The sequence below is a fragment of the Micromonospora sp. CNZ299 genome (assembly GCF_002754415.1).
Window position 1 is genome coordinate 3,931,917 of sequence record NZ_PEFG01000001.1, and the last position, 922,746, is coordinate 4,854,662.

757 protein-coding genes, 6 pseudogenes and 3 riboswitches (1 of these 766 cut by a window edge) are annotated in these 922,746 nt (G+C 71.3%); of the genes and pseudogenes, 421 read left to right on the forward strand and 342 right to left on the reverse strand.

Features of this window, described 5'->3' with window-relative positions; genetic code table 11:
* Nucleotides 1–400 carry the beginning of a GNAT family N-acetyltransferase gene (locus CLT68_RS18380; protein WP_199177075.1) on the reverse strand. The gene continues 482 nt to the left of window position 1, outside the view, so only the first 400 of its 882 coding nucleotides appear in the window; it begins with the start codon at nt 398–400; its stop codon lies off the left edge, out of view.
* A 376-nt stretch (nt 401–776) separates the two neighbouring features.
* On the opposite strand from CLT68_RS18380, the gene CLT68_RS32850 reads away from it, so the two are divergent.
* Nucleotides 777–950 carry a hypothetical protein gene (locus CLT68_RS32850; RefSeq protein ID WP_158240895.1) on the forward strand — a complete coding sequence of 58 codons (174 nt, stop codon included), beginning with the start codon at nt 777–779 and terminating at the stop codon, nt 948–950.
* Between the two features lie 206 nt (nt 951–1,156).
* Here CLT68_RS32850 and CLT68_RS33195 read toward each other — a convergent pair whose 3' ends face one another.
* Both CLT68_RS33195 and CLT68_RS33845 read right to left on the reverse strand, forming a co-directional pair.
* Nucleotides 1,157–1,372, reverse strand: coding sequence for a hypothetical protein (locus CLT68_RS33195; RefSeq protein WP_099852355.1), 216 nt, complete (start codon nt 1,370–1,372; stop codon nt 1,157–1,159).
* 414 nt (nt 1,373–1,786) lie between these two features.
* Nucleotides 1,787–1,921: a hypothetical protein gene (locus CLT68_RS33845; protein ID WP_255508804.1), complete on the reverse strand. Its 135-nt coding sequence runs from the start codon at nt 1,919–1,921 to the stop codon at nt 1,787–1,789.
* A 333-nt stretch (nt 1,922–2,254) separates the two neighbouring features.
* Between CLT68_RS33845 and CLT68_RS18390 the strand changes: the two genes are divergently transcribed.
* A complete protein-coding gene (locus CLT68_RS18390) occupies nt 2,255–2,611 on the forward strand; it encodes a nuclear transport factor 2 family protein (RefSeq protein ID WP_099852356.1) in 357 nt (118 codons plus the stop codon).
* A gap of 82 nt (nt 2,612–2,693) precedes the next feature.
* Here the strand turns inward: CLT68_RS18390 and cspE are convergent, their stop codons facing one another.
* The 8 genes from cspE to CLT68_RS18430 all read right to left on the reverse strand — a co-directional run bounded on the left by cspE (nt 2,694) and on the right by CLT68_RS18430 (nt 11,703).
* Nucleotides 2,694–2,897, reverse strand: coding sequence for a transcription antiterminator/RNA stability regulator CspE (cspE, locus tag CLT68_RS18395; RefSeq protein ID WP_013283833.1), 204 nt, complete (start codon nt 2,895–2,897; stop codon nt 2,694–2,696).
* Nucleotides 2,898–3,242: 345 nt separating this feature from the next.
* Nucleotides 3,243–4,496, reverse strand: coding sequence for an iron-containing alcohol dehydrogenase (locus CLT68_RS18400; RefSeq protein ID WP_099852358.1), 1,254 nt, complete (start codon nt 4,494–4,496; stop codon nt 3,243–3,245).
* Nucleotides 4,497–4,604: 108 nt separating this feature from the next.
* Nucleotides 4,605–6,065: an NAD-dependent succinate-semialdehyde dehydrogenase gene (locus CLT68_RS18405; RefSeq protein ID WP_099852359.1), complete on the reverse strand. Its 1,461-nt coding sequence runs from the start codon at nt 6,063–6,065 to the stop codon at nt 4,605–4,607.
* Nucleotides 6,066–6,337: 272 nt separating this feature from the next.
* Entirely contained in the window at nt 6,338–7,414 is a 1,077-nt protein-coding gene (locus CLT68_RS18410; protein WP_099852361.1) for an ABC transporter ATP-binding protein, read from the reverse strand.
* Nucleotides 7,414–8,481: an ABC transporter ATP-binding protein gene (locus CLT68_RS18415; RefSeq protein ID WP_088947634.1), complete on the reverse strand. Its 1,068-nt coding sequence runs from the start codon at nt 8,479–8,481 to the stop codon at nt 7,414–7,416. Before CLT68_RS18415 ends, CLT68_RS18410 begins: the two co-directional genes overlap by 1 nt.
* On the reverse strand, nt 8,481–9,392 hold the full coding sequence (locus CLT68_RS18420) for a carbohydrate ABC transporter permease (protein ID WP_099852363.1): 912 nt from the start codon (nt 9,390–9,392) through the stop codon (nt 8,481–8,483). The genes CLT68_RS18415 and CLT68_RS18420 overlap by 1 nt, the downstream gene beginning before the upstream one ends.
* Nucleotides 9,392–10,258 (reverse strand): carbohydrate ABC transporter permease, encoded by an 867-nt coding sequence (locus CLT68_RS18425; protein WP_225854939.1) that lies wholly within the window; start codon nt 10,256–10,258, stop codon nt 9,392–9,394. Before CLT68_RS18425 ends, CLT68_RS18420 begins: the two co-directional genes overlap by 1 nt.
* Nucleotides 10,259–10,338: 80 nt before the next feature.
* Nucleotides 10,339–11,703 (reverse strand): extracellular solute-binding protein, encoded by a 1,365-nt coding sequence (locus CLT68_RS18430; RefSeq protein ID WP_486482440.1) that lies wholly within the window; start codon nt 11,701–11,703, stop codon nt 10,339–10,341.
* Nucleotides 11,704–12,164: 461 nt separating this feature from the next.
* Here CLT68_RS18430 and CLT68_RS18435 point away from each other — a divergent pair, with 461 nt between their 5' ends.
* The 3 genes from CLT68_RS18435 (at nt 12,165) to CLT68_RS18445 (ending at nt 14,408) form a co-directional block, all read left to right on the forward strand.
* Nucleotides 12,165–12,908, forward strand: a complete 744-nt coding sequence (locus CLT68_RS18435; RefSeq protein WP_099852368.1) for a GntR family transcriptional regulator — start codon at nt 12,165–12,167, stop codon at nt 12,906–12,908.
* 89 nt (nt 12,909–12,997) lie between these two features.
* A complete protein-coding gene (locus tag CLT68_RS18440) occupies nt 12,998–13,567 on the forward strand; it encodes a DJ-1/PfpI family protein (RefSeq protein ID WP_088947639.1) in 570 nt (189 codons plus the stop codon).
* A 97-nt stretch (nt 13,568–13,664) separates the two neighbouring features.
* Nucleotides 13,665–14,408 carry an alpha/beta fold hydrolase gene (locus tag CLT68_RS18445; protein ID WP_486482441.1) on the forward strand — a complete coding sequence of 248 codons (744 nt, stop codon included), beginning with the start codon at nt 13,665–13,667 and terminating at the stop codon, nt 14,406–14,408.
* A 110-nt stretch (nt 14,409–14,518) separates the two neighbouring features.
* Here CLT68_RS18445 and CLT68_RS18450 read toward each other — a convergent pair whose 3' ends face one another.
* Nucleotides 14,519–15,274, reverse strand: a complete 756-nt coding sequence (locus tag CLT68_RS18450; RefSeq protein ID WP_099852372.1) for an SUMF1/EgtB/PvdO family nonheme iron enzyme — start codon at nt 15,272–15,274, stop codon at nt 14,519–14,521.
* A gap of 498 nt (nt 15,275–15,772) precedes the next feature.
* Between CLT68_RS18450 and CLT68_RS18455 the strand changes: the two genes are divergently transcribed.
* Nucleotides 15,773–16,630: a hypothetical protein gene (locus CLT68_RS18455; RefSeq protein ID WP_099852374.1), complete on the forward strand. Its 858-nt coding sequence runs from the start codon at nt 15,773–15,775 to the stop codon at nt 16,628–16,630.
* Between the two features lie 358 nt (nt 16,631–16,988).
* Complete coding sequence (locus tag CLT68_RS18460) at nt 16,989–17,609, forward strand: alpha/beta hydrolase (RefSeq protein ID WP_486482224.1); 621 nt, start codon at nt 16,989–16,991, stop codon at nt 17,607–17,609.
* A 67-nt stretch (nt 17,610–17,676) separates the two neighbouring features.
* Here CLT68_RS18460 and CLT68_RS18465 read toward each other — a convergent pair whose 3' ends face one another.
* The 3 genes from CLT68_RS18465 to CLT68_RS18475 all read right to left on the reverse strand — a co-directional run bounded on the left by CLT68_RS18465 (nt 17,677) and on the right by CLT68_RS18475 (nt 19,893).
* Complete coding sequence (locus CLT68_RS18465) at nt 17,677–18,600, reverse strand: AEC family transporter (protein ID WP_099852376.1); 924 nt, start codon at nt 18,598–18,600, stop codon at nt 17,677–17,679.
* Nucleotides 18,601–18,801: 201 nt separating this feature from the next.
* Nucleotides 18,802–19,194, reverse strand: coding sequence for an ester cyclase (locus tag CLT68_RS18470; protein WP_099852378.1), 393 nt, complete (start codon nt 19,192–19,194; stop codon nt 18,802–18,804).
* A gap of 18 nt (nt 19,195–19,212) precedes the next feature.
* The gene (locus CLT68_RS18475) at nt 19,213–19,893 is read right to left on the reverse strand and encodes an SDR family NAD(P)-dependent oxidoreductase (RefSeq protein ID WP_099852380.1); all 681 of its coding nucleotides are present in this window, start codon (nt 19,891–19,893) and stop codon (nt 19,213–19,215) included.
* Between the two features lie 93 nt (nt 19,894–19,986).
* Here CLT68_RS18475 and CLT68_RS18480 point away from each other — a divergent pair, with 93 nt between their 5' ends.
* Together CLT68_RS18480 and CLT68_RS18485 are read left to right on the forward strand one after the other, a co-directional pair.
* On the forward strand, nt 19,987–20,841 hold the full coding sequence (locus CLT68_RS18480) for an MmyB family transcriptional regulator (RefSeq protein ID WP_099857318.1): 855 nt from the start codon (nt 19,987–19,989) through the stop codon (nt 20,839–20,841).
* Between the two features lie 104 nt (nt 20,842–20,945).
* Nucleotides 20,946–22,286, forward strand: a complete 1,341-nt coding sequence (locus CLT68_RS18485) for a hypothetical protein (RefSeq protein ID WP_099852382.1) — start codon at nt 20,946–20,948, stop codon at nt 22,284–22,286.
* 110 nt (nt 22,287–22,396) lie between these two features.
* On the opposite strand, the gene CLT68_RS18490 is transcribed toward CLT68_RS18485, so the two are convergent.
* Nucleotides 22,397–23,236 (reverse strand): SAM-dependent methyltransferase, encoded by an 840-nt coding sequence (locus tag CLT68_RS18490; protein ID WP_486482225.1) that lies wholly within the window; start codon nt 23,234–23,236, stop codon nt 22,397–22,399.
* 554 nt (nt 23,237–23,790) lie between these two features.
* Nucleotides 23,791–24,111, reverse strand: coding sequence for a hypothetical protein (locus tag CLT68_RS18500; protein WP_486482226.1), 321 nt, complete (start codon nt 24,109–24,111; stop codon nt 23,791–23,793).
* Between the two features lie 113 nt (nt 24,112–24,224).
* Here CLT68_RS18500 and CLT68_RS18505 point away from each other — a divergent pair, with 113 nt between their 5' ends.
* Nucleotides 24,225–25,328 carry an NADAR family protein gene (locus CLT68_RS18505; protein ID WP_143743203.1) on the forward strand — a complete coding sequence of 368 codons (1,104 nt, stop codon included), beginning with the start codon at nt 24,225–24,227 and terminating at the stop codon, nt 25,326–25,328.
* A 108-nt stretch (nt 25,329–25,436) separates the two neighbouring features.
* Here the strand turns inward: CLT68_RS18505 and CLT68_RS18510 are convergent, their stop codons facing one another.
* A complete protein-coding gene (locus tag CLT68_RS18510; protein ID WP_099852388.1) occupies nt 25,437–26,777 on the reverse strand; it encodes a carbohydrate-binding protein in 1,341 nt (446 codons plus the stop codon).
* Nucleotides 26,778–26,900: 123 nt separating this feature from the next.
* On the opposite strand from CLT68_RS18510, the gene CLT68_RS18515 reads away from it, so the two are divergent.
* Nucleotides 26,901–27,446 (forward strand): GNAT family N-acetyltransferase, encoded by a 546-nt coding sequence (locus CLT68_RS18515; RefSeq protein ID WP_099857320.1) that lies wholly within the window; start codon nt 26,901–26,903, stop codon nt 27,444–27,446.
* A 141-nt stretch (nt 27,447–27,587) separates the two neighbouring features.
* Here CLT68_RS18515 and CLT68_RS18520 read toward each other — a convergent pair whose 3' ends face one another.
* On the reverse strand, nt 27,588–28,163 hold the full coding sequence (locus CLT68_RS18520; protein ID WP_099852389.1) for a hypothetical protein: 576 nt from the start codon (nt 28,161–28,163) through the stop codon (nt 27,588–27,590).
* Between the two features lie 19 nt (nt 28,164–28,182).
* Nucleotides 28,183–29,331 (reverse strand): zinc-dependent alcohol dehydrogenase, encoded by a 1,149-nt coding sequence (locus CLT68_RS18525; protein WP_099852391.1) that lies wholly within the window; start codon nt 29,329–29,331, stop codon nt 28,183–28,185.
* A gap of 391 nt (nt 29,332–29,722) precedes the next feature.
* On the opposite strand from CLT68_RS18525, the gene CLT68_RS18530 reads away from it, so the two are divergent.
* Nucleotides 29,723–30,538, forward strand: coding sequence for a SigB/SigF/SigG family RNA polymerase sigma factor (locus CLT68_RS18530; protein ID WP_099852393.1), 816 nt, complete (start codon nt 29,723–29,725; stop codon nt 30,536–30,538).
* Nucleotides 30,539–30,632: 94 nt separating this feature from the next.
* Here the strand turns inward: CLT68_RS18530 and CLT68_RS18535 are convergent, their stop codons facing one another.
* The 7 genes from CLT68_RS18535 to CLT68_RS18565 all read right to left on the reverse strand — a co-directional run bounded on the left by CLT68_RS18535 (nt 30,633) and on the right by CLT68_RS18565 (nt 40,134).
* Nucleotides 30,633–32,069: a rhamnulokinase gene (locus CLT68_RS18535; RefSeq protein WP_099852395.1), complete on the reverse strand. Its 1,437-nt coding sequence runs from the start codon at nt 32,067–32,069 to the stop codon at nt 30,633–30,635.
* On the reverse strand, nt 32,069–34,102 hold the full coding sequence (locus CLT68_RS18540; RefSeq protein ID WP_099852397.1) for a bifunctional aldolase/short-chain dehydrogenase: 2,034 nt from the start codon (nt 34,100–34,102) through the stop codon (nt 32,069–32,071). Before CLT68_RS18540 ends, CLT68_RS18535 begins: the two co-directional genes overlap by 1 nt.
* Before the next feature lie 36 nt (nt 34,103–34,138).
* On the reverse strand, nt 34,139–35,320 hold the full coding sequence (gene rhaI, locus CLT68_RS18545; RefSeq protein WP_099852399.1) for an L-rhamnose isomerase: 1,182 nt from the start codon (nt 35,318–35,320) through the stop codon (nt 34,139–34,141).
* A gap of 63 nt (nt 35,321–35,383) precedes the next feature.
* Nucleotides 35,384–36,466, reverse strand: coding sequence for a rhamnose ABC transporter substrate-binding protein (rhaS, locus tag CLT68_RS18550; RefSeq protein WP_099852400.1), 1,083 nt, complete (start codon nt 36,464–36,466; stop codon nt 35,384–35,386).
* A gap of 44 nt (nt 36,467–36,510) precedes the next feature.
* A complete protein-coding gene (locus CLT68_RS18555) occupies nt 36,511–37,566 on the reverse strand; it encodes an ABC transporter permease (RefSeq protein WP_099852402.1) in 1,056 nt (351 codons plus the stop codon).
* Complete coding sequence (locus CLT68_RS18560) at nt 37,556–38,617, reverse strand: ABC transporter permease (protein ID WP_099852403.1); 1,062 nt, start codon at nt 38,615–38,617, stop codon at nt 37,556–37,558. Before CLT68_RS18560 ends, CLT68_RS18555 begins: the two co-directional genes overlap by 11 nt.
* Nucleotides 38,614–40,134, reverse strand: coding sequence for a sugar ABC transporter ATP-binding protein (locus CLT68_RS18565; protein WP_099852405.1), 1,521 nt, complete (start codon nt 40,132–40,134; stop codon nt 38,614–38,616). Before CLT68_RS18565 ends, CLT68_RS18560 begins: the two co-directional genes overlap by 4 nt.
* Before the next feature lie 225 nt (nt 40,135–40,359).
* On the opposite strand from CLT68_RS18565, the gene CLT68_RS18570 reads away from it, so the two are divergent.
* A complete protein-coding gene (locus CLT68_RS18570) occupies nt 40,360–41,391 on the forward strand; it encodes a LacI family DNA-binding transcriptional regulator (RefSeq protein ID WP_099852406.1) in 1,032 nt (343 codons plus the stop codon).
* Nucleotides 41,392–41,460: 69 nt separating this feature from the next.
* Here the strand turns inward: CLT68_RS18570 and CLT68_RS18575 are convergent, their stop codons facing one another.
* On the reverse strand, nt 41,461–45,120 hold the full coding sequence (locus CLT68_RS18575) for a family 78 glycoside hydrolase catalytic domain (protein ID WP_199177077.1): 3,660 nt from the start codon (nt 45,118–45,120) through the stop codon (nt 41,461–41,463).
* Between the two features lie 384 nt (nt 45,121–45,504).
* On the opposite strand from CLT68_RS18575, the gene CLT68_RS18580 reads away from it, so the two are divergent.
* Nucleotides 45,505–48,687 carry a penicillin acylase family protein gene (locus tag CLT68_RS18580; protein ID WP_099852408.1) on the forward strand — a complete coding sequence of 1,061 codons (3,183 nt, stop codon included), beginning with the start codon at nt 45,505–45,507 and terminating at the stop codon, nt 48,685–48,687.
* Here CLT68_RS18580 and CLT68_RS18585 read toward each other — a convergent pair.
* The gene (locus CLT68_RS18585; RefSeq protein WP_143743204.1) at nt 48,675–48,998 is read right to left on the reverse strand and encodes a hypothetical protein; all 324 of its coding nucleotides are present in this window, start codon (nt 48,996–48,998) and stop codon (nt 48,675–48,677) included. The genes CLT68_RS18580 and CLT68_RS18585 overlap by 13 nt on opposite strands.
* Nucleotides 48,999–49,228: 230 nt before the next feature.
* Between CLT68_RS18585 and CLT68_RS32855 the strand changes: the two genes are divergently transcribed.
* The 3 genes and pseudogenes from CLT68_RS32855 to CLT68_RS33200 form a co-directional block, all read left to right on the forward strand.
* Nucleotides 49,229–49,396, forward strand: a complete 168-nt coding sequence (locus CLT68_RS32855; protein WP_158240896.1) for a hypothetical protein — start codon at nt 49,229–49,231, stop codon at nt 49,394–49,396.
* A 9-nt stretch (nt 49,397–49,405) separates the two neighbouring features.
* Entirely contained in the window at nt 49,406–50,470 is a 1,065-nt protein-coding gene (locus tag CLT68_RS18590) for an N-acetylmuramoyl-L-alanine amidase (protein ID WP_088947661.1), read from the forward strand.
* A gap of 339 nt (nt 50,471–50,809) precedes the next feature.
* Nucleotides 50,810–51,049: pseudogene (locus tag CLT68_RS33200) on the forward strand (alpha/beta fold hydrolase); the annotation flags it as partial.
* 53 nt (nt 51,050–51,102) lie between these two features.
* Here the strand turns inward: CLT68_RS33200 and CLT68_RS18600 are convergent.
* Together CLT68_RS18600 and CLT68_RS18605 are read right to left on the reverse strand one after the other, a co-directional pair.
* Nucleotides 51,103–51,765: a response regulator transcription factor gene (locus tag CLT68_RS18600; RefSeq protein ID WP_088947662.1), complete on the reverse strand. Its 663-nt coding sequence runs from the start codon at nt 51,763–51,765 to the stop codon at nt 51,103–51,105.
* Nucleotides 51,762–52,910, reverse strand: a complete 1,149-nt coding sequence (locus CLT68_RS18605) for a histidine kinase (protein WP_099852411.1) — start codon at nt 52,908–52,910, stop codon at nt 51,762–51,764. The genes CLT68_RS18600 and CLT68_RS18605 overlap by 4 nt, the downstream gene beginning before the upstream one ends.
* A 195-nt stretch (nt 52,911–53,105) precedes the next feature.
* Here CLT68_RS18605 and CLT68_RS18610 point away from each other — a divergent pair, with 195 nt between their 5' ends.
* Nucleotides 53,106–53,618 carry a DUF1772 domain-containing protein gene (locus tag CLT68_RS18610; protein ID WP_486482227.1) on the forward strand — a complete coding sequence of 171 codons (513 nt, stop codon included), beginning with the start codon at nt 53,106–53,108 and terminating at the stop codon, nt 53,616–53,618.
* Between the two features lie 45 nt (nt 53,619–53,663).
* On the opposite strand, the gene CLT68_RS18615 is transcribed toward CLT68_RS18610, so the two are convergent.
* The 5 genes from CLT68_RS18615 to CLT68_RS18635 form a co-directional block, all read right to left on the reverse strand.
* On the reverse strand, nt 53,664–54,191 hold the full coding sequence (locus CLT68_RS18615; RefSeq protein WP_099852412.1) for a cupin domain-containing protein: 528 nt from the start codon (nt 54,189–54,191) through the stop codon (nt 53,664–53,666).
* A 179-nt stretch (nt 54,192–54,370) separates the two neighbouring features.
* Nucleotides 54,371–54,655, reverse strand: coding sequence for a hypothetical protein (locus CLT68_RS18620; RefSeq protein ID WP_099857327.1), 285 nt, complete (start codon nt 54,653–54,655; stop codon nt 54,371–54,373).
* A gap of 149 nt (nt 54,656–54,804) precedes the next feature.
* Complete coding sequence (locus CLT68_RS18625) at nt 54,805–56,157, reverse strand: ricin-type beta-trefoil lectin domain protein (RefSeq protein ID WP_099852413.1); 1,353 nt, start codon at nt 56,155–56,157, stop codon at nt 54,805–54,807.
* A 271-nt stretch (nt 56,158–56,428) separates the two neighbouring features.
* Complete coding sequence (locus tag CLT68_RS18630) at nt 56,429–56,998, reverse strand: DM13 domain-containing protein (protein ID WP_099852415.1); 570 nt, start codon at nt 56,996–56,998, stop codon at nt 56,429–56,431.
* A 130-nt stretch (nt 56,999–57,128) separates the two neighbouring features.
* Entirely contained in the window at nt 57,129–57,908 is a 780-nt protein-coding gene (locus tag CLT68_RS18635; protein ID WP_099852417.1) for a glucose 1-dehydrogenase, read from the reverse strand.
* 131 nt (nt 57,909–58,039) lie between these two features.
* On the opposite strand from CLT68_RS18635, the gene CLT68_RS18640 reads away from it, so the two are divergent.
* Complete coding sequence (locus CLT68_RS18640; RefSeq protein WP_088947668.1) at nt 58,040–58,684, forward strand: TetR/AcrR family transcriptional regulator; 645 nt, start codon at nt 58,040–58,042, stop codon at nt 58,682–58,684.
* A 56-nt stretch (nt 58,685–58,740) separates the two neighbouring features.
* On the opposite strand, the gene CLT68_RS18645 is transcribed toward CLT68_RS18640, so the two are convergent.
* On the reverse strand, nt 58,741–60,915 hold the full coding sequence (locus CLT68_RS18645) for a UvrD-helicase domain-containing protein (protein WP_099852418.1): 2,175 nt from the start codon (nt 60,913–60,915) through the stop codon (nt 58,741–58,743).
* A 411-nt stretch (nt 60,916–61,326) separates the two neighbouring features.
* On the opposite strand from CLT68_RS18645, the gene CLT68_RS18650 reads away from it, so the two are divergent.
* Both CLT68_RS18650 and CLT68_RS18655 read left to right on the forward strand, forming a co-directional pair.
* Nucleotides 61,327–61,755: a nuclear transport factor 2 family protein gene (locus CLT68_RS18650; RefSeq protein ID WP_099852420.1), complete on the forward strand. Its 429-nt coding sequence runs from the start codon at nt 61,327–61,329 to the stop codon at nt 61,753–61,755.
* A 28-nt stretch (nt 61,756–61,783) separates the two neighbouring features.
* Nucleotides 61,784–62,302 carry a TetR/AcrR family transcriptional regulator gene (locus tag CLT68_RS18655; protein WP_099852422.1) on the forward strand — a complete coding sequence of 173 codons (519 nt, stop codon included), beginning with the start codon at nt 61,784–61,786 and terminating at the stop codon, nt 62,300–62,302.
* Nucleotides 62,303–62,349: 47 nt separating this feature from the next.
* Here the strand turns inward: CLT68_RS18655 and CLT68_RS18660 are convergent, their stop codons facing one another.
* Both CLT68_RS18660 and CLT68_RS18665 read right to left on the reverse strand, forming a co-directional pair.
* Nucleotides 62,350–64,197, reverse strand: a complete 1,848-nt coding sequence (locus tag CLT68_RS18660) for a glycoside hydrolase family 15 protein (protein WP_099852424.1) — start codon at nt 64,195–64,197, stop codon at nt 62,350–62,352.
* Between the two features lie 155 nt (nt 64,198–64,352).
* Nucleotides 64,353–68,441, reverse strand: a complete 4,089-nt coding sequence (locus tag CLT68_RS18665; protein WP_099852425.1) for a tetratricopeptide repeat protein — start codon at nt 68,439–68,441, stop codon at nt 64,353–64,355.
* Nucleotides 68,442–68,513: 72 nt separating this feature from the next.
* On the opposite strand from CLT68_RS18665, the gene CLT68_RS32860 reads away from it, so the two are divergent.
* The 6 genes from CLT68_RS32860 (at nt 68,514) to CLT68_RS18690 (ending at nt 74,179) form a co-directional block, all read left to right on the forward strand.
* Complete coding sequence (locus CLT68_RS32860; protein ID WP_158240897.1) at nt 68,514–68,678, forward strand: hypothetical protein; 165 nt, start codon at nt 68,514–68,516, stop codon at nt 68,676–68,678.
* The gene (locus CLT68_RS18670) at nt 68,675–69,313 is read left to right on the forward strand and encodes a hypothetical protein (protein ID WP_099852427.1); all 639 of its coding nucleotides are present in this window, start codon (nt 68,675–68,677) and stop codon (nt 69,311–69,313) included. The genes CLT68_RS32860 and CLT68_RS18670 overlap by 4 nt, the downstream gene beginning before the upstream one ends.
* 1,171 nt (nt 69,314–70,484) lie before the next feature.
* Nucleotides 70,485–70,814 carry a TraR/DksA family transcriptional regulator gene (locus tag CLT68_RS18675; RefSeq protein ID WP_099852429.1) on the forward strand — a complete coding sequence of 110 codons (330 nt, stop codon included), beginning with the start codon at nt 70,485–70,487 and terminating at the stop codon, nt 70,812–70,814.
* Between the two features lie 263 nt (nt 70,815–71,077).
* Nucleotides 71,078–72,283, forward strand: coding sequence for an FAD-dependent oxidoreductase (locus CLT68_RS18680; protein WP_099852431.1), 1,206 nt, complete (start codon nt 71,078–71,080; stop codon nt 72,281–72,283).
* Complete coding sequence (locus tag CLT68_RS18685; protein WP_199177078.1) at nt 72,280–73,200, forward strand: RNA polymerase sigma-70 factor; 921 nt, start codon at nt 72,280–72,282, stop codon at nt 73,198–73,200. The genes CLT68_RS18680 and CLT68_RS18685 overlap by 4 nt, the downstream gene beginning before the upstream one ends.
* A 115-nt stretch (nt 73,201–73,315) precedes the next feature.
* Entirely contained in the window at nt 73,316–74,179 is an 864-nt protein-coding gene (locus CLT68_RS18690) for an alpha/beta fold hydrolase (RefSeq protein ID WP_099852434.1), read from the forward strand.
* A 101-nt stretch (nt 74,180–74,280) separates the two neighbouring features.
* Here the strand turns inward: CLT68_RS18690 and CLT68_RS18695 are convergent, their stop codons facing one another.
* Nucleotides 74,281–75,084: an SGNH/GDSL hydrolase family protein gene (locus CLT68_RS18695; RefSeq protein WP_099852435.1), complete on the reverse strand. Its 804-nt coding sequence runs from the start codon at nt 75,082–75,084 to the stop codon at nt 74,281–74,283.
* A gap of 141 nt (nt 75,085–75,225) precedes the next feature.
* On the opposite strand from CLT68_RS18695, the gene CLT68_RS18700 reads away from it, so the two are divergent.
* Nucleotides 75,226–75,978 carry an MBL fold metallo-hydrolase gene (locus CLT68_RS18700; protein WP_099852437.1) on the forward strand — a complete coding sequence of 251 codons (753 nt, stop codon included), beginning with the start codon at nt 75,226–75,228 and terminating at the stop codon, nt 75,976–75,978.
* A gap of 237 nt (nt 75,979–76,215) precedes the next feature.
* A complete protein-coding gene (locus CLT68_RS18705) occupies nt 76,216–76,821 on the forward strand; it encodes a uridine kinase family protein (RefSeq protein WP_486482228.1) in 606 nt (201 codons plus the stop codon).
* Between the two features lie 68 nt (nt 76,822–76,889).
* On the opposite strand, the gene CLT68_RS18710 is transcribed toward CLT68_RS18705, so the two are convergent.
* Nucleotides 76,890–77,354 carry a GNAT family N-acetyltransferase gene (locus tag CLT68_RS18710; protein ID WP_486482229.1) on the reverse strand — a complete coding sequence of 155 codons (465 nt, stop codon included), beginning with the start codon at nt 77,352–77,354 and terminating at the stop codon, nt 76,890–76,892.
* A 128-nt stretch (nt 77,355–77,482) separates the two neighbouring features.
* Here CLT68_RS18710 and CLT68_RS18715 point away from each other — a divergent pair, with 128 nt between their 5' ends.
* Both CLT68_RS18715 and CLT68_RS18720 read left to right on the forward strand, forming a co-directional pair.
* Nucleotides 77,483–77,968, forward strand: coding sequence for a GNAT family N-acetyltransferase (locus CLT68_RS18715; RefSeq protein ID WP_158240898.1), 486 nt, complete (start codon nt 77,483–77,485; stop codon nt 77,966–77,968).
* A gap of 86 nt (nt 77,969–78,054) precedes the next feature.
* Nucleotides 78,055–78,366 (forward strand): NIPSNAP family protein, encoded by a 312-nt coding sequence (locus CLT68_RS18720; protein ID WP_099857331.1) that lies wholly within the window; start codon nt 78,055–78,057, stop codon nt 78,364–78,366.
* 12 nt (nt 78,367–78,378) lie between these two features.
* Here the strand turns inward: CLT68_RS18720 and CLT68_RS18725 are convergent, their stop codons facing one another.
* The 3 genes from CLT68_RS18725 to CLT68_RS18735 form a co-directional block, all read right to left on the reverse strand.
* Complete coding sequence (locus CLT68_RS18725) at nt 78,379–79,098, reverse strand: DinB family protein (RefSeq protein ID WP_199177080.1); 720 nt, start codon at nt 79,096–79,098, stop codon at nt 78,379–78,381.
* Nucleotides 79,099–79,306: 208 nt separating this feature from the next.
* A complete protein-coding gene (locus CLT68_RS18730) occupies nt 79,307–79,621 on the reverse strand; it encodes a hypothetical protein (RefSeq protein ID WP_099852443.1) in 315 nt (104 codons plus the stop codon).
* A 38-nt stretch (nt 79,622–79,659) separates the two neighbouring features.
* A complete protein-coding gene (locus CLT68_RS18735; RefSeq protein ID WP_099852444.1) occupies nt 79,660–80,319 on the reverse strand; it encodes a DJ-1/PfpI family protein in 660 nt (219 codons plus the stop codon).
* 122 nt (nt 80,320–80,441) lie between these two features.
* Here CLT68_RS18735 and CLT68_RS18740 point away from each other — a divergent pair, with 122 nt between their 5' ends.
* Complete coding sequence (locus CLT68_RS18740) at nt 80,442–81,431, forward strand: helix-turn-helix domain-containing protein (protein WP_099852446.1); 990 nt, start codon at nt 80,442–80,444, stop codon at nt 81,429–81,431.
* Here CLT68_RS18740 and CLT68_RS18745 read toward each other — a convergent pair.
* Complete coding sequence (locus CLT68_RS18745; RefSeq protein WP_099852448.1) at nt 81,343–81,795, reverse strand: MerR family transcriptional regulator; 453 nt, start codon at nt 81,793–81,795, stop codon at nt 81,343–81,345. The two genes, CLT68_RS18740 and CLT68_RS18745, sit on opposite strands and share 89 nt — an antisense overlap.
* 55 nt (nt 81,796–81,850) lie before the next feature.
* On the opposite strand from CLT68_RS18745, the gene CLT68_RS18750 reads away from it, so the two are divergent.
* Complete coding sequence (locus CLT68_RS18750; protein WP_099852449.1) at nt 81,851–82,777, forward strand: SDR family NAD(P)-dependent oxidoreductase; 927 nt, start codon at nt 81,851–81,853, stop codon at nt 82,775–82,777.
* A gap of 3 nt (nt 82,778–82,780) precedes the next feature.
* Here CLT68_RS18750 and CLT68_RS18755 read toward each other — a convergent pair whose 3' ends face one another.
* Together CLT68_RS18755 and CLT68_RS18760 are read right to left on the reverse strand one after the other, a co-directional pair.
* A complete protein-coding gene (locus CLT68_RS18755) occupies nt 82,781–83,350 on the reverse strand; it encodes a hypothetical protein (RefSeq protein ID WP_099852451.1) in 570 nt (189 codons plus the stop codon).
* 103 nt (nt 83,351–83,453) lie between these two features.
* Nucleotides 83,454–84,641, reverse strand: a complete 1,188-nt coding sequence (locus tag CLT68_RS18760) for an amidohydrolase family protein (RefSeq protein WP_099852453.1) — start codon at nt 84,639–84,641, stop codon at nt 83,454–83,456.
* Nucleotides 84,642–84,819: 178 nt separating this feature from the next.
* On the opposite strand from CLT68_RS18760, the gene CLT68_RS18765 reads away from it, so the two are divergent.
* Nucleotides 84,820–86,004 carry a MalY/PatB family protein gene (locus CLT68_RS18765; RefSeq protein WP_099852455.1) on the forward strand — a complete coding sequence of 395 codons (1,185 nt, stop codon included), beginning with the start codon at nt 84,820–84,822 and terminating at the stop codon, nt 86,002–86,004.
* A gap of 31 nt (nt 86,005–86,035) precedes the next feature.
* Here CLT68_RS18765 and CLT68_RS32865 read toward each other — a convergent pair whose 3' ends face one another.
* Complete coding sequence (locus CLT68_RS32865) at nt 86,036–86,182, reverse strand: hypothetical protein (RefSeq protein WP_158240899.1); 147 nt, start codon at nt 86,180–86,182, stop codon at nt 86,036–86,038.
* A gap of 187 nt (nt 86,183–86,369) precedes the next feature.
* On the opposite strand from CLT68_RS32865, the gene CLT68_RS18775 reads away from it, so the two are divergent.
* Both CLT68_RS18775 and CLT68_RS18780 read left to right on the forward strand, forming a co-directional pair.
* Complete coding sequence (locus CLT68_RS18775) at nt 86,370–86,939, forward strand: sigma-70 family RNA polymerase sigma factor (RefSeq protein WP_099852458.1); 570 nt, start codon at nt 86,370–86,372, stop codon at nt 86,937–86,939.
* Between the two features lie 17 nt (nt 86,940–86,956).
* Complete coding sequence (locus tag CLT68_RS18780; RefSeq protein ID WP_099852459.1) at nt 86,957–87,922, forward strand: CU044_5270 family protein; 966 nt, start codon at nt 86,957–86,959, stop codon at nt 87,920–87,922.
* Nucleotides 87,923–87,965: 43 nt separating this feature from the next.
* Here CLT68_RS18780 and CLT68_RS18785 read toward each other — a convergent pair whose 3' ends face one another.
* The 3 genes from CLT68_RS18785 to CLT68_RS18795 form a co-directional block, all read right to left on the reverse strand.
* Entirely contained in the window at nt 87,966–89,102 is a 1,137-nt protein-coding gene (locus CLT68_RS18785) for a toprim domain-containing protein (RefSeq protein ID WP_099852461.1), read from the reverse strand.
* 70 nt (nt 89,103–89,172) lie between these two features.
* Nucleotides 89,173–90,027, reverse strand: a complete 855-nt coding sequence (locus CLT68_RS18790) for an SMP-30/gluconolactonase/LRE family protein (protein WP_486482230.1) — start codon at nt 90,025–90,027, stop codon at nt 89,173–89,175.
* A 405-nt stretch (nt 90,028–90,432) separates the two neighbouring features.
* Complete coding sequence (locus CLT68_RS18795) at nt 90,433–90,831, reverse strand: hypothetical protein (RefSeq protein WP_143743205.1); 399 nt, start codon at nt 90,829–90,831, stop codon at nt 90,433–90,435.
* Between the two features lie 32 nt (nt 90,832–90,863).
* Here CLT68_RS18795 and CLT68_RS18800 point away from each other — a divergent pair, with 32 nt between their 5' ends.
* Nucleotides 90,864–91,676: a class I SAM-dependent methyltransferase gene (locus CLT68_RS18800; RefSeq protein ID WP_099852465.1), complete on the forward strand. Its 813-nt coding sequence runs from the start codon at nt 90,864–90,866 to the stop codon at nt 91,674–91,676.
* 39 nt (nt 91,677–91,715) lie between these two features.
* On the opposite strand, the gene CLT68_RS18805 is transcribed toward CLT68_RS18800, so the two are convergent.
* Nucleotides 91,716–92,357: an alpha/beta hydrolase gene (locus CLT68_RS18805; protein ID WP_099852467.1), complete on the reverse strand. Its 642-nt coding sequence runs from the start codon at nt 92,355–92,357 to the stop codon at nt 91,716–91,718.
* 67 nt (nt 92,358–92,424) lie between these two features.
* Between CLT68_RS18805 and CLT68_RS18810 the strand changes: the two genes are divergently transcribed.
* The gene (locus CLT68_RS18810) at nt 92,425–92,790 is read left to right on the forward strand and encodes a DNA polymerase ligase N-terminal domain-containing protein (protein ID WP_099852468.1); all 366 of its coding nucleotides are present in this window, start codon (nt 92,425–92,427) and stop codon (nt 92,788–92,790) included.
* Nucleotides 92,791–92,847: 57 nt separating this feature from the next.
* On the opposite strand, the gene CLT68_RS18815 is transcribed toward CLT68_RS18810, so the two are convergent.
* The gene (locus CLT68_RS18815; RefSeq protein ID WP_099852470.1) at nt 92,848–93,567 is read right to left on the reverse strand and encodes a hypothetical protein; all 720 of its coding nucleotides are present in this window, start codon (nt 93,565–93,567) and stop codon (nt 92,848–92,850) included.
* Nucleotides 93,568–93,725: 158 nt separating this feature from the next.
* Here CLT68_RS18815 and CLT68_RS18820 point away from each other — a divergent pair, with 158 nt between their 5' ends.
* The 4 genes from CLT68_RS18820 (at nt 93,726) to CLT68_RS18835 (ending at nt 100,161) form a co-directional block, all read left to right on the forward strand.
* Complete coding sequence (locus tag CLT68_RS18820; protein WP_199177082.1) at nt 93,726–94,373, forward strand: TMEM175 family protein; 648 nt, start codon at nt 93,726–93,728, stop codon at nt 94,371–94,373.
* A gap of 85 nt (nt 94,374–94,458) precedes the next feature.
* Nucleotides 94,459–95,073 (forward strand): YdeI/OmpD-associated family protein, encoded by a 615-nt coding sequence (locus CLT68_RS18825; protein WP_099852471.1) that lies wholly within the window; start codon nt 94,459–94,461, stop codon nt 95,071–95,073.
* Between the two features lie 162 nt (nt 95,074–95,235).
* Nucleotides 95,236–96,675: an AMP-binding protein gene (locus CLT68_RS18830; protein ID WP_099852473.1), complete on the forward strand. Its 1,440-nt coding sequence runs from the start codon at nt 95,236–95,238 to the stop codon at nt 96,673–96,675.
* 252 nt (nt 96,676–96,927) lie between these two features.
* Entirely contained in the window at nt 96,928–100,161 is a 3,234-nt protein-coding gene (locus CLT68_RS18835) for a BTAD domain-containing putative transcriptional regulator (RefSeq protein ID WP_099857335.1), read from the forward strand.
* Between the two features lie 104 nt (nt 100,162–100,265).
* On the opposite strand, the gene CLT68_RS18840 is transcribed toward CLT68_RS18835, so the two are convergent.
* Entirely contained in the window at nt 100,266–100,445 is a 180-nt protein-coding gene (locus CLT68_RS18840; RefSeq protein WP_088947704.1) for a hypothetical protein, read from the reverse strand.
* 271 nt (nt 100,446–100,716) lie between these two features.
* Here CLT68_RS18840 and CLT68_RS18845 point away from each other — a divergent pair, with 271 nt between their 5' ends.
* The 3 genes from CLT68_RS18845 to CLT68_RS18855 are packed head-to-tail and all read left to right on the forward strand — an operon-like array spanning nt 100,717 to nt 105,709.
* Nucleotides 100,717–101,055: a hydroxyisourate hydrolase gene (locus CLT68_RS18845; RefSeq protein ID WP_099857337.1), complete on the forward strand. Its 339-nt coding sequence runs from the start codon at nt 100,717–100,719 to the stop codon at nt 101,053–101,055.
* A gap of 58 nt (nt 101,056–101,113) precedes the next feature.
* The gene (locus tag CLT68_RS18850; RefSeq protein ID WP_486482231.1) at nt 101,114–102,889 is read left to right on the forward strand and encodes a 2-isopropylmalate synthase; all 1,776 of its coding nucleotides are present in this window, start codon (nt 101,114–101,116) and stop codon (nt 102,887–102,889) included.
* A gap of 45 nt (nt 102,890–102,934) precedes the next feature.
* Nucleotides 102,935–105,709: a LuxR family transcriptional regulator gene (locus CLT68_RS18855; RefSeq protein ID WP_099852474.1), complete on the forward strand. Its 2,775-nt coding sequence runs from the start codon at nt 102,935–102,937 to the stop codon at nt 105,707–105,709.
* Nucleotides 105,710–105,863: 154 nt separating this feature from the next.
* Here CLT68_RS18855 and CLT68_RS18860 read toward each other — a convergent pair whose 3' ends face one another.
* Nucleotides 105,864–106,721 carry a metallophosphoesterase family protein gene (locus CLT68_RS18860; RefSeq protein ID WP_486482232.1) on the reverse strand — a complete coding sequence of 286 codons (858 nt, stop codon included), beginning with the start codon at nt 106,719–106,721 and terminating at the stop codon, nt 105,864–105,866.
* Nucleotides 106,722–106,935: 214 nt separating this feature from the next.
* Here CLT68_RS18860 and CLT68_RS18865 point away from each other — a divergent pair, with 214 nt between their 5' ends.
* Both CLT68_RS18865 and CLT68_RS18870 read left to right on the forward strand, forming a co-directional pair.
* Complete coding sequence (locus CLT68_RS18865) at nt 106,936–107,904, forward strand: ATP-binding cassette domain-containing protein (protein WP_088947707.1); 969 nt, start codon at nt 106,936–106,938, stop codon at nt 107,902–107,904.
* 13 nt (nt 107,905–107,917) lie between these two features.
* Complete coding sequence (locus CLT68_RS18870; protein WP_099852477.1) at nt 107,918–108,670, forward strand: ABC transporter permease; 753 nt, start codon at nt 107,918–107,920, stop codon at nt 108,668–108,670.
* 78 nt (nt 108,671–108,748) lie between these two features.
* Here CLT68_RS18870 and CLT68_RS18875 read toward each other — a convergent pair whose 3' ends face one another.
* Entirely contained in the window at nt 108,749–109,123 is a 375-nt protein-coding gene (locus CLT68_RS18875) for a DUF5988 family protein (RefSeq protein WP_088947709.1), read from the reverse strand.
* A gap of 305 nt (nt 109,124–109,428) precedes the next feature.
* Between CLT68_RS18875 and CLT68_RS18880 the strand changes: the two genes are divergently transcribed.
* From CLT68_RS18880 to CLT68_RS18925, 11 genes and pseudogenes are all read left to right on the forward strand, one after another.
* Nucleotides 109,429–119,484, forward strand: coding sequence for a type I polyketide synthase (locus CLT68_RS18880; RefSeq protein WP_099852479.1), 10,056 nt, complete (start codon nt 109,429–109,431; stop codon nt 119,482–119,484).
* A 33-nt stretch (nt 119,485–119,517) separates the two neighbouring features.
* On the forward strand, nt 119,518–137,643 hold the full coding sequence (locus tag CLT68_RS18885; RefSeq protein ID WP_099852480.1) for a type I polyketide synthase: 18,126 nt from the start codon (nt 119,518–119,520) through the stop codon (nt 137,641–137,643).
* Between the two features lie 82 nt (nt 137,644–137,725).
* The gene (locus CLT68_RS33205) at nt 137,726–144,103 is read left to right on the forward strand and encodes a type I polyketide synthase (protein ID WP_486482442.1); all 6,378 of its coding nucleotides are present in this window, start codon (nt 137,726–137,728) and stop codon (nt 144,101–144,103) included.
* A gap of 33 nt (nt 144,104–144,136) precedes the next feature.
* On the forward strand, nt 144,137–153,514 hold the full coding sequence (locus CLT68_RS33210; protein ID WP_199177085.1) for a type I polyketide synthase: 9,378 nt from the start codon (nt 144,137–144,139) through the stop codon (nt 153,512–153,514).
* Nucleotides 153,515–153,550: 36 nt separating this feature from the next.
* The gene (locus CLT68_RS18895; protein WP_099852481.1) at nt 153,551–164,212 is read left to right on the forward strand and encodes a type I polyketide synthase; all 10,662 of its coding nucleotides are present in this window, start codon (nt 153,551–153,553) and stop codon (nt 164,210–164,212) included.
* On the forward strand, nt 164,212–169,065 hold the full coding sequence (locus tag CLT68_RS18900; protein ID WP_099852483.1) for a type I polyketide synthase: 4,854 nt from the start codon (nt 164,212–164,214) through the stop codon (nt 169,063–169,065). The genes CLT68_RS18895 and CLT68_RS18900 overlap by 1 nt, the downstream gene beginning before the upstream one ends.
* Nucleotides 169,066–169,099: 34 nt before the next feature.
* Nucleotides 169,100–178,309, forward strand: a pseudogene (locus CLT68_RS33215) (type I polyketide synthase); the annotation flags it as partial.
* 52 nt (nt 178,310–178,361) lie between these two features.
* A pseudogene (locus CLT68_RS18910) lies at nt 178,362–182,171 on the forward strand (type I polyketide synthase); the annotation flags it as partial.
* Nucleotides 182,172–182,198: 27 nt separating this feature from the next.
* Nucleotides 182,199–182,957, forward strand: a complete 759-nt coding sequence (locus CLT68_RS18915) for an alpha/beta fold hydrolase (RefSeq protein WP_099852487.1) — start codon at nt 182,199–182,201, stop codon at nt 182,955–182,957.
* Nucleotides 182,958–182,999: 42 nt separating this feature from the next.
* Nucleotides 183,000–183,770 carry an ABC transporter ATP-binding protein gene (locus tag CLT68_RS18920; RefSeq protein WP_099852489.1) on the forward strand — a complete coding sequence of 257 codons (771 nt, stop codon included), beginning with the start codon at nt 183,000–183,002 and terminating at the stop codon, nt 183,768–183,770.
* The gene (locus CLT68_RS18925) at nt 183,755–185,704 is read left to right on the forward strand and encodes a hypothetical protein (RefSeq protein ID WP_099852491.1); all 1,950 of its coding nucleotides are present in this window, start codon (nt 183,755–183,757) and stop codon (nt 185,702–185,704) included. The genes CLT68_RS18920 and CLT68_RS18925 overlap by 16 nt, the downstream gene beginning before the upstream one ends.
* Nucleotides 185,705–185,764: 60 nt before the next feature.
* Here the strand turns inward: CLT68_RS18925 and CLT68_RS18930 are convergent, their stop codons facing one another.
* Nucleotides 185,765–187,006, reverse strand: a complete 1,242-nt coding sequence (locus tag CLT68_RS18930; RefSeq protein ID WP_099852493.1) for a cytochrome P450 — start codon at nt 187,004–187,006, stop codon at nt 185,765–185,767.
* A 235-nt stretch (nt 187,007–187,241) separates the two neighbouring features.
* Here CLT68_RS18930 and CLT68_RS18935 point away from each other — a divergent pair, with 235 nt between their 5' ends.
* From CLT68_RS18935 to scpA, 6 genes are all read left to right on the forward strand, one after another.
* Entirely contained in the window at nt 187,242–203,867 is a 16,626-nt protein-coding gene (locus CLT68_RS18935) for a type I polyketide synthase (protein ID WP_099857341.1), read from the forward strand.
* A 28-nt stretch (nt 203,868–203,895) separates the two neighbouring features.
* Nucleotides 203,896–219,540: a type I polyketide synthase gene (locus tag CLT68_RS33850; RefSeq protein ID WP_099852495.1), complete on the forward strand. Its 15,645-nt coding sequence runs from the start codon at nt 203,896–203,898 to the stop codon at nt 219,538–219,540.
* A 23-nt stretch (nt 219,541–219,563) separates the two neighbouring features.
* On the forward strand, nt 219,564–233,945 hold the full coding sequence (locus CLT68_RS33855; RefSeq protein WP_486482233.1) for an SDR family NAD(P)-dependent oxidoreductase: 14,382 nt from the start codon (nt 219,564–219,566) through the stop codon (nt 233,943–233,945).
* A gap of 34 nt (nt 233,946–233,979) precedes the next feature.
* Nucleotides 233,980–252,918: a type I polyketide synthase gene (locus CLT68_RS33860; protein WP_486482234.1), complete on the forward strand. Its 18,939-nt coding sequence runs from the start codon at nt 233,980–233,982 to the stop codon at nt 252,916–252,918.
* Nucleotides 252,919–252,946: 28 nt separating this feature from the next.
* Complete coding sequence (locus CLT68_RS18960; RefSeq protein WP_099852499.1) at nt 252,947–254,716, forward strand: methylmalonyl-CoA mutase subunit beta; 1,770 nt, start codon at nt 252,947–252,949, stop codon at nt 254,714–254,716.
* A 71-nt stretch (nt 254,717–254,787) separates the two neighbouring features.
* Entirely contained in the window at nt 254,788–256,839 is a 2,052-nt protein-coding gene (gene scpA, locus CLT68_RS18965; protein ID WP_486482443.1) for a methylmalonyl-CoA mutase, read from the forward strand.
* Nucleotides 256,840–256,928: 89 nt separating this feature from the next.
* Here the strand turns inward: scpA and CLT68_RS18970 are convergent, their stop codons facing one another.
* The 4 genes from CLT68_RS18970 to pdxR (CLT68_RS18985) all read right to left on the reverse strand — a co-directional run bounded on the left by CLT68_RS18970 (nt 256,929) and on the right by pdxR (CLT68_RS18985) (nt 265,259).
* Nucleotides 256,929–257,633, reverse strand: a complete 705-nt coding sequence (locus CLT68_RS18970) for a 4'-phosphopantetheinyl transferase family protein (RefSeq protein ID WP_088947726.1) — start codon at nt 257,631–257,633, stop codon at nt 256,929–256,931.
* Between the two features lie 275 nt (nt 257,634–257,908).
* Entirely contained in the window at nt 257,909–258,145 is a 237-nt protein-coding gene (locus CLT68_RS18975) for a DUF5988 family protein (RefSeq protein ID WP_088947727.1), read from the reverse strand.
* A 108-nt stretch (nt 258,146–258,253) separates the two neighbouring features.
* The gene (locus tag CLT68_RS18980; RefSeq protein WP_099852502.1) at nt 258,254–263,656 is read right to left on the reverse strand and encodes an ATP-binding protein; all 5,403 of its coding nucleotides are present in this window, start codon (nt 263,654–263,656) and stop codon (nt 258,254–258,256) included.
* A gap of 190 nt (nt 263,657–263,846) precedes the next feature.
* Nucleotides 263,847–265,259, reverse strand: a complete 1,413-nt coding sequence (gene pdxR, locus CLT68_RS18985) for a MocR-like pyridoxine biosynthesis transcription factor PdxR (RefSeq protein ID WP_486482235.1) — start codon at nt 265,257–265,259, stop codon at nt 263,847–263,849.
* A gap of 421 nt (nt 265,260–265,680) precedes the next feature.
* On the opposite strand from pdxR (CLT68_RS18985), the gene CLT68_RS18990 reads away from it, so the two are divergent.
* The 15 genes from CLT68_RS18990 (at nt 265,681) to CLT68_RS19060 (ending at nt 280,715) form a co-directional block, all read left to right on the forward strand.
* Nucleotides 265,681–267,147 (forward strand): anthranilate synthase component I family protein, encoded by a 1,467-nt coding sequence (locus CLT68_RS18990; RefSeq protein ID WP_486482236.1) that lies wholly within the window; start codon nt 265,681–265,683, stop codon nt 267,145–267,147.
* Nucleotides 267,144–267,755: an anthranilate synthase component II gene (locus tag CLT68_RS18995; RefSeq protein WP_099852508.1), complete on the forward strand. Its 612-nt coding sequence runs from the start codon at nt 267,144–267,146 to the stop codon at nt 267,753–267,755. The genes CLT68_RS18990 and CLT68_RS18995 overlap by 4 nt, the downstream gene beginning before the upstream one ends.
* Nucleotides 267,752–268,462 carry an SDR family oxidoreductase gene (locus CLT68_RS19000; protein WP_099852510.1) on the forward strand — a complete coding sequence of 237 codons (711 nt, stop codon included), beginning with the start codon at nt 267,752–267,754 and terminating at the stop codon, nt 268,460–268,462. The genes CLT68_RS18995 and CLT68_RS19000 overlap by 4 nt, the downstream gene beginning before the upstream one ends.
* A 61-nt stretch (nt 268,463–268,523) precedes the next feature.
* Nucleotides 268,524–269,948, forward strand: coding sequence for a phenylacetate--CoA ligase family protein (locus CLT68_RS19005; RefSeq protein WP_099852512.1), 1,425 nt, complete (start codon nt 268,524–268,526; stop codon nt 269,946–269,948).
* Nucleotides 269,932–270,576 (forward strand): prephenate dehydratase, encoded by a 645-nt coding sequence (locus CLT68_RS19010; RefSeq protein ID WP_486482237.1) that lies wholly within the window; start codon nt 269,932–269,934, stop codon nt 270,574–270,576. Before CLT68_RS19005 ends, CLT68_RS19010 begins: the two co-directional genes overlap by 17 nt.
* 102 nt (nt 270,577–270,678) lie before the next feature.
* Complete coding sequence (locus CLT68_RS19015; RefSeq protein ID WP_486482238.1) at nt 270,679–271,968, forward strand: amidohydrolase family protein; 1,290 nt, start codon at nt 270,679–270,681, stop codon at nt 271,966–271,968.
* Nucleotides 271,968–273,257, forward strand: coding sequence for an MFS transporter (locus CLT68_RS19020; protein WP_099852516.1), 1,290 nt, complete (start codon nt 271,968–271,970; stop codon nt 273,255–273,257). The genes CLT68_RS19015 and CLT68_RS19020 overlap by 1 nt, the downstream gene beginning before the upstream one ends.
* Nucleotides 273,254–274,033: a phenylalanine--tRNA ligase beta subunit-related protein gene (locus CLT68_RS19025; RefSeq protein WP_099852517.1), complete on the forward strand. Its 780-nt coding sequence runs from the start codon at nt 273,254–273,256 to the stop codon at nt 274,031–274,033. The genes CLT68_RS19020 and CLT68_RS19025 overlap by 4 nt, the downstream gene beginning before the upstream one ends.
* Complete coding sequence (locus tag CLT68_RS19030; protein WP_099852519.1) at nt 274,030–275,265, forward strand: ATP-grasp domain-containing protein; 1,236 nt, start codon at nt 274,030–274,032, stop codon at nt 275,263–275,265. The genes CLT68_RS19025 and CLT68_RS19030 overlap by 4 nt, the downstream gene beginning before the upstream one ends.
* Nucleotides 275,256–276,476, forward strand: a complete 1,221-nt coding sequence (locus CLT68_RS19035) for an MFS transporter (RefSeq protein ID WP_099852520.1) — start codon at nt 275,256–275,258, stop codon at nt 276,474–276,476. Before CLT68_RS19030 ends, CLT68_RS19035 begins: the two co-directional genes overlap by 10 nt.
* Before the next feature lie 21 nt (nt 276,477–276,497).
* Nucleotides 276,498–277,802, forward strand: coding sequence for a TrpB-like pyridoxal phosphate-dependent enzyme (locus CLT68_RS19040; RefSeq protein WP_099852522.1), 1,305 nt, complete (start codon nt 276,498–276,500; stop codon nt 277,800–277,802).
* A gap of 58 nt (nt 277,803–277,860) precedes the next feature.
* Nucleotides 277,861–278,559 (forward strand): flavodoxin family protein, encoded by a 699-nt coding sequence (locus tag CLT68_RS19045; RefSeq protein ID WP_099852523.1) that lies wholly within the window; start codon nt 277,861–277,863, stop codon nt 278,557–278,559.
* Nucleotides 278,549–278,896: a cupin domain-containing protein gene (locus CLT68_RS19050; protein WP_088947742.1), complete on the forward strand. Its 348-nt coding sequence runs from the start codon at nt 278,549–278,551 to the stop codon at nt 278,894–278,896. Before CLT68_RS19045 ends, CLT68_RS19050 begins: the two co-directional genes overlap by 11 nt.
* Complete coding sequence (locus CLT68_RS19055) at nt 278,893–279,261, forward strand: chorismate mutase (RefSeq protein WP_099852526.1); 369 nt, start codon at nt 278,893–278,895, stop codon at nt 279,259–279,261. The genes CLT68_RS19050 and CLT68_RS19055 overlap by 4 nt, the downstream gene beginning before the upstream one ends.
* Nucleotides 279,258–280,715, forward strand: coding sequence for a UbiD family decarboxylase (locus CLT68_RS19060; protein WP_099852528.1), 1,458 nt, complete (start codon nt 279,258–279,260; stop codon nt 280,713–280,715). Before CLT68_RS19055 ends, CLT68_RS19060 begins: the two co-directional genes overlap by 4 nt.
* Here the strand turns inward: CLT68_RS19060 and pdxR (CLT68_RS19065) are convergent.
* Together pdxR (CLT68_RS19065) and CLT68_RS19070 are read right to left on the reverse strand one after the other, a co-directional pair.
* Nucleotides 280,660–282,174 (reverse strand): MocR-like pyridoxine biosynthesis transcription factor PdxR, encoded by a 1,515-nt coding sequence (gene pdxR / locus CLT68_RS19065; protein WP_099852530.1) that lies wholly within the window; start codon nt 282,172–282,174, stop codon nt 280,660–280,662. The two genes, CLT68_RS19060 and pdxR (CLT68_RS19065), sit on opposite strands and share 56 nt — an antisense overlap.
* 95 nt (nt 282,175–282,269) lie before the next feature.
* Nucleotides 282,270–282,704, reverse strand: coding sequence for a hypothetical protein (locus CLT68_RS19070; RefSeq protein ID WP_099852532.1), 435 nt, complete (start codon nt 282,702–282,704; stop codon nt 282,270–282,272).
* A 440-nt stretch (nt 282,705–283,144) separates the two neighbouring features.
* On the opposite strand from CLT68_RS19070, the gene CLT68_RS19075 reads away from it, so the two are divergent.
* Complete coding sequence (locus CLT68_RS19075) at nt 283,145–286,141, forward strand: glycoside hydrolase family 95 protein (RefSeq protein ID WP_099852534.1); 2,997 nt, start codon at nt 283,145–283,147, stop codon at nt 286,139–286,141.
* 206 nt (nt 286,142–286,347) lie between these two features.
* Nucleotides 286,348–287,115, forward strand: coding sequence for a class I SAM-dependent methyltransferase (locus CLT68_RS19080; protein WP_099852535.1), 768 nt, complete (start codon nt 286,348–286,350; stop codon nt 287,113–287,115).
* 13 nt (nt 287,116–287,128) lie between these two features.
* Here the strand turns inward: CLT68_RS19080 and CLT68_RS19085 are convergent, their stop codons facing one another.
* Nucleotides 287,129–287,842 carry a hypothetical protein gene (locus CLT68_RS19085; RefSeq protein WP_099852537.1) on the reverse strand — a complete coding sequence of 238 codons (714 nt, stop codon included), beginning with the start codon at nt 287,840–287,842 and terminating at the stop codon, nt 287,129–287,131.
* A gap of 142 nt (nt 287,843–287,984) precedes the next feature.
* On the opposite strand from CLT68_RS19085, the gene CLT68_RS19090 reads away from it, so the two are divergent.
* The 5 genes from CLT68_RS19090 to CLT68_RS19110 all read left to right on the forward strand — a co-directional run bounded on the left by CLT68_RS19090 (nt 287,985) and on the right by CLT68_RS19110 (nt 292,241).
* The gene (locus CLT68_RS19090; protein WP_099857346.1) at nt 287,985–288,383 is read left to right on the forward strand and encodes a VOC family protein; all 399 of its coding nucleotides are present in this window, start codon (nt 287,985–287,987) and stop codon (nt 288,381–288,383) included.
* A 48-nt stretch (nt 288,384–288,431) separates the two neighbouring features.
* Nucleotides 288,432–288,875, forward strand: a complete 444-nt coding sequence (locus CLT68_RS19095; RefSeq protein ID WP_099852539.1) for an OsmC family protein — start codon at nt 288,432–288,434, stop codon at nt 288,873–288,875.
* Nucleotides 288,876–289,055: 180 nt separating this feature from the next.
* Nucleotides 289,056–290,456, forward strand: a complete 1,401-nt coding sequence (locus tag CLT68_RS19100) for a glycoside hydrolase family 62 protein (protein WP_099852541.1) — start codon at nt 289,056–289,058, stop codon at nt 290,454–290,456.
* Nucleotides 290,457–290,617: 161 nt separating this feature from the next.
* Nucleotides 290,618–291,232 carry a dihydrofolate reductase family protein gene (locus CLT68_RS19105; RefSeq protein WP_099852543.1) on the forward strand — a complete coding sequence of 205 codons (615 nt, stop codon included), beginning with the start codon at nt 290,618–290,620 and terminating at the stop codon, nt 291,230–291,232.
* A 115-nt stretch (nt 291,233–291,347) separates the two neighbouring features.
* On the forward strand, nt 291,348–292,241 hold the full coding sequence (locus CLT68_RS19110; RefSeq protein ID WP_099852545.1) for an SGNH/GDSL hydrolase family protein: 894 nt from the start codon (nt 291,348–291,350) through the stop codon (nt 292,239–292,241).
* A gap of 64 nt (nt 292,242–292,305) precedes the next feature.
* On the opposite strand, the gene CLT68_RS19115 is transcribed toward CLT68_RS19110, so the two are convergent.
* On the reverse strand, nt 292,306–293,019 hold the full coding sequence (locus CLT68_RS19115) for a TetR/AcrR family transcriptional regulator C-terminal domain-containing protein (RefSeq protein ID WP_099852547.1): 714 nt from the start codon (nt 293,017–293,019) through the stop codon (nt 292,306–292,308).
* Between the two features lie 113 nt (nt 293,020–293,132).
* Between CLT68_RS19115 and CLT68_RS19120 the strand changes: the two genes are divergently transcribed.
* Nucleotides 293,133–294,116, forward strand: coding sequence for an NAD(P)-dependent alcohol dehydrogenase (locus CLT68_RS19120; protein ID WP_099852549.1), 984 nt, complete (start codon nt 293,133–293,135; stop codon nt 294,114–294,116).
* 127 nt (nt 294,117–294,243) lie between these two features.
* Complete coding sequence (locus tag CLT68_RS19125; RefSeq protein ID WP_099852551.1) at nt 294,244–295,701, forward strand: serine/threonine-protein kinase; 1,458 nt, start codon at nt 294,244–294,246, stop codon at nt 295,699–295,701.
* A 131-nt stretch (nt 295,702–295,832) separates the two neighbouring features.
* On the opposite strand, the gene CLT68_RS19130 is transcribed toward CLT68_RS19125, so the two are convergent.
* The 3 genes from CLT68_RS19130 to CLT68_RS19140 all read right to left on the reverse strand — a co-directional run bounded on the left by CLT68_RS19130 (nt 295,833) and on the right by CLT68_RS19140 (nt 298,839).
* Entirely contained in the window at nt 295,833–296,816 is a 984-nt protein-coding gene (locus CLT68_RS19130) for a glycoside hydrolase family 11 protein (RefSeq protein ID WP_247667505.1), read from the reverse strand.
* A 476-nt stretch (nt 296,817–297,292) separates the two neighbouring features.
* On the reverse strand, nt 297,293–298,435 hold the full coding sequence (locus CLT68_RS19135; protein ID WP_099852553.1) for a sigma-70 family RNA polymerase sigma factor: 1,143 nt from the start codon (nt 298,433–298,435) through the stop codon (nt 297,293–297,295).
* The gene (locus CLT68_RS19140) at nt 298,432–298,839 is read right to left on the reverse strand and encodes a YciI family protein (RefSeq protein WP_088947759.1); all 408 of its coding nucleotides are present in this window, start codon (nt 298,837–298,839) and stop codon (nt 298,432–298,434) included. Before CLT68_RS19140 ends, CLT68_RS19135 begins: the two co-directional genes overlap by 4 nt.
* A gap of 199 nt (nt 298,840–299,038) precedes the next feature.
* Between CLT68_RS19140 and CLT68_RS19145 the strand changes: the two genes are divergently transcribed.
* From CLT68_RS19145 to CLT68_RS19210, 14 genes are all read left to right on the forward strand, one after another.
* Nucleotides 299,039–299,494, forward strand: coding sequence for a Fur family transcriptional regulator (locus CLT68_RS19145; RefSeq protein ID WP_269458571.1), 456 nt, complete (start codon nt 299,039–299,041; stop codon nt 299,492–299,494).
* Nucleotides 299,491–301,767, forward strand: coding sequence for a catalase/peroxidase HPI (gene katG / locus CLT68_RS19150; protein WP_099852554.1), 2,277 nt, complete (start codon nt 299,491–299,493; stop codon nt 301,765–301,767). The genes CLT68_RS19145 and katG overlap by 4 nt, the downstream gene beginning before the upstream one ends.
* 166 nt (nt 301,768–301,933) lie before the next feature.
* A complete protein-coding gene (locus CLT68_RS19155; protein WP_091406954.1) occupies nt 301,934–302,203 on the forward strand; it encodes a metal-sensitive transcriptional regulator in 270 nt (89 codons plus the stop codon).
* A 130-nt stretch (nt 302,204–302,333) separates the two neighbouring features.
* Complete coding sequence (locus CLT68_RS19160) at nt 302,334–303,734, forward strand: MBL fold metallo-hydrolase (protein WP_099852555.1); 1,401 nt, start codon at nt 302,334–302,336, stop codon at nt 303,732–303,734.
* A 94-nt stretch (nt 303,735–303,828) separates the two neighbouring features.
* Nucleotides 303,829–304,428 (forward strand): rhodanese-like domain-containing protein, encoded by a 600-nt coding sequence (locus CLT68_RS19165; RefSeq protein ID WP_099852557.1) that lies wholly within the window; start codon nt 303,829–303,831, stop codon nt 304,426–304,428.
* Complete coding sequence (locus CLT68_RS19170) at nt 304,425–305,303, forward strand: sulfite exporter TauE/SafE family protein (RefSeq protein ID WP_099852558.1); 879 nt, start codon at nt 304,425–304,427, stop codon at nt 305,301–305,303. Before CLT68_RS19165 ends, CLT68_RS19170 begins: the two co-directional genes overlap by 4 nt.
* 107 nt (nt 305,304–305,410) lie before the next feature.
* The gene (locus CLT68_RS19175) at nt 305,411–306,088 is read left to right on the forward strand and encodes a hypothetical protein (RefSeq protein WP_099852559.1); all 678 of its coding nucleotides are present in this window, start codon (nt 305,411–305,413) and stop codon (nt 306,086–306,088) included.
* A gap of 174 nt (nt 306,089–306,262) precedes the next feature.
* Nucleotides 306,263–307,081 (forward strand): basic amino acid ABC transporter substrate-binding protein, encoded by an 819-nt coding sequence (locus CLT68_RS19180; RefSeq protein ID WP_088947762.1) that lies wholly within the window; start codon nt 306,263–306,265, stop codon nt 307,079–307,081.
* A gap of 77 nt (nt 307,082–307,158) precedes the next feature.
* Nucleotides 307,159–307,953: an amino acid ABC transporter permease gene (locus tag CLT68_RS19185; protein ID WP_088947763.1), complete on the forward strand. Its 795-nt coding sequence runs from the start codon at nt 307,159–307,161 to the stop codon at nt 307,951–307,953.
* 4 nt (nt 307,954–307,957) lie between these two features.
* Entirely contained in the window at nt 307,958–308,797 is an 840-nt protein-coding gene (locus tag CLT68_RS19190) for an amino acid ABC transporter ATP-binding protein (RefSeq protein ID WP_099852561.1), read from the forward strand.
* A 296-nt stretch (nt 308,798–309,093) separates the two neighbouring features.
* Nucleotides 309,094–310,098, forward strand: a complete 1,005-nt coding sequence (locus CLT68_RS19195; RefSeq protein WP_099852563.1) for a multicopper oxidase domain-containing protein — start codon at nt 309,094–309,096, stop codon at nt 310,096–310,098.
* An 18-nt stretch (nt 310,099–310,116) separates the two neighbouring features.
* Nucleotides 310,117–314,052 carry a ThuA domain-containing protein gene (locus CLT68_RS19200; protein WP_099852564.1) on the forward strand — a complete coding sequence of 1,312 codons (3,936 nt, stop codon included), beginning with the start codon at nt 310,117–310,119 and terminating at the stop codon, nt 314,050–314,052.
* An 8-nt stretch (nt 314,053–314,060) separates the two neighbouring features.
* Nucleotides 314,061–315,587, forward strand: coding sequence for an OmpL47-type beta-barrel domain-containing protein (locus CLT68_RS19205; RefSeq protein ID WP_099852566.1), 1,527 nt, complete (start codon nt 314,061–314,063; stop codon nt 315,585–315,587).
* A 32-nt stretch (nt 315,588–315,619) separates the two neighbouring features.
* Nucleotides 315,620–316,597 (forward strand): hypothetical protein, encoded by a 978-nt coding sequence (locus CLT68_RS19210; protein WP_099852568.1) that lies wholly within the window; start codon nt 315,620–315,622, stop codon nt 316,595–316,597.
* Between the two features lie 64 nt (nt 316,598–316,661).
* Here the strand turns inward: CLT68_RS19210 and CLT68_RS19215 are convergent, their stop codons facing one another.
* On the reverse strand, nt 316,662–317,798 hold the full coding sequence (locus tag CLT68_RS19215) for a DUF1996 domain-containing protein (RefSeq protein ID WP_143743206.1): 1,137 nt from the start codon (nt 317,796–317,798) through the stop codon (nt 316,662–316,664).
* A 432-nt stretch (nt 317,799–318,230) separates the two neighbouring features.
* Between CLT68_RS19215 and CLT68_RS19220 the strand changes: the two genes are divergently transcribed.
* Both CLT68_RS19220 and CLT68_RS19225 read left to right on the forward strand, forming a co-directional pair.
* Nucleotides 318,231–319,481, forward strand: coding sequence for an Ig-like domain-containing protein (locus CLT68_RS19220; RefSeq protein WP_199177086.1), 1,251 nt, complete (start codon nt 318,231–318,233; stop codon nt 319,479–319,481).
* 57 nt (nt 319,482–319,538) lie between these two features.
* Entirely contained in the window at nt 319,539–319,991 is a 453-nt protein-coding gene (locus tag CLT68_RS19225; protein ID WP_099852572.1) for an Rv0361 family membrane protein, read from the forward strand.
* 30 nt (nt 319,992–320,021) lie between these two features.
* On the opposite strand, the gene CLT68_RS19230 is transcribed toward CLT68_RS19225, so the two are convergent.
* Nucleotides 320,022–321,116, reverse strand: coding sequence for an ROK family protein (locus CLT68_RS19230; RefSeq protein WP_099852574.1), 1,095 nt, complete (start codon nt 321,114–321,116; stop codon nt 320,022–320,024).
* A gap of 41 nt (nt 321,117–321,157) precedes the next feature.
* Here CLT68_RS19230 and CLT68_RS19235 point away from each other — a divergent pair, with 41 nt between their 5' ends.
* The gene (locus tag CLT68_RS19235; protein ID WP_099852575.1) at nt 321,158–322,384 is read left to right on the forward strand and encodes an MFS transporter; all 1,227 of its coding nucleotides are present in this window, start codon (nt 321,158–321,160) and stop codon (nt 322,382–322,384) included.
* Nucleotides 322,385–322,410: 26 nt separating this feature from the next.
* On the opposite strand, the gene CLT68_RS19240 is transcribed toward CLT68_RS19235, so the two are convergent.
* Complete coding sequence (locus tag CLT68_RS19240; protein WP_099852576.1) at nt 322,411–323,742, reverse strand: alpha/beta hydrolase; 1,332 nt, start codon at nt 323,740–323,742, stop codon at nt 322,411–322,413.
* 88 nt (nt 323,743–323,830) lie between these two features.
* Nucleotides 323,831–325,216 (reverse strand): serine hydrolase domain-containing protein, encoded by a 1,386-nt coding sequence (locus tag CLT68_RS19245; RefSeq protein WP_099852578.1) that lies wholly within the window; start codon nt 325,214–325,216, stop codon nt 323,831–323,833.
* 235 nt (nt 325,217–325,451) lie between these two features.
* Between CLT68_RS19245 and CLT68_RS19250 the strand changes: the two genes are divergently transcribed.
* Complete coding sequence (locus CLT68_RS19250) at nt 325,452–326,828, forward strand: FAD-dependent oxidoreductase (RefSeq protein WP_099852580.1); 1,377 nt, start codon at nt 325,452–325,454, stop codon at nt 326,826–326,828.
* A 63-nt stretch (nt 326,829–326,891) separates the two neighbouring features.
* Here the strand turns inward: CLT68_RS19250 and CLT68_RS19255 are convergent, their stop codons facing one another.
* From CLT68_RS19255 to CLT68_RS19280, 6 genes are all read right to left on the reverse strand, one after another.
* A complete protein-coding gene (locus tag CLT68_RS19255; protein ID WP_099852581.1) occupies nt 326,892–327,368 on the reverse strand; it encodes a heme-degrading domain-containing protein in 477 nt (158 codons plus the stop codon).
* Nucleotides 327,369–327,414: 46 nt separating this feature from the next.
* Nucleotides 327,415–328,875: an SDR family NAD(P)-dependent oxidoreductase gene (locus CLT68_RS19260; protein WP_088947777.1), complete on the reverse strand. Its 1,461-nt coding sequence runs from the start codon at nt 328,873–328,875 to the stop codon at nt 327,415–327,417.
* Nucleotides 328,876–328,977: 102 nt separating this feature from the next.
* Complete coding sequence (locus CLT68_RS19265; RefSeq protein ID WP_099852583.1) at nt 328,978–329,883, reverse strand: siderophore-interacting protein; 906 nt, start codon at nt 329,881–329,883, stop codon at nt 328,978–328,980.
* Between the two features lie 28 nt (nt 329,884–329,911).
* Nucleotides 329,912–332,011 carry an iron ABC transporter permease gene (locus CLT68_RS19270; RefSeq protein ID WP_099857348.1) on the reverse strand — a complete coding sequence of 700 codons (2,100 nt, stop codon included), beginning with the start codon at nt 332,009–332,011 and terminating at the stop codon, nt 329,912–329,914.
* 5 nt (nt 332,012–332,016) lie between these two features.
* On the reverse strand, nt 332,017–333,000 hold the full coding sequence (locus CLT68_RS19275) for an ABC transporter substrate-binding protein (RefSeq protein WP_088947779.1): 984 nt from the start codon (nt 332,998–333,000) through the stop codon (nt 332,017–332,019).
* A gap of 32 nt (nt 333,001–333,032) precedes the next feature.
* On the reverse strand, nt 333,033–333,866 hold the full coding sequence (locus CLT68_RS19280; protein ID WP_099852585.1) for an ABC transporter ATP-binding protein: 834 nt from the start codon (nt 333,864–333,866) through the stop codon (nt 333,033–333,035).
* 112 nt (nt 333,867–333,978) lie between these two features.
* Here CLT68_RS19280 and CLT68_RS19285 point away from each other — a divergent pair, with 112 nt between their 5' ends.
* Nucleotides 333,979–337,206 carry a winged helix-turn-helix domain-containing protein gene (locus CLT68_RS19285; protein WP_099857350.1) on the forward strand — a complete coding sequence of 1,076 codons (3,228 nt, stop codon included), beginning with the start codon at nt 333,979–333,981 and terminating at the stop codon, nt 337,204–337,206.
* Between the two features lie 92 nt (nt 337,207–337,298).
* A complete protein-coding gene (locus CLT68_RS19290; protein WP_099852587.1) occupies nt 337,299–337,943 on the forward strand; it encodes a dihydrofolate reductase family protein in 645 nt (214 codons plus the stop codon).
* A gap of 95 nt (nt 337,944–338,038) precedes the next feature.
* Here the strand turns inward: CLT68_RS19290 and CLT68_RS19295 are convergent, their stop codons facing one another.
* Complete coding sequence (locus CLT68_RS19295; protein WP_099852589.1) at nt 338,039–338,866, reverse strand: ABC transporter permease; 828 nt, start codon at nt 338,864–338,866, stop codon at nt 338,039–338,041.
* Complete coding sequence (locus CLT68_RS19300; RefSeq protein WP_099852590.1) at nt 338,863–339,843, reverse strand: ATP-binding cassette domain-containing protein; 981 nt, start codon at nt 339,841–339,843, stop codon at nt 338,863–338,865. Before CLT68_RS19300 ends, CLT68_RS19295 begins: the two co-directional genes overlap by 4 nt.
* Before the next feature lie 444 nt (nt 339,844–340,287).
* Here CLT68_RS19300 and CLT68_RS19310 point away from each other — a divergent pair, with 444 nt between their 5' ends.
* The 4 genes from CLT68_RS19310 to CLT68_RS19325 all read left to right on the forward strand — a co-directional run bounded on the left by CLT68_RS19310 (nt 340,288) and on the right by CLT68_RS19325 (nt 345,261).
* Nucleotides 340,288–340,872, forward strand: coding sequence for a DinB family protein (locus CLT68_RS19310; protein ID WP_099852592.1), 585 nt, complete (start codon nt 340,288–340,290; stop codon nt 340,870–340,872).
* Nucleotides 340,873–340,904: 32 nt separating this feature from the next.
* Nucleotides 340,905–341,495, forward strand: coding sequence for a dihydrofolate reductase family protein (locus CLT68_RS19315; protein ID WP_199177087.1), 591 nt, complete (start codon nt 340,905–340,907; stop codon nt 341,493–341,495).
* Between the two features lie 257 nt (nt 341,496–341,752).
* A complete protein-coding gene (locus CLT68_RS19320; RefSeq protein WP_099852595.1) occupies nt 341,753–342,694 on the forward strand; it encodes a hypothetical protein in 942 nt (313 codons plus the stop codon).
* Between the two features lie 191 nt (nt 342,695–342,885).
* Nucleotides 342,886–345,261, forward strand: coding sequence for an acylase (locus CLT68_RS19325; RefSeq protein WP_486482239.1), 2,376 nt, complete (start codon nt 342,886–342,888; stop codon nt 345,259–345,261).
* A gap of 56 nt (nt 345,262–345,317) precedes the next feature.
* Here the strand turns inward: CLT68_RS19325 and CLT68_RS19330 are convergent, their stop codons facing one another.
* From CLT68_RS19330 to CLT68_RS19380, 11 genes are all read right to left on the reverse strand, one after another.
* Nucleotides 345,318–346,121 carry a methyltransferase gene (locus CLT68_RS19330; protein ID WP_099852599.1) on the reverse strand — a complete coding sequence of 268 codons (804 nt, stop codon included), beginning with the start codon at nt 346,119–346,121 and terminating at the stop codon, nt 345,318–345,320.
* Between the two features lie 7 nt (nt 346,122–346,128).
* A complete protein-coding gene (locus tag CLT68_RS19335) occupies nt 346,129–346,929 on the reverse strand; it encodes an ABC transporter ATP-binding protein (protein WP_099852600.1) in 801 nt (266 codons plus the stop codon).
* Nucleotides 346,929–347,672 carry an ABC transporter ATP-binding protein gene (locus CLT68_RS19340; RefSeq protein ID WP_099857352.1) on the reverse strand — a complete coding sequence of 248 codons (744 nt, stop codon included), beginning with the start codon at nt 347,670–347,672 and terminating at the stop codon, nt 346,929–346,931. Before CLT68_RS19340 ends, CLT68_RS19335 begins: the two co-directional genes overlap by 1 nt.
* Complete coding sequence (locus CLT68_RS19345) at nt 347,669–348,688, reverse strand: branched-chain amino acid ABC transporter permease (protein WP_099852603.1); 1,020 nt, start codon at nt 348,686–348,688, stop codon at nt 347,669–347,671. The genes CLT68_RS19340 and CLT68_RS19345 overlap by 4 nt, the downstream gene beginning before the upstream one ends.
* Nucleotides 348,685–349,581 (reverse strand): branched-chain amino acid ABC transporter permease, encoded by an 897-nt coding sequence (locus tag CLT68_RS19350; protein ID WP_099852605.1) that lies wholly within the window; start codon nt 349,579–349,581, stop codon nt 348,685–348,687. The genes CLT68_RS19345 and CLT68_RS19350 overlap by 4 nt, the downstream gene beginning before the upstream one ends.
* Nucleotides 349,578–350,771, reverse strand: a complete 1,194-nt coding sequence (locus CLT68_RS19355) for an ABC transporter substrate-binding protein (RefSeq protein ID WP_088947794.1) — start codon at nt 350,769–350,771, stop codon at nt 349,578–349,580. Before CLT68_RS19355 ends, CLT68_RS19350 begins: the two co-directional genes overlap by 4 nt.
* A 52-nt stretch (nt 350,772–350,823) precedes the next feature.
* A complete protein-coding gene (locus tag CLT68_RS19360) occupies nt 350,824–351,228 on the reverse strand; it encodes a roadblock/LC7 domain-containing protein (protein ID WP_088947795.1) in 405 nt (134 codons plus the stop codon).
* Nucleotides 351,229–351,244: 16 nt separating this feature from the next.
* Entirely contained in the window at nt 351,245–353,635 is a 2,391-nt protein-coding gene (locus CLT68_RS19365; RefSeq protein ID WP_143743207.1) for a nitrate- and nitrite sensing domain-containing protein, read from the reverse strand.
* Between the two features lie 253 nt (nt 353,636–353,888).
* The gene (locus CLT68_RS19370; protein WP_158240900.1) at nt 353,889–354,371 is read right to left on the reverse strand and encodes a helix-turn-helix domain-containing protein; all 483 of its coding nucleotides are present in this window, start codon (nt 354,369–354,371) and stop codon (nt 353,889–353,891) included.
* A gap of 251 nt (nt 354,372–354,622) precedes the next feature.
* Nucleotides 354,623–356,041, reverse strand: a complete 1,419-nt coding sequence (locus CLT68_RS19375; protein ID WP_143743208.1) for a cytochrome P450 — start codon at nt 356,039–356,041, stop codon at nt 354,623–354,625.
* A gap of 371 nt (nt 356,042–356,412) precedes the next feature.
* Complete coding sequence (locus tag CLT68_RS19380; RefSeq protein WP_199177088.1) at nt 356,413–358,767, reverse strand: AbfB domain-containing protein; 2,355 nt, start codon at nt 358,765–358,767, stop codon at nt 356,413–356,415.
* A 255-nt stretch (nt 358,768–359,022) separates the two neighbouring features.
* On the opposite strand from CLT68_RS19380, the gene CLT68_RS19385 reads away from it, so the two are divergent.
* The 3 genes from CLT68_RS19385 to pdxY all read left to right on the forward strand — a co-directional run bounded on the left by CLT68_RS19385 (nt 359,023) and on the right by pdxY (nt 361,970).
* Complete coding sequence (locus CLT68_RS19385) at nt 359,023–360,039, forward strand: LacI family DNA-binding transcriptional regulator (RefSeq protein WP_099852615.1); 1,017 nt, start codon at nt 359,023–359,025, stop codon at nt 360,037–360,039.
* A 146-nt stretch (nt 360,040–360,185) separates the two neighbouring features.
* Complete coding sequence (locus CLT68_RS19390) at nt 360,186–360,980, forward strand: serine protease (RefSeq protein WP_099852617.1); 795 nt, start codon at nt 360,186–360,188, stop codon at nt 360,978–360,980.
* 138 nt (nt 360,981–361,118) lie between these two features.
* Nucleotides 361,119–361,970 carry a pyridoxal kinase PdxY gene (gene pdxY, locus CLT68_RS19395; protein ID WP_099852620.1) on the forward strand — a complete coding sequence of 284 codons (852 nt, stop codon included), beginning with the start codon at nt 361,119–361,121 and terminating at the stop codon, nt 361,968–361,970.
* A gap of 81 nt (nt 361,971–362,051) precedes the next feature.
* Here pdxY and CLT68_RS19400 read toward each other — a convergent pair whose 3' ends face one another.
* Nucleotides 362,052–362,384 (reverse strand): putative quinol monooxygenase, encoded by a 333-nt coding sequence (locus CLT68_RS19400; protein WP_088947801.1) that lies wholly within the window; start codon nt 362,382–362,384, stop codon nt 362,052–362,054.
* A gap of 125 nt (nt 362,385–362,509) precedes the next feature.
* On the opposite strand from CLT68_RS19400, the gene CLT68_RS19405 reads away from it, so the two are divergent.
* Nucleotides 362,510–362,827, forward strand: a complete 318-nt coding sequence (locus CLT68_RS19405) for a DUF3224 domain-containing protein (RefSeq protein ID WP_099852622.1) — start codon at nt 362,510–362,512, stop codon at nt 362,825–362,827.
* Between the two features lie 26 nt (nt 362,828–362,853).
* Here CLT68_RS19405 and CLT68_RS19410 read toward each other — a convergent pair whose 3' ends face one another.
* The 6 genes from CLT68_RS19410 to CLT68_RS19430 all read right to left on the reverse strand — a co-directional run bounded on the left by CLT68_RS19410 (nt 362,854) and on the right by CLT68_RS19430 (nt 371,558).
* The gene (locus CLT68_RS19410; RefSeq protein ID WP_486482240.1) at nt 362,854–366,144 is read right to left on the reverse strand and encodes an ATP-binding protein; all 3,291 of its coding nucleotides are present in this window, start codon (nt 366,142–366,144) and stop codon (nt 362,854–362,856) included.
* Entirely contained in the window at nt 366,141–366,830 is a 690-nt protein-coding gene (locus CLT68_RS33865) for a hypothetical protein (protein WP_486482241.1), read from the reverse strand. The genes CLT68_RS19410 and CLT68_RS33865 overlap by 4 nt, the downstream gene beginning before the upstream one ends.
* Nucleotides 366,827–367,930, reverse strand: a complete 1,104-nt coding sequence (locus CLT68_RS19415) for a DUF559 domain-containing protein (protein ID WP_099852628.1) — start codon at nt 367,928–367,930, stop codon at nt 366,827–366,829. Before CLT68_RS19415 ends, CLT68_RS33865 begins: the two co-directional genes overlap by 4 nt.
* An 81-nt stretch (nt 367,931–368,011) precedes the next feature.
* A complete protein-coding gene (locus CLT68_RS19420; protein ID WP_099852630.1) occupies nt 368,012–369,430 on the reverse strand; it encodes a WGR domain-containing protein in 1,419 nt (472 codons plus the stop codon).
* 62 nt (nt 369,431–369,492) lie between these two features.
* On the reverse strand, nt 369,493–370,452 hold the full coding sequence (locus CLT68_RS19425) for an acetamidase/formamidase family protein (RefSeq protein ID WP_099852633.1): 960 nt from the start codon (nt 370,450–370,452) through the stop codon (nt 369,493–369,495).
* An 80-nt stretch (nt 370,453–370,532) separates the two neighbouring features.
* Nucleotides 370,533–371,558 carry a polysaccharide deacetylase family protein gene (locus CLT68_RS19430; RefSeq protein ID WP_088947805.1) on the reverse strand — a complete coding sequence of 342 codons (1,026 nt, stop codon included), beginning with the start codon at nt 371,556–371,558 and terminating at the stop codon, nt 370,533–370,535.
* Between the two features lie 364 nt (nt 371,559–371,922).
* Between CLT68_RS19430 and CLT68_RS19435 the strand changes: the two genes are divergently transcribed.
* Nucleotides 371,923–373,005 (forward strand): glycoside hydrolase family 19 protein, encoded by a 1,083-nt coding sequence (locus CLT68_RS19435; RefSeq protein ID WP_099852635.1) that lies wholly within the window; start codon nt 371,923–371,925, stop codon nt 373,003–373,005.
* 259 nt (nt 373,006–373,264) lie between these two features.
* Complete coding sequence (locus tag CLT68_RS19440) at nt 373,265–378,880, forward strand: GH92 family glycosyl hydrolase (RefSeq protein WP_099852638.1); 5,616 nt, start codon at nt 373,265–373,267, stop codon at nt 378,878–378,880.
* 145 nt (nt 378,881–379,025) lie between these two features.
* Here CLT68_RS19440 and CLT68_RS19445 read toward each other — a convergent pair whose 3' ends face one another.
* Genes CLT68_RS19445 through CLT68_RS19455 form a run of 3 tightly spaced genes read right to left on the reverse strand, consistent with a single transcriptional unit; the run spans nt 379,026 to nt 380,592 of the window.
* Nucleotides 379,026–379,631, reverse strand: a complete 606-nt coding sequence (locus CLT68_RS19445; RefSeq protein WP_199177089.1) for a histidine phosphatase family protein — start codon at nt 379,629–379,631, stop codon at nt 379,026–379,028.
* The gene (locus CLT68_RS19450; RefSeq protein ID WP_099852639.1) at nt 379,628–380,398 is read right to left on the reverse strand and encodes a CbtA family protein; all 771 of its coding nucleotides are present in this window, start codon (nt 380,396–380,398) and stop codon (nt 379,628–379,630) included. Before CLT68_RS19450 ends, CLT68_RS19445 begins: the two co-directional genes overlap by 4 nt.
* On the reverse strand, nt 380,389–380,592 hold the full coding sequence (locus tag CLT68_RS19455) for a CbtB domain-containing protein (protein ID WP_088947809.1): 204 nt from the start codon (nt 380,590–380,592) through the stop codon (nt 380,389–380,391). The genes CLT68_RS19450 and CLT68_RS19455 overlap by 10 nt, the downstream gene beginning before the upstream one ends.
* Nucleotides 380,593–380,627: 35 nt before the next feature.
* Nucleotides 380,628–380,774: riboswitch (cobalamin riboswitch) on the reverse strand.
* 652 nt (nt 380,775–381,426) lie between these two features.
* Between CLT68_RS19455 and CLT68_RS19460 the strand changes: the two genes are divergently transcribed.
* The 3 genes from CLT68_RS19460 to CLT68_RS19470 are packed head-to-tail and all read left to right on the forward strand — an operon-like array spanning nt 381,427 to nt 384,345.
* A complete protein-coding gene (locus CLT68_RS19460; protein WP_099852642.1) occupies nt 381,427–382,434 on the forward strand; it encodes an ABC transporter permease in 1,008 nt (335 codons plus the stop codon).
* 40 nt (nt 382,435–382,474) lie between these two features.
* Entirely contained in the window at nt 382,475–383,527 is a 1,053-nt protein-coding gene (locus tag CLT68_RS19465; RefSeq protein ID WP_099852644.1) for an ABC transporter substrate-binding protein, read from the forward strand.
* Nucleotides 383,527–384,345, forward strand: a complete 819-nt coding sequence (locus CLT68_RS19470) for an ATP-binding cassette domain-containing protein (RefSeq protein ID WP_099852646.1) — start codon at nt 383,527–383,529, stop codon at nt 384,343–384,345. The genes CLT68_RS19465 and CLT68_RS19470 overlap by 1 nt, the downstream gene beginning before the upstream one ends.
* Before the next feature lie 25 nt (nt 384,346–384,370).
* Here the strand turns inward: CLT68_RS19470 and CLT68_RS19475 are convergent, their stop codons facing one another.
* The 5 genes from CLT68_RS19475 to CLT68_RS19500 all read right to left on the reverse strand — a co-directional run bounded on the left by CLT68_RS19475 (nt 384,371) and on the right by CLT68_RS19500 (nt 389,573).
* A complete protein-coding gene (locus CLT68_RS19475; protein ID WP_099852649.1) occupies nt 384,371–385,093 on the reverse strand; it encodes a FadR/GntR family transcriptional regulator in 723 nt (240 codons plus the stop codon).
* Nucleotides 385,094–385,101: 8 nt separating this feature from the next.
* On the reverse strand, nt 385,102–386,496 hold the full coding sequence (locus CLT68_RS19480) for an enolase C-terminal domain-like protein (protein ID WP_099852652.1): 1,395 nt from the start codon (nt 386,494–386,496) through the stop codon (nt 385,102–385,104).
* Between the two features lie 262 nt (nt 386,497–386,758).
* Complete coding sequence (locus CLT68_RS19485; RefSeq protein WP_099852655.1) at nt 386,759–387,550, reverse strand: MBL fold metallo-hydrolase; 792 nt, start codon at nt 387,548–387,550, stop codon at nt 386,759–386,761.
* Nucleotides 387,547–388,341: an alpha/beta fold hydrolase gene (locus CLT68_RS19490; RefSeq protein ID WP_099852657.1), complete on the reverse strand. Its 795-nt coding sequence runs from the start codon at nt 388,339–388,341 to the stop codon at nt 387,547–387,549. Before CLT68_RS19490 ends, CLT68_RS19485 begins: the two co-directional genes overlap by 4 nt.
* A 266-nt stretch (nt 388,342–388,607) precedes the next feature.
* The gene (locus CLT68_RS19500) at nt 388,608–389,573 is read right to left on the reverse strand and encodes a helix-turn-helix domain-containing protein (protein WP_099852660.1); all 966 of its coding nucleotides are present in this window, start codon (nt 389,571–389,573) and stop codon (nt 388,608–388,610) included.
* A 248-nt stretch (nt 389,574–389,821) separates the two neighbouring features.
* Nucleotides 389,822–390,038, forward strand: a riboswitch (cobalamin riboswitch).
* 192 nt (nt 390,039–390,230) lie between these two features.
* Here CLT68_RS19500 and CLT68_RS19505 point away from each other — a divergent pair.
* Together CLT68_RS19505 and CLT68_RS19510 are read left to right on the forward strand one after the other, a co-directional pair.
* Nucleotides 390,231–392,558 carry a ribonucleoside-diphosphate reductase subunit alpha gene (locus CLT68_RS19505; RefSeq protein WP_486482444.1) on the forward strand — a complete coding sequence of 776 codons (2,328 nt, stop codon included), beginning with the start codon at nt 390,231–390,233 and terminating at the stop codon, nt 392,556–392,558.
* 56 nt (nt 392,559–392,614) lie between these two features.
* Complete coding sequence (locus tag CLT68_RS19510) at nt 392,615–393,610, forward strand: ribonucleotide-diphosphate reductase subunit beta (RefSeq protein WP_099857358.1); 996 nt, start codon at nt 392,615–392,617, stop codon at nt 393,608–393,610.
* Here the strand turns inward: CLT68_RS19510 and CLT68_RS19515 are convergent.
* Nucleotides 393,607–394,518, reverse strand: coding sequence for a MerR family transcriptional regulator (locus tag CLT68_RS19515; RefSeq protein WP_099852666.1), 912 nt, complete (start codon nt 394,516–394,518; stop codon nt 393,607–393,609). The two genes, CLT68_RS19510 and CLT68_RS19515, sit on opposite strands and share 4 nt — an antisense overlap.
* Nucleotides 394,519–394,636: 118 nt before the next feature.
* Between CLT68_RS19515 and eno the strand changes: the two genes are divergently transcribed.
* The gene (gene eno, locus CLT68_RS19520; protein ID WP_099852669.1) at nt 394,637–395,902 is read left to right on the forward strand and encodes a phosphopyruvate hydratase; all 1,266 of its coding nucleotides are present in this window, start codon (nt 394,637–394,639) and stop codon (nt 395,900–395,902) included.
* Nucleotides 395,903–395,933: 31 nt separating this feature from the next.
* Here the strand turns inward: eno and CLT68_RS19525 are convergent, their stop codons facing one another.
* The 3 genes from CLT68_RS19525 to CLT68_RS19535 are packed head-to-tail and all read right to left on the reverse strand — an operon-like array spanning nt 395,934 to nt 397,819.
* Nucleotides 395,934–396,341 carry an arsenate reductase ArsC gene (locus CLT68_RS19525; RefSeq protein WP_099852671.1) on the reverse strand — a complete coding sequence of 136 codons (408 nt, stop codon included), beginning with the start codon at nt 396,339–396,341 and terminating at the stop codon, nt 395,934–395,936.
* A gap of 18 nt (nt 396,342–396,359) precedes the next feature.
* Nucleotides 396,360–397,451: an ACR3 family arsenite efflux transporter gene (gene arsB, locus CLT68_RS19530; RefSeq protein WP_099852674.1), complete on the reverse strand. Its 1,092-nt coding sequence runs from the start codon at nt 397,449–397,451 to the stop codon at nt 396,360–396,362.
* Nucleotides 397,448–397,819, reverse strand: coding sequence for a metalloregulator ArsR/SmtB family transcription factor (locus tag CLT68_RS19535; RefSeq protein WP_099852677.1), 372 nt, complete (start codon nt 397,817–397,819; stop codon nt 397,448–397,450). The genes arsB and CLT68_RS19535 overlap by 4 nt, the downstream gene beginning before the upstream one ends.
* Nucleotides 397,820–397,923: 104 nt before the next feature.
* On the opposite strand from CLT68_RS19535, the gene CLT68_RS19540 reads away from it, so the two are divergent.
* A complete protein-coding gene (locus tag CLT68_RS19540; RefSeq protein ID WP_099852680.1) occupies nt 397,924–398,421 on the forward strand; it encodes a GNAT family N-acetyltransferase in 498 nt (165 codons plus the stop codon).
* Between the two features lie 46 nt (nt 398,422–398,467).
* The gene (locus CLT68_RS19545) at nt 398,468–399,862 is read left to right on the forward strand and encodes an FAD-dependent oxidoreductase (protein ID WP_099852683.1); all 1,395 of its coding nucleotides are present in this window, start codon (nt 398,468–398,470) and stop codon (nt 399,860–399,862) included.
* A 50-nt stretch (nt 399,863–399,912) separates the two neighbouring features.
* On the opposite strand, the gene CLT68_RS19550 is transcribed toward CLT68_RS19545, so the two are convergent.
* The 5 genes from CLT68_RS19550 to CLT68_RS19570 form a co-directional block, all read right to left on the reverse strand.
* Nucleotides 399,913–400,266: a TraR/DksA family transcriptional regulator gene (locus CLT68_RS19550; RefSeq protein WP_088947824.1), complete on the reverse strand. Its 354-nt coding sequence runs from the start codon at nt 400,264–400,266 to the stop codon at nt 399,913–399,915.
* A gap of 37 nt (nt 400,267–400,303) precedes the next feature.
* Complete coding sequence (locus CLT68_RS19555; protein ID WP_099852686.1) at nt 400,304–401,515, reverse strand: sulfurtransferase TusA family protein; 1,212 nt, start codon at nt 401,513–401,515, stop codon at nt 400,304–400,306.
* Nucleotides 401,512–402,357, reverse strand: a complete 846-nt coding sequence (locus CLT68_RS19560) for a PhnD/SsuA/transferrin family substrate-binding protein (RefSeq protein WP_099852689.1) — start codon at nt 402,355–402,357, stop codon at nt 401,512–401,514. The genes CLT68_RS19555 and CLT68_RS19560 overlap by 4 nt, the downstream gene beginning before the upstream one ends.
* Nucleotides 402,357–403,526 (reverse strand): acyl-CoA dehydrogenase family protein, encoded by a 1,170-nt coding sequence (locus tag CLT68_RS19565; RefSeq protein WP_099852691.1) that lies wholly within the window; start codon nt 403,524–403,526, stop codon nt 402,357–402,359. Before CLT68_RS19565 ends, CLT68_RS19560 begins: the two co-directional genes overlap by 1 nt.
* Nucleotides 403,527–403,603: 77 nt before the next feature.
* Nucleotides 403,604–404,551 (reverse strand): ion transporter, encoded by a 948-nt coding sequence (locus tag CLT68_RS19570; protein ID WP_099852694.1) that lies wholly within the window; start codon nt 404,549–404,551, stop codon nt 403,604–403,606.
* A 506-nt stretch (nt 404,552–405,057) separates the two neighbouring features.
* Here CLT68_RS19570 and CLT68_RS33870 point away from each other — a divergent pair.
* Entirely contained in the window at nt 405,058–405,438 is a 381-nt protein-coding gene (locus CLT68_RS33870) for a hypothetical protein (RefSeq protein ID WP_486482474.1), read from the forward strand.
* 97 nt (nt 405,439–405,535) lie between these two features.
* Here the strand turns inward: CLT68_RS33870 and CLT68_RS19580 are convergent, their stop codons facing one another.
* Nucleotides 405,536–406,393 (reverse strand): NAD(P)H-binding protein, encoded by an 858-nt coding sequence (locus CLT68_RS19580; protein ID WP_099852696.1) that lies wholly within the window; start codon nt 406,391–406,393, stop codon nt 405,536–405,538.
* Nucleotides 406,394–406,490: 97 nt separating this feature from the next.
* Between CLT68_RS19580 and CLT68_RS19585 the strand changes: the two genes are divergently transcribed.
* The gene (locus CLT68_RS19585; protein ID WP_099857360.1) at nt 406,491–406,877 is read left to right on the forward strand and encodes a winged helix-turn-helix transcriptional regulator; all 387 of its coding nucleotides are present in this window, start codon (nt 406,491–406,493) and stop codon (nt 406,875–406,877) included.
* On the opposite strand, the gene CLT68_RS19590 is transcribed toward CLT68_RS19585, so the two are convergent.
* Nucleotides 406,874–407,821: a DMT family transporter gene (locus CLT68_RS19590; RefSeq protein ID WP_099852699.1), complete on the reverse strand. Its 948-nt coding sequence runs from the start codon at nt 407,819–407,821 to the stop codon at nt 406,874–406,876. The genes CLT68_RS19585 and CLT68_RS19590 overlap by 4 nt on opposite strands.
* Between CLT68_RS19590 and CLT68_RS19595 the strand changes: the two genes are divergently transcribed.
* A complete protein-coding gene (locus CLT68_RS19595; protein ID WP_099852702.1) occupies nt 407,820–409,223 on the forward strand; it encodes an aminotransferase-like domain-containing protein in 1,404 nt (467 codons plus the stop codon). The two genes, CLT68_RS19590 and CLT68_RS19595, sit on opposite strands and share 2 nt — an antisense overlap.
* Here the strand turns inward: CLT68_RS19595 and CLT68_RS33875 are convergent.
* Both CLT68_RS33875 and CLT68_RS19600 read right to left on the reverse strand, forming a co-directional pair.
* Complete coding sequence (locus tag CLT68_RS33875; RefSeq protein ID WP_486482445.1) at nt 409,220–409,525, reverse strand: DUF6624 domain-containing protein; 306 nt, start codon at nt 409,523–409,525, stop codon at nt 409,220–409,222. The genes CLT68_RS19595 and CLT68_RS33875 overlap by 4 nt on opposite strands.
* Nucleotides 409,526–409,580: 55 nt before the next feature.
* Complete coding sequence (locus tag CLT68_RS19600; RefSeq protein WP_099852704.1) at nt 409,581–410,543, reverse strand: helix-turn-helix domain-containing protein; 963 nt, start codon at nt 410,541–410,543, stop codon at nt 409,581–409,583.
* 437 nt (nt 410,544–410,980) lie between these two features.
* Here CLT68_RS19600 and CLT68_RS33880 point away from each other — a divergent pair, with 437 nt between their 5' ends.
* The 3 genes from CLT68_RS33880 (at nt 410,981) to CLT68_RS19615 (ending at nt 415,467) form a co-directional block, all read left to right on the forward strand.
* Nucleotides 410,981–411,643 carry a hypothetical protein gene (locus tag CLT68_RS33880; RefSeq protein ID WP_486482242.1) on the forward strand — a complete coding sequence of 221 codons (663 nt, stop codon included), beginning with the start codon at nt 410,981–410,983 and terminating at the stop codon, nt 411,641–411,643.
* A 127-nt stretch (nt 411,644–411,770) separates the two neighbouring features.
* Nucleotides 411,771–413,768 (forward strand): Xaa-Pro dipeptidyl-peptidase, encoded by a 1,998-nt coding sequence (locus CLT68_RS19610; protein ID WP_099852706.1) that lies wholly within the window; start codon nt 411,771–411,773, stop codon nt 413,766–413,768.
* A gap of 187 nt (nt 413,769–413,955) precedes the next feature.
* A complete protein-coding gene (locus CLT68_RS19615; protein WP_088947833.1) occupies nt 413,956–415,467 on the forward strand; it encodes a CehA/McbA family metallohydrolase domain-containing protein in 1,512 nt (503 codons plus the stop codon).
* 104 nt (nt 415,468–415,571) lie between these two features.
* On the opposite strand, the gene CLT68_RS19620 is transcribed toward CLT68_RS19615, so the two are convergent.
* The gene (locus CLT68_RS19620) at nt 415,572–416,165 is read right to left on the reverse strand and encodes a MarR family winged helix-turn-helix transcriptional regulator (protein WP_088947834.1); all 594 of its coding nucleotides are present in this window, start codon (nt 416,163–416,165) and stop codon (nt 415,572–415,574) included.
* Between the two features lie 114 nt (nt 416,166–416,279).
* Here CLT68_RS19620 and CLT68_RS19625 point away from each other — a divergent pair, with 114 nt between their 5' ends.
* From CLT68_RS19625 to CLT68_RS19635, 3 genes are all read left to right on the forward strand, one after another.
* Nucleotides 416,280–417,905, forward strand: a complete 1,626-nt coding sequence (locus CLT68_RS19625) for an LLM class flavin-dependent oxidoreductase (RefSeq protein ID WP_099852709.1) — start codon at nt 416,280–416,282, stop codon at nt 417,903–417,905.
* 64 nt (nt 417,906–417,969) lie between these two features.
* Nucleotides 417,970–418,617 carry a helix-turn-helix domain-containing protein gene (locus tag CLT68_RS19630; RefSeq protein WP_099852711.1) on the forward strand — a complete coding sequence of 216 codons (648 nt, stop codon included), beginning with the start codon at nt 417,970–417,972 and terminating at the stop codon, nt 418,615–418,617.
* Entirely contained in the window at nt 418,614–419,888 is a 1,275-nt protein-coding gene (locus CLT68_RS19635; RefSeq protein WP_486482243.1) for an MFS transporter, read from the forward strand. The genes CLT68_RS19630 and CLT68_RS19635 overlap by 4 nt, the downstream gene beginning before the upstream one ends.
* Before the next feature lie 129 nt (nt 419,889–420,017).
* On the opposite strand, the gene CLT68_RS19640 is transcribed toward CLT68_RS19635, so the two are convergent.
* The 3 genes from CLT68_RS19640 to CLT68_RS19650 form a co-directional block, all read right to left on the reverse strand.
* Nucleotides 420,018–420,713, reverse strand: coding sequence for an alpha/beta hydrolase (locus tag CLT68_RS19640; RefSeq protein WP_099852714.1), 696 nt, complete (start codon nt 420,711–420,713; stop codon nt 420,018–420,020).
* Between the two features lie 40 nt (nt 420,714–420,753).
* Entirely contained in the window at nt 420,754–421,131 is a 378-nt protein-coding gene (locus CLT68_RS19645) for a VOC family protein (protein ID WP_099857364.1), read from the reverse strand.
* Nucleotides 421,132–421,200: 69 nt separating this feature from the next.
* Entirely contained in the window at nt 421,201–421,623 is a 423-nt protein-coding gene (locus CLT68_RS19650; protein WP_099852717.1) for an MmcQ/YjbR family DNA-binding protein, read from the reverse strand.
* Nucleotides 421,624–421,778: 155 nt separating this feature from the next.
* Between CLT68_RS19650 and CLT68_RS19655 the strand changes: the two genes are divergently transcribed.
* The gene (locus CLT68_RS19655) at nt 421,779–423,581 is read left to right on the forward strand and encodes an acyl-CoA dehydrogenase (RefSeq protein ID WP_099852720.1); all 1,803 of its coding nucleotides are present in this window, start codon (nt 421,779–421,781) and stop codon (nt 423,579–423,581) included.
* Nucleotides 423,582–423,585: 4 nt separating this feature from the next.
* On the opposite strand, the gene CLT68_RS33390 is transcribed toward CLT68_RS19655, so the two are convergent.
* Both CLT68_RS33390 and CLT68_RS19660 read right to left on the reverse strand, forming a co-directional pair.
* Nucleotides 423,586–423,762, reverse strand: coding sequence for a hypothetical protein (locus tag CLT68_RS33390; protein ID WP_172862018.1), 177 nt, complete (start codon nt 423,760–423,762; stop codon nt 423,586–423,588).
* A 166-nt stretch (nt 423,763–423,928) separates the two neighbouring features.
* Nucleotides 423,929–424,648, reverse strand: coding sequence for a spermidine synthase (locus CLT68_RS19660; RefSeq protein ID WP_099852723.1), 720 nt, complete (start codon nt 424,646–424,648; stop codon nt 423,929–423,931).
* A 127-nt stretch (nt 424,649–424,775) separates the two neighbouring features.
* On the opposite strand from CLT68_RS19660, the gene eccB reads away from it, so the two are divergent.
* A complete protein-coding gene (gene eccB / locus CLT68_RS19665; RefSeq protein ID WP_099852726.1) occupies nt 424,776–426,161 on the forward strand; it encodes a type VII secretion protein EccB in 1,386 nt (461 codons plus the stop codon).
* A 127-nt stretch (nt 426,162–426,288) separates the two neighbouring features.
* On the opposite strand, the gene CLT68_RS19670 is transcribed toward eccB, so the two are convergent.
* Genes CLT68_RS19670 through CLT68_RS19685 form a run of 4 tightly spaced genes read right to left on the reverse strand, consistent with a single transcriptional unit; the run spans nt 426,289 to nt 430,162 of the window.
* The gene (locus tag CLT68_RS19670) at nt 426,289–426,894 is read right to left on the reverse strand and encodes a class I SAM-dependent methyltransferase (protein ID WP_088947842.1); all 606 of its coding nucleotides are present in this window, start codon (nt 426,892–426,894) and stop codon (nt 426,289–426,291) included.
* Nucleotides 426,895–426,948: 54 nt separating this feature from the next.
* Nucleotides 426,949–427,815: a carbohydrate ABC transporter permease gene (locus CLT68_RS19675; protein WP_099852729.1), complete on the reverse strand. Its 867-nt coding sequence runs from the start codon at nt 427,813–427,815 to the stop codon at nt 426,949–426,951.
* Complete coding sequence (locus tag CLT68_RS19680; RefSeq protein ID WP_099852732.1) at nt 427,815–428,771, reverse strand: carbohydrate ABC transporter permease; 957 nt, start codon at nt 428,769–428,771, stop codon at nt 427,815–427,817. Before CLT68_RS19680 ends, CLT68_RS19675 begins: the two co-directional genes overlap by 1 nt.
* Nucleotides 428,768–430,162 carry an extracellular solute-binding protein gene (locus CLT68_RS19685; protein WP_099852735.1) on the reverse strand — a complete coding sequence of 465 codons (1,395 nt, stop codon included), beginning with the start codon at nt 430,160–430,162 and terminating at the stop codon, nt 428,768–428,770. The genes CLT68_RS19680 and CLT68_RS19685 overlap by 4 nt, the downstream gene beginning before the upstream one ends.
* Before the next feature lie 115 nt (nt 430,163–430,277).
* Here CLT68_RS19685 and CLT68_RS19690 point away from each other — a divergent pair, with 115 nt between their 5' ends.
* From CLT68_RS19690 to CLT68_RS32630, 5 genes are read left to right on the forward strand one after another with little or no spacing between them, the layout of a single operon-like run.
* Nucleotides 430,278–431,315: a zinc-dependent alcohol dehydrogenase gene (locus CLT68_RS19690; protein WP_099852738.1), complete on the forward strand. Its 1,038-nt coding sequence runs from the start codon at nt 430,278–430,280 to the stop codon at nt 431,313–431,315.
* Entirely contained in the window at nt 431,316–432,137 is an 822-nt protein-coding gene (locus tag CLT68_RS19695) for a sugar phosphate isomerase/epimerase family protein (RefSeq protein ID WP_099852741.1), read from the forward strand.
* Between the two features lie 29 nt (nt 432,138–432,166).
* Nucleotides 432,167–433,507: an MGH1-like glycoside hydrolase domain-containing protein gene (locus CLT68_RS19700; RefSeq protein WP_099852746.1), complete on the forward strand. Its 1,341-nt coding sequence runs from the start codon at nt 432,167–432,169 to the stop codon at nt 433,505–433,507.
* Nucleotides 433,508–433,562: 55 nt separating this feature from the next.
* Nucleotides 433,563–433,961: an NUDIX hydrolase gene (locus tag CLT68_RS19705; RefSeq protein WP_099852749.1), complete on the forward strand. Its 399-nt coding sequence runs from the start codon at nt 433,563–433,565 to the stop codon at nt 433,959–433,961.
* Nucleotides 433,962–434,003: 42 nt separating this feature from the next.
* Nucleotides 434,004–434,564, forward strand: coding sequence for a DUF2267 domain-containing protein (locus CLT68_RS32630; protein ID WP_158240901.1), 561 nt, complete (start codon nt 434,004–434,006; stop codon nt 434,562–434,564).
* Between the two features lie 24 nt (nt 434,565–434,588).
* Here CLT68_RS32630 and CLT68_RS19715 read toward each other — a convergent pair whose 3' ends face one another.
* Both CLT68_RS19715 and CLT68_RS19720 read right to left on the reverse strand, forming a co-directional pair.
* Entirely contained in the window at nt 434,589–435,905 is a 1,317-nt protein-coding gene (locus tag CLT68_RS19715) for a hypothetical protein (RefSeq protein WP_099857365.1), read from the reverse strand.
* A gap of 26 nt (nt 435,906–435,931) precedes the next feature.
* Nucleotides 435,932–436,447, reverse strand: a complete 516-nt coding sequence (locus tag CLT68_RS19720) for an NUDIX hydrolase (RefSeq protein ID WP_099852753.1) — start codon at nt 436,445–436,447, stop codon at nt 435,932–435,934.
* Nucleotides 436,448–436,498: 51 nt separating this feature from the next.
* Here CLT68_RS19720 and CLT68_RS19725 point away from each other — a divergent pair, with 51 nt between their 5' ends.
* Entirely contained in the window at nt 436,499–436,990 is a 492-nt protein-coding gene (locus tag CLT68_RS19725; protein ID WP_099852756.1) for a type II toxin-antitoxin system PemK/MazF family toxin, read from the forward strand.
* A gap of 285 nt (nt 436,991–437,275) precedes the next feature.
* On the opposite strand, the gene CLT68_RS19730 is transcribed toward CLT68_RS19725, so the two are convergent.
* Nucleotides 437,276–437,926 carry an NAD(P)H-dependent oxidoreductase gene (locus CLT68_RS19730; RefSeq protein WP_099857367.1) on the reverse strand — a complete coding sequence of 217 codons (651 nt, stop codon included), beginning with the start codon at nt 437,924–437,926 and terminating at the stop codon, nt 437,276–437,278.
* Nucleotides 437,927–438,021: 95 nt separating this feature from the next.
* Between CLT68_RS19730 and CLT68_RS19735 the strand changes: the two genes are divergently transcribed.
* The 4 genes from CLT68_RS19735 (at nt 438,022) to rox (CLT68_RS19750) (ending at nt 441,497) form a co-directional block, all read left to right on the forward strand.
* Nucleotides 438,022–438,366 (forward strand): metalloregulator ArsR/SmtB family transcription factor, encoded by a 345-nt coding sequence (locus CLT68_RS19735; protein ID WP_099852758.1) that lies wholly within the window; start codon nt 438,022–438,024, stop codon nt 438,364–438,366.
* Nucleotides 438,350–438,823 (forward strand): SRPBCC family protein, encoded by a 474-nt coding sequence (locus CLT68_RS19740; protein WP_099852760.1) that lies wholly within the window; start codon nt 438,350–438,352, stop codon nt 438,821–438,823. The genes CLT68_RS19735 and CLT68_RS19740 overlap by 17 nt, the downstream gene beginning before the upstream one ends.
* A gap of 61 nt (nt 438,824–438,884) precedes the next feature.
* On the forward strand, nt 438,885–439,907 hold the full coding sequence (locus CLT68_RS19745; RefSeq protein WP_099857368.1) for a phosphotransferase: 1,023 nt from the start codon (nt 438,885–438,887) through the stop codon (nt 439,905–439,907).
* 162 nt (nt 439,908–440,069) lie between these two features.
* A complete protein-coding gene (rox, locus tag CLT68_RS19750) occupies nt 440,070–441,497 on the forward strand; it encodes a rifampin monooxygenase (protein ID WP_099852762.1) in 1,428 nt (475 codons plus the stop codon).
* Nucleotides 441,498–441,501: 4 nt separating this feature from the next.
* Here the strand turns inward: rox (CLT68_RS19750) and CLT68_RS19755 are convergent, their stop codons facing one another.
* A complete protein-coding gene (locus tag CLT68_RS19755; RefSeq protein WP_088951690.1) occupies nt 441,502–442,152 on the reverse strand; it encodes a GGDEF domain-containing protein in 651 nt (216 codons plus the stop codon).
* Nucleotides 442,153–442,416: 264 nt separating this feature from the next.
* On the opposite strand from CLT68_RS19755, the gene CLT68_RS19760 reads away from it, so the two are divergent.
* The 7 genes from CLT68_RS19760 (at nt 442,417) to CLT68_RS19790 (ending at nt 448,325) form a co-directional block, all read left to right on the forward strand.
* The gene (locus tag CLT68_RS19760; RefSeq protein ID WP_088947853.1) at nt 442,417–442,656 is read left to right on the forward strand and encodes a DUF397 domain-containing protein; all 240 of its coding nucleotides are present in this window, start codon (nt 442,417–442,419) and stop codon (nt 442,654–442,656) included.
* Nucleotides 442,657–442,801: 145 nt separating this feature from the next.
* Complete coding sequence (locus tag CLT68_RS19765; protein ID WP_247667547.1) at nt 442,802–443,683, forward strand: helix-turn-helix domain-containing protein; 882 nt, start codon at nt 442,802–442,804, stop codon at nt 443,681–443,683.
* Nucleotides 443,684–443,860: 177 nt separating this feature from the next.
* Nucleotides 443,861–444,904 (forward strand): LacI family DNA-binding transcriptional regulator, encoded by a 1,044-nt coding sequence (locus CLT68_RS19770; protein ID WP_486482244.1) that lies wholly within the window; start codon nt 443,861–443,863, stop codon nt 444,902–444,904.
* A 2-nt stretch (nt 444,905–444,906) separates the two neighbouring features.
* The gene (locus CLT68_RS19775; protein ID WP_199177090.1) at nt 444,907–445,110 is read left to right on the forward strand and encodes a hypothetical protein; all 204 of its coding nucleotides are present in this window, start codon (nt 444,907–444,909) and stop codon (nt 445,108–445,110) included.
* A 110-nt stretch (nt 445,111–445,220) separates the two neighbouring features.
* Nucleotides 445,221–446,663: a serine/threonine-protein kinase gene (locus tag CLT68_RS19780; protein ID WP_486482245.1), complete on the forward strand. Its 1,443-nt coding sequence runs from the start codon at nt 445,221–445,223 to the stop codon at nt 446,661–446,663.
* A gap of 33 nt (nt 446,664–446,696) precedes the next feature.
* On the forward strand, nt 446,697–447,338 hold the full coding sequence (locus CLT68_RS19785) for a histidine phosphatase family protein (protein WP_088947860.1): 642 nt from the start codon (nt 446,697–446,699) through the stop codon (nt 447,336–447,338).
* 111 nt (nt 447,339–447,449) lie between these two features.
* The gene (locus CLT68_RS19790) at nt 447,450–448,325 is read left to right on the forward strand and encodes an alpha/beta fold hydrolase (protein WP_099852773.1); all 876 of its coding nucleotides are present in this window, start codon (nt 447,450–447,452) and stop codon (nt 448,323–448,325) included.
* Between the two features lie 9 nt (nt 448,326–448,334).
* Here CLT68_RS19790 and CLT68_RS19795 read toward each other — a convergent pair whose 3' ends face one another.
* The 4 genes from CLT68_RS19795 to CLT68_RS19810 form a co-directional block, all read right to left on the reverse strand.
* Entirely contained in the window at nt 448,335–448,832 is a 498-nt protein-coding gene (locus CLT68_RS19795; RefSeq protein WP_099852775.1) for a DinB family protein, read from the reverse strand.
* Nucleotides 448,833–448,878: 46 nt separating this feature from the next.
* On the reverse strand, nt 448,879–449,319 hold the full coding sequence (locus tag CLT68_RS19800; protein WP_099857372.1) for a VOC family protein: 441 nt from the start codon (nt 449,317–449,319) through the stop codon (nt 448,879–448,881).
* Nucleotides 449,320–449,365: 46 nt separating this feature from the next.
* On the reverse strand, nt 449,366–450,166 hold the full coding sequence (locus CLT68_RS19805; protein WP_199177091.1) for an alpha/beta fold hydrolase: 801 nt from the start codon (nt 450,164–450,166) through the stop codon (nt 449,366–449,368).
* A gap of 65 nt (nt 450,167–450,231) precedes the next feature.
* Nucleotides 450,232–451,014: a carbon-nitrogen hydrolase family protein gene (locus CLT68_RS19810; RefSeq protein ID WP_099852779.1), complete on the reverse strand. Its 783-nt coding sequence runs from the start codon at nt 451,012–451,014 to the stop codon at nt 450,232–450,234.
* Here CLT68_RS19810 and CLT68_RS19815 point away from each other — a divergent pair.
* From CLT68_RS19815 to CLT68_RS19825, 3 genes are all read left to right on the forward strand, one after another.
* Complete coding sequence (locus tag CLT68_RS19815) at nt 451,013–451,933, forward strand: DedA family protein (protein ID WP_099852783.1); 921 nt, start codon at nt 451,013–451,015, stop codon at nt 451,931–451,933. The two genes, CLT68_RS19810 and CLT68_RS19815, sit on opposite strands and share 2 nt — an antisense overlap.
* Before the next feature lie 855 nt (nt 451,934–452,788).
* Entirely contained in the window at nt 452,789–453,352 is a 564-nt protein-coding gene (locus CLT68_RS19820; protein WP_099852786.1) for a hypothetical protein, read from the forward strand.
* A gap of 728 nt (nt 453,353–454,080) precedes the next feature.
* Complete coding sequence (locus CLT68_RS19825; RefSeq protein ID WP_099852789.1) at nt 454,081–454,500, forward strand: protein-tyrosine phosphatase family protein; 420 nt, start codon at nt 454,081–454,083, stop codon at nt 454,498–454,500.
* A gap of 114 nt (nt 454,501–454,614) precedes the next feature.
* On the opposite strand, the gene CLT68_RS19830 is transcribed toward CLT68_RS19825, so the two are convergent.
* Nucleotides 454,615–456,891 (reverse strand): excinuclease ABC subunit UvrA, encoded by a 2,277-nt coding sequence (locus tag CLT68_RS19830; protein WP_099852793.1) that lies wholly within the window; start codon nt 456,889–456,891, stop codon nt 454,615–454,617.
* A gap of 166 nt (nt 456,892–457,057) precedes the next feature.
* Between CLT68_RS19830 and CLT68_RS19835 the strand changes: the two genes are divergently transcribed.
* The 3 genes from CLT68_RS19835 to CLT68_RS19845 all read left to right on the forward strand — a co-directional run bounded on the left by CLT68_RS19835 (nt 457,058) and on the right by CLT68_RS19845 (nt 459,967).
* Nucleotides 457,058–457,825, forward strand: coding sequence for a MerR family transcriptional regulator (locus CLT68_RS19835; protein ID WP_199177092.1), 768 nt, complete (start codon nt 457,058–457,060; stop codon nt 457,823–457,825).
* Between the two features lie 14 nt (nt 457,826–457,839).
* Nucleotides 457,840–459,048 (forward strand): serine hydrolase, encoded by a 1,209-nt coding sequence (locus CLT68_RS19840; protein ID WP_099852799.1) that lies wholly within the window; start codon nt 457,840–457,842, stop codon nt 459,046–459,048.
* Between the two features lie 70 nt (nt 459,049–459,118).
* Complete coding sequence (locus CLT68_RS19845) at nt 459,119–459,967, forward strand: peptidylprolyl isomerase (RefSeq protein ID WP_255508829.1); 849 nt, start codon at nt 459,119–459,121, stop codon at nt 459,965–459,967.
* 131 nt (nt 459,968–460,098) lie between these two features.
* On the opposite strand, the gene CLT68_RS19850 is transcribed toward CLT68_RS19845, so the two are convergent.
* Complete coding sequence (locus tag CLT68_RS19850) at nt 460,099–461,136, reverse strand: LacI family DNA-binding transcriptional regulator (protein ID WP_088951695.1); 1,038 nt, start codon at nt 461,134–461,136, stop codon at nt 460,099–460,101.
* Between the two features lie 231 nt (nt 461,137–461,367).
* Here CLT68_RS19850 and CLT68_RS19855 point away from each other — a divergent pair, with 231 nt between their 5' ends.
* Nucleotides 461,368–462,222, forward strand: a complete 855-nt coding sequence (locus CLT68_RS19855; RefSeq protein WP_486482246.1) for a M15 family metallopeptidase — start codon at nt 461,368–461,370, stop codon at nt 462,220–462,222.
* Nucleotides 462,223–462,275: 53 nt separating this feature from the next.
* Nucleotides 462,276–462,782 carry a DinB family protein gene (locus CLT68_RS19860; RefSeq protein WP_099852802.1) on the forward strand — a complete coding sequence of 169 codons (507 nt, stop codon included), beginning with the start codon at nt 462,276–462,278 and terminating at the stop codon, nt 462,780–462,782.
* Between the two features lie 16 nt (nt 462,783–462,798).
* Here CLT68_RS19860 and CLT68_RS19865 read toward each other — a convergent pair whose 3' ends face one another.
* Entirely contained in the window at nt 462,799–463,986 is a 1,188-nt protein-coding gene (locus CLT68_RS19865) for a spore photoproduct lyase family protein (protein ID WP_199177093.1), read from the reverse strand.
* A 158-nt stretch (nt 463,987–464,144) separates the two neighbouring features.
* Between CLT68_RS19865 and CLT68_RS19870 the strand changes: the two genes are divergently transcribed.
* Nucleotides 464,145–465,170 carry a ThuA domain-containing protein gene (locus tag CLT68_RS19870; protein WP_486482247.1) on the forward strand — a complete coding sequence of 342 codons (1,026 nt, stop codon included), beginning with the start codon at nt 464,145–464,147 and terminating at the stop codon, nt 465,168–465,170.
* Here CLT68_RS19870 and CLT68_RS19875 read toward each other — a convergent pair.
* Nucleotides 465,165–466,172 (reverse strand): helix-turn-helix transcriptional regulator, encoded by a 1,008-nt coding sequence (locus tag CLT68_RS19875; protein WP_099852804.1) that lies wholly within the window; start codon nt 466,170–466,172, stop codon nt 465,165–465,167. The two genes, CLT68_RS19870 and CLT68_RS19875, sit on opposite strands and share 6 nt — an antisense overlap.
* 181 nt (nt 466,173–466,353) lie before the next feature.
* On the opposite strand from CLT68_RS19875, the gene CLT68_RS19880 reads away from it, so the two are divergent.
* Nucleotides 466,354–468,351, forward strand: a complete 1,998-nt coding sequence (locus CLT68_RS19880; protein WP_099852807.1) for an elongation factor G — start codon at nt 466,354–466,356, stop codon at nt 468,349–468,351.
* A 347-nt stretch (nt 468,352–468,698) separates the two neighbouring features.
* Complete coding sequence (locus tag CLT68_RS19885) at nt 468,699–469,898, forward strand: RtcB family protein (RefSeq protein WP_099852809.1); 1,200 nt, start codon at nt 468,699–468,701, stop codon at nt 469,896–469,898.
* Between the two features lie 41 nt (nt 469,899–469,939).
* Here CLT68_RS19885 and CLT68_RS19890 read toward each other — a convergent pair whose 3' ends face one another.
* The 6 genes from CLT68_RS19890 to CLT68_RS19915 all read right to left on the reverse strand — a co-directional run bounded on the left by CLT68_RS19890 (nt 469,940) and on the right by CLT68_RS19915 (nt 476,176).
* A complete protein-coding gene (locus tag CLT68_RS19890; protein WP_088947875.1) occupies nt 469,940–470,731 on the reverse strand; it encodes a maleylpyruvate isomerase family mycothiol-dependent enzyme in 792 nt (263 codons plus the stop codon).
* Nucleotides 470,732–470,839: 108 nt separating this feature from the next.
* On the reverse strand, nt 470,840–472,333 hold the full coding sequence (locus tag CLT68_RS19895) for an MFS transporter (protein WP_099852812.1): 1,494 nt from the start codon (nt 472,331–472,333) through the stop codon (nt 470,840–470,842).
* A gap of 37 nt (nt 472,334–472,370) precedes the next feature.
* Nucleotides 472,371–473,015 (reverse strand): TetR/AcrR family transcriptional regulator, encoded by a 645-nt coding sequence (locus CLT68_RS19900; RefSeq protein ID WP_099852815.1) that lies wholly within the window; start codon nt 473,013–473,015, stop codon nt 472,371–472,373.
* A gap of 124 nt (nt 473,016–473,139) precedes the next feature.
* On the reverse strand, nt 473,140–474,048 hold the full coding sequence (locus tag CLT68_RS19905; RefSeq protein WP_099852817.1) for a Gmad2 immunoglobulin-like domain-containing protein: 909 nt from the start codon (nt 474,046–474,048) through the stop codon (nt 473,140–473,142).
* Entirely contained in the window at nt 474,045–475,481 is a 1,437-nt protein-coding gene (locus tag CLT68_RS19910; RefSeq protein WP_099852820.1) for a sensor histidine kinase, read from the reverse strand. Before CLT68_RS19910 ends, CLT68_RS19905 begins: the two co-directional genes overlap by 4 nt.
* Before the next feature lie 14 nt (nt 475,482–475,495).
* Nucleotides 475,496–476,176, reverse strand: coding sequence for a response regulator transcription factor (locus CLT68_RS19915; protein ID WP_088951700.1), 681 nt, complete (start codon nt 476,174–476,176; stop codon nt 475,496–475,498).
* A gap of 284 nt (nt 476,177–476,460) precedes the next feature.
* Here CLT68_RS19915 and CLT68_RS19920 point away from each other — a divergent pair, with 284 nt between their 5' ends.
* The 5 genes from CLT68_RS19920 to CLT68_RS19940 all read left to right on the forward strand — a co-directional run bounded on the left by CLT68_RS19920 (nt 476,461) and on the right by CLT68_RS19940 (nt 480,023).
* Entirely contained in the window at nt 476,461–476,835 is a 375-nt protein-coding gene (locus CLT68_RS19920) for an L-rhamnose mutarotase (RefSeq protein WP_099852822.1), read from the forward strand.
* A 127-nt stretch (nt 476,836–476,962) separates the two neighbouring features.
* Complete coding sequence (locus CLT68_RS19925) at nt 476,963–477,790, forward strand: peptidoglycan-binding domain-containing protein (RefSeq protein WP_099852825.1); 828 nt, start codon at nt 476,963–476,965, stop codon at nt 477,788–477,790.
* 217 nt (nt 477,791–478,007) lie between these two features.
* On the forward strand, nt 478,008–478,421 hold the full coding sequence (locus tag CLT68_RS19930; protein ID WP_099852827.1) for a DUF6069 family protein: 414 nt from the start codon (nt 478,008–478,010) through the stop codon (nt 478,419–478,421).
* A 39-nt stretch (nt 478,422–478,460) separates the two neighbouring features.
* A complete protein-coding gene (locus CLT68_RS19935; RefSeq protein ID WP_088947882.1) occupies nt 478,461–478,814 on the forward strand; it encodes a YciI family protein in 354 nt (117 codons plus the stop codon).
* Between the two features lie 21 nt (nt 478,815–478,835).
* Nucleotides 478,836–480,023, forward strand: a complete 1,188-nt coding sequence (locus CLT68_RS19940; protein ID WP_099852829.1) for an RNA polymerase sigma factor — start codon at nt 478,836–478,838, stop codon at nt 480,021–480,023.
* A gap of 95 nt (nt 480,024–480,118) precedes the next feature.
* Here the strand turns inward: CLT68_RS19940 and CLT68_RS19945 are convergent, their stop codons facing one another.
* Entirely contained in the window at nt 480,119–480,682 is a 564-nt protein-coding gene (locus CLT68_RS19945; protein ID WP_099852833.1) for an AMIN-like domain-containing (lipo)protein, read from the reverse strand.
* Between the two features lie 307 nt (nt 480,683–480,989).
* On the opposite strand from CLT68_RS19945, the pseudogene CLT68_RS33885 reads away from it, so the two are divergent.
* From CLT68_RS33885 to CLT68_RS33395, 3 genes and pseudogenes are all read left to right on the forward strand, one after another.
* Nucleotides 480,990–481,397: pseudogene (locus CLT68_RS33885) on the forward strand (snapalysin family zinc-dependent metalloprotease); the annotation flags it as partial.
* A gap of 18 nt (nt 481,398–481,415) precedes the next feature.
* Complete coding sequence (locus tag CLT68_RS33890) at nt 481,416–482,105, forward strand: S1 family peptidase (protein ID WP_486482446.1); 690 nt, start codon at nt 481,416–481,418, stop codon at nt 482,103–482,105.
* Between the two features lie 125 nt (nt 482,106–482,230).
* Nucleotides 482,231–482,881 (forward strand): hypothetical protein, encoded by a 651-nt coding sequence (locus tag CLT68_RS33395; RefSeq protein ID WP_199177094.1) that lies wholly within the window; start codon nt 482,231–482,233, stop codon nt 482,879–482,881.
* A 16-nt stretch (nt 482,882–482,897) separates the two neighbouring features.
* Here the strand turns inward: CLT68_RS33395 and CLT68_RS19955 are convergent, their stop codons facing one another.
* Nucleotides 482,898–483,737 carry a DUF3152 domain-containing protein gene (locus tag CLT68_RS19955; protein WP_099852836.1) on the reverse strand — a complete coding sequence of 280 codons (840 nt, stop codon included), beginning with the start codon at nt 483,735–483,737 and terminating at the stop codon, nt 482,898–482,900.
* 138 nt (nt 483,738–483,875) lie between these two features.
* Here CLT68_RS19955 and CLT68_RS19960 point away from each other — a divergent pair, with 138 nt between their 5' ends.
* Nucleotides 483,876–484,376 (forward strand): SigE family RNA polymerase sigma factor, encoded by a 501-nt coding sequence (locus CLT68_RS19960; protein ID WP_099852839.1) that lies wholly within the window; start codon nt 483,876–483,878, stop codon nt 484,374–484,376.
* A complete protein-coding gene (locus CLT68_RS19965; RefSeq protein WP_099852842.1) occupies nt 484,373–485,131 on the forward strand; it encodes a hypothetical protein in 759 nt (252 codons plus the stop codon). Before CLT68_RS19960 ends, CLT68_RS19965 begins: the two co-directional genes overlap by 4 nt.
* 69 nt (nt 485,132–485,200) lie before the next feature.
* On the opposite strand, the gene CLT68_RS19970 is transcribed toward CLT68_RS19965, so the two are convergent.
* Nucleotides 485,201–487,996: an ATP-binding protein gene (locus tag CLT68_RS19970; protein ID WP_099852845.1), complete on the reverse strand. Its 2,796-nt coding sequence runs from the start codon at nt 487,994–487,996 to the stop codon at nt 485,201–485,203.
* A gap of 204 nt (nt 487,997–488,200) precedes the next feature.
* On the opposite strand from CLT68_RS19970, the gene CLT68_RS19975 reads away from it, so the two are divergent.
* A complete protein-coding gene (locus CLT68_RS19975; protein ID WP_099852848.1) occupies nt 488,201–489,958 on the forward strand; it encodes a M28 family peptidase in 1,758 nt (585 codons plus the stop codon).
* A 63-nt stretch (nt 489,959–490,021) separates the two neighbouring features.
* On the opposite strand, the gene CLT68_RS19980 is transcribed toward CLT68_RS19975, so the two are convergent.
* Entirely contained in the window at nt 490,022–490,720 is a 699-nt protein-coding gene (locus tag CLT68_RS19980) for an SDR family oxidoreductase (protein ID WP_099852851.1), read from the reverse strand.
* 150 nt (nt 490,721–490,870) lie between these two features.
* Here CLT68_RS19980 and htpG point away from each other — a divergent pair, with 150 nt between their 5' ends.
* Nucleotides 490,871–492,799, forward strand: a complete 1,929-nt coding sequence (gene htpG / locus CLT68_RS19985) for a molecular chaperone HtpG (protein WP_099852853.1) — start codon at nt 490,871–490,873, stop codon at nt 492,797–492,799.
* Between the two features lie 66 nt (nt 492,800–492,865).
* Here htpG and CLT68_RS19990 read toward each other — a convergent pair whose 3' ends face one another.
* Nucleotides 492,866–493,411: a nitroreductase family protein gene (locus tag CLT68_RS19990; protein WP_099852857.1), complete on the reverse strand. Its 546-nt coding sequence runs from the start codon at nt 493,409–493,411 to the stop codon at nt 492,866–492,868.
* 208 nt (nt 493,412–493,619) lie between these two features.
* Here CLT68_RS19990 and CLT68_RS33400 point away from each other — a divergent pair, with 208 nt between their 5' ends.
* Complete coding sequence (locus CLT68_RS33400) at nt 493,620–493,886, forward strand: ThuA domain-containing protein (RefSeq protein ID WP_486482447.1); 267 nt, start codon at nt 493,620–493,622, stop codon at nt 493,884–493,886.
* 154 nt (nt 493,887–494,040) lie between these two features.
* A riboswitch (cyclic di-AMP (ydaO/yuaA leader) is annotated at nt 494,041–494,213 on the forward strand.
* Nucleotides 494,214–494,885, forward strand: coding sequence for a LysM peptidoglycan-binding domain-containing protein (locus tag CLT68_RS20000; protein WP_099852859.1), 672 nt, complete (start codon nt 494,214–494,216; stop codon nt 494,883–494,885).
* Between the two features lie 125 nt (nt 494,886–495,010).
* Here the strand turns inward: CLT68_RS20000 and CLT68_RS20005 are convergent, their stop codons facing one another.
* The 3 genes from CLT68_RS20005 to CLT68_RS20015 all read right to left on the reverse strand — a co-directional run bounded on the left by CLT68_RS20005 (nt 495,011) and on the right by CLT68_RS20015 (nt 497,188).
* Complete coding sequence (locus tag CLT68_RS20005) at nt 495,011–495,382, reverse strand: hypothetical protein (protein WP_099852862.1); 372 nt, start codon at nt 495,380–495,382, stop codon at nt 495,011–495,013.
* A 123-nt stretch (nt 495,383–495,505) separates the two neighbouring features.
* The gene (gene dinB / locus CLT68_RS20010) at nt 495,506–496,693 is read right to left on the reverse strand and encodes a DNA polymerase IV (RefSeq protein ID WP_099857385.1); all 1,188 of its coding nucleotides are present in this window, start codon (nt 496,691–496,693) and stop codon (nt 495,506–495,508) included.
* 57 nt (nt 496,694–496,750) lie between these two features.
* Nucleotides 496,751–497,188: a VOC family protein gene (locus CLT68_RS20015; RefSeq protein WP_099857387.1), complete on the reverse strand. Its 438-nt coding sequence runs from the start codon at nt 497,186–497,188 to the stop codon at nt 496,751–496,753.
* Nucleotides 497,189–497,282: 94 nt separating this feature from the next.
* Here CLT68_RS20015 and CLT68_RS20020 point away from each other — a divergent pair, with 94 nt between their 5' ends.
* The gene (locus tag CLT68_RS20020; protein ID WP_099852865.1) at nt 497,283–498,257 is read left to right on the forward strand and encodes a helix-turn-helix transcriptional regulator; all 975 of its coding nucleotides are present in this window, start codon (nt 497,283–497,285) and stop codon (nt 498,255–498,257) included.
* On the opposite strand, the gene CLT68_RS20025 is transcribed toward CLT68_RS20020, so the two are convergent.
* From CLT68_RS20025 to CLT68_RS20040, 4 genes are all read right to left on the reverse strand, one after another.
* The gene (locus tag CLT68_RS20025; RefSeq protein ID WP_088947898.1) at nt 498,152–498,748 is read right to left on the reverse strand and encodes a GNAT family N-acetyltransferase; all 597 of its coding nucleotides are present in this window, start codon (nt 498,746–498,748) and stop codon (nt 498,152–498,154) included. The genes CLT68_RS20020 and CLT68_RS20025 overlap by 106 nt on opposite strands.
* A complete protein-coding gene (locus CLT68_RS20030) occupies nt 498,745–499,266 on the reverse strand; it encodes a GNAT family N-acetyltransferase (protein WP_088951705.1) in 522 nt (173 codons plus the stop codon). Before CLT68_RS20030 ends, CLT68_RS20025 begins: the two co-directional genes overlap by 4 nt.
* Nucleotides 499,267–499,592: 326 nt before the next feature.
* The gene (locus tag CLT68_RS20035; RefSeq protein ID WP_099852868.1) at nt 499,593–501,167 is read right to left on the reverse strand and encodes an FMN-binding glutamate synthase family protein; all 1,575 of its coding nucleotides are present in this window, start codon (nt 501,165–501,167) and stop codon (nt 499,593–499,595) included.
* A 134-nt stretch (nt 501,168–501,301) separates the two neighbouring features.
* Nucleotides 501,302–502,435, reverse strand: coding sequence for a peptidoglycan recognition protein family protein (locus CLT68_RS20040; RefSeq protein ID WP_099852870.1), 1,134 nt, complete (start codon nt 502,433–502,435; stop codon nt 501,302–501,304).
* 193 nt (nt 502,436–502,628) lie between these two features.
* On the opposite strand from CLT68_RS20040, the pseudogene CLT68_RS20045 reads away from it, so the two are divergent.
* Both CLT68_RS20045 and CLT68_RS20050 read left to right on the forward strand, forming a co-directional pair.
* Nucleotides 502,629–503,340: pseudogene (locus tag CLT68_RS20045) on the forward strand (mechanosensitive ion channel family protein); the annotation flags it as partial.
* Between the two features lie 568 nt (nt 503,341–503,908).
* Entirely contained in the window at nt 503,909–505,273 is a 1,365-nt protein-coding gene (locus CLT68_RS20050; RefSeq protein WP_099852873.1) for an MFS transporter, read from the forward strand.
* 44 nt (nt 505,274–505,317) lie between these two features.
* On the opposite strand, the gene CLT68_RS20055 is transcribed toward CLT68_RS20050, so the two are convergent.
* The 7 genes from CLT68_RS20055 to CLT68_RS20085 form a co-directional block, all read right to left on the reverse strand.
* Nucleotides 505,318–505,704, reverse strand: a complete 387-nt coding sequence (locus CLT68_RS20055) for a VOC family protein (protein ID WP_099852876.1) — start codon at nt 505,702–505,704, stop codon at nt 505,318–505,320.
* Nucleotides 505,701–506,411, reverse strand: coding sequence for a hypothetical protein (locus CLT68_RS20060; RefSeq protein ID WP_486482248.1), 711 nt, complete (start codon nt 506,409–506,411; stop codon nt 505,701–505,703). Before CLT68_RS20060 ends, CLT68_RS20055 begins: the two co-directional genes overlap by 4 nt.
* Nucleotides 506,412–506,599: 188 nt before the next feature.
* Nucleotides 506,600–507,019 carry a YchJ family metal-binding protein gene (locus tag CLT68_RS20065; protein WP_099857391.1) on the reverse strand — a complete coding sequence of 140 codons (420 nt, stop codon included), beginning with the start codon at nt 507,017–507,019 and terminating at the stop codon, nt 506,600–506,602.
* Between the two features lie 106 nt (nt 507,020–507,125).
* Nucleotides 507,126–508,226 (reverse strand): magnesium and cobalt transport protein CorA, encoded by a 1,101-nt coding sequence (locus CLT68_RS20070; RefSeq protein ID WP_099852879.1) that lies wholly within the window; start codon nt 508,224–508,226, stop codon nt 507,126–507,128.
* 111 nt (nt 508,227–508,337) lie between these two features.
* Entirely contained in the window at nt 508,338–508,949 is a 612-nt protein-coding gene (locus CLT68_RS20075; protein ID WP_088947904.1) for a class F sortase, read from the reverse strand.
* Between the two features lie 87 nt (nt 508,950–509,036).
* On the reverse strand, nt 509,037–509,522 hold the full coding sequence (locus CLT68_RS20080) for a hypothetical protein (protein WP_099852881.1): 486 nt from the start codon (nt 509,520–509,522) through the stop codon (nt 509,037–509,039).
* A gap of 309 nt (nt 509,523–509,831) precedes the next feature.
* Entirely contained in the window at nt 509,832–510,644 is an 813-nt protein-coding gene (locus tag CLT68_RS20085; RefSeq protein ID WP_099852884.1) for a metalloregulator ArsR/SmtB family transcription factor, read from the reverse strand.
* A gap of 137 nt (nt 510,645–510,781) precedes the next feature.
* On the opposite strand from CLT68_RS20085, the gene CLT68_RS20090 reads away from it, so the two are divergent.
* The 3 genes from CLT68_RS20090 to rnhA all read left to right on the forward strand — a co-directional run bounded on the left by CLT68_RS20090 (nt 510,782) and on the right by rnhA (nt 513,998).
* Nucleotides 510,782–512,056, forward strand: a complete 1,275-nt coding sequence (locus CLT68_RS20090) for an MFS transporter (RefSeq protein ID WP_307871422.1) — start codon at nt 510,782–510,784, stop codon at nt 512,054–512,056.
* 38 nt (nt 512,057–512,094) lie between these two features.
* On the forward strand, nt 512,095–513,381 hold the full coding sequence (locus tag CLT68_RS20095) for a lycopene cyclase family protein (protein ID WP_486482448.1): 1,287 nt from the start codon (nt 512,095–512,097) through the stop codon (nt 513,379–513,381).
* 143 nt (nt 513,382–513,524) lie between these two features.
* Nucleotides 513,525–513,998: a ribonuclease HI gene (gene rnhA, locus CLT68_RS20100; RefSeq protein ID WP_099852890.1), complete on the forward strand. Its 474-nt coding sequence runs from the start codon at nt 513,525–513,527 to the stop codon at nt 513,996–513,998.
* Between the two features lie 7 nt (nt 513,999–514,005).
* On the opposite strand, the gene CLT68_RS20105 is transcribed toward rnhA, so the two are convergent.
* Together CLT68_RS20105 and CLT68_RS20110 are read right to left on the reverse strand one after the other, a co-directional pair.
* A complete protein-coding gene (locus tag CLT68_RS20105) occupies nt 514,006–514,242 on the reverse strand; it encodes a preprotein translocase YidC (RefSeq protein ID WP_099852892.1) in 237 nt (78 codons plus the stop codon).
* Nucleotides 514,243–514,281: 39 nt separating this feature from the next.
* Entirely contained in the window at nt 514,282–515,502 is a 1,221-nt protein-coding gene (locus tag CLT68_RS20110; protein WP_099852895.1) for an MFS transporter, read from the reverse strand.
* Nucleotides 515,503–515,507: 5 nt separating this feature from the next.
* On the opposite strand from CLT68_RS20110, the gene CLT68_RS20115 reads away from it, so the two are divergent.
* Entirely contained in the window at nt 515,508–516,029 is a 522-nt protein-coding gene (locus CLT68_RS20115; protein ID WP_099852897.1) for a MarR family transcriptional regulator, read from the forward strand.
* Nucleotides 516,030–516,050: 21 nt separating this feature from the next.
* Here the strand turns inward: CLT68_RS20115 and CLT68_RS20120 are convergent, their stop codons facing one another.
* Together CLT68_RS20120 and CLT68_RS20125 are read right to left on the reverse strand one after the other, a co-directional pair.
* Entirely contained in the window at nt 516,051–516,932 is an 882-nt protein-coding gene (locus tag CLT68_RS20120) for a pentapeptide repeat-containing protein (RefSeq protein ID WP_099852900.1), read from the reverse strand.
* Nucleotides 516,933–517,005: 73 nt separating this feature from the next.
* On the reverse strand, nt 517,006–518,103 hold the full coding sequence (locus CLT68_RS20125; protein WP_099852902.1) for a DUF5919 domain-containing protein: 1,098 nt from the start codon (nt 518,101–518,103) through the stop codon (nt 517,006–517,008).
* Nucleotides 518,104–518,284: 181 nt separating this feature from the next.
* Here CLT68_RS20125 and CLT68_RS20130 point away from each other — a divergent pair, with 181 nt between their 5' ends.
* Nucleotides 518,285–518,893: a hypothetical protein gene (locus CLT68_RS20130; RefSeq protein WP_099852905.1), complete on the forward strand. Its 609-nt coding sequence runs from the start codon at nt 518,285–518,287 to the stop codon at nt 518,891–518,893.
* 7 nt (nt 518,894–518,900) lie between these two features.
* Here CLT68_RS20130 and CLT68_RS20135 read toward each other — a convergent pair whose 3' ends face one another.
* Nucleotides 518,901–519,707, reverse strand: coding sequence for an SDR family oxidoreductase (locus tag CLT68_RS20135; protein ID WP_099852908.1), 807 nt, complete (start codon nt 519,705–519,707; stop codon nt 518,901–518,903).
* Between the two features lie 72 nt (nt 519,708–519,779).
* On the opposite strand from CLT68_RS20135, the gene CLT68_RS20140 reads away from it, so the two are divergent.
* Complete coding sequence (locus CLT68_RS20140; RefSeq protein WP_099852911.1) at nt 519,780–520,382, forward strand: MBL fold metallo-hydrolase; 603 nt, start codon at nt 519,780–519,782, stop codon at nt 520,380–520,382.
* Between the two features lie 60 nt (nt 520,383–520,442).
* Here CLT68_RS20140 and CLT68_RS20145 read toward each other — a convergent pair whose 3' ends face one another.
* The 7 genes from CLT68_RS20145 to CLT68_RS20175 form a co-directional block, all read right to left on the reverse strand.
* Nucleotides 520,443–521,864: a DUF6297 family protein gene (locus CLT68_RS20145; protein ID WP_099852913.1), complete on the reverse strand. Its 1,422-nt coding sequence runs from the start codon at nt 521,862–521,864 to the stop codon at nt 520,443–520,445.
* Nucleotides 521,861–522,484, reverse strand: coding sequence for an ABC transporter ATP-binding protein (locus CLT68_RS20150; protein WP_099852915.1), 624 nt, complete (start codon nt 522,482–522,484; stop codon nt 521,861–521,863). Before CLT68_RS20150 ends, CLT68_RS20145 begins: the two co-directional genes overlap by 4 nt.
* Nucleotides 522,485–522,524: 40 nt before the next feature.
* Complete coding sequence (locus CLT68_RS20155; protein ID WP_099852918.1) at nt 522,525–524,846, reverse strand: tetratricopeptide repeat protein; 2,322 nt, start codon at nt 524,844–524,846, stop codon at nt 522,525–522,527.
* A gap of 59 nt (nt 524,847–524,905) precedes the next feature.
* Complete coding sequence (locus CLT68_RS20160) at nt 524,906–526,672, reverse strand: ABC transporter permease subunit (RefSeq protein ID WP_099852921.1); 1,767 nt, start codon at nt 526,670–526,672, stop codon at nt 524,906–524,908.
* A complete protein-coding gene (locus CLT68_RS20165; RefSeq protein WP_099852923.1) occupies nt 526,669–527,946 on the reverse strand; it encodes an extracellular solute-binding protein in 1,278 nt (425 codons plus the stop codon). Before CLT68_RS20165 ends, CLT68_RS20160 begins: the two co-directional genes overlap by 4 nt.
* Nucleotides 527,943–528,575 carry an ATP-binding cassette domain-containing protein gene (locus CLT68_RS20170; RefSeq protein WP_158240903.1) on the reverse strand — a complete coding sequence of 211 codons (633 nt, stop codon included), beginning with the start codon at nt 528,573–528,575 and terminating at the stop codon, nt 527,943–527,945. The genes CLT68_RS20165 and CLT68_RS20170 overlap by 4 nt, the downstream gene beginning before the upstream one ends.
* 93 nt (nt 528,576–528,668) lie before the next feature.
* Complete coding sequence (locus tag CLT68_RS20175; protein WP_088947921.1) at nt 528,669–529,646, reverse strand: helix-turn-helix transcriptional regulator; 978 nt, start codon at nt 529,644–529,646, stop codon at nt 528,669–528,671.
* Between the two features lie 44 nt (nt 529,647–529,690).
* On the opposite strand from CLT68_RS20175, the gene CLT68_RS20180 reads away from it, so the two are divergent.
* The 4 genes from CLT68_RS20180 (at nt 529,691) to CLT68_RS20195 (ending at nt 533,171) form a co-directional block, all read left to right on the forward strand.
* The gene (locus tag CLT68_RS20180; protein ID WP_099852929.1) at nt 529,691–530,170 is read left to right on the forward strand and encodes a hypothetical protein; all 480 of its coding nucleotides are present in this window, start codon (nt 529,691–529,693) and stop codon (nt 530,168–530,170) included.
* Nucleotides 530,170–530,628: a hypothetical protein gene (locus CLT68_RS20185; RefSeq protein WP_099852932.1), complete on the forward strand. Its 459-nt coding sequence runs from the start codon at nt 530,170–530,172 to the stop codon at nt 530,626–530,628. The genes CLT68_RS20180 and CLT68_RS20185 overlap by 1 nt, the downstream gene beginning before the upstream one ends.
* A gap of 90 nt (nt 530,629–530,718) precedes the next feature.
* A complete protein-coding gene (locus tag CLT68_RS20190; protein WP_099852934.1) occupies nt 530,719–532,236 on the forward strand; it encodes a flavin-containing monooxygenase in 1,518 nt (505 codons plus the stop codon).
* A gap of 23 nt (nt 532,237–532,259) precedes the next feature.
* Complete coding sequence (locus CLT68_RS20195) at nt 532,260–533,171, forward strand: SDR family NAD(P)-dependent oxidoreductase (protein WP_099852939.1); 912 nt, start codon at nt 532,260–532,262, stop codon at nt 533,169–533,171.
* 12 nt (nt 533,172–533,183) lie between these two features.
* Here CLT68_RS20195 and CLT68_RS20200 read toward each other — a convergent pair whose 3' ends face one another.
* The 3 genes from CLT68_RS20200 to CLT68_RS20210 form a co-directional block, all read right to left on the reverse strand.
* Nucleotides 533,184–534,644, reverse strand: a complete 1,461-nt coding sequence (locus CLT68_RS20200) for a cryptochrome/photolyase family protein (protein ID WP_099852941.1) — start codon at nt 534,642–534,644, stop codon at nt 533,184–533,186.
* Between the two features lie 81 nt (nt 534,645–534,725).
* Entirely contained in the window at nt 534,726–535,907 is a 1,182-nt protein-coding gene (locus CLT68_RS20205) for a low temperature requirement protein A (RefSeq protein ID WP_199177096.1), read from the reverse strand.
* Nucleotides 535,908–535,927: 20 nt separating this feature from the next.
* A complete protein-coding gene (locus CLT68_RS20210; protein ID WP_099852943.1) occupies nt 535,928–536,350 on the reverse strand; it encodes a hypothetical protein in 423 nt (140 codons plus the stop codon).
* Between the two features lie 183 nt (nt 536,351–536,533).
* On the opposite strand from CLT68_RS20210, the gene CLT68_RS20215 reads away from it, so the two are divergent.
* Both CLT68_RS20215 and CLT68_RS20220 read left to right on the forward strand, forming a co-directional pair.
* Nucleotides 536,534–537,622, forward strand: coding sequence for an S-(hydroxymethyl)mycothiol dehydrogenase (locus CLT68_RS20215; RefSeq protein ID WP_099852945.1), 1,089 nt, complete (start codon nt 536,534–536,536; stop codon nt 537,620–537,622).
* Nucleotides 537,619–538,248, forward strand: coding sequence for an MBL fold metallo-hydrolase (locus CLT68_RS20220; protein ID WP_099852947.1), 630 nt, complete (start codon nt 537,619–537,621; stop codon nt 538,246–538,248). Before CLT68_RS20215 ends, CLT68_RS20220 begins: the two co-directional genes overlap by 4 nt.
* A gap of 37 nt (nt 538,249–538,285) precedes the next feature.
* Here the strand turns inward: CLT68_RS20220 and tsaA are convergent, their stop codons facing one another.
* A complete protein-coding gene (tsaA, locus tag CLT68_RS20225; RefSeq protein WP_099852950.1) occupies nt 538,286–538,714 on the reverse strand; it encodes a tRNA (N6-threonylcarbamoyladenosine(37)-N6)-methyltransferase TrmO in 429 nt (142 codons plus the stop codon).
* 58 nt (nt 538,715–538,772) lie between these two features.
* On the opposite strand from tsaA, the gene CLT68_RS20230 reads away from it, so the two are divergent.
* The 3 genes from CLT68_RS20230 to CLT68_RS20240 all read left to right on the forward strand — a co-directional run bounded on the left by CLT68_RS20230 (nt 538,773) and on the right by CLT68_RS20240 (nt 541,340).
* Nucleotides 538,773–539,228, forward strand: a complete 456-nt coding sequence (locus CLT68_RS20230; RefSeq protein ID WP_099852951.1) for a VOC family protein — start codon at nt 538,773–538,775, stop codon at nt 539,226–539,228.
* On the forward strand, nt 539,200–540,381 hold the full coding sequence (locus CLT68_RS20235) for a DUF3626 domain-containing protein (RefSeq protein ID WP_486482249.1): 1,182 nt from the start codon (nt 539,200–539,202) through the stop codon (nt 540,379–540,381). Before CLT68_RS20230 ends, CLT68_RS20235 begins: the two co-directional genes overlap by 29 nt.
* A gap of 245 nt (nt 540,382–540,626) precedes the next feature.
* Nucleotides 540,627–541,340 (forward strand): hypothetical protein, encoded by a 714-nt coding sequence (locus CLT68_RS20240; RefSeq protein WP_088947933.1) that lies wholly within the window; start codon nt 540,627–540,629, stop codon nt 541,338–541,340.
* A 107-nt stretch (nt 541,341–541,447) separates the two neighbouring features.
* On the opposite strand, the gene CLT68_RS20245 is transcribed toward CLT68_RS20240, so the two are convergent.
* A complete protein-coding gene (locus CLT68_RS20245; RefSeq protein WP_099852959.1) occupies nt 541,448–542,818 on the reverse strand; it encodes an alpha/beta hydrolase in 1,371 nt (456 codons plus the stop codon).
* Nucleotides 542,819–543,156: 338 nt separating this feature from the next.
* Between CLT68_RS20245 and CLT68_RS20250 the strand changes: the two genes are divergently transcribed.
* The 5 genes from CLT68_RS20250 (at nt 543,157) to CLT68_RS20270 (ending at nt 548,083) form a co-directional block, all read left to right on the forward strand.
* Nucleotides 543,157–543,468 carry a MazG-like family protein gene (locus tag CLT68_RS20250; RefSeq protein ID WP_099852962.1) on the forward strand — a complete coding sequence of 104 codons (312 nt, stop codon included), beginning with the start codon at nt 543,157–543,159 and terminating at the stop codon, nt 543,466–543,468.
* Nucleotides 543,469–544,420: 952 nt separating this feature from the next.
* Nucleotides 544,421–544,981 (forward strand): hypothetical protein, encoded by a 561-nt coding sequence (locus CLT68_RS20255; protein ID WP_099852965.1) that lies wholly within the window; start codon nt 544,421–544,423, stop codon nt 544,979–544,981.
* A 400-nt stretch (nt 544,982–545,381) separates the two neighbouring features.
* A complete protein-coding gene (locus CLT68_RS20260) occupies nt 545,382–546,200 on the forward strand; it encodes a hypothetical protein (protein WP_486482250.1) in 819 nt (272 codons plus the stop codon).
* A 132-nt stretch (nt 546,201–546,332) separates the two neighbouring features.
* A complete protein-coding gene (locus CLT68_RS20265) occupies nt 546,333–547,307 on the forward strand; it encodes a pirin family protein (RefSeq protein ID WP_099852968.1) in 975 nt (324 codons plus the stop codon).
* Between the two features lie 107 nt (nt 547,308–547,414).
* The gene (locus tag CLT68_RS20270) at nt 547,415–548,083 is read left to right on the forward strand and encodes a hypothetical protein (protein ID WP_088947938.1); all 669 of its coding nucleotides are present in this window, start codon (nt 547,415–547,417) and stop codon (nt 548,081–548,083) included.
* 290 nt (nt 548,084–548,373) lie between these two features.
* Here the strand turns inward: CLT68_RS20270 and CLT68_RS20275 are convergent, their stop codons facing one another.
* Both CLT68_RS20275 and CLT68_RS20280 read right to left on the reverse strand, forming a co-directional pair.
* Nucleotides 548,374–549,042, reverse strand: a complete 669-nt coding sequence (locus CLT68_RS20275) for a DUF1345 domain-containing protein (protein WP_099852970.1) — start codon at nt 549,040–549,042, stop codon at nt 548,374–548,376.
* Nucleotides 549,043–549,084: 42 nt separating this feature from the next.
* Nucleotides 549,085–549,357, reverse strand: a complete 273-nt coding sequence (locus CLT68_RS20280) for a DUF2795 domain-containing protein (RefSeq protein WP_088947940.1) — start codon at nt 549,355–549,357, stop codon at nt 549,085–549,087.
* A gap of 154 nt (nt 549,358–549,511) precedes the next feature.
* On the opposite strand from CLT68_RS20280, the gene CLT68_RS20285 reads away from it, so the two are divergent.
* The 5 genes from CLT68_RS20285 to CLT68_RS20305 all read left to right on the forward strand — a co-directional run bounded on the left by CLT68_RS20285 (nt 549,512) and on the right by CLT68_RS20305 (nt 552,949).
* Nucleotides 549,512–549,922, forward strand: a complete 411-nt coding sequence (locus tag CLT68_RS20285; RefSeq protein ID WP_099852971.1) for a DUF2267 domain-containing protein — start codon at nt 549,512–549,514, stop codon at nt 549,920–549,922.
* A 231-nt stretch (nt 549,923–550,153) separates the two neighbouring features.
* Nucleotides 550,154–551,179: a TerC/Alx family metal homeostasis membrane protein gene (locus CLT68_RS20290; protein ID WP_099852973.1), complete on the forward strand. Its 1,026-nt coding sequence runs from the start codon at nt 550,154–550,156 to the stop codon at nt 551,177–551,179.
* Nucleotides 551,180–551,255: 76 nt separating this feature from the next.
* Entirely contained in the window at nt 551,256–551,855 is a 600-nt protein-coding gene (locus tag CLT68_RS20295) for a sulfite oxidase-like oxidoreductase (RefSeq protein WP_099852975.1), read from the forward strand.
* Nucleotides 551,856–551,862: 7 nt separating this feature from the next.
* Nucleotides 551,863–552,624, forward strand: a complete 762-nt coding sequence (locus CLT68_RS20300) for a ferredoxin reductase (RefSeq protein ID WP_099857400.1) — start codon at nt 551,863–551,865, stop codon at nt 552,622–552,624.
* A gap of 31 nt (nt 552,625–552,655) precedes the next feature.
* Nucleotides 552,656–552,949: a DUF6510 family protein gene (locus CLT68_RS20305; protein WP_088947944.1), complete on the forward strand. Its 294-nt coding sequence runs from the start codon at nt 552,656–552,658 to the stop codon at nt 552,947–552,949.
* A gap of 251 nt (nt 552,950–553,200) precedes the next feature.
* Here CLT68_RS20305 and CLT68_RS20310 read toward each other — a convergent pair whose 3' ends face one another.
* The gene (locus tag CLT68_RS20310; RefSeq protein ID WP_099852978.1) at nt 553,201–553,608 is read right to left on the reverse strand and encodes a pyridoxamine 5'-phosphate oxidase family protein; all 408 of its coding nucleotides are present in this window, start codon (nt 553,606–553,608) and stop codon (nt 553,201–553,203) included.
* Between the two features lie 111 nt (nt 553,609–553,719).
* On the opposite strand from CLT68_RS20310, the gene CLT68_RS20315 reads away from it, so the two are divergent.
* Nucleotides 553,720–554,472 (forward strand): VOC family protein, encoded by a 753-nt coding sequence (locus tag CLT68_RS20315; RefSeq protein WP_486482251.1) that lies wholly within the window; start codon nt 553,720–553,722, stop codon nt 554,470–554,472.
* On the opposite strand, the gene CLT68_RS20320 is transcribed toward CLT68_RS20315, so the two are convergent.
* Complete coding sequence (locus tag CLT68_RS20320; protein WP_199177097.1) at nt 554,462–555,241, reverse strand: helix-turn-helix transcriptional regulator; 780 nt, start codon at nt 555,239–555,241, stop codon at nt 554,462–554,464. The two genes, CLT68_RS20315 and CLT68_RS20320, sit on opposite strands and share 11 nt — an antisense overlap.
* Before the next feature lie 68 nt (nt 555,242–555,309).
* On the opposite strand from CLT68_RS20320, the gene CLT68_RS20325 reads away from it, so the two are divergent.
* Nucleotides 555,310–555,699: a nuclear transport factor 2 family protein gene (locus CLT68_RS20325; RefSeq protein WP_099852983.1), complete on the forward strand. Its 390-nt coding sequence runs from the start codon at nt 555,310–555,312 to the stop codon at nt 555,697–555,699.
* On the opposite strand, the gene CLT68_RS20330 is transcribed toward CLT68_RS20325, so the two are convergent.
* Nucleotides 555,696–556,259, reverse strand: a complete 564-nt coding sequence (locus CLT68_RS20330; RefSeq protein WP_099852986.1) for a CGNR zinc finger domain-containing protein — start codon at nt 556,257–556,259, stop codon at nt 555,696–555,698. The genes CLT68_RS20325 and CLT68_RS20330 overlap by 4 nt on opposite strands.
* A gap of 124 nt (nt 556,260–556,383) precedes the next feature.
* Here CLT68_RS20330 and CLT68_RS20335 point away from each other — a divergent pair, with 124 nt between their 5' ends.
* The 3 genes from CLT68_RS20335 (at nt 556,384) to CLT68_RS20345 (ending at nt 559,471) form a co-directional block, all read left to right on the forward strand.
* Nucleotides 556,384–557,385, forward strand: coding sequence for a LacI family DNA-binding transcriptional regulator (locus tag CLT68_RS20335; protein WP_099857404.1), 1,002 nt, complete (start codon nt 556,384–556,386; stop codon nt 557,383–557,385).
* 62 nt (nt 557,386–557,447) lie between these two features.
* Nucleotides 557,448–557,975: a GNAT family N-acetyltransferase gene (locus tag CLT68_RS20340; protein WP_307871423.1), complete on the forward strand. Its 528-nt coding sequence runs from the start codon at nt 557,448–557,450 to the stop codon at nt 557,973–557,975.
* 194 nt (nt 557,976–558,169) lie between these two features.
* A complete protein-coding gene (locus tag CLT68_RS20345; protein ID WP_099852988.1) occupies nt 558,170–559,471 on the forward strand; it encodes an NAD(P)/FAD-dependent oxidoreductase in 1,302 nt (433 codons plus the stop codon).
* A 20-nt stretch (nt 559,472–559,491) separates the two neighbouring features.
* Here CLT68_RS20345 and CLT68_RS20350 read toward each other — a convergent pair whose 3' ends face one another.
* From CLT68_RS20350 to CLT68_RS20360, 3 genes are all read right to left on the reverse strand, one after another.
* On the reverse strand, nt 559,492–560,592 hold the full coding sequence (locus tag CLT68_RS20350) for an AI-2E family transporter (protein ID WP_099852991.1): 1,101 nt from the start codon (nt 560,590–560,592) through the stop codon (nt 559,492–559,494).
* A gap of 94 nt (nt 560,593–560,686) precedes the next feature.
* A complete protein-coding gene (locus tag CLT68_RS20355; RefSeq protein ID WP_099852993.1) occupies nt 560,687–561,469 on the reverse strand; it encodes a fused MFS/spermidine synthase in 783 nt (260 codons plus the stop codon).
* A 115-nt stretch (nt 561,470–561,584) separates the two neighbouring features.
* Complete coding sequence (locus CLT68_RS20360; protein ID WP_099852995.1) at nt 561,585–562,562, reverse strand: DUF2267 domain-containing protein; 978 nt, start codon at nt 562,560–562,562, stop codon at nt 561,585–561,587.
* A 200-nt stretch (nt 562,563–562,762) separates the two neighbouring features.
* Here CLT68_RS20360 and CLT68_RS20365 point away from each other — a divergent pair, with 200 nt between their 5' ends.
* The gene (locus CLT68_RS20365; protein WP_099852997.1) at nt 562,763–563,077 is read left to right on the forward strand and encodes a hypothetical protein; all 315 of its coding nucleotides are present in this window, start codon (nt 562,763–562,765) and stop codon (nt 563,075–563,077) included.
* A gap of 67 nt (nt 563,078–563,144) precedes the next feature.
* Here CLT68_RS20365 and CLT68_RS20370 read toward each other — a convergent pair whose 3' ends face one another.
* Nucleotides 563,145–563,474 (reverse strand): STAS domain-containing protein, encoded by a 330-nt coding sequence (locus CLT68_RS20370; protein ID WP_099853000.1) that lies wholly within the window; start codon nt 563,472–563,474, stop codon nt 563,145–563,147.
* Between the two features lie 221 nt (nt 563,475–563,695).
* Here CLT68_RS20370 and CLT68_RS20375 point away from each other — a divergent pair, with 221 nt between their 5' ends.
* The 5 genes from CLT68_RS20375 (at nt 563,696) to CLT68_RS20395 (ending at nt 568,101) form a co-directional block, all read left to right on the forward strand.
* Nucleotides 563,696–565,462: a PP2C family protein-serine/threonine phosphatase gene (locus tag CLT68_RS20375; RefSeq protein WP_099853002.1), complete on the forward strand. Its 1,767-nt coding sequence runs from the start codon at nt 563,696–563,698 to the stop codon at nt 565,460–565,462.
* A complete protein-coding gene (locus CLT68_RS20380; protein ID WP_099853004.1) occupies nt 565,459–566,496 on the forward strand; it encodes a cobalamin-dependent protein in 1,038 nt (345 codons plus the stop codon). Before CLT68_RS20375 ends, CLT68_RS20380 begins: the two co-directional genes overlap by 4 nt.
* Nucleotides 566,497–566,602: 106 nt before the next feature.
* Complete coding sequence (locus tag CLT68_RS20385) at nt 566,603–566,950, forward strand: STAS domain-containing protein (RefSeq protein ID WP_099853006.1); 348 nt, start codon at nt 566,603–566,605, stop codon at nt 566,948–566,950.
* Between the two features lie 67 nt (nt 566,951–567,017).
* Nucleotides 567,018–567,464: a response regulator gene (locus CLT68_RS20390; RefSeq protein WP_099857408.1), complete on the forward strand. Its 447-nt coding sequence runs from the start codon at nt 567,018–567,020 to the stop codon at nt 567,462–567,464.
* A 115-nt stretch (nt 567,465–567,579) separates the two neighbouring features.
* Nucleotides 567,580–568,101: an ATPase gene (locus CLT68_RS20395; protein ID WP_099853008.1), complete on the forward strand. Its 522-nt coding sequence runs from the start codon at nt 567,580–567,582 to the stop codon at nt 568,099–568,101.
* Nucleotides 568,102–568,131: 30 nt separating this feature from the next.
* On the opposite strand, the gene CLT68_RS20400 is transcribed toward CLT68_RS20395, so the two are convergent.
* From CLT68_RS20400 to CLT68_RS20410, 3 genes are all read right to left on the reverse strand, one after another.
* A complete protein-coding gene (locus CLT68_RS20400) occupies nt 568,132–568,983 on the reverse strand; it encodes a hypothetical protein (RefSeq protein ID WP_199177098.1) in 852 nt (283 codons plus the stop codon).
* 295 nt (nt 568,984–569,278) lie between these two features.
* Nucleotides 569,279–569,704, reverse strand: coding sequence for an OsmC family protein (locus tag CLT68_RS20405; protein WP_088947958.1), 426 nt, complete (start codon nt 569,702–569,704; stop codon nt 569,279–569,281).
* Between the two features lie 73 nt (nt 569,705–569,777).
* Entirely contained in the window at nt 569,778–570,725 is a 948-nt protein-coding gene (locus CLT68_RS20410; protein ID WP_099853011.1) for a serine/threonine-protein kinase, read from the reverse strand.
* A 199-nt stretch (nt 570,726–570,924) separates the two neighbouring features.
* Between CLT68_RS20410 and CLT68_RS20415 the strand changes: the two genes are divergently transcribed.
* The 5 genes from CLT68_RS20415 to CLT68_RS20435 all read left to right on the forward strand — a co-directional run bounded on the left by CLT68_RS20415 (nt 570,925) and on the right by CLT68_RS20435 (nt 576,985).
* Nucleotides 570,925–571,155: a hypothetical protein gene (locus tag CLT68_RS20415; protein WP_088947960.1), complete on the forward strand. Its 231-nt coding sequence runs from the start codon at nt 570,925–570,927 to the stop codon at nt 571,153–571,155.
* A 119-nt stretch (nt 571,156–571,274) separates the two neighbouring features.
* Nucleotides 571,275–572,015 carry a response regulator transcription factor gene (locus CLT68_RS20420; protein WP_370453086.1) on the forward strand — a complete coding sequence of 247 codons (741 nt, stop codon included), beginning with the start codon at nt 571,275–571,277 and terminating at the stop codon, nt 572,013–572,015.
* Complete coding sequence (locus tag CLT68_RS20425) at nt 571,993–573,498, forward strand: sensor histidine kinase (RefSeq protein WP_099853013.1); 1,506 nt, start codon at nt 571,993–571,995, stop codon at nt 573,496–573,498. Before CLT68_RS20420 ends, CLT68_RS20425 begins: the two co-directional genes overlap by 23 nt.
* Nucleotides 573,499–573,542: 44 nt before the next feature.
* Nucleotides 573,543–575,726, forward strand: a complete 2,184-nt coding sequence (locus CLT68_RS20430) for a glycosyltransferase family 39 protein (protein WP_099853015.1) — start codon at nt 573,543–573,545, stop codon at nt 575,724–575,726.
* On the forward strand, nt 575,723–576,985 hold the full coding sequence (locus CLT68_RS20435; RefSeq protein ID WP_099853017.1) for a dolichyl-phosphate beta-glucosyltransferase: 1,263 nt from the start codon (nt 575,723–575,725) through the stop codon (nt 576,983–576,985). Before CLT68_RS20430 ends, CLT68_RS20435 begins: the two co-directional genes overlap by 4 nt.
* A 49-nt stretch (nt 576,986–577,034) precedes the next feature.
* On the opposite strand, the gene CLT68_RS20440 is transcribed toward CLT68_RS20435, so the two are convergent.
* Together CLT68_RS20440 and CLT68_RS20445 are read right to left on the reverse strand one after the other, a co-directional pair.
* Nucleotides 577,035–578,171: an FUSC family protein gene (locus tag CLT68_RS20440; protein WP_099853020.1), complete on the reverse strand. Its 1,137-nt coding sequence runs from the start codon at nt 578,169–578,171 to the stop codon at nt 577,035–577,037.
* Nucleotides 578,172–578,258: 87 nt separating this feature from the next.
* On the reverse strand, nt 578,259–579,125 hold the full coding sequence (locus CLT68_RS20445) for an arginase family protein (RefSeq protein WP_158240904.1): 867 nt from the start codon (nt 579,123–579,125) through the stop codon (nt 578,259–578,261).
* A gap of 191 nt (nt 579,126–579,316) precedes the next feature.
* Between CLT68_RS20445 and CLT68_RS33405 the strand changes: the two genes are divergently transcribed.
* The 4 genes from CLT68_RS33405 (at nt 579,317) to CLT68_RS20460 (ending at nt 584,442) form a co-directional block, all read left to right on the forward strand.
* Nucleotides 579,317–579,466: a hypothetical protein gene (locus tag CLT68_RS33405; protein WP_179778832.1), complete on the forward strand. Its 150-nt coding sequence runs from the start codon at nt 579,317–579,319 to the stop codon at nt 579,464–579,466.
* Nucleotides 579,467–579,483: 17 nt separating this feature from the next.
* Complete coding sequence (locus tag CLT68_RS20450; RefSeq protein ID WP_099857412.1) at nt 579,484–580,914, forward strand: class I SAM-dependent methyltransferase; 1,431 nt, start codon at nt 579,484–579,486, stop codon at nt 580,912–580,914.
* Nucleotides 580,907–582,940: a sulfatase-like hydrolase/transferase gene (locus CLT68_RS20455; protein WP_099853024.1), complete on the forward strand. Its 2,034-nt coding sequence runs from the start codon at nt 580,907–580,909 to the stop codon at nt 582,938–582,940. The genes CLT68_RS20450 and CLT68_RS20455 overlap by 8 nt, the downstream gene beginning before the upstream one ends.
* A gap of 218 nt (nt 582,941–583,158) precedes the next feature.
* Nucleotides 583,159–584,442 (forward strand): citrate synthase, encoded by a 1,284-nt coding sequence (locus tag CLT68_RS20460; RefSeq protein WP_088947970.1) that lies wholly within the window; start codon nt 583,159–583,161, stop codon nt 584,440–584,442.
* An 813-nt stretch (nt 584,443–585,255) separates the two neighbouring features.
* On the opposite strand, the gene CLT68_RS20465 is transcribed toward CLT68_RS20460, so the two are convergent.
* Complete coding sequence (locus CLT68_RS20465; RefSeq protein ID WP_486482449.1) at nt 585,256–586,527, reverse strand: glycosyltransferase family 4 protein; 1,272 nt, start codon at nt 586,525–586,527, stop codon at nt 585,256–585,258.
* A gap of 486 nt (nt 586,528–587,013) precedes the next feature.
* On the opposite strand from CLT68_RS20465, the gene glgX reads away from it, so the two are divergent.
* Genes glgX through treZ form a run of 3 tightly spaced genes read left to right on the forward strand, consistent with a single transcriptional unit; the run spans nt 587,014 to nt 593,160 of the window.
* Complete coding sequence (gene glgX, locus CLT68_RS20470) at nt 587,014–589,131, forward strand: glycogen debranching protein GlgX (protein ID WP_099853027.1); 2,118 nt, start codon at nt 587,014–587,016, stop codon at nt 589,129–589,131.
* A gap of 1 nt (nt 589,132) precedes the next feature.
* Nucleotides 589,133–591,439, forward strand: a complete 2,307-nt coding sequence (gene treY / locus CLT68_RS20475) for a malto-oligosyltrehalose synthase (RefSeq protein WP_099853030.1) — start codon at nt 589,133–589,135, stop codon at nt 591,437–591,439.
* Nucleotides 591,436–593,160: a malto-oligosyltrehalose trehalohydrolase gene (treZ, locus tag CLT68_RS20480; protein ID WP_099853032.1), complete on the forward strand. Its 1,725-nt coding sequence runs from the start codon at nt 591,436–591,438 to the stop codon at nt 593,158–593,160. Before treY ends, treZ begins: the two co-directional genes overlap by 4 nt.
* A 182-nt stretch (nt 593,161–593,342) precedes the next feature.
* On the opposite strand, the gene CLT68_RS20485 is transcribed toward treZ, so the two are convergent.
* The gene (locus tag CLT68_RS20485; RefSeq protein ID WP_099853035.1) at nt 593,343–594,638 is read right to left on the reverse strand and encodes a helix-turn-helix domain-containing protein; all 1,296 of its coding nucleotides are present in this window, start codon (nt 594,636–594,638) and stop codon (nt 593,343–593,345) included.
* A gap of 542 nt (nt 594,639–595,180) precedes the next feature.
* Between CLT68_RS20485 and CLT68_RS20490 the strand changes: the two genes are divergently transcribed.
* Genes CLT68_RS20490 through CLT68_RS20495 form a run of 3 tightly spaced genes read left to right on the forward strand, consistent with a single transcriptional unit; the run spans nt 595,181 to nt 599,047 of the window.
* Nucleotides 595,181–595,768: a toll/interleukin-1 receptor domain-containing protein gene (locus CLT68_RS20490; RefSeq protein ID WP_158240905.1), complete on the forward strand. Its 588-nt coding sequence runs from the start codon at nt 595,181–595,183 to the stop codon at nt 595,766–595,768.
* Complete coding sequence (locus tag CLT68_RS32635) at nt 595,761–598,001, forward strand: hypothetical protein (RefSeq protein WP_143743210.1); 2,241 nt, start codon at nt 595,761–595,763, stop codon at nt 597,999–598,001. The genes CLT68_RS20490 and CLT68_RS32635 overlap by 8 nt, the downstream gene beginning before the upstream one ends.
* Complete coding sequence (locus CLT68_RS20495; RefSeq protein ID WP_099853040.1) at nt 597,998–599,047, forward strand: SPFH domain-containing protein; 1,050 nt, start codon at nt 597,998–598,000, stop codon at nt 599,045–599,047. Before CLT68_RS32635 ends, CLT68_RS20495 begins: the two co-directional genes overlap by 4 nt.
* Nucleotides 599,048–599,156: 109 nt before the next feature.
* Here CLT68_RS20495 and CLT68_RS20500 read toward each other — a convergent pair whose 3' ends face one another.
* A complete protein-coding gene (locus CLT68_RS20500) occupies nt 599,157–599,663 on the reverse strand; it encodes an NUDIX domain-containing protein (RefSeq protein ID WP_099853043.1) in 507 nt (168 codons plus the stop codon).
* Nucleotides 599,664–599,702: 39 nt separating this feature from the next.
* Complete coding sequence (locus CLT68_RS20505) at nt 599,703–601,061, reverse strand: NsdA family TPR-like regulatory protein (RefSeq protein ID WP_143743211.1); 1,359 nt, start codon at nt 601,059–601,061, stop codon at nt 599,703–599,705.
* 362 nt (nt 601,062–601,423) lie between these two features.
* Here CLT68_RS20505 and CLT68_RS20510 point away from each other — a divergent pair, with 362 nt between their 5' ends.
* Nucleotides 601,424–602,677: a helix-turn-helix domain-containing protein gene (locus CLT68_RS20510; RefSeq protein ID WP_486482252.1), complete on the forward strand. Its 1,254-nt coding sequence runs from the start codon at nt 601,424–601,426 to the stop codon at nt 602,675–602,677.
* A 378-nt stretch (nt 602,678–603,055) separates the two neighbouring features.
* Here CLT68_RS20510 and CLT68_RS20515 read toward each other — a convergent pair whose 3' ends face one another.
* From CLT68_RS20515 to CLT68_RS20525, 3 genes are read right to left on the reverse strand one after another with little or no spacing between them, the layout of a single operon-like run.
* The gene (locus CLT68_RS20515) at nt 603,056–603,478 is read right to left on the reverse strand and encodes an SHOCT-like domain-containing protein (RefSeq protein ID WP_099853052.1); all 423 of its coding nucleotides are present in this window, start codon (nt 603,476–603,478) and stop codon (nt 603,056–603,058) included.
* Between the two features lie 11 nt (nt 603,479–603,489).
* A complete protein-coding gene (locus CLT68_RS20520) occupies nt 603,490–603,747 on the reverse strand; it encodes a hypothetical protein (RefSeq protein WP_099853055.1) in 258 nt (85 codons plus the stop codon).
* Entirely contained in the window at nt 603,747–604,124 is a 378-nt protein-coding gene (locus CLT68_RS20525) for a DUF2089 domain-containing protein (protein WP_197699635.1), read from the reverse strand. Before CLT68_RS20525 ends, CLT68_RS20520 begins: the two co-directional genes overlap by 1 nt.
* Nucleotides 604,125–604,183: 59 nt before the next feature.
* Here CLT68_RS20525 and CLT68_RS20530 point away from each other — a divergent pair, with 59 nt between their 5' ends.
* Nucleotides 604,184–604,525 (forward strand): hypothetical protein, encoded by a 342-nt coding sequence (locus CLT68_RS20530; protein WP_486482253.1) that lies wholly within the window; start codon nt 604,184–604,186, stop codon nt 604,523–604,525.
* Between the two features lie 99 nt (nt 604,526–604,624).
* On the opposite strand, the gene CLT68_RS20535 is transcribed toward CLT68_RS20530, so the two are convergent.
* From CLT68_RS20535 to CLT68_RS20550, 4 genes are all read right to left on the reverse strand, one after another.
* Nucleotides 604,625–604,816: a hypothetical protein gene (locus tag CLT68_RS20535; RefSeq protein WP_099853057.1), complete on the reverse strand. Its 192-nt coding sequence runs from the start codon at nt 604,814–604,816 to the stop codon at nt 604,625–604,627.
* A 35-nt stretch (nt 604,817–604,851) separates the two neighbouring features.
* Nucleotides 604,852–605,034: a hypothetical protein gene (locus tag CLT68_RS20540; RefSeq protein WP_099853060.1), complete on the reverse strand. Its 183-nt coding sequence runs from the start codon at nt 605,032–605,034 to the stop codon at nt 604,852–604,854.
* Between the two features lie 270 nt (nt 605,035–605,304).
* The gene (locus CLT68_RS20545; protein ID WP_099853062.1) at nt 605,305–605,673 is read right to left on the reverse strand and encodes a VOC family protein; all 369 of its coding nucleotides are present in this window, start codon (nt 605,671–605,673) and stop codon (nt 605,305–605,307) included.
* Nucleotide 605,674: 1 nt separating this feature from the next.
* The gene (locus tag CLT68_RS20550; RefSeq protein ID WP_099853065.1) at nt 605,675–606,448 is read right to left on the reverse strand and encodes an oxidoreductase; all 774 of its coding nucleotides are present in this window, start codon (nt 606,446–606,448) and stop codon (nt 605,675–605,677) included.
* A gap of 80 nt (nt 606,449–606,528) precedes the next feature.
* On the opposite strand from CLT68_RS20550, the gene CLT68_RS20555 reads away from it, so the two are divergent.
* The 6 genes from CLT68_RS20555 (at nt 606,529) to CLT68_RS20585 (ending at nt 612,027) form a co-directional block, all read left to right on the forward strand.
* Nucleotides 606,529–607,125: a TetR/AcrR family transcriptional regulator gene (locus tag CLT68_RS20555; RefSeq protein ID WP_099857416.1), complete on the forward strand. Its 597-nt coding sequence runs from the start codon at nt 606,529–606,531 to the stop codon at nt 607,123–607,125.
* Nucleotides 607,126–607,148: 23 nt separating this feature from the next.
* A complete protein-coding gene (locus tag CLT68_RS20560) occupies nt 607,149–607,325 on the forward strand; it encodes a hypothetical protein (RefSeq protein WP_486482254.1) in 177 nt (58 codons plus the stop codon).
* Between the two features lie 66 nt (nt 607,326–607,391).
* The gene (locus tag CLT68_RS20565; protein WP_486482255.1) at nt 607,392–608,171 is read left to right on the forward strand and encodes a DUF6518 family protein; all 780 of its coding nucleotides are present in this window, start codon (nt 607,392–607,394) and stop codon (nt 608,169–608,171) included.
* Nucleotides 608,172–608,823: 652 nt separating this feature from the next.
* The gene (locus tag CLT68_RS20575; protein ID WP_099853069.1) at nt 608,824–609,825 is read left to right on the forward strand and encodes a hypothetical protein; all 1,002 of its coding nucleotides are present in this window, start codon (nt 608,824–608,826) and stop codon (nt 609,823–609,825) included.
* A gap of 255 nt (nt 609,826–610,080) precedes the next feature.
* A complete protein-coding gene (locus CLT68_RS20580; protein ID WP_099853071.1) occupies nt 610,081–610,665 on the forward strand; it encodes a winged helix-turn-helix domain-containing protein in 585 nt (194 codons plus the stop codon).
* On the forward strand, nt 610,666–612,027 hold the full coding sequence (locus CLT68_RS20585; protein ID WP_099853073.1) for an MFS transporter: 1,362 nt from the start codon (nt 610,666–610,668) through the stop codon (nt 612,025–612,027).
* On the opposite strand, the gene CLT68_RS20590 is transcribed toward CLT68_RS20585, so the two are convergent.
* Nucleotides 612,011–613,084: a glycoside hydrolase family 43 protein gene (locus CLT68_RS20590; RefSeq protein ID WP_486482256.1), complete on the reverse strand. Its 1,074-nt coding sequence runs from the start codon at nt 613,082–613,084 to the stop codon at nt 612,011–612,013. The two genes, CLT68_RS20585 and CLT68_RS20590, sit on opposite strands and share 17 nt — an antisense overlap.
* Nucleotides 613,085–613,217: 133 nt before the next feature.
* Nucleotides 613,218–614,240 carry an LD-carboxypeptidase gene (locus CLT68_RS20595; RefSeq protein ID WP_099853080.1) on the reverse strand — a complete coding sequence of 341 codons (1,023 nt, stop codon included), beginning with the start codon at nt 614,238–614,240 and terminating at the stop codon, nt 613,218–613,220.
* An 84-nt stretch (nt 614,241–614,324) separates the two neighbouring features.
* On the opposite strand from CLT68_RS20595, the gene CLT68_RS20600 reads away from it, so the two are divergent.
* Nucleotides 614,325–614,657, forward strand: a complete 333-nt coding sequence (locus tag CLT68_RS20600) for a hypothetical protein (RefSeq protein WP_099853083.1) — start codon at nt 614,325–614,327, stop codon at nt 614,655–614,657.
* A 291-nt stretch (nt 614,658–614,948) separates the two neighbouring features.
* Nucleotides 614,949–615,692, forward strand: coding sequence for a hypothetical protein (locus CLT68_RS20610; protein WP_143743213.1), 744 nt, complete (start codon nt 614,949–614,951; stop codon nt 615,690–615,692).
* Here CLT68_RS20610 and CLT68_RS32880 read toward each other — a convergent pair.
* The 3 genes from CLT68_RS32880 to CLT68_RS20625 form a co-directional block, all read right to left on the reverse strand.
* Entirely contained in the window at nt 615,689–616,318 is a 630-nt protein-coding gene (locus CLT68_RS32880; protein WP_158240907.1) for a hypothetical protein, read from the reverse strand. The two genes, CLT68_RS20610 and CLT68_RS32880, sit on opposite strands and share 4 nt — an antisense overlap.
* Before the next feature lie 103 nt (nt 616,319–616,421).
* Nucleotides 616,422–617,078: an ankyrin repeat domain-containing protein gene (locus tag CLT68_RS20620; protein WP_099853090.1), complete on the reverse strand. Its 657-nt coding sequence runs from the start codon at nt 617,076–617,078 to the stop codon at nt 616,422–616,424.
* A gap of 294 nt (nt 617,079–617,372) precedes the next feature.
* Nucleotides 617,373–618,092: a DsbA family oxidoreductase gene (locus tag CLT68_RS20625; protein ID WP_099853092.1), complete on the reverse strand. Its 720-nt coding sequence runs from the start codon at nt 618,090–618,092 to the stop codon at nt 617,373–617,375.
* Between the two features lie 116 nt (nt 618,093–618,208).
* Between CLT68_RS20625 and CLT68_RS20630 the strand changes: the two genes are divergently transcribed.
* On the forward strand, nt 618,209–618,640 hold the full coding sequence (locus CLT68_RS20630; RefSeq protein WP_099853094.1) for a winged helix-turn-helix transcriptional regulator: 432 nt from the start codon (nt 618,209–618,211) through the stop codon (nt 618,638–618,640).
* A 93-nt stretch (nt 618,641–618,733) separates the two neighbouring features.
* Here CLT68_RS20630 and CLT68_RS20635 read toward each other — a convergent pair whose 3' ends face one another.
* The 3 genes from CLT68_RS20635 to CLT68_RS20645 all read right to left on the reverse strand — a co-directional run bounded on the left by CLT68_RS20635 (nt 618,734) and on the right by CLT68_RS20645 (nt 621,225).
* Nucleotides 618,734–619,114, reverse strand: coding sequence for a hypothetical protein (locus tag CLT68_RS20635; protein ID WP_099853097.1), 381 nt, complete (start codon nt 619,112–619,114; stop codon nt 618,734–618,736).
* Between the two features lie 117 nt (nt 619,115–619,231).
* Complete coding sequence (locus CLT68_RS20640; RefSeq protein ID WP_099853099.1) at nt 619,232–620,461, reverse strand: MFS transporter; 1,230 nt, start codon at nt 620,459–620,461, stop codon at nt 619,232–619,234.
* 164 nt (nt 620,462–620,625) lie between these two features.
* Nucleotides 620,626–621,225 carry a TetR/AcrR family transcriptional regulator gene (locus CLT68_RS20645; protein WP_099853102.1) on the reverse strand — a complete coding sequence of 200 codons (600 nt, stop codon included), beginning with the start codon at nt 621,223–621,225 and terminating at the stop codon, nt 620,626–620,628.
* Between the two features lie 132 nt (nt 621,226–621,357).
* On the opposite strand from CLT68_RS20645, the gene CLT68_RS20650 reads away from it, so the two are divergent.
* Nucleotides 621,358–621,714 (forward strand): DUF4267 domain-containing protein, encoded by a 357-nt coding sequence (locus CLT68_RS20650; RefSeq protein WP_486482257.1) that lies wholly within the window; start codon nt 621,358–621,360, stop codon nt 621,712–621,714.
* Between the two features lie 19 nt (nt 621,715–621,733).
* On the opposite strand, the gene bla is transcribed toward CLT68_RS20650, so the two are convergent.
* Together bla and rph are read right to left on the reverse strand one after the other, a co-directional pair.
* Entirely contained in the window at nt 621,734–622,651 is a 918-nt protein-coding gene (gene bla / locus CLT68_RS20655; RefSeq protein ID WP_486482258.1) for a class A beta-lactamase, read from the reverse strand.
* A complete protein-coding gene (rph, locus tag CLT68_RS20660; protein WP_099853113.1) occupies nt 622,648–625,290 on the reverse strand; it encodes a rifamycin-inactivating phosphotransferase in 2,643 nt (880 codons plus the stop codon). The genes bla and rph overlap by 4 nt, the downstream gene beginning before the upstream one ends.
* Before the next feature lie 216 nt (nt 625,291–625,506).
* Here rph and CLT68_RS20665 point away from each other — a divergent pair, with 216 nt between their 5' ends.
* The 3 genes from CLT68_RS20665 (at nt 625,507) to CLT68_RS20675 (ending at nt 627,877) form a co-directional block, all read left to right on the forward strand.
* Nucleotides 625,507–625,950, forward strand: coding sequence for a DUF5990 family protein (locus tag CLT68_RS20665; protein ID WP_099853115.1), 444 nt, complete (start codon nt 625,507–625,509; stop codon nt 625,948–625,950).
* 171 nt (nt 625,951–626,121) lie between these two features.
* A complete protein-coding gene (locus tag CLT68_RS20670; RefSeq protein WP_099853117.1) occupies nt 626,122–626,790 on the forward strand; it encodes a HEAT repeat domain-containing protein in 669 nt (222 codons plus the stop codon).
* Between the two features lie 7 nt (nt 626,791–626,797).
* The gene (locus CLT68_RS20675; RefSeq protein ID WP_099853120.1) at nt 626,798–627,877 is read left to right on the forward strand and encodes a MerR family transcriptional regulator; all 1,080 of its coding nucleotides are present in this window, start codon (nt 626,798–626,800) and stop codon (nt 627,875–627,877) included.
* Between the two features lie 39 nt (nt 627,878–627,916).
* Here the strand turns inward: CLT68_RS20675 and CLT68_RS20680 are convergent, their stop codons facing one another.
* Both CLT68_RS20680 and CLT68_RS20685 read right to left on the reverse strand, forming a co-directional pair.
* On the reverse strand, nt 627,917–629,425 hold the full coding sequence (locus CLT68_RS20680; protein WP_099853122.1) for a DUF1996 domain-containing protein: 1,509 nt from the start codon (nt 629,423–629,425) through the stop codon (nt 627,917–627,919).
* A gap of 397 nt (nt 629,426–629,822) precedes the next feature.
* Nucleotides 629,823–630,836 (reverse strand): NAD(P)H-binding protein, encoded by a 1,014-nt coding sequence (locus CLT68_RS20685; protein WP_099853124.1) that lies wholly within the window; start codon nt 630,834–630,836, stop codon nt 629,823–629,825.
* A 94-nt stretch (nt 630,837–630,930) separates the two neighbouring features.
* Between CLT68_RS20685 and CLT68_RS20690 the strand changes: the two genes are divergently transcribed.
* Nucleotides 630,931–631,869, forward strand: coding sequence for a helix-turn-helix domain-containing protein (locus tag CLT68_RS20690; RefSeq protein WP_088947998.1), 939 nt, complete (start codon nt 630,931–630,933; stop codon nt 631,867–631,869).
* Between the two features lie 36 nt (nt 631,870–631,905).
* Here CLT68_RS20690 and CLT68_RS20695 read toward each other — a convergent pair whose 3' ends face one another.
* From CLT68_RS20695 to CLT68_RS20710, 4 genes are all read right to left on the reverse strand, one after another.
* Complete coding sequence (locus CLT68_RS20695; protein ID WP_099853127.1) at nt 631,906–633,957, reverse strand: glycogen debranching N-terminal domain-containing protein; 2,052 nt, start codon at nt 633,955–633,957, stop codon at nt 631,906–631,908.
* Nucleotides 633,958–633,960: 3 nt separating this feature from the next.
* On the reverse strand, nt 633,961–634,323 hold the full coding sequence (locus CLT68_RS20700) for an SCP2 sterol-binding domain-containing protein (RefSeq protein WP_099853129.1): 363 nt from the start codon (nt 634,321–634,323) through the stop codon (nt 633,961–633,963).
* Nucleotides 634,324–634,403: 80 nt separating this feature from the next.
* A complete protein-coding gene (locus tag CLT68_RS20705) occupies nt 634,404–635,606 on the reverse strand; it encodes a hypothetical protein (protein ID WP_099853133.1) in 1,203 nt (400 codons plus the stop codon).
* Nucleotides 635,593–636,159 carry a sigma-70 family RNA polymerase sigma factor gene (locus CLT68_RS20710; RefSeq protein WP_199177099.1) on the reverse strand — a complete coding sequence of 189 codons (567 nt, stop codon included), beginning with the start codon at nt 636,157–636,159 and terminating at the stop codon, nt 635,593–635,595. The genes CLT68_RS20705 and CLT68_RS20710 overlap by 14 nt, the downstream gene beginning before the upstream one ends.
* 52 nt (nt 636,160–636,211) lie before the next feature.
* Between CLT68_RS20710 and CLT68_RS32885 the strand changes: the two genes are divergently transcribed.
* Nucleotides 636,212–636,358 carry a hypothetical protein gene (locus CLT68_RS32885; protein WP_158240908.1) on the forward strand — a complete coding sequence of 49 codons (147 nt, stop codon included), beginning with the start codon at nt 636,212–636,214 and terminating at the stop codon, nt 636,356–636,358.
* Between the two features lie 9 nt (nt 636,359–636,367).
* Here CLT68_RS32885 and CLT68_RS20715 read toward each other — a convergent pair whose 3' ends face one another.
* Entirely contained in the window at nt 636,368–637,384 is a 1,017-nt protein-coding gene (locus CLT68_RS20715; protein WP_099853140.1) for a carboxypeptidase-like regulatory domain-containing protein, read from the reverse strand.
* A 238-nt stretch (nt 637,385–637,622) separates the two neighbouring features.
* On the opposite strand from CLT68_RS20715, the gene CLT68_RS20720 reads away from it, so the two are divergent.
* The 3 genes from CLT68_RS20720 to CLT68_RS20730 all read left to right on the forward strand — a co-directional run bounded on the left by CLT68_RS20720 (nt 637,623) and on the right by CLT68_RS20730 (nt 640,528).
* Nucleotides 637,623–638,573 carry an SRPBCC family protein gene (locus tag CLT68_RS20720; protein WP_099853143.1) on the forward strand — a complete coding sequence of 317 codons (951 nt, stop codon included), beginning with the start codon at nt 637,623–637,625 and terminating at the stop codon, nt 638,571–638,573.
* A gap of 28 nt (nt 638,574–638,601) precedes the next feature.
* Nucleotides 638,602–639,774, forward strand: coding sequence for a zinc-dependent alcohol dehydrogenase (locus CLT68_RS20725; protein ID WP_099853146.1), 1,173 nt, complete (start codon nt 638,602–638,604; stop codon nt 639,772–639,774).
* 367 nt (nt 639,775–640,141) lie between these two features.
* Nucleotides 640,142–640,528, forward strand: a complete 387-nt coding sequence (locus CLT68_RS20730; RefSeq protein WP_158240909.1) for a DUF2267 domain-containing protein — start codon at nt 640,142–640,144, stop codon at nt 640,526–640,528.
* Between the two features lie 30 nt (nt 640,529–640,558).
* On the opposite strand, the gene CLT68_RS20735 is transcribed toward CLT68_RS20730, so the two are convergent.
* A complete protein-coding gene (locus tag CLT68_RS20735; RefSeq protein ID WP_099853153.1) occupies nt 640,559–642,037 on the reverse strand; it encodes a glutamate-cysteine ligase family protein in 1,479 nt (492 codons plus the stop codon).
* Between the two features lie 154 nt (nt 642,038–642,191).
* Between CLT68_RS20735 and CLT68_RS20740 the strand changes: the two genes are divergently transcribed.
* Nucleotides 642,192–642,530, forward strand: coding sequence for a DUF3817 domain-containing protein (locus CLT68_RS20740; protein ID WP_088948007.1), 339 nt, complete (start codon nt 642,192–642,194; stop codon nt 642,528–642,530).
* Nucleotides 642,531–642,580: 50 nt separating this feature from the next.
* Here the strand turns inward: CLT68_RS20740 and CLT68_RS20745 are convergent, their stop codons facing one another.
* Nucleotides 642,581–643,129 (reverse strand): hypothetical protein, encoded by a 549-nt coding sequence (locus tag CLT68_RS20745; RefSeq protein WP_172862027.1) that lies wholly within the window; start codon nt 643,127–643,129, stop codon nt 642,581–642,583.
* Nucleotides 643,130–643,271: 142 nt separating this feature from the next.
* Between CLT68_RS20745 and CLT68_RS20750 the strand changes: the two genes are divergently transcribed.
* From CLT68_RS20750 to CLT68_RS20760, 3 genes are read left to right on the forward strand one after another with little or no spacing between them, the layout of a single operon-like run.
* Nucleotides 643,272–644,396: a baeRF2 domain-containing protein gene (locus CLT68_RS20750; protein ID WP_099853156.1), complete on the forward strand. Its 1,125-nt coding sequence runs from the start codon at nt 643,272–643,274 to the stop codon at nt 644,394–644,396.
* A complete protein-coding gene (locus tag CLT68_RS20755; RefSeq protein WP_099853158.1) occupies nt 644,389–646,143 on the forward strand; it encodes a thiamine pyrophosphate-binding protein in 1,755 nt (584 codons plus the stop codon). Before CLT68_RS20750 ends, CLT68_RS20755 begins: the two co-directional genes overlap by 8 nt.
* Before the next feature lie 49 nt (nt 646,144–646,192).
* Nucleotides 646,193–647,296 (forward strand): iron-containing redox enzyme family protein, encoded by a 1,104-nt coding sequence (locus CLT68_RS20760; protein WP_099853159.1) that lies wholly within the window; start codon nt 646,193–646,195, stop codon nt 647,294–647,296.
* Between the two features lie 240 nt (nt 647,297–647,536).
* Here the strand turns inward: CLT68_RS20760 and CLT68_RS20765 are convergent, their stop codons facing one another.
* Nucleotides 647,537–647,767, reverse strand: a complete 231-nt coding sequence (locus CLT68_RS20765; protein ID WP_099853162.1) for a CDGSH iron-sulfur domain-containing protein — start codon at nt 647,765–647,767, stop codon at nt 647,537–647,539.
* A 275-nt stretch (nt 647,768–648,042) separates the two neighbouring features.
* Here CLT68_RS20765 and CLT68_RS20770 point away from each other — a divergent pair, with 275 nt between their 5' ends.
* Both CLT68_RS20770 and CLT68_RS20775 read left to right on the forward strand, forming a co-directional pair.
* Nucleotides 648,043–649,413, forward strand: a complete 1,371-nt coding sequence (locus tag CLT68_RS20770; RefSeq protein WP_099857418.1) for a hypothetical protein — start codon at nt 648,043–648,045, stop codon at nt 649,411–649,413.
* 223 nt (nt 649,414–649,636) lie between these two features.
* Entirely contained in the window at nt 649,637–650,779 is a 1,143-nt protein-coding gene (locus CLT68_RS20775) for a SigB/SigF/SigG family RNA polymerase sigma factor (protein WP_088948013.1), read from the forward strand.
* 66 nt (nt 650,780–650,845) lie between these two features.
* Here the strand turns inward: CLT68_RS20775 and ctaD are convergent, their stop codons facing one another.
* The 5 genes from ctaD to CLT68_RS20800 form a co-directional block, all read right to left on the reverse strand.
* Nucleotides 650,846–652,837 carry an aa3-type cytochrome oxidase subunit I gene (ctaD, locus tag CLT68_RS20780; RefSeq protein WP_099853165.1) on the reverse strand — a complete coding sequence of 664 codons (1,992 nt, stop codon included), beginning with the start codon at nt 652,835–652,837 and terminating at the stop codon, nt 650,846–650,848.
* Nucleotides 652,838–652,961: 124 nt separating this feature from the next.
* Entirely contained in the window at nt 652,962–653,690 is a 729-nt protein-coding gene (locus CLT68_RS20785; RefSeq protein WP_099853167.1) for an STAS domain-containing protein, read from the reverse strand.
* Between the two features lie 90 nt (nt 653,691–653,780).
* The gene (locus CLT68_RS20790; RefSeq protein ID WP_099853169.1) at nt 653,781–654,239 is read right to left on the reverse strand and encodes a DUF4383 domain-containing protein; all 459 of its coding nucleotides are present in this window, start codon (nt 654,237–654,239) and stop codon (nt 653,781–653,783) included.
* A gap of 94 nt (nt 654,240–654,333) precedes the next feature.
* Nucleotides 654,334–655,491, reverse strand: a complete 1,158-nt coding sequence (locus tag CLT68_RS20795) for a glycosyltransferase (RefSeq protein WP_099853171.1) — start codon at nt 655,489–655,491, stop codon at nt 654,334–654,336.
* Between the two features lie 22 nt (nt 655,492–655,513).
* Nucleotides 655,514–656,497, reverse strand: a complete 984-nt coding sequence (locus CLT68_RS20800; RefSeq protein WP_486482450.1) for a glucosyl-3-phosphoglycerate synthase — start codon at nt 656,495–656,497, stop codon at nt 655,514–655,516.
* Between the two features lie 223 nt (nt 656,498–656,720).
* Here CLT68_RS20800 and CLT68_RS20805 point away from each other — a divergent pair, with 223 nt between their 5' ends.
* The 7 genes from CLT68_RS20805 to CLT68_RS20845 all read left to right on the forward strand — a co-directional run bounded on the left by CLT68_RS20805 (nt 656,721) and on the right by CLT68_RS20845 (nt 665,979).
* Nucleotides 656,721–657,731, forward strand: coding sequence for a Gfo/Idh/MocA family protein (locus CLT68_RS20805; RefSeq protein ID WP_099853177.1), 1,011 nt, complete (start codon nt 656,721–656,723; stop codon nt 657,729–657,731).
* Nucleotides 657,724–658,812 carry a zinc-binding dehydrogenase gene (locus tag CLT68_RS20810; RefSeq protein ID WP_099853179.1) on the forward strand — a complete coding sequence of 363 codons (1,089 nt, stop codon included), beginning with the start codon at nt 657,724–657,726 and terminating at the stop codon, nt 658,810–658,812. Before CLT68_RS20805 ends, CLT68_RS20810 begins: the two co-directional genes overlap by 8 nt.
* Before the next feature lie 145 nt (nt 658,813–658,957).
* On the forward strand, nt 658,958–660,763 hold the full coding sequence (locus CLT68_RS20820) for an ABC transporter ATP-binding protein (RefSeq protein WP_486482259.1): 1,806 nt from the start codon (nt 658,958–658,960) through the stop codon (nt 660,761–660,763).
* Between the two features lie 123 nt (nt 660,764–660,886).
* The gene (secA2, locus tag CLT68_RS20825) at nt 660,887–663,178 is read left to right on the forward strand and encodes an accessory Sec system translocase SecA2 (protein WP_099853182.1); all 2,292 of its coding nucleotides are present in this window, start codon (nt 660,887–660,889) and stop codon (nt 663,176–663,178) included.
* 179 nt (nt 663,179–663,357) lie between these two features.
* Nucleotides 663,358–664,098: a GAF and ANTAR domain-containing protein gene (locus CLT68_RS20830; RefSeq protein WP_099853185.1), complete on the forward strand. Its 741-nt coding sequence runs from the start codon at nt 663,358–663,360 to the stop codon at nt 664,096–664,098.
* A gap of 404 nt (nt 664,099–664,502) precedes the next feature.
* Nucleotides 664,503–664,994 carry a DUF2231 domain-containing protein gene (locus CLT68_RS20840; RefSeq protein ID WP_099853190.1) on the forward strand — a complete coding sequence of 164 codons (492 nt, stop codon included), beginning with the start codon at nt 664,503–664,505 and terminating at the stop codon, nt 664,992–664,994.
* A gap of 226 nt (nt 664,995–665,220) precedes the next feature.
* A complete protein-coding gene (locus CLT68_RS20845) occupies nt 665,221–665,979 on the forward strand; it encodes a class I SAM-dependent methyltransferase (RefSeq protein ID WP_099857422.1) in 759 nt (252 codons plus the stop codon).
* Nucleotides 665,980–666,117: 138 nt separating this feature from the next.
* Here the strand turns inward: CLT68_RS20845 and CLT68_RS20850 are convergent, their stop codons facing one another.
* On the reverse strand, nt 666,118–667,065 hold the full coding sequence (locus tag CLT68_RS20850) for a DUF3500 domain-containing protein (RefSeq protein ID WP_199177101.1): 948 nt from the start codon (nt 667,063–667,065) through the stop codon (nt 666,118–666,120).
* Nucleotides 667,066–667,097: 32 nt separating this feature from the next.
* Complete coding sequence (locus CLT68_RS20855) at nt 667,098–667,490, reverse strand: ankyrin repeat domain-containing protein (protein WP_088948024.1); 393 nt, start codon at nt 667,488–667,490, stop codon at nt 667,098–667,100.
* 64 nt (nt 667,491–667,554) lie between these two features.
* Between CLT68_RS20855 and CLT68_RS20860 the strand changes: the two genes are divergently transcribed.
* The 9 genes from CLT68_RS20860 to CLT68_RS20905 all read left to right on the forward strand — a co-directional run bounded on the left by CLT68_RS20860 (nt 667,555) and on the right by CLT68_RS20905 (nt 673,385).
* On the forward strand, nt 667,555–667,932 hold the full coding sequence (locus CLT68_RS20860; RefSeq protein WP_088948025.1) for a signal peptidase I: 378 nt from the start codon (nt 667,555–667,557) through the stop codon (nt 667,930–667,932).
* A 115-nt stretch (nt 667,933–668,047) separates the two neighbouring features.
* Nucleotides 668,048–668,503 carry a cysteine dioxygenase gene (locus CLT68_RS20865; protein WP_099853196.1) on the forward strand — a complete coding sequence of 152 codons (456 nt, stop codon included), beginning with the start codon at nt 668,048–668,050 and terminating at the stop codon, nt 668,501–668,503.
* 47 nt (nt 668,504–668,550) lie between these two features.
* A complete protein-coding gene (locus CLT68_RS20870) occupies nt 668,551–669,036 on the forward strand; it encodes a rhodanese-like domain-containing protein (RefSeq protein WP_099853198.1) in 486 nt (161 codons plus the stop codon).
* A 50-nt stretch (nt 669,037–669,086) separates the two neighbouring features.
* Nucleotides 669,087–669,635, forward strand: a complete 549-nt coding sequence (locus tag CLT68_RS20875) for a winged helix-turn-helix domain-containing protein (RefSeq protein WP_099857424.1) — start codon at nt 669,087–669,089, stop codon at nt 669,633–669,635.
* Nucleotides 669,636–669,882: 247 nt separating this feature from the next.
* Nucleotides 669,883–670,488: a winged helix-turn-helix domain-containing protein gene (locus CLT68_RS20880; protein ID WP_099853201.1), complete on the forward strand. Its 606-nt coding sequence runs from the start codon at nt 669,883–669,885 to the stop codon at nt 670,486–670,488.
* Nucleotides 670,489–670,529: 41 nt separating this feature from the next.
* Nucleotides 670,530–671,183 carry a uridine kinase gene (locus CLT68_RS20885; protein ID WP_099853205.1) on the forward strand — a complete coding sequence of 218 codons (654 nt, stop codon included), beginning with the start codon at nt 670,530–670,532 and terminating at the stop codon, nt 671,181–671,183.
* Between the two features lie 164 nt (nt 671,184–671,347).
* Nucleotides 671,348–671,746, forward strand: coding sequence for a TraR/DksA family transcriptional regulator (locus tag CLT68_RS20890; protein ID WP_088948030.1), 399 nt, complete (start codon nt 671,348–671,350; stop codon nt 671,744–671,746).
* 48 nt (nt 671,747–671,794) lie between these two features.
* Complete coding sequence (locus CLT68_RS20895) at nt 671,795–672,667, forward strand: DUF72 domain-containing protein (protein ID WP_099853209.1); 873 nt, start codon at nt 671,795–671,797, stop codon at nt 672,665–672,667.
* A gap of 289 nt (nt 672,668–672,956) precedes the next feature.
* Nucleotides 672,957–673,385 (forward strand): DUF2267 domain-containing protein, encoded by a 429-nt coding sequence (locus tag CLT68_RS20905; RefSeq protein WP_088948032.1) that lies wholly within the window; start codon nt 672,957–672,959, stop codon nt 673,383–673,385.
* A 45-nt stretch (nt 673,386–673,430) separates the two neighbouring features.
* Here the strand turns inward: CLT68_RS20905 and CLT68_RS20910 are convergent, their stop codons facing one another.
* On the reverse strand, nt 673,431–674,210 hold the full coding sequence (locus tag CLT68_RS20910) for a DUF72 domain-containing protein (RefSeq protein WP_199177102.1): 780 nt from the start codon (nt 674,208–674,210) through the stop codon (nt 673,431–673,433).
* Between the two features lie 157 nt (nt 674,211–674,367).
* On the opposite strand from CLT68_RS20910, the gene CLT68_RS20915 reads away from it, so the two are divergent.
* Nucleotides 674,368–674,673 (forward strand): hypothetical protein, encoded by a 306-nt coding sequence (locus CLT68_RS20915; RefSeq protein WP_099853213.1) that lies wholly within the window; start codon nt 674,368–674,370, stop codon nt 674,671–674,673.
* Nucleotides 674,674–674,682: 9 nt separating this feature from the next.
* Nucleotides 674,683–675,957 (forward strand): JmjC domain-containing protein, encoded by a 1,275-nt coding sequence (locus CLT68_RS20920; RefSeq protein ID WP_099853216.1) that lies wholly within the window; start codon nt 674,683–674,685, stop codon nt 675,955–675,957.
* 334 nt (nt 675,958–676,291) lie between these two features.
* On the opposite strand, the gene CLT68_RS20925 is transcribed toward CLT68_RS20920, so the two are convergent.
* From CLT68_RS20925 to CLT68_RS20945, 5 genes are all read right to left on the reverse strand, one after another.
* Nucleotides 676,292–676,954: a hypothetical protein gene (locus tag CLT68_RS20925; RefSeq protein ID WP_099853218.1), complete on the reverse strand. Its 663-nt coding sequence runs from the start codon at nt 676,952–676,954 to the stop codon at nt 676,292–676,294.
* Complete coding sequence (locus CLT68_RS20930; RefSeq protein WP_099853220.1) at nt 676,951–679,626, reverse strand: FtsK/SpoIIIE domain-containing protein; 2,676 nt, start codon at nt 679,624–679,626, stop codon at nt 676,951–676,953. The genes CLT68_RS20925 and CLT68_RS20930 overlap by 4 nt, the downstream gene beginning before the upstream one ends.
* Complete coding sequence (locus CLT68_RS20935) at nt 679,619–680,767, reverse strand: hypothetical protein (RefSeq protein ID WP_099853223.1); 1,149 nt, start codon at nt 680,765–680,767, stop codon at nt 679,619–679,621. Before CLT68_RS20935 ends, CLT68_RS20930 begins: the two co-directional genes overlap by 8 nt.
* 6 nt (nt 680,768–680,773) lie before the next feature.
* Complete coding sequence (locus CLT68_RS20940; RefSeq protein WP_088948039.1) at nt 680,774–681,034, reverse strand: hypothetical protein; 261 nt, start codon at nt 681,032–681,034, stop codon at nt 680,774–680,776.
* A 152-nt stretch (nt 681,035–681,186) separates the two neighbouring features.
* Nucleotides 681,187–681,579 carry a hypothetical protein gene (locus tag CLT68_RS20945; protein WP_199177103.1) on the reverse strand — a complete coding sequence of 131 codons (393 nt, stop codon included), beginning with the start codon at nt 681,577–681,579 and terminating at the stop codon, nt 681,187–681,189.
* Between the two features lie 141 nt (nt 681,580–681,720).
* Between CLT68_RS20945 and CLT68_RS20950 the strand changes: the two genes are divergently transcribed.
* Genes CLT68_RS20950 through CLT68_RS20960 form a run of 3 tightly spaced genes read left to right on the forward strand, consistent with a single transcriptional unit; the run spans nt 681,721 to nt 684,829 of the window.
* A complete protein-coding gene (locus CLT68_RS20950; RefSeq protein WP_099853226.1) occupies nt 681,721–684,276 on the forward strand; it encodes an ATP-dependent Clp protease ATP-binding subunit in 2,556 nt (851 codons plus the stop codon).
* On the forward strand, nt 684,273–684,479 hold the full coding sequence (locus tag CLT68_RS20955) for a hypothetical protein (protein WP_099853228.1): 207 nt from the start codon (nt 684,273–684,275) through the stop codon (nt 684,477–684,479). The genes CLT68_RS20950 and CLT68_RS20955 overlap by 4 nt, the downstream gene beginning before the upstream one ends.
* Nucleotides 684,479–684,829, forward strand: coding sequence for a DUF3140 domain-containing protein (locus CLT68_RS20960; protein WP_091408434.1), 351 nt, complete (start codon nt 684,479–684,481; stop codon nt 684,827–684,829). The genes CLT68_RS20955 and CLT68_RS20960 overlap by 1 nt, the downstream gene beginning before the upstream one ends.
* 53 nt (nt 684,830–684,882) lie before the next feature.
* On the opposite strand, the gene CLT68_RS20965 is transcribed toward CLT68_RS20960, so the two are convergent.
* The 3 genes from CLT68_RS20965 to CLT68_RS20975 form a co-directional block, all read right to left on the reverse strand.
* Entirely contained in the window at nt 684,883–685,128 is a 246-nt protein-coding gene (locus tag CLT68_RS20965; protein ID WP_099853230.1) for a hypothetical protein, read from the reverse strand.
* A gap of 57 nt (nt 685,129–685,185) precedes the next feature.
* On the reverse strand, nt 685,186–686,166 hold the full coding sequence (locus CLT68_RS20970; protein WP_099853232.1) for a LysR family transcriptional regulator: 981 nt from the start codon (nt 686,164–686,166) through the stop codon (nt 685,186–685,188).
* 86 nt (nt 686,167–686,252) lie between these two features.
* Nucleotides 686,253–686,855: a hemerythrin domain-containing protein gene (locus tag CLT68_RS20975; protein WP_099853234.1), complete on the reverse strand. Its 603-nt coding sequence runs from the start codon at nt 686,853–686,855 to the stop codon at nt 686,253–686,255.
* 204 nt (nt 686,856–687,059) lie between these two features.
* On the opposite strand from CLT68_RS20975, the gene CLT68_RS20980 reads away from it, so the two are divergent.
* On the forward strand, nt 687,060–688,388 hold the full coding sequence (locus CLT68_RS20980; RefSeq protein WP_099853237.1) for a M20/M25/M40 family metallo-hydrolase: 1,329 nt from the start codon (nt 687,060–687,062) through the stop codon (nt 688,386–688,388).
* A 58-nt stretch (nt 688,389–688,446) separates the two neighbouring features.
* A complete protein-coding gene (locus tag CLT68_RS20985) occupies nt 688,447–689,109 on the forward strand; it encodes a hypothetical protein (protein ID WP_099853239.1) in 663 nt (220 codons plus the stop codon).
* Nucleotides 689,110–689,161: 52 nt separating this feature from the next.
* On the opposite strand, the gene CLT68_RS20990 is transcribed toward CLT68_RS20985, so the two are convergent.
* The gene (locus CLT68_RS20990; protein ID WP_013734349.1) at nt 689,162–689,353 is read right to left on the reverse strand and encodes a DUF5703 family protein; all 192 of its coding nucleotides are present in this window, start codon (nt 689,351–689,353) and stop codon (nt 689,162–689,164) included.
* A gap of 257 nt (nt 689,354–689,610) precedes the next feature.
* Nucleotides 689,611–690,582, reverse strand: coding sequence for an aldo/keto reductase (locus tag CLT68_RS20995; RefSeq protein ID WP_088948054.1), 972 nt, complete (start codon nt 690,580–690,582; stop codon nt 689,611–689,613).
* 186 nt (nt 690,583–690,768) lie between these two features.
* On the opposite strand from CLT68_RS20995, the gene CLT68_RS21000 reads away from it, so the two are divergent.
* The 12 genes from CLT68_RS21000 (at nt 690,769) to CLT68_RS21055 (ending at nt 702,696) form a co-directional block, all read left to right on the forward strand.
* A complete protein-coding gene (locus CLT68_RS21000) occupies nt 690,769–691,821 on the forward strand; it encodes an LLM class F420-dependent oxidoreductase (protein ID WP_030332780.1) in 1,053 nt (350 codons plus the stop codon).
* Nucleotides 691,818–692,654, forward strand: a complete 837-nt coding sequence (locus tag CLT68_RS21005; protein WP_088948055.1) for an undecaprenyl-diphosphate phosphatase — start codon at nt 691,818–691,820, stop codon at nt 692,652–692,654. Before CLT68_RS21000 ends, CLT68_RS21005 begins: the two co-directional genes overlap by 4 nt.
* A 172-nt stretch (nt 692,655–692,826) precedes the next feature.
* Nucleotides 692,827–694,284: a sugar porter family MFS transporter gene (locus CLT68_RS21010; RefSeq protein ID WP_099853243.1), complete on the forward strand. Its 1,458-nt coding sequence runs from the start codon at nt 692,827–692,829 to the stop codon at nt 694,282–694,284.
* Nucleotides 694,285–694,459: 175 nt separating this feature from the next.
* Nucleotides 694,460–694,762: an urease subunit gamma gene (locus tag CLT68_RS21015; protein WP_099853245.1), complete on the forward strand. Its 303-nt coding sequence runs from the start codon at nt 694,460–694,462 to the stop codon at nt 694,760–694,762.
* 39 nt (nt 694,763–694,801) lie between these two features.
* On the forward strand, nt 694,802–695,260 hold the full coding sequence (locus CLT68_RS21020; protein WP_099853248.1) for an urease subunit beta: 459 nt from the start codon (nt 694,802–694,804) through the stop codon (nt 695,258–695,260).
* Between the two features lie 51 nt (nt 695,261–695,311).
* Complete coding sequence (locus CLT68_RS21025; RefSeq protein WP_099853250.1) at nt 695,312–697,030, forward strand: urease subunit alpha; 1,719 nt, start codon at nt 695,312–695,314, stop codon at nt 697,028–697,030.
* A gap of 60 nt (nt 697,031–697,090) precedes the next feature.
* Nucleotides 697,091–697,654, forward strand: a complete 564-nt coding sequence (locus CLT68_RS21030) for an urease accessory protein UreE (RefSeq protein WP_099853254.1) — start codon at nt 697,091–697,093, stop codon at nt 697,652–697,654.
* Between the two features lie 22 nt (nt 697,655–697,676).
* Nucleotides 697,677–698,354: an urease accessory protein UreF gene (locus CLT68_RS21035; protein ID WP_486482260.1), complete on the forward strand. Its 678-nt coding sequence runs from the start codon at nt 697,677–697,679 to the stop codon at nt 698,352–698,354.
* 66 nt (nt 698,355–698,420) lie between these two features.
* Nucleotides 698,421–699,050, forward strand: coding sequence for an urease accessory protein UreG (ureG, locus tag CLT68_RS21040; protein ID WP_099853259.1), 630 nt, complete (start codon nt 698,421–698,423; stop codon nt 699,048–699,050).
* Nucleotides 699,047–699,964 carry an urease accessory protein UreD gene (locus CLT68_RS21045; protein ID WP_099853262.1) on the forward strand — a complete coding sequence of 306 codons (918 nt, stop codon included), beginning with the start codon at nt 699,047–699,049 and terminating at the stop codon, nt 699,962–699,964. Before ureG ends, CLT68_RS21045 begins: the two co-directional genes overlap by 4 nt.
* 17 nt (nt 699,965–699,981) lie before the next feature.
* A complete protein-coding gene (yut, locus tag CLT68_RS21050; protein ID WP_099853264.1) occupies nt 699,982–701,007 on the forward strand; it encodes an urea transporter in 1,026 nt (341 codons plus the stop codon).
* A 27-nt stretch (nt 701,008–701,034) separates the two neighbouring features.
* Nucleotides 701,035–702,696, forward strand: coding sequence for an ammonium transporter (locus tag CLT68_RS21055; RefSeq protein WP_486482261.1), 1,662 nt, complete (start codon nt 701,035–701,037; stop codon nt 702,694–702,696).
* A gap of 27 nt (nt 702,697–702,723) precedes the next feature.
* Here CLT68_RS21055 and CLT68_RS21060 read toward each other — a convergent pair whose 3' ends face one another.
* The gene (locus CLT68_RS21060; RefSeq protein ID WP_099853267.1) at nt 702,724–703,452 is read right to left on the reverse strand and encodes a YoaK family protein; all 729 of its coding nucleotides are present in this window, start codon (nt 703,450–703,452) and stop codon (nt 702,724–702,726) included.
* Nucleotides 703,453–703,611: 159 nt separating this feature from the next.
* On the opposite strand from CLT68_RS21060, the gene CLT68_RS21065 reads away from it, so the two are divergent.
* The 4 genes from CLT68_RS21065 (at nt 703,612) to mshC (ending at nt 707,154) form a co-directional block, all read left to right on the forward strand.
* On the forward strand, nt 703,612–704,334 hold the full coding sequence (locus CLT68_RS21065; protein ID WP_088948066.1) for an MSMEG_4193 family putative phosphomutase: 723 nt from the start codon (nt 703,612–703,614) through the stop codon (nt 704,332–704,334).
* A 115-nt stretch (nt 704,335–704,449) separates the two neighbouring features.
* Nucleotides 704,450–705,034, forward strand: a complete 585-nt coding sequence (locus CLT68_RS21070; RefSeq protein WP_088948067.1) for a DUF3090 domain-containing protein — start codon at nt 704,450–704,452, stop codon at nt 705,032–705,034.
* Nucleotides 705,031–705,849: an SCO1664 family protein gene (locus CLT68_RS21075; protein WP_099853269.1), complete on the forward strand. Its 819-nt coding sequence runs from the start codon at nt 705,031–705,033 to the stop codon at nt 705,847–705,849. The genes CLT68_RS21070 and CLT68_RS21075 overlap by 4 nt, the downstream gene beginning before the upstream one ends.
* Nucleotides 705,850–705,915: 66 nt before the next feature.
* Nucleotides 705,916–707,154, forward strand: coding sequence for a cysteine--1-D-myo-inosityl 2-amino-2-deoxy-alpha-D-glucopyranoside ligase (gene mshC / locus CLT68_RS21080; RefSeq protein ID WP_099853272.1), 1,239 nt, complete (start codon nt 705,916–705,918; stop codon nt 707,152–707,154).
* A gap of 252 nt (nt 707,155–707,406) precedes the next feature.
* Here mshC and CLT68_RS21085 read toward each other — a convergent pair whose 3' ends face one another.
* On the reverse strand, nt 707,407–708,198 hold the full coding sequence (locus CLT68_RS21085; protein WP_088948070.1) for a GntR family transcriptional regulator: 792 nt from the start codon (nt 708,196–708,198) through the stop codon (nt 707,407–707,409).
* Between the two features lie 125 nt (nt 708,199–708,323).
* Entirely contained in the window at nt 708,324–709,193 is an 870-nt protein-coding gene (locus CLT68_RS21090) for a PAC2 family protein (protein WP_030332815.1), read from the reverse strand.
* A 277-nt stretch (nt 709,194–709,470) separates the two neighbouring features.
* On the opposite strand from CLT68_RS21090, the gene metH reads away from it, so the two are divergent.
* Together metH and CLT68_RS21100 are read left to right on the forward strand one after the other, a co-directional pair.
* The gene (gene metH / locus CLT68_RS21095; RefSeq protein ID WP_486482451.1) at nt 709,471–712,971 is read left to right on the forward strand and encodes a methionine synthase; all 3,501 of its coding nucleotides are present in this window, start codon (nt 709,471–709,473) and stop codon (nt 712,969–712,971) included.
* 773 nt (nt 712,972–713,744) lie between these two features.
* The gene (locus CLT68_RS21100) at nt 713,745–714,362 is read left to right on the forward strand and encodes a DUF2625 family protein (protein ID WP_099853274.1); all 618 of its coding nucleotides are present in this window, start codon (nt 713,745–713,747) and stop codon (nt 714,360–714,362) included.
* 242 nt (nt 714,363–714,604) lie between these two features.
* Here the strand turns inward: CLT68_RS21100 and CLT68_RS21105 are convergent, their stop codons facing one another.
* Both CLT68_RS21105 and CLT68_RS32650 read right to left on the reverse strand, forming a co-directional pair.
* Entirely contained in the window at nt 714,605–715,063 is a 459-nt protein-coding gene (locus CLT68_RS21105) for a hypothetical protein (protein WP_099853277.1), read from the reverse strand.
* Between the two features lie 1,796 nt (nt 715,064–716,859).
* A complete protein-coding gene (locus tag CLT68_RS32650) occupies nt 716,860–717,378 on the reverse strand; it encodes a hypothetical protein (protein WP_143743216.1) in 519 nt (172 codons plus the stop codon).
* Nucleotides 717,379–717,518: 140 nt separating this feature from the next.
* Here CLT68_RS32650 and CLT68_RS21115 point away from each other — a divergent pair, with 140 nt between their 5' ends.
* The 7 genes from CLT68_RS21115 (at nt 717,519) to CLT68_RS21145 (ending at nt 721,355) form a co-directional block, all read left to right on the forward strand.
* Nucleotides 717,519–717,845, forward strand: coding sequence for a zinc finger domain-containing protein (locus CLT68_RS21115; RefSeq protein WP_099853282.1), 327 nt, complete (start codon nt 717,519–717,521; stop codon nt 717,843–717,845).
* A gap of 226 nt (nt 717,846–718,071) precedes the next feature.
* Entirely contained in the window at nt 718,072–718,758 is a 687-nt protein-coding gene (locus CLT68_RS21120; RefSeq protein ID WP_099853285.1) for a Type 1 glutamine amidotransferase-like domain-containing protein, read from the forward strand.
* A 322-nt stretch (nt 718,759–719,080) separates the two neighbouring features.
* Complete coding sequence (locus tag CLT68_RS21125; RefSeq protein WP_099853288.1) at nt 719,081–719,437, forward strand: ArsR/SmtB family transcription factor; 357 nt, start codon at nt 719,081–719,083, stop codon at nt 719,435–719,437.
* Nucleotides 719,438–719,665: a hypothetical protein gene (locus tag CLT68_RS21130; RefSeq protein ID WP_088948075.1), complete on the forward strand. Its 228-nt coding sequence runs from the start codon at nt 719,438–719,440 to the stop codon at nt 719,663–719,665.
* Complete coding sequence (locus CLT68_RS21135; protein WP_099853292.1) at nt 719,662–720,252, forward strand: CDP-alcohol phosphatidyltransferase family protein; 591 nt, start codon at nt 719,662–719,664, stop codon at nt 720,250–720,252. Before CLT68_RS21130 ends, CLT68_RS21135 begins: the two co-directional genes overlap by 4 nt.
* On the forward strand, nt 720,249–720,749 hold the full coding sequence (locus CLT68_RS21140) for a hypothetical protein (RefSeq protein ID WP_099853294.1): 501 nt from the start codon (nt 720,249–720,251) through the stop codon (nt 720,747–720,749). Before CLT68_RS21135 ends, CLT68_RS21140 begins: the two co-directional genes overlap by 4 nt.
* Nucleotides 720,750–720,914: 165 nt before the next feature.
* On the forward strand, nt 720,915–721,355 hold the full coding sequence (locus CLT68_RS21145; RefSeq protein ID WP_099853296.1) for a VOC family protein: 441 nt from the start codon (nt 720,915–720,917) through the stop codon (nt 721,353–721,355).
* A 25-nt stretch (nt 721,356–721,380) separates the two neighbouring features.
* Here CLT68_RS21145 and CLT68_RS21150 read toward each other — a convergent pair whose 3' ends face one another.
* Nucleotides 721,381–721,548 carry a hypothetical protein gene (locus CLT68_RS21150; protein WP_199177105.1) on the reverse strand — a complete coding sequence of 56 codons (168 nt, stop codon included), beginning with the start codon at nt 721,546–721,548 and terminating at the stop codon, nt 721,381–721,383.
* 49 nt (nt 721,549–721,597) lie between these two features.
* Entirely contained in the window at nt 721,598–722,317 is a 720-nt protein-coding gene (locus CLT68_RS21155; protein ID WP_099853298.1) for an SDR family oxidoreductase, read from the reverse strand.
* A gap of 158 nt (nt 722,318–722,475) precedes the next feature.
* Here CLT68_RS21155 and CLT68_RS21160 point away from each other — a divergent pair, with 158 nt between their 5' ends.
* The 3 genes from CLT68_RS21160 to CLT68_RS21170 all read left to right on the forward strand — a co-directional run bounded on the left by CLT68_RS21160 (nt 722,476) and on the right by CLT68_RS21170 (nt 724,182).
* Nucleotides 722,476–723,342: a LysR substrate-binding domain-containing protein gene (locus CLT68_RS21160; protein ID WP_099853300.1), complete on the forward strand. Its 867-nt coding sequence runs from the start codon at nt 722,476–722,478 to the stop codon at nt 723,340–723,342.
* 150 nt (nt 723,343–723,492) lie between these two features.
* A complete protein-coding gene (locus CLT68_RS21165) occupies nt 723,493–723,696 on the forward strand; it encodes a hypothetical protein (RefSeq protein ID WP_099853302.1) in 204 nt (67 codons plus the stop codon).
* 45 nt (nt 723,697–723,741) lie between these two features.
* Nucleotides 723,742–724,182, forward strand: a complete 441-nt coding sequence (locus CLT68_RS21170) for a GNAT family N-acetyltransferase (RefSeq protein WP_099853304.1) — start codon at nt 723,742–723,744, stop codon at nt 724,180–724,182.
* On the opposite strand, the gene CLT68_RS21175 is transcribed toward CLT68_RS21170, so the two are convergent.
* Nucleotides 724,179–725,093 carry an NAD-dependent epimerase/dehydratase family protein gene (locus tag CLT68_RS21175; protein WP_099853307.1) on the reverse strand — a complete coding sequence of 305 codons (915 nt, stop codon included), beginning with the start codon at nt 725,091–725,093 and terminating at the stop codon, nt 724,179–724,181. The genes CLT68_RS21170 and CLT68_RS21175 overlap by 4 nt on opposite strands.
* Nucleotides 725,094–725,364: 271 nt before the next feature.
* Between CLT68_RS21175 and CLT68_RS21180 the strand changes: the two genes are divergently transcribed.
* Nucleotides 725,365–725,949: a hypothetical protein gene (locus CLT68_RS21180; RefSeq protein ID WP_099853309.1), complete on the forward strand. Its 585-nt coding sequence runs from the start codon at nt 725,365–725,367 to the stop codon at nt 725,947–725,949.
* 119 nt (nt 725,950–726,068) lie between these two features.
* On the opposite strand, the gene CLT68_RS21185 is transcribed toward CLT68_RS21180, so the two are convergent.
* The 3 genes from CLT68_RS21185 to CLT68_RS21195 form a co-directional block, all read right to left on the reverse strand.
* On the reverse strand, nt 726,069–728,897 hold the full coding sequence (locus CLT68_RS21185; protein WP_099853313.1) for a PQQ-dependent sugar dehydrogenase: 2,829 nt from the start codon (nt 728,895–728,897) through the stop codon (nt 726,069–726,071).
* Between the two features lie 88 nt (nt 728,898–728,985).
* Entirely contained in the window at nt 728,986–730,164 is a 1,179-nt protein-coding gene (locus tag CLT68_RS21190; protein WP_088948086.1) for a ThuA domain-containing protein, read from the reverse strand.
* Between the two features lie 500 nt (nt 730,165–730,664).
* Nucleotides 730,665–731,285, reverse strand: coding sequence for a TetR/AcrR family transcriptional regulator (locus CLT68_RS21195; RefSeq protein WP_099853316.1), 621 nt, complete (start codon nt 731,283–731,285; stop codon nt 730,665–730,667).
* 109 nt (nt 731,286–731,394) lie between these two features.
* Between CLT68_RS21195 and CLT68_RS21200 the strand changes: the two genes are divergently transcribed.
* From CLT68_RS21200 to CLT68_RS21210, 3 genes are all read left to right on the forward strand, one after another.
* Nucleotides 731,395–731,868 (forward strand): MarR family winged helix-turn-helix transcriptional regulator, encoded by a 474-nt coding sequence (locus CLT68_RS21200; protein WP_231927381.1) that lies wholly within the window; start codon nt 731,395–731,397, stop codon nt 731,866–731,868.
* The gene (locus tag CLT68_RS21205; protein WP_099853319.1) at nt 731,865–733,508 is read left to right on the forward strand and encodes an MDR family MFS transporter; all 1,644 of its coding nucleotides are present in this window, start codon (nt 731,865–731,867) and stop codon (nt 733,506–733,508) included. Before CLT68_RS21200 ends, CLT68_RS21205 begins: the two co-directional genes overlap by 4 nt.
* A 146-nt stretch (nt 733,509–733,654) precedes the next feature.
* On the forward strand, nt 733,655–734,518 hold the full coding sequence (locus CLT68_RS21210; protein WP_486482262.1) for a phosphatase PAP2 family protein: 864 nt from the start codon (nt 733,655–733,657) through the stop codon (nt 734,516–734,518).
* Between the two features lie 15 nt (nt 734,519–734,533).
* Here CLT68_RS21210 and CLT68_RS21215 read toward each other — a convergent pair whose 3' ends face one another.
* Both CLT68_RS21215 and CLT68_RS21220 read right to left on the reverse strand, forming a co-directional pair.
* On the reverse strand, nt 734,534–735,343 hold the full coding sequence (locus CLT68_RS21215; RefSeq protein ID WP_143743217.1) for a CPBP family intramembrane glutamic endopeptidase: 810 nt from the start codon (nt 735,341–735,343) through the stop codon (nt 734,534–734,536).
* A gap of 37 nt (nt 735,344–735,380) precedes the next feature.
* Nucleotides 735,381–736,124 (reverse strand): class I SAM-dependent methyltransferase, encoded by a 744-nt coding sequence (locus CLT68_RS21220; RefSeq protein ID WP_099853324.1) that lies wholly within the window; start codon nt 736,122–736,124, stop codon nt 735,381–735,383.
* 74 nt (nt 736,125–736,198) lie between these two features.
* Between CLT68_RS21220 and mug the strand changes: the two genes are divergently transcribed.
* Entirely contained in the window at nt 736,199–736,768 is a 570-nt protein-coding gene (mug, locus tag CLT68_RS21225; protein ID WP_099853327.1) for a G/U mismatch-specific DNA glycosylase, read from the forward strand.
* Here mug and CLT68_RS21230 read toward each other — a convergent pair.
* Together CLT68_RS21230 and CLT68_RS21235 are read right to left on the reverse strand one after the other, a co-directional pair.
* Entirely contained in the window at nt 736,765–737,280 is a 516-nt protein-coding gene (locus tag CLT68_RS21230) for an SRPBCC family protein (protein WP_099853330.1), read from the reverse strand. The two genes, mug and CLT68_RS21230, sit on opposite strands and share 4 nt — an antisense overlap.
* On the reverse strand, nt 737,277–737,639 hold the full coding sequence (locus tag CLT68_RS21235) for a metalloregulator ArsR/SmtB family transcription factor (RefSeq protein ID WP_199177106.1): 363 nt from the start codon (nt 737,637–737,639) through the stop codon (nt 737,277–737,279). The genes CLT68_RS21230 and CLT68_RS21235 overlap by 4 nt, the downstream gene beginning before the upstream one ends.
* A gap of 112 nt (nt 737,640–737,751) precedes the next feature.
* Between CLT68_RS21235 and CLT68_RS21240 the strand changes: the two genes are divergently transcribed.
* Nucleotides 737,752–738,852, forward strand: coding sequence for a calcium:cation antiporter (locus CLT68_RS21240; protein WP_099853335.1), 1,101 nt, complete (start codon nt 737,752–737,754; stop codon nt 738,850–738,852).
* Between the two features lie 3 nt (nt 738,853–738,855).
* Here the strand turns inward: CLT68_RS21240 and CLT68_RS21245 are convergent, their stop codons facing one another.
* Complete coding sequence (locus tag CLT68_RS21245) at nt 738,856–740,103, reverse strand: sigma-70 family RNA polymerase sigma factor (RefSeq protein ID WP_099853337.1); 1,248 nt, start codon at nt 740,101–740,103, stop codon at nt 738,856–738,858.
* 3 nt (nt 740,104–740,106) lie between these two features.
* Complete coding sequence (locus tag CLT68_RS21250) at nt 740,107–740,499, reverse strand: YciI family protein (protein WP_231927465.1); 393 nt, start codon at nt 740,497–740,499, stop codon at nt 740,107–740,109.
* 227 nt (nt 740,500–740,726) lie between these two features.
* Between CLT68_RS21250 and CLT68_RS32655 the strand changes: the two genes are divergently transcribed.
* The 3 genes from CLT68_RS32655 to CLT68_RS21260 all read left to right on the forward strand — a co-directional run bounded on the left by CLT68_RS32655 (nt 740,727) and on the right by CLT68_RS21260 (nt 742,653).
* A complete protein-coding gene (locus CLT68_RS32655) occupies nt 740,727–740,945 on the forward strand; it encodes a hypothetical protein (RefSeq protein ID WP_143743218.1) in 219 nt (72 codons plus the stop codon).
* 187 nt (nt 740,946–741,132) lie between these two features.
* Nucleotides 741,133–741,876 carry a neutral zinc metallopeptidase gene (locus CLT68_RS21255; RefSeq protein WP_099853341.1) on the forward strand — a complete coding sequence of 248 codons (744 nt, stop codon included), beginning with the start codon at nt 741,133–741,135 and terminating at the stop codon, nt 741,874–741,876.
* Between the two features lie 120 nt (nt 741,877–741,996).
* Nucleotides 741,997–742,653: an HAD family hydrolase gene (locus CLT68_RS21260; protein WP_099857432.1), complete on the forward strand. Its 657-nt coding sequence runs from the start codon at nt 741,997–741,999 to the stop codon at nt 742,651–742,653.
* Nucleotides 742,654–742,667: 14 nt separating this feature from the next.
* Here the strand turns inward: CLT68_RS21260 and CLT68_RS21265 are convergent, their stop codons facing one another.
* The 5 genes from CLT68_RS21265 to CLT68_RS21285 all read right to left on the reverse strand — a co-directional run bounded on the left by CLT68_RS21265 (nt 742,668) and on the right by CLT68_RS21285 (nt 748,705).
* Entirely contained in the window at nt 742,668–743,195 is a 528-nt protein-coding gene (locus CLT68_RS21265; protein ID WP_486482263.1) for a carboxymuconolactone decarboxylase family protein, read from the reverse strand.
* A gap of 8 nt (nt 743,196–743,203) precedes the next feature.
* Nucleotides 743,204–745,759, reverse strand: coding sequence for an ABC transporter permease (locus CLT68_RS21270; protein WP_099853344.1), 2,556 nt, complete (start codon nt 745,757–745,759; stop codon nt 743,204–743,206).
* Entirely contained in the window at nt 745,759–746,526 is a 768-nt protein-coding gene (locus tag CLT68_RS21275; RefSeq protein WP_088948102.1) for an ABC transporter ATP-binding protein, read from the reverse strand. Before CLT68_RS21275 ends, CLT68_RS21270 begins: the two co-directional genes overlap by 1 nt.
* Before the next feature lie 360 nt (nt 746,527–746,886).
* A complete protein-coding gene (locus tag CLT68_RS21280; RefSeq protein ID WP_099853346.1) occupies nt 746,887–747,573 on the reverse strand; it encodes a response regulator transcription factor in 687 nt (228 codons plus the stop codon).
* 217 nt (nt 747,574–747,790) lie between these two features.
* Complete coding sequence (locus CLT68_RS21285; protein WP_099853349.1) at nt 747,791–748,705, reverse strand: PD-(D/E)XK nuclease family protein; 915 nt, start codon at nt 748,703–748,705, stop codon at nt 747,791–747,793.
* 140 nt (nt 748,706–748,845) lie between these two features.
* On the opposite strand from CLT68_RS21285, the gene CLT68_RS21290 reads away from it, so the two are divergent.
* From CLT68_RS21290 to CLT68_RS21300, 3 genes are read left to right on the forward strand one after another with little or no spacing between them, the layout of a single operon-like run.
* Nucleotides 748,846–749,937: a site-2 protease family protein gene (locus tag CLT68_RS21290; protein WP_486482452.1), complete on the forward strand. Its 1,092-nt coding sequence runs from the start codon at nt 748,846–748,848 to the stop codon at nt 749,935–749,937.
* Nucleotides 749,934–750,926 (forward strand): tRNA (adenine-N1)-methyltransferase, encoded by a 993-nt coding sequence (locus CLT68_RS21295; RefSeq protein WP_088948106.1) that lies wholly within the window; start codon nt 749,934–749,936, stop codon nt 750,924–750,926. The genes CLT68_RS21290 and CLT68_RS21295 overlap by 4 nt, the downstream gene beginning before the upstream one ends.
* A gap of 46 nt (nt 750,927–750,972) precedes the next feature.
* The gene (locus tag CLT68_RS21300) at nt 750,973–751,545 is read left to right on the forward strand and encodes a hypothetical protein (protein ID WP_088948107.1); all 573 of its coding nucleotides are present in this window, start codon (nt 750,973–750,975) and stop codon (nt 751,543–751,545) included.
* A 52-nt stretch (nt 751,546–751,597) separates the two neighbouring features.
* On the opposite strand, the gene CLT68_RS21305 is transcribed toward CLT68_RS21300, so the two are convergent.
* On the reverse strand, nt 751,598–751,888 hold the full coding sequence (locus tag CLT68_RS21305; RefSeq protein ID WP_074309704.1) for a ferredoxin: 291 nt from the start codon (nt 751,886–751,888) through the stop codon (nt 751,598–751,600).
* Between the two features lie 177 nt (nt 751,889–752,065).
* Between CLT68_RS21305 and arc the strand changes: the two genes are divergently transcribed.
* The 6 genes from arc (at nt 752,066) to prcA (ending at nt 758,411) form a co-directional block, all read left to right on the forward strand.
* Nucleotides 752,066–753,850: a proteasome ATPase gene (arc, locus tag CLT68_RS21310; protein ID WP_099853355.1), complete on the forward strand. Its 1,785-nt coding sequence runs from the start codon at nt 752,066–752,068 to the stop codon at nt 753,848–753,850.
* 374 nt (nt 753,851–754,224) lie between these two features.
* Nucleotides 754,225–755,742 carry a depupylase/deamidase Dop gene (gene dop / locus CLT68_RS21315; RefSeq protein WP_088948110.1) on the forward strand — a complete coding sequence of 506 codons (1,518 nt, stop codon included), beginning with the start codon at nt 754,225–754,227 and terminating at the stop codon, nt 755,740–755,742.
* 104 nt (nt 755,743–755,846) lie between these two features.
* Nucleotides 755,847–756,062 (forward strand): ubiquitin-like protein Pup, encoded by a 216-nt coding sequence (locus tag CLT68_RS21320; RefSeq protein ID WP_030332902.1) that lies wholly within the window; start codon nt 755,847–755,849, stop codon nt 756,060–756,062.
* 186 nt (nt 756,063–756,248) lie between these two features.
* Nucleotides 756,249–756,770, forward strand: a complete 522-nt coding sequence (locus CLT68_RS21325) for an endonuclease VII domain-containing protein (protein WP_328382853.1) — start codon at nt 756,249–756,251, stop codon at nt 756,768–756,770.
* Nucleotides 756,689–757,528 carry a proteasome subunit beta gene (gene prcB / locus CLT68_RS21330; protein WP_199177107.1) on the forward strand — a complete coding sequence of 280 codons (840 nt, stop codon included), beginning with the start codon at nt 756,689–756,691 and terminating at the stop codon, nt 757,526–757,528. Before CLT68_RS21325 ends, prcB begins: the two co-directional genes overlap by 82 nt.
* Before the next feature lie 61 nt (nt 757,529–757,589).
* A complete protein-coding gene (gene prcA / locus CLT68_RS21335) occupies nt 757,590–758,411 on the forward strand; it encodes a proteasome subunit alpha (protein WP_099853362.1) in 822 nt (273 codons plus the stop codon).
* 88 nt (nt 758,412–758,499) lie between these two features.
* Here prcA and rfbD read toward each other — a convergent pair whose 3' ends face one another.
* Both rfbD and rfbB read right to left on the reverse strand, forming a co-directional pair.
* Nucleotides 758,500–759,411 carry a dTDP-4-dehydrorhamnose reductase gene (gene rfbD, locus CLT68_RS21340; protein WP_099853364.1) on the reverse strand — a complete coding sequence of 304 codons (912 nt, stop codon included), beginning with the start codon at nt 759,409–759,411 and terminating at the stop codon, nt 758,500–758,502.
* Nucleotides 759,408–760,409, reverse strand: a complete 1,002-nt coding sequence (gene rfbB / locus CLT68_RS21345; RefSeq protein ID WP_099853366.1) for a dTDP-glucose 4,6-dehydratase — start codon at nt 760,407–760,409, stop codon at nt 759,408–759,410. Before rfbB ends, rfbD begins: the two co-directional genes overlap by 4 nt.
* 86 nt (nt 760,410–760,495) lie before the next feature.
* Here rfbB and rfbA point away from each other — a divergent pair, with 86 nt between their 5' ends.
* The 4 genes from rfbA (at nt 760,496) to CLT68_RS21365 (ending at nt 763,726) form a co-directional block, all read left to right on the forward strand.
* On the forward strand, nt 760,496–761,383 hold the full coding sequence (gene rfbA / locus CLT68_RS21350) for a glucose-1-phosphate thymidylyltransferase RfbA (RefSeq protein WP_099853369.1): 888 nt from the start codon (nt 760,496–760,498) through the stop codon (nt 761,381–761,383).
* Nucleotides 761,380–762,003 (forward strand): dTDP-4-dehydrorhamnose 3,5-epimerase family protein, encoded by a 624-nt coding sequence (locus CLT68_RS21355; RefSeq protein ID WP_099857434.1) that lies wholly within the window; start codon nt 761,380–761,382, stop codon nt 762,001–762,003. The genes rfbA and CLT68_RS21355 overlap by 4 nt, the downstream gene beginning before the upstream one ends.
* A 68-nt stretch (nt 762,004–762,071) precedes the next feature.
* Complete coding sequence (gene pafA / locus CLT68_RS21360) at nt 762,072–763,430, forward strand: Pup--protein ligase (RefSeq protein ID WP_088948117.1); 1,359 nt, start codon at nt 762,072–762,074, stop codon at nt 763,428–763,430.
* Nucleotides 763,431–763,531: 101 nt separating this feature from the next.
* On the forward strand, nt 763,532–763,726 hold the full coding sequence (locus CLT68_RS21365) for a hypothetical protein (protein WP_088948118.1): 195 nt from the start codon (nt 763,532–763,534) through the stop codon (nt 763,724–763,726).
* 27 nt (nt 763,727–763,753) lie between these two features.
* On the opposite strand, the gene CLT68_RS21370 is transcribed toward CLT68_RS21365, so the two are convergent.
* Complete coding sequence (locus tag CLT68_RS21370) at nt 763,754–764,839, reverse strand: DUF3866 family protein (RefSeq protein ID WP_099853370.1); 1,086 nt, start codon at nt 764,837–764,839, stop codon at nt 763,754–763,756.
* A 61-nt stretch (nt 764,840–764,900) separates the two neighbouring features.
* The gene (locus tag CLT68_RS21375) at nt 764,901–765,908 is read right to left on the reverse strand and encodes a cation diffusion facilitator family transporter (RefSeq protein WP_099853373.1); all 1,008 of its coding nucleotides are present in this window, start codon (nt 765,906–765,908) and stop codon (nt 764,901–764,903) included.
* Nucleotides 765,909–766,025: 117 nt separating this feature from the next.
* On the opposite strand from CLT68_RS21375, the gene CLT68_RS21380 reads away from it, so the two are divergent.
* The 7 genes from CLT68_RS21380 to CLT68_RS21410 all read left to right on the forward strand — a co-directional run bounded on the left by CLT68_RS21380 (nt 766,026) and on the right by CLT68_RS21410 (nt 771,275).
* Nucleotides 766,026–767,024 carry a WYL domain-containing protein gene (locus CLT68_RS21380; protein WP_099853376.1) on the forward strand — a complete coding sequence of 333 codons (999 nt, stop codon included), beginning with the start codon at nt 766,026–766,028 and terminating at the stop codon, nt 767,022–767,024.
* Entirely contained in the window at nt 767,021–768,076 is a 1,056-nt protein-coding gene (locus CLT68_RS21385; RefSeq protein ID WP_099853378.1) for a helix-turn-helix transcriptional regulator, read from the forward strand. Before CLT68_RS21380 ends, CLT68_RS21385 begins: the two co-directional genes overlap by 4 nt.
* A gap of 10 nt (nt 768,077–768,086) precedes the next feature.
* Nucleotides 768,087–768,332 carry a hypothetical protein gene (locus CLT68_RS21390; RefSeq protein ID WP_099853380.1) on the forward strand — a complete coding sequence of 82 codons (246 nt, stop codon included), beginning with the start codon at nt 768,087–768,089 and terminating at the stop codon, nt 768,330–768,332.
* Between the two features lie 157 nt (nt 768,333–768,489).
* On the forward strand, nt 768,490–768,804 hold the full coding sequence (gene tatA / locus CLT68_RS21395; RefSeq protein ID WP_088948123.1) for a Sec-independent protein translocase subunit TatA: 315 nt from the start codon (nt 768,490–768,492) through the stop codon (nt 768,802–768,804).
* An 18-nt stretch (nt 768,805–768,822) separates the two neighbouring features.
* Complete coding sequence (gene tatC, locus CLT68_RS21400; RefSeq protein WP_099853382.1) at nt 768,823–769,776, forward strand: twin-arginine translocase subunit TatC; 954 nt, start codon at nt 768,823–768,825, stop codon at nt 769,774–769,776.
* Between the two features lie 116 nt (nt 769,777–769,892).
* Nucleotides 769,893–770,288 carry a DUF3592 domain-containing protein gene (locus CLT68_RS21405; protein ID WP_099853384.1) on the forward strand — a complete coding sequence of 132 codons (396 nt, stop codon included), beginning with the start codon at nt 769,893–769,895 and terminating at the stop codon, nt 770,286–770,288.
* A 63-nt stretch (nt 770,289–770,351) separates the two neighbouring features.
* Nucleotides 770,352–771,275, forward strand: a complete 924-nt coding sequence (locus CLT68_RS21410) for a diacylglycerol kinase (protein WP_099853387.1) — start codon at nt 770,352–770,354, stop codon at nt 771,273–771,275.
* Here the strand turns inward: CLT68_RS21410 and CLT68_RS21415 are convergent.
* Nucleotides 771,238–772,155 carry an EamA family transporter gene (locus CLT68_RS21415; RefSeq protein WP_486482264.1) on the reverse strand — a complete coding sequence of 306 codons (918 nt, stop codon included), beginning with the start codon at nt 772,153–772,155 and terminating at the stop codon, nt 771,238–771,240. The genes CLT68_RS21410 and CLT68_RS21415 overlap by 38 nt on opposite strands.
* Nucleotides 772,156–772,297: 142 nt before the next feature.
* Between CLT68_RS21415 and CLT68_RS21420 the strand changes: the two genes are divergently transcribed.
* The gene (locus CLT68_RS21420) at nt 772,298–772,606 is read left to right on the forward strand and encodes a hypothetical protein (protein ID WP_099853389.1); all 309 of its coding nucleotides are present in this window, start codon (nt 772,298–772,300) and stop codon (nt 772,604–772,606) included.
* Complete coding sequence (locus CLT68_RS21425) at nt 772,603–773,001, forward strand: hypothetical protein (RefSeq protein ID WP_099853392.1); 399 nt, start codon at nt 772,603–772,605, stop codon at nt 772,999–773,001. The genes CLT68_RS21420 and CLT68_RS21425 overlap by 4 nt, the downstream gene beginning before the upstream one ends.
* Nucleotides 773,002–773,019: 18 nt before the next feature.
* Here the strand turns inward: CLT68_RS21425 and CLT68_RS21430 are convergent, their stop codons facing one another.
* Nucleotides 773,020–773,784 carry an HAD family hydrolase gene (locus CLT68_RS21430; RefSeq protein WP_088951735.1) on the reverse strand — a complete coding sequence of 255 codons (765 nt, stop codon included), beginning with the start codon at nt 773,782–773,784 and terminating at the stop codon, nt 773,020–773,022.
* Nucleotides 773,785–773,870: 86 nt separating this feature from the next.
* Here CLT68_RS21430 and CLT68_RS21435 point away from each other — a divergent pair, with 86 nt between their 5' ends.
* Together CLT68_RS21435 and CLT68_RS21440 are read left to right on the forward strand one after the other, a co-directional pair.
* A complete protein-coding gene (locus tag CLT68_RS21435) occupies nt 773,871–776,672 on the forward strand; it encodes a DEAD/DEAH box helicase (protein ID WP_099853394.1) in 2,802 nt (933 codons plus the stop codon).
* 165 nt (nt 776,673–776,837) lie between these two features.
* Nucleotides 776,838–777,722 carry an MHYT domain-containing protein gene (locus CLT68_RS21440; RefSeq protein WP_099853398.1) on the forward strand — a complete coding sequence of 295 codons (885 nt, stop codon included), beginning with the start codon at nt 776,838–776,840 and terminating at the stop codon, nt 777,720–777,722.
* A 30-nt stretch (nt 777,723–777,752) separates the two neighbouring features.
* On the opposite strand, the gene CLT68_RS21445 is transcribed toward CLT68_RS21440, so the two are convergent.
* The 3 genes from CLT68_RS21445 to CLT68_RS21455 form a co-directional block, all read right to left on the reverse strand.
* Nucleotides 777,753–778,616, reverse strand: coding sequence for an endonuclease/exonuclease/phosphatase family protein (locus CLT68_RS21445; protein ID WP_486482265.1), 864 nt, complete (start codon nt 778,614–778,616; stop codon nt 777,753–777,755).
* A 131-nt stretch (nt 778,617–778,747) separates the two neighbouring features.
* Nucleotides 778,748–779,686 (reverse strand): superoxide dismutase, encoded by a 939-nt coding sequence (locus tag CLT68_RS21450; RefSeq protein WP_099853401.1) that lies wholly within the window; start codon nt 779,684–779,686, stop codon nt 778,748–778,750.
* A 172-nt stretch (nt 779,687–779,858) separates the two neighbouring features.
* Nucleotides 779,859–782,186, reverse strand: coding sequence for a beta-L-arabinofuranosidase domain-containing protein (locus CLT68_RS21455; protein ID WP_099853403.1), 2,328 nt, complete (start codon nt 782,184–782,186; stop codon nt 779,859–779,861).
* A 739-nt stretch (nt 782,187–782,925) separates the two neighbouring features.
* On the opposite strand from CLT68_RS21455, the gene CLT68_RS21460 reads away from it, so the two are divergent.
* A complete protein-coding gene (locus tag CLT68_RS21460) occupies nt 782,926–784,677 on the forward strand; it encodes a family 43 glycosylhydrolase (RefSeq protein ID WP_199177253.1) in 1,752 nt (583 codons plus the stop codon).
* Nucleotides 784,678–785,073: 396 nt separating this feature from the next.
* A complete protein-coding gene (locus CLT68_RS21465; protein ID WP_099853406.1) occupies nt 785,074–786,447 on the forward strand; it encodes a glycoside hydrolase family 10 protein in 1,374 nt (457 codons plus the stop codon).
* 89 nt (nt 786,448–786,536) lie between these two features.
* On the opposite strand, the gene CLT68_RS21470 is transcribed toward CLT68_RS21465, so the two are convergent.
* The 3 genes from CLT68_RS21470 to CLT68_RS21480 all read right to left on the reverse strand — a co-directional run bounded on the left by CLT68_RS21470 (nt 786,537) and on the right by CLT68_RS21480 (nt 790,670).
* On the reverse strand, nt 786,537–789,404 hold the full coding sequence (locus tag CLT68_RS21470) for a glycosyl hydrolase (RefSeq protein WP_099853408.1): 2,868 nt from the start codon (nt 789,402–789,404) through the stop codon (nt 786,537–786,539).
* A gap of 155 nt (nt 789,405–789,559) precedes the next feature.
* Nucleotides 789,560–789,934, reverse strand: coding sequence for an MmcQ/YjbR family DNA-binding protein (locus CLT68_RS21475; protein ID WP_099853411.1), 375 nt, complete (start codon nt 789,932–789,934; stop codon nt 789,560–789,562).
* 40 nt (nt 789,935–789,974) lie between these two features.
* Nucleotides 789,975–790,670: a DUF1223 domain-containing protein gene (locus CLT68_RS21480; RefSeq protein WP_099853414.1), complete on the reverse strand. Its 696-nt coding sequence runs from the start codon at nt 790,668–790,670 to the stop codon at nt 789,975–789,977.
* Nucleotides 790,671–790,798: 128 nt separating this feature from the next.
* Here CLT68_RS21480 and CLT68_RS21485 point away from each other — a divergent pair, with 128 nt between their 5' ends.
* Both CLT68_RS21485 and CLT68_RS21490 read left to right on the forward strand, forming a co-directional pair.
* A complete protein-coding gene (locus CLT68_RS21485) occupies nt 790,799–791,101 on the forward strand; it encodes a GNAT family N-acetyltransferase (RefSeq protein ID WP_088948139.1) in 303 nt (100 codons plus the stop codon).
* Between the two features lie 42 nt (nt 791,102–791,143).
* Entirely contained in the window at nt 791,144–791,860 is a 717-nt protein-coding gene (locus tag CLT68_RS21490) for an isocitrate lyase/PEP mutase family protein (protein WP_099853417.1), read from the forward strand.
* Nucleotides 791,861–791,987: 127 nt separating this feature from the next.
* Here the strand turns inward: CLT68_RS21490 and CLT68_RS21495 are convergent, their stop codons facing one another.
* Nucleotides 791,988–792,914, reverse strand: a complete 927-nt coding sequence (locus CLT68_RS21495; protein WP_088948141.1) for a 5'-3' exonuclease — start codon at nt 792,912–792,914, stop codon at nt 791,988–791,990.
* Nucleotides 792,915–792,974: 60 nt separating this feature from the next.
* Nucleotides 792,975–793,202: a hypothetical protein gene (locus CLT68_RS21500; RefSeq protein ID WP_099853419.1), complete on the reverse strand. Its 228-nt coding sequence runs from the start codon at nt 793,200–793,202 to the stop codon at nt 792,975–792,977.
* A gap of 121 nt (nt 793,203–793,323) precedes the next feature.
* Between CLT68_RS21500 and CLT68_RS21505 the strand changes: the two genes are divergently transcribed.
* The gene (locus CLT68_RS21505) at nt 793,324–794,391 is read left to right on the forward strand and encodes a DUF4037 domain-containing protein (protein ID WP_099853423.1); all 1,068 of its coding nucleotides are present in this window, start codon (nt 793,324–793,326) and stop codon (nt 794,389–794,391) included.
* 12 nt (nt 794,392–794,403) lie between these two features.
* Here CLT68_RS21505 and CLT68_RS21510 read toward each other — a convergent pair whose 3' ends face one another.
* Nucleotides 794,404–795,681: an MFS transporter gene (locus CLT68_RS21510; RefSeq protein WP_099853426.1), complete on the reverse strand. Its 1,278-nt coding sequence runs from the start codon at nt 795,679–795,681 to the stop codon at nt 794,404–794,406.
* 81 nt (nt 795,682–795,762) lie between these two features.
* On the opposite strand from CLT68_RS21510, the gene CLT68_RS21515 reads away from it, so the two are divergent.
* Nucleotides 795,763–796,650 carry a winged helix-turn-helix transcriptional regulator gene (locus tag CLT68_RS21515; RefSeq protein ID WP_099853429.1) on the forward strand — a complete coding sequence of 296 codons (888 nt, stop codon included), beginning with the start codon at nt 795,763–795,765 and terminating at the stop codon, nt 796,648–796,650.
* A 38-nt stretch (nt 796,651–796,688) separates the two neighbouring features.
* Here CLT68_RS21515 and CLT68_RS21520 read toward each other — a convergent pair whose 3' ends face one another.
* Complete coding sequence (locus tag CLT68_RS21520; protein WP_099853432.1) at nt 796,689–798,059, reverse strand: glycosyl hydrolase family 18 protein; 1,371 nt, start codon at nt 798,057–798,059, stop codon at nt 796,689–796,691.
* A 203-nt stretch (nt 798,060–798,262) separates the two neighbouring features.
* Between CLT68_RS21520 and CLT68_RS21525 the strand changes: the two genes are divergently transcribed.
* The 3 genes from CLT68_RS21525 (at nt 798,263) to CLT68_RS21535 (ending at nt 801,133) form a co-directional block, all read left to right on the forward strand.
* On the forward strand, nt 798,263–799,378 hold the full coding sequence (locus CLT68_RS21525) for a M24 family metallopeptidase (RefSeq protein ID WP_099853435.1): 1,116 nt from the start codon (nt 798,263–798,265) through the stop codon (nt 799,376–799,378).
* Nucleotides 799,375–800,517 (forward strand): acyl-CoA dehydrogenase family protein, encoded by a 1,143-nt coding sequence (locus CLT68_RS21530; protein WP_099853437.1) that lies wholly within the window; start codon nt 799,375–799,377, stop codon nt 800,515–800,517. The genes CLT68_RS21525 and CLT68_RS21530 overlap by 4 nt, the downstream gene beginning before the upstream one ends.
* A gap of 109 nt (nt 800,518–800,626) precedes the next feature.
* Nucleotides 800,627–801,133, forward strand: coding sequence for an Lrp/AsnC family transcriptional regulator (locus tag CLT68_RS21535; protein WP_099853440.1), 507 nt, complete (start codon nt 800,627–800,629; stop codon nt 801,131–801,133).
* On the opposite strand, the gene CLT68_RS21540 is transcribed toward CLT68_RS21535, so the two are convergent.
* Entirely contained in the window at nt 801,063–801,674 is a 612-nt protein-coding gene (locus tag CLT68_RS21540; protein WP_099853441.1) for a histidine phosphatase family protein, read from the reverse strand. The genes CLT68_RS21535 and CLT68_RS21540 overlap by 71 nt on opposite strands.
* 156 nt (nt 801,675–801,830) lie before the next feature.
* Here CLT68_RS21540 and CLT68_RS21545 point away from each other — a divergent pair, with 156 nt between their 5' ends.
* The 5 genes from CLT68_RS21545 to CLT68_RS21565 all read left to right on the forward strand — a co-directional run bounded on the left by CLT68_RS21545 (nt 801,831) and on the right by CLT68_RS21565 (nt 805,231).
* Nucleotides 801,831–802,025: a CsbD family protein gene (locus CLT68_RS21545; RefSeq protein ID WP_088948150.1), complete on the forward strand. Its 195-nt coding sequence runs from the start codon at nt 801,831–801,833 to the stop codon at nt 802,023–802,025.
* A gap of 72 nt (nt 802,026–802,097) precedes the next feature.
* On the forward strand, nt 802,098–802,439 hold the full coding sequence (locus CLT68_RS21550) for a YnfA family protein (RefSeq protein WP_099853444.1): 342 nt from the start codon (nt 802,098–802,100) through the stop codon (nt 802,437–802,439).
* A gap of 367 nt (nt 802,440–802,806) precedes the next feature.
* On the forward strand, nt 802,807–803,484 hold the full coding sequence (locus tag CLT68_RS21555; protein WP_486482266.1) for a polysaccharide deacetylase family protein: 678 nt from the start codon (nt 802,807–802,809) through the stop codon (nt 803,482–803,484).
* A 116-nt stretch (nt 803,485–803,600) separates the two neighbouring features.
* Nucleotides 803,601–804,170 carry an RNA polymerase sigma factor gene (locus CLT68_RS21560; RefSeq protein WP_099853446.1) on the forward strand — a complete coding sequence of 190 codons (570 nt, stop codon included), beginning with the start codon at nt 803,601–803,603 and terminating at the stop codon, nt 804,168–804,170.
* Nucleotides 804,167–805,231 carry a hypothetical protein gene (locus CLT68_RS21565; protein WP_099853448.1) on the forward strand — a complete coding sequence of 355 codons (1,065 nt, stop codon included), beginning with the start codon at nt 804,167–804,169 and terminating at the stop codon, nt 805,229–805,231. Before CLT68_RS21560 ends, CLT68_RS21565 begins: the two co-directional genes overlap by 4 nt.
* A 57-nt stretch (nt 805,232–805,288) precedes the next feature.
* Here the strand turns inward: CLT68_RS21565 and CLT68_RS21570 are convergent, their stop codons facing one another.
* Complete coding sequence (locus CLT68_RS21570; RefSeq protein ID WP_088948155.1) at nt 805,289–806,695, reverse strand: KamA family radical SAM protein; 1,407 nt, start codon at nt 806,693–806,695, stop codon at nt 805,289–805,291.
* A gap of 142 nt (nt 806,696–806,837) precedes the next feature.
* Between CLT68_RS21570 and kdd the strand changes: the two genes are divergently transcribed.
* From kdd to CLT68_RS21615, 9 genes are all read left to right on the forward strand, one after another.
* Nucleotides 806,838–807,899 carry an L-erythro-3,5-diaminohexanoate dehydrogenase gene (kdd, locus tag CLT68_RS21575; protein WP_099853450.1) on the forward strand — a complete coding sequence of 354 codons (1,062 nt, stop codon included), beginning with the start codon at nt 806,838–806,840 and terminating at the stop codon, nt 807,897–807,899.
* Between the two features lie 4 nt (nt 807,900–807,903).
* The gene (locus CLT68_RS21580) at nt 807,904–809,469 is read left to right on the forward strand and encodes an amidohydrolase (RefSeq protein ID WP_099853455.1); all 1,566 of its coding nucleotides are present in this window, start codon (nt 807,904–807,906) and stop codon (nt 809,467–809,469) included.
* Nucleotides 809,466–811,028: a lysine 5,6-aminomutase subunit alpha gene (gene kamD, locus CLT68_RS21585; protein WP_088948158.1), complete on the forward strand. Its 1,563-nt coding sequence runs from the start codon at nt 809,466–809,468 to the stop codon at nt 811,026–811,028. The genes CLT68_RS21580 and kamD overlap by 4 nt, the downstream gene beginning before the upstream one ends.
* Complete coding sequence (gene kamE, locus CLT68_RS21590) at nt 811,025–811,789, forward strand: lysine 5,6-aminomutase subunit beta (RefSeq protein WP_088948159.1); 765 nt, start codon at nt 811,025–811,027, stop codon at nt 811,787–811,789. The genes kamD and kamE overlap by 4 nt, the downstream gene beginning before the upstream one ends.
* A complete protein-coding gene (kal, locus tag CLT68_RS21595; RefSeq protein WP_099853458.1) occupies nt 811,786–812,178 on the forward strand; it encodes a 3-aminobutyryl-CoA ammonia lyase in 393 nt (130 codons plus the stop codon). The genes kamE and kal overlap by 4 nt, the downstream gene beginning before the upstream one ends.
* A complete protein-coding gene (locus CLT68_RS21600; RefSeq protein WP_099853461.1) occupies nt 812,175–813,512 on the forward strand; it encodes a glutamate mutase L in 1,338 nt (445 codons plus the stop codon). The genes kal and CLT68_RS21600 overlap by 4 nt, the downstream gene beginning before the upstream one ends.
* Nucleotides 813,513–813,990: 478 nt before the next feature.
* The gene (gene lnt, locus CLT68_RS21605) at nt 813,991–815,655 is read left to right on the forward strand and encodes an apolipoprotein N-acyltransferase (RefSeq protein ID WP_199177109.1); all 1,665 of its coding nucleotides are present in this window, start codon (nt 813,991–813,993) and stop codon (nt 815,653–815,655) included.
* A 34-nt stretch (nt 815,656–815,689) separates the two neighbouring features.
* The gene (locus CLT68_RS21610) at nt 815,690–816,499 is read left to right on the forward strand and encodes a polyprenol monophosphomannose synthase (RefSeq protein WP_099853464.1); all 810 of its coding nucleotides are present in this window, start codon (nt 815,690–815,692) and stop codon (nt 816,497–816,499) included.
* A 68-nt stretch (nt 816,500–816,567) separates the two neighbouring features.
* Nucleotides 816,568–817,098 carry an FxsA family protein gene (locus tag CLT68_RS21615; RefSeq protein ID WP_099853467.1) on the forward strand — a complete coding sequence of 177 codons (531 nt, stop codon included), beginning with the start codon at nt 816,568–816,570 and terminating at the stop codon, nt 817,096–817,098.
* A gap of 69 nt (nt 817,099–817,167) precedes the next feature.
* Here the strand turns inward: CLT68_RS21615 and CLT68_RS21620 are convergent, their stop codons facing one another.
* The 3 genes from CLT68_RS21620 to CLT68_RS21630 form a co-directional block, all read right to left on the reverse strand.
* The gene (locus CLT68_RS21620; protein WP_030489777.1) at nt 817,168–817,509 is read right to left on the reverse strand and encodes an RNA polymerase-binding protein RbpA; all 342 of its coding nucleotides are present in this window, start codon (nt 817,507–817,509) and stop codon (nt 817,168–817,170) included.
* A 227-nt stretch (nt 817,510–817,736) separates the two neighbouring features.
* A complete protein-coding gene (locus CLT68_RS21625) occupies nt 817,737–818,894 on the reverse strand; it encodes a hypothetical protein (protein ID WP_099853469.1) in 1,158 nt (385 codons plus the stop codon).
* 26 nt (nt 818,895–818,920) lie between these two features.
* Nucleotides 818,921–820,285, reverse strand: a complete 1,365-nt coding sequence (locus CLT68_RS21630) for an MFS transporter (protein ID WP_099853471.1) — start codon at nt 820,283–820,285, stop codon at nt 818,921–818,923.
* Between the two features lie 57 nt (nt 820,286–820,342).
* Between CLT68_RS21630 and CLT68_RS21635 the strand changes: the two genes are divergently transcribed.
* The 3 genes from CLT68_RS21635 to CLT68_RS21645 are packed head-to-tail and all read left to right on the forward strand — an operon-like array spanning nt 820,343 to nt 823,183.
* The gene (locus CLT68_RS21635; protein ID WP_247671870.1) at nt 820,343–820,990 is read left to right on the forward strand and encodes a TetR/AcrR family transcriptional regulator; all 648 of its coding nucleotides are present in this window, start codon (nt 820,343–820,345) and stop codon (nt 820,988–820,990) included.
* Between the two features lie 55 nt (nt 820,991–821,045).
* Nucleotides 821,046–822,362, forward strand: a complete 1,317-nt coding sequence (locus CLT68_RS21640; protein WP_099853473.1) for an FAD-dependent oxidoreductase — start codon at nt 821,046–821,048, stop codon at nt 822,360–822,362.
* On the forward strand, nt 822,359–823,183 hold the full coding sequence (locus CLT68_RS21645) for an SDR family NAD(P)-dependent oxidoreductase (protein ID WP_099853475.1): 825 nt from the start codon (nt 822,359–822,361) through the stop codon (nt 823,181–823,183). The genes CLT68_RS21640 and CLT68_RS21645 overlap by 4 nt, the downstream gene beginning before the upstream one ends.
* A 10-nt stretch (nt 823,184–823,193) precedes the next feature.
* On the opposite strand, the gene CLT68_RS21650 is transcribed toward CLT68_RS21645, so the two are convergent.
* A complete protein-coding gene (locus CLT68_RS21650; RefSeq protein WP_099853477.1) occupies nt 823,194–823,844 on the reverse strand; it encodes a LysE family translocator in 651 nt (216 codons plus the stop codon).
* Between the two features lie 229 nt (nt 823,845–824,073).
* Between CLT68_RS21650 and CLT68_RS21655 the strand changes: the two genes are divergently transcribed.
* Together CLT68_RS21655 and CLT68_RS21660 are read left to right on the forward strand one after the other, a co-directional pair.
* Nucleotides 824,074–824,562 carry a DnaJ family domain-containing protein gene (locus CLT68_RS21655; protein ID WP_099853479.1) on the forward strand — a complete coding sequence of 163 codons (489 nt, stop codon included), beginning with the start codon at nt 824,074–824,076 and terminating at the stop codon, nt 824,560–824,562.
* 31 nt (nt 824,563–824,593) lie between these two features.
* The gene (locus CLT68_RS21660; RefSeq protein WP_099853481.1) at nt 824,594–825,136 is read left to right on the forward strand and encodes a GNAT family N-acetyltransferase; all 543 of its coding nucleotides are present in this window, start codon (nt 824,594–824,596) and stop codon (nt 825,134–825,136) included.
* A gap of 46 nt (nt 825,137–825,182) precedes the next feature.
* Here the strand turns inward: CLT68_RS21660 and CLT68_RS21665 are convergent, their stop codons facing one another.
* Nucleotides 825,183–825,758, reverse strand: coding sequence for a maleylpyruvate isomerase N-terminal domain-containing protein (locus tag CLT68_RS21665; protein WP_199177110.1), 576 nt, complete (start codon nt 825,756–825,758; stop codon nt 825,183–825,185).
* 103 nt (nt 825,759–825,861) lie between these two features.
* On the opposite strand from CLT68_RS21665, the pseudogene CLT68_RS33895 reads away from it, so the two are divergent.
* Nucleotides 825,862–826,449: pseudogene (locus tag CLT68_RS33895) on the forward strand (cupin domain-containing protein); the annotation flags it as partial.
* A gap of 292 nt (nt 826,450–826,741) precedes the next feature.
* On the opposite strand, the gene CLT68_RS33900 reads toward CLT68_RS33895, so the two are convergent.
* From CLT68_RS33900 to CLT68_RS21695, 5 genes are all read right to left on the reverse strand, one after another.
* A complete protein-coding gene (locus tag CLT68_RS33900) occupies nt 826,742–828,541 on the reverse strand; it encodes a serine hydrolase (protein ID WP_099853485.1) in 1,800 nt (599 codons plus the stop codon).
* Nucleotides 828,542–828,552: 11 nt separating this feature from the next.
* The gene (locus CLT68_RS21680) at nt 828,553–829,842 is read right to left on the reverse strand and encodes a DUF1343 domain-containing protein (protein WP_099853487.1); all 1,290 of its coding nucleotides are present in this window, start codon (nt 829,840–829,842) and stop codon (nt 828,553–828,555) included.
* Between the two features lie 9 nt (nt 829,843–829,851).
* Complete coding sequence (locus tag CLT68_RS21685) at nt 829,852–831,669, reverse strand: glycoside hydrolase family 3 protein (RefSeq protein WP_099853489.1); 1,818 nt, start codon at nt 831,667–831,669, stop codon at nt 829,852–829,854.
* A gap of 95 nt (nt 831,670–831,764) precedes the next feature.
* A complete protein-coding gene (locus CLT68_RS21690; protein WP_099853491.1) occupies nt 831,765–832,241 on the reverse strand; it encodes a hypothetical protein in 477 nt (158 codons plus the stop codon).
* Between the two features lie 75 nt (nt 832,242–832,316).
* Complete coding sequence (locus tag CLT68_RS21695) at nt 832,317–833,180, reverse strand: NAD(P)H-binding protein (RefSeq protein WP_099853493.1); 864 nt, start codon at nt 833,178–833,180, stop codon at nt 832,317–832,319.
* Nucleotides 833,181–833,265: 85 nt separating this feature from the next.
* On the opposite strand from CLT68_RS21695, the gene CLT68_RS21700 reads away from it, so the two are divergent.
* Both CLT68_RS21700 and rox (CLT68_RS21705) read left to right on the forward strand, forming a co-directional pair.
* Nucleotides 833,266–833,988, forward strand: a complete 723-nt coding sequence (locus CLT68_RS21700; protein ID WP_099853495.1) for a TetR/AcrR family transcriptional regulator — start codon at nt 833,266–833,268, stop codon at nt 833,986–833,988.
* Nucleotides 833,989–834,389: 401 nt separating this feature from the next.
* Entirely contained in the window at nt 834,390–835,814 is a 1,425-nt protein-coding gene (rox, locus tag CLT68_RS21705; protein ID WP_199177254.1) for a rifampin monooxygenase, read from the forward strand.
* 73 nt (nt 835,815–835,887) lie between these two features.
* On the opposite strand, the gene CLT68_RS21710 is transcribed toward rox (CLT68_RS21705), so the two are convergent.
* Nucleotides 835,888–836,415 (reverse strand): pyridoxamine 5'-phosphate oxidase family protein, encoded by a 528-nt coding sequence (locus CLT68_RS21710; protein ID WP_099853499.1) that lies wholly within the window; start codon nt 836,413–836,415, stop codon nt 835,888–835,890.
* On the reverse strand, nt 836,412–837,080 hold the full coding sequence (locus CLT68_RS21715; RefSeq protein WP_099853501.1) for a DUF899 domain-containing protein: 669 nt from the start codon (nt 837,078–837,080) through the stop codon (nt 836,412–836,414). The genes CLT68_RS21710 and CLT68_RS21715 overlap by 4 nt, the downstream gene beginning before the upstream one ends.
* A gap of 132 nt (nt 837,081–837,212) precedes the next feature.
* Here CLT68_RS21715 and CLT68_RS21720 point away from each other — a divergent pair, with 132 nt between their 5' ends.
* Together CLT68_RS21720 and CLT68_RS21725 are read left to right on the forward strand one after the other, a co-directional pair.
* Nucleotides 837,213–837,674, forward strand: a complete 462-nt coding sequence (locus tag CLT68_RS21720; protein WP_099853503.1) for a winged helix-turn-helix transcriptional regulator — start codon at nt 837,213–837,215, stop codon at nt 837,672–837,674.
* A 438-nt stretch (nt 837,675–838,112) separates the two neighbouring features.
* Nucleotides 838,113–840,014: a prolyl oligopeptidase family serine peptidase gene (locus CLT68_RS21725; protein WP_099853505.1), complete on the forward strand. Its 1,902-nt coding sequence runs from the start codon at nt 838,113–838,115 to the stop codon at nt 840,012–840,014.
* A 413-nt stretch (nt 840,015–840,427) separates the two neighbouring features.
* Here CLT68_RS21725 and CLT68_RS21730 read toward each other — a convergent pair whose 3' ends face one another.
* From CLT68_RS21730 to CLT68_RS21740, 3 genes are all read right to left on the reverse strand, one after another.
* Nucleotides 840,428–840,949 (reverse strand): hypothetical protein, encoded by a 522-nt coding sequence (locus tag CLT68_RS21730; RefSeq protein ID WP_099853507.1) that lies wholly within the window; start codon nt 840,947–840,949, stop codon nt 840,428–840,430.
* 24 nt (nt 840,950–840,973) lie between these two features.
* Nucleotides 840,974–841,420: a hypothetical protein gene (locus tag CLT68_RS21735; RefSeq protein ID WP_143743220.1), complete on the reverse strand. Its 447-nt coding sequence runs from the start codon at nt 841,418–841,420 to the stop codon at nt 840,974–840,976.
* A gap of 208 nt (nt 841,421–841,628) precedes the next feature.
* Nucleotides 841,629–842,096 carry an HNH endonuclease gene (locus CLT68_RS21740; protein WP_099853511.1) on the reverse strand — a complete coding sequence of 156 codons (468 nt, stop codon included), beginning with the start codon at nt 842,094–842,096 and terminating at the stop codon, nt 841,629–841,631.
* A gap of 158 nt (nt 842,097–842,254) precedes the next feature.
* On the opposite strand from CLT68_RS21740, the gene CLT68_RS21745 reads away from it, so the two are divergent.
* Complete coding sequence (locus tag CLT68_RS21745; RefSeq protein ID WP_396680408.1) at nt 842,255–842,737, forward strand: NUDIX hydrolase; 483 nt, start codon at nt 842,255–842,257, stop codon at nt 842,735–842,737.
* Nucleotides 842,738–842,773: 36 nt separating this feature from the next.
* Here CLT68_RS21745 and CLT68_RS21750 read toward each other — a convergent pair whose 3' ends face one another.
* Entirely contained in the window at nt 842,774–843,706 is a 933-nt protein-coding gene (locus CLT68_RS21750) for a LysR family transcriptional regulator (protein WP_099853513.1), read from the reverse strand.
* A 128-nt stretch (nt 843,707–843,834) separates the two neighbouring features.
* Here CLT68_RS21750 and CLT68_RS21755 point away from each other — a divergent pair, with 128 nt between their 5' ends.
* Both CLT68_RS21755 and CLT68_RS21760 read left to right on the forward strand, forming a co-directional pair.
* On the forward strand, nt 843,835–845,106 hold the full coding sequence (locus tag CLT68_RS21755) for an MFS transporter (protein ID WP_486482267.1): 1,272 nt from the start codon (nt 843,835–843,837) through the stop codon (nt 845,104–845,106).
* The gene (locus CLT68_RS21760) at nt 845,106–845,675 is read left to right on the forward strand and encodes a GNAT family N-acetyltransferase (protein WP_099853517.1); all 570 of its coding nucleotides are present in this window, start codon (nt 845,106–845,108) and stop codon (nt 845,673–845,675) included. Before CLT68_RS21755 ends, CLT68_RS21760 begins: the two co-directional genes overlap by 1 nt.
* A gap of 40 nt (nt 845,676–845,715) precedes the next feature.
* Here CLT68_RS21760 and CLT68_RS21765 read toward each other — a convergent pair whose 3' ends face one another.
* Nucleotides 845,716–846,456: an NAD(P)H-binding protein gene (locus CLT68_RS21765; RefSeq protein ID WP_099853519.1), complete on the reverse strand. Its 741-nt coding sequence runs from the start codon at nt 846,454–846,456 to the stop codon at nt 845,716–845,718.
* A gap of 134 nt (nt 846,457–846,590) precedes the next feature.
* Here CLT68_RS21765 and CLT68_RS21770 point away from each other — a divergent pair, with 134 nt between their 5' ends.
* Nucleotides 846,591–847,076, forward strand: coding sequence for an RrF2 family transcriptional regulator (locus CLT68_RS21770; RefSeq protein WP_099853521.1), 486 nt, complete (start codon nt 846,591–846,593; stop codon nt 847,074–847,076).
* Nucleotides 847,077–847,082: 6 nt separating this feature from the next.
* On the opposite strand, the gene CLT68_RS21775 is transcribed toward CLT68_RS21770, so the two are convergent.
* Nucleotides 847,083–848,636: a glycosyltransferase family 39 protein gene (locus tag CLT68_RS21775; protein ID WP_099853523.1), complete on the reverse strand. Its 1,554-nt coding sequence runs from the start codon at nt 848,634–848,636 to the stop codon at nt 847,083–847,085.
* 122 nt (nt 848,637–848,758) lie between these two features.
* Between CLT68_RS21775 and CLT68_RS21780 the strand changes: the two genes are divergently transcribed.
* The 4 genes from CLT68_RS21780 to CLT68_RS21795 all read left to right on the forward strand — a co-directional run bounded on the left by CLT68_RS21780 (nt 848,759) and on the right by CLT68_RS21795 (nt 851,713).
* Nucleotides 848,759–849,790 carry an aldo/keto reductase gene (locus CLT68_RS21780; RefSeq protein WP_099853525.1) on the forward strand — a complete coding sequence of 344 codons (1,032 nt, stop codon included), beginning with the start codon at nt 848,759–848,761 and terminating at the stop codon, nt 849,788–849,790.
* Nucleotides 849,787–850,293, forward strand: a complete 507-nt coding sequence (locus CLT68_RS21785; protein ID WP_486482268.1) for a mycothiol transferase — start codon at nt 849,787–849,789, stop codon at nt 850,291–850,293. The genes CLT68_RS21780 and CLT68_RS21785 overlap by 4 nt, the downstream gene beginning before the upstream one ends.
* Nucleotides 850,294–850,316: 23 nt before the next feature.
* On the forward strand, nt 850,317–850,904 hold the full coding sequence (locus tag CLT68_RS21790) for a GNAT family N-acetyltransferase (protein WP_099853527.1): 588 nt from the start codon (nt 850,317–850,319) through the stop codon (nt 850,902–850,904).
* Nucleotides 850,905–850,975: 71 nt separating this feature from the next.
* Complete coding sequence (locus tag CLT68_RS21795) at nt 850,976–851,713, forward strand: VOC family protein (RefSeq protein ID WP_099857454.1); 738 nt, start codon at nt 850,976–850,978, stop codon at nt 851,711–851,713.
* A gap of 36 nt (nt 851,714–851,749) precedes the next feature.
* Here CLT68_RS21795 and CLT68_RS21800 read toward each other — a convergent pair whose 3' ends face one another.
* Both CLT68_RS21800 and CLT68_RS21805 read right to left on the reverse strand, forming a co-directional pair.
* Nucleotides 851,750–851,995, reverse strand: coding sequence for a flavin reductase (locus CLT68_RS21800; protein ID WP_099853529.1), 246 nt, complete (start codon nt 851,993–851,995; stop codon nt 851,750–851,752).
* Entirely contained in the window at nt 851,995–852,261 is a 267-nt protein-coding gene (locus CLT68_RS21805) for a hypothetical protein (RefSeq protein ID WP_099853531.1), read from the reverse strand. The genes CLT68_RS21800 and CLT68_RS21805 overlap by 1 nt, the downstream gene beginning before the upstream one ends.
* 294 nt (nt 852,262–852,555) lie before the next feature.
* Between CLT68_RS21805 and CLT68_RS21810 the strand changes: the two genes are divergently transcribed.
* Together CLT68_RS21810 and CLT68_RS21815 are read left to right on the forward strand one after the other, a co-directional pair.
* Nucleotides 852,556–853,323: a DUF5753 domain-containing protein gene (locus tag CLT68_RS21810; protein ID WP_099857456.1), complete on the forward strand. Its 768-nt coding sequence runs from the start codon at nt 852,556–852,558 to the stop codon at nt 853,321–853,323.
* Nucleotides 853,314–853,505, forward strand: coding sequence for a DUF397 domain-containing protein (locus CLT68_RS21815; RefSeq protein ID WP_099853533.1), 192 nt, complete (start codon nt 853,314–853,316; stop codon nt 853,503–853,505). The genes CLT68_RS21810 and CLT68_RS21815 overlap by 10 nt, the downstream gene beginning before the upstream one ends.
* Nucleotides 853,506–853,540: 35 nt before the next feature.
* On the opposite strand, the gene CLT68_RS21820 is transcribed toward CLT68_RS21815, so the two are convergent.
* Nucleotides 853,541–854,773, reverse strand: a complete 1,233-nt coding sequence (locus CLT68_RS21820; RefSeq protein ID WP_099853535.1) for an MFS transporter — start codon at nt 854,771–854,773, stop codon at nt 853,541–853,543.
* Nucleotides 854,774–854,841: 68 nt separating this feature from the next.
* Here CLT68_RS21820 and CLT68_RS21825 point away from each other — a divergent pair, with 68 nt between their 5' ends.
* The 4 genes from CLT68_RS21825 to CLT68_RS21840 all read left to right on the forward strand — a co-directional run bounded on the left by CLT68_RS21825 (nt 854,842) and on the right by CLT68_RS21840 (nt 857,042).
* Nucleotides 854,842–855,345, forward strand: a complete 504-nt coding sequence (locus CLT68_RS21825) for a MarR family transcriptional regulator (RefSeq protein ID WP_199177112.1) — start codon at nt 854,842–854,844, stop codon at nt 855,343–855,345.
* A gap of 162 nt (nt 855,346–855,507) precedes the next feature.
* Nucleotides 855,508–856,023, forward strand: a complete 516-nt coding sequence (locus CLT68_RS21830) for a DUF2087 domain-containing protein (protein WP_099857460.1) — start codon at nt 855,508–855,510, stop codon at nt 856,021–856,023.
* 52 nt (nt 856,024–856,075) lie between these two features.
* A complete protein-coding gene (locus CLT68_RS21835) occupies nt 856,076–856,552 on the forward strand; it encodes a MarR family winged helix-turn-helix transcriptional regulator (protein WP_099853537.1) in 477 nt (158 codons plus the stop codon).
* A gap of 76 nt (nt 856,553–856,628) precedes the next feature.
* Entirely contained in the window at nt 856,629–857,042 is a 414-nt protein-coding gene (locus tag CLT68_RS21840) for a DUF6069 family protein (RefSeq protein WP_099853539.1), read from the forward strand.
* On the opposite strand, the gene CLT68_RS21845 is transcribed toward CLT68_RS21840, so the two are convergent.
* The gene (locus CLT68_RS21845) at nt 857,039–857,695 is read right to left on the reverse strand and encodes a TetR/AcrR family transcriptional regulator (RefSeq protein ID WP_486482269.1); all 657 of its coding nucleotides are present in this window, start codon (nt 857,693–857,695) and stop codon (nt 857,039–857,041) included. The two genes, CLT68_RS21840 and CLT68_RS21845, sit on opposite strands and share 4 nt — an antisense overlap.
* A gap of 94 nt (nt 857,696–857,789) precedes the next feature.
* Here CLT68_RS21845 and CLT68_RS21850 point away from each other — a divergent pair, with 94 nt between their 5' ends.
* The 6 genes from CLT68_RS21850 to CLT68_RS21870 all read left to right on the forward strand — a co-directional run bounded on the left by CLT68_RS21850 (nt 857,790) and on the right by CLT68_RS21870 (nt 863,008).
* Nucleotides 857,790–858,908: an FAD-dependent oxidoreductase gene (locus tag CLT68_RS21850; RefSeq protein WP_099853543.1), complete on the forward strand. Its 1,119-nt coding sequence runs from the start codon at nt 857,790–857,792 to the stop codon at nt 858,906–858,908.
* A 263-nt stretch (nt 858,909–859,171) separates the two neighbouring features.
* A complete protein-coding gene (locus tag CLT68_RS33905; protein WP_486482270.1) occupies nt 859,172–860,146 on the forward strand; it encodes an ATP-binding cassette domain-containing protein in 975 nt (324 codons plus the stop codon).
* Complete coding sequence (locus CLT68_RS33910) at nt 860,134–860,889, forward strand: ATP-binding cassette domain-containing protein (RefSeq protein WP_486482271.1); 756 nt, start codon at nt 860,134–860,136, stop codon at nt 860,887–860,889. The genes CLT68_RS33905 and CLT68_RS33910 overlap by 13 nt, the downstream gene beginning before the upstream one ends.
* 30 nt (nt 860,890–860,919) lie before the next feature.
* Nucleotides 860,920–861,414 (forward strand): GNAT family N-acetyltransferase, encoded by a 495-nt coding sequence (locus CLT68_RS21860; RefSeq protein ID WP_486482272.1) that lies wholly within the window; start codon nt 860,920–860,922, stop codon nt 861,412–861,414.
* A gap of 102 nt (nt 861,415–861,516) precedes the next feature.
* Nucleotides 861,517–861,942, forward strand: a complete 426-nt coding sequence (locus CLT68_RS21865; protein WP_088951751.1) for an Hsp20/alpha crystallin family protein — start codon at nt 861,517–861,519, stop codon at nt 861,940–861,942.
* 67 nt (nt 861,943–862,009) lie between these two features.
* Nucleotides 862,010–863,008, forward strand: a complete 999-nt coding sequence (locus CLT68_RS21870) for a tyrosine-type recombinase/integrase (protein ID WP_099853545.1) — start codon at nt 862,010–862,012, stop codon at nt 863,006–863,008.
* A gap of 28 nt (nt 863,009–863,036) precedes the next feature.
* Here the strand turns inward: CLT68_RS21870 and CLT68_RS21875 are convergent, their stop codons facing one another.
* Nucleotides 863,037–863,408, reverse strand: coding sequence for a VOC family protein (locus tag CLT68_RS21875; protein WP_099853547.1), 372 nt, complete (start codon nt 863,406–863,408; stop codon nt 863,037–863,039).
* Between the two features lie 77 nt (nt 863,409–863,485).
* Here CLT68_RS21875 and CLT68_RS21880 point away from each other — a divergent pair, with 77 nt between their 5' ends.
* Nucleotides 863,486–864,331, forward strand: coding sequence for an LLM class flavin-dependent oxidoreductase (locus CLT68_RS21880; RefSeq protein ID WP_099853549.1), 846 nt, complete (start codon nt 863,486–863,488; stop codon nt 864,329–864,331).
* Nucleotides 864,332–864,369: 38 nt separating this feature from the next.
* Here the strand turns inward: CLT68_RS21880 and CLT68_RS21885 are convergent, their stop codons facing one another.
* Nucleotides 864,370–866,073 carry an acyl-CoA dehydrogenase family protein gene (locus CLT68_RS21885; protein WP_099853551.1) on the reverse strand — a complete coding sequence of 568 codons (1,704 nt, stop codon included), beginning with the start codon at nt 866,071–866,073 and terminating at the stop codon, nt 864,370–864,372.
* Between the two features lie 146 nt (nt 866,074–866,219).
* Between CLT68_RS21885 and CLT68_RS21890 the strand changes: the two genes are divergently transcribed.
* From CLT68_RS21890 to CLT68_RS21900, 3 genes are all read left to right on the forward strand, one after another.
* Nucleotides 866,220–866,678 (forward strand): Rv0361 family membrane protein, encoded by a 459-nt coding sequence (locus tag CLT68_RS21890; RefSeq protein WP_370453010.1) that lies wholly within the window; start codon nt 866,220–866,222, stop codon nt 866,676–866,678.
* The gene (locus CLT68_RS21895; protein ID WP_099853555.1) at nt 866,665–867,867 is read left to right on the forward strand and encodes a low temperature requirement protein A; all 1,203 of its coding nucleotides are present in this window, start codon (nt 866,665–866,667) and stop codon (nt 867,865–867,867) included. Before CLT68_RS21890 ends, CLT68_RS21895 begins: the two co-directional genes overlap by 14 nt.
* 125 nt (nt 867,868–867,992) lie before the next feature.
* Nucleotides 867,993–871,100 carry a BTAD domain-containing putative transcriptional regulator gene (locus CLT68_RS21900; protein WP_099853556.1) on the forward strand — a complete coding sequence of 1,036 codons (3,108 nt, stop codon included), beginning with the start codon at nt 867,993–867,995 and terminating at the stop codon, nt 871,098–871,100.
* Here CLT68_RS21900 and CLT68_RS21905 read toward each other — a convergent pair.
* On the reverse strand, nt 871,088–871,621 hold the full coding sequence (locus tag CLT68_RS21905; RefSeq protein ID WP_158240911.1) for a calcium-binding protein: 534 nt from the start codon (nt 871,619–871,621) through the stop codon (nt 871,088–871,090). The genes CLT68_RS21900 and CLT68_RS21905 overlap by 13 nt on opposite strands.
* A 200-nt stretch (nt 871,622–871,821) precedes the next feature.
* On the opposite strand from CLT68_RS21905, the gene CLT68_RS21910 reads away from it, so the two are divergent.
* Complete coding sequence (locus CLT68_RS21910; RefSeq protein ID WP_099853559.1) at nt 871,822–872,670, forward strand: hypothetical protein; 849 nt, start codon at nt 871,822–871,824, stop codon at nt 872,668–872,670.
* A gap of 52 nt (nt 872,671–872,722) precedes the next feature.
* On the opposite strand, the gene CLT68_RS21915 is transcribed toward CLT68_RS21910, so the two are convergent.
* The 6 genes from CLT68_RS21915 to CLT68_RS21940 all read right to left on the reverse strand — a co-directional run bounded on the left by CLT68_RS21915 (nt 872,723) and on the right by CLT68_RS21940 (nt 878,207).
* Complete coding sequence (locus CLT68_RS21915) at nt 872,723–873,436, reverse strand: thymidine kinase (RefSeq protein WP_099853561.1); 714 nt, start codon at nt 873,434–873,436, stop codon at nt 872,723–872,725.
* Between the two features lie 56 nt (nt 873,437–873,492).
* On the reverse strand, nt 873,493–874,884 hold the full coding sequence (locus tag CLT68_RS21920; RefSeq protein WP_099853563.1) for an MFS transporter: 1,392 nt from the start codon (nt 874,882–874,884) through the stop codon (nt 873,493–873,495).
* A 17-nt stretch (nt 874,885–874,901) separates the two neighbouring features.
* The gene (locus tag CLT68_RS21925) at nt 874,902–875,669 is read right to left on the reverse strand and encodes a glycerophosphodiester phosphodiesterase family protein (RefSeq protein WP_099853565.1); all 768 of its coding nucleotides are present in this window, start codon (nt 875,667–875,669) and stop codon (nt 874,902–874,904) included.
* 94 nt (nt 875,670–875,763) lie between these two features.
* On the reverse strand, nt 875,764–876,723 hold the full coding sequence (locus CLT68_RS21930) for an SDR family NAD(P)-dependent oxidoreductase (protein ID WP_099853566.1): 960 nt from the start codon (nt 876,721–876,723) through the stop codon (nt 875,764–875,766).
* A 59-nt stretch (nt 876,724–876,782) separates the two neighbouring features.
* Nucleotides 876,783–877,358 (reverse strand): TetR/AcrR family transcriptional regulator, encoded by a 576-nt coding sequence (locus CLT68_RS21935; RefSeq protein ID WP_099853568.1) that lies wholly within the window; start codon nt 877,356–877,358, stop codon nt 876,783–876,785.
* A gap of 75 nt (nt 877,359–877,433) precedes the next feature.
* A complete protein-coding gene (locus tag CLT68_RS21940; protein WP_099853571.1) occupies nt 877,434–878,207 on the reverse strand; it encodes a lysophospholipid acyltransferase family protein in 774 nt (257 codons plus the stop codon).
* Nucleotides 878,208–878,397: 190 nt separating this feature from the next.
* On the opposite strand from CLT68_RS21940, the gene CLT68_RS21945 reads away from it, so the two are divergent.
* The 3 genes from CLT68_RS21945 (at nt 878,398) to CLT68_RS21955 (ending at nt 882,093) form a co-directional block, all read left to right on the forward strand.
* Nucleotides 878,398–879,813: a cytochrome ubiquinol oxidase subunit I gene (locus tag CLT68_RS21945; protein ID WP_099853573.1), complete on the forward strand. Its 1,416-nt coding sequence runs from the start codon at nt 878,398–878,400 to the stop codon at nt 879,811–879,813.
* A 14-nt stretch (nt 879,814–879,827) separates the two neighbouring features.
* Complete coding sequence (gene cydB / locus CLT68_RS21950) at nt 879,828–880,826, forward strand: cytochrome d ubiquinol oxidase subunit II (protein WP_099853575.1); 999 nt, start codon at nt 879,828–879,830, stop codon at nt 880,824–880,826.
* Between the two features lie 73 nt (nt 880,827–880,899).
* Nucleotides 880,900–882,093: a GNAT family N-acetyltransferase gene (locus CLT68_RS21955; protein WP_199177113.1), complete on the forward strand. Its 1,194-nt coding sequence runs from the start codon at nt 880,900–880,902 to the stop codon at nt 882,091–882,093.
* Between the two features lie 366 nt (nt 882,094–882,459).
* On the opposite strand, the gene CLT68_RS21960 is transcribed toward CLT68_RS21955, so the two are convergent.
* The gene (locus CLT68_RS21960; RefSeq protein ID WP_099853581.1) at nt 882,460–883,119 is read right to left on the reverse strand and encodes a response regulator transcription factor; all 660 of its coding nucleotides are present in this window, start codon (nt 883,117–883,119) and stop codon (nt 882,460–882,462) included.
* Nucleotides 883,107–884,294, reverse strand: a complete 1,188-nt coding sequence (locus tag CLT68_RS21965; RefSeq protein WP_099853583.1) for a sensor histidine kinase — start codon at nt 884,292–884,294, stop codon at nt 883,107–883,109. The genes CLT68_RS21960 and CLT68_RS21965 overlap by 13 nt, the downstream gene beginning before the upstream one ends.
* Before the next feature lie 158 nt (nt 884,295–884,452).
* Between CLT68_RS21965 and CLT68_RS21970 the strand changes: the two genes are divergently transcribed.
* Entirely contained in the window at nt 884,453–885,283 is an 831-nt protein-coding gene (locus CLT68_RS21970; RefSeq protein ID WP_099853585.1) for an ABC transporter ATP-binding protein, read from the forward strand.
* Nucleotides 885,284–885,642: 359 nt separating this feature from the next.
* Nucleotides 885,643–887,862, forward strand: coding sequence for an ABC transporter permease (locus CLT68_RS21975; protein ID WP_486482273.1), 2,220 nt, complete (start codon nt 885,643–885,645; stop codon nt 887,860–887,862).
* A gap of 328 nt (nt 887,863–888,190) precedes the next feature.
* Here CLT68_RS21975 and CLT68_RS21980 read toward each other — a convergent pair whose 3' ends face one another.
* Nucleotides 888,191–888,652: a MarR family winged helix-turn-helix transcriptional regulator gene (locus CLT68_RS21980; RefSeq protein ID WP_099853589.1), complete on the reverse strand. Its 462-nt coding sequence runs from the start codon at nt 888,650–888,652 to the stop codon at nt 888,191–888,193.
* A 96-nt stretch (nt 888,653–888,748) separates the two neighbouring features.
* Between CLT68_RS21980 and CLT68_RS21985 the strand changes: the two genes are divergently transcribed.
* On the forward strand, nt 888,749–889,201 hold the full coding sequence (locus CLT68_RS21985; protein WP_099853591.1) for a MarR family winged helix-turn-helix transcriptional regulator: 453 nt from the start codon (nt 888,749–888,751) through the stop codon (nt 889,199–889,201).
* Between the two features lie 6 nt (nt 889,202–889,207).
* On the opposite strand, the gene CLT68_RS21990 is transcribed toward CLT68_RS21985, so the two are convergent.
* The 3 genes from CLT68_RS21990 to CLT68_RS22000 all read right to left on the reverse strand — a co-directional run bounded on the left by CLT68_RS21990 (nt 889,208) and on the right by CLT68_RS22000 (nt 891,318).
* Nucleotides 889,208–889,894 (reverse strand): hypothetical protein, encoded by a 687-nt coding sequence (locus CLT68_RS21990; protein ID WP_099853593.1) that lies wholly within the window; start codon nt 889,892–889,894, stop codon nt 889,208–889,210.
* Nucleotides 889,895–889,977: 83 nt separating this feature from the next.
* Entirely contained in the window at nt 889,978–890,439 is a 462-nt protein-coding gene (locus CLT68_RS21995; protein WP_099853595.1) for a peroxiredoxin, read from the reverse strand.
* Between the two features lie 45 nt (nt 890,440–890,484).
* Nucleotides 890,485–891,318: a patatin-like phospholipase family protein gene (locus CLT68_RS22000; protein WP_099853597.1), complete on the reverse strand. Its 834-nt coding sequence runs from the start codon at nt 891,316–891,318 to the stop codon at nt 890,485–890,487.
* Between the two features lie 88 nt (nt 891,319–891,406).
* Here CLT68_RS22000 and CLT68_RS22005 point away from each other — a divergent pair, with 88 nt between their 5' ends.
* Nucleotides 891,407–892,135 carry an SDR family oxidoreductase gene (locus CLT68_RS22005; RefSeq protein WP_099853599.1) on the forward strand — a complete coding sequence of 243 codons (729 nt, stop codon included), beginning with the start codon at nt 891,407–891,409 and terminating at the stop codon, nt 892,133–892,135.
* A 37-nt stretch (nt 892,136–892,172) separates the two neighbouring features.
* On the opposite strand, the gene CLT68_RS33915 is transcribed toward CLT68_RS22005, so the two are convergent.
* The 3 genes from CLT68_RS33915 to zwf form a co-directional block, all read right to left on the reverse strand.
* The gene (locus CLT68_RS33915) at nt 892,173–892,298 is read right to left on the reverse strand and encodes an MFS transporter small subunit (RefSeq protein ID WP_255508866.1); all 126 of its coding nucleotides are present in this window, start codon (nt 892,296–892,298) and stop codon (nt 892,173–892,175) included.
* Nucleotides 892,295–893,707 (reverse strand): OFA family MFS transporter, encoded by a 1,413-nt coding sequence (locus tag CLT68_RS22010; protein ID WP_099853601.1) that lies wholly within the window; start codon nt 893,705–893,707, stop codon nt 892,295–892,297. The genes CLT68_RS33915 and CLT68_RS22010 overlap by 4 nt, the downstream gene beginning before the upstream one ends.
* Before the next feature lie 139 nt (nt 893,708–893,846).
* Nucleotides 893,847–895,226 carry a glucose-6-phosphate dehydrogenase gene (gene zwf / locus CLT68_RS22015; RefSeq protein ID WP_099853603.1) on the reverse strand — a complete coding sequence of 460 codons (1,380 nt, stop codon included), beginning with the start codon at nt 895,224–895,226 and terminating at the stop codon, nt 893,847–893,849.
* Nucleotides 895,227–895,456: 230 nt separating this feature from the next.
* Here zwf and CLT68_RS22020 point away from each other — a divergent pair, with 230 nt between their 5' ends.
* The 6 genes from CLT68_RS22020 to CLT68_RS22045 all read left to right on the forward strand — a co-directional run bounded on the left by CLT68_RS22020 (nt 895,457) and on the right by CLT68_RS22045 (nt 901,650).
* Complete coding sequence (locus CLT68_RS22020) at nt 895,457–896,278, forward strand: NAD-dependent epimerase/dehydratase family protein (RefSeq protein ID WP_199177114.1); 822 nt, start codon at nt 895,457–895,459, stop codon at nt 896,276–896,278.
* A gap of 48 nt (nt 896,279–896,326) precedes the next feature.
* Nucleotides 896,327–897,100, forward strand: a complete 774-nt coding sequence (locus tag CLT68_RS22025) for an alpha/beta fold hydrolase (protein ID WP_486482274.1) — start codon at nt 896,327–896,329, stop codon at nt 897,098–897,100.
* A gap of 528 nt (nt 897,101–897,628) precedes the next feature.
* Nucleotides 897,629–898,597 carry a helix-turn-helix domain-containing protein gene (locus CLT68_RS22030; protein ID WP_143743222.1) on the forward strand — a complete coding sequence of 323 codons (969 nt, stop codon included), beginning with the start codon at nt 897,629–897,631 and terminating at the stop codon, nt 898,595–898,597.
* Nucleotides 898,598–899,003: 406 nt separating this feature from the next.
* Nucleotides 899,004–899,582 carry a hypothetical protein gene (locus CLT68_RS22035; RefSeq protein ID WP_099853608.1) on the forward strand — a complete coding sequence of 193 codons (579 nt, stop codon included), beginning with the start codon at nt 899,004–899,006 and terminating at the stop codon, nt 899,580–899,582.
* A 514-nt stretch (nt 899,583–900,096) separates the two neighbouring features.
* A complete protein-coding gene (locus CLT68_RS22040; RefSeq protein ID WP_099853610.1) occupies nt 900,097–900,687 on the forward strand; it encodes a hypothetical protein in 591 nt (196 codons plus the stop codon).
* Between the two features lie 528 nt (nt 900,688–901,215).
* Nucleotides 901,216–901,650, forward strand: coding sequence for a GNAT family N-acetyltransferase (locus tag CLT68_RS22045; RefSeq protein ID WP_099853611.1), 435 nt, complete (start codon nt 901,216–901,218; stop codon nt 901,648–901,650).
* 593 nt (nt 901,651–902,243) lie between these two features.
* On the opposite strand, the gene CLT68_RS22050 is transcribed toward CLT68_RS22045, so the two are convergent.
* The 9 genes from CLT68_RS22050 to CLT68_RS33410 form a co-directional block, all read right to left on the reverse strand.
* Complete coding sequence (locus CLT68_RS22050; protein ID WP_099853613.1) at nt 902,244–903,236, reverse strand: TniQ family protein; 993 nt, start codon at nt 903,234–903,236, stop codon at nt 902,244–902,246.
* Entirely contained in the window at nt 903,233–904,255 is a 1,023-nt protein-coding gene (locus CLT68_RS22055; RefSeq protein WP_099853615.1) for a TniB family NTP-binding protein, read from the reverse strand. Before CLT68_RS22055 ends, CLT68_RS22050 begins: the two co-directional genes overlap by 4 nt.
* Nucleotides 904,243–906,255, reverse strand: a complete 2,013-nt coding sequence (locus CLT68_RS22060) for a Mu transposase C-terminal domain-containing protein (protein WP_486482275.1) — start codon at nt 906,253–906,255, stop codon at nt 904,243–904,245. The genes CLT68_RS22055 and CLT68_RS22060 overlap by 13 nt, the downstream gene beginning before the upstream one ends.
* Nucleotides 906,256–906,335: 80 nt before the next feature.
* Nucleotides 906,336–907,091, reverse strand: a complete 756-nt coding sequence (locus CLT68_RS22065; RefSeq protein ID WP_099853619.1) for a TnsA-like heteromeric transposase endonuclease subunit — start codon at nt 907,089–907,091, stop codon at nt 906,336–906,338.
* Nucleotides 907,092–907,331: 240 nt separating this feature from the next.
* Nucleotides 907,332–907,478, reverse strand: a complete 147-nt coding sequence (locus CLT68_RS32895) for a hypothetical protein (RefSeq protein ID WP_158240912.1) — start codon at nt 907,476–907,478, stop codon at nt 907,332–907,334.
* Between the two features lie 43 nt (nt 907,479–907,521).
* A complete protein-coding gene (locus CLT68_RS33920; RefSeq protein WP_486482276.1) occupies nt 907,522–907,656 on the reverse strand; it encodes a hypothetical protein in 135 nt (44 codons plus the stop codon).
* Between the two features lie 167 nt (nt 907,657–907,823).
* On the reverse strand, nt 907,824–908,096 hold the full coding sequence (locus tag CLT68_RS32660; RefSeq protein ID WP_143743223.1) for a hypothetical protein: 273 nt from the start codon (nt 908,094–908,096) through the stop codon (nt 907,824–907,826).
* Between the two features lie 149 nt (nt 908,097–908,245).
* Entirely contained in the window at nt 908,246–909,484 is a 1,239-nt protein-coding gene (locus tag CLT68_RS22075) for a sigma-70 RNA polymerase sigma factor region 4 domain-containing protein (RefSeq protein WP_486482277.1), read from the reverse strand.
* 171 nt (nt 909,485–909,655) lie between these two features.
* Nucleotides 909,656–909,793, reverse strand: coding sequence for a hypothetical protein (locus CLT68_RS33410; RefSeq protein ID WP_199177116.1), 138 nt, complete (start codon nt 909,791–909,793; stop codon nt 909,656–909,658).
* A gap of 388 nt (nt 909,794–910,181) precedes the next feature.
* Here CLT68_RS33410 and CLT68_RS22080 point away from each other — a divergent pair, with 388 nt between their 5' ends.
* Entirely contained in the window at nt 910,182–910,373 is a 192-nt protein-coding gene (locus tag CLT68_RS22080; protein ID WP_099853623.1) for a hypothetical protein, read from the forward strand.
* Nucleotides 910,370–911,461, forward strand: a complete 1,092-nt coding sequence (locus CLT68_RS22085; RefSeq protein ID WP_099853625.1) for a hypothetical protein — start codon at nt 910,370–910,372, stop codon at nt 911,459–911,461. The genes CLT68_RS22080 and CLT68_RS22085 overlap by 4 nt, the downstream gene beginning before the upstream one ends.
* 65 nt (nt 911,462–911,526) lie before the next feature.
* Here the strand turns inward: CLT68_RS22085 and nifW are convergent, their stop codons facing one another.
* The 3 genes from nifW to CLT68_RS22100 all read right to left on the reverse strand — a co-directional run bounded on the left by nifW (nt 911,527) and on the right by CLT68_RS22100 (nt 914,139).
* Entirely contained in the window at nt 911,527–911,823 is a 297-nt protein-coding gene (gene nifW, locus CLT68_RS22090; RefSeq protein WP_099853627.1) for a hypothetical protein, read from the reverse strand.
* A gap of 373 nt (nt 911,824–912,196) precedes the next feature.
* The gene (locus CLT68_RS22095; protein WP_099853629.1) at nt 912,197–913,384 is read right to left on the reverse strand and encodes a tyrosine-type recombinase/integrase; all 1,188 of its coding nucleotides are present in this window, start codon (nt 913,382–913,384) and stop codon (nt 912,197–912,199) included.
* Nucleotides 913,381–914,139, reverse strand: a complete 759-nt coding sequence (locus tag CLT68_RS22100) for an AbrB/MazE/SpoVT family DNA-binding domain-containing protein (RefSeq protein WP_099853631.1) — start codon at nt 914,137–914,139, stop codon at nt 913,381–913,383. Before CLT68_RS22100 ends, CLT68_RS22095 begins: the two co-directional genes overlap by 4 nt.
* A 429-nt stretch (nt 914,140–914,568) precedes the next feature.
* Here CLT68_RS22100 and CLT68_RS22105 point away from each other — a divergent pair, with 429 nt between their 5' ends.
* Both CLT68_RS22105 and CLT68_RS22110 read left to right on the forward strand, forming a co-directional pair.
* Nucleotides 914,569–915,180, forward strand: a complete 612-nt coding sequence (locus CLT68_RS22105) for a hypothetical protein (protein ID WP_099853633.1) — start codon at nt 914,569–914,571, stop codon at nt 915,178–915,180.
* Nucleotides 915,181–916,126: 946 nt separating this feature from the next.
* Nucleotides 916,127–916,360, forward strand: a complete 234-nt coding sequence (locus tag CLT68_RS22110) for a hypothetical protein (protein WP_099853635.1) — start codon at nt 916,127–916,129, stop codon at nt 916,358–916,360.
* A gap of 126 nt (nt 916,361–916,486) precedes the next feature.
* Here CLT68_RS22110 and CLT68_RS22115 read toward each other — a convergent pair whose 3' ends face one another.
* Nucleotides 916,487–917,872, reverse strand: a complete 1,386-nt coding sequence (locus CLT68_RS22115; RefSeq protein ID WP_099853637.1) for an AbiJ-related protein — start codon at nt 917,870–917,872, stop codon at nt 916,487–916,489.
* Nucleotides 917,873–918,395: 523 nt separating this feature from the next.
* Here CLT68_RS22115 and CLT68_RS22120 point away from each other — a divergent pair.
* Complete coding sequence (locus CLT68_RS22120; RefSeq protein WP_099853639.1) at nt 918,396–919,715, forward strand: hypothetical protein; 1,320 nt, start codon at nt 918,396–918,398, stop codon at nt 919,713–919,715.
* A 372-nt stretch (nt 919,716–920,087) separates the two neighbouring features.
* Here the strand turns inward: CLT68_RS22120 and lexA are convergent, their stop codons facing one another.
* A complete protein-coding gene (gene lexA, locus CLT68_RS22125; protein ID WP_099853641.1) occupies nt 920,088–920,738 on the reverse strand; it encodes a transcriptional repressor LexA in 651 nt (216 codons plus the stop codon).
* Nucleotides 920,739–920,875: 137 nt separating this feature from the next.
* A complete protein-coding gene (locus tag CLT68_RS33925) occupies nt 920,876–921,001 on the reverse strand; it encodes a hypothetical protein (protein ID WP_363936787.1) in 126 nt (41 codons plus the stop codon).
* A gap of 202 nt (nt 921,002–921,203) precedes the next feature.
* Here CLT68_RS33925 and CLT68_RS22130 point away from each other — a divergent pair, with 202 nt between their 5' ends.
* Both CLT68_RS22130 and CLT68_RS22135 read left to right on the forward strand, forming a co-directional pair.
* On the forward strand, nt 921,204–921,896 hold the full coding sequence (locus CLT68_RS22130) for a hypothetical protein (protein WP_143743224.1): 693 nt from the start codon (nt 921,204–921,206) through the stop codon (nt 921,894–921,896).
* A gap of 6 nt (nt 921,897–921,902) precedes the next feature.
* On the forward strand, nt 921,903–922,742 hold the full coding sequence (locus CLT68_RS22135; protein WP_199177117.1) for an AbiV family abortive infection protein: 840 nt from the start codon (nt 921,903–921,905) through the stop codon (nt 922,740–922,742).
* Nucleotides 922,743–922,746: the final 4 nt, after the last annotated feature.

A 922,746-nucleotide genomic window follows, 5' to 3' on the forward strand; every position in this document is an offset into this window, starting at 1 on the left:
GGCGGGTGGCCCCCGGGTGCACTGTCGACGAGAACAGCCCCGGACGCCCATCGGCATGGGCCAGGACGGCGTCCATCAGCTGTCGGCCCAGCCCGCGCCCCTGGTGCTGGGGCAGCACGCCGTACGTGGCCAGATACCAGACCTGTTCCCGATTCTGCGAGATGGCGAAGCCGACCATGTCGTCACCGTCAATGGCCGCCCAACAGCCGCCCGGATCGGTCTCGACGAGGTACGATATCCGGTCGATCCACTGCTTGCCCACCGCGGCGGACCGGGGCTGAACCTCCGGCTCACTCACCCGGCGACTGAGCCGGTCGCCTTCGAAGAAGGTCACCGCCGAGGCTCGCTCGGCGGCTGGCACGTCCTCGACCCGCATCGGCCTGATCTGCGTCTCTCCCACGATCTCAACCGTCCTTTCCGCTGCTCGCCGGTGGTCGCGCGCTCATTCCCCGTAGCCTGGCCGAAGCCGACAGTGTCTCAGCCAGACTGCGCCAGGCCTCCGCCGCCAACTCCAGGTTGTGCGCCGCGGTCGCGTTGTGCGCCAGCCGCTGCAGCGGCCCGGTTCGAGACCGCCGAGCGCGGCAACGCCGCGGTGCTCGGCCTGCTCGCCGCCGCCGAGTACGCCCGCGCCGCGTCGCCGGCGCCGACAGCCGAGGTGTACGCGGCACTGACCGCCACCATTCGGTAGACACCCGGTGCCCGGCCACTGATGCCCGGCAGCCGACACGGCGGCTTCGCGTCCTTTACGCACGACCGGCTGCTGCCGGAACGGATCCGTGACGCTCTCGCCGACGGGGCTCAACACATGGGTCGGCGTCGGCGCACACACCCCGCTCTACCTGGCCGCGGCCGGGATCGAACGGTTCGTGCGCACGTCGGTGCACCACTACAACAGCCTTGCCGACATCGAGGCGTTCGGCCGGTCGCTGCGCCGTGTCTGCGCTGGCTGACCGTTGCTGACCCGGCCTGCTCCCGAGGGCGTGCCGCCGAGGACGAACGGGCACCGGACCGGTTCAGCCGGTGGCGGCTCGGCCGGCAAGGGCGTGGTTGAAAAGGAGTATAGCCACGCCGGGGGGCAGCGTGACAGCGTGCCGGCACAGGGGTTGCCTCACGGGTTGCCGGCGCGTTGCCGAGCCGGCAACCCTGCGTATCCGGGTCAGAACCGGGTGTTGTGCAGGGCGTACACCTCCGACTCGGGCATCGCCGCCAGGTCGCGAACGACTTCGCGCTTGATCGCGGTGTAGAGGTCCCGGCGCGGCGAACCCAGCACCGACATCAACAGCTCGTCGCGCTCCAACGCGGCAACCGCCTCGGCCAGGCTGACGGGCAGGACAGTGACCCCGCGGCGCCGCAGTTCCGCGTCGGAAGGCACTGCGACGGTCGTTGCGGAAATCGTGCGGCCGTCGCCGCGTACCGCGCCCGTATGTCGGCCAGCGCAACCAGCGGCTGACAGCGCCGGGATGGTCGGCCCCCGACGATCCAGGCCGGCGGGGGTGCCCTTGAGCGGGTCGCCGCTGGTCCTCGCGCTCAGCGCGTGCGGATGTACCCGTCGGTGTCGGACGTGGTGAGCACGGCACTGTCCGCTCTGGCAGCGACCGCCCGGACGTGACTCCATTGACGGGGCATCGGTGTGGACGACAGTGTCGTGCAACTTCCCGAGCGGTGTCGGCGAGGGCAGCCGAGCGGCCCTGCCGCAGATCTATGCCGCAGCGGCAGGTGGGGATCCGACGATCGTCAGCCCCCACCTTCATCGCCGCATTTGGACATTTGAGCGATGCTGCCGGCGTCAGCGCCCGGTGGACACGATGTTTGAAGAATTCCCGTTCTGCTCGTCGCGCTTCAGGCGCTTCGCAGTCTGCTTCTCCTTGATCGTCTTACCCTTCTTCTTGACGTTCGCCTTGCTCGTCGAGTCCTTGGACATGATCGAACCTCCTGGAGCAGGTCGGTGAACGTGCAGCGTGGTACTCGCCTGATCGCGGCGTGCAGGTGACGGAAGACTCGCACGGCGGCGCGAAGTCTTCACTGCACACTGACCCTACGCTGTTCCAGCTCCTACCAACGTTGGCATGCATCTCCGGTGGCGGGCGATGGTTCGTGTCGCCTCACCGACACGAACCCCATCCCTCCGGTAAGCGGGTCATGACGGGCATGCCGAAGTTCGGTTGTGCCGCGAACGCCGTACTGGGCTGACATTGCCGTTCTGCCGCGAGCGAATCCGCTTGTCCTGCTGCGGGGCGCTGTGGAGGATCGCTGGATGGATCTCCACACTGCGGAACGGCAGCTTCAAGCCGCTCAGCGCGCCGCCGATGTCGAGTCCCTCGACGCGCTTCTGCACCCCCAGGTCGTGGGTGCTGGACCGGATGGCACGGTTTTTACCAAGGAAGATGACCTGGAGAGCTACCGCTCGGGGGCCCTGCGAATCACCAACCTGGTGGAGGAGTCGCTCGACGTCCAGGAAGACGGTGAGACCGGGGTGACCCGCACGGTCGCTGCGGTGGATGCCGTTCAGGGCGGTGCCGTTATGTCCGCGCGGTTGCGCTATACCCGGCTGTGGGTGCGTGAGGACGGCAACTGGCGGGTGTTGGCCGCCACCTTCGTCCCAGTCCAGTGAGCGTGGAGATGCCGTGGTGAGCGCATGAAACGCCGAACGGCGGCCCGCTGAATCAGTCGGGCCGCCGTTAGCAGAGTGTGGATCAGAGCGGGCGGATGTTCTCCGCCTGCGGGCCCTTCTGGCCCTGGGTGATGTCGAACTCCACCTTCTGGTTCTCGTCGAGGCTACGGAAGCCGCTCGCCGAGATCGCGGAGAAGTGGGCGAAGACGTCGGCGCCGCCGTCGTCCGGGCTGATGAAGCCGAAGCCCTTGTCGGCGTTGAACCACTTCACGGTACCTGTAGTCATGTCTGCTCCTCGCAGGCTGTTAGAGACCGCACTGTGCGGACCCTTACGCCGCTGCGTTGATCACCCGCGTCGAAACGACACGAAAACGAAAAAGCGCCTGGATGGGTTTGATACCCCATCAGGCGCTGAAAAACGTCTACGGAAATCAAAACTGCAACTCGGTTACCGTAGCACATGATCCGCCGCCGCTCCGATGGAGGTGAGCGGACCTGGTCACCTGGCTGCTTCATCGATGCCGCCGGGGGCCCCACAACCGCGAAGCGAACGTCGCCCGGGCCGTCGCCGTCGCGATCACCCTGGCGGCCGGCTCGCGCTCGCCTTGGCCGCCCCACAGGGGACTCGTCGTCATGTGGAAGGCCGGTCACTGTCTCCGCTCGGAGTCAGGACGTGTCGGGTCCGATCCCCGGTCCAGGCCGCTTCGAGGATCGCGGTCAGGCTGGCGGTGTCGGCCGGGCCTGGATGGTTCTGTATCAAGCGGGTGACGCCACTGGCCATCTCCGCGAAGCGCGGGAGGTCGGCGCGTGCCACGCCGATGTCCGCCAAGGTGGGAGGGATGCCGATGTCGGCAAGGAGCCCGTCGAGCCAGGTGAGGAACGTGTCTGCGGCCTCGGCATCCGAGGCGTCGTTCACGTCGAGACCGCACACCGCGGCGAGGGTGGCCAGCCGGTCGCTGATGGCATCCCTGGCCGCGTCCAGCGCGTAGGGCAGTAGCAGCCCGACGCCCAGGCCGTGCGGGGTGTGCGTGGCTGCGCCGATGGGGTACTGGAGAGCGTGCGGGGCCGCGTTGCCCGCGTGGGAAAATGCGAGGCCGGCGAGCATGGAACCGTAGGACATGTCTGCGCGCGCGTCCGTGTCACCTCCATCCCGGACAGCACGCCGCAAGCTACGGGCGATCCGCTCCGCGGCCAGGAGCGCGTAGTGGTCGGTGATCGGGTTGCGGCCGAGGAACACCTGCTCCACCGGGTCCCGCGGTCCGTGGGCCCGGGGTCGCGCGGTGTAGCTCTCCACCGCGTGACAGAACGCGTCGATGCCGGAGTGGGCGGTGACGTTCGCAGGACAGGTGTAGGTGAGTTCGGGGTCGACGATGGCGAAGTCGGGCACGATGTGGACGCTGGAAACCCCCACCTTCAGCTCGCGGTCCGGGTCGGTCAACACCGAGACGGGTGTGAGTTCGGAGCCGGTGCCTGACGTCGTCGGGACCGCGACGAGAGGAAGCGTCGGCCCCGGCACCTTCGACTCGCCGTAGAAGTCGCGCGGCGTCCCACCGTGGCGTCGGATCACACCGACGATTTTGGCGAGGTCGATCACCGTGCCACCCCCGATGGCGAGGATCACGTCGGCGTCCACCTCGGCGGCGACCGAGAGGGCCAGGGCGACATCGGAGAGTGGCACGTCTGGAGTCGCGTCGGAAAATACCCCGACGACCTTGACCTTTTCCCGCACGGCGGCCACGATCTCGGCCACGCCCGGCTGCCCCAGAAGAACCTGGTCGGTCACGATGAGGACTCGCGAGCCACTCTCGGCCACCACTCGTGGGATGTTCTGCGCGACCCCTTCGCCCACTATCAGCTGGCGTGGTCCGCGGAAGGTCTCAAGCATGTCAGTGCCTCTCCGGAACGTCGGCGGCGATGTGCTGGGCGAACGTCCAGGTCACCTGCGAGACCGGGACGGCGTCGGCAAGGTTGGCCGCCCGGATGGCGCAGGCGGTCACGGTAGGTCGATCGCCACGTAGGTGAGGTCGAGGTATTCAAGGACGCCCTCGTGCGACCCCTCCTTGCCGATCCCGGACTGCTTCACGCCTCCGAACGGAGCTGACGGGTCCGATATCAGGCCACGGTTGATGCCGAGCATCCCCGTCTCCAGCCCCTCAGCGAACCGGAGCGCCCGCTGGAGGTCACGGGTGAAGATGTATCCGGCCAGGCCGTGTTCGGTGTCGTTGGCCTTCGCCATCACCTCGTCGTCGGACGTGAACGAGATGATCGGCGCCACCGGCCCGAAGATCTCCGCCTGCAGCATCCGCGCATCTTCGGGCACGTCGACGAGGACGGTAGGCGGGTAGAAGTGGCCCGGCCCATCCGGGCGCTCGCCGCCCACCAGGAGCCGGGCGCCGCGATCGACCGCGTCGGCGACGAGCTCGTCGATCTTGGTGACCGAGGCCTCGTCGATCAACGCCCCGACGTCCACACCCTCGTCGAGACCATGGCCCACCGCAAGCGCGCCCATCCGCTCGGCGAAGCGCGCCGTGAACTCCTCGCGCACCGGCTCCTCGACATAGATCCGGTTGGCCGCGATGCAGGACTCCCCGATGTTGCGCATCTTGGCCACCATGGCACCGTCGAGCGCGACGTCCAGGTCAGCGTCGGCACACACGATCAAGGCCGCGTTGCCGCCCAGTTCCATTGAGGTACGCAGCACGTTGTCCGCAGCCTGTCGTAGCAGCACGCGCCCGACCTCGGTCGACCCGGTGAACGAGAGCTTGCGGGTCCGACTGTCGGCCAGCAGTGCAGAGACCACCGCGCCGGCGCGCTTGGTGGTCACCACGTTGACGACGCCCGGGGGAACGCCGACCTCCTCCATGATGCGGGCCAGGAACAGCATGGTGAGTGGCGTCTGGGCTGCTGGCTTGGTGATCGTCGTGCAGCCCGCGGCCAGCGCAGGAGCGATCTTGCGGGCACCCATGGCCAACGGAAAGTTCCAGGGCGTCACGAAGACGCACGGTCCGACCGGCTTCGGCACGGTGAGGATGCGATATCCACCCGCCGGAGCGGTGCTGTAGCGCCCCTCGACGCGTACCGCCTCCTCGGCGAACCACCGGAAGAACTCGGCGCCGTAGGCCACCTCTCCCCGAGCCTCGGCGAGCGGCTTGCCCATCTCGAGCGTTATCAGCCGGGCGACCTCCTCGGATCGCTCGGTCAGTGCCCGGTACGTCGCGGTCAACAACTCCGACCGTTTCCGCGGCGGGGTGGCCGCCCACTCCGCCATTGCCTTGCTCGCCGCGTCCAGAGCGGTGAGCCCGTCGACGACGTCGGCGTCCGCCACCTCGGCGATGGTCTTGCCGGTGGCCGGGTCCTCGACGTCAAAGGTGGCTCCGCTTGCGGCGTCGCGCCAGGCGTCGCCGATCCGGAGCCGCCGGTGCTCGGGGGCCAGGACCTTCATCGGGTCACTCATCGCGTCGCCTCCTGTGATCTTCCTGGTGATGTCCGGCGTGCCTCAGCGATCGCCCTGTGCGCGTAGACGGACGGGTCACACGGTCTCGTCGGGGCGAGCTCGCCGAGCGGGTCGGAAGTCGCCCTGGCCCGGTCTGCAGCGCGACGCCCCCGCGCCACCGGTCGCCTTCTCGGGCCACGGCCGTCCCACCGTCGTCAGGCCGTGCGCACCGGTGACGGTCCGACGCTCGATTGCCCCGTACGGGCGCATGTTGCCGTCGCCGCCCGGCGCGGTTACCGCCCCGCCTCGGACAGCGACAGCCCGGTGCCCGCATCGAACAGGTGCGCACGATCCAGGTCGACAGTGACAAGCAGCCGCTCGCCCGGCGTACCGGTGACGGTGGGTCTTGCCTTGACCTTGAGGATCTCCGTCCCCACTCGGACGTCGACCACCGTCCGGTCACCGAGCGGCTCAAGCCCGTAGAGCTCACCCGACAACGACGCGTTCCCACGCTGCTCGACGGACAGGTCCTCCGCGCGCAGGCCCAGCATCAGCGCACGACCGTCCTCGGCCGTGGTCCAGCGGGGCCTCGGCAACGTCCACCCTTCAGCGCCGACCAGACGATCGCCCTCGGCGTGGCAGGCGAGCAGGCTGATCGGCGGGCTCCCGACGAATCCTGCGACCCACTGGTTGGCTGGACGCTCGTACACCTCGGTCGGCGTTCCGACCTGTTGCACCTTCCCCTCCTTGAGGACCGCGACCTGGTCGGCCATGGAAAGGGCCTCGACCTGGTCGTTGGTCACGTAGACGAAGGTCGCTCCGAGGCTCCGGTGGATGCGGGTGAGCTCGGTGCGCATCTCGACGCGGAGCTTGAGGTCGAGGTTCGTCAGCGGCTCGTCCATGAGAAACGCGCGCGGGCGACGGACCAGTGCCCGAGCCAGGGCGACACGCTGCATCTCACCGCCCGACAACTGCGCGGGACGACGCTGCAGCAGACGTTCGATGTGCAGCAGGCTCGACATCTGCTCGACGGCAGCGGCGATCTCGCTTGGAGAACAGCGGCGTGCCCGCAGCGGTGAGGCGATGTTCTCGTACACCGTGTGTCGCGGGTAGAGGGCGTAGCTCTGGAAGACCATGGCCAGGTCGCGTGCGGCCGGGGCGTCACCGGTCGCGTCCCTGCCGTCCAGATGCACCGACCCGGCGTCAAGCTTGTCCAGGCCGGCTATCGCTCGCAGGGTCGTCGTCTTGCCTGCCCCGGAGGGCCCGAGCACGACGAAGAACGAGCCGTCCGGCACGTCCAGCGTCACCCCGTCCAGGGCTTGGACTTTTCCGAAGGACTTGCGCAGCCCGTGCACTGCCACGGTTCCCATCAGGCCACCAGCTCTTCCGTGCTCACGTCGTAGACCGCCGGGGTCCCGCCGGTGTGCCGCAACCCGACAGTTGCGTCAGCGGCGAAACGGACAGTCGGTGGCATCCGAACCCGGACGTCGCGCTGGCCGCTGTGGTCGACCACGTAGATGATTTCGTCGCCCAGCCACTCCGCCGAGACCACGCGGGCAGGGACCGAACGTTCCGCCCCTGGTGCGGTGACTTCCAGCGCCTCCGGCCGGACGCCTGCGACCAGGCGACGGTCGCGCGGCAGGCCTGACGGTGGCGTGAGGACCAGTCCGCCCTGACCGCGCAGCTTCCCGTCGGCAACCTCCACGTCGATGAGGTTCATCGGCGGGGAACCGATGAATGCGGCGCAGAAAAGACTCGCCGGACGGTCGTAGACCTCCAACGGTGTGCCGATCTGCTCGACGCGGCCCTTGTTGAGGATGGCGATTCGGTGACCGAGCGACATCGCCTCGACCTGGTCGTGGGTGACGTAGACCATCGTCGCCCCCAGTTCCCCCTGCAGGTGCTTGATCTCCGTGCGCATGTCCGCTCTCAACTCGGCGTCCAGATTGGTGAGAGGTTCGTCCATGAGGAAAGCGCGCGGCCGTCGCACCAGGGCGCGAGCAAGCGCGACGCGCTGCTGCTCCCCACCGGACAGCTGGCGCGGTCGCCGGTCCAGGAGCGGACCAAGCCGCATCAGCCGGGCGGCCTCTTCAACCCGTTTGTGCACCTCCGGCTTGGGCAGTCCCTCGGCCCGCAGTGGGAACGCCAGGTTGTCGCGGGTTTTCAGATGCGGGTAGAGAGCGTAGAACTGGAACACCATGGCGATGTCGCGCTCAGCGGGCGGCAGGTCGTTGACCAGCGTGTCACCGATGCGGATGTCGCCCGTCGTCTGCCTCTCCAGGCCGGCTATGGCCCGCAGCGTGGTCGTCTTGCCGCAACCCGAAGGGCCGAGCATCACGAACAACTCGCCGTCGTCGATGGACAGGTCCACGTGGTCGACCGCGACCGTCCCGTCCGGGTAGCGCTTGTGCAGGGCGGTCACCTCGATGCCCGCCATCAGCGTCGCACCGCCCCGAGCGTCACACCGGCGATGAGGTGCCTGCGCACCAGGTACGCGAAGACGAGCACCGGTAGGGCGAACACCACGGAGGCGGCGGCCACGAGACCCCAGTCCGTGGTGGTGCCGCCGATGAGGCCGGCGATGGCGGGTGGGGCCGTCCGGACGCTGTCGCTGGAGGTGAGGAAGGTGGCGAACACGAACTCGTTCCACGAGAAGATGAGTGCGAAGACCGCCGTCGCGGCGATGCCGGGCACGAGCAGGGGGAGGGTGAATCGCCGGAACGCCTGCAAACGGGTGTAGCCGTCGAGCATGGCGGCATCCTCGTACTCCGCGGGCACCTCGTCGACGAACCCCTTCATCATCCAGATCGTGAACGGGACGTTGAAAGCGCTGTAGATGAGGATCAAGCCGAGCTTGTTGTCGATGAGTCCGACTTGGCGGTACATGAGGAAGATCGGGATCACGACCACCACAGGCGGCATGAAGCGCGTGGACAGGATGAAGAACAGTTGGTCCTTCTTGGCCTTGACGGCGAAGCGTGAGTAGGCCCAGGCCGCCGGGACCCCCAGCACGGTGGCCAGCACCGTGGAAGCTCCGGCGACCACGACGGAGTTGAGGAACGAGACGGACAAGGCCGAGCGACCGCCGTCGGGGGCGAAGAACACGTCCTTGTAATGGGCCAGAGTGACAGTGAAGTCGAAGAACTTGGCCGGGATGGCGTAGACGTCCCGGTTTTCCTTGATGGACGTCTCGATCATCCACAGCACCGGAAAGAGCATCACGACGGCCAGCACGGTCAGCAGCGTGACCTCCAGCGCGGAGCGACCCCGTCCGCCCAGGCGGCGCGTGGGGGGCGTGTGATCCCGGGCAGGACCTGTGGACACGGCCTCGTCGACGGAGACGGCCATCAGCCCTCCTTGAGCTTGTTCAGGTAGCGCAGGTAGAACTGCGTGAGGACGATGACGACGAGGACCATGAGGATCCCGTACGCCGAAGCGGTTCCGGTGTTGAAGCCCAGGAACGCGACCTTGTAGATGTGGAACGACAACGTCTCGGTGGAGACACCCGGACCTCCGTTGGTGAGGATGTAGACGAGGTCGAACAGCCGGAATGCCTCGATGGCCCTGAACATCACGGCAATGAGAAGCAGTGGCCATACCAGCGGAAGAGTGATGGTGCGGAACCGGAACCACTCCGACGCCCGGTCGATCGAGGCGGCCTCGTAGAGGTACTTGGGAACCGCGGTGAGGCCCGCAAGCGCGATGAGCATGATGAACGGCGTCCATTGCCAGGTGTCGACCACGATCAGGGAGAGCAGTGCTGTTCGCTGCCGGGTGAGCCACTCCACCTGCCCCAGGCCGAGCGAGCCGAGCATGCTGTTGACCACACCGAATTGCGCGTCGAGCATGAATCGCCAGAACAGCCCGACCACGACCGGTGACAGCATCATCGGAACCAGGAACAGAGTGGTCAGCACTCCTCGCCCATGCGTGCGCCGTGAGATCAGGTAGGCGATGCCGAATCCGAGCACGGTCTGCAGGCCGACCGCGCCGACCACGTAGATCAACGTCGTCAAGGCACGCGTGTGGACCTGCGCCGACGTCAGGATGGCGGTGTAGTTCCCGAACCCGATGAAATTGGCGGGCCCTCCGCGAGTGGCCGAGTAGTCGGTGAAAGACAGGTACAACGCCCACAGCAACGGGAACACCGACATGGCGAGCAACAGCAGCATCGCGGGGGAGATGAAGGTAACGGCGAGCCAGCGGTCGCTCAACCGGCGGGACCGACCCGGTGCAGGTGGCGTCGCGGACGCCACCTGCCCGGGGTGATCGGTCTTCAGAGGGACGGCGTCACTCACAGTCCGCCGCCGCCCTTGCGGCTGCTCGAGTCGAGCACGCTCTGCTGCTCCTTGGCGATGTCGTCGAGCGCATCCTTCGGCTTCTTCGCGCCGTTGAGAGCCGCGTTCACGTTGGTGTTCTCAATGTCGACGAGGCGCGCGTACTCGGGCACGTTCCACATGTCCCGCATCCGCGGAACCGAGTCGGTGTACACCTGGTTGAACGGCCCGGCATTGAGGAACTCGGGCGACTCCAGGGCGTCCGTACGCGATGGCACGCCACCCGCCGCGGCCCACTTCTTCTGGATGTCAGCCCGCTCGAACCACTTCATGAAGTTCAGGGCCTCCGCCTGGTTTGCCGTGGAGGAGTAGGCCGACACGTGCATCCCCATACCGCCGAGCGGCACCAGGTTCGTCTTCTGGCTCGGCAGGGTGGCAAACCCCAGCTTGTCGAGAATCTGCTCCCGCGTGGTGCCGAGCGTCGACTGCTTCGGATCGAGCAGGCCGCCGCTCGCGGCGATCCAGTTGAACGCGATGCAGGCCTTGCCCTGGGCGACCGCCGCGTTCACCTCGTCGATGAACCAGTTGCCGGAGCCCTTGGCGGTCAGCGGCTTCATCTTGTTGACCAGGACGTCCATCGCCTCCTGGCCCGCAGCGTCGTTGAGGACGCCCTCGATCTTGCGGTTCTTGGGGTCCCAGAGGTTGCCGCCGTAGACGCCGTTGACCGTGTTGTAGGTGACGGCCGCGGCGTCGGAGCCGTTGGCCTGGTGGAAAGCCAGCCCGCTGACGCCAGGGTTGTCCGCCTGGCACCTCTCGGCGGCTGAGATCATCTGGTCCCAGGTCTGCGGTGGCTTGTCGCCGATCAGGTCCTTGCGGTAGATCATCGTCCAGGTGTCGCCGAGCAGCGGCAGTCCGTACAGGCTGGCGTTCTCGTCACGCTTGCCGGTCTCCGCCTGGGGGAACTGGCCGTACGCCGCCAGGAGGTACGGGGTGTAGGCCGTGACGTCGATGTTGTTCTTGACGAAGTCGGTGAGGTCGAGGATGTTGCCGTTCGTCACGGCCTCGCCGATGTGTTGCGAGTCCAGGATCGCGATGTCGAAGTCGGTCTTGCGCGCGGCGAACTGGGTGAACATCGCGTCGTGCCAGTTGGCGTTCGGCACGGTGTTGACCTTGATGGTCGCGTTCGGCCGCTCTTTCTTGTACTCCGCGTTCGCGAAGGCTTCCAGTGCCTTGGCAGGCGGCCAGTCGAACCAGATGAAGCTGAGGTTCAGCGGGTCCTTGGTGAGCTCCGGTATGGTCGCCGGCGCCTTGGGGGCGCTCGTCTTCCCGCCGTCGTCCTTGTCATCGCCGCAAGCCGTCACGGTCGTGGCCACCAGCAGCATGGCCACCGTCGCCAGCCGTACCTTTCGACCGGGAGCGGACATTCTTCTTATTCGCTTCGGATGGCGCATTTTTATGCCTGCTTTCTGGGTGGGGACTTCTAGAACCTCGCTATGTGCTTCGCCGAGCAGTTGCTGGGTTGTGCAGGGGTGTTGCCGGGCTGTCGCGGGGCCGACCCGCGGACCGGCGTCACGAGTGCGCCGCGTTGTACTGGGTCGTCATGCTGTCGAACAGTCCTTCGGCCCATCTACGGCCCGGTGACGAACCGAGCAGGACGTCGAACATGCCTAGGGGAGCTTCAGGTGATCGAAGTAGAGCGATGGCCGGTGGCCCGGCCGTGGGTGCGGGATGGCGGGCATCCGACACCTTTCCTATACGATCCGAGTGGGGGCGTCAGCATCCCGCAGGGCTGCGATCGATGTCAACAGCTTCCCGAAGACGCAAGGAAGGACCTCACGTCACGATGGACGACGAAGCGATGATCGCGCGGGGCCGTAGGGCCGTTACGGGCGGAATGCCGCCGGGAAGATCTGGTGGCCGGCTCGCCGACGAGGTGTACGACACGCTGCTCGGACAGCTGATGTCGCTACGGATCGAGCCTGGCTCCCGCGTCACGATCGACGTCCTCGCGCGAGAGCTGGGAGTCTCGCAGACGCCGATCCGAGACGCTCTGAACCGCATGGAGGCCGAGGGCCTGGTCGTACGTGTTCCTCATGCCGGCTACCGCATTCCTCCTCAGATCACCCGTCACCGATTCGAGGACATGCTCGAGGTCCGGCTGCTCCTCGAACCAGCGGCGGCGCGCAGGTCCGCGGAACGCGCGTCCTCGGAGCAGGTGGCCGGTCTGCGACGAATGCTGGAGGAGATGGCGGAGCTGGAGGGGGGCAACGAGCCGATGGCCTACGGCGCCTTCGGGCTACGCGACGCCGCTTTTCACGATCTCGTCGCCCTGAGCGCGGAGAACCAGGTCATCCGTGAAGCGCTCGCTCGCCTGCACAGCCATGTGCACCTCTTCCGGCTTCACCACGACACCCAGGTCACTCACCTGGCCATGGCCGAGCATGAGGACATTGTGGCCGCGATCGCCGCGCGTGACCCCGACGCCGCCGCCTACGCGATGCGTCGGCACATTCTGCGGTCCGGCGAGCGTTTCCGACGATTGTTCGACGAGGTCGAGGGCGCGGAAGGAGTGGCGGTGGAGGCTTGACGGGCACGCTGGGCCGAGGAATGCTAACTCAATCCTGATCGGATCGGATTGGATCCACCTCACCCGCCCCCAGATGCGAGGAGAAGCAGGTGCCCAGAGCGCTGCTCCTGACCGGCGACGCCGCCGAGGAGCTCGACACCATGTACCCCTACTATCGCGTGCAGGAGGGCGGCTGGGACGTTGACGTCTCGTCACGGACGATGCGTGACGTGCAACTGGTCATCCACGAGTTCGACCCCAACTCCGACGCCTACGTGGAGAAGAACGGCCGGAAGCTGCCGGTCGACGTGCCCTGGGCCGAGGTCGACGTCGAGCGCTATGACGCCCTCATCATCCCCGGGGGACGTGCCCCCGAGTGGATCCGGGTCGACGCCGACGTCAGGCGCATCACCGAGCACTTCTTCGCGCGCAACCTCCCCATCGCGCTGGTGTGCCACGGCGCGCAGGTGCCAGCGGTGTACGGGCTGCTGAAGGGTCGAAAGACGGCGTGCTTCCCCCCGATCACCGGTGACATGGAAAACGCGGGCGCGACGGTCATCGACGCTCCCGACGTCGTGGACGGCAACCTCGTCTCCTGCCGGGGCTGGCCCGACATGCCGCAATTCGGCAGGGCGATGATGGAGGTCTTTTCGAAGTCCGTCAGCCCCGCATCGGCATGAGTACACCTGCCCTGCCCCGGTGACGGCACTTCGGACCGTCACAGTCGACGGCTCACCCGTCCACGTCCTGGAGAGCGGCACGGGGCCCGCGGTGCTGATGCTGCACGGCTCCGGACCCGGCACGACCGGGTCCGGCGCCTGGGCAACGACGGCGCAGGCGCTGGGCACGTCCTGGCACCTGGTGGCTCCTGACCAGGCGGGCTTCGGCCGCACGCCTGTCCCGGCGGGCTCCAGGGGTGGGCTCCGGCTGTGGACGGAGCAGGCCGCGGGCCTGATGGATGCTCTCGGGTTCGAGCACTACTCGGTGGTGGGTCACTCCATGGGCGGCGCCGTGGCGCTGGCGTTGGCGGCCGCGCGCCCTCAGCAGGTCACCCGTGTCGTGGCGGTCTCGACGATGGGCGCCCCCGGGGCGCCGCTGTCCGCCGAGCTCGACGCGATCTGGGCCGCCCCCGCCGGCCCGGTCGGGGCACGAGACATGCTGAGTCGCCTCGTTCTCGACCAAGCGCTCGTGACCGATTCGGCCGTCGATGCCCGTGCAGCCGCGATGCGAGCGGGGGCGGCCGCATTCGCGTCGTTGTTCCCTCCACCCAGGGCACGATGGGTCGACGAGCTCACCCTCTCGGCGCAAACGCTGGCAGCGGTGCGCGCACCCGTGCTGCTCGTACACGGCGCCGGGGACCGAGTCACCCCGCTCGAGACGGCAACCCAGCCCCTGCTCGAACACCTGGCCGATGTCCGCCTGCACGTGCTCGGCCGATGCGGGCACGTGCCGGCGATCGAGCACCCGCACGAGTTCAGGGACCTGCTGTCATGTTTCCTCGGCCGGGACCGAGATCACTAATTACTGCGGCAGGTCCGCGGCCGTGCTCAAGAGCATCAGGCACACCGATCCGACGCCCAGGCCCATCCCTGGCTTGCGGCCGCATCGCCGGCCCTCCGCTCAGACCACCATCACTGGGGTGGCAGTGGTCCGGCTGGGCGTACCGCCGTGAAGTTGGCGTGCTCGTACCGGATGGCGGAGAGCAGCAACAACCACTCGTCACAGCCCTGCCACGGGTAGAGGTCGGCGGCTCCACCGCGTACGGTCCGGGGCCCGTCACCGGTCCGTGGCAGCGCGTCTGCCGGCGCGCCGTCGAACCCGGGAGCCCACACGTCGGCGCAGAGCTCGTTCGCCGAGCCCAGCGCCGCCAGCCCGAACGCGTTCTCCCCGGCGGCCGTCCGCGCCTCGTCGCCGAAGTCGTCGAGGAGCTGGTCCTCGTCGGGTTTCCCGTCACCGCGGAAGGTCAGCGTGGTGGTGCCGGCCCGCGCCGCGTATTCCCACTGCGCCTCGCTGGGCAGCTGGAAGGGCAACAGCTTGAGCAGGTCCTCCAGGTCGCCTTCGAGCCGGGCGGTGCCGGTGTCCGCCTCGGCGTAGTCGTCTTCGTACTTGGGCAGCCAGTGCCGGACCTGCGCCACGGTCAGCGGGTGCCGTGCGAGCAGGAACGGCTCGACCCGCACCTCGCGTACCGGTTGTGCGTTCCTGGCACTCGCGAGGAACGGCTCGATCGTGTCCTCGACGCCACCGCTGCGCTCGATAGCGCCTACCGCGTCGAGCTCTGCCTCGGACAGGCCCATCTGGAACGTGCCGCCCGGAACCTCGCGAAACACGACCCCCGACGGGATGTGCCTCCATGCCGGTCGGCCGGTCACGATCTCCTCGGTCCACATGGCGGCGAAGGCTAGCAGGCAATCCACCCGCCGGTCTGTCCCGACGACCCCGCTGCTCGCGCCCGCACCAACCGCCTGGTCATGCCTCTGACCGATGGCTACCGACATCCCGAAAAGGCATGGCAGCGCTGGCCGACGACCAACTGACTGGGCAACTTGCGTCTTCGTTAGGAGCGAGCTGTTCTTCGCCGCGCCGGCCGCGGCCTCCCGTGCGTCACGGCCCGTGGTCGAAGCCGCGCCAGATACCACATTCGGTTCTGCCGATGAGGGTGTCGGCGCGACCTTCGCTGCCGGTTCGAGTTGCGCAGTGGACTCATGCTGATGCGGTTCTGTAGGTCGAAGCCTGAGTACCGATCTTTGCCAGGATGCCGGCGCCATTGGAGGGGGGCGTGCGGCTGCCCGGGAGACCAGGCCGTGCCGCCGCTGTGAGCAGGCTTACCGCTAGGTCCCGTCCGGGCTGTCGGCCGTTCTAGCACGCGCGCGTCCTACTATCGTCGAATGTCGTTGCCTGCTCGTCCGCCGTTGCCGCCCGACGTCGACCCCAATTTGTGGTTCGACACCGAGCGATGCGGACGGCACTACCTCCTCGATGGCAATCCGCACACGTTCGCCGGACGCATGTTCGCCTATTGCGCAGAGCGCGGCATCCGTACCAGGGTGTCAAAGGGGGAAATCGGCGACTGCTCCGAGCAGACCCGGTACTTCGTACGGGGGTTCCTGTCCGGCAATGAGCTGCCCCCACCGGTGTCCGGCGGCGCCACCGAACCGGCCCATCTCGCCTGGCGCGAGGCGGCCTCTCATTTCCGCAACACCGGATACTGGCTCGACGTCGACGCCGCCGGTGACATCGATACCGCCCCGCCGGAGGACACCGAAGCGAATACCGATGGCGGCGTTGTGACCGAGGCCGAGGCTGAGGAGCTCCCCACCGAACTGCAGGCATTGATACGAGAACAAGCAACGGTACGCGTGGCGCTTGTGGTCGACGTGTCCGCCAGCGATGCGGACCGTGCCGTTGAGGTGGCCACAACACTCGCCCAACGGGTCGGCAGGCGGACCTGTGACGGCCCCGGACCTGTCGAGGTCGGTCCGCCGGTGTCGTTCACCCGGGTGTATGCGCTGGTCGGCGTCACCGGACACCGCCCATGGGTGGCGATGCAGACAGCGATGACAGCGCTGGGCCGCAGCGGCTGGGCTCCCCCGACCGCGGTCGAGGGCGAGCAGTACGTGACGGCGGAGTTCAGGGCGTACCGCGGGCTCAACCGAGGTCTCGACGCGCTAGGAGTGAGCGCGGTGGAGATTCATGCCGGCTATGGACTGGGCCACGACCCGTCGCGTACGCCGGGCAGTCGGTAGCAGGGCGAGTGACGACGGCAGCCAGCCGGCTACCGCCCCGCCCTCGATCGGTCAAGGTCACCGTGCTTCGGATCGGTGCTGCGCTCACTCTTCTGCCGCCAACCGCGCGTCACCGACGGTTGCCGCCTGCCGCTGGTAGGGCCGGACGTGCCGAAGAGTGGATCCCGTGGGTCATGAAGCTGACCGCCCTGACGGCATAGTCCGTTGTTCGCCTTCAGCGTGACGAGTGGGGTGGCAGCCCGCGGGCCGAATCGTGAAGGGTGTGGTCATGGATGCCGCCTACGTTCTTGTGCACAGTCCATCGGTCGGGCCCCTCACCTGGGCATCGACAGCGCAGACACTCGAAGACTCGGGGGCGGTGGCCATCGTGCCGTCACTCCTGGGCGTCGCGGATGCGCGTCCGCCGTTCTGGCGGTCCGTCGCCGAAAAGGTCAGAGCCACGATCGACCGGCTGCCGCCGGACCAACCCGTCGTCATCGTGGCGCACAGCAACGCTGGCCTCTTCGTGCCGGTTATCGTGGAAGCAACCTCCCGACGGATCGTCGGCTGCCTGTTCGTCGACGCGGCGCTGCCGTCACCCGCAGGACCGACGCCTGTCGCGCCACCTGAGCTGTTGGAGTTTCTAGGCCCGAAGGTGACCGACGGTCGGCTTCCGCAATGGACGGCGTGGTGGGACGAGTCCGACGTCGCGCCGATGTTCCCGGACGCGCAGACGCGCAGAGCTGTGTCGGCCGAACAGCCCCGGCTGCCACTGAGCTACTACGAGGAACTCGTGCCCACCCCGGCCGGCTGGGACGACCGGCCGTGCGGCTACCTGCTGTTCGGTCCACCGTACGAGCCGGTCGCCATCGATGCGAGGCAGCGCGGCTGGGCCGTCGACCACGTTCCAGGCAGGCATCTGCACCAGCTGGTGGACCCGCGCGCTGTAACGGACCGCATCATGGCGATGACCCTTGACTGGCGATCCTCGACGTCCTGAGTCCCGACCTGATCCGACGCACTGATCTGCCGCTGACGGCGGGCCTCGACTGACGACGTCGCCGGGCCTACCCGAGCAGCGTGGCCGCCGCGGCCAGGGTGGCCAGCGACAGCGTCGTGGTCACCACCACCGCCCGGTTGGTCACCGTCTCGCCGACGCCGTATTCCTGGCTGTAGATGAATGTGTTCTGCGCTGTCGGCAGGCCCGCGCACACCACCACGGCGAGCAACTGCGGTGCGGACAGGTGCAGGGCCAGTCCGGCCGCGTACGCGATGATCGGCTGTGCGACGAGCTTCAGCGCGGTGATCATGGCCAGTTCGCCCGGCTTGGCCGGCTCGTCCCGCGACGGTGACGTGCGGTGCAGCGACGCGCCGAGCGCGATCAGGGCGGTTGGCACCGCGGCGCCCGACAGCAGGGTGAGTGGCGCGCTGGCCGTCGACGGCAGGTGCAGGCCGGTGGCCGAGCACGCGACACCGAGCAGCGACGCCAGGATCACGGGGTTGCGTACCGGCAGGGAGGCGAGACGGCGGGCCCGTACCCGCCCGGCCGGGTCGCTGTGCCGGTCCAGGGCGACCAGGATCACGGGCGTCACCACCAGCAACTGCAGCAGCACCACCTGCGCCAGGAACGACACGTTGCCGAGAACCTGCGTTGCGATGGGGATGCCGAGGTTCGCCGAGTTTACGTACCCGGCGGCCATGCCCCAGATCGGCCGTTCGCCGGGCTTGCGACCGAACAGCCAGCTCGCGCCGACCCAGCCGAACCCGACGACCGCGGCCGTGCTCATCCCAAAGGCGAGCAGGGGGCGGCCGGCGAACCCGGAGAGCGGCATTCGGGACAGGGCTAGGAACAGAGCGGACGGCATCGCAAGTTGGAACACGAACCGGCCGAGCACCGCCGCCGCCGCCTCGCCCAGCAGGCCCCAACGACAGGCCGCGTAGCCGACCGCGGTAAGGATCCAGATCGGTACGAACGCCGACACCAAGCTCATCCGGGCGTCACCGGCGGCGGGCGTCGCGCCGGCTCAGGGACTGGCGCCGCCGGGGTTGTCTCCCTGTACGTCGATCGGGAAGCCACGCGTTCAGCCTCGCATCCCGCCCGGATCGAGCAAACATCCCGCTCATCCGCAACTTCACGGGATCATTCCAGGAGATGGTCGGACGGCTTGCGGCCGCCCGACCTCGTCCTGCGGTCAGGCAGTCAACTGCCGGCTCACATCGGCTGAGTCGTGCAGGTTGGTCATCTGCACGAAACGGCCGTCGTTGACCTTGTAGATCGCGTACTCGACGATCTCGAACGACTTTCCGGTCGGAGCGACGCCGAGCCACTCCTTCACCGGGGTGCCGGTGTTGACCACACGCGCGGCGATGCGGTCGCGGTCGAACAGCAGTTCCTGAACCTCCCAGTGCATGTCCGGAACGGCGTTGACGATGGACCACATGTCGGCGAGGACATCGTCCCTCGTCCCTGGCTCGCCGTTCAGCATGACCTCGTCGGCGATGAACTCGTCCATCCGGTCGAGCTCATGGGCGTTGAGTGTCGCGATGTACCGCAGGTACCAGTCACGACTATCGCTGTCGGTCACTGCAATCATTCCTTTCGTTCAGTAGGTGATCCGGCCCTGGCGGTTGTGGTATTCACCGGTGGGACCGTCGGGGCCGATCAGGGCCAGAGCGACAGTGGCGTCGGTGCCTTCGGTGACGGTCTGGTGCCCCTTGTGACTGTTGAGGTCGGTGGCGGTGTAGCCGGGGTCGGAGGCGTTGATCCGCATTCCGGGCAGGTTCTTGGCGTACTGAATGGTGAGCGCGAGCACCGCGGCCTTCGAGCTGGCGTACGGAATCATGTATCCGTTGAAGGAGTCGTCCTCCGGGTCCAGCAGGGCGCGGGGGAAGCCGAGTCCGGAGGCGACGTTGACGATCACCGGCGCGGACGACTGCCGCAACAGGGGCAGGGCGGCCTGTGTGACCCGTACGACGCCGTAGACGTTGGTCTCGAAGGCCACGCGCATCGCGTCGACGTCCAGGTCGTCGAGGCCCCACGACGGTCCCACGACGGCCGCGTTGTTGATCAACACGTCGAGGGTTCGCAGCGACCCGATCGCCTTGTCGACGCTGTCCTGGTCGGTGACGTCGAGCTGAACCGCGACGGCTCCGAGGTCGCGGGCGGCATCGCCGGAGGCCAGGTCACGCATGCCGGCGTAGACGGTGTGGCCGGCGGCGATCAGGCGGCGAGTGGTCTCCAGACCGAGGCCCTTGTTGGCTCCGGTCACCAAAGTTGTGGTCATGCCACCCAATGTGCGCCGCCGCCGGACCGACCGGCAGGCCCTGTTCGACGGTGGGACCAGCAGTACCACCCACTGCGCCGGATGCCGGGCATCATGGATGACGTGGATGAGTTCGCGCAGGTCCTTCGAGCATGGCGCGACCGGGTACGCCCGGCGGATGTGGGCCTCCCCCCGGGCCTGGGCCGTCGCGCTCCCGGGCTGCGTCGTGAGGAGTTGGCTCTGCTCGCCGGGGTGAGCGTGGACTACATCGTCCGCCTGGAGCAGGGCCGGGCCCGTCACCCCTCGCCGCAGCTGCTGGGCTCGCTGGCCCGGGCGCTGCGCCTGAACGACCTGGAACGCGACCACCTGTTCCGGGTCGCGGGCGCGGCCGTACCGCCGGCCGGATTCGTGCCCCGACAGGTGACTCCGAGCGCGCAGCGGATGGTGGACCGGTTCCGCAACGCCCCGGTGGCTGTGGCGGTGCATACCGCGATCGGTGAACTGGTGCTGTGGAATCCACTCTGGGCGGCCCTGTTCGGTGACCCGTCCAGCCTGACCCGGCTGGAGCGCAATGTCACCTGGATGTACTTCGCGGGTTCCATCCCGGTGACGCACACCCCCGAGGACGACGAGGCGTACGCGCGAGACCTCGTCGGTCACCTGCGTACCGCGGCCGGCCGCTATCCGGACGATCCGGACATCCCCCAGCTGATCGATCGTCTGCTCAAGGCTTCCCCTGACTTCGCCCGGCGCTGGAAGGCCGGGACGGTCGGGGAACTACGCACCAGCCGCAAAACCCTGCACACGGAGCTGGTGGGGGACATCATCGTGGACTGCGACACGTTCACCGGCGGCCCCGGCGACCAGACGATAGTGATGATGACGGCGGTGCCGGACTCCGAGGACGAGCAGAAGCTCGACCTTCTTCGCGTCATCGGGCTCCAACAGCTTCAGCGGCGGCCGGGTTAGGACCCACGTCGTGCCCGAGCCGATCTCGTGCGCAGATCGTCCCGGTGGTGCCGGCGTTCGCGTCGCGTCGCGACCGTTGGCGGCCTGCTGCTACAACGTCCTGTATGGGTGCGGAGCCGGACGTCACGGGGGCCCGGGACGGCCAGTCGATCCCCGGGCGGCGCGTCCTGGGGCAGCTCGGCGCGGTCTGGACGCTCGGGTCGGCGCTGCTGACCACTGCGATTCCCGCGTTGGCCCCGCTGCTCTTCGTCGGCTGGGGCGCGGTGCTGGTCGGGCTGCTGGTCGTGGTCGTCCTCGGCGTCGGGCTACTGCGCCTGATCGCCCGGTCCACGGCGTCCGTCACGGTCCTCGGCACCCGTCCCGGCCTCTGGGCGTTGCTGGTGCTCGTCGGTGGGCTGGCCCTGGCCCGGCTCGCCTGGCGCTGGACCGACGAGGTGGGGCTCGGCCTCAGCTCCGACGGGACGCTCACCCTGCTTCTGGGCGGCGTGCCGTACGTCCTCGTCGCCGGGCTGCTGCTGCGCGGGTGGCGACCGCGGCTCGCCGCCGGGCTCGCGCTGGTCGGCCTTCTGGGCCTTGGCCTGGTCGCGCTCGCCCGTTCCGGCCCGGACGAGGTCACCGAGCGGCTGCGGTACGCGACCCAGGACCACCGGACCGCGTACGTGGTCGAGGTTCCCGGATATCGCCCGGTCGATCCCGCCTACGGCGGCGCACTGGGTGGTGGGGAGTTCACGCCCGCCGATCTCGCCGCGGTGCCGCCGGCGCGCCACGTCAACGTGATCGCTGGCCCGATCGTCGGCGACGGGCTGGGGGAGTGTGGCCAGCCGCACCTCGACTCCGCCCCGACGGTCGAGAGTTGCGCCACCGAACCGGGTGGGGCGGTCTATCTTCGCGGGGTCGTCGAGCACGGATACCAGGTGACCCGCGGCGACCGTGGCGTCGTCGTCCTCGGCTCGCTGGCCGTCGACCGCGACCTGCTGCGCCGCGCCACCCGCGCGCTACGCCCGGCGACCGCCGTCGATCTGCCCACCGAGGAACGGCCAGCCGACCTGTTCGTGGTCGACCTGCCGGGTTACCGGGCCCAGCCACTCGGCATCCCCCCGGGCGTGGGCTACGCCCCCGCCGACCACACCGGCGGTGCCGCCAGCGTGCGAGTGGCGCTGCACGTCACGTTCGCCGGGCAGGACCTGTGCTTCCAGGCCACCTGCACACCCGAGGGCCCCGGGCTCACGTACGTTCGGCGCGAGGACAGCCACGCGTACGTGCTCCGCCGGGGTGATGTGGACGTCGGTGTCACCGGCGGCGTCTCCGTCGACCGGTCGCTGCTGCGAGACGCGGCGCTGGCGGCCCGTCCCGCGAGTGAGGACGAACTGCTCCGAGCCCTGCCCCCGCCGCCCGACCGGGACCTGCTGGACCGGCTCCGGGCCTGGCTGCAGACCCGTACCTGACAACTGCGACCGCCCTGCGCCGATACCTGGCCGCGTACGCCGGCCCGTGCGCCAACCGGGTCCGTCGGCGGGGCGCGCCCTCGCCGACGGACCTCAGCGGACGACGGAGCCTACGGTTTGCGGGCGAGGAGCCCGACAAAGGTGTGATAGGTGTCGGTCTGCGCCGCAGCCGGTGCATCCGGCTCTGGGCGCCACTCGGCCAGCGGCACCAGCCCCGGCTCCAGCACGGTCAGCCCATCGGCGAACGAGAGGATCTCCTCGTCGGTGCGCCAGCGGCCGGTGCCCAGCGACTCGTTGAAGATCCGCTCGACCTCGCGGGCCTTGCGGGAGCCCTCCGGGTCTCGCTCGCCCGGGTCGCGGAAGTGCGAAATCGCCACGTAGCTGCCGGAGGGCAGTGCGTCGATCAACGCGGCGGCCACCGCTCGCGGGTCCTCGTCGTCACCGAGGTGGTGCAGGATCGCGAAGAGCAACAAACCGATCGGCCGGTCGAAGTCGAGGAACCGACGTACGTCCGGATGGTTGAGGATCGCCTCCGGCTCCCGGATGTCCGCCTGGATCACCGTCGCGGTGCCCTCCGCGGCGAGCAGGGCCCGTCCGTGTGTCAGGACGATCGGGTCATTGTCCACATACACCACCTGAGCCTTCGGGTTCTGCTCGGTGGCGACCTCGTGCACGTTGCCCTGGGTGGGCAGCCCTGATCCGATGTCGAGGAACTGGTCGATGCCCGCCTCGGCGACAAGGAAGCGGATCACCCGACGCAGGAAGGCCCTGTTCGCCTGGCCGGCTGCCGGCCCGTCCGGTGTGATCCGCAGGGCGTGCTCGGCGACCTTTCGGTCGACCTCGAAGTTGTCCTTGCCCCCCAGGAAGAAGTCATAGACCCGCGCCACACTGGGAATGTTGGGGTCGATGCCGGGGGGTGCCGCCTTGTCGCGGGTCACAGGAATCTCCATTCGATGGGGATGGCGCAGGCTGAGGTCTGCGGGCGGTGCCGGCGTTGCGGCGAGTGTAGCGATCGGGAGGGTTGAATTCCGCCCCGCCTGGTATCGCTCCCAGCGATCGTCCCCTCACCGGCGCACTCATCGAGCGACGCCGGGCAACCGCCTTCACAGCGGTACTCCGAGCAGATGGAACGCATGGCCAATCTGTGACCCCACGGCGAGCGGGAGGCCGACCTCCGGTCGGGCATCGCGAGTGCCTCCGGTATGGCCGAGGGTGTGCCGCTGACCATCGAACTGACGATCCGGGACCTCGCCAACGGCGGGAAGGCGTTCGCCGGCACCGCTGTCTACGTCTGGCACTGCGACCGCCGGCCGCTACTCCATGTACTCGGAGGGCGTCACCGACCAGAACTACCTCCGCGGCGTCCAGATCGTCGACACCGCCGGCAGGGTGCGTTTCACCAGCATCTTTCCCGCCTGCTGCGCCGGGCGGTGGCCCCACATCCACTTCGAGGTCTACCCCGACCAGGCGAGCATCACCGACGCGAGCAAGCCCGTCGCGACCCTCACAGGTCGCGCTGCCCAAGAGCATCTGTGACGCGAAGGTCCACCCTTCGACCCGTCCAGTGCGCCAACCAGGTCATCAGGCCTTTGAGGCCGGGCACGCTGTTCCAGGCCTGCGTGACCAGCGACGTCGACATGTGGCCACCGCCCGCCCCGATCTGTGCGGGCAGGCCCGGGACCTGCTTGTCGTACGGGACGCGGATGGTGGTGCCCTGGATGGTGAGGCCGTTGTTGAGGCACTGCGTCTGGACGGTGAAGCCCTGCACGCCCGCCGGGTACGAGTCAACCGCGCAGCCGTACATGCTGGCGTTGTAGTACTGCATGTTCAGCCACCACAGCATCGTGGTGGCTGGGAAAGAAGCCAGGAATGTTCACCCGCTTTCCGGCCGCATGACGCTGGGCGTACCGGATCGTCCAAGGCCTCTAGACTTGCCGCATGCCGGACACCACTGCGACCTGGCGCACCGTCGAAAATGATGTTGTGCGAGGACGGCAACGCCTGATCTTCGTCCGTGAACGAGACCATTACGTTCTGACCACACTCTGCGTCTACGCGGACGGCGTCGTTGTCTGGCGGTGGAATCCGACCGACTTCGACGGCCTTCGTGCCGCATTTGAAGACGGCACCCTAACCTTGGCGCCGCCGGAGGACGCGAAGATCATCGTCACCGGCACCGCCGCCGGTCCGGCACAGCTGGCGTCCTGGCTGACACCGGAACTGGTTATCGGTGACCTCGTCGACGAGGTGGATCGGCTCAATGACCGGCCAGACTCTTCCGGACGCTGTTGGGACGCTCTGATCTCGTATGCTGCCGAGCCGAGCCCCGGCAACCTGGAAATCGTCCGTGAGCGGTACTTTGCGGTGCCCGAACACCGGCGGATCTACATGCTCGGCGACATGGACCAGAACGACGTGCCGGTGCGGATCCTGCTCGCCGCGTCGGGCGAGACGATCCCGGCCAGGCACCCGGACCATACGCTCTCCGTGACTCCTGAGATGAAGGAGCGGGCGCTGGAATACTTCCGCCGGAGCGAGCGTGCTGTCGCCGAGTCGCAGGAGCAGAACGCGGCGGACGGGCCGGAGACCGAGACCACGATTCCGCTGCGGCCTGGCGGCCACGTCTATCCGAACGGCTGGCCGGAACCGCCGGGTCTAGAGGTCCTGCAGATCGACTATCCGGCACCAGTCGTGCACGGCGGCCAGGAGTATCCGACAGTGATGCACGCCTACTGGGCACTCTCGACCGACGATGCCGCTTGGCACGACCGTATCGCCTCCATTGAGCGCGGCCTTGACGCCCGGATCCTGGCCACCAACGCACCACGGCGGGACGACTGGCCTACGATTCGGCTCGGTGTGATGGCCGCGCTGCTTCGGGACAAGTTCGGCCGGCATCCGGCGATGGCGCAACAACTGGAGAAGACCGGCGATGCTCGGCTGCTCTACAACGATTGGGGATCGGGGTACTGGCACTCGGGCGGCGCCAACTGGTTGGGGCGGCTGCTGGAGCTGGTGCGATCAGAGCTGGCGGGCCGATAAGCGGATCAAGCCCGAATAGGGCCGAGGGCCTGTGAAGGTCCCGGGACGGCCGATGAACGAAATCGCCGGCCCGGAAAGGTCCGGGCCGGCGATTCGGAGCGGAGTCGCTCAGCGGCCCTGCAGGCGCTTCACGTTGTCGCCGAACGTCCACCCCTTCGACCCGTCCCAGTTTGCCGACCAGGTCATCAGGCCTTTGAGGCCGGGCACGGAGTTCCAGGCCTGCGTGACCAGCGATGTCGACATGTGGCCGCCGCCCGCCCCGATCTGTGCCGGCAGGCCCGGGACCTGCTTGTCGTACGGGACGCGGATGGTGGTGCCCTGGATGGTGAGGCCGTTGTTGAGGCACTGCGTCTGCACGGTGAAGCCCTGCACGGTGCCCGCCGGGTACGAGTCGCCGGCACAGCCGTACATGCTGCCGTTGTAGTACTGCATGTTCAGCCACCAGAGCCGGCCGTTGTCCACGTACTTCTTGATGATCGGCAGGTATGAGCCCCAGATCGAGCCGTAGACCACGCTGCCGCCGGTGACGTAGGCGGTCTCCGGTGCCATGGTCAGGCCGAAGTTCGACGGCATCCGTGCCAGCACGCCGTCGATGATCCGGATCAGGTTGGCCTGCGACGTCGACAGGGTGTTGATGTTGCCGCTGCCGGTCAGGCCGGTCTCGATGTCGATGTCGATGCCGTCGAAGTGGTAGGCGGTCAGGATCGGCACGATCGTCGCGATGAACCGGTCGGCGACCGCGGTGGAGCTCAGGTCGATGCCCGCGGCGGCACCGCCGATCGACATCAGGATGGTGGCGCCGGCCGCTTTGGCCTGGCACATCTCGGCCGGGGTGGCCACCTTCACGCCAGCGTCCATGCCGTTCTCCCACAGGACCGTGCCGTCTGAGCGGATCACCGGGAACGCCGCGTTGATCACGTTGTAGCCGTGCTGGTTGAGCCGGCTGTCGGTGATCGGGATCCAGCCGAGGCCGGGGTGTACGCCGTTGGAGGCGCCGTCCCAGTTCTCCCAGTAGCCCTGCAACACCTTGCCGGTGGGCCGCGACTTCACCGCGCAGGTCCCCCCGGTTGGCGGTGGTGTGGTGGGGGGAGGGGTGGTCGGTGGTGGGGTGGTGGGGGGAGGGGTCGTCGGTGGTGGGGTGGTGGGCGGCGGGGTGCTTCCCGAGCACGCGCCCAGGTCACGCCACAGCGAGGGGGTCGCGGCGGGGTTCCAGCCGGCGCCGGGGTGCGCGGTGTGGGTGACCAGCGCCTGGTAGAGCCGGCCGCCGTAGGTGACCTGGGCGCCCGCCTGGTAGGTGGTGCCCTCGGCCCAGGCCGGGGCGGTGCAGGCGACCATCGGGACGGCGGTGGCCGAGGACACGGCCGCCATACTGCTGGGTACGAAGGCGACGGCGGCCGTGAGGGTCATCGCCGCCCCGGCTACCACTGCGAAAATCCGACGGCTTCTCATGGCTCACTCCCCAGGCTTCGGCGACCCGCGACCTCCACATATTGACGTTCGTGAAGTTTAATATCAAGGGTTGTTTACAGATCCCGGGAAGTTGGGGGAGTGCCGATCTGCTACGAAGAGGACGTGTCCGACCCGACGAGTTCTGCTGGTGCCACGTCCCTGGAGACTCCGCGACTGCTTCTGCGCCGCTGGCGAAGCGGTGATCTGGATGCGCTCGCCGCGGTCAACGCGCAGCCCGAGGTGATGCGCTACATCCATGATGGGCACACGCTGGACCGTGCCGCGACCGCAGAGCGTCTGGCCAACTATCAGCGGCACTGGGACGAGCACGGCTTCGGCCTGTATGCGGTGGAGATCAAGGAGACTGGCGAGGTGGCCGGTTTCACCGGACTGGCGGTGCCGACCTTCCTACCCGAGATCATGCCGGCCGTGGAGATTGGCTGGCGGCTCGGCCGCGCGTTCTGGGGCCGGGGCCTGGCCACCGAGGCGGCCCAGGCCGTTGTCGCCCACACTCGGGCCGAGCTGGACCTGCGGCGGCTGGTCAGCATCCACATCGTCGGCAACGAGTCGTCCGCCCGGGTGATGGTCAAGCTGGGCATGTCGCTGGAGCGCGAGACCGTGCAGCCGGACACCGGCCGCCAGGTCCGGGTGTACGCCATGGACCTGTAGGACGGATCGCGTCGGTGGTGTCGGGCCTGCCGACGTGGCGCTGCACCCCGGGTCGCCGGGCGGTGGAGCCGGTCGACCGCCGCCGAACCATGCTCGTCGACGGCCGACCCGACTTCGACGCGGCTCCACCCGGAGAGGGCCCTAGTTTCGCCCGCGGCTGGCGACTCGACGGAGGGCCAGATAGCCGACCCCTGCGGCCAGCACCCAGGGTGCGGCGACGAGGACCGGGTCGAGCAGGTGGTGTACGCGGTCGACCCGCTTGCCGCGCAGCCGTGACGGGAGACCGTGGTGGGTGAATTCACTCAGGACGCCGGTCTCGGTGATCGGGTTGTCGGGATGGCGGCTCAGGAACGAAGCGAAGGTGCTTTCGACCACGTCCACCCGGTCGGCGGCGAGCAGGAGCAACCAGTGGGCGGCCCGTCCCTCGCTGTAGGTGCGGTAGGAGTATCGGCGGATCAGCCCGGAGAGCCCCTTGGGCGGGCACGAGGTGCCGAAGACCGGGGTGAGGAACTTGTGTTCGATCGACCTCTCCCTCGGCCACTTCTCAGGCTGCCGTTCGGGGAACTCCCAGTGCGCACCGTTGAGAGTCGGGTCGAACCGCTCCTTCGGCACCGAGGGCCGGTCCTTCGGGTCGAGGTCGACACCCCACCCGGGGATACGCGCACGCAGCTCGTCGCTGGATTCGGCCAGTTTCGGCTTGTCGGCTGTGTAGGGCATGGTCGGTCTCCCGGTCCGGTCAGGCGGCGTTCGGAACGATCAGCGGCTTGATGCAGCCGTCGAGCTTGGCGGAGAAGATGTGGTACGCCTCGGCGATGTGTTCCAGCGGGATCCGGTGGGTCACGATGTCGCTGGGCTTGAGGTGGCCGTTGCGGATGTGCTCGAACAGGCGCGGCCACTGACGCTTCACCGGGCACTGGTTCATCCGCAGAGTCAGACCCTTGTTCAGCGCGTCGCCGAACTTCACGGCGCTGAACATCGGCCCGTACGCGCCCATCACCGAGATGTTGCCGCCCTTGCGGACCGAGTCGATCGCCCAGTTGAGGGCGACCGGGGAGCCACCCTGCAGCTTCAGCTTCGCGGCAGTGACGTGCTGCAGGAGGTTGCCGTCCGCCTCGGCTCCGACGGCGTCGATGGCCACGTCGGCGCCCAGGTGGTCGGTGACCTTCTTCAGGTGTACGACGATGTCGTCGTACTCGCCGAAGTTGTAGGTCTCGGCGTGGGCGAACGCCGCCGCCTTCTCCAGCCGATAGTCGAGGTGATCGATGACGATGACCCGGCCGGCACCCATCAGCCAGGCCGACTTCGCGGCGTACAGGCCCACGGGTCCGGCACCGAAGACCACGACCACGTCACCCTCGACGATGTCGCCGAGCTGGGCCCCGAAGTAGCCGGTGGCGAGCGCGTCGGTGAGCAGGACGGCGTCGTCGTCGTCCATCCACTCGGGGATCACACTCGGGCCGACGTCGGCGAACGGCACCCGGACGTACTCCGCCTGGCCGCCGTCGTAGCCGCCGCAGGTGTGCGAGTAACCGTAGATGCCGCCGACGGCGGTGGCGTTGGGGTTGACGTTGTGGCAGTTGCTGAACAGACCTCGGGCGCAGAAGAAGCACGACCCGCAGTAGACGTTGAAGGGAACCATGACCCGGTCGCCCGGCCGGACGTTGCGCACCGACGGACCGACCTCGTCGACCACGCCGACGAACTCGTGACCGAAGGTCATCCCGACCCGGGTGTCGGGCATCATTCCGTGGTAGAGGTGCAGGTCAGACCCGCAGATCGCCGCACGCGTCACCTTGATGATCGCGTCGTTGGGATGCTCGATGGCGGGGCGGTCCTTCTCCTGCACTCGCAGGCGGTAGGGACCGCGGTAGACCATTGCTCGCATTGGCTGCCTCCTGGACCGAAGGGGTAGCGGATGTGTCGGCCCGGGTTCCGTCCGAAGCACTGCGAAATCGGTACCCCTGTCCTCCGCCCACAAACCGGCGCCGGGATGAGCTCCACGCCGCCGGCTCAGGCCGGGGCGACGACGACCGGTGGCAGAACTCCGCCGACCGTTCTAGGCTCTCCTCTGGGTCAAGCCACGTGCCCGACACGATCCCGGATTCCGGGAGGTCCGCACGTGACCGACGACCCAGCAACCGCAGCGGCCGCGAAGGCCCACCTGATGTCCATCGACGCAGGTGTGCGGAGGGCTGACGCCCGTCCTGGTCCAGGCACTGTGCGGTCCCCACGCGGGGGGTCGCGACAACGCCCACCTCGGACAGCGGAGGAAGCCCATGATCACCACCTCGACGAGTCGGCCCGCGCCGATGTACAGCCTGGCTGACCGCTGCACCGCGCCTGAATCGCCAGCCAGCCACCTCCTCACCGTGCTGATCGCGCTGCCGGCTGACCACCCGTCCAGGCCCGCCGCCCGGGCCCGCGCCATCGAGGCCTGGCTCCCGCTGGCCAATCACCTCGCCCGGCGTTACTGCGGTCGGGGCGAGCCGAGCGAGGACCTGACCCAGACGGCGGCACTGGGGCTGATCAACGCGATCGACAGGTTCGACCCGTCGCGTGGGATCGAATTCGCCAACTACGCGATCCCCACCATCGTGGGGGAGATCAAGCGCCACTTTCGTGACCGCACCTGGGACGTCCGTGTTCCCCGGCGCCTGCAGGAGCGACGCATGGCCATCGCTGAGGCCAACAACACCCTCAGCCAGCTGCTGGGCCGCTCGCCGACCGTCACCGACGTCGCGCGACATCTGGACCTCACGGAGGAGGAGATCCTCGAAGGGCTGGAAGGCGCACGCGCCTACAACGCGGTTTCACTGTCCACCCCGATCGGCGATGGCACCACGCACCGGGAGCTGGGCGACACCCTCGGTGGCGACGACAACGAGCTCGCCCTCGCCGAGCTGAGGGTGGCTCTCGGGTCGGCCCTCGCGCGCCTTGACAACCGGGAGCAGAAGGTCATCGCACTGCGCTTTCACGGCAACCTGACGCAGCAGGAGATCGCCGAGCAGGTCGGGGTGTCACAGATGCACGTCTCCCGGCTGCTGACCCGCGCGCTGACCAAGCTGAGGGTGCAGCTCGCTTCCACGCGTTAGGAGCGCGCCACTGCCCTGCGGCGGTCGGTGGAACTGGCCGCCGCAGGGCCGACGGCGCACCGCCGGCACGTGACTAACAGGGCTGTTCGCCGCGTCAGTCGTCCCATCCGAGGCGTCGGGCAGCCGCCCGCCACGCCGCGATGTCGCCGCGTGGCTCGTACCGCACGATCTGTTGGGTCTCGCGCAGCACGGACCGCAGCGACGCCAGGTCACCGCCGATCACGCCGAGGGCGCGGGCCTGCACCAGCGCGTTGCCCAGGGCGGTGGCCTCGACCGGCCCGGCGAGCACCGGCAGGCCGCAGGCGTCGGCGGTGAGCTGACACAGCAGGTCGTTGCGGGCGCCACCGCCGACGACGTGCACGGCGTCGACGTGCCGACCCGAGAGCCGTTGCGCCTGCCAGACGGCGCGCCGGTGCGCCAGCGCGAGGCTGTCCAGGATGCACCGGACCGTGGCCGCCGGGCTGTCCGGCACGGGCTCACCGATGCGCGAACAGGCTCGGTTGATGCGTGCGGGCATGTCGCCGGGCGGCAGGAAGGTGGGGTCGTCCGGGTCCACCACGGAGCGGAAGGCCGGCTCCTCGGCCGCCTGCCGGAGCAGGGCGGGCAGGTCCGTGGTGCCCCAGGTGCGCAGCGACTCCTGCAGCAGCCAGAGGCCCATCACGTTACGCAGGTAGCGGATCGTGCCGTCGACGCCGGATTCGTTGGTGAAGTTGGCCTGCCGGCTGGGCTCGCTGAGCACCGGGGCGTCCAGCTCCACCCCGACCAGGGACCAGGTGCCGCAGGAGATGTAGGCGAAGTGCCCATCGACCGCCGGCACACCCACCACCGCGGAGGCCGTGTCGTGCGATCCCACCGCCATGACGTCGGGCGATCCGGGTAGGTCGAGCGCGGGCAGGACCGGGCCGATCCGGGTGCCCGGCTCGCGCAGCGGCGGGAACAGCTCGCCGCGGATCCCGGCGTCGGTCATCAGGTCGGTCGCCCAGGCGCGGCGACGCAGGTCGTACAGCTGGGTGGTGGAGGCGTTGGTGACTTCGGCGCCGACCTCACCGGTGAGCCAGTACGCGACGAGGTCCGGGATCAGCAGCAGCGTGTGCGCGGCCTCCAGCTGGGGTGTGCCGGCGGCGGCGGCGAGCTGGTAGAGGGTGTTGAAGGGCAGGTGTTGCAGCCCGGTCGTGGCATAGAGCCGCTCCGGTCCGAGCTGCTGGGCCACCCGGTCGCCGACGCCCTCGGTTCGTTCGTCGCGGTAGTGCACCGGGTTGCCGAGCAGAGCGCCGGTGGCGTCGAGCAGCCCGTAGTCGACCGCCCAGGTGTCGATGCCGATGCCGGCGACGGGGCCGGCAGCCCTGATCCCTTCCAGCACACCCCGGTAGAGCGCCAGGATGTCCCAGTGCAGGGTGCCCGCGACCCGCACCGGTTCGTTGCGGAACCGGTGCGCCTCCACGAGCTCCAACCTCCCCGGCCCGACGCGCGCGAGCATGACCCGGCCGCTGGACGCGCCCACGTCCACGGCGGCCAGTCGCACGGCGGTCATCAGCGGAGGAAGGCCGCTGCGACACCGGCGTCCACCGGGACGTGCATGCCCGTGGTGTGCGACAGCTCGCCGCCGGTGAGCACGAAGACCGCGTTGGCGACGTGCTCGGGCAGCACCTCGCGCTTGAGCAGGGTGCGCTGGGCGTAGAACTCGCCCAGCTTCTCCTCCGGCACGCCGTAGACGGCCGCCCGCTGTGCACCCCATCCTCCGGCGAAGATCCCGGAGCCGCGGACCACCCCGTCCGGGTTGACACCGTTGACCCGGATGCCGTGGCCGCCGAGCTCGGCGGCGAGCAGCCGGACCTGGTGGGCCTGGTCGGCCTTCGCCGCACCGTAGGCCACGTTGTTCGGGCCGGCGAACAGGGAGTTCTTGCTGGAGATGTAGACGATGTCGCCGCCCATCCCCTGCGCCAGCAGCACGCGTGCGGCCTCCCGGGAGACGAGGAACGAGCCCTTCGCCATCACGTCGTGCTGGATGTCCCAGTCGGCCTCGGTCGTCTCCAGCAACGACTTGGACAGCGACAGCCCGGCATTGTTGACGACCAGGTCCACCCCACCGAAGGCCAGCACCGCCTCGCGCAGGGCAGCGGCCACGGCGTCACCGTCGCTGACGTCAGCCGCGACGGCAACTGCCACGTCGGTGGTGCCGATCTCTGCAGCGACGGCGGTGGCCGCCTCCGCGTCACGGTCAGCGACCACGACGCAGGCGCCCTCGGCGGCGAGCCGGTGGGCGATCGCCCGGCCGATCCCGGAGCCACCTCCGGTGACGAACGCGACCCGCGTGGCGAGGGCCTTCGGCTTCGGCATCCGCTGAAGTTTCGCCTCCTCCAGGGCCCAGTACTCGATCCGGAACTTCTCAGCCTCGTCGATCGGCGCGTAGCGCGACACGGCTTCCGCGCCACGCATCACGTTGATCGCGTTGACGTAGAACTCGCCGGCGACGCGGGCGGTCTGCTTGTTGGCGCCGAAGCTGAACATCCCCACACCGGGCACCAGGACCACGGCCGGATCGGCGCCCCGCATCGGCGGGCTGTCCGCGTCGGCGTGTCGCTCGTAGTAGGCGCGGTAGTCGTCGCGGTAGGCGCTGTGCAGCTCCCGAAGGCGGGCGATCACCTCCTCGACCGGCGCGGTGGGCGGCAGGTCGAGCACCATCGGGCGGACCTTGGTGCGCAGGAAGTGATCCGGGCAGGAGGTGCCGAGGGCGGCGAGGGCGGGGTGCTTCTCCCGCGCCACGAAGTCGAGCACCACGTCACTGTCGGTGAAATGGCCGACCTGCGGCCGGTCGGTGGACGCCAGGCCCCGCAGCACCGGGAACAGCGCCGCCGCTCGACGTCGGCGTTCGTCAGTGGGCAGCGGCTCGTAGCCGGCGATGACCGACCCGAGGGGCTCGGCGCGACCCCGCTCGTCGAGGTAAGCCTGCGCGGACCGGATGATCTCCAGCGAGTTGTGCTCGCACTCGTCGCTGGTCGCGTCCCAGGCGGTGATGCCGTGACCGCCGAGGATCACGCCGATCGCCTGCGGGTTCGCCCGAGCCACCGCGGCGATGTCCAGGCCGAGCTGGAAGCCGGGCCGCCGCCAGGGCACCCACAGCACCCGGTCGCCGAAGATCTCCTTGGTCAGCTCCGGCCCGTCGGCGGCGGCGGCGATCGCGATACCGGCATCGGGGTGCAGGTGGTCGACGTGCGCGGCGTCGACGAGCCCGTGCATGGCGGTGTCGATGGACGGCGCGGCTCCGCCCCGGCCGTGCAGGCAGTAGTCGAACGCGGCGACCATCTCGTCCTCCCGCTCGATGCCGGGATAGACGTCGACGAGCGCGCGGAGCCGGTCCAACCGCAGAGCGGCCAACCCGGACGGGGTGAGGGTGCCGAGGTCACCGCCGGAGCCCTTCACCCAGAGCAGCTCGACCGGGCCACCGGTGACCGGGTCGGTGGCCGCGCCCTTGGCGGAGGTGTTGCCCCCGGCGTAGTTCGTCGTGGTCGGGTCGCCGCCGAGCCGGTTGCTGCGCGCGATCAGCGCCTGAACCTCGGATTGCATGTCCTCACGTCCCCAGTCTGCGTTTCTCAAGCGTGGTCAGGCGCCCCAGCCGGCCTGCTGCCCGCCGGCGCGTTCGGCGCGGATCCTGTCGAAGTAGCCGGAGCGGGCGTACGCGGCCATCGGGTCCGGATCGAGCCCCAGATCCGTACGGAGTTCGGCGAGCAGCGGTCGGACGTCGGTGTTGTACGCGTCCATCAGCACGGCGTTGGCGGCGAGCACGTCACCGCTGCGCTGCGCGGCGGCCAGCGCGTCCGCGTCGACGAGCAACGCCTTCGCCGTCGCCTCCTGCACGTTGAGCACCGAGCGGATGATGGCCGGGATCTTCGCCTCGATGTTGTGGCACTGGTCGAGCATGAACGCGATGCCGGCCTCCGGCGCCAACGCGTCGCCCCGGACGATCTCGTACATGATCCGGAACAGCTGGAACGGGTCCGCGGAGCCGACCATCAGGTCGTCGTCGGCGTAGAAGCGCGAGTTGAAGTCGAACGCGCCGAGCTTCCCGGCGCGCAGCAGGAACGCCACGATGAACTCGATGTTCGTGCCCGGTGCGTGGTGCCCGGTGTCGATGACCACCTGGGCCTTCGGGCCGAGCTCCAGGCAGTGCGCGTACGCGGTGCCCCAGTCCGGCACGTCGGTGGCGTAGAAGGCCGGCTCGAACAGCTTGTACTCCAGCAGCAGCCGTTGGTCGTCGCCGAGCCGGTCGTAGGTTTCGCGTAGCGCCGTCGCGAGCCGGTCCTGCCGGGCGCGGATGTCGTCCTGCCCGGGGTAGTTGGTGCCGTCGGAGAACCAGAGCTTCAGGTCGCGGGAACCGGTGCGGTCCATGATGTCGACACACTCGAGCAGGTGGTCGATGGCCTTGCGGCGCACCCCCGGATCCGGGTTGGTGACGCTGCCCAGCTTGTAGTCGTTGTCCTGGAAGACGTTGGCGTTGATCGCGCCCAGACCGACGCCGTGATCCCCGGCGAACGCGGCCAGGTCGGCGTAGTCGTCGACACGGTCCCACGGGATGTGCAACGCCACAGTGGGTGCGACGCCGGTGAGCTGGTGGACGACAGCCGCGTCGGCGACCTTCTCGTACGGGTTGCGCGGCACCCCCTCCTGCGGAAAGACCTTGAAGCGGGTCCCGGAGTTGGCGTACGCCCAGGATGGCGTCTCGATGAGCTGCGAGCGCAGAGCCAGCTTGACCCGTTCGAGGGTCCGCGCGTCGGGCTGCGTCATGATGTCTCTCCCGTCGGCTCCCCCGGTCGGTGCACGACGTGCCTGCACCGACCGGGAGGGCGATCAGAACTGGAACTGGTCGATGTTGTTCTTGTCGAAGACCGTGGGCGGGCCGAGGATGACCACACCCTCCTTGCCGACGGTGAACTCGCCGAGCTTGCCGGCCTTGAACTTGTCGCCCTCGGCGCCGGTGATCTGACCGGAGGCCAGTGCCGCGCCGGCGTACGCGGCGAGGTAGCCGAGGTCGGCCGGGCTCCACAGGGCGAACGCGTCGACGGTGCCGTCCTTGACGTACTGGCGCATCTGGTTCGGGGTGCCCAGACCGGTCAGCTTGACCTTGCCCTTGTACTGCGACCCGCTGAGGTAACGGCCGGCCGCCGCGACACCGACAGTGGTTGGCGAGATGATCCCCTTGAGGTTGGGGTACGACTGGAGCAGACCCTGGGTCTCCTGGAAGGACTTCTGGTCGTCGTCGTTGCCGTACGCCACGGTGACCAGCTTGATCTTGCTGTACTCGGGCTTCGCCAGCTCGGTCTTCATCAGCGCGATCCAGGCGTTCTGGTTGGTCGCGTTGGCGGTGGCGGAGAGGATGGCGATCTCACCCTCGCCGCCGATCTGCTGCGAGATGAGCTTGACCTGGTTCTCGGCGATGCCCTCGGCGGTCACCTGGTTGACGAAGATCTGGCGGCATTCCGGCTTGGTGTCGGAGTCGAAGGTGACGATCTTCGCGCCGGCCGCCTTCGCCTGGTTGAGCGCCCCGCAGATCGCGTTCGGGTCGTTGGCGGAGGTGACGATCACGTCCATGCCCTGCTGGGACAGGGTGTTGATGTAGCTGACCTGGGAGGAGGCGCTGGCCTCGGAGGGGCCGACCTCCTTGAACTCGCCCTTGAACTCGGTGACGGCGTCCTTGCCACCGTTGTCCGAGACGGTGAAGTAGGGGTTGTTCAGGGCCTTCGGCAGGAAGGCGATCTTCAGCCCTGCCTTGATGGCGGCGTCCGGGTTGGCGGCGCCGCTCGCCTGGTTGCCGGCGCCGGCGTCGTCGTTGGAGTTGTCCCGGGTGGTGCCGCCACAGGCGGTGCTGAGCAGCAGTGCGGCGAGGGCGAGGCTGGTGGCCCCGACCCGGAGGCCTCTGCGGTATGCGGACATCGTCGACCTTTCCGGGGGGTGGGTGGTGGGTGTGCGGGGGAGCGTCACGAAGCGACGGGGTGCCGCTGTCGTCGGCGGTGCAGCCGGGCGCGGATGTCCGCGACGGCGTTGGGCAGCACGACGGATGCGATGAGCAGGCTGCCGGTGACGATCGTCAGCGCGTTGGCGTCGACGTCGGCGAGTTGCAGCGCGTTGCGCAGGACGCCGAGGAGCAGCACACCGGCCACCACACCGAGCAGAGCACCCCGGCCGCCGAAGATCGAGACACCGCCGAGCAGCACTGCGGTCACGACTGTCAGCTCCAGGCCGGTGGCGTTGTCACCGCGGGCGCTGGCGTACCGCAGCGTCCAGAAGATGCCGACCAGCCCGCACACCGCACCGGAGACCACGAAGAGCCAGAACTTCGTTCGGGCCACCGAGACGCCGGTGAACGTGGCGGCCTGGTCGTTGTTCCCCATGGCGTAGAGCGCGCGACCGGCGGCGGTGGCGTGCAGCACGATGCCGAAGACCACGGCGAGCAGCAGCAGCGGGACCACCACGACCGGGATCGACGTGCCGGGGATGGCGCGCACCGCGGCGGCCGTCCAGTCGGCCGGGAAGTCCGCGACCGCCTGGTCGCCGAGCACCACGAAGGACAACCCCCGGTAGAGGGCGAGCGTGCCGATGGTCACCGCCAGCGACGGCAGACCGAAGCCGGTGACGAAGAGACCGTTCACCGCGCCGAGCACGGCGCCCAGCAGCACCACGAGAACACAGATCAACTCCAGGGACAGCCCACTGGAGAGCCAGAGCTGCCCCATCAGCGTGCTGCACAGCCCGACCATGCTGGCCACCGAGAGGTCGATCTCACCGGTGATCACGATCAGGGTCATCGGCAGCGCGATGAGCGCCAGCGGCATCAGGTCCAGCAGCAGGAACTGGGCGTTGCGGCCGGTGGCGAAGTTCTCCACGGTCAGGCTGGCGACCAGCACGGCCGCCACGAGAGCGGCGACGATCACCGCGTCCCAGGAGCCGAACAGCCCGCGCAGGCCGGCGAGGCGGTCCGCTCCGGGCTCGGCCTCGGCGGTGGTCGGTGCGGCGTACAGGCTGTCATGCGCCATGCGCGCTTCTCCCTCGGAGCCGGGCCGCCACCCGCAGGGCCAGTAGCCGGTCCAGCCCGATGGCGGCGAGGATGAGTGCGCCGACCACGGCCTGCTGCCAGAACGGGTCGATGCGCAGGACGGCGAGCGAGCTGCCGATCGTGGTCAGCAGCACGGCACCGAGTGCCGCGCCGTAGGCGCTGCCGCTGCCTCCGAAGATCGCCACCCCGCCGACCACGGCGGCGGCCACGACCTGGAGTTCCAGGCCGCTGCCGGCGGCCGCGTCGAGGGTGCCGAACCGGGCCGCGTACAGCACGCCGGCGAGCCCGGCGAGGGCTCCGCTGGCCACGAAGACGGTGAACACCCGCCGCCCCACCGGGATGCCGGAGAGCCGGGCGGCGGCCGGTTCGGAGCCGATCGCGTACAGCTCCCGGCCGCTGCGGTAGGAACGCAGGTAGAAGCCGACGGCGGCGACGACGACCAACGCGACGAGGAACAGCACGGGTACGCCGAGCACCGTCTGGTTGCCCAGCCGCAGGAACGACTGGGGCATGTCGGCGGCGTTGATCTGGCGGCCGGACGCCCAGTAGTAGTCGACGCCGCGGAAGGCGTAGAGGGTGCCGAGTGTGATGACCAGGGCGGGCACCCGGGCCACCGCGATCAGGCCGCCGTTGACCGCGCCGCACAGCGCGCCCAGTGCGACACCCACGACGAGCGCCACGGGCCACGGGGTGCCGGGTGCGGAGAGGAACAGCGAGCCGGTGGCGAAGGCGACCAGACCCAGGATCGAGCCGACGGAGAGGTCGACGTTGCGGGTGACGATGACCAGGGTCTGGCCGACCGCCAGGATCACCAGGATCGCGCAGCCCAGCAGCAGGTCCTTGATGCTCTGGCCGCTCAGGAACCTGTCGTTGCGAACTGTGGTCACCAGGACCAGCAGGCCGAGCGCGATCAACAGGCTCAGCTCGCGTACGGCGAACAGCCGTTCGGTGAGGCTGCGGCGCTGCCGACCGGGGTGGGTCGGGGCGTTCCCGGCGGCCCGTTCGGGCGCACCGGCGTCGGTGAGGCTCATGCGGTCGCTCCTTGCCCGGTCGCGGCGAACATGATGGAGGCCTCGTCCGCCTCGGCCCGGGGCAGCTCGCGGACCAGTCGTCCCTCGTGCATGACGAGAACCCGGTCGGCCATGCCGAGCACCTCGGGCAGCTCGCTGCTGATCATGAGGATGGCCAGGCCCTCGCCGGCCAGCTCGGAGAGCAGTCGGTGCACCTCGGACTTGGTGCCGACGTCGATGCCGCGGGTCGGCTCGTCGATGATCAGGACACGTGGTTTGGTGGCCAGCCACTTGGCGAGGACGACCTTCTGCTGGTTGCCCCCGGAGAGGGTCGCCACGGGCGCGCCGAGCCGGGAGGCCTTCACCTGTAACCGCCGCGTCCAGCGGCGGGCCTCGGCGCGTTCCGCGCCGCCGAGCAGGAGGCCCAGCCGGCTCAGCGCCCGGCGGCGGGCAAGCGTGGCGTTGCGCTCCACCGACAGCTCCATGACCAGGCCCTGCTGCCGTCGGTCCTCGGGGACCAACGCCATGCCGGCCGCGATCGCCCGGCCCGGGTTCCCCGCCGGGACGGCGCGACCGGCCACCAGCACCTCGCCCGTGTCGTAGCGGTCGACACCGAAGACGGCGCGGGCGACCTCGCTGCGCCCGGCGCCGACCAGCCCGGCGAGCGCGACGATCTCCCCACCCCGGACGGAGAACGACACATCGGTGAAGACGCCGGCCCGGGTCAACCCACGGACCTCGAGCAAAGTGTCGCGCAGCTCGGCGGCCTGCTTCGGGTAGAGCGCGGAGACGTCCCGGCCGACCATGCGCCGCACCACCTCGTCGACGGTCAGGTCGGCGGCGTCGTCGCTGGAGACCCAGGCGCCGTCGCGCAGCACTGTGACGCGGTGGCACAGGTCGAACACCTCGTTGAAACGGTGCGAGATGAACAGCACTGCCGCCCCACCCTCGCAGAGCGACCGGGCGACCGCGAAGAGCCGTTCGACCTCCACACCGGAGAGCGCGGCGGTGGGCTCGTCCATGACCAGGACGCGGGCATCGAACGAGATCGCCTTGGCGATCTCGACGAGCTGCTGGTCGGCGATGGAGAGGCCACGCGCGGGCCGGGTCGGGTCGATGCGCACACCCAGCCGCTGGAACAGCCGCTCGGCGTCGCGGTTCATCGCGGCGGTGTCGATGCGACGCAGACCGCGCAGCGGTTGCCGACCCATGAAGATGTTCTCCGCCACCGAGAGGTCCGGGAAGAGCGTCGGTTCCTGGTAGATGACCGCGATGCCGGCGGCCCGGGCGTCGGCGGGACCGCGCAGCCGCAGCGGCTTCCCGTCCAGAGTCATCGAGCCGGAGTCCGGCGCGTGTGCGCCGGCCAGCACCTTCACCAGAGTGGACTTGCCCGCCCCGTTCTCGCCGACCAGGGCGTGTGCCTCACCGGGGTGCAGCGCCAGGTGCACCCCACGCAGCGCGGCGACGGCCCCGAAGGACTTCGTCACGCCGTCGAGGACCAGCAGCGGAGCCGGGGTGGCCGGTGCGTCGGCGGTCATCCGTACCCCTCCTGAATCGTTTCATGCGTCGTTTGCATGGACGGTAGGGGTAGGTCTCCGAGAGCGTCAAGAGTTTCGATGCTATTTCTTCGCCGTTGCTGACGCGGGCTCCGGGCCAGCTCGCAGCGCTGCTGATGCGCTCGATGAAACGTTTTAGGCGCTATACACTGCCGAGCGACCCGGTCGGCACGGGCCGCGACCACCGTAGGGAGCATCTGGGGAGTCATGGCAACGGCGAACATCAAGGAGGTCGCCCGGCACGCCGGGGTTTCCCTCGGCACCGTGAGCAACGTGCTCAACCGACCCGACACGGTCGCCCCCGCCACCCGTCAACGGGTGCTGGACGCCATTTCCACGCTCGGCTACGTCCGCAACGACTCGGCTCGTCAACTGCGCGCCGGGCGCAGTCGCACCGTCGCCATCGTCGTCCTGGACGTGGCCAACCCCTTCTTCACCGACGTGGTCCGGGGTGCCGAACAGGCGATCGAGAGGGCTGGCGCCATGCTCGTCGTCTGCAACAGCGGCGAGGACAGCGCCCGGGAGCGCCGCCACCTGGAGCTGCTGGAGGAGCAGCGGGTCCGTGGTGTGCTCATCACCCCGGTCGGCCATGGCCCGCAGCCCATCCTGGACAGGCTCATCGAGCGGGGCATCCCGGTGGTGCTGGTGGACCGGGGAGCGGGCCGGGCAAACCGATGCTCGGTGGCGGTCGACGACGTGCTCGGCGGCCGACTCGCCATGGACCACCTGCTGGACCAGGGCCACCAACGCATCGCCTACCTCGGTGGCCCGCTCACCATCGCCCAGGTTGCCGACCGGCACGCCGGGGCCGCCGCAGCTCTGCGGGACCGCGGCAGCACCGCTGACCTCCGGGTGGCGATGACCACCAGCCTGACCGTCGCCGCTGGTCGGCGCGCCGCCGAGGAGCTGCTCGCGTTGCCGGTCCGCAAGCGCCCGACCGCCGTGTTCTGCGCCAACGACCTGATCGCGCTCGGTGTGCTTCAGGAGCTGACCGCGCGCGGCGTGCGGGTGCCGATCGACGTGGCCATCGTCGGCTACGACGACATCGAGTTCGCCGGCGCCGCGGCGGTGCCACTGTCGTCGGTGCGCCAGCCCCGCGACCAGCTCGGCCGCGCCGCAGCCGAGCTGTTGCTCGAAGAGGCCGAGTCCGGCGACACCCACCGGCACCGACACGTGGTGTTCCAGCCCGAGCTGGTCGTACGCCGATCCAGCGACCAACCCCGACGCACCCGGCGCTGACCGGCCTCACCGACGACAGAGGAGCCGGGCGGATGCCCGCCCGGCTCCTCTCCGCAACACCCAGCCCGGTCAGGCCGCGGGCATCGCCCAGACATCGGCGATCGACGGGTCGTACCCGGTGCCCGTGTCCTGATACCGCACCCGCACCGCTCCGTCGCGGGTCGCATCCGGCAGATTGACGACGAACTGGTAGCTGACGGTGCCCGGCCCACCAGCGGTGCGCTGCCACGAGCGGGTGTGCGCCACCACCCCGTCCACGACCACCTGGTAGTCCTTGAGCTGCGGCCCGTCGTACGTCTCCACCGAGCGCAGCGCGAACGGCTCACCCGGTTTGACCGCGAGGTCGAACTCGAACCAACCGCCGGGGCGGGTCACGTCGGTGTACCGGCGGGTCAACCCGGCCTCGGTGCTGGTGGCCGAGTAGGCGGAGGCGGCGAGTCGGTGCGCCTGCTCGGACGCCGCGACGCCGAGGTCGACGTGGTCGTACGCGCCCGTCGGCGGGACGACCCCGAAGGAGTAGGAACCGGACCCGATCTCGTACACGGCGACCGCGCCGTCCATCCGGACGAACCGCACCCCGGCAGCCTGCTCCGCCGGCCGGCCGCCCTCGGTGACCGCCTCACGCCCGGGCGTCGGGAAACGCACCGTCGCCGTGGTGTTGGGCGGCACTGTGAGACGCAGCCGCATGTCGCCGCGTGCGTCGAGGTCCCAGTCACTGCCGATCGTTCCGTACGCCGAGCGGTACGACGCCTTGGCCGAGGTGAGCCCACCTCCCGGCTGAGGGGCGAACGTGACGTGCTCGTACCCGGGGTTGGCGGCGTCGGGCTGGATGCCGGCGACCGTCCGGTACATCCAGTCGCCCACCGCGCCGTACGCGTAGTGGTTGAAGGAGTTCATCCCCACGTCACCGAAGCTACCGTCGGGTTTGATCGAGTCCCAGCGCTCCCAGATCGTGGTCGCGCCCTTGCCGATCTCGTAGCCCCACGACGGGTAGGTGTCGTTGAGCAACAGCCGGTAGGCGACATCCAGGTGCCCGGTGGCGGTCAGCGCCGGCAGCAGATCCGGGGTGCCGAGGAAGCCGGTGGAGAGGTGCCAGTCGTGCCGTTGCACGTTGGCGACCAGCCGGTCGGCGGCCCTGGCCCGCAGCGGATCGGTCAACAGGCCCATGCCGATGGCCAGCACGTACCCGGTCTGGCTGTCGCCCTGCACCGTGCCGTCGGCCGAGACGTAGGCGTTGACGAACGCCTGGGTGATGGTCCTGGAGAGCGTCGCGTAGCGGGTCGCGTCGGCGTCGCGCCCGATGGCGGCGGCCAACTCTCCCAGCAGCCGGATGCTGTACGCGTAGTAGGCGGTGCCGACCACGCCGGCCGGCGTCGGGTCCTCAAGGTTGAGCCAGTCGAGGTACGGGCCGGCGTTGGTCCGCAGGTTGCCCGAACTGGTGCTCTCCAACCAGGACGCGTACCGCACCATCGACGCGTAGTGCTCCTCGACGACCCGGGTGTCGCCGTAGCGCTGCCACAGCGCGTACGGAACGGTGATCCCGGCGTCGGCCCAGCCGGTCGCGCCGTCCCCGCAGCAGGCGCGCGGCGCGACGTCGGGGTACGCGCCGTTGGCCGACTGCGCGTCGCGCAGGTCCTGCAACCACTTGCTGAGGAACGTCAGGCTGTCCATGTTGAACGTCGCGGTGTTGGCGAAGACGTTGATGTCACCGGTCCAGCCGAGCCGCTCGTCGCGCGCCGGCGTGTCGGTCGGGATGGAGAGGAAGTTGCCGCGCTGCCCCCAGGTGATGTTGCTCTGCAGTTGGTTCACCATGGCGTTGGAGGTCTGGAACTCGCTGGTGAGGTCCCCGTCGGTGTGCATCACCAGCCCGGTGACCGAGGACAGGTCGGGGGTGCCCGGATAGCCGGTCAGCTCGACGTAACGGAAGCCGTGGAAGGTGAACGTCGGCTGGTAGACCTCGGCCCCGCCACCTCGCAGTGTGTACTGGTCGGTGGCGCGTGCCGAGCGCAGGTTGGCGGTGTAGGCGGTGCCGTTCGGGTTGAGCACCTCGGCGTGCCGGATGCGCACCGTCGTGCCGGCCGGGCCGTTGAGCTTCAGCCGTACCTTGCCCACCATGTTCTGGCCGAGGTCGAAGATCCAGGTGCCGGGGGTGGGCTGGTTCAGCGTCCGGGCCGGCAGCTCCTGCGTGACCCGCACCGGCGGGTCGACCTGAGCGACGATCTTGTCGGTGGCGTCGACGTCGTCGACGGTGGCGGGCTTCCAGCCGGCGTCGTTGAACCCGGGCCGGTCCCAGCCGGCCGGCAGCCGCCGGGCGTCGTAGGTCTCGCCCTGAATGAGGTCGCTCTGCAGGAACGGCCCGCCCGTGACGCGCCACGAGCCGTCGGTGCCGACCGTCGCGCTGCGTCCGTCGGTGTAGTCGATGACCAGTTGGGCGCTCAGGTGCGGCCGGGAGCCGTAGTTGTCGGTGCCGAACCAGGCGATGCTGCCGGCGTACCACCCGTCGCCGAGCAGGGCGCCGAGGGCGTTGTCGCCCGGTTGGAGCTGGCGGGTCACGTCGTACGTCTGGTACTGCACCCGCTTGTGGTAGTCGGTCCAGCCGGGCGCCAACTCGTGGTCGCCGACGCGCTGACCGTTGAGGGAGAGCTGGTAGACCCCGAGCGCGGTGGCGTAGACCCGGGCCCGCGCGACAGTGCCGTCGACACGGAAGCCCCGGCGCAGCAGAGGGTTCGCGTCCAGCGCGGTGAGCATGGCCTCGGTGTCCCCGCCGACCCGCAGGCCGGCCGAGGTGGGAGTGCCAGCCCCGAACGGGTTCACCCCGTCGGTGAGCGGGGCCGCGAAGAGCGTCTGGCCGCCGCTGGTCACCGAGAAGTTGGAAAAGACCCCGGACTCCTGCCCGTTCGTACGCAGGCCGACCGAGCCGGCCTGGTGCGCGGTGCTGGTGGTGACGTCGACCTGGGTGCCGTCAACCCAGGTGGTGATGGTGTTCCCGGCTGCGGTGATGCGAAGGGTGTGCGGCGTGGTCAGCCGGTCGGCCGGGACGACTCCACCGAGCGGCACCTCCTTGAGCACGGTCCAGGCGCCGTTGACCCGGACGTGCGGGCGCAGTTTGGCACTGCCGTTGGTGATGGAGAACTGCCACATGTACGCGTTCGCCGCGCCCCGGGCACGGAGGTAGATCCCGGCCGCGTCGCGTTCCAGCCGTACCGTCGTCTGCACCGTGTAGTCGGTCCAGGCCTCGGTCACCGACGGCATGCCGATCCAGTCGGCCTGCCAGCCCGCGCCACCGCGTACGCCGGTCTCCCAGGACGCTGGTGTGCTCCAGCCGGAGGCGTTGCCGGCGGTGTCCCAGACCTGGACCTGCCAGGCGTACCGGGTGCGGGGTCGCAGTTGCGGGCCGGCGTACGGGACGAGGACGCTCTGCCGCGACCGGACCCGGCCGCTGTCCCAGACATCGGGGGCGTTGAGGCGCTCCGCGCTGGTGGCGACGCGCACCTGGTACGACTCCTGGAGCACGCCCCGGGCGGTGGCGTCGATGCGCCAGCCGAGTCGGGGCTGCGCCACGTCCAGGCCGATCGGTTCGGTGGCGCGTTCGGTGGTCAGGTCGGTCGCGGTCAGCGTCGCGGCTGCCGGCGCTGCGGTGGCCGGGCCGGGAGCCACCAACGGCGTCAGGCCGAGCAGCAGCACGAGAAGCGCGGAGGTTGCGGCGCGACGGCGCGTTCTGCGCATCATTCCAGGGCCTCATCCTTCTGGGCGGCGGTCTCCCGGCACGGGCGCAGGCGGGTGGTTGGCCCGGAACGGGGGAGGGGCGGTGGCTGGGATGAATCGTTTCAGTATGTGTTTCACGAAGATTACGCGCTCGCGTTGGTCAAGTGAAGACGTTCACAGCAATCAATATGAGCTGGCTCGAACCGACGTCGACGGGCGGCGAAACGTCGGCATTGGCAGCTGGTGCACGAGAACTATCCCGAAGGGTCGTCCTGTGCCGATCATTGTCGAGATCGACGTGAGTCTTTCTCGCCTCCGGGTAGGACGCCCGGGCACGGATGGCGACAGGTCGGCAGCGGCAGCCGGGCGTACCCGAACGGCCCGACTCCGCGTCCCCGGAGGACCGTCATGCCCAGACCCGCCCTGCGCGCCCGCCTCGCGGCGCTCACCACCGCCGTCCTGACTGCGAGCGTCCTGACGGTCATCCCGCCGTCACCGGCGCTCGCCGCCACCTTCACCCCCGACGACTACTGCCTCGGGCAGTGCGCCGACATCCTGCCCCCCGGGCAGAACGGCAACGCCACGCTGGTCGACATCCTGGCCCACCAGGCGCTCGGCACCCGCCCGGCGCATTCCAGCGACCAACTCGACGAGTACGCCAACCTGGTCTACAACTACGCCGGGCTGACCGACGAGCAGATCGCCCACTTCTACAACGACGCCTCGTTCGGCGTCCCCGCAGCGCAGGTCGAGAGCACCGTGTCGCCGCGCTCGGACGTCACCATCGTGCGGGACAAGGCCACCAGCGTCCCGCACGTCACCGGCACCACCCGCGGCGGCACCATGTTCGGCGCCGGCTACGCCGGGGCTCAGGACCGGCTCTGGGTGATGGACCTGCTGCGGCACGTCGGCCGCGGCAACGTCACCTCGTTCGCTGGCGGCGCGCCTGGCAACCGGGAGCTGGAGCAGAGCGTCTGGGCCAACTCGCCCTACACGGAGGCGGACCTCCAGGCCCAGGTGGACGCGCTGCGCACCAAGGGCGCCCGGGGCCAGCAGCTCTACACCGACGTCGTCGACTACATCGCCGGCATCAACGCCTACATCGACAAGTCGATCGCCGACGACAACTACCCCGGCGAGTACGTGCTGACCGGTGCCGGCAAGCCGACGCACTTCACCATGACCGACCTGATCGCCACCGCCGGCGTGGTCGGCGGGCTCTTCGGCGGAGGCGGCGGCAGCGAGATCCAGTCCGCGCTGGTCCGGGTCGCGGCCCGGGCCAAGTACGGTGCCACCGAGGGCGACCGGATCTGGCAGGGATTCCGCTCGCAGAACGACCCGGAGACCGTGCTGACGCTGCACGACGGGCAGAGCTTCCCGTACGGCGCCACGCCGAGCGGCGCGACCAGCGCGGTGCTGCCCGACGCCGGCACGGTGACGCCCGAACCGCTCGCCTACGACGCCAGCGGCGGCGCCGCCGCCCGCACCGGCGCCAGTACCGCCACCAAGGACCTGCTCGGCGGGCTGTCCAACCTGCGCGCGCACGGCATGTCCAACGCGGTGGTGGTCTCCGGCCGGCACAGCACCACCGGTAACCCGGTGGCCGTGTTCGGCCCGCAGACCGGCTACTTCGCCCCGCAACTGCTGATGCTCCAGGAACTCCAGGGGCCGGGGATCAGCGCGCGCGGTGCCGCGTTCGCCGGGCTCAACCTCTACGTGCTGCTCGGTCGTGGCCAGGACTACGCCTGGAGCGCCACCTCCGCCTCCCAGGATCTGACCGACACGTACGCGGTGCCGTTGTGCACCACCGACGGCAGCGCCCCGACGCTGCGCAGCAACCGCTACCTCTACCACGGGCAGTGCCTCGCCATGGAGACGCTGGAGCAGCGGAACTCCTGGAAACCGACGCTCGCCGACTCCACCCCGGCCGGCTCCTACACACTGCGCGCGCTGCGCACGAAGTACGGGCTGGTGGCCTACCGGGGCCTGGTCAACGGGCAGCCGACCGCGTTCACCAAGCTGCGCTCCACCTACCGGCACGAGGCCGACTCGGCGATCGGCTTCCAGGCCTTCAACGACCCGTCGGCGATGGGCAGCGCGGCGGCGTTCCAGGCATCCGCGGCGAACGTCGGGTACGCGTTCAACTGGTTCTACGTCAACTCGACCGAGGCGGCGTACTTCAACTCCGGCTCGAACCCCGTGCGGCCCTCCACCGCCGACCCGAACCTGCCCACGAAGGCCGAACCGGCCTACGAGTGGGTGGGCTGGAACCCGGACACCAACGACGCGACCTACAACCCGGCATCGGCCCACCCCCAGTCGGTCGACCAGGACTACTACGTGAGCTGGAACAACAAGCAGGCGCGGGACTTCGGTGCGGCCGACGGCAACTTCAGCTACGGCGCGGTGCACAGGGCTCAACTGCTGGACGGTCCGGTGCGCGCCGCCATCGCCCAGCGCAAGCTCGGCCGCGCCGACGTCGCGAAGATCACCGCAGACGCGGCGGTGACCGATCTGCGCGGCCAGCAGGTCCTCGGCGAGCTGCTGCGGGTGCTCGACAGCACGCCGGTCACCGATCCGGCGCTGACCGCCGCCGTGAGCAAACTGCGGGCCTGGCAGCAGGCCGGCACCCGCCGGGTGGAGACGGCACCCGGCTCCAAGGTCTACCAGCACGCCGAGGCCATCCGGATCTTCGACGCGTGGTGGCCGCTCCTGGCCGCAGCCCAGTTCCGCCCCGGCCTCGGGCCCGACCTGTACGCCGCCCTGGTCGACGCGATCGACGTGAACGAGGCGCCGTCCGGTGGCCAGAACGGCGGGCGTGACGGCGCCGTGAGCTGGGCGCCGCAGGGGCAGGCGCACAAGGGCTCGTCGTTCCAGTACGGCTGGTGGGGCTACGTCGACAAGGACCTGCGCACCGTGCTCGGCGACCCCGTCGCCGGCGGGCCGGGGCGTGCGTACTGCGGCAACGGCAACCTCGGCGCGTGCCGGCAGGCCCTGCTCGACGCGCTCGGCCAGGCCGCCGCGGTGCCGGCCGCCACGGTCTACCCGGGTGACGCGTCCTGCGGAGCCGGCGACCAGTGGTGCGCCGACTCCATCGCCCAGTCCGGGCTGGGCGGCATCACCCAGCCGCTGATCGCCTGGCAGAACCGCCCCACCTACCAGCAGGTCGTCTCGTTCCCGGCGCGACGTGGCGACAACCTCACGAACCTGGCGCAGGGCCGTCCGGCCACCGCGTCGAGCACCCAGTTCCTGACCGGCAACACCCCCAACAAGGCGGTCGACGGCAGCCTCGGCAGCCGGTGGTCCAGCAGCTACAACGACAACCAGTGGCTCCGGGTGGACCTCGGCTCGACGCGGACCGTCAGTCGGGCGGTGCTGCGCTGGGAGGCCGCGTACGGCAGCGAGTACCGGATCGAGGTCTCCAGCGACGGCACCTCCTGGCAGCCGGTGTTCAGCACCACTTCCGGCAACGGCGGCGTCGACAACGCCACCTTCGCCCCGGTCAATGCCCGTTACGTGCGGGTGTACGGAGTCAAGCGGGCCACCTCGTACGGGTTCTCGCTCTACGAATTCGAGCTCTACGGACGGTGACCACAGCCGGAGGGGCCGGCGGAAACCACCCGCCGGCCCTTTCGGGGCGTGCGCAGCGCCATGGAGTGCGACTTCGCCTGATCGAGCTCGCGCAGCCGGGCGGCGGCGCGAAAACGGATCGCGATGCCCAGCGTGGCGGCGGCGAACATCACCGCGAAGCCGGTGGCCAACTCGCCGCCGTTGATCGAGCCGGCCAGGCTGGCGGCGGCCACCTTGGCCACCACGAAGAACGAACCGATCACGGCATCCCGGCCGGAGCCCCAGCGGAACAGCGCGGAGACCAGGAGGACCAGGAAGCTCGCCGTGAACATCTGACAGGCATCGCCGGGCCGCACGAATGGGCCGACCGTCGTGAGGCCGAACGCTATCGCCACCATCGCGAGCGGCTTCGTACGCCGCGAAGGAGCGTCGGCAGCAGCGCGAGCGCGACGACGACGCAGCCCACCCGCCACGGCAGATCGGGCCGGAGTATTCCTTCCAACATGATCGCCGGCGCGATGACTGCGATCAACGCCCAGTCGCGCCACACATGGGACCGAACGTGTGGGACGCGCGGCTCGCCAACACAGTGCGTCACCTGATGATTGGTGCACCGGGCGGCGCGCTGGCGGAAACCTCCGGCGATCAGATCGCGACACGTAGACATCTTTCAAAACCATCGATGATCGGCTATATTTTGCGCATCGTTGATCTCTTCGGTTTCCCTTGAGAGGTGCACATGTTCGACGACTTGGCGCTGCGGCGGCGTACCCTCCTGGCGGCCCTCGCTGGTGCTGCGGCCGTCCCCATTCTCGGAAGCCCCGCGCGGGCCGCGTCGCCCAAGGTCTACATCGACCCCGGCCACGGCGGCACCGACTCTGGGGCGGTCGGCAACGGGTTGCAGGAGAAGGCCCTGACGCTCGACATCTCCCTGCAACTGCGCAGTATTCTGCTGGCCAACTGGAACGTCGACGTTCGCATGTCCCGAACGACCGACATCACTCGCAGCCTGGCCTACCGCACCGATGACGCCAATGCCTGGGGCGCTGACCTCTTCGTCAGTGTGCACATCAACTCCGGGGGCGGCACCGGCTTCGAGAGCTACCGGTACCTGACGGCAGACGCCGCCACCACCAACCTGCACAACGCGTTGCATCCGAGAGTGATCGCCGGTATGCGGTCGGTCGGTGCAGTCACCGACCGAGGGCTGAAGAGCGCCAACTTCCATGTGCTGCGCGAGACGACCATGCCCGCGGTGCTCACCGAGAACCTCTTCATCGACACCGTGGCGGACGCGAACCTGCTCAAACGGGCCGACTTCATCACTGCCACCGCCCGCGCGCACGCCCAGGGCATCGCCAGCTATCTGGGACTGGGCAGTACCACCCCGCCCACCTTCAGCGTCATCGTGGACAACGCCACCGCAGGACGGTTCACGGCGAGCGCCAACTGGGGGAGCTCGGCCTACTCCAGCCAGCGCTACGGCGCTGACTACCGCTTCGCCAGCCCCACCCCCGCCAGCGACGCCGCCTGGTTCAAGGTCGACATCCCGGCGGCCGGGAACTATCGGATCGAGGTACGGCACCCGGCCGACCCGGGTTACAACAGCACCACCCCGCACGTCATCGTCACCGCCTCCGGCAACCAGACACTCAACGTGGACCAGCGCTCCAACGGTGGCGTCTGGCGTTCGCTCGGCACCTTTGCGCTCGCTGCCGGTGACCGCAACCTGGTTGCGGTGAGTCGGTGGACCAGCGCAGCCGGCTACGTCGTGGCCGACGCCGTCCGGGTTGCCCGAGTCTGAGGCGTGTTTCGTAAGTCAGGCCGGCAGCGTCGAGGTCACGGCGTGGCAGTGATCGATAACAGAAGATGTCTCCGGTATTTGTTCTGCGACCAAGCAGGAACTTCGCACTCGAGTCGATATCCCCGCGTCTGAGCGCCGCCCGTGTGGGAGGCTCGTCGCCGTGGGGCAGTTGATCAATGTGCGGGACGGGTCCGTCTGGGCCGAAGACACCGGGGGCGGCCTGCCGCCGGTCGTGCTCCTGCACCCAGGGCGAGGGCGATTCTCGCATCTGGGACCCCGTCTGGGAGCGACTCGCCGGGCAGCACCGGCTGATCCGGTACGAGGTGCGGCTTCGGCCGCTCCGCGCCGCCGTCCGGGCCATTCTCCCGGTTGGACGATCTGCGTCGGGTGCTTGACCGGCTCGGCGTCGGGCCGGCATTGTTCGTCGGTTGCAGCATGGGCGGCGGCACCGCGCTCGACCTCGCCCTCGCCGAGCCGGATCGAGTTCGCGGGATGGTGCTGGCGTGCCCCGGCATTTCCGGTGCCCCGCCCGCCCACGATCCCGACGACGAGCCGGACACCGTCGACCCAGATCGATGATTGACGATAGGGGGTCGGGGCGCGCACCACGACCGATGCTCGCCGACCCAGGCTCAGCCGTCGCCGGGTCGGACCAGCCCGCTCTCGTACGCGATGACCACGAGCTGGGCGCGGTCGCGGGCGTTCAGCTTGTGCAGCAGGCGACTCACGTACGTGCGGGCCGTGTCCGGGCTGAGGTGCAGGGCCGCCCCGATCTCCACATTCGACCGTCCGGTGCCGACCTGTGCCAGGACGTCGCGTTCCCGCCCGGTGAGCCCGGTCAGCCGGGCCGGGTCCGCGACGGGGGAGCGGGCCGCCGCGGCGATCACCCGCCGGGTCACCGCCGGTGACAGCAGCGCGTCCCCGCCGGCCACCACGCGGACAGCGTCCCGCAGGGCGTCGGGCGGGGTGTCCTTGAGCAGGAAGCCGGCGGCGCCGGCGCGGATGGCCTCGAAGAGGTACTCGTCGTCGTCGAAGGTGGTCAGCATGACCACCCGAACGTCGGCCAGCGTCGGGTCGGTGAGGATGCGGCGCGTTGCCTCGATGCCGTCGCCACCAGGCATCCGGACATCCATCAGGACGACGTCGGGCCGCTGCTCGCGGGCGACCGCCACGGCGGCCCGGCCGTCGCCGGCCTCGCCGACCACTGTGATGTCCGAGGCGCGTTCCAGCAACGCGCGGAGCCCGGTGCGCACCAGGTGCTGGTCGTCGACGAGGACGACGCGTACGTCGCTCATGCGGCGATCCCGGCCAGCGGTAGGTGGACCGAGACCCGGAAACCGCCGTCAGCGGCCTCGCCGGCATCGAGGGTGCCGCCGAGCAGGGCTACCCGCTCCGACATGCCGCGCAGCCCCTGACCCGTCTCACCTGCCGCGCCGCCGGCGGATCCCCGACCATCGTCGACGACCTCCACCGACAACCCGGACGGGGTCGCCCGGATCGTCACCGTGGCGCGGGTGGCGTGGGCGTGGCGCAGCACATTGGTCAGTGCCTCCTGCACGATCCGGTAGACGGTGCTGCCGACCACCGTGGGCAGGGCGTCGACCGAGTCGTCGAGACGCAGCTCGACAGGCAGCCCGCCGCGGCGGACGCCCTCGACGAGCGTACGCAGCTGGGTGAAACCGGGCGCAGGCTCGCGCGGCCCGGGCTCGCGACGCAGGGTGCCCAACGTGGCGCGCAGCTCGGCCATGGCGCTGCCGCTCACCGAGTGGATCGCGGCCAGGGCGGCCTCGGCCTGCCCGGGCTCGGCATCGGCAAGTGCCTCCCGCGCCACAGCCGACTGGAGGGTGATCACCGAGATGGTGTGTCCGAGCGTGTCGTGCACCTCCCGGGCGATGCGCAGCCGCTCGGCCTCGACCTGCCGGGCGGCCTCCCGGCGGCGTTCCTCGGCCGCGAAGGCGGCCTGCCGGGCCAGCGCGGCCCGCAGCGAACGCCGGTTGCGGACGGCGTCACCCAGGGCGATGACGGCGAGTATCAGGGCTGCCTCGGATCCCAGACCGGCACCGATCACGACAGAGATGTCGTCTCCCTCGACGAGCCGGGCGGCCACCGAGACGATCAGCAGACTCCCACCGACGGCGGCGGCCGGGACCACCCGGCCCCGCTGCGCGGCCACGTAGAGGATGGCGGCGGCCGGGGCGGCCACGCCGACCGGCGGCAGCTCCAGCGCGTAGTAGCCGAGGATGCCGGCGGCCGTCGCCAGCAGCGCGGGGACCGTCCAACGCCGGGCCACCAGCAGCAGTACGGCCAGTCCGACCCCGAATCCGCCGGCCAACGCCGCCTGGGAGGTTGACGCGCCCTCGGTCACGACCGCCGCCGTGACCAGGCCCAGGATGGCCACGGCGAGCAGCGCCTCGGTTCGGGTGGGTGAGGTGGCCTGCACGTCCGTGAGCCTAAGTCGGTGTGGCCCCGCGCCGCTGCCGTCCGCAGGCATCACCCCCGCCCCGGCACGTACGTCGAGAAGCGATGCCAGCTCGCGCGTCCGCGCGGCAGACGGTCCCGAGTTGGCGACCTAGCGTCGACGGCGACATCACAGATCGTGCCCACAGGGGCCCGAAAACCAAGGAGAAGTGCTGCTGTGTCCCGTGTCAAGCTGACCTGGATCGTGCTCATCGTGCTCGTCTGGGCGGCGATGATGTCCTTTGGTGGGGTCGCGGCCGAGACCGTGATGCTCTACCCGAACGTCTTCGGGGACGCCCCCGCCTCGCTGGACCGGGCCCGTGAGTTCCTGGTCGCCGGCGGCCCGAGCGACTACTTCCCGCCGCTGGGCGCCTCGGTCGTCCTGACGAGCCTCGCCGCGACCGCCCTCACGTGGCGCAATCGGCGACTGCGGTGGTACGTCGCCGCCGCCGCGGTGGTCTTCATCGCCTGCGAGTTCCTGTTCTCGGTGGTGTTCTTCTGGCCGCGCAACGAGATCATGTTCGTCGACCCGGTCGGCACGCACTCTCCGGAGTATCTGCGCCAGGTCGCCGAGGAGTTCGTCGCCGGCCACTGGGTACGCCTCGCCGGTGGAGCGGTGACGTCCGCGCTGGCATTCACCGCCCTGCTGCGCTTCGCCCGGGAGACCGCGCCGGTACCGGTCGAGCGATGAGCGCCGGACGTCGTATTCTCGGGTCTCCTGGCCGGCCCTGGTCGGTCAGAGCATCTCGGTGCGGTACTCGGGTGCCAGATCGGCCGCGCGTTGCCGGCGCTCCGCCATCTCGTCGTCGGTGAGCTGCGGCGGCGGTGCGTCCTTGCCGGCAACCTCGTCGCCGACGCGCAGGAAGTATTCGTCCTGGCCTGCCGGGGTGCAGACGCACAGCATGCGGGCGGGTGCGCCGGAGGTGTTGCGGAAATTGTGCGGCGCGTTGGCCGGGATGTTGACTGTGGAACCTGCTCGGGCGAGGTGCTTCTCCCCGCGGAAGGTGAACTCGATCTCGCCTTCGAGAATGGTGAACATTTCCTCGAAGTCGTGCCGGTGGGGCGGCGGTCCTCCGCCGTCGGGGATGCGCATGTCGATGAGGCAGTACTGACCGTTGGTCTGCTTGCCGGTGATCAGCATGGCGTAGGTGCCACCGGCGAGAGAGATGTAGGTGGTTGCGGGGTCGCCGGGGTCGGCCACGGTCAGGGTTCGGCTCGGATCGTCGTCCGGGATGGCCGGGGTGGCGCGCTCGCGGTCGGTCATGCCGCTGTCCTTCCTGCCGTGGTTCTTCCGAGGAGGCGCGCAGCCTTCGACCCGAGGTGATCCTTGGTCTCCGGGCTGCGCGGCCCTGTCCGAATCCTAGAATCACCGTCACCTCTGAGGTGAGCGGACAGCGACGGCCGCGCCGAATTCCGACGGGCGAGAGGATGTTGGCAGCGGTGTTACCGCTGGAGATGGAGCACGGCGGCGATGCGGTCCACCGCCTGCTTCGCCTCGACCAGGCTCGCGCCGGTCTGCTGGCGGTACACGCGTACAGCCTGGATCACCCGGCCGCTCTCCAGGTGCCGGACCACTTCCGACTCCACGGGCGCGACGATGCCGAGGTGATCCATAACCAGGTCGAGCTTGCGCTGCACGGCCGCGAGCTGGGTCGCCGAGCTGCGCTTGTCCTGGAACCAGGCTCCGAGCGCAGCCGCGACCGACCCGATCGTGGCGATGACGAGCAATGTTGGTTCCCACGGACCCATCAGCACATCTAATCAGCGGTGCGCAACCGGGACACTGCGCGCCCCTGGCGGCACAGCGGCCGTGCGCCGCCCGGGACAGGACCCCGGGCGGCGCGGCTCCACCATGGCGAACGTCTAGCGTTACGGCGCTAGTTGCGCGTGCTCCACTGCTGGTTGGCGCCGCCGTGGCAGGCCCAGAGGTGTAGTTGCGTCCCATTGGCCGTGCCGGAGCCGATGGCGTCGAGGCAGAGCCCTGACTGGACGCCGGTGATGGTGCCGTTGGAGTTCACGTTCCACTGCTGGTTCGGTTGGCCGTTGCAGTCCCAGATGAGAACAGCGGTGCCGTTGCTGCTGCCTGCCCCGCTGGCATCCAGGCACTTGTTGCCGTAGACGGTAAGGGTGCGGTTGGCGGTATGGGTCCAGCGCTGGTTGGTGCCACCGTGACAGTCCCAGAGTTGCGGGCGGGCGCCGTTGCTGGTGCTGGAGTTGGGGATGTCGATGCACCGGCCGGACTGGCTACCCGCGATCAGCACGTTCTGCTGGCCCGGAGGCGGGGTCGATGGTGGCGGAGTGGTGGGCGGCACGGTGGAGCCGAACTGGGTGAAGAACCGCCACACCTCCTGCTTGACCCAGCTCCGCGCGCCGCTCTCACAGCCGGCGCACCCGTCCACCGGACCTTGCTGGTGGCCGCCGTCGAACGCGGCCCAGACCACCGGGTATCCGGCCTGGCAGGAGTAGGCGGTGGTGATGTGGGTCCGGCTGCCCGCCGCTGGTTCGGGTGGGTTCTGCGCGGCACAACCGTTGTTGCGGACGAACCTGTCGCGCAGCGACCGCCCGCTCGGGATGTTGTCGTTGATGCCGTGAATCCCCAGGTACGCCACCGGCTGGGTGCCGCCGCTGCATCCGCTGATCGCCCCCGGGGCCGCGATTGCCGCGACCGCGCGGAACACTGTCGGTCGGGAACACGCCAACGAGTAGCTCATCGCGCCGCCGTAGCTGAACCCGACCGAGAAACGTTGCGTGGTGTCGACGCAGAGAGCGTTCTCGATGACGCGGATCATGTCGTCGGTGAAGGTCACGTCCTCGCCGTTGGAGTTGCCCCAGCCGTTGTTGAGGCCCTGCGGGGCGACGAAGATGGTGCTGTTGTTCGCCTGGGAGAGCATGCCGTAGTAGGCCCAGGCGGCTCCGTCGGTTCCACCCGACGCGACCTGGTTGGCGGTGCCGCCAAGCCAGTGGAACCCGAAGGCCAGCCGGTGGGCATAGGTGTTGTTGTAGCTGTCGGGCAGCCGAAGGATGAAGCTGCGGCTCTTCCCGCTGCTCTGGATGGTGTGGGTGCCGCTGTTCAGTCCGGGCGCCTTGCCGCACCCGGCGGTCGCTGCGGCGGCTGCGACGTTCGCGGCGGACGCAGTGGTGCTCAAGCCACCGGCCAGCGCCGCCGCGCCCACGGTCACGACGACTGCCGCCGTCGCGAGAAAACCAAGGATGGGTCTGCGTCTTGTCATGATGGGGCTCCCGCCACTCGGCACGAAATGGTTGGACGAGGTCCGCGGCACCCGGCCGGCTCATGGACACAGGTCCCCGCCACTGGTCCCGCCGCCCACGCAGGACCAGTCGGTCGTCGAATCGATGTGGCCCACGCCGTGCGCGCCCGAGCACCACGTGACCGATCATCTGCGGCGCCGCAGCACCTGGCTCGACGTCGAATCGATTCGCTCCGACGCTAGATTGCACAGTGAAAGATGTCAATGCTCTGTCCGGCAGGTTGCGGCCTGATCAGGTGCTCGTGAGGTCGGCCGCGCCGAAGGAGACCGCGAACCGCTTGCACCAGATGGAGACGCTGCGGAAGTCCCGCGGGTCGACCGAGGCTGGTAGCTCGTACACCTGGTTGCCCTTGTTGCCTTTGAGCTTTGCCAGCTCGACCCATTCGCCGTCGTCGAACACCCGCCAGCCGGCCGTGCCTCGGGTGACCGGTTGGTCCGTCAGCCACACCCGCAGGTCCGGTCCGTTCGACGTCTTCAGGTCCTTCACGACGAGCTGGTGGCGCCCGTTGGCGAGCCGGACGATCTCGGCGCTGCCGGTCGTCTCGTGCTCATGGGTGACGAACTCGCCCGCAGCCAGGATCTCGTTGACCGCAGGGGTGGTGGCCGATGCCGTGGGGGACTGGGGCGTGGGCATTGGCGTCGTGGCGGCCGGTGTCACCCCGGCGGGAGGAAGCGCGTCGTCGACGTACGTGTCGGTGAACAGCTTCCACGGCTGGAACCAGTAGGCGGCCAGGACCGCCACGACGACAACGGTGGCGAGTCCAGCCCACGCCACCGGCGACCGGAAGATCGATGCCCTCATTCCCGGAGCGTACGACCGCCGCGACCGTCGAACTGGCCGCGAACCCTTTCGGATCTCTTACGACTCTTCACGGTTGAGGGCGCAGTCGTCGTCTGAACCCGCCCAGGAGGTTCGCATGCCAGTCGGTTGCTCATGCGGTCTCCGCCTGAAGGGCGGGGCCGAGGAGGAGTCCACCGTCGATGACGTACTCCGAACCCGTGATGAACGAGGCGTCCGATGACGTGAGGAACAGGAGAAGCCGGGTGACGTCGGTCGGTTCCCCAAGCCGGGGGATGGCGAACGGCTCGGGTGAGTAGAAGTCGGCGATCGCCACGGTGGCGCCAGCTGCTGGTTCCTGGATGAAGGGGGTCGCGATCACGCCGGGGTGGATGGTGTTCACACGGATGTGGTCGCGGCCGAGCTCGAGCGCCGCCGTTCGTGTGAGACCACGCACGGCCCATTTGCTGGCGACGTACGGCGCGTAGTGCGCCGTGCCGCCCAGGCCCATCGTCGAGGCGATGTTGACGATCGTTCCCCCTGCCGCGCGGCGCAGAGCGGGGGCGGCGACCTTGATGCCGAGGAAGGTCCCTGTGAGGTTGATGTCGAGGATGCGCGACCACGTGGCCTGGCCCGTGTTCTCGATCGGCGCCGGCGGGTTCTGGACGCCTGCATTGTTGATGAGCACGTTCAGGGCGCCGAAGGTGCTTTCGGCGGCCCGCACAGCGGCGGACCACGAGCTTTCGTCGGTGACGTCGAGGCGGGTGAAGCGAGCACGGGTACCGAGCTCGTCGGCGAGAGCGGCGCCGCGTTCGGCGTCGATGCCGCCGATCACCACGTTCGCTCCCTCCGCGTGAAAGGCCCGTACGTGGCTGGAGCCCTGGCCGCCGGTCCCACCGGTCACGAGCACGGTCTGGTTGTCGAAGCGGTTCATCAGATGTTCCTTCGGTACAGGGGTGACCGACCGGGAACGCCGGCCGATGGTGAGTCGAGCGACTCACCACTGCCCTGACACTAGGTCAGCGGCAGTGGTGAGTCAAGCCACTCACCTCGTATGCTCGGTCCATGAGCAGGGTCGTGACGACGTATCACCAGCGTGTAGCCCAGGAGAAACGCGCGCTGATCGTGACGGCCGCGACGGCACTGTTCCTCGAGTTGGGCTACGACCGGACGTCGCTGGCGCAGATCGCAGAGCGCTCGGGCGTTTCGCGGGCCACCTTGTTCAAGCAGTTTCCGAGCAAGGCTGCCCTGTTCGACGCCATCGTCACCGAGTCCTGGGCAACAGCTGACGAAGAGGAGCCGCCGCCGGCGGGCAACCTCGTCGACGGGCTCAGAACCATCGGTCGCCGCTACGCCGAGCTGTTGAGCCAGCCCCGGATGACCGACCTGTTCCGAATCGTCATCGCCGAGCTGCCGCGATTCCCCGAACTGGCCCACGCGCAGTTCTCGCACGGGAAGATGCCCTACTTCGAGTCCGTACGCGGCTACCTCCTGGCCGAGCACGAGGCGGGAACGGCGCGGGTCGAGGACGTGGAGCTCGCAGCCACCCAGTTCCTGGGCATGATCTCCAACTACGTCTTCTGGCCGACACTCCTCGTGCCGGGCTGGGAGGTGAGCGCCGAACGCGTCGCTCAGGTGGTCGACGAGGCGGTCCGCACCATCGCCGCCCGGTATGCCGCGACTGGACCAGACACGTCCACCACCGACTGACCCCGCCACCCGCAGGCCCAGGCGCGCGACCACACCCTCGTCTGTGAAGAGCCCGACTACCGCGTGATTATCAGCTGCCCGAGTTCCTGGGTGCATCGGGTGAGCGCGACGTAGAGCCCGTTCCAGCCGCGCGGTTCGGCGGCGATGCCCTGAGGGTCGATCAGTAGCGTCGCGTCCCATTCCAGTCCCTTGGACTGGGTCGCGGTGAGCACTGGCACATCACTCAGCACGACCCGGAGTTCGGCGACGCGGTCGGCGGGGGCGATGACGCCGACCATGCCGCCCTGCCATCGTTGCTGGAGCTGTCGCACTGCCTGGGCGGCGGCGCCGGCAAGCTCGGCGGGGGTGATCGTGAGCTCCCAGGGGGCGATGCCGGAGGATCGCACCGCCCGTGGCGGCGCGTTGTGGCTGCCAGCCTTCTTCAGGACCGGTTCGGTGAGGTCCATGACCTCGCGCGGGGTCCGGTAGCAGATGGTCAGTTCCGCGGCGGTCCAGCGGTCTCCGAAAGCAGCCTGCACCGCCTGCGCCCAGCTGGTGTGCCGGTGCGCTGCATCGGCCTGGTCGATGTCGCCCACGGCCGTGATGGAGCGACTGGGGCAGCGCCGCAGGACCATCTGCCATTGCATCTCGGACAGCTCCTGCGCCTCGTCGACGACGACGTGGCCGTACACCCAGCCGCGTTGCCGGCGAGCGTGGTCGGCGACGAACTCGCCCTGTGGTTGCGGGGCGTCGACGTCGCCGAGCAGGTCGGCGAGGGCGTCGAGCAGGGGAATGTCGCTCGATGCCCATGGGGCTGGCTCGGCCGCGACGGCGGTGAGCTCCTCCGGCGACAGTTGCGGGGCGATCCGGGCCAGCAGGGCGCGGTCGCTCAGGAGGTCACCCAGCAGGGTTTCGGCGTCGAGGGTGGGCCACAATGCCTCGACGAACCGGGCGATGGTGGCGTTCTCGGCGATACGAGTATGCAGGTGTTCGATCTCTTCCTCGGAGAGCAGCCCGTCGACGTCGCTGCCCGTGGACGTCCGGAGGGGACGGTGGTCATGTTCCATCCCCTTGTCGACGCGGGCGAGGATGTCCTCGAAGCCCTCCTCCATCTCGTTCATCAGCGTCTCGCGCTGCTCGGCGACGGCGTCGGCGAGGAGGTGGTGCAACTGCTCGGCGAACGCCGCGCGGGCCCGGTGGTAGGGGCGTCCCTGCACCGCCGAGGCGAGCGCCTGCGCCACCGTTGCGGCGTCGATGACGTAGAAATCGCCCTCCCATCGCAGCTTCAGCTCGCGGGGTCGGGGGAGCAGCGACGCGACGTAGCTCTCAAGCGCGGGCTGCCAGAGGGCGCGGCCCTTGATCTCGGCGAGAAGCCGGCTCTCGTCACGGCCCACGCGGATGTCGGCCAGCAGGGTGTCGCAGGTCGCCGAGACGACGGCGGTCTCACCGAGGGCGGGTAGCACCTGGCCGATGTACTGGAGGAAACGCGGCGAGGGGCCGAGGACCAGGACCGCCTGCTCGGCCATCTTTCGGTAGGTGAACAGCAGGTAGGCGACGCGGTGCAGCGCAACCACGGTCTTGCCGGTGCCGGGACCGCCCTGAACGACCAGCGGGCCGGTCGCCCTGGCCCGGACGATGTCGTCCTGTTCGCGTTGCAGCGTGGAGATCGCCGTCGACATGACACCGGTGCGCCGCTGGTCGAGGGCGGCCAGGAGGGCGCCCTCACCGACGAGTTCGGCCGTCATGCTCCCGTCCAGCGGCTCGTCGTCCACCCCGACGACGGTCGACCCGTTCGTGCGTACGTGACGCCGTCGTGCCTGACCCTGGGGGTCGACGGCCGTCGCGGTGTAGAACGGCCGGGCTGCGGGAGCGCGCCAATCCACCAGCAGTGGCTCACTGTCCTCGACGTCGTCGCGGAGACCGACACGGCCCACGTGTCGCACGGTGCCATCAAGGCCGTCGAGGCGACCGAAGACCAGCCCCTCCCGAGCTCGCTGCAGCTCTTCGTACTGCTGACGGAGCATGCGCTGCCGGGCATGTTCCAACGCGTCCAGGGCCTCCGACGAGAGCTCGACCTCCAGGTGCTCGGTCAGCCTGTCGCGCCGGGCCGTGGCCATGTCGAGGAACGCCTGTTCCTCGGCGATGGCAGATTGGCGGGCGACGCCCTCCGGGGTGGAGGTCGGCGGTTCGCCGCCCGGTGTTACTCCGCTGGCATCGGCAGTGCCGTTGTTCACGGCAGAAGTCCGGCGCATTCGCAAATCCTCGTATGGGTGTTCCCCTCGGCCCGGATGAGCCGCAGTGCATTCCGGCGGCAAGCATAGGGAACGTCTATCTCGTCGGCCAGGAACTCCGCCGACCGAGATGGGAGTCTCAATGCCTTGCAGTTCCGGGTCGCTTGTGGCCTCACGCAATCGTGATTTGCTCATTGACGGTTCGGTCGCAATCTGATCTGCGGCTGCATTTCGACCACAGGGCGAAGGCCGTGGCGCCGTTGCCGGCCGTCTCGCTGGCTACGAAGCGGGGTTCTGGCCCTTGTTTGGGGAAGCCGAGACGGTCCCACCGCAGAGCAGGGAAAGCTCGGTCAGGCAAGCGCCGAGCGTCATGATCGATCGCACAGTGTTTTGTTATAGGTTAACCACTAATGGAGACGGTAGGTTTCGATCATGACCGACACGATCGAGATCCGTACCCCCGCCCAGCACGCTGCGGCCGAGCACCTGCGGTTGCTGACAGCCGCCGACCTGGACGCCTGGGCTGCTCTCTTCGCCACCGACGCCACCTTCACCTTCCCCTTCGCCCCGCCCGGCATGGTCACCGAGTTGCACGGGCGCGAAGCCTTGCACGCGCACATGCGTGGTTTCACCGAAACCTTCGATGCACGGCTCGTGGACCTGACCTTCATCGCGACGGCCAGTTCGCAGGTCGCCGTGGCGCGGGGAAAGCTCGACGGGACCGCCCGGCCCACCGGCAAGCGGTTCCAGCAGGACTTCATCGTGGTCGTGCACACCGGCGCCGACGGACTGGTCACCCGGTTCGACGACTACTGGAATCCGCTGGCCGCCGTCGAGGCTCTGACACCGGCCGACGCCTGAGGTCGATCATGGCGGATAGGCTGGTCACATGCCTGCTGCCGGGACAACAGTCAAGAGTGACCAGCGCCGCCAAGGCGTAGTCGACGCCGCGGTGAGCTGCTTCGCACGCAAGGGCTTCTACGGGACGACCACCCATGAGATCGCCGAATGGGCCAGCATCTCTCAGCCGTACCTCTATCGCCTCTTCGCCAACAAGCAGACCATCTTCATCGCCGCCGTCGAGCATGTCGGCGATCTCCTGACGGAGGCCCTGAACGCGGCCGATACGACGGAGCAGGCTCTGCGAGACGCCTACGGCATGATCATTGAGGACGGCGATGTCCTGCGCTTCCTCATGCAAGCCAACTGTGCCACCGACGAGCCGCTCATCCGCGACGCCGTCCGCGCCTGCTACGCCCGACAAGTCGCGGTCGTGTACAAGCTGCTCGACGGTGACGAGGAAGCCGTCCGGCGCTGGTTCGCCGTCGGCATGCTCGCCAACGTCACGACCATGCTGGGTCTTGGCGAAATCGACGAGCCCTGGGCCAGGACACTCGCCAGTACCTGAGTGTGGTCTTCCTCGCCGGGTCTGCGGCCGACCGGAGCGTGCACCCGCTAGCGGCGGCGCCGGGCGTCGGCCTCGGCGTCGAGCAGATCGTTGAGTGTCAGCGCTGAGTTGATCAAAGAAAGATGGCTGAACGCTTGGGGATAGTTGCCAATCTGCTCCCCGGTCGCGGCGATCTCCTCGGCATAGAGGCCGAGGTGGTTGCTGAAAGTGAACATCTTTTCGAACGTGAGGCGGGCGTCGTCCAGGCGGCCGGAACGGGCCAACGCCTCCACGTACCAGAAGGTGCACATGTTGAAGGTGCCCTCGTGGCCGGGGAGACCGTCGGGGGAGTGGACCGGGTCGTACCGGTGCACCAGGCTGTCGGAGACCAGTTCGCGCTCGATCGCGTGCAGGGTCGACTGCCAGAGCGGGTCGCTCGGCGTGACGAAACCGACTGACGGCATGGCGAGCAGCGCCGCGTCCAGCACGGACTCGTCGTACGCCTGCACGAAGGTGCCGCGCTCCCGGTTGTATCCGCGGGCCATGACCTGGTCGTAGATGCGGTTGCGTTGCTTCGTCCAGCAGGTCATGTCCCCCGGGCGGCCGGTGCGCGTGGCCAGCCGGATGGCCCGGTCCAGCGCGACCCAGGACATCACCCGACCGAAGGTGTAGTTGCGGGGGTGGTGGCGGCTCTCCCAGATGCCGGCGTCCGGCTGGTCCCAGTTGTGGCAGAGCCAGTCGACGAGCCGGACGGTGCTCTTCCACACCTGGTGCGAGACGCGGATGCCCTGCTCGTCGGCGAGGTGCATGGCGTAGAGCGCCTCGCCGTGGATGTCGAGCTGGATCTGGTCGGCGGCGCCGTTGCCGATCCGCACCGGCCGCGAGCCGCGGTAGCCCTCCAGATGGTCGAGCACCTCCTCGTGCAGGTCGGAGGAGCCGTCCACCCGGTACATGATCTTCAGGGGATCCTGGTGCTCGCCGGCCTCGCGGATCCGCTCGTCCAGCCAGTTCATGTACCGGCTGACCTCCTCGGTGAAGCCGAGGCCGAGCAACGCGTGCACCGAGAACGACGTGTCACGTACCCAGGTGTAGCGGTAGTCCCAGTTGCGGGTTCCGCCGACCAGCTCGGGCAGCGCGGCGGTGGGGGCGGCGATCATCGCGCCGGTCGGCGCGTACGTCATGAGTTTCAGCGTGATGGCGGAGCGCTCGACCATCTCCCGCCAGCGGCCGGTGTAGCTGGAGCGCTCAAGCCAGCGCCGCCAGTAGTCCCGGGTCCACTCGAACATGCCCTGGACCTCTTCCGGCGAGAAGATGCGCGGCTCGGTGCCGGCCGTCTCCAGGACCACGCCGCCGGTGTCACCCTCGTTGAGCGTGCCGTACGCGATCAGATCGCCGCCCTCGAGGCGGACGTCGCCGTGTTCGGCGAGCAGCCGCCGCACCGGGTCGACCGGGTTGAACGTCATCGTCGCCGACCGGCTGCGGAAGACATAGCCGTTGCGATGGCGTTCCAGCTGATGCTCTTCGCGGGCGTAGTCGAACCGCGGCCGGCACTCCACCCGGAAGCGCATGCTCCCCCGGACCATGTTGACGATGCGGACCAGGCGGTGGGCGTCGGTGGCCCGCTCGCCGGTGACCGGCATGAAGTCCATCACCTCGGCCACCCCGTCGGCGCTGATGAACCGGGTGATCAGGATGGGCGTGCCGGGCAGATAGAGCTGCTTGGTCACGTACCGCGTGTCGTGCGGCGCGATCTGGAAGTAGCCGCCCTTCTCCTTGTCCAGCAGCCCCGCGAAGATGCTGGGCGAGTCGAAGCGCGGCGCGCAGAACCAGTCGACCGTCCCGTCGCACGTCACCAGCGCGGCGGTCTGCAGGTCGCCGATGAGTCCGTGATCCTCGATCGCCGGATAGCTGTCCACGTCTCTCCCCGGTTCGGCTGCGTCCTGCGCATCGAATCTAGGGGGAGAATTGCCGAGTTAGGTGGGATTCGCGTTCAGCCACCCTGTCGCGTACCCCGAGGTGCCTCGACCCCCCAGCCGGCACCTTCGTCCAGGGCCCGCCCTGATCGGGTGGGTCAGGTCGGCTCGGCCGTGGTCGGTAGCACCGCGATCAGGTCGAGCACCTGGGCGGCCTGGTTGGGCCCGAAGGCGTCGGTGAGGATGGCCGTGAATGCCTCGTCACCGAGCCCGGCCCGCAGTTCACGCAGCGCGTTCAGGTCGAGCGCCGCGTTGCTCGACCCGATCTGCCGGTCGATGGACAGTGCCTCGACGATCAGGGGGATGCCCTCCGCGGGGTGGCCCTGCTTGACCCGCAGCTGCCCGATCGCCACCTGGTCCAGTGCCACCTCCTCCCAGTTGCCCTGCTCGCGGTCGATCCGCAGGCAGGTCCGGTAGCACCGCTCGGCCAGGGCCTGGTCGCCGCGCAGGCCGGCCACCCGGCCGAGGTGGAAGGTGCTGTTGGAGACGCCCGACTGGTTCCCCAGCCGTTTTTTGATCGCGATGGAGCGGCGGTAGAACCCGTCCGCGCCGGCGAGGTCCTCCTGCTCCTCGCAGACCCGGCCGAGCTGGTGCAGGACGATGGCCTGGTTGGGCTCGTGGCGCAGCGCGCGGTAGACCTCCAGCGCCTGCTCGTAGCGGGACCGGGCCTCGGCCAGCTGGCGGGTTTCCAGTGCCACCATGCCGAGGTCCTCGTGGCATTTGGCGATCCCCGCCCGGTAGCCGGCGGCGGCGCAGATCGGCAATGCCCGGAGAAGGCACATCCGGGCGGTGCCGAACTCGCCTGCCTGGGCGGCGGCGATGGCGAGCAGGACGTACCCGCTGCCGAGCGGGGTCGGGTGCTCATCGGGAAACCGGAAGCGAAGGTACGCCTCGACCCGCTCGGCCCGGTGGGCCGCCTGCGCCGGGTCGAGGTGTCGGACCAGCAGGTCGGCGAAGGCCGGCGCACCCAGTTCCAGGCGTTGCACGGCCAGCCACTCCAGGGCCGACGGGTGCGGCGGCCCGTCATTCCCGCCCATCACGCTCAGGGTGTGCGGCACCGCCTCGACGACCCGCCCGAGGACGGTCCGGACCTGGCCGAGCAGCTCGTCGCAGCGGCGCAGCAGCGGGTCCTCGCCGAGCGCCGCTACGATCGTCCGGGCGCGGGCGAAGCAGCTCTCGGCGAATTCGAGGTCGCCGAGGTCCCGGGAGAGGTGACCGAGCAGCAAGGTGCACTCCGCGATGCGGCCGTTGCTGCCGACCTCTTCGAAGATCTCCAGGGCGGCCCGGACCCGGGACTCGGCGGTGTCGTACGCGAAGCGTGCGAGGGCGATCCGTCCGAGCATCACCAGCCCGCTGCCCTGCTCGACCCGGACGCCCATCCGGGCGTAGGTGGCGATCGACACCTGGATGCACTGCTCCGCCTTTACGAGGTCCCGGGCTTCGAAGGCGAGCATGCCGATCTGGTGGTGGCTCGCGGCGATCCCGTCCAGGTCGTCGAGTTCCCGGGCGATCGCCAACTCTTCCAGGTAACGCGCCATGGCCAACTCGACGTCGCCGTTGCCCCGGGCGATGCCGGCGAGCTGGTGCAGGGTTCTGGAGACAGCCCCGCGGTCGCCGAGCCGACTCAAAATCGTCAACGCCTCCTGGTACAGCCGGTCCGCTGTCGCCCGGTCGCCCCGGTTGTCGGCGACCAGGCCCAACTGGTGCAGGAGCTTGCCGACTCCGCTGTCGTCACCGAGGTCCCGATAGACGGCCAGCGCCGACTGGTAGCGCTCCGTCGCCTGCGGGTACTCGCCCCGGTTGAGGTGCACGTCGCCCAGTCCCTTGAGGAAGCTCGCCGCGAGCGCCGAGCCGGGCGGTGCCATCGGCAGGAGCTCCCGCCAGATCTTCTCCTCCCAGGCCCAGTGCCCGGCCGCGTGCAGCACCTGGCAGGCCAGCTCGGAGTAGGTGATGGCCTGCTCGGTGTCACCCGCCGCCAGGTGGTGGTACCGCGCCTCGACGATCTGCCGGATGAAGGTGTGCTGGTCTGCGGCGTTTCGGGCCCGCCAGCCCCAGTAGCGGCCCGCCCGGCGGTGTGACTCGGTGACCGCATCGCGGCCGGCGATGCGCAGCAGGCTCGTCGCCGTCCACCGGTGCACCAGGTGGCCATCGGTCACGGGAGCCAGCAGCCCCAGGTGCGACAGGGGCGTGATCGCTTCGTCCAGCCCCGCCGACTCCGGCGGCGGGTCGTCGCCGTTCGCCGGGTCGGCGAGTTGCCAGGAGAGCCCGGTCCGGTCCACCGGGGTGCGGTAAACCGCCGCGCCGAGCAGCAACCGGCGGGCCGCCGGGACGGCCTCCAGGTGAGCGAGCAGCCGGGGCAACAGCACGTCCTCGGCGGCCAGTGCGCCGGCCTCGGCCAGCGGCGTGCCGACGCCGGTCGCCCTGGCGTCGTCGCTGCCGCCGACTGCCGCCAGTCGACTGGCCACCTCGCCGGCTCGGGCGGTGCCGTCGCGCAGCAGACCGTCGAGGTATTCCAGCGCGCGCGGGTGGCCGCCCAGCCGGTGCCACATTCTCTGCTGTTCCGCCGGAGCCAGCCGGCCGACGCCCGGTAGCCGCCAGAGCAACTTGCGGGTCTCCTGCCAGGAGAGCGGGCCAAGGTGGTAGGGCTCGATGCCGGCGACCGGGAACGGGTGCCGGCTGGTCACGACCAGCTCGTGCCGGGTCGCCCAGTCGGCGAGGAACGCGGCCAGGTCCCCGTCGGCCAACTGGTGCTCGGCGTCCAGGGCGTCCTCGGCGTTGTCGAGGACGAGCAGCAGCGGCGTGCCGCCGGTGCCACTCGCCGCGAGCCGTCGACGCCAGTCCTGGCCGGGCTCGGCGAGGGCGACGAGGAGTTGTCGCAGCGGGTCGTCCGGTGCGGTCGCCGGCCGGGCGCATCGGATCTCCACCTGGCGGCGGAGCTCGTCGAGGATCCCGTCGACAATGGCGTCGCCGCTGGTCGCCACGACGATGCCGCCCGCGTCGGCAAACCGCTGCGCGAGTTCGGCGGCGAGGCTCGTCTTGCCGATTCCGCCGATGCCGTGCACGAGGACCCGCAGCTTGCCCCGGGACAGCCGGCGCAGGATCTCCCGCCGGCCCACGAAGTCCGTCGGCGCGCGTACCACGCCCTCCCCGACGACCGACTGGCCCGGCGGCCCGGCGACGGCCCCGCCGTCCCGCCCGCCGGCCAACCGCAGCGCGGGGTCGGCCAGGAACAGCGTCGGCATCCACCACTCGGCGGAGGTCGGCGCCAGCTCTCGGCGGACGGCGGAGACCTCCGCCAGGAGTTCCGGCTCGCCCCGGGCGGCCAACCGCTGGTAGAGCCGGGCGCAGAACTCGATGGTGTACGCGTCGCTGACCGTTCCGTTCATTGCCAGGACCGCCGGCGCGCCCTGGGCCAGCAATGCGCCGGCCAGCCCGGGCAGCTCCCGCTGACCCCGGCGGGCGGTCGAGCAGCCGGCGAGCACGATCAACGGTACGGTCCTGCCCGGCGGCAGCACCTCGGTCAGGAACCGCGCGGCGTCCACCCGGTCCTCCGCGCCGGTGGGGGTTTCCAGCAGCAGTGCGCCGGGACGCGCGTGGCAGGAGACGTGCAGGATGTGGAACGGCTCCTCGGCGAGAGCGGCGCGGATCGCGGCCGCGCTGCCCCACTCCAGGACTCGCACCCGCACTCCGTGGCGGTGCCCGGGTTCCACCGCGCCGAGGATCCGCCCGAGTTCTCGCTCGTGGTCCAGCAGCGGCTGGGTGGAGTCGTCCGGGCTTGCGATCGCCGCCAGCATCCGCAGCGGGCCGTCCACCCGGGCGGCGGGCACCGCAGCCCGGGGGCCGGTCCGGCACACGTCGACGTCGGGGCGCAGCGCCAGCGGCAGGCCCTCGCCGGGCGGCACCAGGGTTTCCCACGGCAGGTCGGCCAGCGCCGGATCAGTGACCTCGATGCCAAGGCGGTGTCGGCCGGGCCGGGCCAGCTCCGCGCGTAGGGCCGCGCCGGGAGCGCCGAGGAAGCGGTGGCCGAGCGCGGCGCCGACCTCGTACGACAGCTCCACCGAGGGGTCGCCGCGTAGCCGCCAGAGCAGGTCGGCGGTGCGTTGGTCGGCCCGGCCCACCGGGTGCCGCCACCGTTCACCCCGGGCAGCCATGACCACGTCGGTCGCGCTGACGGTCAACCGGATCACAGACGCTCCCCGCGGTTGCCGGCAGACGACCCGATGCCAGGGCGCATTGCCGGACTGACCGATACTGTATCCATGGCTGACGATTCTGAGGAGCTCGCGCAGGTCAACGCCGTGCGGATCAACGAAGTCGGCGAGATGGAGTTCTTCGACGGCCAGCGTTGGGTGCCGTACACCGATCTGCCCGACGACGAGACCGGCCCGCTGGGCGTCGTCTTGCGCCGCGACAACGGCCAGTGATCGGGGAGCCGCCGACGGGCGGCGGAGGGCTGGACGCGCTGCCGTCCCCGTTGGACTCGGTCGCGGACAGCCGGGCGGCGGCGCGCTGGATCATCTCCTCGGCCGGCGCGGTGGGCGCGCTGCTGCTCGGCGCTGGCCCCCTGATCGCCGCCGGCAAGGTCACCGACTGGGCCCACGCGACGTGGGCGGGCGGCGGCCTGCTGGTGGCGTTGCTCGGTGTGGCCTGGGCGATCTGGCGAACCAGCGAGGTGCTCGTCCCGCCGATGACCACGCCGGCCTCACTCACCGGGCCGGAGCTGCGCGGGCTGCGCGAGCGGCTGCAGGCCGAGCCCTGGTACCACTTCGGGGGGTACGCCGACGACATCGACGGCCTGCTGCGGCACCGCCGGATCGCTGCCGCGATCACCGGCCGCCTGCCGACGGCACCGCCGGAGGAGCGGGCGGCACTGCGAGAAGGCCTCGCCGTAGCGCGTCGCAACATCATCCGGACCGATCCGTACCTGCGGTGGCTGCTCACCACCGCGCACGCCTGGCAGGTCCGGGAGACGTTGCGCCAGGCCCGCCGACAGACCTTCCTGGCCTCCGCGCTGGTGGTGGTCGGTGCGGTGGTGTTCATCGCCGCGACCGCCGGATAGCGCGCGATCCCCGTGATGTCCGAATGCATGCACTTGGTGTAGCCGTGAGACAGTGCTGGCGACGAGGCGGTCAGCCGCCGGGTTGGCGGGAGTGGTGAAGCTGGAGACCGTCGATCGGAGGGTCCCGGCGTTGCGCTACCGTCAGGGTGCCCACACCGGCGTCGAGTAGCCCGCGTCCGTCGGCTGTCGATGGTCCGCACTGCCCAAGAACCCAGGGAGATACCGATGCCGGAGCCTGAGCCCGTCGAAGACGCCCACGCGGCGGACGCCGACACCTCAACCACGGACGAGACCGACCAGCCTGCCGTTCCCTCGAATCGGGCTGCCCGTCGCGCGAAGGGCAAGGCCGTCTCGCCTCAACCGCACGGAAAGGGCCAGCACCTCGGCGGCCGGGGCTCGGTCCAGAGCCCGCGCCAGTACGGTAATCGCCGAAGCGGCTGATCTCCGTCCCACGGTTTCGCGCGTATCAGTCGGCGGGCTGTTTGAGGGCAACCTCGCGCGGCGGTGGTGGGCGCCTGCGATGGTAGCCGCCGCGCCGACGTACTGGTCCAGGTCTGACGCCGCTGTGGCATGAGCAGGCCGTCGAGGACTTCACCGACGCCCTGACCGGCTACGCCATCGTGGAAGCGGACTCGCACGACGAGGCAGTTCAGATCTTCTCCGGGCACCCGCACCTGCGGCTGTTCGCCGGAAACTCGATCGCCGTCCTGGAGTGCCCCTCTCCGCCCGGCTGATACCCCAGCTGACGGTTGTCTTTGAGCGGACTGCGCTGTTTTCCAGGCCGGTGGCTCGGTGCCGTCATCGTCCGGTCTGAGCTGTGAAGAGACGTTTCGGGTAGCAGGCCGCGGCCAACGCGGGGTCCCTCCGAAGGCGTTGGCTTTAGTGCAGTAGTCCCCTTATGGTGGAGGCATGCCGTCGGTGACTTTCTGCTCGTCTGTCGTCACTGCGCTGGCAGCGCTTAGCGCTGCTCGCGTAGCGACGCAGCGACGCCTGACGGTTGGGATGCGCGTGCCGGTTGTCCGCGCGCTGCACATCGCGCCCTCGCACAAGCTGTCGAGCCCGCCGCCAATCGGCCGAGACCCTCCCGCGGAATCGTTGCATCCCAAAACGACCGCAAGGGCGAAGCCATTCGAGCTTCGGCCCTTTTTCTTTTTCCCCGGAGAGGTAGACCATGAGCGTCGATCATCGTGCTGTTGATCAGAGCTGGCTGGCTGATCTGCGAGCGTCCCTGGCGGACGACTTCGCCGCACAAACGGCTCGGCTGCGGGAACTGACCGAGCTCAACGCGGACACCGGCGACCCCAGCGAGGCGCACAACCAGGCTGCGCTGCTGCTGGCCACCCGCCGCAACATCGAGCAGATCACCGGTGCGCTGAGCCGGATCAGCGAAGGCACCTACGGTGCCTGCCAGAAGTGCAGCCAGAACATCCCGGCCGAGCGGCTCGAGGTTCTCCCGCACGCGCGCTTCTGCGTGCCGTGCCAGGAGAAGCACAACAAGTGACGCCTCGTGTGGCTGCCGCGCCGCCGCACGGCAGCCACACACCGGCGATCGGAGCCTGACCTTCGCAGGGTACGGGCGGAGCCAGCGGGTCGGCCGCGAGCCCTGCGCTGACCCGGGCCCAGTGGCCCCGCAGCCGCGGCGGCAGGGTGTGGATCAACGCGGGCGCGAACGTCGACCATGTCGTGCGTCACGTCGATCTCATGTCACGGATACGTCGGCAGCTTGCGTCTGGTGGTCGTCAGCGCGAGGGAAGAGGCGGAACGATGAGCACACAGCACGAGGTCGGGACGGCGGCTGCGCACCGGGTGGTGATTCTGGGGGCGGGGTACGCGGGGATGGCCGCGGCGATCCAGCTCGCGGCTCGGATGGGGCGCCGCGAGGGTGTGCGGGTGACCCTGGTGAACGCGCAGGAGCGGTTCACCGAGCGCCTGCGGCTGCACATGACGGCGACCGGGCAGCGGCTCGCCGAGATGAGCATCCCGGAGTTGCTGGAGGGTACGGGCGCACAGTTCGTGCGCGGCTGGGTGACGGCGCTGGACGCGGATGCGAAGACCGTGCGGCTCGACGACGACCGGGTGCTGCACTACGACACGCTGGTGTACGGGTTGGGCAGTGTGGCCGACACGGCGGCGGTGCCGGGTGTCGAGGACTACGCGTACACGCTGAACAGCGTCCAGGACGCCGAGTTGCTGGCGGACCGGCTGGCGCGGCTCGGCAGCGGCACGGTGGTGGTCGGTGGTAGTGGGTTGACCGGCGTCGAGTCGGCTGCGGAGATCGCCGAGCGGCACCCGGAGCTGAACGTCGTGCTGCTGGGTCGGCAGGAACCCGGCGCGACCATGATCCCGAAGGTCAGGGCGCATCTGCGGTCCGCGCTTGGGCGTCTGGGCGTCCGGGTGCGCAGCGGGGTCGAGGTGGTGAAGGTGCTGCCCGGTTCGGTCGAGTTGGCCGGCGGGGAGACCATGGCCGCCGACGTCGTGGTCTGGACGAGTGGCACGCGCGTGTCGCCGCTGGCTGCGGCAGCCGGTCTGGCCGTCGAGGAACGCGGCCGCATCGTCACCGACCCCGCGCTGCGGTCGGTGTCGCACCCCGACGTGTACGCGGTGGGCGACGCCGCCGCGATCCGTCAGAGTTACGGCGTCATGCACGGCACCTGCCAGGGTGGCATGCCGACCGGGGTGCACGCGGCGGTGGCGATCGTCCGCGCGCTCAAGGGTAAGAAGGCGAAGCCTTTCCGCTTCGGCTACTACCACACGCCGGTGAGTCTGGGACGGCACGATGCGGTCGTCCAGTTCACCCACCCCGACGACAGTCCTCGACGGATGTATCTGACCGGCCGCAGAGCGGCCTGGTACAAGGAGACGGTGAGTGCTTCGCCCTGGCCGACGTACGGCCGCATGAAGAGGATGCCCGGCGCGGGCGCGTTCTGGCCCCGCGGTGGCCGCTTCACCCGGGTCCGGGACGCGCGGTGACCCATCCGTTCCGGGAGCTCGACCAGCGGGTCTACAACGAGCATCGCAACCTGCTGTTCTCGGTGGCCTACCGCATTCTCGGCACGGCGGCCGACGCCGAGGACGCGGTCCAGGACGCCTGGATCAAGTGGTCGGCCGCCGACCGCGCGCAGGTGGCCGACCCCAGGGCCTATCTGACGCGGATCGTGTCGAACCTGGCGATGGACCGGCTGCGCTCCACCCGGCACAAGCGCGAGACGTACGTCGGGCCGTGGCTCCCGGAGCCGATTCTCACCGCCGGGGACACCGCCGACGCCGTCACGACCGCCGAGTCCGTCTCGATGGCCATGCTGGTGGTGCTGGAAACACTGAGTCCGTTGGAGCGGGCGGTGTTCGTACTGAAGGAGGTCTTCGACCTCAGCCACGCCGAGATCGCGGAGGCGGTGGACCGTTCCGAGGCTGCGGTGCGCCAGGCCGCGCACCGCGCTCGCGAGCACGTTCGGGCCCGGCGGCCACGCTTCGTCGCGGACCGCTCGCGGCAGCACGAGGTCACCCGACGGTTCTTCGCCGCCGCGACCGGTGGCGACATCAACGCCCTCATGGAGCTGCTGTCGCCGGACGTCACACTGTGGACCGACGGTGGCGGCAAGGTCCGCCAGGCCATGCGTCCGGTGGTGGGGGCACAGACGGTGGCCGCCTGGTTCGCGGCCATCGGCACCGTCACCTACCAGGGCGTCGAGCCCGCCGACATGAGCGCCGATCTGGTCGAGATCAATGGCGGGTTGGGCATGGTGTTCCGCGGTCCGGGTCGTGTGGTCGCCACCGTCACCGTCGAGGTCGACGCCGGCGGCCGCATCATCGCCATCCACAACGTCGCCAACCCCGACAAGCTCCGGGCCATCACCAAAGGCGCCACGCGCGACGTCCGTACACGCTGAGCTTTTCCCAAGGTGACGCCGGTGACGGCCCTCGCGGCCGGCACCGGGTCGATGCCTGACCAGACGGTACGTGGGCGCAGGTTTGCGGGACGGGCGGCTCGGATACTCGTCGCCCATGTTTGACGGTTTCACCGACGAGAGAGTCGACGTCGGGGAGGTGGAACTCCGTGTCCGGCACGCCGGGCAGGGGCCCCCGGTGCTCCTCATCCACGGGCATCCGCGCACCGGGTCGACGTGGCACCAGGTGGCACCGCGGTTGGTGGACCGCGGCTTCACCGTCGTCTGCCCTGACATGCGCGGCTACGGGCGGTCCGGCAAGGCGAAGATCCTCCCGGACCACTCGCAGCAGTCCAAACGGGCGGTCGCGGGGGACATGGTCCGACTGATGGACATCCTGGGTCATCCGACGTTCGCCGCGGTCGGGCACGACCGTGGTTGCTACGTGGCGTTGCGTCTGGCACTGGACCACCCGGACGTGGTCAGCCGGCTCGTGGTTCTCGATGGCGTGCCCATCAGTGAGGCCCTCGCCAGGTGCGACGCGCGATTCGCCCACGACTGGTACCACTGGTTCTTCTTTGCGCAGCCCGACAAGCCGGAGCGGGCCATCGCCGTCGCCCCGGATGCCTGGTACGGCAACAAGGCCCAGCCCCAGAGCATGGGGGCCGAGAATTACGAGGAGTTCCGGGAGGCCATCCACGACCCGGCCACGGTCCGGGCGATGCTGGAGGACTACCGCGCCGGCCTGGGTGTCGACCGGGAGCACGAGGAAGCCGACCGGCGTGCCGGTCGCACAGTCCGCTGTCCGACGCTGTTTCTCTGGTCGACCCGTGACGACATGGAGGACCTGTACGGTGATCCGCTCGCTGTCTGGCGGCCCTGGGCCGACGATCTGCGCGGCCACCCGATCGAGTCCGGGCATCACGTCGCCGAGGAGAACCCCGACGACCTCACGGCGGCGCTGCACGGCTTCCTCGCGTGACCATCTCCTCGGCCCGTAGGCCGGAGTGCTGATCCTGTACGGGCCGACCCAGTTCGACGGGGCATGCGGGGCGATGGGTATCGCCCCGCATGCCCTCGACGTCAGCCGGCGACGGAGCGGAAGACCGGGTAGTAGCCGCTGGACTGGCCGGCCGCGGTCGGGTGGTAGGAGATGCCGAGGTTGACGAAGTTCAGGGCGTGCAACCACTTGTCGCCGTAGCTGCACAGTTGGTGCCCGACGAACTGCGACCGGACGTCGGCGAAGGTGAAGCCGGCGGCCTGGGCGGCGCTGCGGGTGAGGTCGTTCACCAGGTTGATACCTTCGTTGATCTTCGCTCGCGAGGTGGCGCTGAGCCCGACACACGTCGTGCCCAGTTGGTAGAAGACCGGGTAGCCGACGACCACCACCCGGGCCGACGGCGCGCGGGTGCGGATTCCGTTGTAGACGGTGCGCAGCAGGTTGGTGAGGTCGGCCCGCGCTTTGTCCTCGGCGGTCTGCACGGCGGCCACGCAGTCGTTGGTCCCGTAGAGCACGCAGGTGGTCATGATGTTGGCGAACCCGACATCGTTGCCGCCGACCGTGACGCTGACCAGGGTCGTGGTGGTGCTGAGCGCGCTGAGCTGCGTGTTGTTCACGCTGGCGGTGGTGGCACCGGAGCAGGCAACCGAACGGTACGACGCGGGTCGCACGTTGGTGGCGTACAACGCCGGGTAGGCGTTGGTGCTGCGCTGGCAGGAGCCACTCTCGGCGGTGTAGCTGCCGGCACCCACCCCCGAAGAGTAGGAGTCGCCGAGGGCGACGTAGTGGTCGCTGGGAGCGGCCTCGGCGGGCGCTGCCAGGGTGAGGCTGGCGGCCAGGGCCGTCGCCAGGCTCAGTGTGAGGGTTGCCAGACGGGATTTCCGCACGTCGCGCTCCAGTGGGGGTGGGAGATTCGGTGTGACATAGATATCACTGGATATCGACGTTGGGAAGATCCCTAAAGAGGGTCCTGGGGGTGCGACGCGGCCGGCAGGGGTTCGGGGGGCCGCGCTGGCAAACTGGCGGACATGGTGGACTGGCATACGCAGGCCGAGGTGGGCGACGACGTCATCCGGATCTCGGAGCCGCACGTCAACGAGCTGCTGTCCGCGAACTTCTGGTGGCTGCGCGGCACCGACCGTGACCTGGTCATCGACGCCGGGCTCGGTGTCGTCCCCCTGGGGGAGGCGATCCCGCGCCTGTTCCACCGCGATCCGATGGTCCTGCTCACCCACGCGCACCTGGATCATGTCGGTGGAGCAGCCGAGTTCGCTGACCGGGCCGCCCACCCCGCCGAGGCCGAGGTCCTCGCGGCGGGCGTACCGGCGAGCCTGTACGGCGCGGAGCTCTACGACAAACTCGGGATCGACCCAGCGGGAGAACCCGTCCCGGAGCTCATGCTCGACGCCCTGCCCAGTCCCGGCTACGACCCGGCCAGCTACCGCATCGCACCCATGACCCTGAACCGGATGGTCGACGACGGCGACCGGATCGACCTGGGCGGGCGGGTGTTAACCGTGCTGCACCTTCCCGGCCACACACCGGGCAGCATCGCCCTGCTGGAGGAGCGCACCGGGGCCCTGTATTCCGGAGACATCATCTACGACGGTGCCTTGATCGATGATCTGCCGAACTCGGACGTGGCTGCCTACCGGCGAAGCATGCAGATCCTCGCCGACCTCGACGTGTCCGTCGTCCATCCCGGCCACGGGCACAGCTTCGACAGGGCACGGCTTCGCCAGTTGGCCGACACGTACCTGCGCAGGAAAAGCTCGGGTTGAGTTGGGCCCGAGGGTGCGGCCCGCGTCGCTGTCAACGAATCGGCTGGCCCCGAGCATGAAAGGGGCGTGGTCGCGGGCGTGCACGTGCGTGCCCTCGACTCCAGGGGCGAGTTCTGGACCGGCAACGGAATCAACGCCTACCTCTTCACCGGGGGTCGCATCGTCCGCCGACGTTGGGGGTACAGGACGTCGATGCGCCTGCATCACGGTGAGACCGAAGCCCTCGGCTGGCGGCTGGTGACCGTGTTCGACGCCGTCCGGCAGCTGCGCGATGCATCACCAGACGTCACCGGACGTCCGCGGGTGATCGCGATCGATGGGCGGGGCGGTGCGGGCAAGACGACCCTGGCCGAGAAGCTGGCAGCTGTTGAAGCCAACTCCGCCATCGTGCACACCGACGACGTCGCCTGGAACCACGCCTGTTTCGACTGGGGCACCATACTCGTCGAGAACATTCTGCGACCCCTGCACCGAGGGGAGCCCGTGGACTTCCGCCCCGACGCCTGGGTCCGCCATGATCGCGCCGGATCGATCGCCATCCCCGCTGGCACTGACGTCGTCTGGGTCGAGGGCACCGGCATCATCCGGGAAGAACTTCTCCCGTGGTTGGACGCCTCCGTGTACCTGCAGGGAGATCTTGACGAGCAGGAGCGACTGCTGGTCGCTCGCGACGGCGACTCACTCGAACAGCAGGAGCATGTGACGAACTGGCTGCGCGAGGAACTGCCGTTCATGCTGCGAGAACGCCCGTGGTCCCGGGCCACCCTGATCGTGGCCGGCCCTTCGCGGATTGACCACGACCCGGACACCGAACTGGTCGTGGCCCCGCCAACCAGCCCATAGTGCCGCACCTGGTTCGCGCAGGCCGAGCTCGTGCCACACGATCGGGGGTTCGGAAGGACGGGTGTTCGTCAGTCGTCCGGGGTGGGCAGTCGGAGCCGCATAGCTGGGTAGGTCGCGCGGACGAAGCCAAGCGAGCGATAGAGCGGTTCGCCACTCGGGGACGCGCGCAGGTCCACAGTCCGGATTCCGCGGTCGCGGTACCAGTCGAGCAGTGCCGTCACACACAGTCGGGAGTAGCCGCGTCGCCGCTGGTCCGGATCAGTCACCACGTTGAAGATGTATCCGCTCTCGCTCGTTGGATCGTCTGGCCCGCCGAGCCGGCAGTCGACAGCACCAACCGCACACGCAGCCAACGCGCCGGGCCGGTCAGCACGGTCGACAACGAAGGCAACCATTGTCGGGTCCGGAGCGGCGAGCCGGATCTGAAGAACCTCGAACGCCACTCGCCGCCATTCGTCAGTGGCCGGCTCGGGAGAGGCGCCATCCTCCAGGAACACCCCACGTAGGCGAACCAGCTCCGCTGCATCTGCCACCGTCGCCCTGCGTACCTCACCCATGACCTGGGAGGTTAGTCACCACTCGTCCCAGCGATGTGCTGCACCTGCTGTCGAGACGGGGGACAGTAACCAACCTCGGCTTGACCGTCGGCCACACTTACGGCGTGACGACGACGATCGTGCCCATCGGCTGCACCCATCCGGCTTTCGATCAGGTAGCTGCTCTGTTTGACGACTATCGCGTGCACTACGGCCAACCGTCATCCCCTGAGATCACACGCACCTGGCTGCACGACCAGCTCGCGCAACACCGGCTCTCCGCCGCTGCCGCCATTCGAGCCGATGACGTCTGCGGCTTCATCACGGCCATGATCATGCCGGCGTCGCTCACGCTGGGCACCGCATGGTCGATCCGTGACCTCTACGTGGCCCCGCGTCATCGCCGTAGCGGCATCGCGAACGCCCTCCTGGAGCACACCGTCCACAACGCGCGTTCCGCTGGCGCGCGTCGTGTGTCACTCCAGACCGAGACCGACAACGCCCCGGCTCTGAGGCTGTATAACGAGGTCGGCTTCCAGCCCGTTACCGGCCTGGAACTGCTCAACCGCAGCTTCGATGCCACCGACCAGGATCCAGAAGACAGGAGCTAGCGGGCATTCTCGAACTCCCCAGCACCCTCCTGCCGCTGACCGCGGTCGTGCTGCGATGCGCGAGCACCGGCCCGTATGGTGGCGCGATGATCACTTGCGTCGTGCACTACACCATCGACCCCGCGCAGATCGAGGCCTTCGAGCGCTTCGCTCGTGAGTGGATGCGGCTGGTGGCCGCGCACGGTGGCGTGCACCACGGCTATTTCCTGCCCGCCGAGGGAGCCAGCGACAAGGCGGAGGCGCTGTTCAGTTTCGAGAGCCTGGCAGCCTACGAGCGTTACCGTGCGCGGTTCGGTAATGACCCGGAGTTCGTCGCGGCGGACAGCATCCGCGACGACTCGGGTTGGGTCGTGCGGTACGAGCGGACCTTCATGCGACCGCTCCTGCCGACCGACTGAGCCCGGCCGGTCCTACTGCTGCGCGTCGAGGTCGCGTGTCGCGTAGCGAAGGTGCTCCCACTCCTCGTCGAAGATCACGTGGAGGCAGTGCAGGACCGGCTGCTCGTGTGCGGGTGACCACGGGGCCGGCCGAGGCTCGGCGAGCAGCCCCGGTGTGACGGTCGCGAGGAAGCCGCGCACCATGGCCTGCCGCTCGGCACGCAGGTCGAGCACCTCGGCGAAGCTCGGACGCCGCGTGGCAAAGACCGACATGTCGAATCCATCCGTCTCGTACTCGGTGTATGGCTGCCCGAGCGGATGGAAGGGTTGCGGCAGCCGCAGGATCGCCTTGCCGAGCCATGCGTCCGTGGCGAACGCGAGGTGGCGCAGGGTCTGCGCGAACGACCACTCGCCACCGATCGAGGCGTCGGCGGTGCTCTGCGGCATGGACTCGACCCGGTCGATGGCGGCCGACCAGGCCCGTTCGAGTGCCGCCCACGCCAAGCGCAGGCCCTCGGGATCGCCGGCATTCTTCAGCTCGCGGCCGGGAAACCGCCGGTTGAGCTCGGCCTCGACGAGCGGCACCACGTCGACACCGTTGATCAGCAGCGTGCCGTCCGCCAGCCACGGCGCATCGATGTCGAGCCCGCTGACATCGACGCCGCGCATGACCGCACCGGCCAACGTCGACCTGTTGAACCGCGCGCCTCGTAGGTCCCTGTCGACGAACATGGTGGTGTCGCTCTGGGTCATGACAGCCTCCATCCGATGGCGTTCGCGGCGATGCTAGCGGGCCGGTCCGACAGAGCCCGCCACCCGATGTCCGCGACGCGGTCTCACGTGCGGCGCGGACGGGCGCAGACGCACCGGGGGCGCGGAGCGAGGGAACATGCTCGCGGCGATGACGGCCGGTGCCGATGGCGAGGATTGCCGTGACCACGTGGACCGCCACGGGAACCCCTCAGACGCTCCGCTCACCGGTCACGCGCGTCCGTGGCAGCCGCCCGGCGCGGGACTCGCCGGAGAGGGCGTCGCCGTGAACGATGACGTCGTACGCCAGGTTGAGGCGCAGTGGTCTGGTGATGCTCTGCCGCCAGGTGACGCGCTGCCCGGTCGGGTCCTCGTGGACCACGATGTCGGTGAGGGGCGTGGTCTCGCCCACGCCGGTCGCGCTGCCGTGGATCACGCCATCCTCTTCCTCGAAGTGGTAGGCGGCCTCGATGGTGCCGACGGGTGTCTTCATGCGGAGCAGCCAGGTGCCGACAATGATGTTCATCTGTTTGGTGACTTTCCTTGTTGGAGGGGCGGGGCAGGTCAGGCCGCGTGCTGACCTGTGGTCTTCCAGGTGGTGCCGCGACGCTCGTACTCGAACAGCTCCTCGACCGCGTGCGCGGCCTGCGAACCGAAGTCCCGTTCGAGCAGGTAGAGGGCTACGTCGAGACCCGACGTCACGCCGCCGCCGCTGACCAGGTGGCCGTCGTCGACAACGCGCGCGTGGACGGCGTTCACTCCGGTGGCGTCGAGCATGTCGATGCCGAGCACATGCGTGGTCGCGGTGCGACCTTCGAGGAGACCGGCCATCGCGAGGGCGAGTGATCCCCCGCAGAAGGCCGCGACGGTGATCTTCGGGTTGTCGAGCGCCCGGCGGATGAGGGGCATCGCGTCGCTCTGCGCGAACCGACCCAGGAGTACGGGGATCGTTTCGTCTCCGGCGTCCGGGTCCCCGTCGACGGGGCCGACCGCACCCGGGACGACCACGTAGCCGGGCACGTCCGGATCGAGCCTGGCGGTGGCCGTCAGGGTGATCTGGGAGTTGCCGGCTCGCACGACGCCGGGACCGCTCGCGCTGACGAACTCCACGGCGAGCGCGCCACCAAGGAACTGACTGCCGGCGGTGAGCACCTCGAACGGGGCGATGACATCAAGGGGATCGAAGCCGTCGAAGAGCACGATCTGGACGTGGACCTGTGTCATGGGGCATCTCTTCCGGTGGGCGTTTCCTCCTATGTTTGCGCCGCGCCGGACCGCGTTGCCATGGCTGTCACGACACATAACTCCTGGATCTGGCCAATCGCGAATTGCATTATCCTGCTGGGGTGTACACCGTTGTCGTGCTTGCGCTCCCCGATGTGATTGCCTTCGATCTGGCCACACCGATCGAAACCTTCGGACGCGTGCGCCTACCGGACGGCCGCCCGGGATACCGGGTCGTCGTCGCCGGTCACGAACCGTCCGTCCAGGCCGGCCCGGTGCGCCTGGCCTTCGACGACGGGCTGGACGCGATCGAGCGCGCCGACCTCGTCGTGGTGCCAGGGAGGAACGACCCGTTGCAACCGTCGCCGCCCGCTGTTCTCGCGGCACTGCGGGCCGGAGCCCACAGTGGGACGCGAATCGCGTCGATCTGCGTCGGCGCGTTCACGTTGGCCGAAGCGGGCCTGCTCGACGGCCGAGACGCGACGACCCACTGGCTCGCCGCTGACGAACTCGCACGAAGGCATCCCGCTGTCCGGCTGAACCCGGATGTGCTCTACACGGACAACGGAAGCATCCTGACGTCCGCTGGCGCCTCGTCCGGTCTCGACCTGTGCCTGCACATCGTCCAGCGCGACTACGGGGTGGCCGTCGCGGCGGACGCCGCCCGCCTCGCCGTCGCGCCGCTGCACCGCCCCGGAGGGCAGGCGCAGTACATCGTTCGGAACCGGGCAACGCACCGGACGTCGACGCTGCAACGAGCGCTCTTGTGGATCGAGGCGAACGCATACCGTGACCTGACCCTCGCGGACATCGCCGCCGCTGCCGGCATGAGCGTGCGCACGCTGACCCGCCGATTCAAGGACGAGACCGGGCAGAGCCCCATGCAGTGGGTGTCGGGGGTGCGCATCCGCCACGCGCAGGACCTGCTGGAGACCACCGACCACACCGTCGACCGGATCGCTGCCCAGACCGGCTTTCCGACGACCAGCAACTTCCGATTCCAGTTCGGACAACTCCTCGGCGTCACCCCCGGCGCGTACCGAAGGGTCTTCCGTCCGCAACCGTCACCGGGTGTTGCTGTTGCCAGGGATCTCCCGAGCCGCCGGCGGTGAGGTGCTGCTCGTAGCTGGCCACCTTGACGTCGACGAGCTCAAGGCAGTCGCGCAGCCGCGCCAGCTGCTCGGTGATGTGGCGCCGGTGTTCGCGGAGCAGATCGAGCCGTTCGGCCTCGTTGCCGCTGCCCTCGCGGACGAGCTGGGCCAGGCGGCTGATCGTCGTGAGCGGCATCCCGGAAGCGCGGAACTTCACGCAGTTCGCCAGCCACTCGACATCCCAGGCGCTGTAGACACGCCTGCCGGACCCGTCCCGCCGCACGTCACCGGCCAACAGACCCGCACGCTCGTAGAGCCGCAGAGTGTGCACGCTCAAGCCGGTGCGCTGCGCCACCTGCCCGATGCTCAGGTCCCCGTCCGCCATGGCGTCGACCCTAGCCATTGACCTAGACCTCGGTCTAGCACCTAGCGTCCGCGGCATGACAAGCAACACGACCCACACCATGTTCGGCGCCCACAGCACCACCGCAGATGTCCTTGCCGGCATCGACCTGACCGGCAGGACTGCCGTCGTCACGGGTGGCTACTCCGGCCTCGGGCTCGCCACGACCCGCGCGTTCGCCCAAGCCGGGGCTCGGGTCGTCGTCCCCGCTCTCCGGCCGGACGCGGCGCAGCGGGCGCTCGCCGGCGTACCCGGGGTCGAGGTCGATCAACTCGACCTCGCCGACCTCGGCTCCGTCCGCGCCTTCGCCGAACGGTTCCTTCGCAGCCATTCCGCCCTCGACGTCCTGATCGCGAACGCCGGGATCATGGCCTGCCCGGAGACACGGACAGGACACGGCTGGGAAGCGCACCTCGCGATCAACCACCTCGGCCACTACGCGTTGGTGAACCTGCTGTGGCCCGCTCTCACCGCCGCCGCTGCCGCCGGCACGGCTCGTGTCGTCTCGGTCGCCTCCGGGCGCAACCCGACGTGGCGCATCCGGTGGGACGACGTGCAGTTCGAGCGCGGCTACGACAAGTGGGAGGCGTACACCCAGTCCAAGCTCGCGAATGTGCTGTTCGCCCGTCACCTCGACCTGCTCGGCAGAGGGCAGCGCGTCCGCGCCTTCTCGGTCAACCCCGGCTGGATCCGCACGCCCCTGCAACGACACCTCGCGGTCGAGGAGATGGTCGCCGCCGGCTGGATCGACGCGGACGGAACTCCGGCGCCGGGGCTGTTCAAGACCGTCGAGCAAGGCGCGGCGACCCAGGTCTGGGCCGCCACGTCACCTCAACTCGACGCGAACGGCGGCGACTACTGCGTGGACTGCCAGCGCACCGACGGCAGCCCCACCGACGCCAGTGAGGCGGCCCGCCTCTGGGCGCTGTCGACCGACCTGACCGGCCTCGACGTCATCGGATAACCCTCACGCTCGCGCTCGTCCGCCGTCCTCGGCACTGTCAGGCGTGGGCAGCGGCCGGCGGCGTAGCTCGCGCAACACGCCGTGCCGGTGCGCGGCCCACGCCAGGCGTCGGACGCTCGGGTGTCTGACGAACAGCACCGCCGCCCGACGGATCAAGCCGAACCGGTTGTCGCTGACCTGGTTGTCGATCGCCTGCCAGATCAGCTCGCGCGCCTTGGCGCTGTCGAGGACCGCCCGCACCTCACGTCGCACCGCGGGATCCTCGGCCGCCGAGGCGATGGCAGCGGCCTGACCCGGCCGGTCCGCGAGCGGCTCCACCACCGCCGCGACGAGCGGCCGGCGCACCTCGTCCCGCTCCAGCAGCAGTAGCACCGCTTCCCGGATCTCGACAGTGTCCAGGCTGGACCGCAGCAGGCTCAACAAGCTGCTCTCCACCTCGCGATCCTGATCCGCGACCGACAGCGTGGCCAGCAGCACCGACACCTCGTCGAGATCGATGAGGTGTCGCAGCCCGCTGCGGAACTCCGGCAGCCCCCACGCGACCTGCAGAGCCTTCACGAGATTGCGGTTCATGAGCCACCCGCTACCCGGAAGCGACAGCCGGCGAAACCCCGGGGCCGGCCGGGATCGATCAGCTGAGGCTTCTACAGCCTGGATGACTGCTGCTCGGACATCGTCACCTCACCGGGTTGCCGGCGCGGTAGACGGCGAGCGGGCGGCGCAGTGCGCTGATGTCGCTCGTCAGGTCACCGTCCACGACCAGCAGGTCAGCCTCGAACCCGGGGCGGACGCGGCCCTTGCGCCGCCCCAGGCCACACACCTCGGCACCCACCGAGGTGGCCGCGGCGAGGGCGGCGGTGGCAGGAATGCCGCAGGCGACGTACTCGACCAGTGTCTCTGGCAGGATCCCGTGCGGCTTCGCGGGGCCGAGGCCCGCATCCGAGCCGGCCACCAGGCGGACCCCGGCCCGGTGCAGGGTGGCGGCGCCGTCGAGCAGCGTTGCCGCACTGAGCCCGGCCCGCGCCGCCATCGCCACCACCTCCGGCGGCGTGACCACGGTCGGGTCGGTGCCGAGCGTGGCACACACCGCCACCCCGGACGCGGCCAGGCGGTCCGCCACCTCGTCGGGGACGTGGGCGCCGGCCGCGGTCACGCACGTGCAGTGCTCGATGCCGTCGACACCGACGCGCAGCGCCTGCTCGACGGCGTTGAGCGCGTGCGCGTGCACTGTCACCGGCAGGCCCAGATCGTGCGCCCGGGTCAGCGCGGCGGTCAGCTCCTGGTCGGTGAACTGCGGCCGGGTGGTGTCGGTGCCGGGGGTGAACACGCCGCCGCTGGCCATGACCTTCACCAGGTCGGCCCCGGCTGCCGCCTTCAGGCGTACGGCCTCGCGGATCCCGTCGACGCCGCTCACCTCGCCCCCCATCGACCAGCAGTGCCCGCCGACGGTGGTGACGGGGGCACCCGAGGCCACCACAGTGGGCAGGTCGTCGCGCACCTCCCGGGCCCGCCACCGGAGCACGGCATCGCGCCGGTCGCCCAGGTCCCGGACGGTCGTGACGCCAGCCGCCAGATGCGCGCGCAGTGACGCCTCGACAACCGCGTCGAGGTCCGTCTCGGGACGCTCGGCGAGCCGGCTGAGCGCGTCGGGACCGGCGTCGGCGCACAGGTGTACGTGAGCGTCCACCAGGCCGGGCAGCACGGTGCCGTTCGGCTCCTCGCGTACCGGCCAGCCCTCCGGCGCCTCGGCCCGGCCCCGCTGCACGTCGACGATGTGCCCACCGTCCAGCAGGACCAGCAGCCCGCCGTCCATGAGTCGCTCGCCGTCGAACATCCTCGCCACCCGGATCGCACGCTTCGTCATCGACCCTCCCCGTTGATGTGAACCGCTCCGGTCAGGCTCTCATTCGGCGGCGACGGAATCCTGCTCGAACTCTGGCCCCTGCGACAGCGGCGGCAGCCAGGGACGGTCACGGTAGTGACATCGCCGGCCCATCCAACGACGTCGGCGGGGCCCGGACGAAGCGGAATAGGCTTCAGCGATGACTGGTGTGCTCAGTGGTGCCCGAAGCCCGGTGAACCCCCTTCGCCAGCTCACGCTCGACCAGCTCCGGCAACGGACGAGCCTCAAGTGGCGGGAGTACCCCGACGACGTGCTGCCGCTCTGGGTGGCGGAGATGGACGTGCCGTTGGCCGAGCCGGTCGCGCGGGCGATCACCGACGCCGTCGCGCGCGGCGACACCGGCTACACCTCCGGTACGGCGTACCCGCGAGCGCTGGCGGAGTTCGCCCGGCGTCGGTGGGGTTGGGACGGGCTGGAAGTGGAGCGCACCGCGCTGGTGCCCGACGTCATGCACGGCATCGTCGAGGTGCTGCGGCTGGTCACCGAGCCGGGGGACGCGGTGGTGGTCAACTGCCCGGTCTACCCGCCGTTCTACGAGTTCGTGGCGCACGCCGACCGCCGGATCGTGGAGGCGCCGCTCGGCCAGGACCTGCGGATCGACCTCGGCACACTGGAGGACGCGTTCCGGCAGGCTCGGGCCGGTGGGCGGCCGGCGGCGTACCTGCTGTGCAGCCCGCACAACCCGACCGGCGTCCTGCACACGGTGGACGAGTTGACCGCCGTCGCCCGTCTGGCCGAGCGGCACGGGGTGCGGGTGGTCGCCGACGAGATCCACGCGCCGGTGGTGGGTGGGGGAGAGCGCTTCGTGCCGTACCTCTCGGTGCCCGGCGCGGAGAACGGCCTGTCACTGATGTCCGCCTCCAAGGGGTGGAACCTGGCCGGTCTGCGCGGTGGTCTCCTGGTCGCCGGCCCGGCGGCGGCCGGTGACCTCGCCCGCGTTCCGTTCGAGGCCAGCGTCAGCACCAGCCACCTTGGCGTGATCGCCCACACCGCAGCCTTCACCGACGGCGGGGAGTGGCTCGACGCCCTGCTGGCGGGCCTGGACGACAACCGGCGGCTGCTCTCCGCGCTGCTAGCCGAGCACCTGCCGGCGATCCGTTACCAGCCCGGTCAGGCCACCTATCTCGCCTGGCTCGACTGCCGTGCCCTGGGTCTCGGCGACGACCCCGCCGCGGTGTTCCTCGACCGGGGCCGGGTGGCGCTCAACTCCGGCCTGACCTTCGGCACCGGCGGCAGCGGGCACGTCCGGTTGAATCTGGCCACCGCGCCGGAGTTGATCACCGAGGCGGTACGCCGGATGGCCGCCGCCGTCGCTCGCCCATAGGGGGACTCCGCGTGGTGCGGCCGGGCCGTGCTCAGCGACCCGCGGGCATGCTCAGTCCGACCTTTCGGGCGGCCGCCGCATGGTCGACCACCGCCACCACCGCAGCACCGACCCGTTGCGCCTCAGCCCGCAGCGCGGAGATCGTCTCTCCGACACCGTGGGCGCTTCGCCTGGTCATCAGTCCGTCGTTCACGGCCGAACCCCCGCTCACCGTGTCGCTGGGCGAATCCATCTCGTCCTGCTCGCAACCGGGGCCGGTTCGCGGGGGTTTGCCGCCAACCCGCCGTCGGCACCGCGTCCGGCTCCGGTAACACCCGCGCTCCGCCGTACGAATAAGGGGTGTAACGGCTACGAGAGGACGGCCTGTGAATGACCCCAGCCCAGCGGAGGATGACATCTCCGGCATCGGCGTCGACCCGGTGGCCTTCGCGGTCTTCTACCGGCGGCACGTGGAGGCGGTGGGCCGGTTCGTGGCACGGCGGGTCGACGATCCGCACCTCGCCGCCGATCTGACCGCCGACGTGTTCCTGGCGGTGATCGAGTCGGCAGCGGGTTACCGGCCGGACCGGGGCAGCCAGATCGGCTGGCTGTACGGGGTGGCTCGCAACGTCATCGGCGACGAGCGGCGTCGGGCGGCCCAACGGCTGCGGGTGACCGGCCGGCTGGCCGGACGACGGGACCTGGGCCCCGACGACATCGCCCGCATCGAGGAGCGCATCGATGCCGAGTCAGCGGCCCGCCGTACCCATCGCGCGCTGAGCGAGCTGCCCGAGGACACCCGGACGCTGGTCGAACTGATCGCCGTGGACGGCCTCACCGTCGCGGACGCGGCGACCGCGCTCGGCATCTCGCCGGTCGCCGCCCGGGTCCGTCTGCATCGTGCCCGTCGCGTCGTCCGCGCCGTGCTCGCCCGCCCGGCCACCACCCTCGCCTGATGGAAGGAGATGACGTCATGAACAAGACCGATCAGTCGTCGCACGGTTTCGAGGAGCAGCTCCTCACGGACCTGACCGCACACGTCTCCCGGCGGGCCGACCTGATCTCGGCGGCCCGTCCCGCTGGACGTCGTGCCCGGTCCCTGCGCGGTTGGCGCCTCGCCGGGGCGTTCGGGCTGGCAGTGACACTGACCGCCGGTGCGCTGGCGGTGCAGACGATGAGGGTGGGCGACAAGCCGCCGCCCACGGCCAGCGCCTCGGAGATCTTCCGAATGGCTGCCGACGCCGCCCGGCAGCAGCCCGAGCTCACCGCCCGACCCGATCAGTACGTCTTCACGGAGCGCCTGGCGACGACGCGGGAGATGCCGGACAGCGGCCCGTACATCACCATTCGCGTGCAGAGGTGGGAGTCGGCTGGGGGAGTCGCCCACGCGCAGACACGTTACCGACCGGAGGCCGACCCGAACGGGTGGAGCGATCTGAGGGTGCACCGCATGGACGATCCCGTTGATCCCGACAAGGAGCTCGACGCGTTCCCGCCGCCCGCGTACCACGACGACCTGCCCACCGATCCGGACGAGCTGCTTCGACACCTTCGGGAAAACCCGCTCGACCTGCACCTTCCCGAGGGTGCAGACGAGGAGGCCGTCTACGGGAGCGAGCACATGCCGTTCACCACCGCGCGGTCAATGCTCGACGGTTACGTACCGCCCCGAGCGCTTGCGGCGCTGTACGAGCTGCTGGCCCGGGAGCCAGGGGCGGTCGTCATCTCGGGCGACGTGGTGGACGCCGCCGGCCGGCACGGGGTGGCGATCCGGGTGCCGGGCATGATCGATGGCAACACGGAGATCCTCTTCGACCGGGACAGCCACGTCTACCTCGGCAGACGTATGTCGGTGGTGCGCAACGGCAAGGAGTCGCTGTACTCGACTGCCGCGTTCATCCGGCTCGCCATCGTGGACCGACCGGGGCAACTGCCCTGACCGGTGCTGGGATCGCCTGTGCACGGCTCACCGCGCCGATCTCCTACCCGGTTGGTCGGTCCTCACCCAGCCAGGAGAGGTCGCGTAGTGAGCCTTCCAGGTGCGCGATCGCGATGGTCGCGACGGTGTCCACGCCGACCCCGGTGTGGGCGACGATGCGCCGAGCCACAGTGATCGCCTCCTGCGGGCTGGTCGCCTCGAACAGCAGTGGCACCAGCGCGCGTACCGCGTCGCACCTGCCGTCGATGTCCTCCAGCAACCGGGGGTGTCGCTCGACGAGCCGGGTGAGGCGGTGGTCGACCACCGTCTCGAGCATGGGCTGCGCCCGTCGCCGCAGCGTCGCCCGCAGTGCGGCCCTGCCGTGCGGGGCGCGCAGCAGGTCCGCCGGGTCGGCGCCGGCGCGGAACTCGGCCGCCAGCAGCGGGCCGGGACAGCGCGCGTGGCGGAGAAGGTGCCACGCGCGGTCCACCGCCGCACGGCCCGCCGGGTCCGCGTCGAAGGCCGTGATAAGGCCCCGCGCGGCACCGGGCAACTCCCGCAGGATGCTGGCCTGGGTGTCACTGAGGGTGGTGCCGCAGGGCGCGAGGGCCACCGCTCCGGTCCGGCCGGACCGGGAGTAGGACAGCCACACCGCGAGGACGTCGGCGGGCCCCTCGACGAGGACCGGGGTCCATCGGGCGGTGATGCGGTCCTGCTGCTCGGCGAGACCGAACAGCAGGTGGCTCTTGTTGTAGATCGCTGTCCGCGGGTTGTTGAGGTACTTCGGTACGTCTCCGGCATGTGGGCCGGCGCGGCCGAGGAATGCCACTGTGTGCCCGGCCGGGTCGCGTACCGGGAACATGACCCGGTCGCGGAACACGTCGATGAGGCGGTCCGGGCCGGTCCGGGTGCGGGCCGACAGGCCGGCGCCGATCAACTCCTCCGGTGTGAAGCCGGCGGCGCGCAGGTGGCCGGTCAGCGCAGTCCAGCCCGGTGGGGCGTACCCGACCCGCCACGGCCACTCCCGCTGCACGAGGACACCAAGGCCCCGTTCGGCGAGGTAGGCGCGCGGCGGGTCGGCGTGCGCGAGCTGGGCGCGGTAGTACACCACCGCGGCGTCGACGGCCGCCAGCAGACGCCCGGGCTCAAGCCCGGCGCCGCGTACCGCTGGCGTCCGCTGACGGAGTCGGGGTGCGCCCATCGGCTACCTCCGGGATCCACGCTAGCGGCCGCCGGCCCGTCACCGCCAGGATCGGGGTACCCCCTGAAGTTCAGTACGGGTAGCCGGGAACGTTGAGTCGCACGCTGTAGAGGCCGGAGTCGTTCCGCGGGCCCGAGGTGACGTAGAGGGTCTGCCGGTCGGTGCCGCCGAACGCCACGTTGGTCGTACCGGAGGTGCCGGCCCGGATCGTGCCGAACTGGGTGCCCATGGGGGAGTAGACGTGCACCAGGGAGTCCGAGCCCGACGCCCAGTACACGTTGCCCGCGCAGTCGATCGTCGCGCCGTCCGGACCACCGATGTAGTTCACGAAGACGCTGCGAGCGCCGGTGCTGCCGTCGGGCTGGACGGCGTACTTGTAGATCTTGTTCTCGGAGTAGGCGCCCACGTACAGCGCGGTCCCGTCCGGCGAGAGCGCGATGCCGTTGGGTTGGCGCAGCCGGTCGTCCACCAGTGACACCTGGCCGCCGGAGACGCGGAAGACGCTGGTACGCCCGCTCATCTGGTCGGCGCGGTTGCCGCGCTGGAAGTTCGGGTCGGTGAAGTAGACGACGCCATCCGAACGGACCGCGACGTCGTTGGGCGAGTTGAACGCCCGGCCCTGGTAGTTCGCCGCGACAGTGCTGCGTGCCCCGTCGCTCAGCCGGTACGCGGACACGCTCCGCTGGTCGTGGGTCGCCGCGACGACCTGCTGGGCGTCGGCGCTGAGCGCCAGGCCGTTGCTGCCCGCGTTGGCGAGGAACGTGTCGAAGGTCGCCGGCGGGGTGAACCGACGGATCGTGGACGGCTGGACGTTGTGCGGCCCGGTGCCCGCGGCCATGTCGGACATCAGGAGGTAGCCACCGTCGGCGACCCAGACCGGCCCTTCGAGGAACGAGAATCCACCCTGGATCCTGGGCGCTGTCACGGAACTGGCCGGCAGCGGCGGGCCGTATCCGGTCCCCGTTGGGCATGTGCCTGCTGGCGTGCCGGGCGGATTGGCGTGCGCGCCACCGGCTGCGGAGTGAGCGCTAACATGAGCGGCACGCAGAGTGTCCGGGGGAGCGGCGGTGGCCCCGCTGGTGAGGGGTGCGGTGCTGAGCGCGAGGCACAGACCGCCCAGCGCGGCGATGGTGGGACGCCAGTTCATCGAAGACTCCTGTCGACGTCGGCGGGCGCGAAGCCCGGCGATCGACGGCGGGCGTGGTCGCGGGGGCGGCACGGCGCGCGCGGGCCGTCAACGTGGGTACGACGCAGCATATGCGACAAGCCAGTGATAAACGTCAATGCATGGTCTGTTGTTTGCCAGATTTCCGGCACAGTGGCCGCTGCCTCAGACGGTCGTGGACGGTCGCTGTGCCCTGATCCCCACGATGCCGGCCACCAGGAGCACCACCACCGGCAGGAACGCGCCACCGATGCCCAACCCGAGCAGCAGCCCCCACGCGGTGATGATCAGCGCGGCCACCACGTCGGCGACCACTGTCAGCCGGCCGATCCGCTGCGCGAGCACCGGCAGCGTCGCGGCCACCACTGGCACGCCGAGCAGATAGCTGGCCGCAGCCCCGGAATCGTCCACGGTGTAGGGAGTCAGCGCGGCGGCCACCAGCACCGTGATCACCAGAGCCGACCACCGGACCACCCGTCGAGCGTCGACCGGCTTGCGGACCAGCACCACGACACCGACGAGCAGGACGCCGACGATCGCCCCGACGGTCACCAGATCAATCATCGTGCCCTCCCGACCGCAGGTATGGTGCCGCCATGGCATCCCCAGTCTGGGCCGACGGTACGGCCTACGAGGCCTACGTGGGTCGGTGGAGCCGGCTCGTCGCGGTGGAATTCCTGCGCTGGCTCGACCTGCCGCGCGGACTGCGCTGGCTCGATGTGGGTAGCGGCACCGGCGTGCTGACCTCGACCGTGCTGACGACCGCGCAACCGCGCCAGATCACCGGCGTGCACCCCTCCGAGGGGTTCGTGACGCAGGCCCGCGCCCAGGTTACCGACCCGAGGGCCGACTTCGCGGTCGGCGATGCCCGGGTGCTGCCCCTGCCGGACGACGCCGTCGACGTGGTGGTGAGTGGTCTGGTGCTGAACTTCGTACCCGAGCCGGCGCGGGCGGTGGCGGACTTCGCCCGCGTGGTCAACCCCGGTGGGGCGGTGGCCGCGTACGTCTGGGACTACGCCGAGGGAATGGAAATGATGCGGCACTTCTGGGACGCGGCCAGCGCGCTCGACCCCGCCGCTGCTGCCCGGGACGACGGCCGCGGCTTCTCGCTGTGCCGGCCGGATGTGCTCCAGGCGCTGTGGCGCGACGCTGGGCTCACGGACATCTCGGTACGGGCGATCGAGGTGCCGACCGTCTTCGCCAGCTTCGCCGACTACTGGACACCGTTCCTCGGCGGGCAGGGCTCCGCCCCGGCGTACCTGGCCTCGTTGGCGGAGCCCGAGCAGGCCGCCCTGCGGGACCTGCTCGCCACCCGGCTGCCGCCCGGACCTGACGGGTCGATCCAGCTCACGGCCCGCGCCTGGGCGGTCCGTGGCACCTGGCCGACGACTGGCGCGTCGCCGACGTAGCAGCCCCGCCGGTGACTGGGAGAGGGGGTGCCAGCACCGTCAGCGCAGGTACGCGGACAACCGGTCGGCGAGCTGCTGCGGATGGCTGAACGACACCGCGTGGCAGCCGTCGATCTCATCCGGGGTGACGCCGAGTCGGTCGGCGGCCACCCGGCGCTGGAAGTCCGCCGGAAAGAACCGGTCCTCGCGGGCGATGAGCACCTTCGTCGGCACGTCCGGCCAGGCGTTCAGAGGCCACGGCTCGTTGCCCTCGGCGCTGACCTGGTCCCGGTTGTGCGCCGCAGCCTGCTCGATCAGCTCGGCCGGCACCCCGTTGTAGAACTGCTCCTCCTCGGTGAGCCCTTCCGTGCCGCGATAACCGGTGTTGCCCCACCAGTCCCCGGGCTTTTCACCGGGCTCGGGGATCATCGGCGTGAGCAGGACGATCACCCGCACCGGCAGCCGGTCGGCGATCAGCGGCGCGGTGAACGCGCCATACGAGTGGCCGACGACCACAAGATCGCGCCGGTCGCCGATCGCGCTGACGACCGTGTCGCAGAACTCGGCGAACCCCGCCGACCTGTCCTCGATCGGCAGCTCCGGCACCACCACGTCGTGGCCGCGGCTGATCAGCTCGGGGACCACGAGATGCCAGTCCCAGGCGCTGCCCCCGCCGCCGTGGATCAGAACGAAAGTCGCCATGACCCGAAGCCTCGCACCCGGGTACGACATGCGCGTTGGCAAGCGATGGAGCCGCCCAGCGGCGACAATGGCAAGAGTGGCGCCCGCCTTCGTCCTGCACGATCACCGCAAACCACGGCCGCACTTCGACCTGCGGCTCGAGGAGGGCGGGGTGCTGCGCTCCTGGGCAGTGCCGCGGGGCCTGCCGGACAGCCCCCGCGACAACCGGCTCGCCATCGCCGTGCCCGACCACCACCTCGATCACCTCACCTACGAGGACGCCGACAAGTCGATCGCCGACATCGGCACCTGGGAGGAGCACGACCGCACCGACCGTCGGATGCTGTTCACGTTGCACGGCCGCACCGGCCGTCGGCGGTACGCGCTGATCCGCACCGGTGAGGGGTGGCTGCTCCACCTGACGAAGGAACAGCCCTCCGACGGTCCCGGATAGTTGCTGTCGTCGACCCTCTGAACTTCACGTCTGCGCGGGCCGGGCGGTGCCGTCGGATCACCGCATCGCCTCTGCGAGGTCGGCGGCGGTGTCGAACGCGGACGCTGCCCGTGCGGTCTCGTCCGCAGTGAGCACGACACGATCGACTCGACTCAGCATCTCCGCCGCGGTCTCCTGGTCGTGCAGCACCATCGCCAGTTCGGCGCGGTAGACGAGAACCTCCACCTGTGCGACCGGGTCGTCGTCGGCCTGCGGCCGGGCCAGCGCGCTGTCGAGGATCCGGACGGCCTGGTGGACGTCGCCCCTGGAGTCGGCCTGCACGACGGCGTTCGCCAGGGCTTTGGCGAGCCGTCCGTCGGGCGTCGTGGCTGGCGCGGGCGTCGTGGTGGCGTTCTGTACAACGCGGATCCAGTTGCCACCCGGGTCGATGACGCTGAACCCGCCCAGACCGTCGTAGTTCTTCCGCGCCCGGGGCCGGGTCATCCGTGGCAGGCCGGACACCAGCACCTTGCCGTACGCGGCCCGCATGCCCGCCGCGAACGCCCGGTGCAGTTCCCCGACATCCGAGGTGAGGACGAGGCAGGAGCCGTAGGACTGTTCCGGGTCGAAGCCGGTCATCTCGAAGAAGTGCAGATGCAGATCCTCGCGCCGCAACGCCACGTACGGGCTGGGCTTGCGTTGTTGGTGCGTGGCGTGGAATCCGAGAGCCGCGTAGAAGGTGACGATGTCGTCGATGGACGCGCAGGGCAGCAGGGGAACGGTCACCTCGTTGGTCATGGCCTATTCCTAGGCGTCGCGGAGGGCCTGTCGCACATGGAAATAGCCGTCCGTCGCCGTCAGCGGTCCGATCGGGTGATGCGGCTGATGCGTCGCTGCGGCAGCGCCCTCCAGCGATCAGCACTCCGGCGGAAGCCTCGTCACCGCATAATCAGGGCGTGCGGTCCAAGAGCGACAATCCTCGTCTGGTGCGTCAACCCGGTCGGTTGATCTCCTTCAGCGACGCTGTGTTCGCCATCGCCGTGACGCTTCTCGTGCTGGAGATCCAACCCCCGCAGGACTTCGGGCATCTCCTGCGGGGCCTCGGCGCGCTGTGGCCGTCGTACCTGGCGTACGCGCTGAGCTTCCTGCTCATCGGGCAGGTGTGGGTCAACCACCACGTCATGTTCGACCGGGTCCGGCACGTCGACCGGGAGGTCCTGTTTCTCAACACCCTGCTGTTGATGGTCATCGCCTTCCTGCCGTTCTCCACGTCGTTGCTCGCCGACGCGTTGCGCGCGGAACAGGGTCTGCGCGTCGCGGTCGTCGTCTACGGCGCCACACTGTGGACGGCGGCGGCCCTGTTCAACGTCATTTGGGCCCATCTCCGCCGCGCCAAACTGCTGGACCCCGACCTGGGCCCCTTCGGTATCCGGGCCATCGGCCGCAGGTTCGCGCTCGCGTTGGTCTGGATCGGCTCCGGCATCCTCGTCGGCGCGTTCGTGCCGATCGCGGGCGTCGTCATCATCGCCGGCTTCCTGCCCGCCTACTACCTCCCCATCCGCGGCGAGTACGGCGAGGACACGGCCACCGACCGGCCCGGCTAGCCCCCCACGACCCCGACGTTCGCGGATCGCCGGACCGCTGGGTGTCCCGGTGTGAACGCGGTCGGCGGCGGGTTAGCCTGCTGTCGTGGCGGGAGCTGAACTGGATGAGTTGATCGTCGCGGACGGCGACGGGCTTCGTGCGTGGTTGTTGGCCAACCACGCCACGTCACCGGGCATCTGGCTCGCACTGGCCAGGAAGGGCGGCACCGTCACCACGCTGACCTGGCAACAGGCGGTTGACGAGGGGCTGTGCTTCGGCTGGATCGACGGGCAGGCCCGTAAGCGGGATCAGGAGAGCTCCTGGATCCGGTTCACCCCACGCAGGCCCCGCAGCTCGTGGTCGCAGCGCAACGTCGCCAACGTGGCTCGGCTGGAGGAGCAGGGTCGGATGCTGCCTCCGGGCCGCGCAGCGGTGGACGCCGCGAAGGCGGACGGGAGGTGGGCGGCCGCCTATGCGCCTCCCTCGGAGGCCGAGGTGCCGGCCGACCTTCTCGCCGCGATCGCCGCCGACCCCGCTGCCCAGGCCATGCTCGACGTCCTCACCAAGGCCAATCGATTCGCTCTCATCCACCGCGTCAACGGCGTCAAGCGGGCTGAGACGCGGGAGCGGAAGATCCGCGAATTCGTCGCGATGCTGGCCCGCCACGAGACGTTCTATCCGCAGAAGGCCAGACCAGCGGATCCGCCGCCATCGGCATAGCGCATTCGTCCGAGGGCGGCGGCAGAGGCGCAACGGTTGTACCGGATGACTGGTGGGCCGACGACGGGGATCCGCCGTGTCAGGAGTTAGGGGTGGGCCGACGCCGGCCGGGTCCGTAGATTCAGCTTCGGTTGCGTTTGTGCGGCCGCGAGGGGGCTGGCCATGCTGTTGCCGTCGTTGTCCGGAGATGTTCCCGATCGTGCGGACGCCGTACGCGTCGACGGCAACGCCATTTCTCGGGAGGCGTTGCGGGCCGCTGCGGGCGCGGTGGCCGCCGACATCGCCGGAGCCGGCACGGTGGCGGTGCTCGCCACCCCGAGCGTGGCAACGGTCGCTGCCATCGTCGGTGGCCTGTTGTCCGGGGTGGCGGTGGTTCCGGTGCCGCCGGACACCGGCGCGGCCGAACTCGCCCACATGCTCACCGACTCGGGGGCCCAGCTGCTGCTGGCCGGTGAACCGGACGCGCCGGTGCTGGCGGACTGTCCGATACCCGTGGTGCCGGTCGACCCGGGCCGGCGTGGTGAGGTGCCGACCAGCGGCCCCGCCCCGTCCACGACCGGGTTGATCCTCTACACCAGTGGCACCACCGGCCCGCCGAAGGGCGTGCTGTTGAGTCACGCGGCGATCCGGGCCGGTATCGACGCGGTCGCGCACGCCTGGGACTGGACGCACGAGGACGTCCTCGTGCAGGGTCTGCCGCTCTATCACGTACACGGTCTCATCCTGGGTCTGCTGGGGCCGCTGCGCGTCGGCTCGCCGCTGGTGCACACGCGACGGCCGACCCCGGGCCGGTACGCGGCCGCCGGCGGTTCGCTGTACTTCGGGGTGCCCACGGTGTGGAGCCGGATCTGTGCCGAGCCGACCGCCGCCCGTGCGCTGTCCGCGGCCCGGCTGCTGGTCTCCGGCAGCGCGCCACTACCCGCGCCGGTCTTCGCCCAGCTGGAGGGGCTGACCGGGCACCGGCCCGTCGAGCGGTACGGCATGACCGAAACCCTGATAACGCTCAGTACGCGCGCCGACGGCCCTCGTCGAGTCGGGTCGGTCGGCCGTCCGGTACGCGGGGTGCAGGCCCGGCTCGTGGACGACGCGGGTGCGCCGGTGCCGGCCGACGGGCAGACCTTCGGGGCGTTGCAGATCCGTGGCGAGACGCTTTTCGACGGCTACCTGCACCTGCCCGACAGGACCGCCGAGACGTTTACCGCCGACGGCTGGTTCCGCACGGGCGACGTGGCGACGGTCAGCGAGGCGGGGGAGTACCGCATCGTCGGGCGGGCCAGCGCCGACATCATCAAGAGCGGCGGGTATCGGATCGGTGCCGGTGAGATCGAGGACTGCCTGCTCACCCATCCGCAGGTGCGCGAGGTGGCGGTGGTCGGCGCCCCGCACGACGACCTGGGCCAGGAGGTGGTGGCGTTCATCGTCGGCGAGCAGTCACTGGCAGCCCGTACGCTGGTGACCTATGTGGAAAAGCGGCTGGCCCGGCACAAAAGGCCGCGCCGTGTCCACCTGGTGGAATCGTTACCGCGTAACGCCCTCGGCAAGGTGCAAAAGACAACTTTACTGTCGCTGATGGAATCGGGGACGTTGCCGGGCGGTAACTGACACATGGCATTTCGATGACCTGCCTGGCCGAAAGGTCGAGTTGGCTGGCACCTTCGGTCAGCTAACCGGCTCTCATATTTTCGACCCGTGGTGACTGCTCGTAGTCTCTAGGCGAACACGGGGGGTGAGTCGTGTATCTAGATGTCTCTATCTCCAGGCCGGACTCGCTACGGTTGCAGGGCTGGATCGCCAGCCGACCGAAAGTACGGCGCCGAGCGACTCCGACGTCGCGTCACCGCGGGGGAGGTGCTCGTGGAGGTACGGGTTCTGGGGCCGCTTGAGGTTCTGATCGACGGCAATCGGTTGGACCTGGGCGGACACCGGCAGCAGATCGTGTTCGCCAGCCTGGCGCTGGAGGCCAACCGGGTCGTCCCGGTGGGGCGCTTGATGGAGGCCATCTACGGCGACGACCTGCCCAGCACCTCGCGGGCCCAGGTGCAGATCTGCGTCTCGGCGCTCCGACGCCTGTTCAACACCCACGACCATCCGGACACCATCGTCACCCGTTCCCAGGGCTATCTGCTCCGGGTCACCGATGGCGACCTGGACCTCGACCGGTTCGTCAGTCTCGTCGAGGGCGGTCGCCGGGCCCGTTCCAGCCAGAACTTCGACGAGGCGGTCCGACACAGTCGCGCCGCCCTTGCTCTGTGGCGTGGCCGTGCCCTCTACGGGCTGGAAAGCCGGTTGGTCCAGTCGGCGGCCAACCGCCTCGACGAACGGCGGATCAACCTCCACGAGGACTGCGTCGAACTCGAACTCGAACTCGGCCGGCACCGTGATCTCATCCCCGAGCTCTCCGACCTGGTCGAACAGCACCCGCTGCGCGAACGGCTCCGTGGCCAGCTGATGCTCGCCCTGTACCGATCCGGCCGTCAGGCCGAGGCTCTCGGCGTCTACCGGCAGGCCCGCCGCACCATGATCGATGAGCTGGGCCTCGAACCGAACCAGTGGCTTCAGCAACTGGAACACGCCATCCTCACCTCGGACGAGGAACTCGCCGCACCGGTCTCACCCGCGCCCGCCCCGCCATCGGCCGTCCCACCATCGGCCGTCCCGCCAGCGCCGATCTCCCCAGCGCCGCCGCTGCTGCCCGTGCCGGTCCCGCCGGCGCTGGTCGTCGCGCCGGTGGACGACCTTCCCCTCGGCGCGATCACTCCGCCGGTGATCGTCGCTCCCACCGAACCGGTCGTCCCGGTCACCGTGCCCTGCCTGCTACCCACGGACATCGCCGACTTCACCGGCCGGTCCAAGCAGATCGACGTGATCGAGCAGCAGCTGTTGATGGCGGCCGAGAGCCCGACGCAGTTCGCGGTGCCGATCGTGGTGGCAGCCGGTAAACCAGGCATCGGCAAGACGACCCTGGCCGTGCACGTGGCGCACCGGGCCGCGGCGCGGTATCCGGACGGCCAGTTGTTCGCCGACATGCACGGCCGCAGCCCGCAGCGCGTTGGCCCGATGCAGGTGCTGGAACGCTTCCTGCGGACCCTCGGCGTCCCCGGGACCGCGATGCCCGAGGTGCTGGAGGAGCGCGCCGAGCTCTACCGTGACCTGCTCTCCGACCGCCGGATGCTGATCGTGCTGGACAACGTGGCCGGTGAGAGCCAGGTGCTGCCGTTGCTGCCCGGCACCCCCCATTCGGCGGTGCTGGTCACCAGCCGCAGCCGCCTGGCCGGGCTGCCGGGCGCTATCCACCTCGACGTCGACGTCTTCGACGAGGAGCACTCGCTGGAACTCCTGGCGCACGTCGCCGGACGGGAACGGATCGACCAGGAGCCCGCTGCGGCCGCGCAACTGGCCTACCTGTGCGGGAACCTGCCCCTGGCGCTGCGGATCGCGGGCGCCCGACTCTCCGCCCGCCAGCACTGGACCGTCGAGCACCTGGTCGAGCGGCTCGACAACGAGGCGCGGCGGCTGGACGAGCTGAAGCACAGCGGGATGGGGATCAGGGCCAGCATCTCGCTCACCTACGACAGTCTCACCGAGGAGGCCCGCCGGCTCTTCCGTCGACTCGCGGTCCTCGACGTCCCGTCGTTCTCCGGGTGGGTCAGCGCCGCGCTGCTGGACGAGCCCGTGATGGACGCCCAGGACCTGCTGGACGACCTCGCCGAGGCGCAACTGGTGGAGAGCACCAGCATGGGGCCGGGGCAGGTCCCGCAGTACCGGTTTCACGACCTGATCCGGGTCTTCGCCCGCGAGCGTCTCGCCGCCGAGGAGACCGTCGCCGACCGCAACGCCGCCCTGTGCCGGGTGCTCGGTGCCCTGCTGTTCCTCGCCGAGGCCGCCCACTGCGGCCTGCACGGCGGCGCCTACTTCGTCCTCAACAGCGACGCCCCGCGCTGGCCGTTGCCGGACCGGCTCACCGGCCAGCTGGTCACCCATCCCCTGAACTGGTTCGAACGGGAGCGGCACTCGCTGGTCGCCGGTGTGCGTCAGGCCGCGCAAGCCGGCTTCACCGATCTGTGCTGGACGCTCGCCCACACCGCGGTGACCCTCTTCGAGCCGCGCATCTACCTCAACGACTGGCGGGAGACCCACCGCGTCGCGCTCGCCGCCAGCCTGGCGGCGGGTGACAGCCGGGGACAGGCCGCCATGCTCTACTCCAACGGCTCACTGTGCCTCGCCGAGCAGCGGTTCGACGAGGCGCGCCGCGACCTGGAAGCCGCCGGGGCCATCTTCCGTGGGCTCGGCGACGAGCAGGGGCTGGCGCTGGTCACCCGCAACATCGCGTTCGCCGACCGGATCCGGGGCGACCTGCCGGCCGCCACCACCCGCTACGAGCACGCGCTGGCGAGCTTCCGGCGCAGCGGCGACCTGGGCGCGGCCGCCTACGTGCTGCACAGCCTGGCGCAGGTGCACACGGAGAGCGGCAATCCGCACGAGGCGCTGAGCATCTTGCCGGAGGCGCTGGCGTTGAGCCGCAGCGCCCGCAGCCGTCGGGTGGAGGCACAGGTGCTGCACCGGATGGGCGACACCTACCTCAACACCGGGGATCCTCTCGCGGCGGCGAGCGCGTTCGCCGAGGCGCTGGCGGTCGTGCAGGACATCGGTGACCCGGTCGGTGAGGCGTACGCGCTGCACGGGATGGGCGTGGCGCACATGACGGCCGGTGATCTGGTCGCCGCGGAAACCGCGCTGCACAGCGCGCTGAGCCTGGCGAGCACGGCCGGCGAGCGACTCATCGAGGCGCGGGTGTCGCTGGCTCTCGGCGAGCTCGCGCTCGAACGCGGCTACGCGACGCAGGCGGTGGTGCACCTGCACCGTGCACTGGGACTGTTCCGGGGCATCCGCGCGCCGAAGTTCGAGCAGCGGGTGCTGACCAAGCTGACCGAGGCGTACGTGGCGGCCGGCGGCCGGGACCACCCGGCGTCCGTGACGGCCGAACCGGTGCGAGACAACGTCGTTCCGCTGGTGCGTCAACCTCGGCCGCAACGGCCGGATCGCACGGGCAGCGGTTCCTCGGTGGTGCAGGGTATTCGTCAGGGCTGAAACTCGGGGTGCTACCGGCCGGCTCGTCAGCCGTACCGGGCTCCCGGGACGTGCGCCCGGTGGCCGTTGATCAGATGGCCCGCCGGAACCCCACGCGGTGACGATCAGCCCCAGGGCTGGCTGGGGGAAGGGGTCGTGCTCGGCGTGGGGGTGGCCGCCGGGGCCGGGGCGGTGGCGCCGTCGGCCTGTGCGGCGGTCGCTCCGAACAGCCCGACCGTGATGGCGGCGGCGACGACGGCGAGGGCGATACGGGCCTTGACGGTGATCGAGACGTTGTTGCGCATGGCGATGTTCCTCCAGCTGGGGGGATTTCGTTCCGCCGTGTTCGGCGATGTCACCAACGTAGGAACGAGCCCCATCACCGCGTTATCTGTTCACCTGCCAACCCCTATCACCGCTATCGGATAGCGGCGGATAGCCGGCGATAGAACGGCGAAGGCCATCCGATAGCCAGCCGGCGCACAGTTCTGCCCAAGGCCGGGAATCCGGCAACCAACCGTCGCCCGTTCGCACTGCGAGCACGAGCGACGGGACTGACTGGCAGGTGAAAACGACATGAGTGTTTCGGCGCAAGCTTTGGACGGTGTGTTCGGCCGCCCCGCGGCGGGCATCCGGGCGCGACTCGAACGCGCCTCTGACGGCGGCTGGAAGCCGGTCGCCGACGCGGAGTCCGACCCCGACGGCCACATCGACGACTGGGCGGCAGAGCTTCTGGAGAGGGGCCCCTACCGGATCGTCTTCGACAGCGACCACTACTTCTCCGGCCTCGGCGTCAGCGCCGCCTACCCGGAGATCGCGGTCACCTTCCGCGTCCAGGACGAGTCCGACACCTGCCAGGTCCAGGTGCTCCTCACTCCCTACTCGTACTCGATGTACTTCGGCACCCGGGGATGAGTCAGGTGGCGCCCGGGCCGCAAGTCCCGGCTCCTCACAGCGAGGAAAGGAACCCATCGTGAACCCGAGTCGACGATCTGCCGGCCGCTACCTGCCCGCCGCTCCGGTGAGCCTGCCGGATCGAAGGTGGCCGAGCCGTACGGTCACCACCGCGCCCCGGTGGCTCTCGACCGACCTGCGCGACGGCAACCAGTCACTGGCCAACCCCATGAGCCCGGCCAGGAAACTGGCCATGTTCCGGTTGCTCGTGGAGATGGGCTACAAGGAGATCGAGGTCGGTTTCCCGGTGGCGAGCCAGGACGATCACGACTTCGTCCGGCTGCTGATCGAGGACGACCTGATTCCGGACGACGTCTGCATCACGGTGCTGACGCAGGCCCGCGACGAGCTGATCCGCCGCACCGTGGAGAGCCTGGCCGGCGCTCCCCGCGCACGCATCCACATCTACAACGCCACCTCGCCGCTGTTTCGCCGGGTCGTCTTCGGCATGACCCGGGCCGAGTGCCTGGACCTCGCGGTCCAGGGGACACGGCTGATGATGAAGTACGCGGAACGCACCCTCGCCGGCACCGACCTGCGCTACCAGTACTCGCCCGAGCTGTTCAACGACACCGAGCTGGAGTTCTCACTCGAGGTCTGCGAAGCGGTCATGGACGTGTGGCAACCGGAGCCGGACCGACCGATCATCCTGAACTTCCCGACCACTGTCGAGCGGACCATGCCGAACATCTTCGCCGACCAGATCGAGTGGCTGGACCGCAACCTGTCCCGCCGCGAGCACGTGTGCCTCTCGGTGCACCCGCACAACGACCGTGGCACCGGGGTGGCCTCGGCGGAGCTGGCGACCCTCGCCGGCGCGCAGCGGATCGAGGGCTGCCTGTTCGGCAACGGCGAGCGGGCCGGCAACGTCTGCCTGGTCACGCTCGGGCTCAATCTCTACACCCAGGGCGTCGACCCGGGCATCGACTTCTCCGACATCAACCGGATCCGGCGCACCGTCGAGTACTGCAACGAGCTGCCGGTGCACCCGCGCCACCCGTACGGCGGGGACCTGGCCTACACCGCGTTCTCCGGCTCCCACCAGGACGCCATCAAGAAGGGCTTCGACGAGCGAGCCCGGGCCGCGATGGCGATCGGCGCGTCCGTCGACGACCTGCCCTGGGAGGTGCCGTACCTGCCGTTGGACCCGGAGGACGTCGGCCGCACCTACGAGACCGTGGTGCGGATCAACAGTCAGTCCGGCAAGGGCGGCGTCGCCTACGTGCTGGCCAGCCGGCACGGTCTGCGCCTGCCGCGCGACCTGCAGCTGGAATTCGCCGGCGTGGTCCAGGCGCAGGCCGACGCCGCCGGGGTGGAGATCCCACCGGCCCGCATCGGGGAGCTGTTCCTGAAGGAGTACGTCGTGCAGCGCCCGCTGTCGGTGCCGTTGCGCTTCCGCGACATGGTCGCCACCGAGCTGCACGTCGGCGGCGGCGGGTTCACCGTCGGCGCCGCCCGGGCCGACGCGGTCGAGCAGATCCGCACCACGATGCTGTCCTGGGGGATCGACGTGCGCGCCGTGCACCGCACCGGGGTCGGCGCCGTGTGCGAGCGCGACGACGTGGTCGTCTACGCCGAGTGTCGCCTCGGCACCCGTACCGTCTGGGGGGTCGGCATCGACGCCGAGCCGGACACCGCGGCCTTCGCCGCCGTCCGCGCCGCGCTCAGCCGCGCCCTCCGCTCCGGCAACGCCCTGGAAACCGTCGGGGATCTCGACGCCCCGGCGATGCACCCCGCGCCGCCCCGGCTGCGCCCGGTCCTGGCCGGCACCGTCGGCCTCAACCTGGCCGGCTGAACACCAATCGAGGCCGTTCACCACACCAGACCTGGGGAGATCCACATGGGACTCGTTGAAAGAGACAAGGCGGTGGCCGGCCTCGAGGGTCTGCTCACCGAGGCGGTCGCGGGACGTGGCCGGGTGGCGATGATCACCGGCACCGTCGGCACCGGCAAGAGCGAACTACTGCACACCCTGGCCGACCGGGCGGTCGACATCGGTGCACTCGCGGTCACCGCGAGCGGCGCCCACGCCGAGCGCAACCTGCCCCTGGCGCTGCTCAGCCAGCTCTTCCACGACGCGCCCCTGCAGGACCGTGAGCGTGAGCGGGCGATGAGCCTGCTGCACGAGGGCACGGTAGCGGCCCTGGCCGCCGACAACCGCGACGACAACGAGCACATCGACGTGCAGATCGTGCACGGGCTCTGCACCATCCTGCTGGAACTGGCCGAGCGCTACCCGCTGGCCCTGCTCGTCGACGACGTGCACGAGGCCGATCGCGCCTCGGTGGTCTGCCTGGCGTACCTGGCCCGCCGCGCCCGGTTCGCGCCGGTCCTGGTCGCCTTCACCCAGACCGAGTTCGGACGCAGCGCGGAACCGTCCTGGCAGGCGGAACTGCTGCGCCCGGGGCACGGCAGCCGGGTCAAGCTGACCCCGCTCACCGGCCTCGGCGTCCAGCAGTTCGCCGCCGAGACGGTCGGCGCGGAGGTCGCCGAACGGCTCGCCGGCCAGTGGTACCAGCTCACCGGCGGTAACCCTCTGCTGGTCAGCGGCCTGCTGGAGGACTACCAGACCGCCACCGAGGAGACCGGCGCCGCGCCGGACGAGGTGGTGGTGGGGGAGCGGTACGCCCAGGCCGTCGTGTCCTGCCTGCGCCGCGGCGATCCGCAGCTGCTGGAGGTCGCCCGCGGCGTCGCCGTGCTCGCCGACACCGAAGCGCTCGACCGGCTCCTGCGCACCGACGCCGGCGTGGTCGCGCAGGCCATGCGGGCTCTGACCACGGCCGGCATCTTCACCCTCGGTGGGTTCCGGCACCCGGCGGCCGCGGCCGCCGTGCTCGCCGGATTCGACCAGGAAGAGCGGGCGGAGCTGCACCGGCGCGCGGCGGTGCTCGCCTACGATGGCGGCGCGTCCGCGCGGGTCGTGGCCGAGCACCTGCTGTGCGCCAAGGAGGCCAGCGAGGCGTGGGGAGTGGCGGCGCTGGAGGACGCAGCCCGGCAGGCCCTGCGCGAGGGTCAGGTGGAGTCGGCCGTCAGCTACCTCAAGCTGGCCTGGCGGGCCTGCACCGACGAGCGGCAGAAGATCAAGATCATGACCACTCTGGTACGTGCCGAGTGGCGGGTCAACCCCAGCTCCTCCAGCAGCTACCTGCCCGAGCTCGCCGGGGCCCTGGACAAGGGCTTCCTCCAGGGCAGCGACGCGGTGATCCTGGCCAAGGCGCTGCTGTGGCACGGGCAACTCGCCGAGGCGGAGGTGATCCTGGAGCACCTCGCGGCCACCGGAGTGGACCTCGACCCGGCCGCCGCCGGTGAGCTGGCCATGACCCGGCCCTGGCTGCGCTGCTCGTACGCGCCGCTGGCCCAGCACTTCCGGCCGGCCCCGGTGACCGTCTCCACGGTCTCGGCGAGCCGTCGCCTGGAAGCTGCCAACGCACTGTCCACAGTGCTCAGCGCCACCCCGTCGGAGAGCGTGGCCGGGGTCGTCGAGCGCATCCTGCGCAGCTCCCGGCTCGACGAGATGAGCCTGGACACGGTGGAGAGCGCCCTGCTCACCCTCACCTACGGCGGGCACGCCGAGCAGGCCGCGCCGTGGTGTGACCTGTTCATCGAGGAGGCGCACACCCGGCGCGCACCCAGCCGGCAGGCCCGGCTCTCCGCGATCCGGGCCGAGGTGGCTCTGCGCCTCGGTGACCTGCCCGGCGCGGCCCGGCACGCCCGCCTGGCCCTGGAGATCATGCCGCCGAGCAGCTGGGGGGTGGCCGTCGGTGTGCCGCTGGCCAGCCTGGTGACGGCCTGCACCGCGATGGGTCGCTTCGAAGAGGTCGCCGAGTGGTTGGACCAGCCGGTTCCGGAGACGATGTTCCAGACCCGGTACGGGCTGCACTACCTGCACGCGCGTGGTCGCTACAGCATGGCCACCGGCCACCTGCCGCTGGCGCTGCGCGACTTCCAGAAGTGCGGTGAGCTGATGACCACCTGGGAGCTGGACGCTCCGGGTCTGGTGGCGTGGCGCACCGACGCCGCCGAGGCGCTGCTGCGGATGGGACGCCCGGACCAGGCCCGCCGGCTCATCGAGGATCAGCTGGGTCGCTGCGGCAAGGACATGCCGCGCGTGCACGGCTCGGCGCTGCGCCTGCTCGCCGCGACCAGCCAGCTGCGGCACCGGCCGATGCTGCTGCGGCAGGCGGCCGACCTGTTGCAGTCCGGCGCCGACCGGTACGAGCACTCCCGGGTGCTCGTCGACCTGACCGAGGCGTACCACGCTCTGGGTGAGTCGCGGCGGGCGGGAATGATCGGCCGGCGGGCCCGGGCCCTGGCGGAGGAGTGCGACGCACAGCCGCTGCTCCGTCGGCTCTCGCGGGACATCGGCTGGGACGACAAGGAGACCGCCGCGGCACAGCCGAGCGTCACAGGCAGCGCCGCGATGCTCAGCGACGCCGAACGCCGCGTCGCGGCCCTGGCCGCGATCGGCTACACCAACCGGGAGATCTCCGACAAGCTCTACATCACGGTGAGCACCGTGGAGCAGCACCTGACGCGCATCTACCGCAAGCTCGGCGTGGTGGGGCGTACCGACCTGCCGGCCCACCTCGAACTCGACCTGTCCGCGACCGTCTGACCCCGCACACCAGGCCCCGCACCGCGTCGACGCGTGGCGGGGCCGCGGTGTGCGCGGGCCATCTCAGCGGGGTGCGCACGGCCAACGGGCCGGCGCGAACCGGGCAGGGCGGGCTTGGGGAAGCGACCATGCGACGGGGGTGCGCCCGCTTCGGTCAGGACGGTTCGCCGGCAGGAAGAATGACACGCAGCCGGTCACCGTGCCGGCCGTACAGGTCCTGCTCGCGGGGGTAGCCGAGCGAGACCTCCTCGAAGCGGACCCCGTCCTCCAGGGTGGTCCTCGGGATGTGCAGGTGGCCGTAGACCACCACGGCCGCCCGGTGCTCCAGGTGCCACCTCGCGGTGCCGGTGGTGCCGCACCACTGGGCGAACTGCGGATAGCGCAGCACCCAGGTCGGCTCCCGGGTCAGCGGGAAGTGGTTGACCAGCACGGTCGGCAGCGCCGGATCGCACGCGGCGAGGCGCCGCTCGGACTCCCGCAACCGGGCCCGACACCAGTCGTCGGCGCCCTGGTAGGGGTCCGCGTGCAGCAGGAACTCGTCGGTGCAGACGATCCCGGCCGACTCGGCCCAGTGACGCGCCTGCTCCTTCGTGGTGCCCGGCGGGCGGAACGTGTAGTCGTAGAGCACGAACAGCGGCACCACGACGACCGGGCCGCCGGCCCCGCGCCACACCGGGAAGTCGTCCTCCGGCGTTACGACGCCCAGGTCACGACACATCCGGACGAGTTCGCGGTAGCGCTCTTCGCCACGCAGCTGCACCGGGTCGTCGGCGGGCGTCCACAGCTCGTGGTTGCCCGGCACCCAGATCACCGTGGCGAAGCGCTCGGCAAGCACTGTCAGCGCCCACCGGACGTCGGCCATCTTCTCGCCGACGTCGCCGGCGACGATCAACCAGTCGTCGGCGTGCCCCGGGCGCAGCCCGAGCACCGTCTCCCGGTTGCGGGCATAGCCGACGTGCAGATCGCTGATCGCCAACAACCTGCCGTGCGGGACCGTGCCGGGAACACTCACGACGACGATCGTAGGCGCGGACCGGTGCCGACCGGAACGGTCGCGGACCGGATCACGGGCCATCTGAGCTGGCCTACGGGAGCTAGGGGGCCCGCTAAGGGTTGTCCGCGCACAGGCCTCTCCCGATGCTGGTTGCGATAGGCGAATGCCGGTACCAGCGCCGTTTTCGAGGATTTCCGCCGACGGTGGGATCCCTGTCGAGAGGAGACCACCGATGATCAAGGCGCGCGGTCTGACCAAGACGTTCCAGATCAACAAGTTCACCGTCGAAGCCGTACGCGGCATCGACCTCGACGTCTCCTCCGGCGAGATGGTCGGCTTCCTCGGCCCCAACGGCGCCGGCAAGTCCACCACGCTGCGGATGCTGACCACGTTGCTGCGGCCCACCTCCGGCGAGGCCAACATCGGCGGCTGCGACCTGCTCAGCGACCCCGCCGGGGTCCGTAAGCTGATCGGCTACGTCGGCCAGAACTCCTCGGCCGGCGTCGAGTACAAGGTCCGCGAGGAGCTGGTCACCCACGCCCGACTCCAGGGCCTGTCCGCGTCGGTCGCCCGCGCCCGGGTCGCCGAGATGCTGGACCAGTACGACCTGACCGGCCTCGAGGACCGCATGATCGGTGCGCTGTCCGGCGGCCAGAAGCGACGCATCGACATCGTGATGGGCGTGCTGCACCGGCCGCCGGTGGTCTTCTTCGACGAGCCGTCCACCGGACTGGACCCGCAGAGCCGCAGCAACCTGTGGGACCACATCCGCAACCTGCGCCGCGACTACGAAACGACGGTCTTCCTCACCACCCACTACCTGGACGAGGCCGACAGCCTCTGCGACCGGATTCTCGTCATCGACGGCGGTCGGATCGTCGCCGAGGGCACCGCCGACGAGCTCAAGGCCCAGGTCAACGGCGACCTGGTGACCCTGGAAACCTCCGCGTCCCCGGAAACCGCCGCCGCCGCCGAGCGGCTCGACGGCGCGACGGAGGTGACCGTCGACGGCGCGACCGTCCGGTTCCGCATCGCCCGCGGCGACCGCGTGCTGCCCGGCCTGCTGCGCGAACTCGACCGCATCAACGTCGACGTGTTCTCGGTGCGAACCAGCCGGCCGACACTCGACGACGTGTTCCTGACCGTCACCGGGCGCAGCCTTCGCGACAGCGAGACCGCCCCGGCGTTCCCGGGCCTGTGAAGTGAGGATCCCCATGTCGTTCCTGCGAGACACCTGGTTGACGTTCGACCGGGCGGTCCGTCCCGCCCTCCGCAGCCCCGGCACGCTGATCGTCGGTGTCGCGGTGCCCCTGGTCTACCTGGTCCTGTTCGGGCCGTTGCTGAGCGACACCACCGACGAGAGCGGCCTCAGCTCCTGGCAGTGGTTCGTCCCCGGCATGCTCATCCAGCTCGCCCTGTTCATCACCGCCAACGCCGGCTTCTCCCTGATCCCGGACACCCGCTCCGGAGTGCTGGAGCGGATGCAGGTCACCCCGCTCAGCCGGGTCGCCCTGCTCACCGGCCGGGTCCTCAAGGACGTGGTGCTTCTGCTCGTCCAGGCCATCCTGATGATCGGGCTGGCGTTCATCCTCGGCTTCCGGGCCGGCGTACTGCCGATCCTGGCCGGGCTGGTCCTGCTCGCCATCACCGCGGTCGCGGTCGGCTTCACCTCCTACGGCCTGGCGCTCAAACTCAAGCACGAGTTCGCGCTGGCCCCGGTGGTCAGCGGCATCGTCGTGCCGCTGATGCTGCTGTCCGGTGTGCTGCTGCCGATGGACCGCGCCCCGGACTGGCTGTACTACCTGTCCCGGGCCAACCCGCTCAGCTACGTCGTCGAGGCCGAGCGTGAGCTGATCAGTGGCAACTACGACCAGCAGATCGTGCTGATCGGCGCGCTGGTCGCGATCGGCCTGCTGGTCCTCAGCACCACCTGGTCCCTGCGGCTGCTGCGCCGCCAGCTCGCCTGAACCGCGCCACCCACCAACGCCGCCGGCCTCGGCGCCATGCCCCCGCAGGGGCCGTGGCACCGAGGCCGGCGGCGCTGGTCAGAAAGCCATCGAGGTACGCATCGACCAGACGAACACGTTGGCCAGCTCCGCGTCACGCTCGAAGTGCTCGTACCCGTCCAGGTGGCAGATCTTCAGCTTCTCGTTCGCCGCCAGTGTCTTGCTGACGACGAGGCTGCGCGGGATGACGCTTGGCCCACCGACGAGGTTGACCTGCACCACGGAGGTGAGCTGCTCGGCGGTCACCACCGTCCGGGAGTGGAATGCCGCCTTCTCGAAGTCCAGCGGCGGGTTGGTCGCCGGGTTGGCGGCGTCGTGGCTGAAGTAGTGCTGACCCAGGAACCTGCTCAGCTCGGCCGGCGGGCCGAAAGTGTCAGTAGAAGCATCGATCGGCGTCAACAGCGTCGTGGTCATTGTTCTGCCCTCCCGAAGAGTCACCCGGTCCTTCCGGCGGAGCCCGGATCGGCGCTTCCTCGCTGCCGTCCCGTTCTGCTCCGTGCTTTGTGTATTGAGAATGACTCCCGGGGCACCCCCGTAGATATCCCCTACCTACCCCTACCGGCCGACCGGTATCGGGGTGCCGTCGGGGCGCGCGAGGGTCCGTCGCGACCCCGCAGGGGTTGTTGGCCCACCAGGGCTTCCATAGCGTCCTGATTGCGGATCGCCGTATTCCGGCCCAGCTTATTCCGGGTCGCTCTGCCTTGAAGAGGTGGCATCGTATGGCAAGCGAAGAAACGCTCCGGGACTATCTGAAATGGGTGACGACCGACCTGCACAAGGCGCGTCAACGCATTCGGGAGTTGGAGTCGGCCGGCTCCGAGCCGATCGCCCTGATCGGCATGGCCTGCCGCTATCCCGGCGGGGTGCACAGCCCCGAGGACCTCTGGCAGCTGGTCGCCGAGGGACGCGACGGCATCGGCGCATTCCCCACCGATCGCGGCTGGGACCTCGACGGGCTCTACCACCCCGACCCCGACAACCCGGGCACCTGCTACACCCGCGACGGCGGCTTCCTGGCCGACCTGGCCGCCTTCGACGCCGAGTTCTTCGGCGTCAGCCCGCGCGAGGCGATGGCGATGGACCCGCAGCAGCGGCTGCTGCTGGAGACCGCGTGGGAGGCCACCGAACGGGCCGGCATCGACCCGCACCACCTGCGCGGCACCCGGACCGGCATCTTCGCCGGCACCCCGAGCACCCAGGACTACGTCTCGCTGCTCCAGCAGAACCCGCCCGAGGGCAGCGAGGGCTACTTCCTCACCGGCACCGCGCCCAGCGTGATCTCCGGCCGCGTCGCGTACCTGCTCGGCCTGGAGGGCCCGGCCGTCACACTGGACACCGCCTGCTCGTCGTCGCTGGTCGCCCTGCACCTCGCCGGTCAGGCGCTGCGCCTGGGCGAGTGCGACCTGGCCCTGGCCGGCGGCGCCACCATTCTCGCCTCGCCGACCGCGTTCATCGGCTTCAGCCGCCAGCGCGGTCTCGCCCCGGACGGACGGTGCAAGTCGTTCGCCGGCGCCGCGGACGGCACTGGATGGTCCGAGGGCGTGGGCCTGCTCATGCTGGAGCGGCTCGGCGACGCCCAACGCAACGGCCACCCGATCCTCGCCGTGCTGCGCGGCTCCGCCGTCAACCAGGACGGCGCGTCCAACGGGCTCACCGCCCCCAACGGCCCCGCCCAGCAGCGCGTCGTGTTGCAGGCTCTCGCCAACGCCGGGCTGACCACAGCCGACGTGGACGCCGTCGAGGCGCACGGCACCGGCACCGTGCTCGGTGACCCGATCGAGGCCCAGGCGCTGATCGCCACGTACGGCCAGGACCGGCCCGAGGATCGTCCGCTGTGGCTCGGCTCCCTCAAGTCCAACCTGGGGCACTCCCAGGGTGCTGCGGGCGTCGGCGGTGTCATCAAGATGGTCGAGGCGCTGCGGCACGAGACGCTGCCCCGGACCCTGCACGTCGACGAGCCGACCCCGCACGTCGACTGGACCGCCGGCAACGTACGCCTGCTCACCGAGGAACGTCCCTGGCCGACCGGCGAGCGGCCGCGCCGCGCTGGGGTGTCGTCGTTCGGGATGTCCGGCACCAACGCCCACGTCATCCTGGAGGAGGCACCGGCCGCCGAGCCGGCGTCGGTGGTGGAGCCGGCCGAGCCGGTCGCACCGAGCGCCGGGGAGCTTCCCTGGCTGATCTCCGCCGCCACCGCCGACGCCCTGCGGGACCAGGCGTCGCGGCTGGCCGCCCACCTCGACGGCCCCGGCGCCGGCACCGCAGCGGCAGACGTCGCGCACACGCTGCGTACCGCCCGCTCGGTGCTCGCCCACCGCGCGGTCGTCCTCGGCCCGCGGCACCGCGCCGGCCTCGCCGCCCTCGCCACACCCGGCGGCACCACCGACACCGACGTCGTCACCGGCACCGCCGTCGGTGACGCCGAGGTGGTCTTCGTCTTCCCCGGCCAGGGCTCCCAGTGGAGCGGGATGGCCGCCGACCTGCTCGACACCGCGCCGGTCTTCGCCGACCGGATCGCCGCCTGCGCCGACGCGCTCAGCCCGCACGTCGAGTGGAACCTGCTCGACGTGCTCCGCTCCGCCGACCCCGGCCTGCTCGACCGGGTCGACGTGGTGCAGCCGGCCCTCTGGGCCGTGATGGTGTCGCTGGCCGAACTCTGGCGCAGCCACAGCGTCACCCCCTCGGCGGTGATCGGCCATTCCCAGGGTGAGATCGCCGCCGCAGTCGTGGCCGGCGCGTTGTCCCTCCAGGACGGCGCGAAGGTCGTCGCGCTGCGCAGCCGGGCCCTGCTCCAGCTCGCCGGCACCGGCGGCATGGTCTCGGTCAGCGCCCCGCTCGGCACCGTCGAGGACCTGCTGGCCGACGGCGTCACGATCGCCGCCGTCAACGGGCCGTCCGCCGTCGTGGTCGCCGGCCCGGCCGAGGCCGTGGACGCCTTCCTGACCCGGTGCGAGACGGCGGGCGTCCGGGCCCGACGGGTCGCTGTCGACTACGCCTCGCACTGCGACGCCGTGGAACCGGTCGCGGCCGAACTGACCACCGCGCTGGCCCGCATCACCCCCGGCCCGGCGTCGGTGCCGTTCCTGTCCACCGTCACCGGCGCCCTCGCCGACGGCGGCACCCTCGACGCCGGCTACTGGTACGCCAACCTGCGCAACCCGGTCCGCCTCGACCAGGCCGTCACCGCAGCGGCCACCGCTGGCAACCGTCTCTTTCTGGAGATCAGCCCGCACCCGGTGCTGACCGCCGGGATCAGCGACACGGTCACCACCCCGGTCCTGCACACGCTGCGCCGTGGCGAGGGCGACCAGCGGCGGATCGTCCGCGCGCTCGCCGAGGCGCACGTCGCCGGCGCCCCCGTCGACTGGTCCACCGTGCTGCCCGAGGCCCGGCGCACCGACCTGCCCACGTACGCCTTCCAACGGCGCCGGTTCTGGCCGGACCCGGCCCCCGAGCTGGTCGCCGCCGACCCGGTCGACGCCGAGTTCTGGGCGGCCGTCGACAACGGGGACCTGACCGGTCTCGGCATGGGCCACCTCAACGACGCCGTCGCGCAACTGGGCGACTGGCGTCGGGGACGCCGCGAGCACCGGGTGCTGGACACCTGGCGCTACCGGGTGACCTGGCGACCGCGCACCGACCTGCCGCAGCCGCGACTCGACGGCGGCTGGCTGCTGCTCCTGCCGGCGGACACCGACCAGGACCTGGTCTCGACGATCACCGACCGGATGACCCGGGCCGGCGCGACTGTCACCGTCACCCCCGAGGCGGAACTCGCCCGGGCGCTCGACGGCGCCGCCCCGGTCGGCATCCTGTCCCTGCTCGCCCTCGACGAACACCCCACCGACCAGCACCGGGCCCTCACCCGGGGCACCGCCGCCACCACCGCCCTGCTCGCCGCCCTGCGCGAGACCCACCCGCAGACCCCGGTCTGGGCGGCCACCCGTGGCGCGGTCTCGACCGGCCCGGCCGACCCGGTACGCCGGGTCCCGCAATCGTTCGTCTGGGGCCTCGGCCGGGTCGCCGCCCTGGAACAGTCCGCCTCCTGGGGCGGTCTCGTCGACCTGCCGGAAACCCTCGACGAGCGGGCCGCCGACCGGCTCTGCGCGGTCCTGACCGGCATCACCGCCGGCGACGGCGTCGAGGACCAGGTCGCCGTGCGCTCGTCCGGTGTCCTCGCCCGCCGGCTGACCCGCGCCGCCACCGGCACCGCGCCCACCTGGCAGCCGACCGGCACCGTCCTCATCACCGGTGGCACCGGCGGCATCGGCACCGAACTCGCCCGGTGGCTCGCCCACAACGGCGCCGACCACCTCATCCTCACCAGCCGGCGGGGTCCGGCCGCGCCCGGGGCCGCCGAGCTGACCGAGGAACTCACCGCATCCGGTGTGCGGGTCACCGTCGCCGCGTGCGACGTCGCCGACCTCGACGCGATCACCGCGCTGGTCCGCGACAGCGCCGACGCCGGCGACCCGATCCGTGCCGTCATCCACACCGCCGGTGTCGCCCAGCACACGCCGATCGCCGACGTCACCCTCGCCGAGTTCGCCCACGTGCTCGACGCCAAAGTCACCGGCGCGGCGAACCTCGACCGGCTCTTCGGCGAGCCCGACGACCTGGACGCGTTCGTGCTGTTCTCCTCCGTCGCCGGCACCTGGGGCAGCGGCGGGCAGATCGCGTACGCCGCCGGCAACGCCTACCTGGACGCACTCGCCGAGGCCCGCCGGGCCCGCGGCTGCGCCGCTACCGCCGTGTCCTGGGGCGCCTGGGGCGGCGGCGGTATGGCCACCAAACAGGAGACGGCCGACCACCTGCTGCGCCGCGGCCTGCCGCCGATGCCGCCCGAGCAGACCACTGTCGCGCTGGCGCAGGCGGTCGGGCTCGGCGAGGCCACCGTCACTGTCGCCGACGTGCGCTGGGACCGGTTCGCCCCGTCCTTCACCGTCGGACGGCCCAGCGCCCTGCTCGCCGACCTGGACGACGCCCGCACCGCGCTGTCCGCCGCGGCACCCGACGACGACAGCCAGGCCGCCGGGCTGCGCGAGCGACTCACCGGGATGACACCCGGAGAACGCGACACGTTCCTGGTCGACCTGGTGCGCGGCGAGGCCGCCGCGGTGCTCGGGCACGCCGACGCCTCCGCCGTCACCCCGGACCGGGCACTGCGCGACCTCGGCTTCGACTCCCTGTCGGCCGTCGAGTTCCGCAACCGGCTCTGCACCGCGACCGGCCTGCGGCTGCCCACCACGCTCGCCTTCGACCACCCGAACGTCCAGGCCATCGCCAGGCTGCTGCGCGACGAGGTGGCCGGCACCGTCCCGGCCCCGTCGGCGAACCCCACCACGGCTCCCGCCACGACCGACGAGCCGGTCGCCATCGTGGCGATGAGCTGCCGCCTGCCCGGCGGCGTCCGCAACCCGGACGACCTGTGGCAACTGGTGCTCGACGGCCGCGACGCGATCGGGGACTTCCCGGCCGACCGCGGCTGGGACGTGGAGGGCCTCTATCACCCCGACCCGGACCACCCCGGCACCAGCTACACCCGCTCCGGCGGATTCCTGCACGAGGCCGCCGAGTTCGACGCCGACTTCTTCGGCATCTCCCCCCGCGAGGCGCTCGCCACCGACCCCCAGCAGCGGCTCCTCCTGGAGACTGCCTGGGAGGGCTTCGAACGGGCCGGAATCGACCCGCACTCGTTGCGCGGCAGCCGGACCGGCGTGTTCGTCGGCGCGTCGAGCCAGGGCTACGGCGCCGGCGTCCGCAACGCCCCCGAGGGCACCGAGGGCTACCTGCTCACCGGCACCGCCACCGCTGTCATCTCCGGCCGCATCTCGTACGCGCTCGGCCTCGAAGGGCCCGCGCTCACCGTCGACACCGCCTGCTCGTCGTCGCTGGTCGCCCTGCACCTGGCCGCCCAGTCGCTGCGGCGCGGCGAATGTGACCTGGCCCTGGCCGGCGGCGTCGCGGTGATCGGCAACCCGATGGTCTTCGTCGAGTTCAGCCGGCAACGCGGCCTGGCCGCCGACGGCCGGTGCAAGGCATTCGGCGCGGACGCGGACGGCACCGGCTGGGCCGAGGGCGTCAGCGTCCTGGTCGTCGAACGGCTCCGCGACGCCGAGGCCAACGGCCACCAGGTCCTCGCCGTCATCCGGGGCAGCGCGGTCAACCAGGACGGCGCGTCCAACGGCCTCTCCGCCCCGAGCGGCCCCGCCCAGCAGCGGGTCATCCACGCTGCGCTCGCCGATGCCGGGCTCACCCCCGCCGATGTCGACGTGGTCGAGGCGCACGGCACCGGCACCGTCCTCGGCGACCCGATCGAGGCGCAGGCCGTCATCAACGCCTACGGTTCCGGCCGCCACGAGGCCGACCCGCTGTGGCTGGGCTCGCTGAAGTCCAACATCGGGCACACCCAGGCTGCCTCCGGCGTCAGCGGAGTCATCAAGACCGTCCTCGCGCTGCGGGCCGGGGTGCTGCCCCGCACCCTGCACGCCGACGAGCCGTCACCGCACGTCGACTGGTCCGCCGGCACCGTCCAGCTGCTCACCGAGAGCCGCGACTGGCCGGACACCGGTCGTCCCCGGCGCGGCGCCGTCTCGTCGTTCGGCGTGAGCGGCACCAACGCCCACGTCATCCTGGAACACCCGGCGGCCCCGGCACCGGTGGCGCCGACCGGCGGTGGGTCGCTTCCCGCCGTACCGGTCACGCTCTCCGCCGCGACCGCCCCCGCCCTGCGGGCGCAGGCGGCGGCGCTGCTCGACCATCTCACCGACGAGCCCGCCGCGCACCTCACCGACCTCGGCTGGTCACTGGCCACGACCCGCGCGGCCCTCGACCACCGCGCGACCATCGTCGCGACCGACCTCGACGAGGTACGCCGGAGCCTCACCGCCCTGCGCGACGACACCACGGCTCCCGCGCTCAGCACCGACGTCACCGTCGACGGGCGAACCGCGGTGCTCTTCACCGGGCAGGGCAGCCAGCGGGCCGGGATGGGCCGGGAGCTGTACGACGCGTACCCGGTCTACGCCGACGCGTTCGACGCGGTCTGCGCCCACCTGGACGCCCACCTCGACCGGTCGATCCGCGACCTCGTCCTCGACCCGGCACACGTCGACCTGCTGGACCGCACCGAGTACACCCAGCCGGCGCTGTTCGCCGTCGAGGTCGCCCTGTTCCGGCTTTTCGCCCACTGGGGCATCGTCCCGGACTACCTGGCCGGGCACTCGATCGGCGAGCTGAGCGCCGCCCACGTGGCCGGCGTCCTCGACCTGGCCGACGCGGCCGCCCTGGTCGCAGCCCGCGGCCGACTCATGCAGGCGCTGCCCGATGGCGGTGCGATGGCCGCCCTCCAGGCCGGCGAGGCGGAGGTGCTCGCCGCACTCGACGGGGTGGACGGCCGGATCACCGTCGCCGCCGTCAACGGACCGACCTCCACTGTGGTCTCCGGTGACGAAGCCTCGATCGAACAGCTCGTGACGCACTGGCGCGACACCGGGCGGCGGGCCAAGCGGCTCCAGGTCAGCCACGCCTTCCACTCGCCGCACCTGGACCCGATGCTCGGCGAGTTCCGGCGGGCCGCGACCGCGGTGACCTACCACCCGCCGCAGATCCCGATCGTCTCCACCCTGACCGGCGAACTCGCCACCACTGCCGAGCTCACCTCGCCCGACTACTGGGTGCGGCACGCCCGGGAGACGGTCCGCTTCGCGGACGCGGTCCTCGCACTCCACCAGCGCCAGGTCCGTACGCTGCTCGAACTCGGCCCGGACCCGGTGTTGGCCGCGATGGCCGAGGAAACCCTCGCCGACCAGCCCGGCCGGGCGGCGGTCACCGTCGCCGCGCTTCGCACCGGACACCCGGAGCCGGTCACCGTCCTGACCGCGCTCGCCCGGCTGCAGACCCGCGGCGCCGCCCCGGACTGGACAGCGGTCTACGCCGGCTCCGACGCACGCCGCATCCCGCTACCCACGTACGCCTTCCAGCACCAGCCCTACTGGTTGCGTCCGGACCCGGCCGATCCCGCTGACAGCGGCACCGGCCACCCGCTGCTGCACACCGTCACGACGCTCGCCGACACCGGTGAGGTGCTGTTCACCGGCCGACTGGCCACCGCCCAGCAACCCTGGCTCACCGACCACACCGTGCTCGGCACCGCGATCCTGCCCGGCACCGCCTTCGTCGAAATGGCGGCGCACGCCGCCGACCACGCCGGCTGCGGCCAGGTCGAGGAACTCACCCTGGAAGCGCCGCTGGTCATCCCGGACGACTCCGGAACCCGGCTACAGGTCCGCGTCGGCCCGGCCGACGCCGACGGCCGACGCACCCTCAGCGTGCACTCCCGCCCGGACCGGGACGACAACGGTCCGTGGACCCGGCACGCCGCCGGCACCGCCTCCTCGGTGCCGGTCGCAGAACCCGACGCCGACGAGACCTGGCCGCCCACCGACGCCACCCCGATCGCTGTCGACTTCCTCTACGACTTCCTGCCCCAGCTTGGGTACGGATACGGCCCGGCCTTCCAGGGCCTGCGGGCGGCCTGGCAACGCGGCGAGGAGATCTACGCCGAGGTCGCCCTGGCCGAGCCGACCGCCACCGAAGCCACCCGCTACGGCGTGCACCCGGCGCTGCTCGACGCCGCCACCCACGCCATGGGCCTCGGCATGGCGGCCGAGGCGCAGCAGGGCCTGAGCCCCACCCAGAGCCGGATGCCGTTCTCCTGGACCGGCATCGGCCTGCACGCCACCGGCGCCGCCGTGGCCCGGGTGCGGATCGTCCCCAACGGCGACGACGGGGTCCGCATCGACCTCGCCGACCAGACCGGGCAGCCGGTCGCCACGATCGGCAAGCTGGTGCTGCGGCCGGTCTCGGTCAACCAGCTACGGCAGCCGACCGACGAGGCCCCGCTGTTCACAGTGGACTGGACGCCCGTCGAACCGCAGGCCGCCCCCACCGGCGGCCGGTACGCCGTCATCGGCGCACCCGAGGGGTTCGTGGCCGACGCCGCGGCCGCCGTCGGATCCCTCGTCGACGACTACCCGGACCTGGACGCGCTGGCCGCCTCGGGCGCCGTACCGGACCTGGTCTTCGTCCCGGCGCAGGCCGGCGGGGCCGCACCCGGCCCGGCGGTCGACGCCTGGCTGGCGCTCGCCCAACGCTGGCTCGCCGACCCCGCCTTCGCCGGGGCACGAATGATCCTGCTCAGCCGCGGCGCGGTCGACCCGGACCCCGCCGTCGACGCCCTCGACCTGGCGTACGCCGCCGCCTGGGGCCTGATCCGCTCCGCGCAGTCGGAGGACCCGGACCGGATCGTGCTCGCCGACGTCGACGACTCGCCGCTCTCCGCGGCCAGCCTGCCCGGTGTCCTCGCCGGCGGCGAACCGCAACTGGCGGTCCGCGACGGCCGCGCCTACGCGCCGCGGCTCACCCGGGCCACCGCCGCGCCCGCCGACCTGGGCATCGACCCGGACGGCACGGTCCTGGTCACCGGCGGCACCGGCGCCCTCGGCGGCCTGCTGGCCCGGCACCTGGTCACCACCCACGGGGTACGGCACCTGCTGCTGACCAGCCGACGTGGACCGGACGCGCCCGGTGTCGCCGAACTGACCGGGCAGCTGGCCGGGCTCGGCGCGACCGTCACCGTGGCGGCCTGCGACACCGCCGACGCCGAACAGCTCGCCCATACCCTCGCCGCCGTCGCGGCCGAGCATCCGCTCACCGCCGTCGTGCACGCCGCCGGCATCGTCGACGACGGTGTCCTCGCCTCCCTGACCCCGCAGCGGGTCGCCGCGGTCCTGGCCGCCAAGGCCGACGCCGCCCGCAACCTGCACCAGCTCACCCAGGACCGGGACCTGACCGCGTTCGTCCTGTTCTCCTCCTCGGCCGGCAGCTTCGGTGGCCCGGGACAGGGCAACTACGCCGCGGCCAACGCCTACCTGGACGCACTCGCCCGGCACCGCCGCCACCACGGCCTCGCCGCGATCTCCCTCGCCTGGGGGCCGTGGGCGGTCGGCGGTGGAATGGCCGGGCAGCTCAGCGACGCCGACATCAGCCGGATGACCAGCTTCGGCATCACCCCCTTCACCGCCGAGACCGGCCTCGCCGCGTTCGACGCGGCGGTGGGCGCCGGCACTCCCGTCGTCCTGCCGATCGGGTTGCAGCCGGCCGTCGCGGCCGGCAACGGCCCGGTGCCGCCGCTGCTGCGCAACCTGGTCCGTCGACCCGCCCGCCGGGTCGCGGAGAACTCCGCCGACGCCGCCGAGCCCGGTGCGGCGCTCAAACGGCGACTCGTCGGCGCGGCACCCGCCGACCGGCCGCAGATTCTGCTCGAGATGGTGCAGACCCAGGTCGCCGCGGTCCTCGGTCACGCCTCCGCCGACGCCATCCAGCCCGACCGCGGGCTGGTCGAGTGCGGCCTCGACTCCCTCGCCGCCGTCGACCTGCGCAACCGGCTCGCCGCCGCCGCAGGTCTGCGACTGCCCGCCACGATCGTCTTCGACCAGCCGACGCCCGCGGCGCTGGCCCGCTATCTGCAGGACGAACTGCTCGACGAACGCGCCGCCTCCGCCCTGTCGGTGCTCGGCGAACTGGACCGCCTCGAAGCGGGCCTGGCCGCCGTCAGCGCCGACGACCCGGACCGGTCCAAGGTCGCCGCCCGCCTGCACAGCCTGCTCGACGCCTGGGCCGGCGCCAACCCTGCACACGACAGCGGCGCCCTGCACGGCGCCACCGCCGAGGAGCTGTTCGACCTCCTCGACGACGAACTCGGCATTGCCTGACCGCATGAAACACCGACGGGGAGTGACGTTCTGATGGCCGACGAAGCCAAGCTCCTGGACTACCTCAAGCGCGCCACCAGCGACCTGCGCGACACCCGTCAGCGGTTGCGCGAGATGGAGGAGCGCGATCGCGAGCCGATCGCGATCATCGGCATGGCCTGCCGTTACCCCGGCGGTGTGGAGACGCCCGAGGACCTGTGGCGCCTGGTCGCCGACGAGCGGGACGGCATCACCGAGTTCCCCGTCGACCGCGGCTGGGATCTGGAGTCGCTCTACCACCCGGACCCCGACCACCCCGGGACGTCGTACACCCACGAGGGTGGCTTCCTGCACGAGGCGGGCCAGTTCGACCCGGCCTTCTTCGGCATCTCACCGCGCGAGGCCATCGCCATGGACCCGCAGCAGCGCCTGCTGCTGGAGACGTCCTGGGAGACCTTCGAGCGGGCCGGCATCGACCCGACCGGGTTGCGCGGCAGCCGTACCGGGGTGTTCGCCGGCGTCATGTACCACGACTACGCGGTCAACCTGAGCAGCATCCCGGACGACGTCGCCGGCTACCTCGGCACCGGCAACTCCGGCAGTGTCGCCTCCGGGCGGGTCGCGTACACCCTGGGGCTGGAGGGGCCGGCGGTCACCGTCGACACCGCCTGCTCGTCGTCGCTGGTCGCCCTGCACCTGGCGGTCCAGTCGCTGCGTCAGGGGGAATGCTCTCTCGCCCTGGCCGGCGGCGTCGCCGTGATGGCCACCCCGGTCGTGTTCGTCGACTTCAGCAAGCAGCGCGGCCTCTCCACCAACGGCCGGTGCAAGTCGTTCGCCGCCGCCGCCGACGGCACCGGCTGGGCCGAGGGCGCCGGCATGCTCCTCCTGGAACGGCTCTCCGACGCGGTCCGCAACGGCCACCGCGTCCTCGGCGTCGTCCGGGGCACCGCAGTCAACCAGGACGGCGCCAGCAGCGCCCTGACCGCCCCGAACGGCCCGGCCCAGCAGCGCGTCATCCGCAGCGCCCTGGCCAACGCCCGCGTCCCCGCCGAGCACGTCGACCTCGTCGAGGCACACGGCACCGGCACCACCCTGGGCGACCCGATCGAGGCGCAGGCCCTGATCGCCACCTACGGCCAGGACCGCTCCGCCGACGAGCCGCTGTGGCTGGGGTCGATCAAGTCGAACATCGGGCACACCCAGGCCGCCGCCGGTGTCGCCGGCATCATCAAGATGCTGATGGCGATGCGGCACCGGACCATGCCGCGAACGCTGCACGTGGACGAGCCGACGCCACAGGTGGACTGGTCGGCGGGAGCTGTCGAACTGCTCACCACGGCCCGGCCGTGGCCCGGCACCGAGGATCGGCCGCGCCGGGCGGGGGTGTCGTCGTTCGGGGTCTCCGGCACCAACGCCCACGTCATCCTGGAGGAACCTCCCTCGACAGCGGTCCCGGCCCAGGAGAGGCCCCCGACCAACGAGATGGTGCCGTGGGTGTTGTCGGCCCGGTCGCCGGAGGGTTTGCGGGGTCAGGCGTCGCGGTTGGCGTCGGTGGCGGGTGTGGATCCGGTGGATGTCGGGTTCTCGTTGGTGTCGTCGCGGTCGTTGCACGCGCATCGGGCGGTGGTGTTCGGGTCGGAGGAGTTGGCGGCGGTTGCCGCTGGTGAGCCGGGGCCGGTCATCGGGTCGGTGGTGCGTGGGAAGACGGCGTTCGTGTTCTCGGGTCAGGGGTCGCAGCGGCGAGGTATGGGTCTGGGGTTGGCGGCGTCGTTCCCGGTGTTCGCGGAGGCGTTCGACGCGGCCTGCGCGGAGCTGGACCGTCATTTCGACCGGCCGATCCGCGAGGTGATCGCCGACGACGCGGAGGCCCTGGACCAGACGGTCTACACGCAGGCGGCGTTGTTCGCGGTTGAGGTCGCCCTGTTCCGGCTGGTCGAGTCGTTCGGTGTGACGCCGGATTTCCTGGTGGGGCATTCGATCGGTGAGATCGCGGCGGCGCACGTGTCCGGGGTGCTGTCCCTCGCCGACGCCGCGACGCTGGTCACGGCCCGAGGACGCCTGATGCAGGCGTTGCCGGCCGGTGGCGTGATGGTGGCGGTTCGGGCTACCGAGGCGGAGGTGTTGCCGCTGTTGACCGACGGTGTGTCCGTCGCGGCGGTGAACGGTCCGCGTTCGGTGGTGCTGTCCGGCACGGAGGACGAGGTCGCCGCGGTGGCGGCGAACTTCAAGAAGTCGAAGCGGTTGCGGGTCAGCCACGCGTTCCACTCGGTGCTGATGGAGCCGATGCTGGCCGAGTTCGCTCAGGTCGCGGAGACGTTGACCTACGAGTCGCCGCGGATCCCGGTGGTGTCGAACGTGACCGGGCAGATCGCCGAAAGGCAGGACGCCGGCTACTGGGTGCGGCACGTCCGGGAAGCGGTGCGGTTCGCCGAGGGCATCGCCACCCTGGAGGGCTTGGGCGTCAGCACGTTTGTGGAGATCGGTCCGGATGGGGTCCTGTCGGCGATGGGCGCTGACTGTGTGGCGGACGCGGTGTTCGTACCCGTGCAACGTTCTGACCGGGACCAACCGACTGCGTTGTTGACCGCCCTGGCCCAGGTCTTCGTGCGCGGCGTCGCGGTCGACTGGACGCCCTGCCTGACCGGCGGGCGCATGGTCGACCTGCCCACCTACGCCTTCCAGCGGCAGCAGTACTGGCTCACCTCGCCGCCCGCCGAGCGGACGGAAACGGCCGGCGATCCGGCCGACGGGCACTTCTGGTCGGCCATCGAGCGCCAGGACACCGCCTTCCTCGCGGAAACCCTGGGCCTCGGCTCGGACGAGGACCGCGAGACCCTGGAAGCGCTGCTGCCGGCGTTCTCAGCGTGGCGGCGGCGACGGCACACCCACGCGGTGCTCGACACGCTGCGCTACCGGATCGGCTGGGAGCCGCTGACCGGCTCGCCCCGCACGCCGACCACCGGTCGCTGGCTCGTGCTGACCAGCGTCGACGTCGACGTCAACGCGACGCTGCTGACCGCCCTCGGCGACACCACAGTGCTCACCGTGACACCGGAGCGCGGCGCTCTCGCCGAGCGACTGCGCGCCGCCGGGCCCACCGACGGCATCCTGTCCCTGCTCGCCCTGGACCCCGCGCTCGACCCGGCGGCGACCCTCCTGACCGTCGCGCAGACCTGCGCCGACGCGGGTCTGGAAGCACCACTCTGGGCTGCCACCCGGGGCGCCGTCTCCACCGGCCGCGCCGACCACCTCGACGCGCCCCGCCAGGCCCTGGCCTGGGGTCTCGGCCGTGTCCTCGGCCTGGAACGCCCCCACCTCTGGGGCGGCCTCATCGACCTGCCGGAGAAGCTGGACCAGCGCGCCGCCGAACGGGTCGTCGCCGCGCTGCACGGCAGCGGCGAGGACGAGATCGCGGTACGCGGCTCCGGCACCTACGTACGTCGCCTGCTGCGTGACCCGCACACCGCCGCCGCGCCCCGCGACGCGTGGCTGCCGCGCGGCACCGTCCTGATCACCGGCGGAACCGGCGGCCTCGGTGCCCGGGTGGCCAGCTGGGTCGCGGTCCGCGGCGCCGAACACGTGGTCCTGGTCAGCCGCCGGGGCATCCACGCCCCCGACGCCGATCTGGTGGCCGCCGAGGTCCGCCGTCACGGCGCCCGGGTGACCGTCACCGCCTGCGACGTCGCCGACCCCGCAGAGGTGAACCGGCTGGTCGAGCGACTGCGGGCGGACGGCGAGCGGATCGGCACCGTGGTGCACGCCGCCGGCGTCGACCACCACACCGACCTTGCCACCGCTACCGGCGCCGACCTCGACGCGGTCCTGGCCGCCAAGGTCGCCGGTGCGATCAACCTGGACGCCGCGCTCGGCGACGAACCCAGCACCTTCGTCCTGTTCTCCTCGATCTCCGGCGTCTGGGGCAGCGGCGGACAGGCCGCGTACTCGGCGGGCAACGCCTTCCTCGACGCGTTCGCCCAGTGGCGCCGCGCCCGTGGTGCCGCAGCCACCTCGGTCGCCTGGGGCGTCTGGGCCGGCGGTGGCATGGCCGACGACCCGGACATCACCGAGCAGCTACGCCGGCGTGGCCTGCTCACCCTCGACCCGGAGCTGGCTCTCTCCGGCCTCCAGTCGGTCCTCGACCACGACGAGACCTGCGTGACCATCGCCGACGTCGACTGGGACCGCTTCCTCCCGATGTACGCGTCGGCCCGCGTCCGCCCCCTGGTCAGCGCGCTGCCCGACCACCTTCGCCTCCAGGCCGCCACCGCGGAGCCTGCTGCGCCCGCCGCCGGTCGGTACGCCGCGATGAGCGCCGAGGAGCGGTCCCGCGAGCTGCTCGACCTGGTGGTCTCCAGTGCCGCCGCCGTCCTCGGGCACACCGGCGCCGGCCTGATCGACGCCGACCAACCGTTCAAGGAACTCGGTTTCGACTCGTTGACTGCTGTGGAGTTGCGGAATCGGTTGGCCGCTGTGACGGGTTTGTTGTTGCCGTCGAGTGTTGTTTTTGATTATCCGTCGGCGGGTGTGTTGGCGGGGTTTTTGGGGTCGTTGTTGGGTGGGGATGAGGGTTCTGGTTTGGAGGTTGTGCCGTCGTCGGTGGTGGTGGATGAGCCGGTGGCGATTGTGGGGATGGCGTGTCGTTTTCCGGGTGGTGTGGGTTCGCCGGATGAGTTGTGGGATTTTGTGGTTTCTGGTGGTGATGGGGTGGTGGAGTTTCCGTCGGATCGGGGTTGGGATCTGTCGGGGTTGGTTGGTGATGGGGAGTCGTTCGGGACGTCGTATGTGTCGTCGGGTGGGTTTTTGGGGGGTGTAGCGGGGTTCGACGCGTCGTTTTTCGGGGTGTCGCCGCGTGAGGCTTTGGCGATGGATCCGCAGCAGCGTTTGTTGTTGGAGGTGTCGTGGGAGGCGTTGGAGTCGGCGGGTGTGGATCCGTTTGGTTTGCGGGGTTCTCCGGTTGGTGTGTTCACGGGGACCAATGGTCAGGATTATTCGACGTTGTTGTTGGCGGTGCCGCGGGAGGCTGATGGTTTCCTGGGGACGGGTAATGCGGCGAGTGTGTTGTCGGGTCGGGTTTCTTATGTTCTTGGGGTGGAGGGTCCGGCGGTCACTGTTGATACGGCGTGTTCGTCGTCGTTGGTGGCGTTGCATTTGGCGGTTCAGGCGTTGCGGTCGGGGGAGTGTGGTTTGGCTCTGGCTGGTGGTGTGACGGTGATGTCGACGCCGGGGACGTTTATTGAGTTTTCGCGGCAGCGGGGGTTGGCCGGTGATGGGCGGTGTAAGGCGTTCGCGGCGGCGGCGGATGGCACGGCGTGGGGTGAGGGTGTTGGTGTTCTGGTGGTGGAGCGGTTGTCGGATGCGGTGCGTCTTGGGCATCCGGTGTTGGCGGTGGTGGCGGGTAGTGCGGTCAATCAGGATGGTGCGTCGAATGGTTTGACGGCGCCGAATGGTCCGTCGCAGCAGCGGGTGATTCGTTCGGCGTTGGGCAGCGCGGGCCTGGGTGTTGCTGATGTTGATGTGGTGGAGGCGCATGGCACGGGCACCAGGTTGGGTGATCCGATCGAGGCGCAGGCGTTGTTGGCCACGTATGGGCAGGACCGTGCTGGTGGTGAGCCGTTGTGGTTGGGGTCGGTGAAGTCGAACATCGGTCACACCCAGGCCGCCGCCGGGGTGGCGGGTGTCATCAAGATGGTCCAGGCGCTGAAGCACAATGTGTTGCCCGCGACGTTGCATGTGGACGAGCCGACTCCGCAGGTCGACTGGTCGGCCGGTGCGGTGCGGTTGCTCACCGAGACCCGCCCCTGGCACCCGCAGACCGACCGGCCACGGCGCGCGGGTGTGTCCTCGTTCGGATTCTCCGGCACCAACGCCCACCTGATCCTGGAAGAACCCCCGACCGTCGAGGCCGCGACCGACCAGCCGGTCGGCGCACCGCACCCGGTGGTGCCGTGGCTGATCTCCGCTCGCAGCCACGACGCCCTGCGCGCACAGGCGGCCCGACTCACCAACCACCTCGACAGGCGACCCGAAACCGAGCCGGCAGACGTCGGTCGTTCGCTGGCCGCTCGCGCCACCCTCGCGCACCGGGCTGTCGTCCTGGCTGAGGATCGGCAGGCCGCGTTGAGCGCCCTCGCCGCCGGAACTGCGGCTCCCGGTCTGGTCACCGGCACCGCGCAGGGCGGGCGCACCGCCTTCGTCTTCTCCGGCCAGGGCTCACAGCGACCCGGCATGGGCCTGGAGCTGGCCGAGACCTACCCGGTGTACGCGGACGCGTTCGACGCGGCCTGCGCCGAGCTGGACATCCACCTGGACCGGCCGATCCGCGACGTGATCGCCGACGACGCCAAGGCCCTGGACCAGACCGTCTACACGCAGGCGGCGCTGTTCGCGGTCGAGGTGGCGTTGTTCCGCCTGGTTGAGTCGTTCGGTGTCACTCCGCACTACCTGGTCGGTCACTCGATCGGTGAGATCGCCGCCGCGCATGTCGCCGGGGTGCTGTCCCTCGCCGACGCCGCGAAGCTGGTCGCCGCCCGGGGCCGACTGATGCAGGCCCTGCCGTCGGGTGGGGTGATGGTGGCGGTTCGGGCCACCGAGGCTGAGGTGCTGCCGCTGCTGACCGACGGGGTGTCGGTCGCGGCGATCAACGGTCCCCGCTCGGTGGTGCTGTCCGGCGTGGCCGACGAGGTTGCCGCGGTGGCGGCGAACTTCCAGAAGTCCAAGCGCCTGCGGGTCAGCCATGCCTTCCACTCGGTGTTGATGGAGCCCATGCTCGCCGAGTTCGCACAGGTCGCGGAGGCGTTGACCTACGGGCAGCCCCGGATCCCGGTGGTATCGAACCTGACCGGTCAGCTCGGGGAGACGCAGGACGCCGCGTACTGGGTGCGGCACGTGCGGGAGGCGGTCCGGTTCGCTGACGGCATTTCCACCCTGGAGTCCGCAGGTGTCAGCACGTTCGTGGAGATCGGCCCGGACGGCGTGCTGTCCGCGATGGGCGCGGACTGCGTCAGCGACGCGGTGTTCGTACCCGTGCAACGCTCTGACCGGGACCAGCCGATCGCGTTGTTGACCGCCCTGGCCCAGGTCTTCGTGCGCGGCGTCGCGGTGGACTGGACCTCGTGCCTGACCGGCGGACGCCTCATCGACCTGCCCACCTACGCCTTCCAGCACGAGCGTTACTGGCCGAGCGTTCCCGAGCCGGTGGCCGTCACCGACGCGGGCGAGCCGGCCGACGCCGACTTCTGGGCCGCTGTCGAGGACGGTGACCTGGCCCGGCTCGGTATCACGGTGGACAGCGCCGGTGACCTGCTCCCGGCCCTGGTCGAGTGGCGCCGCAAGCGCCAGGACGCTGAAGTTGTCGACGGCTGGCGCTACCGGGCCACCTGGCGGCCGGTCACCGGAGAGGCCGCCGACACCCTCGACGGCCGCTGGCTGATCGTCGGCGCCGATCGGGCCGACGAGAGCCTTGTCGGTTCCCTCGCGAGGACCCTGACCGAAGCCGGAGCCGAGGTGCTCCGCGCGCACAGCTCGACCGAGCTGGGTGACCTGTCCGCACCGATCGCCGGCATCGTCGCCTCGCCCGACACCGGAGCCGAACTGCTCGCCCTGGTGCAGCAGCTGAGTGGCGCAAGCGTTACCGCCCCGCTGTGGGTGGTGACCACCGGCGGTGCACCCGTGGGCCGCGCCGACACCATCGCCCCGGAAGCGTCGGCGGTCTGGGGTGTGGGTCGCGTGGTGGGTCTGGAGTTGCCGCACCTGTGGGGTGGTCTGGTCGATGTCCCCGCCGGCTGGGATGCGCGGGTGGGTGCCCGGCTGGTGCGGGTGTTGGCCGGTGGTTTCGGTGCCGAGGATCAGGTGGCGGTGCGGTCCTCGGGTGTGTACGTGCGGCGGTTGGTCCGTTCGGCCGCAGTGACCGGTGAGCAGCCAGGTTGGGTGCCGTCGGGGACGGTCCTGGTCACTGGCGGCACGGGCTCGCTGGGTGGTCGGGTCGCGGTCTGGGCCGCCGAGCACGGCGCCGAGCACGTGGTGCTGGTGTCGCGACGGGGTGCCCAAGCCGCGGGCGCGGCCGATGTTGTCGCTGCGGTCGAGGCGGCGGGTGCGCAGGTGACGGTCGCCGCCTGTGACATGACCGATCGGGACGCGGTTCGTGGCCTGCTCGACAGTCTGGACAGTCCGGTGCGGGCCGTGGTGCACGCCGCCGGCGTCGAACGGTCCGCGCTGCTGACCGACACCACCCCCGACCTGTGGGACGAGGTGGTCGGCGGGAAGGTCGCGGGTGCGGTTCATCTGGATGAGTTGTTGGGTGATGACCTGGACGCGTTCGTGGTGTTCTCGTCGATCTCCGGGATTTGGGGTTCGGGTGGTCAGGGTGCGTACGCGGCGGCGAATGCGTTTCTGGATGGGTTGATCGCGGCGCGTCGGGTTCGTGGTGTGGTGGGTACGGCGTTGTCGTGGGGTCCGTGGGCTGGTGGGGGGATGGTCGCGGCTGCGGGGGATGACGTGCAGTTGCGTCGTCGGGGGTTGCCGCCGATGCCGGCGGAGTTGGCGATGGCCGCGTTCGCGCAGGTGGTGGGGTCGGGGGAGCGGGCGGTCACGATCGCCGACGTGGACTGGGAGCGGTTCGGCGCGTCGTTCACCTCGGCCAGGTCGCGCCCGTTGCTCGATGAGGTGTACACCCCGGTCGAGGACGTGACCGCAGCGCAGAGCACCTTCCTCGACGGGCTCAGTGCCACCGAACGCGCGAAGCGGCTCCTGGACGTGGTCCGTACCGAAGCGGCCGCGGTCCTCGGGCTGGGCGGCGTCGCCGACATCGGCACCGACCGACCCTTCCGCGAACTCGGCTTCGACTCACTGACCGCTGTGGAACTCCGCAACCGGTTGGCCGCTGTGACGGGTTTGTTGTTGCCGTCGAGTGTTGTTTTTGATTATCCGTCGGCGGGTGTGTTGGCGGGGTTTTTGGGGTCGTTGTTGGGTGGGGATGAGGGTTCTGGTTCGGAGGTTGTGCCGTCGTCGGTGGTGGTGGATGAGCCGGTGGCGATTGTGGGGATGGCGTGTCGTTTTCCGGGTGGTGTGGGTTCGCCGGATGAGTTGTGGGATTTTGTGGTTTCTGGTGGTGATGGGGTGGTGGAGTTTCCGTCGGATCGGGGTTGGGATCTGTCGGGGTTGGTCGGTGATGGGGAGTCGTTCGGGACGTCGTATGTGTCGTCGGGTGGGTTTTTGGGGGGTGTAGCGGGGTTCGACGCGTCGTTTTTCGGGGTGTCGCCGCGTGAGGCTTTGGCGATGGATCCGCAGCAGCGTTTGTTGTTGGAGGTGTCGTGGGAGGCGTTGGAGTCGGCGGGTGTGGATCCGTTGGGTTTGCGGGGTTCTCCGGTTGGTGTGTTCACGGGGACCAATGGTCAGGATTATTCGACGTTGTTGTTGGCGGTGCCGCGGGAGGCTGATGGTTTCCTGGGGACGGGTAATGCGGCGAGTGTGTTGTCGGGTCGGGTTTCTTATGTTCTTGGGGTGGAGGGTCCGGCGGTCACTGTTGATACGGCGTGTTCGTCGTCGTTGGTGGCGTTGCATTTGGCGGTGCAGGCGTTGCGGTCGGGGGAGTGTGGTTTGGCTCTGGCTGGTGGTGTGACGGTGATGTCGACGCCGGGGACGTTTATTGAGTTTTCGCGGCAGCGGGGGTTGGCCGGTGATGGGCGGTGTAAGGCGTTCGCGGCGGCGGCGGATGGCACGGCGTGGGGTGAGGGTGTTGGTGTTTTGGTGGTGGAGCGGTTGTCGGATGCGGTGCGTCTTGGGCATCCGGTGTTGGCGGTGGTGGCGGGTAGTGCGGTCAATCAGGATGGTGCGTCGAATGGTTTGACGGCGCCGAATGGTCCGTCGCAGCAGCGGGTGATTCGTTCGGCGTTGGGCAGCGCGGGCCTGGGTGTTGCTGATGTTGATGTGGTGGAGGCGCATGGCACGGGCACCAGGTTGGGTGATCCGATCGAGGCGCAGGCGTTGTTGGCCACGTATGGGCAGGACCGTGCTGGTGGTGAGCCGTTGTGGTTGGGGTCGGTGAAGTCGAACATCGGTCACACCCAGGCCGCCGCCGGGGTGGCGGGTGTGATCAAGATGGTCCAGGCGCTGAAGCACAATGTGTTGCCCGCGACGTTGCATGTGGACGAGCCGACTCCGCAGGTCGACTGGTCGGCCGGTGCGGTGCGGTTGCTCACCGAGACCCGCCCCTGGCACCCGCAGACCGACCGGCCACGGCGCGCGGGTGTGTCCTCGTTCGGATTCTCCGGCACCAACGCCCACCTGATCCTGGAAGAACCCCCGACCGTCGAGGCCGCGACCGACCAGCCGGTCGGCGCACCGCACCCGGTGGTGCCGTGGCTGATCTCCGCTCGCAGCCACGACGCCCTGCGCGCACAGGCGGCCCGACTCACCAACCACCTCGACCAGAAGCCCGAAACCGAGCCCGTCGACGTCGGTCACACCCTCGCGACGCACCGCGCCGCCCTGCCGTACCGGGCTGTGTCGCTCGGCGCCGACCACCGCGACGCCCTCGCCGCGCTCGCGGCCGGCGATTCCGCGGCCGGTCTGGTCGTCGGCGAGGTCTCCGACGGCAAGCTCGCGTTCGTCTTCTCCGGCCAGGGCTCACAGCGACCCGGCATGGGCCTGGAGCTGGCCGAGACCTACCCGGTCTTCGCCGAGGCATTCGACGCGGCCTGCGCCGAACTCGACATCCACCTGGACCGCCCGCTGCGCGACGTGATCACCGACGGCGTCGAGCTCGACCAGACCCTCTACACCCAGACGGCGCTGTTCGCCTACGAGGTCGCCCTCTACCGCCTGGTCGAGTCGTTCGGGGTCACCCCGGACCACCTTGTGGGGCACTCGATCGGTGAGATCGCCGCCGCGCACGTCGCCGGCGTGCTGTCCCTCGCCGACGCGACGACGTTGGTCGCGGCCCGAGGCCGCCTGATGCAGGAGCTGCCGGCCGGCGGCGTCATGGTCGCCGTACGGGCCACCGAGGCCGAGGTGCTGCCACTGCTGACCGAGGGCGTGGACATCGCCGCGATCAACGGACCCCGCTCGGTGGTGCTGTCCGGGGTGGAAGGCGAGGTCGCCGCAGTTGCCGCCCACTTCGAGAAGTCCAAGCGACTGCGGGTCAGCCACGCCTTCCACTCCTCGCTGATGGAGCCGATGCTGGGCGCCTTCGCCCAGGTGGCCGGCGGACTGACCTACCACCCGCCGCGCATCCCCGTTGTCTCCAACATCACCGGACAGGTCGCGACGGCGCAGGACGCGGACTACTGGGTCCGGCACGTCCGCGAGGCGGTGCGCTTCGCCGACGGCATTGCGACGCTGGAGGCCGACGGCGTCACCACCTTCCTCGAAATCGGCCCGGACGGCGTACTCGCCGCCATGGGAGCGGACTGCGTGACCGGGGCCGTGCTCGTCCCCCTTCAGCGCGCGACCGCCGACCAGGTGCTGACCTTCCTCAGCGGCCTGGCCAAAGCCTTCGTTCGCGGTGTCCCGGTGGACTGGGCGCAGTGCTACCCCGGCGGTCGCCTCATCGACCTGCCCACCTACGCCTTCCGGCACCGCGACTACTGGCCGAGCGCCACCCTGGCCGACGTCTTCTCCGGCGTCGACGGAGGGGCGTCCGGCGCCAGCGTGCACGACGACGACTTCTGGGCAGCCGTCCAGGACGGCGACCTGGACCGGCTCGGCATCACCGTGGACAGCGCCGGTGACCTGCTCCCGGCCCTGGTCGAGTGGCACCGCAAGCGCCAGGACGGCCACCTCCTCGACGACCGGCGCTACCGCGTCGAGTGGCGCTCGGCGACCGGGGACACAGCGGCAGGCCTGACCGGCTCCTGGCTGGTCATCGGCGCCACCGGCACCGGCGCGGGCATCACCACCACCCTGGCGGGCGCCGGAGCGGACGTCATCAGCGTCGAACTGGCCCCGACCGCCGACCCGGCCGTCATCGCCGCCGTCCTCGGCGACCTGCCGGAGGACCTGACCGGCGTCGTCTCACTCTTCGCCCTGGAGACCGGGCTCACCGACCCGGCCGAACTCACCCTCGCCCTGGTGCAGGAGCTGGTGCGGGCTGACGTTGTCGCTCCGCTCTGGGTGCTGACCACCGGCGGTGCATCCGTGGGCCGCGCCGACGCCGTCACCCCGGAAGCGTCGGCGGTGTGGGGCGTCGGTCGGGTGGTCGGCCTGGAGATGCCGCACCTGTGGGGTGGTCTGGTCGATGTCCCGGCCAGCTGGGACGCCCGGGTGGGTGCCCGACTGGTGCGGGTGTTGGCCGGTGGCTTTGGTGCCGAGGATCAGGTGGCCGTGCGGTCCTCGGGTGTGTACGTGCGGCGGTTGGTCCGCTCTGACGCCGTGACCGGTGAGCAGCCAGGTTGGGTGCCGTCGGGGACGGTCCTGGTGACCGGCGGCACGGGCTCGCTGGGTGGTCGGGTCGCGGTCTGGGCCGCCGAGCAGGGTGCCGAGCACCTCGTGCTGGTGTCGCGGCGAGGTCCGCAGGCTGCCGGCGCGGCGGACGTCGTCGCCGCCGTTGAGGCGGCCGGAGCGCGTGCCACGGTCGCCGCCTGTGACATGGCCGACCGGGACGCGGTCGCCGCGCTGTTGCAGAACCTGGACACACCGGTGCGGGCCGTGGTGCACGCCGCCGGTGTGGAGCGGTCGGCGTTGCTGACGGAACTCACGCCCCAGGTGTGGGACGAGGTGGTCGGCGGGAAGGTCGCGGGTGCGGTTCATCTGGATGAGTTGTTGGGTGATGACCTGGACGCGTTCGTGGTGTTCTCGTCGATCTCCGGGATTTGGGGTTCGGGTGGTCAGGGTGCCTATGCGGCGGCGAATGCGTTTCTGGATGGGTTGATCGCGGCGCGTCGGGCTCGTGGTGTGGTGGGTACGGCGTTGTCGTGGGGTCCGTGGGCTGGTGGGGGGATGGTCGCGGCGGCCGGGGATGACGTGCAGTTGCGTCGTCGGGGGTTGCCGCCGATGCCGGCGGAGTTGGCGATGGCCGCGTTCGCGCAGGTGGTGGGTTCGGGGGAGCGGGCGGTCACGATCGCCGACGTCGAGTGGGAGCGGTTCGGTGCGTCGTTCACCTCGGCCAGGTCGCGTCCGTTGCTCGATGAGGTGTACACCCCGGTCGAGGACGTGACCGCAGCGCAGAGCACCTTCCTCGACGGGCTCAGTGCCACCGAACGCGCGAAGCGGCTCCTGGACGTGGTCCGTACCGAAGCGGCCGCGGTCCTCGGGCTGGGCGGCGTCGCCGACATCGGCACCGACCGACCCTTCCGCGAACTCGGCTTCGACTCACTGACCGCTGTGGAACTCCGCAACCGGTTGGTCACCACGACCGGTCTGCACCTGCCGTCCAGCGTCGTCTTCGACTACCCGAACGCCGCAACGCTCGCCGGCCACCTGGCCGCCCTGCTCGGCTCCGACGACGGTGCCACCCCGGAGACGCGGGTGACGGCCGCCGCCAACGAACCGATCGCCATCGTTGGCATGGCCTGCCGCTACCCCGGTGGGGTCGGTTCGCCGGAGGACCTGTGGCGACTGGTCGACACCGGCACCGACGCCGTTTCGAGTCTGCCCGCCGACCGAGGCTGGGACCTGGACGCTCTCTACGACGCCGACCCCGACGCCCGCGGCACCTCGTACGCCGCAGCCGGCGGCTTCCTCGACGGCGTGGCCGACTTCGACGCGCGGTTCTTCGGCATCTCGCCCCGGGAGGCGCTCGCCATGGACCCGCAGCAGCGCCTGCTGCTGGAGACGTCCTGGGAGGCGGTGGAGCGGGCCGGCATCGACCCGGTAGCCCTGCGCGGCACCCACACCGGCGTCTTCACCGGCACCAACAGCCACGACTACCCGACCCTGCTGATGGCGGCGCCGGATGCCGTGGAGGGCTACCTGGCCACCGGTAACGCCGCCAGCGTCATCTCCGGCCGGGTGTCCTACGCGCTGGGTCTGGAAGGGCCGTCCGTCTCGGTGGACACCGCCTGCTCGTCGTCGCTCGTCGCGTTGCACCTGGCCGCGCAGGCGCTGCGGTCCGGTGAGTGCGATCTCGCCCTCGCCGGCGGCGCGATCGTGATGGCCACCCCGGGCACGTTCACCGAGTTCTCCCGCCAGCGTGGCCTCGCCGCCGACGGCCGGTGCAAGTCGTTCGCCGCGGGCGCCGACGGCACCGGCTGGGCCGAGGGCGTGGGCGTCCTGCTGGTGGAACGCCTCTCCGACGCCCGACGCAACGGCCATCAGGTCCTCGCCCTGGTCCGCGGCAGTGCAATCAACCAGGACGGCGCCTCCAACGGCCTGACCGCCCCGAACGGCCCCGCGCAACAGCGGGTGATCCGGGCGGCTCTCGCCGCCGCCGACCTCACGACCGCCGACGTCGACGCGGTGGAGGCACACGGCACCGGCACCGTGCTCGGCGACCCGATCGAGGCACAGGCGCTGCTCGCCACCTACGGCCAGGACCGCCCGAAGGACCAGCCGCTCTGGCTCGGCTCGATCAAGTCGAACATCGGCCACTCGCAGGCCGCCGCGGGCGTCGCCGGGATCATCAAGATGGTCGAGGCGATGCGACACGAGACCCTCCCGCGAACCCTGCACGTGGACGAGCCGACCCCGCACGTGGACTGGTCCGCCGGCTCGGTGGAACTCCTCACCGAAGCGCGAGCGTGGCCGGCCGGCGACCACCCGCGCCGCGCCGCCATCTCCTCATTCGGCATGTCCGGCACCAACGCTCACGTGATCATCGAGGAGCCACCTGCCGTCGACGCCGATCCGCCGGTCCGGCACCGGCCGCAGGCGGGCATCGTGCCGTGGACGCTCTCCGCACGCAGCCCCGGCGCGCTGCGCGACCAGGCCGCGCGCCTGCTGACCTGGGTCACCGGCGGGGAGCAGCCGGACGCGATCGACGTCGGGCACTCGCTGGCCACCACCCGCGCGGCGCTGACCGAACGCCTGGTGGTTCTCGGCCCCCAGCACGCCGACGCCCTGGCGGCGGCAGCGGCCGGTAAGCCGGCCGCCGGCCTGGTGACCGGCGAGATCTCCGACGGCAAGCTGGCCTTCGTCTTCTCCGGTCAGGGTTCGCAGCGGCCCGGCATGGGCCTGGACCTGGTCGAGGCCTTCCCGGTGTACGCGGACGCGTTCGACGCGGCCTGCGCCGACCTGGACATCCACCTCGACCGGCCGATCCGCGACGTGATCGCCGACGACGCGGAGGCCCTGGACCAGACGGTCCACACGCAGGCGGCGCTGTTCGCGGTCGAGGTGGCGTTGTTCCGCCTGGTCGAGTCGTTCGGTGTCACTCCGGATTACCTGGTGGGGCATTCGATCGGTGAGATCGCCGCCGCGCATGTTTCCGGGGTGCTGTCCCTGGCCGACGCGGCGAAGCTGGTCGCGGCGCGGGGTCGGTTGATGCAGGCCCTGCCGACCGGCGGGGTGATGGTGGCGGTGCGGGCCACCGAGGCTGAGGTGTTGCCGCTGCTGACCAACGGGGTGTCCGTCGCGGCGATCAACGGTCCCCGTTCGGTGGTGCTGTCCGGCACGGAGGACGAGGTGTCCGCTGTCGCCGCCCACTTTGAGAAGTACAAGCGGTTGCGGGTCAGCCATGCGTTCCACTCGGTGCTGATGGAGCCGATGCTCACCGAGTTCGCGCAGGTCGCGTCAACGTTGAGCTACGCGGAGCCGCGGATCCCGGTGGTGTCGAACCTGACCGGGCAGGTAGCGGAGGCGCAGGACGCCGACTACTGGGTGCGGCACGTACGGGAGGCCGTGCGGTTCGCCGAGGGCATCGCCACCCTGGAGAACCTGGGTGTCAGCACGTTTGTGGAGATCGGCCCGGACGGGGTCCTGTCGGCCATGGGCGCCGACTGCGTTTCCGACGCGGTGTTCGTACCCGTGCAACGCTCTGACCGCGACCAACCGACCACCCTGCTCACCGCCCTGGCCCAGGTCTTCGTGCGCGGCGTCGCGGTCGACTGGACCCGGTGCTACCCCGGCGCGCGGCGCGTCGACCTGCCCACCTACGCCTTCCAGCACGAGCGCTACTGGCCGGACACCGTGCGGCCCACCGCCCGCGGCGAGCACCCCACCGACGCCCGCTTCTGGGACGCCGTCGAACGCGCCGACCTCGACCTGATCGCCGGTGACCTCGACAACGCGGCCCGCGAGGCGCTCGACGCCGCCCTGCCGGTCCTCTCCACCTGGCGGCAGCGCAGCAGGCAGCACGACACCGTCCGCAACTGGCGCTACCGGGTCACCTGGAAGCCGTTCACCTCCGGCGCGACACCCGCCCTCACCGGCACCTGGCTGCTGGTGTCGCCCACCGACGACACCCGATGGGTGCGCACCGCCCTGGAGGAGCACGGCGCGCACGTCATCACCACGACCGTCGACGACACCGTCACCGACCGGGGCGTGCTCACCGACCAGCTCTGGCAGATCGTCTCGGAGACCCCCGACCTGGCCGGTGTCGTCTCCCTCCAGGCCCTCGGCGACAACGGCACCGACCCCGCGCTGTCGACGTTGCGCCTGCTGCAGGCACTCGGCGACAGCGGCGGTGCGGGCGCCCCACTCTGGTGCCTGACCCGGGGTGCGGTCACCGTCGACCGCACCGACCCGCTGCGGCGGCCGTCCCAGGCGACCGTCTGGGGCTTCGGCCGGGCCGTCGCCCTCGACCACCCACGGCGTTGGGGAGGGCTCGTCGACCTGCCCGAGCAGATCGAGGAGCGTACCGCCAGGGACCTGGTCGCGGTCCTCGCCGCCAGCGGCGAGGACCAGGTGGCCATCCGCCGCACCGGTACGCACGGACGCCGCCTCGTCCGGGTCACCTCCGACGCCGACGGCACATCCTGGCAGCCGAACGGCACCGTCCTGATCACCGGCGGCACCGGCGGTCTCGGCGCGCACGTCGCCCGCTGGGCCGCCCGGTCCGGCGCGGAACACCTGGTCCTGACCAGCCGGCGCGGAACAGCGGCGCCCGGCGCCGCGGAACTCTCCGCCGAACTCCAGAGCCTCGGCGCCCGGGTGACCATCGCGGCGGTCGACGTCACCGACCGGTCCGCGGTCGCCGACCTGCTCCTCGCAGTTCACGCCGAACCCACCCCGCTGCGGGCCGTCGTGCACGCGGCCGGCGTCGACCACCCCACCTCGCTGGACGACTGCACCGCCGAGGAATTCGAGGCGGTCACCCGGGTGAAGGTGGACGGGGCGACCCACCTCGACGAGCTGCTCGCCGGCCACGACCTCGACGCGTTCGTGCTGTTCTCCTCGATCGCCGGGATCTGGGGCAGCGGCGGTCAGAGCGGCTACGCGGCGGCCAACTCCTACCTGGACGCTCTCGCCGAGCACCGGCGCGCGACCGGGCTCCCGGCCACCGCGGTCTCCTGGGGGCCCTGGGCCGGGGCGGGCATGGCCGACGACCCCGCGGTCGAGGACCGCCTGCGCCGACGCGGACTGCTGCCACTCGATCCGGGGGCGGCGATCGGGGCCCTGGCCCGGGCGGTCGGTGGCACCGACGCCACCACCACTGTCGCCGACGTCGACTGGGCGAAGTTCACCCCGGCGTACACGATGGCCCGGCACAGCAGCCTGCTCGCCGACCTGCCGGAGGCCCGCGACGCCCTGGCCGACGCGGACGGCGACCGCCCGCAGGCGGGCACCGACACGGTGACGGCCTTGCGCGACCACCTCACGGCCCTGGGCGAGCAGGACCGGGAGAAGCACCTGCTGGATCTGGTACGCACGGCGGCGGCGACAGTGCTCGGTCACTCCTCGGCGGACAGCATCCCGCCGACCCGGGCGTTCCGGGAACTCGGCTTCGACTCGCTCGCCGCCGTCGAGGTCCGCAACCACCTGAGCCGGGAAACCGGCCTCAAACTGCCCGCCACGCTGGTCTTCGACCGACCCACCGCGACCGTGCTCGCGCGGTACCTCAAGAACGAACTCCTGCCCGACACCGCGACGATCCTGCCCACCGCGGCCGAACTCGACCGGCTCGAACTGGCGTTGACCAGCCGCGACGGCGACGACAGCGGCAGAGCCCGCATCGTCCTGCGCCTGCAGAGCCTGCTGGCGAAGCTGAACACCGGCGGGGCCGAGACCGACGGCGTCCCGGACGCCCTCGCCGACGCCTCCGACGACGAGTTGTTTGACCTGGTCGACAACGACCTCGGTCTGTAACGCCGGACATCCTGCCCCGCCGGCCCGATCAAGGAGCGTTCTGATGGCGGACGAACTACGCCTGCGCGAATCACTCAAAAAGGTGATCAACGAACTGCAGCGCACCCGCGACCAGGTGCGCGACCTCGAAGCCGCGGACCGCGAGCCGATCGCGATCGTCGGGATGGCCTGCCGCTACCCGGGCGGGATCAGCACCCCGGCGGACCTGTGGCGGATCGTCGCCGACGGCGCCGACGTGGTCTCCGGGCTGCCCGACGACCGTGGCTGGGACCTGGCCGCCCTGGCCGGGGACCCGGACGACCGGGGCTCGTCGCACACCGCGCAGGGCGGGTTCGTCGACGCCGTCGCCGACTTCGACGCCGCGTTCTTCGGGATCAGCCCCCGCGAGGCCCTGGCGATGGACCCGCAGCAGCGGCTCCTGCTGGAGGTGTCGTGGGAGGCCATCGAGCGGGCCGGCATCGACCCGGCGTCGCTGTCCGGATCGCGGACCGGTGTGTTCGCGGGCACCAACTCACACGACTACTCGACACTGCTGATGGGCGCCGCCGACGACGGCCTCGACGGTTACCTGGCCACCGGCAACGCGGCCAGCGTCGCGTCCGGGCGGGTCGCCTACACGCTGGGCCTGGAAGGGCCGGCGGTCACCGTCGACACGGCCTGCTCGTCGTCGCTGGTGGCACTGCACCTGGCCGCACAGGCACTGCGACGTGGTGAGTGCAGCCTCGCGTTGGCCGGCGGCGCGGTCGTGATGGCCACCCCCGGCACGTTCGTCGAGTTCTCCCGCCAGGGCGGCCTCGCCGGTGACGGCCGGTGCAAGGCGTTCGCCGCCGCCGCTGACGGCACCGGCTGGGCCGAGGGCGCCGGCATGCTGTTGGTGGAGCGACTCTCCGACGCGGTCCGCAACGGGCACCGGGTGCTCGCCGTGGTCCGGGGCACCGCGGTCAACCAGGACGGCGCCTCGAACGGACTGACCGCGCCCAACGGGCCCGCCCAGGAACGGGTGATCCTCCAGGCACTCGCCGCCGCCGGGCTCTCCGCGGCCGACGTGGACATGGTGGAGGCGCACGGCACCGGCACCACCCTCGGTGACCCGATCGAGGCGCAGGCGCTGCTGGCGACCTACGGTCAGGAGCGGGCCGCCGACCAGCCACTGTGGCTCGGCTCGATCAAGTCGAACATGGGTCACGCACAGGCCGCCGCCGGTGTCGCCGGCATCATCAAGGTCGTCCACGCCATGCGGCACGAGACGATGCCGCGCACCCTGCACGTCGACGAGCCGACGCCCGACGTGGACTGGTCGGCGGGCGCGGTGGAGCTGCTGGTGGACGCGCGGCCGTGGCCGGCGGGGGAGCGCCCGCGCCGGGCCGGGGTGTCGTCGTTCGGCATGTCCGGCACCAACGCCCACGTGATCATCGAGGAGCCGCCCGCCGCGCCGATTGTCGTACCGGTAGAGGTGACGGGGTCGGGTGCGCCGTGGCTGCTGTCGGGGCGTACGGCGGCGGCGGTCGCTGATCAGGCCGCGCGGTTGTCGACAGTGGCGGCGGACGCGTCGTCGGTGGCGTACTCGTTGCTGTCGTCCCGGTCGGTGTTCGATCACCGGGCGGTGGTGCTGGGGCCGGACGTTGCCGCTGGCCTGCAGGCGCTGGCGGATGGTGTCCCGTCGGGCTCGGTGGTCTCCGGTGCGGCCCACCCGGACTCGGGCGTGGTGTTCGTGTTCCCGGGTCAGGGTTCGCAGTGGGTGGGCATGGCCGTGGGGTTGTTGGATGCGGAGCCGGTGTTCGCGGCGCGGATCGCGGAGTGCGCGGCGGCGCTGGATCCGTTCGTGGACTGGAACCTGCTGGAGGTGCTGCGCTCCGACGATCCGCTGGAGCGTGTCGACGTGGTCCAGCCGGTCCTGTGGGCGGTGCACGTGTCTCTCGCGGAGGTGTGGCGGGCCAGGGGTGTGACCCCCGACGCGGTGATCGGCCACTCCCAGGGTGAGATCGCTGCGGCCTGTGTGGCCGGGGTGCTGTCACTGAGCGACGCCGCCAAGGTCGTCGCGTTGCGCAGTCAGGCTCTGCTCGCGTTGTCGGGCAGTGGTGGGATGGTGTCGGTCAACGCCGGCCTGGACGTGGTGACACCTCTGCTGACCGACGGTGTGAGTGTTGCGGTGGTCAACGGCCCGACCAGCGTCGCCGTGGCCGGCGCTGACCTGGATGCGTTCCTGGCCGCCGCGGAGGCGGCCGGGGTGCGGGCGAAGCGGGTGAAGGTCGATTACGCCTCGCACTGCGCTCTGGTCGAGCCCGTGGAAACGGAACTGGCCCGTCTGCTCGACGGGGTGCGAGCGCAACCCGGTGCGGTGCCCGTGTTCTCCACAGTGGAGGACGGCGGCGTGATGGACGCCGACTACTGGTATCGCAATCTGCGTCAGCCGGTCCGGCTGGATCTGGCGGTCGAAGCGGCATACGCGGCCGGACACCGGATCTTCGTCGAGGTCTCCGCTCACCCGGTGTTGACCGGCGCGATCGCTGACACCGCCGAGGTGGCCACGGTTGGTACGTTGCGTCGTGGCGAGGGTGGGCCCGAGCAGGTGGTCCGGTCGCTGGCCGAGGCGTGGGTGCGCGGCGCACCCGTCGACTGGCACACCGTCATCCCGGCAGCCCCCGTCGTGGAACTGCCCACCTACGCCTTCCAGACCCAGCGCTACTGGCCGCGCCCCAGCACCCGGCCGCACGGCGACGCCTCGGCCTTCGGCCTGGCCCCCGTCACCCACCCGGTCCTCGGCGCGGCCCTCGGACTCGCCGGGGCCGACGGCACGATCTTCGCCGGGCGGCTATCCCTCACCACGCACCCGTGGCTCGCCGACCACCGCGTCTCCGGCCGCCTGGTGGTCCCCGGCACCGCGCTGCTCGACCTGGCCATCCGGATCGGCGACCAGCTCGGCTGCGCGATCGTCGCCGACCTCACCCTGGAACGGCCGCTGATCGTGCCCGACCAGGCCGGTGTGGCACTACAGGCGGTGGTTGACGCCGCCGGGGACGGGCCGGACCGGGCGTTCACCCTCTACGCCCGGCCGGACACCGCCGACGCCGAACAGCAGTGGACCCGGCATGCGACAGGTCTGCTCAGCACCACCCGACCGGAAGCCCCGGAACCTCTCCCGGTCTGGCCCCCCGCCGGCGCGCAAGCCGTGCCGGTGGACAGCTTCTACCCGGACCTGGAAGCCCGTGGCTACGGCTACGGCCCGGCGTTCCAGGGACTGCGGGCGATCTGGCGCTCCGACGACGACGTGTACGCCGAGGTCGCGCTGCCCCGGGGGACCGACGCCGACGCGTACGGGCTGCACCCGGCGCTGCTCGACGCGGCACTGCACCCGATCGGCCTGGCCCTCGGACCGGCCGGACCGGAACAGGGCGGGCTGCTGCCGTTCTCCTGGACCGACGTGGACCTGAACGCGACCGGCGCGGAGGTGCTGCGCGTCCGGCTGCGTCCGCTGGGCGCCGACACCGTCTCGGTGCTCGCCGCCGACCAGACCGGCAGCCCGGTCCTGTCGATCGCCTCGCTCGTGCTGCGCCCGATCGCCGCAGGCGCCCTGGAGGCGGCCGACGACCCGGCCCGGGACTCGCTGTTCCGTCTCGACTGGACCCCGCTGACCCTTCCCGCCGACAGTGCTCCGGCCCTCGTCGCGATCCTCGGCGCCGACGAGATCGGTGTGTCCGCTGCCCTCGCGGAGGCCGGGCACGACGTCGTGGCGTACGCCGATGTCGCCGACGACGCGAGTCGGCGCCCCGACCTGGTCATCGCGCCCCTCGGCCCGGGCGGCACCGCGGGTGCCGTCGCCACGGCCGCGACCAGCGCGACCCACTCCTTCCTCGCACTGTTGCAGGACTGGCTCGCCGGCCCGGACGCCCGGCTCGTGGTGGTGACCCGCCATGCCGTGTCGACCGGCCCCGAGGACCCGATCGAGGACCTGGTGCACGCCCCCCTGTGGGGTCTGATCCGCGCCGCGCAGGCGGAGAACCCGGACCGGCTCCAACTCGCCGACCTGGACGGCGATGCCGCCTCGGCGGCCGCGCTGGTCACCGCGACCGGCACCGGGGAACCGCAGGTCGCGCTGCGGGGTGGCACCGCGCACGCGCTGCGCCTGGCCCGCGCCGCGACCACCTCCGCCCTGGTCCTGCCGGACGGCGACGAGCCGTGGCGCCTCGACGTACGCGAGCGGGGCACCTTCGACAACCTGGAGCTGCTGCCCTGCCCGGAGATCGGCTGGGACCTGCCGGACGGTCACGTGCGCGTCCGCATCCACGCCAGCGGCCTGAACTTCCGGGACGTGGTGCTGACCCTCGGCATGGTTCCCGACCAGCAGGTGCTCGGCAACGAGGCGGCCGGTGAGATCATCGAGGTGGGGCCGGGTGTGAGCGGCTACGCCGTCGGCGACCGGGTGATGGGCCTCTTCTCCGGCTCGATGGCACCGATCGGCGTCACCGACCACCGGATGATCGCCAAGGTCCCCGACGACTGGTCGTACCCGGTCGCCGCCACCGTGCCGGTCGCGTTCCTCACCGCCTACTACGGCCTGGTCGACGCCGGCCACCTGCGCGCCGGGCAGTCGGTGCTGGTGCACGCCGCGACCGGCGGCGTCGGCATGGCCGCCGTCCAACTCGCCCGGCACTTCGGCGCCGACGTGTTCGGCACCGCCAGCCCCGGCAAGTGGGACGTGCTGCGCGCCAACGGCTTCGCCGACGACCGGATCGCCTCGTCGCGCAGCCTCGATTTCGAGCAGCGCATCCTCGCGGCGACCGACGGCCGCGGCGTCGACGTGGTCCTCGACTCCCTGGCCGGTGAGTTCATCGACGCGTCGCTGCGGCTGCTGCCCCGCGGAGGGCGGTTCGTCGAGATGGGCAAGACCGACATCCGCAACGCCGACACCGTGGCCGCCGAGCACCCCGGCGTCGGCTACCAGGCGTTCGACCTCATTGAGGCCGGCGGCGAGCGGATCCGCGAGATCTGGACCGACCTGATCACACTCTTCGCGGCCGAGCACCTGCGCCCGATGCCGCTGCGCACCTGGGACCTGCGTCGCGCGCCGGAGGCGTTCCGCTTCCTCAGCCAGGCCCGGCACATCGGCAAGATCGCCCTCACCCTGCCGCCCCGGCCGAACCCCGAGGGCACCGTGCTGATCACCGGCGGCACCGGCACGCTCGGCGCGCTGATGGCCCGGCACTTCGCCCGACAGGGCCGCCGGCACCTGCTGCTCACCAGCCGGCGCGGTCCGCAGGCTCCCGGCGCCGCCGAGCTGTGCGCGGAACTCGCCGAGCTGGGCGCCCAGGCCCGGGTCGTCGCCTGCGACACCGCCGACCGGGACGCCCTGGCCGGGCTGCTCGCCGGCATCCCGGCCGAGCACCCGCTCAGCACTGTGGTGCACGCGGCCGGCGTCCTCGCCGACGGTGTGGTCGGCTCGCTGACACCGGAGCGCCTGGACGAGGTGATGCGGCCCAAGGTGGACGCCGCCTGGCATCTGCACGAGCTGACCCGCTCGGCGCCGGTCGCCGAGTTCGTCCTCTTCTCCGCCGGCGCCGGCACGTTCGGCGGCGCCGGGCAGGCCAACTACGCGGCGGCGAACACGTTCCTCGACGCCCTCGCCCAGCACCGGCGCGACCAGGGACTACCCGCGGTGGCGCTGGCCTGGGGCCTGTGGGCCGACGCCAGTGGAATGACCGGTCACCTGGACGCGACCGACCACGCCCGGATGGCCCGCGGTGGGATGGCCCCGCTCACCGCCGGGCAGGGGCTCGCCCTGCTGGACGCGGCACTACGGCACGACGAGGCGATCCTGGTCCCGGCGAACATCGACACCGGGATCCTGCGCGGGCAGGGCGGCGCCGTTGCGCCACTGCTGCGTGGCCTGGTGCGGGCCCCGGCCCGCCGGGCAGCGGCCGCCGCCGCCGAGACCGGCGACGACCTGGGTCGGCGGCTGACCGGGCTGGGCGCGGCGGACCAGCAGCGGATCCTGCTCGATCTGGTACGCGGGCACGCCACAGTGGTCCTCGGCCGCCCCGCCTCGGAGCCGATCGAAGCCACCCGCGCCTTCAAGGAACTCGGCTTCGACTCGCTGACCGCCGTCGAGCTGCGTAACCGGCTCAACGGCGCGACGGGGCTGCGGCTGCCCGCCACGCTCGTCTTCGACTACCCGAACGCACAGGCGCTCGCCGAGCACCTGGGCAAGGAACTCACCACCGGCGCCGAGCCGGACGGCAACGCCGTGCACGTCGCGTTCGACCGGCTGACCGGCGCCATCTCGGCGCTGGACGCCGAGGCGCTGGCCGGCACCGGCATCACGGCCCGGCTGCGGGAACTTCTCGCCGCCGTGGAACCGGCCTCGGCCGTGCCCGCCGCGGCGACGTCCGACGATGCCGACCTCGACAGCGCCTCCGCCGAGGACATCTTCGACCTGATCGACAACGAACTCGAATTCCCGTGATCCACCACTTCCGTCCTAGGGGAGGGCCGAACGATGGCCGATGAGCAGCAGCTTCTCGACTACCTCAAGAAGGTCACCGCTGATCTGCGGCGCACCAAGCGTCAGCTGCAGGCCGTCGAGTCACGCGACCAGGAGCCCATCGCGATCGTCGCGATGAGCTGCCGCTTCCCGGGCGGTGTGAACAGCCCGGAACAGCTGTGGCGGATGCTCGCCGACGGTCGGGACGGCATCACCGAGTTCCCCGCCGACCGGGGATGGAACGTGGAGGAGCTCTACGACCCCGACCCGGAGCACCGCGGCACCACGTACACCAGGCATGGCGGGTTCATCGACGAGGTCGGCGAGTTCGACGCCGCGTTCTTCGGGATCTCGCCGCGCGAGGCGCTCACCATGGACCCGCAGCAGCGACTGCTGCTCGAGTCGGCGTGGGAGACCTTCGAACGCGCCGGGATTGACCCGCTGTCGCTGCGCGGCACCAGCACCGGTGTCTACGCGGGCGTCACCATGCAGGACTACAGCGCCCGGGTGCTGATGAGCGCGCCGGACGCCATCGAGGGGCAGTTGCTCACCGGCAGCTCGACCAGCGTGGTGTCCGGGCGCATCGCGTACTCCCTCGGCCTGGAGGGGCCGGCCGTCACGATCGACACCGCCTGCTCGTCGTCGCTGGTCGCCGTGCACCTGGCGGCCCAGGCGCTGCGCCGCGACGAGTGTTCCCTGGCCCTCGCCGGTGGCGTCGCGATCATGTCGACGCCGACCCCGTTCGTCGAGTTCAGCCGGCAGCGCGGCCTGGCCCGCGACGGCCGCTGCAAGCCGTTCGCCGCGTCCGCCGACGGCACGGGCTGGGCCGAGGGCGTCGGCCTGGTGCTGCTGGAGAAGCTCTCCGACGCGCAGCGCCGGGGCCACCCGGTCATCGCGGTGGTCCGCGGCAGCGCCCTCAACCAGGACGGCGCGTCCAACGGTCTCACCGCCCCGAACGGCCCCGCCCAGCAGCGCATGATCCGTCAGGCGCTCGCCGACGCGAAGCTGACCGCAGCGCAGGTCGACGTGGTCGAGACCCACGGCACCGGCACCACCCTCGGCGACCCGATCGAGGCACAGGCCCTGATCGCCACCTACGGCAAGCAGCGCGCCGCCGAGCGGCCCCTGCTGATCGGGTCGGTCAAGTCGAACATCGGCCACACCCAGGCCGCCGCCGGCATCGCCGGCATGATGAAGATGGCGTTGGCCATCCAGCACGGCGTGGTCCCGCCCACCCTGCACGTCGACGAGCCCACCCCGCAGGTCGACTGGTCGGCGGGAACTGTCGCGCTGGCCACCGAACGCCTGCCGTGGCCGGACACCGGGCTGCCCCGGCGCGGTGGTGTGTCGGCCTTCGGGGTCAGCGGCACCAACGCGCACGTGATCCTGGAGGAGGCCCCCGCCCCGTCGTCGGAGCCGGTGACCCCGGCGCCGGCCGGAGCAGCCCTGCCCTGGGTGCTGTCCGGGCGTACCGAGGCGGCGTTGCGCGACCAGGCCCGCCGCCTCGCCACCCACCTGGACACCGCCGGACCCGTCGATCCGGCGGACGTCGGTTTCTCCCTGGCCACCACCCGGGCCGCCCTGGAACACCGGGCCGTGCTGGTCGGCCGCGACCTGGCGAGCCTGCGCGAGCGCCTGGACGCGCTCGCCGACCAGGGGCCGGACACCGCGGACGCGTACGCCTCCCGGGGTGAGGCGACCGGCGCGGTGCTGGTCTTCCCCGGCCAGGGCTCCCAGTGGGTGGGGATGGCCGCCGAGCTGATGGACAACGCGCCGGTGTTCGCCGCGCGGATCGAGCAGTGCGCCGCGGCTCTGCGGCCGCACACCGAGTGGTCCCTGCTCGACGTGCTGCGCTCCACCGACCCGGCCGTGCTGAAGCCTGTCGACGTGGTGCAGCCCGCGCTCTGGGCGGTCATGGTCTCGCTCGCCGAGCTGTGGCGCTCGTACGGTGTCACCCCGGCCGCGGTCGTCGGCCACTCCCAGGGCGAGATCGCCGCCGCGGTCGTCGCCGGCGCACTGTCCCTTCAGGACGGTGCGAAGGTCGTCGCGCTGCGCAGCCAGGCCCTGTCGGCGCTGTCCGGGCTCGGCGGCATGGTCTCGGTCGCGGCTCCCGCCGAGGCGGTGCGGCGACGACTGGAGACCTACCCCGGTCGGATCAGCGTCGCCGCGGTCAACGGGCCGGCGTCGGTGGTCGTCGCCGGCGACGCGGACGCCCTGGACGAACTGCTCGCCGAGTGCGAGCGCGACGGCGTACGAGCCCGGCGGATCAACGTGGACTACGCCTCGCACTCCGCCCACGTGGAGCGGATCCGCGACGCCGTGCTGGCCGCCCTGGAAGGGCTCACGCCCGGCCCGGCGGTCATCCCGTTCTACTCCACTGTCACCGGCGAGCCGCTGGACACCACGACTGTGGACGGCGACTACTGGTTCCGCAACCTGCGCCAGCAGGTCCTCTTCGCGCAGACCGTGGAACGCCTGCGCGCCGACGGGCACACCGTCTTCATCGAGTGCAGCCCGCACCCCGTCCTGACCGGCGGGCTCACCGAACTGCTCGGCGGCACGGACGACGACGACGCCGCCGTCATCGGCAGTCTGCGCCGGGACGAGGGCGGCCTCGACCGTTTCACCCGGTCACTGGCCGAGGCCCACGTGCACGGCGTCCGACTGGACTGGCCGGCGGTGTTCCCCGGCGCGCGTACCGTCGCTCTGCCCACCTACCCGTTCCAGCGCCAGCGCTTCTGGTTGGAGGTGGAGTTCGGCGCCGCCGACCCGAGCACCGGCACCGGCAGCGGCACCCCGGCCGAGGCCGGCTTCTGGGCGGCCGTGGACCGGGCCGACGTCGACGCGCTCACCGCCACCCTCGGGGTCGGAGGTGAGGTGGTCGAGCCGATCCTGCCCAGCCTCACCTCGTGGCACCGGTGCAGTCGCGACCAGGCGACCGTCGACTCCTGGCGGTACCACATCGCGTGGCGCCCGCATCCGGGAGGCGCCGACGGCGCCCCCGCCGGCACCTGGCTGGTCCTGGTGCCCGCCGGGCGGCGCGACGACGACCGGGTCACCGCGGCCCTCGACGCCCTCGGCCAGCACGCCGCCGGGGTCATCGCCGTCGAGGTCGACACCCGCACCGCCGACCGGGACTCGCTGGCCGACACCCTGCGCGGCGCGCAGCCCGGAGGCATCCTCTCCCTGCTCGCTCTGGACGAGCAGCCGCTGCCGGACCACCCGGACGTGCCGGCCGGCTTCGCCGCCACTGTCGCGCTCACCCAGGCACTCGGGATCGCCGACCTCGGTGCGCCCCTGTGGTGCGCCACCTCGGGGGCGGTGTCGGTCGGTCGTACCGACCCGGTCACCAACCCGGCCCAGGCCCTGGTCTGGGGCTTCGGGCGGGTCGCCGCGCTGGAGCACCCGGACCGGTGGGGTGGGCTCGTCGACCTCCCGGCCGAACTGGACGACCGCACCCGACGACTGCTCGCCACAGTTGTCTCCGGCGCCATCGGCGAGGACCAGGTGGCACTGCGCAGCAGCGGCGTCTTCGGCCGCCGCCTGGTCCGCGCGCCGCTCGCCGAGACGGCCCCGACCCGCCGCTGGAACCCCGAGGGCACCGTCCTGATCACCGGCGGCACCGGCGCCCTGGGCGGTCACATCGCCCGCTGGCTGGCCCGCTCCGGAGCCGGGCACCTGCTGCTGCTCAGCCGCCGTGGACCGGACGCGCCGGGCGCCGCCGACCTCGCCGCCGAACTCACCGGACTGGGCACCACGGTCTCCGTGGTGGCGTGCGACGCCGGCGACCGGGACGCGCTGGCCCGGGTCCTCGCGGACGTGCCGGCCGCGCACCCGTTGACCGCCGTCGTGCACACCGCCGCCGCCATCGACGACACCGTCGTCGACGCCCTCGACGTCGACCGGATGTCGCGTGCCCTGCACGCCAAGATGACCGCCGCGACCAACCTGGACGAGCTGACCCGCGACCTTGACCTCGCCGTCTTCATGCTCTGCTCGTCGGTGGCCGGCACCCTCGCCAGCTCCGGCGTGGGCAACTACGCCCCGGCCAACGCCTACCTCGACGCGCTCGCCCAGCAGCGTCGCGCGGCCGGCGGGCACGCCCTCTCGGTGGCCTGGGGCGCCTGGGACGGCGGCGGACTCGCCGACGGCCGATTCGGCGACCTGCTCGACCGGCACGGCATGCCCGGCATGCAACCAGCGCTCGCAATCGAGGCGCTGCGCGGCGCGGTCGACCACGACGAGACGTACCTGGCCATCGCCGACATCGCCTGGGAGCGGTACTTCGTCGCCTTCACCGCCACCCGCGCGGCCCCGCTGCTCGACGCGGTGCCCGAGGTGCGGGAACTGCTGTCGCGCGCCGCGACGACCGCGGCCGACGACCCGGCCGCGACACCCACCAACGGGTACGCCCGGCAGCTCGCCGGCCAGTCCGAGGCGGACCAGCGGCGCACGCTGCTCGACCTGGTCCGCGCCCAGGTGGCCGCGGTGCTCAGCTACCCGTCACCGGAGGCGGTCGAGCCGCGCCGCACCTTCCAGGAACTCGGCTTCGACTCGGTGACCGGCGTCGAGCTGCGCAACCGGCTGGCCCGCGCCACCGGCCTGCGCCTGCCGGCCACCATGGTCTTCGACCACCCGTCGCCGCACGCCCTCAGCGCCCGTCTGCGCGAACAACTCCTGGACACCGACCCGGGACCGGCCACCCCGGCCCCGACGACCCCGGTGGCGGCCGACGAGCCGATCGCCATCGTCGGCATGAGCTGCCGCTACCCGGGCGGCGTCGGCTCCCCGGAGGACCTGTGGCGGCTGGTCAGCGCGGACGGCGACGGCATGGGCGCGTTTCCTGCGGATCGGGGCTGGGATTTAGGGGTGTTGTTCGATCCCGATCCCGACAACGCTGGGACCACATACACCCGGAATGGCGGGTTCCTCTACGACGTAGGTGAGTTCGATGCCGAATTCTTTGGTGTCAATCCGCGTGAGGCATTAGCGATGGATCCTCAGCAGCGGCTGTTGTTGGAAGCCTCGTGGGAGGCCGTCGAGCGCGCCGGAATCGACCCGGCGGCACTCGCCGGTTCGCGTACGGGCGTCTTCGCCGGCACCAACGGCTCCGACTACTCGGCCGTGCTGTTCGGGGCCTCCGAAGGCCTGGAGGGCTACCTGGCCACCGGCAACGCCGGCGCGGTCCTGTCCGGCCGGGTGTCGTACGTCCTGGGCCTGGAGGGGCCCGCGGTCACCGTCGACACGGCCTGCTCGTCGTCGCTGGTGGCGCTGCATCTCGCGGCGCAGGCTCTGCGCAGCGGCGAGTGCGATCTCGCCCTGGCGGGTGGTGTGACAGTGATGGCCACCCCGTCGTTGTTCGTCGGTTTCTCCCGTCAGCGGGGCCTGGCCGCCGACGGGCGCTGCAAGGCCTTCGCGGGTGCCGCCGACGGCACCGGATTCTCCGAGGGCGTCGGAATGCTTCTCGTGGAGAGGCTTTCCGACGCGCGCCGAAACGGTCACCGCGTACTCGCTGTGGTCCGCGGTTCCGCTGTCAATCAGGACGGTGCCTCTAATGGTCTGACCGCGCCGAACGGGCCTTCCCAACAACGCGTCATCCGGGCCGCTCTCGCCAATTCCGGATTGTCCGCCGCGGATGTCGACGTGGTCGAGGCGCACGGCACCGGCACCCGGCTCGGCGACCCGATCGAGGCCCAGGCGCTGCTCGCCACCTACGGTCAGGAACGTCCCGCCGACCAGCCGCTGTGGCTCGGTTCGGTCAAGTCGAACATCGGGCACACCCAGGCCGCCGCCGGTGTCGCCGGCATCATCAAGATGGTCGAGGCGCTGCGCCACGGGACCCTGCCGCGGACGTTGCACGTGGACGAGCCGACGCCGCAGGTGGACTGGTCCGACGGCGCGGTGGAGCTGCTCACCGAGGCGCGGCCGTGGAGTGCGGGCGAGCGCCCGCGTCGGGCCGGTGTCTCCTCGTTCGGCGTCTCCGGCACCAACGCTCACGTGATCATCGAGGAAGCGCCGGCCGTGGACGCCGACGAGGTCACCGCGACGACGTCGGACGTGCCGTGGCTGCTTACCGGGCGCACCGCGAAGGCGATCGCCGACCAGGCCCAGCGGCTCGCCGCGCTGGACGCCGCACCCGGAGAGGTGGCCTACTCGCTGGCCACGACCCGCTCGGCGTTCAGCCAGCGGGCCGTCGTGCTCGGCCCGGACCACGCGCCCGGTCTGGACGCACTGGTCAACGGTCTGCCGTCGAGCACAGTTATCTCCGGGTCGACGTACCCCGACGCGGAGGTCGTCTTCGTCTTCCCCGGCCAGGGTTCACAGTGGATCGGCATGGCGGTTGGCCTGCTCGACGCCGAGCCGGTCTTCGCGGCCCGGATCGCCGAGTGCGCCGCGGCCCTGGACGCGTTCGTCGACTGGAACCTGCTCGACGTCCTGCGCTCCGACGACCCGCGGTGGCTGGAGCGGGTGGACGTCGTGCAGCCCGTCCTCTGGGCGGTCAACGTCGCCCTCGCCGACGTCTGGCGGGCCAGGGGTGTCGTACCGGACGCGGTGATCGGTCACTCGCAGGGTGAGATCGCGGCGGCCTGTGTCGCCGGGGTCCTCTCCCTCGGCGACGCCGCCAAGGTGGTCGCGCTGCGCAGCAGGGCGCTGCTGACGATCGCCGGCACGGGCGGCATGGTCTCCGTCAACGCCGGCCTGGACGTGGTCACCCCGTTGCTTCCCGACGGCGTGAGCGTCGCGGCCGTCAACGGCCCCACCAGCGTGGTCGTCGCCGGGGTTCCGGACAGCCTCGACGTCTTCCTGGCCGTCGCGGAGGCAGCCGGCGTACGCGCCAGGCGGGTGAAGGTCGACTACGCCTCGCACTGCGCCCTGGTCGAGCCGGTCGAGGCCGAGCTGGCCCGCCTGCTCGACGGTGTCACGCCGCTGGCCGGCGAGGTGCCGGTGTTCTCCTCCGTCGCCGACGGCGGCACGATGAACGCCGCCTACTGGTACCGCAACCTGCGCCAGCCGGTGCGCCTGGACCTGGCCGTCGAGGCCGCGTACGCCGCCGGTCACCGGATCTTCATCGAGGTCAGCGCCCACCCGGTGCTCACCGGCGCGATCGCTGACACTGTGGACGCGGCCACGATCGGCACGCTGCGCCGCGACGCCGGTGGCACCGACCAGGTCGTACGGTCGCTGGCCGAGGCCTGGGTGCAGGGAGCCCCGGTCGACTGGAGCACCGTCATCCCGGCCACCCGGGTCGTCGACCTGCCCACCTACCCGTTCCAGCACCAGCGCTACTGGCCCTCCGGAGGCGGCGCGATGAGCGCGGCCGACCCGGTGGACAGCGAGTTCTGGCAGGCCGTCGAGGACGGCGACCTCAGCCCGCTGGGCATCACCGGCGACGGCGGCGACCTGCTGCCCGCGCTCGCCACCTGGCGGCGCGCCCGCAGGGAGAGGGACACCACCGACACCTGGCGCCACACCGTCGGCTGGACCGCCATCCCGGACGCCGGCACACCGCCCCGGCTCGACGGCACCTGGCTGCTCGTCGTACCGGACACCACCGACCAGCACCGGATCGCCACCGACTGCGCCGCCGCCCTGCGCGAGCACGGCGCGGAGGTCCTGGAGATCGCACCCGCCACCACCGAGCGCGCCGAGCTGGCCAGTCTGCTCAACCGGCTCTCCGACATCGACATCCCGCTCGCCGGCGTCCTGTCGCTGCTCGCGCTCGACCAACGTCCGGATCGAGAGAACCCGCAGATCACCACCGGGACGACCGCCACGCTGACGCTGCTGCAGACGCTCGGCGACATCGGTTCCCCGGCGAAACTGTGGTGCGTCACCCGTGGGGCGGTTGCCGTCGCCCCCGGCGAGGATGTGCCGCATCCGGCCCAGGCGATGCTCTGGGGCCTTGGACCCGTACTCGAGGCCGAGGACCCGCAGCGCTTCGGCGGGCTGATCGATCTGCCCGACACTCTCGACCCGGTGGCCGGAACCCGGCTCGCCGTCACCCTTCGCGGCGAGCCGGGTTCAACCGGCGAGAACCAGGTGGCCATCCGGTCCGCGGGGGCGGTCGCCCGCCGCCTGCGACCGGCGCCACTCAACACCCCGGCGCCGACGACCGGATGGGCACCGACCGGCACCACACTGATCACCGGTGGCACCGGCGCGATCGGCGCGCACGTGGCCCGCTGGCTGGCCGGACGCGGCGCCGAACACCTGGTGCTCACCAGCCGCCGAGGCCCCGACGCCCCGGGTGCCGGTGACCTGCGCAGCGAGTTGGAACAGCTCGGCGCCCGGGTGACCATCGCCGCCTGCGACGTCGCCGACCGCGACGCGGTACGCGGACTGCTCGACGGCATCGACGACCTGACCGCCGTCTTCCACCTCGCGGGAACCCGCGACTCGGGCCTGCTGACCGGACTCACCGGTGCGCGTCTGGCGGCCGTCGCCGCCGGCCGGGCGACCGGCGCCCGTCACCTGCACGAGCTGACCCGCGATCACGACCTGACCGCGTTCGTGCTGTTCTCGGCGCTCGCCGGGACGCTCGGCAGCACCGGGCAGGGCGCGTACGCCGCCACGAACGCGTACCTCGACGCCCTGGCCGACCGGCGCACCGCCGCCGGCCTTCCCGCCACCTCGATCGCCTGGAGCGGATGGGCGCAGAGCGAGGCCACCGACGGCCCCGCGACCACCCCGCTGCCCACCCCGTCCGCCCTGACCGCGCTGGGTCAGGTCCTCGACCACGCCGACACCCGGATCGTGCTGGCCGACATCGCCTGGGACCGCTTCACCGAACAGCACCCGGCCGGCCCGCCGCGCCTGGTCAGCGACCTGCCCGCGGTGCGTGCCGCGGTGGCCGCCGGCACCGGCGACCCGGCGAGCGCGCCGTGGCTGCGCCGGATCGACGGCCTGGACCCGACCGAGCGGGACGCCGTCCTGCTCGATCTGGTCCGCGCCCAGGCGGCCTCGGTGCTCGGCCACCCGGACAGCACAGCGGTCGAGCCGGACCGGGCGTTCAAGGAACTGGGCTTCGACTCGCTGACGGCGGTGCAGCTGCGCAACCAGATCAGCGTGGCGACCGGCGTCAAGCTCCCGGCGACGCTGGCCTTCGACCACCCCAACGCCCGGGCCCTCACCGCACACCTGGTGGGCCGGATCGTCGGTGACTCGGCTGCCGAGCTGCCGCTGCTGGCCGAGGTGGACCGGCTCGCCGGGCTGATCGCCGGGCGAACCCTCGACAAGGGCGCGCGGTCGCAGCTCACCGCGCGGCTCCAGACACTCCTGGCCGACCTGCACGGAACCACCGAACACAGCGGCGACACCGTCACCGAGAAGCTCCAGTCGGCCAGCGCCGACGAGATCTTCGACTTCATCGACACGCAACTTTCGGTGTCCTGACCGAACGATGCGCGCATCCGGAGGGGTTGGCAAGCGATGCTGACTGAAGACAAGCTCCTCGACTATTTGAAGCGGGTCACCGCCGACCTGCACCAGACGCGGCAACGGCTGCGCGAGGTCGAGGCGGGCGAGCAGGAGCCCATCGCCATCATCGGCATGGGCTGCCGCTTCCCCGGCGACGTGCGTGCCCCCGAGGACCTGTGGCAACTGCTGCTCGACGGACGCGACGCGATGGCCGAGTTCCCGGACGACCGGGGCTGGGACCTGGACGCGCTGTTCGGCGACGGGGCGGCGGGCACCTCCGACGCCCGTCAGGCCGGCTTCGTCTACGACGCGGCCGACTTCGACGCGGCCTTCTTCGGCATCTCGCCGCGCGAGGCCACCGCCATGGACCCGCAGCAGCGGATGCTGCTGGAGGTCACCTGGGAGGCCCTGGAGGATGCCGGGATCGACCCGTCGACGCTGAAGGGCAGCCAGACCGGTGTCTTCGCCGGCACCGCCGGTCAGGACTACGGCACGCTGCTGCTGGGCGCCTCCGAAGGACTGGAAGGGCACCTGCTCACGGGCAACGCCGCCGCTGTCGTCTCAGGGCGGGTCTCGTACTGCCTCGGGCTGGAAGGCCCGGCCGTCACCGTCGATACCGCGTGCTCGTCGTCGCTGGTGGCGCTGCACCTCGCCGCACAGGCCCTGCGTCAGCAGGAATGCGGGCTCGCGCTGGCCGGCGGCGCCACAGTGATGGCCACCCCCGGCGCGTTCCTGGAGTTCTCCCGCCAGGGCGGGCTGTCCGGCGACGGGCGGTGCAAGGCGTTCGCCGCGGCGGCCGACGGCACCGGCTGGGCGGAGGGCGCCGGTGTGCTCGTTCTGGAGCGGCTCAGCGACGCGCAACGCAACGGCCACCCGATCCTCGCCGTGATCCGCGGCTCGGCGGTCAACCAGGACGGCGCCTCCAACGGGCTCAGCGCGCCGAACGGCCCGGCGCAGCAGCGCGTCATCCAACGGGCACTGGCCAACGCCGGCCTCACCCCGGCGCAGATCGACACGGTCGAGGCGCACGGCACCGGCACCAGCCTCGGTGACCCCATCGAGGCGCAGGCCCTCATCGGCACCTACGGCAAGGACCGCGACCCGGAGCGTCCGCTGTGGCTCGGCTCGATCAAGTCCAACCTCGGGCACACCCAGGCCGCCGCCGGGGTCGCCGGCATCATCAAGATGGTCCTGGCGATGCGCGCCGGTGTCCTGCCGCAGACGCTGCACGTCGACGAACCGACCCCGCAGGTCGACTGGTCCGAGGGCGCCGTCGAGCTGCTCACCAGCCGGCGGCCGTGGCCGCGGACCGGGGAGCCCCGCCGCTCGGCGGTCTCCTCCTTCGGGGTCAGCGGCACCAACGTGCACGTCGTCCTCGAACAGGCCCCGGAGGTCGCGGACGACACCGCGCCCGCACCGGCGGTCAGGTCGACGCCGGACGGACCGTGGTTGCTGTCCGCGCGTACCGAACGGGCACTGCGGGCGCAGGCGGCGAAACTGCTCGCCCGTGTGGCGGGCGACGACCGGGTCGACCTGCGCGACCTGGCGTACGCCCTGACGGCCGCCCGCGGCACGTTCGACCACCGGGCTGTGCTCCTGCCCGGTGACCGCGCCGACCTGGTGCACCGGCTCGCGGCGCTGGCGGAGGGGCGCCTCGACACCGGAGTGCTCGTCGGCCAGCGGGGGAGAGCGCGTACCGCCTTTCTCTTCTCCGGTCAGGGCTCCCAGCGCGCCGGCATGGGCACCGAGCTGGCCGCCGCGTACCCCGCCTTCGCGGCGGCGTTCGACGAGGTCTGCGACGCGCTCCAGCCGCACCTGGAGCAGCCGCTGCGCCAGGTGATCGCGGAGAACCCGGACGGCCTGCTGGACCAGACCGCCTACACCCAGGCCGGTCTCTTCGCCGTCGAGGTGGCGTTGTACCGGCTGATCGAGTCCTGGGGAATCGTCCCCGACCACCTGATCGGTCACTCCGTCGGTGAGCTGGCCGCGGCGCACGTCGCCGGGGTGCTGTCCCTGGCCGACGCCGCGACCCTGGTCGCCGCTCGCGGCACGCTGATGCAGGCGCTGCCCCCGGGCGGGGCGATGATCGCGGTTCGGGCCACCGAGGCCGAGGTGCTGCCGCTGCTGACCGAGGGCGTGTCGCTCGCGGCGGTCAACGGCCCGCGCTCCATCGTGCTCTCCGGCCGGCAGGACGCGGTCGAGGCCGTCGCCGCGCACTTCGGCAAGGCCAAGCGGCTGACCGTGAGCCACGCCTTCCACTCGGCGCTGATGGAGCCGATGCTCGACGACTTCCGCCGGGTCGCCGAGAGCATCACCTACCACGAACCGCGAATCCCGATCGTCTCCAACGTCACCGGCCGGCTCGACGAACGACAGGACGCCGCCTACTGGGTGCGGCACGTCCGGGACGCGGTCCGCTTCGCCGACGGCATCACCGCACTGGCGGACGCCGGCGTCACCACCCTGCTGGAGATCGGCCCGGGCGGCGTCCTCACCGCGCTGGCCGAGGACTGCCTGACCGACGGTCAGGTGGTCGTCGCCACGCTGCGCAAGGACCGCCCCGAACCGGTTGCCCTGCTCGCCGCAGTCGGCCGCCTGCACGTGCACGGTGTGTCCCCGGACTGGCGTGCCGTGCTCCCCGCCGGCCGGCCGGTGCACCTGCCCACCTACGCCTTCCAACACGAACGCTACTGGCCGGACACCTCCCGCCGATGGACCGGCGACCTGACCAACGTGGGCGTACGCCCGGCCGGGCACCCACTGCTCGGCGCGGCCGTCGCGCTCGCCGACGGCGGCGGCTTCCTCTACACCGGTCGTCTCAGCCTGGAGCAGCACTCCTGGCTGGCCGACCACGCCGTGCAGGGCACTGTGCTGGTGCCCGGCACCGGTTTCGTGGAACTCGCGCTGCGCGCCGGTGAGCAGGTCGGCTGCGGTCATCTGCGGGAACTCACCCTCCAGACGCCGCTGGTGCTGGCCGAGCGCGGCGACACCGAACTTCAGGTGTGGGTCGGCCCGGCCGAGGACGACGGCTCCCGCGCGGTGACCGTCCACTCCCGAGCGGTCGACGTCACCGACCCGGACAAGCCGTGGACCTGCCACGCCGCCGGTGTGGTCCAGGCCGCCGAGGCGTCCACCGCGGACTGGCGGGACTTCGCCAACTGGCCGCCGGCCGGGGCGCAAGCCGCCGACCTGACCGGCTTCTACGACAGGCTCGCCGCGCAGGGGTTCACCTACGGACCCGCGTTCCAGGCGCTCCAGCGGGCCTGGGTGGCCGGCGAGTACGCGTACGCCGAGGTGCGCATCCCGGACGGCAGCGGCGCCGACCCGGCGGACTTCGGCCTGCACCCGGCGCTGCTCGACGCGGCCATGCACGCCACCGGCCTGCTGCCGGCCCGCACGACCGAGCAGGGCAACCGGCTCCCGTTCGCCTGGAACGACGTCGCCCTGCACTCGGCCGGCGCCACCGACCTGCGGGTCCGGGTGCGGATCGCGGAGAACGCCGACGTGAGCGTCGCCGTCGCGGACGCCACCGGCGCACCGGTCGCCGAGGTGCGGGTGCTCACGCTGCGGCCCATCTCTGCCGAACAACTCGCCACCACCGACGACACGCTCTTCCACGTCGACTGGCCGGCCGTCACGACCAGCGCCGTCGACCCGGGCCGGATCGTGATCCTCGGCGACGACCTGCCCGAACTCGACGCTCGCGGCGTCGACCGCTACCCGGACCTCGCGGCCCTCGGTGTCGCAGTGGCCGGTGGGGCCGACCGCCCGGACCTGGTCCTGGCCGGCTGCTCCGGGACGGACCTGGACCCGCGATCCACCCACACCACCACCATCGCCGCGCTGGTCACCGCGCAGCACTGGCTGGACGACCCGGCCTTCGACGGGGCCCGGCTGGTCCTGGTCACCCACGGGGCGATCGCCGCAGGCCCGGACGAGGACGTCACCGACCTGTCCGCCGCGCCGGTCTGGGGCCTGATCCGCTCGGCCCAGTCGGAGAACCCGGAGCGCTTCGTCCTGGCCGACCTGGACGCGCACCCGGAGAGCACGGGCCGGCTGATCGAGGCGGTCACCTCCGGCGAACCGCAGATCGCCGTCCGGCGCGGCACGGTACGGGTGCCCCGGCTGGCCCGGCTCGCCCCGGCCCGCGAGCCGCAGCGCCCGCTCGACCCGGACGGCACCGTTCTGATCACCGGTGCCACCGGCACCCTGGGCGGTCTGCTCGCCCGGCACCTCGTCACCCGGCACGGCGCGCGGCACCTGCTGCTCACCAGCCGCCGGGGCGGCGCCGCCGAAGGCACCGCCGAGCTGTGCGCCGAACTGACCAGGCTGGGCGCCGCGGTGACCCTGGAGGCCTGCGACACCGCCGACCGGGACGCGGTCGCCGCGCTGCTCGCCTCGGTGCCCGCCGAGCATCCCCTGACCGCCGTGGTGCACGTCGCCGGGGTCTCCGACGACGGCGTGGTCAGCGCGCTCACCCCGGACCGGGTCGGCGCGGTGCTGCGGCCCAAGGTCGATGCCGCCCACCACCTGCACGAGCTGACCCGGGACGCGGACCTCAGCGCGTTCGTCCTGTTCTCCTCGCTCGCCGCGACCCTCGGCGGTGGCGGTCAGGGCAACTACGCGGCGGCGAACGCCTACCTGGACGCGCTCGCCCAGCACCGGCGGGCCGCCGGGCTGCCCGCGGTCTCGCTGGTCTGGGGTTTGTGGGACGCCCGCAGCGGCATGTCCGAGCACCTGGACGACACCCACTTCTCCCGCATCGCCCGCGGCGGCATCGTCTCGATGCCGTCCGACGACGCGCTCGCGCTCTTCGACAGGGCGATCGCCGCGTCCGTACCGGTGGTCGCGCCGGCCCGGCTGGACTTCGCCGCGCTGCGGGCGCAGGCCGCCCAGGGCGGCGTCCCGGTGCTGCTGCGCGGTCTGGTCCGGCTGCCGGGTGGCAGGCCGGGCACCAAGACCCGCGCCGGCAACGCGTTCCTCACCCACCTCGCCGCCCTCGCCGAGGCGGACCGGGAGCGCGCACTGCTCGATCTCGTACGCGGACAGGCAGCCGCCGTCCTGGGCCACTCCGGTCCGGCGGCCGTCCCGCCGCAGCAACCCCTCTCCGAACTCGGCGTCGACTCGCTGACCGCCGTGGAGATCCGCAACCAGTTGGGCGGTGCGACCGGGCTGCGCCTGCCGGCCACTCTCATCTTCGACTACCCGACCCCGCAGGCTCTCGCCGGATACCTGCACGACCAGTTGATCGGCATCGAGGCACCGGCACCGGCGAGCCCCGAGGCCGCGCCGATCGCCGCGGACGAGCCGATCGCCATCGTCGGCATGGCCTGCCGCTACCCCGGAGGTGTGCGCACACCCGAGGACCTGTGGCACCTGGTCGACCTGGGCGCCGACGGGATCACCGGGGTTCCGGAGGACCGGGGCTGGGACATCGCGGGTCTCTACGACCCGGACGCGGACCGACCGGGTGGCTTCTACGTCCGGGAGGGCGGCTTCCTCGACGGGGCCACCGACTTCGACGCCGCGTTCTTCGGGATCAGCCCCCGTGAGGCCGTCGCGATGGACCCGCAGCAGCGGGTGCTCCTGGAGGTCTCCTGGGAGGCGATCGAGCGGGCCGGCATCGACCCGGTGTCGTTGCGGGGGAGCCCGACCGGCGTGTTCGCCGGCACCAGCGGCCAGGACTACGGCGGCGTGCTCGGCCGTGACCCGTCCAGCGTGGGCGGTTTCGGCCTGACCAGCACCACCGCCAGCGTCATCTCCGGTCGGGTCTCGTACGCGCTCGGGTTGGAGGGGCCGTCGCTGTCGGTGGACACCGCCTGCTCGTCGTCGCTGGTCGCCCTGCACCTCGCGGCCCAGGCGCTGCGGCAGGGGGAGTGTTCCCTCGCGCTGGTCGGTGGCGTGATGGTGATGGCGACCCCGGCCGCGTTCGTCGCGTTCAGCCAGCAGCGCGGGCTGGCCCCGGACGGTCGGTGCAAGTCGTTCGCCGGGTCCGCCGACGGGATCGGCTGGGCCGAGGGCGCCGGCGTCCTGGTGGTCGAACGGCTCTCCGACGCGCGGCGCAACGGCCACCACGTCCTCGCCGTGGTCCGGGGCAGCGCGATCAACCAGGACGGCGCCTCCAACGGGCTGACCGCCCCGAACGGACCCTCGCAGCAGCGCGTCATCCGGGCTGCCCTGGCCAACGCGGGCCTGGGCACCGCCGACGTCGACGTGGTCGAGGCGCACGGCACCGGGACGGTGCTGGGCGACCCGATCGAGGCACAGGCGCTGCTCGCCACCTACGGTCAGGGCCGGCCCGCGGACCGGCCGCTGCGGCTCGGGTCGATCAAGTCGAACATCGGGCACGCGCAGGCCGCCGCCGGCGTCGCCGGGATCATCAAGATGGTCGCGGCGATCCGCAACGAGACGATGCCGCGCACCCTGCACGTGGACGAGCCCACCCCCGAGGTGGACTGGTCGGCCGGCGCGGTCGAGCTGCTCACCGACGCCCGGCCGTGGGAGGCGTACGGGCGTCCGCGCCGGGCCGGCGTCTCGTCCTTCGGTGTCTCCGGCACCAACGCGCACGTGATCATCGAGGAGGCGCCAGCCGCGCCGGTCGACGAGCCGGCCGTGGTGTCGCAGGACGTGCCGTGGGTGCTGTCCGGGCGTACCGCCAAGGCTGTCGCCGACCAGGCCCGCCGGCTCACCGACCTTGGTTCGGCCCCGGCCGAGATCGCTCACTCGCTGGTGGCCCGATCCCAGTTCGTCCAGCGGGCGGTGGTGCTCGGTCCGGATCACCGCAGTGGCCTCGCGGCCCTGGCCGACGGGTTGCCGTCCAGCACTGTGGTCTCCGGTGCGGCGCGCTCGGCTGGTGTGGTGTTCGTGTTCCCGGGTCAGGGTTCGCAGTGGGTCGGTATGGCCGTGGGGTTGTTGGATGCGGAGCCGGTGTTCGCGGCGCGGATCGCGGAGTGCGCGGCGGCGTTGGATCCGTTCGTGGACTGGAACCTGCTGGAGGTCTTGCGCTCGGACGATCCGTTGGAGCGGGTGGATGTGGTGCAGCCGGTCCTGTGGGCGGTGCACGTGTCTCTCGCCGAGGTGTGGCGGGCCAGGGGTGTGACCCCGGATGCGGTGATCGGTCATTCGCAGGGTGAGATCGCTGCGGCCTGTGTGGCGGGGGTGCTGTCGTTCAGTGACGCGGCGAGGGTCGTGGCGTTGCGGAGCAAGGCGCTGCTGTCGATCGCGGGCAGCGGTGGGATGGTGTCGGTCAACGCCGGTCTGGACGTGGTCACCCCGTTGTTGACCGAGGGCGTGAGCATCGCGGTGGTCAATGGTCCGACGAGTGTCGCGGTGGCCGGTGCTGACCTGGATGTGTTCCTGGCGGCTGCGGAGGCGGCCGGGGTGCGGGCCAGGCGGGTGAAGGTGGACTACGCCTCGCACTGCGCTCTGGTCGAGCCGGTGGAGGCGGAACTGGCCCGTCTGCTCGACGGGGTGCGAGCGCAACCCGGGACGGTGCCGGTGTTCTCGACCGTCGAGGGCGGCGGTCAGATGGACGCCGACTACTGGTATCAGAACCTGCGCCAGCCGGTCCGCCTGGACCTGGCGGTCGAGGCGGCATACGCGGCGGGGCACCGGATCTTCATCGAGGTCAGTGCGCACCCGGTGCTCACCGGCGCGATCGCCGACACCGCCGACGTTCCCGCCGTCGGCACGCTGCGCCGAGGCGAAGGCGGCCCCCGGCAGGTGGTGCGGGCCCTCGCCGAGGCCTGGGTGCAGGGCGCCCCCGTCGACTGGAGCACCGTCGTCCCGCCGACCCGGACCGTCGACCTGCCCACCTACCCCTTCCAGCACCAGCGGTTCTGGGTCGACGAGGTCAACCTCCCGGCCACCGCCGACATCGCCACCGCCGGACTCAGCGCCGCCAACCACCCGATGCTCGGCGCCGCCATCCCGCTGCTCGACTCCGACGCCGTCCTCTTCACCGGCCTGCTCTCCGTCGAGGCCCACCCGTGGCTCAGCGAGCACAAGGTGATGGGCGCCAACGTCATGCCCGGCACCGCCTTCGTCGAACTCGCCCTGCACGTCGCCAACCAGACCGGATGCCGGCGGCTGGAAGAACTCACCCTGCTCACTCCGCTGATCGTGCCCGAGCGCGGCGCCCGCCAACTACAGCTCTGGGTGGGCCCACCGGACGGCAACGGCCGGCGTGCCTTCAACGTCCGCTCCCGCTCCGACGACGGAGAGCCCGCCGACGCGCTCAGCCCCACCGGCTGGATCCACCACGCCACCGGTGCGATCAGCACCGCCGCCGATCCGGCCGCACCGACCAACCTCACCACCTGGCCACCGCCCGGTGCCCGGCCGGTCGACCTCACCGAGTTCTACGAGGCCGTCAGCCGGACCGCGTTCGACTACGGACCGATGTTCCAGGGCCTGCGCGCCGCCTGGGTCACCGAGGACGACGTCTACGCGGAACTGTCCCTGCCCGAGTCGGGCCGGGCCACCGCAGGCGCGTACGGCATGCACCCGGCCCTGCTCGACGCCGGGCTCCAGGCCATGTCGCTCAACAACTTCCTGACCCGGATGGGCGACGGTGAACCCGCCGAACGGAGCCGCCTGCCGTTCGTCTGGAGTGGCATCTCGCTGCACGCCACCGGCTCCTCCAGCTTCCGGATCCGGCTCAAGCCGGCCGGCGCCGTCGGTGTCTCGTTCACCGTCGCCGACAGCACCGGCGCCCCGGTCGCCGAGATCGACTCGCTGATCATGCGGCCGGTCTCTGCGGACCGGCTGGCCAGTGCCCGTGGCGGCGACCACGAGTCGCTGTACCGGCTGGACTGGACTCCGGTGCTGCCCGCAACCGCGCCGGCCACCGCCGTCGTCGGCGCCGACCCGTACCAGCTCACCGGTGTCGCCGGGACCGGGTACGCGGACCTGGCCGCGCTGGCGGACGCGCCGGCCGTACCCGAGTTGGTCTTCGCGACGCTCGAAGCGGATCCACTGCGGGCGGCCGAACCCGGCGTCGGCGCCCGGCACACCACCACGCTCGCGCTCGACCTGGTGCAGCGATGGCTCGCGGAGCCGGCCTTCGGCGCGTCGCGCCTGGTCGTCGTCACCCGCGGCGCGGTCGCGGCGAACACCGACGATGCGGCCGGTGACCTGGCCTCGGCCGCCGCGTGGGGCCTGATCCGCACCGCCCAGGCCGAGAACCCGGACCGGTTCGTCCTGCTCGACCTCGACGACGATCCCACCTCACTCGCGGTGGCCGTCCCGGCGGTCGCCTCCGGCGAGCCGCAGGTGGTCGTCCGTGCCGGCCGCCCGCTGGCACCACGCCTGGCGCCGGTCCCGGTCGCCCCGGAACCGCGCGCGGACATCACCCCTGGCGACCCGGACGGCACCGTGCTGATCACCGGCGGCACCGGCACCCTCGGCGGGTTGCTCGCCCGGCACCTGGTCACCGAGCACGGCGCCCGGCGGCTGGTGCTGACCGGACGTCGCGGACGCTCCGCCGACGGGGTGGACGACCTGGTCGCCGACCTGACCGACCTCGGCGCTGAGGTCACAGTGGAGGCCTGCGACGCCACCGACCGGGACGCCCTCGCGGCGGTCCTGGACCGGATCCCGGCCGACCGGCCACTGACCGTCGTGCACGCCGCGGGTGCCCTCGACGACGGTGTCGTCACCGCGCTGACCCCGGAACGCATCGACACCGTACTGGCGCCGAAGACCGACGCCGCGTGGAACCTGCACGTGCTGACCCGGGACCGCAAGATCGCCCGGTTCGTGCTCTTCTCCTCGGTGGCCGGCGTGCTGGGCGGCGCGGGGCAGGGCAACTACGCGGCGGCCAACGCTTTCCTGGACGAGCTGGCCCGGCACCGCAGGGCACTCGGCCTGCCCGCCGAATCCCTGGCCTGGGGCCTGTGGGAGCAGTCCAGCGGCATGACCGGGCACCTGGACGGCGCCGACCTGCGCCGGGTGGCGCGCGGCGGGGTCCGGCGACTGCCGACCGCCCGGGCGCTCGCCCTGTTCGACACGGCAGGTGTGCTGGACGAGCCGCTGCTGATCCCCGCCGACCTGGACCTGGCCGGGCTGCGCAACCAGCCGGTGGAGACAGTGCCGGCGCTGCTGCGCGGACTCGTCCGTGGCGCCACCCGGCCGGTCGCCGAACCGGCCGGTGGCCCGTCGGTCGTGGGCCTGGCCCAGCGGCTCGCCGGTCTCGCCGACGAGGACGCCGACGCCCTGGTCCTCCAGGTGGTACGCGCCAACGTCGCCGCCGTCCTCGGCTACCCGAGCCCCGACGAGGTGGACCCGACCCTGCCGTTCAAGGAGCTGGGCTTCGACTCGCTGACCGCCGTCGAGCTGCGCAACCGGCTCAACGTCGCGACCGGCCTGCGGCTGCGCGCCACCCTCGTCTTCGACTACCCGAACGCCCACTCGCTCGCCGCGTACCTGCGGGCGCAGGTGGTGCCGGACGAGGTCGGGGCGGCCGAGCCGCTGCTGGCCGAGTTGAGTCGGATCGAAGCCGCCGTGGCCACGCTGCCCGGCGACGGACCGGTCCGTGAGCAGGTGACCAGTCGCCTGCGGGACCTGCTGGCCGGGCTGGAGCCCACCGGCGCCGCGGACGTGGCGCAGGACCTCGAGTCGGCCACCGACGACGAAATGTTCGAGTTCATCACCCGAGAGTTCGGAGTGTCGTGATGGCAGACGACGAGAAGCTTCGCCATTTCCTCAAGAAGGTCACCACCAGCCTTCAGGAGACCCGGCAGCAGCTGCACGAGGCCGAGAACCGTGACCGGGAGCCGATCGCGATCGTCTCGATGAGCTGCCGGTTCCCCGGAGGCGTACGCGGGCCGGAAGACCTCTGGCAGATGCTGGTCGGCGGGCGCGACGCGCTCGGCCCGCTCCCCGCCGACCGTGGCTGGGACCTGGAGTCGCTCTACAGCCCGGACGCGGACGCACCCGGCCAGAGCTACGTCCGGGAGGGCTCGTTCCTGACCGACGCCGCCGACTTCGACGCCGCGTTCTTCGGGATCAGCCCGCACGAGGCGCTCGCCATGGACCCACAGCAGCGGCTGCTGCTGGAGGCGTCCTGGGAGGCGATCGAGCGGGCCGGTGTCAACCCGCAGAGCCTGCGCGGCAGCCAGACCGGGGTGTTCGTCGGCATCACGCAGCAGAACTACGGCACCGCGCTGCACGAGGCGCCCGAGGGCGTCGACATGTACCTCGGCACCGGCACCACCACCAGCGTCGCATCCGGCCGGATCGCGTACAGCCTGGGCTTCGGTGGCCCGGCCGTCACGGTGGACACGGCCTGCTCGTCGTCGCTGGTCGCGATGCACTGGGCGGTCCAGTCGCTGCGGTCGCGCGAGTGTGACCTGGCCCTGGTCGGCGGCGTCACGATCATGGCGGCGCCGGGTGCGTTCATCCTGTTCAGCAGGCAGAAAGGGCTGGCCGCGGACGGCCGGTGCAAGCCCTTCGCCGAGGCCGCCGACGGCACCGCCTGGGGAGAGGGCGTCGGCATCATCATGGCCGAGCGGCTCTCCGACGCGCAGCGCAACGGCCACCCGATCCTGGCGATCGTGCGCGGCAGCGCGACCAACCAGGACGGTGCCTCCAACGGCCTGACCGCGCCGAACGGGCCGGCCCAGGAGCGGGTCATCCGGGCCGCGCTCGCCAACGCGCGGCTCACCCCGGACCAGGTCGACACCGTCGAGTCACACGGCACCGGCACCACCCTCGGCGACCCGATCGAGGCGCAGGCGCTGCTGGAGACGTACGGCCGGGGCCGTCCGGGGGAGCACCCGCTCTGGATCACCTCGGTCAAGTCGAACATCGGGCACACCCAGTCGGCGGCCGGCATCGCCGGGCTGATCAAGGCGGTGCTCTCCATCCAGCACGGGGTCCTGCCGAAGACACTCAACGTCGACGCGCCCACCTCGCACGTGGACTGGTCGGCGGGCGCCGCGCAGGTGCTCACCGAGACGATCCCGTGGCCGGAGACCGGGCACCCGCGCCGGGCCGGGGTGTCGTCGTTCGGCGTTTCCGGCACGAACGGGCACATCATCCTGGAGCAGCCACCGGCCGAGACCCCTGTCGACGCCACCGACGGCAGCGACGGCCAGCTCGCCGCGTGGCCGATCTCGGCACGTACCGAGGCCGGCCTCGTCGAGCAGGCCCGGCGCCTGCACGACCACCTGACCCGGCACCCCTCGCTCACACCGACGGACGTCGGTCACTCGTTGTGGAAGACCCGGGCCACCTTCGACCACCGCGCCGTCGTCGTCGGCTCCAACCGCAGGGAGATGTTGCAGACCCTCGCCGAGTTCCCCGACGGCAGCGCCCCCCGGGCCGACCGGCAGCTCGGCGGCAGGCCACTCTTCGTCTTCCCGGGCCAGGGCTCGCAGTGGCTCGGCATGGCGACCGAACTGCTCGACCAGGAGCCGGTCTTCGCCGCCCGGATCGCCGAGTGTGCCGCCGCCCTCGACCCCCACGTCGACTGGTCGCTGCTCGACGTGCTGCGCTCCACCGACCCCGCCGCGTTGAACCGGGTCGACGTGGTGCAGCCCGCGCTCTGGGCGGTGATGGTGTCGCTCGCCGAAACCTGGATCTCCCGTGGCGTACGGCCCGGCGCGGTCATCGGCCACTCCCAGGGCGAGATCGCCGCCGCCTGTGTGGCCGGCGCGCTGTCGCTGACCGACGCCGCCAAGGTGGTCGCCCTGCGCAGCCGCGCGCTGCTGGCCCTGTCCGGCACCGGCGGCATGGTGTCGGTCAACGCCCCGCTCTCGGTGGTCGAACCGCTGCTCACCGACGGCATCGCCGTGGCCGCCGTGAACGGCCCGTCCAGCGTGGTCGTGGCCGGCGCCGACGTCGCAGGCTTCCTGGCCGCGGCCCAGGCGGCCGGGGTCCGCGCCCGGCAGGTCCAGGTGGACTACGCCTCGCACTGCGCCCAGGTCGAGCCGATCGAGGACGAGCTGGCCCGGCTCCTGGACGGGATCACGCCGACCGCCGGCACCGTCCCGATCATCTCCACGGTCACCGGCGAGCCGATCGACGGCACCGCGATGAACGCCGGCTACTGGTACGACAACCTGCGCAACCCGGTCCGCCTCGACCAGGCGGTCCGCACCGCCCTGGGCGCCGGTCACGCCCTGATCGTCGAGATCAGCCCGCACCCGGTGCTGATCGCCGGGCTCACCGGCCTCGCCGAGGAGGCCGGCGGCGACGCCGTGGTCCTCGGCACGCTGCGCCGCGGCGACGGAGGGCTCCGCCGGTTCACCCAGGCGCTGGCCGCGGCGTACGTGCACGGTGCCGCTGTCGACTTCGCGACGGTCCAGCCGCAGGGGCGCATCGTGCCGCTGCCGACCTTCGCCTTCCAGCGGCGGCCGTACTGGTTGGGCGGCCAGCGGCCCCCGGCTCCCGCCGTCGCCACCTCGGGCACCGACGACGCGGTCTTCTGGAACGCCGTCGAGCGGCAGGACGCGGACGTGCTCGCCGAGACCATCGGCGCCGACCCGGCGGCGGTGGGGGACCTGCTCCCGGCGTTGTCGTCGTGGCGGCGGCAGCGGCAGACCGGCTCGATGCTGGACAGTTGGCGCTACCGCGACGAGTGGGTACGCGTCCCCGACCAGCCGGCCCGCCTCACCGGCACCTGGCTGGTCGCCGTACCGGCTGGTCTCGACTCCCCACTGCCCGCCCAGGTCAGCGGAGCCCTGCGGGCCGGCGGCGCGCAGGTGGTGCCGCTGGAGATCGACCCGGTCGACGTCCAGCGCACCGCCCTGGCCGCCCAGCTCACCCTGGCGCTCGACGCGGCCGGCTGCGACCGCCCCGACGGGGTGCTGTCCCTGCTCGCCCTGGACGAGCGGGTCCTGGACGGGCACCGCTCCACCCCGCGTGGCTTCGCCGCCACCGTCGTACTGGTGCAGGCCCTCGGCGACCTCGGCCTCGGCGCCCCGCTCTGGTGCGCGTCGCACGGCGCGGTCGGCACCGGGCCGGGCGACCCCCTGGCCAACCCGGTCCAGGCGCTGCTCTGGGGCTTCGGGCGGGTGGCCGCGCTCGAACACCCGGAACGCTGGGGTGGCCTCGTGGACCTGCCCGGGACGCTCGACGAGCGCGGCTCCGGCCTGCTCTGCGCCCTGCTCTCCGGCGCGACCGGCGAGGACCAGGCCGCGATCCGTCCGCCCGGCCTTCTCGGTCGGCGCCTGATGCGCGCCCCGGTCGGCGACCGCAGCCCGGCGCGGAGCTGGCAGCCGCGCGGCACCACCCTCATCCTGGGCGGCACCGGCGGCCTCGGGTCCCAACTGGCCCGCTGGCTGGCCGAGCGCGGTGCCGAGCACCTGCTGCTGGTCAGCCGTCGCGGCCCGGACGCGCCCGGCGCGGACCGGCTGCGCGACGACCTCACCGCGCTGGGTGCGACAGTCACAGTGGCCGCCTGCGACGCCGCCGACCGGGACGCCCTGGCCGCGCTGATCGACGCGATCCCCGCGAAGACACCGCTGACCACTGTCGTGCACAGCGCCGCCGTCCTCGACGACTGCGTGATCGACGCACTGGAGACACACCGCGTCGACGGTGTCCTGCGCGCCAAGGTCGACTCGGCCCGCCACCTGCACGAGCTGACCCGGGGCCTGGACCTGGACGCGTTCATCACGTTCTCCTCGTTCGCCGGCACGGTGGCCAGCTCCGGCGTCGGCAACTACGCCCCCGCCAACGCCTACCTGGACGCCCTGGTGCAGCACCGCCGGTCGCTCGGCCTGCCGGGCACCGCTATCGCCTGGGGCGCCTGGGGTGGCGGTGGCATGGCCGACGGCGAGTTCGGCGAGCTGCTGACCCGCCACGGCGTCGCCGAGATGGCACCCGAGCTGGCGATCACCACGCTGCGCCAGGCGGTGGAGCACGACGAGCCGTTCCTCACCGTCGCCGACATCCGGTGGGAGCGGTTCTTCGTCGCGGTCACCGCGACCCGGCCCAGCCCGCTGGTCAGCGCGATCCCGGAGGCACAGCAGGTGCTCGCGGCCATCGCCCGCGACGGGGACGGCGCCGGCGAGAGTGCCACGGCGCGCCTGGCGGGCCTGCCGCCCGCCGAGCGGGCCAAGGTCCTGCTGGAGACGGTACGCGCGCAGGTGGCCACTGTGCTCGGTTACGCCTCGGCCGACGAGGTGCCGCCGAAGAAGGCGTTCCAGGAGCTCGGCTTCGACTCGGTGACCGCCGTGGAGCTGCGCAACCGCCTGGGCGCCGCCACCGGGCTGCGGCTGCCCGTCACGCTCGTCTTCGACTATCCGAACCCGGTCACGCTCGCCGCCTTCCTGGACAGCCTGTGCGGCGGCGCCGACGACAGTTCCGCGCTGGACGACCTGGACCGGCTGGAAGCGGCCCTGGACGGCCTCGAACCGGACGACGTCACGTACGTCCGGCTGATGACCCGCATGCAGGCGCTCGTCGCCGACTGGAAGCACGGCCGTGCCGAGCCGGTGGAGACCGCGGGCGAAGCCCTGGCCGACGCCACCGACGAGGAGATGTTCGAACTCCTCGGCAAGAAGTTCGGCATCGCCTGACCCGCACGCTCACAAGGGGAGACCACCGATGGCCAACGAAGAGCGGTTGCGCTACTTCCTCAAGCGGGTCACCGCCGACCTGGAAACCGCCCAGGAGCGTATCCGGCACCTGGAGGTACGCGCCGACGAACCGATCGCGATCATCGGTGTGGGCTGCCGGTTCCCCGGTGGCGTGGACTCCCCGGAGTCACTGTGGAACCTGGTCGCCGCGGACGGGGACGGCATCACGCCGTTCCCGGCCGACCGGGGCTGGGACACCGAGGCGCTGTTCGACCCCGACCCGGACAACCCCGGAACGTCGTACGCCGCCGAGGGCGGGTTCCTCAGCGGGGCGGGCGACTTCGACGCCGGATTCTTCGGCATCAGCCCGCGCGAGGCCCTGGCGATGGACCCGGCGCAGCGGCTCCTGCTGGAGGTGTCGTGGGAGGCGATCGAGCGGGCCGGCATCGACCCGGCGTCGCTGTCCGGGTCGCCGACCGGCGTGTTCGCGGGCACCAACGGCTCGGACTACGCGGCCATGCTGATGGGTGCGTCCGAGGGCCTGGAGGGCTACCTTGCCACCGGCAATGCGGGTGCGGTGATCTCCGGCCGGGTGTCGTACTCGCTGGGCCTGGAGGGGCCGGCGGTCACCGTCGACACGGCCTGCTCGTCGTCGCTGGTCGCGCTGCACCTGGCGGCGCAGGCGCTGCGGGCCGGTGAATGCTCGCTCGCGCTGGCCGGCGGTGTGACAGTGATGGCGACCCCGTCGCTGTTCGTCGGCTTCTCCCGTCAGCGCGGCCTGGCCGCCGACGGCCGTTGCAAGGCCTTCGCCGGTGCCGCCGACGGCACCGGCTTCGCCGAGGGCGCGGGTGTGCTGCTGTTGGAGCGGCTGTCCGAGGCCCAGCGCAACGGGCATCCGGTGCTCGCCGTGGTACGCGGCAGCGCTGTCAACCAGGACGGTGCGTCCAACGGGCTGACCGCCCCGAACGGGCCGTCGCAGCAGCGGGTGATCCAGGCGGCGCTGGTCGACGCCCGGCTCTCGGCGGCGGACGTCGACGTGGTGGAGGCGCACGGGACCGGCACCCGGCTGGGCGACCCGATCGAGGCGCAGGCCCTGCTCGCCACCTACGGCCGGGAGCGCCCGGCGGACCAGCCGTTGTGGTTGGGGTCGGTGAAGTCGAACATCGGGCACACACAGGCCGCCGCCGGCGTCGCGGGGATCATCAAGATGGTCGAGGCGCTGCGTCATGAGACGTTGCCGCGGACCCTGCACGTGGACGAGCCGACGCCGCAGGTGGACTGGTCCGATGGTGCGGTGGAGCTGCTGACGGCACCGCGCCCGTGGGCGGCGGGGGAGCGTCCCCGCCGGGCCGGGGTGTCGTCGTTCGGGGTGTCCGGCACGAACGCCCACGTGATCATCGAGGAGGCACCGGCCGCTCCGGTGGACGAGCCGGTCGGGACGGCGCCGGATGTGCCGTGGCTGTTGTCGGCGGCGGCGCCGGAGGCGCTGCGTGGGCAGGCGGATCGGTTGTCGCGGGTGACGGCGGATCCGGGCGCGGTGGCGTACTCGCTGCTGTCCACCCGGTCGGTGTTGAGCCACCGGGCGGTCGTGCTCGGCCCGGACCACTCCGCGGGCCTGTCCGCCCTCCGGGACGGCCTGCCGTCGGCTTCGGTGGTCTCTGGTGCGGCCCACCCGGACTCGGGCGTGGTGTTCGTGTTTCCGGGTCAGGGTTCGCAGTGGGTCGGTATGGCCGTGGAGCTGTTGGATGCGGAGCCGGTGTTCGCGGCGCGGATCGCGGAGTGCGCGGCGGCCTTGGATCCGTTCGTGGACTGGAATCTGTTGGAGGTGCTGCGCTCGGACGATCCGTTGGAGCGGGTGGACGTGGTCCAGCCGGTCCTGTGGGCGGTGCACGTCTCTCTCGCCGAGGTGTGGCGGGCGAAGGGTGTGACCCCGGATGCGGTGATCGGCCACTCCCAGGGGGAGATCGCGGCGGCCTGTGTGGCCGGGGTGCTGTCGCTCAGCGACGCGGCGAAGGTCGTGGCGTTGCGCAGCCAAGCGCTGCTCGCGTTGTCGGGCACTGGTGGGATGGTGTCGGTCAACGCCGGCCTGGACGTGGTCACCCCCCTGCTGACCGACGGGGTCAGCGTCGCGGTGGTCAACGGTCCGACCAGCGTCGCCGTCGCGGGTGCTGACCTGGATGCGTTCCTGGCGGCTGCGGAGGCTGCCGGGGTGCGGGCGAAGCGGGTGAAGGTGGATTACGCCTCGCACTGCGCTCTGGTCGAGCCGGTGGAGGCGGAGCTGGCCCGTGTCCTGGACGGGGTGCAACCGCTGGCCGGCGAGGTGCCCGTGTTCTCCACGGTGGAGAACGGCGGTCAGATGGACGCCGACTACTGGTATCGCAATCTGCGCCAGCCGGTGCGCCTCGACCTGGCCGTCGCGGCGGCGCAGGCGGCCGGGCATCGGATCTTCATCGAGGTCAGCGCTCACCCGGTGCTCGCCGGGGCGATCGAGGCCACCACCATCGGCACGCTGCGCCGTGACGCGGGCGGCCCCCAGCAGGTCGTACGGTCGTTGGCCGAGGCGTGGGTACGGGGCGCGCCGGTCGACTGGAGCACCATCATCGCGGCCACCCGGGTCGTGGACCTGCCGACGTACCCGTTCCAGCACGAGCGCTACTGGCCCACCCGTGGCAGCGCGATCAGCGCGGCCGACCCGGTGGACAGCGAGTTCTGGCAGGCCGTCGAGAACGGCGACCTCACCCCGCTGGGCATCACCGGCGACGGTGGCGAACTGCTGCCCGCCCTCACCGCCTGGCGCCGCCGCAAGCGCGAGCACCACACCCTCGACGACTGGCGGTACCGGGTCACCTGGCAGAGCAGGACCGCCCCGACCGAGAACACCCTCACCGGCACCTGGCTGGTCCTTCGCACTGCCAACGAACCCTGGGCGGACGCCGCCGAGGACGCCCTCGCGCAGGCCGGCGCCCGGGTCGTACCGGTGGCCATCGCTCCCGGCCCGATCGACCGGAGCGCCCTCACCGACGCGGTCAACGCCTCCACCGGCGCGACACCCGTCGACGGAGTGCTGTCCCTGCTGTCCCTGCCCGCCGCCGAGGCCGCCGACGCGGTGCACGACGCGTCCACAGTGCTGAACGGTCTCGCGGACGCGGGCATCACCGCCCCGCTCTGGCTCGCCACCCGCTCCGGAGTCCGGGTCGGCCGTTCCGACGCCGCCCCGGCACCCACGCAGGCAGCCCTCTGGGGCTTCGGCCGGGTCGTCGCACTGGAAGAGCCGCACCGCTGGGGTGGCCTGATCGACCTGCCGGCGCAGCCCGACCCCCGGTCGGCCGCCCGGCTCGTCGCGGCACTCACCGCCGGCGACGACGAGGACCAGTTCGCCGTCCGCGCCTCGGGCCTCTACACCCGCCGGCTGACCCGCGCCCCGCAGGGCACCACCCCCGGGTGGTCGCCGTCGGGCACCGCACTGGTCACCGGCGGCACCGGCGCGATCGGCGCGCACACGGCCCGCTGGCTGGCCCGCAACGGCGCCGAGCACCTGGTGCTCACCAGCCGCCGCGGCCCGGACGCCCCCGGCGCCGACGACCTGCGCGCCGAGTTGGAGCAGGCCGGCGCCCGCGTCACCATCACCGCCTGCGACATCGTCGACCGGGACGCCCTGCGAACCCTGATCGACGGCCTGCCGGACCTGACCTCCGTCTTCCACACCGCCGCCGTCCTGGACGACGGCACGCTCGGCAGCCTCGACCGGGACCGGATCGAGCGGGTGCTCGCCCCGAAGGCCGTCGCCGCCCAGCACCTGCACGACCTCACCCGGGACCGGGACCTCACCGCGTTCGTGCTGTTCTCGTCGCTCGCCGGCACCCTCGGCAACGCCGGGCAGGGCGCGTACGCCGCCGCGAACGCGTACCTCGACGCCCTGGCCGAGCAGCGGGCCGCCGCCGGCCTGCCGGCCACCTCGATCGCCTGGGGCCGCTGGGGCGACGGAGGCCTCGCCGAGGAGGCCGTACGCCGGGAGCGGCTCAGCCGGGGCGGCCTGGGCGCCATGGACCCGGCGCTGGCCCTCACCGGCCTCGCCAGCGCGATCGGCGCCGGTGAGCCGGCCCTCGCCCTGACCGACGTGGACTGGGAGCGGTTCGCCCCCACCTTCACCGCCGTACGCCCCAACCCCACCCTCGCCACCCTCTGGGAAGCCGCCGGGAGCACCGGCACCGACCCGTCCGGCGACCTGACCCGGCGCCTGCTGTCGATGACCGCCCGGGACCGCTCCGCAGCCCTGGTCGAGCTGGTCCGCGGGCACGCCGCGGCGGTCCTCGGCCACTCCGGCGCGGACGGCGTCGAACCGGAGCGCGCCTTCCGTGACCTCGGGTTCGACTCGCTCACCGCTGTCGAACTGCGCAACGCGCTCGGCGCGGCCGTCGGCCTGCGGCTGCCCGCCACCCTGATCTTCGACCATCCGACCGCCCTCGCCCTCGGCGCCCACCTCGGCGGTCTGCTCGCCGGAGGGACCGACGGTGACGCCGAGCCGGATGCCGACCCGGACGTCTCCACCGCCGCCGACCAGGACGACCCGATCGTCGTGGTGGGCATGTCGTGCCGCTTCCCCGGCGGCGCGGACAACCCGGACCAGCTGTGGCAGCTCGTGCACGGCGAGGTGGACGCGATCTCCACGTTCCCCGCCGACCGTGGCTGGGACCTCGACAGCGTCTACGACGCCGACCCGGACAACGCCGGCACCAGCTACGTGCGCGAGGGCGGCTTCCTCTACGGCGCCGCTGCGTTCGATCCCGAGTTCTTCGGCATCTCCCCGCGTGAGGCACTGGCCATGGACCCGCAGCAGCGGCTCCTGCTGGAGACCGCGTGGGAGGCCTTCGAGCACGCCGGCATCGACCCGTCGACCGCCCGCGGGGAGCAGGTCGGCGTCTTCGTCGGCTCGAACGGCCAGGACTACGGCGCGCTGCTCTACGGCTCCACGGAGGGCGTCGAGGGGCACACCATGACCGGCAACGCCGGCAGTGTCGCGTCCGGCCGGATCTCCTACGCGCTCGGCCTGGAGGGACCGGCCGTCACCATCGACACCGCCTGCTCGTCGTCGCTGGTCGCGCTGCACCTCGCCGCCCAGTCGCTGCGCCAGGGCGAGTGCCGCCAGGCGCTGGCTGGCGGCGTCACGGTGATGGCCACCCCGGGCCGGTTCGTCGAGTTCAGCCGTCAGCGCGGGCTCGCCGCCGACGGCCGCTGCAAGGCGTTCGCCGACGGCGCCGACGGCACCGGCTGGGGCGAGGGCGCGGGCATGCTGCTGCTCGAGCGCCGATCCGCGGCGCTGGCCGCGGGTCACCAGATCCTCGCCACGGTACGCGGCAGCGCGATCAACCAGGACGGCGCGTCGAACGGGCTGACCGCCCCCAACGGCCCCGCCCAGCAACGGGTGATCCGGGCCGCGCTCGCCGACGCGGGCCTGCGACCCTCCGAGGTGGACCTGGTGGAGGCGCACGGCACCGGCACCCGGCTCGGCGACCCGATCGAGGCACAGGCGCTGCTCGCCACGTACGGGCAGCACCGACCGGCGGACCGCCCGCTGCGGCTCGGCTCGATCAAGTCAAACATCGGCCACACCCAGGCCGCCGCCGGAGTCGCCGGGGTGATCAAGGTGATCCAGGCGATGCGGTACGGGGTGCTGCCCCGGACGCTGCACGTCGACCAGCCGAGCGCCGAGGTGGACTGGGAAGCCGGTGCGGTAGCGCTGCTCGACCGGTCCCTGCCGTGGGAGGGCGCCGGGCCGCGCCGGGCCGCCGTGTCATCGTTCGGCATCAGCGGCACCAACGCCCACGTCGTGCTGGAGGGCGACCCAGCGACCGCCGCCCCCACCACGAACCCGCAGCGCCCCGCCACGTGGCTGCTCAGCTCGCGGACCGAGGAGGGGCTGAGCGACCAGGCCGGGCGGTTGCTCGCTCACCTGGACGAGCACCCGGGGCTGGACCCGTACGACGTCGGTTTCTCCCTCGCCACCACCCGTACCCAGCACCGGCACCGGGCCGCGGTGTTCGGGCGTGCCGAGCTGGCGGCGGTGGCCGCCGGATCACCGGCTCCGATCACCGGTTCGGTGGTGCGGGGCAGGACGGCGTTCGTGTTCTCCGGGCAGGGGTCGCAGCGCCCGGGCATGGGCCTGGAACTGGCCGCCACGTACCCGGTGTTCGCCGAGGCGTTCGACGCGGCCTGCGCGGAGCTGGATCTGCATCTGGACCGGCCGTTGCGTGCGGTGATCGCCGACGGCGGTGAGCTGGACCAGACCGTCTACACGCAGGCCGCCTTGTTCGCTGTCGAGGTCGCGCTGTACCGCCTGGTGGGTGCCACCCCCGACTATCTGGTGGGGCACTCGATCGGGGAGATCGCCGCCGCGCATGTCGCCGGGGTGCTGTCGCTGGCCGACGCGGCGAAGCTGGTCGCGGCGCGGGGCCGGTTGATGCAGGCGTTGCCGGCCGGTGGTGTGATGGTCGCGGTTCGGGCGACCGAGGCGGAGGTGCTGCCGCTGTTGGTCGACGGGGTGTCGGTCGCGGCGGTCAACGGTCCGCGTTCGGTGGTGCTGTCCGGTGCCGCCGACGAGGTGGCGGCGGTCGTGGCGCACTTTGAGAAGTCGAAGCGGCTCAAGGTTTCTCACGCGTTCCATTCGGTGTTGATGGAGCCGATGCTGGTGGAGTTCGCACAGGTTGCGGAGACGTTGACCTACGCGTCTCCGCGGATTCCGGTCGTGTCGAACGTGACGGGGCAGGTTGGTGAGACGCAGGACGCGGCGTACTGGGTGCGGCACGTGCGGGAGGCGGTGCGCTTCGCCGACGGCATCGCCACCCTGGAAGGCCTGGGTGTCGCCACGTTCGTGGAGATCGGCCCGGACGGTGTGCTGTCCGCGATGGGCGCGGACTGCGTGACCGACGCGGTCTTCGTGCCGGTGCAACGCGCCGACCGGGACCAGCCCACCGCCCTGCGCACCGCACTCGCCAAACTCCACGTCCGGGGTGTCGCGGTGGACTGGGCCGCTCTGCACCCCGGGGCGCGCCGGGTCGACCTGCCCACCTACGCCTTCCAACGGCAGCACTACTGGCCCGGTTCGGTCTCCTGGGCCCGGCCCACCGCCGACAACGACGAGCACCTGTGGGACCGCATCGAGCGCGCGGACCTCGACGGCATCGGCGCCGAACTCGCCCTGCCGCCCGACGCCACCCTCCCGGCGGTCGTCCGCGCACTCTCCGACTGGCGGCGGCAGGCCCGGCGCAGCTCGACGATCGACGGGTGGCGCTACGGCGTACGCTGGCGGCCCCTGTCCTCGACCGGGACGCCCACCCTGACCGGCACCTGGCTGCTGGTCAGCACCCCGGAGCACCCCACGGCGGAACTCGCCGCCGTGCTGCGCCGGCACGGCGCGGCGACCGGAACCATCACGCTGACGCCGGCCGACCTGACCCGGGCCGGCACCGCCGCGCGGCTCGGCGCGGCCCTCGACGAACACGGCCCGGTGCACGGCATCCTGTCCCTGCTCGCCCTCGACCAGGAGCCGCATCCCACGCACCCGATCCTCACCAGGGGCGTCGCCGGCACGGTGACGCTGGTCCAGGCCCTCGACCAGCTCGGCGCCACGGCTCCGGTGTGGAGCGTGACCCGCGGCGCCGTCGCGATCGGCGGCTCGGAGCGGGTCGCCGCGCCCGCCCAGGCGCAGGTCTGGGGCCTCGGCCGGGTCGCCGCCCTGGAACAGCCCCGGCTGTGGGCCGGTCTGGTCGACCTGCCGCCCCTGCTCGACGACCGCGCCGGCTCACGGCTCTGCGCCGTGCTGGCCGGTGCCGGCGCCGGAGGCGGTGAGGACCAGGTGGCGGTCCGCGCCTCGGCGATCTTCGGTCGCCGCCTGGTCCGCCACCCGCGCAGCACGACACCGGGTCCGCAGTGGCGCCCGCGCGGCACGGTCCTGATCACCGGTGGCACCGGAGCGCTGGGCGGGCGGGTCGCGCGGCTGCTCGCCGAACGAGGAGCCGAGCACCTGCTCCTGCTCAGCCGCCGGGGCGCCGACGCACCCGGGGTGGCCGACCTGACCGGCGAGCTGACCGCGCTCGGCACCCGGGTCACCGTCGAGGCCTGTGACGTCGCGGACCGGGACGCGCTGGCCGGGGTGCTCGACCGCGTCCCCGCCGACCTGCCGCTGACCGCTGTGGTGCACGCCGCCGGCATCGGCACCCCCGGATCGCTGCGGGACACCGATCTGGACGAGTTCGCCTCCGTGGTCCGCGCCAAGATCGCCGGTGCGGTGCACCTGGACGCGCTGCTCGGCGAACGGCCGCTCGACGCGTTCGTGCTCTTCTCCTCGATCGCGGGGATCTGGGGCAGCGGCGGCCAGGGTGCGTACGCGGCCGCCAACGCGTACCTCGATGCCCTCGCCGAGGCCCGGCGGGGTCGCGGCCTCGCCGGTACCGCGGTGGCCTGGGGTCCGTGGGGCGATGGTGGAATGGCCGAAGGGCCAGCCCAGGAGCAGTTGCGCCGCCGTGGCCTGCCGGTGATGAATCCGGAGTCGGCGATCGAGGCGCTCGCCGCCGCCATCGACGACCGTGAGGTGGCGCTCGCCGTCGCCGACGTCGACTGGGCCCGGTTCGCGTTGCCGTTCCAGGCGGTCCGCTCCGGCCGGCTGCTGGACGAGATCGACGAGGCGCGGGCGGCGCTCACCGCCGCCGCGCCGGGCGCCGAGAGCGCCGCCGACGCCGACGTGCTGCGCCGCAGCCTGACCGGCCTGCCGGCAGCCGAGCGGGAACGGGTCGTGCTCGACCTGATCCGCAAGAACGCGGCCACCGTGCTGGGGCACACCGCCCCCGGCGGCGTCGACGTCGACCGTGGGTTCCTCGAACTCGGCTTCGACTCGCTGACCGGGGTGGAGCTGCGCAACGCGCTCTCCGCCGAACTCGGCCTGCCGTTGCCCGCGACGCTGATCTTCGACTACCCGTCACCGCTGGTCCTGGCCGAGCACGTCCTCGACCAGTTGGCCGGCCCGGAGGCGGGCGGGGACCCGGAGGAGCAGCAGGTCCGACAGGTCCTGTCCCGGATCCCGGTGGAGCGGCTGCGCGCGGCCGGCCTGCTGGACACCCTGCTCGGCCTGGCACAGACCGGGCCGGAGGCGCCGGATGCGTCGCCGGCCACCGATGACGACGGTGAGGACCTGGCCGAGCTCGATGTCAGCGAGCTGGTCCGCCTCGCCCTCGACGGCACCGAGAGCTGACGGGGAGTAAACGATGGCCACGAGTTACGACGAGGTGGTGGCGGCGCTGCGTGCGGCGCTCGCCGACAACAAGCGGCTGAAGCAGCGCAACGCCGTCCCGGCGGCCCCGCCCGCGCCCGAGCCGATCGCGATCGTCTCGATGGGTTGCCGGCTGCCCGGCGGGATCCGCGGCCCCGAGCAGCTCTGGGACCTGGTGACCGACGGCCGGGACGCGATCGGCGAGTTCCCGCCCGACCGGGGCTGGGACCTGGGTGCCCTGTCCGAGCTCAGCACCGCCGGCGCGGGCGCGTTCCTGTACGACGCGGGTGACTTCGATCCCGGCTTCTTCGGTATCTCGCCGCGCGAGGCGATCGCCATGGACCCGCAGCAGCGGCTGCTCCTGGAGACCGCGTGGGAGACCTTCGAGCGGGCCGGGATCGACCGGGCCACCGCCCGGGGCAGCCGCACCGGCGTCTTCGCCGGCACCAACAACCAGGACTACACCGGCGTGCTGGTCGCCGCCCTGGCGCAGGGCTTCGACGGGCACCTCGGCACCGGCAACTCGGCGAGCGTGGTCTCCGGGCGGATCTCGTACACGTTCGGCCTGGAGGGACCGGCGCTCACAGTGGACACCGCCTGCTCGTCGTCGCTGGTCGCGGTGCATCTCGCCGCCCAGTCCCTGCGCGACGGCGAGTGCAGTCTGGCGCTGGCCGGCGGCGTCGCCGTGATGGCCACCCCGTCGGTGTTCGTCGAGTTCTCCCGGCAGGGTGGGCTCGCCACCAACGGCCGCTGCAAGTCGTTCGCCGCCGCCGCCGACGGCACCGGTTGGGGCGAGGGCGCCGCGATGGTGCTGCTGGAACGGCTGTCCGACGCCCGCCGCAACGGCCATCCGGTGCTCGCCGTGCTGCGCGGCAGCGCTGTCAACCAGGACGGCGCGTCCAGTGGCCTGACCGCCCCGAACGGCCCCGCCCAGCAGCGGGTGATCCGGACCGCGCTGGCGAACGCCCGGCTCACCGCGGCCGACGTCGACGTGGTGGAGGCGCACGGCACCGGCACCCGGCTCGGTGATCCGATCGAGGCGCAGGCGCTGCTGGCCACGTACGGTCAGGACCGGCCGGCCGACCAGCCGGTGTGGCTCGGCTCGATCAAGTCCAACATCGGCCACACCCAGGCCGCCGCCGGGGTCACCGGCATCATCAAGATGATCCAGGCGATGCGCTACGGCGTGCTGCCGGCCACCCTGCACGTCGACCGGCCCACCCCGCAGGTGGACTGGTCCGCCGGAGCCGTCGAACTGCTCACCTCGGCGCGCCCGTGGCCCGCCACGGGTCGGCCGCGCCGCGCCGCCGTCTCCTCGTTCGGTGTCAGCGGCACCAACGCCCACGTGATCCTCGAACAGCCGACGGAGGAAGAGGACCGGATCGCCACCCCGGGGACCCGTGCGGCGCACGGCGTCCTGACCTGGCCGGTGTCGGCCCGCGAGCCCGCCGGGCTCCGGGCCCAGGCGGCGCAACTGCTCGACCATCTGAGGGAGCACCCCGGCCTGGACCCGGCCGACGTTGCCGGCTCGCTCGCTGTCACCCGGTCGCACTTCGAGTACCGGGCGGCGGCGGTCGGCACCGGCACGGACAGCCTGACCGCGGCGCTGACCCGGATCGCCGACGGGACCGACCCGGGCGACCTCGCTACCGCCCGGCCGCAGGTGGCCTTCGTCTTCTCCGGCCAGGGCGCGCAGCGGGCCGGTACGGGCCGGGACCTGTACGCCAGCTTCCCGGCGTACGCCGAGGCGTTCGACGCGGTGTGCGCCGAACTCGACGTCCACCTGGACCGGCCGATCCGGGAGGTGATCCTCGACGACGAGGCGGCGCTGGAGCGGACCGGGTACGCCCAGGCGGCCCTGTTCGCTGTCGAGGTCGCGCTGTACCGCCTGGTCACGTCGTTCGGAGTGGTCCCGGATCAGCTCATCGGCCACTCCACCGGGGAGATCGCGGCGGCGCACGTGGCCGGGGTGCTGTCGCTGCCCGACGCGGCGGCGCTCGTCGCGGCACGGGGGCGGCTCATCCAGGCACTCCCGGCCGGTGGCGTGATGGTCGCGGTCCGGGCGACGGAGGCGGAGGTCCGCGAGGCGCTCGCCGGCCACGAGGCGGTGGTGTCCGTCGCCGCGGTGAACGGGCCGAAGTCGGTGGTGGTGGCCGGCGCGGCGGAGGCGGTCGAGCAGGTCGTCGCCCGGTTCGGCAAGACCCGGACGCTGGACGTGGGTCACGCTCTGCACTCGCCGCTCATGGCGCCGATGACCGCGGAGTTCGCCCAGGCCATCGGCGGGCTGACCCACGCGCCCGCCCGCATCCCGGTCATCTCCACGGTCACCGGCGACGTCGCCGAGTTCGGCACCGACTACTGGGTGGACCAGATCCGCGCCACCGTGCGCTTCGCGGACGGCATCCGGGCTCTGCACGAGCGGGGCGTCAGCGCCTACCTGGAGATCGGCCCGGACGCGGTGCTCACCCCACTGGGCGCGGACTGCGTCGAGGGCGCCGACCGCGACAACGCCCCGCTGTTCGTCGCCGCGCAGTCACGCGACGGGGTCGAGGCCCTGGTCACCGCGCTCGCCCGACTGCACTGCCGGGGCGTACGACTGGACTGGGCGGCGCTGCTGCCCGGGACCGCGCGGGTCGACCTGCCCACCTACCCGTTCCAGCGGCAGCACTACTGGCCGGCGCTGGAGCCCGTCGCCATGCCGACCGCCGCGGCACCCGCCGAGCAACCACCGGCCGTCTCGTCGGCGCCGGTCCTGTCGCGGGACTCCGCGTTCGAGGAGGTCCGCGACCTCATCCGGCAGGAGACCGCCGAGATGCTCGGCTACTCCGGCATCGAGTCCATCCGGCCCGGGCGAGACTTCCTCGAACTCGGCGTCGACTCGGTGATCGCGCAGGAGATCCGCCACCGTCTCAGCGCCGCCACCGGTCTCACCCTGGCCCCCGGTCTGCTCTTCGCCCACCAGGACCCGGACCGGCTGGCCCGGCACCTGATGGCGGAGATGGCCGGGACGACGTCGGCCTCGCCGGCCCCCACGCTGGACGTGATGTTCCGGCAGGCGCGGCACCGCGACGACCTGCACGAGTTCACGACACTGCTGATGCGGCTGGCCGGGTACCGGCCGAGCTTCACCGCGGCCGACGTGGACGAGGGGCGGGTGGCCGTACCCGCTCTGGCGCGCCTGGCCGAGGACGGCGGCGGCCCACGGATCATCGCCTGCTGCACCACCTCGCTGATGGCCGGGCCGCAGGAGTACGCCCGGCTGGCCGGCGCCCTGCGCGGCCGGTACCAGATCTCCGCTCTGGTCAACCCCGGTTACCAGGAGGATGAGCCTGCCCCCGCCGACCTGGCCGCCGCGCTGCGCCTCCAGGCCCGGGCGATCCGCGCGGACGTCGGCGCCGAGCCGTTCATCCTGCTCGGACACTCGGCCGGCGGCCTGGTCGCCAACGCCCTCGCCGCCGAGCTCGAGGCCGAGGGCGTCGGTCCGACCGCCGTGGTGCTGCTCGACTCCTACCCGCCGGCGGACGCGGTGCTCGGCCGGTGGATACCCGAACTGCTCGACGGCCTGGACCTGGACGACGCCGGCGTGGCCGATCAGCGGTATCTCGCCTGGGCGTCGTACGTGCGTCACTACGGCGACTTCGAGCCGCTGCCCACCAGCGCACCGACCCTGCTGGTCCGCGCCGGTGAGCCCCTCGGCACGGTGCCGGACGACCGCGACTGGCGGCCGTCCTGGCAGCACCCGCACACGGTGGCCGACGCCACCGGCAACCACTTCACCATGGTCGGCGACCAGGTCGACCGCACCGCGCAGACAGTGCACGACTGGCTGACCGCGACCCTCTGACCTGACTTTCGTGAACGGAGACCCGACATGACCATCACGACGACCAGCACTGTCGACACCAGCCTGTGGCTGCGCCGGTTCCACCCGAAGTCGGACGCGCCGGTGCGTCTGGTCTGCCTACCGCACGCTGGCGGCTCGGCCAGTTACTATCACCCGGTCTCGCGCGCCCTGACCGGCGTCGAGGTGTTCGCGGTGCAGTACCCCGGCCGGCAGGACCGTCGCGCTGAGCCCTGCATCGACACCGTCCACGGCCTGGCCGCCAGGGTCGCCGAGCAGGTCGCCACGCTCGCCGACCGCCCGATCGCCCTGTTCGGCCACAGCATGGGCGCCTCGGTCGCCTTCGAGGTGGCCCGGCTCCTCGAGGAGGACGGCATCGTCCTGAAGCACCTGTTCGCCTCCGGGCGGCGTGCGCCCTCGCGGCACCGCGACGAGCACATCCACCAGTTGGGTGACAACGGCCTGATCGCGGAGATGCGCCGGCTCAACGGCACCGAGGGCAAGCTGCTCGACGACGACGAGCTGATCCGCATGATCATCGGGGCGATCCGCAACGACTACAAGGCCGCGGAGACCTATGTGTACCGACCCGGCCCGCCACTGTCCTGTCCGATCACGGTGCTGACCGGCGATTCGGACCCGAAGGTCACCGTGGACGAGGCCGACTCCTGGCGGACGCACACGACCGGCCCCTACGCCATGAAAGTTTATAGGGGTGGTCACTTCTACCTGAACAACCACCAGACGGACATACTGGAGACCATTGTGGATCGCCTGACGGCAGGCTGACGGCAAGGCGGCCCGACCAGTCCGAGACTTCCGGAGGTACCAGTGACAACCCCGACACCCACGCCGGCTCTGCGGCTCATCGGGCTGTCCAAGGCATTCGGTGACAAGCGTGCCGTCGACCACGTCGATCTGGAGGTTCCGGGCGGCTCGTTCTTCGGGCTGGTCGGTCCCAACGGGGCCGGCAAGACCACATCGCTGTCCATGGCCGTCGGGCTGCTGCGCCCCGACAGCGGTCGCGCCGAGATCTTCGGCGTGGACGTCTGGGCCGACCCGGTCCGAGCCAAGGAACTGATCGGCGTCCTGCCCGACGGCCTCGGCATGCCCGAGCGGCTCACCGGCCGGGAGGTGCTCAGCTACCTGGGTCTGCTGCGGGGCATGGAGCCCGAGGCGGTCGCCAAGCGCAGCCAGGAGCTGCTGGAGGTCCTCGAACTCGACCGGGCCGACAGCACCCTGGTCCTCGAATACTCGACCGGCATGCGCAAGAAGATCGGCCTGGCCACGGCCCTGCTGCACGCACCGAAGTTGCTGGTGCTCGACGAGCCTCTGGAGGCCGTCGACCCCGTCTCGGCGGCGACGATCAAGGTGATCCTCCAGCGCTTCGTCGCCGCCGGCGGCTCGGTGGTCTTCTCCAGTCACGTCATGCCGGTCGTCGAGCAGCTCTGCGACCACGTCGCGGTCGTCACCGGCGGCCGGGTGGTCGCCTCCGGCCCGCTCGACGAGGTCCGCGGCGGCACCTCCCTGGAGAACCGGTTCGTCGACCTGGTCGGCGGCCAGCCGGTGAGCGCGGGGGAGCTGTCATGGTTGGCATCCTGATCCGGATGAAGCTGGCCGTTCTGCGGCACTCGATGACCGGGCAGCGTGCCGCCGACATGATCGGCGGCGGCGTGCTGGGCCTGGTCCTCGCCGGCGGCACGATCTGGCTGGCCCTGCACGACTGGCCGGTCGACGGCCTGCCGCTGGACCTGGTCGGCGCGGCGTTCGCCATCTGGATGATCGGCTGGCTGTTCGGCCCGGTGCTGTTCGGTGGGGGCGACGAGACGCTGCGCCCGGAGCACCTGGCCCTGCTGCCGATCCCGCCGCGCCGGCTCGCCACCGGTCTGCTCGCCGTCGCGTTCGTCGGCGTCGCCCCGGTGGTCAGCCTGGTGGCCTTCACCGCGCTGATCGTCGTCGCTCTCCCGGTCGGCGGTGCCGCCGCCCTGATCGCGGTGCCGGTGGTCTTCCTCCAACTGCTGTTCGTGGTGCTCGCCTCCCGGTTCGTCACCGCCGCGCTCAGCACGCTGATGCGCGCCAAGATCGGTGCGGTCCTGGCCGCCGTGATCAGCGGCGGCATCCTGGCGCTCACGCACACCGGTTGGGTGCTCAAACCCACCATCCAGTACGCCCTCACCGCCGGTTTCCCGGAGAACCTGGCGGACTGGGTGCGCCGCCTGCCGTCCGGCTGGGGCATCGTCGCGGTGGAGGCCGCCGGCCGGGGTGACTGGCTGCTCGCCCTCGCCGCGCCGGCCGGTCTCGCCGTCCTCAGCGTGCTGGCCATGCTCGGTTGGTCCGCGCTGTTGGTCCGCCGGCTCAGCCACCGGGGCGCCAGCGGCCGCCCGGCCCGTGGCCGCACCGCCGGGCAGGAGATCCGCGGTGGCGGCGTGCGAGCCGTCGTCGGTCGTGAGCTGCGCACCGCGTCCCGGGACCTGATGCGCTTTCACTACCTGGTCTTCTCCCTGGTCTACGCGCTGGCGTTCTGCCTGCTGCCGCTCCTGGTCGACCTGCCGATCTTCGTGCCGTTCATCGGTGTCGCGTTCGGCATCTGGGCCGCCGCCATCTCCGCCAACCTGTACGGCGAGGACGGCACGGTGATCTGGCAGACAGTGCTCACCCCCGGGGCCGCCCGCAAGGACGTCCGCGGTCGTCAGCTCGCCTGGTTGCTGCTGACCGCCCCGGCGGTCGTGGTCCTCAGCGTCGTGCCGACAGTGCTCAGTGGGCAGACGTGGGCCTGGCCGTGGCTGGCCGCCCTGGTGCCGGCCCTGATCGGTGGCGGCGCCGGCGTCATCGTGCTGATCTCGGTGCTGCGCCCGGTGCCGATGACCGACCCACACAAGCGCAGCGGCAACCTCCTGGAGAACGGCACCGACTTCACCCAGGTGCTGCTCATGCTGGTGCTGGTCGCCGCCACCGCGGCCCCCGCCTATCTCACCGTCCGCTACGGCCCGGATTGGGCGGGCGCCGGCGTCGGCCTGGTCACCGGCATCCTGCTGGCCTGGCTGCTCGGCGACCTGGCCGCCAAGCACCTGGAAGCGACCGGCCCCGACCTGCTCGCCACCATGCGGGCCTCCACCTCCCGCAAGAGCAACCTCAGCGGCGACGTCGACTGGGACCAGATCACCGCCTCCCTCGGCGGGGTGGATCTCGGCGAGAGCCGCCTCGGCATCGACAAGGCGTCACCGGCCCGCCGCGCCGTCATCTACGTGTGCTTCACCGTCTGCTGGGTCCCGCTGGTCGCACAGGGCGTCGTTCCGGCCTTCCTGAAATACAGCGACCCCGACCGCGACTCCTGGTTCGTGGCCCGCCTCGTCCCCGAGGCGCTGCACTGGCCGGTCGTCGGCGTCATGGTCGTGCTCGGCCTGGGTCTCATCGCCGTCGGCTTCCACCAGCTGCGGGTGGCCCGTGCGGAGAGCCGCCAGGCCACGGTGGACCGGGCCGGCCACGCACCGGTGGTGACCCGCCAACCCGAGAAGGTGGACGAGCTGAACCACTGACCGGACGGAAAAGGGGCTCGGCCACCGTGGTGGCCGAGCCCCTTTCGCGTGCCTGGAGCGTCACCAGGTGATGGGCAGCTCGCGGACACCGTAGATAAGGGACTCGGAGCGCAGCGGAACGTCCTCGATCGACCCGTGCAAGCGCAGGCAGGGGAAGCGGGTGAACAGGGCCCGCAGGGCGATCCTGAGTTCCGCGCGGGCGAGTTGCTGGCCGATGCAGAGGTGCACGCCGTGGCCGAAGGCGAGGTGCTGGTTGCCGGTCCGGGTCACGTCGAGGACGCCGGGATCGGCATAGCGGGACGGGTCGCGGTTGGCGGCGGACAGCGAGAGGCTGACGCTCTCGCCGGCGCGGATGAGCTGCCCGCCCACCGGCACGTCCTCGGTGGCGAGGCGGGTCACGCCGAACTGGAAGGTCGGCAGGTAGCGGAGCAGCTCCTCGACGGCGTCCGGGACCCGGTCCAGGTCGGCGCGCAGGACGGCCAGCTGCTCGGGGTTGCTGAGTAGCGCGAACACGCCGAGGCTGAGCTGGTTGGCGGTGGTCTCGTGGCCGCCGACGAGCAGCAGCATGGCGATGCTGGTCAGTTCCTCGTCGGTGAGCGGGTCGTCGTCCGAGTCGTGGATCAGGCCGGAGATCAGGGCGCCGTCCGGCTCGTCGTGTTTGGTGGCGACCAGGGCGGCCAGATACTGGCGCAGGTTCCAGGCGGACATCCCGATCTCCATCGGGGTGGCGTCGGTGCGCAGCATCGCCGCGGTCAGCGTCTGGAACTGGGCGCGCTCGGCGTAGGGGACGCCGAGCAGCTCGCAGATGACCAGCGAGGGGATCGGCAGGGCGAAGTCCCGGACCAGGTCGGCAGGCGCGCCGGCGGCCTCGATCGCGTCGAGGCGCTCGGTCACGATCTCCGCGATCCGCGGCTCCAGGGCGCGGACCCGGCGCATCGTGAACTGGCCCATCAGCATCTTGCGGTAGCGCGTGTGGTGCGGCGGGTCGACGTGGATGAAGAACGCCGGGTCGGGCGGAAGCTGCTTGGCCTCCTCCGGTATCACCTGGATCGGGTTGGACGCCTTGAGGATGTCCGCGCTGAACCGGTTGTCGGCGAGCACCGCGCGGACGTCCTCGGCCCGGGTGATCAGCCAGCCGACCGAACCGTCGGCCATGATCAGCGGACTGACCGGGTGCTCCTCGGCGCGCTGGAGGAGTTCGTCGGGTGGGGAGAACGGACACTTGCCGCGCTGTCGGGGCAGCGGAGCCGGCTCCCCGGTGCCCGATCCGGCCGGGGCGGGATGTTGCGTCGCACTGGTCATCGTCACCACTCATTTCCGCATGGACATTGTCTCCACGTTAGGTTGAACGTGCCGTCAGGAAATGCGCCCCGATCCGGATCGGGGGTCGATCCAGGGGAGTAGGGGTCCCGTCCGAATGGCCTTCCCCCGGGGTGCACTCGATCGCTTAGGGGTGTCCGGCCTCCTCTGACGCTCATTACCGTCCGAACCGAACGCGCCATCGGGTCGTGTGGACGAGTGGGGGCCGCGGATCGTCATGAAGAGCGAATCAGCATTCACCGATGGAAATGCGGAATTTGACGGCGTCGCCATTGTGGGTATCGCCTGCCGACTGCCCGGCGCGGACGATCCGGCCGCGTTCTGGCGCCTGCTGGCGGACGGCCGCGACGCGGTCACCGAAGCACCGGCGCACCGCTGGGAGAGCGCGGGAGATCGCCCACGCGGCGGCTTCCTGGACCGCGTCGACGGCTTCGACCCGGGCTTCTTCGGAATCGCCCCGCGCGAGGCGGCCACCATGGACCCCCAGCAGCGCCTCATGCTGGAGCTCGGCTGGGAGGCCCTGGAGGACGCGGGCATCGTCCCGGACGCCCTCGCCGGCACGCGGGCCGGTGTCTTCGTCGGCGCGATCGGGGACGACTACGCCACCCTGTTGCGCGGCCTCGGCACCGACGGCATCACCCCGTGGACCCTGACCGGCACCAACCGGGGCATCATCGCCAACCGACTGTCCTACGTGCTCGGGCTGCGCGGCCCCAGCCTCACCGTGGACGCGGCCCAGGCCTCCTCGCTGGTCGCCGTCCACCTGGCCGCGGAGAGCCTGCGCGACGGCCGCTGCAAGGTCGCCCTGGCCGGCGGCGTCAGCCTCAACCTGGTCCCGGAGAGCACCCTCACCGCCGCCGCGTTCGGTGGCCTGTCGCCCGACGGGCGCTGCTACACCTTCGACGCCCGGGCCAACGGTTACGTCCGCGGCGAGGGCGGTGTGGTGCTCACCCTCAAGCTGCTCACCGACGCCCTCACCGACGGCGACCAGATCTATGGCGTGGTACGCGGCAGCGCGGTCAACAACGACGGTGGCGGCGACAGCCTCACCACGCCCACCAGCGACGGCCAGACCGACGTGCTGCGCGAGGCGTACCGGCAGGCCGGGGTGGACCCGTCAGTGGTCCAGTACGTGGAGCTGCACGGCACCGGCACCCGGGTCGGTGACCCGGTGGAGGCCGACGCGCTCGGTGCGGTCCTCGGGGTGGCGTCCGGCCGGCGGCAGCCGTTGCTGGTCGGGTCGGCGAAGACGAACGTCGGGCACCTGGAGGGCGCGGCGGGTGTGGTCGGGCTGCTCAAGACCGTCCTGGCGCTGCATCACCGGGAGCTGCCACCGAGCCTGAACTTCACCACGCCAAATCCGCAGATCCCGTTCGACGAGCTGCGGTTGCGGGTGCGTACGACCCACGGGGCGTGGCCGGAGACGGACCGGCCCCTGGTCGCCGGGGTGAGTTCGTTCGGCATGGGCGGCACGAACTGTCATGTCGTGCTGTCCTCGGCGCCGGCCTGGCCGTCCGTGGCCGGACCGGTGGCCGGCCCTGCTTCCGGTGGGCCGGTGGCGTGGCTGCTGTCGGGGCGTACCCCGGCCGCCGTGCGGGCGCAGGCCGCTCAGTTGCGTGACACGCTCGCGCAGGACGCGCGGCCGGTGGACGTGGCGTACTCGCTGGCCCGGCACCGGAGCGACTTCGACCACCGGGCGGCCGTGGTCGGCGCGGACCTGGCCACCCTGAAGGAGCGACTGACCGCACTGGCCGACGGTGAGTCGCCGGTGCAGCGGGCTAGCGACGGCCCGGTGGCGTTCCTGTTCGCCGGTCAGGGCTCCCAGCGGGTCGGGATGGGCTTCGACCTCGCGGACACCTACCCGGTGTTCGCGGTGGCCCTCGACGACACCTGCGCCGCGCTCGACGTGCACCTGGACCGCCCGCTGCGCGAGGTCATCGTGGAGGGGACGGAGCTGGACCGGACCGTCTACACCCAGGCCGCGCTGTTCGCCTTCGAGGTGGCGTTGTTCCGGCTGGTTGAGTCGTTCGGTGTCACCCCGGACTACCTGGTCGGGCACTCGATCGGTGAGATCGCCGCCGCGCACGTCGCCGGGGTGCTGTCCCTGCCCGACGCGGCGAAGCTGGTCACCGCCCGCGGCCGGCTGATGCAGGAGCTGCCGGCCGGCGGCGTGATGGTCGCGGTGCAGGCGTCCGAGGCCGACGTGGTGCCACACCTCACCGAGGGCGTCGACATCGCGGCGGTCAACGGCCCCCGGTCCGTGGTGCTGTCCGGTTCCGCCGAGGCGGTCGCTGCTGTCGCGGCGGAGTTCGAGAAGACCAAGCAGTTGCGGGTCAGTCACGCGTTCCATTCGGCGCTGATGGAGCCCATGCTGACGGAATTCGCCGCGGTTGCGGAGACGCTGACCTATTCGTCACCGATCATTCCCGTCATCTCCAACGTGACGGGGCGGATCGCCGAGACGCAGGACGCGGCCTACTGGGTGCGGCACGTCCGGGAGGCGGTCCGGTTCGCCGACGGCCTCGCGACCCTGAAGAGCGAAGGCGTCACCACGTTCGTCGAGATCGGCCCGGACGGTGTGCTCAGCGCGATGGGCGCCCACTGCGTTTCGACCGGTGCGTTCGTCCCGGCCCAGCGCCCGGACCGCCCGCAGGCGGAGACCTTCGTCGCCGCCCTGGCCCAGCTGCACGGCCGCGGCGTCCCCGTCGACTGGACGCCGTCGCTGACCGGCGGGATCCGCGTCCCGCTGCCCACGTACGCCTTTCAGCGGGAGTCCTACTGGCTGTCCGCCGACGCCGCCGTGGCACCGGCCGCGCCCAGCGCCGCGCGCTCCGAGGACGAGCTCCTCGATCTGGTACGGACGCACGCCGCCGCCGTCCTCGGCCACCCGGACCCGTTCACCCTCGACCCCACCCACTCCTTCAAGCAACTCGGGTTCGACTCGCTGACCGCCGTCGAACTGCGCGACCGGCTCGGTGCCGCCCTCGACCTGGTGCTGCCGGCCACGCTGCTCTACGACAGCCCCGACCCGGTGACGCTCGCCCGGTGGCTGCACACCGCCTCGGACGATCCCCGACCCTCGGCCGCCGAGCAGCCCGGGCAGCCGGTGCGGGCCGGCGCCGCCGAGCCGATCGCGGTCGTCGCCATGGCCTGCCGATATCCCGGTGGCATCACCGAACCGGACGAGCTCTGGCACCTGGTGTCCGGCGGCGGTGACGCCATCACCGGCTTCCCCACCGACCGGGGCTGGGACCTGACCGCCCTCTACCACCCGAACCCCGGCCACCCGGGCACCAGCTACACCCGCTCCGGCGGATTCCTGCACGACGCCGCCGAGTTCGACCCGGGCTTCTTCGGCATCTCGCCGCGCGAGGCGCTGGCCATGGACCCGCAGCAGCGACTGCTGTTGCAGGCCTCCTGGGAGGCGGTGGAGCGGGCCGGCATCGTGCCGGGCGCGCTGCGCGGCAGCCGCACCGGCGTCTTCGTGGGCGCCACCTCCCACGAGTACGGGGCACGCCTCGCCGAACCCGCCGACGGTCTCGACGGCTACGTGCTGACCGGCAGCACGATGAGCGTCGCCTCCGGCCGCATCTCGTACGTGCTCGGCCTCGAAGGCCCGGCGCTCACCGTCGACACCGCCTGCTCGTCGTCGCTGGTCGCCCTGCACCTGGCCGCCCAGTCGCTGCGCCGGGGTGAGTGCGACCTGGCCCTGGCCGGCGGCGCCACGGTGATGGCGGGCGCCGGCATGTTCGTCGAGTTCAGCCGCCAGCGGGGTCTCGCCGGCGACGGCCGCTGCAAGGCCTTCGGCGCGGGCGCCGACGGCACCGGCTGGGGCGAGGGCGTCGGGGTGCTGGTCCTGGAACGGCTCAGCGACGCGCAGGCGAACGGCCACCAGGTCCTCGCCGTGATCCGCGGCAGCGCGATCAACCAGGACGGCGCCTCCAACGGCCTCTCCGCCCCGAGCGGCCCCGCCCAGCAGCGGGTCATCCGGGCCGCCCTCGCCGACGCCGGGCTCACGGCCGCCGACGTCGACGTGGTCGAGGCGCACGGCACCGGCACCACCCTCGGCGACCCGATCGAGGCGCAGGCGCTCATCGCGACCTACGGCGCCGACCGGCACGGGGACGCTCCGCTGTGGCTGGGCTCGCTGAAGTCCAACATCGGCCACACCCAGGCAGCCGCCGGTGTCGGTGGCGTGATCAAGATGATCCTCGCGCTGCGGGCCGAGGTGCTGCCCCGCACCCTGCACGCCGACGAGCCGTCACCGCACGTCGACTGGTCCGCCGGCACCGTCCAACTGCTCACCGAACCCAAAGACTGGCGGCGCTCCGAGCAGCCTCGCCGGGCCGGCGTCTCCTCCTTCGGCATCAGCGGCACGAACGCCCACCTGGTGCTCGAAGAGGCACCCCAAGCCGCCGCCCCGGCCCGCCCCGACGTGCGGCGAACCGTGCCGGTGCTGATGTCCGCGCGTACCCCGCAGGCCCTGCGACGCCAGGCCGCCCGGCTGCGCGACCGGATCGGGGAGAACGACACCCACCTCGCCGACATCGCGTACACCCTGAACGTCACCCGGACCCGGTTCGCGCACCGCGCGGTCGTCCTCGCCGAGGGCCCGGACGACCTGCGCGACGGTCTGGCTGCGCTTGCCGACGACCGGTCGGCGGGGAACGTCGTCACCGCACACCCGGCCGAGCCGGGCCGGATCGCGTTCGTGTTTCCGGGACAGGGTTCCCAGTGGCTGGGCATGGCGGTCGAACTGGCCGAGGCCGAGCCGGTGTTCCGTGACCACCTGGCGGCCTGCGGGGAGGCGCTGCGCCCGTACACCGGTTGGGATCTGCTCGCCGCGCTGCGCGGCGACGACGACGCGCCGTCGCTGGACCGGGTCGACGTGGTCCAGCCCGCGCTGTGGGCGGTGATGGTCTCCCTGGCCCGGCTCTGGCAGGCCGCGGGCGTCCGACCGGCCGCGGTGATCGGGCACAGCCAGGGAGAGGTCGCCGCCGCGCACATCGCCGGCGCCCTCACCCTGGACGACGCCGCCCGGATCGCGGCCCGCCGCAGCCAGGCCATCGTCGCGCTGGCCGGCCGGGGCGGAATGGTCGCGGTGCAGGCGTCCGCCGCCACAGTGGAGCCGATCCTGGCCCGCTGGGGTGGCCGGATCAGCATGGCCGCCGTCAACGGACCGACCGCCGTGGTGGTCGCCGGGGAGCCCGCCGACCTGGACGACCTCGAACCGGCGCTGGCCGCCGCCGGCATCGAGGCGAAGCGCATCAAGGTCGACTACGCCTCGCACTCCGCCCACGTCGAGGTGATCCGCGAGGACCTGCTGGACGCGCTCGGCGGGGTCGAGCCGAGGGTCGCCGAGATTCCGTTCTACTCCACTGTCTACGGCTCCCGGTTGGACACCATCGAGCTGGGCGCCGACTACTGGTACACCAACCTGCGCCGCCCCGTCCGCTTCGCCGAGACGGTCGACGTGCTGCTGTCCGACGGGTACCGGGCCTTCGTCGAGACCAGCCCGCACCCGGTGCTCGTCGCCGCCGTGCAGGACTCGGCCGAACAGGGCGGAGTGGACGCCGCAGTGCTGCGGACGTTGCGACGCCACGACGGCGGTCCGGCCCGCTTCCGGGTCGCGCTGGCCGAGGCGTACGCGCGGGGGCTCGCTGTCGACTGGACGGACCTGACCCCGGACGGTTCGCTGGTGGCCCTGCCCACCTACTCCTTCGAGCAGGAGCACTTCTGGCATCACCCGGCCGTGCCCGGCAGCGCCGACGACCCGGCCAACGACCCCTTCTGGGCCACAGTGGAGCGCGGGGACGCCGCCGCGCTCGCCGCCGACCTGGCCCTGGCGCCGGGCACCCTGGACGAGATCGTGCCGGTGCTGGCCGCCTGGCGTCGCGAGCAGCGAATCCGCGCCGGTGCCGCCGGTTGGCGCTACGTCGTCGAGTGGAAGCCGCAGCCGGACTCCCCGGTGGCCGCCGACGGGCACTGGATCGTCGCCGTCGCCGGCTACGACCCCACCACCACTGCCGTCCTGCACGCCCTCGGCGACGCCGGGCTCACCCTCGACGTGGTCGTCGTGGCGGCCGACGCCGACCGGGCCACCCTCGCCGAGCGGCTCGCGGCGCGTGCCGACGGTGTCCTCTCCCTGCTCGCCTTCGCGGAAGGGCCCCTCGGCGAGGGCCTTCGCCGCACCCTGACCCTCACCCAGGCGCTCGGTGACGCTGGCGCCGACGCCCCGCTCTGGCTGGTCACCCGAGGCGGCGTCGACACCGGGCCAGCGGACCGGGTCGACGACCCCGAGCAGGCCCTGATCTGGGGTCTCGGACGGATCGTCGCCCTGGAACACGCCGACCGCTGGGGCGGCCTGGTCGACCTGCCCACCGATGTCGACGAGCGGGCCGCCGAGCGGTTGCTCGCCGCGGTCACCGGGGAGGACGACGAGGACCAGGTGGCCATCCGGGTCGACGGCCGCTACCTGCGCCGGCTCGGCCATGCGCCCCGCCCGACCCGGGTGGCCGGCGGTCTGCGCCCGGACGGGCCGGTGCTCATCACCGGCGGTACGGGTGCCCTCGGCGCCACCGTCGCCCGCTGGCTCGCCGAACGCGGCGCGCCGCACCTGATCCTGCTCAGCCGCCGCGGCCCGGACGCGCCCGGCGCCGCCGACCTGGTCACCGAACTGGCCGAACTCGGCGCCACCGCCTCGGTGGTTGCCTGCGACGCCGGCGACCGCGACGCCCTCGCGGCAGTGCTCGCCGCGCACCCGGTGCGCGCTGTCGTACACGCCGCCGGGCTGCTCGAGGACGGCACCGTCGACACCCTCACCACCGACCAGGTCGACCGGGTGCTGGCCGCGAAGGTCGCCGCCGCCCGTCACCTCGACGAGCTCACCCGCGACCGGGACCTCAGCGCGTTCGTCCTGTTCTCGTCGATCGCGGCGAGCATCGGCATCCCGGGGCAGGGCAACTACGCGCCGGGCAACGCGTACCTCGACGCCCTGGCGGAACAGCGCCGCGCCGACGGCCTGGCCGCCACCTCGATCGCCTGGGGCCCGTGGGCCGGCGGCGGCATGGCCGCCGACGCCGCGGTCGGCGACCTCATGCAGCGCCACGGCATCACCCCGATGGACCCGCAGATCGCGCTCGCCGCCCTGCAACAGGCCCTGGACGACGACGCCACCACCCTCACCGTCGCCGACCTCGACTGGGACCGGCTCGCCCTCGCGCTCACCGCCGGGCGTCGCCGCCCGCTGATCGAGGACCTGCCGGAGGTGCTGCGCGCCATCGGTGCCGGCGCGGTCGCCGCATCCGGCCCCCTCGCCGCCGGCGGTCCCGCCGAGAGCCTGGCCACCGCGCTCGCCGCGCTGCCCGAGGCGGCCCGCGAGCGGGCCCTGATCGGCCTGGTGCGCGAGCAGGCGGCGCTCGTGCTCGGCCACGCCGGCCCGGACGCGGTCGACCCGAACCGCCCGTTCCGCGAGCTGGGGTTCGACTCGCTCGCCGGTGTCGAGCTGCGCAACCGGCTTCGCACCGTCACGGGCCTGCGCCTGTCGACCACCCTGGTCTTCGACCACCCCACCCCGGCCGTGCTCGCGGCGCACCTGCACGACGAGCTGACCGGCACGCTGCCGGCCCGGCCGACCGACGACCCCGCCACCGTACGAGGACCCGACGAGCCCATCGCGATCGTGGCGATGGCGTGCCGCTACCCCGGGAACGTCAACTCTCCCGCCGACCTGTGGCGACTGCTGGACGACGGCGGTGACGCGATCGGCGGCTTCCCCGTGGACCGTGGGTGGGACCTGACCCACCTCTACCACCCGGACCCGGACCACCCGGGCACCTCGACCACCCGGCACGGCGGGTTCCTCTACGACGTCGCCGACTTCGACCCGACCCCGTTCGGCATCTCGCCACGGGAGGCACTGGCTATGGACCCGCAGCAGCGGCTCCTGCTGGAGACCTCGTGGGAGGCGTTCGAACGCGCCGGCATCAACCCCGCGACACTGCGCGGCCGGCACGCCGGCGTCTACGTCGGCCTCACCTACCAGGACTACGCGTCGCGGGTCCGGCAGGCGCCCGCCGACCTGGAGGGCTACCTGCTCACCGGCAGCACCGCGAGCGTCGCCTCCGGCCGCATCGCGTACGCCTTCGGCCTCGACGGACCGGCCGTCACCGTGGACACCGCCTGCTCGTCGTCGCTGGTCGCGCTGCACCTGGCCGTGCGGGCCCTGCGGGCCGGCGAGTGCGACCTGGCCCTGGCCGGTGGCGTCGCCATCATGTCCACCCCGCACATGTTCGTGGAGTTCAGCCGCCAGCGTGGTCTCGCCCCGGACGGCCGCTGCAAACCCTTCTCCGCCGACGCCGACGGCTTCGGCTCCGCCGAGGGCGTCGGCATGCTGCTGGTCGAACGTCTCTCCGATGCGCAACGGCACGGCCACCCGGTCCTCGCCGTGGTCCGTGGCACCGCGGTCAACTCCGACGGCGCGTCGAACGGTCTCACCGCACCGAACGGCCCCGCCCAGCAGCGGGTGATCCGGGCCGCGCTCGCCGACGCGGCCCTGGCGCCCGCCGACATCGACGTGGTGGAGGCGCACGGCACCGGCACCCCGCTGGGCGACCCGATCGAGGCGCAGGCGTTGGGGGCGACCTACGGCCCGGACCGCCCTGCGCAGCGGCCGTTGTGGCTCGGCTCGGTCAAGTCGAACCTGGGGCACACCCAGGCCGCCGCCGGTGTCGCCGGGATCATCAAGATGGTCGAGGCGATGCGGCACGAGGTGCTGCCCCGCACCCTGCACGCCGGGACTCCGAGCCCGCACGTCGACTGGGCGGACAGCCCGCTGCGACTGCTCGACGCGCCCCAACCGTGGCCGGCGGATCTGCCGCGCAGGGCTGCCGTGTCGTCGTTCGGCATCAGCGGCACGAACGCCCACGTGATCCTGGAGGCGCCGGCCGCAGCCGCAGCGCCACCCGACGCCTCTCCGACCGCCGACGGTGAGCCGTGCGGGGTGGTGCCGCTGGTGCTCAGCGGGCAGTCCGCCGAGGCGCTGCGCGCGCAGGCGGGCCGCCTCGCGGACCGGCTGACCGGGCCGGGCGCACCCTCGCTGCGCGACACCGGCTGGACCCTGGCCACCGCCCGGACCGCGTTCGCGCACCGCGCGGTGCTGCTCACCAGCGAGAGCGACGCGGTGGGTGCGCTGCGCGAGCTGGCGGCGGGCCGTGACGACACGAGCATCCACACCGATGGCGTACGTGCGGGAGGTCTGGCCTTCGTCTTCTCCGGCCAGGGGTCACAGCGGACAGGCATGGGCCTGGAGTTGGCGGCGTCGTTCCCGGTGTTCGCCGAGGTGTTCGACGCGGCCTGCGCGGAGCTGGACCTGCACCTGGACCGCCCGTTGCGCGAGGTGATCGCCGAGGGCGACGACCTGGATCAGACCGTCTACACGCAGACCGCCCTGTTCGCCGTCGAGGTGGCGCTGTTCCGCCTGGTCGAGTCGTTCGGCGTGACGCCGGACTACCTGGTCGGGCATTCGATCGGGGAGATCGCGGCCGCTCATGTGGCCGGGGTGCTGTCCCTGTCGGATGCGGCGAAGCTGGTCGCGGCCCGAGGCCGCCTGATGCAGGCCCTGCCCGCCGGTGGCGTCATGGTGGCGGTTCGCGCCACCGAGGCCGACGTGCTGCCGCTGCTGACCGACGGCGTGTCCATCGCCGCGATCAACGGTCCGCGCTCGGTGGTGCTGTCCGGCGTGGCCGACGAGGTTGCCGCGGTGGCGGCAAACTTCAAGAAGTCCAAGCGGCTGCGGGTCAGTCACGCGTTCCACTCGGTGCTGATGGAGCCGATGCTCGCCGAGTTCGCACAGGTCGCGGAGACGTTGATCTACTCGTCGCCGCGGATCCCGGTGGTGTCGAACGTGACCGGGCAGGTCGCGGAGACGCAGGACGCCGGCTACTGGGTGCGGCACGTGCGGGAGGCGGTTCGGTTCGCCGACGGCATCGCCACCCTGGAAGGCCTCGGCGTGAGCACGTTCGTGGAGATCGGCCCCGACGGGGTCCTCTCGGGAATGGGTGCCGAGTGCGTCAGCGACGCGGTGTTCGTACCCGTGCAACGCGCCGACCGGGACCAGACCGCGGCCCTCCAGACGGCCCTCGCCCGCGTCTTCGTGCGCGGCGTCGCCGTCGACTGGACGCCGTGCCTGACCGGTGGTCGCGTCGTCGACCTGCCCACCTACGCCTTCCAGCGGCAGCGCTACTGGTTCGAGGACGACAGCGCCGGCGACACCCCCGACACCCCGTTCTGGCGGGCCGTCGACAGTGGAGACCTGGCGGACCTGCTCGGCGTGGCCGCCGACCGGCCCCTCGACGAGGTCCTGCCCGCGCTGCGCGCCTGGCGTCGGCAGGGCACCGACCCCGGCCTGCGTTACCGCCTCGACTGGCCGGCCCGCGACGTTCCGGCCACCGCCGCCCGCCCGGGCCGCTGGCTGGTCGTCGTCCCCAGCCTCGACCTGCCGGTGGCCGCGAACATCCTGACTGCGGGCGGTCCCGACGTGGCCGCGGTGCCGGCCGGCGACCTGCCCGCCATCGACCCGGACGAGGTCGCCGGGGTGCTGTCCCTGCTCGCCCTGGACGAGCGCCCCGACCCGGACCACCCGCACCTGTCCCGAGGGCTGACCGGCACGGCGGCGCTGCTCCGCGATCTCCCGCCGGGCACGCCGCTCTGGGCCGTGACCAGCGGCGCCGTGCGGGTCGGCGACGAAGCTCGGATCAGCCCGCACCAGGCCACCGTGTGGGGGTACGGCCGGGTCGCCGCCCTCGAACTTCCCGACACCTGGGCCGGCCTCGCCGACCTGCCCGAGAGCCCCGGCGCCGAGGCACTCGCCCAACTCTGGGCGGTCGTGCGCAGCACCGGCACCGAGGACCAGGTCGCGATCCGGGACACCGGCGTGCACGTCCGCCGCGTCGTACCGGCCGCCCCGCCCGCGACGCCACGGCCCTGGTCACCGCGTGGCAGCATCCTGATCACCGGCGGCACCGGCGCGCTCGGCGCGCACGTGGCCCGCTGGCTCGCCGGCGCCGGTGCCCCGCATCTGGTGCTCACCAGCCGGGCCGGCGCGGACGCACCGGGCGCCGACCGACTCCACGCCGAACTGACCGCGCTCGGCGCCCGGGTCACCATCGCCGCCTGCGACGTGGCCGACGCCGACGCCCTCGCCGACCTGCTCGCCACCGTCGGGGACCTGAGCGCCGTCTTCCACACCGCCGGCGCCCTGCGGTTCGCCGGGATACTCGACGACGACCCGGCCGGGCTCGCCTCGGTCGCGGCGGCCAAGGTGACCGGCGCCGCCAACCTGGACCGGCTGCTCGGCGACACCCCGCTCGACGCGTTCGTGCTGTTCAGCTCGATCGCCGCGCTCTGGGGCAGCGGCGAGCAGAGCGGCTACGCCGCCGCCAACGCCTACCTGGACGCCCTCGCCGACGACCGGCGGTCGCGTGGTCTGACCGCCACCTCGATCGCCTGGGGCCCGTGGGGCGACGGTGGCATGGTCGACGCCGGCACCGAAACGCTGCTGTTCCGCCGTGGCCTGCCGGTTCTCGACCCGGAAACCGCTGTCGCCGCGCTGCGGCAGGCCCTGGACGCTGACGAGACCTACGTGGCGGTCGCCGACGTCGACTGGTCCCGTTTCGCACCCATCTTCTGTGCCGCCCGGCCCCGGCCGCTGATCGCCGACCTGCCGCAGGTGCGGGCGCTGACCGCCCAGACCGTGGAGGACACAGCGACGCCGCTGGCCGACACGCTGGTCGCGCTGGCGCCGGCCGAACAGGAACATCACCTGCTCACCCTGGTCCGGGTTGTCACCGCCGCCGTGCTCGGCCACGACGGGCCGGACGCGGTCGGCCCCGAACAGGCGTTCCGGGAGATGGGCGTCGACTCGCTCACCGGCGTGGACCTGCGCGACCGGTTGCGACGCGAGGTCGGCTTCGCACCGCCCGCCACCCTCGTCTTCGACCACCCCAACCCGCTCGCGGTGGCCCGCTACCTGCGCGACCGGCTGCTCGACCAGCCCGCCGCCGCACCGGCACCGGTCCCGGCGCTGGCCGTGGCACCCGACGACGACCCGATCGTCGTGGTCGGCATGTCCTGCCGGTTCCCCGGCGGGGTGCAGGGGCCCGACGACCTGTGGCGACTGGTCGCCGACGAGGCCGACGTCGTCTCCGGCTTCCCCGCCGACCGTGGCTGGGCCCTGGACGCGCTCTACCACCCGGACCCCGACCACCAGGGCACCGCGTACACCCGCTCCGGCGGCTTCCTGCACGACGCGGCCGACTTCGACGCCGACCTGTTCGGGGTGAACGGCCGCGAGGCCCTGGCCATGGACCCGCAACAGCGGCTCCTGCTGGAGACCGCCTGGCAGGCACTGGAGAACGCCGGCCTGCCACCACGCGGCCAGCGCGGACGCCGGACCGGCGTCTTCGTCGGCGGCGCCCACCTCGGGTACGGGGAGGGCGCAGCACCACCGCCCGGAGTCGAGGGCTACCGCCTCACCGGCAACGCCACCAGCGTGATGTCCGGCCGCGTCGCCTACACGTTCGGCTTCGAGGGACCGGCCGTCACCATCGACTCGGCGTGCTCGTCGTCGCTGGTCGCCCTGCACTGGGCGGCCCGCGCGCTGCGGCAGGGGGAGTGCACGCTCGCCCTGGCCGGCGGGGTCGCGGTCATGTCGAGCCCGGCGGTCTTCGTCGAGTTCAGCCGGCAGGGCGGGCTCGCTCCGGACGGCCGGTGCAAGGCGTTCGCCGCCGGGGCTGACGGCACCGGCTGGGCCGAGGGCGCCGGCTTCGTGGTCCTGGAGCGGATGTCGGACGCGCTGGCCAACGGGCACCACGTACTCGCGGTGCTGCGCGGCAGCGCCGTCAACCAGGACGGCGCCTCCAACGGACTGACCGCCCCGAACGGTCCCGCGCAGCAGCGGGTGATCGCCGAGGCGCTAGCCGACGCCGGTCTGTCCACAGCGGACGTCGACGTGGTCGAGGCGCACGGCACCGGCACCACGCTCGGCGACCCGATCGAGGCGCAGGCGCTGCTGGCCACGTACGGGCAGGGTCGGGCGGCCGACCAACCGCTGCTGCTGGGCTCGCTCAAGTCGAACATCGGGCACGCCCAGGCGGCCGCCGGCATCGGCGGGATCATCAAGATGATCCAGGCGATGCGGTACGGCCTCGCGCCGCGGACCCTGCACGTGAACGAGCCGACCCCCCACGTGGACTGGTCGGCCGGCGCGGTGCGGCTGCTGACCTCGGCGCAGCCGTGGCCGGAGACCGGACGGGCCCGTCGTGCCGCCGTCTCGGCGTTCGGGGTCAGCGGCACCAACGCCCACGTCATCCTCGAACAGCCGGAACCCGCCGCGCAGCCGGTGACCGCGCCGGACGCGGACGCACCGCCGCAGCACCTGCCCTACGTCCTGTCCGGACGGTCGGACCGGGCGCTGCGGGAGCAGGCGGAGCGGCTCCTCGCGGCCGGCGTGGACCGGCACGTCGAGGCCGGCGCCGGCGTGACCCTCGCCCGTTCCCTGGCCACCACCCGCTCCGCCCTCGACCACCGGGCGGTCGTCCTGGCTGTCGACGCCGCCACCCTGCGCGGCGGCCTGCACGCCGTCGCGACCGGCGAACCCGACAGGTCGGTGATCGGTGGCGCCGCGACCGCCACCGGCAAGCTCGCCTTCCTCTTCACCGGCCAGGGCAGCCAACGCGCGGGCGTGGGCCGGGACCTGTACGCCACCGAGCCGGTCTTCACCGCCGCGCTCGACGACATCCGGGCCGCCTTCGACCCGCACCTCGACCGCCCACTGCTCGACGTCATGTTCGCCGACCCGGGCACCCCTGAAGCGGCACTGCTGGACCGGACCGAGTTCACCCAGCCGGCGCTCTTCGCCCTCGAAGTGGCCCTGTACCGCCTCCTCGAAGCACGCGGAGTGACCCCCGACTACCTGCTCGGCCACTCCATCGGTGAGCTCGCCGCCGCCCACGTCGCCGGTGTGCTGTCCCTGCCCGACGCCGCGCAGCTGGTCGCCGCGCGGGGCCGGTTGATGCAGGCACTCCCGTCCGGCGGCGCGATGCTGGCCATGCAGGGCACCGAGGCGGAGATCCGACCGCTGCTCACCGGCGACGTGTCGATCGCCGCGGTCAACGGACCCGACTCGGTGGTCGTCTCCGGCGACGCGGACACCATCGACCTCATCGCCGAGCGCTGGCGCGCCGACGGGCGACGGGCCAAGCGGCTCACCGTCAGCCACGCATTCCACTCCGCCCAGATGGACCCGATGCTCGACGAGTTCGGGCGGATCGCGGCCGGGCTCACGTACGCGCCGCCGAGCATCCCGCTGATCTCCGACCTGACCGGCGAGCCGATCGGCCAGCCGGACGCCGACTACTGGGTGCGGCACGTACGCGAGGCGGTGCGCTTCGCCGACGGAGTCACCGCCCTGGACGCCCGGGGTGTCACCGCGTACTGCGAGGTCGGCCCGGGTGGGGTGCTGACCGCGCTGGCCCGGGACTGCCTGCCCGCCGCGAAGCAGGTGGACGCCGTCCTGGTCGCCGCGCTGCGCGGCGATCGGAGTGAACCCACCGCCGTCGCCGAGGCGGTGGCCGGCCTGCACGTCGGCGGCGTGCCGATCGACTGGTCGACAGCGCTGCCCGGCACCGGGACCGTGTCGCTGCCGACCTACCCGTTCCAACGCCGCCGGTTCTGGATCGCCCCGGCCCCGGCCGGCGGCACCGCCGCTGATCCGTCGGACGACCCGTTCTGGTCCGCGGTGGAGCACAACGACCTGGAGACGCTGGGCACGATGCTCGGCGACGCCCGGGTCGGCGAGGTGGCACCGGCGCTGCCGGTCCTGGCCGACTGGCACCGTGGCCGCCTGGCCCGTGGCTCCGCCGACCGCAGGCGCTACCGGGCCCAGTGGGAACCGGTCGCCATGCACGGGACCGCCCGTCTGACCGGGACCTGGCTGGTCGCTCTTCCCGGCCCGGTCGACGCGTACGCCCGTACCGTCATCGAGGCCCTGACCGAGGCCGGCGCCCGCACCCGGCCGATGGTGCTGGACGGCCGCGACCGCGCGGCGATCGTCGCCGAACTGGCCACGGCCGACGAGGTCTCCGGCATCCTGTCGCTGCTCGCCCTGGACGACCGGGAGCTGCCCGGCCACCCCGGGGTGCCAAACGGGCTGGCCGCGACCCTGGCCCTGATCCAGGCGGCCGGCGACGCCCACCTCGACGCGCCGCTGTGGGCAGTCACCCGGGGTGCCGTCTCCGCCACCGCCGAGGTCACCGACCCCGCGCAGAACGCCGTCTGGGGTCTCGGCCGGGTCGCCGCCCTGGAACACACCGCCCGCTGGGGTGGTCTGATCGACCTGCCGGAACGCGTCGACGGCCCCGCGCTCTGCCGGGTGCTCGCCGACGGCGGCGAAGACCAGGTGGCCCTGCGCGACGCCGGCACGTTCGTCCGCCGCCTGGTCCGCGCACCACTGCCGACCACCACAGCCACCCCGTGGACACCGCGCGACACCGTCCTGATCACCGGCGGCACCGGCGCGCTCGCCGGGCACGTGGCCCGCCGGCTCGCCCAGGACGGCGCCGGTCACCTGGTCCTGGCCAGCCGACGCGGTGGCGACGCCCCCGGCGCGGACGACCTGACCGCGGCGCTGACCGCGCTCGGCGCCCGGGTCACAGTGGTGGCCTGCGACCTGACCGACCCCGACGACGTCGCCGAGCTGCTCCGCCGGGCCGACGCCGACGCGTTGCCGCTGCGCGCCGTGGTGCACACCGCCGGCATCGGCGACTCGGCCCCGCTCGCCGAGACCACCCCGGAGCTGCTCGCCGGCATCGTGGCGGCGAAGATCGGCGGCGCCCGGCACCTGGAGGACCTCCTCGGTGACCGTGACCTGGACGCGTTCGTCTGCTTCTCCTCCATCTCCGGGGTCTGGGGCAGTGGCGGACAGGCCGCCTACGCCGCGGGCAACGCCTTCCTCGACGCGTTCGCCGAACGACGCCGCGCGAGAGGCCTGGCCGGCAGCGCGATCGCCTGGGGGCCGTGGGGTGAGGGCGGCATGGTCGCCGACACCGGCACCGAGGAGCACCTGCGGCGCCACGGGCTCACCCCGCTGGTGCCGTCGGCAGCTGTCGACGCCTTCGCCCGCAGCCTCGACCACGGCGACATCACCGTCGCGGTCGCCGACGTGGACTGGGCCCGCTTCGCCCCCGCCTTCACCGCCGCCCGCACCAGCCCACTGCTCGACGGAGTCCCGGAGGTCCGCGCGGCGGTCGCCGAACCGGTCGCGCAGGTCCAGGCCGCCGGGCCGATCGACGGGCTCACCGACCTGCCCGAGGCCGAACGCGGGCACCTGCTGCTCGACCTGGTCCGGACCGAGACGGCCGCGGTCCTCGGCCCGGGCGGCGGCTTCGAGGCGAACCGTGCCTTCCGCGAACTCGGCTTCGACTCCCTGACCGCTGTCGAGATGCGCAACCGGCTCACCACTGTCACAGGGCTCAGCCTCCCGGCCACCCTGGTGTTCGACCACCCGACCCCGGCAGTGCTCGCCGCGCACCTGGACACGCTTCTGATGCGCGAGCACCGTCCCACCGCGCCGACAGTGGTGGGTCGGCTCGACGACCTTGAGGCGGCCCTCGCCGCCACGCCGGTCGACGACGCCGACCGGCCGGCCCTGGTGGCCCGCCTACAGGCGCTCGCACACCGCTGGGCCACCGCCGAGGAACCGGCGGAGGCGGGCGGCGACGAAATTGGCGACGCGACCGCCGACGAACTGCTCCAGATCATCCAGAACGAATTCGGCAGATCTTGATCCGCGCAGCGGGAACGGGGTACGTGTCATGGCGAACGACGAGAAGCTGCTCGACCACCTCAAGTGGATGACCGCCGAGCTGCGACGCAGCAAGCGGCGGCTCGAAGAGGTGGAGACGGCGGCCGGCGAGCCCGTCGCGATCGTCGCGATGACCTGCCGCTACCCGGGCCGGGTCAGCACGCCCGAGCAGCTCTGGGAGCTGGTCGCCGCCGGCGGGGACGCGATCGGTGACTTTCCGGACGACCGTGGGTGGGACGTCGACGGGCTCTACGACCCCGACCCGGACGCCAAGGGCAAGAGCTACGCCCGCGAGGGTGGGTTCCTCGCCGAGGCGGCCGACTTCGACCCGGCGCTGTTCGGCATCTCGCCGCGCGAGGCCCTGGCCATGGACCCGCAGCAACGCCTGCTGCTGGAGACCGCCTGGGAGGCGTTCGAGCGGGCCGGTATCCCCAGCGACAGCGTGCGGGGCAGCCGGACCGGCGTGTTCGTCGGCATCAGCGGCCGCGACTACGACACCCTGCTGCAGCGGCACACCCAGGACGGCATCGAGGGTTACCGGCTGACCGGCAGCGCGGCCAGCGTGCTCTCCGGGCGGATCGCGTACCAGTTCGGCCTGGAGGGTCCGGCGGTCACCATCGACACTGCCTGCTCGGCCTCACTGGTCGCGCTGCATCTGGCGGTTCAGTCACTGCGGCAGCAGGAGTGCTCCCTCGCCCTCGCCGGTGGCGCCACAGTGCTCGCCACCCCGGAGGCGTTCGTCGAGTTCAGCCGTCAGCGTGGCCTCGCCCCGGACGGCCGCTGCAAGCCGTTCGCCGCCGCGGCCGACGGCACCGGCTGGTCCGAGGGCGCCGCACTGCTGCTGCTGGAGCGTCTCTCCGACGCCCGCCGCAACGGCCACCCGGTGCTCGCCGTCATCCGGGGCACCGCGGTCAACCAGGACGGCGCCTCAAACGGTCTCACCGCCCCCAACGGCCCCGCACAGCAGCGCGTCATCCGGGCCGCGCTCGCCAACGCCCGACTCACCGCGGCCGACGTCGACCTGGTGGAGGCACACGGCACCGGCACCCGCCTCGGCGACCCCATCGAGGCGCAGGCGCTGCTCGCCACGTACGGCCAGAGCCGTCCGGACGGCGAACCGCTCTGGCTCGGCTCGCTCAAGTCCAACCTCGGCCACACCCAGGCCGCCGCCGGTGTCGGTGGCGTGATGAAGATGGTGCTCGCCCTGCGGGCCGGCGTCATGCCGCGCACCCTGCACGTCGACGAGCCCACCCCGCACGTGGACTGGACGGCCGGCAACGTCCAACTGCTCACCGCCGAGCGCCAGTGGGCGCCGGGGGAGCGACCACGTCGTGCGGCTGTCTCCGCGTTCGGCATCAGCGGCACCAACGCCCACGCGATCATCGAGGAGGCCCCTGCGGCGGACGCCCCGGCGACGCCACCGCCGGCCGGCACCGACCCGGTCTGGGTGCTCAGCGGCCACACCCCGGAGGCGCTGCGGGCCCAGGCCGCCCGTCTGAGCGCCTTCGCGGCCACCGCCACGGCGACCCACGCCGACATCGCCTACTCGCTCGCCGCGACCCGCTCACCGCTGCCGGTCCGGGCCGTGGTCACCGGCACCGACCTGCCGGGTGCCCTGGCGGCCCTGGCCGACGGCGTCGCCACCGCCGGGGCCGTCACCGGCTCGGTCCAGGACGGCCGCACCGCGTTCCTGTTCTCCGGTCAGGGCTCCCAGCGCCACGGCATGGGCCTTGAGCTCGCCGCGCGCTTCCCGGCGTACGCCGAAGCACTCGACCTGGTCTGCGCGGAACTGGACCCGCACCTCGACCGTCCGCTGCGCGAGGTGATCGCCGACGGGGTCGACCTGGAACAGACCGCCTACACGCAGGCCGCCCTGTTCGCGGTGGAGGTCGCCCTGTTCCGGCTGGTCGAGTCGTTCGGAGTCACACCGGACTACCTGGTGGGGCACTCGATCGGGGAGATCGCCGCCGCGCACGTCGCCGGCGTGCTGTCCCTCGCCGACGCCGCGACGCTGGTGGCGGCGCGGGGCCGACTGATGCAGGAGCTGCCGGCCGGCGGGGTGATGGTGGCGGTCCGGGCGACCGAGGCCGAGGTGCTGCCGCTGCTGTCCGAGGGCGTGGACATCGCCGCGGTCAACGGCCCCCGGTCGGTGGTGCTGTCCGGTGCCCCCGACGCGGTGGCGGCGGTCGTCGCCCACTTCGAGAAGTCCAAGCCGCTGACGGTCAGTCACGCGTTCCACTCGGCGTTGATGGAGCCGATGCTGGCCGAGTTCGCGCAGGTGGCGACCACCCTGACCTACCACGCGCCGGTCATCCCGGTCGTCTCCAACCTCACCGGGCACCTCGCCGGCACGCAGGACGCCGACTACTGGGTCCGGCACGTACGCGACGCGGTCCGGTTCGCCGACGGCATCGCCTGGCTGCGGGGCCGCGGTGTCACCCGGTTCCTGGAGATCGGCCCGGACGGCGTCCTCACCGCGATGGCACGGGAGAGCGACGACACCGAAGCCGCCTACCTGCCCCTGCTGCGCCGGGGCCGTCCCGAGGTGACCTCCCTGATCACCGGCCTGGCCGAGGCGTACGTGCGGGGCGCCGCGGTGGACTGGACCGTGCTGGCCACCGGCGGCAGCCGTGTCGACCTGCCCACCTACGCGTTCCAGCAGCAGCGGTACTGGCCCGCCACCGGCGTCGCGCCGGCCGGGGACACCCGGGGCCTCGGCCTCACCGGTGTCGACCACCCGCTGCTCGGCGCCTCCGTCTCCCTGGCCGGCGCCGACGAACACCTCTTCACCGGCCACTGGTCCGCTGCCGGGCACCCGTGGCTCGCCGACCACCAGGTCGCCGGGGACCTCGTCGTTCCCGGCACCGCCCAGCTCGAGGCGGTCCTCGCGGCCGGTGCCGAGATCGGCTGCGAGACGGTCGAGGACCTGGTCCTCGCCACCCCGCTCGTGCTGCCGCCCACTGGCGTGCAGGTGCAGGTCCGGATCGGCGCCCCGGACGCCGACGGCCGCCGCAGCGTCAGCGTGCACAGCGGTGACGGCGACACGTGGACCGTGCACGCCTCCGGCACCCTCGCCGCCACCGCCAGCGCGGCGCCCGCCCCGGCCGAGTGGCCGCCGCCGGGCGCCGAGCCCGTCGACCTCACCGACCTCTATCCCGCGCTGGTCGAACGCGGTCTGGCCTACGGGCCCGCGTTCCGTGGCCTGGAAGCCGTCTGGCGCGGCCCGCTGGGGGACACGTTCGCCGAGGTACGCGCACCCGAGAGCATCGACTCCACAGACTTCGGGCTGCACCCAGCGCTCCTCGACGCCGCCCTGCACGCCCTCGGCTGCACGGGCACCGGCGACGAACCGGCCGTCGTCCCGTTCGCCTGGAACGGCGTCACCCTGCACGCGGTCGGCGCCGACACGATCAGGGTGCGGCTACGTGGCACCGGGACCGTCGCCCTGGACGTCTGGGACACCACCGGGCAGCCGGTCGCCACTGTCGGTTCCCTGGTGCTCCGCCCGTACGCCCCGCCCGCCCCGAAGGCACTCCCGGTGGCCGACGCCCTGCACCGCCTCGCGTGGGCCCCGATCGTCGCCTCGCCGCCCGCCTCGCCGCCCGCCGCACCGGCCACCGTCCCGGCGCAGATCTGGCGCCCGGAGACCGCCGGTGACGCTCCGGTGGCCACGGTGCACACCGCGACCGCCGCCACGCTCGACCTGCTCCAGCGGTTCCTGCGCGACACCACCCACGCGGGCAGCCGCCTCGCCGTGGTCACCTCCGGTGCGGTGGCGACCTCGCCCGACGAGGACGTACCCGACCTGGCCGGGGCGGCGGTCTGGGGTCTGGTCCGGACCGCCCAGACGGAGAACCCGGACCGCTTCGTCCTGGTCGACCTGGACGGCCACGACGACGACACGGCGCTCGCCGCCGCGCTCGCCACCGGGGAACCGCAGATCGCCGCCCGCAACGGTGCCCTGTTCGCCCCCCGCCTGGCCCGCGCCGCGACCGGCCCCGCCCTGATCCCGCCGGCCGGCGTCCCCTGGCGCCTCGACGTCCCGGTGAAGGGCACCCTGGACAACCTCGCCCTGGTCCCGTGCCCCGAGGTCGACGAACCGCTCGGCCCGGGCCAGGTCCGGATCGCTGTCCGCGCCACCGGCCTCAACTTCCGCGACGTCCTGATCGCCCTGGACATGTACCCCGACGTCGCCCAGCTCGGCAGCGAGGGGGCCGGTGTCGTCACCGCCATCGGCCCCGGTGTCGACGGGGTGCGGGTCGGCGACGCGGTGATGGGCATGTTCTACGGCGCGTTCGGCCCGGTGACCGTCACCGACCACCGGCTGGTCACGCCGATCCCGGCCGGCTGGACGTTCGAGCAGGCCGCCGCCGTGCCGATCGTCTTCCTCACCGCCTACTACGCCCTGGTCGACCTGACCGGCCTGCGTGCCGGGGAGTCGCTGCTGGTGCACGCCGCCACCGGTGGCGTCGGCATGGCCGCCGTGCAGCTGGCCCACCATCTCGGCGCCACCGTCTACGGCACGGCCAGCCCCGCGAAGTGGGACACGCTGCGCGGTCTGGGTGTCGCCGGCGACCGGATCGCCTCGTCCCGGACCACCGGGTTCGAGGAGAGGTTCCGCGCCGCGACCGGCGACCACGGGGTCGACGTGGTCCTCAACTCGCTCACCGGCGAACACGTCGACGCCTCGCTGCGGCTGCTGGCCACCGGCGGTCGGTTCGCCGAGATGGGCAAGAACGACGTCCGCGACCCCGCCGCGATCACGGCCGCGTACGGCATCCGCTACCAGGCCTTCGACACCATTGAGGCCGGACCGGACCGGATCCAGCAGATGCTGCGCGCCCTGGTCGATCTCTTCGAGGCCGGCGCACTGCGACCGCTGCCGGTGACCACCTGGGACGTCCGCTCGGCCGGTGCCGCGTTCCGGCACGTCAGCCAGGCCGCCCACGTCGGCAAGGTGGTCCTCACCGTCCCGCCCGCCCTGGACCCGGATGGTGTCGTCCTGCTCACCGGCGGCACCGGCGCGATCGGCGCGGCCGTCGCCCGGCACCTGGTCACCACCCACGGCGCCCGGCACCTGGTGCTGGCCGGCCGCCGTGGCCCGGACGCGCCCGGCGCCGCCGACCTCGCCGACGAACTACGCGGCCTGGGCGCGAGCGTCACAGTGGCCGCCTGTGACGTCGCCGACCGCAGCGCCGCCGCGGCCCTGGTCGCGGCCAGCACCACCGACCGGCCGCTGACCGCTGTCGTCCACCTGGCCGGCGTCCTCGACGACGGCGTGCTCGACGCGATGACACCCGATCGGCTTGCCGGCGTGCTGCGCCCCAAGGCCGACGCCGCCTGGCACCTGCACGACCTCACCAGGGATCAGCCACTCGCCGCGTTCGTGCTCTTCTCGTCGCTGTCCGGGCTGCTCGGCGCGGCGGGCCAGGCCAACTACGCGGCCGCGAACGCGTTCCTGGACGGGCTCGCCGCGCACCGGCGCGCCCAGGGCCAGCCGGCGATCTCGCTCGCCTGGGGCCCCTTTACCGCCACGACCAGCATGGCCGGGCGGCTGGACGACACCGACACGCGGCGGATGGACCGCACAGGTGTGCTCGGCTTCAGCACCGCCGAGGGACTGGCGTTGCTCGACGCGGCGCTCGGCATCGACGAGTCGTTGAGCGTGCCGGTGCGGCTGGCCCGTACGGTCGCGGCCGGCACCACCCCACCGCCGCTGCTTCGCGGTCTGGTCCGCGGTGCCACCCGCCCGGCTGGCACCGCCGGGCCGGCCGACGCGGTGACCGCGCTGCGCCGTCGCCTGGCCGCCGCCCCCGCCGAGGTCGAACGGATCCTCCTGGAGATCGTCGTGGCGGATGTCGCGGCGGTCCTCGGGCACGACCCGTCCGGCATCGTCGCTGGTCGTGCCTTCAAGGAACTCGGGTTCGACTCGCTGACCGCCGTCGAACTCCGCAACCGGCTCGGCGCGGCGACCGGGCTCCGGCTGTCCGCGACCCTCGCCTTCGACCATCCGAGCCCGCTGGCGCTCGTCGCCCACCTGCGCGACGAACTGCTCGGCGGCGCGATCCCGGAGGCACGGCAATCGTCTGCCGAGGTCGCCGGGGACGACGACGACCCGATCGCGATCGTCGCGATGGCCTGCCGCTACCCGGGTGGCATCAGCAATCCGGAGGAGTTGTGGCGGCTGGTCGTCGACGGCGCCGAGGGCATCACCGCCGTCCCGACGGACCGTGGGTGGCGGGCCGACCTCTTCGACACCGGACGGGACGGCGGCTCGGCCACCGACCGTGGGGGCTTCCTGCACGACGCCGCCGACTTCGACGCGGACTTCTTCGGCATCTCGCCCCGCGAGGCCCTGGCGATGGACCCCCAGCAGCGGCTGCTGCTGGAATCCACCTGGGAGGCTCTGGAACGCGCCGGCATCGATCCGGAGACGGTCCGCGGCGAGCCGGTCGGCGTGTTCGTCGGCGCCTCGGCCCAGGGGTACGACACCCTGCTCCAGGGCCGCGACGCCAGCGCCGGCTACCTGCTCACCGGCACCGCCGCCAGCGTCATCTCCGGTCGGCTCGCGTACACGTTCGGCTTCGAGGGCCCGGCCGTCACTGTGGACACGGCCTGCTCGGCGTCGCTGGTCGCGCTGCACCTGGCGATCCGGGCGATCCGCAACGGCGAGTGCGCGATGGCCGTCGCCGGCGGCGCCGTGGTGATGGCCACGCCCACCATGTTCCTGGAGTTCTCCCGACAGGGCGGGCTCGCCGCCGACGGGCGCTGCAAGGCGTTCGGGGCGGGCGCCGACGGCACCGGCTGGTCCGAGGGCGTCGGTGTGCTGCTGGTCGAGCGGCTGTCCACGGCGGTCCGGCGCGGTCACCCGGTGCTCGCGCTGGTCCGTGGCACGGCCGTCAACCAGGACGGCGCGTCCAACGGTCTGACCGCCCCGAACGGGCCCGCCCAGCAGCGGGTGATCCGGGCCGCGTTGGCCGACGCCGGTCTGTCCACCGCCGACGTCGACGTGGTGGAGGCCCACGGCACCGGAACGGTGCTGGGTGACCCGATCGAGGCGCAGGCGCTGCTCGCCACGTACGGCCAGAGCCGCGCCGCCGACCGGCCGTTGTGGCTCGGCTCGATCAAGTCGAACCTGGGTCACGCGCAGGCCGCCGCGGGGGTCGGCGGCATCATCAAGATGGTCATGGCAATGCGGGCCGGCCTGATGCCCCGCACCCTGCACGCGGACGAGCCGACCACGCACGTCGACTGGTCGTCGGGTTCGGTCGCCCTGCTCACCGAGGCCCGCGAGTGGACGGGTGACGGGCGTCCGCGCCGGTCGGCGGTCTCCTCGTTCGGTGTCTCCGGCACCAACGCGCACGTCATCCTCGAAGCCGCACCCGACCCGGACCCGGTCCGGGGCAGCGAGCGGGCGGACGCCGCTGGCGACGTACCGCTGGTGCTCACCGCCCGCAGCCCGCAGGCGCTGACCGCGCAGGCCGCCCGGCTGCTGGCCGGAGGTGACCGGGATCTGGCCGACGTCGCGCACACCCTCGCCGGCCGGGCCCGCCTCCCGCACCGGGCGGTGGCGTTCGGCCGTGCCGCGCTGGAAGCCCTCGCCGCCGGTCAGGCGGCCCCCGCCCTGGTCACCGGCACATCGGTGACCGGCCGGACGGCGTTCGTGTTCTCCGGGCAGGGGTCGCAGCGGCCGGGCATGGGTCTGGAGTTGGCGTCGTCGTTCCCGGTGTTCGCGGAGCCGTTCGACGCGGCCTGCGCGGAGCTGGATCGTCATCTCGACCGTCCGTTGCGCGAGGTGATCGCCGAGGGCGACGACCTGGATCAGACCGTCTACACGCAGACGGCGCTGTTCGCGGTCGAGGTGGCGTTGTTCCGCCTGGTCGAGTCGTTCGGTGTCACCCCGGACTTCCTGGTGGGGCATTCGATCGGGGAGGTCGCGGCGGCGCACGTTTCCGGGGTACTGTCGCTGTCGGATGCGGCGAAGCTGGTCGCGGCGCGGGGCCGCCTGATGCAGGCCCTGCCGTCGGGTGGGGTGATGGTGGCGGTGCGGGCCACCGAGGCTGAGGTGTTGCCGCTGCTGACTGACGGCGTGTCCGTCGCGGCCATCAACGGTCCCCGCTCGGTGGTGCTGTCCGGCACGGAGGACGAGGTCGCCGCAGTGGCGGCGAACTTCAAGAAGTCCAAGCGTCTGCGGGTCAGCCACGCGTTCCACTCGGTGCTGATGGAGCCGATGCTCGCCGAGTTCGCGCAGGTCGCACAGACGTTGACCTATGCGCAGCCCCGGATCCCGGTGGTGTCGAACGTGACTGGGCAGATCGCCGGGATACAGGACGCCGGCTACTGGGTGCGGCACGTGCGGGAAGCGGTCCGGTTCGCCGACGGCATCGCCACCCTGGAGGCCGCAGGCGTCAGCACGTTCGTGGAGATCGGCCCCGACGGGGTCCTGTCGGCCATGGGCGCGGACTGCGTCAGCGACGCGGTGTTCGTACCCGTGCAACGCTCTGACCGGGACCAACCGACCGCGTTGTTGACCGCCCTGGCCCAGGTCTTCGTGCGCGGCGTCGCGGTCGACTGGACGCCGTGCTACCCCGGCGGACGCCTCATCGACCTGCCCACCTACGCCTTCCAGCGCCGCCGCTACTGGCCGGCCGCCGCCGTCGGCGAAACCGGCACCGGCGGGCACCCGCTGCTAGGCGCGATGGTCCCACTGGCCGGCAGCGACGACGAGCGGGTGCACACCGGCCACTGGACCACCGGTTCGGTGCCCTGGCTGGCCGACCACCGCATCGCCGGATCGGTCGTCGTGCCCGGCACCGCGCTGCTCGAACTGGTCCTCGCCGCCGGCACCGAAGCCGGCTGCGAGCACGTCGACGACCTCGTCCTCTCCGCTCCCGTGGTGGCCGGCGAACGCGGCGTGCAGCTCCAGGTCCGGGTCGGCCCGGCGGACGACGCCGGCCGCCGCCCGGTCGCCGTGCACGCCACCACCGACGGCGTACGGTGGGCAGCGCACGCCACCGGTACGGTCAGCCCCGCCACCCTGCCGGCCCCGGCGGCTGGCGAGTGGCCTCCGCTCGGCGCGACCCCGCTCGACGTCGGCGACCTCTACCACGACCTGGCCGACCGAGGCCTCGACTACGGTCCCGTCTTCCGAGGGCTGCGCGCGGCCTGGCGTGCCACCGACGGCAGCCTGCACGCCGACCTGGCCCTCGACGGTGACGCCGACGGATACGCGGCGCATCCGGCGCTGCTGGACGCCGCCCTGCACGTCCTCGGCCTGACCGGCGATGCCGGCCGGGACGCCAAGGTCCCGTTCTCGTGGACCGGCGTCACCCGGCACGGTCAGACCGGCAGCGCGGCCCGGGCCCGACTGACAGTGACCGCGACGGACACCGTCCGGATCGAGCTGGCCGACGACCTCGGCCGGCCCACTGTCACAGTGGAATCCCTGCTGCTCCGGCCGTACGCTCCGCCCTCCGTGCTGCACACGCTGACGTGGTCGCCGATCCCGGTGCCCGTGGGGTCGACCACGCACGACCTGACCGTGCTGCGCGTCCCGCAGGTCCCGGGCGATCAGGCCGCCGCCGCGCACACCCTGGCCGTGCAGGCGCTCGCCGCCGCGCAGGCCGTCCTCGGGCAGGACGACACCCGCCTGCTCGTCCTCACCACCGGCGCGGTGGCGGCGACCCCGGACGACGCCGTCCCGAACCCGGCAGGCGCCGCGGTCTGGGGCCTGATCCGCAGCGCCCAGTCCGAGCACCCGGGCCGCTTCCTGCTGGCCGACACCGAACCCGGCGACGACCTGGACGACGCCCGGCTCGCGGCCATCACCGCAGCCGGAGAGGATCAGGTCGCGGTACGCGGGGGTGCTGTCCTCGTACCTCGGCTCGTTCCTCACCGCGCGACCGGCGACGGCCCGGCCTTCGGCACCGGAACCGTCTTGGTCACGGGTGCCCTGGGCGCCCTCGGCGGGATCGTGACCCGGCACCTGGTGACCCGGCACGGCAGCACCGACCTGATCCTGCTCGGCCGCCGTGGCATCGACACCCCCGGTGCCGCCGAGCTGGTCGCCGACCTGACCGCGCTCGGCGCCACCGCGACCGTGGTGGCCGCCGACGCGGCCGACCGGGACGCCCTCGCGGCCGTCCTCGCCGGAGCACCCGACCTGACCGCTGTCGTGCACGTCGCCGGGGTCCTCGACGACGGTACGGTCGACGGTCTCACCCCGGACCGCCTCGCCGCCGTCCTGCGCCCCAAGGTCGACGCCGCCTGGCACCTGCACGACCTCACCCGCGACCGGAACCTCTCCGCGTTCGTGCTGTTCTCCTCCGCGGCCGGGGTCTTCGGCGGGCCGGGGCAGGGCAACTACGCGGCGGCCAACGCCTTCCTCGACGCCCTCGCGGCGCACCGCCGCTCCGCCGGACTGGCCGCCACCTCACTCGCGTGGGGGCCGTGGGCGGACGGCATGGCGGCCGGTCTCGCCCCGGCCGAACTGGACCGGATGGCCCGCTCCGGTGTGCTGCCACTGTCCACCGACGTGGCGCTCACTGCGCTGGACCAGGCCTGCGCCGACAACCAGGCCCTTCTCGTACCGGTCCGGCTCGACCCGTCGGCGACCCCGTCGCACGTTCCCGGCGTGCTGCGCGGCATGATCCGCGCGATACCCCGGCAGCGCGCGGGCCGCGCGGCCGGCGACGAGGCACTGGTGCGCCGGCTCGCCGGTCTGGCGCCGGCGGCGCGCCGGGACCAACTGCTCGATCTGGTACGCACCCACGTGGCCGGAGTGCTCGGCCACGGCTCCGGGAGGGCCGTCGCCGCCGACCGCCCGTTCAGTGAGTTCGGCTTCGACTCCCTCGCCGCCGTCGAGCTGCGCAACGGGTTGAACTCCGCGACCGGGTTGCGGCTGGCCGCCACCCTGGTCTTCGACTACCCGACCCCAGTGGCCCTGGCCGAGCACCTGAACACCGCGCTCGGCGGCTCCGACGAGAGCCCCACCGCCGGTGTGACCAGGGCGGTCACCGCCGACGAGCCCATCGCCATCGTCGGCATGGCCTGCCGCTACCCGGGCGGTGTGACCACGCCTGAGGACCTGTGGCGGCTGGTCGACGCCGGCGGTGACGCGATCGGGGAGTTCCCCCCTGACCGGGGCTGGGATGTAGGGGTGTTGTTCGATCCCGATCCTGACAATCCTGGGACCACGTACACCAAGGAGGGCGGTTTCCTCTACGACGCGGGCGACTTCGACGCGGGATTCTTCGGGATCTCGCCACGGGAGGCTCTCGCCATGGATCCGCAGCAGCGGCTGCTGTTGGAAACCTCCTGGGAGGCGTTCGAGCGGGCCGGGATCGACCCGGCGGTCGTACGGGGAGCGCAGGTGGGTGTGTTCGCTGGGGTGATGTACCACGACTACGTCAGCCGTCTCGGGGCGGCTGACGGAGTCGAGGGTCTGCTGGGCGTCGGCAACGCCGGCAGTGTCGTCTCCGGCCGGGTGGCGTACACCTTCGGCCTGGAGGGCCCGGCGGTCACAGTGGACACCGCGTGCTCGTCCTCCCTCGTCGCACTGCACCTCGCGGTACGGGCGCTGCGCAACGGCGAGTGCGCCATGGCGCTGGCCGGCGGCGTGACCGTGATGGCCACCCCGGGTACGTTCGTCGACTTCTCCCGGCAGCGAGGCCTGGCGCCGGACGGCCGGTGCAAGTCCTTCTCCGACGACGCTGACGGGACCGGCTGGGCCGAGGGCGCGGGCGTGCTGCTGGTGGAGCGGCTCTCCGACGCGGTGCGCAACGGTCACCGCGTGCTTGCCGTGGTGCGGGGGACCGCTGTCAACCAGGACGGCGCGTCGAACGGGCTGACCGCCCCGAACGGGCCGTCGCAGCAACGCGTGATCCGGGCCGCCCTCGCGGACGCCGGCCTGAGCACCGCCGACGTGGACGCGGTCGAGGCGCACGGCACCGGCACGACGCTGGGCGACCCGATCGAGGCGCAGGCACTGCTGGCCACCTACGGTCAGGACCGGCCCACCGACGAGCCGCTGTGGCTGGGCTCGATCAAGTCGAACATCGGCCATACCCAGGCCGCCGCGGGTGTCGCCGGCATCATCAAGATGATCGAGGCGATGCGGCACGACACCATGCCGCGGACCGTCCACGTCGAGCGGCCCAGCGGGCACGTCGACTGGTCGGCGGGTGCGGTGCAGCTGCTCGTGGACGCGCGGCCGTGGCCGGCGGGGGAGCGCCCGCGCCGGGCCGGGGTGTCGTCGTTCGGGGTGTCCGGCACCAATGCGCACGTGATCATCGAGGAGCCGCCGGCCGCGCCGGTGGTCGAGTCGGTGGTGACCGAGTCGGGTGTGCCGTGGTTGTTGTCCGGGCGCAGCCCGAAGGCGGTCGCTGGTCAGGCGCAGCGGCTCGTCGAGTGGGGTGGCGCCGCCGGGGAGGTGGCGTACTCGCTGGCCGTGTCGCGGGCGGCGTTCGACCACCGGGCGGTGGTGCTCGGTCCGGATCACCGCAGTGGCCTCGCGGCCCTGGCCGACGGGTTGCCGTCCAGCACGGTGATCTCTGGTGCGGCGCGTTCGGCCGGCGTGGTGTTCGTCTTCCCCGGTCAGGGTTCGCAGTGGGTCGGCATGGCAGTGGAGTTGTTGGATGCGGAGCCGGTGTTTGCGGCGCGGATCGCGGAGTGCGCGGCGGCGTTGGATCCGTTCGTGGACTGGAACCTGCTGGAGGTGTTGCGCTCGGACGATCCGTTGGAGCGGGTGGATGTGGTGCAGCCGGTCCTGTGGGCGGTGCACGTGTCCCTGGCGGAGGTGTGGCGGGCCAGGGGTGTGACCCCGGATGCGGTGATCGGCCACTCCCAGGGGGAGATCGCTGCGGCCTGTGTGGCCGGGGTGCTGTCGCTCAGTGACGCGGCGAGGGTCGTGGCGTTGCGCAGTCAGGCTCTGCTCGCGTTGTCGGGCAGCGGTGGGATGGTGTCGGTCAACGCCGGTCTGGACGTGGTCACCCCGTTGTTGACCGAGGGTGTGAGCGTCGCGGTGGTCAACGGTCCGACCAGTGTCGCCGTGGCCGGCGCCGACCTGGATGCGTTCCTGGCCGCCGCGGAGGCGGCCGGCGTGCGGGCGAAGCGGGTCAAGGTCGACTACGCCTCGCACTGTGCTCTGGTCGAGCCGGTGGAGGCGGAACTGGCCCGTCTGCTCGACGGGGTGCGAGCGCAACCCGGTGCGGTGCCCGTGTTCTCCACCGTGGAGGACGGCGGCGTGATGGACGCCGACTACTGGTATCGCAATCTGCGCCAGCCGGTGCGCCTGGACCTGGCGGTCGCGGCGGCATACGCGGCCGGGCACCGGATCTTCATCGAGGTCAGTGCGCACCCGGTGCTCACCGGCGCGATCGCTGACACCGCCGAGGTCGCCACGGTGGGTACGTTGCGTCGTGGCGAGGGTGGGCCCGAGCAGGTGGTCCGGTCGCTGGCCGAGGCGTGGGTGCGCGGCGCACCCGTCGACTGGACCACCGTCATCCCGGCGACCCGGACCGTCGACCTGCCCACCTACCCCTTCCAGCACCAGCGTTTCTGGCCGGTCGGCGATGCGCCAGTGCCGGTCGTGGACCCGATGGACAGCGAGTTCTGGAAGGCCGTGGAGAACGGCGACCTCACCCCACTCGGCATCACCGACGACGGCACCGACCTGCTGCCCGCCCTCACCGCCTGGCGGCGTACCCGCAAGGAACGCGGCACCATCGACACCTGGCGCTACACCGTCGGCTGGACCGCCCTGCCCGAGCCGACCGACGCGTTGCTCACCGGCACCTGGCTGCTGCTCACCACCCCGACCGCGCGGATGGAGACCGAGTTCGCCACCGCCGCGATCGAGCAGGCCGGCGGCACCGCCGTCGTCGTCGAGGTCGACCCGGCGACGACCGACCGGGCCACCCTGACCGCACAACTGAGCGCGACGACCGGCCCGGACCCCGCCATCTCGGGTGTGCTGTCCCTGCTGGCGGTCGCCCCGGACACCGACGGCGCCGTCCCGCCCTGCCTGACCGCGACCGTGCTGCTGATCCAGGCCCTGGCCGACGCCGGGATCCCCGGACGGCTCCGGATCGTCACCCGCGGCGCGGTCACCGTCACCGCCACCGACGAGCCGCCACTGACCGGGCCCGCCCAGGTCTGGGCCACCGGCCGGGTGTTCGGCCTGGAGCAGCCGGACCGCTGGGGCGCACTGATCGACCTGCCGGCCCGGCTCGACAACGCCGCGCTCACCCGCTTCCAGGCCGCCGTCGCCGGCATCGACGACGAGGACCAGATCGCGGTACGCGACAACGGCGTCCACGCCCGACGCCTGCGCCCCGCCCCCCTCAGCGGCCCGGCGCCGACGACCGGTTGGGCACCGACCGGCACCACACTGATCACCGGTGGCACCGGCGCGATCGGCGCGCACGTGGCCCGCTGGCTGGCCGGACGCGGCGCCGAGCACCTGGTGCTCACCAGCCGCCGCGGCCCGGACGCCCCGGGTGCCGGTGACCTGCGCAGCGAGTTGGAACACCTCGGCGCCCGGGTGACCATCGCCGCCTGCGACACGGCCGACCGCGACGGGCTCAGCGGCGTGCTCGACGGCATCGACGACCTCACCGCCGTCTTCCACGCCGCCGGTGTCGCCCGCTCGGCGTCGCTCGCCGACACCGGCCTGGACGAGTTCGCCGACGTGGTCGACGGCAAGGCGGCAGGCGCCGCGCTGCTCGACGACCTCGTCGGAGACGTGAGCGCGTTCGTCCTGTTCTCCTCCAACTCCGGTGTCTGGGGCGGTGGCGGGCAGGGCGCGTACGCGGCGGCCAACGCGTACCTCGACGCCCTCGCGGCCCGTCGCCGGGCCCGCGGCCTGCGCGCCACCTCGATCGCCTGGGGGGTGTGGGACGGCGGCGGCATGTCCGACGCCGCGATCGTCGAGCAGCTGCGCCGGCGCGGCCTCGCCGCGATGGCACCCGACCTGGCCATCGCCGCCATGGCCCGGACCCTGGACCACGACGAGACCTTCGTCGCCATCGCCGACGTCGACTGGCAGCGGTTCGCGCCCGCCTACGAGTCGGCCCGACCCCGTCCGCTGCTGCACGAACTGCCGCAGGTGCGCCGGATCCGCGAGGCCGACCAGGCCGCCATCAGCGGCCAGGGGGCGTCCGCGCTCCACACCCGACTGCGCGACCTGTCCCGCGGCGAGCGGCACCGGGCCCTGCTCCAGACGGTACGGGCGGAGGCCGCCGCCGTCCTCGGCCACCCGTCGGCCGAGTTCGTCGAGCCGGAGCGGGCGTTCCGGGAGCTGGGCTTCGACTCGGCGACCGCCATCGAGATGCGCAACCGGCTCAACGCGAGCACCGGTCTGCGGCTCAGCACCACCCTCATCTTCGACTACCCCAACGCCCTGGTCCTCGCCGAGCACCTGCACGACGAGCTGTTCGGACCGGACGAGCTCGACGACGACGCCCGCATCCGGCAGGCGCTCGCCGAGATCTCCCCGGCCCGGCTGCGGGCCGCCGGGTTGCTGGACGCCCTGCTGCGCCTCGCCGACGGCACCGGTGACGACGCCGAACCAACCGCCGGGGAGCCCGACGGCACCGACCTCGACGGACTGGATGAGGACGACCTCATCCGGCTGGCACTCGATTCCTCTCGCTGAACCACCGACGTGCGGAGCTCATGATGGCCACCTCCAACGACAAGCTCGTCGAGGCACTGCGCTCCTCCCTCAAGGAGAACGAGCGTCTGCGCCACCAGCACCGCCGACTCACCGAGGCGCAGCGGGAACCCATCGCCGTCGTCGGAATGGCCTGCCGGTATCCCGGCGGCGTCGACTCGCCCGAGGCCCTCTGGCGACTCGTCGCCGACGGCGCCGGGGCCCTGTCCGACTTCCCGGACGACCGCGGCTGGGACCCGGCCGCCTCGTACGCCCGCCCGGCCGGCTTCCTGGACGCGGCGGGTGAGTTCGACGCGGCGCTGTTCGGCATCTCGCCGCGTGAGGCCGTCGCCATGGACCCGCAGCAGCGGCTGCTCATGGAGACGGCCTGGGAGGCGCTGGAGCGCGGCGGCGTCGACCCGCTCTCGCTGCGGGGCCGCCAGGTCGGCGTCTTCGTCGGCTCCAACACCCAGGACTACGCGTCGGTGCTGATGCGTACGCCGATCGCCGACGAGGGGCACCTGCTCACCGGAAACGCGGCCGCCGTGGTCTCCGGCCGCCTGTCGTACTTCTTCGGCCTTGAGGGCCCGGCCATCACCGTCGACACCGCCTGCTCGTCGTCTCTGGTCGCGCTGCACCTGGCGGTCCAGTCGCTGCGGCAGGGCGAGTGCACGATGGCGCTGGCCGGCGGGGCGACCGTCATGTGCACCACCGGCGCGTTCGAGGAGTTCGAACGACAGGGCGGGCTCGCCGCGGACGGCCGCTGCAAGTCGTTCGCCGCGGCTGCCGACGGCACCGGCTGGGGTGAGGGCGTCGGGCTGCTGCTGGTGGAACGGCTCAGCGACGCCCGCCGGCTGGGCCACCCGGTGCTCGCCGTCATCCGCGGCACCGCTGTCAACCAGGACGGCGCGTCCAACGGCCTCACCGCCCCGAACGGCCCGTCCCAGCAGCGAGTCATCCGCGCCGCCCTGGAGAACGCCGGGCTCACCGGCGCCGACGTGGACGCGGTCGAGGCGCACGGCACCGGCACCGTGCTCGGCGACCCGATCGAGGCGCAGGCGCTGCTCGCCACCTACGGCCGGGACCGGGCAGCGGGCGACCCGCTCTGGCTCGGCTCGATCAAGTCGAACATCGGCCACACCCAGGCCGCCGCCGGTGTCGCCGGGATCATCAAGATGGTCATGGCGATGCGGCACCGCACCCTGCCGCAGACCTTGTCCGTCGACGCGCCCACCCCGCACGTCGACTGGTCGACCGGTGCGGTGGAGCTGCTCACCGAGGCCCGTCCCTGGCCGTCCGGCGACCACCCGGCCCGGGCCGGGGTGTCCGCGTTCGGCGTCTCCGGCACCAACGCCCACGTCATCGTCGAGCAGGCCCCTCCCGGGGACGAGGAGCCGGCCCGCGAGCCGGTCACCGTCCCGGCGCCGCTGCTGCTCTCCGGCCACGACGACGCCGCACTGCACGCCCAGGCGGCCCGCCTCGCCCGTCACCTCACCGACCGCGACGCCGACCCCGGTGACGTCGCGCACTCGCTGGCCACCACCCGCGCCGGTCTGCGGCACCGCGCCGCGATCACCACGACCGACCCGGCAGAACGGCTCGCCGCGCTGACGGCGCTCGCCGAGGGACGCGGCACGGCTGGTGTCGTGCGGGACACCGTCACGCGCGGCCCGCTCGCGTTCGTGTTCTCCGGTCAGGGTTCACAGCGGCCCGGCATGGGTCTGGACCTCTACGACACGTTCCCGGTGTACGCGGAAGCGTTCGACGCGGCCTGCGCCGAGCTGGATCGTCTCCTCGACCGGCCGATCCGCGAGGTGATCGCCGAGGGCGACGACCTGGATCAGACGCTCTACACGCAGACCGCGTTGTTCGCCGTCGAGGTGGCGTTGTTCCGGCTGGTCGAGTCGTTTGGCGTCACTCCGGATTACCTGGTCGGGCACTCGATCGGGGAGATCGCCGCCGCACACGTGTCCGGGGTGCTGTCCCTCGCTGACGCGGCGAAGCTGGTTGCCGCGCGGGGTCGCCTGATGCAGGCCCTGCCGACCGGCGGGGTGATGGTGGCGGTGCGGGCCACGGAGGCTGAGGTGCTGCCGCTGTTGACCGACGGGGTGTCCGTCGCGGCCGTCAACGGTCCGCGCTCGGTGGTGCTGTCCGGCGTGGAAGGCGAGGTCGCCGCCGTCGCCGCCCAGTTCGAGAAGGCCAAGCGGTTGCGGGTCAGTCACGCGTTCCACTCGGTGTTGATGGAGCCGATGCTCACCGAGTTCGCACAGGTCGCAGAGACGTTGACCTACGCGCAGCCGCACATTCCGGTGGTGTCCAACCTGACCGGGCAGATCGTCGACGTGCAGGACGCGGCCTACTGGGTGCGGCACGTCCGGGAGGCCGTGCGGTTCGCCGACGGCATCGCCACCCTGGAAGGCCTGGGAGTCAGCACGTTCGTGGAGATCGGCCCGGACGGGGTCCTGTCGGCCATGGGCGCGGGCTGTGTGGCGGACGCGGTGTTCGTACCCGTGCAACGTTCTGACCGGGACCAACCGACTGCGCTGTTCACCGCCCTCGCCCACGTCTTCGTGCGCGGCGTCGCGGTGGACTGGACGCCGTGCCACCCCGGCGCTCGCACTGTGGACCTCCCCACCTACGCCTTCCAGCGCCGCTACTACTGGCCCGACCTGCCGAAACCCGTGAGCGGCACGCCCGACGAGTGGCGCTACCGGGAGAGCTGGCGGCCCGTCGACGTCGCGCCCACCGAGGCCCTCGCCGGACGGTGGCGCATCGTCGCCGACCCGGCGGACCCGACCGCCCAGCAGCTGCACGACCTGCTGACCCGCCACAGCGCCACCCCGGACATCGCCATCGCCCCGGAGATCACCGACGGGCTGGCCGGCATCCTGCACGTGCCCTCCCGCACCGGCGACCTCGACGCCACGGCCAGCCTGCTCACCCTCATCAGCGCGGCAGACGCCGCCGGCAGCACCGCGCCGATCTGGACCGTCACCACCGGCGCCGTCACCACGGGAACCGACGGCATCGCGCCCGACCCCGCCCAGGCCGCGCTCTGGGGCCTCGGCCGGGTGGCCGCCCTCGAAGTCCCGGACACCTGGGGCGGTCTCGTCGACCTGGCCGGGGACGTCACCGACCAGCTCGTCGCGGTCCTGACCGGCACCACCGGCGAGGACCAGATCGCGGTCCGCGCCGACGGCCTGCATGCCCGCCGCATCGACCGCGCACCCGCCACCGCCGGCGAACCCTGGCAGCCGACCGGCACCGTCCTGGTCACCGGCGGGACCGGGGCGCTGGGCGCCCACGTCGCCCGCTGGGCCGCGCACTCCGGCGCCGACCGGGTCGTCCTGGTCAGCCGCCGTGGCCCGGACGCGCCCGGCCTCGACGCCCTGACCACCGAACTGGCCGGAACCGGGTGCCAGATCACCGCCGCGGCCTGCGACGTCACCGACCGCGCAGCCCTCGCCGCCCTCGTCGCGACGCTCCGCGCGGACGGCACACCGGTCCGCTCGGTCGTGCACACCGCCGGTGTCGCCCACCTGACGCCGCTCACCGGCCTGAGCCCCGCCGACATCAGCGAACTCGGCGCCGCGAAGGTGCTCGGTGCCCGACACCTCGATGAGATTCTCGGCGGCGACCTGGACGCCTTCGTGCTCTTCTCGTCGATCGCGGGCGTGTGGGGCAGCGGCGACCAGGGCGGATACGCCGCCGCGAACGCGTACCTCGACGCCCTCGCCGCCCGCCGCGCCGCCCACGGTCGGCCCGCCACCGCGATCGCCTGGGGTCCGTGGGCCGGCGGCGGCATGGCCGACGCCGACGTCTCCGCCCACCTCGCCCGGCGCGGCATCACCGCCATGAACCCGACCCGCGCCATCGCCGCGCTGGCTCACGCCGTCTCCGCCGGCGACACCACTGTCGTGGTCGCCGACGTGGACTGGTCGCGCTTCGGACCCGCCTTCACGGTACGACGCGACAGCCCTCTGCTCACGCCGCTGCTCGCCAGCGCGCCGGACGAGGCACAGCCCAGCGGTCCGGCCGCCGATCTCCTGGCCGGTCGCACCGCCGAGGAGCGCCGCGCGTACCTGCTGCACCTGGTGCGCAGCGAGGCCGCCGCGGTCCTCGGACACGAGTCCGCCGACGCGGTCCCGGCCGACCGCCCGTTCCGGGAACTCGGCTTCGACTCGCTGACCGCCGTGGAACTGCGCAGCCGCCTCGCCGCCGCGACCGGCCTGCGCCTGCCCACCACCGTCGCCTTCGACTACCCGTACGCCGCCGTCCTGGCCGCCGAGCTGGATGCCCTGCTGTCCGGCGCGGATCGCACCGCGAACACCGCCGCGCCGGCCGTCGGCGTCTCCGACGAACCGATCGCCATCATCGGGATGGCCTGCCGCTACCCGGGCGACGTCGGTTCACCCGAGGACCTGTGGCGGCTCGTCGAGTCCGGCACCGACGCGATCGCCGGTTTCCCCACCGACCGTGGCTGGGACCTGGACTCCCTCTACGACCCGGACCCGGACCAGCCCGGTGCCTCCTACACCCGGGCCGGCGGCTTCGTCGCCGACGTCGCCGGCTTCGACGCGGCGTTCTTCGGCATCTCACCGCGCGAGGCACTGGCCATGGACCCGCAGCAGCGGCTGCTGATGGAGACCGCGTGGGAGGCGGTCGAGCGGGCCGGAATCGACCCCGCCGGCCTGCGTGGCGAGCCCGCCGGTGTCTTCGTCGGGGCGTCCTTCTCCGGCTACGGCACCGGTGACCAGATCGCCGACGGCGTCGAGGGCTACCGGCTCACCGGAACGGCGGCCAGCGTCACCTCCGGTCGCATCGCGTACACCCTCGGCTGGGAGGGCCCGGCCGTCACAGTGGACACCGCCTGCTCGTCGTCGTTGGTGGCGCTGCACCTGGCGGTCCGCTCGCTGCGGTCCGGCGAGTGCTCCCTGGCCCTGGCCGGCGGCGTCACGGTGATGGCCAGCCCGGACGCGTTCGTGGAGTTCTCCCGCCAGCGGGGTCTGTCCGCCGACGGGCGCTGCAAGTCGTTCGCGGCGGGCGCGGACGGCACCGGCTGGTCCGAGGGCGCCGGGCTCCTGCTGGTCGAACGGCTCTCCGACGCGGTCCGCAAGGGTCACCGCGTCCTCGCCGTGGTCCGGGGCACCGCCGTGAACCAGGACGGCGCCTCCAACGGACTGACCGCCCCGAACGGCCCCGCCCAGCAGCGGGTCATCCGGGCGGCACTGGCCGACGCCGGCCTCACCCCGGCCGACGTGGACGCGGTCGAGGCGCACGGCACCGGCACCCGACTCGGCGACCCGATCGAGGCGCAGGCCCTGCTCAGCGCGTACGGCCACGACCGCCCGGCCGATCGGCCACTGTGGCTCGGCTCGGTCAAGTCGAACATCGGGCACACCGTCGCGGCGGCCGGTGTCGCCGGAATCATCAAGATGGTCATGGCGATGCGGCACCGGGTGCTGCCGCGCACGCTGCACGTGGACGCACCCACCCCGCACGTCGACTGGTCCTCCGGGGCGGTGTCCCTGCTCACCCAGGCCCAGCCGTGGCCCGGCGTGGACCGTCCGGCCCGCGCCGCGGTCTCCTCCTTCGGCATCAGCGGCACGAACGCTCACGCGATCCTGGAAGCGCCCTCGACGCCGGAGCCGCAGGTCGCCCCAGAGCCGCAGGTGGTGCCGGAGCCGCAGGCCGTGCTCGTGCCGGCGACGCTGCCGGTGCCGTGGACACTCGGCGCCGCCGAGCCGGCCGCGCTGAGCGCACAGGCCGGGCGGCTGCTGCCGTACCTCGACGCGAATCCGGTCGACGTCGGTCACTCACTCGCCCGGCGCGGTTCGTTCCCGCACCGGGCGGTGGTGTTCGGGCCGGACGCTCTCAACGCGGAGGCCGAGGGGCGGACGGATCCCGGCCTGGTGACCGGTGACGTGGTCGACGGCAGGCTGGCGTTCGTCTTCTCCGGCCAGGGATCGCAGCGACTGGGCATGGGCCTGGGGTTGGCGGCGTCGTTCCCGGTGTTCGCCGAGGTGTTCGACGCGGCCTGCGCGGAGCTGGATCGTCACCTCGACCGGCCGATCCGCGACGTGATCGCCGAGGGCGACGACCTGGATCAGACGGTCTACACGCAGACCGCGTTGTTCGCGGTCGAGGTCGCCCTGTTCCGCCTCGTTGAGTCGTTCGGTGTCACCCCGGATTACCTGGTGGGGCATTCGATCGGTGAGATCGCCGCCGCCCATGTGGCCGGGGTGCTGTCCCTGGCCGACGCGGCGAAGCTGGTCGCCGCCCGAGGTCGTCTGATGCAGGCCCTGCCGGCCGGTGGCGTGATGGTGGCGGTGCGGGCCACGGAAGCGGAGGTGCTGCCGCTGCTGACCGACGGGGTTTCCGTCGCGGCCATCAACGGCCCGCGCTCGGTGGTGCTGTCCGGGATCGCCGACGAGGTGGCAGCCGTGGCGGCGAAGTACAAGTCCAAGCGGCTGCGGGTCAGTCACGCGTTCCACTCGGTGCTGATGGAGCCGATGCTGGCCGAGTTCGCTCAGGTCGCGGAGACGTTGACCTACGCGCAGCCGCGGATCCCGGTCGTGTCCAACGTGACCGGGCAGGTCGCGGAGGCACAGGACGCGGCCTACTGGGTGCGGCACGTACGGGAGGCCGTGCGCTTCGCCGACGGCATCGCCGCCCTGGAGGCCGCAGGCGTCAGCACGTTCGTGGAGATCGGCCCCGACGGGGTCCTGTCCGCGATGGGCGCGGACTGCGTTTCCGACGCGGTGTTCGTACCCGTGCAACGCTCTGACCGCGACCAACCGACCACGCTGCTCACCGCCCTGGCCCAGGTCTTCGTGCGCGGCGTCGCGGTGGACTGGACGCAGTGCCTGACCGGCGGACGCCTCATCGACCTGCCCACCTACGCCTTCCAACACCAGCGCTACTGGCCTGCGGCCACGGTCACCGGCAACGGCGACGCGGTCGACCACCCGCTGCTGGGCGGCATGCTCACCCTCGCTGGCGACGGCGACGAACGGATCTTCACCGGCCGCTGGTCGCGCACCGCTCTGCCGTGGCTCGGCGACCACCAGGTCGCCGGCGACGTCGTCGTCCCGGGCACCGCACTGCTCGAACTCGCCCTCGCCGCCGGTGCCGAGGTCGGCTGCGACCAGGTCGACGATCTCGTCCTCGCCGCCCCGCTGATCCTCGGCGAGCAACGGGTGGAGGTCCAGGTACGCACCGGCGCGGCGGACAACTCCGGCCACCGCGCCGTCACCATCCACGCCAGCTCCGACGGCGACCGGTGGACCACCCACGCCACCGGCACCCTCAGCACCGCCGGGCGCGCCGACGACACCACGCCGACCACCTGGCCGCCCGCCGGGGCCGAGGCGATCGACACCACCGGCCTCTACGACGCCCTGCGCCGCCGGGGCCTCGACTACGGTCCCGCGTTCCGCGGGCTGCGCCAGGCGTGGTTGGGCACCGATGGCGCCGTGTACGCGGAGGTGGAGCTGCCCGACACAGTGGACGGTAGCCGCTACGGCGTGCACCCGGCGCTGCTGGACACCGCCCTGCACCCGCTCGGCCTCGGCGTCCTGGGCAGCGACGACGGTCAGGCCCGGGTGCCGTTCGCGTGGTCCGGCGTCAGCCTGCGGGCTGCCGGCGCGGTCACCGCCCGGGTTCGGCTGGCCGACGCCGGCACCGACGCCGTCAGTGTCCACCTCACCGACACCGTCGGCCGGACCCTGCTGACCGCCGACTCCCTCGTGCTGCGCCGTTTCGCCCAGCGCACCGCCAGCACCGACGGCCTGCACCACCTCGACTGGATCCCGGTCGAGGCGCCCGGCACGTCCGACCGCACCGGAACCGAGGTGCTGCGCGTACCCGACACCGACCCCACCGACCCGGTCACCGCCACCCATGCCACCACCGCCGCCGTCCTGGCCGCGCTGCGCGACGCCGTCGAACGGGACACCCGGCTCGCGATCGTCACCAGCGGCGCGGTCGGCTGCGCTCCCGGCGACCCGGTCACCGATCTCGCCGCCGCAGCAGTCTGGGGCCTGGTCCGCAGCGCCCAGACCGAGAACCCCGGCCGGTTCCTGCTCATCGACACCGACGGCGACGAACAACTGGGCGCGGTGCTCGCCACCGGTGAGGAGCAGATCGCGATCCGGGACGGCGCCCTGCGCGCACCCCGACTGGCCCGGGTCACCGAGCCCGCCGCCAGCCACGACTTCGGCACCGGCACGGTCCTGGTCACCGGCGCGTTCGGCACCCTCGGCCGGCTGGTCACCCGACACCTGGTCGCCCGTCACGGCGTCACCGACCTGCTGCTGCTCAGCCGACGCGGCCCGGACGCCCCGGAAGCCGCCGACCTCACCACGGAACTCGCCGCGCTCGGCGCGACCAGCACCGTCCTGGCGTGTGACCTGGCCGACCGTGACGCTCTCGCCGCAGTGATCGGCAGCGCGGGCAGCCTGACCGGGGTCGTCCACATCGCCGGCGTGATCGACGACGGTGTGGTCACCGCACTCACGCCGGAGCGACTCGGCGCGGTGCTCCGACCAAAGGTCGACGCCGCCTGGCACCTGCACGAACTCACCGCCGGGCACCCGCTGACCGCGTTCGTGATGTTCTCCTCGGCGGCCGGTCTGCTCGGCAGCCCCGGCCAGGCCAACTACGCGGCCGCGAACGCCTTCCTCGACGCCCTGGCCGACCTGCGCAACCGCGCCGGGCTCCCGGCCTCCTCGCTCGCCTGGGGACCCTGGGCCGCCGGCATGGCCGCCGACCTGGACCCGGACGCCGTCCAGCGGATCAGCCGTGGCGGACTGGCCCTGATCACACCCGAGGACGGCCTCGCTCTCCTCGACGCGGCCGGTCAGCGCACCGCTGTCGTTCCGCTGCGGCTCACCTCCGGGCGGACCACGCCGACCACCGTCCACCCGCTCCTACGCAACCTCGTCCGGGCCGGGCGGCGTGGTACTGCCCGGGCCGCCACCGGTGATGCCTCCCTGGTCCAGCGGCTGGGCGCCCTACGCCCGGCCGACCAGCGCGAAGCGCTCCTCGACCTGGTCCGCACCCACGTCGCGAGCGTGCTCGGCCACGGCTCGGGTCAGGCCGTCGCCCCAGGCAAGGCGTTCCAGGAGACCGGGTTCGACTCGCTCGCCGCCGTCGAGCTGCGCAACGGCCTGAACGCGGCGACCGGTCTGCGACTGCCGGCCACCCTCGTCTTCGACCACCCGAGCCCGGCCGCTCTCGCCGCCCACCTGCACGAGACGCTGTTCGGCGCCGACGTGACCGGCCCCCCGGAGGTCACCGCGCCCGCCCGGGCCGACGAGCCCATCGCCATCGTCGGTATGGCCTGCCGCTATCCCGGCGGGATCAGCTCACCCGAGGACCTGTGGCGCCTCGTCGAGTCCGGCAGCGACGCGATCGGTGACTTTCCCGCCGACCGGGGCTGGGACGTGGACCGCCTCTACCACGCCGACCCGGACCACCCCGGAACCTCGTACACCCGCTCCGGTGGCTTCCTCGCCGACGCCGCCGACTTCGACGCCCCGTTCTTCGGGCTCGGCCCACGCGAGGCCCTCGCCACGGACCCTCAGCAGCGGTTGCTGCTGGAAACCTCGTGGGAGGCCTTCGAGCGGGGCGGCATCGACCCGGCGACCGTACGCGGCAGCCGCACCGGCGTCTTCGCCGGAGTGATGTACCACGACTACGTGTCCCGCCTGGACCCCGACGGCGACGCCGTCGAAGGTCTGCTCGGCATCGGCAACGCGGGCAGCGTCATCTCCGGCCGGATCGCGTACACCTTCGGGTTGGAAGGCCCGGCGGTCACCGTCGACACCGCCTGCTCGTCCTCCCTCGTGGCGCTCCACCTGGCCATCCAGGCGATCCGCAGCGGCGAGTGCACGATGGCGCTCGCCGGTGGGGTCACCGTGATGGCCACCCCGGGCACCTTCATCGAGTTCTCCCGCCAGCGTGGGCTCTCCGCCGACGGTCGCTGCAAGTCCTTCGGCGCCGGAGCCGACGGCACCGGCTGGTCCGAGGGCGTCGGCATGCTCGTGGTCGAACGCCTCTCCGACGCCCGCCGCAACGGCCACCCGGTCCTCGCCGTCATCCGCGGCAGCGCCGTCAACTCCGACGGCGCCTCCAACGGTCTGACCGCCCCGAACGGTCCCGCCCAGCAGCGGGTCATCCGCGCCGCGCTGGCCAGCGCAGGCCTGGGCGCCGCCGACGTCGACACCGTCGAGGCGCACGGCACCGGCACGGTGCTCGGTGACCCGATCGAGGCGCAGGCCCTGCTCGCCACCTACGGTCAGAATCGCCCCGACGACCGACCACTGTGGCTCGGCTCGATCAAGTCGAACATGGGCCACACCCAGGCCGCCGCCGGTGTCGCCGGCATCATCAAGATGATCGAGGCGATGCGGCACGGCGTCCTGCCGCGCACCCTGCACGCCGACGATGCCTCCCCGCACATCGACTGGTCCGCCGGCGCCGTCGCACTGCTCACCGAGGAACGGCCGTGGACGGTGGACGGCCGTCCCCGCCGCGCCGCCGTCTCGTCGTTCGGTGTCTCCGGCACCAACGCCCACGTCATCCTCGAAGCCGCTCCCGAGCCCGCCCCGGCACCCCGGCAGCCGCACACCGGGCCGACGATCTGGCCGCTGACCGCGACCACCACCGACGGTGTACGCGACCAGGCGACCCGGCTGCTGGCCCACCTGAAGAGCCACCCCGGACTGGACCCCGCCGACATCGGGCACACCCTCAGCACGCGCGGCACCTTCCCCCGTCGGGCGGTGGTGCTCGGGCGGGACGCCCTCGACGCGGTCGCCGAGGGAAGGACGGATCCCGGCCTGGTGACCGGTGACGTGGTCGACGGCAAGCTCGCGTTCGTCTTCTCCGGTCAGGGGTCCCAGCGGCCCGGCATGGGCCTGGAGTTGGCGTCGTTCCCGGTTTTCGCGGAGGCGTTCGACGCGGCATGCGCGGAGCTGGACCTTCACCTCGACCGGCCGATCCGCGACGTGATCCTCAACGACGCGGAGGCCCTGGACCAGACGGCCTACACGCAGGCGGCCCTGTTCGCCGTCGAGGTCGCCCTGTTCCGGCTGGTCGAGTCGTTCGGTGTCACCCCGGACTTCCTGGTCGGGCACTCGATCGGGGAGATCGCCGCCGCGCACGTCGCCGGGGTGCTGTCCCTCGCCGACGCGGCGAAGCTGGTCGCCGCCCGAGGCCGGTTGATGCAGGCCCTGCCGACCGGCGGGGTGATGGTCGCGGTGCGGACCACCGAGGCGGAGGTGCTGCCGCTGCTGACTGACGGCGTGTCCGTCGCGGCCATCAACGGTCCCCGCTCGGTGGTGCTGTCCGGGACCGCCGACGAGGTCGCCGCGGTGGCGGCGAACTTCAAGAAGTCCAAGCGCCTGCGGGTCAGCCACGCATTCCACTCGGTGCTGATGGAGCCCATGCTCGCCGAGTTCGCTCAGGTCGCGTCAACGTTGAGCTACGCGGAGCCCCGGATCCCGGTGGTGTCCAACCTGACCGGACAGATCGCGGACACGCAGGACGCCGGCTACTGGGTGCGGCACGTGCGGGAGGCCGTGCGGTTCGCCGACGGCATCGCCACCCTGGAGAACCTGGGCGTCAGCACGTTCGTGGAGATCGGCCCCGACGGGGTCCTGTCCGCCATGGGCGCCGACTGTGTGACGGACGCGGTGTTCGTACCCGTGCAACGTTCTGACCGGGACCAACCGACTGCGTTGTTGACCGCCCTGGCCCAGGTCTTCGTGCGCGGCGTCGCGGTGGACTGGGCACAGTGCCACCCCGGTGGACGCCTCGTCGAGCTGCCCACCTACGCCTTCCAGCACCGCCGCTACTGGCCCGCCGGCCCGGCCGCCGCCGCGCGCCGCGACCGCACCGGCCACCCGCTCTTCGACACCGCCGTCACCCTCGCCGAGGCGGGCGGGGAACGCGTCCTCACCGGCCACTGGTCGGCCGCCACCTTGCCGTGGCTCGCCGACCACCGGGTCGACGGCGCCCTCCTGGTGCCCGGAACCGCGCTGGTGGAAGCCGCCCTCGCCGCCGGCACCGGCGACCGCCTCGACGACCTGGTCCTCGCCGCCCCGCTCATCCTGGACGAGGGTGGCGCCCAGATCCAGGTACGGGTCGGCGCGGCCACCGACGAGGGCCGCCGCCCGGTCACCATCCACGCCAGCACCGACGGCGCGACCTGGACCGCCCACGCCACCGGCACCCTCGCTACCACCGACGACGCACCGGTCCTCCCGGTGGGCCGCTCGGCCGCCGCGGCACCGCTGAACGTGGACGGACTCTACGACGAGCTGTTCCGACGCGGCCTCGACTACGGCCCGGCGTTCCAGGGGGTCCGGACCGCCTGGCGCGACACCGACGGCACCCTGCACGCTGACGTCGTCCTGCCGGACGAGGTGGACACCGGCGGCTACGGCATCCACCCGGCCCTGCTCGATGCGGCCCTGCACACCCTCGGCCTCGGCGAGCACACCGGCGACGGTGCCGCCAAGGTGCCGTTCGCGTGGTCCGGGGTCACCGTTCACCAGCCCGGCGCCACCGCCGCCCAGGTCCGCCTGCGCGTCGGCGACGTGGTCCAGGTCACGCTGGCCGACGCCGTCGGCGACCCGGTCGTCTCCGTGGCCGCCCTGCGACTGCGGGCGTACGCGCCGCGGTCGGTGCTGCACCGTCTCGACTGGACGCCGATCGACCTGCCCGACACCGGCGACACCGAGACCGTGATCCTGCGGATCGCGGCGGACGGCAGCGACCCCCTGGCAGCCACCCGCACCGCGACCGCCCGGACGCTCAGCGCCCTCCAGTCGGCCATCGCGGACGACACCCGCCTCACCGTGGTCACCGCCGGCGCCACCGGCCGCGACGTCACCCACCTCTCCGGAGCCGCCGTCTGGGGGCTCGTCCGCGCCGCCCAGTCGGAGCACCCCGGCCGGTTCACCCTGGTCGACGCCGAACCCGGCACCGGCGAGGAGGAGATCCGTGCCGCGGCGGCAGCCGAGCAGTCCCAGATCGCCATCGGTGTGGACGGCGTCTTCACCCCCGACCTCACGCCGTACGTGGCGAGCGACGACGAGGCCGCCGGCCCGGGCACCGGCACCGTGCTGATCACCGGTGCCCTCGGTGGGCTCGGCCCTGTCGTCGCCCACCACCTGGTCACCCGGCACGGCGTCACCGACCTGGTGCTGCTCAGCCGCCAGGGCCCCGACGCTCCGGGCGCCGACTCTCTCGTCCGCGACCTCGCCGCCGCCGGAGCCACCGCCACAGTGGTGGCCTGTGACGCCGCCGACCGCGCCGCCCTCGCCAAGGTGCTCGACGGCCTCCCCGACCTGACCGGGGTGGTGCACCTCGCCGGGATGCTCGACGACGGGGTGGTCACCGCGCTGACCGATGAGCGCGTCGCCACGGTCCTGCGCCCCAAGGCCGAGGCCGCCTGGCACCTGCACGAGCTGACCCGGGACCGGCACCTGACCGCGTTCGTGCTGTTCTCCTCGGCGGCCGGCGTCGTGGGCGGCCCGGGGCAGGGCAACTACGCCGCCGCCAACGCGTTCCTCGACGCGCTCGCCGCCCACCGCCGGCGTGCCGGCCTGCCCGGCACGTCCCTGGCCTGGGGACCGTGGGCGGCCGGCATGGCCGCCACCCTCGCCGGGACCGACCTGGCCCGGATGGCCCGCACGGGCATCCTGCCGATGACCGAGACCCAGGCCCTGACCGCGTTCGACCTGAGCCTCGGCGCCGCGGAACCGGCCCTGGTGCCGCTGCGGCTCGACCCGACGGCCACCCCGGCCAGTGTGCCGGCGGTGCTGCGCGGCCTGCTGCGGGAGGCACCGAAGCGCCGGGCCAGCCGGCGCGGACCGGACCGTACGCTCGCCGAGCAGCTCGCCTCGACCGACCCCGCCGGCCGGAGCGAGACGGTGCTGAACGTGGTCCTCACCCAGGTGGCCGCCACGATCGGCGACGGGGCGGCGCACACCGTCGACCCGGACCTGGAGTTCACCGGCCTCGGGTTCACCTCACTCGCGGCCGTCGAACTGCGCAACGGCCTCAACGCCGCCACCGGGCTCAGCCTGCCGGCGACGCTCACCTTCGACTACCCGACGCCGCGCGCTCTCGCCGACCACCTGCTGAGCACGCTCGCCCCGGCCCGTACGCCGCGTCTGCTCGACGAACTGGCCCGGCTGGAGCAGGCGTTCACCGCCCTCCTGCCGGACGAGGTCGCTGAACTGGCCGTACGCGACGGCGTCGCGGCTCGGCTGAAAGCACTCACCGGCCAGTGGGCCGAGGTGACCGGAGCGGCCGCACCGGTTACCGAAACGCTCGACGAAGCCAGCGACGACGAGCTCTTCGCGTTCATCGACCGCCGCCTCGGCGCGTCCTGACCGGCTCGCACACTCTCTCGGACAGGTGATTCCCATGGCGAACGAAGATCGGCTCCGCGAATACCTCAAGCGCGTCACCGCCGAACTGCACGAGACCAGCGAGCGGTTGCAGGAAGTGGAGGCCCGGCACCGCGAGCCGATCGCCATCATCGCCATGAGCTGCCGGTTCCCCGGTGGCGTGGACTCCCCGGAGTCGCTGTGGCAACTCGTCGACTCGGGTGTCGACGCCATCGGGGAGTTCCCCGCCGAACGCGGCTGGGAGGTGGAGAAGCTCTACCACCCCGACCCGGACCACCCCGGTACGTCGTACACCAGGCACGGTGGCTTCCTGCACGACGCCGGTGACTTCGACCCCGCGTTCTTCGGCATCTCGCCTCGGGAGGCGCTGGCCACCGACGCGCAGCAGCGCCTGCTGCTGGAGACGTCCTGGGAGGCCTTCGAGCGCGCCGGCGTCGACCCGGTCGCCCTCAAGGGCAGCCGGACCGGGGTCTTCACCGGCGTGATGTACCACGACTATGCCGCGCTGGTCGGCGAGCTGGGCGACTCCGCCGAGGGTTCACTGGGCACCGGCAGCACCGGCAGCATCGCGTCCGGCCGGATCGCCTACACGTTCGGCCTTGAGGGCACCGCCGTCACCGTGGACACCGCCTGCTCGTCGTCCCTGGTCGCCCTGCACCTGGCCGCCCAGGCGCTGCGCCAGGGTGAGTGTGACCTCGCGCTGGCCGGCGGCGTCACGGTGATGGCCACCCCCGGAGCGTTCCTGGCCTTCTCCCGCCAGCGGGGCCTCGCCCCGGACGGCCGCTGCAAGCCGTTCTCCGACGACGCCGACGGAACCGGTTGGGGTGAAGGCGTCGGCATGCTGCTGGTGGAGCGGCTCTCCGACGCGGTCCGCAATGGTCACCCGGTGCTCGCCGTGGTGCGGGGGAGCGCGGTCAACCAGGACGGCGCCTCGAACGGCCTGACCGCCCCGAACGGGCCGTCGCAGCAACGCGTCATCCGGGCCGCGCTGACCAACGCCGGCCTGGGCACCGCCGACGTCGACGCGGTCGAGGCCCACGGCACCGGCACGACGCTGGGCGACCCAATCGAGGCGCAGGCACTGCTGGCGACCTACGGTCAGGACCGGTCCGCCGACCAGCCGCTGTGGCTCGGCTCGGTCAAGTCGAACATCGGCCACACCCAGGCCGCCGCCGGTGTCGCCGGCATCATCAAGATGGTCATGGCGATGCGCCATGGCCGGATTCCCCGCAGCCTGCACGCCGACCAGCCGTCCACGCACGTCGACTGGACCGCCGGAGCGGTCCGCGTCGCCGCCGAGCCCCAGCCGTGGCCGCAACGCCCCGGACCCCGCCGCGCGGGTGTCTCCTCGTTCGGCGTCTCCGGCACCAACGCCCACATCATCCTCGAAGAGCCCGCGCCGGCCGCCGTCCCGGCGGGGGAGCGGCCCCCGGCCGGCGGGGTGGTGCCATGGGTGATCTCGGCGCGCTCCCCGGAGGCGTTGCGGGGGCAGGCCGCCCGGCTCGTGCCGGTGGAGGCCGACCCGGTGGATGTCGGGTTCACCCTGGCCGCGCACCGCACGGCACACCCGCAGCGCGCCGTGGTGTTCGGGCCGGAGGAACTGGCGGCGCTGGCCGCTGGTGAGTCGGGTCCGGTCGTCGGGTCGGTGGTGCGCGGGAAGACGGCGTTCGTGTTCTCCGGTCAGGGGTCACAGCGGCCGGGTATGGGTTTGGAGTTGGCGGCGTCGTTCCCGGTGTTCGCGGAGGCGTTCGACGAGGCCTGCGCGGAGCTGGATCGTCATCTCGACCGTCCGTTGCGCGAGGTGATCGCCGAGGGAACCGAACTGGATCAGACCGTCTACACGCAGACCGCCCTGTTCGCCGTCGAGGTCGCCCTGTTCCGGCTGGTCGAGTCGTTCGGCGTGACTCCGGAATTCCTGGTCGGGCACTCGATCGGTGAGATCGCCGCCGCGCACGTGTCCGGGGTGCTGTCCCTCACCGACGCCGCGAAGCTGGTCGCCGCCCGAGGCCGCCTGATGCAGGCCCTGCCGTCCGGTGGCGTGATGGTCGCGGTCCGGGCCACCGAGGCCGACGTGCTGCCACTGCTGACCGACGGCGTGTCCATCGCCGCCATCAACGGTCCCCGCTCGGTGGTGCTGTCCGGCGCCGCCGACGAGGTCGCCGCGGTGGCGGCGAACTTCAAGAAGTCCAAGCGCCTGCGCGTGAGCCACGCGTTCCACTCGGTGCTGATGGAGCCGATGCTGGCCGAGTTCGCCCAGGTTGCCGAAACGTTGACCTACGCGCAGCCCCGGATTCCGGTGGTGTCGAACGTGACCGGGCAGGTCGCGGAGGCGCAGGACGCCGACTACTGGGTGCGGCACGTACGGGAAGCAGTCCGGTTCGCCGACGGCATCGCCACCCTGGAGGGCCTGGGCGTCGCGACGTTCGTGGAGATCGGCCCCGACGGGGTCCTGTCGGCGATGGGCGCGGACTGTGTGACGGCTGCGGTGTTCGTACCCGTGCAACGCTCTGACCGCGACCAACCGACCGCCCTGCTCACCGCCCTCGCCCACGTCTTCGTGCGCGGTGTCGCGGTCGACTGGACCAGTTGCTACCCCGGCGCGCGGCGCGTCGACCTGCCCACCTACGCCTTCCACCACCAGCGTTTCTGGCCCGTTGGCACCGGCACGCCCACCGGCAGCGGCGGCACCGGTCACCCGATGCTGGACACCGCCATCACCCTCGCCGGCGCGGACGAACTCGTCGTCACCGGCCGGTGGACCCTGGCCACCCAGCCCTGGCTCGCCGACCACGCCCTCTCCGGGACGGTCGTCGTCCCCGGAGCGGCCCTCGTCGACCTGGCCCTGGCCGCCGGCGACCGGGTCGGCTGCGACCGGGTTGAGGAACTCACCACCGGAACACCGCTCACCCTCGGCAGCGACGCCGTGCACGTCCAGGTCCGGGTCGGACCCGCCGACACCGACGGGCGTCGTGCCGTCGGCATCCACGCGAGCCCCGACGGGGAGGCGTGGGTCGAGCACGCCGCCGGCGTACTCATGCCTGACCGTGGCGCGGCGAACCCGCCGCCGACCACCTGGCCGCCGTCCGGCGCGGCCACCGTCGCCCTGGACGGCCTCTACGAGGCCTTCGCCGACCGTGGCCTGGTCTACGGCCCGACCTTCCGCGCGCTGCGCGCCGCGTGGCGTGACCACGAGCAGGTGTACGCGGACATCGCCCTCGACGACACCGTGCAGACCGAAGGCTTCCAGCTGCACCCGGCTGCCCTCGACGCCGCCCTGCACGCCATCGGCGCCGGTGACCTGCTGCCCGCACACGCCGACGGCGCCAGCGTGCCCTTCAGCTGGTCCGGCGTCACCCTGCACGCGATCGGCGGCGCCGCCGTCCGCGCCCGGATCCGCTCCCTCGGCGCCGACGCCGTCCGACTGGACCTCACCGACGCCACCGGCCAGCCGGTCCTCACCGTCGACCGTCTCGTCCTGCGCCCGCTCACCACCCCGACCGCCGGCGCCGCCACCGCCGACGCGCTGCTGCACCTCGGCTGGCTTCCGCTGGCGCCGTCCGCCGCGAGCGTCACCGGCCCGGTGGTGATCCACCGGGTCGACCCCGCCGGAGACGATGTCGTCACCGGCACCCACGACCGCGCCGCCGCCGTCCTCGAAACCCTCCAGTCCTGGCTGGGCGCCGGGCCGCAGGAAGGCGAACGGCTGGTCGTCGTCACGACCGGCGCGGTCGCCACTGCCGGCGAGCCGGTCACCGAGCCCGGGGCCGCAGCCGTCTGGGGACTCGTCCGGGCGGCTCAGTCCGAGCACCCCGGTCGCTTCGTCCTGGTCGACGTCGACGGCACGGACGAGTCCGAGGCGGCACTGCCGGGGCTGCTCGTCACCGGGGAGCCGCAGGCCGCGTTGCGCGACGGCGACGCGACCACGCCGCGGCTCACCCGACCACCGTCCGGCAGCGAGCCGCGGGCTCTCGATCTGGCCGACGGCACGGTGCTGGTCACCGGCGCCACCGGGCAGCTCGGCCGGTACGTGGCGCGGCACCTGGTCACCGCGCACGGCGTACGCGACCTGCTGCTGCTGAGCCGCCGTGGCGCTGACGCACCGGGTGCGGCGGAACTCCTGGCGGAGTTGTCCGAGCTGGGGGCGTCCGCGCGGCTGGTCGCCGTGGACGTGGCCGACCGGGCGGCACTGGCCGAGGTGGTCGCCAGCGCTCCGGAGCTGTCCGGCGTGGTGCACGCGGCCGGTGTGCTCGACGACGGCATTGTCACCGGGCTGTCCGCGGAGCGGTTGTCGGCGGTGTTGCGGGCGAAGGTGGATGCGGGGTGGTATCTGCACGAGTTGACGCGGGATCGGGAGTTGTCGGCGTTCGTGTTGTTCTCGTCGGCTGCGGGGGTGTTCGGCAACGCGGGTCAGGGCGCGTACGCGGCCGGCAACGCGTTCCTCGACGCCCTCGCACAGCACCGCCGCGGGCTCGGACTGCCGGCCATCTCGTTGGCCTGGGGGCCCTGGGACGTCGGCATGGCGGCCGGCATCGACGCCGCCGACCGGGAACGCCTCCTCCGGGGTGGCGCCCGGGAACTCACCGCGGAGCAGGGCCTCGCGCTCTTCGACCGGGCGGCTGCCGAGGACACGGCCGTCACCGTGCCGGTGCGGCTCGACCTGCGGGCGATCCGGGCAGCCGGGGCCGTCCCGGCCGTCCTCCAGCACCTGGTACGCGTCCGTCGTACCGCTGCGGCCTCCGCGCCGCTGCGAGCCCGGCTCGCCAACCTTGATCATGAGGCTCGTCGGGCTGTGCTTTTGGATGTGGTGTCGTCGCGGGTGGCGGTGGTTTTGGGTCATTCGCCGGGGTGGTCGGTGGATGGTGGTCAGGCGTTTGGTGAGTTGGGTTTTGATTCGTTGACGGCGGTGGAGTTTCGGAATGGGTTGGCGGCGGTGACCGGGTTGCGGTTGTCGGCGACGACGGTGTTCGACTATCCGACTCCGGATGCGTTGGTGGACCACTTGATAGGGGAGTTGGTCGGGGCGGCTGCGGTTGTTCCGGTTGCGGCGGCTGCGGTGGTTGTGGATGAGCCGATCGCGATCGTCGGGATGGCCTGCCGTTTCCCGGGTGGGGTGGATTCCCCCGAGAGCCTCTGGCGGTTGGTCGAGTCCGACGGTGAGGGGACAGGCGACTTCCCGACGGATCGCGGCTGGGACCTGGAGACGTTGGCCGAGACGTCCCTGACGGGCCGGGGCGGTTTCCTGCCGAACGCGGCCGATTTCGACGCCGAGTTCTTTGGCATTTCACCGCGTGAGGCGTTGGCCATGGACCCGCAGCAGCGGTTGTTGCTGGAGGCGAGTTGGGAGGCGTTGGAGCGCGCCGGAATTGAGCCGTCCTCCTTGCGCGGATCGGACACGGGAGTGTTCGCCGGTCTGATGTACCACGACTACGCCGGCCTGGCCCAGCAGAGCCCCGATGGTCTTGAGGGTTTTTTGGGGACGGGTAATTCGGGGAGTGTGGTGTCGGGTCGGGTTTCGTATTCGTTTGGGTTTGAGGGTCCGGCGGTGACGGTGGATACGGCGTGTTCGTCGTCGTTGGTGGCGTTGCATTTGGCGGTTCAGGCGTTGCGTGGTGGTGAGTGTTCGTTGGCGTTGGTTGGTGGGGTGACGGTGATGGCGACGCCGTCGGCTTTTGTGGAGTTTTCGCGGCAGCGTGGGTTGTCGGTGGATGGTCGGTGTCGGTCGTTTGCGGAGGGTGCGGAGGGGACGGGTTGGTCTGAGGGTGTGGGTGTGTTGTTGGTGGAGCGGTTGTCGGATGCGGTGCGGGGTGGGCATCGGGTTTTGGCGGTGGTGCGGGGGAGTGCGGTTAATCAGGATGGTGCGTCGAATGGTTTGACGGCGCCGAATGGTCCGTCTCAGCAGCGGGTGATTCGGGCGGCGTTGGGTGCTGCGGGGTTGTCGGTTGGTGATGTGGATGTGGTGGAGGCGCATGGGACGGCGACGAGGTTGGGTGATCCGATCGAGGCGCAGGCGTTGTTGGCCACCTATGGTCAGGGTCGTCCTGATGGTCGGCCGTTGTGGTTGGGGTCGGTGAAGTCGAATCTGGGTCATACGCAGGCCGCGGCGGGTGTTGCGGGGATCATCAAGATGGTTGAGGCGATGCGGCATGGGGTGTTGCCGCGGACGTTGCATGTGGATGCGCCGACGTCGCAGGTGGATTGGTCGGCTGGTGCGGTTCGGTTGTTGACCGAGTCCCAGCCGTGGTCGGCTGACGGACGTCCGCGTCGGGCGGGGGTGTCGTCCTTCGGGATCTCCGGCACCAACGCCCACGTCATCATCGAAGAGCCGCCCGCCGTGGACGTCTCCTCCGAGGCGAAGCCGGAAGCACCCGAGGTGGTGCCGTGGGTGTTGTCGGCCCGGTCGCCGGAGGCGTTGCAGGGGCAGGCCTCCCGGCTCGTGCCGGTGGAGGCGGACCGGGTGGATGTCGGGTTCACCCTGGCCGCGCACCGCACGACGCACGCCCATCGGGCGGTCGTTTTCGGGCCGGAGGAGCTGGCGGCGCTGGCCAACGGTGAGCCGGGGCCGATCATCGGGTCGGTGGTGCGTGGGAAGACGGCGTTCGTGTTCTCCGGTCAGGGGTCACAGCGACTGGGCATGGGCCTGGGGTTGGCGGCGTCGTTCCCGGTGTTCGCCGAGGTGTTCGACGCGGCCTGCGCGGAGCTGGACCGTCACCTCGACCGGCCGATCCGCGACGTGATCGCCGAGGGAACCGACCTGGATCAGACCGTCTACACGCAGACCGCCCTGTTCGCCGTCGAGGTGGCGCTGTTCCGGCTGGTCGAGTCGTTCGGTGTCACCCCGGATTACCTGGTCGGGCACTCGATCGGTGAGATCGCGGCCGCGCACGTGTCCGGGGTGCTGTCCCTGGCCGACGCGGCGAAGCTGGTCGCGGCGCGGGGTCGCCTGATGCAGGCATTGCCGTCGGGTGGGGTGATGGTGGCGGTTCGGGCCACCGAGGCTGAGGTGTTGCCGCTGCTGACCGACGGGGTGTCCGTCGCGGCCATCAACGGTCCCCGCTCGGTGGTGCTGTCCGGCGTGGCCGACGAGGTTGCCGCGGTGGCGGCGAACTTCAAGAAGTCCAAGCGTCTGCGGGTCAGCCATGCCTTCCACTCGGTGCTGATGGAGCCGATGCTGGCCGAGTTCGCTCAGGTCGCGGCTTCCTTGACCTACGCCGAGCCCCGGATCCCGGTGGTGTCGAATTTGACCGGGGAGATCGCGGACACGCAGGACGCCGGCTACTGGGTGCGGCACGTACGGGAAGCAGTCCGGTTCGCCGACGGCATCGCCACCCTGGAGGGCCTCGGCGTCGCGACGTTCGTGGAGATCGGCCCCGACGGGGTCCTGTCGGCCATGGGCGCGGACTGCGTCAGCGACGCGGTGTTCGCACCCGTGCAACGCTCCGACCGCGACCAACCGACCACCCTGCTCACCGCCCTCGCCCAGGTCTTCGTGCGCGGCGTCGCGGTCGACTGGACGCCCTGCCTGACCGGCGGACAACTGATCGACCTGCCCACCTACGCCTTCCAACACCAGCGCTACTGGCCGACCGCGCCCGACACCGCCACCGACGCGGCCGACATCGGACTCGCGACCGTCGACCACCCGTTCTGGGCCGCCGCCGCCGACCTGCCCGAGCAGGACAGCGTGCTCCTCACCGGCCGCCTCTCCGCCCGCGCCCAGCCCTGGCTGGCCGACCACGTGATCGGCGGCGCACTGCTGGTGCCCGGTGCCGCGCTGGTCGACCTCGCCCTGGCCGCCGGCGACCACGCCGGCCTGAACCACCTCGACGAACTCACCATCGAAGCTCCGATGGTGCTGCCCACCAGCGGCGGCACCCTGACCATCCGCGCCGTGGTCGGCCCGCTCACCGTGGACAACCCGGCCGCGAACGGCGAACGGCGCGACATCACGCTCTACGCCCGCCCGGACGACACCGGCGAATGGCAGCGACACGCCTCCGGCACCCTCACCACCGTCGAGGCGGTCGACACCCCGGGTCACTGGACTCCGGGAGCAACCGACGAGGTGCCGGTCGACGGCGTCTACCCCGGCTTCGCGGAGGTCGGGTTCGACTACGGGCCGCACCTGCGGGGCCTGCACGGTGCGTGGCGCCGCGACGGGGAGCTGCTCGCCGACGTGGCCCTCGCCGACGACCTCACCCCGGACGGTTTCCTGCTGCACCCCGCGCTCCTCGACGCCGCCCTGCACGGGCTCGCCCTCGGTGTCCTCGACGGCGACACGACCGGGCTCCCGTTCTCCTGGACCGGCGTCACCGTGCACGCCACCGGGGCGCGCGCGGCTCGGGTACGGATCAGCCGGTCCGGCGCCGACGGGGTCACCCTCGATCTGCGCGACGCCGAGAACCGGCCCGTCGCCACAGTGGACCGGCTCGTGCTGCGCCCCTACACGCCGACGACGGGCGCGACGCTGCGCCCGTACCGGATGGAATGGACGCCGATCCCCCAGCTCGACGTCCCCGCGACACTGCTCACCGACCACGCGGATCTGGCCGCGATGCTGGCCGCCGGCCGCGTGCCGGCCGGGCCTGTCCTCTGGTACGCCGAGCCCGGCCCCGCCGCCGACCCCGTGATCGCCGCGCACGCCGCCACCACCCGCGCCCTGGAGGTGCTGCAGTCCTGGGTGGCCGACGAACGGCTCGCCGGTGTGCGGCTGGTCGTCGCGACCCGGCACGCCGTGCAGACCGGCGACGAGCCGTTGACCGATCTCGCCGGTGCCGCCGTGCACGGGTTGGTGCGCAGCGCCCAGGCCGAACACCCGGACCGGTTCGTGCTGGTCGACATCGACGACGGGCCCGGGTCCGTTGCGCTGCTCCCCGCCGCCGCGCACTGCGGTGAGCCGCAGCTGGCGATCCGCAGCGGAGTGGTCAGCGTGCCGCGACTCGTCCGACCGCCGGCCGAGGAACCGCGCCCGTTCTCCTTTGGCACCGGGACGGTGCTGGTCACCGGCGCGTTGGGCACGCTCGGCCGACTCGTGGTGCGACACCTGATCACCACCCATGGTGTGCGCGACCTGTTGCTGGTCAGCCGTCGCGGCGCGGAATCCCCCGGAGCCACCGAGTTCCTGGCGGACCTCGCCGGGCTCGGTGCGTCCGCCCGACTGGTGGCCGCGGACGCGACCGATCGGACCGCACTGTCCCAGGCCATCGCCGAGGCACCGGACCTGACCGGCGTCGTACACCTGGCCGGTGTGCTCGACGACGGCCTCGTCACCGGGCTGTCCGCGGAGCGGTTGTCGGCGGTGTTGCGGGCAAAGGTCGATGCGGGGTGGTATCTGCACGAGTTGACGCGGGATCGGGAGTTGTCGGCGTTCGTGTTGTTCTCGTCGGCCGCCGGTGTGTTCGGGAACGCGGGCCAGGGCGCGTACGCGGCCGGCAACGCGTTCCTCGACGCTCTGGCACAGCACCGCCACGGACTGGGACTCCCAGCGATCTCCCTCGCCTGGGGGCTCTGGGCCGACGCCAGCGACCTGAGCGCGAACGCCGACCAGCGGCGCCTCGGCCGTGGCGGGGTGCTCCCGCTGACTGCCGAGCAGGGACTCGCCCTGCTCGACGCCGGCTGTGTGTCGTCACCGCCGGTCAGCGTGCCGATCCTCCTGGACCTCGCGGCGGTCGCCGCGTCCGGCGCCGTGCCCGCCCTCCTGCGGCGCCTGGTCCGGCCCGCGCGCAGGGTGGCCGCCGCCGCTACCGACACGTCGTCGCTGCGAGCCCGGCTCGCCGACCTTGATCATGAGGCTCGTCGGGCTGTGCTTTTGGATGTGGTGTCGTCGCGGGTGGCGGTGGTTTTGGGTCATTCGCCGGGGTGGTCGGTGGATGGTGGTCAGGCGTTTGGTGAGTTGGGTTTTGATTCGTTGACGGCGGTGGAGTTTCGCAATGGGTTGGCGGCGGTGACCGGGTTGCGGTTGTCGGCGACGACGGTGTTCGACTATCCGACCCCGGATGCGCTGGTGGACCACCTGATAGGGGAGTTGGGCGGGGCGGCTGCGGTTGTTCCGGCTGCGGCTGCGGCGGCGGTGGCTGTGGATGAGCCGATCGCGATTGTCGGGATGGCCTGCCGTTTCCCGGGTGGGGTGGATTCCCCCGAGAGTCTCTGGCGGATGGTCGAGTCCGACGGCGAAGGGATCACCGACTTCCCGACCGATCGCGGTTGGGACCTGGAGACGCTGTTCGACCCGGACGAGTCTCGCACTGACACCTCGTACACGCGCCGGGGTGGCTTCCTCTCCACCGCCGCCGAGTTCGACGCGGAGTTCTTTGGGATCTCACCGCGCGAGGCGTTGGCCATGGACCCGCAGCAGCGCCTGTTGCTGGAGGCGAGCTGGGAAGCCGTGGAACGGGCCGGAATCGACCCGCATTCCCTGCGCGGATCCGACACCGGAGTGTTCGCCGGCTTGATGTACCACGACTACGGGCCATTCGCACAACAGAGCCCCGACGGCCTCGAAGGATTTTTGGGGACGGGTAATTCGGGGAGTGTGGTGTCGGGTCGGGTTTCGTATTCGTTTGGGTTTGAGGGTCCGGCGGTGACGGTGGATACGGCGTGTTCGTCGTCGTTGGTGGCGTTGCATTTGGCGGTTCAGGCGTTGCGTGGTGGTGAGTGTTCGTTGGCGTTGGTTGGTGGGGTGACGGTGATGGCGACGCCGTCGGCTTTTGTGGAGTTTTCGCGGCAGCGTGGGTTGTCGGTGGATGGTCGGTGTCGGTCGTTTGCGGAGGGTGCGGAGGGGACGGGTTGGTCTGAGGGTGTGGGTGTGTTGTTGGTGGAGCGGTTGTCGGATGCGGTGCGGGGTGGGCATCGGGTTTTGGCGGTGGTGCGGGGGAGTGCGGTTAATCAGGATGGTGCGTCGAATGGTTTGACGGCGCCGAATGGTCCGTCTCAGCAGCGGGTGATTCGGGCGGCGTTGGGTGCTGCGGGGTTGTCGGTTGGTGATGTGGATGTGGTGGAGGCGCATGGGACGGCGACGAGGTTGGGTGATCCGATCGAGGCGCAGGCGTTGTTGGCCACCTATGGTCAGGGTCGTCCTGATGGTCGGCCGTTGTGGTTGGGGTCGGTGAAGTCGAATCTGGGTCATACGCAGGCCGCGGCGGGTGTTGCGGGGATCATCAAGATGGTTGAGGCGATGCGGCATGGGGTGTTGCCGCGGACGTTGCATGTGGATGCGCCGACGTCGCAGGTGGATTGGTCGGCTGGTGCGGTTCGGTTGTTGACCGAAGCCCAGCCGTGGTCGGCTGACGGACGTCCGCGTCGGGCTGGGGTGTCGTCGTTCGGGATCTCCGGCACCAACGCCCACGTCATCCTGGAGGAACCTCCCTCGACAGCGGTCCCGGCCCAGGAGAGGCCCCCGACCAACGAGATGGTGCCGTGGGTGTTGTCGGCCCGGTCGCCGGAGGGTTTGCGGGGTCAGGCGTCGCGGTTGGCGTCGGTGGCGGGTGTGGATCCGGTGGATGTCGGGTTCTCGTTGGTGTCGTCGCGGTCGTTGCACGCGCATCGGGCGGTGGTGTTCGGGTCGGAGGAGCTGGCGGCGGTTGCCGCTGGTGAGCCGGGGCCGATCATCGGGTCGGTGGTGCGTGGGAAGACGGCGTTCGTGTTCTCCGGTCAGGGGTCACAGCGGCCGGGCATGGGTCTGGAGTTGGCGGCGTCGTTCCCGGTGTTCGCCGAGGCGTTCGACGCGGCCTGCGCGGAGTTGGACGTCCACCTCGACCGTCCGTTGCGCGAGGTGATCGCCGAGGGCGACGACCTGGATCAGACGGTCTACACGCAGACGGCGTTGTTCGCGGTCGAGGTGGCGTTGTTCCGCCTCGTTGAGTCGTTCGGTGTCACCCCGGACTACCTGGTGGGGCATTCGATCGGGGAGGTCGCCGCCGCGCACGTTTCCGGGGTGCTGTCGCTGTCGGATGCGGCGAAGCTGGTTGCCGCGCGGGGCCGCCTGATGCAGGCCCTTCCGTCGGGTGGGGTGATGGTGGCGGTGCGGGCCACCGAGGCTGAGGTGTTGCCGCTGCTGACCGACGGGGTGTCCGTCGCCGCCATCAACGGTCCGCGCTCGGTGGTGCTGTCCGGCACGGAAGGCGAGGTCGCCGCAGTCGCCGCCCAGTTCAAGAAGTCGAAGCGGTTGCGGGTTAGCCACGCGTTCCACTCGGTGCTGATGGAGCCGATGCTGGCCGAGTTCGCTCAGGTGGCGGGGTCGTTGACCTACGGGCAGCTGCGGATCCCGGTGGTGTCGAACCTGACCGGGCAGATCGCCGGGACGCAGGACGCCGGCTACTGGGTGCGGCACGTGCGGGAAGCGGTCCGGTTCGCCGAGGGCATCGCCACCCTGGAGGGCCTGGGCGTCGCGACGTTCGTCGAGATCGGCCCGGACGGCGTGCTCTCGGCGATGGGTGCCGACTGCGTCAGCGACGCGGTATTCGTACCCGTGCAACGCTCCGACCGCGACCAACCGACCACCCTGCTCACCGCCCTGGCCCAGGCCTTCGTGCGCGGCGTCGCGGTCGACTGGACGCCGTTCCTGACCGGCGGACAACTGATCGACCTGCCCACCTACGCCTTCCAGCACCAGCGCTACTGGCCGACGCCCGGCACCCGGGCGACGAACCCCACCGACGCCGCCTTCTGGGACGCCGTCGAACGGGCGGACCTCGACGCCCTCACCGCGACCCTGAAACTCGACGACAGCGCCGCCCTCACCCCACTGCTGCCGGCCCTGGCCTCCTGGCGGCGCGACAACACCGCCGGCCCGCTCGGCCGCTACGGCATCGACTGGGCCCCGCTGCCGTCGGCCGCCGCACCCACCGGGACCTGGCTGATCGCCGAGCCGGCCGGTGACACCCGCGTCTCGGACGCCCTCGCCGCCGCCGGCCTGGACCTGCGGCGCGGCACCCCGGACGAGGCCACGATGCGGGACGTCACCGGCGTGGCCGCCGTGGTGGACGACCCCGCGCAGGCCCTGCACGCCGTGCAGACCCACCAGTCCCTGCGCGCCGACAGCCCGCTCTGGCTGATCACCAGCGGCGCCGTGGCCGCCGGCCCGCACGACCCGGCGCCCACCACGCCTGCCGCGGCCGTCTGGGGCCTCGGCCGAGTCGCCGCCCTGGAACTCCGCCGTGGGTGGGGCGGCGTCGTCGACCTGCCCGCCGGCCCGGTCGACGGGCGGTTGCTCGCCGCCGCGCTGACCGGCTCCGGGGGCGAGGACCAGATCGCCGTCCGCGACGGGCTGCTCGGCCGGCGCCTCGTCCCGTCGGCCGGTACGGGTCGACCCTGGCAGCCGCGCGGCACCGTCCTGATCACCGGCGGCACCGGCGCACTGGGCGCGCACGCCGCCCGGTGGGCCGCCGGCCACGGCGCCGACCACCTGGTCCTGCTCAGCCGCCGGGGGGAGGCGGCGCCCGGGGCCCTCGACCTGCGCGACGAACTGGTCGCCGCCGGGGCGCGCGTCACGATCAGCGCCGTCGACCTGGCCGACCGGGACGCTCTCGGTGCGGTCGTCGCGGATCTGAACGCGGCGGGTGACACCGTCACCGCGGTGCTGCACACCGCAGGCGTCGCCACCCAGGCCCCGCTCGCGAAGCTGACCGCCGACGCCATCGCCGACGTCATGGCCGCCAAGGTGCTCGGCGCGACGCAGCTGGACGAGCTGTTCCGCGACACGCCGCTGGACGCCTTCGTGCTGTTCTCGTCCATCGCCGGCGTCTGGGGCAGCGGAGACCACGCCGCCTACGCGGCCGCCAACGCGGCACTGGACGCGGTCGCCGAACAGCGCCGCTCCCGGGGGCTCACCGCTACCTCGATCGGCTGGGGCCCGTGGGCGGACGGGGGCATGGCCGCCGACAACGCCGTGGACGAGCAACTGCGCCGACGCGGCCTGCGCCCGATGGCCCCCGAACGGGCCCTGCGCGGGCTGCGCTCGGCGGTCACCGACGACCGTACGAGTGTCGTCGTCGCCGACGTCGACTGGGCGACGTTCGCCCCGGCGTTCACCGCCGTCCGGCCGAGCCCGCTGCTCGACGGTGTTCCGGAGGTCCACGCCCTCACCGCCCAGCCGGATTCCGAGACGGACGACGGCTGGCGGACCGAGCTGCTGGCCCTCACCGGGGCCGAGCGTACGCACGCGGTGCTGGAGACCGTGCGGACACACGTCGCGGAGGTGCTCCGGCTGGGGTCGGCGCACGCGGTGGACCCCGGTCGTTCGTTCACCGAGATCGGCTTCGACTCGCTGACCGGCGTCGAGCTGCGCAACCGGCTCGGCGCCGCCACGGGGCTGCGGCTGCCCACCACGCTGATCTTCGATCACCCGACGCCGGAGGCGCTCGCCGCGTACCTCGAGAACGAGGTTGCCGGGGTGACCGACACGACGCCGGCCGTCGCCGTCGCGGGCCGCACCGACGAGCCGATCGCGATCGTGGCGATGTCCTGCCGCTTCCCCGGCGGCATCGGCTCGCCCGAGGAGCTGTGGCGGTTGCTCGCCGATGGTGGTGACGCCATCGGCGCCTTCCCCACCGACCGGGGCTGGGACCTGGATGCCCTCTACGACCCGGACCCGGACGCGGTCGGCACCACCTACGTCCGCGAGGGTGGCTTCCTGGCCGGGGCCACCGAGTTCGACGCTGGGTTCTTCGGCATCTCGCCCCGGGAGGCGCTGGCCATGGACCCGCAGCAGCGGCTGCTGCTGGAGACCGCGTGGGAGGCGTTCGAGCGCGGCGGTGTGCCGACCGACGCGCTGCGCGGAAGCCAGACCGGGGTGTTCGTCGGCACCAACAACCTCGACTACGGTCCGCTGCTCACCGGTGAGCAGGAGGCCGCCGAGGGGTACGTCAGCACCGGCAACGCGGCGAGCGTCGTCTCCGGGCGGATCTCCTACACCTTCGGGCTGGAGGGCCCCGCGGTCACTGTGGACACCGCCTGCTCGTCGTCGCTGGTCGCCCTGCACTGGGCGAGCCAGGCCCTGCGGCAGGGCGAGTGCGACCTTGCCCTGGCCGGCGGTGTCACAGTGATGTCGACTCCGGGCGCGTTCATCGAGTTCAGCCGCCAGCGTGGCCTGTCCGCCACGGCCCGGTGCCGGGCCTTCTCCGCTGGCGCGGACGGGACGATCTGGGGCGAGGGCGTCGGCATGCTCCTGCTGGAACGGCTCAGCGACGCCGTCGCCAACGGGCACCCGGTGCTCGCGGTGGTCCGGGGAAGCGCTGTCAACCAGGACGGCGCGTCGAACGGGCTGACCGCCCCGAACGGACCATCGCAGCAACGGGTGATCCGGGCGGCCCTGGCCAACGCGGGTGTGTCGGCCGCCGACGTCGACGTGGTGGAGGCGCATGGCACCGGCACGAAACTGGGCGACCCGATCGAGGCGCAGGCGCTGCTGGCGACGTACGGGCAGGGTCGGTCCACCGACCAACCGCTGTGGCTGGGGTCGGTGAAGTCGAACATCGGCCACACCCAGGCGGCGGCCGGTGTCGCCGGCATCATCAAGATGGTCGAGGCGATGCGGCACGAGACCCTGCCGCGTACGCTGCACGCCGACCAGCCCAGCCCGCACGTGGACTGGAGCGCGGGAGCGGTGGCGCTGCTCACCGAGGAGCAGCCGTGGGCGCGGACCGGCGACCGGCCGCGTCGGGCGGCGATCTCGTCGTTCGGGTTCAGCGGCACCAACGCGCACGCCGTGCTGGAGGAACCGCCAACCCCGCAGCCGTCGGTTGCCGCCGAGCCCGAGCCGCAGCAGGCGCCGGTGATGGCGCTGCCGCTGTCGGCGCGTACCGAGCCCGCGCTGCGTGAGCAGGGTGCACGGCTGCGGCAGCGGCTCTCGGCGGGGGCCGACCCGAGGGACGTGATCCACTCGATCGCCACCACCCGCAGTGTCCTGGAGGAGCGGGCGGTGGTGGTCGGCGCCGACACCGACGCCCTGGTCGCGGCGCTCGACACCCTGGTCGCCGGCGGCGACCACGCCGCGCTGGTCACCGGTTCGGCGGTGCGTGGGCGGACGGCCTTCGTCTTCTCCGGGCAGGGGTCGCAGCGCCCGGGCATGGGCCTGGAACTCGCCGCCACGTACCCCGTGTTCGCCGAGGCGTTCGACGCGGCCTGCGCCGAGCTGGATCGTCATCTCGACCGTCCGCTGCGGGCGGTGATCGCCGATGGCGGTGAGCTGGACCAGACCGTCTACACGCAGACCGCCCTGTTCGCGGTCGAGGTGGCACTGTTCCGGCTGGTCGAGTCGTTCGGTGTGACTCCGGACTTCCTGGTGGGGCACTCGATCGGGGAGATCGCCGCCGCGCACGTCGCCGGGGTGCTGTCCCTCGCCGACGCGGCGAAGCTGGTCGCGGCGCGGGGTCGGTTGATGCAGGCGTTGCCGGCCGGTGGTGTCATGGTCGCGGTTCGGGCGACCGAGGCGGAGGTGCTGCCGCTGTTGGTCGACGGGGTGTCCGTCGCGGCGGTCAACGGTCCCTGCTCGGTGGTGCTGTCCGGTGCCGCCGACGAGGTGGCATCCGTGGCCGCGCACTTTGAGAAGTCCAAGCGGCTCACGGTGAGCCACGCGTTCCACTCGGTGTTGATGGAGCCCATGCTGGCGGAGTTCGCACAGGTTGCGGAGACGTTGACCTACGCGTCTCCGCGGATTCCGGTCGTGTCGAACGTGACGGGGCAGGTTGGTGAGACGCAGGACGCCGCGTACTGGGTGCGGCACGTGCGGGAAGCGGTGCGCTTCGCCGACGGCATCGCCACCCTGGAAGGCCTGGGTGTCGCCACGTTCCTGGAGATCGGCCCGGACGGGGTCCTGTCCGCGATGGGCGCGGACTGCGTGACCGACGCGGTCTTCGTGCCGGTGCAGCGCGCCGACCGGGACCAGCCCACCACCTTCCTGACGGCTCTGGCCGGCGCCTTCGTCCGCGGGGTCGCCGTCGACTGGGACACGTGCAGCCCCGGCGGCCGGCGCGTCGACCTGCCCACCTACCCCTTCCAGCGCGTCCGCTTCTGGCCGTCCCCGGTCGAGCGGGTCTCCGTCGACCCGGTGGACAGCGAGTTCTGGCAGGCCGTCGAGGAGGGCGACCTCAGCCCGCTGGGTATCACCGGAGACGGCAGCGACCTGCTGCCCGCCCTGACCGCCTGGCGTCAGGAACGGCGGGCCACCCGAGCCCGCGACTCCTGGCGCTACGAGGAGGCGTGGACCCCGACCACCCCGACCGCCACGACGGTCAGCGGGGCGTGGCTGGTGCTCGGCGACGACGCGTACCCGACTGCCGCCGCCGAAGCCCTCGCCGCGTCCGGCGCCGAGGTGCGTGGCGTCCCGGTCCTCGGCCTGGACCGCGCCGCCGTGGCCGACCAGCTCCGCCTGGCCGACGCCGGCGGTCCGATCGCCGGGGCCGTCGCGTCCGCTGGCACCCCCGAGGCCGCGCTCGTCCTCGTCCAGGCATACGCCGACGCCGCTGTCGACGCGCCGCTCTGGATGGTGACCACCGAGGCCGTCGCCACCGACCCCGGTGACCCGCTCGACCCGTCCGCCGCGGCGGTGTGGGGGCTGGGCCGGGTCGCCGCCCTGGAACTGCCGCACCGCTGGGGTGGCCTCCTGGACGTACCCGTCGACTGGGCCGGCGAGCATCTCGCCGCCGCGCTCGGTGGCGGCGAGGACCAGCTCGCCATTCGCGGCGACCGGGTGCTCGCCCGGCGCCTGCGGCACGCTCCCGCGCCCGTCGGCCGGTGGCGCCCGCGCGGCACGGTCCTGGTCGTCGGCGACACCAGCGGCGACATCGCCCGCTGGGCGGCGGCCGAGGGCGCCGACCGGGTGATCGTCACCGAGAGCATCACCGAGGTGGACCACGGCGTGGTCACCCTGGAAACCTGCACCGGCAACGACCGCGCCGACCTGGCCGACCTGCTGACCCGCGTCCGGGCCGACGGCGTCGCGCTGACGGCTGTTGTCCTCGCCGACCGCTCCGAGCCTGCCCCCGCGCCCCTGGCCGACACCGACCCCGACGCCTGGGACACCCCGGCGGTACGCCGGGCCCGGCACCTGACCGACCTGATCCACGAGGACCTGGACGCGTTCGTCGTCTTCACCTCGGTCGCCGGCACCTGGGGCGGCGGTCTACAGGCCGCCACGGCGGTGGCCGCCACCACAGTGGAAGCGCTCGCCCAGCGGGCCGGCGGCACCGCGATCGCCTGGGGACCGTGGACCGGGAGCGACGAACGCCTGCGCCGCCACGGCCTGGCCGCCCTTGCTCCGCACGCCGCGCTCGACGCGATGGCGGCTGCGGCCGCCACGGCCGGCCGGGTCGTCCTCGCCGACGTCGACTGGCCCCGGTTCGCGCTCGCCTTCACCGGCACCCGGCCCAGCCGGCTGCTCACCGACCTGCCGGAGGTGCCCGTCTCGGCGGCGGAGCAGGCCCCGGCCGGGGACACCGGAGCCACCGCCGCGCTACGCGACGCGTGGCGCGCCCTGACCGAACCGGAACAGGATCGGGCGGCCCTCGACCTGGTACGCGGCACCGTCGCCGCCGTCCTGGGGCACGGCACCCTGGAAGCAGTCCCACCCACCCGGGCCTTCACCGAACTCGGCTTCGACTCGCTTACCGCGGTCGAGCTGCGCAACCGGCTCGGCCGGGTCACAGGCCTCAACCTGCCGCCCACGGCCGCGTTCGACCACCCGACCGCGCTGGCCCTCGCCGGTCACATCCGGGACACGGTCATCGGCGATGGTCTGGACCTGACCGGCGGGCTCTTCGCCGAACTGGACCGTCTCGAAGCGGGCCTCGCCGTGTCCACCCCGGACAGCACCACCCGCAGCCGGACGGTCCTGCGACTCCAGGCCTTCATCAACCGCCTCAACGACGTCGTCGAGCCGGTCACCGAGGAGGCACCACCGCTTGAAGAAGCCAGCGACGAGGAACTGTTCGCCTTCATCCGCAGTGAGCTCGGTCGCGCCTGAACGCGCCGGGACAAGGAGGAACACACTCATGACACGCGACTTCCCGGTGCCCGCCATCGAGGACTGGCAGCGGCTCACCCTCAGCGTGCTGCGCAGGTCCGGAAGAGCGGACGAGAACACCGCCGCGGACGACGCCGCCGACCTGCTGGCCACCACCACGTACGACGGGTTCCCGCTGGCACCGCTCTACACCTCGCGGGACACCACAGTGCCCGACGGGCTGCCCGGGCAGGCGCCGTTCACCCGGGGCGGCGGCCTCGGCGGCCGGTGGGACGTGCGTACCGTGCACACCGACCCGGACCCGGTACGCACCGCCGCGGCGGCGCGTGCCGATCTGCACGGCGGGGCGACCTCGCTGTGGCTGCGGGCTGCCGCCCCCGAGCAGTTGGGCGAGCTGCTCACCGGTATCCCGCTGGACCGCACCGGCATCGTGCTCGACGCCGGCACCGAGACCGACAAGGCCACCGCCGCCCTGCTGGACGTGGCCGCTCGGCAGACCATCGAGCCTCGCGTGTTGCGGGGAAACCTCGGCGCCGACCCGTACGGCGCGTTCGCGGCAACCGGCATCGAACCGGAACTCGGCGTCGCCGCGGACCTGGCGGCCCAGTCGGTGACGGCACACCCCGAGCTGCGGGCGCTGACCGTGGACGTGACCACGTATCACGACGCGGGCGGCAGCGACGCCGAGGAACTGGGCTGCGCGCTGGCCACCGGTGTCGCGTACCTGCGGGCGATGAGCGACCGGGGGATTCCGCTCACCAGGTCGCTCGACCAACTCGAGTTCCGCTACGCCGCGACCGCCGACCAGTTCGCCACGATCGCCAAGCTCCGGGCGGCCCGCCGACTCTGGCACCGGGTCACCGAGGTCGCCGGCGCGAACCGACAGTCGGCGCAGCGGCAGCACGCCGTGACGTCGGGCGCGATGATGACCGCCCGGGACCCGTGGAGCAACCTGCTGCGCACCACGCTCGCCTGTTTCGGCGCGGGCGTCGGCGGCGCCGGGGCGATCACCGTGCAGCCGTTCGACGTGGCCCTGGGCCGGCCCGACGAGTCGGCCCAGCGGATCGCCCGCAACACCCAGCTCATCCTGCTGGACGAGGCGCACCTGCACCGGGTCACCGATCCGGCCGGCGGGTCCTGGTACGTCGAGTCGCGCACCGACGAGCTGGCCCGGGCGGCGTGGGAGTGGTTCACCACGATCGAGAGGGCGGGCGGCATCGGGACGGCGCTGCGCAGCGGTCTGGTCGCGGACCGGCTGGCCGCGACCTGGGAGCGTCGGGCGACGCGTGTGGCCCGCCGCCAGGACGCGATCACCGGGGTCAGCGAGTTCCCCGATCTCGACGAGCAGGTCCCGGCCCGCCACGCCGTGCCACCGGCTCCGGTGGGCGGTCTGCCCCGCCACCGTTACGCGGAACGGTTCGAGGAGCTGCGCCGACGGGCCGACGGCGCGACCACGGCGCCGGTGGTGCACCTGGTCACGATCGGCCGGGCGTCCGACCACGGCGCCCGGGTCGCCTTCGCCGCGAACCTGTTCGCGGCCGGCGGCATCCGCACCGTGACGACCGCTGCCGACGAGCCGGTCCCGCCCGGTGCCGTGGCGTGCGTCTGCTCGTCCGACCGTCTCTACGCCGAGCAGGCCGCGTCGGTCACGGCCGCGCTCCGGCAGGCCGGCGCCGCGAAGATCTGGCTGGCCGGGCGGCCGGGCGGCCAGGCGGGCGTCGACGACCACCTGTACGCCGGGTGCGACGCCGTCCGCGTGCTGGAGACCACCCTCGACGACCTCGGAGTCCCGCGATGATCCCCTCGTACGCCGACGTCGAGCTCGGCACCCCACCCGCGCCGAGGGGCCCCGCCCCGGAGTCGACAGATGTGTGGCAGACCCCGGAGGGGATCGGCGTCAAGCGGTTCTACACCGCCGACGACCTGGCCGGTGTGGACTTCCTCGACTCGCTGCCGGGCATCGCCCCGTTCGTGCGTGGTCCCTACCCGACCATGTACGCCACCCGCCCGTGGACGGTCCGCCAGTACGCGGGCTTCTCCACCGCGCAGGAGTCCAACGCCTTCTACCGGCGCAACCTGGCCGGTGGGCAGAAGGGACTGTCTGTCGCGTTCGACCTGGCCACCCACCGTGGTTACGACTCCGACCACCCCCGGGTGGCCGGTGACGTGGGCATGGCCGGCGTGGCGATCGACTCGATCCTCGACATGCGGGAGCTGTTCGCCGGCATCCCGCTGGACCGGATCAGCGTGTCGATGACCATGAACGGCGCGGTGCTGCCGATCCTCGCCCTCTACGTCGTCGCCGCCGAGGAGCAGGGGGTCACGCCCGAGCAGCTGGCGGGGACCATCCAGAACGACATCCTCAAGGAGTTCATGGTCCGCAACACGTACATCTATCCGCCGGAGCCGTCGATGCGGATCGTGGCGGACATCTTCGCCTACATCTCGCAGCGGATGCCGCGGTTCAACTCGATCTCGATCTCCGGCTACCACATGCACGAGGCGGGGGCGACCGCCGACCTGGAGTTGGCGTACACCCTCGCCGACGGCGCCGAGTACGTGCGCGCCGGCAAGACCGCCGGGCTCGACGTCGACGCGTTCGCCCCCCGGCTGTCGTTCTTCTGGGCGGTCGGCATGCACTTCTTCATGGAGGTGGCGAAGCTGCGGGCCGGCCGCCTGCTGTGGGCACGGCTGCTGCGCGACGCCGGCGCGACCGACCCGAAGTCGCTGTCGCTGCGTACCCACTGCCAGACGTCCGGCTGGTCGTTGACCGCGCAGGACCCGTACAACAACGTGGTGCGCACCTGCGTCGAGGCGATGGCGGCGACCCAGGGCCACACGCAGTCGCTGCACACGAACGCGCTGGACGAGGCGTTGGCGCTGCCGACCGACTTCTCCGCCCGGATCGCCCGCAACACACAACTGCTGCTCCAGCAGGAGTCGGGCACCACCCAGGTGATCGACCCGTGGGGCGGCAGCGCCTACCTGGAGCGGCTCACCCACGACCTGGCCCAGCGGGCGTGGGGTCACATCCGGGAGGTCGAGCAGGCCGGCGGCATGGCCCGGGCCATCGAGCAGGGGCTGCCCAAGCTGCGGATCGAGGAGGCCGCCGCGCGTACGCAGGCGCGGATCGACTCCGGTCGGCAGCCGGTGATCGGTGTGAACCGGCACCGACCGGTCGTGGAGGACCCGATCGAGGTGCGCAAGGTGGACAACACGGCGGTGCGCGCCGAGCAGGTCGCCAAGCTGCGCCGCCTGCGGGCCGAACGCGACCAGCCGGCCTGCGACGCCGCCCTGGCCGCCCTCACCCGGGGCGCCACCGACCCGGCGGCCAACCTGCTCGACCTGGCCGTCACCGCCGCCCGGGCGCACGCCACCGTCGGGGAGATCTCCACGGCCCTGGAGACGGCGTTCGGCCGGCACGTCGCCCACATCCGTACGACCGAGGGCGTGTACCGCGACGAGGCGGGCACCGATCCCGGCGTCGCCCGGGCCCGCGACGCCGCCGACGCGTTCGCCGACCGGCGCGGGGTCCGTCCCCGGATCCTGGTCGCCAAGATGGGCCAGGACGGTCACGACCGTGGTCAGAAGGTGGTCGCCACGGCCTTCGCCGACCTGGGGTTCGACGTCGAGGTGGGTCCGCTGTTCCAGACCCCGGACGAGGTCGCCCGGCAGGCGGCCGACGCGGACGTGCACATCGTCGGCGTCAACTCGCTCGCCGCCGGCCACCTCACCCTGGTGCCCGCGCTGCGTGCGGCGCTGACCGCCCTGGGCCGCGCGGACATCATGATCGTGGTCGGTGGGGTGGTGCCGCCCGGTGACATCGCCGCGCTGCGCCGGGCTGGCGCCTCGGCGGTCTTCCCGCCCGGCACTGTCCTCGCCGAGGCCGCGGTGGACCTGTTGGAACGGCTCCAGCGGTGAGTACGGTCGCGGGCTGACCCCGGACGACACAGTGGCCGCCTCCCACTCGGGAGGCGGCCACCGTGCTGTGCGGGGGGGGACGTGCGGGCTCAGCGGTGCGCGGCGAGGCGGCCGGCGGGCCGGGTCTTCGGGACCACCGGCGCGAGGACGGTGATGGCGGTGACGACGAGGCCCTGCTCGACGAGCCACCGGCCGCTGAACCCGCTGAGCCGCCGCCCGTGCACCCACGGCCCGGTCACCAGCAGCGTTGCGTTGAAGGTGCCGTTCAGCGGGTCGATGACGATGTTCGCGTCCTCGAAGTCGAGCCACCGTGCGGTCAGCGGGAACCAGGCCTTGTAGACCGATTCCTTCGCGCTGAACAGCATCCGGTCCCAGGCGACGCCGGGATGGTCGCGCAGCAGGACGGCGATGCGGTCCCGTTCCTCGGCCAGGGAGACGGCTTCGAGCACGCCGTTGGCGAGAGCCTCGTTGGGTTCGGCGTCGATGCCGACAGTGGTGACCTTCTCCTGCTCGGCGAGGACTGCGGCGCGGTAGCCGGCGCAGTGGGTGATGCTGCCGACCATCCCGAAGGGCCACTGGGGCTCGCCGCGGGTGCCGGGCAGGACCGGCGCGGGAGCGATCCCGATCTGCCGCATCGCCTGGCGTGCGCACCAGCGGGCGGTGGTGAACTCGCGGCGGCGCTTGTCCACGGCCTTGCGGACGACGGCCTCCTCCTCGGGGAAGAGGTCGGCGCCGGGCGGGTCCACGAAGGTGTCGACGGCCGTCACGGCGCCGGGAAGGATGGACTCGATCATGGCTTCCTCCGCGCCGGAGAAACGGTTCCGGAGTCAGCGGTGGCCGACCTGACGCCCTCGGGCGGCAGTGCACGGGCACGGCTGGCATTGGTCACGCTTCAACAGTATCGACGCTGGTAGCCGTAGGGAACGAACGCTGCGGCTTTCACGGGCCGCGCTCGCGCAGCTAAGGGAGTGCCCGTCCCGGCTAGGGGCCCGGGCAGTCGGTGGCCGTCCGATCGCGGGCCGCCGCCCCGGCGCCGACGCCAAGGGTACGACCCGCGATCCGTCCCGCGTCATTCCGCGATCTTGGTCCGCGCGGTCCAGGTGAACAACAACGGGGAGCCGTCGCCGAAGCGGCGCTCGAAGTGCTCGTAACCGGCCAGGTAGGGCACTTTGATCTTTCCGTAGACCAGCTGCTCGACGCTGGCCACCACAGTGCGGGGGATGTCGGCAGGTCCACCCTGGAGGAACACCAGCACGGGCTCGGACGGTGCCAGGGCCGGCGGGTCGAGTGTCAGGTACTGAGGCATCGGATCGGTCCTCTCTGCCACGGAGCCTCGTCGCTCCGAATTCAGCATGGGGGCGTCTCCGGCGCCGACACAGACCCCTAGCACCCCGATGCCAGGGCGGGGAGGACGTCACCTCTTCAGGCCGTGCTCGATCGCCTCGATGATGCGGGGCCGCAGCTCGGCGGTGCTGACGATGGCGTCGACCGAGCCGACCTGGACGGCTCGCTGGATGCTGTGCACCCGGTCGAACTCCGCGGCCACCTCGCCCAGCTTCTCCGCGCGGACCGACGAGCGCACCTCGGCGAGCAGGACGTTGAGGGCCGCCCGTTCCGCGCCGGTCGCGCCCGCGACCTGCGCGTGCAGCTCGGCGACGCGGGGGTCCTTCGCGGTGCGGTTGGTGACCTCGCCGGAGAAGACGACGGCCGCGGCCGGGGCGCCGCCGAGCACCGAGGCGAACGAGCCCTCCAAAGCGAGCACTGACATGTTCGGGTTGAGGGCCTTGGAGAAGACCACGAACGCGCCACCGTGGTAGCGGGAGATCACCGTGAAGACGATCGGGCCCTCGAAGTTGACGATCGCCCGGCCGATCTCGGCGCCGTACTCCAACTGGAGGTTGCGCATCGACTCGGGGGAGCCGTCGAAGCCGGACAGGTTCGCCAGCACGACGAGCGGGCGGTTGCCGGAGGCCGCGTTGATCGCCCGTGCCGTCTTCTTCGACGAGCGGGGGAACAGGGTGCCCGCCGTGTAGGTGTCCGGCCCGTCGGTGGGCGGGAACCCGCGCCGGGTAACCGGGCGCGACTCGATGCCGATCAGGCAGACGGGATAGCCACCGACGTGGGCGTCCTGGACCACCGACGTGTCGGCGTCGGCCATCCCGGCCCAACGTTCGAGGACGGGGTGATCCTGGTCGGACAGGGCGCGCATGACGGTACGGATGTCGAAGGCCTTCTTGCGGTCCGGGTTGTGGCTCGCCGAGAAGATCTGCCCGACGGTGGTGAAGTCGCTGCCGTCGACGACGTGCGGGTAGTCGGAGACGTCCCGGTCGACCGGGTCGTCGGTGTCGGCCCGCCGAGGCCCGGTCTCCCCGGGTACGACGTAGGTGTGGTCGTAGTGGGCCATGAGCACGTCCCGTGCCGCCGGCAGGCTGGGTGCCCAGTACTGTGCCTGCCCGTTCGGGCCCATGACCCGGTCGTAGCCGCCGATGCCGAAGTTGTCCTCGGCCGACACGCCACCGGAGAAGTCCAGCGAGTGCTTGCCGGTGAGCACCATCGCCGAGTCCGGGGTCATCACCAGGATGCCCCTGGTGTGCATGAGCATCGTGGCCTCGGCGTTCCAGTACGGCTGGGCGCCGACGTTGATGCCGGCCACCACGATGTTGATCTCACCGCCGGCCTGGGTGAACGTCACGACGCGCTTGAGCGCCGCGGCGACCCAGTCCATGTTCTCGGTTCCGGAACTCATCGAGATGCGGGCGCCCGCCGACAGGGCGAACCACTCCAGGGGCACCCGCATGGTCTCGGCCAGGTCGAGGGCGGCGATGACGCGGGCGCACTCCGGCTCGGACAGGGCGCCCAGCGCCTTGGTCGGGTCGCCGAGCAGCACCACGCGGGTGACGCCCTCCGGGTAGCGCTCGGTCGGGGTGGTCACCACGCCGGCCACGATGGCCGCCGAGTTCCTCCCCTTCGGCCGTTCGACGGGTACGAGCGTCCCGGACGGGTCGAGGTCGTACTCGGTGAAGCGGCCCAGCAACCCGGTCAGCTCGTACGGGTAGGTGGTGCCCCGACGTGCGGCACGCAGCACCTTCTGCCGGTAGTCGTCGAGCGGTCGCACCGGCTCGGTGGATGGCGCGCCCACGTTGAGGTGGGCGCCGTTGCCCGGGTCCAGGGTGATCGTCACCGCCACGTCCCCGGCCGAGTGCGGCTGCCGGGCGATGAACTGCACCTCTTCCAGCCCGGCCCCGGTCGAGGTGGGCAGGATCCGCTGGACCAGCGCGTTCAGCTCGTCGAGCGACAGGTTGGTGGGCGGCCAGACGTACATCAGGATCCGGTTGGTGTCGAACCGCTTGTCCTGCGGCCGCCGCGCCTGGATGTCACGGATCGCGTCCAGGGCCAGGGTGGTGGCCTCCTCCAGGGCGGGCAGCGCGACCAGGCGTCCGTCGGTCTCCCGCAGCGGGGTCAGGTCGCGGACCTGGCCCATGGCGATGAGCCGTTCGTCGGCGGGGTTGCTGCGCGCCACCGCCTTGAAGAGGTAGATCTCCTCGTCGGCCGAGGGCAGCCGGGTCAGGTCGAACTCGCGCAGCCGCTCCAGTTGCAGGCGCTGGGCGATCTGCGGGTGCAGCCCACGGATCAGCCGGTCCTCGGTGAAGCCGGCCTCGCCGGGCCGGAAGGTGAGGTAGTGGTGCATGACGGCGCCGTTGGAGCTGGCGACGGTCGCGGTGACCCGCTGGACGGTCGACGGCAGCGGGTGTGCCGCGAACAGCTCACCGAGGCGTACCGCGACGGCGTCGTCGTCGGGTTGGTCCTGCACCGCGACGTACAGGTCGGCGACCAGTGGGGCCGGGGCGTCGGCGGCCAGCTCGGCGAGCGCGGTGAGGGTGCCGGGAAGACGGGCGATGTCGGTGGCGCCCGCCACGATGTGGGTCGTGCCGTGCTCGGCGGTGAGGAACCCGCCCCGCGCGGTCACCGCGGTCAGGCCCCGGTTGCCGTAGTAGCGGCGGGTGAGCACCTCCAGCAGCGGGCCGTGCTCGGTGTGGCCGGGGCGTCGGATGCGCTGACCGATGATCCGCACGAGGGGTTGTCGACAGGAGACCATGCGTTGGATGCGGTCGGCCCGGTCCGGGGCGTCCGGGTGCTCATCGAGGTGGCGCAGGTCGGCGCGGACCTCGGCATAGACCTCGGCGCGGGTGCGGCGCAGCAGGGGCTGGGCGTACCAGCGGAAGACCAGACCACGTGCCAGGTCGGCGATCACCGGGAAGCGGACCTGGGTCGCCTCGATCAGGCGCTCGAGGACGACACCGGCGGGTTCACGCAGGTCGCCGACGGGTGCGGGCCCGGCGAGCAGTTGGCGCAGCACCTCGGAGACGACCGGCGTCGCGGCGGCCATGCGTTGCTGGGCCAGGAAGATCCGGAAGACGGCGTCCTCCAGTTCCGGTGTGCGGTCCAGCCCGGTCACGCCGTAGTGGGCGAGGACCCGTTCCAGGCGTGCCACGAACCCGGGGGAGACGCCGGCCCGCTCGGCGTCGAGGCTCTGCAGGTAGCTGTGGAAGAACTCGCGCGGGGTGTGCACGGCGCTGCCCGGCTGGGCGTCGGCGGTCCGACGCGGCTTGTTGCGGGCCAGCTCCGCCAGGTTCGCGAAGATCGTCAGAAGGTCGAGGTGACCGGCCGGTGCCCCGGTACGCACGGCTGGGCAGCGCCCGATTTCGCCCGGGGCGACGTCGTAGCCGAGCAGCAGCGCGCGCAGATCGTCCAGGACCTCCTCCGCCGACGGCCCGCCCGGTGCCGCCGGCAGGTCGATCTCGACGACCTCGACCGAAGTGGTCGTCTCCTCGGTGGTGGTGTCGGCCAGTGGCTCGAGGCGCATCAGGGGGGTGCCCGTCTCGACCTGGCTGCCGACCGCGACGGGGCACTCGCGCACGCGGGCCTTGAACGGGGCCCGGAGCACGTTTTCCATCTTCATGCTCTCCAGCACCAGGATCGGCGCGCCGGCCTCGACCTCGGCACCGACGGTCAGGGGAGTCGCGACGACGAGGGCCGGCGCGGGGGAGCGGACCACGCCGCCCTCGTCCCTGCTGACCCGGTGGGTGACGCCGTCGACCTCGATCGTGTGGATCGGCCCGTGGGTGGCGGTCACCAACCGGAAGCGGTTGCCGTTGACCAGCATCTGCCCGCGGTGCTCGTCGAACCGTTCCATCTGCACGTCCACACGGTGGACGTCCCCGCCGGCCGACAGGCCGATGCGGAAACACCTGCGGCTCACGCGGGACACCGCCACCCGGTAGGCGACGCCGCGCAGTTTCAGGTCGAGCGGGCGGCCAGTCTCGTGGCGCACCTGCGGGCGGCCGCCGTGCGCGGTGGTGAACAGGCGCTGCCGGCTGACCTCCTCCTCGTCCTGGTAGGCCTCGATGGCGGCCGCGGCGAGGGCGATCGCGGAGTGGCGGTGGGTGACGAGGCGGCCCTCGGAGCGGACGCGGTCGATCCAGCCGGTGTCGGCGGAGCCGTCGATCACCTCGGACTGGTCGAGCAGGTCCAGCACGAAGCTCTTGTTGGTGGCGCCACCCTCGATGATGACGGTGGTCTCGGCCATGGCGCGACGCAGGCGGCCGAGCGCCTCGTCACGGTCCCGGCCGTACGCGATGATCTTGGCGATCATCGAGTCGAAGGCCGCCGGGATGCTGTCGCCCTCACTGACACCGGTGTCGACCCGGATGCCCGGGCCGGCCGGCAGCGCGAGCCGGACGATCCGGCCGGGGGAGGGCGCGAAGTCGCGGTCCGGGTCCTCGGCGTTGAGTCGGGCCTCGACCGCGTGACCCGCCTCCACCGGTGCCGGACCGTCGAGCCGGCCACCGCCGGCCACGTGCAGTTGGAGTTTGACCAGGTCGGTGCCGGTCGTGATCTCGGTGATCGGGTGCTCGACCTGGAGCCGCGTGTTGACCTCCAGGAAGGCGAACAGCTTCTGGGCCGGGTGGTACAGGAACTCGACAGTGCCGGCGCCCCGGTAACCCACCGCCAGTGCGAGCCGCACCGCGGCGGCCTTTACCTCGGCGACCTGTTCCGCCGCCAGCACCGGCGACGCGGACTCCTCGATGATCTTCTGGTTGCGGCGCTGCACCGAGCAGTCCCGCACCCCGAGCGCCCAGGCACCACCCTGCCCGTCGGCGATCATCTGCACCTCGACGTGCCGGGCGCCGGTCACCAGGCGTTCCAGGAAGACGACGCCGGAGCCGAAGGCCCGCAACGCCTCCTGGCTGGTGCGCTCGTAGGCGTCGGTGAGGTCCACCGGCGAGTCGACCCGCCGGATGCCACGCCCACCACCGCCGGCGGTCGCCTTGAGCATCAACGGGTAGCCGATCTGGTCGCCCGCGCGAAGAGCGTCCTGGAGGGTCGCCACCTCGCCCCGGCTCCACGGGGCGACCGGGACTCCGACCTCCTCGGCGATCAGCTTCGAGCCGATCTTGTCGCCGAGCTTGCGCATCGCCTCCGCGCTCGGCCCCACGAACGTGACCCCGATCCGCTCGCACAGCTCGGCGAACGCCGGGTCCTCCGCGACGAATCCCCAGCCGACCCAGGCCGCGTCGGCGCCGGTCTCGACCAGGGCGCGTTCCAGCAGCTCGTGGTTGAGGTACGGGCGGGTGGCCGCGGCACCCAGTGGATACGTCAGATCGGCCGCCCGGACGAACGTCGCGGTACGGTCCTCGTCGGTGAACAGGGCGACCGTCTCGACGTGGTCACCTGACTCCGCCGACAGGTCCCGTACGGCATGGATCAGCCGCATCGCGGCTTCTCCCCGATTGATGATCGCGATACGCCTGAACACCGGTCGACCCCTCCCCCGACGCCTGACGCTTCGACAGACGACGATTCTCAAGTGACCCGCGCGCGCATCGCGGTACGGGCACGGCCGGACCGTAACGCGCCCGTGGGAGCAGCCGACACCCCTAGCTTGGCCTGGGACGCGAGCCCGCCCAGGGTGGCGGCGCCGGGACGACAGGGGTCACCGGTCGCGCTCACCGTCCACCGCGGACCCCGGTGCCACTCGGTTCGGCCGTCGGAGTCACCCGGGGGGCTCTGGACCCGGTGCGGCCCATCATCTCCCGGTACGCCCCGGCGATCCCGGCCAGGCCGCGGCCCAACTCGGTGCCGCGCAACCCGGCGTAGCCGACGACCAGTGCCGGCGGCCGGTCGTCGGCGCGCAGGGCGTAGAAGCGACCGCCACGGACCAGGACCGAGCGGCGTCGGGCGGCCTGCACCAGCGCCTCCTCGGCGCACCAGGTGGGCAGTTCCAGGTACGCCTGCAACCCGCCGTGCCCGTTGCGCAGGGTGGTGCCGGGCAGCTCGCGGGCGACGAACTGGTGGACCACCTGACGGCGTTTCTGGATGTCGGCGGTGAGTCGCCGCAGGTGCCGGTCGAAGGCCCCGGTGTCGATGAGCCGGGCGAAGGCGAGCTGCTCCAGGCTGGAGCAGCCGAGGTCCCAGCCGGCGCGCAGGCGCTCGATCGGCGCGGTCAGTGTGGCCGGGGTGGCCAGCCAACCGAGGCGGAGCGCCGGGGCGAGCACCTTGCTGGCGCTGCCGGCGTAGATCACCCGGTCCGGGGCGAGGCTCTGCAACGCCGGCATCCGCTGCGCCGGGGCGACGAGGGCGGCGTCGAAGTCGTCCTCGATGATGTAGCCGTCGACCGCCTCGGCCCAGGCGACGAGCTGCTCCCGGCGCTGCGCGCTGAGCGTGGCCCCGGTCGGGAACTGGCTGGCCGGGGTGACGAGCACGGCGCGGACCCCGCTCGCGGCCAGGGCGTCGACCCGGATGCCGTCGGCGTCCACCGGGAGGCCCACCGGACGCAGGCCGGCATCGGCGATGAACTCCCACTCGCCCGGGTGGCCCGGGTCCTCCACGCCGACCGTGTCGTGGCCCCGGTCGCGCAGTTCCCGGCACAGCAGCGCGAGCCCCTGGGCGAAGCCGGACGTGATCATGAGGTGGTCGGGTCTGGTACGCACGCCGCGCACCCGGCCGAGGTAGCCGGCGAGGGTGTGCCGGACGACCGGCAGGCCGGACGGCGGGGCGTATCCCAGCTCGCGGAGGCCGGCCGAGGTGACCACCGCGCTGACCGCCCGGATCCAGTCCTGCCCGGGGAAGGTGGAGGCGTGCAGGCCGCCGGTGCGCAGGTCCCGCAGTGCCGCCGCCGGTGCGCGGTCGCCCGGCGTGAGCGCCGAGCCGATCTCGTCGCGCGCCGCCGCCGCCACCGAGGTGCCCGAGCCGTGCTGGGAGACGAAGTAGCCCTCGGCGCAGAGCTGCTCGTACGCCTCGACGACCACACTGCGGGACACCCCGAGGTCGGCGGCGAGCTGCCGGCTCGACGGCAGGCGGGTGCCGGGACGCAGCACGCCCTCCTCGATCTGCGTACGAAATGCGTTACGGAGCTGCACTGCCAGCGTTTCGCGCGACTGACCATCTATTGACAGGTTTAGATTCAACAACAAGTGGTCCGCTCCGGCGTAGTCGAAGTGGTATGGACAGCGCGATCTGTACTTGAGGAAAGTGTTGGCCGGACGCGCAACCGTCCAGTGACCGGCAAATCAGGGCGTACGTTCCGAGTTGTCCAATATGGACCTCGCTAACGTCCCTGGTGCCGGCGCGGGGCCGGTCGTGCGAGTCCTTTTGTGCGGGGGGAAAGTCCGATCTGCCGTGTCACGCGGCGGGGTCAGCGCCAACGGTGGCGCTGAAATCGGGCTGCTCAGAGGGGGTTTCGCAGTGTCCTCATTGTCAACCAAGACCGCCACGTGGCCCATTCGGTCGCATTCTGTGGCGATGCGGCCTACGCCACTGGCCAACTCAATTCCAATAGAGGTGACATCCGTCACACTGTCGGCAATCAATCCATTGTCGCTCTACACGGCACTCTCCGAATGTCGTCCGCACGACGATCTGTATCTCTTCGAAAGCCTAGACGGCCCGGCTCAGGACCGCTATGCGGCGGCAGTCGGCTGGGACACTCTCGCCGAGTTGCGGTTCATCGCCGACCGGCTTGAGGTGATCTGCGACGGTCCACTCGGCGACGCCCTGTCCGCCGTGCTCACGGCGGTCCTGGGCGAGCCGGCCCGGCACCGCGCGCCGGAGCGGGTCTGGTCGGTTTCCGGGCCACCCGAGGTCTGGGCGGCGGTCCGGGCCGTGCAGCGGGCCTTCGCGGTGCGGACCACCGCCCCCGCCGACAGCTTCGCCTTCGGCTTCCTCACCACCCTGGCGTACGAGGCCGCGCGGGACATGGACGAGCTCTCCGTCGACCGGGTGGTCGACGACATCCCACGCTGCACCCTCGTGCTGTTCCGGCACACCGTCTGGTGGGACCTGCGCGCCGGCACCGTGCGGCAGCTCACCGCCAGCGGCCCGCACCTGCCACCCGACAGCGGCGCTCCCCGGCTGTCGGAACTGCTCGCCGGGCTTCCCGACGATCACGCGGCGGTGCCGGTCGCCCCACCGCCCACCCTGGTCCGGGACACCGTCGACGAGCAGACGTTCGCCGCCCGGGTCAAGCAGTGCCTGCGGCACATCGAGGTGGGGGACAGCTACCAGATCCAGATCGGCCACCGGATCGACGTGGAGACGGCTCTCACCCCGCTGGAGGTCTACCGGCGGCTGCGGCACCGCAACCCGTCGCCGTACATGTACCTGACGCCCTGGGCCGGCGGGACCGTCATCGGGGCGAGCCCCGAGCTGTTCCTCCGCGTCGATGAGGGCCGGCTGTCCATGCGCCCGATCGCGGGCACCGCCGCCCGCAGCGCCGACCCGGAGACCGACCGCCGGCTGGTGGCCGAGCTGACGGCAAGCGAGAAGGAGCGGGCCGAGCACGTCATGCTGGTCGACCTCTGCCGCAACGACATCGGTCGGGTCTGCGTGCCGGGGACGCTCAGCGTGGACGCGATGTTCGACGTCGAGCCGTTCGCGTACGTGCACCACCTGGTGTCCACCGTCTCCGGGCAGCTCGCCGACGACGCCGACGTCTGGGCGGCGATCTGCGCCGCCTTCCCGGCCGGCACCATGACCGGCGCGCCGAAGCTGCGCTCCATGGAGATCATCGACGGGTTGGAGGACGAACCCCGGGGCGTCTACGCCGGCTCGATCGGCCTCGTCGACGTACGCGGGTACGCGGTGCTGGCGCTCTGCATCCGCACCGCCGTGCACGACGGTCGCCGCTACCGCACCCAGGCCTCCGCCGGGGTCGTGGCCGACTCCACACCCGGGGCCGAGTGGCGGGAGACGCTGGCCAAGATGAGCGCCACCTTCTGGGCCCTGACCGGTACGGAGCTGCTGCCGTGAAGGTCCTGCTCGTCGACGCGTACGACAGTTTCACCCACATCATCGACCAGTACCTGCGGACCCTCGGCGCGCGGACCGTGGTGGTCCGTTCCCGGTCGCGGTCCACCGAGCAGCTCGCCGCCCTGCGGCCGGACGCGGTGGTGCTCGGCCCCGGGCCGGGGCACCCCGCCGAGTCCGGGCACGTGGAGCTGGTGCACGCCTTCGCCGGCCAGGTGCCGCTGCTCGGCGTCTGCCTCGGCCATCAGGCGATCGGCCTCGCGTACGGGGGAACGGTCACGGTCGCCCGGCACCTGATGCACGGCAAGACGAGCGTGGTCGCCCACGACGGCCGAGGTGTCTTCGCCGGCGCGCCCGCCCCGCTCACCGTCACCCGCTACCACTCGCTGATCGTCGCGGACCCGGCCCCGCCGGCCCTGGAGATCACCGCGCGCTCGTCCGACGACGGCTACGTGATGGGGGTACGACACCTGACCCTGCCGGTGGAGGGGGTGCAGTTCCACCCGGAGAGCGTGCTCACCGAGGACGGGCTGCGCCTGTTCGACAACTTCCTGGGCCGCGCGTCGGCGGCACTGCCGGCAGCCGGCGCCGGGGCGGTGGGGTCGCCATGACCGACCAGTCCTCCCCGCTCGCCGTGGTCACCGGCGCGGCGGGTGGCATCGGCCGGGCCGTGACCGTCGCTCTGACCGGGGCCGGGCACCGGGTGCTCGGCGTCGACGTCGAGCCGGCCGGTGACCCGGCGGCGTACGCATCGCTGGTCGCCGACGTGGCAGTGCCGGAGCAGGTGGAGCAGCTCTTCGCACGGATCCACGAGCGGTACGGCCAGCCCACGGTGCTGGTGAACAACGCCGGCGTCTACCACGCCCGGGACTTCCTCGACTACGACCCGAAGACGTACGCGCAGGTGCTCGACGTCAACCTGGGCGCCGCGTTCTTCTGCACCCAGGCGTTCGCCCGTGGCCTGGTCGACGCCGGCCGGCCCGGCACTGTGGTCAACGTGGCCTCGATCAGCGGGCAGTCCGGCAGCCCGGACGCGGCGTACGGGGCGTCGAAGGGTGCGTGCATCGCGTTGACCCGCAGCCTCGGCCGGGCGCTCGCCGAGCACCGCATCCGGGTCAACGCGGTCGCTCCCGGCCTGGTCGACACCCCGATGGCCGCCCGGATCCCGGCCGAGCGCCGGGACGACTACCGGGCCCGGATCCCGGTCGGCCGGTTCGGCTCGCCAGCCGAGATCGCCGCGGCCGTCGCCTGGCTGGCCGGCCCGGAGAGCAGCTACGTCACCGCCTCGGTTCTGGACGTCAACGGTGGCCTGCACTGACCTGCGCCACGGCCGGCCGCGACAGCACCGCAGCCGGCTCACCCCTGGAGAGGATCCGACCATGTGGCTTCCGACCACCGGCCCGGCGGCGGACTTCGCCGCCGACTACCTGGCCCTGCACCAGGCCTTCTACGACCGCACCCTCGACACCGCCGACCTGGAGGCATGGCGGGCACGACAGCTGCGCACGGTGCTCGACCAGGTGTCCACCGGCTCGCCGTTCTACGCCCGTCACCTGGCCGACGTCGACCTCGCCACGATCACCCCGGCGACCCTCGACCGGCTGCCCTTCACCACGAAGACGCACCTGCGCCAGGAGATGCTCGACGTGCTCAGCCGGCCGCTGTCCGAGGGCGTCTTCTTCTACGAGACGACAGGCACGACCGGCCGGGCGACCCCGTGTCCCCGCGACGGCCGGGAGGTGGTGGCCAGCAACGCCCACGTCACCGAGTCCTGGGCGTCGATCTTCCGGCACCACTTCGGCGACCGCGCGCCACGGATCGGGCTGATGGGGCCGACCGAGGTGCACTCCTTCGGCGACACCCTCGGTGACGTCGCGCGCAACGTCGGCTCGCTGAACGCGAAGATCTGGCCATACTCGCCGGTGATCGGGTTCGCCAAGGCGTTGCAGCTCATGAAGGACCTTGAGCTGGAGGTCATCTGCTGCACGCCGGGCGTGGCCATGATGCTCGCCAAGGCGGCCGAACACTACGGCTACCGGCTGCGCGAGGACTTCGCCGTCAAGCTGCTCTTCGTCACCGGCGAGATGTGCACCCCGGCGCTGGCCCGCAACCTGGAGTCCGTCTGGGGCGCGGACGTCTACAACATCCTGTACGGCTCGCAGGAGGCGTTCGTCATCGCCACCGCCTGCCGCAACAAGCGGATGCACCTCTCCCAGACCAACTACCTCATCGAGGTGGTGGACCCGGAGACCGGTGTGTCGCACGGCTCGCGCGGCAGCGGGGAACTCACCGTCACCATGCTGATCGACGGGGTGAAGCCGCTGGTCCGTTACCGCACGGGCGACGCGGTGATCATCGAGTCGTCGGACTGCGACTGCGAGATGGCCGGCGACCTGGTGCAGATCGTGGGCCGCACCCTGGACCGGATCGAGCTGGGCGGTCGACGTTTCACCGCCGGGCAGATCGAGATGGCCGTCCTGACCGGGGTCGTCGGCTCGGGCGGATACCAGGTGGTGATCGACCACGACCCGAGCGGCGGCGGCGACCGGCTGACGGTCCGCCTGGAACTGCTCAAGGACCTCGTCGACGACCCCGGCGGGACCGCCGACGGGGTCCGGCAGCGGGTCGCCGCCGCGCTCGGTGTACCGGTCGAGGTGGAGCTGACCGACGGGCTCGACCCGATCACGAGCACCGGCGCCTTCGTGAGTTGGAAGGCCGCCCGGATCGTCGACCGGCGTGTGGAGGTCGACCACGAGACCCGGGTGGCGCAGCGGATGGCGGGCAACCGTGGCTACACCACCTGAGACGGCCGCGGACGAGTGGGTGCCGGCGCTGCCCGGCCCGCTCGCCGAGGCGTACGGGCGGCGCTGGCGCGCAGTGGTGGACCGATGGGCGAGCCGGCCCGGCACGACGCTGGCCACCCTGGGCCCGCCCGGAACGTCCAGCCACCTGACGGCGGCCTTCCTCGCCGAGCGGCACGGGCTGCGCGTCGAGCTGTCCGACACCTTCGACGCGGTGCTCGCGGCGCTTGTGGACCGCCGGGTCGACCAGGCCCTCGTGCCGAGCGCGTACCAGGGGCTCACCCGCTTCCACTGGCACCGCGACCTGCGGCTGGACGCGTACTTCGCGCAGGCCACCCCGGAGTACGGCATCGCGGCCGACCCGGACCGCGAGCCGGCCGACGGTCAGCTCGCGGTGGCCGCCCTCTGGGAGGTCCGGCGGCTCTTCACCGACCTCGCGCCACCCGCCCTGCGGGACCGCCCGATGCGGTGGGTCGACGCCGACTCCACCCAGCACGCCGCGGAGATCCTCGCCGCCGGCGGCGCCGACCTGGCGGTGACCAACGCGCCCGGGGTCCACCGCCACGCGTTGCGGTGGGTGGCCCGCCGCCCGGGCGCCGAGATCGTGTGGACCCTGTTCGGCCACTGCTAGGGCCTGTGTCAAAGCCCCTGGCCGGCCTGCGGACTTTGACACAGGCCCGAGAGCCACTGTCGGCTCTCCTGCCCCGACACCGAGAGAACCGGAGTGATCGTCGTGTCCCGACGTACGTTGCTGCACCGCGCCACGGTCCAGGAAGGACTGGGGGTGGCGTCCCGACCGCACCACAGCGTGCTGCTCGACGGCGAGCGGATCGTCGCGGTGCTGCCCGAGGCACAGGCCCCGTTGCATGACCCGGACGTGGACGTCCTCGACCTCGACGGCCGGACGGTCATGCCGGGCATGACGCTGGGCCACACCCACATCGCGTACCTGAACGTGCTCGACGGTCGGGAGATGCTCTTCAAGTACACGATCCCGGAGGTCACCCTCGGCGCCGCCGCCAACGCCGCCGACATGCTCCGGCTGGGCTACACCGCCTTCGTCGGTGCCGGCTCGGTGGCCGGCATCGACATGGCCCTGCGCCGGGCGATCGACGCCGGCCGGCTGCCCGGCCCACGGATCACCCCGTGCAGCCGGGACCTGATGGTGTCCGGCCCGCCGGAGCGCCGCAACCCGGGGGTCAAGCAACGCATCCCGAGCGACCTGATGCGGCTGGCCGACACCCCGGAAGAGCTGATCGAGTACGTCGACAAGGAGGTCGCCCAGGGCGCGGAGATCATCAAGGTCTTCTCCACCGGCGACGACACCTTCCCCAACGGTCGATCGCACGAGCTGCTCTTCACCGCCGAGGAGCTGGTGATCGCGGCCCGGGCGGCGCACCGGCGGGGAGTCCGGATCCGGGCGCACTCGCGGGGGCTGGCCGGCATCCGCAACGCCATCGCCGCCGGGGTCGACGTGATCGACCACGCCACGTACGCCGACGACGCGGCCCTGGAGGCGATCGCCGAGCGGGGCATCTTCGTGGTGCCGAGCCTGCATCAGCCGTACCGGCTGCTCACCACCGGCACCCGGTACGGCAAGACCCCGGAATACCTGGAGACCCTCGAATTCCAGGCCGAGGTGGAGAACACCCTGCGCATCCTGCCGCTGATGGTGCAGATGGGCATCCCGATCGTGGCCGGCGACGACTTCGGCTTCGCGTGGACCCCGCACGGCCGCTACGCCGAGGAGCTGGAGACGTACGTGACCATGGCCGGCATTCCCGCACCGGTGGTGCTGACCTGGGCCACCGCCAACGGCGCACGGCTCGCGGGTCGCGGCGACGATGCGGGCACGGTGCAGCCGGGGCGGCTGGCCGACCTGGTGGTCACCGACGGGGACCCGGCCGAGGACATCACGGTGCTGGGCCGGCCGGAGGCGATCGAGCTGGTGCTGCTGGGCGGCCGGGTGGTCGCCGGGGACGCCACCCGTTACCGCGCCGGGCAGCCGGCGGGAGTGGCGTGATGCGCCGAAGCGTGCCGGTCGTCCCGCTGCTCGCCGTGGGCGCCTTCGCCATCGGCACCGACACCTTCGTCGTCGCCGGTGTGCTCCCCGAGGTGGCCCGTACGCTGCGGGTCAGCGTCGCCTCCGCCGGCTGGGTGAGCACCGTCTTCGCCCTGGCGTACGCGGTCGCCGCTCCGGTGCTCGGCGCCCTGACCGGTCGCCTGGAGCGGCGTACCGTGCTGGTGGTCTCGCTGGTCGGGTTCACAGTGGGCAACGTCGCCTCCGCGCTGGCGCCCGACCTGCCGCTGCTGCTGCTGGCCCGGGTCCTCACGGCGGTCAGCGCCGCGCTCTACATCCCCGCCGCCACCGCGTCGGCGGCCGCGCTGGCCCCGCCCGAGCGGCGCGGCCGGGCCATGGCCGTCGTGCTTGGCGGCCTCTCCGCCGCCACCGTGGCCGGGGTGCCGTTCGGCGCCTGGCTCGCCGCCGACCTTCAGTGGCGCGCCACCTTCTGGCTGCTCGCCGCCATCGGTGCCGCCTGCGCGGTCGCGGTGACCGTCGGCCTGCCGGCGCTGACCCTGCCACCCGGCCCGTCGCTGGCCGCCCGGCTCGCCCCGGCACGCGACCGTCGGGTCGGGTTGGCGGTGCTCACCACCGCGCTCTTCATGACCGGCGGCTACCTCGCGCTGACGTACGTCGGGGCGCTGCTCGCGCCGGCCACCGACGGCGACGGAACCCTGCTCGCGGTGCTGCTGCTGGTCTTCGGTGTGCCGGCGGTCGCCGGCACCGTGCTCGGCGGACGGGCCACCGACCGGTGGGGTGGCGTGCCGGTGCTGCTCGTCTCGGTCACCGGGCTCGCCCTGGTCCTGGTCACGCTGCCACTGACCCGGCAGGCGCTGCTGCCGGCCGCGCTGGCCATGGCGGCGTGGGGCATCACGGCGATGGCCACCCAACCGGCCCAGCAACACCGGCTCTTCACTGTCGCGCCCAGCTCCGGGCCGCTGCTGCTCTCCCTCAACTCGTCGGCCACGTTCGTGGGCATCGCCCTCGGCGGCTTCCTCGGCAACCGGCTGCTGCGACACGGCGGCACGGACGCCCTCGACCTGCTCGGGCCGGTCGGCGCGGCACTCTGCGTGCTGGCGCTGGGCACCACGCTGCTCGGTGCCCGGGCCCGTGCCGGCCGTCGCGACGAGCAGCCTCCGACCGCCGGATTGGCCTCACCGGATCACCCTGGATTGGCCACACCCGGTGGTCGTCGCGCTGCGTACGGTCGGACCGACAATCGGACCCGAACCACGCGAGGATCACGATGACCCAGCTCAGCGACGGTGTGGACACCCTCACCGTGCGCATCGACGACCGGGTGCTGACCGCAGTGCCGGACTACGTGCTCGGCGTGATCGCCATACCGGCGATCGAGGTCGCCCCGGCGCCTCCCGCCGTGTCGGCACTGCTGACCGCCGCCGAGGACGTGCTGCACGCGGCAGGCCTGGACAAGGCGGGGGTGGCGGAGCTGCCGGGCATCGCCGCGTGGCGGGAGGCGTACCGGGCGGTGGGGGTGAACCCCAACCGGTTCCCGTGCGCCGCCGAGTCGATCGCCCGGCGGGTCGCCAAGGGTGACCGGCTGCCCCGGATCAACGCCCTGGTCGACCTCTGCAACGCGGTGTCGCTCGGTGCGGCGCTGCCGGTGGCCTCGTGCGCTGTCGACGGCCTCGCCGACCTCGTCGTCCGGCCGGCCGACGGCACCGAGACCTACCTCCCGCTCGGCACGCCCGAGGCGCCGGAGCACCCCGAGCCGGGCGAGGTCGTCTACGCCGACGCCGACGGGCGCGCTCACTCGCGCCGCTGGAACTGGCGGCAGGGCCACCTGGTCCGCACCGATCTGGGCCGGCACCGGCTGCTGCTCACCGTCGAGTCGGCCCACCCCGGAGGCCGGGCCGAGGTGACGGCCGCGCTGGCCCGGCTCGCCGCCGCCCTCGACGAGCTGTCCGACGGCACGTGGCAGGAGGCGGTGCTCGACGGCGCGACGACCAGCGCCGTCCTGCGCACCGCGGGCCCGGTCGCCAGCGACAGTGGGAGCCGATCGTGAACCGCGCGATCCTGGTGATCTACCGACCGGCGGCAGGCCGGTACGCGGCCCAGTTCCGCAGCGTGGTCGCCGCCGCCACCGAGCTGGGCGTGGCGACCGTCGCGCTGCTGCCGACCGGGCAGCCGGCCGCCGAAGCCGCTGGTCTGCCCTGCTATCACGCCGACCTCGACGACTCCGAGGCTGTCCGCTCAGCGGTCACGACGATCCTCGCCGCGCACCCGGTGGAACGCATCTTCCCGCTCTTCGAAGGCGACGTGCTCACCGCCGCGCGCTGCCGCCGTGACCACGGCATCGGAGGGCTCGACCCGGAGCAGGCGCTGGCCTTCCGGGACAAGAACGTGATGCACCGCCGGGCCGTCGAGCTGGGCGTGCCGGTGGCCCGCTCGTGCCGCCCCGAGACGGTGGGCGCGGTCGCCGAGTTCGCCGCCGAGGTGGGCTGGCCGGTGGTCATCAAGCCGTACGCGGGCTGGGCCTGCGGGGACACCCACCGGGTGGACTCCACCGAGGACCTGGCCCGGGTCTGGCCGCTGGTCGCCGACGACCGGCACGACTACCGGGTGGAGGAGTACGTCCGGGGCGCCGAATACCACGTCGACTCGCTGCTGCGCGACGGCGAGGTGGTCTTCGAGCAGCTGTCCCGCTACACGTACTCGGTGCTGGAGTTCCGCGACGAGCCCGGCGGCACTGTCTCCCGCAAGCACGACCTGACCCCGGCGGAGCGGCGCATCCTGACCGCCAGCGCCACGGTGCTGCGCGGCTTCGGGATGCGTACCGGTGTGGCGCACGTGGAGTTCTTCCTGCGCGACGACGGCGAGCTGGTGTTCGGCGAGGCGGCCGCCCGGGCCGGCGGTGGCTCGATCGTCCCCGCCATCCAGGCCGGGCGGGGCATCAACCTGGCGGGGGAGTGGTGCCGGCTGGAGCTGGACCCGGGGCACGTGCCGGCGACCACCCTCGGCCCGGAGATCGGCACCGAATACCTCTGCTCCGACCGGTACGGCCGGATCACCGCGATCACCACCGCCGAGGAGCTGCGGGCGCTCGACTCGGTGCTCGACGCGGACGTGTGGAAGACCGTCGGGGACGTGCTCGCCGTGCCGACCGCCTCCAACGACGTGCTCGGCTGGTACGTCTGCGAGGGCCGCGACTTCGACGACGTACGCGCCCGGTTCAAGGTCATCCGGGACGCCTTCGAGGTGCTCACCGAGCCGGCCGGTGATCCGTCATGTGGCTGAGCCGGTTCCGGGCCCTGCCGCGCCCCCTGCGGATGCTGGTCTACGCCTCGTTCATCAACCGGGCCGGGATGTTCGTCTTCCCGCTGCTCGCGGTCTACCTGGTGCAGAGCCGGCACCTCAGCACCGGCGAGGCGGGTGTGCTGATCTCCGTGGGCAGCACCGGCCTGCTCGCCGGCAGCCTGCTCAGCGGCCCGGTCTGCGCCCGGGCCGGTCGACGTGCCGCGCTGGTGACGAGCCTGCTGCTCAACGCGGTCGGCTACCTGGGCCTCGCAGTGCTCGACGGTCCGACCTGGACGTACGCGGCACTGCTCTTCGTCGCGCTGGTCGGGATGGGGATGTTCGCCCCGGCGGCGAACACGCTGATCGCCGACCTGACCCAACCCGAACAGCGCCCCTTCGCGTACACGGTCAGCTACCTGGCCAACAATCTCGGCATGGGCGTCGGCCCGCTGCTCGGCGGGTTCGCGGCGGCCTACTCCTACCAGCTGATGTTCGCCGGGAACATCCTGCTCGGCCTGCTCGCGGCGGCCACCATCTGGCTCTTCTTACCGGCGGACACCCGGCGGGTGCCGACGGCCTCGCCGGCCGGCACCACCCGTCGGGCCGGCCTGCTGCGGGACATCGACGTGGCGGTGCTGGTGGTGGCCTCGATCTGTTTCGTCGCGCCGCTGATCGGCCTGGAATACACGCTGCCCCTGGCGGTCACCACAGTGCTGCACTCGTCGGTGGCGCTGGTCGGTGCCGTCTACACCATCAACAGCGTGGTCGTGGTCAGTGCCAGTCTGCTGATCGAGAAGCGGATGAAGGCGTACTCGACCCGGGCCCTGCTGATCACGGCGGGCCTGCTCTGGTCGACCGGGATGGCCATCCTGGTCTTCGCGTTCTCGCTGCCCGCCGTGCTGCTGTCGACAGTGGTCTGGACCCTCGGGGAGATCATCGCCTCGGTGGTGATTCCGACCTACATCGCCGACCACGTCCAGGAGCACCGGGTCGGCAGCTTCATGGCGCTGAACGGTTTCGTGCTCAGCTCCGCCCGGCTGGTCGTGCCGATGGGCCTCGGCTTCGTCTGGCAGGCCGGTGGGCACCGCCCCGTCCTCCTCCTGCTCCTGCTGACCCCGGTGGTCGGCGTGGTCGCGTTCGCAGTGCTGCGGATCCGACCGGCTGCCCGGCCCGTGCCGACGCCCGCCGAGCCGGCCACCGCCAGTTCCTGACACCCACCCCTGGAAGAGGCCATGACCGCGACGAAGTTCGTGCTGCCCGACAGTGACATCCCGACGACCTGGTACAACGTGGTCCCCGATCTACCCAAGGGTCTGCCCCCGATGCTCCACCCCGGCACCCGGGAGCCGATCACGCCGGCGGACCTCGAACCGCTCTTCGCCAGCGGCATGATCGAGCAGGAGTTCTCCACCGAGCGGGAAGTGGACATCCCCGGGCCGGTGCTCGACATCTACCGGCAGTGGCGGCCCAGCCCGCTCGTGCGGGCCCGTCGCCTGGAGCAGGCCCTCGGCACGCCGGCCCGGATCTACTTCAAGTACGAGGGGGTCAGCCCCGCCGGCAGCCACAAACCGAACACCGCGGTCCCGCAGGCGTACTACAGCAAGCAGGACGGCGTGCAGCGGCTGACCACGGAGACCGGCGCCGGCCAGTGGGGCAGCTCGCTGTCGATGGCCTGCGCATACTTCGGCCTCGACTGCGAGGTCTTCATGGTGCGGGTCAGCTACGACCAGAAGCCGTACCGGCGGGGCCTGATGGAGACGTTCGGCGCGTCGGTCACCGCGAGCCCGAGCGACCGTACCGGGGCGGGCCGTGCGGCCCTCGCCGCCGACCCGGATTCCAGTGGCAGCCTCGGCCTGGCCATCTCCGAGGCGGTGGAGGCGGCGATGCACAGCGGCGGCGCCGCCAAGTACGCCCTCGGTTCGGTGCTCAACCTGGTGCTGATGCACCAGACGATCATCGGCCAGGAGGCGCTGCTCCAGTTGGCGATGGCCGACGACTACCCGGACATCGTGATCGGCGCGGCCGGCGGTGGCTCCAACTTCGCCGGGTTGGCCCTGCCGATCCTGCGCCGGCAGTGGAGCGGCGGCCCGACGGTGCGGTTCATCGCGGCAGAGCCGGCCTCCTGCCCGTCTCTGACCCAGGGCAGTTACGACTACGACTTCGGCGACACCGCAGGGCTCACCCCGCTGACCAAGATGCACACCTTGGGCCACGACTTCCACCCGCCGGCGATCCACGCCGGCGGGCTGCGCTACCACGGCATGGCGCCGATCGTGAGCGCGCTACGGGAGATCGACCTGATCGAGGCGCGGGCGGTGCCGCAGACCGCGTGCTTCGAGGCGGGCGTGCTGTTCGCCCGCAGCGAGGGGATCGTGCCGGCGCCGGAGTCCACCCACGCGGTCCGGGTGGCGGTGGACGAGGCGATCCACTGCCGGGAGACGGGAGAGTCGAAGGCGATCGTCTTCTCCCTGTCCGGGCACGGCCACTTCGACATGCAGGCCTACATCGACTACTTCGCCGGAAAGCTGACGGACTGACCTCGCAGGGGGTGGGCGCCGTGCGGCGCTCACCCCCTGCCTCGCACCGGGGGTTAATGTGCACAGCGAAGCAGGGACCATCCTCGCCATCAACGGATCGGAACGGGTCGGCGGCAACACCGACCACGCCATCGCGTACGCGGGTCGGCTGATCGCCGAGCGCGGTGCGATCCTGCGCACCATCCAGCTACGTGAGCACCGGATCTCGCCGTGCAGCCCGTGCGGCGACTGCAACAGCCGTACAGTGCCCTGCCAGCTGGACGACGACGTCCCCGCCCTGGTGGAGCAGATGACCAACGCCGACGGGCTGATCTACGCAGCCCCGGTGCACGGCTTCGGCCTGGCCCACCTCATGCAGGTCTTCATCGAGCGTGCGGGCGTCGGCTACCTGCGGTTCACCCGTCCGCTGGCGGACAAGGTGGGCGGCATCATCGTCACCGGACGGCGCTACAGCGACTCCTCCGTACACAACCAGATCGTCAACAACCTGCTGCTCAACCGGATGATCCTGGTGGGCAGCGGGTTCCCCGTCCTGCTGCGCAACACCACCGGCACGCCCGGCCTGACCGACCCCGAGGGCATCGACGCGTTGGAGCGAATGGTGCACCGGATGCTCGACATGGTGCAGCTGCTCAAGCGACACCAGCGGGTCGACGGCGACCCCGTGCTTCCGCGCCGGGACCGCAACGAGCGCGTTCCGCGGCCCCGCCGCAACGAATCCGTCCAGACCAGAGGAGATATCGAGAATGTCCACTGAGCAGGTTGCCGCGCCGGTCGGCATCGACTTCCCGGCCACCGAGTGGGAGAGGTGGGACAAGCCGGGGGCCGAGGGGCGTGTCAAGATCTCGTACGTCGGTGGGCAGCGTCTGCGCCTGCTGGAGCTGCCGCCCGGCTTCGACGAGCAGCACTGGTGCCTGCGGGGGCACACCGGTTACGTCCTGCAGGGCGAGTTCACCATCCACTTCCGGGACCGGTCGGTGCCGTGCCGCCCCGGGATGGGCTTCGTCATCCCCGACGACGAGGAGCACCGGTCCCAGGGCAGCGACGCCGAGCCCACAGTCGTCTTCGTGGTCGACCAGGTTCCCCAACCGTGAGCGACCAGCACCGGATCACCGCGCCGGCCGGCTCCCCGCCGGCCGGTGCCGCCGCCGGCCCGGCCCGGATCGCCGAGCTGCGCGGTGCCATCGACGGGCTCGACCAGCGGATCATCGCCCTGCTGGCCGAGCGCACCCGGGTGGTGCAGGAGCTGACCGCGCACAAGACGGACGAGGCGACCGTCCGGTCACCCGACCGGGTGCGGCAGGTGCTCGACCGGGTGCACGACCTGGCCAGCCGACACGGCATGCCGCCCGAGGTGGCGGTCGGCACCTACCGCACCCTCATCGACGAGCTGACCCGGATGCAGCTCGACATGCTGGCCGCCCGTCGCGCCGCGGCGCCGCTGGTGGACGAGCGATGAGCCGCCCGCCCGTCGACCTGCGGCACGCCCTGGCCACCCTCGACCCGCTCCCCGGCGAGCTGGTCCGGGTCGCCACGGAGCTGCCGGCCCGGTACGGCGTCTCCGCCCACTACGCGCGCTGGGCCGGCGCGCCCGCCGCCCCGCCCACCGGCGCCGGCCCGGCAGTGCTCTTCGACCGGGTACGCCCCGACCACGGCCCGACCCGGGCGGTGCTGATGGGGCTGTACGGCACCCGTCGGCGCGCCGCCGGCCTGCTCGGCTGCACACCGGCCGAGTTGCCGCACCGGCTGCTCGACGCGGTCGCCGCGCCCCGCCCGCCGGTGCCCGCACCCGACCCGGCCCGCTGGCCTCGCGAGACGCTGCCGGTGGACCTGACCGCGCTGCCGGTGCCGGTGCTCACCGACGAGGACGCCGGGCCCTACCTGACCCTCGGCGCGGTGCTCGCCACCGACCCGGACACCGGGGTCCGCAACCTGTCCGTGCACCGGATGTGCGTGCAGGGTCCGGACACGCTGACCATCTGGATGGTGCCCGGACGGGACCTGGAGCTCGCGCACCAGGCCGCGCTGCGCCGGGGGAGCCCGTTGCCGGTGGCCATCCACCTCGGCCTGTGCCCGGCGGTGCTGCTCTCCTCCTGCTGCCCGACCTCACTGGTGCCACCGGACCTCGACGAGCTGGCGGTGGCCGGTGCTCTCGCCGGGCAGCCGGTGGAGCTGCTGCCCTGCCGCACTGTGGACACCGACTTCATCGCGCACGCCGAATACGTCATCGAGGGGGAGTTGCTGGCCGACCGGGCACCGGAGAACCGGCACGGCACTGTCGCCACACCGGAGTTCCTCGGCTACCAGGGTCGGGCGCACCCCTCGTTGCCGTTGATCCGGGTCACCGGGATCACCGCCCGGGAGAGCCCGATCCTGCAGGCGGTGTCCGGCCCCGGGCACGAGCAGTCGGTGCTGCTCGGCTTCGGGATGGAGGCCGCGGTGCTGGACCTGTTGCGCCGTCGGGGCACGCCGGCGCTGGCCGCGCACTGTCACACCGCAGGTGGCGGTCAGCTCATGGTGGTGCTCCAGTGGCCGGCGAAGCGCGGCCCGGAGGACGACGTGGCGGTACGCGTCGCCGCCGAGGCCGTGCTGGAGCAGTTCCGAATGGCCAAGCTGGTGCTGTGCGTGGGCGACGACGTCGACATCGAGTCCGATCAGGACCTGTGGTGGGCGATGGTCACCCGCTTCCAGGCCGACCAGGACCTGCACGTGCTGCCGGACCGGGAGGGTTTCCCCCTCGACCCGAGCCAGCACACCGGCTACTCCCCGTCGCTCTCGGCAGACGGTCGGACGGCGAAGGCGGTCTTCGACTGCACAGTGCCGTACGCCCAGCGTGCCCGGTTCCAGCGGCCCCGGTTCACCCAGCCGTCACTTCCCGCACCGCGGCGGCCAGCAGCGCCACACCTTCGGTGATCCGGGCGGTGGGCAGCGCCGCGTACCCGATCAGGAAGGTCGGCTCGGCCGGCGACCGGGTGACGAAGTAGCCCGAGGCCGGGTAGATCCGGACGCCCCGCGCGGCGGCGGCGCGCACGATCGCCGCCTCGTCGGCGTCGGGCGCGCCGCCCAGGGTCACCAGCACGTGCAGTCCGGCGGCCGTGCCGGAGATCCGCACCCCCGCGCCGAAGTGTTCGTAGAGCGCCTCCAGCAGCCGGGCGCGTCGCTGCCGGTAGAGGCGGTCCATCCGGCCGATGTGCCGGGCGTACGCGCCGGAGGAGATGAACTCGGCCAGTGCCTCCTGGGTCAGCGTCGGGGTCAACCGGTCGGTGATCCACTTGACGCCGAGGAAGGGTCGGACGAGGTGCGGCGGCAGCACCGCGTAGCCGATGCGCAGCGAGGGGAAGAGGGTCTTGCTGAAGCTGCCGACGTAGACGACGTCCGCGTCCTGCGGGTCGGCGGCCAGCGACGGGAGCCGCTCCTCCGCGAAGGTGAACTCGTTGTGGTAGTCGTCCTCCAGCACCGTGGCAGCGTGTTCGCGGGCCCAGCGCAGCAGCGCTCGTCGCCGCCGCTCGGACATGATGAACCCGGTCGGGAACTGGTGCGACGGGGTGACGTAGATCAGGCGTACCCGGGCCGGGTCGAGGCCGTGCGCGCGGACCTGGGAGTCGATCTCGTCGACCCGTAGGCCCTCCTCGTCGACACCGACCGGCACCACCGCGGCCCGTGAGTAGCCGAAGATCTGCCGCAGCACCGTGTGGCTCGGGTCCTCGATGATCACCACGTCGTCGGGCCCGACGAGCAACCGGACCAGGATGTCCATGGCCTGGGTGGCCCCGCTGGTCACGACCGTGTGCTCGCGCGGGGCGTCGAGTGCCCGGCTGCGCCGCAGCAGCGCACTGATCTGGGCACGCAGCGTCGGGGAGCCCTCGGCCGGGCCGTAGCCCAGCGCTACCGCGTCGGCCCGACTGACCGCCTCGGTGAGCGACTGTCGCCACCGGGTCACCGGGAAGCTGGCCAGCGCCGGCGTGCCGTGCCGGAAGTCGTACGTCCCGTCCGGCCGGTGCATCGGCGCTGGCTCCCAGGGCTTCCACAGTGGGCTGCCCGCGTCGGTGGGCAGCGGGGGCTCCGGCCACAGGTGCGCGCGGGTGGCGGCGCGTTGGGCGGGTGGCGGCGTGTCGGTCAGCGCGTCACTGACCCGCGTGCCGGATCCGCGCCGCGAGGTGAGCACCCCGTTGGCCCGCAGCAGTTCGTACGCCCGGGTCACCACGGTCCGGGAGACCCTGAGCTGGTGCGCCAGCTCACGGCTCGGCGGCACCGGGTCGCCGGGGCGCAGCCGACCCGTCCGGACGGACCCGCTGATCTGGTCGCAGAGCTGCTGCTGCAACGGCACCGAACTGGCGCGGTCCAGTGCGACGAGAAGCTGGGACGAACTCACCTGCGCACGCTCCCCCGATCGACGCCGGTGCCGAGTCTAGTCGCGCCACCCGCGTCCACCTCCGGTTCCCGCGGCGCGCCGGGCAGCCCGTGCGCTCACTGGTCACGACAGCCGAGCTGGTCGCCGAGCTCGTTCGGGATGCCGAACGGGCTGCATTCGAGCGCGCTGCCCTCGCCCAGCTTCTTCCACCCACCGGCCGTGTACTCGAACACCAGCACACCGTCGCCCTGCATTCTCGGGTCGACAGCGATCACCCCGGCGGTCGCCCACCGACGTGCGCAGTTGATGTGATCCGGGTCGATCCGGTGGGTGTCGCCCAGCCCTGACGCCTGGTGCAGGGTGGCCGCGCTCACCGGACAGGCAGCCCGGGAGGTGGGTGTCGCGGGCGACGCGCTGCCGGGCGACGCGGCGGAGGAGCCGGGCGGTGTGGTGTCTTCGCTGGCCAGCGGAGCGGGCGAGGTGGTGGTGCAGGCCGCCAGGCCCGCCAGTACGGTGATCGGCACCAGGGCACGCAGCGCTGTCGGTGTCATCAGGTCCTCCAGTCCAGCAGGGATGGGTCTCCCGCTAGACGCCCTGCGGTCGGTCATGGTTGCGGCCGACAAGCCGGTCCGAGTGTCGGTTTTGTTTCTCGGCCCTGTCGGCTGCCGAGCAGGCGTACCCGCGTGCCCGGCACCCGGTCCAGTTTCTCGGCCGCTGCGGCGACGGCAGAGCCCCGCGCGACGCACGAACACCACCGCGCCGACACTCGGCGTACATCTGATGTATGTGCGTTTGAAGTGGCCTTTCCAGGGCTGGTCCGCGCCCGCCATCCACTGGCGGACCGTTCTCGACGCGCTGCTCGGAGTCCTGCCGATGGGCGCAGACGCTGCCGATTCCACCAACCGATCGACCGTTGCCTATTCCGTCGCCTCGGAGTAACCTTCTCGAAACACATCGGATGTCTGACTGTCTAAGGCGTTTTGGAGGATCGATGTCCGACCTGACCCGACGGCAGGCCCTCAAAGTCGGCGCGGCCGGCGCGGGTGGCGCTCTGCTGCCGTTGCCCTGGACCGCCGCGGCCCGAGCAGACTCGGCCGCGCCTCCGCAGGTGCTGGCCGCCGGGGACCTCGCACTCTGGTACGACGAGGGTGCCGGCACCGACTGGCTACGGGCGCTGCCGATCGGCAACGGGCGGCTCGGCGCCATGGTCTTCGGCAACGTCGACACGGAACGACTCCAGCTCAACGAGGACACCGTCTGGGCCGGTGGACCGCACGACCCCAGCAACCCCAGGGGCGCCGGGGCGCTGGCGGAGATCCGGCGGCTGGTCAACGCGAACCAGTGGACCCAGGCCCAGGATCTGATCAACCAGACCATGATGGGCAACCCCGGCGGCCAGTTGGCCTACCAGACCGTCGGCAACCTCCGGCTCGCCTTCGGATCCGCCAGCGGGGCGTCCCAGTACGACCGGACACTCGATCTCACCGCCGCCACCGTCACCACGACGTACGTGCTCAACGGCGTCCGATACCAGCGCGAGGTCTTCGCCAGCGCGCCCGACCAGGTCATCGCGATGCGACTGACCGCCGACCGCAGCGGCTCGATCAGCTTCACCGCCACCTTCGACAGCCCGCAGCGCACGACGGTGTCCAGTCCGGACGGCAGCACGATCGGCCTCGACGGTGTCTCCGGCAACATGGAGGGCATCACCGGCGCGGTCCGCTTCCTAGCCCTGGCCAACGCCACCGTCACCGGCGGTTCGGTGTCCAGCTCCGGTGGCACCCTGCGGGTCACGAACGCCACCAGCGTGGTCTTGCTGCTCTCCATCGGCTCCAGCTACGTCAACTACCGCAACGTCGGCGGCGACTACGGGGGCATCGCACGGCAGCGCCTCGGCGCCGCGCGGGGGAGCAGCTACGACCAGCTGCGCAGCCGGCACGTGGCCGACTACCAGGCGCTGTTCAACCGGGTCAGCCTGGATCTGGGCCGCACGTCCGCCGCCGACCAGACGACGGATGTCCGGATCGCCCAGCACAACAGCGTCAACGACCCACAGTTCTCGGCGCTGCTGTTCCAGTACGGCCGGTACCTGCTGATCTCGTCGTCGCGGCCCGGCACCCAGCCGGCCAACCTCCAGGGCATCTGGAACGACTCGCTGGCCCCGTCGTGGGACTCGAAGTACACGATCAACGCCAACCTGCCGATGAACTACTGGCCGGCCAACACGACCAACCTCGCCGAGTGTCACAACCCGGTGTTTGCCATGATCAACGATCTGTCCGTGGCCGGGGCGCGGACCGCCCAGGTGCAGTACGGCGCCGGCGGCTGGGTCACCCATCACAACACCGACGCGTGGCGGGCCACCGCGGTGGTGGACGGCGCGTTCTGGGGCATGTGGCAGACCGGCGGCGCGTGGTTGGCCACGATGATCTGGGACCACTACCTGTTCAACGGTGACATCGAGTTCTTGCGGGCGAACTATCCGGCCATGAAGGGCGCGGCGCAGTTCTTCCTCAACACCCTGGTGACCGAGCCGACCCTCGGCTACCTGGTGACCAACCCGTCGAACTCACCGGAGCTCAGCCACCACGCGAACGCCAGCGTGTGCGCCGGCCCGACCATGGACAACCAGATCCTGCGGGACCTCTTCGACGGCTGCGCGAGGGCCAGCGAGATCCTCAACGTGGACAGCACGTTCCGGGCCCAGGTTCGGGCCACCCGGGACCGGCTCCCACCCATGAAGATCGGCTCGCGCGGCAACATCATGGAGTGGCTCTACGACTGGGTGGAGACCGAGCCCAACCACCGACACATCTCACACCTGTACGGGCTGGCACCCAGCAACCAGATCACCAAGCGGGGCACCCCACAGCTGTTCGAGGCGGCCCGTCGGACCCTGGCGCTGCGCGGCGACGACGGAACGGGCTGGTCGCTGGCCTGGAAAATCAACTTCTGGGCGCGGATGGAGGAGGGCAAGCGGGCCCACGACCTGATCCGCTACCTCGCCACCACCGCCCGGCTCGCCCCCAACATGTTCGACCTGCACCCGCCTTTCCAGATCGACGGCAACTTCGGTGCCACCGCCGGCATCGCCGAGATGCTGCTGCAGAGCCACGTCGGGGAACTGCACATCCTGCCCGCGCTGCCACCGGCCTGGCCGAGCGGGCGGGTCTCCGGCCTGCGGGGTCGGGGCGGGCACACGGTCGGCATCACGTGGAGCAACGGTCAGGCCACCGAGATCCTCGTCCGACCGGACCGCGCCGGCACCGTCCGCCTGCGCGCCCGGATCCTCACCGGCACCGTCACCGTTGTCGACACCGGCGACGGTACGGCGGCGCGGGTCACCCGGATCGAGTCCGACCTGATCGAGATCACGGTGCAGGCGGGGCGCACCTACCGGGTCACCAGCTCCGGCGTGGCCACGCCCACGCTGGAGCAGAGCTTCAGCAACGTCGGCATCACCAGTGACAGCAACACCAACGTCGGGAACTTCGACGGTGGCGGGGCCTCGCTCTCCGCGCAGGCCCTGGCGCAGGCCGGCGCCAGCCCGGGTGGCACGGTGAGCCGCAACGGGGTCAGCTTCCGCTGGCCCAACGTCGGCTCCGGGGTCGCCGACAACGCCATCGCCTCGGGCCAGTCCATTGGCGTGACCGGCACCGGCAGCACGCTCGGCTTCCTGCTGACCGGCACCTACGGCGCGGTGTCGGGCACCGGCACTGTGGTTTACGCCGACGGCACCCGCCAGACGTTCACGCTGAGCACGCCCGACTGGTACGGCGGGCCGCACTCCGGGGGGACCGCCGCCATCGTGTCCGCCTACCAGAATCGGCCCAACAACCAGCGGCAGAACACCGCCGCCTGCATCTACTACGTGGGTGTCGCGCTGCAGAGCAAGGCGGTGGCCTCGGTCGTGTTGCCCAACATCAGCGCGCGGCCCGCGGCCAACGTACCGACCATGCACATCTTCGCCATCGCGATCGGCGGCTGAGGGCACCGGATCCCGCATCGAGGGCTCTGACGGCTCCGGATCCCGCATCGGGGGAGCGGGCCCGTCCCAACCGGGACGGGCCCGGCCCGTGGGGCGCCGACGCACCCCGCCCACCCCTGCCCCCGACCCCGGAAGTGGTGGAATACGACCGGTTTGCGGGGGGAAGATCGAGCATCGCCGACGCGAGTCGTGACAGGATTGTCGGCATGTCTGCTCGCGCACTGAGCTTCGGGATGGTGGCAGAACAATACGAGCGGTACCGGCCCGGTTACCCTGCCGAGCTTCTCGACCTGGTGCTGACGTACGCGGGTCGGCCGATTCGAACGGCCCTGGAGATTGGCGCCGGAACGGGCAAGGCGACCCGTCTGTTCACCGGACGGGAGGTGACGGTCACCGCGACCGAGCCGGACGGCGCCATGCTCGCCGAGCTGCGCAAGCACGTGCCAGCAGGCGTCCGGACCATGCAGGCCGCCTTCGAGGACCTGCGGCCCGGCGAGCGGTACGACCTGGTCTACGCGGCGGCGGCACTGCACTGGACGAAACCGGAGGGCCGATGGTCGACCATGGCCGCGTTGCTGGAGCCCGGCGGCGTGTTCGCCTCGTTCGGCGGGCCAACCCAGCTGGCTGATCCGGCCGTGGCGGACGCGGTCCGCGCCGCCCGGGCGCCCTTCCTGGAGAGCGACGAGGTCCCATCTCCCGATGGCACGCCCCCGGGGCATGCCATGCAGTGGCCGGGCACCGAGCTCCAACGCTCCGATTGGTTCGCCGACGTCCAGCAGATCGTGATCGAGCGTTGCCTGACGATGAGTGCGCGCGACTACGTCGGGCACCTGTCGACGATCTCGGCGTATCTCGAGCTGCCGACCTCGGAGCAGGAGCAGGTCTTCGGCCAGATCATGCGGATCCTGCCCGAGACGGTCGAGCTTTCCGCCGACATCGTCGTGCATCTCGCGCGTCGGCGCACCGAGCAGTAACGCCAGTGGGCGTTCAGACCAGGAAGCTCTCTCGCATCCTCGCGCCCAGATTGATGCCACCGACAGCGCGGGGCCCGGCCGGGTCGTGCACGCTGACGGTGTTGTTGCGCCGCATCAGCTCACGGACCGCGGGCGGCAGCCGGGGCGGGTCGTCCATCGCCGCGATGACCTGCCCGGCGCTCAGGATCAGTCGATCGGCCAGGGCTGCCGCGTCGGTGTCCACCCGCACCCGGCCATACTCCCAGGCCGCGGTGGTGAGGTCGAGCACCTCGAACACGCGCGTCAGCAGCGGGTTCGGGTCGGTCACCCGGTCCAACCGGGGCGCCTGGCTGCCGACCACCGCGACAGCGGCGGCCACCTGGGCGTACGGGTGGAAGCCGCACGGCAGCGCGAACAGTGGCCAGCGCAGGGCGTGGCCGGCCTCCACCCACAGCGGCCGGTAGTTGCGGCGGTGCACCAGCAGTCGCCGGCCCGTCCGCCGGTGGATCTCCTGGGCCTGGGCCTGGAGGTCCGCGTGGGCCTCGTCGGCGACCTGGCTCACGATCCGGGCCGCCACCACCAGGCCGTCGTCGCTGTTGAGCGCCGCGGTCAGCGCCTCGACCTGCTCGGGGAACCGGACCTGTGCGTGGGTGCCGTACCGGGACTGGACGTCGCGGAGCAGCGCCTGCTGTCGTCCAGGGTCGAGCTGGACCCGCCTACCGCCCAGCAACCGCCGGAGCCAACGCATGTCGCCTCGTTTCAGCAGAGCCGTCGTGGACGGCGGCAATGCTAGTGCGTCGGGACTTCACCGGGTGCGGACGGGGTGGCTGACCGAGCCCGCGGGTCGTGTCGGCGACGACCGGCGACGCCGCGGCGTGCCACAGTGGTTCATGCCGCTGAGCAGGTACCACCTCAGAGCTTCGATCGCCGTCTCGGACATCGAGCGGGCCGTCGGGTTCTACGAAGGCACACTCGGCCTGCCGGTGCTGCGGTCCGGCCCCAGCGCCCGTGTCGCCGGCGGCAGCCGCGTCTATGGTTCTGGCGGCGGGCCGGCACTCAACGTCTACCAGTCGGCCACCGCCGGGAAGACCCCGGCGACGCTGGCGACCTGGTACGTCGACGATCTCGACCAGACCGTCGACGAACTCGTCGCCTCCGGTGTCGAGTTCATCCGCTACGAGCAGCTGGAACACGACGCCAAGGGGATCACGCCTCGGGCCGGTGGTGGCCGCATCGCCTGGTTCCAGGATCCGGACGGCAACACCTTCGCCCTCGAAGCCGACACCTGATCCGGATCCGGTGTACGCCCCCGGGACGGCGTGGGTAGTTTTCCTGTCATGAGTGAGGACAGCTTCCGCTCGGTGCAGATCGAGCGCACCAGCGTGGGAAACTACGTCGCGCGCAACGTCCGCGGCGGGTCGATGTCGTTGGGCACGGGGGAGGACACCAGCTTCACGCCGGTGGAGTTGCTGCTGGCCGCCATCGCCGGCTGCACCGCGGTCGACGTGGACTACATCACCAGCCGCCGTGCCGAGCCGACCCAGTTCTCCGTCGAGGTCACCGGCGACAAGATCCGGGACGAGACCGGAGGCAACCGGATGCAGAACATCCGAGTCGAGTTCTCCGTGACGTTCCCGGAGGGCGCGGACGGCGACCGGGCACGCGAGGCGCTGCCCCGTTCGCTGCAACAGTCGCACGATCGACTCTGCACGGTCTCCCGTACCGTCGAGCTTGGCTCTCCGGTCTCGATCGTCGAGACCGGCGGGTCCAGCGGAGACTGACCCGCTCTGGCGATCAGGTCGGTGCCGCCACCCCGACGATCAATTGACGTACATCTACTTGAAGTTGATGCCGTGGGAGCGCTCCCGTAACATACCTGACGCGGCCTGTTAACGCTCACAAGCCCCATCGCAGCGACCACCACCAATGCATGGGCCGCCATCCCGTCAGGAGGGTGCTATATGACCAGATCCAGAGCCACCAATGTCGGTCTGGTGTCGGCCGGCGTCGCCTTACTGGTGTCGTCGACGGTCGTGGCTGCGTTACCGGCCGGCGCCGCGACTGCGGGCTGTTCGGTGACCTACGCCGTGTCGTCGCAGTGGCAGGGCGGCTTCGGCGCCAACGTGTCGGTCACGAACCTGGGTGACCCGCTGACCAGTTGGACGTTGACCTGGTCGTACAGCGCCGGGCAGACGGTGACGCAGGCCTGGAACACGTCGTTGACGCAGAGCGGTTCGGCGGTGACGGCCACGAATGTCAGCTACAACGGAGCGGTCGCGACCAACGGTACGGTGTCGTTCGGTTTCAACGGTTCGTGGACGGGCAGCAACCCGGCGCCGACGAGCTTCGCTCTGAACGGCGTGACGTGCACCGGCGACACGACGCCGACCACGCCACCTCCGACGACCCCGCCGCCGACGACTCCACCTCCCACGACCCCGCCGCCCGGTGGTACGTGCAACCTTCCCTCGACGTACCGCTGGTCGTCGACGGGCGTGCTGGCGACCCCGAGGTCAGGTTGGGTGTCGCTCAAGGACTTCACCGTCGCCCCGTACAACGGCAAGCAGTTGGTCTACGCGACGACGCACGACTTCGGGACCAGGTGGGGTTCGATGAACTTCGGCCTGTTCACGAACTACTCGCAGATGGCGTCGGCCAGTCAGAACGCGATGAACTCGGGGACTGTGGCCCCGTCGTTGTTCTACTTCGCGCCGAAGAACATCTGGGTGTTGGCTTACCAGTGGGGTGGGCCGGCGTTCTCGTACCGGACCTCGACCGACCCGACCAACCCGAACGGTTGGTCCGCGGCGCAGACGCTGTTCACCGGAAGCATCACCGGTTCCGGCACCGGTCCGATCGATCAGGCTCTCATCGGCGACGGTACGAACATGTACCTGTTCTTCGCCGGGGACAACGGCAAGATCTACCGGGCCAGCATGCCGATCGGGAACTTCCCGGGCAGCTTCGGCAGTAGCTACACGACCATCATGAGCGACACCACGAACAACCTGTTCGAGGCCCCGCAGGTCTACAAGCTCCAGGGTCTGAACAAGTACCTCATGATCGTCGAGGCGATCGGCTCGCAGGGCCGCTACTTCCGCTCGTTCACGGCCACCAGCCTCGGCGGCTCGTGGACGCCGCAGGCCGCCAGCGAGAGCAACCCCTTCGCCGGCAAGGCCAACAGCGGCGCCACCTGGACCAACGACATCAGCCACGGCGAGCTGCTGCGCACCAACGCCGACCAGACGATGACTGTCGACCCGTGCAACCTGCAACTGCTCTATCAGGGTCGATCCCCGAGCTCCGGCGGCGACTACGGCCTGCTGCCCTACCGGCCAGGGCTGCTGACCCTCCAGCGCTGACGCGGGCCGAGCAGGACCGGACGGGCGGGCTCGGCGTTCGCACCGAGCCCGCCTGACCCGCGCCACGACATCCGTCATCGGTACGGGTCTGTGGCCGACGAGTTTGGGATGATGCGCCGGTCGATCCAGCCGACATCACCTGACTCGAAGGGACCTCCGCGATGGCAAAGGTCATCTCCACGTTGTTCATCTCGGCCGACGGTGTGGCCGAGATCGACCCGGACTGGCACTTCCCGTACTTCGACGAGAACATGGGTCGCGCCGTCAGCGAGGACTACGACACCGCCGACGTGCTGCTCATCGGCCGCGAGACCTACGACAGTTTCGCCGGGGCGTGGCCCGACCGTGAGGCCGCCGGTGGCGACGACGCCTCGTTCGCCAAACAACTCGGCGACGTCCGCAAGGTCGTCGTCTCGCGTCAGTCGCTCGACCTGCCCTGGCGCAACTCGGAGCTGATCCAGGGCGATCTCCTCGATGCCGTCGCCTCGCTCAAGGCCGACGCGGGTGTCCGAGGCATCCTCATCCCCGGGTCGATCTCGGTGGTGCAGCAACTGCTCGCCGCGGGGTTGGTCGACGAGCTGCGTCTGCTGGTGCATCCGGTCGCGGCCCGCAAGGGCCGCAAGCTGTTCGACGAGGGCGATGCCGCGTACCACCTGCGTCTGGTGGCGTTCGAAGCCTTTCCGACGGGAGTGCTGCGCGTCATCTACGCGCCGGGCGTGGCCCCGAACGCGGCCGGCTACGACGACGTCAAGGACCAGGTGCCGGCCCGAAGCTAGTACGCGCCCCACACCCTGACCCACCATTTAATTAGCCCCATCTATATTGACGTTCGGCCTTGGCAACGACAGGATCTTGGCACCACCCCCACTGTGATCCCGTCTGGGAGACGCCATGACCCGTCCTCGCCTGCCCCTCCTGCGGTCAGCCACCCGGCTGGCCGCCCTCGCACTGGCCACCGCCGGCGTGCTGCTCACCGTCGCCACACCCGCCAGCGCGGCCGTGCCCGCCGGCCGCTACGTCGCGCTGGGCGACTCGTACGCCGCTGGTCCGCTGATCCCCACCCAGGTCGACCTGAACTGCCTGCGGTCCAACCGCAACTACCCGTCGCTGGTGGCCACGGCCGCCAGCTCGTCGTCGTTTGCCGACGTGAGCTGTTCCGGGGCCACCACGGAGGACATCCTCGACGGCGGCAGCGGCGCGCTGGGCATCGCACTGCCGCCACAACTGAACGCGGTCACGTCGAACACGTCGCTGGTGACGGTGCAGATCGGCGGCAACGACATCGGCTTCTCCGGCATCATCACCGACTGCGCGGAGGCGAGCCTCAGCAGCCCGCTCGGCTCGCCGTGCAAGAACCGTTTCACCGCCGGAGGTGTCGACCAGTTGCAGGCGAGGATCGTCGCCGCGACGCCGAAGGTGACAGCGGTGCTCCAGGCCGTCCGCCGGGCCGCGCCGGGCGCGCGGGTCGTGGTGCTGGGATACCCGGCGATCCTGCCGGACTCCGGGTACGGGTGCTGGCCCGTCGTTCCGATCGCCTACCAGGACGTGCCGTACCTGCGGGGCGTCGAGAAGTCGCTCAACGCCATGCTGGCCAGCGCCGCGGGCGCCAACGGCGCCACCTACGCCGACGTCTACACCCCGTCGATCGGCCGCGACACGTGCAAGAGCAGTGGCACCCGGTGGGTCGAAGGGCTCGTCCCCCAGAACGCGGCCGCCCCGTTCCACCCGAACGCCCGTGGTGAGCAGGGCATGGCCACGGCCGTGCTCGCCAAGCTGAACAGCTGAGCCGGCCCGCGATCGGTTGAACCTGCCCCGTCGGCAACGGCGGGGCAGGTTCGCGGCTGCCGTCTCAGCGACGTGGCGATGCCCAGCCGCGCTGGTGCAGCCGTTCGATGCCGTCCAGCAGCAGGTCCAGCGCGAACTCGAACTCGAACTGGTCGTCACAGCCCTGCCCCAGGACGGACTCGTCGTCGTGCGACGCCGCCATGGCGATTTCCGCGACGTGCGGGAACCTGGCCGCGATCTCCGGTGGTAGGGCCGCCGGCGGTGGGGCCGGGTCGGTCCTGCCGGACCGACCGGCGCGCCGGGAGTCGTCGAAGAGTTCCTGGCTGAAGCCCAGAATTCGGCTGCCCATCGCGTGCATCACGTGGTGCGCGAGATCGACGGAGAATCCGCCGGCCCGGAACGCCCCGATCATGGAGTCGAGGTAGGCCAGGACGGCCGGCGTCGCCATGTTCCGCGTCTCGATCGCCAGTGGCGCCCAGGGATGGCGCAGCAGGACCTGCCGCGCCGAGAGGATGCGCTGGCGGACCGAGTGCTTCCAGTCGGCCGCGGGCACGGGCGGGTCGATCTCACCGACGACCACGTCGATCATGCCGTCGAGCAACTCGTCCTTGTTGGCCACGTGCTTGTAGAGGGCCATCGGCACGACGCCCAGGTCCTGGGCGAGGTTGCGCATGCTGAGGGACTCGATCCCGGCCTCATCGGCGAGCGCGACGGCGGCGCGCAGGATCCGGTCCCTGCTCAGCGGCGTACGGCGCAGCGTCTCAGCCTGCTCAGCCATCTCGCTCCTCGTCGTCGGGCGGGCATTCGAACCCTAATCCCCTTGACAGGTGTACGCCGTATACCTACCGTTCTCTGCAAGGTGTACGGCGTACACCAGGGGAGGGGAGAGGGATGAAGGCCATCGTTCAGGACCGATACGGTCCGCCGGAAACGCTCACACTCACGGACGTGGAGACGCCGGTGCCTGCCGCCGATGAGGTGTTGGTGCGGGTGGAGGCCGCCGCGCTCAACGCGTACGACTGGCATGCCATGCGAGGCGACCCACGGATGGCCCGGTTGGCGATGGGCCGGTCGAGGCCCCGCGCGCGCATCCGTGGCCGGGACTTCGCCGGGCGGGTCGAGGCCGTCGGCGCCCGCGTTCGGCAGGTCCGCCCGGGTGATGCCGTCTTCGGTGACCTCGGTGACGCCAACGGCGCGTTCGCCGAGTACGTGTGCGTGCCGGAGACCCTGGTCGCGACGGCGCCGGCGAACCTGACGCCGCAGCAGGCGGCGGCCCTGCCGCTGGCCGGCATCACCGCGCTCATGGGTCTGACCAGCGCCGGGCGGGTCGAGCCAGGCCACCGCGTTCTCATCAACGGTGCCTCCGGCGGCGTCGGCACGCTGGCGGTCCAACTGGCTACGGTGCTCGGCGCGAGCGTGACCGCCGTGTGCAGCACCCGCAACGTCGATCTGGTCCGGTCGCTCGGCGCCGAGAACGTCGTCGACTACACCCGTGACGACTTCGCCCGCGACACCCGCCGCTACGACGTCGTGTTCGACCTGGTCGGCAACCGTTCCCTCGCGGTGCTCCGACGGGTCCTGACCCCGACCGGGACGCTGGTGCTCTCCGGCGGCGGTGTGTACCGGGGCGGCAGCCTCATCGGCCCGGTCGGGCTCATCGCGCGTGGGCGGCTGCTGGCACCCTTCGTCCGACAGCGCATCGTCGTCCTCGCGGCGGTGCCCGGTCGGCAGCACCTCGACGCGCTCCGCGCCCACGTCGAAACCGGCCGCCTCACCCCGGTCATCGACCGGACCTATCCGCTGCGCGAGGTGCCGCAGGCCATGCGATACCTGGAGACCGAACACGCGCGGGCCAAGGTCATCATCACCGTCTGACGTGCTGTTTCGCCATCGGTGTCGACGGTGGGGGCGGTCAGGACGCGCCCGGTCGCGCGCACCCACGAGGACGGTCGACCGACCGGGTGGTGCTTGAGATCGGGAAGTCCGGGGTACCGAAAGCTTCATGCCGAGTGTGGGGCAAGTCGTCGGAGACCGTTACCGTCTGGTCGAAAGCATCGCCAGTGGCGGTATGGGTGACGTGTGGCGAGCCGTCGACGAAACCCTCGACCGCTGTGTGGCGATCAAGATGCTGCAACCTCGGCTGGTCACCGACGCCGGCTTCGGCGAGCGGTTCCGCCGCGAGGCCCGGGCGATGGCGGCCCTGCGTCACCCGGGCGTCGCCCAGGTCTACGACTACGGCGAGGTGTCGAATGCCGGAGCACCGGTCCTCGCCTACATCGTGATGGAATGCGTGCAGGGGCAGCCCCTGTCGCAGCGGATCGCCGAGGTCGGCCGGCTGGATGTGACCGAGGCGATGTCGATCGCCGCGCAGACCGCCCGTGCCCTCCAGGCGGCCCACGACGCCGGGGTCGTCCACCGGGACGTCAAGCCCAGCAACCTGATCATCGAGCCGGACGGGCACGTCGTCCTCGTCGATTTCGGCGTCGCGGTGACGCAGGAGGCGGTGAGCCTGACCGCTACGAACCAGGTCGTCGGCACCGCCCTGTACATGGCCCCGGAGCAGATCGCGAAGAACGAGACCTCCTCGGCGATCGACATCTACGCGCTGGGCGCCGTCGTCTACCACTGCCTCGCCGGCCGGCCGCCGCACCAGGGCGAGACCGCCCTCGCGGTGGCGCTGCGGCACCTTGGAGAGGAACCGCCTCCGCTGCCCGAGGACGTTCCGGACGCGGTCCGGCGGCTGGTCGCCACCGCGATGGCCAAGGAGCCGGCCCACCGCTTTCCGACGGCGGCGGCCATGGCCACGGCGGCGCAGGCGGTCACCGACCCGTCAGATGAGTTGCTGGGGACCGCCACCGCGGCGACCTCGATCGCGGTGCCCGCCGAGCAGCGGGTTGCCCGGCGCTCAGCCCTCGGCGGCGCCGAGCGGCGGGCGCGTCGGGCGGGCAGCCCTGGGACCACCGGGCTCGCGGTGCTCCTCGGATCGCTGGCCGCCGCGGCTGCCGTCCTGGTGTTCGCCGATCCCACCGGGATGATGACGGGCCCGACCGGGGGGCCGTCGACGCCTCCCGCAGTGCCACCCGCGGTGTCGCCAACGGTGCCGCCGCAGGGGGAGCCCGGCCCCGGTGTCGGCGGCGGCGAACCGGCCACCCGCGATTCCGCGGGTCTGCCGGTGCGGGCACCCGGATCTCCGACCCCGACGGCCACCGGCTCAGCGAGCGGGGCCGCGGCGAGCCCGTCGGCGTCGCCCGGTGGGGGCACTGTGGATACGCCCGAGCCCACCACGTCCGAGAGTGCCCCGGCTGAACCGACGGGAGCCCCGACGGGTGAGACGACGGAGGATCCGACGGACGAACCAGCTTCGGATGAGACCGACGAGCCGTCGACCGACGAGCCGTCGACCGAGGAGCCGTCGACCGACGAGTCGGCGGCGGGGCAGACCGCGCAACCGCAGGTGTAGGGCGTGTTTCGGAAGCGCTGGCCGGCCTGCGCCGGGAACGCCGAGGCGAGATGGGGACGTACCCGTGGCACGGCTCTGGCGTGGCGGCCGGGGCCACCACGCCAGAGTGTGATTGTCAGGAGCTGATCAGGTCAGCCCGTGCGGCAGGTGACCGTCGGCCAGTTCCAGTTGCCGTTGGCCATGATCGTGATCCCGAAGTTGTTGCCATTGCCGTTCGGTCTCGCGGTCACCGTGCCGCTCGTGCCGCTGACGGAGGCGTTCCAGCTGTTCTGCACGCTCTGGCCGCCGCCGAGGCCGAGGCTGACGACCCAGTTGTTGGTGCCGCTGACCGCGACGTTGAGGTTGAACCGGTCGCCCCACTGCTGGCCGGCGGAGAGCGTCGCGTTGCAGTTGCCGTTGCCGGGCGGGGGGCTGGTGGTGGTGGTCGGGTCCGGGTTGCTGCCGCCGCCTTCCCGAACGGTGATGTCGGAGCTGCCGCTGCTCTGGTAGCCCTCGGTGGCCATGATCTGGTAGCTGTGGTTGGTGCCGAGGTTCAAGCCGGCACGGGCCCAGGCGTCGAAGTGGTTGGCGGTGGTGATGGTGCCACTCGATCGCTTCTGCTGACGGACGCTCCAGAACTGGTAGAACGTCTGGTTGCCGTCGATCGACGGGGCGTTGACCCGCTGGCTGCGCAGGATGTCGTAGGTGCCGCCGTCAGTGGTGACCGTGCCCATCCGGGTGGCGCCGCTGCTCGGGTTGTAGCTGCCGAAGTTCTCCACCACGTAGTACTCGATGAGCGGGTTGCGCGTCCATCCGTACAGGGCGAGGTAGGTGTTGTTGTTGCCCGGGTTGTAGCTGCCCGAGTAGGTGACCGTGCGTCGGTTGCCGGTGGCCCAACCCTTGCCGCCGACCCAGTTGTTGGTGCTCCTGTCCCAACTGCTGGTGTAACGGCCGTCGGCGCGCAGCGTCATGCTGGCGTTGCCGCTGTCCTTCCAGAACGAGAAGAAGTAGCCGTTGTGCGTGCCGGTGAGGTTCGAGGTGAGGGTCCGGTCGGCCTCCGCGTACGCGTTGGTGGCGGTCATCGTGCCGGTGACGGCCAGGACGGCGGCGCAGGCGGCGCCGAGGAGCAGCCGCATGCGGCCACGCCTCCGGGGTCTGGTGGGGATCTCGCCGGTGTCGATCATTAACGTGTTCCTCCTTGTGGCGGCTGGCGGGGGCCAGCGTGCGATACGGCCCGCAGGCTGTCGGTGGCCCGGGACGGCCATCGGCGTCGTACCGCGTGGTGGTGGCCGGTCGTCCTGCGCGACGACCGGAGGAGTGGGTCGCGGTGACTGGTGCTGACGGCAATTGAGCGCCGTCGATGGCGACCGTATTAACCCGGCCGTCGACTTGTCAACAATTTCCGGAAACACGGTGGCAACGTCGCGTCGACCGGCCGTCTGCCGTGGGAGCGGTATCTATCCAGGTCAGTAGTCGATCAGAAGCCGAGACGCTCTCCCAGGGAGCTGCGGCGGTCGATGAGCACGCGAGAAGAACCTGCCGAGAACTTCCGGAGACTTTCCGGACCGCAATCACCCGGCGGTCAAAGGGTGCGAGGCAGGCAGGAGCCCGGTCAGCTCCGGAGGGCGTTGAGCCGCGCGGCCTGGCGGGTCAGGTGGTCGCGCTCGGCCAGGTTGGCGGCGTTGCGGGCCGCCTCGGCGTACAGCCGCGCCGCCGTCGCCGTGCTGCCGTCGCGCTCGTGCAGGTAGGCCGCGACCGCCGTGTAGCGGGGCAGTGCGTCGTCCAGTGCCGCGAGCGCCGCGAGACCGGCGCGCGGGCCGTCGGCCTCGCCGACGGCGACCGCGCGGTTGAGCCGGACGATCGGGCTGTCGGTCAGCAGCGCGAGTTCGTCGTACCACTCGACGATCTGCACCCAGTCGGTCTCCCCGGCGGTCGGAGCGTCGGCGTGCAGCGCCGCGATGGCGGCCTGGGCCTGGAACTCGCCCAGTCGGTCCCGGGCGAGGGCCGCCTGGAGGATTCCGACGCCCTCGGCGATCAACGCGGTGTCCCATCGGCCGCGGTCCTGCTCGGCCAGCGGCACCAGGCTGCCGTCGGCCGCCCTCCGGGCGGCGCGCCGGGCGTGGTGCAGCAGCATGAGGGCGAGCAGCCCCGCCACCTCGGGGTGGTCGATCGCGGCCGCGAGCTGCCGGGTGAGCCGGATGGCTTCGGCGGCGAGGTCGACGTCGCCGAAGTAGCCCTCGTTGAAGACCAGATAGAGGACGCGCAGCACGGTGGCGACGTCACCGGGCTGGTCGAACCGCACTCGGGAGACGGTGCGCTTGGCCCGGCTGATGCGCTGCGCCATGGTCGCCTCGGGCACCAGGTAGGCCTGGGCGATCTGGCGGGTGGTCAGCCCGCCGACGGCGCGCAGCGTGAGCGCGACCGCTGACGACGGCGTCAGCGACGGGTGGGCGCACAGGAAGTAGAGCTGGAGCGTGTCGTCCACCGCCGGGGTGGGGCCGGGCGGGGGTTCCTCGTCGACGAGGTCCTCACGCCGACGGCGGGCCGCGTCCGCCCGGGTCGCGTCGAGGAACCGTCGCCAGGCCACGGTGACGAGCCAGCCCTTCGGGTCCCGTGGCGGGTCGGCCGACCAGACGCGGACCGCCTCGACCAGCGCGTCCTGTACGGCGTCCTCGGCCGCCGCGAAGTCAGCTCCGCGGCGGACGAGGACCCCGAGCACACTCGGCGTGAGGCTCCGGATCAGTGCCTCGTTCACTCCGTGATGGTGGGCGGCTCGGTCAGGAACGGGCGCAGTTCGAGCCACTCGTGGATCGGCTTCCCGTCCTTTCCGGGGGCGGCGGACAGCTCCCCGGCCAGCTCGACGGCGCGCTCGTAGCTGTCGACGTCGATCACCATCCAGCCGGCGATGAGGTCCTTGGTCTCGGCGAACGGGCCGTCGGTGACCGGCGGGCGGCCCTCACCGTCGTACCGGACGAACACCCCGTCGGGGGCCAGGGCCTGACCGTCGACGAACTCGCCGGTCTGCTCGAGCCGTGCCGCGAAGTCGTTCATGTACGCGATGTGCGCCGTGATCTCCTGCGGCGTCCACTGGTCCATGGGTACGTCGTTGACCCCGCTCGGGGCGCCGCGGTAGTGCTTGAGCAGCAGGTACTTCGCCATCGTCTTCTCCTCGGTGCGGGCGTGGGGCCCTTCGTGGCCGCCTTCACCCCGGGGACGGAGCTGGTCGCCCGTTCTCGACATGGCCGTCCGGATTATTTTTACTCTGGCTCAGGAGCGTGGGTGGAACCGGTCGGACACGGTGGCGCGGGATCGGCGTGAAACTTGATTCGTTCCAAAATAGTGAGCTAGTGTTCGTCGGGTGATGTCCGACTTCGAGGCGCAACTGCGGGCCGCCTCGCTGCGGGTGACCCGGCCTCGACTGGCGGTGCTCGCGGCGCTGCGCGACCACCCGCACGTCGGCACCGACGCCGTGATCGCGCTGGTCCGGGCGGATCATCCCACGGTGTCCCACCAGGCGGTGTACGACGTGCTGCGGGTGCTCACCGACGCTGGTCTGGTGCGGCGCATCCAGCCGGCCGGGGCGACCGCCCGCTATGAGTCCCGGGTCGCGGACAACCACCACCACATCGTGTGCCGCTCCTGCGGCGCGATCGCCGACGTCGACTGCGCCGTCGGCCACGCTCCCTGTCTCACCGCCTCCGACGACCATGGTTTCGTGGTCGACGAGGCGGAGGTCGTCTACTGGGGCACCTGTCCCGACTGCGCGACCGAACGCACGCCCCAGAGATCCGCAAGCTCGGAAGGAATTACATGAGCGACACCCAGGCCAACGGCCCCACCAGTGCGCAGGGCGTGGACCAGAAGGCAGCGGCCGGCTGCCCGGTCGCGCACGACTCGGTGACCGCGCACGGCAGCGAGAGCGAGAACCCGGCGATCGACTCGCCGACTCCGAAGACCGGCGGTCGTCCGCGCACCAACCGGGACTGGTGGCCCAACCAGCTCGACCTATCGGTGTTGCACGCCCACTCGTCCAAGGGCAACCCGTTGGGCGAGAACTTCAGCTACGCCAAGGAGTTCGCCAAGCTCGACGTCGAGGCCCTCAAGCGCGACATCACCGAGGCCCTCACCACCTCGCAGGACTGGTGGCCGGCCGACTTCGGCCACTACGGCGGCCTGATGATCCGGATGAGCTGGCACTCCGCCGGCACGTACCGCATCGAGGACGGTCGCGGTGGCGCTGGCGACGGTGGTCAGCGTTTCGCTCCGCTGAACAGCTGGCCGGACAACGCCAACCTCGACAAGGCCCGCCGGCTGCTCTGGCCGGTCAAGCAGAAGTACGGCCAGAAGATCTCCTGGGCCGACCTGATCGTGCTCGCCGGTAACGTCTCCCTGGAGTCGATGGGCTTCAAGACCTTCGGCTTCGGCTTCGGTCGCGAGGACGTGTGGGAGCCCGAGGAGATCTTCTGGGGCCCGGAGGACACCTGGCTCGGCGACGAGCGCTACGCCACCGAGAAGGAGATGGCGGCTGGCGTCGGGGCGACCGAGATGGGTCTCATCTACGTCAACCCGGAGGGGCCTCGCGGCAACGCCGACCCGCTCGCGGCGGCGCACTTCATCCGCGAGACCTTCGCCCGGATGGCGATGAACGACGAGGAGACCGTCGCCCTCATCGCCGGTGGCCACACCTTCGGCAAGACCCACGGTGCCGGCGTCGCCGACAACCACGTGGGTCCGGAGCCCGAGGGCGCCCCGCTGGAGGCGCAGGGCCTGGGCTGGCTGAGCACCCACGGCAGCGGCAAGGGCGGTGACACGATCACCAGCGGGCTCGAGGTGACGTGGACCGACGTGCCGACGCAGTGGAGCAACCGCTTCTTCGAGATCCTGTTCGGCTACGAGTGGGAGCTCACCACGAGCCCGGGCGGCGCGAAGCAGTGGGTCGCCAAGGACGCCGAGGCGATCATCCCGGACGCCCACGACCCGTCGAAGAAGCACAAGCCGACGATGCTCACGACCGACCTGTCGCTGCGTGTCGACCCGGCGTACGAGAAGATCTCGCGCCGCTTCCTGGAGAACCCCGACCAGTTCGCGCTGGCCTTCGCCAAGGCGTGGTACAAGCTGCTGCACCGCGACATGGGTCCGATCGAGCGTTTCCTCGGGCCGTGGGTGGCCGAGCCGCAGCTGTGGCAGGACCCGGTGCCGGCCGTCGACCACGAGCTCGTGGGTGACGCCGACATCGCGGCGCTCAAGGCGAAGGTCCTGGAGTCCGGTCTGACGACCGCCCAGTTGGTCTCCACCGCCTGGGCGTCCGCCGCGAGCTTCCGCTACACCGACAAGCGCGGTGGCGCCAACGGCGCACGGATCCGTCTTGAGCCGCAGCGCAACTGGGAGGTCAACCAGCCGGAGCAGCTCGCGACGGTCCTGACCACTCTGGAGGGCATCCAGCGGGAGTTCAACGAGGCCGGCGGCGCGAAGATCTCGCTCGCCGACCTGATCGTGCTGGCCGGTTCGGCCGCCGTCGAGAAGGCGGCGCGTGACGCCGGCGTCGAGGTGACAGTGCCGTTCCGGCCGGGCCGTACCGACGCCACGCAGGAGCAGACCGACGTCGAGTCGTTCCGGGTCCTCAAGCCGCGCGCCGACGGTTTCCGCAATTACCTGCGTCCCGGCGAGAAGACCCAGCCGGAGGTGCTGCTCATCGACCGCGCCTACATGCTCAACCTGACCGCGCCCGAGATGACCGTCCTGGTCGGCGGCCTGCGTTCCCTCGGCGCCAACACCGCTGGTGCCCAGCACGGTGTCCTCACCGACCGGCCGGGCGTGCTCACCAACGACTTCTTCGCCAACCTGCTGTCCCCGGGCACCCGGTGGAGCGCGTCGAAGTCCGAGGAGCACGTGTACGAGATCCGCGATCTGGCCACCGACGAGGTGAAGTGGACCGCCACCGCGGTCGACCTCATCTTCGGTTCCAACTCGCAGCTGCGGGCCCTCGCCGAGGTCTACGCCAGCCAGGACGCCCGCGACAAGTTCGTGGCCGACTTCGTGGCAGCCTGGACCAAGGTCATGGAGCTCGACCGCTTCGACATCGCCTGACCGCCTGACACCGACGAGCCCCGGTCAATCCATCAGTGATTGGCCGGGGCTCGTCGGCCATTGCACGTCCCTGAGCAGGTATGCCGTACCGCGCCGATCGCCGGTGTTCTGGGTGACCTGGCGGACCGCATACCCCCAGGGGTATAGTCGAACGCAGGAGGTGGCGGTGAAACTTCGGCCGGAGATGACGTCGGATGCGCTGACCAGGCTCAAGCGGGCCCGTGGGCAGCTCAACGCGGTTATCGAGATGATGGAGAGCGGTCAGGACTGTCGTGAGGCGCTGACCCAGCTCGCTGCGGTGTCCAAGGCGATAGACCGAGCGGGTTTCAAGATCATTGCTTCGGGGATGCGGCACTGCGGGGCTGCGCGCGAACGTGGCGAGGAGCCGGAGATGACTGAGGAGGAGCTGGAGAAGCTTTTCCTGGCTCTCGCCTGACGCGGCACGAGGTCACCCACGGCGCTGGCCGCACTGTGGGTGACGGCGTGCACATGAAGTACAAGGCAGCAGTGTGTCATCGGCATACCCCCCGGGGTATGCGTAGCTTGTCGAACTTTAAGGAGTGGACATGGCAGTTGAGGTTTCCGTCGTCGCGACGTCGTCCCTCGGTGACCGCAGCTACCTCGCCTCAGACGGGCGGGTGGCGATCGTGGTCGACCCCCAGCGCGACATCGACCGCGTGATGTACCTCGCGGGGGCGTTGGGGGTCCGCATCACCCATGTCGTGGAAACGCACATCCACAACGACTACGTCTCCGGCGGGCTGGAGCTCGCCCGAATCACCGGCGCCCGCTACCTGGTGGCCGCGGCCGACGAGGTCGGCTTCGAGCGGACGCCCGTCACCGACGGCGACCAGGTGGCTGTCTCCGACTCGCTACGGCTGCGGGTGATCGCCACGCCGGGTCACACCTTCCACCACCTGTCATACGTCCTCGACGAGGCCGTAGGCGGCAGTTGGCGCTCGGCCGGTGTCTTCACCGGTGGTTCACTGCTGTTCGGCACGACGGGTCGCACCGACCTCCTGGGCGAGCAGCATGCCCACGAGTTGGCCCACCACCAGCACGCCTCGGCGAAGCGGCTGGCGGATCTGCTGCCCGACGGGGCCGAGGTATGGCCGACGCACGGCTTCGGCAGCTTCTGCTCGGCCAGTCAGTCGGACGCCCCGGAGTCGACGATCGGCCGGGAGAAGGAGAAGAACCAGGTTCTCCGGCTGGCCGCGCAGGACTTCGTCACGGAGACTCTCGCCGGCCTCGACGCCTACCCGGCGTACTACGCACACATGGGCGTGGAGAACCTCGCGGGACCGGCCCCGGTCGACCTCACCCCGGTGAGCCTCGCCGATGCTGCCGAACTTCGCGAGCGGATGGCCGACGGGCAGTGGGTGGTGGACCTGAGGCACCGCAAGGCGTACGCCACCTCGCACCTTGCCGGGACGGTCAGCCTCGGCCTGGACGGCCCGATGTCCACCTGGCTCGGTTGGCTGATCGACTGGGGGGTGCCGATCACCCTGCTCGCCGAGACCCCGGGCCAGGTCGCCGATGCCCAGCGTGAGCTGGTCCGGATCGGCATCGACCGCCCGGCCGCGCAGGTCACCGGCGAGGTGGAGCGGTGGGCAGCCGAGCCCGGTCAGCTGCGGGAGCTGCGGTTGGCCGACTTCGTGGCCCTCGTGGCGGCCCGCGCCGGGCATGTCCCTGCCGGCCTCCCTGCCGCGGACGTGGTCCTCGACGTGCGAATGACAAACGAGTGGCGGGCCAGCCACATCGACGGCGCCCTGCACATCCCACTGCCTGAGCTGCCCAGGCGGCTGGCCGACGTGCCGACCGGCGTTGTCTGGGTGCACTGCGGCTCCGGCTATCGGGCCACGGCGGCGGCGTCGCTACTGGCTAACGCCGGCCGCGAGGTGGTCGTCATCGACGACAAGTTCGACCGGGCCGAGAGCGCGGGCGTGCAGATGGCCGCCGACGCCTGACCCGAGCAGCAGACCACCGGCTGGCGCTACCGCCCAGGGGCCGGCCGGACACCCCCTGCCCTGTCGTATGGCCATTGTTCCTGAAAGAGGAGAAATGAACCGTTCCGATACCGTCCGCCCCGCCATGGTCGATGCCAGCGGGCTGCGGGAGCTGATCGACTCCGGCCACGGGCCGCGCCTGCTGGACGTGCGTACCCCGGCGGAGTTCGAGACGTCGCATATCCCCGGCTCCTACAACGTGCCGCTCGACCTGCTCAGGGAGCACCGCCAGGAGCTGCGCAACCACCTGGACGAGGATGTCGTGTTGGTGTGTCGCACCGGTGCCCGCGCCACTCAGGCCGAGCAGACCCTGGCCGGGGTGGGTCTTCCGAACCTCAAGGTCCTCGACGGCGGCATTATGGCCTGGCAGGCGGGCAACGCGCCGATCAGCCAGGGTGCCCCCCGTTGGGACCTCGAACGCCAGGTCCGCCTTGTCGCCGGGGCGATCGTGCTGGTCAGCGTCCTCGGCTCGGTGTTCGTGCCGGAGCTGAAGTGGGTGGCCGGATTCATCGGCGCCGGCCTCACCTTCGCCGCCGTCAGCAACACCTGCGCCATGGGCATGATGCTCGGCAAACTGCGGTACAACCGGGGTGCCAACTGTGACGTGGACACCATCGTCGGCCAGTTGCGCGACAGCACCAGTGGCCGAGGATGACACCAGTCCTGGCACTGACCATCGGACTGGCTGTGCTGATCGGCGTCAGCCTCGGGCTGCTCGGCGGCGGTGGGTCGATCCTCGCCGTGCCGCTGCTGGTCTACGTCGCCGACCTGCCCCCGAAAGAAGCCATCGCGACCTCGCTGCTCGTTGTCGGTGCCACCAGCGTGGTGGGCGTCCTTCCACACGCTCGTGCCCATCGGGTGCGCTGGCGTACCGGCCTCCTTTTCGGCTTCGCCGGCATGATCGGCGCCTACATCGGCGGACGCCTGGCCGGGTTCGTCCCGGCTGGGTTCCTGCTCACCGGGTTCGCCGTGATGATGCTGGCCACCGCGGTCACGATGATCCGCGGCCGGCGCGACGCCGAGGGCAGGGCGGTGCCGCACGAGCTGCCGATCCTGCGGGTGATCCTCGACGGTCTGGTGGTCGGACTGGTGACCGGCCTGGTCGGCGCCGGCGGCGGTTTCCTGGTGGTGCCCGCCCTGGCGCTGCTCGGTGGGCTGCCGATGCCGGTCGCGGTCGGGACCTCGCTGGTGGTCATCGCTATGAAGTCGTTCGCCGGGCTGGCCGGCTACCTGTCCAGCGTGAGCATTGACTGGGGCCTCGCGGCAGCGGTCACCGCCGCCGCCATCGTCGGCAGCGTTGCGGGCGGGCGGCTCGCCGGTCGGATCCCGGCCGACGTCCTGCGCAAGTCGTTCGGCTGGTTCGTCGTGGTGATGGGCGTCCTCGTTCTCGTCCAGCAACTGCCCACGGAGCTGCGGACAAACCCGCTGCTGTGGACCGGCGTCGGCGTCGCGGCGGCGATCTCCGTCGCGCTGATCCTGCTGACGGGCCGGAGGAAGGTGCGGACGCAGAGCGAGCCGGCCAACCGCTGAGGTCTCGCAGGCTCGACCAGAGCGAGCCGGCCGGCCGGCACCATCGACGGGCGTCCGGAAAGGCGACTAATCTGTTGCCCCACACTCCATCGATGTGAGGAGATGCGATGGCGCGTCGCACCGGCCGGCCTTCCTACCTGTCGGACAAGGCCGATGTGCGCCATCGCCGCGCGACACGCTTCGTGGCGGTCGCGGGGGCGGTCGCTCTGGTCACCGCCCTGTTGGGTGGGCTGGTCGGCTACCAGGTGGGTCGCCCGGACGCCACCGAGGCGGCTATCGCGACCATCCAGGAGGCCGAGGCGAAGCGGGACGCTCAGCAGATCCTGGAGCTGACCGGGACGGCCCGACGCGTCCGCGACCAGATCGCCCCCGTCCTGGCCGCCATCAAGACGGAGACGTCAGCCGGGCGTGCGCCGGACCCGGGCCAGGCGCGCCAGTGGCAGGAGATCATGCGCCAGGCAGCCGAGCCGTTCGCTGACCCACCGTCGGGCAGCACCGCCACCAACGTGGCGCGTGGAGGGTTGCGCGCGGCGATCCAGCAGGCGTCGCTGGCCGTCGACGCGTACGCGCTGGCCGCCGACGTCCCTGCGGCGCAGCGCGCGGCCCTGCTGGCCGTCACGGCGCGACAGGCGGCCCAGGCGGTGACGATGTGGTCTGTCGCGGCGACCCAGCTCGACCAGGTCAGCGTCGACGCCGGGCACGGCCATCAGCACGTGTTCCTCGACACAGACTCCCACGAGGGGGCGCTCACGCCGGACGGGGCGCCCGAGGGGACCGGCGGCTGAGCGGCGCTTTGCTGCTTGATGTCTGGTTCGACTGGGGGCGCTGCTGCCGTGGCGGCCGGACGGCCGCTCAAGATCTGGGAGTGGTCGGCCGGATCGGGTACGGTCGCTTATCGCAAAGTCTATGAACCAGATTGGCTTTCTGTGCAAGGGAAGCCGCATCGGAGGGACACAGCCGTGAGGTTCCCAACTGCCGTCCGTCGGGCCGGTCTCGTCGCGGCCATCGCCGCCCTCGCGCTGAGCGCGGGTTGCGCCAAGAAGGACGACAGCGAGGTCCAGGCGAGCGGGGTCAAGCTGGTCGAGGCGGGCAAGCTGACCGTCTGCACCCACCTGCCGTACCCGCCGTTCCAGTCGAAGGACGCCAGCGGCAAGGTCACCGGCTTCGACGTCGAGATCATGGACCTGGTGGCCAAGGAGCTGGGTGTCGAGCAGACGATCATCGACACCCCGTTCGAGGGGATCAAGTCCGGCCAGGACCTGAACACCGGCAAGTGCGATGCGGCCGCCGCCGGCATGACGATCACCGAGGAACGGCAGAAGGTGATGAACTTCTCCGACCCGTACTTCGACGCCACCCAGGCGCTGCTGGTGAAGACCGGTAAGCCGTACAAGTCGCTCGACGACCTCAAGGGCAAGAAGTTCGGTGTCCAGGCGGCCACCACGGGTCGTGACTACGCCAAGAAGTTCGAGGCGGAGAAGGGCCTTCAGCTCGTCGAGTTCGAGGACCTCGCCGCCCTGCAGCAGGCCGTCGCCAACGGCCAGGTCGAGGCCGCCATCAACGACCTGCCGGTCTGGAGCGAGTACCTCAAGAAGAACCCGGGCGGGTTCGAGGTCTCCGCCGAGTTCGACACCGGCGAGCAGTACGGCTTCCCCGTGAAGAAGGACGCCAACCCGGAGCTGCTCAAGAAGATCAACGAGGTGCTGGCCAAGGCCAAGCAGGACGGCACGTACGACACGATCTACGAGAAGTGGATCGGCAAGCGGCCGAGCGCCTGATCATCGCGTGGTAACCGGAGGGCGTGCGCCCCGCGCGCCCTCCGTGTCGGTAATCTCCGGGAAGGCAACGAGCGAACGTGAAGCTGCGACGCCGCCAGCGGGAGCGGTTGTCCCTCGGGCTCCAGTACCTGGTCTTCATCGCCGTCATCGCCGCGGTGCTCTTCGCCGCCGACTGGGACAGGCTGGCCGACGCGTTCTTCCGCGTCGACATCATCAAGTCGATGTTCCCGACGATCATCACCGTGGCGCTGCGCAACACCATCCTCTACACGCTGGGCGCGTTCGCCTTCGGTCTCGTGTTCGGGACCATCCTGGCGCTGATGCGGCTGTCCCGGGTCGCGCCGTACCGCTGGGTGGCGACGGCGTACATCGAGCTGTTCCGGGGTCTGCCCGCCCTGCTGGTGCTGTTCCTCGTCGGGTACGGCATCCCGATCGCCTTCCCGGAGCGGGAGATCCCGGGTGGGGTGTTCGGTTCGATCGCGATCGGCCTCGGGTTGACGGCGGCGGCCTACATGGCCGAGACCATCCGCGCCGGCATCCAGGCCGTCCCCAAGGGGCAGATGGAGGCGGCGCGCACCCTCGGCATGTCGCACTTCACGGCCATGCGCACGATCGTCATCCCGCAGGCGTTCCGGATCGTGATCCCGCCGCTGACGAACGAGCTCATCCTGCTCACCAAGGACTCGTCGCTGGCGTACGTGCTGGGCGTGACGGCGCAGACCATCGAGATCACCAAGTTCGGTCGGGACATGCTGAACGACCGGGTGAACGCCACCCCGCTGCTGGTGGCCGGCCTCGCCTACCTGATCATCACCCTGCCCCTGTCCCAGGTGGTACGTCGCCTCGAACTCCGCTACGCCAAGGCCCGGTGACCGCATGACGACGACCCCATCCCGCCCTGCCATCGAGATCCGCGACCTGCACAAGTCCTTCGGGCCGCTCGAGGTGCTCAAGGGCATCGACTTCGAGGTCGGCCAGGGTGAGGTGGTCTGCGTGATCGGGCCGTCCGGGTCCGGCAAGTCGACGTTGCTGCGCTGCGTCGACCTGTTGGAGGAGCCGACGGCCGGCAGGATCTGGGTGAACGGGGTCGAGATGACCGACCCGGATGTCGAGGTCGACGCGGTACGCCGCGGCATCGGCATGGTCTTCCAGTCGTTCAACCTGTTTCCGCACCTGACCGTGCTGAACAACCTCACCATCGCCCAGCGTCGGGTGCTCAAGCGCGGCCGGGCCGAGGCCGAGCGCGTCGCCCGGGCCAATCTGGAACGCGTCGGGCTGACCGACAAGGCCGACGTGTTCCCGGCGCAACTGTCCGGTGGGCAGCAGCAGCGGGCGGCAATCGCCCGGTCGCTGTCGATGGAGCCGAAGGTGATGCTCTTCGACGAGCCCACCTCCGCGCTGGACCCGGAGCTGGTCGGCGACGTGCTCACCGTCATGCGCAAACTGGCCGAGGACGGCATGACGATGATGGTGGTCACCCACGAGATGGCCTTCGCCCGCGACGTCGCCGACCGGGTCGTGTTCATGGACGGTGGGGTGGTGGTCGAGCAGGGGCCACCGCAGGAGGTGCTGGGCGCCCCGAAGCACGAGCGGACCCGTGCGTTCCTCTCCCGGGTCCTCGACCCGACCCGGGTCGCCCAGCTCGGTCAGACCGACCAGTCGCCCGAGCCGCCGGAGGCCCCGGGCCTGCCGGCTGACGACCGCCACAACCTCTGACCAACTGATCCTGTACGTCGGGCCGCCTCAGCGATGAGGCGGCCCGACGTCGTTCTGGCGGCCTGGTGTCAGCTTCATGTCAATCGACGGCCGTCGTGATGTCAAGGTAATCTTCTTGCAATCAGACCCTGTACTTTCGTCGATGGATTACATAAGTTGCTGTCATCCACCGAAAGTCTTGAGTCTTCCGAGCAAAGTTCGCGACGAGCCTCACCCTCAGTCGTGCTACCGCCCCCGTGCTCGGGTCGATGCACCCTGTTCTCGTCGCGTCTTCGCCCGGTTGGGAACGGAGACCCATGGACGATCACGCCGTTGGCTCCCAACGCCACCTGTCCCGCCGATCGTTGATCGCCACCGGCGCGCTTGCCGCCGGGGCGTTGGGCGCGTCCGCCCCGACGATCGGCACCGCGTTCGGAGGCAGCCCCGCCCGGGCCGCCGCCAGCGTCACCAAGAAGATCACCATCTACGCCGAGCAGTTGCCCGGCAACCTGTTCGGCTACGGCCTCGCGCCCGGTCAGGCCACCGTGCCGGGGCCACTGCTGGAGATGTACGAGGGCGACACCCTGGAGATCACCCTGGTCAACACGACCGACCAGCGGTTGTCCATCCATCCGCACGGGGTGGACTACAGCACCGAGTCCGACGGCAGCCCGTTCAACGCCTCGTTCAACAATCCCGGTGAGACACGGACGTACGTCTGGCGCTCCCACGAGATGGTGGCCGCGGCGGGTCGGCGGTACATGCCGGGCAGCGCCGGCTACTGGCACTACCACGATCACGCGATGGGCACCGACCACGGCACCGCAGGTGTCGCGAAGGGACTGTACGGGGCGCTGATCGTCCGGCGCCGTGGCGACATCCTGCCGGAGAAGCAGTTCACTGTCGTGTTCCACGACATGATGATCAACAACCGGATGGCGCCGGCCACGCCCATGTTCGAGGCCAACCTGGGCCAGCGGGTGGAGTGGATCGCCATCGGCCACGGCAACCTCTTCCACACCTTCCACCTGCACGCCCACCGCTGGGCGGACAACCGCACCGGAATGCTGGAGGGCCCGAGCGACCCGAGCCTGGTCGTGGACAACAAGGACCTCAACCCGGGCAGTTCGTTCGGTTTCCAGGTGCTGGCCGGGGAGGGCGTCGGACCCGGGGCGTGGATGTACCACTGCCACGTGCAGACCCACTCCGACGGCGGCATGGCCGGGATCTTCCTGGTGCGCAACGCCGACGGCAGCATGCCACCGGGCGCCGAGGAGGCGATCCACCGGTTCCAGGGCCACACCCACACGCACGGAAGTTAACCGAAAGTGGGGACGGGGATGACCAGAAAAATACGACGAGTTCTTGCCGCGGTAGCGGCCTTCGCGACACTGATTCCCGCGACGACGGCGGCAGCCGCGCCGCCACCGGCAGCCGCCCCGCAGGCAGCGCAGGCGCAGCGGACCGCCGTCCTCGTGTTCCACGGGCCGGTGGCCGAGCAGCAGGACCCGGTGGCCCGTGCGGTGGACACCATCAAACAGCTTGGTGCCGGTCATGATATCGATGTCACGGCCACCACGGACCCCGCTGTCTTCACCACGGCCAAGCTGTCCGCGTACCGCAGCGTGGTGTTTCTCTCCGCGACGGGCGCCGCGCTCAACCGCGACCAGGAGTCGGCGCTGCAGAGTTACATGAAGGCCGGCGGCGGTTTCGTCGGCATCGCCGACGCCGCCCGCGCCCAGGTCGACTCCACCTGGTTCACCGGCCTGATCGGCACCCGCCCGGCGGGCGCCATCCCGGTGGCCGAGCCGGTGGCCCGGGTGACCGCCAGTGGTGAGAACCCACCCAACGAGACCAAGGAGAAGCTGACCGACGGCGACGCCAACACGAAGTGGCTCGTCCGCACCCCGACCGCCTGGGTGGCGTACGAGTTGAGCGCACCCAAGCGGATCACCGGGTACGCGTTGACGTCGGCCAACGACTCCTCCGGCCGGGACCCGAAGGACTGGACCCTCCAGGGCTCCACGGACGGCCAGACCTGGACCGATCTGGACCGGCGCACCGGCCAGAGCTTCCCGGACCGGTACCAGACACGCCGGTTCGACATCGCCACCCCGCAGGAGTTCACGCGCTACCGGCTCAACGTCACCGCGAACAGCGGCGAACCGCTGGTCCAGCTCGCCGACCTGCGCCTGTTCACCGGCAGCACCACCGCTCCGGAGCCGCCCGCGGTGAACCGCGCGGTGGTCGACATGCTGGACCGGAAACACCCGGCCACGGCGTCGCTGCCGCTGACCATCACCCGATCGGACCGCTGGGAGAACTGGGACCCGAACCCGATCGGTACGGTGCACACCCTCGCCCAGGTCGAGGAGCGGCACTACAACCCGGGAGCGGCCGCCAACGGCGCCTTCCACCCGGTGTCCTGGTGCCGGGACTACGACGGCGGCCGGTCGTTCTACACCGGCATGGGCCACACCGAGGGCAGCTACGGCGAGGAGGCGTTCCGCACGCACCTCACCGGGGCTCTCAACTGGACCACCGGCCGCGTACGCGGTGACTGCCAGGCCACGATCGCCGCGAACTACAAGGTGGAGCGGCTCACCGCGGCCAACCAGACCGGGCAACTGGACCAGATCGGCGAGCCGCACGGGCTCACCATCGCGCCGGACGGCACGGTCTTCTACGTCGGCAAGGCGGCCTGCCCGAGCGGCCCGATCGCGGACTGGAACAACCCGAAGGTCGGCCTGGGCTGCGGCACCATCCACTCCTGGGACCCACGGACCAAGCAGGCAAAACTGCTCACGACCCTGGAGGTGATGGGCAACCGGGGCAGCGGCTCGGAGCTGGTGAAGAACGAGGAGGGCCTGCTCGGCATCGTGCCCGACCCGAAGTTCGCCGACAACGGCTGGCTCTACGTCTACTGGATGCCGCACGAGTCGGTCGACCGGGTGCAGCGGGTCGGGCAGCGCACCATCTCGCGGCTCACCTACGACCGCCAGGCGCAGACCATCGACCAGAGCACCCGCAAGGACCTGTTGCAGTTCCCGGTGCAGGTGCACAGCTGCTGCCACGCGGGCGGCGGCATGGCGTTCGACGCCAAGGGCAACCTCTACGTCGGCTCCGGCGACAACAACTCCTCCGAGGGGTCGCAGGGCTACTCCGGCAACAACTGGACCCAGGAGTACCAGGGGATCTCGTTCCAGGACGCCCGCCGCACCTCGGGCAACACCAACGACCTCGCCGGCAAGATCATCCGGATTCACCCGGAGGCCGACGGGACGTACACCATCCCGGAGGGCAACCTGTTCCCACCGGGCACCGAGAAGACCCGCCCGGAGATCTACGTGATGGGCGTACGCAACATCGCCCGCCTCCAGATCGACCCGGTGCACCAGTGGCTGACCGCGGGCTGGGTCGGCCCGGACGCCTCGTCGCCCAGCCCAACCCTGGGCCCGGCCAAGTACGAGACGGCCACCATCATCACCTCCGCCGGTAACCAGGGCTGGCCGTACTGCATGGGCAACCGGCAGCCGTACCGGGACCGCAGCAGCACCGACGCGACGGTGCTGACCGGCTGGTACGACTGCGACAACCTGAAGAACACCTCGCCCCGCAACACCGGCCTGGTGGACATCCCGGCCGCCCGGGACAACATGATCTGGTATTCGCCCGACGGCGGCGGCCCGGTCTTCCCGAAGCGGACCGACGGCAGCGGCCTGCCGACCTACGTCGCGGCCGACGCCACCTACACCCAGCCGTACCTGCGAGGCGGCGGGCAGGCCATCATGTCCGGCCCGACGTACCACCGGGAACTCGTCGACACCACCAGCGGTGTGGCGTGGCCGGAGCACTGGGACGGTAAGTGGTTCATCGGCGACCAGTCCAACGCCGCCAACCGGGTAGCGGTCACCGTCGACCCGGCCGGCGTGCCGCAGGCCGCCCCACCGGTGTACGCCGAGTCGCTGCGCGCCATCATCCCGGGCGGCAACGGCGACGCCCGGCTGCAGAGCTGGATGGACGCCAAGTTCGGCCCGGACGGCGCGCTCTACCTGCTGGACTACGGCGGCGGGTTCTTCAGCCTGCACCCCAACCAGAAGCTGATCCGGATCACCTACACCGGTGGCGCGCCCACCCCGGTGCCGGCGGCGAACTCGGTCGCCGTGCAGAACAAGCCGCTCACCATCGCCTTCGACGGCGCCCGCTCCGGCGGCGTCAGCCACCGGTGGGAGTTCGGCGACGGCACCACGTCCACCGAGGCGAACCCCCGGCACACGTACGCCACTGTCGGCACCTACACCGCGAAGCTGACCGTCACGTACGCCGACGGTGAGACCGCGACGGTGCAGAGCGCGGTCACGGTGGGCTGTGCGGTGCCCGACAGCCGGCAGAACGTGTGGCTCGACGACACGGACACCGGGGTGCCCAGTCGCCCGGTCGGGCAGGGCTGCACGATCAACGACCTGATCGACGACGAGAGCACCTGGGCCGACCACGACGCCTTCGTCCGACACGTGGGCGCGGTGACCCGCGCGTTGCAGGACGACGACCTGCTCACAGCCCGGGAGTCCGGCACCCTCACCCGCCTGGCTGCGGCGTCGGAGGTCGGTCGGAACGGGCGCACCGGCTACGAGCCGCTCTTCGACGGCACCGCCGAGTCGCTGCGCGGCTGGGAGCAGGCGCCGACGGGCTCGTTCGCCATCCAGCCGGACGGGTCGCTGCGCTCCAGCGGCGGCCTGGGCATGCTCTGGCACACGAAGGAACTGGGCGACTTCTCGCTGAAGGTCCAGTTCCGCGACATCGCACCGGGCACCGGCCGAGCCAACACCGGCGTCTTCACCCGCTTCCCGGACCCGCGGATCCCGCTTGAGCAACGCCCGCCGGGCAGCTGCGGCACTGTCGGATCGGCCCGCACCTCGCAGGCCTGGGTGGCGATCTACTGCGGACACGAGATCCAGATCTACGACGGTGAGACCGGCGAGCCGCAGAAGACCGGCTCGGTCTACAACTTCGACCCGGTGCCGCTCGCCCAGGCCGGCGTCGCCCCGAAGGAGCAGTGGAACGACTACGAGATCCGCGTCGTCGGGCAGCACTACACCATGGTCCGCAACGGCGTGGTGATCAATGAGTTCGACAACACGCCGGGCAAGCAGTCGTCCCGCGCAGGCGACCCGCCGACGGACCTGCGGCAGTTCCTGCGTGGCTTCATCGGCCTGCAGAACCACGGTGACAACGACCTGACCGAGTTCCGCAACGTCCGCGTGCGCGAGCTCTAGGAGAGACGATGACCCGACGACTGACAGCTGCGCTGGCGGCGTTCCTGCTCACGGTGATCCCGTGGGCCGCGACGCCCGCCTCCGCCGCCCCGCGCGTCGCGGAACAGGTGTTGACCTGGACCGCCGACGGCGACATCACCCGCTACAAGTCCGCACCCGCCCAGGCGGTGGCCGGCGAGGCCACGATCATCTGGGAGAACAGCGAGGCCACCGGCAACACCATCGGGATGCCGCACACGCTGACCTTCGACACCAGCACCGAGGGCTACAACCACGACGTCACGCTGAACATCCTGGCCAGCCCGTTCGACGCCAACAACGGCCGCCACCAGGCGACAGTGACGCTCACCCCGGGCCGGTACCGCTACTTCTGCTCGATCCCGGGGCACAGCCAGATGGTCGGTGAGCTGGTGGTCACCGACGGCGGCGGAGGCGACGACACCACACCGCCGACGGTGACCGCCGCCGTGACCGGTGACCGCGACGGCGACGGCAACTACCTGGGCGCGGCCACGGTGACCGTGACGGCCACCGACACCGGCTCCGGTGTGGAGACCGTCGAGTACCAGGTCGACGACACCAGCTTCCTGCCGTACACCGAGCCGGTGCGGGTGACCGCGATCGGTGACCACTCGGTGCAGTTCCGGGCCACCGACCAGGACGGCAACGTCAGCGCGGTCGGCTCGGTGTCGTTCCGGATCGTCGAGCCGGGGGAGGACGACACCACCGCGCCGGTGGTCACGGCCGCACTGGCCGGCGAGCAGGACGGCGACGGCAACTACATCGGTACGGCCACCGCCACGCTGACCGCCACCGATGCCGGATCCGGTGTCGCCACCATCGAGTACGCGTTGGACGGGGCAGCCTTCACCGCGTACACGAATCCGATCGTCGTGAACGCGGCCGGGATGCACATGCTGCACTACCGGGCCACCGACGTCGCCGGCAACACGTCGGCGGAGCAGATGTCCCACTTCACCGTCGTCGCCCCGCCGGAGGAGGACGACACTCCGCCGGCCGTGGCCGCCACGGTGACCGGCGAGCGCAATGGCGACGGCGCGTACGTCGGTGCCGCGACTGTCACGGTCACCGCGACCGACGCCGGCTCCGGTGTGGCGTCGGTCGAGTACGCGCTCGACACCGGGGGCTGGACCGCGTACGCCACACCGGTCACGGTCCGCACCACCGGCGCGCACACCCTGCGGTACCGGGCGACCGACGCCGCGGGCAACGCCTCCACCGAGCAGTCGACGACGTTCACCGTGGTGGCCGACGGCACCGACGCCTGCCCCGGGTCCGACACCCGGGCCACAGTGGTCATCGACGGTGACGACACCGGGGTCGGCAACGTCGACACCGGCGACGGCTGCACCATCAACGATTTGATCGACGAACACGCCGACTACCCCGGCCACGCCCACTTCGTCCGGCACGTCGAGGCGGTCACCACCGCGCTGGTGGCCGACGGAACGCTCGACCGGCGGCAGCAGGGCGCCATCGTCCGGGCCGCGGCCCGATCGGACGTCGGCGCATGAGTCCTCGAATCTCATCGACAGGGAGTACAACGATGCCCGGACGTACCGTCGCCAAGCTGGCCACCGTGAGCGCCGTCGTCGCCGCCTCGGTGCTGGCCGTGGCACCCACCGCCCACGCCGACCTGGTCACCCACTGCATCGGCACCGGTGGGGCGGTGACCGTGCCCAACGACCTGTACGTGCCGGCGGGCGAGTCCTGCGCGCTCACCGGCACCACGATCACCGGCAACGTCACCGTCGCGGCCGGCGGCAACCTGGTGGTGACCGGTGGGCGGGTCAGCGGCGAGGTACGCGTCGCCGCGGACGGCTACCTCGACGCCACCGACACCACAGTCGACGGCCAGGTGGTGCTGGCCGCCGGCGGATACGGCATCTTCCTCAAGGACGCCCAGACCGGCACCGTGACCGTGCGGCCGAAGGGCAGCGCGACCATCGACAGCTTCCTGTTCGCCGAGGAGTCGACGGTCGCCGGGAACGTCACAGTCGGCGCGGGTGAGGTCCGGCTCGACCGGGGCACCCAGGTGCAGCGCAACCTCAGCAGCACCGGCACCTACTACACCGACCTGCACGACTCGTTCGTCGACGGCACGCTGTCGGTGCTCAACAGCGTCACCGGCAGTGTCGTGTGCGGCAGCGCGGTACGCGGCAGGGCCACGTTCGCCGGCAACGTGGGCGGCGTGCAGGTCGGCCCGAACGGCGCCCTCGACAGCTGCGCCTCCGGTGGCTACTGGGGTGGGGACGTCAGCATCACCAGCACCACCGGCGGCGTCACCGTCGACGACAACATCATCAACGGTCAGTTGACGGTGACCGGCAACGACCCGGTCGCCCAGGTGGCCGCCAACAACCGGATCCGTGGTGGCGTGACCGGCGACCAGGCGGCTGCGACCACCAACCGGGCTGCGCGGGTGGCCGCTGCGGACCGGGAGGACGCCGGTGACCAGCGGGCCGAGGTCCGCCGCACCTCGGCGGTGCAGGAGGCCACCGCAGCCGGCGTCGCCCGGCTCTGACCGATCGACACGACAGCGGCCGGTCACCCCGAACCGGGGGTGACCGGCCGCCGTGCCGGATCGGCTAGAAGTTACCGGCCGAGTTGCACTTCACGCCCTGGTCGAGGCAGTTGCGCACCCGTGCGGCAAGCGCCTCGTCCTTCCAGGCGTTGAAGAAGTCCGCGTGCATGGAGAACGACGTGCCGGACGCCAGGGTGATGCCGTCCGTGTTCGCGCTCAACGGGTACGAGATCACGAACGACACCGAGGGGACCGGCACCGGGTGGCTCTTCGGGCAGGCCCCGGTGGGGTCACCGTTGGCCATGTGCGCCTTGTGGTCCGGGCTGTCCAGGTGCCTGCCGTCCCAGCAGTCCGGAAAGGTGATCTGCCGGACGATGTGCGCGGTCCTGGCGCAGACCGGGAAGGTCTTGTCGGCGCTACGGCCGACCTCGCCTCCGATGCCGGCGCACCAGAAGTGGTTGCCCTGCTTGTCCGGGGTGTCGACCTGGTTCTTGGCGTTCCCGGTGATCATGCGCAGGCCGAACGGGAAGGGCTGGGTCCGGCTGGGGTCCTTCAGCCGGGAACCGTAGTAGACGGTCACCTCCGTCGGGTCGACGACCTTGCCGTTCTGGTACATCGTCGGCACCCAGTAGGCGGACTGGTCGTCCGGCGAGTTGCAGGTGGTCGCCTTCGACGCCCGCAGCGACTCGGCGGTCGAGTTGGCGTCGGTCGACCGGTTGCCCCAGAAGGTGTGGTTGTGTGAGCCGCCGACCAGCTTGGGCAGCACGATCGGGTCGTCGCTGTTGTGGTGGCTGATCTTGCAGCCGACATTGAACTCGGGGACCTTGACCGGGTTGCCGGTCACCGGCTTGGGTTTGCGCGCGAAGAACGCCTTCGTCGCGGCTGCCTGCGCGGCGGCGTCGATGGTGATCCAGCCCCCGGACGCGGTGGGCGGGGCGGTGCCGGTCGACGGGGTGGTCGGCTTGCCCGGGGTGGACGGCGTCGCGGACGTGCCCGGAGCGCTCGGCGTGACCGACGGGTCGGCAGGGGCGGTGTCCGTCGGCGCCTCAGGGCCGGACGAGCCGATGCCGGTGTCGCCGGATGGGCCGGACGCACCGGGAGTGCCCGGAACCTCCTTGCATCCGCCGGCGAGCGCCAGGCTCACCAGCAGCAGGGCGGTGACGGAACGACGGTGTCGAGGGGTGGATCGCAGATTTATCAAGGGGGGCGCACCTTTCTTCCGAGAAGGAAGAGTACGAGTCGCCCACCTGGTCGTTCACAACCGCAACGATTAAATCTGCCTTAAATATCGCTCAGCAATTGCTTGATCAGTTTTGCGGAGCCGCCGCGCTGTCGATTGAATCTCATTTCCCTGATTCTTCTCCAAAAACTGTAATCGGCGACTCCGCCGGCACTCCACTTCTGGGCGTCCGGGGTTGCCGGGCGCGACGGGCTGATGGCCAGCGCCGCGTCTCGTCAGCAGCTGCCGCGTGCCTTGCGCAGGAAGGCCTTGCGGATGGTGAGCGCGGCCGCGCCTTCCCACCTTCGCTTCGTGATTTCCGCAAAACAGCGCGCGGCGCCGTGGACGCGGAGAGAATTGCGGCCACGGAAAGCACGTAGAGCCGGGAGACGTTCGATGGGTTTACGAAGGCGAATGGCGCTCGTGGTGGTGACCGTCGCGGCGACACCCCTGGTCCTCGGCGGATGCACCGTCGAGCGGAAGCCCGCCGCCCGGCCCGCCGAACGGAAGGTGCCGTCGCCGGAGCTGACCCTCACGCCCGCCGACCGGTCCCGGAACGTGCCGCTCAGCGCCGAGGTCGCGGTGCTCGTCAAGGGCGGGACGATCACCGCCGTGCGTATCGCCGACGACGACGGGATGTTGGTCAGGGCGCAGCCACGGGAGGACGGCTCGGCGTGGGTGCCGACCGTTCCGTTGCAGCCCCAGCGCACCTACACGGCCGAGGTGACCGCTACCGGCGACTCCGGGGTGACCACCACCCGCACGACGACCTTCACCACCATGGCGACGTCGACGAAGCCGCAGGTGACCAGCACGCTGTATTTCGCCGACAGACGGACGTACGGCACGGCGATGCCGGTGACCCTCGCTTTCGATCCGCCCATTGCCAAGGCGGCTCGCGCCGATGTGCAGCGCCGGTTGTTCGTCACCACGAACCCACCGCAGCCGGGTGTCTGGTCCTGGGTGGACGACGGCAGTCAGGTCTACTACCGCGCTCCGGACTTCTGGCGGCCGGGCACGACCATCAGCGTCCGGGCCGGCCTGCAGGGTCTGCCGATCGGCCGGAACCGGGTCGGTGACGCCGACCGCACCGCGACGTCCAGGATCGGGCGGCAGGTGGCGATCGAGGTCGACAACGCCACCAAGCAGATGCGCGTGCTGCGCGACGGCAAGCTGATCCGCAAGATCCCGGTCAGCCTCGGCAAGCCGAGCACGCCGACCTCCAGCGGCAAAATGGTGATCATGGAGAAGCACCAGCGCACCAGGTTCGACACGCGCGGCGAGCCCAACGGCGGTTACGTGGTGGACGTCCAGGACGCCCAACGGCTCACCTGGGGCGGCGAGTTCATCCACGGAGCGCCCTGGTCGGTGTCGGATCAGGGACACCGCAACGTGTCGCACGGCTGCACCAACGTCTCGGCTGCCGCCGCCGACTGGCTGATGGGCGTCACGCAGATCGGTGATCTGGTCACCTTCACCGGCACCGAGGTCCGGCTGCAACCGGGCAACGGGTGGACGGCCTGGAACACCAGCTGGGAGCAGTTCGTCAAGGGCAGCGCCCTGCCGGTACCCGCCGCTCTTCGACCGGCTCCGACCCCGGTGCCGCACGCGGACGCGGTCGGCGGCGGCTCGCCGACGTCCGGTCCCTCCGCCTCCGGCGGCTGAACCGGCAGGTGTCCGACAGACTCAACGCACTTGCCGGACGTCCTTACCCTCCGGGTCATGACGTACGAGCCGATGATGGTTCCCAGCCGGAAGCCCCACCGGACGACTCGTACCGTCCTGATCGTCGTTGGCGTGGTGTTGACGGTGTGCTGCGTGGTCGGCGTCTGCGGCGGGTTCTGGTTCTACCGCTCCATCAAGGACGCCGTCAAACCGGTCCGGGTGGCCACGGCGGCGTACATCGACGACGTGCGGGCCGGCAACTACCCGGCCGCGTACGGGCGGCTGTGCGGGGAGATACGCGAGACCATGACGCAGGCCGATTTCGCCCGCATCCAGGCCGCCCAGTTGAAGATCGGCAGTTACGAGATCGTCGGTGTGTTCGTCAACAACTCCAATGGGCGTGTCACCGGGACCTCGACCGTCGAAATGGTCCAGGAGGCCACGGGTGCACGGATGACGCAGACCATGGTGCTGGTCAAGGAGGACGGTGAGTGGCGCGTCTGCCAGTGAGCGACGACCCGGCGAGTCGGTGGTCGGGGCTCAGGCCGGGGCGAGTTCCGGCACGCCGTAGTGCTGGTCGAGGACCTGCATGGCGGCGCCCGCGGCGATGACGTCGGCGCCGAGGCTGGACAGGGTCACCTTCGTGGTGAGCCAGTCCGCGCGTCGCGCGTCGGCCTGGACGGCCTCGGTGACCGCCGCGAGGTAGGTCCGCGAATGCCGTAGGAGATCCGCGCCCGCGAGCACCACGTGGGCGAGGTCGAGTGTCTGGAGCAGGTTGACCACGCCCACCGCCACGACGTGGGCGGCCCGGTCGATGTCTCCGGCATCGGCGGCCTGGCTGTGCACGATCTCCAGGCACCCGTGGCGACCGCAGACGCAGCGAGGTCCGTTCAGGTCGACGACCGTGTGGCCGAATTCGCCCGCGTTGGTGTGCGCGCCCCGGTGGGCCGTGCCGCCCAGCCAGAATCCGCCACCGATGCCGGACTCGATCATGATGAGTGCCGCGTCGCCGAACGTGGCACCGTGGCGCCAGGCCTCGGCCGTGATCCCGGCGGTGACGTCCTTGTCGAGGTGGACGGGCAGGCGGAGGTGTTTCTCGGCGATCTCGCGCAGCGGTACGTCGTGCCAGTGCCGCAGGCCGTGGGCGTCACGGACCAGGCCGTTGGCGTGGTCCAGCGGGCCGATCATGCCGATGCCCACCCCGGTGAGCCGGCCCCGGACGTCGCTGCTGCCGGTCATCGCGTCGATGCCGGCCGTCAGGGCGTCGAGCAGCTGCTCCGGGGTGAAGTCGCCGGGCAGTGGGCTGACCGTCGAGTGGTGCACGGTGCCGGCCAGGTCGACCATGACCAGCCGCAGGGTGCGCCGGGCCACGTGCGCGCCGATCGCGTACCGGCTGTCGGGGACGAGTTCGTAGACGACCGCGGGCTTGCCGATGCCCGTACGGCGCACACCGGCGGTACGGATCAGGCCGTCGGCGCTCAGGCGGGCGATGACCTTGGAGACCGCCTGGGGTGTCAGCCCGGTGGCCTCGACCACGGTCGACCGCTCGAACGTTCGCACGGCGCGCCCCAGTGCCATGACCCGTGCCTGGTTGTAGCCGCGCAGGAAGCTCACGTCGGCAGTGATGCGGGTCATCTCACCAGCCTATTACGCAACGCTGTTGCTAAATTTTTTCAGTGATCGAGTTGAGCAGAGGTCGACGGGCGGCGGCGTTGGTCGCGCTGGCACTGGGTGGCGTTGCGATCGGCCTGACCGAGTTCGCGGCGATGGGCCTGCTGCCCGACATCGCGCGCGGCCTGCTCCCGCAGGAGTACGCCCGGTCGTCCTCGGACGCGGTCGCCCGAGCGGGATGGACGATCACCGCCTACGCCCTCGGCGTGGTCGTGGGCGCGCCCCTGATCGCCGCGCTGAGCGCCCGCCTGCCCCGCAAGAAGCTCGTGCTCGGTTTGCTCGCGCTCTTCGCCGTCGGCACTGTCGCCTCCGCGATCGCACCCACCTTCGACCTGGTGCTGGTGGCCCGGTTCGCGGCGGCGTTGCCGCACGGGGCGTACTTCGGGGCGGCCGGTCTGCTCGCGGCGACCCTGATGGGCCCCGGCAACGAGGCCCGCGGCTTCGCCACAGTGCTCAGCGGCCTGACCGTGAGCAACGTGGTCGGCGTACCCCTCATCACCCGGCTCGGGCAGGCGGCCGACTGGCGCGTCGCGTACCTGGTCATCGCCGGTGTCTTCGTGCTCACGCTGCTGGCGGTGCTGGCGGTCGTGCCGGAGGTCGCCGCGACGGTCGACGGCTCGCCGGCGGCCGAGCTGAGGTCGCTGCGGTCCTCGCAGGTCTGGCTGGTCGCGGCGACGGGGGCGGTCGGGTTTGCCGGGTTCTTCGCGGTCAACACCTACATCGCGCCGGTCACCACCGACGTGGCCGGCCTCTCGGCCGCGACGGTGCCGTGGGCCCTGGTCGCGGTGGGGCTCGGCATGACCGTGGGGAATGCCCTGGGTGGCTGGTTCGCCGACCGTGACCTGCAACGGAGCATGGTCATCGGCTTCGTCGCGATGACCGTGAGCATCGCCGCGTTCAGCCTCGTCGCGTCGACTCGCGTCGGCCTGTTCGTCGGCGCGTTCCTGGTCGGCGCGACAAGCCTCTATCTCGGGCCGGTCCTCCAGGCGCGCCTGATCACGGTCGCCCCCCGAGCGCAGATGATGGGCGCGGCGCTCAACCAGTCCGCCATGAACATCGCGAACAGTCTGGGCGCGGCCCTGGGCAGCGTCGCCATCGCCGCCGGGCTCGGTTACCTCGCGCCGGCCCGGGTGGGCGTCGTCCTGGCGATCGTCGGGCTGGCCCTGGGGATGGTCAGTTTCGCCGTCGGACGCCGTACGCGTGAGCGGGTCCCGGCCACCGTCGGGAGCTGACGTGACCGGGCCGCCCGCGGCCGGGGTCAGAAGTCGTCGACGCTGACTGTCACGCGATGGGCACTCGATCTCCAGTTCGGCAGGTTGATCACGTCGTACCCGCCGCCGCGTTGGCCAACTGTGATCCGCACCAGGCCGAGGTGCGCCGGCGTCGACGGGATGAACAGGTCGACGCCGGTGATGAAGGTCTGGCTGAAGAACTCCGGCAGGGGAGCGGTCAGATCGGTCACGCCGTCGCTGTCGTCGTCGAACGCGAAGATGGCGATCGTCCGCTTGACCCGCGGCGTGTTCGCCGCGTTCAGGACATCCCGGCCGTTGATCCAGAGGTTGTCACCGGCGTCGCCCTGGTCGCCCCACCACTCCTTCTGGCGTTGGATCGTCAGCGCAGTGTGCCGGTCGCTGGTGTCCACGAGCGCGCCGAGTCCCTCGCCCGGCACGCTGGTCGCCAGGCGGACGAACGAGTCCGAGCGGAGGAACGGCTGGGCGTAGAAGTGGTGCGTCGGCGCGCCGGCGCGCACGATCGCGAACTCGTAGCGGGCCGTGGCGAGCACCGGGACGGGGCCGAACGCGCCGTCGCCACTCAGGGGCAGCCGATGAGTGGGCCGGTCCGACAATCGACCACCGGTCAGCGAGTTGACCGGGTAGACCTCCAGGGTGGCGTCGGTGACGCCGACGTTGCTCGGGAAGAGCACCGCGCGACCGGAGACCTGGGCCGTGCCGAAGAGTTGCGGCACGATCCGTGTGGTGTGTGGCGCGCGACCCTGAAGGAAGCGGAAGATCTCGCCGAACGACTCCGCCGACGACACGGTCTGCGTGTGGGACTGGTCCGGGAGGTGCACGTTCGTCGCGCCGACGATGGCGCGGGCCGGATCGCCCTCACCCCAGATCGCGAGCGTCGGCACACCGCCCGGCGGGGACGTCGCGGTGCGCCCGTCCAGGTTGACGTAGTGCGCGACCCGTGCGGCACGCGCCGGTGAGCTGGTGAGGTAACCCTGCAGGACGAAGGTGCCCAGGGAGTGCGCGAGCAGGTCGACCCTGTCCGCGCCGGTCGTCGCCAGCAGGCGGGAGATCCGCGTGTCGAGCCCCGCGTACACCTGGGGGAGGATCGTGGCGATGTTCGGCGAGTCGTACTCGTGGGCCTCGATGATGTCGATCGGGTAGCCGTTGCTGGCGAGTCGTTTGGCCTGGGTCTGGAACTGCGAGGCCGACCCGGCGCTGCCGTGCACGAAGATCACTGGGCGGTACGTCGGCGTGGCTGCGGCGTCGGCGGCGGCGAGCGGAACGGGGGCGACGGACAAGCCGACCGCGAGGGCGCCTCCGGCCAGCACGCAGAGCAGTCTCCGGCGGAACGTGTGCATCGGTCCTCCACCCTGAGCGACAAAGTATGTGCACTGTTAGCGCAAGTATCGTGTCAGGGTGAGGCGCGGCGGTCCACACCTTCCTCGGTCAGTTGACCTCTTTGGCGAGCAGGTCGCCGACGGCGGCGCGGACCGGGTCGGGGTTCGCCCAGCTCCAGTTGGGATGCGCGCGGTTGGTGAGCAGGGCCAGGACGAGTCTGCGGCCCGGGTCGACCAGGAGCGAGGGGCCGGCGAAACCGGTGTGGCCGAACGTCCGGGCCGAGGCGAGCCGACCCATGAACCAGCTCTGGTTGAGCACCACTCCCAGACCGTGGGCCGCGGTCCGATTGGGCCGCTCCGGGTCGACGGCGGGTTTCCCGGAGTTCTGATTGGTGAGCATCCGGCGTACGGTCGCCGCCGAGAGGACCCGCTTACCCTGGTAAGTGCCCCCGTCGAGGAGCATCTGACCGATCGCCGCCAGGTCGGTGGCGGTGGCGAAGATGCCGGCGTGGCCGGCCACACCGCCGAGGTGGTTGGCGACGTCGTCATGGACGGTGCCCCGGAGCAGACCCCGCGACGAGCGGGCGTCGGTGGCGACGAGACGACCGGCCTTCGCGCTGCCGGACAGCCAGGTGTTCGGGTTGAAGCCGGTGTCGCGCAGGCCGAGCGGGCCGGTGAGGCCGCTCTTGAGCGCCTGGTCGAGACGCTGGCCGGTGACCTTCTCGACGATCTTGCCGGCGACCATGAGCCCGACGCTGGAATAGCGGAACGTGTTGCCGGGCACGGCATCGGAGACCAGCCCGGTGGTGAGCACGGCGTTCCAGCGAGCCGCGTTGTCGGCAAGCCCGGTGACCTTGGCGCCGACGGGCAGACCGCTGGTGTGGGTGAGGAGCATCTCGACGGTGACCCGCTCGGTGCCCGCGCCGGTGAAGGCGGGCAGGTAGTCGCGGACCGGCGCGCCCAGGTCGACGCGTCCCTTGTCGACCTGCTGCAACAGCAGGATGGCCGTGTACACCTTCGTGACCGAGGCGAGGTCGAAGACGGAGTCGGGGCGCATCTCGACGCGCTGGCCCGCCGCGAGCAGTTTGGGGCCCGCGCCGTAGCGCAGCGCCTCACCGACCGCGGTGTGCACAGTTGTCTTCCCGTCGACCAGGACGACAGCGACAGCACCGGGAAAGCCCTTGTGCTGGACGGTCTGCGGTGTGGCGGGCAGGTGCCGCCGCAGCAGCGCGGTCACGTCCTGCGCGTAGCGGGCCTGCCCGGCCGGCGCGGCGGCGCCGCTCGGGGACGCGGTGGCGCTCGGAGAGCCCGACGGCGACGTGGCGTTCCCCGCCGCGCCGAAACCCACCCGGTTGCCGGCGGCGTCGGTCGCGGTCACCGCGTCACCGGGACCGGCCACACCCGGGTCCGGCGAGCCACTGTCGCCGCACCCGGCAATGGCGGAGGTGGCAGCGGCCAGGCCGGCCCCCAGCAGAGTACGACGCGCAACGAGCATGCCGGAGATCGTGACAGTTGACACTGACGCACGCCAACCGGGCCGGCCGAACGTCGATGTCGTCCATCCCATCGGCCGACAAGTGGTCACCTGCCGGACACGGTCGGTCGACAACCGTGGGGTTGTGCGACGATCGGCGAGCGTCACGCCGAACGACCGTCCACCGGTCCGACCGCGCACCGAACGCTGGCGGGCACGGCGGAGGGCACACACCTCGCATCCCTTGGAGAGCACGATGTCCCTCTCCCCATCCCGGGTCTTCGCAGAGCTGAACGCGGCTCGACCCCCTGACCAGGCCGCCCCGATGATGGGTACGGCCGTCGTGGTCGGTGGCAGCGTCGCCGGCCTGCTGGCCGCCCGGGTGCTGTCCGATCACGCCGACAGCGTCGTCATCATCGACCGGGACGACCCCCAGGTGCCCGGCGCCCGGCCCGGCGTCCCCCAGGGGACGCAACTGCACGCGCTGCTGCCCGGCGGCCTTCTCCAGTTGGAGCGCCTGTTCCCCGGATTCCGCGAAGAGGCGCTGACGCACGGGGCGATCGAGGCGCCGCCCGAGGCCCGGCGCAACTACCTCGACGGCCGCGCGAAGGTCGTCGTCCCCGACGACGCCGACAGCCTCGCGGGCAGCCGGCCGCTGCTGGAGGGGCTGATCCGTCAGCAGGTGCTGCGGCTGCCCAACGTCAAGACGGTCACCGCCCGAGCCACCGGCCTCGTGTTCGAGGGCGCCGCGGTCACCGGTGTCCGCTGCGAGGTCGGCGGGGTCGTCGGCGTCGAGAGGGGCGACCTCGTGGTGGACGCCATGGGGCGGTCGAGCCGACTCTCGGACTGGCTGGAGCAGGCCGGCTGGGACCGGCCGGTCACCCGGCGGATGACCACGCACCTCAACTACGCGACCGCCCTGTTCCGACGCCCGGCGGTCACCCCGCCCTCGACGGTCGTGCTGGCGCTGCACACCCCGCAGATGGGGCTGGACGTGGCCGGGGCCGCTTTCTTCGCCATTGAGGACGGCCGGTGGATGGCCATGATGGCCGGCTACGGCGACAACCGCCCGGGGCGCACCGCGGAGGACTTCGTCCGCCGTCTGCGGGAGCAGTTCCCACCGGAGTTCGGCGAGCTCGCCGACCAGGAGATGCTCGGCGACGTCCAGACCTACCACCACGCTGACAGCCGGCGACGGGACTTCCACGCGCTGAAGCGGTTTCCGGCCGGCCTGGTCAGCGTCGGCGACGCCGTCGCGTCGTTCAACCCGGTGTACGGGCAGGGGATGACGTCGGCGGCCCTGCACGCGGCCTGCCTGTCGATGTATCTGCGGTCCGGCCCCGATCTGCGGGCGCCCGCGCACCACTTCCTCGCGCTGCAACAGGTGGTGGTCGACGCGGCGTGGTCGATCTCGACCTCCGCCGACCTGGCGTTGCCCCACGTCGACGGGCCCTACCCGCGCGGCTACCGGATCTCCAGCTGGGCGAGTCGGCAGATCATCGCCGCCACCGTCACGGACGTGGCGACCGCCCGCCGGTTCAACGACGTGGTCTCGATGCGCGAGCACCCACGGGCGCTGGCCCGGCCCGGCGTGCTCCTCGGCGCGCTGCGCGCCAACCGACGCGCCCGCTGACGACCCCGCACCTGAGCACTGACGACCCGGCGACCTCGTGACGAGGCCGCCGGGTCCGATCGTCTAGCGGGGGAGCTTGCGCAGGACGTCGACGACGAAACGGTGGTCGTCGAGCTGCGGCAGCCCGGAGACACCGACCCAGCCCACCACGCCGGTGCCACGGACGCGCAGCGGCACCGCGCCACCGGCCGCCGCGTACCGCGAGGCCGGCAGGCCGTACCTCTCGGCCAGCGTCACCTGCTTGTCCTGGCACAACCGGGCCATGTACAGCGACGAGTGCTCGAACCGCATCACGACCCGACCCTTGCGGCGCAGCCACGCGTCGTTGTCGGCCGTCGACCCCGGCAGGCCACAGTGGAACAGTTGGCGTCCGGCCCGCCACACCCCGACCGAGACCGGCAACCGCTGCTCGGTCGCGGCGGTGACGGCGAGCATCCCCAGCTCGTACGCGTCCGTCTCGGACAGGCCCGCGAGCTCCAGCTCGCCCTCCTCGCGTAACAGCTCGTCCAGGGTCGGCCACGCGTCACGGTCAGCTGACATGTTTCTTCTCCTCGTCGAACGGGGCGGATCACCAGGCGCGGGGCGATCACCAGGCGCAGGGTGCGTAGTCCTTCAGGAAACAGCCGTACAGGTCCTCGCCCAGCTCGCCACGGACGATCGGGTCGTACACCCGGGCGGCGCCGTCGACCAGGTCCAGTGGGGCGTGGAAGCCCTCGTCGGCCAGTCGCATCTTCGTCGGGTGAGGGCGTTCGTCGGTGATCCAGCCGGTGTCGACGCTGGTCATCAGGATGCCGTCGGTCAGCATCTCCTCGGCGCTGGTGCGGGTCAGCATGTTCAGCGCGGCCTTGGCCATGTTGGTGTGCGGGTGCCCCGGCCCCTTGTAGCCCCGGCCGAACTGGCCCTCCATCGCCGACACGTTCACCACGTACTTGCGGCGGGCCGCCGCCGCGGCCATCGCCGGGCGCAGCCGGCTGACCAGCACGAACGGCGCAGTGACGTTGCACAGTTGCACCTCGAGCAACTCGACCGGGTCCACCTCCTGCACCCGTTGGACCCAGCTGTTGACCGAGTCGAGGTCCGGTACGAGGCCACCGGCGTCGATGGCCGTGGACGCCGCGATGCGCTCCGGCGAGGCCGAACCGCTGGTGAGTGCCAGTGCGGTGAGCGCGTGCGGGGTGAGCGCCGTCGACTGTGGCGCGGCGGTCAGGCTCCCCACCGGGCCGCCCTGGCCGTCCGGCTTGGCGAAGGTGATCAGCTCTGGCAGCGGGCCGTCCGGCAGGGCCGCGGCCTCCGCGGCGATGAGCTGCGCGTACGCCCCGGGGGAGCGGCGGACGGTCTGCGCCGCGTTGTTGATCAGGATGTCGAGGGGGCCCTGGCTGCTGACCGAGTCGGCGAGGGCGATCACCTGGGCGGGGTCGCGCAGGTCGATCCCGACGATGCGCAGGCGGTGCAGCCAGTCCCCGCTGTCGGGCATCGCGGCGAACCGGCGGACCGCGTCGTGCGGGAACCGCGTGGTCACCGTCGTGTGGGCGCCGTCGCGCAGCAGCCGCAGAGCGATGTACATGCCGATCTTGGCCCGGCCGCCGGTGAGCAGGGCGCGCCGCCCGGTCAGGTCGGTACGGGCGTCGCGGCGCTCCCGGTTGAGCGCGGCGCAGGACGGGCAGAGCTGGTGGTAGAAGGCGTCCACCTCGCGGTAGCGCTGCTTGCAGACGTAGCAGCCGCGTGGGTTGTGCAGGAAGCCCGCCGTCTCGCCCGCGACGGAGGTGGCGAGCGGGATGCCCTGGGTCTCGTCGTCGATGCGTCCCGGAGCGCCGGTGGCGGTGGCCTCCGTCACCGCCCGGTCGGCGGCGAGGATGGCGTCCCGCCGTTCCTCGCGTCGCCTCTGCTTGATCACCTTGTAGAGCCGCGCGGTGGCCCGCTGGACCCGCACCACGTCGGGGTGGTCGGAGGGCAGCGCCTCCAACGCCTCGAAGACGCTGAGGCAGGCCTCCAGCCGGCTTCGGTCAATGCCGTCCTGACCGTTTTCGGTAATGTTGTCCACCGTCATGCGTCTTTGTCTCGTCCCGTATCCCGTGCCGGATCCAGCCGGCTCGCCCCAAGTCCGACCCGAAACTGTACGCACCGTGCGGCCTGCGACGCACCTCGTGCGTCAGTTGGCGTCGGCGTGGCCGAGGCGCCAGTAGCCCATGAAGGCCACCGCCCGCCGGTCCAGACCTCGCTCGGCGACCAGGTGCCGGCGCAGTGTGCGGATGACGCCGGCCTCCCCGGCCAGCCACGCGTACAGCGGCGCCGTGGCCACCTCCTCGGGCACCTCCCAGAGGATCTCGGTGTCCACGTCCACGTCCGGGACAGGCTGCCTGGTCGCCGACGCGCGGGGCACCAGCAGTTGGTCGGCCGCGGCGGCGACGGCGGGCACCAGCCGGCTGCCGTACCCGTCGACACCCCGGGTCATCCAGCGGATCTCGACGCCGGGGGGCGCCACCAGCGGCAGCACGTCCTCGCCGTCGGGCACCTCCAGCAGAACCACGCCCCGGGTGTCGAGGGGCAGTCGCTCGCAGATGCTGCCGATCGCCGGCACGGCGGTCTCGTCCCCGGCCAGCAGCAGGCAGCTCCCGTCCGACGGTCGGAACTCAACCCCGCCGTGGTTGCCGTCGTATCCGGAGTCCGGCCCGACGATGGCGATCTGGTCGCCGGCGCCCACCCGCCGCGCCCAGCGTGTCGCCGGCCCGCCGTCACCGTGCAGCACCAGGTCGACGTCGACCTCGGCCAGGTGCGGTCGGACGGCCCGCACGGTGTAGGTGCGGATCGGGTTACGCCGGTGCTCGGGCAGCGCCCGCCACTGCGCGTACCAGTCCGCCCCCTCCGGGAAATCCACCCCGCGCTGGTCGGGCAGCGGCAGCGCCAACTTGATGCGCTGGTCGTAGCCGTTGTCGGCGAAGCGGTCGAGGTCCACTCCGGTGAAGGTCACCCGGAGAAAAGACGGGCTGAGTCGGCGTACCGCACGGACGGTGACGGTGAACACGCGCCACGGGGCGATGGGCAGGGTGTTGGTCATGGGTGCCTCTCCGGGTTCGGTCCGGCGTCTACCGGGTGTTGGTCGTCTTTGCGCGTGACCGCCACAGCAGCCAGACGAAGTACGGGGCGCCGATCATGGCGGTGACCAGGCCGGCGGGAATCTGGGCCGGAGCGATGAGCGTCCGGCCGACGGTGTCGGCGATGCTGACCAGCGCCGCGCCGAGCAGCGCGGCCACCGGGAGCACCCGGGAGTGCCGGCCACCGACGAGCGCCCGGGCGGCGTGCGGGGCGACCAGCCCGACGAAGCCGATGACCCCGACGGCCGAGACAGCGGTGGAGGTGAGCAGCGCCGCCGCGCCGAGCGCGATCAGACGGGTGCGTTCCAGGGGGACGCCCAGCACCCGGGGAGTGTCGTCGTCCAGCGCCATCAGGTCGAGTTCGCGACGGGCGGCGACCACGGCCGGGGTGAGCACCAGCAGGGCGATCAGCACCGGCAGCACCTGGGTGGGCATCCGGCCGTAGGTGGAGCCGGACAGCCAGGTCAACGCCTTGCCGGTGTTCCACGGGTCGAAGGCGACGACCAGGTAGGTGATGACCGCCATGCCGCCCTGCCAGGCGCCGAAGCCGATCAGCACCAGCCGGTCGGAGCTCAGTCCGCCGCGCCAGGCCAGGCCGTACACCAGGGCGAAGGCCAGCATCGCGCCGAGCCCGGCGACACCGGAGACGGCCCACACCCCGGCCAGCGGCACGAAGGTGAGCAGTGAGACGGCCCCCAGCCCGGCGCCGGCGGTGATGCCGAGGATGCCGGGTTCGGCCAGAGGGTTGCGGCAGACCGCCTGCACTGTGGTGCCGGCCACCGCGAGCGCCGCGCCGGCCAGGACCGCCGCGGCGACGCGCGGCCACCGCTGGTCCAGCACAAAGGTGTACGCGGGCCCGGTGCTGCCGTTGAGCCAGTTCAGCACGTCACCGAGCAGCACCCAGGTGTCACCGGCGAGCATGCCGACCGCCACGGCGCCAACGGTCAGGACGGCGGTGACGGTGAGGACGCTGCGGTGGAAGGCGGCGGAGCGGACGGCCGCGTGCCCGCCGGGCGGGCGGCGGGTGGGGCCCGCGTCGCGGTGCCGGCGGGCCAGCCAGATGAGGATCGCCGCGCCGAACAGGGTGGTGACCACGCCGGTGGGAATGTCGACACCGGCCTGCCCGCCCATCACGGCGCGCAGCAGCACGTCGGAGCCGAGGACGATGATGACCCCGGCGATGCCGGACAACGGCAGCAGGATCCGGTGCCGGTGCACCCCCGGCACCACGGGGGCGAGCAGCCGGACGATCACCGGGGCGCACAGGCCGACGAAACCGACCGGGCCGGTGAGGGTGACGGCCGCGGCGGACAGCAGCACGGCCAGCACCATGACGGTGAGCCGGGTACGCCGCACGTTGAGACCGAGCACGGTCGCGGTGTCGTCGCCGAGGGCGAGGATGTCGAGGCGGTGCCCGAGCAGCATCAGCACCACGACGGCGCCGACGAGCACCGGGGCCAACTGGGTCAGGGCCGTCAGGTCGCTCTGCACCAGCGAGCCGTTGCCCCAGGCGAACAGACCGATGGTGGCCTGCTCGAACAGGAGCAGCAGCAGGGTCGTCACCGACCCGAGGGCCAGCGCGGTCGCCGAGCCGGCGAGGATGAGTCGGGTGGTGCCGGCCTGGCCACCGGAGGACATCGCCATCACCAGGCCGGCGGCGGCGAGCCCTCCGCAGAAGGCGAGGCCACCGGCGGGCAGCGCGGGCAGCGAGACGCCGAACGCGGCCACGGCGACGATCGCCAGGTGGGCGCCCGCGTTGACAGCGAGGGTGTCGGGGGACGCGAGTGGGTTGCGGGCGATCGACTGCAACGCGGCGCCGGCGAACCCGAGCGCGACGCCGATGGCCAACCCGGCGAGCAGGCGGGGCAACCGGGAGGCGAGCAGGACGCGGGCCGCCTCGTCGTCGGCGCCCGTCGCCAGCCGCAGCAGGTCGAGGGCGCCGACCGTCGAGGTGCCCTGGGTCAGGTGCACCGCGCCCACCACGAGCAGCAGCAGGATCGCGGCGACGAAGACAGCGGCGACGCGGGGGACGGCCAGGCGTCCGCCCGGAGCCGGCCGGGTGGCCGGCTCCGGACGTGGGGGTGCGCTCAGCACGCTCACACCGCGTACGTCTTGACGAGTTCGTCGATGTACTGCTTGCCGGAGAGCGGGCCGCCGAAGGTCCACATGCCGTTGGGCATCTTGCGCACGTTGCCCTTCTGGACGAAGGGCAGCGACTTCCAGATGGCGTTGCCGGCGAGACCGTCGGCGAACACGTCGTCGCCGTCGGAGGCGTTGTAGAAGAAGCGCAGGTTCGGGTCCTTGAGGACCGTCATGCCCTCGACGTCGGTCTGGCCGAGACCCCACGCCTCGTCGACCTTGCCGGTCCAGGCGTTGGTGAGGCCGAGCTGGGTGCCAATCTCGGAGACGAGAGAGCCCTTGCCGAACATCCGGATGCTGACGGTGCTGCCCTCCTTCCAGCCGTCGGCCATGGCGAACGGACGGCCGGCGGCGCCCGCGTCGGCGATCTTCTTCTTGCCGTCGGCGATGGCCGCGTCGAAGTCGGCGAGCAGCTTCTCCGCCTCGGTGGTCTTGCCGACGGCCTTCGCGATCATGTTGAGGTCCGCGCGCATCCGGCCGAGGTTGTCGGTGGCGTCACTGCCCTTGGCGACCACGACGGGGGCGTACTTCTCCAGCTGGCTGACCATGTTGGCGCCCCGGTCGTCCTCCATCACGATGAGGTCGGGCTGGAGGGCGACGATCGAGTCGACGCTGGGCTCGCCGCGCGTGCCGACGTCCTTGACACCCGGGTCGAGCTTCGCGGAGGTGACCCAGGTGCCGTAGCCCTTGGGGTCGGCGACACCGACGGGCATGACGCCCAGGCTGACCAGCATCTCGACCTCGCCCCACTCGAGCCCGACGACCTTGGTCGCCGGGGCCTTGAGGGTGATCTCCTTGCCGCGGCTGTCGGTGAGGGTGACCGGGCCGCCGGCCGCCGAGGATGAGGTCTCGGGGGCCGCGGCGTTCTCGGTGGTGCCGCAGGCGCCGAGCGTCAACGCGGCCACGACGGCGAGGAGGGCGGTGAAACGGGTACGGGTCATGACGGTCTTTCTCTGCTGGGGATGAGGGGTGTTCAGACCAGGGCGCGGATCGCGTGCCGCCCGACCGGGCGGGTGGTGACCAGTCCGCTGATCGGATCGGTGGTCACCTCGATGCGGATCCCGTAGGTCTCGGTGAGGGCGTCCTCGGTGAAGACCGCCGCGGGGGTGCCGGTGGCGCGCACCCGGCCCTGTTGCAGCAGGACCACCTCGTCGGCCACGGCGGCTGCCTGGTTGAGGTCGTGCAGCACGACGCCGACGGCGACGTCGTGGTCGTCCGCGAGGTCACGGACCAGGTCGAGGATCTCCACCTGGTAGCGCAGGTCGAGGAACGTGGTGGGCTCGTCGAGCAGCAGCACCGGGGTGTCCTGGGCCAGGCAGGTGGCCAGCCACACCCGCTGCAACTCGCCGCCGGACAGCTCGTCGACGGGTCGATCGGCCATTGCGGCGACGCCGGTGACGTCCATGGCGCGGGCGATGGCCGCCGGACCGTTCGGATCCTCCGCGCGCCAGCGCCCTCGGTAGGGGTGGCGGCCGTATCCCACGACGTCGTGGACGGTGACCCCGCTGGGCACCGGCCGGCTCTGGGCGAGCAGCGTGACCCGACGGGCGAACTCCCGGGACGGGAGGCTGGCGGCGGTGACGCCGTCGGCGAGGTGGACCATGCCGGACTGGATCGGGTGCAGCCGGGCCAGGGCCCGCAGCAGGGTGGACTTGCCGCTTCCGTTGGGCCCCACCAGCGCGGTCACGGCACCCGCACGAAGGCTGATCATGGCACCGTGCACCACCGGCACACCGTGGTAGCCCAGACGGAGGTCGACGCCGGACAGGCTGCGCTCCCCGTTGGCCGACGCCAACTCGCTCTGCATTAGGTGAGGCTAACCTAAGGAAATGCCCGCGTGTCAAGCCGGTCCCGGAGTCGTGGTGCGCGGGGAGAGCGTCGGTGGTCGGGTCCGTGCACGCGTGGGGGATGCTGGTTCCGTGCAGATCACGACCCTCGGCCCACTCGCCGTCGACGGCCGACCGGTCCGGGGTGAACGGCTCGCCGCGGTGATCCGCGCGCTCGTCGACGCGCGTGGACGGGCGGTGTCGACGAGTCTGCTCACGGACGCCGTGTGGGACGGCGCGCCACCCGACGACGCGACCGGTGCCGTCCAGGCGCTCGTGTCCCGGGTACGTCGTCTCGGTCTGCCCGTGGTCGCGGTGCCGGGCGGATACCGGCTGCCCGCTGACGAGATCACCGTCGACGCGGTCGAGGCGCGCGCGATCGTCGACCGGGCGCGCGCCGCGCTCCAGGCGGGCGAGGCCGGTGCCGCCCGCAGCACTGCCGATCAGGCGCGAGCCCTGTTCCCCGAGGTCCCCGAACTCGACACCACAGAGGACACCCGCCTGTTCGCGGACGTCGCCGCGCTGCGCGCACAGGCGGCACTCGCCGGCGCTGGCCCGTTCGACGAGGTCGACCTGGGTCGGCTCGTCGCGCGTACACCGCCGGACGAGCCGTCCGCCGCCCTGCTCGTCCGGGTCCTCGCCGCTCAGGGACGGGAGGCGGAGGCGCTGGAGGTGGTGGAGAGACTCCGGGCCGAACTCGGCGACCGGTACGGCACCGACCCGTCACCCGTGATCACACAGGTCCACCTGGCGCTGCTGCGCGGCGAGTTGACCACCTCGGCCGTCGAGCCCTCGCCCCGGCAGCCGATGCGGATCGCCCTGCCCGCCGCGTGGCGCCGGCCGATGACCGCCCTCGTCGGCAGGGAACGCGACGTCGCGGCCGTGGTGGAGGGACTCGCCGACGCGCCTCTGGTGACGATCGTGGCAGCCGGCGGCGCGGGCAAGACCCGTCTTGCCGCCGAGGTGACGCGTCGCACGGCGGCGGCCGGGCGGTCGGTACGCGTGATCGAACTGGCTGGCCTGCGCTCGTCCGACGAGGTGCTGCCCACGGTGCTCGCGGCCCTCGGAGGCGCGGACACGTCGGCGACCGGCGGCAACCTGGGCCTGGAGCGGCGGGTGCTCAGCCCCGAGGAACGGCTTCGCGCCGTGGCACCCGACCTCGACGGGTTGGTGGTGCTGGACAACTGCGAACACGTCCTCGACGCGGTGGCCACCGTCGTCGCTGACCTGGTCGCGGTGACCTCGCCCGAGGTCACCGTGCTCGCGACGAGCCGGGCGCCGCTGGGCCTCGCCGGCGAACTGGTCCACCGGCTGACCGCCCTGCCGGACAGCGACGCGCTCGCCCTGATCGAGACCCGGGCGAGGGCCGGTGGCGCGGTGCCCACCTGGGATACGACGCGGGCACTCGCACTGTGCCACCGGCTCGACAACCTGCCGCTGGCACTCGAACTCGCCGCCGCGCGACTGCGCAGCATGCCGATCGACGACGTCCTCGCCGGTCTGAGCGACCGCTTCGCGCTGCTCGACGACGCCCTGCGCGGCCTGCCGGAGCGGCACGCGAGCCTGTGGGCGATGGTCGATTGGAGCAGGGAGTTGCTCGCCGAGGACGACCGTGACCTGCTCCAGCGGGTCGCGGTCATCCCCGCGCCGTTCACCGCGGACCTCGCCGCTGCGGTCGCCCAGACCCCGGACGTCCGTCGTGGCCTGGCGACACTCGTGGAACAGTCCCTGTTGACCCTGGTCGAGGGGGACGGTCCACCGCGCTACCGCATGCTCGAAACGGTCCGTGAGTACGGCGAAGCCCGCCTCGACGCGGTGGGTGCACGGGGTCTGGCCATGGACGGCCTGGTCGAGTGGGCGCGGGAGCAGGCGGTCGCGCTCGCCGACCAGTTCGTCGGCCCCGGCCAGATCGACGCGCTCACCCGCTGCGCCGACGAGCAGGACAACCTGGTCGCGGGTCTGCGCTGGGCACTCGGGCAGGACGACGAGCCGGCCGCCGTCGAGATCGCCACCGCGCTGTTCCACCTCTGGGCGGTTCGCGGACTGCACCTGGAGGTGTCCGGGTGGGCGGCGGGTCTGCTGCACGTCGAGGACCCGAAGCGACGGCTCCACTCCGCGATCACCTTCGGCCGTCGCAGCGGCAGACCGCTGCCCAACGCCGACCGGCTGGCCTGGATGTGCCTGTTGATCGGGGTCAACGCCGGCATCAGCGGCGACCTCCGGCTCGCCGTGCTCGCCCGTCGGGCACTTCGGACAGTCCTCGCCGAACGGCCGGACGAGGTGTCGTCCCGGTTGACCGTCATCGCGACTGCGCTACCCCTGTTCGACGCCGTCGACCCGGAGGAGAGCATGAAGGGCACCGTCGGCATGGTCGGGCATCCCGACCCGTACGTGCAGGGGCTCGGCCTGTTCGCCCGCGCCGCGGTCCGGGAGAACGGTGGCATGTACGAGGCGTCGATCGTCGACGCCGAGCAGGCCTACCGTCGTTTCGAGATGGCCGGTGACCAGTGGGGCATGGCGATGGCGGCGGGTGCCGTCGGGCAGTTCCTGGTGCCGGGCGAGGGTGCGCGGTCCGCCGAGTGGCTGGCGCGCAGCGTCCGCCACATGGAGCTGATCGGTGCCACGCAGGATGCCCGGTCCATCCGGGTGCGGTTGGACGTGCAACTCGCCCTGGCCGGCGACAGGGACGCCGAGCGGCGACTGGTCGAGACGGCGGCGCCGGGCGAAGCCGAGGCCGTGGACGCCGCGGTGGCGTGCCTCGGGCTGGCCCACGTGGCGTGGCAACGCGAGCGGTACGACGAGGCCCGGGCGTACGGCGACGGGGTGATCCGCATCCTGGCCGGCTGGACCGGCCCGCCGCCACAACCCCGCGCCATGCTCCGGGTCGCGGTGGCGGTCCTGCACCTGCGGGTGGCGCAGGTGCGACCGGTGCCGGGAGAGAACGCCGACGCGCGCGCGGCCGCCGCACTGACCCTCGCCAGCGACGAGGCGCTCTCCTCACGGGACCTGCCGGTCATCGGGGCATGGGCGCAGGGCGGCGCCGAACTCGCCGCGCACCGGGGCGACGTCGCGGCGGCTCGCGAGTTGTTCGCGCTCGCGACGCGCATCGGCACCCATGCCGGGACGTTCTTCCCACCCGGCGACGCCGAACGACTCAACGCCGCCCTCGGGGACGAGGAGCAACGCGAGTCGTTGGTGGCCGTGTGGCGCGGTCGGTCGGTCTCCGCGACCGTCGCCCGGGTCCGCGAGCTGATGGACGACCTGCTCGCCCAAGAGCCTGTGTCAAAGTCGCAGCTGGGCGCGGACCCTGGTCTATCGTGAGCGGGAAGTGACGGTGCGGCGTCCCGGACCGGTGTGCTGGTGAGCCGCTGGTCCACCTTCCGGCCGGCCGACGAAATCATCGGGAGCAGGGCATGGGCCTCATCCACATCGAGCTGTTCGCCACCCTCGACCTGGTCGGGCAGTCGCCTGGCGGCCCCGAGGAGGACCCGGAGGGGTTCGCGTTCGGCGGTTGGCAGGCGCCCCTGCTCGACGAGGTCGCCGGGGCGCAGGTCGCCGCCGCGTACGAGGGCACGGACGCCCTGCTGCTCGGTCGGCGGACCTACGACATCTTCGCCGCCTACTGGCCGCACCAGGAGGGCGGCGAGGACAACGCCATCGCCAGCCTCTTCAACCGCATCCCCAAGTACGTGGCCTCCCGGGGCGCACCCGACCTCTCCTGGGCCGGCTCCACACAGCTCGGCCCGGATCTGGCGGGCGCGGTGCGCGAGATCCGTGACCGGCACCAGCACATCAAGGTCGTCGGCAGCCTGAACCTGGTGCAGACCCTGCTGCGCGAGCAACTCTTCGACCGACTCGACCTCTGGGTGCACCCGATCGTGCTCGGCGTCGGAAAGAAGGTGTTCGACGGTGGCGCGGTGCCCACCAACGTGACGCTCCTCGAACCGCCGGTCGCGAGTCCGAAGGGCACCGTTCACCTGCGCTACGGGATCGCCGACGGCACACCCCGGACGGGCGACATGTCCGCGCCCGATCGTGGTGTCGGGCGCGACGACTGACGCCGTCCGGGTGTTGCTGCCGTCGGCGGTGAATCCAGCCGGGCCAGCATTCGGCCACGGCGTCGGCAGGTCGAGGTGCCGACGCCGTGACCAGGTCAGATCTTCTTGCGGTACGCGCGCAGCGCCAGCGGCATGAACACCGCGACGAAGCCGGCGCACCAGGCGAGCGTCCACCACACGTGGTTGCCGACCGGCGTGCCGAGGAACAGTCCGCGTACCGACGCCACCAGGTGGGTCATCGGGTTGATGTCCACGAACGCCTGCATCCAGCCCGGCAGTGTGTCGGCGCCGACGAACACGTTCGACGCGAAGCTCAGCGGCATGATCAGCGCGAACATCAGACCCTGCACGGCACCCGGGGTGCGCACCTTCATCGACACGAAGACCGGCAGCCAGCTCAGGCAGAGCGCGAACAGCACCGCGAGCAGACACCCGGCGATCGCCCGGAACGGGTCGGTGTCGATCCGGAAGCCCATCAGGTAGCCGATCGCGAGGGTCGAGACCGTGACGATCACGTACCGGACGACGTCGCCGAGGACCGCGCCGACCAGTGGTGCGGAGCGGGGGATCGGCAGGGACCGGAACCGGTCGAAGATGCCCTTGGCGATGTCGGTGTTGAGATTGACGCCGATCGCGATGGCACCGGTGGCGATGGTCTGCGCCAGGATGCCGGGCAGCAGGAACTGAAGGTAGTCGTGGGTCGATCCGGCGACCGCGCCACCGAAGATGTACACGAAGATGATGAGGAACAGCACCGGTTGCAGCGTGACGTCGATGAGCGCCTCGGGCGTACGCCAGGTCTTGATGAGGCTGCGTTTGGCCAGCGCCAACGAGTGCCGAACCAGCCGGAACGGGCGGGGGTTCGGGGTCGTTGTCGAGAGCGCGCGGCTTCTCGTGGGCGCCGTGTCGATCAGAGTGCTCATGCCGCGACCTCCGTGGGGCGGGTGGTGTCGTCAACGGACGCCGTACGCCCGGTGAGGGTGAAGAACACCTCGTCGAGGCTCGGCAGGTGCAGGGAGAGTTCGGTGACCGCGATGCCGGCGGCGGCGAAGCGCGCGACGCTCTCGGTCAGGGCCGCGTCGTCGGTGACCGGCACCGCGAGCACGCCCTTGCGGATCTCGTCGGCCTGCGCGCCGGAGCCGACCTGGGTCAGGATCGCCGCGGTGCGGGCCAGGTGCGCCGAATCGGACGGCCGGACCTCCAGGGTCTGCCCGCCGACCACCCGCTTGAGCCCTTCGGGGGTGTCGTGCGCGATGACCCGGCCGTGGTCGATCACCGTGATCGCGTCGGCGAGCGCGTCGGCCTCCTCCAGGTACTGCGTGGTGAGCAGCACCGTCGAGCCGTTGCCGACCAACGAGCGGACCACGTCCCACATGTCCTCGCGCTTGGCCGGGTCGAGCCCGGTCGTCGGCTCGTCCAGGAAGATCACGTCGGGAGAGCCGACCAGGCTGGCGGCCAGGTCCAGCCGCCGCCGCATGCCACCGGAGTAGGTCTTGGCCTGCCGGTTCGCGGCGTCGGTCAGGTCGAACCAGTCGAGCAGTTCGGCGGCCCGCCGCCGGGCGCCGGTGCGCCCCAGCTCCAGCAGGGTGCCGAACAGTTCCAGGTTCTGCCGTCCGGTCAGGTCCTCGTCGACCGAGGCGTACTGGCCGGTGAGGCCGATGCTCTGCCGGACGCGCTCGGCGTCCCGTACCACGTCGAAACCGCCGATTCGGGCGCTCCCGCCGTCCGGGGTCAGCAGGGTGGAGAGGATGCGCACGGCGGTGGTCTTGCCGGCGCCGTTGGGGCCGAGCACCCCGAGCACCGTCCCGCGGGGAACGGCGAGGTCCACGCCCTGCAGCGCCCTCGTCTTCCCGAAGTTCTTCACGAGGCCCTCGGCCTCGATCACCAGGTCAGCTGTCATGCGTGCAGCCTGCGCGGGTCGGCTGACACCGCCCTGACAAGCCACCGACACCGGCTGACACGGGCGCTGCGAGCGATCACGGCGAGGGCAGTGATCGACTCGACTTTCGCAGAGGCGCGGTATCCACACGCCCGCGACACCCCGACATCAGCAAAACCGAGTCGATCAAGCCGCGCGCACACCGGGCCTGGTCAGACCGCCGGCCCGTCCGTGTTCCGGATCATCTGCCGGAGCACCTTCAGTGCCGTCACGTAGTCGGCGTCGTCGATTCCCTGATGGATGCGGGCGCGGATCGCCGGAGCATGCTGCTTGAGGTCGACGCGAGCCGCCTTTCCGCCTCGGTGATCCGGCTGTCCCCGTGCACGAGCCGCTACGGCGCAGACCGGCCGGCGACGGCGTTCGCGAGGGGCGTAGCCGGGTCTCCGTTGTGTGTAGGTTGCGGAAGTGACAAGAAGCGAGCGAATCGCGGACCAGTTGGACCGGCACTGGCAGAAGAACCTGCGGCCGCGGCTGCACGGCCTTGCCGATGAGGAGTACTTCTGGGAGCCGGTGCGTGACTGCTGGAGCATCCGTCCACGTGGCACGTCGGCCACACCGATGTCGGCAGGTTCGGTGGAATGGGCGATGGACTCCGCGTCCCCTGACCCGGTGCCGGTGCCGGCGCCGGTGACCACGATTGCCTGGCGGCTGGCGCACATCATCGTCTCCTGCCTGGGCTATCGGGTCGGATGGCACTTCGGCGGCCAGGAGGTCGACTCCCGGACATTCGCCTACGCGGGGACCGCTGACGAGGCGCTGAAACAGCTCGATGAGATGTACGGGAGATGGAACGCGGGGGTCCGCGAGCTCTCGGACGCCGACCTGGAGAACCCGCCCACCGTGGGTCCCGAACGGTTTTCCATGGAGGGCATCGTCCTGCACGTCAACAGGGAGCTGATCCATCACGGCGCCGAGATTTCCCTGCTGCGTGACCTCTACCGCTGGCAGGACGGCGTGGTCGGTTCCAAGATGGCGCAGCTTCAACGTTGAGGGGGGCACCGATGGGCAGCACTGTGTTGAGCATGAGCGTGTCGTTGGACGGCTTCGCCGCCGGCCCTGACGTCACCGCCGGACAACCGATGGGCAGAGGCGGCGAGCGGCTGCACGAGTGGCTGTTCCAGGTCGACGGGGATCGCGCTGTTGCGGCTGACGGCGTCACCCCGGTCGGGGTCGACGCCGCGCAGGTACGAGAGCGTCATGCCACGACCGGCGCCGTGGTGATCGGCAAACGGACGTTCGATGTCGGTGTGGACCTGTGGCAGGACACTCCGTTTCCGGTGCCGTGCTTCGTGGTCACGCACGAGTCGCGCGACCCGTTGCGGATGAGGAGCGACGTCTTCACGTTCGTGAACGACGGCCTCCACAGCACGCTGCGCCAGGCGCGACAGGCAGCAGGCGACCGGAACGTCCTCATCATGGGCGGGCCCACCACAGGACAACAGTTCCTCAGGGCCGGGCTGGTGGACGAGATCCACGTCCAACTCGTACCGGTGTTCCTCGGCACCGGCACCCGCCTGTTCGACCACCTCGGCACCGACCACATCGAACTCGAACGCACCGCGGTGATCGAATCACCGCACGTCACGCACCTGCGCTTCCACGTCCCGAGGTGACCGCTCGGCGTCGGCCGGCTCGCGGTGCGCACTCGACTTCCGCCGTGCAGGCCGGCCAGTGCTTGCGCTGCCGCACCGGCGGTCGAAGCCGCGATATGCTGGCGGCGGCAGAGCGCCTGCCCGCGCCCGATGTGGTGGCCCACGCCCGACCGCATGCTGGGGCCAAGAGTCTCCGACTCCGCGCCGCTGTGTCGACTCCCGGCGTGCCGGTCACGCCGCCTGCTCGGTGGAGTGCGTGGGGCTGCACCGGAGGCGTCATGTCTGATCACCAACCACGGCGGACCCCCACCCCGGGACGTGCTCGCAAGCGCGCCATCCGGGAGCACGCCGCCGAGGCCGGCGTCGCCTACTCGGTGGCTGCACGCCACCTTGAGTCGTTGGGGCTGCGACCCGGCGAAACCCTCGCCACGTACGGGCGGACGATCTATCCGATCGGGTTCGATCCCCATCGCCAACTGCTCGTCGAACGCCGTGAGCGGCGGTCGTTCGAGGAACGGGTGTCCGACACCAGGCGGGCCGCGGTCCTGCCTCATGGCCGCGCGCAGCACCTCGTCGAGCGGTTCCCGCCCAGCCGTGGTCGTACCGGCAGCGGGGTGGGCGCGCTCTATCACGGCGAGGGCCGGGTGGAACTGCTCGCGATGGTGTACGTGGTGATCGCGGCCGAGTCCCCGGGGCTGCTGCCCGAGGTGGGGGATCTCGTCTGGATCGCGGAGCTGGGCGAGGACACCGCGCTCGACACGGCCTGCGCCGAGGTCGACCGCGAGGCCCGCCGGGTGCTCGATCGGCAGCCTCTGGCGCTCTGGTCGGTCATCGAGGCGGCGCTGGCCGTCGCCGAGCACACAGCGGACTGGCAGATCCGCCAGGAAGCGATCCGGCAGGCCGCGCTCCTCTGCACGATGATGACGCCGCGGATCGGGTACGCGGGCGAGCCGTACGTGCCGGGGCTGCCCGTCGCCGGTGTCCGGCAGATCCTCGACGCGCTGCTCATCGTCGCCGACGACGGACATGCGCCGGGCACCCGGGTACGCCTGCGCAGACATCCGGACGACGCGGGGTTGGCCACGATCATCGGGGCCACGTGGGGGTCGTCGGGTCCGCCGGTGGGCTATCTCGTGTGGCCCGACGCGGCGCCGGCGCCGCTGGCGGCCCGCGCCGACGACCTGATTGTCCTGGCCGACCAGGAGTCGCTTCCTCGGTGAGCGAGGGCCCGGCTGAGTCGGCTAGCTGAGGCGGCCGAGCCCGTGCGACCTCGCGGTGGACGGCCGCTGACCGCAGCTCGGCGCGCGGTCGGCGCGCCGGGGTGTACGAGGTGGCACGGCAGTGACGAGAATGGCGACCAACGTGAATGTCCCTCGGGCAGCGGCGCCCGGGGGCGACGGGGGGAGAACCGGTGACAGCATCAACACGCCTCGGCGCGGCGGGGGTGGTCCTGGGCCTGGTCCTGGTGGGCCTGAGCGGGCCCCCGGCCGGTGCGCACCAGCGCGACCGGGGCTACTCGGCCGAGATCCGACGCGCGTCGTACGGCGTCCCGCACATCACCGCCACGAGCTACGCCAACCTCGGCTTCGGGGTCGGATACGTTCAGGCGGAGGACAACCTGTGCGTCATCGCGGAGAAGGCGGTGACGGTCAGCGGCGAGCGCTCCCGTTACTTCGGCGCGACCAGCCCGACCGACGCGAACGTGCGCAGCGACCTGTTCTTCCGCAAGGCCATCGAGGATCGGACGGTGGAGCGGCTGCTCGACGGTCGCCGCGACGGCGTGCACTCCCCGTCCAACGACGTCCGTGACCAGATTCGTGGCTTCGTCGCCGGCTACAACTCCTACCTGCGCCGCACCGGCGCGGCGAGGCTCACCGACCCGGCATGCCGGGCCAAGCCGTGGGTTCGCCCGCTGACCGAGCTGGACATCTGGCGTACCACCTGGAACAGCATGATCCGGGCCGGCTCAGGGGCGCTGCTCGACGGGATTGTCGCCGCCGCCCCGCCCACCGCCACCGGCCCGGCGGCCGTCCAGGACGCGACCGGTGCGGCCGCCGTGCTCGCGTCGGTCGACGGCGCACCCGCCGGGGTGGGCAGCAACGCGTACGGGCTGGGCGAGGCGGCGACCGCCAACCGGGGCGGCATGGTGCTGGCCAACCCGCACTTCCCGTGGGAGGGCGCGGAACGCTTCTACCGCATGCACCTCAAGGTGCCCGGCCGCTACGACGTCGAGGGCGCCGCGCTGATCGGCGACCCGATCATCGAGATCGGGCACAATCGCACCCTCGCCTGGAGCCACACCGTCTCCACCGCTCGCCGGTTCGTCTGGCACCGCCTCGCGCTGGTCCCCGGCGACCCCACCTCCTACTACGTGGACGGTCAACCACGGAAGATGACCACCCGCACCGTCACGGTGCGGGTGCCCGGCCCGAACGGCGGCACGGTGCCGGTCAGCCGGACCTTCCACGACACCCACTACGGGCCGGTCGTGGTGGTGCCCGGCAGCTTCGACTGGACCGCCAGCACCGCGTACGCCATCACCGACATCAACGCGACCAACAACCGGGCCTTCGACGGCTGGCTGCAGATGGGCCGCGCCGAGACGGTCCGGGACCTCAAGCGCGTACTCGACCGTTACCAGTTCCTGCCCTGGGTCAACGTGATCGCCGCCGACGCCAGGGGCGAGGCGCTCTACGCCGACCACTCGGTCGTGCCCCGGGTGACCGACGCCCTCGCCGCCGCCTGCATTCCGGCACCGTTCCAGCCGCTCTACGCCAGCAGCGGCCAGGCTGTCCTGGACGGCTCCCGGTCGGCCTGCGCGCTCGGCGCCGACCCGGACGCCGTCGTGCCCGGCATCCTCGGCCCCGCGAACCTGCCCGTCCGCTTCCGCACCGACTACGTCACCAACTCCAACGACAGCTTCTGGCTCGCCAACCCCGAGGCCCCGTTGGAGGGCTACGCGCGGATCATCGGCGACGAACGCACCCCCCGCAGCCTGCGTACCCGTCTCGGCCTCGATCAGGTGCAGCAGCGCCTCGACGGCATCGACGGGCTACCCGGCCGCGGGTTCACCACCGACCGTCTGTGGCGGACCGTCTTCGGCAACCGGGTGTACGGCGGCGAACTGGTCCGCGACGACCTGGTGGCGCTCTGCACCGCCCAGCCGACCGGGACCGCCTCGAACGGCGCAACGGTCGACCTGCGCGCCGCCTGCACGACACTGGCCCGCTGGGATCTGCACGCCGACCTGGACAGCCGCGGTGCACACCTGTTCACCGAGTTCGCCCTGGCCAACGGGCTGCGCTTCGCGGAGCCCTTCGCCGTCAGCGACCCCGTGCACACGCCACGCCGGCTCGACACCGCCAACCCGGGCGTACGTACCGCGCTCGCCGACGCCGTACAGCGGCTCGCTGGCATCCCGCTCGACGCGCGTCTCGGCGACGTCCAGACCGAGCAGCGCGGCGACCGGCGTATTCCGATTCACGGCGGGCGCGCCGAGGCCGGCATCTTCAACATGATCGTCAACAACCGGGTGCCCGGCGTCGGCTACCCGAAGGTGGTGCACGGCTCGTCGTTCGTGATGGCCGTGGAGCTGGGCCCGCACGGGCCGTCCGGGCGCCAGATCCTCACCTACTCCCAGTCGACCAACCCGAACTCACCCTGGTACGGCGACCAGACCGCGCTCTACTCGGGCAAGGGCTGGGACACGATCAAGTACACCGAGGCGCAGATCAAGGCGGACCCGAACCTGCGCACCTACCGGGTGGTGGAGGGCCGCCACCACTGACCCGCGAGCACGCGGCGGCCGGGCTCCCTGGCGGGGAGCCCGGCCGGTGCGGTTGCTCATTTCGGCAGGCGACCCCGCGTGGAGACGAAGTGGTACGACATGACGGCGAACCCGGGATCGCGGACCAGCCGCCGGAAGGCGTTCAGTTGGTTCGGTGACAGCCCGGCGGCGAGCAGGTCCGGTTCCAACTGGCGGGAGTTCGTCTCGTAGAGCGACGCTCCGGTCGAGCCGCCAGCCCAGCTCTGCGAGTGGGTGATGGTGTCCAGGTCGGTCAGACCGGCGAGGGCCATCTCGGTGTGCACGTCCTGCGCCCACCCGAGGTCGGCGCCGTGGTCCGCCAGGACACCCATCATGGCGTCCATGACCTGCGCGAAGAGCTTCGCGGCGTCGTCGGTCGGCGCGGTCAGCACCCGCAGCGGCGCGGTGCAGTCGAACTCCTCGACCACCAGCCACCCGCCGGGTGCCAGCGCGCCGGTAAGCGTACGCAGGACCCGTCGCCGGTCGGGGAGGTGCAGCAGCACCAGCCGGGCGTGGATCAGGTCGAACGCGTCCCCGGGTGGCGGATCGGTGCGCACGTCGTGCCGGCGTACGTGCAGGTTGCCCTCCGCCGCGAGGTGCGTGGGGTCGATGTCGGTGGCCAGCACGTGGCCGTCGTCGCCGACAGCGCGGGCGATCCGCCGGGCCATCGAGCCGCCGCCCGCCCCCACTTCCCAGCAGGTCACTCCCGGTCGCAGCACCGGTTGGGCCAGTCGACGCGTCGTGATCGGGTCCAGGAAGGACTCCAGCGCCTGCATCTGGGGAACGGCGTCCGGTTGGCCGTTGTCGAACGTATACGTGCCATCGCTGGTAGCGGTTGCCATCGGGTGTCTACCTCTCCGAGGGGTCGGGTGACGTGGGGGTGTCGGCCCAGAGCCGAGGGGCCGGTCGGTTGGGTGGTGGCGGCGGCGGTGGGGCGGCGGCGACGCTCAACATCGCCGCCAGTGGGGCCGGGTCGACGCGTGCCTCGGCCGTCGGACGGTCGTAGACCACCCGGCCGTACTCCAGCACCGCCACCCGGTCCGCGACGTCGATCGCGTGCTGGAGCTGCTGTTCCACGAGCAGCACGGTCAGGCCGTCGGCGGCGAGACCGTTGACCAGCTCACGCACCCGCGCCGCCAGATCAGGTGAGAGGCCCTCACACGGCTCGTCGAGCAGCAGCACCCGTGGTTGGCCGAGGAGCGCCCGCGCTATCGCCAGCATCTGCTGCTCGCCGCCGGAGAGTTCGCAGCCGCGGTGTCGCAGCCGCGCCGCCAACCTCGGCAGCAGTTCGAGGGTCCGGGCCACCGTCCAGCCCTCGCCACCGGAGACGGGTGCCCGCCACGGCGCGGCCGCCAGGTGCAGGTGCTCGGCCACGGTCAACCGGGAGAAGACCCGCCGGCCCTGCGGGACGAGACCGACGCCGGACTGGGCGATGCGATGCGGTTGCCGACCGGCCACGTGCACACCGCCGATCTCGATGCGACCACTGGAGGCTCGCACCAGCCCGGCGATTGTGTGCACGAGCGTGCTCTTGCCCGCGCCGTTGCGACCCACCACGGCCTGGATGCTGCCCGGGCGGACCCGCAGGCTGACCTCGTGCAGCACGATCCCTCCGGCGTAGCCGGCGCACAGGCGATCCACCGACAGCATCAGGCCACCCCGTCGGCGTAGGCCTGCCGCACCAGCGGCGAGGTGCGGATCTCGTCCGGCGTGCCGGCGGCCAACGTTCGACCGTCGCGCAGGACGGTGACGGTGTCGGAGAGCGCGTACACCAGGTCCAGTCGATGTTCGACAAGCAACACGGCGACCGCCCTGGGCAGCGCCTGGAGCAACTCGACGAGCCGGCCGACCTCGACGGCGGACAGCCCGGCCGCCGGTTCGTCGAGGAGCAGCAGGCGAGGGCGACCGGCAAGGGCCATGGCGATCTCCAACTGGCGTCGTTGGCCGTGTGCGAGGTGCCCGGCCGGCACCGTCGCGACGTCGGCGAGGCCCATCTGATCCAGCAGCGGGCCCGCCCGGTGTTGCGCGATGCGCCGACGTCCACCCGGCCACCACCTGCGGTGGGGTGTGAGCCGGGGCAGCGCGGCGACCACCACGTTCTCCATCGCGGTGAGTGTCGGAAAGACGGCGGGTCGCTGGTGGATGCGGTTGATACCTCGTCGGGCCCGGGCCGCCGGGCCGAGCCGACCGAGGTCGCGTCCATTGAAGATCACCCTGCCGCGCTGGGGTTTCGTGGACCCGCCGATCACGTTGAGCAGTGTCGTCTTGCCGGCTCCGTTGGGGCCGATCAGCGCGTGCCGCTGACCGTCGTGGATGCACAGGTCCACGCCGGCCAGCGCGGCCAGCGAGCCGTACCGCACGCTGACCTCCTCGACGTTCAGCAGACCGATCATCGGTGCAGCTCCGGGACTGTGGCCTGGTCACGGGCGGGTGGCGCGTCCGGCTGAGTCGCCGGCGCGCTCGGCAGACGCCACCGGCCCCGTGCCCGGTGCGTGCCGGTGGGCAGCAGGTAGACCGTCGCGACGAACAGCGCGCCCAGCACCAGCGGCGCGTGGCCGGGCAGCACCCCGAACAACCAGTCCCGTACGGCGATGACCAGCGCCGCTCCCACCAGGGCGCCGCCGACCGAGGCGGTGCCACCGATGACGACACCGAGCAGCAGCAGCGCGGAGGTGTCGAAGCCGAAATCGGCGGGGGAGATGTACTGCTGGGCGACGACCAGGAGCGAGCCGGCCGCGCCGGCTATCGCCCCGGCGGCCATGTGCGCGCCGGACAGGTACAGCGGCACCCGGTGACCGCTGGCCCGCAGCCGTGTCTCGTCGTCCCGGCCGGCCCGCAGCAGCAGCCCCGCCCGGGTACGCAGCAGCAACAGCACCGCGCCGACCAGCACGGTCACGACGACCAGGGCGTACAGGTAACGGGCCTGGTCGTTGGCCAGGACCGGGAGCCCCCAGAACGGGCGGACCGCGGCGATGCCGGCCAACCCGTCAGTGCCACCGGTCACCGACCGCCAGCGGCCGAGGACGGTGACGGCGAGTTCACCGATGGCCAGCGTGATCATCAGGACGATCACCCCTCGGGCGTGGACGACGAGCGGCACGGTGAGCGCGGCCAGCACCGCCCCGGCGGCCGCCGCGACGGCGAGTTGCACGACGCCGACATCGGAGATCCGGCTGCCGACCACCGCGCAGGCGTAGGCGCCCGCCGCGTACGGTGCGGTCTGGCCGAGGGTGGGCATGCCGGCGACGCCGGTGAGCAGGGCGACGCTCACCCCGACCAGGGCCAGCGCCAGCGTCCGGGCGAGGATCGCCGTGGTGTAGTCGTCCACCATCCACGGCGCCATGACCAGGCCGGCCAGGGCGAGGGCCGCCACAGCGCCCCGGGCGCGCCGGATCACCTCGTCCCTCATGCCGCCCTCCACTTGCTGGCCAGGCCACGCGCCCGCACGGCCAGCACCGCCGCCATGGCGGCGAACAGCAGGAACGGTGCGGCGGACGGCAGCAGCGCCACTCCCAGCGTCTGGATCTCGCCGATCGCGAGAGCGGCCAGCAGGGTGCCGCCCATCGACCCGAGCCCGCCGAGGACGACGACCACCAGGGACAGCAGCAGCACCGTGTCGGCGGTGTCCGTGCCGGGGCCGATGATCGGCGCGCCCAGCACGCCGGCCGCACCGGCCAGCGCGCCGGCGGCGGCGAGCACGCCGGCGCGGATCCGCGCGGGACTCACGCCCAGACAGGCGACCATCTCGGGGTCGTCGACGGCCGCCCGGACCAGCATGCCGGCCCTGGTGCGTCGCATGACGAGGTAGAGCGCGGCGGCGATCACCGCGGCGACGACGATGAAGACCAACCGGTACGCCGCGTAGCGGTGACCGGCGACCACCACCGACCCCTCCAGGGCCGCGGGCACCAGGACCTGCGGATCGTCGGGACCGAAGCCGGCGACGAGCAGGCTGCCGCCGGCCAGCGCCACACCGAACGTCAGCAGCGCCTGGCTCAGATGGTTACCGGCGGCGACCGGTGCGAGCAGGCCGGCCAGGAGCACACCCGCCGCGGCGGCGGCCAGCACACCGACCGTCAGCGCCAGTGCCAGGCTCGCCCAGCCGCCGTCGAGCAGTGCCGCGGCGGTGTAGCCGCCGATCGCGTAGAGCATGCCATGCGCCAGGTTGAGGATGTTGGCGACGCCGAAACAGAAGACCAGGCCCGACGCGGCGACGAACACGAGCAGCCCGTAGGCGACCCCGTCCAGCGCCGGTATCAGGTACGGATCGATCCGGTTGGTGCCGGCCGCCACCACCATCATCGGCCGACGGTCGCGAGGTCACCCACGACGGTGTTGGACAGCGCCCGCCCGTCCTGGCGGACCTGCCGCAGATACCACTTCTGCACGGGGGAGTGCGTGGTGGTGGAGAACTGCCAGGTGCCGCGCGGGCTGGCGATCTGGCCGAGCTGGCCGATGGCCGTGTTGATGGCCTCCGGAGTCGGGTCGCTCCCGGCGGCGCCGATCGCCCGGTCCAGCACCGCCGCCGCGTCGTACGAGGCGAGCGCGTAGGTCGTCGGTGAGCCGTCGTGCTTGGCCTTCCACGCCGCCACGAAGGCGCGGTTCTCCGCGTTGTCGAGGTCCGGCGAGTAGTTCAGCACGGAGAAGATGTCCCGGGCTGCCTCGCCCTGCGCGTTGAGCACGCCGCCCTCGGTGAGGAACCCGGCCGCGTACAGCGGGACGTCCTTGATCTCGGACTGCGCGTACTGCTTGACGAAGTCGACAGCGGCGCTGCCGGCGTAGAACGTGTAGACGGCTGCCGCGCCGGAGGCCTTGATCCGGGCGAAGTACGGGGTGAAGTTGGTGGTGGCCGGGAACGGGGTGAAGGTCGTCTTGCCGTCGGAGTTCGCGAGCTTCCCACCGATCTTCCCGAACGCGTCGGTGAACCCCCGCAGCTCGTCCCAGCCGCCCTGGTAGTCCGGGCCGATCGCGTAGACGGAGCCCTTCACGTTGTCGCGGACGTGTTGGGCGATCGCGGCCCCGGGCTCGTCGGAGAGGTACGAGGTGTGCCAGACCCGGGAGACGTCCTTGAGTTCCGGTCGCCCGTTGGAACCGACGAGCGGCACCTTCGTCTCGTCGAGCAGGGGGGTGACTCCGGCGACGGAGCCACCACCGACGATGCCGGTGAGCGCGGACACCCGGTCCTGCTTGAGCAGTTTGGTCGCTGCCGGGACCGCGGTCTGGGCGCCGTTGCCCTCGTCGGCGATGACGAGGTCGACCTGTCGACCGCCGAGTTTGCCGTCGTGGGTGTCCAGGTAGAGCTGGAAGCCGTCGCGGATCTCCGTGCCGACCGCCTGGTACGTCCCGGACAACGAGGCGAGCAGGCCGATCTTTATCGAGCCGCTGGCGCTGGTGCCCGGCGCGTCGTTGCCGCAGGCCGTGCTGGTGGTCAGCACGGCCGCGAGCAGCGCGGCGGTGAGGGCACGGCTGCGCCAAGGCGTGGTGAGAGGCATGTCTGACTCCAGAGGAAGGGAAGGGGTCTCCGGCGTGGGGGCGCCGGGGTGGTCAGCGGCTGCGGGCGAGTGCCGCTCGGGCCGCGGGGGTCAGGGCGTCCCCGATACGGTTGGCCAGCTCGGTCATCTCGTAGGAGACCTTGCCCACGTCACACTCCGGTGCGGCGAGCACCAGCAACGAGGCACCGTCGTTGAAGGCCATCGAGAACATGAAGCCGCCCTCGAGCTGCGTGACGTTGGAGATCACCGCGCCGGCGTCGAAGAAGGCCGCCGCGCCCCGCAGCAGGCTGACGAGCCCGCTACCCGTCGCGGCCAACTGGTCTGCCCGGTCCGGCGGCAGGTCGCGAGTGGCGGCCACCATCAGACCGTCGCTGGAGATGGCGATCGCGTGGCTGACCTCGGTCGCCCGCGCGGCGAAGGTGTCCAGCAGCCAGCCGAGATCCTGTTGGTCGGTCACGTGCTCTCCTGTCGCGTCATTTGTTGCCGAGGTTGATCGGGGTGCGCCGGCGGTTCGCCACACCCCGCGCGTACGCGGCCATCGCCGTCGCCACCTGGGCCGGATCGCGGTACTCGGACCGTTGCTGCTGCTGGGGGACGGTCACGCCGCCGGGGACGAGTTGCCGTTGCGGTTGCCGTTTGGGCAGGCCGGAGTTGGTGGTGGTGGCGACCTCGGGGGTGTGCGCCTGGGCGGCCGTGCGCCAGGCGTCGTCGGCTGGACCGGACCATTCCTGGCCGTCGTGGCCCTCGGCGACGTCGCTCTGGAACCAGTGGTTGACCTGTTCGAAGATGAGGAGCTCCTCGGTGGGCGCGTCACCCCGGTCCGGGGGCGGGGGAGCCGGTCGGAACACCGGCGCAGCCGGGAGGGTCCGCTCGGCCGGGGGTCGCCCGGCGGTGGGCTCGGGCCGCGGCTGGTAGGGCGGCGGGGCACTGGCCGTGCGGGCCGCCCTCCGCGAGAGCCGTCCGGGTGCGAGCAGGTATTCCTCCGGTGGCAGAGACCGGATGATCGTCGCGGGCAGCGTCGCCTCGGCGAGGATGCCGCGTCGGGGGCCGCGTCGCAGTTGGACGGTGGCGCCCAGCCGGGCCGCGAGCTGACCCACGACGACCAACCCCATCGCCCGTACGGCGGCCACGTCGATCGCCGGTGGGCGGGCCAACAGCTCGTTGAGCTGCTGCATCCGTTGCGGGGACAACCCCACACCCTCGTCACTGATCTGGATGATGACGCGGTCACCGAGGCTCCGGCCGCTCACCCAGGTCTCGCTGGCCGGCGGCGAGTACGTCGTCGCGTTGTCCATGAGTTCGGCGATCAGGTGCACGACCTCGTCGACGGTCTTGGCCGCCACGGCGACGTCGCCGTCGATCATGCCGAGCCGGATCCGCGCGTAGTGCTCGATCTGGGACAGCGCCGCCTGGAGCACCTGTTGCAGGGGGACGTCGCGTTGTCGTACGCGACCGACGCCGACGCCGCCGAGCACCAGCAGGCTGGCGTTGATGCGGCCCATCCGTGTCGCCAGGTTGTCCAGCGTGTACAGCTGGTGGAGCCGGTCGGGGTCGGTCTCGTCCCGTTCGACGAGGTCCACCTGGGCCAGGACGGCGTCGACGAGTCGCTGTTCGCGGCGGCTCAGGTGGATGAAGATGTCGGCGGTGTTGGCGCGCATGACGGCCTGCTCGGCGGCGGTCCGCACGGCGGCCTGGTGGACGGCGCTGAACGCCTGGCCCAGCTCGCCGATCTCGTCGCCGGTGGACGGTTCGAGGGCGGCGCTGGACTGCTGGCGGGCCAGTTTGTCCGGGTCGACGGCGGCGCTGCCCGGCTGCTGGAGCTGGGCCACGACGGCGGGGAGCTGTTCGAACGCCACCGCGTTCGCGGCGTCCCGCAGGCGGCGCAGTCGCCGGGTGATCTGCCGGGCGACGGCCCAGGTCACCAGCGCGGTGAGGACGAGTGCCAGGAGGACGCCGACCGCCTCGGCGACGGCCCGGCGGCGCTGGTCGGTGTGCGCGGCCCGGACGTCGTCGCGGACCGCGGCGTCGACCCGCCCTCGCAGCTCGGCCAGACGGGCGGCACGCGTCTGGGTGGTGGACACCCAGCCGCCGGTCTCCAGTTGCAACCGCGACCCCGGTTGGGCCCGGGACACCTCGTCCTGCATCCGTTGCAGGGCGAGCGCCTCCTTGCCGGTGCCGGCCTGCTCCCACCAGAGGCTCCACTCGGCCGGGGCCAGGGCCAGGAACGACAGGCTCGACTCGGTGTAGCTGGTGCGGGCGGCGGTGATGTCCTGTTGCATGGCCGGGGTCAGCTCGCCGCCCGCGACCGCCCGCAGCACGGCGACCTGCTGCTGGCCGATCGCCTCGGCCGTCTTCGACAGGGCCGCCGACGCCCGGATCCCGTCGGCGAGCCGGGCGTCCACCACGCCGTGCGAGACGGTCTCCCGGAAGTTGATCAGGTCGGCGATGGCGATGCGGTAGCTGAAGGTCATCGCCGACACCGAGGCGTGCGTCGCCGTGCGTACCTGGGTGCGCAGCGGGGCGAGGCTGCCCAGGGCCGCGTCGATGCGGCGCAGGAGAGCCCTGTTGGCCTCGGCGTCGGCGGACAGCCGGTCTCGCTGCCTCCGGTAGCGCGTGACAGCGTCGTCGGTGGTGGCCATCTCCGCACCGAAGGCGTCCTGCTGCTCCGGCCCGCCGTAGGTGAGCAGGTCGGCGGCGGCGATGCGTTCGCGTTGCAGGCGGTAGGCGAGGTCACCGGCCTCGGCGCCGACCTGGGCCAGGACCCGCAGGTCGCTGGCCCGGGCTGTCTGGCGTGCGCTCTCGGTCAGCGCGAGACCGGCGAAGCCGATCACGGCGACGAGCGGTGCCGCGACGATGAGGCGCATCCGGCCGGCGATCTTCCAACCGCGTCGCCGGGTCGGGTAGGGTCTGGCCGCGTGGGACCGGGTGCTCGACGCCAAGATTGACTCCCACGACTCGTCGATGACGGTCTATCCGCACGTTGCCGAATGCAAGTCCCATTCGGCCGGAAGCCGCGCTCGTAGGCCAGACCTGGCCGTGGTACAAACTGGCCGTACCAGCATCTGTACCCAACGTCAGCGGCCGGTGACGCCCTGAGGTCGAGCCGGGATCGTGGGGTCAGCGCTGGTCGTCGCGGGGGTCGGCAGGCGGCTGCGGCCGCTGTGCGTCGTCCGGACCGGACGGGCCGTTGAGCACCTGCCCGATCAGCTCACGCAGCTCGTCGATCGCGTCCACCACGGCGCCGGGGTCGCGCGCGTCGCGTCGATCACGCTGACGTGGCGCCGGCCGGCCCGGCCGGACCGGTGGTGAGGCGCGGGGGCCCCGGCGGCCGTCGGCCGCCGCCTGTTCGGCCGCCACCTGCGGCCACAGCGCCGCGAGTCGGCCGTCGGTGCCGAGCACGTCGTCGCAGCGCAGCGCGAACTCGTGACTGCCGAACCGGCGACCGGACTCGACCGCCGCGACCGTCTCCCGGCTGAACCGCACCAGATCCGCCAGCGCCCGCTGGGTCAGACCCCGCCGGACGCGGCAGTTGCGCAGTTCCCGTCGGAACCGTTCGCTGGCCGCAGGGGGAGCAGGGCTCGACGGGGACGTGTGCTCCATGCGCTCACCTTCGTGGCTTCGAGAATCAGCAGCGGAAGCCGGATCGAGATTGGCTGATGAGCTGAACATTCACAGGGGACAATTCTTAACCCAGGACGCGATGGGTGTGAAGACGTTCACCGACCTGGATCGTCGGGCAAAGCAGAAAAGGGTGCGTGTCAGGCCCCTTGCCGGTGCCGGCCAGGGGCGGGCGAGCCACCCTTCCCCGCACTCGTCCGCGCGCGGGCAGGCCCGTTGGCCCTCCGGTACTGTCAGGCGGCGTGCGCTTCGGCGGCCGCCTCACCTCGTGCCGCCGGAACGTCGGCCGGTGCAATGGTATCGATTACGGCGAGCAGCGTGTGGTGGGCGCGAAACGCGACATTGGCCTTGTAAGAGCGCTGTTGCCCAGTCGCCAGGCGGAGGCCGGGAATGGCTTCGGTGAGTCGGGTGATGGCGATTTCGGCTTCCAGCCGCGCCAATCCCGCGCCTATGCAGAAATGCGGGCCGTGGCCGAACGACAGGTGATTGCCCACGTCCGCCCGATGTGGATGAAACTGGTCTGCGTGGGCGAAGACCGCGGGGTCGCGGTTCGCCGCCCCGATCAGCAGCAGGCAGCGTGCCCCGGCGGGGATGGTCACCGTTCCCAGTGTGACGTCCCGGTTGGTCACCCGCAGCCAGCCGTCGATGGCGGGCGCGAAGCGCAGGGTCTCGCCCACGAACGCGGAGACGGCCCCCGGGTCGGCGGCGAGCTCCGACCAGTGCCGCGGACTGGACAGCGCCTGGTCGAGGGCGTGGGCGAGCAACCCGGCGGTGGTCTCGTGGCCGGCGACGAGGAGGTTGAAGGCCAGGCTCGCGACCTCGGGCACGGTCAGCACCGCGTCGTCGTCGTCCCGGTATGCCAGGGCGCGGCTGATGAAGTCGTCGCCCTGGTGTCCACTGTCCACCCGTCGGCGGACAAGCTCCTCGCAGTAGTGCCAGAACTCCAGCAGATCCTGCGCCAGGCGCACCTGCTCCGCAGGCTCCGGTTGCCCCCAGATGAGCGCGATCTGGCCGTCCGCCCAGCTCCGGATCCGCCCGATGTCGCCGTCGGGCACCCCGAGGATGTCCAGGACCACCAGCAGGGGGAGCTCGGTGGCGAAATCCGGGATCAGGTCGACCTGATCGCCCCGGCGGGCGGCGAGCCGGGACACCAACTGGTCGACCCGGCGCCGGATGATCGGGCCGTACTCGACCTCGACCCGCTCGGGGGTGCTGGCGAAGGCCGCCCGTAGGGCCCGACGGGTGCGGGGGTGCACCGGCGGGTCGGCGGCGGCCGTCGTGGGGGGCGCGTCGATCTGCATGATCACGCTCATCGCCTCCGGGCACACCTCGTAGACCGGGGCGAGCGTGAGGGCGTTGCCGAACGTCGCGACGTCGGCGAGTGCGCGCCGGACGTCCGCGTGTCTGCTGATCAACCACAACCCCAGATCCTCGGCGTAGTGCACACCGTCGGGATCGTCGAGAATGCGCCGCCACATGCTTGCCGGGTCGGTGAGATAGACCCCGGCGAACGGATTCAACCGCATGGAAAGCCTCCTGATGCGCGCGGCGCGAAACCGGCAGCGCCTCCATTTTTGAGGATCGGTCAGTCTGGGCCGATAATGGCGCGCATCTGCCTCTGGCTCTTTACGGTGCGCTGAGTAGTCGCACAAGTCAAGATTGGTTACCGTCTATTTATTCCGCGACATAATGCGTGCTGCAACGGACGGTTGAAACCGGCTGGATGCAACTTGCGCCTGGGTCCTTGCCGTCGGTCGACCCCATTTCACGACGAGATGCCCGTTGCGCGCGACAACGAGACCATCAGGAAGGGATCAGGCGGACGACCGCCCATGATGGACGGCGGAATCACGGTGCCGCTCTCCCTCATGACCGGAAAACGATCTCCGGACCGGCAGGTGACGCAGGGCTCGGGCCACCTGCCCGACGGAGGGAGCGGCGACGCCCGCACGCGTCGCGGGGGCTCCGGCCCAGGCCGGAACCCCCGCGATGTTCTGGCGTGACGACCCGCCGGGGCCAGCGGTCAGGGCGCCCAGGGACTGGCGATGTTCCAGGTGCTGTCGGCGGTCCACAACGTCGGCGTGTTGTACGCGTCGCCGCCGGTGCCGTTGCTGAGCCAGACTTCCGAGTTGTAGTGCCGCAGGTACCTGCCCCGGAAGTTGTACGACTCCAGCGACACACCCGAGCCGGTCAGCCCGACCCGTGCGCACCAGGTGGCGTCGGCACGCAGGAGCGTCGAGCCGTCGTCCGGCGAGTTGCGGACCCGGGAGTTCTGGTGGCGCAGGTACTGCCCGGGAAAGTTGACCGACTCGAACGAGTAGCAGCCGGCATCGGCCAGGCCGGCCCTGATGGTGTACGTGGCGTCGGCCTTGAGCAGGCTGGGGCTCGCGGCGGCGACCACCTCGGTGTAGGCCAGGCTGTCCTGGTGGCGCAGGTAGCGGTTGGTGAAGCCGGGCGTCGTCACCTGCAACGACCGCCGGGTGTTGACCGGCAGGGCCACCGGCGCCGAGCTGCCGATGGTCTTCGAGGCGTTGATCAAGGCGGTGTTGGCGGCGCGGACCCGCGCCTGATCCATCTTGATCACCTGCCGGTCATAGGTCAGGAAGCCGTTCAGCTCGCCCTCCAGATCGGTGATCTCGGTGTAGACCGAGGCGCTGAGCCCCTTGCCGACCATCAGGTTCTGGCTGCCCTGCACCAGACCCACGTACCGATCGGTGAGGGCGCTCGAACTGGTCTGCCACTCGTAGGCGAAGAAGCCGCCGCTCGGGCTGTACTCGTGGCCCGGCGTGTGCAGGCCCAGCCCACCGAACTCACCGAGTACGGCGATCCGGCTGCTCGACGGTGCGGGCGAGTCGGGCCCGAGGTAGACGTGCCAGTCGTCGATGTCGCCGTTGCCGGGATTGCCGAGGGACTGGCAGCAGTTGTGGCCGCTGTGCGGGTTGACCAGACGTGTCGGGTCCTGGTTCTTGATGTTCTGCGCGACCCGCCGGGTGTCGGCGAGGGACCGCTCACCCCACCCCTCGTTGTAGGGCGTGTACGCGACCACTGCGGGCGAGCTGCGGTGCTCGTCGACGATCTCGCGTGCCTCGGCCTCGAACTGCGCCTGCTGGGCGTCGGTCGGGTTGATGTCCTGCGCGGTCAGCGACGGGATGTCCTGCCAGACCAGCAGGCCGAGCCGGTCCGCGTGGTAGAACCAGCGCTGTGGCTCGACCTTGATGTGCTTGCGCACCATGTTGAAGCCCAGGTCCTTGTGCTTCTGCAGGTCGAAGGCGAGCGCGGCGTCGGTCGGCGCCGTGTAGAGGCCGTCCGGCCAGAAGCCCTGGTCGAGGGTGCCGACCTGGAACACGAACTGGCCGTTGAGCTTGGGGCGCAGCACCCCGTTCACCAGGCCCGTGGTGATCTCCCGCATGCCGAAGTAGTGCGCTGTCCGGTCCACAGTGGAAGCTGAGCCGTTGCGGAGGGTGACGCGGAGGTTGTAGAGGAACGGGTCGTCGGGCGACCACCGGCGTGCGTTCGGCACCGGCACGCTGAACTCGGTGAAGCCGCCGGTGGCCGAACCGACCACGGTGCTCCCGTTCAGCGCCTCGGCGAGCACGCTGTGGCCGCTCACGTCGCCCCGGGTGAAGACCCGCACCCGCAACGTGTTGGTGCTCAGGTTCGGGTAGACGTCCACGCTGCTGATGGAGGCGGTGGGCACCGGCTCCATCCACACCGTCTGCCAGATGCCGGAGCTGGGGGTGTAGAAGATCCCGCCGGGTGTCTTGGTCTGCTTGCCGATGGCGGGCAGGCTGCCGTTCTGTCGGGTGTCGGTGGGGTCCCAGACCTTGACGACGATCTCGTTCGCCCCGGTGGTGAGCTGGGGGGTCACGTCGAAGGTGAAGGCGTCGTAGCCGCCGGTGTGCGCGCCGACCCGTACGCCGTTGACCCAGACGGTGCTCTGCCAGTCGACGGCGCCGAAGTGCAGCAGGGTCCGCCGTCCCGACCAGTTGGCCGGGACGGTGACGGTGCGTCGGTAGAACAGGTAGTTGCGGTTGTCGTTGGCGGCCCGCTGAATGCCGGAGAGCGCACTTTCCACCGGGAACGGCACGTTGACCCGCTCGGGCAGCGCGGTGCCGAACTGCGGGGCGTCGTCGGTGGCCGACTGGCGTAGCTGCCACTCGCCGTTGAGGTTGAGCCAGTCCGGTCGCGTCATCTGGGGGCGCGGGTACTCGGGCAGGGGTGTGCCGGCCAGCGCCTGGCTGGTCCAGGGGGTGGTCAGTGGCGGCGTCTTGGCCGGTGCGGCGTACGCCGGTGGGGTTGGCGCGGCGAGAACGCCGGCGATCAGGGCGAGGATGAGCAGCAGCGGCAGGGCGGGGCGGATGGGGACCTGACGTGTCATGCCGTCTCCGAGGGGCGAGTCGCCGCGGGCGGTGCAGCCAGGCCCGAAGCGCGTGGGTGGTGGGCATCGGGTGGTCACTGACGGGGGACGGGCGTCGTCGACGGATGCCGGTGGGATCTCCACGCGTCGGCGGGACTGGGATATTGACATCCATCATCGCCTGTATAACGTTATAGAGCCGCGCCGGGCCTCCCGTCAATCCTTGTCCGTCGATGCGTGCCCGGCTCGGCGGTCCCCTTGGCGAAGGGTCGGTGGATGGGCGTCAACCTCAAGGACATCGCCCAACGCGCGGGCGTGTCGCTGGCCACGGTCTCGAACGTGGTCAACGGATACCGGCCGGTGGGGGAGCGGACCCGGCTGCGTGTGCAGCAGGCGATCGACGAACTCGGCTACAGCCCCAACCTGGGCGCGCGACATCTGCGTCGGGGGCGCACCGGGCTGATCGCCCTGGCCATCCCGGAACTGAACAACCCCTACTTCGCCGAGCTCGCCGAGATCGCCATCGCCGAGGCCGCCGGGCTCGGCTACACCCTGGTCATGGAGAACACCGCCGCGGACCGGGGAGCGGAACTCGCGCTCCTCGACGGGTCCCGGCGGCACATCATCGACGGCCTGATCCTCAGTCCGGTGCGGATCGGCCGGGAGGAGGTGCTGGCCCGGACCGCGGGCACTCCGCTCGTGCTGATCGGTGAGGGCGTCTACGACGTGCCGCACGATCACATCGCCATCGACAACGTCGCCGCCGGCCACGCCGCGATCCAGCACCTCGTGGCGATCGGCCGCCGCCGGATAGCGTTCATCGGCGCCACGCACGGTGGCGACCGGCAGTCCGCCCACCTGCGCGTACGCGGCTATCGGGAGGCCCTGGCCGCCGCCGGCCTGCCGTACCGCTCGCGGCTGGTCGCCCGCACCGACGCGTTCGGCCGGCTCGACGGCAAGCGGGCGATGCGTGACCTGCTCGCGCTCGGTGACCCACCGGACGCGGTGTTCGGCTACAACGACCTGGTCGCCGCGGGCGCGCTGCGGGCGCTGGCCGAGGCCGGTCTCCGGGTGCCGGAGGACGTCGCGGTGATCGGGATCGACGATATCGAGGAAGGTCGGTTCAGCACCCCGACCCTCACCACGATCGCGCCGGACAAGCGGGAGATCGGCCGTCTCGCGGTGCGCCGCCTCGTCGCCCGGATCGAGGGAGCGCAGGTCGCGGCACCGCTGACCGTGCAGACGCCGTTTCGGCTCATCCGCCGGGAGAGCACGGGTACGCCCGGCGGCTGACGGCCGTTGCTGCCGAGGCGAGACCCATAGCCCCGGTGGTACGACCCAGAGAGGATGGCGCAAGAAATCAATGCAGCTCAATATGATGACCGCTATCTCGAACGGGGTGCGCTCACGAGGCGTGCCATCCTGATGCGGAGGAATGCATGGTTCGCTGGCGTACCCTCACTGGCCTGCTGGCCACCACGTTGGCCGCGGTGACCGCGGCCAGCCTCACTCTCACCGCGCCGGCCGCAGCGGCCGACAACCCCATGACGCCGAACGTCGTCGGCGGCACCCGCGCCGCTCAGGGCGAGTTCCCGTTCATGGTGCGACTCTCGATGGGGTGCGGCGGGGCGTTGTACAGCGCCCGACTGGTGCTCACCGCTGCACACTGCGTGGGCTCGACCGGCACCAACACCAGCATCACCGCGACGCTCGGGACGGTCGACCTCCAGTCGTCCAGCCGCATCACCGTCCGGTCGAACTACGTCTACCGGGCTCCCGGCTACAACGGCTCCGGCCGGGACTGGGCGCTGATCCGGTTGGCCAGCCCTGTCACCGGGCTGAGCACCCTGAAGGTCGCCAACACGACCGCCTACGACAGCGGCACCTTCACCGTGGCCGGTTGGGGCGCCGCGCGCGAGGGCGGCGGCCAGCAGCGGTACCTGCTCAAGGCGAACGTGCCGTTCGTGAGCGACTCCACCTGCAACGCCAACTACGGTGGCGATCTCATCCCCGCACAGGAGATCTGCGCCGGCTACGCCAGCGGCGGCACGGACACCTGCCAGGGTGACTCGGGTGGCCCGATGTTCCGCCGCGACGCCTCGAACGCCTGGATCCAGGTCGGCATCGTGAGCTGGGGCAACGGCTGCGCTCGGCCCAACTACCCGGGTGTCTACACCCAGGTGAGCTACTTCGCCTCGTCGATCGCCTCGGCTGCGGCGAGCCTCGGCGGCTGACCGGGAGAACCATCGGGCGGCCCGGACGACGATGTCCGGGCCGCCCGCTCGTCACCGAGGGGTACGCGACGAGTGGGCCACCCAACAGATTCGGCGGGCCGCGCGTGCGGCGCCCGCCCGGGCGGCCATGATGAGCCGGTGAAGATCCTGTCCATCCAGTCGTCGGTCGCCTACGGTCACGTCGGCAACTCGGCAGCGGTGTTTCCCCTGCAGCGGCTCGGCCACGAGGTCTGGCCGGTTCTGACGGTGCACTTCTCCAACCACACCGGGTACGGCGCGTGGCGGGGGCCGATGCTGGCGGCCGCCGACGTGGCCGAGGTGATCGAGGGCATCGCGGACCGTGGAGCCCTGGGCGGCGCCGACGCGGTGCTGTCCGGCTACCAGGGCGACCCGGCCATGGGCGCGGTGATCCTGGACGCGGTGGGGCAGGTCAAGGCGGCCAACCCGGCCGCGTTGTACTGCTGTGACCCGGTGATGGGCGACGCCGGTCGCGGCATGTTCGTCCGCCCTGGCATTCCCGAGTACCTGCGGGACACGGTCGTGCCGCGTGCGGACATCATCACGCCCAACCACTTCGAGCTCGACTTCCTCGCCGGCCGTACGACGACTTCGCTCGCGGAGGTGCTCGACGCGGTCGACGTCGTACGCGCGACCGGGCCTCGGCACGTCCTGGTGACCAGCGTGCTCCACGGCGACCTGCCCCCGGACTCGCTGGAGGTGGTGGCCGTCTCGGACGAGGGCGCCTGGGCGGTGACCACGCCGCTGCTGCCGATCAACCCGAACGGCGGGGGCGACGTCACTGCGGCGCTGTATCTCGCGCACCTGTGGACCACCGGCTCACCCGCGATCGCGCTGGAGCGCACCATCGCCTCCGTCTACGCCGTGCTCGAAGCGACACTCGCGGCGGGCACCCGGGAGATCCAGCTGATCGCCGCACAGGATGTGATCGCCGACCCGCCGGCCCGGTTCACCGCCCGCCGGCTGCGCTGACGACGGGTCGACACCGACCGCCGACGCGTCGAGGAACGCCTCGATGCGGTCGGCGCGGGCGGTGCCGCGTGCCTGCGGCGGTCAGCGGCTCTCGGGGACGGCCATCTCGCCGAGCAGCGACCAGGTCTCCTGCGGCACTGTGGCGTTCACGATGCGCGGCGTCTCGGCCAGGTGCGGAGGCAGGGTCTCCTGCGCCGCGCGGAAGTGGGCGGACTGCACGTGGGCCGCGCCGGCCTGGTCGTCGCGGAACGCCTCGACCAGCACGTACTCGGTCGGGTCGTCCACGCTGCGGGACCAGTCGAACCACAGACAGCCCGGCTCGGCCCGGGTCGCCTCGGTGAAGTCGGCGGCGATCTGCGGCCACCGGTCGGCGTGCTCGGCCAGGACCCGGAACTTGGCGGTAATGAAGATCATGGCGTCAGGTTACCCAGCCGGACGGGTCACCCGTCGAAGTCAGCCGGACAGCCGGCCGGACCCGCGCACCTCTGCCCGAGCCACAGTCATCATCAGCTTTAGGGGCGCTCGAAATCCCGACGGAAATGTCAGTCGAGCGCAAGACGTTCACCGGAGAGATCGACGGCCGATCCGAAACACTCTTCACGGCCGCCTTCGATCCCACGACCGGCACCGGCACGTACGTCGCCATGGAGTCGTTCGAGGGCAGTGTCGCCGGCAACGCGGGCACCTTCAACTTCGTGCACTCCGCCACCACCACGGGCCAGGACCGGCAGGCCGAGTTCCTGACGATCGTCCCCACGAGCGGCACCGGCGGCCTGACCGGCATCCGTGGAGCGGGCGGCCTGACAGTCGACGAAGACGGCACCCACAGCATCTGGTTCGACTACGACCTGTCCTGACGCCCGCCTTGCGGACGGTCGGTGGGTCAACCGTCGACGCCGGCCGGGCGGGCACGGGCGATGACCTCCTCGGGGCTCAACGGCGCCTTCGGATGGTGCGTCAGGCACAGCGGGGTACGGACCTTGACGAACGAGAACCCCTCCCCGGCGGCGTAGAACTCACCGCTGTTGAGCAGGCCGATGTCCGGAAGTCGCCCGCCCTTGGCCTCGGCGAGCTGCCGGGCCGCGTCGATCTGCGCGGGTGCGTTGAGCAGCCCGAAGAACTGCGTCGTCGCGTTGCCGGAGATCTGGTTGTGAAGACCCTTGGGCGCCTGGGTGGCGAAGACCAGCCCGAGCCCGTATTTGCGCGCCTGCGAGGCGAGCGCGATTGAGCTGGCGGTGCAGGACGTGGTGCCGGTCGAGGGCGCTAGCGTCTGCGCCTCATCCATCACGAACAGCCCGCCCAGGGGTCGGTCACCGGCCGGGTGCCGCTTGATCCAGGCGAAGAGCGCCATCTGCAACTGGTTGACGAAGCTCTGCCGCTCCTGGTCGGAGGTGAGTCCGACAAAGCTGATCACCGACACCCGGGCCCGCCGCCCCGGCGACGGCGTCAGCAGCAGCCCCGGGTCGGCCGGTGCACCGACCCCACCGAAGAGCGGATCGGTGACCATAGCCGCCTTGAGGGCCTCGGCCAGTTCCTCGGCGAGCTTCCCGGCACGGGCCAGTCGACTGACCCCCTCGGGCAGGTCGGTGAGGAACTCGGTGAAGCCGGGCAGGCCCACCATCCCGCTTCGCGCGTACGCCTGGAGGGCCTCGGTGAGGACGGCCTTGCCCTGCTGGGCGAGTCTGCTCGACCGGTCGACGCCGGCGCGCGGCGCGAGCGCCTCCACGGCCGAGCGGACGGCTTGATCGAACTCGTCGGGCCAGTCGCGCAGTGAGGTGAAGTCGGGCAGCGGCTGGAAGCTCAGCGGCCGGCCGGCGGTGACCCGGGGCGTCCATACCACCACCTCGGTGTGTGCGAGGTAGTCGGTGGCTCGTTCGGCGTCGCCGGGTGCCCAGCCGCTCGGCGGTTCCGGCCACGCGTCGCCCAGCCGGGCGAGATCGTTGTTGGGGTCGAGCACGATCGCGGAGACACCCTCCCGGGCGCACTCCTCGACCAGTCGGCGGATGAGCACCGTCTTGCCCGAACCGGACCCGGCGAACACGACGGCGTGCCGGCGCAACGATTCCAGGGCCACCGTGAACGGGTGGCCGCCGTCGACGGTTCGCCCCAGCAGGATGGCCCGATCGCCCGCGCCGACCACAGTGTCGACCGCGTCCGCGGGTACGGGCACGCCGGCCGCATTGGTCGACGGACCACCGGTCACGTCTGCGACCGGCACGCTCGTGGCGATGGGATCGGGGCTGCCAGGCGCGCTCGTCGCACCGGGATCGGCGCTGCCCGTCGCCTGGTCCGTGGGGTCGGTCGGTGCGGACGGGGTGCCGTCGCGCTTCCGGTCGGGCCCGGGCAGGACCGCCCGGAACAGCTCAGTGCCGCTGGCCGGACGACGGGCCACCAGCCATTCCTGCAAGGCCGTTGACGGCTCGGTCGCCATTACCCGGAGCGCCGCGAAGACCCGCAGGTCCGCCTCGGACACTCCACGCCGGAGGCCGCCGGCCGCGTCGAAGCCTGTCAAAACCTCGGTCGTACGCTTCCCAGTCGGCCACGGACCGTTGCGCAGCAGGATCAGCCGCCGCTGTGGGAGGTCCCGGTCCAGTCCGGCCAGTGTGCACGCGGCCTTGACGCGGGCGGTGACGGCGATGGCGTTGAGATGCGTGATGGCCCGGAAGCACCAGTGGGCCTCGTTCTCGGTGGCCTCGTCGAGCACCTCGATCAGCCGTCCGTGCAGCGCCGGCTTGCGACCGGGCGGCGGATCGTACTTGTAGGTGGCGCCGGTGGGCGCCTGCTCGGCGATCCAGGCGGCCAGGCCGGCGGCGAGCAACGATGGCATGTGCTCGTCTTCGCCTGCCGGATCGACGGCGGCTGACACGTCCGCGGCCTGGAGCAGCTCGGTGAACCGTGCGTCCAAGTCGCGCAGGCGGCGGTCGTCCGTCGGGTCGCCAGACCCGCCGCGGACGGTGGTGCCCTCCGTCGGCATCGAGTCCGCGCCGTCGATGAGCCGGTCGAGCTCGACCACCTCGTCGCGGTCGCGGCACCAGGCGACATGGCGGTCCACCCTGCGCAGCAGGGCGCGTGGCGTCAGGGTGGGTGCGTCGGCGAAGGCGGCAGGGGCAATCGGCCAGGTGGGGTGCGGCGCCACGAAGTGCGGACCCGCGAACGCGGCGGTGAGGCGCTTTGCCACGATCGCCTGTCCGATCTCCGGGGTGGGGATCCGGTCCGGCAGGGTCGCCACCCGGAACCGGTCGCCGACCGGGGTGGGCGCGGTGCGTGTCATGAGCACCCAGGTGTCCGGCAGACACGAGACGACGACCAGCGTGCGGCGGGTGATGTCGCGGAGCTTGAGCAGGCCGTCGGCGATCGGGCCGAGCACCCTGGCCTGGCCGTCCTCCAACCCGTTGTGGTGGTTCAGCAGCGAGGTGCTGGTCTGGGCGAACAGCGTGTCGAGCTGATCCACGGCGATGACCGTGGGGTCCAGGGTCAGGGCCATCAGTCGGGAGATGTCCTGCACGATCTGCTGCGGCGTGCGGACCGCGGTGCTCAACCCCCATGCCGCCCGCGCGTCCGGGTCGCCTGGTTCGGAGATCAGGTGGGCATAACCCACGTCCTGTGCCTCGAAGTCGATGGCACCGTGCAGGACGAGGGCCCGAGCGGTGTCCTGGGTGTCCCGCCCGACCTCCCGATCGCGGGCGCGCAGTGCCCGGATGAAGGCGTCGAGCTGCGCACGGGTCACCGGTCGGGCACCGGCGACCGCATCGCGGATCTCCACCGGCAGGCCGAGCTGCGGGGTGAGTCGACGCAGAAAGGTCTTCAGCTGGGTGCCCCAGCCGACGTGGGTGCGGCCCATGCCCTCCACCAGGGCCAGGGCCACGCTCTCCCAGAACGTCTTGCCACTCACCATGTCGACCAGGAAGAAGTAGCCCCCGTCGCGCTGGATCTGTCCGCGGACCGCCCCCAGCAGGTGCGTCTTTCCGGCGCCAGCGCGACCCTGCATGGCGACACCGAGGGGCATGCTCGTGTCGTCGGTGCGGGCCCGCGCCACCCCGCGCAGGATCTCCGCGACCACCGTCTCGTGCAGCTCCGGCACGTTGTGCGGGCTGGGTCGCCAGACGTCATCGGGGGTGACCGCGGGGTTGAGACTCACTGCTTCCAGCGCGACCCGCTGGTCGTCGGAGATCACGCCGGGCCGATCGCCAGGGCGTGGTTGTCCTCGTTCCCGATGCGAACGGCTGCAGCACGATCCCGTGGGGTCAGTGACTTGGTGTTCGCCACCGGGATGATACGGACATCCTCCCGACCGACCATCGCCCGCAACGCCGCGTCCAGGGTGGGCCGGTCGGTGTGGGCAAGCTGGTCCCGGACGTCGGCGAGACCGACCCAGGCGCCCGGCGCGGGGGCAAGCTCCCGGTACGCCGTACGAACCATCGCCTCCACGTCCGCCGCGGCTGCGGGTGCCGGCGCCGGTGTTTCGTGCCGAGGCTCGCTGGCCGGCGAGGCCGTGGCGTCGGTCTGCTTGAAGAAGTCGCCGTGGCTGACCCGGAGCCGGTCCAGCGAACGGTGCAGGTTGGACAGGACGACGAACAGTGACCGGGTGGTCGAGCCGCCCTGCTTCGGCGGGGCAGCGGTGTGTAGCTGACGTGCCACACGCCAGCCCTCGTCGGTCAGCTCGTGGGCGAAGGTCCGGCGAGACTTGTCGGTGTCGACCAGGCCCAGATCGACGAGCTTCTTGTTGTCCTTGCCGGTCAGCGTGAAACCGGCCAACTCGCGCAGCTCGACGTTGGTGAGTTGGCGCGCCTCGGCCATCAGCACCACGAGGGCGTTGATCTGGTTCGGCGTCAGGTGCGGGACGTCCGCCGGGCTCGTCATGTCTTCTCATCTCCGTGGGAGTGCGTGCCGCCCGCGCGTCGCCGGGCCAGCAGCCGACGGATCCCGTCGACTACCGCCGGCGCGTCGGAGAGCACCTGCTCGTTGGTGAAGCGGAGAACATCCAGCCCGAGTAGTTGAAGCTGCACGTCTCTCCGCCGATCGTTGGCGAAAGCGATTCGCCCACGATGCTCCGGGCCGTCCACCTCGACCGCAAGACCCTCCACGGGCCAAAAAAGATCCAGTCGGTACGCCACACCCAGTACGTGCCACTCGTATGTCTGGTTCCAACGCCGGCCCCGTGCCCAGTCGTGCGGTGCCAGCGCGCGTTCCAACGCCTGCTCGGCCGCGCTGTCACCACGTGGCACGCCAGCGATCGGCGGCCAGACCAACACCGTCGACTCCGGCTCGGCGGCCGTGGCCGGCATCCGGTTGATTGTGCTGGTCAGCCCGGCGAATCGCGCCGGCACCATCAGCGGCACCGACTGGACGCGGTCGACGTGGCGCAGCGGCCCGCCGGCCAGCCACACCGTGAAGTCAGCATGCCGCACGAGCCACTCGGCGGCGGCCACGAGTGTCCGCTCCGCACCCACGCCCAGGTCGGGCAGAGCGATGACGAGAACGCAGCCCTCCCGGTCGTACGCCTCGGCAATCACCCGGGCGAGCCCGGCGGCGCGTACGCCCGGGGCGAAGCGGGACCGGCCGACGGGCCGGCGCGGACCGCGCAGCCCACGCTCGGCGAGGTCCGCGAGGAACGGGCCGAAGTGCCGGGAACGGGCAGCGGTCCGGGCCGCGAGGGCGCGCACCGCCGCCACGCCGAGCGTGCCCTCGGTCTCGAAGTGGTCGGCGCCCGCCAACCAGCTGGGGAACATCGCGAGCGCCGCGGTGTCCAGTTGGTCGAGGAGAGCGTCCACGAGGTCGCCGAGGGGACCCACGACCGTGGGCCGGTAGTGCACCACCGCGGGCGCCGCTGGTGGCAACGGGTCGAGTGCCACCCGCAGCAGCTCCGGGTCGACGGCCGGCAGGTGACTCACCCGCCGCGTCGGCGGGGCGGCCCACCACGCCGTGCCGGCATCGTCGTCAGCCCGGACGGGGTGCGCCATGTCGGCACCCTACGACAGGGGGATACGCGGTCGGTGGCCCGTCAGCGCCTGCCATGCCACCGGAGACGCTGCGGTCGCCGCTCAGCGCAGGCGGCGGATGTCGCCGAACGCCCGGTAGAACCCGCCCCGGCCGGCCTCGCGGACCTCGGTCACCAGGTAGCGGGCGCCCGGCTCGCGGATCCCCTTGGGAAACTGCACCGACCAGTCGCGCCGGTAACCGTCGGAGAGCACCTGGACCCGCAACCGCCCCCGATCGTCCAGGCACTGCACCACCACGCCCGCGTCGACGTCGCTGGTCACCTCGACGACCGTCGGCTGCACGGGCCGTGGTGCCTCACGGGGGGCCTTGACGTCGCGCACCTCGGGCACGTCCCCGGCCTGCGCCGCGCGGATCGCCGGCTCGCTCGCGTCGATGCAGGCCAGGTGGCCGCCGGTGGTGACGACGTAGAGCCGGTCGTCCAGGTATTGCATGGAGTATGCCGAGCCGCAGCCGGTGCCGAGCTTCCACAGCCGCGTGCCGGCCGCGTCGAAGCAGTAGATCGAGGACTGGCTGTCACCGGCGAAGACGTACTGGCCGCCCTCCGCGGTGGCGCAGGAGAACACCGGGGCGTCGCACCGGTAGGTGCGTTCCAGTCGCCCTGCCTTGGACAGTCGCACCACCTCGCGGGTGCCGGTGCCGGCGAACACGCTGTCGTGCTCCTGCCAGCCGAAGAGCACCGAACCGGTCCTGGTGTGCCACAGCTCGCCGCCGGTCCGCCACTCGTAGCCGGTCACCCCCTGCGAATGGCCGTGGTAGATGGCGTCGCTGTCGCACCGCACCATCCACGCCGAGCGGCCCCGCCCGGGCCGACGCCACAGGAACTCGTCCTCGTGGTCGACCGCCGTGATCCCGCCGTCGGCATCCGACACGCCCAGCACCCCGTCGTGGATGTCCAGCCAGTAGATGTCGATCTCCGGGGCGATCGCGTACGCCACCCGGGGCATCTTGCCGGAGAGGTCGTAGACGTTGCCGTCATCGCAGCCGGCGTAGATCCAGGCGTCGTCGGCGACGATGCACTTGACCCCGTCGGGGAGGCGCACCTGGCTGCGCACCTGGGCGTCGTGGTCGAGCGTGGTGATCACGCCGTGCTCGTTGCCGACCATGCAGTGCTGCCCGTCGACGAAGATGCCGAAGGCGGGAGCGCCGGAGTCGTAGCGCCAGAGCACCGGAGCGGTGTGGGCGGTGGAGCGGGTGCTGACAATCTGCCGCCGGGAGACGGTGCGCTTCTGTCGGACGCCGGGAACCGCCGGCGCGTAACCCTTGCGGACCTTCTCCCCGATCTTCTTCGCGGCGGCGGCGCGGGCCCGTGCGTTGTCCGGGTAGGCGCTGGCCTTGATCTGCCCCTGGTCGCCGATCCGACCGTAGCGCACGGTCAGCGTGGCGTTGTCGACGATGACCTCGTAGAACTTGTGCGCACCGTCCACTTCGGACAGTTCGAGGTAGGTCGTCTCCTGGGACATGGGGGCCTCCGAGGGGTCAGCGACCGGCCAAACGTGGCCGGCGCGGCGACAGTGCGCACACGCTAACGGCGGCCCCCGACAGAATCGGCGCCCGGCCAGCCCAGCGCGTCGTCGCGGAGGACCGCGTGCGCGCCGACGGTCTGATTGACGATCTGCGTCACCCGCACGTCGACCGCGATGCTGGCCAGCGCCACCGCGTCCGCGCGGCTGAGGCCGTGCAACCGCTGCATCAGGGTCAGCATCGAGTCCAGGGCCATGAACGAGGCGTCGTCGAGGGACGCGCCGACGCCCAGGGTCAGCCACGCGTCCGCGGTGCGGGCCACCGGGCCGGTGACCGGGAAGTCGTCACGGACGTCGAAGGTCAACGTCACCTCGTCCATCGGGCACTCGATCGCGGTGCCGCCGACCTCGCCGTCGCCCTGTGCGGCGTGGCCGTCCCCGACCGAGAACAGCGCGTCGTCCACCGGGATCGGCAGCAGGAGGGTGCTTCCCGCGGTGAGGTCCCGGCAGTCCAGGTTGCCGCCCCACGGGCGCGGCGGGATCGTCGAATGGCGCCCCGGCTCGGCGGGTGGCATGCCGAGCACCCCCATGAAGGGCCGCAGCGCGACAGTGTGGCCATGCTGGTTGCGGCCGGTCATCGTCGCCGGGTCCAGCGTCCAGGCATGCACCACCGGTTGTTCCTGCACGCCGTAGCGCTGGTTGAACCCGCTCGGCCAGCCCCCGGCCACTGTGGTTCCCCAGGTGGCGGGGACGACCGCATCGATGCGTACCGCGAGGGTCTGGCCGGCGCGCGCACCGCGGACCGCGACCGGCCCGACCAACGCGTGACCGTGGTCGGGTTGATGCTGCGCGACCCGGGGCCGGTCCCGGTTCGCTCCGCCGGGATACGGACCGGCCGACCACCAGCAGTCCAGGGTGCGGTACGTGACGGTGTCACCGGGGTCGATGGTGAGCACGGGCGGAAAATCGGGGGAGAAGTAGCCGTGCAGGCTGTCGTCGGAGGGCGTGAGGGTGTGTCGCATCAGTGCAGGCTAGTGGCCCCCGATCCGCGCGACGGGGTGTGCGGCGGGCATCCGGGCGCCCACCGCACACCGGCTCGGTGTCAGCCCGCCGTGCAGGAGCGGATCTGCGGACGAGCGCCGCTGTTGCCGTTGGTCATCGTGGTGAAGCCGAAGGTGTTGCCGCTGCCGTTGGACCGCATGGTCATCACGGTGCCGCTGCTGTCCCAGGTGGCGGTGCCGTTCCAGATGGTGGAGACCCGCTGCGGTGCGGTGATGGCCACCACCACGGTCCAGGTGCTGGCGCCGCTGACCGTCACCGAGGTGTTGTAGCGGTCGCCCCAGACGTTGGTGGTCGACGCCGTCGCCGTGCAGGTGCCGCCGGTGGGTGGCGGGGTGCCACCGTCGGGCGGCGGGGTCGTGCCGTCGGGCGCGACCGCCCGGCCGGTGGACGGCGAGATCATGCCGGGGCACAGGTTGCGGCTGGTCAGGTTGGCCATGATCTGCGGTATGGCGTCGCGGGTGTTCTGGATCCCGTCGTGCATGAGGATGACCTGACCGGCCTGGAGGCGGCTCGCGTTGGCCACGATCTGGCTGACGCTCGCGCCGTTCCAGTCCTGCGAGTCCACGTCCCAGATCACCTGTCGCATGCCGAGCGATGACGCGACGGACTGGAGGGTGGAGTTGGTCTCCCCGTACGGCGGCCGGAACAGCTGTGGCCGGATGCCGGTGGCGGACTGGATCGCCGAACTGGTCTGGGACAGGTCGGACTGCATCTGAGCCTGGCTCATCGAGGTCATGTGGGCGTGGTTCCAGCTGTGGTTGCCGACCCACATGCCGGCGGCCACCTGTGCCTGTGCGGCCGAGCGGTTGTTCTGGACGTTCTGCCCGACGTTGAACATGGTGGCCCGTGCGCCGTTGCTGCGCAGCACGTTCAGCAGCGCGCTGGTGCTGCCGGTCGGACCGTCGTCGAAGGTGAGACCGACGTAGCCGTTGCAGGTGGCGGCGCTCGACGGGGTCGAGGTGGCCGCGAGGACCACGCCGCACATCGCGACGGCTGTGGCGAGGACGGCGAGCGCGGCGCGCAACCGCCTCGACCACAGCGCCGTGCGGGGGAAGAGCTTGCTCATCTGGTGCCCCTTCTCGCGGGAGGCATAACCGGGACATCACGAAGCCGTTGCATCGATCGTGATGGATCGAAGTATTGCAGCGGAATTTCCGGCACGTCAACAAATTCCGGAAGCCGTTCGAAACGAGGTAGGTCGGCCGTGTGCTGGTCCTGGCAGTCGGCCAATCGACCTCCGCTGAGCTGATCCTCGCGGCATCGCTCGCATGCTCCGGAAAATGGCCGAAACTTCCGACGTCCCGCCACCGCTCCGCTGAGGGGCTGGTTCCACCGCAACAGTAAAGAAAGTAAACAGAAAATGTTACAGTCACCTGTGTCTATACCTGGCCGAGTCTGCGGCCAGTGGGGTCCCAGGAAGGAGTGATCACATGACGAGACTGCGCGCGCTGGTCGCGCTGGTGGCACTGACCGTCGTCGGCGGGTTGGCTGCGGTCATCCCGTCGACCGCTGCGTCGGCAGCCGCCTGTTCAGCATCGTGGCAGACCGCGGCCGTCTACTGGGGAGACGCACAGGTCTCCCACAACGGCCGCAACTACCGGGCGAAGTGGTGGACCCAGGCCGAGGCGCCACCGGGTACGACCGGCGTCTGGGAGGATCTCGGCGCATGCGGGGGCGGCACCACGCCGCCGCCCACCGGAGGCACCTGCAACCACCCGAACTGGGCTGCCGGAACCTGGTACGCGGCAGGGGCGATCGTGCGGTACACCAACGGTCTCTACTACGTGGCCGAGCACGACAATCCCGGCTACGACCCCATCGTCAGCACCTGGTACTGGGAGCCCTACACCTGCGGCGGCCAGCCACCCACCACCCCGCCGCCCACCGACCCGGGCGGCTTCGTGGTCACCGAGGCCCAGTTCAACCAGATGTTCCCGGGCCGCAACTCCTTCTACACGTACTCCGGGCTCGTCGCCGCACTCAGCGCCTACCCGGCGTTCGCCAAGAGCGGCAGCGCCACCGTCCAGCGTCAGGAGGCGGCCGCCTTCCTGGCCAACGTGCACCACGAGACCGGCGGCCTCGTGCACGTGGTCGAGCAGAACACCGCGAACTACCCGCACTACTGCGACCCCGGCCAGCCCTACGGGTGTCCGGCCGGGCAGGCCGCCTACTACGGGCGCGGGCCGATCCAGCTCAGCTGGAACTTCAACTACAACGCCGCCGGAAACGCCCTCAACCTGCCCCTGCTGACCAACCCGTGGCTGGTGCAGACGGATGCCGCGGTGGCCTGGAAGACCGGAATCTGGTACTGGATGACCCAGAACGGGCCGGGCACCATGACCGCCCACAATGCGATGGTCGGCGGTGCCGGGTTCGGTGAGACGATCCGGAGCATCAACGGCTCGATCGAGTGCAACGGCGGAAACCCCGCCCAGGTGCAGAGCCGCGTCACGAAGTACCAGCAGTTCGTCGGCATCCTCGGTGTGTCCGCCGGAGCCAACCTCTACTGCTGATCCGCGGCCGGGCCTCGGCGCACGTCGCCGTACGAGTCGGGGCCCGGCAAGCGGTCGTGGGTAGCCCGGCCGGTTTCATCGCCATCAACCCGTTGACACGGCCGTGCTGCGCCCGGAACTATCAGCGACAGTCCACCGCCCCGACTTTCGTTGTTCGCCAACTCCAATGACAACGATGTCAGGCCCCCACCCGCCACGCTCCACTCAGTCCAGACCTTCGACGTACTCGACCCGTTCGAGTCGAAAGGCCCCGTCCCTCATGTCGCATACCCCCCTTGCGCGTTCCCTGTCTCCCCGCCTGATCGCCGCGACGACAGCCGTCCTGCTACCGCTGGGCCTGCTCGTCGCCGCACCCCTGGCCAACGCCGCCCCCACCTCGGCGACGCCCGGCAACTTCAGCTCCTCGTTCGAGACCGCCGACCCGCAACCCGCCACCAGCACCGTGGAGGTCGGCGCGAACGGAAAGCCGGTCCAGGGCAACCTGAGTGGCAAGGTCACCACCCTGCCCGGCAGCCTGCTCGGCCAGGTCAGCGCCGTGACCGCGAGCGACGAGAACCAGCCCCGAGAGATCGCCGCGAACCTCAAGGACGACGACTCGTCGACCAAGTGGCTGATCTTCCAGTCGAGCGGCTGGGTGACCTACCAGCTCGCCAAGCCGGCCACAGTGCTGCGCTACTCGCTGACCTCGGCCAACGATGCACCGTCGCGCGACCCCAGGGACTTCGTCGTCCAGGGCTCCAACGACGGCAGCACCTGGACCGACCTGGACAAGCGCGTCGGCCAGACGTTCAGCGGCAGGTACGCCACCAACAGGTACAGCTTCACCAACACCAGCGCCTATGCCTTCTACCGGCTGAACGTCACAGCGAACTCCGGTGACTCGCTCGTGCAGCTCGCCGACTGGAACATCAGCGACGGCTCGGACGTCCGTCCGCCGGCCACGCCGATGGTCAGCGAAGCCACCGCCGGTCCGAACGGCGGCTACACCACCAAGCCGGACGCCGGGTTCACCGGGCTGGCCGCGCTGCGCTACTCCGGTGGCGCCGAGGGCGACGGCCGGTCTTACGCGACCAACAAGCTGTTCGACGTCAACGTGCCGGTCGGGCCGAAGACCCGTCTGTCGTACAAGATCTTCCCGGAGTTCACCACGGGCAACGCCCGGTACCCGTCCACCTACGCCGCCGTCGACCTGCACTTCACCGACGGCAGCTACCTGAGTGGGCGCTCGCCCGTCGACCAGCACGGCTACCTGCTCACCGGTGCCGGCCAGGGCGCGTCGAAGGTGCTCTTCGCCGACCAGTGGAACCTGGTGCAGGCCGACCTCGGCACCATCGCCCGCGGCAAGACGATCGACCGCATCCTGCTGGCGTATGACAACCCGCAGTCCACCGGGGACACCCAGTTCCAGGGGTGGCTCGACGACATCGAGCTGACGGCCGCGCCGACGTCGATCGACGGCACGAAGCTGACCAACTACGTGGACACCCGCCGGGGCACCAACTCGACGGGCGGTTTCTCGCGCGGCAACAACCTGCCGATCACCGCGGTGCCGAACGGCTTCAACTTCTTCACCCCGGTGACCGACGCGACCTCCAACTCCTGGGAGTACGAGTACCACCGGATCAACAACGCAGCCAACCTGCCGATGTTGCAGGGGCTCGCGATCTCCCACGAGCCCAGCCCGTGGATGGGTGACCGCAACCAGATGTCGGTCATGCCCGTCGTCGGTGGCGGTTCCCTCACCGGCCAGCCCGCCAGCCGTGCGCTGGCCTTCAGCCATGACGACGAGACCGCGCAGCCGGACCTCTACCGGGTCGCGCTCCAGAACGGCCTGGTCGCGGAGATGTCGCCCACCGACCACGCCGGGATCATGCGGTTCACCTTCCCCACCGGGCAGGCGACCGGAAGCCTCGTCTTCCACAACGGCACCTTCACCATCGGCACGGACGGCACCCTCACCGGCTGGGTCGACAACGGAAGTGGCCTGTCGGCCGGTCGTAGTCGCATGTTCGTGTCCGGTGCCTTCGACCGGGCGCCGACGGCGACCGCCGCGACCTCGGCCACCTTCGACGTCTCCACCACCCGGGAGGTGACGATGCGCCTCGCGACGTCGTTCCTCTCCGTCGACCAGGCGCGCCGCAACCTCGATCTGGAGGTCACCGGCAAGAGCTTCGACCAGGTCCACGCCGCCGCGACGGCGATGTGGAAGGACCGGCTCGGCCGGGTCGAGGTGCGTGGCGCCACCGAACCGCAGCTGGTCTCGATGTACTCGAACCTGTACCGGCTGAACCTCTACCCGAACTCGCAGTCGGAGAACACCGGCACCGCCGCCGCGCCGCGCTGGCAGTACGCGAGCCCGGTCTCGGCGCCGACCGGCGCGTCGACCCCCACCCAGACCGGTGCGAAGATCGTCGACGGGCAGATCTACGTCAACAACGGGTTCTGGGACACGTACCGCACCGTGTGGCCCGCCTACGCGCTGCTGTACCCGGACGTCGCCGCCCGGATCTCCGACGGGTTCGTCCAGCACTACCGCGACGGCGGTTGGATCGCCCGCTGGTCGTCACCCGGCTACGCCGACCTGATGACCGGCACCAGCGCCAACGTGGCTCTGGCCCAGGCGTACCTCACCGGGGTCAAGCTGCCCGACCCGCTCGCGGCGTACGACGCGGCCGTCAAGGACGCGACCGTCGCGTCCGGGCGCAGCGCGGTCGGACGCAAGGGCATCGAGACGTCGCTGTTCCTCGGCTACACGCCGACCTCCACCGGGGAGTCGGTGTCGTGGGCGCTGGAGGGCTTCATCAACGACTACGGCATCGGCAACATGGGTGCGGCCCTCGCCAAGGACCCGGCCACGCCGAAGTCGGAGCGCGCCCGGCTCAAGGAGGAGTCGCGCTACTTCCTGGAGCGTGCCCGCAACTACGTCCACCTCTTCGACCCGAAGTCGAAGCTCTTCCAGGGTCGCGACGCCGCCGGTAACTTCCTCGCCGGCGACCCGCTGGACTGGGGTGGCGTCTACACCGAGACCAACGGATGGAACTTCGCCTTCACCGCCCAGCAGGACGGTCAGGGTCTGGCCAACCTGCTCGGCGGGCAGAAGGCGCTGCGGGACAAGCTCGACACGTTCTTCTCCACCCCGGAGAACGCCGACCGACCCGGCGGGTACGGCGGCGTCATCCACGAGATGATCGAGGCGCGCGCGGTGCGGATGGGTCAGCTCGGCATGAGCAACCAGCCGTCGCACCACATCCCGTACATGTACAACTTCGCCGGCGCGCCGGCGAAGACCCAGGCGACGGTACGGGAGATCCTGCGGCGCCTCTACGTCGGCAGCGAGATCGGCCAGGGCTACCTGGGCGACGAGGACAACGGCGAGATGTCGTCGTGGTACATCCTCAGCTCGCTGGGCATCTACCCGCTGCAGGCCGGGTCGTCCGAGTGGACCATCGGTTCGCCGCAGTTCACGAAGATGACAGTGCGTCGCACCACTGGCGACATCGTCGTCAACGCGCCGAGCAACAGCACCCGCAACGTCTACGTGCAGGATGTGTTGGTCAACGGCAAGAAGCAGCGCGGTCTGTCCCTGGACGTGGCCGCACTCGCCAAGGGCGGCACCATCGACTTCCAGATGGGCCCCAACCCGTCCTCCTGGGGCAGCGGCAGGAACGACGCGCCGCCGTCGTTGACCAAGGGTGACCAGGCGCCGAAGCCGTTGCAGGACACCACCGGCCCCGGCCTCGGCACCGCGACCGCAACCGGCGGTCAGGACGCGTCGAAGCTGTTCGACGACTCGTCCACCACGCAGCTGACCTTCACCTCGGCGACCCCGCAGATCTCCTGGGCGTTCCGTGGTGGAAAGCAGAAGCCGACGTACTACACCGTCACGTCCGGGGCGAGTGCTGGCGATCCGGCGGACTGGCGACTGCAGGGCTCCAACGACGGCATCACGTGGACCACTGTGGATTCCCGCAGGGACCAGGTGTTCCGGTGGCGCAGTCAGACCCGCCCGTACACGATCGACAAGCCGGGTCGGTTCGCGCAGTTCCGTCTCGCGGTCACGAAGACCGTCGGCGCCGCGCAGACCAGTCTCGCCGAGATCGAGTTGCTCGCCGGAGGCGACGTGGCCGTCGGAGGCGGCGACATCGCGGTGACCGCCGCGTCCGGCGTGCACGCGGCGTCCGGCGTACCGGTCTCGGTGCCGCTGGCCTCTGTCACCGGTGGCACCGAGACCGGTTACCGGGCCACGATCGACTGGGGTGACGGCACACCGGTCACCGAGGGCACCGTGACGCTGAGCTCGCGGGCCGTCTACAACGTCGGTGGGTCGCACACCTACGCCACGCCGGGCTACCACCAGGCGAACGTCACGGTGACCGACGGCGAGAGCCAGAGCTCCGCGACGGTCGGCGTCGAGGTGGCGTACGCCCCGACCTCCGGCCTCACCGCCGCGTTCGACACCGTCTGCGTCGGTGACGAAGGCGTCCTCGCGGCGGACTGCGACGCCAAGTCGTGGGCGTACTCGCGGGCCGCCCTGGCGGCGGGCGGTGCGACGCAGGGCCAGCGGCAGCAGGTCCCGGGGACCGCGTTGCAGTTCACGCTGCCGGTGATCCCGGCCGGGCAGCCGGACAACGCCACCGGCAACGGTGCCACGGTCCTGCTCGACCTGCCGGAGGACGCGAAGAGCATCTCCTTCATCGGCGCCGGAACGCAGGGCAACCAGAGCACCACCGGCACGGCGAACTTCAGTGACGGCAGCACGGCCAGCATCCCGATCCAGATGAGCGACTGGACGCTGGGCGGCAACGCCAACGGCACCCCGTCCTACGGCAACATCGTCGTTGCCCGGACGGCGTACCGATTGAACGGCACGAGCCGGGACGGCGCCCAGCCGTTCCTGTTCGCGACCGCGCCGTACCAGATCCCGGCGGGCAAGACGCTGGTGTCGGTGACCCTGCCGACGCAGACCGGTGACCCCCGCACGGCGGGCCGGATCCACGTGTTCGCCGTCGCCAACGACGGCACGCCGGCCCCCGCGCTGGCCACTGTCGCCCCGAAGGACCAGACGGCGAACGCCGGGCAGGCCCTCGCGGCGAACCTCGGTTCGGTGACCGGCGGCGCTCCCGGCACGACCGGCTACCGTGCCCGCGTCCAGTGGGGTGACGGTACGGCTCCGGACGACGTCACCATCGGTGCGTCCGGTGCGATGAGCGGGCAGCACACCTACACGCGGGAGGGCACCTACACGGTGCACGTCACCGCGTGGGACACGCTGTCGAGCAGCATCGAGGCCTTCACCGTGACCGTCGCGCGGGGCGGCTCCCAGCCGACGATCGCGCTGTCGGCTGCCGGCGCCGTCACCACCGGCGGCACTGTCACCGTCGACGGCAGCGGGTTCGCCGCCGGTGAGCAGGTGACCGTCAGCGTCGGCACCGACCCGGCCCGGGCCACGAAGGTCGCGGCCTCCGCGACGGGCACGGTCCGCGTCTCGGTCCCGACCTCCGGCGAGGCACAACCCGGCCGGTACGCGGTCACCGCGACGGGCGCGTCGACGCGGACGCCGGCCACGGCCACCGTCCAGGTGACCGGGCAGGCCCAGGCGCCGACCTACCAGCCGCGGGTGGCACTGCTGACCACCTCGGGTCCGCGTGGCACGTCGATCACCATCGACGGTTCCGGGTTCGTTCCGAACGAGGCGGTCACGATCACCGTCGGGAACGGCCTCGCGGTCAGCACGGTTCGCGCGAACGGTGACGGTGTCATCTCCGGCGCGACGGTCAGCGTTCCGGGTGCGGCGAAGGCGGGCGCGACCAGCGTCACGCTGAGCGGTGAGAAGTCGGCGACGAAGGTGTCCCGGCCGTTCACCGTCACCGGCTAGAACGAAGTCGACGGGTTGGGCGGGTCGTACTCACGGCCCGCCCAACGTCTGAGCCGTCGGCGTTCGAACGTTGATCGACTCGGTTTTACGGAAGTCGGGGCATCGAGGCGCCGTGGATGCCCCGACTTCCGTGAACGCGAGTGGATCATGCAGGGGAGTGGGCCTGCGGCGCGCCCAGTCGGAGCTGCCAGCGTGCCCCCCGACCGGTGAGCCGGACGATCGCCAGCGGCTCCACGTCCACCTGCCGGTAGGTCGCCAACGGCAGGTCGAGGACGTGCACGACCGCGACCCGGATCACCAGCGGGTGGGTGATCGCCGTGATCCGCTGACCGCGACCCCGTTGCCCGTCCAACCACTGACCGACCCGTTCCCGTACCGCGGCGACGGACTCGCCGCCGTGCGGCGCGGACTCCGGTGCGGACATCCACGTGTGCAGCGCCTGCGGCTGCTCCACGGCGATCTCCTCGAACGACCGTCCGGCCCAGTCGCCGTAGTCACAGTCGGCCAACGCCGCCTCGATCGTCGGCAGCAGACCGAAGGCGGCGGCGGTCTGCCGGGCCGCCTCCGCTGGGCTGCACAGGCAGGCGCCGCCCTCGCCCAGGTGCCCACGCCGGTCCGGTCCGGCGTGGGCCTGAGCGAGGGCGGCGCGCAGACCGCCCTCGTCCAGGCCGTCGTCGGGTCCGCCGAAGCGGGCCCGGCGCAGGGCGGCGGTGTGACCGTGGGCGACCAGCCGGAGGCTGGTGGCGGTCACGTGCTGGGCAGCGCGGCGGCGGCCCGACGGCGTCGATCGTGGTGCATCAGGGCCGCGAACAGTAGGCCGATCCCGGTCCAGAGCACCACCTGGGTGCCGAGGGAGGCCAGTCGGAAGTTCCACAGCAGCGTCGCGGGGAAGTCGGTGGGGACCTCCTGGAACGACGGAAGCACCACGTAGGACGCGACGGTGACCAGCAGGAAGCCGCCGACGGCCGCGGCGACGCGTTGCCACAGTGGCGCCTGCGCGCCGACTGACCGGTAGCCCAGCGAGCCCGCCCACACGGCCACCAGACCAAGCACCACCATCAGCAGGTAGGTGGCGGTGCGTTGGTTGATGGTGGCCGGGTCGCCGACCGCCGGCGGGTTAGCCGGGTACTTGAGGAACGGCACGATCACCGCGCCGAGCAGCGCCGCACCGGCCAGCAGCAGGCCGGAGCGCCCGTCGTCGTCGGTCCGTCGCCGACGGGCCAGCAGGACGTACGCCGTGGCCAGCAGACCGCCCATCGCGGCGCCGAACAGGCCGGTGGCCAGGAACAGCCCGCCGCGCTGGCCGCTCCGGGTGACCAGGGCCTCGTCGTGCTGGTGCCCTCCAGCGGCGGGTTCGGCGTGCGAGGCCGCCTCCTCGATAGCGATGGCGGCCTCGACGTGCGGTTCGCCGGCGACGTAGGCGAACGTCCCGGCGAGCAGGCCAGCGATCAGGCCGGCGAGCAGGCCGCGGACGAGGACGGTGAGGAACGGGGGAGCGGTGGTGGCGTTCAGTGGCACGGAACACCGAGCAGGTGCCGGCCGTCGTGCATGAGCTCGTGCAGGTACGTCCCGCTGCGCGACACCGCACCCTGGTCGAACGCGACGAGGTAGGCCAGCAGGGTGAGCGCGACGACGGTCGCCAGGACCGTCCACAGAAGACGCGTGGTGCCAGCGGGATTCACCAACGGCTGGCTGGACGTGGAGCTGGACATATGATCACGAACCTCCCCGGGGATGACGCGTCCCCATCGCAAGGCTGCGGACGACCGAGCGTCCTGGCTCGCGGGCCCCATTTCTAGGTGGGGGAACCGCTCACAGTGGCGCGACCGCGCCGGAATCACACCGGCTTCCCTCGCGTCGCCGCAGATAGTGGGTCGACGGTATCGGTGCCGCCGCAGGCGGTCAACCCGGCCCCGCAGTGGGTGAAGCGCCTGTGCCCGAGGATTCAGCGCCGCCCGATTCGTCAGATCAAAACCCGATCGCTGGTGGCGGCATCGTCCGCCGCCGCCAACCCGACGCGACGGCGAAGCTCTCCGAGCCGGTGGCCGGGTGGACGGCGCGGCCTGGACGACGGTGGAACCGCAGCCCGCTGTCGAGCACGCGCTCGACAGCGATCGGCCCGGGCCGGCTGATTTTCGGCTCGGGCCGGCCGGTGTGTCTGCTCGCCGCCTCGTGCACCGGCTGAGTCGGAACGAGGCGAGCGCGGCGGGCGTCGAAGGCATAGCATGTTATCGATAACAATCGGATTGTGGTTCGTTGGCTCGCGGGGCGGCCATCGACGACAGGTCATGCCGTTCTGGTCGGACGTAGGGCTTCGAAGGCTCGCGTAACGACGGCAAAACATGGTCGCAAGACCTTGGCAACACACGTACGTGCATGGCATGGTAACGCCTGATCAAGGGAAACATCCGACCTATCTCCATGGGTGGTGCGGGCCCAGAGTCCGTCTCTCCCTGCCGAGGAGGCTCGGCCGGTCACCGGTGCTCCGCTCGCCGACGGCTCTCCCGTCGCGTGCGGCGCCACGCTTGGGGAGGTCAGGGCCGACGATGAGCACCGTCGAGGCAACCACCGGCACGCAGCACGGCACGCCCAGCGACTGGTTCCGGGAACGGATCTCCCACGCCGTCTCCGAGCTGACCGCCGCCACCGCGCTCGTCGTGCTGTTCATCGTGTTGAGTTTCGCCAGTCCCTACTTCCTGACCGCGGACAACCTCTTCAACATCGGGGCGCAGACCGCGGTGATCGCCATCATCGCCACGGCGCAGACGATGGTCATCATCACGAAGGGCATCGACCTCTCCGTGGGATCGGTCGCCGCGCTCGCCGGCGTGGCGGGGGCGATGGTCGTACGCGACCTCGGCTTTCCACTCTGGGCGGCGACGGCGGTCGCGATCGGCGTCGGCGCACTGGCCGGGCTGCTCAACGGGCTGCTGGTGACCGTGGCTCGGATCCCACCGTTCATCGCGACGCTGGGAACGATGTCTGTCGGACGAGGGCTCGTCTTCATCATCACCGGGGCGGTCGGCGTCTACGGCCTGCCCCGATCCTTCCAACTGCTCGGCAACGGGGAGATCGTCGGCATTCCGTTCGCCGTGGTGATCACCGTTCTGGTCGCCGTCGGTGTCGCCTTCCTGCTCTCCCAGACCCGCTTCGGCCAGTACACGTACGCGATGGGCTCCAATCTGGAGGCCGCACGCCGATCGGGCATCCGGGTCGGTCGGCACCTGACCGGCGTGTACGTGCTGGCGGGTGTGCTGGTCGGTCTGGGCGGCATGATCGCGGCCTCCCGGGTCAACTCCGGTCAGCCGAACTACGGGATCTCGCTGGAGCTCGACGTCATCGCCGCCGCGGTCATCGGCGGGGCCAGCCTCTTCGGAGGTCAGGGCCGGATCGTCGGGACCATCATCGGCGCGTTCCTCATCGCCCTGGTCCGCAACGGCGCCGTCCTGCTCGACATCAGCATCCACTACCAGCAGGTGATCGTCGGCCTGATCATCTGGGCCGCCGTCTACTTCGACCAGTACCGCCGCCGGCGGCTGGAATCACGGGGTTGACATGCCATTCCGAGAGTCCGAACGAGGAAGGACACACACCATGGCACACACCACCACCAGCGGGCGGGCACGAGGGCGACTCCTGCGCGCGCAGGCGATTCTGGCCGTGGCTGCGGCGACCGCTCTGCTCAGCGCCTGCGGCGGGGTCGAGGTCCGGGACGGAGGCGACGGCGCGACCAAGGACGCGAGCGGGCCGTTGAAGCTCGCCGTCGTCCCGAAGGCGGTCGGGGCCGACTACTGGAACACGGTGAAGGCGGGTGCCGAGTGCGCCGCGCAGCGCGCGGGTGACGTCACCGTCCAGTGGGACGGGGTTACCACCGAGACCGATGTCGAGGGTCAGGTCAACCTGATCCAGAACTACGTCACCAAGAAGGTCGACGGCATCGTCTACGCGGCCACCGACTCCAGTGCGCTGGCGCCCGCCACCGACAAGGCGCTCGCCGCGAACATCCCGGTCGCGATGATCGATTCCGGCACCAGCCCGCAGCCGCCGAACGTGCCGCTGTTCGCCACCGACAACCGCGCGTCGGCCACCGAGGCGGCGAAGCTGCTCGCCACCGAACTCGGCCCCGGCAACCACGAGGTGGCGCTGGTCGAGTTCCAGCCCGGGTCGCAGACCAACACCGAGCGGGTCGACGGCTTCAAGGCCGGTCTCGCCCAGTATCCGAACCTGAAGCTGGTCGGTCAGCAGCCCAGCCGCAGTGACGTCAACGAGGCACGACGCGTCACCGAGAACATCCTCACCGCCAACCCCAACCTCGCGGGCGTCTTCGCGGCCAACGAGCCAAGTGTGCTCGGCGCCGCGCAGGCCATCCAGGCGGCCGGCAAGTCCGGCAAGGTGGTCATCATCGGGTGGGACGCCGCCCCGGACGAGATCGCCGGGGTACGCAGCGGCCAGATCTCCGCGCTGGTCGTGCAGAACCCCTTCAAGATGGGCTACTTCGGCGTCGACAAGATGGTCAAGCACCTGCGGGACAAGGCGCCGCTGGCATCGGCCGACACCGGCGTCACATTCGTCACCAAGGAGAACATCGACTCCGCGGAGATCAAGGCGGTGCTCGAGCCCAGCTGCGCCAACCCCCCGGTGCAGTGATGGGTACGACCCCGACGGCCACCGCCGACAGCGACCGGCAGCCCACCGCCGACGAGCCGCCGGTCCTCGAAGCCCGTGGCATCGTCAAGCGGTTCGGGCACGTCGAGGCGCTGCGCGGCGCCGACTTCACTGTCCACCGGGGTGAGGTCGTCGCGCTGATCGGCGACAACGGCGCCGGGAAGAGCACCCTCATCAAGACGCTGTCCGGTGTGCACCCGCCCGACGAGGGCGAGATCCGGGTCGGTGGTCGTCCCGTCCGGTTCTCCACCCCGGTCGACGCCCGGCGCGCCGGGGTGGAGACCGTCTACCAGGACCTCGCCGTCGCCGACGACCTCAGCGTGGCCGCCAACCTGTACCTCGGGCGGGAGATCCTGCGCTCCGGGTCGCTCGGTCGGCTCGGGCTGCTCGACAAGCGCGCGATGCGGCTGGGCGCGGCCGCGGCCCTTGACGAGCTGGGCGTACGGATCCCGCGGGTCACCACCCCGATCGCGATGTTGTCCGGGGGGCAACGGCAGTGCGTCGCGGTGGCCCGCGCCATCATCTGGGCGACCAACGTGGTCATCCTCGACGAGCCCACCGCCGCACTCGGTGTCGTCCAGACCGGGCGGGTGCTCGACGTGGTCCGGCGCGCCCGCGACGCCGGCATGTCGGTGGTGCTGGTGAGCCACAACATGCCGCAGGTGCTCGAGATCGCCGACCGGGTCGAGGTGCTGCGCCTCGGTCGGCGGGCGGCCCGACTGCGCGCCGACGAGGTCACCACCGACGACCTGGTGGCGGCCATGACCGGGAGCACCAGTGTGGAACGCGACGAGCGGTGACCGTGGCCGGCGACCGCGTGCGCGTTCACGACCGCGCGGTGTCCGAGTTGGCCTCGGCGTCGTCGGGCAACCCATACAACGACTCCTCCACCCCGATCAGGTGGTTGGCCATCCGGATGCGGGCCCGCTCCGGGTCACGTGCCGCAAGGGCCTTGAGGATCGCCACGTGCTCGTCGTGGGTGCGCCGGTCCGCGCCTTCCTCGTGCAGGCTCCGCCACAGCCGGCCCCGCACGGTGCGCCCGGCGAACGCCTCGATCAACCCGACGAGCACCGGATTCTCGGCGTGCACCGCGATGATCCGGTGGAAGGCGATGTCGATCTCGAGGATGCGCTCGTGGTCCTGCGGTGACTGGCCGACCATCCGGGCCGCCTCGGCGAGCAGGTCCCCGGCCTGGGCGAGGGCCTCGTCGGTCATCCTGGTCGCCGCCAGTTGGGCGGCCTCGCACTCCAGCAGTCGCCGGACGGTGTGGATGTGCCGGGGGTCGCCCTGGCCCTGGAAGTCCACCACGAAGCCCATCGGGGCCAGCAGTTGCGGCGCGTCGAGGTTGGTGACGTAGGTGCCGTCACCCTGACGGATGTTGACGATGCCGAGGATCGACAGAGCCGACATGCCCTCGCGCAGCGAGCCCCGCGAAACGCCGAGCGACTCGGCGAGGTCCTTCTCGATGGGCAGTCGGTCCCCGGGCTTGAACTGCCCTTCGAGGATCATCCGCTTGATGCCGTTCACCACTTCGTCGGTGCGCGACATGACACCCCCTAGCGGCCGGCGGGGGTGGCCGTCCCACCCGCGATCACGTACGGCTCCGAGGATGACACGGTAGTCGGGTCCGACGCCGCCCAGTAGTGGCCGTCGGGAAACCGGTAGAGCGCGACCGACTCGGGACGCATCCGGGTGGAGTAGCCGGGCTGGCTGGGCAGGACGTAACCGCTGCCCGAGCCGGTGTCCCGGACGACGCACGGGTCGGTGAAGTGCTCGTGCAGGTGGTCGACGAACTCGGTGACCCGGTCGGTGAGATCCCCGGAGATCGCGACGTAGTCGAGCACCGACACGTGTTGGACCATCTCGCAGAGCCCTACCCCGCCGGCGTGGGGGCACACCGGCACGTCGAACTTCGCGGCGAGGAGCAGCACGGCGACGATCTCGTTGATGCTGGCCAGCCGACCGGTGTCCAGCTGGCAGAAGTCGATGGCCCCGGCCTGGAACAGCTGCTTGAACATCACCCGGTTGTGACAGTGCTCGCCGGTGGCCACGCCGATGGGAGCGACAGCGCGGCGGACGGCCGCGTGGCCCAGGATGTCGTCGGGACTGGTCGGCTCCTCGATCCACAGGGGTGTGAACTGGGCGAGGGCCTTGACCCACTCGATGGCCTGACCGACGTCCCAGACCTGGTTGGCGTCGATCATCAGGTTGCGGTGCGGGCCGAGGATCTCCCGGGCGATACCACAGCGGCGGATGTCGTCGTCGAGGTTGGCGCCCACCTTGAGCTTGACGTACCCGTAGCCGGCGTCCACCGCCTCCTGGCAGAGCCGGCGCAGTTTGTCGTCTCCGTAGCCGAGCCAGCCGGCCGAGGTGGTGTAGGCGGGGTAGCCGGTGCGGTCGAGCTCGGCGAGGCGGTCGGCCCTGGTGCTCTCCTTGGCCCGCAGGATGGCCAGTGCCTCGTCCCGGGTCAGCGCGTCGGACAGGTAGCGCAGGTCCGCGATGTCGACGAGTTGCTCGGGGGACATGTCGACGAGCAGTCGCCACAGCGGCTTCCCGGCGAGCCGGGCGACCAGGTCCCATGAGGCGTTCAACACGGCGGCGAGGGACAGGTGGACGACGCCCTTCTCCGGCCCGAGCCACCGCAGTTGGCTGTCGGAGGTGAGGAGTCGGTAGACCGCGCCCATGTCCGCGGCCATCGTCGCCACGTCCAGGCCGACCAGAAGCTGCGCCTGGTGCACCGCGGCCGCGGCGACGATGTCGTTGCCTCGACCGATGGTGAAGGTCAGCCCGTGACCCGCGAGCGGCACGCCCACGCTGTCGACACCGTCGGTGTGCAGGATGACGTACGCCGCCGAGTAGTCGCCGTCCTTGTTCATGGCGTCGGACCCGTCGGCGGTCAGTGAGGTGGGAAAACGGACGTCCTCGACGGTGACGGCGGTGATCTGCGGCATGCGCTCCTCGCCCGGCTAGGCAAAAGATCGGATGATCACCCGGAGTATACGGAGGGCGGTTCTGGCGCGTCAACGATGTCGATCGACATCCGATCGGATACATCCGACGTTTCTGCGTTTCATGATCGGCGCTGAGACGCTGGGCGATGCCGACCGCCCTCGTCGGAAGGGAGCGGTGGCGCGGTGGGCCTGGCCAGAGCGGGGAAGATTGCCCAACACACCCAACCCCGGTGTCGGCAAGCCGCCGACACCGGGGTTCCGGTCAAGCCGTCAGGGACGTGGCCACGCCCGTGGTCAGCCAGTTCAGGCTGCGCTGGACCGGCTCCGGCGCGCCGGCGAAGGCGGCCTCGACCGCCGACCGGCCCTCGGTGAAATGACCCCAGCCCTCATAGTGCACCGGCACCACCGTGTGCGCCCCAACGAGAGCGCACAGCTCGACACCGTCGGTGGCTGTCATCGTGTAGCGCAGCGGACCTGTCAGGCCGAACCGCACCGCGCCCAGGTGCAGCAGCGTGGTGCCGATGGTGAACCGTTCGGCCACCTGCCGTACCCCCCGGTACAGGACCGTATCGCCGGTGATCCACAGGGCGCCGTGCCGCTGTCCCTGCCAGCGCAGCACGAAACCGGTCACCTCTCCGGCCACCGGTCGGCTCAGCGGCGGTCCGTGCCGGCACGGGGTCGCGGTCACCTCGATGGCTGGCCGGCCGGGCGCGGTCAACTCGGTGCTGCGCCAGGGCCGGAGCCCGGTGGTCGGCGGGCCGACCCGGCGGGCGCCGCTGACGGTGGTGACGACCCGACCGGCGGACGGCAGCAGAGCGCGGCCGCTGTCGTCGAGGTTGTCGGCGTGGTGGTCGTGCGTCAGCAGCACCACGTCGATGTGGCCGAGTGACTCCGCCGGCAGTGCCGGGCCGGTCAGCTTGCGCGACGCGGTGCCCCAACCGAACTTGTACGTCCGGCCCGGAGCGTCGAATGTCGGGTCGGTGAGGATGCGCCAGCCGTCCACCTCGACCAGCATGGTCGGCCCGCCGATGTGGGTGATCCGCAGGTCGCTCACCGGGCGTGCCGCAAGGCCCAGTCGAGGACCTCGTCGGCGATCTCCTGCCAACCCTTCTGGGCCGGTAGGAGATGGGCGTAGCCGTCGTACTCCCGGCGCTCGGTGATGGTGTTCGACTTGTAGTGCTTGGCGTTCGACTCCTGGATCGCCGGCGGCATGATGTGGTCCTCGGAGCCGGAGACGAACAGCAGCGGCGCCCGGTTGTCATTGTGGTAGTCGACCCAGGTGTCCTGGTGCCCGGGCTGGAAGTTCGCCAGCACGCTGCCCCAGAGGATGCCGCCGTTGGCCGGGATGGCATAGCGCTGCCACAGCGCCCGGCCCTCCTCCTCGGTGAACGTGTTGGTGAAGGCGTACTGCCACTCCTCGAACGTCAGCGGCACGACCCTGTGCCGGTTAGCCGGGTTCTTCAGCACCGGGAACGTCGACTTCACCTGCGACAGCGGCACCACCCGCACGCCCTCGGTCGGCGCTGAGTTCATCGCGACGCCGGCCGCGCCGAAGCCGTGGTCGAGCAGGATCTGCGTGAACGCGCCACCGGCCGAGTGCCCGATGATGATCGGCGGCGAGTTCAGTCCACGGAGCACACTCTCGTAGTGGCCGATGATCTGCGGCACCGTGGAGTGCAGGATCGGTGTGGGATCGGCGTTCAGGGCCTCCACCTCGACCTCGTAACCGGGGTAGGCGGGCGCGATGACCCGGAAGCCCTTGCTCTCGTAGTGGGTGATCCAGTTCTCCCAGCTGCGTGGGGTGACCCAGAATCCGTGGACGAGCATGATGGTGTCGGGTGCCATGTCAGGCGTCCTTTCCAGAAGGAATGTCGAGCAGGTCGCGGCCGAGTTGGTCCCTGTGCGTGTTGGTGGGGTCGTCTGGCGCCCCCGGGGTAAACCAGCAGACGGGCGTTCTTGATGCGGGCGGCGGATGCCTGCCCGCCCACCGCGAAGGGGACGACCTGGTCGTCGTCGCCTCCCTCACCTTCGCCCCGGACGGTGCGAATCTAACGTCGGCGCTTCGATTTCTGACCGGCTCTGCGTGCACGAACGTTGTCCACAGCGCACGATCAGGAAGGCGGCGTCTCCTCGCACGAGCGGCGCCACTGGGCGGGTGAGAAGCCGTAGCGGGCCTTGAACCGTCGGGTGAAGTGCGTCGAGTCCCGGAAACCCCAACGGCGTGCGATCACGGCGACCGGCAGATGCCGCTTGTCCGGCCGGCGCAGATCGTGCCACGCGCCCTGGACCCGTTCGCTGATGATCCACTGCTCGAGGCTGATGTCGGCGTCCGCGCAGACCTTGTAGAGGTGTCGCAGGGAGATGTTGTGTGCCGCGGCGATGTGGCCGGGCGTGAGGTCGGGGTCGGCCAGATGCTGGCGGACGTACGTGCGGACGCGGGTGAGGATGGTCTCGGCGAGCACCTGCCTCGCGAGCCGCTCGGTGCGGTCGGCGGATGCCAGCAGTGCCCGGGCCAACTCGATGCTGGTGGTGGTGACGATCGCCGCCGTCGGGTCGGCCGTGATCCGCGCCGGATTCCTGGTGAGGTTCGTGATGTGGTCGGTGACCATGCGGTACAGCGGACTGCCTCGCAGTCGGTGGATGGCATGCCGGATGACGTCGATCGGCAGTCCGAGCTGGTCACTGGGAATCTGGATGCAGCCGGCCGCTCCCTCGCCGGACCAGGAGTAGTCGTACGGCGCTGACAGGTCGACGGCGAGGAGTTCGCCCGGCGGAACCACCTGTAGGTGCTTGTGCTGATTGAGGTGGCCGTGGGCGCGTTTCTGCACGGACAGGGCGACGACCGGCATCGCATCCTGTCTGGCGAGTTTGGCCGTACGCAGCAGGCGGATACCGGAGGAACGGCTGACGAAGATGTTGCTGTTGCCGAGGTCCCACAGCTCCATCCGGCAGAAGATGTCGCCGCCGGGATCCTCATGGATGACGTGACATGGTGCCGACGCGTGCAGCATCGCCGTCTTGATGGCCTCGATACGATCCGGAAGCGGTATGACCGCGGTGTCGAGCACGTACGGCATGAGTCCGCTTCCACTGTCGGAGCGCCTGACCCCCGAGGATAGGCGGAGCAGGGTCGAGCACGGTACCCCCGAGTCGTCTCCCGAGGCGCGCCTGAGCGCGGTCACCCTGGTGCCTGGCTGACGGGCGCAATCATGAATCCGCCGCTGAACGGCGTGCGGACTCCCGGCCGTGACGGTCGTCACCGGACCCCGCCGCCGACACGCCCGGGGCCGACATGTGGGGTGTGACAACGCCTGCATCCCTATATATGGTGTCGAGCGCAGCTGGTTCGACCGCTCATCCGGTGCGGTCGAGGCAAGAGGGAACCCGGTGGAAATCCGGGACTGTCCCGCAGCGGTGAGTGGGAACGACCGCCGTCATCAGCACTGGGCCACCAAGTGGCCTGGGAAGCGACGGCCAGTAGGAGACCGGCCAGCCCGGTTGTGCCCACGAGTCCGAAGACCTGCCAGCGCGCCGCGTACCCGCACCCGGGTGGGCGGCGGTCCGAGGCCGCGTGGGACGGCTGACGCCACCTGACCCACGCCGTGCCGGCGTGGCGTCCGTCGGTGTCTGTCTCCTCGCGTCCGGACCACCAGGTCTCGAACTCCGAGGAGCGAGTGGTGACAGTCACCGAGATAGTCCCCGTCAGCGCCGACGCGACAGTGCGGCGGACGCCGATGCAGGTCCGCAAGCGCAACGGCGCCACCGAACCCGTGGACGTGAACAAGATCGTCCGGGCGGTCGAGCGGTGGGCCGACGACCTGACCGACGTCGATCCGATGCGCGTCGCCACCCGCACCATCAGCGGCCTGTACGACGGCGCGACGACGGCCGAGCTGGACCGGCTGTCCATCCAGACCGCGGCCGAGATGATCGGCGAGGAGCCGCAGTACTCGCGCCTCGCCGCCCGGCTGCTGGCCGGTTACGTCGACAAGGAGGTGCGTCGGCAGGGCATCACCTCGTTCAGCGCGGCGATCCGGGTCGGCCACGCCGAGGGCCTGATCGGAGACGACACCGCCGCGTTCGTCGCCGCACACGCCACGATGCTCGACGCCGCCGTCGATCCGGACGGTGACCGGCGATTCGAGTACTTCGGCCTGCGTACGGTGGCCGACCGGTACCTGCTGCGCCACCCCACCAGCCGGCTGGTGCTGGAGACCCCGCAGTACTGGCTGCTGCGGGTGGCCTGTGGTCTGTCCACCACGCCCGACGAGGCGACCGGTTTCTACCGGCTGATGTCCAGCCTGGCCTACCTGCCCAGCTCGCCGACGCTGTTCAACTCCGGCACCCGGCACACCCAGATGTCCTCCTGCTATCTGGTCGACTCCCCGCTCGACGAGTTGGACTCGATCTACCAGCGGTACGCCCAGGTCGCCAACCTGTCCAAGTTCGCCGGGGGCATCGGCATCGCGTACTCCCGGGTCCGGTCCCGGGGCGCGCTGATCCGCGGCACCAACGGGCAGTCCAACGGGATCGTGCCGTGGCTGCGCACGCTGGACGCGAGCGTCGCCGCGGTCAACCAGGGTGGCCGGCGCAAGGGCGCGGCCTGCGTCTACCTGGAGCCGTGGCACCCGGACGTCGAGGAGTTCCTGCAACTGCGCGACAACACCGGCGAGGACGCCCGACGCACCCACAACCTGAACCTCGCCAACTGGGTCCCCGACGAGTTCATGCGCCGGGTCGAGGCCGACGAGATGTGGTCGCTGTTCGACCCGCACGAGGTGCCCGAGCTGCCCGACCTGTGGGGTGAGCGGTTCGACGCCGCCTACCGCGAGGCCGAGGCGCAGGGCCGCTACGTGCGGCAGGTCCCGGCCAGGGAGCTGTACGGGAAGATGATGCGGACCCTGGCCCAGACCGGCAACGGGTGGATGACCTTCAAGGACGCCGCCAACCGGTTGTGCAACCAGACCGCCGAGCCGGGCAACGTGGTGCACCTGTCCAACCTCTGCACCGAGATCGTCGAGGTGTCCAGCGACGCCGAGACGGCCGTGTGCAACCTCGGTTCGGTGAACCTCGCCGCCCACCTCACCGACGGTGGCATCGACTGGGAGCGGCTGCGCGCCACGGTCCGTACCGCTGTGACGTTCCTGGACCGGGTCATCGACATCAACTACTACCCGACCTCGCAGGCGGCGGCGAGCAACCCCCGCTGGCGGCCGGTCGGGCTCGGGCTGATGGGCCTTCAGGACGTGTTCTTCGCGCTGCGGCTTCCGTTCGACTCGCCGGCCGCGCGGGAGCTGTCCACCCGGGTCAGCGAGGAGCTGTACCTGACCGCGCTGGAGACATCGGCCGATCTGGCGCGTCGCTTCGGCGCGCATCCGACCTTCGCGCAGACCCGGGCCGCGCGGAGTCAGTTGCAGCCCGACCTGTGGGGCGTCGAGGGTACGCAGACCGCCCGCTGGGAGGCGCTGCGCGAGCGGGTCGAGGCGTACGGGCTGCGCAACTCACTGTTGGTGGCGGTCGCCCCGACCGCGACCATCGCCTCGATCGCCGGGTGCTACGAGTGCATCGAGCCGCAGGTGTCGAACCTGTTCAAGCGCGAGACCCTGTCGGGAGAGTTCCTGCAGGTCAACACCGCTCTGGTACGCGAGCTGAAGGCCCGCGGTCTGTGGACCGAGCGGATCCGGTCGGCGATCAAGCGGGCCGAGGGGTCGGTGCAGGACATCGCCGAGCTGCCGGCCGGCGTACGGGAGTTGTTCCGCACCGCGTGGGAGCTGCCGCAGCGCGCTTTGATCGACCTGGCCGCAGCCCGTGCCCCGTTCATCGACCAGTCCCAGTCGCTGAACCTGTTCCTGGCCGCACCGACCATCGGCAAGCTGTCCTCGATGTACCTGTACGCCTGGAAGGCCGGGCTGAAGACCACCTACTATCTGCGCTCCCGCCCCGCCACGCGGATCCAGCAGGCCACCGTCAGCGCTGTCGCACCCGTCGCACCCGTCTCCGTCGACGCGGAGGCGCTGGCCTGCTCGCTGGAGAACCCCGAGTCGTGCGAGGCCTGCCAGTGACCGCCGCCGACACCACCGCCGCCGACACCAGCACCACCGACACGAGGACCACGCACATGCTGCTCGACCCCGGGATGGACCTCACCCTCCGCCCGATGCGCTACCCGCACTTCTTCGACCGGTTCCGCGACGCCATCCGCAACACCTGGACCGTCGAGGAGGTCGACCTGCACGCCGACCTCGCCGACCTGGACAAGCTGTCGCCGGCCGAGCGGCACCTGGTCAGCCGCCTCGTGGCGTTCTTCGCCACCGGCGACACGATCGTCGCGAACAACCTTGTGCTCAACCTGTACCAGCACGTCAACAGCCCCGAGGGCCGCCTCTACCTGTCCCGGCAACTGTTCGAGGAGGCCGTGCACGTCCAGTTCTACCTCAACCTGCTCGACACGTACGTGCCCGACGAGACCGAGCGCTTCGCCGCCTTCGCCGCCATCGAGAACATCCCCTCGATCCGTCGCAAGGCCGAGTTCTGCTTCCGCTGGATCGACTCGCTCAACGACCTGCGGGAGCTGCGGTCCCGGGAGGACCGGCGGACGTTCCTGCTCAACCTGATCTGCTTCGCCGCCTGCATCGAGGGGCTGTTCTTCTACGGTGCCTTCGCGTACGTCTACTTCCTGCGCTCCCGTGGCCTGCTGCACGGCCTGGCCTCCGGCACCAACTGGGTGTTCCGGGACGAGTCGATGCACATGGCGTTCGCGTTCGACGTGGTGGACACCGTTCGCGCCGAGGAGCCGGACCTGTTCGATGACGACCTCGCCGACCAGGTTCGGCGGATGCTCACCGAGGCCGTCGAGTGCGAGGTGCAGTTCGCCGAGGACCTGTTGGGCCACGGTGTACCCGGTCTGACGTTGACCGACATGCGAGAGTATCTCCAGCACGTCGCCGACCGTCGCCTCGCCCAGCTCGGCATCGCCCCGCACTACGGGTCGACCAACCCGTTCGCCTTCATGGAGTTGCAGGACGTGCAGGAGCTGTCCAACTTCTTCGAGCGGCGCGTCTCGGCGTACCAGGTCGGGGTGAGCGGCACCGTCGCTTTCGACGACGACTTCTAGACGACCGATCCGGGGGCCTGGCGTCGCTTGGTGAGCCACCGCATCACGTGCAGGGGGTGCGACGCCGGGTCCGGAATCGGGTGGAAGACCTGTTCGACAGCGCCGTCGACGATGATCAGCGTCAACCGCTCGTAGAGCGTCATGTCACCGGCGGCGCGGGTCGGCAGACGCAGCGCGTCGGCCAGCGTCAGCCTCGGGTCGGGGATCAGCGGGTAGGGCAACCGCAGCCGGTGCGCGAGTTCCCGCTGGTATCCGGTCGACTGCGCGGACAGGCCGTACACCCGGGCGGCGCCGGCCGCGCGCAGTTCCGCGTGGTGGTCGCGGAACCAGGCGGCCTGCTCGGTGCTGCCCCGGGCGCCATGGACCTCCAGCAGCCCGTTGGGCAGGTCGACGCCCGGCCGTCCGGTCAGTGGGTACACGAAGATGACGGTGCGCCCGTCGCCGAGCGCACCGAGATCGACCGGGCGGCCGTCGGTGCCGTAGAAGGACAGGGGTGGCAGGCTGGTGCCGACCAGCACGGCGGGGTCGGTGCCGGCCGCCGCGCTGCCGGGCACGACCTGGGTCGCGGCCGCGTCGAGGCGGGCGTCCAGCGCGTCCCGCTGGGCGGTCAGTTTGCCGATCCGCTCCTGCAGGCCGGTGATGGTGCTGCGGTACGTGGCCACCGCCGCCGCGCACACGTCGGCGTCGTCGGCGCCACCGGCGATCGACTCGACGAACGGGCGGGTCTCCTCGACGGTGAGGCCGAGCGCCATCAACTCGCGGATCTGTGCCACCAGCCGCACCGCGATCGCGTCGTACTCCCGGTAGCCGTTGCCCAACCTCCGGGGCACGACCAGCCCGGCCGACTCGTAGTACCGCAAGGCCCGGACCGTCGTCCCGGTCCTTCGCGCCAGCTCACCCACCCGCATCCCGCGACCCTAAACCCGCACCCTGGGGTACGGGTCAACGTGTCCATCGTCGCGGTGCCAGGACCGCCGTTTCCTGCCAGTCTGGCGGCGAAAAGGCATCGTGAACAGGGAGTGTGTGATGACGGCAATCAGTCGGGTACGTGGTCGGCAGATTCTCGACAGCAGGGGCAACCCGACCGTGGAGGCCGACGTGGTCCTCACGGACGGATCGACCGGGCGGGCGGCCGTGCCCTCTGGGGCGTCGACGGGGGCGAACGAGGCGGTCGAGTTGCGCGACGGGGACCGCACGCGCTTCCACGGCAAGGGCGTCACGACGGCGGTCGGCGCGGTGAACGGTGAGATCGCCGACGCGGTGACCGGGCTCGACGCGGAGGACCAGGCCCTGATCGACGAGACGATGATCGCGCTCGACGGGTCGAAGGACAAGGGTCGACTGGGCGCCAACGCGATCCTCGCCGTGTCCCTGGCGGCGGCGAAGGCGGCGGCGCTGGCGCACCGGCAGCCGCTCTACCGCTACGTCGGTGGCGTCGGGGCTCGCCTGCTGCCGGTGCCGATGATGAACATCATCAACGGCGGCGCACACGCCGACAACCCGCTCGACTTCCAGGAGTTCATGATCGCTCCGGTCGGAGCGCGGACGTTCGCCGAGGCGGTCCGGATGGGCTCGGAGGTCTTCCACACCCTCCGGGCGTCCCTGGCGGCGGCCGGGCACAGCACCAACGTCGGGGACGAGGGCGGCTTCGCGCCGAACTTCACGGATGCCGACGAGGCGCTGCGTTTCGTGCTGCGCGCCATCGAGGACACCGGCTACGAGCCCGGCACCGACATCACGATGTGCCTCGATCCGGCCAGCTCGGAGTTCTTCCGCGACGGCGTCTACGACTACGTCGGCGAGGGGCGCGAGCGCACCGTCGAGGAGCACGTCGACCACCTGCTCGACCTGGTCTCCCGGTACCCGGTCAGCTCCGTCGAGGACCCGATGGCGGAGGACGACATCGCCGGTTGGAAGCGGCTGACGGCGCTGGCGGGGGAGCGGGTGCAGTTGGTCGGCGACGACGTCTTCTGCACCGACGTCGACCGGCTGCGCGACGGGATCGAGGGCGGTTACGCCAACGCGATCCTGGTCAAGGTCAACCAGATCGGCACGCTCACCGAGACCCTGGCGACGGTGGACGCCGCCCACAAGGCGGGGTACCGGGTGGTGATGTCACACCGCTCCGGGGAGACCGAGGACACCACCATCGCTGACCTGGCCGTGGGCATCGGGTGCGGCCAGATCAAGACCGGTTCGCTGTCGCGCTCGGACCGCACGGCCAAGTACAACCAGCTCATCCGCATCGAGGAGGAGCTCGGCGACCGCGCTGTCTACGCCGGCAGCCGCTGAGGCACGGGACCGCGCGGCTGCCGTGCGCCCGTCAGGTCGTCTGGCTCAGCTCGGCGAGGAGCTTTTCCACCCGGGCGCGGATCTCGTCGCGGATCGGGCGGACGGCGTCGACTCCCTTGCCGGCGGGGTCCTCCAGCTGCCAGTCCTCGTAGCGTTTGCCGGGGAAGACCGGGCAGGTGTCGCCGCAGCCCATCGTCACGATGACGTCGGAGGACTCCGCGGTCGCGTACTCCAGACGTCTGGGGGTCTGGTCGGTGATGTCGATGCCGACCTCGCGCATGGCCTGCACGGCGGCGGGGTTGACCGTCTCGGCCGGCGCGGAGCCGGCCGAGCGGACCTCGACGGTGTCGCCGGCGAGGTGACGCAGCCAGCCGGCGGCCATCTGGGACCGGCCGGCGTTGTGGACGCAGACGAACAGGACGCTGGGCCTGGTGCTCATGAGGGATTGCCTTCCGGGTTACGCGGTTGCCGAGGGTGTGGGGGCGAAGAAGCGGCGGCGCGCCCACAGGGACACGTAGACCAGCCCGACCAGGACGGGCACCTCGATCAGCGGGCCGACGACCCCGGCGAGGGCTTGGCCGGAGGTGACGCCGAAGGTGCCGATCGCGACCGCGATGGCGAGCTCGAAGTTGTTGCCGGCTGCGGTGAAGGCCAGGGTGGTGGTGCGCTCGTAGCCGAGACCGATGGCCCGGCCGAGAGCGTAGGAGCCGGCCCACATGAGGGCGAAGTACACCAGCAGGGGCAGCGCGATGCGGACGACGTCCAGGGGGCGGCTGGTGATCGCGTCGCCCTGTAGCGCGAACAGGATCACGATCGTGAACAGCAACCCGTAGAGGGCGGCCGGGCCGATCCTGGGCAGGAAGCGTGCCTCGTACCAGGTTCGGCCGTTGGCGCGCTCGCCGAGACGGCGGGTGAGGTAGCCGGCGATCAGGGGGATGCCGAGGAAGATGAGCACGTTACGGGCGATGTCCCAGGCCGAGATCGTCAACTCGGCGCCGGACAACCCCAGCCACCGGGGCAGCACCGAGAGGTAGAACCAGCCGAGCAGACCGAAGGCGGCGACCTGGAAGACGGAGTTGAGCGCGACCAGGACGGCGGCGGCCTCGCGGTCACCGCGGGCGAGGTCGTTCCAGATGATGACCATGGCGATGCAGCGGGCCAGACCGACGATGATCAGGCCGGTGCGGTACGCGGGCTGGTCGGCCAGGAAGATCCAGGCCAGGGCGAACATCACGGCGGGGCCGACGAGCCAGTTGAGCACCAGCGAGGAGATCAGCAGTCGGCGGTCGCCGGTGACGGTGTCGAGCCGGTCGTAGCGGACCTTCGCGAGCACCGGGTACATCATGATCAGCAAGCCGATCGCGATCGGCAGCGAGATACCGCCGATCGTCACCGCTTCCAGCGCGCTGTCCAGACCGGGGATCAGGCGACCGAGCAGCAGGCCGGCGACCATCGCCAGCCCGATCCAGGCCGGTAGGAACTGGTCGAGTCGGGAGAGGCGACCGACCACGGCGCTCTCGGCCGGGTCGCTCTGGACGGTGCTGGTCACGAGCAGTCCGGTCGGTCGGTGGGCGCCGCTGCGGGTGCGACGGTGAGCAGTGCGGAGAGCTGGCGCAGCAGGGCCGGCCGGGCGCGGTAGTAGACCCAGGTGCCCCGGCGTTCGGCGTCGACGAGCCCGGCCTCCCGCAGCGTCCTGAGGTGGTGCGAGATGGTGGGGCCGGTCAGGTCGAACGCGGGGGTCAGATCGCAGACGCAGATCTCCCCGCTCTCGGCGGAGGCGATCATCGACAGCAGTTGCAGCCGCACCGGGTCGCCGAGCGCCTTGAACGCGGGCGCGAGCACCGCGGCTGCCTCTGCTGGCACGCGTCGCTCGGTCAGCGAGGGGCAGCAGGCCGCCGATACCGCTTGATTAGACATTGCTCTAGGTTGACACTGATCTAATCAGTGTGCAACTGTCTGATTCGACAGGCGTCGAGACAAGCATCGTTGAACGACCGACCCCACCGGGAAGGAACACCGGGATGGCTGATCCCACCGTGCGGCCCATGACCGAGGCCGACTCCGACCGGGTCCTGGCGATCTACCAGGCTGGCCTCGACGCCGGCAACGCCAGCTTCGAGATCACCGCCCCGACCTGGACGGCCTTCGACGCCGCCCGGTTGACCGGGCACCGCTTCGTTGCCGTCGACCGCGACGGCACCGTCCTGGGCTGGATCGCGGTCTCGCCCACCTCGACCCGCGCGGTCTACGCCGGAGTGGTCGAACACTCCGTCTACGTCGACCCGGCCGCCCAGGGCCGTGGCGTCGCCCGACTGCTGCTGGACGCGCTGATCACCTCCACCGAGGCCGCCGGCATCTGGACGATCCAGTCCGGGGTCTTCCCGGAGAACGCCGCCAGCATGGCGCTGCACCAGCGGGCCGGGTTCCGCGTGATCGGCGTACGCGAGCGGGTCGGGCGCCACCACGACCGCTGGCGCGACGTCGTCCTGCTCGAACGTCGCAGCCCCACCATCACCTGACGAGCCCGCGCCCCTCAGGCGGGCCACCACATCGAGGAGTCAACGGATGAACGCTCTGGACGGCCTTCCCGTCGTCGTCATCGGCGCCGGCCCGACCGGTCTCGCCGCCGCCGCGCACCTGCACGAGCGCGGCCTGCCCTTCGCCATCCTCGAAGCCGGCGACACCCCCGGTGCCGCCGTACGGCAGTGGGGGCACGTGCGCGTCTTCTCACCGTGGCGGTACAACGTCGATCCTGCCGCCCGTCGGCTCCTCGACGAGGCCGGCTGGGTCGCCCCCGACCCGGAGGCCCTGCCCACCGGCGCGGAACTCGTCGGCGACTACCTCCAGCCTCTCGCGGAGTTGCCGCAGCTCAAGCCGCACGTGCGCTACGGGGCACGCGTGGAGGCGATCAGCCGCCTCGGCCTCGACCGGCTGCGCACCGCCGGACGCGACACCGCGCCCTTCCTGCTCCGCCTCGCCGACGGCGACGAGCTGTTCGCCCGCGCCGTCATCGACGCCTCCGGCACCTGGGGTACGCCGAACGTCCTCGGCGCGTCCGGCCTGCCCGCCAGGGGAGAGGCCGACTCGGTCGCCCATCTGGAGCACGCGTTGCCGGACGTGCTCGGTGCCGACCGGGGCCGGTTCGTCGGCCGGCACACCCTCGTGGTCGGGTCCGGCCACTCGGCCGCGAACACCCTGCTGTCCCTGGCCGAGCTGTCCGCCGCCGAACCCGGCACCGAGGTGACCTGGGCGATCCGGACCGCCTCACCGACGCGTACCTACGGTGGCGGGGCGGCCGACGCCCTCCCGGCGCGAGGCGCGCTCGGCTCGCGCCTGCGGGCGCACGTCGACGCCGGGCGCATCCGGCTGCTCACCGGGTTCTCCGTGCACGCGCTCGCCCCGACCGACGGGCGGGTGAGCGTGGTCGTGCGGCACGCCGACGGCACCGACGAGTCGATCACCGTCGACCGCATCGTGGCCGCCACGGGCTTCCGACCCGACCACTCCATCGCCGCCGAGCTGCGGTTGGACCTGGATCCGGTCCTGGGCGCGACCCGTGCGCTCGCCCCACTGATCGACCCCAACGAGCACTCCTGCGGCACCGTTCCCCCGCATGGCGTGGACGAACTCGCTCACCCGGAGAGCGGCTACTACGCCGTCGGCATGAAGTCCTACGGCCGGGCGCCGACGTTCCTCATGGCCACCGGCTACGAGCAGGTCCGCTCGGTCGTGGCCGCCCTCGCCGGGGACTGGACCGCCGCCCGCGAGGTCCAGCTCGACCTGCCCGAAACCGGCGTCTGCAACAGCAACCCCGCCGAATCGGCGAGCGGCGACAACTGCTGCGGACCGGAGCCGACGGGGCGTGGACTGAGCACCGGCATCTCCGGCGGGTTGCTGTCCGCGCCGCTCAGCCTCGTTGCCCTCGACGCCTCGCCCGCGGGCGCCTGCTGCACCAGCTGATCACCGGGTACGACGACGGTGCCCGTGACCCTCGCGGCCGACGGGCACCGTCACCGCCGGCTGGCGCAGGCCACACACGTACGCGCCGACGGCCGGGCGACCAGCCGCTCGGCGGGAATGGGACGGGAGCACCGTTCGCACACGCCGTAACTGCCGTCGTCGACCCGCCGCAGCGCGTTGTCCAGCTCGGCCAGGCGTCGGCGGGCCGCGTCCAGGACGGCGGTGAGCTGCGCGCGCTCGAAGGCGATGGTGCTGCCCTCGGGGTCGTGCTCGTCGTCGGCGTTGGACGACCGGGAGGCCTCGAAGAGGCTCCGAAGGTCACCGTCCAGGGCTGCGGCCTGCGCTTCGGTCTGCTCACGCAGCCGCAGTAGTTCCTCGCGGACCGCGCTGGAGTTCCTGTCCATGGCCACTCCACCGTACCCCCGCAGTGAGCGTGGTCGCTCACATGAAGTTGCGGGTGTGCAGGGCGGACAGCGCGGCCGCCTCGTCGGGTCGGAAACCCAGCCGTACCAGTCGGCGCTGGCGGCCCTGATCCATCGCGTGTTGCAGGGCCTGCACCCGGTCGAAGCCGGCGGACACGTCGTCGGGATGCCAGCCGCCCGCCGCGAGCACCACCAGCGCGTCGAAGACGTCCGCGTTGAGGCCGGCGGTGTCGACGAGCGCGTCGTGGCGGCGGTGGATGGCCGCCCGCAGCCGATCCCGCAGCAGCGGGTCGAGCCGCGCCTGATGCTCCAGGTGCGCCATGCCGAACACCACGTGCCGGCGCTCGTCCTGCATGGCGAGCCAGCAGATCCGCCGCGTCACCGGGTCGGGGGCGAACTGGTGCAGGAACGAGAGCAGATCGACGAAGCTGCCCTCGCCGAGCACGGACAGCAGGAACGAGGCCAACGCGAAGTCGGACTCCGCGACGAGCGTGAAGAGCGACTGTCGACCGCCAGCGGATGACGTGCCCAACTCGGGGCCCCGCAGCAGTGCCCGTCGGCTGAACACCTCCATGTGCCGGGCCTCGTCGGCCATCTGCACGGCGAGAAGCTGCACCACCTCACGGAAGTGCGGATGGATCCGCCCGACGAACCGGGCCGGCACGACGAGGGCGGCCTGCTCGTTCTCGACCAGGTAGGTCATCACCTGCACCACCGCGGCCTCGACGTCGGCTGGCAGCGCGAACGGGTCGTCCCACGGAACCGCGGTCTGCGGGTCCCACTGCCGCGCCGCCGCCTGCGCGTAGAGGTGAGGAGCGACGTCGGCCCACACCAGGTCGCGGTCGTCCAGGTCGAACCGGGCCTCGGGGCCACCGGCTTCGAGCAGCGCACCCCGGGCGCCGAGCCCCCACCGTGCCGGCGGACGGCTGCGAAGTGCCGTCGGGAGGGCGGGCCCGGCGCGCTCCGCGCCGAACCAGCGGTCGTCGTCCGCCGTGCCCCGGACCACCACCGCCACCACGTCGGTCCGGTCGCCCGGCTCCGGCGCTTCGACCCGATGACCCCGGCCACGACACCAGGCGGGCAGGTGCACCGGCAGCGCCGGGTCGCGTCCGCGGACCGCCAACCGGCCTCCGGGCGGCAGACCGGCCAGGGCTCGGTGCACCAGCAGGTGTGCGCCCCGGCCGAAGCTCAGGTCACCCAGGTCGAGCTCGGCGACAGGTGCCGCGCTCACGGCCGGTAGTCCGTGGCCGTCACCCGCCCGTCAGGGGAGTAGAAACCGCTGGCGTCGACCGCGTCGGCGAGCACGTCGTACCCCGTGATGCGGCCCTCCCGCCAGGCCGTCAGCCCCTCCAGGTCGAGCAGCGGACGCACCTCTGGATCGGCGTACGACATGCCGAGCAGCAGCGTGCCGAAGAGCTGGACCCCGGCGGACTCCGGCTCGCGGACTGTCATGTTGCAGTGGTCGTACGGTGCGGTCTGCGCCACGATCCGGGTGCCCTCGGGCGGTAACGTGCCCTCCCGGACAAATGCCAGATGGTTGGCGTCGATCATGCAGGCGGCGTCGACCTCCCCGGCCAGCAGGGCGCGGGCAGCGTCGCGTTCACCGCCGATGTGGTCGCCGTGCAGGCCGACACCCACGTCGAAGCGGCGTACGTCAACAGTGACCCCGCGCGCCGCGAGGTGATCCAGCGGGATCAGCGTCGCCTGTGGACTGTCGACCGCCCCGACGGCGACCACCCGTCCGGCGAGGTCCGCGAGCTGGCGCACCGGCGAGTCGGCCGGAACCACCACGACCGAGGTGAGGTCCTGGTCGGTGTCACGCATGGTGAGCGCGCGGACGGTGGTGCCGTTGGCGACCGCCAGTCGCTCGGCGCGCAGCCAGGCCAGGGGTGAGTTCCATGCCGCGTCGATCCGTCCGGCAACGAGATCCTCGACCTGTCGCTCGTAATGCGAGTAGAGGACGAAGTCGAAGTCCAGGCCGCGTCCACGTAGCCAGGCGCGGAAGCCCTCCCAGATGGTCACCACCTTGGGGTCGTACGCGACGGCACCCATCAGGACCGATGGCGCCGGCATCAGCGGTTGGCCCCGTCGAGCAGTGGCAGGCCGGTGGCGACCCGGCCGACGAAGTCGTGCAGAGCGTCGGTGGTCGGTGCCATCACCCGGGCCGCCCGCGAGTCCCGGAAACGGCGCTCAAGGCCCAGCTCCTTGCGGAACGCGCTGCCGCCGCAGAGCTGCATCGCGCCGTCGGTCACGTCGGCGACGGTCTCGCCGGCGAGCGCCTTGACCTGGAGGACCCGCAGCATCGCGTCGTCGCGGCCGGTCTCCAGAGCGGTGAGGGTGTCGCCCAGGAAGGCGCGTAGCGCGTCGGTGCGGATCATCAGTCGGGCGAGGTCGCGGCGGGTGACGGGGGCGTCGCGCAGGGCCGCGCCGGTGTGCGCGAGCGTGGTTTTGGTGACATGCCTGCCCGCCTCCGCGACCGCGCTCTGGGCGAGACCGAGACAGAACGCGGCGTTCAGCACCAGGAACCAGGGGAGGACCGCACCGAGCGCGGTGTCGAGCCCGGCGCCGTCGGCCGCCATCATCGCCGTCGAGGGAACCCGGAGCCCGTCGGCGGTCATCGGCCGGGAGCCGTTGCCGCGCAGGCCGAGCCCGTCGAAGTCGCCCGTCACGCTCAGGCCGGCGCTGCCGGCCGGCACGAGCCACAGCGTCATCGGACCGGCGTCGGGGGTCACCGGAAGGCTCGACCAGACGTAGCTGTCCACCTCGCCGGCGGAGGTGACCCAGCTCTTGCGGGCGTCGAGGCGGACACTGCCGTCATCGGTGGCTGTCGCGGTGCCGGTGGGCGACCAGAAGTGGCTGCGGGAGCCGTACTCGGAGAACGCCAACGTGGTGAGGTGCCCGCCGGCCGCGATGTCGGCGCGGACCTCGCGCGGGCCATGCGCCTCGATGACGGCGGTCGCCGCGTAGTGCATGAGGACCACCATCGCCGTGGAGCCGCACTCGGCGGCCAGCCGCTCGACGACCTCGGCGACCACCCGCATGCCGTGGCCGCCGCCACCGACCTCGGTCGAGGAAGCCAGACCGAGCAGGCCGGCCGCAGCGAGGGCGTCGACACCCTGGCGGGGGAAGACCCCCTCCCGGTCGACAGTCGTCGCCTGCGGGCGGATCACGTCGTCGATGACGGTGCCGAGGGTGCTCGTGACATCGGTGGTGGGATGGGCATTGTCGACAGTGGTCGTCATGCTGGTGCCCCTTCGACCGAAGCGGTCAGGCCGCCGTCGACACTATCCGGTCTGGAGGACACAGCGCGAGCACCGGGTCACCCTCTGGTACGCGTTCCGTCCCGGTGCGGCCGGCCGTGCCCGTCCTCCCGGTCGATCCGCAACTCCCGCTCCAGCTCGGCGATCACCGCCCGCAGGTCGTCCAGCCGTTGGGTCAGCGCGATGCGGTCCACCTCGTCCGGTACGCCGTCGCCGTCCTCGTCGTAGTCGGGGGCCAGTCGCTCGGTCATCTCCAACCGGCGTGCCTCCTCCATCGAGTTGACGATGACCGCGATGAGGATGTTGAGCAGCAGGTTGACGGTGATGACCACGTAGCTGACGTAGTAGAGCAGTGTCCACGGCGAGATGGCCATGCCCTGCTCGATGAGGTCCGGCAGGGTTTCCAGCGACAGCAGCACGAACAGCGTCAGCAGCGACTTGCCGATGTCGCCGTACTGCTCCGGGTATCTGCTACCGAAGATCAGCCAGCCGGCCATGCCGTACACGTAGAGGGTCACCACGGCCAGGGCGAGGAACCCGGTGACGCCCGGCAGGCTGCGCCACAGCGCGGAGACGATGGTCCGCAGGCCCGGCGAGAACCGCACCAGCCGGACCATGCGGGCGACCCGCACGACGCGCAGCAGTGCCGGGTCGCCGTGCAGGCCCGGTATGAAGATGGCCGCGATCACCACGAAGTCGAACACGTTCCAGCCGTGCCGGAAGAAGTCCTGCGGACGTTTGCCGTAGGCCGCCAGCCGCACACCCATCTCGACGACGAAGACGGCGCGGAAGAGCAACTCCAGCCAGTGCAGTGCCGTGTTGGCCCGGTTCGGGTCGTCGTAGGTTTCCAGGCCGAGGACGATCCCGTTGGCGAGGATGACCACGACGATGGCGATCTCGAACGGCCGCGACCGGGCGAGCCGTGCGCAGTGGGCCGCCCAACCGGATCGGTGCTGCGGCGACGGGGTCGGCTCACCTCGCTGGGCGGGCGCGGGTGCGCCACTCACCAGTCGGCCGGCTCGAACAGGTGCGCCGGGGCCGCTGTGCGGGCCCACCTCCGGCCGTCGTGGTGGCGGTGCGGGTGGCGTGCGGGCATGCCCGTCAGCCTATCCAAGATCAATGAATGGGGGTACGGCCGTCGTGGCCACCGCACACGACGAAGACTGCGAACCGCGCCCGCTATCTAGAGTGGGTCGGTGAGTGACGCACCCCCCTTGAGCGCCGGCGACGGTGGCCCCGAGCACCCGCCCATCTGGAGCAGGCCCGAACGCGGCAGCCGTGGCCCCGCTCCCGCCCACAGCCGGGACGCCATAGTGGTGGCCGCCGTCGCCCTGGCGGACGCCGAAGGGCTCGCCGCGGTGTCGATGCGTGCCGTCGCCAGCGCGCTCGGCACCGGCGCCGGCTCCCTCTACCGGTACCTGTCGTCGCGTGACGACCTGCTGGACCTGATGACCGACCGGGTCATCGGGGAGCTGCGGCCGTACCCGCAGGCGGAGGGCGACTGGTTGGACACATGGTGCTGTTGGGCCGCCGCCAGTTGGCGCTGTTCGGCGCCCACCCGTGGCTGCTCGACGTGTTCCACCGGGCCTCCGGCGTCGGTCCCGAGACTCTGGCCTGGTTCGACAACTGCATCCGGGTCCTGGAACCCCTGCCCTGCGCGGTCACCGCCAAGTTCGAGGCCATCGCGATGATGACCGGCGTCGTGAGCCTCTTCGCCCGCCGCGAGGCCGCCGCCGGGGCCGGGGCCCTCAGCTTCGCCGGTGTCGACCTCGCGGCGTACCCGCACCTGGTCGCGGCCTTCGGTCAGCCCCCCGCGCCGGCGCCCCGGGCGGACCTCGTCGAGCGGACCCTGCGCAGCCTGCTGACCGGTCTGCTGCTCGCCGAGGCGGGCTGAGCGGATCGGCGGGTGGTGCCGGCCGATCCGTCGCCCGGCCGGTGCCAGCTGGTCTGGTTTTCGGTGGTGAGCGGGGCCGGCCTGGCCGGTGGCGGGGTCAGGCCCGCGCGGCCCGGACGGCGTCGCGCAGCGGGGTGCTCGGCCGCCCGATCAACCGGCTGAGGTCGTCGCTGTCGGTCGCCAGCTCGCCGATGGCGATCGAGTGGTCCAGTGCGGCGACGAACCCGGCCGTGCCCGCGTCGAGGCCGACGTTCTCCAGGGCCGAGGCCAGCTCGGCGGCGGACAGATCCCGGTGGACGACGGTGGTGCCGGTGACCTCCGTGACGGTTTCGGCCAACTCGTCGAAGGTGAACGCGGTGCCACCCAGTTCGTAGACGGCGTTGCCGTCCTCCTCGCGGGTCAGCGCCGCCACGGCGGCTGCCGCGTAGTCGGCCCGTGTCGCGGCGGAGACCTTGCTGCCACCGGTGGCGCCGAGGATCGTGCCGGACCCCAGGTACTGCGGCAGCTGGTCGGCGTAGTTCTCCGTGTACCAGCCGTTGCGCAGCACGGTGTAGGCGAGACCGGAGGCGGCGAGGACCTCCTCGGTGGCCTTGTGCTCCGGGGCGAGCGGGTTCGTGGTGGTGTCGGCCTTCAGGATGCTGGTGTAGACCAGCCGCTCGACCCCGGCGAGCGTGGCGGCCTCGATGACCGCGGTGTGCTGGGCGACGCGCTGACCGGGAGTGTCGCCGGAGATGAGCAGCAGACGGCGTACGCCGGCCACGGCGCCGGGCAGCGTCGACGGGTCGTCGTAGGTGGCCTTGCGGATCTCGACCCCGCGCGCGGCCAGGTCGGCGGCCTTCTCCGGGCTGCGGACGATGGCGGCGATGTCGGCGGCGGGAACCCCGGTGTCGAGCAACTGCCCGATCACCAGGCGACCCAGTCGGCCGGTGGCACCGGTGACGGCGTAGGTGGGCATGGGAACCTCCGGTGGGTAGCGGCAAATTCGTAAGCACTTACCAATCTACAGCACCAGTCGAGGCGTAACCGTCAGGTAAGCTGGTGAGGTGAGCGACATGCCCGCCCAGGACCCGGCGGGGCCTACCCAGGAATTCGTCAGCGATGTCTTCGCCCGGGGGTGCACCTCCCGTGCGGCCTTCGAGGACGTGACCTCGAAGTGGGCCTCGCTGGCTCTGCTGGCGCTCGGTGAGGGGCGCTACCGGTTCAACGCCCTGCGTCGCCGCATCGACGGGGTCAGCGAGCGGATGCTCTCCCAGACCCTGCAGACCCTCGAACGGGACGGGATGCTCACCCGCGAGGTGCTCACCGCGATCCCACCGCGCGTCGAATACTCGCTGACGCCGCTCGGCGCCCGGGTCGCCGAGCAACTGCGTGGCCTGGCCGACCTTCTGGAGGCGTCGGTGCCCGAGTTGCAGACGGCCCGCGAGCGCGAGCGGGGCTAGCGCGCGCCCGACCTCTCCCGTCGCACCGCTGGTGCCGACCGCCGGGTGCGCTGGATCAACACGACGCACGCCAGCACCACCACGGCCGCCGTGATCGAAGTCGGGGTGACGTTCTCGCCGAGCAGCAGCGCCGACCACCCGAGGGTGAGCACTGGCTGCGCGAGCTGGACCTGACCGACCTGCGCGATGCCGCCCCGGGCCAGGCCCGCGTACCAGGCGAAGAAGCCCAGGAACATCGAGACGACGGTGAGGTAGCCGAAGGCCGACCAGCCGAAGCCGTCGGCGTGCGGCCGGTCGGCCAGCGCGGCGACGATCGTGACGGGCACGGTGACGGGCAGCGACAGCAGCAGCGCCCAGCAGATCGTCCGGGCGCCGCCCAGCTCGCGGGCGAGAGCGCCGCCCTCGGCGTAGCCCAGGCCACAGAGCACGATCGCCGCGAGCAGGAACGCGTCGGGCAGGGTGATGGTGCCGCGTACCTCGCCGCTGGCGGCGAGGAGGAGGAGCACCGCCAGCAGGCCGCCGACGCTCGCGATCCAGAACAGCGGCGGCGGCCGTTCACCGGCGCGCAGCACCGCGAACACGGCCGTCATCGCGGGCAGCGCGGCGATGACGACCGCGCCGTGCGCGGAGGTCTGGGTGAGCAGCGCCAGCGAGGTGAACAACGGAAAACCGACGACAACGCCCAGGGCGACGATCACCAGCCGCCGCCGCTGACCGCGCGAGAGCCGTGGTGCGCTGGTGAGACGCAGGTACGCCCAGGCCAGCAGGCCCGCGCCGACCGCCCGCCCGAACGCGACGAACCACGGATCGAGTTGCTGGACGGCCAGGCGGGTCGCCGGCAGTGAAAGGCTGAACCCGAGCACGCCCAGCGCGCCGAGGGCGAGACCGCCGGCCCGCCGCGTTGTTACCGTGCTGGCGGCAGTAGCGCTACTATCGTCCTTCATGGAGAACGGTAACGCAGCCGCCCGCGTTATCCAAGATCTGCGCGCGCTGGTGGCCGCCACAGGTCCCGGTGCCCGACTGCCCTCGGTCCGGGAGCTGACCGCCCGGCACCAGGCCTCGCCGGTCACCGTCGCCGAGGCGATCCGGCGGTTGGTGGCCGAAGGGCTCATCGAGGCACGGCCGGGCAGAGGCACCTTCGTGGCCGCCGCGCGGGACGAGCGGCGGGCGCCCGACCTGTCCTGGCAGACCGTCGCGCTCGGCCCCCGGCCGTCCGGCGAGAGCGAGATGCAGGCTCTGCTGGCGCTACCGCGCGCCGGTGCGATCGCGTTGTCCGGCGGCTACCTGGACGCGGAGCTGCAGCCGGCCGCCGCGTTGGGCGCCGCGCTCAGCCGTGCCGCCCGCCAGCCCGCGACCTGGCAGCGCGGGCCGGTCGAGGGGCGCGAGGACCTACGCGCCTGGTTCGCCCGCGAGGCCGGGAATGGGCTGCGGGCCGAGGACATGGTGATCTGCCCCGGTGGGCAGGCCGCGCTGTCCTCGGCGGTGCGGGCGCTGACCGCCCCCGGCGACGCCCTGCTCGTCGAGTCGCCGACCTACCTGGGCGCGCTGGCCGTGGCCCGGGCCGCCGGACTCCGGGTGGTGCCCGTGCCGGCGGACGCCGACGGGGTACGCCCCGACCACCTCGCCGCCGCGTTCGCCCGCACCGGCGCGCGGCTGTTCTACTGCCAGCCGCTGCACGCCAACCCGCACGGCGCGACGCTGGCGGCTGACCGCCGGGCCCAGGTCGCCGACGTGGTACGCGACGCGGGCGCGTTCCTGATCGAGGACGACTACGCCCGCGACCTCACCATCGACGGTCCGGCCCCACCGCCGCTGGCCGCCGACGACCCCGACGGGCACGTCATCTATCTGCGCTCGTTGACCAAGTCGACGGCGCCCGGGCTGCGCGTCGCGGCGATCGGCGCCCGCGGACCGGCCGGCGCCCGGTTGCGCGCGGCACGGCTGCTCGACGACTTCTTCGTGGCTGGCCCACTGCAACAGGCGGCGCTGGAGTTCCTCACCTCCCCGGCCTGGCCGCGGCACCGCCGCACCCTCGCCACGGCCCTCCGCACGCGCCGCGAGGAGTTGCTGGCCGCGCTGCGGCGACACCTCCCCAGCCTCTGTCCGCAGTCGGTCCCGCGTGGCGGCCTGCATCTGTGGATCCGCCTGCCCGACGGCGTCGACGACGTGGCGGTGACCGCTGCCGCTGCCGCCGAGGGCGTCATCGTCTTTCCGGGTCGCCCCTGGTACGCCGCCGAACCTCCGGCGCCGCACCTGCGCCTCACCTACGCCGCCGCACCCGACCTCATGGACGAGGCCGTGCGCCGCCTCGCCCGCGCTCTGCGTGGAGAGCGTGCACCTGTCTAGTTGGTGCCCTGGGGGCAGACCGTGGTCACCTCGGCCAGGTAGCTCGCGAGCGTGGGCAGGCCAGCCTCGGCGCGGCGTCGTTCGACATCGGCCCCGTCCCTGATCGGGGTGGCCGGGACGGGCCCGCCGGGTCCCCAGCGGATCTGCGTCCCGTACTCCTGGGGCTCGTCCTTGCCGGTCGCGACCCGGTCCTGGAGGTAGGCGACATTGCCCGGCGAAACCTGGCCGGCGGCGACGGCCGCGCGTAGCAGGCCCAGCGCCTCCTGCCGGAAGGCGAGATCCAGGTCGGAGTGTTGTGCGATGGCGCTCCAGCATCGCGACCAACTCGTCGTGCAGCGCCCTGTCGAAGGCGACGTCTCAGGCGTTGAGCGTTTCGCGGGGCGGTACGCCGTAGCTCGCGTGGTAGCGGGCCGTGAACCTGCTGTGGCTGGCGAACCCCCACCGACTGGCGATCGCCGACACGGTCTCCCGGCGGGGGTCGGCGCGCACCAGGTCGTGATGGGCGCGGTCGAGCCGGATCCGACGCAGGTACGCCGTCGGGGTGGTGCCGAGATGACGGCGGAAGGCGAGCTGCACCGCCCGCAGGGAGACGCCGGCCGCACCGGCGATGTCGGCCGCGTTGATGTCCCGGTCGGCGTGCTCCTCGACGAACGCGACCGCCCGTCGCAACGTGGCGGTGCTGGCGTCGTTCCGATCCGCGGTGGTCGGTTCGGTGAACGCGGTGTTGGGAAACACCGTGAGCGCCGCCGCGGCGAGCATCCGCGCGGCATTGCCGATCACCAGCGGCTGCACCCCGTTGGTCAGGCTGTTCCGCAGGACGTCGCTGACGAAGCTGGTGGTGTTGCGCCACTGCCGGGCGAGTGCCCCACTGACGGGACCCAGATCGGTGAATCGGATCCGACCGGGCCGCCGCGTCGGCGCCGTGGTGGCCACCTGCGTCAGCACCGACAGGTCCAGCACACAGAGTTCCACCTCGCCGGGATGCCACCGTACGCGGCACGGCTCCTCGGGTCTGGTGACGAGGAGGACGTCGCCGGGCGTGAACCGGTCGGTCGACCCGTCGCAGGAGCGCTCGCCACGGGCGGTCCGGGCGCTGCCGACGACCAACCCGCCGAGGGTGGTGGCATCGATCTCGAGATGCCCGGTCTGGCGGGTGGTCGAAACGGCGAAGGGGCCGGCGTCGACACGGTGATGGCTGAGCCGGTATCCGTTCCTGCTGTGGATGCGCAGTTTCGTGTCGTACACGGTGGACAGAAACTGGTGAATGGTGACCGGGTCACGGCTCTCGAACTGGTCGGTCTGCAGTGGTGTTGACGACATCCGCTGTCTCCGTCCGGTGCGGGTGCCGCCGGTTGGTGAAACGGTGTCGGCGGCGAGATCGGGACGTGCCGGAATGCTCGGCGGTGACCCGGCACGTCGTTGGCCGGCGGTGCGGTGCGGTGGGGTGAGGTGGGGGTCGCGAGCGGGACGGCAGCGACCGGTCGAGGGCGTCGGATCTGGTGTGACCGATGGGTGTCGTGAGGACGCAATATCTGTCGATGGGAATGTCACCTTACGACAATCACGTCGCGTCGTCCCGCGAATCGCTGCGATGTGTCGGTAGGTCGACTTCGCTTTCCGGCTAGCGCGCCAACTGTTTCTACGCCTGCTGATCTAGCCACCCTCGTCGCCGGCAGCGAAATCTTGTTCATGATTCCCCCGGGAGTCGGAGGACGACCGGGCCACCGCCGGGTGACCGGCCTACGGAAGGAGGAGCGTTGGACAGTACCGATCCTGACCGCGTCGTTCGGCTGGCCGTGGCCGAGGCGCTGGCCCGGGTGGCGGACGAGGACAGCCTGGGGCTGGGCGAGGGGGACGCGGTCGAGCGGCTCGGCCGCGCTCTGCGCGAGGTGCTGCGCCGCGCACTCGACGACCGGGTGCCCCTGACCACGCCGGACTTCGTCGACCTCTGCCGTGACCTGGGTCTGAACCGGGACGCCTTCGACCTGCTGGGGCATTACCTGATGACCGCGCTGTTGGCCCACCACGTCGGACCGGACGCCCTGATTCGCGTCGGGGTGCTCTTCGGCACCGTCGGGCGGTACCTGCCCGGTGCCCGCCCGGTCGGGCAGCGCAACGGCGGCCCCGCGCCACGGCGACGCGACGTGCGCGCGGACAACAGCGTCGTCGGCCGGTACCGTCGCACGAAGCTGCCGGAGCACCTTCCCAGCCCACCGAGCTGGACCTGCACCGGGTGTGGTCGTGAATGGCCCTGCGCCACGAAGCAGAGCCAACTGCTCGCCGAGTTCGGTGGCGCACGCGCCGCCCTCGCGGTCTATCTCGGCTCCTGTCTCGTCGCCGCCGCCCAGGACCTGCCCACGGTGCCGCTGCCCCGGGTCCGGCTCCGATTCCTGGGCTGGCTGCCCCGCGCCCGGATCTGACCAGGACGCCCCGGTCCGCCGGTCGTCGGAGACCTGCCGACGGCACCCGGACCGGCGTGGGCACTAGTCAGCGGGGATATCGATGCGATGGAATGTGATCCACGCATCGCGCCCCGGGAGGACACCGATGACGCCTGCTCCGTCGCCCACCAGCATCCGCGCCCGCGCCGCCGTCGTCCTGGTCGGCCTGCTGGTCGCGGCACTACCGGCGGCCCCGGTGACCGCCTCTCCGCGGACCGCTACCCCGATCGCGGCGGAGTCGGCGGCGCGGCATCGCCCGCTGCCCGCGCACGTCCGGGGCAACCAGACGGTCCCCGCCTACTCCTACGCCGACGCGATCCGGGAGAGCGTGTGGGTCCAGACCTCCGCCGACAGCGATGGTGACGGTGTGCGGGACCGGGTGGCCGTGGACCTCGTCCGGCCCCGGGAGGCCGCGGCCGCAGGGGTCCGCGTACCGGTCATCATGGACGCCTCGCCCTACTACCTCTGCTGTGGCCGGGGCAACGAGAGTGAACTGAAGACGTACGACGCGGCCGGTGTGATCGCCAAGGCGCCGCTGTTCTACGACAACTACTTCGTCCCACGCGGGTACGCCTTCGCCGCCGTGGACCTGGCGGGCACCGCCCGCTCCACCGGCTGCGAGGACGTCGGCGGCCCGGCCGAGGTGGGCAGCGCCAAGGCGGTGGTGGACTGGCTCAACGGGCGGGCCCGCGCGTACACCGCCGACGGGCGGCCGGTGAGCGCCGCCTGGAGCACCGGCCAGGTGGGCATGATCGGCAAGTCGTGGGACGGTTCGGTCGCCAACGGGGTCGCCGCCACGGGCGTGCAGGGGCTGGCCACGATCGTCCCGATCTCGGCCATCTCCAGCTGGTACGACTACATGCGCTACCAGGGCAACCTGCGGACCACCGACTACCCCGGCTACCTGCACTCGTACGTCAGTGGCCGCACCGACGAGGCCTGCGCGGACGCTCTGGCCCGGCTGCGCGCGGACAGCGCCGAGGAGACCGGTGACTACAACGCGTTCTGGGCGCAGCGCGACTACCGGCCCTCGGCCGGCCGGGTCCAGGCCAGTGTCTTCGTGGCGCACGGCGTCAACGACCTGAACGTCACCACCAACCAGTTCGCCCGCTGGTGGCAGGAGTTGGCCGACCAGGGCGTGCCCCGCAAGCTCTGGCTCTACCAGGCCGGCCACGAGGACCCGTTCGACGTTCGACGCGCCGAGTGGGTGACAGCCCTGCACCGCTGGTTCGACTTCTGGTTGCAGGGGCTGCGCAACGGGGTGATGAACGAGCCACGCGTCGACCTGGAGACGGCTCCGGGCGCCTGGACGACGCAGCGGGACTGGCCCGCCCCCGGCACCCGCGACGTCCGGGTCGCCCTCGGCGCCGGCGACGGCGTGACCGGGACCCTCGGCGGGCGCGGCGCGCGACCGGGCCGGGAGCAGGCGTACGTCGACGCGTCACTGCCCGAGGCCGAGCTGGTCGCCCAGCCGAACACCGCGACCGCCGGGCGACTGGTCTTCCTCTCCGGTGCCCTGACCACGCCGCTGCGGATCTCCGGCAGCCCCTCGGTGCGGCTGCGGGTGCGGGTGGACCGGCCCACCACCGAGCTGACCGCCCGACTGGTCGACTACGGCACCGCCGAGCGGATCCGTTATGACAGCTCGGAAGGTGTGCGGACATTGGCAACCGAGTCCTGCTGGGGAGCCTCCACCGACGTCGACGACGCCTGCTACCGGGACACCGAGGAGATCACCGCGGTCTCCGACCACGCGGTGCTGACCCGCGGATGGCTCGACGCCGCGCACCACCGCTCGCTGCGGTTCAGCACACCCCTGCGGCCGGACCGCTGGTACACGGTGACCGTGCCGCTGAACGCGTACGACGCGATGCTGCCCGCTGGGCACGTGCTCGGCCTGGTCCTCGGCCAGAGCGACCCGGATTTCACCGAGACCGACGACCAGGACGCCACCGTACGGGTCGACCTCGGCCGCAGCGAGCTGATCCTTCCGGTCGCCGGCCGCGCCGGGTTGCCCGCCGTGGACGTCGCGCCGCCGGTGGTCACCGCGCCCGCCGACCCGTCGGCCGCCCGGACGGCTGGTGACACACGGCAGGTGCCCTGACCCGACGGGGCCTCGATCGGGCACCACGCGCGGTCGCGGTGTCACCCCCTGCTGCCCCGGCCGGGCCACAAACAGGCCGGGGCAGGGTGTTCATCGTGGGCACGCGTCCCGTACGACGGGTGTTCACCGCGCTCTCCGAAGCTCCTTGATCGAAAGAGCATTCGCTTGATCGAGGAGAGGCTCTCACGTGAGAGACAGACAACCCGAAGAGACCGAGCACGCGCAGCTGTCACGGCGCAAGCTGGTCAAGTACGCGGGCGTCGGCGCGACGCTGGCTGCGGCCAGCCCACTCGTCGGCGCGGGCGCGGCGTGGGCCGACGAGGAGCGTCGGCCCGGTGACGACGACAAGAGCGACCGGGGCGGCTCCAAGAACCGGGTGTGGCGTGCGGGCGACCACCACATCCACTCCGAGTACAGCGGCGAGTTCGACACCACGAAGTCCCCGATCGTCTTCCACAAGGGCGCGGACGCGGTCTACCCGATCGTCACCAACGCCATCATGGCGAAGAACTTCGGTCTGACCTGGGCCATGTGCACCGACCACGGTGGACCGACGCACTCAAAGGTGAACATCGAACAGGCGTACCCGGACCTGCTGCGTTCGCGCAAGCTGGTCCCCGAGGTGCTCCAGTTCTGGGGCATGGAGTTCGACGCGCCCTCGCTGGACCACCACACGCTGATGATCCCGCGCCACGACGACGAGGCGAAGCAGCTCTTCGAGCTGGAGAGCCGGTTCGCGAAGTACGACGCGTTCCCCACCGACCCGGCCCGGGACACCGAGGCGAAGATGGTGGAGTTCCTCAAGGTTGCCCGGGGCATGCCGCACAAGCCGCTGGTGATCGCCCACCACGCGTCGCGTTCGGCGCCCGGTCTCGGCGTCTACGGCCAGGACACCCCGCGCGAGTTCCGCAACGGCAACAACGCCGCGCCGGACGTCTACATCGGTTTCGAGGGCGCGCCCGGGCACCAGGCCGGCCCTCTCAACGGTGGCAAGCGCGGCGGTTACGGCAACCACCCCACATACGGCGGCTTCGACCAGATGACCGCCCGGGTCGGCGGCCTGTGGGACTCGCTGCTCGGCGAGGGCCGGCGCTGGTGGATCACCGCGACCTCGGACTCGCACGTGCACTGGACCCGCGGCGGCTCCGACTTCTGGCCGGGCGAGTACAGCAAGACGTACGTGCACGCGCGCCAGGACTACGGCGACATCATGGACGGTCTGCGCAACGGCCGGATCTGGGTCACCACCGGCGACCTGATCCGCAGCCTCGACGTCACCGCCACGTCCCAGGGCCGGACCGCCGACGTGGGCGAGACCATCACGGTCAGCCGTCGTAGCCGTACCGACGTCGAGATCGAGATCACGTTCCGTCCACTGGGCGGCCCGAACGCGAACGGCGACCGCCCCGAGGTCCGCCGGGTCGACCTGATCGTCGGCCAGATCACCGGACCGAGCGCCAGCCTGGACGCCGACACCAACCCCACCACCACTGTGGCGGCCCGGTTCGGTCCGCGGGACTGGCGCCGCAAGGGTGACAGCTACGTCATCCGGCACACGCTGCGCAACGTCGAGGCCGACACCTACGCGCGCGTGCGGGGCACCAGCACCGACGAGGCCGAGCCGCTCGCCGACGGGCTGGAGAGCCCGTGGGACGACCTGTGGTTCTACTCGAACCCGGTGTTCGTGCACGTGCGCTGACCCGGCCCGGCAGTAACACCGGGTCCGTCCTGCGCCGCTCGACGTACGACAATCGGGCGGTGCGGGGCGGACCCGCGCCGCGTTCCCGCCCCCGTCGGTGCCCGTCAGTCGGTGTCGCGGCGGCGGGCTCGGGGGGCGGTGGTCCGCACGCCTCGTCCGGGCGCGGCGCCGGTGCGGCTCGTCGTCGGTGCCGGGGTGGGTTGCACCTGAGCCACCACCTCGCAGAGGTCGCGCAGCGGGTCCACCGCCTGGGCCGAGCAGGCGACCTGTTGGAGCAGCGTCCGTAGCGTCGCCGCGTCGGCTGGCGCGAGCGACCCCAGCAGGTGCGACTCCACCTGCCGCAGCGCCGAGCGCCGCTGCTCCCAGGCGGCGCGGCCGGCGTCGGTGACGTCGATCAGCCGGTTGCGCCGGTCCGCCGGGTCCGCGCGACGGGCGACGAAGCCGGGCCGTTCCAGGTCGTCGATCAGGTACGTGAGGACGGTGCGGTCGAGGCCGAGCTCCTCGGCGATCGCCCCCTGGTTGCGGGACGGCCCGTTGATCGCCGCCGTGAGCAACTGGTAGCCGCGTGGACCGCCGGGGAAGTCGGTGAGTGTGTGCTCGGCCGCCCGGACGTAGCCACGGAAGACGATCCCGAGCATCCAGCCCAGGTCGTCGTCGAGCGGATCGGGCCGGTCCGGCCGGTGAGTGGCACCCGTCATCCCCCGACAGTAGCGCAGTGACGCAGACCTTGTTGGCAGAAGATGTTCTGAGTGGCATAAGGTTGAGGTCATGACGCATCGCCTGAGGCGTCGTGCGAATCGGGAGGCTCACAGATGAGCGACTACGGCCACGACCTGGTCTTCGGATCCTTCGTCACCCCCAGCAATGACGATCCGGACCGTACGGTCGGCGTCGCCGTCCTGTCCGAGCAGATCGGGCTGGACCTGGTCACCTTCCAGGACCACCCGTACCAGCCGGCGTTCCTCGACACCTGGACGTTGCTGAGCTTCGTGGCGGCCCGGACCAACCGCGTGCACCTGGCGGCGAACGTGACGAACCTGCCGCTGCGCCCGCCAGCGGTGCTCGCCCGCAGCGTGGCCAGCCTGGACCTGCTCAGCGGCGGCCGGGTCGGCCTCGGCCTCGGCGCTGGAGCGTTCTGGGATGCCATCGAGGCGATGGGCGGCCGGCGGTTGACCCCCGGCCAGGGCGTACGCGCGTTGGAGGAGGCCCTTGAGGTCATCCGTCAGCTCTGGGACACCGAGACGCGCGGTGGAGTGCGGGTCGACGGCGAGTTCCACCGGGTGGTGGGCGCCAAGCGCGGGCCGGCCCCGGCGCACGCGGTGCCGATCTGGTTGGGCGCGTACAAGCCTCGGATGCTCCAGCTCACCGGTCGCCGGGCCGACGGTTGGCTGCCCTCGCTGGGCTACCTGCAACCCGGTGACCTGGCCAAGGGCAACGCGATCATCGACGACGCCGCACAGCAGGCCGGCCGGGCACCGCAGGACGTGCGCCGGCTGCTCAACATCTCCGGCGAGTTCTCGGTCGTCGGGCGCGGTCAACTGAACGGGCCTGCCGAGCAGTGGGCGCGGGAGCTGACCGAGCTGGCGCTGGGGGATGGTGTCAGCACCTTCATCCTCGCCAGCGACGACCCCGACGACCTGCGCCGGTTCGCCGGCGAGGTGGCCCCCGCCGTCCGCGAGTTGGTCGCGGCCGAGCGCGAGCGGGCTGCGTCGCCGGAGCGAACGCCGACTCCGGATCGGGCGGCGGAGCCGGAGCTGGCGGCAGAGCCGGAGTTGGCTGCGGAGCCGGCGCCGGTCGCCGCCGCGCCGGTACGGGCGAGTCGCGCGAGCGTGACCGGCGGCGCGTTCGCCGTGGTGCCAACCCCCGACGACGGCGTGCGGCGCAGCGACCAGCAGGCCTGGGACGAGTCGGTCCGGCCGACCGGGCCGACGCCCGACCCGGGCCGCACCTACACCCCGCACGAGCAGGCCACCGGTGCGCACCTGGTGCAGATCCACGACGGCCTGCGCGCCGAGCTGGCCCAGATCCATGACCTGATCGAGCAGGTGGCGGCCGGCGAGATCGACGCGGGCACGGCCCGGTCGCACATCAACACCATGACCATGCGGCAGAACCGGTGGACGCTCGGCGTCTACTGCGAGTCGTACTGCCGCATCGTCACCACCCACCACACGATCGAGGACCAGTCGCTCTTTCCCCGGCTGCGGGCGCGTGACCCGCGGCTCGGCCCGGTCGTCGACCGGCTGGAGCAGGAGCACCACGTCATCCACGACGTGTTGGAGGGCGTCGACCGGGCCCTCGTCGCGTACGTCGGGTCTCCGGACGGTCTGACCGAGCTGCGGGCGGCGGTGGACCTGCTGACCGACGCCCTGCTGTCGCACCTCAGCTACGAGGAGCGGGAGCTGGTCGAGCCGTTGGCCCGGTTGGGCATCGCCTGATCGGCACGGCCCCCTCCGGGCGGCAGGGGTTGCCTCGGCGGACCTGAGAGATTACTTTCGAAACATGTCTCTCAAGAACCCGTACGGGGATTTCGAGATCACCGAGCCGCAGGCGCTGCGGGCGCTGGCCCACCCGGTGCGGCTGGCGATCCTCGAACACCTTCAGCGGCACGGCCCGGCCACGGCGACCGGGCTCTCGCCGCACGTCGGGGCCACCCCCTCGGTGGTCAGCTGGCACCTGCGGCACCTCGCGACGTTCGGTCTGGTCACCGACTGGGAGGGCGCCACCAGCAAGCGGGAACGCTGGTGGCAGGCCGCAGCCCGGGGCTTCCGTTTCACCGCGACCGACAGTGTCGAGGGGCAGTCCGCCAGCCAGCAGCTGCGCGGCGAGATGTTCGCCCGTAACGCCGACGCGCCGCAGCAGTGGCTGCTGAGCGAGGAGCCCCGACTGGACCCCGAGTGGCGCGCGCTGGCCGGCATCGCCGACACCCGGTTCGTGGCCACCGCCGACGAGCTGCGGCAGCTGGAGGAGTCGATCGAAGAGCTGATCGCTCCGTACGTCCGGCGCAAGGAGACGTCGCCCCCGGACGGCGCGCGGATCGTCCGGATGCTGCGCTACCTCCTGCCCGAGCCCGGCGACGACGACTCCCCGGGGGAGCCCGGCGACGACGCCCCGGCCGAGCCGGGCGACGACGAACCGGCCACGTCGTGACCGCCGCCGGCACCGCGAGCGCCACCGGCGCCGTGCCCCCGCCGGCCCTGCACCGCGACCGACGGTTCCGCACCTTCTGGGCCGGCGAGACGATCTCCTCGTTCGGCGACCGGGTCAGCGAACTGGCCCTCCCGCTGATCGCCGTCTCCCTGCTCACCGCGACGCCCGTGCAGGTCAGCGTCCTCACCGCACTGATCTGGCTGCCCAACCTGCTGGGCCTGTTCCTCGGTGCGTGGGTGGACCAGCGCACCCACAAGCGGCGGCTTCTGATCATCGCCGACCTGGTCCGCGCCGCCGTGCTGCTCAGCCTGCCGGTGGCCTACCTGTTCGACGCGATCACCCTCACCCAGCTCTACCTGGTGGCACTGCTCACCGGCCTCGGAGCGGTGCTGTTCGCCATGGCGCGGCAGGCCTTCTTCGTCGCCCTGGTGCCACGATCGGCGTACGTGGACGCGAACAGCAAGCTGAGCATGAGCCGGTCGCTGTCCTCCATCGCCGGCCCCGCCGTCGGCGGTGGGCTGGTCCAGGCGCTCAGCGCGCCGGGCGCGATCCTCGTCGACGCGGTGTCGTTCCTCGGCTCCGCGCTGCTGCTCCGCCGCATCCCGGTCACCGAGACGCCTCCGCCGCCGCGTCAGACGTCCACTCTCGGCCTGGTCCGCGAAGGGCTCGTGCTGGTGCTGCGGCACCCGGTGCTGCGGGCCGCCCTCGGCTGCACCAGCACTGTCAACTTCTTCACCTTCATCGCCGGCGCGCTGCTGGTGCTCTACGCCAGCCGGGACCTCGGCCTGTCGGCCGGCGCGATCGGTGTCGCCCTCGGTTTCGGGGCACTCGGCGGGCTCGCGGGCGCGGCGCTCGCCCCACGGATCTCGCGCGCCATCGGGTTGGGGCGTACCGCCATGATCGGCGCGGTGCTCTTTCCCGCACCGCTGGCGCTGACCGCGCTGGTGACCGGCCCGACCTGGACGAAGGTGGCCATGCTGGCGGCCATCGAGCTGGTCTCCAGCGTCGGGGTGATGCTGATGGACGTCAACCTGAACGCCCTGCTCATCGCCGTGACACCCGACGACGCTCTGGCACGCCGGGCCGGGGCCTACAGCGCCGTCAACTACGGCATCCGACCGGTCGGCGCGCTGGTCGGTGGCGTGCTGGGCACCACCATCGGGCTGCGACCCACCCTGGCCATCGCCGGCCTGGGTGGCGTGCTCGCCGTGCTCTGGCTGGTCGCGTCGCCGGTGCGCCACATCAGAACCCTGGACGACCAGACGGCGTGACGCTGGAGCGGGTCGGCACGGGCGGCACTCACCCGGATGAGCGTGATGCCGCAGAGTCATCAATATGCCCCTGAGGCATCACGCTCATCGAAGCGACAGCGGGCTCTCGCCGCAACCGCCCGGCTCAGCTCAGCTGGCCTCCGCCGCCAGGAGCCGGGCCAGCTCGGTGGGCTGGGAGAACATCGGCCAGTGGCCGGTGTCCATGGTGACCAGTCGCCAATGGTCGCTGGTCAGCAGCTTGGCCACTGTGTCGTTGGGCTCAGGCCCGTCGAGCAGACACTTGACGTACGTCGCCGGAAGCTCACCCAACGGCCGGGTCAGCACGGCCGGCTCGGTCAGCGTGGCCCCCGGGTGCGGCGTGGAGCCCTCGATCAGCCGGGCGACCTGCTCGTCGGTGAGCCCCTGACCGTCGAAGTCGGCCGCACCCAGCGGCGGCCAGTAGCCGCCGTTGTCGGCGATCAGCGCCTCGAAAACCGCCTGGCCCTGCCACCAACCGGACGCGAACGACCCGCCGTCGACCGGCACCTCCGCGTCGACGAAGACCACCCTGGCCAACCGATCGCCGATGCGCTCGGCGGCCTGGCCCACCGGAATGCCGGAATAGCTGTGCCCGACCAGCACCACGTCGCGCAGGTCGCGGCGCTCGATCTCGTCGACGATGTCCTGCACGTGGGTCTGCTGCCCAGCGGGCACGCCCCGCTTGTCGGCGAGACCGGAGAGGGTCACCGCGTGGGCGCCGTGGCCCGCCGCCCGAAGGGGCGCCACCACCTCGTCCCATGCCGACGATCCCAGCCACGCCCCCGCCACCAGTAAGAATTCAGCCATGGGCGGGACCCTAGCGGCACCCTCCGACAGCCCCGACGCGTCAGGACCAGGTGCGGGCCTCGGCGGCGAAGAGCTCCGGTGGGCTTTCCACCGGCAACACGCAGAGCAGGTGCCCGCCGGGTGCCCGCAGGACCCGACACTCGAGCCACTGCGACACCTCGATGGCGCCCAGACCGATCAACCGCTCGGTCTCGGCCGGCACGTCGTCGGTTTCGATGTCGAGATGGAAACGCGGCTCGTCGACCGCCTGGACCGCGGCGACCATCCCCGGCAGTGCCTCGTGCAGACCGACGAACTGTGGCTCCGCCGGATGGGACCGGGTGCTGACGCCGAGCGCGGCCGACCAGAACTCCGCCGCCCGGGTGGCCTCCGCCGCGGGGGCGTCGATCAGCAGGGCGTAGACACGGCTTCGATGCATGCGTGGCAGCATATCGACGCCCGTCCACTCACGAATGGTCCAATGGGGACGGTCCGGCCCCGGCTGCGCTCAGTCGGTCGGCGGGGCCGGAGGGCCGACCAGGGCGGCGAGCCGCTTCGGGGCCAGCATGCAGTAGCTCTCGGTGAGCAACTCGGCCACCTCGTCCCAGTCGGTGTCCCCGTCCAGGACCATGCCCATCACTGTCGGCCCCCACTCTGGCTTGTAGAAGGGGTGCCCGCCACCGAGGAGCCCGGCGATCTCGTCGAGTGGCGACCGGAAGGTCAGCAGACAGGCCGGCTCGTCGACCTCGGCGGCCCGGGCGTGCGCCACCTGGCGGTCGGGGTCGACGGTGAGGACGTGGGCGAAGGTCCGCTTGCGGATCCGCCAGCGGGTGCCCACCCAGGCGGGCTCCTCGTAGGTCTCCGGCAGCCCGAGGCAGATCGGCCGCAGCCGGTCGAGGACCTCGGGCGGGACGTCTCCGGGTTCGGTCACGGGCAGCGACGCTAGCCGCCTGGTGTGACAATTTCCGCTCGCCCCGCACCGCCCGCGCCGGTGGTGCGGACCCTGTGGATCCGCCAGGATGGGGCCGGGGCGATCGTGGGCAGTCGTCCCGGCCCGTCCCACCCCCGTGCCCGCTGAGGAGTGCCGTGCCGTCCACCCTGCTCTCCCGCCGCGACCTCGACTTCCTGCTGCACGACTGGCTGCGGGTGTCTGAACTCGTCGAGCGTCCCCGCTACGCCGAGCACTCCCGGGAGACCTTCGACGACGCCCTGGACCTCGCCGAGCGGGTCGCCACCGAGCAGTTCGCCCCGCACAACCGCGCCGCCGACCTCGCCGAGCCCACCTTCGACGGGCAGCGGGTGCGGCTGATCCCGCAGGTCCGCGCCGCGCTGGACAGCTTCGCCGAGACGGGCCTGCTCACCGCCGGCCTGGACGCCTCGGTCGGCGGCCTGCAACTGCCGCACGCTGTCGCGGCGGCCTGCTTCACCTGGTTCCAGGCGGCCAACGTGGCCACCTCGGCGTACCCGATGCTCACCCTGGGCAACGCCAACCTGCTGCTGGCGCACGGCAGTGCCGAGCAGGTGGACACCTATGTCCGGCCCATGCTGGACGGCCGCTTCTTCGGCACCATGTGCCTGTCCGAGCCGCACGCCGGCAGCTCACTGGCCGACATCACCACCCGTGCCGAGCCCCAGGAGGACGGCTCCTACCGGCTCTTCGGCACCAAGATGTGGATCTCCGGTGGCGACCACGAACTGTCCGAGAACATCGTGCACCTGGTCCTGGCGCGGATTCCCGGCGGCCCGCCCGGGGTGAAGGGCATCTCGCTGTTCGTCGTACCGAAGGTGCTGGTCGGCGCGGACAGGTCGCTCGGCGACCGCAACGACGTGGTCCTGGCCGGGCTCAACCACAAGATGGGGTTCCGGGGCACCACCAACACCCTGCTCAACTTCGGCGACGGCGGGCACACCCCGGGCGGCCGCCCCGGTGCCGTCGGTCACCTCGTCGGCGAGCCACACCACGGGCTGGCGCACATGTTCCACATGATGAACGAGGCCCGGATCGGGGTCGGGGCGGGTGCCACCGCGCTCGGTTACACCGGCTATCTCAAGAGCCTGGCGTACGCCAGGGAGCGGCCGCAGGGCCGGCCCGTCGGCGCGAAGGACCCGGCGGCGGCGCAGGTGCCGATCATCGACCACCCTGACGTACGACGGATGCTGCTGGCGCAGAAGAGTTACGTGGAGGGGGCGCTGGCGCTGGTGCTCTACTGCGCGCGGCTGCTCGACGAGCAGGGGACCGCGCCGGTCGAGGCGGACCGCGAGCGCGCGCACCTGCTGCTGGACGTGCTCACCCCGATCACCAAGAGCTGGCCGTCGCAGTGGTGCCTCGCCGCTAACGACCTGGCGATCCAGGTGCTCGGGGGTGCCGGCTACACCCGCGATCACGACGTCGAGCAGCACTACCGGGACAACCGGCTCAACCCGATCCACGAGGGCACCCACGGCATCCAGGCTCTGGATCTGCTGGGCCGCAAGATGACCATGCAGGGCGGCGCCGGCCTTGCCCTGCTGACCGCGACGATCGGGGACACCGTCGAGCGGGCCCGGCAGGCCGGTGGCGAGGCGGCCGGCCTGGCGGACCGGCTGGCCGACGCGGCGGCCCGGGTGACGCAGGTGACCCGTCGGCTGTGGGCCGACGGTGACCCGGTGCTCGCGCTGGCCAACGCCAGCGCGTACCTGGAGGCCGTCGGGCACGTGGTGATCGCGTGGATGTGGCTGGAGCAGGTGCTGGCGCTGCCGCCGGAGGGGACCGGGGACGCGTTCCATGCCGGCAAGCGCCAGGCCGCCCGCTACTTCTTCGCGGTCGAGCTGCCTCGTACCGGTCCGCAGTTCGACCTGCTGGAGAGCCGGGACCGGACCACGCTCGACATGCGGCCGGACTGGTTCTGACCGGTCAGCGTCGTCGGCTCTGGTGCTGCATCGCCTGCCGCCCCTTGACGACGCCCCAGACGATCACGATCACCAGTGCGATGACACCGATGATGGCCAGCCAGCGAACCGCCTCGAGGAGCAACCCGAGCAGGATGAGCACGCCGGCGACCACGCCGACGACCCAGAGCAGTGCGCGCATCTCGAACCTCCCGTAACCGGCCGCGCCTGGTGCGGCGGGCCCGGGTTCAGGTTCCCCGTCCGGCCGACACCATGCCGATTGATCGACTCGGGTTCTTTCAGGCCAGGGTGTCCGGGGCGCGGAGATACCCCGACTCTCGGAAACCCGAGTCGATCAAGGATCGAGCTCAGCCGCCGGCGCGCGCCACGTACACGGTGTTGGCCGACTCACCACCGGTCAACGGGTTGGCGAACGGCACGACGTGCGCCCGCACGTCCACGAACACCTCGGTGAGCGCCGCGGTGAACTCGGCGTCCGGCGGGTCGTCCGACCAGAGCGCGAAGATCCCCTCCGGGCGCAGCAGCGCGGCCAGCCGGCGCAGACCGGCCGGCGGGTAGAACGCGGCATGGCTGGGGTGCAGGACGTTGCGCGGGGAATGGTCGACGTCGAGCAGCACCGCGTCGAACCGCCGCCCGGGCACCTCGGCGTCGAAGCCGACGTCACCGGCCACCGCCGCGAAGAAGTCGGCCTGCACGAACCGGGTCCGCGGATCCTCGGCGAGGCCCGCCGCGAACGGCAGCAGCCCCTGCCGGTGCCAGTCGATCACGTCCTCGATCGCCTCCACCACGAACAGCGAACGCACCCGGGGGTCGCCCAGTGCCGCGCAGGCGGTGTATCCCAGCCCGAGACCGCCCACCACCACGTCGACCGAGTCACCGGGCACCTCGGCGAGACCGAGCCGGGCAAGCTCGATCTCCGCGACGGGGAAGAGGCTGGACATCAGGTACTCGTCGTCGAGCTTGACCTCGTACACCTCGACCTGAAGTGCCGGGTCCCGGCGTCGACGCAGGCTGATCGCGCCGATCGGCGTCTCCCGCCAGGCCAGTTCCTCGAAACGCGCGCCCACGGGTGGCCCTCTCGCCGTCGTTTTCGTCCCCGGATGGTACCGGTTGCCCCGTGCCGGCCACGCAGGGAACACGGGACATCGACGGAACGCATATCCTGTGCCCGGCCGATCCGTCGGAAGGGACCTGATGCCGTCGCGGCAGGACCAGCTGCACTCCTACCAGTTCAGCGTCCAACGGGCGGTCGCCGCCCTGGTCATGCGGGAGACCGACCCCGCGCAGTCGCCGTTTCGGCGGCTGGCCGGCGCGGGTCTGGCCAGCGTCCTGGTCGCGGCGATCGGGCTCGGTGGCTCGGCGCTCTACGGCCTGTTCGCCGGCGGCGGCAAGGGCTGGCGCGACCCGGGCGCGGTGATCGTGGAGAAGGAGTCCGGCGCCCGGTTCGTCTATCGCGAGCAGAAACTGCACCCGGTGCTCAACTACGCCTCCGCGCTGCTCATCGTCGGTGCGGACCGGTCGAAGACCGTGCTGGTCTCCCGCCGCACGATCGACGGCGTGCCGCGCGGGCTGCCGCTGGGCATCGCGGACGCGCCTGATTCGCTGCCCGCCCCCGGCCGGCTGGCCAACGGGGGGTGGACGGTCTGCTCGACCGTCCCCGCCGGCGCGGGCAACGAGGCACCCCGCTCGGCCCTGCTGATCGGCACCGAGCCCGACGGCGGTCGGCCGCTGGGCGACGAGGCGCTGCTGCTGCGCCACCCCGACGGCGGGTTGCACCTCGTCTGGCACCAACGGCGATATCTCGTGCGTGATCCGAGCCGGGTGCTGGCCGCGCTCGCCACCACCCGGGCGCAGGCGGTGCCGGTGGCGCCCGCCCTGCTCAACTCGCTGCCGGCCGGCACCGACCTCGCCCCGCTCGACCTGCCCGGGCTGGGCCGTCCCGCCACCGGCGTGCCGGGCACCACCGTCGGCACGGTCTACCTGGTGAGCAACTCCGGCGGCGGCCGGCAGTACGCGGTGGCCCTCGACGCCGGCCTGGCCGGCATCACCGAGTTGCAGGCGGGGTTGTTGCTGGCCCGCACCGGGCAGGGCGAGCCGGTGCCGATGACACTGGGTCAGTTCGCCGCGCTGCCCACGGTGCCCGACCTCGCTCCGACCGGTCCGAACGCCCCGCCACCGAGCCCGCCCCGGCTCGCGGCGGGCGGCGACGGGGCCCTCTGCACCCGGGTCGCCGACGACGGCGGGGTTGGTGAGGTGCGGTGGGGCGTACCGCTGCGGGACCTGACGGCCGCTCCCCGCACCGCGCCGACCGGCGGCGCGGTGCTGGCCGACCATGTGCTGGTGGAGCCGGGTCGTGGCGCGGTGGTCGAGGCCGCCGCGGCGCCCGGTGCGACCGGCGGTGCGGTTTCCGTGGTCACCGACCTGGGCCGACGGTACGTGTTGGCCGACCGGGAGGTGCTCGCGATGCTCGGCTACCGCAGTGTCCGACCGTTGCGGTTGCCGGCCGGCCTGGTCAGCCTGGTGCCCGCCGGCGCGACCCTGGACCCGGCCGCCGCGCGTGCCGTCGCCGCCGCCGACTGATCCCCCAAACCCCGCCCCCGGCCGCCGGGCCGCCAGGGCGGCGGTGATCAAGAGGTTTGCGTCAAAAAACGGCGCGAGCCTGACGCAAAGCTCTTGATCACCGGAGAGCGACGCGCGGCAGACGGTGTCAGTCGGCCGGACGGCGCAGGACGCTGACCGCGAACGGCGCGTCGTCGCGCCACGGGCGCAGGTCCCAGGTGGCGAAGCGGTGCTCCACGCGCAGCCCGGCGGCCACGGCGTCGGCGTCGAACGCGGTCAGGGGATAACCGCGTTCGGTGCCGAAGCCCACTGTCAGCACACCGTCGGGGCGCAGGTGCGCGGCGACCCGGCGCAGCACCTCCGGTTCGGTGCCGACGGCGACGAACGCGAGCACGTTGCCGGCCAGCACCGCCGCGTCGAACGGCTCCGCCTCGCCCAGCGCCGGTAGGTCCAGCTCGGCCAGGTCGGCGACCAGCCACGTCGGGCCGGGATAGTCGGCGCTGGCGGCCGCCACCAGCGCGGGGTCGGCGTCCACCCCCACCACTGTGTGCCCACGCTCGGCCAGCGCAGCGCCGACCCGGCCGGTGCCGCTGCCGGCGTCGAGGATCCGTGAGCCGGGCGCGACCAGAGTGTCCACCAGGCGGGCCTCTCCGGCCAGGTCCGCGCCCTCGGCCGCGAGCTTGCGGAACCGGTCGATATACCACTGCGAGTGCTCGGGACCGGTGTCGGTCGCCCAGCGGGTCGGGTTGGCCATGAGGCCACCGTAACCGGGCCGGTGGGGGAGCGGCGGGGGACCCGGACGAGACGATCATCCCTTCTCCGCGCCGCTGGTCAGCCCCTCGGTGAGCAGGCGTTCGCTGGCGAAGAAGAGGATCACGATCGGCAGGGTGAGCACGACCGACCCGGCCATCAGCACCGTCTTGGGGACCTCCACCCCGTCGGCGAGCAGGGACAACCCCAGCGACACCGTCCACCGGTCGGGTTTGTCGACCAGGAACAGCAGGGCGAAGAGGAACTCGTTCCAGGCGATCATGAAGTCGTAGAGCGCGACCGCCATGACCGACGGCATGGCCAGCGGCAGGCTGACCCGCCGGATGATGCCCAGCCGGCCGGCGCCGTCGATGGCGGCGGACTCCTCCAGGCTGACCGGGATGGTCTCGAAGTAGTTCTTCAGCATGTAGACCGAGACCGGCAGTGTCTGCGAGATGTAGACGAGCACCAGGCCGAACAGCGAGCCGCGCAGCCCGGCGAGGCTGAACACCACGAACAGCGGGATCGCGATGACGATCGACGGGAACAGGTAGACCGCCAGGAACAGGAAGTCCACCTGCCGCCGGCCGAAGAACCGCAGCCGGGCCACCGCGTACGCGCCGGGAATCGCCACGAGCAGCGTGAGCACGGTCGCCGCGACGGCGACGAGGCCGCTGTTGCGGATGAAGGTGAGGAAGCCCTGGCCGCCGTCGTCGGTGGCCTTGAGCACCTCGGCGTACGTGGCGACGGTCAGCTCACCGAAGCCGACCACCAGCGCGCCCGGGTCGAGCAGCAGCCGCTCGATCGGGCGCACCGAGAGCACCAGCATGTAGTAGAAGGGGAAGACGGTGACCACCAGGAACGCGGCGATCACCAGTCGGCGCAGCCAGCGCAGGCTCACCGTCTCGACCACGTCCCGGTCCATCAGCTCACCCTCCGTCCGAAGAAGCGCAGGTAGATCAGCACGAACACGATGAGCACCACTGCCAGCACGACCGCCTGCGCGGCCGCGGCGCCGATGTCGGTACGCGCGGTGAGGAACTCGTACACCCGCACGCTGACCACCTCGGTGCCCGCCGCGCCGCCGGTGAGCAGGTAGACGTCGTCGAACTTGTTGAACGTCATGATGAAGCGCAGCACGCCCAGCAGGGCGATCACCGGCAGCAGTTGGGGCAGCAGGATGTGCCGGAACCGTTGGGTGGGGGTGGCTCCGTCGACCCGGGCGGCCTCCTCCAGCTCACCGGGCACCGCCTGGAGCCGGGCCAGCAGGAACAGGAAGGCGAACGGGAAGTAACGCCACGCCTCGAACACGATCACCGTGGTCAGGGCGGTCGACTCCTGGGACAGGAACGGCACCGGCGCGTCCCAGCCGAGCAGGCACTGACCCCACGCGTTGACGATGCCGAGCTGCGGGTCGAGCATCACCTGCCAGACGAAGGTCACCGCGACCACCGGCGCCACGTACGGCAGCAGCATGGACGCCCGGACCAGGGTGCGACCCCGGAACGGCCGGCGGACCACCAGGGCGGCCACCAGGCCGAGCACTATCGACCCGACGGTGCCGCCGACGCTGTAGATCAGCGTCACCCACAGCGTCTCGGCGAAGCCGGGGGTGTGCAGCACCCGGTCGATGTTGTCCATGGTGAAGTCGCCGAACAGGCCGGTCTTGCGCAGCGTGGCGAGCCGGACCCGTTGGAAGGCGAGCACCACGGTCCACACGATCGGGATGCCGATGACCGCGATCGTGACGAGCAGGGTCGGTGCGACCAGCGCGAGCCCGGCCCGGGATTCGCGGCGGCGCAGGGTCAGTGGTCGGCGCCGGGGTGGCTCCGGCCGCTCCCGGGTGGGGGAGCGGCCGGGGCCGGGCGCGGTGGTCGTCAATTGACGCCCGCCTTGATCGCGTCGACGTCCTTCTTGGCGCGGTTGGCGGTGGCCGTCGCGTCGGACTTGCCAGAGACCAGGTCACCCAGCACCTTCGGCACCGGCAGCTCCCCGAGCATGGCACCGACCAGCTTGCCCTGCCCCTGGCTGAGGCCCCACCGCCCGAATGTGTCCGGGCTGCTGCGCAGCGTGGCCAGCACCTCGTCGCCGTACACGTCGGCGAGGGGCTTCTTGGCGTCCACGCCGGCCTGGCTGGTGTTCCACCGGGTCAGGTACGCCTCCGGCTCGGCCGGTGTGCCCTTGCGGACCGGGAAGCGGCCCTCGGGGGACATGCCGAACCAGCTCGGGTAGCCGTCACTGAGCATGTACTCCACGAAGGACTTCGCCGGGTCGGCCGCCGCTCCGTCCAGCACGGCCCAGGAGCTGATCTCGCCGTACTGGGCCGGCTCGGTGCCGTTCGGGCCCTTGATCGCGGTGACGAAGCCGCTGTTCTTCGCGAGGAACCCCGGGTCGGCCTGGCACTGCGGGCAGGTCGGCTTGGCGTCGTTACGCAGCCCGGCCAGCTCGTCGAGGATGAACGGAGACCAGATCACCATGGCAGCCTTGCCGGCGAAGTAGGTGGCCCGGGTGGTGTCCACGTCCTGCGCGCCCTTCACCGAGCTGGTGCGGATCAGGTCGCCGTAGAAGCGGAACGCCTCGACGCACTGGGGCGAGTCCAGGGTGACCTTGCCCGAGTCGTCGCTGAGCTGGCAGTCGTTGGCCAGCGCCAGGTGTTCGAAGGTCTGCTGGGTGAACACGTCGCTGGGGGCGGTCGCCGCGGTGATCCCGGCGACGCCGCCGGTGTTCAGTCTCGCCGCGGCGGCGGTGATCCGCTCGTACGTGTCGGGGGCGGGCAGGCCGGCCGCGGCGAACAGGTCCTTGCGGTAGACGAGCAGTTGGCCCCAGCCGTCGCTGGGCACCGAGAGCTGCTTGCCGTCGTCGGAGGTGAGCTCCAGTGCCCGCGGTGAGAACGTCTGCCGGCCCAGCTTGTCGACGACCTCCGCGTTCGCCGAGGCGTGCAGCAGCTCGTTGCCGGCGAGCGTACGGATGCCGGCGAGGGAGACCGAACCCACCACGTCGGGCAGGTCACCGGCGGCGGCGTTGGCGGCGATCAGGGAGGGGAACTGGTCCTCGTTGACGGTCACCAGGTCGACCTGGATCCCGGTCTTCGCGGTGAAGTCGGCGACGAGTGCCTTGGTGGCGGTGACCCGGTCGGCGACGTCCTCCAGGCTCCAGACGGTGATCTTCTTGTTGTTGCTGTCCGATTCGTCGTCTCCGCAGGCCAGCAGGGTGGACGCTGTCAGTGCCATGATCAGGGTGGTGGCGAGTATCCGCCTCGGAGGTGCTGACATCGGTGGCACTCCTCTCGAAGGGTACATGAGGGATCCAACACCTTCGATTGATCAATAGCAAGACATATGGCTATTTTTTGCTATCCTGGAACCCAGTGCTACCGGGATGTGACACATGGGCAACTGGGTGGTCTCTCTCGCCGGGCCTCGACGGATCAGCCTCGAGCCCTGCCCCCCGGATCCGCTCGGCCCCGGCCAGGTCCGGGTCCGCACCTCCTACTCGGGCATCTCCGCCGGCACCGAGCTGACCCTCTACCGGGGCAGCAATCCCCGGCTCAGCAAGGACTGGGACGACGCCGCCCGGATGTTCGTCCCCCGGCAGACCCCGGTGCCCTACCCGCTGATCGGCTTCGGCTACGAGGAGGTCGGCGAGGTCGTCGAGGTGGCGCCGGATGTCACCGACCGCCACCCCGGGCAACTCGTCTGGGGCATCTGGGGGCACCGGGCCGAGGCCGTGCTCGCCGCCGAGGCGGTCCATCCGCTCCCCGCCGGGTTGGACCCGCTCGCCGCGGTCTTCGCCCGCCCCGGGGCCATCGCGCTGACCGCCGTGCTCGCCGGTGACCTGCACCTCGGCGACTGGGTCGCCGTCTTCGGGCAGGGCGTCATCGGGCTGCTCGCCACCCGACTCGCCGTGCTCTCCGGCGCCCGGGTGGTGGCCGTCGACCCGGTGCCCGGCCGGTTGGAGCACGCCGCCCGGTACGGCGCGCGAACCACAGTGGACGTCCGCGCCGAGTCCGCCGCCGCCGTGCTGCGGCGGGCCACCGACGGCCGGGGCGCGGACGTCTGCCTGGAGTTGTCCGGGGCGTACCCGGCGTTGCACGAGGCGATCCGATCCACCGCACACGCCGGTCGGGTCGTGGCCGCCGGCTTCTACCAGGGCCAGGCCGACGCGCTCGGCCTCGGCGAGGAGTTCCACCACAACCGCATCCAGTTGGTGGCCGCCCAGGTCTCCGGGCCCACCCCCGCGCCGAGCATGGCCGGGCGGTGGACCGGTGACCGGGTCGCGCAGACCTTCATGGACCTGGTGGCCGAACACAGCGTCGATCCGTTGCCGCTGGTCAGCCACATCGTCGACGCCAGCGCGGTCGCCGACGCCCTCGCGCTGCTCGACCGCGGCGCCGGTGACGTCCTCCAAGTGGTGCTGAGGTTCTAGATGACCACCATCGCGCTGGCCTGCCAGGAACAACTCCTGCCGGGCACCAACCTGATCCAGAAGTACGCCCTCGCGGCCGCCCTCGGCTACCAGGGCATCGAGCTACGCGGACGCGGTGACCTCGCGTTCGCCCGTCGCCTGCCCGAGCTGCGCCGCGCCCGCGCCGCCGGGGTGGTGATGCCCACCGTCTGCGTCGAGATGGACCACTTCATCGGCGACTTCGACCCCGCGCGGTCCGCCGACGCCGTGCGCAACCTGCGCTCCCAACTGTCGGTCATCGGCGAGCTGGGCGGCATCGGCGTGATGACACCGGCCGCCTGGGGCATGTTCTCCCGGCGGCTGCCGCCGTTCGAGCCGCCGCGCCCGCCGGCCGGTGACCGGCAGGTCCTCCTCGACGCCCTGGGCGAGCTGGGCGAGCACGCCCGGGCCGAGGGGGTCACCCTCTTCCTCGAACCCCTCAACCGGTACGAGGACCACATGGTCAACCGTCTCGACGAGGCGGTGGCGCTCTGCGCCGCTGTCGGGTTGCCGTCGGTCCGGGTGGTCGCGGACACCTTCCACATGAACATCGAGGAGGACGACGTGCACCGCGCGCTGCGCGCCGCCGCGCCCTACCTCGGTCACGTGCAGGTCAGCGACTCCAACCGCTACCAGCCGGGCGCGGGGCACCTGGACTGGCCGGCGCTGGTGCGTACGCTGCTGGAGCTGGACTACCGAGGGTGGCTGGCGCTGGAGTGCCGACTGCGCGGCGACCCGGTTCGGGCCCTGCAACAGGCCGCCACGGTGCTGCGTCACGCCCTGCCCCGGCGGGCCGCCGCGTGACCGCCGGTGCAGGGCCGACGCGCGTCGGCGTGACCGCTCACCTCGACACCGTCCGCACGGGTGGGCCGGCCGACGCGGCCGGGCTGCGCCGACTCGCTGTCGACACGCTCGACGCCAACTGGGAGCACGACCACACGGTGCCCTCCCGCACGCTCTACCCGCACCAGTGGAGCTGGGACTCGGCGTTCATCGCGATCGGGCTGGCCCAGATTCGTCCCGACCGGGCCTGGCGGGAGCTGACGAGCCTGTTCCGGGCCCAGTGGGCCGACGGACGGGTGCCGCACATCGTGTTCAACCCGGCGCTGCGGGTCGGCGCGTACTTCCCGGGGCCGGAGATGTGGCGCTCGGCGACCGCCCAGGGCACCCCTGACGTGGACACGTCCGGCCTGGTCCAGCCGCCGGTGCACGCGCTCGCCGCGTTGCTCGCGTACCGGCGGGCACCCGACCCGGCCGGGATGGCCGCCCTGCGTCAGCTCTATCCCGCACTGGTCGCCCAGCAGCGTTACCTGGCCGACCGGCGGGACGTGGCCGGCGACGGGCTGGTCTGCATCGTGCACCCGTGGGAGTCCGGTCTGGACAACAGCCCCGCCTGGGACGAGCCGATGGCCGCGGTCGGAGCCGAGGCCGCGGTGATGCGCGCGTACCGTCGGCATGACACCGCGCACGCCGACGCCGCGCACCGCCCCACGGACCTGGACTACGCGCGTTACCTGGCGATCGTCGCCGCCTACCGCGACAACGGCTACGACGACCGGGGTCTGGCCGACGGCCATCCGTTCCTCGTGGAGTGCCCGCTGTTCAACGCGGCGTTCGGGGCGGCCGAGCACGCCCTGGCCGAGATCGCCGCGCTCATCGGCCACGACCCCGGGCCGCACCGGGCCCGTGCGTCCCGGATTACCGAAGCCCTGGTACGCCAGCTGTACGACCCGGACACCGGCACGTTCCAGCCCCGCGATCTGCGTACCGACCGGCTGGTCAGCGCCCGTACCGTGCTCGGGCTGACGCCGCTGATCCTGCCCGACCTGCCGACCCGGCAGGCCGACGCGCTGGTCGTCGAGGCCCGCTCGGCGCGCTTCGGGGTGGCCCGGCACATGGAGCGGCCGTTGCCCACCCACGACCGCACCGCGCCCGACTTCGAGCCGCTGCGCTACTGGCGCGGCCCGAGCTGGCTGAACACCGGCTGGCTGATCCGGCGCGGGCTGCTCGCGCACGGGCACCCGGAGCTGGCCGCCGGGCTGCGCCGCTCGATGATCGGTCTGGTCGCCGAGGCCGGCTGCCACGAGTACTTCCATCCGGACACCGGCGTCGGGTTGGGCTCATCGGCGTTCAGTTGGACCGCCGCGCTGCTGCTCGACCTGCTGGCCGAGTGAGTGTCTGGCGGGCCCCGGCTGGTAGCGTGCCCGGTCTTCGACCGGAAGGGGCGGCGTGCCCGAGATCGACAAGGTGGCCTGGATCCTCATCGAGGACGGGCGGGTGCTGAGCACCCGGTCCGTGGGCAAGGACGTCTGGTATCTGCCCGGTGGCAAGCGGGAGCCGGGTGAGACCGACCTGGAGACCCTGCGCCGGGAGATCGACGAGGAGTTGAGCGTCGACGTGGACGTACGCGACGCGGTGCACCTGGGCACATTCACCGCTGCGGCACACGGCCACGCGGGCGGCACCACAGTGCGGATGACCTGCTATCGGGCCGGATATCAGGGGCGGTTGCGCCCGGCCAGCGAGATCGCGGAGATGGACTGGCTGGGGTACGCCGACCGGCACCGCACCTCGCCGGTCGACCAGATCATCTTCGATCACCTGCTGGCCGAGGGCCTGCTGCGCTGACGGCGCAGTTTGCCGACGCCGGCCGGGGGTAACCGCCCGGGCGTGACCGACGGCGACGGGTTTCCGTACTTCATCGACGCGGTGTCCCGGCGGTCCGGCCTGCCGAGCGAGCAGGCCGCCGCGCTCGCCCGCGCCGTCCTTCAGACGATGGCCGAGCGGGTGACCGGCGACGCGCCCGACGACCTGGTGGGGCACCTTCCGGACGAGGTCGGCGGCTACCTGACCGGTCCCGCGCCGGACGAGCCCGGAACCGCCGGTCCCGCGCCGGACGCGGTCGGCCTCGCGCCGGACGAGGTCGGGACGGTTGGTCCTGCCCCGGGGCGGGGTGGGGTCGCCGGCCCGGGCATGGACGGGCCGGACACCGGGCTGGGCCTGGATGTCGGCGGCACCGCCGTTCCGCCGCCTACGGACGCCGGTCCGGCGGAGTTCCTTCGTCGGGTGGGACGGCGTGCCGCGGTGGATCCGGCGACCGCCCGGGCCGGAACCGGGGCGGTCTTCGCGACCCTGCGTGAGGCGATGACCGTACGAGAGTTCCGGGAGATGGTGGCGAGACTGCCGCGCGACGACGAGGGCGGGGCCGCGTCCGAACGGCTCGGGCCCTGACCCCGGTTACGGCAGCTGTCCTGTTCACCGGTCGGCGGCGTCGGCCCCGGGCAGCTCATCGGGCTCGGTGACCCAGGCGGAGAAGACCGGCACCCCGTGCCACGGCCCGGTGACACCGTCCGGCCGGGTGTCGGTGGCGACGGCCACCACTGCGTACGGGTGGCCGAACCGCAGCTCGGCGGTGCGGGCGACGCCCTCGGGCGGCAGGCTGACCAGCCCGACCATGCCGGTGACGGCCGCCGCCTCGAAGCCGTACCGGCCGAACCGGGCCATCGCCGCCTGACGCGCGTCGAAGCTCTCGATCCGCAGGTGCAGCATTCCCGCCAGCGTCGTGGACGCGGCCGCGAAGCCGAGCGCCGGGGCGGTCAGGTCATGCTCACTGCGGGCAGACCAGCAGGGTAGGACGGCGTTGTGGCGCTCCTCGCGGCCGTCGCGCGCCCGGGTCCGCACCCGCTCCTCGCGTACCGTCCACAGCGGAGCATCACCGAGCGGCAGGTCGAACAGGGAACGGGCACCGGCCGGTTGCGCGCCGTCGGCCGCGCCGACACTGAGGTCGTACGCGACGGCCAGCACCTCGCTCGGCGGCACCTGCGGGTCGGCGGCCACCGAGAGGACCACAAGCCCGGCACCGTCGGTCGTCTGGGCAGGGGCGGCGTGCACGATCACGTCACCGAGCCGCTCGGTGGACACGATGGCGCAGCGGTGACCATGGCTCGGGCTGCGCAACGCCCGTCGTAGCCCGCGCGCCCACGGGCTGCCGCCACCGAGCGCGCCGGCGTCGGCGACGTCGAACGGGGTCGCCCAGGACACCCGGGTGGCCAGCGCGCTGGCCAGGGCGAAGACCACGTTCGGGCTGACCTTCAGGGGAAACGTGTCGATCAGGCCGTCGGTGTGCTCGCGCGCCCAGGCGTCCAGGCCGGCCTGATCGGGCAACTCGCCGACGTCGGTCGTCCTGGGCAGCGCGGCCCGCCACGCGGCCGAACCGCCGTCACCCCGCCCCGCTCGGCGCCAGAGCGCGGTGGCGGACCTGACCAGCGGATGCGGCGCGTCCAGCAGCACGCGGGCGACCTCGGCTGCGCTGGCCAGGTCGGTGCCCAGGGCGTGAGCCAGGTCCTCGGCGGCCGGGCCGTCGGCGCTCGGGCCCTCGCCGGCCGCGTCCTTGGCGGCCGGGTTGGATTCGGCCGGCTCGGTGTCGGCCGGCTCGGTGTCGGCCGGCTCGGTGGCGCAGACCGCGAGCAGCAGCCAGGCCCCGAGCGGGGAGGCGACGTGGTGCCGGTCGCCGACCGTGGCGTGCAGCCGTGCGGCGTACGCGGAGAGCGGCCCGTGCAGATCGGTGGTCATGCCCCCACTCTGCCCGCCGACCCGGCTCACGACCACAGCTCGAACGGCTCGTCGATCTCCTCGCCGGCGAGGAAGGCGGTGATCAGCCGGGGAAGTTGCCCGGGATAGAACCGTTCCGGGCTCGCGATCACCTCCGGCAGAGGCCACCAGCGGAAGGCGAAGTAGTCCTCCAACTCGTAGTCGAGCCGGTGCGCCTCGTCCACGTCGGGACCGGCACCGGCGAGCCGTACGCTGACGACGACCTCATCCTGGACGTGCCGCAGCTGGCGGTGCAGGAAGCTCGCCCGTCGGCGCCAGGTCGGTGCGCCGACCTGGTCGGCGGTGACCAGGATGCCGGTCTCCTCGTGCAGCTCCCGCACCGCCGTGTCGAGGTAGGTCTCTCCGGGATCCATGCCGCCGCCGGGCAGCTCCCACCAGGTGCCCAGCCGGGGGTGGTCAGGGTCGCGGGTGTGGAACAGCAGCACCCGATCCAAGCCGTCGGTGACCACCACCCGCACCGCGCGTCGTTCCAGGATCGGCAGGTCGCGGGGCAGCTCGTCCATCGGGCCAGTCTGTCGCACCGACCGCTCGGGGCGGCGGGTAGGCTGCCCGCCGTGGCTGGTCTGTTGAGGAATGTCGCGGCTCGCATCTCCCGGGTGGGCGCGGTGATTCCGTCGCCTCGGCGCACCGGGCCGGCCCCCGCGCAGGTGGCCCGCCGCCGCCAGGTGAGCGCGTTGCAGCGTCGGGAGCTGACCTACGCTCCGGAGCGCGACGGCCAGGCCGACCCGGGCGAGATCGTCTGGACGTGGGTGCCGTACGAGGACGACCCCCGCCAGGGCAAGGACCGGCCGGTGCTGGTCGTCGGACGGCACAGCCGGACGCTGTTCGGGCTGATGCTGTCCAGCCAGAGCGAGCGGGACGGGCAGCGGCACTGGTTCGCGCTCGGGCCGGGCGAGTGGGATCGGGACAACCGGCCGAGCTGGGTCCGGTTGGACCGGGTGCTCACCATGCGTGAGGACAGCATCCGCCGCGAGGGCGCCGTGTTGGACCGGCCCCGGTTCGACGGGGTAGGGCAGGCGCTGCGCGCCGGCTACGGCTGGCGCTGACCCGCACACCTGTAGAGCTGCCCCACGGGTGGGGCGTCTGGGTGGTCCGCGCGCCCGGGGTGCGCTGGGCTGCGTGCTGTCCGGCAACGACGGGCGTCCGAGGTGGTGCAGTGCGGCCCGATGATCGCTGCGCTGCGAGCTGTCCCCATCGACGGGCGTCCGAGGTGGATGCCGCGTGTGGCCCGATGGCCGCTGCGCTGCGAGCTGCCCCATTACCGGGGCAGCTCTACAGCGACGCAGGTAGGCGACCGGGGTCAGGAAGCGGCACGGACCTGACCGACGTGGTCAGGCCGACTCGCGGCTCGGGCCGACCGCGGCGCCCTTCGCGTCCGGCGGCGGGTACGGCCGGTCGGCAAGCAGCCGCGCCAGGTGTGCGGTGTTGAGTGCCAGCGCCTTCGTGGTGCGACCGGTGGTGTCGGGCTTGGGGCCGGCGTCGCGGTAGTCCACCTTGTGTAGTGCCTCACCCACCCAGTAGGTCGCCGCGGCGGCGGCGAGGGTGAACCCGACCTCGTTGAGCGCCTGCTGCACCTGGCCGATGGTGTGGTGCGCGCCGTCCTCGTTGCCGACGACGGCCACCCCGGCCACCTTGCCGTAGGTGAGCAGCCGGCCCTCGTCGTCGGTCTCGGAGAGTTCGGCGTCGAGACGTTCGAGGACCATCTTGCAGACGCTGGACGGTTGGCCGAGCCAGATCGGCGTGGCGATGATGAGCATTTGCGCCGCCAGCAGCTTGGCGCGGATCGCCGGCCAGCCGTCGCCGTCACCCTCGTCGGTGGACACGCCGAAGCGCACATCGTGGTCCACCACCCGGACCAGTTCGCCCTCCACGCCCTGGGCGGCCAACTCGTCGAGCACCTCCCGACCGAGCTGTTCGGAGCTGGACGGACCCGGTGACGGCTTGAGGGTGCAGTTGAGCACGAGGGCGCGGATGGTCGCCACGTCGAGTTCCTTTCGGCCGAGTTGCTTGCCCATACCCGGACGGCGCCCGTATATTCAACCAAGAAGTTGATTAGCCGACAGGTTGAAAGCGGCAGATGACAACAGATCCCGTCAGCGCGGTGTTCGCCGCACTCGCTGATCCCACCCGCCGGGCCATCCTGGCCCGGCTCGCAACCGGCGAGGCGACGGTCAACGAGCTGGCGGCGCCGTTCCCGATCAGCCTCCAGGCGATCTCCAAGCACCTCGCGGTGCTGGAGCGCGCGGGGCTGATCGTGCGGACCCGTGAGGCGCAGTGGCGTCGTTGCCGGCTCGACCCGGCACCGCTGCGGACGCTCGCCGAGTGGGTCGACCAGTACCGCCGACTCTGGGACGACCGTTACGACACCTTGGACGATTATCTACGCGACCTGAAGGAGGCCCGCCATGAACAATCTCCCTGACCTCACGATCGACCTGCCGTCCGATCGGGAGGTCACCCTCACCCGGTCCTTCGACGCCCCACGCGAGCTGGTCTACGCCGCGCACACCCAGGCCGAGCACCTCAAGCACTGGTGGGGGCGGGGCAACCCGCTGGACGTCGAGATCGATTTCCGGGTGGGCGGCCACTACCGCTGCGTCGAGCACGCCCAGGACGGCAACGACTACGCCTTCCGCGGCGAATACCGGGAGATCGTCGTGCCGGAGCGGATCGTGCAGACCTTCGAGTTCGAGGGCCTGCCCGGCCAGGTGGCGGTGGAGACGCTGGTCTTCACCGAGCAGGACGGGCGCACCACCATCACGAGCAGCACCCGCTTCGACACCACGGCACAGCGCGACGGCATGATCGACTCCGGGATGGCCCAGGGAGCAGCCGAGTCGTACGCCGCGCTGGACCGGCACCTCGCCACACTGCGCTGACTCCGCCCGGGTCCCCGGTTAAGCGGTGGGCCGGTGGGCCGCCCGGTGGCATGGTGTCCGCGTGACCGAGGACATCAGGCGGCAGGTGGCCGAGCGGATCCACACTGGCTTCGGCCTGCGCCTGTCCACACTGGAACGGGTGACCCACGGCGCGGACCAGCGCGCCCGACTGTGGCTGGCCCACAGCGTCGACGGCTTTCGCTACGCGGTCAAACTGAGCGGTGGCGGCACTCCGGCCGGGCTGGTCGTGACGGCGTACCTGGCCAGCCAGGGGGTGTCGGGCATCGCCGCACCGATGCCCACCCGGGATGGGCGGCTGTCCGTCGAACACGACGGCCACCGCCTCTCGGTGGTGCCCTGGGTCTCCGATCAGCGGGCGCTCGACGGCCCGATGACCGACGCGCACTGGCGCGCGTACGGCGAGGTGCTGGCCGCCGTGCACGCGGTGCCGGTGACCGACGAGGTGCGACGACTGTTGCCGGCGGGCGGCGCGGCGTACCCCTCGATCGTGGCCGGGACCCGCGCGGTGGCCGAGCGGCTGCGCGATCCGGACCCGGACGACCTCGCCGGGCCGCTGGCCGCGGAGCTGGCGGGCGTGTGGTCCGGCATGGTCGATCGGGTGGTCACACTGACCCGCGAGGTCGAGCGCCTCGCCGTCGACGAGCGCGCCCGGCCCGGCCCGGCCGTCGTCTGCCACGGCGACCCGCACCTGGGCAATCTGCTGCTCGGCCCGGACGGGCAGGTCTGGTTGATCGACTGGGACGACGTGGTGCTCGCCCCGCCCGAGTGTGACCTGATGTTCGTGCTGGGTGGGGTGCTCGCCTTCGCGCCGATCAGCACCCGTCAGCAGAAGGCCGTTCTCGCCGGCTACGGCCCGGCCGACATCGATCCGGCCCGCCTGGCGTGGTTCCTCGCGCTCCGCGCGCTCGACGACCTCAGCGACTGGACCCGCCAGGCGCTGGACCCGGACGCCGAGACGGCCGACCGGGATCGGGCGGCGCGCATCGTGCGGGGGTTGGTGTCGCCGGTCGGTCTGGTCACCCTCGCCGACGCGGCGCTGCGCGATCTCGACCGGCGGCGTTGACCGCAAGACCCGGCCGCCCGCGACGGGAAACAACAAAGGCAAGGAGCTCATGCGCTCCTTGCCACCTCCAACATATATCGCACCCGGGGCCTTGCGGCAAGACCCGGGTCGTGCCGCAGAATCACCAGCCGGAGCCCAAAACTGGGAAAATCGGGGGATTTCATGATCGATGTGATCATTGCCGGCGGTGGGCCGACCGGCCTGATGCTGGCCAGCGAGTTGCGACTGCACGGGGTGCACGTGCTCGTGGTGGAGAGGGAGACCGAGCCGACCCCGTACGTCCGTGCGCTCGGGCTGCACGCGCGCAGCATCGAGGTGATGGATCAGCGTGGCCTGTTGGAGCGGTTCCTCGCGCTCGGCCAGCAGCACCCGGTCGGTGGCTTCTTCGCCGCCATTCCCAAGCCGTCGCCGAGCGGGCTGGACACCGCCCATCCGTACGTCCTCGGTATCCCGCAGACCACGACGGACCGCCTGCTGGGCGAGCACGCCGCCGACGTCGGCGTGGAGATCCGGCGCGGCTGCGAACTGGTCGGGCTCAGCCAGGACGACGACGGGGCGACGGTGGGGTTGGCCGACGGCGGGCAGCTGCGGTCGCGCTATCTCGTCGGCTGCGACGGTGGCCGCAGCACCGTGCGCAAACTGCTCGGCGTCGGCTTTCCCGGTGAGCCCAGCAGGGTCGAGTCCCTGTTGGGCGAGATGGAGGTGGGCGTAGCACCGGAGACGGTGGCCGAGGTGGTGGCCGAGGTGCGCAGGACGCACCTGCGGTTCGGTCTCGGGCCGCTGGGCGACGGGGTGTACCGCGTCCTGGTTCCCGCCGAGGGGGTGGTCGAGGATCGCTCGGTCCCGCCGACCATCGAGGAGTTCAAGCGACAACTGCTGGCGTATGCGGGCACCGACTTCGGCGTGCACTCACCGCGCTGGCTCTCCCGCTTCGGCGACGCCACCCGGCTGGCCGAGCGCTACCGGACCGGCCGGGTGCTGCTGGCCGGCGACGCGGCGCACATCCACCCGCCAACCGGCGGGCAGGGGCTCAACCTCGGCATCCAGGACGCGTTCAACCTCGGGTGGAAACTGGCCGCCGCCGTCAACGGCTGGGCGCCGGACGGGCTGCTGGACAGCTACCACACCGAACGGCACCCGGTGGCCGCCGACGTCCTGACCAACACCCGCGCGCAGATGCTGCTGCTGTCGCCCGAGCCTGGACCCCGGTCGGTGCGTCAACTGTTGTCGGAGCTGTTGGACTTCGAGGACGTCAACCGGTACCTGATCGAGAAGGTCACCGCGATCGGGGTCCGCTACGACTTCGGCGAGGGCCACGAGATGCTCGGCCGCCACCTGCGCGACGTACGGCTCAAGCAGGGACGCCTCTACGAGCTGATGCGCGGTGGCCGCGGACTGCTGCTCGACCAGACTGGCCGGCTCTCCGTCGCCGGGTGGGCGGACCGGGTCGACCACGTCGTCGACGTCAGCGAGGAACTGGACGTGCCCGCCGTGCTCCTGCGGCCGGACGGCCACGTGGCGTGGGTGGGCGACGACCAGACGGAGCTGCTCGGCCAGCTGCCCAGATGGTTCGGCGCAGCAGCCAGCTGAACGATCAGAGCTCGGTCAGCCAGGCGCTGTCGACCAGTTGCCGGGGTGACCGGGCACCGCCGAGGCTCTTCGCCTGGTACATGGCGGCGTCGGCGCGGCTGAGCGCGTCGGTGAGCTGGGCCGGGCCGGACACCGGGGCGAGCCCGACGGACGCGGTGACACGGACGCTGCACCCGTTGAGCCGGATCGGCGCGGCGACGGTCTCGGCGAGTCGGCGGGTGGAGTGCTCGATCCAGCGCCGGTCGACTGTGGGGCTGGAGAGCAGCCCGGCGAACTCGTCGCCACCGAGGCGGGCGACGAGGTTGTCCCCGGCGAAGCCGGCGAGCCGGTCGGCCACACTGATCAGCACCTGGTCGCCGGCGGCGTGCCCGTACCGGTCGTTGATCTGCTTGAAGTCGTCCAGGTCGAGCACCACGGCGATCAACGGCTGACCGGCCGCGTCGGTGAGCAGGGTGGCCGCCAGGCGGTAGAAGGCGCGCCGGTTGGGCAGCCCGGTGAGTGGGTCGTGACTCGCGGCGTGCCGCTCGGCGGCGAGCTCGGCCTGAAGGTGATCGATCTCGGCCTCGGCGCGCACCGCCCGTCGGCGTAGTTGCCAGGAGGAGAGCAGGGCGCCGGCCGCGCAGATCCCGGAGGCGACACTCATCGGATCCGGCACGAACCCTCCCATCCCCGCGACCGCCTCCAGCCTCCGGTCGACACGTCACACCGCGTCGGGCCCACTTTTGCCTGATGGTTGCCCCTGCGGGGGTAACTCAACGTGAACGGATGGGCACCGATCATGTGCGTTATCATGCTCGCCGTCCGATGCAGATGCAATAGCAGATGCACGTGCAGAACTGTCCGAAGTCGATACCGCACCCCTCGCCGTCACCGCTCCTCCCACGGCCACCGGCGGGCTCGTGAGCAGAAAGACGCCTCCATGCATCAGCCACCCAATGGCGTACCGATCCATCAGTTGCCTCCGCTGAGCTGGCAGAAGAGCCGCCGCAGCAACCCCAGCGGCAACTGCGTCGAACTCGCCGAGCTGCCCGGGGGAGCGGGCATCGCGGTCCGCAACTCACGGCACCCGGAGGGCCCGGCGCTGATCTACACAGTGGACGAAATCGCCGCCTTCGTGCTCGGAGCGCGCGACGGGGATTTTGACCACCTGATCAACTGACCGTCCCGCGTGAGCCGTCCCGGCGACGGGACTGAATCACCGGTGCGGAGGAGTTCATCTCACTGTCGGTCCATGGCATGCTTACACGTCGGCCGGGCCAGGTACCCGGTCACGGGGGTTGGTGTCCGGAGGTCCGCACGTGACGATGGTTCCCGCCGAGGGTGGCCCGACAACCGGGCCGACAGTGCTGCGCATGCTGCTCGGTGCCCAGCTGCGCCGTCTGCGGGAGTCCAGCGGGGTGACCCGGGAGGGCGCCGGCTGGGAGATCCGTTCCTCTGAGTCGAAGATCAGTCGGATGGAGCTGGGTCGGGTCGGCTTCAAGGAACGCGACGTCTCCGACCTGCTCACCCTCTACGGCGTCACCGAGGAGCACGAGCGTGACGCGTTGCTCAAGCTGGCCCGCGACGCCAACAGCCCCGGCTGGTGGCACCGCTACGGCGACGTGTTGCCGACCTGGTTCCAGTCGTACCTGGGCCTGGAGGCCGCAGCCGCGCTGATCCGCACCTACGAGGTGCAGTTCGTCCCCGGCCTGTTGCAGACCGGGGACTACGCCCGCGCTGTCGTGCTGCTCGGGCACGGCGCGGCAGGTCCGGACGAGATCGAGCGTCGCGTCGCCCTGCGGATGCAGCGTCAGCAGTTGCTCCACCGGGAAAACCCACCGCAGCTCTGGGCCGTCGTGGACGAGGCAGCCCTACGGCGCCCGATCGGTGGCCCCGCCGTCATGCGCGGCCAGCTCACCGCTCTCATCGAGGCGACCAAGTCACCCAACATCCGGCTCCAGGTCATCCCGTTCGCGGCCGGTGGTCACGCCGCCGCCGGGGGAGCCTTCACCATCCTGCGATTCGGTGACCAGGAGTTGCCCGACATCGTCTACATCGAACAGCTCACCAGCGCCATCTACCTCGACAAGCGCGACGACCTCGACTACTACGCGGTGGCCATGGAACGGCTCTGCGTCGAGGCTGAGCCGCCGGAGCGTACGCCGGACATTCTCGGCCGGTTGCTGGACGAGCTCTACCCGGCGTGACCGCTGCCGGGGCGGCGGTCGTCCGCCTGCCCTGACCGCGTCGATCCGCGTTCCCGCCCGAGAGAGGCTGGCGCGCATTTTTACGTATTGACCGCCGCCAACTGGTCGGGTTAGTCTCTGGATCGATACAGACTGAATCGATACAGAGGGGTGCCGGTGAAGCCAACACTGCAAGCCGTGGCCGACGCCGTCGGCGTCTCCCGCAGCACCGTGTCCAACGCCTACAGCCGCCCCGACCAGCTCTCCGCCGCCCTGCGTGAGCGGATCCTGGAGGCCGCCAGTCAACTCGGGTACCCCGGCCCCAACCCCACCGCGCGCTCCCTGCGCCGGGGCTTCGTCGGGTCGATCGGGGTGTTGTTCACCTCGCAACTGTCGTACGCCTTCACCGACCCGTTCGCGGTGCGCTTCCTCGCCGGGGTCGGCGCGGCGGCCGAGCGGCACGGCACGAGCATGCTGTTGGTGCCGCTGCCGCAGGCCGTGACCGACGCCCGACGGGCGGTGGAGAACGCCGCGGTCGACGGGTTCTGCGTCTACTGCGTCGCCGACGAGGAATGGGCGTTGGACGTCATCCGCCAACGCGGGCTGCCGTTCGTCAGCACGGCCCCCCGCGACAACGCCGGCGCCGACGAACGGTTCGTCGGCATCGACGAGCGGGCCGCCGCGCACAGTGCCGCCGCGCACGTCGCCGCCCTCGGCCATCGCCGGGTGGCGCTCCTCGCCGACTCCGTGCTGCCCGACGCGCCGGCCGGCCCTCTCGCCCTGGCCGGGGTCGACCAGGTGTCGCACCCGACCACCCGAGGTCGGCTCACCGGGTTCGCCGACGCCTTCGCCGAGGTCGGCGTCGGCTGGGCCGAGCTGACCCTGGTCAACGTCCTCGGCAACAGCCGCCCGGCGGCAGCCGCAGCCATCACCGCGCTGTTCGACCAACCCGCACCGCCGACCGCCGTGCTGGCCGGCTCCGACGTCCTCGCGCTCGGTGTGCTGGACGCCCTGGCCGCGCGGCCGGCCCATGATCGTCCGACCGTCTCGGTGACCGGCTTCGACGACGTCCCCGAGGCCGCCGCGGCCGGCCTCACCACCGTCCGGCAACCGGCCGAGGAAAAGGGCCGGATCGCCGCCGAACTGCTGCTCGACCCGCCCGCGGACGCCGCGGCCGGTCATGTGTTGCTGCCCACCGCACTCGTCGTCCGGGCCTCCACCGGACCTGTCCCGAGGAGTTGACCATGGAACTTCCCACCGGTTACATCACCGCGCTCGACGCCATGAACCGACACGTCAACTCGGCCCGACCGGACGCCCCGGTCCAGGTCGAACGCCCCCGCCGGGCCCTGCTCGCCCCCACCCGGCAGGCCACCGCCCTCGCCCTGCGCCGGCTCGCCGACCACATCCAGCCGCGACCGCTGCCCGGCACCGCCCGCTGCTCCTGACCCGCACGAAACCCATTCCGGCATGCACGGGACGAACAGTGTGGGCCCGGACACGGAGGGTGGTCGAGTTGGGCGTGACCAGGCAGACTGGTGAAGCCATGTCGCCCTTCATGCCCACCCTCCGTCTCCACGACCGCTACGTACTGCACGAGCGGATCGGTCTCGGCGGCATGTCCGAGGTGTGGCGGGCCGACGACGACGTGCTCGGCCGGCCCGTCGCCATCAAGGTCCTCGCCGGGCAGCTCGCCGCCGACCCGCAACTGCGGGCCACCATCCAACGCGAGGCCCGCGCGGCCGCCCGGCTGACCCACCCACACGTGACCCAGGTGTACGACTACGCCGAGGCGACCCTGACCGGCGGCGTCGTTGTCCCGTACCTGGTGATGGAACTCGTCGACGGCCACAACCTGGCCGACCGGCTGCGGACCGGGCCACTGCCGTGGCCGGAGGCGGTCCGGGTGGCCGGGCAGATCGCCGCCGCACTGGCCGCCGCGCATCGCATCGGCGTCGTGCACCGCGACGTCAAGCCCGGCAACGTCATGCTGACCGACACCGGCGCCAAGGTGCTCGACTTCGGCATCGCCGCCCTCGGCGGGCTCGACAGTCAGTCCGGCGAGCCGCTGATGGGCACACCCGCCTACTTCGCCCCCGAGCGGCTGACCGCCGGCCCGCCCGACCCGGCCAGCGACATCTACGCCCTCGGCGCGCTGCTCTACCGCACCCTCACCGGGCAGGCGCCGCTGCCCGTGCAGAGCTGGGAGGACGCGCTGGAGGTGCACCGACGTGGCACTCCGGTGCCGCCGCTGCGGGTGCCCGGCCTCCCCGCCGACATCGCCGAGCTGACCCTCGCCTGTCTGGCCGCCAACCCGGCCGACCGGCCGAGCGCCGCGCACCTGGCCCGCCGCTTCGGTGCCGGCCAGCCGGTCGAGCCGCCCACCGAGCTGCTGCGGCGTGTCCTCCCGGCGGCTCACCCTCCCACCCTGATCGACCGCTCGGCGGCACGCCCCGCCCCGGTCGCCGCGCCGGCCCGCCGCCGGTCGCGCCGACCCCTCGCCGTGCTGGGCGCAGCCGGCCTCGCCGTGCTGGTCGGCGTCGGCGCCCTGCTCGCCGAAGGTCCCCTCGGGACACCGGGCGCACCCAGCTCTCCGCAGGTGGCCGCCCCACCGTCGACCTCCGCCCCCAAGCCCACACCCACGACGCAGTCGCCGACGCCGACGGTGCCCTCCTCGCCTCGACCCAGCGCCAGCACCGCCCCACCGACCGCCGGGCAGCAGGTGCCGGTCAGCCTGCGGGAGGTGACCAGCGGGTTCTCCGCCGTCCTCGCCAACGCGGTGGCCCGCGGTGACGTCGACCGCAGGACCGCCGAAGATCTGCGCGACGACCTGGCCGACCTGAGCCGGCACAGCAGGGACCGGGCCAAGCGCGTCGCCGACCTGCGGGAACGCATCGCCGAGCTGGTGGAACGCGACCGGCTGGCAGCGCAGACGGGCGCCCAACTCGACGCTCTGCTAGCGCAGACCGGCAGCTTCACCACCGGCCGTACGGACGACTGATATCCCCGTCGATACCGCTGGCATGATGTCCCGATGCGGACACGTCTGATCTTCGTGCGACATGGCGAGTCGCTCCACCAGCTCGAAGGAATCGTGGGCGGGCCACGTGGTTGTCGGGGTCTCACCGCCCTTGGCCACGAACAGGCACACGATCTCGCCAACCGGCTCACCAACGAGGTCGCCGCCGACCGGCCGGTGGCGGTCTACTCGTCCGTGCTGCGCCGGGCGGTCGAGACCGCCCAACCGATCGCCACCGCCTTCGGCGTTCGGCCCGTGGCCGACTGTGGCCTGTGCACCTGGCACACACCCCCGTACGCCGACGGCCTGCCGACCGCCCGCTTCCGCACCGAACACGCGGTGCCCGGTGGGGGCGTGTTCCGGCCGTTCGAGGAGGGCAACGAGAGCTGGGCCGAACTGGTCGTCCGGGTCAGCCGGGCGATCATGGAGATCGCCCACCGGCACCGGGGCGCCACAGTGGTTCTGGTCGGTCACAGCGAAACCGTCGAGGGCGCGTTCCACGCGCTCGCCGCGCAGCCGGTCTTTCGGGGGTTCGACCTGGACGTGCCTCCGGCCTCGATCACCGAATGGACCACCGACCACGACCCCGGCGGTTGGCCGCCTGCCCGGTGGACGCTGCGCCGCTTCGGTGACACCGGCGGGTGGGCTAAAGCGTGATCCAGTACCGCCGAGCACCCGGTCGTCCTGGACGATCCACCGGTACGTGCATGGATGCCGCCGGCACGGCGTGCTCGCCCATCGGTTTCCGCCGGCCGTAGTCTCACCGACATGACGACAACGCAGACACACACCCTCGCCGTGCCCGGCGTCGACCTGGTCTACGACGTCCGCGGTCCGCTGCCCCCGTCCGGCGGGCACCCCGTGCTGCTCATGATCGGTCAACCGATGACGGCGGAGGGCTTCACCGCGCTCGCCCCGCACTTCACCGACCGTACCGTCGTCACCTACGACCCACGCGGGCTCGGCCGCAGCGTCCGCAAGGACGGGCGCATCGACCACACGCCGCAGCAGCAGGCGGCCGACCTGCACCTGCTGATCGAGGCGCTCGGCGCCGGCCCGGTCGACGTGTTCGCCAGCAGCGGCGGTGCGGTGACGGCACTCGAACTCGTCGCGACGTACCCGCACGACGTCGTCACGTTGGTGGCGCACGAGCCGCCGATCAACGCGGTGCTCCCCGACGCCAGCGCCGCCGAGCGCGCGCGGGCCGGCTTCTACGAGGCGTACCAGGCGAAGGGCACCGGCGCTGGCATGGCCGCGTTCATCGCGATGACGTCGTGGCAGGGCGAGTTCACCGATGCCTACTTCGCCCAGCCCACCCCCGACCCGGCGATGTTCGGCATGTCGACCGACGACGACGGCACCCGCGACGACCCGCTGTTGTCACGGAACTCGTGGGCGATCACCGACTACCAGCCCGACGCGGGCCTGCTCACCGCCGCACCGACCCGGATCGTGATCGCGGTCGGTGAAGAGTCGGCGGGGACGTACACCGCGCGGACGGCCCTCGGCATGGCGGCCGTCCTCGGTCAGCAGCCCGTGGTGTTCCCGAGTCACCACGGCGGCTTTCTCGGGGGTGAGTTCGGCTACGCGGGCAAGCCCGAGGAGTTCGCGACACGGTTGCGGGAGGTGCTGGACGCAGGCTGACCGTCCGCGCTATTCGGCCAGGAGCTGCTCACGCAGGATCTCGGCGTGCCCACAGTGCTGGGCCAGCTCGCGCAGCACGTGCAGGTAAACCCAACGCAGCGGCAGCGGGCCGCGCCGGTTGCCGCGGAGCACGTCGTCCAGGCCCAACGACGCCGTCGCGCGGTGGGAGGCTTCGCACGCCTCGCGGTGTGCTCGCTGGACCGAGGCGATCGTGTCGTCGTCATCGAGGATGAACGACTCGTCCGGCGTCGCGGGAATGCCGATCTCGGAGCGGGGCCGGCAGGTGACGGCCTCGTCGAACCAGACCTTCTCCACGAACGTGGCGTGCTTCACGAGACCCAGGAGCGTGGTCCGGGACGGCACCAACGACCGGCGCGCCTGCTCCTCGGTCATCCCGTCCAGGCAGCCGTTGAGCGCCCGGCGGTGCTCGTCGATGAACGCCTCGATCTGCGCCTGCGCCGGCTGGTCGATGACATCGTGAGCGAACGTCCCCGGAAAAGAAGTCACCCGCGAAGCATTCCAAGGTCATGGTCGAGGCGCAAACACCAGCCGCTCAGCCGAACGAGGTGAGCGCGCCGCGCTGGTCGAAGCGGGCCGTGCCCGCCCAGGCGATCTCCCAGCGGTTGCCCTCCGGGTCCGCTATGTAGCCGGAGCGCCCACCCCAGGACCGGTCGGTCGGCGCCGCCACCACCGTCGCGCCCGCCTCGACGGCCACGGCGAAAGCCGTGTCGACCTCCTCGCGGCTGTCGACATTGCAGGCCAGGGTGACGCCCGACCAGCCACCGGTCGGGGCGGGCACGCCCGGCGCCGCCTCGGCGGCCAGCTCCGGCAGCGGGTAGAGCGCGAACAGGACACCACCGAGCAGGAAGGCCGACCAACCGTCGTCGCTGGCAGGCAGCTCAGGCCACCCCAGTGACCGGTAGAACGACCGCAACGCCGCGATGTCGCGTGCTCCCACCGTGACCACGGACAGCCGGGAGGGGACAGTGCTCATCAGCTGATCCTGCCCGAGGCGTACGCCACGCGCCACGCGTCGTCGTTCAGTCGCGGCCAGCGAAGTGGTCGGCAAGCACCGGCGCCAGCACCTCGTCCGAAACGCCGTGCCACTCGCCGGGCAGGGTGCGGTGCCGACCGGCGGGCAACGTCTCGGCCACCCCCTGCGCCCAGCCTCGCAACCGTGCGTCGCTCTGCTCACTGTCGAGCACCAACGTCGGGATCGTGAGTGTGGTCAGCGCCTTGGCCGGCAGGGCCGCGAGCAGGGTGAGGTCGTAGACCAGCGTGTGCGCCAGAGCCTCCATGGCCGACCAGCCCGGCCCGCCGCGCATACCGTCGATCACCTCCGCCGGCACTCCGATGCTGCGCTGGAAATGCAGCACCGCGTCGCCCCGCCGGCCGGCGGCTACCAGCCTGGTGATGTCCCCGGCCAGGTCCGGCTCGTCGGGCGACTGCTCGTCCTGCTCGAACGGCGGCTCCAACACGGCCAGTCGAGTGACCGGCAGGCCCCCGTCCACGGCGAGCAGCGCCAGCACCGCGCCGGAGGAGAAACCGTACAGGGCGGCAGGCCCGCCGGCTGCGTCGTCGATCAGGGCCTGCAGATCCTCGACCTCCCGCTGCGGCGCGTACGGCACTGTGTCGGTGCTCTGCCCCCGGCCCCGCCGGTCATAGGTCAGCACGGTGAATTGCTCGGCCAGGTGGGCCGCCAGTGACCTCATCGGACCCATTTCGCGGAACCCGCCCGCCGCGTCCACCAGGATCACCGCAGGGCCGGAGCCGCTGCGCTCGTACGCGATGGTGGTGCCGTCCGCCGAGCGGACCGTGCCGGTCGTCGCGGTCTCGCCCACGGCCCCTCCTCGTGTCGATGACGGTGGCCCCACCGTAGGCGATGGGTCCGACGTCGACAGCCCGTTCAACCGAAGCTGACGCTGACCGACTCGCCCGGCTCGGTGCCCGCGCGGGCGACGACCTCGCCCTGCGGCGTCCACACCCCGGACCGTCCGGCCGCCTCGGTGTAACCACCGCCGGTCGAACCGGCGAAACTCGCCACCGCCACCCAGACCCGGTGGGCGGTGGCGATTCGGTGCGCCCGCTGGTCCGTCACGGCGGCGTCGCGCGCGGACTCCAGGACACCCGCCGCGTAGACGTCGATCCCGAGCGCCGCGGTCCGCTCCGCGTGGGCGGCGACCCCGGTGTCCTTGCAGATCGCCAACCCCACCCGCCAACCGTCCACATCGAGCACGACCGGCGCATCGCCCGGCCGGAACCGGCGGGCCTCCGCGTCCCCCAGCCACATCTTCCGGTACGCCACCGTCACACCGGCCCCGGTCACCGCCAGCACCGCGATGTGATCACCCGCGACCGGTGCACCGGCCAGGGCCAGTGCGCCCACCTCGCCGCACGCCTCCACCAATGGCGCCAACCGCGGGTCATCGGACGACACGACCGGGGCGTCCAACTCGTACCCGGTCAGCGACAGCTCCGGAAAGACCACCACCCGGGCACCCGCCGCACGGACCGCTGCGGCGTGCGCCCGCGCGTTCGCCGCGACATCCAGGGGTACGCACAGCGGCTGCGCCACCGCGAGCCGTAGCGGGGTGCGGGTTCCCACATCCCCGCCGGTGGGGTCCACCCGCGCGGCCGGGCGGTCAGCCTCATGGTCGGCTCTCAGGATCACTTCGTAACGTGGGCGCATGATTCGAACGTCCCACGCCGTGTTCGCCACCGGAACCCCCACCGCTGCGGCCGAGCCACCCCAGGATGGGATGGTCGGCTACGTCAGTGACCTGGTGGAACGACTCGGTGGGCCGGGTGCCGGCCTGGCAGTGGCGTTGGAGAACCTGTTTCCGCCGATCCCCAGCGAGGTGATCCTGCCGCTGGCCGGGTTCGTCGCCGCCCAGGGACGGATCAGCCTGATCGGTGCGATCTTCTGGACCACACTGGGCTCGGTGGTGGGCGCGCTGGCGCTCTACCTGATCGGGGCGTCGCTGGGCCGGGACCGGATGCGCGCCATCGTGGCCCGACTGCCGCTGGTGAAGCTCACCGACGTGGACCGGACCGAGGCGTGGTTCCTCCGGCACGGCGTGAAGGCGGTCTTCTTCGGCCGCATGATCCCGATCTTCCGGAGTCTAATCTCCATCCCGGCCGGCGTTGAACGGATGCCCGTCGCCACGTTCCTGCTCTACACCACGCTGGGCAGCCTGATCTGGAACACGACCTTCGTGCTCGCCGGCTATTTGCTCGGCGACAACTGGCATCTCGTCGAGGGGTACGTCGGGGTGCTCCAGAACGTCGTGATCGTGGCCTGTGTGGCGGGCCTGGCCTGGTTCGTCGGGTCGCGCGTGCTGCGGGCACGGCGCGCTGCCCGCAACCCCGAATCGGACGACCTCGACTCGGGCCGGTCAGTGGGTGTGCCCGGTGGGGTCGGTTCCGGTGGTGGCTTTGATTCTGATGGGGGGACCGGTTCGGGTGGCGGCTTCGGTTCCGGTGGTGGGTACGGGCCCGATGGTGGGTTTGATGGGGACCGTGGGGTTGCGGCTGGCGGTGGTGTGCCTGATCCGGGTGGTCGCGGCACGCTCTACCGCAGCGGTTCGTGGGGCTCCGACCAGCGGTAGGGCCGGTTTCGCTGCATCGGTTGCGATTCTGGCCTTTCCAGAACGTCTGCCTCGAACGGTTCCGCTGCCGGCCAGGTGACCTTTCCGGGCCGCGATGGATTCGTCCCGTGACTCAAGGGCCCGATTGGGGTGATTGTCCGATCCGGGAGGCCCTGGCACGGACGCCCTTGGACTTGATCGACTCGGTTTTCGTGAAGTCGGGGCATCCAGACGTCTTGGATGCCCCGACTTCCTTGAAGCCGAGTCGATCACGCCCGGCCGAGGTGGTCCGTGACCGCCGGGCTGGCTCGTGACCGCCGGGGTGGGGGCTTTGGGTGATTTGCCGGGGCCGGAGGCTCCGTGGGCTGTGACCGGCTGCACCCGTCGGTCGGAATGATGGCCGGGGCGGGGTCGTTACACACTCTGACGATCGCAGGACTACCGGCTCACCGCCCCGCCCACCGGGTGTCACGGGATGGCCCGGCCCCCGGAATGACCTCGGGCCCCCGGTCGTTGCAGTCCGCACGAGCGACCACCCGAGCACCGCTTCACACGAGCGGACATCGGCGGGTGGGCCCACCGGGGAATGATCCCCGACCCCCGGTCGTTACACATGGACCCGGCGCCACAAGCTCCGCTCGTAGGCCGCCGACCCCGGCGCCACAAGCCCGCGCTTGTCACCGCCGACCCCGGCGCCCGAGCCCCGCTCGCAGGTCGCCGACCCGGCCCCCGCAAGCCCCCCGCTTGACTGGTGCCGATCTCCCCGAAGACTTTTCCCCTTTGTTTGATGCAGCGCCGGACGAGGTGCTCACACCCTTGTGTCGCCGACCCCCATTGGTGGTGCGGGTGTTTCCTACCCCCGAAGGAGCTACCCCCATGAACACGATCATCCGTAAGAGCGTGCTGTCTGTTGCTGGTCTCGCGTTCGCTGGTGGTGTCTTCGCCGGCCCGATCGCCGCCCACGCTGCCAACCCGGTGGATGGCAAGCCGGTGGCGGTGGCGGTGCAGTCGGCCGCCCCGAAGCCCCAGGGCGAGCAGTCCCACATCACCCTCAACGATGAGCAGACCGCGAACGTCAAGGCGATCATCGCCGCGACGAAGAAGGCCGGCCTGCCCGAGCGCGCCGCGGTCATCTCCATCGCCACGAGCCTGCAGGAGTCCAAGCTGGAAAACCTGGGCCACCTCGGCGACAAGAATGACCATGACTCGCTGGGCCTGTTCCAGCAGCGCCCGAGCTCGGGTTGGGGCACGCCGGAGCAGATCACCGACCCGGCCTACTCCACCACCGCGTTCCTCAAGGGCCTCAAGCAGGTCGACGGGTGGCAGGACATGGCGCTGACCGACGCCGCGCAGACCGTCCAGGTCTCCGCCTACCCCGACGCCTACGCCCAGTGGGAGCAGCAGGCCACCGACCTCGTCGCCCAGCACTGGAACAGCTGACCCACCAACACACACACCGCACAGCACAGCTGGCCGGCACCCCCACCCGGGGTGCCGGCCAGCGGCATTTCCGTTTCCGTGCGGCAGGCGCACGGGCTGGTCGCTGCGGGGGATGGCGTGCCGCGTGGGGTGGGCGGATGGCACGGTTCGATGCGGGAGGCACTGCCTGGGAGATCTTGGACAGTTTCCGTTCTGCGCTAACGGAAACTGTCCAAGATCTCCCAGGGCGCGGCCGACGCGCGGCTCAGTGGTGGGTGGATGGTCGTGGCCGTGCGGCGGTCGGCGGTGCAACTCGACGGCGGTGCGATTCGGCGCCGGCGGTACGGCCGGCGGTGCGGCGAGCCCACGGCGGGCGGTGCGGTAAGCCCACGTGGCGGGCGGTGCGGCGAGCCGTTGCGGTGGGCGGTGCGGCGAGCCGTTGCGGTGGGCAGTCGCCGGCCAGCGGGGACGGCGGACAGCCGGGCGGTGCATCGGACGGGCGGGTGCGATGGGGTGGGGTAGGGGAACAACGTGGGGGCCGAGCCGGTTGTGGTCAGTGTCGGTGTGACTCAGTGTCCCCGGGCCTCACCTAATATCGCCTTCGCGGAATACCGTTCGGCTGGAGCCGCGTCGCGCCACTCGCCGAGAGGCGACCTGCACACCGACACCAGCGCCGCCCCCGAGCCCACAAGGCCGGGGGCGGCGCTGTCTGTGCCCATGGATCAGTCAGTCGGCGGCACAATGCTCGGATGACCGAGCCGCAGCCATGGTCCGAGCAGTCGGGCGTACTCGTACTCCCCAGCGGGGCGACGGTGCGCGGGCGCCGCATCGGTGCGGTGACCTCGCCCGCCGACTTCGCCCTGCTGTTGGCGCCTGGTCCGGAGCCGACCTGGCCGCACCGGAAAATCCGGTGGCCCGATTTCTGGGTACCGCTCGATCGGGCGGACGCCCTCGATGCCCTACGGGTGGCGCTGCGGCGGGCGCACGACGGTGAGCGCGTCGAGGTGGCCTGTCGGGGCGGGGTGGGGCGCACCGGAACGGCGTTGGCCGCGCTGGCGATCCTCGACGGCCTGCCTGCCGACCGGGCGGTGCCGTGGGTCCGGGCGGGCTACCACCCGAAGGCGGTGGAGACGCCCTGGCAGCGACGCTGGCTGCGCCGGGTGACCTGACCGCCGCGGCCATCGGCCAACGCGTGGCCGACCACCGCCCGCCCGACCGCCCGGCGCTGGACCGCCCGCAGCCGCGCCACGCACCGCGGGCCCCGCTGACCGTTGGTCGCGCGCCTAGGCGACCGCTGCCGCCTCGCCGACGTACTCGCGCAGGTGGGTGGCGGTGAGGGTGTCGCCGTGGGCGACCAGTTCGGCGGGTGTGCCGGTGAAGACGATTCGGCCGCCGTCGTGCCCGGCGCCCGGGCCGAGGTCGACGAGCCAGTCGGCGTGCGCCATGACCGCCTGGTGGTGCTCGATGACGATCACCGTGTTGCCGGCGTCGACCATCCGGTCGAGCAGGGCCAGCAACTGGTCCACGTCGGCGAGGTGCAGGCCGGTGGTGGGTTCGTCCAGCACGTACGTGGTGGTCTTTTCCGCCAGGTGGATGGCGAGCTTGAGTCGCTGCCGTTCCCCGCCGGACAGGGTGGTCAGCGGCTGGCCGAGGCTGAGGTATCCGAGGCCGACGTCGACCAGCCGGCCGAGGATGAGGTGCGGGAAGAAGGCGTGCGCCTCGGTGACCAACATGGCCAGCACCTCGCTGATGTTCTTGCCGCGCAGCGTGTACGTGAGCACCTCGTCGGTGAAGCGTCGCCCCTCGCACCGTTCGCAGACGCTCGCGACGCCGGCCATCATCGCCAGGTCCGTGTAGATCAGCCCGATTCCCTTGCAGGCCGGGCAGGCGCCTTCGGAGTTGGCGCTGAACAGGGCGGCCTTGACGCCGTTGGCCTTGGCGAAGGCGGTACGGATCGGGTCGAGCAGCCCGCTGTAGGTGGCCGGGTTGCTGCGTCGGGACCCCCGGATCGGGGACTGGTCCACGATGACGACCCCGGCCCGGCCGCGCAGCGACCCGTGGATCAGTGAGCTCTTGCCGGAGCCGGCGACTCCGGTGACCACGGTGAGCACCCCGAGTGGGATGTCCACGTCCACGTCGCGCAGGTTGTGCAGGTCGGCTTGGCGGATGGTGAGCTGCCCGGTGGGTCGGCGCGTCTCGTCGCGCAGTGTCACCCGGTGGTCCAGATGCCGGCCGGTGAGCGTGTCGGAGCGGCGCAGTCCGGGGACGTCGCCGGTGAAGCAGATCCGGCCACCGTCGGTGCCGGCTCCCGGCCCGAGGTCGACCACGTGGTCGGCGATCGTGATGGTCTCCGGCTTGTGCTCGACCACCAGCACTGTGTTGCCCTTGTCGCGCAACCGCAGCAGCAGGTCGTTCATCCGGGCGATGTCGTGCGGGTGCAGGCCGACTGTGGGTTCGTCGAAGACGTACGTGACGTCGGAGAGACTGGAGCCGAGGTGCCGGACCATCTTCACCCGTTGGGCCTCACCGCCGGAGAGGGTGGCCGACTCCCGGTCCAGGCTGAGGTAGCCCAACCCGATCTCGACCAGGGACTCCAACAGGTCCCGCAGGTTGGCGATCAGTGGTGCGACCCCGGGGTCGTCGATGCCTCGGACGAACGTCGCCAGGTCGCTGATCTGCATGGCGGAGCAGTCGGCGATGTTGCGTCCGGCGATCCGCGATGACAGGGCCGCCGCGTTGAGTCGGGTGCCGGCGCAGTCGCCGCAGGTGGTGAAGGTGACGGCCCGGTCGACGAAGGCGCGGATGTGCGGTTGCATCGACTCGCGGTCCTTGGCCAGGAGGAGCCGCTTGACCTTGACGGCCAGACCCTCGTACGTCCAGTTGTTGCTCCCCACCTTGATCTTGGTGGCCGGCTTGTGGAGGAAGTCCTCCCACTGTTGCGGGGTGAAGTCCTGCAGCTTGACGTCCGGGTCGAACAGGCCGGAGCCGACGATGGTCTGCCAGTACCAGGAGTCGACAGCGAAGTTCGGCACGGTGATCGCGCCGTCGTTGAGGGAGCGCTCGACGTCCACCAACTCGTTGATGTCGAGGTCGGAGACGCGGCCCAGCCCTTCGCAGGTGGTGCACATGCCCTCGGGCAGGTTGAAGCTGAACGCCCCGGCGCCGCCGATCGACGGCTGGCCGAGCCGGCTGAAGAGGATCCGCAGCATCGCGTACGCGTCTGTGGCGGTGCCGACGGTGGAGCGGGAGTTGACGCCCATCCGCTCCTGGTCGACGACGATGGCCGCGCTGAGGTTGCGCAGCGAGTCGACGTCCGGCCGGTTGAGGTTCGGCATGAACGACTGGAGGAACGCGCTGTAGGTCTCGTTGATCATGCGCTGGGACTCGGCGGCGATGGTGCCGAAGACCAGCGACGACTTGCCCGATCCGGAGACACCGGTGAAGACGGTCAACCGGCGCTTGGGGATGTCGACCGAGACGCTGGCGAGATTGTTCTCCCGCGCTCCGCGTACCTCGATCATGTCGTGGCTGTCGGCGGCGGACCATGCTGGCTGCGACATGCGAACCCTTCACAGAGTCGTGGCGGGACTCTTTCCCCCGCGATGCTGGCGGGTTCCATTGTCTCATTCATCACCACGTAGAGACTTCTGCCGGAATCGGAGCGCTCGCGTCAGCAGCACGTCCCGGAAAGTCTCAAATCACGTCGTAAGCGGTAGGGTGGCTCGCGTGGACGGCACCCGGGAGAGTCGGCTGCGCGCCGTCGACCTGGCGGCCACCGTGGGGATCTCGGTGCAGCAGGTGCGCAACTACGTCGAGTCGGGGGTGCTGCCGCCGGCGGGGCGCACCGCGAGCGGCTACCGGATCTTCACGACCGAGCACGCCCGGGCGCTCACCGTGGCGCGGCGGTTGGCCGAGGGGCACGGCTGGAGTCGTACCCGGGAGATCATGTCGGCGGTGCACGGGGGTGACCTGCCGGCCGCCCTCGCGGCGCTCGACGGCGGTCACGCCGAACTGGACCGCGAACGCGCCGAAATCCGCCGGGTGCTCGGCGCGTTCGAGACCGTGCTGGCCAGCCCACCGGCGGCCCGGCCCGCACCACGCCGTGCCTCCCGCATCGGCGAGGTCGCCGCCCTGGTCGGCGTCCGGACCTCGCAGCTACGGCTGTGGGAGCAGCGCGACCTGCTGCGGCCGCGCCGCACGCCGGGCACCAACTACCGGGTGTACGACGAGGCCGAGCTGCGTGCCGCGCAGGTCATCGCGTTGCTGCGCCGAGGTGCGTACCCGTTCGAGATCATCGAGGCGGTGCTGGGGGAGTTGCGGACCACCGGGAGCCCGCAGCGGGTCCGCGCGGAGCTGGCCCGCCGCGAGCAGGAGCTGCACGCGCGCAGTCTGCGCCGGCTGCGGGGCAGTGCCGCCCTGCACGACTACCTGCGCGCTCGCGACGAGGCGGGCCGACCGACCGCGGCAACCCGTCCCGCCGGAGGATCTTGTTGACTAGGGTCGGGCACATGAGGACTGCGCTGCTGGCGGCCACCGCGTCCGCCGTTCTGCTCGCTCCCGCGCCGGTCGCCTCCGCCGGAGCGTCCGCCGCGTCGGTCGTGCGGTGCCCCCGCGCGCCGGCGCCGGGGGTGTCCCGCCCGCCCCGGCCCTCGCCCCCGCCCGCCGTGCCCGAGCAGCGGGTGGTCGGCGGCGCGGCGCTGGACACGACCGGCCTGGTCGCGCCGGCCGGCGTCGCCGCGCCACCGGGGGTCAGCGCCACCTCGTGGCTGATCGCCGACCTGGACAGCGGCCAGATCCTCGGCGGGTGCGGTCCCCACGAGTACGGCACCCCGGCCAGCGTGCAGAAGCTCCTGCTCGCGGCCACGATGCTGCCCCGGCTCGACCCGAAGCAGACGGTCACCGTCACCGAGGACGACATGTTCATCGAGCCCGGCTCCTCGGCCGTGGGTCTCGTCGCCGGTGGTCGCTACACCATCGAGACCATCTGGCTCGGGTTGCTGCTCAACTCCGGCAACGAGGCCGCCAACGCGCTGGCCCGACTCGGCAGCGGGACCGACAGCGCCGCCGGCGTACGCGCCATGAACGAGCACGCACACCATCTCGGCGCGCTCCAGACGCACGCGGTAACCCCGTCCGGGCTGGATGGCCGGGGGCAGTTCACCAGCGCGTACGACCTGGCGTTGATCGCCCGGGCCTGCTTCGCCGATCCGACCTTCCGCCGGTACGCGCTGACCGAGCACGCGCGGATTCCCGTCCAGCCGGCGCAGCGGACCAAGGGTTTCGAGATCCAGAACGAGAACCAGCTCATCTACCGGTACCCGGGAGCGCTCGGCGGCAAGACCGGCTTCACCGACCTGGCCCGGCACACCTACGTGGGCGCGGCGGAACGCGGCGGGCGACGCCTGGTGGTGACGTTGCTGGGCGCGGAGTCCACGCCCAGGCGCGGCTGGGAGCAGGGCGCTGCCCTGCTGGACTGGGGTTTCACGCTGCCCCGGGACGCCTCCGTCGGCCGGCTGGTCGAGCCGGGTGAGTTGACCGCGACGCCGTCGGCTGCGCCGTCCGCGCTGGCGGCACCGGGTGCGCCTCGGCCGGCGGCAGCCAGCGGGCCGACGCGTACCGGCTCGGGTTGGCTCTGGTCGGTGACCGCGGTGAGCGCCGCGGGTGTGGTGATGCTGCTGGGCGGGCTGCTGTGGCGCCGCCGCCGTCGCCTGCCCTGACGGATCGACATCCGGCGCTGCCCTCCATAGACTCCGGTCGTTCTGGCACCACGAGTCCAGGAGGATCCCTGTGTCGAGTGAACTCCCACCGCGCCCCGGCGTGGCGGCACCCCGCCGACCGGTGCGCGCCCTGACCCGCCTCGCGGGGGTGACAGTGCTCGCCGGGGCGCTGGTCGTCGGCGCGTCCGCCGCCGCGGTCGCCGCGCCGGGCCCGTCGGGCGATGCGGTCACCGCGTCCGCCGCGCCGCCCACCGCTGCCGACACCGCCACCCGACCGCCGCGCACCACCCACGGCCCCTGCGCGTACACCGAGACGCCGGACGAGCCCGCGGCCCGGCCGGTGCCGCTGCCGCCCGACCCGCGACGCACGCCGGCCCGGGGCACCGTCCGGGTGACCCTGGCGACCAACCACGGGCCGATCGGGCTGACCCTCGACCGGGCCGCCGCGCCGTGCACCGTGCAGAGTTTCCTGCACCTGGTGGGCAAGCGCTTCTACGACCGCACCCCGTGCCACCGGCTCACCGCGTACCCGACGTTGAGCGTGCTGCAGTGCGGTGACCCGTCGGGCACCGGCGAGGGGGGCCCGGGATACCGGTACGGCGACGAGCTGCCGACCGACCTGCCGCCGGCGCCCACCGACCCGACCGGGGAGCGTCGGGTGTACGCCCGGGGCGTGCTGGCCATGGCCAACGCCGGGCCGGACACCAACGGCAGCCAGTTCTTCCTGGTCTACGCCAACTCGGCGCTGCGCCCCAACTACACGATCTTCGGCGAGGTCGACGCGGCCGGCCTGGCCACGCTGGACCGGATCGCCGCCGGGGGAGTGGCGCCGACGGCCGAAGACCCGGCACCCGTCGACGGCGCGCCCGCGCTGCCGGTGACCATCCGCAAGGCGGTCCGCACGCACCACCACCACTGACGGCGCGGCGCGGTGGGTGACCCTCGGTCGCTCACCGCGCCGTACGGTCGACTGGCGTCAGCCGCGCAGCGCCGGAATTCCCGGAAGTGGACCGAAAGTGGTCCAACCGGATTCCGACGCAGTTCCGGCCGTCACGACGGGTCGGGCGACCCGGTCGGTGGGGCGGCGGTGCTGTCGCGGACGACCAGTTCGGTGGCCAGTTCCACCCGAGGGGAGTCGATGCCCTCGCCCTGGGACAGGCGCAGCACGGTCCGTGCCGCCAACCGTCCCATCTCGACCAACGGTTGGCGCACGGTGGTCAGCGGTGGGGACGCCCAGCGGGCCTCCGGCAGATCGTCGAAGCCGACGACGCTCACGTCGTCCGGGACTCGCAGCCCTCGACGCCGGATGGCCTCGTAGACGCCGAAGGCCATCTGGTCGCTGGAGGCGAAGATGCCGGTCGGCGGGTCGGCGAGGTCGAGCAGCGCGGTCCCGCCGGAGAACCCGGAGGCGTGGTAGAAATCGCCCGGGTAGATCAGCTTGTCGTCCACCGGCACACCGGCGGCCTCCAACCCGGCCCGGTAACCGTCGAGCCGCGCGCGGCTGCACAGCAGATGCGTCGGCCCGGCCACGAAGCCGATGCGGCGGTGCCCGATCGACAGCAGGTGTTCGGTCGCGGCGAGGCCACCGGCCCAGTTGGTCGCCCCGATGGTCGGCACGTCCATGGCCGGCACGCCGGCCGGGTCGACGACCACCACCGGCACGTTGAGGCGACGCAGTTGCGCGTGCAGCGGCGGGCTCAGGTGGGAGGTCACGAAGATGACGCCGTCGGTGGCCCGGGTGCGCAGATTCTGCAGCCACTGCCGGGCCGCTGTGGGCTGCCGGTGGATCGCGGAGACCACGGTGCCGAGGCCCGCGCCGTGCCCGACATCCTCGACACCCCGGATGATTTCCACAGCCCAGGGGCTGTCCAGGTCGTTGAAGACCAGGTCGACGAGGCCGGCGCGGCGCACGCTGCGGCTGGTGCGCCGCCGGTAGCCGTGGTGGCGCAGCAACTCCTCGACCCGCTCCCGGGTGCCGGGGGCCACATCGGAGCGACCGTTGAGCACCCGTGACACGGTCGGCACCGACACCCCGGCCTCCCGTGCGATCGCGGTGATGGTCACCCTGCGTCCGTCGTCCGCGCCCACCCGCGTCTCCTTCACCGAGCCGGAGGAACGACCACAAGACGTCGTCCACCGTGTGTCCCGAAACGGCGTGCCCGTTCCACGCGTCATCTTGCCTCACGGGAGGGGGTTCACGACATTCCAGGTAAGTGCTGATGATCACCGAAGTTGCGGAAATCTTCCGGAAAGACAATCGGCTCCGTGGATCATGTCCAGTTGCCACTGCGGCCCGAGCGCGGCTGATAGACAGGGTCGGTGGGTAACCGCATCGGGTTCGTGCTCGCGCTCGCCGCGCTGCTCGGGGGCTGTTCGCGGCCGGAGCCCCGCCCCGCGCCGGTCGCGTCGCAGCCGACATCGGTGAGCCCTTCGCCGACCCCGACATCGGTGGGCCCGCCGACGCCGACCACCGGCGAGCGGCTGCCGGGGTTCGTGGTCCTGACCGACCTCGACCCGCGCATCCACGCCGACATCCGCTACGCGACACCGCACAACTTCGTCGGCCGCCCGATCGCCGGTTACCCCGAGCCGCTGTGCCTGCTCACCCAGGAGGCGGCCGAGGCGTTGCGCCGCGTGCAGGACGCCGCGCTGGCCGGTGGGCACAGCCTCAAGGTGTACGACTGCTATCGCCCGCAGCCGGCCGTGGACGACTTCGTCGCCTGGTCGAAGCGCCCCGACGAGCAGCAGACCAAGGCCGAGTTCTACCCGGACGTGGCCAAGAACCGGCTCTTCGCCGAGGGGTACATCGGGGCGCCCACCGCGCACAGCCGAGGCAGCACCCTGGACCTGACCCTGGTCGACGAACCGGCCGCCAGCCAACCCCCGTACCGGGTCGGGCAACCCCTGGTCGCCTGCACCGCGCCCCGGGGGCAGCGCTTCGCCGACAACAGCATCGACATGGGTACGGGCTTCGACTGCTTCGACTCCCGTGCGCACACCGCCGACCCCCGGATCACCGGGACGGCGCGCGACAACCGCCGGTTGTTGCAGCGGCTGATGACCGACGCCGGGTTCGTCAACTACGACCGCGAGTGGTGGCACTACAGCCTGCGCGACGAGCCGTACCCGGACACCTTCTTCGCGGCGCCCGTCGCCCGCTCGTCGGTCGGCTGACGGGAGGACCCGGCTCGATCGCCCCCCGGTGCCCAGCGGGCATGATCACTGGAATGACCACCGAACGGATCGGCCCCCCGCTCACCGGCGACGAGCGGGAGACGCTGCGCGCCTTCCTCGACTTCCACCGCGCGACGCTGGCCCTCAAGTGCGACGGCCTCTCCGACGAGGAGCTGCGCCGGCAGTCGATGCCGCCCTCCACGCTCTCGCTGCTGGGTCTGGTGCGACACATGGCCGAGGTGGAACGCGCCTGGTTCCGGCGGATCATGGACCGCGAGGACGTCCCGCTGGTCTGGTCGGAAACCGGCGACTTCCAGCAGGCGTACGACGCCAGCTCCGCCACCCGCGCCGAAGCATTCAACGCCTGGGAGCGCGAGGTCGAGCACGCCCGGCGGATCGAGCGGGCGGCCGTGTCGCTCGACGTGACCGGCCACAACGTCCGTTCCGGCGAGACCGTGTCGCTGCGGCTGGTGATGCTGCACCTGATTCACGAGTACGCCCGGCACAACGGTCACGCCGACTTGCTGCGCGAGGGCGTCGACGGCACCGTCGGCGTCTAGCCCGCCAGAGGGCTGGTCAGGTCCAGTAGAGGATGCGGCAGGCCGGTACGCGGGCGGCCAACTCGGCGGTGAACCACTCGCGCAGGTCGGCCATCGTGTCCCGGGGGTAGACGTACTTGATCGCGCCGAACTTGCCGTGTTTGCGGGTGCGGGACTCCTCGTCCATCTCCAGCCGGGTCCGGGGGTACCAGCCGAGCAGCACCTCCTTGCTGCCCGGGGTGAACCGGTGGGTGATCAGCTCGGCGGTCAGGTCCAGCTCGGGGACCCCGTCGACCGCCGCGCGGACCTGGTCGAGCAACTCGCCGTAGCGTTCCCGCCAGTCGGGCAGCGCGATGATCGGCGCGATGGTCAGCCCGACCGGGTAGCCGTCGAGCGCGAGGCGGCGCAGCGCCGCCAGGCGGTCCGGCACCCGGGCGGTGCCGCCCTCGAACCGAACGCTCACCGGGGCGCAGTTGACGCTGAACCGGACCCGGGTGCGGCCGGCGTGCGGCAGCCCGACGAAGGTGCCCACGTCGGCGTACTTGGTGGTCCAGCGCAGTTGCACGGGCGCGTCCCAGTCGGCGAAGTGCTGCACCGCCCGCCGCCAGCTCCCGGTCAGGTGTTCCAGGGCGAGCGGGTCGGTGTAGCAGGACGCCTCGAAGGTGGTGCCCTCGTCGGCGCGTCGGGCGTTGCGGCTGGTCACCGTCCCCCGGCCGGCGTACGCGGCGAGCCCGTCCAGGATGTCGTCGAGGTCCGCGTACACCCGGGTGACCGGCGGGCCGGACAGTGATCCGGCGAGGTAGCAGTACTGGCAGTGCGCCGGGCAGCCCTCGGCGAGGTCGACCCGCCAGTCGGCGCTGGGCGCGATGGGTTGCAGGTCGCGCCGCGACGGTGGGCTCACCACGATCGCCATGGTCGCCTTCGCTCGGGCGTACGTCTCCCGGTCGGTCTGCCCGCGTACCCCGGTGAGCCGGTTGGCCCGCAGGCGTTCCACCTCGATGCCCTGCGCCTGCACCCGCTCGACGATCCGTTGGCCGTGCGGGTGGTCGAGGGCGGCCGGGGTGGCCACCACCCGGCTCGGGGTCCAGCGGCGCGCCGGCCGGGCCGCCGGGGCGAGGCCGGCCAGGTCGCGAATCGGCACCCGCTCACCGCTGGCGTCGTGCGGAGCGGCGGGCAGGTCCACGGCGAGCGGTTGGTCGACGTCGACCGCGTCCGGGCTGGTCATCCGGCTGGGGTACCCGTTGCCGCAGGAATCCCACCCGGATCGGTCGGGTCGCGATTGACGACACTGGAGACGCGACATAATCTTTCGTCTATCTGTAAGGCTTGTGAACAGAAGCAGGTCGACGCGGCGGCGCGCGTCCCCACCGAAGGGACGATCAGGTGATCGCAGAACTCTCATCCCGTACCAGACGGATCGTGTCGCTGTTCGTCGCACTCCTGGTCGCGCTGAGCGCCGGTCTCGCGGTCAGCGCCTCGCGTGCCGCGCAGGCCGCGCCGACGTTCAAGGTCCTGGCCTTCTACAACGGCACCTGGGACGCCGCGCACATCGACTTCGTCAAGGACGCCCGGGCCTGGTTCCCGCAGGCCGCCGCCCAGTACGGCTTCTCCTGGGAGGCCACCAACAACTGGGGCCTGCTGAACACCGCGAACCTGGCCCAGTACAAGGTCGTCATGTTCCTGGACGACGCGCCGCCCACCGCGCAGCGTGCCGCGTTCCAGCAGTACATGCAGAACGGTGGCGCGTGGCTGGGCTTCCACGTCAGCGCGTGGACCGACAACCCGTCGAGCTGGAGCTGGTACTACAACACCTTCCTCGGCACCGGCGCGTTCCAGACGAACACCTGGGGCCCCACCCGGGTCACCATGCGCGCCGACAACCGCACCCACGCCGCCACCCGGAACCTCCCGGCGACCTTCCCGTCGTCGATCAGCGAGTGGTATTCCTGGAGCAACGACCTGCGGCAGAACCCCAACATCGACATCCTCGCCTCGGTCGACCCGTCCAGCTTCCCGGTCGGCACGGACCCCAACCAGTCCTGGTACGGCGGCTACTACCCGCTGGTCTGGAGTAACCGGCAGTACAAGATGCTCTACGCCAACTTCGGGCACAACGCGATGAACTACAACACCAACACCGGGCTGTCGTCCACCTTCGACAGCGCCCAGCAGAACCAGCTGCTGATCGACGGGCTGCACTGGCTCGCCGGCGCCGGCACCGTCCCCCCGACGACGCCCTCGCCGACCGGCGGCCCGATCTCGCCCACCGCCTGGCACACGGTGGTCAACAGGGGCAGCGGCAAGTGCCTCGACGTGCCCGCGGCGTCCACGGCGGACAGCGTCCAGCTCGTCCAGTACACCTGCAACGGCACCGCGGCGCAGTCCTTCCGGCTGGTGCCGCAGTCATAGCTCCACTGCCGCGTCCGCGCCGGGGTGAACCGCGATTCGCCCCGGCGCGGGACCGGCGGCCCGACCGAATCGGGCGGCGACGTCGCGGATGACGGCGCGCAGCTCCGGCGGGTCGAGCACGTCGAAGTCGACAGCGAGGGTGCCGAGGAAGGCGGCCAGGTTGCCCAGCGACTCGCCGCCGGTGTGCAGCAGACACGTCTGGCCGTCGATCGCCTCCAGCAGGCCAGCCGTGGTCGGGATCCGTTGCGCCATCTGCTCGGCCGACGCGTGCAGGCGTACCCGTGCCGGGTGTGGCCAGGCGGTGGAGCCGACGCCGCGCAGCACGTGCGCGACCGCGTCGCCACCTGGCGGCTCCCGGGGTGTGAAGCGTGGGCCGGTCGGCACCCGGGGTCGGATCCGGTCGGCGCGGAAGGTGCGCCAGTCGGCCCGGTCGGTGTCCCAGCCCAGCAGGTACCACCGCCGCCCGGTGTAGACCAGCCGGTATGGCTCGACATCGCGCACGGTCGTCATGCCGTCGTGCCCGGCGTAGTCGAACCGCAGCCGCTCCCGGTGATGCACCGCCGTGGAGACAGCGGTGAGCGTTTCGGCGTCCACGGTCGGGCCGCCGCCCGCGGCGGAGACCGTCGCCGTGCGCAGGGCGTCGACCCGGTGCCGCAGCCGCGACGGCAGCGACTGTTCCAGCTTCGCCAGCGCCCGCAGCGACGTCTCCTCGATACCCGTCACCGACCCGCCCGCCGCAGCCCGCAGCCCTACGGCCACCGCCACCGCCTCGTCGTCGTCGAGCAGTAGCGGCGGCAATGCCGACCCTGCGCCGAGCTGGTAGCCGCCGCCGACCCCGGGGTGCGACTCGATCCGGTAACCCAGCACCCGCAGCCGCTCCACGTCAGTGCGTACCGTGCGGGTGGTGACCGCCAGTCGTTCGGCCAACTCCGTGCCGGACCACTCCCGGCGGACCTGGAGGAGGGTCAGCAGCCGCAGCAGCCGCACGGAGGTCTCCACCATGGCGGCAAGTCTGCCAGCGGTCGCCGACACTCATGGGAGCGCCGGTTATTCGGTTGCCCGACCCGACGACGGCCTGCTGAACTACCCGAAACCGCCACGAACCTCCAGGGAGCACCAATGCGCGCTGCGTCGATGTCCGACCAGAAGCGATCTGTCGCCTACCTGAAGGACCTGACGCTGCGTGAAAACCCTGAACCTCGGCATCCTGGCTCACGTCGATGCCGGTAAGACCAGCCTGACCGAGCGGCTGTTGCACGACGTCGGTGTGACCGACCAGCTCGGCCGGGTCGACGCGGGCAGCACCCAGACCGACACCCTGGCACTGGAACGGCAACGCGGCATCACCATCCGCTCGGCTGTCGTCTCCTTCGTCCTGGACGACGTGACAGTCAACCTGATCGACACGCCCGGTCACCCGGACTTCATCGCCGAGGTCGAGCGGGTGCTTGGTGTGCTCGACGGCGCAGTGCTGGTGATCTCCGCGGTGGAGGGGGTGCAGCCGCAGACCCGGGTGCTGATGCGGACCCTGCGCCGGCTGCGCATCCCGACGCTGATCTTCATCAACAAGGTCGACCGGGCCGGGGCGGACCCCGAACGGGTTTTCCGGGCGGTCGCGGAGAAGCTCACGCCGGCCGTCGTGGCGATGGGCTCGGTGGCGGTGCCGGGGACCCGCGGCGCCTACTGCACGCCGTACGGCCCCACCGACCTCGCCTTCACCGACCGGCTGCTCGACCTGCTCACCGGGCAGGATGACGTGCTGCTCGCCGACTGGGTGGCGGACACGTCCTCGCTGCCGTACCCGCGGCTGCGCGCCGCGTTGGCGACGGGGACCGGCCGCGCGCTGGTGCAGCCCGTGTACGCCGGCTCGGCGATCACCGGTGCCGGGGTGGACGCGCTGATCGCCGGGATCACCGAACTGTTGCCCACCGTCGAGGGCGACGCCGACGCCCCGGTCTCCGGCACCGTGTTCGCCATCGAACGGGGCCCAGCCGGAGAGAAGATCGCCCTGGTCCGGCTCTTCGCCGGCACCATCCGGACTCGCGACCGGGTCCGCGTCGGGGCGGTCGACGCTGAACTGGTCACTGCCGTACGAGTCGTCGCCCATGGGGCCGACGTGGAGGCGTCGGCGGTCGAAGCCGGCCACATCGCCCGGTTGTGGGGCCTCAAGCACGCTCGGATCGGCGACCCGGTGGGCGTACCACCCGAACGTGGCGGCGCGGACCGCCACTTCGCGCCGCCCACCCTGGAGACCGTGGTGGTGCCGACGCGCCCCGGAGACCGGGTCGCGCTGCACGCCGCGCTGGTCCAGCTCGCTGAGCAGGACCCGCTGATCAACCTGCGGCAGGACGACCGGCGGCACGAGATCACCGTGTCGCTCTACGGCGAGGTGCAGAAGGAGGTCATCCAGGCCACCCTTGCCGAGGACTTCGGCGTGGGGGTGACGTTCCGGGAGACCAGCACGGTGCACGTGGAGAGGGTGTGCGGCGTTGGCGAGGCGGTCGAGGTGATCGCGGTGGCGCCCAATCCGTTCCTGGCCACCGTCGGGCTGCGGGTCGCGCCGGCGCCGACCGGTGCCGGCGTGACTTTTCGGCTCGGCGTCGAGCTGGGTTCGATGCCACCGGCCTTCTTCACCGCCGTGGAGGAGACCGTGCGTCGAACCCTGCGCCAGGGCCTTCACGGGTGGGAGGTCCCCGACTGCGAGGTGACGATGACCCACGCCGGTTACTGGGCGCGGCAGAGCCATTCCCACGGCACCTTCGACAAGAGCATGTCCAGCACGGCGGGGGACTTCCGCAATCTCACCCCGTTGGTGCTGATGGCCGCACTCGCCCGCGCCGGCACCCGGGTCCACGAGCCGGTACACCGCTTCCGGCTGGAGGTGCCGGGTGACATCCTCGGCACGCTGCTGCCCGCGCTCACCCGGCTGGACGCGGTGCCGACCGACACCACCGGGCAGGGCGCGTCCTACCTGGTGCAGGGTGAGATCCCGGCCGGTCTGGTGCACGCGCTGGAGCGTCGCCTGCCTGCGCTGACCCGGGGGGAGGGCGTGCTGGAAACCGAGTTCGACTGCTACCGGCCGGTGCGTGGTCCCGCCCCCGTCCGGACCCGCTGGGACAACAATCCGCTGGATCGCAAGGAGTATCTGCTGGCGGTCGCGCGCCGGGTAGGCGGCCGGTAGCAGCGATATCCATTGCGGACGCGCCGTGGCCCTCCTAGTCTCGTCCGTGCAAGCTCAACCGATCACACCCCGAGGGGAGTACGCCGTGCCGCGACGCGTCCGCACCGATGCCGCCTCGCGCCTGCTCCCCGTCGGCGCCGCTGTGCTCACCACCGCCAAAGCCTGTGCCTGCCGCCCATTGCGGCGCATCGAGCTGGGGTGGCGCGACTGACGTCGACGCTGACGCGTCCGTCGGCCGCCCATCCCACCGGGATCGGGCGGCCCTTTCGTATCCGCGTACCGCCGCCGGAAACCGGCCAGTCAGCACATGATCATTAACGGTCACCGCACGACAGAAGGAGACCACTATGGGATTCACCCCTCTCGCCGGCACCCGGGCGCCGGTCCGGGTCTGGACCGACCCGTACGCCATCGAGCCGCAGGCCGCCCGGCAGCTGCGCAACATCGGAGCGCTGCCCTGGGTGCAGGGCGTCGCCGTCATGCCCGACGTGCACTTCGGCAAGGGCGCCACTGTCGGTTCGGTGATCGCGATGCGACAGGCCGTCTCACCGGCCGCGGTCGGCGTCGACATCGGCTGCGGGATGTCGGCGGTCCGCACCTCGCTGACCGCCGCTGATCTCCCGGACGACCTGGCCGCGCTGCGTTCGGCGATCGAGGCCACCATCCCGGTCGGCTTCGCCCAGCGGCAGGACATGGTCGACACCCGTCGGATCCGTGGTCTGGAGCAGTCGGGCTGGGACGACTTCTGGGGCCGGTTCGCCGGACTGGACCGGCGGGTGGCGCAGCTGGAGACGCGGGCGCGGCGGCAGATCGGCACCCTCGGCGGGGGCAACCACTTCATCGAGGTCTGCCTGGAGCAGGGCGGCGCCGACGAGGGACGGGTCTGGCTGATGCTGCACTCCGGGTCCCGCAACATCGGCAAGGAGCTGGCCGAGCGGCACATCGGGGTTGCCCGGGGCCTGCCGCACAACGCCGACCTGCCGGACCGGGACCTGGCGGTGTTCCTCGCCGGCACGCCGGAGATGGACGCGTACCGGCGGGACCTGTGGTGGGCACAGGAGTACGCGCGCCGCAACCGGGCCGTCATGCTGGCCCTGCTCTGCAACGTGGTGCGTGAGCAGTTCCCGCAGGTCTCCTACGACGAGCCCATCTCGTGCCACCACAACTACGTCTCGGAGGAGAGCTACGACGGGGTGGACGTGCTGGTCACCCGCAAGGGCGCGATCCGGGCCGGCCGGGGGGACCTGGGCATCATCCCCGGGTCGATGGGCACCGGGTCGTACATCGTGCGGGGTCGGGGCAACCCGGACGCGTACTGCTCGGCGTCGCACGGGGCTGGGCGGCGGATGTCGCGGGCACAGGCGAAGCGGACGTTCAGCACGGAGGACCTGGCCGCGCAGACCGCCGGGGTGGAGTGCCGCAAGGACGCCGGGGTGGTCGACGAGATCCCCGGCGCGTACAAGGACATCACCGAGGTGATGGCCCAGCAGGAGGACCTGGTCGAGGTGGTGGCGCACCTCAAGCAGGTGGTCTGTGTGAAGGGTTGAGAGGCCGTGCGGACCGGGTGACCGGCCTGCACGGCACCGGCTCAGAAGCCGACGAAGACCCGACGCAGGTCGTCCAGGGTCACCGGCCCGGTCACCCGGACCCCCTCCGGGGTGTGCTGGGGACCCAGCCGTCCGGTGGCCAACCGCAGCCACGCCTCGGCGGGGGCGGTCAGCTCCCCGTCGGGCTGCTCCGGCGCGTCGACGACGTCAACCTTCTCGCCCAACCGCAGCCCGAAGGTCCGCTCGGGCGCCTGCAGCCGGACCAGCAGGGTGGCCTCCCGACCGCCCAGCTCCTGCGGGCGGCTGGTCCAGGCCAGCATGCCGCCGATCTGGTCGAGCAGCAGCCCCACCGCCGCCGGCGTCACCGCCGCGAACGAGTTGAACCCCACCTCGACGTCCCACTGGTGCAGGGCGAACTCGCTGAGGCGGAACCGGGCCGCGGTGGCCACGTCGACCGGCTCCGGCAGGAAGCCGAGGTCGATCCGCATGGAGGCCCGGGTCTCGGCGTCCAGCGCCTCGTACGCCTCGACCAGCCGCTCGTTGGTGGCGAGGAACCCGGCGGCGTGCTCGGCCGGGGACATCGCGTCCCACCGTGCCCAGACGCCGCGGTTGAAGTCCCCGTCCGGGCCGGGCGCGCCGGTGCGGGCGGCGTCCAGCGTCGCCAGGTTGATCTCGGCGCCGCTGCCCAGGTGGCTCAGCACCTGGGACACCTGCCACTCGCTGGCTCCCGAGGGGCGGAGCAGGTCGTCTTCCTTCAGGTCCCGTACGAGCGCGGCGAGCTCCTCGTGGCCCGCGCGCAGAGCCGTGATGATCTGGTCAGCAGGGGTCGACATGGATCTCCTCAAACGGACTTTCGACGATGGTCGGACGTTACCGGAAGCGGCCGCCGGCCGGGCTCGCCCCACGTCGGGGCGGTCCGGCCGGCAGCCGCGTCGGTCGGCTCAGCCCATGTGCACGGTGTTGCCGGTCGGGATGTCCTCCTTGCGCACCTTCACCAGGACCAGGGTGGCCAGCCCGGCGAGCACGATCAGGGCCGCGCCCCAGGCGAACGCCACGCGGTAGCCGTGCACCAGAGCCTCGATCTGGTTGACCGGGTTCGGCACCCGACCGACCAGGTACGCGGCGACCGCGCTGGTGTACATGGTGTTCAGCAGGGCGGTGCCGAGCGAGCCGCCGATCTGCTGGGTGGCGTTCAGCGTCGCGCTGGCCGCGCCGGCGTCGTGCTCCGGCACCCCCACCAGCGCGAGGCTGGACAGCGGCACGAACGTGAAGCCCAGGCCCATGCCGAGGATGACCTGGGCGGGCAGCAGGAGGGTGAGGAACGAGGTGTCCACGTCGATCTGGGTCAGCGCCAGCATGGCCACGGCGGCGAGCACGGCGCCGCCGACCATCAGCGGCTTGGCACCCACCCGTGGCATCAGCTGGCTGGCGCCACCAGCGGCGATCAGCACACCGACGGTGACCGGAAGCGACGCGAGCCCGGCCTCGAGGGGCTTGTACTGCAACACCACCTGGAAGTAGAAGGTCAGGAACAGGAACGCCCCGAACAGGCCGGCGCCGATCAGCGTCGAGGCGAGGTACGCCCCGCCCCGGTTGCGGTCCAGGATGATCCGCAGCGGCAGCAGCGGGTGGTTGGAGCGCAGCTCGATCACCACGAAGATGGCGAGCAGCGCCACACCGGAGGCGATGAAGCCGAGCGTCTGGGCGGCGTCCCAGCCGTCCTCGGCGGCCTTGGTGAAGCCGTAGACCAGGGAGACCAGGCCGGCGGTCACCACGATCGCGCCGGGCACGTCGTAGCGGGTGTTGCCGTGCGCCCGGCTCTCCGGCACCAGCGGGAGGGCCAGGGCGATGGCGATGGCCGCCACCGGGATGTTGACCAGCAGGCACCAGCGCCAGTCGGCGTACTCGGTGAGCACCCCACCGAGCAGCAGACCGACCGCCGAGCCACCGCCGGCGATCGCGCCGTACACCGCGAAGGCCTTGGCCCGCTCGGTGGCCTCGGTGAACAGGACGGTGAGCAGCGCCAGCGCCGCCGGGGCGAGCAACGCGCCGAAGGCGCCCTGAAGCGCACGGGCGGCGAAGAGCATGCCGCCGGTGGTGGCGAGGCCGCCCAGTGCGGAGGCGAGCGCGAACCCGGTCATGCCGACCAGGAAGGTGCGCTTGCGCCCCCAGTAGTCGGCGATCCGGCCGCCGAGCAGCAGCAACCCGCCGAACGCCAGCGTGTAGGCGGTGATCACCCACTGCCGGTTCGCGTCGGTGATGCCCAGGTCGGCCTGGGCCTGCGGCAGCGCGATGTTCACGATCGTGGCGTCGAGCACGACCATCAGCTGCGAGACCGCGATGACCGCCAGCGCGATCCAGCGCCGCGGGTGCGGCGCTCCTGTCGACGTCCCGGCGCCGGGCGCGCCGGGGGCGGTCGAGGTGGTTCCGGGCATGGTGAAGCCTTCCGTGTTGCGAATGTCGAGAAAGAGATCAGGCCTGAGACGGGCGGTCGTGCTGGTAGCGGAGAACCGGGATCAGCACCTGGTCGACGACCTGGGTGAGGAACGCGTCATCGGCGGGTAGGCCGTGCGCGATGATGCGGGACATGGTGAGCGCGGGCGCCAGATCGTGGAACAACTCGCGCTCGCCGGCCTCCGGCGGGATCTCCCCCCGGGCGGCGGCACGGACCAGGATGGCGGTGCTCGCCACCCGCCCGGCCGGCAGCACCTGGCGGCGTACCAGGCGTTCCAGCTCGGGGTTGGTCCGCATGGCGAACGTCAACGCCTGCATGAGGTCACAGTCGGCCACACAGATCGCCGCCGTGGCGCGCAGCAACTCGATCAGGTCACCGCGCAGTGAACCGGTGTCGGGCGGGTTGTGCACCCCCACCTGCCGGCCGCCCAGGGCGGCGACGACCAGCTCGGCCTTGCCGTCCCAACGCCGGTAGATGGTGGCCTTGCTGACGTGGGCGCGAGCGGCGACGGCGTCGATCGTCATCCGGTCGTAGCCGACCTCGCGCAGCAGGTCGGTGACGACGGCGAACAGGTCGCCGTCGGTGCAGCGTGGGCCCCGGGCCGCCGGCACTCCGGCACCCCCGCCCACCTGCTGACCACCCAGCATCCCCGTACCCCCCATGAAACGATGTCGTACTGACACTAGTTCTCCAGGGTGGGAACATGCAGGCTTTCGTGAGTTGCGTCGCAGGGTGTCAACGAAACGATTACGTTTCCGAGCGGAGTCCGGTGGGTGAACGTGCTGGTCAGGCACCGGGTGCGAGGATCACCGGCACCGCCGTCGTGTTGATCCGTGAACCGTCGAGGGCGGACACCTCGTACACCTCGACGGTGCCCTGCTGCTCCCGAGCCGCCCGCCAGCCGACCACCACGCGGTAGCCACCCCGGCAGCCGCTGCCGCAACTGGCGGTGCCGAAGCCGGTGGCCACCTCCCGGCCGGCGGCGTCCAGCACCCGCACGCTCACCGTGGCCTCGAACACGGTGGCGGTGCCCGTGACGACGAGCGGGGCGGCCACCCGCTCACCGGCGGTCGGGCTGGTCACCACTATCGGCGGCAGCAGGTCCGCGTAGGCCGGCCGACCGACCGGGCCCGCGCCGCCCAGGCTGACCTGACGCACGGTGGGGAACTGGGTGAGCGTCCACACCACCTGCGCCTCGCGTAATCGCCGCTCCGCCGGGTCGCCGACAGCCGGCACCCGCAGCGTCGCCGTGCCGTCGGTGATTCGGGTGACCTCGATGCCGGCCGGGACGAGGGTGGTCAACCCGGCGGCGGCCTCGGCCGGCGTGGGTCCGGCGGCCAGCTCGGTCAGCGCCAGCCGGGACGTCGACAGGGTGGCCGGCCGGGCCCGCCTGGTCGGCACGAGTTGCCCGGCGCGGACGAGCCACAGCTCGATGGTCACGGTGTCGCGGGTGCCGGCCGGCCCGGGCGGGGTCGTCGTGGGTGATCGTGGAGGCCCCGCCGAGGGGGTCGGATCCGGACGGTCGGTCGATGCGGCGCTCGGCGGGGCCGTGCTCGGCGGTGCCGCGCTGGACGGCGTCGTGCTGGACGGCGCCGCCGCGGGCGCCGGGCCGAGCGCCCCGGAGCGCGGGGTGCCGCACCCGCTCACCAGCAGGCCGGCGACGAGCACCGACGCGATCACACCGTGCCGGCTCATGCGCTGTCACCCGCCGCCGTGCCGGCCGGCTCGCCGTGGTCGCTCGCTGGCGCGGGGGGACCGTGCGCCGGCAGCTCCAGCCGGAAGCGGGTGCCGGCGCCGGATTCGCTGCGGACGCTCAGCACACCGCCGAGCACTGTGGCGTGTTCCCGGGCGATGGCCAGCCCGAGCCCGCTGCCCGGCGCGGACCGGGACGGGTCGACCTTGTGGAACCGGTCGAAGACGTGGGGCAGGTGCTTCACCGGGATGCCCGGCCCCTGGTCGGTGACCTCGAAGACGACCACCGGGCCCGCCCCGGTCACGGTTGCCCGGATCTCCCCGCCGCCGTGTTCGACCGCGTTGGCGACCAGGTTGGCCAGCACGCGCTCCAGCCGGCGCGGGTCGGTGCGCAGCGTGATCGCGTCGCCGCTGACCAGAACCCGCTCCGACCAACCGCGTGTCGCGACGATCCCGTGCAGCAGCGCCGACGCGTTGACGGACCCGACGGCCGGCTGCTCCCGGCCGGAATCCAACCGGGAGATCTCCATCAGGTCCTCGACCAGCCGGCGCAGCCGGACCACGTCGCCGACCAGCAACCGCGCGGCCGGTCGCGCATCGCCGGGCAACTGGTCGAGGTGCTCACCCAGCAGCGACGCCGCGGCCACCAGGGCGGTCACCGGGGTACGCAGCTCGTGCGCCACATCGGCGGTGAACCGCCGCTCACGGGCCTGCGCGGCCGACAGTGCCGCGATCTTCGACTCCAGTGCCTCGGCCATCTCGTTGAACGTCGCCGCCCAGACGCTGAACTCGTCGCGCCCGCGCACCGGCAGGCGGGTGTCGAGCAGACCCTCGGTGAGCGCCCGGGCGGCTCGGCTGGCCCGGCCCACCGGCTCCAACGTGCGTCGGGCCAGCGCGTGACCCACCCCGGCGGCGAGCAGCACCACGAGCACCCAGCCCGCCACCAGCGCGCTACGCAGCTGACCCAGGTCGGTGGCGACGTCGTCCTCCACGGTGAGGACGTACAGCTCGGCGGTCGAGCCGGGGATGCGCCCGCCGACCACCAGCAGCCGAGGACGTTGCGCCGGCGCGGAGCGCTGGTATCCGAGCTGTCCACCCGCGACGGTGGCCCGCAACCCGGTGCCCAGCGTCGGGGCGTACGCGGGGTGCGAGGGGCGGCTCGGTCCGTCGACGAGCACCACGTGCCGGCCGCTGGCCTCGAAGCTGGTGAGCAGGTCGGTGCTGCGTTGCTCGGTCAGCGGGAGGAACTGTCCGGCGAGTACGAGTTGGTAGCGGGCGTCGGCGGCTGCCTCCTGCAGCGACGCGTCCCACCAGGACTGCCGCAGCAGCAGCCCGGTCCCACCGGCGAGCAGGCCGGCCGAGACGCCCGCGACCAGGACGAACGCGATGGTCAGCCGACGCCGCAGGCGGCCCGGGGTCACCGCGCGTCCGGCCATCGCCGACCCTCCCGTCAGCCCACCGACAGCTTGTAGCCGGCGCCACGCACGGTACGGACCAACCGTGGCTGCGCCGGGTCCTCCTCGATCTTGGAGCGCAGCCGTTGCACCGCCACGTCGACCAGCCGGGAGTCGCCGAGGAAGTCGTGGTGCCAGACCAGGTCCAGCAGCAACTCCCGGGTGAAGACCTGGCCGGGTCGGCGGGCCAGCTCCAGCAACAGCCGGAACTCGGTGGCGGTCAGCGCCACCTCCCGGCCGTGCCGACGGACCACGAAGCTGCCCGGGTCGATCTCCAGGCTGCCGACCTCGATGATGGTGGACGGGGCGGTAGCGCTCATTCTGCGCAGCACCGAGCGGACCCGGGCCACCAACTCGGGCAGGTCGAAGGGCTTGCGCAGGTAGTCGTCGGCGCCGCACTCCAACCCGACCACCACGTCGATGGTGTCAGTGCGCGCGGTCAGCATCAGGATCGGCACCTGACTGGTACGCCTAATCTCCCGGCAGACGTCCAGGCCGTCCAGACCGGGCAGCATGACGTCGAGCACGATCAGGTCGACCGGGTGGGCTCGCCACGCCGCGAGGGCCTGCCGCCCGTCGACGGCGGTGTCGACCCGGAAGCCGGCGCGGCGCAGTCCGAGGGCGGTGACCTCCCGGATGGAGGCGTCGTCCTCGACCACCAGCACGCGGCCCTCCATCACCCGAGAGTAGACCCGCCGCCACGGTGCGCAGCCTGGCGAAACGGTCGGGTTCCACGGACCGGCCGGACCGTTGAGCGGCACCGACAACCCCACCTCGCACCGGGCCGAGCGTTGATCTCGACGTGGGCTACTGAGATCATCGATCGCTCGGATCAGCACACCGGCTGATCCGGCGGTCAGCGCGTACCGACCGCCACGCCCATCGGCGGCGGACGGCGCGTGCCGTTGCCGGTGGCCCGCGGGCCGCCTCGATCCGACCAGTTCACACGAAGGGGCACGACGTGCAACGTCACGGCTGCGTGATCCGACTCCGACCGGAGCAACGGGAGACCTATCTTCGGCTGCACGCCACCGTCTGGCCGAGCGTCGAGCAGACGCTGCGCGAGGCGAACTTCCGCAACTACACCATCTTCCTCCACGACGACCTGCTCTTCGGCTACTACGAGTACGTCGGCGACGACTACGACGCCGACCTGCGGCTCATCGCTGCGGACCCGCAGACACAGGAGTGGTGGAAGCTGACCGACCCGTGTCAGGAGTCGCTCGCCGAGCCCGGCTCGGGGGACTGGTGGGCGTCGATGCGGGAGGTCTGGCACCTGGCCGACGAGGCCGTCGAGCAGGCACCCGACCCGGCCGGGCAGGGCTCCGGCAGCTAGCTGACACGGAGCTACGACGGCAGCGCCGCGGACTTTCGTACGCCCCGGCGGGGTGACAACTCCGCTCCCGCATTGAAGACTAGCTTCATTCGTTGGTGTAGATCGGTCAATATCCTACGGAGGAAGCGTGCTCACCAGAAGAAGCCTGCTCGTCGCTGCCGGTGCGGCGGTGGTCGGCGCCGTACCGCTGGCCAACTCGGCCACTGCCGCGTTGCCGCAGCTGGACATGGAAGCGCTGATCAAGGCGGCGCAGATCGACCCGCGTCGGCCGGACACCGCGCTCACCGACGGGGCCAAGGACAGCGTCCTGCTGGTGGAGCGTGCCCTCCAGGCGAGAGGGCTGCTGTCGTCGACGTACGTCGACGGGCATTTCGGCACCAGCACGATCGCCGCGTACGCGGCGTACCAGCGGTCCCTCGGCTACACCGGTCTCGACGCGACCGGCCTGCCCGGCCCGTCGTCGCTGCGGTCGCTCGGCGAGGGGCGTTACACAGTGGTCAGGGCGATCTCACCAGGCAGCGTGGTGACCCTGCGCGGTGTGCAGGTCAACACGCGCACCAGGTCGATGCTGTTCGAGGCCGAACGCCTGCTCGGCCGTCAGCTCGGCATCACGCAGGGCTCGTACAGCAGCGGTGTGGGCGCATCCGCCGGCACGCACGACGGCGGCGGTGCGCTCGATCTCTCGGTCAGCGGGCTCTCCTCAGCCGTGCGAACGGATGTGCTGCGTCGCCTGCGGACTGTGGGCTTCGCCGCGTGGCTGCGGACCCCGGCCCAGGGGGACTGGGGCTATCACATCCACGCCATCGCGCTGTCCGACACCGACCAGTCGACAGGTGCGCAGAACCAGGCCGGCGACTATTACCTCGGTCGTAACGGCCTGGCCAACCGGGGCGCCGATGACGGGCCGGCAGTCAGCCCCAAGCGGACCTGGGAGGAATACCAGCGCACGCTCTGAGGCTCACGGTCCTCCCATGACCGTGGCCGGAGCATGATCCACTCGCGTTCGTGACAGTCGGGGCATCCGCGGTGTCCGGACACCGCGACTTCACCAACGTCGAGTCGATCAAGTCTTCGAAAAGATTCTGGCGGTCCTGTCGATTGGGGTTGATCCTCTTCGTAGCCCTGGTGAGAGCCCGGCACAACAGCGGGCCACGCACCCACTGGAGGGCACGATGACCAGCACAGCGACCACCACTCCCACCACCACGTCGACCTTCGGCGCGCTGATTCGTACCGGTCTCATCGCCACGGTCGCCGCGAGCGCCGCCACCATGGCCGTCGCCGCCGTCGGCCACGCGGCAGGCATCAGCCTCGACGTGGCCGACGCGCCGATCCCGGTGACCGGGTTCGGCGTGCTGACCGCCGTATTCTCGCTGGTCGGGGTGCTCCTCGCCGCGTTGCTGTCCCGTTTCGCCCGGCGTCCGCGGCGCACGTTCGTCCGCACGACCGTGGTGCTCACCGTCCTGTCGCTGGTGCCGGACGTGATCGCGGACGCCGGGGCGGGCACCAAGGCGCTGCTGATGCTCACCCACCTGGTCGCGGCCGTGATCGTGATCCCCGCCGTCGCGCGCCGCCTGGCCGCCTGACCTGCCGCAACCCACCCGTCGACCTACCGGAGGAACGTCATGAAGCAGTACCTGCTGTCCGTGCACTTCGTCGAGGGCGCGCCAGCCCCGTCCGACGAGGAGATGCAGACCATGTTCGCGGAAACCGGCCGGATCAACGACGAGATGCTGGCCGCAGGCGCCTGGGTCTTTGGCGGAGGGCTCCTCTCGCCGGACAGCGCCACCGTCGTCCGGGTCGAGAACGGCGCCACCACCATGAGCGATGGGCCGTTCGCCGAGACGAAGGAGCACATCGCCGGGTTCTGGGTCATCAGGTGCGAGGACCTGGACCAGGCGCTCGCCTGGGCCGAGAAGTGCGCGGCGGCCTGCGGCCCGGTCGAGGTGCGCCCCTTCGACGACCTGTCCCAGGCCTGAACAGGGAGTCGATCAGCCGACATGGACCTGGCGAGCATCTACCGCGCGGAGTACGGCCGCTGCGTCGCCACCCTGGCCCGCGTCCTCGGTGACATCAACCTCGCCGAGGAGGCGGTCCAGGACGCCTTCACCACGGCGTTGCAGAAGTGGCAGACCCCGCCGCCCAACCCGGGTGCCTGGATCGTGACCACCGCCCGCAACCGCGCCGTCGACCGGCTCCGCCGGGAGTCGACCCGCGAGGCCCGGCACGCCCAGGCCCTGCTGCTGCACCACCAGGACGAGCCGCGAGAGGTGGGACCGGTGAAGGACGACCAGCTGCGACTCATCTTCACCTGCTGCCACCCGGCGCTCGCTCCCGACGCGCGGACCGCCCTCACGCTGCGCCTGCTCGGTGGCCTCGACGTATCGGAGATCGCCCGGGCGTACCTGGTCCAGGAGGCCACCGTCGCCCAGCGGATCGTGCGCGCCAAGAAGAAGATCCGGGACGCCAACATCCCGTACCGGGTGCCCGCCGAACATGAGCTGCCGGACCGGCTGCCGCCGGTGCTCACCGTGCTCTACCTGATGTTCAACGAGGGGTACGCGTCCACCGCCGGGCCGTTGATCAGAACGGACCTGTGCACCGAGGCGATCCGGCTCACCCGCGAACTTGCCGCGTTGATGCCCGACGAGCCCGAGGTCCTGGGCCTGCTCGCCCTGTTGCTGCTGACCGAGGCCCGCCGCCCGGCGCGGCTCGACGCGACCGGCGAGCTGGTGCTGCTGGCCGACCAGGACCGGTCACTGTGGAACCGGCCACTCATCGCCGAGGGCCACGACCTGGTCCGCCGCTGCCTGCGGCGCAACCGGCCCGGCCCGTACCAGATCCAGGCCGCCATCAGCGCGGTGCACACCGACGGCGCCGCCACCGACTGGCCACAGGTCCTGGCACTGTACGACCAGCTCCTCGTGATCACGCCAACGCCGGTCGTCGCGCTCAACCGTGCCGTCGCCGTCGCCGAGGTGCACGGGCCGGCGGTGGCCCTCGCCGCGTTGGAGGGTGTCGACCTCCCGGGCTACCACCGGCTGCCCGCCACCCGGGCCGAGTTGCTCGCCCGGCTCGGACGCGACGACGAGGCACGAGCCGCCTACGACCAGGCCGTGGCACTGGCCACCAACGAGACCGAGCGGGCCTACCTGCGGACCCGTCGTACCGCACTGAGTCACCCGTGAACGGACAACATCATGACCGCCACCTACACCGTCGACGTCTTCTCCAGCCTCGACGGCTTCGGCTCTGCCGGGGCGGCTCGGTGTCCGTTAGGGGATCACCACTGGTGGGCCACGTCGAGCACGACCCGACTGTGTCCGCCGGGGCCAGCGAGGACGAACGTGCGGAACGGCAACCGCGCCCGTACGCCGACCGCGAAGGTGCTGTAGCCCTCGAAGCTGCCGCCGAAGACGACGTCACGCAGTGTCGGGTAGCGCAGCAGGTTCGCGACGTGCTCACCGACCGCGTACGGCACGGTGCCCTGGTGTGCGTCGTCGTACGCCGGTGCGCGCAGCGACACCCGCAGCAGCGCCCCTCCCGCGGTGTACGGCGACAACGCCAGCCCCTCGCCCTCGGTCCACGTCTCGCCGTAGCCGACCGCGTAACCATCGACCGGGCCGGCGAACTCGAACACCACCCGGTCGTAGCAGTCGTGCCGACCGGTGCGGACGTCGACCAGCGGGGCGTCGCTGAGCGCGCCGGCCGACTTCTCCGCGCTGCCCCAGGTGATGCCGCAGTACGCCGACCCGGTCGTGGTGCCCGCCGCGGTGCTGCTGCCCGCGCCGACGAGCAGCCCGGCGAGGACGACCACCATCGCCGTCAGTGCGCTTCTGATCCTCATCGTGGTTCTCCGTTCGAGATTCGGGACCACGTGGCGGCGGCGCTGCCGGTGGCCCTCTGCCGCCACCGTCGTCCCTTCTCGGCACGGGCACTTCGCCACGACGTAACCGCCGCGTAACAGCGGATTTCCTCGGCGGTATGACGCTTCCGCTATGTCGGACATCGGTCGCCCGGGCTCTAGCATTCACGTACATCGATGACCGGTGGCCGGTGGCCGCCGGGCGACCGTAGGGGAGTGCGTGATGTTCCGACGACAACTGAGACGTACGGCGATGGCCATGCTGGTGGCCGTGCTGGCGGCAGCCGGGGTGCAGCTCGCCACGGGCGCTCCGGCCGCCGCCGTACGGACGGTCTACTACGACGCGAGCCGGACCGGTGAGTTCCGCACCAACTTTGACCAGGCGGCACAGATCTGGAACAGCCGGGTCAGCAACGTCCGACTGCTGGCCGGCACCCCGGCCAGCATCACCATCTACGTCGACGACGGCTGGCCCCGGGCGCAGCCGACCGGCCTCGGCTCGGGACGGATCTGGATGGGCCGCACGGCCGTCAACCAGGGCTACGACCGTAACCGCATCGCCGCCCACGAGATCGGGCACATCCTGGGCCTGCCGGACCGGCGTACCGGCCTGTGCACCGACCTGATGTCCGGCAGCAGCGCCCCGGTGTCCTGCCGCAACGCCAACCCCAGCTCGACCGAGGCGAGCCGGGTGAACTCGCTGTTCGCCGGCAGCCTGGCCGCGCCGGCCAGCACGACGTACACCTGGACCGGCGACTCCGACATCGAACCGTTGGTGGTCGGCGGCCGACCGGCGTCGGAGAACTACCCGTTCATGGTCTACGTCTCCGGCTGCACCGGCACGTTGATCAAGGGCAACTGGGCGGTCACCGCCAAGCACTGCTCGACGCCGTCCTCGGTGCGGGTGGGCAGCGTCAACCGCTCCAGCGGCGGGACGGTGGTGCGGGTGACCCGTGCGGTCAACCACCCGAGCGTCGACGTCAAGCTGCTGCAACTGGCCAGCTCGGTCACGTACGCCCCGGCGCCGATCCCGAGCACCTCCGGCGCGGTCGGCACCGTCACCCGGATCATCGGCTGGGGCCAGACCTGCGCGCCCCGGGGCTGCGGATCGGCACCGGCGGTCGCCAACGAGCTGGACACGTCCATCGTGGCGGACAGTCGGTGCTCCGGCATCAACGGCCCGTACGAGATCTGCACCAACAACACCAACGGCAATTCCGGCGCCTGCTACGGCGACTCGGGTGGGCCGCAGGTGCGCCGCGTCAACGGAGTGTGGAACCTGATCGGCGCCACCAGCCGGGCCGGCAACAACAACTCCACCTGCGCCACCGGCCCGTCCATCTACGTCGACCTGCCGTCCATCCGGTCCTGGATCTCCACCCAGGTCGGGGGTCTGCCCGTCTGACCATCAAGGACAGTGCAGCGGGGACGCGCGCACGACGCGTCCCCGCTCGCGGCGTGTTGGGGTAACCCCACGCTGTCGCCCATGGGATACGGTGCGTGGCATCTCGACACATCCGAGGTGGACCCATGCCTGCCCTCGTCGCCCTCGCGCTGACCCTCGCTCTCGCGCCCACGCCGTCCCCGTCGGCCACCCCAGGTCCGGTCGCTGACCTCCTCGGTGGCGTCGGCCGGATCGTCGACGACCTCCTCGATGGCGGCGACCCGCCGAGCACCGCGCCAACCGCGCCCTCCACGCCGAGCCCGACGGCGGTCACTGACCAGCCCAGCCCGGTGCGGCCAACCGCGGCCCCCACGCCCGCGGGGTCGTCGGCCGCCGTCCAGGTCCCGGCCGCTCCGGTCGCACCGGCTCGCCCCGCCGGTGGCGAGGTCACCGGCACCCGGGAGGCAACCGTGCCCCGCCGTGACGGTGCCCCTCCCGCTCCGGTCACCCCGCCGACGCTCGCCAGCCCCGCCCGCGACAGTTGGCCGCCGGTGTCCTACGTGCTGGTCCTGGCTGCCATGGTCGTGTTGGCCGTGTGGCTCCTGCGCCGCCGTCCGTCGGCCCCCGCCGCCGCACCCGCGCCGGATCTCGCACCCGCGCCCGATCCCGCACCCGCGCCGGATCCTGGACCCGTGCCGGACAATGTCAGCCGGTTGCCGACCAGCCTCAACGCGATCTACGAGCTGGGCCGGCTGGACGAGCGGCTCGCCCAGGAGCGCGGTCGCCCCACTCCATGAGGCGCGCCCATCGGCCTCACTGCCCCGAGTAGGCATCCTCGCGTCGCGGGATCTCGTCGTCGTAGGCACCGACCGGTCCGCTGTAGCGGACCTCACCCTCCGGGTACGGCCAGGCGTTCGCTGTGCAGCCGTGCCGGCCCAACGTCTGTTGCTGCATTACCGGCGCCGGCCGGCCCCGCCCCGGACACCGCTCATGACCCAACCCGAGCTTGTGCCCCACCTCGTGGTTGACCATGTACTGCCGATAGGTGGCCAGGCTCGCACCGTAGCCCGGGACGCCCTTGACCCAGCGCGCCACGTTGAGCACCACGCGGCCACCGTTGCGGCACGAGGTGTAGCCGTCGGGCACGTCCTGGCAGAGGGTGTCGCGGGTGCCGGGGGTGGCCAGATAGATGGTGAAGTCGGTGGCTTCGCCGGCACCCACCCGGCGCAGCCGCCACGCCCCGCCGGCCGTCCACCCGCGTGGGTCGTTCAACGTCGCGGTGATCGCCGCGGCGATGTCGCCCACCGGCAGCCCCCGAATGTCCCGCTCCACGACGACCCGGTACCGCAGCAACCGGCCGTCGCCCGGGCGTCCGGGCGCCGCCTCGCCGGGCGCCGCCTCGCCGGGCGCCGCCGACCAGCGGTTGCCGCCGGCGGCGGGATAGCTGATCGGGACGGCAGGCGCGGAACCGGGCGTCACGTCGGCGACCCCGGCCGGTCGCCCGGTGACAGCCCCAGTGGGCGGCCCGGCGGCGGGGCCGGCACCGGTCGGGGGTTGCCCGGCAGCCGGCCCTCCGCATCCGGTGAGCAGTGCCACCACCACCGGCAACGCCGCCGAGGCGATACGCCACCGGTGGGTAACCTTCGTCGACATGTCTCTCCCCTCGCGCGTCGCTCGGTGGCGGCGCGGAGGAGAAGACGGGTGACCGTGGCGAAAAGTTGATGTGACCCACCGCTCAACCTTCTGCCGACCTGACCCGTCCATAGCTTGTGGCACGGGGGAGGGTTCACGGTGGCGCGGGGTGACGCGGAGTTCGTCGAGTTCGCGAGGGCGGCGTCCGCGCGACTCGTGCACGCCGCCTTCCTGATGACCGGCGACCACCACCAGGCCGAGGACGCCGCGCAGACCGCGCTGGCCCGTACCTATGCCTCGTGGTCCCGGATCCACGACGACGACGCCTACGGGTACGCGCGCCGCACCCTGGTCAACCACCTGGTCGACGGGTGGCGGCGGCCGCTGCGGGAGTACCCGACCGAGGAGGTGCCGGAGCAGCGGCGCGGCGACGTGGCCGACGAGGTGACCACCCGGCGCTGGCTGATCACCATCCTCGGCGCGCTCAGCCCCCGGGAGCGGGCCATCGTCGTGCTGCGCTACTACTTCGACCTTCCGGAGGCGCAGGTGGCCCGGGAACTCGCCGTGTCCGTCGGCACGGTCAAGAGCACCAGCTCACGAGCCCTGGAGAAGCTGCGCACCGCCGGGCCGCGGACATCCGACGAGGAGGCGCGCCGATGAGCGAGCTGGAACGGCTCCGCCAGGCCATGCGGGACACCGAACGCCCCGCCACATCGCTCGATCTGGCCGCGGTGATGCGCGAGGGGCGGCGGTTGCGGATCCGTCGGCGGGTTGCCGGCGCCGGTGCTGCGACGCTCGCGGCCGGCGTGGCCGCCGCTGTCGCCGTCGTGGCGGTCGGCACGTCGCCGGGCGGCCCGCCGACGCCCGAGCGTCCGCCGCCGGTCGCTGTCGCTCCACCACCGGCCGGTGCCTCGCCGACGGCGTCGGCCTGGTTGGAGCCCACCCCGCCGCCGACGGTGGCCCGCGATGTCCCGCCCCCGAAGCCCCTGGGCCAGGTGATCGACAGCGAGGTGCGACACGGCGCCGACCAGCGGGTCTACTACTTCGTCGGGGTTTCCGTGCCCGGCGAGCCCAAGGTGTCCGTCGGGCTGGCCGCCGGTCGCCGCGCTCCGGACGGCATGCTGACCACGGACATCCTGGTCAACGACGTCGACGGAGCTGACCGCAGCCCGGGGTTTCATCAGATCGCCTACGACGAGCGCTCGTCGACAGTGCCGGTGCCCACCTTCGGCTATTTCGTCGGCCCCGCCCAGCGAATCGTCGGCACGGTGGGTGCCCGGCAGGTCGATGCCCGACTGGCCCGCTGGAGTGAGGACAAGCAGGTGCTCATCTTCTGGTTCGACCCGGCCGAACTGACCCCGGGGCAGCGGCTCGACGGCATCATCGCCCGCGACGCCAACGGCCGCCGACTCTGACACGCTGCCGGCTGGTTGCTCGGGCCGGACCGGCCAAGGGTCGCTCGGGCCGGTTCGGCCAACGGTCGCTCAGGCCGGTTCGGCCAACCGGCGCTCGATGGTCACCGTCGTCCCCTCGAGGGTGGAGACCAGCCGTACGTCGCCGTACGCGTTCATCAGCAGCGCGCCGCGTCCCCGGTCCATCGCCGGTCGCCGGTCCCGCCAGGTGCCGAAGTCCCGCACCGAGATCCGGACCAGGCCGGCACCGACCTGGACCCGCACCCGCACCTCCGGACGGCTGGGCCGCTGCGCGTGCTCGACGGCGTTGTTCATCGCCTCGGACGCGGCGAGCAGCAGATCCTCCAGCACGTCCGGGTCGACGTCGAGGTCGCCGAGCGTCCGCCGGACGTCCCGACGCATCATCGCGGCCGAGGTGGGTGCGGACGGGTACGCCCACCTGACGTCCAGTACGTCGCCCAACCCGTCGCCCAGGACGTCGCCCAGCCCGTTCCGGTCGGCCGGAGCCGCCGGCACCACGGACGTGTCGCCGACGGGTTCGACCGCCGAAGCCGGTGCGGTGGCGGTGACCTCGGCTGGTCGCGTCGTCGCCGATGCGGCGTCGACCGTCGCGGGATTGGCGGCGATGCGGTCGCGGGCTCGCCGGATGGCCGCGCGGATCCGCGCGATCAGCTCGGTCGCGGCGAACGGCTTCACCAGGTAGTCGTCGGCGCCCAGGCTCAGGCCCTCCACGCTGGCCTCACCGCCGGCACGGGCCGAGAGCACCAGCACCGGCAGTGCCCGGGTCGCCGGGTCCGCGCGCAGCCTGCGCAGCAGGTCGAAGCCGTCCATCACCGGCATCATCACGTCGGTCAGGACCAGGTCTGGCCGCTCTCGGTGGATCTCGTCGAGGGCCTGCCGGCCGTCGGTGACGGCCCGTACCCGCCAGCCCTGCCCGGTGAGCAGCCGGGTGAGGTACGCCCGCATGTCGCTGTTGTCGTCGGCGACCAGGATCCGGGAGCCGGCCAGCTCGTCCACCGCCGGGCCGATCGTACGGTCGGGCTCCGTCACACTGCCGTCCGGTTCGGCGAGCCAACCCATCGCCTCCTCGACAGCGGCGCGGGCGGCGTCGCCCCGCCCGTCCACCGGCGGGCCGGTCAACGCCGTTCGGCGCGCCGCCGACCAGGGAAGCGCCACGGTGAAGGTGCTGCCGACGCCCACCCGGCTGGCCACCCGGACCTCGCCGCCCTCCAGCCGGGCCAACTCGTGCACCAGGGCCAGGCCGATGCCAGTGCCCTCGTGGCTGCGTGAGCGGGCCCCCCGCACCCGGTGGAAGCGTTCGAAGAGTTTCGGCAGGTCCTGGTCGCCGATGCCGATGCCGGTGTCGGCGACGGTGAGGCGTACCTCCTCGTCGTCGGTGTCCAGGGTGACCCGGATCCGGCCGATGAACGTGTATTTCAGAGCGTTGGAGAGCAGGTTGGTGACGATGCGTTCCCAGTTGACCGGGTCGATGGTGACCGGCCGTGGCAGCGGTGGGCAGGCCACCTCCAGGGTCAGCCCGGCCCGCTCGACGGCGGCCCGGAACACGCCGGCCAGCTCGGTGGTGAGCGCGGACAGGTCGACCGCACGGGCGTCGCTGCGGGCCCGCCCGGCCTCCAGGCTGCTGAAGGTGAGGAGGCTGTTGACCAGCGTCAACAGTCGGGTGGCGTTGCGCCACGCGGTCTCCACCCGCTCCCGCTGCACGGGGGCCAGGGGCGCTGTGGCGTCGGTGAGGGCGTCCGCCAGCGGGCCGAGCATGAGGGTCAACGGGGTACGGAACTCGTGGCTGACGTTGGCGAAGAAGTCGGTCTTGACCCGGTCCAGTTCGGCCAACGCCTCGACCCGGCGCCGCTCCTCCTCGTACTCCTGGGCGTTGCGCAGCGCCACGGAGATCTGCTGCGCCAGCAGCTGGTTGAAGGACCGGTACGCCTCGTCGAGCCCTTGGCTGGGGCTGACCCCCGCCAGCAGAACACCGAGCGGCTGGTCCTCGTCGCCGGAGGGGAGTGGCAGCGCCAGCGCGGTGCGGACCAGGTCGCCCCACGGGCCGGCGGGCACTGGCAGCCGGTCGGCGACCTCGGTCACCTGGGTCGGGCGGCCCTCGGCGGCGTCCGGCAGCCCCCAGGCGTATGCGACCGGGCCGGGGTCGGCCAGCTCGACGGTGCCCGGGAGTGCCCCCGCGTGTCCCTGGTCGCCGCCCGTGCAGGCGAGCCGCCGCAGCACCGTGCCGTCGCGCAGGTAGATGGCGGCGAACGGCACGTCCAGCGGGTGGCTGTCGATCGTGTCGATCAGCCGGTCGGCGGTGGCGTCCACGTCGACGGTGCGCCCGTCGCCGAGAACGGACAGGTCGCGCAGCAGGCGCAGACGGCGTTCGCCGACCACCTGCTCGGTGACCTCGCTGCAGACGGTGAACACCCCGACGGTGCGGCCCTCGTCGTCGCGGGCCGGCGCGTGCGAGACGCTGAAGTACGCCTCCTCGCGGTAGCCGGCCCGCTCCAGCAGCAGTTGCAGCGCGGGGACCCAGCTGGCCACCCCGGTCGCCATGGCCTGCTCGATCAGCGGGGCGAGCACGTCCCAGCCCTCGGCCAGGGTCACCCGCACGTCGTTGCCGAGCGCGGCGGGGTGCTTGTCGCCGATCAGGGTGGAGTACGCGTCGTTGTAGAGCTGGGAAAAGTCGTCGCCCCAGAGCAGCAGCATGGGGTAGCGGGAGGAGAGCACGAGCCGGACCGCGGCGCGCAGGCTCTGTGGCCATCCGCTGACCGGACCCAGTGGCGTACGGGCCCAGTCCAGCTCCGCCATCAGCCGACCGGTGTCACCGCCGCCGCTGAACAGGTCGATGCTGGGTCGTGTCACGCTCGACCCGGCCCCATCGCTAGCCCCCGTTCCGGGCCCGACGACCCCTGCTGGCGTTACCTACCCATCCTGGCACCTCTACTCACCTGTGCCGCCGCCGGTACCCACCGTCGAAGCGGCGGCGGTTCGGGACGAACGACCGATGCTCAAAGGATCGACATCTGTAAGTGTCTCGGGTATCTCTCCAACCCCCGAGGAGCCCCCATGAGAGGCAGAACGCTGAGCGCGGGAATCGCGCTTGCCGTGTTCGCCGGAATGACGGTGACGCTGGCTGCCCAGCCGGTAGCCGCGTCGCCCATGACCACGATGACGGAGGCCCGGCCGATCGCCGCGACCGCCGCCGCGTTGGCAGCACCGGACATCTCCGTCAGCAACGTCCAGGCCCACCTCACCCAGTTCAACAGCATCGCCACCAGCAACGGCGGTAACCGCAGGGCCGGCTCGGCCGGCTACACCGCCTCGCTCACGTACGTCAAGACCAGGCTCCAGTCGGCCGGCTACACCGTCAGCGAGCAGTACTGCTCCAGCTGCACGTACCCCTCGAACAACCTGATCGCCGAGTGGCCCGGCGGCCCGACCGACCAGGTGGTCATGTTCGGCGCCCACCTCGACGGCGTCTCGGCCGGCCCCGGCATCAACGACAACGCCACCGGCTCGTCCACCCTGCTGGAGAACGCGTTGGTCCTGGCCGCGCAGAACCCGACCATGACGAAGAAGGTCCGGTTCGCCTGGTGGACCGACGAGGAGCAGGGGCTCAACGGCTCCCGGTTCTACGTCAACTCGCTCAACACCACCCAGCGCGGCTACATCAAGGGCTACTACAACTTCGACATGGTCGGCTCGGTCAACGGCGGCTACTTCATCAACCGGGTCACCTCGACCACGGCGGCGCCGCTGAAGGCGTACTGGGACTCGTTGGGCCTTGCGCCGGAGGAGAACGTCGAGGGCCAGGGCCGCTCCGACGACTACTACTTCCAGCAGGCCGGCATCCCCACCTCGGGCTACGCCGCCGGGGCCAGCGCCCGCAAGACCAGCTCCCAGGCGGCCAAGTGGGGCGGCACCGCCAACTCGGCGTACGACCCCTGCTACCACCGCGCCTGTGACACCACCGCCAACGTCAGCGCGACGGTGCTGAACAGGGCGGCCGACGGTGTCGCGTACGCGCTGTGGCAGCTCGCCGTTGGCGGCGGCACCCCCACCAACGACTTCTCCGTCGCGGTCAGCCCCACGACGCGCACCGTCGCGCGGGGCGCCAGCACCACCGCCACGGTGGCCACCGCCACCACGGCAGGCTCGGCGCAGTCGGTCAGCCTCTCCGCCTCCGGCGCCCCCAGCGGGGTGAGCGTCTCGTTCAGCCCGTCCTCGGTGACCTCCGGCGGCTCGTCGACGATGACCCTCACCGCGTCGTCAAGCGCCGCGACCGGCACCTTCACAGTGACGGTCACCGGCACCGGCTCGGTCACCCGCAGCGCCACCCTCACTCTCACCGTGACCGGCACCGGCGGCTGTGCGGCCACCCAGGTGATCGGCAACGGCGGCTTCGAGAGCGGCGCCACAGTGTGGACGGCGTCCTCCGGCGTTATCACCAACTCCAGCAGCAAGCCGGCCCGGACCGGGTCATACAAGGCGTGGCTCAACGGGTACGGCAGCACCCGCACCGAGACCCTGTCCCAGTCGGTGACAGTGCCCGCCGGCTGCGCCAGCTACACGCTGTCGTTCTGGACTCGCATCGACACCGCCGAGACGACCACGTCCACGGCGTACGACAAGCTGACCGTGCGGATGGGCTCGACCACGCTGGCGACGTACTCGAACCTCAACGCCTCCACCAGCTACGTCCAGCGCACGCTCAACGTTGCCGCGTACGCCGGGCAGACGGTGACGCTCACGTTCACCGGCACCGAGGACTCGTCGTTGCAGACCAGCTTCGTGATCGACGACGTGACGTTGCAGGCGAGCTGACCGCGTACCCGCAGAAGCGAGCCGCCGCCGGGGCTTCCCGGCGGCGGCTCGTCGCGTTGCGGGTCAGGGGAGCTGCGGGTAGAGCGCGGCGACGCCGCCGGCCAGCCCGGCCTGCACCTGGCGGCTGAGATCGTCGGCGAGGATCTCGTACGCGTCGGCCTCGATGCCGTCCACCCCGATCCGGGCGATCGTCGCCGGGTCCAGTTTCGGGCCGGTGACGTCGGCGGCCATGTCGGTGTCCAGGTAGCCGACGTGCAGGCCGGCGACCCGGATGCCCCGCTCGGCGAGCTGGACGCGAAGGACGTTGGTCATCGACCACTCGGCGGACTTGGCGGCGCTGTAGGCCCCGTGGATCGGCAAGCCGAACCAGGACAGCACGGAGAGCACGTTGAGGATCGTTCCGCCGCCGTTGCCGGCGATGACCGGCGCGAACGCCCGGACAGTCGAGAGGGTGCCGATGTAGTGGGTCTCCAGCTCCAGCCGGACGAGGTCCAGGTCGCCGTCGAGCAGATCGGTCCGGGTGTCGATGCCGGCGTTGTTGATCAGCAGGTTCACGTTCCCGGCCAGCTCGGCGGCTGCGGCCACCGAGGCGGGGTCGGTGATGTCGAGGCGGACCGGTGTCACGCCGGGCAGGTCGACGCTGTCGGGGTTGCGGGCGCCGGCGTAGACGGTGGCGCCCCGGGCGAGGAGTTCGGCGGCCAGGTGTCGGCCGAGGCCACGGTTGGCGCCGGTGACGAGAGCGGTGCTTCCAGCGATCTTCATGGCCGTCACGCTATCCGACCTGACTTACGTTTACCAAAGTCAGCTACGTCACGACGGTGACCCCCCTGAATCGGGAATGCGACCCCGAGGCGGCCACAACCCTGCCGGTGATGGCTCGTATCCTTTCCGCGAACCTCCGCACGAGCCGAGATGGGAGACGGTGTGAGCAACCAGGCCGAAACGTTGGAATTCCAGGCCGAGGCGCGTCAGCTCCTCCAGTTGGTGGTCCACTCGATCTATTCGAACAAGGACGTCTTCCTGCGGGAACTCATCTCGAACGCGTCCGACGCCCTGGACAAGCTGCGACTGGCCACGCTTGTCGACAAGGACCTCGTCGCCGACACCGACGACCTGCACGTCGCCCTCGAGGTCGACCGGGACGCCCGTACCCTCGCCGTGCGGGACAACGGCATCGGGATGACCCGCGACGAGGTCGTCCAGCTGATCGGCACCATCGCCAAGTCGGGCACCGCCGAGCTGCTGCGCGAGCTGCGCGAATCCGCCGACGCCCACGCCTCGCAGGACCTGATCGGCCAGTTCGGCGTCGGCTTCTACGCCGCGTTCATGGTCGCCGACCGGGTCACCCTGCTGACCCGCAAGGCCGGCGAGACCGGCGGCACCCGCTGGGAGTCCACCGGCGAGGGCACCTACTCGATCGAGTCGGTCGACGAGGCGCCGCAGGGCACCACGGTGACCCTGCACCTCAAGCCGGTCGACACCGAGGACAACCTGCACGACTACACCGCCGAGTGGACCGTCCGGGAGATCGTCAAGCGATACTCCGACTTCATCGCCTGGCCGATCCGGATGAGCGTCGAGCGGCCTGGCGCCGACGGCGAGGCCGCCACCAGCGAGGTGCAGACCCTCAACTCGATGAAGGCACTCTGGGCTCGACCCCGCGACGAGGTCGACGCCGCGGAGTACAACGAGTTCTACAAGCACGTCAGCCACGACTGGGCCGACCCGCTCGAGGTCGTGCACATGAAGGGCGAGGGCACCTTCGAGTACGAGGCGCTGCTGTTCCTGCCCAGCCACGCCCCGCTCGACCTGTTCTCCCCGCAGGGCCGCCGCGGCGTCCAGCTCTACGTCAAGCGCGTCTTCATCATGGACGACTGCGAGGCGCTGGTCCCGACCTACCTGCGCTTCGTCAAGGGCGTGGTCGACGCGCACGACCTGTCGCTGAACATCTCCCGCGAGATCCTCCAGCAGGACCGGCAGATCCAGATCGTCCGCCGTCGCCTGGTGAAGAAGATCCTCGCCACGGTCAAGGACCTCAAGGCCAACCACGCCGAGAGGTACCGCACCTTCTGGACCGAGTTCGGCGCGGTGGTCAAGGAAGGGCTGATCGACGACACCGACAACCGCGACACCCTGCTGGACCTCCTGTCGGTCGCCTCCACCCACGACCCCGCCGAGCCCACCGACCTGGCCGGCTACGTCTCACGGATGAAGGACGGCCAGAGCGACATCTGGTACGCCACCGGCGAGTCCCGGGCCGCCATCGAGAACTCGCCGCACCTGGAGGCGTTCCGGGCCAAGGGCCACGAGGTGCTGCTGCTCACCGACCAGGTCGACGAGGTGTGGGTCGAGCGGGTCGGCGCGTACGACGGTCGGCCGCTGCGGTCCATCGCCAAGGGCGAGATCGACCTGGACACCGACGAGGAGAAGCAGCAGGCCGAGGCCGAGCGCGAGCAGCAGCGGCAGGAGTTCGCCGCCCTGCTCGACTGGCTGGGCACCACCCTGACCGACAGCGTCCGGGAGGTGCGCCTGTCGTCGCGACTGACCACCTCGCCGGCCTGCGTCGTCGGCGACGCCCACGACCTCACGCCGACCCTGGAGAAGATGTACCGGGCGATGGGGCACGAGGTTCCCCCGACCAAGCGGATCCTGGAGATCAACCCCGGTCACCCGCTGGTGTCCGGGCTGCGCAAGGCCCACGAGCAGGGCAGCGACCAGGCGGCCCTGACCGAGACCGCCGAGCTGCTCTACGGCCTGGCGGTGCTCGCCGAGGGCGGTGAGCTGACCGACCCGGCCCGCTTCACCCGGACGCTCGCCGACCGGCTGGCGCGCACCCTGTAGCTGGCGTACCCCGCCAAGCGGCGGGCTTCCCGGGTCACCGGGTGGCCCGCCGCCGGCGGCGGCCGGCTACCAGCGGTTCCAGTGGGCGAACCCGTCCGCGTCGGCCTGCGGACCGGGCTTGAAGTCGGTGCCCAGGGTGAACGCCACCGGCGTGAGCGCCACCTGCACGACGGTGTCGTAGGGGATGCCGAGCAGGTCTGCCATCTCCCTTTCGTAGCTGAGATGGCTCGTGGTCCACGCGGTGCCGAGCCCGCGTTCCCGAGCGGCCAGCATGAAGCTCCAGAACGCCGGGATGACCGAACCCCAGGCCCCGGCCTGCCCGCGCACGCTGGCCAGCTCGGCGCGGGACTCGACCCGCAGACAGGGGATGAGCAGCAGCGGCACCTCGTGCAGGTGATCCGCCAGGTGTTGCAGGCTGCCGGCGATCCGGCCCCACTGCTCGGAGGCGAAGTCCATCCTGCTGAAGGCCGGCCCGGTGCCGCCCGACGCGGGTGGCGGTGCCATCAGCCCGAGTCGCCACAGTCGGGCGACGGCGGCCCGGGTCCGCGGATCCTCGACGAAGATGAAGTCCCAGCGTTGCCTGTTGATTTCGTGATTTCGAAAACCGTCCAAATGAAGAGCGGAGCACGGTCATGCCGGTCGACACAGTGATCTTCAGCGGGGAGGGCCCGCACGCCGATCCCTGGCACCCGTTGTCCGAGACCAGCGCGGCGATCGCCAAGCTCGTCGGCGACGCGGGCCCGGTGGCGATCGTGACCACCGTCGACCAACTCGCGGCAGCGCTCGACGGCGCCCGCCTCCTGGTGGTGAACGCCAGCGCATCGAGCACCCGATCACTACCGGTCTCGTGGACTTCGAGGTGCACGACGAGCGCTACACCGACCTGGAGTTGCTCGACGGCGTCGACGTCGAGACTCTCTACGTCCACGACGAGGGTGGCGACACCCACCCGCTCGTGTGGGCGCGCACGGCCGGGAGCAGCCGGATCGTCTACAACGCACTCGGTCACGACGCGCTGTCGTACGAGTCGCCGGGGCACGTCGAGTTGCTGCGGCGCATCGTGCTCTGGCTCCGTCACCGCATCTGATCCGCAACGGTCCACGGTGGTCACTGCACACCGACCGGCCGCCCGCAACCGCTGGGGGTGACGCCCCGCGTACCCCGGTGAAGAACTTCACAGGGGTTGGGCGATCGTCACCGACCGTGCCTAACGTCGGTCGGGTTCGCCACTGCGGACACCACGGCCGGCAACGCCAAATCCTGCCCCCGGTCGGTGGAACCCAGTCACCCGGGCAGGAGCGGGGGACCCAAACGTTCCTCGGTGCACGTCACCTCGGGGTGAAGCCGCCATCGTGCGGCCGGGCTCCTCGGCCCGAACCCGACAGCTCACCTCGCCGGCGTGGAGGAAGTTCACATGACGTCTGTCTACACGCCCCGTCACCGACGGGTCACCACCCGCCGTCTCGCCGTCGGCACCCTGGCCGTCGGTGCGGTCACCGGTGCTGTCGCCCTCTTCGGCCCGGCCGCCCCCGCGCAGGCCGCGGTCAACTGGGACGCGATCGCCAAGTGCGAGTCCGGCGGTAACTGGAAGATCAACACCGGCAACGGCTACTACGGTGGCCTGCAGTTCTCCCAGAGCACCTGGGCCGGCTACGGCGGCAAGAAGTACGCCGCCCGCGCCGACCTGGCCAGCCGCGGCGAGCAGATCGCCATCGCCGAGAAGGTGCTCGACGGGCAGGGCATCGGCGCGTGGCCGACCTGCGGCAAGAAGGGCGGCTCGTCGAGCGGCTCCACCGCGAAGCCGTCGACGAAGTCCACGCAGAAGCCCACCGCGAAGTCCACGGCGAAGCCCACCGAGCAGCAGGAGCGGCCCTCGCGGCGGGAGCAGCCGGCGACCCGCAACCACGAGCGCACCGCGCCGACCACGGGCGGCCAGACGTACCTGGTCAAGCCGGGCGACACCCTGTCGGAGATCGCCGACAGCCACCGGGTGACCGGCGGTTGGCAGTCGCTCTACGAGCACAACCGGCAGCTGATCGGGGCCGACCCGGGCCTGATCTTCCCGGGTCAGCGGCTCAGCCTCTGACGGTCTTCCCGCGTCAGCGGCTCAGCCTCTGACGGATGACACACGAACGCTCGGCCGGGTCACCGGCCGAGCGTTCGTACGTGTGGTGCGGATCAGCCCGAGCGCCCGTACCCCGGGGGAAGCCGTCACGCCGCGGAGGCGGATGCCTTCGACCCTCGGTGCGACGCGACCGGGCCGGCGTTCCAGCCCCAGCGGGGCGCCGGTGCGCTGCCCTCCCCGGACCAGCCCGTGCCGCCCTCCTCGTTGTCGCCGCCGTCGGTGGTCATCTCGACCGGGGCGGGTGTGCTGCGGGCAAGTCGCATCGACTGCTCCGCGCCGGCGCGGGCCGCGCACGGCCAGGACTGCCCGGCGCACTGAAGGTTGCGGCACTGACCCTCGTCGTCCGGCTCGTGGGCGCTCAGCACGTCGATCGCCAGTTGCCAGAGCAGCGGGTCGGTTACGTCGTGCGGCCGTTCGGCAGTGCGACTCGGCCGGTTGCTGGTGTCGTCGTCGGACATTGTGGGTCCCCCCTTGTCAGGCTGTACCCCACAAGGGTCACCCGTCAGCCGCCGGCTAAACCGCCGACCTGCTGTGATGTGTCTCCGGTCGCAGCGGTCGCCGGGACGCCGCACGCAGATCGGTCAATCCGGCAGCAGCGGCATCTCGACGCCCGGCTCCCGGCCGAGCAGGACCGCTCGGGTCAGCGCCGTTGAGCCGAACCGGTCGCGGACCGCGTCCACCGCGGCGTCCAACTCCGCGCCAGGATCGCGGTGAAACGGCAGCTCCGGTTGCACGGGGTTGTCGTCCAGGTTGCCCACTGAGACACCGATCAGGGTGACACCACGACGATCGATCTCGGTCAGCGCTGCTCGCAGCAACGCGCGCGCGGCGGCGAGCAGCGGCGTCGTGTCGGCGGTCGCCTTGCCGATGGTGTGCGAGCGGGTCGCCCGGGTGTAGTCGCCGAAGCGCAGCCGCAACACCACGGTGCGACCGGACCGCCCCGCCGCCCGCATGCGGCGGCTGACCCGGTCGACCAGGCCGGCGAGGATGGCATCCAGCTCCGCCGGGGCATGCGGGGTGCGGCTCAGCGCATGCTGCGCGCCCATCGAGCCGCGTCGCCGGCCGACCTGCACCGAGCGAGGATCGCGGTTGTGCGCCAGGGCGTGCAGGTGCCTGCCGGCGCCCGACCCGAGCAGCGACACCAGGGCGGCCTCACCGAGCCGGGCCACCTCACCGACCGTACGGATCCGGCGTTCCCGCAGCTTCGCTGAGGTGACCGGGCCGACGCCCCACAACCGCTCGACTGGCAGTGGGTGCAGGAACGCCAACTCGGCGTCCGGTGCGACCACCAGCAGACCATCCGGCTTCGCCACCCCGCTGGCCACCTTCGCCAGGAACTTCGTGCGGGCCACACCCACCGTGATCGGCAGGTGGACCCGTTCACGAACCTCCCGGCGCAGCCGCTCGGCGATCTCGGCCGGCGACCCGACCAGCCGCCACAGGCCACCGACGTCCAGGAACGCCTCGTCGATGGAGAGCCCCTCGACCAGTGGCGTGGTCTGCCGGAAGATCTCGAAGACCGCCCGGCTCGCCGCCGTGTACGCCGACATCCGGGGTGGCACCACGATCGCGTCCGGACAGAGGCGGCGCGCCTGCTGACCACCCATCGCGCTGCGTACGCCTCGCGCCTTCGCCTCGTAACTGGCCGCGAGGACCACGCCGCCGCCGACGATCACCGGCCGCCCCCGCAGGCGCGGGTCGTCACGCTGCTCGACCGACGCGTAGAAGGCGTCCAGGTCGGCGTGCAGGATGCTGGCGCCGGGCGACACGTACACATGTTCGCATGGCAGGTGGCCATCTCTGCAATGAGCTGGGCGAACGCCCGATCAGTCGAGGCAGAACTCGTTGCCCTCCGGGTCGGCCAGGACGAGGTGACCGGCACCCAGTGGGGGAGCGGGCTCGTGGCGACTGAGTCGGGTGGCGCCGTATGCGGCGAGTCGTTCCGCCTCCGCCTCCAGCGCCGCCATCCGCTCGTCACCCGTGAGCCCGGGAGCGGCCCGCACATCGAGGTGTACGCGATTCTTCACCCGCTTGGGCTCGGGCACCCGCTGGAAGAACAGGCGCGGTCGCACACCCTCGGGGTCGACCACCGCTGAGGCGTCGTTGCGGTTTTCCGGCGGGACCCCCATCGCGTCCAGCGCCTGCTCCCACGATTCGAAGTTTCCGGGCGGTCCCTGCAACTGGTAGCCGAGGGCCTCGGCCCAGAACTCGGCCAACCCGGCGGGGTCGGCGCAGTCGAACGTGATCTGGACGTCGCGGGCCATGTCAGCTCCCTGTCTCGTGATCTGGTCGGTCATGATCCCAGCCTCTCGTGAATAGCGGACAGGGTCGTTCCGCGATCCGTGCGACGATCGGCGTGTGACCGTCGAGGCAACGACCGAGCGGGTGCTGCGGTTGCTGGCGCTGCTCCAGCGGCGACCATCCTGGACGGCCGCCGACCTCGCCGCCGAGCTGGGCGTCACCGACCGCTGCGTCCGCCGCGACGTGCAGCGACTGCGCACACTCGGCTATCCCGTGCAGGCGGTGTCGGGCGTCGGCGGTGGCTACCAGCTCGGCGCGGGCACCCGGCTGCCGCCGTTGCTCCTCGACGACGAGGAGGCCATCGCGACGGCGGTCTCCCTGCGTCTCGCCTCGGGCGGCACGATCGCCGGTGCGGGCGAGGCGGCCCTGCGGGCGCTCGCGAAGCTCGACCAGGTGATGCCGTCGCGGCTGCGTGCCGAGGTGCGGGCGGTGCACGGCGCCACGGAGACGCTCCTGGGCCCGGTGGCCGAGATCGACGCGGAGCTGCTGGTGACCCTGGCGCGGGCCTGTCGCGACGCGGTGCGGGTCCGCTTCACCTACCCCGGCCGCGACGGTGGGGCCCGCGAACGGACGGTGGAACCGATCCGGATGGTCACCACAGGTCGCCGCTGGTATCTGATGGCCTGGGACGTCGACCGCGACGACTGGCGTACGTTCCGGCTCGACCGGATGGGCGCGGCGACCGCGACGACCTGGCGCTTCCGAGCGCGCGAGCATCCGGATCCGGTCGCGTACGTGCAGCGGTCGGTGACCGAGGCGCCGTACCGGTATCTCGCCCGCGTGCGGGTGCACGCCCAGCCGGACCGGGTGCGGGCGTTGGTGCCACCGCAGGTCGGGCGGGTCGAGGACGACCGGGACGGATGGTGCGTGCTGATCGTCGGCGGCGAGAGCCTGGACTGGCTCGCCGCGCATCTGGCACGCCTCGATCACGAGATGGAGGTGCTGGAGCCTCCCGAGTTGCGCGAGGCCGTCGGCCGCCTCGCCCGTCGCCTCGCCGTGCTGGCGGGTGGGCCATCGGAACCGGGCGGGTAGTGGCGCAGCGCGTAGTGCCGCAGCGACACCGGGCTGCCGTCCGGGGCGGTCCATGGTGCCGTGCTCGTCCCGACGCGCCGCCAGCCGGTGCGCTCGTAGAGCGCGGCGGCCGCGGCACCACCGGCGGCCAGCTCCAGCACCAGGTCCGTACCGCGTCTGCTCGCCCACTGCCGGGCCCGGTCCAGCAGCGCGCTGCCCAGCGCCAACCCTCGGGCGGACGGCACCACGAAGAGGCGAGCCACCTCGGCTGTCGGCCGGGCCGGCGGCCCGCCCACCGGGTCGGGGATCCGATGCACCGCGACATGCCCCACGACGGCCCCGTCGGCGTCGACCGCCACCCAGGCGCGCGCCGGGTGCGGCTCGCGCAGCCAGCGGTGCGGGTCGGCGGGCCAGTTCAGCGGGTACCTGTCGACCCGGTGAACCTCGGCGAGCCCCGCGACGCAGCCGTCCAGGTCGGTGGCGCGCCGCCGGCGGATCCGGGGCTGGTTCACAGGTCGTCGAACGGGCCGGCGTAGCGGAACTCACCGCGGATCGACTCCCGCCACGCGGTCAGCGGCCGGGCCTGGAAATACTGCGGCCCCCACGGCTGCGGCGGGGTGACGCCCAGCTCGACGGCGGGCCGGAACCCGAAGCGCGGGTAGTAGTCAGGGTGCCCGAGCAGCACCACCAGCGGCTCGTCCCGCGCGTCGGCCGCCCCGAGCACCGCGTGCATCAACGCGTGGCCCACCCCACGGCGCTGCCAGTCGGGCAGCACACCGAGCGGCCCCAGCCCGAGCGCCACCGGCTCGCCGGCCACCCGGCCGCGCGTGGCCACCACGTGCCCCACCACCTGGCCGTCCGAATCGGTCGCCACCAGCGAGTACGCGGGCAGCCAACCCTCGTCGGCGCGCAGCGCGTCGACCAGGGTGGCCTCGACCGGTACGCCAGCGCCGTCGGTCCTGGCGAAGGCGGCGGAGTGAACCGCCCGGATGGCGTCGGCGTCGGCGTCCGTCTCGCGTCTGATCAGCACCGCGCCACCATAGGCCCACCGTGTCGCCGGCTCCACGCCTTTATCACCTGCGCCGACGTGTCGACGGTCGTTGCTTCGGCGTCGTGCCGGCGGGCACGCCCGGCGGGCATGACGCGAAAACGACTGATGACTGTGCGGCATAAATATGCCTCACAGTCATCAAGCTCATGGGCCCAAGGCCCCCGCGGCCGGGCTGGGAATCCGGAGCAGCCGGCCGAGCCAGCCGGCCGCGCCAGCGCTGGGCCGGGCCAGGCCGGAACCGCCCGGTCCAGGCCACGCCCCGAGAGCTGGGACCTCGGACCGCAGTCCACGGGCTCGGACCCACCTCAGCCCACGGCGGTGGCCGAGGGTGGGGCGCTGCCGCCCTGGGGCACCTCCGGAGTCATCAGCCGGATGATCTCCGCCCGATCGGCCGCCGAGGGCATACCCCATTCGGGCCGGTAGCCGTACACCTCATGCAGTGGGGTTGAGCAGGTGCGGCCGTTCAGGATCTCCACGGCGTCGGTGCCGATCAGGCCGGGGTGTTCGACGCCGCAGGCCTCGGCGACCTTGGTCAGGTCGCGGCGCAGCGTCTGCAGGTAGTTGGCCGCCCGGACCGACTTCAAAGTCGGGTCCAGGCCCCGGGTGAGCCACGTGTTCTGCGTCGCGACACCCGTGGGGCAGGTGTCGGTGTGGCACTTCTGTGCCTGGATGCAGCCGACCGACAGCATTGCCTCCCGGCCGACGTTGACCAGGTCGCAGCCGAGCGCGAAGGCCACGATGGCGTTGTCCGGCAGGCCGAGTTTGCCGCCGCCGATGAAGACCACCTGCTCGTGCAGGTCGTGCTCGGCGAACACCTTGTAGACCCGGGAGAAGCCCTGCTGGAACGGGAGCGACACCGAGTCGGTGAAGATCAGCGGCGCGGCGCCCGTCCCACCCTCGCCACCGTCGATGGTCACGAAGTCGACGCCTCGGCCGGTGTCGCGCATCAGGGTGGCCAGCTCCTGCCAGAAGCCCAGGTCACCGACCGCCGACTTGATGCCGACCGGCAGGCCCGTCTCGGCGGCCAGCAGCTCCACCCAGTCGAGCAGGCTGTCGCAGTCGGAGAACTCGGCGTGCCGGGACGGGCTGACGCAGTCCTGACCGGCCGGGATGCCCCGGGTGGCGGCGATCTCGGCGGACACCTTCGCCCCCGGCAGCAGCCCGCCGAGGCTCGGCTTGGCGCCCTGGCTCAGCTTGATCTCCAACGCCTTGACCGGTGCGCCGGCCACCAGGTCCTTCAACCGGTCGAGGCTGAACCGGCCGTGTTCGTCGCGGCAACCGAAGTACGCCGTCCCGAGTTGGAAGACCAGGTCACCGCCGTTGCGGTGGTACGGCGACAGGCCACCCTCGCCGGTGTTCTGCAGGCAGCCGGCGAGTGCGGCCCCCTTGTTCAACGCGGTGATGGCATTGCCGGAGAGCGAACCGAAGCTCATGCCGGAGATGTTGACCACCGACTCCGGGCGGAACGCGCGGGCCCGCCCCCGGGCCGCGCCGAGCACCTTCGCGGACGGCAACCGCACGTCGTGCCCGGCGGCGGGTGTCGACGGCGGCACGGCCCGGCCGAACGTGCGGTGCTTGATGATCGGGTAGCCGGGGGTGTACTCGATGTCGTTGTCCGTGCCGAAGCCGAAGTAGTTGTTCTCCTGCTTCGCCGACGCGTACACCCAGCGGCGTTGGTCGCGGGTGAACGGCCGTTCCTCGTTGTTGCCGGCGACGATGTACTGCCGTAACTCCGGGCCGATCGCCTCCAACAGGTAACGGGCGCGACCGAGCACCGGATAGTTGCGCAGCAAGGCGTGGTCGCGCTGGATCAGGTCCCGCGCGGCGAGCGCCGCGACGGCGGCGGCGACAGCGGGTACGGCTCGACGGGCCCATTTCATGCCCGGCACTCTTTCCGCCCGCACCTCCGGCCAAACCGGCCCCGCCGATCCAATGCGCTGGTCAGGACCGGGGCGGGGACCAGGAGGCGCGCCCGGCGGCGGTGCGGGGCGTACCCGCACCACCGCCCGGGGGCTCAGCGACGCCGGAAGGACTCGCGGACCGACCCGCCGACCACCGTGCACCACGTGCTCGGGCTCAGCTTGCCGTTGCGGGGCAGGCCGTGCAGCGCCTGGAGGTCCTGCACCGCGGCCCGGGTGGCGTGGTCGTAGGCCCCGGTGACGGTGACCGCGTACCCCTTGGTGGCGAGGATTTCCTGCACCGCCGTGACCGGCGCGCCGGTGGCGTGCTGGTCCAGCTCCGGGACCAGGGTCTCCCAGGTCGGCGTGGTGAGGGTGGCGTCCACGTCCACCGTGATGCCGTTGCGGGCCTGCCAGTCCTGCACGGCCGCCACTGTCGCGGCGTCGAACGTGCCGCTGACCGTCACCGCGTAGCCCCGGAACGCGAGCAGGTGCTGCACCACCCGGACCGAGGGGGAGTTGACGAACCGCCACAGGTCCGGCCAGCGGCGGGCCGGCACCTCGCCCAGCGTCGTGCCGAGGGCGGCGTGCACCCGCCGACGCAGCTCCGGGAACTGCCGGTAGAAGGCGGCGCCCGGGCACTCGGTGGTGCGGAAGTCCCAGTGGCCGAAGATGTCATGGGCGTGCAGCCCGTACTGCCGGCAGATCGCGACGCAAAGCTTGACCAGCGAGTCGGTCAGCGCCTTCGGCGGCGTCTCGGTGACGTAGGTGCCCTCGTTCTCGATGCCGATGGCCCGGCCGTTCTCGCCCGGGCAGTGCGCCGAGATCATCTGGCGGTCGCCGGCTTCGAGGCGTTCCAGGCTGCCCCGGCGACCCTCCAGCACGTAGCCGCCGCGGCTCACCGTGAAGTGCTGGCCGGTGTCCGACCAGCCGTTGCCGTCCATGTGCAGGTCCTGGCACTCGTGGGCCAGTTTGACCGCCTGCTCGCGGGAGTAGTCGGTGACGTTCGGAAACGCCATGTGGTGCACGATGATCTTGTTGGTGGCGATGGCGCTGACCGACAGCGGGTCCTTCGGCGGACGGGCGGCCCACTCGTCGCAGCTGATGATCCAGTCCAGGTCGGCGCCGGGGGCGGCGGCCTGCGCCGAGGTGGGGAAGGCCAGTTCGCTCCCGACGACGGCGACCGTGGCGGCGCCGAGACCGGCTCGCAGCAGTGTCCGGCGATCCACTTCGGAATGGTCGACGTGCATGACATCTCCTCCTGCGGCCGACGGCGGGGGATGAAAAGTAGCTCCAGTGGCCGCACGCACTCCGGAGAATATTGCCAAGACTCGGCGCGCGCCAGAGCTCCGCGCCACCTCATGATCACTTGGGTTTCCGCGACTCGGGTCGGGGGTAGGTCGGGGCTGACCATCCCGGCTGCCCGCATGAAGGAATGACCATATGAGTGACAACGTCAGCGACGCGGTGGGCGACGCCCTCCGATCGGTGATGCTCTTCCTGCCCAAGGCCGTCGCCTTCCTGGCGATCCTGGTGGCGGGATGGCTGATCGCCAAGGCCGTACTGAAGATCGTGGAAAAGGTCCTGGAACGGGTGGGCTTCGACCGCGCCGTCGAACGAGGCGGCATCCGCCGCGCGTTGAGTCGCTCCCGGTACGACGCCAGCGACATCGTCGCGAAGCTCGTCTACTACGGGTTGCTGCTGTTCACCCTGCAACTCGCCTTCGGCATCTGGGGGCCCAACCCGATCTCCGACCTGCTCGGCGCGGTGATCGCGTGGCTGCCGCGCGCGTTCGTCGCGATCGTCATCGTCGTGGTGGCCGCCGCGATCGCCAACGCGGTCAAGGACATCATCAGCGGCGCGCTCGGCGGCCTGTCGTACGGCCGGGTGCTGGCCACCATCGCCTCGGTGTTCATCCTCGGCCTCGGCGTCATCGCCGCGCTGAACCAGATCGGGGTGGCCACCGCGGTCACCACCCCTGTTCTGATCGCGGTGCTGGCCACGATCGGCGGCATCCTCGTCGTCGGGGTCGGCGGTGGCCTCATCCGTCCGATGCAGAATCGTTGGGAGGCGTGGCTGACCCGCGCCGAGCAGGAGTCGCAGCAGATCGCCGCGCACGCCCGCGCCTACCGCGAGGGGCGCCGCGACGCCGAGGCCGAGCTGGCCCGGGCGTCCGCCGCCCCCGCCGAGCCGGCCCGGCCGCCGTTCGTCGCCGACGACCCGGAGCGCACCCAGATGCTGACGCGACCGACCGACACGGAGGCCACCCAGGTGGTGCGTGCACCCTCCGACCCGGAGGCCACCCAGGTGGTGACCCGCCCGGCCGACTCGGAGGCCACCCAGGTGGTCAGCCGGGGCGGCGACGCGGACACGACCCAGGTGGTCGGCCGGGGTGATGGCGACTCGGACACGACCCAGGTGGTGAGCACCGGCACCGGTGGTGCGGTGCCCGGTCCGCGTACCAGCGACGACAGCGAGACCACCACTGTCATCCCGCCGGTGGACCGGCGCTGACCAGCAGTCGTTGAAGCGGGGCGGGATCGATCGGATCCCGCCCCGCTTCGCGTTGTCCGGCACGCCGAAAGTGCTTTCCGGCGCGCCGGTGCGCGTCTAGCATCGCTGACATGACCTGGCGACATTGATCCAGCAGAGCAGGCCGATCCCGTGGGCCACCACCGGCACCGCACGTCCGGTGTCCGTCTCCACTCCCACGGGAAGGCCCCATGATTCACCTCGCCTCGCGCGTGCCCGACCCGGCGGTCCGTCGTCTGACGGCCACCCTCTACGGGTACGCGTTCCTCAGCGACCTCGTCCTGCTCTACCCGCTGTACGTGGTGTTCTTCGCCGACACCGGGTTGTCGGTGGGGCAGATCTCGTCGCTCTTCGTCATCTGGTCGGCCGCCGGCATCCTGTTCGAGGTGCCGTCCGGCGCGTGGGCCGACGTGGTGTCCCGTCGGCTGCTGTTGTGCCTTGCCCCGCTGGTGACCGCCGCCGGGTTCGCACTCTGGGTCCTGCTGCCGTCGTACCCCGCGTTCGCGATCGGGTTCCTCCTCTGGGGCGCCGGCGGAGCGCTCGTCTCCGGTGCCCTGGAGGCGCTGGTCTGGACCGAGTTGGACCGGCTCGGCGCGGTCGGCCGGTACGCCCGGGTGCTCGGGCGCGCGCGGACGGCCGGTGTGCTGGGCGTGGTGGTCTCCGGAGTGCTCGCCGGCCCGGTGCTCGCCGTCGGCGGGTACCCGGCGGTCGGCGCGGCCAGCGTGCTCGCCTGTCTGCTCGCCACGATCGTCGCCGCCCGGTTCCCGGAGCGCCGCCCACCAGCCGACGCCCCGGTCGACGCGCCCGTCCAGGTTGGCGTGCCCGTCCCGGCCAGCGGGCACGACCCGGCCGCTGCGGTACGGCCCGTGGCTGCGGCCATGCCCGGGGATCGCGAGCCGGACGGCTCCCCAGCGGACGACGAGGGCGACCTGGGTTGGTGGGACACACTGCGGGCCGGAGTGACGCAGGTCCGCACCCGCCCACCGGTGCGGTCAGCCGTGCTGCTGGTCGCCGTGGTCGCCGCCGACTGGGGCGCCCTGGACGAGTATTCCCCGCTGCTGGCCCTGGACACCGGTGTGCGGGCGGAGGTCGTACCGCTGCTGCTCCTGCTGCTCTGGGCCGGGGTGACAGTTGGCGGGCTGCTCGCCGGAGTGGGGGAGCGGTTGGGCCGCCGCGGCTACGCCGCTCTGCTGGGCCTGGTCGGTGTCGGGCTGGCCGGTGGCGCGTTGACCGGGCGACCGGCCGGCTTCGTGCTGCTCGCGCTGGGATTCGGTGCCGCGCAGTTGGCCACCGTGCTGGCCGACGCGCGGCTCCAGGCCAGGATCACCGGCAACAGCCGCGCCACCGTCACGTCGCTGGCCGGGATGGCCACCGACCTGCTGATCATCGGGACGTACGCCGGTTATGGCCTCCTGGCCACAGTGGTCGGCAACGCGGTGGCGTTCGCGGTGACAGCCGGCCCGTACCTCGTGCTGGGCCTGGTGCTGTTGACCCGGCGGCGCCCGACGGTCGTGCCCGCCAGCAGTACGGCGGCTGCGGCGCACGGCCCGCGATGACCGGGGACCCGGCGGCGGCCGACGTGGCCGCCGCCGGCCCTCGCTCAGCTGGACAGGTGCAGGAACGACCACTGGTGGCCGTCGAGGTCGCGGAAACCGCGCATGTACATCGGCCCGTTGGCCATGCCGGGCCCGAGCGACTGCCCGCCGGCGACAGCCGCCCGGTCGACCTGCTCGTCGACCTGCTCGCGGCTCTGCGTCGACAACCCGACGACGACCTCCCGGCTGGTCTCCGTGTCGGTGGCGGCGACACCGGTGTACGACTCGAAGCCGGAGCGGAGGTGCAGCACCAGGCGGGTGCTGTCGGAGATGGTGAACACCATGGTGTCCCCGTCCAGGTCGGCCTGGTCGCTGGTGAACCCGAGCGCCCGGTAGAACTCGGCGGCAGTGGTCAGGTCGCGCACCGGCAGGTTGATGAACGTCATGGTCATCGGTTGTCTCCGTTCGACTCGAGCAGTGCCTTCAACGCGGCGAGCCGCTCCCGCCAGTACGCCTTCAGCTCGGCGGCCTGCTCGGCTCCGGTCAGCTTCTCGTGCAGCACGCTGACCCGGGCCTTCGACTCGCCGACAGCGTCGAAGCCGACGACGATCCGGGTGGGACCACCGGCCCAGTCGGCCCGGAAGCTGCGGGGCGCGGTGGTGGTGCGGACGCGTACCTCGACGTCGGGCAGCCACCTGGCGCGTGCCGTCTCGTCGGCGAACGCCTCGTACAGTCGCGCCGCCGGCACCGCCACCGTCCGGCTGGCAGCGGCCGAGAAGCCCCCGTCGCGTTGCTGGCCGGGCGCGCGCAGGCCACGCGCCTGCTCGTACCCGACGGTGATGGTTTGTGACCACCAGCCCGGCACGTCGTGCTCGGTGACCAGGTGGCGGGCGATCTGGGTGTGGGTCTGCTCGGTGGCGGCCGTGGCGTCGAGCAGGGCGAACCACTCGGCCCAGCCACGGCCGGTCCGGGCGCGGATCAGGTCGTCGGCGATCCGCTCGATCTGCGCCGCGGCGGGCGGGGGAGACGGGGCCGGGGACGGCTCGGTTGCCGGCTCGGTGGCCTTGTTGATCAGGTGTCGGCGGGCGGTGGTGTAGCTCTCGCCGGTCTTCTCCATCCGGGTGCGGACCCGGGTCTTGAACGATCTCTGGTTGGTCATCACATGCTCCCGGTCAACGGCACGGTCACCGGGACCCACGCTCCCGCCGACCCCGCCGCAGTGGGGCATGTGGCACCACGTCCCGAGGGCTCAGGGCCCCCTTTGCCTCCGCGTTGCCGGCGGCGTGAGCGCCGGGAGGGAGGTGCGGCGCAGGACTACGCCAAGGAGATCCTACGCCAACTCGACCGTCAGGGCTGGTCACCGTCGAGGTAGACCCATTGACCGTCCTCGCGGACGAACCGGCTGTGTTCGGTCAGGGTGCCGGGCCGTCCCGCGTCCCGGTGGTGGGCGTGGAACGTCACAGTGCCGGCGGCGTCGAGCAGGCCGCCCCGCTCGGTCTCGACGATCTCCAGTCGTGTCCACCGCTGGCCCGGGTCCAACTCCAGGGAGGCGGGCCGGGTCGAGGAGTGCCAGCTGCGCAGCAGGTAGCCGGTGTCGCCGAGGGCGAAGGCGCTGAACCGGGAGCGCATCAGCGCCTCGGCCGTCCCTGCCGGGCTGTCGCCGCTGTGCGCCGGAGCACAGCAGTCCGCGTACGCCTGGCCGGAGCCGCACGGGCAGGCCCGTCCCGTCGTCGTGTTCGCCCGTCGGCGTCCCGCACCCTTACCCACGTCGTCATCCTGCCCCACGGAAATCGGGGTGTCCGGCAGGGTCCGACACCCCGACTTCAAGGAACCCGAGTCGATCACGCCAGCCGGTCGGGGCCGGCCGGGGCGATCAGAGCCAGCCGGAGCGGCGGAACAGCCGGTACAGGAAGAGGGCGGCCGCCGCCATCAGGGCAAGGGCACCGGCGTAGCCGTAGCGCCAGGCCAGCTCCGGCATGTGGTCGAAGTTCATGCCGTAGATGCCGGCGATGCCGGTCTGGGTGGCCGCGATGGCCGCCCACGCCGCGATCTTGCGCATGTCGTTGTTCTGTTCCACGGCGAGCTGCGCCAGTCGCGACTGGACGATCGAGGTGAGCAGGTCGTCGTACGCGGCCACCCGGTCCACCGCCCTGCTCAACCGGCCGTCCACGTCCACGAACCAGCGGTGCAGGGCGCGCGGCGGGCCGTCGGGGTCGAGCAGCGTACGCATCGGCGCCTGCAACGGCAGGACCGCCCGCTTGAACTCCACCACCTCCCGTTTGAGCTGGTAGATGTGCTGGATGTCGGCGGAGCGGTCGCGGGCGAACACCGCCTCCTCGACCCGTTCCAGGTCCCGTTCCACGTGCCCGGCCACCTCCAGGTAGGAGTCGACCATCCGGGCGCAGACCGCGTACGCCACCGCCCACGGGCCAGCGGCCAGCAGCGCGGGGCGGCCCTCGATGTCGGCGCGGACGGTGCGCAGCGCCCCGGCGGCGCCGTGCCGCACGGTGATGGCGAACCGGTCCCCGAGCAGCACCATCACGTCCCCGGTGTCGATCACCTCGGAGGTGTCGGTCAGCTCGTCGTGCTCCACGTACCCTGCGGTGCGCAGCACCAGCAGCGTGACCGACCCGTGGCGTTGCACTGTCGGTCGGTGCCCGTCGGCGAGCGCCTGTTCGACGGTCAGCTCGTCCAGGCCGAAGGTGCGGCCCACCGCGGCGAGCACGGCCGGGCCCGGGTCGTGCAGTCCCAGCCACACGAAGGCGTCGCGCCCGTGCCGCGCGCGGGCGTACGCGTCGTCGTAGTGCGGTCGACCGGGCTCGCGCCGACCGTTGACGTAGACGGCGCAGTCGACCACGGCGTCCGGGTTGGACCGGCGGGGGTTGGGGGCGACGCTCTCGGGCCGGCCGAGCAGTCGACGGGCCAGCGCGCGTACGCCCTGACCGGCCCGGTCCCGTACCGGTCGCTGATCCACCGCGTGCCTCCCCGTCGCCCGCGCACCGCCCCGGTCGCGGTGTGCTCGCAGGGGATGGTGCCACCGCATTCTGCCGAGCAGGGTCCGGCTCCCGACAGCGGGGCGGGTGGCTCAGGCGGTGCGGGTGGCGAAGACGACGATGTTGTCGACGTAGTTGCCGGTCGAGGCGTCGAACCGGCCGCCGCAGGTGATGAGGCGCAGGCCGGCCGCGTCCGCCGGGCCGTAGACCAGCGTGCTCGGAAAGCGGTCCTTGGGGTACGCCTGGACGTCGTCCACAGTGAACGTGGCGACCTGCGCGTCGGCGCGGGTGACCTGGATCTGCTCACCGGCGCGCAGCCGACCGAGGTCGAAGAAGACCGCCGGGCCGGCCGGTGAGTCGACGTGTCCCACCAGGACGGCGTTGCCGGTCTCGCCGGGGCTCACCCCGTGCCGGTACCAGCCGGCGAGGGTGGGTTTGTCCAGTGGCGGCACCTCCAGCACCCCGGCGGCGTCCGCACCGACACCGACGACCTCGGCGCGTACGCCGATGGCGGTGATCTGCACCCGGACCGGCGCGGCGCGTGACAGCGGTGCCAGGTCCGGTGCGGGATGGGTGCGTCGCGGCGCGTCGGCCGGCGGTCGTGGTGGCCGCGCCGGGTCGGCGGTGAGACCGACGGTGATCAGCCCCAGCCCGGTCACGCCGAGCAGGGCCACCACGGCCGGTAGGGTCCGCCGCCACCACACGTGGTTACCTCCGCGCTGGATCGTCCGGGTGCCCGCGCCGGTGTCACCGGTGCGGGCACCCGTCCTCAGGGATGGAGCAGTCGCCGATCAGGCGACAGTGGACACCGGGCGTCGCCGGCGGATCAGGATCACCGCGCCGGCCAGGGCGGTGCCGAGCAGCGTGCCGCCGGCGGCCAGGGTGCCGGTGTCGCGGCTGTCGCCGCCGGAACCGGCGGGTGCGCCGCCGATCGGGGTGACGGTGAACGTGGCCGTGCCGGCCGAGCTGCCGTCGCCGCAGGTCGCCGCGACCGTGTACGTGCCCAGGGTGAACCCGGCGGTGAAGAGTTCGGCGCTGAGCCCGCCGCCGGCCGCGGCCGTGGTGGATCGGACGTTCTGATCGCGGTTGGGGCCGGTGACCCGGAAGAGGGCGTCACCCGACTTCGGGTTGCAGGTCGTCGCGGTGAGCACGACGGTCCCACCGACCGGGGTGGTGGCCGGTGACACCGTGGTGTCGGCCAGTGCGGCGCCTGGCAGCAGGAGCGTGCCGAGGCCCACGCCGAGCGCCGCCGAGCAGAGTGCTGTTGAGACCTTCATACGCGTCTTCCCTCACTTTTCGTCCGCTGACTGCGTGGGACGTCGTTCGGGTGGCCAACTCCGTGACTAGCACCGGTGTGCCCAACACTAGGTGGGTTGGGCCCACGATCAGGTGAAAATGAGAATTCCTCGTTGCCGTCACGTGTCCACCCGAAGGCGGGGAGAGCTGCGGAAAGGCCCGGACGGCCCGACCGGCACCGGTGCTCCGATCGATGTCCGCTCCGCCCGGGCTGTCGCCGCTGGGTCGATGGCGAGGTATGGCGTCGGCTGTCCAGGACCGGGTGGGCGGAACCCGGGTCGGCCGGTGGGTTACGCGGGGATCGGCTCGCCGGTCTCCAGCAGGGTCTTGAGGCTGGCCAGCAGCTCCGGCCAGCCGCCGCTGCCATCGAGTTGGCCGCTGATCGCCCGGTGCATCTCGCTCTCGGGGGAGAAGTCGTCGTGGACGACGGTCAGCCGGACGGCAGCGTGGCCGTGTGGCTCGATCTCGAAGGTCACCTTCGACCGGCGCTCACCGAGCCGGGCGACCAGTTGCTCGGGTGACCAGCCGAAGTGCTCGGCGTGCTCCGGCTGGAAGCCGTGCCAGCTGTACGCCAGGCGACGGTACGGCTCGGCGACGAGCACCCGCTGACCGAGATCGCGTGGCTCGCCGTCCGGCGTGTCCTGCCACAGCACCGGGGATCCGACCTGCCAGTCGGAGGCCAGCGCGACCCCGCCCCAGTAGCGGCGGGTGAAGGCCGGTTCGGTGAGCGCGGCCCAGAGCCGCTGCGGGGTGGTCCTGACGTAGGTGGTGTAGACGAACGCGGGACTCTCCATGGACTGTCGCTCCAATGCGGTGCTCAGGTCGGCGAGCGCGGCGGCTCGCTCGCGGTCGTATCGGCTGAGCCATCTGTCGGCGATGGCGTTGATCGGCGCGGCGTTCAGGTAGTGCACCTTCTCCCGCCCGCGCCGAATGCTCGTGACGAGGTGGGCCGCCTCCAGCACCGCGAGGTGCTTGCTGACCGCCTGTCGACTCGTTGCCAACCCGTCACAGAGCTCCCGCAGGGTCTGGCCATTGCGGTCGTTGAGCCGGTCGAGCAGTCGACGCCGGCTGGGATCGGCCAGCGCCCGGAACGCGTCGTCCATCGGCCCTCCGTAAAAAGCAACCAAGCGGTTGCCTGACAATATATGCAACCCGCCGGTTGCCTGTCAACGCGGTCGGGCTTCTGCCGCTCGGATAAATCCGGGTGGAACCGGGGGAGGCGCTGATAGGTTCGCTCGCCGTGACACAGGACAACACGACGGCCGGTCTGGGAACGGTGTTCGCCCGCCTCTGGGCGGCCAGCACCCTCTCGGCCCTGGGCAGCGGGCTGGCCACCGTCGCCGCACCGCTGTTCGTCGCCTCGCGTACCGACGATCCGCTCGTGGTGGCCGCGGCGTCCGCCGTGGCCTGGCTGCCGTGGTTGCTCTTCGCCCTGCCGGGCGGCGTCCTGGTGGACCGGATGGACCGACGCCGCCTGATGATCATCATCGACCTGGTCCGGGTGGTCGCGCTCGCCGTCCTGGCCACGGCGATCATGAGCGGTCGGGCCGGGGTGGTGCTGCTGTACGTGGTGCTGTTCGTGGTCAACACCGGTGAGATCGTGTTCCGCTCGGCCAGCCAGGCGATGTTGCCGACCGTGGTGCCCCGGCACCGCCTGGAGCGCGCCAACGGCTGGCTCGGCGGTGGCACCACTCTCATGAACGGGATGCTCGCCGGACCGCTCGGCGGGTTCCTGTTCGCGCTCTCGGCGGGCAGCCCGTTCCTCGTCAACGCCGTCACGTACGCCCTCAGCGCGGTGCTGGTGGCGCTGATTGGCGGTGACTTCCGGGCCGCCGCGACCGACTCCCGCGTACGGTCGACCCGATCGATGCGCGCCGAGATCGTCGAAGGGCTGCGCTGGCTGGCCCACCAGCGGTTGTTGCGCACGATGGCCGTGCTGATCGGCCTGCTCAACGTGACCCTCACCGCAGCGCTCGCCGTGCTCGTGCTGCTCGCCGCCGAGCGGCTGCGACTCGGGTCCGTCGGTTACGGGCTGCTGTTCACCTGCATGGCAGTCGGCGGGGTGCTCGGCGCGCTCCTCGGCGACCGGCTCATCGCCTGGATCAGCCCCACCTGGACGATCCGGGTCGGTCTGCTGATCGAGGCGGGCTTGCACCTGGCGCTGGCCGCCTCGCGCAGCACCATCGTGGTCGGGATCGCGCTTTTCGCCTTCGGCGTGCACAGCGCGCTGTGGAACATCGTGGCGAACTCCCTGCGCCAACGACTCACCCCACCGACACTGCAGGGACGGGTGGCCAGCACGACCCTCTTCGTGGCGGCGGGGGGCAACTGCGTCGGCGCACTGCTCGGCGGGCTGCTCGCCGCCCGGTTCGGCATCACCGCGCCGTACTGGGTCGGGTTGGTGGTGGCCATCGGCGTCTCCTTGGCCACCTGGCGGGTCTTCGACCGCGCGACGGTGGCACGTGCCTACGCCGATCCGCCCCCGGCCGAGCAGCGGCCCACGCCGGTGCCCTGAGCCCTGTGCCGGGTGGCGGCGCGCGGCCGCCCGCGGCGGTGTGGCAGCGTGGTGCGGTGACCGATTCCGCGCCGCTCGATGTCGACCTCGCGCTGCTCGGCGGTGGCGGCGCGGCGTCGTTGCTGCTCGCCGCACTGGACCGGCACGATGTGCGGGATCTGCGCATCGCCGTCGTCGATCCGGTCCGTCGGCGCGGTCAGGACCGCACCTGGGCGTTCTGGGGCCACCCGGGCACCGATCTGGACCCGCTGCTCAGTGCGAGCTGGCAGCAGGTCGAGGTGGCGACACCGGCCCGGCGCCGCGTCCTGGACCTGACCCCGCTGAGGTACGCCATGCTCCGCTCCGGCCCGGTCTACGACCGGGCTGCCGCAGCCGAGCGCCGGCTGGACGCCACCCGGATCGTCGCACCCGCCGAGACGGTGACCGACGACGGCACACGGGTGCTGGTGCGCACCGGCGACGGGCAGACCGTACGGGCCGGCTGGGTGCTCGACTCCCGCCCCCGCCCGCCGGCGCGAGCGGGGCGGACCACCTGGTTGCAGCACTTCCGCGGCTGGTGGTTGGAGGCCGACCGGCCCGTCTTCGACCCGGCGCGCGCGGTGCTGATGGACTTCCGCACCCCGCAGCCGCCCCGGGGCGTCTCCTTCGGCTACGTGCTGCCAGTGAGCGACAGGTACGCCCTGGTCGAGTACACCGAGTTCTCGCCCGACCTGCTCACCGACGCCGGGTACGACGCGGCGCTGGCCGGCTACCGGGACCTGCTCGGCCTGGACCCTGCCGGGCTGCGCGTGCGCGAGGTGGAGAACGGGGTGATCCCGATGACCGACGCGCCGTTCCCGGCCCGGCCCTCACCCCGGGTGGTCCGGCTCGGTACGGCCGGTGGTGCGACCCGCCCCTCCACCGGCTTCACCTTCTCCGCCATGTACCGACAGGCCGACCAGGTGGCCCGTGCCCTCGCGGCGGGACGACCCCCGGTGCCGCGGGCGGCGTACCCGCGCCGGCACCGTTGGATGGACGCGGTGGCTCTGCGGGCGCTGGACCGGGGCGGGGTCGGCGGTCCGGACTTCTTCGACCGGCTCTTCGACCGCAACCCGGCCGAGCGGGTGCTGCGCTTCCTCGACGGCGTCACCACCCCGGCCGAGGAGGTCGCGATCATGAATTCGACCCGGCTGCTGCCGATGATCGCCGCCACCGCTGGCGACGCGGCACACCGCGTCCGCGACCGACTGCGCCCGACCCGCCCGGCGCCGGCCGTCCCGCCTGCCGTGGTGGGCGACCCGCTGGGCTCGGAGCCCCGCGCGGGTGGAGCACCCCGCCCGACCTGACCGGCGTCGTCCTGACCTGACCGGCGTCGTCTCCTGCGCCGCCTGTCGAGCTGCCCCGGGAGTGGGGCACCCAGGGCTGCCGCCTCGGCGCGCCGGCCCCCCGAGAGGGGAGGACGAGGTCACCGCCCGGTAGGTTGCCGGGCATGGTGGACGCGGCGGCCGGCAGGGGCGTGCAGATCTGGACCGACGGGGCGTGCAGTGGCAACCCCGGGCCGGGCGGTTGGGGTGTGCTGTTGCGCTACGGCGACCACGAGCGGGAGTTGTGCGGTGGCGAGGCCACCCCGACCACCAACAACCGGATGGAGCTGATGGCGGCCATCCAGGCGTTGGAGAGCCTGAACCGGCCGGTCACCGTCGAGCTGCACACCGACAGCACGTACGTGCGCAACGGCATCACCAGTTGGCTGGCGTCCTGGAAGCGCAACGGCTGGCTGACCGCCGCGAAGCAGCCGGTGAAGAACGCCGACCTGTGGCAGCGGCTGGAGGCGGCCTGCGAGCGGCACCAGGTCACCTGGCTGTGGGTCAAGGGGCACAACGGTCACCCGGAGAACGAGCGGGCCGACGGGCTGGCCAACAAGGGCATGACCGAGGCGCGAGCCGCACTGGCCAGCCGCTGAGCCCGGGTCAGCGGGCCGCGTCGGGGTGCCCCGGCATGCTCGACCCGCCGCCGCTGCTGCCGGACGAGCCGCCGGTCATGCCCGCGCTGTTGTCCTCGGTGACGATGTCCGGCCGTACGTCGGTGTCTTCCGGGGCCGGGACCTCGGTGTCCGCCTCGACCTGCACCAACGGCACCTGGCCGGCCTCGTCCTCGCTGTGCTGCGGGTCGCCCGGCTGCTCACCTTGGCGATTTCGGTAGCCCACGCCGTGCCTCCCGTCGATGCCGGTCCGCGTCGGCGCTGGCTACCCGGCGTCGTCACGGCCGAAACCTCGCCCGCCGGCGGTGACCGCCGGTCCGACCGTCTCGGTGGGTGGGGGAGCGGACGGCAGCCGCAGCGTCCGGCGACGGCTGAGCGCGACGGTCAGCGCCACCGCCAGCGCGCCACAGGCCACCAGGAACGCCGGAGTGTTACCGAGGTGGTCGTTGACCGCGCCGCTGGCCGCGGAGCCGGCGGCGATGCCGAGCTGCCCCGCCGTCTGCAACCAGCCGTACGTCTCGGGGAGTTGGTCCGCCGGGGTGGACCGGGCGAGGATCTCGTCGGTGACGGCCAGGAACGGTGCCAGCGCGAGACCGAACACCGCCAGCGCGACGGCCATCTGCGGCACGCTGCGGGGCAGCAGCAGCGCCAGCGAGGTGACGGCCAACGTGCCGAGCAGCGTCAGGTACGCCCCCGCCGGGCTGCCGGGTCGGCCCCGGCGGGCCAGCAGCACGCCACCGGCCAGGCTGCCCACCGACCAGATGGTCACCAGCAGCCCGGCCTGGTCCGGGTGCCCGACCGTGGTGGCGAACGCGGGCACCAGCACCCACATGGCGCCGATGCTGACCATGTAGCCGATGTGGGTGCCGACGACGGTGCGACGGGTGGCCCGACCCGGCAGCGCGGACCGCTTCCCGCCGGGCTGTCGTTCGACGTCGCGTGGCGGCAGCACGGCGACCATGCCGAGCAGCCCGGCGGTGCCGATGACGGCGAAGACGAGCAGTGCGGCCGTGGGGCCGCTGATCAGCAGACTCAGCGTCACCGCGAGGGGGCCGCCCACGTACAGCAGCTCCTGCCCGACGGCGTTGACCGCGTACGTGCGGGCCAGCGCGGTGGCGGGGACCATCCGGGCCAGTTGGGAGCGTCCACTGCCAACGGCCGGTGGCGTGCTGAGCCCGGCCACGGTGGCCAGGGCCACGAACGCCACCGGTTCGGTGGTGACGGCCAGTCCGAGCAGGGCGAGCAGGTGGGCGAGGCCGGTGGCGAGGAGCACCGGCCGGGCACCGAGCCGACCCAGGAGCCGGCCGACCAGTGGCGCGGTGAGCGCCAACCCGATCCCGCAGCCGGCGCTGGCCACTCCGGCGGTGGCGAAGCTGCCGGTGTTCTGGTGGCCGAGCAGCACGACGAGCAGTTGCCGCAGCGCGACCGGGAGCTGCGCCACGGTCATCAACACGATGAGGAGCATCGCTCGCCGGGGTACATTCATGACTTATGAATCTACCCGAGGACGGCTCGCCCAACCTGCTCGGCGCACTCGCCCTGCTCGTCGGCTCGCGCATACGCGCGTCGGCCAGCGCGTCCGTCGGGGCCGGCGGTGCGCTCGCCGAGGCGCTCATCGTCCTCAAGGACCAGCCGGGGGTGACCGCCGAGTGGTTGGGCCAGGTGCTGGGGCTGACCCAGCCCGGCGTCGCGCACCTGGTCCGGCGACTGCGGGAGCAGGGCTGGGTGGAGAGGCGTCCCGGCGCCGACGCGCGCAGCCGTGCCCTGCACCTCACCACCGACGGGACGGCCGCGGCCGCGTGCGTCCTGCACGAGCGGCAGGAGGCGCTGACCGCGTTGCTCGCCCCACTGACCGCCGAGCAACGCCACCAACTCGCCGACATCGCCCGCGTCCTCCTGCACGACGAGGTGGCGGACGACCGCAGCCTGGCCCGCCTCTGCCGGCTCTGCGACCGCGCCCGCTGCCCGCAGTGCCCGGTCCACGCCGGCTTCCTGGAGTTGACCCAGGACTGACGCGACGCGGGTCAGGCCGCCCTATCGGCGCCGGCCGCGACGGGCCGTGGCCCGGGACGGCTGGCGGACCGGGGTGAGCGGCAGCGCCGTCCAGTGCGGTGGCCGGGTGCGCGTCGCCGGCAGACCGGTGCGTACGTCGCCCCGAGCGGCATCCAGCTGGGACTGGTGCAGGAAGAGGGTGTCCCGCAGGTCGCTGCCCCGCAGGTCGGCACCGCGCAGGTCCGCGCCGGTGACGTCGGCGAGGCTCAGGTCGACGCCGCGCAGGTCGGCGCCGATCAACAGCGCCCCGCGCAGGTTGGCCCGGCGCAGGTCGACCCGGCGCAGGTCGGCGCCGGGCAGGCGCGCGCCCCGGTGGTCGACGCCCCCGGGGGAGCGGGCCGTGTCGCTTGCCTGGGACAGCAGGGGGTTGACCCGGTCCCGTTGCGCGGCGACGTCCACCGTGCGCAGGCGCGTCGGGTCACCCTCGGTGAGTGCCGCCGTCTCGGCGCGGGCGCGGGCCAGCTCGTCGCGCAGGTCGGCCGGCGGGTGCAGCGTCAGCGCCTCGGTGACGTACCAGAGCAGTTCGTGCAGGGGCCGCAGTACGGCGAACGCCTCCGCCATGGCCGGCAGCGTCTCCGGCGCGCCCCGCCAGTCGCGCCCGCCGAAGGTGACCTGGGAGACCTGCTGGCCGGCACCGAAGCAGTCGAACACCGTGCAACCGGGGAACCCGCGTTGCCGCAGCTCGGTGTGGATGCCGCAGCGGTGGTCCGGGCCCAGGTTGGGGCATGCCTGCCCGGCCGGCTTGTCGATCGCGAAATCCGCCGACCGGGCGAACGCGGGCACCACGCAGCACAGGCCGAAGCAACGTCCGCAGTCGGCACGCAACTGCGCCGACCCGGGCGGCGGTGCGGGGCTGGGCGACACGTGGCCGGTCCTCCTGGTGTCCGGGGCGAGGCCACCATTGTTTCGCGCGCCGAGCCGACCGGTCGGGTCGGGGTCACCGTCCGTGCGTGTCACCGGCCGCCGCCGAGCGGGGAGCCGGGGTACGGGAGTGACCCGGTGGCGGCACCAACCGGTAGATCGCCCGGTCCCCGTCGTCGTGCCCGTACTTCTGGTCGAAGTGCCGTTTCACTGCGTCGGCCGGCGTGTGGTCGCCGTCGGCGGGCTCGGCCAGCGCGAACACCGCGGGGGACGCCCCGGGCGCGCGGGGCGGCAGCATGGCCCGCACGGTCAGCGGCCCGGTCACCCGGAACCCGCGGCAGTCGACGTAGTGCTGCCCGTCCACCGTCACGTACGGCACGCGCACCTCGACCACGTCCGAGTCGTCGTGGCGCAGCGTGACCACGACCGACCAGTACCGCTCCAGGTTCAGGGTGGCCTGCTCGTGCTCCCACAACTCCTCGAACCGGGCGTGCACGAACCCGCCCCACGGGCTGTCCATGTCCACCTCCAGCTGAGGCACGTTGAACGACAGCTTCCCGATCGGGAAGAACGAGATCAACGCCCGCCCGTCCCACTGGTAGAGCTGGATCGACGGGGACGCGTCGTAGAGCCGCACCTGCAGGCGCTGCCGTAGCCGGGAGTCGAGGGCGTCGCTGAAGGCGGCCAGGTGGCGCAGGTTGGTGCGGATCTGTCGGGGCACGTCCACCCGCTGCCGTTCCAACTCCTCGGAGCGCTGCTGGGCGGCGGTGCAGTCCGGGTCGAGCAGGAGCAACTGCACCTGGGCGCCGTTGCCGAGCGCCGCTCGTATCGCGGTCAGGGTCTCCTCGCGGTGCCGCTGCTCCAGCAGGATCGTCCAGGTGTCGAGGATGCGCACCCGGCGTCCGGAGCGGTTCAGCCGGCTCACGAACGCCTGCTGGTCGAAGCTCAGGTGCTCCTGCACCCGCGCCTTACGGGCCTCCTCGAACAGCGGGTCGAAGATGACGTACGAGATGGCCGCGAGCACCACGCTGGCACCGAGGTTGAGCAGCAGGTCGCTGAGGAAGCCGGTGCTGCGCCAGGCGCCCACCAGCATGACGACGGCGACCCCGAGCAGTGCCCCACCGACGACGAAGGCGCGTCGTTGCCGCCCGCCCCGACCAGCCCACTCGGGCATCCGGTCCCCCTTCCTCGTCGGCCGGCCCACCGCCGCCCGCAAATCACCAGGATGCGGAGGATACGTGCCCGGTTTGCCGCTCGCTGTCCTGTTCGGGGCCATCGGTTTCGCCGACCGGACCGTTACCACCGCTCCTAGGGTGACGGTAACGGCAGTGTGCGACTACGCAGGGTGGGCTCTGATGAACGACAGTGAACGTGAACAGGCGCTGCTGACCGCCCTGACCACCGAGCACTTCGCGCTGGAGACCGCCCGCTCGGGCACCGTCGCCGAGTCCACCGGCCGGGCCACCATCTACCTGTCCGTCCTGTCGGCCGCCCTGATCGGGCTGGGCTTCGTGGCCAGCAACGACAAGCTGGTCCGGCCCTACCTGGGCGCGGTGCTGCCGACCCTGGTGGTCATCGGGCTGCTGACCTTCCTGCGGCTCGTCGAGACGACAGTCGAGAACTCGTTGGACCTGTGGAGGATCCAGCGCATCCGCGCGTACTACCACCACCGGTTCGCCGGCCAGCACGACTTCTTCGCCGACGCCGTGACCGACGAGGGCACGATGCGATCGGCCTGGTCCCTGGTGGGCATCGAGCGCGGGCGTTGGGAGTTCCTGCTGACCACTGCCGCGCTGGTCGGCGCGGTCAATGCGTTGCTGGTCGGGCTCGGGGTCGCACTGCTGGCCGGCCTGGCCGGAGTCGGGCACACGCTCGCGATCCCGGCCGGGGTGGTGGTCGCGCTGGCGGCGTTCGGCGCGCAGTTCCTCTACATCCTGCGCACGGCCGCGGCCGAGAGGAACTGACCGGCGCTCAGACCGAACGCCAGTCGTCGCTGGTCAACGAGTTGGCCTGTGGGCCCATCAGCAGCATGCCGCCGTCGACCGGCCAGGACGCCCCGGTGACGTAGCTGGCGGCGGGGGAGGCGAGCAACGCGACCACTGCGGCGACCTCGCGAGCGTCGCCCGGTCGTCCCACCGGCACGCCGGGTCGGTCCTGGGTGTACGGGTCGACGTCCTCCATGCCGGTCATCGGTGTGGCGATCTCACCCGGGGCGACCGCGTTGACGGTGATCCCCTCGGCGGCCAGCTCCTGTGCCATCACCCGGGTCAGCAGACCCAGCCCACCCTTGGCGGCGCAGTACGCGGCGGAGCCCACCCGGGGCGCGTGCTCGTGCACGCTGGTGATGTTGATGATCCGCCCGCCGGTGCCGGCGGCCAGCATCCGTCGCGCGGCCCGTTGTGCGCACAAAAACGGCGCGTCCAGGTCGACGGCGAGCACCTCGCGCCACTGCTCCCAGCCGGTGTCGACGAATGGCGTCGAGGCGCCGGTGCCGGCGTTGTTGACCAGCACCCCGACGCCGTCGAGTCGGTCGGCCAGCTCGTCCACGACCGCCGCCGCCTCCGGTAGTCGGGTCAGGTCCACCCCGGCGACCTCGCAGCGACGACCGGTGGCGCGGACCTTGGTCGCCGTCCGTTCGGCGCCGTCGGGGTCGCCGTACCAGGTGATGCCGATGTTGAAGCCGGCCTCGGCCAGCGCGACCGCGCAGGCCTTGCCGATGCCGGAGTCCGCACCGGTGACCACGGCGATCCTCGGGTAGTTCTCGTATCGCTGGGGCATGTGGTTCGCACTACCCCGAGCGGGCCGACCCAATCGCCACGTCCCTGGCCGCCGAGGGCGTACCGTCGCCGGATGCGGATCACCCGATTCACGCACGCCTGTGTCCGGGTCGAGCACGGCGGCGGGGTGCTGGTCATCGACCCGGGGACGTGGAGCGAGCCGCGCGCCCTGGTCGGCGCGGACGCCGTCCTGGTCACCCACGAGCACACCGACCACGTGGACGTCCTGCGGCTCGCCGGCCTCGGCGTCCCGGTGTACGCCCCCGAGGGCGCCCGACTGCCGGATCTCGCGCCGCTGCCGGTGACCCGGGTCCGCGCCGGGCAACGCTTCACGGCGGCGGGCATCGAGGTCAGCGCCCACGGCGGCCGGCACGCCGCCATCCACGAGGGGCAACCGGACTGCCCCAACCTCGGCTACCTGGTCGGTGCCGGGCTCTACCACCCCGGCGACTCCCTGCACGTGCCGGACGAGCCGGTGCACACACTGCTCGTCCCGGCCCAGGGGTCGTGGTTGCGCCTCGACGAGGCGATCCGATTCGCCGCCGCCGTGGGCGCTGCGGCGGCGTATCCGATCCACGACGCGCAGCTCAACGAGCGTGGCCTGGCCAGCGTCGCCGGCTGGTTCACCGAGACGATCCCCGGCTACCGCCACCTCGTGCCCGGCGACACCGCCTGACTCCTGTCGTTCGGGAGGGCGAGGGTCACGCCGAGCGTCTCAGCGTGGGTCCGCCCGGCCTCAGCCCAGGAACAGTTGGACGAGGACCAGCACGGCGAGCAGCGCCGGCCCGCGTGAACCCTGTCGCATCAGGTCGACCGGGACCATCCCGAACGGGGTGTTGACAGTCGCGCCGCCGTAGTTGATCGGTGGGCGGGTGCCGGCCCGGAACGCGGCGAGCACCACCCCGACCGCCAGAGTCGCCGCGAGCCAGGCCGGCCCCGGGTCGACCGTCGGCAGGGTCAGCAACCACCACAGACCGGCGCCGATCGCCGGCACCACCACGTGGATCCCCCGCAGCAGGGTGTCGCTGCCACCGAGCGCCCGGCGGAGCCCGGGTGAGCGGCTGACCGACCGCAGACCACCCGTCAGCCGGTCGACGGCGAGGTAGGCGAACACCACCTGCGCGGCCCCGGCCAGCCCGGGCAGGGCGAGCGCGGCAGCATACTGCACCCCGATCAGGGCGGCCCAGATCAGCACGGCGCTCGGGTGGCGGCGCAACCGGCGTACGTCGGCCTGGAGCAACGCCCACCAGCCGGGGCCGGGCAGGAAGCGGCTGCTGCGAACCCGGCCGATCCGACGCCAACGCCGGCTCTCCACCAGGCCGGCGAGCAGGCTCGGGTCCAGGAGAATCATGGCTGTGGAGGCGGCGTTGGCGAACTGGGCGCCGGTGGTCAGCGTGGCCCGGTCGACCCGGGGCAACGCGCGTACCGCGAGGATGGTGCCCGCGCCCACGAGGGGCACCGCCGCGGCGAACAGCGCGACCGTCGGCATCGTCGCCGGCCGGGGCAGCCCGTCGCCGAAACGACCGACGAGCACCACCAGGGCGGTGATGGCCGCAGCGGCCACCATCGGCACCGCGCCGACCAGGGTCGGCCACCGCCGACCCGCCCGGCTGCTCTGGGCGACGACGCTGAGCGCCAGCGCGGCCGCACCCCACCCCGCGCCGGCCCCGGCCGCCCAACCCAGCGCCGCCAGGTCGGTGACACCGCCGAGCGCCGCCACGGCCACCCCGAGCGCCGCGGTGCCGGCCGCGGCACCCACCAGCAGCAGGACGAAGCGCGGCGCCAGCCAGGCCCGCCGGTCCACCGGCGCACTGGTCGCCCAGCTCTGCGTGGCCGGGGTGACCAGCAGCGGCCCGAGAGCGCGCAGGCCACGCCAGGCGAGCCCGGCGCCGGCCAGCAGCGCGGCGACCGCCAACCACCACCGCACGCCCGGCTCGGCCCGCCCCACCGTGGGCGAGTCCAGCAGGTCGCGGCTCGCGCTGATCGCGAACCAGCCGTACATGGCCCCGAACAGGACCATGACGTACGCGTCACCCAGCACGTCGCCGAGGGAGTGGTCGTGGTGTCGGCTGCGCGCCTTGCGCAGGTGTGTCCGCAGCTGCCGGGCGGTGGGCACCCCGGCCGGCGTGTCGGCGATCGTGGCCGGCGGGGCGGTCACCGGCCGATCTCGATGCGCTCGTCGACCACCGCGTCGATCAACTCCGGATCGTGTGAGGCCAGCAGCACGGCCGTCCCGGCTTCGCGTTCCCGCAGCAGCCGCTCGGCGAGCCACTGCCGCCCGCGCACGTCCAACCGCTGTTCGGGCTCGTCCAGGATCAGCACCCGGCGCGGCCGAACGAAACACGAGGCCAACGCCAGCCGGCGGCGCTGCCCGCTGGACAGGGTCACCGGCAGCTGGTCGCGGGCCGGCTCCAGACCCAGCTCGGCGAGGACCTCCTCGACCGGCTCGGCGTCACCCCCGTGGGCGTACGCCACCAGCTCCAGGTGCTCGACCACGGACAGGTCGGGGAAGAAGTCGATGTCGTCCAGGGCTGCCGCCACCAGCGCCCGCACCTGCGGGTCGGTCTCGTCGGCCCGGCGGCCCTGCACCCGCACCTCGCCCGCGTCCGGTCGGTCCGCGCCGACGACACAGCGCAGCAGGGTGGTCTTGCCGCTGCCGTTGGGGCCCAGCACCACCGCGATCCGGCCCGCCGCGAGCGTGAAGCTCACGTCGTCGAGCACGACCAGGTTGCCGAAGTTGCGACTGAGTCCCCGTACCGAGAGCGCGTCCACGATCACAGAGTCTCCCAGAGCCGTGCCACCGACCAACCTGAGCGACCTACGTCACGCGGTCCGTGGCGTCGGCCTCAAGTCGGGCGTCGGCCGCGGCCAGCCCCTGATCGTCGGAGACCTCCTCGGCGACCGCCGCCGCGTCCGCCCAGTGCCGCCGCGCGTCGGCATGGTCGCCCAGCGCGGCGGCAGCGTCACCCAGGTAGAGCAGGGTGCGCGCCAGCCCCGCCGTGGGCCGTGCCTCCTCGCGCAGACGCCGACTCTCGGCCAGCAGCTCGTACGCCGTGTGCGCCTGACCCGGCGTGCTGCTCAGCAGCGTCGCCCCGGCGTTGAGCAGCGCCGTCGCCCGGCTGGTCGGGTCGTTGACCGACTCGTACTCGTGCAGCGCGGCCCGCCACGCCTGCGCGGCGTCCAGGTGCTCGCCGAGCGCCGCGTGCACCAGCACCAGGTTGGTCAGCGCCGCCGCGTATCCGCGCGCGTCACCCACCGACCGGAACGTGTTGGCCGCCCGCACCAGGTGGTGGTGTGCGATGTCCAGCTCACCGCGGGCCAGCTGTGCCGCGCCCAGACCCAGGTCGGTGAGGGCGTGCCCGGCGCGGTCGGCCCCCGAGCGGTGCCGACGCGACATCTCCAGGTGCTCCACCGCGTCGTCGAGCTGCCCCAGGTCCAGCAGCGCCAGGCCCAGGTTCATCCGCGCTTGGGCGGTGCCCCGTCGCCCGCGCTCGTTGACCGCGAGGGTCAACGCGGCCGCCGCGCCGTGTGGGTCGTGCCGGCGACGGCGCAGCACACCCAACTCGTTGTGCGCCCACCCGGCGATCTCCGGTCGGTCGTCGGCCGTCGGGGTGGCCAGCACGGTGCGGCAGACCTGCTCCCACTCGTCGAGCCGCTCGGCGTACGCCAGCCAGCCGCAGAGCGCCACGGCCAGCCGGAACCACCACCGGCGCACCCGGCGGGGCAGCGTCTCGGCCGCGCCGGCCGGCACCCGCACCACCGCCAGCAGCAGCTCCTGGTGCAGGTCGAACCAGCCGTACGGGTCGTCGTCCAGCGGCAACGACCACTCCCGGTCCGGTGGGGTGCCGAGCACCGCCAGGTTGGCCGCGTGCCGTTCGGCTCTGCGGGCCAGGTGTCGTGTCAGTCGGGCCTGCGCGGCGACCCGGGCCCGGGCCGGATCCGCGTCGCGCAGGTGCAGCCGGGCGCTGGCGGCCAGCAGCGGGCGGATCTCGTACCGGTCGCCGGGCGCGCCGACCACGAACGCCGCGGCGGCCAACTGGTCGAGCAGCGTGGACACCCGCTCGGGGTGCCGCCCGGCCAGCGCGGCGATGGTCGGCCGGTCGACCGGGGCGGGGGTCAGCGACATCACCCTGTACAACCGTCGGGCCCCGCGGGTCAACGCCCGGTACGCGGTGTCCCGTTCGGTGATCAGACGTGCGGCCGGCGAGACGGCGAGCCGCTGGTGTGGCGGTGTCTGCACGGCGCGACGGAGCGCGTCCAGCAGGTCGGAGTGCCGCCAGCCGTGCTGCGCGGTGCGGTAACCGAGCGCACGGACGGTGCGCGGCTGACGGCCGCACAGGTCGACGATCTCGCAGACCTCCGGGTCGGTGCGGGGGTCGGCACGGCGGACCCGGGCGGCGGGGGCGGCCCCACCGGCGGCGGCGAACAGCTCGACCGCCTCGGAGGTGCCCGGCTCGGCGATCCAGTGTGCGACCACACCCTTGAGCCCCACCAGCGCCGGACCGCCGGCGAGCAGCAGCCGGCAGGTGCGCGCGGTGGGTGGCAGCAGTGGCCACACCTGCTCGGGTCGGTCGACGTTGTCGAGCACCAGCAGGATCCGGCGGCCGTCGAGCTGACCGCGCAGGGCGTCGGCGGCGGCGGCGAGCGCGTCCGGCCGGCCGGAGACCGGCGGGGCGGTGCCCAGGATCCGGGCCAACGCGGTGAGCACCTGCCGGGCCGAGTGAGCTCGACCGCGCCGCCGCAGGTCGAGGTAGTACTGCCCGTCGGGGAAGTCGTCCCGGCACAGGTTCGCGGCCTGCACCGCGCACGCGGAGGTGCCCACCGCGCGGCGGCCCAACACGGCCACCGCGTGCTCGCGGGCGAGCAGCCCGAGCACCGCCTCGACATGGTCCTCGCGACCGGTGAACTCGGCCGTGTAGGGCAGGGTGGGCGCGCCGGTGGACGGCGCGGTGAGCACATCCGTCGGTTCGGGGTCGACCTCCCGGTCGGCCCGGCGGCGACGCACTTCGTAGACCACGAAGCCGACGATGCCCCCGACGGCGAGGGCGATGCTCGTCGGCCCGAGCACGCTGGCCGCCAGCCCGGAGAGCAGGTCGCTGGCGAGGTTGCTGACCACGTTGGCGAGGACACCGCTGACCACCCCGCCGATCGCGATCAGCGCCGGCCAACGGGAGCTGCGGCGGCCACCGCCCGGCCGGGTCAGCGGACACCTCCAGAGACGAGCCCGGCGACCAGGTGCCGCCGTGACAGCACCACCAGCACCACCGGCAGCACCGAGGCGAGCACCGAACTGGCCGCCAGCGCGCCGCTGTTGCTCACGAAGCTGCGGGTCTGCTCGGCCAGGAACGGGCCGAGCGGCGACGCCCCCGGCCCGCTGAACAGCCGACCCACCACCAGGTCGTTCCAGACCTGGACGAACTCCAGCACGGAGACCGCCACCACCGCCGACAGGTTGTGCCGGGCCAACCGGCGCAGGGTGTGCCACCACCGACGCCCGCCCAGCCGGGCGTCGCGCACCTGCTCGACCGGCAGGTCGGCGAACGCGTTGCGCAGCACCAGCACCGCGAACGGCACACCCAGCGCGATGTGCACCAGGGCCAGGCCCTGGGCCGTGCCGGAGGAGAGCACCAGGCCCAGCACCTCGTTGACCGGCCCGGCGATGACCTGGATCGGCACGACGCTGGCCGCCAGCAGCACCAGCCCGGTGGCCTGCGCGGCCGGCCCGGTCAACCAGGCCAACGGGTACGCGGCCAACAGCGCGACCACCAGCACCGTTGCGGTGACCGCGGAGGCCAGGAGCAGCGTGAAGCCCAGCGTGTGCCACAGCTCGGTGCCGGTGACCAGGTCGCGGTAGGACTCGCCGTTCGGCGGCGCCGACCACCAGCCCCGCGCGGCGGCGTCCACCCTGCCGTGTGCCGACGTGGCGACCAGCACCCCCAGCGGCACCAGCCAGGCGATCGCCGCGCCCGCCGCGAGCAGCCGGAACACCCGTCGGGGCGGGGCGACGGGGCCCGGCTCCGGGGCCGCCTCGGCGCGCGGCGGGGGCCAGGCCTGTCGGACGAAGAGCGCGGCCACCATGATCCCGCCGACGACAGCCACCAGCCACACCACTCCTAGCGCCGCGCCGTCGCCGGTCGTGGTGCCGCCCGACGTCTGCCAGATCCGCAGCGCGAGCACGGAGGCCTCGTCCCGGACCGAGCCGGGGGTCATCACCAGGATCAGGTCGAACGTGCGGCTGGTGCCGACCGCCACCAACGCGAACACCACAGCGGTCGTGCGCAGCAGCAGTGGCCGCCACTGCGCGTCCCACAGGACATGCCGACGCCCCCCGCCGTAGGCGCGGACCGCGTCGGCGAGACTCGACGGCACCGCGTCCAGCGCGGACCGGAAGACCAGCACGGCCAGCCCCACCCAGGCCCAGACGAACGCCGACATCAGCGCCACGGTGACCAGCCCCGGCCCGAGCAGCTGCGGCGCGTCGTCGTACGAGCGGCCCGTCAGCCGGGCCGCGACCAGGGTGGCCAGCCCTCGGCGCGGGTCCGGGTCGTACATCAGCCGGAAGGTCACCCCGGTGACGACCAGGGGCAACGCCACCGGCACCAGGAGGATCAACCGGACCAGCCCGCCCTCCTGGGAGCGGCGGGAGGCGGCGGCGAGCAGATAGCCCAGTGCCGTCACGACCGCCGGCACCAGCAGTGCCCAGAGGACCGTCCGGCCGACCACCGCGCCGGTGCCCGGGGCGGCGAGCGCGGTGCGGAAGTGTTCCGCGCCGACCCAGCGGCCACCGGTGGTGACGCTGGCGTGCATGGTCCGCAGCACCGGCCAGAGCACGAGCCCACCGAGCAGCACCGCGGCCGGCAGCAACAGTGCGGAGGTCGCCCCCGCCGCCGGATAGGCCCGGCCGCGCCGGGGCGGCCCGACGTCGTCGAGCACCGCCAGCTCGCCGAGGACCCGCACCTGACTCATCGGCCGCCACCCGGGCTGCGGGCCGCCAGAGCGAGCTGACCGGTGGCGCGGCGGATCGCCTCGTCGGCGCCGACGCCGTCGGTGACGTCGGCGAAGAAGCCCTGCATGATCCGCCAGATGCCGACCCCGTCCGAGCCGGTGAACGCGCCGCGCAGCTGGTCGGAGAGGTCGAAACGCAACGTGCCGGGCGCCTGCATCTCCCGGGCCAACTGCTGGCCGACCGGGTCGGTGTAGCTGCTGATCGGGACGTTGGTGTTGGGCGAGAGATAGCCGCCGGCGCGCAGCCACGGCCCGAACGAGCCGGCCCTGGTGAGCCACTCGACCAACTCGACCCCGCCCTGGGCGCCGGTGAACGCCACCGCGGCGTCCCCGCCGACGATCAGTGGGCCGCCGCCCGGCCGGGCGCCCGGGAACGGGAACGTGGTCGGTGCCTCCGGGCCCCGCTGGAACGGGCCGACGACGTCGGCGGTGAAGTCGGCCCCGAAGAGCATCACCGCACGCCGGGTGTGCACCACCTGGATCACCGACTCCTCGTACTGGGTGAGCAGGGCCCGACGCCCGCCGCCGAGGAACGCGCCGTCGACGCTCCACAGCTCGGCGAGCCGACCCAGGGCGTCGCGCACCGGCCTGGCCTGCCAGTCGGCGTCCGGACGGGCGAGGATGTTGTAGCTCTCGGGTGCCACGTCGGCCAGCACGTTCTCGAACCAGTCGGTCAGCACCCACCCGTCCGCCGCGCCGATGGCCAGGGGCGCCGGGCCGCCGTCGCGCCGGGCGGCGGCACCGAGCCGGCGGGTGAGCGCGACCAGCTCGTCCCAGTTGGCCGGCTGCTCGGACAGCACGGACGGCAGGTGCCAGACGAGTGACTTGTGCGCCGCCTTCACCCAGACGCCGTAGCGCCGGCCCTCGGCGGTCAGCAGCTCGCCCAGCGCGTCGGGCACGGCGTACTCGGTGGACGGGCGCACCGGGCTCAGCCAGCCGCGCTGGGCGTACTCGGTGACCAGGCCGGGGCGCGGCAGGATCGCCACGTCCGGGCTGGTGCCGGCCAGGTGCCGGGCCCGCAGGAACGCGTCGATGTCGTTGCCGGCGCTGACCACCTGCACGTCGCCGGGGTAGTCGGCGACGACCTCGCGGAACCGGTCCAGCTCGCTGGTGCTCCAGACGACCGCGACCTGCACCGACCGGGTCCCGCCGGAGCAGCCTGCGGCCAGGGCCGCAGCGCCCGCGGCGGCGGCCCGCAGCAGCGTACGGCGACCCAGTCGGACGGTCGGAGTCATGGGGTTGCCTCGCTCGGCTCGGTGACCAGCTCGTGGCGCACCGGGATCTCGGCGAGGGTGGCCGGGTCGGCGGTGCAGACCAGCACCGCCACCCCGGGGGAGGCCGGTGGCGAGAGTCGAGGCATCAGGTCACCGAGGGCGCTGTCGCCCGCCGACCCGGCCGGCAGGTCGATGACGAGCACCTCGGGCAGGCAGGCAGCCGCCCGGGCGAGAGCCACCCGGAACCGCTGGGCGGCGTTGATCTGGTGCGGCAGCAGGGTGAGAGAGAACGCCAGCTCGAGACGGTCGACAACGGTGGCCGTCCAGTCGTCGGCAACCTCGTGCACCCGTTCGCGTTTGCGCTGGCCGTACTCGATGTTGCGACGCACGGTGAGCTGGGGGAGCAGCGCGCCACCGGCGGGCACGTAGCCGATCTGCCGGCGCGGCGGCGGCAGGGTGGTGACGTCCCGGTCGCCGACCATGATGCGACCGGTCACCGGGGCGGCGAGCCCGGCCAGCACCCGGGCGACCGCCGTGCCGAACCGGGGCGGTGCGACCAGGGCGCCGAGGGTGCCGGCGGGGACGTCGAGGGTCACCGGCCCGGTGCCGGGGACGGCGACCAGTGCACGTAGCCGTAACGTGGCCCTCACCTCCGGTGACCGCTGGGCGAACGTCCCCAGGGTGGCACATCGTGCCGACAATCGATGTCCTCACCACCTCCACTGTGGAGATGGCGGAGCTTCTCAGCCCGGCCCGTAGAGCGCGGCGAGCCCGGCCGCCGTGGCGGCCAGACGCTCGCGGAGCGCCACCGGGGTCAGCACCTCGACGTCGGCGCCCAGGCGCAGCAGGTCACCGTGGGCATGGGTGAGCGACTCGATCGGCAGCACCGCGGTCACCCAGCCACGTGCGTCAGGCGGCCCGGCGCTGGCGTCCACCGCGGTCACCACCGGATCGCTGCCGATCTCCCGCAAGCGCTGGCGACCGGCGGGGGAGAGCCGGACGGTTGCCTCGTCGCGGTGCAGCTGGGCGCGGAACCGCACCACGTGCGCCCGCCACCAGGCCGGCAGGTCGAAGTCGGCGGGTCGGTCGAACTCCTGCGCCAGGGGGGTCAGCGCGAGGATCTGGTTGACCCGGTACGTCGCCGGCGAGCCCCGGCCGGGCTGGTCGGCCACCACATACCACCGGCCACCCTTGAGCACCAGGCCGTACGGCTCCAGCACCCGGGTCACCTCACCGTTCCAGCCGCGGTAGCGCACCTCGACGCGGTGCTGCCGCCAGACCGCCTCGGCCGTGCGGGCCAGCTCGGGGGAGGCGTCGCCGTCGGCGTACCAGCCGGGGGTGTCCAGGTGGAAGCGTTGCTGGAGTCGGGCGGCCCGGTCGCGCAGCGGCGCGGGGAGGGCGGCGTGCAGCTTGAGTTGCAGCGCGGCGACCACGTCGCCGTAGCCCAGCTCGTCGGCGGGGCCGGGTAGACCGGCCAGGAAGAGCCGGTCGGCCTCGTCGGCGGTCAGCCCGGTCAGGCGGGTCCGCCAGCCGTCGACCAGTTGGTAGCCGCCGGCGTGCCCGGCCTCTCCGTAGAGCGGGATGCCGGCGGCGTGCAGCGACTCCACGTCGCGGTAGATGGTGCGGGGGGACACGGCCAACCGGTCGGCGAGCTGCGCGGCGGTCAACCGACCGTGTGACTGGAGCAGCAGCAGGACGGAAAGGAGTCGACTGGCCCGCACTTCACTGACACTAGCTGTCAGGGGAGCGCTCGTACGGTCCCGGCATGGCTTTTCGCGACAAGGATCTGAAAACACCGGGACCGATCACGGTGGACGGTCGACAACTGAAGCGCTACCACGTCGACCAGCCGGAGCGGCCGATCGAGCCGGAGGTGGAGAAGGCCGCGTACGACCTGTTGCCGGCGTTGCTGGCCGACGTCGTCGACGACGGCACCCCGGCCGCCGGGTGGGTGGTGCTGCACCGGGGCGCGGACACCGGCGCCTACCTGCTGGCGTACACCTGGGTGTGGGACAACGCGGTGGAGGTCCGTGTCGCCGCGGCCGGGCAGCCGGCGCTGGACTGTCCCGACGACGACCCGGCGCACTTCGTCCCCCTACGCCGCCCGGCGGTGGGCTGCGTCTGGGAGTTGGCGGTGCTGGAGCACGAGCGGGCCGCCTGGGTCCGGCACATGCTGACGCCGGCGAGCCCGAATCTGATCGGTTATCTGCGTGACACGCGAGCGGAAGGGCCGGTGGGCCGCTGATGGGCGACTTCGACTTCTTTGTGGGCACCTGGAACGTGGTGAACCGGCGGCTGCGCGAGCGCCTGGTCGGCTCCGACGAGTGGGAGGAGTTTCCCGGGGTGTCGGTCGCGCACGGCTTCTTCGCCGGCGGCGGTCACTTCGACGAGATCACCTTCCCGACCAGGGGCTCGGCCGGCGCCACGATCCGGATCTTCGACCCCGTGGGGCAGGAGTGGGCGATCTACTGGATGAGCAGCGACACCGGCGTGCTGGGGCAGCCGCCCATGGTGGGCCGCTTCGTCGACGGGGTCGGCCGCTTCTACGCCGACGACCAGCACGAGGGACGGCCGGTGCGCTGCCGGTTCGTCTGGTCGGACATCAGCGCGACCACCGCCCGCTGGGAGCAGGCGTTCTCCACCGACGGTGAGCAGACCTGGGAGACCAACTGGATCATGACCTTCACCAAGGCGTCCTCCTAACTCCGCGAGACGGCGGGGGGTCTCGCGGCAGTTTCCGGCCATCCGGGTGCGGTGTTAGTGTCCGTCCACCGCCCCGGATGGAGGAACGCCTTGGCCTCCGACCACGTCGACGTGCTGATCATCGGTGCCGGCCTGTCCGGCATCGGGGCCGCCTGCCACCTTCGTCGTGACTGCCCCGACAAGACGTACGCGGTGCTGGAGGCGCGCGACGCCGTCGGCGGCACCTGGGACCTGTTCCGCTACCCGGGCATCCGCTCGGACTCGGACATGTTCACCCTCGGCTACTCGTTCAAGCCGTGGACCGCCCCGAAGGCCATCGCCGACGGCACGACCATCCGGGAGTACGTGCGGGAGACCGCCCGGGAGTACGACGTGCAGCGGCACATCCGCTTCCGGCACCGGGTGCTGCGCGCCGACTGGGACAGCGCCGCCGCCCGCTGGACGGTGCACGCCCAGCGCACCGACACCGCCGAAACCGTGGTGCTGACCTGCGCGTTCCTGTTCGCCTGCACCGGCTACTACCGCTACGACGAGGGTTACACCCCGGCGCTGCCCGGTCTCGACGCGTACGCCGGGCAGGTGGTGCACCCACAGCACTGGCCCGACGATCTCGACCACGCTGGCAAGCGGGTGGTGGTGATCGGCAGCGGCGCGACGGCGGTGACCCTGGTGCCGGCCATGGCGGAGCGGGCCGCCCACGTCACGATGCTCCAGCGCTCACCCACGTACGTCATGGCGCTGCCCTCGCGGGACCGGCTGGCCGACGCGCTGCGGCGCCGGCTGCCGGCGAAGGCCGCGTATCCGGTGGTGCGGTGGAAGAACGTGCTGCTGTCCACCGTCAACTTCCAGCTCAGCCGGCGTGCGCCGAGGCTGGTGAAGCGGGTGCTGCGCCGGGCCGCGAGGGGCCGGCTTCCGGTCGGGTACGACGTCGACCGGCACTTCTCGCCCCGTTACGACCCGTGGGACCAGCGGCTCTGCGTGGCACCCGACGGCGACCTGTTCACGGCCGTCGCGCAGGGCAGGGCGTCGGTGGTCACCGACACCATCGACACCTTCACCGCGCACGGCGTGCGGCTGGCCTCCGGCGACGAGCTGCCCGCCGACATCGTGGTCACCGCGACCGGGCTCAACCTGCTGGCCCTCGGTGGTCTGACAGTGCGCGTGGACGGCGTCGACGTCGACCTGGCGAACAGCGTCGCCTACAAGGGCATGATGCTCTCCGGCGTGCCGAACTTCGCCCTGACCATCGGCTACACCAACGCGTCGTGGACGCTCAAGGCCGACCTGGTCGCCGGGTACGTCTGCCGGCTGCTGCGGCACCTGGACCGCACCGGTCAGCAGGTCGTCACCCCGCTCCCGCCGCCCGACGCGCGGCGGGTGCCGCTGATCGACCTGCGCTCCTCCTACGTGCTGCGCGCCGTTGACGCCCTGCCCAAGCAGGGTGCGGCCGCGCCGTGGCGGTTGCACCAGAACTACGCCCGTGACGTGCTGTTGATGCGGCACGGCCGGCTCACCGACGAGGGTGTGCGCTTCAGCCGGGCCGGCGAGGTGGCCGCACCCGCCGGCGTCCAGCGTCCCGTCCCGACCAGTCCGTCTGCTCGTAGGTAACCGCCCGGAGAGGAGCACCCATCGTGCAGAGGTTCGACTTCGCCGGCGCCACGGCCGTGGTCACCGGCGCGGCCAGCGGCATCGGCGCGGCGCTGGCGCACGCGCTGGCCCGCCGGGGCAGTGATCTGGTCCTGCTGGACCGTGACGCCGAGCGGCTGGAGGCGGTCACCGCCGCGATCCGCCTCGACCACCCGGGCCGCCAGGTGCACACGTACCTGCTGGATCTCGCCGACGTGACGGCCACCGCCCAGGTGGCCGCAGAGATCGGTCAGCGTCACCCGCGCGTCCGACTGCTGGTGAACAATGCCGGCGTCGGCCTCGGCGGGCGGTTCGACCAGGTGACGTTCGACGAGTTCAGCTGGGTGATCGACGTCAACTTCCGGGCCGTCGTGCAGCTGACCCACGCGCTGCTGCCCACCCTCAAGGCGGAGCCGGGCGCGCACCTGGTCAACATCTCCAGCCTGTTCGGGCTGATCGCGCCGGCCGGGCAGACCGCATACTCGGCGAGCAAGTTCGCGGTGCGCGGTTTCACCGAGGCGCTGCGCCACGAGTTGGTCGACGACGGCATCGGGGTGACGTCGGTGCATCCCGGCGGGATCCGCACCCGCATCACCGAGAACGCCCGGATCGGCAGCGGCGTCTCACACGAGGAGTACGCGGCCGGCCGGGCGCAGTTCGAGAAGCTGCTCACCATCTCGCCGGAGCGGGCCGCCGAGGTGATCCTGCGCGGCGTCGAGCGGCGTCGGGGCCGGGTGCTGATCGGCTGGTCGGCGAAGCTGCCCGACCTGCTGGCCCGGGTCCTGCCGGCCTCGTACAACCGGCTTCTGGTCACCGGTCTGAACCGGGGCGTCGTCCGTCCGGCGCCGCCGACCCCCGGCGTACCCGCGCAACGCCCCGGCGACGCCGCTGTCGACCCGGCTCGTGAGGTGGCGTGACCGGCGTCCCGGTCACGGGGGTGTGCTGCCCCGCTTCTCCTCCTGGGCCAGCACCGCCTCGCGGTGCTCCGGCTCGTCGCGGCGGGCCAGCTCGGCGGCGAGCCGCGGGTCACCCACCAACCGACCCCGGTTGCGGTGCAGGAAACTCTCGAAACCCCCGGTGTACGGGCACGCCAGCTCGCCGAGCGCCTGCTCGGGTGCGTAGCGGCAGCCGGCACAGTAGTCGCTGATCTCGTCGATGTCGGTGCCGTCCACCGCGTACGGGCGGGTGTCCAGCCGGGCGAGGTCGGCGTACTGGCTCATGCCGATCACCGTCGCGTTCATCACCCAGTCGGTGCCGTCCACGAAGCAGCGCTGGAACCAGTCCGCCAGCTCGGTCGGCCGCCAGCCGCGCTGCAACGCGTAGTTGCCCAGCACCATCAGTCGGGGCGTGTGGTGGGTCCACGCCCGGTCCCGGACGCCGCCGAGGACGTCGGCCAGACAGCGGGCCTCCACGGCGTCGGCGTCCAACTCGGCGAACCACTCCGGCAGGGGCTCGGTCGCGGCCAGCCAGTTCGCCCCCCGGAAGCGCGGCTCGAAGTACCAGTACAGCTGCCAGAGGAACTCCCGCCAGCCGAGCAACCCCCGGACGAAGGTGTCCACCGCCGTCCGCGGGGCCGTCCCGTCCCGCCACGCCTGCTCGGCGGCCCGCACGGCCGGCTCCGGGTGGAGCAACCCGAGGTTGAACGAGGACGACAGCACCGAGTGCGCGAACACCGGGTCGTCGCCGCTCATTACGTCGGCGTAGCGGCCGTACACCGGTAGCCGGTGGGTCAGGAAGTGCGCCAGCCGGGCCTGCGCCTCGGCATGGGTGGCCGGGTGCCGCCGGGGGCCGTCCCGGCCGACGAACCGCACCCCGTCGGCCGCCCAGCGGTCCAGGTCGCGGCGGACCTCGGCGTCGATGTCGTCCTCGACGATCGGTGGGGGCGGCGGTGACACCGCCGACGCGTCCCGCCCCTCGGCGCGGGGTCGACGCCCCGGCCCGGCCGCTGCGGCCGGCGCGGTCAGGATGTCGTGCCGCCGCTTCGCGTACCGGTAGAAGTCGGCCACCCGCAGCGGGCCACGCCGGGGGCGGTCCGCCCAGCCGGCGAAGTCGGCCCGGCTGGTGATGAACCCGCGAGGTGGCAGCACTGTCAGCTCCGGCACCGAACGGGCGAAACGCAGGGCCGCCCGGGAGTGCGGATGACACACCTCCACCGGCTCGGCGACCCGCGCCAGCGCCTCACGGAACGTGCCGGTCCGCAGCAGCAGCGCCCGGTCGCCCAGCTCGGCCGCCCGGTGGCGCAGCGCGGACAGGATCAGATGAGCCTTCTGCCGGTGCATCGGCCGTCGGCGGAACAGCTCTCGGATCTCCACCAGCAGCACCGGCTGATCGGGGTCGTCGAGGAAGTGTGGCCCGAGCTGGTCGGCCAGCAACCATCGGCGGCGATACATGCCGCAATTCTGCCCACTTTCCGGCCGTCGCAACCGACGCCGGTCCGGCAGTTCGGGCACCGGATTCCGCGCGGCGTCGGGTCAGGCCGGGTCGGACACCGTCGCTGCGGGTCCGAGGTCGCGGCCGCGCAGCAGCACGGTCAGCGTCACGAGGGCGACCAGCAGGGCCGCGAGCACGTACACCGGGGCCGGGCCGAGCGGCGCCAGCAGTGCGAGCAGCGCCACCACCGGGAAGGCGACGACCACCGCGCCGTGCTGGTGCCGGCGCACGTGCAGCACCCAGATCGTGAGCAGGAAGACCGCGACCGGGATGGCCACCGCGTACCCGGCGGTGGTCTCGGAGATGTGCGCGAGGTGCCGCTCGACGTCCACCGTCGCGCCCAGGCCGGCGCCGACCGCGGCGACCGCGCCGAAGACCAGGTAGTGGCCATAACCCCAGATCAAGGAGTACGGCAGCCGGTCGGGCGCCTCGATCGGCCGGTCGAAGTAGAGCCACCAGAGCGCGAACACGATGACGGCGCCGGCCGCCGCGAGCGACCACAGGTCGTGCTCGCCGGCGTCGAGCCCGGTCTGGATCGCCATCGAGATGGCCAGGACCGCCTCACCGAGCACGATGAGGGTGAACAACCCGTACCGCTCGGTGATGTGCCGGGGGTGCCACGGGGTCATCCCCGGGCGTTCGGCCACCGCCGGCACCAGCAGGTCGGCCAGCACCAGCAGCACGAACGACGCGATGCCCCACTCCGCGGGCAGCAACAGCCGCAGCAGCCACCCGACCTGCACCACGCTCACGCCGATCGCGTAGCGACGCGCCGCCGCGCGGTGCCGGGGATCACCGGCCGCCGCGCGGCTCCAGTGCACGACGGCGGCCAGCCGCATCACCACGTACCCGTAGGTGATCACGGTGAAGTTGCCGCCGGCGAAGGCGGGTGGCACCCCGGCCGCCAGGATCAGCGCTCCGCAGATCTGCACCAGCGTGGTGATCCGGTAGACGTCGTCGTCGGTGTCGTAGGCCGAGGCGAACCAGGTGAAGTTCACCCACGACCACCAGATCGCGAAGAACACCATGAGGTAGCTGGTCACCGCATGGCGGAGGTGCCCCTCGGCGACGTCGTGGTGCAGGCTGCTGGCGGCCTGTGCCACCGCCACCACGAAACACAGGTCGAAGAAGAGTTCCAGCGGCGTGGCCGCGCGGTGCGGCTCGTCGCGGCGACGAGGTCGCATCGGCCGGTAGAACGGCCGCACCGAACGGGAGACGGTCAACGCCGCTCCTCAGGCCGGGCTCAGCGGTGCCACCGACGGCGGTGGGTCAGCCCCTCCAGCACCAGGGTCAGCCCCGCGCCGACCAGCCAGATGTCCTTGGCGAGCCCCGAGCCCTGCTGGGTCGGGCGTACGCTGCCGGGCTCCCGCATCCCCGGCGTCTTCAGGTACAGCTGCACCAGGCCCGCGCCGAACGCGGTCAGGCCGAGCCCGGCCAGCGGCGCCGGGACGAACGGCGCGAGCAGCGCGGCCCCCAGCGCGATCTCCGAGTACGACAGCAGCTTGGCGAAGCGCGCCGGCTCGAACTGGCCGAGCTGGGGCATGGCGGCGACCGCCATCCCGTGCATGCCCTCCGCGGCGGCGCCCTCCAGGTTGCGCTTGCCCAGACCCGAGTTGAGGACGTACGCGCCGATGCTGACCCGCAACGGCAGGTGTGCGAGCTTCATGGTCACTCCCGATGGCCGTGGTCGAATGCGGCCCGCGTACCCCGGACCGCCAGCGATAACCGCCGGGCCGGCTGGGCTGACCGTGGTGGTCGCGGTAGGTTCGCCGGGGGCCCACCGCCGAGCCCGTGGCACATTCGCCCACCCGGCGTCCGGCCCTGCCGCAGACCACCAGCAGGAGGCGAAGTGAGCCAGGAAGTCCGGGGAGTCATCTCCCGCAGCAAGGGAGCACCGGTCGAGGTCACCACCATCGTGGTGCCCGATCCCGGCCCCGTTGAGGCCGTTGTCCGGATCCAGTCCTGCGGCGTCTGCCACACCGACCTGCATTACCGCGAGGGTGGCATCAACGACGACTACCCGTTCCTGCTCGGCCACGAGGCGGCGGGTGTCGTCGAGCAGGTGGGCGAGGGCGTCACCGACGTCGCCCCGGGTGATTTCGTGGTCCTCAACTGGCGCGCGGTCTGCGGGGTCTGCCGTGCCTGCCGCCGGGGTCGCCCCTGGTACTGCTTCAACACCCACAATGCCACCCAGCGGATGACCCTCACCGACGGCACCGAACTCGCACCGGCGCTGGGCATCGGGGCGTTCGCCGAGAAGACCCTGGTGCATGCCGGACAGTGCACGAAGGTCAACCCGGCCGCCCGGCCGGCCGCCGTGGGCCTGCTCGGCTGCGGTGTGATGGCCGGGCTGGGCGCGGCGATGAACACCGGCAACGTCACCCGCGGCGACTCGGTCGCGGTGATCGGCTGCGGCGGTGTCGGAGACGCCGCGGTCGTCGGTGCGGTTCTCGCCGGCGCCACGACGATCGTCGCGGTGGACACCGACAGCCGCAAGCTGGACTGGGCCCGTCAGTTCGGTGCCACGCACACAGTGAACGCCTCGGAGACCGACCCGGTCGAGGCGATCCAGGCCGCCACCGGCGGCTTCGGCGCCGACGTGGTGATCGACGCGGTGGGTCGGCCGGAGACGTGGAAGCAGGCGTTCTACGCCCGGGACCTGGCCGGCACCGTGGTGCTGGTCGGCGTACCGACCCCGCAGATGCAGATCGAGCTGCCGTTGCTGGACGTCTTCGGGCGCGGCGGTGCGCTGAAGTCCAGCTGGTACGGCGACTGCCTGCCCAGCCGGGACTTCCCGATGCTCACCGATCTGTACCTGCAGGGCCGCCTCGACCTGGACGCGTTCGTCACCGAGGAGATCGCGCTCGACCAGGTCGAGAACGCGTTCGAGCGGATGCACCACGGCGACGTCCTGCGCTCGGTGGTGGTGTTCCCGTGACCGCCCGGATCGACCGCGCGGTCACCTCGGGCACCTTCTCCCTGGACGGGCAGACGTTCGACGTCGACAACAACGTCTGGGTGATCGGTGACGACCGCGAGTGCGTCGTCCTGGACGCGCCGCACGACGTGGCCGCGATCCTCGCCCTGGTGGGTGACCGTCAGGTCCGGGCGATCCTGGCGACGCACGCCCACGACGATCACGTCCGGGTGGCACCGGGGTTGGCCGAGGCCACCGGTGCGCCGGTGCTGCTGCACGCCGCCGACCGGGTGCTGTGGGACATGGTCCACCCGCACCTGCCGCCGCACGGCGAGTTGCACGACGGGCAGGACATCGAGGTGGGCGGCACGACGCTGCGGGTGCTGCACACCCCCGGGCACAGCCCCGGCGCATGCAGCTTCCACGCCCCCGACATGGGCGTGGTCTTCACCGGCGACACGCTCTTCGCCGGAGGGCCGGGTGCGACCGGGCGCTCGTACAGCGACTTCGACACCATCGTCCGGTCGATCCGCACCCGCCTGCTCACCCTTCCGTCGGAGACGGTCGTGCACACCGGTCACGGCGACGACACCACGATCGGCGCGGAGGCGCCGCACCTGCAGGAGTGGCTGGACCGCGGCCACTGAGCCCAGCAGACCGGCCTGCTGGCGCGCGGTCGACGGCTCAGCGTTCGTCGACCGCGCCCAGCACCGGCTTGACGTCCAGGACCGGGGTCCCGTCGAGGGCCTCCAGATCTGCCACCTGGACACGCAGGCCGTCCACCGTCAGGACCCGCACCCGGTGCAGCCCGATCGGGTTGGGCCGGTGCGGGGAGCGGGTGCTGAACACGCCGGTCTCCGGCCGGCTCTCGTCGCCGCGCGGGTGCACCGCCAGCACGTCGCGCCGGGCGCGGTCCAACCAGGTCAGCACCAGCAGCTCCGCGCCGACGTGCAGGTCGCGCAGGGCCCGTTCGACAGGCGCGTCGAAGATCAGCCACGCGGTTGGCGCGCCCTCGTCGCCCTGACGCGGTGCGCTCGCCGCGTCGGACAGCGGCGAGGCGACCCGCCCGACCGGTCGCAGCAGGTACGTGTCATCGTTCGCCGCCTCGACCACTGTCGCTCCCCTCTGGACGGCCCCAACCTAACCTCGCCGCGGCGCTAGGATCTTGAACATGGCCGCCGACTCGCCCGCTCCCGTTGTCCGTCAGCTGCGACTCGTGGTGGAGGCCGCCGACCACGACGCTGCCGTCGCGTTCTTCCGCGACGCACTCGGCCTGCCAGAGGAGGCGGCGTTCAGCGGCGACGGCGACGCCCGGGTGGTGATCCTGGACGCCGGCCGCGCCACCCTGGAGATCGCCAACCCGGCGCAGAAGCGCATGATCGACGAGGTCGAGGTGGGTCGGCAGGTGGCGCCCCGCATCCGGGTGGCCTTCGAGGTGGACGACGCCGAGGCGACCACCGCCCGGTTGGTCGCCGCCGGCGCCAGCGAGATCGCCCCGCCCACCCGCACGCCGTGGCAGTCGCTCAACTCCCGCCTCGACGCCCCGGCCGACCTGCAGATCACCATCTTCCAGGGGCTGGGCACCGGGGTGGACGACGATGACCCCCGACATGACGGCGACGTCTGAGCGGGGCGGCCCGCGCGCCGCTGCTCTCACCCCGGCGCAGACGGCTGCCGTCGCGTACGTGCGGTCGTCGGCCGTGGTCGAACGTCCTGCCGCGCTGGCCACCATCGCCCGGCAACTCACCACCGCCGACCTCGGCCACCGCCCGGAGCATCTGCTCGGGGCCATCGGGTCCGGGCGGCTGACCGTCAACTTCCACCCCGACCGGTTGTGTGCCGATGGTCGGACCGTCGCCGACGCCCTGGCCGAGGACGGGGTCTACCGCAGCCAGTTCGTCACCGGGATCTCCAACGGTGGGCTCACCGCGTATCCCGGTGGTGACCGGGACCGCTGGGAGCACCGGATGTTCGGCGGCGCGTACCAGCGGCCCGGTGTGACGCCGGCGCAGCGGCCCACGTACGGCGGCCTGAACCTGCTCGACCACGCGGACGGCGCCTGCCCCCGCTTCGGTTCCTGCCACCTGCGGCTGCGCCCGGCGGTGCTGAGCCGGGCGACCTTCTGCCTCGGCGACAGCCACCTCAGCCCGGAGGTGGTGGGCACGGCCGACGCGTTCGAGGCGGTCCTCGCCGGTCTCCTGGCCGGCGTCGCCGCCACCGGCGAATGCCTGGGCCGTGCCGGGACGGGCGTCGCCGTGCTGGCGCGGACGTTGCTGGACCAGCCGAACGCGAGAAGTGAGCCGGGCTTGCGAGCCCCGCAGTCGCGAGCCAAGGGGGTGCCGACCACCCCGGGCGCGGTCGGTCGCGCGCTGGACGACTACGTGGAGGCCCAGGTCCACGGCACGCTCGACCTCGCGTACGACGTCGAGGAGTTGGTGGTCGACCCGTCCTTCGCCGGCACCCCCACCGGCGCGACCCTGGAATCGATCGCGGAGCGGTTTGGTTTCCCGCTGCGATGGCACCCCGGCTTCGTGCTGGCCGTCGACCAGGTCGACGCGGAGTTCCGGGGCCCTGCGATTCCCGTGCTGGCAGCCCGGGTGCACCGGGAGTTCGCCCGGTCGGGCGACCCGGTGGACGCGGCGCTGATCGGTCGGGCGGCGGCCTCGGTGGTCGGCGAACCGCACCGCTGGGCGGATCGCGGCCCGATCGCGGACACCCTTCAGCACCTCAAGCAGCTCTGGCACGTGCTGGTCCGCTTCGGCACGCCGTACGGCACCTGAGCTGCCGGCTCGTCACGTCTGCGCCGATCGTCCGTTTCCCGCCGGCCTTCCGCCGGTGTGATCGGCCGTCCCGTTTCCCCAGGTGACCGGGACCGCACCTCACCCAGGCCCCGGCATTTCCGGAATGACCGACACGTGAACCTGGTTGTGTCCCCCGTACCGCCGGAGCCCAAACCCTTTTCCGCGGTCATCTCCCGAGGAGTGTTCACCCCGGAGCGCTCCGCACGATCGAAAGGGCAACCATCGTGAAGGTCGACTTCACTCGATGGCTCCCCGCCATCGCTAAGGACTCGTACCGCAAGACCGCGCTGAGCGTGGCGGGTGTGGCCGCTCTCGGTGGTCTGGCCCTCGCGCCGACCGCGGTCGCCGCACCGGTCACCTCCGGACCGCACCAGGGCGCCGTCGCCGCCATCGACCGCGCCACCGGCAAGGCCGCCACCCAGGCCCGCCAGGACGACCAGCCCGTCGAGTCGGGCCTCACCACCGGCTCCGCCACCGGCAAGCCGCCGGCGGGCAAGCCCAGCCGCGACCAACTCATCCCGCACGGCATCGAGGGCGCCCAGTCGCGAGTGCCGCTCGACGACGCACAACTGGCCAACGCCCGGGCGATCGTCGACGCCGCCAAGAAGACCGGCGTCGGTGACCGGGGCGCGGTGATCGGCGTCGCCACCTCGCTGCAGGAGTCGAAGCTGTACAACCTCGGCCACCTCGGCGCCTACAACGACCACGACTCGCAGGGCCTGTTCCAGCAGCGCCCGTCGTCCGGTTGGGGCACGCCCGACCAGATCACCGACCCGGAGTACTCCGCCACGGCGTTCTTCACCGCGCTCAAGAACGTCGGCGGCTGGCAGGACCTGCCGCTGACCACCGCCGCGCAGACCGTCCAGGTCTCGGCCTTCCCCTACGCGTACGCGCAGTGGGAGGAGCAGGCGGCGGACATCGTCCAGCAAATGTGGTGACACCCGTACACAAGGCCGGCCGGCTCTCCTTCACGGGAGCCGGCCGGTTTTGTGCTGCTCGGTGTCGTGCTGGCTTGTGTCGTGCTGTTTTCGTGCTGGTCGACTGCTCAGCAGGCGGCGTAGAGGCGCCGGGTGCCGACGCCCGCGGCGTACGCGTCCCGGTCGCTGAACCGGCAGCCGTAGTCCGGCCGGGCCACCACCGCCGGGTCGGTCACGGTGTCGCCGGCCGGGCGCTTGCCGGTGCGTACCCAGGACGTCAGGTCGTCCCAGGCGGCGCCGGCCTCCGCCGGGCTGAACTCGCAGTGCTGCGTGGCTCGGATGGCCCGCTGGACCACCAGCCTGCTGCGACCGTTGCGCGCCACGTCACTGGCGTACGCCTGCTCCATGCTGAACGGGACGAACATGTCACCGAGGCCGTGCAGGCTGAGCACCGGCGCGGTGGGCCGACCAGCGATCCGCGGCACCTCGGTCAGCGTCGGCAGGAGCCGCTGCACGACGTTCTCCGGGGCGACCCGCTGCACTGTGGCGTTGACGTTCACCGGGCTGTTCGGGGCGTACCGGGTGAGCAGGTTGGTGGACAGCTGACCGGGCCGCTGGGCGGGGGAGTTGCCGCTGCCGGTGGGCACGCTGATCGAGAAGAGGAAGTCCTTCCACACCGCGAACGCGGCGTCGGCTCCCGGACGCGGCCCGCCCGAACGGTTCACCGTGATCGCCCGCAGTTGCCTGCCCCGCTCGGTGGTGGTGTCCGGCCCGGTGGGAGTCAACCCGGCCAGACCGAGTGCCACCTGGATGCGGGGCACCGCGTTGGTCAGGTAGTCGGCCGGGGTGGGATAGGCCGGCACCTCGGCGAGCGCCTGCGCGACCAGGTTGTAGTCCAGGTAGAAGTCCAGCAGCGTCTGATCGCCGAGCACCCCGCACATCGGCAGCGCCCCGTCGTAGTAGCCGGGATACTGCTCCAGCGACCGCCCGATGACGTATCCGCCCATGGACACCCCGGCGATGTAGGTGTGCTGCGGCCGGCGGACCGTCCGCCCGAAGTGGTCGGCGAGATCCTTGGTGCCCAGCACCCCCGACCGGATGTTGAAGCCGTTGCGGTCGTACGACGACGACGCCCACGCGTACCCCTGCTCCAGCAGTCGCTGGCGCAGCCCGAAGCCCGGCTGCTCCGGCGACAGCACCGTGCCCTGGCCCCGGTAGCCGTGCGCCCACAGAACCAGGTCACCGTTCCACCGGGCGGGGACCTCGATGATGTACCCGGCGTGGCGGTGCACGCCCTGACGTACCGTCGTCGGCTTGCCGCCCACGACCAGCGGAGCCAGCGGCGGATTCTCGATGGTGTACCCGGGCAGCGGCTCGCCGCCTTTCGGGTCGCGACCGGTGGCGCTGGCCGGCGCGGCACCGGCCAGACCGACCGCCAGGGTCAGCGTCGCGGTGGCGGCGAGCAGCCGGCGAAGGGTACGAACGGGTGTGGACAGCATCGATGCTCCCCATCGGACGGACGTCGCCCGGGGGCGACCAGGCGGGACGGTTGCCTACCGGCCGGTAGCGTCCTGAACCTAGGACCGCCGTCGAACAGTGTCAATGGCTACGCTGATCGGCCGGTCAAGCACGACTGTCCGGCCGATCAGCCCGGGGCGCTCCCCATGCCGGCGCTCTCGTCGGCGGCTGCCCTCGTGTTCCGTCTCGTCGTGCCGCACGGCGCTCTCGCCAGCGGGCTGCCCCTCGTGCCGGGCGGCGATCCATTCTTTGCCAGGCGTCTGTCGTTCGCCGTACCCGGTCGCGCGGGTCGATGAGTCGGTCAGGTTGACTGGTTGCCGTGGACGAGTCGATCTGGGAGGCGGCCCGCGCGTCGCGTAGCTGGTTGGACGCGGCGAACGGGGCCGGGCAAACCGAACTGACCTGCCGCATCCTCAAGCTGACCGAGGAGGCGGGGGAGGCGTCGGCCGCCTGGATCGGTCTGCTCGGGCAGAATCCGCGCAAAGGTGTCACCCACACGCGCGACGATGTCGCGGCAGAGTTGGCCGACGTCGCCTTCACGGCGTTGGTGGCCATCGAGAGCCTGGGGCTGGACGCGCAGGCGGTCCTGGACGCCTGCGCCGCGAAGGTGCGCTCCCGCCTCTCGGGCTGAGTTGCACTCGTTCGTGCAAGCCGTCGCGATCTGACCCGACCGGCCTTCCCGATCCTGTCCGGCTGGCTTTCGTAGTCCTGGTCAGCCTTGGCCCTGCCGGTCGGCTCGCACGACTCTGCCGTATTTGCCTGGATTGCCACGCGCTCATCCGTCCGATGAGTTGGTGATCGACTCGGCTTTCACGAAGTCGGGGTGTCATGCCGTCTCGGATGCCCCGATTTTCAGAAAGCCGAGTGGATCAAGGTCAATCGGGTGGCCCTGGGGCCCAGTCATGCGCGACGCGCAGGGGCGTCTGTCCGTTATAGGTATTTGTGTCGGGTGTCGCCAATGGTCCAGCCGCGAGGTTCGGGACCTTCGGGGCGTTTGGCCTGTGACCGGTCGCACCGGTGGGTCGGAATGATGGCCGGGGCGGGGTCGTTACACACTCTGACGATCGCAGGACCACCGGCTCACCGCCCCGCCCACGGAGTCGAAACCGCTGGTGGCGGGGTTGGAGTGCGGCCCCGGGCCGCATCGTTGAAGCACCCGCGCTCCATCGGGTGCGACGGAATGGCTCGGCCCCCGGAATGACCCCGGGCCCCCGGTCGTTGCAGTCCCCACGAGCGACCACCCGAGCACCGCTTCACCCGAGCGGACATCGGCGGGTGGGCCCACCGGGGAATGACCCCCGACCCCCGGTCGTTACACATGGACCCGGCGCCCGAGCCCCGCTCGTAGGCCGCCGACCCCGGTGCCACAAGCTCGCGCTTGTCATCGCCGACCCCGGTGCCCGAGCCCCCGGCTCGCAGGTCGCCGACCTGGCCCCCGCAAGCCCCCCGGCTTGACTGGTGCCGATCTCCCCGAAGACTTTTTCCCTTTGTTTGATGCAGCGCCGGACGAGGTGCTCACACCCTTGTGTCGCCGACCCCCATTGGTGGTGCGGGTGTTTCCTACCCCCGAAGGAGCTACCCCCATGAACACGATCATTCGTAAGAGCGTGCTGTCTGTTGCTGGTCTCGCGTTCGCCGGTGGTGTCTTCGCCGGCCCGATCGCCGCCCACGCCAACCCCGTGGATGGCAAGCCGGTGGCGGTGGCGGTGCAGTCGGCCGCCCCGAAGCCCCAGGGCGAGCAGTCCCACATCACGTTGAATGATGAGCAGACCGCCAACGTCAAGGCGATCATCGCCGCGACGAAGAAGGCCGGCCTGCCCGAGCGCGCCGCGGTCATCTCGATCGCGACGAGCCTGCAGGAGTCGAAGCTGGAGAACCTGGGCCACCTCGGCGACGCCAATGACCATGACTCGCTGGGCCTGTTCCAGCAGCGCCCGAGCTCGGGTTGGGGCACGCCGGAGCAGATCACCGACCCGGCCTACTCCACCACCGCGTTCCTCAAGGGCCTCAAGCAGGTCGACGGGTGGCAGGACATGGCGCTGACCGACGCCGCGCAGACCGTCCAGGTCTCCGCCTACCCCGACGCCTACGCCCAGTGGGAACAGCAGGCCACCGACCTCGTCGCCCAGCACCGGAACAGCTGACCCACCAACACACACACCGCACAGCACAGCTGGCCGGCACCCCCACCCGGGGTGCCGGCCAGCGGCATATCCCGCACAACCACAACGACACCGACAACCAGGCCCGGCAGATCTTGGACACTTTCCGTTAGCCGCTAACGGAAACTGTCCAAGATCTCGCGTTGGCGACGCGGCGGAGTCCCGTGATCGGCGCGGAGTGATCCGATCGGCGGACGGGTACGTACCCTCCCGACGGGGACCGGCGGAGGGACAGGGAATGGCCGCGGTGGGGTACGGCACGGATCGCGAACCGGAGTCACCGCCGGAACCTGCCGGCGACGCCACACCAGGGCGCTGGTCCACCGGTGTTCGCCTGTTGGTGGCTGCCGCAGCCGTCGTGCTTGTCCTTGGTGCGGCCGCCGTGGCTGTGATCGTCGCCGACCCTGACCGCCTCGGCATGACCTACTCCGGCGCACCCGACGGCACCCGCCCGGACGGCACCCGCCCGGACGGCACCTGGCCCGGTGACGCCGGCCGTCCCGGAGGTGAAGACCCGGACTCGGCTGACGGCCGACCGGGTGCCGCTGGCGGGGAGTTGCTGACCGCGCCGCTGGCGGGCCGCCAGAAGGGCACCTTCGTGCTCGCGGACGGGCTGTCCTCGTTCGAGCTGAGGGTGGCTGATCTGGGGGATGACCTGTACCGGATCAGCAGCCCGGCAGGTTCGGGTGTGCTGGGTCGACCGACTGTGGTCGGGGAGACCGTCCGGCTTGAGGTCGTGAAGTCAGGGGCTTCCGAGACGCGCAGCCTGCGGGTGGCGCTCAACGAGCGGGTCGCCTGGCGTCTTCAGCTCGTCGGCGGGGTGAGCAGTCAGGTGCTGGATCTGACCCGAGCCCGGCTGCTGGGAGTGGAACTCGCCGGCGGGTCGTCGCGCACCGAGATCCTGCTGCCACCGATCACCGCCACCAGCACCGGCAACGCGAGCGACCCGGACAGCACCAGCATCATGACCGTACGACTCATCGGTGGGACCAGCCAGCTCGACATCCGGGCCGCCGGGGAGACGCCGGTGCGGGTCCGCGTGGGAGCTGGCGCCGGCTCGGTTGTGGTACGCGATGACCGCTGGGATGGGGTGGCGGCGGGTGCGGTGTTGAGTACGCCGGGCTGGGACCGCTCGGCCGCGCGGTTGTTCCTGGATCTGGTCGCGGGCGCCGACACCGTGACCGTGTCCGCCAACCGGTAAGCCAGCAACCGCTGAGCCCCACCCCGCTGCACCCAACCCCCTGCGCCCAACCCGCTGAGCAACCCGGCGGACCCCCACCCGCCCTGCTGGAAGCGCCGCGGTCGTGGGCGGGCGTGAGCGTACAGTCGGGCGGTGGAGCGTACTGAATCGATGCTGGCGCAGACCCGACCACCTGGTGTGGCCGACGTTGATCCCGGCAGCGTGCTGCTGCCCGGCCACGACGTGCCGTTGGGTCGGTACACCACGGTGCGGCGACTGCTGCCGCAGCGTCCCCGCCGGATGGTTGGCGCGTGGTGCTTCGTCGACCATTTCGGCCCGGACGATGTGGAGCAGCGGCCTGGCATGGAGGTGCCGCCGCACCCGCACACCGGTCTGCAGACGGTGACCTGGTTGCTGGAAGGGGAGATCCTGCACCGGGACAGCCTCGGCAACGTGCAGCCGATCCGGCCCGGTCAGCTCAACGTGATGACCTCCGGTAACGGGATCGCCCACTCGGAGCGGTCGCCGGCCGTCCACCCGCCGGTGATGCACGGCGTGCAGCTCTGGGTGGCTCTGCCGGACCCCGCGCGGGCCGGGGCAGCGGACTTCGCGCACCACGCGGACCTGCCGCGCTGGCGAGACGGCGATCTGGACTGCACCCTGCTGGTCGGCGAGTTCGGCGGGCATCGGTCACCGGCGGTGGTGCACACCCCGCTGGTGGGTGTGCAGATCGAGCTGGGTGGCGGGGCGCCGACGACGCTGTCGCTGCGGCCCGATTTCGAGTACGCGTTGCTGGCGATGTCCGGGTCGGCGGAGGCCGCCGGGGTCGGGTTCGAGCCGGGGGCGTTGCTCTATCTGGGCTCGGGCCGCCGCGAGCTGACCGTGCGCGGTGGGGCCGGGGCGCGGTTGTTGCTTCTGGGCGGTACGCCGTTCGAGGAGCCGCTGGTGATGTGGTGGAACTTCGTGGGCCGCTCCCACGAGGAGATCGCCGCCGCACGGGAGGACTGGATGGCGGGGGACCGACGATTCGGGGTGGTGGCCGACGACTCGGCGCCTCCGCTGCCGGCGCCCGCCCTGCCCACGACCCGTCTCAAGGCCCGCGACCGCACCGGCGGCCTGCACGGCTGACACCACGCCAGGGCGCCCACGCCAGGGCCACACGCAGGCCCGAGGCCTGCACGGGCGCTAGCACATCGCGGCCCGTGTGACCCACTGTCGCGCGGGTAGTCGTCGACATGCCGACCACTCTGATCACCCCGGTCGAGGACCGGAAGCGCCTGGCGCGCCGGCTCGCCGGCAGCGGGCGGGGCTTCGCCGAGCAGTACGGCTTTCGGGTGACCAACAACCCGGCGAGCCTGTTCCAGGTGCTCTATCTTGCGGTGCTGCTGGCCCGTCGGGGTGACTTCCGCCGGGCGTTGGACGGGGCCCGGGCGTTGCGTGACGAGGGGTGGGACAGCGCCGCGAGGCTGGCCCGGTCGTTGCACGAGGACCGGGTACGGGTGCTGCGCGCCAGCGGTCAGCGCGGTGACGTGGACGCGTTGGCCAGCGCGCTCGGTGACCTGGGCCGCACTGTGGTCGAGCGGTACCGGGGCGATCTGCGCCGGTTGCGGGCGGTGGCGCACCACGATCCGGTCCGGGAGCGGGCGCTCCTCGCCGAGCTTCCCGGCGTGGACGATCAGGTCGTCGACCTGTTTCTGCGTGAGGCGCAGGCACTGTGGCGGGAAGTGGCCCCGGTCGCGGACCGGCGGGCATTGGCCGCCGCCCGCCGGCTGGGGCTGGGCAGGTCGGCGAACGATCTGGCCGGCCTGGCCAGCGGTGAGTCGGAGCAACTGGCCTGGTTGGTGGGGGCGCTGGCCCGGGTCGACCTTGAGCACCGGTACGCGGAGGTCACCGGCAGGCCGTGACGTGCCCTGGCCCACACTTCGCCAAATTCTGACCAAACGGAGGATGTTCTGTCGTATGGTTGGACCCGGCAGTGCTGGCCGCTCGGTTCGAGCGGGCATCCACCGCCTGGTGACCGCGACCGGTTCGGAAGCGGCTCACCGCCTGGGCAGGTTTGCGTGGCGCCCTGGGTCGCGGTTCGTGACCAGGGGCGCCCGCCTGTCCCGGCGATTCAGCGAGCCCCCACCCCGTGACGTCCCCGGGGTCGCCAGGCCGCTCAGCCAGCCGACAGAGCCATTCCAACGGCCCAGCCTCAGCGTGCCAGGCCCGCCAGCAGGTTCACGGTCACGGCAATGATGAACGCGCCGAACAGGTACGACACCATCGAGTGCCGCAGCACCGTACGACGCATCTCGTTGCTGGTCAGGTTGGTGTCGGAGACCTGGAACGTCGCCCCGATGGTGAACGCCACGTACGCGAAGTCGGAGTAGCGCGGCGGGTCGTGCTGGTTGAAGTTCACCCCGCCGTCCGGTCCGGTGTAGTAGATCCTGGCGTAACGGGCGGCGAAGACGGTGTGCACCACGAACCAGGAGAGCACCACGCTCAGGACGCCCAGGCCGCTGTGCAGTTCCCGGGCCATGCCGGGTGGCGCGCTCTGCGCGCTGGCCACGACCAACCCCACGGCCAGCAGGCTGGCCAGGCAGGCGACCAGAAGCAGCGCGTCCCGGATCGCCCGGTTCGGGTCCTCGTGTACGGCCAGTTCGGCGGTGCCCTCGGCGTCCATCGGCCAGATTTTGTGCCAGACCAGCACGAGCCAGCTCAGTGCGCCCACGTCCCAGCCGGCCAGCGCGGCGAGCGGCACTGGCAGCATCAGCGTGAAGACGCCGCCGGCGAGGACGCCGACCACCGCCACCACGGCCAGCTGCTTCGCGGCAGCCGGGAAACGTACGTCCGTTGGCCGGTCGGGGCCGGTCTGGGTCATCCGGGACACTCCCGGGTCGGGGTGGTGGGCGCCACCGCCGGGTCAGATGCCGCGCAGATGCTGCGAGACCCGGTTGTGCTTCTTGTCCCGGGCCTGCTCGGCCCGCTGGGCGGGGCTCACCTCGGGCGCGGCCTCGATCCCGGCCGACCGGGCCACCTCGGTCCCGTTGGCGTAGTCCACCGGCGGGAGGGCGCGCAGCGCCTTCAGCACGTCCGGCGGGGCGCCTTCCCGTTCGGCCTCGCGGACCACGTCGTTCTTCTCGGCCGGGTAGTCCAGGCTCGACAGGTACTGCAGGACGTCGGCGTAGCTCGCCATGGCATGGGCTCCCTCGGGCATCGATGTGGTGACGACCGGCGGCGGTTACCCGCCCGCCGGCCGGTCACGCCCACCCGGCGCAGGAAACCGGTGCCGTTTCCGCCGGGCCGACGCGGGTACCCGCAGGCGCCGACGCGAGCCAAGGGAGTACGCGATGAACTACGACACCTTCATCGACCAGGTTTCCCAGCGCACCGCGACGTCGTCCGAGCGGGCGGTCGAGTTGACCCGGGCCGTGCTGGAGACCTTCGCGGAGCGGTTGACCGGCGGTGAGAACCTGGACCTGGCCGCCCAGCTGCCCCAACCGTTGCAACTGGTGCTCAAGCCGAGCCCGAGCACCGAGCAGGCCGACCGGTTCGGTGCGGCCGAGTTCGTCGCCCGGGTCGCGTTGCGCGCCGGGGTGGAGGAGCCGGCGGCCCGGGACGCCAGCCGGGCGGTCTTCACCACCCTGCGTGAGGCGATCACCGGTGGTGAGTTCGACGACGTGGCGACTCAGCTGCCGCGTGACTACCGGGGTCTGGTCGAGCAGGCGATGGCTCCCGGGGCGACGCTGCGCCGTGGCTGACGGGCACGACGCACAGCGGTCGTCCCGGGCACGCACAGCGGTTTACCAGGGCAACCATCGACGTCCCGCTTGGCATGGCGATTCAGCCTGGCCTAACCTTGTCGTGGCGAGGGGAGTACTTCCCACGAACCATTCCGGTCAGTACGGCGCGCCCGGCGCGCCTCGGGTGGTTGCCCATCAGGTGGTGGGTGAAGGAGACCTCGAACATGACGGTGTTCGAGGAGACCCCACATGAGCGAAGTGTCATATCTGTCCGCCGCCAGTGACCTGTCGTCGGTGGGCACGCCCACGCTGTGGGCGGTCACCATCATCGGCGTACTCCTGCTGCTGGTGCTGGACTTCCTGGTCACGCGTCGCCCGCACGAGGTGTCGATGCGGGAGGCCATCGGCTGGTCGGCGTTCTACATCGCGCTGCCGCTGGCGTTCGGCGCCTGGCTCTGGTCGCGTTACGGCTCCCAGCAGGGCGTGGAATACCTCACCGGTTACCTGGTGGAGAAGTCGCTCTCGGTCGACAACCTGTTCGTCTTCATGCTGCTGCTGGCCGCGTTCGCGGTGCCGGCGGTGCTCGCCCAGCGGGTGCTGCTCTACGGCATCGCCGGCGCGCTGGTGCTGCGGGCCGTCTTCATCGCCCTCGGCGCGGCGGCGTTGCAGACACTCGACTTCGCCTTCCTGCTCTTCGCGATCATCCTCGTCGCCACCGCGGTGAAGCTGCTGCGTGACGCCATGTCCGGGCATCAGCAGGAAGTCGACATCAACAAGATGCGCTCGGTGAAGCTGCTGCGCAGGGTCATGCCGGTGGTCGACGAATACCACGGCACCAGGATGACCGTCCGGCAGGGCGCGAAGCGGGCACTCACCCCGTTCGCCCTGGTCGTGGTCGCGGTGCTGGCCACCGACATCGTGTTCGCTGTCGACTCGGTGCCGGCGGTCTACGGCATCACCGAGGACCCGTACCTGGTCTTCGCCACCAACGCGTTCGCCCTGCTCGGCCTGCGGGCGCTCTACTTCGTCCTGCACGCGGCGCTGAGCCGGCTGGTGCACCTCAGCTACGGTCTGGCCGTCATCCTGGCGTTCATCGGCCTCAAGCTGGGTCTGCACTGGGCGCACGGCATCTGGGACAGCGTGCCGGAGATCCCCACCCTGGCCTCGCTCGGCGTGATCATCGGTGTGCTGGTGGTGGTCACCGTGACCAGCCTGCGCGCCACCCGCGGCGGCGACCTGCCCGAGGACCGCAAGGTGGTCGCGGAGCGGCACTGACCGCGCCCCGCCGGGCCGACGAGGAGGTACGCGGGAAAGCTCCCGCCCCGGCCGGCGCGGGTGGTACGACTGTGCAATGGGAATCGTGTCACCGGGCTTTCAGGGTCGGCCCCGAACGCAGGAGCCGGCCCTGCCACCCGGTCAGTATCTGACCGAGGACTTCCCGGTGCTCTCGGCCGGCCCGACGCCCCGGGTCTCCCTGGACACCTGGGAGTTCGTCATCGCCGCCGAGAACGGCAGCGAACACCGGTGGTCGTGGCAGGAGTTGATGGCCCTGCCGCAGGAGACGCCGATGGTGGACATCCACTGCGTCACCCGCTGGTCCAAGCTCGGCACCAACTGGCAGGGCGTCTCCCTGGACACGCTCCTCGCCGACGTGGACACGGGGGCGCACTTCGCGCTCGCGCACTCCTACGGCGGGTACACCACCAACCTGCCGCTGGACGACCTGCGCGGCGGCCGCGCCTGGGTGGTGCACACCTTCGACGGGGCACCGCTGCCCGCCGAGCACGGTGGGCCGGCGCGGTTGCTGGTGCCGCACCTGTACTTCTGGAAGTCCGCCAAGTGGGTGCGCGGCATCCGGCTCAAGACGATGGACGAGCCGGGGTTCTGGGAGACCGCCGGCTACCACGACTACGGCGACCCGTGGCGCGAACAGCGGTACCAGGGTGACTGAGCGCGCCGTGGCGACGAGCAAACCCCGGACGGCCAACCGGTGGCAGGTGGGCCGGCTGGTGGAGCGCCGGGTGGAGACGCCGACCGCGCAGACCCTGGTGCTGGAGGTCCCGGACTGGCCGGGGCACCTGCCCGGGCAGCACGTCGACCTGCGACTGACCGCCCCGGACGGCTACCAGGCGGCCCGGTCGTACTCCATCGCCGGGCCCGTCGTGGACGGGCCGGGCGGGCCCCGCGTCGAGGTGACCGTCCAGCGTGTGCACGACGGCGAGGTGTCCCCGTACCTCATCGATGTCTTTTCCGACGGCGACCCGGTGGAGGTCCGCGGACCGCTCGGTGGTTGGTTCATCTGGCGGCCGGAGGAGACCGCGCCGGTGCAGCTCGTCGCCGGCGGCTCGGGCATCGTGCCGTTGATGGCGATGATCCGGGCCCGCCGGGCGGCCGGCAACAAGGCGCCGTTCCGGCTGATCTACTCGGTGCGCACCCCCCGGGACGTGATCTACGCCGACGAGCTGCGCCGCCGGGTCCGCGACGACTTCGGCCTGGACATCGCGTACGTCTACACCAGAGAGGCGCCCGAGGGTTGGCGCGGCGAACCGCACCGCATCGGGCTGGCCGACGTCAACACACACGGCTGGCCACCGGACCTGCAACCGCTCACCTACGTCTGCGGCCCGACCGCGTTCGTGGAAACCGTGGCCGATCTGCTGGTGGGGCTCGGCCACCCGTCACGGCAGGTCAAGACCGAACGTTTCGGTCCCACCGGCTGACCGCTCGCCCCCGCAACGTCGAGGAGATCCGATGACCGAGATGTCGTACCTGGACGGCAACATGCTCGACGGCCCGATGCGCGAGCTGTTCACCGTGGACCTGAGCAGCGCGACGGGCCGCTGCGAAAGCTGCGGGATGACCGGCTCGATGGCCAGCCTGCACGTCTACTCGCACGCCCCGGGCCTCGTCGCCCGCTGCCCGTCCTGTGAGCAGGTGATGCTGCGGCTGGTCCGCGGGCCCGACCGGGCCTGGCTGGACATGCGCGGCACCACGTTCCTCCAGGTGCCGATGCCGATGGAGCAGCCCTTCCCCGGGCCCCTCTGACCGATCCCGGTCGGCGTTGCCCGGCGGAGGCGGAATGGCCGGATGAGCGCCGGCCGATGGGGTTCCACACCGCTGGCGGCCCTACCGTGGCACACGATTCGCACAAGTTCAGGGATGTTGCTGCCTCCAAAGCACCCGAGGCAGCAACATCGCTGAAGTTGCGCAGATCTTGACCGTGTCCCCGAGGGCGGGTCGGCGTGGCAGAGCGGCGGGCGTCCTCATTCTCGGCCGGCGGCGACGAATGGCACTTCCTACTGTGCCGTTCCGGCGAGCAGCCACCGCCGGACGGGGACCTCCACCAGCACTCGCTCGCTGCCCGGATCGACCTGTCGGGTGACGTCCCAACCGTCGTACTTGCTCGCGAACGCCTCGACGACCGTGCTCGGGAACCCGTCGCGGTGTATGCGCGCGGCGCCTTCGGCCACGACCGGGGCGTCGCCTCCCTCCAGGGCCAGGGACACCCGTGGATCGGCCAGGACGTTGCGGACCTTGACGCTGCGGCTCTCACAACCGACCCAGAACGTAGCGGAGAGGTAGACGAACCAGACCGGCGTCAGGTGCGGGGAGCCGTCGCACCGCACCGTGCACAGCCAGACGTTCCGCTCCCGACCGAGTCGCACCTCGACGTCGGCCGGCAGGACTGAGGGGGATGGGCTCACCGGGCCAGTGGATCACAGCGCCGCGCGGCCCGCCGAATACTCGGGTGCGGGTGACCCGGCTCGTCCCTAGGCTTGCGCGCACGGCCTGCACGGCGTGCGGCCGGATCGGAGATGAGCGAAGCGATGACGTCCCACCTGTTCGCGATCAGCTACGACGCAGCCGACCCCGTCCGTCTCGGGCGGTTCTGGGCCGAGCTCCTGGGTCGCGAGATGGTCGATGACCCACGGGACGGCGTCCTGGTCCTGCCTCACGCTGACACCGAGCTTCGACTCCGCTTCGTGCCGCACCAGCAGCCGAAGACCGTGCAGAACCGGATGCACTTCGACCTGACCAGCGGTTCCCTGGAGGAGCAGCAGCGGACGGTGGCCAGGGCGCTGGAGCTCGGCGGACGGCACACCGACGTCGGTCAGCTCCCGGAGGAGAGGCACGTGGTGCTCGCCGACCCCGAGGGCAACGAGTTCTGCGTGATCGAGCCGGGTAACAACTTCCTCGCCGGCTGCGGGTTCACGGGCGCGCTCGCCTGCGACGGTTCGCAGGCGGTCGGATACTTCTGGAACGAGGCGCTGGGATGGCCGCTGGTCTGGGACCAGGACGAGGAGACCGCGATCCAGTCGCCCCTCGGCGGCACGAAGATCACCTGGGGTGGGCCGCCGATGATGCCCAACGGCGGCAGGGACCGGCTGCACTTCGACGTGGCCCCGCCTGCCGACGGTGACCAGCAGGCCGAGGTCGACCGGCTGCTCTCACTTGGGGCGACGCTCCTGAACGACGGCCGGAGCGACACGGGCCGGATGCTGATGGCCGATCCCGACGGCACCGCGTTCTGCCTGCTCACGCCCCGACAGCCGGGGTTTACCGCGTGAAGTAGGCGGCGCTCTGCGCGTCTGCCGGGTAGTAGGACTCGATGGCGATCTCGTCGATCGTGACGTCCATCGGGGTGCCGAACGCGGTGATGGTGGAAAACAGTCTCAGCTCCCGTCCGTCGATCCGGAGGATCATCGGGATCACCACGTCGGCGTCGACCCGTAGGCCCACCGTGTCCTCGGGCACCTGGTGCAGCAGTTCTTCGTAGAGCGCGGTGAGTTCCGCGTCGGGGGCGATGGCGAGCTGGCGCGAGATCCGGCTGCGGAACACCGCCCGTACGTCTGCCAGGTTGACGACCAGGGAAGCGAGCCCGCGCGGGTCCAGGCCCAGCCGCACCAGGTTCACCGGTGGTCGCAGCAGATCGGGCGCGACGCGCGCGAAGAACGGGTCCACCGCGCGGTTGGTCAGCACGATGTTCCAGCGGCGGTCGAACGCCAGCGCCGGATACGGCTCGTGCGCCTGGAGCACCCGGCGGACGGCGTCGAGGGCAGCCGACAGAGCGGTGTCGTCGAGCGGACGCTCCGCGTACCGGGGTGCGAAGCCGGCGGCGAGCAGCAGCCGATTGCGATCCCGCAGCGGGACGTGGAGCTGGTCGGCGAGCCGCAGGATCATGTCCGCGCTCGGTGTGGACCTCCCGGTCTCGACCAGGCTGACGTGACGAGCCGAGACGTCCGCGGCGATCGCCAGGTCGAGCTGGCTGAGCCCGCGGCGCTGCCGCCACTGCCGCAGGAGTGCCCCGACCGTGTACACGACCAGGAGCGTACTCATCGTCGCGCCGTACGCCATGAAGTGCGATTTCATCGACAACCGCCGCGGCCGTGGAAACACTGGGGCCCATGACCACTGAGAACAAGGGCATCGTCCAACGGGCGCTGGCGGGGCTGATCGAGACGGGCGACGTGGACACCCTCGCCTCGTTCCTCAGCGACGACTTCCTCCACCACCGGTCGGATTCGACCACCTCGACAAAGGTGGAATGGCTCGCCGCTGTCCAGGCCGCGCTCGGCCCGACAGCCGGCATGCAGGTCGAGATCCTTCACCTGCTGGCCGACACCGATCACGTCGTGGTGCACTCGCGACGCCGGCTACCCGACGCGGGACCGGAGATCGTGGTCGTCGACGTCCTGCGGGTCGCCGACGGGCTGATCGCCGAGGGATGGGAGATCATCGAACCCGTGGCCCAGGCCGCCGCCAACGGGACGTGGTGGCAACCAGCGCTCCTCTAGACCGGCGGTGTGCGGCCGGTGCGGACGGCGTACGCCCGCTTCATCTTGATGTAGTTGCCGCACCCGGCCATCGAGCACCAGCGGCGGGCCTGGTTGCGGGAGGAGTCGTAGTAGGCCCAGCGGCACGTGTCGCGGGCGCAGGCCTTGAGCCGCGCCCAGGTGCCGTCCTCGGCGGCCCGGCGGACGGCGTCGACCAATCCGGCGACGGCCTGGCCCAGGGGTGTGCCGGCGGCGGTGACCAGGCGGTGGCCGTCGTCCGCGAAGCGCAGCGTGACGGGCAACACGGCCAGCGTCCGGTTGAGTCGGTCGAGCGCGCCGGCGTCGGCGGCGTGGCCCGCGTGGCCGAGCAGCACCGCGCGCAGGCCCTCCCGGACCGTGAGGGCCAGGTCGAGGTCCTCGGGCCCGAGTTGCGTGCCGACCGGCATCAGCTGCCGTTCGACGAACCAGTCGCGGAGCTGGTCGGGGCTGGTCAGCGTCTCGTGGTCGATCTGCGGCTCGACGGTGTTGACGAAGTCCCGGATCAGCCGGGCGGCGGCCGGCACCGTTGCGTCGTCGTCCACCGACCACCTCCCTCTTCTTGACACCACCGTATCGCCTTGACAGGTGTCAAATCGCCTGCGAGGGTCGGAACTACACCAGCGAAATGGTTTTGCCGGTGTGATTTCGGTGCGGGAAGGGCGGCTCGTGGCCTCCACGCTCAGGGACGTGGCCCGGCTCGCCGGGGTGTCGGTGAAGACCGTCTCCAACGTGGTCAACGGCTATCCCCACGTGAGCCCTGACGTGCGACGTCGGGTCGAGACGGCTGTCGCCGAGCTGCACTACCGGCCGAACGCGTCCGCCCGCACCCTGCGCACCGGGCGCACCGGCATGCTCGCTCTCGTCCTACCGACCACCGACCTGCCGTACGCCGGCGACCTCGCCGGTGCGGTCGTCCACGCGGCGGCACAGCAGGGCTACCGCGTCGTCGTCGCGCACGACGACGACCAGCCCACGTCGTCGGGCCTGCACGACGCCCGCACGATCCCCGTGGACGGGGTCCTGGTCGGTGCCCCCGTCACGCCGGGCGACCTGGACCGCGCTGTGACCGCCACCGGTCCACCCGTCGTGCTGATCGGCGGCGCACCCCACGATCAGCGGTGCGACCGGGTCGGCATCGACGTCGCCCAGGCCGCCGAGGACGCGACGAACCATCTGCTGCGCGCCGGTCGCCGCCGGATCGCCGCGATCGGCGAACGCCCCGCAGCCAGCCCACACCCGGGTACGCCCGGATACCACCGGGCGCTTCGTCGGGCCGGGCTGGTGCCGGTGTCCGGTCGGCTGCTGCCGGCGCCGCACCACCGCCGGGCCGACGGCTACCGCGCCGCCCGCGAACTGCTCGTCGGCCCGGACCGCCCGGACGCGATCCTCTGCTCCTCCGACCCGCTCGCCATCGGGGCGATGCGGGCCGCCTTCGACGTCGGGCTGCGCGTGCCGGACGACGTCGCGGTGATCGGCATCGGCGACATCGAGGAGGGGCGCTACTCACGGCCCACCCTGAGCACCGTCGCTGTCGACACGGGCTTTCTCGCCCGGGAGGCCGTGGCCCGCCTCGCCGTGCGGATCGGTCAACCCGACGCCGCGGTCGCCGACATCATCGCGCCGCACACCGTGCTCCCCCGGGAGAGCACCGACACCACGCCCTGGTGACCGGGGCGACGGCCGGTAACCGGTTGGACAACGGCGGCGTCGGTCGGTCAGAGTGGTGCGCCGTGAGGTACCTGCGTACCGGTGGTCCCGCCGCCATCCGGCGGCCCCGGCCCACCGACTCCGACGAGTTCATCGCCGCCGTGCGGCGCAGCCACGATCTGCACCACCCGTGGTTGGTCGCGCCCGGCAGTCCCGAGGAGTACGACAGCTACCTGCGCCGGATCCGCCGCCGGGACAGCGCCGGCTACCTGATCTGCGACCGGGCCAGTGGCGAGATCGCCGGCTACGTGAACATCAGCGGGATCGTGCTGGGCGCGCTGCGCGGCGGGTTCCTGGGGTATGCGGCGTTCCGGCCGTACAGCGGGACCGGGCACGCGTCGGCGGGCGTCGCCCTGGTGATCGACCACGCGTTCACCACGGTCGGGCTGCACCGGCTGGAGGCGAACATCCAGCCGGGCAACGAGCCGTCCCGGCGGGTGGCCCGCAAGCTCGGCTTCCGGCTGGAGGGGTTCTCCCCGGACTACCTGTTCATCGACGGCGCCTGGCGCGACCACGAGCGTTGGGCGATCACCGCGCCAACCCCCGCCTGACCGTCGGCCCGGTTGCGCCGGCCCAAGATCCGCGCAAGATCGGGGAAAGTGCTGCCTCACGAGCTGCTGAGACAGCAGGATCCCTCATGTTGCCCGGATCTTGGGGCCGCAGCGGCCACGTCCGGCTCCAGCCCAGCTGACCGCGGCTGTCGCGTCGGACGTTTGTCGAGGGCTTCGACGGGAAACGGCCCGCAATGACGAAACCTCGTGTGGTGATCGTGGGGGCCGGGTTCGCCGGTTACCACGCGGCGAAGACGTTGAGCCGGATCGCCCGGGACCGGGCCGAGATCGTGCTGCTGAACTCCACCGACTACTTCCTCTACCTGCCGTTGCTGCCCGAGGTGGCGGCAGGGGTGGTCGAGCCCAAGCGGATCGCGGTGCCGCTGACCGGGACACTCAAGGGCGTACGCGTGGTGATCGGCGAGGCGGACCACGTCGACCTGCAGAACCGCTGGGTCGGCTTCACCCAGGCCGAGGGGGAGAAGAACCGGCTGGCGTACGACCGGTTGGTGCTCGCCGTGGGCAGCGTCAACAAGCTGCTGCCCATCCCGGGGGTCACCGAGTACGCGCACGGCTTCCGCGGTCTGCCGGAGGCCGTCTACCTGCATGACCACATCGTTCGTCAGATCGAGCTGGCCGAGCAGGCCGAGGACCCGGCCGAGCAGCAGGCCCGCTCCACGTTCGTGGTGGTCGGCGCGGGCTACACCGGCACCGAGGTCGCCGCGCACGGGCAGCTGTTCACCGACGCGCTGCACGCCCAGCGGCCCCGGCTCACCCTCCGCCCCCGCTGGATGCTGCTCGACGTCGCGTCGCGGGTGCTGCCCGAGCTGGACAAGCGGATGTCGGACACCTCGCACAAGGTGCTCAACCGGCGTGGGGTGGACGTACGGATGGGCACCTCGGTGGCCGAGGCGACCTGCGACGGGGTGAAGCTCACCGACGGCGAGTACGTGCCGACCTGCACGCTGGTGTGGTGTGTGGGGGTGCGCCCCGACCCGTTCGTCAACGAGTTGGGTCTGCGGACCGACCGGGGTCGACTGGTCACCGACGAGTTCCTCAACGTGCCCGGCTATCCGGAGGTGTACGCCTGCGGCGACGCCGCCGCGGTGCCCGACCTGGTCAACCCGGGCAAGGTCTGCGGGATGACGGCCCAGCACGCGCAGCGGCAGGGCAAGCGCGCGGCGTACAACATCGCCGCGTCCTACGGTTTCGGCAAGCGCAAGCCGTACAAGCACCACGACCTGGGCTGGGTCGTCGACCTGGGTGGCAAGGACGCGGCGGCGAACCCGTTGCAGGTCAACCTGGCCGGGTTGCCGGCCAAGGCGGTCACCCGGGCGTACCACCTGATGGCGATGCCGGGAAACCGCACGCGGGTCACCGCCGACTGGGCGCTGGACGCCGCGCTGACCCGGTCGGCGGTCCAGCTGGGGTTGGTGCCGGCCAACGCGGTGCCGTTGGAGAGCACCTCGCCCGAGGTCGCGACCCGGGCCCGCTGAACCTCGCATCACCCGGCCGGTCAGCCCTGCGGGGCGGGACCGGCCGGTCGGCGTGACCGCGTTTCCGGACCGGCCGGTGGGGCGGGCCGGAGTCGGCGTGGCCCGTACTCCCGCAGCAGCGTCTGCACGATGCCGGCGGCGGGGATGGCCAGCAGCGCGCCGAGTAGGCCGGCCAGCTCCGCGGCGAGCAGCACGCTGACCAGCACGGTCAGCGGGTTGAGCCGGACCGCCCGGGACAGAATGAGCGGTTGGAGCAGGTGGTTCTCGACCTGCTGGTAGACCACGAAGAAGACGAGCACGACGATCCCGGCTGTGGGGGAGTGCAGGAAGCCGGCCCCGGCCGCGATCACCGCACCCAACGTCGCACCAACGAGCGGTATCAGGTCGGTCACCGCCACCAACAGGGCGATCACGGCCGCGAACGGCACCCCGGTGAGGGCCAGCACCACGTAGGTCAACAGCCCGCAGATCACGCTGATCAGCAGGTTGCCGGTGAGGTAACCGGTGACGGTGCGCGACACCTCCCGGCCAACCCGGCGCAGCCGGTCGCCCTGACCGTCCCCGGCCGCCGCGAGCAGGCGGCGGGTGATCCGCGGCGCCTCCAACACCATGAGGTACGCCAACACGACGACCGTGACCAGCCCGGCGACCGTCTCGACGACGCCGCGCAGCACGCCCACCGCGGGTTGACGCAGTCGGGTGCCCAGGTCGCGGAGCTGGTCGGAGTGTTCGCTGACGTACCGGCGCGCGCCGGTGCGCTCCAGCAGCTGCCCCAGCGGACCCCGGCCGGCGCGGGCGTCGTGCAGCAGCTCGGGCGCCCGGTCGGCGAACCGGCCCAGCTCCCCGAACAACGGCACCAGGATGAGCGCGCCCAGGAGCGCCACCAGCACGAAAGCGGCGAGGAACACCAGCAGCGTGGCCAGGGCCCGACGCCGGACGAGACGCCGTTGCAGCCGGTCCACGAGGGGCTTGAGCGCCACGGCGAAGAACGCGGCGACCACGACCCAGACCAGCACCCGGCGGGTCGCGTACACGAACGCCAGCGCGAACGCGGTCGCCAGGGCCAGACCGATCACGATCAGGGTGTGGCGGGCGGTCACCCGATCGTCGGCGTCGCTCATCCGCCGCGCCTTCCCCGCGCTCGCCGTCGGAAACCCGGCATTGCGGGCGCGACGGTGTGTTCTGGTCCAGCGCGAGCCGACAGGGCGTAGGTGCTCAGCGGTCGTCGTCAGTGACGGGGTGGGCGCCGGCGACGAAGGTGTCGAGCGCGGCGGCGTGCAGCAGACCGCCGGGCACCGGGTCACGCAGGGCCGCCACCGCCAGCCGCCCGACCGGCAGACCGCCGGGGCGCGACGTCGCGGCCAGCACCAGGTTTCCGTACCGCCGGCCCCGCAGCATCCGCCGGTCACCGAGGATGCACACGTCGGCGAAGACCGCCCGCAACGTGGCCACCTGCGCCCGGGTGCCGACCAGCGGCGGCAGGTCCGTGACGTTGACCAGGTACGTCCCGTCCGGGCGCAGGGTGCCGGCCACCTCGGCGGCGAACTCGACGGTGCGCACGTGCCGGGGCATCTGGGCCGCCCGGTAGATGTCGGCGATCACCAGGTCGTAGGAACCGGCCGGGGTGGCGGCGAGCGCGTCCCGGGCGTCGGCGACCTCCACCCGCACCTGCGGCGGCAGCGGCGGCAACTCCCGGGCGACCAGCTCCACCACGGCGGGGTCCCGCTCGACGACCCGTTGCGGGGAGCCGGGCCGGGTGGCAGCCAACCATCGGGGCAGCGTCAACGCGCCGCCACCCAGGTGCAGAACGCTCAACGGGACGCCGGCCGGGGCCGCCACCTCCACCGCCGAGGCGATCCGTCGGACGTACTCGAAGTGCAGGTGCAGGGGATCGGAGACATCCACGTACGACTGCTCGACCCCTGCGGACAGCAGTGTCCGCCCGGTCCGGCGGACCGGGTCGGCGACCAGCTCCAGCCGGTCGGCGGCGCGGTTCATGACCGGCACGCTAGCCGAGCCCACGGTCCACGACGCCGGTGGCCCGGCACGGCCGACGGGCCGGCGGAGCGGGGATGATCCCCGTCCGCCGGCCCGCCCGGGTCAGGACTGCCGGTCAGCCGCCGGCCATCCCGGCCCCCACCTCGTCGATCGCGTCGTCGATCTGGCGTGCGAGGTCCACGTCGAGCGCGGTCACCCCGTCGGCCTGACTGGTCCGTACGGTCAACACGGCGGCGGTGCCACCGGGGCGTCCGATGCTCGGGCCGCGGCCGTTGTCCTGGCGCAGCCGGTCGAGCCGGGCGAGCACCCGGTCCAGGTTGTCCGGTGGCAGCGCGACCACCCGGTAGAGGCCCTGGCTGTCGCCGGCCCAGTACGGCAGGTCGTCCAGCGCCGCACTGATCTCGTCCGCGTCCAGGGTGGGCGTGGTGGTGGAGGCGCCGACGAGGCCTCCACCGGCCTCCGGTGGGTTCAGCAGGTCACGCAGACCGTCGGGTACGTGCAACGACTCGACCAGGTCGCCGTCCTGCTCGGCGAGCGCGGCGATCGTCGCCTCGGCCTGGTAGCGGGCCTGCTCCGGGGTGTTGCCGCTGATCCGGCCCACCTCGGCCAGGAAGCCGGGCAGGTCCTGGTGCCGCTCGATGCCGTCGACCGGCAGCACGTCGTGCAGGGACGCGGGCACGGCCGCGAGCAGCCGCTGCCGCTCGGCCGCCTCCAGCGCGAACGCGAGGACCAGCACTGTCGCCTCGGTGCCCACCTTGGCCGTCTTGAAGTCGACCCCGGCCCGACGCCGGACCTCGTCGACGAGGTCGTGGTAGCCCATGGTGCTCACGCCGGCCGCGCCGCTGGGCGGGGACGGCTGTGGCCTCGGGTTGTCGGCCGTGCCGAGTGGCGGCGGTGCCGGCCCGCCACGCGTGCTGTCCGGTTTGTGCAGCCCGGCGGCCGGTGGGCCGGCCCGCTTGCCCGAATCGAGGCTCTTGAGCTGCTTGGTGGCGCTCAGGCTGGCGCCGATCTCGCTGGGCTGGCGATTCTGTTCCCGGGCCTGCCGGGCCAGTGCCCGGCGCCTCTGGTTGTCGCCTTCCATCTGCTTGCGCATGCTGGCATCCCTTCCGCTGGGGATCGTGGCTGCTCCGGTCGCGTTCCCGCCGTCCCCGAGAAGGAAACGGAGGCCGCCGGCCGGGTCGGACCGGCCTTCGCCACGCTTCATCCGGGCGGGGTGAGGGGTGCTCACCCGCTCGGCCCGCACGATCAGCTCAGGACCGGAGTTCTTCCGAGGTACGCGGAAGGAAGGTCGTCATGAAGCAGATCGTCGAGATCGTCCCCGCTCGACCGGGCTGGTACGCGCGCTGGCAACTCACGCCCGATCTCACCAGGTGTTACCCGGTGAGCCTGTGGGCGCTGCTGGAGGAGGCCGACGGGACGGGCCGCGAGGTGGTCGGCATGGACTGCATCGGCCAGTGGCCCGGCGCGGACGACAACGAGGCGGGTGGGCAGTTCGTCCGCTACCTGTACCAGACGCCCGATTCGGGACAGCCCGAGGACGTCGAACCGCCCTCGACCGGCGAACTGCGCGAGAGCGGACCTCGGCTCCAGCCGGTGACGGCACCCTAGACATTCCTCCGGCCCCCGACCCCAGGTCCCAGGGTCGGGGGCCACCCCGTCCCGGGGTGGCCCGAGGTCAGCCGGTGGCGCGCAGGTCGTCGACGTGCTCGACGGCCAGCAACTCGGTCAGGCCGGTGCGGTCGAGCATCCGCTGCAACTGCGGGCTGACCCCGGTCAACCGGATCGCCCGGGCGATCCGCTGCACCACCAGCAGCGCGCTGAGCCCGGAGGAGTCGCAGAGGCTCACGTGGGTCAGGTCGATCAGCACCTCGTCGTCGCCACTGAGGTCGGCCGCCACGGCGGTCAACTCGGGCGCGGTGTCGTAGTCGAGCTCGCCCGTCAGCTGAAGGAGGACGTGCCCGGCGTCGACCCGGGTCGTCTCGATGGTCAACAGCTGATCGGACATCCCACCATATTCGCAGCCCTGCGGGAGAACGCAAAGCCGGGGGCGACATCCGCGCGCCCAATTCGACCGTTCGGCACCGCTCAGGCCGTGGTGGCGACGCCTGGCAACGGCTCTGAGGTGCCGCTTTTCGCGTACCGGCGTAGGGTGGTCGGAAGACTTTTGACCATGGACGCCGGTTCCGGCACGGGTTCGGGTGGACGACAAGGAGTGAGGCTCAGCTGGTGACTGCTACCGACGTCAGGGACTGGGACCCGGGCGACGGACGGCTTCCCACGCCGAGTACGACACGGTCCCCGGCGTGGTCCGCCGACGTCACGCCCCGGTCCACCGCCGCACTGCCGCCGCTCGCCCCCGACCGGGATCCGGCCGCACCCGACTGGTCCGAGGTCGTCGAGCACTTCCGGGAGGGCCTTGTCGTCTGCGACGCCGACGGCGTCGTACGACACGTCAGTCCGGTGGCCGAACGACTGCTGCCCGAGGTGACGCCCGGCGAGCTGCTCAGCGCGGCCGGTGTGCCCGGGCTGAGCGACGGCGACGCCGGTGGCTTCACCCATCACGGGCGCCGGCTCACCGCCCGCCAGGTGCCCCTCTCCGGTGCCCGCTGCTGCTGGTATGTCGAGGACGTCACCGACAGCGTCAGCCGCGCCGACGCGCTGCTCGCCGAGCGGGCCCGCTCGGCGTTCCTGGCCGTGGTCGGTGACAAGCTCGGCAACCCACTGCACCCCGACCGGGCCGCTGCCGCAGTCGTCCGCCTCGCCGTGCCGACCCTGGCCGAGGTGGCCGTGCTCGTGCTCGCACCCCGTGGCGGTCGCGCCCGCTGGTGGCGGGCCTCGCGCTCCGACGACGAGGCCCCGACGGTGGACAGCGGCGTGCTGGCCGGCGGGGACCTGCCGACCGCCATCGCCGACGGGCTGACCGGAGTCGAGCCGCACGCGGTCGACTGGCTGGTCGAGCAGGCGGTCGACGCCGGCTGGCTGCCCGGGCTCGCCGGCACCGAGAGCGCCGCCCGGGTCGTCCCGCTGCCCGGTCGCGACGCGCCCGTCGGCGTGCTGCTGGTGGCCCGCCGCTCCACCCGCTGGTACGACGAGGCCGACGTCGAGCTGGCTCGCGCGTTCGCGGCCCGTGCCGGCGCGGCGCTGACCACCGCCCTGCTCTACCGCGACCAGGCGGAGGTGGCCGACACCCTCCAGGCCAGCCTGCTGCCGGTCGAGCCGGCCGAGGCCGCGGGCGTGCAGTGGGGCACCGCGTACCGGCCCGCCCAGGCGGGGCTGCGCATCGGCGGCGACTTCTACGGCTCGCACCGGCTCGCCGACGGGGGCTCGGTGTTCTTCCTCGGCGACGTGTCGGGCAAGGGCGTCGAGGCGGCAGTCTTCACCGGCCAGTTACGCCAGTGCCTACAGGCGTTGCACCGGTTGGAGTCGCACCCCGGGCGGTTGCTGCGGTTGCTCAACGACGCGCTGCTGGAAACCACCCAGGCGCACGGCCAGGGCCGCTTCGCCACGATGGTGCTCGGCGTGGCCCGCCCACAGCGCGACGGCGGCCTGACCCTCACCATGGCCGGCGGTGGGCACATGCCGCCGCTGGTGCTGCGCAACTCCGGTGAGGTGGAGTCGGTGCCGCTGAGCGGCATGCTGATCGGTGTGGTGCCCGACCCCCGCGTCGGTGAGGTGACCGTACGGCTCGCGCCGGGGGAGACCTGCCTGCTCTACAGCGACGGGGTGACCGAGGCCCGGGGTGGCCGCCGCGGCGACGAGCAGTTCGGCACGGAACGCCTGGTCGCCGCCGTGACCGGCTGCCAACGGATGCCCGCGCCGGCCCTGGCCGAGCGGGTCGAGCAGGTCACCTGCGACTGGCTGGCGCACGGCGACCACGACGACATCGCGCTGCTGGCGCTGCGGGCGACCGGTCCGGGTGGTCGCGGGTCGCGGCACCTGCACTCGGTGCCCGCGCAGGCCGGCGCCGACCGACAGAGGGAGACCGACGCGTGACCGCTGCCACGACGGCCGCCGACCCGACCGACGCGTACGCCGGCTATCTGGACTGCCTGGCCGACGCCGACGAGTACGCAGCGATCGACATGGCGATCGGCCTGCTCGATGCGGGCGTGCCGGCGGAGCGGGTGCTGCTCGACCTGGTCGCGCCTGCGCAGTCCGAGGTGGGCGAGCGCTGGGCGCGCAACGAGTGGAGCGTCGCCCAGGAGCACGCCGCCACGCACATCAGCGAGCAGGTGGTGGCGGCGGTCGCCGCGCATGCCAACCCGCGCCCGACCGGCGGGCGGGTCGTGGTCGCCTGCATGGACGGCGAGTGGCACGCGCTGCCGCCCCGGCTGGTGGCCGAGGTGCTGCGGTTGCGTGGCTGGCAGGTGACCTTCCTGGGCGCCAGTGTCCCGGCTGCGCACCTCGTGTCGTACCTGCACCGCTACGACGCCCACGCGGTCGCGTTGGCGTGCGCGTTGCCGATGCGGTTGCCGTACGCCCACCGGATGATCGAGGCCTGCCGTCGTTCCGACGTGCCGGTGGTGGTCGGTGGGCGTGGGTTCGGTGCGGACGGTCGGTGGGCGCGCCGACTCGGTGTGGCCTGGGCGCCGAACGCGCCCGCGGCGGCCGAGCTGATCGCCGACGAGCGGGCGCTGCGCGGGGTGCCGCCGGCGCGGCTGGCCCACCTGGCCGACGACGAGTACGCCAGCCTGGTGCGGCGTCGTGGCGAGCTGATCGACAGCGCGTTGGCCGACCTGCGGGAGCGGGTGCCGTCGGTGCGGGCCTACAGCCCCACCCAGCTGGACGCGACGGTGAGCGACCTGGGTCACATAGTGGATTTCCTGGCCGCGGCGGTCTACGTCGACGACCCCTCGTTGTTCACCGAGTTCGTGGAGTGGCTGTCGGAGATCCTGCTGAGCCGTGGGGTGCCCGCCGGCGCCGTCGCCCAGCCTCTGGATCATTACGGCGTCGCGTTGCGTGACTTCCCCCGGGCGGTGCGTGTGCTGGCCCTGGGGCGCGCCGTGCTGCCCGCCGCCGACCGCTGACGGACCCGTCGTCGGCTACCGGGGCCGGTCGGCGGACGAGCCGACACTGCGTATACTTGCCGCACTGCAAACGTCCCACCCGCCGGGTGGAGCGAGGGGGAGAACGGTGACGTTCAGCGTCCGCCACGTCGAGCGCGACGGCGGTGTTGCCTGTCTGCGCCTCACGGGCGAGCTGGACCTGAGCACCGCTCCCGAGCTGAGTGCCGCGATGGACCGGCTCACCGCCGCTGGCGAGACCCGGGTGCTGCTCGACCTCACCGACCTCACATTCTGCGACTCCACCGGGATGGCCGTGTTCGTCCGCGGCGACAACCGGGCGGCGGCCGAAGGCGGTTGGCTGCGGCTCACCGGCGCCAGTGGCCGGGTCGAGCGGGTGTTGCGGGTCACCGGCCTTGCCGACGTGCTGCGGTACGAACCGGAGGCGGTCGACCCCGCGTCGCGCAGTGCCTCCTGATGGGCTACATTTCCCCGCCAGCGCGGTGACCGTCCGGTCCCGTCCCGCCGACCCGAAGCAGGTAGTGATGGGCGCAGACAGCGCGCAGCCGGTACGCATCCTGGTGGTCGACGACGACCCGGGCGACGTGCTGATGATCGAGGAGGCGTTGGCGGATTCCGACGTCGACAAGGTCATCGACGTGGTCAGCGACGGCGAGGAGGCGATGGAGTTTCTCCGCGCCGAGGGCCGGCACGAGCACGCCCGCCGACCGGACATGATCCTGCTCGACCTGAACATGCCGCGGATGGACGGTCGGCAGGTGCTGGGCGCGGTGAAGCAGGACGAGGATCTGCGGACCATCCCGATCGTCGTGCTGACGACCTCCAACGCCGACACCGACATCGTCGGCAGCTACACGCTGCAGGCCAACGCGTACGTCACCAAGCCGATCGACCTGGACGACTTCAACGACGTGGTCCGCCGCATCGACGAGTTCTTCGGCCGGGTTGTCGTGCTGCCCAAGCGCGTCTGACGCGGGCCCCGCCGCGCACGCATGCTGAACATTTTTCCCGAACCCCCTCGGCCGTCGCCCTCTGGGCCGAGGATCCAGATGGGGAAGTAACAGCAGCTGCCTGGGGGGCGACAGTATGAGGTTCTCCGTCGTTGAGACCGGCTACGACCAGCGGCAGGTGGATTCCTGCCTGGACGAACTGGGGATCCGGTTGTCCCGGTTGGCGGCGCGGGCACAGGGTGCCGCCGGAGCGACCCGGGAGTGGGATGAGATCCGCGAGGAGGCCACCTGGCTCAGCGGGCTCCTGCAAAGGTTGGACCTCGGTGACACCTCCGGGGGCCGGCACGCCGGTGACGGCGCTCGGCGCGAGGCAGCCGACCTCCGGGCCCAGGCCCGTGCCGAGCTGGCCGAGGCCCGCGAGGAGGCACGGCAGGTGCGGGAGCGGGCGTACGCGGACGCCGTGCAGGCCCGACGGGACTTCGAGGCGGCGCTGTACGTCCGCCGGCGACGTGAGGCTCGGGTGGACGAGATCCTCAGCCAGGTGACGGAGGACCAGGTGCCCGCCGACACCCCGACCGCGGCTGCCGGCGTACCGGGAAGTCGGGTGGGAGTCGGCGGGCAGGACGCGGGCGCGGAGCAGCCGCCCGGCCGTCGCTGACGCCGGAAGGCCGTTGCCTGGGTGCCCGGCTCAGGCGGTGAGCGCCGCCACGGCGGTGGTCGCCCGGTCCTCGTGCTGCGCGTACGCGTCGGGGTAGGCGGAGATCTGCACGGACTGGGCGGCGTAGGTGATGCTCATGTCCTGCCAGCCGGGGATCTCGTTGAGTGCGGTGTAGAAGGCCCGGGCGGCGTACGACGGGCGCATCAGCTCGGCCACCGTGCCCCAGCCGCTGCTGGGTCGCTGCTGGAACAGCCCGACCGAGTCGTGGTCGGAGCCACTGCCCTGGTTCGGGTAGTTCGCCGACTCCGGCAGGACGTCGCTGGCCAGGTTGTAGAGGTTGCTCTCCTGCATCGCGGTGGCCAGTGCCACCACCAGGGCGCGGCGCGGCATCTTCATGTCCAGGCCGACGTCCACGATGATCTTCGCGTTGTCCATCTGTGCCTGGTCGAGGCCGGCGACCGGTCGGGGTCGGCGGGGCTTGACCTGCTTCTTGGGGGCCTTGCGGACGACGGTGGGGCGCGGGGTGGGCGACGCCGCCGTCGGGCTGGGTAGGACCCGCGCGGGGGCGAGGTCGCGGTCCAGCGACCGGGAGGCGCGCTCGTCGGCGATGGCGGCACGGTCGGCCACGGCCTCGGCGAGCGGCTCCACAGTGCGGGGCGCGTCGTCGCTGCCCCGGGCGGTGGCCACCGCGACGAGGCTGAGACAGCAGGTGACACCGGTGGCCAGGGCCACCCGCACCGGGGTCGAGCCCAGCAGGGTACGCCGGGGCGGTTCGGGGACGCGGTGACGGCCGATCGTCCGTTCGGTTGATGCGGCGTCGCCCGGTCGGGTGGTCGGGCGCGCGTCGGTCAGCTTCTGGTCGGAGGGGTCGTCGGGATGCACCTGACGAGGCTAAAGACCCAATTGCTCGATATCGCCTGCCCGTACAGTGGCCTGCGCCACAGTTTGCCCCGATCTTGGGGATTTCAGAGGGCGAAGGTGCCGCAAGAATGATCAACCTCGCGGAACGGGCGAGACGGGTATTACCGATTTGCCGGCCGAATGCGACCGTGTCACCGCGATTGACGTCCCGCATGAGGCCGCGCGACAGGCTCGGCCGAACGGCCGGTGCCAGTTCCCTCGAACGGTCCGCAGCGCCTCGCCCGCCTGCCCATCGGGAGCCGTCGTCACCCGGATCTCAGTGTCGACCGTTCTCCGCCGGCGTGACGGTCAGCCGATGCCTGCTCGTGTCGCCGCTGGAGAACGGCCAGAGCCGGTCGGCGTACTCGACAAGGTCGGCCAGTTGGTCCCGACTCAGGCCGGCGGACGAGATCTCCGCGTGCACGTCGGCCCGGTACCGGCCGTCGTCGTCGCGCCCCAGCTTCGCCTCCGCCCGGACCTGGACGGTGTGCGCCTCGTCGGTGATCTCCCCGGCCACCTCCACCGCCGCGTGGTGCAGGCAGGAGGCGAAGGCCGCGGCCAGCAACTGTTCCGGGGTCAACCCGGTGCAGTGCGGCGCCAGCGGCGAAGCCAGCGCGGTGGAGAGCCCGCCATCGTCGGTGCGTACGTGACCGCCCTCGGCGGTCGCTGTGGCCTCACGCAGCCAGGAACTCTTTTCCGGCATCGCGTTTCTCCCGTCGCTCACCGGCTCGGCTACCCGGCTACCTCCCGGCGAAACGCCGGAGGCCCTACCGGCATCAGCGCCCTGCGCCCCGGTAGGACTCGTCGAACACCGCCACCGCCTCGGTGGGCTCCGCTGCGGCCCGTTCGGTCCACGGTGAGGTCGGAGCCGCGTGGCGGGCCGTCGGGATGGTCATCGGCACGTACACCCGGGCGTCCACCGCCTCGGCCAGCAGCAGCGCCGCGACCAGGCTGGTGGGACGCTGCCCGGGCTCGTCGGCAAGACAGGAGTGGCACAACTCCACCACCTCAGGCGGGAGCCCGTCGATCTCGGGCAGCGGCTCCGGTGGCTGACGTCGGCGTACGCCGAGCAGTTCGCTGGCGGTGACCGCGTCGTACGGCAGGCGGGCGGTGAGGCAGTAGTAGAGCAGCACTCCGAGGGCGTACATGTCGGCTGCCGGGGTGGCCGGCTCCCCGTCCAGCTGCTCGGGCGCCAGGTACGCCGGGGTGCCCAGCACGACCCCGGTCGGCAGAGGGTCCGGTGCGCCGGCCGGGATGGCGATGCCGAAGTCGAGCACCTTCACCCCCGCCGGGGTGAGCATGACGTTGGCCGGTTTGACGTCGCGGTGCACGATGCCCTCCGCGTGCGCGGCGGCCAGCGCCGCGGCGACCTCCGCGCAGACCCGCACCGAGATGCGCCAGTCCAGCGGCCCGGACCGCAGGTGCGCGGCGAGCGTCTCACCCTCGGCCAGCTCCATCACAATGTAGGGCACCGGCCGGCCGGGCCAGGTCGACGAGGTGCCGAAGTCGTGCACGCTCGCCACGTTCGGGTGCACCAGGCGGGCGGCCGACCGGGCCTCCGCGCGGATCCGGTCCACCGGGCCGTCCTGGTCGCCCGGGCCGGGCAGGATGAGCTTCACCGCCACCGACCGGTCGAGCACCTGGTCGTGTGCCCGCCACACCTCGGACATCCCACCCACGCCGATGCGCTCCTCGAGCTGATACCGCCCGTCCAGCGTGCGCATCGATCACTCCTCGTCCCCGCCCCGCCGACGACGGGTGCACCGGACGCGGTACCCGGGCTCCGAGCTGGGCAAACCGCAGCGGCATTCCGGGCGACCCCCGCGCGCAGCGCCCTGCGCCGACGGCGGCGGGTGCGGTAGCTTGCGAGCCAGAGCCGGTGTCACCGATTGTGCCGGCACGGTCACCCGAGAGGGCGCTGCGATGAGCGAGGTCACCGTACGCTTCGTCGGCGGGCCCGCGGACGGCCTGGTCCGGTTGCTGCCGGCCGGGTCGGACGGCGCCCCACCACCGCGTTGGATCATGCGGCACCCGGACGGCACCGGTCCGGTCCAGCCCGGTCCCGACCATCTCTACGAACGCGACCGGCCAGACGACGCGGGTGGCTGGAGCATGCGCTTCGTGCGCACCGACGCGTACGGGGTGTCCGAGTGACCACGAGGCGGGGCTGACCGGTGGCGACGCCGGCGTCCCGTCGACCCGGCCGCACAGCTGGGGCACAGCTTCCACAGGGGCGCGGCACAGGCGTCGCGGCCACGATGGCGGACATGGTCATGAACGGGCAGGGCGCGCCGAGCCGGATCGAGCTGCGCCGCCCCGACGGTGAACCCGTCCGGGTGCTGGTGGTCGACGACGAACCCACCCTCACCGACCTGCTGTCGATGGCGCTGCGCTACGAGGGCTGGCAGGTCCGCAGCGCCGGCAACGGCATGGCGGCGTTGAGCGCCGCCCGGCAGTTCCAGCCGGACGCCGTGGTGCTCGACGTGATGCTGCCCGACCTGGACGGCTTCCAGGTGCTGCGCCGTCTGCGCGAGCACGCCCCCACAGTGCCGGTGCTCTTCCTGACCGCCCGCGACGCGGTGGAGGAACGCATCGCCGGGTTGACCGTCGGCGGCGACGACTACGTCACCAAGCCGTTCAGCCTGGAGGAGGTGATCGCCCGGCTGCGCGCGCTGCTGCGCCGCTCCGGCTTCGCGGTCGCCACCCGGGAGGACGCCGTTCTCACCGTCGGCGACCTCAGCCTCGACGAGGACAGCCACGAGGTGCGCCGGGACGGTCAACTGATCACCCTCACCGCGACGGAGTTCGAGTTGCTGCGCTATCTGATGCGCAACCCTCGCCGGGTGCTCAGCAAGGCGCAGATCCTCGACCGGGTGTGGAACTACGACTTCGGTGGCCAGGCCAACGTGGTGGAGCTGTACATCTCGTACCTCCGCAAGAAGATCGACGCCGGCCGGGCACCGATGATCCACACCCTGCGCGGCGCGGGCTATGTCCTCAAACCCGCCGAGTAGACGCCGCCCGCTGCGGGCCGCCCGCCGCTGGCTGGCCGGCCGCTCGCTGCGTACCCGACTGGTGTTTGCCCTTCTCGCGCTGCTGGCGGTGGTCAGCGTCGCCATCGGTGGGCTCACCACAGTGGCGCTGCGGCACTTCCTGATCGAGCGGCTCGACGCCCAACTGGCCCCCGCGACGGTCATGCGGGGTGACCGCCCCGGGCGGCCGGCGTTTCCAGGCACCGGGCCGGCCATCCCGCCCGGGTTGCCGTCCGGCACTGTGGTCGCCGAGGTCACCGGCGGCCGGGTGACCAGCGCGCGGACGCTGACCAACAGCCCGTCCAGTGACGACCCGTTCCCCGACGAGCAGTCCGTTCCGGTCGACGAGGTCGCGACCCTGGCCGACGTGCCGGTCGGCACCGAACCACGCACCGTCGACCTCGGCGCCCGCGGCGACTACCGGGCGGTCGCCCGGCAGTACTGGGACGGCAGGGTCCGCGTCGTCGCGATCCCCCTCTCCGGCGTCCAGGAGATCGTCTGGCGGATGGTCACCGCGCAGGCCGCGGTCGCGGCCATCGGGCTGGTCATCGCCGGGGCGGCCGGCGCGCTGATCGTCCGGGCCACGCTGCGTCCGCTCAACCGGGTCGCCGCTACCGCCACCCGGGTCACCGAGCTGCCCCTGGACCGCGGTGAGGTGGCCCTCGCCGTCCGCGTCCCGGCCGCGGACACCGACCCGCGCACCGAGGTCGGTCAGGTCGGCGCGGCGCTGAACCGGATGCTGGGCCACGTCGCCGACGCGCTCTCCGCCCGGCAGGCCAGCGAGACGCGGGTACGCCAGTTCGTCGCCGACGCCAGCCACGAGTTGCGCACACCCCTGGCCGCGATCCGCGGCTACGCCGAGGTGGCCCGGCGTGGCCGCGACGAGGTTCCTCCCGACGTGGCGCACGCGTTGCGCCGGGTGGAGTCCGAGAGCACCCGGATGACCAGCCTCGTCGACGACCTGCTGCTGCTGGCCCGCCTCGACACGGGCCGGCCGCTCGCGGTCCACCCGGTCGACCTGACCGCCCTGGTGGTGGACGCGGTCAGCGACGCGCACGTCGCCGGTCCCGAGCACCACTGGCAGCTCGGCCTGCCCGAGGTTGCGATCCGGGTTCCCGGTGACGCCGCCCGGCTGCACCAGGTGGTGGCGAACCTGCTGGCCAACGCCCGGGTGCACACCCCGCCCGGCAGCACCGTCACCACCACACTGGCCGTCGACGCGGGCAGCGCCGTGCTCACCGTCGCCGACGACGGGCCCGGGATACCGGCGGAGTTGCAACCGGAGATGTTCGAGCGGTTCGCCCGCGGCGACAGCTCCCGGTCCCGGGCGCACGGCAGCACCGGCCTCGGTCTGGCGATCGTGGCGGCCGTCGTGGAGGCCCACCACGGCACTGTCGACGTGGACAGCCGCCCGGGGCGGACCGTGTTCACCGTCCGGTTGCCGAATCCCACAGCTGACGCATAGTCGGCGCACGGCGTCGCGCCAGCCCGGCCGTTGAGGCTGACCGCATGGACAGAACCGAGACCCTGCCGACGGCACCCGCCGCACCCGAGCCGCCGACGGCCACGCGCCCCGAGGAGCACCAGCCGCCGGCGCGCCGATCCCCGGCCTGGGCCACGCCCGCGCTGGTGGTCCTTTTGCTCGCCACCGGCCTGCTCTACCTGTGGGGCCTGGGTGCCTCCGGCTGGGCCAACTCGTTCTACGCGGCGGCCGTGCAGGCCGGGTCGGTGAGCTGGAAGGCGTTCCTCTACGGCTCGTCGGACGCCGCCAACTCCATCACCGTCGACAAGACCCCCGCGTCGCTGTGGCTGATGGCGCTGTCCGTGCGGATCTTCGGGCTGAACAGTTGGGCGATGCTCGTCCCACAGGCGCTCTGCGGGGTCGCCTCGGTGGGCGTGCTGTACGCGACAGTGAAGCGCTGGTACGGGCCGGGCGCCGCTCTGATCGCCGGAGCGGTCCTCGCGGTCACCCCCGTGGCGACGCTGATGTTCCGGTTCAACAACCCCGACGCGCTGCTGGTCCTGCTGCTGGTCGCCGGGGCGTACGCCACAGTGCGCGCCCTGGAGACGGCCAGCACCCGGTGGATCGTGCTGGTCGGCGTGCTGGTCGGCTTCGGCTTCCTCACCAAGATGCTCCAGGCGTTCCTGGTGGTGCCGGTCTTCGCCGGGGTGTACCTGCTGGCCGCGCCGACCGGGCTGTGGCGACGGGTCCGGCAACTGCTGCTGGCGGGCCTGGCGGTGCTGGTCTCCGCCGGCTGGTGGGTGGCGCTCGTCGAGCTGGTCCCGGCCAGCGCCCGCCCGTACATCGGTGGCTCGCAGGGCAACAGCGTCCTGGAACTCACCCTCGGCTACAACGGCCTCGGCCGGATCACCGGCGACGAGGTGGGCAGCGTCGGCGGCGGTGGCGGGCGGCCGGGAGGCGGCGGTGGCCCGTTCTCCGGTCAGACCGGCGTGCTGCGGATGTTCGGCGGCGAGATCGGCGGTCAGATCTCCTGGCTGCTGCCGGCCGCGTTGATCCTGCTGGTGGCCGGCCTGCTGGTGGCCGGTCGCGCGGCCCGCACCGACCGCACCCGGGCCGGGCTGCTGCTGTGGGGCGGCTGGCTGCTGGTCACCGGCCTGATCTTCAGCTTCATGTCCGGGATCTTCCACGCCTACTACACGGTGGCGCTCGCCCCGGCGATCGGCGCGCTGGTCGGCATCGGCGTGACAGTGCTCTGGCGGCAGCGCCACCCACAGCCCGCACCGGGTGATGACGCGCCGACCGGCTCGCGCTGGCAGCGGTGGCGTCCCCTCGCGGCCACGGCGACCCTCGCCGGCACTCTTGCGGTCACCGCCTGGTGGGCGTGGGTGCTGCTCGGGCGCAGCCCCGACTGGTACCCGTGGCTGCGCACCACCGTGCTGGTCGCCGGCCTGCTCGGCGCGGCACTGATCCTGCTGGTCACCCGGCTTCCTCGCCGGTTGGTGCCGGTCGTCCTGGGCCTCGGCGCGGCGGCGGCCCTCGCGGGCCCGGTGGCGTACGCGGTCCAGACCGCGGCGACCCCGCACACCGGGTCGATTCCCAGCGCCGGCCCGTCCGTAGCGGGCGGGTTCGGGCGCGGCGGCTTCCCCGGAGGACGACCACCCGGTGGCATGGGACTGCCGAACGGCGGCGGCCAGTTCCCCGGTGGCGCGCAGAACGGTGGCGGTCAGTTGCCCGGTGGCGCGCAGAACGGCGGCGGCCAGTTCCCGGGCGGGGGCCGTGACGGCGGTCAGACGCCCACCGCTCCTGGTGGTGGTCGACAGGTACCCGGTGGGCAGGGACGTCCCGGCGGCGGGGGAATGGGCGGGCTGCTCGACGCCCGCGAGCCCAGTGCGGCCCTGCGTGAGCTGCTGGAGCGCGACAGCGCCGACTACACCTGGGTCGCGGCCACCGTCGGCTCCAACAACGCCTCCGGTTACCAGCTCGCCACCGGTGACCCGGTGATGCCGATCGGCGGGTTCAACGGCAGTGACCCGTCACCGACCCTCGCGCAGTTCCAGCGCCACGTCGCCGCCGGCAAGATCCACTACTTCATCGGTGGTGGCGGCTTCCGGGCCAACGGCGGCAGCTCCGCCTCCCAGGAGATCGCCGCCTGGGTCACGGAGAACTTCACCGCGCAGACCGTCGACGGTGTCACCGTCTACGACCTGAGCACCGGCAGGGACGCGTCGTGACCGCGCTCAGCGGCCCCCGGGCCGCCGTCCAGGCCCGACCCGCCGCCGGTGCGGTGCTGGACGTGGTGATCCCGGTCTACAACGAGGAGACCGACCTCGGGCCGTGCGTACGGCGGTTGCACTCGCACCTGAGCGAGCACTTCCCGTACCCGTTCCGGATCACCATCGCCGACAACGCCAGCGTCGACGACACCCTGACGGTGGCCCACGGCCTCGCCGGCGAGCTGCCCGGCGTCGAGGTGCTGCACCTGGACGCCAAGGGGCGGGGGAGGGCGCTGGCGGCGGCCTGGTCCGCCTCGTCCGCGCCGGTGCTGGCGTACATGGATGTGGACCTGTCCACCGACCTGGCGGCGCTGCTGCCGCTGGTCGCGCCGCTCATCTCCGGGCACTCCGACCTGGCCATCGGCACCCGGCTGGCGCGTACCTCCCGGGTGGTGCGCGGGGCGAAGCGGGAGGTGATCTCCCGGGCCTACAATCTGCTGCTGCGCGGCGCGTTGGCCGCGCGGTTCTCCGACGCGCAGTGCGGGTTCAAGGCGATCCGCGCCGACGTGGCCGTCGAGCTGCTGCCGTTGGTGCGCGACACCGGCTGGTTCTTCGACACCGAGCTGCTGGTGCTCGCCCAGCGGGCCGGGCTGCGCATCCACGAGGTGCCGGTGGACTGGGTCGACGACCCGGACAGCCGGGTCGACATCGTCGCCACGGCCCTGGCCGACCTGCGCGGGATGGGCCGGCTGGGCCGGGCGTTGCTGACCGGCGCGCTGCCGCTCACCGACCTGCGCGCACAGCTCGGCCGGGCGCCGCTGACCGCGCGGCCGGAGCAGCTCGACCGGGCGCCGCTGGGTGTGCCGCCGGGGCAGGTGCCGGTCGGGTTGCCCCGGCAACTGGTCCGGTTCGCGGCGGTCGGGGTGGCCAGCACCCTCGCGTACCTGGTGCTCTTCGTGGCCACCCGGGGCGCGCTCGGCGCGCAGCCGGCGAACCTGCTGGCGTTGCTGCTGACCGCTGTGGCCAACACGGCCGCGAACCGGCGGTTGACGTTCGGCATCAGCGGTCGGCGGCACGCCGGCCGGCACCACCTGCAGGGGCTGCTCGCCTTCGGCCTGGGCCTCGCGTTGACCAGCGGGTCGCTGGCCGTGCTGCACGCGGCGCACGCCGCTCCCGCGCGGCCGGTGGAGCTGGCCGTGCTGGTGGCCGCGAACCTGGCCGCCACCGTGCTGCGTTTCGTGCTGCTGCGCCTCGGCATGCACCACCGGCGCGGCTGAGGAGGTCAGCGCCGCCGCCGGCTGGGCCCGCCGCACAGGTCAGGCGGCCTCAGCCTGCGGCGGCCCGGCGCACCAGCCGGCGTGCCTCGTCGCGGGGCACGCCGGTGGCCCGGAGCAGATCGTTGACGGCGGTACGCAGCTGGGAGACGACGATCGTGCCGGAGAAGCCGAGTCCCTGTCGGCACGCCTCGCCCGCCTCGCCGACCGCGTGCAGCGCCCGTTCGCGGGCCTGCACCGGTTCCTGCGCGGCGAGGAACTCCCGATGCAGCAACCGGACGGCCTCTCCCAGGTGCTCCACCGCAGCCGGCAGGTCGGCCGGCACCGGTTCCTCGTCATGCAGTGTTGTGATGATCCGGCGGACCAGACCGCGGCTGTTGCGGAAGGCCCGCTCCATGTGCTCCACCCCGCCGCGGTACGCGCCGAGCGTCCTCCGTCGACGCCACCGCACCGGGGAGAGCCGAACGACCTCGTCGGCGGCGGTCACCACCTCGCTCAGCCGGTCCAGTTCGGGTTCCGCGGCCCGCATCCGGGACAGCACCTCCTTCGCCCGCCCGATGTTCCCCTCGGCGAGTGCCTCCGCCGAGGCGGTCATCTCCCGGGCGAAGAGGTCCAGGGCGGGGTCTGCTGCCCGGCGTACGGTCCGCAGCGGGTTGATCGGCAGGAGCACGAGCACCACGAACAGGCCCACCGCCCCGCCGATCAGCGCGTTGATCGTCCGGGGTAGCTCCAGATCCGGCGCGGTCGGGGTGAGGGTGGCGATGAGGACCGCCGTACCGCCGGCCTGGGTCACCAACGCGCCGGTGCCGCGCACCAGCAACGCCGCCGTGATCGCCAGGAAGACGATCACGCCGGTCTGCCACGGCCCGGTGCCGAACAGACGGATGAGCAGGTCCCCCGCACCGATGCCGAGCACCACCCCGGCGACCAGCTCCAATGTGCGGCGAGCACGACTGCCGAGGGACGCCGCGATCACACCGACGGCCGCGGCGGGCGCGAACGTCGGCTCCGCGTTGCCGAGGATCTCGCGGGCCACCAGCCAGGACAACGCGGCGGCCAGGCCCGCCTGGAACCCCACGATCAGGTACGTCTGCAACCGGCGGTAGCCGGCCTGGCGGGCAGCGGAGATCCGGGAACGCAGGCTGCCCGGCCCCGCTCGCTCGCCGGGCGCCCCGGCCGTCGCGTTCATGGTCGCGGTTACCCGGTGCGACCGGCGCCCGAACCTGTCCGCGCGGGCCGGCCGAGCGCACGGCCCAGCCCGGCCACTGACCAGCCGTCAGCGGTCGGCGGAGCCCAGCACCTCGGCGAGGACCTCGACGACGCGTCGCGTGTGACGCCCGGTGGGGTCCTCGTCGGTGTTCAGGTCGGTGACGCTCATCCCGAGCAGCCGGTCGGCGCGGGCCAGTGGCGTGACCAGCGCGATCAGATCCGCCCAGCGGGGGCCGTCCGGCTCGGGGTAGGTCACCGCCGGCAGGTCCCGCGGGTCCACCACGTCGAGGTCGAGGTGCAGCCAGGCCGGGCCGTCCGCGCCGGTGGCCAGGCCCGACCCGACCGTGCCCGCGCCCCGACGGAGCAGCTCGGCGGCGGGCACCTGATGGATGGCCGGGTCGATCCGGGCGGCCTCGGCGCGGCTGCTGTCGTCGGTGGCCGGGCGGTGCCCGAGCAGGTGGACCTGACCGGGGTCGAGCAGCGGGCCGTCGCAGCCGATGGCGGCGACCGGGCCGTGCCCGGTGACGATCGAGAGGTCCATGTCGGCGGCTTCGCCGGTGGGCGACGTCACGCCGTCGAGGAAGTCCGGGTGGGCGTCCACGAACCACAGCTCGGTAGTCGGCGGCAGGGCACGGCAGATGCCGGGCAGGATGGCGCAGTCGCCGCCCAGCACCAAAGGCCGCCGGCCGTCGGCGATCAGCGCCACGACCCTGGCGGTGATGGCCGCGCCGGCCCGGACCAGGCCGGCGGCGCCGATCACCCCGCTCGCCGGGTCGCGGACAGGGTCGCGCAGGCACGCCTCGTCCACCCGGCCACCGTCGTCGGCGGCCAGGGCGTCCAGCAGGCCGGCGTCGCGCAGCGCGGCGGGGGCCCGTTCCTCACCGCGCCCAGCGCCGGACGAGTCCAGCGGCGCGTCCACGACCGTCCAGCGCACGTCCGCAGCGTACCGGCGAGGTCCGGCCTCCCGGCCACATTCTGTGGCGAGGCTGGGAGTACGCCGATGTGCCCGCGACGGCGATGACGACCGGCGTACGGTGAGGGACAAGTCCGGCTTTCTGGGTCAAAAGCCTCACAGGTGTACGCCCGGGACGCCGGTATCGAGACGGCGAGGGCAAGGAGCGATCGGTGAGACATCTGGCCTACCTGGACGCGGGATCCGGCAGCCTGATCGTGCAGGCGGTCGTCGGCGGGGTGGCCGGCGCCGCGGTCGCCGCCAAGCTCTACTGGCGACGGCTGGTCGACCGGTTCCGCCGGCAACCCACCGACCAGCGGTGAGCGGGCCGGTCCCCACGATGGCGATCTCACCCACCGAGGTACGGCCCGAACCGGCCTCCTTCCGCGACCCGGCCAACCGGGTCTTCCATGTCGGCGACGAGGTGCTGCGCGGGCTGGACACCCGGGCCGCCGAGCACTGGCGGGCGCTGACCGGCAGCAGGTTCTTCCCGGCGCTCGTCGCCGCGGGCAAGGTCTGCGCCACCGAGGACGCCCCGTCGACACTGGTGCCCGCCACGACCGGGGCGCCGTGGGCCGCAGTGCTGCGCCACGAGCGCATCCCGTTCGTCTCCCACCCGTACGAGTGGTCGTTCAGCATGCTGCGCGACGCCGCGCTGCTGCACGTGGAGATCCTGCGGGCCGCGCTCGGCGAGGGCTTCACCACCAAGGACGGCTCGGCGTACAACCTCCAGTGGCACGGCACCGAGCCGGTCTTCATCGACATCGGCTCCTTCGAACCGGTCCGCGACGGCGAAGCGTGGGCCGGCTACCGGCAGTTCTGCCAGACCATGCTCTACCCGCTGATGCTCACCGCCCACCTGGGCGTCGACTTCCAACCGTGGCTGCGCGCCCGCGTCGACGGCATCGAGGCCGACGAACTGCGCCCGCTCTTCGGCGGGGCCCGACGGCTGCGCCCCGGCGTGCTGACCCACCTGCACCTGCACGGCGCCATGCAGCAGCGCAACGCCGCCGCCAGCACCAGCGACGTCCGCGACCAACTGCGGGCCGCCGGCTTCTCCCGGGAGTTGCTGCTGGCCACCGTACGCGGCATCGAGAAACTGGTCCGCAAGCTGGACCACCGCCCGGCCGGGACCCACTGGTCGGACTACCAGCGCACCTGCGGCTACTCGGCACGCGACCGGGTGGCGAAGGAACAGTTCGTCGCCGCCTCGGTGGCCGCCGGCGCCCGCCCCCGCCTGGTGCTCGACCTCGGCGCCAACGACGGCCGGTACTCCCGGCTGGCGGCAGGCCACGCCGACTACGTGGTCGCCGTCGAGCAGGACCCGGCCGTGGTCGACGAGCTGTACCGCAAGCTGCGCTCCGAGGGGCAGCGCCGGATCCTGCCACTGGTGCTGGACCTCGCCGACCCGTCACCGGGTGGCGGCTGGCGGGGCGTCGAGCGGGCCGGCTTCGCCGAACGGGCGTCCGCCGACGTGGTGCTCGCCCTGGCCGTGGTGCACCACCTGGCGATCGGGCGCAACGTGCCGCTGCCGGAGGTCATCGACTGGCTGGCCGGGCTGACCGCGCCGGGTGGCGCAGTGGTGGTGGAGTTCGTCCACCCGGACGACCCGATGGCAAGCCGGCTGCTGGCCAACAAGCCCGCCGGCCTCTTCCCGGACTACCGGCGCGACACCTTCGAGACGCTGCTGGCCGCCCGGGGCCGGATCACCGAGCGCCTGGAACTGCCCTCGGGCACCCGCACGCTCTACCGGACGGTGATGGGTGGCTGAACCCCCCGCCGCCGACCCACCAGTGGCCTCCACGCGGTGGTACCAGGGCTGGCGCAGCGAGCTGGGCCGGCTGCTGGAGGTGACGGCCCTGGTCGGCCTGGTGGTCACCCAGCCTCTGCTGGACGTGCTCGGCCGTAGCCCCGACTTCTTCCTGTTCCACCGCGCCGACCCGGCCCAGATCCTGCTGCTGGTCGTCCTGGTGGCGGTGCTGCCAACGATCGCGGTGGCGCTGCTCGGAGCGCTCAGCCGACTCGCCGGCCGGACCGCCCGCGCGCTCACCCACACCGGGCTGGTCGGCCTGCTGCTCGCCGCCCTCGCCGTGCAGGTGGGCCGACACGTGACGCCGCTTCGGGGCGTACCCCTGCTGCTGGTGGCCGTGCTGGCCGGAGCCGCCGGCGCGGCCGCGCACCGGTGGTGGCGGGCGCCGGGCCGGGTGCTGCGACTGGCCGCCGCCGGGCCGGTGGCCTTCCTGGCGCTCTTCCTGCTCGCCTCGCCCACCTCGGCGGTGGTGCTGCCCCGCGGCGACGGCGGCGCGGCCGGCACCGCGCAGGGCACCGGCGTGCACCCGCCGGTGGTCATGCTGATCCTCGACGAGCTGCCGTTGGTCAGCCTGCTCGGCGCCGACGGGCGGATCGACGCGACCCGGTACCCGCACTTCGCGGAACTGGCCGGCGGCTCGACCTGGTACCGCAACGCCACGGGTGTCAGCGGGTGGACGCCCAACGCGCTGCCGGCGATGCTCACCGGCCGCTACCCGGCCAAGCCGGTCGCACCGCACTACTCGCAGTACCCGGACAACATCTTCACCGCCTTCGGCGGCCTGTACGACATCCGCGCCGAGGAGAGCATCACCCGCCTCTGCCCGCCCAGCCGCTGCGAACAGCCGGTCACCCCCGAGCAGGGGCTCGGCGTGCTGGTCCGGGAGACCGGCAAGCTGCTCGGCCGGATCGCCGGGCCCACGGAGAGCGCCGTCGACCCGGAGGACTCCTACCGGGAGCAGACCCGCGCCGAGGCCGGCCTGGACGCCGCCGAGCCGGTGCCCGCCGACCCGAAGTTCCGCTGGGACAGCCTCGACGACAACCAACCGGCCCGCTTCACCAGCTTCCTGGCCGGGCTGAAGCCCACGCCCCGGCCCACCCTGCACTTCCTGCACCTGCTGATGCCGCACTCGCCTTGGGCGTACCTGCCGTCCGGGGCGCGCTACGACGCCCCCGAGGACCTGCCCAACGACGGCGCAGGCTGGGTCGACCTGGCCCGGCAACGGCACCTCGCCCAACTCGGCTACACCGACCGGCTCATCGGCGAGACCCTGCGGACGCTGCGCGCCAGCGGCCTCTACGACCAGGCCCTCGTCGTGGTGACCGCCGACCACGGCGTCAGCTTCCGCCCCGGCGCACAGGGCCGGGGCATGGACGCGATCAAGGCCGCCGCCGGCGAGGTCGCCTGGGTGCCGATGTTCGTCAAGGAACCCCGGCAGCAGACCGGCCGGGTGGACGACCGCAACTGGGAACACGTCGACCTGCTGCCGACAGTGGCCGACGAGGCCAACATCCGGCTGCCCTGGCGCGTCGACGGCCGCTCCGCCCGGCAGGCCCCGCGCACCGACGGCACGAAACACTTCTACGACCGCCCCGGCGTTCCGGTCACCTTCCCCGGCGGTGTGCCCACCCCGCCGCCGCTGCCCACACCGCACCCCCTGGTCGGCACCGAGGTGCGCGCCGGCCCGCCCGCCGGCAGCGCCCGGGTCGCCGACCTGGCCGCGTTCACGGCCATGGACCCGGACACCGGCACCCTTCCGGCGCTCGTCTGGGGGGACGTCCCGGACCGGGTCCCGGACGGCACCCTGCTCGCGGTGGCCGTCAACGGCCGGATCGGGGCCGTCGTCCCGGTCGCGCCGGCCGACCCCGGCGGACGCCGGTTCGCCGCGCTGCTCACCGACGACAGGCTGTTTCGCGCCGGAACCAACCAGCTCGACGTCTACGAGATCGCGACGGACGGTACGCTGCGACGCCTTGCCCTCTCGTGACCTGCCACCGGGTGTTGTCCACCCCTGTCCCGCCCTCGTCCGGCCGTCATCCGGCCCGTGTCCCGCCCAACGGGACACCGGGTTTCCCGGCGGCCCGGTCGGGAATCGGGTGACGCATGCCTCACCGCCGAACCACGGCGGGCGTTGTCCCCCGAACCGCAATTACGGTAGAAGCGAAGGCAATTCAACGTAGATCTGCCGGCGAAGCGAGGAACCACATGACGGAAGTCAAGCTCGATCACCCCGGTGGGCAGCTGTCGATGCCGGTGCATCCCGCGGTCGAGGGCCCCGCCGGTATCGGGGTGAGCAAGCTGCTGAAGGAAACCGGGATGACCACGTACGACCCCGGTTTCGTCAACACCGCCGCTGCCTCATCCGCGATCACCTACATCGACGGCGACGCGGGGATCCTGCGTTACCGGGGATACCCGATCGAGCAGCTGGCCGAGAAGTCCTCCTTCCTGGAGGTCTCGTACCTGCTCATCTACGGTGAGCTGCCGAGCGAGCAGCAGCTGACCGAGTTCACCGAGTGGATTCGGCGGCACTCGCTGCTGCACGAGGAGATGCGCCGCTTCTTCGACGGCTTCCCCCGGGACGCCCACCCGATGGCGGTGCTGTCCTCCGCGGTGAGCGCCCTGTCCACCTTCTATCAGGACAGCCTGGACCCGTTCGACTCCGAGCACGTGGAGATCTCGACGGTCCGGCTCATGGCGAAGGTGCCCACCATCGCCTCGTACGCGTACAAGAAGTCCATCGGGCAGCCGCTGCTCTACCCGGACAACTCGCTCGGGTACGTGGACAACCTGCTGCGGATGACGTTCGGCGTGCCGGCGGAGCCGTACGAGGTCGACCCGGTGATGTCGAAGGTGCTGGACATGCTCTTCGTCCTGCACGCCGACCACGAGCAGAACTGCTCCACCTCGACCGTCCGCCTGGTCGGCTCCAGCAACGCCAACCTGTTCGCCTCGGTCTCCGCCGGCGTGAACGCGCTGTTCGGTCCGCTGCACGGCGGCGCCAACCAGGCGGTGCTGGAGATGCTCCAGCAGATCCACGCCGGCGACGACGACGTCCGGTCCTTCGTCCGCAAGGTCAAGGACAAGGAGGACGGCGTCAAGCTGATGGGCTTCGGCCACCGGGTCTACAAGAACTACGACCCGCGGGCGGCGATCGTCAAGAAGGCCGCGCAGGACGTGCTGGGCCGGATGGCCAAGCCCGACCCGCTGCTGGACATCGCCATGGAGCTGGAGGAGATCGCGCTCGCCGACGACTTCTTCGTCTCCCGGCGGCTCTACCCGAACGTGGACTTCTATACCGGCCTGATCTACAAGGCCATGGGCTTCCCGACCAAGATGTTCACGGTGCTCTTCGCGCTCGGCCGGCTCCCCGGCTGGATCGCCCAGTGGCGCGAGATGATCAGCGACCCGGAGACGAAGATCGGCCGTCCGCGGCAGGTCTACGTCGGCTCCGCCGAGCGGGACTACGTCCCCTTCGCCGACCGCTGACGTCCGTCTTCCCCGCTTTCCGCAACACCGGCAGGCCGTCGACCGATCCAGGTCGACGGCCTTCCGCATTCCCGCGGGGCCTGGCCTTGGGCTTTTCCGCCCGGCCTGGCCTTCCGCTTTCCGCGGGGCCTGGCGCTTGCCGCGGGGCCTGGTGCCTTTCCGTGCGGCCTGGCGCCTTTCCGTGCGGCCTGGCGCCTTTCCGTGCGGCCTGGCGCTTGATCGACTCGGTTTTCGTGAAGTCGGGGTGTCCGGGCGGGGTGGATGGCCCGGTTTCCTGGAAGGCGAGTCGATCATCGGGTGGATGGCCCGGTTTTCAGGATGTCGAGTGGATCACGTCCGTGCGGCACGGTGGACTGGTCCGGTTGTATCGGCCGTTGGGCCTTCTGGTCGGTGGCCAGCCGGCGCTTGATCGACTCGGTTTTCGTGAAGTCGGGGTGTCCGGGCGGGGTGGATGGCCCGACTTCCTGAAGGCCGAGTCGATCAAGCCGGTGGATGGCCCGACTTTCTGGAAGGCGAGTCGATCAAGCGCCGGCCCCGCCGACCGGATGGCCCGATCCCTGGAAGGCGAGTCGATTACGCTCCGGCACGCTGGTTGACGGGCCTGGGCGGCGACGATGGAGGGGCGTCAGAAGGACGATGGCGGGCGTCAAAAGGCAGAGATGGGCCGGACAGCGAGGGCCCCCTGACGGACCCGGCCGCTCCACGCACCGAGACCCGACGTGATCGACTCGGGTTTCAGGAAGTCGGGGGGTCCTCAGCACCGGGACACCCCGACTTCAAGAAGACCGAGTCGATCAAGGAGAAGGGCCTCGCTTAGCGCAGGCCCGCTGCGGCGAGCAGGTTGCCTTCGGGGAGCGCCGGGAGGGCGCGGCCCTGGGACATGCGCTGCTCGGCGCGTTCGGCGGTGAAGGTGGCGTCCGAGGTGATGGCGGCGGCGTAGCTGGCGGCGGTGCGCTGGGCGATGGCCGACCAGCCGTACTGGTCGTGGACCATCCGGCGGGCGCGTCGGGCCATGACGCGGGCGCGGTCGGAGTCGGACAGCAGGGCGTCCACGGCGTCGGTGAGACCGTCCGGGTCGTGCGGGCGGAAGGTCATGCCGGTGACGCCCGGCTCGACGATCTCGGCGAGGCCACCGGTGGCGGCGACCGCGAGGGGGGCGCCGGCGGCGGCGCCTTCCAGGGCGACCATGCCGAACGGCTCGTAGATGCTCGGCACGGCGAAGCAGTCGGACGCGGCCATCAGCGCCGGCAGGTCGGTGCCGCCGAGGAAGCCCGGCATGCTGACCATGCCGCCGAGGCCGCGGCGGTGCACCTCAGCCTCCAGTTCGGCGCGGTACGGGCCGTCGCCGGCGATCACGGCACGCAGCCCGGGGTGCCGCTCGCGCAGCCGGGGCAGCGCGGCGATCAGGTGCTGCACACCCTTCTCGTACACGAGGCGGCCGGCGAAGGTGACCAGCGGGCCGTTGCCGGCGAAGCGGGCGCGGGCGGCGGCCACGGCTCGCGCGGGCACCCGCCAGCGGTGCGGCTCGACGCCGTTGGCGACCACGTCGACCCGGCCGGCCGGCACGCCGAAGAGCGCGTTCACCTCGTCGCGCATGTAGCCGGAGCAGACGATCAGCCGGTTGGACTCACTGCTGAGCCACTGCTCGACGCCGTGGATGCTGCGGTTCATCTCCTCCGGGAGCCAGCCCTGGTGCCGGCCGGCCTCGGTGGCGTGGATGGTGCTGACCAGCGGGATGTCCAGGTGGTCGCGCAACGTCATCGCGGTGTGCGCGACGAGCCAGTCGTGGGCGTGGATGACGTCGTACGAGCCGGCCTGGGTGGCGCGCAGGGCGGTGCGGGTGAGGGTGTGGTTGAAGGCCATGGTCCAGGCCAGCAGGGAGCCGGTGGCGAGGGGGAACGTCACCGGGTCCTCGGGGGCGCGCAGGATGCGCACGCCGTCGGCGTACTCCTCCAGCGGTGCGCCCTCGCTGTGGCGGGTGACGACGGTGACCTCGTGGCCGGCGGCGGCGAGGGCGACGGAGAGCGCGTGCACGTGTCGGCCGAGACCGCCGACGAGCACCGGCGGGTACTCCCAGGACAGCATGAGGATGCGACGGGTCTGCGGGGGCACCCCGGAGCCGGACTGCGTCGGCACGGGCGTGCCGGGCTGCGCGGAGAGGCCGGGCTGTGCGGGAAGCTGGGGCCGGGAGGTCACTGTGGGCCGGTGGGCCCGGTCCTTGGTGGCAGCGAGCTGCTCGTCGACCCGCACTGTCACATCAATCTCCGTCCATGCATGGTGATACGCGCCGGCGTCAGTGGCGGCGGAGTGGGAGGTGTAAGGGGTGGCCGAGGGCCTGGCGGGCACGCGCGAACGCTTGTCCCCGGTCAAGGAAAGTCCATCGGGCCCAAGAACGCACCTCGAAAACGGTCATCGTGACGGAGGACACCTGATCGGTGTAGTGCGCATCAGACAGGTGGTTTTCGGCCATCGCCTGAAAGGATGGATTGGCGCGACCGGGCCGGGGGCACTACCTGCGTGCGCGCGGGCGATCTCGGCCGGTGTGCACATAACCATGGTCTAAGGAGCGACATGCAGGTCTGGCCGGGCGAGAGGTATCCCCTGGGCGCCACCTACGACGGGATGGGCACCAACTTCGCCATCTTCTCCGAGGTGGCCGAGCGGATCGAGCTGTGCCTCTTCGACGAGTGGGACACCGGCGCGGAGCGCCGTGTCGAGCTGCGCGAGGTGGACGCCTACGTGTGGCACGCGTACCTGCCGGGCATCGAGCCGGGCCAGCGCTACGGCTACCGGGTGCACGGCCCGTACGACCCGGCGAACGGGCTGCGCTGCAACCCGCACAAGCTGCTGCTCGACCCGTACGCCAAGGCCATCGACGGTGACATCCAGTGGGACCCGGCGGTCTACGACTACGACATGTCGGAGCCGGAGCGGATGAACGAGGCCGACTCGGCGCCGTTCATGCCGAAGTCGGTGGTGGTCAACCCGTACTTCGACTGGGGCAACGACAAGCCGCCACGCACCCCTTACCACCACTCGGTGATCTACGAGGCCCACGTACGCGGACTGACCATGCGCCACCCGGACATCCCGGAGGAGCTGCGCGGCACGTACGCGGGCATCGCCTCCCCGCCGATGATCGACTATCTGACCCGGCTCGGGATCACGGCGATCGAGTTGATGCCGGTGCACCAGTTCGTCCACGACCACCGCCTGAACGACCTGGGGCTGCGCAACTACTGGGGTTACAACACCATCGGCTTCTTCGCCCCGCACCACGGCTACTCCGCGCTGGGCCGGACCGGTCAGCAGGTGCAGGAGTTCCGGGGCATGGTCAAGGCGCTGCACGCGGCCGGCATCGAGGTCATCCTCGACGTGGTCTACAACCACACCGCCGAGGGCAACCACCTCGGGCCGACGTTGAGCTTCAAGGGTGTGGACGCCCCGAGCTACTACCGGCTCAGCGAGGAGGACCGCCGCTACTTCGTCGACTACACGGGCACCGGCAACAGCCTCAACGTGCGCAGCCCGCACTCACTGCAACTGATCATGGATTCGCTGCGGTACTGGGTGACCGAGATGCACGTCGACGGCTTCCGCTTCGACCTGGCCGCCACCCTGGCCCGTGAGTTCTACGAGGTGGATCGGCTGTCCACCTTCTTCGAGGTGGTGCAGCAGGACCCGGTGGTCAGCCAGGTGAAGCTGATCGCCGAACCGTGGGACGTCGGCCCAGGCGGTTACCAGGTGGGCAACTTCCCGCCGTTGTGGACGGAGTGGAACGGCAAGTACCGCGACACGGTCCGCGACTTCTGGCGCGGCGAGCCGGCCACCCTCGCCGAGTTCGCGTCGCGGATCTCCGGTTCCGCCGACCTCTACCAGGACGACGGGCGCCGCCCGTTCCACAGCATCAACTTCGTCACCGTCCACGACGGGTTCACCCTGAACGACCTGGTGTCGTACAACGACAAGCACAACGAGGCCAACGGCGAGGAGAACCGGGACGGCGAGAGCCACAACCGTTCCTGGAACTGCGGCGTCGAGGGTGACACCGACGACGAGGCAGTGCTCGCGCTGCGGGCCAAGCAGCGGCGCAACTTCCTCGCCACGCTGATGCTGTCGCAGGGCGTGCCGATGATCGGTCACGGCGACGAGCTGGGTCGCACCCAGCACGGCAACAACAACGTCTACTGCCAGGACAGCGAGCTGGCCTGGGTCGACTGGGACAACGTCGACGAGCACCTGTTGGAGTTCGTCCAGACGTTGACCGCGTTCCGCAAACGGCACCAGGTGTTCCGCCGCCGCCGGTTCTTCACCGGCCTCCCGGTGGGTGGACGCGGCAGCGACGAGCCGCTGCCCGACCTGGCCTGGCACACCCCCGACGGGCGGGAGATGACCGGCGACGACTGGGGCAACGACTTCGGCCGCTCGGTGGCGCTGTTCGTCAACGGTGAGGGCATCCGCGAGCGCGGCCAGTACGGCCAGAAACACCACGACGCCTCGTTCCTGCTCTGCTTCAACGCCCACGACGCGCCGCTGGACTTCACCATGCCCGGCAGCGAGTACGGCCAGAAGTGGGAACGGGTGATCAGCACAGCCGAACCGGAGCCGGGCGACGCCACGGTGATCAGCGCGGGCGGCACCATCCGGGTGCCGGAGCGGTCCCTCGTCGTGCTGGAGAGGACGATCTGACATGCCGGCCACCCCTCCCAAGGCCACCTACCGCGTCCAGGTCCGCCCCGGTTTCGACCTGGACGCCACCGCCGCGATCGTCGACTACCTCGATGATCTCGGCGTCAGCCACCTCTACAGCGCCCCGCTGCTGGCCGCCACCCCCGGCTCTCAGCACGGCTACGACGTGGTCGACCACCGGGAGGTCAACCCGGAGGTGGGCGGCGAGGCCGGTCGGCAGCGGCTGCTGCGCGCGCTGCGCGACAAGCAACTCGGGCTGGTCGTCGACATCGTGCCCAACCACGCCGGGGTCGCCGTCCCCGCGGCCAACCCCGCCTGGTGGGACGTGCTGCGCCGGGGGCGCGACTCGGCGTACGCCGACTGGTTCGACATCGACTGGGACCGGGGCCGGCTGCTGCTGCCGGTGCTGGCCGACGACCCGGCCGCCCTGGACGACCTCAAGGTGGTCGACAACGAGCTGCGCTACCACGAACACCGCTTCCCGATCGCCGACGGCACCGGTGACGGCAGCGCGGCGGAGGTGCACGACCGGCAGCACTACGAGCTGGTCTCCTGGCGTCGGGGCGACGCCGAGCTGACGTACCGCCGATTCTTCGCCATCGCGGGCCTGGCCGGTCTGCGCGTGGAGGACCCGGCGGTGTTCGCCGCCACCCACGAGCTCATCCTGCGCTGGGCCGCCGCCGGGGAGGTCGACGGCATCCGCGTCGACCACCCGGACGGCCTGCGCGACCCGGCCGGCTACCTGGCCCGGTTGCGGGCCGCCGCGCCGCAGGCCTGGCTCGTGGTGGAGAAGATCCTGGAGTACGGCGAGGAGCTGCCGGACTGGCCGGTGGACGGCACGACCGGCTACGACGCCCTGGCAGCGGTCGGCGGGCTCTTCATCGACACCGACGCCGAGGGTGACTTCACCGCCCTGGACACCCGCCTCACCGGGCAGCACACCTCCTGGGAGGACCTGACCCACACCACCAAGCTGGCCGCCGCCACCCGGCTGCTGGCCGCCGAGCTGACCCGGCTGGCCGCCCTCGCCCCCGAGGTGCCCACCGAGCAGGCCCGCGCGGCGCTCGCCGAGCTGGCCGCCGCGTTCCCCGTCTACCGCGGTTACCCACCACACGGCGCCCGGCACCTCGCCGCCGCCCGATCCGAGGCCGGCCGCCGCCGCCCCGACCTGGCCGCCGCCCTGGACGCGATCACCCGCCGGCTGCGCAACCCCGACGACGAGCTGGGCCAACGGTTCCCGCAGCTCACCGGCGCGGTGATGGCCAAGGGCGTGGAGGACACCGCGTTCTACCGGTGGAGCCGGTTCGTGGCGCTCAACGAGGTCGGCGACAGCCCCGCCTACTTCGGGGTGTCGCCGGCGGAGTTCCACCGCTTCGCCGGCGCCCGCCAGGTCCGCTGGCCCGCCAGCATGACCACCCTCTCCACCCACGACACCAAACGCGGCGAGGACGTCCGCGCCCGCCTCGCCGTGCTCAGCGAGCTGCCGGCCCGCTGGGCCGAGCAGGTCAAGGCCTGGATGGAGTACGCCCCGCTGCCCGACCCGTCGTTCGCCCACCTGCTCTGGCAGACGGCCGTCGGCGCCTGGCCGATCGAGCGAAAGCGACTGCACGCGTACGTGGAGAAGGCCGCCCGGGAGGCCGGGGCCTCGACCAGTTGGGCGGACCCCGACCCGGCCTTCGAGCAGGCTCTGCACGCCGTGGTCGACCTGATGTACGACGATCCGAGCCTGCACGACGAGCTGACCGAACTCGCCGCGGCGATCACCCCGGCCGGTTGGTGCAACTCCCTCGGGCAGAAGCTCGTGCAGCTCACCATGCCCGGTGTGCCGGACACCTACCAGGGCACCGAGCTGTGGGACAACTCCCTCGTCGACCCGGACAACCGCCGCCCGGTCGACTTCGACGTACGCCGAGAGTTGCTGGCACGGATCGACGGCGGCTGGCGTCCCCCGATCGACACCGACGGCGCGGCGAAGCTACTCGTCGTGTCGCGGACCCTGCGGTTGCGGCGGGCGCACCCGGAGCTGTTCACCGGCTACCGGCCGGTGCCGGCGCACGGCCCGGTGGGCCGGCACGCGGTGGCGTTCGACCGGGGTGGCGTGATCGCCGTGGCGACGCGGCTGCCGCTGGGCCTGGCCCGCGCCGGCGGCTGGTGTGACACGGCCCTGTCGCTTCCCGTTAACGAGGTTAAGGACCTGTTCACTGGCCGGGTCTACAGTGGCGGGGAGACGCCCCTGGACGACCTCCTGGCCGATTATCCCGTCGCACTGCTGGCTCCTCCCACCGCTTCCGTGGAGGCTGCTTCATGACCGAATTCTCCGTGTGGGCACCGGACGCCACCCGCGTCAGGCTGCGCCTGGCCGGCGACTCCGACCACGAGATGCGCGCCGCCGCCGACGGGTGGTGGCGGGTCGACGTCCCCGATGCTGGCGTCGACTACTCCTTTCTGCTGAACGACGACGAAACGGCCCTGCCCGACCCCCGGTCACCGTGGCAGCCTGCGGGGGTGCACGGGCCGAGCCGACGCTACGACCACGCGGCCTTCGCGTGGTCCGACAGCTCGTGGACCGGCCGGCAACTGCCCGGCAGCATCCTCTACGAGCTGCACATCGGCACCTTCACCCCGGACGGCACCTTCGACGCGGCCATCGACCGCCTCGACCACCTGGTGTCGCTGGGTGTCGACCTGATCGAGCTGCTCCCGGTCAACGCCTTCAACGGCGAACACAACTGGGGGTACGACGGCGTCTGCTGGTATGCCCCGCACGAGCCCTACGGCGGCCCCGACGGCCTCAAACGGTTCGTCGACGCTGCCCACGCTCGCGGTTTGGGGGTGATCCTCGACGTCGTCTACAACCATTTCGGGCCCTCCGGGGCCTACGCGCCACAGTTCGGGCCCTACCTCGCCGAGCAGAGCAACAGTTGGGGCCGCTCGGTCAACCTGGACGGCCCGCACTCCGACGAGGTACGCCGCTACATCATCGACAGCGTGCTCATGTGGCTGCGGGACTACCACGTCGACGGGCTGCGGTTGGATGCCGTGCACGCGCTGCCAGACTCGCGGGCGGTTCCGCTGCTCGAAGAGCTGGCGATCGAGGTCGAGGCGTTGTCGACGCACCTGGGCCGGCCGCTGTCGCTCATCGCCGAATCCGACCTCAACGACCCGCGGCTCATCACCCCTCGGGAGGCGGGTGGGTTCGGGCTGCACGCCCAGTGGAACGACGACGCGCACCACGCGCTGCACACGTTGCTGACGGGGGAGCGGCAGGGCTACTACGGCGACTTCGGCTCCCTGGAGACGCTGTCGGACGTGCTGACCGGCGGGTTCTTCCACGCGGGGACCTGGTCCAGCTTCCGTAACCGGCACCACGGGCGGCCTGTCGATCCTCGGGTGCCGGGGCACCGGTTCGTGGCGTACCTGCAGAACCACGACCAGATCGGGAACCGAGCTACCGGGGATCGGATCTCGGCTTCTCTCTCGCCTTCTCTTCTGCGGGTTGGGGCCACGTTGCTGTTGACGGCACCGTTCACTCCCATGCTGTTCATGGGGGAGGAGTGGGCTGCCTCCACGCCGTGGCAGTTCTTCACGTCGCATCCTGAGCCGGAGTTGGCGTCTGCGGTGCGGACCGGGCGGCGGCGGGAGTTCGCTTCGCACGGGTGGCCCGAGGGGGACGTGCCTGATCCGCAGGACCCGCAGACGTTCGTGCGGTCGCGGTTGGACTGGGCGGAGCTGGACAAGCCTGAGCATGCTTCGATGCTGTCGTTTTATCAGCGGTTGATCGCTCTGCGTCGGTCCTTGCCTGATCTGTCTGATCCTCGGTTGAACGCTGTTTCTGTGCAGCACGGGGACCAGTTTTTGGTGATGCGGCGGGGGGACACGCTTGTCGTGGCGAACCTGGCTGGGCGGGGGCAGGGGGTGTCGCTGCCTGGGGTGGCTCGGCGGGTGCTGCTGGCTACGGGGGAGGGGGTCACGGTGATGCGGGACCGGATCGAGTTGCCGGCGGAGACTGCGGCGATCGTGGCGCTCTGACAGGCTGCTCAATTCGGATCAATCTGCGGTCGTGGCCCGAGGAGCTACTCCTAGCATGCTCACGGAATTGCCTGCATAGCCGTGCGAAATCGATCATAAGAGTGATCTGGCCGTTGTCGGCAGCGATCGACTCATATCTATTTGCTTTGCCTGGGTCCACTTCGGATCTGCTTGCCGAGCCGTCAGAACAACAGTTTCGCCGGTGATAGCGCCTCGGCCAGACGTGACACAACATCACGAGCGGCGAGATTGTGCTGTGCCCGACTCAGTTCTTGCATCAGCCTCCGCAGATCGAGCTGGATCGTCGCGGAGTTGGCACGCGCTAGGGTTTCCAGAACCTGATCGACCTCGTGGCACGCACGCTCTGTCTCTCCGGCTGCGGCGAGGGCAAGCGAATACCGGGCGGTGTAGCGTGCTCTCGCTCGGTGGGCATGTGCAGGGATTTGCGGCAGGGCGAATTCGAATAACTCGGCAGATTCCCGTGGGCGTCCGAGATCGTGCAAACACCAGGCGGTGACGAGCGTGACGGGATCGCTCAGGGTGGATGTTCCGATAATAGGGCCCTCCTCGATGTGCGGCCGACTAAGAAAATCACGCGCGCGGTCAAGTGCGCGAGAGCATTCCTCGTAGTTTCCAGCGAGCGCGTGACCTTGGGCTTCCCGTTGTGCTGCTAGCCCGCAGACCCTCGGATTTTGCGTCTGTTCTTGCGCGAGCCTCGCCAGTTCGATGGTATTGCTTGCGTCATGGCGGTACATCGTAATCAGAGCTTGGCGGACAAGTGCGTATGCGGCGAGGTCATGGAATTCGGCCGCTTCCGCTAGATCACAGGCATGGTCTGTCCACCACATTGCGGCATCATCATCCCCCGCTTCCTGAGCCATCCAGCCGGTGTACTCGGCAAAACGCGCAGCTAATATCAACAGGCGACTTCGCTCGTCAGGTCGCGCCTGTGGCGCCATTACCCGAAGGGCGTTGGTCTGTGCAACGAGCACCGGGATCAGCGCCGCAGGGGAGATCGTCTGTCCAAGCCGACGCGCCTCTTGGAACATCGTTAAGAACGCGGGTAAGGTCGCGCCCTCGGTATGCCGTGGACTAACCGTTGGCCGCAGATGCCAGTTGAAGACGGTCACCACTCCCGCCGAATGAAGGTCTTGTCTATGCAGGCCGGTGAATTCACTACGCCCGTCGGGGCTGAGCCCCATGGTCCAAATATCCGCAGGCCGTGCTGCGCTGAGAGTGGCGGCCGGCGGCAGGTCTTGGACGAGCGCAGCCAAAGCTCCGCCGGCCTCCAACTGTGCGTCGCATCGACGCGCAAGATCCAGGCTGGGGACCTTAAGGCCATTCTCGATCTTACTGAGGTAGCTCTTACTGTAATGGACTATCCGGCTTAGGTCAGCAAGCGATAGCCCTGCATCAATGCGCAGCTTCCGCAGTCTACTTCCGAAATGCGCGGGATCTCCCTCGATGTCGTCGTTCATATGGTCTCCCGTTTCCTAAGGGCCAGCGAGCCGGTCAACGGTTTCCGTTGATCTCACCGACGTGCAAGCTGTTAATCACGAGCGCTGAAACGAACCTAGCCGACGACCGTGATTCATTGGAAGAGTCCGGCGGCCTGAATCCCAAGGATTGGATGGTCTAAGTGAAACTCCTTCGTTCAAGCCGAACCCGCTGGGTGCCCGTCGGCATCTTGACCTTCAGTGGCGCAGCGGTGGCTCTCTTGTGGCCCGAACTAACCTCTGCACTTGGGTTCGGTTGGGCGATCGCTGCAGGTGCATCCGCTTGGGGTTGTCCGCGAGACGGAAGCTGGCTGCCTCTCCTGACAAGGTTTCCCGTGTCTCCTGAAGCGGTCAACGGTCACCGGGTGGCCCCAGAATCCTCAACGGACGATCATCGAGTGATGCACCTTCGGACAGTCAGGTCTAACGATACGGTGCACCCCAGGGTGCCTGCATGACATATAGCATCGATCGCAAATCTGAATGATCTCGGTTCATGTGATCTAACCCCGGGGTGGGCCCAAGTGGCGAAGGTGTTTGTCAGCTACCGCAACAACGACGATCCGTCGACAGCAGTGCTCTTGGCCGAAGCCATCGACCAAAAATTTGGGGAGGGAACAGCGTTCTTCGACAGTAAATCAATCCCGCTCGGATCTGACTTTCGGCCAATTCTATGGGGGCAGCTCGCGAAATGCGTTGCGATGGTCGTCGTAGTGGGGCCCAAGTGGTTGCTTCGCGACGGGGAGCGTGGAAGGCGTATAGACCGCGAGGACGACTTTGTGCGACAGGAGATTGAATTTGCGCTGCAAATAGGCATCGGTATCATCCCCGTCCTGGTTGGGGGAGCCGTCAGGCTGAAGGCCGGTGAGCTCCCAGCGTCGCTTAGCGCTCTAGCTGATAGGCAATACCTTACGTTGCGTCACCGAAGCATTGATCAAGACCTCACGCGCCTGTTTCGTGGTCTTCGAGAGTTTATGGTCTCCGAAAGTCCAGGTGTGAAAGTCGAGGCGAGCAGTTCCGGGCCCACATCAACCGGTATCACCTTCAATGGTGCTGTACGGGTAGGTGGAGATGTCGTCAACGGTTCAAAGTACGTGATGCGTCATGAGTGACGACGCTGCCGCTACCTCCGGGGTCCCGATTCAGGGCGGCGGCGAGACACGAAAGGCTGCCAAGTTCAGCGATTCCAGCGAAACTTCTAGGAACGTGAATGGGGGATCCGATGGCGGACCACCTACCAATGGTGTTCACGAGCCCAGCACAGGTGCACCCCTCCGGGGCGGTGAAGCGAGAGGTCGGCCTGGCGCCGCCACTGATCGACAGGAATGGCTGCAAGAAGCAGAACAGGTAATTATTCGCGGCGACCTAGTCGGCGGTGACAAGTACGTCATTTCATTCGGTCGTGCTGAAAATCTAGCCCGTATGAGTCAAATCTCGCCTCTTCTGCTCGATCGGTCCATCCATGCATTTGTTCCGCCGCGCGAGTGGAGCAGCATCCAGACTGAGTTCATGACTCGGCATGCATCCATTATGCAATCCGTCGCGGGTAGTGGGAGAACAACGCTTGCCATTCGACTTCTTGCAGAGGCAAACCACGAACCCATATACATGGTAGATTCCCACGTCAATCTTGCGCAGCTTAACGATGCAATCAGTGCCGGACGAACCAGTTCCGACGACGCCATATCCGGCGTAGGCCTCATACTTACGGAGCCTGCCGCGATGTCAAGCTTGTCCGGACGTGACCTACGGAATTTGGATCACGCGCTAATCGAGGCGAAGACTCGACTGATCATAGTCACTGGGACGGAAACTCGGCTTGATGATGAAGAGGCACTAGACTATCGGCTCCATCCCTTCGAGCCACCCTCCCACCGTGCCATCGTCGAGAAGCATCTTCGGTGGCGCTTCGGCAAGCAGGCGAACGATTTGCTTTCGCAAGAGGGTCTTCGTGAAGCAATTGATGAACTGCTACCGCCAACGCTGCCCTGTCGGCGGGCAGGTCATCTTGCTGACATCATCCATCAAATAACGAAAGACGGCACCGTCGACCTAGCTGTTCTGAGGCGAATGATGAATCGGCGCGATGTCGACAACTTCACAATCTGGATGGAAGGATTCAATGATCTCGAAGACGCTTGTTTCGCCGTAACGCTCGCGGTACTCGACGGTCTTCCGTACGAGGTTGTTTCCGATGCCTCTACGGTCCTTGCTGAAGGGCTAGAACCTGCGAAGAATAGGCGCGGGACTAAGGTGGGACGGACGGCCTCCGCCGCAAGGCTCGAAGAGTTCCGAGCGCGTACACGGAAGGTGTACTCCCGCGGGCCTTACGGGCGTTCAGTGGTCCAAGCTGTCGAGTATGCAGATCGGACCTATCCGCGACGTGTCATTGAACATTTCTGGCAGCGGTCCGGTAGGAGTAAGGAGATGCTCGCCTGGCTGCTGGATCTCGCGGCTGGAGAGGAGCAGTCAGAACGTGTCCGGATTCGAGCGGCCACTGCTTTAGGGCTGCTCTCAATTCTAAATTTCGACTACCTTCACCATTCTATGTTCGAGCGATGGGCGGGTGATGAGAGCTATCTGCGGCGTGATGCAGTTGCTAACGCGCTGCGGGTGCCGGCAGCGAATCCGCTCACGGCCGCTAACGTCCTGCGCCTTATCGAGACATGGCACGGATTGCAGCGGGAGCGAAGGAAACAGGCCACCGCTGCCCGTAGTTACGGGGTTAGTCTAGCTTTGAGCGATCCAACATGGCTGATCGATCGGCTCGGTAGGCTTGCAGGGTGCGGTGATCTCGACGTCACGGCAGCTGTTTCCCGGAGCTTGTCTGACCTAGCCGGGAGGGATAGTTGTGAACTATCCGGTTCTGTGCTGACGTCTCTTTGTGAGTGGCTTCCGAACTACCGGCGGGAATTTGCTGCACAAATGGCTTTTCTCCAAGCCGCGACGTCCTTGCTCACCGAGGTGCCCGATGTTCATCCAGATCTCACTCCTGAATTGTGGCCGACACTCCTCGTTTTAGCGGACCGGGATCAAGAAATTCGGAGCGAGCTTTGCCTTATGTGGGCGAGCGTGCTGCACTCCGGAAATTCTCTTGACGCTGCTACCACTCTCACTGATTGGGCTGTCATGGCGGAGAGAACTCCAGCGATGCGCCAAGTTTTAACATATCTGCTTGTGGGTGTCAGCTCGTACAGTCCTCGCGTCCGGCAGATAGTTCATCATATAGTGGATCACTGGGGGCAGGCGGACCATTTGCAGCCTTTAACGGCCACCGCCGCTGCCTTGAAGCGGCAACTTGAGCAACTCGATCTGAACACGACGAGCTCGGAGTTTTCGCTATGACAAATGGGTTTCGTCCAATCCTTCGATCTGCACTCGTTCGGCCTGGCTGGCAGAAGAACCCAGCCTTGCGCCCGGGTGTCGCGATTGTGTATTCGGATGCGGATGGCAGGGTGCAGATCCCGCAAGGCGGTGGGCGCCCCTGGGCTCGGCATTCAACCACATCTAGCTGGATCCGACACGAAGTAGACGTGTCTGATCAACGTCGCACCGCCAGGCTTGGGGGTATGGACTTGCCAACCGCCAGGAACGCTCATTTCTTGGAAGCGGTGGTCGATATAGGTTTCCGCGTGACGGACCCAGCCGAGATAGTCCGTCGTTATGTGACGTACGGCGCCTCTGTGATTCTCAATTATGTGAGTAGCGAGCTCAGGGCCGTCACCCGAAGTTTCGATCTTGAGGAGATTCATCTAGCCGAGGATAAATTCAACGCAGAGTTTTCTCGGGATATCCCGCTTCCTGAAGGAATAACGATTTATCGTCTCAATGTGCGACTGACGCCCGACCGGACGGCTTTTGAGTATCTTGAGGATCTAAGAGGTGCGTCGCGCAGCCGCGATCTTGCGGCGGAACAACACGAACGCGCTAAGGTCGAGGCGATCCGTCTCAACGAGATCAAGCAAATCGAGCATGCTGCAGAGCTGGAAAGGCGCAAGGCTGCGTTGATTGCAATGCGCGACCTCGAGATGGATCCCTACGAATTGCTGCTCGCACATGCTGCTGAACATCCGAATGGATCTGAGAAGCTTTTTGAGATGCTTAACGAGGCTTGGAGGGCAGGGGTGGAGCAGGAAGAGGCGCGCGACACTAGATTCGCGGATCTGGTCAAGTACTTGATTGAAAGTGGCATTATGCAGGCTGTCGACATTGAGAAATTCCGTGACGATTTGACCAACCGGGTTCGCGAAGCTGCTGTCCGGAAGGGCTCCACTGGCCTAGGTTGGTCCGAGTCGTCGGTTCTTCCAGAGATGAAGTTGAAGAAGGCGCCCAGTGCCCCACCGCAAAGGTCGTCTGGCGGTGATCAATCATTCAATGGTGCCAAGCGCTGAGCTGCTCGCGCCCGAGTCTTCAGATGCAGGCAGCCACAAGAAGTCCTGTCGAATATTTCTACTCTTCAGGCTGGTTGCGATGTTGCTGCCCGGATGCGATTGACCGTGCCTACCGACGATCTTTCCCCCTCTTGCCCGGAACACTCCGGCCGGCGGTGAGGTAAACAGGGGTGCATTGGCTTCGGGCTAGTCTCGCGGAGCGGGCTCTTGGAGCAACGCTGGCGGGAAGACGCTGGGCGGCAGAACCCTCTGAGAAGAAGGCGGCCCCTGTCAGTTCCTCACCGGCCAGTTCAAGCTTGTCGAGACTCGTTATTGTTCCACAATCGAACGTGAAGCTTATGATCGCGCGAGGTCGTTCCCCGGCGGGCGGTGCCCAGTCCACGACTAGTAGGTCGCCCACCTCCACGGCGACGCCCAACTCCTCGCGGACCTCGCGGGCGCACGCATCGTGTGGATACTCGCCCTCGTCGACGTAGCCGCCCGGAAAGGCCCAATAGTCGCGGTAGGTGGGTTTGACAAGCAACACGTTGTCGTCCTGGTCAGTGATGAAGGCTGCAGCGGCGGCGTAGAAGGAAGCTAGGTTCGCGTACCACGTGGCGGGTTCAGTCCAGGTCACCTCGGTGACGCTAGCGGAGATGTCTGGGCGCGTTCGGCTCTAGATAGGTGTTGGCATGGCAGCGAGGGTGTGCAGGACTTCGTTGACCTGGGGCGATGCCCGCCGAGGGCTTAGCGTGGCGATGAGTTCACGGACGCGCTGTTGAACACGCTCCGACTGGATGCTCGCTGCAGGTTGCCCGATCTTTGAGGCCCAGTTGCAGGCGGCGTCGGTGTCTCCAGCGCGGGCATGAGTCATGGCGACGAGGGCGGTGTGCAGGGCGCGCGTCCGGGTGTTTTGGCCGGCAAGGGTGAGCGCCTCCGGAGCGTGTCGAAGGGCCTGCTTGTACAGGTGCAGGTCGCCCAGGCACCTCAGCGCGGCCCCGGCCAGGTGGGCGGGGCTGAAGTATCCGACCCAGCGCGGACCGGGCTCTGTGCCCGTCCGGTCGAGAGCGCGTTCAGCCTTAGTGAGGGCGAGTTGGCACGCACGTCGCTCGCCTGACTGTCCGTACGCAGTAGCGGCGGTGGCATGCAGCCGAGCGAGGACAGCGGCGGGTGCGCGTCCGGCCCCGTCAATGGCCGCTTCGATGAGCCGCGCCGCCTCTCGGGCATGCCCCAAGAACACGGCCTGGGTGGCCAGATTGGCCAGCAGGTGAGCACCGTAGAGGCGGTCGTCAGCGGCCTTGGTGAGTCGTAGGCCGAGCGTCACATGATGTTGTGCCATCGCATGTTCGCCTGCGTCGTACGACATGAAGGCGAGTTGGCCGGAGAGCGTTGCCGCTGCGCGCATGAGGTCGCGCCCCACGGCATCGGTGTAGGTCCCATGCAGCATCGGCGCGACCTGACGCATCAGGAAGTCGGCCATGACAGCCCGGGTACGCGGAGAGCCACTGCCATGACGTCGGTCGAGGTCGGTGAAGTGGTCCGCCAGCGCGTACAGCGATTGAACGTCGGTGGAGGCGACCTGTTGCCGGCCGCTCCGGCTGACCGCCTTGTCGGGCAGGTCGTACCGCCAACCCAGCGCCGCCTCCAGCGCTTTGCCGCTATCGAACACCCCGCTGTCATGTTGGTTGAGGCGCTTGGCCAACCTCGTCCAGATCAGCTCGGCGGTATCGATCGCCTCATCGACGGTCGCAGGGTAACCACACGAGCCGATGCTCTCGGCCCCGCCAAAGCCCAATTCGGTCACGCCGACCGAACGACCGAGCCTGCGGGCTAGAGTCTCGGCCATTGCGGCCTGAACATGCTCGCCAGGCCGGCGACCGCGTAACCACCAGTAGACGCTGGCGGCGTCGTAGCGCCAGGCGCCCTCGTTGCGGCCGGTGTGATTGAGCTGGCGGGCGAAGGCAGCGTGGGAGTTGGCGTAGCCGGCGGCCAGCAGGAGCCCCTCGAAGGCTGCGTTCGTCACCGGTCGCGCCATCGTTCCGCCTCCAGGCATCGGTCAACTACCAACAGTGACGAGCCTATGGGTTGTCGAAGTCCTATGGGGACCCGCGCAACCCTGCGCAACCCACGTCCTGAGCAGCGCAACCGGGCGCATCGCTTGCCATCTGGTCCGTCGACCGGCAGCCCGCTTCGCTGATCGCGGGGGTCCTGAGTGACGGCAAGCGTCACCCCCGGCCAGCGGAGGTGTCGATGCGGGGCGACGAGTCAGCGAGCAAGGGTGCGCAGTTCGAGGCGGCCGAGCGAGAGGCCGCCAACAGCGCCTCCTCGCCCAGGCCGAGGCGGAGCGCGTACCCGTGGACGACACGACCCGCGCGGTCCCGGACCGGCGGTGGCGGCGTGACCAACGATGACGTCCCGATCGGCCGCCGCGTGGCCCGCTGGCGGGTGCGGCGGTCGATGACGCAGCAGATGCTTGCCGACCGGCTGCGCAGGTCGAAGAGCTGGGTGGACAAGGTGGAGCGGGGTGCGCGCGCCCTGAACCGGTACTCGGTGATCCAGGAACTGGCCGACGTCCTGCGGGTCGACCCGGAGGTGCTGCTCGGGCAGCAGCGGCCGACGCCTGCCGGCCCGCCGCACGGGGTGGACGACATACGGGCCGCGCTCGCCCGCTACGACATCCCGCAGGCCCCGACCCAGACAATGGAGGAAGTCAGGAGGCAGGTCGTGTACGCCTGGTTGACCTACCAGCACGCGCACTACGGGCAGTTGGTGCGGGTGTTGCCGGGTCTGCTCGGCGCCGCCCAGGGTGCGCGGTCGGCGGAGGTGCTGGTGCAGGCGTACCGGATCACCTCGTCCCTGCTGGTGAAGCTCGGCGAGGCCGACCTCGGGTGGCTGGCCGCCGACCGCGCGATGGCCGCCGCCGGCGACGACCCGATCCTGGCGGCAACGGCGGCCATCTCGGTAGCCCAGGCGCTCCGCGCCGCAGGCCGCGACCGCCTGGCCCTGGCCGCGACCCTCACCGCCGCGAACCGCATCCTCCCGCCCACCACCGACCCGACCCCCTCCCGCTTCGGTGATCATGAGGTTGACGGGCCGGATGGAGATCAAAGCGCCCGCCAACCTCATGATCACGGGGGCGAGGGCCGGGGGTGGTCGGCGGGGGAGCGGGCCGTGGGTGGGACGTTGCTGGTGCAGGCCGCACTGGCCGCCGTCGGCTGCGGCGACGCCCGCCGCGCCGACGAACTGACCGACCGGGCCGCGGGGGTCGCCACCAACCTTCGGGGGTACGACGACACGCACCGCACCAGCTTCGGGCCGATCACCGTCGACCTGGCGCGGGTGCTGTCGGCGGCCCAACGGGGCGACGCCGACGAGGCGCTGCAACGGCACCTGACGGTGATTCGGCGGGAGGCGTGGCGGCGGTTGCCGGTCGAGTATCGGGGTGCGTACCTGGTTGATGTGGCGCGGGCGTACCTCCAGGTGGGTGACCTGCGCGGGGCCGCACGGGCCCTGGTGGACGCGGACAGCGTCGCGCCGGCTGAGGTTCGGTGCCGGCCGTTGGCGCGTACGGTGATCGCCGAGATCGCCCGCGCGAACCCGGCACCGGCCGGCGTGGCGCGACTGGCCACGCTCGTCGGCCTCACCCGCTGACCGAACCGTCCCTACCTGGGCGTGAGGCCCACACCAGGATGTGGTGGGCGGCTGTCGCGGAGACGAAACTGGCCAGGGAGGCCCGCAGCAGCCGTCCGGGACGGGCTCAAGCGAGTACCGACTCACCGCCGGGATAGGCGAACGACGCGCGCGGTGAGTAGAAGCCCCAGACGATCTCCAACGGAGCCGCTCGCCGCGCGGACAACAACGGATTGCCGACATTCAGTGAAGGGACCACCCGTCCGGGTGGTCCCTCCGCTGGTTGCTGCTGAGTGGCTAGACTTCAGGTTGGCAGTTCACCTGTGCTCTGCTGCGGCGGGCGCAGCCTCGGGAGGGTGTTCCAGCACCCTCTCGAGGGGCCGTCCCATCGGACGGCGCCTACTCGCAGAAGACCCGCACTGTGGCATCGGGTGAATCCACCTCCACGGTCACCTCGTCGAGGTGCTCCACGAGCGCCTCCAACTGCTCGGGCTTGAGCTGCGTCAGGTCGATCGGCACACCCGAGTCGCTGAGTGAGGCGTTGGCCTTGACCAGGGCCTGCGGCGGAACCAGCGCCGCCAGCCGTACGCCGGCCCGCAGCAGTTGCAGTGGCACCCGCACGTTGACCCGCGACGGCTCGCCGTTGTCGGTGGCGTCCACCACCACCCGAAGGTACTTCACCTTGCCCTTCGGTCGGGCGTCGTGACCTGCCACCGCCGGTGCCTGGTCCCGTTCGAGGGCGGCGATGAGCTGCTCCGCCTCCTCCGCGGTGATCTTGCCGGCGGCCAGCATGTCGAGGATGTCCTTGCGTTGTTCGGTCATGCGAACCTCTCCTATCGGATAGCCACGAGCACGGCCGTGCGGCCCTGCTCAATGTCGAAGCGGGCGCCGGGCAGCGCGGAGACGACGCGCCAGCCGGCGCCGAGTGCCCGCACCACACCGATGCGGAACACGACGCAGGCCACGATCGCCGCCAGCACGACCAGGACTACGACCGGGAAGAGCACGAGCACCACGGGAAGCACCGGAACCCAGACGCGGATGGGCCGGCGGTCCGGGCGGTTGACCTTCACGGTCACCAACTGCGGCATCACGACCGGCCGTCCAGCTCGGCCAACGCCTGCTGTGCGGTGATCTCACCGCGGCGCAGCCTGTCGATGATGTCGGCCCGCGACGGCGCCGGGTCGGTCTCGACGAAGTCGAGCATCTGCGTGATCCGGTTGAGTCGTGACTTGATCGTCGGGTAGCTCACCCCGAAGATGCGTTCCATCTCCTTGATCGAACCGTGGCAGCGCACGAACGCCGTGACGAAGACCTGATCCTCGATGTTGAGCTGAGCCAGTTGGGGTGGCTCGAACTCGCCCTCGATCGCGACGCCGTTGCTCGCCAGGCGCACCCGCTCGACGACGAACGGCTGCCCTCGCGTCAGGCTGGTGAGTTCCTGCCAGTCCATCGCCTGCTCTGTCATACGCAATTTGTAGCGCTGAAATCCTTAACTTACAAGAGTTCGATCTTAACTTTCTTAAGATGACGCCGCTCGGGGTGGTGGAGATGAGTGACGGGATCAGCGGGCGGGGTGACGCCGCCGACGAGGCGCTGCACAGGCATGTGACGGTGGTGCGGCGGGAGGCGTGGCGGCGGTTGCCGGCCGAGTATCGGGGCGCGTACCTGGTTGATGTCGCGCGGGCGTACCTCCAGGTGGGTGACCTGCGCGGCGCCGCACGCGCCCTGGTGGACGCCGACAGTGTCGCGCCGGCTGAGGTTCGGTGCCGGCCTTTGGCGCGTACGGTGATCGCCGAGATCGCCCGCGCGAACCCGGCGCCGGCCGGCGTGGCGCGACTGGCCACGCTGATCGGCCTCACTCGCTGACCTGGTCGGCAACTTCGCAGACGGTAAGGCACGTAAGGCTGCACCACGCGGCTCTACCAGGAGGCCCAGGTCCGCGCCGGCGGTAGCCCTGGCTCGATGTCAGGGTTCAGAACGTTGCCGTCGTTCCCTCACCGCGAAGCCCACCACGATGATGAGCAGCCCAAGCGCGATCAGTCCGCCGCTCAGGTACCGAAGCGCTGGTGTCAGCTCCGGCCAGGTGATTTTTGCTGCCATGACCAATCCGAAGAAGGCGAGTAGGACCAGCGCACCCGTTGCCTGCCGACGCAGCATCGTGACCCCCTGTTCGCTTGCACGTCCGAGCTTCCTCAATCCCTCTGCTGCCGCTGACGCAGCAGGTGCACGAGCACGGCAATCAAGCCCAGGATGACGATGCCGGCCGATATGGCGACGAATGCATCTGGATAGCGCTCACCGACGGTGTTGGCGAACAGAAACCCGACGACGGTGCCCAGGACCACGAGGAGTATGCCGAGAGTCGGACGCTTCACTGGGCTCACTCCTCTGTGGCAACCGAACCTGACCGTCCTGGTTGTGCTCACCCTGCTCCTCGGCCAAACCTCCAACATGCCGCGTCTCGACCGTGCGATGCGGAGACCTCTTGATTCCCGTTGGGGTCCCTTGGTCGCCTCCGGATGCCGTTTGAAGGCCGGCTGTGGGTGACCGCCTGGCCTGAAGTCTCCGCCGGCGGCGGTCGGGACAGCGCTCGCTTTCAGCGGGCTACGAATCGTCATCAGGAAGAGAGGGGACTATCAGAAGTGTCAGGCGCGCCGCAGGCAGAAAGGGTGTCCGGCGGGACTGGCGTAGACACGGCTGCCCTGGTGGTTGGCGAGATCGGCGTCGTCAGTGGGACGCAGTCGACGTGCGCCGGCTTCGAGCGCCACTCTGTCCGCTGAGACGAGGTCGTCGGTGGCCAGGTCCACGTGCAACTGCTGGGCGCCGCCCTGCGGCCACGCCGGCGGAACGTGTCCCGGAGCCCGCTGGATCACGACTGCGGGGAACCCGTCGACGGCCAGGAAGTGATGGTTCTCGGTTTTCGTGATGGAGCCGCCGAGCAACCGGTGCCAGAAGGTGCTCTCGGAGTCCACGTCGGCCGCGTCGATGATGATGGCGGCAAGGTTGATGGTCATGTCAGACCACCGGGATGATTCCGCCGTCGACGCGGAACTCCGCGCCGGTGAGCCACTTCGCGCGCCGGGACGCGAGGAAGGCGATCATCTCGGCCACGTCCTCCGGATCGCCGGGTCGGCCCATCGGAACGTTCAGGTGCTCCACGATCTGTTGCTTGAGTTCTTCGAGGCCGATGCCCTGCTGGTCGGCGATGTGAGTCAGGTGCTCGTTGGCGCCAGCGGTGGCCACGAAGCCCGGCAGGACACAGACCACACGGACCCCGTGCGGGCCCACCTCGGTGGCCAGTTCGCGGCTGTAGACGTTCAAGGCCGCCTTCGCCGCCGCGTAGGACGCCTCGGTGCGCTGCGGCAGCCGGCTGGCGATCGAGGAGACGTGCACGACGACGCCGGAACCTCGTTCGACCATGCCCGGGACCAGCGCCCGGTCGAGCCGGACGGCGCTGAGCAGGTTCATCTCCAGGTCCGAATACCAGGATTTGTCGGAGCGTTGCAGGGTCGGCGCGGGTGCGCTCGCACCAGCCGCGTTGTTGACCAGCACGTCCACACCGCCGACACGATCGATGATCAGCCGGCCGAGCTCGGCCACCCCGTCCTCGGTCGCGAGGTCGGCGGGGAAGTGGGTGGCCGGCAGGTCCTCCGGGGGCGTACCCCGCGATGTGGTCAGGACCGTTGCTCCGGCGGCGGCGAAACGGCGGACGGTCGCCTCGCCCAGGCCACGGCTGCCGCCGGTGACCAGCACGCGAAGGCCGCTCAGGCCCTCTTCCGAGTAGGTCATGTGTGTTCCTCTGCGGTAAGGTGAACCGGACTCCGGAAACTTACCATAAGCGGAGTCCGACTCAGGTTATGGAGGATCTGTTGTCACCGTCACGGCCGCTGCGCGCCGACGCCCGCCGCAACCGCGAGGCGCTGCTGACCACGGCCCGGGAGATGTTCCTCGGCGGCCAGGCCGACACCGGCGTGGAGGAGATCGCGCGACAGGCGGGAGTTTCGGTGGGAACGCTCTACCGCCACTTCGCCACGCGCGAAGCCCTCATCGAGGCCGTCTACCGCCAAGAGGTCGACGAGTTGTGCGCCGCCCCCGCGGAACTCCTCGGCCAGCACACCCCGGACGAAGCCCTACGTCGTTTCCTGTTGCTGCTCGTCGACCACGCCGCCATCGGCAAGGGCATGGCCGAGGCGTTGGAGAGCATCATGATCACGGACTCCCCGGTCTTCGAAGACGCCCGCACCCGGATGGCGCAGTCACTCGACCAGTTGCTCGCCGCGGGAGCGGCAGCGGCAACCGTCCGCGACGACGTCACCGGGCGCACACTGCTGCGCGCGATGGGCGGCATCTGCGAGATGCGCGCCACCGACGGATGGCAGCAGGAGGCCCGGCAGATCACCGCGATCCTCTTCGACGGCCTACGCCACGGCACGCCGGAGGGGCGCGCATCGAGGAACGCTACTTAGTCGCTGCCCCCTGCGGCTGAGCCGTGCCTTTGGACGCCGGCGTCGCTGAGCAGTGGGCCTTCTTGGACGCGGACAGCGTCGCGCCGGCTGAGGTTCGGTGCCGGCCGTTGGCGCGTACGGTGATCGCCGAGATCGCCCGCGCGAACCCGGCGCCGGCCGGCGTGGCGCGACTGGCGACGCTGGTTGGCCTCACCCGCTGACTGGCTGCAGCTTCGGGGGAGGGCCGACCAGGTCAGCGCGGGGCATACTCGGTATTCTCTGCGGCCATGCGACCTGGCGACCGTGCGGTGGCGCTCGCCTCCGTGGTGGGCGGATTCCTGCTCGGCTTTCTCGACTTCTGCTGGATCAAGTGGTTGCCGTATCCCTTCGCGGAACTCGGCAACTCCACAGCGACCTGGGCGGTCGCTGCCTTCTTCTTCGGCTACTGGGTGCGGTCCGGGTGGCTGCGTTCGGCACTCGGTGCCGCCGTCCTGCTCGTCGTCGCGGTGCCCAGCTACTACCTGGCGGCGGCGCTCCTGCAGGGCGACGACCTCGCGGTGCTCTGGGCACCGTCGTCGCTGGTCTGGATGGTTTTCGGCGTGCTCGCCGGAGTGGTCTTCGGCTCCGGCGGGACGTGGGCGCGTGGTGAGGGGTGGCGGCGAGTCGTCGGGGTCGCGCTGCCGGCTGCCGTGTTCTTCGAGGAGGCGGCCCGGTTCGCCGGCAAGGCGACCGACCCCGACCACGGGGCTGGCGTGTGGTGGAACGTGGTCATCGACGTTGCGCTGGGTCTGCTGATCGTGGTGCTGACCGGCGGGTCGCATCGACGGCGGGCCCTCGCCGTCGCGGTGGCCGTGCCGCTGGCCGGCGCGATCCTGGTGAGCTTCGCGGTGGCCGGCAGGACCGTCTCGTCCGCCGGTGCCTCAGTACGGCAGGTCGATGCCCTGGCTGCGGGCGAAATTGCGGTGGGCGGTGACGACCGTGTCGATGAAGTAGGCGGCCATCTCGTCGGCGCGCAGCACCCGGGTCGTCTCGACAGTGAAGTTCTCGTCGCAGTAGTGCTCGGCTGAGCTGACGCCCGGCTGCGCCACGAGAGCGTCCCGGAGGAAGTCCACGGGCTCGTCACCAGGGTCGACGATGAACTTCACGCCGTCGCCGAAGCTCAACTCCCAGTGCAGCCCGTCGTCGGTGCCGACCCAGAGCTGCCGGCAGAGCGCGCCGCGGCTCTGGGCGAAAGCCTCCCGCATCGCGCTGTCGTCCGAGCAGATCGCCGGCAGGACGCTCGGGGTGCGGCCGATGGCGGCGGCGACCGGGGGGAAGCCGGCGAGTCGGTGGAGGCGGTAGAAGAAGTAGCCCGGGGTGTTGGTGGGGTCCTCGGACTCGACGCCCGGCACCGCGTACGCGGGTGATTCAGAGGTCATGCGTTCATGGTCCATCCTGGATCTCGGCGTCCGCCAGCAGGCGCAACCGCCGCAGGTTCGGCGCCGGCTGGCCTGGCGCGGCTGGCGACCCTCGTCGGGCGCACCCGCTCACGCTCGCCGGCCTCCAACGGGGGTGGCGCGGCCACGGCCGTGCATGACTTCCGTGTTTCGCGCTGCGGTTCCGTGGTGACGACCTGGGACGGAAGTCCGACGCTACGTGTCTGCCCGGTCACGCAGGGTCCAATCTAGAACCCGGCTCGCCGTACGGGCAGTCCGTACACAGAGGACAGTGGAGGTTCGGATGCTGAACATCGCCGAGGAACGGGACACCTATCCACCGGGCGGTCAGATCCCCAACCTGGAAACCGATGAGAAGGCGTGCGCCGACATCCTGACCAGGATCGCGCCGCTCCTGCCCCTTGAGCTGCGACAGGAGGTGGTCAGCGCGATGGTGAACTGGTCGGCGAGCGCGCTGCGGCCCTCTCAGAACTTCGGAACGTGGGCTGAAGCCATCACCGCCGCGACGAGCTACGCCCGGCGCGAGATCGCGCGTGCCACCGACACCAGTCAACGGCATCGTGACCAGGCCGTCGGCAACGACGATCTGGCGAAGCTCGGCGCAGCGGTGGCGAGCACGGGACGGACCGATGACCGGCAGATCAAGTTGCGCGACGAGAGCCGCAGGTGGGCCAACTGCGGCATGGCCGCGTTCCAGATTCGCGAGCAGTTGCACAGCAAGGGCGGCGATCCCCAGCGCGTGTCGAACCGGACCTACGGGACGGGGGAGGGCGACGCACTCAGGCAGGCGCTGCTCGTCCGGCCGGCCAGCGCGGCAACCGTCCTGTTGCTCGACTGCCAGTTCCCGCAGGTGCACAACTTCGTCATCGAGGTGCACCACGGCGGGGTGCGCTACCTCGCCCAGGGCTACCAGGGCACCTACTTCGCCCACTGGTGGCTAGGGGTGAACGACAGCTACTCCGGAGAGCCCACCGACCAAATTGTCGCCCTGCGCGAGCGGTACGGGATGGGCCGCGCGATCAGTGCCCAAGACTACGAGCGCATGCTCGACGGTCTGGTCGCGGCCATCTCGTCGGGCTGGCAGGAGACCGCGAACCAGTGGAAGACGTTGCCGTTCAACCCGGACCGGCAGGAGATCGACGGGATCCGCCACCGGTCCGGATCGCCGACGATCCTCGTGGAGGTGTTCGAGCTGCGCAGACCGGCGGCGGCTCGTGCGGCGCTCGGCGGTAACGGCGACGCGTCGCTCAGCGAGCTGGCGACCCGAGGACTGATCGCCAGCTGACGGGACGTTCCGGTCGGCGCAACGCCGGCGTGGTCGGGGTGCCGCCTCCCGCCGGGCACGATCCACTCGCCTTCATGGAAGTCGGGGTGTTCCGGGTCCTCGGACACCCCGACTTCATGGAACCCGAGTTGATGTCGCCACCGACCCGAGCCGTCCGTTGGCATCCAGGCGGGGCCACATGCTTTCGAAAGACTTATTGCGAAAGCATGTCGATGGAGCGTATAAACGAAAGGAGTCTTTCGTTTAGGAGTCCTCATGGAGCTGAACGAGCCGGAACGCCGGCTGCGCGTCCGGGACGCGACCAAGCTGCGTGCACTCGCGCACCCGTTGCGCCTGCGGCTGCTGCGCTATCTGCTGGCCGCCGGCCCGAGGACCGCTGCGCAGTGCGCCGAGGCCCTGAACGACACCGGATCGAACTGCAGCTACCACCTGCATCAACTGGCCCGCCACGGCCTCATCGAGCGGGTCCACTCCGACGGGACCAACCGCCGTGACCGGCCGTGGCGTGCCGCCGCCACCGGGCTCGAATTCCTCCCGGATCCCGATGATGCCGAGGGGCGGCAGCTCAACGAGGCGCTGACCGCCCTGGAATTCGACGAGGTGTTCCGATCGCTGCAGCGCTACCAGCATCAGCAGCACAAGCTGACCGACGAGTGGCAGGAGAGCGCCACCTTCCACAGCTACACGCTCTCGCTCAACCCGGAGGAACTACGGCACCTCACGCTGACCCTGGACGCCGTCATCCGGCCGTACCTGCGTCCGTTGCGCAACGCGCCCCCGAGCGACGCCCGGGCCGTCACCCTCAACCTCCAGGCATACCCGACGCCTGAGTTCATCTAGATGGTGGCGCTGCTGCGACACCGCGGATTCGTCCTGATCTGGGCTGCCGGGCTCTTCTCCAGTGTGGCGAGCTGGCTTCTGCTCACCGGCCTGCCGATCTACGTGTTCGGCGTGACCGGCTCGGCGTTCACCACCTCCGCGGTCTTCTTCGTCGAGCTGCTGTGCGGCGTCACCCTGGGATCGTTCGCCGGTGCTCTCGCCGACCGATTCGACCGCTTCCGGCTCATGAGCTGTGTCGCCGTGCTGCAGACGGCGGTGGTGATTCCCCTGCTCGGTCAACCTGACCACCACCTGTGGGTCATCTCCCTGGTCGCCGGCGCCCAGGCGGTGCTCACCCAGACGTTCGACTCAGCCCGCAACGCCGCGTTGCCACGACTCGTCGAACCCGCGCACCTGGTGCGCGCCAACAGCGTGGTGGCGCTCAACGTCAGTGTGGGACGGCTCATCGGAGGTTCGCTGGGCGGTTTCGCGATCACCCGCGACGGCACCCGCTACCTGGCTGTCGGCAGCGCCGTGGCCTTCGTGATCACGGCAGCTCTGATCGCCGCCGGCCGCCGGGCCGCGCACCACCACGTCGCAGGACAGGCGACCCCGGACCGTACGTCGTCGTTCCTCACCGAGTGGCGATCCGGCCTCAACGCGATGCGACGCAACCGCGTCGTGCGGGTGACGCTTCTGAGCGTGGCGCTCGGCGGCATCGCGCAGGGCCTGTTCGTGGTGCTCTTCGTCGTCTTCGTCAGTCGTGCGCTGGATGCCGACGGCACTCTCACCGGTGTGCTGCGCGGCGTCCAGGCGATCGGTGGGGTGGCGGGCGGGCTCATCGTCGGCATGCTGGGCGCGCGGCTCAGTCCCCGGCTGCTGATGAGCCTCGGCGCGACCACGTTCGCCCTGATCAGCCTGGTCATCTGGAACGGGCCGGCGGTCACCCGTCAACCCGAGTGGTACATCCTGCTGTTCATCCTGGTCGGCGCGCCCGGAATCGCGTACGCCAGCGGAGCCTTCGCGCAGATCCAACAGAGCGTGCCCGACACCGAGCTGGGCCGGGCCTTCGGCGCCTACTTCGCAATCTACAACGCGTCGCAGGGGCTGGGCATGGCCGCCGCCGGTCTGCTCGGAGACGCGCTCAGCGTCGTGCTCGTGCTCAACGTGCAGGCCGTGCTGTATCTGGCGTCCGGTGCCGTCGCCTACGTGGGCCTGCGCTCCGTCCGGCGGCGCCCCGCTGAACGGCAACGCGCCACCGTCAACGTCGGGGTAGACCCCGGTCACTGGCCGCAAGCGGGTTCACCCGCAGCGTCCACAGTCGGACTCCGGCTGCGGTTTGGTGTCGGCCGCTGGCGCGCCCGGATCACTCGAAGAACTTGATGCTGAACCCGGTGTCGGCCGTCGGACCAGGCACGTTGGCGCGGCGGTAGGTGGTGTTGCCCCACCAGCAGAAGGTGCCCGTGTACCAGTGCCGGTTCGCCCAGGAGTACGCGGTGCCCTTGGGTACGCCGTGGTACATCAGCGGGAACCTCGGCCCGGCGGGCGGGCTCGTGGCGATGTCGCCGTTGAGCAGCACGAAGCTGTGGTGGCCGGGCCCGTTGACGTACAGGGTGGGATCCCAACCGGCCATCATCGTGGCCCGGTTCGAGCCGAACAGGCAGCCGTTCGACTTGTACCAGTCCCACACGTACGTGGGGTCGCCGCCGGCGCGCAGTCGCAGGTCGGCGAGGCAGTACTGGTCACTCCAACTGCCGTTGGCGGAGTAGACGATGTGCAGCTGCCCGTTGGGGTCCCTGATCGCCTCGGGGGACTCGTTGATGAACGGGTTGCCCACGACGCGCTCCCAGCTCTCGCGTGGCTGGGAGATGACGTACCGGCTGCCGGTCGGGGTGAGCGGGTCACTCATCCGGCTGAGGTAGATGTTCTGCTCGATGTTGGTGTCGCCGGCCCAACCCGACCACACGAACCACCGCTGCCCGTTGAAGGTGAACAGGCTGCCGTCGATGGCCCACTTGCCGCCGGGCAGCGCGAGCTGCCGCTCGGCCGTGTAGCCGCTGGCCGGCGACGCCGAGTGGATCACGTACATGCGGTGGGCGGTGCCGCGCCCGGCCGAGAAGTAGATGTAGTAGCGGCCACCATCGGTGACGATCTCCGGGGCCCAGACCTCACCGAGGTTGCGGCTGTCCGTCCAGACCTGCCGCGCGGCTGCGGCGGCCAGCGCGTCGGGGGAGGCCGCCTGCCGGACGGCGATCCCGCCGTTGAGCGACTGGACGGAGATGTAGGTGGCACCGACGCGGATCACGCTCGGGTCGGCGGCCCGCAGGCTGGTCTGCCCGGCCGCCGCCGGCCCGGCACCGACCAGGGACAGGCCGGTGGCGAGCACGACAGTCAGCAGGATGGAGAGGAGCCGCGGAAGGGTTCGGTTACCGACGTTCACGATCGGGATTCCTCTCCTCGAACTGAGGTGATAGATAGCCATAGATTAGTTGAGGACGTGGCCAGCCACAGCGTTGGTTGCCAGAACCTGAACCGACCGCGGGCACATCGAGGCTGCGGGCCTTCTGATCGGCTCAGCGGCTCGATGCCGTGGTCGGGTGCGGCCGCACCGCCGGTTCGAGCAGCGACAACGTCCGCTGCTGCGCATCGAGGGCGACGCGGATGCCGACCGGCATCGGCAGATTCGGGCCGGCGTGTCCGAACTCAACGTTGCCCAGGACCGGGATGTCACGGTTGCCGAGGACGTCGAGGACTATCTCCGGCAGGGTTGGGGACTGGTCGGGCGCCCCGAGTCCGTCGATTGCATGCGGGACTCCCACGACCATGCCGGCGATCCGATCGAGGATGCCGCAGTGCCGCAACACCTGCAGATCGCTCCACACCCACGACGCGTAGCCGCCCATCTCCTCCCAGAAGAGCACCGCGCCGTCGAACCAATCGAGAGGCAGCGCGTACCGCGTCGCCTGCGCCCGCATGATGCGATTGAGCACCCCACCGATCAGCGGGCCCTCGGCGCGACCGGCACGCCAGCACTCCCACGACGGCGTGACCGGCAGCGCGCCGATCGCCTCCGTTCCGGTCAGCAGCGTTACGTAGAGCTTTTCCAGCTCGGCTTGGCGCGCTGCGGGCGCACGCTGCCATGCCCCGCCGAGCCCGGGTGTGGCCATGTCGGCGTGGAACCCGACCAGACCCGTGCGTGCGTAGAGCACCAGATGCAGCAGTGAGATGTCGCTGTAGCCGAGGATCGGCTTGGGATCGGCAACGATCGCGTCAACGTCGATCAGGTCGAGGTAGCCGAGCGCCGTCTGACCGCCGTCATGGGCCACGATGGCGCGCACCTCAGGGTCACGCAGCAAAGCGTTGAACTCTGCGGCGATCTCCGTCGGCGTGCCCGCGCTCCACCAATGGTGGCGCCCCGCTTCGAGCAGCGGTGCTCGGCGTACGCGGAATCCCATCCGTTCGAGCACGACCACCGCCTGGTCGAGATCGGGCTCGTAGACGGCATGCAGCGGCCCGGACAGCGATGCGATGACAACGAGATCTCCGGGCCTCAGAGCACGAGGCCGAAGGAGTTGCGGGAGCGCAGGACCAGGCACCGCCGCAGTGTTCCAACACGGTACGAACCGTGCAACGTTGTTCGATCCCTGGCTGCGGGCGCAGGTGCGCTAGCGTGTGCCCACATGGACTCCGTGGACGTGGCCTTGGCCGTCGTGTGCGCCGCCGCCAATCTGGCCATGGCCGCCGTTCTGCTCGTCAAGAGCCGTGGCGGCACGACTGTGCCCCTGATCTTCGGGCGCCCGCAGCACCTTCCACGCCTGCGGGCCGCGATGTACGCCTGCATCGGGCTGGGGTTGGGCGTGGGCTGGCTCGTCAAGGACGTCTTCCCGCCGCACTCCACCGGCGACACGGTGGTGTACAACGTGGTGAGGGTCCTGCTGGTCGCTGGTGTCATCACCGCACTGCTGGGTGCCTTCCGGTACCCGCAGTCCCTCAGTGACAAGGCGGCTCGCTAGGCGTTGGCCCGCTGTGCCTGACGGCGAGGCACACGGACGCGGACAGCGTCGGGCCGGCTGAGGTTCGGTGCTGGCCGTTGACGCGTACCGTGATCGCCATGATCGCCCGCGCACCCCCGGCGCCGGCCGGCGTGGCGCGACTGGCCACCTTCGTCGGCCTGAGGTGGTCGATCATGCAGGTGTGGTGCCCGATCGGGGATGGATCGCGACTTTCCTGCCCCACCACAACCCCCTGATCGACCGGCAGGATCGGTAAGCTGCGCCGGTCGTCGATCAACGGGGAGTTCGATCATGGTTCGCAGATGGATGCTCGTCGGCCTGCTGGTGTTGGTGGCCGGCTGCGACTCGGGCGGTGACGCCTTGCCGGAACCGACCCCTGCTGACCCGCTTGCGCAGGTGCGTGCCGCGGCCGCCAGGACCGCCGGGGTGCCGGCGCACGTGACGTTGAGCGTGCCCAACGTCGAGGTCGTCGGGGACACCGACCCGGTCGGCAGAGCACTGACCCTCACGGTCACCACGGGTGCCGACGGCGAGACCGTCGAGTCCAAAGTGCGGGTGGTCGGCGACGACGCATGGAGAACGCTGGGCAGTACCTACCTGCCAAACCTGGACCCGACGAAGTTCATCTGGTTCCGGACGTCGGAGTTCGCCACGGCGTCCCTGCTGCATCTGGGGGACACGTTCGACCCCGCAGGGATCAAGGGCCTCTCCGCGGCGATGACGGCCGCCACGCGTACGGGTGAGGGCACCTACACCGGCCAGCTCGACTTCACCGTGGCGCCAGCCGGGGTGTCCCGGGGCCTCTTGCCAGCGACAGCTGAGCAGTTGGAGCACCACGGTGGCGTGTCGCAGTCCGTGCCGTACGAGGCGTCGGTGGACGCTCAGGGCTACCTGACGTCGCTGACGGTCATGCTGCCGACCTACGCGAGCACGGCCACGTTCTCCGACTTCGGCAAGCCGGTCAAGATCGAAAAGCCCCGTGAGGTCGAGGTTGTCGAAGTGCCGGACGCGTTGCGCCGCGTCCTGTCGAGCTAGGTGGTGCGTCGGAGCCGTGGTGTGTCGGAGCCAACGACGGCCCAACGGCTGCGGGGCGACGTCACCATCAGCCATCTGCTCGCGCTGATCACCGGCATCGCCCTGGCCACGGAACGACATCGGGATCCTGCCGCCGACGCGAACCGGCTACTCGCCTTGGCGGTAGCGGGAATCAGCCCCACGCCGAGGAGCACCGTCACCACGGGGTGAGCGTAGAACCGTGCGTTCAGATGGTCATCGGTCAGGTGCGCGGCCAGCAGTTCGCGAATCGCCGGAGTGTCGATGCCCGACTCAGCCAAGGTGGACAGAGCGCTGGCGCGGACTCCGCCGCCGCCGTCCGACGCGAGTTGGACGACCGTCGCCACCACGTTCGGCGGCGTGTCGAACGTCTTCGAAGACGGATTTGTGTACATGCCCAGGCGCGGGCGCTCGCCGATGGCGTTACCGAGCACGCCAGCGACGTGTCCACGGATGATCGGGTCGGGGTGACCAGCATGGTGCAGGACGTCCGTCAGGTCACCACGGTCGGTGTACTCAGCGAACGCACCGATCACGTTGTTCAGGGCGATCTGATCCTCTTCGGCGTGCAATCGTGTCCTTAGCACCTCCAGCGCCTGCTCCTTCAAGGGTTGCTCCTGGCAGCCCAACGAGTGCAACAGCTCGGTGGCGAATCTTCTTGTGCCCACCGACGGGTCTGCCACAAGGTCCGCAGCCCAGCGGAACCTGTCCTCAGCACCCCAACGCCTGCGCCAGGACGACCTGGGCTTGGCTCCAGTCGCACGACTCCGGGTCCGCGTAGAAAAGGGCACGGGCCAACAACTCGTCACGAGAGACAGGGATGTCGAACTGATCTTCGAGATGGGTGACGATCGCCCGATGGGCGATCTGTGTCTCGGCCATCCGCCCGTCGGCGAGGGTCACCCGGATCCTGGTCGCATGCGGCCGTGGCCACTCGTGCCGGATCGGGATCCGCACATGCTCGACGAAAGCCGGCTCGTTCTGATGCACACCGAGCCGACGACGCAGATCCAACTCCGGGTCGAGGCTCAGCCACGCTCGGGCGATCTCCAGCGCACCGCGCGTCAGGTGCTGTGGGACCTGCTTACGCCATGGTGAGCCGCTGTACGTCAGCTCCCACAGGACCTCGTACGCTCCGAAGTCGGCCGCCCAGGACACCGGATCGACGCCGTCTTCCCAAGGGCGGGCCGGATCGACCCCGGCGTCGAGCAAACTGGCGACGACATCAGCATCACCGGCGAACGCCGCCGCACGGAGCAACCTGCTGCCCTCGTCACCCGCGAGCGCATCCGCCGACGCCGTCCGCAACAGCTTCTCGACGGACTCGGTATCGCCGGCCTGGACCGCCGTGGGCAACTGAGCCTCCACTCAGCCATCCTGTCCTAACGGGAAGCCGACGGCCGAGCGAGTTTCACAGCGCTGTCCGGCCGACGCCGCGCGGGCGTACCTCAAGGCGAGTGCCCTGCGCGGCGCCGCGCGCTGGTAGGCGCGTCCAGTGTCGCGCCGGCTGAGGTCCGGCGCCGACCGGCGGGGCGCGACCGGCCACGCTCGTCGGCCTGACCCCGATGTTCGGGGTCGATCATGGAGTTGTGGTGCCCGTTTGCAGACGGGTCGCGGCTCTTGTCACCCACCACAAGTCCATGATCGACGGGCGCGGGCGGCTCAGCTGGTGCGGTCGGGTGCGGCACAGCCGTCCGGGGTGCACACGTCACCGGTGCCGGCAAGGGTCGGCAGTGGTTGCGGCGTGGGATGGCTCTCGGCCCACGCCTTGGTGATGACCGCGAGCAGGTCGTCGATGCCGATCGCCCCGGGAACGGCGAAGCGGCCGTCGAACACGAGGAAGGGCGCGCCACGTGCCCCGAGGCGCTCTGCCTCGCGCTGGTCGGTCGCCACCCGGGCCCGGTAGCGGCGGCTGCGCAGGGCCTCAGCGGCGTCGGCGCGGTCCAGGCCCACCTCGGCGGCGAAGTCGACGACCTCCTCGGCGGTCCACAGCTTGCGGGCCTGCCCGAAGTGCGCGCGGAACATCGCCGTCCAGATCTCGGCGCCACGGCCCTGGTCGGTCGCGTAGGCGAGCAGCTCGTGGGCCAGGTCTGTCGGCCCGAGCGTGCGGTCCACCGCGTGGTAGGGAGTCAGGCCCTCCGCCTCGGCGGCCCGTTCGATGGGCCGCAGGACCCGGTCGACGGTCGTCGCGGGTGCCCCGGCCATCGTGATCAACTCTCGTTGACTGACGCCCTCGCGGGGCAGGTCGGGGTGGAGCTGGAAGGACCGGTGGACCACCTGCACCTGATCGCCGTACGGGAACCGGTCCAGGGCCTGGTGGAGCCGGTGGTCCATCAGCCCGCAGTACGGGCAGACGATGTCCGACCAGAACTCGATCTTCATGGCACTCCTCCTCTATTCTCACTTCTTGTTCGTAACGCCATCATGCATGAGAATTGGAAGGCCACAAAAGGTACATTCATGTTCGTGGCAAGGGGCTGACGGAGAGGTGGCAGGGGATGAGCGCAGGGGATCTTCGGCGCAGGCGCACCAACGTCCGGGCTAACGTCCGGGCGGCTCCGGGGCCCTGTGCGCACTGGAACGACGAGGACGCCGACTTCATCCGCGAGGTCCTGGACCTCGTCGGCGACAAATGGAGTGTGCTGATCATCGGCACGCTCGCCGACGGGCCGGTCCGCTACTCGGATCTGGGTGACGCGATCCCCGGCATCTCGCAGCGCATGCTGACGCTGACCTTGAAGCACCTCCAGCGCACCGGCCTCGTCACCCGGACCTCGTACCCCGAGGTTCCGCCCCGCGTCGAGTACGCCCTCACCGAGCTGGGCAGGTCACTGCTCTCCACCGTCCTGGCCCTGGCCGCCTGGTCGGCCGACCATCATGCCGAGATCCGCCGCCACCAGACAACGTACGACAACGGCAGCACGGACTGACGCTGGTCGATCATCGAGTTGTGGTGCCCGTCCGGGGATTAATTGTGGCTTTTGCGGACCACCACAACTCCATGATCGACCGGGTTCGGGGCCTCATCGAGCCGCCCGACGCCGGGCGAGCGCGTCGCGTACGGCGAAGACGACCAGTGCGAGCGGCACGAAGACCCACAGTTGAAGAACGGTGTAGCGGCGCAGCTCCCGGTCGACGTCGACACCGGTGAGTTCGGCGTCGAGGGCGCCGGGCCGCGTCAGTGCGATCGCGTGGATGGACAGCGGCGCGTAGTTGAGCCCTGCCCCGGTGAACCACAAACCGATCGCCCGGCTGCCGAGGCTGCTCGACGACGCCAGGAACCAGATGCCCAGCGCCACCATGGCAACCACGCCGACCAGGAACTCGGCCAGGATGATGCGCCGCCGGCGGGCGGTGCCTCGGGTGCCGTGCATGTCGACGGCCGCCAGGCGACGAACGTTCATCGAACGATGATGACACCGGCGGGCAACGTCCGCAGTCGTGCTTGCACGGGCGTACCTCCAGGTCGGTAACCGTGCGCTGAGCTGGAGGAGTAGGCGGGTTCCGACGTCGGTCGCGGATCACGACGAGTGCGTGGACGGTACGCGGGCCGGGTGGCCCTGGTGCGTCGCGGGCCGGGGCGTCACCGCGTAGCGGCTCAGGGCCAGTAGCGGGAGGGTCAGCGCGGCCAGGGCGACACCGAGCGCCGCTACCGCGATCATCGCGCCACGCAGCCCGGTCGCGGACGCCCACAGTCCGACGTAGACCGGCCCCAGTAGGAACCCCAGGTACGACACGGCCGTCACGAGCGAGGTCGCTCGCCCGCGCGTGGCCTCGACGACGTTGCGCGAGACGATGCTCAGCAGGGTGGGGAACAGCGCGGCGGTCCCGGCGGCGGCGAGGACGAGCCCGGCCAGGGCGACGGGCACCGACGGGGCGCGCGCCAGGATCGCCGTGCCGGTGGCCGCCACGACGGACCCGAGGACGAGGACCTTCCGGGCGTGCGTGGGGTTGAGGGTGCTGACCGCGAAGCGGGTGCTCGCCACGACGGCGGCGAACGCTGCGGGCGCGATGGCGCTGAGGCCGGGGCCGGTGGCCAGGACGTCCTCCATGAAGACGGCACCCCAGCTCTGGTGGGCGTTCTCGGTGGCGAACGCGAGGGCGCCGAGCACACCGACGAGCAGCAGAGGTACGACCGACATCCGGATGCCGTTCGTGCTGCTCGGTGCGAGCGGCTCCGGGCGGGACATCTCGGAGGTCAGCGTGCGGTGGATGGCGGCACCGGCCAGGACCGACAGAAGCAGCACGGCCGCGAACGGAACCCAGGTGGGTGCCCCGAGGGCGTACGCGGCGCCGGTGCCGAGGCTGGACACGACGACCGTGGTGGAGAACACCCCGCCGGTCCGGGTGATGATCGGTCGACCGGAGCGTTGCTCGGCGCGCCCGCCGACCGAGTGCATGGCGACGTCGACCGCGCCGCTGGCGACACCCACGGCGGTGAGCCCGGCGCACAGGCCGACGAGTCCGCCGGCCGTGACGGACGCGGCGAGCCCTGCCCCGCCCAGGGCGACCACCACCAGGGAGGTGCACTGCAACCCCCAACGGTCCAGTGCTCGACCCGTCAGCAGCATCGCCGGCAGAGCGCCCGCGCTGATGAACAACAGCGCGGTGCCGAGTTGGGCGTCGTCGAGACCGGCCTGGTCACGCACACGCGGGACCGCCGAACCCCAGGTGCCCCAGAACGCGCCGAAGACGACCGACGCGAGGTAGGTGGCCGTGACCAGCTGCCGGTGCGGCGACACAACGTCCATTGTGTGTTGCTACCCAGTCGCCGAGATGGATCACCGTCGCCAGCCCGCGTGGCAGGGCCGAGGCGGAACTCCCTGAACCCGGTGCTGTCGTCGACGTGGAGACCCTCAAATGGGTGGCCGAACCGCCATCCCTGCGGGGCAAGGCTGGTCCGCCTTACGCCACCTCACCGCTCGTCGCGTCGCCGGCCGGCCGCGGGCGCGGTGAACCGGGTGACGAGGAAGTCGAGCCGCGCGTCCTGGCCCTCTGGGGGGATGCGGCCGGTCTCCGACAGGACGGCCATGCCGTGCAACGCGCTCCAGGTGACCTCGGCGATGAGTTCGCGGCGCTCGTCGTCCGGGTCGAAGCAGCTCACGAACTCGTCGAAGCCCGCCCGCAGGGGAGGTGGTGTCTCGGGGCTGGCGAACCTCAGGTCGGTGGGCAGGACGAACATGGCCTGGTAGAGGGCGGGTCGTTCGGTGGCGAAATCCAGGTAGGCGCGGCAGACGGCACGCAGGGCCTGCCCCGGCTCAGGGGCGGCCAGTCGCGCGCGGCGCAGGTGGGCGGCGAGTTCGCCGAAGCCGTCGATGGCGACGGCGCTCACGATCGCTTCCTTGCCGTTGAAGTGGCTGTACAGCACCGGCTGGCTGTATTCGACGCGTTCGGCCAGGCGTCGCGTCGTCACTGCCTCCCAGCCCTCGGTCTCCGCGAGTTCGCGCGCGGCCGTGACGATCAGCTGGTGACGGTGGGCGCGTTCGCGTTCGCGGCGCTCGTTGATGCCGGACATGACTGCATCCTAGCAACGCTTGACTTCCTGTCGAAGCTAGATCTAGCGTTGCTAGCACAACTAGCGCCGGCAGCAGCCGCTGCGGGCGCTGCCGTCAAAGGGGAGACACCCATGCTCACCACCGTTGCCACCGTGCTCGCCGCACTGATCGGCGTAGGCATCATCGTCATCGGCGCGCGCGTCTTCTGGGCGCCGCAGGCCGCAGTCGGGTTCGGCATCCCCGGCACGCCGACCGACGACAGGGCTTTTCAGGCCTGGCTGACCGTCAAGGGCGTGCGCGACATCGCGTCGGGGCTCTTCATCTTCGTCCTGATCATCGGAGCGACGTCGGACCTGTTGGGTTGGTTCATGCTGGCCGCCACCCTCATACCCATCGGCGACGCGCTGATCGTGCTGCGCAGCAAGGGCCCAAAGGCGATCGCGTACGGCGTCCACGCGAGCACCGCCCTGGTGATGCTGGCGATCAGCGTGCTTCTGCTCGTCGCCTGAGCGCGTGCCGGCCGAGCGCTCACAGTTGGGCGACGACCACAGTGGTGGCCTGGGCGATGAGCGCGTCGTCGGGGGTGGCGTCCAACTTGTCGCGGCTGGACAGCACGGCGACGACGATCGGGGCACGATCGGGTGGCCAGATCACCGCGATGTCGTTGCGGGTGCCGTACCCTCCGGTCCCGGTCTTGTCCCCGACCACCCAGCCGGCGGGCACCCCGGCGCGGACCAGCGCCGCGCCGGTGGTGTTGCCCTTCAGCCAACCGAGCAGCACGTCGCGGTCCGCGGGCGTCAGGGCATCCCCCACTGTGTACGCCCGGAGGTCGCCCGCCAGAGCCCGCGCCGTGCTGGTGTCCCGCCGGTCGCCCGGCGTCGCCTCGTTGAGGGCGGTCTCGTAGCGGGCCGGGTCGGTGACCGTGTCGCCGATCCCACGCAGCTTCTTCTCGAACCCCTGCGGGCCCCCGAGGTGACGCAGCAGCAGGTTCCCGGCCGTGTTGTCGCTGTAGCGCACGGCGGCGTCGGCGAGCGCACGCAGGCTCATGCCCTCGGCGACGTGCTTCTCGGTGATCGGTGCGTGCGACACCAGGTCCTGCGCCGAATAGCGCACCACCCGGTCCAACTCGGCGTCGGTGGTGCCGTCCAGCACCTCGGCGGCGGCCAACGCCTTCCACGTCGAGGCGTACGCGAACCGCTCGTCGGGTCGGTGTTCCACAGTGCGGCCGGTGCCCGTGTCGACGGCGTAGATCCCCAGCCGCGCCTGGAACGTCTTCTCCAGCCGCTGAAACTCCTGCTCGGCGGCCGGCGACGGGCTGGCCGTCACCTCGGGGCTCGGCGTCGTGCGCGCCTCGGGTGCGTCGCCGGTGCCGCACCCCGCCAGCGACACCACTGTCGACGCCGTCACCACGGCGGCCGTCAGACGTCGGACAGAGATCGTCATCATCGTTCCTCCTCCTGCGCCGCCGGCCCGGGCAGAATCTCGACGTACCCGTCGCTGCCGTGCACCCGGATCCGCTGCCCGTCGCGGATCAGCCGGGTGGCGTCGAGCACGCTCACGACAGCCGGCAGACCATACTCCCGTGCGATCACCGCGCCGTGCGTCATCAACCCGCCGACCTCCGTCACCAGGCCGGCGATGCCGACGAACAGCGGCGTCCAGCTGGGGTCCGTGTGGGTCGTGACGAGGATGTCACCCGCTTCGAGATCAGCCTGTGCCATGTCGAGGATGACGCGGGCACGTCCTTCGACCGTCCCGGCGGACACCGGCACACCGATCAGGGCGCCGGCCGGCACGTCGTCGCGTCGATAGGCACCGGTGATGACCTCGCCGTCCGAGGTCAGCACCCGGGGAGGCGTCAGCGCCTGATACGACCGGAACGCGTCCCTGCGCTGCCGGATCAGCTCGTCGTCCACCTGGTGCGAGCGCACGACCTCGTGGAACTCCTGGAACGTGAGGTGGAAGACGTCTTCGGTCTCGGTGAGCACGCCAGCCCGCACGAGGCGCTCGGCCTCGCCCAGCAGGGCCTGCTTGTAGACGAAGTAGCGGCTGATGATGCCGTACTTCGGGTACTCCCGATAGCCGATGAAGGTCCGTACCCGGTCGATCATCCGCTCGGTCTCGTCGGCCTTCTGCTGCCCGTCCGGCAGCGCCCGCAGGCGCGTCAACACCTCCTGCGCCTTCTGCCGCGCCCTCTGCTGCCCCTGCTCGAAGCGCCGCCTGGCGGCGCCCGGCTCGAAGAGCCGGACGTTGTCGAGGATCACGGGCACGAGCGTGCTGGGGCGTTCGCTCCACCGCGGCCTGGTGATGTCGATCTCGCCGACGCAGCGCATGCCGTACCGGTCGAGGTACGCCTCGATGGCGTCGCGCGCCTCGGTCCCGCCCGCGAGCTTCGGCAGCTCGTCGAGGAAGCCGTCGTCCTCGACGCCCCGCAGGAACGCCACCACCTCCTGATGCGGACGGATCACGTCGGCGACGTCGAGCAACGCCAGGCCCATCTCCGACGTGATGTTGCCGGGAGCCGACAGGGTGAGGGTGTCCGCGGCGTTCTTCTCGCCCAGCCACTCGTACAGCCGGTCGTTGAGCCACCAGGTGGCCTCCATGCCAGCCATGATCGCCTGCATGTTCAGCGGCTCACCGAGGACCCGCTTGTGCTCCTGAAAGGCCTCCAGCAGGAAGTCGAACAGCGCCGTACCGGTCACCGTCGCGATGTCGCGCCGCAACGCGGCGATGGACGCCTCGCTGCGCTCGATCAGCTCGGTCACGATGGCCGGGTCGGTCTCGATCGGGGCGGACGCGCCGCCGGTCGTCGGCCTGCCGGGACCACCGTCGTCCGGGACCGTCGGAATGAAGTCCGGGCGATCGAGCAGCGTTTCCAACGCGTCGCGCATCAGCGGATCGGACTTCCCCGCCATCTCCAGGAAGCCGGCGCGGCTCGCGGGTGAGGCAAGCAGCCGGGTGGCGTCGACGAACAACCTCCCGCCGGCCTCCAGCATCGGGGCCATGGCCGTCAACTGCCACATCGAGAGCCCCAGCGGCCTCATCGCGTCGGTCATCATCTGCTGGTGACCGACCGACAGGTAGACGTGGTTTTCCTGGTCAGCGGCCGCGGGAATGGGGAACAACGTGGTGATCGGCCGGCTCTGCACGATCTGGAAGTCGTCGTCGACCAGGCACCATTCGATGTCCTGCGGACGGCCGAAATGCGCCTCGATCCGTCGCCCGAGCCGCACCAGCCGCACGACCTGCTCCTCGGTCAGCGCCGGCTGCTCCTGCCGCTGCCTGTCGATCGCCACTTCCCGCGTACCGCCGCCAGGCACGGCAGCGACGGCACGGTGTTTGGCGGCGATCGCCCCGGTGACGACCTCCCCGTCGCGCACCGTGAAGACGTCCGGGTTCACCAGGCCGGACACCAGGGCCTCGCCGAGCCCGAAGCTGGCGTCCACTGTCGCGACCTTCCGGTTGCCCGACACCGGGTCGGCCGTGAACAGGATTCCGGCCGCATCCGGAAAAACCATCTGCTGTACGACGACAGCCATGTGGACCGCGCGGTGGTCGATGCCGTTGCGCAAACGGTAGATGACGGCCCGCTCGGTGAACAGCGACGCCCAGCATCGGCTGACGTGCCGCAGGACCGCCTTCGGCCCCACCACGTTCAGGTAGGTGTCCTGCTGGCCCGCGAAGGAAGCCGTGGGAGTGTCCTCTGCCGTCGCGCTGGACCGCACGGCGTAGGCGGCCTCGTCGCCGAACCGGGCGAGCGCGCGGGTGATCGTGGCCGCCAGCTCGTCCGGAATCGCGGTCTCCTCGATGCTCCGGCGGATCTCCGCGCTGAGCGCGCCGATCGTCTCCCGGTCGTCCGGGCCCAGGCGCGACAGCTGATCGAGCCGGTCGTCGATCGACGGCGCCTCCGCCATGACCTGCCGGAAGGCGGCCGTCGTCACGCAGAACCCGGCCGGCACGCGGACGCCGTCGATCCGCGACAGCCCGCCCAGGTGCGCGGCCTTGCCACCGACGACCCCGACCTGCGTCTCGTCAACCTCCCGAAGATCCAACACCGGTGCGAGGTCGCTGCGGTCCCCGTCCATCGACAACACACCCACGTCATGCCCCCCGTTACGTCCTGATGCTGGTCCGGCCGCAGATTCTGCGCCAGGACCGGGGTCTTGCCGCAAGCCCCCAGGTGCGATATACGTTAGAAGTGGCAGGGAGAGTTATCTCCCTGCCTTTGCTTTTTGTCGCCCAGGGCGGTGCGGTGACCCGCCTGGCCGCCGCACACCCCCGTCCGGCCTAGAGTCGCCAGCATGCGGATCCGGATCGACGGCAGCGATCTCCCGGGCCGGCGCGCCGGTGCGGAGGCCGACGCGCTGCGGCTGGGCAACGTGCACGTCGGGGTCCAGCGCAAGGCCGAGGTGGTCGAGCTGGTGCCGGCCGACGCGGCGACGGCGACCTGGTGTTTCGAGGTGTCCAGCCGCGAGATCGACGGGATGCTCGACGTCGGCGGCCCCTGGGTGCACGGGCGGCCGGGAGCACGGTTCCTGTATCTGAGCTGGGGAGCGGTGACCGAGGACGGCTTCGCGATGTTCCGACGAGCGAAGCTGATGTTCACCGACATCCCGACCGAACTGCTGCGCGCCGCACACGAGGGCAACGGGACACTCGTCGGCCAGGTCGGGTTGACCGATGCCGCGGGCGGACCACTGTCCGCGCGCGTTCGACCCCCCGGCGTCGCCTGGACGGTGGAGTGACCCTGTCCTACTGCCGCCGTACCCGTCTGCCGTGGCGAGACCGACGGCGCGGGTCGGTGTCGTCCGCCGACCAGCCAGCGCCGCACTCCGGGTGACCCGCGGGGCGCCCGTCGGCCGCCTTGACCTTGACACAGTGGCAAGGTCTTCAGTGGGGTCCAGGAGGTGGTCCCGATGACCAGGCCGGAAAAGGACACGAACACCACGCGGGCGCTCCAGGCGCTGGAGAACGCCGACCCGTCGGTGCGGCTGCGCGCGGCGCTGGCAGTCGGCACGGCCCCGGACCCGCTGTTCGTCGACACCCTCGTCGAGCGGTGCGCGATCGAGCCCGAGTTCTCGGTACGCGAGATGCTCACCTGGGCACTGATCCGCCACCCAACCGCGCTGACCGTGCCGAAGCTAACCGACCAACTCAGCTCGGAGCGTGCGCAGGCCCGGAGCCAGGCGTTGCACACGTTGTCCAAGATCGGCGATCGGCGGGCCTGGCCGGCGCTGACACGGGCGCTGCTGACCGACCCGGACGACGAGGTGGCGCGAAGCGCCTGGCGAGCGGCGGTCGTCCTCGTGCCGCCGGGTGACGAGCCCGAGTTGGCCGGCGCGTTGGCGACACAGCTCGGGCGCGGCACGCGGGACACGCGGTTGAGCCTCAGCCGGGCGCTGGTCGCGCTCGGTGCGGTGACCATGCCGATCCTGCGCGCCGCGATGACGGATCTCGACCCGCACGTACGCGCGCACGCGATCGCGACGGAACGGCTGACGCGGGACCCGGATGCCGGTGTCGAGTTCGCGATCGAGGAGGCGAAGCGCGTGGTGGCCCTCGGCGCGATGGGTGAGAAGGGATGATGCGCAGGTGTTGATCGGTGACGTGGCGCGCCGGTCCGGGGTCAGCGCCCGCATGCTCCGGCACTACGACTCGCTCGGCCTGGTCCGGCCGACCGGTCGGAGTGGCGCCGGCTATCGGGAGTACTCCGACGAGGACATCCGGCTGATCTTCCAGGTCGAGAGCCTGCGGTCCCTGGGTCTGTCGTTGCGTGACGTCCGGCGGGCACTCGACGATCCCGGCTTCGCACCCTCCGACCTCGTCGACGACCTGATCCAGCGGACGCGACAGCGCATCGCCGATGAACTGGACCTGCTCACCCGACTGCGTCGGATCGGTGCCGCCGAACCCGCCGGCTGGGAGGACGTCCTCCAGGTCGTCGCGCTCCTACAGGCACTGGGCTCGCCGAGCGCGGGCAGGCGTCAGCGCGCGGCCCTGTCCTCGGTCGACGGGGCTCAGGTGCCCGTGGAGGCACTCGTCGAGGCGGCGCTCGACGAGTCCGACCCGAACGTCGCCGGAGCCCTGCGATGGGCGCTGGCACAGTCGGGGGACGGGGGCCTGGCGCTGCTCGCGGACGGCCTCCGCTCACCGCAGGCCGACGTACGCGAGCGTGCCGTCCAGACCATCGCCGAGATCCCGCACGACGCGGCGACCGACGTGCTGCGGGACGCCCTTGCGAGCCCCGACGTCGTGGTCCGCAGGTACGCGGCGCTGGCGCTCGGTGCACGGGGGGCGGCGGACGCGGTCCCGACGCTGATCGACATGGTCGTCGAGGAGACGAAGGACGCCGAAGCGGCCGACGTGTTGGGCGTGCTGGCGACCGATCCCGCGGCGGCGGACCGGATCGCGACCAGGCTCGTCGACCGCCTCGCCCGGGGGACCCTGACCCCGTCCGCGCGTCGGCGGCTGACCGAGGCGCTGGCGGACATCCCGGGCAGCATCGCCGCACGCGCGCTGGTGGGCCTGTCGCAGGACGACGACCGTGCCGTCGCGCTGACGGCGACATCCATCCTGACGCTCCGCGAGGGGGCCGGGAAGCTCCGCGACGGGACCGGAAGGCGTCGCCACGGGGCTGGGCCGGGCACGATGCCGGACGGCCCCCTCGCCTGAGCGAGAGGGCCGTCCGTCGACAACGGGTGGACGCGCTGGTCAGCCGCCGGCGAACGTCGTGTCGATGCCGCACTTGGCGTTCTGGTTGAGGCAGGACTTCACCAGGTCGGCGAGGCGATCCGGCTCCCAGGCGTTCATGAAGTCGCCGTGCATGGAGGACGGCTTGCCGGAGGAGAGGCTGAGACCGTCACCGCCCAGCGACTCGTAGTTGACCATGAAGGACAGGTCCGGCACCGCCACCGGGTACTTGCCGGTGCAGACGCCGTTCACCGGGTCGCCCATGTGCGACTTGTGGTCGGGCGAGTCGATGTTCTGGCCGTCCCAGCAGTCCTTGAACACGAGCTGGAAGATCAGGTTGCCGCCCGAGGCGCACCTCGGCCAGTTGCCGTCGGCGCTGCGGCCGATCTCGGCGCTGCCCGCGCACCAGAACTGGTTGCTGCCGGCGTTCTTGGGGGTGTCCACCTGCCGCTTGGCGTCACCCTCGACCACCACCAGGCCCGGCGGGAAGGGCTTGACGGTCGAGGGGTCCTTGACCCGTGAGCCGTAGTAGATGCGCATGCTCTTGATCGGGACCGGCTTGCCGTCCTTGCGCAGCTCCGGGGTCCAGTAGGCGCTCTTGTCTCCCGGGGCGTTGCAGGTGTTCGCCGCGGCGAACAGCTTGTCCGTCGTGGTGAAGGCGTCGACCTTCGGGCCGAAGAAGGTGTGCATGTGCGAGGCGCCCGACAGGCCGGGCAGGACGATCGGGTCGTCCGCCGCGGAGTTCGCGACACCGCAGTCGGTGTGGAACTCCGGCACCCGGGTGGTGCCCGGCGGCACCGCCTTGGGCTTGAGCGCGTTGAACGCGGCCAGCTCCTTGTTCCACTTGGCCTGGTCGACCGGCACCCAACCGCCGGCCGGAGCGGTCGGCGGCACCGACGAGGAGGGTGACGCCGACGGGGTGGCACTCGGCGCGGACGAGGCGGTGGGCGTCGGCGAGGCGCTGGCCGACGCGCTCGGCGACGTGCCCGCCGGGGGACCGAACGTGAACCAGTTCAGGTTCACGAAGTCCGACGGCGACGTGCTCTTCATGACGGCGAAGAGGGTCTGCGCGCCGGTCGGCACACCGGACGCCTTCGCCGTGACGGTCTTCCACTGCTGCCACCCGCCGGTCTGCGCGATCGGGAAGCTGGCAAGCAGTTGGCCGTCCTGCGCGCCGAGGTGCAGCTCGACGGTGCCGCCGGTGGTGTTGTGCGAGGAAACCCGGGCCGCCAGGTCGACGCCGGTGATCGACACATTGTCGTACCGCAGCCAGTCGCCGTTGGCCAACCAGCCGACGTTCCGGCCGCCGCCGGTGTCGCCGGTGCCCTCGGTCTGCGCGCCGGAGTGCGCCGCGAAGGCCTCCGCCTGGACCCGGCCGGGCACGTCGACCTCTTCGGCCTGGGCGCCGGCGATGTAGATGCCACTCGCGCCGAGCGCGGCGACGACTGCGGAGGCGAGCGTGATGCGAGTGAGGCGACGACGTTTTAGCGCCCGGTCCGGCGGTGCGACGTGCGCGGGGGGAGTCCGCATTACCAGTGTTGTCCTTCGAGTCGGCGATAACGCTCTTGACGAAAGGAAGTATGAGTGCGCCGAGAGCTGGCAACAACTTGCGGATGAAGAATTAAGAAGGGTGGTCGGCAAGTCTGCTGGTCGACGCTTTGTCCGTGCTGGATAACGATTTTTCAGTCGCGCAGTCTTAAGTCTTGTTTAAGTGCCTGGGGTGGTTCCCTGTCGCCATCGGTGCAGGTCAGCGGCACGTCTGACCGGTGGTTCGATGATTACATCTTTTGGCGGCCAATCTTGCTCCGATTCTTTGGGTGGGCCTCCGTGCCCAGTCTGTGAACCGACCGTCCTCGTCGGCCGTGATAGCGCAGACGATTCAGCTCGAAAGGCACGGCAGGCACACCGCCGGTCGACGCTGGCGGCCTCAGCCGCTGACCGGCTCGACCGAGATGACTGGCGACAGCGCGCGGAGGAAGTTGGCCGCGTCGAAGATCTCACCGGCGGAGGCGACACCGCTCGTCCTCGTCTGACCGGCGAGGATGCGGCGGACCGCCTCGACGGCCAGGGGTGCGCTGACCGCGTAGATGTCCCGGCCGGTGGCGACGACACGCCGTCGCGTGTCGCCGCGCCGCACCACGACGTCGACGGTGAACGTCTGCGCGGAGCGGCCCGACTCGTCGGTCGCGACCGGTGCCTGCGCGGCGGCCAGGTCGGTGGCGGCGTCGGCGGCCATGTAGGTGCGGACCTCGGGGATGGCCAGGTGGCTCGGGACGGTGACGACGTCGGCCATGGTGAATTCACCGAGCACCCGGCGCCGGCCCAGCGGCGGGGGAAAGTCCCACGCCAGGCTCGGCAGGTCGTGCTCGTCGACGTGGTACTCCAACCGGCCGCCGGTGTAGCGGACCCGGCGACCGTCGCGGCGCTCGCGGGAGACGGCGCCGGCGGCGACCGTCCCGGCCGTCGGGTGCCAGCTGCTCAGTCCGTACGCCACGTGCGCCTCGTCGGCCGACGTCCAGTCGCCCATCGCCGTGGTGACCAGCAGGTCGCCGAGCCCGCCGAAGAACGCCATCGCCGGGACGACCGCGACGCCAGCCGCACGGGCGGGCTCGCCGAAGTGCGCGAACGTGTCGACGTTGGCCTCGATCTCGGCCGCCACGTCCACGTACGGGATCCCGGCGCGCAGCGCGGCCTCGATCACCGGCGCGGCGGTCGAGGCGAACGGGCCGGCGCAGTTGATGACCGCGTCCGCGCCGATCAGTGCCTGGTCGAGCGAGGCCGGATCGTCGACCGACGCCACCCGGTAGGCGAGCCCCGACGCCGCCAGTCTGCTCTCGTCGCGGCCGAGCAGCAGCGGCACGAAACCGCGCTCGCGCAACTCCGTCACCACGAACCGTCCGGTGTGCCCGTACGCCCCGAACACCGCCACACGCTGACCCATTGCTGCCCCCTGAGAAGATCGACTGCGTACAGCCTTCAGCAGCGGCCGATGACCGACCAGTGTCGGGAACGCCATGACCCGTACAGTTTCGGACATGGCCACTGTCGCGATCGCCGCCACCGACGGGATGCTGCACTTCGAGGTGGGCATGGCCTGCGAGGTCTTCGCCCGCGACCCCACCGGCCAGGCGGACCCGTGGTACGAGGTGGTGGTCTGCGGCCCCGGCCCGGTCCGGGTGGGACGGTTCCAGATGGAGCCCGACGACGGGCTGGACCGACTCGCCCGCGCCGACACCGTGATCATCCCTGCGGTGGAGGACGTCGACGTGGACGTGTCTCCCGACCTGCTCGACGCGGTGCGCGCTGCCCACGCGGCGGGCGCCCGAATGGTCTCGCTGTGCACCGGCGCGTTCGTGCTGGCCGCCGCCGGGGTGCTCGACGGGCTGCGCGCCACCACGCACTGGGCCCATACCGAGGCGCTGGCCGCCCGCTACCCCCGGGTGCGGGTCGATCCGGACGTGCTCTACGTCGACAACGGCACCGTGCTCGCCTCCGCCGGCAAGGCCGCCGCGATCGACCTGTGCCTGCACCTGATCCGCCGCGACCACGGCTCGACGGTCGCCAACGCCGTCGCCCGCCGCCTGGTCGTGCCGCCGCACCGCGCCGGCGGCCAGGCCCAGTACGTCACCACCCCGGTGCCCGCCCGCGACGACCACCCGCTTGCCGCCCTGTTCCCCTGGGTGCTGCAACGGCTGGACCGACCGCTGACCGTCGAGGACCTGGCCCGGCAGGCGAACATGAGCTCGCGCAACCTGGCTCGGCACTTCCGGGCGGTCACCGGCACCACCCCGCTGCTGTGGCTGTCGACGCAGCGGATCCGCCGCGCCCAGGAGCTGCTGGAGAACACCGACGACAGCATCGACGTCATCGCCGAGGCGGCCGGCCTGGGCACCGCCACGACACTGCGGCGACACTTCCACCGCACCCTCGGCGTGCCGCCGGACGCCTACCGGCGCACCTTCCGCAGCGTCTGAGGGCGCCGCCTGCCCTGATCATCGCCTAAGGGCTGGTCAGGGCTGGTCAGGGCGGTGACGGGCGAAGGCGTCGGCCTTGCCCCAGCGGCCGGGAATGTCCAGGAGCGCGATCCGCCCGAAGGCGGCCGGCAGCGCGGGGGCCACGGCCAGGTGGTCCTCGTGCGGATCGAGGCCGAGCATGGTGCGGATGAGCAGCATGCACGCTCCGCTGGACCACGCCTGCGGGCTGCCGGCGGTCGGGTACCGGACCGGGTACCGGGTGGTGTCACGGTCGAACCCGCCGAACGCCTCGGGCAGCCGACCCTCGAAGTAGGTGGCGGCGGAGAGGATGCTCTCGGCGATGCGGCCCGCCTCGGTGGTGAACCCGTACCGGCGCAGACCCCAGGCGATGAACGAGTTGTCGAACGGCCAGACCGTGCCGTTGTGATAGCCGAGTGGGTTGTAACGGCCCTGCCCCTCGGCGAAGGTGCGCACACCCCAACCGGAGAAGAGTCTGGGACCCATCAGGTGTTCGACGACCCGCGGGGCCCGCTCCGGCGGCACGATCCCGCTCCACAACAGGTGCCCGATGTTGGACGACAGGCTGTCGACCGGAGTGCCGTCGTGGTCGAGCGCGAGGGCGTAGTAGCCGCGGTCCTCCAACCAGAAGTCCCGGTTGAAGCGGTCGTACAGCGCCGCCGCCTCGCGCTCCAACTGGTCGGCGAAGTCCGGGTCATTCCAGACGGTACGGGCCAGCCGCGCTCCCCGGATCTTGGCGTCGTAGGCGTACCCCTGGGTTTCGCAGGTGGCCCTCGGGAAGCCCGGCAGCCGCCCGTCGGCGTAGGAGATGCTGTCCCAGGAGTCCTTCCAGCACTGGTTGTCCAGGCCGGTGGCGCGGTTGCGTCGCTGGTACCAGATGTAGCCGGTGGAGGTCAGGTCCGCGTACTGGTCGATCCACGCCAGGGCCGCTCGCGCCTCCTGCTCCAACTCGGTCACCAGCGCCGTGTCGCCGCTCCACCGCTCGTACTCGTCGAGCAGCACGACGAACAGCGGTGAGGCGTCCACAGTGCCGTAGTAGGGGGAGTGCGGCTGCTCCTCGAACGCGGCCGACTCCCCGTAGCGCAGCTCGTGCAGAATCCGGCCGGGGTCCTCCTCCAACACGTCGTCGGTGCGGACGCCCTGCAGCGACCCGAGGATCCGCAGCGTCGGTGGGGTCAACGACGGGGTGACGGCCAGGGTCTGCAGGCAGGTCAGCAGGCTGTCGCGGCCGAACAGGGTCATGAACCAGGGCAACCCGGCTGCGGGTACGGCGGCGCCGCTGAGCGAGAGCGGTGCGAAGCGCAGCGCCGCCAGGTCCACCAGGCTGCGGTGGTACACCTGCTGGAGGGCGACGCTGTCGGTGTCCAGCGTCGGGGCCGCCTCGACCCAGGCCCGCAGGCTGGTGGGCAGTGTGGAGGCGTCCGGCCGCTGAGCCCGCAGCGCCGAGCGCAGGTCGACGCCGTCCGGACGCAGCGCCCTCATGTCAGCCTGTAGCTGCGTCGACCACTGCTCGCCGGGGCGCAGTTGGACCCGGAAGCGGATGCCGTCCGGGTCGAACTCGGCCGGCTCACTCGCCGACACGACCACCTCACGTTGGTAGGTGCCGCGCCGGTAGCCCAGGCGCAACTCGTTCGGGCCCACGTGGGTGTAGTGCGTGCCGGCCTTCTCACCGACGTCGAACTTGATCTCGAAGATGTCGGCGAAGTCGGCTGCCACCTCCAGCCGTACGTCGAGTTCGGTGTCCCGGTCGCCGTAGTTGAAGATCGTCAGCGATTCGGTCAGGTCCGGGCCGATGCGCCGGCGCCGGATGGCCGACAGGTCGGCCTGCACGTAGTCGACCGCCGCGCCCGGCACCACGAAGAACGTGACCTCGTAGTACTGGCTGTCGTCCACCGACAGCGCGGTCATGCACTCGCCGTTGACGAAGAGCATCCAGCGGGACAGGAAGCGGGTGTCGGCGGCGAACAACCCGACCGGCGTGGCCGGGGACGACTCCACATCGCCACTGGAGTCGGACACCATGAAGGTGTTCCCATCGATGCACGCCACAGTGCCCGCGATGTCCCTCATCGGTCACCTGCCGCTGTCGCCGTCGTCGCGCTGAAGCGGCCCCGCCTCGCGCGGGAAGAGCCGCCCGAGTCGCAGTGCCAGGCCGAGGTCACCGTCGACCAGGATGTCGCCGCGGGTGATCGCCGCCAGGCCGTTCACCTCACCTCGCGCCATCGCGTCCGCGACCTGCGCGGACACCTGGATCACGGTGGTGGCGGGACCACCGCTCCTGGTCACCCGCATCCGGCCATGATCGATGTCCAGGAGCCACTGCTCCAGGTGGCCTCCGTCCCGGATGTCGAACCGCACGCTCCCACAGACCTTGCTGAACCGCGGGTCACGGCCGGCAACGGTCAACCGCTCGAAGAAGGCGCTCGTCGCCGTCATCCCACCTCCCCGACCGCCGGTAGCAGCGGATGCCGGCTACCCGGTACGGGTCACTGTTAACTCCGGGCGGCGGGCGGTTTTCAGGGTTTCAGCGTGAAGCGGGTCCAGGTGGTCGCGTCCGTGGTGACGATCAGATGGTCCGGCTCGCCCGTCGACCCGTCGTCGCGCCCGAAGAGCCAGGCGTAGCCGGGCGCGACACTGACCGCACCGACGAGCCGGCCGTACTCCCGGGCGACAGTGAAGTGCCGCCCGTCGTCCCGGCTGACCAGCAGCCGCCCGCGGCGGTCGGAGTCGGTGCCCCCGCCGGGAGTGATCGCCAGCAGGGACCGGTCCGATCCCACAGTGAGGTCGTAGGGCATCTGATCTTGCAGGTCGGCGCCGGTGTCCGTCCAGGTCTTCGCGCCGTCCGTGGTGCGCAGCAGCCGCACCGCGCCATCCGACGACTGGGTCAGCACGTACCCTTCCCGGTTGTCGAGCCCGGCCGCCGTGATCACGTTCCCGTCGTCGCCCACCTCCCACGAGGTCCAGGTCGCGCCCCGGTCGGCGCTGCGGGCGACGGTCGACCCATCGGCGCTCCCCATCTGGTACGTGGCCCAGATGCTGCCGTCCGCGGCCGGGTAGAGGCTGAACAGCCCGCGCCACGAGGGTGCCGTGGCGGTGAGCCGGTACACCGTTCCACTCGACGGGTCCACCGCCAGCGGCTCCAGCAGCGGCCTACAGCCGAACCCGCAGAGGACCGGTCGGGCCGCCGCCGGGAACGCGGGTACGGCGACGATCGCGGCATCCGCGTCCCGCCAGGTGCGGCCGTAGTCGGTGGAGAGTTGGGCCAGCCCGGAGTCGGTGACCAGGTAGGACCGCTCACCGAGCACGAAGAAGTCCGTGCCACTGCCTGGCGTTCCGGCGGCGGTCCCGGCCGCACATCTGGCGCCCTCGAAGCGCGCCGCGTCCCAGTCCGACCAGCTGCGCCCGCCGTCGCCGGTGTAGGCGAAGCGCACGACGCAGCCGTCCTTCCGCACGTCGACGCCGGAGTTGGGTCCGGTCAGCGTGAACTGGCTGAACTGCGCACCCGACGTTGTCGCAGTGTCGACCGGCGCGGCCCGGTCCGGCTCGGCCACCATCGGTACGACCGCCAGCCCGGCCAGTGCGACCAGTGCGGCCGCCACCATCGCGACCGACCGGTGCCGGCGGGACCGGGCGGTGGACCGCAGCGCGTCGAGGGGCGGTGGCGACACGGCCTCGGTGAGGGTGTTCACGTCGAACCCGGAGAACTCACGACCGGACATCGATCCTCCCGGTTTCCGTAGCGTCGGTGGCGCACTTGGCGCCAGTTCCAGTGCCAGTTCTGGTGGCGTCGGAGGTGTCGGTGTCGGCGAGCAGCGCCGCCAGGGCGACCCGGCCCCGCGACAGCCGGGACTTCACCGTGCCGGACGAGACGCCCAGCGTGGCCGCGACCTCGTCCACCGGCAGGTCGACGAGGTAGTGCAGAGCCAGGGCGTGCCGCTGCCCCTCCGGCAGCACACGCAGCGCGGCGAGCAGGGCGAGGTGCTCCGGGGAGTGGTCGGCGACAGCCGGCGGCGGGCCGATGCGGCGCAGCAGCCCGTCGAGCACCCGGCGGCGGCGGTACCGGCTGCGGGCCCAGTTCACCGCGACCCGGCGCAACCACGCCTCCGGGTTCTCCAGCGCGGCGAAGCGCCGTGGTGACACCAGCGCCCGGGTGAACGCCTCCTGGACCGCTTCCTGCGCCTCGGTCAGGTCGCCGGTCACCGCGTACAGCTGGACCACCAGGCGTCGGAAACAGCCGGCGTACAGCTCGGAGATCAGATCACCGTCGGACACCGTCACCCCCCTTCTCCACCACTCCCACCAACGGGCCGGGAAGAAGGTTCCGGTGGCCGGCCAGAATATGTGGCCCCGGCCGGAGGAGCACAGCTCACGGTGGGACGCGGTGGGCTGCCTGGTGGCAGGGGTGACCGGTCTGGTCCTGGTGGCGCTCACCGTCGTCGGCCTGATCACCGTGCTCCGCTGGGCGTGGTAGGCCGGGGTCCTACCGGAGGTCGAAGTCCACCACGACCGGCGTGCGACGGACCCGTACGGGGGTCGCGGCGTCGAAACCGGCCGCGTTCCGGTGCCACGCCGGCGGGGCGTACGCGCAGTCGCAACGCAGCTTCACCCGCTGCCCGGGGAGCAGGCGCAGGGTGTAACCGGTGCCCACGTCCGCGACGCCGGCCAGGTCCCCGGTCAGCGCGTCGAACGCGATCACCTGGGCGTAGGTGAGCAGCTCGTCGACTCGTACGCTCCCACTCAGCGGCGTCCCGGCGGGCAGCGCCTGGTCGAGGGTCACCGTCTGGTTGGCGCGGACCGCAACCGGCCGTGCCGACAACCGGCTGCCCGCACCGCCGGACCACACGGTCGCCAGCCCGGCGGCGGCGAACTGCACCGGCCAGTCGTACGGGCCGAGACCGGTGATCGTGTAGCGGCCGTACTCGTCGGTGGTCGGGCCGTGGTCGCCGTACTTCGGATCCGGCACGTAGGGCACCACCATCACCCGCGCGCGGGGGACCGGGGCGCCCGTCGCGGCGTCGGTCACCACGCCCACGACGGTGCCGGGAGGGTCGAGCCGGACGTCCGACAGGGTGGTCACCGCGCCGGCCCGCACGCGGACCTCCCGGGCCCGCTCGCGGTCACCGGTGCCGCCGTGCCGGCCGACCCACTGCCATCCGTGCGCCGTCGTGTCGTACGGGCGAACCAGCAGCCGGTACGTCCCGGGGGCGACGTCGGCGGCCACCAGGACGCCCTGCTCGTCGGCGCAGCCCCCGTACCGACCGAGCTGGTCCTCGCCGAGCGTCACCGCCGCCAGCGCCGCGGCGTCCACCGGGACGAGCGCGGCGCAGGCCCGGGACACCGGCACGCCGGTCGCCGCGTCGCGCACCACGGTGCGGACGCCGCCGGGCGTGGGCGACACCGACCCGGGGGTACGCGCGGCAGCCGGCTCGGCGGCCTGCACGACGAGCAGTGCGACGGTGACGGTGGCGGTCAGCTGGCGGAGAAGGGCACGGCGCATGAGGTCGTCCTTCCGGCGGCGCGGCGGGTGGGACCGACGGTACGGCCCGCAAGCGATCCAGATCGGTCACTGTCACGATGTCGACCGTCGACGAAGCGTTTGCGCCCACGCTGCCCACATCGGGGGTTCTACCCCGAACCGGGCGCGCACGTCACGCCTACGGCATAGCGTCACGGGGGCGGGACCACCGCCGTTCCGCCGACGGACCGGCGGTCACGTCCACCGGAAGGGACCAGGCATGACCCGGATCGACAGTGTGCTCCTGCCCGAGCTGGATGGGCCGGTGCCGGCGACGCTGCCGAGCGCCCTGGGCCTGCTGAGCCTGGCGCTGGGCGTGGGCGCCCTGGTCGCGCCCGGACCCGTCGCGCGACTGACCGGGGTGGACGACTCCCCGTCCGCGCGGGCCGTGCTCCCGGCCGTGGGCCTCCGGGAGTTGGGCAGCGCCGCCGGTCTGCTCAGCGGCCGTCGCCCCGCCGGCTGGGCCTGGAGCCGGGTGGCCGGCGACGCCATGGACCTGACCCTGCTCGGGAGGGCACTCGCGGACCGCAGCGGTGAACGACGGCGCCGGGTCGCGCTGAGCACCCTCGCGATCGCCGGCATCACCACCGTCGACGTGCTCTCCGCCGTGCGGATCGGGCGGGCCCAACGGGCCCGGGCCCGGGTGATCCGGATGGAGATCGCCGTAACCGTCAACCGTTCACCCGCCGAGGCGTACCGGTTCTGGCGGGACATGGAGAACCTGCCCCGGTTCATGGCACACCTGGAGTCCGTACGCGCCGACGACCTGCGCCGCTCGCACTGGATCGCCCGTGGCCCGGCCGGTCACCGCGTCGAGTGGGACGCCGAGATCATCGACGACCAGCCGAACAAGTCGATCACCTGGCGTTCGCTGCCGGGCACCCGGGTGCCGAACGCCGGACGGGTCCGGTTCGTGCCCGCACCCGGTGACCGGGGCACCGAGGTCCGGGTCGAGCTGCGGTACGCGCCCCCGGCCGGCGCGCTCGGGCGGGTGGTGGCGAAGCTCTTCGGCGAGGAGCCCGAGCAGCAGGTCCGCGACGACCTGCGCCGGTTCAAGCAGGTGCTGGAGACCGGCGAGGTGGTCCGCTCCGAGGGCAGCCCCAACGGTATCTCCGTACGCCAGCAGGCCATGCAGCGTCCCGCCCAGCCGCTGCCGTCGTCGCGCCGCTGACCGCCCACGCATCCGAAAGGGACCGACCATGAAGGCCACCGCCTGGATGGGCACCGACAGCGTCAAGGTGATCGACGTGCCCGACCCGAAGATCATGAATGCCCGGGACGCGATCGTCCGGATCACCACCACCGCGATCTGCGGCTCCGACCTGCACCTCTACCACGGCTACATCCCGGCGATGCGCAAGGGCGACATCCTCGGCCACGAGTTCATGGGCGAGGTGGTCGAGGTGGGTCCGGAGGTCCGCAACCTCAAACCGGGCGACCGCGTGGTGGTGCCGTTCCCGATAGCCTGCGGGCACTGCTCGTCCTGCCAGCGCGGCCTCTACTCGGTCTGCGAGAACTCCAACCCCAACGCCGGCATCGCCGAGAAGATCATGGGGCACTCGCCGGCCGGCATCTTCGGCTACTCCCACCTGCTCGGCGGCTATGCCGGCGGTCAGGCCGAGTACGCCCGGGTGCCGTTCGCCGACATCGGCCCGCTCAAGGTGCCCGACGAGGTCAGCGACGACCAGGCGGTCATGCTCGCCGACGTGTTCCCGACCGGCTACATGGGCGCCGAGATGTGCGACATCAAACCCGGCCAGGTGATCGCGGTGTGGGGCAGCGGGCCCGTCGGGCTGTTCGCCGCGGCCAGCGCCCGGCTGCTCGGCGCGGAGCGGGTGATCGTCATCGACCGGTTCCCGTACCGGTTGCGGCTGGCCGAGGAGCACACCGGCGCCGAGACGATCAACTACGAGCAGGCCGACGTGCTGGACACCCTCAACGAGATGACCGCCGGCCGGGGGCCCGACGCGTGCATCGACGCGGTCGGTCTGGAAGGCCACCACGGCAACGCCGCCATGTACGCGTACGACCGGGCGAAGCAGGTCGCCCGGGTCGAGACGGAACGGCCGTTCGCCCTGCGCCAGGCGATCCTCGCCTGCCGCTCGGGTGGGGTGGTCTCGGTCGTCGGCGCTTACGGCGGCTTCGTCGACAAGTTCCCGATGGGCGCGTTCATGAACCGCTCACTGGTCATGCGGACCGGTCAGTGCCACGTCCAGCGCTACACGCGGCCGCTGCTGGAGCGCATCCAGCGCGGCGAGATCGACCCGAGCTTCATCGTCAGCCACCGCATGCCGCTGCGCGACGCCCCGAAGGGCTACAAGATCTTCCAGAAGAAGCAGGACGACTGTACGAAGGTGCTGCTCAAGGTCTGACCGGCGGTCAGGTCTGCCGGCGGGGGAGTGCTTCGCGCGATGCCTGTGGAGCTGATGTCGTAAACGATTCAGCTCCATAGGAGCCGACCACCACCTCGACCACCACCGCAGGTCGCCCTGCGCGCGCGACGCAGCTTGGGGGGTCTACAAGGGACAGAAAGCCCAGTCCGGGCTTCCGGCACAGCCCGACCTGGCTCAGCTGGCAGCCCGGGTGCCGTGACTGGCATGTTTTGTGAGGCCCCGCCTGCCGATGGCGGGGAGTCCGGATCCGCGCGTGACCCCGTTTGTGGTCAGGGAGCCTGGGAACTCGCCCCGTTCGTCCGCAGGCAGGCCTGACGGCATGTCGAGGAGACCGAAGGAGCGGAGCATGGAGTACGAGCAGATGATCGCCACGGTACGACAGCGCGCTGGTCTCGGTGAGAACGAGGCAGTGCGGTCCGTGCAGGCCGTTCTGTCGGTGCTCGGCGAACGGCTCGCCGGAAAGGAGGCCGACAACCTGGCGGCACAGCTACCGGATCGGTTGGACGCGTCGGTCACCCGTAATCCGCAGGGTCGCCGGTGGGACATCGGTGATTTCCTGAAGCACGTCGGCGACCGGGAGCAGGTCGCGGACGCGGACCAGGTGCGTCAACACGCCCAGGCGGTGTTGCGGACCGTCGCCGAGGCGCTCAATGACGACGAGCGTCACGACCTGCTCGCCCAGCTTCCCGGCGGCATCATCGATCTCTTCGGTGTTCCCACCCCGCGAGGCTGAGCCCCGTGCGGATCGGGCCACCCGGGGCGCTCACGGGATGGGCCACTCGTGCACCGGTCGGTTGCTGTGCATTAGGTCGACGTAGTGTCGGACCACCTCGCGCAGCGCCTCCGGCCGGTCCAGGTGGTCGGCCGACTCCAACCGGTGCAACGTCTCCACCTGCCAGGTCGCGCCGTTGCGGCTGGTCAGGCAGCGCTGCTCGATGACGCCGAGCAGCCGGTCGCGCTCGGCCGGGTCGAGCCCCCACCGGTCCAGACCGTGATGCGCCATCGGCAACAACCGGCGCAACACCAACTCGGTGACGGGCAGGTAACCGAGACCGGGCCAGAAGACCTGCGCGTCGATGCCGTGCCGGGCGCAGCTGGTGAAGTTTTCCTCGGCGGCGCTGAACGACATCTGCGACCACAGTGGCCGGTCCGATTCGGCGAGAGCGCGGACCAGTCCGAAGTAGAAGGCGCCGTTGGCGATGGTGTCCAGCACGGTCGGGCCGGCGGGCAGCACCCGGTTCTCCACCCGCAGGTGCGGTCGGCCGCGGGACACGTCGTACACCGGGCGGTTCCACCGGTAGACGGTGCCGTTGTGCAGGCGCAGCTCGGCGAGGCTGGGCACCTCGCCGGCCGCGAGGGCCTGCGTAGGGTCCTCCGGGTCGCAGACCGGCAGTAGCGCCGGGAAGTACCGCACGTTCTCCTCGAACAGGTCGAACACGTTGGTGATCCAACGTTCGCCGAACCAGACCCTGGGGCGTACCCCCTGGGCTTTGATCTCCTCCGACCGGGTGTCGGTGGCCTGCTGGAACAGTGGGATGCGGGTCTCGCGCCACAGCTCCCGGCCGAAGAACAGCGGCGAGTTCGCGCCGACCGCGACCTGGATGCCGGCGATCGCCTGGGCGGCGTTCCAGTAGTCGGCGAACTGGGCCGGGCTGACCTGCAGATGGAACTGGGTGCTGGTGCAGGCCGCCTCCGGGGTGATCGTGTCGGCGGTGACGGCCAGCCGCTCCACGCCGCTGATGGCGATCGGCAGATCCTCACCGCGGGCGGCGAAGATCTGCTCGTTGAGCAGCTTGTAGCGGGGGTTGGCCGAGAGCGTCTCGGCGGTCAGATGCTCCGGGCGCAGTGTCGGCAGAATGCCGATCATGACCATGTGGGCGCCGATCGCCCGGGCCTTCACCTCGGCGGCGTTGAGACTGGCCCGCACGTACTCCTCGAAGTCGGCGGTGCCGGTGCCGGTCAACCGGCGCGGCGGCACGTTGATCTCGACGTTGAACTGGCCCAACTCGGTCTGGAAGCTCGGATCGGCGATGGCCGCCAGCACGTCCGCGTTGCGCATCGCCGGATTCGACGCCTCGTCGACGAGGTTCAGCTCGATCTCCACACCGGTCAGCGGGCGGTCCACGTCGAAACGGGACTCGCGCAGCATCTCGGCGAGGACGTCCAGGCAGCGGCGGACCTTGTCGCGATAACGGGCCCGGTCTTCTCGACTGAAGGTTCGTACGCCGACGTCCTCGCCCATGGTCACCACCTTGTCACCGCTGGTCCCCCTAACCTCGCACGTCCGGGGCGGGCGGGGAAAGACCCGATGGTCTCTTCCTACCCACCTGCCCGCCCTGATAGCCCAGTCAGGCCGCCCCGATAGCATTGCGGTCCTGAGAGGTGGTGGCGTGCGGATGCGCGAGAAGGTGACCCGGTTGTTCGTCGCGGCGGCGATCGCCGAGGCCTGCTCCTGGCTGGCCCTGCTGGTCGGCATGCTGGTCAAGTACGGCCCGCCGGACAACGAGCTGGGTGTCAAGATCTTCGGGCCGATCCACGGCGGCCTCTTCGTCGCGTACGCCCTGCTGGTGCTGGCCGTGGCCCGGCTGCGCCGGTGGAGCCTGCTGGCCACGGCGGTGGCTCTGGCCAGCGCGGTGCCGCCGTTCGCCACCCTGGCCTTCGAGCGTTGGGCCCGCCGCCGGGGGATGCTCGGCGTCGACCGCCAACCGGCCCGCGAGCCCGCCCCGGTCGGCTGAGCCGCCAACCCGCCCCGGTCGGCTGACCCGCCGGCCGCCTGCCTGAGCGGTCAGGTCAGCGCGGAGCAGGCCACGACGCCGGCCAGCAGCAGCGCGCCCAGGAACGCCTGCAACAGCAGCGGCGGCCCGAGGTGCGACCAGAGCGTCGCGGTACGCGGGGTCAGCAGCTGCCCGGTGGTGAGGTTGACGATCCGCTCGATCCGGGGCGGCAGCTCCGGGTCCCGTTGCGGGCGCAGGGTGAGCTGCACCTGGTCCGCCGGGTGCAGGGCGCTCTGCGGCAGGTGACCGTGCAGCTCCACCTCGCAGAGCTGCCCCGCGGTGTTACGCAGTCGCACCGGCGTGACCAGATATTCCGGACCCTGCTTCAACTGCTTCCAGCGCCGGCGGGTGCCGCCACCGCCGAAGGAGAAGAGCGAGCGCAGCAGCAGGGCGGGCAGCCGCGCGAACGCCGCCGCCGCGAGCACCGCCACCAGCACCGGCTGCCCGATGCGCACCTCGCGCGTGTAGCCGTCGAGCAGGCGGATCAACCGCCCGGTGACGATGCGCTCCGTCGGGTGCACGATCCTTCGGGTTTCGAGTCCGCTGTCCATTCCCACCACCGAGAGTCCGCATGTGTTCACAGATCGTATCGACGTCCTCAGTTGAACGACGTGAATGAAACCTGGTCACGGGCTCACGGCCACGAGGTGACATCCCGGGCGACCCGGGTAAGCGGGGGGCCGAGCTGGAAAGGGGTCGAGCATGCAGCTGTCCTTCCTGCGCCCGCTCTACGACCGTCCCGGGCCGTGGTGCTCGGTGTATCTGGACGCCTCCGCGGACACGGAGGACGCCCATCCCGCCCTGGACCTGCGCTGGCGCGCCCTGGAGCGCCGGCTCATGGAACAGGGAGCCGACGAGGCGAACATCGCCGCTCTGGACCGGGTGATCCGTGGCCACGACCCGATGGTCGGGGACTACGGCCTGGCGGTCTTCGCCAGTCACGGCCGGGTGGTGCTCTCCGAGTACCTGTCCGCGCCACCACTGCGCGATCTGGCCAGTTTCGCGCCGCTTCCGCACGTGATGCCGTTGCTCGCCCAGCGGGGCGAACAGGTGGCCTGGGTGCGGGTGCTGGCCGACCGGATCGGCGCGGACGCCATCGCGATCAGTGCCGGAGGAGTGCCCCGGCGGGCCCACGTCGTCGGCCGGGAGACCTTCCCGCTACGCAAACCACAGCCCGGCGGCTGGTCCCAGGACATCTACCAGAAGGCCGCCATGGAGGCCTGGCACCGCAACGCCGGTGACGTCACCGCGGCGACCGTGCAGCTGGCCGAGAAGGTCGGCGCGGAGGTGGTGGTGATCGCCGGCGACGTCCGGGCCACGGGGATGATCGCCGCCCAGATGCCCGAGCGCTGGCAGGACCTCATGGTGCGCACCGACGCTGGCTCGCGGGCCGAAGGCGCCGACCAGACCCTGCTGGACGACCTCACCGTGCAGACCATCGCGGAGGTCGCCGATCAACGGATCAGCGCCGCGCTGGACAGGTTCGGTGTGCAGGAGGACGTGGGCGGCGGGCTCGACGCGGTCGTCTCGGCCCTGCAACGCAACCAGGTGGACACCATGATCATCGTGGACGACCCGTCGGCCAACGGCGAGCTGTGGATCGGCGCAGAGCCGACCGAGATCGCCGTCGACCCCGGGCACCTGGCCGCGATGTCGGTGACCGACCCGCAGCGGGTACGCGCCGACGCGGCACTCGTCCGGGCACTCGTCGGCACCGACGCGGCGCTGACCGTGCTGGGCCCCGAGGAGGCGCCCGAGCTCACCGACGGCGTCGGCGCGGTGTTGCGCTACGTCGACCCCAGCACACCGGGGCGCGAGAATGGCTGAGCGGCGGGTCGCGGATCTGGTGGTGGAGCGGCTCCTGGCCTGGCGGGTGCCCCGCGCCTTCGGGTATCCGGGCGAGGCGATCGCCCCGCTGATCGAGGCGTTGGACCGCACCGGCGGTGAGCCGGCGTTCATCCCGGCGCGGCACGAGGAAACCGCCTCGTTCATGGCCACCGGGCACGCCAAGTTCACCGGCGGTATCGGGGTCTGCCTCGCCACCCAGGGGCCCAGCGCCGTCCAACTGCTCAACGGCCTCTACGACGCCAAGCTGGACAGCAAGCCGGTGGTGGCGATCGTCGGGGAGGACATCTCCGGGCCGCTCGGCGGCGCCCACCAGGAGATCGGGCTGAGTCGCCTATTCGGCGACGTGTGCAACCAGTTCGTCCGCTACGGCCGCAGCCCGGAGGACGTGGGGGCGCTGCTGGACCAGGCGTTCCGTACGGCGGCGGCGACGCGCAGCCCGACCTGCGTCGTGCTGCCCCGGCAGTTGCAGGAAGCCGTGGTGCCCGACCTGCAGACGTACGCCGCCGGGGTGATCACGGCTACCCCGGGTGAGCCGCTGGCCCGGGTGCTGCCCCACGAGGTGGACCTCGACGCCGCCGCGCAGCTGCTCGGCGGCGGCCAGCGCGTCGCGATCCTGGTGGGGCAGGGCGGTCGGGACGCGGCCCCCGAGATCATCGAGATCGCCGACCGGCTCGGCGCCGGGGTGGCCACCTCACTGCTGGGCAAGCCGGTCCTCGACGAGCGGCTGCCGTTTCACACCGGGGTGCTCGGCGAGGTCGGCACCCCGGCGGCGGCCGAGCTGATGGGTGGCTGCGACACGCTGCTGATGGTCGGCACCAACGACCCGTGGACCGACTACTTCCCGATGCCCGAGCAGGCCCGCACGGTGCAGATCGACATCGACGGTCGCCGGATCGGCACCCGCTACCCGGCCGACGTGCCGCTGGTCGGTGACGCCGCCGAAACGCTGCGGGCGCTGCTGACCCGCCTGCGCGGCCGGCCCGAGCAGCAGTGGCGCGCCACCGTGGAGAGCTCGGTGGACCGGTGGCGGGAGGTCGCCGCCGAGCGGGTCGCCGCGCCCGCCGACCCGGTCAACCCGCAGCTCGTCCTCCAGGAGCTGTCCGCCCGGATGCCGGGCAGCGGCGCGGTCGCGGTCGACGTCGGCTCGGTCCTCTACTGGTACGCCCGGCACCTCACCCTGCCACCAGGGGTGAAGGCTCAACTGTGCGGCACGCTCGGCTCGATGGGCTGTGCCCTGCCGTACGCGGTGGCCGCCAAGCTCTCCGCCCCCGACCAACCGGTCATCGCGCTGGTCGGCGACGGGGCGATGCAGCTCAACGGGCTCGCCGAGCTGATCACCGTGTCGCACCACTGGCAGCAGTGGCGCGATCCTCGGCTGGTGGTGCTGGTGCTCAACAACCGCGACCAGAACGGCATGGGTGGCGGGCGTGAGCCGTCGACCGACCCGACCCGCCGCCGACCCGACGTGCCGTACGCCGGTTGGGCCCGGCTGCTCGGGCTGCACGGGGTGAGGGTGGACCGCCCGGAGCTGGTCGGCGCGGCCTGGGACGAGGCCCTCGCGGCGGACCGCCCCTGCGTACTCGAGGCGGTTGTCGACCCGGCGGTGTCGTTGGCGCCGCCGGAACCGGCGTTCGCCGACCTGCGCGGCCTGTACGCCGAAGGCGCTCCCGCCCGGAAGGTCCGGGAGCAGGTGACGCTCACCGCGAACGCCGACGACCTCGTTTAGTCGCCCTGGGCCAGGGCATCAGAAGCGGCCCGACGATGCTGGAGGTCCCATGTCCGAGACCGCTGACCGCCGCTACGGCCCGGCGATCCTGCCGCGGCCGCGTGGCCCGCTCTCCGCGGCGGTGGTCGAGGCTCTGCGGCGCCCGCCGCACGACCTGCCGACCGGTCTCGGCGTCGACCTCGACCCGGCGGACCCTATCACCGACGAGGACCTGCAACTGACCCTGTTCCTCTGCTACGAGCTGCACTACCGGGGCTGGCTCGGGGTGGACGACTCGTGGGAGTGGCAGCCGACGTTGCTCGCGTTGCGCGCCCGCTGCGAACGGGTCTTCGAGGCGGCACTGCGCCGGCTGGTCGGGACGCCGACGGTGCCCGTCGCCGGGGTGGCTGCCGGCCTGACCGAACTGGTCGCGGCCGACGACGGGCCGCCGCTGGCCGCGACGCTGCAACGACGTGCCGACCTCACCCAGTTCTGCGAGTTCGTCGTCCACCGTTCCGTCTACCACCTGCGTGAGGCGGACCCGCACAGCTGGGCGCTGCCCCGCCTGGGCGGCCCGGCCAAGGCCGCGCTCGTGGAGATCCAGACCGACGAGTACGGCAACGGCCGGCTGGACCGGATGCACGCCGAGCTGTTCCGCCGCACCCTGGACCGGCTGGGGCTGGACACCGCGTACGCCGCTCACCTGGACGCCGTGCCGGCGGTGACCCTGGCGACCAACAACCTGATGTCGCTCTTCGGCCTGCACCGACGGCTGCGCGGAGCGCTGCTCGGGCACCTGGCCGCGTTCGAGATGACGTCTTCGCTGCCGAACCGCCGCTACGGCAACGGGCTACGCCGCCTCGGTTTCGACGAGGTCGCCACCCGCTTCTACGACGAGCACGTCGAGGCCGACGCGGTGCACGAGCAGATCGCCGCGCACGACATGTGCGGCGGCCTGGTCCGTGTCGAGCCGGACCTCGCCCCCGACGTGCTCTTCGGCGCGGCGGCGGGGCTCGCGGTGGACCGGTTGTTCGCCGGGCACCTGCTGGACAGTTGGGCCGCCGGTCGCAGCTCACTGCGGCCACCCGCCCCGCCGACCGTGCCGCCGACCGTCTCGATCGCCGTGGCCGCGCCCGCCGCTCTGACCCCGCCGGCCCCGCCCGCGCTCGTCTGATCCGAAGGGCTCGTCACACCCGGAAGCCGACGGATCAGACCCACCGTCTGGGGTCTGCGTGGAGCGCCGGCCGTTGGGTGAGGGCTGGCCATGTGGGTGGCTCCCTTTGCTCTGCACCCGTCGACGCGCCACACACGCTCCGTAACCGGTGCGTGGATGGGTGCAGAGCAAAGGTGGCGTCGTGCCTATGGTCTGGGCTGTCCGCGCGGCGCTCTTGCTACGTGACGTGGCGACGTGGGGTCACCCCTCGCGAGTGGTGCCCGCGCGGAAGTTGATCGCCTTGTGGGTGCCGTCGCAGAACGGCTTGAGCCCCGACTTGCCGCACCGGCACAACGCCACAGTGCCCCGGCGCGCGTCGATGCGCTCGCCGTCCGGCGTGACCAGCTCGAAGTCGCCGCGGACCAGCAGCGGGCCGTCCTCGTACGGGGTGATCGTGGCGGCGGCTGGCTCGCTGGTGTCCTCGGTGCGCATGGCCCCGGAAGTGCCCGCCCTGGCCGGGGCGAAACACGTCCCGCCGCCGTGTTCCGGCACATGGGAGAAGGCCGTTGCCGGCCCGCTCCCGCCGATCGTCGCCGAACGCCGACGATGACCGGCGCACCCCGCCGACCGGCGGAATGTGCCGCCGGGTGGGTGATGCCCCGTTTGAACCCCATCGGGACGGGAAGCCGGGCCGCGTGGTGAGCGAACGAGGCAAGGTGGGCCCGGTGCACAAGGTGCACAAGGGGCTGACGGCCGATGGCGCCGGTATGGCCGGCGACCGGGTCGTGGCCGCGGGCAGCGCCGCCCGGGTTCTGGTCGCCGCCACCGCCCGGGCGCTGCGCGGAGTGGACTGCGCCGACCTGGGCCAGACCGGCCCGACGTCGCGGTTCCCCGGTGCGCCCGAGCCGGTACGCCGTGCCGCGGTCACCCGCGCCGCCGGTCGGGTCGCGCTGACCGTGGCCCAGGCCGACGAGGTGGACGCCGCCCGGGTGGCCCGCTGGTTCGTCGACCAGTACCCCCGCCGGCGCTACCCGGGAGTGCTGATCGGCTCTCCGCACGGCGGTGCGGCACACCTCGCGGTGGCCCTCGGCGTGCCGCTGCTGCCGGCCGGCTTCGACATGATCGTGCACTGGTCCGACGGAGCGGTGGACCGCCCGGCGGCCGCCCTGGAGCACGGCGCGACACTCGCCACCCGGCTGCTTGCCGGCAACGCCGACCTGCACCTGCGGCAGGTGCACTGCCCGGCCAGCCGTGGCGCTCTGGCCGGCGCGACAGTGGCGCTGACCGCCGCGTGGAGGGCCCTGCCGGCCGCGTACGCGCAGTTCCTGGCCGACCGCCTGCTCCCCGGCGCCCCGGTGCTGCTGGTCCACGACGCGCGCACCTGGCCGGTCCTGGAGGGCAACGCTGGGCACAGCTTCCAGGTCGGCTGCCCCGCCAGCGGGCTGGACCCGGTGGACTTCCACCCGGACAGCCACGCGCTGCGGCAGGTCCTGCGCTCCGTCGGCGGCAGCGTGGCCCGGTGGGAGCCGCCGGAGGTGTCCGTGCCGTCGGGTCACGCCGAGCACGGCGTCGACCCGGGCTTCGACACGGCCGCGCGGGACTGGTCGGCACGACACGAGCACCCGCTGCACCGGCTGCTGGTGCCCCGACCGGCGGCGTTGAGCGCGGGCGTCGCCGACCTGTACCGGCGGTGGCTGCGCGGCGCCGGCAAGACCGGTGACCGGTTGGTGGTGGAATGCGGCCGGCTGCTCGATCCGTGGCAGGTGGTGCGCGCGGGGCTGGTGCCGTACTGGTGCGAGAACGCCACCCGGCGCACCGTCGACGAGGCCGAGTGGTGGCTGGCCGGCAGCGAGGCGTTCAGCTCGGTGGACGTGTTGCCCGAGCCGCCCGGGATGCGCTCGCCCGCGCTGGCGGGGCTGCCCCAGTGGCTGGCCGTGGCCGCGTTCGGGCGACGGCGTCGGGCGTTGGACCGGACCAGCGCCCGCGGCTACCCGGTGACCTCTGTGCCCACCCGCCGGGCCACCGAGGTCATGCGTGCCCAGCCGTACGACCTGCCCGTGCCGCCCCCGCTGGGGGTCGCCGAGGCGTTGGCAGTGCTCCGCGACAGCGGCGGCCACCAGGGGTTGCTGGTCTCCTGAGGCGGAGCCCGCCGAAACATCCTCGCGAACCCGGGGTCCCGTGATTGAGTACCTACGGAGCGGGAACATCGCTGGCTGCGACGGCCTGATTGCGCTGCGTAGAGGCGGTGTCGCCCGCTGGCATCCCAGTCACTGACCCACTTTTCCGGCCCGGTGCGTGGCTCGACCACGCGCACGACCGGTTTCCCGATCCGGGCGGGGGACCTTCCTGAGGGAGGCGCGGATGTTCGGACAGACGAGTACGACCACGACCACACCACCACCCACCGAGCGAGGTCTGGAGGATCTCGACGCGGCGGCACTGGCGTACGCGGCCCGGATCGAAGGGCTGCCACCGGAGCGGCGGGGAGAGGCCCGGGACGACCTGGTTCGCTTCGCGTTGCCCTTCGCCGGGCGACTGGCCCGCCGGTACCGGGGTCGTGGAGAGCCGCTGGAGGACCTGGAGCAGGTGGCCCGGCTGGGGCTGGTCAACGCCGTCGACCGGTATGACCCGGAACGGGGCTCGTTCACCGCGTACGCCGCGATCACCATCGTGGGCGAGATCAAACGGCACTTCCGGGACCGGACCTGGGGGGTGCACGTGCCCCGCCGGCTGCGCGACCTCATCCTCGAGGTGGGGCAGGCCACCGCCGCGTTGACCAGCGAGTTGTCCCGGGCCCCATCGGTGGCTGAGCTGTCGGCCCGACTGGAGACCCCGCAGGCGGAGATCCTCGCCGCGCTGGAGTCGGCGGCCGGCTACAGCCCCGCCTCACTCAACGCCCCGGTGGGCGGGGAGAGCTCAGCGGAGTTCGGGGACCTCGTCGGCGAGTCGGACAACGCGCTCGAATCCGTCGACGACCGGGTCACGGTGAGCGGCCTGCTGCACCGGCTGCCCTGGCGTGAGCGGCGCATCCTGGCGATGCGGTTCTACGGCAACCAGACCCAGGCGGAGATCGCCGCCCGGTTCGGCATCTCGCAGATGCACGTGTCCCGGCTGCTGTCGCGGGCGCTCACCTGGCTGCGCCAGGCGATGCTCGCCGACGCGCCGCCCCCGTGGCAGAACGGCGCCGCCGAGCCCGACCCGGGCAAGACCCGGATCTCGGTCAAGCAGAACGGCGACCGGGTGGTCGTCGAGGTCGGCGGCGAGATCGACCGCGACGGCGCGGACCAGTTGCGCCGGGCCATGCTGGAGGCCGTCACCGGCCAGCCCAGCGAGGTGGTCGTCGACCTGGTCGGCGCCGGTGGTTTCGACGCCGGCGGGATCGCCGCGCTGATGGCCGGACGGGACGCGGCGGAGCGGACCGGGGTGCCGCTGCGGCTGACCCGGGTACAGCCCGCGGTGCGCCGCTCGCTCACCGCCGCCGGCCTGGCGCCCGCCCGGGACTGACCGCACACGTACGGGCGAAGGGCCGACACCCACCGGGTGTCGGCCCTTCTGTGGGCGTACCCCTGGTCAGCGCTCCTCGGGGTTGCCGTCGCTGTGCGGGTGGCGCCAGCGTTCGTGCGGCTTCGGCGCGTCGTCGGCGTCCTCGGGCGGGTCGCTCTCCTCGAAGCTGGGCCGGCGGACGCCATCCGGGTCCGGCACGTCCACCGGTCGTGCCCCGGACCGCGGCGCCGGCTGGTACTCGGCCGCCTCGGTGGCGCCGTGCGCGCCCTCGGCCGACGGCGACTCCGGCGCGTGGTGTTCCATCCGCAGCTCGTCGCTGAACTGCTGCGGCGGCTTGGTGGTGCGCTGCGGCAGATCCCGGCCCAGGTCGGCGACGAGCGGGCCGTACTTCAGGTCGAATGCCGGCCGTTCCGACCGGATCCGGGGCATCCGGTCGAAGTTGCGCAGCGGCGGCGGGCAACTGGTGGCCCACTCCAGAGAGTTGCCGAAGCCCCACGGGTCGTCCACGGTCACCATCGCCCCGTATCGCCAGGACTTCCACGCGTTGTAGATGAAGAACAGGGTGGACGCGCCAAGGATGAACGAGAAGATCGTGGAGATGGTGTTCAGGGTGGTGAAGCCGTCGCTGGGCAGGTAGTCGGCGTACCTCCGGGGCATGCCCTCGTTGCCCAGCCAGTGGTGCACGAGGAAGGTGCCGTGGAAGCCGATGAACATGGTCCAGAAGTGCAACTTGCCGAGCCGCTCGTCGAGCAGCCGCCCGGTCATCTTGGGCCACCAGAAGTAGTAGCCGGCGAAGAGCGCGAAGACCACGGTGCCGAACACCACGTAGTGGAAGTGCGCCACCACGAAGTAGCTGTCGTGGGTGTGCCAGTCGACCGGCGGGCTGGCCAGCAGCACGCCGGTGAGGCCACCCAGCAGGAACGTGACCAGGAAGCCGATGGCGAACAGCATCGGTGTCTCGAAGGTGAGCTGGCCCTTCCACATGGTGCCGATCCAGTTGAAGAACTTCACGCCGGTGGGCACCGCGATCAGATAGCTGAGGATGCTGAAGAACGGCAGCAGCACCTGCCCGGTGGCGAACATGTGGTGCGCCCACACGGTCATGGACAGCACGGTGATCGCGATGGTGGCCAGCACCAGCCCGGTGTAGCCGAAGATCGGCTTGCGGGAGAAGACCGGGATGACCTCGGTGATGATGCCGAAGAACGGCAACGCGATGATGTAGACCTCGGGATGGCCGAAGAACCAGAACAGGTGCTGCCAGAGCATCGGCCCGCCGGTGGCCGGGTCGTACACGTGCGCGTTGAGCAGCCGGTCGGCCGACAGTGCCAGCAGCGCGGCGGCCAGCAGCGGGAAGACGAGGATCACCAGCACACTGGTGAACAACATGTTCCAGGTGAAGATCGGCATCCGGAACATGGTCATGCCGGGGGCGCGCAGGGTCAGGATCGTGGTGATCAGGTTGACCGCGCCGAGGATGGTGCCGAGCCCGGAGACCACCAGGCCGAGCACCCACATGTTCGCGCCCACCCCCGGGGAGTGCTCGACGCTGCTCAGCGGGGTGTAGGCGGTCCAACCGAAGTCCGCCGACCCCTGCGGTGTGAGGAAGCCGCCGACCACCATCAGCCCGCCGAACAGGTACAACCAGTAGGCCAGCGCGTTGAGGCGGGGGAACGACACGTCCGGCGCGCCGATCTGGATCGGCACGATGTAGTTGGCGAACCCGAAGGCCGCGGGCGTGGCGAACAGCAGCAGCATCACCGCGCCGTGCGAGGTGAAGAGCTGGTTGTACTGCTCAGGGGACAGGAACTGCATCCCCGGGCGGGCCAGCTCGGCCCGCATCACCATCGCCTCCAGGCCGGCCAACACGAAGAAGCCGAAGGAGGTCAGCAGATACAGCAGGCCGATCTGCTTGTGGTCGGTGGTGGCGAGGAACTTGATCAACGAGTTGCCGGGGACCGGTGCGCGTACCGGTCCGGGGAAGCCCCCGAAGCGTGCCGGAGCCAGGATCGCCGGGCCCCGATCTCGACCGGGTTCTGTGGTTACCCGCTTGGGCATGGTTGCTCACCCCGTCGTGACGGCAGAAAGGACGGGCGTGCTCTACCCACCCTCACATCATGTAACCAGCCCAGAGCGGTAATTTCGGTCAGATCGCCAGTACCGGCGCAGGCACCGCCATCGCTCAGGTCGCGGGCAGCATCGCCCAGACGGCCTTGCCCGGACCGGCCGGCACGCTGCCCCAGCGCTGGGTGAGCTCCCGGACCAGCAGCAGCCCCCGCCCGCCCTCGGCGTGCAGGTCCGTCCCGCCCTCCCGGGCCTGGGCGCTGCTGCCGTCCACCACGGCCAGGTGCAGATACGGCCGGCGCAGGGTCACCGTCACCTGCATCGGCGTGCCGGCGTGCCGGACCACGTTGCCGACCAGTTCGCTGAGCACCAGGGCAGCCGGGCCGGACGCGTCCGGCAGATTCCAGCGCGCGCACGCGTCGGTGACCAGCTCCCGGGCTCGCCGGCAGGCGCCGGCAACGGGCTCCAGTCGGGCCCGCATCCGCAACGGGGACGTCGTGCCCGCCACCCGGGTGGCCTCCGCGCAGTCGCGGGACACCGGGACCACCCGGCACGTCGTCGACTCGGAAAGCCAACGCGCGGCGACCGGCGACGGGCAACAGAGGACCACCGGCACGGCCGGCCACTCCTCGGCCCGGCGGGCCGTCGCGGCGAAGACGGACAGGGCCAGCCGGTCCTTGACGTCGACCTCGGCCATGTCGACCACCAGCGCGTCCGGCTGGTCGACCAACGCGTCGCGGAGCGCGTGGTGCACCGACCGCATGGTGCCCAGGTCCAGGGCGCCGGTGAGTCGGACGACCGCCACCGGTGCCGTGGTGCGCACCTCGCAGGTGATCCGGCTCGACATTGGTGCCCTCGATTCGCTCCGGGGTCGGGATCTCCCCACTACCCGAGGTCGCAGCGGGTCAAACGGGACCGGTGCCGAGGGCGAGGCAGGTCACCGACGGGGTCGCCCGGTCAGCAGGCCCAACGCGATCATGCCGATGCCCAGGCCCAGGTGCAGCCAGCCGTCGGCGTCGTTCACCGGGAGCACGTTCGCCCCGGTGTCGTGGTCCACCGCCAGCCCGTACAGCCAGAGCACCAGGTAGACGGCGCCGCCGCCGAGCAGGAACGCCCGCGCGCCGGTGACCGTCCGCGCCAGCACCAGACCCGCCACCCCGAACGCCAGGTGCACCAGGTTGTGCAGCACCGACACCTGGAAGACGCCGAACAGGAAGGCGCCCGAGCCGTGGCCGGCGAAGCGCAGGTCGTTGGTGCCGCTGGTGATCCCCGGCACGAAGCCGAGCACACCGATCAGCAGGAACAGCACCCCGACCGTCGCCGCCGCGCGCCGGACCAGCGGCTTGCCGTCGGCCGGGTTGGGTCGGGCCCGGGAGTGGGCCATCGGTCCGACCATTCCCGGCTCCTCGCTGCGCGGCGGGCATGAGCGCTGCCGCCTACCCGCTGCCAACGCCGACAAACCGGCCGCCCAGACACCGCCGCGCCTACGCTCAGGCCGGCAGCAGCCTCGGCGCGCTGGACAGCTTGCGGACCCGCTCGTACAGCTCGACGTAGCGCTGGGCCATCACCGCCGGGGTGAACCGCTGCGCGGCCACCCGCCGGCACTCGTCGGGATCGAGCAGGTCGGCGGCGACCACGAGGTCGCCCAGCTCATCCTCGTCGGTGGTGAGCAGCCCGGTGCGGCCGTGCTCGATCAGCTCCGGCAGGCAGCCCCGGGCGGTCGCCACCACCGGCGTGCCCAGGGCGAGTGACTCGACCACCGCCGTGCCACCGGGCTCCTCCCAGCGCAACGGGAACAGCGACGCGCGGGCGCTGGCGAGCAGGTCGTCCCGCTCCTGACCGGCCACGGTGCCGATCCAGCGGACCAGGTCACCGTCGACGTGCGGCGCCACCTCGTCGAGGAAGAACCGCACGTCCGGGTTCTGCCGGGCCTCGTCGCCTGCGGCGGCCAGATCGGCGGGCCGATGGTACGGGCCGACCGGCCCCGCCAGGACCAGTGGGAACCCGACCCGGTGTGCCAGCCGGGCACCCACGTCCTGCCCCTTGCCCGGGTTGATCCGACCGAGGATGAGCAGGTGTTCGCCCTTCTCCGGTCGGGGCCGCCGGTCGGCGTCCACGGCCAGGGGGGTGGACAGGTGCACGTGCCCCACCGAGTGCTCCCGCAACGCGAGCGGGGCGCGGGCCAGCTGCGACGCGGAGACACCGTTGACGCGGACCCGGTCGCCGCCGTCCAGCCCGCCGTAGAGCGCGGGGTGCTTGGCCAGGTCCCAGTGCAGGGTGTGCAGGGTCGGCGGACCGGCGGGACCCATCGCGGCGAGAGTGGCCAGGCCGACCGCCTCCACGTGGTCGTGTACCAGGTCGATGTCGTCGCGGGAGTGCAACTCCCGGACCACACCGGCCAGGTGCGCCTGCGCGATCCCGCAGACCTGGTTGTACGGCCGTTGCAACGCCGCGAACTGCCCGTCGTCGAAGACCGACATCTGTTCGTCCACCGGCAGGGTGCTGCTGCCCACCGAGGCGAGCACCACCCGGACGCCTAGTCGCCGCAGCTCCGGCACCAGCGTGGCGATCACGTTCTCGATGCCGCCGTAACCGGGCGGCGGCACGGACAGCCACGGACCGGCGTTCATCAACACGGTGAGGCTCATCGCGCTCGTCCCTTCCTGGCGTTCACGCGGCGGCCACCCGGCGACGGGGCACGCGGTGACGCAACTCGGCCAGCGGCGGGCGTTCCTCGATGGACACGTCGCTGACCACGATCTCCCGGTCCAGGTTCGGCAGCGTGTCCGACCCACCGCGACGGAACTGGGTCAGCAACGCCTCCGGCGTCGCGCCGGGGACCGCCCAGCCGCGCCGCTGCAACCGGGACCAGGCGGTCAGCATGATCTGGGCGGACATTCGGCCGAGGGCCGCCGTGTCCTGGTGGCGGTGCTTTCGCTCGCCCAGGTCGACCTGGGCCAATGCGTCCAGCCCGACCAGCTCCAGCAGATCGATCAGCATGGCCGTCTCCACGCCGTAACCGGAGACGAACGGCACCCGGGCCAGCACGTCACGGCGGCCGGCGTACTCGCCGGCGAGCGGCTGCACGAAGCCGGCCAGCTCGGGCCAGAAGAGGTTGAGCAGCGGGCGGGCCATCAGCTCGGTCACCCGGCCCCCGCCGTCCGGCTCCACGCTGGCGCTGCCCACCAGCGGGCGGTGGTAGAAGCCCTTCACGAAGTCCACCGACGGGTCGGTGAGCAGTGGGCCGAGCAGTCCGCTCACAAAGTGCGGCCGGAACTCCCGCAGGTCGGCGTCAATGAATGCCACCACGTCCCCTTCGGCGGCGGCGAGCCCGGCCCAGAGCGCGTCGCCCTTACCGGTGAGCTGCGGCAGCCCTCGGGTCATCTCGTCCTGACTGACCACCTCCGCGCCGGCGGCACGGGCCACCTGCGCGGTGCGGTCGGTCGACCGCGAGTCCACCACGATCAGCTCGTCGACCAGGGCGACCCGGTCCATCAGGTGCTCGCGGATGGTCGACACGATCGCGCCGACGGTGGCCTCCTCGTTGCGCGCCGGCAGCACCACGCTGACCCGGCTCCCTCCCTTGGCGCGTAGCAGCCGGCGTGCCGGCCAGTCCGCCGCCGAGGTGGTCCGGTACGTGGCCCACGCCTCCACCACCGGTGACACGGTCGTATCCCGCACGGGCACCCCCTCCGTTCGTGCGTGGAAATAGCGACACAGTTACTTCCCATTCGCCACCACGCGCTAACCGCTTCCAGGGCGTCAGCTTGATCACAACAGTGACATTGTCGCGTTCCCAGGGCATGAACGTTTGATTGCGGACACCCCAGGGGACTGCTCCCATCGAAAAGGAAACGTTCTCGAAAGAGGTTGTCGCATGCGGAAATGCCGGGTTGGTCTCGTGGGCGCTGGCGGGGTGGCACAGCGCCATGCCCGGGTGCTGTCCGGGTTCGACGACGTCGAGCTCATCGGGGTGACCGACGTGGCACCGGAGGCGGCGTCAGCGCTGACGGCGCAGCACGGCGGCCAGGTCTTCCGCGACGTCACCGAGTTGCTGGCCGCGGCCCCGGACGCGGTGTACGTCTGCGTCCCGCCCTTCGCGCACGGTCCCGCCGAGGAGGCGGTGATCGAGGCCGGCGTGCCGATGTTCGTCGAGAAGCCCGTCGCGGTCGACCTGGGCACCGCCGAGCGGATCGCCGACCTGGTCGCGCGCAGTGGGCTGCGCACCGCCGTCGGTCACCACTGGCGCTACCTGAGCGTGCTCGACCAGGCCCGCGACCTGCTCGCCGACCGCCCGGTGCGGATGGTCAGCGGCGCCTGGCTGGACAAGGTGCCCCCGGTGGCGTGGTGGTCACGGCGGGACCGCTCCGGCGGCCCGGTGGTCGAGCAGGCCGCCCACGTGCTGGACCTGATCCGCGTGCTGGCCGGCGAGGTGACCGAGGTCACCGCGTACGGCAACGGCACCCCGCCGCCGGTCGACGGCGCCGACATCGACTCGGTGACCACCGCCGCGCTGCGCTTCGCCGACGGGGCGGTCGGAACCCTCAGCGCGGCTTGCGTGCTGGGTTGGAAGCACCGCGCCGGCCTGGAGATCCTCGCCGACGGGCTGGCCCTCTCGCTCACCGAGGAGGGCCTGACGATCCGCGACGCCGACGGGGAACGACACGTCCCCGCCGACCCGGAGGCCGCGCGGATCGCGGTGGACCGCGCCTTCGTCGACGCCGTCCGCGGCATCGGCGATGACGTCCGTGTGCCGTACGCCGAGGCGCTGGCCACCCAACGGCTGGCCCTCGCGGTGGCCGACTCGGCTCGCACCGGCACCACCGTGCGGCTCGCCACCCCGACCGCCCCGGCGGCCATCAGCACGGGGGTGACCATCGATGCGTGACAAGGTCGTGGTGGTCACCGGCCCCGGCCGGGTTGAGCTGGTCGAGCAGGACGCCGCGCCGCTGCGTCCCGGCACGTTCCGGGTCGAGACGCTCTACAGCGGCGTCTCCGCCGGCACCGAGCTGAGCTTCGTCAAGGGCACGAACCCCTACCTGAACGTCACCTGGAACGCCGACCTGGGGCTGTTCCAACCGGGCGAGGCGAGCACCCCGTACCCGGTGAACCGGCTCGGCTACATGCAGGTCGGCCGGGTGGTGGAGAGCGACACCCCGGCCGTCGCCGTGGGCACTGTCGGCGCGATGACGTACGGGCACCGCACCGGCTGGCTCGCCGACCCGGTCGCCGAGCGGTTCGTGCCGCTGCCCGACGACCTGGATCCGCTCCTCGGCGTCTACGTCGCGCACATGGGCCCGATCTGCGCCAACGGTCTGCTGCACGCCGCGGCCGACCTGCACGGCACCGACGTCCGCTCCCTCGGCGACGGGGTCCGCGGCCGGCGCGTCGCCGTGGTCGGCGCCGGGGTGGTGGCGCTGCTGACGGCGCTGTTCGCCCGGCGCAACGGCGCCGCCTCGGTGGTGGTGCTCGACCCCACCCCGCACCGTCGCCAGGTCGCCGAGGCGCTCGGCCTGGAAACCCTCGACCCGGACGCGGACGACCCGGCGGTCGTGCTCAAGACCCGGTGGGCCCACACCGCCGGTGACCGGGGCGCCGACGTGGTGTTCCAGTGCCGGGGGCAGGCGTGGGCGTTGCAGCTCGCCCTGCGGCTGCTGCGCCCCCAGGGCACTGTCATCGACCTCGCCTTCTACCAGGAGGGCGCGGACGCGGTTCGGCTCGGTGAGGAGTTCCACCACAACGGGCTCTCGCTGCGCTGCGCGCAGATCGGCCGGGTGCCGCGCGGGCTCGCCCCCACCTGGGACCGCGAGCGGCTCTCTGCCGAGACCATCGACCTGCTCCGGACGTACGGGGACGTGATCCGCAAGCACCTCGTCTCGGCGGTGGTGCCGTTCGACGAGGCGCCCACCCTGCTCACCGATCTGGCCGACCGTCGTCGCCAGGAGCTTCAGGTGGTGCTGTCCACCTGACCCGGCGGGCCGGACCGACCCGGCGGGCCGGACCGACCCGGCGGGCCGGACCGACCCGGCGGGCCGGACCGACCCGGCGGGCCGGACCGACCCGGCGGGCCGGAGCGCGCCCGCCCGGGTGACGCGGCGGACTACCGTTCCCGGCATGAGCACCTCGACGCACCGGCCGACCGGCGGCACCTCGACGGACCGGTCGGCCGGTGGCGCCGCTGCGGGCCGACCGGTCGGTCTGGGGGCGCTGCTGCCGTACCTGCGGGAGCACCGCGGCACCCTGGTAGTGGTGGGCGTGCTGTCGCTGGTCGGCGCGGCCGCGTCGCTGGCGCAGCCGCTGCTCACCCGCACGGTGCTCGACCGCATCGGCGCCGACCATCCCGTCGCCGACCTGGTGGCGGTGCTGGTGGCGCTCGTGGTGCTGGGCGCGGCCATCGGCGGGCTGCGCGACTACCTGCTGCAACGCACCGCCGAAGGTCTGGTGCTGGGCACCCGGCGACGGCTCGCCGGTCACCTGCTGCGGCTGCCCATCGCCGAGTACGACCGCCGGCGCACCGGCGACCTGCTGTCCCGGGTCGGCTCGGACACCACCCTGTTGCGAGCGGTCGTCACCTCCGGGCTCTTCGAGACGGTCACCGGGGCGGTGACGGTGGTCGGCGCCGGCATCGCCATGGTGCTGCTCGACCCGCTGCTGTTCGGCGTCACCCTGCTCGGTGTGGCACTGGGGCTGGGCTTCGCCGCCACCTTCGCCCGCCGGGTCCGGGCGCTGGCCCGAGCCGCCCAGGAGCGGATCGGTGAGATGACCTCGGCGGTGGAGCGGGCCATCTCGGCGGCCCGGACCATCCGGGCCAGTCGCGCCGAGGCCCGGGAGGCGGAGACCGTCACCGGCAGCGCGCGGGAGGCGTACGACGCCGGCCTGCGGGTGGCCCGGGTGCAGTCACTGGTCGGCCCGATCGGCTCGATCACCGTGCAGGGCGCGTTCCTGCTGGTGCTCGGCATCGGCGGTGCACGGGTCGCCGCCGGGGCGATCTCCGTCGGTGACCTGGTCGCCTTCGTCATGTACCTGTTCCTCCTGGCGCTGCCACTGGCCCAGGTGCTGCGGGCGTACACCCAGTTGCAGTCCGGTCTGGGTGCCCTCCAGCGGATCGAGGAGATCCTGGCCGTGCCCGCCGAGGGCGCGGCCGATCGGGCCGCTCCCGCCGCCGCGACGACCACCCCGCGCCGGCCCGCACCGATGATCGAGTTCGATCGGGTGGGGTTCGGCTACCCGGGCGGAGAGCCGGTGCTGCACGAGGTCAGCTTCGCGGTGCCCGCCGGTACGCGTACCGCGCTTGTCGGCCCCTCCGGCGCCGGCAAGTCCACAGTGCTGGCCCTGGTCGAGCGCTTCTACGAGGTCAGCGCCGGCGCGGTCCGGCTGGACGGCCACGACGTACGGGACCTGCCCCGCGACGCGCTGCGGGCCCGGCTCGGCTACGTCGAGCAGGAAGCACCCGTGCTGGCCGGCACGCTGCGGGAGAACCTGCTGATCACCACCCCGGACGCCACCGACGACCGGTTGCGCCAGGTGCTCGACGAGGTCAACCTCGCGCACCTGGTCGAGCGCACCCCCGAAGGTCTGAATGTCCAGGTGGGGGAGGGTGGGGTGCTGCTCTCCGGGGGTGAGCGGCAGCGACTGGCGATCGCCCGCGCGCTGCTCGCCGGCCCGCCGGTGCTGCTGCTGGACGAACCGACCAGCAACCTCGACTCGCGCAACGAGGCCGCGCTGCGCCGCGCCATCGACGCGGTGGCCGTCCGCCGGACGCTGTTGATCGTGGCGCACCGGCTCGCCACCGTCGTCGACGCCGACCAGATCGTCGTCCTCGACGGCGGTCGGGTGGTGGCCGTCGGCACCCACGCCGAACTGACCGCCACCGACCCGCTCTACCGGGAGCTCGCCACCCACCAACTGCTGGTCGGCTGACTTCGTCCGTTCGGGGGCCGACCTGCGCTCCTCCGCCGGGGTCGGGGTGCTCTCTCCGTTCGGTGTCGACTTGCCGGCGGCCGGGCCGCGCAAGCCGGCCGGAATCGCGTACCGTTGCCGCTCATGGGTGTGTCGCAACGGTTCAAGAGCAAGTTCCGGCGGTTCCTTCAGCGCCCCGGCTCGACCGTGGATCTTGCTCCGCTGGAGAAGCTGCTGCCGGCTGTCGAGGCGCGCGAGGACGAGCTCGCCGCGCTGGACGACGCCGAGCTGACCGAGGCCGCGGGTGCCGCCACCGGCTACGAGGAGATCTGCGCGATCGGCCGCGAGGCCGCCCGCCGCGGCCTCGACCAGCGGCCGTACGACGTGCAGCTGCTCGGCGCGATGTCGCTGCTGTCCGGAAAGGTCGCCGAGATGGCCACCGGTGAGGGCAAGACACTCACCGCCACGATCGCCGCGTACGGGCACGTCCGGCTCGGCAACGGGCCGGTGCACGTGCTCACCATCAACGACTACCTGGCCCGACGCGATGCCCAGTGGATGGAGCCGGTCTACACCCTGCTCGGCCTCACCGTCGGCTGGGTCAACGAGGCCTCCACCCCGCAGGAGCGGCGCGACGCGTACGCCTGCGACGTCACCTACGTCTCGGTCAGCGAGGCGGGCTTCGACTACCTGCGCGATCAGCTGGCCACCGACGTGGAGGACCGGGTGCAACCGGCCCTGACCACCGCGATCGTCGACGAGGCCGACTCGATCATGATCGACGAGGCTCGGGTGCCGATGGTCCTGGCCGGCGCCGTGCCGGGCGAGCAGGACCCGGTGCACGCCGCCGCCGCGCTGGTCCGTGGCCTGCGCAAGGGCAAGCACTACACGGTCGCGGACGACGGCCGCAGCGTGGCGTTCACCTCGGCCGGCCTGGCCGCCATCGAGGCCAAGCTCGGCATCGACCTGTACGACGAGGAGCACGTCGAGCAGCTCTCCGCGGTCAACGTGGCGCTGCACGCACACGCCTTGCTGCACCGTGACGTGGATTACATCGTCCGGGACGGCTCGGTCGAGCTGGTCGACGAGATGCGCGGCCGGGTGGCCCAGCGCCGCCGCTGGCCGGACGGGCTCCAGGCCGCGGTCGAGGCCAAGGAGGGCCTGGACGCCACCGCCGAGGGCGAGGTGCTGGGCACGATCGCCATGCAGGCGTACATCGCGCTCTACCCGAAGGTCTGCGGCATGACCGCCACGGCGGTGCTGGTCGGCGACCAGCTGCGGGAGTTCTTCGGACTTGAGGTCGCGGTGATCCCGCCGAACACCCCCTGCATCCGCGAGGACGAGCCGGACCGCATCTACGCCACCCGGGCCGAGAAGGACGAGGCGCTGATCGACGAGATCCAGCGCTGGCACGCCAAGGGGCGGCCGGTGCTGGTCGGCACGTTGGACGTCAAGGAGTCCGAGGGCCTGGCCGCCGGTCTCAACGCGGCCGGGGTGCCCTGCGTCGTGCTGAACGCCAAGAACGACGACGAGGAAGCGGCGATCATCGCCGAGGCCGGCGCGTACGGCGCGGTGACCGTTTCCACCCAGATGGCCGGGCGGGGCGTCGACATCCGACTGGGCGGCAGCGACGGCCGCGACCAGGAGCGGGTCGCCGAGCTGGGCGGCCTCTACGTGATCGGCAGCGGCCGGCACGACAGCCGCCGGGTGGACGACCAGCTGCGTGGTCGTGCCGGCCGGCAGGGCGACCCGGGCGGCTCGGTCTTCTTCGTCAGCCTGGAGGACGACCTGGTCGTCCGGCACGCCGCCGACTCGGTGCCGGCGTCGCCGCGGATGAACGCCGACGGCCTGGTGACCGACGAGCAGGTCGACTACGCGGTGGAGCACGCCCAGCGGGTCGCCGAGGGCGTCAACCACGAGATCCACCGCAACACCTGGCGCTACAGCGTGGTGATCGAGCAGCAGCGCAAGGCTCTCGCCGCTCGCCGCGAGCGGTTGCTGACCAGTGACGTGGCCGCCGTGATGCTGCTGGAGAAGGAGCCCGAGAAGGCCGGCGAGATGGACGAGGACCTGCTCGCCCGCGCGGCCCGCTCGATCGCGCTCTTCCACCTGGACCGGCTCTGGGCCGAGCACCTGGCCGAGTTGTCGGAGGTCCGCGAGGGCGTGCACCTGCGCGCGCTGGGCCGGCTCGACCCGCTGGACGAGTTCCACCGGGCCGCCGTGCCGGCGTTCAACGACCTGGTCCCGGAGATCGAGGCCCGCACCATCGCCACCTTCACCGAGACCGAATTCGACGAGGACTGGCAGCCCGACGACGGCACCCTGGTCCGGCCCACCGCCACCTGGACGTACCTGGTGCACGACAACCCGTTCGGGTCCGAGCTGGACCGGCTGATCGCGTCGATCGGGCGGCGACTCAGCGGCACCTCGCGCTGACGTAGGCCACCGGGGCCCCTGTCGTGCCTCCGCGTGCGGCAGGGGCCCCGATTTACGTCGTTTCGACCCAGGTTTCCTCGGGTAGTAGCGCTGGTCGGTCGAGTCGGGAGAGAGCAGACGATGACACAGGTGATGATGATCGCGGGGCGGGCGCGAGGGCGCACGGAGGCTGCGAACCGGTGAACCTCGACACGCGGAAGCCGGTGGTGCAGACCCTCGGTGTCCTGGAAACCGCGGCCCTGTTACGGGAGCTGACCGCCGGACTGATCGCCCTGACCGACTTTGACGAGGCGCTGCTGGCGTTGGTCCGGGTCACCAGGGACGCGGTGGCCGGAGTGCGCTGGTGCGGGTTCACCGCGCTGCGCGCCGGCGAGCCCGCCGGTGTGGCCGCCTCCGACGAGCGGCTGGCCGGGCTGGACGACCTGCGACACGGGCCGGACTCGCCGGCGATGAGCGCCATCCAACGCCGCGAGATGATCCTCGCCGCCGATCTGGCCGGCGAGACCCGCTGGCCGGTCTGGACGGCGCGCGCCCGGGATCTCGGCGTGCGCGGGGTCATCTCCGCGCCGGTGGACATCGACGACCAGGTGATCGGCGCGATCAACCTCTACGCCGCCTCGCCGGAGCTGCTGACCCCGCAGCACCAGTTGACCGCGATGCTGCTCGCCGAACACGCCGGCCTGCTGCTGGCGGCCGTCCGTGACCGCAAGCGGCAACTCACGCTCGCCGGCGAGCGGGACGCCTCGCTGCTGCACGACGGGGTGGTGGGCCAGGCCGTCGGGGTGATCATGACCCAGCGCGGGTGCCCGCCAGCCGAGGCCCTCGACGTGCTGCGCACCGCGGCGTCGTCATTGGACATTCCGCTGCGCGAGGTGGCCGAGCGACTGGTCCGGACGGTCTCCCGCCCTCGCGACGCCTGACGGGCGCGATGCCTGACCGGACCGCGCGCCGAGGCTCACCCGCGCGGGTCGGCGTTCGTGGTTCGGCGTTCGGCGCTACGGCCTTGATCGACTCGGGTTACTCGAATCCGGGGTGTTCGCGGCTCATGGATGGCCCGGTTTCCTGAGTCCCGAGTGGATCAACCTCCCGGCGGTGCGTGTGCGCGCGGTGGTGCGTGTGCCCACGGCGGTGCCTGTGCCCACGGCGGTGCCTGTGCGCGCGGTGGTGCCTGTGCCCGCGGCGGTGCGTGTGCCCGCGGTGGTGCCCGTTCTCCCGGCGGTGCCCGTTCTCTCTCTCGGCGGCGAGTCGGGCGGCGTCGTTTCGTCCCGACCGGCCTCGGGTAGCACTCTGGTCAGGTGAGCTGCGCCGACCCGGGGGAGGACCGATGCAGAGCCGGCTGCGGGTGCAGGGGCACCCGATCCAACCGATGCTGGTCACGTTCCCGCTCGGGCTCTTCGTCAGCGCCACCGTCTTCGACTTCACCGATGTCGTCGGCGGACCGGCGTTCCTGGGCGAGGTCGGCTACTGGACCGGCATCGCCGCCCTCGTCGCCGCGGCACTGACCGCGGTGGCCGGCATGATCGACCTGTGGGACGTACCGGTCGACCGCACCCGCCGCACAGCGGTCGCCTTCAACCTGGTGAACGCGGTGATGGCCGGCTTGTTCCTGCTCACCTGCCTTGTCCGGTCGCAGTCACCGGAGCACGGTGCGTCGGCCGCGATCCTGATCACCGAGTTGGTCGCGCTCGCCGCCGGTGGCATCGGCGTGCACCTGGGCGCCCGGCTGATGCGGCAATTCGACAGCGGCCGCACCGAGACGGGCGGCCTCGACGCGCTCGCCAACGGCACCGTCGAGATCGTCCGCCCGCGCCCCTGACGCACTGTTGGCATTGGGCACTGCCGGTCCCGCGCTGCCGGTCCCGCGCTGCCGGTCCCGCGCTGCCGGCCCCTGATCCGACCCGCCTGGTTCGTCCGACCTGTGACCCGGTTGGACGGGCGGTGACCGGTTCGGACGGATCGGCCCTGACCCGACCCGTCTGGCGGGGCCGTGGCGGGCGCAAATGAGTTGCCGGTCGGGTGGCCGGCCGGTGAGGCTGACCGCCATGACCGATCTGCGGAACGCCGAGGAGTTGATCGCGGAGGCAGCAGCCGCGCCGATCGACGGGTGGGGCTTCGACTGGCTGGCGGGCCGGGCTACCGAGGAGCGTCCACAGTGGGCGTACGCCCGACTGGTCGCCGATCGGATGGCGCGCGCCACCGCCGCTCTGGACGTGGACACCGGCGGCGGTGAGGTGCTCGCCGAGGTGCCGCATCCGCCGAAGCTGCTGACGGCCACCGAGGGCTGGCCGCCCAACGTGGAGGTTGCCCGGCGCACCCTGCGCCGGGTGGGCGCGACGGTGGTGGCGGTCGACCCGGACGGGCCGCTGCCCTTCCGCGACGCCTCGTTCGACCTGGTGGTCAGCCGGCATCCGGTGCGGACCGACTGGGCGCAGACCGCTCGGGTGCTGCGGCCGGGCGGGACGTTCCTGTCCCAGCAGATCGGGGCGGGCACCATGCGGGAGCTGAGTGAAGCGATCCTCGGCCCGCTGCCGCCGCCGGCCCACCGGCATCCCGAACACGCGGCGGCCGCCGCCGAAGACGCTGGTCTGCGGGTGGTCGACCTGCGTCGGGCCACCCTGCGGGCCACCTTCTCCGACATCGGTGCGGTGGTCTGGTTCCTGCGCAAGGTGATCTGGACGGTGCCCGGGTTCACCGTGGACCGCTACCGCGAAGAACTCCTGGCCCTGCACGAGCGCATCACCACCGAGGGCCCCTTCATCGCCCACGCCCAACGCTTCCTCATCGAGGCGACCCGGCCCTGACCCCTGACCGCGGCGATCATGCACTTGTGGTGCCCCGCAAAAGTGGCGCACCGGGCCAAGCCGCCCACCACAAGTCCATGATCGACCGGCGGGGCGGGGCGGGGCGGGGCGGGGCGGGGCGGGCCAGGCCAGGCCAGACTAGTGGTGGGCCTTGTGGTGGGTTGCCAGGACGTCGGCGCCGAAGTCGCTGGCGGGGCGGCGTAGCACTGTGTGGGCGTGGTTGCCGTCGGCGCTCGTGTTGTCGTACTCGATCAGCAGGTCGTCGCCCTGCACCCGGTAGTAGTGCCGCTGCCCGGGGTGGGTCGGCCCGGCCCAGGCGAAGTGCAGCCGGCCGGCGTCCAGTCGGCGCGCCTCGCGGATGGCCAGCTCGGGCGGCAGCCGGTCCAGGTAGAGCGCGACCACCTGGTCGAGCAGTGCGCGCCCGGTCGGCCCCAACCGGTCGGACGGGACGCCGAGCGGCTCCAGCGGAGCGTCGACCTGCCCGCGGGTGGCGCTGATGATGTCCGCGGGCGCCTCGTCGGCGACGATCGCGGCGGATCGCTCGGCCGGCCCGATCGCGTCGAGCAGTGCCCGGCCCAGGTCCTCCTCGATGCCGAGTGGGCGGGAGACCGGGCGGCCGGCGTAGCGGACCGCTGCCGGGTTGGCGCCGAAGAAGATCGGTGCGGGGGAGACCTGACCGTCCACCACTGTCATGTTCACCGACAGGTGGTGCCCTTCGAGTCGCCACGCCCAGCGGTCGTCGCGCGTCGGGTCACCGAACACGGCCACCCAGTAGTCACCGCTGTGCCGCCCGCGATGCCAGCCTTCGGCGCGGTCCAGCACCTCCTCCAGCGCGATGATCGCCATCGCCTGCGCGTACGCCGAAGGGCTGAGCGCGGTGGCCAGCAACCGGTGCGCGGCCTTGCGACCGGCGACGTCGAGCTCGGAGAGGCAGACGCCGGGCCGGGGTCGAGGCCGGTACTCCAGCCAGCGTCGGGACGACTCGTCGTCGAACGGGTGCACGGCGCTGTCACGGGCGGCGGGGTCGAGCGCGGCCAGCAGCATGGTGCCGGCGGCCCGCATCTGCTCGGGCAGGGGATCTTCCACCGACCCTGTATACCGGCCCGTCGGCGCTGGTGTCAGCCGGCGCGCAGCAGCTCCGTCATCTCCGGCAGGTCGAAGAACTGCGCGGTCTCCAGCGCCGAGGGGTTGCCGTGTGCCGGGTCGGCGCCGGCGGCGAGGAGCGCGCGGACCGCTTCGGTGCTGCTGCGGAACACCGCGGCGGCCAGCGCGGTCTGACCCCGGTCGTTGGCCCGGGAGTGGTCGGCGCCGCGACTGAGCAGGGCGGCCACCGTGTCCGGGTGGGCGTGGTACGCGGCCAGGATCAGCAGCGTGTCGCCCTTGTCGTTGGTGAGGTTGACGGGCAGGCCGGCGTCGAGCTGTGCGGCCAGCTCCTCGGTGGAGCCGGCCCGGGCCAGGTCGAACATCCGGTGCGCGAACGCCAGCGTCTCGGCGTCGAGGTGGTCGGTCACCGGTCCAGGTTAGTCGCAGCGGTCCTGATACGTTGCTCGGCCGGTGTGCTGGGGGAGGGGTCCGATGGCGGAGACGGTGTACGTGGGCAACGCGGGTGTCGACGGTGCCACCAATGCCGGTTGGCTGCTCGGGCACTTCGCGCCGCCGGGGGAGATCCGACACAGCGCCGACGTCGAGGTGAAGTGGGGAGTGCACCCGCCCGGGCAGGCCCGGTCCCAGTGGGCGACCGGGGAGCGGCGCACCACTCTGCTCGTACTCATCGAGGGGTGCTTCCGGGTGGAGCTGCCGGACCGGACGGTACGGCTGGCCGCGCCGGGCGACTACGTGGTGTGGGGTCGGGGAGTGGACCACTCCTGGTTCGCGGAGCGCGCGTCGGTGGTCCTGACCGTGCGGTGGCCCTCGCTGCCCGGCTACCGGGTGGACCCGCCGGTGCTGCGCTGATCGACACCAGGTCTGACCTGCGTCCCAGCAGGTGGAATGAATTACCTACTAAACCTATAGGCTTTGCCGTCTACAGTACGAGGGCACCCCGCCGAACGACCCGCGAGGAACCGCCATGACGCACCGCCGCCCGGAGCCCGACCTGCTCACCGTCGCCGCCCGGTGGGCCGACCCGGCCGGCTGGCCGGTCGCGCTGCGCTTCGACCCGGCCGAGCGCTGGTACGCGCGCCTCGACGTCGGCGACGACCACGAGGTGTGGGCACTGAGCTGGCTGCCCGGGCAGGGCACCGACCTGCACGACCACGGTGGTTCGGCCGGAGGGTTCCGGGTCGTCAGCGGCACGCTCACCGAGGAGACGGTCGCCGCCGGCCGGTTGCGCCCACGACGGCTGCCCGCCGGCGCCGGTCGCCGCTTCGGCCCCCGACACGTGCACCAGGTGACCAACCAGGGGCCGGCGTCGGCGGTCAGCGTGCACGTCTACCGGCCGGCGTTGCTGCGGATGACCCGCTACCACCTCGTGGACGGGCGGCTGCGGGTCGCCGAGGTCGCCGAAGCCGGCCGGTCCTGGTGACCGCGGCGAGACCACGATCCACTCCCTGTCACCGGAAGGAACCGATAATGCAGGCAACCGCCGAGCACTGTCCGGCCCCCGTGCCGCCGCCGGGCTCCCGGGGCATCGACGAGATCCTGGCCGCCGCGCGTGCCCGGCTCCACCGGTTGGACCCGGAGCGCGCGCACCTGGCGTGCCGGGCCGGAGCACTGCTGGTCGACATCCGGCCGGCAGCGCAGCGGGCCGCGCACGGCGTGGTGCCGGGCTCGCTCACTGTCGAACGCAACGTGCTGGAGTGGCGCTTCGACCCCCGCTGCCCGGCCCGACTGCCGCAGGCGGTCGACTACGACGTGCCGGTGATGATCCTCTGCCAGGAGGGCTACACCTCGTCGCTGGCCGCCGCCGCCCTGCAGGACGTCGGCCTGCACCGGGCCACCGACGTGGTCGGCGGCTTCGCGGCCTGGCGGATCGCCGGCCTGCCAGCCCTCGGCCCGACCCCGCTGCACACCTCCCCACTCGCGTCCCCCGTCAAGACCGGGTGGGCGCGCCGCTGACCGTCACGCCGCACCCGGCGTGGCGGGCGTACCGCCACTCAGGAGGCACCATGTCCGTCGTCGCCATCCCCACGCGCCGCCACCCGGGCACCCGCCCGGCCCGCCCGCGCACCGATCCGACCCTCACCATCACCCTCGACCTCGTCCCCGGGCCGCTGAGCCCCCGGCTGGCCCGGTTGGTGCAGCTGCTCGGCGAGCTGGCCGAGTCGGGGGAGGGCCAGCTGCGTACCGTCGAGGACGTGGTGCCCGCGCCGCGACCGGCCGCGAGCCCCGCCGCCGGCGAGCCGTCCGCCGACGCCGCCCACGTCCGCATCCTGGCCGGCTCGCGGATGGTTCGCCAGGGCGACCGGGTCGTCCCGCTGACCCGCATCGAGTACGAGCTGCTGCTGTTCCTGGCCGAGCGGCCGCGCCGGGTCTTCACCCGCCTCCAGCTGTTGTCCAGTGTGTGGGGGTACGAGCACGCGGTGGCCCGGACCGTGGACGTGCACGTTCGACGGCTGCGCGCCAAGCTGGACGGCTCGGAGGTGGTGACCACCGTCTACGGGGTTGGTTACCGGTTGGCCGACGAGGCGCGGATCAGCGTGGACCACAGCCGATAAGCCCTGGTCCGGCGGCCTGCGGCAATCTCGGTGAACCGGGCGGGGACCCCCGTATCGGGGCATCTCGGCGACTCTGCTGTAATCATCAGGCGTCGTACGCAGAGCGAGCATCTGGCTCCGATGTGTTCGTCAATTGTCACATTCATGCAACGCAGCCGCCTCTTGATTCTCGCCCGGGCGCCGGGAAGCATCGATGAAGCGGCGTCCCGGGCCGTGGGGAGATACCCGGACCAGCCCAAGGAGGACCATGTCGGTCAGCCCTGCCTCGTCGCGCGCCGGATGGCATACGTCGCAACCCGCGGTGCCCGGTCGACCGCCCGGCGGTCAGCGTCGCCCGGCGAACACCGCGACGCCCGTGCTCACCGTGACGCTGTCCATCCCGCTGGCCTGTGAGGAGTCGCTGACCCCAGCGGCACGTCGGCTGCTCGAAGCCGCCCGGGAGATGCTGGAGCGCGGCGAGGGCGTGATCATCGGGTCCGTTCCGACCGAACGCCGCCCCGACCAGGTGCCCGCCAACCGCTCGCCAACCCGGGCGCTCAGCCCGACCATCCCGGCCCTGCACATCCTCGCCTCGTCCCGCTCGGTGCTGCGCGACGACGAGCCGCTGCCGCTGACCCGGCTGGAGTTCGACCTGCTGCTGCACCTGGTCGCCCACCCGCGCCGGGTGTTCACCCGGCTGCAACTGCTCAACGCCGTCTGGGGCTACGAGCACGCCGGCGTACGCACCGTCGACGTGCACGTGCGTCGGCTGCGCGGCAAGGTCGGCGTGGACGTACCCTTGGTCACCACCGTCTACGGCGTGGGCTACCGGCTGGCCGACGACGCCCGGGTCACCATCGACCGCAGCAGCTGACCGGCGTCACCCGCCCACCCGACGCGGGGCAGGATGGTCCGGTGCGCATCCGTCCCATCTCGCCCGACCTGCTCGTCACCGAGCTGACCGGCCGGCTGGCCGACGCCGCGACCCGCGCCGCCACCGGGCCCGCCCGGCTGCGGGTGGCGGTGGACGGCGCTCCCGCCGCCGGCCCGGACGAGCTGGCCGCCGCGCTCGTCGACCCGCTGCGCGCCCGGGGCCGTCCGGTGCTGCACGTACGCGCCACCGACTTCCTCCGCCCCGCGTCCCTGCGCTACGAGCTGGGCCGCACCAACCCGGACTCCTTCTACGAGAACTGGGTCGACGAGGCCGGCCTGCGCCGGGAGGTGCTCGACCCGGCCGGCCCGGGCGGCACCGGGCGGGTGCTCCCGTCGCTCTGGGACGCCGACGCAGACCGGGCCAGCCGTGCTCACTACGTCGACCTGCCACCCGGAGGTGTCGTCCTCGTCAGCGGCCCACTGCTGCTCGGCGGCGGCCTGCCCTTCGACGTCACCGTCCACCTGCAGCTGTCCCCGGCGGCGCTGCGTCGACGCACCGAACCGGCCCAGGAGTGGGCGCTGCCCGCCTTCGACCGGTACGCCGAGGAGGTCGTACCGGCGAGCTTCGCCGACGTGGTGGTACGAGCCGACGACCCCCGCCGCCCCGCGCTCGTGGAGCCCGGCGGAGACGGCTGACAACCCCCGGGAATTCGCCGGTTTGCCCGGCCGATCCCGTGGGTAATCGCCCGGCTCACAGAGCGCAGGCGATCGCCCGCGCACCGTTTGCGACCGTGACCGGGGCTTCACGCCGCCGGCACCCGGTTCACAGTGAGCCACAGGCCCAGGAAAGGCAGGCAGCGATGCTCGTCCACGACACGGTCGGTACGACCCGTTCCCAGACGGAGATCGACCAGATCCGGCTCTCCCTGCAGGCGCGCTACGACGAGCTGACCGCCGAGTACGACCAGGCCGTGCTCCAGAGCCAGGTGCTGCGGCTGGTGGAGGTCGGCGACACCGCCGGCGACGACCAGGCCGACAGCGGCACCAAGACCGCCGAGCGGGACACCGCGCAGTCCCTGTTGCGCACCATCCTCGACCGCCGCGCCCAGTACGAGCACGCGCTCGGCCGGCTCGCCGAGGGCACCTACGGCTGGTGCGAGGGCTGCTCGGCGGCGATCCCGGTGGAGCGACTGGAGATCTTCCCGGCCGCCACCACCTGTGTGACCTGCAAGCAGACCCGCGAACGGCGGGCGGCCTGAGCGACGTCAGCGGTTGCCGGTCGGTCCGTGACGCGATGGACTTGAACCATGGGTGACATCCTCGTGGGCACCGCGTCCTGGACCGACCGCACCTTGCTGGACTCGGGTTGGTACCCGCAGACGGCGGACACCCCGGAGAAGCGGCTGGCCTACTACGCGCGGCAGTTCCCGCTGGTCGAGGTGGACGCCACCTACTACTCGCCGCCCGCCGAGGCGACCGCGAAGCTGTGGGCCGAGCGCACGCCGGCCGGTTTCACCTTCAACATCAAGGCGTTCAGTCTGCTGACCGGGCATCCCACCCGGGTCAGCGCCCTCTACAAGGACCTGCGTCCGGAGACCGACAAGAAGAACGTCTACCCCGACGACCTGCCCGCGCAGTCGTACGAGGAGGTCTGGACGCGCTTCCTGTCCGCCCTGGACCCGCTGGTCGAGGCGGGCAAGCTGGGTGCGCTGCTGTTCCAGTTCCCGCCCTGGTTCACCATCAAGCGGGCCAACAAGCAGTACCTGCTGGAGGTGGCGAAGCGCTGCGCGCCGCTGCGCCCGGTCTACGAGTTCCGGCACGCCTCCTGGTTCGACGGCGACAACGCCGACGAGACCCTGGCCTTCCTGCGCGAGCACAAACTGCCGTACGTCTGCGTGGACATGCCGCAGGGCCACCGCTCGTCGCTGCCCCCGATCCTGGCCGCCACCGCGGACCTCGCCGTGGTGCGCTTCCACGGCCACAGTGACAAGTGGACCAGCAAGGACATCCACGAGAAGTTCGGCTACCACTACTCCAAGCGGGAGCTGGCCGACTGGGCGCCGAAGCTGCGCGAGCTGGCCGACGAGGCCGGTCAGACGCACGTGTTGATGAACAACTGCTACCGCGACTACGCGCAGACCAACGCGAAGACCCTCGCTGGCCTCCTCGACGCCAACTGACCTCACCCGATCCGGGTGGGGCCGGGTCACCCGCAGCGCCGGCAGGCTGGGGACGGTGGGTACGACCGCCCGGGGGTGGTCGACGCCGCAGACGACACGGAGGTGACGGGGATGACGGTTCGAGTGGTGACGGATCGACGGCGCGGTGCCGTCCTGCACGTGGTCGGTACGGCGGACAACGCCCGCCGCGCGCCGCAGGGCAGCCCGGTGCGGGCACGCCGCGGCCCATCGGGGCCGCCTCGCCGCGCCGATGACCGACGGTGGGACAGCACGGAACGGGGGTCGACCGATGGCTGACTCGATGATCTCAGCGTTCGAGTCCTCGCTGGACAAGACGAACCTCATTCTCAAGGACATCGAGAACGCCTACGGCTGGCCGAAGGAACGGCGCAACCAGTCGTACGCGGCTCTGCGCACGGTGCTGCACCTGCTGCGCGACCGGCTGCCGGTGGACGAGAGCGTCGAGTTCGCCCAGCAGTTGCCGGTGCTCGTGCGGGGGATCTACTTCGACGGCTGGGTGCCGTCCGACGTGCCGATCAAGCTCAACCGGGACGACTTCCTCTACGAGGTCCGTCAGGGCTTCCCGTACGACGCGGAGGGCGGCCCGGAACGGGTGACGCAGGTGGTGCTGGACACCCTGCGCCGACACGTCACCCAGGGCGAGTGGCAGGACGTGAAGGACACCATGCCCAAGGACCTCGCCAAGATGATGCCGTGACGGCCTGACGCTCGTGAGCCCGCCCGAGGAACGCCTCGGGCGGGCTCAGTCGCCGGAGGTGTCCGCCTCGGCCGGCGTCGGCACCCGGGACACCGGGTGCCCGGCCGCGCGGGCCAGCGCGGCGAACGCGACAGCGTCCACGATGGCGGCGCCGCCCGGGTCGTTGTTGAAATAGACGTACGCCGGCTCGTCCTCGCCGAAGGTGTCGGTCAGCCGCCGCACCCATGAGGTGAGCGCCGCGCGGCCGTAGCGGGGCCACGGCCGTGCCCGCCCCTCGTGCAGGCGGAGGTATCCGAAGTCCGTGGTGCGCCAGCGCGGAGCGACCGGGCGCCCCAGCCGGTCGGCCCAGACCAGCGCGGCCCGACGCCGTTCCAGCACCGCCCGGGTGGCGTCGGTCCACCAGGAGGGGTGCCGGGGCTCGACGGCGACCCGCACCTCGGCCGGGAACAGCCGCAGGGTCGCGTCGAGTGCGTCGACGTCCGCCCGGAGGTTCGGCGGCAGTTGCAGCAGCACCGGGCCGAGACGGTCGCCGAGCGCGGTGGCGCGACCGAGGAACCGGGCCACCGGCTCTTCCGGATCGCGCAGCCGCTTGATGTGGGTGAGGTAGCGGCTCATCTTCACCGCCACGCAGAAATCCGCCGGTGTGCGTGCCCGCCAGGCGGCGAAGGTCTCCCGCTCCGGCAGCCGGTAGAAGGCGTTGTTGACCTCGACCGTGGCGAACCCGGCCGCGAAGTGCTCCAGCCAGAGCCGCTGCGGCAGTTGTTGCGGGTAGAAGCGGCCCCGCCAGTCCCGGTACTGCCAGCCGGACGTGCCCACCAGGATCACCACCCCATCCTGGCACTCTCCGCCGCCGCTCGCGAACTGCCCGTGTCGCCCCGGTTCGGCGTCTACGGTGAGGGTTAGAGAAGATCGCGCGTGGGGTACCACCCGCAGCACGACGGACCCCGGCGCACGGCGGGGCGGCACACCCAAGGGAGTACCGATGGCACTCAACGATGACGACATGCAGACCATGGGCGGCGGCGGCGCGGAGGGCCCGGCCGACGGTGGCGCGACCCCCGGTCAGCACGACGGTGGCGCCGACGGTGGCGCGGAGGGTCCCGCCGACGGTGGTGCCACCCCGGGCCAGCACGACGGTGGCGCCGACGGCAGCGCGGAGGGTCCCGCCGATGGCGGTGCCACCCCGGGTCAGCACGACGGTGGCGCCGACGGTGGCGCGGAGGGTCCCGCCGACGGCGGTGCCACCCCGGGTCAGCAGGACGGCGGCGCTGACGGCAGCGCCCGGTAGCGGCACATCATGACGCACCTCGACCCGCCGGGCGGCCACGGCCGCCCGGCGGTTCCGTCCGCGAACGCCGCCGAGGCACTGGCCCGTTGCGTCTCGGTCGAGCCGGCCAAGTTCGCCGCCGCGCACTGGGGACACACCCCGCTGCTCTCCCGCGCCGCCGAGCTGCCCAACGCGTCCGGCTTCGCCGACCTGCTCAGCCCCGCAGACGCCGACGAGCTGCTCAGCCGGCGCGGTCTGCGTACCCCCTTTCTGCGCGTCGCCAAGGACGGCCAGTTGGTGCCGGCGGCGCGCTGGACCGGCGGTGGCGGCGCGGGCGCCGAGATCGGCGACCAGGTGCTCGACGAGCGGGTCCTGGAGCAGTACGCCTCCGGCGCCACGTTGGTGTTGCAGGGCCTGCACCGGATCTGGCCACCGCTCGTCGACTTCGCCCGTGACCTGGGCCTCGCGCTCAACCAGCCGTTGCAGATCAACGCCTACCTCACCCCGGCGGGCAGCCAGGGGTTCGCCACCCACTACGACACCCACGACGTGTTCGTCCTCCAGGTCGACGGCCGCAAACACTGGCGGATCCACCCGCCCGTGCTGCCCGACCCGCTGGAGAAGCAGCCGTGGGGTGGCCGCGCCGACGAGGTCGGTGCCACCGCGCAGGGCCAGGCCGCGCTGGACGTGGTGCTCGCCCCCGGCGACGCCCTCTACCTGCCCCGGGGTTGGCTGCACAGCGCGCAGGCGCAGGACGCCAGCTCACTGCACCTGACGGTGGGCATCCGCGCGCTCACCCGCTATGCCCTGGTCGAGGAGCTGTTGGCGCTGGCCGCCGAGGACCAACGGCTGCGGGCCAGCCTGCCGTTCGGCACCGACGTCGCCGACCCGGACGCCATCGAACCGGAGCTGACCGAGACGGTCGAGGCACTGCGGGACTGGCTCCTGCGCGCCGACCCCGGTGCGGTCGCCGCGCGCCTGCGCCAACGTGCCTGGACGGCCGCCCGCCCGGCACCCATCCGGCCGCTCGCCCAGGCCGACGCGGTGGCCGCGCTTGACGCCGACTCCCAGGTCACAGTGCGTCCGGGCCTGCGCTGGCAGTTGGTGCCGCACGGGTCGGACTCGGTGGCGCTGCGGCTGTTCGACCGGACGATCACCCTGCCTGGTGACTGCGAGGCGGCGGCTCGTGTCCTGCTCAGCGGCGCGGTCACCCGGGTTGGTGGCCTGCCCGGGCTGCCCGACGACGCCGACCGGGTCACCCTGACCCGGCGACTGCTGCGCGAGGCCGTCCTGGTCCCGGCCTGACCGCCGGCCCGCGCGTCCCGCCGGCCCGCGCTGTCGGCCCTGCCGGCCCGCGCTGTCGGCCCTGCCGGCCCGTGATCGACTCGGTTTTCGTGATGTCGCGGCGTCCGGGTGGCGAGGATGGCCCGGTTTCCGTGAAGCCGAGTCGATCACCGGCCTGGTCGGCGGGTGATCGACTCGGTTTTCGTGAAGTCGGGGTGTCCGGGCCGCGGGGATGGCCCGATTTCCAGGAGGTCGAGTGGATCATCGCGGGGATGGCCCGGTTTTCAGGAAGTCGCGTCGATCACGAGCCCCACGCCACCGGGAACGACGCGGGCGGCGCCGGCCACCCCGCGCGTCAGCGGCCGAGCACCAGCAGCAGCACCGTGGTCACCACCCCAGCGCCGAGGACCACGGTGATCGGTCGAGGACCGAGCATCGCGTGCCGGCGGTCGGCAAGCACCCGCGCCGGCACCAGGCCGATCAACGGCCCGAACAGGGTCACCACCAGCGCCAGCACCGGCATCCCGACCGCGAGATCGCCGCCGTACCCGACGCCCAACGCCCGCGCCCCAACCCCCAGGGCGTACGCCAGGACGGCGCCGGCCACCCCGCACAGCGCCAGCAGCGGGTTGACCGAACCGGGCAGCTCACCCGGCTGCCCGGCGCGGTCGAGCAGGTCACGGGCCTTTCCGAGCAGCAGCACCGGATCGGTGGCCGTGGTGCCGTTCGCGGGTGCGGGCGGGCCACCGAGGCGACGGGCGCCGAGGCGCGAGCGGACCTGCTGCCACAGGTGGGCCACCTCGGCGTCGACGCGTTCCTGCTGTTCGCGGGCGGCGACCAGCTCTTCCTCGGCGTACTGGAGCTGCTCGGCGGCGTCGGCGACGGCCCGCTCGGCAGCGGTGCACTGCCGCTCGTACCAGGTGTGCGCCTCGGCGCGCTGCTCACCCACTCGTGCGGTCAGGTCAGCCAGCCGTCGGAGCTGGGCCGTGTACGTCTCACTGGTCACCGGTTCGTTCATCGCGACGGACCATAAGGGATGATCACCTGTCCGGTGCGGTGCACCGCCCGGTCGAAGAAGAGGCCCCGCCAGGGGCGGGGATACCAGTCCGGGCCGCCGGTGCCCGGGTAGAGCGAGGAACCCAGCTCGCCGCCGTGGGTGTCCAGCGCCACCCAGGCGCCGATCTGGTCGGTACGCGCGGCGGGCCCGCCGAGGTCGGCACGCATCCGTGCCACTCCCCGCCACCAGGCCAGCACGTGCGTTCGTCGTTCCGGCCCGTCGTGCAGGATCCGCCGCAGCTGCTCCAGCCCGGTGCGTCGGCCGGCTCGGGCGGCCAGCGCGCCGGCTGCCGCGTCGACGGCGAACAGCAGCAGGTAGTGCGGGCTCCCCGGGCCGGTCAGCCCGTCGGCCGTCTCGGCCATCAGCTCACCGACGGTCTCCTCGTCGTACCAGGCGGCGTCGTCGGCCAGGTCGTCGTAGAGCGCACGGGCGATCGGGTCAGCGTCGGCGTCGAGGCAGGCGATGGAGAACCGGGCGGTGCCCGGCGGGTGCTGGCGGGCCAGTGAGCGGGCCGCCGCGTCCAGCACCGCGCAGGCCTCGTCCACCCGGGTGCCGAGCACGGCGAGGTTGCGCCCGGGGGCGCGCGGCAGTCGCAGCGCCGCCGAGCGGGACTGTACGTCGATGATCTCGCCGAGCAGGGCGACCGGGCTGCGCGGCACGCTCCCGTCCGCAGGCGCGGCGAGCGTACGGAAGTCCGGCGCGTCCGCCAGTCGGGGTATCGCGTCGCCGTCGAAGAGCCGGGCCGGTGCGGCGTCGGCCGGGCGCATCCGCCACAGCCGGTGCTGCAAGCCGCTCCACGTCTCCCAGTCGCTGGCCGACGGGATCCGGGCGACCTCGTTGCCCTCCACCATGCCCGACTCGGCGTTGACCACCGCGTGCCAGCGAGGCAGCGACTGTGCCGCGTCGTTGCGTTCGGCGAGGATCCGCAGCGCCTTGGGCAACGCGATGCGCAGGGTGAACTGGGCGACCAGCGCGGGGCGGCCCCACAGGGCCTCGATGCCCCGCACGTCCTGTGAGGCGAGCACCAGGTGGATGCCCTGGGACCGGCCGCGTCGGGCCAGGTCCTCCAGCAGGTCGGCAGACTCCCGGGCGACCACGTCCCGACCGGCCAGCAGCATCTGGAACTCGTCGACCACCGCGACGATCCGTGGCCAGTGCCCGGTCGGGTCGACGGCCCGCAGCTCGGCCAGCTTGGTCACCTCGTGCTTCTTGGCCGCGTCGGCGCGCCGACGCAGCTCCTCGGCGAGGAAACGCAGCAGCGCCAGGCCGAACTCCCGGTCGGTGTTGACGTTGATCCCGACCAGGCGCATGTGCGGCAGCCAGCTCGGGTCGCGCCGGCCCTGCGCGAACCGCGCGAAGGACACCCCCTCCTTGAAGTCCAGCAGGTAGAACTCCAGCTCGGCGGGGGAGTAGCGGGCGGCGAGGGCGCCGATCCACGCGAAGATCAGGTTGGTCTTGCCGGTGCCGGACGGTCCGCCGATCAGCGCGTGCGGTGGATAGTCGCCCAGCGTCAGCCGCACCGGCCGGCCCTGCGGCCCCTCGCCGATCGGCGCGGTCAGCCCGTCGGATGAGTCCTCCCGCCACATCAGCTCCGGCGGGGGCAGCAGGTCCGCGAACGGGGTCGGCGGTGGGCCGGCGTTGACCCGGACGGCGATCTCCCGGCACGTCTCGGTGACCAGCGTCGCCGGTGGCGGTGGATCGAGACGGACGGGCAGCCCGGCCGACCCGCCGATGCGTGCGCCGGACACCCCGGCCACCACCCGGGTCACCGTCGGGTCCTCCGGCAGCGGCACACCGTGGACCACCAGGTGCACCCCGCAGGCCGCGCCGGCGCGTACCACCCGGTCCAGTTGTCCGCGCTCGTGCCGGTTGAGCTCATCACCGCCGAGCAGCACCGCCACCCGCCACGGCTCGGGTCGTCGGCCGGTCGCCGCGGCCAGCTCGCGCAACGACGCGTACTCGCCGGCGAGCACCGTCTCGTTGATCCGGCGGATCTGCTCCACCAGGTCGTCGAGCAGTGGGCCCAGCCCGCCGGGGCCGACGAAGGTGAGCAGCCCCGCCGTGCCCAGCGGCGCGAACCCGGCCAGGCCACCGCCGAGCTGCTCCGGGTCGTACCCGACCAGGCGTACCGCGCCCGGGTCGGCGCGGCCGGCGGCCCGCAGCAGCAACGCGGACACCACGGCGTCGCAGCCGGCGCGATCGTCCCCGGACAGGTGTACGTGCCCGGCGTCGAGCAGCGGCACCAGCGCGGGCACCGGGTCGACGCCGTCGATCCGGACCGTGCCGACCCGTAGCGCGCCGGGTGGCTCCGCACGGCGGGCGGGCGTGGGGGCCCACCCCGGCCAGTCGGCCCCCGCGCAGCCCGGCGCCTCCTGCCGGGCCGCGTCGGCGGCGCGCCGGGCCAGCTCGGCGATCCGGGTCGAGTAGCGGGCGTCGATCTCGGCGACGCGGCGGTCCCGCTGGGCACCCACCCGTGCCGGTACGGCCGCAGCCGCCCGCTCGACCCGGGCCAGCCGTTCGCGCCCGGCGGTCAGCTCGGCCTGGGCGGCGGACAGGCGGGTACGGGTCGCGCCCAACGCCTCGGCGAGGGTGTCGCGGACCCGGCTGGCCAACTGGCCGCGCCGGTCAGCCATCGGAGCTCCGTCGAGCCGGCGCGTCCCGCCACGGGCTACCCGAGCGCGGCGGCACACCACCGGAGCGGGGCGGCACACCATCCGTGCGCTGCGGCAGGCCACCGGGGTGCGGCAGCAGGCCACCGGAGCGCTGCGCACCCGGCCGCTGAACCGCACCGCCGAGGCGCGCGCCCGCGCCCGCCGACTGTCCGGCCCCGCCCGGCTGCCCCGCGCCCGCCGGCCGCCCGGCCCGCGCCGGTTGCCCCGCGCCGCCTCGTTGCTCCGCGCCGTTCGCTTCTCCCGCGCCCACTGGCTCTTTCACGCCGCCTGCGGGGAGGTCCCGGCCGAGTCGGGCGAGCAGCAGCCCGGTCGCCACCCCGGCGGTGACCGCGGAGTCGGCCGCGTGCGGCGGCTCCCCGGAGGCGCGCGGTGGCGGCATCCGGCACACCCGGGTCAGCAGTGTCTCCAGCACCGGCGGCGGCAGCCCGGGCAGCAGGTCGCGTACCCGCCCGTCCAGCTCACCGCGCAGCCGGCCGAGGTCGGTGGCGCGGGGCGGATGCCCCAGCAGCTCACCGGCCAGCTCGCGCAGCAGTGGCGGCGCCAGCGCCGCCATGCCCAGCCCCACGTCGGCCGGGGCCCGGCGCAGCTCCTTGCGGAGCCGGTCCCGGTCGCCGGAGCGGACACCACCCACCACTCGGCGCAGCAACTCCTGGGAGTCGTCCACCCGCTCGTCGGGTTCGTCGTCGGTGCCCTCGCGCCCGCCGGTCAGCTCGGCCACCCGCACCGACCACCAGCGGCTCATTCGCACCTGCTCGGCCGGCTCTGGCGCGACCGCTGTGGGCCCGGCGGCCGGCGGCGTGTCGTGTCGGGGAGCGCGTTGTTCGGGGCGGGGCGCCGGGGTGCCGTCCGCGCCCAGCCCGATCGCGGTCAGGTACGCCGAGAGCTGCTCCTGTGCCACCCGCAACGCGTAGCCGGCGCTCTCGGCGTGCTCGGTCGCGGCGGACAGCTCCGGCACCCCCATCGGGTTGGCCGACTCCTGGCGTACCCAGCGCAGTCTCTCCGCGGCCAGGCCGAACTTCTCCAGCGCCTGCCCGAGCAGGGCCACCGGGAACTCCTCGCTGGCGGCACGGACCTGCCCACCGACGTCCTCGATGATGGACATGGTGGCCTACAGGGTGGCGACGTAGAGCTGCGCCTGCTCCACCGCGACCAGTGTCGCGGCGAGACACTCCTCCAGCTCCTGGCTGGCCTGTGTCAGCGACGACTGGGCCGCCTCCACCGTCTCGTGCCCGCTGCCCTCGAGCGCGCCGGCGAGGGTCTGCTGCGCCTCGGACAGTTTCTCGCCGGCCGCCTGGACGGCTGTCTGCCCGTCCCCGATCTGTTGGAGGGCAACATCAATGGCAGCCTTCAACTCGGCGACGCTCGCCACGGCGGAACCTCCTGGGGGCGGGGAGATCTCCATTAGAGCCTATCGGGGGCCACGAAAGAACATCCGCCCTGTCGGTGTTCCTGCCCGCCTGTCCGGAAGGCACCCGGAAGTGCCGGGAGTCCGTTCTGTGGGAGTCCCAGTGCGAGAATTTCTCAGTTGCTGGCGGGGACCTCGCGGAGCCAACGCGGGCCGTACACCTCGGCGCCCAGCGCCGTCACCCGCCCGCGCAGCTCCCGGTCCGCGGTGACCACCAGCCGACGGCGCTCGGGCGCGTCGGCCACCAGCTCGACCACTGTGTCGTCGCCGGAGCCGGCGGCGGAGACCACCCGCACGCCTTCGGTGCCCGGCACGTCCCGCGCCGCACCCTCGACCACCAGCACCACCTCGACCGGGGCGGGCAGCCGGGCCGGCAGCCCGACGGTCGCCACCGGGGCGAGCGAGTCGCGTAGCCGGGCCGCGGCGCCGGCGCGGTCACGCCACCACCCGTTCGGGCGGGAGCCGACAACGTTGGCGCCGTCCACGATCAGCAGCGGGGTCTCAGTCATCCCCTCAGCCTGCCACCAAACGGCCGGCCCGCGCCGGACGCCACTCCCGGAATGCCGGTGCTCCACCACCTGCGGCGTTTGTCGGGGCGCGCGCCGGGTAGCCCCTGCCGACCGTGCCGCGCCCGACTGCGGAGGACAGACATGATGGGACCCGGTGACATCGGCTCCGACCCGTGGGACGAATTCCTGGCCAGATACTTCGGCCGGGGCGAGGGAGGGCGCCGGCCACCGCACCGGGTCGACATCACCCGTCTGATGACGGCCGACGCCCGGGAGATGCTGGCCGACGCCGCCCGGCGGGCCGCCCAGCGCCAGAGCAGCGACCTGGACACCGACCACCTGCTCTGGGCGGCGCTGCAACGCGAACCCCTGCGGGACCTCGTACGCCGGGCCGGCGCCGACCCGGACACCCTGCTCAACGCGCTCGGGGGGAAGGGCGACGGCGCACCGCGCGGGGAGGTGCCACCGAACCTGTCGTTGACCCCCGCCGCCAAGCGGGCGCTGCTCGACGCGCACCAGCTGTCCCGGGCGATGGGCGCCAACTACATCGGCCCTGAGCACATCCTGATGGCGTTGCCGCTCAACCCGGAGTCGCCGGCCGGGCGGATGCTGGCCGCCGGCCGGATCCAACCCGAGTCGTTGCAGGCGGCCAACGCCGAGCGCGGGCCGATGAACGGCCCGAAGCCGGATCGCGGCACGCCAACCCTGGACCAGTACGGGCAGGACCTCACCGACCTGGCCCGCAACGATCAGATCGACCCGGTGATCGGACGGGCCGACGAGATCGAGCAGGCCGTGGAGATCCTGTCCCGGCGTACCAAGAACAACCCGGTGCTGATCGGCGAGGCCGGTGTCGGAAAGACCGCCATCGTCGAAGGGCTGGCCGAGCGGATCTGCGACGGTGACGTCCCGCAGACCCTGCTCGGCAAGCGGGTCGTCCAACTCGACCTGGCCGGTCTGGTCGCCGGCACCCGCTACCGGGGCGACTTCGAGGAGCGGCTGAAGAAGGTGATCGACGAGATCCGGGCGCACCGGGACGAGCTGATCATCTTCATGGACGAGATCCACACCCTGGTCGGGGCGGGTGGCGCCGGCAGCGAGGGCGGGATGGACGCGTCCAACATGCTCAAACCCGCGCTGGCCCGCGGCGAGCTGCGGGTGATCGGCGCGACGACGCTGGACGAGTACCGCAAGAGCATCGAGAAGGACGCGGCGCTGGCCCGGCGCTTCCAGCCGGTGCTGGTGCCCGAGCCCGGCGTCGACGACACCATCGCCATCCTGCGTGGTCTGCGCGACCGGTACGAGGCGCACCACCAGGTGCGTTTCACCGACGAGGCGCTGGTCGCGGCCGCCGAGCTGTCCGACCGGTACGTCACCGACCGGTTCCTGCCGGACAAGGCCATCGACCTCATCGACCAGGCCGGCGCGCGGGTGCGGCTGCGCACCCGCACGCCCGCCTCCGACGTGCGGGAGCTGGAGCAGGAGCTCGACGAGGTACGCCGGGACAAGGAGCAGGCCGTCACCGACGAGCAGTACGAGCGGGCCTCCGCGCTGCGCGACCGGATCTCCGAGCTGGAGGAGGGGATCCGTCGGGCGAACGGCGACGACGGGTCGTCCTCGCAGGTGCCCGAGGTGAGTCCGAAGGAGATCGCCGAGGTGGTCTCCCGGGCCACCGGCATCCCCGTCAGCCAACTCACCGAGGAGGAACGGGACCGGCTGCTGCGCCTGGAGGGATACCTGCACCAGAAGGTCGTCGGCCAGGACGACGCGGTCACCGCGGTCGCCGAGGCCGTCCGTCGTTCCCGGGCCGGGTTGGCCGACCCGGAGCGGCCGATGGGCAGCTTCCTGTTCCTCGGCCCGACCGGCGTCGGCAAGACCGAGCTGGCCCGCGCGCTGGCCGAGGCGCTGTTCGGCGAGGCGGACCGGATGGTCCGGGTGGACATGAGCGAGTTCCAGGAACGACACACGGTCAGCCGGCTGGTCGGCGCGCCACCCGGATACGTCGGCTATGAGGAGGCCGGTCAGCTCACCGAGGCGGTGCGTCGCCGCCCGTACGCGGTGGTGCTGCTCGACGAGATCGAGAAGGCCCACCCGGACGTGTTCAACATCCTGCTCCAGGTGCTCGACGACGGGCGGCTGACCGACAGCCAGGGTCGCACGGTGAACTTCAAGAACACCGTACTGATCATGACGAGCAACCTCGGCTCGGAGCTGATCACCGGCGCCCAGCGCTCGGTCGGCTTCGGCAGCGGGGACGTGGGCAGCGAGCAGGAGAGCAACGAACTGCGGGAGCGGCTGATGCGCCGCCTGCAGGAGAACTTCCGCCCGGAGTTCCTCAACCGCATCGACGAGGTCATCATCTTCCGCCGGCTGGAGGCCGAGCAGCTGCGCGACATCACCGCGCTGCTGCTGGAGGAGACCCGCCGCCGCATGCACGCCCAGGACCTCCAGGTGGAGTTCACCACCGCCGGCATCGACTGGCTCGCCGAGCACGGCTACCAGCCGGAGTTCGGCGCCCGCCCGCTGCGCCGGGTGATCCAGCGGGAGGTGGACAACCACCTGTCCCGGATGCTGCTGGAGTCGGCGATTTCACCGGGGCAGAAGGTCACTGTAGACGTCCGCGACGGCGCACTCACCTTCGACGTGACCGCAGGCGAGCGGGGGTACACCGCCGCCACGACCACCCACCCGCGATGAGCGGGCCGGCGCGACGAGACGAGCACGAGGACCCGCACGAGCCTGCGAAACCCCGGGACGAGGAGGACCATCCCGACCCGATCCTGGCGCCGCCCACCGCGAACCCCCGCCGAACGCGGCTGGCCGCCGAGGGCCTGCATCCGAAGACCGACCAGGACGACCCGGAGAAGACGTCCGGGCCGCCGCCCGGAGAGGAGACCTGATGGTACGCGAAGCGCGGCTCGACCCCGAGGTGGAAGTGCTCTGGGAGGACTTCCACGCCGAGGTCAACGTCCCGTCGGAGCAGCTGCGCACCTGGCTGCTGACCCGGGGTTCCGGGGAGGAGTCGTTCAGCCCGAACCCGAACCTCGACCTGCCCCAGCCGGGCCGGGAGATCCTCAAGGTGCTGAACAAGCGCAAGGTGGACCTCACCCCGGAGGACATCGAGGTGATGCGGGAGGCGGTCGAGCGCATCCGCGAGCTCATGGACGCCAAGCCGTCGCGCGGAAACGCCGACGACAGCTGGCGGCACTCGTTGCTCGACCTGGGTCACGACCCGCTCGTCGAACGCTGAGCGAACGCACGACGGTGCCGTCCCGGGCGGGGACGGCACCGTTCGGCGTCCTGCTACTGGCCCTGGTCGGATTCCAGGCTGCCGATGGTCAGGCCGGCCGCGTCGGCGGCGGCGTCCCGGTCACCGCGGGTCTGGTCCTCCCGGGTGAGCAGATTGGCGTACTCGGTGACGTCGGCCGGGTCGGGCACCGCCGGTAGGCGGCGCAGGAACGCCTCCACCTGGCGGGTGGCGGCGGTGTGCGCGGCGGCCGCCTGGCGCAGCAGTTCGCGGTCGTCGGCGGGCGGGTAGAGGTCGGTCATGTCCGCCAGATACCCGGCCAACGGCGGTTCGCACCGCCACCGGCAGGGAATACCGGCTCAGACCGGTCGGATCCCGCTGGGTCGCCGCACACCGAACCCGGGATTGGTCAGCAGCCAGGACAGGTATTCCGGATGCGGGGCCAGCGAGTCGACGTACGCCGCCTTGGCCGTCTCCAACACCAGGTCGGCGCCCTGAGCGGCGGGGGAGTCCGGGTGCCAGCCGAGCAGGAGCCGCCAGCGCAGCGGTGTGCCGGCGATCCGGCGGGTCACCAGCCCGGCCACCGGGCGGAACGTCGCCTGACACAGCGCCACCGCCACGCCGGCGTCCACCAGGTCGACGCAGCCGCGGATGTCGGTCTCGTACACCTTGCGGGGGGTGAAGCCGGCGCGGGCGCAGGCGGCGGCGAAGCAGTCGCCGAAGCAGCCGTCGCCCGGCGCGGCCACCCACTGCTCGTGGCGCAGGTCGGCCAGGCGCACCTCGTCGCGTTCGGCGAGGGGGTGCGACTCCGGCAGCAGCACCAGCACCGGGTCGATGGCCACCTCCTGCCAGCTCAACCCGAACCCGGCCGACGGGATGGCGTCGCCGCACACACCGGTGAGCGCGAAGTCCAGTCGACCGCCGGCCACCAACTGCGCCAACTCGTCCACCGACCAGGACGCGAACGTGGTGATCTGGGCGGGCGGGTGTTCGGCCGCCAACCGGTGCACCAGCCGGCCCAGGATCGGGCTGTTGACCCCGCCGAACCGGTAGCACGGCGGTGCCCCGCCGGCGCCGGCCAGCCGGGCCGCCTCGTCCTGAAGCCCCTTCATCGCCGGCAGCAGGACCCGGGCCCGGGCCAGCACCAGCTCGCCGAGCGCGGTGGGTCGGGCGCCGCGCCGGTCCCTGTCGAACAGCGGGCCGCCCAGGGTCCGTTCGATGCGCTGGAGCTGGGCGGTGAGCGCCGGCTGGGCCAGGCCGAGCGCCGACGCCGCCTTCGTCACACTCCCCGTCTCAGCGATCGCGCAGACCACCCGCAGGTGACGCAGCTCCAGGTTCATAGGGTGACGGTAGGACCACGGGTCACCCGGCGGAATAGCCCGAGCGGATCGGTGATAATGAATGCATTGGCGAGCGTGGCCTTGCCTCAGTCCCGGGGTGGCTCCGGCAGGTCCGCCAGGTACGTCGGCCGCCGGGTCACCACGTCGAGCACCTTGTCCACCACGCCGACCGCCGGCTCCACGATCCGGTTCCACGGAGGGGTGCCCGGAGTGCCCGGGTGCGGCCGGGTCGGCGCCGCCTCCTCGGCGATCTCCAGCCGGTTGCCCAGACGGATCAGCTCCTCATCGGTCGCGACCGCGCGCAACTCCGTGACGAGCCCGCCCACCCCGTCGACGTGCTGACGGACCCGCTCGGCGACCTCGGTCAACGCATCATCCGTCAGCCCCTTCAGGGCGTTCAGCAGACCGGCGTCGGCCGCGATCTCGGCGTCCACGCGCTCGGTCGCGGCCGGCAGCGCGGCACGCACCGCCGGCAGCAGGTACTGCTCTTCGGCGGACAGGTGGCGCGACAGCGCGGCGCTGAGCACCGGCAGCCCTCCCTGCGGCGTGGCGTCCGGGCCGGTCAGCTGGTCCAGCAGCGCCAGCAGTTGCCGGTGCTCCCGGTCCACGATGTCGGCGATGCTGCGACCACCGGGCCGGAAGCCGTCCTCGGGAGCGGGCGGCAACGGCGGCAGGGGAACGGTGGACATGGTGCCCTCCTCGACTGGCGGGCGGAAGCTCCGGCAGGGACGTACGGTCGCAGGCGGCGGTACCCGAACGCGCTCCCGGCGAAACCGACCCGTCGATGTGTCGGCGCGTGCGCGACGGGTGCGTGGCCCGGCCGCGCCGCCGCGCCGGCCGGTCCGCGCCGGTGCGCCGGCCTGTCGACCGGCGCGGGCTGGTATGAAGAGGCGATGACGAGCGATGCCGCCTCCGCCCGACCCGACCCCACCGCAGAGGTCGTGGACCTGTGCCGCGACCTGCTGCGCATCGACACCACCAACACCGGGGACAACGACACCAGCGTGGGCGAGCGCCGCGCGGCCGAGTACGTGGCGGAGAAGCTCGCCGAGGTGGGCGTGGAGTCCGTCCTGCACGAGTCCGCACCGGGCCGGGCGAACGTGGTGGCCCGCATCCCGGGCACCGACCCGAGCCGGGGCGCGCTGCTGGTGCACGGCCACCTGGACGTGGTGCCCGCCGACGCCGACGAGTGGTCGGTGCACCCCTTCTCCGGCGAGCAGCGCGACGGCTACCTGTGGGGCCGGGGCGCCATCGACATGAAGGACTTCGACGCGATGGTGCTCGCCGTGGTGCGGCACTGGCAGCGCACCGGCGTACGACCCCCGCGCGACATCGTGCTCGCCTACACCGCCGACGAGGAGGCGGGCAGCGACTACGGCGCGCGCTTCCTGGTGGACAACCACCGTGGCCTCTTCGACGGGTGCACCGAGGCGATCGGCGAGGTCGGCGGCTTCTCCTACTCGGTCAACGACAACCAGCGGCTCTATCTCATCGAGACCGCCGAGAAGGGCATCGACTGGCTGCGGCTGCACGCCAAGGGCCGCCCCGGGCACGGCTCGATGATGCACGACGACAACGCGGTCACCGCGCTCGCCGAGGCGGTCGCTCGGATCGGGCGGCACCGCTTCCCGGTGGTCGTCACCGACACCGTGCGGGCGTTCCTGACGGAGGTCTCCGACCTGCTCGGCATCGAGCTGGACCCGGACGACCCGGAGACGGCCATCGCCAAGCTCGGCCCGATCGCCAACATCATCGGCGCGACGATCCGCAACACCGCCAACCCGACCCGGTTGAGCGCCGGCTACAAGGACAACGTCATCCCCGGCCGGGCCACCGCCACCATCGACTGCCGCAGCCTTCCCGGTCAGTCCGAGCTGCTGGAGCGGCAGCTGCGCGAGCTGGTCGGCCCGGACATCGCGATCGAGTACGTCCAGCGGCAGCCCGCCCTGGAGACCACCTTCGACGGTGACCTGGTCGAGGCCATGTCGGCGGCCCTGCGCGCGGAGGACCCGGGAGCACGGCCGGTCCCGTACATGCTCTCCGGCGGCACCGACGCCAAGGCATTCTCGCAGCTCGGCATCCGCTGCTTCGGGTTCGCCCCGCTCCGGCTGCCCGCCGACCTGAACTTCTCGGCGTTGTTCCACGGCATCGACGAGCGGGTTCCGGTGGACGGACTACAGTTCGGCGTGCGGGTGCTCGACCGGTTCCTCCGCACCTGCTAGCCGTGTCCGGCAGTTGCCGCCGGCACGCAATCTCCCCATCGTGAAGGGACTGCCCCACATGACCGACCAGCACGGTGAGCTGGACGCCGCTCTCGAGCGCGTGATCGAAGCGGCCCGCCACCACCTGGCCGCCGTACGCGCCGCTCAGGGCCGCGTCGACGACGACGACGTCTGGCAGGCGTACGTGGCGTTGAACAACGCCTCCTTCGCCTACGACGAGCGGTTGCTCGACGCCTTCGGTGAGGTGACGCCGTGGGATGTCGACTCAATCGACCCGGACGAGGCCGACGAGCGTTTCGGCGGCGTCGACGGGGCCGAGGCCAGCGACCCGCACCCGCGGGTGATCTCGGTACGCCAGCGTCGCGACTACCGGGTGCCGAGCGTCGCCGCGCTGCTGCGGGCGGCCGAGGCGGCCCGGCGCGAGGGCACTCCCGAGGACGACGAGCCGGCACCGGTGGAGGGCGTCGGCGAGGCGGTGCTGGAGCTGCTGCAGAGCGGCGACGGCTCGCTCGGCGCGCTGGACGTCCCCGAGCTGGAACCGCTCGACGGGGTGGTCATGGTCAGCGAGGTGGGCACGCCGGTCGACCTGGAGTCGTTCGACGACGACGACGCGGTCGGCCCGTTCCAGCCGGCGGCCGACGACCGGCTGGTCGGTCGGCTCGACGAGCACCCGTTCCTGGAGCTCGACGACGACCACGACCACGCCGGGCACCAGCACTAGGTCGGATCACGCCCGGGGCCCGTTCGGGCCCCGGGCGTTTCCGCCCGACTCTTCAGTACGACAGGCCCGGCTGCGGCTGGTTGACCCGCCGGCGACGCAGCACCACCTGCCGCGTGCCGTCGCGGTACAGCCGCACCCGGGCCAACTCCCATCCTGAGAACTCCGCCTGGATCGCCAACTGCGCCGCGGCGGTCAACCGGTCGACGTTCGGCGGCAGCCGCAGCGGCGCGTATTCGTAGTCCATGCCATCCATGCTGCCCAGCCCAGCAGCCATTCGCCACCCCCTCCGGGGTGACCGACGACGCTGCCGTGGGCGGTTCGTGCCGCCCTGTGCGCGCCCGCGCCGAACCGGGACGCGTCGCCTTGCGGCGAATTCGTGATCGACGCGCGTTCTTTGATCGGGGTATCGAGCCGTTCCGGATACCCCGGTATTCAGGAGGCCGAGTGGATCAAGGCCAACCCAGGTGCCCTGAGCCGCCCGGGCACGGCCCTGCTGGCGGGTCAGCCGTCGCGCTCGGGGTAGCCGACCGGCACCGCCGAGACGTCGTCCAGCGCTGTGGTGATCTCCTCGGGCAGTGTGATCCGTTCCACCTGGAGCGCGCCGAGCAGCTGCCCCACCGTCCGGGCGCCGAGGATCGGCGCGGTCACCCCGGGCCGGTCCCGGATCCAGGCCAACGCCACTTCCAACGGCGACACACCCAGCCCGCCGGCCGCGGTCGCCACCGCCTCCACGATGCTGGAGCACCGCGGGTCCAGGTACGTGGCGACGAACCGCTCGAAGTGCGGCGACGCGGCCCGCGAATCCGCCGGACGGCCGTGCCGGTACTTACCGGTCAGCACTCCCCGGCCCAGCGGCGACCAGGGCAGCACGCCGAGACCGAGCGCGTCGCAGGCGGGCAGCACCTCCCGCTCCACACCCCGCTCCAGCAGCGAGTATTCGACCTGGGACGCGACCACCGGCGCCCGCCCCGGCCAGGCGGTCTGCCAGGCGGCGGCCCGCGCGGTCTGCCACCCGGAGAAGTTCGACACCCCGACGTAGCGGACCTTGCCGCTGGCCACCGCGTGGTCCAGGGCGGCCAGGGTCTCCTCCAGCGGGGTGTCCGGGTCGTACCCGTGCACCTGGAACAGGTCGACGTGGTCGGTGCCCAGCCGCCGCAGTGACGCGTCCAACGTCCGCAGCAGGTGCCCCCGGGAGCCGTCCCGGCGCCGGCCGCTGCCCGGGCGCAACCCGGCCTTGGTGGCGATCAGCAGTTCCTCGCGGGGCACCAGGGAGCCCAGCAGTGAACCGATCACCGACTCGGCGTCGCCGTCGCCGTACACGTCGGCGGTGTCGATCAGGTTGCCGCCCGCGTCCAGGTAACTCTTCAGCTGGGCGGCCGCATCGTCGGCGTCGGTGTCCCGGCCCCAGGTCATGGTGCCGAGCGCGAGCCGGGAAACCGCCAGCCCGCTTCGGCCGAGCGGTCGCTGTTGCATGGGTGAACCTTATTTCGAACCTGCCGCCAGAGATATCCTCGCTCCCGTATCTCTGCCGGTTCTGCCGGTTCCGCCGCCATGGGCTGCCCCGATGGAGGGGGGACCAAAGGTGTCGAGCCGGTGATCGAGTCTGTTATCGGCATTGCGTAACCTGGTGCGACCTGTGCCACGGATGGGGGAGGACCAGTGCGACTCGGGCTCAGTCTCGGATACCAGACGGCGTGGAGCACACCGGCCGACCACCTGGCGTTGGCCCAGGAGGCCGACCGGCTGGGTTACTCGGTGGTGTGGGCGGCGGAGGCCTACGGCTCCGACTCGCCCAGCATGCTCGCCTGGATGGCCGGCCAGACCGAACGGATCGACGTCGGTGCCGCGGTGATGCAGATCCCCGCGCGTACGCCGGCGGCCACCGCCATGACCGCCGCCACCATCGACGCGCTCTCCGGTGGTCGGTTCCGCCTCGGCCTGGGCGTTTCCGGCCCGCAGGTCTCCGAGGGCTGGCACGGTGTGCGGTTCGCCAAGCCACTCGCCCGGACCCGCGAGTTCGTCGACATCGTCAAGCTGGCCATCGCCCGCAAGGAGGTGGCGTACGACGGCGAGCACTACACGCTGCCGCTGCCCGACGGCCCCGGTAAGGCCCTGCGGCTGGGCTTCCACCCGCCACGCGAGCACATTCCGATCTACCTGGCGGCGGTCGGCCCGAAGAACCTGGAGCTGGCCGGCGAGATCGCCGACGGCTGGCTGGCCGTGTTCTACGCCCCGGAGTTCGCCGAGGAGCAGCTCGCCTCGGTCCGCGCCGGGCGGGCCAAGGTCGGCAAGGAGCTGGCCGGGTTCGACGTGGTGCCGTCGGTGCCCGTGGTGATCGGTGACGACGTGGCCTCCTGCGCCGAGCTGGTGCGCTGGTACGCGGCGCTGTACGTGGGCGGCATGGGCAGCCGCCAGCAGAACTTCTACAACCAGCTCGCCACCCGGATGGGTTACGGCGACGCCGCCCGCGAGGTGCAGGACCTGTACCTGGCCAAGCGGCAGCGCGACGCCGCCGCCGCCGTGCCGATGGAGTTCATCGACCGCACCTCGCTGCTCGGCCCGAAGGAGCGCATCGCCGAGCGGATGCGGGAGTACGCTGCCGCCGGCGTCACCACGCTGTCGGTGACCCTGTTCGTGGCGGACCGGGACAGCGGGGTGCAGACCCTGCGTACCGTCGCCGAGGCGCTCGACCTCTCCGGAGTTGGCGAGTGACCTGGGTCGAGGCCATCGTCCTGGGCATCGTCCAGGGACTGACCGAGTTCCTCCCGGTCAGCTCGTCGGGGCATCTGCGGATCACCTCGGCGATCTTCTTCGACCGTGATGCCGGCGCGTCGTTCACAGCGGTCACCCAGCTCGGCACCGAAGCGGCCGTGCTGATCTACTTCGCCAAGGACATCTGGCGGATCACCCGGACGTGGCTGGTCGGCATCAGGGACAAGTCGGTGCGCTCCAGCCTCGACTACCGGATGGGCTGGTACGTGATCGTCGGCTCGATCCCCATCGGGCTGTTCGGCTTCCTGTTCAAGGACCAGATCAAGACCGCTGGGCGCAACCTGTGGGTGGTGGCGACCACGCTGATCGTGTTCGCCTTCGTGCTGGCGTTCGCCGAATACTGGGGGCGGCAGACGCGTACCCTGCAGAACTTCCGGATGAAGGACGGCGTGGTGATGGGCTTCGCCCAGGCCATGGCGCTGGTGCCCGGGGTGTCCCGCTCCGGCGGCACGCTCACCGCCGGCCTGCTGCTCAACCTCACCCGGGAGGCCGCGGCACGCTACTCGTTCCTGCTGGCCATCCCGGCGGTGGTGATGTCCGGTGTGTTCAGCCTCGGGGACGTCTTCGAGCCGTCCGCCCCGGGCACGTCCGTGCCCACCGTGGCGCAGACGATCGTGGCCACCGTCATCGCCTTCGCCATCGGCTACGCGGCCATCGCGTGGCTGTTGCGCTACGTCGCCCACCACACCCTGTACGTCTTCGTGCTGTACCGGGTCGCGCTGGGCACCCTGGTCCTGGCTCTGCTGATGACCGGCACGATCAGCGCTACCTGATCCGCCCGCACCGCGGCCCCCGCCCCTCGCAGAGGGGGCGGGGGCCTTTCCGTGGCCAAGGCGGGCCGTTTCCGCTGTTCGGCACAATGAGGACTTACCGGTTCTATTCTCCTGATATCGGGCTGTCTCCCCGGGTGGGATCTGTCGGTGGCTCGCGTCGGAGGGGGCGACCGTGACTGCGAGCGCTGGCCCGAAGCGTGGCCGGGGGCGGCCACCGAGACGCAACCTCGTCGCGGTCGTCTCGATCGTCGTGCTCTCCGGTGCGTTCTTCGGCTACGACCAGGGTGTCATCAGCGGTGCGCTCCGCGACATTCGCCAGACCTTCCACGCGGACACCTTCGCCGTCGAGGTGGCGGCGAGCTGGGTGACCCCTGGGGCGCTGGTGGGCGCGTTGCTCGGCGGCCACCTCGCGGACCGGATCGGTCGCCGCGGGGCACTGTGGGTCGCCGCCGCCACGTTCGCGGTGGGCACGATCCTGCAGGCGACCGCACCGGTGATCGGAGTCATGTTCGGCGCGCGGTTGATCCTGGGGCTGGGCATCGGGGTGGCCTCGGTCGCCGGGCCGATGTACGCGGCGGAGGCCGCGCCGGAACGGATCCGCGGCAGCCTCCTGGCGGTCTACCAGTTCTCCACGACGTTCGCCATCTTCATCGGTTACCTGGCCGACGAGCTGTTCGAGGCCGGCAGCTCCTGGCGTTACCTGCTGGTGGCGGCGGTGCTGCTGGGTGCGGCCCTCGCCCTGGTCACCACAGTGATCCCCGACTCGGCCGTCTGGTACTTCGGACGGGGGGACCGGCGCCGGGCGGAGGCGTCTCTGCGGGCGACAGTGCCGGAGCGGAACGTGCCCCAGCGACTGCACGCCATCGAGGAGAGCCTCTCGGCCGGCAAGGCGGGTTGGCGGGAGGTGCTGTCGCCGCAGTGGCGGCGCCCCTTGGCGCTCGGTGTCGGCATGGCGCTGTTCCAGCAACTGACCGGGATCAACGGGATCATCTACTACGCCGACGAGATCTTCTCGTCCGCCGGGTTCCACACCCCGCAGGCGCAACTGGCCGCGACCACCTGGGCGATCGGCGGGGTCGACTCACTCTTCACGCTGGTCGCGGTCGCCTTCCTTGACCGGCTCGGTCGCCGGCCGCTGCTGCTGGTCGGGCTGCTGGGCATGGCGGTCTCGCTCGTGGTGGTCAGCATCAGTTTCGCCAGGATGGCCCCGGCGGCGCGGACGGCCGGAGCGACCGGGCACCACCCCACCGACGCGGGCATCTTCCTGCTGATCGGTGTGGTCATGTTCGTGGCGTTCTACGCGATGTCGATCGGGCCGACCGCCTGGACGGTCATCAACGAGATCTTCCCGGGCCGCATCCGGGGCCGGTGCGTCGCGATCGCCTCCGCCACCCACTGGGGCACCGAGTACCTGATCACGCAGTTCTTCCTGAGCATGCTCGACGCCCTGGGGAGGTCGGGCGTGTTCGCCCTCTTCGCCGGCACCTGTGTGCTCGGCTTCCTGTTCGTCTGGCGGTACCTGCCGGAGACCAAGGGCAGGACTCTCGAACAGATCCAGCAGATGTGGCAGACCGACGCTCGTGCTCGGCGCCCTCACCGCGCCGATGACCGGGCGGCCGGTACGTCGTGATTTGCGGTTTCTGACTCGTGGCGCAGGGGCTGGGCGTACATTCGGGCTGAAGCCGCCCAAAACGGTCTCACTGGACAAAAGGCCCTATTCCGGGTCGGATGCCAGTGCTCACCCCGTGGCGAGCCCGCTCAGCGGGATGGCGGCTCCCGATCGACAGTCGCGAAGGACCAGCACTGTGCATCTGACACCGAAGGAATTCGACAAGCTGACGATTCTCTCGATGGCCATCGTCGCCAACGCCCGGAAGGCCAGGGGGGTGAAGCTCAACCACCCCGAGGCCGTCGCGGTGATCTGCGCCGCGGCCCTGGAGGGGGCCCGGGACGGCAAGACCGTCGAAGAGGTCATGAACGACGCCCGCAGCACGCTCAGCGCCGACGACGTGATGCCGGGTGTACCGGACATGCTGCCCATGATCCAGGTCGAGGCGGTCTTCACCGACGGCTCGCGACTGGTCACTGTGCACTCACCGATTCAGTAGGCGCACCAGCGCCCGCGGTCTCCAGGAAGGCGGAGCAGAATGACCAAGCAGCATCCCGGGCCCAACTCGAAGCATCTGCGACCCATCGGCGGCTACATCCTGAGCGACCAGCCGCTGGAGCTGAACGAGGGTCGACCGGTGACGGAGATCGTCGTCCAGAACACCGGTGACCGGCCGATTCAGGTCGGCTCGCACTTCCACTTCTTCGAAACCAACCGAATGCTCGCCTTCGACCGCGAGGCGGCCTTCGGTAAACGGTTGAACATCCCGGCCACGACATCCATTCGTTTCGAGCCGGGCGACAGGAAAACGGTGCAGCTCGTTCCCTTCGGCGGACAGCAGCGGGTGTACGGGTTCAACGGGCTGGTGCAGGGGTGGACCGGCAGCGAGTCGGCGCCGAGCTACCGGCCGGACCGGACCGAGGCGATCCACAACGCCAAGACCCGGGGCTTCAAGTTCGACCCGGAGCAGCAGGACGACCCCAAGGGCAAGAAGTAGAGATCAACTATCCCCGCAGGGCGGCCAGCCTCGGGCAGGAGAGATGATGTTATGAGTCAGATATCTCGGCAAGAGTATTCCGGAATGTACGGTCCCACGACAGGCGACCAGATCCGTCTCGGCGATACCGACCTTTACATCGAGATCGAAAAGGATCTCCGGGTCCTCGGCGACGAGGTCATGTACGGCGGTGGCAAGACGCTGCGCGACGGTATGGGCAGCGCCAGCCAGGCCACCAGCGCCGAGGGGGTCGTGGACCTGGTCATCACCAACGTCACAGTGCTGGATGCGCTGCTGGGCGTAGTCAAGGCGGACGTCGGCATCAAGGACGGCATGATCGTCGGTGTCGGAAAGGCCGGCAACCCGAACATCATGGACGGTGTGACTCCGGGCCTGGTAACGGGGCCTGGGACCGACGCGATCTCTGGCGAGCATCTGATCCTGACCGCAGGCGGCATCGACGCCCACGTCCACCTGCTCACGCCGTCGCAGGCCTTTGCGGCGCTGAGCAATGGGGTGACCACCCTGTGGGGCGGCGGAACTGGGCCCACCGACAGCAGCAACGGCGTCACCATCACACCCGGACCCTGGAACATCCAGAACATGATGCGCGCCTTCGAGGGCGTGCCGATCAACGTGGGCATTCTGGGGAAAGGCAACAGCAGTGGGCGGCTCCCGCTTGTCGAGCAGATCATGGCAGGGGTCCCGAGTTTCAAGATCCACGAGGACTGGGGGGTGCCACCCGCGGTGCTCCGGACCTGTCTGGCCATCGCCGACGAGTTCGACGTGCAGGTCAGCGTGCACACCGACACGCTCAACGAGAGTGGCTACATCGAGGACTCGATTGCCGCCTTCGAGGGGCGGACGGTACACAGCTTCCACACTGAGGGCGCCGGCGGCGGACACGCCCCCGACATCATCAAACTCGCCGGCCTGATGAACGTGTTGCCCGCCTCGACCACGCCGACCGTGCCGTACGGCATCAACAGTCAATCCGAGCTGTACGACATGATCATGGTCTGCCACAACTTCAACCCGAAGGTGCCCTCGGACGTCGCCTTCGTGGAGAGCCGCATCCGGACCGAGACCATTGCCGCCGAGGACGTTCTGCTCGACGAGGGCGTCATCTCGATGATGCAGAGCGACTCCCAGGCTATGGGCCGCATCGGCGAGACCTGGCTACGCACGATCCAGCTCGCGGGTCAGATGAAGAACGTTCGGGGCAAGCTCGCCGAGGACTCCGACAGCAACGACAACTTCCGGGTGCTGCGCTACGTGGCAAAGATGACCATCAACCCGGCCATCACCCAGGGTGTCTCGCACGTCATCGGATCGATCGCTCCAGGCAAGCTCGCCGACTTGGTGCTGTGGGAGCCCGCCTTCTTCGGCGTGAAGCCCAAGATGGTGCTCAAAGGCGGCATGATCGCCTGGGCGATCATGGGCGACCCAAATGCCTCGCTGCCCACACCACAGCCGGTCTACTACCGAGAGGCGTTCGGCGCGTCGGGATCCCAGCTCGCCAAGAACTGCGTGACGTTCGTATCGAAGGCCGCTCACGAGTGCGGCATCGCCGAACAGCTGGGCCTGCAACGCCGTGTCATGCCGGTCTACCGATGCCGCAACCTGACCAAGCGGGACATGGTGCGCAACGACCGGCTTCCCAAGCTCGAGGTCGATCCGGAGACCTTCGCCGTGAAGATGGACGGCGTCCACGCCACCGTACCGGCGGCCCGGAACCTGCCGATGAGCCAGCTCTACTTCTTCAGCTGACCCCGTCGGGACCGTCTCGTACGTGCCTGGTCCCGGCACACCGACCGAAAGGAGAGGCCCGTGCTCGTCGAGACGGTGCTGGGCAACATGAACGAGCCCGACTGGACGCTGCGCCTGAAGGAAGCGCGCATCGACGACCTGGTCCTCGACCAGTGGGACGCCCAGAAGAGCCGCATCCGCAAGATGACCAGTTCCGGGGCGGAGCTGTCGGTGGCGCTGGCGCGTGGCGTCCGCCTGCGCGACGGCGACGTCCTCGCCTGGGATGACCTCAGCGCCACCGCGGTGGTGGCCCGGGTGCAGCTGGGCGAGGTGATGGTGGTCCACCTCGACAAGCTGCGCGGCGAGTCGGCCGAGCTGCTCATCCGCTCCGCCGTCGAGCTCGGTCACGCCATCGGCAACCAGCACTGGCCGGCCGTGGTCAAGGGCACGAAGATGTACGTCCCGTTGACCGTGGACCGCAAGGTCATGGACTCGGTGATGCGCACCCACGCCTTCACCGGGATCACCCACGAGTTCGTTCCCGGCACCGAGGTCATCGCGTACCTCGCGCCGCACGAGTCGCGGCGGTTGTTCGGTGGCGCCGACTCGACGCCGCACTCCCATCTCCCCGCCGACCTCAACTGAGCGGGGCCGGACGGTGCGCACCATGGCGGAAACCCTGAAGCTGCTGCAGTTCGGCGACTCGGTCTTCCCGGTCGGCGCCTTCTCCTTCTCCAGCGGTCTGGAGATGGCCGTCCAGCACGGCGTTGTGCACGATCGGGAGACCCTCCAGGACTATGTCCGGACGGTCACCCGGCTCGCCGCCACCGGGGACGGTGTCGCCCTGCTCGCCGGGCACCGTGCCGCCGTCGCGGGAGACCTGGACCGGATCCGACGCGCCGACGAGGCCGTGCACCTGCGCAAGATCAACGAAGAGATGCGGACCATGTCCGTACGCATGGGGCGCAAGCTGGCGGAGGCCGCGACACGGATCGTCGGGGAGACCCTGCTCAAGAAGCGGCTCGGCGAGTCGGCGTCGGGCGCGCCGGTCACCTACCCGGTCGCGCTCGGGGTGATCTTCGCCGACCTCGGGGTGCCCGAGGAGGACGCTTTCGCGGCCCACCAGTACGGCGCCGCCTCGACGGTGCTCAGCGCCGCCATCCGGTTGATGCGGGTCGACCACCTCGACGCGCAGTCGATCCTGTTCGCGGTCAACGAGAAGGTCACCGACGACTACCGCGACGTGCGCACCGCCGACCTCGACGACATGCAGACCTTCGGGCCGCACATCGACGTCCTGGCCGGCGCGCACCAGCACATCCACGTGCGGATGTTCATGAGCTGAGGGCTGACCTCCGCGATCCACACGTTTCTGACCCTCAACACGTCTCCCAGAAGGACTGGTCACATCATGAAGTCGGCAAGTCGTATCGGCGTAGGCGGCCCGGTGGGCAGCGGCAAGACCGCGATCATCGAGGCTGTCGTGCCCCGTTTCGTGGAGAACGGGCTGCGCGTACTGGTGATCACGAACGACGTCGTCACCACCGAGGACGCGAAACACGTCCGGCGCGCCCTGACCGGGGTCCTCGTCGAGGAACGGATCCTCGGGGTGGAGACCGGGGCCTGCCCGCACACCGCCGTGCGCGAGGACCCGAGCATGAACCTGGCGGCGGTGGAGGACATGGAGTCCCGGTTCCCGGACAGCGACGTGGTGCTGATCGAGAGCGGCGGCGACAACCTCACCCTGACGTTCAGCCCCGCCCTGGTCGACTACTTCATCTACGTCATCGACGTGGCGGCCGGCGACAAGATCCCGCGCAAGAACGGCCCGGGGATCTCCAAGTCCGACATCCTCGTGATCAACAAGACGGACCTCGCCCCCTACGTGGATGCCGACCTCGAGCTCATGGCCCGCGACGCGGACGTGACGCGCAACGGCAAGCCGGTCATGTTCACCAACTGCAAGACGGGTGAGGGCATCGACGAACTCGTCTCGTTGATCCGCCGCAACGCGCTTTTCGACGCCGAAGTGGTCGCATGATCACACTGGATGGTGCGCGGGAACTGGCGCCGTACCAGGACCAACCGGCACAGCTGCCCGCCGCGTCCAACGGCAAGGTCGGCGTGCTGCGCCTCGGGTTCGAACGGCGCGGTGACCGGACGATCCTGCACGACCTCTACCGGCAGTCACCGCTGCTCGTCCAGCGGGCGCTCTACTGGGACGAGGAGATGCCGCAGCTGCCCTGCGTCATGATCCTCACCACCTCCGGCGGTGTGCTCCAGGGCGACCGCCTGCACATGGACGTCGACCTGGCACCGGGCAGCCAGGCGCACCTGGTCACCCAGGCCGCCACCAAGATCCAGGAGATGGACGCGAACTACGGCTCGCAGATCCAGCGCTTCACCCTGGCCGAGGACACCTACCTCGAATACCTCCCGGAGCCCGTGATCCCGTACCGGGGCAGCCGGTTCGTCACCGACACCCGGGTGCGGCTCCCGGAGAGCGCCACCATGCTCTACGGCGAGGTTCTCCAGCCCGGCCGGAAGTACTACGGCGACGGGGAACTCTTCGCCTACGACCTCTTCTCCTCCTCGTTGCGCGCGGAGCGTCCCGACGGCCGGCAGTTGTTCGTGGAGAAGTTCGTGGTGGCTCCCGGGCAGTTCCCGGTGGCGCGGCTCGGCGTCATGGATCGCTTCCACATCTTCGGCAACGTCGTACTCCTCACCAGCCCGGAGCGGGCCGCCCGCGTCCACGAACGGACCTCGACGCCGGTCTGGGACGAGGAGACACCACTGGCCAGCGCCGTCAGCCGACTGCCGAACGACGCGGGCCTCATCTTCAAGGTCCTCGGCCAGGAGACGGAGCCGGTCCGTGCCGCGGTCCGTGCCTTCTGCGTGGCCGCCCGCGAAGAGGTGACCGGCCGGACCTTCCCGCCGGCCTTCAGCTGGCGATGACGGACTGAGGAGATGCCGTGCCGAGCGTGACCCGCAGCTGGGACAGGCTGAGTGACCACAACCCTCTGATCGGGTTCGTCGACGCCTGCCTGCGCGGGCCGGCACAGGTCGTCCTGCAGAACAACCCGCTCACCGGGCTGCTCGTCCTCGTCGCGATCGCCTGGGGAGCGTTCGAGAACGGGCAACCACGGATCCTCGGGGGAGCGGTCCTCGGTCTCGTCGTCGGCACCGCCACGGCCGTCGCCCTGCGGGTGGACGAGCCCTCGTTGCGCAAGGGACTGTTCGGCTTCAGCCCGCTGCTGACCGGGATCGCCGTCCCGACATTCCTCGACGACCGGCCGTTGATGTGGCTCTACCTGGTGCTCGGAGCGATCGCCACGACAGTTGTCACCCTGGCCCTGAACGCGATCTTCAAGACCTGGGGCCTGACCGCGTTCACCATGCCGTTCGTGCTGACCACCTGGGTGCTGCTGCTGGCCGCGTACCAGTTCGACCGGTTCACCGTGCTGACCAACCTGAAGCCGATGTTTCCCGGCGAGGGGCAGTTGACCGGTGGCCGCTTCGACTGGGACCTGGTCCCCACCTTCCTGCGCGGGGTCTCCCAGATCTATCTGATCAACAGCTGGGTCACCGGCCTGATCATCCTGGTCGCGCTGCTGGTCAACTCCCGCTGGTCGGCGCTCTTCGCGGTGATCGGCGCGGTCGGCGCGACACTGCTGGCGCTCTGGTTCGGCGCCGACGCGGCCTCCCTGGACAAGGGCCTGTTCGGCTTCAACGCGGTGTTGACGGCGATCGCCGTTGGTGCGGTGCTGCACCGTCCCGGAGCGCTGGTGACCCTCTACACCCTCTTCGGAATCGCCTTGACGCTCTTCGTCCAGATGGCCCTGGCGACAGTGCTCACCCCACTGGCAATCCCGGTGCTCACCGGACCCTTCAACATCGCCACCTGGTTGCTGCTGCTGCCCAAACGGCACTTCGCGCCGGTGCCCAACCACGAACGCGCCAAGGAGACCGTCGTCTCGACGGTGAAGCACTCCGTCTGACCGTACCGAGAGGAGAGGTGAGCTTCCGTGCTCGCTCAGGACGCGGTGAACTCGGGCGACACCGCCTGGGTGCTGGTTTGCGCTGGCCTCGTGTTGTTCATGACCCCGGGCCTGGCCGTCTTCTACGGTGGAATGGTCCGCACCCGCAACGTGCTCGCGATGTTGCAGCAGAACATGGTCGCGCTGGGGGTTGTCAGCCTGACCTGGGTGCTGGTCGGCTACACCATCGCCTTCGGCGACGACGCCGGCACCGGTCTCTTCGGCAACCTCGAACTCTTCGGGCTGAACGACCTCCGGGTCCCGCCCGCGCCCCACCTGCACGTGGTGACCGGCCAGGTGACGATCCCGACCCTGGCGTTCGTGGCGTACCAGATGATGTTCGCGGTGATCACCCCCGCGCTGATCACCGGCGCCACCGCGGGCCGGTTGAGGTTCGCCGGCTGGGTCGCGTTCCTGGCGATCTGGTCCATCGTGGTCTACGCGCCGATCGCGCACTGGCTGTGGCACCCCGACGGCTGGCTGGCGCGGTTCGGCACCCAGGACTGGGCCGGTGGGATGGTGGTCCACGCCTCCGCGGGAGCGGCGGTGCTCGGCACCCTGCTGGTCGTCGGACGCCGCCGTGGTTGGCCCCGCACCGCCTCCCCGCCCAACTCCATCCCGCTGACCATCCTCGGGGCGGGCATCCTCTGGTTCGGATGGTTCGGCTTCAACGGCGGGGACGGGCTACAGGCCAACGGGCTCGCTGCCCAAGCGTTGATCAACACCCATCTCGCGGCCGCCGCCGGCATGCTCGTCTGGCTGGTGGCGGAGCGGGTGAAGGACGGCCACAGCACCGTCGTGGGTGGCGTCTCCGGCGCTGTCGCGGGACTCGCGACGGTCACCCCCGCCGCCGGGTACGTCAACACGCTCTCCGCCATCGCCATCGGAGCGATCGCCGGAATCGTCTGCCACTTCGCGCTGCGGTTGAAGTATCTGCTCCGGCTCGACGACGCGCTGGACGTCCTCGCGGTCCACTTCGTCGGCGGCATGCTCGGCTCGCTGCTGGTCGGCTTCTTCGGCGACAGTGGCGTCAACCCGCTCGGCAAGGACGGTCTCCTCTTCGGCGGCGGCGGGTCCCTGCTCTGGCACCAGATCGTCGGCGTGGTCGCCGTGGTGGCCTTCTCCTTCGTGCTCAGTTGGGCGATCGCCGCCGCCGTGCAGGCCGTCCTCGGGCTCCGTGCCCCCGCCGACGAGCAGGACAACCTCGACCACGCCCAGCAGGACGCCGACGCGTACCACCTGGGCGGTGTTGCGGGCCTCAACGGCACTGGCGCACCGCAGCGTCGACGCGAACCCGGACGGGAACGCGGCGCCGAACGGCCCGCCCGGCCGGCCCAGAACGCCCGGCTGGTCACCGCGACGGTCAATCCGACGCTGCTGCCGACCACGCGGGAGCTACGGGACGCCCTGGTCGGTGCGGGAGCCACCTCCATCGTGCTCTTCGACGCCACGGTCTCCACCGCCGAACCGACTGCGCGTTCGCTGCCCCGGGGCTACTGGCAGGACCAGGACCTCGTGGGCCGCGCCCGGGTCGAGGTCGTGGTGGAACGCGAGGCGGTGTCCGCCGTGCTGGACGTGCTGGGTCGTTACGGTGCCGAGCGCTCGGAGTGCTTCGTGCAGGACGTCCAGCTCGCGACGGACGTCCGCTGAGCTGGTGCACGTCGGCGCGGGCCTCGGTCACCTCTTCGACCGGCGGGAACGGAGCAGGAACGACACTGCGGACAGGGCGAGCGTTCCCCAGGCCGGCACCCAGCGTGGTTGTTGCTGCGCCAGCGTTCCGATGCCACCCCCGGTGGCGTAGCAGAGCAGCGCCAGGAGCCCGAGGAAGGTGCCCTGCCGGGCCCGTTTCCGGCGGGTGTCCGGTCCGGCGAGCCAACGCCCGACGCGTTCGCCGATCTTCGCCACCGTGCCCGACTGGTAGGTGATGTGGGTGGTGATCCCGGCCGTGCGGACGAACAGGGTCGCCAGCGCGCCCATGGCGAAGCCACCCGCGGCGGCCAGCGCGATCCGCGGCGGTCCGCCCTGCCGGCCGTGGTGGAGCAGGACGTTGAGCACCGCCCAGAGCGCCAGTGTGGCCACGGCGCAGGCGAGTCCACGCAAGGACGGCGACCACGGGCTCCGTGCCGCGCGTACCTGTGAGACCACGCCCGTCCCGGCGGCGAACGCGATCAGTGAGGCCGCGGACTCGGGCCAGGCGGCGTGTCGTCCGGCGAGGCCGATGCCCAGGAGGACGGCGTTGCCCGACTGGTTGGCGACGAACGCGCCGTAGCGCAGGAAGGCGAACGCGTCCACGAAGCCGGCGATGCCGGTGGTGAGGGCGAGGACCAGGAGCGGGCGCCGGAACTCCCCGTACACGTCCTGCGGGTCCGAGATGGCCGAGGCCTGCGCGGGTGCCGGGTCGCCCATCGCCTTTCACACCCTCCGGACAGAGGTCCCGGACAACCCGGGCATTCAGTATTTTACCGCCAAGGCGGCGGCTCGATCCGTTTCCCGTCCGATCCCACCGGGCGACGCGGACACGGGCAGGCCGGAGGGCGATGCTGCCGGTCGGACGCAGGTCATAGGGTGGTCCCCGTGGCGACCCTTCTGCTTCTGCGACACGGCCGGACGACCGCGAACGCCGACGGCGGCCTGGCCGGCCGCCAGCCGGTCGAGCTGGACGAGACGGGCCGGGCCCAGGCGGCCGCGGTCGGCGAGCGGCTGCGGTCGGTGCCGCTCGCCGCGGTGGTGACCAGCCCGCTCATCCGGTGCCGGCAGACCCTGGAGCTCGCGCTGCCCGACGCCGACCCGCTCGTGGAGGAGGGCTTGATCGAGTGCGGCTACGGAGCCTGGGAAGGACAGCCACTGAAGAAGCTGGCGAAGGAGCCGCTCTGGCCGGTGGTCCAGCAGCACCCCAGCGCCGTGGTCTTCCCGCAGGGTGAGGCGATGGCGGCGATGGCCGCACGGGCGGTCGCGGCGGTGCGCGCATGGGATGCGCGGATCACCTCCGAGCACGGCCCGGAGGCGGTCTGGCTGGCGTGCAGCCACGGCGACGTGATCAAGGCGATCGTGGCCGACGCGCTCGGCGTACATCTTGATCTTTTTCAGCGGATCGTTGCCGACCCGGCGTCGGTGACGGCGATCCGGTATACGACGCTGCGGCCGTTCCTGCTGCGGCTCAACGACACCGGGGGCGACCTGGCCGCACTGGCGCCGCCGCCACGCAAGCGCCGCCGGGCGGCGCGGGCGGCGACGAGCGCGGCCGACTCCGACGCCCCGGTTGGCGGCGGCGCGGGGGCCGGCCGGTGAGCCGGAGTGCGCCACGCCCGGGTGCAAGGGCCGGTGCGCCGGGCGTGGCGGGGACCACGGTGATTCGGGTCGGTGGGGTGCGCGGTGCCATGGCGGGCCGGATAGGGTCGTGGGTATGACCCACCAGGTGCACGCCTTCGAACCGCCGGAGCGGTTCGTCGCCGGGACTGTCGGGCCGCCGGGGGAGCGCACGTTCTTCCTGCAGGCTCGCGGCGGCGGCCGGCTGGTCAGCGTCGCGCTGGAGAAGGTCCAGGTGTCCCTGCTCGCCGAGAAGCTGGAGGAGCTGCTCACCGAGGCACAACGTCGCTTCGGGGTGGATCTGCCCGAGCTGGCGCCGGTGATTGGCGACAACGAGCCACTGGACACTCCGGTCGACGAGGAGTTCCGGGTCGGGACCCTCGGGCTGGCCTTCGACGTGGACACCGCGACCGTGGTGATCGAGGCGATCGCCGCGGGCGAGGTGGAGCCCGAGGTCGAGCTGGGCGACGAGGACGACGAGGACGAAGACGACGACGAGGACGAAGAGCCGGACGAGGACCTGGACCGGCTCCGGGTCCGGCTCACCCCGCAGGCGACCCGCCAGTTCATCGAGCGGGCCCGGCGAGTGGTCAACGCGGGCCGGCCGCCGTGCCCGCTCTGCGGCCAACCGTTGGACCCCGCCGGGCACCTGTGCCCGCGGCACAACGGTTATCACCGGTGACCTCGTCCGGCCTCCAGCCTCGCCAGGACGGCGACGCCGCGCTGCGGCTGCTGCGTGACGGCGTGCTCGACCTGGAAGGTCGGCTGGTCGACGCGTCCAACACGACCCTGCGCGGCATCCTGACCCTGGAGGGGGTCACCGCCCGCTGCGTCTACAAACCGGTCCGGGGCGAGCGCCCACTGTGGGACTTCCCCGACGGCACGCTGGCCGGCCGGGAGGTCTCGGCATACCTGGTCTCCCGGGCGACCGGCTGGGACCTGGTGCCGCCCACCGTGCTGCGTGACGGCCCGTTCGGCCCCGGCTCCTGCCAGCTGTGGATCGACGAGCCGGAGGACGCCGACCCGCTGGTCGGGTTCCTGCCGGCCGGTGAGCTGCCGCCACGCTGGTTCCCGATCGCCGCGGCCCGCGACGACGACGGCGCCGCGTACGCCCTCGCGCACGCCGACGACCCCCGGCTGGCCCGCCTCGCGGTGCTCGACGCAGTGATCAACAACGCGGACCGCAAGGGCGCTCACGTGCTGGTCGGTGCCGACGACCGGATCTACGGCGTGGACCACGGGGTGAGCTTCCACGTGGAGGACAAGCTGCGTACGGTGCTCTGGGGTTGGGCCGGCAAGCAGCTGCCCGCGGACGCCGTGGAGATGCTCGACGGGCTCGCCGGGCAGATCGCCGGCGCGCTCGGCGCGGAGTTGGCCGACCACCTCACCATCAGTGAGGTGACCGAGGTGGCCTCCCGGATCGACCGGTTGCGCGAGACCGGCCGCTTCCCGCAGCCACCGGAGGACTGGCCGGCGATCCCCTGGCCACCCATGTGACCCGTTGTCATCTTGATCACCCGTGAGGCGCTCCGACCTCGTCGTCGGGCTGGCTAGGCTGATCCCATGGAGTCTTGGGCGGGACACGAGGTGCCACGGCTGCCGGGCAGGGGTGAGCCGTTGGCGCTGTACGACTCGGCGCGGCAGGGTGTCCACCCGAGCGAACCGGCCGACGCGGGGAGCATGTACGTCTGCGGCATCACCCCGTACGACGCCACCCACCTCGGCCACGCCGCCACCATGATCACGTTCGACCTGGTGCAGCGGATGTGGCGGGACGCCGGCCGCCCGGTGCGCTACGTGCAGAACGTCACCGACATCGACGATCCGCTGCTGGAGCGGGCCGCCCGCGACGGCGAGGACTGGGTGGTCCTGGCGATGCGGGAGACGGCGCTGTTCCGCGAGGACATGGAGGCGCTGCGGATCATCCCTCCGGAGCACTACGTGGGCGCTGTCGAGTCCATCCCGGACATCGCCGACAAGGTCGAGGTGCTGGTCAAGGACGGCGCCGCGTACCGCCTCGACGACGGCACCGGCGACGTCTACTTCGATATCTCCGCCACGGGCCGGTTCGGCTACGAGTCGAACCTGACCCGCGAGCAGATGCTGGAGATCTTCCCGGAGCGCGGCGGTGACCCCGACCGCGCCGGCAAGCGCGACCCACTGGACCCGCTGCTGTGGCGTGGCGCCCGCGAGGGGGAGCCGTCCTGGCCGGGCGGGGAGCTGGGTCCGGGCCGCCCGGGATGGCACATCGAGTGCGCGGTCATCGCGCTGAACCTGCTCGGTGACCGGATCGACGTCCAGGGCGGCGGCAACGACCTGCTGTTCCCGCACCACGAGGCGTCCGCCGCGCACGCCGAGCGGCTCACCGGTCAGGCGCCGTTCGCCGAGCACTACGTGCACGCCGGGATGATCGGCCTGGACGGCGAAAAGATGTCCAAGTCCCGCGGCAACCTGGTCTTCGTGTCCCGGCTGCGCGCAGACAAGGTCGACCCGATGGCGGTCCGCCTGGCGTTGATCTCTGGGCACTACCGCAGCGACCGCACCTGGACGGACGAGCTGCTCACGACCGCCAAGGAGCGCCTGGACCGTTGGCGGCGGGCCGCCGCCGCGCCGGCCGGGTCGTCCGGGGCCGAGCTGCTGGCCGGCGTACGCGAGCGCCTGGCCGATGACCTCGACACCCCCGGTGCCCTGGCGGTCGCCGACCGCTGGGCCGAGGCGACCCTCGCCGGCGCCACGGATGACGCCGGAGCGCCCGCCCTCTTCGCGAACACGGTGGACGCCCTCCTGGGCATCCGCCTCTGAGCACCTCTCCCGGCAGGCGGTACGCGTGCCGCAGCGCCGCGCGCCTCGCCGCGGCGGGCGTGATCGACTCGGCTTTCAGGAAGTCGCGGTGTCCGGGCCGGTGTGATGCCCCGATTTCCTGCAACCCGAGTCGATCACCGCGACACCCCCCGTCGATCATGAGGTTGACGGGCGGTTTGATCTCCGCCGGACCCGTCAACCTCATGATCAACGGGATGGGCGCGGATCGCGCGGGGCGTGGGCGGGACCGGGTCAGCCCAGGACCAGTCCGGGGTCGGGTTCCGGGTCGGGGGTCGGGGCGGGGATCTTGTATTCCTCGGTGAGGGTCGTCATCGGGCCGGGCCAGGTGGCCTGGGCCACCTCGATCGGCTTGTGGTGCGTGTCGTACGCGACGTGCAGCAGGTGCAGCACCGGGGTGTCCGGCCGGATCTGGAGTGTCTCGGCCTCCTCCCGGCTGGGCTGGCGGGCGCTGATCGTGTCGGTGGCGGAGACGTACCGCCGCCCGGTCGCTTCCTCCGCCTCCTGATAGAGGGGGCGGCCGAAGGCCTCGGTGCGCTCCAGCGAGGTGCCGGCGGTGTCGCGGGGCAGGAACCAGGACGCGCCGACCTCGACGGGGGAGTCGTCGGTGCGGACGAGGTGTCGGCGGCAGAGCAGGTTGGTGCCGTCGGGCACCCCGAACGCGTCGGCGACCTCGGCGGGGGCGGGGGAGTGGCCGACGGAGACGAGTTGTTGGCGGTACCGGGCGGCCAGGTCGGTGTGGTAGCCGCGGAAGCCGCCGTACCGCCCTCGGGAGAGTCGGTTGAGTCGGCGGCGGGTGCCCCGGACGTACGTACCGGAGCCGGGCTTGGTGATCAGGATGCCCTCGACCCGCAGTTGGTCGACGGCGCGTTGCACTGTCTGCTTGGCGACGCCGAACATCTCAGCGATGGCCGGGATGGACGGCAGTCGCTCGCCGGGCCCCCAGTCGCCGCGGCGGACCTGGGCCTTGAGCTGCGTGGCAATCTGTCGGTGCGGGAACTCGGCGGCCCCGGGATTGATCTGCACACCCGCCTCCTTGATCACATCTAGGTTCCTAGGATGCCCTAGCGGGTGTGACCGCGCCACCCCGGACACGCCAAAAACGGGCCCCCGGACCAGAGAAAGTCCGAGGGCCCGCAGCGAACAGTTGGCTACCAGGAGCCGGCGGTCGGGCCGGCTGAACCGCCCCGTCGGCGCAGGTACTTCTCGAACTCCTGGGCGATCTCGTCGCCGGTCAACGGGGTGATGCCCTCGTCGCCGACCCGTTCCTCCAGCTCACGAACGTATTCGCCCAGCTCGGCGTCCTGCTCGGCGGCGCTGCGCACCCGCTGCTCCCACTCGGCGGACTCCTCGGCCAGGTCGGCCATCGGCACCGGCAGGTCGACGACCTCCTCGACCCGGTGCAGCAGGGCGAGGGTGGCCTTGGGGCAGGGCGGGTTGTTGGCGTAGTGCGGCACGTGCACCCAGAACGACACGGCGTCGACCTCGGCGCGGGTGCAGGCGTCGTGCAGCACACCGACGATGCCGGTCGGCCCGTCGTAGCGGGTGGGGGTGAGCTGGTAACGCTCGGCGGCCTGCGCGTCGGACGCACTGCCGCTGATCGGCAGCGGCCGGGTGTAGGGAACATCGGCCAGCAGCGCGCCGAGCAGCACCACCCGTTCGACCTCGAGGCTGTGGCAGATCTCCAGCACCTGCTCGCAGAACGTCCGCCAGCGCATGCTCGGCTCGATGCCGCGGATCAGCACCACGTCGCGGTCGGTGCCCTCCGGGCTGGCCACCATGAACCGGGTCGTCGGCCACTCCACGCGGCGGGTCTCCCCGTCGGCCATGGTGATGGTGGGTCGGCTGACCTGGAAGTCGTAGAAGTCCTCCGGGTCCAGCTCGGCGATCTGCCGCGCGTTCCAGACCTGTTCCAGGTGCTCGACGGCCGCGGTGGACGCGTCGGCGGCATCGTTCCAGCCCTCGAAGGCGGCGATGGCCACCGGGGACCGCAGCACCGGCAGTCCGTCGAACTCGGTCACGCCGTCACCTCACCCTGCTCGTCGCGGTCGGCGCCGGGATCGCGCCCGGTCGTCATACCGTGTGGCACAGCGGCGTCCCTGTTGTCCTTCACGTCCGCCAGCCTACGTGCCGGGCAGGGATGCGGCCCGTCGGCCGCGCCGGTCCACCGGACCGACGACCGGTCATACACGAACGAACCAGACAGGGTGATCCCGCTGACACAATATGGGATCGGGTGCCGAGGGGCGCTGGGTGCGGTGGGGACGGCACTAACCTGAACGGGTGCGGACTTCGTTGATGGATGTGCTGGCCGACCGGATTCTCATCGCCGATGGGGCGATGGGCACGATGCTGCAGGCCGCGGACCTCACGCTCGACGACTTCGACGGCCTCGAAGGGTGCAACGAGATCCTCAACGTCACCCGGCCGGACGTGGTGCGTGGGGTGCACGACGCCTACCTGGCCGCCGGCGCGGACTGCGTGGAGACCAACACGTTCGGCGCCAACCTGGCCAACCTCGCCGAGTACGACATCCCGCAGCGCATCCGGGAGCTGTCCGAGGCGGGTGCCCGCATCGCCCGGGAAGCCGCCGACGCGGCCAGCACCCCGCAGCGGCCCCGGTTCGTGCTCGGGTCGATCGGGCCGGGCACCAAACTGCCCACCCTCGGGCACGCCGCCTACGCGACCCTGCGCGACGCGTACCAGGAGAACGCCGCCGGTCTGATCGTCGGTGGCGCGGACGCGCTGATCATCGAGACCTGCCAGGACCTGCTCCAGGTCAAGGCGGCCGTGGTCGGGTCGAAGCGGGCGATGGCCGAGCTGGGCCAGTCGGTGCCGATCATCTGCCACGTGGCGGTGGAGACCACCGGCACGATGCTGGTGGGCAGCGAGATCGGTGCGGCCCTGGCGGCGATCGAGCCGCTCGGGGTGGACCTGATCGGGCTCAACTGTTCGACCGGCCCGGCGGAGATGAGCGAGCACCTGCGGTACCTGTCGCAGCACTCCCGCATCCCGCTGTCGGTGATGCCGAACGCCGGCCTGCCGGTGCTGACCGCCGACGGGGCGTACTTCCCGCTGACTCCCGTGGAGCTGGCCGAGGCCTTGGAGCGGTTCATCACCGAGTACGGCGTGGGGCTGGTCGGCGGCTGCTGCGGCACCACCCCGGAGCACATCCGGGTGTTGTCCGAGCGGCTGCACGGCGTCACCGCCCCGGCGCGCGAGCCCCGGCACGAGGCGGGTGTCTCCTCGGTCTACCACCCGGTGCCGTTCGCCCAGGACGCGTCGGTGCTGATGGTGGGGGAGCGGACCAACGCCAACGGCTCGAAGGCGTTCCGGGACGCGATGCTCGCCGGCGACTGGCGGGCCTGTGTGGAGATCGCCCGCAGTCAGGCCCGCGACGGCTCGCACCTGCTCGACCTGTGCGTGGACTACGTCGGCCGCGACGGCACGCAGGACATGCGGGAGCTGGCCGGCCGGTTCGCCACCGCGTCGACCCTGCCGATCATGTTGGATTCCACCGAGCCGAATGTGGTGGAGGCCGGTCTGGAGATGCTCGGCGGCCGGTGCGTGGTCAACTCGGTGAACTTCGAGGACGGCGACGGTCCCGACTCCCGGTACGCGCGGGTGATGCCGATCGTCCGCGAGCATGGCGCCGCGGTGGTGGCGCTGCTCATCGACGAGGAGGGGCAGGCACGTACCCAGGAGTGGAAGGTCCGGGTCGCGGCGCGGCTGATCGACGACCTGACCGGCCGGTGGGGCCTGGACCGCTCCGACATCCTGATCGACGCGCTGACCTTCCCGATCGCCACCGGCCAGGAGGAGACCCGCCGCGACGGCATCGAGACGATCGAGGCGATCCGGGAGATCACCCGCCGCTACCCGGGCGTCAACTTCACGCTGGGCATCTCGAACATCTCCTTCGGGCTCAACCCGGCCGCCCGGCAGGTGCTCAACTCGGTGTTCCTGCACGAGTGCGTGCAGGCCGGTCTGACGTCGGCGATCGTGCACGCCAGCAAGATCCTGCCGATGTCGAAGATCCCCGACGAGCAGCGCGAGGTCGCCCTGGACCTGGTCTACGACCGACGCCGCGAGGGGTACGACCCGGTGCAGCGCTTCCTGGAGCTGTTCGAGGGCGTCGACGTGACCAGCGCCCGGGCCAGCCGGGCGCAGGAGTTGGCGGCGCTGCCACTGGACGAGCGGCTCAAGCGGCGGATCATCGACGGTGAGCGCAACGGCCTGGAAGCCGACCTGGACGAGGCGATGGCCGGCGGCCGGTCCCCGCTGTCGATCATCAACGACATCCTGCTGGACGGCATGAAGGTGGTCGGTGAGCTGTTCGGGTCCGGCCAGATGCAACTACCGTTCGTGCTCCAGTCCGCCGAGGTGATGAAGACCGCCGTGGCGTACCTGGAGCCGCACATGGAGGCCACCGAGGACGGCGGCAAGGGTCGCATCGTGCTCGCCACCGTGCGCGGCGACGTGCACGACATCGGCAAGAACCTGGTCGACATCATCCTGTCCAACAACGGCTACGAGGTCGTCAACATCGGCATCAAGCAGCCGATCAACGCCATCCTGGACGCCGCAGAGCAGCACCGCGCCGACGCCATCGGCATGTCTGGGCTGCTGGTCAAGAGCACCGTCATCATGAAGGAAAACCTCGCCGAGATGGCCACGCGCGGGGTCGCGGAGCGCTGGCCCGTCCTGCTGGGTGGGGCTGCGCTGACCCGCGCGTACGTCGAGGACGACCTGCGGTCGATGTTCCCCGGGCAGGTGCACTACGCCCGGGACGCCTTCGAGGGGCTGTCCCTGATGGACAAGGTGATGACCGCCAAGCGTGGCGGCGCGCCGGTGATCGACCCGGAGCGGGAAGCGGCGCTTGCGGCGCGGCGGGCCCGCCGGGAACGGCAACGGTCCATGGTCAGCGAGTCCCTGCCGGAGTTGCACGACTCCTCGACCCGCTCCGACGTGGCAGTGGACGTGGCCGTGCCCACCCCGCCGTTCTTCGGCACGCGGGTGATCAAGGGCGTGCCGATGGCCGACTACGCGGCGCTGCTCGACGAGCGGGCCACCTTCCGTGGGCAGTGGGGGCTGAACGGCGCACGAGGTGGCAACGGTCCGTCCTATGACGAGCTGGTGGAGACCGAGGGCCGGCCGCGTCTGCGTTACTGGCTGGACCGGCTGATCGCCGACCAGGTGCTGGAGGCAGCCGTGGTGTACGGCTACTTCCCCGCGTACTCCGAAGGCAATGACCTGGTGGTGCTCGACGAGAACGGGCACGCGGAGCGCGCCCGGTTCTCGTTCCCTCGCCAGCGCCAGGAGCGGCGGCTCTGCCTGGCGGACTTCTTCAAGCCCAAGGGCGACCAGCTCGATGTGGTCGCGTTGCAACTGGTCACCGTGGGCCAGCCGGTCAGCGAGTACGCGGCGAAGCTGTTCGCCCGCAACGAGTACCGCGACTACCTGGAGGTGCACGGCCTGTCCGTGCAGCTCACCGAGGCGCTCGCGGAGTACTGGCACCGACGCATCCGGGCCGAGATGACCCTGCCCGACGGCCGTCCGCTGGGCCACGACGACCCGACGGACCTGGCCGGTCTGCTGCGCAACGACTACCGGGGCTGCCGGTACGCGTTCGGCTACCCGGCCTGCCCTGACCTGGAGGACCGGGCGAAGATCGTGGACCTGCTCGGATCGGAGCGGATCGGGGTCGAGCTGTCCGAGGAGTTCCAGCTGATGCCGGAGCAGGCCACCGACGCGATCGTGGTCCACCACCCGGAGGCCAGCTACTTCAACGCCAAGTAGCGGGCGCAGATGCCGTGACCTGTGCAGCTGCCGGCCTCTGATCCGACAAGCTGATGTGCGCCGCAAATCCGGGTGAGGTGCGGCAGCTTCAGCAAGCTAGGCGCGGCAGGATGGGCCGCCGACGTAAGGTCTGCTGTGCCGACGTGGACTCGCTCGCCGTTGGCTGCCGCGACCAACGTCGTGGCGGGCACTGTGGCCCGTTTCGCAGGTCCTAGCTGGGATTGTTTCGTAGCTGCTCGTGGAGCTGGCCGACGGTATTGACCACCGCAACGAAGTCGAACGTCTGAATTTGATCGACGCCGAAACTGCCCGTGACGATCGGCGTGGCGCGTAGGCGTAGATCTGGCTGGCGTCCAGGTGAAGCCCGCGCCGGTGGTATGCGGCCATGGCGAGGGGGCCCAGGAGGTACCTGTCCTGGCCACCCTCGGTGTCCAATTCGGCGGTCAGATCGGCACCTGAGTCCCACCCCCGTACGAGCTGCCCTTCGAAGGTGTCGAGGAACCACCACGCCCCGTCGGAAGACTCAAGGAACACATCGCCGAACAGTGAGGTGAACCGCGGAGCCTTGCCGGCGAGATCCAACCAGCCCCATGACTCCAGCGCCCGAGCGTATTGCTGCTCACTGAACTGCTTGGTGAGTTCCACTGCGCCATTGGATCATGAGGCCGCTCAATCAGCCTCGGGACCTGCGTGACACGTCCGGCTAGACGATCTTGTTTCCCCTGTTGCAGGCCTCAGCGTCGCATGGTTGATGCCCCTGGGAGGCTGAGGGGGTGGAAAAGTCTGAGTGGCCCGAGATATCGGCGCTGGTGGCAGCAGCTCCGTATCCGGTGGAGGTGCTGCCGGCCGACCCTGAGCGGGCAACGGCCTGCCTGACGGCCCTGGAAATCACGACCAGGTCGTGGCTCGGCGCGGTGGTGGCCAACAGTGGCGGGCTGGTGATCGATCACGGTTGGCTTCGGGTGCTCGGCGGTGGGCACGACGGGCTGCCGGATGTGACTGCCGAGATGGATGCCGATGATGGTCGTCTGGTCGTTGCCTACGACGTGATGGGCGGACAGTTCGCGTGGTTGCCGGCAGAGCCAGGCGCGAGGCCGACGGTGCACTACTTCGGCCCGGAGGACCTGGCGTGGCATGATCTTGAGCTCGGGTATGGCGACTGGCTGCATGCGATGCTCGCTGGCGCGGTGACGCAGTTCTATGAGGGTTTGCGCTGGCGGGGGTGGGAAGCCGAGGCGGCCAGCGTCGCTCTCGATGAGGGGATCAGCGCGTTGCCGCCGCCGTGGACCAGGGAGGGGAAGGATCTCTCGGTGGTGTCCCGTAAGCCGATCCGGCTTGCTGAGCTCGTTTCGGCTCACCAGGAGTTTGCGCGTCAGCTCGGCTACCTCTAGAACACCGCTGCCTCTCCGGTCGACGGCCCGAACGCGGTGTCATCGTGGCGTCCTTCGGGCAGGCTCGGGTTTGCGGACCTTGAACCGGGCGATCGGTTTGACGGTGGTGCGGGTGACCTCGGTGACGAGTTGGTCGCCGGCCATGCCTGGTCTCGCATGATGGTTGACGGAACGGCGTCGCAGGGATGCTTGACGCAGGGTGGTGATCGATTTGCTTGGTGTCCTGATGGTATGCCGGCCGGCTAATGCAGGTGCAAAGCGTCGATGAACTGGCTGAGAGTCGGTGTGACCTGCCGCCATGAGAGGTGTTGTTGAGCGAGTGTGGCGGTATCGGTGGCCAACACGCGTGGGTCTATCGGGCTGGTGCGATAGTCCAGCGCCACCGCGATGTCGTCCCCTGCGTAGCGGCATTCGGCGATGAAGACGGCTTGGTCCAGGTCGAGCCACGGCATGGCGATCGGCTGGCCGGCGCCGCCTCGACGGATTTGGAAGAACTGCATCGTGCCGGCGTCCAGCTGGGCGATGAGACGGTTGTGGAGGCGCAGCTCGTCAATGGTGGTCATGAAGTCCAGCGGGTCGTCGAGCCAGGGGATCAGCTGGCGGAGGGCGCGTTCGCCGGGGTGCCGCCAGCGGCCGGAGTTGAGCAGGCGGATCAGCGGGCCAGGCAGCAGTAGGCCGTTGACCTGCCAATCGTTGTTCACGGTGCGAAGTCCTTTCGGGCGGCGGTGATCTGGTGTTGGGCCTTGGTGCGGTTCAGGTCGGAGGTGCTGAGGCGGGGAACGGCCTTGATCGGGGCATCGGCGTCGTAGACGGTGACGGCGTGCTCGCTGCGTCAAGCGCTACATCGTCCGCGACGTCTACACCGCCCTACGCGCCGACTTCGCCGCACTCGCCCCTTGACTCCATAGGAGCATCGGGATGGCGCAGCGGCGTTGTGGGGAGGACCGAGGATCGGTCAGCCTACCCACTGCTGTTCGCTCTGATCCGCCATCGAGCTGCGCTCCAGCCATGGCAGGCTCAGACGTCAGGGTTCCGGCAAAAGTCGGGTCACTAGACTCCGCGCATGCAGCATTGCCGACCTTCCTCCGCCAAACGCACAGCGATCGGGGCCTTACTGCTGGTCTTGGCCGTAGCCGGCTGTAACTCCAAGGCGGAATCGTCCTCCGATGCCACGTGGTCGAGCCCTGACACCGTCGCTACCGCGACCGCCTCCCGCGCTGCTTCCTCCCCAAGTCCCCGTGACGCCGAACCTTCCGCATCTTCCTCCCCCACCGCGGACGAGTCACAGGAGCCCAAAGCGGCACAGAGGACGCAGGCACCGAGCGGGGGCGGCACCAAGTACAAGGCCTGTGCCGACGGCGACTGCAAAGTGTCCTTCTCCGGTTCGGTCAAATTCCCACTCGGCAGATGGACGGTGTCGTCCTCCGTGGAAGATGGCGGTGTCAGGGTGCGACTGACCGACGCCAATGGCGGTGGCGGCGGTGGCGGCTTCCTGGCAGGCCCCGGGTGCAGTGTGGCGATACACGCCGACGGCGGCGGTCGAGTCGGATGCGACCAACCCGGAGCCGAGCCCAAACCGGGAGGGTGGGTCGTACACCTTCTGGAACTGGACGGGAACACCGCGGTCATCCGAGCGATCCTGGGCTGACAGTGAGGATCGCTGTCGCAGCCTGACTGTGCTGGGCTGGTCTGGTGGCCGTGCGTGTGACCCTCGGTCTGAATAGCTTCGTGCCTTGAACCGACTTGTCCACGCACGGTCGCCGGCCCCCGGCCGGCCCCTTTACCAGGTCCCTGGTCTAGCAGCTGCCATCACCTGTGTCACCACCGCTGCCCCCATCCAGTGGGGGGCTGAGCGGGAAGTCGCCGGCGTCATCGTCTGCTTGGCGATGCCGTGATTTCCAGAAGGAAATCAGCGCGAGGACCACCACGGTGACTAGGACGCCAGCAACACCGACGACGCCCACGGCCTGGATCATTGACGCCATCAGCCGAGTGTCTTCTCCGCCGATGGTGGCTCCTTCTGGGCGGGTCCCACCTCAGGACGGCTGAAACTACGCGACCACTGATGAGCGAGCAAGGCTGAGCCCGTAAGCAGCCAAACTCCCAGGCCATTCCGGCGGAGCAACAGCCCGATGCCCGCTGCGAGCCAGAGCGTCCAGCCTACGAGCGCCGATAGCCTCTGGCGGCGTGCACGCGTAATAACGGGAGATTAGATCAGTTGGGCAAGGGTCTCTGTCGCGTGTTCGATGCGTGCAGGAGGCGGGTGACTACCTGGGTTGTCGACGGACGATGCTCACGCCGTAGGAGATCACCGGCCACCTATTGCGATCCGTTCAGCATGACTTGGTTCAGGGCCCAGCGGGCGCGACTTCAGCGCGATCATGTCAAACATCAACCGAGGCCGCCGTGTCAAATATCAACCGGCGTGCTCGGGAAGCTCACCCCCTGCTGCTGGTGCAGCTCATAGCCGGCTGGTAGTCCGTTCACACGGAAGAGGTCAGCTACGTCGCAGGTCCAGTGCCCGTGATGGCTTAAACAACATCTGCAGGTAGGCACGCGCCGGGCATGACACTTCCAGGGATGTGGTCTCGTCAGCGTCAAGGTGAAGGGCGAGGGGTTCGCTGCGGATCCAGTCCAGAGTTGCGTGGACGACATGCTCGCCCCCGTCGAGGCTGACTCTGGCCGACTGACCGGGCCGCAGCCCAGCCACTCGTTGCCCGTCAACCTTCACCCAGATTCGCCTCAGCAGGCCACCTGCATCAAGCGGTCGACTGAGGAGAAGCTCCGCCATCGGTCCTCGGTTCTCGTGCGCGTTGTTGTCGAGCAGTATGGCACCCAAGGGTGCTGAACGCTCGGCGGCCAACTGGCCACGCTGCGGTATCGACAGCAGCGATGACAGCAACCGGCCCGGATAGGGACGACCCGGGACGGGGCCGCACAAACGGTCCGCCGAGGTCGACCAGGAGTAGCGAACGTTGACCACCAGCCACCAATGAACGGGCAGCTCAGACGGCATCTGGTCCGTGTTGATCGACTATGCCCTCACTCTCGATCAATACATTGCCAAGTAACGGGCGCAGGCTCGGTGACGGCCTGAGATCTGTTTGGTGGCGCCATAGTGAGGTTTCGTCGGCCTGGTTGCGGGCAGGCGCAGGCGTGCGCATCAACGTGGAGGAGCCAAGGGCTGCCGAACTGTTCTGGGAAGGGATGCGGGAGGTGGCTGCTGCCGCCGCCCGGCATCAAGACCCCGACCTGTACCACTCGATTGTCAAGATCGGCAGGGCGGCGCTGTCTCAGGGCGTCGAGCTGGTGCCGTCGAGTGGGCTCTTTCTAGTGTGCCCTGTGTGTGAGGTCTTGGCGGGTCAGCGATGTGTCAACGTGCCCAGGCACCCGCTGCAGGACAACGTTCTTCATGCGGAGCGGACGGAGTTGGCCGAGAAGGCGCTGAGGGGAGAAGTCCCCTTCCCCGATCCGCTTCGCTGACGTCTCCTGCCCGGACCCGCAGCGTGTCACGAGGACCGAGCTGCCACCGAGGCATGCCCGACTCCTGCCGTGCAGCTCGCGGAGCGCTGCGGGCGGAGGCGGTTGACGGTTGGACGGCCGCCAGCGGATGATCCAGCGGTGTGTCGCTCGGCTCGGCGAGCCGGGACGCTGGCCTCAATGGACAACATGATCGCCGTCATGTGGTGGCTTCAGGAGAGCGGATTCCATGAAGTTTCTTCTCACGTCGTCGGGCATCTGTAACCCGAGCATCTCGGACGCGCTCGTCGACCTGCTGGGCAAGCCGATCGCCGAATCCACGGCCCTGTTCATCCCCACCGCGGTCTACCCCTTCCCCGGTGGAGCTGAGAGGGCATGGAAGGCGATCCACGGCCAGGCTTCGATCCCGCTGTCCCAGCTCGGTTGGAAATCCCTGGGGATGTTGGAGCTCACCGCGCTGCCGACCATTCGAGAGGAGAACTGGGTCCCGGCGGTCCGGGAGGCCGATGCCCTCCTCGTCTGGGGCGGCGATGTGCTGTACCTGACCTACTGGCTGCGCCAGTCGGGCCTGGCCGACCTTCTGCCGTCGCTGAATGACACGGTTTATGTGGGGGTCAGCGCCGGGAGCATCGCGGTCACCCCGTACAACTGCGACGCCGAATTCGACAGTCAATTCGTTCCTGACGGCAGCGACATGGCGCAGGACGCCGATCGGGCACTGGGGCTGGTGGATTTCACGCTGTACCCCCACCTCAACCATCCGGAGATGGAGGACACCGAGCTGTCCAACATCCAGAAATGGGCGTCCGGAATCCCGGTCCCGACTTACGCCATCGACGACAACACCGCCATCAAGGTGGTCGATGGGACAGTTGAGGTCATCTCCGAAGGCGACTGGAGACTGATCAACCCCTGACCGGGACGGGCGTCATGGCCGCTCTCCAACGCCTCACCGATCGGGTAGGGCGCGAAGCCGGGCGGGATGAGCCACCCGCCGTCGACCTGAAGGCCGGAATGCGCCCCGTCGGCGTACAACCACCAGGTCCGGCGGCAGCGGCCGGCCGACTGCCTCCTGCGCCGCCACGAGGTCGGCCTCAGGCGCCGGCGGTCGTAGAGCCGCGCCGCCGCCGGGCAGGTACCCCATTGGATTCGGACGGTTGCGTCGAAAATACCCTTGCCGCGGCGCTCGCCCCACCCCGAGTTGACGCTCTGACTTGCGTATGCCAATAATAGTTGGCATGAGCCAAGGTGAGGTATGGGAGCTGAGCGGTGACCGGCTGGTCGAGGTCCTCGCCACGCTGGCCAGCCCGCACCGATTGCGTGTGCTCGCGGCGTTGGCCGGCGAACGCGCCTACGTCTCACAACTCGCCCGTGACCTGGGCATCAGCCGCGCGCTGCTTCAGGTGCACCTGAAGAAGTTGGAGAAGGCCGGGCTGGTCACCGCGCATCTGGAGTTGTCCCCGGACGGCAAGGCACTCAAGTACTACGAGGCCACCCCGTTCTCACTGCACCTCACGCCCGACGTGGTGGCGGTCGCCGCCACGACCCTGAGCACCGCCGGAGACGGCGACGCCGTACCCAAAGGAAACAGTTAGATGGACATCGCCGCCTCGGTCTTCCTCATCGTCATCGCCGCCGTGGTCATCGCGGCCATCTGGTATGCCGGCGTCCGCAAGCGGGTCGCCGTCTCCGGCGAACTACAGCGGCAGTACGCGGAGCAGGCCGCCGAAACACAGCGCCTGCTCGCCGACATGGGCGCGCAGCTGGCCGATCTGAACCGGCGAACCGCCGAGATGCACCGCATCCTCAAGGACGCCGAATGACGGCCCTCGGCCTCAGTCCGCCGGTCACGCTGGTCAACGTCCCCAACGCCATCACCGCCGTCCGGACCGCCATCTCGGTGGCGCTTGCCGTGGCGGCGCTGACCCACCGCAGCGTCCACCTGCTCGTCGCCGCATACCTGATCTACTGGATCGGCGACATCCTGGACGGTGCCGCCGCCCGGGCCCTCGGGCAGGAGACGCGCACCGGCGCCGTCTTCGACATCGTCGCCGACCGTGCCTGCACGTCGGCCTGCGCCGCCGCGCTGGTCGTGCTGCGGCCCGCCACCGCCCTGCCGGTCGCGGTGTTTCTCGTCCAGTTCATGGTCATCGACCAGCTGCTGAGCCTGATGTTCCTGCGTTGGCCGCTGCTGAGTCCGAACTACTTCGCCAGCGTCGATCGCCGTATCTACCGGTGGAACTGGTCGCCGCCGGCGAAGGCGTTGAACACCGCCGCGGTGGTGATCCTGGCGATCGTCGCCCCGACGGCCGTGGCCGTCACGTTCGCCCTCGCAGTCGCAGCGGTGAAGGTCGTCTCGTTGGTCTGCGCCGCCAAGTTGCCGGTGGGCCTGCCGCACAGCCGGCCATGATCGCCGTCCTGGCGGCTGCGGCCGTCGGGCTCCTGTCGGCCTTCCTGCCTTTCACACCGGCCGAGCCGTACCTGATCGCGGCCGTGGCGACGACCGGCGGGCCGTCGGTGGCGCTGGGTGTAGCTGCCGCGGCCGGTCAGACTGCCGGCAAGGTCCTGATCTTCCTCGCCGCGCGCGGCGCGATCCACTCGTCCTGGCTGCAAGGCCGGCTCAGCAGACGCACATCCGCCGTGCGGGAGCCGGCGGGGCGGCTGGCGACGATGCTCGCCCGTCCGAAGGCGGCCGGGGCGCGACTCGTCGAGGTGATGGAACGCCCCCGCCAGGCCACCGGGATGCTGCTGGTCAGCGCCATCACCGGGTTCCCGCCGTTGCTGGCCGCCAGCGTCTATCTGGGCCGCACACCCATGCGTTCCACCGCCTTCGCGGTGACCTGCCTGCTGGGCCGGACGATTCGCTTCGTGACGATCGCGCTGGCTCCGCACTTCGCCGGATACTGAGCGAGCGGCCTGGGCGGGCCGCCACCAGGGCGAATGCCCGAGGAACGGGCGTGGCCCGACGGGGTTGGCCACTGACTGACGAAACCTGTGTCGAGAACGGCCGGGCGGCTCCGTCCCGGGGGAGGATGCGGCCACAGGGGCCGTACCGGACCAAGGAGATCCAGCATGGCGATCCAGCGGATGGACAACGTCCTCATCGTTGTCGAGGACCTCGACGCTGTCATTGCGTTCTTCGTCGAACTGGGCATGGAGCTGGAGGGCAGAGGGCCGGTCGAGGGACGGTGGGTGGAGCGTGTCATCGGGGTCGACGACGTCCGGCAGGAGGTCGCGATGCTGCGCACCCCGGACGGCCAGGGCAAGGTCGAGCTGGCGATGTTCCACTCCCCGAAGGCGATCAGCCCCGAGCCCAGGGACGCGCCGGCGAACACGCTCGGTCTTCGTCGCATCATGTTCGCCGTCGACGACATCGAGGACGTCGTCGCCCGCCTACGTGCCCGTGGCGCGGACCTCGTCGGCGAGCTGGAGCGGTACGAGGACATCTTTCGGCTCTGCTACGTCCGCGGTCCCGAGGGCATCGTCGTCGGGCTGGCCCAACAGCTCAGGTGAGGGCCCGGCGGGGTGTTGGCGAGCGTCAGGCCCGGATCTCGGCGACCATCGTGTCCGCGTTCTCGAACGACTCGACAGTGCGGAACCCTTCAGCCACGTACAGCCGTCTGGCGACGTTCGCCCTCTCCACGCTCAACGAGACCGTGCGAACGCCACGCTCCGTCGCGACCATCCCGAAGTCGTCGGGCCGCATCCAACCGGTGACGTAGTGAGCAGCGACGCGACCCCCGTAGGGAACGCGCTCAGGCGACGAGGGTGCCGCCGTCGACGGTCACCACCGTGCCGGTGGCATAGGTCGCCCGCAGCAGGTAGACGAAGGCCTCGGCAACCTCCTCCGGCTCGCCCACCCGACCGAGCGGCAGTGACCCGCTGAGCTGGGCGTACATCTGCTCTCGGGTTTCCTCCGGAAGCGGGTCCCAGAGCGGCGAGCGGATCACGCCTGCGGAGACGGCGTTGACCCGGATCGGGGCGAGTTCGACGGCGAGCGCGCGGACCAGCGCGTCGATCGCCCCGGTGATGCTGGCCGCCACCGACCAGCCGGCGCTCGGCCGGTGGTTGGCGGTGCCGGTGGTGAGGGTGATCGACCCACCTGGGCGCAGGTACGGCAGTGCCGCGTTGACCGCCGACAGGGAGCCGAAGTAGCGCAGGTCGAAGGCGGTAAGGGCGGCGGCGAGGTCGAGGGCGTCGACGGACATCAGCGCGAGCGGCTCACCGGCGGTGTAGACGAGGTGGTCGAACGGCCCGAGGCCCTGGAACAGCCGGGCCACGTCGCCGGGGTCGGTGAGGTTGGCGACGTACCCCTGGGTGCTGGTCGGCAGGGTCGCCAGGGCGCGGTCGACGCTGCTCTGGTTGCGGGAGGCGACCACGACCTCGGCACCCTCGCGGGCGGCCCGGGTGGCGGTGGCGAGCCCGATTCCCGAGGTTCCGCCGAGCACGACGACACGCTGGTCGCTGAGGTTCATGATCGTGTCCTTCCGGGGTTCGTGGTGAAGACGGTTCCCACCATGCGTCGACCCCGACGCCCGCGTCCAAGACCTCTTTCACCTGCTGTGATACCCGATGAGCATGAAGCCGGTGGGTATCGTGGAACGATCAGCAACCCGAACCGGACGGGGACCGGATGGACGTCGATCTGCGCAAGCTGCGCTACTTCGTGGCGGTCGCCGAGGAGCTGCACTTCGGCCGGGCAGCCGCGCGGCTGCACATCGCCCAGCCGGTCCTGTCACGCCAGATCCGGGCCTTCGAGCACGAACTCCGCGCGGAGCTCTTCGTCCGTGATCGTCGCTCCACCGTGCTGACCGAGGCCGGCCGCCAACTCCTGACCGACGCTCGTCCGCTGCTCGCCTCCGCCGAGGCACTGCACCGACGGGTGCAACGTGCCGCGCACGGCAGACCGACGTTCACCATCGCCTTCATGCCCGGCATCATCGTCACCGCCGAGGCTCGCGCGATCGCCGACCGGCACCCAGACCTGTCCGTCGGTGTCGTCCGTACGTCCTGGAACGACCAGGCCGAGGTGGTACGCGAGGGGCGCGCCGACGTCAGCTACGTGCGGCTTCCGGTCGACCAGCGCGGCCTGAGCCTGCGCCCCCTGTTCACCGAACCCCGTGTCGTGGTCCTGCCCCACGAGCACCGCCTGGCCGGCAAGGAGTCGGTCGACCTGGCCGAGCTCGTCGAGGAGCGGCTGCTCCAGGACCCGGACGCGGTGCCCGAGTGGCGGGACCTGCCGAACCGTCCGACGGATCCCGACCCCCGCCCCCGGCCCGAGCTGAACTCCGTCGAGGAGAAGCTGGAACACGTCGCCGCGTACGCCGGGGTGGTGATCCTGCCGCTGTCGACCGCGACGTTCTACACCAGGCCGGACGTCGTCCATGTGTCCGTCGGCGACCTCGGGCACAACCAGGTGTGCCTGGCCTGGGCCGAGGACGACCGGTCGCCGCTGGTGCGGGAGTTCGTCGAGATCGCCGCGCGGCAGGCGCAGGCGTGAGCGACGGCGTCCGGGCCGGGTCGTGGTACCAACTGATGAGGCCGTTCTCGTTCCCCGCGTCGATGGCACGGCCGACATTCGGGGCCAGGGTGGATGCAGCGTCGCCGCGGTCGGCGGGGGTCCTGGCAGCACTGTCGAAAGAGGTCATCTGTGAGCGGGGAAGAGCAACAGAACGGCAAGTGGGCGCCCTGGTGGATCTACGTCCCCGTCATCCTCGGCAGCAACTACGTCAAGCAGTACCTGGTTCAGGACCTGCCCGTGGCGGTCAACGCCGTGATCACCCTCGTGCTGGTCGGCACGCTCTTCCTGATCATCACCGTGGTGTATCGCAGCATGAGACGCGTCGACCGGTAGCGACGTGGGAGCGGCCGCCGTGGGGGCTCTGGTTACGCTCACTGCATGTTCCGTGCGGCTCGGCCTGACGACCTGGCGCAGATCATCCGCCTCTACCGGCAGCTGAACCCAGACGATCCGGTGCTCGACGATGACTCCGCCGCGGCGGTCTTCCGGCAGATCCTCGGCTCACCAGGGCTGCACCTCTTCGTCCTCGAACTCGACGGGACCGTCGTCGCCTCGACGTACCTCAACGTGATCCCCAACCTGAGCCGGTCGGCGTCCCCGTACGCCGTCATCGAGAACGTCGTCGTGGAGGAATCACGGCGAGGCACCGGTCTGGGGCGGCAGATCATGGCCGACACGCTCCAGGCGGCATGGGACGCGGGCTGCTACAAGGCGATGTTGATGACGGGTTCGCGCAACCCCGCGACGCACGGCTTCTACCGCGCCTGCGGGTTCTCGCCCGACGTCAAGACCGCCTATCTCGCCCGACCACCGGCCTAGGCCTGTCGGGCGAAGGTCTCCCGCAGCGCCGGATCCAGCGGCCGGCCGGTCGTCGGCTCGATGAACAGTTCGGCGAGCAGGAGATCGGCGAGGTAGCTGGGGTTGACGCCCGACTCCTTGCGGGCGAGGGCCTGTAGCGCGCCGCCGAGGCGCAGCGCGGCCTTCGCCGCGCCGGCCGACAGCCGGGCGACCCGGCGGCGTCGGCCGACCGCGTCCGCGATGCGCGCGATCATGTCGGCCCAGGTCAGGTTCTCGTCGGCGACCGGGATGTCCGCGCCGCTGGCCTGCTCCAGGGCGTCGGCCGCGACTTCGGCCACGCTGCGGGCCGAGGCTGCGGCGCTTCCGCCGGTCGGCGCGACCAGAGGTGTACGGGAGCGGGCCCACCGGTCCAGCGGCCCGGCCCAGTTCGGCAGCCGGTCACCGGCCCGGCCGAAGACGAAGGGCAGTTCGAGGACGGCGACCGGCAGATCCGGGCCGGCTGCCGCGCGTCCCTCGCGGGCCTGCTCCAGCCGGCAACGGATGTACGTGTGACGCTCGGCGAGGCGCCACTGCGGATGCAGCCGGTCGAAATAGGTGTAGTACGACCCCATCACGACCGCGCGGGTGAGGCCCTCCAGGCGGGCGGCGGTGAACAGGCGTACCACCGGTTCGACGTTGTCGCGGCGGAACTCCGGATAGATCGGCTTGGGCAACGGCTTCTGCTCGTCGGTGCGGGTGGCGTACACCACGCCGTCGTGCCCGGCGAGCAACGGCCGCAGCTCCTCGATCGAGGCGGACCCGACATCGAGCAGGTGGTCGACGCCCGGATGGGCGGTACGCGCCACAGTGGTGGTGGCAAGCCCGCGCTCGCGCAGCACGTCCACGACATGAGCGCCGATCAGGCCACTGCCACCCACCACGAGAATTCGCACGGTGCATCGTCCACTCTGGATCCGGGTCCTTGTCAAGCCGCCACGGCTGTCACCGAGCGTGCAGTGCCGGAATCCCGCCGCCGGTGCCCGGTGCGCTCCGACGTCGCACCGTTCACGCCAAGCGCGAACAGCCGATCCAATGTGGTCGACTCGTGTACGGTCAGTGACGGTTGCCTGACTGCGGCACCCTCCGCACCGTGCCGGAAACCGTCCTCACCAACCGGGGCGGGGTGCCGAAGGCGGGCTGCCATCGCGACGAACGGGGGAGACGATGCCGGAGCCGCGAGCCTTTTGGCTGGATGAGCAGTTCGACCGTGAGCACGGCACCGACGGGCGGGGCCGCTACGAGGCCGAGGTGCTGGGGCGGATCGACGAGTTCGCCGTGACCTGGGGTGACATCGCCCCGGTCGAGTTCGCGGCGACGGCCTGGCGGATCGCCGGTGAGCTGTCGCCCGGCTTCGTCCGCTGGCATCGGCGGGTCGTGTCGGCGACCTGCACGCGAAGCTCGTGGGACGGCAGCATGGTCTGCGCCGTGACGGTGGTTTCCGGCTGGCCGGCCGAGCTCACCTGGACCAAGCAGTGGCAGCGCGACCGCGGCTGGCGAGACTGGCCCCAGCTGTTCGGCCAGTTCACCACGCCGACGGAGCAGGATCAGACGCGAAGCCCGCACCTGCGGGCGATGCTCCAGGTGGAGGCACCGCTCCCGCTCGACGACCTGCCGCCCGCCCCGGACGGTCCGGACGGCTCCGTGGCGGTCACCGCGCGCCGAGCCGTGGCGGTGCTGGCCCGGGAGCTCAACGACCTCCTCGCGCCGATGATCGGTCAGCTCGAGGCAGGGGTGCCGGCAGATTCCTGAGTCCGCACCCCGAGACGACGGCGAGAAGAACCGGGGCGGGCGGATGTCACCGCCCGCCCCGGACTCCCACTCTGGATCAGCGGGCCGGCCCGGCCACCGACCAGGCCGGGCTCCGTCGCTCAGCCAGTGAGGACGAACCTCTCCCAGGAGCCGACCGACGTGCGGTTGGCGATCAACGCCCCCGCCCCGGCGTTCTCGGCGGCCACGATCTGGTTGTTGGCCAGTGCCCGCAGGCCGACCGTCCCGTCCGAGTTGGTGATGATCTGAAACGTCTCCCACGGTCCGACCGTCGTGCGGTTCGCGATCAACGGCTCCGCGCCCTCGTTCTCGGCGCAGACGTACAGCCCGTTGGCGCGTGACCGGAGGGCGATGTTGCCGTTGCCGGCGTCCACCCGGTCGAACTGCTCGGTCGTCGAGACGCTGGCCTTGTTGGCGATCAGCGGGTTGGTGCCGACCGCCGACACGTACTGGTTGTTGACCTGCGCCCGCAGCGTGATCCCTCCGCTGGGGGTGGTGGTGCCGGTGGTGAAGGTGAACGCGTCGACGTCGAACAGGTTGCCCGAGCCACCCTTGAAGACCAGGTACAGCGTGGTCGACGCGCTGGGCGGGTTGCTGATGGCGGTGGAGACGTCGACGAAGGTCTCCCAGCTACCGGTCACCGGCACCGTGGCGGTGCCCAGCAGGGATCCGGTCGCGGAGCCGGCACGAACCTCGATGGTGCCGCCGGCGCCGGCCGAGGAGACCCGGGCGGTGAACCGGGTCGCGTTGGACAGGTTGTACGGCTGGTACGAGATCCAGTCGTTGTTCTCGATGAACCCGGCGGTACGGCCACCCTCGGCGTTGGTGTGGTCGGTGGCCTGGACGCCGGACTGGGCGCTGAAGTGCTCACCCTGCCGGTGCTTCGGTTGCAGGGTCTTGATGCTGTGCGTGGTGAGCCCACCGTTGTCGGTGTAGGCGGCGTCGAAGACGCCGTAGATGTTGGCCGCCGAGTCGTGCTCCCCGTCGGTCGGCACGGTGATCGAGCCGCTGCACCCGTTCTTCGAGGTGATCTGGTGGGCGTGGCTGTCGTGGCCCAGCGCGTAGGTCAGGCTGACCTTGGAGCAGTCGATCGTGCCGTCCTGCGGGTCGCTCACCGAGATCTGGTACGGCACCGTGTCACCGAAGTTGAACAACTGCCCGTTGGTGGGCGCGGTCAGCGTCACCGTCGGGGCCGTGTTGCCGACGGTGATGACCAGGCTCGCCGTGCCGGACAGGCCGGTCGGGTCGGTGACCTTCAACGTGGGGGAGTACGTGCCGTTCGTGGTGTACGTCTTGGTGGGGTTGGCCGCCGTCGACGTGGTGCCGTCACCGAACGTCCACAGGTAGCTCAGCGCCCCACCCTCGGGGTCGGAGCTGCCGGCCGACGAGAAGGTGACAGTCAACGGGTTGGCCCCCGACGTGGGGTTCGCCGAGGCGACAGCGATCGGGCTGCGGTTGCCACCACCGATGTACTCGATCCGGAACAGCGCCTGGTTGTTCGAGCCGGTGCCGTAGTCCAGCACGTAGAGCGCGCCGTCCGGGCCGAAGGCCATGTCCATGACCTGTGTGCCGCTCCACGGGAAGTTGGAGATCTCCCCCCGGGAGCCGTCGGAGTTGACCGCGATGGCCTTGATCCAGCGGCGGCCGTACTCGCCGGCGAAGAACTGGCCGTTCAGCGACGCCGGGAACTTGATGCTGGAGTTGAGCGAGGCGTCGTACCGGTAGACCGGCCCACCCATCGGCGACTCCGAGCCGCTGCCGAACTCCGACGGTGAGCCGGAGTCGCCCGCGTACTTGATCCAGGCCGGCTTCGCCGCGGGCAGCGTGCCGAGCCCGGTGTTGCGGAACGAGTTGTTCGTCGGCCCGCCCGTGCAGTTGTACTTGGACTGCGACGGCCCGGACGGGAAGGTGTATTCATTGTATGTTTCCGTGCTGGTGTTGGCGCCCGTGCAGTACGGCCAGCCGTAGTTGCCGGGCGCCGCGATGCGGTTGAACTCGACCTGACCCGACGGGCCACGGCTGGAGTTCGTGCTCCCGGCGTCGGGGCCGTAGTCGCCGAGGTAGACGACACCGGTCGCCTTGTCGACGCTCATCCGGAACGGGTTGCGCAGACCCATCGCGTAGATCTCCGGACGGGTGCCCGACGTGCCGGGCGCGAACAGGTTGCCCGACGGGATGGTGTACGTGCCGTCCGCCTGCGGCTTGATCCGCAGCACCTTGCCCCGCAGGTCGTTGGTGTTGCCCGCCGAGCGCTGGGCGTCGAACTGCGGGTTGCGGTTGGTCCGCTCGTCCAGCGGTGCGTAGCCGGACGACTCGAACGGGTTGGTGTCGTCGCCGGTGGTCAGGTACAGGTTGCCGGCGGCGTCGAAGTCCAGGTCACCGCCGACGTGGCAGCACTGCCCGCGGTCGTTGGCGACCTGGAGCACAACCTTCTCGCTGCCCAGGTTGAGAGTGTCGTCGCTGTTGAGCGTGAACCGGGACAGCCGCAGGTGTCCCTTCCACCGGTCCCAGTCAGACTGCGAGCCGGTGGTCGGTGCGTCCCCGGACGGCGTGCTCAACGTGGGTGAGTAGTACAGGTAGATCCACCGGTTGCCGGCGAAGTTGGGGTCGACGGCGACGCCCTGCAACCCCTCCTCGTCGTGGGTGTAGACGGACAGGGTGCCGGACACCTTGGTGTTGCCGGCCACGTCGGTCACCCGCAGCACACCGTTGCGGGCGGTGTGGAGCACCGAGCGGTTGGGCAGCACGGCCAGGGACATGGCCTCACCCAGCTCGGCCGAGCCGGTGGCGAGTTTGACCTGCTGATAGTCGGAGGCGGGAATGACCGCCGCCTGGGCGGTCGACGGTGCGGCCACAGCCAGGGTCACGCTCGCGACGGTGGTGACCGCCGCGAGGAGAGCCCGGGGCCAGCGCCGGGGGTACGAAAGCATGATCGTCCTTTCTCGACGACCGGTGGACGGGCGCGCGGGGGCGCACCACGACCAGATGGGGATCGTGGGGAACGTGTGGGGGACCAGGTCAGCCGGTGACGAGGTCGAACTTCTCCCACTGACCGATGGAGGTCCGGTTGGCGATCAGCGCGGAGGCGCCCGCGTTCTCGGCGGCGACGTAACGGTTGTTCACAGTGGCCCGCAGGCTCACCGTGCCGTCGGAGTTGCGCACGAGCTGGAACGTCTCCCACGCGCCGGCGGTGGCCCGGTTGGCGATCAGCGCGGCGGCGCCGGCGTTCTCGGCGGCGACGAACTGCCCGTTGCCCTTGGAGCGCAGCGCCACGTTGCCGTTGGCGAGGTTGACCAGGTCGAACCGCTCGGTGGTGCCGACGCTGCTGCGGTTGGCGATCAGCGCGGTGGTGGCGTTGAGCGCGCTGACGTACTGGTTGTTGGCCCGGGCCCGCAGCGTCGAGCCGCTCGGCGGCGGGGTCGTGGTGCGCGGCGAGCAGTCTGCCGTTACGGAGCCCGCGGCGACCTGGAGGCCGCCGAGCAGCATCCGGGTGAAGTTCGGGTCGGTGTACGACGCCTCGGTGTGTCCGAGGCCCGTGTACCAGGCCCGTCCACCGCCGTACGCCTTGCACCAGGTGATCGGGTGGTCGCCGCTCATGTTGCCGCCGCTGTAGGACGACTCGTCGAGGCTGGCCAGGACCCGCGCGCTGGACCGGGGGTTGGTGCGGTAGTTGTACCACTCGTCGGAGCGGACCCAGGTGTCGCTCAGGTGGGCGGTCGACGGGTTCGTCCGGTCCTCGATCTTCACGGTCGCGGTCTGGATCGCCGGGTGCGAGTCGAACCATGCACCGACCAGCGAGCCGTACCATGGCCAGCTGTACTCGGTGTCGGCGGCTGCGTGCACGCCGACGTACCCGCCACCTGCGGCGATGTACGACTCGAAGGCCGTCTGCTGGCTGGCGTTGAGGACGTCACCGGTCGTCGACAGGAAGACCACCGCCTGGTACTGGGCCAGGTTGCTGGTGGTGAACTGGGCGGCGTCCTCGGTCGAGGTCACGGTGAAGCCGTTGGCCGAGCCGAGCTGCTGGATCGCGGCGATGCCGTTCGGGATGGACGAGTGCCGGAAGCCGGCGGTCTTGCTGAACACCAGGACCTTGGTCAGCGGTGCCGCCGAGGCTGGCGTCGGAAGGGCCACCAGGCTGGTCAGGAACACGGCGAGGCCGGTGACGAGTGCTAACAGACGGGGACGGGAACGCATGGTCTTGCTCCTCTGCTGAGCGTCGACCCGGGCGTGCGTCACGGAGCTGTGGGGGCTCGCCGGGGCCGAGATGGCGGTGGTACGGAGCCGGGCCGCCGATGCTCGGCTGAGATGGTGCGGGGTGGTGCCGTGCCGGTGGGGATCGTCCTGCGGGGGAGCGCGACGCTGCGCAGTGCGGGTTGCCGTGCCGGTGCTCCCCGCCCGCCGAGGGGGGAGCGTCGCGTCGCTGCCGACAGTGCCAGGAGACGGCTGGCGCGACGGCGACGACATGTTCACGATGGCAACGACGACGACCTCAGCCGGCCAATGTGGACGATCGAAGCTCATCGACATGCATCGCTGACGCAGTAAACCTCCGATGTCTGCGCTCCGTCAAGCCCGTGCCCGTCGGCTACCACCCACTGGACGGTGCCACCGGGACTCTTCAGCCAGGCGCGAGCGCCAGCTGTTTGATCTGGCACAGGGAGCCCTGGGGGCTCCGCGGCGATCGGAGATCGGCGTCAGGTGCCGGTGCTGGTCCGGTGGCCCCCGGGGGCCGCCGCGGGAGCGGCCGCGGCGAGTGCGGTCCGGACGGTTTCCGCCATCGGGTCGCCCGGGTGCTCGATCCAGTGCTGGACGGCGACCCGCAGGATGGCCAGGAAGGTCGCGGCCAGGAGGCGGGAGCGCAGTGCCACGTCGTCGTCGGTGAGCCGGTGGGCGAGTTCCGCGGCCAGCTCGCGCTCGATCGCGGCGTACGCCGCCACCTGGTGTGGGGCCAGACCGGGGTGCCCGCGCAGCTTCCGGCGTTGGGTCAGCCAGGAGGGCTCAGAACCGCCGAAGACCTCCTCGGTGAGGCGCTCGGCTGCCCGGCTCAGGACGGTCCACGGCGCCTCGTCGACGGGCTGTTCGCGGATCAGCTGCAACAGCCGGTGCAGGCGCATGGTGTCGCCGTGGAAGAGGGCCTGCTCCTTGTTCGAGAAGTAGTTGGAGAAGGTCCGCCGGGAGACGTTGGCGGCGTCGGCGATGGCCTCGACCGTCACCGCGTCGATGCCCTCGTCGGCGGCGAGACGGAGGGCCGCCTCGTGCAGGGCGAGACGGGTGGCCGCCTTCTTGCGCTCCCGCAGACCGGTCGTCTCGTCCATCGCACCGAGGGTACGTGCGGGTGAGCGACTTCTCAATGAGCAAACTTGCCTAGTGGGCAAGATCGGTGAATGCTTGCTTGAGGCAACCAACTCTCGTGTGGGAGCAGACGTGGAAAGCGGCGCTCGTGAACTCGGCCTTCGCCTGTACGACCTGGTCAGAAGCGTTCGACTGCTGAAGCAGCGCCGGGCTGACGAACGCCCGGCGATTCCGGCGGGCATGCTCGGCATGCTCGTGCAGATCGATCAGCTCTCCAGCGACTGCCACGCCCGCGACCTGGCCGACCGCACTCGGCTGGACGCGTCGACCGTCAGCCGCTCGGTCGCGGCGCTCGTCGCGCACGGTCTGGTCGAGCGGCGGCCGGACCCGACCGACAGGCGGGCGACCTTCCTGGCGGTCACCCCGGCCGGCCGTGCCGCCCTGGCCGACAGCCACCGCTGGTACGGCGAGGTGCTCGAACGAGCGCTCGCCGACTGGACTCCCGACGAGGTGGCGGCGCTCAGTGCCGCCCTCGGCCGGTTCACCGGTGACATCGAGGTCGCCCTCGGAAACAACGACAACGACAACCTGGAGGCCGCGCGATGAGCGCACCCACCATCACGGCCGGCGCTGAGCCGATGACCCATCGGCGGACACTGGAAGCGCTCAGTGGCCTGCTGCTGGTGCTCTTCGTCGCGATGCTGAGCAGCACGGTCGTCTCGACCGCGCTTCCGAAGATCATCGGATCGCTGAACGGCTCGCAGACCCAGTACACCTGGGTGGTCACCGCGACCCTGCTCACCGCGACGGCAACCACCCCGATCTGGGGCAAACTGGCCGACCTGTTCAACAAGAAAACCCTCATCCAGGTCGCCATCGTGGTCTTCCTGGTGGGCTCGGTCATCGCGGGCTTCTCGCAGAGCGCCGGCCAGCTCATCGGCGCCCGCGCGTTCCAGGGCATCGGGGTCGGCGGCCTGCAGGCCCTCGTCCAGGTGGCGATCGCGGCCATGATCCCGCCGCGCGAGCGGGGCCGCTACAACGGCTACCTCGGTGGAGTCATGGCCGTCGCGACGGTCGGCGGTCCGCTGCTCGGCGGCCTCATCGTCGACACGTCCTGGCTCGGCTGGCGTTGGTGCTTCTTCGTCGGCGTGCCGGTGGCCGCCATCGCGTTGATCCTGCTCCAGGCCACCCTGCACCTGCCGACCGCACGCCGGGAGAACGTCAAGATCGACTACCTGGGTGCCAGTCTCATCGCCGCTGGCGTCAGTCTGCTGCTGATCTGGATCTCCTTCGTCGACAGCTCGTTCGCCTGGGCCTCCTGGCAGACCGCGGCCATGGTGGGCGGCACGCTCGTCCTGCTGGCACTGGCGGTCTGGGTCGAGTCGCGCGCTGCCGAGCCGGTCGTCCCGCTCGGGATCGTGCGTCAGCACACCACCGCGCTGGCCATCCTCGGCAGTCTCGCGGTCGGCATGGCCATGTTCGGCGGTGCTGTCTTCCTCGGCCAGTACTTCCAGATCGGCCGCGGCTACAGCCCGACCGAGGCAGGCCTGCTCACCATTCCGATGATGGCCGGCGTCCTCGGCTCCTCGATCGTCGCCGGTCGGCTGATCACCAAGAGCGGAAAGATCAAGCCGTACATCGTCGCCGGCTCGATCCTCCTCGTCGCCGGGTTCGCCCTGCTCGGCACCATCGACCACGAGACGTCGCTCGTCCTGGTCGGCGCCGCCATGTTCATCGTCGGTGTCGGCGTCGGTATGACCATGCAGAACCTCGTCCTCGCCGTTCAGAACACGGTCTCGCTCAGGGACATCGGGGCGGCCAGTTCCAGCGTCGCGTTCTTCCGGTCGCTCGGCGGCACCATCGGCGTCTCCGTTCTCGGCGCCGTCCTCGCCCGCCGGGTCAGCGACCAGATCACCCACGACCTCGCCGCCGCCGGGATCCCCACCTCCGGCAGCGCGGGCGGCAGCAGCAACCTCAACATCACCGCCCTGCCCGAGCAGGTCCAGGTCATTGTCCGGGCCGCGTACGGTGACGCCACCGGACACATCTTCCTCATCTCCGCCGCCATCGGGGTCGTCGGCATCATCGCCGCGCTCCTGCTCAAGCCGATCACCCTGCGGACCAGCCTCGACCTGCCGGACGCCGCCACGTCGACTGCCGTCGGTGCCGACGCCATCGACGGCGCACCCGCCTTCGACCAGGTGCGCGCCGACACCACGCACGACGGACCGACCCCCCGACGCTGACGTCGGGCCGTCCGACCCGGGGCCGCCGCCGTCCGAAGACGGCGGCGGCCCCGGTCTGTCCAGCCAGGGCCCGCCGCAGGCCGGCCAGTCCTTGTGAAACAGGCCCCAGGGCCGCTACGAGCGAACGTCACCGAATCGAGGGGTCTGTGGATACCGCGGAGCTGCCAGCGGCGCGGCCGGCGGCACCCGCCCGGCGAGCCGCCGCACTGCGCCGGGCTCTCCGTGAGCTGGGGCTCGTCGCCGCACTGTTTCTCATCTACAAGGCGGCTCGGGTGGCGGGAGCCGACCGGGTGTCGACGGCTGTGCGAAACGGGGAATGGATCTGGCGGGTGGAGCGCCTGTTCCACCTGCCCGACGAGGCCGCCTTCCAACGTCCGGTGCTCTCCCACGAGCTGTTGGTGCACCTGGCCAACGGCTACTACGCGTACGTGCACTTCCCCGCCACGGTCCTCTGTCTGATCTGGCTGTACGTACGACACCCCGTGCGTTATCTCTGGACGCGTCGCATGCTCGCCGGGCTCACCGCGGCCGCACTGGCGCTGCACTTCCTGGTCCCGCTGGCACCGCCGCGACTGACCGCCCTGACCGGCATGGTGGACACGGGCAGCCGTTACGGGCCCGCCGTCTACGGCCCACCCGACACGGACGCGTTGAGCAACCAGTACGCCGCCATGCCCTCCCTGCACGTCGGCTGGGCTCTCGCCGTGGCCGTCGCGCTCATCGCGGTGACCGGCGGGCGCCTGCGGTGGCTGTGGCTGGCGCACCCGCTCGCCACCCTGCTGGTGGTGGTGACCACTGGCAACCACTACTGGCTCGACGGCATCGTCGCGGCCGTGCTGCTCGCCATCGTCTGCCTCGTGCTGCCCGGGCCCCGCGCCGGCGACCAGCCCACCCACCCGCCCACGCGGCGCCGGGGCGGATGGCCCCGCCAGCGCGTACCGGCTCCGCAGGCGCCACCCGGTCACCCAGCCGGGCGAGCCGACGCTGGTGACGTCGTGCGAACGCCATGACCGTTGGTGTGCTCGTCAGCCGGTCGGCTCCGGCTCACGTGCCTGCCAGCTCAGGCGGTCGCGGGGCAGCCGTTGCACGGCTGTCCAGGCGAACGCGAACGGTAGGGCACCCATGGCGACGAGTCCCAGGACGTCCGATCCGGTCACGTCGAAGACGGCGCCCACGTCGCCGAACAGTTGGGCAACTGTCTGGAAGGCCACGTGGAAGCCGATGCCCGCCCAGATGTCGCCAGTGGCGGCCCGAAAGCCACCCAGGAGCACGGCGAAGAGGAAGAACAGCAGCAGTCTGTCGGGGGAGGTGGCGGCGCCGACGAGGAACCCGAAGAGGGTGAACAACACCGACTGCCCGAGGACGGCCTGCCAGGCCGGTAACCGGGTGGCGAGGTTGCGCTGGAGGTAGCCGCGGAAGACGAGTTCTTCCGGCAGCGCCTCGTACAGGAAGACGAGGACGACCAGCAGCGTCGCCACGCCCAGGGCGTGCGCCGCGGAGGTGCGCAGGCGGATCTCGACCCAACCGAAGCCGAGGCAGAGCGCGAACCCCACGGCGGCGGGGATCAGCCAGCAGGCCATGCCGAGCAGCAGTCGTCGCCAACCGGTGCGCAGGGAGGGCAGCCCGAGACCGGTCCAGGGGCGACGGTCGAGCAGGCGACGGGCGGCCACCACCAGGGGTACGACGAGCACCGTCGTGAGGATGGCCCTGGCCACATGGGTCGGGCGGTCGTAGTCGCCATCGAGAAGAGCCCCGACAAGCAGCCACACCAGCACAGCGCCGACGGACACGACGAGGACCCGCCAGGGCAGGGCGAGACGAGGTCCGGCGCTCACCACGCGCAGCGTAGCCAGCGGTGGCAAGGGCGACCGGTCAGCGACCGAGGACGAGGTAGGCGAGGCCGAGAACGCCGCGATAGCCGTCGACGTACTCGCGCAGGCGGTCGTCGAGTTCCGCGCGGACGTCGGCCGCCCGGGGGTCCTCCGGGTAGCTGAGCAGCCACTCCTGGCGGCCCGCCAGCCAGGTGGATTCGAAGTCGTCCCACTCCCGTTGGTCGGCGGTGCTCAGGTGCAGCACCCGCCATCCCCGGTCACGGGCGGCCTCGACGAGCCCCGGCAGATCCGTGACCTCCGCTCCGAAGGTCTGCTCGACCGCCGGCGTGGGGGGACGCTCCCAGTACGCCTCACCGAACAGCAGCCTTCCGCCGGGCCGGACCACCCTGGCGAGGGCGTCGAGGGCGGCGTCGGTGCCACCGAAGGCGTGCGCCGAGCCGATGCAGAGGACCCGGTCGGCGGGCTCCTGCCAGGCCGCCGCTTCGCCCATCACGAAGGCGACGTGCCGGTTCAGGGACCGCCCCACGGCCAGCCGCCGCCCCCGGGCGAGGGCAGCGTCGTCGGTGTCGACGCCGACGCCCCTCGTCGCGACCGGGCCGGACACGCCTCCGGCGGCGACCGCCCGCAGCAGCAGCTCACCCCAGCCGCAGCCGAGGTCGAGCACGCGCGCGCCCGGGCGGACGTCGAGTCGTTGCAGCAGCAGCGCCGCGTGCTCCTGCGACAGCGGAGTGTTCCAGCGCATCCGGGCGTAGCGGCTGGCGGCGAGGTGGTCGGTTGACTGCATGCGTTGAGGGTGTCAAGGCGTGATCGTCGGCGTGCGCCGGGTCCGACACTCCGGCGTACGGCAGGATCGGTCAGATGGGCGCGCAGCAGGCGGGGCCGTTTCGGCGGCCGACCCCGCAGGAGGTGGCGGCGGCGGCCGGCCGGGGCCTCGCGGACGTGATCGGCCCCGGCCTGCGGGTGTTGTTCTGTGGCTTCAACCCGGGCCTCTATTCCGCCGCCGTGGGGTTGCCCTTCGCCCGCAAGGGCAGCCGGTTCTGGCCGGCCCTGCACGGCGGCGGCTTCACCGACCGGGAGCTGCGCCCGTGGGAACACGACGAGCTGCTGCGCCAGGGCCTGGGCATCACCAGCCTGAGCAACCGGGCCACCGCCCGCGCCGACGAACTGACGTCGGCGGAGCTGGTGGCCGGCGTGACGGGGTTGGCGGTGAAGGCGCAGCGGTACCGGCCGCGGTGGGTGGCCGTCCTCGGGGTGACCGCGTACCGGATCGCCTTCGTCCGACCCCGGGCCGGGCTGGGTCCGCAGCCGGACCGGCTGGGCCCGGCCCGGCTCTGGGTGCTGCCCAACCCCAGCGGTCTGAACGCGCACTTTCCGCTGCCGGCGTTGACCGCCGAGTTTGGCAAGCTGCGCCAGGAGATCGACGGTTAGGCGTGCGGGGTGGACGCCTCGGCGGCCAGCGCCTGGTAGTAGGGCTGCATCGTGGGGTGGTAGTCGTCGAACTGGGGGAGGGGTGAGCCGTCCCGGGAGGCGACCAGCATGTCCAGGTAGTACTCCCAGCCGGCGCCGACGTCGGCGATGCCCTCCACGCTGGTGAGGTGCTGGACGAACCGCAGCTCGGTGGTGCCGTCGGTCTCGGTCAGCACCATCTCCAGCAGCCAGGTCCCGTAGCTGTCGATCATCGACACGGCGAGGCGTCGCTCTGGTTCGCACGCGTCGATGCGCACGTCACACCAGGGCTGCTGCTCCTCGTACGCCATCTGGACCTGGATGGTCCGTCCGGGCGCGGCGTCGCCCTTCCAGGGGCCGAACCAGCGGGTCGTGCGCTCCGACTCGGTCAGGCTGGCCCAGACGTCCGTCGCCGGGGCGCGGAACGTTCGGGTCAGGACGAGATCGTGGCCGGTGGCGGTGCGAAACAGGCGTCCGGCGGGTGTACGGGTCATGCCGTGTGCTCCCTTCGGTGCTCCGCCGGGCCGCGGCTGCGGCGCTCTCGGCGGGTGCGATAGACCTCGGTCTCCAACGCGTCGAGGTGTCGCTCCCACCGGTCGGGGGCCGCGAGTGCGGCGAGCCAGTCGACCAGCGGGGCGAGCGGGCGCGGATCGAGTCGGTAGATCCTCTGTCGGCCGACCATCTCGTCGTGCACCAGACCGCTCTCGCGCAGCAGCCGCAGGTGGCGGCTGATCGCGGGTCGGCTGATCACGAATCGCTGGGCGATGTCACCCGCGGACAACGGCTCGTCGCGCAGCAGGGTCAGGATGTGCCGTCGTACCGGATCCGCGATCGCGGTGGCCACCTCGTTCACCTGGGAAGCGTAACCTATCAGTTACGGGTTAGCGTGGTGAAGGCCACGGACGGCCGCATTTCGCGGCGTCGATGGTGGGCACATGATCACTTGACCTGGCACTCTGTAAGGCATGGCCGCCCTCCTTCGCTCCCGCTTGACCGACTGGACGTTTGTCGTACCCGTGCTCGCCGTCCTGATATTGATGGTCACCTGGGGGCGGAGCCTGCCTGGGCCCGTCATCGTGCTCGTCGCGGTGCTGCTCGGCGGCGCGGTGCTCGCGGCCGTGCACCACGCGGAGGTGGTCGCCCACCGGGTGGGGGAGCCGTACGGGTCCCTGGTGCTCGCCGTCGCGGTCACCGTGATCGAGGTGGCCCTGATCGTCACGCTCATGATCAGCGGGCCGGAGAAGACCCAGTCGCTCGCCCGCGACACCGTCTTCGCCGCCGTCATGATCACCTGTAACGGGATACTCGGCCTGTCCCTGCTGCTCGGAGCGCTGCGCCGCCGAGTGGCCGTGTTCAACCCGGAGGGCACCGGCGGTGCGCTGGCCACCGTGATCACCCTGGCCACCCTGAGCCTGGTCATCCCCAGCTTCACCACGGCCCGCCCCGGCCCGGAGTTCAGCCCGGCCCAACTCGTCTTCGCCGCCGTCGCGTCGCTGGCCCTGTACGGGCTGTTCGTGCTCGTGCAGACCGGCCGGCACCGCGACTACTTCCTGCCGGTCGACAGCCGGGGCAAGGTCATCGAGACGGAGGAGCACGCCAAACCGCCCACCACCCGTGCGGCGCTGGTCAGCCTGGGCCTGCTGCTGGTGGCGCTGGTCGCGGTGGTCGGCGACGCCAAGACGGTCTCCCCGACCATCGAGGCCGGGGTTGCGGCGGCGAACCTGCCGCACGCGTTCGTCGGCGTGATCATCGCCCTGCTGGTGCTGCTGCCGGAGACCCTGGCCGCCGCCCGCGCCGCCCGCCGCGACCGCGTCCAGACCAGCCTCAACCTCGCGCTCGGCTCCGCGATGGCCAGCATCGGCCTGACCATCCCGGCCATCGCGATCGCCTCGATCTGGCTGGACGGCCCGCTGCTGCTCGGCCTAGGCGGCACCCAGCTCACGCTGCTCGCGCTGACCGCCGTGACCGCGGTGCTGACCGTCGTGCCGGGTCGGGCCAACGTGCTGCAGGGTGGCGTACACCTGGTGTTGATGGCCGCCTTCGTCTTCCTGGCCGCGAGCCCCTGACCGTCACACGCTGCCGCCCGCGAGGCGGTCCGCGCGGGCGTTCAGGTAGCGCTGCTGCGCCAGGTTCGTCGACCGGGACGCCGCCATCCGGTACGCCTCCCGCGCCGCGACCCGCTCACCGACCAGCTCCCACAGGTGGGCGCGGGCGGCCGGCAGCCGTGGGTCGTCGGCCAGTCGGGGATCGTCGGCCAGGTCGGCGAGCAGCGCCAGGCCGGCCGACGGACCGCGGCTCATCGCCACCGCCACCGCGTGGTTGAGCGCCACCACCGGGTTGTCGGACATGCCGAGCAGCACCTCGTACAGGGCGGTGATCTGCGGCCAGTCGGTCGCCGCCGCACTGGGCGCCTCGTCGTGCACCGCCGCGATGGCCGCCTGGAGCTGGTAGGGCCCGACGACCCCGCGCGGCAGCGCCCCGGTGATCAGCTCGACCCCCTCGGCGATCTGGTCGGCCCGCCACCGGCTCCGGTCCTGCTCGGCCATCGGCACCAACTCGCCGTGCGGCCCGAGCCGGGCCGGCGCGCGGGCGTCGGTGAGCAGCATCAACGCGAGCAGCCCGGTGACCTCGGGATCGTCGGGCAGCAGCCCGTGCACCAGGCGGGTCAGCCGGATCGCCTCGGCGGTCAGGTCGGCGCGCAGCAACCCGGGGCCGGCCGTGCGCGCGTACCCCTCCGTGAAGATCAGGTAGAGCACGTGCAGCACGGCGTCGAGCCGGTCCGCGCGCTCCGGGCCGGTCGGCGGCGCGAACCGCAGTCCAATCTCGCGGATCCGTTGCTTTCCCCTGCTGATCCGCCGGGTCATCGTCGCCTCCGGCACCAGGAACGCACGTGCCACCTCGGCGGTGCTCAGCCCGCCCACGGCGCGCAGCGTGAGCGCGATCTGCGACGCCGGCGACAGCGCCGGGTGGCAGCACAGGAAGAGCAGGATGAGCGTGTCGTCCGCGTCGGCCGTCGGCTGGTCAGCCGCCGGTGCGCGCCACTGCTCCGGCAGAACCCACCGCGCCACCGTGTCCTCCCGCCGCCTGCGGGCCCGCTCCCTGCGCAGCAGGTCGGTCAGCCGGCGGGACGCGACGGTGATCAACCAGCCGCCCGGGTTGTCCGGTACGCCGTCGCGCGGCCAACCGCCCGCCGCCGCGATCAGCGCCTCCTGCACCGCGTCCTCGGCGGTGTCGAAATGCCCGTAGCGACGTACCAGCGCGCCGAGGACCTGCGGCGCCAGCTCGCGCAGCAGGTCCTCGACAGGTGTCTGCGGCACCGGTCAGCCGGCCAGGTCCTCGATGCCCTCCAGCACCGGCCGCACGTCCACGTACCCGCCGGGGGCGTTGGGGTCGACCAGGCCGGCGGCGATCTCGGTGGCCCGGTCGAAGCTGGCGCACTCCACGATCGTGTAACCCGCCAGGACCTCCTGCGTCTCCGGGTACGGCCCGTCGGTGACCACGGGTGCGCCCTCGCGTACCTGCACCCGGCGCGCGTGCACGGGCTCGCTCAAGCCCTGGGCGTCGACCAGCTCCCCGGATTCGGCCAGCGCCTGGTGGAACGTCTCCATGTGCTGGTGCATCGCCGCGATCTGCTCGGCCGACATCGCGGGCCGGTCGGAAGCCCGCCCCGACAACACGTCGTAGTCCTGCTGCGATCCGTAGAGCAGAATCATGTACTTCACGGGTGCTCCCTCCTGTTGGCTGGTGCCGCCGTGGCACCGCCTCACCAGAAACGTCGAACCCAACCCCCAACCCCGGACACCCCACCCCACCCCGACCCGCCCCGGTGATCAAGAGCTTTGCGTCACGACACGCCGGGCGGGCTGACGCAAAGCTCTTGATCACCAGCGCGGGGCAACAGGGACAGCCAACGGGTGGTGGGTGGGGTTAGCTTGGCGGGATGGGGACTGTGTGGGTGGTGCTGGGGATCGTTGTGGTGGTGGCTGGTTCCGCGTTCGGGGTTGTGGTTCGGCGGGGGCGGGGGACCCGGGTTGGTGGGGTTGGGGGCGACGAGCCGGTGGCTGGGCGGGGTGCCCGGGTGCGGCAGCAGCGGTACGAGGCCGAGCGGCACGGCGACCAGGGTGGCACCTGGCAGCGCGGTCGCGAGTCGGGCGGTTGAGCGGCACTGCCCGTAGGACCCGCCCGGGCAGTGCCGCCCGTAAAGCCCGCCGCCCGTAAAGCCCGCCGCCCGTCGAGCCCGCCGCCGTGAACCGTCCGGTCGCGCCGCGCGTGAAACCGGTGACGGGGCGTTTCGGTCGCATCGTCGGGGTACTACCACCGCGAGCACCGATGTCTGGGGAGGCACAGTGGGCACACGGTCGAGGCGCGATGCCCGGGGCCCGGTGGCCGCCCTGCTGATCGCCGCGCTGGTGTCACTCGCCTGCGCGGGCGGCGGGCTGGCCGAGCCGGAGGGTGAGCGTCCCGTCCCGGGCCGGTCGCAGGCATCCCCGGGGCCGAGCACCACCCGGGCCGACAGCACCACCAGCGTCGCCGAGTTCGAGCAGGACGTCGCCGACGCGCAGGAGATCGCCGAGCGCTACTGGGCGGCCCAGTTCAAGGAGTCCGGGCAGCGGTTCCAACCCATCCGGCGGATCACCCCCTACCAGCGGGCGGGCGAGGTGTCCTGCGGTGGTCAGCCGTTGCCCCGCAACAACGCCGTCTACTGCTCGCAGGGCGACTTCATCGCGTACGACGTCGCCTGGTCGGTGGCGGCGTTCCGCCAGGTCGGCGACGCGTTCGTGTTCTACCTGCTCGGCCACGAGTACGCGCACGGCATCCAGGTGCGCCTCGGCATCAACTACAGCTTCACCATCCAGCAGGAGTTGCAGGCCGACTGCATGGCCGGGGCGTACCTCGGCGACTCGGTGCGTGCCGGCGCGCTGACCCTGGCCGAAGGCGACCTGGACGAGTTCCGCGAGGGGGTGGCGGCGGTCGGCGACGACCCCGACCAACCGTGGTTCGCGGAGGGCTCGCACGGCACCGCCGAGCAGCGCACCGACTCGTTCTTCCGCGGCTACGAGCGCTCGCTGGAGGCCTGCGACCTGGGGTGAACGGGTTGCCCGGATCACGTCGGCACCCGTCGCGGCCATCGGCGGTGGCTCGGCCTGGCAGGATCGCCGATGTCGGCCACGACCCTGGAGGATCCGCTGAGCAGCCATCACCCCGCCGCCGTGCTCTTCGACATGGACGGCACGCTGGTCGACAGCGAGAAGCTGTGGGACGTCGCGCTGCAGGAACTCGCCCAGGAGTACGGCGGGGAGCTGTCCGAGGACGCCCGCCGCTCGATCGTCGGCACCGCCATGGCCGAGTCGATGCGCATCCTGCACGACGACCTGGGGCAGCCCGAACGGGATCCGGAGATCAGCGGGGCGTGGATCAACGCGCGGATCCTGGAGCTGTTCCGCACCGGACTGCCCTGGCGGCCCGGCGCGTTCGAGCTGCTGCGCGCGGTCCGCGCGGCGGGAATCCCCACCGCGCTGGTCACCTCCAGCCCTCGGGCGCTGGTCGAGATCGCCCTGGACACCCTGGGTCGGGACAACTTCGACACGGTCGTCGCCGGTGACGAGGTGGTGGCGGCCAAGCCGCACCCGGAGCCCTACCTGACCGCGGCGCGGCTGCTGGGTGTGCCGATCGAGCGTTGTGTGGCGATCGAGGACTCGGCGACCGGGGTGGCCAGCGCGCTCGCGTCCGGCGCGGCGGTGCTGGCCGTACCGGCGGAGGTGGCGCTCGCGAGCACTGTCGGCGTACGCCAGACGGAGAGCCTGACCGGCGTGGACCTGGAGTTTCTCGCGGCGTTGCTGGCCGATCGGGCCGCGGCGACCGGCTGACGGGTCGACCCGGGTCACGGGCGTTCGGCGAAGACCGCCCCGACCACCTGGTAACTGTCGAACGCTCTCGCGGCCCCCGCGTACGCGGCCAGGTGGATGAACACCTCGACGATCTCCTCCTTGGTCACGCCCGAGCTCAACGCGATGCGCAGCTGGCCCCGCAGCGGCTCGTGGGTGCCGAGGGTGGCGGCGACCGCCACCGAGACGAGGCAGCGGCTGCGCAGGTCCAGGCCCTCCCGGGGCCATGCCTCGCCGAAGGTCTGCACGGTGGCGAGACGACGGAAGTCGTGCCCGACCGGCGGTTCGCCCTCGCCGAGCGGCAGCACCAGTGGCTGACCGAGGAGCCGCTCGGCGTTGTCGAGTGCCCGCTGGTACGCGTCCTGATCGGTCATGTCACCGGCCCCGCTCACCGCCGTGGTCGCTGGCGGGCCGGTGCCCTGCCGGCACCACCAGCCTGGCAGTCGGTCGCTGGCGGCCGCTGTCGAATCGGTCAGCCCGCGACGGCCGATGCCCCCGATCGCCAGGCGACCGGGGGCATCCATGGTGCCGATCAGTCGTGGGCGATGGCGCCCAGGACGTTGATCCGGGCCGCCCGGATGGCCGGCAGCACCGCTGCCACCACCCCGATGATCGCGGCGAGGCCGAGGAAGACACCCATCTGCCCCCAGGGGAGGATCAGGTCGGTGATGCCCTCGTCCTTGAGTGCCTCGACCACCGCGGCGCCGAGGCCGGTGCCGACCACCACGCCCAGCAACGCGCCGAACACGGAGATCACCACCGCCTCCACCGTGATCATGCCCATCGTCTGGCCGCGGCGCAGGCCGATCGCCCGCAGCAGACCCAGCTCGCGGGTCCGCTCCAGCACCGACAGCGCCAGGGTGTTGATGATGCCGAGCACGGCGATGATGATGGCCAGCGCCAACAAGATCTGGATCATCGTGAGCAGGCCGTCGAGCGAACTCGTCTGCTGCTCGATGAACGCGTCCCGGTCGGCCACCGACACCTCGGGGCTGTCCGCGAGGAGCGCCTCCACCTGTGGCTGCACGTCGGACACCCGCGCGCCCGGGGCGAGCTGGATGAAGCCCTGGATGGGCTGCGGGATGGCGAAGTCCTTCGCCGCGGCCGGCGGCAGCGTCACCGGGTTGGTCAGCTGCGACGACTCGTAGATGCCGCTGACCGTGTACGTGCGGACCTCACCGCGGGTCAGCTGCACGTTCACCGTCGAGCCCACCGACCAGCCACGGGACGTGGCGGTGTCCGAGCTGGCCAGCATCTGGGTCGGCCCGAGCCGGTCGATGTCACCGGCGGTGGCCTTCGCGCCGAAGATCTGCCGCAGCGACGCGATGTCGCTGCTCGCCGCGACCCAGGTGCTCTCGCCGTCGACCCTCGCCATGTCGCCGTACTCGCCGTCGACCAGTTGCACGCCGGGCAGAGCCCTCGCCTTGTCCAACACGCCCGGGTCGAAGCTCGGCGGACGCGGGCCGCCCTGCACACCGGAGATCACCAGCTGGGCCTTGATGGTGTCCTGGGCGAGCGCGCTGATGCTTCCCTTGGCCGAGTCGAGGATCACCGTGACGCCGGTGACCAGCGCGATGCCGACCATCAGCGCCGCGGCGGTGATCGCCGTACGGCGCGGGTTGCGCCCGGAGTTGAGCCGGCCCAGCTTGCCCGGCACCGACCAGGAGAAGATCGCCCCGAGCAGGCTCACCACCGGCCGGCTGATCAGCGGGGTCAGCAGCGCCACCCCGATGAAGGCGAACAGCACCCCACCGAGGATGGTGGCCAGGGTCTGACCGCCGGCATTGCCGCTGAGCCCGAGGAACAGCAGCACCGCGCCGATGCCGGTGACCACCGACCCGGTCACGGTGATCTTGGTCAACGGTCGGTCCGGCGTGGCCACGTCCTGCATCGCCGCGATCGGCGGGATCCGCGACGCCCGCAGCGCCGGCAGCAGCGCCGCCACCACAGTGATGACCAGCCCCACGGCGAACGACCCGATCACCGCTGCCGCCGGCACACCGATCCCGGCCAGGGTCAGGCCGCCGGCCAGCTTGCCGAACAGGAACGCCAGCAGCGCGCCCACCCCGATGCCGGCGGCGAGGCCGAGCACCGAGGCGATCAGACCGACCGCGATGGCCTCCAGCACCACCGAACCGATGATCTGCCGCCCGCTGGCCCCGATGGCGCGCATCAGGGCCAACTCGCGGGTGCGCTGGGCCACGATGATCGAGAAGGTGTTGAGGATCAGGAACGTGCCCACCAGCAGCGCCACCGCGGCGAAGCCGAGCAGGATCTTGTTGAAGAAGGACAGGCCCTCCTTCAGGCTGGCCGAGGCGTCCGCGGCCACCTGCTCGCCGGTCTTCACGTCGAAGTCCGCGCCCAGGGTGCGGGCCACGTCGTCGCGCAGCTTCTCGTCGGAGACCCCGTTGGCGGCGTTCACGGTGATGCTGCTGAACGTGTCCGGCTCGCCCAGCATCAGCCGCTGCGCCACCGGGGTGGTGAAGAAGACCTCGTTGACCCCGCCGATGGAGTCCCGGTCACCGCTGTAACCGGCGATGCCGACCAGGGTGAAGTCCCGCTTCTTCGACTCGAACGCGGTGAGCACGCCGACCTTCTGGCCGACCTGCACCTTCGCCGTGGTGGCCAGGGACTTGTTGATGACGATCTCGTCCTCGGCCTGCGGCGCGCGGCCCTCGCGCAGCTGCAGCAGGTCGCTCTCGCCGGTCCAGTTCTCGCCCAGCTGCGGCGGACCGAACGAGCTGACGACCTTGCCGTTGCTGCCGATCACCCGGGCGCCGTCGGCGTTCACGATGCCCGTGGCCGAGGCCACGCCCGGCACCTGCTTCACCCGGTCCACCAGGGCGGCCGGCAGGGGAGCGGAGGTCTGCTCGCCCTCCATCTCGTTGAGCTCCACCTTCGGCTTCGCCGCGACGTTCACGTCGATCTCGGAGAAGCCGTCGGCGAAGACCGAGTCGAAGGAACGGCCCAGCGTGTCGGTGAGCACGAAGGCGCCGGACACGAACATGACCCCGAGCACGACCGCCAGCCCGGACAGGATCAGCCGGACCTTGCGGGCCAGCAGACTCTTCAGTGTCGCCCGGAACATCAGTTGCCCACCTCGGCCGGAGTGTCCAGCTTCTTCATGGTGTCCAGCACCGTCTCGGCGGTCGGCTCGATCAGCTCCGAGACGATCTCCCCGTCGGCGAGGAAGACCACCCGGTCGGCGTACGCGGCGGCGGTCGGGTCGTGGGTGACCATGACGATGGTCTGGCCGTGCTCGCGCACCGAATTGCGCAGGAAGCCGAGCACCTCCGCGCCGGAGCGCGAGTCCAGGTTGCCGGTCGGCTCGTCCGCGAAGATCACCTCCGGGCGGGAGACCAGGGCCCGAGCGCACGCCACCCGCTGCTGCTGCCCGCCGGAGAGCTGCGCCGGCCGGTGGTCCAGCCGGTCCCGCAGACCGACCGTGTTGATCACCGTGTCGTACCAGGCCGGGTCCGGCTTGCGCCCGGCGATCGACAGCGGCAGCAGGATGTTCTCCTTCGCGGTCAGAGTGGGCAGCAGGTTGAACTGCTGGAAGATGAATCCGACCTTGTCGCGGCGCAGCTTCGTCAGACCCGCGTCACCCAGCCCGGTCACGGTCGTCTCACCGATCTGCACCGTCCCCCGGGTCACCGAGTCCAGGCCGGCCAGGCAGTGCATCAGCGTCGACTTGCCGGACCCCGACGGCCCCATGATCGCGGTGAAGCGGCCACGTTCGAACTCCGCGCTGACCCCCCGCAGCGCGATGACCTGAGCCTCGCCGCTGCCGTACACCTTCCACACGTCGTTCGCCCGGGCCGCGGCCTGCGCCTGCTGGCCTACCGTCGCGGTCACGTCATCTACCTCTTCCGTCTGTCCGAAAATGCACGCCGCCCCCCGATGGTCCGGCGCGACTAGTTCAATCATCGGTGCTGCTCACGCCCGCCCCGTCCGCCCAGGGGCTGACCCGGAGCGGATATTCCGCTGCGGGTGCACCCCCATGTCGGATCAGGGTTGCCCCTGACCCGGCGACCGGTCGAGCGTGTTTCCAGCTGGCGAAACCCCCCGCCGGCTCCGACTGTGTCCCCTCACGTCACAGGAGGGTCAACCGCGCCGGGCCGTCTCCGGTCACGGTAGGTGACGGAGGCAACGGCGGCCGTCACCCCACGGTGGGATCTTCGAGTACGCCGGGTGAGGTAGTCGGGCCGCCGGCGGCTACGCCCTGGGGCGGACCAAGCCCGACTCGTACGCCAGCACGACGGCCTGCACCCGGTCGCGCAGCCGCAGCTTGGTCAGCACATGCCCGACGTGGGTCTTGATGGTGGTTTCGCTGACCGACAGCACCGCCGCGATCTCGGCGTTGGACAGCCCTCGGGCGACCTGCACCAGCACCTCGCGTTCCCGGTCGGTGAGCGCGTCGAGCGCCGCCGACGGCGTCGCCGCCGGATCGGGCAGCAGCTCGGCGAACCGGTCCAGCAGTCGCCGCAGGATGCGGGGAGCCACCACCGCGTCCCCACCGGCGACCGTGCGGATCGCCGCGATCAACTCCTCGGCGGGCACGTCCTTGGCCAGGAACCCGCTGGCGCCCGCACGCAACGCGCCCACCACGTACTCGTCCAGGTCGAAGGTGGTCAGCACCAGCACCCGCACCGGTAGTCGGGCGTCGACGATCGCCCGGGTCGCGGCCACCCCGTCCATCCGGGGCATCCGGATATCCATCAACACGACGTCGGGCAGCAGCCGGCGGGACAGCTCCACCGCCTCCACGCCGTCACCGGCCTCCGCCACCACGTGCAGGTCGCCCTCGGCGCCCAGCACCATCCGGAACCCGGTACGCAGCAGCGGCTGGTCGTCGGCGAGCAGGACCCGCACCGGCCGCCCCGGGGTCGCCCGTTCGGTCATCTCGCCTCCTGTCCGGCCTGCCGCACCCGGTCATCCTCGCGTACGTCGGCGGGTGCGTCGTGGATCACCGTAGAGGCCGGCCGGTCGTCCTGTCCCGACCGCAGCGGCACCGCCGCGGTCGGGTCCCCACCGATCGGCGCGGCTCGCCCACCGACCCGAGGAGGCGATCAGCGTCGCCGGAGCCGGACCGACCTCACCGCGACGCGGGGGGCGGCTGTCACTCGTCGGCGCCCGGCACCACCGGAACCGACCGGGAGTCGCGCAGCGGGTCGGCACTCGCCGCCGCGACCGGGAACGGCGGCGGAGTGCCACCGAAGGTGGGGCAGAGCGCCTGGTGGCTGCACCAGTCGCACAGCTTGCTCGGTCGAGGCCGGAAATCCTGTCGGGCGGTGGCCTGCTCGATGGCCCGCCACAGGGCCACCACCGTGCGTTCGAAGCGGACCAGCTCGTCGGCGTCCGGCGTGTAGTCCAACACCTCGGCGTCGCGCAGGTAGAGCAGCCGCAGCACCCGGGGCACCACTCCCCGGGTGCGCCACAGCACCAGGGCGTAGAACTTGAGCTGGAACAGCGCCCGCGCCTCGAACGCCTCCCGCGGAGCGCCGCCGGTCTTGTAGTCGACCACCCGCAGCGCCCCGTCCGGGGCGACGTCGAGCCGGTCGAGGTAACCCCGGATCAGCAACTCGTCGTCGACCACCGCCGAGATCAGGCTCTCCCGCTCGGCCGGCTCCAACCGGGTCGGGTCCTCCACGGCGAAGTAACCCTCCAGCAGCCCGGCGGCCGAGCGGAGGAACTCCACCGGGTCGGCGGGCTCCGCGCCGTCGAACACCCCGGCCAGCTCCGGCTGCTCGGTGACCAGCCGGTCCCACTGTGGGGCCACCAGAGCGCCGGCCGCCGCCGGTGTGCGGCCCTGCGCGGGCAGGTCGAACAGGCGCTCCAGCACCGCGTGCACCAGCGTGCCCCGGGCCTGCTCCATGGTGGTGCGCTCGGGTAGCCGGTCGATGCTGCGGAACCGGTAGAGCAGCGGGCAGGTCTTGAAATCCGCCGCACGCGACGGCGACAGCGAGGCCCGCACCGTCGGCGGCGCCTGCGCCGGGGAGGAAGGTTGGGGAGTGGTGACCGGTTCCGCCGTCATGTCGGCAAAGGTTAGGGCACCGGTGTGACACCGACCGCCGCCCGCCCCACACAGCGACGGTCCGTAGCATCGTGGCGATGGAGCAGACATCCCGGCCGCCGCGCCGACCCGACCGGCGCCCCGGCCTGAACGTCGGCCGGGTGTTCGGGGTGCCGCTGCACCTCAACGTCTCCATGGTCCTGTTCGCGGTGCTCATCGCCGTGCTGTACGCCGAGTTCGCCCGCCGGCAGCTGGACCTGCCGCAGGTCAGCGGCTATCTGATCGGCTTCGGCTTCGTGGTGTCGCTGCTCGGCTCGGTGCTGCTGCACGAGCTGGGTCACGCCCTCACCGCCCGGCGGTACGGCATCGGTGTGCGCGGAATCACCCTGGAACTGCTCGGCGGCTACACCGAGATGGACCGGGACGCCCCGTCCCCCCGTGTCGACCTGCTGGTGTCCCTGGCCGGCCCCGCGGTCTCCGCGGTGCTCGGCGTCCTCGCGGTCGCCGCCACGCTCGCCCTGCCCCAGGGGACAGTGGCCCACCAGCTCGCCTTCCAGCTCGCGGTCAGCAACGTCATCGTCGCGCTGTTCAACAGCCTGCCCGGGCTGCCGCTCGACGGTGGCCGGGCGCTGCGCGCCGCGGTGTGGGGGCTGACCCGCGACCGGCATCTCGGCACCGAGGTCGCTGGCTGGGCCGGCCGCGTCGTCGCCGTCGGCACCACGGTCGTGGTCCTGCTGCTCACCGTCACCGACCGCCTGGCGCCGCTGGCGCTGCCGCTGATGCTGCTGGTCGCCGTCACACTCTGGCGCGGCGCCGGGCAGTCGATCCGGGCCGCCCGGGTCAGCCGCCGGTTCCCGCTGATCGACCTGTCCCGGCTGGCCCGCCCGGTCTGGCCGGTGAGCACCGGCACGCCCCTGGCCGAGGCGCAGCGCCGACGCGCCGACGCCGCTCAACCCGGCGCCGCCCTGCTGGTCACCGACTCCACCGGCCGACCGGTGGCGCTGGTCGACCCGGCCGCCGCCGAGGCGGTCCCCGTCGAGCGCCGGCCGTGGCTGGCGGTGGACGCCGTGGCCCGGTCCCTGGGCACACTTCCCACGCTCACCCTCGGGTGGGACGGCGAGCGGGTGATGGAGGCCGTACAGACCCACCCGGGCGCGCAGTACGTGGTGACGTCAGGCGAAGATGTCGTCGGCATTCTGCACATCGCGGACCTGGCACAGCTCCTCGAACCCAACCGGAAGATGACACCGTGACCGCAACTCCCTCCACCGTCCCCGCCACCCCGGCGCTGACACCCGTGCACCGAGGGCCGTTCCGGCCCGGCGACCGGGTCCAGTTGACCGACCCCAAGGGGCGGATGCACACCGTGACGCTGGAGCCGGGCAAGGAGTTCCACACCCACCGCGGCATCCTGGCGCACGACACGCTGATCGGGCTCCCCGACGGCAGTGTGGTGACCACCGCCGGTGGCGGCACCGCGTTCCTGGCCCTGCGGCCACTCCTGTCGGACTACGTGCTGTCCATGCCGCGCGGCGCGCAGGTCATCTACCCGAAGGACTCTGCGCAGATCGTCGCGATGGGTGACATCTTCCCCGGCGCGAAGGTCCTCGAGGCCGGCGCCGGCTCCGGCGCGCTGAGCTGCTCCCTGCTGCGCGCCGTCGGCACCGAGGGTGAGCTGCACTCGTTCGAGCTGCGTGACGACTTCGCCCAGATCGCCAAGCGCAACGTCGAGGCGTTCTTCAACGGGCCGCACCCGTCGTGGAATCTGCACGTCGGCGACGTCGCGCAGTGCCAGGAGACCGGCTTCGACCGGATCATCCTGGACATGCTGACCCCCTGGGAGACCCTCGACATGGTCGAGCGGGCTCTGGTGCCCGGCGGGGTGTTCATCGGCTACGTCGCCACCACGCCGCAGCTCTCCGAGCTGGTGGAGGCGCTGCGCGAGCGCGGCGGCTGGACCGAGCCGCGCGCCTGGGAGTCCCTGGTCCGCGACTGGCACGCCGAGGGCCTCGCCGTTCGCCCGGACCACCGGATGATCGCGCACACCGCGTTCCTGGTGTCCGCGCGCAAGCTCGCCCCGGGGGTGACCGCGCCGCCGCGTCGGCGCAAGCCCAGCAAGGGCAACGAGGCGTACGCGCAGCGCCGCCAGGACCTGCGTGAGGCGGAGGCGGCCCGACAGGCCGCCGCCGCCCAGGCGGCCGGTGCGCAGCCCGACGGTACGGGGGAGATGGACAGGCCGTGACCATCGAGCTGGGCGTGGGCACCGCCGAGCCGGGGGAGGCGCCGGCATGAGCCGACCGGGCTACGGCGGCGGTGACCTTCCCGCGGTCTTTCCCGACTGGTCGCCGTACCAGGATCTGGAGTCGGCGGCGCGGGCCTACCTGCGCGACCCGGACGTCGCCCTGGAGGCACTCGGCGGCGTGCTGCGTGGGGCGTCGGTGCTCGGCTTCACCCTGGAACGCTTCGTCAACGAGGTCAACGGCGTGTGGCAGGAGGTCGTCGTCTGCGACGGCAGCCGCCTGATCCTCTGGCACGGGGAGGACGTACCTCCGGAGGAGGGCCCCCCGGGCTCGATGACCTCGTCGCTGCGGGTGGTGCCGGTCTCGACCGTCACCGAGGTCGGCTGTCGGCGGCGACTCAACCGTGCCGAGAGCGGCGAGATCCGGGTCGACAGCATCGACGTCTACCTGCTGCTGACCTCACTGGACGAGGCGCCGCCGACCGAGGAGATGGCCGGCACGCCACGGCACGACGCGTTGCGCTTCGGCAAGACCCTCGACGACGGCGGAGCGGGTCAGATCGCCCGGCTGGAGGAGTTTGCGCGGCTGGTCGCCTCGGTGGTCGGTCGTCCGATGCTCTGAGGCGTACCCCTTTCGGGGCCGGCCGGGCCGTCCGGCCCGGCCGGTGGGTCGCTCAGTCCTCGGCGTCCGGGCCGGCGACCTCGACACCGTCGCCGCGCACCACGTGGATGCAGTCGCCGGGGCATTCCTTCGCGGAGTCGATCACCTCGAGTCGCAGGTGCTCCGGCACGTCGACGCGGCTGCCCGGCGCCATCCGCAGCTCACCGTCGGCGCCCTTGACGTAGGCGAGACCGTCGATGTCGAACTCGAAAACCTCTGGCGCGTACTGCACGCAGAGCCCGTCGCCTGTGCAGAGATCCTGGTCCACCCAGACCTGCAGCTGATCGGTCGCGACCTCGGCCACGGTGCACCCCCCATGTTCTCCCGTCCTACGCTTCGACGGTACCCGAACGCCGGTAACGGCCCGTCAGGCCACCCTTGGCGATCAAGGTTCGGTGACGAGGGTGTTGCGTGGGACCGAATCGGCCTCATAGCGGCTAGTGTTAGGGCAGAACGTTCAAGCCCCCCGGGGAGGTGGGACGTGGCAGCACGCAGCGACGACGCGGACTCGCGCGCCGCACGGTGGGAGAAGGAAGCCCACGATCTCTCCACGCAGGTCGCGTTCCTTCAGGAGGAACTCGCTCTGGTGCGGCGCAAGTTGACCGAAAGCCCCCGACACGTCCGGCAGCTCGAAGAGCGGCTGGCGGCCACCCAGGCACAGTTGGCGCGGCTGACCGAGAACAACGACCGGCTGGTGAGCACCCTCAAGGAAGCTCGCACGCAGATCGTGACGCTCAAGGAGGAGATCGACCGCCTCGCGCAACCGCCGAGTGGCTACGGTGTCTTCCTGGCCAAGCACGACGATGGCACGGTGGACGTCTTCACCGGCGGCCGCAAGCTACGGGTCGCGGTCTCACCCTCGCTCGAGGTGGGTGACCTGCGCCGTGGTCAGGAGGTCCTGCTCAACGACGCGCTCAACATCGTCGACGCGTTCGGCTACGAGCGGGTCGGTGAGGTGGTGATGCTCAAGGAGATCCTGGAGGGACCAGGTGGCGGGCCGGGTGACCGGGCGCTGGTGGTCTCCCACTCGGACGAGGAGCGCATCGTGCACCTCGCCGAGACGCTCATCGGCTCGGCGATCCGGGCCGGCGACTCGCTCATGATCGAGCCCCGCTCGGCCTACGCGTACGAGCGGATCCCGAAGAGCGAGGTCGAGGAGCTGGTCCTGGAGGAGGTGCCCGACGTCGACTACGGCGACATCGGTGGCCTTCAGTCGCAGATCGAGCAGATCCGCGACGCGGTGGAGCTTCCCTTCCTGCACGCGGACCTGTTCCGTGAGCACCAGCTCCGCCCGCCCAAGGGCATCCTGCTCTACGGCCCGCCCGGCTGTGGCAAGACGCTCATCGCCAAGGCGGTGGCCAACTCGCTGGCCAAGAAGATCGCCGAACGGCAGGGCAAGGAGAAGCACACCAGCTTCTTCCTCAACATCAAGGGCCCTGAGCTGCTCAACAAGTACGTCGGCGAGACCGAGCGGCACATTCGGCTGATCTTCCAGCGGGCACGGGAGAAGGCCGGCGAGGGCACCCCGGTGATCGTGTTCTTCGACGAGATGGACTCGATCTTCCGGACCCGCGGTTCCGGTGTCTCCTCCGACGTGGAGAACACCATCGTCCCGCAGCTGCTCAGCGAGATCGACGGCGTGGAGGGCCTGGAGAACGTCATCGTCATCGGCGCCTCCAACCGGGAAGACATGATCGACCCGGCGATCCTGCGCCCCGGTCGACTCGACGTGAAAATCAAGATCGAGCGACCGGACGCCGAAGCGGCCAAGGACATCTTCTCCAAGTACATCCTCTCCGGGCTGCCCCTGCACCCGGACGACCTGGCCGAGCACGGGGCCGACGCCCAGGCCACCGTGGCGGCCATGATCGACGCCGTGGTGCTGCGGATGTACTCCGAAACCGAGGAGAACCGCTTCCTCGAGGTCACCTACGCCAACGGTGACAAGGAAGTCCTCTACTTCAAGGACTTCAACTCCGGCGCGATGATCCAGAACATCGTCGACCGGAGCAAGAAGATGGCCATCAAGGAGTTCCTCACGTCCGGCCGCAAGGGGCTGCGCCTGCAGCACCTGCTCGACGCCTGCGTCGACGAGTTCCGCGAGAACGAGGACCTCCCCAACACCACCAACCCCGACGACTGGGCCCGCATCTCCGGCAAGAAGGGCGAGCGGATCGTCTACATCCGCACGCTCGTCTCCGGCGGCAAGGGCGCCGAGGCCGGTCGGTCCATCGAGACCGCCAGCAACACCGGCCAGTACCTCTGACCGCCAGCGGCGGCACCGGACCCGTCCGGTGCCGCCGCTGTGTGCGTCCCACCGCGAGACGCCGCTTCGCTGCTTTCCCCGGTGGTCCGGCCCGGCACAGCTACGTCGCTGTCGTCGGCGAGCCCGCCCGGCCCGAGGAGAGCCTGCGTCGTAGCCGGCCCATCGTGGCCGACCCGGCCGCCCATCGACCGGATCCGCACGGTGCACCCGTGCCTCCGGGCGGGCCTGACCGTGGTGCCACTCAAACCCGCCAAAGCCCGGTAGTCACGCCGCGCCGACCGACAGCGACGGGCGGTAGGCCACCGCGCAGACTAGTCTCGATGGTGTGAGCGGCGGGCACGCCGGCTCCGTGGGCGAGCGAAGCGAGTGGTCGCATGACGGTACGTCGGATCATGGGCACCGAAATCGAGTACGGCATCTCCGTGCCCGGGCAGGCCGGAGCCAACCCGATGGTCACCTCATCGCAGGTGGTCAATGCATATGGCGCACGTCCAGAACTCAACCGGGGCGGGCGAGCCCGCTGGGACTACGAGGAAGAGTCGCCGCTGCGCGACGCCCGCGGCTTCACCTACTCCGGAGCCGCCTACGACCCGGCTGAGGCGTTGGCCGACGAGGACCTTGGCCTCGCCAACGTGATACTCACCAATGGTGCACGGCTCTACGTCGACCACGCCCACCCCGAATACTCCACCCCGGAGGTCACCACCCCTCGCGACGTGGTGCGCTGGGACAAGGCCGGCGAGCGGGTGATGGCCGAGGCGTCCCGCCGGGCCGCCACGATCCCGGGCAGCCAGCCGATCCACCTCTACAAGAACAACACCGACAACAAGGGCGCCAGCTACGGCGCCCACGAGAACTACCTGATGCGTCGGCAGACCCCGTTCGCCGACATCGTGGCTTACCTGACGCCGTTCTTCGTCACCCGCCAGATCGTCTGCGGCGCCGGCCGGGTCGGCATCGGCCAGGACGGTGGGCAGAACGGCTTCCAGATCTCCCAGCGCGCTGACTTCTTCGAGGTCGAGGTAGGCCTGGAGACGACGCTCAAGCGGCCGATCATCAACACCCGCGACGAGCCGCACGCCGACGCCGACAAATACCGCCGGCTGCACGTCATCATCGGCGACGCCAACCTCTCCGAGATCTCCACCTACCTCAAGGTCGGCACCACCGCGCTGATCCTCACCATGATCGAGGAGAAGGCGCTCGGGGCCGATCTCGGCATCGCCGACCCGGTCAGCGAGCTGCGCGCCGTCAGCCACGACCCCACCCTGACGCACCGCATGCGGCTGCGCGACGGCCGCCGGCTCACCGCCCTGGACCTGCAATGGGCCTACCTGGAGCGGGTCCGGTCCTTTGTCGACGACCGGTACGGCACCGATGCCGACGAGCAGACCGTCGACGTACTCGACCGCTGGGAGAGCGTCTTGGACCGGCTGGGCCGGGATCCGATGCTCTGCGCCGACGAGTTGGACTGGGTGGCCAAGCTGCGGCTGCTGGAGGGTTACCGGGAGCGGGAGAAGCTCGCCTGGGGCTCACACAAGCTCCAGCTGGTTGACCTTCAATACTCCGACGTCCGGCCGGAGAAGGGGCTCTACCACCGCCTGGTCAGCCGGGGGGCGATGAAGACGCTGCTCACCGACGACGAGACCCGCTCCGCGATGACGGAGCCGCCGGAGGACACCCGGGCCTACTTCCGTGGCCGCTGCCTGGCCCAGTACGCCTCCGAGGTGGTCGCCGCGAGCTGGGACTCGGTGATCTTCGACGTGGGCCGGGAGTCGCTGGTCAGGGTCCCGATGATGGAGCCGGAGCGGGGGACTCGCGCGCACGTCGGCGCCTTGTTCGACCGCTGCGCTAGCGCCAAGGACCTGCTGGAGACGTTGACCGGGGGCTGAACACGCGTCCGGATGCCCGTCGTGTGCCGCAAGCCGGCGCGCGGCGGGCTTTTCGTCGCCCGCGCGAGGTAAGTTCATCGCAGACGATCGTGGAGGAGGCAGCAGTGGCCACTCATGACAGCGGCGGCCAGTCGCAGTCCGGCAAGTCCCGTCAGGGCGAGGAAATCGAGGACGTCACCACCGAGGCCAACCCTGAGGTGGCTGAGCGGCACGCCGAGATCACCGAGGACGTCGACGACCTCCTCGACGAGATCGACTCCGTCCTCGAAGAGAACGCAGAGGAGTTCGTGAGGGGTTACGTACAAAAAGGCGGTCAGTGAGCATATAGGGTTAATTCGGGCATGCCTAGAGCGAGCGATGATCGAGACGGGCTTCGTCGCTGCCGAGATTGCAGCGAATGGAAGGCGCTCGATCAGTTCTGTGTGAGCTCCAAGAGGTCGGATGGGCGGGGAAGTTACTGCAAGCCCTGCTTCAACGAGCGGTCAAAGGCAAGCTATGCGCGTCGGGTGAAGGCAAAGTTCGACCGTGAGGTGCGCGAAGGTCGCGTCGTGCCCGAGGGCCACAAGTTCTGTTCGGCCTGCGATGCGGTCAAGCCGTTCGATGCCTTCCCCCGTAACCGGGCGGACAACTCCGGTTATGCCACCTACTGCAAGCCCTGCCACAACGCCAGGACCAGAGAGACCAAAGAGCGGCTGTACGGGGGTAACCGCGAGTACCACCTGCGGCGGCGGTACGGCGTGGGGGAGAAGGAGTTTCAGGAGCTCCTGGCCGAGCAGGGCGGGGTCTGCGCGATCTGTGGCGCTGCCGACCCACAACATCTGGACCACGATCATCGCACCGGATGGGTGCGCGGGATACTCTGCTTCAACTGCAACGGTGGTCTTGGCCAGTTCCGTGACAGTCCCATGAGGCTGGCCAGGGCGATCACGTACCTGAGAGGAACCACGTGGCAGCGGGCTTTGATCCATCCGGGCGTCTACCAGATGTGTTCACCAACGCGGGGACGTCCTCCTTCACCACGTTTCTGAGCCGGGTGGCCCCCGAGATGCTGCCCGGCCGGCGACCGCTGCCGCCGGGCATGGCCGCCGACCTGGCACCACACGCGACGACCATCGTGGCCATCGCGGCTGCGGAGGGCGTGGTGATGGCCGGCGACCGACGGGCGACCATGGGCAACCTGATCGCCCAGCGTGACATCGAGAAGGTGCACCCCGCCGACGCGTACTCGCTGGTCGGCATCGCGGGCACCGCAGGCATCGGGATCGAGCTGATGCGACTGTTCCAGGTGGAGTTGGAGCACTACGAGAAGATCGAGGGCGCGATGCTCTCGCTCGACGGCAAGGCCAACCGGTTGGCCTCGATGATCCGGGGCAACCTGGGCGCGGCCATGCAGGGGCTCGCCGTGGTGCCGCTCTTCGCCGGCTTCGACCTGGCGGCCTCCGACCCGGCGAGAGCCGGTCGGATCTTCAGCTTCGACGTGACCGGTGGCCCGTACGAGGAGACCGGCTACGACGCGATCGGCTCCGGCTCGCTCTTCGCGAAGTCGGCGCTGAAGAAGCGCTTCCGGGCTGGTTTGTCGGTCGATGACGCGACCCGGCTCGCGGTCGAGGCGCTCTACGACGCGGCCGACGACGACACCGCGACCGGCGGACCGGATCTGACCCGCCGGATCTATCCGGTGGTGATGACCGCTACCGCCGAGGGCACTCACCGGCTCACTGACGCCGAGACGGCAACGATCGCCGAGGGCGTGGTCGCCGGCCGGATGGAGAACCCGGGCGGTTGAGCCTCGCCCACCCCCACCTGCCAGCAGTCGTCAGCACAGCGCCGTAAGGAGAACCGCCGCCGTGGCCATGCAGTTCTACGCCTCGCCCGAACAGATCATGCGCGACCGCTCCGAGTTGGCCCGCAAGGGCATCGCTCGGGGTCGCAGCGCGGTGGTCCTCAGCTACTCCGGCGGGGTGCTCTTCGTCGCGGAGAACCTCTCCAGCGCCCTGCACAAGGTCAGCGAGATCTACGACCGGATCGGCTTCGCCGCGGTCGGCCGGTACAACGAGTTCGAGAATCTGCGCCGGGCCGGGGTGCGCATGGCCGACCTGAACGGGCTCAGCTACGACCGCCGTGACGTCACGGGCCGGGCACTGGCCAACGCGTTCGCGCAGACGCTCGGCGCGATCTTCACCGAGCAGTCGAAGCCGTTCGAGGTGGAGATCTGCGTGGCTGAGGTCGGTGCCACTCCGGACGACGACGAGCTGTACCGGTTGACGTACGACGGCTCGGTCAATGACGAGCCGGGGCGGATGGCCATGGGTGGCCAGGCCGAGGCGATCACCGGCGTGCTGAAGTCCAACCACCGGGCGGACATGTCGCTCTCTGAGGCGGTGAAGGTCGCGGTTCAGGCACTGAGCACTGTTGGTGGGGAGGGCGGCGCTGCCCGGACGATCGCCGCCAACCAGCTCGAGGTTGCGGTGCTGGACCGTCAGCGGGTCGGCCGGACGTTCCGCCGGATCACCGGTGCACCGCTGACGGCGCTGTTGAACGGTGAGGCGGCGGCGCCGACCAGCGACGAGCGGGACACGCCGATCGTGCCGACCGGTGAGGCCGGTAAGCCGACCAGCTCCGCGGGCTCCGCGGACCTGGAGGATCGGCCGGGTCAGGCGGACCTCTGATCGTGTGACGCACAGCGCCGGGGACCGCCTTCGCGGTTCCCGGCGCTGGTGTGCAACTCGACGATGGTGGCGAGCAGCAGCAGACCGATCAGGCCGGTGACGAGGGTGAGCTTCGTGCGACCTTCCACGGGGTGGGTGGATCGGGGGAGTCGAACGCGTCAACCAGGGCGCCGTGCCAATCCGGAAGCGGCGGCAGACCCGCGGTTGCCCAGCGGCTGTGCCCCAGCACGCTGTACGCAGGCCGGGGGGCGGGACGCGGATACCGGTCGCTGGTGGTGGGCCGGATGCGGTCCGGGTCCAGGCCGGCCAGCATGAACGCGGCGCGGGCCAGCCCGTACCAGGTGGTCTGGCCGGAGCACGTGCCGTGGTAGACGCCGGGAGCCGCCTGACCGTCCAGTGCGGCGTCGGCGAGCGCGACCAGCCGCTCGGCGAGAGTGTGGGACCAGGTGGGCTGGCCGTGCTGGTCGTCGACCACATCGAGGTGTTCCCGCTGGTTGGCCAGCCGAAGCATGGTGGAGACGAAGTTCGACCCGTGCGCGCCGTACAGCCAGGCCGTGCGGACCACGTACCCGGTGTCGGGTAGCAGCCGGGTGATGGCCTGCTCGCCGACCAGCTTGCCGCGGCCGTACGCGTTGACCGGTGCGGTGGGCGCGTCCTCGGGGTAGGGGGTTTGCGCGTCACCGGCGAGGACGTAGTCGGTGGAGACCTGGATGAGTCGTGCACCCGTGGCGACACACGCCGCCGCGAGGTTCGCCACGCCCGTGCCGTTGACGGCGGTGGCTGCCGCCTCGTCAGCCTCGGCGCCGTCGACGTTGGTCCACGCCGCCGCGTTGATCACGATGTCGTGGTCGGCAACCGCGCCGCGGACGGCGATGGGGTCGGTGACGTCCAGTTCGGCGCGGGTGGCGGCAGTCACCTTGAGGTCGGCCCGGGTGTGCAGCACGGTGACCAGGTCCCGGCCGAGCATCCCGCCGGCGCCGGTGACGAGTAGCCGAGTCATGCGGTCGGGGTGGTCTTGAGGGGTTCCCACCAGGTGCGGTTGTTCTGGTACCAGCGCACGGTGTCGGCGAGGCCGCGGTCGAGGGTGATGCTGGGGGTGTAGCCGAGCTCTACGCTGATCTTGGTGATGTCGAGGGAGTAGCGGCGGTCGTGACCCTTGCGGTCGGTGACCGGGACGACCCGGTCCCAGCCGGCGCCGCAGGCTTCGAGGAGGAGGCCGGTGAGTTCCTTGTTGGTCAGCTCGGTGCCGCCGCCAATGTTGTAGACCTCGCCGGCGCGGCCCTTCTGCTGGACCATGGCGATGCCGCGGCAGTGGTCGTGCACGTGCAGCCAGTCGCGGATGTTGCCGCCGTCGCCGTAGAGGGGCACGGTGCCGCCGTCGAGCAGGTTGCTGACGAACAGGGGGATGACCTTCTCCGGGAACTGGTACGGCCCGTAGTTGTTGGAGCAGCGGGTCACGACGACGTCCATGCCGTGGGTGCGGTGGTAGGCCAGGGCGAGCAGGTCCGAGCCGGCCTTGGACGCCGAGTACGGGGAGTTTGGTGCCAGGGGCCAGGTTTCGGTCCAGGAGCCGTCGTCGATCGAGCCGTAGACCTCGTCGGTGGAGACGTGCACGAAGCGACCGGTGCCGTGCCGCAGCGCGGCGTCGAGCAGGGTCTGGGTGCCGAGCACGTTGGTGGTGACGAACGGTGCGGCGCAGGCGATCGACCGGTCGACGTGCGACTCGGCGGCGAAGTGCACGATCACGTCATGCCCGGCGACCACCTCGTCGACAGTGGCCGGGTCGCAGATGTCGCCCTGCACGAAGCGCAGCCGTGGATCGCCGCGGACGAGATCGAGGTTGGCCAGGTTGCCCGAGTAGGTCAGCTTGTCGAGCACCGTCACGACCGTCGGCTCAAGAGGCGGCACGCCGTCGGCACTGCCGAAGGGCTTGCCCAGCAGCAGGCGAACGTATTCCGACCCGATGAATCCGGCTCCGCCGGTGACGAGGATCCTCACGGATCGAGAACGTACGCGAAGATTGGCGCAGGACGTGGGACGTGAACCTCCCGCCCGCTCCGTATCCGTGCCGATACGTTTCCCCGGTGCGTGGAATCCTCCTTGCTGGCGGCACCGGGTCACGGCTCTGGCCGATCACCCGGGCAGTCTCCAAGCAGCTGATGCCGGTCTTCGACAAGCCGATGATCTACTACCCTCTCTCCACCCTGGTGATGTCCGGGGTGCGGGAGATCTTGGTGATCACGACTCCGGACGACCAGGACCAGTTCCGCCGCCTGCTCGGCGACGGCAGCCAGTTCGGGCTGCGACTGGAGTACGTCAGCCAGGAGCGCCCGGGGGGCATCGCGCAGGCCTTCATCCTCGGTGCGGATTTCATCGGCGACGAGTCGGTGGCGCTGGTCCTCGGCGACAACATCTTCCACGGCGTCGGTCTGGGCCGGCAGCTCGCCGAGCACAGTGACCTGGTCGGCGGGCGGGTCTTCGCCTACCAGGTGGCCAACCCGCAGGAGTACGGCGTGGTCGACTTCGACGTTGACGGCCGGGTGCTCTCGATCGAGGAGAAGCCGGCCCGGCCGAAGTCCCGCTATGCGGTGCCCGGCCTGTACTTCTACGACAACCGGGTGGTCGACATCGCCCGCAAGCTCATTCCCAGCGCCCGCGGCGAGCTCGAGATCACGGCGGTCAACGAGGCGTACCGGGAGACCGGGGAACTGTCGGTGACCGTGCTGGATCGGGGCACCGCCTGGCTGGACACCGGCACGTTCACGTCGATGATGCAGGCCGCCGATTTCGTCCGCGTGGTCGAGGAGCGGCAGGGCCTGAAGATCGGCTGCGTCGAGGAGGTCGCCTGGCGGGCCGGCCTGCTTGACGACGGTCAGCTGCGGGCGTTGGCCGCACCGCTGACCAAGAGCGGCTACGGCGACTACCTGCTCGGTCTGCTCGCCGAGAAGAACGGCAACGGGGTGGCGTGGTGAAGATCCGGGAGTTGAGCATCGAGGGTGCCTGGGAGATCACGCCGCAGCAGCACGGCGATCCGCGCGGCATGTTCATGGAGTGGTACCGCTTCGACATGCTCGCCGAGGCGGTGGGGCACCCGATGCGGCTGGCCCAGGCCAACCTGTCGGTCTCCGCTCGTGGCGTGGTGCGCGGTATCCACTTCGCCGACGTGCCGCCCGGGCAGGCCAAGTACGTCACCTGCGTGCGCGGCGCGGTCCTCGACGTGATCGTGGACCTGCGGGTGGGTTCGCCGACATTCGGTCGCCGGGAGGGTGTCCGGCTGGACGACAGCGACCGTCGGGCGGTCTATCTCGGCGAAGGGCTGGGGCACGGGTTCTGCGCGCTGACCGACGACGCGACGCTGAACTACCTGTGCTCGGCCACCTACAACCCGATTGGCGAGCATGCGGTGCACCCGCTGGACGAGGAGTTGGGCATCGAGTGGCCCGCCGATGTCCCGCTGCTGTCCACCCGCGACGACGCGGCGCCGACCCTCGCCCAGGCCCGCGAGCGCGGTCTGCTGCCGGAATACGACAGCTGCCGGCGGTTCGTGGCGAGCCTCAGGCCGGCCGGAATGTCGTACTCAACCGGTATGTGACCGCCCCTGGTGCACGACCTGTGGTGTGACAGTGACGAACGGGGCCTCCGGGCGGCTAATGTCACACCATGGAGCGGCGAATCTTCGGCCTCGAGACCGAGTACGGCGTCACCTGCACCTATCGCGGGCAGCGGCGGCTGTCCCCGGACGAGGTCGCGCGGTATCTGTTCCGCCGCGTGGTGTCCTGGGGTCGGTCGAGCAACGTCTTCCTGCGTAATGGGGCCCGGCTCTACCTGGACGTCGGGTCGCATCCGGAGTACGCGACTCCGGAGTGCGACTCGGTGACCGATCTTGTCGCCCACGACCGGGCTGGCGAGCGGATCCTGGAGGGCCTGCTGGTCGACGCGGAGAAGCGACTGCACGACGAGGGCATCGCGGGTGAGATCTACCTGTTCAAGAACAACACCGACTCGGCCGGCAACTCGTACGGCTGCCACGAGAACTACCTGGTCTCCCGGCACGGTGAGTTCGGCCGGCTCGCCGACGTACTCATCCCGTTCCTGGTCACCCGGCAGTTGATCTGCGGGGCCGGCAAGGTTCTGCAAACTCCGCGCGGCGCGGTCTACTGCCTGTCGCAGCGGGCCGAGCACATCTGGGAGGGCGTCTCCTCGGCGACCACCCGCAGCCGTCCGATCATCAACACCCGCGACGAGCCGCACGCCGACGCCGAGCGCTACCGGCGGCTGCACGTGATCGTCGGTGACTCCAACATGAACGAGGTCACCACGCTGCTCAAGGTCGGCACCGCCGACATCGTGCTGCGGATGATCGAGGCCGGGGTGGTGATGCGCGACCTGTCCCTGGAGAACCCGATCCGGGCGATCCGGGAGGTGTCGCACGACATCACCGGCCGGCGCAAGGTGCGGCTGGCCAACGGCAAGGAGGTCAGCGCGCTGGACATCCAGCAGGAATACCTGGCCAAGGCCACCGAGTTCGTCGAGCGGCGCGGCGGCGACCAGGCCGCCAAGCGGGTCGTCGAGCTGTGGGGCCGGGTGCTCAACGCGGTGGAGACCGGCGACCTGGAGCCGGTCTCCCGGGAGATCGACTGGGTCAGCAAACTGCGGCTGATCGAGCGCTACCAGCGCAAGCACGACCTGCCCCTGTCGCACCCCCGCGTGGCGCAGATGGACCTGGCCTACCACGACGTGCGTCGCGGTCGTGGCCTCTACGGGCTCCTGGAGCGCCGCGGCGAGGTCGACCGGGTGACCACCGACCCGGAGATCTTCGAGGCGAAGGAAACCCCGCCGCAGACCACGCGGGCCCGGCTGCGCGGCGAGTTCATCCGGCACGCCCAGGAGAAGCGGCGCGACTTCACCGTCGACTGGGTGCACCTGAAGCTCAACGACCAGGCGCAGCGCACCGTGCTCTGCAAGGACCCGTTCCGGGCGTACGACGAGCGGGTGGAGCGGCTGATCGCCAGCATGTGACCGGTGTGCCGACCCCGGCGGTGGTGTGCGCCGGCGGGGTCGCCAGACCGGGCGGGCTCCGCGACGCTGTCGGCGCGGGGGCCCGCTAAGCTGGGTCCGCCATGACGACTTCTGGACCTTCCGACCGCTCCGAGCGCGGCACCGAGCGGCAGAACTGGGTCGAACGCCGACGCGAGAAGATCCGCGCCGAGGTCGACCGGAACCGGCGCGGTGAATACACCGTCCCGACGTGGGTGCTGGCCCTGGCGCTGGTACTCATCGTGGGCGGCTGGCTCGCGCTGATCTTCCTCGCCTGAGGACGTCCTCGCGTCGCCCGAGGCTCGTCAGGGCAGCAGGGTGACGGCGTGCCGGCCGGCGGCAGCGGCGGCCACGAAGTACGCGTGATCGGCGTCGAGGCCGCGGCCCATGGTGGACAGCGGCACGGCGCTGGCCCGCAACGCGGCGTCGAGACCGGTGGTGGGCACCCGGACGATCCGGTGCCGGGCCGCCAAGGGGGCCAGCGACGCGTTCACCTCCGCGAGCAGCGCCGGGGCCAGGTCGTCGGGCACCACCAGCTCCGCAGGGGCGAGAGCCACCCGGCCGTACGCGGTGAGGCTGTGGTGCGACACGCCCCGGTGTCGGGGGCGGGCGTCGGCGTCGGAGATGCGCAACGAGCCGACCGGCCGGCCGCCCAGCGTGGCGATCGCGTTGACCGCCTCACCGACGGCGACGCCGGAGAACCCCCAGCGGGTGCCGGTGCCCAGATTGCCGGGCCCCTGGGCCACGATGGCCACGTCGGCGCCCAGCACGTACCGGGCGGCGAGCAGGCCGCCGTGCAGGGTGGTGGCCTCCAGGTCACCGCCGAAGGCCTGCCCGACGGTGATCGTGCCGGCCAGTTCGGTCCGCAGCCCGGCGAGGGTGCGGGAGAACCACGCCGGCAGCGCCCCACCATCGGTGAGCAGGTACGCCACCCGCGCCTGCGGCGAGTCGGCCCGGATGCCGGCCAGGATCGCCGGCAGCGCCGAGTGCAGGTCGGCGGTGACCACCGGCAGGCCGCCCAGGTCGTCCGCGTCGGCCAGCACGTCGCGGTGCGGGGACGCCTCCTCGTCCACGCCGAGCAGGATCGGCTGCAACGGCGTGTAGCGGGCCTTGACCAGGTGACCGGCGTCGCGGGTGTCGCCGACCTCCGGCGGGTCCGGCGGCAGCCGGTCCGGCAGGGCCACCACCAGGGCGTATCCGCCGGTGCCCAACCGCATCAGCAGCGCACCGGCGTTGAGCAGCACCCGGTCGCCGGGCTCCGGCGTGCCGACCAACTCGGGGTAGGCCAGCGCCCGCATGCGCGTGCCGTCGGGCAGGTCGACGTCCAGCTCCACCGCCCCGGTCCACTGCCGTCGCAGCGTCGCCACCGTCCCCGTACGCCATCGCACCATGACGGGCACGCTAGCCGCGCGGGCCCGGCGGCCCGCGCCCGGGTGCTGCCGTGCGGCTCGTTCAGGGGCGGTCGGGTCCGTTGTCGGCCCGCGGGTCCGGCGCGGCCTGGGTGTGCCGGGCCCGGCCGGTGGCGCCGGGCAACGAGCGGGTGGGGTCGAGGAACACGTAACGAATCTCCGGGTACAGCCCGGTGAGCCGCCGTTCGGCCTCGTCGGCGGCGGCCTCGACGGCCGCGCCGGTGGCCTCGTCGCTGAAGTCGACCTTGGCGGCGACCAGGATGTCGTCCGGGCCGAGCTGCATGGTCATCAGGGTGTCGATCCGCTCCACCTCGGGTAGCCCGGTCAACTCCTGCTCGATCTCGTGACGCAGCCGCTCCGGGACGGCCCGACCGACCAGCAGCGACAGGTTGTTGGCGGCGAGGATCCCGGCGACAGTCAGCAGCAGGAGCCCGATCAGGATCGACGCGACGCCGTCCCACACCTCGTCGCCGGTGGCGTGGGACAGGCCGACGCCGGCACCGGCCAGCAGCAGACCGGTCAGGGCCGCGCTGTCCTCCAGGAAGACCGCCTTGACGGTGGTGTCGGCGGTCAGTCGCAGGAAGCGTCGTGGAGTGGTCTGCCAGCGCCGGGACTCGCTGCGGACCTGCCGCACGGCCCGGGCCAGGGAGATCGACTCGATGACGAACGACACCGCCAGGACGATGTACGAGACCAGGTAGTCGCCGCTGTGCTCGTGCACCAGGATCGTGGTGACGCCGTGGGTGACGGCGAACCCGGCGCCGGCGACGAAGGTGAACATCGCCGCGAAGAACGCCCAGACGTAGCTTTCCTTGCCGTACCCGAAGGGGCGCCGCTGGTCCGCCGGCCGGGCACCGCGGCGCAGCGCCTGGTAGAGGAGCACCTCGGTGGTGGTGTCCGCGACCGAGTGCGCCGCCTCGGACAGCATGGCGGCCGAGCCGGAGATCACCCCGGCGATCAGCTTGGCGATCGCGATGGCGAGGTTGGCGACACCCGCGACGATCACCGTGCCGACGCTCTCGCTCTCGGGCCTGGCGTCCGCTTGCGACATGAGCCTCACCCTATGACCGGAGACGGCAACGCGCCGGGGGAGGCCCGATCCGAACAAGTGTGCGGCACGCCCGCGCGGGTGCACGTCGTGGGCGTGTCGACTGCTAGCGTCTACCGCGTGTCGCGGACCCGCACCGAACGCCTGGTCAACCTGGTGATCTGCCTGCTGTCCACGCGACGGTTCCTGACCGCCGTGCAGATCGCCGCGACCGTGCCCGGCTACGAGCATGATCCCGATGACGCGCGCGACCACGAAGCGTTCCAGCGCAAGTTCGAGCGCGACAAGGCCGAGCTGCGTGAGCTGGGTGTGCCACTGGAGACCGGCACGGCGAGCGCCTTCGACGCCGAGCCCGGCTACCGGATCGCCCACCGCGAATACGCGCTGCCCGACATCCTCCTGGAGCCGGACGAGGCCGCCGCTGTCGGCATCGCCGCACGGCTCTGGCAGCACGCCGGGCTGGCCGCCGCCGCGTCGTCCGGGCTGGCCAAGCTGCGTGCCGCCGGCGTGGACGTGGACCCGCAGGCCACTCTCGGCCTGGAGCCGATGGTCACTGTCGACCCGGCGTTCGCGCCGCTGACCGCCGCCGCCCGGGACCGCCGCGAGGTCGGGTTCGACTACCGGGTGCCCGACCGGGACGCGCCCAGCCGGCGTCGGCTGCAACCGTGGGGCGTGGTCTGCTGGCGCGGTCGGTGGTATGTGGTCGGCCACGACCTGGACCGGGCGGCGACCCGCTGCTTCCGGCTGTCCCGCGTCGTCGGCACGGTCCGGGTGACCGGCGCGCCCGGCGCGTACGAGCCGCCGGCCAACGTCGACCTGATCAGCCACGTGGCCCGTTGGTCGGGTCCGGTGGAGCGCACCGGCCGGGCCACCGTGCTGGCGGCCGCGGGCCGTGCCGCCGGGCTGCGCCGCTGGGCGGTGGAGGTGACCGCCGGGCCGGATGGTGACCGGCTCGTCCTGCCGTACGCGGACCCGGACGGGCTGGCCGGCCACCTCGTCGGCTACGGCCCGGACGTGCGGGTGCTCGACCCGCCGGAGGTCCGCGAGGCCGTCATCCAACGACTGAAGGAGATCGCCGTCCGACACGACGAGCTGGCCGCCAGCGGGGGTGCCCGGTGACCCGCCCGGCCGCCCGGGGCGGCTCCCGCGCGTCCGCCGACCGGCTGGCCCGCCTGCTCAACCTGGTGCCCTACCTGCTGGCCCGGCCGGGCATCGAGATCGCCGAGGCGGCCGGTGACCTCGGCGTCACCGAGCGGCAGCTCCGGGAGGACCTGGAGCTGCTCTGGGTGTGCGGGCTGCCCGGTTACGGCCCGGGTGACCTGATCGACATGGCGTTCGACGGCGATCGGGTGACCATCACCTACGACGCCGGCATCGACCGGCCGCTGCGGCTCACGCCCGATGAGGCCCTCGCGCTGGTCGTGGCGTTGCGGATGCTCGCCGAGACGCCCGGGGTGGCCAACCGGGAGGCCGTCGAACGGGCCCTGGCGAAGATCGAGGACGCGGGGGACCTGGTGGGCGCGCCGGTGGCGGTCCGACTGCCCGGCGACACCCGGCGGGTCGAGGCGCTGCGCGCCGCCGTCGAGGGCGGCAGGGCACTGCGGATCACCTACTACACCGCTGCCCGGGACGAGACCACCGACCGCGTCATCGACCCGCTGCGGATGTTGATGGTCGGCGGCCGGGCGTACGTGGAAGCGTGGTGTCGGCGCGCGGAGGCGGTCCGCCTGTTCCGGGCCGACCGGATCGACGCGATCACCGAGCTGGCCGAGCCGGCCACCGTGCCACCGCAGGCCGTTCCGCACGACCTCACCGAGGGGGTCTTCCGCCCCTCGCCCGACCTGCCGCTGATCACGCTGCGCATCGGCCGCAGCGAGCGGTGGATCACCGAGTACTACCCGTGTGAGCGCGTCGAGGCCGGCGACGGCGACCAGTGGCTGGTGTCGCTGCGGGTCACCGACCTGGGGTGGGCTCGCCGGTTCGTGCTGGGCCTCGGCCCGGACGCCACAGTGGTCGCCCCGGTCGAGCTGGCCGAGCAGGTGCGGGCAACGGCGGCCGCCGCTCTGGACGCGTACGCCGTGCCCACCCCGACCGCCGAGCCCCGGCAGCCCGAGGCCGACCCGGCGATCGCCCCGTCGGGCGACCCAGCGGTGGCCGGGCGCACCCAGTAGGCTGACCGCCGTGCTGATCTGGATCGTGCTCGTGGTGGTGCTGCTTCCCCTCGTGGCGCTCGCGTTGGCCGTGCGCCCGGTGCTGACCCGCCTGCCTGGGCTGCGCCGCGCCGCCGTGGCGTTGCAGCGGCGGGCCGCCGAGGCCGAGGCGCTACGGGAGACGGCCGAGTCGTTGCAGCAGCGCGCCGAGGGAGTGCAACGCCAACTCGACACCACGTCTCAGCGGATCGCGCTGATCAAGGCCAAGCGCGGCTGACCAACCGGTCGTTCGGGTTGTTGACGGATCATCCCGGGTTGGTCAAGACTTCACCCTCCGGGCCAGACCATCACCACCCGGCGGGTGGCGGGCGGCCGATCCGCACGTACGATGGGCTGCGTACCACCCCTCGGACACAGACCGACTGGAGCTTCTCATGGGTGCCCTCAAGCCGTGGCACATCGCTGTTCTCGTGGTTGTGCTGATCCTGCTCTTCGGTGCGAAGCGGCTCCCCGACGCTGCCCGTTCGCTGGGTCGGTCGCTGCGGATCATCAAGGCCGAGACCAAGAGCCTGCAGGACGACGACCGCGACCTCGCCGAGAAGGCCGACGCGCAGTCCGGCTACCAGCCGCTGCCGCCGCACGCCGGGCAGCAGGCGCCGTACACCGGGCAGCCGCAGCAGGCGCCCTACCAGCAGGCGCCGACGCAGCAGCCGGTCGTCGACCCGGTGCACCGCGTCCGCGACAACTGACCGAAGGGCCCCACCATCGTGGCCTTCGCACTGCGTAAACGCGGCCCAAAGGCGTTCGAGCGGGCCGCCGACGGCTCGATGACGCTCATCGAGCACGTCCGCGAACTGCGCGATCGGTTGTTTCGCGCGTCACTGGCGATCGTCGCTGGCCTGATCCTCGGGTTCTTCCTGGCCCAGCCGGCGTTCGACCTGCTGAAAGAGCCGTACTGCAGCCTGCCGGATGCCACCGACGCGCTCGGCAACTGCCGGGCGTTCCTTCAGCTGTCGCCTGCGGACGGCTTCGTCTTGAAGCTGAAGCTGGCGCTCTGGATCGGCCTGATCGCCGGGGCGCCGGTCTGGCTCTACCAGCTCTGGGCGTTCATCGCACCAGGGCTGCACCGGCACGAGCGCAAGTGGGCGTATGTCTTCGTCGCGATCGCGGCCCCGTTGTTCGCCGGTGGTGCGGTCCTGGCCTACCTCGTCGTGGACAAGGGCCTCGCGTTCCTGCTGGAAGCGGGCGTGACCGGCCTCTCCACCCAGTTGGAAGTCACCCGCTACATCGGGTTCGTCACGAACATGATCCTGTTGTTCGGGGTGGCGTTCGAGTTTCCGCTCATCCTGCTGATGCTCAACTTCACCGGGGTCGCCAGCGCCCGGCGACTGCTGAGCTGGTGGCGCGCGGTCATCTTCGTCTGCTTCGCCTTCGCCGCCATCGCCACACCGGACCCGGGTCCGTTCGGCATGACGCTGCTGGCACTGTCCCTCTCGCTGCTGTACTTCGTGGCGGTGGGCGTGGCGTTCCTCAACGACCGGCGGCGTGGGCGGGGCAAGGAGGTCTACGCCGGCATCGACGACGACGAGGTGTCGCCGTTGGAGTTCGACAAGGACCCGGTCGTGGCCGGGCAGCGGGTCGACTCGACAGCGCCGATCGGCGTACCCGAGCCGATCGCCAGGCCGGCACCGATCGAGCGTCGCTACGACGACATGACCTGACGCCTCGGCGTGCTGGGTCCACCAACGCCGTCCCCGCCTGGCGGGGACGGCGTTGCCGGTCCTGTGGACAGACGCCCGGGTCGCCCGACCGTTGCGGCGAAGTGCATCATGCATCCATGAACTCCGGTGCCATCATCACCACTCTCATAGGTGTGTCCCTGGCGTGCGTCGGCGTGGTGCAGGCATGGGGGATCCGGAAGCTGCGCCGAACCGGCGTGGCATCTGTCGGCACAGTGATAGGCCACGAGAGGACCGTCGACGACGGCCCGCTCTACGCACCGGTGATCGCCTTCGTCGACGAGAACGGCAGCAAGCGCCAGTTCACGGTCGCCATACGATCCAGCGGGCGTGTCCACCGCGTCGGGCAGGAGGTTCCGGTGATCTACCCGCGGGGGCGTCCGAACGACCCGAGACTGGCCTCGTTCAGGCACCACCTGGTGACGGTCGGTCTGCCGCTGGCAGTGGGCGCGTTGTTCGCCTTCCTCGGCCTGTTCGGTCTACGGCAGGTGTGAATACCGTTCCGCCGCGGAAGGCCGTCTGAATGCGGCTTGGCCGGCCGTCGTCCGACCGCTACGGTGCTGCCCGTGACCGCAGAAGATCACCTGAACGGCCCCGTCGCCGTGCTCGCCAACTCGACCGCTGGGCGAGGCCGTTACAGCGCTCTGCTGCCACGACTGCTGGACGGGCTGGCCGCCGCCGGGCGACCGATCCGGCTGCTGACGGCGACCGGTCCGGCCGAGGCGGAGGCGGCGTGCCGGGCTGCGGTCGCCGACGGTGCGGGCGCGCTGGTTGCGATCGGCGGGGACGGAACTGTGCACCGGGCGTTGCAGGCGGTCGCCGGCACGGATGTGCCGTTCGGCCCGATCCCGGCCGGCACCGGCAACGACTTCGCCCTGGACACGGGATTTCCGGCTGACCCCCTCGCAGCGGCGGAGGTGATCTCGTCGGCGTTGCGCGACGGCCGCAGCCGCGCCGTGGACCTCGCCCGGATGGTCGGGTTCGACGGCACGGTGCGCTGGTACGGGGCGGTCCTCGCGGCCGGGTTCGACGCGATCGTCAACGAGCGGGCCAACCGGATGCGCTGGCCGCGGGGCCCCCGCCGTTACGACCTGGCGATCCTGGTCGAGCTGGCCCGGCTGCGCCCCCGCCGCTACACGCTGCGCCTCGACGGGGTGCCGCACGAGTTGGACGCGGTGCTGGTGGCGGTGGGCAACTGCCCGACGTACGGCGGAGGGATGCGGATCTGCCCCGACGCCGACCCAACCGACGGGCTGCTCGACGTGGTGGTGGCGGGCCGGGTCAACCGGCGGACCCTGATCCGGGTGAAGCCGCGCATCTACCAGGGCACCCACGTCAGCCACCCGCTCGTGCGCAGCTTCCGCGCCCGCACCGTGGAGTTGAGCGCCGAGGGCATCACCACGTACGCCGACGGGGAACGCTCGTTGGGCCTGCCGGTGACGATCAGCGCCGTCCCGGGCGCCCTGCGACTGTTGCGTTGACCCGTACCGCCCCGATGCTGGCCGCGATGACCAGCACGATGGCGGCGCACTCCAGCACTGTCAGGGCCTGTCGCAGCACCAACCACCCGGCGAGCGTGGCGATGGCCGGCCCGAGGCTCATCAGCACGGCGAAGGTGGCGGTGGGCATCCGCCGCAGCGCCAGCAGCTCCAGCGTGTAGGGCAGGCCGGAGGCGAGCACCGCGAGGGCGGTGCCCAGCGCCAGCACCGGCGGGTCGAGCAGCACCGCGCCGCCGTCGACGATGCCCAGCGGCAGGGTGACCAGCGCGGCGAGGGTCAGTGCCAGGGCCAGCCCGTCCGCGCCCGGGAACCGGCTGCCGACGCGCGCGCTCAGCACGATGTACGCGGCCCACATGGCGCCGGCGCCGAACGCGAAGGCCACGCCGACCGGGTCCAGTCGGTCGAAGCCGCCCTGGCCGAGCAGCGCCACCCCGGCCAGCGCGAGTCCCGCCCAGCCCCAGCTGGCCAGTCGTCGGGCGTTGAACACCGACAGCGCCAACGGGCCGAGCACCTCCAGCGTCACCGCCGGACCCAGCGGGATGCGTTCGATGGCCTGGTAGAAGAGCGAGTTCATGCCGGCCAGCGCCAACCCGAACGCGCCCGCCGCGAGCCAGGCCGAACGGTCGTGGCCGCGCAACCGGGGCCGGCACACGATGAGCAGCAGCACCGCTGAGATCGTCAACCGCAGGGTCACGGCGCCGGCCACCCCGGTGCGCGGGAAGAGCAGCGCGGCCACGGCGGAGCCGAACTGCACCGAGAGGGCCCCGCCGAGCACCAGGCCCACGGCGGCGACGCCACCGCGCCGGGCCGGTGGTGCGTCGGCCGGTGGTGGCGTGGGCAGCAGGATCTCGGTCACGGGCACGACGGTAGGCGGCCCCTTACGGCCATCCTTCGGCGGGTCCACCGGCCGACAAGGGCGAGCCCTTCCCTCCACTCGTGCCGAAGCTGGCCGACACGGCCGGAAGCGGTCGCCAACGTGGTGCTACCGGCGTACGGTCGCTGGTATGACCAGCGCGATGAGGAAACTGTCCATCTCCGTGCCACCCGACGTGGCTGAGCGCCTGGAGCGCGAAACCAACGCGAGCGCGTACATCACCCAGGCCGTCCGTGACCGGATGCGGCTGGACGCCCTGGACGCGGAGCTGGCCCACCAGGGCATCCCGATCACCGAGCAGGGCGTGGCCGAGGCGCGCACCCGCCGGGCCGCCGTGGAGGCCGACTGGTCCCCGGAGCGCCGCAGCGCCCTTCGCGAGCGGGTCCGCCAGCACGCGCTGGACGCCGCCGCCGGAACGCCCGGACAACCGGCCGCGTGAGCCCCGAGGACGACCGCCCGGTCCGGCTCGTGCTGGACCGGTCGGCACTGCTGGCGTACCTGGCGGGGTCGGTGCATGTCGGGGAGCCGCTGCACGAGGTCATCCAGGACCGCAACAGGTTCGGCGTCACCGCCGTGACCGCGGCGGAGGCCCTGGCGATCGTCACCGACCCGAAGGAACGAGCAACCCTGCACCGCCTGCTGAACCTGGGCGCCTGTGAGGTGCTCTCCACCGAGGGGCACTCCTGGCACGAACTCAGCTTCTGGCGCACGGTGACGGGCCGTGCCGATCTGGCCACCACAGCGCTGGTCGTCCTCGAACACGACGCCTCGATCCTGACCGCTGAGGACCGGTACGGCGACGGCGAGCTACCAGTGATCCACATTCCCGGCTGACGGCACGGAAACCGCAGGTCAGGCCGGCAGGGCGAGATCGAGGACGGCGCCCAGCCCGTTCTCCCGACCGGGTTCGGCGGCCGGGAGCACCAGCGCCGCGCAGCCGGCGGTCACCGCGCCCGCGTCGGCTGGTGTGTCACCGACCATCAGCGTCTGTTCCGGGTCGACACCGAGCATCCCGCAGGCGCGCCAGAAGATCGCAGGGTCGGGCTTGCAGCGCCCCACCTCGTAGGAGAGCACGAACGCGCCGACCAGGTCGGTCAAACCCCACGTGTCGAAATGCGGCCGCAGGTCGAAGCCGATGTTGCTGACCACGGCGACCGGCACCCCGGCGTCGCGCAACGCGGTCAGCGTGGGCGCGGTGTCCGCGTACGGCAGCCAGCCCTCGGCGGTCAGCAGCCGCTCGTAGAGCGCGTCGGCGAAACCCTCGATGCCCGCGTCGACCGTCTCGGCCAGCCCGGTGTACGCGCCCCGGTGGGCGTGCTGGTAGAGGTCCCGGTCGGCCCACAGCTCGGCCAACCGTGGTGGCACCCGCGCCGGCAGGGGCCCTCCGGCACGCCCGGCGGTGAGGAGCCGGTCGGCCAGCGAGGTGGCCCGGACCCGGTCCAGGGTGACCCCGCACGCCGCCGCGGCCTCCAGCACCCACTGCCGGGGCTCCTCCACCTGGGCCAGGGTGCCGTGGAAGTCGAAGAGCACCGCCTTCACGGGCCGTCGGGACGCCCGCGGGGCGGCGGCCTCGTTGCCCGGCGAAGGAGTCTGGGTCGGTTCGGCATGGTCCGGCACGCCGTGCACCCTACCGACCGCCCCCGATGGCACCTCCGGACGGCCTTGTGGGGTGTCGTGTCCCGGCACGCACTAATCTTGGTGTCATGTCGAGTCCCGCCGAGCGTTACGCAGCGGCGCGCCGCCGGGCCGCGCAGGCCTCACAGTTTCCCGCGCTGGACGAGTTCGCCCTTGACCTGGGGTTCGACCTCGACGACTTTCAGCGTGAGGCGTGTCAGTCGCTGGAGCGGGGCAGCGGTGTGCTGGTCTGCGCACCCACCGGCGCCGGCAAGACGGTGGTCGGCGAGTTCGCCGTCCACCTGGCGTTGCGCGGGCGGCCCGACGACCCCGTGACCGCCGACGACACGGCGACCCCGCCGCCCCGGCGCAAGTGCTTCTACACCACGCCGATCAAGGCGCTGTCCAACCAGAAGTACCACGACCTGGTCGCCCGGTACGGCGCCGAGCAGGTCGGTCTGCTGACCGGTGACAACGCGATCAACGGCGACGCGCCAGTGGTGGTGATGACCACCGAGGTGCTGCGCAACATGCTCTACGCGGGCTCCAGCACGCTGCAGGGGCTGGCGTACGTGGTGATGGACGAGGTGCACTACCTGGCCGACCGGTTCCGTGGCGGGGTGTGGGAAGAGGTGATCATCCACCTTCCCGCCTCGGTCACCCTGGTCTCGTTGTCGGCGACGGTCTCCAACGCCGAGGAGTTCGCCGACTGGCTGGTCACCGTGCGCGGCGAGACCGCGGTGGTGGTCAGCGAGCACCGGCCGGTGCCGTTGTGGCAGCACATGCTGGTCGGCAAGCGGATGTTCGACCTGTTCCACGACGCCGACGCCGCCCGCAAGCACGACGTGCACCCCGAGTTGCTGCGCTACACCCGGGAGACCGTGCGGCGGCTGGATCTGGGCGAGGGGCGCAGCGCGGGGCCCGGCGCGGGTCGGCGCGGCCCGCGCTGGCGTGGCCCGATGCGCCCGGACATCGTCGACCGACTGGACCGGGAGGGTCTGCTGCCGGCGATCCTGTTCATCTTCAGTCGTGCCGGCTGCGCCGCCGCTGTGCAGCAGTGCCTCGCCGCCGGGCTGCGGCTGACCTCGGCGGACGAGCGGGCCGAGATCCGCCAGGTGGTCGAGTCCCGCGTCACCGCCATCCCCGGCGAGGACCTGACGGTGCTGGGCTACTGGGAGTGGCTCGACGGCCTGGAGCGCGGCCTCGCCGCCCACCACGCCGGCATGCTGCCGGTGTTCAAGGAGATCGTCGAGGAGTTGTTCGTCCGCGGCCTGGTCAAGGCGGTCTTCGCCACCGAGACGCTGGCGCTGGGCATCAACATGCCGGCCCGCTGCGTGGTCCTGGAACGGCTGGTCAAGTACAACGGCGAGGCGCACGTCGACCTGACCCCGGGGGAATACACGCAGCTCACCGGGCGCGCCGGTCGCCGGGGCATCGACGTGGAGGGGCACGCCGTCGTGGTGTGGTCCCCGGAGACCGACCCACGGCAGGTGGCCGGGCTCGCGTCCACCCGCACCTACCCGCTGCGCTCCAGCTTCCGGCCCTCGTACAACATGGCGGTGAACCTGGTCGGCACTGTCGGCGCGGAGCCGGCCCGGGCGCTGCTGGAGTCCTCGTTCGCCCAGTTCCAGGCGGACCGGTCGGTGGTGGGTCTGGCCCGGCAGGTGCAGCGCAACACCGAGACGATCGAGGCATACGGCGCGGAGGCCGCGTGCCACCACGGCGACTTCGACGAGTACTTCGCGCTGCGGGTGGCGATCGCCGATCGGGAGAAGGCCATCGCCCGGCAGGGGCAGACCCAGCGCAAGGCCGCCGCGGTGGCGTCGCTGGAGCGGCTGCGCGTCGGCGACGTGATCCGGGTGCCGTCGGGCCGTCGGGCCGGGCTGGCCGTCGTGCTGGACCCGGCGACCGGTGGGTTCGGTGAGCCCCGGCCGCTGGTGCTCACCCAGGACCGCTGGGCCGGACGGGTCAGCCCCGGCGACTTCACCACCCCCGCCGAGGTGCTGGCCCGGATTCGGGTGCCCAAGCACTTCAACCACCGTTCACCGGGTGCTCGGCGGGATCTCGCCGCCGAGGTCAGCGGCACCGGTCTGGACCGGCACGGCGGCCGACGGGGTGGCCGTTCCCGACAGGTGTCCGGGGAGGACCACCAGATCACCCAGCTCCGCACCGAGCTGCGTAACCACCCGTGCCACGCCTGCCCGGAGCGGGAGGACCACGCCCGCTGGGCGGAACGGCGTCGGCGGCTGGAGCGCGACACCGAGGAACTGCGCGAGCGCGTCTCCGGGCGTACCGGGTCCCTCGCCCGCACCTTCGACCGGATCGTCGCGCTGTTGACCGACCGTGGCTACCTCGCTCGCGACGGCGCGGTCACCGACGCGGGGCGGATGCTCGGCCGGATCTGGACGGAGGCGGACCTGCTGGTCGCCGAGTGCCTGCGCCGGGGAGTGTGGAACGGCCTGTCCCCGGCCGAGTTGGCCGCCGCGGTGTCAGTGGTGGTCTTCGAGGCGCGCCGGGACGTCGACGAGCGGGCGTCGCTGCCGCGCGGGCCAGTGGCCGACGCGGTCGACGAGACGTTGAAGCTGTGGGGGGAGATCGAGGCCGACGAGGCGGCGCGCGGGCTGAACGCGACCCGGGAGCCGGATCTCGGCTTCGCCTGGCCGGTCTACCGGTGGGCCCGGGGCGAGGTGCTGGCCAAGGTGCTCGGCAGCGGTCACGAGATCGACGGTGAGATGCCCGCCGGTGACTTCGTCCGGTGGGCGCGACAGGTGGTCGACCTCCTCGGTCAGCTCGCCGATTCCGGCGGCGCCTCCCCGGAGCTGCGTTCCACGGCACGGCAGGCGATCGCGGCGATCAACCGGGGTGTCCTGGCGTACCACACCTCGGCCTGATCACCACATTCGATCACCATCGGTGACGAATCGACGCATCGGACGGTCACCGCGACAGCACCCGCCGGATAGCCCCGGGGGGCGCTGTTGCGCCTGATCACGGCACCCCTGATCATTGCCGGAGCGCCTTGTTGACGCGCCGCTAACAAATGGGGAGAAACCGCCGTGGCGGAGATCAATCACTTTGAGTACGGGTGGATCACGCCCGCGCTGAGCTACGCGCTGTCCGTGCTCGGCTCGATCCTCGGTCTGGTCTGCGCCGGGCGAATCCGCAGGGCGCAGACGAACGGCCAGCGGGCCTGGTGGGGTCTGCTGTCGGCCTGGGCGCTGGGAGGCACCGCCATCTGGGCGATGCACTTCATGGCCATGCTCGGGTTCGCCGTCGAGAACACCCGGATCCGCTACGACGTGCCGCTGACCGTGGCCAGTACGGCGATCGCGGTGGTGGCGGTCGGGATCGGCCTGGCCATCGTGGGCACCGGCCGGTTGAACGCGGTGCGACTGATCGCCGGCGGCATCTTCACCGGTGCCGGTGTGGCGTCCATGCACTACACGGGCATGGCGGCGATGCGGCTCAACGGCAGCCTCGACTACGACACCGTCCGGGTCGTGCTCTCCGTGGTCATCGCCGTCGTGGCGTCCACCGTCGCGCTGTGGCTCGCGATGACCGTCCGCCGCGGGTTGGCGATCTTCGCCTCCGCGCTGGTCATGGGTGTCGCCGTGAACGGGATGCACTTCACCGGGATGAGCGCCCTGTCGGTGCACCGCCACGAACGGGCGGGTGAGGTGACCGGCGCCGGGGTGAGCACCCTGCTGGTGCCGATCATGCTGGCGGTGATCTTCGGGGTGGTCGGCCTGCTCTACGCCCTGCTCGCCGCCCCGACCGACGACGACCGGGCCGCCGCGGCGTACCTGGACGGGCGTCGGGTCGCGGAACCGGCCGCGGCGACGCCCGTCGCCGCCCCGGACCCGGTCGGTCTGCGCGCCCGTTCCACCCTCGGCCAGCCCGGCACCCCGTTCCCGTCCCGTCGGGACACCCCGCCCCGCTGACCCGCGACGGGCGGACAGGTCGCCGGCGGCTCACGTCGGCGGGCGCCCGGGCCGGCTGCCGTCGATGACGACGGTGGCCAGCAGCCCGGGGTGGTCCGTGGCCCCGCGCATGGTCACCGACCTGCGGCAACAGAGTGTGATGCCGGTTGTCGCCACGATGTGTTGTAGTGCGCCGTCGTCGACCCGGGAGAGGCCCGGCGGCGCACAGGAGCGCACGTCGGGGTCGGCGTCGGCCCGCAGATTGAGGTCACCACCGAGCACGGCGGGCCCGGAGCCGGTGCCTCCACGGATCGTCGGCAGGATCGTGTCGAGCAGGTGGCCGCACTGGGCGAGCGCAACGCGGTAACCGGTGTTGGCCAGGTGCGTGGTGCAGGCGAGCAGGCCGCCGTCGACGTCGACGCAGAGCCAGGCCCGTTCCTCCGGGTCCGCGAGGTCCTGCGTCGGGTGGATGCCGCTGTACACGACGCGCGGGGTGTCCGGCGTCTGGACGTGGGCCAGCAGCCCGATGCCGTACGGCTGACCGTTGCGACACCTGGTGTCGGCGCCGCTGGGCCGGTCGCCGGCGGCCTGGAACGCGGCCACGACGCTGCGATCCGGGTGGACGGTCTCGAACACGCGCCGCAGGGCGGGCACGTCGTCGTCGCAGATCTCGTTCAGGGTGACCAGGTCGGGGGCCTCGGCCCTGATCACGTCGGAGGCGACGGCGACGGACCGGCCGGTGTAGCAGCCGGCGCGGCCACTGTTGCAGAGGTTCAGCTGGAGCATCCGCAGGACCGTGGGTCTGCTGGTGTCCGTCGAACTGGTCACCGTCGGCCCGGCCGGCAGCCCGGCGGCGACGATCAGGAGGCCCACGGCCAGGGCTCGGCGCGGGAACCGGTGCAGACGATTGGCCACGCGCACTCCGGGTGGGGGAGGCGACGGTCGTCGCCGCGGTGCCCGTGATCGTACTCGCGGCCGGCCGCGGCCTCACCCCGCGCGGGTTGCCGATGGGGGCACGCGCGGTGCGCGTACCCCCATCGGGCTGGTCAGCGTGCGCGGACCGCGACGACCGTGTACGGCGTGGTCGGGGTCGGTGGGGTGGTGAAGCGGGCGTTGGGCAGGTAGAGCCGGCCGAGTGCCTTGGCGACGGTCGTGGGGACGTCGAAGTTCGGGTCCGTGATGGTGGTGGTGAGCGTTCCGGCGGTGCCGGAGTGGTTGAGCGTGACCACCGCGATCTGGTTGAGGCGGTTCTGCACGACGTAGAGGGTGCGGCCGAGCAGCAGCAGCCCGTCGCCGTTGGTGAAGGTGTGGCCGGGCACGTCCACGACGGTGCTCACGCCGGTCGCCGGGTCGACCCGGAACAGCGTGCCGGTGGTCGACTGGACGACGATCAACGCCTTGCCGTCCGGTGTGGTGGTGATGCCGTTGAGGTTGACGCCGGTGCCGACCTGCTCGTACGCGCCGGTCAGCGCGATGGTGGTGAAGCCGTCGGCGGGCGGCAGCGCGCCACCGCGGCCGAGCGGCAGCCGGTAGAGCACCGGGCGGTTGGAGTCGGTGAAGTACGCGGCGTGGCGGGTCAGGACGACGTCGTTGACGAACGTCGGGGCGGTGGCGAACTGGTAGCGGGCCAGCACCTCGCCGGTGCGGGTGTCGAGCACGCGGGCGTCGCCGGCCGTGCCGCCGGAGACGAACAGCCGGCCGCGTGCGTCGACCTTGAGGCCGAGCGACGGTGTGCCGGTGGGCGCGCCGATCGTCGTGCCCCGGCCGCTGATCAGGTCGACGCGCTGGATGGCGCCCGTCGCGCGGGAGCCGAAGTAGGCGTACCGGCCTGCGGTGGCGATGCCTTCGGGCTGGAACCCGTCGGGTAGGGCGAGGACGGTGGGTGGCCGGACTCCGGGGTGCGCCTGCGCGGGCGCGACGGCGACCGAGGTCAGGAGGGCGGCGGTCAGGGCACCGCCGAGGGCGGCCCTGAGGGGTCGGTTCACTGTGCTCCTTCCGGGCGGCGAGGCGGCACGAGCCGACCCATCCGCCACGATCACTGGGGCCAGGACCCGATCCACTGTACGACCGCTGCCGTCCGCCCGCCCGGCGTGCGACGCCCGACGTCACCGGCGCGGCCCTCAGGAGCCGCGCCGGTGACGCGTCGAACTGCGGATCTCAGGGGTTGCGGACGAGCCGCCACCGGTTGTCCGCGCTGCCGTTGTCCGAGTCCTGTACGGCCTGCGCGCCCCAGGCGGTCGACCCGTTCAGGATCCCGAGCAGCTTGTTGCTGTTGACGTTGCGGATCTTGTAGGTGCCGTCGCCGTTGTCCACCAGGATCCACCGGTGGTCGGCGGTGCCGTTGTCCGACCATTGCAGGACCCGGGCGTTGTCCGCCGTGGACATGTTCTCGACGCCGAGGACCTTGCCGCTGTTGACGTTGCGGAACCGGACCGCGTTGCCGTCGGTCACGATCACCCAGTTGTGGTCGGCGGTGCCACTGTCGCCCCACTGCACCGCCAGCCCGCCGTCGGCGGTGGACATGTTCTGAACGCCGAGGACCAGCCCGGTGCCGACGTTGACCAGGCGGCTGCTGCCGCCGGTGCTGCCGCCGCCGCTGGTGCTCCAGTAGACGGTGTAGTTGTATCCGTGGGCGTCCTGGAAGGGGGCCAGGTTGACAGTGGACCCGTTGGCGTTCGCGGTGAACGCGAGTGCCGTGGTGCCGGTCCGGGAGATCGACGAGACGGTGAGTGCCGGCAGGGTGCTCAGGGCGGTGTTGCCGTAGTTGCCGGCCAGCACCGACGGGCCGTACGTGACCGCGGCGACGTTGGCGTTGTCGTTGGCGGCCCGCACGACGACCTGCATCGGCAGGCGCACGGTGATGGTGTCGCCGGCGGCCCAGGTGCGGGTGACCGCGGCGTAGCTGCCCGGTGTGGTGGCGACGTTCTGCACCGTGCCGTTCACGGCGATCGTGGCGCCGTTGGTCCAGGACGGGATCCGCACCCGGATGCTCCACGAGCCGCTCATCGACCCGGACAGGGTCAGCGTGCTGGTGTCACTGACCGGGTAGTTGGTGCTCTGCGTGACCGTGATGCCGCGTTGCGACCAGGTCAGCACCGACGGCGTGAACAGGTTCACGGTGAGCGTCGTGCCGTTGTGGAAGTAGATGGAGTCCATCAACCTCGTGTTGATCTCCAGGCCGGTGCCCTGGCAGCACCAGAACGAGTTGTAGTCCGTGCTCCAGGTGCCGCCGCCCCACGCCGGCCCCACGCCTCGACGCCCGCCCGGCCGCAACGGGGTGAAGTAGGTGATGTGGCCGTGGCTGTCCGCCGGGTTCTGTCCGCCGATCAGGTGGTTGATCGTCGCGCGCTCGTAGAAGTCGAAGTAGTCCGCCCGGTTCGGGTCGAGCAGCCACAGCTCCCGGGTCAGCTTGAGCATGTTGTAGGTGTTGCACTGCTCGCAGGTGTCGTTGTTGAGGTATCCGGCGATCGCGTTGGGCGCCCGGAAGTGCTCCGCCTGGCTGTTGCCGCCGATGACGTAGGAGTGTGCGCCGACGGTGATGTTCCACGCGTTGCTGGCGATGTCCCGGTAACGGGTGGTCCCGGTGGCCTTGAACTCCCGGGCGGCGCCCACCCACTTGGGGACCTGGGTGTTGGCGTGCAGGCCGGAGAGCTGGTCCTGGTTGGAGGCCAGGGGGTTGAACACGGCGGCGTGGTCGAAGCGCTGGGCGGCGGTGAGCCACCGGGTGTCGCCGGTCTGCTGGTAGATGTCGGTGAGCACGTCGTTCATGCCGCCGAACTCGGTGCCCAGCATCGACTGCATCTGGCTGGAGCTGAGCCGGGCCGTGCGGGTGTCGACCCAGCCCGCGAGGGACAGCAACACCGTACGGGCCTGCGTGTTGCCGGTGTAGCGCCAGACGTCGAGCAGCCCGGCGAGGGTCTTGTGGATGCAGTAGTAGGGCACGTTGCCGTTGGACAACGTCCGCGCCTCCAGCGCGGTGAAGTCGGACTCGGGGAAACCGGAGAGGTAACCCGCGCCGAAACCGGCAGCCCCGTTGTTCGCCTGGCACTTGGCCAGCTCGGCCACCATGTAGTTCGCCTTGTCCCGGCAGGTGGTGTCGCCCAGCACCGCGTACGCGTACGCCCAGGCGGTCAGGAAGTGCCCCTGCATGTGGGTCCGGAAGGGGAAGTTCGGCGCGTCCCAGCCGCCGTTGGTGGCGGCACCGTTGGTGGACAGCCGGTGGTTGGCGCGGAAGTTGTAGAGCATGCGGTCGACGTCGACGAACCGCAGGTAGTTGAGCGTCCGTGTCTGGTTGTCCATCCAGCGGCCGCTGGTCAGCCGCACCTGGCCGAGGTCGAACGGGTACGCCGAGACGCCGATGTCCGGCCGGACCGGTGGCACCACGGCCGCAGCCGCGCTGCCGGCGGCGACAGTGGTGCCGGTCGCGGAGAGCACCACTGTGGCTCCGGCGGCCTGGAGCAGGTGTCGGCGGCTGAGGGGTGGCATGGAACCTCCAAAGGGACTTGTGACAGCGGGACGGGTCTGGTGGTGGACTACCGCAACGGCGGGCGGGGCTGGGCGCGCCGGCGGCGGCCGTCGCGGGTGGGGTTGCTGCCGCTGTGGACTTCCACGTGCTGCCCGGTGTAATCGCTCCACGTCAATGTGATCGCTAACATAGTTGGTCGTTAACATGCCCGCAACCCCCGTGACGCCTGGTGTCCGATCCGGTCGTGCCGAACTCGCGCCTCGGACGGCTGGCCGCGTCGTGTCCCACCTCGGCGACAGCCTGAGGGCTCCGACGTGGTCCGAAATAGAGGTTATGGCGGAATGGACCGAATCGGCGGGTGGCGGATCATGATGACCTGCCCTCCGTTGACGCCCGTCGCACCCCTCAGTACGGTGCATCGTAAAACGTGGATGTCAGCGCTGATACGTCAGCGTTACGGCGAGGTTGCGCCGGTCGTCTCACGCCAGTTCAAAAACCCAGGTCAGAGGCAGCGAAGGGGGTATCGGCGATCACCTGTTAGCGCTAACAGGACGCCCGTTTGTGCTGCTGGGTCTGGCGACAACGAACGCCCGCTCGATCGGCAGCCGGGGTGGCGGCAGTCCGCCGAGTCAGACATCGCGCACCGCGCATTCGGTAGGAGAAATCGTGAAGGTGAAAGATCGCACCAGAACCGGCGCCGGCAGCCGCGCCCGACGCGCCGTCGCCTGGCTGGCGAGCATCGTCTGCGTGCTGGCACTGGTGCCCGACACGGCCAGGGCCGACAACCCCATCGTCCAGCACATCTACACCGCCGACCCGGCACCCCTGGTGCACAACGGCCGGGTGTACCTCTACACCGGACACGACGAGGACGGCTCCACCTACTTCACCATGCGTGAGTGGCGCGTCTGGTCGTCCGCCGACATGGTCAACTGGACCGACCACGGGTCGCCGATGAGCCTGTCGACCTTCGCCTGGGCGGACGCCAACGCGTGGGCCGGGCAGGTCATCGCCCGCAACGGGAAGTTCTACTGGTACGTGCCGGTGCGCCAGCGCTCGAACGGGCAGATGGTCATCGGAGTGGGGGTGGCGGACAGCCCGACCGGGCCGTTCCGGGACGCCATCGGTCGACCTCTGGTCGGCAACAACGAGATCGACCCGTCGGTGTTCATCGACGACGACGGGCAGGCGTACCTGTACTGGGGCAACCCGGGCCTGTGGTACGTGAAGCTGAACTCGGACATGATCTCCTACTCCGGCAGCGCGACCCGGATCACGCTTACCACGGCGGGGTTCGGCACCCGGACCGGCAACGCGAGTCGGCCCACCCTCTACGAGGAGGGGCCGTGGGTCTTCAAGCGCAACGGGTTGTACTACAACGTGTTCGCAGCCGAGTGCTGCTCGGAGTTCATCGCCTACTCCACCGCGCCGGGCCCGACCGGACCGTGGACGTACCGGGGGACGATCATGCCTCGGCAGGGCGGCAGCTTCACCAACCACGCCGGTGTCATCGACTTCAACGGCGGCTCGTACTTCTTCTACCACAACGGGGCGTTGCCCGGCGGTGGCGGTTACACGCGCTCGGTGGCGGTGGAGAAGTTCAGCTACAACTCCAACGGCACCATCCCGACGATCACCATGAGCACCGCCGGGGCGCCGCAGGTGGGCACGCTGAATCCGTACGGGCGGCAGGAGGCCGAGACGATCGCCTGGGGTTCCGGCATCGAGACGGAACCGTCCAGCGAGGGCGGCATGAACGTCGGCTGGATCGAGAACGGCGACTACGTCAAGGTCAAGGGGGTCGCCTTCGGCGGCGGGGCGACCTCGTTCACCGCCCGGGTCGCCTCGGCGACCAGCGGCGGTCGGATCGAGGTGCGGCTCGACAGCGCCAGCGGCCCGGTCGTCGGCACCTGCACCGTGGGTGGCACCGGCGGCTGGCAGAACTGGGCCACCACCACCTGCGCGGTGAGCGGCGCGACCGGCACGCGTGACCTGTACCTGCGCTTCGCCGGCGGCACCGGCAACCTGTTCAACCTCAACTGGTGGCAGTTCGGTGGCACCGGCGGCAGCGGGAACGTCCTGACCAACGGCAACGTCGAGAGCGGCACGACGGGTTGGGGCGTGAACGGCAGCGGCACGCTCTCCACCAACACCTCGGTCGTGCACGGCGGCAGCGGATCGCTGTCGATCACCGGGCGCACCTCGGCGTGGAACGGCCCCAGCCAGGACGTGACCTCGAAGCTCACCAACGGCAAGAGCTACACAACGAGCGTCTGGGTACGCGCGCAGAGCGGCACACCGTCCGCGAAGGCGACCATCGCGCTGACCGCCAACGGCACGACGAACTATCTTCAGCTGACGCCGACGGCGGACGTGAACGTCAACGGCTGGACCCAGCTCACCGGAACGGCGACCGTCTCGTGGAGCGGCACGCTGACCGGGGCCACGTTCTACGTGGAGACGGCGGCGGGCACCGACAGCCTCCTCGTCGACGACGCCTCGTTCCAGTGACGCGCGGTGCCGGAGCCGTGCCCGTACGGCTCCGGCACTCCGCCGCGGCGCGGGATCGGCGCGAGCACCACTCGACGCTTGACGAACGGCATGTTATCGCTCACAGTCGATGGGTGAGGGCGGCCGCACCTGTGGCTCACCGGGCGAGCCTGCCGGTCGCACCTCCGCACACGACGTCCGCCCAGGGCATGCCGGACGTCGTGGCAGGGCTCCCACCAACGGTGCCGTGACGGCCACCGGGCTCTCGCTCGTCACGGTCCCGCCGGTGGTTGGGACGAATTCGCAATCGGCACTGGCGTCGGCGTGACATCGCCGCCGCCGGTCTCTCCGACATTCGCGGGAGCAGATTCGGGCGCTGCAACTCCATCGCTGAACCACCACAGAGAAGGAAGTCGCATGAACCACAAACGAGCCCTGCGAGCGGCGGTGACCATCGCAGTGGCCGGCGCCCTGGCAGCCGGAATGACACTGACGATGACCACTGCGGCCAGCGCCGGCACGACCCTGCGGGCCGCGGCGGCGGAGAAGGGCCGCTATTTCGGTGCGGCCGTCGCGACGGGCAAGCTCTCCACCAGCGCGTACGTGACGGTCCTGAACCGTGAGTTCAACAGTGTCGTGGCCGAGAACGAGATGAAGTGGGACGCCACCGAGCCGCAGCAGGGGCGGTTCAGCTACACCGGTGGTGATCGGTTGGTCAGTCATGCGCAGGCCAACGGCATGAGCGTGCGGGGTCATGCGCTGTTGTGGCATCAGCAGCAGCCGGGCTGGGCGCAGGGGATGTCGGGTAGCGCGTTGCGGAACGCGGCGATCAACCATGTGACGCAGGTGGCGACGCATTTCCGGGGCAAGATCCACTCGTGGGATGTGGTGAACGAGGCGTTCGCCGACGGTGGTAGTGGTGGGCGTCGTGACTCGAACCTGCAGCGCACCGGTAACGACTGGATCGAGGCGGCGTTCCGGGCGGCGCGGGCGGCGGATCCGGGTGCGAAGTTGTGTTACAACGACTACAACACCGATGGGATCAACGCGAAGTCGACAGGCATCTACAACATGGTGCGGGACTTCAAGTCCCGTGGTGTGCCGATCGACTGTGTGGGTTTCCAGTCGCACCTGGGTACGTCGTTGGCCGGTGACTACCAGGCCAATCTGCAGCGTTTCGCCGATCTCGGCGTGGATGTGCAGATCACCGAGCTGGACGTGATGACCGGCGGCAACCAGGCCAACATCTTCGGCTCGGTCACCCGCGCCTGCCTGGCTGTCTCGCGTTGCACCGGCATCACCACCTGGGGCGTACGCGACTGTGACTCGTGGCGGGGTTCGGACAACGCCCTGCTCTTCGACTGCAACGGCAACAAGAAGGCCGCGTACACCAATGTCCTGAACGCCCTCAACGCCGGCCCGGGCATCCCCACGGACCCGCCGCCGACGACCCCGCCGCCCACCGACCCGCCACCCACGACTCCGCCGCCGGGGACGCCGGACGGTTGCTCGGCGTCGGTGTCGGTCAACTCGTGGACAGGTGGGTTTGTCGCCACCGTGAAGGTGACCGCCGGTTCCGCCGGGACGAACGGGTGGAACGTCAGCGTTGCGCTTCCCGGTGGCGCGAGTGTCACCAACACCTGGAGTGCGACGGCCAGTGGCACCACCGGCACGGTCCGGTTCACCAACGTGGACTACAACGGTCGGCTGGGTGCCGGCCAGGTCACCGAGTTCGGCTTCCAGGGCAACGGCAGCGCCTCCGGCCTGACGCCCACCTGCACCGCTTCCTGAGCACACGATGACCGACTGACGTCGGCCGGTGCGGAGAACCACGACGGTCCTGCGCACCGGCCGACATCAGGTCGCGCCGTGCGGATCGATCAGGAGTACGGAAGCCGCAGCACCGACTGGTTGCCGATGCCCACGGTGCTCGGGTTGTTGCCGATCGCCGACCAGACCTCCACCCGGACCGTGCCGTTGCTCAGTGCGCCCAACGTGCCGGTCGCCGAGGACAAGCCGGCGTTCTGCGTGTAGTGCTCGTAGCCGGGGACCGGGTCGGTGGCGAAGTAGCGCAGGGTCTCCACCCGCTCCCAACTGCCGTTGCCGGTGAGGTCGTAGGAGATCCGCACCTGCACGCCGTTGCCGACCGCCGTCCCGGCGTCCACGAACAGGTCGAACGTGGTCTGCCCGCCGGAGTAGGCGAGGTTGAGGCGGGTGGCCGTGAAGACCTGCGCGTTGGTGGGCGTACCGTCGTGGTTGCCGTTTGCCGCCGCGACAGTCGTCGTGGCCGCGCCACCGGCGGCGCCCAACCCGCCTCCGGGCAGCAGGTACCGCGTCGGACCGCCCGTGGCCGGCGGCGGGGTGGTCGTCGGCGGGGGGTCCGTCGGCGTCGTCGGGGGAACGCCGCCGGCCGCGTTGCCGCCGCTCCAGGTGTACGCCCCGGTGGTGGCCGTCTTGCCGGCTCCCACGCTGAGCGTGGTGCCGTTGGAGAAGGTCACCGTGATCGGCGCGGCGGTCGGGTTCGATGCCACGTAGGTGCGGGCACCGTTGCGCGAGAAGACCGCCGACAGCGGATGGTTGCCGGTCACCGTCGTGTCGACATTGCCCAGGGCCGCGAGGTTGCGGATCCAGTGGAAGGTGTGTGCCCGGCTCTCGCCCTCCTCCGGGGTGTAGCCCGGGTTCGCGCGGAGGTTCGCCAGCGCCGCGTCGGGGTCGCCGAGGGCCTGGAACTGCCAGAGGATGTCCTGCCACACCGTCGGTTGTCCGCCGTTGTTGCGGACGAGTTCGGCGTAGTTGGTCCGCACGTACGCCGGGTTGTTGCCCAGGTAGAGGTGACCGCCGGTGACCGGCAGCAGGTTGATGCCCTGGATCATCTCCGGCTCGGCGCTGAACCAGGTGGCGTACGCGCCGCCGTCACCCCAGACCATGCCGACCGTCGAGTGCCCGAACGCGGCGGGGAAGTTCTGGTCGCTGACGTCGAACCAGTATTCCTGGATCGCCGCGGCCTGCGTGGTGTAGAGGAAGACGCCCGCGTCGCGGACGGCGGTGTCGCCGGTCGTCTGCCCCCACTGGATCAGGGCGCTGGCGAAGTTCATCCCCTCCGACGAGGACTCCTGGTTGTTGCCGGAGCCGAACGAGCCGTGCCCGGACGCCCAGTCGTGGCCGGCGTAGATGTCGAAGTCCCGCAGGTACGGAAAGCGGGTGTCGTCGCGACGGTAGTTGTTGGCGTCCCGGATCAGCAGGTCGACCATGCCGCCGTAACGGCTGGTGGCCGCCCAGGTCGGGTCGAACTTCGCCAGGGTCGCTGCGGCGGCGATGTAGTAGCCGTAGTGGAAGTGGTGGTCGTTGAGCTCCTGGTCGGACCCGTACGACGCCGGGTAGCCGATCAGGGTGCCCCAGTTGTTGTCGTAGTAGAAGACCCTGCTGGTCTTGCCGCTGGACGCGGTGAACCAGTCGGTGAGCGTGCTGCGGATCGCGTTCAGCGCGCTGTCGCGCGTCGTGGTGTCGTTGACCTGGTCGGCGATCTCGGCGATCCGCGCGGCGCGGCCGAGGCCCTTGCCCGTCCAGTAGGTGTCGTTGCCGCGCTGGTCCATCGGGTTGGCGCGGGTGGCGGCCAGGTGCCCGGTGAGCGTGGACAGGTCACCACCGCTGCCGTCGCCGACGGCCGGCAGCTCCGGCAGGATGCCCTGGAACTTCATGGCGGTGCGGAACTGGTTGACGCCGGTGAGCACCTTCATCCGGCCGCGCGCCGACGGGTAGGTCGGCGTGATCGCGGTGGAACCGCTCAGCGATTTCCACTGGTGCGGGTAGAGGCTCACCACGGTCTGCGTGGCGGTGCCCTCCCGGGCGGTCGTGGTGAACGCGTACGTGGTGGTCAGGCCGCTGGTTGCGGGGTTGTAGGCGTACGAGACCTGGGTGCCGGTCACGTGGGCGTGCGCGTACTGACCGTAGGTCGCGGCCAGCGCGGCGCGCTCGGTCGCGCTGGACGTCGGCGGCAGCAGGGCGACGGAGAAGTAGCCGCGGCCGGCCAGGGTGGACGAGATCCGGCCCGACGCCACGGTCCAGCTGGCGCCGCTGGGGGCGAACCCGACGTAGTCGTGGCCGTTGACCCGGAAACCGATGGTGGCGCCGCTGTTGGACCAGACGTCGGGGGTGCCGGCGGTGCTGATCTGCGCGTTCCCGCCGGTGGTCTGGAAGTACGCGAAGGGCAGACCGTGGCCGATGGTGGCGCGCATGGTGCGCGTGCCGTCGCTCCAGTGCGGGCTGACCGTCCAGTCCGTCCAGCCGTCGACCTTCACCAGGGGAGCGGCGAGCCCGGCCACGCCGACCCGGATGTCCTGCACGTACGGGTAGTGGAACTCCCCGACGCCGGTGGCGGTGCCGCTGATGGCGGGCGTGGAGTTGGCGGAGAAGCCGAGCCCGTCGCCGAAGGTGTCGTACGAGATCGGGTGGGCGTGCAGCGGCTCACTGAAGGAGCAGTCGGTGCGCTTCCACAGCAGGGAGGACCACCAGTCGTTGGTGGGTATCGGACCGGTGGGCGCGTTGGCGGTGGCGAACTGCCGGGGGTTGCTGGACATCGCGCCGCATCCGCTCGGGAGCGGGCCGACGGGGGTGGTGGTGTAGCTGCCGGCGCCGACGGGCGCGGCTTCGGCGGCGCGGGTGACGGGGATCGCGAGGCCGCCGACGATCAGGGCCAGCGCGGTGGTGGCGGCCAGGACCCATCGGCGGTGGGGGACGGGAGGTTTCATGGTGCCTCCATCGCGCGTCGGGTGCGGCCCTTGCCGGCTCCGACGCGTTGCGTCTGAATTGGGGGGAAGGTCGGGTGAGAGAGCGCTCTCACGGCCACGGTAGTGGAGCACCTAGATCCCCGTCAATGTGTCCATCCTGTTGCGTACTGATGTCGCTATTTGCCGGCGCCCTCACGCTCGCTCAGCAGCGTCTCCGGCGCGCGCATCCGCCACGCGTCCGTCACCAGCTCGTCCAGGCGGTCGAGGCCGATCTCCGCCAGGCGCAGCAGCACCAGGGGCAGGCCGTCGTAACCGGGCGCGGTGAAGAAGACGTCCGGTTCGCCGAGCAGGAGAGCCTGCCTCTCCGCCTCGTCCCCGACGAACAGCACCGCGATGTCGAGTCGGATCACCCGCGGCCGGCCCGGCACCCGCTCCGGATAGGACCAGACGAAGCCCTTGTCGGCCACCCGGAAATCGAAGCCGTCACTGGCGATCTCCACCACGTGCGGCAGGGCCAGCGCCACCCGGCGTACGTCATCCGCGTCAACCACCGGGGCCCCTCACACCGCGTACCGTCCGCATGTGCCGAGATTACGCGGTGGACAGGCCGATGGCGGTCGCCCCGATGACGGCCCGGTTGCCGCTCTCCTGCACGTAGCCGACGACCATGGCACTGCGCGGATCGAGATCGGGCGGCACCGTCAGCTCCATCCGTCCGCCCTCAGTGTCCGCTCCCACCGACGTGAAGGCCCGTACGACGTTGTCCTGCCGTAGCGTCCGCCCGGCGTTCTCCCCCCGGGCGATCTCGCTGTCCAGGCCGCGTTGCACGATCGCCACGTTCAGCACCGCGCCCTCCGGTGGCTGATCGACCTGGTAGTCCAGCACCACCCGCGGCCCGCCGACGTCCGGTGCGGACAGCGTGAGGGTGGTGGCGGTGGTCGTGGCCAGGGCGGACGCGATCGCACCGGCCGCCCGTCGACGATCGGACCCGACGAACTCGACGGTGCCGTTGACGATCATCTGCGGCGTGTACAGACGTCCGGAGCCGAAGGCCCGGGCGTACGCCTCCTGCCGGGCGGTGTAGGCAGCGTCGGCGAACTGGTCGGGCCAGCCCAGATCGTCCCAGTAGTCGACGTGGAAACCGAGGCCGAAGACAGGTTGGCCTCGTTCCCGGGCGTCACTCTCGATCTCGGTCAGCAACTCCTCGGCGGGAGGGCAACTGGAGCAGCCCTGTGAGGTGAACATCTCCACGACCGCGAAGCTGCCGTCCGTCGATGGGTTCGTCATGTGGCGTGTCTCCTCCCACGTGCCGGCTGCGGCGCTGCGTTTCCCGTTCCGGCCCGGACAATGCGCGGCGGGTGCTTTCCTGCTGGCCTCGGGGGAGGCGTCACCGGCTCGGGTGGTTGGATGGTCGGGTGCAGTTCACCGTGACAGACGCGCCGGAGCGGGAGCGCTTCGAGGCGCGCGACGAGGCGGGCGTGGTCGCCGGGTTCGTCACCTATCAGCTGACCGGCTCGATCATCGCCTACACCCACACCGAGGTCGACCCGGCGTTCGAGGGCCGGGGCGTCGGGTCGACGCTGGCTCGCGCCGTGATGGACGACGCGCGCGCCAAGCGCCGGACCGTCGTGCCGATCTGCCCGTTCCTCGCCGACTGGCTGGTCAAGCACCCGGAGTACGAGGGCATCGTGGTCCGCTCGACCCGCAAGGTCAAGTAGACCGGCCCCTTCCGCCCTTCATCCCGTCGGGAGACGTGCACGATGACTGCTCAGACCTTCCGGGCGCTGCACCACGGCCGCGCCCTCGGAGACCCGCTCGTCCTCCCCGGTCCCTGGGACGCGGCCAGCGCGCTGGCCTTCGCCGAGGCCGGCTATCCCGCGCTCGCCATCCCCAGCGCCGGGGTCGCCGCCTCGCTCGGCTACGAGGACGGCGCTACCCCGCCCGACGAGATGTTCGCCGCGGTGACGCGGATCGTCCGGGCTGTCTCCGTCCCGGTGTCCGCCGACGTCGAGGGCGGGTACGGCCTCACCCCCGGCGAGCTGGTCGGGCGGCTCCTGGAGACGGGCGCCGTCGGCTGCAACCTGGAGGACTCCGAGGGAGGCGCCACGCTGAAGGATCCGCAGCGGCACGCGGACTGGCTGGCCGAGGTCCGCGCGGAGGCTGGCGACGCGCTCGTCATCAACGCGCGCGTCGACACGTTCCTGGTCGGCGCGGGTGACCCGGCCGACGCGGTGGCACGAGCCCGCCTCTACACGGCCGCCGGTGCCGACTGCGTGTACCCCATCCTGGCGCCGCCGGAGCTGCTGCCGGTGCTGCGCGAGGGCATCACCGGCCCGATCAACATGGTCGCCGGCGCGGACAGCGAGTCCGTGGCCGAGTTGGCGCGCTGGGGCGCGACGCGCATCACCTTCGGGCCGGCCATGCAGCGGTACGCCATCGGGGCGGTCGGCGACCTCGCGGCACGACTGCGCGCCTGAGCCCGCCACCGCCCCGGGAGTGATCAAGCGCCAGCCGCGCGGTGATCGGTCGGGCGCCAGCCGCGCGGTGATCGGTCGGGCGCCAGCCGCGCGGTGATCGGTCGGGCGCCAGCCGCGCGGTGGTCGGTCAGGCGTCGGCGCGGGCGGCGAGGGCGTCCACCAGGCGGCGGGCCGATCCAGCCAGGTTCCACCGTCCGGCCAGGTCGAGCAGCCGCTCCGGATCGACCGGGGCGGTCGGCAGCGCGGTGGGCAGCTCCGGCAGTGGCACGTCCAGGGCGACCCGGACCACCGTCGGCGCCACGGCCAGGTAGTCGCGGGCCGCGGCCAGCTTGGTGCGCAGGCCCGGTGCGAAGGACGAGTCGGAGTCGTCCAGTGCGGCCAGGATGCCGGCGATGCTGCCGTACCGCTCGATGAGCCGGGCGGCGGTCTTCTCACCCACGCCGGCGACCCCGGGCAGCCCGTCGCTGGGGTCGCCGCGCAGCGCGGCGAAGTCGGCGTACCGGTCGGCCGGGACGCCGTAGCGTGTCCGCACCGCGGCGTCGTCGCAGTCGTCCAGCTTGGCGACGCCGCGCCCCACGTAGAGCAGCCGGACCGGCCGGGTGTCGTCGATGAGCTGGAACAGGTCCCGGTCGCCGGAGACCACCTCGACCGGGCCGGGCTGGGTCACCGAGAGCGTGCCGAGCACGTCGTCAGCCTCGTAGCCGGTCGCGCCGACCGCGGTGATGCCCACGGCGGTCAGCACCTCCAGGATCATCGGCACCTGCGGGGAGAGCGTGTCCGGGACGATCTCGCCGCCCTGCGGGGCCACCCGGTGCGCCTTGTACGACGGCAGCAGGTCGACCCGCCACGCCGGGCGCCAGTCGTAGTCGAGGGCGCAGACCATCCGGTCGGCGCCCCGCACGCGAATCAGGGTGGCGAGCATGTCGAGGAAACCGCGCACCGCGTTGACCGGGGTGCCGTCCTCGGCCTTGGCGGCGGACTCCGGAATGCCGAAGTAGGCCCGGAAGTAGAGGCTCGCTGCGTCGATCAGCAGGATCGGGGGTCGGTGTGCCACGCCGGACAGCCTGGCACAGCCGTCCGACGATCCGGGGTACCCCCCGGCCGCCCGGTGCTGTCAGCGCTGGTCGTCGTGCCGGTAGACGGTCTCCCGCCGGGCCAGGTGCTGCACGACGTAACTGGTCAGCAGCAGCAGGATCGCCACCAGCACCTCGACCCAGGCCGCGACGCCGTCGGCGACGGTGAGCCCGATGATCAGCAGAGCCAGGCCGACGAGCGCGAGGACCCCCGCCCACAGTTGGCGGCGACGGCGTGTCGCCGCCCGGTTCGCCTCGTTCCCTGCCACGTCGGTCCTCCCGGTCGGGGTCGCCCGCGCGGGACCCCGATCCCAGGCTAGGGCCGCGGGGGACGCGCCGGGCCGGAAAACGACCGTGCGGCCTGGTCGCCGCGCGGCGCAGACTGCCGGTATGGCGTTTCTTCCCGGCCTGACGTTGGCCCGTCGCTACCACGACGAGGTGGTCGCGCCGATCCTGCGCCGCCGGTGTCCCGACCTGCCGTACGCGGCCGGACTGCTCGACGGCGGCTCGGAGTTGCTCGGCCTGGACACCGTGCGGTCCACCGACCACGACTGGGGGCCACGCGTGCAGCTGTTCGTCCCGGCAGCCGAGGCGGCCCGGGTCCCCGCGCTGCGCGCCGCGCTCGACGCCGACCTGCCGGTGGAGTTTCTGGGGTGGCCGACCCGTTTCGTCGGCGAGGACGGGCGGCTGGGCGTCTCCGACCCGGCGGGCAGCCGGCACGGGGTCGACGTCGCCGAACTGGCCGGCTGGTGGCGCGACCGGCTCGGCTTCGACCCGGCCGCCGGGGTCACCACGGCGGACTGGCTCGCCACCCCGACCCAGCGGCTGGCGGAGGTGACCGGCGGCGCGGTCTTCCATGACGGTCTCGGTGGGGCGCTGACGGCCCGGCGCACGGCGGTCAGCTGGTATCCGACGGACCTGTGGCGCCACGTGCTCGCCTCCGCCTGGACCCGCATAGCCCAGGCGGAGCACCTGCCCGGCCGGTGTGCCGAGGTCGGTGACGAGCTGGGCAGCCGGGTGGTGACCGCCGGGCTGGCCCGGGATCTCCTGCGGCTCGGTCTGCTGCTGCACCAGCGTTGGCCGCCGTACGACAAGTGGCTCGGCACGGTCTTTGGCCGGCTGGACGACGCCGAGCCGGTGGTCGTGGCGCTGGCCGACGCGCTCGGCCCGGGCGACTGGGCGCGGCGTCAGGCGGGGCTGGTCGAGGCTCTGGAGACGGTGGCCCGATGGACCGACGAGACGCGTCTCGCGGTGCCGGTGCGCGCCCGGGCGCGGCCGTTCCACAGCCGCCCGTTCCTGGTGCTGCGCGCCGAGCGGATCGCCGCCGCGCTGAGTGCCGCCGTGACCGACCCGGCGCTGCGTGTCCGGCCGCTGGTGGGCGCGGTCGACCAGTACGTGCACAGCGTCGATGTCCTCACCGACGCGGCCCTGGTGCGCCGGATCGCCGGCAGCGTCTGATCAGCCGCCCGGTCATCGATCCCCGACACCGACCGTCGACGTAGCGGGGAGGCTCGGCTCGTCGCCGTGGTCGTGGTCGGTGAGGTCGCGCAGGTGCCGGACGGGGGAGAGCAGCAGCACCAGCGGCGCGCAGACCAGTGTCGCCGCGAAGACGAACAGGGTGGCGCGGGCGCCCAGCGGCCCGGCCAGTGCGCCGGCGACCAGCCCGCCGACCGGGATCGCTCCCCAGGACACGAACCGCACGGTCGCCATCACCCGGGAGAGCAGGTCGGGTGGGCTGGCGATCTGCCGGTAGGTCCGGGTGGTCACGCTGAGCACCACCGTCCCGAGGGAGAAGACCACGCTGCCGGCGGCGAAGGCGGCGTACGCCTGCCACCCGGTGCCCCAGGGGATCAGGAACGCACCGACGACCGTGGTGAATCCGGCGGCGATCAGGGCGCGGGCGGTGCCGATCCGTGTCGTGATCCGGGTGGTGAGCGCCGCCCCGACCAGGGCGCCGACCCCCTCGACGGCGAGCAGGACGCCGACCAGGCCGACCGGGGCGTGCAGCTCGCGCACCAGGTAGAGCGGGTGCAGCGCGAACTGCGCGCCGCAGACGAGGTTCATCGCCGTCGCGGCCCACATGCTCGGCCCCATCACCGGGTGGTGCGCGACGTAGCGCCAGCCCGCCCGGATCAGCTCACCGATCGGGGGCCACTGGTCTGGCGCGTCGACGCGGGTGGCGGGCAGGGTGCGCAGCAGGGCCGCCGAGACGAGGTAGCTGACCGAGTCCACCAGCAGGGTGGGCACCGCGCCGAGTGTCTGCACGGCGAGCCCACCGAGGGAGGGGCCGCTGAGCAGGGTGGCGGCGTGGGTGGCTGAGGTGAGGCTGTTGCGGGACTGCAACTGCTCGCGTTCGACGATGCTGGGCAGGAAGGTCGAGTTGGCCACGTCGAAGAGAACGTTGGCGAAGCTGACCACGAGCGCGGTGACCACCAGGTGGGCGACGGTGAGGTGGCCCCACCACCAGGCGAGTGGGATGGACGCGACGGCGACCGCACGGGCCAGGTCGGCGCCCACCTGGGCGCCGCGCAGCGGCAGGCGTTGCACGATGACTCCGGCCGGCAGCCCGATCACGATCCAGGCGACGTAGCTGGCCGCGGCGATCAGGCCCAGCTGGAACGCGGAGGCGTCGAGGACGGTGAGTGCGGTGAGCGGCAGGGCCACCGCGCCGACCGCCGACCCGACCATGCTGGTCGTGCCGGCGGTCCACCAGCGCCAGAACACCCCGGCCCGTTCGTCGACGTGCATGTTGCCGTCCCCCGTTCGCCGAGCCAGCGCGTTCCAAACTGGAACGGACTATAGTCGGAGCGGGAGCAACGGAGGTAGCGGGTGCGGCGAGAGGATCTTGCCGATGCGGACTGCGGCATCGCGCAGGCGCTCGGCGTACTGGGGGACTGGTGGACGTTCCTCATCGTGCGCGACGTCGCCGGTGGGACGACCCGCTTCGACGCGTTGCAACGCGAGCTGGGCGTCAGCCGACGGGCGCTGACCGAGCGCCTCGGCGCGCTGGTCGAGCACGGTGTGTTGGAGCGCCGGCCATACTCACGACACCCGCCGCGCTACGACTACCTGCTCACCGCGAAGGGCGAGGGGCTCCTACCGGTGCTGATCGCCCTGCAGGACTGGGGGACGAGGCACCTGATGGGTGATGGAGAGTTGACCGCGACGGCCGACGCCGGGTCTGCCGAGGCGCGCCGGGCACACGACCTGATCGGGCGGCGGTTGCCCGAGGCCGTGCTGCCGGGTGCCGACGGTCAGCCGGTGTCGGTGGCCGCGACGGGCGCGTGGAGCGTCCTCTACCTCTTCCCCGGGGCGTATGCGCCGGGGACGCAGGGCTATCCGCCGGCCTGGTCGGAGATCCCCGGTGCCCGGGGCTGCACCCTCGAATCGACCACCTACGCGAAGCGGCACCCGGACTTCCAGGCCGCCGGGGTACGGGTCTACGGGATCAGCACGCAGCGACCGGACCAGCTCGCCGACTTCTCCGCGTACGCCGGGCTGCCGTTTCCGCTGCTGTCCGACCAGGACGGCCGGTTGGCCGCCGGGCTGCTGCTGCCCGTCTTCCGCGCCGGTGGGATGACCCGGTTCAAGCGGCTGACGCTGCTGGTCGACCCGCAGGCGGTGGTGCGGGCCGTGCAGTTCCCGGTCACCGACCCGGCCGGCTCGGTGGAGGAGATGCTCATGCTGGTCCGCGAGCACGCAACGATCCCCGGCTGACGCGGGGGCGTCGACCGGGGATCGTTGCGACCGAACCGTCAGGCCGGGAGCGTCCAGCGCTGGTTGGCGCCGGCGAAGCAGTCCCAGATCTGCAGCCGGGTGCCGTCGGCGGAGCTGTTGTCGCTGGCGTCCAGGCACTTGTTCGACTGCGGGTTGCGCAGCGTGCCGTTGGACTGCGACTGCCAGACCTGCGCGCCGCTGCCGTTGCAGTCCCAGAGCTGGATCTTCGCGCCGTTGGCGGTCGAGCCGTTGGTGATGTCGGCGCACTTGCCGAGGGCGCGCAGCGTGCTGTCGCTGGCCACGGTCCAGGTCTGCGCGTTGGTGCCGTTGCAGCCCCACAGCTGGATCGGGGCGCCGTTGGCGGTGCTCGCCGAGGCCACGTCGACGCACTTGCCGCCGATGCCGGTGATCCGCCCGGTGCGGCCGGTCGGCGGCGGGGTGGTGCCACCCATGATCGTGTCGTACATCGCGCTGACCAGCGAGGTCGACCCGGTGGTGTCCTGCGACAGCTCCCAGTTCATCACGCCGCCGGCGTTGGCGAGTGCCCACTGCGTCTTGCGCTTGACCGTCGGGATGCCGTTGTAGCACTGCTGTGCGCCACCGGCCGTGGTGCAGTCCCGGTTGGCGTTGGCCGGGTCCAGCGCGACCAGTGCGGAGTAGGTGAAGTAGCCGGGGCGGCTGTAGAACGGGATGCCGAGCACGGCCTTGCTGGCCGGCAGGCCCCGGGCCTTCCACAGGTTGATGCTGTTGATCGACCAGTCGTAGTTGGCGTGCGGGCTGCCGCCGTCGTACGCCATGATGTTGAGCCAGTCGACCTGGTTGAACACGGCGGTCTGCACGCCGTCGACGGAGTAACCCTCGGAGACCACGGCGGCGGTGAGCAGTTTGCCGCGGCTGTGCATCGCGCTGCCGAGCTGCGTCATGAGCGCCGTGTAGTTGTTGGCCGAGGCGCCCGGGTCGGGGTATTCCCAGTCCATGTCGACGCCGTCCAGGTTGTACTGGTTGACGAAGTTGACCAGGTTGTTGACGAAGGTGGTCCGGCTGCCGGAGTTGGCGGCCAGGGCCTCGAAGGCCGAGTCGTTGCCGTCGTTCCAGCCGCCGACGGCGATCGACACCTTGACGTTGTTGGCGTGCGCGAGGGAGACCAGCGAGGAGAGCTTGCTCGGGTTCTCGACCGCACGGAGGCTGCCGTCGTTGTTGGGCAGCACGAACGCGTAGTTGATGTGGGTGAGCTTGTTGTACTGGATGGTGTTGACGTTGCCGGCCCAGGAGGGCATGTAGCCGACGCTCTTGAAGTTGTTCGGCAGCACCACGGCCTGCGCGGCGGTGGGGGTGATGGCGAGGGTGGCGCCGGCGGTGGCCAGCGCGAGGAGGCCGGCGGTGAGGGCGCGGCGCAGTGGTGAGGACATCGGGGGCCTTCCCGTGGGCGGGGGACGACGCCCACCCGCGCAGGGTTGTCGCGGGCGGGAGGTGCGGGGGACGCAGGGACGGGTGGGCCTCGAGGCAGCCAAATCTTAAAGAGTGTTAACTGTGCGCGTCAATCAACGTCGATGGATTTTCCGACGATCGGTGTCGATATGGGGTTTGCCCAAACGACCGTTAAGCTGACGGGGTGGGAATCGACGAGCTGTATCCGCCGGATCGGCTGATCGCCGCGCAGCGCGCCACCGCCGCCGCCGGCCTGGACGCCCTGCTGCTCACCCCGGGCTCCGACCTGCGCTACCTGACCGGCTACGACGCCCACGCGGGGGAGCGGCTGACCTGCCTGGTGCTGCCCGCCGAGGGCGAGCCGACCCTGATCGTGCCCCGGCTGGAACGCCCGGCGGCGGAGGCGTCCCCCGCGCCCGCCACCGGGGTCCGCATCGTCGACCACGTTGACGGCGCCGACCCGTACCCCCTGGTGGTCGCCGCCCTCGACGGCCCGCCGGCGGCGGTGGGGCTGGCCGACCGGATGTGGGCCGAGCAGGTCCTCGCGCTGCGCGCCGCGCTTCCCGGCGCAACGCAGCGGCTGGCCGGGGAGGTGCTGCGTGAGCTGCGGATCCGCAAGTCCCGCGCGGAGGTGGCGGCGCTGGCCGAGGCCGGCGCGGCCATCGACGAGGTGCACCTGCGGATGGGCGAGTGGCTGCGCCCCGGCCGCACCGAGGCCGAGGTCGCGACGGACATCGCCGCGGCGATCCGGGCCGCCGGGCACGTCAGCGTCGACTTCGTCATCGTGGCGGCTGGCCCGAACGGGGCCAGCCCGCACCACGGCACCTCGGACCGGCCGATCGGCGTCGGAGAGCCGGTGGTGGTCGACATCGGCGGCACGATGCCCTCGGGCTACCGCTCGGACTGCACCCGCACCTACCTGGTGGGCGGGCCCGCGCCGGCCGACTTCCTGGACTACTACACCGTGCTGCGCGACGCCCAGCGCGCGGCGGTCGCGGCAGTGCGGCCCGGGGTCACCGGCGCGGCGGCCGACGCCGCGGCGCGGGAGCCGATCGCCGCCGCCGGCTACGGCCCCGCGTTCCTGCACCGCACCGGGCACGGCATCGGTCTCGACGGTCACGAGGAGCCCTACCTGGTGGCCGGCAACGACCAGCCCCTGGAGGCCGGCATGGCGTTCTCTATCGAACCGGGGATCTACCTGGCGGGCCGACACGGCGCCCGTATCGAGGACATCGTCGTCTGCACAACGGACGGCGTGCAACGGCTCAACACCACCCCCACGGAGCTCATCGCGCTATGACTGTCGACCGGATCCTCCCCACCGACGAGGCCCACGACCTGCTGGGTCTCGCCACCGAGCTCGCCGACCGCGAGCTCGCGCCGAAGGCCGCGGCCTTCGAGGAACGCGCCGAGTTCCCCCGCGAGGTGCTGCGCACGCTGGGCCGCGCCGGCCTGCTCGGCCTGCCCTACCCCGAGGAGTACGGCGGCGCGGCCCAGCCGTACGAGGTGTACCTGCAGGTGCTGGAGATCCTGGCCAGCCGGTGGCTCGCGGTCGCCGAGGCGGTCAGCGTGCACACCCTGTCCTGCTACCCGGTGGCGGCGTTCGGCAGCGACGAGCAGCGCAAGCTGTTGCCGGACATGCTCGGTGGCGAGTTGCTGGGCGCCTACTGCCTCTCCGAGCCGCAGGGCGGCTCCGACGCGGCGTCGCTGAGCACCCGGGCGGTCCGGGACGGGGACGCGTACCTGGTCTCCGGCACCAAGGCGTGGATCACCCACGCGCAGACCGCCGACTTCTTCAACGTCTTCTGCCGCACCGGCGGCCCCGGCCCGAAGGGGATCTCCTGCCTGCTCGCCGACGCGGGCACCCCTGGCATCGCCCCGCAGGCGGCCGAGCGGACGATGGGTCTGCGCTCCTCCCCGGTGGCGCAGATCGCCTTCGACGAGGCACGGGTGCCGGCCGACCGGTTGATCGGCGGCGAGGGCGTGGGCTTCACCATCGCCATGTCCGCGCTGGACTCCGGCCGGTTGGGCATCGCGGCGTGCGCGGTCGGGCTGGCCCAGGCGGCCCTGGACTACGCGGTCTCCTACGCCCGGGAGCGACAGCAGTTCGGTCGGTCCATCATCGATTTCCAGGGCCTCGGCTTCCTCCTGGCCGACGCGGCCACCCAGATCTCCGCCGCCCGTGCGCTGACCCTCGCGGCGGCCCGGTTGCGGGACGCGGGTCGCCCGTACGCGATCGAGGCGGCCAAGGCGAAGCTCTTCGCCACCGACATGGCGATGCGGGTGACCACCGACGCGGTGCAGGTGCTCGGCGGCGCGGGCTACGTGGCCGATCACCCGGTGGAGCGGTACATGCGTGAGGCCAAGGTGTTGCAGATCGTGGAGGGCACCAACCAGATCCAGCGTCTGGTGATCTCCCGGGCGCTCGCCCAGGGCTGAGGACGGCGCGTGGTGGTGGGGCTGCGGTGGTTCGCCGTGGCCCACCGCCCGCGTGGCCGCGTCGGGCGCTGCGTCGCAGTCGGGCGGTTTTCCCGGTAGGTTGCACGCCGTGGAGGAGATCGACCGCGCTATCGTCGCCGCGCTGACCGCCGACGGCCGTCTGTCGTACACCGACCTGGCCGAGAAGGTGGGCCTGTCGGTGTCCGCGGTGCACCAGCGGGTGCGCCGGCTGGAGCAGCGCGGGGTGATCAAGGGGTACGCCGCCCGGGTCTCGTTCGAGGCGCTGGACCTGCCGCTGACCGCGTTCGTGGCGATCCGCCCGTTCGACCCGTCGCAGCCGGACGACGCGCCGGAGCGGCTGTCCCACCTACCCGAGATCGACTCCTGCTACTCGGTGGCGGGGGAGGACTTCTACATGCTGCTGGTGCGGGTGGCCAGTCCGGCCGACCTGGAGCGGGTGTTGCAGGAGATCCGCACCTCGGCGAACGTCACGACGCGGACCACTGTGGTGCTGTCCACCCCGTACGAGAACCGGCCGCCGAAGATCAGTGCCGCGGTGCCGAGTCGGTCGCGGTCCCGGGCGCCGGAGGAGCCGGCTGGTTCCACCGCAGGATGACCTGTCGGCCGTGCTCGTGACCGAGTGCGCTGACCGTGGCGGTCTCCAGGCGGAGCCGTCCGCCGGCGGACGGGGGCAGGCCGATCCAGCGGGCGCCGAGCACCCGCAGACTGTGCGCGTGACCGACGAGCGCGACGGTGCCGCGGTCGAGCAGCGGGGTGACGCGGGCCAGCACCCGGTCGAGCCGTTCGCCCACCTGCGCGGGTGACTCGCCGCCGGGGCAGCCGTCGGTCCAGATGTTCCAGTGCGGCTGGTCGGCGTGGATGTCGACGGTGGTGCGGCCCTCGTACTCGCCGTAGTTCCACTCGCTGAGGTCCTCGTCGACGGCTTCGACGGTGAGGCCGGCCAGCTGCGCGGTGCGCAGCGCCCGGGAGCGAGGGCTGGCCAGCACTGTCACGAAGCGCCGGCCGGCCAGGAACGCGGCGAGGGTGCGCGCCTGTCGCTCGCCGTCGGGGGTCAGCTCCAGGTCGGTGTACGAGGTGTGCCGCAGGCTGGCGCTCCACGTGGTCTCGCCGTGCCGGATCAGCAGGAGCTCTCCCATGCGGCCAGTTAACCACCGTGGCCGAGGGTCGGCATGCGCCCACCCTCAACCTATCTTCCTAGGATGCCCTAGCGGGTGTGCCGACCGGCACCGCCGGTTTCGGCACCGGGAGAGCGGGCAAGCGTGCGGGGACAATCGCCAGACCGAGGAGGCGCGATGAGCTTCACCGAGAAGGCAAAGAACAAGGTCGAGCAGATGGCCGGCGCCGCGCGGGAGCGCATGGGCGACATGACCGACAACGAGCGGATGCGTGGCGAGGGCGCCAGCCAGCAGAGCGACGCGCGCGCCAAGCAGGCCGGTCAGAACGTCAAGGACGCCGGTCGCAACGTGAAGGACTCATTCAACAAGTGACCTGAGCGGTTCACGGGTCCCCGGGCGCATCGTCGCCCGGGGACCCGCTGGTGTGGCGGCTAGTCTCGCCGGGTGACAGTGCTCCGTTCGCTGGTGTTGTTCGCGTTGGCCGCGCTGGCCGAGATCGGTGGCGCCTGGCTGATCTGGCAGGGCTGGCGGGAGCATCGTGGCCTGTGGTGGATCGCCGCCGGGGTGGTCGCGCTGGGCTGTTACGGGTTCGTGGCGACGTTCCAGCCGGATTCGAACTTCGGCCGGATCCTGGCCGCGTACGGCGGGGTGTTCGTGGCCGGTTCATTGGCCTGGGCGATGGTGGTGGACGGCTTCCGCCCGGACCGATGGGACCTGACCGGCGCGGCGTTCTGCCTGCTCGGCGTCGCGGTCATCATGTACGCGCCGCGCGGCGGGTCGGCGTAGCCCGCTGGTCGGGTGATCGACTCGGGTCTGTTGATGTCGGGGTGTCCGGGCGGGTAGGACAGCGCGGTATCAGTGAATCCGAGTGGATCAGCGGCGACCACTGGTGATCCGGCCGCCCGGAGTGCGGCGCGAGGGACAGTGAGCCTCGTTCACTTCTGCGATGATCCGCCGCGTGATTCGATCTTGGCTTCGCCCGTTGTGTGGCGTCCTGGTCGCTGCGGTCGTCGTCGGCAGCGCCGCCTGCACAGCGTCGCGCGTGCCGGACGGGCCGGTCTTCGTCGGTTCGCCGGCCTCCTCGGCTGTGCCTTCCGCCGTCGCCAGCGCCACTGCGGCGCCGACGGTCTCCGCCGTCCCGGGAGCGACGCGGGTGGGGACCCGGGCACCGGTGGTGGATCACGGCCCGCGTACCGGCGCCAAGGTCGCATTGACCTTCGACGCGGACATGACCGACGGGATGCTGGCCAGCCTGCGCGCCGGTCGCGTCAAGTCCTACGCCAACCTGCGCATCCTCGACCTGCTGGAGCGGGAGGAGGTGCCGGCCACGTTCTTCCTGACCGGCAAGTGGGTGCAGCGGTATCCGGACGTGACCCGGCGGATCGCCGACAACCCGCGCTTCGAGTTGGCCAACCACACCTACGGGCACGCGGCGTTCACCGGGGACTGCTACGACCTGCCCTCGCTGCCTGTCGACGAGTTGGCCGGGGACGTGGCGAAGACGTTCGAGGTGATCGAGCCGTACGGGGGTCGGCAGACCCGGTACTTCCGCTTTCCGGGGCTCTGCCACGACGTGGCGACGCTGGACGCTCTGGCGCCGCTGGGCGTGACGGTCGTCGACGGGGACGTGGTCAGCGGTGATCCCTTCGCGACCGCGTGGAAGCCGCTGGTGCGGGCCGTGCTGGACCACGTCCGCCCGGGGTCGGTGGTGATCATGCACGTGACCGAGGCGAATGCCGCGATGACCGACGAGGCGTTGCCGCACATCCTGGACGGGTTGCGTGAGCGAGGGCTGGTGCCGGCGCCGTTGTCCGAGGTGTTGACCACCTGACCGCCCGTCGCGCCGGTGCGGCACTGTGCGCGCCAGGCGAGCGGCCGGGCCGAGCTACGGGGAAACGGGCTCGCCCGACCTGTCACGGTTGGGGTCCTACCGGACATGGAGTGGATGTGAGCTCCGGCATTGAGTACTACGAGGACCGCTTCCGGCGCGTCTACCTTGGGCACTTCGAGCCGCTGTTGGCGTACGCGCTGAGGCGTGTCGCGCATCCCGAGGACGCGGCGGACGTCGTCGCGGAGACCTTCCTGGTCGCGTGGCGGCGCAGGCATGACATTCCGGTCGACGATGAGGCTCGGCTCTGGCTGTACGGGGTGGCCCGGCGGGTGTTGGCCAATCATCACCGGGGTGGGGTTCGCCGCCAGCGGCTGGGTGAGCGGCTGCGTGAGCAGATCGCCGTCGCGGTCGCCGCCGATCCGGGCAGTGAGGTGCCCGAGCGGCTCGCTGTCCGGGTGGCGTTGGCGGGTCTGGGTGAGCTGGACCGTGAGGTGTTGATGCTCACCGTGTGGGAGGGCTTGCAGCCGCGCGAGGTGGCCGCGGTCCTCGGGGTCGGTCCCGCCGTGGTGCGGACACGGCTGTCGCGTGCGCGGGCCAGGCTGCGGGAGATGGTCGGTGACGACCTCGGGCCGCCTGGACATGTACTCGACGTGCTGACCGCAGCGACCCGGAAGGAGCAGAGATGACCGAGGAACATTTTGACCGGCTGGTTCGAGAGGCCGATCCCGCTCGGTTGGACCTCGTTGGACAGCTCGACGGGGTGAAGCAGACCCTCCTGGGGGAGATCATGTCCGAGTCGACGCTCGGTCGGTTCGTGGAACCACCGCGACGGCAACCGAGAGTGCGTCGCTTCGCTGGCGTGGCGGCGGCGGCGGTCGTGGTCCTCGCCGGCGTCCTGGCCGTCTCTGTTCTGCCGGGCGAGCCCGAAGAGGTAGGGGAGGTGGCTTCCGCTCCCAGCGCCGGTGCTCCGGTCGTCTACTCGCCGGTGGCGATGCGGGCCGCGGAGAAGAATCCGCGGCTGCTGATCAACCAGCCCGGCTGGAAGGCGACCACCGTGTACGGGTTCACCCAGGAGGCGGGCACCATCACGTTTCGCAACGGTGGACGCGAGTTGGAGTTCGACTGGTATCCGGCTGACGGTTACGTCGACCGTTACGCCGACCGGCTCCGCGTCAGTCGTCCGAAGGCTGTGCAGGTCGATGGCTGGCCGGGTGACCAGTTCGAGTATTCCGCGAGGGACTTCGAGGTGTTGCTCCGTCCCCGTGACGGGGTCTTCGTCGAGTTGCGTACCGGGGGTGACTGGTCCCGGAAGGAGTTTGCCCGGGTCCTCGGCAATGTGGTCCGGGCGGATGCGCGTACGTGGTTGGGTGCGCTTCCGCCGGAGATCGTCATTCCCGAGCGGGCGGTGGCGCGGGCGGCCGAGGTGCTCGCCGACGTGCCGCTCCCGCCGGGCTTCGACGTCGCGACCCTGGTTGATGTCGGCATCAACGATCGCTATCAGTTCGGTGCCGCTGTGACGTCGCGGGTGGGTTGCGGGTGGATCGCTGAGTGGCAGCGGGCGAGGGCGAGCGGGGACGAGGCCGGGGTGCGGCGGGCCGTCGAGGCGCTGCGGAGCAGTCATGGGTGGCGGGTGCTGCGGGACATGGACAAGGCCGGCGACTGGCCGGAGGTGTTCTGGGAGTACGCCGACGAGATCGCGGCCGGGACGTTGCGGGCCAGCTATTCGCAGGGTCTGGGCTGCGCCTGACCACGGAGTGCGCGACACCCCCGGGGTGGTCTCCCCGGGGGTGTCGTCGTCGGTGGGTCAGTCGTCGCGGTGGTCGTTCCACCACTGCTGGCCGTCGGCGGGCAGGGTGTCGATCGGGTCGTAGTAGGCGTAGCGCTTGTTGAGCGCCTCCAGGTCGGCGGACTCGATGGAGGTGCGGTAGTTCTTCGTCCAGTAGGAGATGCCGCGTTCGCGGTCGTAGTCGGTGAGCATGTGCACCCAGCGCTTGCCGACGAAGGGGACGTCGCAGACGATCCGGGGGGTGGCGTAGCCGGGGAGGTAGCCCATGATGTCGTGCTGGAGCTGCTGGGCGTGCCAGACGGGGACCCGCCAGTGTTCGGCGTTGGGGATCATGTCGCACATGTAGAAGTAGTACGGCAGGATCCCGGCTTCGCCCTGGAGCGCGAAGCAGAGGTCGAGCAGCTCGGGGGTGGTGGCGTTGACGCCGCGCATGAGCACGCCCTGGTTGCGGACGTCGCGGACGCCGACGTCGAGGGCGGTCTGGGCGGCTTTGGCGACCAGTGGGGTGAGCGACTGGGCGTGGTTGACGTGGGTGTGGATGGCGAGGTTGACGCCTCGGCGGGCGGCGGTGCGGGCGACGCGTTCGAGGCCCTGGACCACGTCGGGCTGGAGCCAGTGCTGGGGGAGACCCATGAGGGCCTTGGTGGCGAGCCGGATGTCGCGGACCGTCTCCAGTTCCAGCAGTCGCATGAGGTAGGACTCGAGGTTGCGCCAGGGGACGTTGGCGACGTCTCCGCCGGAGACGACGACGTCGCGGACGCCGGGGTGGGCCTTGAGGTATGCGATGTGGGCGTCGTAGCGGTCGACGGGCTTGAGGGTGAGCTTGAGTTTGTCGACGGCGGGGGTGGAGTTGCCGACGAGGTCCATCCGGGTGCAGTGCCCGCAGTACTGGGGGCAGGTGGAGAGCAGCTCGGCGAGGACCTTGGTGGGGTAGCGGTGGGTGAGGCCTTCGGCGACCCACATGTCGTGCTCGTGCAGGCTGTCGCGGCTGGCGTAGGGGTGTGACGGCCAGTCGGTGCGGCGGTCGGAGGCGACCGGGATCATGTAGCGGCGGATGGGGTCGGCGAGCAGCGCCTCGGTGGTGAGGGGCGCGAACGGCACCATCGTGTTGATCATTTGTGGTGGCACCAGCATCGACATGGTGGCCAGGGCCAGCTGGTCGGCCTCGAGGTCGGTGTAGAAGGTGTCGTCGATGAGGTCGCCGAAGACGGCGCGGAGCTGCTTGATGTTCTTGACGCAGTTGACGCGCTGCCACTGGGCGGATTCCCACTGGTCGCGGGTGACGTGGCGCCAGCCGGGGAACCGGGTCCAGTCGGGTTCGACCAGGGGGCGGCGGTGGTATTCGTAGGGCTGCCCGGCGGTCGGTACGGCGACCGGGGCGTGACGGGGTTGAGGGATGGTCTCAACCGGTTGGGTCTGGGTCACGGCCCCTCCTCGGTGTTGCGGCTGATCATCGAAGCCCGAAGGCTACTGGAAAATATTCGGTACAGAAACTAGTCTGCCGTAAGTTTTCCCGTTACGCGAGCCTTGACCGGGGCTTCGAGCGGCTGGACAAGGGGAGGTCGGCGTGACGTCACCGGTGGGACTGCACCGCGTCGTGCAACCGGCGGGGGTGCTGCCGCAGGCGGCCTGGCGCCTGGACGCGTCGGCGGCGATCGCGCCGAACGAGGTGCGGATCCGGGTGCAGCGGCTGAACCTGGACGCGGCGAGCTTCCGGCAGTTGTCGGAGAAGCACGGCGGCAACGGCGACGCGGTCCGCGCCGAGGTTCTGGAGATCATCTCCACCCGGGGGAAGATGCAGAACCCGGTGACCGGTTCCGGCGGGATGTTGATCGGCACGGTCGAAGAGGCCGGTCGGCGTTCCCCGCTCGGGCTGAAGGTGGGGGAGCGGGTCGCGACGTTGGTGTCGTTGACGCTGACCCCGCTGGTGGTGACCGACGGGCTGGCGCGGTGGGACGGGCGCAGCGAGCAGGTGCCCTGTGACGGGTGGGCGATCCTGTTCGCCCGTTCCATCGCCGCGGTGCTGCCCGACGACGAGGACCCGCAGTTGTCCCTGGCGGTGCTGGACGTGTGCGGGGCGCCCGCGCTGACCGCGCGGGTGGTGTCGCGCTACGTGGAGGACCGTCGTCGCGTCGGTGACCCGACGCCGGTGCGCGTCGCGGTGATCGGCGGGGCGGGCAAGAGCGGGTCGCTGTCCCTCGCCGCGGCGCGGCGGGTGGGCGCCGCGCGTACCGTCGGGGTGGTGCCGGTGGCGGCCGAGCGCGACGCGCTGACGGCCGCCGGCCTGGCCTCGGTGGTGGCGTTGGCCGACGCGCGGGACCCGGTGGGGTTGTCTACGGCGGTGACGACCGCCCTGGGGGCACCGGCGGACGTCACAGTGGTGTGCGTGGACGTGCCGGGGTGTGAGCACGGCGCGGTGCTGGCCACCGCGGACGGCGGCACGGTGATCTTCTTCTCGATGGCGACGAGTTTCTCCGCGGCGGCGTTGGGCGCGGAAGGGCTGGCGGCGGACGTGACGATGCTGGTGGGCAACGGGTACGTGCCGGGGCACGCGGAGCTGGCGTTGGGGCTGTTGCGGGCCGAGCCGGGGGTGCGTCAGCTGTTCACGGCGCGGGTCGCGGCAGACTGAGGTCATGACGAACCCCTCGACGTTGTACCGCGGCGGCGTGCTGCATTGCCCCGCCGACCCGAGCGCCACCGCGCTGCTGGTGTCCGGTGGGCGGATTGCCTGGTTGGGGACCGACGGTGACGCGCCGCCGGCCGACCGGGTGGTGGACCTGGATGGGGCGTTGGTGACGCCGGCGTTCGTCGACGCGCACGTGCACGCCACCGACACGGGGTTGGCGTTGTCGGGGCTGGAGTTGTCCGGGGTGCGCTCGGCGGCGCAGTTGCTCGACGCGGTGGCCGGGTTCGCGGCGGGTCTGCCGGCGGACGCGGTGCTGCTGGGCCACGGCTGGGACGAGTCGGGTTGGTCGGATACGACGTTGCCGGACGCGGCGGCGTTGGATCGGGCGGCCGGGGGTCGGCGGGTGTACCTGTCGCAGGCGTCGATCCACTCGGCGTTGGTGTCGTCGGCGTTGCTGGCGGCGTGCCCCGAGGCGGCGGACGCGGCGGGGTACGACGCGTCGGGGTGGTTGCGGCGCGATGCGCACCACGTGGTGCGGGCGGCGGCGCAGGCGTCGGTGAGCCGGGCGCAGCGGGTCGCCGCACAGCGGGTCGCCCTCGCGCACGCGGCGTCGTTGGGGATCGCGGCTGTGCACGAGTGCGGCGGTCCGGACATCTCCGACGAGGAGGACTTCACCGGGCTGCTGGGCATCTCCGGTGCGGGGTTGCCGGAGGTGTACGGGTACTGGGGTGAGCTGGGTGGCGCCGCCCGTGCCCGGGAGTTGGGTGCGGTGGGCGCCGGAGGTGACCTGTTCGCAGACGGGGCGTTGGGTTCGCGTACGGCGCACGTGTCGCAGCCGTACGGCGACGGTGACGACTGCGGGCACGGGTACCTGACGGCCGAGCAGGTGCGTGATCACCTGCTGGACTGCGCGGCGCACGGCATGCAGGGCGGTTTCCACGCGATCGGTGACGCGGCGATCGGCACCGTCCTGGACGGTTTCGCGGCGGCGGCGGAGTCGCTGGGTGTGGAGCGGCTTCGGGCGGCCCGGCACCGCATCGAGCACGCGGAGATCATGAACAAGCGGTTGATCGCACGGTTCGTGGAGTACGGGGTCGTGGCGAGCATGCAGCCGGCGTTCGACCGGCTGTGGGGTGGCGCGGGCCGGATGTACGAGGCGCGGCTGGGGTTGGACCGGTCGTTGGAGTCCAACCCGATGGGTGCGATGCACTCGGTGGGTGTGGCGATGGCGTTCGGGTCGGACTCGCCGGTGACGCCGCTGGACCCGTGGGGTTCGGTGCGGGCGGCGGTGTCGCACCACAACCCGGCGCAGCGGATGAGTGTGCGGTCGGCGTTCGCCGCGCACACCCGTGGTGGGTGGCGGGCGGTGCACCTGGACGTCGAGGGGGTCCTCGCGTTGGGTGCGCCGGCGACGTTCACGGTGTGGTCGACGCCCGCGGGGGTGGAGCGGGGCCTGCCGGTGCTGCTCGCCGAGGACCCGGAGGAGCGGGGTCCGGACGACCCGACGCCGTTGCCGGTGTGCCGGCGGCTGGTGCTGCGCGGTGAGGTCATCTATGAGGAAGGGTCATCATGACCGGGAAGCTTGATCTTGATCCGGTGCTGGTGGCGCGGGCGCGCGAGTTGGCGCGCCGGGCCGGTCAGCCGGTGGTGGACCTTGCCCGCAGCCACACCACGGTGTCGGTGGAGCGGGCGGTGCTGCGGCTGGCCGGGGTGAGCGGCGCCGACCCGGACGGCATTCCGTGGGTGAACCGGCTCGTCGACGCCGTCGTCGCGGACGTCGGGTTGGGTCACGGGGTGGCGGTGCCGGTGTTCGACGCCCTGGCCCGCGAGGGCATCACCGATGTGACGTTGCTGGCACAGAAGGCCGCGGCCGGGTCGGTGCGCTTCGCGCTGCCCACCGGGCGGGCCGCGACGACGGCACGGTCGGCGGCGCGCAGGTCCGTCGGGGCGGGTATCCGGCGCATCGACCGGCGGCGCGCCGAGCGGGACCGCCTCATCAAGCGGCACGGGGACCCGAAGCAGCGGCCGTGGATCTACCTGATCGTGGCGACCGGCGACATCTACGAGGACATCCCGCAGGCCCAGGCTGCCGCCCGGGCGGGCGCGGACGTGATCGCGGTGATCCGCTCCACGGGGCAGTCGCTGCTGGACTACGTGCCCGAGGGCGCGACCCGGGAGGGTTTCGCCGGCACGTACGCCACGCAGGAGAACTTCCGGCTGATGCGCGCGGCGTTGGACGAGTCGTCGAAGGAGTTGGGCCGCTACGTGCGGTTGACCAACTACGCGTCCGGGTTGTGCATGCCGGAGATGGCGACCCTGGCGGGCCTGGAACGGCTCGACATGATGCTCAACGACTCGATGTACGGGATCCTGTTCCGCGACATCAACCCGGTGCGCACGTTCGTCGACCAGCGGTTCTCCCGGCAGGTGCACGCCCGCGCCGGGATCATCATCAACACCGGTGAGGACAACTACCTGACCACCGCGGACGCCGTGGACGAGGCGCACACGGTGACGGTGTCGCAGCTGCTCAACGAGTTCTTCGCGCACGAGGCGGGGTTGGCGGACTGGCAGTTGGGGCTGGGCCACGCGTTCGAGATCAACCCGGAGGTTCCGGAGTCGTTCCGCCTGGAGTTGGCGCACGCCCTGCTGGCCCGGGAGTTGTTCCCCGAGGCGCCGCTGAAGTGGATGCCGCCGACGAAGCACATGACCGGTGACGTGTTCCGGGGCAACCTGCTCGACGGGTTCTTCAACCTGGCGGGCGCGCTGACCGGTCAGGGCATCCTGCTGGTGGGGATGATGACCGAGGCGGTGGTGACGCCGTGGTTGTCCGACCGGGACATCGCGTTGCAGAACGTGCGGTACGTGTTGGGCGCAGCCGGTGGGCTGCACGAGGACTTCGTGCCGGCGCCCGGCGGGTTCATCCGCCGCCGCGCCAACCAGGTCCTCGGTGAGGCCCTGGACCTGCTGGAGCGCATCGGGGAGCAGACACTGCTCACGGCCATCGCCGAGGGCACCTTCGGGATCATGAAGCGGCCCGCGGACCGGGGCAAGGGCCTCGCCGGGGTCGCCGCGCACGAGGCGGACTACTGCAACCCGGCCACCGACATCCTGGAAGGGGACGCGGCATGAGCGCCGCCGACGCCGCGAAGAAGATCGTGCGGCCGTACGGGGACACCACCGGCGACGGGATGGTGCAGGTGTCGTTCACCCTGCCGGTGAGCCACGACAAGCGGGCCGAGGGCGCGGCGGTGCAGTTGGCCAACCGGATGGGCATCGACCCGGCGATGGTCGTGCACGCCAAACCGATGGGCGACGAGTTCACGTTCTTCGTGGTCTACGGGCGGGTCAACCACCTGGTCGACCTCAACGCGGTGCAGGTCGTGGAACGCGACTTCGCGCTGCTGTCGGCGAAGGACGTCAACACGGTGATCAAGCAACGGTTGCGGCGCAAGCTGTCCGTGGTCGGGGCGTGCATCGGCACCGACGCGCACACAGTGGGCATCGACGCGATCCTCAACGTCAAGGGCATCGCGGGGGAGAAGGGCCTGGAGTACTACCGGGAGTTGAAGGTCACCAACATGGGCGCGCAGGTCAGCGTGCCGGAGCTGGTGGAGACCGCCCGGGCGGAGAAGGCCGACGCGGTCCTCGTGTCACAGGTGGTCACCCAACGCGACGCGCACCTGCACAACACCCGGGAGATGTCCGCCGCGTTCCGGGAGGCGATGCCCGCCGGGCGGCGGCCGCTGCTGATCGTCGGCGGCCCCCGCTTCGACGAGACGATGACCGACGAGTTGGGCGTGGACCGCATCTTCGGTCGCGGCACCACTCCCGGCGAGGTGGCCAGCTACCTCGTGCACGCCCTGATCACGCAACGGAAGGCGATGGCATGACCGACGCAAGGCTCGGGTTGACCGTGACGCACCGGCGGTACGTGCCGTACTCGCACGCCCACTACGCCGGCAACCTCGTCGACGGGGCGTACGCCCTCGCGCTGTTCGGCGACGTCGCCACGGAGGTGTGCATCCGCACCGACGGCGACGAGGGTCTGTTCGCCGGGTACACAGACGTGCGGTTCACCGCTCCCATCCGCGCCGGTGACGTGGTTGAGGTGACCGCCCAGGTGTCGCGGGTGGGCACCCGCAGCCGCACCCTGGAGCTGTCCTGCGCGGTGGTGTGCCGGGGCCGCCCGGAGCGCTCCGAGTCCGCCGCCGAGGTCCTCGACCCGCCGATCGTGGCGGTCACCGCGACCGGCACCGTGGTCGTTCCCGCCGGCTCGTGACCCTGGCGGTCTGCGCGGACGTCGGGTCCACGTACACCAAGGTGGCCGTGGTGGACCTGGCCGCCGGTGTGCTGGTGGGAGCGGCGGCGGCGCCGACCACCGTGGGCACCGACGTGTTGCACGGCCTGGACGCCGCGGTCGCGGCGGCCACCGACGGGCTCGGGGTGCGCGACGTGCCGTGGTATGTGTGCTCGTCGGCCGGTGGTGGGTTGCGGCTGGCCGTGATCGGCTACGAGCCGCTGGTCACCGCGCAGGCGGGCCGGCGGGTCGGGTTGTCCGCCGGTGCGCACGTGGTGCACGTGGCCGCCGGTCGGCTGGGCGCGGCGGACCTGGCGGCGTTGCGGGCGGCCCGACCGGACGTGGTGCTGCTGGTCGGTGGCACCGACGGCGGTGACGCCGAGACGATCACCCACAACGCGACCCGCCTGGCCCGTGCCCGGTGGCGGGTGCCGGTGGTGTACGCGGGCAACGCTGACGTCCGCGCGGAGCTGACCGGGCTGCTGGAGGCCGCCGGGGTGCCGGTGACGGGCGCGGAGAACGTCCTGCCGCGCATCGGGGTCCTCGCCCCGGCGTCGGCGCGGGCGGCGATCCGCGCGGTGTTCCTGCGCCACGTCATCGGGGGCAAACGACTGTCGAGGGGCACCCGGTTCGCGCGGCTGGTTCGCGCGGCCACCCCCGACGCGGTCCTCACCGGTGTGGAGGTGCTCGCCGACACCATCGGCGGTGACCTCGCCGTCGTCGACGTGGGCGGGGCCACCACCGACGTGTACTCGGTGCTCACCCCCGACGAGCGGGCCACCGGCCCGGCACGGGAGGTCGCCGGCAGCCTCTGGCGGGCCCGCACCGTGGAGGGTGACCTGGGCATGCGGTGGAGCGCCCCCGGTGTCTTGCGCGCCGCCGTCGAGGAGCGGCTGCTCACCCCGGACGAGTCCGAGGACCTGACGGACGCGGCGGCCCGCCGGGCGGCCGACCCGGCGTTCCTCGCCGTCGACGACGTCGAGCGGGCCGTGGACCGGCGGATCGCCACCCTCGCGGCGACGGTGGCGTTGCGGCGGCACGCGCGGGGCGCCGCCACCGGCGAGCGGGCCGGGCGGGACCTGCGCGACGTGCGGTTGATGGTGGGTTCCGGTGGGGTGCTGCGGCACGCGCCGGCGCAGGCGTCCGCGCAGGTGCTGGCGGCCGTCCTGGCCGACCACGCCGGCGGGTGGGCGTTGCCGCGGGCCGCCTCCGCCGTGGTCGACGCCGACTACGTGCTGGCCGCCGGAGGGCTGCTCGCCGAGGAACACCGGGCCGCGGCGGGGGCGCTGCTGCGTCACCATCTGCGGACGCATTGAGACTCGCCGACCGACACGCCGTGGCGCAACACACGACAGGCCGGGGGTGGGTTGACAAGCGACGGGGGTTGGCACGTACCGTCTTTGAGTCCTACCACGGGAAGCGGCTGTTGTTCGCTTCGTCCCTTCGTCCGCTGGCCGAGCGACATTTTTGAGCGTCATCGTCGCGGCGGCCAGGTCCAGCGGGCGGGGGTCGGCGGGGCGGCGCGAACCGGCCGCGGTTACCGGTGTACGGGCAGGGTGAGGTGCACGGCCAGTAGACAACGGCCCGGCGGGGGCAGCCAGTCCGCGTCCGGTCGGTCCGAAGGTCGTCGTACCCCATCCTCGCCACACCGGCCGGGAAGGGCCTGGGAGCATCGGGGCGCGGCGTGAGCCGCGCCCCGATTTCATGTCCGTCGGGCGGTTCGTGCCCGGCGGCCCGATGCGGCTGCTCCGGCCGCCGGCCAGGTAGCCTTCGCCCCGTGATCGAGGTGAAGCGGTGACGATTCTGGACCGGGACGAAACCCACAGCCCGGCGGCGCCGAGTCAGCCGGTCGTGACCGGTCGGCCGCTGCCGCTGCGGTTCGCCGTGCCCCTGGCCGTGGCCGCCGGCCTGGCCCTGCTGGTGGCGTTCCCCCCGTACGGGGTGTGGCCGCTGGCCCCGGTCGGGGTGGCGTTGCTGGCCGCCGCCGCGCACCGGCGGCGGTTGCGCGCCGGCGCCGGCCTGGGCTTCCTCACCGGGGTGGCGCTCTTCGCCCCACTGCTGGCCTGGACGAACCTGCACACCGGTTCACTGCCGTGGGTGCTGCTGTCGCTGCTGCAGGCCGGCTACCTGGCGCTGCTGGGCGCGGCCACCGCCTGGGTGTCGCCGCTGGCCGACCGCGTCCGCTGGACGTGGCCGGTGCTGACCGGGCTGCTGTGGGTGGGGCAGGAGGCGCTGCGGGACCGCACCCCGTTCGGTGGGTTCCCGTGGGGGCGGTTGGCGTTCAGCCAGGACACCTCACCGCTGCTGCGCCTGGCCGCGTTGGGCGGCGCGCCGCTGGTGACCTTCGCGGTGGCGCTCGTCGGCGGGTTGCTGGTCACCGCCGCCTGGCGTGGCTGGGCCGCCGCCCGCACATCGCCCGCTGAGGGCTCCCAGGCCGCCGACGGCGTGCAGGGGGTCACCTCGGCACGTCGGTGGGCGCCCGTGGCCGTACCGGCCGCCGTGGCGGTCGCGCTGACCGCCGGGGGCCTGCTCGTGCCGGTCGCCACCGCCGGGTCGGGCGCCACCACCACCGTGGCCATCGTGCAGGGCAACGTGCCGCGCCTGGGCCTGGACTTCAACGCCCAACGGCAGGCGGTGCTCAACAACCACGTCGACGCCACCATCGAGCTGGCCGGTCGGGTCGCCGCCGGGCAGGAACGGCAACCCGACCTGGTGGTGTGGCCGGAGAACTCCAGCGACATCGACCCGCTGCGCAACCCCACCTCCGGTGCCCGGATCTCCCAGGCCGCCGACACCATCGGCGCGCCGATCCTCGTCGGGGCGGTGCTGCTGGGCCCCGGCGTCGGGCAGGTCCGCAACGCGGGCATCCTGTGGCGCCCCGGCACCGGCGCGGACCTGGACCAGCTGTACACCAAGCGGCACCCCGTGCCGTTCGCCGAGTACGTGCCGCTGCGCGACGTGGCCCGGATGGTCAGCAAGCAGGTCGACCTGATCCGCAGCGACTTCGTGCCCGGAAGCACCCCGGGCGTGGTACGCGCCGGCCCGGCCGTGCTCGGTGACGTGATCTGCTTCGAGGTCGCCTACGACGACGTGGTCCGCGACACCGTCACCGGTGGCGCGCAGCTGCTGGTGGTGCAGACCAACAACGCCACCTTCGACGTGGCGGAGGCCCGCCAGCAGATGGCCATGGTGCGGCTGAGGGCGGTGGAACACGGCCGGCCGGCGTTGATGGCCTCCACGGTCGGCGTGTCCGGGTTCGTCGCACCCGACGGGCGGGTAAGCGATGCCACCGGGTTCAACACCCGGGAGGTCGTGGTGCGGCAGGTGCGGCTCGACGACGGTCGTACCCTCGCCACCCGCCTCGGCTGGTGGCCGGAGGTGGCGCTCGCCGCGCTGGCCGCGGCGGCCCTCATCGGCGCGGCGGTGCTGCGCCGCCGGCAGCGGGTCATGTCCGGATAGCAACAGCCGGTACGCCGGCGGGAGCGGAGGAACCGTGATCCAGGCGACCGATACGATCCGACGCCCGGACGAGGTGCCCGGTGTGGGCCGGGTGCTGGTGGTGATCCCCACCTACGACGAGGCCGACAATATCGCCGCGATCGTGGGCCGGGTCCGACGCGCCGCCCCGGCGGTGCAGATCCTCATCGCCGACGACAACAGCCCCGACGGCACCGGCGCGATCGCCGACGCCCTCGCCGACGGCGACGCGCACGTGCAGGTGCTGCACCGCCACGGCAAGCAGGGCCTCGGCGCGGCGTACCTGGCCGGGTTCGGTTGGGCGCGGGAGCGCGGCTACCAGGCGGTCGTGGAGATGGACGCCGACGGCTCGCACGCCCCGGAGGACCTGCCGGCGCTGCTGGACGCCGCCCGCGACGCCGACGTGGTGATCGGGTCGCGGTGGACCAGCGGCGCGCGGGTGCTCAACTGGCCGCTGCGGCGGCTGCTGCTGTCGCGCTGCGGCAACCTGTACGCGCGCCTCGCGCTGGGCATGCCCGTCTCGGACGCCACCGGCGGCTACCGGGTGTACCGGATCAGCGCGTTGGACGCCATCGATCTGGAGTCGGTGACCTCCCAGGGCTACTCGTTCCAGGTGGAGCTGTCGCGGTTGGCGCATCAGGCCGGGGTGCGGATCGTGGAGGTGCCGATCACCTTCGCCGAACGGGAACGCGGCGACAGCAAGATGAGCCCGAAGATCGTGGCCGAGGCGCTGTGGCGGATCACCGCCTGGGGCGTGCGGGACCGCCGCCAGGCGGTACGCCGAGGTCTGCACGGCACCGCCACCGGTCAGGCGCGGTGGCCGTGAGCGCGGCCGTGTCATGCTGGATGAGCGGGACACGTCCGTGGTGCCCGCGGGAATGGCGATGAGGTGAGATGCGCCGAGGACTGAGGTTCGTGCCGTTGGCCCTGTTGCTGGCGGTGGTGCTGGAGCTGGCGGTGTTCGTCGGTGTGGGGCGGGCGCTGGGGTTCGGCGTGGCCGTGCTGCTGGTGTTCGCCGCGTCCCTGCTGGGGCTGGTGCTGCTGCGCCGCGAGGGGATGCGCGCCTGGCGTGGTTTCCGCTCCGCCGCGGCGGCCGGACAGCCACCGGGTGGGCAGGTGACCGACGGGCTCGTCGGGTTGGCCGGCGCGTTGCTGCTGGCGGTGCCCGGCCTGGTCAGCGGCCTGGTCGGGTTGCTGCTGCTGGTGCCGCCGGTGCGTCGACTGGCCCGCGCCGGGGTGCGCCGTGCCACCGAGCGGCGGGTGTCGTCGATGGTCGCCGGTGACCTGTTCGGCCCGCGTACGGTGCGGGTGCGTCAGGGTGCGCCGCAACCGACGGCGCAACCGACCCCGCAGCCGGAGCAACCGGTCGTGGTCGACGGCGGGCGGGCCATCGAGGGAGAGATCGTCGAGCCCGGTCGCCACTGAGACCACCTGTGCAGACACGACGGCGCCCCCGGGTTGTCCCGGGGGCGCCGTCGTTGTCCGTCGTGCGGCTCAGGCGCGGCCGCGGCGGGTCCGAACCTCCTGCAGGCGCTCCTCGAGGATGTCTTCCAGCTCGGCGATCGAACGCCGCTCCAGGAGCATGTCCCAGTGGGTACGCGGGGGCTTGGCCTTCTTCTGCTCCGGCTCGTTGCCGTCGACGAGTCGGGCGACGCTGCCGTCGAACTTGCACTCCCAGGTCATCGGGACCTCGGCGTCGACGGCGAACGGCACCTCGAACTGGTGGCCCTTGGCGCACAGGTACTCGCGGGTCTGACGCGGCGCGAGCTCCGTGTTGCGGTCGGATTCGTAGCTCACCGCGCCAAGGCGGCTTCCGCGCAGCATACGCTCGCCCATGATCGACTTCCCCTCGTTCGTGGTGCTGGTCTTCTGGGTGTAACGGTGTGTGCCCGTCGAGCCATTCCCGCCCGAGGGCGTGAGGCGTCCACGTGTGGGCCGGGACCAAGGGTAGCCGGCCGGGACGATCACCCGGTGAGGTGATCACCAGGCGGGTCGCAACGGGCTGTGTGTCCGCTGCCACCGGGGATGTTAACCGCCGAAGCGTAGCGAAGGTTGCGCGACGATCATCGGGTGGCGTCGCCCGGAGTGGCAGCGCCGAGGCGCGCCAACGCCAACGCCAGGTCGCTGACCTGGTCGCCGAGCTGCGCCACCCGCCGCTGGGCCAGGTCCCGGTCGGTCTCGGCGGCGTCGAGTCGTACCGTCAGGGCGGTGAGGCGGCCCTCGGCGGTCGCCGCGGCCTGCCGGGCCGCGGTCAGCTCGGCGGTCAGCGTGTCCCGCTGGGTGGCGGTGGCGGCCAGCTCCGCGCGCAACCGTGCCGCGAGTTCTGCGGCCTCCTGCCGGGCGTCGTCGGCCTGCGCGGCCGCGACCTGCGCGCGGTCGCGGGCCCGGTCGGCCTGCTCCCGGGCCCGGGCGGCGTCGGCGGCCTCGGCGCGGGTCCGCGCGGCGTCGGCGCGGGCCTGCTCGATCTGGCGCCGCACGTCCTGCACCTCGGCCTGCCACCGCCCGGCCCGCTCGGTGGCCTCGGCGGCGGCCCGGGCGGCCCGCTCGGCGTCGGCGCGCGCCGCGTCGCGTTCCACGCTCAGGTCGGCCACCCGCTGCCGCTCGGCGTCGCGCTGCGCCCGCAGGTCGCGCACCTCGGCGCGGGCCTGGTCCCGGTCGCGTTCAGCCTGGGCGCGCAACGCCTCGGCGGCGCTGACGTCGTGGCGCGCCTGATCGCGGGCGGCCTCGGCGCGCTGTGCCCGCTCGTCGGCGGCGGTGGCCTGCCGGTGCGCCTGCTCGGCGCGCTGGCGGGCGTCGTCGGTCTCGGCGAGGGCCGCCCGGGCCTGCTCGCGGGCGCGCGCCGCGTCGGCCGCCGCGTTCTCGGCGTCGTCGCGGGCCTCGTCGCGTTCGGTCTGCGCCGCCGCGACCTCGGTGGCGGCCTCCGCGCGAACCTGGGCGACCTGTCGCTGCACACCCACCGGGGACAACTCGGCGTGCAGCGACTCGGTCAACGTCTCGACGATCTGATCGAGGCGGTCCACCGCCTCCCAGGTGCGGGCCACCTGCCCGGGCAGGCCGGGGGCGTTGCGGTGCCGCATCCGGCTGTTGCGCGAGGCGCGCTGGCAGGCGCCGTCGTTGTCCCGGCAGTAGCGAAACGGCCGGCCCGCGCCGACACGCTGTGGCACCGGCGCTCCACAGTGGGCGCACGGGCGGGTTTCGGTGGTGGCGGGCTGGGCGTCCATCGAGGGCGAAGTCTAGTGCCGGCCGTTCACGTCGTCGTCCGGGCGGTCGCGTCCAGGGTGTAGCGGCGTTGCAGCAGCAGGGCCGCGAGCATCGCCACCGCCGGCAGCAACCCGAAGCCGTAGCGGACCGCCGCCAACGCCGCGTCCGGCTGCACCGGCGACTCACCGGCCGTGGAGGCCACGAAACCACCAACGGCCAGGCACAGGGCATAGGCGTACGGGCCGAGGGCGGCGCCGGTGGCCTCGGTGGCCGTCCACACCCCGGTGTAGGTGCCGGCGCCGGTGGCGGTCCCGTCCTTGGTGGTGGCGGCGCGGATCACGTCGGGCAGCATCGAGAACGGCAGCAGCTGCATGCCGGCGAACGCCACCCCGAGCACCGCCACCGCGCCGATCAGCACCGGCAGCCCGGCCGGTCGACCCACCGCCAGCACCAGCGACCCGACGGCGAACGCGCCCTGCGCGCCGAGCAGCGCCCGCTGCTTGCCGACGCGGCGGGCCACCACCAGCCAGACCGGGGTGACCAGCAGCGCCGGCGCGACGAATGCGGCCACCAGGACCGTGGTCAGGCCGGGGGCCCGCAGCTCGTACTCGGCGTAGTAGGGAACGCCGGCGAGCACCAGGTGGGTGGTGGTGGACATCGCCAGGTACGCGGCGACGAGCCAGCGGAACTGCCGGTCGCGCAGCGCGATGCGCAACGCCGGCCACCCGCCGTGTCCGGCCGGGGTGGGGTCCGCCGCCGAGCCGCGCAGCCGGGCGATGCCCACGACACCGACCAGCATGGCCACCAGCATCCCGACGGCGAGGACCACGCCCATCCGCTGGTAGCCGTCACGGGTCGCGGCGTCGCCGCCGGTGAGCAGCGGGGCCAGCAGGCCGGAGACCAGGATGCCCAGGGTCAGCACGACCATCCGGAACGCCATCAGCCGGGTGCGTTCGTGGTAGCCGATCCGCAGGTCGGCCGGGGTGGCCAGGTAGGGGACCTGGTAGGCGGCGAAGAGCAGGTTGCCGGCGATGAAGAACACCGCCACCCACGCGGCCGCCGGCGCGCCGGTCAGGCCGCCGGGCACCGCGAAGAGCGCCGCGAACGCGAGCGGCAGCGCGCAGCCGACCAGCAGCAGGCGACGCCGGTCGCCGCGTCGGGTCTGCTCGACGTCGGCGCGGTGCCCCACCCACGGGTGCAGTAGCACGTCGGCGATCTTCGGCAGCAGCAGCGCGAGACCCGCCAGCCACGGCCCGACGGCCAGCACGTCGGTGAGGAAGTAGAGCAGCAGCAGGCCGGGCACTGTCACCCAGACACCCATGCCGAGCGACCCGGCCGCGAAGCCCGCCAGGGGGCCGCGGGGCAGTGCCGCGTCGGTGGCGGCCACGGGCCGCCGGTCGAGCCCGGTCATCGCCGCATCCTCTCCGCAATCCAACAGTTGCTGGATTCTAGGGGCAGAATGGCGGCCATGACCATGCCCCGACGCCGTCCGGGTCGCCCGCGACGCGACGAGACCCGGCCGACCCGCGAGGTGGTGCTCACCGCCGCGACCGCGCTGTTCGCCGAGCGCGGCTTCGACGCCGTCGGGCTGCGGGAGGTCGCCGCAGCCGCCGGGGTCGACGTCGCCACGGTCGCGCACCACACGGGTACGAAGGCAGCGCTCTACGACGCCTGCTTCGCCCGGGTCTTCGCCGCCGAGCGGGAGGTGCTGACCGAGGCCGCCGAGCAGGCCCGCGCCGCCCTCGACGGGGGGCCGGACGCGGCGCGGCGGGCGCTGCACCAGTTGGTCGACGTCTTCGTCGACTTCCTGGAGGACCGCCCGGAGACCACCGCGCTGTGGCTGCGTCGCTGGTTGGAACCGCAGCGGCACGCCGAGCTCGACCAGCGCTACGCCGAACCGTTGTACCGGCTGGTGGCGGAGCTGCTCGCCGCCGCGGCGGCGGCCGGCGCGCTGGCCGAACCCACCCCGCACATCACCGTCCGGAGCCTGGTGTGGGCGACGCACGGGCACGTGGTGGCGCTGGCCGCGGGTGCGCCGGGCGCTCGGGAGCGGCGTGAGTTCCGGGCGTTCGTGCATCGTCTGCTCGACGGGCTCTACGGGCCGTCGACGACTTGACGGGCCGCCGCCCGCCGACGATTATCCATCGGACGTTGGATTAAAGGGGGCGGCGATGGGCGTACCACCCAGGGTGGCGGTGATCGGCGCCGGCGCTGCCGGGCTCGCCGCGGTCAAGGCGCTGCGCGACGCCGGTGTCCCGGTGGTGTGCTTCGAGAGCACCGACCAGGTCGGCGGCCTCTGGGTGTACGGGGCACCCGACTCGCCCGCCTACCGGACGCTGCACCTGAACACCAGCCGGGGCCGCACCCAGTTCGCCGACCACCCGATGCCCACCGACTGGCCCGACTATCCCGACCACCGCCGGGTCGCCGGTTACCTCGCCGACTACGCCGACCGTTTCGGACTGGGCCAGGACATCCGGCTGCGCCACACCGTCGAACAGGTCACCCACGACTCGGCAGGCACCTGGACGGTGACCGCCCGCGGGCCGGACGGGCCGGTCGAGGTCACCGTCGACGCCGTGGTCGTCGCCAACGGTCACAACCGGGTGCCCCGGCTGCCCGACCCCGCGTACCCCGGCACCTGCACGGCCGAGCAGATCCACAGCCACGACTACCGGGGTCCGGAGCAGTTGGTCGGCAGACGGGTCCTCGTCGTCGGCGGCGGCAACTCCGCGATGGACATCGCCGTGGACGCCTCGTACGCCGCCACCCGCACCCTGCTGTCGTTGCGCCGGGGTGTCTGGGTGGTGCCGAAATACCTGCTGGGTCGCCCCTCGGACACCCTCAACGGGGCGCTCGCCCGCCGGCTGCCGTGGCGGCTGCGCCAGCGCATCAGCCAGACGATGCTCACCGCCACCGTCGGCAGCCCGGCCCGCTACGGGCTGCCCGCACCGACGCACGGCTTCCTCCAGGACCACCCCACGCTCTCCGACGGGCTGCTGTCGCGGCTGACCCACGGTGACGTCGAGGCCCGGCCCGGCGTCGCCGCCCTCGACGGCGACCGGGTCGAGTTCACCGACGGTCGCAGCGACAACGTCGACCTGATCGTCTGGTGCACCGGCTACCGGGTGGAAATCCCGTTCCTCGACCCGGCGCTGCTCGGCGGGGGCGCCGACACCCTGCCGTTGTACCGGCACGTGTTCCACCCGGACGCCCTCGGCCTGAGCTTCGTCGGACTGATGCAGTCCACCGGTTCGGCGTTTCCCCTGGTGGAGGCGCAGGCCAAACTGATCGCCGCGAACCTCGCCGGCCGCTACGCGCTGCCCGATGAGGACCGGCAGCGGGCCGTCTGCCGCGCCGAGCTGCGGGCCGCGACCGCCCGCTGGGGTCAGCGCCGCCCGGCGATGCGCGTGGACTTCGACGCCTACCTGGCCGAGCTGACCCGGGAGCTGGCCGCGGGGACGCGCCGGGTCGGGGCGGGGCAGTGAGCCGCCGGACGCTGAGCGGCCGCCGGGTGCTGGTGACCGGGGCCAGCGGCACCTTCGGGCGACACCTCGGGGCCGCGCTGACCGCCGCCGGCGCCCGGGTCGTGGGCCTCGACCTGCACGCGCGACCCGACGACGACCTGCCGGTGCTCGGCTGCGACCTGACCGACCCGGACGCCGTCGCGCCAGCGGTGGGCGCCGCCGTCGACCAGCTCGGCGGGCTCGACCTCCTGATCAACAACGCCGGGGTGGGCGGCCCCGCCCCCGCCGAGTTGCCGCCCGACGAGGTGGTCCGCCAGCAACTGGAGGTCAACCTGCTCGCCGCCTGGCGGACCACCGCCGCGGCCCTGCCCCCGCTGGTCGCCGCCCGGGGAAGGGTGATCTTCGTGTCCAGTCGGATGGCGGTGCTGCCACTGCCGCTCGCCGCCGCGTACGGCGTCAGCAAGCGGGCCCTGGTCGCCTACGCCGACGCCCTGCGCCACGAGGTGGGTAGCCACGTCGGGGTGAGCGTCGTCTACCCGAGCATGGTCGCCTCACCCATCCACGACAGCACCGCCGAGGCGGGCCTGTCCCTGCGGGGCGTGTCCCGCCCCGAGCCGGTCGAGGGGGTGGTCGCGGCGATCCTGCGCGCCGCCACCGCCCGCCGGGCGCCCCGGGACGTGGCCACCACCACCCGTGGACGCCTGGAGATGGCCGTCGGTCGACACGCGCCCGCGCTGGCCGACCGGCTGGTCCGCCGTACCCTCGCCGCCCGGCTCGCCGCCGGTGACCTGGACGCCGCGCCGCTGGCCGCCGGGATGCTCCGCCGCCACCGGGGGCAGTGACCGTCGGCTGTCAGGGTGTGGCGACCGCCGCGCGGGAGCGGTCCGTGGCGATCCGGACGGCCAGCGCCGCGAGGGCCGTACCGGTCACCCACCGCTGCACCCGCAGCCACACCGGTCGGCGGGCGAAGAAGCCGGCCAGCGCCCCGGCGCTGAGCACGATCAGCGCGTTCACGCTCAACGCGACGGCGATCTGGGTCAGGCCCAACAGCAGACTCTGCATCGCCAGGTGCCCCCGCGCCGGGTCGATGAACTGCGGTAGCAGCGACACGTAGAGGATGGCGATCTTCGGGTTCAGCAGGTTGGTGATCATGCCCATGGTGAACAGCTTCCGGGGCGGGTCCGGCGGCAGCGGGGTGGGCGCGAACGGCGAGTGGCCGCCCGGGCGCAGCGTCCGCCAGGCCAGCCACAGCAGATAGCCGGCCCCGGCCAGCTTCACCACCGCGTACAGCGTCGGCACCAGGACGAAGACCGCGGCCAGGCCGGCGACCGCCGCGACCAGGTAGACGCCGAACCCGGCGGCCACCCCGAGCAGCGAGATCAGCCCGGCCCGGCGGCCCTGCGCCACCGAGCGGGACACCAGGTAGACCATGTTCGGGCCGGGCGTGAGCACCAGCCCCAACGCCACCAGCGTGATGCCCAGCAGTGCACCCGTACTCACCACGACGCTTCCCCCGTTCGGTAATCCCCACACCGACCGTAATCGGGATGAACATCCCAACCCAGGGCCACCTGGCAGGCCGTGGCCTGCGATCCGGGGTGATCCACCCGCGTTCGGCGCAACGCCAGCACCGTCGGCGGGAATGCGCACCGTGGCGGGCGCGCTGACCCCTGGCAAGTGCGTGTCGCCGGCCGGAGGCGGCGCGTTACGGTGGCCAGGGAGGTGCCGCACGGTGACCGAGGCGTGGGAAGCGTCAGTGGAGGCGAAGATCCAGGATGCCGTTCAGCGCGGCGAGTTCGACGACCTGCCCGGCATGGGCAAGCCGATCCCCGGTCGGGGGGCGCCGTACGACGAGGCGTGGTGGATCAAAAGCTTCCTGGAGCGCGAGGCACTCCCCAGTGACCTGCTCCTGCCCACGTCGCTGCAACTGCGCCGACGCATCGAGCAGGTCCCCGAAGAGGTCCGTGACCTGCCCACCGAGCAGTCCGTCCGCGACTTCGTGGGGCAGTTGAACGCGCAGATCGTGGCGTGGCTGCGCTTCCCCGACGACGGCCCCCGGGTCGCGGTGCGCCCGGTGAACACCGAGGACGTGGTCCGCCGCTGGCGCGCCGAACGGGCCCGCCCCAAGGTCACCTCGACCGCCACCGAACCGGCGACCGTTCCGACACCGTCGCGTCGACCCCGCCGCAGCTGGTGGCGGCGGTGGCGCCGACGGGGCTGACCCCCGGCCACGACCACGGCAGACTGTGCCGATGCTGATCGAATCGCGGTCACCCGACACGCCCTCGACGCCGGGAGTCGCGCTGCGTCCCTGGTGCGCCGACGACCTGGATGAGCTGGTGCGGGCGTACCGGGATCCGATCCTGCGCCGCTGGACCAGAGCTCCGGTGACCACCGCCGCCGAGGCCCGGCGGTGGCTGGACGGCGCACAGCGGGACTGGGCCGACGGCCGGCGGTACACCTTCGCCGTCCTCGAAGAGCAGACCGACGGCCCCCGGCTGGTGGGCAACGTGGTGCTCAAGGGGGTCACGCCGCAGCGCCCGGCTCCGGAGGTCGGCTACTGGACGGCGTCGTGGGCACGCGGCCGCGGCGTCGCCCCTCGCGCGGTCACCGCGCTGAGCCGCTGGGCGTTCGACCGGTTCCCCGAGGTGACGCGTCTCGACCTGCTGCACCAGGTGGACAACGTCGCGTCCTGCCGGGTGGCGCAGAAGTGCGGCTTCGTGTTCCAGGAGATCCTGCCGGCCCGGCCGCCCTTCCCACTCGACGGTCACCGCCACACACTCGACGCCGGCTAGTGGTCGCCCTGACAGGCCACCACCCACCCCTCGACGATGGTGCGAGTCAGTCGACTGCGGCGCGCCAGACCCAGGAGGTACGCCGGGCCCGGCCGGGCAACTCGCCGCGGCCGGTCATCCAGAGCAGCACCTCGGGCGCCGCCCCGGCCGGGGCGTCCGGGAAGAGTCGCCGCAGCACCAGCGCGCTCAGCCGCTGCGGCGGCTGCCACCGCACACCGAGACCGAGGGTGACGTCGTGGGTGTGCAGCACGGTCTCGGCCACGCCCATGGCGGCGAAACCGGCCGGATCGCACGGACCGAAGTGCCAGGCCCGCGCGTCCGGCGGGGCGGCGTCGACGGCGGCGGCGAGCAGACCGGCGCAGGCCCGCACCACGGTGAGCACCTGCGTCGGGCTCGCGTCGGGGGAGACCCGCAGGTCGTACGGCAGATAGCCGTCATCCGGGCGGCCGGTGACCTGGCCCGCGTACGCGAGAAGGTCGTGCGCGACGTGCGCCGCGGTGGTCCAGCAGCTCCAGCTCAGCGAGCCGGCGGGCACCGACCAGTCGCGATCCCGGTGTGGCAGCAGCACCCGGGTCATCTCCTCGGCCGCCTCGCGCAGGTCGGCGCCGGTCACCGCCGACATTCGCCAACCCACCGGGCAGCACCGGGCGCGGGAATCCGGTCATGGGTAAAGGGCGTCGAGGCATGCAAGAATCCATCCTCGCATGTGGGGGGAGGTGAACGGAATGTTGCCCAACCTGGTGGTGGACACGACCGTGGTGCCTCCGGCGGACAGGTTCGCCTTCTGGTATGCCCTGGTCGCCCAGGAGACGGCGCCCGCGCACATCAGCAGCGGTCACCTGGACAACTTCGTCGCGTACGCGCAGGCCATCGATCTCGGTCGCATTCGGATGACCTCGCTGCGCTATCCGTCGCTGGACTCGATCCGACCCACGACACTGGTCCGCAGAGCCGAGGGGGACGTGTATCAACTCGCGCTACCACTGACGGGTCACAGCACCCTGATCCAGGACCGCACCGAGTCCACGCTGGAAGCCGCGAACCATTTCACGCTCTTGGACACCGCGCGACCGCACGTCGCCCGGCACCGCGCGGACGGCCCCGGTCTGGCCACCACGATCACCGTGCAGATACCGCACGCGGCGCTGCCCCTGGCACCGGACCGTCTCCGCCGCCTGCTGGCCACGCCGATGCCGTCGCATCTCGGCGTGGGCGGACTGTTGGCCCACCACCTGCGCAGCATCGCGGCGCACCCGGAGCAGTTCGAGCCCGCCCAGGCCGAGATCCTGGGCGGGGTGGCGGTGGACCTGCTCACTGCCGCGCTCGCTCAGTACCTCGACATCGAGGACACCCTGTCACCGGAGGCGCGGCAGACCGCACTGCGGGCCCGGGTCGTCGATTTCATCGACCGCCACCTCGACAGTGACGAGCTCAGCCCTCGCAGCGTCGCCGCTGCCCACCACATCTCGCCGCGGTCGCTGCACCGCCTGTTCGAGGCGGAGGCGACGACGGTTGCCGAGCTCATCCGCGCCAAGCGCCTGGAGCAGTGCCGGCGTGATCTTGGCAACCCGCTGCTGCGGCAGCCGATCCAGGCCATCGCCGCCCTCAACTCCGCGCCGGTGACCACCCGTCGGCGACGAACCGGGAGGCGTCGGGACCCTCGCCCGAGAAGAGGACGCCGTGCCGGTCCGCTGCCACGACCCGGTCGACGTAGACGCCACGTCCCTGCCCGGAGCCGTCTGTGCTGCTGCTGAACCGCAGGTGGGTGGCCTGATCGGGCAGCGCCACCGTGACCTGCCACCACACGCGACCCCCGTAGCCGGTGACCGTGCCGTCGGCGCTCCACCGGCGGGCGGCGTCGCGGAGTTGCATCGTCGCCGGCACCCAGGTCAGACCACCATCGGTGGAGACCGCGAATCGCGCGCTGTCGAAGCGGGGCTCGGTGTCGTACCAGAGCAGGAAGCTCGCCGTGCCGCCACGGCCGGGCCGACGCAGCGGCGCCGTGAGCGTGCTCGTCGCCGAGTCGCGTGGGTCGGCACGCCAGGCGCTGGCCGAGCGCGGCCGCACCGGCAACGCCTCCGCGAGGTCACGCGCGACGGCCCGTCGGGCGACGTTGTTGCTGCCCCAGCCCCGGTCCGGGTGCACCCGGTTGCTGAGCATGACGACGAACGAGTGGGATAGCGGGTCGATGACGATCGACGTGCCGGTGAAGCCGGTGTGCCCGAAGGCCACCGGAGAGGAGAGCCCCATCATGTACCAGTGCTTGTTCAGCTCGAAACCGAGCCCGCGGTCGCTCTCCGGGTAGGCCGACTCCAGCGGCGCGTTGTAGTTGACCAGCATCGTGCGCACCGTTTCCGAGCGCAGGATCCGCCGGCCGCGGTATTCGCCGCCGTTGAGCAGTGACTGGCAGAGCACGGCCAGGTCCGCGGCCGTGGAGAAGACCCCGGCGTGCCCGGCCACCCCGCCGAGCGACCACGCGTTCTCGTCGTGGACCTCACCCCACACCATGCCCCGTCCCGCGTACGGCTGGTATTCGGTCGCGGCGATCCGCGACCGCCGCTGCGGGCCGGGGTTGTAGCCGGTGTCGGTCATGCCCAGCGGCCCGGTCACGCCGTCGCGGACGAGGTCGGCCAGCGGCCGACCAGTCACCCGCTCCAGCAGGACTCCCAGCGCGATGAGCCCCAGGTCGGAGTAGACGTACTGGCCACCGGGCATCGCCCCGGTGGCCAGCGGCGTGGCGAGCGCGGCGGCGAACCGCTCGGCCGGTGTCGGGTACCTGCTCCACAGAGGTGTGAACGCGGGCAGACCCGATGTGTGGGTGAGCAGCATCCGCACGGTCACCGTCGCCTTGCCGCCGGCGGCGAACTCCGGCACGTACCGGGCGACCGGCGTGTCCAGCTCCACCCGTCTCCGCTCCACCTGCTGCATGGCGACGATCGTGGTGAACAGTTTCGACACCGACGCCAGATCGAAGATGGTGTCGCGCCGGGTCGGGATCTGCTGGTCGGCGGGGAGTTCCACACCGACCAGGTCGGGCGGTGGCCCCACCGCCGAGTACTTCACCGCGCTGCCCACGGCGGCGTGCTGGACGATCACGCCGTCCTTGGCGGCCAGGACCACCGCGCCGGCGTACGCCGGGTAGCCGGGGTGGTCCTGGGTCGGCTGCAGGTACGCCGCCAGGTCGGCGGGCATGCGATCCACCTGGTCGGGGAGCAGTCCGACCTGGCGGGCGCTGCCACGCCGCAACGTGTCGTGGCGGAACTGGATGTCGGCGGGGGTGACGGTCGGCGGACCGGACGACGGTGTCGCGGCGGCCGCCCCGGTGGCGGGCAGCGCCGTGCCCAGGGTCACCAGAGCCAGACCGAGCGCGAGTGAGCGGAGCGGACGACGAGTCGACCTGGTCATGACCGCGCTCCTCAGTAGAGCAGGTAGGGCCGGCGTTGCCGGTTGAAGGTGGCCAACTCCTCGGCCCAGGCGCCGACGACGTCGTCCACGTCAGCTCCGGCGTCGATCTGGGTCCGCAGTCGCGGCGATCCGGTGAGCTTGTCGATCCAGTACGGGCGCACGGTGTCCCACGAGTCGCGTCGCCAGGCGAACGCCGGGTACTTGTGCGCCTCCACAAGCATGGCCACGCCGGTGCGGATCGGGTCGTACACCGCCGGGTCGACGACCTTGACCTCGACGCCGGCGCAGAGCTTGTTGAGCAGGTCCGGCTTCTGCCCGGCCGAGGTCGGCGAGAAGTACGCCTCGCGGAACTCGACCCCGGGCAGGTTCCGGGCGTTGAGCCGGTCACCCCAGTGGTGGTCGAAGTCCGTCGCCAGCCCGCCGATCAGCTCGAACGGGCGGCAGGTGCCGCGCCCTTCGGTGATCGACGCGACGCCCTCGAACAGCCCGGTGCCCGGGTAGACCAGAGCGGTGTCCGGGGTGGGCATGTTCGGGCTGGGCATCACCCAGGGCACGCCGGTGTCGGCGGCGAGGGCGTCGCGCCTCCAGTGCCGGCAGCGGACCACGTGCAGGTCGACCGGTCGTCCCGCCTCGGCCGGCAGGAACGTGGCGTTGAAGAACCGGGCCAGCTCCCCGACGGTCATCCCGTGCTGCTGGATGATCTCCTTCAGGCCCACTCCCGAGGTGTACGGGCTGGTCATCAACGGCCCGTAGGCCCGCCCGCCGATCGGGTTGGGCCGGTCCAGCACGACGTAGCGTTTACCGACCCGGGCCGCGGCGACCATCGAGGTGTACATCGTCCAGATGTAGGTGTAGAAGCGGACTCCGACGTCCTGGATGTCGAAGACCACCGTGTCCACCCCGGCCTCGGTGAACATGGCCTCCCACCGGGCCTGCGAGGCGCCGTACGCGTCGTACACCGGTATGCCGGTGCGTGCGTCGACGCCGGTTCCCTCGCTGCCGCCGGCCTGGGCGGAGCCGCGGAAGCCGTGCTCGGGGCCGAACGCCGCGACCAGTCGCACCCGACCGGAGCCGTGCATCAGGTCGACGAGGTGCCGGTAGGACGCGTCGACCCCGGTCGGGTTGGACACGACGCCCACACGCTGACCGGTGAGTTCGGCGAACCCGGACGACACCAGCTCGTCGAGGCCGGTGCGAACCCGGCGGGCACGAGGGCCGGCCGACGCCGGTCCTGCGCCGAGCGTCCCCGCCCCCAGCGCGCCCGCGCCGACCGCGCCGATGAGGAGATTCCTCCGCTGCATGCTTGCCTCCTACCAGCTCAGGCCGTGGCCGTAGGGGTAGAGCACGGAGCCCGCCCCCTCGGCCGTGGGGATCGTGACCGGCAGCCGTCCGCTCGGGGACAACTCGCCGTGCAGCGCGCGGACGAGGGCGTCCATCGCCGCGCGGGTGTACGAGTACGTCGCCAGGTAGGTGGTGACACCCGGCAGGTAAGCGATGTCGTACGGGTCGCGGACGGCCGCGACGACCACGGGTTTCCCGGTGCTCAGCAGCGCCGCGACCAGGCGCTGCTGGGTGGCTCGCGGGTCGGTGACGGCGGTGTCCCACGCCTTGTTCACGAGCACGACGGTGAGGTCGTGCTCGGCGGCCTGGCTCGCCGTGGCGGCGATCGTCGCGTCGGAGGGCAGGGTCGCCGGTCGCGCGGTGGCTCGGGCACCACGCGCGGTGAATCCGGCGGCGACCGTCGCGACCGGGGCGAAGGCAGCGCTGTCCCAGCCGGTGATCAGGACCGACCGGTCGGCGTGGGGCAGGGGCAGCACTCCGGCGTCGTTGCGGACGGCGGTGAGCGTGGGGTCGGTGACCCGGGTGACGGCGGCGAGGTGCTCCGGAGAGCCGACGGTCCGCACGGCCTTCTCCACGTCGACCACCGGGGAGCGGGCCAGCCCCTGGCGATACTTCACGCCGAGGATGCGTCGGACCGACTCGTCGATCCGACGCTCGGTGAGCTCGCCGGTGGCGACGGCCCGCAGCACCGCGTCCCGCGCCAGCGCGAGGTCCGGCGGCATCAGGAGCTGGTCGGCGCCGGCCTTGAGCGCCAGGACGGGCACCCGATCGTCACCGTACTTCGCCCGTACGCCAGCCATGTTGAGCGCGTCGGTGACGATGACGCCCCGGAAACCGAGCTCGCCACGCAGCACGCCGGTGAGGATCGTGGGCGACAAGGTCGCGGGGTCGCCGGACGGGTCGAGCGCCGGGATCACGATGTGCGCGGTCATGATCGTGTCGACACCGGCGCGGATCGCCCTCCTGAACGGCGGCGCGTCGATCCGATCCCACTCGGCGCGGCTGTGGTTGATCACCGGGAGACCGGTGTGGCTGTCGGTGGCCGTGTCGCCGTGACCGGGGAAGTGCTTCGCCGCGGCGGTCACCCCGGCCCGGTCCTGGAAACCGGTGACCTGGGCGGCGGTGAGGTCGGCCACGAGGGTGGGGTCGGCGCCGAAGGACCGCACCCCGATCACCGGGTTGCCCGGGTTGACGTTGACGTCGGCGATCGGCGCGTACGGCTGTCGGATGCCGACGGCGCGCAGCTCGCGTCCGGTGACCTCCGCCGCCGTCCGGGCGGCCTGGGCCGACCGCCCCGCACCCAGCGCCATCGACCCGGGGAACTGGGCGGCGGGGGAGGGCATTCGCACCACCGCGCCCTGCTCCTGGTCGGTGGAGATGAGCAGCGGCACCCTGCCCTTCGCCCCGTCGCCGAGGGCGGCCCGCTGGAGTCCGTTGGAGAGGGTCGCGATCTGCCGGGGACTGTCCAGGTTGTGCGACCAGGAGAAGTAGCAGACGCCGCCCAGGTCGTACCGCTCGACCACCTGGGCCGGGGTCTCCACACCGAAGGCGGCGAGGTTCGCGGCCCGGTCGGCGGCGCTCGGGTTCACGGCGTCGCCGCCGTAGACGTAGGTGGCGAAGAGTTGGCCGACCTTCTGCTCCAGGCTCATGTGTCGCAGCGTGGACGTCACCCAGCCGTGCTCGGCATTCGGCGGGCGCGTCGGCGTGGCGGCCTGGGCAGGGAGGGAAGCGAGGGTGGCCACCAGTGTGGCCGCCCAGGCGGTCGCGGTAACGAGTCGGGTCTGCATAGACGCCTCTCAGTCCGGGTGGCTGAAACTTAGCTACACCTCAGCCGCCCGTCAAGAAGACAACCTACAGATCGCCCGTCAGGCCCCGCCGACCGTCACCGCCGGGCGTCGCTCGGGTCGTCCGCGGCGAACTCGCGGATGGCGGCGCGGATGGCCTCGCCGTACGGGTCGTCGGACAGGTGCACCAGGTGTTCGCCGGCCCGGGCCAGGTGCTCCCGGGCCTGGGCGGGGTTGCCCAGGCGCCGGTGGCAGTCGGCCAGATTCAGGTACAGCGACGGCAGGAACGCCTGGACCTGGAGCGAGGACAGGTAACGCTGGGCGCGTTCGTCGGTCAGGTCGGACACGGCGGCCAGGGCCCGCTCGTCCCAGACCAGTTCCGCTTCGGTGGTGTCCTGGAGGTCGGCGAGATAGTGGGCGAGGGTGCAGCGGTGGAAGGCGTCGCCGGAGGGGCCGATCTCGTCCCACAGCGCGGTGAGGGCGTCCCGGGCGAGAGCCTTCTGCCCTGATCGGCCGAGCTGCACCGCCGCACCGATGCGGGTCATGATCGGGTCGGGTGTCGGCTGGTTGTCCATGTCGCCGATGGTCGGGCCTCGACCCGGTCGAGGGTCAACTCAGCGGCTCGCAGGCCCGGTGCTCGTCAGCACGCATCACCGTGGGGAGACGATGGCCTCGAGCACCGAACGGACGGACGTCGGTCGACGACCGATGAGGGTTTCCAGCGTCGGGTCGGTGACGGCGAACTCTCCCCGTCGCGCTGCGCGGTACATGCCCAGGGTGAATTCGGCGGCTGCCGCGGGCATGCCATGCGCGACGGCATCGGCCTTCCACTCGTCGTCGCCGAGGACCACTCGGGTGATGGCGCGGCCCGTGATCCCGGTGAGGATCCCGGCCACCGCTTCGAGGTCGAGCGCCTCCGCAGCGGTCAGCGCGGGCGTGACGCCATCGAGCAGGCCCTCCTCGACCATTGCGATGGCTGCGGCCTCGGCCAGGTCGGAATGCGCGGTCCAGGACACCGGCCCGTCCGCCGGCGCCACGAGTTGCCCGGTCTCCAGCGCCGCACCGATGGAGTAGCTGAGCGTGCTCGCGTAGAACCCGTTGCGCAGAGCGGTGAAGGGAACCCCCAGGCCGGCCAGGTGTTCCTCAGCTGCGGCGTGCGTGGGCTGGGGGGCGAACAGCGAGTCCCTGGAGGCCGCCTGGTGGCTGGTGTACAGGATTCGTTTGCCTCCCGCGGCCCGGGCGGCGTCGACGGCGGCGCGGTTTGCGACGAGCGCACCGGCGCCGCGAATGGCGGCGGACACGATGAGGACCTTCTCGGCACCCTCGAAGGCGTGCTCCAGCGTGGCTGGGTCGGTGAAGTCTCCGGCACGGACCCGAACGCCGCGCTCGGCGAGGCCCGCGGCCTTGTCGACGTCGCGCACGCTCACACCCACGGCCTCGGGTGGCAGCCGGTCGAGGAGCAGGTCGACGATCTGGGATCCGAGCTGACCAGTGGCACCGGTGACGACCAACATGATGAACGCTCCTTGTTATCGGTGATTCGAGCCCGACGTTAACACTGATATTTCACAGATAACAAGGGGCTGTTAGCATCGGTTCATGGTGACGACGCAGGACACGGCATCTCGCGACGACGTCCGTTCCGGCATCGTCGCGGCAGCCACCCAACTGCTGCGCGCGAAGGGCGCGAACGCGGTGACGACGCGCGCCGTCGCCCAGGCCGCAGGAGTGCAGGCCCCGACCATCTACCGCCTGTTCGGCGACAAGGACGGCCTCATCGACGCCGTCGCCGAACACGTCATGGCCACCTACGTCAGCGGCAAGTCGGTCGCGGCGGACGTCGCGGCGGGTGACCCGGTCGCGGACCTGCGCGCCGGATGGCGTACGCACGTGGATTTCGGCCTGGCGAACCCCGAGCTGTACGCGTTGATCGCGACGCGGGGGAGCGGCGCACCCTCACCGGCGACGGTCGCGGGCCTCGACGTGCTGCGTCGCCGCGTTCGGCGACTCGCCGCAGCCGGCCTCCTGCGGGTCGACGAACAGCGCGCACTCTTGATGATCCACTCTGCGGGCAACGGAACAATCCTCACCCTGCTGGGAATGCCCCCGGAGCAGCGCGACCCCGGTCTGAGCGAGGCCATGCTCGACGCTGTGCTCACCAGCATCCTGGCGACAACTCCGGCGACACCCGACACGGCCACGAAAGCGGTCGCGGTGACATTCGCGACGGTGCTGCCCGACCTCCCAGGGCTCACCGACGCCGAACGCGCGCTGATGGCCGAGTGGCTCCACCGATCGCTGACCCGCCCGCAGGACCGTTGACGGCGACAGGGCGAGCGCCGCGCGCTCGTACTCGGTACTACCGGTTACCTCGCGCACCTACGCCGACGTCTACCAGGAGTCCATCGGCGGAAGCCCTGGCACAGCCGAGAAGGCGTGGGCCCGTGACCATGACTGAAAAGAGCTGGCGGGACGATTGTCGGGCTTGTAGCTTGCAGGTGACGTGACCCGCCCGAGGAGGTGAGACCCATGAACGATGAAGCGATGTGGGTGCTCCCCCTTCCCGTCACGACCGGGCGATTGACGTAGGTGTCGCCGGGAGCGCCCCGCCAACAAGGCCCTCCCGAAAGGCAACACCCATGCGCCCTCAACAATTCACCGCCGAGCCCGCGTCTCAGACCAGGGTCGAGTCGCCGTCCACCAGTGCGGATCGCACGCCCCTCATCTTCGACGTGATCATTGCCGGGTGCGGGCCGACCGGTGCGATGCTGGCCGCCGAACTGCGGCTGCACGGTGTACGGGTCCTCGTGGTGGAGAAGGAAACCGAGCCCGCGTCGTACGTCCGTATCGTCGGTCTGCATGTCCGCAGCCTCGAACTGCTGGCCATGCGCGGCCTGCTGGATCGCGTCCTCCCGCACGGCAGGCAGCGGCCGGCCGCCGGCTTCTTCGCGGCCATCGCCAAACCCGCACCGAAAGACCTGGATTCCGCGTACGCCTATCTGCTGGGTATCCCGCAGCCAGTCATCGTCGGCCTGCTCGAAGAGCATGCGATCGAACTGGGCGCGCAGGTTCGGCGTGGTCGCGCGGTCGTCGGCATCGAGCAGGACGACCACTGTGTGACCGTCGAGCTGACCGACGGGGAGCAACTGCGCTCGCGCTATCTCGTCGGCTGTGACGGCGGGCGCAGCACCGTGCGCAAACTGCTCGGCGTCGGCTTTCCCGGGGAGCCCGCCCGAACCGAGACGCTGATGGGCGAGATGGAGGTGGGCGCGCCGCAGGAGGAGATCGCCGCCACGGTGAACGCGATCCGCGAAAACCATCACCCCTTCTGGCTCCGGCCCGCAGGCAACGGGGTCTACAGCGTCGTGGTCCCCGCCGCGGGAGTCAGCGACCGTGCGGTGGCGCCCACCCTCGAGGATTTCCAACAACAGTTGCGCACCATCGCCGGAACCGATTTCGGCGTGCACTCCCCGCGCTGGTTGTCCCGCTTCGGGGACGCCACCCGGCTGGCCGACCGATACCGGGCCGGCCGTGTCCTCCTGGCCGGCGATGCCGCCCACATCCATCCGCCCATCGGGGGACAGGGCCTCAACCTGGGCGTTCAGGACGCCTTCAACCTCGGCTGGAAACTGGCCGCGCACATCCGGGGCTGGGCGCCGGAGGCTCTGCTGGACACGTACCAGGCCGAACGTCATCCGGTCGCCGCGGAGGTGCTGGACAACACCCGAGCCCAGATGGAGTTGCTGTCCCCCGAACCAGGCCCGCAGGCCGTACGCAGGCTGCTCACCGAGCTGATGGACTTCGACGAGGTGAACCGCCACCTGATCGAGAAGATCACCGCGATCGGCATCCGGTACGACTTCGGCGCAGGCCCCGATCTGCTCGGCCGCCGCCTGGGCGACGTCGCCGTGAAACAGGGCAACCTCTACGGTCTGTTGCATCGCGGCCGGGGCCTGCTGCTGGACCGCACCGAACGCCTGACCGTCGGCGGCTGGTCAGACCGGGTCGATCACCTGACGGATCCGACCGCGGAGCTGGACGTCCCCTGTGTCCTGCTGCGCCCCGACGGTCACGTCGCCTGGGTCGGTGACGATCAGCAGAGCCTGGACCAACACCTCTCCCGCTGGTTCGGCGAGCCCGCCCACTGATCGCAGGCCGGCGGCCCCGACGTCGAGGAGTGTCGCCCTAGACGTACCAGCGGCGGACGGGCTCGGCGTGACCTCAGGTGCGGTTGAACCGCCAGCGGGTCGCGGTGAGCCCGTCCGTGCCGTAGCCGAAAGCCCGGACCGGGGAGACCTGGTGGAAGGCGTACTCGGGTGATCCGGGCAGACTCTCGTCGTGGACCCGGCCGTCCCTGATGTCGAACGTCCAGCCGTACTTTGTGACGAAGGCGGCGGCCACCCGGCGCAGTGCGGTCCCGCCGGACACCTGGTGAGCTTCACCGCTCACCACCAGATCGAGGTCTTCGCCGCTCACAGTGATGACAGCGCGGGGGTTGCCGGCCAGGTTTCGACTCTTGCGGGAGTGCGGGCGGCTCGCAATGCACGGCGCCCCGTCGACCAGCACGACCATCACCGGCGCGGCGTGTGGCCGACCATCCGGTCCCACAGTGGACAGCCAACACTTGTGCGCCGCCCGCAGGCAGGCCAATGCCTGGCTCCACGGCTTGAGTGTCGCCGTGTCGGTGTTGAAGGGTGTCGCATCCTCCTGCTGGAAGAGGAGTTCAGCGACTGGCGTGTCGACCGTCATGACGGATCCCTGGTCGTGTCGTACTCGTCGTGCAGTCGCCACCACCGGTAGGGCTGGGTTTGCGGCCAGCCTTGCGGCGAGTCCTCCCAGGTCTCCTGTCGGCCGTAGGGCGTCAGGTCGAGGAAGGTCCAGTTGCTGCCGAGCCGTTCCACGCCGCGGGAGGTGGTGGTGTAGGTGCGGAAGATCCGGTCGTCGGCGCGGAGGAAGACGTTCAGCGCGAATCCGTCACCGGTGCCCATGTCGGCGTTGAAGCTGTTGTCCAGCGACGAGTACCAGGGCAGGTCCCAACCCATTCGCCGCCGCACCGCCAGCAGGTCGTCCAGTGGGCCGTGAGACGTCAACGCGAGGGTGACGTCACGGGCGTTGAGGTGGGCCGGGTGTCCGACGTTGTCGGTGAACATCGAGCAGCCGGAGCAGACGGCGTCGATGCCGTGCCACATGAACGTGTACACGATGAGCTGGCGGCGGCCCTGGAACAGGTCGCTCAGACTGGCAGGCCCGGACGGGCCCTCGAACACGTAGTCCTGCTCGACCGGCGTCATCGGCAGCCGGCGACGCGCCGCGGCCACTGAGTCGAGCTGGCGGGTGAGTGCCTTTTCGCGTACGCGCAGGGCGTCTACCGCGTCCTGCCAGTCCCTGGTCGGCACGATCGGCGGATGGTTCATGCGGGCCTTCCTTCGGCTTCCACACGCGTGTGGAGAGGGGGACAGGGCCAGTCCGTTCCTTAAGGAGATGGACTGATGTGACGCTAACAGAGTCAGTTCCTTGAAGGAACCACCTTTGCGTATCGTGGCGTCATGCAACGAACGCAGTTCGGCGCCATGGCGTGCTCGATCGCCCGCACCCTCGACGTCATCGGTGAGCCGTGGTCTCCGCTGATCCTGCGGGACGTCTACGCCGGCACGCACCGCTTCGAGCAGCTCCAGCGGGGCCTCGGCATGTCCCGCAAGGTGCTCGCCGAACGGCTGAGCTGGCTGGTCGAACAGGGCGTCCTGACCCGGCGTGAGTATTCGGACCGGCCGGTCCGCCACGAGTACCTGCTCACCGACAAGGGCAGGGAGCTCTGCGATCTGCTGCTGGTGATGGTGCGGTGGGGTGACCGGTGGACGGCGGGCGAGGCCGGCCCGCCGGTGCTCTACCGCCACCACGCCTGCGGCAAGATCAGCCACGTGGAGCTGCGGTGCTCGGAGTGCGAAGAGCCCATGCGGGCTACGGACATCGACCTGTTGCCCGGGCCTGGAGCCCAACCAGGATCCTGACCGGTCGATCGGCGGTGCCGCCGACCGTGCGAGACGTGCGGCGTCCGAGCCTCAGCGTTTCTGCGGCAACTGGGCGTGTGGCCTGCTGCCCGGTGGCCGTCGGCTGATCGCGGCGATCTCGGTGAGAATCGGGTGTAGTCGCTCGGCCAGGGTCGGGTCGGTGCGAGTGAGTTCCGCGGTCAGGGACGTTGCGGCAGCCGAGAGCGCGCGGCGTAACTCGGTCTCATCAGTGGAGCGGACCAGGGTCGTTTCGAGCGGGCCGGTGATGTCGGCGGGCAGTAGGTGGGCGCCGTTGGCGTAGCTGGTGGGGTGGCGTGTGAGCCGGTGATCGCGGCGGCAACGACAGCGGGGTCCTGTTCCGCCAGGTGCAGCAACCGCCGCCGGATCAGGTCACGTTCCTCCACTGAGAACATATGTCGATGCTGGCAGACTGATCGCATGACGGGTCTGACCGCCGAGGTCGTTGTCGACGGTTGTGCCCCGCAGACCCCGGCGCTGGCCCCGAACGGGCGCCTGCTCTGCTACGTCCTCGCTCCCATCAGCCGGGCCGGTGACCACCTCGACACCCAACTCTGGCTCGCCGGCACCGATGACGCCGTCGTGCCGCGCCGGGCGACAGCCGACACCGCAGCCGAGTCCCGGCCACTCTGGTCGGCCGACTCGGAGACGCTGTTCTTCCTGTCCGACCGCGCCGACCGCGGCACCCCGCAGCTACACAGATTCACCCCTGCCAACGGCGCGGTGACCACGGTGACCAACTGGCGAGCCGGCGTCATCGACCACCTGCCGCTCAGCGACCCCCACCTGGTCGCTCTGCTCGCGGAGGACGAACCCACCGAGCAGGACGCGCGCCGCGCCCGGGACCGAGACGACGCCATCGTCGTCGGCGAGCGCGAATCGCGCGCCCGGTTGCGGATGCTCGACCTGCGCGCCGGCCGGGTCACCACCCCGGGTGTGTTCGGCGACCGGCACGTCGTGGAACTGTGCCAACGTCCCGGCGGCGGCCCACTTGCCGTGCTCACCTGGGCCAGCGCCGACAACGACCACGGCCCGCGCACCGGCCAACTGCACCTGTTCGACCCCACGACCGGGCGTGCGGAGAACCTTGGCCCGGTCGCGGCCGACGCACGATCTCTGGCCTGGTGGCCGGGCGAGGACGGTTGGCACCTCGGTTACGTCGCGCTCACCCCGCCGGCGCTGCAGGCCGGCACCGCCGTGTTCGACCTGGCCGTGGACAGCCGCGTCGTGCGCAACCGGACAGCTGGTCTCTCGATGTGCCCCACCCAGCTCTGCCAGACCGGTGCCGCCCCGCTGCTGGTGTGCGCCGACGGTCTGAACACGACACTGGCCCGACTCGACCCCGCCGGCCTCACCACCCTGTCGCATCACCCCGGACGCCTCGACAACGTCACCACCACTCCTACCGGCGCAGAGATCGCCACCATTACCGGCACCCGCTATCAACCCCCGAACGTTCACATCGGGCCGTCGACCGGGCCGCTGCGAAGAATCACCAACACCCGCCCGGACCTGGACGGCATCGCACTCGGCACGCAACAACCGCTGGCCTACCGCGCCGCCGACGGCCTCGACCTGGACGGTCTGCTCGTGCTGCCGGTCGGAAGGTCCGCATCGGAAGGCCCGTTCCCGCTGGTCACGATCGTGCACGGAGGCCCCTACGATCGCTACGCCGATCGGTGCCAGTTGTTCTGGTTCCCCAGCGCGCAGTGGCTGGCCGCCGCCGGCTACGCGGTGTTCCTGCCCAACCCGCGCGGCGGCCAGGGCCATGGTCACCAGTTCGCCGCCAGCGTCGCCGGCCGGGTCGGAGGGCAGGAGTGGACCGACATCCTGACCGGCATCGACCTGCTCATCGCTCAGGGCATCGCCGACCCCGACCGGCTGGGCATCGCTGGTTGGAGTCACGGCGGCTTCGTGTCCGCCTGGGCCGTTGGCCAGACCGACCGCTTCCGCGCCGCGCTGGTCGGTGCCGGCGTCGTCGACTGGGGCATGCTCGCCGCGACCGGGGAGAACGGCCAGTTCGAAGCCGCGCTCGGTGGCAGCACCGGCTGGTCCGGCATCGGCCCACACCCCCATGACGCGGTCAGCCCGATCTCCTTCGCCAGCCGCATCCGCACGCCGGTGCTCATCCTGCACGGTGCCGAGGACACCAACGTTCCCCTCGGGCAGGCCGTGTACCTCCACCGGGCGCTGCGCCACTTCGATGTTGAGCACGAGTTCGTGATCTACCCGAGAGAGGGCCACTCGGTCCGGGAACGCAACCATCAACTCGACGTCCTGCGCCGGACTCGCGCCTGGTTCGATCGCTGGCTTCGGCCCTGAGCGGGCGCGTAGATCAGATGTCGTCGCTTACCTGAGCTGACCTCAGGACCTTCAGGTCCTCGAGACCTCGGGTCAACTCACCAACTCGCGCGCTGCCACTAGCCCCTCTTCGCCGCCTGGACCCATTATCGGTTTGCCGGTAACAGTAATCCGATAATCAGCTGCTACAAAGGGGGCGAAGCAGGCACGCATCATAATGACAGTTCTTGTGCGTAAGGCTTCGGGATGTTGTAACGATCCTCCTACAGCTGTCCTGGCTCCGCGCGACAACTGCTCGAGCGGCACGGTGGAGGAGCCGCCGCAGCGGTTCCCAGTCTGCGGTGACCGGTTGCCGGCGGCGGCCCGGATGTCGATGGCGTTCGCGCCGCCGTACCCCTGGGGGTTGGTTGAAGGTCGGCGGCGCCGACTGCCGGTCAGGTCGCGTCGCCCCGCCGGGAGTTGACCACGGTGAGCAGGCACTGCGCCATGCCGATCGCTTCGAGCAGCGTCAGCACCGGCGCACCGACGTCCAGCACCAGGTCCGCCGACCGCATCGACAAGGCGCTGCTCGTGGTCACCAGCGTGGCCACCGGGCGACCCGACCGGTCAGTGATGGCGAAATGCTGGGCACTGCGGTCGCCTTCGGTCGTGAGCACCCGGCCGTCCGGCAGAGTCACCGTCCCCCGCCGGCGACCCGCATAGTCGATCAGATATTCCAGGATGACCTCGGAACGCGGTCCGATCAGCCGGTGATGGTCGTTCGCGAAGCTGGTGGCGGCGCCGGTGGCGAGCAGCGTCGTAGCTCCAGCATCAAGAACGTCGAACTGGTGCCGCTTGGACACGAACTTGCGGCGCAGCACCGCCACCGGAGTTCCGTCCCCCAGGGTGACCGCGGCAGTACGCCGGAGCGGGGACAGCAGGGGCAGCAGGAGCCGGCCGGTGAAGATCGAGTGCATGGCGCCATCCTGGTCGATGAGCGATCAGCGACCGCACCAGGCCCGGGCCGAAGCGGTGCGGAGCAGCAGCCCGCTGACGAGCAGGGCCAGCACCGCCAGCAGCCCGCCCAGCATCCCCACGACGACAACGGGTTCGACCGGCGGCGTGATCAGCGACCCGAGGCGCGGCCCGAACAGCAGCATCGTCCCGGCACCACCGAGAAAAGCGAGCCCGACGCCCACGGCGAATCGCTGGGCCACCCGCCATGCGGTCGGGCCCCCGCGCCGGAGGCCACGGAGCAGGACACCGACGGCCACCGTGCAGCCACCAAGGGCGAGCCAGTTCCCGGCGCCGCCGACCTCGGCCAGGAGCGCGATGTCAACGGCAAGCACGTACACCCACCAGAACGCGAACAGCAGCACGCTGGCGCTGATGCTGGGCGGTCGCCGTCCGGTGGCCGCCGGGCCGGGGCGCAACGGCTCGCTGATCATCGTCGGATCATACGGACCGGTCACCAGGGAAGCCTCCTGGCACCACATGACCGCTACCGGCCCACCCGCTCCTGACCGGCGTCCGAGGCGGTGAGCAGGCGGATGACCTGATCGACGTAGCGGTCAACATTCGCCACTCTCACGGAGCCAGGACAGAAGCGACCCGATGCCCAGCTCACGTGCTCACTCAGCCGGTTGCCGGGAGGCTTCAACCAACCTGGCGCCCGTAAGCGGCCCGGGCTGCGGCAACCTCTGCCGCCTGGCGCACCCGCCACCTTCTCTGGGCCTCGCTGTTGCACGCGCGACACACCTTGCGGTACCGGCCACTCGTGGGATCGATCTCTCGCTCGTGCCCGTTGCGACAGCGCGGTTGCTGGGTGCGGCTGCGGCAGTTTTCGGCGCGGACCACCTGCTGCAGGTGAGTGGGTTCGATGCAGTCACGCGCTCCACAGAGGTGGCGCACGTCCAACCCGGGGTCGTAACCGCCGACGAAGACAACGTAGGCCGTGATGTGCGCCCAGGCCCGCCCGGCGACCTTCTGGTAGACGCCCCGCTGGCTCCCGTACCCGCGCACGATCAGGCAGCCGTCGTCTCGACGGACCGATCGATCGAGGAGGTACGCGCGCAGGGTCTCCTCCGTGAAGTGTCGGGACAGGCCCTTCATCTGCGACAGCACGTCACCAGGCTAGGTCAGGCTCTGACGGTCCCCATCCGGTGGGAGCCGCTCCGGCAGTTTCCAACTGCTCGCCGAAATCTCAGGAGGATCGTTCTGACAGAACCGTTCAACCCGTTCGAGGGCAGCGCTTCTCCCGAGACTGCGACATCCTGGTCACCGTGATCACGCAACGGCTCCGGGTCGCCGCGTACGCGGTGTGTCTCCGGGATGAGGACGTGCTGCTCGCCCGTTGGGTTTCGCCCGACGGTGCTCGGCGGCACTGGACGTTGCCCGGCGGCGGGGTCGAGCACGCCGAGGATCCGTTCGACGCCGTCGTGCGGGAGGTGACTGAGGAGACGGGGTACGAGGCGCAGGTCGAGCAGTTGCTCGGTGTGAACTCGCGTACGAGGAATGTGGAGCGCACCGACAGGGATGTTGTCGAGTTGCACATGCTGGCCATCTTCTACCGGGCCCGGATCGTTGCCGGTGAGCTTCGATCCGAGACGTGCGGCACGACCGACCTGGCGCAGTGGACACCCATGGCGCAGGTCTCGACCCTGGAGCGCTCCGTCGTCGTCGACATCGGGCTTGAGCTGCACCGCAGCGCGCCGCTGACCGGGCACGTGGAGACGATCCAGACGACCGGCCTCCTGCGGCACTGACCGCGGGGCAGCGCCCGCCGACCGAGCAGTCGCCGATCACGACACCCAGGTCGGGAGCCAGACCTCGGCGTCGGGGGCCCGCACTCGCCGGGAGTCCAGGTGGTCACGAAGTGTGGCGAGCGCGGGATGCGGGTTGTCATCGCGCCAGATCAGCGACATGGGGTAGATCGGCGCCGGCCCGCGTACCGGTACGCGCCGCAGGTCGTAACTGTCCGGCCACAGGTACCGGGTGCGTTCGCCGGCGAACGTCGCCAGTTCCGCGGAGTCGGCGATCTCGGCCAACAGTGCCTCGTTGCCGAAGACCGGCCCGACCAGGTCGATGGTGAGGCCGAACGCGGCGGCGAGTTCGTCGTAGTAGTCCGCCCACTCGGTGCCGGAGGCCATGCCGGGCATCCAGATGCGGTGCGCGGCGAGCTGCGCGGGCGTGACGGTGCGGGCGTTGGCGAGGGCGTGGCGTGGCCCGACGAGGAGTTCGTGGTGTTCGTCGATCACGCGGGCCGTCCTGATCCCGTCGGGCAGATGGCGGGCCGGGATGGGGACGGCGTGGAACGTGGCGTCGACCGCCCCCGCCTCGACGGCGGCCATCGCGGCATGGACATCGGCGTCGAGGGTGACGACATCCAGCTCGATGCGGGGGTGCGCCCGGTGGAAGTCCTGCAACAGCACCGCCGGGGCGATGCGCCGACTGTGCACATCCACGCGCAGGGCACGCCGACCGGGGCGTACGGAGGCGTCGGCGCGCGCCTCGACGCGCAGCAGTTCCCGGGCATGGGGCAGGAAGGTCTGGCCGTCGATCGTGAGCTGGGCGCCGCGAGCAGTGCGGTTGAACAGTCGTACCTGAAGATCCTTTTCCAGGGCGGCGATGCGCTTGGACACGGCCTGCTGGGTGATCGACAGCGCGGTGGCGGCTTCCTGGAACTGACCGGCGTCGGCGGCGGCGACGAACGTGCGTACGGCGTCGAGATCCACGCCAGGAACCCTACTTCCACAACATCTGGTTGTGGCTCACCGTCGGTTCGGTTGTTTGATCTGGCCTCTGCGCCCTTGCTTTGATCGCACCGGTCAACGGCAGGTTGTTGGAAGCAGGGGTGTGGGGTGTGGCGGCGAGACGATCCCTGGGTCGGCGGTTCCGGTGGTTGTGGGCGGCGTACGCGGTCAGCGCCTACGGTTCCGGCTTCGGCTTCGGTGCCCTACCGCTGATCGCCGTGCTGGTGTTGGACGCCAGCCCCGCCCAGGTGTCCGCGCTGTCGGCTGTGGGGCCGGCGGTGGGCGCGCTGGTCGCGTTGCCACTCGGGCCGTGGGTGGAGTTCCGCCGCAAACGGCCGGTGATGGTCGTGATGGATCTGACCCGGTTCGCGGTGCTGCTGACGATCCCCGTCGCGTACGCGCTCGGCCGGCTCGGTTTCGCGCAGTTGTTGGTCGTCTCGGCCGTCGTCGCCACCGCCAGGATCGCTTTCGGTGCGGCCAGCGGCGCCTACCTCAAGGCCCTCGTCCGGCCGGACGACCTGCTCGTGGCCAATGCGAGGTTCGAGTCGACGACCTGGAGCGCCATCGCGTTCGGGCCGCCGCTGGGCGGCGCGGCGGTCGGCCTGTTCGGCCCGGTCGCCACCATCGTGGCCGATGCCGTGAGCTACCTGCTCTCCGCGCTGGGGATCACGGCGATCGGCGGGCGGGAGGAACACCCCCGGCGCGGTGGCGGTCGCCGGGTGCGTGCCAGCGAGGTGCTCGACGGCTGGCGGCACCTCCTGAGCCACCGTGGCCTGCGGGCGCTCTACCTCAACCAGCTGCTCGTCAGTGGGCTGATCATGGCCGCCGAGCCACTGCTGGCCGTGCTCCTGCTCGGCGAACTCGGGTTCCCACCCTGGCAGTACGGGCTTGCCTTCGCCGTGCCCTGCGTCGGCGGGCTCATCGGCTCACGCCTGGCCCGCCGGGTCGTCGCGAGGTACGGCCGACACCGGATCATCCGCACCGTGGGCACGTTGCGCGCGATCTGGCTGGTCGGCCTCGCCTTCGTCCAGCCCGGTGTCGTCGGGCTCGCCACGGTGATCGCCGTCGAACTTGCGATCATCATCAGCATGAGCCTGTACAACCCGGTTCTCGCCACCTACCGCCTGGAGCAGACGCCGAAGGACCGCGTGGTCCGGACTCTGACGGCCTGGTCGATCGGCAGCAGTGCCACCATCGCGGTCCTCAGTGCGCTCGGCGGACTGTTCGCCGCCGCCACCAGCCCTCGCACGGCCATCCTGGTCGCGGGACTGCTGATCCTCGCCAGCCCGTTGCTGCTACCGCGCCGCCCCGATCCCGGAGCGGCAGGGGACGCCGAGGCCCACGATGACGGCCGCCCGCAGACGATGCGGGAGTTCGCCTGATGTTCCAGCCGACCTATCCGATTCGCACCGCTCGGCTCACCCTGCGTCCGTTCACCATCGACGACCTCGATGACGTGTACGCGTACCAGCGTCGACCCGATGTCGTTCGCTGGATGCTCGGTGCCGAGCCGCGTACCCGTGAACAGTCGCGGTCGTCGGTGCTCGCCATGGCCGGCGAGGACGCGCTGCGCGCGGAGGGGGACTGCCTGGCGTTGGCCGCGGTCGGTGAAGCGGGGGTGATCGGGACCGTGGAGTTGGTGTGGCGCAGCCAGCTCGATCGTGCGGCTGAACTCGGTTTCGTGTTCAACCCCGACCATGGGGGTCGCGGGTTGGCGACGGAAGCCGCTTCGGCGTTGGTGGACTGGGGTTTCACCGAGTTCGGTCTGCACCGGATCTATGGCCGGTGTCATGGGCGCAACGCCGCCTCCGCCCGTCTGATGGCCCGGCTCGGCATGCGCCGCGAGGCACACCACGTCGCGAGCTATCTGTTCGCGGGGGAGTGGGCTGACCAGCTCGTGTTCGCGATCCTGGACCGCGAGTGGCAAAGCCGCACCCGCGCGTCGCCGTGATGATCGACTGCCACGGCGACGTGCGGGTAGGGCCCGACGCTCAGCCCTGGCGGCCCAGCCACTCCCGGTAGGCGGTGGGCGCGATGACGGCGCCGTCGGGGGCGACGAGGACGTCGTCGGGGGCGGCGGCGAACATGCCAGCGCTGTCGTCGGTCGTGACGGTGCGCTGGTCACCACGGGCGGCGAGGGTGATGCGCCCCAACTCGTCGAGGGCGAAGACCTCGGGGCCGGCGACGTTGCGGATGCCCCGCAGCGGCGCGCCCATGCTGACGTCGGCGACGGCCTGCGCGACGTCGGCCGCGGCCATCGGCTGCACCGGGGTGCTGGGTAGGCGAACGGTGGTCTCGTCGGCGGTCCAGGAGAGGATCGACTCGACGAACTCGAAGAACTGGGTGGCGCGGACGATCGAGTACGGAACGGGACCGGCCCTGAGGATGTCCTCCTGGAGGGTCTTGGCGCGGTAGTAGGCCAGGTCGGGCACCTGGTCGACGCCGACGATGGAGAGCACCACCGCGTGACCGACGCCCGCACGCTCGGCGGCGGCCAGGAGGTTGTCCATGGTCGTCTGGAAGAAGGCGGGGGAGGCGTCGTCGAAGGTCGGCGAATTGGTCAGGTTGACGACGACGTCGGCGCCGGTGAGCGCCTCGGACAGCCCCTGCCCGCTGAGGAGGTCCACCCCGGTGGACAGCGAGTGCGGCACCGCCTCATGCCCGGCGGTCTGCAAGATCTTGACGACCTGCGACCCGATGAGGCCGGTCCCACCCAGTACGGCGATCTTCATGCTCATGCACCTTCCCGTGAAATGTGGTCGTCTGTCCGGCTTTCCTCGCTCAAGCCAAACTCGGACCTCTCCTGTCCGAGAACAATACTCGGACATTGCGAGTCCGAGTATCCGGGGTTGGCTAGGGTGAGGTCATGAAGATGTCCGGCGGGGTCGAGTGGGCGCTGCACTGCTGCGTGGTCCTCACGACCAGCAGCACGCCCGTCCCGGCGGCCAAACTGGCGGAGCTGCACGATGTCTCCAGCAGCTACCTCGCCAAGCAGCTCCAGTCGCTCGCCCGCGCCGACCTGATCCACTCCGTTCAGGGCAAGTCGGGCGGTTACGTCCTCACCCGGGCGCCGGAGAGCATCACCCTGCTCGATGTGGTGCGGGCCGTCGACGGCCCGGGCCCCAGTTTCGTCTGCACGGAGATCCGCCAGCGCGGCCCGTTCGCGACACCGGCCGACTCCTGCACCACGCCGTGCCCGGTCGCCCGTGCCATGTGGGCAGCGGAGGACGCGTGGCGCCAGGCGCTCGCCGCGGTCACGATCGCCGATCTCGCCCGCGACGTCGACACCGCCTCCGGCCCCGAGGCACTTGCCGGCATCCACACCTGGCTCACCAGCGACCGCGCCGGCTGACCACTGTCAGCCGGTGTGGCGTACCTCGGTGTCCCAGATCTGCGCCCACGGACGCCGCAGCCCCCGGCACACGTGGATCGGGCCGCCGTTCTCGTCGTTCTCCACCTCGACCCGCTGGTCCACCCGCCCGGCGAGCGTGCACGTCTCGAACCAGGCGTTCAACGGGTCGGGCCGTTCCCAGCCGACGGCGATGACCACGTCCGCTTCGGCGGGTGGCCGACCGAAGTCGACCATGCTGTTGTGCCCGGAGTACGCGCGCGGAAGACCACGGGCCGGACCGTACCGGGCCACCGCACCGGCCTCGCCGTAGTTGCCGGTCAGGATGACCGCCCGGGAGCGCTCCTCGGGTGTCAGGCCACCGTGGACGGCGGCGAGCGAGTCCGCGAACGCCGGCCAGCCGATCGTCTCGCCGGCGTCGTAGTTGACGTCCACCACGAACGCGGGGAGCCGCTCGGCGGGCAGCACCGGCAGCAGCAGCACGATGTTGGGCAGCAGGAACGGCACCACACCCAGCACGAGCAGCCCTCGACGCAGCCGGATCGACCCGCGCGACGCCCATGCGACGGTGACCAGCACGCCGGCGGCGGTGAGAACCAGCAGCAGCGGCGCGTCGTAGTAACCCTTGCCGCCGGCGATCAGCACGATGCCGAACACCACCAGCCAGGCCCAGCCCACCGCCCGGTACGCCCGCCACGCCGGTCGGCGCAGCAGCGCGACGAGGCCCGCGATCCAGATCGGTACGGCGTACGGGCTGATGATGACGAACTGGAGGGTCAACGCGTCGACCCGGCCGCTGTAGGAGCTGTCTCCGTCGGAGATGGAGGCCGCCACGCCGAGCTGCGGGAAGCCGTGTGCCGCCTGCCAGATGAGGTTCGGAGCGGCCAGCAGCACGGCGACGCCGGCAGCGGCGAGCACCCACCGGTCACGCAGCAGCCGACGTGGCCCGGCGATGAGCACCCCGGCGATCAGACCCACGGCCAGCAACGCCGGCAGAAGCTTGCTGAGCATGCCCACCCCGAGCGCCAGACCGATGCCGAGCGCCCAGCGGCTGTCGCCGGTGCGCAGCAACCGCACCGCACACCACACGGCGGCCAGCCAGACCAGCAGGTCGACGGTGGTGGTGCTGAGCAGGTGACCGCTGGCGAGCACGATGCCGGACAGCGCGGCCAGCACCGCCGCGAAGGTCTGCGCGCCACGGCCGCCGCCCAGCTCCCGCGCGATGGCGGCGACCAGCAACACTGCGCCACCAGCCAGCAGCGCCGACGGCGTCCGCAGCACCACCAGGTTGCCCGGTGCGATCGTGTCGAGCAGCCGAGCGAGCGCCGGGACCAGCGGACCCTGGTCGACGTAGCCCCAGTCGAGGTGTCGGCCGGCGAGCAGGAAGTACAACTCGTCGCGGTGGTAGCCGTACCGGCCTGCGAGCAGCAGCAGCGTCACAGTGGTCGCGGCGGAAACCAGCCAAGGGCCGCGCCCTCGTGTGCCAACCTCCGGTGGCGCGCCCGGCGGTGCCGCCGGAGCCGGCCGCTGAGGCCGGTCAATGTCGATCGTGGGGTCGCTCACCTGCTCATGATGACCCGCGAGGTGGTCGCGCGGGTGCCCGTACCGCGTTCGGCACTGTCCCGCATGCGGGTGGTCGGGACGGGTGCGAAGATCGGCTTCGTCACTCGGACCGAAAGGACGATATGCGCTATCGCACTCTGGGCTCCACCGGCACTGTGGTCTCGACCCTGTGCCTGGGCACCATGACCTTCGGCGCGGAAACCGACGAGGCCGGCAGCTTCGCCCAACTGGACCGGTTCGTCGAGGCCGGTGGCACCTTCATCGACACCGCCGACGTCTATTCCGCCGGCGTCTCGGAGGACATCGTCGGGCGGTGGCTGCGGGCCCGACCCGACCTGCGCGACCGGCTGGTGATCGCCACCAAGGGGCGTTTCCCGATGGGCCCGGGGGCGAACGACGCCGGCCTGTCCCGGGTGCACCTCACCCGCGCGCTGGACGCCAGCCTAAGGCGACTCGGGGTCGAGGCCGTCGACCTCTACCAGGCGCACGCCTGGGACCCGATGACCCCACTGCCGGAGACCCTGCGGTTCTTCGACGACGCGGTGAGCGCCGGCAAGATCCGCTATGCGGGGGTCAGCAACTTCACCGGCTGGCAGTTGCAGAAGGCCGCCCTGCTCACCCAGCACCTCAACCTCACCCCGATCGTGACCCTGCAACCGCAGTACAACCTGCTGGCTCGGGAGATCGAGTTCGAGCTGGTGCCGGTCTGCGAGAACGAGGGCATCGGCATCCTGCCGTGGTCACCGCTGGGCGGCGGCTGGCTGACCGGCAAGTACCAGCGCGACAGCACGCCCACCGGAGCGACCCGCCTCGGCGAGAACCCCCAGCGCGGCGTCGAGGCGTACGCCGGTCGCAACGCCGAGGAGCGCACCTGGCGGGTGCTCGACGCGGTCCGTCAGGTCGCCGGGGAACGCGGCGTGTCCATGTCTGCGGTGTCGCTGGCCTGGCTGGCCGCCCGACCGGCGGTCACCTCGGTCATCCTCGGCGCGCGCACCACCGAGCAGCTCGACGACAACCTGACCGCCGCGGACCTGGTCCTCGACGCCGAGCAGATGCGGTTGCTGGACGAGGCGAGCGCCCCGCCGGTGGGGGACTACCCGTACGGCGCGGCGGGTGTGCGGCAGCGCGCCCGCGACCTGCCGACCTCATCATGATCGCCTTCCCCGAGCCCACCGCGCCGGCCGGCAGCCGCACCGAGGTCTTCCTGCGTTACCTGGACTACTTCCGCGAGTCCACCGTGGCCAAGGTGTCGGCGTTGGCCGAGCCGGAGCTGCGCCGCAGCCGGCTGCCATCGGGGTGGACCCCACTGGAGCTGCTCACGCACCTGCGCCACGTCGAGCTGCGCTGGATCGAGTGGGGTTTCCAGGGCCGGGACGTCGCCGACCCGTGGGGCGACCGCCGCGACGACCGCTGGTACGTCGCCCCGGAGGAGACCCGGGAGGACCTGGTGGCGGCGCTGCGGGCCCAGGGCGAGCACACCAGCGCGGTGGTGACGGCGCACGACCTGGTGGAGATCGGGGCGCCGGGACCGCGCTGGAACGGCGCGGACCCGGCGTCGCTGGAGCGGGTGCTGTTCCACCTGGTCCAGGAGTACGCCCGCCATCTCGGCCACCTCGACGTGGTCGCCGAACTCGCCGACGGTCCCGTCGGCGAGTGAGCCCCCGGCTCGATAATGGGCGAATGCCGTCGCTCGTCACACCCGCCCTGCCCGCCGGGAGCCTCGGCGCCCAGGACCAACCCCACCTACGGGTACGCCCCGGGCTGGCGCTGCGGCCGTGGCGCGACGACGACGCCGGGGTCGTCCGGGTCGCGTTCGACTGTCCAGCGATCCAGCGCTGGCACGTCCGCCGTCTCGACAGCGACGGCGAGGCGCGGGCGTGGACGGCGCAGTGGGCTGGCCACTGGCACGAGGAGACGTCCGCGAGCTGGGCGATCGTCGACACGGACGACCGGCCGCTCGGTCAGGTGGGGTTGCGGGGCGTGCTGCTGGCCGAGGGGTCGGCGCACCTGTCGTACTGGCTGCTGCCGGGTGCACGCGGTCGGGGGATCGCCACCGAGGCGTTGGGAGCCCTGACCCGGTGGAGCTTCACGGACGCCGGTCTGCACCGACTGGCCCTGGAGCACTCGACCGCCAACCCGGCGTCGTGCCGGGTGGCCATGCGGGCAGGCTTCCCCGCCGAGGGCGTGGCTCGCGGGTCGATCCGCCACAGCGACGGCTGGCACGACATGCACCTGCACGCACGGCTGCGCACCGACGGCTTGACCTGATCAGTGGACGCCGGCGGATGTGGGCCTGGGCGGGCACCACTGCCGACTCGACGGGCCCTACCATCTCCGGCATGGCAACGCGGCTCGTACAGATCAACATGAAGGCCCGCGACGATTCCGCGCTGGGCGGTTTCTGGGCGGCGGTGCTCGGCTGGGAGATCTCCAGCGAGGGCCCCGGCGTGACCAACCTCGAACCTGTGGGCTTCGTCTACCCGGATCCCGTCGCTGTCTGCATCGACCTCGTCGTCTCCCCGGAACCAAAGACGGTGAAGAACCGCGTGCACGTCGACCTCGCCACCACCTCGGCGGCTCACCAGGCGGAGGTGGTGGCGCGCCTGAAGGATCTCGGCGCGACACCTGCCGACGTGGGCCAGGGCGACGTTCCCTGGACGGTCCTGGCCGACCCGGAGGGCAACGAGTTCTGTGTCCTGGAGCCCCGGCCGCTCTACCGGGACACCGGGCCGATCGCCGCGGTCGTGGTCGACTGCGCGGATCCCCGAGCCATGGCCGACTTCTGGAGCCAGGCCACGGACTGGGTCCTGCACGACGTGACCGACCGCCAGGCGGTGCTGCGCTCCGACAAGGGCGTCGGCCCGTACCTGGAGTTCGTCCGGACACCCGACGTGAAGACCGTGTGGAACCGCGTCCATCTCGACGTCCGCCCCTACCCGGGTGACGACCCGGAGACCGAGGCGGCCCGACTGCGGGCTCTCGGTGCCACCGCCGTCAATCTGGGCCCCGACGACGTCGCGTGGACCGTCCTCGCGGACCCCGAAGGCAACGAGTTCTGCCTGCTCAGCCCGAGCTGACCCGTGCCCTCGTGAGCTGCTTCGACGGAGTCTGGCTCATCGGGCTTGGGCCCAGCCGACGAAACGCGGGGTCAGATCGGGCAGCGCGACGCCCGGGTTCAGCGCAATGAGATCGGCTTCGGCTGCCTCCTGAAGCTTTGCCAGGTGACTCAACAGGCCCGGCCGATCCTCGCGGTACTCGCCGAGGAGGCGCAGCTTCGCGGCCGAGCACGGCCACAGGATGCCGCAGACCGGGCAGCGCCACGCTGGCCGCAAGGGGGAGTGCTTCGGTCGCTCGGGCATCAGACGACCTCCACCGTTTTGACAGGCCGGATCGGTGTAAGCGAGCGGGCGTCCCCGGAGGAACGGGGGGCCTGAACCTGCACCTGCACGCCCGCACGCATCACGAACAGCTCGCGCCGGGCGACCGCCTCGCCCTTCTTGCCCAACTCGTACGCGTCGAGCCAGAGCCAACCGTCGTAGGTGTGGCGATCGGGCAGCTCGCGGATGACCCGGGCGACGATCGGCTTCATGAATTGGACGCTCGCCGCGGTGGTCAAGCGGATCACGTCCCCAGCCCTGACCGCAGGGCCAGCCGTCGTCGTAGCTCTTCCCGCTTCGACTTCGCGGGCTTCTTCTCCGTCCTCGTCGGACACGGCTTTCCCCCTGATCGACGTGTGGGAAGGGGCCGCCCCCGTGAGTGCTCGCCCAACGGAAGCGGCCCCGCTACGAACGCGTCCGCCGGGTTCGGGTCCCCTGCCGGCCGCGCCGTCTACAGAGCACCTTGCCGGGGGTTGCTGGACAAATACACAGCGTTATCTAATCTCTTCAAGGCAGTTCGTTTGTTCCAGGGGAGGGACGGCATGAATCATGCCTTTGTCGCAGCGCTGGCTGCGGCGGGTCACACTGCCGAGAGCCTCGCAGGTCAGATCGGCGTGCACCCGAAGACCGTCGCCAGGTGGGCAAACCCGGGTCACATTCCCCAGAGCCGTCATCGCTCGACCGTCGCAAAGCTCTTGGCAAAAGACGCCGACGCGCTATGGCCGGATGTCGTCCGTCGCCGCGAACCGGTGTGGTTCCGGCCGTGGGTCGACCTCGAACGCGAGGCGGTGACGCTCCGGTCGTTCGAGCTGACGTGGGTACCCGGACTGCTCCAGACGGAGGCGTACGCGCGAGCGACCCTGGCGGGTGGGGTGCTGGCACCGGACGCGGTCGCCGAATTCGCCGAGGCCCGAATGAACCGGCAAGCGATCCTCAGCCGTGACGGCGGACCACTGCTGATCGCGGTGCTGGACGAGGGGGTGCTGAGGCGACGCGTTGGCGACGACCGCGCGTTGATGGCGTCGCAACTCGCGCGCCTGCTGGGCTTTGCCGAGATGGGCAGCGTGCAGCTCCACATCGTCCCGGCGGACGCGCCCAGCTATCCCGGGCTCGACGGACCATTCACCATCGCCGACATGCCGGATGGATCGAGGGTCGCGCACGTCGACAGCCCCGCACGGGCGCAGATCCTCGATCAGATGTCGGACCTTGTTAGCCTGGAACGACGGTGGGAGCGTATTCGCGGAGAGGCACTGCCCCGAGGACGTTCCGTGGACCTTCTGAGAGAAGCGGCAGCATCATGGACCTGATCGGCGCCCGGTGGCGTAAGAGCACGAAGAGCGGCGGCAACGGTGGCAACTGTGTCGAGGTTGCTGACAACCTTCCAGGCGTGGTCCTCGTCCGTGACACCAAGGATCGCGACGGCGCGACACTGGCCTTCAGCCCGGAGTCGTGGCGTGGCTTCGTGACGATGGCACGCGACGCCGACTGACTGACCACCTCGCGGGAAGGATCCCGGCGCTGGTCTCAACGGACGGCGACGGGTGCGACCGGTTGCGGTTGCGGGGTCGCTGGCCAGGTGAGTCGGCGTACGCCGGGGACGAGGGCCGTGCCCGCGCAGGAGGCGAGAACCAGCAGGCCGGCGACGGCCAGGGGTACGGGCGCGCCGAACGCGTCGGCGGCCAGCGGCGCCAACGCGTATCCCAGCGGCATGGCGCCGAGCGACACCAACCAGTCATACGAGGTGACGCGGGCCAGCACCTCGGGTGGGAAGTGGTGCTGCACGACGGTCTCCCAGACCGGGTTGAGGTAACCGAGGGCGGTCAGCGCCACGGCGTAGGCGACGATCACCGCCGGGGCGGGCGCGGCGACGGCGAGCAGGAAGAGCGGCGCGGCGTAGCAGGCCAGCCCGAGGTTGGCCAGCAGCACCGGTCGGCGTAGCCGGACCCGTCCGGCCAGCAGCGATCCGACGAGCATCCCGACCGCGCCGGCCTGCAACAGCAGCACCCAGGTCGTCTCACCGCCGAGGCGGTCGATGGCGACGGCCGGCCCGAGGGTCATCAGCACGGCGGCGGCACCGTTCCACACGCCGTGCCCGAGCAGGCTGGTCCAGAACCAGTCGCGGGCACGTACTTCGCCGAAGCCGTGCCGCAGGTCGGCGAGGACGGAACGGCGGGGCACCGGGACGTGGCGGACCCGCAGCAGCCCGAGCAGGAGGGCGCTGAGCGCGAACGACGCACTGTCGAGGATGAACGCCCAGCCGGGGCCGGCAGCCCAGATCAGCGCGCCGGCCAATGCCGGCCCGGCGAGGCGACTGGTGTTGGCGGTCATGCCCATCAGGGCGTTGGCCCGCTGCCGGTCGGCGGGCTCGACGGTGCCGGCGACCAGTGGAGACGCGGTCGGAATGGCGAACGCCGACGCGGTGCCGCCGAGCGCGGACGCCCCGACAACGGTGGTCAGTGACGGGTCGCTGCCGAGCAGCTCCACGCCGACGGCGAGCTGGGTCACGCAGCGCACCAGGTCGGCAGCCATGGCGACCCGGCGGGCGTCGAACCGGTCGGCCACGACACCGCCCAGTGGCAGCAGGAGCAGCCGGGGGATCATCGCCGCGGCGAGGACCACGGCCAGCGCACCGGTGGAGCCGGTGGCCCGCAGCACGGCCAGGGCCAGAGCGGCGGGCACCACCGCCTCGCCGAGAGCCGAGACGGTACGGCCCAGGAACAGCAACCGGAAGGAGGGGATGCGCAGGGGGTGAGCCATGGCCACAACATACTTCGACACCGAACCTTTCGCCAATGAATATTTCGGCACTGAGGTAAGCTGGTGCGGTGACCACCACTCCGGATGACGTCGACCGGCACATCGAGCGTTGGCTTCCCGTGGTGCCTGACCTCGACGCGGACGTCGAGGGTGCGGTGACCAGGATGATCAAGCTGATCCGGCACCTGCGGACGGTCAAGGAACGGGTTCTGGCCGACCTCGACCTGCCCGCTCACGAGTACGACACCCTGCACGCCCTGGCCGGCCGACGCGGCCGGGCGGCCCCCTCGGATCTCGCCGTGGATCTCGCGGTTGCCCCCGCCTCGGTCACGGCCCGGGTGGACACCCTGCTCCGGCGGGGTTTCGTGCGCCGGATTCCGTCGACAGTCGACCGCCGGCGGGTGGACGTGGAGCTGACCGACGCGGGTCAGGCCGCCTGGCGTGGGGCGATGGAGATCCAGGGCGCCGAGGAGCACCGCCTGCTCGGCGCGCTCACAGCGACCGAACGGCGGCAACTCTCCGACCTGTTGCGCCGGGTGATGCTCGTCGCCGAACAGCCGAAGGTCGACTGAGCAGGCCTCGTCGACTGCGCAGGCTTGGTGGAGCGAAGGCCGACTGCGCAGGCTCGGTGGAGCGAAGGCCGACCGTGCAGGCTCGGTCGAGCGAAGGCCGACCGTGCAGGCTCGGAGAAATCGCGTGGCGCCTCGCGTACAGCTGATGCGAGGGTGACCGGCGTGACTGCGCATGCTCTGGCCGGAACCCTGGCCGACGACGGACGGCGACGGATCTTCGCGGCGATCGTGCTGGGTGCCACCAGCGCGACGGAGGTCGCCGAACGGACCGGCCTGCCGGCGCGGGTGGTGCTCACCGGAGTCCGCCGGCTCGCCGACGCGGGTCTCGTCACTGGCGTGGACGGCTCGCTGGCGGTCGACGAGGCGTCGCTGCGGGCGGCCGCCCGCGACAGTCGCCCGGCCGACGACGCGGAGCCCGACGCCGACCCGGTGCTGCGGACCTTCCTGCGCGCGGGCGTCCTGGTGGGTCTGCCGGCGCAGCGCAGCCGACGGAGGGTCCTGCTGGCACATATCGCCGAGCGGTCGTTCGAGCCGGGCACCCACTATCCGGAGCGCGCCGTCGACGACGCGCTCAAGGCGTGGTGCGCGGCGGGCGGGTCGGATCACGCGACGCTGCGTCGGTACCTGGTCGACGAGCGGTTGCTCACCCGCGAACACGGCATCTACCAGCGGCCCTGATCGTCCGCTTGGCGAACCGTCTCGTCGCGGAGGATCTTGCTAGCCTCGGCGCATGACCTCCTGCACGCCCGCTGACGGCCCCCCGGATCTGTTGTTCCTGCTCTCCTGGGCGAGTCACGCGCTGCAGACCGAACACGCCGCGGGGTTGGCCGAGCTCGGCATCTCGCCACGGGCGCACTACGTGCTGGCGCAGGCCCGCACCGGAGACCTGACCCAGCGGCAGATCGGCGAGCGGTGCGGCGTGGACAAGACCACGATGGTCGTCACGCTCGACCAGTTGGAACGGGCCGGGCTGGCCGAGCGTCGCCCCGTGCCGACGGATCGGCGCGCCCGGCTGGTCGCGGTGACCCCGGCGGGGGAGCAGGTCCTGCTGCGGGCGCGGCAGGTGGTCGAGCGCATCCAGGAGGACCTGCTCGCGACCCTGCCCGAGCAGGATCGAGAGGTGTTCCTGCGTGCCCTGCTGGCCCTGGTGAACGGTCCGTTGGCCACCAGCTCCCCGTACGCGCCGGGTAGCCGCTCGGGCTGTTAGTTCCGAGTAAGATAGTTCCGAACAAGACTATTTGTTACGGTCGTACTCGTTCGTTTCCCCTGAACGAGGAGCCGTCATGAGTGCTGCCGCCGTCACGACCCCCACCACCTCGACCCTGCGCCGCCGCGCCCTCGCTGTCGGCGTCGCCGTCGTGGCCTGCCTGGGCATCTGGTCGATCGGTGCGCTGGCCGGGGTCGACTACACCGTCGAGAGTCCGGGTCAGCCCGCCACGGTCATCGGTGCGGGCGCGATCTTCGTGGTCGCCCTGGGCGCTGCCCTGCTCGGCTGGGCCGCGTTGGCCCTGCTGGAGCGGTTCGCCCCACGGGCCGCCCGGCCGGTCTGGATCTCGCTGGCCGTCGCGGTGACCCTGCTGTCCCTCGTCCCCCTGGTTGGTGTCGAGGCCACCGGCGGTGCCAAGCTGACCCTCGGTGCGACACACGTGGCCGTGGCGGTCGCGCTGATCGCCCTGCTGCCCCGCCCTCGCCGCTAAACGGCCGGCGGTCGGGTGAGTTTGGCGGCCACGGCGTCGAGGACCCAGTCCAGGCCCGTCGCGAAGGATGTTTCGGCGTCCACGTCTGTGCCGTCGTGCACGGCCCTGGTCAGCGCCGGGAAGCGGCCCGTGGCCAGCATTTTCGTCAGGTGCGGGCCGGAGGCGCGCTGCCATTCGCGTTTGGACAGGCCTGTGACGCGCTCGGCCCGCAGGTTCGCGATCTCGCGCCTGATCGCGCCGGTGAGGTAGGAGCTGACGGTTTCCACGGCGCGCAGAACGGTGTCGATGTCGGCGAAGCCGTCGAGGGCGGCCAGCTTGGCCTCGGTCACGGCCATGCCGTTCGGGCCCAGGGTCGGACGGCCGCCGAGCAGGTCGGCCAGCCAAACGTGGCGCAGAGCGGCCTGCCTGGTGCGGTGGGCGAGGACGCGCAGCGCCTCTCGCCAGTCACCGGGCTGCTCTGCGGGGAGAATCTCGGCGTGGACCTCGTCCACCATGAGGTCGAACAGCTCCTGCTTGGTGGAGATGTACCCGTACAGTCGCATCGGGCCGGCGTTCAGTCGGGCGGCGACCTTGCGCAACGACACCGCCTCCAGCCCGCCCTCGTCGGCCAGCGCGATGGCGGCGGCGACGATCCGCTCGCGGTCGAGCGGCACGGGAGCATTCGACGGCTCGGGCCGGTCCCACACAGTCAATGGTCACCACCGTTCTGTTGCTGTGCATCGTACGAGTGAAATACAGTGTATCGCCATGAGACACCGTATCGCCGTGGTTGGGGGTGGCCCCGCAGGCCTCACCTTCGCCCGTGTCCTGCACCGCCACGGCCACCCCGTCGCCGTCCTCGAACGCGATCCCACCCCGGACGCACGCCCCCCGGGCGGCGCTCTGGACCTGCACGAAGGACTGGGCCAGCTGGCACTGGACAAGGCGGGGCTGCTGGCAGAGTTCCAGGCGCTGTCTCGCCCGGAGGGGCAGGCCATGCGCATCCTGGACGCTGCGGGGACCGTTCTGCGGGACTGGCGACCCTCTCCGGATGAGCAGGCCAATCCGGAGATCGATCGCGGGCAACTCCGTGATCTGCTGCTCGGCTCCCTCGACGTGCAGTGGGGTCGAGAGGTCGTGCAGGTGGTGCCGGGGACCGAGGATGGCGTACTGGTTCGTTACGCGGACGGGGAGCAGGAGACGTTCGACCTCGTGGTGGGCGCGGACGGCGCCTGGTCCCGGGTCCGCCCGGCGGTCTCGCCGGTGACGCCGCAGTACACCGGCGTCACCTCGGTCGAGACCTCCCTCGACGACGTCGACACCCGCCACCCTGACCTCGCCCAGTTGATCGGCGACGGTTCGGTGGCCGTGTACGGCGTGAACCGATCTCTCGTCGCCCAGCGCAACAGCGGCGGTCACGTCAAGGTGTACGTCAAGCTCCGCGCGCCGCTGGACTGGCACGCCGAACTGGACCTGTCCGACGTCGAGGCCGCGCGATCGGGCATTCTGGCTCTGTTCGACGGCTGGGCCCTTCCCGTCCTCGACCTGCTCGGCCACGGCACCGCCTTCGTCCACCGCCCCTTCTACGTCCTGCCCGTGTCTCACACCTGGGCCCACGTCCGCGGGGTGACGCTGCTGGGCGACGCCGCCCACCTGATGCCACCGTTGGGGGCGGGCGCGAACCTCGCGATGCTCGACGGTGCCGAGCTCGCGGAGTCCATCGCTGCCGACCCTGAAGATCTGGACGAGGCCGTTCGCGCCTTCGAGGAACGAATGTGGGCACGGGCCAGCAGGTGGGCGACGATCACGACGGAGGGTCTGGAACGCCTCGTGAGCCCGGACCCGGCCGAAGCCCTCGCCCTCTTCGACCAGGTCCAGCCATCCTGACCGCCGAGAGCACCAGCACCAGCAGCTCTCCACGGCGCGTTACGCAGCCTCGACCGGGAGCGCGGGGTGGGCGAAATCCCCGCGAGGCGGTGCGTCGACGCTGCTAGCATCGCCGTCATGGCACGAGGTATCTGGTCGCAGAAGGTGCGCTCCGCCCGCTGACGGCGGCGCACTTCTCCCTGCTGAGTTCGCGCTCGCCGTCCCGGGTCCCGCCGGGCGGCCCTTGACTGCTGCCCGGCTCCATCGCGAGCTGCGGAGCACCGTTGAACCTCACCCCGAACCCCGAAACCATGTCCCTGCCCGTCGAGGCGGGGGGCAGTGCACACGTACGCGCCGTCGGCGTCACCGTGAGCCGCGGGTCCCGTCGCGTCCTGACCGACGTCTCGCTCACCGTCTCCGCCCGATCGCGGGTGGCAGTCGTCGGCGAGAACGGTCGCGGCAAGACGACCCTGCTGCACGTCCTCGCCGGGCTGATCACTCCGGACGACGGCGCTGTCCAGCGGTCCGGCACGATCGGCCTGGCCCGCCAGGAACTGTCCGCGCGGGACGGCGAGACCGTCGGCACCCTGACGTCCGAAGCGCTGGCCGCGTCGCTCGCGGCCCTCGCCGCGCTCGACGAGGCGGCCCGCGCCCTCGCCGAGGGCGATGGGAGTGCCGAGGACCGCTACGCCGCCGCGCTCGACGCCGCCACCCGGCTCGACGCGTGGGACGCCGAACGCCGGGTCGACATCGCACTCGAGGCCCTCGGCGCCTGCCCGGACCGCGACCGTCCCCTCGCGACGCTGTCGGTCGGCCAGCGCTACCGGGTGCGGTTGGCGTGCCTGCTGGGCGCACGGCACGACGTGCTGCTCCTCGACGAACCGACCAACCACCTCGACGCCGACGGCCTGGACTTCCTGACCCGCCGGCTGCGCGAGCACGACGGCGGCCTCGCGATCGTCAGCCACGACCGGGCGCTGCTACGCGACGTCGCCGACCGGTTCCTCGACCTCGACCCGACCCGACCCGTGACGGGAAGCCGCGCCTCTACGCCGGCGGTTACGACGCCTGGCAGGACGCGCGGTCCCGCGAGCAGGAGCACTGGGAGCAGGACCACGAGCAGCAGCAGGCCGAGCACCGACGACTGCAGGACGCGGTGTCGAAGGCCCGCGACCGGCTCTCCACCGGCTGGCGGCCGGACAAGGGGACCGGTAAGCACCAGCGTCAGTCCCGCGCTCCGGGCGTCGTGCAGGCCCTGAACCGGCAGCAGGAGGCGCTCCAGGCGTACCGGATCGACGTGCCGACACCGCCACCGACGATGCGGTTGCCTGAACTGGGCGCACGGCCGGGCGCGCCGCAGGTACGCGCGCGGGGCGTCGCCGTCGACGGGCGGCTCGCCGGACCGGTGGACCTCACCATCGACGGCGGCGACCGGCTGCTCGTCACCGGTCCGAACGGTGCCGGGAAGTCCACACTGCTCGCGGTGCTGGCCGGCGCGCTCGAACCCACCGCCGGGCACGTCTGGACGGCGACGGAGGCCCGCGTCGCCTGGGTCACCCAGGAGACCGCCGGCCAGGACGCAGGCCGTACCGCCGACGAGGTGTACGCCCGGCACGTGGGGCGGCTGGTGGCCGGCGGGGCGCTCACCGACCACGACGCCGTGTCGCTCGGATCGCTGGGGCTGCTGGACTCCGCCGCAAGGCGCACGCCCGTCGGGCGGATGTCGCAGGGGCAGCAACGCCGCCTCGACCTGGCGCTCGCGCTGGCCGGTCGGCCCACGCTGATCCTGCTCGACGAGCCGACGAACCACCTGTCGTCGGCCCTGGCCGACGAGCTGACCGCGGCGATCCGTGACACGGGTGCCGCCGTCGTCGTCGCGACGCACGATCGACAACTGCTGCGGGACCTGGCCGACTGGCCACGTCTGCGCGTCGGAGACTCGCCGACGCCGGGGGCGCGAACCCGCGCGACGGACCGGGAGCAGGAGCACCGACCCGGATAATGCCGTTGACCGGGCGGTGATGATCGACTGGTGACCATCACCGCCCGAGCAACCTGGACGACCAGCGTCAGCCGACCCGACCAGCCCGACGCGGTGCTGCTGCTGCGCGAGTACATGACCGAGATGGTGGTGCGCTACCACCGCCGCCCCTCCCTGCCCGGCGAGGTCGACGAGGCGCTCGCGGAGATGCCCAGCGACGACCTGACCAACGCGAGCGGGTTGCTGCTGCTCGCCCACCACGGCACCGACCTGGCCGGGTGCGCCGGGCTGCGCTGGCACTCGGGCTGGGCCGAACTGACCCGGGTGTTCGTCCGACCCGCGCATCGTGGCGCCGGTGGGGGTGCCGCGTTGCTGACCGCCGTCGAGCAACACGCACGGGCGGCCGGAGCGCAGGCGATACGGCTGGACACCCGCGCCGACCTGGTCGAGGCCCGCGCCCTGTACGCCCGGCACGGCTACGTCGAGATTCCGGCGTACTCGCACGGCCCCTACGCCGAGCACTGGTTCGAGAAGCGACTGGGTTGAGCGGTTGACGCTCGCCGGCGGATGCGCTAAATAAGAAGAGGAAGTTGAGTCACCCCGGCTCAACTCATCACCTTCGGCCAGGAGAACCGAGGAGGCATGACCATGTTGATGCGTACCGACCCGTTCCGCGAGATCGACCGGCTCGCCGAGCAGTTCTTCGGTACGGCGGCCCGTCCCGCGATGATGCACCTTGACGCCTACCGCGACGGCGACCACTTCTACGCGGCGTTCGACCTGCCCGGCGTCGACCCCGACACCATCGACTGCACCGTCGAGCGCAACGTGCTCACCGTCCGGGCCGAACGTCGCCGACCCTCCGGTGACGGCGTCGAGCTGGTGGCAGCCGAACGTCCGATGGGCACGTTCACCCGGCAGCTGTTCCTCGGCGACACCCTGGACACCGACAAGCTGGAAGCCGGCTACGAGCACGGGGTCCTGACGCTGCGCATCCCCGTCGCCGAGCGTGCCAAGCCGCGCCGGGTGACCATCACCGCCAACGGCGACGGGCGTCGACAGATCAACGCCTGATCATGGTGTCGGGTGGGATCGGCGCGCCTGCACGCCGATCCCACCCGAAGCTGAGAACCTTTTTCACATGGTGTTCTCCGACGCTCCGGTGCTGGCCCGCCCGTCCGCGCCACCCGCGCTGCCGAGTGGGCCGGTCGAAGTCACCGAGGCGTGGCTGCGTAACCGGCGGTTGTCCGAGCACACCCGCGACGCGTACCGGCGCGACGTCACCGGCTGGCTCACCTGGTGCGCCGGCCGGGACCTGGACCCGCTGCGGGCCACGTTCCTGCACGTCAACGAGTATGCCCGGGCGTTGGAGTCCACAGTCGCCGCCCGCAGCGGCCGGCCGCTGACCCCGGCGACCGTGGCGCGACGGCTCTCCGCGCTGTCCAGTTGGTACGACTTCCTGGTGAAGCTGGGCGCGGTGCCGGCCAACCCGGTCGCCGGGGCGGACCGGCCTCGCGTCGACCGGGACCACTCCGCCACTCTCGGGCTCACCCCCGAGGAGGTGGACGCTCTGCTCGGCGCCGCCGACGCGGACACGGGCGCGACCGCCCTGCGCAACCGGGCGGCGATCGCTCTCCTCGCCGATCTGGGCCTGCGCGTCGGGGAGCTGATCTCGCTGGATCTGACCGACCTCGGCACCGAACGCGGACATCGCAGCGTGCGTTTCGTCGGCAAGGGCGGCAAGCAACGCCGTCGGGCCCTCACCCCCGGCAGCGGGTACGCCGTGGACGCCTACCTGGCCCAGCGGGCCGCCGCCACCGGTGTGCCGGTGACACAACTGACCGGGCCGCTGCTGGTCACCGCCAGCGGTGCCCGGCTGGACCGGCACTCGGTGTTCCGGATGGTCCGCCGGCTCGCCCGGGCCGCCGGCATCCCGGCCTGGGCGAAGCTGTCCCCACACTCCCTGCGGCACGCCTTCGCCACCACCGCCCGCTCGGAGGGCGTGCCGCTGGAGGACGTGCAGGACGCGATGGGGCACGCCGACCCACGCACCACCCGCCGCTACGACCGGGACCGGCACAACCTCGACCGTGACCCGGCCTACGTGGTGTGGGCGGCGCGATCCCGTCGGAGCAACTGAGCCGCAGCAGCCGCCCCCGGCGTGCCGCTCAGCTCTGCGGTCGGGGGCAGATGCAGAAAGGCTGCCCGATCGGGTCGAGAAGCACCACCCACCGCTCGCCGCCGGGCTGGAAGTCCGGCTTCGAGGCGCCCGCCGCGACGAACGTCTCCTCCGCCGTGGCGAGGTCGTCGACGTACAGGTCCAGGTGGTAGCGCTTGTCGCCCGACGGGTCCGGCCAGGACGGCGGACGGTAACCCTCGACCAACCCGAAGCCGATGGAGACACCACCGGAGCTGATCATCGCGTACTCGGGTTGGCTGTGGGTGATCTCCCAGCCGAGCGCCTGGTGGTAGAAAGCGGCGTGGCCGGCGGGGTCGGAACTGTCGAGGTTGACCATGGCGAGGTCCGCAGAGGCTGTCACGCCAGCAGTATGCCGCCGGGGCCCGACAAGCCCGCGCGACCGACACACGCGTCAGACCCCCGTCCTACGGTCGACGGATGAGACATGGCCTGGAGATCTCCTGCGGTGGCGCCGCCATCCCGGTGTCCGCTCTGGTGGAGCTGGGTGAGCTGGCCGAACACGCCGGTTGGGACGGCGTGTTCCTGGAGGACTACCTCATCCACTACAGCGGGGACGAGCCGTCCACCTACGACCCGTGGCTGGTGCTCGCCGCGATCGCCGGACGCACCGGGCGGGTGCGGTTGGGCACCACGGTCACCGCGCTGCCCCGGCGCCGCCCGGCGAAGCTGGCGCGTGAGGTCCTCACCCTCGACCACCTCAGTGCCGGGCGCGCCACGGTGGCGGTCGGCGTCGGAGACCCCGGCGACCGAGGGCTGGCCGCGTTCGGCGAGCAGACCGAGGTGTCGGTGCGCGCCGCGATGCTCGACGAGGGCCTCGACCTGCTGACCGGGCTGCTCAGCGGTGAGCGGGTCGACCACCAGGGCACCCACTACCGCGCCGACGGGGTGGCGCTGCGACCGGCGCCGGTGCAGGCACCCCGGGTTCCCGTCTGGGTCGGCGGCAGCACCCAGGCCGCAGCGGTGCGTCGCCGCGCGGCCCGCGCCGACGGCATCGTTCCGTACAAGCTCACCGACACCGACACATGGTCCGACTTCACCCCGGACGAGGTAGGCGAGCTGGTGAACGCCCTGCCACCGACCCGCGCCGACGGCCAGCCGTTCGACGTGGCGATCGGCGGCCGGCGCCGCCGACCCGACGAACGCGCCGAACGGGCGTACCTCGAAGACCTCGCCGCGGCCGGCGCCACCTGGTGGCTGGAGTTCGTCCCGGTCGGCGATCCGGCGGCCATGCGCGCCGCCGTCGCCCGCGGGCCCCTGCGCTGACACGGGTCAGGATGCGGCGACCACGGGTCGTCGGGCGTTCAGCAGAGCAGATCCAGGTGGTGGTGGGCGTCCTCGGCGATCTCCTCGTGCCGCAACCAGCGACGCGCCCACAGCCGGGCGGCCAGTGCCGCCTGCTCGTCGCCCCACGCGGCGTGCTCGACGAGCAACGCGGTGGTCAGCGCGTACGCCAGGCGCAGTGCCAGGCCACGCGCGCCGGCGAGCACCGTCGGTGAGCCCGGGTCGGCGGTCACCGAGGTGATGGTGTCGCCCAGCTGTGCGGCTGCGCCGGCCAGGGTGTCGGCCAGCACCGGCGACAACGGGCGGGCCAGGTCGACGGCGGCGGCGAGCCGGGCCAGCAGCGGCGCGCCGGCGTCCTCCCGGGTCAGCGCGCGCAGCACGTCCAGCGACAGCACGTTGGTGGTGCCCTCCCAGATCGGCAGCACCTGCGCGTCGCGCAGCAGCCGGGGCACCCCCGTGTCCTCCACGTAGCCGGCCCCACCGAAGCTCTCGACATACTCGCTGGCGGAGCTGACCGCCAGCCGGCCGGTGGCCAGCTTCGCCAGCGGCGCCACGATCCGCAGCTCCGCCGCGGCCTCCGGGTCGGCGCCGACCTCAACCCGCCCGAGCAGGGCGAACGCGTGCCCGGCCAGGGCGAACGCTCCGGCCGCGTCGACCGCCAGGGTGCCCAGGGTGGCCCGGTGCAGCGGCGAGGACGACAGCGCGCCGCCCGCGACGTGCCGCACGTCGGCATACGCCCGGGCGTAGGCCAGACCGCGTCTCATCCCGCCCGCCGCCGCTGCGGCGTTGTGCACCCGGGTCACCACGACCAGGGTCATCGCCCGGACCAGGCCGGGCACCGCCGGGTCGCCCAGCGGCACGGCGTACGCGTCGTGCAGACCGATCTCGGCGGTGGGCAGCGCCCGGGTGCCGAGCTTGTCCTTGAGGCGGTGCACGGTGACGCCCGGTGCGGGTGCGCCCGGCGCCAGCCCGTGGGCCAGCGGGGAGTCGACCGCGTAGCGGGGAACCAGGAACGGCGCGAGCACCCGACTGCCGCGCCCGGAGCCGTCCGGTCGGGCCAGCGCCACCGCCATCGCCGCGTCGGCGGCCGAGCAGAACCACTTCTCGCCGGTCAGCCGCCACGAACCATCCACCGCTGGTCGGCCGATCGTGCTGGAACGGCCCAGGTCGGAACCGCCCTGCGACTCGGTCATCCACTGCCCACTGGTGATCGCCACGGTCGGGTCCGTGGAGATCAGCCGGGGCAGCCACGCGTCGCGGACCCCGTTGTCCACCTCGGGCAGGCTGAGCAGCGCCGCAGCCCCGTCGGCCATCGCCACCGGGCAGGAGAACGTCGCGGACTCCGGCCCGTACAGGTGGAGCAGGGCGTGTTGCACCACCCGGGCGGCGGCACCCCAGGTGCCGCGCGCGTCCGGCAGGTAGGGCAGCGCGACCACGGCGTGCCGGGCGGCGGCTGCCCGCTGCGCCTGCCAGCCGGCGGAGGTGTCGATCCGGTCGACCCGGGCGCCCCACGGGTCGTAGCGGACCAGCGTCGGCGGGTGCGCCTCCGCGTCGGCGTGCGCCGCGCGCAACGGCCCGACGACGTCCGCGGCCAGGTCGGCGAGACGGCCCTTGGCGGCGGCGTGCCCGGCCGGGCCGAGGTGACGCTCCAGCCAGGACCGCAGCAGGCCATCACCGGCGTACGGGTCGACGGGGGGTGGTACCGGCTGCACGAAGCGGCTCATCGATCGGCTCCTGGCACTGCTCGGGGGTGTGCGCCGACGGTAGACGATCCGTGGTCGCCGCGAACAGGGCACACCCACTCACCGGGGGGACCCAGTTTCCGACTTGTCGTACCTCGGTGCGACCACGTTCTCTACGGTCGGTAGTCGTGGGTGCCGGCCAGTCGTGGAGCCGACCGGCCCGGCGCAGCCGCCCGATGCGCACCGGGTTGGCGTTCGCCGGGTTCGGGGTGGCGCTGTGCTGCGTCGGGGTGGCCGGGCTGGCCGCCTGGAACCTGCAGACCGTCCGTCAGGCCGCCGGCCCGATCCGGGAGACCGCCGACGGGTTCCTCAACGAGGTGAGTCTCGGCGACAGCGACAGGGCGTACGACCGGCTCTGCGAGGACGCGCGCAGCCGATGGAGCGCGATCGGCTTCACCAGTTGGGTGCGTACGCCGCCGATGGTCACCGACTACGAGATCACCGACGTGTCCGTCACCACCCGCAGCGGACGACCGCAGGGCACGGTGACGGTGAAGCTGACCCGCGACGGCGGGCTCAGCGAGGAACGCCGCCTGCCGGTGGTCCGCGAGGGCGGCGACTGGCGGGTGTGCGGTGACCCCTTCTGAGCCGCCGGCCGTTCGGCCGAAGCGGCAGTGGTTGCTGCGCGAGCGTCGGGGGGTGGAGCCGACCACGTCGACGGAGCTCTTCTTCGACCTGGTCTTCATCTTCACGATCACTCAGTTGTCGCACTACCTGATCGCGCACCCGGACTGGCGTGGCGCCGCGCGTACCGCGTTGCTGCTGGCGTTGGTCTGGTTGGTGTGGATCTACACCGCCTGGGGGACGAACTGGCTGCGACCCGACCAGGCGCCGGTGCGGGCGCTGCTGATCGCGCTGATGCTGGGCAGCCTGTTGCTCTCGGCGGCGATCCCCGAGGCGTTCGCCGGCGCCGGGCTGGTCTTCGCGCTCGTCTACGCGACCCTGCAGGTGGGCCGCACCGTGTTCGCGTTGTGGGCGGTGCAGGGCCACCCGTGGCTGGTCGACGGGTTTCAGAAGGCGCTGCCATGGTTCGCCGTGACCTCATCGCTCGTGGCGGTCGGCGCCGTGGTCGGCGGGGCTTTCCAGGAGGCGCTGTGGGCGGCGGCGATCGTGATCGAGGTGATCGGCCTCTCGACCGGGTTCCCGGTGCCCGGTCTGGGCCGCAGTCCCGCTGAGCGGTGGATGGTGGAGGGCGGGCACCTGGCCGAGCGGTGCCAGGCGTTCATCCTCATCGCCCTGGGTGAGTCGATCCTGGTCACCGGGAGCACACTCGCGCAGCACCTGGACCTGACGATGTCCGGCGCGTTCGTGCTGGCGTTCGCCGGTTCGGTGGCGCTGTGGTGGGTGTACTTCGCCCGGTCCGCCCCGGCGGCGGCGGAGGTCATCGCCCGCGCCGGCGAGCGCACCGGCGCGTTGAGCCGGCTGGCGTTCAACTACCTGCACCCCGTGATGGTCGCCGGGATCATCGTCACCTCGGCGGGCGACGAGCAGCTCCTGCGCGAACCGGGTGCTCCCGCCACACCGGCCGCCGCACTGTTCACGCTGGGCGGCCCGGCGTTGTTCCTCGCCGGGCACGCCGCCTACAAGGCGGTGCTGTGGCGGACCCTGCCGACAAGCCGGATCGCGGCGGTGGTGCTCCTGCTCGCGTTGGTGCCGTTGTGTGTGGGACTGGAGGCCAACGTCGCGCTGTGCGCCACGCTGGCGTTGGTGGTGACCGTCGCTGTCATCGTGGCCGACCGGTTCCGCGTACGGCCAGGCGTCCCGCAGCCGTCCTGACCCGCCCGGTCGCACTGCGTCGGTTCTCGGACAACGTCACCGCAGGTGGGCCCCCGGGTGGTTAGCGTGGGTCACCGGCCCTCCGGGTGACCTTCCGCGGTGCTCGGACGAGCGGAGGCGACGCGATGGCAACCGAGCAGCGACCCCGGCCACGACGGTGGCTGATGCTGGTGGCCGCCGCCGGGTACGGCAAGACCACCGCCCTGGAGACCGTCGGAGGGGACGAGCCGACGGCCTGTCACCGGGCGACGGACCTGATCGACGCGGCGACGCACACCACCAGCCCGCCAACGGGCACGCAACCGCCGACCCGGGTCGCCGTGGACGAGGTGTCCGCGCTCACCGGCGACGACCAGCTGGCCCTGGTGCGGTGGTTGGGCGCGCTGCCGGGTCAACCAGCGGTGACGCTTGCCGCTCGACACCCCCTGGCCGACGCGGCGCTGAGCGCCTGCGCCGGGCCCGTCGTGCACCGCGGGCCGGAAACCCTCGCCCTCGGCCGGGACGCGGTCGCCCGGATCCTGCGCGACGAACACGCGGTGCCCGACAGCGACCTGGCCTACCTGGTGTACGAGTTGACCGCCGGCTGGCCGGCGTGGGTGCACCTCGCTGGCGACGCCCTCGGCCGGCAGGGCGTCGGCCGGCGGGAGCTGCTCGCGGCCCTGACCGAGCCCGGCACCGCCGGTGGGCACTTCGCCCGCGACGAGATCCTCGCCGACCTGCCCGCACAGGTGGCGACTCTGCTCGGTCGCGTCCACCACCTCGATCCGATCAGCGCGCCGCTGTGCGTGGCCGTCGACGCCGACACGCCAGCCGACGTCACCGCGCAGGCGCTGCGCTGGGCGACCCGCACCGGGTTGCTGGTCGCCCACCCCCGCCGTCGGGTCGGCCACACCTCGTCGACGGTGCAGCTGGTCCGGGTCCTCGCCGCGGTGCTGGCCCAGCAGGCGGGTCGGCCGGACACCTCGGCACGTCGCAGGCTGTACGCGGCCGCCGACTGGTACCTCGCCAACGCGTACCCGATGGCGGCGGCACGAGCCCTGCACGACGCGGACGACACCGGTCGGTGCGCGGAGCTGATCGCCAGCCACGGCGAGGGCATGCTCGCCGGTGGTGGTGCGCCGGACGTCACCGAACTGATCAGCGCGTTGCCGCAGGCCGAGCAGAACCCCGACCTCCAACTGATCTTCGGCGACGCGTTGCGGATGTCCGGCTCGGTGACCTGGGCGTCGAGGGTCTTCGCCGCGCTGCTGGCCCGGGCCGACCAGGACCGCCGCTGGCCGGCCCGGCTGCTCTGGCGGGCGGCGATGGTGCCGTACCTGCGGACCGACTACGCCGGCGCCCTGGCGGTGCTCGACCGCGCGGGCGCACCACCGACGCTCACCCCACCGGGTCCCGACGACGTGCTGCTGCTGGCCTGTCGCGCCAGCACCCTGGCCCAGCTCGGCCGGGTCGACGACGCGGTCGCCACTGGTGCCCGGGCGCTCGCCGCCGCACACCAGCTCAACGAGGACGCCCCGTTGGCGGCGGCGCACATCGCGGCCGCGCTGACCTCGTCCGGCACCCGCCGCGACGAGCACCTGGCCGAGGCGCTGGCGGCGGCGGAACGCGCGGGTGACCTGGTCCAGCAGGCACGGGTCCTGGTCAACCAGGCGCACTGCCTGCTGCGCGAGGCCCGGTACCCGTCGGCGCTGGCCACCGCCGTACGGGCGGTGCGCGCGGCGGAACTCGCCGGCCCGCCGGGAGTGCTGGTGACCGCCCTGCACAACGCGGGCGAGGCGCTGGTACGCCTGGGTCGCTACGACGAGGCGACACTGCACTTCACCCGGTCCAAGCTGGTATCACAACGGTTGGGTTTGAACCGGGCTGCCGCCGGGGTCTACGGGCTGGCCGAGGTCAGTCGCCGCCTCGGCCGGCGGGAGGAGGCGTTGGCAGCGTTCGCTGAGGCCGCTGAGCTGGCCCGTGACGTGGGGGACCTCCAGGTGCGCATTCCGGCGTTGGCCGGTCTGGCCCGGCTGCGCTGCGAGGGCACGGGCGCCGACCTCGCTGCCGCTCGTGCCGCGGCCGACGAGGCGCACCGGTTGGCACCGGCGTTCCTGCTGTCCTGCGCGCTGGTCGCGACGGGTTGGGTGGCGTACGCCGGGGGTGATCTGGGTGTGGCCCGGCGGCGGGCGGCCGAGGCGGTCGCCGCGGCCCGCACCGGTCGGCAGGCCGACGCGTTGGCGGAGGCGTTGGAACTCACCGCGGCGGTCGCCGCCGAGCCGGAGACGAGTCGAAGCGCGTTGCTGGAGGCCGGCGCGATCTGGCAGGCGGCGGGTGCGGGACCGGCCGCCGAACAGACAGTCGTCCGGCTGGGCCGTCTCCCGGGCGCCGACGCCGCGCAGCGGTCGGCGGCGCGGCTGGCCGCCGACCGGCTGCTGGCGCTCGGCATCGAGACGGTCGACGGGCGGGCGTTGGCCGAGACGCCCGCCGACGCGGACACCGTCGAGGTGCGGGTGCTCGGCCGGTTCGAGGTCGTCGTCGGTGGGCGGGACGTCCCGCTGCCGGCGTGGCGGTCCCGGCAGGCCCGCACGCTGCTGAAGATCCTCGTCGCCCGGCGCGGTCGTGCCGTCGGGCGGGGGGAGCTGTGCGAGCTGCTCTGGCCCGACGACGAGCCACGGCGGACCGCACACCGCCTGTCGGTGCTGCTGTCCGCCGTGCGTGCCGTGCTCGACCCGTCCCGCCGGTGGCCCGTCGACCGGTACGTCCGCGCCGACCTGACCGGTGTACGTGTCGACCTGACCCGGGTGGTCGTCGACGCGGAGAACCTGCTCACCGCCGTCCCGCGGGCCGAGCGCCTCGCCCGCGACGGTGACCCGGCGCGGGCCCGCGAGCTGCTCGCCGAGGTGGACTCCGCCTACCGGGGGGACGCCTTCACCGACGAGCCCTACGCGGACTGGGCCGACGGGCTGCGGGAACAGGCCCGCGCGGTGTGGTTGCGGGCACTGCGTGACCTTGCCCGGCGGTACCGGGGCGACGGTGACGCCGACCGGGCCGCCACTGCCCTGGTCCGGCTGCTCGACGCCGACCCGTACGACGAGTGGGCGCACCAGGCGCTGGTCGGGACACTCGTCGGTGCCGGCCGGCACGGGGAGGCCCGGCGTTCGTTCGAGAGGTGGGCCGGGGCGATGCGTACGATCGACGCACCGCTCCCGGACCCGGGTGTGCTGCGGGCAGGGGCTGGTCAGCAGGCGTAGAAGTTCTCCTGGCCCGCGTCGGTTTGCACGTACGCGTAGAAGATCGCGCCGGGGTCGGCCGTCTCGTCCTCCGCGCAGGTGTCCACCCCGGGCCCACCGTCGAGGGTGTCACCGCCGGGCCCCGTGACGGTGTCGCCCGCCACCCCGATCAGCAGGTCGGCGCCGTGGGAGCCGGAGAGGACGTCGTTGCCCTGGAGACCGGCGAGCAGGTCGGCGCCGGCGCCGCCGGCGATGAAGTCCCCGCAGCCCTCACCATAGATGGTGTCGTCACCACCGCCGCCGTGGATCGTGTCGACGCCACCGCCGCCGTAGATGGTGTCGTTGCCGCCGAGCCCGTAGATCTCGTCGGGTCCGCCACCGCCGTACAGGGTGTCGTTGCCCTCGGTGCCCATGATCGGGTCGCCGTCGGTGGTGGCGCACGGGTTCGCGTCCGGGTCGGCCTGCGCCGCGGCGCCGCCCACGCCAACCAGTGTGCCGCTGAGCAGGAGGGCGGCCAGCACCGCCGCCACTCGGGTACGCATGATGAAACCTCCTGTTCGTGGACCCCGTCCGGAGTCCGGTGACGCCGCGCTGACGTCACCGGCACTGTCGCAGCCGCCCGTCATCGTGGCGTCAGCACGCCGTCCGCACCCGCGCTGCTGACGCTCTCCTGACGACCGTGCGGAGTCTGGTCCCAACGCCGTCGTCGACAGTCGACGAGGCAGTGCGGAGGGACAATCCAATGAAGCGGAAACTGGCTGGTCTGGCAGTGCTGACCGGCATGGCGGCGGCCACGACGCTGCTCGCACCGACGACCCCGGCGCAGGCGTCGGTGGGCCTGTACCGGGTCGCCGCGACCAGCGTCCTGGACGCGACGAACGCCAAGACGATGGCCATCTCGTGCAACGGCCTGGACCAGGTGGTCGGTGCCGGCGGGCGGATCAACGACGGTCAGGGTGACGTCCTGATGACCCGGGTCTACGCCGACGCGACACTGCACACGGTCACCGTGCTCGGTGTGGAGGCCAACGCCACCAACGTGCCGTGGTCGGTGGACGCGTTCGCGGTCTGCGCCCCGGCCGGGGCGGTGGCCGGCCTGCAACTGGTCACCACCACCTCGGCGAACAACGCCCTCGACAAGGTGGGCATCACCGCCGTGTGCCCGCCGGGCAAGAAGACCTTCGGCGGTGGGTACCGGATCGACAACGCCAACGCCGCGGTGGCGATCGACGAGCTGGCGTTCACCTCGGCGCTCGGCTCGGTGTCGAGCACCGCGTACGTGTTCGGGGCGCCGGGCAACTTCACGTTGCAGACCCAGGCGTTCTGCGCCACCCCACTGCCGGCGATGGCGTTGACGGAGGCGACGAGCGCGTCCAACGCGAACTCGCCGAAGTCCGTGACGACGCCGGCCTGTCCGGCGGGGTCGCAGACCGCCGGGGTCGGCGCGGTGTTGACAGGGCTCATCGGGGACGGCTCGGTGGCGACGTTGCTGCCCAAGCCGGCACTGGACACCGCTGAGGCAACCGGACGGGAGATCGTCCCGTTCGCCGCGGCATGGACCCTCAGGGCGCAGCAGGTCTGCGTGGGCTGATCCACCCCCACGGCCGGCCGTCCCCAGCACGGGGGCGGCCGGCCACCACGTCTCAGTCGCGGGGGCCGAGGTCGCCCGAGCGGTAGTGCCGGCGGCAGAGCACCTGGTAGCGCACGTCGGCGGTGTCGACGGTGTCGCCGATGACGACCTGGGCGCCCTCGCGAACCACCCGTCCGTCGACGACGCGGGCGTTGAGCAACCCTTCCCGGCCGCACCAGCAGAGCACCTCGACCTGGATGCGGGCCACCTCGTCAGCCAGCTCGAACAGCCGCTGCGTGGCGGGGAACAGGCAGGACCGGAAGTCGGTGGCGAGGCCGAACGCGAACACGTCGACGTCGTAGCTGTCGACCAGCTCGGCCATCTGCTCGACGTGCTCCACCGTGTAGAAGCACGCCTCGTCGCAGATCAGGTAGTCCACGCGTACGCCGTCGGCCCACCGGCCGCGGACCAGTGCCCGCAGGTCCAGGTCGTCGGTGACCTCGATGGCCTCGTGGGCCAGCCCGATGCGGGTGGTGACCTGCGGGCCCAGCGACCGGTCGATGCGGGTGGTGACCAGCCCCCGACGGCCCTGCCGGGCGTGGTTGTAGTTCATCTGCAACGCCATCGTGGACTTGCCGCAGTCCATCGGCCCCCAGAAGAACTTCAACGCCGCCGCGTGCACCGGACGCCCGTCGAGCCCGCGCGCAGCCGCGCACCCGGCCGGAGCGTGCGGCTGGCCGGGGAACGGGTGGGCCAGGCAGGTCGGGGCAGCGGCGTCGTCAGTCACGGTCGGGCAGCCTAGCTGATCGACCGCCTCTGATCTGTCGGGCGCGGGACGCGTGCTCAGAGCACCCGGGGTGGCGTGTTGCCCGCGGCCACGATGGCCCGGCGGATCGGCACGGCCGCGAGGAGCAGGAACCCGACCACGAAGAAGATCAGCAGTGAGACCAGGCCCACCCGGTAGGAGGAGGTGAGCTGGAACACCAGGCCGAAGGCGAGCGGCCCGAGCCAACTGGTGCCCTTGTCGCTGATCTCGTAGAAGCCGTAGTACTCGCCTTCCTTGCCAGCCGGAATGAGCTGGCTGAACAGCGACCGGCTCAGCGCCTGGCTGCCGCCGAGGACCAGGCCGATGGCCGCCCCGAGGACCATGAACGGCAGCGGCGCCTCGGCGGGAAGCCGGAACGCGGCGATGATCACACCGGTCCAGAGCACCAGGCTGAGCAGCACGGTCTTCCAGGCGCCGATGCGCTTGGCCAGCGCGCCCAGGCTCAACGCGCCGCCGAAGGCGAGGAACTGCACCAGCAGGATCGTGATGATCAGGGTGCTCTGCTCCAGGCGCAGCTCTTCGGTGCCGTACTGGCTGGCCAGGGTGATGACGGTCTGGATGCCGTCGTTGTAGACCAGGAAAGCCAGCAGGAAGTACAGCGTCAGCGGGTACGCCTTGACCTCGCGCATGGTGCGGGCGAGTTGCCGGAACCCGTCGGTGAGCACGTTGCCGCCGCTGGCCAGGGCCGCGACGCTGGGGCGCTCGCGCAGCCAACGCAGCGGCACCAGGGTGAACAACGCCCACCACACGCCGGCGGACACGATCGACCAGCGGGCCAGGTCCAGGGTGCGTTGCGGGTTGTCGCCCTCATCGAGCAGGGTGATCGCCACGAGGTTGAGGGCCAGCAGCAGGCCGCCGCCGAGGTAGCCCAGCGCCCAGCCGCGACTGGAGATGCCGTCGCGTTCGTCGGGGCCGCCGAGCTGCGGCAGGAACGAGTTGTAGACCACGATCGCGGCGCCGAAGGAGATGTTGGCGACCAGGAAGAGCGCCCCGCCGAGCAGGTAGCGGTCGCCGGTGACGAAGGCCATCGCGATGGTGGCGCCGGCGCCGGTGAACGCGGCGCCGCCGAGCAGCCGCTTCTTGTGTGCCGAGCGGTCGGCGATCGCGCCGATGACCGGCAGCACGAACACGGTGAGGAACACCGACAGCGAGATCAGGTACGGGTAGTAGGACCCGGCGGCGATCTTGATGCCCAGTGGGTAGACGGAGGCGTCGCAGGAGTCCGCGCCCAGTTCGCAGCCGGCCGCCAACTCGGCGACGGTGGTCAGGAACGGGCCGAGGAACACGGTGATCACGGTGGTCTGGAACGCGGAGTTGGCCCAGTCGTAGATGTACCAGCCCCTGCGTTCCCGGCGGGTGCTCGCCGGAGGCGGGGTGTCGTCCACCGTGGGGGTCACGGTCTCGGCCATCGGGCGTCCTTCGATGGTCAGGCGGCCCAGTGGCCGCGGCTGCGGTAGACGTCGCGCAGCACGCCGACGTGATCGGTCATGATGCCATCCACGCCACGATCCAGTAAGTCGTGCATCTGGGCTGGTTCGTCGATCGTCCAGACGTGCACCTGCAGGCCGATCCGGTGGCAGTAGTCGAGGAACCGGCGGTCCACCACCGGCACCCGCCCGTAGCGTGGCGGCACCTGCGCGGCGACCACCGACGGGGGCAGTCGCAGCGGGCGTCCGTGCAGGGAGGCGAGCCGCAGCCGGGCGACCCCGCGCATGCCGAGGCTGGTGGCGACGCGCCCTTCGGTGAGCGCGCGCAGCCGGGTCAGGCGGGCGTCGCTGAACGAGGCCAGCAGCACCCGGTCGGCGGCGCCGGCCCGGGTCACGGTGGCGACCGTCGGCGCGACGCCGCTGTCGGCCTTCACGTCGATGTTGAAGCGGACCTGCGGCCAGGCGCCGAGCACTTCGTCGAGCCGGGGTACGACGGCAGCGCCGCCGACGCGTACCGAGGCGAGGTCGGCCCAGCTCATCTCGGCGATGCGCCCCGCCTCACCGGTGACCCGGCGCAGCGTCGGGTCGTGGAAGATCACCGCGACGCCGTCCGTGGTGGCGTGCACGTCGGTCTCCACGTACCGGTAGCCGAGCCCGATGGCCCGGGCGAACGCCTCGGTGGTGTTCTCGTCGCCCTCGGCGGCGCCGCCACGGTGGGCGAACGCCAGTGGCGCGGGCGCGTCGAGGTAGCCGGGTCGGGTCAACACGCGACGCAGTATGCCCTCGGCGGGTGGCCGGTGGGTGGCCGGCCGGCGTCTGTCGCCCGCTCGCGCCGCTGTCCGGGCGACACCGCCGTGCCGGTCAGCGCCGCAGGAGCCGGAGCGTCTCCTCCCAGAGGAGGTCGGCGTTCTTCTCGTCCAGGGCGTACGGGAGCACTCCGCTCCTGCCGTCGACGGGCTCGGCGATGACAGTGGCCTCGTTGGCGTCCTCGAAGTAGCGGCCGGTCACGCCGTCGACCGCGGGGGAGGCGGCCATCAGGACCGAGGTGGCCGCTCCCTGCTGCGGGGTCTTCCAGCCCGGTGGCACGTCGAGGCGGTTGCCCTGCTCGTCGACGGCGCCGACCCAGCGCAGCTGCGCGTCGTCGAGATGTCGTTGCAGCTTGGTCATGATGCCACCGGGGTGCAGGGCGTTGGCGGTGATCCCGTCGGCGGCCCACCTGCTCGCCAGGGCGACGGTGAAGAGGATGGTGGCGGTCTTCGACTGGCCGTACGCCGACCAGGCCTCGTAGCGGCGCGCGGTGAAGTGGATGTCGTCGAGGATGACCGGGGACTGCTGGTGGGCCGACGAGCTGACGACGACTATCCGGGCGCCCCCCGCTGCGGTGAGTGCGTGGTGCAGACCCAGGGTCAGCTCGGCGTGACCGAGGTGGTTGATGGCGAACTGTGTCTCCCAACCCTCGGCGGTCCGGGTGAGCTCCGGCAGGGCCATGACACCGGCGTTGTTGACCAGGATGTGCAGTGGGCCCGTCCACCCGCTGAGGAAGGCGTCGATGGAGGCACGGTCGGCCAGGTCGAGGTGGTCGACTCGGACCTTGCCGGGCGCCCCGCCCGCCGTGATGTCGGCGGCGGCGAGCTCACCGGCGGCGATGTCGCGCACGGCCAACGTCACTTCGGCGCCGGCGTCGGCCAGGGCCCGGGCGGTTTCCAGGCCGATGCCGGACGCGCCGCCGGTGACCACGGCCCGCCGGCCGGTGAGATCGACCCCGGCGATCACGTCGGCTGCGGTCGACCGGGCGGAGTACGGGGTGATGATTCGTGACATTTCGGAACTCCTTGGACGCAGGGAACCAGCGTGAGGCGATACGGTCGGTGCCCGGCGGGTCAGTCGGCGGGTCGGTGGATCAGCTGCAGGCTCCGCCGGATGCGGTCGCGGAAGTCGTCCCTGGTGGCCGACGTCGATTTCCAGGTCAGGGCGGCGGAGAAGAGCAGATCCATCACGTCGTGTCCGGTCAGCTCGGCGCGCAGCAGGCCGGGTGGGGCGAGGGCGGCGATGTGGGCGCTCAGCGTCGCCCGGGCCCGCTCCTGGTAGTCGTGGAACATCGAGCCCAACCGGGGTTCGCTGTTCTCCAGCAGTTCGTTGAGGTCGCGGGCCAGCTGGGTGTCGATGTACGGGCCCATCAGCGCGTCGAGCGCGGCCACGACTCCCTCGTCGAAGCCCAGCGAGCGGTCGGCGAGGTGGACCTCCATGGCCCGCTGGGCGCGCTCCAGGACACCCTGCATGGTGGCGCGGTACAACTGCTCCTTGTTGGGGAACATCAGGTACAGACCCGGTCGGGAAATGCCGGCCGCCTTGGCGACGGCCTCCATCGACGTTTTCTGGAATCCGTAGCGGCCGAACACCCCGACCGCCGCCACGAGGACCGCAGCGCGCTTCGGGTCTTCGACGTCCATCTCCATGTTGCTCACGTTAGACACATTAGACGAATATCGAAGGTTTGTCTAATCCATCAGCCCGGAGTGCGGCAAGGAAGATCATCCCGCGTTGGGGCGGTGGGCGCGACTCGAGTCGCTGGGCCGACCGGGGTCGACGTGTCGGGGCAGGTCGGGTTCGTCGGGCCGCAGCGGTGCGAGGGTGTCGGTGAGCGCGTCGATGATCCGACCGGTGGCCCGCCGGGCGGCGCCAGGGCTCGCGTCGCTCGACTCGCCGAGGTCGACGGGCGCGCCGAAGTGCACCCGGATCACCGGGCGGTGCCACAGCGAGTGGGCGATGCCGCGCAGCATGCCCCGGGGCGCCCGGTAGGGCAGCACCTCGTGGGCGCCCCACTGGGCGACCGGTATGACCGGGGCGCCGCAGGCCAGCGCGAGTCGGGCTGTGCCGGTCTTGCCGCGTTCGGGCCACATGCCGGGGTCCAGGCCGATGCGTCCCTCGGGGTAGATGAGGATCACCGACCCGCGCGCGACGGCGGTGGCGGCATCGTCGAGGGCCCGGTGCACGGCGCTGGTGCCCCGGTCGACGCGGATGTGCCCGGCGTGGCGCATGGCGGCGCCGAGCACCGGGGCGCGGAACAGGCCGGCGGTCGCCATGATCCGGGGGGCGATGCCCCGGGTGTGGCAGGCGGCGGCCATCACGACCGGGTCGAACGGGCTGATGTGGTTGGCGGCCAGCACCAGTGGGCCACGACGCAGGTGCGCCGGGACGTCGCCGGTGACCTCGAGGCGGGCCAGCAGGCCGACCAGGACCTGGGTCAGCAGGAGGGCGCCGCGCCAGATCAGCGGCGGTTGCCAGGGGGAGTGCGCGGTGTCCATCAGCGCGACATCGTCGCACGCGCCGGTGTGGTCGCGAGGGCGGGTCGGCGGGTTGCCTAGGTCCGTGGTCCGGGGTGATCAGGGTCATTGGTCCCGGGCCGGTTCGGGCCGCCCGGCCCTGCCCAATCGTCTACGACGAGCAGTAGTATTTACTACGTCTCGTAGTACGAACAGCAGCTGGGGGTTTCAGGTGGACGCGTTGGACGTCGCCCGGTGGCAATTCGGTGTCACCACCGTCTACCACTTTCTCTTCGTGCCACTGACCATCGGTCTGTCGGTGCTGGTGGCCATCCTGCAGACGTTGTGGCACCGCACCGGCAACGAGCGCTACCTGAAGCTCACCAAGTTCTACGGCAAGCTGTTCCTGATCAACTTCGCGATGGGCGTGGTCACCGGCATCGTGCAGGAGTTCCAGTTCGGCATGAACTGGAGCGACTACTCCCGCTTCGTCGGCGACATCTTCGGCGCACCCCTGGCCATCGAGGCGCTGGTCGCGTTCTTCCTCGAATCCACCTTCATCGGCCTGTGGATCTTCGGCTGGGACCGGCTGCCCAAGCGGGCGCACCTGGCCAGCATCTGGGCCGCCGCTATCGGCACCAACCTGTCCGCGTACTTCATCCTCGCGGCGAACTCGTTCATGCAGAACCCGGTCGGCTACCGCATCAACCCCGACAGCGGGCGCGCGGAGCTGACCGACTTCCCGGCCGTGCTGACCAACAAGGTCGCCCTGATCACCTTCCCGCACACCCTGGCCGGCTCGTTCCTGGTCGCCGGGTCGCTGGTGGTCGCGGTCGGCCTCTGGCACGTGATCCGCAACCGCGACTCCGCCGACACCGGCGCCTACCACTTCGCCACGAAGTTCGGCTCCTGGGTGGTCCTGGTCGCCTCCGCGGCCGTGCTGTTCACCGGCGACATCCAGGGCAAGATCATGACGGACGTGCAGCCGATGAAGATGGCCGCCGCCGAGGGCCTCTACACCACCGAGAGCCCCGCCTCGTTCTCCGTGCTCACCATCGGCAGCCTCGACGGCAGCCGCGAGGTGTTCGCCCTCAAGATCCCGTACCTGCTGTCGTACCTGGGCACCGGCGACCCGAACGGCACCGTGCAGGGCATCAACGACCTGCAGGCCCAGTACGCCACCCAGTACGGCGCGGGCAGCTACACCCCGATCATCCCGGTCACCTACTGGAGCTTCCGCTTCATGATCGCCTTCGGGATGGCCGCCGGGGCCATCGCCCTGCTGGTGCTCTGGAGCCAGCGCAAGGGCCGCACCCCGAGCAGCAAGTGGCTGCTGCGCGCCGGGCTGGCCATGCCGGTGCTGCCGTTGCTGGCCAACTCCTTCGGCTGGATCTTCACCGAGATGGGCCGCCAGCCGTGGATCGTCTTCGGCGAGATGCTCACCCGCAACGGGGTGTCCCGCAGCGTCTCGCTGGCCGAGGTGCTCACCTCGTTCACCGCCTTCACGCTCATCTACGCCACGCTCGCCGTGATCGAGGTGAAGCTGCTGCTGCGCTACGCCAAGGCCGGCGTGCCCGACGTCAGCGAAGAGCACCCCATCGACGACACCCACGACGACGCCGAGCGCCCGCTCGCCTTCGCCTACTGATCCCGGAGCCCATCGTGGAACTGACCACCATCTGGTTTCTCCTCGTCGCCGTGCTGTTCACCGGGTACTTCATCCTGGAGGGCTTCGACTTCGGCGTCGGCATGCTGCTGCCCGTCCTGGGCCGCGACGACCGTGAGCGCCGCGTCCTGATCAACACCATCGGCCCGGTCTGGGACGGCAACGAGGTGTGGCTGATCACCGCCGGTGGCGCCATGTTCGCCGCGTTCCCCGAGTGGTACGCCACCCTGTTCTCCGGCTTCTACCTGCCGCTGCTGCTGATCCTGCTGGCCCTGATCGCCCGGGGGGTCGCCTTCGAATACCGGCACAAGCGCCCGGAGGCGTCCTGGAAGCGCCGCTGGGACACCGCGATCGTGGTCGGCTCGCTGCTGCCGGCGATCCTGTGGGGCGTCGCCTTCGCCAACATCCTGCGCGGGGTGCCGCTGGACGCCGACCACGAGTACGTCGGTGGCCTGGTGGACCTGCTCAACCCGTACGCCCTGCTCGGTGGCGCGACCACCCTGGCGTTGTTCCTCACCCACGGCGCGGTGTTCCTGGCCCTGAAGACCACCGGTGACATCCGGGAGCGCGCGGGCGCCCTCGCGGTGCGCCTGGGCGTCGGCGCCGCCGTGCTCGCGGTCGGGTTCCTGTCCTGGACGCTGAGCATCCGCTCCAGCGCGGCGGCCGTCGTGCTCGCCGTCGGCGCGGCCCTCGCCCTGCTCGGTGGTCTGGCCGCCGCCCGGGTACGCCGGGAGGGCTGGGCGTTCGCCGGCACCGCCGTGGCGATCGGCTTGGCCGTGGCGACCCTGTTCGCGGCGTTGTTCCCGAACGTGCTGCCGTCCACCCTGGACGCGGCCGGCACGCTGACGGCCACCAACGCCGCCTCCACCCCGTACACCTTGAAGATCATGACCTGGGTGGCGGTGATCTTCACTCCGATCGTGCTGGCCTACCAGGGCTGGACCTACTGGGTGTTCCGCAAGCGCATCGGCGTGGCCAACATCCCGCAGCACTGACCGGCGGCCGCGGGGCCGCCGCCCGCCGGAAAAATCGGCGGTCGTCGGGAGTGGGCCCCGCTAGGGTGTGCCGATGCCCGAGCCTGTGCACGTACGTGAACTCACCACCGACGACCTCGACGCCGCCTGGGAGCTGGGACGGGTCGCGTTCGGCGCCACCTCGGAACGAGCCGCCAGCACCACCGTCGCGGTGCCCGGCATGAGCCGCTACGGCGCGTTCGACGACAGCGGTCGGCTCGTCGGCAAGGCCGTCGACCTGCACCACGACCAGTGGTGGTCGGGCCGGGCGGTGCCGGCCGCCGACGTCGCCGGTGTGGCGGTCGCCCCCGAGGCCCGGGGCCGGGGCGTCGGCCGTGCCATGCTCACTGGTCTGCTGCGCGGGGCCCACGAGCGGGGAGCGGCGGTCAGCGCCCTCTACCCGACCGTCGCCGCCCCCTACCGGGCCTGCGGATGGGAGACCGCCGGTGTGCTGCGTACCGTCGATCTGGCCACCGCCGCGCTGCCCCGGCACCGGCCCTCCCCGGACCTGACCGTGCGGGCCGGCGCGGTGGCCGACCTGCCCGCCGTCGCCGACCTGTACGAGCGGGTCGCCCGCCACCGCAACGGCATGCTGACCCGCCGGGGTGAGCTGTACGACTTCTTCGCCGCCGACCGGGGCCTGGCCGGCGACGGTCTCACCCTCGTCGAGGACGACGGCGACCTGGTCGGCTACGCCACCTGGCAGCGGGGATCGGGCTACGGCGTCGACTCGGTGCTCACCGTCGACGAGGCCCTGGCCGTCACCGCCGAGGCCGCGCGGGAGCTCGTCGGGATGCTCGGCAGTTGGGCCAGTGTCGCGCCGACGCTGCGGCTGTGCCCGCTCGACGGCGACGCGGTCAGCCCTCACCTGCCACTGGAGTCGGCCCGCGACCACGAGCGGGACCTGTGGATGCACCGACCGGTCGACGTCGCCCGAGCGGTAAGCGCACGGGGGTGGCCCGCCCACACCCGGGGCGTCGTCGATTTCGGCCTCACCGACACCCTCGCCGAGTGGAACACAGGCACCTGGCGGTTGAGCGTCGCCGACGGCGCCGCCGAGCTGACCCGGGTCGACGGCGAGGCGGACCTGCGGTTGGACGTACGCGGCTTCGCCCTGCTCTACGCCGGCGCCGCGCGGGCCCGCGCGGTCGCGCAGGCCGGGCTGCTGCACCACAGCGCGGGTGTCGACCCGGCCGCGCTCGACCTCCTCGACGCTGGCGGGCCGGCGCAGTTACTCGACTACTTCTGACCTGCGGCCGATGGTTTCCGCCTCCGAAGTGGGAACTCGGCGGCGGCAGCGGACACATACAGGTGTGACAGCCGAGATGCGGGCCCGGACCCGGGCCGGAGGCTCCGAGGCGTTGGGTGAGCTATTCGACGAGCACGCCCACGCGGTTCATCGACATGCGCTGCGGAGCGGAAGCGATCCGGCGCACACCGAGGACGTGGAGTCGCAGCTCGGCCGGCGAGACGGCACCGCGCGCAGTCAACCTGACCATGCCGGCCCTCGGCTTGACTCGGGACCACGGTGGGTTGCTATCGGTCGCTCCGCGACACCGGCGCGGCGTCGGCTTCTGACGATGAGCGTCTGGCGGGCGGCGAGTCAGCGGCGTGCTCAGTCGCCGTCGATCTGGCCCGCGCCGTTGAGGTAGGTGAGCACGGCGAGGACACGGCGGTGGCCGCTGTCGGTGACGGCGAGCCCGAGCTTGTTGAAGATGTTGCCGATGTGCTTGTGCACGGCGTTGTCGGTGATGACAAGCCGGTCAGCGATGGTGTTGTTGTCGTGTCCCTGGGCCATCAGTGCGAGTACCTCACGTTCGCGGGGAGTGAGGACGGCGATCGGGTCGCTGCGGTTGGCGAGGAGTTGGGCGATGACTTCAGTGTCCATGGCGGTGCCACCGGCGGCCACTCGGCGCAGCGCGTCGACGAACTCGTCCACTCGGCTGACGCGATCTTTGAGGAGGTAGCCGACGCCGCCGCCGGTGGTGGCGAGTAGTTCCGCGGCGTACTGCTGCTCGACGTACTGCGACAGCACCAGGACCGGTAGGCCAGGGTGCTCTCGGCGGGCCTGAAGGGCGGCTCGGATGCCCTCGTCGCGAAATGACGGCGGTAGCCGGACGTCGACGATGGTGACGTCGGGCTGGTGCTCCCGCACGGCGGTGAGGAAGCCCGCCGCGTCGCCCGCGATGGCGGCGATGTCGAACCCCACGCTGTTGAGTAGCAGTTCCAGTCCGGTGGCCAGCAGCACATTGTCTTCGGCGATTACGACCCGCATGGCAGCTCCATGGTGATCGTCGTGGGCCCGCCGGCCGGACTATCGACGTCGACGGTGCCGTCGAAGGCGAGCACACGGCGACGGATCCCGGCCAGGCCGGTGCCCAGCCTATCGTCGGCGCCACCAGCGCCGTTGTCGGTGATCACCACCGATAGCCGGTCTGCCTTACGGCTCACCCGTACGCCGGCCGTAGTCGCTTGGCTGTGCTTGGCGACGTTGGTGAGTGCCTCGGCGACGGCGAAGTAGACGACGGCCTCCACGGCTGCGGGTACTGTGTCGAGGTTGTCGATGTCCAGCCGGGTTGGCACGCCACAGCGAGCCGTCACTGCGGTCAGTGCACCGGTGAGGCCGCGGTCGGCGAGGATCGGCGGATAGACGGTTCGGATCACGTCGCGGAGTTCGGTCATCGCCTCCTCTGTTCCTTCGTGTGCGTCCCGAAGAAGTTCTTCCAGGAACTGCTCATTTCGTGGGTTGTCGGATAGTGCTCGCCGGGCCACGGCCAGCCGCATCGCGATGGCCACCAGCCGCGCCTGGGTGCCGTCGTGCAGGTCGCGCTCGATCCGGCGCAGCTCTGCGCCGTGTGCGTCAAGCACGTCTGCCCGGGTGCGGGTCAACACGGCGACCCGGTCGGCGAGCTGTTCGGCCGTCGAGTGCGACAGCACTACCAGGCAGATCCGGGCATGTGCGCGAGCGATCGGTGCGAAGGCCAGGTACGACAGCGCGGTGAGCAGGAGGATCTGCAGTGCACCGAGGGTGAGGGCTGTTGCCCAATTGGTCACCGGGACATCGATGAACAACCGTGGCCGATTCTCCGGCGCGAACGCCCACCACAGTGGTGTGGCGAGTGCGGCGGTCAGGAGGTTACCCACGCACAGCAGCGCGAGCAGGCCGAGCGCCACTCCGGTGATGGCGTTCACCGGCAGCCAGAGCAGGTCGCGGGGCGTTGCCGGATCGGCCCATGCTCGGCGCCCGGTCAGGTGCAGAACAGGGCGCGGTGCCAACGGCGTCTCAAGCAGTCGGCCGGCGCGGTCACGGTGCCAATTCGCCCATCGCCGGGCGAGCCTCGGATGGCACAGCAGCGGCAGTGCGAGCAGCGTGGCGATCCCGGTGGCCAGTGATCCCAGGAGGTAGGTCCCGCCACGCCACACCTGCACCCATGGCCGACCCGACGTCACAGGATGCCCTTTCTGCGTACCCTCCTTGGGGCCGCGTTCACGACACCGCGTCAAGTCTGCCCGGTGGCCGCCGCCCGCGGCACTACAGCCACCTGTACCTCACATCCGGTGGTACGGGGTATCGGTATCCGACGGTCGCGGAATTTAGCGTCGGACGCATGAAGTTCAACAGCAGAAACCCATCGAGACGACGCGGGGCGCTGGTCGAGGCCACCGCGGCCCAGTCGCTACGGTCGGGTGCACTGCCGACATTCAGAACACCATCGTGCGCGGTGCAATTGGATTCGGTGTCAAAAGTATACGGGTCGGGGAGGAACGAGGTACGCGCTCTCGACGGGGTGACAGCCGGATTCCCGCGCGGTACGTTCACCGCCGTCATGGGCCCGTCCGGCTCCGGCAAGAGCACGTTTTTGAACTGCGCGGCGGGTCTGGACCGCCCGACATCGGGCCGGGTCGTGCTGGGTGACACGGATCTGTCCGGCCGGTCGGAGACCGAGTTGACCGAGCTACGCCGCGACCGGATCGGGTTCGTCTTTCAGGCGTACAACCTGCTCGGTGCGCTGACCGTGGCGGACAATGTCACGTTGCCCCTCCGGTTGGCCGAGAAGCCGGTCGATGCCGAGCAATTGGCGAGCGTCCTCGCTGCGGTCGGGCTCGCCGAGCATCACGACCGACGCCCGAGTCAGCTCTCCGGCGGCCAGCAACAGCGGGTGGCGATCGCGAGAGCTCTCATCAACCGGCCCGATCTGGTGTGCGCCGACGAGCCGACGGGCGCGCTGGACAGCCGTAACGGCCGCCAAGTCCTCACACTGCTCAGGAAGATCGTCGACGACCTGGGGCAGACCGTGCTGATGGTGACGCACGATCCGGTCGCGGCCGCGCAGGCCGACACCGTGGTGTTTCTCGCCGACGGCCGGTTGGCCGGCAAGATGACCCGACCGTCCGTCGAGCAGATCGCCGAGCGGATGACTCACCTGGGGGAGCAGTGAGTCGCCGCGTGATGTCGAAGCGCATGCTGGCGCTGGCCTGGAAGACAGTCAAGGGGCGGAAGGGCGGGTTCGTCGCGGCATTCGTCGCGGTGCTGTTCGGCTCGGCGGTGATCACGGCCTGCGGGATCCTGCTGGAGAGCAGCGAGCGCTCGGGCGTGCCGACCGAGCGCTACCAGGCTGCCGACCTGGTGGTGGGCGCCTCGCAGGCAATGCCGGTGGCCGACGACGTAGATCCCAGGTTCGGCGAGCGGGCCACCCTGCCGGCCGCCCGGGTCGGCGACGTCGCGCGAGTGCCTGGCGTCCGATCGGCGATCGCCGACGTCAACGTCCCGGTCAGCCTCGTGACGACGGACGCCGAGGTGCTCGCCGGGCCGGACGGCACCCCCGCGCTCGGACATGGTTGGCAGTCGGCCGTGCTCGGCCCGTTCACCACGAGCACCGGCCGGGCACCGGCCAGGCCGGACGATGTGGTGCTGGACGCCGCGCTGGCCGAGCGGGCCGGCGTTACCGTCGGTGCGTCTGTGCGACTCGCGGTCGGCTCGAACACGTCGATGTACCGGGTGACAGGCATCGCGGGTCTGCCTGGAGGCCGACTCGCCCGGCAGTCCGCACTGTTCTTCACCGAAGATCGGGCCCGAGAGCTGACCGGCCAACCGGACCGGGTGGACGCGATTGGCGTGCTGGCCGCACCCGGAGTCAGTGCCGACGAATTGGCAAGCGCCATCAAGTCGGCAGTTCCTGATGCGGTCGTCTACACCGGCAGCGACCGAAGCGAGGCCGAGTTCCTCGACATCGGCACCACGCGTTCGTTCATCAGCGAGCTGTCCCTGGCGTTCGGCGGCAGCATGATTTTGGTGATCATGATCGTTGTCGCGAGCACACTCGCCCTGTCCGTTCGGCAACGGCTGCGGGAGCTGGCGCTGCTGAGGGCGATCGGCGCGACCCCGAAGCAGGTGCTCGGGATGATCGCCGCAGAGACCATGGTGGTGGGCACGCTCGGAGCAGTGCTGGGCGTGATTCCCGGCATCGGCCTCAGCTTCCTCCTCCGCGAAACCTTCATCCTGGTCGGCGCGGTACCAGACGACTTTGAACTGTCGATCAGCCCGCTGCCGGTACTCCCGGCGATGGTGCTGTGCCTGGTCGGCGCCCGTTTGGGCGGCTGGATAGCCGCGCGGCGCGCGGCCAGGCTCAGGCCGGTGGACGCGCTCGGCGAGGCTGCGGTGGAGCCGCCCAAACTCGGGTGGCTTCGGTTGACCGTCGGCTTGCTGCTGGTCCCCGCCGGTCTCGCCATGGCGGTCGTGCTGCCATGGGCGCTACCCGGTGAAGGGGCCGCTGAAAGTGCGGCCTTCTCTGCGTTCGTGCTCCTCTTCGCCGTCGCGCTGCTGGGGCCGCGGTTGCTCGGCGGTGCCGTCACCGTGCTGGGCCCCTGGTTACGCCGCGGGTCGGGCGTCAGCGGGTTCCTTGCGACAGCGAACGCGCACGCCAACTCGCGGCGGCTTGCCGCGGCGACCACTCCTTTGATCATGGGCATCATCCTGGCCGCCGGGCAGCTCTTCAGCGGGACGACCGCGAGCTCGGCGGCGCAGGATCAGGCCGCAGACGGACTGCGCGCGGACTACGTCGTCACATCCACGTCCGCCGGCGTGTCGCCCGAGGTCGCGGACATGCTCCGGGACGTGCCTGGCGTCTCGGCGGTGACCCCGGTCGTGCGTACCCGGACGCTGGCGACCTTCGGCTCGAGCGACGGCCCCCAATTCAGGACCTATTCGTCGCAGGGGGTCACCAGTGATCAGCTCGCCGAGACCATGGATCTCGCCGTTCTCGAGGGCGATGTCGCGGATGTGCGGGGCAACACGGTGGCGTTGAGCCGGATCGCGGCGGGCACCCTCGGCGTCGCTCTCGGCGACAGCATCGACCTTCGCCTCGGTGACGGCACACCGATCAAACCCACGGTGGTGGCGCTCTACGAGAGAGGACTCGGCCTCGGTGACGTCACGCTGCCGCACGACCTCGTCCTAGAGCACACCACCGACCGCCTGGACCTCGCGGTGCTGGTCACGGCGGCCACGGGAACCGACGCTGCGGCACTCGGCGACGCATTGCGCTCCGCCGTCCAACACCTCCCCACCGTCCGGGTCAACAACCGCGAGTCGTTCATCGCCGCGCAGAGCGCCGCAGCCGCTGGCGAGTCGGCGGTCGGCCTCATCCTCAACGCGGTCCTGCTCGGTTACCTCGCGATCGCCGTGGTGAACACCCTGGTGATGGCTACCGCCTCGCGCTTCCGCGAATTCGCCCTACTCCAACTGGTCGGCGCCACCCGCCGCCAGGTGTTCGCGATGATGCGCAGCGAGACGCGGATCATCGTCGTCGCAGCCGTGCTCATCGGTACCCTGGGCGCGATCCCGTCATTGATCGGCACAAGCATCGGACTGACCAGGACGCTGATTCCGTCTATCCCACCGCTCGTCTACCTGGGAATCGTCGCGGTCACCGCGCTGCTCGGCTCGGCCGCCATCATGACCTCCACTCGAATCGCCATGCGGGCACAGCCGGTCAACGCGATTGGCGTTCGCGAGTGACGCCGGCGGCACTACAGGCGCCGGGTGCCACCTATCGGCCGCTCCCGGATCGCGAGTACCTGCAAGTCGCGGGACAACATGCTCCAGCAGCAACGCGGTGCCGACAGCCTGACTCAAAAGGCTCTGTGTAGCCAGGTGTAACCCAAGCGGCCAGCGTGTCGTGAACGAAGGCCCTGACCGGCGATGGCCACGCCAGTCAGGGACCGTTCGGAGGAGGAGGCCGACAGAACGCGAGTTGCGCAACTGCACCAGAAAACGAGTTCAGCTACGGTCGCCTGGTGGCGGCGTCCGGTCAGGCCGGGTCGCCGCCAGTTCGGCGTTCGCTCGGTCAGGCGGGGACCGCGGCCAGCTCGGCGTTCGCGCGTTCGGTGACGAGGGTGAGCACCCGCGCCGCCGTGCCGGCCTCGTCGGCGGGGATGTCCGCGTACAGCCGGGCACTGAGGTCGGCGACGGCGGCGACGACGCTGCGCTGGGTGGCGCGACCCGTGTCGGTGAGCGCCACCTGCGGCTCGTCGCCTCTGGTCGCGGGGGACGGGCTGTCGACCTGTGCGAGGCCGGCGTCGACGAGTTGGGCGACCACCTGGTGCACGGCCGACTCGTCGATCTTGCGTGTGCTGGTGACCCGGTGCGTGAGGTGTGCGCGTTCGACGGGGCCCTGGGCGAGGGCGTGCAGCGCGACGACCTGGTCGAACGTGACGCCGAGGGGGCCGATGGCCCGTTCGAGCAGGGCGCGGGTGGCGTAGTGGGCCTGGCCGATGACCTGGCCGTTGAGGGTGGGGACGGTGGACATGGAACCTCCTTCGAAACGTTGGCCGCGCCAACGTTGGAGCCGCCAACGTAACATCAGATCGTGGGTCGCGCCAACGATTACTGGTAGGCTGCGCCCATGGATCCCGGAGCCCCGCAGTCACCCGCCGGGCTCCGCAGCACCCCGACCTGGCTGCTCAACCAGACCGCCGGCCATGCCGCCCGCCTGCTCAGCGAGGGCTTCGCTGCCCACGACCTCCGCGGCTACCACTACCGGCTGCTCACCGCGCTCGCCGAGGACGGCCCGGCCAGTCAGGCCGACCTCGGCCGCCGCTGCGCCATCGACCGCAGCGACGTCGTCGCGGCCATCAACGACCTGGCCGGCCGAGGGCTCGTCGTGCGCGCCCCCGACCCGGCCGATCGCCGCCGCAACGTCATCAGCATCACCGACGTCGGCACCGACGAGGCCCGCCGGCTGGGCGACACCCTCGACCGCATCCAACGTGACCTGCTCGCCCCGCTGTCCGCCACCGAGCGCGACCAGCTGACCCGCCTGCTCACCCGGCTGCTGGCGCACCACAGCCGACAGTGACCCGCCTCAGCGGGCCTCGCGCAACTCCGCCAACCGGGCCTCGATCTCGGCCAGCTCGGCGCGCAGCTTGTCCGCCTGCTGCTCCGCCTCGGCCCGCTCGGTGCCGAGGATCTGCTCCACCGCCTCCTGCACACCCGGCACGTCCACCAGGCCCACCATCTTCAACGCCTCCGCCGGCTTCACCACGTACGGCTTCGCCAGAGCCTTGCTGCCCTGCTGCGCGGCGACGGTCCACTCACCGTCGGCGTACGCCAGCGTCACCGTGAGACCCGCGGGACCCTTCGGCTTGACGGCCTTGACCGCCCGCCGCGCCGGCGGCTTCTCCGTCTGCTCCACCTTCGGCTCCTCCTGTCGCTGCGCGGGCACCCGCGGCGTGTCCAACACGAACTCCGGCGCCGCCACCACCGGCGACTCCTGCGGCTCCGGCTCCGGTTTCGGCTCCACCACCCGCCGCGTCACACCCTTGGGCGCCACGGCCAGGTCCGCGGGGGAGAACGGCAACTCGTCGCGGCCGAAACGCACCACCACGAACTCGTCGGACACCTCAGGATCGGTCAACTCGATCACCTGACCGACCTGACCGGCGATCTGCCCCGCCGACGCGGTGAACACCACCCGCGGCTTACGCCCGGCAGCCAACGCCTCCCGGATGCTCTGCACCTCGCTAGTGGACAAACCCTGGCCGGCATCCATCACAACCCTCTTCCGTACACCTGTTTGATTGCTGTCTTGATACCAGCCGGCTGCGACACCCGCCGCACAGGGCTCGCGCCCACTCAGCCGCCCAACGCCCGCAGCGCCCGGTCCGCGTGGTCGTTCATGCTGACCTCGCTGTGGATCACCTCGATGACCCGACTGTCGGCGCCGATGACGAACGTCATCCGCTTCGTGCTCAACGGCCCCAACGGCAGCCGCCGCTTCACCCCGAGCTGCTGCGCCACAGTCCCGTCCTCATCCGAGAGCAGCGGATAGTCGAACCCGTTGAGCTTGGAGAACTCCGCCTGCTTCGCCACCGGGTCGCGACTGATGCCCACCCGGGACGCGCCCAGCGCCGTGAACTCCGCCGCGAGGTCCCGAAAATGGCAGCTCTCCGCCGTGCACCCACGGGTCATCGCCCCCGGGTAGAAGAACAGCACCACCGGCCCCGCCGCCAGGAACTCCGACAGCCGCCGCGGCGTGCCCGTCTCATCAGGCAGCTCGAAATCCTCGACCACGTCGCCGACACCCACACCCGCCACCGCGCACCTCCATCGTCAGACCGGACAGGCGGTGAGCGTAAGCGATCAAGCCCAGAGCGCCGCCACCTCGTCCAGCACCGCGGCGGCCTGGGCCCGCCCGGCCCGCGCCGCGCCCGCCCGCCGGGCCGGGTCCAGCACGTTGCGGCCGATCGCCGTGCGCGCCGCCGCGTCCGGCGTCAGCACCGACACCCGCGACCCGGCCGCCCGCAACCCGTCGACCTGCGCGGACAGCCGGGGCATCGGCCCGATCGCCGCCGACGTCGGCGCGAGCACCAGCACCCGCTCCGCGCCGGCAGCGAGGTCCGCGTTCACCGTCGAGCGCATCCCACCGTCGACGAAACGACGCGCGCCGATCGTCACCGGCGGCCACACCCCGGGCACCGCGCAACTCGCACCCACCGCGTCCACGAGGGACACCTCGCTGTCCCGGTCGAACACCACGAACTCACCGGACGACGCGTCCACCGCCGTGACCAGCAACCGCCGCCGCGGCCACTCCCGCTCCGGCAGACGGGCCTCGATCACCGCGCGTCGCGACGCCTCCGACGGGGTACGCGCCGCCAACGCCATCGCCCCGATCCGGGCCCGGGAGCGCGCCGCGTCGCGGGTACGACCACCAGCCCACACCAGCCGCGCCAGCGTCGCGAAGCCCAACCGCGCCGCCACCTCACTCGACGGCGGCGCCAACTGCTCCTCGTAGAACCGCTGCACCGGAAGCTCGGAGCACACCAGCGCGCCGACCACCGAACCCGCCGACGTCCCCACCACCAGGTCCGCCTCCGTGACCGGCACACCCCGCTCGACCAGACCCGCCAGCAGCCCCAACTCCCAGGCCACCCCGGTCACCCCGCCACCACCGAGCACCAACGCCCGCCGCATGTGACTCTCCTCTCGACGACCGACCCGCGCCGGTCACGGTAGCGTCGGCACGACACCTGCGCAGCCGTCAGCACCCTGGGGAGGCACCGTGGCACCCGTCACCGTCATCACCGGCGGTGGTCGCGGCATCGGCGCGGCCACCGCCCGCCGCCTCGCCAACGCCGGTCACCACGTCGCCCTGTGCTACCGCCGTGACGAAGCCGCCGCCACCGCCGTCCTGGCCGACCTGCGCGCCGCCGGCGCACAGGCCATCGCGGTACGCGCCGACACCACCGACCCCGAGCAGGTCGCCGAACTGTTCGACGCAGCCGCCCACCTCGGCCCGCTCACCGGCCTGGTCAACAACGCCGGGGTCACCAGCCCGATCGGGCCCTTCACCGAGTTGCGCGTTGACGACCTGCGCCGCGTCGTCGACGTCAACCTCGTCGGCTACGTCCTCTGCGCCCAGCAGGCCGCCCGCCGCCTCACCGACGGCGGCGCGATCGTCAACGTCTCGTCGGCCGCCGCGACCCTCGGCAGCCCCGGCGAATACGTGCACTACGCCGCCGTAAAGGCCGCCACCGACACCCTCACCGTCGGCCTGGCCAAGGAACTCGCCCCGAAAGGCATCCGGGTCAACGCCGTCGCACCCGGCATCGTCCGCACCGACATCCACGCCGACTCCGGCGTACCCGACCGCGCCGACACCGCCGTCGGTCGCATCCCGTTGGGCCGCGCCGGCGAACCCGACGAGATCGCCGCCGCCATCACCTGGCTGCTCAGCCCCGACGCCTCGTACGCCACCGGCACGGTCCTGCGGGTCTCCGGCGGCCTCTGACCTGGCGTCACACCAGTCAGAGACCGCCGGACCCGGGTCACTGGGTGAACAGCTTCGCCGCGGTGATGACCGTCTGCGTCACCCCGTAGCCCAGCAGCGCCGCCACCACCAACCACGAAATCCACAACCGGGCCTGCTGCCCGGATCGGCTGTCGTCGCTCATCGCCTACCACTCCTCTGCGCCGTCTTGTCCTCGTCAACGTCCCGATCCGCCGACGGCTCGTGGTAGCGCTGCGGCACCGGCCGCACCAACAGGTTCGCCACGAAGCCCACCGCCAGCACCCCCACCATCGTGAACAGCGCCGGCCGGTACGCCGCCGCCGTCAACGAACCCGGCTCACCCTGCGCGTCGAGGAACCCGTTGACGATCAGCGGACCCGCGATCCCCGCCGCCGACCAGGCGGTCAACAACCGGCCGTGGATCGCACCGACCTGGAACGTGCCGAACAGATCCCGCAGGTACGCCGGCACTGTCGCGAACCCGCCGCCGTAGAACGACAGGATCACGCACGCCAACAACACGAACAGCGCCGTCGCGGTCTGCCCCACGAGAGCCAGCAGCGCGTACAGCACCATCCCGACACCCAGGTACACCATGTAGATCGGCTTGCGGCCGATGACGTCCGACGTCGACGACCACACGAACCGGCCCGCCATGTTGAACAGCGACAGCAGACCCACGAACCCGCCGGCCGCGGCGACGCTCACCGCCGAGGTGCCGTTGTCCCGGAAGAAGTCCTGGATCATCGGGCTGGCCTGCTCCAGGATGCCGATGCCCGCCGTGACGTTGCAGAACAACACCACCCACAGCAGCCAGAACGAGCGGGTCTTCACCGCGTTCGCCGCCGACACGTTCGCCGTGGTGACCAGCGGTTTCGCCGCGACGCTCGCCGGGTCGAAGCCGGCCGGGCGCCAGCCCTCCGCGGGCACCCGCACGTTCGCCACCCCGAACATCATGATCGCGAAGTAACCCAGGCCGAGCGTCACGAACAACCACACCAGGGCGCTGCCCGACGCCGTCGACCCCGCGTTGGATGGGTCGTAACCGGCGTCGAAGAACGACAGCAACTGCCGGGACAGGGGAGAGGCGACCATCGCCCCACCACCAAACCCCATGATCGCCAACCCGGTGGCCAGACCCGGCCGGTCCGGGAACCACTTGATCAACGTGGAGACGGGGGAGATGTACCCGATGCCAAGACCAATGCCGCCGAGCAACCCGTATCCCAGATACAGCAACCACAGTTGCTTCGTGGCGATGCCCAGCGAACCCACCAGGAAGCCCGCCGCCCAGAAACAGGCCGAGACGAACATCGCCTTACGCGGGCCGTTCGCCTCCACCCAGGTCCCGGCCACGGCCGCGGACAACCCGAGCATCACGATCGCGATACTGAAAATCACCCCGATCGCCGTCTGACTGGCGTCGAAGTGGGCGATCAGCGAGTTCTTGTAGACGCTGGTCGCGTAGACCTGGCCGATGCAGAGGTGGATGGCCAACGCCGCCGGGGGAATGAGCCACCTGCTGTAACCGGGCGGCGCGACGGTGTGCCGACGATCGAGTGCGGAAAGCATGCGGTGCTTCCTCTCCGAGGAGGACGAAGGACGTCCCGCACAACGTGCCCACACCACACGCACACCGCAAACCTCACCGTCGCCGGACGGTCATCCCGGTGAGCTGAGCGGTCAGTCAGCGACCACGCGGACGCCCGCGCTAGCGCAGATCCGGGGTGTGCCAGCCGCCAGCCAACGCGTCGGCGTCCGCCGGACCCCAACTGCCCTTCTCGTACGACTGCACCGCCGCCGGCAGATCCAGGATCGGCTCGACGATGCGCCACTCCTGCTCGATCGTCTCCTCACGCGCGAAGCGCAGATGCTGCCCATCCATCGCGTCGTCGAGCAACCGCTCGTACGCCTCCTGACGGCGACCCAGCGCCATGCCGAAGTCGACCGACAGGTCCACCGCACGGCTCGCCACCTCGGCGCCCGGGCTCTTCGCCTGGATCGACATCGTGATGCCGTCACCACGCCCGAGGCGGAACCGCAACAGGTTCGCGGCCGTCACCGTGCCCCGCTCGGCCGGGATGAGCGACCGCTGCGGCTGCTTGAACTCGACCACGACCTCCGTCGCCGTCCCCGCAAGGGACTTACCGGCACGCAGATAGAACGGCACACCCGCCCAGCGGGGGGAGTCGATCGTCAACCGGGTGGCCACGAACGTCTCCGTGTTCGAGTCCGCGGCGACACCCTGCTCGTCGCGGTACCCGGCGTACTGACCCCGCACCGTGGACTGCGGCGACAGCGCCTCGATCTGCCGCAGCACCGCGACCTCCGCCTCACGGAACGCGGCCGCGTCGTCAGCGGCGGGCGCCTCCATCGCCACCAGCGCGACAACCTGCAGAATGTGGTTCTGCAACACGTCACGAGTGGCGCCGACGGTGTCGTAGAAACCGGCCCGACCCTGCGTACCGAAACCCTCGGCAAGAGTCACCTGAACGTTGTCGATGTGCTCGCTGTTCCACAACGGCTCGAACAGCCGGTTGGCGAACCGGAAGGCGTAGAGGCCCTCGACGGCTTCCTTACCGAGGTAGTGGTCGATGCGGAACACCCGCTGCGGATCGAAGGTCGCCCGCAGCGTGCGGTCCAGCTCACGGGAGGACTCCACGTCACGCCCGAACGGCTTCTCCACGATCACCCGGCCCCGGTCAGCCAGACCGACCGCCGCGAGACCGTCGACGACGGCACCGAACACCGCCGGAGGAATCGCCAGGTAGAAGACCGGTCGCTCGGCACCCCGCAGACGCTCCGCCAACCGCTGATAGGTGACCGGGTCCGCGTAGTTGCCGGAGATCATCGAAAGGTTGCCCGCCAGCCGGTCGAAAGTCTCGTCGTCGACCTCGTCGTTGGCCTCGGCGACAGACTTGCGGGCCATCGTGACGAGCTGTTGATCATCCCAGGGGGAGCGGGCCACCCCGATCACCGGGACGTCCAGGCGGTCGCGCCGGGTCAACTCGTACAGCGCCGGGAACAGCTTCTTCGAAACGAGGTCTCCCGTGACGCCGAACAGCACGACCGCGTCTGAGCGCATGCGCATGGCACTTCCATTCGATCATGTAATTCTGATCTTCCGAACGGACAACCGCGCGGCCCAGCGCGAGAATTCCCCTGCGAGGGGCGCACGTGAGGTCGGCGACAGCGACGGCGCTTACCCTAAGAAGGTTCGCAGCTCAGGTGTGATGCGGGCAACGCCCCACCGTGATCGACGAAGTTCGATCATCGTAATGCCTGCGAAGACCTGTCGGTAGGGGAGGAGAGACTGCCGACATGAGTCCACCCTTCGGGACCGTGGTCATCACGGGCGCCGCCGGCCGCATCGGCAGCGCACTCCGCCACGCCCTACGCGACGAGACCCGCCACCTCGTCCTCATCGATCGCGACCCACTGACCGCGCAGTCGCCGGAGGAGCGGGTCATCCGCCTGGACCTCACCGACCTCGACGCCCTGATCTCGGCGTTCGAGGGCGTTGACGTGGTGATCCACCTCGCCGGGCTGCCGGACGAGGCCCCACTCGCCGACCTGCTGGACGCCAACGTGCTGGGCACGTTCCACGTCCTCGAGGCCGCCCGCCGGCAACAGGTCGACAGGGTCGTCCTCGCCAGCAGCAACCGGGTCACCGGCTTCCACCCCGTCGGAAAGACCGTCAACCCCGAAGACCCGGTCCGACCGGACGGCTTCTACGGGGTCAGCAAGGTGGCAATCGAGGCTCTCGCCCGCCTGTACGCGGACAAGTTCGCCCTGTCCGTGGTGTGCCTGCGCATCGGCAGCTTCGAGGACAGACCAGACGACGCCCGATATCTCGCCACCTGGCTCAGCCCACGCGACTGCCTCGGGTTCATCCGAGCGGCCATCACCGCACCCGACGTCTCCTTCGCCACCGCCTACGCCGTGTCCGCCAACACCCGCCGGTTCTGGGACCTCGACGCTGGCATCCAACTCGGCTACACGCCGGTCGACAACGCGGAAGACCACGCCGCCCACGTCGTCGGCGCCGACGACCCCATCGACTCCCGCGCGCCCCAGGGAGGCAGGTACGCCAGCGCCGAGACCACCCTCACCCACATTCACGGCGGGCAACCGAACCCCTGACGAGGAGTACAGAATGGACCGCACCGGCCAGCAGGGGAGAGCCCGACAATGAACCTGGCAGTCGACCGGTCACCGGGCACAGCACCAGAGGTGGTGTGCCTGCCGATGTTCGGCATGACCCGCACCGCCACGGCTGCCGCGTTCGGCCCAGCCCTCGCGGGCGCGGGCCTGCGAGAGACATACCTGGACCTACCCGGCCACGGCGACAGCCCCACGGACTGCCCACCAACGTCCGAGGCGGTGCTGGACATCGTGTGCGGGTGGCTCGACCACCACGTCGACGCGCCGGTCCTGCTCGCCAGCGGCTCCTACGGCGCGTACCTGGCCACCGGCATCGCCCGCCGACGACCCGAACTCGTCCGCGGCCTGCTTCTCGTCTGCCCGGGCGTCACCATCGCCCGCGACAGCCGGGACCTGCCCGACGACCCGCCGCCGGAAGCGCCCGAGGGCTGGCTCGACGAAGCTCCCGCCGCCCTGCACGCCCACCTCGACGCCGCCCTGGGCAATCGCACGTCAACTGTCGTCGCGACGGTGCTCGCGGCACTGAACTCCGGCGGTCCCGGTGACGCGACCTTCCAGGAGAAGCTGCAGACCGGGCCCGACTACGCGTTGCCCGACGAAAACGCCGACGTCGTCTTCGACGGCCCGGTCACGGTGATCACCGGCCGACAGGACAGGATCGTCGGGTACGCCGACCAGTTCCGCGCCATGCGCCGCTATCCGCGCGGCACCTTCACGGTGATCGACGCGGCGGGGCACTACCTGCCGTACGAACAACCCGCGCTGCTGCGGTCACTCACGCAGGTGTCGCGTCTCACTTGACCTGAGCCAGCGGCGTAGCGCCTGAGCTGCGGTGGCTCACGATAGTGAGAATCAGCGCGGAAGCGTACCTCTCATTATCTTGAGCCAACTCGTGCTTGATGCGAGCCAGCAGCGCGGCCTCCATACCGGAAGCACCCTCCGGGAAACTGCTGCAAGCGAGCCGGCCAGCAGCATCATCATCATCGAGGGCCTCTACCGGACGGGATTCGGTCCAACGCCGGGCTGCGCCCCGTGGCCAGGCTGTCGACGACGGGCTGCTTGTTCACATGCAGCCGACCCACCATGAGAACCCTGCACTCGTACGGCACCGACCTGTCGCCATCCACGACCAATTCGCCCAGTTCAACACCGACGGGGTACCGACCCCTGCGCCCGCCTGAGTCTGCCGAGGCGGGGCATCTATCCGGGTGACCTGAAGAAGCCGTCGCCGCGGCGCTCCCAGCGCGTCCGACACTCCGACGCTAGGTCGAGCGCTCGCTGAGCGCTAAGCTGTCGTGAGTACTCGGCGGGCGCTCACTGGAGGTTGCCATGTCCCCGCAGCGATCCACCAACCCGGTGCGGCAGCGTCGCATCGAGCTCGCGCTTACCCAACAGGAAGCCGCAAGACGGGCCGAGGTCTCCGTCGCCACTTGGCGCCGTCTCGAAGCCGCCAGCGGGCTCGACGGGTTCAAGGCCGACAACGTCAGAGGCTTCGCCCGAGCGCTGCGCCTCGGAATGGCCGAGTTCCACCGGCTCATGGGCTCCGACGAGGTGGACGAGGTCGACCAGGAGAGCGACGACCTGGTGCGGTTTTTCAATGCGTCGTTCACTGGTGACCCGATCACCGCGGCCGACGCCATGGCGCTGCACAGCACGGTCGCGTTCTCCGACTTCGCCCCGATGAACAGCAAGCGGTTCGCGGTGGAGCACGCCCTCGGGTGCGGCTTTCCCGCATTCCTCAAAGGAGAGGCCTCCATCAGAGAGGTGGATCTCCTGCGCGACCTTCCCGAGCTGGCGCTCACTCAGGTGAACAACCACTGGCTGGTTCGGATGGGTGAACGCATCATGCGCGTGGGCGGCCTGCTGGGCGAAGGCCGAGTTCCTCGTCCCGTGTGCCTCGCCGACGAGTACGCCCTGTCCATCGTCATCATGAACACCGATCCGCCCAGCGTCGGGGACGTGCTCCACATGTATCCGGGCTTGCATGACCGCGAGCATTTGGCGCCGCGCTACTGGGAGAACCAGGACGGACACGAACTCATCGTGGACTGGCGTGATCGTATGCTCGGCGCGCTCGTGCCTCCAGAGGAGGCTCACGACTATCGGCTCCACGACCTTCTCGTCCTGGAAATGCACGGCCAAGGCATCTACGACGTCTCCGACCCACGCCACCCGCTGCGCTGGTTCGACCGTGACGACCTGCAGGAGCGGTGCCAGTCCTCCCTCGACTACGCCAGGCTGTCCGACGAGGAGAAGGAGGCACGGGAGAGGGAGGCGCTCGAGCGCATCGGCTGGTAGCACGTTGTGCTCCCTCGGGCAAGGCCGCCGGCGACCTGGGCTGTCAGGCAGCGTGCCGCGGAGTTCAGCCGGCGGCACTGCGGCGGGAACATGGCATGTCGCTGGCGGCCATGGCGGGTTCGAGACGCCTGTCGGGTCGGCGCCTTGGAAGCGTTGATCCGGGCCTCGCACCCGGCGGACCCCGGCCGCCCGGTTCGATCACTGCCACGCGTGGTCGACGGCGCGGGCCTCGGCGGAGGGTTCGTGCGGGGGGATCAAGCCCGTTACGCCGGTATACCGCTGTCGCAGGAGCCGTTCGCCGTCAGGGTCGTCGGGCGATGACCCACTCGGCCCGAGCGCCTGATCGCCATAAAGCCGCAGCTGCGGGTCTTTATCAGTATGGCGGGTGTTGGCAGGATCAGCCGGCATGAGTGACGAAGCGGCAGACGAGCAGCAGAGCATCGACTTTCTGTTGATGAAGCTTGATTTCCCTAACCCGCTTGACGACTTCATTGGCAAGGTCGTTCGGCACGGTGGGCTACTTGAGGAGGTGATGCGTGAGTGTGTCGGGATCTTGGGGGGTTTGAGCAACGACGTTGATGTGCTGCTCATGGGTCAATCCTGGGATTGGCTGCACAGCATGGCCGTGCGCTTTCAGCAGGAGCCGGTTTACGCGACCCGGCGCTGCAACGACGCCGCGCTACCTCGCGTCGGCGAGGCGCTCACCGAAGCGAACCGGGTCTGGAAGGAACGTAACCAGGTGGTTCACGCCACTTGGACGGTGTGTCCATCGCTGTTCGGGCGCACTTGCGCGGTCGCGGCGTCCCTGCACAGAGACGTTGGCGACGACGAGTATCACGTCGAGCGGAGCAGGCGCGGCAAGTCTGCACGCATTGTGGAACACCGCCATGTGGAAGAGCTAGAGCGGCTCGTGATGGAGTTCGACGCGGCTCGCCATGAGCTGATCGAGGCGCTGAGGGATTTCAATCCGCAGTACGTTCGCTGAGGCCGGCATCAGCGGTCGTGGCGCTGATGCCACCCGGCTGTGTCCCACCGGCGCCCCTGGGTCACCTTGTCTGACGATTCCTTGGGCTGACACCTATCGGTCGAGGGTGGTGCGGGCGGCCCGCAGACCCTGCGCGCGGCGACGCCGGGGGTCGGCGAAGCGGGCCAGTCCGGTGAGCAGGATCTCGACGCTGACGGCCCAGGAGGTCGGTGTACGGGTTCTGGTGCAAGGCCAAGTACGCCAGCGTGTACATAGGCCCGCGTGGTCGCCGCTGCTTCCCAGGGCCCAGCGACGTGATGGCGGCAAAGTGCCATCAACTACGTTGCGTCACTCGTGATCATACGGACGGGGCGCGGATCGCAGCAGTTTGTGCGCTTGATCCGCGGTCTGAGAGGCCCGGATGCGGGCTCGGCTCCGCCAGCTTGGGCCCCAGTACACCTCGCCGGCACCGGTAGCGCCACGCGTACTCCGTTATCCGCTCGCGCGACGCGCCGTGCGCACGTAGGGTTTTTCCGTGTCGATACCTAAGCCTAAGCCGACGCAGGACATCGACTTGTCCGTGCGCCGCTTCCTAGCGGCGACCAGCCGGATTACTGCTGGTCTCGTGAAACAACGCCAGCGTATCGTCGATCGGGAGAAAGAATTACCCAGGCTTCTCGCCGGCACGCCCGAGGAAATCGTCGACTCGACCGAGGCCTTTCAGAACGATGTCGACTACTATATCTACGAGTTGGGACGGCTCCGCGATCTCGCCAAGACCGAGGCGCTTGTTGTGTTCGGCCGTCCCGCCGAGTTGGTTGCGGCGGTAGCAGAGTTTGAGCAAGCGATACCTGACTTGCCGAGCATTCGCAACTCACTCACCCACCTTGACGATACTGACCGGCTTGATCGCTTCGCTACTTTCGCCGCTGCCGTCGACTTGCTTCCCAACGGGAAGGTCAAATACCTGGTCGATCCGCGGTACGGCCATCACGACGCGGCACTGGAACTTAGCGGGGCACTGAGCGACTATCTGCGTCGAATCCTAAAGCAGTCCATTGCGGACGAACCGCCACTGCCTCTTGACGAGCAAATAGGCCGGAGGAACGGGGCGGCGCGTCCATAACGTTTGCCCTCGGGTTTGCCGTTCACGGCCGCCGGGATAGACAGACATCGCCGCGAGATCCAAGTTCAGAGCACCACTCAGCGTGGCGATCACCCGCCAGCACGCCGTCCGGGTGGCGCTGCGCGTTCGACCGCAGCAGCGTTGGGTCGCCTACGAAGACCGCCGCGCTAATCGTCCCGGTTCAGGCGGAGATCATCGAGAAGAGCGTCACCGACAATGTGGTGCACCTGCTCGGCACCTGGGTCGGATGTACTCGCTAACCGCGAACTCAAGTTCCTGTTCCTGACGGACCCAGTCAAGGCATCCGCCTTGGACGGATCCCGTAGAACGCGGAGCTATACCTTGCCTCTCGCCCACCGCTCGTCACACGGCTAGAAATCGCCACAGCTCGACCTCGGATTTCTTGCCCCCGTCACTCGGCGGTGACTCGTGCTGTTGCATCGGCTTGGCCGGGCGTGGTCCACTTGGCTGGTGTACGCAACTCGCGTGGAACCTCTCCAAGAGACTGATCGACCGGCTCTTTGTCGGATGCTGGAGGAGTCAGACGACTTTCCTCAGAACCTGGTGTATCTGTACCGACGCAGTAGGAGTAATCCCTACTGGACCTTCGTTGCCTGGCGTGGCGACCAGATCGACGGCGTGCTGACCGGATCATTCGACTCAGACTTCGCCGAGGGCGGGGCTTTCGATTCATTCGAGCTTCCGCCAGCGCCTCACGCATTCCTTGAAAGAGTTTACGTGCGGGAATCTGCAAGAGGTCTGGGTGTTGGGCGAGCCTTGATCGAGATGTATGCGGACGAGGCTTCAGCACGCGGGTGCTCATTCATCGGCGGTTCGATTGACCTTTCCTCGGAGCCGACAGCAAGGAAGGCCTTCTTCGAAGGGCTCGGGTTCGCTGTCCGCGAGTGGGACAACTTCGGCGCTCACCCGACCGACGTTCTTGTGACCATCGCGAACCGCTGAGAGCAGTCTTGGCGCAGGTCGACTCCAGGTACTGCGGAAGCGCCAAGCGCGGACTTCGAGTCCCAGGGCTTCGCATCGAACAGGTTTGGGCTCTCTGGGGAGCAGGACTGCCTGTGCGGCCGGAGCAAGGTGGTGAATAGCAATGGTTGTGGCTTCTGACGGGATGACTTTGAAAGGTTGGTGAGAGTCGCTTCGCAGTGGCGGTCGATCGCATCACGCATTACGCAACCGGGGGTTCGGCTGCCTCCACCCGCCTACGCCCGCACGGCGGCCGGCAGCCGCAACGTCACCCTCGTCGGCTACGAGGTCTACCGCCTTCGGTGCTGATGACTACGCGACGACGTCCACGCCTGTCCGCGCAAGATTGCGACAGAGCACGAGAGACCCGCGGGAGCGGGTCTCTCGGCGGGCGCGGGAGCCCGTGGGCGTCCTGCGAGACCACTTTATCAGTGGGCTTTAACTCACGCGCGAAGTCGTCACCACCAGCAGCCACTCGATGACGAAGGGAGCCGCTCGTAGGGACACGTCAGTTTGGTCTTAGCTCTAGAGTCCAGGGTCCGGTCCGGGTGCGGGAGCGATGCTGGTCTTGATAGTTATGCTTGCGCTCCCAGGGGACGGTGAGGTGCATCGGCTGCGGGGTCATACAATTGCAGCACTCCGGCGGTGCCCATATACAGCCGGCGCAGAGTTCGCTCGCCGTCGGGGTCAGCGGGCCCGGTTGGGTTTCGCTCGTGGTTGATCCATGAGGCGAGTCCACCGTGGCCGTAGCTGGAGGGGTGCGCTGGACGCCCCTTGAGGATTTCGTCGTAAAAGCGGAACCGGTCCGTGATCTCGAGCGACGTGGCCATGCGACGCCAATACGGTGAGGAGATCACGGACAAGATCGGGACGACCTCGGGGTACTGCGCCGCGTAGCCGTAGGACGAGGGTAGGAAGTCCGCGTTCTCGCGGGCGTGCAGACGCCGCATGCGCTCGTTGCGCGGGGTCAAGGCAAACGGGTTGCGCGAGTCCCAGTGCTCGATCGCGCAGGCGTCGGAGAAGTAGTAGCGCACGCGGGGGTAACCGCGGCGGCGGATGAGCCGCTGCAGCCGCACCTGCGCCTGGACAATCTCGGGCATGTCGGCCACGTTGACCTGGTCGGCTGATTGCGAGACACCGTTGCCGACCCACAGCTGGTGACGGACGCAGACGTTGTAGTCGCATCGTGCCCAGATCGTCACGGGACCGGTGGCGCCCGCGCACCGTCGGCATAACGGATGCCGCCGGTTGGGGTAGCTGCCGACGACCTGTCCAATCATCGGCGGCGCGTAGCAGTACGGGACGCGCTGGCGGATCTCCGGCAAGGCGTAGGCCAGCCGCGGCTCGGCGAATCCGGTGACCGCCGCGAGGGACTCCGACGCGATGACGCCGCGGCGGCTGCCCTGGCGCCGCGGCGTGAGGTGGGCCGCGAGGTCAGCGCGGGACAGATAGTTTCTCGCCGCGAGTCGGCCGATGTACGACTCGAGCGTCTCATCGTGTACCGGGGGGATGCGTCGGGGCAGCCGCCGCAGCTGCGGCTGCCCCCAGCCGGCGGTCGCCGGGATCATTGTCGCGAACCCGCGCGGCGGGCGGAGGATTCGGCGGCGTGGTCGATGCGCACCGCGTCCATCGCATCCCGCGAGATAGTCTCGGTTCCGTCGAGGATCGCACGTATCGCCGCGGCGCGGATGAGGTGCGACAAGCTGCCGATCATGCCCCTGGTGCGCTGGTGCAGGTACTTCGCCGACGCGGTCAGCGTGCCGGGCTTGTGGTGGTGCAGTCGCAGCGCACTTTCCATGCTAGCGACGAGCTGTTTCCACTCGTTGTGGTGGGGAAACGGGCCAGTGTTGACCAGGACGCAGCGTCCGGCGAGTTGCCGGCCACGTACGCCGGTGAACATCCCGGACCGTTCGATGTCCATGCCGGCGTAGATGAAGGTCGCGGGCAGGTGCTCGGTGAGGTACTTCATGTGGTCGGAGTGGTCCTCGCCCGCGGTGGTCGCCATGTTGATGTTATGAAGCTCATCGACGATGACGATTTCGCATCGAACGTCGATCAGGATCCGACAGACGGCGTCGGCGATGTCGGTGGCGTTGGCACGAGACGTGACTCTGGGCAGACCGAGGAACCGCGCGAACTCCATTGCCAGCTTCCGCGGAGAGCCTTTCGGAGGTGCTGTCACGTACACCACGGGGATGCGCTCGGTGTCGGGATGCCGGGCTCGAGTGCGCAGTTCGTGGAGCCGGCCGAGCTGCTTGATGGCCGTGCTCTTGCCGGTCGCCGCCGCACCGGAGACGATCAGCCCGCGGCGAGCGCCGTTCTCCCGTTGGTTGAGCAGCGCCAGCAGCCGGCCCTGGTTGGTGATCTCGCGAATCGCGGACGTGGTGACCACCACCAGTTCGGCGTGATACGCGATCCGCGCCTCGTCATAGATCAGACGTTGCTGCGCAGTCAGCGCCGACCAGTCGCCCTTGGGTAGCAGGGCAACGTCGGCGGGATCGGCTTCGACGAACCGCTGCCAGCCTTCGACGGTGGTGGTGGGTTGCGGTCGGTCTTCCAGTTGGCTGACGTCGTTTAGAAACTCCACCTGCGGGCCTCCTCGCGGGCGTCGAACAGCGGCAGGGGGATCACCTCCGCCAGCGGTTCAGGGTCGTCTTCACGAGCGGCGGGAACGGCGTGCGCCGCGTCCTGTTGCTCGGGCGGGTTCGGGCGCGGGCCTGAGGGTGTGTTCGTGGAGCGAGTGCGTCCGGCGACGCGTCGATCCCGTGGCGTGGTGGCCTTTGGCTCGGGGCCTTGTTCGGCCCGGTCGAGCAGTTGCGCGGCGGCCGCGGCGATCTGCGCTTCGGTGGCGGTGTCTTCGCCGCGGTGCCGCAGGATGTTGCGGGCGTGCTGCCAGGCCACCTCGCCGAACGGCACCGGGGCGCTGCGCAGGTGTTTCCAGCCGACGGTGATCCAGCCGCCGTCTCGGTGGTTGCGCACCCAAATGCGGGTGACGTCGTACGGGTCGAAGTGGACCTCCCACCGCCCGTCCCTCGCGATGACCCCCGAGTGTTCGCCGCGCAGGTTGTACTCGTCGAGCGCGTTGTCGTCGTAGGTGCGTCGGTTGAGCTTGATCCCGGCGCGGCCGATCCTGTTCCAGGAAACTGGCAAGAGTTCAACGTAGTCGTCAGCGTTCAGCGCGACCGGCACGTAACCGGCGACCTCGACCAGAGCGGCATACTGCTCGTTGGGTGTCAGGGCTGTGTCCGGGGCCAGCGGGTTACGCAGCCCGTCATGCGGCCGGTTTTGCCAGACCGTGACGATCCATTCGTCCAGCAGTGCCTGCAGCTCAACGATGGACCACACCGCGTTCTTCTCGGCGCTCTTGCCTCGGTGTTCGACGCTGCGCCCGACGTAGCCGGCGACGTACTGGGCAAACAGGGTGCCCACGGAGTTGAAGCTGCGCTCGACGGCACTGTTCTCCCACGGCGAGCCCAGGTGGGTGGGCTGGAGGTTGATGCCCATCGCCCGACAGGCGGTGCGGAACGTCTGCGACACGTACGCCTTACCGTTGTCGCAGACGATGGTTTCCGGAACGATCACCGGCCGGGCGGCGGCGTGCGTCAGCTGGTCGTCCAAAGCGGTGAGGCGACGGTGCGGCAACACCGACCGTGACATGCGTACCGCGTCGACCCAGCCCGGGCGCATCGGCTCCGGCGTCAGCGCTCGCGCCAGCAACACCGCCGCATCGGCGGCTTTGGTTGTGGGCCGCAACACCGCCGCCGGAATGCTGCGGGTGGCCAAGTCCACCAGCCACGTCAGCTCCGCCCGGTCGATCACACCGTTGTCCAACACCACCCGTACATCAATCGGTGTGGAATCGATGTGCACCCACTGGCCGGGGCGCAGCGCCGACACCGACCCGAATGGCCCTTTCGGGGTCTTTGCCAGCGACCGGCGGGTCTTGGCCGAGCCGAACGTGTGTCTGCCCTGCGTCAGCCGACTTACCAAGCGGTAGAACGTCGCCGTCGACGGCAGCGCCGGAGCGGTGTTGCCGTGCTCGGCGGCCAGGATCTGCGTGACCCGCCGCGCCAGCCTCTTCACCGTTCCCGTAGAGCGGTTGGTCTCCTCGTCGATCGCCTGCACCGTCGCGTCGACAACCCGCTGGTCAACTCGTCCGGTGGGGCCAGACACCCGCGCATAGCGCTGGTCGACCAATCCCCACAGGCCTTGCCTTTCGTACGCCGCCCGCAGCCGTTTGATCGTGGTGAAGCTGACCGAGTGACCCGCCGCCCGCAGTTCGGTCAGCTTGGCTAGCTCACGCTGGCGCAGCGTATGCCGGCGCGGATCGTAGCCAGATTGTGGCGTCGAATCGTGTGCCGCATCCGGCGCCACGCCGGTCAGCAGTTCGATCAGGTGTCGCTCCCACCACCGCGCACGCGCCATGACTGGCTCAGGCACGACCTCGAGCATCCCAGCCGGGGGCAGGGGAGCGGCGCCGCGCGGAGTGGAGACCCATTCCAGATCGCGGCCGGTGAGCACCTCGCCCAGCGGCAGGGTTGTCTGCGCGCCGATGACGTCTTCTAGCCGCACTCCGCTGCCCGTCACTGACGCCACCGTGTACCGCGCGCCTCGTAGCCGAACCTCGTCACCAGCGCGCAGCATCCGTGGTCGCGACACCCCTGCCATCAGATGTCGCCGCCGTGCACCGGCGATTCCGCGCCGATGGGTGCGGCGTCCAGGTCGGTGTGCAGTACCTGTCGCCAGAGCAGATGAAACAGCGTGGGCAGCACGGCGATGGGATCCCCGACCTGACGCGCGCCGTCCATCAGCGCCGCACCCTCGGCGAACACCCGTAGCAGGCTGGCCGTCCACCGCGCGTCGAGGCAACGCGGATGCCGATAGCCCGACAGCCAGCGCAGGTTCGCTGTCCGCACCGGGTCCATGATGTCGACGCGCCACACCGTCCAGCCGACCTGCTGGCACGCGTACACGATCGGTTCCACCATCGGCTGCTCGCCGCGTCCGCGGCGACGCTGCGACCGCACCTCGATCACCACTGCCGTACCGTCGCGTAGCCGCGCGAAGAAGTCCGGTGTGTGGGTGACGGTCTTGTCGTCGCGCTGCCACGTCAGGCGCAACGGCCGTGACACCAGCGACATGACCGTCGGGTCGAAGTCCCACGCCATGACATGATCCCGCTGCAGCCACGATTCATAGCCGACGTGATCCGCGGTCGTTGCGAACCACCACAAACCCGCGAAACCCTTCGCGCCCCGCTTCGACCGGGTCGCGTCTATCGGGCGAGCAGCCTCGAACGGCCGCATCCAGCACTGGTCCAGCGGCTCCCTGCGGTCCTGCCCGTCATCGCCGACAAAGCTGACGTCGACCTGCCCCGCCGCCACACGCCCCTGCCCGAAGGCGGCAGCGTGCGAGCGTGACATGCCGGTCCTACCGCGACCCGCGCGGCGACCCGTGACATTGAAACCGCCCAGCGCGCGTCCGTGACGAGGCTGCTACGACCGCGAGAAGCGCGGCGGCCGGGCCGACTGGAGGTCTGGCGACGTCATCGTCGTTGATCAGTCGAACGTGCACGGCCCCACCTCCCAGCGTCGAGGAGCCCACCGTAACCGCTGCTCAGGCCTGCTGTCATCACCGGCGCGCCACCGTACTGGCGAACAGGCTTATTGATCCGAGTGTTCGCCGAGCGTCTGCACGGTGTTGGGTCCTGGGTGGGCGATGGTGGCGACGGTGGGATGCGGGTAGTCGAAATCCAGCCCGGCGAAGTCGCGCTCTACCGCCTCGGGTAGTTCGTTGTCCGCGACGATCATCTGCAGCGGCGCGGGCCTGGCTGCGGCGAGGTCCCGCAGCCGGCTATAGCTGCAACCGGAACAACGAGCGGTCCACCCGGAACATGTGCTCGTCAACCGACCAGGTCCGCGGTCCGGCGTGCTCGCGCAGCAGCGACAACCTCCGGACCCGCCCGCCGGCGCCCTCGGCTTCATCCACGACGGTGACCGTACGGGGCACGGACCGCTCGCCGAGCCACCATCGCTGCGGCGCCGGAACGGGTGTCGGACCCGGCAGCGACCGCCCAGAGACCGAACGCTCGGGCAGCGCCCCACCCACGAGGTGCGGCGCTGCCCATTCCGAGATACTTGACCCGCGCTACCGCACTACCGGGCCGGGCCATCGTGAAAGTTGAACGCCGCGAAGATCAGCGCCGCAGTGCCGCCGAGCGTCGCGCCGGCGACGAGGACCGCATTGGGCGGGTTGGCACCGCCGGCCCAGGCCAACAGCCCGCCGGCGGCACCGACGATCGTGGCAGTGAGCGCGATGATCGCCATCCAGGGCCCTCGGCACGACGGCCTGGGCATCGCTGCCTGGGCGGGGCCGGGCAGCGCGTCTGGAGGCGTCGAGCCGGTGTTGCGGTTCACGTCGGGGGTCATGACGAACGAGAGTCCCTTCTTCGCGTCGGTCCCAGTGTGGAAGGTGAAGAGCAGTGCCTGGAGGTGACCGGGTGCCCCTGCGCGGCGACAGGAAGTCGTAGAACATCGCCCAGGCCATGTGCGGGGGCGACTCCTGCTGCTCAAGGCTGCTAGTGGGCGTCGAAGAACCGCTCGGCCAGCTTGCGGATGCGCTCCAGGCGCTTGGAGACCGCGCTGTGGTTGCGGTAGCCCATGATGTCGGCGACCTCGGTCAGGGTGGTGGCGCCGCTGTACAGCAGGACCACCACTTCGCGATCCCGCGCGTTGAGCAGGGTCAGGAAGTCGCCGAACACCATGCGGTCGACGATCTCCGTCTCGGGGCCCTGGACCGGGATGGTGTCGGTCAACTCCACGAACTTCACCTGGACCTTCGAGCGCTTGCGGTACAGCTTGCGCTCGAAGTCCTCCTTCGCGTAGGTCCAGTGGGGCGAGAAGTCCTCTTCGACGCGGTGGGAGCGCACGGCGTCGAGGATGCCCCGCAGCCGTCCGTCGGCGTCGGCCTGCGCGACTGTCCAGTCCACAAGCTCGGCGGCCTCCTGCTCGCCGCGCCATACGTCTCCGCCAACGCGGGGGTTCGCCATCACGGCTCCTGCCAGCGTGGACCCGTCTTCCAGCCGTGCAGGCCTTTCTTCGACACCTTGGTTCCCCTCCGGCAGCTCCCGGAGCACGTCCTGAATGACCTCGGTGACCGGCGGGATCCAGAAGTCGAGGTTGTGCGCCAGGACCCGGATCGAGTCGTCCTTGCTGAACCCGGTCATTGGGGACTGGGGCACGAGGTGGCGCCAGATGGTGGAGGCCCACGCCCGCGACAGCCTGGTCTCGAAGTCGGCCGGCAAGTAGTGGTCGACGTCGGCCAAGGCGGCCAGGAAGGGCCATTGCCCGCTGTGCAGCAGCGGGAGGCCGTACCGCTGAACGGTGGCCGCTGGCAGCAGGTGGAACAGGGACGCGTACTCGTAGTACCGCGACGTGGTGCGCGGGACGAACACGACGTTGACGTCGCCGCGGTCAGCGACCCGATACAGCCGGCCGGGGAGATCGTGCTCATCGAAGATCCGCCGACGGAACTGCGCGGCTTCCCAGTGCATGTTCCACTGCGACACCGCGACAAGCAGGGCCACGTTCGGCTCGGCCGGACCCGGCGCCAGGGGGACCGTCACGTACTCCGGCGGTGCCGGGACCTCCGCCCGCACGGTGGCCCGGTACAGGTGTCCGGCGGACATGTTCCACAGCCGCGGGTACTCCTCGGACGTTGACTTCTCGTCCTCGGGGTCCAGCGGTACCCGGTCGCGCCGCCGCGCCTCGATCTCCTCCGCGGACGGCTCCGGTTCGTCGGTCATGCTCGTGCCCATCGTGGTGGTGTAGGTCGTCATATCCGTGTCACGACAGTTGGACGGCGGATCCGTTCCACAGCTCGACAAGATTTTTCCTACGGGAATCGAGGCCGGGCCGTCCCGAGCGTGCCGGGCGGGTGTGATCAGGTGTGCTCCAACGGGTCGGACACGGTCGTTTCCTTACTTCTGTCAGGGCCGGTTGCGGCGGGCCACGTGCGCGGCGACCGCGCCCGGGCCGGGCCGGGCGTAGCGCTCCAGGCTGCGCACGGACGCGTGCCGGGAGCGGGCCAGCAGGGTGGGCGTAAGCCCTCTCGGGGCCGTCGGCACGAGCGGCCCCGGCCCCTGCGGGACCAGCTCGGACCAGCGTTGCCGTTGGTCATTCGCTGATTACTACCGCGGAGGCCGAGAGGCGTGACGGCCTCGATCGCGAAATGGCCTATCCGAGCAAGGGGACGGCCCGAGCCGCAGCCGCCGTCAACCTGAATCTCCACCTTCCAACGACGACCCCTCAGCAGCCACAAAGCTTCTTCGATACAGTAGAAACGCTATGTGGTCGTTGGAGGGTGAAGCGGCCCATGATCACTAACGCGACAGCGGAGTTGGAACGGGGCATTCTTGCCTCGTCGCACCGCCTGAGCGCGACACCACTTCCCCCGGATCGCCCTCGACAAGCACCGGGGGAAGTGGGCCACCTTGAACACCTGGAGCGTTGCACATGCCTGAGCTCGCCGACCACCTCGGATGGAGTGTCGCCGTCCTCGCGGTGCCCACGGTCGCCGTGACGATCTGCGTCGTCCTGATCGCCCTGGGCGCGCTGGCCGCCCGCCAGCCGGCGACCCGCCGCCACTGCCTGAGCGTGCTGGCCGCCCTCACCCGGTACGTCACCGCCCTGCGGGGCGACCGGTGACCGCGCCGGCCGTCACCGCCGGCGACCGGGCCCGGATCGGTTTCGTCGACGCGCTGCGGCAGGCGCGCGACAGCGACCAGACCCGGCCGCTGGCGGACATCGTCGGGGCGAACCTGCGGCACCTGTGGGAGCACGGCGGCCGGCTCGACTCCACCGGGTCGGGGCGCCAGCCCGACTGGATTCACATCCGAACCGGCTTCGTGGTGCGGCCCGCGGACGACGGGCCCGAGCCGGCGCTCGCCCGGCTGGTCAAGTCGAAGGGCCTACAACTGCGGCTGCTGATGCTGATGCTCTTCGACGCACAGTGCCGACACGGTCCGGGCGACACCGTCCGCAACGTACGGCGAGTGGCCCCACACGCGAACGAGGCCTACCCGTCGTGGCGCCAGCTCGTCCTGTCCGAGACCATGCGCACCGCCGGCACCGGCCGCGGCCACGGGGATCTGCGGGCCCGCCAGATCACCGAGGCCATGCAGGCGCTGGAGAAGCAGCACCTGCTCTGGCTGCCCCGGCAGCCCGGCGGGACGCGCCGGCGCTACGACCCCAAGGACGGGGTGAGCTGGCATCTGCTCTCGGAGGCCAGCACGGCAGAGGAGCACCCTCGCTACGTCCTGCCCACCGCCGAGACGTCCTTTTGGATCTCGCCGTCGTTCTTCACGAACCTGTGGGTCTTCGCGTTGACCGACGTCGAGCTCGCCGCGTACCTGGCGTTGGCGTTCCTGCGCAGCAACTACCCCGGTCGGCACGCGGTTGGGGGCGTCTTTCTGAAGGCTGAGGACCGCGAGCGCCAGTTCCGGTTGACCCGTACGGCCTGGCGGGCCACCGAGCTGCTGCACCGGTTCCGGCTCGTCGACCGGGCCCGGGACCCCCGGCGCAACTTCCGGACGGGCAACGTCGGCGCCCGAGACACCCGGTGGGCGAACCGGCAGGTGATGCCGGCGCTGTTCACGATCAACGACGAGGCGCTGCAACAACCGGCGCTAGACACGGTCCACCAGGTCCTCACCGCTCCCACCGCCCAGGACGTCCTACGGAGGGAGAAGGGGCAGCAGGCCGTCAACGAGGCGATCGCCGCCGACCTGCTGTAGCAAATGGTGGTGACGGGAGTCTCCAGTGAGCTCAGGATCCCTGGGCTCACCGGAGAGGCCCGGTCTCACTCCAGATGAGCCCGACGCCGGTACCACAGGCCGCCCAGGAACACCGCCACCACGCCGATCACGGCCGAGCCGATGCCGCCGGCCAACCGCACGGTCCCGGAATCGGTCCAGGAGGCGATCAGCGCCACCGTGGCCACCACCGCGCACACCACCGCCACCCGGAGCAGCCCACGCTCGGAAGGCACCGCCTTCCGGGCGGGTTGCCGCTGCACCAGCAGCACTTTCGCGTCTACCGCATCCGCCTCAACCTGGTAGCCGGCCCGCTCCAACACCCGCCGGTATCGGGCCGCCATCTCCGGCCGGTCGGCGGAGCCGCAGTAGGCGACGGCGAACGGCTCGGGCCCGTCGACGCTGCTGTTGGCGCCCTCACCGCGAAGCCATCCAAGTGCCGCTCACCGACGTCGCGCAACCCGGCCCGGCGCAGCACCCGCCGGATCTCCTCCGCGTCCCGGTCCCGTGGCGACCACAACGGCCGCCGCCCTTTGCCGTACCCGTACCGGGGTTGCCCCTCATCCATGGCGGTCACCGTACCGACAGTCTGCTGCTCGCGGCATGCGTCGTAGCGCCGCGAGCTGGTACGGAGCAGAGCTGATCGGTGTAATGCGGTTCGGACGGCTTGTGTGACCGCGCGGCATCGCCGCGGTCGAGTTCCGGCGCGGCGGTGGGTCAGATGCTGCCCAGGACGCGGCTGGCGTAGGTGTACAGGGCGTCGTGGGCGGCACCGTCGAAGGCGTGCCGGACGTAGCGGCCGGTGGTGCCGGTGGCGTGACCGAGGATCCGGGCGATGACCGATTGGGGCACGCCGGCGGCTTCGAGGGCGGTGGCGAGGCCGGCCCGCAGGCTGTGCCCGGCCAGGGTGTCGACCACCTCGGGCGGCTGCCCAGCGTCCCGCGCGGCCTGCTTCACGGTCTCGGCGACGTACCGGTCGCTCAACGCCGTGGCGCGGACCCGGGCGCCGACGCTGATGCCGGACAACACCGGCATCGTGCCGGTGCGGCGGCGGCCGGGCCGGTGCAGGTGCTCGCGGCGGCCGGCGGCGTCGAGCCAGGCGACGGTGGTGCGCACCGGGCAGATCGCAGCCAGTTCGGCGGGGGCTTCCGGCAGGTCGACGTGGCGGCCGCGACCGGTCTGGTCGGCCTTGGACCGGGCGATGAGCAGCCGCAGTCCTTCCTGGACCGGCTGCACGTGGTCCACCGGCAGCCCGGCCAGTTCCTCGCGGCGCAGGCCGGCGAAAAAGCCAAGGCTCAGCAGGCAGCGGTCGCGCAGCGCGGCCAGGTGCTCGCGTCGCTGCTCCAGCGGCGCATCGGGGCGGGGCGGCGAACCGGCGGGTCGGGTGGCGAGCATGGCGGCCAGCAGCGGCAGCGTGACCGCGGCCTTGCCCTCCACGGGCCGGCCGTGCAGGCGGCGCACCCCGTCACGGATACGGCGGAACCGGTGATCGTCGGTGGGTGGCAGCAGCCCGGCGGCGAGGTGCCGGTCGCGGATCGCGGCCAGCCGGCCGTCCTGGGTGGAGATGGCCAGGTCGTCCCGCACCATCTGGGCCAGGTACAGGGCGACGACCTCGATCGGGGTGGGCGGGCCGGGGTCGAAGCCGAACCGGGCACACCAGCTGAGCAGGGCGTCCCAGCCGGCGTCGTACTTGCGGATGGTGCCGGCGGCGCGGGAGGCCTCGGCGAACCGGGCGACGTCGCCGGCGAGGTCGTGCAGCAGACCGACGTCGGCCACTGCGGAGGGCTGGTGGTTGGCCAGCCACCGGGTGAGGTCGATCCGGCCCGGGGTGGCTGCAGCGTCGACGAGTTCGCCGTGCAGCACGTCGGTCGGCTGCCGGAGGGCGGGCAGCCGGTCCACGCTCACGCCGCCGCCCCGACGGCCGTCAAGTGGCGGTAGTCGGTGGCGGTCACGCCGTCCGGCAGCCCGGTGGCGGGGCGGGCGAGCAGTGCCGGCGCGCCGAGGTGTCCGGCCAGGGCGAGGACCGCCCGTTCTGCCGGGCAGCCCACGCCGGCGGTGCGCAGCGCGAAGTCCCAGACGACCAGGGCGGCGCGGTCGGCGTCGGCGGGGCGGTAGCTGCGTACCCCGAGCGCGTCCAAGGCGGTCAGGATGGCCCGGAAGCTGCCGGGCCGGTCGGGCTGCGGTTCGGCGGGCAGCCCGGCGGCGTGCGCGGCGGCGACGAGGTCGTCGGTGACCGCGTCGGTCAGCTGCAGCCGGGGCAGCAGCGGAATCACCGCGTCGGCCGCCGGTTCGCCGTCGAGCACCGCGGTGAGCACCGCGGTGTCGACCAGGACGGGCCCTCCGGCCGGAATGGCGGCGGGGGCGGGGCCGTCCGCGGCCGGCGGGTCGGTGGCCCGGCCGGTGGTGTGGTCGGTGAGCGCGGCGGTCAGGGTCGGGTAGCGGCCGGCCAGCCGCAGGGCCTCGGCGAGGTCGCGGCGCAGGCGGGCCAGCGCGGCGGCCGGGGTGGCCAGGACGAGTTCGCCCGGGGCCGCGCCGGGCAGCACGACGACGGCGCCGGGATGCAGGCCGGCCGCGTCGGCGAGTCCGGCCGGCAGGCGTACCCGGCGTCGGTTGTCCACGGTGGCCGGGGTCATGAGGTCGGTGCTGGCGGTGGGGGTCATGACGTCTCCGGGCGGGTGTCGGTGGCGGTGGGCATGTCTTGGTAGCGGGCGTCAGTTCGGGGCCGCACCGCCGCGCGGAAGCATGGCGGCCGACGCCGGAGGGCGGACGGTCCGTGTTCCTGTCCAATCGGATGCGGGGCGGTAAGCGAGTTCTGGGGCCGATCACGTTTGCGGGGCTCAGCGAGCACGCTAGACCCCCACAGCGACGCCGGGGTTTTCGACGCACCGGTGGGCGTGCCGCGTTTTTCGGGTTCAATCACGGCGGCGGCCCACGCCGGTTCAGAGCGGGGCGAACTGTTCCGGCGAGTAAGGTCCGGGAATCTTCCGTTCTCGCACCTAACCAGAAACCGTATGGGCTTGGGTTGCCGGTTATCCGGGCTGCCTGTAACGTCCATACCCAAGACACCCGCGTTATCAGTCAGGAGCCGGATGATCCACCTCAAGATCGGCCCCGCCCGTCCCGCCGCGCCGGACGACACCATGGACCGGGACTGGGTCGGCTGGACGCCGGACCAGACGCCCCAACAGATCTACGAGCGCAACCGCGGCCGGTGGTTCCTCGGTGCCCGCGCGGACCGTGAGCGCTACGCCGTCATCTCTTACACCGTCACCGGCACCAATGTGGTGGCCGTCGAGCTCACCGGCATCGAGGACGTCGGCGGCGGCAAGCGCGCCATCGTCGGTCGTGTGCTCGGGCCCGGCCATCCGGTGCACGACGCCCTGGTCGGCCAGCCGGCCCTCGACCGGCACCGCAACCCCGTCACCTACCCGGACCACCCGGTCGAGCGAGGCAGGACCTGCGCCTGCGGCTGCGGCGGCACCGTCACGGGCAGCCGGGCGTTCCTGCCCGGCCACGACCAGCGCGCCATCCACGCCCGCATCGCCGCCCGCTGGGGCGACACCCTCGGGTTCATCTCCTGGTACGACGACACCTTCGGCACCCCGCCACCTGCACCGGCCGCCGCCGCGAACCTTCACCGCGCCGACGTCGCCGAACCCGGCGCGCCTGACACCACACCCGGCAGGCCGGAGGGGTCGTGACCGGACGCCCCGATCCACGCCCCGGACTCTGCCGCCCAGCGCCGATCGCGCCGGTCGACCTCACCGGCGCCATCTGGATGTCCCTCGGCCAGTCTCACGGCCACCCTCACCATCGCCGAGGCCGACGTCGACGAGGTCGAGCCAGCAGCGTGGTGGTCTTCCCCGCACCGCCGAGCCCGCCAGCGACGACGGCCTACCTTCGGCCGGCACTCGGGCCGCCGCGGCCTACAGTCCCGGGCGATCTCTCGGTGCACGCGGTCCCCTTCCGCATCCCACATGGGTTCTGGTGGGTCATCTCCCTGGTGAGGGAAGACCGAGCCTGCCCGATTGTCCGCGCGACCCCACTTCTGCCGGGCCGAGAAGGGGTGCCGGTAAGAAACGTGTCACCAGCCGCAAACGCGGGTGATCGTCCTGGTCAAGCGCTGACGGCCGGTCGGCGGAACCCCAGCCTGTAAGTCAGGGGTCGGGTACGCCCTGAGAACTCGGCGTCGGTCATCGCCGGCGCCGCGGCCCCGCCCGGTCTCCGGGCGAACCGGCCCCGCCAGTCCCGAGGGTATGGGTCTCGACGTCACGGCGGGATCCTCGCCAGCGGCTGCCTGCCTATCTCCTGACGATGCGGTCGTCAAGGTTCGCCGTACTTTGGGCGTCATCTGTGAAAAAAGTGAGGCCACCGCGACGAGAACGAATGGGCCATCGGCAGGGCCTAGGCTGGGTGGCAGGCAAGCAGCACCAAAGTCGACGGCGCGCCAGATGCAGCCGGGCCCCGTTGGTACGAGATCCACCTGAACATGGGCGGCGGCACCCGGATGCAGCTGGGATACCGCCACCGGAGACGCGGCGGACGCTGCGGATCCCGAAAACCGGACGGCACCCGGATGCAGCCGGGTGCCGTCACGAACGAGTCCGCCCGAACACCGTCCTGATGACCGAAAGGACCTCGTCAGCTATGACCGTACTCCGTTCGCCGAGCTCCCCCGAGCCGCCGAGCGATCCCGGCGGCTCCAACGCCTTGGCACTCGCTCTGGTCTTCCTGGCCGCGCTGCTGGTGGCCAGCTGGGCGGGGTTCATCGTATGGGTCAGCACGCACCAGCTTGCCGACGCCGTTCTGCGGTCCGGTGTGGCCTTCGCCGGCACCGTCGGCCTCTGCCTCGCGGTGCGGGCGGCGTACCGCCAGCGGTGAGGCCGGGGGCAACCCCGGAAATCGCGAGGCCGCCCTCGTCACGCACCCGGCGTGGAGTTGGTTGCCTTGCCAGGCTTGAGCCAGCGGGACAACAGATCGATCACCTGGTCCAGAGCCTTGCGCATCTCAGCGGCGACCGTTGACGCCGACGTGATGGCGGCGGAACAGGTCGCCGAAGAAGTGGCTGAGAGTGCCTCGGGCTTGGTCTGGGTCGCGCAATTCATGGGCGCCGAACCGATAAACCTCGTAGCCGGCGAGGGTGAGGTTGCGGCTGCCGGCCATCGTGCGGGCGTAGGTGGCTGGGTCGGCGCGACCATCGCCGCTGGCGTAATGCGTCCTGCCGTCGACTTCGAGCACGATCCGGACGCCTCCGGGCATGAGTAGCAGGAAGTCCATGCGCAGATGCAGCAGTGCGGCTGCACCGCGGGCCCGGACGGTCTTCGGGTCCCAGTGCAGCCAGACCTCTGGCAACAGAGCGGGAAGGTGCTGAACGTCATCGCGGTGGAGCTCGTGGTACAGGTCGAACAGGCGCTGCTGAGGCGGGGAGTTGGCGGGCAGGCTCTGCCGGAGCCGCCGGTAGAGCTGCGTCTTGGCTTGCTCGTCGGTGTCCAGTCGGCGTGTCGCCTTCCACCACGCCTGTAGGTCGCGCCAGCGGATCCCATCGGCGGTGATCGGCCGGTCGTACACGAGCACGTGCTCGGCGTTGCCCACGATCTCGATGTCGTTGTCGATGGCGTCGCTGAGCCGCAGGTCAGGCTTCAGGGGTGACGCGAAGATCAGGTTCTTAGGTCGACCCACCCGCGATCGGCTCGCCACCAGCTCGAAGACAGGGTATCCGTCGGCCGTGCCGGTCTCTCGCAGCTCGAGCCCGGCGGCGCCCAACGGGGGGTTGATCGCGTCGACCAAGCGACGCTGGGCATCTTCATCGGGCAACACCTCGCCGGAGACGATGCCTTCCAACAGCAAGCCGAAGCGCCGGTCGGTGGTATCGATCGCACCGACTGTCTCGAACAGCTCCTCCACCGTCCAGTCCGCGTTGCGCTGCACGTGTTGATCGATGCGCCCGCCGAGGCTGTGGTCCACGCCAGCGGCGCCGAAGCCTCCGCCGCCGCCGAGCACGAACAGCTTGTCCAGCAAGACCTTGAACCGCAGGTAGTGGTCCAGCAGATCATCCCAATCCAAGGCGCGGGCGACGTCACGGCGGACGCGCTTGGGGATGGTCGGGTGCGGCTCTGCGGCCCAGAGAAGATCCTGCAGCATGTTGCGCGTGGAGGCGCCGAGCCACTCGTAGTGGCTCAACACCCTGCGAGCCACCGCGGGCAGCTCGCGGTCCGGCACAGCAGCGACACTGCTGTCTGCGCGAGCGGCTTTGCTGCCGTCGCTGGGCGACGCGGGCAGCCCGATCTGGGACAGCGCGTCGTCGAGTGTCGCGTGCGTGGCCAACTGGCTGACCTCGAGGGCGATGGTGCGGATAACGCCGCGCAGTGCCGCAAAGTCGGTCGCCCCTGCCATCGATCAATTCTCGCAGATCACGTGGGACGGGCGGCTACCCGCTGATACCGGTTCGGAGCCGGACTGACGGGTGCCTCGCGCGCGTGGGTTAGCTCCGTGAATCGATCTTCATATGCTCGCACTCCCCGTCAGGGATTTCGGTGAAGGCGCCGCTCGTGCGCAATGCGATCTTGGCCCAGAAAGTACCTGCCGTGTCGTACTGGACGGTGGTATGCCAGACGAAGTCCGACTTCTTCGAGCAGGCCATCCGCAAGCCTCAAGGAGCGCGTCGGCCAGTTCCAACGCGCCGGTGTTCCGGTCGTTCTCGACACCAACGGTCTACCTGCACTCCCCGTTGGAGCTGCACGAGTCACGCCAGCGGCCATAGCCCGCCCGACACACGGTCGCTCCTCTCAGGCCCGAGTGCAGAGGCGTGACGGCCTCGTGACCCCGGAGCACCTGGTGGAGGAGCGCGGGCTCGGCCCACAGCCGCTGAGGGTGCGGTGTCGGGAAAAGTGATGGTGAGGGAGGGGAAGATAGAGACGTGAAAGATGCGTGGCGTGACGTCGAGGCGGGCCGCCAACGATTGGACTGGGCCATCGCCATCGGCGATCCCGCCGAGGCGGAGTACCGGACGTCCCTCGGTCACCAAGTTGCGAGCCGAGCGATCACGGACTTGGACGCGTTCTTCGGACCTGCTTGGCTGCACCGGGCCACCCACCCCGGACCAGGTACGACCGGACCGATGGTGGTGCCCTACTTCGCCTCGCTGATGGGCGCGCCGGCGTTCGTCGCCGCGATCGGCTTGTGGGCTCGCCTGCAGGTCCTGGTCGAGGCCCAGGTCCAGGGCATCGGCCAGGTACGGAAGAACCTGCGCGTCAACCCGGCGGCCGAGGAGTTCCGCCATCACATCGCCTTGGCCCGGCTGGCGGTTCTCGCTTGCCAAGCGGGTGCGCGGCTAGCGCTTGAGCCGGTGAAACCGCAAGGCGGTCCTGGGGACTTGCGGGCGGTGCGTGCTGGCAGTGATGTGTTCATCGAGGTTCGGGCGCTGGGCCCGGGCCAGGGCTTCCGTGCCCACAGCCGTTGGATCGACGATGCCGTGATGCATCTCCGGGTGCTGGAAGTCCGCCACAACGTGCACTGGGATGGCGAACTGCCTACAGGACCCGACCTGCAGTGGAAGGAGGCCGTGGACGCGGCAGCCGCCGAGGTATCGGCGAACGGCGTCCCGGTCGAGGTCGTCGTTGATGGTGCGACGTTGACCGCCCGACCTGGCCCGGCGCCGACCGGCACGCAGATCATTGGGCCGCTGTGGGAGGCCGACGAAGGTCATCGTCTGCTGCAAGCACTCATTAGTAAGGCCATGAAGACCCAGTCCGCTGGGGCAGCCTGGTTGTGGCTTGAAGACGCGGGGGCGGTGTGGCCGCTGACCGCCTTTGCCCGTGACCCACTCTCTGAGAAGGTTAAGGTGCTCCAGCAGGCCCTCGACCCGCTATTCGACGCCCATTCACATGTGCTCGGTGTCGTGCTGACCTCTGGCGAGATGCGCTTCGACGGGTCGCTCGACGACGCCACCGAGACCCACCACCGCGGCGCGGCCTTCCGTCGGACGATGCCCGGCTCCCTGGTCCGAGAAAGCATCGTCGTGCACCGCCGGCTATGCGTGCCCGGGCAGTACGCCTTGATCACCGAGATGTGCGCCGAGGAACCGGCCTGGCTCGATCACGCGTTGGCCCGCCTCGGCGTACCCGGCGGCGTTGCGGCACTGACGACCTGGCCGGTGCGCCAGGCACCAACGGCCGAGCGGCAGTACCTCGGCGGCCGCTGGTACCTGCCCACGCGGAGCTACCCCAGCCCCCGATGATCTTCGTGGTGCGGATGGCATCGGCCCCAGGCGGCACCCTCGCCCGTCACCGGGTGCGTCCCGCAGCGACTTGCCTGAATCCTTTTAATCAAGCCGCCGCCGCCCGCGGACCATGCGGTCGCGAAGGCCGGACGCGACCAATCTCACCCTCGACGGCCTCGTGGAGCGCAGCGGGATCTCGCGGCGGAGTGCTGGTTGAGGTCCAGCAGGGCCGCATCAACTGCACGATCGGCGTGCTGCACGGCATCTCGCATGCCCTCGGCGTGCCGTTGGACGACCTAGCCTGAACGGCCTGCACAGACAGCCCAACCAGTGGGCATCGCAGCAGACCAAGGACGGCGCCGACGCCCGTAAGCAGACGTCGGTTGAACGCTAGACGCGCCGAAGCACGCAGACGACCTTGCCTAGGATGACCGCGTGTTCGGCGGGGATCACCTCATGGAGTGGATTTCGCGGGACCAGCTCGACGCGACCGTCGCGGGTCCGGTAGGCCTTGACCGTCGCCTCTCCCTCGATCATGGCGGCGACGATGTTGCCATTCTCGGCGACCGCCTGGTGGCGCACGACGACGACGTCGCCATCGCAGATTGCCGCCTCGATCATGGAGTCGCCCTTAACCATCAGTGCGAACAACGTGCCGTGCCCTACCAGGGCGCGAGGCAGCGCCAGCTCGTCCTCCACGTGTTCCTCGGCGAGGATCGGAGCGCCAGCAGCGATAGTGCCAAGCACCGGAACTTTGACACCTGGCTCGTCTGCTCCGTTCGATGTTGTGCCAACCTGCGCCCTGCGGATGTCAACCGCCCTGGACGCGTTTGGCTCACGACGCAGGAGGCCGCGCCGTTCCAGCAGTTTCAAGTGGTGCGCCACTGACGAGGGGGAGCCAAGCCCGACTGCTGCGCCGATCTCGCGCACCGTGGGTGGGTAGCCGTGCTGCTGGATCCAATCGCGTATCACAGTCAGGATGCGCTGCTGCTTGGCACTGATGTGGGGCGGTTCGGCCTCGGCCCCATCGGAGGTTGTCATCCACGGACAATACAACGGATATTGGAACACGCGTACTAACACCTCGGCAGGGGTTCAGTATTCGACGCCGGCTGCCGCGCTGGGCCTGGGGCCGGGCCCCGACCAGATGATCGGGAGCCTGCCTGCGTGGTCCCAAGTCAGCTCAGTCGCAGCAGGAAGTCGGCCCACGCCTGCTTCGCGGTGGCCGCCTTACCGTGGGCGGTGGTAATCTGCGCCGCGAACCAAGGGCCGAGCGCTGCGGCGAGGCTGCTGTTTCTGGTCATCGGGGTCAATCGGCTGCGGGTGATGGCGCCCGATGCTTAGTTCGAGCCGCTGCCGCCGTTCTTGCATCAACTGGCCGAACTAGTGGCTGCCGACCTGCCCGCCCATCCGTCGCCCGCTCGGGCACCATCGACCAGCGTGCTGCAGTGGCATCGAGCGAGCGCGCGACCCAAAACCTTGCGGCAGTGGGGCATCATGCCCAGCGTGGAACCGTACCCTGAGGACAGCGACCGAAGGCAAGGGCTCGCGAAGTCCGCCGAGATGGCCATTTCGTTCGTGCCCGTGGCGGGCAGCGCCCTCCAGGTCGCCTTCAACGAATTCGCTGGCCGGCGCCTTGCCGACAGGCGCACACGCTGGCTGAACGACCTCGCTGCGAAGGTGCACGCGCTCGAAGATCAGGTCGGTGACTTCGCAAAGCTCACCAGCGAGGACGCTTTCATGGATGCGCTGACCACCGCCGCGCAGATCGCCGACCGCACCTCACGTGCCGATAAGCTCGAGGTGCTGCGCAACGCGGTCGTCAACTCTGTGATGCCCGACGCGCCGGACGTCGACACGCAGCAGCTCTTCTTCGACATGATCGACCGGTTCACCCCGACTCACGTGCGAATGCTTAAGCTGCTCTCCGATCCGCCTGGCTGGTTCGAGCGTCACGGAATCCCTCAGCCGAACATCTCTATGGGCCCGAAGTCCGCCATCATTGAAGCCGGTATGCCGGAGCTTGCCGGCCGTCGGGATCTGATCGACCGGTATGCCGGGGCGCTTACCAATGCTGGCCTGGTCAACCAGTCGTTCAGCGGGATCATGTCGGCGAACGGACTGTGGGGTCCGGCGACGACTCCCCTCGGCGTCGAGTTCCTGGCGTTCGTTGCCGACCCCGAGAGCAAGGTTGACTAGCCGCTCATGCCTGTACGGAAGCTACCGAATCTCTCACCGACCAGGGTGGTCGAACTACAGGACGCTTTCTTGGCCAACGCCGATCGGCTCCTGACCTCGGCACTCGTCTTGCTCGATCTTGGCAACGTCGGGCTCGCGCGGTCGCTGGCCATCCTCGCCATGGAGGAATCTGGGAAGGCTATCGCCATCCACGAACGGCGCGTAGAGATGGCCTACGCGCCGGAGGGCGAGCCGTTCGTGAACACCCGACTGGAGAACCTGTGGGCGAGCCACCAAGAGAAGCTGGACCTGGTCCACAGCTTTCTTGCCGAGGAGCGGTACTGGTTCGGCGCTGAGCCCGCAGACCCAGAGAGCAACCTTGCCTACCTGGGAACCATCAAACGGTGGACTCGGCGGCATGACAAGCTGAAGCAGCGCGGCTTCTATGTAGACCTCGACAGAGCGGGGGGCGTACTCGAACCTACCGGGGTCTCCGATCTAGAGTCTCTGGTCGATGTTATCAGTCACGTGCATCAGATCGGCTGGCAGCTCCGGCTGGGCGAGCACATCGAGGCCAAGCAGCAGGCCGAAGGAGCACGAGGCGCTCCGCCCATGACGGAGGACGAGATCGAGGAGAGGCGGAGGTTGTACTCCGGCATACCCGGCCTGGCCTTTGATGAGGAGTTCTACGACTCCATGTGGCAAGGCCGTGAAGGCCGGAAGCTGAACAACGAAGGCTACCGACTTCACTTGCCAGAGCCCGGGAGCAACCCTTTCGCTAACCTCGGCAAGCCAGGCTACGAAGCCCAAGCGCGGGAGCTAATGCCGTTGTTGTTCGACGACCCGGACCGACGGGAGAGCAATTGAGCAC

Coding starts and splice junctions, on each gene's coding strand:
- CLT68_RS33845 (WP_255508804.1), bottom strand. CDS start 1,921: ATGTCCAAGGACTCGACGAGCAAGGCGAACGTCAAGAAGAAGGGTAAG.
- CLT68_RS18390 (WP_099852356.1), top strand. CDS start 2,255: ATGGATCTCCACACTGCGGAACGGCAGCTTCAAGCCGCTCAGCGCGCC.
- cspE (WP_013283833.1), bottom strand. CDS start 2,897: ATGACTACAGGTACCGTGAAGTGGTTCAACGCCGACAAGGGCTTCGGC.
- CLT68_RS18400 (WP_099852358.1), bottom strand. CDS start 4,496: ATGCTTGAGACCTTCCGCGGACCACGCCAGCTGATAGTGGGCGAAGGG.
- CLT68_RS18405 (WP_099852359.1), bottom strand. CDS start 6,065: ATGAGTGACCCGATGAAGGTCCTGGCCCCCGAGCACCGGCGGCTCCGG.
- CLT68_RS18410 (WP_099852361.1), bottom strand. CDS start 7,414: ATGGGAACCGTGGCAGTGCACGGGCTGCGCAAGTCCTTCGGAAAAGTC.
- CLT68_RS18415 (WP_088947634.1), bottom strand. CDS start 8,481: ATGGCGGGCATCGAGGTGACCGCCCTGCACAAGCGCTACCCGGACGGG.
- CLT68_RS18420 (WP_099852363.1), bottom strand. CDS start 9,392: ATGGCCGTCTCCGTCGACGAGGCCGTGTCCACAGGTCCTGCCCGGGAT.
- CLT68_RS18430 (WP_486482440.1), bottom strand. CDS start 11,703: ATGCTGCTGGTGGCCACGACCGTGACGGCTTGCGGCGATGACAAGGAC.
- CLT68_RS18435 (WP_099852368.1), top strand. CDS start 12,165: ATGGACGACGAAGCGATGATCGCGCGGGGCCGTAGGGCCGTTACGGGC.
- CLT68_RS18445 (WP_486482441.1), top strand. CDS start 13,665: ATGCTGCACGGCTCCGGACCCGGCACGACCGGGTCCGGCGCCTGGGCA.
- CLT68_RS18450 (WP_099852372.1), bottom strand. CDS start 15,274: ATGTGGACCGAGGAGATCGTGACCGGCCGACCGGCATGGAGGCACATC.
- CLT68_RS18455 (WP_099852374.1), top strand. CDS start 15,773: ATGTCGTTGCCTGCTCGTCCGCCGTTGCCGCCCGACGTCGACCCCAAT.
- CLT68_RS18465 (WP_099852376.1), bottom strand. CDS start 18,600: ATGAGCTTGGTGTCGGCGTTCGTACCGATCTGGATCCTTACCGCGGTC.
- CLT68_RS18475 (WP_099852380.1), bottom strand. CDS start 19,893: ATGACCACAACTTTGGTGACCGGAGCCAACAAGGGCCTCGGTCTGGAG.
- CLT68_RS18480 (WP_099857318.1), top strand. CDS start 19,987: ATGGATGACGTGGATGAGTTCGCGCAGGTCCTTCGAGCATGGCGCGAC.
- CLT68_RS18485 (WP_099852382.1), top strand. CDS start 20,946: ATGGGTGCGGAGCCGGACGTCACGGGGGCCCGGGACGGCCAGTCGATC.
- CLT68_RS18490 (WP_486482225.1), bottom strand. CDS start 23,236: ATGGAGATTCCTGTGACCCGCGACAAGGCGGCACCCCCCGGCATCGAC.
- CLT68_RS18500 (WP_486482226.1), bottom strand. CDS start 24,111: ATGCAGTACTACAACGCCAGCATGTACGGCTGCGCGGTTGACTCGTAC.
- CLT68_RS18505 (WP_143743203.1), top strand. CDS start 24,225: ATGCCGGACACCACTGCGACCTGGCGCACCGTCGAAAATGATGTTGTG.
- CLT68_RS18510 (WP_099852388.1), bottom strand. CDS start 26,777: ATGAGAAGCCGTCGGATTTTCGCAGTGGTAGCCGGGGCGGCGATGACC.
- CLT68_RS18520 (WP_099852389.1), bottom strand. CDS start 28,163: ATGCCCTACACAGCCGACAAGCCGAAACTGGCCGAATCCAGCGACGAG.
- CLT68_RS18525 (WP_099852391.1), bottom strand. CDS start 29,331: ATGCGAGCAATGGTCTACCGCGGTCCCTACCGCCTGCGAGTGCAGGAG.
- CLT68_RS18530 (WP_099852393.1), top strand. CDS start 29,723: ATGATCACCACCTCGACGAGTCGGCCCGCGCCGATGTACAGCCTGGCT.
- CLT68_RS18535 (WP_099852395.1), bottom strand. CDS start 32,069: ATGACCGCCGTGCGACTGGCCGCCGTGGACGTGGGCGCGTCCAGCGGC.
- CLT68_RS18540 (WP_099852397.1), bottom strand. CDS start 34,102: ATGCAATCCGAGGTTCAGGCGCTGATCGCGCGCAGCAACCGGCTCGGC.
- rhaI (WP_099852399.1), bottom strand. CDS start 35,320: ATGACGCAGCCCGACGCGCGGACCCTCGAACGGGTCAAGCTGGCTCTG.
- rhaS (WP_099852400.1), bottom strand. CDS start 36,466: ATGTCCGCATACCGCAGAGGCCTCCGGGTCGGGGCCACCAGCCTCGCC.
- CLT68_RS18555 (WP_099852402.1), bottom strand. CDS start 37,566: ATGGCGCATGACAGCCTGTACGCCGCACCGACCACCGCCGAGGCCGAG.
- CLT68_RS18560 (WP_099852403.1), bottom strand. CDS start 38,617: ATGAGCCTCACCGACGCCGGTGCGCCCGAACGGGCCGCCGGGAACGCC.
- CLT68_RS18565 (WP_099852405.1), bottom strand. CDS start 40,134: ATGACCGCCGACGCACCGGCCACCCCGGCTCCGCTGCTGGTCCTCGAC.
- CLT68_RS18570 (WP_099852406.1), top strand. CDS start 40,360: ATGGCAACGGCGAACATCAAGGAGGTCGCCCGGCACGCCGGGGTTTCC.
- CLT68_RS18575 (WP_199177077.1), bottom strand. CDS start 45,120: ATGATGCGCAGAACGCGCCGTCGCGCCGCAACCTCCGCGCTTCTCGTG.
- CLT68_RS18580 (WP_099852408.1), top strand. CDS start 45,505: ATGCCCAGACCCGCCCTGCGCGCCCGCCTCGCGGCGCTCACCACCGCC.
- CLT68_RS18585 (WP_143743204.1), bottom strand. CDS start 48,998: ATGTTCACGGCGAGCTTCCTGGTCCTCCTGGTCTCCGCGCTGTTCCGC.
- CLT68_RS18590 (WP_088947661.1), top strand. CDS start 49,406: ATGTTCGACGACTTGGCGCTGCGGCGGCGTACCCTCCTGGCGGCCCTC.
- CLT68_RS18600 (WP_088947662.1), bottom strand. CDS start 51,765: ATGAGCGACGTACGCGTCGTCCTCGTCGACGACCAGCACCTGGTGCGC.
- CLT68_RS18615 (WP_099852412.1), bottom strand. CDS start 54,191: ATGACCGACCGCGAGCGCGCCACCCCGGCCATCCCGGACGACGATCCG.
- CLT68_RS18625 (WP_099852413.1), bottom strand. CDS start 56,157: ATGACAAGACGCAGACCCATCCTTGGTTTTCTCGCGACGGCGGCAGTC.
- CLT68_RS18630 (WP_099852415.1), bottom strand. CDS start 56,998: ATGAGGGCATCGATCTTCCGGTCGCCGGTGGCGTGGGCTGGACTCGCC.
- CLT68_RS18635 (WP_099852417.1), bottom strand. CDS start 57,908: ATGAACCGCTTCGACAACCAGACCGTGCTCGTGACCGGTGGGACCGGC.
- CLT68_RS18640 (WP_088947668.1), top strand. CDS start 58,040: ATGAGCAGGGTCGTGACGACGTATCACCAGCGTGTAGCCCAGGAGAAA.
- CLT68_RS18645 (WP_099852418.1), bottom strand. CDS start 60,915: ATGCGCCGGACTTCTGCCGTGAACAACGGCACTGCCGATGCCAGCGGA.
- CLT68_RS18650 (WP_099852420.1), top strand. CDS start 61,327: ATGACCGACACGATCGAGATCCGTACCCCCGCCCAGCACGCTGCGGCC.
- CLT68_RS18655 (WP_099852422.1), top strand. CDS start 61,784: ATGCCTGCTGCCGGGACAACAGTCAAGAGTGACCAGCGCCGCCAAGGC.
- CLT68_RS32860 (WP_158240897.1), top strand. CDS start 68,514: ATGGCTGACGATTCTGAGGAGCTCGCGCAGGTCAACGCCGTGCGGATC.
- CLT68_RS18675 (WP_099852429.1), top strand. CDS start 70,485: ATGAGCGTCGATCATCGTGCTGTTGATCAGAGCTGGCTGGCTGATCTG.
- CLT68_RS18680 (WP_099852431.1), top strand. CDS start 71,078: ATGAGCACACAGCACGAGGTCGGGACGGCGGCTGCGCACCGGGTGGTG.
- CLT68_RS18690 (WP_099852434.1), top strand. CDS start 73,316: ATGTTTGACGGTTTCACCGACGAGAGAGTCGACGTCGGGGAGGTGGAA.
- CLT68_RS18700 (WP_099852437.1), top strand. CDS start 75,226: ATGGTGGACTGGCATACGCAGGCCGAGGTGGGCGACGACGTCATCCGG.
- CLT68_RS18720 (WP_099857331.1), top strand. CDS start 78,055: ATGATCACTTGCGTCGTGCACTACACCATCGACCCCGCGCAGATCGAG.
- CLT68_RS18725 (WP_199177080.1), bottom strand. CDS start 79,098: ATGACCCAGAGCGACACCACCATGTTCGTCGACAGGGACCTACGAGGC.
- CLT68_RS18730 (WP_099852443.1), bottom strand. CDS start 79,621: ATGAACATCATTGTCGGCACCTGGCTGCTCCGCATGAAGACACCCGTC.
- CLT68_RS18735 (WP_099852444.1), bottom strand. CDS start 80,319: ATGACACAGGTCCACGTCCAGATCGTGCTCTTCGACGGCTTCGATCCC.
- CLT68_RS18745 (WP_099852448.1), bottom strand. CDS start 81,795: ATGGCGGACGGGGACCTGAGCATCGGGCAGGTGGCGCAGCGCACCGGC.
- CLT68_RS18750 (WP_099852449.1), top strand. CDS start 81,851: ATGACAAGCAACACGACCCACACCATGTTCGGCGCCCACAGCACCACC.
- CLT68_RS18755 (WP_099852451.1), bottom strand. CDS start 83,350: ATGAACCGCAATCTCGTGAAGGCTCTGCAGGTCGCGTGGGGGCTGCCG.
- CLT68_RS18760 (WP_099852453.1), bottom strand. CDS start 84,641: ATGACGAAGCGTGCGATCCGGGTGGCGAGGATGTTCGACGGCGAGCGA.
- CLT68_RS18765 (WP_099852455.1), top strand. CDS start 84,820: ATGACTGGTGTGCTCAGTGGTGCCCGAAGCCCGGTGAACCCCCTTCGC.
- CLT68_RS32865 (WP_158240899.1), bottom strand. CDS start 86,182: ATGACCAGGCGAAGCGCCCACGGTGTCGGAGAGACGATCTCCGCGCTG.
- CLT68_RS18780 (WP_099852459.1), top strand. CDS start 86,957: ATGAACAAGACCGATCAGTCGTCGCACGGTTTCGAGGAGCAGCTCCTC.
- CLT68_RS18785 (WP_099852461.1), bottom strand. CDS start 89,102: ATGGGCGCACCCCGACTCCGTCAGCGGACGCCAGCGGTACGCGGCGCC.
- CLT68_RS18795 (WP_143743205.1), bottom strand. CDS start 90,831: ATGATTGATCTGGTGACCGTCGGGGCGATCGTCGGCGTCCTGCTCGTC.
- CLT68_RS18800 (WP_099852465.1), top strand. CDS start 90,864: ATGGCATCCCCAGTCTGGGCCGACGGTACGGCCTACGAGGCCTACGTG.
- CLT68_RS18805 (WP_099852467.1), bottom strand. CDS start 92,357: ATGGCGACTTTCGTTCTGATCCACGGCGGCGGGGGCAGCGCCTGGGAC.
- CLT68_RS18810 (WP_099852468.1), top strand. CDS start 92,425: ATGGCAAGAGTGGCGCCCGCCTTCGTCCTGCACGATCACCGCAAACCA.
- CLT68_RS18815 (WP_099852470.1), bottom strand. CDS start 93,567: ATGACCAACGAGGTGACCGTTCCCCTGCTGCCCTGCGCGTCCATCGAC.
- CLT68_RS18830 (WP_099852473.1), top strand. CDS start 95,236: ATGCTGTTGCCGTCGTTGTCCGGAGATGTTCCCGATCGTGCGGACGCC.
- CLT68_RS18840 (WP_088947704.1), bottom strand. CDS start 100,445: ATGCGCAACAACGTCTCGATCACCGTCAAGGCCCGTATCGCCCTCGCC.
- CLT68_RS18845 (WP_099857337.1), top strand. CDS start 100,717: ATGAGTGTTTCGGCGCAAGCTTTGGACGGTGTGTTCGGCCGCCCCGCG.
- CLT68_RS18855 (WP_099852474.1), top strand. CDS start 102,935: ATGGGACTCGTTGAAAGAGACAAGGCGGTGGCCGGCCTCGAGGGTCTG.
- CLT68_RS18865 (WP_088947707.1), top strand. CDS start 106,936: ATGATCAAGGCGCGCGGTCTGACCAAGACGTTCCAGATCAACAAGTTC.
- CLT68_RS18870 (WP_099852477.1), top strand. CDS start 107,918: ATGTCGTTCCTGCGAGACACCTGGTTGACGTTCGACCGGGCGGTCCGT.
- CLT68_RS18875 (WP_088947709.1), bottom strand. CDS start 109,123: ATGACCACGACGCTGTTGACGCCGATCGATGCTTCTACTGACACTTTC.
- CLT68_RS18880 (WP_099852479.1), top strand. CDS start 109,429: ATGGCAAGCGAAGAAACGCTCCGGGACTATCTGAAATGGGTGACGACC.
- CLT68_RS18885 (WP_099852480.1), top strand. CDS start 119,518: ATGGCCGACGAAGCCAAGCTCCTGGACTACCTCAAGCGCGCCACCAGC.
- CLT68_RS33210 (WP_199177085.1), top strand. CDS start 144,137: ATGGCCGATGAGCAGCAGCTTCTCGACTACCTCAAGAAGGTCACCGCT.
- CLT68_RS18895 (WP_099852481.1), top strand. CDS start 153,551: ATGCTGACTGAAGACAAGCTCCTCGACTATTTGAAGCGGGTCACCGCC.
- CLT68_RS18900 (WP_099852483.1), top strand. CDS start 164,212: ATGGCAGACGACGAGAAGCTTCGCCATTTCCTCAAGAAGGTCACCACC.
- CLT68_RS18915 (WP_099852487.1), top strand. CDS start 182,199: ATGACCATCACGACGACCAGCACTGTCGACACCAGCCTGTGGCTGCGC.
- CLT68_RS18925 (WP_099852491.1), top strand. CDS start 183,755: ATGGTTGGCATCCTGATCCGGATGAAGCTGGCCGTTCTGCGGCACTCG.
- CLT68_RS18930 (WP_099852493.1), bottom strand. CDS start 187,006: ATGACCAGTGCGACGCAACATCCCGCCCCGGCCGGATCGGGCACCGGG.
- CLT68_RS18935 (WP_099857341.1), top strand. CDS start 187,242: ATGAAGAGCGAATCAGCATTCACCGATGGAAATGCGGAATTTGACGGC.
- CLT68_RS33850 (WP_099852495.1), top strand. CDS start 203,896: ATGGCGAACGACGAGAAGCTGCTCGACCACCTCAAGTGGATGACCGCC.
- CLT68_RS33855 (WP_486482233.1), top strand. CDS start 219,564: ATGGCCACCTCCAACGACAAGCTCGTCGAGGCACTGCGCTCCTCCCTC.
- CLT68_RS33860 (WP_486482234.1), top strand. CDS start 233,980: ATGGCGAACGAAGATCGGCTCCGCGAATACCTCAAGCGCGTCACCGCC.
- CLT68_RS18960 (WP_099852499.1), top strand. CDS start 252,947: ATGACACGCGACTTCCCGGTGCCCGCCATCGAGGACTGGCAGCGGCTC.
- CLT68_RS18970 (WP_088947726.1), bottom strand. CDS start 257,633: ATGATCGAGTCCATCCTTCCCGGCGCCGTGACGGCCGTCGACACCTTC.
- CLT68_RS18975 (WP_088947727.1), bottom strand. CDS start 258,145: ATGCCTCAGTACCTGACACTCGACCCGCCGGCCCTGGCACCGTCCGAG.
- CLT68_RS19000 (WP_099852510.1), top strand. CDS start 267,752: ATGACCGACCAGTCCTCCCCGCTCGCCGTGGTCACCGGCGCGGCGGGT.
- CLT68_RS19005 (WP_099852512.1), top strand. CDS start 268,524: ATGTGGCTTCCGACCACCGGCCCGGCGGCGGACTTCGCCGCCGACTAC.
- CLT68_RS19020 (WP_099852516.1), top strand. CDS start 271,968: ATGCGCCGAAGCGTGCCGGTCGTCCCGCTGCTCGCCGTGGGCGCCTTC.
- CLT68_RS19025 (WP_099852517.1), top strand. CDS start 273,254: ATGACCCAGCTCAGCGACGGTGTGGACACCCTCACCGTGCGCATCGAC.
- CLT68_RS19035 (WP_099852520.1), top strand. CDS start 275,256: ATGTGGCTGAGCCGGTTCCGGGCCCTGCCGCGCCCCCTGCGGATGCTG.
- CLT68_RS19040 (WP_099852522.1), top strand. CDS start 276,498: ATGACCGCGACGAAGTTCGTGCTGCCCGACAGTGACATCCCGACGACC.
- CLT68_RS19050 (WP_088947742.1), top strand. CDS start 278,549: ATGTCCACTGAGCAGGTTGCCGCGCCGGTCGGCATCGACTTCCCGGCC.
- CLT68_RS19060 (WP_099852528.1), top strand. CDS start 279,258: ATGAGCCGCCCGCCCGTCGACCTGCGGCACGCCCTGGCCACCCTCGAC.
- CLT68_RS19070 (WP_099852532.1), bottom strand. CDS start 282,704: ATGACACCGACAGCGCTGCGTGCCCTGGTGCCGATCACCGTACTGGCG.
- CLT68_RS19075 (WP_099852534.1), top strand. CDS start 283,145: ATGTCCGACCTGACCCGACGGCAGGCCCTCAAAGTCGGCGCGGCCGGC.
- CLT68_RS19080 (WP_099852535.1), top strand. CDS start 286,348: ATGTCTGCTCGCGCACTGAGCTTCGGGATGGTGGCAGAACAATACGAG.
- CLT68_RS19085 (WP_099852537.1), bottom strand. CDS start 287,842: ATGCGTTGGCTCCGGCGGTTGCTGGGCGGTAGGCGGGTCCAGCTCGAC.
- CLT68_RS19090 (WP_099857346.1), top strand. CDS start 287,985: ATGCCGCTGAGCAGGTACCACCTCAGAGCTTCGATCGCCGTCTCGGAC.
- CLT68_RS19095 (WP_099852539.1), top strand. CDS start 288,432: ATGAGTGAGGACAGCTTCCGCTCGGTGCAGATCGAGCGCACCAGCGTG.
- CLT68_RS19100 (WP_099852541.1), top strand. CDS start 289,056: ATGACCAGATCCAGAGCCACCAATGTCGGTCTGGTGTCGGCCGGCGTC.
- CLT68_RS19105 (WP_099852543.1), top strand. CDS start 290,618: ATGGCAAAGGTCATCTCCACGTTGTTCATCTCGGCCGACGGTGTGGCC.
- CLT68_RS19110 (WP_099852545.1), top strand. CDS start 291,348: ATGACCCGTCCTCGCCTGCCCCTCCTGCGGTCAGCCACCCGGCTGGCC.
- CLT68_RS19115 (WP_099852547.1), bottom strand. CDS start 293,019: ATGGCTGAGCAGGCTGAGACGCTGCGCCGTACGCCGCTGAGCAGGGAC.
- CLT68_RS19120 (WP_099852549.1), top strand. CDS start 293,133: ATGAAGGCCATCGTTCAGGACCGATACGGTCCGCCGGAAACGCTCACA.
- CLT68_RS19125 (WP_099852551.1), top strand. CDS start 294,244: ATGCCGAGTGTGGGGCAAGTCGTCGGAGACCGTTACCGTCTGGTCGAA.
- CLT68_RS19130 (WP_247667505.1), bottom strand. CDS start 296,816: ATGCGGCTGCTCCTCGGCGCCGCCTGCGCCGCCGTCCTGGCCGTCACC.
- CLT68_RS19140 (WP_088947759.1), bottom strand. CDS start 298,839: ATGGCGAAGTACCTGCTGCTCAAGCACTACCGCGGCGCCCCGAGCGGG.
- katG (WP_099852554.1), top strand. CDS start 299,491: ATGAGCGACACCCAGGCCAACGGCCCCACCAGTGCGCAGGGCGTGGAC.
- CLT68_RS19160 (WP_099852555.1), top strand. CDS start 302,334: ATGGCAGTTGAGGTTTCCGTCGTCGCGACGTCGTCCCTCGGTGACCGC.
- CLT68_RS19165 (WP_099852557.1), top strand. CDS start 303,829: ATGAACCGTTCCGATACCGTCCGCCCCGCCATGGTCGATGCCAGCGGG.
- CLT68_RS19170 (WP_099852558.1), top strand. CDS start 304,425: ATGACACCAGTCCTGGCACTGACCATCGGACTGGCTGTGCTGATCGGC.
- CLT68_RS19175 (WP_099852559.1), top strand. CDS start 305,411: ATGGCGCGTCGCACCGGCCGGCCTTCCTACCTGTCGGACAAGGCCGAT.
- CLT68_RS19190 (WP_099852561.1), top strand. CDS start 307,958: ATGACGACGACCCCATCCCGCCCTGCCATCGAGATCCGCGACCTGCAC.
- CLT68_RS19195 (WP_099852563.1), top strand. CDS start 309,094: ATGGACGATCACGCCGTTGGCTCCCAACGCCACCTGTCCCGCCGATCG.
- CLT68_RS19200 (WP_099852564.1), top strand. CDS start 310,117: ATGACCAGAAAAATACGACGAGTTCTTGCCGCGGTAGCGGCCTTCGCG.
- CLT68_RS19205 (WP_099852566.1), top strand. CDS start 314,061: ATGACCCGACGACTGACAGCTGCGCTGGCGGCGTTCCTGCTCACGGTG.
- CLT68_RS19210 (WP_099852568.1), top strand. CDS start 315,620: ATGCCCGGACGTACCGTCGCCAAGCTGGCCACCGTGAGCGCCGTCGTC.
- CLT68_RS19220 (WP_199177086.1), top strand. CDS start 318,231: ATGGCGCTCGTGGTGGTGACCGTCGCGGCGACACCCCTGGTCCTCGGC.
- CLT68_RS19225 (WP_099852572.1), top strand. CDS start 319,539: ATGACGTACGAGCCGATGATGGTTCCCAGCCGGAAGCCCCACCGGACG.
- CLT68_RS19230 (WP_099852574.1), bottom strand. CDS start 321,116: ATGACCCGCATCACTGCCGACGTGAGCTTCCTGCGCGGCTACAACCAG.
- CLT68_RS19240 (WP_099852576.1), bottom strand. CDS start 323,742: ATGCACACGTTCCGCCGGAGACTGCTCTGCGTGCTGGCCGGAGGCGCC.
- CLT68_RS19245 (WP_099852578.1), bottom strand. CDS start 325,216: ATGCTCGTTGCGCGTCGTACTCTGCTGGGGGCCGGCCTGGCCGCTGCC.
- CLT68_RS19250 (WP_099852580.1), top strand. CDS start 325,452: ATGTCCCTCTCCCCATCCCGGGTCTTCGCAGAGCTGAACGCGGCTCGA.
- CLT68_RS19255 (WP_099852581.1), bottom strand. CDS start 327,368: ATGTCAGCTGACCGTGACGCGTGGCCGACCCTGGACGAGCTGTTACGC.
- CLT68_RS19260 (WP_088947777.1), bottom strand. CDS start 328,875: ATGACGGTGGACAACATTACCGAAAACGGTCAGGACGGCATTGACCGA.
- CLT68_RS19265 (WP_099852583.1), bottom strand. CDS start 329,883: ATGACCAACACCCTGCCCATCGCCCCGTGGCGCGTGTTCACCGTCACC.
- CLT68_RS19275 (WP_088947779.1), bottom strand. CDS start 333,000: ATGACCCGTACCCGTTTCACCGCCCTCCTCGCCGTCGTGGCCGCGTTG.
- CLT68_RS19280 (WP_099852585.1), bottom strand. CDS start 333,866: ATGCAGAGCGAGTTGGCGTCGGCCAACGGGGAGCGCAGCCTGTCCGGC.
- CLT68_RS19290 (WP_099852587.1), top strand. CDS start 337,299: ATGGGCCTCATCCACATCGAGCTGTTCGCCACCCTCGACCTGGTCGGG.
- CLT68_RS19295 (WP_099852589.1), bottom strand. CDS start 338,866: ATGAGCACTCTGATCGACACGGCGCCCACGAGAAGCCGCGCGCTCTCG.
- CLT68_RS19300 (WP_099852590.1), bottom strand. CDS start 339,843: ATGACAGCTGACCTGGTGATCGAGGCCGAGGGCCTCGTGAAGAACTTC.
- CLT68_RS19315 (WP_199177087.1), top strand. CDS start 340,905: ATGAGCGTGTCGTTGGACGGCTTCGCCGCCGGCCCTGACGTCACCGCC.
- CLT68_RS19320 (WP_099852595.1), top strand. CDS start 341,753: ATGTCTGATCACCAACCACGGCGGACCCCCACCCCGGGACGTGCTCGC.
- CLT68_RS19330 (WP_099852599.1), bottom strand. CDS start 346,121: ATGGCAACCGCTACCAGCGATGGCACGTATACGTTCGACAACGGCCAA.
- CLT68_RS19335 (WP_099852600.1), bottom strand. CDS start 346,929: ATGCTGTCGGTGGATCGCCTGTGCGCCGGCTACGCCGGAGGGATCGTG.
- CLT68_RS19340 (WP_099857352.1), bottom strand. CDS start 347,672: ATGATCGGTCTGCTGAACGTCGAGGAGGTCAGCGTGCGGTACGGCTCG.
- CLT68_RS19345 (WP_099852603.1), bottom strand. CDS start 348,688: ATGAGGGACGAGGTGATCCGGCGCGCCCGGGGCGCTGTGGCGGCCCTC.
- CLT68_RS19350 (WP_099852605.1), bottom strand. CDS start 349,581: ATGATGGTGGTGGCGGCCGGCACCAACCGGATCGATCCGTACCTGATA.
- CLT68_RS19355 (WP_088947794.1), bottom strand. CDS start 350,771: ATGCCTCTCACCACGCCTTGGCGCAGCCGTGCCCTCACCGCCGCGCTG.
- CLT68_RS19365 (WP_143743207.1), bottom strand. CDS start 353,635: ATGCGCCTCATCGTCGCGGCACCGCTCGTCGCCGTGATCGGCTTCGCC.
- CLT68_RS19370 (WP_158240900.1), bottom strand. CDS start 354,371: ATGGAGCACACGTCCCCGTCGAGCCCTGCTCCCCCTGCGGCCAGCGAA.
- CLT68_RS19380 (WP_199177088.1), bottom strand. CDS start 358,767: ATGACACGTCAGGTCCCCATCCGCCCCGCCCTGCCGCTGCTGCTCATC.
- CLT68_RS19385 (WP_099852615.1), top strand. CDS start 359,023: ATGGGCGTCAACCTCAAGGACATCGCCCAACGCGCGGGCGTGTCGCTG.
- CLT68_RS19390 (WP_099852617.1), top strand. CDS start 360,186: ATGGTTCGCTGGCGTACCCTCACTGGCCTGCTGGCCACCACGTTGGCC.
- CLT68_RS19400 (WP_088947801.1), bottom strand. CDS start 362,384: ATGATCTTCATTACCGCCAAGTTCCGGGTCCTGGCCGAGCACGCCGAC.
- CLT68_RS19405 (WP_099852622.1), top strand. CDS start 362,510: ATGTCAGTCGAGCGCAAGACGTTCACCGGAGAGATCGACGGCCGATCC.
- CLT68_RS33865 (WP_486482241.1), bottom strand. CDS start 366,830: ATGACGAGCCCGGCGGACGTCCCGCACCTGACGCCGAACCAGATCAAC.
- CLT68_RS19415 (WP_099852628.1), bottom strand. CDS start 367,930: ATGGCGCACCCCGTCCGGGCTGACGACGATGCCGGCACGGCGTGGTGG.
- CLT68_RS19420 (WP_099852630.1), bottom strand. CDS start 369,430: ATGTCCCAGGAGACGACCTACCTCGAACTGTCCGAAGTGGACGGTGCG.
- CLT68_RS19425 (WP_099852633.1), bottom strand. CDS start 370,452: ATGCGACACACCCTCACGCCCTCCGACGACAGCCTGCACGGCTACTTC.
- CLT68_RS19430 (WP_088947805.1), bottom strand. CDS start 371,558: ATGAGCAAGCTCTTCCCCCGCACGGCGCTGTGGTCGAGGCGGTTGCGC.
- CLT68_RS19435 (WP_099852635.1), top strand. CDS start 371,923: ATGACGAGACTGCGCGCGCTGGTCGCGCTGGTGGCACTGACCGTCGTC.
- CLT68_RS19440 (WP_099852638.1), top strand. CDS start 373,265: ATGTCGCATACCCCCCTTGCGCGTTCCCTGTCTCCCCGCCTGATCGCC.
- CLT68_RS19455 (WP_088947809.1), bottom strand. CDS start 380,592: ATGTCCAGCTCCACGTCCAGCCAGCCGTTGGTGAATCCCGCTGGCACC.
- CLT68_RS19460 (WP_099852642.1), top strand. CDS start 381,427: ATGAGCACCGTCGAGGCAACCACCGGCACGCAGCACGGCACGCCCAGC.
- CLT68_RS19465 (WP_099852644.1), top strand. CDS start 382,475: ATGGCACACACCACCACCAGCGGGCGGGCACGAGGGCGACTCCTGCGC.
- CLT68_RS19470 (WP_099852646.1), top strand. CDS start 383,527: ATGGGTACGACCCCGACGGCCACCGCCGACAGCGACCGGCAGCCCACC.
- CLT68_RS19475 (WP_099852649.1), bottom strand. CDS start 385,093: ATGTCGCGCACCGACGAAGTGGTGAACGGCATCAAGCGGATGATCCTC.
- CLT68_RS19480 (WP_099852652.1), bottom strand. CDS start 386,496: ATGCCGCAGATCACCGCCGTCACCGTCGAGGACGTCCGTTTTCCCACC.
- CLT68_RS19490 (WP_099852657.1), bottom strand. CDS start 388,341: ATGGCACCCGACACCATCATGCTCGTCCACGGATTCTGGGTCACCCCA.
- CLT68_RS19500 (WP_099852660.1), bottom strand. CDS start 389,573: ATGCCGTACGTGCTCGACACCGCGGTCATACCGCTTCCGGATCGTATC.
- CLT68_RS19505 (WP_486482444.1), top strand. CDS start 390,231: ATGCAGGTCCGCAAGCGCAACGGCGCCACCGAACCCGTGGACGTGAAC.
- CLT68_RS19510 (WP_099857358.1), top strand. CDS start 392,615: ATGCTGCTCGACCCCGGGATGGACCTCACCCTCCGCCCGATGCGCTAC.
- CLT68_RS19515 (WP_099852666.1), bottom strand. CDS start 394,518: ATGCGGGTGGGTGAGCTGGCGCGAAGGACCGGGACGACGGTCCGGGCC.
- eno (WP_099852669.1), top strand. CDS start 394,637: ATGACGGCAATCAGTCGGGTACGTGGTCGGCAGATTCTCGACAGCAGG.
- CLT68_RS19525 (WP_099852671.1), bottom strand. CDS start 396,341: ATGAGCACCAGGCCCAGCGTCCTGTTCGTCTGCGTCCACAACGCCGGC.
- CLT68_RS19535 (WP_099852677.1), bottom strand. CDS start 397,819: ATGTCTAATCAAGCGGTATCGGCGGCCTGCTGCCCCTCGCTGACCGAG.
- CLT68_RS19540 (WP_099852680.1), top strand. CDS start 397,924: ATGGCTGATCCCACCGTGCGGCCCATGACCGAGGCCGACTCCGACCGG.
- CLT68_RS19545 (WP_099852683.1), top strand. CDS start 398,468: ATGAACGCTCTGGACGGCCTTCCCGTCGTCGTCATCGGCGCCGGCCCG.
- CLT68_RS19550 (WP_088947824.1), bottom strand. CDS start 400,266: ATGGACAGGAACTCCAGCGCGGTCCGCGAGGAACTACTGCGGCTGCGT.
- CLT68_RS19560 (WP_099852689.1), bottom strand. CDS start 402,357: ATGCCGGCGCCATCGGTCCTGATGGGTGCCGTCGCGTACGACCCCAAG.
- CLT68_RS19565 (WP_099852691.1), bottom strand. CDS start 403,526: ATGACGACCACTGTCGACAATGCCCATCCCACCACCGATGTCACGAGC.
- CLT68_RS33870 (WP_486482474.1), top strand. CDS start 405,058: ATGGTGCTGTTGGGCCGCCGCCAGTTGGCGCTGTTCGGCGCCCACCCG.
- CLT68_RS19580 (WP_099852696.1), bottom strand. CDS start 406,393: ATGCCCACCTACGCCGTCACCGGTGCCACCGGCCGACTGGGTCGCCTG.
- CLT68_RS19585 (WP_099857360.1), top strand. CDS start 406,491: ATGCCCGCCCAGGACCCGGCGGGGCCTACCCAGGAATTCGTCAGCGAT.
- CLT68_RS19595 (WP_099852702.1), top strand. CDS start 407,820: ATGGAGAACGGTAACGCAGCCGCCCGCGTTATCCAAGATCTGCGCGCG.
- CLT68_RS19590 (WP_099852699.1), bottom strand. CDS start 407,821: ATGAAGGACGATAGTAGCGCTACTGCCGCCAGCACGGTAACAACGCGG.
- CLT68_RS19600 (WP_099852704.1), bottom strand. CDS start 410,543: ATGTCGTCAACACCACTGCAGACCGACCAGTTCGAGAGCCGTGACCCG.
- CLT68_RS19610 (WP_099852706.1), top strand. CDS start 411,771: ATGACGCCTGCTCCGTCGCCCACCAGCATCCGCGCCCGCGCCGCCGTC.
- CLT68_RS19620 (WP_088947834.1), bottom strand. CDS start 416,165: ATGACGGGTGCCACTCACCGGCCGGACCGGCCCGATCCGCTCGACGAC.
- CLT68_RS19625 (WP_099852709.1), top strand. CDS start 416,280: ATGAGCGACTACGGCCACGACCTGGTCTTCGGATCCTTCGTCACCCCC.
- CLT68_RS19630 (WP_099852711.1), top strand. CDS start 417,970: ATGTCTCTCAAGAACCCGTACGGGGATTTCGAGATCACCGAGCCGCAG.
- CLT68_RS19640 (WP_099852714.1), bottom strand. CDS start 420,713: ATGGCTGAATTCTTACTGGTGGCGGGGGCGTGGCTGGGATCGTCGGCA.
- CLT68_RS19645 (WP_099857364.1), bottom strand. CDS start 421,131: ATGCATCGAAGCCGTGTCTACGCCCTGCTGATCGACGCCCCCGCGGCG.
- CLT68_RS33390 (WP_172862018.1), bottom strand. CDS start 423,762: ATGCGCGCACTGCTCTGGGTCGTCGGCGTGGTCGCCGGCGTGCTCATC.
- eccB (WP_099852726.1), top strand. CDS start 424,776: ATGCCGTCGCGGCAGGACCAGCTGCACTCCTACCAGTTCAGCGTCCAA.
- CLT68_RS19670 (WP_088947842.1), bottom strand. CDS start 426,894: ATGGCCAACCCGACCCGCTGGGCGACCGACACCGGTCCCGAGCACTCG.
- CLT68_RS19675 (WP_099852729.1), bottom strand. CDS start 427,815: ATGGACCGGGACGTGGTCGAGACGGTGAGCCTGCGCTGGCTGCGCCGA.
- CLT68_RS19685 (WP_099852735.1), bottom strand. CDS start 430,162: ATGTCAGCACCTCCGAGGCGGATACTCGCCACCACCCTGATCATGGCA.
- CLT68_RS19690 (WP_099852738.1), top strand. CDS start 430,278: ATGGGCAACTGGGTGGTCTCTCTCGCCGGGCCTCGACGGATCAGCCTC.
- CLT68_RS19695 (WP_099852741.1), top strand. CDS start 431,316: ATGACCACCATCGCGCTGGCCTGCCAGGAACAACTCCTGCCGGGCACC.
- CLT68_RS19715 (WP_099857365.1), bottom strand. CDS start 435,905: ATGACCACCGATCTGCACGGGCCGCTCTCCGCGTACGCCGCACGGCTG.
- CLT68_RS19720 (WP_099852753.1), bottom strand. CDS start 436,447: ATGGACGAGCTGCCCCGCGACCTGCCGATCCTGGAACGACGCGCGGTG.
- CLT68_RS19735 (WP_099852758.1), top strand. CDS start 438,022: ATGACAACAGATCCCGTCAGCGCGGTGTTCGCCGCACTCGCTGATCCC.
- CLT68_RS19740 (WP_099852760.1), top strand. CDS start 438,350: ATGAACAATCTCCCTGACCTCACGATCGACCTGCCGTCCGATCGGGAG.
- rox (WP_099852762.1), top strand. CDS start 440,070: ATGATCGATGTGATCATTGCCGGCGGTGGGCCGACCGGCCTGATGCTG.
- CLT68_RS19760 (WP_088947853.1), top strand. CDS start 442,417: ATGCATCAGCCACCCAATGGCGTACCGATCCATCAGTTGCCTCCGCTG.
- CLT68_RS19765 (WP_247667547.1), top strand. CDS start 442,802: ATGGTTCCCGCCGAGGGTGGCCCGACAACCGGGCCGACAGTGCTGCGC.
- CLT68_RS19775 (WP_199177090.1), top strand. CDS start 444,907: ATGGAACTTCCCACCGGTTACATCACCGCGCTCGACGCCATGAACCGA.
- CLT68_RS19780 (WP_486482245.1), top strand. CDS start 445,221: ATGCCCACCCTCCGTCTCCACGACCGCTACGTACTGCACGAGCGGATC.
- CLT68_RS19785 (WP_088947860.1), top strand. CDS start 446,697: ATGCGGACACGTCTGATCTTCGTGCGACATGGCGAGTCGCTCCACCAG.
- CLT68_RS19790 (WP_099852773.1), top strand. CDS start 447,450: ATGACGACAACGCAGACACACACCCTCGCCGTGCCCGGCGTCGACCTG.
- CLT68_RS19800 (WP_099857372.1), bottom strand. CDS start 449,319: ATGAGCACTGTCCCCTCCCGGCTGTCCGTGGTCACGGTGGGAGCACGC.
- CLT68_RS19815 (WP_099852783.1), top strand. CDS start 451,013: ATGATTCGAACGTCCCACGCCGTGTTCGCCACCGGAACCCCCACCGCT.
- CLT68_RS19810 (WP_099852779.1), bottom strand. CDS start 451,014: ATGCGCCCACGTTACGAAGTGATCCTGAGAGCCGACCATGAGGCTGAC.
- CLT68_RS19820 (WP_099852786.1), top strand. CDS start 452,789: ATGAACACGATCATCCGTAAGAGCGTGCTGTCTGTTGCTGGTCTCGCG.
- CLT68_RS19825 (WP_099852789.1), top strand. CDS start 454,081: ATGACCGAGCCGCAGCCATGGTCCGAGCAGTCGGGCGTACTCGTACTC.
- CLT68_RS19830 (WP_099852793.1), bottom strand. CDS start 456,891: ATGTCGCAGCCAGCATGGTCCGCCGCCGACAGCCACGACATGATCGAG.
- CLT68_RS19840 (WP_099852799.1), top strand. CDS start 457,840: ATGAGGACTGCGCTGCTGGCGGCCACCGCGTCCGCCGTTCTGCTCGCT.
- CLT68_RS19860 (WP_099852802.1), top strand. CDS start 462,276: ATGACCACCGAACGGATCGGCCCCCCGCTCACCGGCGACGAGCGGGAG.
- CLT68_RS19865 (WP_199177093.1), bottom strand. CDS start 463,986: ATGACCAGCCCGGACGCGGTCGACGTCGACCAACCGCTCGCCGTGGAC.
- CLT68_RS19875 (WP_099852804.1), bottom strand. CDS start 466,172: ATGGTGGAGACCTCCGTGCGGCTGCTGCGGCTGCTGACCCTCCTCCAG.
- CLT68_RS19885 (WP_099852809.1), top strand. CDS start 468,699: ATGGGATTCACCCCTCTCGCCGGCACCCGGGCGCCGGTCCGGGTCTGG.
- CLT68_RS19890 (WP_088947875.1), bottom strand. CDS start 470,731: ATGTCGACCCCTGCTGACCAGATCATCACGGCTCTGCGCGCGGGCCAC.
- CLT68_RS19895 (WP_099852812.1), bottom strand. CDS start 472,333: ATGCCCGGAACCACCTCGACCGCCCCCGGCGCGCCCGGCGCCGGGACG.
- CLT68_RS19900 (WP_099852815.1), bottom strand. CDS start 473,015: ATGGGGGGTACGGGGATGCTGGGTGGTCAGCAGGTGGGCGGGGGTGCC.
- CLT68_RS19905 (WP_099852817.1), bottom strand. CDS start 474,048: ATGAGCCGGCACGGTGTGATCGCGTCGGTGCTCGTCGCCGGCCTGCTG.
- CLT68_RS19910 (WP_099852820.1), bottom strand. CDS start 475,481: ATGGCCGGACGCGCGGTGACCCCGGGCCGCCTGCGGCGTCGGCTGACC.
- CLT68_RS19915 (WP_088951700.1), bottom strand. CDS start 476,176: ATGGAGGGCCGCGTGCTGGTGGTCGAGGACGACGCCTCCATCCGGGAG.
- CLT68_RS19930 (WP_099852827.1), top strand. CDS start 478,008: ATGACCAGCACAGCGACCACCACTCCCACCACCACGTCGACCTTCGGC.
- CLT68_RS19935 (WP_088947882.1), top strand. CDS start 478,461: ATGAAGCAGTACCTGCTGTCCGTGCACTTCGTCGAGGGCGCGCCAGCC.
- CLT68_RS19940 (WP_099852829.1), top strand. CDS start 478,836: ATGGACCTGGCGAGCATCTACCGCGCGGAGTACGGCCGCTGCGTCGCC.
- CLT68_RS19945 (WP_099852833.1), bottom strand. CDS start 480,682: ATGAGGATCAGAAGCGCACTGACGGCGATGGTGGTCGTCCTCGCCGGG.
- CLT68_RS33395 (WP_199177094.1), top strand. CDS start 482,231: ATGCCTGCCCTCGTCGCCCTCGCGCTGACCCTCGCTCTCGCGCCCACG.
- CLT68_RS19955 (WP_099852836.1), bottom strand. CDS start 483,737: ATGTCGACGAAGGTTACCCACCGGTGGCGTATCGCCTCGGCGGCGTTG.
- CLT68_RS19965 (WP_099852842.1), top strand. CDS start 484,373: ATGAGCGAGCTGGAACGGCTCCGCCAGGCCATGCGGGACACCGAACGC.
- CLT68_RS19975 (WP_099852848.1), top strand. CDS start 488,201: ATGAGAGGCAGAACGCTGAGCGCGGGAATCGCGCTTGCCGTGTTCGCC.
- CLT68_RS19980 (WP_099852851.1), bottom strand. CDS start 490,720: ATGAAGATCGCTGGAAGCACCGCTCTCGTCACCGGCGCCAACCGTGGC.
- htpG (WP_099852853.1), top strand. CDS start 490,871: ATGGGAGACGGTGTGAGCAACCAGGCCGAAACGTTGGAATTCCAGGCC.
- CLT68_RS20000 (WP_099852859.1), top strand. CDS start 494,214: ATGACGTCTGTCTACACGCCCCGTCACCGACGGGTCACCACCCGCCGT.
- CLT68_RS20005 (WP_099852862.1), bottom strand. CDS start 495,382: ATGTCCGACGACGACACCAGCAACCGGCCGAGTCGCACTGCCGAACGG.
- CLT68_RS20015 (WP_099857387.1), bottom strand. CDS start 497,188: ATGGCCCGCGACGTCCAGATCACGTTCGACTGCGCCGACCCCGCCGGG.
- CLT68_RS20035 (WP_099852868.1), bottom strand. CDS start 501,167: ATGAAATGGGCCCGTCGAGCCGTACCCGCTGTCGCCGCCGCCGTCGCG.
- CLT68_RS20040 (WP_099852870.1), bottom strand. CDS start 502,435: ATGCACGTCGACCATTCCGAAGTGGATCGCCGGACACTGCTGCGAGCC.
- CLT68_RS20050 (WP_099852873.1), top strand. CDS start 503,909: ATGATTCACCTCGCCTCGCGCGTGCCCGACCCGGCGGTCCGTCGTCTG.
- CLT68_RS20055 (WP_099852876.1), bottom strand. CDS start 505,704: ATGACCATGACGTTCATCAACCTGCCGGTGCGCGACCTGACCACTGCC.
- CLT68_RS20060 (WP_486482248.1), bottom strand. CDS start 506,411: ATGACCAACCAGAGATCGTTCAAGACCCGGGTCCGCACCCGGATGGAG.
- CLT68_RS20080 (WP_099852881.1), bottom strand. CDS start 509,522: ATGAAGGTCTCAACAGCACTCTGCTCGGCGGCGCTCGGCGTGGGCCTC.
- CLT68_RS20085 (WP_099852884.1), bottom strand. CDS start 510,644: ATGGACGACGCGTTCCGGGCGCTGGCCGATCCCAGCCGGCGTCGACTG.
- rnhA (WP_099852890.1), top strand. CDS start 513,525: ATGGTGGACGCGGCGGCCGGCAGGGGCGTGCAGATCTGGACCGACGGG.
- CLT68_RS20110 (WP_099852895.1), bottom strand. CDS start 515,502: ATGAATGTACCCCGGCGAGCGATGCTCCTCATCGTGTTGATGACCGTG.
- CLT68_RS20115 (WP_099852897.1), top strand. CDS start 515,508: ATGAATCTACCCGAGGACGGCTCGCCCAACCTGCTCGGCGCACTCGCC.
- CLT68_RS20125 (WP_099852902.1), bottom strand. CDS start 518,103: ATGCCCGAGTGGGCTGGTCGGGGCGGGCGGCAACGACGCGCCTTCGTC.
- CLT68_RS20130 (WP_099852905.1), top strand. CDS start 518,285: ATGAACGACAGTGAACGTGAACAGGCGCTGCTGACCGCCCTGACCACC.
- CLT68_RS20135 (WP_099852908.1), bottom strand. CDS start 519,707: ATGCCCCAGCGATACGAGAACTACCCGAGGATCGCCGTGGTCACCGGT.
- CLT68_RS20140 (WP_099852911.1), top strand. CDS start 519,780: ATGCGGATCACCCGATTCACGCACGCCTGTGTCCGGGTCGAGCACGGC.
- CLT68_RS20160 (WP_099852921.1), bottom strand. CDS start 526,672: ATGAGTCAGGTGCGGGTCCTCGGCGAGCTGGCGGTGCTCGACGACGTC.
- CLT68_RS20165 (WP_099852923.1), bottom strand. CDS start 527,946: ATGACTCCGACCGTCCGACTGGGTCGCCGTACGCTGCTGCGGGCCGCC.
- CLT68_RS20180 (WP_099852929.1), top strand. CDS start 529,691: ATGGCTTTTCGCGACAAGGATCTGAAAACACCGGGACCGATCACGGTG.
- CLT68_RS20185 (WP_099852932.1), top strand. CDS start 530,170: ATGGGCGACTTCGACTTCTTTGTGGGCACCTGGAACGTGGTGAACCGG.
- CLT68_RS20200 (WP_099852941.1), bottom strand. CDS start 534,644: ATGTATCGCCGCCGATGGTTGCTGGCCGACCAGCTCGGGCCACACTTC.
- CLT68_RS20210 (WP_099852943.1), bottom strand. CDS start 536,350: ATGAAGCTCGCACACCTGCCGTTGCGGGTCAGCATCGGCGCGTACGTC.
- CLT68_RS20230 (WP_099852951.1), top strand. CDS start 538,773: ATGGCCGCCGACTCGCCCGCTCCCGTTGTCCGTCAGCTGCGACTCGTG.
- CLT68_RS20235 (WP_486482249.1), top strand. CDS start 539,200: ATGACCCCCGACATGACGGCGACGTCTGAGCGGGGCGGCCCGCGCGCC.
- CLT68_RS20245 (WP_099852959.1), bottom strand. CDS start 542,818: ATGCTGTCCACACCCGTTCGTACCCTTCGCCGGCTGCTCGCCGCCACC.
- CLT68_RS20255 (WP_099852965.1), top strand. CDS start 544,421: ATGAACACGATCATTCGTAAGAGCGTGCTGTCTGTTGCTGGTCTCGCG.
- CLT68_RS20270 (WP_088947938.1), top strand. CDS start 547,415: ATGCCGACCACTCTGATCACCCCGGTCGAGGACCGGAAGCGCCTGGCG.
- CLT68_RS20275 (WP_099852970.1), bottom strand. CDS start 549,042: ATGACCCAGACCGGCCCCGACCGGCCAACGGACGTACGTTTCCCGGCT.
- CLT68_RS20280 (WP_088947940.1), bottom strand. CDS start 549,357: ATGGCGAGCTACGCCGACGTCCTGCAGTACCTGTCGAGCCTGGACTAC.
- CLT68_RS20285 (WP_099852971.1), top strand. CDS start 549,512: ATGAACTACGACACCTTCATCGACCAGGTTTCCCAGCGCACCGCGACG.
- CLT68_RS20290 (WP_099852973.1), top strand. CDS start 550,154: ATGAGCGAAGTGTCATATCTGTCCGCCGCCAGTGACCTGTCGTCGGTG.
- CLT68_RS20295 (WP_099852975.1), top strand. CDS start 551,256: ATGGGAATCGTGTCACCGGGCTTTCAGGGTCGGCCCCGAACGCAGGAG.
- CLT68_RS20305 (WP_088947944.1), top strand. CDS start 552,656: ATGACCGAGATGTCGTACCTGGACGGCAACATGCTCGACGGCCCGATG.
- CLT68_RS20315 (WP_486482251.1), top strand. CDS start 553,720: ATGAGCGAAGCGATGACGTCCCACCTGTTCGCGATCAGCTACGACGCA.
- CLT68_RS20320 (WP_199177097.1), bottom strand. CDS start 555,241: ATGAGTACGCTCCTGGTCGTGTACACGGTCGGGGCACTCCTGCGGCAG.
- CLT68_RS20325 (WP_099852983.1), top strand. CDS start 555,310: ATGACCACTGAGAACAAGGGCATCGTCCAACGGGCGCTGGCGGGGCTG.
- CLT68_RS20345 (WP_099852988.1), top strand. CDS start 558,170: ATGACGAAACCTCGTGTGGTGATCGTGGGGGCCGGGTTCGCCGGTTAC.
- CLT68_RS20350 (WP_099852991.1), bottom strand. CDS start 560,592: ATGAGCGACGCCGACGATCGGGTGACCGCCCGCCACACCCTGATCGTG.
- CLT68_RS20355 (WP_099852993.1), bottom strand. CDS start 561,469: ATGAACCGCGCCGCCGACCGGCTGGAGCTGGTCGCCGACCCGGTCCGC.
- CLT68_RS20360 (WP_099852995.1), bottom strand. CDS start 562,562: ATGCGCAAGCAGATGGAAGGCGACAACCAGAGGCGCCGGGCACTGGCC.
- CLT68_RS20365 (WP_099852997.1), top strand. CDS start 562,763: ATGAAGCAGATCGTCGAGATCGTCCCCGCTCGACCGGGCTGGTACGCG.
- CLT68_RS20370 (WP_099853000.1), bottom strand. CDS start 563,474: ATGTCCGATCAGCTGTTGACCATCGAGACGACCCGGGTCGACGCCGGG.
- CLT68_RS20390 (WP_099857408.1), top strand. CDS start 567,018: ATGGGCGCAGACAGCGCGCAGCCGGTACGCATCCTGGTGGTCGACGAC.
- CLT68_RS20395 (WP_099853008.1), top strand. CDS start 567,580: ATGAGGTTCTCCGTCGTTGAGACCGGCTACGACCAGCGGCAGGTGGAT.
- CLT68_RS20405 (WP_088947958.1), bottom strand. CDS start 569,704: ATGCCGGAAAAGAGTTCCTGGCTGCGTGAGGCCACAGCGACCGCCGAG.
- CLT68_RS20410 (WP_099853011.1), bottom strand. CDS start 570,725: ATGCGCACGCTGGACGGGCGGTATCAGCTCGAGGAGCGCATCGGCGTG.
- CLT68_RS20415 (WP_088947960.1), top strand. CDS start 570,925: ATGAGCGAGGTCACCGTACGCTTCGTCGGCGGGCCCGCGGACGGCCTG.
- CLT68_RS20420 (WP_370453086.1), top strand. CDS start 571,275: ATGAACGGGCAGGGCGCGCCGAGCCGGATCGAGCTGCGCCGCCCCGAC.
- CLT68_RS20425 (WP_099853013.1), top strand. CDS start 571,993: ATGTCCTCAAACCCGCCGAGTAGACGCCGCCCGCTGCGGGCCGCCCGC.
- CLT68_RS20430 (WP_099853015.1), top strand. CDS start 573,543: ATGGACAGAACCGAGACCCTGCCGACGGCACCCGCCGCACCCGAGCCG.
- CLT68_RS20440 (WP_099853020.1), bottom strand. CDS start 578,171: ATGAACGCGACGGCCGGGGCGCCCGGCGAGCGAGCGGGGCCGGGCAGC.
- CLT68_RS20450 (WP_099857412.1), top strand. CDS start 579,484: ATGGCGATCTCACCCACCGAGGTACGGCCCGAACCGGCCTCCTTCCGC.
- CLT68_RS20460 (WP_088947970.1), top strand. CDS start 583,159: ATGACGGAAGTCAAGCTCGATCACCCCGGTGGGCAGCTGTCGATGCCG.
- CLT68_RS20465 (WP_486482449.1), bottom strand. CDS start 586,527: ATGCTGTCCTGGGAGTACCCGCCGGTGCTCGTCGGCGGTCTCGGCCGA.
- glgX (WP_099853027.1), top strand. CDS start 587,014: ATGCAGGTCTGGCCGGGCGAGAGGTATCCCCTGGGCGCCACCTACGAC.
- treY (WP_099853030.1), top strand. CDS start 589,133: ATGCCGGCCACCCCTCCCAAGGCCACCTACCGCGTCCAGGTCCGCCCC.
- treZ (WP_099853032.1), top strand. CDS start 591,436: ATGACCGAATTCTCCGTGTGGGCACCGGACGCCACCCGCGTCAGGCTG.
- CLT68_RS20485 (WP_099853035.1), bottom strand. CDS start 594,638: ATGAACGACGACATCGAGGGAGATCCCGCGCATTTCGGAAGTAGACTG.
- CLT68_RS32635 (WP_143743210.1), top strand. CDS start 595,761: ATGAGTGACGACGCTGCCGCTACCTCCGGGGTCCCGATTCAGGGCGGC.
- CLT68_RS20495 (WP_099853040.1), top strand. CDS start 597,998: ATGACAAATGGGTTTCGTCCAATCCTTCGATCTGCACTCGTTCGGCCT.
- CLT68_RS20505 (WP_143743211.1), bottom strand. CDS start 601,061: ATGGCGCGACCGGTGACGAACGCAGCCTTCGAGGGGCTCCTGCTGGCC.
- CLT68_RS20515 (WP_099853052.1), bottom strand. CDS start 603,478: ATGACCGAACAACGCAAGGACATCCTCGACATGCTGGCCGCCGGCAAG.
- CLT68_RS20520 (WP_099853055.1), bottom strand. CDS start 603,747: ATGCCGCAGTTGGTGACCGTGAAGGTCAACCGCCCGGACCGCCGGCCC.
- CLT68_RS20525 (WP_197699635.1), bottom strand. CDS start 604,124: ATGACAGAGCAGGCGATGGACTGGCAGGAACTCACCAGCCTGACGCGA.
- CLT68_RS20530 (WP_486482253.1), top strand. CDS start 604,184: ATGACGCCGCTCGGGGTGGTGGAGATGAGTGACGGGATCAGCGGGCGG.
- CLT68_RS20535 (WP_099853057.1), bottom strand. CDS start 604,816: ATGCTGCGTCGGCAGGCAACGGGTGCGCTGGTCCTACTCGCCTTCTTC.
- CLT68_RS20545 (WP_099853062.1), bottom strand. CDS start 605,673: ATGACCATCAACCTTGCCGCCATCATCATCGACGCGGCCGACGTGGAC.
- CLT68_RS20550 (WP_099853065.1), bottom strand. CDS start 606,448: ATGACCTACTCGGAAGAGGGCCTGAGCGGCCTTCGCGTGCTGGTCACC.
- CLT68_RS20565 (WP_486482255.1), top strand. CDS start 607,392: ATGCGACCTGGCGACCGTGCGGTGGCGCTCGCCTCCGTGGTGGGCGGA.
- CLT68_RS20575 (WP_099853069.1), top strand. CDS start 608,824: ATGCTGAACATCGCCGAGGAACGGGACACCTATCCACCGGGCGGTCAG.
- CLT68_RS20580 (WP_099853071.1), top strand. CDS start 610,081: ATGGAGCTGAACGAGCCGGAACGCCGGCTGCGCGTCCGGGACGCGACC.
- CLT68_RS20585 (WP_099853073.1), top strand. CDS start 610,666: ATGGTGGCGCTGCTGCGACACCGCGGATTCGTCCTGATCTGGGCTGCC.
- CLT68_RS20600 (WP_099853083.1), top strand. CDS start 614,325: ATGGACTCCGTGGACGTGGCCTTGGCCGTCGTGTGCGCCGCCGCCAAT.
- CLT68_RS20610 (WP_143743213.1), top strand. CDS start 614,949: ATGGTTCGCAGATGGATGCTCGTCGGCCTGCTGGTGTTGGTGGCCGGC.
- CLT68_RS20625 (WP_099853092.1), bottom strand. CDS start 618,092: ATGAAGATCGAGTTCTGGTCGGACATCGTCTGCCCGTACTGCGGGCTG.
- CLT68_RS20630 (WP_099853094.1), top strand. CDS start 618,209: ATGAGCGCAGGGGATCTTCGGCGCAGGCGCACCAACGTCCGGGCTAAC.
- CLT68_RS20635 (WP_099853097.1), bottom strand. CDS start 619,114: ATGAACGTTCGTCGCCTGGCGGCCGTCGACATGCACGGCACCCGAGGC.
- CLT68_RS20640 (WP_099853099.1), bottom strand. CDS start 620,461: ATGGACGTTGTGTCGCCGCACCGGCAGCTGGTCACGGCCACCTACCTC.
- CLT68_RS20645 (WP_099853102.1), bottom strand. CDS start 621,225: ATGTCCGGCATCAACGAGCGCCGCGAACGCGAACGCGCCCACCGTCAC.
- bla (WP_486482258.1), bottom strand. CDS start 622,651: ATGATGACGATCTCTGTCCGACGTCTGACGGCCGCCGTGGTGACGGCG.
- rph (WP_099853113.1), bottom strand. CDS start 625,290: ATGGACGGGGACCGCAGCGACCTCGCACCGGTGTTGGATCTTCGGGAG.
- CLT68_RS20665 (WP_099853115.1), top strand. CDS start 625,507: ATGCGGATCCGGATCGACGGCAGCGATCTCCCGGGCCGGCGCGCCGGT.
- CLT68_RS20670 (WP_099853117.1), top strand. CDS start 626,122: ATGACCAGGCCGGAAAAGGACACGAACACCACGCGGGCGCTCCAGGCG.
- CLT68_RS20680 (WP_099853122.1), bottom strand. CDS start 629,425: ATGCGGACTCCCCCCGCGCACGTCGCACCGCCGGACCGGGCGCTAAAA.
- CLT68_RS20685 (WP_099853124.1), bottom strand. CDS start 630,836: ATGGGTCAGCGTGTGGCGGTGTTCGGGGCGTACGGGCACACCGGACGG.
- CLT68_RS20690 (WP_088947998.1), top strand. CDS start 630,931: ATGGCCACTGTCGCGATCGCCGCCACCGACGGGATGCTGCACTTCGAG.
- CLT68_RS20695 (WP_099853127.1), bottom strand. CDS start 633,957: ATGAGGGACATCGCGGGCACTGTGGCGTGCATCGATGGGAACACCTTC.
- CLT68_RS20700 (WP_099853129.1), bottom strand. CDS start 634,323: ATGACGGCGACGAGCGCCTTCTTCGAGCGGTTGACCGTTGCCGGCCGT.
- CLT68_RS20705 (WP_099853133.1), bottom strand. CDS start 635,606: ATGTCCGGTCGTGAGTTCTCCGGGTTCGACGTGAACACCCTCACCGAG.
- CLT68_RS20715 (WP_099853140.1), bottom strand. CDS start 637,384: ATGCGCCGTGCCCTTCTCCGCCAGCTGACCGCCACCGTCACCGTCGCA.
- CLT68_RS20720 (WP_099853143.1), top strand. CDS start 637,623: ATGACCCGGATCGACAGTGTGCTCCTGCCCGAGCTGGATGGGCCGGTG.
- CLT68_RS20725 (WP_099853146.1), top strand. CDS start 638,602: ATGAAGGCCACCGCCTGGATGGGCACCGACAGCGTCAAGGTGATCGAC.
- CLT68_RS20730 (WP_158240909.1), top strand. CDS start 640,142: ATGGAGTACGAGCAGATGATCGCCACGGTACGACAGCGCGCTGGTCTC.
- CLT68_RS20735 (WP_099853153.1), bottom strand. CDS start 642,037: ATGGGCGAGGACGTCGGCGTACGAACCTTCAGTCGAGAAGACCGGGCC.
- CLT68_RS20740 (WP_088948007.1), top strand. CDS start 642,192: ATGCGCGAGAAGGTGACCCGGTTGTTCGTCGCGGCGGCGATCGCCGAG.
- CLT68_RS20750 (WP_099853156.1), top strand. CDS start 643,272: ATGCAGCTGTCCTTCCTGCGCCCGCTCTACGACCGTCCCGGGCCGTGG.
- CLT68_RS20755 (WP_099853158.1), top strand. CDS start 644,389: ATGGCTGAGCGGCGGGTCGCGGATCTGGTGGTGGAGCGGCTCCTGGCC.
- CLT68_RS20760 (WP_099853159.1), top strand. CDS start 646,193: ATGTCCGAGACCGCTGACCGCCGCTACGGCCCGGCGATCCTGCCGCGG.
- CLT68_RS20765 (WP_099853162.1), bottom strand. CDS start 647,767: ATGCGCACCGAGGACACCAGCGAGCCAGCCGCCGCCACGATCACCCCG.
- CLT68_RS20770 (WP_099857418.1), top strand. CDS start 648,043: ATGGCCGGCGACCGGGTCGTGGCCGCGGGCAGCGCCGCCCGGGTTCTG.
- CLT68_RS20775 (WP_088948013.1), top strand. CDS start 649,637: ATGTTCGGACAGACGAGTACGACCACGACCACACCACCACCCACCGAG.
- ctaD (WP_099853165.1), bottom strand. CDS start 652,837: ATGCCCAAGCGGGTAACCACAGAACCCGGTCGAGATCGGGGCCCGGCG.
- CLT68_RS20785 (WP_099853167.1), bottom strand. CDS start 653,690: ATGTCGAGCCGGATCACCTGCGAGGTGCGCACCACGGCACCGGTGGCG.
- CLT68_RS20790 (WP_099853169.1), bottom strand. CDS start 654,239: ATGGTCGGACCGATGGCCCACTCCCGGGCCCGACCCAACCCGGCCGAC.
- CLT68_RS20795 (WP_099853171.1), bottom strand. CDS start 655,491: ATGAGCCTCACCGTGTTGATGAACGCCGGTCCGTGGCTGTCCGTGCCG.
- CLT68_RS20805 (WP_099853177.1), top strand. CDS start 656,721: ATGCGGAAATGCCGGGTTGGTCTCGTGGGCGCTGGCGGGGTGGCACAG.
- CLT68_RS20810 (WP_099853179.1), top strand. CDS start 657,724: ATGCGTGACAAGGTCGTGGTGGTCACCGGCCCCGGCCGGGTTGAGCTG.
- CLT68_RS20820 (WP_486482259.1), top strand. CDS start 658,958: ATGAGCACCTCGACGCACCGGCCGACCGGCGGCACCTCGACGGACCGG.
- secA2 (WP_099853182.1), top strand. CDS start 660,887: ATGGGTGTGTCGCAACGGTTCAAGAGCAAGTTCCGGCGGTTCCTTCAG.
- CLT68_RS20840 (WP_099853190.1), top strand. CDS start 664,503: ATGCAGAGCCGGCTGCGGGTGCAGGGGCACCCGATCCAACCGATGCTG.
- CLT68_RS20845 (WP_099857422.1), top strand. CDS start 665,221: ATGACCGATCTGCGGAACGCCGAGGAGTTGATCGCGGAGGCAGCAGCC.
- CLT68_RS20860 (WP_088948025.1), top strand. CDS start 667,555: ATGGCGGAGACGGTGTACGTGGGCAACGCGGGTGTCGACGGTGCCACC.
- CLT68_RS20865 (WP_099853196.1), top strand. CDS start 668,048: ATGACGCACCGCCGCCCGGAGCCCGACCTGCTCACCGTCGCCGCCCGG.
- CLT68_RS20870 (WP_099853198.1), top strand. CDS start 668,551: ATGCAGGCAACCGCCGAGCACTGTCCGGCCCCCGTGCCGCCGCCGGGC.
- CLT68_RS20875 (WP_099857424.1), top strand. CDS start 669,087: ATGTCCGTCGTCGCCATCCCCACGCGCCGCCACCCGGGCACCCGCCCG.
- CLT68_RS20880 (WP_099853201.1), top strand. CDS start 669,883: ATGTCGGTCAGCCCTGCCTCGTCGCGCGCCGGATGGCATACGTCGCAA.
- CLT68_RS20890 (WP_088948030.1), top strand. CDS start 671,348: ATGCTCGTCCACGACACGGTCGGTACGACCCGTTCCCAGACGGAGATC.
- CLT68_RS20895 (WP_099853209.1), top strand. CDS start 671,795: ATGGGTGACATCCTCGTGGGCACCGCGTCCTGGACCGACCGCACCTTG.
- CLT68_RS20905 (WP_088948032.1), top strand. CDS start 672,957: ATGGCTGACTCGATGATCTCAGCGTTCGAGTCCTCGCTGGACAAGACG.
- CLT68_RS20915 (WP_099853213.1), top strand. CDS start 674,368: ATGGCACTCAACGATGACGACATGCAGACCATGGGCGGCGGCGGCGCG.
- CLT68_RS20920 (WP_099853216.1), top strand. CDS start 674,683: ATGACGCACCTCGACCCGCCGGGCGGCCACGGCCGCCCGGCGGTTCCG.
- CLT68_RS20925 (WP_099853218.1), bottom strand. CDS start 676,954: ATGAACGAACCGGTGACCAGTGAGACGTACACGGCCCAGCTCCGACGG.
- CLT68_RS20930 (WP_099853220.1), bottom strand. CDS start 679,626: ATGGCTGACCGGCGCGGCCAGTTGGCCAGCCGGGTCCGCGACACCCTC.
- CLT68_RS20935 (WP_099853223.1), bottom strand. CDS start 680,767: ATGTCCATCATCGAGGACGTCGGTGGGCAGGTCCGTGCCGCCAGCGAG.
- CLT68_RS20945 (WP_199177103.1), bottom strand. CDS start 681,579: ATGACTGAGACCCCGCTGCTGATCGTGGACGGCGCCAACGTTGTCGGC.
- CLT68_RS20950 (WP_099853226.1), top strand. CDS start 681,721: ATGATGGGACCCGGTGACATCGGCTCCGACCCGTGGGACGAATTCCTG.
- CLT68_RS20955 (WP_099853228.1), top strand. CDS start 684,273: ATGAGCGGGCCGGCGCGACGAGACGAGCACGAGGACCCGCACGAGCCT.
- CLT68_RS20960 (WP_091408434.1), top strand. CDS start 684,479: ATGGTACGCGAAGCGCGGCTCGACCCCGAGGTGGAAGTGCTCTGGGAG.
- CLT68_RS20965 (WP_099853230.1), bottom strand. CDS start 685,128: ATGACCGACCTCTACCCGCCCGCCGACGACCGCGAACTGCTGCGCCAG.
- CLT68_RS20970 (WP_099853232.1), bottom strand. CDS start 686,166: ATGAACCTGGAGCTGCGTCACCTGCGGGTGGTCTGCGCGATCGCTGAG.
- CLT68_RS20975 (WP_099853234.1), bottom strand. CDS start 686,855: ATGTCCACCGTTCCCCTGCCGCCGTTGCCGCCCGCTCCCGAGGACGGC.
- CLT68_RS20980 (WP_099853237.1), top strand. CDS start 687,060: ATGACGAGCGATGCCGCCTCCGCCCGACCCGACCCCACCGCAGAGGTC.
- CLT68_RS20985 (WP_099853239.1), top strand. CDS start 688,447: ATGACCGACCAGCACGGTGAGCTGGACGCCGCTCTCGAGCGCGTGATC.
- CLT68_RS20990 (WP_013734349.1), bottom strand. CDS start 689,353: ATGGACTACGAATACGCGCCGCTGCGGCTGCCGCCGAACGTCGACCGG.
- CLT68_RS20995 (WP_088948054.1), bottom strand. CDS start 690,582: ATGCAACAGCGACCGCTCGGCCGAAGCGGGCTGGCGGTTTCCCGGCTC.
- CLT68_RS21020 (WP_099853248.1), top strand. CDS start 694,802: ATGACCAAGCAGCATCCCGGGCCCAACTCGAAGCATCTGCGACCCATC.
- CLT68_RS21025 (WP_099853250.1), top strand. CDS start 695,312: ATGAGTCAGATATCTCGGCAAGAGTATTCCGGAATGTACGGTCCCACG.
- CLT68_RS21035 (WP_486482260.1), top strand. CDS start 697,677: ATGGCGGAAACCCTGAAGCTGCTGCAGTTCGGCGACTCGGTCTTCCCG.
- ureG (WP_099853259.1), top strand. CDS start 698,421: ATGAAGTCGGCAAGTCGTATCGGCGTAGGCGGCCCGGTGGGCAGCGGC.
- CLT68_RS21045 (WP_099853262.1), top strand. CDS start 699,047: ATGATCACACTGGATGGTGCGCGGGAACTGGCGCCGTACCAGGACCAA.
- CLT68_RS21060 (WP_099853267.1), bottom strand. CDS start 703,452: ATGGGCGACCCGGCACCCGCGCAGGCCTCGGCCATCTCGGACCCGCAG.
- CLT68_RS21070 (WP_088948067.1), top strand. CDS start 704,450: ATGACCCACCAGGTGCACGCCTTCGAACCGCCGGAGCGGTTCGTCGCC.
- mshC (WP_099853272.1), top strand. CDS start 705,916: ATGGAGTCTTGGGCGGGACACGAGGTGCCACGGCTGCCGGGCAGGGGT.
- metH (WP_486482451.1), top strand. CDS start 709,471: ATGGATGTGCTGGCCGACCGGATTCTCATCGCCGATGGGGCGATGGGC.
- CLT68_RS32650 (WP_143743216.1), bottom strand. CDS start 717,378: ATGCCGTCTGAGCTGCCCGTTCATTGGTGGCTGGTGGTCAACGTTCGC.
- CLT68_RS21120 (WP_099853285.1), top strand. CDS start 718,072: ATGAAGTTTCTTCTCACGTCGTCGGGCATCTGTAACCCGAGCATCTCG.
- CLT68_RS21125 (WP_099853288.1), top strand. CDS start 719,081: ATGAGCCAAGGTGAGGTATGGGAGCTGAGCGGTGACCGGCTGGTCGAG.
- CLT68_RS21130 (WP_088948075.1), top strand. CDS start 719,438: ATGGACATCGCCGCCTCGGTCTTCCTCATCGTCATCGCCGCCGTGGTC.
- CLT68_RS21135 (WP_099853292.1), top strand. CDS start 719,662: ATGACGGCCCTCGGCCTCAGTCCGCCGGTCACGCTGGTCAACGTCCCC.
- CLT68_RS21140 (WP_099853294.1), top strand. CDS start 720,249: ATGATCGCCGTCCTGGCGGCTGCGGCCGTCGGGCTCCTGTCGGCCTTC.
- CLT68_RS21145 (WP_099853296.1), top strand. CDS start 720,915: ATGGCGATCCAGCGGATGGACAACGTCCTCATCGTTGTCGAGGACCTC.
- CLT68_RS21150 (WP_199177105.1), bottom strand. CDS start 721,548: ATGCGGCCCGACGACTTCGGGATGGTCGCGACGGAGCGTGGCGTTCGC.
- CLT68_RS21155 (WP_099853298.1), bottom strand. CDS start 722,317: ATGAACCTCAGCGACCAGCGTGTCGTCGTGCTCGGCGGAACCTCGGGA.
- CLT68_RS21160 (WP_099853300.1), top strand. CDS start 722,476: ATGGACGTCGATCTGCGCAAGCTGCGCTACTTCGTGGCGGTCGCCGAG.
- CLT68_RS21170 (WP_099853304.1), top strand. CDS start 723,742: ATGTTCCGTGCGGCTCGGCCTGACGACCTGGCGCAGATCATCCGCCTC.
- CLT68_RS21180 (WP_099853309.1), top strand. CDS start 725,365: ATGCCGGAGCCGCGAGCCTTTTGGCTGGATGAGCAGTTCGACCGTGAG.
- CLT68_RS21185 (WP_099853313.1), bottom strand. CDS start 728,897: ATGCTTTCGTACCCCCGGCGCTGGCCCCGGGCTCTCCTCGCGGCGGTC.
- CLT68_RS21190 (WP_088948086.1), bottom strand. CDS start 730,164: ATGCGTTCCCGTCCCCGTCTGTTAGCACTCGTCACCGGCCTCGCCGTG.
- CLT68_RS21195 (WP_099853316.1), bottom strand. CDS start 731,285: ATGGACGAGACGACCGGTCTGCGGGAGCGCAAGAAGGCGGCCACCCGT.
- CLT68_RS21205 (WP_099853319.1), top strand. CDS start 731,865: ATGAGCGCACCCACCATCACGGCCGGCGCTGAGCCGATGACCCATCGG.
- CLT68_RS21220 (WP_099853324.1), bottom strand. CDS start 736,124: ATGCAGTCAACCGACCACCTCGCCGCCAGCCGCTACGCCCGGATGCGC.
- mug (WP_099853327.1), top strand. CDS start 736,199: ATGGGCGCGCAGCAGGCGGGGCCGTTTCGGCGGCCGACCCCGCAGGAG.
- CLT68_RS21230 (WP_099853330.1), bottom strand. CDS start 737,280: ATGACCCGTACACCCGCCGGACGCCTGTTTCGCACCGCCACCGGCCAC.
- CLT68_RS21240 (WP_099853335.1), top strand. CDS start 737,752: ATGGCCGCCCTCCTTCGCTCCCGCTTGACCGACTGGACGTTTGTCGTA.
- CLT68_RS21250 (WP_231927465.1), bottom strand. CDS start 740,499: ATGATTCTGCTCTACGGATCGCAGCAGGACTACGACGTGTTGTCGGGG.
- CLT68_RS32655 (WP_143743218.1), top strand. CDS start 740,727: ATGGGGACTGTGTGGGTGGTGCTGGGGATCGTTGTGGTGGTGGCTGGT.
- CLT68_RS21265 (WP_486482263.1), bottom strand. CDS start 743,195: ATGGATGCCCCCGGTCGCCTGGCGATCGGGGGCATCGGCCGTCGCGGG.
- CLT68_RS21270 (WP_099853344.1), bottom strand. CDS start 745,759: ATGTTCCGGGCGACACTGAAGAGTCTGCTGGCCCGCAAGGTCCGGCTG.
- CLT68_RS21280 (WP_099853346.1), bottom strand. CDS start 747,573: ATGACCGAACGGGCGACCCCGGGGCGGCCGGTGCGGGTCCTGCTCGCC.
- CLT68_RS21285 (WP_099853349.1), bottom strand. CDS start 748,705: ATGACGGCGGAACCGGTCACCACTCCCCAACCTTCCTCCCCGGCGCAG.
- CLT68_RS21300 (WP_088948107.1), top strand. CDS start 750,973: ATGAGCCGACCGGGCTACGGCGGCGGTGACCTTCCCGCGGTCTTTCCC.
- dop (WP_088948110.1), top strand. CDS start 754,225: ATGACGGTACGTCGGATCATGGGCACCGAAATCGAGTACGGCATCTCC.
- rfbD (WP_099853364.1), bottom strand. CDS start 759,411: ATGACTCGGCTACTCGTCACCGGCGCCGGCGGGATGCTCGGCCGGGAC.
- pafA (WP_088948117.1), top strand. CDS start 762,072: ATGGAGCGGCGAATCTTCGGCCTCGAGACCGAGTACGGCGTCACCTGC.
- CLT68_RS21365 (WP_088948118.1), top strand. CDS start 763,532: ATGACGACTTCTGGACCTTCCGACCGCTCCGAGCGCGGCACCGAGCGG.
- CLT68_RS21370 (WP_099853370.1), bottom strand. CDS start 764,839: ATGGTGCGATGGCGTACGGGGACGGTGGCGACGCTGCGACGGCAGTGG.
- CLT68_RS21375 (WP_099853373.1), bottom strand. CDS start 765,908: ATGTCGCAAGCGGACGCCAGGCCCGAGAGCGAGAGCGTCGGCACGGTG.
- tatA (WP_088948123.1), top strand. CDS start 768,490: ATGGGTGCCCTCAAGCCGTGGCACATCGCTGTTCTCGTGGTTGTGCTG.
- CLT68_RS21405 (WP_099853384.1), top strand. CDS start 769,893: ATGAACTCCGGTGCCATCATCACCACTCTCATAGGTGTGTCCCTGGCG.
- CLT68_RS21420 (WP_099853389.1), top strand. CDS start 772,298: ATGACCAGCGCGATGAGGAAACTGTCCATCTCCGTGCCACCCGACGTG.
- CLT68_RS21435 (WP_099853394.1), top strand. CDS start 773,871: ATGTCGAGTCCCGCCGAGCGTTACGCAGCGGCGCGCCGCCGGGCCGCG.
- CLT68_RS21455 (WP_099853403.1), bottom strand. CDS start 782,186: ATGCCACCCCTCAGCCGCCGACACCTGCTCCAGGCCGCCGGAGCCACA.
- CLT68_RS21465 (WP_099853406.1), top strand. CDS start 785,074: ATGAACCACAAACGAGCCCTGCGAGCGGCGGTGACCATCGCAGTGGCC.
- CLT68_RS21470 (WP_099853408.1), bottom strand. CDS start 789,404: ATGAAACCTCCCGTCCCCCACCGCCGATGGGTCCTGGCCGCCACCACC.
- CLT68_RS21480 (WP_099853414.1), bottom strand. CDS start 790,670: ATGACGAACCCATCGACGGACGGCAGCTTCGCGGTCGTGGAGATGTTC.
- CLT68_RS21490 (WP_099853417.1), top strand. CDS start 791,144: ATGACTGCTCAGACCTTCCGGGCGCTGCACCACGGCCGCGCCCTCGGA.
- CLT68_RS21505 (WP_099853423.1), top strand. CDS start 793,324: ATGGCGTTTCTTCCCGGCCTGACGTTGGCCCGTCGCTACCACGACGAG.
- CLT68_RS21510 (WP_099853426.1), bottom strand. CDS start 795,681: ATGCACGTCGACGAACGGGCCGGGGTGTTCTGGCGCTGGTGGACCGCC.
- CLT68_RS21520 (WP_099853432.1), bottom strand. CDS start 798,059: ATGTCCTCACCACTGCGCCGCGCCCTCACCGCCGGCCTCCTCGCGCTG.
- CLT68_RS21530 (WP_099853437.1), top strand. CDS start 799,375: ATGACTGTCGACCGGATCCTCCCCACCGACGAGGCCCACGACCTGCTG.
- CLT68_RS21540 (WP_099853441.1), bottom strand. CDS start 801,674: ATGGGAGAGCTCCTGCTGATCCGGCACGGCGAGACCACGTGGAGCGCC.
- CLT68_RS21545 (WP_088948150.1), top strand. CDS start 801,831: ATGAGCTTCACCGAGAAGGCAAAGAACAAGGTCGAGCAGATGGCCGGC.
- CLT68_RS21565 (WP_099853448.1), top strand. CDS start 804,167: ATGACCGAGGAACATTTTGACCGGCTGGTTCGAGAGGCCGATCCCGCT.
- CLT68_RS21580 (WP_099853455.1), top strand. CDS start 807,904: ATGACGAACCCCTCGACGTTGTACCGCGGCGGCGTGCTGCATTGCCCC.
- kamD (WP_088948158.1), top strand. CDS start 809,466: ATGACCGGGAAGCTTGATCTTGATCCGGTGCTGGTGGCGCGGGCGCGC.
- kamE (WP_088948159.1), top strand. CDS start 811,025: ATGAGCGCCGCCGACGCCGCGAAGAAGATCGTGCGGCCGTACGGGGAC.
- kal (WP_099853458.1), top strand. CDS start 811,786: ATGACCGACGCAAGGCTCGGGTTGACCGTGACGCACCGGCGGTACGTG.
- CLT68_RS21615 (WP_099853467.1), top strand. CDS start 816,568: ATGCGCCGAGGACTGAGGTTCGTGCCGTTGGCCCTGTTGCTGGCGGTG.
- CLT68_RS21620 (WP_030489777.1), bottom strand. CDS start 817,509: ATGGGCGAGCGTATGCTGCGCGGAAGCCGCCTTGGCGCGGTGAGCTAC.
- CLT68_RS21625 (WP_099853469.1), bottom strand. CDS start 818,894: ATGGACGCCCAGCCCGCCACCACCGAAACCCGCCCGTGCGCCCACTGT.
- CLT68_RS21630 (WP_099853471.1), bottom strand. CDS start 820,285: ATGACCGGGCTCGACCGGCGGCCCGTGGCCGCCACCGACGCGGCACTG.
- CLT68_RS21635 (WP_247671870.1), top strand. CDS start 820,343: ATGACCATGCCCCGACGCCGTCCGGGTCGCCCGCGACGCGACGAGACC.
- CLT68_RS21640 (WP_099853473.1), top strand. CDS start 821,046: ATGGGCGTACCACCCAGGGTGGCGGTGATCGGCGCCGGCGCTGCCGGG.
- CLT68_RS21660 (WP_099853481.1), top strand. CDS start 824,594: ATGCTGATCGAATCGCGGTCACCCGACACGCCCTCGACGCCGGGAGTC.
- CLT68_RS21665 (WP_199177110.1), bottom strand. CDS start 825,758: ATGTCGGCGGTGACCGGCGCCGACCTGCGCGAGGCGGCCGAGGAGATG.
- CLT68_RS33900 (WP_099853485.1), bottom strand. CDS start 828,541: ATGACCAGGTCGACTCGTCGTCCGCTCCGCTCACTCGCGCTCGGTCTG.
- CLT68_RS21680 (WP_099853487.1), bottom strand. CDS start 829,842: ATGCAGCGGAGGAATCTCCTCATCGGCGCGGTCGGCGCGGGCGCGCTG.
- CLT68_RS21685 (WP_099853489.1), bottom strand. CDS start 831,669: ATGCAGACCCGACTCGTTACCGCGACCGCCTGGGCGGCCACACTGGTG.
- CLT68_RS21690 (WP_099853491.1), bottom strand. CDS start 832,241: ATGGACAACCAGCCGACACCCGACCCGATCATGACCCGCATCGGTGCG.
- CLT68_RS21695 (WP_099853493.1), bottom strand. CDS start 833,180: ATGTTGGTCGTCACCGGTGCCACTGGTCAGCTCGGATCCCAGATCGTC.
- CLT68_RS21700 (WP_099853495.1), top strand. CDS start 833,266: ATGGTGACGACGCAGGACACGGCATCTCGCGACGACGTCCGTTCCGGC.
- CLT68_RS21710 (WP_099853499.1), bottom strand. CDS start 836,415: ATGACGGTCGACACGCCAGTCGCTGAACTCCTCTTCCAGCAGGAGGAT.
- CLT68_RS21715 (WP_099853501.1), bottom strand. CDS start 837,080: ATGAACCATCCGCCGATCGTGCCGACCAGGGACTGGCAGGACGCGGTA.
- CLT68_RS21720 (WP_099853503.1), top strand. CDS start 837,213: ATGCAACGAACGCAGTTCGGCGCCATGGCGTGCTCGATCGCCCGCACC.
- CLT68_RS21725 (WP_099853505.1), top strand. CDS start 838,113: ATGACGGGTCTGACCGCCGAGGTCGTTGTCGACGGTTGTGCCCCGCAG.
- CLT68_RS21730 (WP_099853507.1), bottom strand. CDS start 840,949: ATGCACTCGATCTTCACCGGCCGGCTCCTGCTGCCCCTGCTGTCCCCG.
- CLT68_RS21735 (WP_143743220.1), bottom strand. CDS start 841,420: ATGATCAGCGAGCCGTTGCGCCCCGGCCCGGCGGCCACCGGACGGCGA.
- CLT68_RS21760 (WP_099853517.1), top strand. CDS start 845,106: ATGTTCCAGCCGACCTATCCGATTCGCACCGCTCGGCTCACCCTGCGT.
- CLT68_RS21765 (WP_099853519.1), bottom strand. CDS start 846,456: ATGAAGATCGCCGTACTGGGTGGGACCGGCCTCATCGGGTCGCAGGTC.
- CLT68_RS21770 (WP_099853521.1), top strand. CDS start 846,591: ATGAAGATGTCCGGCGGGGTCGAGTGGGCGCTGCACTGCTGCGTGGTC.
- CLT68_RS21780 (WP_099853525.1), top strand. CDS start 848,759: ATGCGCTATCGCACTCTGGGCTCCACCGGCACTGTGGTCTCGACCCTG.
- CLT68_RS21785 (WP_486482268.1), top strand. CDS start 849,787: ATGATCGCCTTCCCCGAGCCCACCGCGCCGGCCGGCAGCCGCACCGAG.
- CLT68_RS21790 (WP_099853527.1), top strand. CDS start 850,317: ATGCCGTCGCTCGTCACACCCGCCCTGCCCGCCGGGAGCCTCGGCGCC.
- CLT68_RS21795 (WP_099857454.1), top strand. CDS start 850,976: ATGGCAACGCGGCTCGTACAGATCAACATGAAGGCCCGCGACGATTCC.
- CLT68_RS21800 (WP_099853529.1), bottom strand. CDS start 851,995: ATGCCCGAGCGACCGAAGCACTCCCCCTTGCGGCCAGCGTGGCGCTGC.
- CLT68_RS21810 (WP_099857456.1), top strand. CDS start 852,556: ATGAATCATGCCTTTGTCGCAGCGCTGGCTGCGGCGGGTCACACTGCC.
- CLT68_RS21815 (WP_099853533.1), top strand. CDS start 853,314: ATGGACCTGATCGGCGCCCGGTGGCGTAAGAGCACGAAGAGCGGCGGC.
- CLT68_RS21820 (WP_099853535.1), bottom strand. CDS start 854,773: ATGGCTCACCCCCTGCGCATCCCCTCCTTCCGGTTGCTGTTCCTGGGC.
- CLT68_RS21835 (WP_099853537.1), top strand. CDS start 856,076: ATGACCTCCTGCACGCCCGCTGACGGCCCCCCGGATCTGTTGTTCCTG.
- CLT68_RS21840 (WP_099853539.1), top strand. CDS start 856,629: ATGAGTGCTGCCGCCGTCACGACCCCCACCACCTCGACCCTGCGCCGC.
- CLT68_RS21850 (WP_099853543.1), top strand. CDS start 857,790: ATGAGACACCGTATCGCCGTGGTTGGGGGTGGCCCCGCAGGCCTCACC.
- CLT68_RS21865 (WP_088951751.1), top strand. CDS start 861,517: ATGTTGATGCGTACCGACCCGTTCCGCGAGATCGACCGGCTCGCCGAG.
- CLT68_RS21870 (WP_099853545.1), top strand. CDS start 862,010: ATGGTGTTCTCCGACGCTCCGGTGCTGGCCCGCCCGTCCGCGCCACCC.
- CLT68_RS21880 (WP_099853549.1), top strand. CDS start 863,486: ATGAGACATGGCCTGGAGATCTCCTGCGGTGGCGCCGCCATCCCGGTG.
- CLT68_RS21885 (WP_099853551.1), bottom strand. CDS start 866,073: ATGAGCCGCTTCGTGCAGCCGGTACCACCCCCCGTCGACCCGTACGCC.
- CLT68_RS21900 (WP_099853556.1), top strand. CDS start 867,993: ATGGCAACCGAGCAGCGACCCCGGCCACGACGGTGGCTGATGCTGGTG.
- CLT68_RS21905 (WP_158240911.1), bottom strand. CDS start 871,621: ATGCGTACCCGAGTGGCGGCGGTGCTGGCCGCCCTCCTGCTCAGCGGC.
- CLT68_RS21910 (WP_099853559.1), top strand. CDS start 871,822: ATGAAGCGGAAACTGGCTGGTCTGGCAGTGCTGACCGGCATGGCGGCG.
- CLT68_RS21920 (WP_099853563.1), bottom strand. CDS start 874,884: ATGGCCGAGACCGTGACCCCCACGGTGGACGACACCCCGCCTCCGGCG.
- CLT68_RS21930 (WP_099853566.1), bottom strand. CDS start 876,723: ATGTCACGAATCATCACCCCGTACTCCGCCCGGTCGACCGCAGCCGAC.
- CLT68_RS21935 (WP_099853568.1), bottom strand. CDS start 877,358: ATGGAGATGGACGTCGAAGACCCGAAGCGCGCTGCGGTCCTCGTGGCG.
- CLT68_RS21940 (WP_099853571.1), bottom strand. CDS start 878,207: ATGGACACCGCGCACTCCCCCTGGCAACCGCCGCTGATCTGGCGCGGC.
- CLT68_RS21955 (WP_199177113.1), top strand. CDS start 880,900: ATGCCCGAGCCTGTGCACGTACGTGAACTCACCACCGACGACCTCGAC.
- CLT68_RS21960 (WP_099853581.1), bottom strand. CDS start 883,119: ATGCGGGTCGTAATCGCCGAAGACAATGTGCTGCTGGCCACCGGACTG.
- CLT68_RS21970 (WP_099853585.1), top strand. CDS start 884,453: ATGAAGTTCAACAGCAGAAACCCATCGAGACGACGCGGGGCGCTGGTC.
- CLT68_RS21980 (WP_099853589.1), bottom strand. CDS start 888,652: ATGTCCACCGTCCCCACCCTCAACGGCCAGGTCATCGGCCAGGCCCAC.
- CLT68_RS21985 (WP_099853591.1), top strand. CDS start 888,749: ATGGATCCCGGAGCCCCGCAGTCACCCGCCGGGCTCCGCAGCACCCCG.
- CLT68_RS21990 (WP_099853593.1), bottom strand. CDS start 889,894: ATGGATGCCGGCCAGGGTTTGTCCACTAGCGAGGTGCAGAGCATCCGG.
- CLT68_RS22000 (WP_099853597.1), bottom strand. CDS start 891,318: ATGCGGCGGGCGTTGGTGCTCGGTGGTGGCGGGGTGACCGGGGTGGCC.
- CLT68_RS33915 (WP_255508866.1), bottom strand. CDS start 892,298: ATGAGCGACGACAGCCGATCCGGGCAGCAGGCCCGGTTGTGGATTTCG.
- CLT68_RS22010 (WP_099853601.1), bottom strand. CDS start 893,707: ATGCTTTCCGCACTCGATCGTCGGCACACCGTCGCGCCGCCCGGTTAC.
- zwf (WP_099853603.1), bottom strand. CDS start 895,226: ATGCGCATGCGCTCAGACGCGGTCGTGCTGTTCGGCGTCACGGGAGAC.
- CLT68_RS22020 (WP_199177114.1), top strand. CDS start 895,457: ATGAGTCCACCCTTCGGGACCGTGGTCATCACGGGCGCCGCCGGCCGC.
- CLT68_RS22025 (WP_486482274.1), top strand. CDS start 896,327: ATGAACCTGGCAGTCGACCGGTCACCGGGCACAGCACCAGAGGTGGTG.
- CLT68_RS22030 (WP_143743222.1), top strand. CDS start 897,629: ATGTCCCCGCAGCGATCCACCAACCCGGTGCGGCAGCGTCGCATCGAG.
- CLT68_RS22035 (WP_099853608.1), top strand. CDS start 899,004: ATGAGTGACGAAGCGGCAGACGAGCAGCAGAGCATCGACTTTCTGTTG.
- CLT68_RS22045 (WP_099853611.1), top strand. CDS start 901,216: ATGCTGGAGGAGTCAGACGACTTTCCTCAGAACCTGGTGTATCTGTAC.
- CLT68_RS22050 (WP_099853613.1), bottom strand. CDS start 903,236: ATGATCCCGGCGACCGCCGGCTGGGGGCAGCCGCAGCTGCGGCGGCTG.
- CLT68_RS22065 (WP_099853619.1), bottom strand. CDS start 907,091: ATGTCACGCTCGCACGCTGCCGCCTTCGGGCAGGGGCGTGTGGCGGCG.
- CLT68_RS32895 (WP_158240912.1), bottom strand. CDS start 907,478: ATGATCGTCGCGGACAACGAACTACCCGAGGCGGTAGAGCGCGACTTC.
- CLT68_RS32660 (WP_143743223.1), bottom strand. CDS start 908,096: ATGACCCCCGACGTGAACCGCAACACCGGCTCGACGCCTCCAGACGCG.
- CLT68_RS22075 (WP_486482277.1), bottom strand. CDS start 909,484: ATGGGCACGAGCATGACCGACGAACCGGAGCCGTCCGCGGAGGAGATC.
- CLT68_RS22080 (WP_099853623.1), top strand. CDS start 910,182: ATGCCTGAGCTCGCCGACCACCTCGGATGGAGTGTCGCCGTCCTCGCG.
- nifW (WP_099853627.1), bottom strand. CDS start 911,823: ATGGCGGCCCGATACCGGCGGGTGTTGGAGCGGGCCGGCTACCAGGTT.
- CLT68_RS22100 (WP_099853631.1), bottom strand. CDS start 914,139: ATGACCCCCACCGCCAGCACCGACCTCATGACCCCGGCCACCGTGGAC.
- CLT68_RS22105 (WP_099853633.1), top strand. CDS start 914,569: ATGATCCACCTCAAGATCGGCCCCGCCCGTCCCGCCGCGCCGGACGAC.
- CLT68_RS22110 (WP_099853635.1), top strand. CDS start 916,127: ATGACCGTACTCCGTTCGCCGAGCTCCCCCGAGCCGCCGAGCGATCCC.
- CLT68_RS22115 (WP_099853637.1), bottom strand. CDS start 917,872: ATGGCAGGGGCGACCGACTTTGCGGCACTGCGCGGCGTTATCCGCACC.
- lexA (WP_099853641.1), bottom strand. CDS start 920,738: ATGACAACCTCCGATGGGGCCGAGGCCGAACCGCCCCACATCAGTGCC.
- CLT68_RS33925 (WP_363936787.1), bottom strand. CDS start 921,001: ATGACCAGAAACAGCAGCCTCGCCGCAGCGCTCGGCCCTTGGTTCGCG.
- CLT68_RS22135 (WP_199177117.1), top strand. CDS start 921,903: ATGCCTGTACGGAAGCTACCGAATCTCTCACCGACCAGGGTGGTCGAA.